Raw genomic sequence first — 922,746 nt, 5'->3', positions numbered from 1 at the left:
GCGGTTCAACCTTTTTCAAACCATTATCTTCAGCTGCTTTAACGTATTCTTGAACTGATTTCTTTAAATCTTCACGTTTCTCACTGATTTTAGATGGAGTTAAAGAATCGAAAATGTTAATATCTTCACTTTCCATAACAGAAACAATTCCCAAAGTGGCATCGTAATCGTGAGCAAGGGTGATGGCAAAACGAAAAGCACGGGTAGTAGACTCGTGATCGTCCTCATCAACCGTAAGTAAAATACGTCTGTAAATTAAAGGATCTTGAATTTCTTTATTATCCATAAAATATTTCCTCCTAATACCATTATCATACATGTACAAAATGGCAACACAAGTGAAAGAAGCCGCAATAAAGAGCCTCTAAAAATAAATTAATAGAGTTAATAAATTGTAATTCTAGAAAGTTAATTTTAGTTAACAATAAGGAATGGAGAGACTCTGGTTGAATCCCAAGATAAAACTTAATGTCATTGATGTTAAATAACAACATTCATTCTAATTATAATTATTATTGTGGCTGTTGTATCAGATATTGAGGAATTCTTAAAAATAGTTTTTAAGTAACGGAGATATTAGCGTTGTCAGCTTGAACTTTTTGTTTAGGATGTATGAACAATTATTAATTTAATGAATAGCCAAGCAAGCTTCTTTTAAAGTTATAAAAATATTTTTTAATTGCAGGTCTAATTTGAAAACCACTGCATCAAATCTATGGAAGAAGTTAGTTGTCAGAAATAAAATAGTCGGAGGTTGTCAGTAAATATAGTAAACAGTGGAGGTGGCGTTAAGGCTTCAGCCTTTACACCACAGGGCGACTTTGGAGACTTGCCGAACTATGGCAAGGCTTCAAATCGAGGTACGAGACCTTGGCTCGGACCGGTCCTCACTGGGGACTATATTTACTGACAACCGGAGACGGCACATATATATATAAACAAGAGCAAAAAAAATAACGCTGGAATTTACCAACGTTATTGATTGTTTATTAAATTATTTCTTTGCTGATGAAGTTGATGAAACGTAACCTGAAAGAACATCCTTCAAGTCGCTATCTTTAATAGATACATCAGCCTTCTTCAAGACTTTAGAGATAACCTTTTGCATAACAGTTGAATCTTGCATCCATGAAGCATATAGCTTAGATTTAAGTTCTGCTGTGTGATCGCTCATCTTACCCTTAGCAGGTTTCTTAACAAGTTTGATAACACTGTAACCGTAGCTTGTCTTAACAGGTGTATCTGAGTAGTCGCCGACTTTAGCTAACTTGTATGCAGCTGTCTTAAAGTCAGTATCGATGCTTGTTGTATCGTTATCAAAGGCAGCCATCTTACCACCTTTGTCTTTTGTAGCTGAGTCAGTTGAGTATTCCTTAGCTAACTTGGCGAAGTCTTCACCGTTTTGAAGTTTTGTAATAACTTCTTTAGCAGTGTCTTCTTTACTTACAAGAATTTGTGCAACTTGAATCTTAGGTTGGTAACTCTTCCATTCCTTCTTAAGATCTGCATTTGAAACTGTCTTGTTCTTCTTCAAAGCAACCTTTGTTAGAAGGTTAGTACGAATGTTCTTCTTGAATTGAGCAGTTGTCATACCATTTTGTTGAAGAATAGAGCTGAATGATGAACCATATTGACTCTTGTACTTGTTGTATTCACTGTTTACTTGCTTTGTGGATACATCCTTACCATATTGGTCTTCAAGGGCTTTTGTGATGATCATTGTTTGAAGTGTTTGTTTACCTGACGAAGAACTCTTCATTTCTTTGTAGTATTCGTCTTGGGTAATTCTTCCACCCTTTAGAGTAGCAACAGTCTTGTTACTTGAACAACCAGCAGCAACAACTGTAATCATAAATAGACCGGCGATAGCCAAGATCCATTTAGTTAATCGTTTATTCATCTTTACACATCCTTAATTAATATGTCTACAATTGAAAAGACTACCATAAAAAATAGTGAATAGTTTATCATTTTAGGAAAAAATCACAAAAAATTCATATTTGGCACTAATTTTTCTTGAGGTTATCAAGGTTCTCTTGCATATCGTGGATTGAACTTTGCAATTCTTCGATATCTGGCTTGATACTTTCGGAATATTTGGAAAGGTCACTTTGAATGCCAGAGAGAACTTCGGGAACTACGGCTGAATTTTTTTGGAGATCAGCTAATATATCTTTAAAATCTTTTATATTCTGAAATAACTTGGTATCATTGATACTAGGTGTGGTGTCTTTTGATTGGAACAACTGTACGGCAACGCCAGAAATTGTTCCAACTACGAATCCAGCAAAGAATTTCATATTAGTCCTCCAAGTTTTGTTTAATCTTGTCGGCACGTGCTTGTAGTTCTTCATTACTTACTAGACCGGTGTTATCTCCCCAGTGCATTGAGAAATCATCGTCTTTTGAATAGCGGGGCACTAGGTGGATGTGTGAGTGCATAACACTTTGATAAGCAATCTCACCATTGTTTTGGCAGATGTTCATACCGATAATGTCAGTATTTGAAGCTTTAATAGCACGAGCAATCATAGGGACCTTCTTGAAAACACGTTCAGCTAAATCTTCGTCATAGGCAAAGATATCTTGAACATGTTTCTTAGGTACTACAAGCGTGTGACCTGGGGTAACTTGAGAAATATCAAAGAATGCCTTGATGTCATCGTCCTCATAGATTGTTGTACTAGGAATTTCATTGTTGATTATTTTGCAAAAGATGCAATCATCCATAGAAAAATCTCCTTTCAAAAAACAGCATTATATTTACTATAATGCTATCATATTAACATTATTAAAAACAGATATAGGTGGTTTTAACCATGACTTTAGAAGTAAAAGAGCTGACCGGTGGATACGGTCAAGTATCAGTTTTGAAGAAAGAAACATTTAGTGTTGAAAGTGGGCAAGTCGTCGGACTAATTGGTTTGAATGGTGCTGGTAAATCAACAACCATCAAACATATTATTGGTTTGTTAACACCACGTGGCGGCCAAATTCTGATTGATGGAATCAGCTTGCACGATGATGTGGAAAAGTATCGAAAGAAGATTGCTTATGTTCCCGAAATGCCAATCCTTTATCCAGAACTTACATTAAAGGAACATATCAACTTAACGATAATGGCTTACGACTTGGATCACGATAAAACTTGGGAGAACGCTAATAAGTTGTTGAAGACTTTTAGACTCGACAATAAGTTGGATTGGTTCCCACAGAATTTCTCTAAGGGTATGAAACAAAAGGTTATGATTGTCTGTGCCTTTATGACCGATGCCAGTTTGTTCATTATCGATGAGCCATTTACAGGTCTTGATCCCTTGGCTGTTAACGATTTGTTAAATATTGTTGAAGCTAAGAAAAAAGCAGGGTGTTCAGTTTTGATGTCAACTCACGTTCTTGCTACGGTTCAAAATCATGCTGACAAGTTTGTCTTGATTAACCATGGTCAAGTACGTGCTGATGGTACGCTTGATCAATTGAAAGCTAAGTTTGATATGAAATCAGATGCCAATCTTGATGATATTTATATCAAGATGTCAAACGAGGATCTCTAATGTCAGAACTTTGGAATGAACGATTAAGAAGACATCAACTTAATCAATTCAAATATCTCAGATTGATCTTCAATGATAATTTTGTGTTGGCCTTTATTGTTTTAATTGGTGCTTTGGGATTTTGGTATTCTAATTTGTTGGGTACGATTCACCAAACATTAACATTTGGTAAGCCAATCGTTATTGTATTGCTATTCTTAGCAGTTCAAGTCGGTGGAATTGCCACTTTGCTTGAAGAGCCAGACAGCACGTTCTTATTAGTTAAGGAAAAAGATTTCTATAAGTACTTTAAATCAGCTAAGAATTATAGTAGCTTTTTACCTATTGTGACTTTGGCACTAGTCAATTTTCTATTGTCAGCTTTTGCTTCTCGTGGAGCAGGGTTAAAGATAATTGATATCGTGGTAATTGCAGTTGGTTTGATTGTTTATAAGTTAGCTTTTTTGAACGTTAATTTGATGGAAATATATGGTCGAGCACATTTTGGCAATGTTAGTATGCGTTTGGCTTCAAATATTTTGTTAGTGGTAGCTTTGGCGGTTTCAACATACTTATTCAGTTGGACAATGTTAATTGTTGCCGTAATTTACTACGTTTTCTTGAATGCTCAGGTGCGGACTTTGGAAACTAGTGGTCAATTGCAGTGGAAGTTAGCGATTGAGACTGAAGATCAACGCATGTTTCGTATCAAACGATTCTATAATTTATTTACTGACGTTCCCGGCGTTAACAGCAAAATCAAACGTCGCAAGTGGTTGGATGGCTTATTAACACCAATCAAACCGGTTTCTGGCAATACATACTTGTATCTTTTTGCTAGAGGATTCATCAGAAATAACGAATATATTGGCTTGTTTTTACGTTTGACAGTGATTCAAGCTATCATGTTGGCATTGATTGACAATTTCTATATCTCATTAATAGTAGAAATGCTCTTTATTTATTTGGTTGGTTTCCAATTGAAGCCTTACTTTAAAGAGGTCATGCAAAACTTGATGCAACGGCTTTACCCAATCAGCGGCAAGACGAAGATTGCTGATTTTACTAAATTAAGTACGACAATTTTGTCAGTTCAATGGATTATCAGTGCATTGGCAATTATTTACAAATTTGGGATGAGTATGAATAGCTTGATTATCATTGTTGCTGGATTAGCAGTCTTGATTTTCGTCAACTATTTCTACATGCCAAGACAATTGAAAAAATATCTAGATTAATGGAGAGAATTAATATTTATGCGATTAAGAAATAAGCCTTGGGCTAAAGATATGATCAATGACAACCTTGATATGATTGCCATTCAACCTGAAAACATGCAAGGCAAGTGGCAAGACCGTTTTGCTAAAAAACAACCTTTATTTATCGAAGTTGGTTCTGGTAAAGGTAGATTTATCACGGAATTGGCCAAACAAAACCCTCAAAATAACTACATTGCGATGGAAGTTCAAGAAGGGGCCATTGCTTTGGTACTAAAAAAGCAAGTTGAGTTAAAATTACCCAACTTGCAATTGTTGCTAGCTAATGGTGCTGATTTATCTGAATACTTTGCTGAAAGTGAAGTGGACGGAGTTTACTTGAACTTTTCTGATCCATGGCCAAAGACACGTCACGAAAAACGCCGTTTGACTTACAAATCATTCTTGAAGCGATACCAATACATTTTAAAAGATGATGGTTACTTGCAATTCAAGACCGATAACCAAGGATTGTTTGAATACTCATTGATCAGTATGAACAACTACGGAATGAAATTCGATGAAATCTCTTTGGACTTGCATAACAATGAGGGTCTAAATTCAAATAACATCGAAACTGAGTATGAAGAAAAGTTCTCAAAAAAAGGCTTCAGGATTAATTACCTGAAAGCCCAATTTAAAAATTAATTTTTATTTGATTACTGTACTTTTTTAATGTTTAATAGTTCACCTGTAATAGCGTCGGCGATGAAGTGATATTGGGCAACGTCGAATTCGTCCATAGTGGTTACGCCACCGACGATTCCCCAAGTTGCACGACCATTGACGTCAACTCTTTGGTAAAATGGTTCAACCCATGAACCGATTACTTTGCTATCTTCGCCCAAAACGGACTTAACTTTATTGATAATTTTCTCGCTATCTAGATGGTGTTTTACTAAGACTGTAGCGGCTGCAGATGCAGCAAGTACAGTACCAGCAACGATTAATGAACGGATACCTTTTTTACTCATAAAAATCACTCCTTGATTTCGATTTACTGATATATTACCACTATTATATATCAATCTAATACCCAAGAGCACTTAATTGACCGTTTAACAAATAAAAAGTATCTTATTGGAGAGGTGAAATATTATGAAGACATTTGAAGACTATGGCGTAAAAGACTGGCACGAAGTAACTAAAGAAGGCAAACACATTCTATTTTTCCATGCCGACTGGTGCCCAGACTGCAAATTTATCGAACCTAAATTGCCAGAGCTAGAACAAGAGTATTCTGATTTCAACTGGATCAGTTTCAACCGTGATGATAATATGGAAATTGCTCAAGAATTAGGCATTATGGGAATTCCTAGCTTTGTTATTATTGAAAATGGCAAAGAAATTGGTAGACTAGTAAATAAAGATCGAAAAACGAAACAAGAAGTTGAGACCTTTATTAACGGCGTGATTAACAAATAGAACACTAAAAGTACTAGTTAAATATCCCGTCTACAGAGCTGGGAAATATTCTCAAGCTGTGCGGAACGGTTCGAGCCAAAAAGCGGGTCTCGAACCACGGCACACAAATATTTCCCAGCTCTTCCGACTAATTTATTGTTAGTATTTAAATGTAAAAGGTATTTGTTTATGTTGGTTTTAAATACTTTTAATGGATTGGTAATCGGTATCTGAGTAAATAGTACATATTTTTGAATATGTCATGTCTAGAGCTGAGAAATATTTCTCAGCTCTTTCGACTGGTTATGGTTATTTTTAATTGATTTGGTGTAAAATTTGAAATGTTGGTTTTTAAGTATGCATTCAAACATGGTGAATAAATATTCCTATAATCAGTTTATTAGTATCAGAACCAACTAGTCGGAAAATCTGATAGTATTTACTCGCAGTGGAAGTGGCGTTAGAGCTTTAGCTCTTACACCACCGGACGTGTTTGGATACTTGCGTTTCTTGCAAGGATTCAAACCGAGGTTCGAGACCGAACTTTGGCTCGGGCCGTTCCGCACAGCAGGGGAATACTAGCAGATTTGGAGACGGCATATTTATAAACACTGCATGTTAATTAAAAAATAATTTAATCAAGTGAGGGAAAAAACTTGCTATTAAGCTTTTATAATCCAGATGTTTTAGGGGACGTCTTATTAGTTGAGACAGCGGAAGATGTTGCAGCTCAAGAGACAACTCAAAAAGACAATGTAGTACGTATTTTTAACACAGAAAATGATGCTCTAATCGGTTTCAACATTTTTGGACTTGGTGAAGAACTAGGTATCCAAAATGAATCTGGTCAAGTATTTCTTGACGACAAGCAAGTAGACATTTTAAATAGTGCCATTGCTAAAGCCGGTTTTTCTGATAAATTAGTGACTGACAATAGTCCTAAATTCGTTATTGGACATGTTGAAGAAATGAAGGAACACCCTGATTCAGATCATTTGCATATTACACAGACTGATGTTGGTTTGGACAAACCAGTTCAAATCGTTTGTGGTGCCCCAAATATTGATCAAGGTCAATTAGTTGTTGTTGCTTTGCCCGGTGCGGTAATGCCAACAGGAGCCGAAATCTGGCCTGGTGAATTACGTGGTGTCGACAGTTTTGGTATGATTTGTTCTGCTAGGGAACTTGGTATTCCTAATGCACCACAAAAACGTGGTATCCTTGTACTTGATAATGGTACAGCTGGCCAAGCATTTGATTTTGAAGCAGCAAAGAATTTGTTCGATTAGGAGTTATTATGGAAAATACAGTCTATCATTTTGTTGGAATTAAAGGTACTGGTATGAGTGCTTTAGCACTTATTTTGAAGGACCTCGGATATGAAGTTCAAGGATCAGATATTGATAAATATACATTTACTCAACGTGGTCTTGAACAAGCAGGCATTAAAATCTTACCTTTCGATGCAGATAACATTCACGAAGGTTTGACTATCGTTAAAGGAAACGCTTTTAGTGATGACCAAGTAGAAATTAAAAAAGCTAATGATATGCATTTATCAGTTATTACATATCCTGAATTAGTTGGTAAATTAGTTGACGGTTATACATCAATCGGTATCGCTGGTTCACATGGTAAGACAAGTACAACTGGACTTTTGGCACATACTTTAAGTGGTATTGCTAAGACTTCATACTTGATCGGTGATGGTACTGGTAAAGGTATCAAAGACGCTAAGTTCTTCGTTTTTGAAGCTGATGAATATCGTCGTCACTTCTTAGCTTACTCACCAGATTACTTAATCATTACTAATATCGACTTTGATCACCCCGATTATTTCTTCGGTGGAATCAACGATGTTGTTGATGCATTTGAGTCAGAAGCTAGAAAGACTAAGAAGGGTATCTTCATCTGGGGTGAAGATGCACATGCTAAGACTATCAAAGCTGATGCTCCAATTTACACATATGGTTTGAACGAATCTGACTATATCCGTGCTACAAATATCAAACGTACTGTTAAAGGTTCATCATTCGATGTAACTATTAATGGCGAAGATATTGGTAATTTCCAAGTTCCATTGTTCGGTGAACACAATGTTCTTAATTCACTTGCTGTCATCGGAGTCGGTCACATGGAAAAACTTGACCATGCTTTGATCAACCGTGAATTACAAACATTCAGTGGTGTTAAGAGACGTTTCAGTGAAAAGAAAGTTGCTGATCAGGTTATCATTGATGACTATGCTCACCATCCACAAGAAATCAAAGCTACGATTGATGCTGCTAGACAAAAATATCCTGACAAAAAGATTGTTGCTGTCTTCCAACCACATACTTATACAAGAACTCTTGCCTTGATGGACGACTTTGCTAAGTCACTTGATTTGGCAGATGAAGTTTACTTGACTAACATCTTCGGTTCAATTCGTGAAGCCCACGGTGATATTACAAGTAAAGATCTTGGCGACAAGATTCATAAGGGTGGACAAGTTATTACACTTGATGACCTATCACCATTATTGGATTATCACAATACTGTGATGATTTTCATGGGTGCTGGAGATGTTCAAAAGTATGAAACTGCTTATGAACAATTATTAAGCACTTTGAATCCTAATCAACAATAAAAAAATATAACCAGCTATCTTATATGATGGCTGGTTATTTATTTATATATATATATTGCCGCCGGAGGGGACGAGTGATAAAGCCCGCTATGCGACCGGTTCGAGCCAAGGTCTCGAACCTCGATTTTGAACTCCGAGAAAATCGCTCGAATTTCAAAATACGTCGGTGTTGTAATGGCTAAAGCCATAACAACACTTGCACAGCAGGTCTTTATTACTCGTCCCCTCCGGCTAGAGTATTTTTGAATTCATAGGTATTTGTTGTTAAATATAATGTATGTTGATAATTTATTACAAATATTTGCATCAATTCTAATTTAGTATTGAAAAATAAGCTAAGTATAAAAATATCTGAAAATTCATGCATACAATTTATAACAATTGATTAGTCGGAAGAGCTGGGAAATATTTGTGTGCCGTGGTAGTGGTATAAGTACGAGAGAACCTCTCGTACTTATACCACCGGGCGTGTTTGGAGACTTGACGGGATTTGTCAAGGCTTCAAACCGAGGTTCGAGACCGTACTTTGGCTCGGACCGTTCCGCACGGCTTGAGAATATTTCCCAGCTCTGGAGACGGAATATTTAAAGTAACTTAAGGAATACTGATGCGATAATAACTGAAGCTACTGATACTGTCGCAAAGCCACCGACTAACATCTTTGGTAGGATTGATTCGGTTAGATAGGCTTCTTCGTCGTTACTTTGAGCGACTGTTTGGCAAATTTCAGTTGTTAAAATGAAGTCGGCTGGGAATCCGAATAGGGCTGTTAATGAACAAGCGAAGGCCATTTCACGGCTCATTCCAAATGGTTTTGCGAGGATGAATGAAGCCACGAACATTCCCAAGATTCCTAGTAGAATTAAGACGATAATTTGAACGATGATTTTTCCAATAATGGCTGGTGTTGTTAAGCTTAATTGTGCAAAAATGTAAGATAACAAGCCATACATTAGCCAGTTGAATACTTTGGCTTTGTCTAAGGCATTGGTTTCGATGAATCCTAATTGGTGGGCGATAACACCGAAGATTAAGCAGAGAACGTTAGCGTTGACTGCTCCATGCGTTAGGCTTGCTATCCAGTTACCAAGTAGGGCGATTAAGGCAACTCTGGTGATGATGAAAACTGGGGTTTGAAATTGATCTGGTAATTTTAGCATTCGTTTAGTTGATGATTCAGACATGTTATGTTTTTTAATAATTTTGGCGACCTCGGAATTGGGGTCGTCTTTTTCGTTGTGATATTTAACTGATAGACGTTTGCCTTCTTTACGTAGCAAGACGGCGGTTAGTGGATAGCCAATCATTGAGTGCATGATAAACATTGAAACTGGCAAAGCTACTAGTGACGTGATTCCGGCAGCTTTCAAGCCATCGGTCATTAACAAAGCGGCAACGATACCACCGGTTAATGGAGGGACGGCAGCGACGACTGTTTTCCAATTGAAGAAAAATGATCCAATAACAAGTGTGAAAAGTAGGGTTCCGGAAACTCCCAAGAGGGCGATACAGACGGCTTTCCACTGATTAGCTAATTCTTTCAAATCCATCAGACTACCCATTTGAACTAGCAAAAGAGACATGGCAACACTGACGAATTGAGGAGTATATGAAGCTTGGGTGACGATATTTTTTGGCAAAATGGTCCAAAAACCAATGGCGAAAAGAACCGCAGTAATAAAAATCGATGGGACGAAAGCTCGAGTGGCGGCAGAGGCCCATTCACCAATTAATATGAAAATCATGACGACTGTAAAAGATAATAGATAAGTCATATTTCTACCTCCTCAAATTTAGTGAGAATGTTTTTGAGTACACCGCGAAGTTTGCGACTATCACAGAAATATGGCAATTAATAAAGTAGTTATTAGACAAAAAGTATAATTATACCAAATATAATTTATATATTTTGACCTCAAAACTATTTCAATTTAAACTCAACGAAAGGTTGAAGATTTGCCGTCTCTAGGACTATAAATTTTACCTGTTATGCAGAGAGAGAAGCCTCGAACGACACTCAACCTAAAAAACACTCTAGGAGGCACATTTTCATGCAAACTCTTTATAAAAACTTCAATTTATTCGATGGTGAAACACCACAGATTCAAAAACAGGCTTGGTTTATTGTTGATGATGAGTCAGGGAAGATTGTTAAGTTAGGTTTCAATACAGCTCCTGATGTGGAAAAGGTTGTTGATTTGGAAGGCAAGTATGTCATGCCAGGATTGATCAATTCTCATGTCCATTTGATGATGAATCCTATTACTAACAAGTTGAATTATTTGTCAGAAGCTGAAGTAACTTTCACAGCGTTGAATAACTTAAAAGAAGCTCTTCAAGCTGGCGTAACTTACGTGCGTGATTGCGGATGTGCCTTCGATGTCGATATTAAATTACGTCGTTTGCAAGAAGAAGGACAACTTGGTGGAACGGAAATTGTTGCATCTGGTCGTCCAATGTCAATTACTGGTGGTCACGCTGATTTTACTGAAGGTCTTGATGGTGAAACCACTTGGGGTCATATCGTTGATTCTCCTGATGAAATGCGTCATGCCGTGCGTGAAGAGTTTAAATTAGGTGCTAAAAATATCAAAGTTATGGCAACTGGTGGCGTTATGTCAGCCACTGATAAGATTGATGATACTGAACTTTCGATGGCTGAATTGGATACTGTGGTTGAAGAAGCTCACAATAAACACATGACTGTAGCAGCCCATGCCGAGGGTTCAAAGGGTATTCATAATGCAATTGTCGCGGGAGTTGATTCGATTGAGCATGGTTGCTTGATTACTGATGATGACATTGAATTGATCAAGAAAACAGATATTTACTTAACACCAACTGTTATTGCTACATATTCGATTCCAGCTTATGGTGAAGGTAAATTGCCAGAGTATATGCTTGAAAAAGCCAAAGGTTTCAAAGAACTATTTTATGCTCGTATGAAAGTTGCCATTCCAGCCGGAGTTAAATTATCATTTGGGACAGATGCTGGTACGCCATTCAATAGTTTTAGCGATATTCCTAAGGAACTGGAATTGTTGACAGATGTGGGTGCAACTAATGCCGAAGCTTTACTTTCAGCTACCAAGAATAGCTCCCGTCTTTTAGGAATCGATGACGATTATGGTTCAATCAAAGAAGGTAAAGTGGCTGATTTCTTAGTTCTAGATGCTGATCCGTTAGCTGATGTTAAAGCTGTTCAACAACTTGATAAAGCTGTTTATAAAAAGGGTGTCAAAGTATATTAATATTTTTGCTAGCAATAAAATTTTTAAAATAGTAAAGTATAGTTAATGGTTAGGCTATGACAGAGCAAATTGTCATGGCCTTTTTGTATGAAAAGAGGTAAAACTTTTTGGATAATTCCGTATCTACACGTGTGAAATTGTCAATCCTAGCGGTTGGTTTATTGTCATTTACTGGTATTTTAATTGAAACTTCTATGAATGTTACATTTCCCACTTTGGTGAAGGTTTTAGGAGTCAGTTTGGGAACAGTGCAATGGTTGACAACGGGCTATTTATTGCTGACAACGATTGTTATGAGTACGACGGCGTATGCTTTAAAGAAATTTAATCCGTTGAAAATTTTTATTTTTGCAGTGGCATGTTGTTTTATCGGTTCATTAATTTGCTTGATAGCACCAGATTTTCCAGTTTTGATGGCAGGACGTTTGTTGCAGGCTGTTTCCACTGGTTTATCAACACCATTAATGTTCAACTTGATTTTTGAAGAAATTCCCTCATCGAAGTTAGGTCTTTATACTGGATTGGCTGGTGTCGTAATCTCATTGGCACCAGCTTTAGGACCAACTTATGGTGGTGTAATTAATAGAATTTGGACATGGAGAGAAATCTTTATCGGCGTCTTACCATTGATTGTTTTATTATTTATTATTGGAATTTTAACTATCAGAGGGACTGCTAGAGGCGTGAAAGGTATCTCGTTTGATTACTTTGGCGTATTAGGTTTAGCAATTATTTTTTCAGTTATTCTATTTACATTTGACCAAGCGGGACGTTATGGCTGGACTTCAAGCCAATTCTTACTCTGGGTTTTAGGTTCAATTATAATTGTCGGATTATTTGCTTGGTATAATCATCAAAGCAAGCGCCAATTGATTGATTTTTCCATTTTAAAGCTTCCTGTTTTGCGTTTAAGATTGTTTGGATATTTCAGCCTACAATTCATCAATATCGGTTTATCATTCGTTTTACCGATATTTGCTCAAACAGCGTTGAAATTAGACTCTGCTCAAGCAGGATTAATGTTGTTGCCAGGTTCATTATTGGGAGCAGCGTTTGGCCCAGTTGCTGGCTATATGTATGATAAAAAAGGAGCTTGGTCGCCATTACTGATCAGTGGCTTATTGCTTACCGTGGGTTCCGGATTATTCTGGTTACAAAGTGAAAGCCTAACAATGGTGGCGATAATTTGGATTTACATATTAATTAGAATTGGCTTTAGCATGGGATTTGGAGTCATGCTATCTGACGGAAGCGTTCAAGTTAAGGGACCCAAGAAGTCAGATCAAAATTCACTTTATAGCATGATGCAGCAGTATGCGGGTTCACTTGGTACCAATGTTTTATCAGTTGTAATTACAGCGGTGGCATTGACTAGTGGAACAAATGACGAAGTCTTAAATACAATTGCAGGTGCTAAAATTGACTTTATTATTTTAACTGTTCTATCATTATCAGTATTGATATCAATAATCTATATTTATTTCAGATATGAAAAACAAAATAATTAATCAGAAAGTCTTGATTCGGAAAGAATCTGGACTTTTTTTAACGTTTTAGAAACTGCCGCCGGAGGGCAAGATAGATTTCGTCCGCGGTGAGACCGGTTCGAGCCAAAGTGCGGTCTCGAGCCTCGATTTTGAGCTTTGCAAAAACCGCAAATCTCAAAATACGTCAGTTGTGTAAGAAAGGAAAGTCGCCTTTCCAACACAACTTTCACTGCGGGTGAATCTATCTTGCTCTCCGGCTAATGCATTGAAGAAGTCAGTTCGTATCAATTAAGGATGTAGCTATTGTTTTTAAATTGAATTTTTTTCTAAATGTATAGATGATTCGAAATTGTAATGGATTATTCTGTATTAAAAATAAATTAGTTGGAAGAGATGAGCGTATTCTTATGCAGCGAAAGTGGCGTTATGGCTTTAGCCATTACACCACCGGGCGTGTTGGAGACTTACCGGTCTGTGGTAAGGCTTCAACCGAGGTTCGAGACCGTTCTTTGGCTCGGGCCGTTCCGCGCAGCATATGAATACTCTCATCTCTGGAGACGGATAAACAAATAATAAACACCGCTAATCTGTTACAACACAGCAGTATTTGTTAAAATAGAATTAGTTAATTTCAGTTTTATTGGAGAATATATGTCAAAAAATAAAAAATTACTTTTAATAGATGGAAATAGTGTGTCATTTCGGGCCTTTTTTGCCATGCACAACGTGCTAGACAAGTTTGTCACAGGCGAAGGCATTCATACGAACGCACTTTACGCCTTTAACAACATGTTGGAGTTGGTCTTGAAAGATGAAAAGCCAACTCATGTTTTGGTTGCCTTCGATGCTGGAAAGACTACCTTTAGAACGAAGATGTTTGAGGATTATAAAGGTACTCGTGCCAAGACTCCACAAGAATTGATGGAACAATTGCCATTGATTCAAGAAATGTTGAGTTATCGTGGTATTAAAACTTACGACTTACCCGACTATGAGGCGGATGATATCATCGGAACTATGTCTCGTAAGGCTGAAGCTGATGGCATGGATGTGACGATTATTACCGGAGATCGGGATTTGACTCAGTTAACGACTGATAAAGTTACAGTCAAAGTTAATGTCAAAGGTGTGACAGAAACAGAAGCTTATACACCGGAACATGTTCAAGAAAAGTTAGGTATAACGCCTAAACAAATTATCGATATGAAAGGTTTGATGGGTGATACTTCGGATCATTATCCTGGAGTTGAAAAAGTCGGTGAAAAGACTGCTATCAAGCTAATCAATGAGTACGGCAGTGTTGAAGGCATTTATGAACATGTCGATGAAATGAAGAAAAGCAAGTTAAAAGAGCATTTAATCAATGATAAAGACAAGGCGTTTTTGAGTAAAAAATTAGCTACTATCAATTTGGAAGCACCTGTTGAATTAACAATCGGTGATCTTGAATATCACGGTGATAATCAAGAAGAATTGATTCAGTTTTATCAAAAGATGAATTTCAAGACGTTCCTTGATCGATTGGATGTGCCTCAAGAAGATACTTCTGAAGCTTTGGCAGATATCAAGGTTCAACCTTTGGATGAAGCAGCTATCGCAAAAATAGTTCAAAATACTGAGCCACAAACGTTGATTGTTGAAGGTTTCGGTGAGAATTATCATTTAGCACCAATCGTTGGAATTGCCATTTCTGATGGTAAAAATTATTACGGAACAGCTGATGTTTCAATCCTTGAAAATGCTGACTTGAAGGCCTGGTTATCTGATAAGTCGAAAGAGAAGTATCTCTTTGATAACAAACGGACGATAGCGTTATTGCATCGTTATGGCTGTGATTTGGATGGTATTAGCTTTGATATGTTGTTGGTGGCATACTTGCTTGATACCAATGACAATAAGCAGGATATTGGTTTGGTGGCTAAGAATTATAATCTCAGTTTACCTTCAGAAGAAGAGTTTTATGGCAAAGGCGTTAAGAAGGCTGTTCCCGAAGATACCGATGTTTTGTTGAATTTCTTGGCTCAAAAAGCTCAGATTATCGACAGTTTGAAAGACAAAATGTTGGCTGAATTGAAAGAAAATGATCAAGACAGTCTCTACGATGAGATTGAATTACCATTGTCTATTGTTTTGGCTAATATGGAAATTAAGGGTGTCACGGTTGAAGTTTCAAAATTGAAGGAAATGGAAAACAGTTTTGCGACTCGTTTAGCCGAAATTGAAAAAAAGATTTACCAAGAAGCTGGTAAAGAATTTAACATCAATTCACCTAAACAATTGGGTGTCGTCTTGTTTGAAGACTTGAAGTTGCCAGTTGTTAAGAAAACTAAGACAGGTTATTCAACTTCAGTTGACGTTTTGGAAAAATTGAAAGATAAGTCACCAGTTGTGCAAATGGTTTTGGATTATCGTCAAATTTCAAAGATTCAATCAACTTACGTTGTTGGCTTGCAAAAATTTGTGCAACCTGATAACAAGATTCACACAATTTATTTACAGACTTTGACACAGACTGGACGTTTGTCATCAATAGAACCTAATTTGCAAAATATTCCGATTCGAATTGATGAAGGTAAGCAGATTAGAAAGGCTTTCGTTCCGCAACATGAAGACTGGGAGATTTTCTCTGCCGATTATTCACAAGTTGAATTGCGTGTCTTAGCACACATTTCCGGTGATGAACACATGCAAGAAGCCTTCAAGGAAGATTACGACATCCATGCCCATACGGCTATGAGAATCTTTGGCTTGAACAGTACGGATGAAGTGACACCAAATATGCGTCGTCAAGCTAAGGCTACTAATTTTGGTATCGTTTATGGAATTAGTGATTATGGTTTGTCACAAAATATCGGTATCAGTCGAAAACAAGCGGCGGCTTTTATTGAATCGTATTTTGAACAATATCCTGGCGTTAAGAAATATATGGATGATATTGTTAAATATGCACGAGAGAACGGCTATGTTGAAACAATTATGCACCGTCGTCGTTATTTGCCAGATATTCACTCAAGCAACTTTAATATCAGAAACTTTGCCCAAAGAACGGCGATGAATACACCAATTCAGGGTAGTGCTGCCGATATTATTAAAGTAGCCATGATCAATATGCAAAAGAAACTTAAAGCAGAAAATCTGCAAGCTAATTTATTATTACAAGTACATGATGAAATGATTTTTGAAGCTCCAAAATCTGAAATCAAAACTTTAGAAAAAATAGTACCGAGCGTGATGGACTCAGCTGTCAAACTTGATGTACCTTTGAAAGTTGAAACTGCCCACGGTAAGACTTGGTATGAAGCAAAGTAGGTTAATAATATGCCAGAGATGCCAGAAGTAGAAACTGTTAGACGTGGTTTGATTTCCCAAGTTAAGGGACGAAAAATTACCAATGTCGAGATTCGTTATCAAAATTTGATTACTGGGGATGTTGACCAGTTCAAAGAATTCGTTACAGGAACAACGATTACCGATATTGGCCGTCGTGCGAAGTTTTTGTTGATTCATTTGGATAATGGGTATACGATTATCAGTCACTTACGTATGGAAGGTCGTTACAAAATTTCAGCTGACCCTAGCGCGATTGACAAACATTCACATGCCATTTTTACATTAGATAATGGTCAAAAAATGATTTATAATGATGTTCGAAAATTTGGTCGGATGCAACTGTGGAATACTGACGATTTAGAGAACAATAAGTCGATTCAAAAACTTGGGCCAGAGCCACTTTCAGCTGCGTTTACCTTTAACAATTTGAAGCCTCGTATCATGCGCCATCGCAAGGATATTAAGACTGTCTTATTGGATCAGTCAGTGATGAGCGGTTTGGGAAACATTTATGTTGATGAAGTTTTGTGGAAGGTTAAGATTCACCCTGAAACTCCAGCCGATCATCTGAACGATACCGATATTCAAAATATTATCGAAGTGTCTAATGGAGAAATGGAAAAAGCTATTGCCTCAGGTGGGTCAACGGTTCGTTCATACGTCGATGCAACTGGTCACAAAGGTAATATGCAAAATAGTTTGAAAGTTTACGGTAAGGAAGGGACACCTTGTCCACGTTGTGGAACTGACATTGAAAAAATCAAAGTTGGTGGTCGTGGAACACATTTCTGCCCTAAGTGTCAGGTTATCAAATGAGTAAAATTTACGGACTAACTGGTGGGATTGCTGCCGGTAAATCAACAGTTTTGAAGATGTTTAAGGATCATGGTTTCATAATATTCGATGCTGATTCATTTGCTCGTGAAGTAGTTATTCCCAATTCTATCGGTTTAAAACAGATTGTCGAACAATTTGGGGAACAAGTTTTAAATGCTGATGGAACATTGAATCGAGCTAAATTAGGGTCAATTGTCTTTAGTGACAGTGGTGAATTGGAAAAACTCAATCACATCACACGGCCTTTAATTAAAGAGAAAATTTTACACACGATTGCATTGATTAAGAAATCTACCAGTAAAAGAATCGCAATTTTTGAAATCCAGCTACTATTTGAAGGTGGCTATGAGGATTATTTCGATGGAACTATTAGTCTCTATGAGCGACCAGAAATACAACTGGCTCGACTTATGAAACGAAATAATTTGACTGAAAAGGTTGCCCTTGATCGAATTAATTCTCAAATGTCGATGGACGAGAAGAAGCGCCGTGCTGATTTTGTCATTGATAATTCGGGAGATTTAACGCAACTTAAACAGGAATTTGAAAAGTTAATGTCACAACTTTAAATTGGAAAAGAGGTTGGAATTTTGATTTGTCCACATTGTCATCATGATTCATCAAAAGTTATTGATAGTCGTCCCAGCGATGAAGGACGCGCTATTAGAAGACGCCGTGAATGCGAGAACTGCGGTACCAGATTTACAACATTTGAAAGATTAGAGAAATCACCACTCTTGGTTATCAAGAAGAATGGTAATCGTGAAGAATTCAGTCGCGAGAAGTTGTTACGTGGTATCGTGCGGGCAGCCGAAAAACGTCCAGTTACTATGGACCAAATGAACGATATCGTTGATAAGGTTGAAAATGAAATCAGGGCTAACGGTGAGAGTGAAATTGGTTCACAAATTATCGGTGAGCATGTCATGAAAATTTTAGCCAAGGTTGATGATGTAACTTATATCCGTTTTGCAAGTGTTTATCGTGAATTTAAAGACATGAATAGTTTCATGAAAGAAGTTCAAGAGATGATGGCAAACGGAAATAAAATTGATAAGAAATAAGAGGGATGCCAGTGTCTACAAGTAATTTTGGATCAGAAAAGTTTACACCACTAGTAGGCTATTGGTGTTTGCCCAATGGTCATCTCAATGACGATGACCGCCACGTTTTAACCGATTTATATTTGCCCATTTTAGGAACAGAGGCTTTCAGTCTCTATCTTTTGTTGTGGGAGAAACTGCCTAATAAGGAATTAGTAACTCAACGTAAAAGTCATGCTGAATTATTGAGTCTTTTAGGAATTGATTTGAAACGTTTTTACGAAGCACGCATCAAAGCTGAAGCATTAGGCTTATTGCGGACGTTTGAAAAGAAGGATGACCTTGGCCCATACTACGTGTATCAACTGTTTGAACCATTGTCACCAGATGACTTTTTCAAAGATGATTTGCTAAGTATTTTCTTATATGAACAAGTTAGCGATAGTAAGTATCGTTTATTAGCTGATAAATATGCTCATTCAGACTTGATATTGAATAATTCGCAGGAAATCACCAAAGATTTCTTGGAAGTCTTCCAGTTGAGCAATAGTGATTTGATCAATACGCCTACTGAAGTTAAGAATGCTCAGAATAATTTCACATCAACCGCCAGCGCTCAGAAACCAACTTTGAGTGCTAAGGAAGTTGAACCATTGGATTGGGAACTCATATCTGATCGAATTCAACAGTTGTATCGAATTCATCCGGATAACCTTTTGGAAAACCAAGAGTTGATTCTCAGTTTGCATGCCTTTTATGGCTTAGATGAGATGGTTTTGATTGATTTGATTGGTAAGACTTGTGATATCGTCAATAATAAAATTGATCCAGTTCGTTTGAAACACTCCGTTCAGGACCGTTTTGAAAAGAATGCTAATATTTCAGTTAAGCAGCAGGCTCCGACCGTTGAAGAGGCTCCTAAGGACGCTGAGACAAATTTGAACCGTGCCGACCAGTTGATTTTGCAACAAGCCAAGACGATGACTCCAGCAGATTTTCTGGCAGATCAAAAGCAAAAGAGCGGTGGGTTCGTTGGAACCGTCGAGTCTCGTGCATTGCGTGATATGGCAATGAAGACGTATTTGTCAGCACCAGTTTTGAATATTATGGTTTATTACATTTTGCAGAATTCACCAACGTTAACATCGCCACTGATGGAAACAATGGCTAATGATTGGCAACAAAATAATATTCAAACTCCAGAGCAAGCTTTGAAAAGAATCAATGACTTTCAAACAAAGCCTCGTAATCCAAAGCGTCGTTATAACAACAATAAGAATCGTAAAGTGGAACAGGCAACTGACTGGAGCAAGTACAAGGCAAAGGTTCCAAATAATCAGAACCAACAAAATAGTCACAGCGAAATGCAAGATCGCTTAAACAGACTAAGAAATAAGGATAATTAAGCATGGAAAATTTAGGTAACAGACTGGCAGAATATTTAAATTCAAAAAATTTGACGGAGGATTATCGCCGTCTTCTTAACGGTGCTTTGAAGGATCCAGACGTTCAACAATTTTTGAAGGATAATAGCGATGAAATTAATCCCGATGCTATTTCGACGAGTGCTGCCAGCATTTATGAGTTTTACAATAACAAAAATCATGCCAGTGAATTGTCACGCGACTATTATCCAAAATTGACTGTCAGCAACCACAACATCGAAGTGGCCTATTATCCTAATGAGAGAACTCAAAATCGTGAGAAACGCAATCAGTACGAATCTGGCTTTGTTTTGATGGATATGCCATCTGACATTAGAAGTGCCAAATTGGATGATTACAACGGGGATGGTCGTCAAGATGCACTTGGCAAGTCACTCGATTTTATCGACAACTATTTGAATCAAAAAGGTTTCGTGCCCGGATTGTACTTGGCAGGAGATTTTGGGGTTGGTAAAACTTATTTGCTTGGTGCGATTGCCAATGAATTATTCAAGCATGACGTTCACACGACAATGATGCATTTTCCAACTTTTGCGGTTGAAATGAAAAATTCAATTGGATCAAATACTGTTTTGGCAAAAGTTAATAAAGTTAAAGGTGCTGAGATTCTCATGCTCGATGATATTGGAGCTGACTCCATGTCCAGTTGGATTCGAGATGAAGTTTTGGGAGTTATTTTGCAGTACCGTATGCAAGAAAACTTGCCAACGTTCTTTTCATCAAACTTTTCAATGAAAGAGTTGGAAAAACACCTTTCTATCAACCAACGAGGCGAAGAAGAACCTGTTAAAGCCAAGCGTATCATGGAGCGGGTTAAGTACTTATCGCGTGAAGTTATTGTGACTGGTCAAAACAGAAGATTTGAAAAATAACTTGCAATATTTAAAAATAAATGTTTCAATAAAGCCATGAAAGATAACACTTCGGTTCTATTCAGGGAGGGTACGATTACTGAAAGCTTACCCATTACTGGAGTTACCACTTTCACATAAAACTGTATAATGGTTGGTTACGTTATAACCAAATGAGTGAAAACTGTTATTTGTTATACAGTTTTAAAGTGGGTGGAACCGCGTATAAAATACGTCCCTGAAGTATGTGCATATTTAAATATATGGATATACTTCAGGGACGTATTTTTTTGTTATCAAATTTTAGGAGGAAAATAGTCAATGTCAAAAATCAAGTTAACATTCCCAGATGATTCAGTTAAGGAGTTTGACGAAGGCACTACAACCTTAGACGTTGCTAAGTCAATTAGCACATCACTAGGCAAAAAAGCTGTTGCTGGTAAATTAAACGACACTTTAGTTGATCTTGAAAGTCCAATCAAGCAAGATGCTAAGATTGAAATTATTTCAGCTGAAGATAAAGAAGATGCACAAAAGGTTCTAAGAAACACTGCTGCTTTAGTATTCTCTGCTGCAGCTAAGAGTTTCAAGGAAGACCTTCACTTCGGTGAAAAACAAGCTAACGATGATGGTTTTTACGTTGATACTGATAGCAAATCAGGCCAAATCAGTGTTGATGAACTAAAAGAAATCACAGCTTTGATGAACAAGATTATCAAGAACAACGATAAGATTGAAAGATCAATGATGGATAAGAAAGATCTTGAAGCAATGTTCAAGGACGATCCATACAAGTTGTCATTGGTTGATGCTATCGAATCAGTTCAAATTCCTGTATACACATTAGATGGATTTGTTGACTTCGGTTATGATGCCGTACTTAACAACCTTAAATCTTTGAAACACTTCGAATTACTTTCAGTTGCCGGTGCTTATTGGCAAGGTAAGTCAAGTAACCCAATGTTACAAAGAATTTATGGTACAGCCTTTTACAAGGAAGATGGCTTAAAAGCTGATCTTAAACGTCGTGCCGAAATTAAAGAACGTGACCACAGAACAATTGGCCGTGACCTTGACCTATTCTTCGTTGACCCAGAAGTTGGTGCCGGACTTCCATACTGGATGCCAAATGGTGCTACAATCCGTCGTGTTATTGAAAGATATATCATCGACAAGGAAGTTGCTTGGGGTTACCAACATGTTTACACACCAATCCTTATGAACTTGAATGCATATAAGACTTCAGGTCACTGGGAACACTACCGTGAAGACATGTTCCCACCAATGGACATGGGTGATGGCGAAATGCTTGAACTACGTCCTATGAACTGTCCTTCACATATCCAAATTTACAACCACCACAACCGTTCATACAGAGATCTACCTCTACGTATCGCTGAACTGGGTATGATGCACAGATACGAAAAATCAGGTGCTTTGTCAGGACTACAACGTGTTCGTGAAATGACACTTAATGATGGTCACACATTCGTTGCTCTTGACCAAATTCAAGAAGAATTCAAACGTACACTACAATTGATGGTTGAAGTTTACAAAGACTTTGATATCAACGATTACACATTCCGTCTAAGTTACCGTGACCCAGCAAATACTGCTAAGTACTTCGATGATGATGAAATGTGGAACAAGTCACAATCAATGCTTAAAGGTGCTATGGATGATCTTGGTCTTAAGTACTACGAAGCTGAAGGTGAAGCCGCATTCTACGGTCCAAAGCTTGATGTTCAAACAAAGACAGCTCTAGGTAATGAAGAAACATTGTCAACAATCCAATTAGACTTTATGCAACCAGAGAAGTTCCAACTAACATACGTTGGTGCTGATGGACAAGATCACAGACCAGTTATGATTCACCGTGGTATCGTTTCAACTATGGAAAGATTTATTGCTTACCTAATTGAAATTTATAAAGGTGCCTTCCCAACATGGTTAGCTCCAAAACAAGTACGTATTATTCCTGTTAACCAAAAACTTCACTCAGACTACGCAAACGAAATTCTTGCAGAACTACGTGCTAAGAACATCCGTGCCGAAGTTGATGACCGTGATGAAAAGATGGGTTACAAGATTCGTGATTCACAAACAATGAAGATTCCATATACAGTTGTTGTTGGTGATGACGAAACAAAGAACGCCACAGTTTCAGTTAGAAAATATGGTGAAGAAGATTCAGAATCAGAAAACGCTAAGATGTTCGTTGACAGTGTCGTTGCCGATATTGCTAACTACAGTCGTAAAGACGTTACTGATAAAGACTAGTAGAGAGTGGAGACAGGGCGGTCAGCTCCCGAGCATTTTCGTATTTAAGTGAATTGCACGCTGGGTTTGCGTGTGATTTGCTTAAATATGAAAAGCGGAAGGAGTTGCCCTGTCGGAATTCGTTTTAGAGCCACTGCCTATATAAAAAAACGATTTAAACTAAAACTCGAAGCAATCATTTCAGATTGTTTCGAGTTTTTAATTTCCAATATAAAAGGTGCCAAAGAATCCAAATATTACATCCAACTTGCATTTGTGCTTATAATAGATATGGTTTGAGTGAAATCAAAGAAGGCATAAATAATATTATGGATGAAAAAAGTAATAATTTAATAAAAATCTTGGGTGCCGCATATAACAACCAAGCAATCAAAAATAATTCTGAATTAAAAAAGGTAGTAGAGGAATGTGCACGTCCATTAATGGGGAACAATGACGACAAAGTATATTTTGAAGTTATCGCCAAGCTATCTCACAGTGTTGTCAATTACTACAAGACTAGTCGTGAAACCGTCCCAGAAGAAATCAGAGCCATCTATGAACAAATTCAGAAGGATGTACCAGCCAAAAGTGTTGTCGGCAAAAGACTACGCAGACAATTCAAAGACGACAAATTAGCATCAATTCTCTAATAAGTTTCTTCCTATATAAAAGGATCTTTTAATTTTAGGTCCTTTTTTTCGTCTTTAACAAACTTGATTTGAGCCTTGATAATATTTTTAGAGTCAGGGGATGCATACCGATTAATTTTGACATCAATTTCTTTCAGATTCTCAGTTAAGAGCCGTTGTTGTATTAAAACGTTTTGCTTATGTTGTTGTAACATCTGTTTACGTTGATCAATTGTTTTGGTTCCTTGCATACATAATCCAATATAAGTTTGAATATCTTTAATTGGCATACCAGTGTTTTTCAGACAGCAGATAGTTTTGATAAATCCAAAATCTGATTCTGAGAAAACTCGATATCCAGCTTTATTTTTGGAAACGAAAGGCAAGAGTCCCTTCTTATCGTAATAGCGAATAGTTGAAATAGGTAAGTTGAAGTAATCGGCGACTTCTTTAATCGTGTATGTTTTTTTCATAAAAATGCTCCTTAAAAGTGTTGCACTAAACCATGGTTTAGGGTTTAAAGTGATAATAATATTAGAAATGCAACATGGCAAGGAGCACATTTATGAAAAAAGTATTAGTGACTGGTGGCACGGGATTTGTAGGTTTGCAAGTTATTCTACAATTATTAAATAAAGGCTACGACGTAAGAACTACCATTCGAAAGGAAAGTGGCCAGAAAAGAATACTAAAGGTTTTACAAGCTAATGATGCTAAAAATCTTTCAAAACTATCATTTATCAAAGCAGATCTATCAAGTGACGATAATTGGATTGAAGCAATGCAGGATTGCGATGGAGTCTTCAGCGTTGCCTCACCAGTATTTTTCGATAAACCCAAGAATGAATTGGATGCGATTCGCCCGGCTTTAGATGGAACAATGCGTATTCTAAAGGCGGCTAATGAAAGTGGCGTTAAACGAGTAGTAATGACTTCGAACTTTGGAGCGGTTGGTTTTAGTAAAAAGTCAGGCGTAACCACCGAAGACGATTGGACAGATGAGAATCAACCAGGATTATCTATTTATGAGAAATCGAAACTTTTGGCAGAGAAAGCAGCTTGGAATTACGCGAATAAGTCAGATGTCAATTTGGAACTAGTGACAGTCAATCCAGTAGCAATCTTCGGTTCAGCGTTAAATGCTCATGTGTCCGGAAGTTTCGACCTTTTGAAAAATTTGTTATCAGGCAAAGTGAGTTGGATTCCCAATTTACCACTAAATGTAGTTGATGTGAGAGATGTAGCAGATATTCAAATCAGAGCAATGGAAACACCAGAAGCAGCCGGACAAAGATTTATTGCCTCAGCGGACGGTCAAATTTCAATGCGAGAAATTGTATCATTAATTCAGCAAAGACGTCCACAAGTAGCAAGCAAGGTGAGTTCCAAGAAGTTACCGGACTGGATAATGAATATTGCGGCATTATTTAACGAAACTGCTAAAGAAGGAAAATTGATGAAGAGTATGAATCGCAATGTCAGCAATCAAAAAGCTAAAAGAATTTTAGGTTGGGAACCATTGTCTAATAATGAAACAACAGTATTGAGTGCAGTAGATAGTTTGATTAAATATAATGAATTCTAAAAGGTTTTGAACTAATGAGTTAAACTAGAGTGATAAACAAGCCGGAGGGCGTAAGAAAATATAGTCCAGCAGTGAAGGTGGCGTTATTGCTTTAGCAATTACACCACGGACGACTTTTGAAACTCGCGGGGCTTTGCGAGGTTCAAAATCGAGGTCCGAGACCGAACTTTGGCTCGGACTGGTCCACACAGCAGGACTATATTTTCTTACGCCTGGAGGCCCCAACATTTGTATTAGTTTATAAATTATGCTAAATTAGATGTATTGAAATTTTCAACAATTTTAACAAAGTTCTTTTGATGTATTGACAAACCGATACTTTGTTAGTATAGTTAATAACTGTTGAGATTAAGCAGAAGCGCCCGCTTCTCACCTATGCAATTGCCTCTAGGTTAATACGATTACGTAGATAATTATAGTGGGCATGCTTATGCAGCCCGCTTTTTTTGTGGGTCAAATTACTCCGGAGGTGACTACTCATAGCAAGAGATTTATTAATAAATGATCAAATACGTGCTAAAGAAGTACGACTAATTTCTGAAAATGGTGATCAAGTTGGTGTTAAGCCAGTAGCTGAGGCACAACGTTTGGCTGAAGCAGCTAGTATGGACCTAGTTCTAATGTCACCAGGTGCTAAACCACCTGTTGCCAGAATTATGGACTATGGTAAATACAAGTTTGATCTTCAAAAGAAAGATAGAGAAGCACGTAAAAAACAGAAAACTGTTAGTCTTAAGGAAGTACGATTGAGTCCTACTATTGAAGCAAACGACTTTAATACAAAGCTTAATAATGCTCGCAAGTTCTTGGCTAAAGGTGATAAGGTCAAAGTCTCTCTTCGCTTTAAGGGTAGAGCAATCACTCATAAAGAGATAGGTAAAGAAGTCTTAGACCGTGTTGCTGAACAGACCAAGGATGTTGCTACGGTAACAACAAGGCCTAAAATGGACGGTCGTAGTATGTTCTTAATGCTTGATCCAATTAACGCAAAAGATAACAAAAAGAAGAAATAGTGGAGGGATTTCCAATGCCTAAACAAAAGACACACCGCGCATCAGCAAAGAGATTTAAGAAGACTGCTAATGGTGGTTGGAAGAGAATGCACGCTTACACAAGTCACCGTTTCCACGGTAAGACTAAGAAACAACGTCGCCAATTGGCAAAACCAGGTATGGTTAGCTCAAGTGATATGAAACGTATCAAACAAATGTTAGCTACATACTAATTATTTATTTTTTTTAATCAAAAGGAGGAGTCATTATGCCACGTGTAAAAGGTGGAACAGTAACTCGCAAACGTCGTAAGAAAGTTTTAAAATTAGCTAAGGGATATCGTGGTTCAAAACATATCACTTTTAAAGCAGCACATACTCAAATTATGGTTTCATACCGTTATGCATTCCGTGATCGTCGTCAAGTTAAACGCGACTTCCGTAAGATCTGGATCGCTAGAATTAACGCTGCTGCAAGAATGAATGAAATCAGCTACAGCAAATTAATGCATGGTTTGAAATTAGCTAACGTTGACATCAACCGTAAGATGCTAGCTCAAGTTGCTATTGAAGATCCTAAAGCATTCACAAGTTTAGTAGATACAGCTAAGAAAGCTTTAGCTTAATTTTTTAAAACGTAATTTGGATAACCCCAAATTACGTTTTTTTACTAATTAGTTAGCAGAGATGAGGATTAAATTTATGTTTAAACCGTATATTATGCTTGATAAGATCACAGATATTGAAGTTAAAGATTTAAGAGAACTTGGTATCACGACTATCATGACAGATTTAGACAACACACTTTTGCCATGGAATAGTAATGAATATGATTTATCACTCCGTAAATGGCTTAATCAAATGGCCCAAAATGATATAGAAGTCATGATCGTTTCTAACAACAGTTATGAACGTGTGGAAAAAGCTGTCCGTGAGTTGCCCGTCAGCATCGTGGCTCGTGCAGTGAAACCATTGCCATTCGTGATCATGGAACATGTAAAAGAAGAAAGTATCGACCCTAAGAATATTTTGTTTGTCGGCGATCAAGTTATGACCGATGTTCTAGCTGGAAATATGGCTGGATTAAAGACTGTCTTAGTTAAACCATTAGTCGATACAGATGCTAAGAAAACCCGTATTAATAGATTTTTTGAACGTCCAATTTTAAAAGCAATGCAAAAGCGTGATAAAAATTTATACTGGAAGGAATCATTAAATGACAGAAAATGATGAAAAGTTGTACTGCATGGGTTGTGGTGCACAGATTCAAACAGAGGATAAAGATAAGCCTGGATACGTTCAAGCTTCAACCTTAAAGAAGTATCTCGAAGACGATGGTACGGATGAAGAAAAGGAACTCTTTTGTAAAAGATGTTTCAGATTGCGTAACTATAACGAGATTACTGACGTTGACGTTTCTGACGACGATTTTCTAAAGTTGTTGGATTCAATTTCTGATGAAGATGCATTGGTAGTCAACGTGGTTGATATCTTCGATTACGAAGGTAGTGTTATCCCTGGTTTGCAACGTTTTGTTGGCGATAAGAAGATTTTGGTCGTTGGTAATAAAGTTGATTTGTTGCCTAATTCAGTTAACCAAAACCGTCTTTTGAACTGGTTACAACAAAAGAGCAAAGAGAATGGTATCAAGTCAGTTGATCAAATCATGGTTTCCGCAGTTAAGGGAACTAACGTTGATAAATTGATGGATATGATTGAAAAATACCGTGATGGCAAGGATGTTTACGTTGTCGGAACAACTAATACTGGTAAATCAACTTTGATTAACCGAATTATTAGTGCTCGGACTGATGTTAAAGATTTAATTACAACTTCACGTTTCCCAGGAACTACTTTAGATCAAATCGATATTCCTTTGGATGATGGGCACAACTTGATTGATACACCAGGTATCATTCACCGCTACCAACTAGCTCATTTTCTAAACGCTAATGATTTAAAGACTGTGACGCCAAAGAAACCACTACGTCCAGCAACGTTCCAATTGCGTGATGAACAGACAATCTTTGTTGCCGGATTAGCTAGATTTGATTTTCTAAATGAGAGAACCAACGCTACATTCTACGTTACACAAGGTTTGCCACTTCACAGAACTAAGACAAGCAATGCTGATGAATTTTACGAAAAGCATTTAGGCGATATTTTGACACCACCAACTGATGTTACAGAATTCCCTAAGTTCAAGAGTCAAATTTTCTCAGCACATGAGAAATCAGATATTGTTATCTATGGTTTGGGTTGGTTGACAATTCCCGCTGGAACAAAGGTTAAAGCCTACGTCCCAGATGGAGTCCGTGTCTCAATTCGAAACGCAATTATTTAAGGAGAAATTAATGATTATTAAAGGAAAAAAGAACCGTTACTTGAGAAGTCAAGCCGCAACAATGAAGCCAGTACTTCAAGTCGGTCGTGAAGGCATCACTGAAAATCTTTTGAACCAATTCGAAATGCTGATTGAAAAGAGTGAGTTGATCAAAATCTCACTTTTACAAAACACAAGAGTTGAACCACAAGATATGATCGATGCTGTAAACGAATTCGATGCTGAGATCGTACCTATTCAAACAATCGGTTCAAAGATGATTTTTTACAAGAAAGCTTCAAAAATTAAAAATCGCAAATACTCAATTGAATTAGAGAAGATTTAAATTTAAGTGAAGAGAACTGAAGGCTGAAAGTTTATCTAAGTATGTCGTTTCCAGAGATGAGAGTATTCATCTGCTGCGCGGAACGGCCCGAGCCGAAGAGCGGTCTCGAACCTCGGTTGAAGCCTTTCCACAAAACGGAAAGTCTCCAACACGCCCGGTGGTGTAATGGCTAAAGCCATAACGCCACTTTCGCTGCTGATGAATACTCTCATCTCTTCCAACTGGTTTAATTTTTTATTAGATAACTGTTTAAATGAATTATTGCTGGTTTTATTGTAATTGCGGTTATGTTTGGTTGTTTTATGAAATAAACGATCAGATATTAATGTTGATGTTAATAATTCGGGCTAGAATTTATTTTTAGGACAGTTAGATAAATAAAATTATAAGTACTAATAAAAAATCAATTAGTCGGAAGGGCTGAGAATATATACCCGCTGTGGGTGTGGCGTTAGAGCTTTAGCTCTTACACCACCGGGCGTGTTTGGAGACTCGCGTACTTTGCGAGGCTTCAAACCGAGGTTCGAGACCGCACTGTGGCTCGGACCGGTCCGCATAGCAGGTATATATTCTCAGCCCTGTAGACGATTAACTGCCAACCTTCGAAAAGAGAAAATGAATACTCAAAAACAATTATTAACTAAAGCAAAATTACAGTTTCACAGCAATTTGCCTAAGCGTCATGTGGGTATTTTGGGTGGGACGTTTAATCCGATTCATCTAGGTCATTTATTGATTGCGGAACAAGTTCGTGAACAGCTCTGTCTGGATAAGGTATTATTCTTGCCAGACAAGATTCCGCCTCATCGTGGTGTTAAAAAGGCTATTCCAACAATTGATAGTGATGATCGAATTGAAATGATCAAACTAGCTATTCGAGACAATCCTCATTTTGATTTGGATTTGACTGATATTCGCCGTGGTGGAGTCAGTTATACGTACGATACGATCAAAATGTTGCAGGAATTAAATCCGAATACGGAATACTATTTTATTATCGGTGGCGACATGGTGGAAAACTTGCCAAAGTGGTCGCATATTGATGAATTAGTACAAATGGTTCATTTTGTTGGAGTTTGCCGAAAAGGTTTTGAGAAAAAGTCAAACTATCCTATACTTTGGGTAAATACTCCTGAACTAGAAATTAGTTCGAGTATGATACGCGAGCGTGTTCAAAAGGGACAGTCGATTAAGTATTTAGTTCCCGATGATGTCGCTTGGTATATTGAGGATAGGGGACTTTATAATGACTAATTTTAATTATAATTGTATAAAACAGGGCTTAAATCGAGATGATATTTTAAGTCGAATGCAAGACACTTTAAGTGATTTTCGTTATAAGCACTGTTTGAGAGTTGAAAAAGTTTGTCGTGGACTGGCCGCTGAATATGATGGGGATGTTGATCGAGCTGGATTGGCAGGACTCTTGCATGATTATGCTAAGGAACGCGATGATCAAGAATTTATTGATACAATTAAAAAACACCATTTAGACCCAGACTTGTTGAACTATAATAATGCTATTTGGCACGGAATCGTTGGTGCTGAGATTATTAAAGATGAATTGGGTATTTATGATGAGGATGTTTTAAACGCCATTAGAAGGCATACTGTTGGGGCAACTAACATGACTCAAGTTGACAAATGTGTCTTCGTGGGTGATTTCATTGAACCAAAACGTGATTTTCCAGGAATCGACCAAGCTCGACTTTATGCTGAAAAATCACTTGATTCTGCTGTGGCTTATGAGTTAAAACATTCTGTACAACATTTAGTAGATAAAAATAGAACAATCTATCCAGCAACGTTTGTTAGTTATAACTACTGGATTGCAAAAGGAGAATTATAATTTGGACTCAAAGAAAATTATGGAAATTGCTGTAAAAGCAGCCGATGAAAAACATGGAAATGACATCAAAGTTTTAAATATCAGTGAAGTAAGTATCATGGCTGATTACTTTGTTATCGTTGATGCTTCATCACAACGTCAAGTTGACGCTATCGTTCAATCTGTTTTGGACAAAGAGGGCGAAAACAATGTTGAAATTGGTCACGTTGAAGGAACTCGTAACTCTGATTGGGTATTGATTGACCTTCATGACGTTGTTATTCACGTCTTCACTTCAGAACAACGTGATTTCTACAACCTTGAAAAACTTTGGTCAGATGCACCAGAAGTTGATATTTCAGACTTGGTAACAGAATAATGATTTACAATTCATTTGCACGTGTTTACAGTGAATTGATGGACGATTCGCTCTATGGTAAATGGGCGCAATACGTCGAAAATCAAGTTTCTCCAGCTGGGAAAAGTCTCTTGGATGTAGCTTGTGGAACTGGCGATTTAACCATTCTACTAGCTGATAAATTTCAGGTAACTGGAACTGATTTGTCTGAAGAAATGTTAAAAATTGCAGCAGAAAAGGCACAGAAAGCTTCAAAGTCAATTCCGTTTGTTCAAAGCAATATGATGGATCTGTATGATTTTGACAAGTTTGATGTTATTACTTGTTTTGATGATTCAATCTGTTACTTGAAGGATGAAGATGAGTTGGCAGTAGCTTTCAATCAAGCTTTGGAACATTTAAACGACGGTGGAAAGTATTTATTTGACGCACATTCTTTGTATCAAATGGATGAAGTTTTCCCTGGTTATATGTTCAACCACCGGACTGAAGACTCAGCCTTTATGTGGAACAGTTTTGAAGGCGAATATCCACACAGCATTGAGCATGAGTTGACATTTTTCAATTGGAATGAGAAGATTCAAGGCTATTCGGTTAATACTGAATTGCACAAGGAAAGAACTTATCCAGTTGAAACATTCGTGTCAATTTTGAAGGATATTGGTTTCAAAAATGTTTCGGTAACGGCCGAATTTGGTGAATCACAAGTTAAGGATGATTCAACCCGTTGGTTCTTCTCTGCAGAAAAATAGAGGATCTGAAAATGAAAGTTTATGGTTTAATTGCCGAATTTAATCCGTTTCACAATGGTCATAAATTGTTCATTGATTCGATTAAACAAAAATATCACCCTGATGTATTAATTGCCGTTATGTCTGGCAATTTTGTTCAGCGGGGTGATTTTGCAGTTTTAGATAAATGGGATCGGGCCAAGTTGGCGATTGAATACGGAGTTGACTTAGTTGTCGAATTGCCAATGGCGTGTGCGGTTGAACCGGCGGATCTATTTGCTCAAGGGGCAGTTAAGTTATTACAATTGTCTGGTATTGATACATTAGTCTTCGGTACTGAAGAGCAAGTTGATTTTACTGATATTGCGCAAAAACTATTGGCAGCTGATAATTCTTTCAAACAGGATTATCAACAGAGTTCGGCTACTAATTTGACAGATTACTATCAGTCGATTGGTATCGATATTTCCAAGTTACCTAATCAACTTTTAGGGCTGAATTATGTTAAGCAGATTCAGGAGCACAAGTTTGAAATTGCGGTAAAAACTATCAAACGTTTGCCAAGTGATTTCAGTGCAACTAAGATTCGCCAACGTTTAACTACTAAGCAATCGATTGCTGAACTGACACCACCACTGACTCGAGAACTTCTTAATGAAAAACAATTGGTAACTTGGGACGATTATTTCCCATATCTGAAGTATCAGATTACCAATTCTTCATTGGAAGAGTTGCATCAGATTTATCAAATGGTTGAGGGCCTGGAATATAAATTGAAAAAAGAGATTGTTTCGAGCAATAACTTTACACAATTTATTGAACAAGTGAAGTCAAAACGCTATACTATGGCTCGACTCAGACGTTTGATGATTTATGTGCTGTTGAACGTTAAGAGTTCAGAAATTAATAATGTGTATAAAAATCCTTATTTGAGAATATTAGGTTTTAACGTAACTGGACAGAAGTATTTAAATACTTTGAAGAAATCAGATGTTAAACTAATAACTCGAGTTGGGAAAAATGATAAAGACTTGCTTGATCTAGAAATCAGGGCGGATCGAATTTGTCAACTGGTGACTGATCAGGAAGAAAATTTTGGAAAAATACCTTATATGAAAGGGGTAAATTAATGCTAAATTGGGATGTTCAAGACGTTCGCCGTTATAAAGACAAACCTTTTGAATTTGAGGAAAAACTCGATTTAACTGCCGAATTGAAGAAACGTTCTGAGGATGTTTTGGATGCCGAACCAGTTGAGGTAAAAGGCCAGTTATTCAATGATAACGGGCTTGTTATTTCAGATGTTAAGGTAAAAACAACACTCAAAGTTCCTTCAACGAGAAGTTTATTACCAGTAGAATTACCACTTGAAATCAGAATCAACGAAGCATATAACGTCGATAAAGTGTCTACTGAAGATTTGGAAGATTACAATATTGTAATTCCAGTCGATGAAGAAGATCCAACTGTTAACGTTTATGAATCAGTTATTGATAATATTTTATTGAGTATTCCACAAAAAGTTTTGACTAAGAAGGAAGCTGAAGAAAATATCATGCCTTCTGGTAAAAACTGGGAAGTTATCTCAGAAGATGACTTTAAAAAGCAAAAAGAGGAAGAACATGTAAATCCTGAATTTGCTAAATTAAAAGATTTATTTAAAAATAATGATGAGAAGGAGTAGTTTTTATATACTCCTTTTTTATTTTTTTGTTAAGATGAGTATGTGAACAAAAATCGGAGGTAAGTATTAATGGCAAAACCACAAATTGGTGTTATCGGTATGGCTGTTATGGGTAAGAATCTTGCCCTAAATATTGAAAGTCGTGGATATGAGGTTGCTATCTATAACCGTACAGGCTCAAAGACTAAGGCGGTTGTTGAAGAACATCCAGAAAAGAAATTGGTACCAAGTTATACAATTGAGGACTTTGTAGACTCACTAGAAAAGCCTCGTCGTATTATGATGATGGTTAAAGCTGGTGCTGGTACTGATGCTGTTATCAAACAATTGTTGCCTTTACTAGATAAAGGTGATGTCTTGATTGATGGTGGTAACACAAACTTTGAAGACACTATGAAACGTAATGAACTATTAGATAAATCAGGAATCAACTTTATTGGTATGGGTGTTTCCGGTGGTGAACTTGGTGCACTCCAAGGTCCATCATTGATGCCCGGTGGTCAAAAAGAAGCCTATGATTTAGTTGCTCCTATTTTGGAACAAATTTCAGCTAAGGCTGACGAAGATGGCGCACCATGTGTTACATATATCGGACCTAACGGTGCTGGTCACTATGTAAAGATGGTTCACAACGGTATCGAATACGGTGATATGGAATTGATTTCAGAAAGTTACAACTTGTTGAAGCACTTGTTTAACAATGATGTTAACAAGATTGCTGACGTCTTCAATGACTGGAACAAGGGTGAACTTTCAAGTTACTTGATTGATATCACTGCTCAAATTTTGACAAGAAAAGACGATGAAGGCACAGACGACTACATCGTTAACAAGATTATGGATAAAGCTGGTAACAAGGGTACTGGTAAGTGGAGTTCACAAAGTGCTCTAGAACTTGGCGTTCCACAATCATTGATCACTGAATCAGTTTACTCACGTTACGTTTCAGCTTATAAAGACGAACGTGTTAAAGCAAGCAAGGTTCTTCCTGCACCTACAAACACTCCAGAAATTAAAAATATGGATGAATTAGTTGCTAAGATCCGTAAAGCTTTGTACTTCAGTAAGATCATCAGTTATGCTCAAGGATTTGCTCAAATGAAAGCTGCCTCAGACCACTACGATTGGGATCTTGACTACGGTAAGATTGCCCAAATCTGGCGTGCCGGATGTATCATTCGTGCTCAATTCCTACAAAAGATTACTGATGCCTACGATGAAGAACCAAAACTAGACAACTTGCTCTTAGACGATTACTTCAAGGGTATCGTTAAAGAATATCAATCAGATGTTCGTGACGTTGTTAGTTACGCTGTTCAAGCAGGTATTCCTGTTTCAGGTTTCATGGCTGCCATTTCTTACTACGATCAATATCGTTCAGAAACATTGCCTGCTAACTTGATTCAAGCTCAAAGAGATTACTTCGGTGCTCACACTTATGAGAGAAATGATAAGCCAGGAATTTTCCATTATTCATGGTACGAAGAACAATAATTTCAATAGTAATGAATGCCTCCATTTCACTAAGGTGAAGTGGGGGCTTTTCTTTGCTTTTGGGGATGCCGCCACGGACCGGCAGTAATGTAGTTCCGCTATGAGGACCGGTGCGAGCCAAGGTCTCGCACCTCGCTTTTGAGCCTTGCAAAATCAGCAAGTCTCAAAAGTCGCCCTGTGGTGTAATGGCTAAAGCCATAACGCCACTTCCACAGCGGACTACATTACTGCCAGTCCGTGGCTAGAGTATTAAAATATCCGATTTTATTTATTATTGTCAGTCGGATAATTTAATTAATAGTCAGCTGATTATTAGTTGTTAAGTGATGAATACTTTAAATCGTTTTAATTATTGTTAATTTGTAATTTTCGGTATTTTAAATAGGAAAGTATAGGTTAACTAAATAAATATAAAAATAAAATAGTCGGAGATTGTGAGAAATCCACCCGCAGTGAAAGTGGTGTAAGAGCAGTGGTCTTCTGCTCTTACACCACTGACGTATTTTGAGATTCGCGAACTTTGCGAAGCTCAAAATCGAGGTTCGAGACCTTGGCTCGAACCGGTCGCACCGTGGTTATAATTTCTTCCCAGCTCCGACGGCAAAACACCAATTTTTTAACTTTCAAACATAAAACTTTTACTGTTTTAAAAAAATAAAAATTAAAGCTTGTCTTCTTTTAATTTTTGCTATATGTTAAAATCATTAATGCATTGCCAACAACGTGACATATTCAAATTAATGATTAAGCTATAATTAAAGATAATTTAATATTTTATGTATAGGAGATACGTATGGCTAAAATACTTGTTATTGAAGACGAAGAGAACATGGCAAAATTCGTTCAACTTGAACTTCAACATGAGAACTATGAAGTAACTGTTGAACGTGATGGTAGAACCGGCCTCGAAGCAGCTTTATCTGAAGATTGGGATTTGATCCTTCTTGATTTAATGCTCCCCGAGCTAAACGGTATCGAAGTTTGTCGTCGTATTCGTCAAGAAAAAAATACTCCAATTATTATGATGACTGCGCGTGATTCAATCATCGATCGTGTATCCGGCTTGGATCACGGTGCCGATGATTATATCGTTAAGCCATTTGCAATTGAAGAATTACTTGCTCGCATTCGAGCATTGTTAAGACGCATTGATTTAGATATCGATGTAACAAGAAATAATGACCAAGTTTTGAAATATAAGAATCTTGTGATTGATAAGACTACTCAAACATTGAAACGCAATGGTGAAGTTATTGACTTGACTCGTCGTGAATATGATTTGTTGAGTGCTTTGATGGAAAATGTCGGCACTGTCTTAAGTCGTGATGACTTGTTGGAACGTGTTTGGGGAACAGGTTCTTCTACTGAAACTAACGTGGTTGATGTTTATATCAAATACTTGAGAAACAAGATTGACCGCGCTGGTGCACCAAGTTATATCTCAACCGTTCGTGGTAAAGGGTACGTGATGCGTCGATGAGAATTTCGATTAGATTAAAATGGACAGCATTGATTTCAGTCGTTATTTTGATGGCTTACATTTTTGTCGGTGTCTTAGCAATGAGAACCGTTCAGAGTGTGGCTTCGGTCAATGAAATCCATTCATTTACGACTAAATTGGTTATTGGCGGAATCGTAGTCTTTATTTTGGGAGTCGTTTTAACTTTTTATGCGGTCACATTAGTCTTGAATGATTTGAGAAAGATCAATAAGACGATTGATGATTTAAATAAGAAACCCGATTCAGACTCACGTATTAAACTACGTAAAAGAAATGATGAAATTTACGATTTAACTGTTAATATCAATAAAATGTTGGACCGCATGCAGGCATACACTAATCAGCAAAAGGAATTCGTGGAAGATGTTTCTCACGAGTTACGGACGCCGGTAGCTGTGCTTGAAGGTCATTTGAGTATGTTACAACGTTGGGGCAAAGACGATCCAGAGGTATTGAACGATTCAATCAACTCATCCTTGCAAGAGTTGAAACGTATGCAATCCTTGATTCAAGAGATGCTAGATCTTACACGTGTTGAACAGATCGACAGTGCATATTTGGAACAGACAACGGAAGTGAAACCTTTGTTTACGCAAGTTTACAATGATTTCAAGATGTTGCATCCAGATTTTGTGATCAATTTCGATGACGATATCCGTGAGGGTAGTGAAGTTAAGATCTATCGCAATCACTTGGAGCAAGTATTGGTAATTTTGCTGGATAATGCTTTTAAGTATTCAGCTGATCGTAAGGAAATAAATTTAGCAGCTTCAACTAATTCTGCATTGCTGGAAGTGGTTGTTCAAGATTATGGTCTAGGAATCGCTAAAAACGACCTTAAACGCATTTTTAATAGATTCTACAGAGTTGACAAAGCTCGGTCTAGAAAGCGCGGAGGGAACGGATTAGGCCTTTCTATCGCCAAAAGACTGATTGAAATCTATCAAGGCAGTTTGGAAGTAGAAAGTGTTGTTGGTTCAGGGACAGTTTTCAAAATTGAATTGCCATTAGTTCAAGAAGTTCCAGAAGAGGAACAGACTGAAAAAGAAACCGCTGAAAATAATAATGAAACAGTTGCTAAAAAGTAATCTTCAATCGAGGATTGCTTTTTTATTTTGGGGAGATTTTTGGAATAGAAAGTAAAAAGGTATATTATATAGGACAAGTTATTTGGGAATATTTTATTTGAGTCAAACTTGAAATAAATATAATTATCAGGTAATTTAATAAGATTGCTAAAATTATTCTTTAAATGATTATGACTAAAATGATTTTGGTTAGAAGTTTTATTTTGGGGGAAAGATAATGAAGCGAAAGGGATTAACCGTCTTAATTTTAGGATTATTGTTGTTGATTGTTGGCTGTGGCAAAGTGACCACTAGTTCAAAAGACAATCAAAGTCCTAAGAAAACTGAGCAGTCGATTGATTACGCTCGGTTAAGCGATTCTGAAAAATCTGAGATGACATTTACTTTTGTTAGAAGCAGTGATTCTTCAGCCGTGGATTTAAAAATTATCAATCGAACTAGCAAGAATGTAACTTTTAATGGGGATAAATTCATTCTGGCATATCCTAAGAAATCTAATATTAATTCGACAATTGATTCAACAATAAAAATTGGTTCCAACAGTACGAAGACTTTTAAAAAATTGTTTGAAGGTTTAAACAGCGCTGATTTTTCAACAATTGGTTTGTATTGCTACAAGAATAAGAACAATAAATTAGCTTACAGCGAGCCTAATGTAATGACAGTCAAGTCTACTAACTTGAAAGAGGAAGACTTGCAGAAAGCGTACAAGAAGGCCTCAGCTACTAAAAAGGTCGAACCTGTCAAAAAGGAACGACCAACCAATGATACTGAACGTCAAAATTCAGTCCCCGTTGGTGAGATTAATAGTGGTCAACAGGCTGTGGCATTAATTCAAAGTTTGAATGGACCAGCACCACAAGGGACTTCATATACATTCATGACCGATGAAACTTCTGGCACAAATGGAACTGTTAAAACTAATGATGGGCAAGATGTTTATTGGGTTCGTCTATTTGAAAGTGGCAATAACGTTGCGATAACAGTCGATGATTGGACCGTATTTCCAAATAGAACTGTAATTCATCAGGCTCCGCCATCAGTTGGAGTTTCAAGTAATGATCAGACTCAGGATAATAGTGACGATTCAAGTGAGGATGATTCAGTGGATAGTCAAAGTTATGATGATTCAAATCAGGGCGATGATACAGATACTAATGATAATTATGATGTTGAAAATATGAATTAAAAAAATCAGTTAATCTCAAAGTCGGGATTAGCTGATTTTTTGCTTGTATAAACTTTATTTTAAATAAAGTATAGAACCATTTTTCCAAGCCCATCTGATTAAGTTATCGTTACAGAATTTTGATTAAATTGAAAAATCCTACCCTGCAGAGTAATTTAGAATATGGAAGTTTTAGGGGGAAATATAGAAATGAAACGGAAACAAGTTTATTTTTACATGTTATTAGCTAGTTTTGTCAGCTTTCTATTCGTTTTAAGCAACGTACAGATTGCCCAAGCTGGGACTGTCAACGATTATATTATTAGTAATCGTATCAGACCGGTTCGGATTCAAAATCAAGAAGGTACATTCAGTCACTGGACACCTTATGAACACGGTGTTGGCAAGCCTGAGGGTATCGTAATTCACGAAACAGCTGATGATCATGCTACTGCTAATGCCAAAAATGAAGCTGCTTATTTTAACAATAATTGGCCTAAAATCAGTGCTTATGTGCATGCATTTGTCGACAATAATCAAATTATTAATATTCACAATACTGACTATGGTGTCTGGGGTGCCGGTGCAACAGCCAACGCCAAATACATTCAAGTTGAATTGTGCCACACACATGATTACGATTCATTTGCCAGATCAATCGCTAATGATGCTTACTATACTGCCTCAAAATTGATTCAATACAACATTCCTGACAAACCGGAAGTTACAATCGTTTCTCATGATCAAGTCAGCAAGATGTATCACGAAACTGATCACACAGACCCCGTTGGTTACTTTAGCAAGTGGGGTTACAACATGTACCAGTTCTACGACATGGTTGGTTATTACTACAATAATCTAAAGACAACACATGACGTATATGGTGGCAATGGTTCAGCAACTCAAACTGCAGCCAAACCAACAACAAACAGTGCTAATACTATCAATGTTAACAATCCAAAAGGATCATTCGTACCAATATTTGCTTTTAACAACGATGGTTCAGCTAAGCAAGTTATGGATCGTGCATTATCAAACAAATCTGCTTGGTATACCGATCAAACTAAGAATTACAACGGAGTAGTTTATCATCGTGTTGCAACAAACGAGTGGGTTGCAGCAACATATATAATTTAATTCCATTGAAGGCATCCTAAAAAGGGTGCTTTTTTTCTTTTCTAAAGGCTGAAGGCTTCCGTCTCCAGAGCTGAGCGTATTCATTCTGCTGCGCGGTACGGTTCGAGCCACAGTGCGGTCTCGAACCTCGGTTGAAGCCTTTCCACAGACCGGAAAGTCTCCAACACGCCCGGTGGTGTAAGAGCTAAAGCTCTAACGCCACTTTCGCGGCAGATGAATACGCTCAGCTCTTCCAACTAATTTATTGTATTTAGATAAATGATCAAATAGTGTATTCTAAATATTTTGAATGAATCATTACTGGGATTCTTTCGGCAATACTCATATCGAGTTTTCGAAGTTTAACCTTTAATCAAGTTGGTTAAAGTCGGTTGAAGTATACCGGAGTATTAAAATTAAGCTGGTTTTTAACATGATTGTGTGATTTCTGAATTATAAATTGAATCAATGTTTTAAATTCTAAATAATTAATATTTACATAGTCTTTAGAATTAAAAAGTTAAATTAGTCGGAAGAGCAGGAAAGTATTCACCAGCAGTGGAAGTGGCGTTATTGCTTTAGCAATTACACCACCGGGCGAGTTTGGAGATTTTTCGGTTTATGGAAAGGCTTCAAAACAACCGAGGCTCGAGACCGCACTTTGGCTCGGGCCGTACCGCACAGCAGGCGAAATACTTGCCTGCTCTGGAGACGGCAAAATAAAAAGTCCAAGTTTTCTCTTAATCGAGATTACTTGGACTTTTTAATATATAAGGTTTCAACCAAGAAAAATTACTTTCTACGTTGTTGTTTACCTTTATTCAATTCACGAATGTTCTTATGGAAATCCTTAGCTTCTTTTTCTTCTTCAGCTCTTTGTTCAGGTGTTACATTAGTTGGTTTTGCTGAACCAGTAGCAGCAGTACTTGTTGAACCACCGCTGCTGAGAATGCCATCAAGCATTTCTTTTGTAACAACGACTTTAACTGGATTCTTTTCAAGTTCGGCATCGGTTCTCTTTCTAATTTTTGGTGTGATTACGTAATTTGTAATTAATTGTTGAATCAAAATTACGACACCACCAACCAAGAAGTAGAGGGCAAGAGCGGCTGTAGAAATCATTGAAATGAAGAATGTCATCATAGGACTCATCAAAATCATGGTTTGCATTTGTTTTCTTTGTTCAGGTGGAACAATTTGGAGTGACAACCAACCTTGAACTACGTAGAAAACGGTCGCGATAATAGCAATCAGAATACTTGGTTTTCCTAGCGGAATTGATAGGAAAGTAGCTGAACCAATTTGTTTAGAATATTGTACGGCTTGATAAATACCAATCAAGATAGGCATTTGAAGAAGCAATGGGAGACATCCCAAACCACCAGTTAAACTCAAGTTGTTTTGCTTGTAGACGTCCATCATCAAACCACTGACTTTTTGAGTTTGATCTGGGCCTTTAGCTTTCTTTTGGGCTTCCTGAATCAATTTCAATTGTGGCTGAACGGCACGCATTTTTTCCTGTTGGTTCGTTGACTTGTATTGTTGGTTCAAAGCCAATGGAACAAGTAGTAGACGAACAACGAAGGAGATAATTACGATTCCCCAGGCATAAGCATTCTTTCCACCAACAGTTTGCGCTGTTTTGAGGATTAAATTTTGGAAAGGAGTTCCTAGCCATTTATAGATAAATCCATATGGCCCACTAGTTGGAGCATGTAAATTAGCTGATGAGCCTTGTGCACACCCCGTCAAAACTAGTGTCAGTACTAAAACTAACGATAGTACTGATAAATATTTGACGTATTTTTTATTCACTTAATAAACCACCCTTTTAATTGTATACAAAGTAATATACGTTAAGTAATTTGACGTTTCAACCAATCACGGTAAATTTCGTGTAATGTTGCAAGTCGTCAGAAAAAGTATAGTCCATTTTGTTTACTTTTCCAAAGGGAGATGGTGAAGATTTTATCCGATTTAAGAAAATATAAAGAATCTTTTCGTCTGCTTCAGCTTCAATCGAGACTGAACCGTCATTTTCATTCCTGACTGTGCCTTTAACGCCCAATTCTTCAGCGACTTGAAACGTTGAGTAACGAAAGCCGACACCTTGGACCAAACCATTAACATTAATGGAAAGATGTTTCACAACTGATCACCTCAAATCTTTGAATGTGTTAATATCTATATTATAGAACAAGAGGGATGGATGATATGAAATATATTGAGTCGAAGAAAAATGATGAAATTAAGCAATTAAAGAAATTGTCAGCAACAAAAAATATTCGTAAGACAGGGACTTACATGATTGAAGGTTTCCACTTAGTACGTGAAGCCGACCAATTTGAACAAGATTTTGTTAAAGTCTTAGTTACTGAAAAATACGAAGAAGATCGTCTAGTTAAAAAATATCGTGAAATTGCAACGGTAATTTCTGAAGATGTTGCTAACGAATTATCAGAAACAAAGACTCCACAAGGAATTTTTGCTGTAATCAAAGTCCAAGCTGACAATGATTTGAAGGAACTTTCTGGCAAATGGGTTATGATGGATGACGTCCAAGATCCAGGCAATGTCGGAACAATCGTTAGAACTGCTGATGCAGCGGGCTATGATGGTGTTATCACAAGTTTAGATACTGCTGATTTCTACCAACCAAAGGTTCAACGCTCAATGCAAGGTAGCCAATTTCATCTTCCTATTTATCGCATGGATATTAATAAAGCTATCGAATTAGCTAAAAAATCACAATTAAAGATCTACGGCTCAGAAGTTAACGCTTCAGCCAAGGCATATACAAAATTGGACAAGGTCGATGACTTTGCCTTGATCATGGGTAACGAAGCTCATGGTATTACACAAGATGTTCTTAATGAAACCGACGAAAATATTTATATTCCAATTCTAGGAAAAGCTGAATCACTTAACGTGGCTGTGGCTGCCGGTGTTTTGATGTACGGATTGCAAACACTTTAAAGCTTGCGAAAGTTTTTAGTTTTTGTATAATCGTTATATAAAATAATATTTAAACTTTGACGAAAAATAGTAACTGTAAAGTTCATGACAGGAAGAGCCGTTAACTGAAATAGGCTTGATGAATAAAACAGTGAATTCACTTTCTGAGTTTTTAGTTAGTTACTATATAACTACTTGAGTGCATGTTTAACATGAACTAGGGTGGTACCGCGAGTCCTCGTCCCTTATTTGGGAGGAGGACTTTTTTGTAGTTTATGAAAAAATCCAAGCAATTTTTCATGGAGGGAAAATAAATGTCATTAAATGATACATTAAAGAATTTAAGAGAAAATGGTATCGATGAAGCCAAGCGTGCTGAAAGACTTCAAGAATTAAATGACCTACGAGTTAATCTTTTAGGTAAAAAAGGTCCTATTACAAAGGCTTTGCGTGGAATGAAAGATGTTCCAGCTGAGGACCGTCCAGAAATTGGTACTTTAGCAAATAATGTTAAAAAAGATATTCAAGCTGCTATTGAAGAAAAAATGACTGAATTGAATCAAAAATTAGTTGCCAAAAAACTTGAGGAAGAAACAATCGATGTGACTTTGCCAGCTACTAAGCAAACTCAAGGTACTAAACATATCTTGAACCAAACAATTGAAGATATTGAACAATTTTTTATCGGTTTGGGCTATGAAGTTGCCAGTGGTTATGAAGTTGAAGAAGATCACTATAACTTTGAAAGATTAAATATCCCTAAGGATCATCCAGCACGTGATATGCAAGATACTTTCTACTTGTCAGATGAATTATTGATGAGAACACAAACTTCTGCTCAAGAAGGCCGTGACATGGAAGCTCATGACTTTTCTAAAGGTCCTTTGAAGATGATCTCACCAGGTGTTGTTTATCGTCGTGATGATGATGACGCTACTCACTCACACCAATTCCACCAAATTGAAGGTTTAGTTGTTGATAAAAATATCAGTATGGCTGATTTGAAAGGTACTTTGGATGCTCTATGTCGTCACGTCTTTGGTGCTGACCGTGAAATTCGTTTCCGTCCAAGTTACTTCCCATTTACCGAACCATCTGTTGAAGTTGACGTTTCATGTTTCAACTGTGGTGGCGAAGGATGCCGTATTTGTAAATATACTGGCTGGATCGAAGTTTTAGGTGCTGGTTTAACTCACCCTAACGTTTTGACAATGTCAGGCATTGACCCTAACGAATACAGTGCTATGGCCTTTGGTCTTGGACCAGAACGTTTTGCAATGCTCAAATACGGAATCAACGATATTCGTGATTTCTACTTAAATGATGTTAGATTCCTAGAACAATTCAAAGGAGTAAATTAAGATAATGAAGATTTCAGTTAATTGGTTAAAAGAATATATCCCTGTCAACCATACCGTTGAAGAAATGGCTAATAAAATTTCGCTAACTGGTATCGAATCTGGTCCCGTAAGATTGGGTGAAGAATTGACAAACTTAGTTGTCGGTCACATTACTAAAGTTGAACCACATCCTGATTCTGATCATTTGAAAGTTTGTCAAGTTGATGTCGGTGAATCAGAAGATATCCAAATTGTCTGTGGTGCTCCAAACGTTGCTGTTGACCAATATGTCATCGTAGCTTTACATGGTGCTCATTTACCTGATGGCGTTAAAATTAAACGTGGTAAGTTGCGTGGTCAAGAATCAAACGGAATGATCTGTGGACTTGATGAAGTTGGCGTTCCTGCACAATACATGCCTAAAGAATTTGAAAATGGTATCTATGTCTTTGATGAACCACAAGTGCCAGGGGATGCTGTCTATGATCTTCTCGGCTTGAAGGATCAAATGATTGATATCGATATCACACCTAACCGTGCCGATACACTTGGTATGCGTGGTGCTGCTTGGGAAATTGGTGCTACTTATAACGAAAAACCAAGTTTCAAGAAGCCTGTATTATCAGACGATAAAGTTAAAGATATTAATGATGTCACAGTTGATGTCGCTGAAAAGAAGCTTGTTCCTGACTACTTACTTCGTGAATTGAAGGATGTCAAAGTTGGCAAGAGTCCACTTTGGATGCAACGCAGACTATGGAATCAAAATATCCGTCCTGTTAACAGCATTATCGATGCTGCTAATTACACAATGATTGAATATGGTCAACCAATCCAAACTTATGATTTGGACAAGTTACAAGCTCAAAATCTAACGGTTAAATTTGCTAATGATGGTGATAAATTAAAATTAGCTGATGGTGAAAAATCATTGAACCACAATGATTTAGTTATCGTTTCAGGCGACCAAGTGTTAGGTCTTGCTGGTGTTCAAACTAGTGTCGAAGCCGCTGTTGATGAAAATACTAAGAATGTTTTGGTTGAAGCTGGTGTTTTTGATGGTGCTTCTGTTCGTAAGACTGCCCAAAGACATGATCTTCGTGGCGATGATTCAAACCGTTTTGAAAAAGGTGTCGATGAAGGTATCGTTGATGAAGCTTTGTTACGTGCCATTCAATTGATGGACCAAACAAGTGCTGTTAAGGAAATCTCAAACGACATTACTGGTAACTTTACACAAGCTCAACCAACAATTATCAAAGGTAGTATCAGCCATATCAATCATTTGATGGGCTTAGATTTATCTACTGATGAAATTGTTGCTATCTTAGACCGTCTTGGTTTCAGCGTAGATGTTGATGGGGATGCTATTACAGTTACAATTCCTACACGTCGTTGGGATATGGAAATTGAAGCTGACTTGGTTGAAGAAGTTAACCGTATTTATGGTTATGCCAACTTGCCAAATACTTTGCCAGCCGGAATGGAAACACGTGGTGGCTACGATCCTAAACGTGAACTAGCCAACAAATTGCGTGATATTCTTTTAGGTGAAGGTCTTGATGAAGTTATCAATTTCTCACTTTTAAGCAAAGCTGAAGTTGAAGCATTCAACACAACCAACAGTGAACATACGAAACTATTGCACCCAATGACTGAAGATCACGAATACTTGCGTAACAGTTTGATACCTGGTTTAGTTAGAAATGTTGCCTACAACCAAGCTCGTAAAAACGATGACTTGAAGATTTTTGAACATGCCCGTGTCTTCCATAGAACAACTGGACAAGACCGTCCTAGCGAAATCACATACCTATCAGGTGCCATCAGTGGCAATGTTGTCGCAGATTCATGGAATACAACTGCTCAATCGGTTGACTTTTATTATGTCAAAGGTATTGTTGAAGAGTTGTTGTCATTTACGAATGCAGACGCTGAATTTACTTTTGTTGCAACCGATGAGTACAAGAATATGCACCCAGGTCAAACAGCTAAGGTATTGGCAAATGGTCAAGTTATCGGTCTAGTTGGTAAATTGCACCCTAATTATCAAGCTGATCACAGTATTTCAGATACATTCGTCTTCGAATTGAATGTTGACATGCTATTTGATTTAAATGCTAAGAGTGTTAAAGCACAAAGTGCTCCTAAGTACCCATCAATCAGTCGTGACTTGGCTATCTTGGTTGAAAAGAATATTGAAAACGGTCAAATCGTTGCCGATATCTTTGCCAATGGTGGTAAGTACTTGAAGGATGTTAATATCTTTGATGTCTACGAAGGTAAGAATATCAAGCAAAATCACAAGTCACTTGGTTATCACTTAGAGTTCCAAAACCCTAACGATACATTGACAGACGATGAAGTTGAAAAAGCATTTTCACTTGTAAAAGACAGCTTGGCACAAAAATTTAATGTTGAAATTAGATAATTATGCTGAAACTAATGGTATAATTCTAATAAATTAACTCGGGAGGCTGTGTCTTGAGCCAAAAGGATGATAAAAAAGAAGCATTACAGCAAGAGTCGAGTGATAAGATGCAAACTCGCGCCGAAGAGAGAAAAGTAGCGAACCATATTGCTTACTGGATCGTCGGTGTTATTGCAGTCTTAGCAGTCGTTGTTGCTATTATTGGCTTCAATTATGTAAATAGTTCATTGCAACCATACAATGCGAATAGTAAAGAAGACGTTGTTGTTAAAATCCCAATAGGTTCTTCTAGCAAAGAAATAGCTAAGACTCTTGAAAAAGATAAGGTTATTAAGAGTGCAACAGTATTCAATCTCTATATCAAAGCTCAAAATTACACTGATTTTCAAGCTGGATACTACAAGTTTAAACAATCTTGGGGTGTCGGGGATGTCGTTAAGCAATTACAGAAGGGTGGAACTGAACAACCACCAACAACCAATTCTGGCGATACCGTTCTTGTCCGTGAAGGTATAACCATCGATCAAATCGGGGATGCCATTCAAAGCGGTACTAAGAGGAGTTTGAAATTTAAGAAATCAGACTTCATGAAATTGATGAAGGATGAGTCTTACATGAAACAACTTCAAAAGAAATATCCTGAACTTTTGGATTCTACAATGGCCAAAAAGAATGTCAGATATCACCTTGAAGGTTACTTGTTCCCAGCTACATACAGTGTTTATAAAGGTATGACGTTGAAAGGACTTGTTAACCAAATGGTTGAAAATGAGGATGAGAAACTAACACCTTACTATGCAACTATTAAGGAAAAAGGCTATACAGTTCAAGAAGTCTTAACGTTAGCCTCATTGGTTGAACGTGAAGGTTTGCATACTAAGGACCGTAAGAAGATTGCTGGTGTATTCTATAACCGTCTTGCAGTCAATATGCCATTACAATCTGATATTTCAGTTATGTATGCCCTAAATACACATAAGACTAAGTTGACAAACAAGGATACTAGCGTTAAGTCCCCTTATAACTTGTACAAGAATGAGGGTTATGGACCTGGCCCATTCAATACACCAAGTATTGACTCTATTGAAGCAACCTTGAATCCTGCTGATAGAGATCAAAATTATCTCTACTTCTTCGCTAACTTGACGACTGGTAAGATTACTTACTCACATACTCTTGCAGAGCATAACAGTAGATATGCAACAACAGGTCAATAGTATATAATTGTATATATAAATAAATGTCATCTAATCGTGCTTGATTAGATGACATTTTGAAATTAGAATAAATAATGAATTTTGAAAGAGGTATTTATAAAAATGGCAGATAGAAGTTATCCAATGACAGCCGCAGGCTTACAAGATTTAAAGGATCAATTGGAAGAATTAAAGAAAGTAAAGCGTCCCGAAGTAATTAACCGTATCAAGATTGCACGTAGTTTCGGTGACCTTTCTGAAAACTCAGAATACACATCTGCAAAAGATGAACAAAGTGTTATTGAATCAAAAATTTCCGAAGTAATTGAACGTATTCAATATGCCAAAGTTATCGACGCTGATGAAGTAGCCGACGATGAAGTTTCAATCGGTAAAAAAGTTACTGTTCAAGAAGACGGTGAAGAACCTGACGTTTATACTATCGTTGGTGCTTCAGAATCAGATCCTGACAGTGGTAAAATTTCAAACGAATCACCAATTGCTAAAGCTCTAATCGGCAAGCACACTGGCGAAAAAGTAACCATTGAAACACCAGTTGGCAGCTATGAAGTAACTGTTAAAGACGTTGCAGTTGCCGAATAGCAACGTTTTCTGCTATGTTTATCTTAATTAAAAGATTGAGGTGGACGTCATGAAGATCGAACTAACTGATGAAGCAGTAAAATGGTTTGAAGAAGAGTTGGACTTAGTACCCGGTGATGGTGTACATTTTTATGGTAAGGTCTATGGAAAAACAATGGTTCATGAGGGATTTTCAATCGCTATGCGTAAGGAAAAACCAATTGATCCGGTGTCCAGTACTGTCATCCATGGTGTGAGTTATTATATAACTGATAGTGATACTTGGTTTTTTGCCAGATATGATTTGTTAGTTGAATATGACAAAGACCTTGATGGGCCAAATTATATTTTTAAATCGAATGAGTAATTATTCGTTTTTTTTGAAGGATAAATATGAGAAGAATACTGGATATATTAAAGAAAAGAACAGGTAGTCAAGCGAAGTCTACTATTCCATTTCGTCTAAACCTGCTTTTTTTTATTGTCTTTGTTCTATTCGCAATGTTAGTTGCACAGCTAGCTTATCTCCAGATTGTTTATGGTGGTAAGTTTCAAGCTGAAGTTGACCGAACAGATAAGACAGTAATGACAGGCAGTGTGCCACGTGGGATGATTTATGATTCTAAAGGTAGACTTTTAGTTGGGAACTCGACAGCCAATGCAATCACTTATACAAAGAGTGGGAGCGTTAAGTCGAGTGATATTTATACGATTGCAAGCAGATTGACAAAGTATATGAAAGTTGATGTCGACGATTTAACAGATCGTGATAAGGCTGATTATATCTTGGCTGCACCTAATAAGTCAGCTCAAGTTGCTAAGCAAATGCCTAAGTCATATCGTGTTGATGCTAATGGCGATGCTTTGTCATCAACAAAAATTTATGCTAATGAAGTTAAATATGTTCAAAAAGAAGGCGTTCATCTGAATGATAAAGACCTCCAGCGAGCTTCTTTATTTAAGAAAATGAGTGCTGCTTATTCACTTTCAACAGTTTTCTTGAAAGATAAGAATTTATCTGCTCGAGAAATTGCTCAAGTTAGTGAACATTTGACTGAATTACCAGGAATCAGTATCGGTAGTAACTGGACACGTGATTATCCACAAGGTAAATCAATTGCCAGTATCATCGGTGGTGTTTCCACAGAACAACAAGGTATTCCCGATGATGAAATTAACTCAATGTTGGCATCTGGTTATTCACGTAATGACCGTGTCGGAACTAGTTATCTAGAAAAGAATTATGAATCAATTCTTTCTGGTACTAAGAGTCAACGTCAAGTTCAAATTGGTTCTAACAACCAGATCAAGAAGAGTACTGTACTATACAAAGGTCAAAAAGGTGGAAACCTTAACTTAACAATTGATTCAAGTTTCCAAAAGAAAGTTCAAGATGATTTAAATGCACAATATAGTGCTGCCAAAGCTGCTGGTATTACACAGTATTCTGATGGTGCCTATGCTGTTGTTTTGAATCCTAAGACTGGTGCTGTTTTGGCTATGGCCGGAATTCACAATGATCCTAAGACTGGTGATACATCTGAAGATGCTTTGGGTGTTATCAATAGAACCTTCGTTATGGGTTCTGCTGTTAAGGGTGCGACTGTCTTGGGTGCTTTAATGGATGGTGTTATTACACCTGAAAATAATTCACAAGTTGATAATCCAATTTACTTGCCAGGTTCACCGGTTAAAAAGTCTGTTTATCCGCCTGGTACTTTCAGTAGTTTAAATGCTATTCAAGCACTACAATTTTCATCAAATATTTATATGATGAATTTAGCCATGAAGGAAGGGAATGCCAAATACGTCCCTAATGAAGAAATGTCAATGAATCCTGATATTTTCTCTAAACTACGTGGTTACTTTAATCAATTTGGTTTAGGTGTAAAGACCGGAATCGATATTTCAGGTGAAACAACTGGTATTGAAGGTTCTACAAGAAACAGTGATGGTCAATTGAAGACTGGTTCTGCACTGGATTTATCTTATGGTAACTATGATGCCTATACATTGATTGAAATGGCTCAATATATTTCTACCATCGCAAATGGTGGCTATCGTTTGAAACCATACGTCGTACAATCAATTCAAAAGACTAAAGATGATGGAACAAAGGGAGCTTTGACATCCGTTACAAAGCCTTCCGTTCTAAATAAGGTTGGATTTACTCAAGATGAATTAAACGTCGTTAGAAAGGGTATGTATGCCGCTGTCCATGGTAGTGGTTACTGGACTACTGCTACTAAGTTGAAAGATTTATCACCAGCTGTAGCTGCTAAGACTGGTACTGCCCAATCTTTCTACTACAATCCTGATAATCCTTCATCTGATCCTCCTGAAACAATTACCACTAGTTTGGTCAGTTTCGGACCATATGAAGACCCTAATGTAGCAATGGCTATCGTCTTTCCTAATCTAACAAGTGAGAATGGTAGTTATCCAAACTTACTAGCACATCAGATTTATACAGACTACTATAAGATGACTGGTCAGAAATAATCTGAATTTAGCCTTTTAAAATATCGAAAAAAATGATATATTTAATTAGTTGAATTTAGTTAAGTATTATGAAAGGATGTTCCCAATATGAGAGTAAACATAACAATGGAATGTACTTCATGTCACGAACGTACATATCTAACAAACAAGAGCAAGCGTAACAACCCTGATCGCCTTGAACTTAAGAAATATTGTCCACGCGAACGCACTGTTACATTGCACCGTGAAACAAAATAAACAACAGGTTAAAACCCCTGTTGTTTTTTTTTACTAAGGGAGTGATTAATTGGATAAGGTAAGCTTTAGAAAAAAGCAGATCGATTTGGTCAGTGAGTTTATGAAATCCGATAAGGCTCAAAAAGAAATCAATGATCTTTACATGCAATTATTCGATGATTTAGATTTTCAAAATACCCCAAGTATCGGTATTACGCTGAGTATGAACGATGAAATCCCCACATTTCCAATTATTAATCAATGTTGGGAAATGGGTAAGGATGTTTATATTCCGAAGACTTTCGCCAATTATTCAATGCGTTTCGTACAATATACGAAAGATACCGAATTAATTGAGAGTTCATTTGGCGTTCGAGAACCAAAAAATTATGAGAATAATATTATGGATCCGCCTGATCTCTTGATTGTTCCGGGTTTAGCATACTCACAATCAAAAAATCGACTTGGTTTTGGTGCGGGTTATTTTGACCGTTATTTGGCTAAGCATCCAACTAAAACAATTTCCTTAGCATCATCGAGACAATTTTACACAGACACGCCTTGGCCTATTTACGTGTTAGATAAGCCAATCGATAAGATTCTTGTGTCAAAGGGTGATGTTGATGCAAATAATCAATAAAGAGAGTAAATCATACGTTACTTGGGTCTTACTAGCTGTGACAATCGGTGTTTTCATCGTTGAATCAGTAGTTGGTGGCTCGCAAAATTATCAAACGTTGCTGTTGATGGGAGCAAAAACTAATAATTTAGTTCAAGCTGGTCAATGGTGGCGCTTGATTACGCCAATATTTTTACACATTGGTATCTTTCATATTTTTATGAATGGGTTTACACTGTTATATGTTGGTCAAATCTTAGAGCCAATGGTCGGTCATTGGCGATTTTTCGTGATTTATATGTTAAGCGGTATTATGGGTAATCTTGCAAGTTTTGCCTTTGGTGCCAATAATGTTATTTCAGCTGGTGCTAGTACGTCTCTCTTCGGCATGTTTGCTGCCTTTCTAGCATTAGGTTTAATTTATCGCGAGAACCGATTTTTGAGAGAACTTGGCAAAAGTTTTTTAGGTCTAATCGCAATTAATTTGTTGATGGACCTGACTATGTCCGGTATCGATATTTGGGGTCACATTGGTGGCGCTGTTGGTGGGTTACTCCTCGGCTATGCTTTGGGATTGCCTAAAATCAGTCGTCCAAAAATGATCTTTCGCATACTGGCAATTTTGGTAGCCATTGCTATCTCTTATTATATGTATGCAAAGGGTATGATAGTTTATGGATAATATGAGCTTTAGAACCCTCTATGATGTACAGCAGCTTTTGAAACGCTTTGGGACTTTTGTGCATGTTGGCAAAAGAATCTGGGATATCGAATTGATGTCAAGTGAGATTAGGCGCTTGTACGAAGGTGGATTAATCGACAAACAGACCTTTATTCGTGTTCAATTGGTCTTAAAACGTGAACACAGACTAGAAGAGAAAAAACAAGAAGAAAAGGACAGATCAAAGTGACAGACAAAAAGTTAATCGGTGTTGACCTTGGTGGTACAACAATTAAATTTGCTATTCTTACTGATAAAGGTGAGATTCAACAAAAGTGGAGTATTGAAACAAATATTCTTTCTGATGGACAATTGATCATCCCTGATATCATTGATTCAATCAATCACCATATCAAGATGTATGACATGAGTCCCGACCAATTTGATGGTATTGGACTAGGTTCACCTGGTACAATCAACCATGAAAATGGAACAATCAAAGGTGCTTACAACCTTAACTGGACTAATGAAGTTTATCCAGTGCGTGATATTCAAAAGGGTACAGGTCTTCCTGTAACAATTGAAAATGATGCTAACGTTGCGGCTCTTGGTGAAAGATGGCAAGGTGCTGGTAACAACGCTAATGACGTTGTGTTTGTAACCTTAGGCACTGGTGTTGGTGGTGGTATCATCGCTAATGGTAAATTGATCCAAGGTGCTAATGGTGCTGCCGGAGAAATTGGTCACGTTACAGTTGATCCTAATGGCTTCATGTGTACTTGTGGTAAGAGAGGTTGTTTGGAAACAATCGCTTCAGCTACTGGTATCGTGCGTGTTGCTAGAGACCGTGCTGGCGAATATGCTGGTAAATCAGAATTGAAGGCTATGCTTGATGATGGTCAAGATATTTCAGCTAAAGATGTCTTTGATTTAGCTAAAAAAGATGATGACCTAGCAATGATCGTAGCTGATTATGTTTGTGATTCACTTGGATTTGTTCTTGGTAACATTGCTAACACATTGAACCCTAAGTACATCGTTATCGGTGGTGGAGTTTCAGCTGCTGGTGAATTCCTTCGTGCAAAAGTTGACAAAGCTATGCGTGCCAATGAATTTGCTACAATTAAGGATGCAACTGAACTAAGATTAGCTAGTTTAGGTAATGGTGCCGGTGTTATTGGTGCTGCTTCATTGATTAAAGTTGATTAGGAGTTTTTGTTAATGCAAGTTTTGAATGTGATTTTGTATATTATTGTAATCGGATTTTTGGTTTATTGGGTTGGTTCATGGCTTTACTTCTGGTTAAAGGGTAGAAGCATGGGCGGTTCAATCGATCAAAAGACATTTGAGGAAACGATGAGAAAAGCTCAAATTGTTGATTTAAGAGAGAAAAACGCATTCGATGCCAAACATATTTTGGGTGCTAGAAGTCTTCCATATACACAACTCAAGTACAATGAGGGTGAATTAAGACCAGATCTTCCAGTTTACCTATATGGAGATAACAAAAATATGTGTGTCCGTGCGGCTCTTAAGTTGCAAAAAAAGTGGGGCTTTACTGACGTTAAGTGGTTAGAAGACCGTTTTGCTGATTGGGAAGGCAAAACTAAGAAAACTACTAAAATCTAAAAAAATGCTGTGCAGAGTTTAATCTGACACAGCATTTTTTGTTGGTGTGCTATTGAAGGATGCCGCCACCGGGCGCAAGTGATGAAGCCTGCTGTGGGACCGGCTCGAGCCGAAGTGCGGTCTCGACCCTCGCTTTTGAAATTCGCGGTCTTTGCGAAGTTCAAAAGACGTCCTGTGCTGTAAGACCGGAAGTTCGCCGGCCTAACACCACTGCCACTGCGGTCTTCATCACTTGCGCCCGGTGGCTCTGAGTTTTAAAGAGTTCTGTTGGTATTATCTCTATAAATTAAATTGGATTGATGGATTTTATAATATTGATTGAATCAACAGAAAATGCTTCGGTTTACTTTTCAATATTCCATTATGAAGTTAAACATTGTAGATTATTAAATAAGAGGATATGGTTAAACTACAAATTACGCGAGATTTAGCCGGAAGGTGCCAGTAAGTAAAATAGTACAGCGGTGGAGGTGGCGTTATGGCTTTAGCCATTACACCACAGGGCGAATTTGGAGACTTACCGAACTGTGGTAAGGCTTCAAATCGAGGTTCGAGACCGCACTTTGGCTCGGACCGGTCCTCACCGCGGACTATTTTACTTACTGGCACCTGGAGGCGGCAAAAAAAAAGAACCGATAGAAAAACCCTATCAGTTCCACTTTAATTGTTATCCTTGGTGTGCTTGAAGGCTCTTACGGTTAGCACGTCTGCGGTTAGCTTCAATACGTTCGTTTTCAATATTTTCGGGTTCGATAACCTTTTTCTTGAATGCGTGTAAAGCACCATAAACTGCAGTAGCTGTTGTTAGTGAACCAACAAGGAAGCCTTTAACAAAACGAAGATGTTTTTGTTTTTTTGCCATAATAATATTCCTCCTGTCTTTAATTCTCATTATGGCTTATTTCGTTTAAAATATCTATAAAAGACTGTCTAAGAGAGGTAATTTTTTGATAAAAGTTGTTGCGATAGTAGGACCGACCGCTGTTGGTAAGAGTGCACTTGGTCTAAAATTAGCTAAAAAATTTAATGGAGAGATTATTTCTGGGGATTCGATGCAGATTTATCGTAATTTAGATATAGGGACCGCCAAAGACTCCCCACAAGAATTAACTGAAGTTCCACATCACTTGGTTGATATTTGTGATGCCGATCAGCGTTACACAGTTAAAGATTTTCAAGCTAAAGCTAAAACCATCATTACTGACTTATCTGCGGATAATAAATTGCCGTTAGTTGTTGGTGGTACTGGCTTTTATTTGAGCTCGTTAGTTAACAACCTGAACCTTGGTGGCAAAAAGGATGATAACAAATACCGTCAAGAATTGGTTGAGTTGGAAAAGTCTGGTCGAATAGACAAGTTACAAGCAATCTTGAAGGATGAAGATCCGTTGGCTTATCAGAAAATTGATATTGAGAATACTCGTCGCTTGATTCGTGCCATTGAAGTTATCCGTTCAACTGGCAAGTCGATTACTGAGCAGGATAACGGAGACAAGTGGGCTGATTTTTATTTGATTGGTTTAACTGATGATCGTCCTAAGTTGTACCAACGTATCAATGACCGTGTCGATAAAATGGTACAGATGGGCTTGTTAGACGAAGCTAAGTACGTTTATAACAGTCGTGATAAGTTCCCACAGGCTAAGAATGGAATCGGCTACAAGGAACTATTTCCTTATTTTGAGGGTCAAGCAAGTTTGGAAAGTTGTCTGGATGAAATTAAAAAGAATTCTCGTCACTTTGCCAAGCGTCAATTTACGTATTTCCGTAATCAGATGGATGTTGATTGGTATAATATTAGTGATGATAAAAATTATCAAACCGATATTGAAACCAATATCCTTAAATTTTTAGGAGGGCAAAATGACTAAGTGGGATGCAGCATTTCCAGATAAATTGAAGGAAGTAATTAAAGAAACAGACCAGATGATTGCTCCAAAGCTGGCTGAAATTGATGAACAAGTTTTAGACAACCAAAACAAGGTTCTAGAGGCTTTTCGTAAAGAGAGTGTCGATGAGTCGAGTTTGTTAGGAACAACTGGCTATGGGGACGATGATCGTGGTCGTGACCAATTGGAAGCTGTTTATGCGGATGTATTCAAAACTGAGGCTGCTTTAGTTAGACCACAGTTTGTTTCAGGTACACATACGTTAGCAACAGCCTTATTTGGACTATTGCGTCCAGGAGACAACCTTTTGTATGTTACTGGCGAACCTTATGACACAATGCAAGAAGTTATTGGTATAGCTGGTAATAAGCGTGGTTCATTGATTGATTACAAGATTGGCTTTGATTCTGTCAAGATGGATGGGGATAAAGTTGACTTTGATTTAATGAAGCAAAAAATTAAGGAACAAAATCCAAAAGTAATTGCTATTCAAAGATCTCGTGGCTATTCAACTCGTAAGAGCTTAACAGTAAAAGAAATTGCTGAAATCATCAAGCAAGTTAAGGCTGTAACTGATGCAATTATTTTTGTTGATAATTGTTACGGTGAATTTTCAGAAGAGATTGAACCAACTGAAGTTGGCGCTGACTTGATGGCAGGTTCATTGATCAAGAACGCTGGTGGTGGTTTAGCTAAAGTTGGTGGCTATATCGTTGGTAAGAAAGATTTAGTTGAATTAGCAAGTTATCGTTTAACAGCTCCTGGTATCGGGGCTTCTGAGGGTGCCACAATTGACCGTCAATCAGAAATGTTCCAAGGCTTCTTCCTAGCTCCTAGAGTGACTGGAAATGCCATTAAGGGTGCAATTTTTGAAGCAGCCATCTTTGAAAAACTTGGTTTGAACGTTTCACCTAAGTGGAATGATGACCGGACTGATTTGATTCAAACAATCGAATTTGGCGATCCAGATAAGATGGTGCAATTTGCTAAAATGGTTCAACAATTCTCACCAATTGATTCCGACGTTTCACCTATTCCTAGTGAGATGTCAGGGTATGAGGATAAAGTTGTTATGGCAGCCGGAACATTTGTCTCAGGAGCAAGTATCGAGTTCTCCTGTGATGGTCCAATGCGTGCACCATATATCATTTATATTCAAGGTGGCCTAACTTACGAGCACGTAAAGATTGCCATTTCTAATGCATGTAAGGAATTATTCTTCTAGGAGTCTGACCAAACGGTCAGGCTTTTTTGCTTTCATGAAACAATTTTTGATTGTAAGTGCTTAATTGAGACTAAAATCCGAACAATACGGGATAAATGAGGTATATTTACAAGAATAGATTCGGCTTTTCCAGAACAATTAGGTGGTTTTCTGGAAAGAATTTTATTGCCAAAAGTTTTATTACAATATTACGATTAAATTACAGAATGCCGTTTTATAGGATTTAATCTACTATCTTTTAGGTTAGTCTAAATTATCTATAATTAGCACCTATATTACGTTTTAGACAGACCGCGTGGGAAACGTCATGTGGTTGATTACGAACAATTTTAATAATAAAAAATAAAATAGTTTGTCTATTTCTATTGATTTTATAAAAAATGCGTGTATGATTAAGAATCATAAATAACTTGGAGGTAAGCAATATGAGATATAAAGTTACTTTGGATACAAAGCGACAATTGTTTACCGTATTTGATAAGAAAAACACTAGGGTTTCTGCATGCGGTAAGTCAATTGAAGAAGCTATGAATAAGTTGTTGAAGATGGTTGCCTAGTAATAGTTCGATATCATTTATTAACAGAAATTTAATTCAGAATACAGTTACTTTACGTATTGGTGAAATTGTAGAATTCTGACTTATGAGATGATATATTGAATGAGCAACGAGAGTTGCAGTTCTATCCTCAACGATAAGATAAGAGAGCCCTTTCCGTTTGGAAAGGGCTTTTTGCTTGGAATTGATTTTTAAATTGCTAAAATGGGCCTTGTTTAGTCTAGAAGAGGTTTTAGTTATGGAAGAACAATCGAAACATCGTCAAGAGGAACAAAGGATTTGGAAGAAGATGCAAAAGGAGGAGTTACAACGGCTTCGTAGCGCCCAGCATCATCTTTGGTTCAATGTTTCAGCGTATTTATTAATATCAGTGATTGAGTATTATTTAGCTATTGTGGGGCATTCACAGACTTTACGAGCTGATGCATTAAATAATTTGGCTGGTATCATCTCAGCTGTTTTACTACTAATTGGGATTTTTATTGCTCGTGATACCGATGATGATGACTTCATGGGTCAACCGCTGCCGGATGATCTAACACAGAGTGGTCAAAAATTACAGTTATCAAGATTTCACTATGAGACTGTTTTTACTTTAATTACAGGAATTATCATGATTGGGATTTCAGCGAATGTTATGTATACCGGACTGATGAGCTTGCTTGGTAAAACAAAGATGGACGTTCCACAGCCAATTACATTAGTTGGTGCCGGAATTGCGACCGTTATTATGCTAGTTGTCTGGTGGTTTAATCGAGCCGGTGGACGGAAATTGCAAAATGCCGCTTTAACAGCTGCTGCGCAAGATAGTTTGAGTGATGCGTTAACAAGTGTTGGGACATTTATAGCTATCGCTGGGGCGCTCTTGTTTAAAGTTGTTTGGCTTGATGGAGTTGCCAGTATCGCAGTCGGTATTTTTATATTAACTTCGGGAATTAAAATTTTTCGTGAGAGCAGTTTGAATTTAGCTGATTACTTTGATCCTAAAGTTGAAGAGCAGTTCAAGCAGGCGATTGAAAAGTATCCGGAAGTGGTACGAGTGGTCGATTTGAATGCTAGTTACAATGGCAATATGGTGACTTTAGATGTGACTATTGCCGTCAATGCTCATATGGAAGTTAAAGATAGTTATCGTTTGGGGGAGAGAATTGAGGCTCAAATGAGACGCCAGTTTGGGATTGTTGATACTGATGTTATGGCAGTTCCCGCTTTGATAAAATAAAAAAATACTTACATGCTATTTATTGCGATGGATGTAAGTATTTTTTAGTCTGGATAGTTGTAATATTGTAGTAAATGAGAGGTAAAAATGATGGCAGAGTTTAATATTGATAAAACATATATGCTTAGTGAAAATGAAGGGTCCAGTCAAAGGACAGCTAATAATTTAATTGTGCTTCATGAGACTACCAATGTTGGTGCCAAGAACAATGCCATTTATTTTAAAAATAATATTAATACTGCTCAGACGTACACTCAGTTTGTCGTTGGGGATGGCGGTAAAATTTATCAGGTTGGTGCTGAAGGGTACGTCGCTTGGGGAGCCGGCAGTTACGCTAATGCCAATGCACCAGTTCAAATAGAGTTGGCGCGAACTTATGATAAAGCTACATTTGAAAAAGATTATGCGATATTCATTAAGCTCGCTCGGGCTAAAGCTAAGCAATTTGGTATTCCCGTTGAGCTTGATACGGCCAATCAAAGGGGTATTAAGACTCACTATTGGATTTCTAAAAATATTTGGGGTTCGCATGTTGATCCCGTCCAAAGTTATTTACAGCCAACTTGGGGAATTAGTCAGGAACAATTGGCTAGGGATATTGCTAATGGCATCGGTGAAACTGTAGTCGAACCTGTACCACAGACGCCTAAGCGAGGTCAGATAACTATTAAACATGGTCCAGTGACTGGGATTGCGGGATGGAATTCTAAAGGTGAAATTATTCCTGGTTCGAATAGTAAGCTGGTGAATGCTTCAAGTTGGAAGGCGGTTGGTATTAAGAATATTAATGGATTGCCGATGTACCAGATTGCTGCGGATGAATTTGTACCTAAGAAATATACTGATCAGGCTGGTTTAGTTACTATTAATAATATCAACGGCGTTTCACCAATTAATTCTAAAGGTGAGAAAATGAAGAAAGTATTTAAAGACTTATCGCAATGGAAGATTGAAGATAGGCTGTATCGAATCAATGGACGTGATTATTTTAAAGTGGCTACTGATGAGTATGTGGATTGTTTTAATACTATCGGTGGTGAGAACAAATAAAATAAGCTATCAACCTATTTTGATAATAGATTGATAGCTTGTTTTATTGTCCACTTTTTGTCCACTTTTTTTGACGAACCAGTGTATTTTAATGTAATTACAAAAATAGAAACCCTCATAAACGTTGGTTTAAAAGGGTTTCTATTTTTATATATTCTTCTCTTGAAGTCTAATATGTCACAGGTGAGATTCGAACTCACGACCTACGGTTTAGAAGACCGTTGCTCTATCCAACTGAGCCACTGTGACATCACTCGTACTATTATAGAGAAAAGTTATAAAAGTTGCAACGACAAAATGGAAAATATTTTAATTTTATTTTTTGCTTTATCATCATCTTAAATTTCCGAAAAAACCAATTCTGAAAGCCTAATTAATACCGGTTTATTATTATTTTGGTTATTATTAAATTAGTAATGATTGTTAAAGAGGAGAACGTAAAATGAAGAAGATTCTGGTTGTGGAAACTAATAAAACACAATATGGTTATCATCCAGAAGCCACAGGACTTTGGTTAGGCGAGGCAACGGAGTTCGTTAAGGTCGTTCAGGATGCTGGCTTTTCAGTTGATTACATTAGTCCCAAGGGTGGTTACGTGCCAATTGATCCGCGAAGTTTTAAATATGCTTCACCGGATGATTTACAAATGTATCAGGATCCGGATTTTCAGAAGCGTGCTTTGGCTACTACACTCAGTCCAAGTGAAATTGACCCACGTGATTATCAGGCTATTTACTATACTGGCGGTCATGGAGTGATGTGGGATTTTCCATATGATGAGAATTTGCAAAAAATTAGTTTAGAAATTTATCAAAATGATGGTTTCCTAACTTCTGTTTGTCATGGAATTTCTGGATTGCTGTATATCAAAGACGATCAGGGACAATATTTGATCAGACACAAGCACATCACTGGTTTCACTAATGCTGAGGAGCAATTGAGCGGCAAGAAGAAGTATGTGCCATTTTTGAATGAGGAAGTAGCCAAACTTCATGGAGCAATTTTTTCGAAAAAACGTCCTTATTCAGAGTATGCTTTAGCTGATGGACAATTTATTACTGGTCAAAATCCATTTTCACCCGCAGCTGTCGGAAAAATATTAGTTAAAAAACTGCAATAAAAAAAGCCGTTAGAATAAAAATTCTAACGACTTTTTCAAATTAGTGTCACAGGTGAGATTCGAACTCACGACCTACGGTTTAGAAGACCGTTGCTCTATCCAACTGAGCCACTGTGACATTACTCGTACTATTATAGTTAAAGATATCAGTTGATGTCAATGTAAAAATTGATAATTATTAAAAATTATCTTAATCAATGGCAAAATAAAAGGTTCACTTTATAAAAAGTGAACCATCCCTAATAATAATTTACTGAATAACATTATTTGCTAAAGATAAAGGCCTTGTTTTCACCTTCTAATTCGGCCAAAACTTCTCTATCTTGTGTGGAAGTTTCAGTTCTTTCGGCATTTAATAATGATTTGATTAATTCTAGTAATTTCATAATCTTCATCTCCGAAATAACAGGCAGCTTTTAATGTCATCAGAATCTGGACAGAACACTTATCAGATAAGGCTTCCTGACCCTTATCTATGTCTAGATTATATCAGAAATATTACATTTGACATAAATAAATGACTTATTTCAGTAAAAAAAATTTAATTTTCCAAATGTAATTGCTTACATATTTTAAATATGATTTTATTTAATTATTTAGGGTTCTACCAACTCTTTGCGGCGATTTTCGATGATATCTTGTAGCTCTTGTAAATCGTCAAGCGTTGATTTTTTTCTAATAAAGCTTCTTGCTGAAGAGCGCATGGCGATATAATTAGCTCTCTCGCGGTGATTCTTGTGCCATTTTTCATTGGCACGTTTTTGTGCATCTGTTAAGACCATATATTTCTCTCCCTTAAAAACATGTCTTTGAAATTATATACAATGTTATTTTAGTAGACAAGGAAAATTATTAATTAATTGAGATTAATATAATGTAAAAATGGTTACATTAAATTCTTGTGCATTGATATTATTAGTTTAGAATATTAACTAAATTGATATTTTGTTCATTGGGGGTTTATTTTTAAATGAAGAAGATAATGAAAACAACTACAGGTACTTATCATGGCGTGATGGATCATAATCATGTCGACTTTTTAGGTGTTCCTTTTGGTTATGGACGCCGTTTCAAACGAGCTGAGGAATTTTCGATGGCAAAATTTGGAACAAACGAAGTTAATAAAATGCACTATGCGGTTCATCAGAGTGTCCAACCAATGCAAGATGATGCGCTTAATCAAGATGATAAAATCAGTTTTGGTGAAAATTGTTTAAATCTAGATATTTGTACCCCTGATGTGGATGGTAAATTTCCAATCGTTATTGAGTTTTACGGCGGTGGATTTTTACGAGGCGGTAATTATAGTAAACAGATGTCGTGGCTGGATCATCAGTCGGTCGTTCATGTCGTGCCTAATTATCGATTAGGATTATTCGGCTGGGGTGTCGTTGAAGGTGGCGATACCAACGTTGGATTGTCTGATCAATTGATGGCAATTCAGTGGGTATTGGACAATGCTCAAAGTTTTGGTGGCGATGTCACAAATATTACTTTGGCTGGTCTGTCAGCTGGTGCTAAGTCAATCGGGGCTTTAATGGCATCTAATTCGATGATTCCTGACCGTGTCCAAAAAGTCATGTTATTTTCTGGCGGTGTTCAGACAATCCGGGACTTGGAAACAGCACAAAAAGTTTCTGAAAGGATTTGTCAGGTAAATAAGATTAAATCATCCAAGGATTTATTTAATTTAACTGATGATGGTTTACAGCTAGTTCAAAAGCGGGCAATTGATCAACACATTGCCACAAATTGGTTTGGACCAGTCGTTGATGATGATTTGATTTCTGAGAATTGGTCTGAAAAATTGTTACAACGTTTGGAGAGAACTCATTTCAAGTCAATTATTTCTGCTGGAAACAATGAATTAGAAAGCTATAAAGATATGGGAATCAATCACTTGGAAAATGATGTCTTAACGGACCTTTTCGGTGAAAATAGTGAAATTTTGAAGAAGAATCTTTTACCAGAAACTTATTCGAAAAATGATTTTGTAAAAATGTTGGGTACTGCCATGTATCGTTTGCCAGCTAGAAGACTTGCTGGACTATTGGCTAGGGTTCCTGACGCTGAAGTGTATTGTAATTCCACAACGGTTTTTGACGGCCAACATGGCGGTATAATCCGTTATTTGAACACGCCGGCAGCTGAATTGAATATTGATTATCGTAAGAATCAACAGTATTTACTAAATCTACTATTGGATTTTGTGGTCAGTGGCAAGCCTTACGAAGAGGAAATCAAATACGAGTGGCCACTGTTTGACGATGACCGTTTAGTTATGGAGCTTGATTCCGACGATTTGAAGAGTATCTCTGTTATCAATCAGCGTTACTCGGAGAATCTACCATGGCAATCATATAAGTTATAAAAAAATATTTGTTGATGTATTAGTATTTTTGGCATACAAATAAAAATATATCTTGCAAAGAAAATAATTTAAATTTACAATAGCCTCGAAGTGCTTAAAGTTTAAGCGTTATTTATAATGCTTGGGATTTTAGAGGTGGAGATTTGAAAAGAAAGTTTTCGTTTATTATTACAATTGCTTTCATTTTGATGGATGTAGTTGTTGCATTTTTGACACAACAAGCAATTATTAGTAATTTAATGGGGATTTTAATTGGTATTAGTTTAGTAATCGCCCTAGTACTAATTACAAGAGTCTTCAAGAAGTGGAATTTGAAACGGGGTAAGCTGGTCGTTGCAGCGGTTTTCTTCTTCCTAGTATTGGGACGCTTGGTCATGACTACCTTAGCGTAGTAAAAAAATTGAATATTATCAAAGGATTGTGTGAGAACCAGTATGCACAATCCTTTTTTTAGTATAATGGGATACGCGTGGTGCTAGTTAAGTATGCCGTCTCCAGAGCTGGGAAATATTCTCAAGCTGTGCGGAACGGCCCGAGCCAAAATGTGGTCTCGAACCTCGATTTGAAGCCTTGACACAGTTCGTCAAGTCTCCAAACACGTCCGGTGGTATACGTACGGAAGATTCCTTCCGTACGTATACCACTACCACGGCACACAAATATTTCCCAGCTCTTCCGACTAATCAATCGTTATTAGTTGAATGTGAAAGTATTTAAACAATTTTAGACTATGAAATATTTGTAATAGGTCATCAACTAGCACCGTGCGTAATGGATATATGCTGCCAGAGGTCGTGATGGATGTAGTTCGCTGTGGGACCGGCTCGAGCCAAAGGGCGGTCTCGACCCTCGCTTTTGAACTTCGCAGAGTTCGCGAATTTCAAAAGACGTCCTGTTATGTAAGACTGGAAAACCGCCAGCCTAACATAACTGTCACTGCTGAACTCCATCCCTCACGACCTCTGGCTAGTGTATTTAATTAGCTAGGGTTGTATAACTTTTTAATATGGTTAAGTTTCCAAGCTTTTAACTCAGTAAAAGATTTAACTTGAAAAGGCTACTGTAATATTTCAAGTTGTAATATATTTACGTGTTCAGTGTATTTATGGAATTATTAGTAAAAAATAAATTAGTCGGAAGGGCGGAGAATATTTACCCGCTGTGGTAGTGGCGTTATGGCTTTAGCCATTACACCACCGGGCGTGTTTGGAGACTTACCGGTCTTTGGTAAGGCTTCAAACCGAGGTTCGAGACCGTACTGTGGCTCGGACCGGTCCGCATAGCAGGTGAATATTCTCCGCCCTGGAGATGGAACCTTTAAACAAAGGAGTTTTACCCGTGTCGAATCGTTCATGGAAAAGAATTATTTTAGGATTCATTTTTTTAGCATTTAGTATTTTTTATACCGTAATTTTTTATCGTCAAGCTAGTTTCGGCGACACGATGATCTTTAACATTGCTCATTTAAAAAGCTTAGGCAATATTTTTACTTCACCGATAAATTTTAACTATTGGAATCATTCGGGTAGTCAGATCAATCTCTTTAGTCCATGGCTAACGTTATTGCCGGGGTGGTTATTAGTTAAATTGAATGTGTTTTGGGGCTTTTGGGTCTATTTGACGATCCTGACATTTTTAACTTTTGTTAGTGCTTATTTCTATATGAATAAGTTTTCACACGATACTTTTGAAGCAATTCTTTTTTCTGTAATTTATACGTTTTCGTTTAATCGGTTTAATTTAGTTTTTCAGAATCAGCGGATTGAGAATTACCTTGTATTGATTTTCTTGCCCATGGTCTATTACGGAGCCTATCTGTTCTTTAAGAATCGTGGTTGGCAAACGTTAGTCTGGGGGATGATTTTGACTGTCTGGACTGCACCGTATATGGCACTGGCAGTATTTGTGACCATTTTGTCTGTTTACATACTGCTGATTTTCACCAAGGAAGCTCATCATTGGCGTTACTGGGGCAAGTTAGCGTTGAACTCGTTAATAGCCTTAGGGGTTACTATTTTGACGACTATTGCCTTTATTGGGCCATTGGTCAATCAACAGTGGTCACAGAAATTGATTCAAGATCCGATTAAAAATATTGATTATGTAAAATGGTTTAACAATATAGATTTTTCAACGTTACAAAGATATTTATTATTAAGTATTGGGGTCTTAATGGCTCTATTAGTCTTGATGATTTTTCTGCAAAGTCGTTTCAGCTACAAAGTGTTGATTTTGGAAATGATTCCACTCACGATTGTTTTGCTTAATAAATGGAATGTCAGTGGGGTAGATGTCAGTCGAATGATTATGGCCCTGCAAAGTATTCTGGACTTATTTTTGATTATCGTGGTCTGTCGGATGTTGATTTTAATTTTTCAGGAATTTCCGGGCATTTTTAAGTGGTTATTGTTGTTAGCCACGATGACTGGTGGGGTGTTCTTGATCTATTCACAGAGCATGCAACTCACGCCAGAACAAACTTTGTCGGCCAATCCTAAAGTTAATTATGAAAAATTTGTCGTTGATTATCACGATGCAGCTAGTCATGGTCAAAATCAATTTCTAGTCAATAATCGTAAGACGGCTGTGTCTTTCTATACCAAAGAAAATGATTATTGGGTTCAATATTATGGCACGGATTCAGCAAATTTGGATTTACCCGTTCAAAATTATGCAGGTTATGGAATTCAATTGAATAATGAAAATGTGGCAACGCATGAATCTTACCGACAGACGATTAGTTTGCGAACACATCCGGGTAAGAATATCGTTGAAATTCATACGCGTTATGACTGGATTGGTATCGTTTCATTATTGCTAAATCTGTTGGGATTTATCTTGTTGAGTTATTTTTCTTTAAAGAATGTTCGATGGAAAATGAAAAAACTTCCCGAGAATAGTTGAAAAAGCAAGTGAAATTTGCTATATTTTATAAGTTGCAATCACTATTGCATCTACAACCGCTCAAAATCAGGTTTAAGCTTAGTGCACCTGATTGGCGAGTCTTAGAAGGGAGTGTACGCTTATGTACGCAATTATTAAAACTGGTGGTAAGCAATATAAAGTTGAAGAAAATGCTTCAATTTATGTTGAAAAGCTTGATGTCAAAGAAGGGGACGCAGTTACATTTGATGATGTAATTCTAGTTTCTGACGGAGACGATATTAAGATTGGTAGCCCTGTTGTTGAAGGCGCTAGTGTTTCTGGTAAGGTTGAAAAACAAGGTAAGGAAAAGAAAGTTGTTACTTACAAGTACAAACCTAAGAAGCATTCACACAAGAAGACAGGTCACCGTCAACCATATACAAAGGTACTTATCGATAGTATCAAGGCTTAATCATGATTAGAGCTAGTTTTCACCAGAATTCAGATCAAAAAATTGATTCCTTTTTAATTAAAGGACATGCCGATTCGGGACCTTATGGTCAAGATTTAGTTTGTGCTGCTGTTTCAGCGGTAACAATTGGGACAATCAACAATCTGGAGAAACTCACTGGGGCCAGTCCTCAGGTGGTCATGGATGAAGTAAACGGTGGGCATCTCGGATGCCAATTTGACAAAGCGATATCACACGATACTGCCTTGTTATTGGATAACCTGTTTTGGATCCTTAAGGATATTGAAGGCAGTTATTCCAAAAACATTGAAGTTCAAGTACAAAAAAATAAGATAGATCTTGATTAGGAGGTAAACTTCATGCTTAAGATGAATTTACAATTTTTCTCTCACCATAAAGGTGGTGGATCAACAAGTAACGGCCGTAACTCTGCAGGTCGTAGATTAGGTGCTAAGCGTGCTGATGGCCAAGCTATCACAGCTGGCTCAATTATTTACAGACAACGTGGTACAAAGATTCACCCTGGTACAAACGTTGGTCGCGGTGGAGACGACACATTGTTCGCTCTTACTGACGGCGTTGTTAAGTTCGAAAGACTTGGCAAAGACAAGAGAAAAGTTTCAGTATATTAATATATTGAGAGAAAAGAGGACAATGTTCCTCTTTTTTTTATATAATAAGCTTGAGTTATTGCCATTAACACGTAAATATTGGTAAGATAATGTATAGTGTTTTATCGGCAAAATCTGTATGAATCAAGGGAGAATAAAATGGCTATTTCAGTAAATGATTTTAAAAATGGTTTAACAATCGAGGTTAAGGACAGCATTTGGCGTGTTATCGAATTCCAACACGTTAAACCAGGTAAGGGTAGTGCCTTTGTACGTTCAAAGTTAAAGAACTTGAGAACTGGTGCTGTTCAAGAAATGACTTTCAGATCAACTGCTAAAGTTGAGAAAGCTACTATTGAAAACAAAAAGATGCAATATCTATACGCTGATGGTGAAAACCACGTCTTCATGGATACTACAACTTACGAGCAACTAACTATTCCTGCAGAACAAATTCAAAACCAATTGAAGTACTTGAAGGAAAACATGGAAGTTACTATCATGATGTACAACGGTGAAACACTTGGTGTTGATGTACCTAACACAGTTGACCTTAAAGTTGTTGCTACAGAAGCTTCAATCAAGGGTGATACACAATCAGGTGGTTCAAAACCAGCTACAATGGAAACAGGCTTAGTAGTACAAGTACCATTCTTCGTTAATGAAGATGATATGTTAACTATTAACACACAAGATGGTACTTATATTTCACGTGCTAATTAATAACTGATTATGGAGATAAGTTTATGGCTGAACAAAAATATGTTTCTCTACAACAAGATAGTGGAAAAATAAACGGTAATGTTGAAATATCACATCAAGTTATTGAGATCCTGCTAGGGATTGCTACAAACCAAGTTGATGGCGTCTACGAAATGCGTGGAACTATTTCAAGTCGAATTGATTCGCTTTTCGGCCGTATCAACCATGGTAAAGGCGTTGATGTGTCATTTGATGAGGGTAAAATATCCGCTAGTGTCTATGTATATCTAGATTATGGCGTATCGATTCCTAAGGTGTCCTTGGAGATCCAAAAATCAGCCATTGAACAGCTTGAATTCATGACCGATTTAGACTTAAGTGAAATTAATGTGCATGTTGTTGGCTTGATTGCTAAGAAAGAATCTGGCGAAATAGAACGTGTAACAACTGATAAAAAGGAATAAAACTAGTGATAAGTAGACATAAGATCAGAGAACTCGCAGTTCAATCACTATTTTCCATTGAAACCACTCAGGACACTCCAGAGGTTGCCATCGCATCTACCATGCAATTATGCGATTTGACTGACGAAACTGTTCCTGATTATTTAACATTCTTAGTTTCTGGCACAATTGAACATCAGGATGAACTTGATGAAAAAATTGCGACTCATCTAAAGAACAAGTGGACAGTTAAAAGACTGTCCCGTATTGACCGTGTAATTTTACGCGCTGGTTTATTTGAAATGGAAAACAGTTTAGAAGTGCCAAAGAAAGTTGCAATCGATGAAGCTATCGAAATTGCTGGCGACTTTGGCGACAAGGACTCTAAGTCCTTCGTTAATGGTATTCTATCTAATTTTGTAGAAGGGTAAAGGCTGGTAAATTTACCAGCCTTTTTATGGTGATTAGTGTGAAATTATTAGAAGGTAAGAAAGTAGCAGCAGCTTTAGATGAAACAATGGCACAACGTGTGTCTGATTTGAAGAAAAAGGGCGTAACACCTGGTCTAGCGGTTATCTTAGTTGGTGATAATAGTGCCAGCGCTGTGTATGTTCGCAATAAGAAGCGTCGTGCTGAGAAATTGGGTATTAACTTTCAATTGATTCACTTCGAAGACACTGTTTCCGAACAGGAATTATTGGAAAAAATCGATGAACTAAACAATGACCAAACAGTTGATGGTTTTATCGTTCAATTACCAGTTCCAGACCATATTGATGAAGATAAAGTTATTGAAGCAATTGATCCCCACAAGGACGTTGATGGATTTACACCAATCAGTGTCGGGAATCTTTGGATTGGCACACCACTTACTAAGCCAGCCACTGCTTCAGGTATTTTGATGATGTTGGATCACTACGATGTTGACCTTGATGGCAAAAATGTCGTTATCGTTGGTCGTAGCAATATTGTTGGAAAGCCAACTGCTGCTTTAATGTTGGATCGTAATGCCACTGTTACGATTACACATTCTCATACTAAGAACCTCAAAGAAATTACAAGTAAGGCTGATGTGCTAGTTGTAGCCATTGGAAAAGCTAAATTCATTACTCAAGATTACGTTAAAGACCAAGCTATTGTGATCGATGTCGGAATGGACCGAGACGAGAACGGTAAACTTTGTGGCGACGTTGATTTTGAAGATGTGAAGAATAAAGCTGCCATGATGACGCCAGTTCCTGGTGGTGTTGGTCCAATGACAATCACTGCCCTTGTGGATCAAGTGATTGAATTAGCCGAAGGCAGGGCAAATGGATAATGAGCAATATTTAACAGTTACCGCTTTAAGCCAATATTTGAAGAGAAAATTTGACGTGGACCCTTATTTGGGCCACGTCTATTTGATGGGTGAGATTTCCAATTTTCGGATGCGTCCGAAGGCTCATCAATATTTTTCTTTGAAAGATGATAAGGCTAAAATTTCGGCAATCATGTTTCGAAGTAGTTTTGAAAAAGTTAAGTTTCAACCCGAAGAAGGCATGCAAGTTCTTGTTCAGGGACGGATTTCACTGTATGAACCAAGTGGTTCGTATCAAATCTATATTGATTCGATGGAACCAGCTGGATTAGGTGCATTGTATCTAGCGTTTGAACAGTTGAAAAAGAAATTGGCTCAGCAGGGTGTGTTTGATTTGCCCAAGAAGCCAATTCCTCAGTTCCCTAAGCGAATTGCCGTTGTGACAAGTCAATCTGGGGCCGTTATTCACGATATTATGACGACTGTGGGTCGACGTTACCCAATCGTGCAATTAGTTTTGTATCCGGCACAAGTGCAAGGTGATGAAGCTGCCACAACAATTGTTCGTCAAATTAAGCGAATCAATGAAGCTGGCAATTTCGATACGATCATTATTGGTCGTGGTGGTGGTTCAATTGAAGACTTGTGGCCTTTCAATGAAGAAATCGTTGCACAAGCTATTGTTGAAAGTCAGATACCGGTAATTAGTTCAGTTGGTCATGAGACCGATACGACAATTGCTGATTTAGTAGCTGACTTACGCGCTGCAACACCGACAGCTGCTGCTGAACTGGCAACTCCAGTTTTGACTGATGTTTTGGAACACCTACAAGATCTCCATACGAGACTTTACAGTGCACAAAACAATATCATAGCTAACTACCAGCAAAAGCTACAAACACTGTCTCAGAATGTCTTTTTACAACATCCAGAGCGAATATACGAAGTGTATCTACAGAAAGTTGATTTTCTGAAAGATAAATTGCAACAGAACACACAAAATATTTTGAGTCGTTCGAAAAATACTTTGGTGCAAGATGCTAATCGTTTGGTCCGTGTTTCGCCACGTGAACAAATTTATAGCTATGGCAACCAAGTTAACCGTAATTATCAAATTTTAATCAATAATGTAAACAAAATAATCAATAAAAACCGTAATATCTTTAACAGCCAAGTTGCAACGCTCGATTCACTCAGTCCTTTAAAGACGTTGAGTCGTGGTTATGCAATTCCGACTGGTAAGAATGGAAAAGTTTTACGAGATGTAACGGACTATCAAGTTGGCGATTCAGTCGATTTGAGAGTTAAACATGGTAACGTCAAGTTAATAACCAAAGAAGTAAGCGAGGATAATAATGGCTGAAAAGAAAACATTTGAAGAAAATTTAGCTGATCTAGAGGCAATCGTTTCCAACCTCGAATCTGGTAATGTTCCATTGGAAGAGGCCATGGAGAAGTTCAAGACGGGTGTTACTTTGAGTAAAGAACTCGAAAAGACTTTGAGTGATGCTGAAGCAACTGTAACCAAGATCATGACTAAAGATGGTCAAGAGATCAACATGAAAAATGATCAAGACGAAGGTAAAGATTAGTTATGGAAATTAAAAATTTTCAAGAGTTCTGTGAACAAGTTTTGCCAGACTTCAATAAATTTTTAAATAACAGATTAAATGCTGAAATCAAACAGACAACGCTTCGTGATGCTATGCTCTATTCACTAGATGCTGGCGGTAAGCGTGTTCGTCCAATGCTCTTTTTAGCCGTGGCTTATTCTTGTGGTGTTAAACCTGAAGACTTGCCAAAATACTTCGACATTGCCGGTGCGATTGAATTGGTGCACACATATTCATTGATTCATGATGACCTACCGGAAATGGATGACAGCGACTATCGCCGTGGTAAATTAGCTAATCACAAAAAGTTTGGCGTTGGGCCAGCCGTTTTAGCTGGTGATGGGTTGTTGACACAAGCTTTCTACTGGATTGCCAAGTCTAATCTCAGTACAGATAAGCGGATGGCAGCTGTCAGAATCTTAGCTCATAATGCTGGTCCAATGGGGATGGTAGCCGGTCAAATGACTGACATCACTATGGAAGACAAGTTATTGAACGAAGACGAATTGACAACTTTACACAAACAAAAAACCGCTGATTTAATTACAGCGGCAGTGACGATTGGTGCATTTTCTGCTGGTCACGAGTTATCGAAAAATCTGGTACAATATGCTAATGATATCGGTTTAGCTTTCCAGCTCAAAGATGATTTGAATGACGCTGACGATGGTGAAGATACCGATAAGAATACTTTTCCAAACTTAATTGGAAAAGAAGCTACGCAAGCTAAACTGAAGGATCTTGTCAAAGATGCTTTAAATGCAGTTTTAAAGGAAAAAGAATTCGATAAAAACTTATTGGTAAGCTTTTTGGATTATTTTAAAGAATAGGTGACATATATTGGCAAAAGAGAGAATTGATGTTTTACTAGTTCAACAAAATTTATTTGAATCGAGAGAACAAGCTAAGCGCTCGGTAATGGCAGGGGAAGTCTACAATCAAGACAACCTTCGTTATGACAAACCCGGCGAAAAAGTTGCGGCTGATACTGTCTTTCATTTAGCAAAGAATGCCCACAGCAAGTACGTTAGCCGTGGTGGTTATAAGCTAGAGAAAGCTCTGAAGTCGTTTGATATCGACTTGAAGGATCGTATCTGTCTAGATATCGGTTCATCAACAGGTGGTTTTACTGATGTGGCCTTACAAAATGGCGCTACAAAAGTTTATGCCTTAGATGTCGGTTATAACCAACTAGCTTGGAAACTCCGTCAAGATGAACGAGTTGTAGTTATGGAACGTGTCAACTTCCGTTACAGCAAGCCAGAAGACTTTCATGAAGGCTTGCCACAATTTGCGATGACCGATGTTTCATTTATTTCTTTGGAGCTAATTTTGCCACCAATGTTTAACATCATTTTGCCAGGTTCAGATGCAGTTTGTTTGATCAAACCTCAATTTGAAGCTGGTCCTGAAAACGTTGGTAAACATGGTATTGTCAGAGATCACAAAGTTCACCAAATGGTTTTGGAAAAGATTACTAACTTTGCTAAAAACGCCGGTTTTATCGTTTCAGGCTTAGACTTCTCACCAATCAAAGGTGGCGAAGGTAACATCGAATTCTTGATGCATATTCAAAAACCAGAAACAGAACAACCAGGTGAAATTTTAGAGAACGTTTCCGTTGAAAAGACCATGGAAGCAGCATACTCAAGTCTTAACAAATAGTTGAAATATTCCGTCTACAGAACTGGGAAATATTCACAAGCTGTGCGGAACGGCCCGAGCCAAAGTGCGGTCTCGAACCTCGGTTTGAAGCCTTGACACAGTTCGTCAAGTCTCCAAACACGTCCGGTGATATAAGGACGGGAGGAATCTCCCATCCTTATATCACTACCACGGCACACAAATATTTCCCAGTTCTTCCGACTAGTTAACTGTTATTAATTGAGTGTAAAAATGTTCAAATGTATTTATGTTCAATCAGTTTTAGACTAAGAAATATTTGTGATAAATTATCAACTAATATCGTAATTTTGATGGGTCAGAAGTTTTCATATGATCATTTATTTTAACTAAAAAAAACTAGTTGGAAGAGCTGAGAGTATTCATCAGCAGCGAAAGTGGCGTTATGGCTTTAGCCATTACACCACCGGGCGAGTTGGAGACTTTCCGGTCTGTGGAAAGGCTTCAACCGAGGTTCGAGACCGAACTTTGGCTCGGGCCGTTCCGCGCAACAGATGAATACTCTCAGCTCTGGAAACGGAAAACTTTTAATCTCTAGATAGGTGAAATAATGCTAAAAAAATTAATAATCAATAACTTTGCGATTATCAATAAATTGCAAGTTGATTTTCATGGCGGAATGACTGCTTTGACTGGGGAAACTGGTGCAGGTAAGTCAATCATTATCGATGCTTTGGGCCTACTAGTCGGCAGTAGATCGTCAATTGATTTTATTAGAACAGGACAAGAGCAACTCAATGTGCAGGGACTATTTGAAGTGAAATCAAGTAGTCCTCTTTTTGCTATCTTGGACGAATATGGAATTGCCCATGAAGATAATCAACTAATTATCAAGCGTGAGATCAACCGTAAAGGTCGAAATGTCTGTCGTATCAACAATGAGTTGGTTAAAACTAATGTGTTACGTCAAGTTGGAAAGTTTTTGGTTGAAATTCATGGTCAAAATCAGCAACAAGAACTTTTAGATGAAGATAATCATATCAATATTTTGGACCGTTTTGCTGACGATGATTTTCAGATTGAACTTGCTAAATATCAACAGCTCTTTACAGAGTATCAAGATAAAAGAAGTCGTTTACGTACGATTCAGAAAAATTCACAAAATTTAGCTCAACGTATTGATATGTTGAAGTTTCAAATTGAAGATATTGATAGTGCCAAAGTTGTTGCTGGAGAAGATGATAAGTTAGAGGACGAAAAGAATCAGTTGTCTAACTTTGAAAAAATCAGTTCAGCTTTGCAAGAGAGTTACCGTGGCTTGTCTGAGAACAATACTGGAGTAGTCGATTCATTGGGGAATGTCCGTGATCAATTGGAAGATATTATGGATTATGATGACTCATATAAGGAATTGTATGACTCAGTCAATGGTGCCTACTATCAATTACAAGACAATGCTTCCACAATTGCCGATCAATTGGAGAGTCTTGATTTTGATGAGAATCGCCTCGACAATATTCAAAAACGTTTGATTACCTTAGATAGTCTCAAGAAGAAATATGGTCCAACATTGGACGAAGTAATTGATTTTGGAAAGAACGCTCATCACGAATTGTCAGAAATTGATATTGACGATAATACTGAGTCGAAGTTGGAACAAGAAATCAACGAGATGCAAGAGACATTGACTGATTTAGGTAAGACGCTTTCTAAGCAACGTCATAAGACGGCAACGACTTTGGAAAAATCAATCAATCATCAATTGAAGGATTTATATATGCCCAATGCTAAATTTGGTGTAACATTTGCGGCACTAGAAGAGGAAAGTCCTTCTATTAATGGTATCGATCAGATTCGTTTTGACTTGAAGACTAATGTTGGTGAAGACTTCAAACCATTAGTGAAAGTGGCTTCTGGTGGTGAGTTATCCCGTGTTATTTTGGCTTTTGAAGCTATCATTGCTGAGAAGATGAATGTTGAGACAATTGTCTTTGATGAAATTGATACTGGTGTCAGTGGACGTGTCGCCCAAGCTATTGGTGATAAAATTTATAAAGTTTCACAATTCTTGCAGGTACTCTGTATCACCCATTTGCCTCAAGTGGCAGCTATGAGTCAACGTCAATTTGAGATCAAAAAAGAGACCGTTAAGGACAAAACTGAAACACGAGTTTCATTACTTAACGATCTCCAAAGAGTTGATGCAATATCATTAATGTTAGCTGGGACAAAGGTTACCGATTTGACACGACAACATGCCCAAGAATTGTTGGAATTAGCCCAAGGCGAACAGAAACGTTTAGACTAAGTTAATTGATTTAATTTGGTTTAGCATGACGATTTCAAAGAGTGCTGAATTCATCTTGAAAACGTATTTATTTTCATTAACTTGTGAAATAAATTTGCCTTGAAGCTGCTTGTCGTTTAACATTGTAATAACGACAGAGTATTTATTACGAAAACTTTGTTCTGCGAAAAGTTCTAGTTGCATTAAAGGCATCTGTTTTACTTGAGGTTTTGTTTCGACTTGAAGGTTGAAATCAAAATTATTATTAATAAAATTAGTGGTATTGTTGATTAAATTTGTAGTGAAATGATTACGTAATTGTCTAGCTTGCATGTTTAAGCCCCCGAACACTTGTTTGTACTTACATTATACGAACCTGTGTTCGAAAGAGCAACTCTATTTTTGTTTTTCTTAATAAAATTTTATCTTGACCTCAGTCAAAACCTTGAAAAACATGTGATTTTATTGCATTATAGATATCATATTATATAGATAGTAGGGATAACTTAATTATGTCAAAAAGGGGAATGTTGATCGTTTTATCAGGTCCTTCAGGTGTTGGTAAAGGAACTGTTAGAAAAGCGATGTTGAAGAATTCATCAATTAAATTTGATTATTCTGTTTCGATGACTACACGTCAAATGCGTCCTGGTGAAGTCGATGGAGTCGATTATTATTTCCGTACCAATGAAGAATTTGAAGAGGAAATAAAGAATGGTGGCATGCTTGAATATGCTAAGTACGTCGATCATTACTATGGAACACCTTTAAAATATGTTAATCAAAAGCTTGATGCCGGAATTGATGTATTGTTAGAGATCGAAGTCAACGGTGCGATGCAAGTCCGTGAAAAGATGCCTGATGGCGTATTTCTTTTCCTAACACCACCTGATTTGACAAGTTTGCGCGATCGGATCACTCACCGTGGAACAGACGATGAGAAGACTATCGACAAACGTATGGAAAAGGCTAAAAAAGAAATCAAAATGATGACAAGCTATGACTATGCCGTCGTTAATGATAAAATACCTAATGCAGTTGAAAAAATTGAAGGTATAATTAGAAGTGAACACTTGAGAGTGCCACGTGTAATTGACCAATACAAAAAAATAATAGGAGATTGATAATTTATGATTATTTATCCATCAATTGATAAGCTTTTAGATCGAGTAGATTCTCGTTATTCACTAGCAGTTCTAGCTGCTAAACGTGCGCACCAACTAGAAAATGGTGATATTGAATTATTGAATCACTATGAGTCACCAAGAACCGTTGGCCGTGCTTTTGAAGAAATTGCCGATGATAAAATTGAAATCGATCCTAATTCAATTCTTCTTGAAAAAGAAGCCGAAAAGGTTGAAGAAGAGAAAAAAGAAGACAAATAAAATTATTCCTTCACTGATTTTCGATAATTGGTGAGGGTTTTTTTCTGTGCCGCCAGGGATTGTGAGGGATGGAGTTCGCTGTGGGACCGGCTCGAGCCAAGGTCTCGACCCTCGATTTTGAGCCGAAAACCGCGTCTCAAAATACGTCCAGTGATGTAAGGGCTAAAGCCCTAACATCACTTTCACTGCAGAACTCCATCCATCTCAAACTCCAGCTAGTTTTTTGTTATAGTTGAGGCTTTCTATTATTTGCGGTTAATCTTAATAGGTTAAGATTGTAATGGTCGTAATTTTTTACTTACTCAATAGTATAAATAGAGAATCCTGTGTTTTATATAATATTAAAGAAACATGTATATCGTAATTTTAATCATGAGGATTATTAAGTAATTGATTAAGAAATAGTATACATATAGAGAATAGCCTCCGGTTGTCAGAAATATAACTAGCAGTGGAGGTGTGAGACTTTGGCTCGCACCGGTTCCTACAGCAGGCTATATTTCTGACAACCGGAGGCGGAAGTGAACGACAATAAATTCAGATAGGTGGGCTTTTATGGCAGTAGCAGAGATAATCGTTGATGTTCCGACGATGCAAACGAACCGACCTTTTGAATACATGATTCCTGATACTTTGTCCGATGTGGTCGTACCGGGGATGCGTGTTGAAGTGCCTTTTGGTCGTGGTAAACGTAAAATTCAAGGTTTTGTGATGAAGGTTAAGGATCAGTCTGACTTTCAAGGTAAATTAAAACCGATTTCTCGTGTGATTGATTTGAAGCCTGTTTTATCGACCGAAATGTTGGATTTATCATCATGGTTGGCTGATCGAACTTATTCGTTTCAAATTTCTTGTCTACAAACGATGTTGCCAAGTGTCATGCGCGCTAAATATAAACAATTCGTGATTCCGGTCGTTGCCGATGACCCCGAAGTAATGAACTTGCTTCAAGGAAAACCAACGTTTGAAATTACAAATCAGATCGATGATGAAACCGTCAAGTTGATCAATCGCTTGCGCAAAGATGAAAAGGTTGATATTCAATATGTCGTTGAAAACCAAGCTGTTCAAGTTAAACGACAGGCTGTGACGACTGACTTAAATGTGATTCAGCTGCATGAGGCCAAGAGTCAATTACGTGCTAATGCGAAGTCACAGATTAAATTGTTGGAGTTTTTAGCTGATAATCTGAATGATTTACCAGTTGAATTCAATGTTTTAGAAAAAGATTATGGAATTTCTCGTGCTGCAATTAAGACGGCTGAGAAAAATAAACTCGTTAAGGTAGTCGAAGTTACTAAATTACGTAAACCAGTAGGAATTACTCCCGAGAAGACAACTAAGTTAGCTTTGACAGATGAACAACAAGTGGCGGTCGACCAGATAACTGAATCGATTGAAAACCAGACGCCACAGACTTTCTTGATTGAAGGTGTTACTGGTAGTGGTAAGACTGAAGTCTACCTACAGACAATTGAGAAAGCTTTACAACAGGACAAGACTGCCTTGATGTTGGTGCCTGAAATATCTTTGACGCCACAGATGGTTAACCGAGTTGTTGGTCGTTTTGGTGATCAAGTGGCTGTTTTACACAGTGGTTTGTCGAATGGCGAACGTTATGACGAATGGACTCGAATTGAGAATCATGATGTCAAAGTGGTTGTCGGAGCCAGAAGTGCTGTGTTTGCGCCTCTAAATCACATTGGCTTGATTATTATTGATGAGGAACATGAGGCCAGTTACAAGCAAGATGATAATCCGAGATACCATGCGCGTGATGTCGCTTTGTGGCGGGCCCAGGTTAATAAATGTCCGGTGGTACTCGGTAGTGCTACGCCTTCATTAGAATCACGTGCACGAGCTGAGAAGGGCGTTTACAAGCTAATCAGAATGAAGAAACGTATCAACAATCAAGTTTTGCCACATGTTCATATTGTTGATATGCGTGATGCCGAAAATTCAGCTGTTAAAGGTGACTTTTCGCCGGCATTGAAAGCTGGTTTGGAAAAAACTTTAGCAGATCATAATCAGGCGATAGTTTTATTGAATCGTCGTGGCTATTCTTCATTTATGATGTGTCGTGAGTGTGGATTCGTACTCAAATGTCCAAACTGTGATGTTTCGCTGACTTATCATAAAGACCTTGGTAAAATGAAGTGTCACTATTGTGGACATGAAGAACCAGTTCCCAAGATTTGTCCGAACTGTCACAGTACTAAGATTGGTTTTTACGGTACTGGAACGCAAAATATCGAACAGCAATTAAATGATTTATTCCCAGAAGCACGTGTTTTACGAATGGATGTCGATACAACGAGAAGAAAAGGTGCCCATGCAAAAATTTTGAAACAGTTTGGTCAGCATAAGGCTGATATTTTGTTGGGTACGCAGATGATTGCTAAAGGATTGGATTTTCCAGATGTTACACTAGTCGGGGTTATTAATGCGGATACAACGTTAAGTTTGGCTGATTTTCGAGCTAGTGAACGGACTTTCCAACTATTGACACAAGTCAGTGGTCGAGCCGGTCGGGCTGAAAAAACTGGTCACGTAATTATTCAGACATTTAATCCAGATCATTATGCGATTAAAGATGCCGCTAAGCAGGATTATGAAACTTTCTTCAAACAAGAAATGTATCTCAGACATCAATCAAATTACACGCCATACTACTTTACAACGCTGATCAGTGTCGCAAACCAAGATGAAGGTAAGACGCTCAAGCAAAGTTATTGGCTGAAAAAACAGCTACAAACGGCTTTATCGAAGGATGCTATCCTATTAGGGCCAAGTCCAACGATGATTTCGCGTAAACAAAACAAATATTATTATCAAATTATTGTAAAATATAAGCATGAGCCACAATTGCACCAAAGATTATTAGAAATTTTAAATGAGACGCAAGCTGATGCTAAAAATGGCTTTACGATTGCGATTGATAATGAACCACAACATATTGATTAATGAGGGTGATTGAATGACAAAAATAATTTTTCTAGGTACACCAGAATTTTCAGCGACAGTTTTAAAGGGATTACTAAAAGAGGGCTATGACATTATCGCTGCGGTAACACAGCCGGATAAGCCAGTTGGACGTAAGCAAAAACTTCAAAAGAGCCCTGTAAAACTTGTTGCTGAAGATGAAAACATCAAACTTTATCAACCAGTTAAGTTGCCAGGCAGTCCTGAAGTTGAGGAGCTCAAGGCTTTAAATGCTGACCTAATCGTCACAGCAGCTTATGGTCAATTTTTACCAACTAGTTTCTTGGAATCAGCTAAAGTGGCAGCTATCAATGTCCACGGTTCCTTATTGCCTAAGTATCGTGGCGGTGCCCCAATTCAATGGTCACTGCTTAATGGCGACAAAGAAACTGGTATTACAATTATGTACATGGTTAAAGGGATGGATGCTGGTGATATTATCAGCCAAGAAAAATTACCAATCACACGTGATGATGACAATGGCAGTCTTTTTGAAAAAATGGCAGTCGTTGGTCGTGAGTTATTGTTGGATACCATTCCTAAGATTTTGAGTGGTGATATCCACCCAATTAAACAAGATCCAGATCAAGTGGTTTTCTCACCTAATATTTCTAAAGAACAAGAACACATTGATTTCACAAAACCAGCTGAAGAAGTTTTCAACCAAATTAGAGCTTTGAGCCCTGATCCTGGTGCCTGGACTTTGATCGATGGTCAAAGAACGAAACTTTATTCAACTGAAGTTGTTGAAATCAATTCAGATCAAGCAGTTGGAACAATTTTTGACCTAGGCAAGAAAAAATTAGTCATCGTTGCCGGTGATGGTCAAGGTGTTTCAATCAAGAAGATTCAACCAGCAGGTAAAAAAATGATGGATATTGCCAATTACATGAACGGAATGGGCAAGAATCTAGAAAAAGGACAACAAATTATTGATGAAAAATAATCCCGAGCATTAGCAGTCGAAGCACTAACAAGAGTTTTCCAAAACAAAGCATATTCAAATATCGAAATCAGCAACCTTTTAAATAAGGCTGATATGTCTGATGCGGATAGTCGCTTGATGACAAATATCGTCTATGGCGTAATTCAACATAAATACGTTTTGGAATATCAATTGGAACCATATTTGAAAGATAAGAAACTTGATCTATGGTTGGATTTGTTACTACAAACAGCCATTTATCAAATGTGCTACTTGGACAAGATTCCGGCTCATGCCATTTTGAATGAATCAACTGAAATCGCTAAAAAGCGTGCCAATCAAGGTGCCGGTAATTTAGTTAACGCTGTTTTGAGAAACTTCCAACGCCATGGTACTAGAGAGATGCCAGGTAAAGATACAGTTTATGATATGAGTCTTTTGTACAGTGTGCCTCGCTGGTTAGTCGATGAATTTGTTGAACAACAAGGTCTTGAAAAAACTAAAGAAATTTTGAAGACTATCAACCAACCTTCAAACGTTTCTATTCGTGTAAATACAAACAAGACAACTGTGGCCGATTTACAAAAAGTTTTACAAGATAAAGGATTTGACGTAAAACCAAGCAAAATTTCAGCAGTTGGGTTAGTCTGTGAGAGTGGTAACTTGGTCGACACTGATGAATTCAGAGCCGGACTATACACAATTCAAGATGAAAGTTCAATGTTAGTCGCTCCTGCACTTGATTTACAACCAAATAGCCGTGTGCTTGATGCCTGTGCTGCCCCTGGTGGAAAGACAACTCACATCGCCAGTTACATTAAGTCTGGTGAGGGTGAAGTTACAGCCTTGGATATTCACAAACACAAGACTAAGTTGATCCGTAGCAACAGTGAACGTATGGGTTATCAAGATATTATTAGTACTGGGGCAACTGATGCTCGTAAAGCTAAAGATATTTTGAACACAACATTTGATCGTATTTTAGTTGATGCTCCATGTTCTGGACTTGGTTTGATGAGAAGAAAACCAGAGTTGAGATATTTCCGTCAACCAGAAGATTTGATGAACTTGCAACGTGTTCAACTAGAAATTCTGAACAGCATGGTTGATCTACTCGAAGTCAACGGTAAGATGGTCTTCAGTACATGTACCTTCGATGAAGAAGAGAACGAACAAGTAGTTGAGAAATTCTTAGCTGCTAACAAGAATTTTGAATTAGTACCAGTTAAGCATGATTCAGTGATGGATGATTCCGTTAAGAATGGCATGCTTAAGGTTCTACCAAGTGATTACTTTACGGATGGTTTCTTTATAGCTACTTTCGTTAGAAAAAATTAAAGAGGTAAGGTCTAAACTGATGGAATATGCGTTATTAACTGATGTTGGAAAACTCAGAGAAAACAATCAGGACTATGTGAATGTTTTCAAGAATAAGAAAGATATTGTTTTTGGAATTGTAGCTGATGGTATGGGTGGACACCGTGGTGGCGACGTTGCCTCAGATATGGCTGTCTCTCATTTAGGTCACAATTTCGAAGAATCAGAAGTTGACAATATTGCTGAACTACGTGAATGGATCATTCGCGAATTGAGTAAGGAAAATGACCGTATCGTTTCCGTTTCCAACCAATTTGATGATTTAAATGGTATGGGAACAACAATGGTCGGGGTGTTCTTCATCGGGGACAAGATGATGGTCGTAAATGTCGGTGATTCTAGATGCTACATTTATACTGACGGTGAATTGAAGCAGTTGAGTGTCGATCACTCATTGGTTCACGAATTGTTAGAGACTGGTCAAATCAGCCCTGAAGAAGCGGAAAATCATCCGCAGAAGAATATTATTACGCAGACACTCGGAGTTTCACAAACCGTTCAACCACGTGTTAAAGACTTTGATTTAGTGGATAACTCAATCATTCTCTTATGTACCGATGGTTTGACGAATATGGTGCCAGAAAATGAAATCAAAGATGTTCTAGCACAAAAGAAGATGAGTCTAGAAACCAAGTGTCATATCTTAATCGACAAGGCAAATGCTGCCGGTGGAAGAGATAATATTACTGCCTTACTCTTTTCTACTAAAAATAATGGAGGTAATCACTAGATGGAGAAAGGTTACCTAGTAGGCGGTCGTTATGAGATTCTAGGTACACTTGGTGAAGGCGGGATGGCCAATGTTTATTTGGCTAATGACACACTTTTAAACCGGAAAGTGGCTGTAAAAGCTTTACGGTATGATCTCCAGGATGATGAGTCTGTAAAAAGGAGATTTGGACGTGAAGCCAAGGCAACTAGTGGTCTCTCAAATCCAAACATTGTGAATGTTTTGGATGTCGGAAATGATGATGGCGTGCAGTATATTGTCATTGAATATGTCGATGGTCCGAATCTAAAGAAATATATTCGGACACATTTTCCGATTCCATACCGCGAAGTTGTCGATATTATGAAACAGATTTGTATGGCAGTGTCTGATGCACACGAACACGGAATCATTCATCGTGATCTGAAGCCAGAGAATATTTTGGTTGATGAGAAGAAAGATCCGATTCAAGTTAAAGTATCAGACTTTGGTATTGCACTTGCCCTGAGTGAACGTTCGATTACGAGAACTAATTCACTCTTGGGTTCAGTTCATTACATGTCGCCAGAACAGATCAAGGGACGTTCAGCAACTGTTTTATCAGATATCTATGCGTTGGGAATTATTTTGTTCGAGTTATTGACCAAACACGTTCCCTTTACCGGAGATACTGCCGTAACAGTCGCTTTGAAGCATTCCAAAGAGGAGATGCCCGATTTAAAGAAGATTGATCCAAACATCCCTCAGCCACTTGAAAATGCCGTTCTCAAGGCTACAGCAAAAGATCCAGATCAACGTTATCAATCTGTTCGTGAGATGTGCGATGATCTGAATACTTGTCTGATGCCAGAACGCGCTGATGAACCTAAATTTATACCGACCCCAATTAATAATTTAGAAGAAACAAGAGTCATGGAGCCACTCGATGCTGCAGTCGAGAAGTCAGCACCAGAGAAGAAACCACAGAAGATGAGCCGACGCCGTAAATTGATTTTGTTAGCATCAATGGTGCCGTTAGTTTTGATACTCTTTATTGTCGCGATGGTGATCAAGAGTAATCAAGAGACGACTGTTCCAGATTTGTATAATCTGACAGTCAAGCAGGCCAACGTTATCCTCAAGAGTTCGAATCTGTCTGTTGGGGATGTCTCCAAAGAAAATGATGACGATGTTGACGCAGGTCATGTGATCAAGTCGATTCCCGCTAAAGGATTGAAGTTGAAAAACGGTGCCAAAGTTAACTTAGTTGTCAGTTTGGGTGCAACATATTACAAGATGCCAAAACTAGTTGGTAAGCAATATGAAGATGTTTCCGATAATTTGAAGCGACGTGGTTTCAAAGTTAAAGTCGATTACAAAGCAACCAATCAATACGATGCCGGAACGATTATTAAGCAGAGTATTCCGCGTGGTAAGAAGGTTGTGACGAAGAATAAGTCTTTGACATTAACCGTGGCTAAAATTAAAACGGTTAAGCCGAAAGTTGTTAAAGTTAGAGATTTGACGGGCTACAATTTGAAGAGTATTCAAGACTATGCCTCCGAAACTGGCTTAACTTTGAACACATCTTATGAATATTCCGATGAGATTGAAAGTGGCCTTTTGATTAGTCAAACACCAACTGCTAATAGTACAATTAGTCAAGGCGGTACGCTGTCCGTTGTAATGTCTAAGGGTGCAGACCCAGATAAGAGTAGTAGCGATAAAGACGACAGTGATTCGGAGCACAACGGCAGCAGTAGTAATTCGTCAGGAACAAGTACTGTAACTAAAGATATTACGATTCCTTACGATTCAAGCGGTAGTAACAATGTCACAATTTATATTTCTGATGCGACACATAGCATTGGGACTGTTTATAAGACCATGACAATTACCGGAGATACACCAGTAACATTGAGCTTTAATCTTAAAGATGGACAAACTGGATCCTATATAGTCGAACGCAACAATAAGACTGTGCTTGGCGGTTCAGTAAATGGGTGATTTATGGAACGAATAGGAAGAATTATAAAATCAATCAGTGGATTTTATGATGTTCTAGATGATGAAAATTCTGAATTGATCAGAACACGGGCACGCGGTAATTTCCGTAAACGTAAAATTAAGCCTTTAGTCGGCGATAAAGTTAAATTTGATTCGACGGGCGATTTGGGCTATATTCTCGAGATTTTGCCTCGTGAAAATAGCTTAGTTCGTCCACCGATTGCTAATATCGATCAAGCAATCGTGGTCACTTCAGCAGCCGAACCTAATTTTTCTAGCAATTTGTTGGATAAAATTTTGATCAATATCGAACATAACGATATTACACCGCTGATTTATTTGACTAAATCTGACCTTTTGAGTGAAGAAAAATATCTTGAATTGAAGGATATTTTGGCCGGATACCATAACGCTGGCTATCAAGTTTTTGATGATCAGGATAGTTATAACGATACGCAGGTTGAGAAACTTGAAGAGACATTTGCAGATAAAGTGACTGTCTTTACAGGTCAGTCTGGTGCTGGTAAATCAACATTGTTGAACCACATTGATACTGAATTGGGACTCGCTACTGCAGCGATTTCTCAAACTTTGAATCGTGGTAAACATACAACTAGACAAGTATCGCTATTTGATATTGCTGATGGGTTAGTAGCTGATACGCCGGGATTTTCATCGATTGATTTGATGAATGTAACGGCAGAAGAATTGCCAACGCTCTTTCCAGAATTTCTTCAGTATAGCGGTGGCTGTCAGTTCCGTGGTTGCCGTCACGTTAATGAACCCAATTGTCAGGTCAAAGCGGCTTTAGAGGATGGCAAAATTATGCACAGCCGTTATGACAATTACTTATACTTCTTAAATGAAATTAATTCATACAAAAAAAGATATTGAGGAGCTGATTTTAAATGACAGTAAAGATTGCACCTTCAATTTTATCTGCAGATATTATGAACCTAGAACGAGACGTTAGAGCAGCTGATAAAGCCGGAGCTGACGTTTTCCACATTGATTTGATGGATGGTAACTTTGTTCCTAACATGTCGTTTAGTCCAGCAATTATCGCTGGTATGCGCCGTGTTACTGACAAGCCTTTAGATATTCACATGATGATTGAAAACCCTGACGCATACATCAAAACAGTTATTGATGCTGGTGCCAGTACTGTTTTGATTCATGCTGAAAGTACACAACACATTTATCGTTCAATTGAATTAGTTAAAAAGTATGGTGCTAAAGCTGGGGTTGTAGTTAACCCGGGTACACCTTTGGAGACAGTTAAAGAATTGTTCCCAATTATTGACCGTATTTTAGTTATGACAGTTAACCCAGGTTTCGGTGGTCAAACATTTATCCCCGGTATGACTAAGAAAATTCAACGTTTGGATCAATTGCGCCAAACAGCTGCCGACGACAATTTCGATATTGAAGTTGACGGTGGTATCAATTCTGAAACAATTGCACAATGTGCTAAAGCTGGAGCTGACATTTTTGTTGCTGGCTCATATCTATTCAATGGACAAGATGGACTAGAAAGCCGCATTGACGGCCTACGTTCAGTGGCTTTGGAAGCTAAGCAATGAAACGAGTAAATATTCTTTTAGGTGGACCACAGAGCGAATATCCAGATGAGTTGAGTAAAAGTATCAAGGCAATTCCCGGACCATGGGTGGGAGCTGATCGCGGCAGTCTGCATTTGATGGCCAATGGAGTTATTCCTGAAATTGCTATCGGGGATTTTGATTCAATCAGTAAAAAAGAACAAAAATTGTTGCAAGATAATGTGCCAGTTTTTGAAAAATTTCCCCCAGAAAAGGACGATACTGACTCAGAGCTATGTTTATTAGCTGCTCGTGAAAAATTTAATGCTCAAGAATATTACGTTTATGGAGCCACTGGTGGCAGAATTGATCACTTTTTAGTCAATCTATTCTTGCCATTTGATCCTAGATTTAGTGATTTTTATGACAAATTGTATTACAAGTCTGCAACTAACACGATTCGTTTCTTTAGGCCAGGACGTTATTCTGTCTTCAAAGAAAATGGAATGAAGTATATTGCCTTTGTTAATTTAGGGCCGGTGACACATATGAATTTGATTGATGCTAAATATAAATTAAATGATTATAGTGCAAATCATCCGGTAAGTTGGGCCAGCAACGAGTTTGTTGGTGATACAATCGACTTCAGTTTTCAGAGTGGAATTGTGGCCGTGATTCATAGTTGTGATAAAAATTAAAAATAAATTTGATTCTTAATATCAATAATTTGGTATCCTCTCGAGGGATGCCTTTTTTTGTACCTTTAAAAGCAGTAATTCCAAAATTGGTATAGGTACAAATTGGCGATAATTTACTCCTCAAAACTCACTGACTTTAAAAAAGACGTTGACAAGATTTAACTACGAGTGTAAATTAATCACCAATCACATGATTAAAACTTATTTAATCTAATTAGACGTTGAAGAGAAGAGTAGGTTTATTAGTAGCTTGAATAGTGACCACTGGATAGTGAAAAAGTGGAGCGAACGTATAACTGAAGATGAGCTTGGAGTCTTACCTAGGTGAAAGCCAAAGGTACGCAAGGATGCGATATCATCCCGGACATGTTAGTGTCGTTGAGGTATTTTGTGTAAGCAAGATACGAATTAGGGTGGTATCACGGTAATCGTCCCTACATTGCAGAGAAGTTCTGTATTTGTAGGGGCGATTTTTTTAGTTGCTCTAAGTGTCTGAGCCACTAAGAGCAACTAGATTGGGCTTGAACAAAGTTCAAGCCTGTTGTGACTAGTGATCAGACGCATAGAGCAACTTATGGGGGCGACTAACTGTCGCCCGTATATTCCTCTTTCCTACGATTGCTTTACCTTCCGCGCTTTTACATATCAGGCAACAAACCCAAGCACACTTCAAAATAACTCAATTAGATCCAAATATCTTTTACCAAAAAAGGGGGCCAAAGCAAATGAAAGATTTCTGGTTAAAACCAACTTAAAAAATTAGAAAATAATTAGAGACTTGAGGAGGAATGGAAATGAGAAAAGGGAAAAACTTATTAGTTTCAGCAATTTTATTTTTGTCAGTCATCCTGTTAGTGGGATGTGGCAAGAGCACGAAAGCAGCCGATAGCGATACCATAACGATCGGCTCACAAGGGTCAGACTTGAACATCTGGGAACATATTGCCAAGAGTTCTCAAGCCAAGAAGTTAGGACTGAATATTAAGACAAAGGAAATCACCGACGGGGCGCAATTAAATACTGCCACTAGCCAAGGCCAAGTCGATGTCAATGCCTTTCAGTCATGGTCATATTACGATGCCTACAACAAGCAAAATCCAAAAGGAAAGCTAGCCGCTCTAGGCACAACTTACTTGGAACCTTTGGGAATCTATTCAAAGAAGTATAAGAAAGTTAATGATATTCCAAATGGAACAACCATTGCTATTGCCAACAACCCAGCTAACACATCACGTGGCTTATTGTTACTACAAGCAGCTGGTTTAATTACTTTGAAGAAAGGCTTCAACGCTTTGAGCAATACGAAAGATATTGCTTCAAATCCCAAGGACCTTCAATTCAAAGAAATTGACGATACTACCGGTCCCCGTGTTTTGAATGATGTGCCAGTCGTTCTCATTTCCAACACCGTCGCTTTGGAAAGTGGTCTACATGTTTTGACCGATTCAATCTACCACGAAAAAATCGATCAAAGTACTAAAGATAACGTCAATATTCTCGCTACCGCAGCTAAGAATAAGAACAATGCTAATTACAAAAAATTAGTAAAGTTATATCACAATAAAGAAATTCAAGCTTATATAAGCAAAAAGTATTACGGAACAAAAATTGAAGTAAATAAACCATTAACATATTTGGAAAATAAATAATAAAAATTTTAAGGAGATATTTAATTATGGCTAAAGTTGAAAGTTTTACATTGGATCACACAAAGGTAAAGGCACCATATGTACGTTTGATTACTGAGGAACACGGAACAAAGGGTGACACAATTTCAAATTATGATTTACGTTTGGTTCAACCAAATGAAAATGCTATTCCTACTGCTGGATTGCATACTATTGAACATTTGTTAGCTGGACTTTTAAGAGACCGTCTTGATGGCGTTATCGACTGTTCACCATTTGGCTGTCGTACTGGATTCCACTTGATTGTTTGGGGTGAACACTCAACTACTGAAGTGGCCGAAGCTTTGAAGGGTTCATTGGATGATATTGCCAACAAGGTTGAATGGAAAGATGTTCAAGGAACAGACAAGTACAGCTGTGGTAACTATCGTGATCACTCATTATTCTCAGCTAAGGAATGGTCAAAGAAGATTCTTGAAGAAGGAATTTCTAACGATCCTTACGAACGTCACGTAATCTAATACGAGTAAAGAAGGGTAATTTATGAGTCTATTTGCAACTTTGGAAAAACAAGTCGTACTCGTTACCGGTGGCTTTCAGGGTATCGGCCGTCAAGTAGTTACCACGTTTCAGAATGAGAAAGCCATCGTGATTGCGGCAGATTTGTCGTATGAAAATACGGAATTGAAGCAGGTTAATGATCAGGAATATCAGATTAATCTGGATGTCAGTTCGGAAACCAGTGTTCAAAATCTTGCTAAACAATTAGAAGAGTTAAATTTAACACCAAATATTTTGGTCAATGTTGCCGGTATCTCAACGATGGATTACTTGATTGACAGTCAGACGGTTGATTTTGATAAGACGTTAGCGGTCAATACTCGCGGGACATACCTCGTTAGTAAATATATTGTTAAGTTGATGGTAGCTGCTAAAAAGCCTGGTAAGGTGGTTTTGATAGCTTCTCAAGCTGGTAAAAATGGTTATCGAGCCATGTCAGCTTATGTTGCATCTAAACATGCAGTGCTTGGATTGACTAAGACTTTGGCAATTGAAGTGGCCAAAAATCAAATCAACGTTAATGCCGTTTGTCCCGGAATCATCGAGACTTCTATGAAACATCGTGAAAGAAAAGACGGTGCCAAGATTCGTGGTTTGACCGCTGAAGCGATTGAGCAAGAGGACAACAGTCAAGTACCATTAGGTCGAACAGGAACACCTCAAGATGTTGCCAATGTCGTGTTATTTCTAGCTAGTCCATTGTCAGATTATATGACCGGACAAGGAATCAATGTCACCGGTGGTATGACTATGAATTAAAAGAACCCCTTTCCAGAAATTTCTAGAAAGGGATTTTCTTATGTAATTTATGATAGAAAGTATTGCGGACTAGCTAAATATGCCGTCGGAAGAGCTGGGAAATATTCTCAAGCTGTGCGGGACGGTCCGAGCCAAAGTACGGTCTCGAATCTCGGTTTGAAGCCTTGACACAGTTCGTCAAGTCTTCAAACGCGCCCGGTAGTATAAGTACGGGAGGAATCTCCCGTACTTATACTACTACCACGGCACACAAATATTTCCCAGCACTTCCGACTAATTAATCGTATTAATCAAATGTAAGAGTATTCAATTGTTTTAATGCTCAACCAATTTTATACATTGAAATATAAATCTATGCGAACATCTGCAACAAGTTATCAATTAGCACTATGTGTTTGGAAGTATTGATAATTCAAAAATATTTTAATAAGAAGTATTATAGAAATAATTAATATATTAGGAGTTAAAAAGATGACTGAATTTAATACTAAATTGGTTCATGGGAAACCACAAAATGACAACAACACTGGGGCGGTCAACGTACCGGTTTACAATTCATCAACGTATATCTATCCATCAGTTGAGGCAAAGGTGAAGTATGATTACGCACGTTCTGGCAATCCAACTAGAAATTATTTAGAGGAACAAGTTGCTGGCTTGGAAAATGGCTATCGAGGGTTTGCCTTTTCTTCAGGATCTGCAGCAATTCATGCCGTTTTAGCAATTTTTAAGCCGGGCGACCATATCATTATTGGTAAAGAGATTTATGGTGGCACGTTTAGATTGATTAATGAATTTCTCAAGCGCTGGCAACTAGAGTTTACGGCCGTTGATACACAGAATCCTGCTGAAATTGAAGCTGCAATCAAGCCAAATACTAAAGCAATTTATTTTGAAAGTTTTACAAATCCACTTTTGCATGTCACAAGTGTTAAGGCAACTGCTGAAGTAGCCAAGAAACACCATATTTTGACGATTGTGGACAATACTTTCTTATCGCCATATCTTCAACGTCCATTGGATTTGGGCGCTGACATCGTGATTCATTCTGCTACCAAGTATCTCAGTGGACATTCCGATGTTATTGCCGGTATGGCTGTGGCGAAAAATAAAGAGTTGGCTGATCGAATTTACTTCAATCAGAATGCAATCGGCTCAACACTTTCACCAGAAGATTCTAATTTGGTTCGTCGTGGGATTCAGACATTGTCAGTTAGAATGGATCGCCATTTGGAAAATGCTAAAAAGATTGTTGAATTTTTGCAAAGTCGTAAGGAAATCGCCAAGATTTATTATCCCGGAATTGAAGGTAGCAAGGATCATGAAATTGCTGCTAAAGAAGCTGATGGCTTCGGTGGAATTGTTTCATTTGAATTGGCAGATGGATTAGATTCAACGAAGTTTGTTGAAGGAACAAAGCTGATTCAATTGGCTGTCAGTCTAGGTGCAGTTGAGAGTTTGATCGAATTGCCATATAAGATGACACACGCTGAACTTTCACCAGAAGAACAGTTGAAGGCTGGCATTACACATCAACTAGTTCGTTTGTCGGTTGGGATTGAAGATTCAAAAGATTTGATTGCTGATTTGGCACAGAGCTTGGATAAATTAGATTAATAAAAACCGTTGAATTTTTTTCGAGATTCAACGGTTTTTTATTTGACTGATAAAGTAATTTATTGAGGAAAAGTAATATAATAAATTCATGATTGTAAGCATTATCAAATATATTATTAGGGGGATTAGTATATGAAACGAAGTAAAGCAGAAATTAGAGATGAATTACTTAAAATTGACACTGGATTTAAGGATGGGAAAGATGAAATTGGAGTGGATAGTTTTGCTTCATTTCTAACAACTAAGGGTAAATTTCCATCGAATGATGATATTGAGAAGGAATTTAAAGAAAGAGGGATTGAAAGTTTTACACCAAAAGATTTTCAATCTAAAAAGTCTAATTCAGGTGAAAGTCAAGAAGCGTTATTCGATAAAAATTCATTTGAATTTCCGGATAACTTTTTTAATAAGGATGAGGACTTCAATAATAAGTATATGTTTGTTGGGCTAAATGCGGCTTTTCGTGAAGGTAAAAATGAGTATAGCAATTGGAGAAACTTCAGGGATGTTAAGAGACCTACAAATACATATAAACTATATGTTCAAACCAATGAAAGGCTGGCTAATAATAAGTCAAGATTTGGGGGTTGTTATATAACTGACGTTATTAAGCACAAAGAGGATAGTAATGCAGGAAATGTAATGCGTGACTTTTTAATCAGAAATAAATTATCATTTTTGAAGTCGTCAAAAGAAGATTTAGAAAATGGTGTTTATGATGATGAGCGTGTATCTCAATTTTTAAAATGGCAAAAAAATAGAAATGAAAATAGAAAAAATAAGTCGGCTGATGGTATAAACTATAAAAAAGAAACTTTGACAAAAGATGATTTTAAAAAAATAAATGAAGAAAATAAAAAAAATCTTCTTAATTCGGTGGAAATATTTGTTCAGGAATGTCTTATTATTAAACCTAAATATATTATTGCTATTGGTAAAGATGCCAAGAGAGTTTTGGATGAAATGAGTAAGAGTAAGCTATTTTTAGAAGTATTACATAATGAAGAAGGAGATTCTAATTCAGAGGCAGAGGTGTTGAAGACGCTTAAAGAGAATTGCGTGGAAATAACTCATTATGCAACTCACCGTATTCCGGTTGAAAATGATCCTGATAAAGAAAGAGGATATTCGTTTAAAGAATGGCTGGAATATGCACCAACAGAACTCAGCGATAGACTAAAAATCAAAGAACCAAAAAAGTAAATTAAAAAAGTATGCATTCTTAAATTAGAGAATACATACTTTCTTTCGCTTGTAATTTAATTATTATTTTTTAGCATCAGAAGGCCCCTCATTAAAAGGCAACTTCCCATCAGCTTCAATCTTAGAAACATCATCAAACTTAAAATGAATCTCATTAGGCATCGGTTGAAAATTATCTACTTTAAACTTACTCTTCAAAATCCGAATGGCAGGGGATTCATTAATAAAAATCAAATCCTGTCCATTCATTCGTGAATAACCCTTCACTGCCAAATCATTTTTAGTTGGTGATCCAGTAGAATCAATCGATAAATTATGGAAATCCAGTGAAGAGGTCTGGCGCAATTCCAACTTATGATAGACAAATGAATCTTTTAAATAAGCTTTCGAATGTTTTTCCAGCAACAATTGAATTGCAGTATTGTCCGAAAATAATTGACTATTTTCCAAAGATAAGCCAATAGCCTTAACTTTTCGACCAGTTAAAATTTGGGAATCTTTGAATGAGAAATAAGCGTCTTTTCCATAAATGGTATCCCAATCGTCAGCTGTTTGGCGGTTGATTGCAATATTATTGCCATAAATTCTGGCACCATCATAAGCAGACAAAGTGTTGTCTTCATTGGCAGTGTAACTGATAGTTAAGTTTTTAAAAATAACGATATTTTGTTCGCCAATGGTGAAACTACAAAATAATTTAACATCATTTTTATTATTTGTTTTACCAATGAAGGTAATGTTTCTTCTAATAGTACAAATAAAAGGGTCTGTACTTGAAAAATAAGTTCCTGGCAATAATTCGATTATGTCGCCATCTCGAGCAGTAATGATAGCTTGTGTTAACTGTTCATCATTTTTATTTTGATTGCCAATTAATATTTTCATAGAATACCCCCTTAATCGATTAAATCTTATTATAATAGTGTAAAATAAAAAGGACCAACAATATAATTGCTAGTCCTTTTTAACAAATTAAGTGATAATTATACACGAGTAACTTTTCCTGATTTCAAAGCTCTAGCTGAAACCCATACACGTCTAGGTTTACCGTCAATCATGATACGAACTTTTTGCAAGTTTGGCTTCCAAGAACGTTTTGATTGGTTAAGAGCATGAGAACGCTTGTTACCGAATACTGTTTTACGGCCTGTAATAATATCTTTTGCCATGGGACCGACCTCCTTTGGCTACATGTTTTTTCTTTAAAATATCACCTGACTAATTTACCATAAGTAAGAATTGAAATCAATAGATTATTTAGGGATTAATATGGTTTAATGTTGTATAAATCTTTAATTCGAAATGTTGCTATGATAGAATTTTATTGTTTATGATAGATTTGGTCCATGAATAGGAGGATCCAGAGATGGCAGTTACAATTAAAACAAAGCATGGTGAAATTGATGTTTCTACAAATACTGTTGCCACAATTGTTGGTGGAGCCGCTTCTGATATCTACGGTATCGTAGGTATGGCAAGCAAAAACCAATTCCGTGATGGTATGAACACAATTTTAAACCTTGAAGATTTTTCTAGAGGAATAGTTATCCATCAAGAGGATGGTAAACTGGTCGTTGATGTCTACATAATCGTCGGATACGGAATCAAAATTTCTGAAGTAGCAAAAAATTTAAAAGAAAAAGTAAAATACAACCTAGAAACAATGCTTGGAACACCAGCTGGCACTGTTAACGTATATGTCCAAGGAATTAAAGTTCTGGACGATATCGAATAGGAAAAGTTGGTTGGAGGGGAAACTTTTGAGCAAAGAACTAATTACAAAAAAAGAATTTTCAGATATGGTGCGTGTCGCATCGCACAGACTTGAAAAGAATGCTAAGTTTGTAAATTCACTTAATGTCTTTCCGGTTCCCGATGGAGATACCGGAACAAATATGAGTTTAACAATTCAAAGCGGTTTTAAAGCTGTAAACGAATCAGAGAGTGACCATGTTGGTACACTTGGTAAAGCCCTTGCTAAAGGTCTTTTGATGGGAGCTCGTGGAAATTCAGGTGTTATCACTTCACAAATTTTCCGTGGTTTCTCAAAGAGTATTGAAGATAAAGACGCTTTGACAGCAATGGATTTAGCTAAAGCCTTCGACGATGGTGTTAAGACAGCCTATAAGGCCGTTATGAAACCAGTTGAAGGAACAATCCTTACTGTTGCTAGATACGGTGCTGAAGCCGGTATGAAGCAAGTAGAGAGTACTAATGATCTAGCAGAAGTTATGAAAGCTGTTGTTGCCGGTTCAAAAGTTGGACTTAAAAAGACACCGTCACTTTTGCCAGTTTTGAAAGAAGTTGGCGTTGTTGATTCCGGTGGTCAAGGATTAGTCTTTATTTACGAAGGTTTCTTAGAAGGCTTAACAGGCCAAACAACCGTTGATGAAGAATATATTCCAGACGAAGCTGATATGAATGAAATGGTCAATGCCAGTCATCACCAATCAGCCCAAGGTCATTTCAACAGTGACGATATCAAGAATGGCTATTGTACTGAAATGATGGTCAAAATCGGCAAGAATCCAACAACTGACGAAGTTTTCGATAATGAAAAGCTCCGTAGTTATTTGGATGGAATCGGTGATTCATTGATCTGTGTTTCTGACGATGAAGTTATCAAAGTTCACGTACATACTAACTACCCATACAAAGTTTGGGCTGCAGGTAAGAAGTACGGTGCTTTAGTTAAAGTCAAGATTGATAATATGCGTTTACAACACGAAACTATTATTGACGAAGATGAAGCCGAACCCGTAGCAGAGCCAGCCGCTCAAGAACCAATTGATTATGCCGTTATTGCAGTTTCATCTGGTGAAGGTTTGACAGAATTGTTCAAGAGTCTCGGCGTTACACACGTTATCAGTGGTGGACAAACAATGAATCCATCAACTAATGACATTGTCGATGCAATTAACAAATCAAATGCTAAACGTGCCTTGGTATTGCCAAATAATGGAAATATCATCATGGCCGCAAAACAAGCTGTTGATTTAGTTGATATTCCAGTCGCTATCGTTGGTTCTAAGACAATTTCTCAAGGGATGACAGCAATGCTTTCATTCAATCCAGAAGCTGAATTAGAAGAAAACGAAGAAAACATGGAAGACTCACTTGATACAGTTAAGAGTGGTCAAGTTACTCAAGCAATCCGTGATACTGAAATCGATGGCTTGAAGATTACCAAAGGACATTACATGGGAATCGTTGACGGTAAGATTTTGGTTGACGAAGAAGATGTAGTTGCTACAACTGAAAAAATGTTGGACGAAATGATTGATGAGGATAGTGAAGTTATCACAATTCTTGTTGGTAAAGACGGTAATGATGCCGATGCCCAAAAGGTTGCTGATTATCTAGACGATAAATACGCTGACCTTGAAACAGAAATTCATCAAGGTGATCAACCAGTTTATCCATATTTGGTTTCTGTAGAGTAACTATCTCCAGAACTGAGAGTATTTACCCACACTGAGTAAATACTCTCAGTTCTTCCGACTCATTGATTTCTATTGTTGTATTAATTTATACTAATAGTTGCTTAAAATAAATTAGTTTTATAAATATCAAAATTTAAAAGTTACATTAGCCGGAGGTTGTGAGGGATGAAGCCCGCAGTGGTAGTGGTGTTAGGACGGTGATTTTCCGTTCTTACAGCACAGGACGTCTTTTGAAATTCGCAGTCTTTGCGAAGTTCAAAAGCGAGGCTCGAGACCGCATTTTGGCTCGAGCCGGTCCACACAGCAGGCTTCAATCCCTCACAACCGGAGGCGGCAAAAAGATAAACCATTTAAACCAAAGGAGGCAGTGATGAAACGATTCGTTTTGTCATAGCCTTTTTTCATTTTGAAATATTGTCTAGAGGAGAGGGGGAAAAGTTTATGGATCTGAGGAAAATTTCACTAGCTGAATTGCCTGGCGTTGGTCCCAAGAAATTAGAGGCCTTGCAGTCACTAGGTATTAACAATGTGTATGATTTATTATTTTATTTTCCTTTTCGCTATGAGGATATGCAGGCAAAGTCACTTGACGATGCTGCTGACCAGGAGAAAATCTTGCTCAAAGGTGTCGTTGCTAGTGAGCCGGTTGTAGCACGTTTTGGTTATAAGAAGACCCGTTTAAATGTCCGGATTTTGGTCGATAGTGAGTCAATCATGGTGACATTCTTTAATCAGCCATGGTTAAAAGACAAATTTGAAACTGGAACTGATGCGGCTGTTTATGGCAAGTGGAATGAAAATCGTCGCTCATTGATGGGTATGAAAGTAATTGATGTCCACGGTAATTCAGTTGATTCCGTCTATTCGGTTAATAAAAATATTCACCAAAAAACCTTGATTAATTTAATCAAGGCTGCCTATGAAAAATATCATGATCAGATTGATACAATTGTCCCGGCATATATTCGTACGAAGTATAAATTGTTGGATGATGAACAAATCGTTTCTGGTATCCACTTTCCCAAGACTCAAGAACAAGGTGATGAAGCCCGGCGGAGTGCTAAATTTCGAGAGTTTTTCTTGTTCCAATGTGGTCTGCAAAGTATCAAACGCAGCGATGAGCAAAAAAATGTTGGTTTCGTGGAAAAATACGACCATGATTTTATTCAGAAGTTTATCGATAGTTTGCCTTTCAAATTAACTGAGGCACAGGATCGCGTGACAAAAGAAATTCTCAGTGATATGGAATCAACGCATCACATGAATCGTTTGTTGCAGGGTGATGTTGGTTCTGGTAAAACAATTGTTTCAGTTATTGCCATGTTGGCATCCGTGACAGCTGGTTATCAGGCGGCTATCATGGCACCGACCGAAATCTTAGCTCAGCAGCATTTTGATAAGATTAGTAAATTACTTTCGCCTTTACATATCAAGACAGCCTTATTAACTGGTTCTTTGACTAAGAAAGAACACGATTTTATTGCTGGTGATATTGAAAACGGGAAGACTAATATTGTGGTCGGAACGCATGCTTTGATTCAGGACAGTGTTGATTTCAAAGAATTAGGCTTTATTGTAATTGATGAGCAACACCGTTTTGGTGTCAATCAGCGAAAAGCTTTGCGTGAGAAGGGACAAAATCCTGACGTTCTGGCAATGACTGCCACACCAATTCCACGTACTTTAGCAATTACAACTTATGGCGACATGGATGTTTCACGAATTGATCAGTTACCAGCTGGTCGTAAAAAAGTTGAAACTTATTGGATCAGAAGTCAAAAAATCGAGCAAATGTATCGTTTCGTGACTAAAGAATTGAGTGGAGGAGCACAAGTTTACGTTGTTACACCGCTGATTTCCGAGTCAGAATCGATGGATTTGAAGAACGCTGAACTGATTTATGACAAGTTCACTGAATTATTTGGTCAGAAGTATCATATCGGACTTTTACATGGTCAGATGCCAAATGACCAAAAGGAAACGGTCATGAAGGACTTTTCTGATAAAAAAATTGATGTTTTGGTTTCAACAACCGTTATTGAAGTTGGTGTTGATGTACCAAATGCCTCAGTTATGGTAATATATGATGCTAATCGTTTTGGATTATCGCAGTTGCACCAGTTGCGTGGTCGTGTCGGACGTGGGGAAAAGCAGTCGTATTGTATTTTGATTGCTGACCCCAAAAATGAATCGGCCACTGAACGTATGAAAATTTTGACATCGACTAATGACGGATTTGTCTTAGCTGAAGAAGATCTGAAGATGCGTGGTGCTGGTGATTTGTTGGGTAACCGTCAATCTGGTTTGCCCGAGTTTAAAGTTGGTAATCCAATCAACGACATTAATATTTTGGAAGTGGCTCAAGAGGAAGCAAGTCGACTTTATGAGGATGAGAAATTACTCAATAATCCGGAAACTAAAGCCTTGAAGTCATTTATTAACGATGAATATGAACAATTAAATAATTTTGATTAGTGAGGAAACAAAATGAAAATAGCTGTTGATGCTATGGGTGGCGACAATGCACCGCAAGTAGTAGTTGAAGGAATTGAACGTGCTCGTGACGAGTGGAAAGATTTGGAATTTGTTTTATATGGTAAAGAATCAGCCATTAAGAAATATTTGAAGAATGATGAACGTATTACAATTGTCCATACTGATGAAGAAATCCTGGGAACCGATGAACCTGTTAAAGCTATTCGTTCGAAAAAGGATGCTTCAATGGTTTTGGCAGCTAAGTCAGTTAAAGATGGTGAAAACGATGCCTTGTTCTCACTAGGAAATACTGGAGCTTTGTTAGCAGCAGGTATCTTCATCGTTGGTCGTATCAAACAAGTTGCTCGTCCAGCCTTGATGCCAACTTTACCAGCAACTAATTCACCTAAGGGTGTAAATATGTTGGATGTCGGTGCAAACGCTGAAGCTAAGGCCTCATACTTACAACAGTGGGCTGTTATGGGTTCAATCTATGCTCACGACGTTAAGAAAATCGACAAGCCACGTGTTGCCTTGTTGAACAATGGTACTGAATATGACAAGGGTGACAGCATGCACAAAGAAGCTTATCAACTCTTGAAGGATACAGAAGGTATTCACTTTATCGGTAATATTGAATCAGGTGATATTTTGGCTGGTAAAGCTGACGTTATTGTAACTGATGGTTTTACTGGAAATGCTGCTTTGAAGGCAACTGAGGGTACTGCTAAGATTCTCTTGGGACAACTAAAAGATGCCTTGCTAAATAACGGTATCTTTACTAAAATGGGTGCAGCTATCGTTTCTCCATCGCTTAAAGGTATGAAGCAAATGTTCGATACATCTCAAGCCGGTGGTGCCGTTTTACTTGGACTAAAGTCACCAGTTGTTAAAGCCCACGGTGCTGCAGATAATCGGGCAGTCTATTATACTGTTAAACAAATTTATGATATGTTATCTAACGATACAATTAATAAAGCTAATAAGTATTTTGAAAAAATGAGTGAAAAATAAGGAGATTCCATCCATGAGTGAACAAGAAGTTTTTGACAAAATCGTTGCATTGATTGCTGACAAGTTTGAAGTTGACGCATCAACAATTACTAGAGAAACATCATTTACAAAGGATCTTGACGCAGATTCAATCGACCTTGTTGAGTTTGTTCTTGAATTAGAAGACGAATTTGGTGCCGAGATTCCAGATGACGACGCTGAAAAAATTACAACCGTTGGCGCAGCCACAAGCTATATTTCATCACATCAAAAATAAGGCCATATGGTCTTATTTTTTTATACTGAACTCCAGGGATAAGAATATTCACCTGCTATGCGGAACGGTCCGAGCCAAAGAGCGGTCTCGAACCTCGGTTTGAAGCCTTACCAAAGACCGGTAAGTCTCCAAACACGCCCGGTGGTGTAACAGCTAAACAACCACAGCAGGTGAATACTCTTATCCCTTCCGACTAATTCGTTCTTATTGGTATAAATAATTTAATGAGTATCTTAATTAAGTAACCATACTAAATGGATTCTAAATTAAGGATGTTAAAATAGTTGTTACATTTATTTTGAGTATTTCAAATTTTAGATATTAATTGCAGGATGAGTATTAATAAATTTGTACACTTTTACATTCAATTATTACTGATGGATTAGTCGGAAGAACTGGGAAATATTTGTGTGCCGTGGTAGTGGTATAAGTACGGGAGATTTCTCCCGTACTTATACCACCGGGCGTGTTTGGAGACTTGACGAACTGTGTCAAGGCTTCAACCGAGGTTCGAGACCGCACTTTGGCTCGAGCCGTTCCGCACAGCTAGAGAATATTTCCCAGTTCTGTAGACGGAATATTTAACTAAACTTTCAACCTTTATTTATACCGATAATTATTTAAGAGCAAAGTTTAGTATAATTAATACATAGTGCTATTTAAGTGTGCCATCTTCATGCTTTTCGATTATTTATTCGATATTAAAATTGGGCATCAATTGAGTTATTTGTAATAATTAATTAATTAAATCGACTAGTCGGAGGGAATGAGAGCATTTACCAGCTGTGGGTGTGGCGTTATGGCTTTAGCCATTACACCACCGGGCGAGTTTGGAGACTCGCGTTTTTTGCGAGGCTTCAAAATCGAGGTTCGAGACCGTACTTTGGCTCGGACCGGTCCGCACAGCAGGTAAATGTTCTCGTTCCTGGAGACGGCAACTACCAAAACACGTTTATTAGTAATATTGGGAAAGGGGACACGTTATGTTAGATCCAAAGTTCTTACAAGTTTTAGATGAGCAATATGGAATTAAGTTTAACGATAAAAGTTTGGTTGAAAGAGCCATGACTCATTCATCCTTTGATAATGAACACAAAGGCTTGGGTATCGGTGATTACGAACGCCTTGAATTTTTGGGGGATGCGGTTCTTGAAATCAATATCTCTCGTTACCTTTTTGAAAAATATCCACAATTGCCAGAAGGCAAATTAACACGTTTGAGATCAGATATTGTTCGAACGGATAGTTTTGCACGTTTTGCCAAAGAAATTAATATCGACAAGTATTTGTTGATTGGTAAAGGTGAAGAAAAACAAGGTGCCCGTCAAAGACATACATTGCTGGAAGATATTTTTGAAGCTTTCAACGGTGCTTTATATCTTGATCAAGGTAATGAAGTGGTTGATGATTTCTTGAAGAAAGTCGTCTATCCACATATCGATTCAGGTGAGTTTTCAGAAGATACTGATTTCAAGACTCATTTGCAAGAAAGATTACAACAATCCGGTGAAGTTGAAATTGACTACAAGGTCATCGATGAAGAAGGTCCTGACCACGACAAGAAGTTCAAAGTTGAATTGATTGCCAATGGCAAGATTTTGTCTAAAGGATTGGGTTACAGCAAGAAGCATGCCGAACAAATGGCTGCCAAGAGAGCATTAGAAGAATTATAGGAGTTTGTAGTTTATGCCGTTAAAATCATTAACGATCAATGGGTTTAAATCTTTTGCTGATAAAACAAAGATTGATTTTACCAGTGGAATTACTGGTATTGTTGGACCCAACGGGAGTGGAAAATCAAATATTACTGAAGCCATTCGTTGGGTAATGGGTGAACAGTCAGCAAAAAGTTTACGTGGAGACAAAATGGTCGATGTGATTTTTGCTGGGAGTGCCACACGTCCACAAATGAATCGGGCGGAAGTTATTTTACAATTCGATAATCATAATCGAGAGCTCAAGTCGTCCCAAGATGACTTGGTAATTTGTCGTCGCTTATTTAGAAATGGCGATACGGAATTTTTGATCAATAATAAACAATGTCGTTTGCGTGATATTACAGAATTGTTCATGGACTCAGGGATGGGAAAACAGTCATTTTCTATCATTTCTCAGGGTCGTGTTGAAGCAATTTTCAATAGTAAACCAGTTGAACGTCGGACTATTATTGAAGAATCTGCCGGAGTCTCACTCTTTAAGCAAAAGAAACAACAAGCGGAAAGTAAATTGTCGGAAACAACTGATAATCTCCATCGTGTATCAGATATTGTTTCAGAGTTGTCAAAGCAAGTTGAACCTTTGAAAGAACAGGCTAGTATTGCCCGTGATTACAAAGAACAAAAGAGTAAATATGACAGTATTTATCAAAAGATTCTAACAATTGAAGTTAAGAATTTGTCAGCTCAAAAGCGTCAAATCGACAAAGATTTGCGTGAAGTTAAAATGAGCCTTCAAAATATTTCTAAGCAAGTTAAAATTGCCAATAAACAAGTTGAGGATAACAACAAGTCTGTCCAAGATTTGACTAATCAGATTGATGATAACCAAGCTAAATTGACTGAGTCGACCAAGACTTTGGAAATTTTTAATGGAAAAGTCGCCGTTGCGGATGAACGTAATGGATTCAACTCGTCAAATAAGCAGTCATTGAATAATCAATTGGCTAATTTACAAGCTAATAAAGTGGCAAATCAGGCTAAATTGGCTGATTCTAATCAGAAATTGGCTGAATGTGTCAATAAAATCAAAGATTTTGAGAAACAATTGGCTGACATTCAACAATTGAAGAAGAAAACTCCAGCTGATTTACAAAAAAATATTACTGACTTAAGAAATAATTATGTCAACTTGTTGCAAGATCAAGTTTCCAACAACAATGAACAGAAATTTTCACAACGTCAATTGGAGCGTGTTCAAGCATCGATTAATGAACAACAAGCTCAATTGACCGATGTAACTGAGAGTCTTAATAGTTCAAAGAATGACAATGATTCAATCAGCCAACAAGTTAAAAAGTTAGTTGACGATAATAAGTCATTGCTTGAGCGTGATCAACAGTTGACTCAAAGTATCAACGAAGTAACCGAAAATGGTAAGCGTGAGAATAGTAATTATTTGAAGATTCTTGAAAGTCTGCAAGAAACCAAAGCACGAAAACGTATTCTAGAAAATATGGAACAAGAACATGCTGGATTTTTTGAAGGTGCTAAAAATGTTCTGAATAATGAGCAACAATTGACTGGAATCGTTGGTGCCGTGGCTGAATTGATTTCTGTACCAAAGGAATATCAATTGGCGATTGAAACAGTTGTCAGCAATCAGTTACAGTCAATCGTTACAGAAGATGAAGCTGCTGCTAAAAAGGCGATTGCTTTCTTGAGACAAAGTCGTGGTGGTCGAGCAACATTTTTACCTTTGAATATTATTCAAGCACGGAATATTTATGCTAATGATTTGAACAAAGCTCAAATGGTCGCAGGTTTTGTTGGGGTCGCTAGTGATTTAGTTAAATATGATGACAAAGTTTCGAACATCGTTAAAAATATTTTGGGTAACTTGTTGATTGCTAAAGATATCAACGTTGCTACAAAGATTTCTGCCGCCGTTAATCGTAAATATCGTGTCGTTACATTAGATGGAAATGTCGTCAATGCCGGTGGTTCTATGACTGGTGGACAACAACGTCGCGTTAACTCAAGTATTTTGACACGTAAGGATGAATTGCAGTCTTTGAACAAGGATTTGTCTAAGCAAGAATTATTGATGGATGAAAAACAAAAGACTGTCCAAGACTTACGTGATCAATTGACAGCACTCAATGCTGAAAAGAAAACGGTTGATGAAAAGTTGGCCAAATTCAATGCTGAGAAAAATCATTTTGAGAGTGAAATTTCAACTTATCAAAATGAAGAAAAGCATTTCAGTGAACGCTTGGATGTTGTTAAGTACAATTTGGCTAAATATCAGTCCGAACAAAAAGATTTGCAGAAAAACTTAGAGTCTCAAAAAGAATCCGCTAAGAAAATTGCTCAAGAGATTGAGGATACTCAAGCTGAAATGAATCAGAAACAAAAGATGTTAACTGATTTTGACGCCGAACTACAATCTATCAATCAAAAAGAACAATCGATTCAGACACAATTGGCGGTTGTTAAGAGTAATCATGAAAATGATGCTACACAAAATGCTGATTTGATGGCTATTGCGGAACAGACTGAGAAACAAATTGCTGATGTTCAACAACAATTGACGATTCTTGATTCTGAACGTAATCAATTGGATCTTAATAGCACTGAGGTTAAGAATCGAATTGAAGAACTCAAACAAGAAATCACCCAACTTCAAAAAGTCGTCACTGATTTGAAAGCTAAACGTGAAAAGCAACAAGTGTTGGCTACTGACTTGAATAGTAAAGCTCAACGTAATTTCGACTTACAAAAGAATGCGTCTGATCAACAAGAGACTTTGGCCATTCAAAATACTAAGTTATCGAATCAAATCGACAGCCGATTGGATACTTTGTCACAAGAGTATCAATTGACTTATGAAGCTTCACTCTTGGCTTTGAACAAAGGTGATTACGATCCCGATGAATTACAAAAAGAAGCTCGTCTATTGAAGATGGGGATTGAAGAATTGGGAACAGTCAATTTATCGGCGATTGAGGAGTATGACAAGGTTAAGGACCGTTATGAGTTCTTGACGCAGCAACAAAACGATTTATTGCAAGCTCGTGCTCAATTACTCGATACAATGTCTGAGATGGATAAGGAAGTCACAACTCGTTTTAAGAAGACTTTTGACGAAGTTGCGGCTGCCTTTGAAGATATTTTCCCAGAAATGTTTGCTGGTGGTCGAGCTAAATTAGTCTTGACTGAACCGGACAACCTTTTGGAAACTGGGATTGAAATTATTGCCCAACCACCAGGGAAGAAATTCCAACGTTTGAGTTTATTATCTGGTGGCGAGAAAGCTTTGACGGCAATTACACTGTTATTTGCTATTATTAAAGTTAAGCCGGTACCATTCTGTATCCTTGATGAAGTTGAAGCTTCACTTGATGATGCGAATGTTTACCGTTTCGCTAATTACTTAAATCAATATGACGCTAACACTGAATTTATCGTCATTACTCACCGTAAAGGAACGATGATGAACGTCAATCGTTTGTATGGGGTAACGATGGAAGAGTCCGGTGTATCACGGATGTTGTCTGTGCACGTCAAAGAATAGGAGTTAATAATGGGATTATTTGATCGAATTAAAAAAGCCTTTACTGGTAAAGATGATTCTGAAGATAAAAATTTAGAAAAGAAATCTCAAGAAGAGTCTGAAAAAAAATCTGACCAAACTACTGAAGCCACTGAAATTACATCTGATGAAAAGTCAGAAACAAGTTCAGAAGCTAAAAGTGAAGAACCAGCTCAATCTGTAGAAGAAACTCCAGAACCAGAAGAAGAACCAAAAACTGAAGTTAAAGAAGAAAAAACAGCTCCAGAATCAAAACCTGAGGAACCAGTTGAAACTGAAACAGAAGAGGCACCTGAGGCAGAGGTTAAAGAAGAACCTTCAGAACCTGCTGCAGAGGCCACTCCAAATTCAGAATCAGCTGAGCCCGTTGAAGAACCCCAAGAAGCACCTGCTGAACCTGAAAGTACACCAGAAGATAATGTATCTGAAGAAGTACCTGAAGAATCAACTGATAATTCAGAGACTCAAGAGTCAACTAAAGCTGAATCTGAAACTGAAGAATCTACTGAAGCAGAAACTTCAGAATCAGAAGAAGAACCTAAAGATGATGTTAAGGAATATGACGAAGGACTTAAAAAGAGTCGTAATTCCTTTAGTTCTCGTTTAAATCGTTTCTTAGCTAACTTTAGAAGTGTTGACGAAGATTTCTTTGATGATCTGGAAGAGTTGTTGATTGAATCTGATGTTGGCTACGAAACAGCTATGCGAATTTCTGACGAATTACGTGAAGAAGTTAAGTTAGAGAATGCTAAGAAAAAATCTGACGTTTCCAATGTAATCGTTAAGAAATTAGTTGATATGTACGGTGAAGAGGGTAAAGAAGAAGATAATTCTTTGAAATTCAGTACTGATAAGACACCAACTGTTTTCTTATTTGTCGGTGTTAATGGCGCTGGTAAAACTACTACAGTCGGTAAGCTTGCTCACCGCTATCAACAACAAGGCAAGAAAGTTTTACTAGCTGCTGCAGATACATTTAGAGCTGGTGCGATTGAACAATTACAAGAATGGGGTAAACGTGATGGCGTACCTGTGCAAGCAAGTAAGGCCCACACTGATCCAGCTTCAGTTGTTTATGATGCTGTTAAACGTGCTGTTGAGGAGGACTTCGATATCTTGCTAGTTGATACTGCTGGTCGTCTTCAAAATAAAGAAGGCTTGATGCGTGAACTAGAAAAAATCAAGCGTGTTATCACTCGTGAATTACCAGATGCACCACAAGAAGTTCTCTTAGTACTCGATGGTTCCACGGGACAAAATGCTTTGAGCCAAGCTAAACAATTTAACGAAACAACTGAAGTTTCCGGAATTGTTTTGACAAAGATCGATGGTAGTTCCCAAGGTGGTGTCGTCTTGGCTATCAGAAATGAATTGCACATTCCGGTTAAACTAGTTGGTTTAGGTGAACAAATGGATGATCTGCGCGACTTTGATCCAGAGAAATTCATCTATGGTTTGTTCAAGGAATTGATTGTTGGGACGTCTAACAAATAGTTATGAACATTGATGAAACAACACGAGTGAACTTGCTGTATAATTTTTATCATTCACTACTGACTAAAAAGCAAAGTCGTTATTTGGACTTGTATTATGTTGAGGATTTTTCACTCAGTGAAATTGCGGAGCAACTAGAAGTTTCGCGACAAGCAGTCCTAGATAACTTGCATCGTTCGGTCAGTTTGTTAGAATCGTTTGAGAAAGAACTTGGTTTGATTGAGAAAACTCAAGAGATTGATGATATTTCTGAAAAGCTCGACCAACTAGTTCAGACGAAGTATGCAGATGATAAAGAATTATTAGATTTAGTCCAAAGAATTTCAAAAATAAATGAAATGTAGGAGTAGAGTATGGCTTTTGAAGGATTAAGCGAACGCTTAAATAAAGTTTTCTCCTCACTAAGAGGTAAAGGTAAACTTTCTGACGAAGATATCCGTAAAGTAATGCGTGAAGTACGTATGGCTTTGTTGGAAGCGGATGTTAACTTTGACGTTGTTAAAAAATTCGTCAAGTCTGTCAGAGAACGTGCCTTAGGCGCCGAAGTAATGGAAAGTTTGACGCCATCACAACAAGTTGTCAAAATTGTTGATGAAGAATTAACTAAGATCATGGGACAAGAAGCTGTTCCATTGAACAAATCCAAGCATATTCCAACAATCATCATGATGGTTGGTTTGCAAGGTGCTGGTAAAACTACAACAGCTGGTAAATTAGCTAACCGTTTGAAGCATGAAGATAAAGCTCGTCCATTATTTATTGCTGGAGATGTTTATCGTCCCGCTGCCATTGAACAATTGAAGACTATCGGTCAACAACTCGATGTGCCAGTGTATGACGAGGGAACTGAACATGATCCAGTTGACATTGTTCGCAATGGTTTAAAAGTTGCCGAAGAGAACAAGAATGATTACGTTATTATTGATACTGCCGGTCGTTTGGAAATTGATGAGCAATTGATGGAAGAACTTCAACGTATCAAAGATTTAGCACATCCAGACGAAATTTTGTTTGTTGCTGATTCAATGACTGGTCAAGTTGCTGCTAAGGTTGCCCACGGATTTGACGAACAACTCGATATTACCGGTGTTGTTTTGACTAAGTTGGATGGTGATACCCGTGGTGGTGCCGCTCTTTCAATTCGTGACGTGACTGGTAAGCCAATCAAGTTTATTGGACAAGGTGAAAAACTCGACCAATTAGACGTCTTCCATCCTGATCGTATGGCCAACCGTATCTTAGGTATGGGTGACATGCTGACCTTGATTGAAAAGGCCCAAACAGATTACAACGAAGAACAAGCTAAACAAGTTGCTGAAAAGATTCGTGAGAATAGTTTTGATTTCAACGATTTTATCGATCAAATGGACCAGATTCAAAAGATGGGTCCTTTGGATGAAATCATGAAGATGATTCCAGGGATGGCCAACAACCCTGCTTTAGCTAATATCAATATTGGTGAAAAAGATATTGCCCATTTAAAGGCAATTGTTTACTCAATGACACCATCAGAACGTGAAGATCCCGATTCATTGAATCCATCACGTCGTCGTAGAATTGCTGCCGGTTCTGGTCAAAGCGTGCAAAACGTTAACCGAATGATTAAGCAATTCAAGCAATCACGAGACATGATGAACAAAATGAGCAAGGGTAACATGGCTGGAATGGATCAACTTATGGGCAATGGTGTCAAAGGTAAGTTGGGCAAGATGGCTATGCATTCTATGGTTCGTAAGAATAAGAAAAATAAGAAGAAACGTTTGAAGAAAATTAAGCGCTTCAAGTCATAGGTCGCCTTCAGCGACAGTGATAAATACCTCAGACAATGAAATTACGATAATATTTTAAATATCATCATAAACTTGAGGCAAAACAAATAGCTTCAGCAATTCGAAATCGGATTGCTGAAGCTATTTTTGGTTCTTAATAATCGAAAGCTAAACATATTTTGTCCAATTCTCTTTGCCTTTTAATAAAACCAGTTATTGGATGCTTACTTTCCATTGTAAAAAGAATGTAAATGTTTAGTATTATTTATTCATTTTTTATAATATTGTGATATTCTCTTTTTGAAAAATAATATTGCAATATTCGATTAATATTCTAAACAATTATTATAGGTGAAGGTTTTTCTTTTAAAATGGGAGAAGACAAAATTGGACAATATTATTAAATGTGTAAATATATCTGTTTATTTTAATAGGGGGATTTTAAGAAAGCAGTCAAAATATGTCTTAAAAAAGATAAATTTAAATATCCAAAGGGGAAATATATTCGGAATTATCGGTCCATCGGGTGCTGGAAAGACAACGTTGCTTAATGTTCTGACCAATCAGATATCTTACGAGGGAAATGTCTACATTGATGGAAATGACACCACTGATAAAGGGACTGATTTATTTAAAGAGCTAAGCTTATGCTCCGTTAATAGTGGGTTATACGAGGAATTAACTGTGATGGATAATCTCTTGTTGTACGCAAATGCATTTGGAAAAGGTAAAAAGGAAGTTTCTGAGTTATTACTAACAACAAACCTGCAAGACTGTGAGCAAAAAATATTTTCAAAATTATCTACAGGAATGAGACAGAGGGTTTCTTTGATTAGATGTTTTTTAAATGATGCATCTGTACTTTTATTAGATGAGCCAACAAGTAATGTAGACCCATACACAGGATCGATAATTAGAGATATTATTGTGAAAATAAAAGAAAAAGGAAAAACAATAATTCTAACGACACATAATATGCTTGAAGCAGAACAGTTATGTGATCAACTAGTTTTATTGAATGAAGGGGTTGTACTTGAGCAGGGCAGTCCTAGTCTAATAAAAAAGAAATATTCTCAACAGCCATTATTTATAACTTGCACAATGGAAGATGGTTCTCCTATTGAACTTGAATATCCGAAGGAAAAAATCCAATTATCTAATTTAATAAAAAATCAGATAATCTTAAACATTCATTCTAATGAGCCTACTTTAGAATCTATATTTGTTAACTTAGCGAGAGGGAAAATGTCATGATGAAGAATAGTAGTCTTAAAAGCTTAACAAAAGTAAAGTTTAAACTATTGATTAAAAACTTTTCGGCAATTAGTGGTTCATTGATTGCAATTCTTTTTAGCATTTTATTTCGTTACACGTTGTCTGATTCAATGTTTAATGGTCAGCGAGGACAGTTCATTTTAATGATGACCGTATTATTTAATTCTGTTATGTCGTCAATAATGATGATAAGTCTTCCTATGGCAGAGGAGAAAGAAAAAAAGAGTTTAAAGCTTTTGGTTTCGTCTGCTATTAGCCCGTCTGAATATTTGATTGCGACATTGACACCATCTTTTATTGTGATAATGGGAACCAATTTAGTTTTGCCATTATTGAGTGATGTAAGAATAGAAGTATATTTCTATTTACAATATATTGTTATAACTTTCATAATGACTGTAATAAGTATGATTATTGGCTTATTAATAGGTATTCTATGCAAAAAGGTATCAGATACGTCATATTTCGTAACGCCAATAATCCTGCCTTTAATCCTAATCCCACAGTTTGGGACACTTAACGATACATTTAAAAGTATTTCTGATTTTATTTACACTGGTGTTTTATTAAAAATGTTAATGAATGTAGTAATTAATCAGTCAATTGATTTTTCCATTAAATCAGTTTTCATTGTTATTGTAGAGTTAATTGTGTTAGTTAACTTATTCTCATACCTATACAATAAAAAGGGATTAAAAATAAATGAATACTAGAGTTGTTTGAAATCAAAGATCCGCAGTTCTAATCTGGAAAATTAGCCTAAATATGTATGATGAAAGTTAATAACCTCTTGCAAATATTTCGTAGTCTAAATTTACTTGAATAATTTCAAATACAATCGTAACCGATTAATTAGTCGGAAGAGCTGAGAAGTATTCACCAGCAGTGGAAGTGGCGTTATTGCTTTAGCAATTACACCACCGGGCGAGTTTGGAGACTTTCCGGTCTGTGGAAAGGCTTCGAACCGGTCCGCACAGCAGGTGAAATACTTCTCAGCCCTGGAGACGGCAGATATAAAATAAAAAAAATTAACTGGTGTAAAGAAAAAAACTTTACACCGTCTATTATTTTGTGTATACTAACAAAGTTAAGTATTTAGGAGGAAACAAACATATGTCAGTTAAGATTAGAATGAAACGTATGGGTAGTAAATTACGCCCATTTTATAGATTAGTTGTTGCAGATTCACGTTCACCACGTGATGGTCGTTTTATCGAACAAGTTGGTTATTACAACCCAATCTCACAACCAGAAGAAATTCACCTAGAAGACGACAAGATCGTTGAATGGTTAAACAAAGGTGCACAACCTTCAGATACTGTTCGTCACTTGTTGAAACAACACGGAATTATGCAAAAGTATCACGAAAGCAAATTCACAAAATAGTAATTTTTAATGGGGCCTGACAAGAGTTGTCGTGGTCCTATTTTTATTCACGGAGGAAAAATGACCGAAAAATTATATCGAGTTGGTACAATCGTCAATACTCACGGTATTAAAGGCGAAGTAAGAGTGATTTCAATTACTGATTTCCCAGAGGACCGCTTTAAGGCCGGTGCCAAAGTTTACTTGAAGAACAAAGATCAAGTGACTGAATTTACTGTTGAGTCATCACGCCCACATAAGAGTTTCATTCTGTTGAAATTTAAGGGTTACGATAATATCAATGATGTTGAAAAATATGTTAAATCAGAATTATTTGCTGATGGCGAAGAAGTTTCTAACCTCAATGAAGGTGAATTTCTTTACAAGCAGATTATTGGTTTGACTGTGATTGATAAAGACTTAGGTGAAGTCGGCAAGGTTACTGAAATTATTGAGTTGGGTTCAAATGATGTTTGGGTCGTTAAAGGACCTAAGTATAAAGAAATCTTGTTGCCTTACATTGACGATGTTGTTAAAAGTGTAGATATTGATAATGGCGTTGTTAATGTTGAAATACCGGATGGGTTGATGGATTAATGGATATTACAATTTTAAGTATTTTTCCAAAAATGTTTCAGGCTTTAGACGAATCATTGATTGGTAAAGCTCAGGAAAAAGACCTCGTTAATATTGATGTCGTTGATTTTCGTGATTTCACGACTAACAAACAAAATCATGTTGACGATGGCACATACGGTGGTGGAGCTGGGATGTTATTGCAGGCTCAACCGATTTATGATGCAATGGATTATGTTGAAAAGAAGAAACCTGGTAAAAAGCGAGTTATCTTGTTGGATCCAGCTGGAAAAACTTTCAACACGAAAATGGCCAAAGACTTTGCTAAAGAAGATCAATTAGTCTTTATCTGTGGACATTACGAAGGCTTCGATGAACGAGTAAAGGATTTAGTTACTGATGAAGTTTCAATCGGTGATTATATTTTGACTGGTGGGGAATTGCCAACTATGAGTATGATTGACGCCACATTGCGTTTCGTACCTGGAGTTTTGGGCAATTCTGAGTCAGCTGAGGTAGAATCTTTCTCTAATAACTTATTAGAGTACCCTCAATACTCACGTCCAGCCGATTTCCGCGGTAAAAAGGTACCTGACGTGTTAATCAGTGGGGATCACGAAAAAATCCGTGTTTGGCGTCTTAAACAAGCTTTGAAGAAAACTCTTGAGCGTCGTCCTGATTTATTGGAAAAGGCTGAGTTGACCGATGAGGAACAAAAGTACTTGCGTGAAATTCGTCGAAATAACTAGTTTACAATTATGTTCAAATAAAGTATTATATTATAAGTGTTTAAACGCACATATTAACGATATTCCGCTGTGTATCAAAGGATATGTATGAGTGTCGGCTAGGAGAAACTATTTATGAATAAATTAATTCAAGATATTACATCAGAACAATTACGTTCTGACGTGCCTGACTTCCGTAGTGGTGATACAATTCGTGTCCACGCTAAGGTTGTTGAAGGTAGCCGTGAACGTGTTCAATTATTCGAAGGTGTTGTCATCAAGAGACATGGTGCTGGTATCAGTGCTACATACACTGTTCGTAAGATGAGTAATGGTGTTGGTGTTGAAAGAACATTCCCACTAAACACACCTCGTGTTGAACAAATCGAAGTTATCAGACATGGTCGTGTACGTCGTAGCAAGCTTTACTACCTACGTGCTCGTACAGGTAAGGCTGCTCGTATTAAAGAACGTCGTCGTGACATCTAATTTAATGCAAATAGCTTAAAAATCCGCTATCTCTCAATTGAGATAGCGGATTTTTTTACCAGTTTGATTTTCAACATAAGTATTTTTAAGTACAAAGAAGGCATGTAATTCACAACCGAATTACATGCCTTTTGCGTATTATATAGAAAACTAAAATTTTGAAATGAGTATTAAATCTTATTCTGCCATACGCATTTCTGAATCTAACGTCATTTGACCATCCATGATCTTATAAACATTATCTGCAAAGTCACGTAATCTTAAATCGTGGGTTACGATTACTACGGCTGTATTTTGTTCACGTGCTAAGTCTTGGAATATTTTGCCCACTTCAATGACTCTTTCACTGTCTAAGGCTGCTGTTGGTTCATCAGCTAGGAGAATGTCTGGTCTGGTGTAAAGTGCTCTAGCGATTGCTACTCGCTGATTTTGACCACCTGATAGTTCACCTGGGTATTTATTTTCCAGCTCACTTATACCCAATTTTTGCATTAAACTTTCTAGTGAAAGATTGGATAGATTGTGTTCTTTCTTAACTTTTTTTACTAGTTTGAATTGTTCTTTGACGGTTAAGTAGGGAACGAGGGTATATGATTGTAGCACAAAGCCGATACTGTTTAATCGCATTGCATCGCGTTGTTTGCTGGTCATCGATTTCACAGCTTTGCCTTCGAGTTGAACTGTGCCGTCAGTCGGTGTCTGTAAGCCTCCAGCAATGGTTAGAAAAGTACTCTTACCAGAACCTGAAGGTCCAATTACTAAGTTCACTTGGCCTTTTTGAGCGGTGAAATTGATATCTTTTAAAACGTGAACTCGGCTGGTTCCGGTACCGAAATATTTATTGATATTATTTAATTGTAAAGTTGCCATTTTATTAGCCTCCGATTACGCTGACAGGATCAACATTTAAGATTATTTTGATGGGGATAAGCGATCCAAGTAGTCCGGTCAGAATTAAACCGAAGCCGACTGCGGAAAGTATAGGAATATTGAAACTCATTGGAACTGCTGCAGGCATGGCAAATGCGGTAATTCCGGTAAGAACCGTCGCAATTAACAAGCCACTGACTACGAGGATAACGGATTGAGAAATTGTGGCGTTAACCAATGTTTTGGAAGGAATCCCTTGCGCACGTAAGACAGCATAATTTTGAATTTTCTGGATTGTTAGGATGTATAAAAAGACTGCGATAACAATTAGAGAAATGATCATTAGGAAGCCAATCATAAAGGTAAACGTTGAGTTTTGTGCGGAATAGCCTGGTAGTTTAGAAATAAATGCTTTTATTGAGTAGGTCTTGAGTTGTTTATCTTTGACGTCAAAGTTGGCATTTTTTGAAACGATTGCACTAGCTTTGAAAGGACTATTCAGGTTCTTGATTGATAACCAGTTGTCGATTTGCCCGTAGATTACCGGTGCAATATTCAACTTAGCATTTTTAATAAAACCAACAATTGTATAACTAGTTGAAGCTGAATTGAATTTGATTTTGTCGCCGAGTTTATAGCCATCAGTTTTGAATTTATCATCAACTACAACTTGATTAGCCTTCTTAAAGTTATGTCCTGAGCTAAGTTTGAGGTTTTTGGCAATAAATTGTTTCTTATCTAATCCTAAATATTGGGCTGATTCTTTAGTTAGACCGCTTTTCTTGGCAACAACAGCGGCTTGACCAATATAGGCTTCATTTTTAGTTATTTTGGAATCCTTGACTTGGTCTTTTGTAATTAGTGATTGAGTCAAACTAGTGTTGGCATCTTTATCAAGGACGATACTTTTCGCATTCCAAGAGTTGATAGCATCGGTATTTTGATTCGCAAGTCCCATTGAAAGGCTAGTCAGTATAAAAATTAGGTAACAGATTAGGACAATCATGCCAATTATTAAGCCATATCTGAATTTTTCTTTCTTGATTTCTTTAAGTGATAGAAACATTTTTGTCATCCTCTTTGGCTAGGGCGTTTAAAACACGGCCTAGTTTCTTCAATATTATTTCCTTGTTACTTGGATCAAGCATAATTTGTTTGATAGCATCGTGAATCATAACTTGCGTTGCCCAGTGAAATTCGTTTTCAGTTATCATGTGATTATTGAAAGGGGTCAAAAATAATGATTCATTGTGAAGCAAATGCATTTTAACTAGTGAGAAATAGCGACTTCTGTAGCTTCTTTCAATAAAGTCACGAACTTGCTCAACATATTCGTCAGGTCTGAGTTTTTGACTTGAATCGGTCACAATGCTTTGGTGAATATCTTTCAATGCGTAACTATATAGGTAATGGTAGGCGTCATTTAAGTCATCAAAGTATTTATAAAAAGCACCACGGGCAATGCCGGATTCTTTAACAATTCTTGAAACTTGAGCATCAGTTAAACTATGATTGGAAAATTCATTTAATAGGGCATCAGTTATTAATGATTTTTTTGATTCATTTAAGTTTTCGAAAGTTGTAGAAACCATATTTCCTCCTTTGTGACACTGTGTCACTTTTTAACATGAACAAAGTATAACCATTTAGTGACACCGTGTCAACAATTGAGAAATAAAAAACCACTGTATCTCCAAATTGGAAATTACAGTGGTTTATTTGGCTAATTATTTACTATGTGGAGCCTTAGGGTGCAAAACTGATTCTTTCAATGGAATAGTCTTATCGCGTCCTAAGTACATTTGATAATAAGGTGGTACGTTGTTTACGTAATCTAACAACATCTTTTGAATTGTTGGCAATGCTTCAGGTGTAACTGCTGGAAGGTCACTGGCTTTGATTTCACCCTTGATACCATTGAATCTCTTAACACGTTCTAATAGATAACGGATATCGTAACGTGAAGGGTTAACTTCGATGACATCTTTATCAATGTTCAATAGTTCGTAGACACTTTCCAAACCTGTTCTAACTGAAGTTTCAACTGTGAAGACAACATCATCATCAACTTCAACAAATTGTCCTAAGAAAGCTAGGTTAGTGCAGCCGTCAGGAACAACCTTTGGACGATCGCCGAGTTCGCGTGGCATAAATTGACTTGTTACATAAGGCATCATGGCTGTTGACATGTATGTGTGCTTCAAAACTTCATCTTTAATGTCAAGCATTCCCAAGTGATAGAGGAGTTCAGTCATGATTTCATCGCCGGTACAATCCCACATACGTTTCTTGATGTAGTTACCGACGTTTTCACCATAAAGTCCATAGCCCCAACCAACTTCTTCATCGTCAGCTTGATATGGGAAGAATGGCTTGTGGTGAATTTCGAATGACATATCCCAATTTGAATCTCTGAATGTCATCAAACCACCAGTACCAGCTTTGCTACCGGATAACTCTTCGATACGTCTGAAGAATTCTGGATAATCCTTAACAGTAGGGAAGAATGAGATCCACTTAGTCTTGTCAATTTGTCCCAAGAATTTATCTGGGTGACCGAATTTATCATCTTTCTTAGCTAAGTTTTTCCAAATAGTGAAAGTACCCATGTGTTCTGTATCAGTGTTAGTTACAGCAACAGTGTCGTTGTCCCCAAATGTACTATTTTCACTGATTGAACCACTTGTAACAAAGACTAAGTCCTTGCTGCTGACGGGAATTGCGACATCTTCATCATTATGGTGAGCTAGGATTTCTTGAACGGTATCGTTCTTTTCATCAAGTGTTAAATCATAAACGGTAAAGTTGTTAACAAAGTGAACGCCATGGTCGATTAGCCATCTCTCGATAGGAAGAATAATTGCGTCATATTCGTTATATTTAGTGTGAATGAATCCTTCGAGGTATTCGTGACGGTTGATGAAAGTAAATCTTTGCCAATAACGACGACATTCGATAGCACTGTGATAGTGTTTGAAAGCTAATTGACTGTGGAAACAAACCCAGAAGTTAGTCTTGAAAAAGTCTTCGTCAAAGAATTCATCGATACGTTTGTTAGCTAAATCTTTTTCTGAAGAAGCGACAACTTTAGCCATGGCAGTAACATATTTTTGAGGAAGCTTGTAATTGTGATACTGTCCATCAATTTCACCTTGGTTGACGATAACACGAGCCTCACTGTGAATTGGATCATCACGGTTGAAATCAACTACATCATCAAGAACGGTTCTACCTTCATTTTCGAGTGAAGGAATTTTACTGCAAAGATACCAGAGACATTCCATGTAAGGTTCTAGTTCACGTTCAGCTCGGCAAAGGTATCCCTCATTGCCTTTAGTACCGTCCATGGAACCACCCATAACAGGTTTCTTTTCATAGATAGTAATGTTATCTCCAGGCATTTTAGCGTCATCAATTAAGAATGCTGCTGTTGCTAAACCAGCGATACCACCACCGACAATGTTGGCCTTACGACCATCAACGCCAGCTGCTTTATGAGGATGATACATTGTTTTATAAATATTCATCATAAATACCTTCTTTCATTGTTAGCTCTTACTTACAAGTCCAACAATAAAATAAAGTGAGTGTTGAGACAATTTACAAAAAAAACGAAATGTAAATTTGATTTACACTTCGTTTTTTTTGTAAAGTTGATGATTATTCGGCATATTTGTTCAATGCTTTCTTAAAATCGCCTTGGACTAGGACACCAGTTTGCTCGACAATTTCTTGAGGGTCATCCTTCATACCATCCATGATCCACTCCAAAATCAAGGCAATAAAGGCCAGACTATAAAAGTGGGCGATGAAATCCTTGTGTTTTTGATCAACAGACATACCAGCGGCTTGTTTTTCAACGACTTTAATAATATATCCATAAATAACTTTATAAATATATCGTTCCATTAAATCACGATATTCTGATTTGTAAACATTTTTAGTAATGTTGCCACTGTCGCGTAGGGCAATCATAATATCATAGAAACCCTTGTGCCAGTTGTCGTAATCAGCCACATTACCAAGGATATTATCGGCATTTTGTCGAGCTGAAAATTCGACTAATTCATAAATATCAGAAAAATGATTATAGAAAGTTTGACGCGTCAATTGACATTCATTGACGATATCTTTCACAGTGATTTTGTCGATTGGCTTAGTTTGTAAAAGCGTATTTAAAGCATTAATCAAAATGGATTCAGTAGTATTTTGCATGAAAAGTTCCTCAGTTTTAGTTAGTTAAATTGCACAGTTAATTTTTCACGACCAAGGCCTGGATCAACGTAAACATCTTTGAGTTTTAATTCGAAGACTTGAAGTTTGGGACCAATCATATCCCAAACTTTTTGATAGTTAGGAACTGAGTCTAAATATTTTGGTAACAAGTCTGCCATTGTCTTGTCTGAATGTTCAATCGTGACATTTTGTGAACGAATATAGGGATTGCCAATCATGTCGCTGTTAGGGATGCTGATGAAAGCAACACTTTGAGCTTGGTCATATTCAAGCGTTCCAGCTGCACCTTTGACTGATGAAAAGTAGAGTGTGTCCGGTTGATCTTCTAGCCAAACAAAGTTAACGATTTTAACGTTGACCTTGTTGTCTACAGAAAGGCTGAGCGCCATTTTATTGGTAGTCTTAGTGACATTCTTTAATATGGAAATATTCATATATTATAACTTCCTTTTTTAATCATTATTATTAATTAAATCATAACACCGGCAGATGTTGTTTCGTTTGATAAAGGCACCAAATTTTACTCAGTGAATCTAGAATCAGCAAATAATTTTTCTGAAGCTAAGCGATGGCTTTGATTTTCATCGTAGTTGGCAACGAATAGACAGGAATAAAGGGTATTTAAAACATATTCGATGCCAACTTGTGAAGCAAAAGGTGAAATTTTAACCGTTTTACTTTCAGTATTAGTCACTGGCAAAACAATATCACTTAATTTAGCAATCTTAGAGTCTTTGTCAGATGTAATAGCGATGATTTTGACACCATTTAGACGAAGTATCTGCGCAAGTTGGTAAGTATTCTTGCTTTGTCCACTGTATGAAATTAAGATTGCACAATCATTTTTGGTGTAGTTGGCTGCCATGAATTTGCTTTCTTCAGTCAGACTAGGCAAGTTGGCATTTAGATTAATTTTCATTAACTTATTTTGGAAACTTAAGGCTGAGATATAAGTATCGCCATAAGCAAAAATACCTAGTTTTCGTGATTGAAAGATGTCGCGAACGGCGTGTTCCAACAAATCATTTGTCAATAATTCACTCGTTTGTTTTAGCGAGGTTTGCATTAATTCTAATAATTTTTGGGCAATTTCTTTATTGGAATCATCTTCGGTAAATGGAAAATCAGGATTAACGGCAGAAATATCGTTGTAGTGTTGTTGCAGCTCAGCTGATAATTTGATTTTGAAATCCTTATATCCTTTGAGACCAATTTTTCGGCAAAGTCTAACGATGGTTGAAGTTGAAGAAAAAGTGGATGTCGCCAGGGATTGAATGGAATGATTGATGACAGATTCCTTATTTTTGAGAATATAATCCGCCAATTGCTTTTCCGAACCGTTGAATTTGTCAGCTTTTGTTAATTGAGAAATAATGGTCATCCTGATACCTCCATTGTTAAATATGAAAAAATATTCCAAGTTATAAAAATATATTACTAGAATTTCTGGAACAATATTACCAATACGTCTATTAAGCTATTTATATCATTTTACCGTGTTTTAATAGGGATGAACAAAGCATAAGGAGTGGTTAATGATGAAATTAGCGATTATCGGATCAGGAAATATTGTACATGACTTTTTAACAATCACGAAGGATTTAAAAAATACGGAATTAACAGCCATTATTGGAACAACTCGCAGTATTGATATCTTGGACCAGTTGAAATCTGAATATCATATTGGAGCGGTTTATACGGACTTTGATACGGCTTTGGCGGAAAGTGATTTCGACACCGTTTATGTGGCTGTCCCAAATTTTCTGCATTATCAATTTGCTAAAAAAGCTTTGGAGAATGGCAAAAATGTAATCTCTGAAAAACCATTTACCGTAAAATTAGCTGAATTTATAGATTTAAAAGAGATTGCAATGAAGAATCATTTAGTTTTACTCGAAGCAATTACCAATCAATACTTACAAAATTACGTTGATTTGAAAGAAAAATTACCAGAGTTAGGTGATTTAAAATTAATTGAGAGTAACTATTCCCAATATTCATCACGTTATGATGCGTTTGAAGCGGGGAAGATTTTACCAGCATTCGACCCTAAAAAGGGTGGTGGAGCATTGATGGATTTGAATATTTATAATATTCACTTTATTGTCGGATTATTAGGACGACCAGAAAAAATATCATATTTGCCAAATATTGAACGTAATATAGATACGTCAGGTATTCTGATGCTCGATTATGGCAACTCAAAAGCAGTGGCAATCGGTGCTAAAGATTCCGTTTCGCCAATTCGAAAAACAGTTGTCCAAGGTAATAAAGGTTCAATTGTTGTGAATGGACCAACTAATGAGATGCGCTCGTTTGACGTTTACGATAAAGATAAGAATTTATTGGAACAAGTAGATCACAATATTTATCCACACAGAATGTATCAAGAATTTGTTGAGTTTGAAAAGATTATTCAAAATAATGACTTAAAAGAAGTTGCGACGAGATTGCAACACAGTGAAGATGTTATGTGGGTCGTTGACCAAGCGCTTAAATCAGCTGGCTTAAAGTTAGAATAAAGTCATATTTTCACTGTTATACAAAATGATTATAAAATCAATCTACGCATGGTGCTAGTTGATAACCAATTACAAATATTTCATAGTTTAAAATTGTTTAAACACTTTTTGTATTCAACTAATAACGATTAATTAGTCGGAAGAGCTGGGAAATATTTGTGTGCCGAGGTTCGAGACCGCATTTTGGCTCGGGCCGTTCCGCACAGCTTGAGAATATTTCCCAGCTCTGGAGACGGCAGTCTATTGCATCCACCAAAAATAAAGGTTAATATAATTAGAATTATATAGTGAAACAGGTGGTTTTATGGTGCAATCTAGAGCCAATCGAAACCTTTTATTGGTTGCATTCATGTGGGGAACAAGTTATACATTTATCAAAATGGCGATTGCTGCGAAAATGCCGCCGTCAGTCATTAACACCTTGCGGGGATTGATTTCAGCAATATTGGTCTACATATTTTTTCGAAAAATTATTAATACGATGACTTGGAAAGAGTTTAAGATTGGAGCCGTTTGTGCAATTTTCAATTTTGTGGTCGTACAGTTGCAGTCCAGTGGATTGAAGTATACGACGCCGAGCAATAGTTCGTTTATAACGTCAATTTATGTGATTTTATTGCCATTTATTGCTTGGTTGATTTTCAAGAAAGTGCCACCTTTGAAAATTTATTTGTCGATTTTAATGTGTGTCTTAGGTATGGTCTTTTTGACTGGGATTATTTCGACTGGATTTGAATTTCACATGGGCGATTTCTTAACTGTATTGAGTGCCATTTTTTATGCATTTCAGATGACGTACTATGGCTATGCGACGCATAATGCTAGATCACAGGTAATTGCCTTTCAATTAGGCTTTATCCAAGCTATTTGTGGGGTTCTGTATGCTTTTACGTTTGATTATGGAAAGTTATCCCAGATTAACTGGACAGCAGCCATCGGACCGGTAATCTACTTAGGAGTAGTTGCAACATTTGCGGCTCAGGTTCTTCAAGTGATGAGTCAAAAGTATACCGATACGGTTACAGCCGGTTTAGTTTTGATGACCGAATCATTATTTGCTAGTTTAGTATCTGTCATATTCCATGTGGAACCCCTCACACAACACCTGATAGTTGGTGGCAGTTTAATAATTATGGCAACTTTAATTGCTCAATTTGATTTACGTGGTGTCATTTCAAGGTACTTTATCAGGCAAAATGGGATTAAAAAACCTTAGTTTGTGAGAAAATATAACTTTAAGGAGGATTTTCATGGAAGAGACGAAAATTTCATTAATGAACAAACAGTTGGATGCATTACTGTATCAAGAAAATAATTTGATTGCTAACTTGGCTAATGCCAGTGCTTTGATCAACGATACCTATGAGGATTTGAATTGGTCAGGTTTTTATTTGTACAACGAAGAAACTGATGAATTGGACTTAGGACCATTTCAAGGTAAAGTTGCCTGTATGCATATCAAGAGCGGTAATGGTGTTGTTGGAACAGCTTTTGCCGACCAACAAATCCATCGTGTAGCTAACGTCCATGAATTTCCTGGACACATTGCCTGTGACAGTGCCAGCAATTCCGAAATTGTTGTGCCAATTACCAAGGGTGATAAAAAAATTGGCGTCTTAGATATTGATTCACCATCATTGAACCGTTTTACTGAAGCTGAAGAAAATGAATTAGCTGATTTTGTTAAAGTTTTGTTGCAACATATGGGCTAGAATGGTTTTGAGGAGTTGGTAAAATGTTACAGCAGATGCGTTATTTTGTAGCAGTTGTTCAGAATCATAGCTTTACCAAAGCGGCAGCAGAATGCAATATTGCACAGTCTTCCATTTCACAGCAGATAAAAGATCTTTCTAATACTCTAGGAGTTGAATTGGTCAAACGTAAGGGTAGAAGTTTCGAGATTACCAAGGCTGGCAATCATTTTTATCAAGAGTGCCAAAGCATCTTGGACCAAGTTGATAAATTAGTCGAAGATACAAGAACGATTGAAAAAGAAGATACTGAGGAATATGTTTTAAGGATTGGCTACTTAAGAAAATTCGGATCGAAAGAATTTTTACGTGCTGTAGCACAGTTTTCTAAAGAATATCCGCAAGTGAGAGTTAAAATCCACAGTGGTTCGTACAGTGACTTATTTGATTTAATCAGAGATTCTAAAATTGATTTGAATTTCTCAGACCAAAGACATGCTTTTTCCAACGTCTACGAGAATCTATATTTAACAGACACCGATTATATGGTAGTCATGTCACCGGATAAGTTTGTCGATCATGATGTCATTGATACGCAAGAATTGAAGGATACACCTTGTATCTTAGTTGTAGGAGCAGATGAGTTTGCTTCTGAACAAGAATATTATCGAAATATTTTAGGAATTAAGAGTCCGTTTAGAAGTGCCGCAACGTTTGGCGAAGCCCAGATGTTGGCAGCTTCCGGACAAGGGTTTATTGTGGTTAACAGTCGCACGGCGGGATTGGTTGATCAAGAAATCAACCGAGTTGTGAAGTTAGTTGATAATGGCCGTGACTTAAACCAACGATACTTTGCATATTGGAAGAAAAGTAATTCTGGGTATTATATTGAAACATTTGCCCAAATTTTAAAATCACAATTTAATTAAATTTATCAAAAATGAGTTGTATCACACTTAATTAACTTTAAGCGTGGTACAACTCATTTTTTTATACCTAAAAATTCATAATCATACCCATGGTGTTAGTTAAATATTCCGTCTACAGAACTGGAAAATATTCACTAGCTGTGCGGAACGGCCCGAGCCAAAGTGCGGTCTCGAACCTCGGTTTTGAAGCCTTGACACAGTTCGTCAAGTCTCCAAACACGCCCGGTGGTATAAGTACAGGAGGATTCTCCCGTACTTATACCACTACCACGGCACACAAATATTTCCCAGTTCTTCCGACTAATTAATCATCAATAATTGAATGTAAAGGTATACAAATGTATTAATATTCAAGCTATTTAGACTATGTAATACTCGCAATAAATCATCAACTAGCACCATGCGTATAATCAACTATCTAGATTTCCGATTGAATGTATCGCAAATGGAAATTGGAAGTAGTTTGGAAAAAAACTAAGATTACATTTGTTGATTGAGAGAGAAACATGGAGGAATTTAAAAATGAATTCAGCAGATAAATTGCTTGATGAACTTAGTAACCAATTCGTTGCCGCATTATCAAAAAAAGATATTTGTGTATTAGATGAAATGATTTCTGAACAAGTTGAAGTTAATTTAAATAATCATCAGAAGTTATCAAAACTTGAATTCATTGATCAGATTCAAAATGAAGATTTATGTTTTGATGGTTTACAGATTATTTCAAAAGTTGGTTGTAGTGAGGTTCAAATAAAAGGTTTCGCGGTTGATATGGATGGTCATAAAAATAAGGCTGTTTTGAATTTACATATTACTAAACAAACCGAAGAATTAGTGATTTCTTATTTACTATTAAAAATAATTTAAAAGGACGTCTTCAAATGTTAATTTTACTTTTACCCGTAGCCATGGGAGCCGGGTTGGCAATTCAAACAGCAGTTAATTCTAAATTACGAGGTTTCGTAGCATCTCCGTATTTATCATCAGGATTTTCATTTTTAGTAGCTTGGTTGTTCCTATTAGTTTTGAGCCTCGTTACTAAGCAAAGTATTTTATTAGATGGAAAAATGTTTTCAGCGCAGCCGCTGTGGGTATGGTTAGGTGGACTATTCGGAGCCATTGCATTGACGGGAAATGTTGTTTTATTTCAAAAAATCGGCAGTTTACAAACTACCGTGTTGCCAATTATGGGACAGATAGTGATGAGTGTTTTAATTGATCAATTTGGTTGGTTTCACTCACCGGTTAATAGAATAAATGTCACTCGAGTTGGTGGTTTAGTATTGGTTGTTTTAGGTGTGATATTGTCCTTAGGCATTTTCAATAAAGTTGAAAAAGATCTTAAGAAGAAACATATTAATCCGCTATATCAAATATTTGCGGTTTTAGCAGGAATGATGATGGCAGTTCAAACAGCTATTAATGGTCATCTGGGAACAATTTTAAAATCACCAGTTCATGCATCCTTGATTTCTTTTACAGTGGGATTACTTTGCTTAATAATCATGAACTTAGTGTTAAAAACAAAAGTCAGCAATCTTAAATTGGCACTGCATGCCGGAATACATTACTGGTGGATCTGGGTCGGTGGTTTTATCGGAGCACTTTACGTCCTTTGCAGTTCATGGTTGGTTCCAGTATTGGGAACTGGTCAAGTTGTCGTTCTAGCATTATTTGGACAGTTAGTTATCAGTGCTTTAATTGAACATTTTGGTTCATTTGAATCTAACATTAATAAAATTACGCGTTCAAAAACTTTTGGTTTAGTAATTATGTTTTTTGGCGTGTTAGTAATAAAGTTTCTTAATTTTTAGGAGGAAATCATTATGAAAAAAATTATTATTTTGGGAGCATCAGGCTCAATTGCAACATTAGTCGAGAAAATTTTAATTGATAACAATGAGGTTGAAATGACTTTATTAGCACGTCATCCAGAGCGAATCGCTGATGATATTAGAAATGATAGTCGTGTCAAGATTGTCGTGGGGGATGTTGTCAAAGATTACGGCACTTTGGTGCAAGCAATTAAAGGACAGGATGTTGTTTATGCCAATCTCTATGGTGCCAATCTTGGTAAGCAAGGTCAGTCCGTTGTAAAGGCAATGAACGAAGCCAAAGTTAAACGAATTGTCTGGATTTCAGCAAATGGTATTTATGGAGAAGTTCCTGGTAAATATGGTCAATGGAATCAAATGATGTTAGGTGATACGTTGACTGCTTATGCGGCCGGTGCCAAAGCTGTTGAACAAAGTAAGCTTGATTATACGATCATCCGTCCCGCTTGGTTTTCAGATGAAGACACAATCAGTTATGAATTAACACAAAAGGGCCAACAATTTAAAGGAACGGAAGTATCTAGAATAAGTGTTGCATCATATATTAGTTCATTGTTGTTAGATTCAGATCAAGTAATTAAACAATCGATTGGAATTAATAAACCTAACACAGATGGTTCAAAGCCTAGTTTTTATTAAAATATTTGGTGAACAGAAAAGAGTGATAAGTTGAGAATTATGGTTATCGGAGCATACGGACATGCAGGTAAACTAATTATGCGAGAGGCAGTTCGTCGAGGACATGATGTTGTGGGCATCGCACATCGAATGCATAAACATGAATCAACTAATAATATTGTTATAAAAGATATGATGGATTTAACAAAAGCTGATATTTCAAATGTTGATGCAATAGTAGATGCCGTTGGTGCTTGGACTGCTGGAACTGAAGCGGTTCATTACAATGGATTGGAACATATCACGCAAATGATTGCCGGAACAACAATTCATTATTTGAAAATTGGTGGTGCCAATACGCTCTTTATTGATAAAAAGCATCGGCATACTTTGCAGGAATTACCGTTATATTATCCGGATTACATGCAAGACGTTTGCAACGCACATGCTGAAGGATTAAAGATTCTCAGAACATATGATGATGTGAATTGGACATATGTCACACCAACATTTAACTTTGATCCAAATGGTCAAAAGACTGGTAATTATCAAGTTGAAGGGGAAGAAATAAAAGTTCCCAGTTCACATGATCCTAATGATGGAAAACATGATTACATCAGTTATGCTGACTTTTCTAAGGCGGTAATTGATATAGTGGAGCAACATAAATTTGTTCACCAGAGAATTACGTTGGTTAGTGGTGATAATCCACATCCTACTTGGAGATACTAGATATTATATTTATAATTCAACTAAAAAAGATAAGTAATCCCTTGAGGAAAACTTATCTTTTTTTGAATTTTTATGATGTTAGTGTTGCGAGTTAATAACATTGATCCAGAATCATTAGTCTTAAACAATTATATTCATATAATTTAATTGAATGGCTTGTAAATTGGTGCTAACCTGATTAAGTAAAATATGGGATTAAGGATTCTAATGATATGTTAAGGGGAGAACGAATAATGTCCAAAAAAGTTATAACAGCCTTTTTGATAGCAGCAGGGATGACTGGTGGCTTGATATTAAATAGTAGCCAGTTGAATGTAAAGGCTGCTAGCAAAGGGATTGTCAACACTACTAAAATGACATTTCTTTACAATGAACAAGGAAAACTTGTTAAAGACCGTGCATTAGCTCCAAAAACTGCTTGGGTCTATGACCAACAGATTCAAATTGGTGATCAAGGTAGCTTTTATCGCGTAGCAACACACGAATTTGTCAAAACTAGTGATGTTTCAGTTCAACATGGTAAGACCGAAAATGGAATTGTTAGAACGGGTTCAAATGGTGCATTAATGTACGGCTACGATGCAGGTAATTACAAGGCAACTGGCACCAAACTAGCTGCACATAGCGCTTGGCAGTATAGCAAAGTCGATAATGCTAACGGTAAAACTTGGTATCAAGTTAATGCCGATGGTTGGATCAACAGTGATGATGCTTCAACTTCAAATTTCATTAATAATTCTGGAGTTGCCAAAATCAGTTATGCTCCAGCAAGTGGTATCAATTTGTGGACTGGTTATGGAACACATAAAGTCGCTAGCGGCCAAAAATTAACCAATGGCTCAGAATGGAACTTTTCCCAGAAAGTTATTGATGCCAATGGGGATGCTTGGTATATGCTTGGCAATAATCAATGGATTGAAGGAACTTATACCAAGATTACGAACCAGGTTTTTGATACTAGTGCAGCTCAAAACTGGGATCCAAATTTTGCAGTCGTTAAAGTAAATCAGAAAGCGTCTGTTTATAATGACAGCAATTATAAGTCTGGTGTAAAAGAATCATCTGCAGCTGGAACGTTGCTACAAGTGGCTTCAACTGAACAAACAGGCAATGTTATCTGGTATGAGTTGAGCAATGGCGGTTGGATTCCTTCAACAGTTGTGACAGAAATGACAAATTATCGTTCACCAGTAGCTTTGAATGGTAAAACTAAGCAACAAACTATCGACGCTGTAGTTTCTGCAGCTAAACAACAATTGGGCAAACCTTACATTTGGAATGCCAAGGGACCAGCTGGTTTTGACTGCTCAGGTTTGATGCAATATGTCTTCAGACAAGCAACCGGTCAAAATATCGGTTCATGGACAGTCCCACAGGAAACAGCAGGTACCAAAGTTTCAATTAATCAATTGCAACGTGGCGACTTAGTATTCTGGGGTCCATCGGGTGCCAGTTATCATGTGGCATTATACTTGGGCAATAATCAATATTTGAACGCTTTACGTCCAGGTACCAATGTTAAAATCGACCGTATTTCTTCAAGTTTCAGACCATCATTTGGAGTACGAGTATTTAAGTAAAGTTCCGTTTCTAGAGCTGATGAAGACTCTCAGTTCTTCCAACTAATTAGTTTTTAGTGGATGAATAATCAAATTAAAACTTCAGTATTCAGTAAAAAAAACTCACAATCCAGAAATGGTTGTGAGTTTTTTTTAGTTGAAGGCTTGGTTGTAATATTCTAGATAAAATTCATTAGTTTTAGGTAAGGCGATTACTTTGGTAACACTGGTATTTCTTGGTTCGGGCAAAGTCATGGGATCTTGTGGCTTTAGAATATCTAAGGCAACGGCCTTAACTGTGAAACCATGTGTCACACAAATAATTTTGTCATCTGGATATTTTTGCATGGCATCCATAATGAATTCATGTACTCGTTTGATGACATCCTCAAAAGTTTCACCACTGGGAGCGTATTTAACATAAATAGGGAGCACGTCGTTGAGATAATCATTGTAGGCATCAGGATGAAGTTTGCGAAGCTCAGCATTTTGATGACCGTCCCATTCGCCGTAAGAGATCTCAATCAAACGTTTGTCGTAAGAAATCGGCAGTTGCGCTTTTTCATTCAAAATAGCAGCAGTTTGTTTAGTACGTTCCAACGGACTACAGATAATTCGATCAGCAAAGCTAATATCAAAATTATCAGCCAAGTTATGAGCTTGCTTTTGACCGTTGTCGTTTAAATAAGTCATTTCCGTGTTAATGGTACCTTGTTTCATTTTCATCACATTAGCGGTGGTTTGTCCGTGTCTAATAAAGTAAAATTCAGTCATAGAAAGGCTCCTTTGTTGTTTTTTTATTTTTTATCATCAAAATAAAGATGTAATAAATTAGTCGGAAGGGATTAGAATATTCACCAGCTGTGGGTGTGGCGTTATGGCTTCAGCCATTACACCACCGGGCGTGTTTGGAGACTTACCGGTCTGTGGTAAGGCTTCAAACCGAGGTTCGAGACCGTACTGTGGCTCGGACCGGTCCGCATAGCAGGCGAATGTTCTAATCCCTGGAGACGGCCAGAAACTAATTGTATGCAAAAAATTGTACAATATCCAGTTGACAATTAAAATATAAATGTTAAAGTAATTTTAAGTTAATTGGAGGTATTTTAATATGAGAACATTAAATCTTAACATTTTAACAGTCTCCTCCAAGTCTACACACAATACATGTAGGCTTATTAACTAGCGCGCTTAGTAAACAAACCTCATGTATGTAAAACAATTACATCTGTGAGGTCGCTTAATTCTTAGAAAATTTGACTCCTCGCAGACTCTAATCTGTGGGGATTTTTTTATCTAATTTTAAAATTCAAGGAGTGGAATAGATATGACAATTTACAATTTTGCAGCTGGTCCCGCAACAATGCCAGCCGAAGTTATTCAACAAATTAAGGCCGATTTACCTTCATACAACGATTCAGGCATGAGCATTATGGAAATTTCTCATCGTTCCGCTCTGTTTGAAGATGTTTTTCAAAAGGCACAACAAGATATGCGTGATTTATTAAAAATTCCTGATAATTATCAAATTTTGTTTTTCCAAGGTGGCTGTACATTACAATTTACTGCCGCACCACTTAATTTAGCCAATAAATATCATAAAATTGCTTTGTTAGACAGCGGTCATTGGGCTGATCGAGCTGGTGACGAGGCCAAAAGAGTCGGGGTTAAAGTCGATGTTTTAGATTCAACTAAAGCTGATCATTATACGAAATTACCGGTTTTGGAAAGTTTGCCAGCTGATACTTACGATTATTTGCACATCACCACTAACAATACGATTGAAGGTACCGCCTATACGAATTTGCCTGAAACTGGTATGACCGAATTAGTGGGAGATATGTCATCTAATTTCATGGGTCAAGCATATGATGTTAAAAAGTTTGGTGCCATCATGGCGGGCGCTCAAAAGAACTTGGGTATTGCCGGATTAACGGTAGTTATCGTTAGAAATGATTTAATTGGTAAGGTTAAAGATTTGCCAAGTATGGTGGATTATCAATTATTTGCTAAAAAGGAATCAATGTTTAATACGCCACCAGTTTTTGCAATTTACGCAGCTGGTCTAGTTCTTCAATGGTTAAAAGATCAAGGTGGAATTGCTGAAATGGAACGACGCAACCGTCAAAAATCAGGACTATTATATGATTTCCTAGATAACTCAGACCTATTCACAGCACCAGTTTTCAAAGCCGACCGTTCATTAACCAATGTCGTATTTGTTACAGGCAATCCAGAAATTGACCAGCGATTAGTTGCTCAAGCAGCTGACAATGGTCTAGTTAATATTAAAGGACATCGTTCTGTTGGTGGTATGCGTGCCAGTTTGTACAATGCAATGCCATATGAAGGAGTCGAAAAATTGGTCGACTTTCTAACTAAATTTGAAAAAGATTACAGGGGGCTCCACTAATGTATGAAGTAAAAACTTTTAACGCAATCGCACAAGCCGGTTTAGATACTTTTACCGATGATTTTGAAATTAACCAAACAGATGAACCAGATGCATATTTAATTCGTTCAGTTAATCTACTACAAGCCGAATTACCAGAAAGCTTGAAGACCATTGTTCGTGCTGGAGCCGGTGTTAACAATGTGCCACTAGGTCGAGCAACAGCTCAAGGAATAGCAGTTTTTAACACTCCCGGAAGCAATGCCAACGCTGTTAAAGAATTAGTTGTTTCATTAATGATTGCCACAGCTAGAAATCTTTTTGAAGCCCATAATTATTCAGACGAACATACTGAAGCCGACGTTTCTCAACGAACTGAAAAAGATAAGACTAAATTCAATGGGACTGAATTGGCAGGTAAACGCTTAGCTGTCATCGGTTTAGGAAATGTGGGTTCATTAGTTGCCAATGCCGCTTTAGCTTTAGGTATGAAAGTTATTGGTTATGATCCATATTTATCGGCCAATGCCGCATGGAGAATCAACAATCGGGTTAAACGAGTGGACTCAATCAAAAATGCTGTGAAGAATGCTGATTTTGTCACCATCCACGTACCCAAGAATAATGAAACGATTGGATTATTAGGAACGAAAGAAATTACCGAGATGAAAGATGGCGCCGTACTGTTCAACTATTCAAGAATTGGGATTGTCGACAATAAAGCAGCCGTTAAAGCCATTCGCAGTCAAAAAATCAGTCACTATTGTACAGACTTTGGCGAACCAATCATTGCCGACCAAGAAAAAATTACCATCACGCCACACATCGGTGGTTCAACGCTAGAAGCAGAAACAAATGGAGCCGTCCAGGGCGCTAATACTGTCATGAATTACCTTGAAGAAGGCGACACAACACACTGTGTGAATTTACCAAATATGCAAGTACCATTTGAAACAGCGTATCGAGTGACCGTAATTCACCAAAATGTTCCAAACATGGTTGGACAAATAAGTACCCAAATTGCCAATCGAGAAATTAATATCGAAAATATGGCGAATGCTGCCAAAGAAAAGGTTGCGTATACGGTTATTGACGTTGATGATTTGCAAGGAAAGGATCAAGAAGGTTTAATATCAGCATTAGAAGGTATTAAGGAAGTTTATAAGGTACGTGTGATTAAGCACAGATAATGATTATAGTCACAAAATTATGATTTATTAAATATGATTATTTATGACAAATATCTATGCGATAAATTAGTCGGAAGGGAAAAGAATAGTTAGCGGCTGTGATAGTGGCGTTATGGCTTCAGCCATTACACCACCGGGCGTGTTTGGAGACTTACCGGTCTTTGGTAAGGCTTCAAAAACAACCTAAGATTAGTTCTGAGGGAAGATCAATTTCTTCTCTTAGAACTTTTTTTGTACACTGGAGACAAAGTTCGAGACCGCTCTTTGGCTCGGGCCGGTCCGCATAGCAGGTAACTGTTCTTTTCCCTGGAGACGGCAAAACAAAAAACCACCCTTAATTGAGTGGTTTCCTTTTAAAAAATTTGTGAACGATATAATCCAACAACTTTACCAATGATTTCGACGCTGTCTAAAATAATTGGATCCATTGTATCGTTTTCAGGTTGTAGGCGGTAATGTCCATTTTCTTGATAGAATCTCTTACATGTTGATTCAATATCTTCAGTCATGGCAATGATAATTTCACCATTATTAGCAAAATTTTGTTCATGTACAATAACATGATCGCCATCAAAGATTCCAGCATTGATCATACTTTCGCCGTGAATTTCCAACATGAATAATTCACCAGACTCACGAGTAAGATCAGGTGGGATTGGAAAATATCCATCAGGATTTCTTTCAGCGGTAATAGGTTGACCAGCAGCAACGGCACCTAAAATAGGAATTTGTTTGGATTTGATACCAATTGAATTAAGACCAGCACCAGTAAGCTCGATAGCACGGGGCTTTGTGGGGTCTCTTTGGATAAATCCTTTTTTCTCAAGACGAGATAGGTGACCATGAACCGTTGACGTTGAAGAGAGATCTACGGCTTCGCAAATTTCTCTAACAGTTGGCGGATATCCATGTTCATCTAAATAATCATAAATACATTGTAAAATTTGTGACTGTTTAGAGCCTTCAGCTTTTGACATTAGAACACCTCATTGTTAATATCTTAAATAGATTGTATCAAAATTTGAATACAACTTCAAACAAGTGTTCGATTGTATCGAGGGGAATTGAAATAATGAACGAACAAGAAGAATTGCTCAAGAAGATTAACGAACTAGCCCATAAGGCTAAAGACGGCACTATTACTAAGGAAGAAGAAGATCAACAAGCACAATTACGTAAAGAATACTTGAAGAACTTCCGTGCCGCATTTAAGTCTCAATTAGAGATGACACAGGTCTATGATAAAGCAGGAAATGAAGTTACTCCTGAAAAAGTTCGCGAAATTCAACGGAAAAAAGGATTACGTGACGATTAGACTTTCAATTGTCTAACTTTTTTTGTAATATTAATAAGTGTATGGAAAGGGTGAGAACATAAATGGGAATCACAATAGTTGTTGGCGTTATAGCTTTGCTAGTTGGATTAGTTGGTGGTTTCTTCGCTGCCAGATGGTATATGAAGAAATACTTCCAAGACAATCCACCAATCAGTGCTGATATGATCAGACAAATGATGGCGCAAATGGGTCAAAAACCTTCACAAAAGAAGCTTAATCAATTAATGAATACTATGAAGAATTCACAAAAGAATAACAAATAGTTATGTCATTTAGGCGATATACATATATTTATATGTATATCGCTTATTTTTTTGTCTCAAAAAATAAAATGATAGCTAAATACGAACTATTAATATTTTTATAATTATTAAAGACAAAATGTAAACGGTAAATACGAACAATAGACAAAAATAAATGAATAAAATGCGTATTTAGCATTGAAAGAATTTTCAATCCCTGATAAACTTTGGATACCAAAGCAAGAAAGGTGGAAAAAGTAATGCACGACGTAGCAATAGTTATGGGTTCAATTTCTGATTTGAAGATCATGCAGAACACAATCGATGTTTTGAATGAACTGGGAGTTAGTTTTGAAACGAAAGTAATTTCGGCACATCGGATGCCACATGAGATGTTGGACTTTGCCAATCATGCTCATGAAAATTATCAAGTTATCATAGCTGGAGCTGGAGGTGCAGCTCATTTACCAGGAATGATTGCTTCTTCAACAACTTTGCCAGTCATTGGCGTTCCAGTTCCTTCCAAATATCTCAAGGGAATGGATTCGTTGCTATCAATTGTTCAAATGCCAGCTGGTGTGCCAGTTGCGACAGTTTCCATCGGTGAGGCTGGTGCAAAGAATGCAGCCATTCTCGCCACAAAAATTTGTGCTTTAAATAATCCAACTTATCAAAATAATCTATCAGCATATGTTCAAGCCATGCACGATAAGTCAGTAGAAAGTGGGAAAGACCTTGGATAATACGTTACTGCCAGGAGCAACAATCGGCATTATCGGTGGTGGTCAATTAGGCCAGATGATGTCATTTTCAGCTAAAGAGATGGGTTATAAAGTCATCATTTTGGATCCGCAAGAAAATTGTTCAGCTGCTCAAGTGTCAGATGGACAAATTGTCGCTGAATATGATGATCTTGATAAATTGATTGAGTTGGCTAAGCAATGTGATGTTTTGACTTATGAGTTTGAAAATGTCGACGCTGATGCTATCAATGAAGTTAAGAAATATACTCAAGTCCCACAGGGTACCAAAGCTTTGAAAGCCACTCAGAATCGTGTGTCCGAAAAGAACTTTATCGAAGCCAGCGGTTTTAAAGTGGTGCCACATATCGAAATTACTAATATCTTTGAATATCACCGAGGCGTTGAAAAGTTAGGTGCTCCGGTAATCTTGAAGACAATTCGTGGTGGTTATGACGGTAAAGGTCAAATTTTGATTGAGGACCCTGAGAAAGCTCATTTTGCCGAAATTGAAAAGTTATTGATGCATGGACCATGTATGTTGGAAAAGAAGATTGATCTGAAAAAAGAAGTTTCAGTTATCGTATCTGCTAACATTCGTGGTGAAACATCAATTTTCCCTGTTATTGAGAATGTTCACCGTCACAACATCTTGCATCTCAGTACTTGTCCAGCTGATATCAGCGAAAAAGCTGAGCAACATATTTATCAAGTTGGTGAGACGCTGGCTCATAATCTCGAGTTGGTCGGAACAATGTGTATCGAATTCTTTATTTCAGAATCGGATGAAGTTTTCGTTAATGAAATTGCGCCACGCCCACATAATTCCGGTCACTTGACGATTGAGGCCTGCAACATTTCACAGTTCGATGCACATATCCGTGGTGTTTGTAATCTTGCCATGCCAAAAGTCGAGCTATTAAAACCTGCCGCAATGGTCAACTTGCTCGGACAACACTTGGAAAATGCTAAGAATGAGTTAGTTGAACATCCAGAATGGCATTTCCACGATTATGGCAAAGATAGTGTTAAAAATAACCGCAAAATGGGTCATATCACGATTTTGAGTGATGATTTACAAGCTACAAAGCAAGCTATTGAAAATAATTCAATTTGGGATGTGTAAATTTATGACAGAAGATAAGTTGCTTTATACAGGTAAGGCTAAAAATGTCTACCAAGCAGAAAATGACGACGAAGTTTTGATTGTTTATAAAGACCAAGCCACAGCATTGAATGGTAAGAAGAAAGAAATTTTACCAGGTAAGGGTGTTCTGGATTGTCAGATTTCACAAATTGTTTTTAATTATTTAATCGAAAATGGTATCAAAACACACTTGGTTAAGAATCTTTCTGACCATGAACAATTAGTTAAGAAAACTCAAGTATTTCCATTGGAAGTTGTTTTAAGAAATATTACTTCCGGGTCTTTGGTACGTAAGTTCCAAATTGAAGAAGGCCAAAAGTTAAAAGAACCGATCATTGAATTTTATTACAAGAGCGATGCTTTGGATGATCCTGTGATTAATCAATCTCAAATTCACGCGCTAGGCATTGCTGACAACGAAGACATTGAATATATCAAACAAGAGACTTTGAAAATCAATCAATTGTTGATTCCATTCTTTGCTAAAGCTGATTTCGACTTAGTTGATTTCAAGTTGGAATTTGGTAAATACAACGGTGAAATTATCCTTGTCGATGAATTTTCACCAGATAATTGTCGAATTTGGAACAAGAATGATCATCATTCAATGGATAAAGATGTTTTCCGCAAGCATGAAGGCAATTTAGTAGAAACTTATCAAACAGTTTTGCAACGACTACAAGACAAATAGGAGAGAATTATGAAATTAGTTAAAGTGTATGTCACTCTAAAGGATTCCGTATTAGACGCTCAAGGAGAAGCTATTAAATCAGCTGTCCATTCTATGGGTTACAACAAAGTTGAAAATGTGGGCATGGGTAAATATTTCGAATTAAAGTTTGCCGATGATTATGCTGACTTGGAAAAAGATGTTGACTCTATCTGTGATGACCTTTTAGCCAACCCCAATATTGAAACTTATCGTTATGAAATTGCGGAGGCAGAATAGATGAAGTTTGCCGTAATCAATTTTCCTGGTTCTAACTGCGATATGGACTTGTATTACGCCATTCGTGATGGTATTGAACAACAAGTTGAACTTGTCGACTATCGAGCTGAAAGTTTAGCTGGTTTTGATGGTGTGTTGATTCCTGGTGGCTTTTCTTACGGTGACTACTTGCGTAGTGGTGCGATTGCCGTTCATGCCCCAATTGTAAAAGAAATTATTCGTTTCGCTAACGAAGGCAAAATTGTCCTCGGGATTTGTAATGGATTCCAAATTTTAACAGAGCTTGGTTTATTGCCAGGTGCCTTGATTAAAAATGAGCAAGGTCGCTTTATCTGTGAAACAGTTGCTCTAAAAGTTGTCAATAATCAGACTGCCTTTACAAATGGCTATGAAAAAGATGAAGTAATCAATATTCCAATCGCTCATGGTGAGGGTCGTTATTATTGTGATGACAAGACTTTAGCTGAATTAAAAGCCAATGATCAAATTGCTTTCCAATATCTTGAAAATGTTAACGGCAGTGTGGAACATATCGCTGGCGTAACTAACAAACAAAAGAATGTCCTAGGCATGATGCCCCACCCAGAACGTGCAATTGAAGAAATTCTCGGTTCTGACGATGGACTGAAACTATTTCAATCAATAATCAATTATCAAGTAAAGGTGAATAATTAATGACTGAACCTACGGCAAAACAAATTAAAGATGAAAAAATTTATCAACAATGGGGTTTAACAGATTCCGAATATGATTTGATCAGCACAAAGATTCTCAAACGTTTGCCAAACTACACTGAAACGGGTCTTTATTCAGTAATGTGGAGTGAACATTGTTCTTATAAGAATTCTAAAAAAGTTCTTCGCAAGATGCCTAACAAGAGTGAACGCGTGATTGCGGGTCCTGGTGAAGATGCCGGAATTTTGGATATTGGTGATAATCAGGCAGTTGTCTTTAAAGCTGAAAGTCACAATCATCCTTCTGCGGTTGAACCCTATCAAGGTGCAGCAACAGGTGTCGGCGGAATCATTAGAGATATTTTTTCAATGGGTGCGCAACCGATTGCACTTTTGAATAGTTTGAAATTTGGTCCTTTAAAAGATGGTCAAACAAAGCACCTAGTTAATGAAGTTGTTGCTGGTATCGGTGGTTACGGTAACTGTATTGGTTTGCCAACAGTTGGTGGCGAGATTGCCTTTGAAGATTGCTACGAACACAATCCACTCGTAAATGCGATGTGTGTCGGCTTATTGAATAATACTGATTTCAAGCACGGTACAGCTAGTGGCGATAAGAATTTAATCGTCTATGTCGGTGCTAAAACTGGTCGTGATGGTATCCACGGTGCAACATTTGCTTCTGACGAATTTACGGATACTAAGAACAAACAACGTTCAGCCGTTCAAGTTGGTAATCCGTTTATTGAAAAGCTATTGATGGATGCTTGTGTTGAAATTATTGAAAAGCATCCTGAATGGATCTTAGGTATTCAAGATATGGGTGCCGCTGGTTTAGTTTCATCAACTGCCGAAATGGCTTCAAAAGCTGGCTCTGGTCTCGTGTTGAACTTGGATAAAGTTCCCCAACGTGAAACTGAAATGAACGCCTACGAAATGATGTTATCTGAATCTCAAGAACGAATGGTTCTCTGTGTTAAACCAGAATTCGTTGATGATGTGTTGGCTTTCTTCAAGCACTTTGAACTTGATGCAGTCGTGATTGGTCAAGTTACAACTGATAAGCAATATAAGATTTATCACCATGATGAATTAGTAACCGATATTCCCGTCGACAGTTTGACTGAAGATGTTCCTGAATATGACCGTGAAGAAACTCAACCACAACGCATGATTGATGACAAAGATTATCAATTTGTGCCTGTAATTGATTCGCTAGAAAAAACTTGGAATGAAATGTTGCAACGTCCCAATATTGCTAGTAAGAAACATTTCTACCAAACTTATGATTCACAAGTTAGAGCTAATACATTAGTTCGTCCTGGTAGCGACAGTGGTGTTGTTAGAATCCGTGGTACAAGAAAAGCTATCGCCATGACTAACGATAGCAACTCGAAATACGTTTACTTGAATCCATATGTTGGTGGTCAAATTGCCGTCATGGAAGCAGCTAGAAATATTGTTGCCAGTGGTGGTGAACCAATTGGTGTTACTGACTGCTTGAATTATGGTAATCCTGAAAATCCTGAAGCTTTCTGGGAATTAGACAAGAGTGTTGAAGGGATTGCTAGTGCCTGTGAAAAAATCAATACACCAGTAATTTCTGGTAATGTTTCGCTTTACAACGAATACAACGATGTTGCAATTTATCCAAGTCCCATGGTTGGGATGGTCGGTTTGATTTCCGATATCGATAATGTCACAACTACTGCATTCAAAGAAGCCGGTGATTTGATCTATGTAGTTGGTCAAACTCAAGACGATTTCAACGGGTCAGAATTACAAATGGCTCAATCTGGAAAATTAAAAGGAAACTTGCGTAATTTAGATTTAGACCAAGAAAAATTACATCAAGATATTATCCGCCAAGCAATTTCTCAAAAGCTAATTATGAGTTGTCACGATTTATCAGAAGGTGGATTGGCAGTTGCCTTGTCAAAATCAGCTTTCGAAAATGAATTAGGTTTTGAAATCAATACAAGTTTAACTTCAGCTCAAATGTTCTCAGAAACACAATCTCGTTTCTTAGTAACAGTTGCTCCAGAAAATCAAACTGTGTTTGAAGAACTCGTAGCTACTGATATTGAATGTTTAGGAACAGTTACTGCAGCACCAGAATTCAAAGTTACTACTGCTGATGAATCTGTGGAAATCAACGGATTAACAGCCGGTAAAAACTGGAAGGAGGCCATTGCGTGCCTAATGAAGTAAGAAGTTTAAATGAAGAATGTGGTGTCTTTGGTGTTTGGGGCGCTGAAAATGCTAATTATCTAACGTATTTAGGACTCCACAGTCTGCAACATCGTGGTCAAGAAGGTGCCGGAATTGTTGCTAATGATGGCAAAAAACTTCGTGCTTATCGTAATTTAGGATTGTTGACACAAGTCTTTTCTAAACCAGAATATTTGAATTCTTTAGTTGGTGATTCAGCAATTGGACACGTTCGTTACTCGACAGCTGGTGAAAATAAGATTGAGAATGTGCAACCACTCTTGTTCGATTTTACGGACAGTCAAATTGCTTTAGCTCACAACGGTAATCTAACTAACGCTGTGACTTTGAAAAAGGAATTAGAAGAAAAAGGTCACATCTTCAAATCTAGTTCTGATTCTGAAGTATTAGTTCACTTGATTAAAGTTTCCAACGCACCAACTTTCCATGAAAAAATTGTTGAAGCATTGAATAAGATTCAAGGTGGTTTTGCATATTTACTTTTGACGAAAGATGCCATGCTTGTGGCATTGGATTCACATGGTTTCCGTCCACTTTCAATCGGTCAATTAGATAATGGAGCATATGTTGTGGCTAGTGAGACTTGTGCACTGGACGCTGTCGGAGCCAAATTGGTTCGCAACGTACAACCTGGTGAATTGATTACGATCGACAATGATGGAATGAAAATTGATCAATGGACAACTGATACGAAATTGGCTATTTGTTCAATGGAATTCATCTACTTTGCTCGTCCGGATTCAGATATTTTGGGCGTTAACGTTCACTCGGCTAGAAAACGTATGGGAGCTAACTTGGCTAAAGAATTTCCAGCACTTGGCGATATTGTCGTTGGTGTACCGAACTCCTCATTATCTGCAGCTAGTGGCTACGCTGAAGCAAGTGGCTTGCCATATGAAATGGGCTTGATTAAGAACCAATATATGGGCCGTGAATTTATTCAACCAACTCAAGAACTACGTGAAAAGAGTGTTCGTCAAAAGTTGGCTGCTGTTAAAGGTGTTGTTCAAGGCAAACGAGTTATCTTAGTTGACGATTCAATCGTGCGTGGGACAACTTGTGCATACATCGTGCAACTATTGAGGGATGCTGGAGCAACGGAAGTTCACTTGCGTATCGCGTCACCAAGATTTATGCATCCTTGTTTCTACGGAATCGATATTCAAGAAAAAAGCGAATTGATTGCAGCTCACAAGTCAATTCCAGAAATGAATGAAATATTCGGATCCGATTCGTTGAAATTCTTGAGTGAAGAAGGCTTGATCGATGCAATCGGTTTGAAGTCCGATGCACCATATTCCGGTTTAGATATGTCATATTTCAATGGTGACTATCCAACTTATCTTTACGATTATGAATCTAGAAAATAAGGAGGCATTCAATGTCTAATCCCTATCAAGATGCGGGCGTTAACGTCGAATCAGGTTATAAAATTTCTAAATTTGTGAAACAGAATACACATAACAGTAATATCGGAAATTTCGGTGGTGTTTATGAGATTCCCGAAGGTTATAAGCACCCCGTTTTAGTTTCGAGTGATGACGGTGTGGGAACTAAATTGCTGTTAACAACGGAAGCTAAGAAGTGGGATACCATCGGAATCGACTGTGTAGCCATGTGTGTCAACGATATTTTGGCTCAGGGTGCAACACCACAATATTTCTTGGATTATATTTCAACTGGTAAGGTTGATGACAAAATTGAAGAAATCCTCAAGGGAGTTATCGCCGGTTGTAATCAAGCTAATGTCAATTTAATTGGTGGCGAGACTGCGGAAATGCCCGGAGTTTATGAAGCTAAAGATTATGATATTGCTGGTTTCTCAGTGGGTATCTGTGAAAAAGATGATTTATTGAAGAAAGAAAATATTCAAGCCGGCAATGTTTTAATTGGCTTGAAGTCGAGTGGAATTCATTCTAATGGCTATTCACTAGTTCGTAAGATTTTCTTCCAAGAACATAAATTGACTGTCGATAGTGTTTTGCCAGAATATACCGAGCAAACACTAGGTGCGCTACTACTGACACCAACTAAGATTTATGTGCAAGATATTGTGCCATTACTTGATGAACGTTTGATCAAGGGCATTTCACACATCACCGGTGGCGGTTTCTATGAGAATATTCCACGGATGTTGCCAGACAATCTAGCTGCAAAAATCAATGTTGATATTTGGCCTAAGTTACCAATATTTGGTTTGTTACAAAAGTATGGTCAATTAGAAACAGCCGATATGTATCATATTTTCAACATGGGTATCGGAATGGTAATTACCGTTGACGCTTCTAAAGAATTGGAAGTTTTAGAGTTATTGAATGAGAAAGAAACTGTTGCATATACGATTGGGGAAGTCGTTCCTAAGTCGAAAGAAAGTTTGATTTTGAAAGGGGATCAGCTATGAAAGTAGCAATCTTTGCCTCGGGAAACGGTAGTAACTTTGAAGCTATTGCCAAGTCAGATGAATTGCACAACGTCGGTTTGGAAATCGAATTGGTCGTTTGTGATCAAAAGGAAGCTCACGTGATTGAACGGGCAGCAAAATATGATATTCCCGTTTTTATTAATCAGTTGAGTGATTATCCTAATCGTGGTGCGTATGAACAAGCTATTATTGAAAAGTTAAAGCCGCTTCAAATTGAATACATTTTATTAGCAGGTTATATGCGTGTTGTTACGCCTGTCTTGTTGGCAGCTTATCCAAATCATATTATCAATATTCATCCATCGCTTTTGCCTAAGTTTTCTGGTCTCGAAGCGATTGAACGAGCTTTTGAAGCTGGGGATGCGGTGACAGGTGTAACGATTCACTATATTGACGAAGGGGTCGATACTGGTCCAATCATCAAGCAAGAAAAAGTTGTTCGTTTGACCAATGATACTGAAGAGAGTTTGGAAGCTAGGATTCACCAAACTGAGCATCAAATGTATCGCCAAGTAATTCTTGATTTACTAAATAAAACTAATGGGGTAGATAAAAAATGAAAAGAGCTTTGATCAGTGTTTCAGATAAAACAGGTGTTGTTGAATTTGCTAAAGGTTTAATTGCTAACGATTTTGAAATTATCTCAACTGGTGGTACATACAAGAAGCTACAAGAAAACGGCGTTAAAGTTACTGAAATTGACGAAGTTACTAAGTTCCCTGAAATTCTTGATGGCCGTGTTAAGACATTGCACCCAATGGTTCACGCTGGACTATTAGCAAAACGTGATAATCCTGAACACATGCAAACTTTGGAAAAACTCAATATTCAAACTATCGACCTTGTCTGTGTTAACTTATATCCATTTAAAGAAACTATTTCTAAAGATGGCGTAACACCTGCCGAAGCAATCGAACAAATTGATATCGGTGGTCCATCAATGATTCGTTCCGCTTCAAAGAATTTCAAGAGCGTTTACGTTGTTATCGATGCTAGTGATTATGAAACAGTTTTGGAAAGCATCAAATCTGATGAAGATGACACAGTTCTCAGACGTCGTTTGGCTGCTAAAGCTTTCCGTCACACAGCTGAATATGACAGTATCATTGCTCACTATTTGACAGATCTTAATGGCGATGAATTCCCTGACGTTGAAGTACTTGGTTACGACTATCATCAAGAATTACGTTATGGTGAAAATTCACATCAAAAGGCTGCCTTCTATCAAAGTGCAATGCCTTCAGCTTATTCAATCGCCTCAGCTAAACAATTGCATGGTAAGGAACTTTCATTCAACAATATCAAAGACGCAGATGCTGCCTTGAGAATCGTTGCTGACTTCGACCAACCTTGTGTTGCTGCCTTGAAGCACATGAATCCATGTGGTGTCGGTGTTGATGATGAATGTATCTACAAAGCTTGGCACAAAGCCTATACAGCCGATACAATGTCAATTTTCGGTGGTATCGTTGCGGTTAACCGTGAAGTAACTAAAGAAATTGCTGAAGAAATGCACAAGATCTTCCTTGAAATTGTTATTGCTCCTAGTTTTACTGATGAAGCTTTGGAAATTTTGGAAGCTAAGAAGAATATCCGTCTATTGACACTCGACTTTTCACAAGCAAAAGCAGCTGACAAACACGAATACGTTTCAGTTATGGGTGGCTTGTTAGTTCAAGAACGTGATACAACAGTTGATCAAATGGATGAATTCAAGGTTGTTACTAAGAAAGCTCCAACTGACGAAGAAATGAAAGCTCTATTATTCGGTCAACAAGTTGTTAAGCATGTTAAGAGTAATGCCATCGTTATTACAACAACTGACAAGACTTTAGGTATCGGTGCTGGTCAAATGAATCGTATTGGTTCAGTTAAAATTGCTATCGAACAAGAAGAAAAGGCTGAAACACATTCACCACTTATCATGGCTTCAGATGCTTTCTTCCCAATGGACGACTGTGTGCAATACGCTGCTGAACATGGCATCACTGCAATTGTTCAACCAGGTGGTTCAATCAAGGATCAAGATTCAATCGACATGGCTGATAAATTTGGAATTGCAATGGTCTTCACTGGTAGAAGACACTTTAAACACTAGAAGAGAGGTCTTTTAATGAAAATACTCGTAGTCGGTTCAGGTGCACGTGAGGATGCCATTTGTCAGTCACTACTAAAGAATCCAAAGAACGTTGTCTTTTGTGCTCCCGGTAATGATGGGATGAAGTTGAATGGTATCAAGACAATTTCGATTGATGAAGATGAATTTTCCCATTTAGCAAATTTTGCTGAAACAAATGAGATCGACTATACGATTGTGGGACCTGAAGATCCGTTGGTTAATGGTATCGCTGACTTTTTCAAGAGTCGTAAGCTATTGATTTTCGGGCCTACCAAAGAAGCCGCTCAAATTGAAGGTTCAAAGTCATTTACAAAGAAATTAATGGCTGACGCTGGAATTGCGACCGCCAGTTATCAGGAATTCACTGATTTACAAGCAGCCACAGACTTTTTAAAAACAGATGCGGAGTTTCCAATTGTTATTAAAGCCGACGGGTTAGCTGCCGGAAAGGGTGTCTATATTTCACCTGATCAAACGGATGCAATTGAGAAAGTAACAGAATTGTTGGATGGTCATAAATTTAATACGCGTAGAGTTGTGATTGAAGAATTCCTAGAAGGTGAAGAATTCTCTCTGATGGCTTTTGTAGACCACAAGCGTTTTTATCCAATGCCACTAGCTCAAGATTATAAAAAGATTTTTGAAGATGACAAAGGGCCAAATACTGGTGGTATGGGTGCTGTCTGTCCAGTGGCTAATATTTCAACTGAGATTGAACAAACAGCTATTGAAACAGTTATCAAACCATTTGTGAAAGAGCTTTATAAGCAAGGTATCAAGTATACCGGTATCATTTATGCGGGTTTGATCATGACGAAGAATGGTATCAAAGTAATCGAATTCAACGCTCGTTTCGGTGACCCTGAAACAGAAGTAGTGTTGCCAAGATTGCAATCTGATTTATCAGAAATAATCGAACAAATTCTCCACCACAAGAAAATTACTGAGATTGAATGGGAAAAAACTGGTTTAAACCTAGGAGTTTTTGCGGTCAGCAAAGGCTATCCGATTAAACAAGTTTCCGGAGACCTGGGCAGTACCGATGATTTCAGAAGCTGCCCGCTGACAACTAATTTTGCCAGTGTACGCAAGGAGAACCATCGTCTGATCAGTAATGGTGGACGTTTGTATTTGGTACAAACACAATCCCAAACGCTGTCAGAAGCTCAAAATGAGATTTACCGTGAATTAGATAAGATGGAACAAGAAAATATTTTCTATCGACGCGATATCGGTAAGAATTCAATTTAGAGAAAAAATAATAGCCTCAGAATCTATTAAGATTCTGGGGCTATTTTTGGTATATAATTATTTATTATAATTACTACTGAATCGTTTTTCAAAATTCCAATTAATATTAATAAAAAGCGGAGGTCATAAGTAAAATGTAGTTATGCAGTGGAGGTGGCGTTATGGCTTTAGCCATTACACCACGGGACGAGCTTGGAGACTTGCGGTTTTTGCAAGGCTTCAAGTCGAGGTTCGAGACCGCACTGTGGCTCGGACCGATCCCCACAGCATAAACTATATTTTACTTATGACCGGAGAAAACTACTTTTTCTTAGGTGGAATATATTCAAAACTTGGATCAATTTCATTATCAATATCTTTCCAAGCTTGTTCCATATCTTCATTAACTTGTTTCGTTTGTTCATCATTGAGTTTAGCCTTGAAATCGAAATCAATTTCAGGTCCAACACCAACGGTGATTTTCTTATGCATCATCAAACCGCCGAAAGTTAAAGGTCCCTGATAAACAAAGGGAACTAATGGAGCTTTAGATAACTTGGCAATCAATGAGGCTCCACCCTTGAGTTCCTCTGAGTAACGTGTACCAGAAGGGAACATAATTAAAACTCGGCCTTCTTTTTTCAAAGCTTTAACTGGAGTTTTGATTGCTGAAGGGCCTGGATGGGCACGATCAACTGGGAAGGCATGGGCGTGAACCAAAATATATCGTAAAATCGGATTTTTAAAGAGCTCTTTTTTAGCCATAAAAGTTGCATCTCGTGGTGCAATGACGAGCGCGAAGAAGATTGGCTCCCACCATGTTCGATGGGGCGCAACCAAGATATATGGTTTGTCTGGCAAATTTTCTTTACCAACAACATCGAAGTGCCCATTTAGTAAAAATATTAAACCTCTCACTAAAACACGGATAACTTTATAAAACATAGAAATATCATTCTCCCAAAAATAATTTTGACTTATTTAAAATAACATAAAGCAGGTGCAATATGTCGATTAATTCGCAAGATATAATTTCTAACAGTGGAATCATCATCAATCAAGACAAAGAACTCTACTCGTTTAACCTTGATACTATTTTACTCTATAATTTCGCCAAACCAGTAAAAAAAGGTAAAGTCGTTGATTTATGCGCTGGAAATGGGGCAATCGGTTTGTCTTTAGCCGCGAAGACTCACGCTCAAATTTATCTTGTAGAAATTCAAACAGGACTTGCCAAATTATCACAGCAGAGTATTTTGGACAATCATCTGGAACAACAAGTTCATTCGATTAATGATGACTTAAAAAATGTTCAGAAATATTTAGCACATGATACAATTGATACGATTGTCTGCAATCCACCTTATTTTAAACTGTCGGATTCAACAGTAATTAAGGATAATCCGGTCTTAGCAATTGCTCGCCACGAGTTAAAAGCGGATCTTACCGATATTCTTTCTACTATTAAAATACTGTTAAAAGAAAATTCGCATGCATTTATCGTTTATCGACCGGAACGTCTGAGTGAATTGTTCAGTGTTATGACACAAGAAAAGTTGCAGCCCAAGCGTATACGTTTTGTCAGATCGACTGCTACTAAGGACGCTAACCTAGTTTTACTGGATGTTGTTAAAACTGTCAAAGCGGCATCATTACGTGTTGAACCAGATTTAGTGATTTATGATGAGAATCATCAGTTAAGTAAAGAGGCAAGTTTAATTATCAATGGAAAATAAAAAATATTACGTTTATATGTTGCTCTGCAATGACAAAACCTTTTATACTGGTACCAGCAATAATGTTGAAAAACGTGTTGCGACCCACAATGCAGGTAAGGGTGCTAAATATACTAAAATCAGGCGTCCGGTCAAATTAATGTATTCCGAAGAGTTGGCTAATAAGTCTGAAGCTTTGAAACGCGAGATTGCGATTAAGAAGCTCAGTCGTCAGCAAAAAATCACTTTATTAAAAAGTAACGGAATAAATTGGCAAGACTACTTGATTTAATGAGTATTTTCCAATATAATATTTACCTGTATTGAATACACACACTCAACGATTTGATTGATGGTGCGCGCAAGCGTTTCAGTCAGACATGACTTGAGTGGAGGTAAAAACCAGGAGGAACTATTTATGTCAGTTATTTCTATGAAACAATTGCTCGAAGCCGGTGTACATTTCGGTCACCAAACAAGACGTTGGAATCCAAAGATGAAGCCATTTATCTTTACACAAAGAAATGGTATCTACATCATTGATTTACAAAAGACTGTTCGTATGATCGACGATGCTTACAACTATATGAAAGCTGTTGCCGGTGACAACGGAATTTTCTTATTCGTTGGTACAAAGAAGCAAGCTCAAGACGCTGTTGCTGAAGAAGCTACACGTGCCGGTCAATACTACGTTAACCACCGTTGGTTAGGTGGTACTTTGACTAACTGGAACACAATCCAAAAACGTATCAAGAGATTAAAGGAAATCAAGGCTATGGCCACTGATGGTACTTTTGAACGTCTACCTAAGAAAGAAGTTGCTCTACTTACAAAGCAACAAGCTAAGTTAGAGAAGTTCCTTGGTGGTATCGAAGATATGCCAAGAATCCCTGATGTTATGTTCATCGTTGACCCTCACAAGGAAAACATTGCTGTTAACGAAGCAAAGAAACTTAACATTCCTATCGTAGCTATGGTTGATACAAACACAGATCCAGATCCTATTGATGTTATCATTCCTTCAAACGATGATGCTATCCGTGCCGTAAGATTGATTACTGCTAAGATGGCTGACGCTATCGTTGAAGGTAAGCAAGGTGAAGAAGCTGTTTCGGATGCTGACTTTGCTGACAAGAAGGCTGACAAAGCTACAGAAGCTGCTGATGACAAGTCAATCGAAGATTTGGCAAACGCAACAAACAATAACGATAACAAATAATTAAAATAATATCCGTAAAATAGAGTCATCTGAGTAAGATGGCTTTATTTATACGACTGGAGGATTTACGAATGGCTAAAATTACTGCTGCTCAAGTTAAAGAATTACGTGATAAGACAAGCGTTGGTATGATGGATGCTAAAAAGGCATTGGTTTCTGCTGATGGAGACATGGACAAAGCTGTTGACTTGTTAAGAGAAAAAGGTATTGCTAAAGCTGCTAAGAAGAGTGGAAACATTGCTGCTGAAGGTTTAACACATATCGAAATCTCAGGTAACAAGGCTGCTATCATCGAAGTTAACTCAGAAACTGACTTTGTTTCATCAAATGATAAGTTTATCGATCTTGTTAACTCAATTGGTAAGGCTATTGTTGAAAACGAACCAAAGACTATGGACGAAGCATTAGCTTTAAGTCTTGGCGAAGGTTCAGTTAACGACGCTATCACTGGCTTAACAGCTGTTATCGGTGAAAAGATTAGCTTGAGACGTTTCCAAGTTCTTGATAAGACAGATGCACAAGTATTCGGCTCATACCTACATAACGGTGGCTTAATTGGTGCTATTGTTACTCTTGAAGGTAAAGACGAAAATGCTGCTAAGGATGTTGCTATGCACGTTGCTGCTATCAACCCTAAGTACATGGATCGTGATCAAGTACCTGCTGATGTTCTTGAACATGAAAAGGCTATCTTTACTGAAGAAACAAAAGCTGAAGGTAAACCTGAAAAGATCATTCCAAGAATCGTTGAAGGCCGTTTGAACAAGTACTTGTCAGAAATTAGTTTGGCTGACCAAGAATTTGTTAAGGATTCAGATATGACTGTTCAACAATTCGTTGAATCAAAGAACAGTAAACTAATTTCATACGCTCGTTACGAAGTCGGTGAAGGAATCGAAAAGAAACAAGAAGATTTCGCTGAAGAAGTAAAGAACCAAATGAATAACTAATAAATTTATTTATTTTTGAGAAGGGTCGCTTAATTCATTTTTTGAATTAAACGACCTTTTCTTTGTATAAAGGGTTGTATCCGAGCAATTTTTATTTAAAAATAGTGATTAGATAATTTTAGTGTAGCGAATATGTTAAAATGTTTAGTAGCAAAATTAAAGGAGAGTACTTATGCCTGATATCAAGTATAAAAGAGTAATTTTAAAAGTTTCTGGAGAAGCATTAGCTGGAGAAAAAGGATTTGGTATTAATCCCCCAGTTATCAAAAAAATAGCTGAACAAATTAAGAGTGTTCACGATTTAGGTGTTCAAGTTGCTATCGTTTGTGGTGGCGGTAATATTTGGCGTGGTGAAACTGGTGCCGAAATGGGTATGGATCGTGCCCAAGCCGATTACATGGGTATGATGGCTACAGTTATGAATGGACTAGCTTTACAAGATGGACTAGAACACATTGGTGTTCCAACACGTGTGCAAACTTCTATCGAAATGCGCCAAGTTGCTGAACCATATATTAGAAGAAAGGCTATCAGACACCTTGAAAAAGGCCGTGTCGTAATCTTTGCTGGTGGTACTGGTAATCCTTACTTCTCAACTGATACAACTTCTGTATTGCGTGCTGCTGAAATTGAAGCTGACGTCATCTTAATGGCTAAAAACAACGTTGATGGTGTATACTCAGCTGATCCTAAGAAAGATCCAAATGCTAAGAAATATTCAGAATTAACACAACTTGATCTCATTAATAAGAATCTTGGAGTTATGGATACAACAGCTTCATCATTGTCAATGGACAACAATATTCCATTGATCGTATTCAACTTGAACAAGCCTGAAAATATCAAGAAAGTTGTTCAAGGTGAAAATATCGGAACAATTATAAAGGATGGTAATGATGACAAATAAAGCTATTTCCAAAGCTAAAGAAAACATGAAAAAGTCAGCCGAGGTTTTAAACCGTGAATTGGCTAACATCCGTGCTGGTAAAGCTAACGCCTCAATTTTGAGCAACGTTAAGGTTTCATACTACGGTAGTGATGTTCCTTTGAACCAAGTTGCTTCAATTAACATTCCTGAAGCACGTGTTCTTTTAATCACACCTTATGACAAATCTTCACTTGATGACATCGAACATGCTATCAATTCATCAGATCTTGGTTTGAACCCAGCTAACGATGGTAATGTTATTCGTTTGGTTATCCCACAGCTTACTGGTGAACGCAGACAAGAGATTGCTAAACAAGTTGGTAAAGAGGCCGAAGGTGGCCGTATCGCCGTTAGAAACGTTCGTCGTGAAGCTATGGACGATTTGAAGAGACAATTGAAAGCTAGCGATGTTACTGAAGATGAATTCCATACGCTTGAAAAAGATGTTCAAAAGGTAACTGACGATGCAATTGCTGAAATTGACAAGTTAGCTGCAGCCAAAGAAAAAGAAATCACTGAAGGTTAATCTCGATGGCAGAGGATAATAAGAGACAATTGGATCCTGAAATATCTGTTCCTAAGCATATTGCAATTATTATGGATGGTAATGGGCGTTGGGCTAAAGAAAAAGGTCAACCAAGAATTGCTGGACATAAAGAAGGCATGAATAATGTCAAAACGATTGCAACAGCAGCGAGTCATTTGGGAGTAAAGGTTTTGAGTCTCTATGCTTTTTCTACAGAGAATTGGAGCCGTCCAAGCAAGGAAGTTAACTTCTTGATGCGCTTGCCGGTAGATTTCTTTGGAACATTTATGCCAGATTTGATTAAAGAAAATATTAAAGTAATGGTAACTGGATTTACGGATCATTTGCCTGACAGAACGAGAAAAGTTGTATTGAAAGCAGTTGAGGACACTAAGGATAATACTGGAATGATCCTCAATTTTGCTTTTAATTACGGTGGTCGTGCAGAAATTATACATGCTGCTAAAAGTTTGGCAATCGAGTCTGTTAATGGTTCAATAGATCCAGACAAAATTGACGACTCGATGTTCGCCAATCACTTATTGACTGGTCAACTTGGAGATTTAGCTGATCCTGATCTTTTGATCAGAACTAGTGGCGAAGAAAGAATTTCCAACTTTATGTTGTGGCAATTGGCTTATTCAGAGATGGTTTTTGATAAGACATATTGGCCAAATTACTCAGTCGACAACTTGATTGAGGATATTAAAGAATTTGACAGACGAGATCGTCGATACGGTTCTGTTTAGTTAGTTTGGGGGAAAATTATGAAACAACGTGTAATCACCGCCGTTATTGCATTAGCAATCTTTATTCCCATATTGCTTGCTGGTGGAGTGTGGCTAGAGGTTGCTGCGGTAGCTTTAGCTGCAGTTGGTGTGTTTGAAGTTTATATCATGCGTAAAAGAATCATCGTTTCAATGGACTTTTTGGTTACCATTTTAGGAACTTTGGCCTTAGTTGTGCCAGACGGTTTCTATCGTGGATGGTTCCCAAAGAGCTTCACACGTTTGGATTTGTTTTACGTCTTCTCGATCATCTTATTGATCATTACAGTTTTGACTAAGAATAAATTTAATTTTGAAGATGCTGGTGTGTCAGTTGTATCAATGCTTTACATTGGTACTGGTTTCCACTACCTAGCAGCCGTTAGAAATTCAGCTCCTGGTTTAGGTCTGTTGATGTATGCCTTGATTGTTGTGTGGTCAACTGATATTTTTGCTTATTCATTTGGTAGAAAAATTGGTAAGCACAAGTTATGGCCTGCAATTAGTCCTAACAAAACTTGGGAAGGTACTATTGCCGGTATTATTATGGCTTTGATTCTTTCTGGAGCTTACATGTATTTCGTTCCCCAAGAGTACTCAATGACAACCATGTTGATGATTGCCTTCGTACTTTCAATTATGGGACAAATGGGTGACTTGATTGAGTCAGCCTACAAGAGATTCTACAAAGTAAAGGATTCAGGAAATATCCTACCAGGTCATGGTGGGATTTTGGATCGTTTCGATAGCATGTTGATCGTGCTACCTTTGTTACACATTTTTGGTTTAGTATAAACAGCAGCTCGTGGAGGTTAAAATGACCGCGATAATTACATTTATAATCGTTTTTGGAATCTTAGTGATCGTTCATGAATTTGGACACTATTATGCAGCAAAAAAATCCGGAATCTTGGTTCGGGAATTTTCTGTTGGAATGGGTCCAAAAATTGTGGCATACAGAAAAAACCATACGACATATACTTTGAGACTTTTGCCTCTAGGTGGTTATGTTCGAATGGCTGGTGCCCAGGAAGATGACTCTGAGATCCAACCCGGAACAATGTCATCTTTAGTTTTGAATGATGACAACAAAGTAACAAAAATTATAACTTCAAGTAAAGTTTACGATGCAAACGCGGTTCCAGTTCAAATCTCAAAAGCTGACCTTGTCGATGATTTAATCATTGAAGGATACGAAAATGGTGACGAATCTGTCACTAAGAAATATTCAGTTGATCATGATGCAACGATTGTTGAAGAGGACGGAACCGAAGTTCAAATTGCTCCTCGTGACGTGCAGTTGCAATCAGTTTCTGTTTGGAAACGAATGATCACTAACTTTGCAGGGCCATTCAATAACTTTATCCTAGCTATCGTAGCGGCTATTTTAGCAGCCTTTATGATGGGCTCAGTTGGTACAGGTACCAATCAACTAGGTGGAGTTCAAAATGACTCTGTGGCTCAAAAAGCCGGTTTAAAAGCTAATGATAAGATTCTTAGCGTTAACGGTAAGAAAACAAGCTCATGGGCTGCTTTGACTGAGAAAATTCAAAACAATCCTGGCAAGAACCTTACATTAGGTGTTCAAAGTGGTAAAAAAACTGAACAAATTAAATTAACTCCCAAGACAGTTAAACAATCAGGTCAAAAGTTTGGCATGATTGGAATTACTGCAAAATTGGATTCGTCTGTCCTTGGTAAGATTAAATATGGCTTTACATATAGCTGGAGTACCTCATTAACAATTTTCCATGCTTTAGGCAAGATGGTCTCTGGTGGATTTAGTATTAATCAGTTGTCTGGTCCGGTCGGAATTTATTCGATGACTTCCAAAGTGGCTTCAACTGGATTAATCAATATTATTTTGTTCACATCAATGTTATCGATGAATTTGGGGATCGTTAACTTGATACCTATTCCAGCCTTAGATGGTGGGAAAATTTTGTTAAATATCGTTGAAGCAATTAGAAGAAAACCAATTCCTGAACAATATGAGAATGTTATCACCTTAATCGGTGTCGGAATTTTGGTATTATTGATGGTTGCCGTAACGTGGAATGATATCCAGCGTTTCTTTATAAAATAGGGGGATAAGAGAACTTGAAACAATCAAAATTATATATTCCAACACTAAAACAAACTCCTTCAGATGCTGAAGCAGTCAGTCACCAATTGATGTTGAGAGCCGGATACATCAGACAGGTTTCTGCTGGTGTATACGCATACTTGCCATTAGCTTGGTCAGTAATTCGTAAGCTCGAAGATCTAATGCGCAAAGAAATGGAAAAAATTGATGCCGTTGAAATGCAAATGCCAGCAATTTTACCAGCTGATTTGTGGAAGGAAAGTGGTCGTTATGAAACTTATGGCGACAATCTTTTCAAGATGAAGGATCGTCACGAAAGAGAATTTGTTTTAGGACCTACCCACGAAGAAACATTTACTAGCGTGGTTAAGGAAGGTTTGAACAGTTACAAGAAATTGCCACTTGTTTTATATCAAATGCAAATGAAGTATCGTGATGAAGATCGTCCTCGCTATGGTCTATTACGTGGCCGTGAATTCTTGATGAAGGATGCTTATTCATTTACAGCTAACAAAGAACAATTGGATGTCGTCTTCAATCAAATGGAACAAGCTTACCGCAACATTTTTGATGCCTGTGGTTTGAACTATCGTGCCATTATTGGTGATGCCGGTGCCATGGGTGGAACTGATTCAAAAGAATTTTCTGCTATTGCTCCAATCGGTGAAGATACAATTGCTTATTCTGACGAATCAGATTATTCTGCTAACTTGGAAATGGCCGCAAGTAAGATGGATGAGAATCCTACTGAAGAAAAGAAATCAATGGAAGAAGTCGAAACACCAAATGTTCACACAATTGATACTTTGGCTGCACTTCTAAAAGTTGAACCTGCTAGAATCATGAAGGCTGTGGCTTACATGGCTGATGATGAACCAGTAATGGTTATGGTTCGTGGCGATTACGACGCTAATGATGTTAAAATCAAAAACTATTTAGGTGCTGACTTCCTACGTGAGGCTACTCCTGATGAAGTTAAAGATGTTTTCCACAGTGTACCTGGATTTATCGGTCCTAAAGGTATCGATGACAAGGTCAAGGTATTGTATGATAGCTCACTTGTTGGTTTGACTAACTTTGTTGTTGGTCCTAACAAGGAAGACCATCACTTTATCAATGCTAACTTTGAAGATATTACTGACGAAATGCCTGAGTTTAGAGATTTTCGTGTTATCAAAGAAGGAGAAACTTCTCCAGATGGTCATGGTCACATCAAATTTACTCGTGGTATTGAAATTGGTCACATTTTCAAGCTTGGTACTAAGTTCTCTAAAGCACTCGGTGCTAACTTCTTGGATGAAAATGGTAAATCAAATCCATTGATCATGGGTTGTTACGGAATTGGTATTTCAAGATTGCTTTCAGCAATTATCGAACAACACAGCGATGAAAATGGTATCATCTGGCCAGCACAATTGGCTCCATACCAAATTCATGTTGTTCCAATCAAGTACAATAATGATGTTCAAGGCAAATTGAGTGACGAAATCGTAACTTTGTTGCAAGATGAAGGATATGATGTCTTACTTGACGATCGTAAAGAACGTCCCGGTGTTAAATTTGCGGACTCAGATTTGATGGGTATTCCTATTCGAATCACAGTTGGTAAAAAAGCTGCCGATGAAATTGTGGAACTTAAGATTAGAAGTACTGGTGAAACAATTGAAGTAAGTAAAGATGAATTAGTAAATTCAGTAAAAATATTGCTTAAGAATCAGTAATGAGGCTTAGGCCTTTTTTTATTTGTGAAGGGTAGAATATGTCAGATACAAAACAACTTTTTGAAATACTTGTTAAGCAAATTAAATTAGATAGTCTCTTGGAGTCGCAAGATTCTTTCGCTAACGGTAAGTTGAATAAGCTGGAAGTTCATAAAAATAGTAAACGTTGGACCTTCTTTTTCGAGTTCACAGACGTCTTGCCATTCAATGAATTTCTGACTTTTGTCAAAGCACTGAAAGCTAGTTTCGATGGGATTGCTCAAGTTAATTTTGAGATAACTACCACCAAAGCTGAATTGAGAGAAAAAGATGTTAAAGATTATTGGAATTATGTTTTAAATGACTGTGGCGTCAATTCGCCAATGGTTATCAGCCGAATCAGTCAAACACCGCCATATATGCTGGATGGACATGTTTTCTTTGATGTCTCCAACGATTTTATGGCTGATGTGATTGATGGCAGTTTGTTGAACGGTTTACAGGCTGAATACAGTAGTCTCGGTTTCCCCGACTTTAAGATTCGTACCAATATTGATGAGAATAAGTCACAGGAAAAAGAAGCTGCTATGAAAGCTGCTGCGGCTGAGAAGGCTAAAGAATTCCAAGCTAAAGCCAAAGAAGTCAGCGAGAAGAAAGCTGCTAAACCAGTTGGTAATGTTTCAAAAGTCGGTCGGAAGATTCCGGATGATCAAGAAATTACACAAATGGTTGATATCATCGAAGAAGACCGTGGCAAAGTTGTCGAAGGTTATGTCTTTGACATCGATGTTCGTAAGTTGAAGTCTGGTCGTTCACTGTTGATTTTGAAAGTAACCGATTATACTTCTTCATTCAGTATCAAGAAGTTCTCGAATGGTGAAGATGATGAAACTTTCTTCAATTCACTCGACAAAGGTGCTTGGATCAGGGTTCGTGGTAGCGTTCAAGAGGATAATTTTTCACGTGAATTGGTTATCATGGCGCAAGATATCAATATTATCAAGCATGCTTCACGCCAAGATACGGCTGAAGATGACAACAAGCGAATTGAATTACACGCCCACACTAATATGAGTCAAATGGATGCCATTCCTAGTGCCACTGATTTGATCAAACGTGCTAGTGACTGGGGTCAAACGGGTATTGCTATCACTGACCATCGTGCTTTGCAGGCCTTTCCGGAAGCTTATAACGCTGGTAAAAAATTCGGCGTCAAGATTGCTTATGGTGTCGAGGTTGACTTAGTTGATGAAGGTAATCCGATTGCGTATAACTTGCGAGATCAAAAACTCGAAGGTTCTGAATATGTAATTTTTGATACTGAAACGACTGGTTTATCAGCTGTCTACGATTCCATTATTGAAATTGGTGCTACGAAAATGAAAGATGGTGAAGTGATTGATCGATTCGATAAATTTATCAATCCTGGTCATCCGTTGTCAGAGATAACAACTAATTTGACTAGTATCACGACTGAGATGGTTGAGAATGAGCCTGATGAAAATGTTATTGTCGGCGAATTCATGGACTTTATCGGTGATGACATCTTGGTTGGACACAACGTTACCTTCGATATGGGATTCATGAATGCTGCCTTAACTCGTATGGGACGTAACCGTTTGGCAATGCCAGTTATCGATACTTTGGAAATGTCACGTACGTTGCATTCTGAATACCGTAATCATAAGTTGGATTCATTGGCTAAACGTTACAATATTGTTTTGGAACATCACCATAGAGCTGATTCCGATGCTGAGACAACTGGTTATTTGATGTACAAGTTGTTTGCGGAGTTGGAAGATAAGTTTGGTACTAACAATGTTGAACAATTGAATGATCATATTGGTGGGGAAGAAGCTTATAAACAAGCTCGTCCAACCCATGCTGTTTTGTTAGCTAAGACACAAGCTGGTTTGAAAAATATGTTCAAGATTGTATCTTACTCAATGACACAGTATTATTACCGAACGGCTCGTGTACCAAGACGTTTATTGAATAAATATCGTGAAGGTATTATTGTTGGCTCTGCTTGTGAGAATGGTGAAGTTTTCACAAGTATGATGCAAAAAGGATATGACGATACGCGTGAATTAGCTCAATACTATGATTATTTGGAAGTCATGCCACGTTCGTTATATCAACATTTAATTGATATTAAGATTATTAAAGACGAAAATGCTTTGGAAGAAATTTTGAAGAATATCGTTAAATTGGGTAAGGAATTGAATAAGCCTGTTGTCGCAACGGGGGATGTTCACTATTTGGACGAACACGACAAAGTTTATCGTGATATTGTCATCAAGGCGGTTAAGAGTAATGCCTTGGGTCGTCGTCCTGAGTTACCTGATGTTCAATTTAGAACTACTAATGAAATGTTTGATGAATTTAACTATATGGATCAAGCAACTGAACAAGAGATTATCGTTGATAATCCCAAGAAAATCATGGATTCTATTGATGAAATTTCTCCGGTTAAAGATAAACTTTACACTCCTAAAATGGAGGGTGCCGAAGATGAAATTAAGAATTTAACTTTGAACAAAGCTCATGAACTCTATGGTGATCCGTTGCCTGAAATTGTTCAGGAACGAATGGATAAAGAGCTAAAGAGTATCATTGGTAATGGTTTCTCAGTTATTTATTTGATTTCACAACGTTTAGTTTACAAATCTAATAAAGATGGATATTTGGTTGGTTCCCGTGGTTCCGTTGGTTCCAGTTTCGTTGCTACCATGACCGGGATTACTGAAGTTAATCCTTTGCCGCCACATTATCGTTGTCCTAAATGTAAGTATTCTGAATTCTTTACTAAAGGTGAAGTTGGTTCAGGATATGATTTGGATGATAAGAAATGTCCTAAGTGTGGGACTGATTTAGAAAAAGATGGTCAGGATATTCCGTTCGAAACATTCCTTGGTTTCAAGGGTGATAAGGTTCCTGATATTGATTTGAACTTCTCTGGTGACTACCAACCAGTAGCCCATAATTATACGAAAGTATTGTTCGGGGAAGATCACGTGTTCCGTGCTGGTACTATTGGTACAATTGCTGACAGAACAGCTTTTGGTTACGTTAAAAACTATCAAGAGTTGACTGGTAAGAATCTTCGTAATGCTGAAGTTGAACGTTTAGCTATTGGTTCAACTGGTGTTAAACGAACAACTGGACAACATCCGGCCGGAATCATCGTTGTGCCTGATTACATGGACATCTTTGATTTCACGCCAATTCAATATCCGGCTGATGATCAGTCAGCACTTTGGAAAACGACTCACTTTGATTTCCACTCAATCCATGATAATATCTTGAAACTCGATATTTTGGGACATGATGATCCCACGATGATCCGTATGCTACAAGATTTGTCAGGTATTGATCCCAAGAGTTTGCCAGTTAAAGATCCTGAAGTTATGGAGCTCTTTAGAAGTACTGAATCACTTGGTGTTACACCTGAACAAATTTTCTCAAAGACTGGTACATTAGGAGTTCCCGAATTTGGTACTCGTTTTGTTCGAGGAATGCTAGAGAAAACTCACCCAACAACTTTTGCCGAATTACTACAAATTTCTGGACTATCACATGGTACTGATGTGTGGTTAGGAAATGCGGAAGAGTTGATCGACAAGGGTATTGTTACTTTGAAGGAAGTTATTGGTTGTCGTGATAATATTATGATGGATTTGATTCACTATGGTATGGATTCACAGATGGCTTTCCAAATTATGGAGCACGTTCGTAAAGGTCGTGGTATTCCAGATGATTGGAAACAAGCGATGAAGGATGCGGATGTTCCTGATTGGTACATTGATTCGTGTTTGAAGATCAAGTACATGTTCCCTCGAGCTCACGCGACAGCTTACATTATCATGGCGCTTCGAATTGCTTACTTTAAGGTTCACTATCCACTTTATTATTACAGTGCTTACTTTACAGTTCGTGCTGATGATTTTGACCTTGTTTCGATGACAACTGGTAAAGATGCCGTCAAAGCAGCGATGAAGGAAATCAATGATAAAGGGATGGACGCTTCAACGAAAGAAAAGAATTTGTTAACTGTGTTAGAATTGGCTAATGAGTGTTTGGAACGTGGATTCAAGATCAAGATGGTCGATATCGAAAAATCTGATGCTTTTGAGTTCAAGATTATCGATGATAAGACGCTTTTGGCACCGTTCAATGCCATTCCTGGTCTGGGTGATAACGTTGCTAAACAAATCATTGCCGCTCGTGAAGAAAAACCTTTCTTATCTAAACAAGATTTGAGTACTCGTGGTAAGGTTTCGAAAACAGTTATCGAATATATGACTGAAAATCATGCTTTAGATGGTATGCCTGAAGAAAATCAGCTATCATTATTCTAGTATGGTTGTTATAAGTTGATTTAAATAGTAATATATGTTAAATTAACTACTAGTTAATTATTGATTAATGAGTGAGCAGAGATGCTCACTCTTTTTATTGCCGAATTACTTTGGAGGAATGTCCTTGGATACAAAAGTTGAAGAATTAAAAGCCATTTTACAGCCTATTTTAGATAAGCATGATTTTTTTCTTGTTGATCTAGAGTTTGTCCACGAGCGTGGAGACTGGTATTTAAGAGTTTATGCTGATAAAAAGGGCGGCATCAACATTGATGACTGCGCTGTTATCAGTGAAGAATACGGAGAAAAGCTGGATGAATTGAATCCAATCGATCCAGCATATTACCTTGAGGTTTCATCTCCAGGTGCCGAACGTCCATTAAAGAATGACGAAAGTCTTTCTGATTATGTGGATGATTATATTCATGCGTCTCTATATCAAAAACAAGATGGTCAAAAAGCTTTTGAAGGAACATTAAGTGAAGTAACAGATGACAAGATAACTTTGATCGTTAAAGTTAAGAATTTAAAGAAGCAAGTAGAAATTAGCCGCGATAACATTGCTAAGCTAAGACTTGCAATCGAATTCTAAGGAGAAAATCATGAGTAAAGAAATGGTTGAGGCCCTTGATGCGCTTGAAAGCGAAAAGGGTATTAAAAAAGAATATGTGATTGAATCACTCGAAGCCGCTCTAGTAGCTGCTTATAAAAGAAATTACAACCAAGCCCAAAACGTTGATGTTGAATTTGACGCTAAAAAGGGTAATATACATGTTTATGCAGTTAAAGAAGTCGTTGAAGACGTTGTTGATGATCGTTTAGAGGTTAGTCTCGAAGATGCTCAACAAAAGAGTAAGGGTTACGAAATCGGCGATCATATCAAAGAAGAAGTTACACCTAAAGATTTTGGACGTATTGCGGCTCAAACTGCTAAGCAAGTAATCATGCAAAGAGTTCGTGAAGCTGAACGTGATATCATCTATAATGAATATAGCCAATATGAACACGAAATCATTCAAGGTACTGTTGAACGTAGCGATAGTAGATATGTTTACATCACTTATGGTCGTATCGAAACAGTTATGCCTAAAGCTGATCAAATGCCTGGTGAAACATACAATTCTCGTGATAGAATCCGTGTTTACGTTACTAAGGTTGAAAATGCTACTAAGGGACCTCAAGTGTTCGTTTCTAGAACTGATCCAGGTTTGGTAAAGCGTTTGTTCGAACAACAAGTTCCTGAAATTTATGATGGAACAGTTGAAATTGTTTCAATCGCTCGTGAAGCTGGAGACAGAACTAAGATTGCTGTTAAATCAGACAATCCAGACGTTGACCCAGTTGGTACATGTGTTGGTCCTAAAGGCGCTCGTGTTCAAGCTGTTGTTGATGAATTAAATGGTGAAAACATTGACGTTGTACCTTACGTTGACGATCCAGTAGACTTCATTGCTAATGCTTTGAACCCTGCTGAAGTTATCGCTGTTCAATTTGATGATGACGATAAGAAACAATGTATCGTTATCGTACCTGACTATCACTTGTCATTGGCAATTGGTAAAAAAGGTCAAAATGCCCGTTTAGCTGCTAAGTTAACTGGCTATAAGATTGATATCAAACCCGAATCACAAGTTGAATTTGTGGACGACAACGACCAAGATGTAAATCTTGCTGATGTTGAGAGTGGTAAAATCGATATTGAAAAGACACGTGAAAACGCAGCTAATGCTGATGATGCAAAGAATCCAGCAGCTGAAGATTCAAATGACGATTCAGACGATGATGCAACTGACACAGATACACCTGATTCAACTGATTCAGAAAATTAAAAAGGGGTGATGGATTTGGCAACTCGTAAGATACCAATGCGTAAAGATATTTTGACAAACAAGATGTATCCAAAAAGAGAAATGGTAAGAATTGTCAAAGATAAAGAAGGCAACATTTCAATTGATCCTACCGGAAAAAAGCCCGGTCGCGGTGCTTACGTTGGTCTGGATCCTGAAGCCATTAAAAATGCTAAGTCAAAGAAGTCTTTAGAAAAAGTCTTCTCACATGCAGTACCAGAGACTTTTTATGATGAACTATTCGACTTTGTCGATCATCAGAAAGCTAGAATGGATCTTTTCGGAGATCTAGGTAAGAAACATTAATGAAATCTTTCTTAAATTTTTTAGGCATTGCCGTCAGAGCACGAAAAGTTATTAGTGGAACTGAGTTAACAATTAATGGAATTCGTAATGGTGAAGTTAAATTGGTAATTATGGCTTCGGATTGTAGTCCCCGTACAAAAAAAGATTTGCACAACAAGGCAAGTTATTATAATGTACCTGTGATAGATACAATAAGTAGTAATGACATAAAAACAGCTATTGGAAAAGACAGAAAAGTTATGGGAATAACAGATCTCGGATTTGCTAAAAGGTTAAAAGAATTTATGGACAATTAAGGAGAGTGATAGGATGGTCAAAAAGAGAATTTATACTATTGCAAAAGAAAATAGTGTTGAGAATCAAGTAGTATTAGATGCCGCCAGTAAATTAGGTATCGACGTTAAGAACCATATGTCATCAGTAGATGAAGGCGCAGAAAAGAAGATTGTAAGTAATTTAAAGGGTGGTAAACCAGCTCCTGCAAAGGCCGCATCAAAGCCTGTAACAAGACCTGCTGCTAAACCAGCTTCAAAACCTGCAACACATCAAACACAATCATCAAGACCTGCACAACCTGCAAAAGCCGGTGAAAAACACGAAGGTAGTAATCACAATTCTGGTGATCACAAAACTAAGATCAAGATTACTGCTGTAAGAAGAGATGCTAATAAGGGTAACGGTCACTTTGACCATCGCAACAACAATCACACATCCAATGGTAATCGTCCAAACAGCAATAATTCGAATACTAACCATCGTAATAACAACACTACTGCTAATGCTAATAGCAACAACAGAAGCGACAACCGTAATACCCCATCACGTGATAACCGTAGTAACGATAACCGCAATAATAATGGTAATCGTAACAACAATACAAACAATCGTAATAACAATAACCGCAATTCACAATCACGTGATAACAGAAACCGTAACAACAACAGACGTGATCGTTCTAACGGCACTCAATCACAAGCACCACGTCCAACACAAAGTGCTGGTAACAAGTATCTAGAACAATTTAAGACAAACATCGCTGATGCAAGTCGTATTCCTAGTCATCCAACTAGAAATAACAATAATCGTCCTAATAATCGCAACAATAGTAGCGATAATACTCACAGAAATAATCAGAACAATCACCGTCCTAATAACAACAATGGCGAAAACCAAAGTCGTTTTAACAGAAACAACAATAATAACCATAACAATACCAATAGCAATAACCGTAACAACAATAGCCAAAATAATAACCAAAACAGAAGACCAAACAATAACAACAATGTAGCTGCTAAGGCTAAGGAGACTCCAAAGTCAACTGTAGCTCATGTTGAAGTTCCAAAGCCAGAATACAAGAAGGCAAAACCAACTAATAACAACCGTGACTTTGGCCACAAGACGAACCTTGCCAATCCATTTGGTAGTCGTCGTAAGAAGAAGGAACGCAAGCGTCAACAACGTCAACGTACCGAACCTAAGAAGCCAATGCCACAAAGAAAAGAACGTCCATTGCCAGAAACACTTACTTATACAGTAGGTATGAACGCTCAAGATATTGGTAAGTTACTTCACAGAGAACCAGCTGAATTAGTTAAGAAGCTATTCATGCTTGGTATTATGATCAACCAAAACAAGTCATTAGATAAAGATACTATTGAGTTGTTGGCCGAAGATTATGGTATTAAGGCTGAAGAAAAGGTTCAAGAAGATGTTGCCGATATCGACAAGTACTTTGATGCTGAAGCTAACAATGCAGATAACCTTGTTACACGTCCTCCCGTTGTTACTATCATGGGACATGTTGATCATGGTAAGACTACATTGCTTGATCACTTGAGACATACACACGTTACAGCTGGTGAAGCTGGTGGTATTACTCAACATATCGGTGCTTATCAAGTACGTCTTAAAGATAGATTGATTACATTCTTGGATACTCCAGGACACGCTGCCTTTACAAATATGCGTGCTCGTGGTGCTGATATCACTGATATCGTTATCCTTGTTGTTGCAGCTGACGATGGTGTTATGCCACAGACTATTGAAGCTATCAACCATGCTAAGGCCGCAAATGACCCTATCATCGTAGCCATCAATAAGATTGATAAGCCGGGTGCTAATCCACAACACGTTACTGAAGAACTTATGAAATATGACCTTGTTCCTGAAAGTTATGGTGGAGATACTATCTTTGTTAATATTTCAGCCAAAATGGGAACAAACATCGATGAATTGCTAGAAATGATCTTGCTTGAATCAGATGTTTTGGAATTGAAAGCTAACCCTGAACAAAAAGCTATCGGTACTGTTATCGAAGCTAAGTTGGACAAGGGCCGTGGACCTGTTGCTACATTGCTTGTACAACAAGGTACATTGCATGTTGGAGATCCAATTGTTGTTGGTAATACCTTCGGTCGTGTTAGAACAATGACAAACTACAACGGTAAAGACATTGAAGCTGCTAAGCCATCAGAGCCAGTTGAAGTTACTGGTCTAAATGATGTGCCAGAATCAGCTGATAAGTTCGTTGTCTTCGATGATGAAAAGACAGCTCGTGCAGCCGGTGAAGAACGTGCTAGTCGTGCCCTTCAAAAGGAACGTCAAAACACAAATCCTGTTACACTTGATAACTTATTCGAAACAATGAAAGAGGGAGAACTTAAACAAGTCGACGTTATTATTAAAGCCGATGTACAAGGTTCTGCTGAAGCCATTGCCGGAAGTTTGAAGAAGATTGAAGTTAAAGGCGTTCGTGTCAATATCATTCACTCTGCCGTTGGTGCTATTACTGAAAGTGATGTTAACCTTGCTTCTGCAAGTAATGCTATCATCATTGGATTTAATGTTCGTCCAACAGCTCAAGCTAAAGTTCAAGCTAAGGATGAAAATGTTGATATTCGTCTACACAGAGTTATTTACAAAGCTATCGATGAGATTGAAGCAGCCATGAAGGGTATGCTTGAACCTGTCTATGAAGAAAAGATTACTGGTAACCTAACAGTCCGTGAAACATACAATGTTTCTAAGATTGGTACAATTGCTGGTTGTTACGTTGATAGTGGTAAGATTCAACGTGATAGTGGTGTCAGACTTGTTAGAGATGGCGTAGTTGTCTACGAAGGCAAGCTTGCTTCACTTAAACGTTTCAAGGACGACGTCAAAGAAGTCGGTTCAGGATTCGAATGTGGTATCACAATCGAAAACTACAACGATATTAAGATTGGCGACGAAGTTGAAGCTTACGTAATGGAAGAAGTTCCTGTAAAGTAAACTCGTAATTTAAATGATAATTAAAATAAAGTCACGATGTTTAATAAACATTTTGACTTTATTTTTTTGGAATCATGGTGTGATATAATCAAGCAGTGATGAATAAATAGAGAATTACTGGCAAGTAGTGTTAGTTAAGTATTCCGTCTCCAGAACTAAGAAATATTCACTGGCTGTGCGGACCGGTCCGAGCCAAAAGGCGGTCTCGAACCTCGGTTTGAAGCCTTGCAAGAAACGCAAGTCTCCAAACACGCCCGGTGGTGTAAGAGCTAAAGCTCTAACACCACTTCCACTGCCCACAAATATTTCTTAGTTCTTCCGACTAGTTTATTTTTGTTGAGTTTGTCATAAGAAAACTCAAGGTTTTGAATTTGTAGTTGTATCCAATTGAAACCGATACTAAAAATAATTAATAACTAGCACCATATATTGACATAAATAGATATATTAAATAACGTAGGAGGTACGATATGGTTAAACATCGTATTGGTCGTGTGGAACAAGAAATCCAAAAAGAAGTTAACGACATTCTTTTGAAACGTGTTCGTGATCCAAGAGTTCAAGGCGTAACAGTTACAGGTGTTGAAATGACAGGTGATTTGCAACAAGCAACCATCTACTACAGCATTCTTTCTGAAAAAGCTAGTGACGTCGAAAAGACACAAGCAGGTTTAGATAAAGCTAAAGGATTGATCAGACGTGAGCTTGGTCAAAAATTGACTTTGTACAAAGTTCCTGAATTGGAATTCAAACAAGATCAATCAATTCGCTATGGTGAAAAGATTGATAAGTTGATTGCTAAGTTACATCAAGACGAAGCTAATCGTTAATTAATTGGATTATGACGTTTCCAGAGTAGATAATATTCATCTTTGGGGACTATAATAAAATTACGAATTTTAGTTTTGAATCAAAATAAAAAATCAGGTTTTCTTAGATAAATATCTAGGAACTCCTGATTTTTTTGTTTTAATTAAGTATGCCGTCTCCAGAGCTGGGAAATATTCTCAAGCTGTGCGGAACGGCCCGAGCCAAATTGCGGTCTCGGGCCTCGGTTTGAAGCCTTGACACAGTTCGTCAAGGCTCCAAACACGTCCGGTGGTATAGGTGCGAAAGATTCCTTTCGTATCTATACCACTACCACGGCACACAAATATTTCCCAGCTCTTCCGACTAATTAATCGGTATTAGTTGAGTATAAAAGTATTTAAGCTGTTTTAGGATATGAAATATTCATAGTGGGTTATCAACTTATCGTGTGGGTGTCAGTGATGGAGCCCGCAATGATAGGTGAGAGACCTTGGCTCGAACCGGTCCCACCGCAGGTTCTATCACTGACACCCGCATGCGGCAATCGCCAAATAACACAATCCTCTACCTTTTTCCCCCAAATACTAGTAAAATTGTTGATGATATTACACAGATACGGAGATTATTATGGACGGAGTAATTCCATTAAATAAAGAAATCGGACAAACTAGTTCTGATTATGTTTATAAATTAAGAAAAATACTACATACGAGAAAAATTGGCCACACAGGGACACTAGATCCACTAGTCAATGGAGTTTTGCCAATTTGTGTGGGACAGGCTACTAAACTGGTAAACACGCTGACAGGCTCTCCTAAAGAGTATGAAGGTGAAATCACCTTGGGGAAGTCGACAACTACTGAGGATCGTGAAGGGGAGACTGTTGACGAACAAAAATTAACTAAGCCTTTTACGATTGATGAATTGAATCCAATTTTTGAAAAGATGACTGGCGATTTAACACAGATTCCACCAATGTTTTCTGCTGTTCGAGTAAATGGTAAGAAACTCTACGAATATGCTCGAGCTGGACTTGAAGTTGAACGGCCAGAAAGACACATTCATATTTACGACTTTCATATTATGGGTGAACCCGTTTTTGACGAGGCAACTGGTTATCAGACTATCAAATTCCACGTTAAGTGTTCAAAAGGAACTTATGTCAGGACATTGGCGGTTGAATTTGGTCACATGCTTGATTTACCAGCCTTTATGTCACAATTAACACGTGTTAAGAGTGCCGGCTTTCCTATTGAAGAGACTTTCACGATTGGTCAAATTTCAGACATGATGGATAATGAAGACTACAGCTTTTTAAGATCAATCGATGACGTACTAACAGACGTTCCTAGTTATGAGTTAAATGACGAAGAGTGGGAAGTTCGTGTGTTACATGGTGGATTCTTAGAAGCAGTTGATTCTGACAAAACTAAGCAATTACGTGTACAAAGAGATGGCGTTACGAAAGCTCTTTACAAGTATGATAAAGTAAGAGATATGTGGGTTCCTGATTTAATGTTATTGAAAAATAATTAGTGACTGACTTATTCATAAAAATTTAATTAGCACGTTAGTCGCTGGTTTCATATTTTGAAATTGGAAGCGGCAATATAAATAAAAGAGATAAAAAATGCAGATTATAAACGTTAAACATCCGTTATTGGAACAACAACGCCCAGCAAGTGACACAGTCTTGATAATGGGATTCTTTGATGGCGTGCACTTAGGACATCAGAAGGTTATTAAAACTGGTGTTGAATTAGCTCATGAACGCAACCTCAAGGCTGTTTTGATGACGTTTGACTGTTCTCCAAGAACGATTTATCAACATGAAACAGATTTTAAGTATTTATCAACTATGCAACGTAAAGCTGAATTAGTAGAACAATTAGGGGTGGATTACCTCTATTTTGTTCATTTTACTGACGATTTTGCGCACTTAAAGCCACAAGATTTTGTCGATCAATATATGGTTGGCCTCAAGGCTAAGTTTGTTGTAGCTGGATTTGACTATACTTATGGCAAGAAAGATATTGCCAATATGCAAAACCTGCCAAATTATGCTCAAGGCCGCTTTGAAACAGTCACAGTCCCTGAGCAATTGATTGATGGACAAAAAATTGGTTCAAGTGCTATCAAAGAGTTTATTTTGCAAGGTCATATGGGTACTGCTAATGAATTTCTGGGTTATGTCTACCAAAACCAAGGGACAGTCATTCACGGCTTGCAAAGAGGTCGGACACTGGGCTATCCCACGGCCAATTTGGCAGTCGATGGTTCACAAGTAATACCAGCCATTGGTGTCTATGCCACGCGGATGAAAATTGACGGTGTCTGGTATAACGCCATGACCTCAGTTGGCTATAATGTGACGTTCAAAGAAAATACCGGTGTGACGATTGAGACTAATATCTTCGACTTTGATCAGGATATTTATGGCAAACACGTCGCTATTGAATGGGTCCGTTATTTACGTGGCGAGGTTAAATTTGACGGTGCTGATGGTTTGGTTAAACAATTGGAACTTGATAAGAAGAATTCTATTAAAGCTTTACAAAAATAATGGGGCTGTGATGTGACTATTTTCACCTCAAACTTGCAACAAAGCATAGCTTTTCAGCTTAAAACAAATAGCTCCAGCAATCCAAAATCGGATTACTGGAGCTATTTTCCTTAATGCTCGAAAGCTGACCATGTTTTGTCACAATCTCAATATTTAAAATAATTTAGAATCAATAGCTCGAGTGATCTGTGTTTTTGGCAGTGAGTGATGTTCTTCTAAGATTTCGTCTTGCTTGTTTAATTCATTCAAAAGGGCGGCAATTGTTGGATTGGTTTTGGACATCTTCTTAATCTGTTCCATTCTGACTGCTTGGTCGTATTCCTTATTCAATTGTTTGAAAATAAGTTCACGATTGGTCAGTTCTTTATGTACACCATATGCTTGTCCTTCACGGTGCATAAGTTGTTCTTTAGTAATAACTGCTAATATCGGACGGGTGGCGCGTGTGGGCTCTTCGTTGATATCTACTTCAGTAACAACAGCAGGGACAACGACCGTGTCATTGTATCCAGAATTTGGAACGATAACTAAATCACCAACTGCAACTTTGAAGCCACGGCTAACGTAGCTGTATTGATCTCCAGAAGTTAAAATGTCCCAAGGTTTTTCAAGTAGTTCTTCATAAGATCTGGAAGCAAGAAATTTTACACCAATAATTTGATTGAGCATAATTTACCTCGTGTTGATTGGATTTTTCCTAAATCTTACCATAGAATGCCAAATTTAAAATAATCGCTGAAAAATTAGAGAAATTGAGCGTGCATACTTGACACTAATAGGATAGATTGTTATATTTTACATTGTTAGCACTCAGGTATGAATAGTGCTAAAAAGGAGGACGGTATAATGCTATCACAACGTCAAGATGCTATCTTGAGAGAAGTCGTGCGCATATTTACAGATACCGGCCAGCCGGTTGGTTCGAAGACATTGATGAATGAATTACCTTTCCATGTAAGTTCTGCGACAATCAGAAATGAAATGGCAATGCTAGAGGAAGTTGGTTATCTCGAGAAAACCCATCTTTCATCTGGTAGAATTCCTTCAGCGATGGGATACCGCTATTATCTTGATCATTTGGTACAGCCTACAAGCGTGCCACAAGATATTGCGCAGAGAATTGACGATGATTTTGGCAAAACATATCACCAAATTGATGATATTATTGAACAATCTGCCAAGATTCTATCTCATCTGACCAGTTACACAGCTATCACTTTAGGTCCTGAGAGCAGTTCAATCCTTTTAACAGGTTTTAGAATTGTTCCTTTGAACCCACATCAACTTATGGCAATCATCGTTACAAGCGATAATAATGTTGAGAATAATATTTATACAATAGATGATGATTTTGATACTTCTTTAATTGAAAAAATTGTTAACATCGTAAACGACAAGTTAGTTGGACAGCCTTTACCAAAGGTTATTCAAATGTTGCACAACGATGTGCCAGCAATTCTTTCCGAGTATATGTACTCATCCGACGGACTGTTGGATATGATGGATCAGCTTTTCAAAAAGGCTGGTGCCGAGAAGTATTATGTCGACGGACAATTGAATCTTTTGAATTATGCAAACAATGATGATCTATCGCAAGTTCAGTCGCTGTTTTCAATTATGAATCAGAGTACTGATTTGAGAAAATTACTAGATCCTAGCATTTCTGATGACGGCATTCGTGTTCGTCTCGGAAGTGAATTAGGTAGTGATGCGTTGAAAAATTACAGTATCATCACTGCAAATTACGATGTTGGACATCATGGAAAAGGTGTTATTGCCTTACTTGGCCCAACAACCATGCACTATTCACAATTGATTGGTTTGCTCGGAGAATTTAGAGTTGAATTAGCCAAAAGACTAATTGATTATTATTCAAGGTATGATGATTCTTGAAATTTTTAGGAGGAAGTAATGGCAGATAAAGAAACAGACCAGAATTTGAAGACTTCTAAAAAAGAAGCAGCTCCAAAGACTGATGCAAAAGCTGCAACGAAAGCTAAAGCAGAACAGGCTAAGAAAATCGATCCCAAAGATAAAGAAATTGCGGATTTGAAGAAAAAGAATTCTGACTTAGAAGACAATCTTTTAAGAAGCCAAGCAGAAATGCAAAATATGACCAAACGTCATAGCAAGGAAGTCGCTGACATCCTTAAATATGATGGTCAAAAGTTGGCCACAGAAATTCTACCTGTTTTGGATAATCTTGAACGTGCTTTGAGTGTTGAAGCTGACGATGATGCCAGCAAGCAACTAAAAAAGGGCATTGAAATGGTTCAACAACACATGGTTAAAGCATTTGAAAATAATCATGTGACAGCAATTGACGGTGTTGGTGAGAAATTTGATCCAATCTTTAGTCAAGCTGTTCAAACTGTTCCAGCCGATGATAAGCATGCTAAAAATACCGTTGTACAAGTTCTTCAAAAGGGTTATAAACTTGAGGATCGTGTACTTCGTCCAGCAATGGTTGTCGTTGCACAATAAATTAATAAATAAAAAAAATAAAAGAGGTTTAGGTTTATGTCTAAAGTTATTGGTATTGATTTGGGTACTACAAACTCTGCTGTAGCCGTTCTTGAAGGTGGCTCTCCAAAGATTATTACTAATCCAGAAGGCGCAAGAACAACTCCTTCAGTTGTTGCCTTTAAAGATGGTGAAATTCAAGTTGGTGAAGTTGCAAAGAGACAAGCAATCACTAACCCAGATACAGTTTCATCAATCAAGCGTCACATGGGTGAAGCAGGTTACAAAGTTACTGTAGCCGGCAAGTCATACACACCACAAGAAATTTCAGCATTCATTTTGCAACACATCAAGAAGTTCTCAGAAGACTACTTAGGTGAAAAAGTTACAGATGCTGTTATCACAGTTCCTGCATACTTCAATGATTCACAAAGACAAGCTACAAAGGATGCCGGTAAGATTGCTGGTTTGAATGTTCAACGTATCGTTAACGAACCAACAGCTTCAGCACTTGCTTATGGTCTAGATAATGATAAGGGTGACGAAAAAGTCCTTGTTTATGACCTTGGTGGTGGTACATTTGATGTTTCTGTACTTCAATTGGGCGATGGCGTCTTCGAAGTACTTTCAACAAATGGTGATACACATCTTGGTGGTGATGACTTTGACCAAAAGATTATCGATTGGTTAGTTGAACAATTCAAGGCTAAGAATGGCGTTGATTTGGGTCAAGACAAGATGGCTTTACAACGTTTGAAGGATGCTGCTGAAAAGGCTAAGAAGGACTTATCAGGTGTTGCTCAAACATCAATCAGTCTTCCATTTATTTCATCAGGTGCCAATGGTCCACTTCACTTGGAAGAAACTTTGACACGTGCTAAATTCGATGAATTGACATCAGACCTTGTTGAAAGAACAAAGATTCCTGTTGACAACGCATTGAAGGATGCTAACTTAACAAACTCTGACATTGACAAAGTTATCTTAAATGGTGGTTCAACACGTATTCCTGCTGTTCAAGATTCTGTTGCTAAGTGGACTGGTAAAGCACCAGATCACTCAATCAACCCTGACGAAGCCGTTGCTTTAGGTGCTGCTATTCAAGGTGGTGTTATCTCTGGTGATGTTAAGGATGTTGTTTTACTTGATGTTACACCTCTATCACTTGGTATCGAAACAATGGGTGGTGTCTTCACTAAGTTGATCGATAGAAATACAACTATCCCAACAAGCAAGTCACAAGTATTCTCAACTGCTGCTGATAACCAAAGTGCTGTTGATATTCACGTCTTACAAGGTGAACGTCCAATGGCTGCTGATAACAAGACATTAGGTCGTTTCCAATTGACTGATATTCCTGCTGCACCTCGTGGCGTACCACAAATCCAAGTTACATTCGATATCGATAAGAACGGTATTGTTAATGTATCTGCTAAAGATATGGGTACTAACAAGGAACAAAAGATTACTATCAAGAGTTCATCAGGCTTGAGCGATGAAGAAATCGACAAGATGATGAAGGAAGCTAAGGAACACGAAGAAGAAGATAACAAACGTAAGGAAGAGGTTGACGTTAAGAACGACGTTGAACAAACATTGTTCGCTACTGACAAGACTCTAAAAGACGTTAAGGGTAAAGTTTCTGACGATGAAATCAAGAAAGCTCAAGATGCTCGTGATGCTTTGAAGAAAGCTCAAGACTCTGGTGACCTTGAAGACATGAAGAAGAAACGTGACGATTTGAATAAGATTGTTCAAGACCTTTCTGTTAAACTTTATCAAAAGGCTCAAGAAGCACAACAAGCTAACGGTGCAAATGCCGATGGCGCAACTGGTTCAACTGATGGCAAGAAACCTAAAGACGACAATACCGTTGACGGCGACTTCTCAGAAGTAGATCCTGATAAAGATAAGAAATAATGATTGTGATAAAGAGCAGTGGTTTAATTACTAAAACCGTTTATGGTATAGTAAAAACAATAACTGCTCTTTTGAGCGTTAAAAAGGAATAAGACGTTTAGTCCTATTACATAAAGGTGATTTAATGGCAGATAAAAATCCATATGACGTACTCGGCGTTGATAAGAACGCTTCTGATGACGATATAAGAAAGGCATTCCGGAAACTTTCTAAAAAGTATCACCCCGACTTGAATAAAGCCCCTGATGCTGAAGCTAAGTTTAAGGAAGTTAATGCAGCCTACGAAATATTAAAAGACCCGCAAAAACGTGCTCAATATGATCAATATGGTTCTGCTGGTATGAATGGTGGTCAAGGTGGATTTGGCGGCTTCGGTGGTGGAGCTGGCTCTGATCAATTTGGTGGATTTGAAGATATCTTCAGCCAATTCTTCGGTGGCGGCGGCGCTGCTCGTCAAAATCCTAATGCCCCAAGACAAGGTTCCGACTTACAATATCGCATGGATTTAACTTTTGAAGAGGGAGTTTTCGGTAAGAAGACTAACATTTCCTACAATCGTGAAGAAGAATGTTCAACTTGTGATGGCTCTGGTGCAAAGCCGGGCACACATCCTGAGACATGTTCGAAGTGTCATGGTTCTGGTTTTGTTGAAGTCGATCGTCAAACTCCACTTGGCCGTATGCGTACAAGAGTTGTTTGTGATGTCTGCAATGGTACTGGTAAAGAAATCAAAGAAAAGTGCAACATTTGCCACGGTTCAGGTAAGGTAAATGAAAAGCACGAACTTAAGGTTACTGTTCCAGCTGGTGTTGAAGATGGACAACAAATGCGTCTTGATGGTCAAGGTGAAGCCGGAACAAACGGTGGACCTTATGGTGACTTGTACATCGTCTTTCACGTTGCTCCAAGCAAGGAGTTCAGACGTGACGGATCAACAATTTATGCATCAGTAAATATCAGTTTCCCACAAGCTACATTAGGTGATGATATCAAAGTCAACACAGTTCATGGACCTGTACAATTGAATATCCCTAGTGGTACTCAAACAGGTACAACCTTCAGACTTCGTGGTAAAGGTGCTCCAGTTCTAAACAGCAAGAGTATCGGTGACGAAAAAGTTACAGTTAATATCGTTACACCTCGTAAGTTGTCAGGCGAACAACGCAGTGCTTTGAAGAAATTCGCTGAAGCTGGTGGCGACAAGGTTAAAGAAAAAGATAGTAATTTTTTCAATAAAATAAAAGATGCTTTTAATGGCTAATAATTAATTAAGAAGAAGTGATGAACTTCTTCTTTTTTGATGTCTAGAACATCGGTGTACAATAGTGTAAAATAGACAGAATGAGAAAATTTCTGATAGAAGGGAACAATTTATGGATTTAGACCTCGATAAGTTAAAAGAAAGACAAAAAAGAATTCGTAATTTTTCTATCGTAGCGCATATCGATCATGGTAAATCAACGATTGCTGATCGAATTTTGGAAAGAACTAAAACAATATCAAAACGTGACATGAAAGCTCAAGTTCTGGATGACATGGACTTGGAACGTGAACGTGGTATTACAATCAAATTGAATGCGGTAGAACTTGAATATGAAGCAAAAGATGGACAGACTTACATCTTCCATTTAATCGATACCCCAGGACACGTGGACTTCTCGTATGAAGTTTCTCGTTCTTTGGCTGCCTGTGAGGGAGCTTTGTTAGTTGTTGATGCCGCCCAAGGTGTTGAAGCTCAGACATTAGCTAATGCTTATTTGGCCGTTGATAATGACCTAGAAATCGTGCCAGTAATCAACAAAATCGATTTACCTTCTGCTGAACCAGACAAGGTTAAGGAAGAAATTGAAGAGACAATCGGTATCGATGCTGAATCGTCAATTTTGATGAGTGCTAAAACTGGTGTCGGTGTGGATGAATTGTTGGAAAGAATCGTTTCTGACGTGCCAGCTCCAGAAGGTGACCTCGATAAACCACTTAAGGCTTTGATTTTTGATTCAGTCTATGACAGTTACCGCGGCGTTGTGTTGGACGTACGTGTCCGTGAAGGCGTTGTAAAGGTCGGAGACACGATTGAATTGATGAGTAATAAGAAGACCTTTGAAGTCACAGAAGTCGGTGTGATGTCTCCTAAGGCTGTTAAACGTGATTACTTGATGGCTGGGGATGTAGGTTATATCACTGCTAGTATCAAGACAGTTAAAGATACGCAAGTTGGTGATACTGTCACATTAGCTGATAATCCGACCGACGAACCTTTGACTGGTTATCGTAAGAGTACGCCAATGGTTTATGCCGGACTTTATCCAGTTGATAATGCTAAATATGAAGATTTACATGAAGCTTTGGACAAATTACAACTCAATGATGCAGCCCTAGAATATGAACCTGAAACTTCACAAGCGTTAGGCTTTGGTTTCCGTGTTGGTTTCTTAGGACTATTGCACATGGATGTTGTTCAAGAACGTTTGGAACGTGACTTTGACCTTGAGTTGATCACAACTTCACCATCTGTTGATTATCATGTTACAACGACTGATGGCAATGAAGTTGTCGTGGATAACCCAGCTGAGTTACCAGATGCATCTGAGATCAAAGAAGTCCGTGAACCATTCGTTAGGGCTGAAATAATGGTACCTGAGGACTTTGTTGGACCAGTCATGGAACTTTGCCAACATAAGCGTGGCGAGTTCGTGACAATGGATTATTTGGACAAATATCGTGTTAACGTTATTTACAAGTTGCCATTGTTGGAAATCATTTTCGACTTCTTCGATGATCTGAAATCAAGTACTAAAGGTTACGCTTCATTGGATTATGATGTTGAAGATTACGAACCAAGTGAATTGGTTAAGATGGATATCTTACTTAACGGCGAACCAATTGATGCTTTGAGCTTTATCGTTCACAAAGATTTTGCTCAAAAACGTGGTCGTGACATTGTTTCCAAGTTGAAAGAAGTAATTCCTAGACAGATGTTTGAAGTTCCTATTCAAGCTGCAATTGGAAATAAAGTTGTTGCCCGTGCTAACGTTAAGGCTTATCGAAAGGATGTTACTGCCAAACTTTATGGTGGTGATAGAACTCGTCGTGATAAGTTACTTAACAAGCAAAAAGAAGGTAAGAAACGTATGAAGGAAATTGGTCGTGTTTCTGTGCCACAAGAAGCCTTCATGGCTGTTTTGAACCTTAACCGTGGTAAGGACGATAGTAAATAGGATTCCGCCTACGGTTGGAAATGATTTTTTGACAGCTATGGGGACCGGTCCGAGCCGAAGAGCGGTCTCGAACCTCGATTTGAATCCTTGCTAAAGTACAGCAAGTATCCAAACTCGTCCCGTGGTGTAATGGCTAAAGCCATAACGCCACCTCCATTGCAGGCAAAAATCATTTCCAACCTCCGGCTAGTTTTCGTACTCGATGAATACTTTTGTTAAACCCCCAACTTGTTTATCAGCGGATGAGCATTCAATTATATAGAATATTCAATAAGTGCTTATAATGTAATCATTAGTGGTTAACGTTATAAGTGCTTTTTTTATTGGAGGAATTCATATGGAAAAATTTGATACGATTGTTATTGGTGCCGGTCCTGCTGGGTTGGCTGCTGCTCATAATTTGAAGAGTAATGGGCAAAATGTTGCTATTGTGGAAAATAACCTTTGGGGTGGGACTTGTCCTAATCGTGGTTGTGATCCTAAAAAGGTACTTTTGAGTGGTGTTGAAGCACGTGATCGAATTGCACAGTTGCAAGGTAAAGGCTTTGATGAACTTCCAAATGTTAATTGGAAAGAACTTGAGGCTTTTAAAGAGACATTTACTGATCCTGTTTCTAAAGGCAGTCGAGATGGTATCGTTAATGCCGGTATTACAGCTATTGATGGACAACCCAAGTTTATTTCTGAAAATGAAATTGTTGTCAATGGACAAGACCATTACCAAGCTGGTAAATTTATTATTGCGACTGGTCAACGTCCTAGTTACTTGAATATCAAGGGAAAAGAACACTTGTTATCAAGTACTGATTTCTTATCACTGAAGAAGATGCCAGAGGATATTACAATTATCGGTGCCGGATACATTGCCTTTGAAATGGCCACGATTGCGAATGCCACAGGTGCTAAAGTGCATGTCATTCATCATAATGACCATCCTTTGAAGGGCTTCAATGAGGGTTATGCCTTGGAATTGGTTAAGCAACTAGAGGCTAAAGGTGTTGATTTCAATTTTAATGTTGATACACAAGCGATTGAACAACAAGCTGATGGTCGCTATTCTATAACCGCAGATGGTTTTGAATTAACAACCGATTTGGTGATTGGTGCGACTGGACGTATTGCTAATACTGACTTTTTAGATTTTGAAAAAGCTGGCGTTGAGTATACTCGTCACGGTGTCGTTGTTAATGCCAAATTGCAGTCGACTAATAAAAATATTTATGCTATCGGGGATGTTGTCGATACTAAACAGCCTAAGTTGACTCCAGTAGGTGGATTTGAAGCAAATTATGTCAGTGATATTTTGACTGGTAAAACTGATAAAGATTTGGAGTTGCCATTGATTCCAACTGTTGTCTATGGCAGTCCTAAATTGGCTAAAGTCGGTGTACAAGAAGGTGCCGAAGTGGTTGATCAGGATGTTACTGGTTGGTTTACATATAGCCATACTAACGACCCTAAAGCTAAGATCAGAATTGTTTTGAACGATAAGTCAGAAATTATCGGGGCAACTTTACTTAGCAACAATGCTGATAGTTTGATTAATTTATTGACTATGGCAATTAAAGATCACATGACTCATGAGGATGTTATTAAGCAAATTATGGCTTATCCGACTGCTGCTAGTGATTTGGAATATTTATTTTAAGCTGAATTCTTTAGAGAAAATAAACGACGTCATAATTATTTATAGGCACGTCAAAAAAGGAGAAACTCACACGAGTTTCTCCTTTTTTGAAATGTTATGATTAATCTTCTTCATAACCATTTAGATGTTTAGATTTGAAATTCCAAGCATCGCTGATGACTTTTTCAACATCATCGTACTTAGGTTGCCATTTAAGGATTGTTCTAGCCTTAGTTGAATCAGCAATCAAGGTACTTGGATCGCCGGGACGTCTAGGACCAATTTTAGCAGGAATTTCCTTACCAGTAGCTTTTCTGGCAGCTTCAAGGATTTCTTTGTTTGAGAAACCATTTGAAGAGCCAAGGTTAAAGACATTGCTGTCATTGTCAGCACGTAAATATTCCATAGCTAAACGGTGAGCTTCAGCGAGGTCTTCAACGTGGACATAGTCACGAACGTTGGTACCATCTTTAGTATCGTAATCGTCACCAAAGATTGTCAATTCGTCACGTTGACCAGCGGCTACTTGAAGAACAACTGGAATCAAGTGAGTTTCAGGATTGTGGTCTTCACCGATTGAACCATCAGGCTTAGCACCACCAACATTGAAGTATCTCAAGGCAACAAACTTGATGCCGTAAGCGACGTCACACCAATGCATGATCTTTTCCATTGCCAACTTACTTTCACCATATGGGTTAGTTGGAACGGTTGGGTCAGTTTCCTTAATTGGAATTTGTTTAGGCTCGCCGTAAGTGGCAGCGGTTGATGAGAAGACGATGTGTTTGACACCAAAGTTGTGCATCACTTGTAGGAGCGTAATCATTCCATAAGTGTTGTTATCAAAGTATTTGAGCGGATCTTTCATTGATTCTGGAACAATTGAAAATGCAGCAAAATGGATAACATCAGTGATAGTTTCGTTTTGGAATAATTTGATCAAAAATTCTTTATCACGAACATCACCTTCGTAAAACTTAGCTTTTTCGTTGATAGCTTGAACGTGACCCGTGGATAGATTATCTGCTACAATGACGTCATAGCCGAGTTCACAAAGATGATCAACAGTGTGTGAACCGATATAACCGGCACCACCTAAAACAAGAATGCTCATAAAATTACCTCCAGATTCATTTATGTTTCTAAATATATGATTCTATTATAGCTTATCTTTGGGATATGCATTTTAGTAAACTTGGTAAACATTAAAATTAATTAATTTAGATTTATTGAAGTATGTCGTTTCCAGAGCTGAGAGTATTCATCTGCTGCGCGGAACGGCCCGAGCCAAAGTTCGGTCTCGAACCTCGGTTGAAGCCTTTCCAAAAAGCGGAAAGTCTCCAACACGCCCGGTGGTGTAAGAGCTAAAGCTCTAACGCCACTTTCGCGGCAGATGAATACTCTCAGCTCTTCCAACTAATTTTTTTATGGTGCTGGTTTCCTTATTGTACATAAACGTTCTCTAAATAAAGCTATTTAAATAATTAGTTGAATATTTAAAATTAGATAAACTAGGGTATACAAAAGTTGGAGGTCCTCATAGCAGACTATATTGCTGATGACCGGAGACGGCGCTAAAAGATTTAACTTTTTACCACGAATGTTCTAAAATATAAATTATATTGTAAATTCATTGAAATGGAATGAAAACTATGAAGAAATTCTTTTCAATTTTTGGAACCATCATTTTATTATTGGTGGCTTTAGCTTTGATCTTTAATCAACCGATTAAAGAATATGCAGTCAAACGGATTTCTAATCAAAATTTGACGACATTAACGGCTAAGAAAGCCAAAGAGAACTCGAAGAAAAAGGGTCAATTTGACTTTAATAAGGTTAAACCAATTTCAGCTAGTCAAGTTGCGAAAGCTTCAGTCAACAATGATGCTGCTGTCATCGGAAAAATGGCCGTTCCTTCAGTTAACTTGCGTTTGCCAATCGTTGTTGGTTTGAGTGACAATGCTCTATCAACTGGTGGTGGCACGATGAAGGAAAATGAAAAAATGGGCAAGTCCAATTATGCTTTGGCTGGTCATTATATGACGAATAAAGGTGCCTTGTTCTCGCCACTGGAAAATGCTCAAATTGGTGACTTAGCTTACATTACCGATATGAAACGTGTCTATACTTATAAAATTTACTTCAAGAAGATTGTACCGCCGACAGCTGTTTATCTGCTAGACGATGTGCAAAATCAAAGTATTTTAACACTGATTACTTGTGCTGATGGTGGGACTAACCGTTGGGCTCTGCAAGGTTCATTGGTAAGTAGTCAACCAGCCAATAAAGGTACTTTAGCAGTCTTTTCTTAATGATTCCTTAAAAGGAGTTTTGGAACGTCTCGTTTACGAAATTAGATTGTAAATGATATTTCAAGGCTTTTTTTTTCGGTTTGAAAATTGATATAATTAACTAATTGTTAGTAGGTGATGGATTGACTTTAATAAATTGGGAAAAGCGTAAGAATCCCACAAATGAAGAAATAACCAAATTTGCAGCAGAAAAGCACGTTGATCGGATAGTAGCAGAATTGTTGCTGGAACGTGATATTACTGATACTGCAGATATTGAAACTTTTTTACATAGTGATTCCAAAGAGTTGCAGGATCCATTCGGATTGCACGATATGGATAAGGCGCTCGAAATAATCGATGAAGCCGTTCAATCTGAGGCAAAAATCGCTATTTATGGTGATTATGATGCCGATGGTGTCACGAGTACATCAATTATGAAGTTAACTTTACAAAAGTTGGGTAATAAGCCAATTTTCTACATTCCGGACCGTTTCAAAGATGGCTATGGTCCTAACATGGATCGTTATAAATTCTTGGCTGACCAAGGGATTGATTTATTAATAACTGTCGATAATGGTGTCAGCGGTAAGGATGAAATTAAGTATATGAAAGACCGTGGTATCAAGGTTATTGTGACTGATCACCATGATTTGCCAGCGGAATTGCCAGAAGCTGATGCTATCGTGCATCCAACGATTCCTGGTTCTGAATATATTTGTCCTTATTTATCTGGGGCCGGAGTGGCGTTCAAGATTGCGGATGCTTTACTCGGCGAAGATGCGATGGATTTGATTGATTTGGCTGCCATTGGGACTGTAGCTGATTCTGTGGCCTTAAAAGGTGAAAATCGGGTCATTGTAACCGAAGGCTTGAAACAGATGAAGAAGAACCATCATGTCGGTTTAACGGCACTGCTTAAGAAATGTAAAATCAAGCTTTCTGATATTAGCGAAGAAGATATTGGTTTCAAAATTGCGCCACGGATCAATGCTTTAGGGCGTTTGGAAAATGCTTCATCTGGGGTTGAATTGTTGACGACCGGTGATGAATCGTTCGCCAAAGAAATTGTTGATGAAACTGAAGATATCAACTCAAGACGCCAGGAATTAGTTCAGTCAGCCTTTGCTGATGCCCAGAGTCAAATTGCTGCGCAAAAAGATAATGGTGTGTTAGTTTTAAAAGGTAATGATTGGCACCAAGGAGTGTTGGGAATCGTTGCAAGTCGGGCAATGGATCAAGAAAATAAGCCGGTTTTAGCAACCCAATTCGATGAGAACAGTGGTGTGATGAAAGGTTCTGGCCGAAGTCCTGAAGGATTCAACTTGTTTACAGCTTTGAATAAGCATAATGATTTGTTCATGGCCTTTGGTGGACATGCCCAAGCTTGCGGATTCTCAATTGAAGAAGCACAGCTGGACAAATTAACTGAATTGTTGCAAGCAGAGCCTAAGGAACAAGATTTCGACCCTCAAGCGCCTGTTATTAAAGATTACGATTTAAATTTGAAAATTGAAGATTTGAATATGGATTTAATCAAACAGATTCAGCAATTAGCTCCGTTTGGAATGGGTAATCCTAAGCCAGTTATCAAGTTGAGCAATGTTTCTCTGAGCCAAGCCAAGTCAATTGGTAAAGATGGCAGTCATTTGAAAGTTAATGTGACCGATAATAGTCGTCAGGTTGCCGCAATTGGTTTTGGGATGTTTGCTCAAGAGCAGGCTATGAATACTGATATTTGTGATGTTTATGGTGAAATTGGTATCAACGAGTGGGCTGGCCGCAAGAATTTGCAGTTGATGCTTGATGATTTCCAAGTTTCACCAGAAGCTAAAAAGATTGCTGGATTGAAAGAAATTTATTTGGATTATCGTAATAAGAGACTTTCAACTTCAATTTTGAATCATTTTGACAGCATTGTCTTCTTTAATGAAGTTTATTATGAAGCAGCCAAACGTTCGAATGTTCAAGCTAAGCTGATTCGATATGATGAAGAGTGTGACGGCAAGAATATTTTGATCTATGATCGACCACATAATTTAGATTTATTCAAAAATTTTATAAAAGAAAATAATACTCAACATACAGCGTTATTTTTCCATACCGATTTGACGGAAAGATATTTAAAGCCTGATATGATTAAGATGAAAACGCTTTTGAAGTATTTATACACTCATCAAAATATCACGATGGATGGAATGGATTTAGTTGCAAAGTACCTAAATTTACAAAAAATCGACGTAGATTTTTATTTAAAAGTGTTTTTTGAGTTAAATTTTGTTAAAATGGTAAATGGCTTTGTTGAAAAAGCTAATGCTTCACAACAACGCGAATTGATTGAATCTCCGACTTATTTGAAGAGGTTACAACGCAATGATGTTGAAAAAATATTAATTGAATCCAACTTTGACGATCTCTTGTCCTGGATGAGTGATTACGATTGCCATTGTTAGGTTGAATGGGGAATTTATAAAAATGGATATTGATTTTAAGAAATATGTTGCTAATGTTCAAGATTTTCCAGAACCTGGTGTACTATTTCGAGATATTTCACCATTAATGGCTGATGGTAAAGCATACGCTGCAGCAACCGATAAGATTGTTGAATATGCCAAAAGCCGAGGTGCAGAAATGATTGCTGGTCCTGAAGCACGTGGTTTCATCGTGGGATGTCCAGTGGCATACAAGATGGGCATTGGTTTCGCTCCTGCTCGTAAAAAGGGTAAGTTGCCTCGTGAAACTGTTTCGGTTTCGTATGACCTCGAATATGGTCAAGCTTCACTTTACATGCAAAAAGACGCTATCAAACCCGGCCAAAAGGTTTTAGTAGTGGACGATTTGATGGCAACCGGTGGTACTTTAGCTGCCACAATCAAGTTGATTGAAAAGTTAGGCGGTATCGTAGTTGGGACTGCTTTCTTGATCGAATTAACTGATTTGCATGGTCGCGATAAAATTAAAGGGTATGACATGTTTACTCTGATGCAATATTAATTTAAAATAGGTTTGTAGACATTCTACAGACCTTTCATGGTGAGTTGGCAGAGTGGTAATGCACCGGACTCGAAATCCGGCGAACCCGTTATACGCGGGCGCGCAGGTTCAAATCCTGTACTCACCTTAAATAGAACCGAAGTTTCTCTTAAAAAAGAGTTCACAGATTAATGTAAGCTTTTTTTTGTCAAATAATAAAAAACAAGATAATCAATGCTAGAATGCCTAAGATTTTCAAAAGCATAATTTGCACCCCCTATAGTATCAATTTGTAATCAATTTATTACCTTTATAAGAGTAATATTCTTTATTTTTCCTAATAAAGACATAAAAAAAATGGAGTTGATTATTCATCAATACCAGAAAGTGTGAACTGAAAAAGCTCAACAATAATTTTAAATATTGTTGAGCTTTTTTAGCGTCTAGAGATACGATAACCGTTATTTTTTGCTTCTTGTTGATTACCAAATCGGACGAAATGATCTGATCTAATTTTATAAATCTTTTGAGAGGGAAGGTGATAAATATGAGTTTTAGAATCACCAATTACTGGACCAACATTACTATTTATAAACGTATAATTGCCTTTATTGGTTGACGGAACTTGTGCTTGTTTTGGAGGTGTTACTTTCGATGGATGATTATTTGTTGGTGCGTTATTCCTTTGAACATTGTTAGCATTTGAATTCTTTTGGATATTTTTATTAGGTGTCTGTGTTGGAGAACCTGCAGGTTTATTTGCGTTGTTATCATTTTTTTTACCAGAATTAGTTTCTGATTTATTCAACTCAGCTTTTTCGGTTTCTTTTTTGTTATTATCATCTTCTGAAGATTTTATTTCGTTTTCTTTTTTTGAATCATTTTCTGTTTTGTCATGAATTGCCTTTGATTCTTCATTGTCTGTTTTTTTCTTACTCTTTTGTTTAGATCTTGAAGAAGATGTACTATGTTTTTCAGATGATGAAGTGCTGTTATTTCCGCATCCAGTTAGTCCGATAATAAAGAAAAGACTAAGAAGTAGGGTAACCGATTTAGCAATCCAACTTTTATTTTTGAAGTTTGTCATATTAGACTCCTATTATTTTAGATGGTTGATAGCATAATTAGCTTCTTCAGGCGTAAATTGTTCACCGTATTCAGATATTAATTGGTCACGGATTCCTTCTGGTGACATTGAAAGATTCTTTTGATATGATTTTGCTTTTTCCAAGGCGTTATTATTCCAATCTGCCTTAAGGTTATCTATTGCATATTGTGCAGCTGGCTGAGAAAACTTTTCGCCATAATCGGATGTTAACTGATGAAATAACCCTTTTTTGGACAAATGTTGAAAGTTTGAGTAAGACTCTGCCTTATTTAAAGCTGATAAATACTCAGTTGGAACGCTTGGTTTTTTGGGAACCTCTTCTTTTTTCGAAGCTGAAGTTTTACTGCTTTGTTTGTTGTTAGAATCTGTTTTCTTTTTTGACGCAGTTTTAGTTACTTTGTTTTGAGCAATATTTGTGCTCTCATGACTAGAATTTTTATTACTTTTAGAGCCTATACTATTTATTCCTGAGATAATAAATATCGTAATTAAAAATATGATCCAGAACTTCTTTTTTTGATACCATTTTTTTCTGTTGTTACTATGTTCGCTTCGCATAATATATATTCCTTTTTTTAGTATTTAATTATTATATCTATCTAAATTGGTATATTCCATTCTATGTTAATATATATAAATATTCTTAAATCAAGGAATCATTTATTAAAGCTATGGTAAAAATGTGATTTATAAAGTTATTTGTTAAAAGAAAATTAGTCATAATATAAAATCTTCGGGGCAGGAAGATGGTTCACAGATAACGAATGGCATTTGGTTGACTATTTTTTGGAAAATATATTATCTAAATTTATGAAGGAGCCAAATATAATTCAACCATATAAAAACAAACAAGAGTGCTAATATTAAAAGTGTACCTAAGCAAATCAACGAACAAATAATTAGATAGGACACTTTCAAATCAATGACTAATTTATTCTTTATCAGACATGCACATACAGTATTAAATGGAAAAAGATTATTTCAAGGCGGTCAAACTGACTCAGAATTAGATGAAGTTGGCCAACAACAATTGACTAAATCTGTCGAAGGGATGAAGGCAGCTTTACCTGATAATTATTTGTTGGTTTGCAGTCCCTTGATTAGAACTAAAGAGACTGCCAAGGGTTTGCAATTGAATACCCAAAATGAAGTATTTGATAAAAGAATCCAAGAAATTGGCTTTGGAACTTGGGAAGGCCGTTCGTTGGAATCAGTTCGAAGTGAGTTTCCGAGGGATGTTGCCAGATATTACGAAAATGATCCAACTATGACACCTCAAGGTGGCGAATCGATTCAATCAGTGGCGGACAGAATGGTAGAAGCAATTGATTATTATGCGAAAAGCGACTATCAAAACGTTGTTTTTGTATCCCACGGTAATTCAATTTCAATTGGTTTAAGCGCCTTATTATTGGAGTCGGCACCTTTTAAGCGAGTAATTGCCGTACCTGATAATGTTTCGTTGTCAAAAGTTGTTTTTGAAGATAATTTCAGTTTAAAATATTATAATCATACGTTTTATTAGTTTATTAATACGCAAAAGGAGTTCGTCATTATGATGAACTCCTTTTATTTATGTGTTGAAAATTATTAATTGGTATCGGAATCCTTATATTCCAAAATATCTCCGGGTTGGCAATCCAGAACGCGACAGATTTCTTCAAGTGTAGAGAAACGAATTGCTTTTGCTTTACCATTTTTGAGGATTGATAAATTTGCCATGGTTATTCCGACTTCTTTTGAAAGTTCGGTCAAACTCATTTTTCTTTTAACGAGCATAAGGTCTAAATTAATTATTATCATATTTGAGACCCGGTTTCTGTTTATAATTTGCGGTACGCTTCTGAACAACGAGTTGCAGTACATTAACGAATGTTCCCAGCATTAAAGCAAGCATGATTAGAAATACATCCAATAATATGCCTATTGGGGAGTCGTCGTTTGAATTCATCAATCTGAATGCTGGGGCGAGAACGATGTAAATGAAAGCAATGGTGTAAAAAATTTGTTTGATTCTTTGGAGTATATGAACACCGCTGGTTGTAAAAATAGTTTTTTTATCCGTCAAGTGTAGCAGCTTCCATGTAAACCCAATTATGAGGTAAGAAAGTATTCCAGATATGTAAAGTCCGATACCAAAATATATTTTTATAAAGATGCTGATATGGGTGTAACTGCCGGCGGTTATAAAATCCGGAAATAGATAGATGAAGATCAATACTAAAAGTGATGCCAATAATATCAAAATAGCTCTAAGATAATTTGTTAATATTTTCATTTTAATATCTCAACCTCCATAATTTTTTGTAATACATGCGCAAAAACTCCAATTGTTAATCCGAGGATGATTAGAAATAGTTCGATTGTTATTGGAGCTGGGGCGTTAAGTATATTAGCTTCTTCGCAAACACCAAAGATTGCGAGTACATAAATGACAGCAATAGTGTAGAAAAATATTTTTATTATCTTTACGGCAAGGACTCCTGCTTTTGAAAATAACCTATCGTGATCGGTTAAGTAGAGTAGTCGCCAAGCAAGGATGATAATGCCATATGACAGAACTGCTGAACCATACAGTAAGACAGCGTAGGGAATTAAGATAAGTAAAGAAGTTCTATTCTCGTTCATGAATATTAGTAGGCTGGGAAACGACCTCAAGCTGATTATTGTTAGCAAGAAGATCATGATGCAGAGGGTGAATCTTAAAAAGAGTGTCGGTAATTTCATTACTAATGCCTCCCTTTAAATTGTCAGATCATTTTCAGACTTGATTTTAATAGCATGTCGTAACAATTTTTCTAGTACACTTGCAAAAATCGCAATGACTAATGGTGCTCCGGAAAAGACAGCGCAGACTAAGATAACTCCAGGCGCATCATCTCTTTCGGCAAAGGCATAGAATATTGGCAATTCCAAGATGTAAATTATACAAATTGAGTAGGCAAACTGTTTGATGTTTTTCAATGATTTAACAGAAGCACTTGAAAAGGCATTTTCTTGATCAATTAGATGCAAAAGTTTAAGCGCTTGAAATAGTATGGTGAAGAAAAGAATTGCACTGGCATATAATCCCAAACCTAGTAGAATTGTAAAAACTGGTATGTCAGGCATCAGATTGTTGGATCCAATTAAATAGTGTGGAACCACAATGGCACAGAAAGCCAACATGATTAGTCCCATTACGTAAATTGTTAGTCTCAGAAAAATCGTTTCTTTTTTCATTTATGAAATACCTCGTCATAATTTATGATTTGAGTATAGCATTATTTTATCGAAAAACGATAGTGTTTTATTGCTTTTCGATAAATTATTGTTTCTTATTCTGTTTTGACAAAGATGAGTCTTATTTAATAGGGATGTATCTGATGGTTCATTTAGCGCTGGTAAAAAGTTGATTTTAGTTAACTAGAGAATCAAAAAAAGGGGACATCCATTTTGAATGCTCCCTTATAAATACTATTTATTCCAAGTAAATTCCTTATTATCCAAATATTTAGATCTACCAACGTAACCACCATCACAAAAGATAATCGTGGCCAAGCCATCCATATAGGTAGTCTGACCAAAATCTTTCCAACTATCCGCGATTCTTAAAGTAAATAATTGTGCTTGGTTAACAATATTTTCACGTTGGGATGATTTCAATTCCTTAAAACTAGACGTAACGTAAAGTTCGACTTGGTTGTTCTTGAGAAACTTAATATTCTTAACAAATTTAGCCCAATCCTCTGAACTCTTTGTATTAGCTTGTTGTTCTTCATACAACTTGTGGCTAAGTTTTTGGTTGATTTTTCGTAATTTATTATAAGTTTTGACGAATTTAATTTCGTGGTTGGCTTGAGCCTCAACGACTGTGGTATGGCTCATTGGTATGATTGTTAGTAAAAGTCCTAACAGTGGCATTATTCGTTTTTTCATCGGTCACTCCTCAATATTTGAGTACAGTATAATCGAGAAGTGCCAGGAGATTCCATTCGAATTTGATATGGCATGGTATAGAATGTTTAAAGAAAAATCACTGATAAAAAAATAAAAGTCCACTGCTGCTGAGTAGTGGGCTTTTGTGTTAGAAGAGTCATTCTGTCGAAGAATGGTATTAATGAGAATTTTGGGTATTATCGCATATTTGGGCTTTCCTCTAACAAAATTATTATATTACAGTAAAAATAAAAATGTGAATAAAAGTTTAAATATTTATAAGAAAAGGTATTTTTTTAATACTTCAAATGGATAATTACTCATTTTGATGATCATCGAGCGTTTCTTTTGCCTTCAATTCAATGACATCTTTTCTTAGTTTTCGGTTCTCTTTCTCAATTTTATCTAATTTGAGAAGAATTTTATCCAGCTTATCCTCATTTTTGACATTCTTCTCGGTTGTTACGTAGTTGGTAATTGTACTGGTCAAGGTTCCAATAAAGCCAATCCCAACAATCATCAGTGAAATGGCAGCTATACGTCCAACTAGTGTGGTTGGCGCAACATCGCCATAGCCAACAGTTGAGGCGGTGACAATTGCCCACCAAAATGAATTGCTCAAAGAAGCACCTTCAGCTAATGAATAAGTAATGGCAGCGGTGACCAGGACGATTCCACAAATAATCGTCAAATAAATAAAGCCATTTATTTTAAGAAACTTCTTGGCATTCTTCTGCATTTTTCCAGCAGTTCCAATAAAACGAACCAGCGTGAAAATCTTGGTAAAACGAATTACATTGACGATTCGAAAAATTCTAAAGGCGTTGAATAGGGTATTGAATGGCATGATTGCCAACAGATCAACAATATTGTGACGAAAGAATTTGGATTTGTCTTTGGCTAAATATAAACGACCAAAATAATCGAATGAGAATATTAATAATGTTGCAATATCAATTTCTAAATACGGTGCTCGAGATACGTCAAAACCAGGGATGTAACTCAAAACCAAAATGGTCAGTGAAGCCAATCCAGCTAAAGCAATCGTGACGTAATAACCATTTGAATGGAGAAACTTGTGAAATTTAGACATTTTTAATCAACTCCAAGGTTTTTTCTTACTAATTTGTAATATAGCACTAACGGTTGTGTTAGGTATATTTACATTCGCAAAAAAATTCTTAATAATGTGAGTAATACTTAAAGGAGAGATTAAATTATGCAACAATTCACACCTGATAATTTGTCAAAGGCGATGAATCGAGAAACATTCAAAATCATTTTAATGGGATTGATGGTTTTGGATCATATTACATTTTTTATATCACCATACTTAGCTGACTTCTTTCATATTACTACGCGAGTGGTAGCAGTCGGATTTGCTTATTTAGTTGTTGAAGGGATGTTTTACACTCACAGTCGCAGAAATTATCTCAGCCGCTTGATTGGCTGGGGTATTTTCATGGGATTAGGCAACTATTTGATGAATATATTTGTTTTACGAAAACAATATTCAATGTCAATCACAGGAGATAACATATTTTTAACCCTAGCCCTTGGTGCAGTTGTAATTTGGCTATGGGACAATCAACAGAAGGGTAAAACAAAGCGCCGAAATTTGCGGATTCTTTCCATTATATTATTAGTTTTGGGAAGTGTTCCATTATTAGAAGGAAGTTTTGTCATTGTACCGTTCATGTTTATTACTCAATTAACTTATAAGAATGCTAAAAAACGTAATTTATGGTATCTACTGTTGGCAGTTTTAATAGCAGTTATCGAATTACCAACAGTTTTGATAGGTGCAGATTTTAATCCGCTGATGATTTTTGATGGTATTGCAATGAATGCTAGTGATATTTTCTTTATTCTGATTATTCCAATGTTGCATTTTTACAATGGGAAAATTGGAAAGTACAGTGCTCAATTGAAATATTTGTTTTATATTTTCTATCCATTACATTTATGGTTGATCCATTTAATTGCTAATTTTCAATAAGTATCCCTGCACATAGAAATGTGGTTGATGTGATAAACTAATTAGCGTGAATTAATTCTGGAGGGGAGAATATTATGAAACAGATTGTAGCGGGGATTGTGGCTCACGTTGATGCTGGGAAAACAACGCTTTCTGAGGCAATGCTTTATCGATCCGGTGAATTACGGAAATTGGGTCGAGTTGATAAAGGTGATGCCTTTTTGGATCCCGATGAATTGGAAAAGAAACGTGGTATTACAATATTCTCCCACCAGGCTAATCTTAAATATAATGATTTGAAATTGAGCTTATTGGATACTCCGGGACATGTGGACTTTGCTTCACAGACAGAACAAGTCATGAGCGTCTTAGATTATGCAATTTTAGTGATTTCCGCTACCGATGGCGTGCAAGGTTATACTAGAACGCTGTGGCATTTATTGGAACATTATCAAGTCCCAACGTTTATTTTTGTCAATAAAATTGACGCTGACGGTGTTGATAAAGTGGCAGTTTTGAAACAATTACAAGCACAATTGTCACCTGGATGTGTGGCCTTCAATGGTCAAGATGTTGAAGAATCTTATGAAGAGATTGCCATGCAAGATGACGATGTTTTAGAAAAGTTTCTTGATGATGGAACAATCGCTGATGAGACTATTCAACAGATGATTAAGAAGCGTCAGGTATTTCCATGCTTTTTCGGTTCAGCTTTGAAAGTCGATGGGGTCGATGATTTTCTAGATGGATTGGATCATTGGACAGTTGAAGACAATTATTCAGCTGATTTTTCTGCAAAGGTTTTCAAGATTTCGCATGATGAAAAAGGTGAACGTCTCACTTGGGTGCGAGTTACAGGTGGCGTATTACCTAATAAAACTGTCTTGGTTAAAGATCAAAAGGCTAATCAATTACGAGTTTATGACGGAGCCAAATTTACAACTGAACCCGAAATAATGGCAGGCGGAGTTTGTGCAATCACGGGATTGACTGATACGTATCCGGGAATGGGACTTGGCAATGTTCAAGATAGTTTGAAGCCAACGATTCAACCGGTTTTAAACTATGCTGTAGACCCTAAGGAAAACGACATTCATGCTTGTTTAACGGCTTTAAGTGTGTTGGAAGATGAAGATCCGCAATTACATGTGTCGTGGTCAAGTCACTTACAAGAAATCCGTATTCAAATTATGGGTGAAGTCCAGCTGGAAATTTTACAACAATTATTATTAAAACGTTTCGACTTAGATGTTAGTTTTGGTGAAAGCAGCATCCTTTATAAAGAGACAATTACTCAAGATATTGAAGGAGTCGGTCATTTCGAGCCATTACGTCACTATTCGGAGGTCCATTTGTTGATGCAGCCATTACCAGCAGGCAGTGGATTAGTTTTTGATACTGATTGTAGTTTGGATGTTATGGCCAGCAATTGGCAACATCAAGTTTTGTCAAATTTGAAATCTAAAGAACATCTGGGCGTTTTAACAGGCTCACCAATAACTGATATGAAAATCACTCTGATTAACGGTCGAGCCAGTAACGTCCATTCAGTTGGCGGGGATTTTCGTGAAGCAACATGGCGTGCGGTCCGTCAGGGACTAATGATGTCTAAGCAAAATAACGAGTGTCAATTACTGGAACCATGGTATCGTTTCCGATTAGAGGTTACCCGAGATCAGGTCGGCCGCGCTATGAATGATATTCAAAAGATGAGTGGCAGTTTTGACGCTCCCGATATGTCCGCAACTCAAGGTGAATTGAATTTGCCGACTATAACTGGTTTTGCCCCGGTTTCAGAGATGCAAGGGTACGCCCAAACAGTCAATTCATACACGCATGGTCAAGGTCAGTTGGAAAGTATCGTGGACGGATATCGACCATGTCACAATGCTGAAGAAGTAATTGCGGCAGCAGATTATGATCCAGTCTCAGATTTGGAAAATACTCCCGATTCAGTCTTTTGCGCGCATGGAGCTGGTTATCCGGTCGCATGGGATGAAGTTCCAGCAATGGCACATGTTGGTTATAGAAATTAGAAATTTATTTATGCGTAAAAATAAAGCTCACTATTCTTGGTTATTACCTCAAGAATAGTGAGCTATTTTATTTTTATAATTATAGATTAATTCAGTTGACAGAATTTTGCAGTCAATAGAAATTATTTAATGCATACTCTTGACCAGCACAGTCGAGCATTTCCTGCCATGACGAAAAAATGGTCGATTTTTGGACATGTGCTTCCCAATCTTCGATCGGCAGACGTTCTAAAGCGTTTTGACTTGTTACACCCACGGATTCAAAAAATTCTTCAATACAAAAGAACTTGGTATTCTTTTCCATGAATTGATTACTAAAATAGTGGGTAAATTGAATTTTATTCAAATCATTTCTAATTTGACATTCTTGTTCGATGAGCTCCAGTTTCTGTTTAGTCTGCATAATAACTAATCCCCTATAAAAATTATTTACTATTCACACTAAGTATACAAAACTTTATTAATTATTTGTCTAATTATTAACATATTTTTCCGGAACTTGGTAAAATTTAGGTAAAGGATACAAATAGGAGGGATTGTTATGTATAAAAAGATATTAGTGGCTATCGATGGTAGCCAGAGCGCTTACAATGCATTAAACTCAGCTGTTGATTTGGCCAAGCAGTTTGACTCGGAACTCTATTTGGTATCAGTCGTCAATACGGCCAATTTGCCAATGAATGTTGGTGTTTCATATGCACCGGGATTGATTGAAGATATGAAAAAAGCATCTAACAGTGATTTGAAGAAAGCTCATGATATTGTAAAGTCAGCCGGATTAACGGCTAAAGTTAATCTATTAGATGGTGAACCACGTGAGCAATTGGTTCGTTTCCCGAAAGAAAATGGAATTGATTTGATTGTTATGGGTAAAACCGGAACTAGTGCCTTTACCAGAGTTTTTGTGGGATCGGTTACGCGTTATGTTTCCGAACATACCGATATTAGTTTATTAGTAGTTGTTTAAAGGTATGAAAAAAGCCGGCTGAAAAGTCGACTTTTTTTGTATCCTTATTTATTTAGTAATTTATCAACTTCACGTTCGTTGTGAGCTAACCAACCACAGGCGGCGGCAGCGATAGCACCAACTAAATCATCCAAGAAAACATTGATTTTACCGGTTGATTTGTCATTTAGTTTGCCAAGAATACCATGCTTCAATTTATCAACGTAACCATAATTGGTGACGGAAACTGAACCATAGAGGCTGGCCAAAGTGATCGCCATATTTTCATCAATACCATAAGTTGATTCATCAGTTTGCATAATACGTTGCATTGGAGCTGACAAGAGACCTTTTTCAGCCAAAACATCCAATTCAATTCCGGTCATAATAGCATTTTGAGCTTCACGTTTGTGAAGGACTTTGTTGATGGCATAGATTGAAACTTCCTCATTTAAGCCAGCAACGTAATCCTTTTCCAAAAAAATGACGATTTCCGCGATGTCTTTTAGCTCAACGCCACGGTCCTTAAGGTTTCTGAGAATGTGTTCATAATATTGTTTATCTTGTTCTTCATATGATACCAAAATTAATTTCTCCCTCATTTGTTATTTTTCTGCATCCCACTCAGCTTTAAACTCGTCGAGAAAGTCCAACATATATTGGTGACGTTTCTCAGCAATCTTTTTAGCAGTAGGGGTATTCATCATAGCAGTTAATTTCAATAATTTCTCGTAAAAGTGATTGATAATTGTTTCATTATTTAAATTACGGTATTCAGCTTTATTCATCGATTGACGTGGTTCGATAGTGGGGTCGTAAATAGTTTCCGCATGAGCACCACCGTAGTAAATGGCCCGAATAATCCCAATCGCTCCAATAGCATCCAAACGGTCTGAATCTTGAACGATTTGACCAGCTAAAGACAATTTAGGAGGATTCTTCGACAGCGATTTACTGAAGGATAGGTTGTGGATGATGTAGAGCACCTCATCAACTTGTTCTTCAGAAAAGTCGATACTTAATAAAAACTCTTTAATTTCGTGTTCTAAAGCAGCAGGATCATCAACCAATTTATCATCAGCAACGTCATGTAAGTAGGCTGCAGCCAGAGTGATCAATGGATCAGCATCTTCAGTTTGCAAAATCCGTTTAGCAGTTTTAATAACCCGTTGAATATGGTCGAAGTTATGTCCAGTAGCATCTCCAGACATTTTATCGAAAGAAAACTTCTTAATAGCAGCTAATTGTGCTTCATTTGTCATAAAATCAATCCCTTTATTAATTGTGTTTTATCATGAAATTGTAAATCCAAACGCCTGATTTCTATATTACATCATTAAGACGAATGATGTTTTGAGATTATAATAATATTGAAATGATTAATATGTGGGGCTATCTGTATCTTTCGCCCTCATACCACTTCTTCAGCACATAAATATTTTTCAACTTTTCCGCCGAATTAATTAATATTAATCGAATATAAAAGTATCCAAATGATCTTAGACTATAAAGTATTTGTAATAAAGTAGCCTCATATGTAGATTATTAATAAATTTCTACTGATTATTTCAAAAACTCATAAAATTAGTCGGAGGGTGACAGAGATGGGGGAATAGCAGTGAAGGTGGCGTTAGAGCTTTAGCTCTTACACCACGGACGACTTTGGAGACTTGCTGTTTTTGCAAGTCTTCAAAGCGAGGCGCGAGACCGTATTTTGGCTCGCACCGGTCCTCACAGCAGTCCCCAATCTCTGTCACCCGGAGACGGCAGAAAGAAATTACACTTATTTTCCAAATTTGTTATGATAGACATGTGCAAACAAATTGCATAGCATCAGTGATTAGAATATAATTAAGACATAATTTAGGGAGGCCTAATAAATGAACTATATTAATAAAGAAATACCAGACTTTAAATTAGAGGCATATCAAAAGGGCGAGCTGAAAGAAGTCAGCAAGTCAGATTTACTCGGTAAATGGTCAGTTATCTTCTTTTATCCTGCTGATTTTTCATTCGTTTGTCCTACAGAATTAAGTGACTTGCAAGATTCATACAAAGATTTTCAAGCTGCTAACGCCGAAATTTATTCAGTTTCCGTCGATAGCCAATTTTCACACATGTCATGGGCTGAGACGACTGACACAATTGGTAAGATTGAATATCCAATGTTGTCTGATCAAAAACATCAATTAACTGATTTCTTCAATATTCTAGATGAAGAGAGCGGTCAAGCATATCGAGGAGTCTTTATCGTTAATCCTGAGGGCATTATTAAGTCCTACACGATTAATGCTATGGGTATCGGTAGAAATGCTCAAGAAATCCTTAGAACTCTACAAGCAGCTCAATTTGTTGCTGAGAATGGCGACAAGGTCTGTCCTGCAAATTGGCATCCCGGGGAAAAGACTTTAAAACCTGGTGCTGATTTAGTTGGTAAAATTTAATAATCAATTCGATCTCGAGAATGCTCGAGGTCTTTTTTTTTCTAAAAACATCTACCAAATGACTATATGTTAAAAAAGTTCTTAACCGTTATAACTATATATAGTGTTATGAAATTAGAAAATGCAACATATTGTATCAAATGATAAATTACTAACGTAGTAGGTATAGTAAGCGTTTTACAGCGATATGGCGCCATTACATCTCAAATCATTGGTAACAATTATGCTCCATTTGGTGGTATGATTTTAGCTGTCGGTTAAATTGATATTTTTTCATAAATACAGTTTGAGGGATAAATAAAATTTGATTGATTCAGAATATAAATGCCAAAATCATACATTCTGTTTTCAATCCAGAGGAGAAGAGACATATGAGTATTTTCGATCCAAGATGGTATGTTGAACAAATGAAACACTGGAGTTTCAGAAGTTACATGCTATTAATGTTTGGCTTGGGGGCCATCACAGCATCAACCGTATCACACGCAATTACACCCATCGCAATTTGGACATGGTTAGCTGCCGTGTTAGGTTTCACATGTACTATCGCTATTACCAACGCTAAGCCACTTAACGGTGTATTAGGATTAGTTTCAGCACTTATTTATATCTTTGTTGCTATCAATGCTAAGAACTTCTCAGACGTTGTTCTACAACTTAGTTACATCGTTCTTTTGGATATTCCAGTTTTGATCAGTCCACAATGGGCCAAGGATGCTGAAAAGCATATTCATGGTTTAACTGGTATGAAATGGCTTAATACAGTCGCATTCTTCTTAGTTTCATGGGGATTACTATACTTGATGGATACACATTTGTTCATCAGTCCTCGTCCTATTACTGATTCCGTTGCTGCAGCTATTGGTTTCACAGGTGCTTTGTTATGTACATTGCGTTTCCGTGAACAATATTATTTCTGGACAGCTCAAGGTATCATGTCAATCGTTCTTTGGGGAATTACAGCTACACAAGGTGATGCTAGTCCCGTTATGTTCTTGACATACATTATGTATTTCATGAACGATATGATTGCATTCTTTGATTCACATATTCACTGGTTCCACAAAGATGCCAGTGCTAACCGTGCTCGTGATGAAAAGATTTCTCAAGAGAACGCTTAGAGATTATAGTTGCAATTATTTTACCAATTAGCTTAAAATTACTAAGCGATGAAATAATTTAAGTAGGGTAAATTATGCGATTAAAAAAATATCTTAAAGTAATTCTTTTAGTAACAGTCGGGGTAGTATTGGTTGCCGATATCGGTGCCGGTGCTTACATGTTCAATTATGCTTTCAGTAAAAGTGGTTATGCTAGTAAGGCAGCTGGTCCATTGCAAAAAAATGACCGTTGGCTTCTCAAGCAAAAGCAAGATATTTGGGAACAAACTACAAAAGATAATTTGAAGTTAAAAGCCAGATATTTGCCGGCTACAGAAAAAACTGACAAGACTGTTGTCGTCGTTCACGGCTATGGCAGTGCAAGTAAGTACATGGGTTCATCTGTGAAGATGTTTCATGAAGCTGGGTACAACGTTTTAGTACCCGATAATCGTTCTTTTGGCATGAGTCAGGGTAAGTACGCTGGCTATGGCTGGAAAGACCGTAAGGACATGAATAATTGGATCAAGATGATCAACCAAAAGTTCGGTTCAAAGTCTCAGATTGGCCTTTACGGGGTCAGTATGGGAGCTTCTACCGTGATGTATACCTTAGGTGAGAAACCTAAGAATGTTAAATTTGCAGTCGAAGACTGTGGTTATTCAACTATTTCTGGTGAATTGGATTACCAGTTAAAAGAAATGTTTGGTTTACCTAGTTTTCCTATCGTACCAACAGCAAGTCTTTTCGCCGATGCATTGGCGGGATACAACTTCTACCAAGCTAGTACTCGAAACACCTTGAAAAAGAGCAAGGTGCCGCTTTACGTAATCCATGGTTCAAAGGATACATTTGTTCCGACAAAGAATGCCTATCAAAACTATGATTATGCTAAAGGTCCCAAGAAATTGTGGATTGTTAAGGGTGCAGCTCATGCGGGTTCAATGAAGGTCGCTGGCGATAAATACAAAGTTAACGTGCTTGATTTTGCTAAAGAATATTTTAAATAGAAGAAACATTTTGTTTCAACAAAAGAACCACTATTCAAACCTAATCGTTTGAGTAGTGGTTCCTTTTGTCGTGTCAATTTTTCTAAGCTGATTGTGGACAATGGTCTTCAGGTAGCTTCAATAGACGAGGTTTACCAAAATAATAACCTTGTTTGAAAATGATGCCTAATTTATCACTCAATTGATCATCGTTTTGATTTTCAATACCTTCCAATACTAAGCGTAGATTATATTCCATACTCATAGCACGCCAAAAGTGGATCTTATTTTGTATCTCAGGGTCGACTAATTTATTGGGAAAGTTTTGTAGAGCAAATTTTAGTTCTGAGGCAAACGGCAATAATTGTTGAATATCGTCATATTGATTTAAGCCAGAGCCAACATCATCGAGTGAAACTTGAATATTGTTCTCCCAAAAAATTTTCATATGAGACAGGATTTCTTCATGCGTGTAAGTTTTTGAGTTGTTATCTTCTGTCAATTCAACGATTAGTCTAGTGGGATAAAGCTGTTTTTGACTTTGAACGAGGGCATTGGAAATCGAGGTGGTCATCAATTGGTCTCGATTAATGTTAATTGAGAGTTGATTGACTTTTGTAGATAAAGTTTTTGTAGTACGAACAAGTAAATTGGCAACAATATTAGAATCAATATCCGAAAAAGATTCAGGAATACGCCAGCCTTTATTCGTATATTGCTTCATTAATAGTTCATAACCAATGATTGAATTAGTTTTTGTAGCTATTTGAGGCTGAATAAAAAAACGATAAAAATTTTTCAATAAAATGACCTCCTAATTGGGCTATACAAATCTCTAAAGACAACTATACTAGAGATAAAATAAAGAATAAAGGAAAAATAAAATAAATTATGAAAGTTGTCGTAATTGGATGCACGCAAGCCGGTATGACAGCGATTAGACAGATTTCACAAGATTATCCTGAAACCGAAATAACAGTCTATGAACGGCAAAACAGTATATCATACTTATCTTGTGCAGCCTATTTACATTTGGAAGGAACTGTCAAAACCTTATCAGATGCATTAGATATTGAACCTAAAGATTTTCTGAAACAAGGGATCGATTTGAAGTTAAATCATGACGTAATTCATATCGACCATCAGAAACATTCACTAGTTATTCAAGACTTGGTGACTAAAGAAATTGAAACTTCGACGTACGATAAATTGATTATGACAACTGGATCTTTAACAGCCATACCAACAATCAGTGGCGTTGAGAATTCGAAAGTTTTGTTATGTAAAACTTTTGATCAGGCACAAAGCTTATGTGTAAATACTACTGAAAAACACAGGATAGCAATCATTGGTGGTGGCTATGCCGGAGTCGAATTGACTGAAGGTTTTGCCAAGTCTGGGCACGAAGTTTGGTTGATTCATAATAAGCCTTATTTATTGGATAAATATGTCGAACCAATTATTTCAATAGAAATTGAATCGACCCTAAGTGCAAAAGGTGTTCATATAATTATAGGAACTCATGCCAATGCATTTTTAGATTCGGCTGATGGTGGATTAACGATAACTACCACTGATAATAAAAAATATCAGGTCGATATGGCAGTTGTGAGTGCTGGAGTAATTCCAGAAACTAGTCTTTTACAAGGTCAGGTTAAAATGTTGGAAAATGGTGCGATTGTAGTTGATCCATATATGCATACGTCTGATCCTGATATTTTGGCAGCCGGAGATGATGCAATCGTGCATTTCAATCCAACCGACTCAGAGCAGTATTTTCCGTTAGCGTCCCACGCAGTTCGTGAAGGGATGTTGGCTGGAATCAATGTGTTTGATCGAAAAGTTAGATCCATTGGAACTCAAGCAACAATGGGTATGCAAATTTTTGATCAGACAGTGGCGGTTACAGGGATGACCCTAAAAGATGCCAAAGCCAAATTATTTAATGTTGGCAGTGTTATTTATGAAGGACCGTATCGTCCGACATTTATGCCAGATGACTTTAAAGTAACGGTCATCCTAGTTTATGACAAGAATAGCCGAAAGATTTTGGGAGCTCAGTTAATGAGTCAACACGATGTTTCACAGTCAGCTAATACTGTTTCAGGTCTAATTCAAAATGGTGGAACGATAGATCAATTAGCATTTTTGGATATGCTATTTTCACCGAACTTTAATAATCCATTTGATTATCTAAATTTAGCCGCTCAAAAAGCAGTTAAACAGGAGAATGGATATTTGCGTTCGTAGAATTGTTTTATATTGTTGGAATTTTGTTGAAGGGGAAAGGTCTTATTAGATTATGTGAAAAGGCTTTAACAAATATTTAAATAAAGGGGAAAATCATGAGGCAAAAAGTATCTAGTTACGAGGAAAAGAAACGATTTATTTTATACAAAGGACACACGGGATGGAAAATTAAGACACGAATTTTTGGTAGTTTGTTAGTCACTTTTTCAGCTTTTGCTTTTGCGGAGAGTGCCGGAACAGTTAATGTTCATGCTGCAATTACTAATACAGCTCAGAATACGAGTTTAACGAATTCATCAAAGAGTGATTCTGCACCAACAATTACTAAAACTGAAAATTCCGGTACTGGCGAATCATCGGGTAGTACTGGAGAAAATACGACACCGGTAACCCCAGCTCAAAAGGTGCAAGGTACTAAACTAGCTGATGATACTGGAAAAGAAACTACAACAGTGAAATCAACGCAACAAGGTGCAGCTGGGAATGATATTGCAAAAGAGCAAACTGGAGCTGTTAATGGAGGGAACATTCCTACAGATGGGAAAACAGGTGATTCAGCTACTTTGACAGGCGTCTCAAAAGCAGGATTGTTACGTCAGGCAGCAGTAGTACCTGATGCTTCAGCTACACCAGATGTCAAAAGCCAAGCAACTGATGCTACGACGGAGCCAACAACTGATACAGCTAAAACTTATCCAGTATTGTCTTTAGATCCAAATACCTCAACTGACATTGGCGTTTCTAAAAATGAATCTAGCAATGTGGTGACGTTAACCGCTGATCAAATTAAAGATCACTTTACAGCTACAGTTGAAAATAAAGATGGAAACGATAATGATTTTGATAAGACTGCTAATACGAGTTCTGAAACAATCGGCGACGATGGTTCAATTAATCTAACCTCTAATGATCCACATAAGGTATATGGGGCTGATGATCCAGTAACTGGTCATCAAGTGGCACATGTTTCTTTTGAACATGAAATTGATTTCAGCCATAATTTTAGTATGTCTGGATCTCTAGGAATTGGGAGTAATAGTAGTGATGGGGCTGATAGTGTTGGTTTCATTTTTGCACCAGGTGATCCTAGTACCGCTACCCAAGGTGGTTCAGGTGGTCAATTAGGATTAGGCGGTTTACAGAATGCTTTTGGTTTTGTTTATGATCAGTATTACAACAGTAACTACAACGATCCAAGTAGGAATCCTTATTTTGGTTGGAGAACAACTAACAGTAATGGTGACTTGCAATCAGTTCAAGGTTATCAAGGTACCACTGATTGGGATCTGGCTAGTGACCCTAACTTGGGCTTAGGGAGTAGTCGTAATGTTGATTTCGTAATGAACTATGATCAGAATTCTCAAAAGTTAAGTGTAACAATTGGTGGTAATACCTTTACAAAAAATATAACTAATACTTCAGATGGTTATTCTATTTCAGTTGCCGCTTCAACTGGAGGTCAGCGTAATGATTATTCAGCTAAAATAAAGAATTTTGAATATACCCCAAAGTCAATTAATTTAAACGTTAACTTGTTTGATAGTAACAAAGCGGATGTTAATCCATCATTAGCTAATACCTCTGTTAAGGCGGTTGCTACCATTGGTGATACTATTTCCGTCTTCTCAACACAGGAGGCAGCAAATCGTGCCGTTAAGGACGATAAATTGGACCCTAATTTAATTGCTATTATTCCGCAAGATGCCAGTGGAAATCCGTATGTAATTGATAAATCACAAATTGTTTCTGATGCAAATGGCCAAGCACACTACATTGGTAACGACAAGTATCAGGATAAAGATATTGCAGATAATACTTACTACACTTATACCGTTACTGATAGCAGTGATCAAACAATGAAGATTCCAGTTAGACGGGCCTTTGTAGCTAATGTGACACCTATCGACAAGAGTACACAACAACCAATTACTGGATTGAAACCAGTTCAAGTTGTGGCAGTTGAAGGCCAAAAAACGTTAATACAAATTCCTGGTTATACAGCAACTTCCGTTATATTAGCTGCTCCAAAAGATAATGAAAAACAAGCAAACGATATCTTACAGGTTGATTTAACAGCAGATTCTGGAACTGATTCAACCACGACTGAGGGAACGGCTATTCCTATTGGACACTATTACACAGCCACTGGTACCACTGTCGATGGTCAAATCGTATCTGCTTCTAATGCGTCTGCTGGTACGAATCAATCGATTACTGATGCTTTGAACCAACAGCCATTAATAGATGAGAAAGGTGCAGCAGTTGTAAGTAATAATAAAACTGTGGTTACTACTGGAACTGATCCTGATTATCGTTGGTCCGATGTCGGGAATGCCACTGGTACTGACTCCACAGACCCTAAGAATCCACAAACGGAGACGGCTAGTTTATTAGTACCAACCAAATCAACTTTGGCTAGTTGGAACGATCAGGCTAAAGCAAACCAAGCTAAGGCCGATAGTTATAATACTCAAGCGAAAAGCTTGTACAATACATTCATTGCTTATGCTGGTTTGAGTACAGATCAAAAAGCAAGTGCACAGACATTCTTGGATTCAATCACAAAAATCTATACTGACTTATCTGCCGACAATAAGCTTGCACAGGCTGCATTTGCTGCTGGTCAAACAGATAAAGAGGATCAAACAATTTATCAGGATGGACAAACAGGTTACAAAAATTTAAAGGCAGTTATGGATCTACTAACACCATTTAAAAACAATTTGACTGAATTGAAGGGAGTTAATAGTGATGCAAAGGATAGCTTAGCTACCTTCAATTCTTGGAATGTTGACTATGGCCTAGATACCGGTTATCCAACTGTTGAGTTTAGTCCTGGTTTTGGAGCAACCGTTTCTGATGAACAAAAAGCAGGCTTTGATAAGGCAGATTATTTTACCTATTATGCTTCAACAGACCCTGTAAACCCTCTTGCTGAAAAGCCTAAAGATGCTGGTAGATATATTCTTAAGCTAACCGATTCTGGTAGAGATTATCTTAAGAGTCTGAGTCCAGATAACAAATACGCTGGACTTTATGTTTCACCTACTTTAACGATTAATCCAATTCATGTGACTGAAAATACAAATGGTGCTACGTATACTTATGGTGATGATACGTTGCCAGAATTTAGTAGTAGTTTTGACAACGATAAGGACCAATTGAACCAAGATGATTATCAAATTGTTGATACTGATAATAATCAGGTTAACCGCAGTGAATTGAAACATGATGGTACTTATCATATTACTTATACTAGTTCTGGTTTGAAAAAACTCTCTAATGCAAGCAATTATATTTTTGATGGTATTAATACTACACCTGGGGTTTTAACTGTTAATCAAAGAGAGATTACCGTTAAAGCAGGAGTTGATGGTAAACCATATGGTACGCCTGATTCAAAGCTTTCATTAGATAGAGTAACTGTAGGTAGTTTAGCAAATGGCGATACGTTAGGTGATTTGGGAGTGGTTTTGAAGAGGGCTGTTGGTGAAAATGTTGGTACTTATGATATCTCGGAAGATTCAGCTAAATCAAAATTAAATGATAATTATAATATTAAAGTAGACGGTAATACATTCTCAATTGGTCAGGATCCTGTAAACTTGGCTGTTAAAGGCAGTACGGAGATCACATATGGTGAAACACCACAATTTAATATTGAAGATGTTTTAGGCAAGGTAACTTTGGATACGTCTGACTTATCATTAAGTGATTTTGAAGTTGATGGTGGATCTGTAGATTTGACTAAACTGGATGCAAAATCGGCAGGATATACAATCAAATTGACTCAGGCAGGTCTGGATAAGTTGACTAAAGATAATCCGAATTACAATCCAGCAACTGATGTTGTGACTGCTAATTTAATTGTTGATAAAAGGCCTATTACTGTTCAAGCAAAACCTGTTGAGAAAACATATGGTACAGTTGATCCTACTTTAACATTGGATAAAGTAAGCGTAGGTAGTTTAGCTGATGGTGATAATTTAGGTGACTTGGGAGTGGCTTTAAAGAGAAGCGATGATCAAAATCAAAATGTTGGTACTTATGATATCTCGGAAGATTCAGCTAAATCAAAATTAAATAATAATTATGATATTAAGGTAACAGGTGCCAAGTTCACAATTAAAAAGGCTGATGTAACATTAAGTGTTACTGGTAGTACGAAGATCACATATGGTGAAACACCACAGTTTGATATTAAGGATGCTTCAGGTAAAGTTACTTTGAATACATCTGATTTAAAATTGAGTGATTTTGAGGTTGTTGGTGGACCATTAGATTTGACTAAATTAGATGCCAATGAGACTGGATATACGATAGATTTGACTAAAGTAGGTTTGGATAAGTTGTTGGCAGCTAATCCGAATTACAATTCAGTAACTGATGTTGTGACTGTTAATTTAATTGTTGATAAAAGAGACATTACTGTTCAATCAAAGGCTGTTAAAAAAACATATGGAACAGATGATCCCGCCTTTACAATAGATAAAGTTACTTCCGGAAGTTTAGCTAATGGCGATGCGTTAGGTGATTTGGGAGTGGCTTTAAAGAGAAGCGATGATCAAAATCAAAACGTTGGTACATATAAAATCTCCGAGGATGAAGATAAATCTAAACTAAATAGTAATTATAATATTACGGTAACAGATGCCGACTTTGTAATTGATCAAGCTCCTGTTGAGTTGGCTGTTAAAGGCAGTACGGAGATTACATATGGTGAAACACCACAGTTTGATATTAGGGATGTTTCAGGTAAAGTTACTTTAAATACATCTAATTTAAAATTGAGTGATTTTGAGGCTGTTGGTGGACCAACAGACTTGACTAAATTAGATGCCAATGCGGGTGGATATACGATTGATTTGACTAAAGCAGGTTTGGCTAAGTTGTTGGCAGCTAATCCAAATTATTCTCAAGCAAAGAAAACTGTGACCGACAACACAACAGCCAACGTGACTGCTAATTTAATTGTTGATAAAAGAGATATTACTGTTCAAGCAAAGGCTGTTAAGAAAACATATGGGACAGATGATCCTACTTTTACATTAGATAAAGTAACTGTAGGTAGTTTAGCCGATGGTGATAAGTTAAGTGATTTGGGAGTAGCTTTAACGAGAAGCGATGATCAAAATCCAAACGTTGGTACATATATCATCTCCGAGGATAAAGATAAATCTAAACTAAATAGTAATTATAATATTACGGTGAAAGTTGCCAACTTTGTAATTAATTCAGCTGACATAACATTGGATGTTAAAGGTAGTACGGAGATCACATACGGTGAAAAGCCACAGTTTAATATTGAAGATGCTGCAGGTAAAGTTACTTTAAATACATCTGATTTAACATTGGATGATTTTGAGGTTGTTGGTGGACCATTAGATTTGACTAAATTAGATGCCAATGAGACTGGATATACGATAGATTTGACTAAAGTAGGTTTGGATAAGTTGTTGGCAGCTAATCCAAATTACTCTCAAGCGAAGAAAACTGTGACCGACAACACAACAGCCAACGTGACTGCTAATTTAATTGTTGATAAAAGAGATATTACTGTTCAAGCAAAGGCTGTTAAGAAAACATATGGGACAGATGATCCAACTCTTACATTAGATAAAGTAACTGTAGGTAGTTTAGCTGATGGTGATAATTTAGGTGACTTGGGAGTGGCTTTAAAGAGAAGCGATGATCAAAATCAAAATGTTGGTACTTATGATATCTCGGAAGATTCAGCTAAATCAAAATTAAATAATAATTATGATATTAAGGTAACAGATGCCAAGTTCACAATTAAACAGGCTGATGTAACATTAAGTGTTACTGGTAGTACGAAGATCACATATGGTGAAACACCACAGTTTGATATTAAGGATGCTTCAGGTAAAGTTACTTTGAATACATCTGATTTAAAATTGAGTGATTTTGAATCTGTTGGTGGACCAACAGATTTGACTAAATTAGATGCCAATGCGGATGGATATACGATTGATTTAACTAAAGCAGGTTTGGCTAAGTTGTTGGCAACTAATCCGAATTACAATCCAGCAACTGATGTTGTGACTGCTAATTTAATTGTTGATAAAAGGCCTATTACTGTTCAAGCAAACCCTGTTGAGAAAACATATGGTACAGTTGATCCTACTTTAACATTGGATAAAGTAAGCGTAGGTAGTTTAGCTGATGGTGATAATTTAGGTGATTTGGGAGTGGCTTTAAAGAGAAGCGATGATCAAAATCAAAACGTTGGTACTTATGATATCTCGGAAGATTCAGCTAAATCAAAATTAAATAATAATTATGATATTAAGGTAACAGGTGCCAAGTTCACAATTAAACAGGCTGATGTAACATTAGGTGTTACTGGTAGTACGGAGATCACATATGGTGAAAAGCCACAATTTGATATTAAAGATACTTCAGGTAAAGTTACTTTAAATACATCTGATTTAACATTGGGCGATTTTGAGGTTGTTGGTGGACCAACAGATTTTACTAAATTAGATGCCAATGAGACTGGATATACGATAGATTTGACTAAAGCAGGTTTGGCTAAGTTGTTGGCAGCTAATCCAAATTACTCTCAAGCAAAGAAAACTGTGACCGACAACACAACGGCCAACGTGACTGCTAATTTAATTGTTAATAAAAGAGATATTACTGTTCAAGCAAAGGCTGTCAATAAAACATATGGGACAGATGATCCTACTCTTACATTAGACAAAGTAACTTCAGGTAGTTTAGCTAATGATGATAAGTTAGGTGACTTGGGAGTGGCTTTAAAGAGAAGCGATGATCAAAATCCAAACGTTGGTACATATATCATCTCCGAGGATAAAGATAAATCTAAACTAAATAGTAATTATAATATTACGGTGAAAGTTGCCAACTTTGTAATTAATTCAGCTGACATAACATTGGATGTTAAAGGCAGTGCAAATATTAAATATGGTGAAACACCACAATTTAATATCGAAGACGATGCGGGTAAAGTTGCTTTGGATACATCTGGCTTAACATTGAGTGACTTTGAGGCAAATGGTAAAACAGTAGATTTTACTAAACTAGATGTCAATACGGATGGATATACGATTGATTTAACCCAAGTAGGTTTGGCTAAGTTGCTGGTAGCTAATCCCACATTAAAGAGCGATTATAATATTACAGCAGCAGGTACCAATTTGGTAATTAGTCATGATCCTGTGAACATGGCTGTTAAAGGTAGTACAAAGATTACATATGGTGAAACACCACAGTTTGATATTAAGGATGCTTCAGGTAAAGTTACTTTAAATACATCTGATTTAACATTGGGTGATTTTGAGTCTGTTGGTGGACCAACAGACTTGACTAAATTAGATGCCAATGCGGATGGATATACGATTGATTTAACTAAAGCAGGTTTGGCTAAGCTGTTGGCGGCTAATCCAAATTACTCTCAAAAGGATGAAATCGGAACTATTAAATTAATTGTTGATCAAAAGCATGTCAATGCAGATGATATTAAGATAAGTGGTTCAACAACGACATTTGGAACAAAACCAGAAATCCAATTTGAAAATAATCCAAATTTAAAAACATCGATACCTCAAAAAGATTATGAAATCATTAATGAAAAGGGAGAAGAGGTTAAGCCAGAAGATTTACAAGCTGGTAATTATACAATCAAGTTAAATGATGACGGTAAAACAGATTTAGCCAATCTAAATACGAATTATTCAATCGATACACCAGATGTAGGGTACTTAACAGTTAAGCCACTTGCAGTGGATACAAAAATGGGACCATCAAGAGGTAGTATCAATGTTTACGGTCAACCTTTGAACATTAACGTAACTCCATATCAAAAAATTCCTGGGTTTACCAATAATTTAGATACTCATGACTATGAAATAATTCCGGATGGTGCAAAAAATTCTGTTTCATCAGATGACTTACAAGCTGGAGTTAAGTATAATGTTAAAATTTCTCCTGAAGGTATCAAAAAGTTACAAGAAGAGAATCCTAATTATACTTTTAATCCTGATGATATCGTTGATACATTCACTCTGAATCGGGCAGAAATCACAATTGAAATAAATTCACAAACTAAATATACAACGGATGCAAATCCAAAAAATTCTTATACTACTGATGATAAGCTGAAGGATGGAGATTCGTTAGGTTTGGTTTATGATGAACCTAATAATCCAGATGTAGGAACTTATTATATTACAGCCGTAAGTACTAATAAGAATTACAATGTGACAATTAAACCAGGTAAACTTACAGTTCTAGGAAAAACCACTGATAAAGATGGTAACACTACAACGACTCAAAAGGATTCTGCTGGAAAGGTAGTTAAAGTTACCAAAGAATGGAACGATGGTACGCAGACAGTTTATAACTATGATCCAACAACGGGCACTAAGATAATCAGTGAATCATTAGACGGCAAACCAGTAGTTCAAAGAATAATTGATGCAGTTCCAGAAAAGATTGATTTACCAGATGGTAATGGTGCTATCACAGTAGTAAATGTTGATAATTCTGATACGCCAGAAATTATTCACTATGGTATCGATCCTGATAAAGATGGAGTTAATAGTGCTGATGAAATAATGAAATACGGTACTGATCCATTGAAATCTGATACTGACGGTGATGGAATTAGTGATGGTGATGAGATAAAGAATGGTACTGATCCATTAGTTTATAATTCTCGTGGTGGTAGCACTCCAGTAATTGGAAATGGAACTATCGTTAAGAAGAATCAAAATATTGCGACAACAACAAACACTGTAAATCTTTATAATAATGAAGGTAAATTGTTGGATAGTCATGATCTAGGTATCGACACATGTTGGTTTAGCGATGAAGAATACACAATCGGTGGCATCATGTACTATCGCGTTGCAACTGATGAATTCGCTAAAGCTAGTGATGTTTATGTTTATATCGAACCAGAACCAATTCTAGTTCGTGTTTACAATAATCTCTATGGCAATTTAGTTGATTACCAAGGAACAAAAATCAGCCGTGAACTATCTCCAAGTTCAGAGTGGAAGGCCGACCGAATTGCTCTCATTAATGGACAGCAATATTATCGTGTTGCTACAAATGAATTTGTGCCAGTCGGTGAAGTTTATAAATATTCTAATGTTAATACTGAGGTAACAACTAAGTCTGAGACATCAGTTTATAATGAACGTGGTGAGAAGTTAAATATTGCGCTACCAGCTAATGGAACGTATAAAGCTGATAAAGTTGTCTTGATGAATGGTGTTAAGTTTTATCGAGTAGCAACTAATCAATTTGTTCCAGCAGCATTGGTACGTGATTATGCTGAGGTAGATTTAACAGTAACAACCAACGCAAATACTCCAATGTATGATCAACAAGGAAACTTATTAAGAGCATATCTTCCTAATAATGCATCTTATAAAGTTGATAGAATAAGCTTTATCAATGGCGCACAGTATTATCGTGTCGCGACTAATATGTATATTAAAGTGAGAAATGCTAATTTTGGTTTATAGTTAAGAAAAAATAGGCTAATAAAATTTAAAAGTACCGTTATAAGAGGTAATATTGCCTTTTTATAACGGTACTTTGTTATTAATGTCTAATTAATATTACAGATTTTTCTTTCATCTTGGAATACAGCAAAAAAAAACCATCGAACTCAATGTGTCCGATGGCCTCTGTCACTTCTATATTTAACGATAATAAGAATAAGTAAGCTGATACCTAATGCTGCGGCAAATGTTATTTCCAAATATCTTGGAAAATAGATATCTCTTGGTAATTGTCTTAGAAAAACCATCCATGCTGACATTTTACTCACCTCTAATCAAGCTTGATTATGCCAGCACAGCTTTTTAATATCAAAAAAACCGTCCATACATAATGGACGGCCTTTATAGTTACGGAGTCAACATAACTATTGCATGTACTTTTTTTATTTTTGATAAATATCTCTGACATCTATCGAATACTATTATCTCTACCACGAGAATAAATGTAAATAACTAATCATCTTTATAACTGAAATGTTAGTTTCATGTGACAGAATTGTAAGATGCGTTGCACTATGAAATACTATAAGTACAAAAACTATTGGAAGTGACTGAAAATGAGTTTTACATCACAAATGATCTTTAATATTACTATTATTTTTATCACAGTTACATTGATTATCGGAGTTATTTTGGGTGGCATCGCATTATTTAGAATTGCCGGTGCTCTGAAACTACGAAATCGAATGCTACAACAAGCCACAAGGCCTTATTTAATTTGCCAGCGTAACCGTCAGCAATTATTGATCAAGAATCTCGGACCAGTGCCAGTGACAATTGATGAAATTGAATCAGATTTTGACTTATCAAGTTTGAATCAGCAGGTGATTTATGCAAATCAAAGTTTTTACTATAATTTAACCAAGCCCGATAAATTAGCAATATCAGTCAGATATCACGATGAAATCCACGATTATCAAGCTGATTTTAACCTCTAAAACTAACATTTTTAGTAGTCGAATAACTTGATATAAATGCTTTTATGCCATAATACTTACAAACCTTACAAAAACGTTAGGACAAAAGCCTTTTGAGCTATGCTATCATTCCATTTAAGTAATGGAGGAATGAATATGAGCAAGAAAGTTTGGGTTGGCTTAATAGCGATTATTATTTTATTGATACCATTGGCAGGCTATGAATTCTGGTTTGTACCAAATTATGGTGGCGACGATTATTACACATATATTGGAGCCTCATACAAGGAGGTTATCGAACAAGATAGCTCTGGCAATGATTATCGTGAATATTATTACAACCAGAGTGGTTATGATAAAAATGGCAATGAAAAGCTTCTCAAATTTGACAGTGCTCTAGGTCGTCCTATCAAGGAAAATAACTATTTAAAGGTTACTTACAATGATAAACGTCAACAAGTTATTTCTTGGGAAAAGGTACAAAAATCTGAGGTTCCTAGAAAATCAATTGAACAAATTCTAAAATAAAGCACTAAAAAAGCAGAGAGTGTGACAAAACATGGTCAACTTTCGAGCATTAAGGCAAATATGGACTGTAATCCGATTTTGGATTACAGTCCATATTTGTTTTAAGCGGAAAAAGTTATGTTTTGTTGCACGTTTGTGCTGCATGTTTAAGATAAAAACAGTTATGTCACAACCCCTGTTTTTGTGTGTTCAAAGTTTAAATTCGGTTAGTCTTATTCCAAGTTTGTTGCCCAATCAACTCATGGTAAATTGAAAGTAACAAGCTGAAGAATAAAATTACATATATATAGGAAATTAAACCAACAGCCAGAAACATTTTCTGAATCCTAATTCTAAAGTTGAACATGTCATCAGACTTCATAATTTGCCCAATCCGTTTGTGAAGTTTCAACTGACGTAGGTAAATCAAAGTGAACATGGTTCCGAAGAATAATCCCAAGATAGCTAAAGCAATGAAGACAACTGACAGGAATTCGGGATTTTGAAGATGAAGAATAATGAATTTAACAGTGAGGTAGATAATACTGAAGTCAGCCAATAAATTTAAAATTGGTTGGAAAAAGAAGAAATAAGAGTCAAATTTTTGCGTAGGGGACATTTTTCTAGATGTAAAAATCTTTTTGAAATATTTCCAGCAATTAAATCCGCCTTGAGCCCAGCGAGCACGTTGCACAACTAACTTCTTTACACTTAACAAAGCCTCTTGATCAACGTAAGCATTGCCAATATAGCGAATCTTAATGCCATTTAGTTCCATCCGCAAGGTGAGTTCGTAATCTTCCAGCAAGGCATTGCCCCAAGGAGCCGTACCCAATTTCTTTGTAATAGTAGAGTACCGGAAAAATTGACCATTACCACAAAGGGCAACCGCACCCAAATAACTCCGAAACATTTGAGTTAGATGATTGATAGTGAAGAACTCGATATCTTGAAAAATCTGGAGAATTCTCTTAGGAGCTTTCATTTTAACACGCAGTTGAGCGGCAGCAGTTTGAGGATTATGGAAAGCTTCATTGAGTTTCTCGATGCTATTGTTGCTCAAAACTCCGTCAGCATCAATGACGCCAACAATACAGCGACTAGGATCAAGGTGGTGACGCCGGATATAAATCTGAATCATCGGCATAGCAGTGTTGAGCGAGTCACCCTTACCAGTCCGAGCCTTAGGAAGCTTCCTTCTAATAGTAGAAATAGGACCATCGACGTTATTAACTTTAATCAAAGTATCGTCAATCGAGTCATCATCAATAACAAAAATATGCTTTTGACCCGGTAATTTCAAAACATTCTGTAACGTATTCTGAATAACTTTTCCTTCATTTAAACAAGGAATCAAAATAAAGTAGAAAAATTCATCCATAGGAACAGTAGATTTAGAAGCGACAGGAGTAGCATGTTTGCGAGGTTTCTTTTCGGTTAGATAAACAAAAAACATGATAAAACATTGAATCATAAAAACAGTGACAGCAATTAAATAGATAACCATATTTATCATCTCTTTAATAAGATTTCAATACCATATTCTTCTTGTTTAAACAATTAAGCAAATATAGAGGATGTCCGTTTTGTCTAAGGGACAATTTGCCGCCGCTTCTAAGGCTGAAGGTATTCATCTTTTGTTGAATTGATAATTAAATGAGGGTTCCAATTGTTTGAATAAATTACCGATGAGGTTGTTAAGTCAACAAGTGCTTCCCATTTAATGTCAGATGAATATATATTTACTGAAATTGGTCTAGTCTAAAGTATAGTGATTAAATGATTTTATGGTTTTACGCATTGTAAGGTCAATTACCTTATTAATAAGGCAATAAATGCTGACCAGAAAACCCCAACCGGAAGAATCGTGGCAGGAGGATAGTCAGCAGTGGTAGTGGTGTTAGGACGGGTGTACTTCCCGTTCTTACAGCACAGGACGAGTTTTGAGATTTGCGTATTTTGCAAAGCTCAAAATCGAGGATCGAGACCTTGGCTCGACCCGGTCCACACAGCAGACTATCCTCCTGCCGCGATTCTGGAGGTCCAAAAACAATAATAATTAACTATTTTATAAAATTAGGTTTGAAAACGCATTAAATTGGTATAATTAATTTGTGATATATGGAGGGGAAATGCATGACGACTTTAGTTGATGTGGCAAAAAAGGCCAATGTTTCAAAGATGACTGTCTCAAGAGTCATCAATCATCCAGATAAGGTCACTGACGAGTTAAAACAATTAGTCTACCAAGCCATGCGAGAATTAGATTACCATCCCAATATGATTGCAAAGGCCTTAGTTAACAAGAGTACCCGGATTATTAAGTTGTGTATTTTGGAAGATATTGATACGACAGAACCATATTATATGAATTTAATGATCGGTATTGCTAAGACTTTAGATCTACACCAATATTCGTTGCAGCTAGTCACGCGTAAAAACTTCGATATTGGTAATTGTGATGGTTATATCATTACTGGTATGCGTGAACAGGATGTTGAGTGGATCAACAACTTGAATAAACCAGTAGTTATCTTTGGTGAGAATCGTTATGGTTTCGACTATGTTGATACTAATAACAAAGCGGGGACTTATTTGTTATCACAGTTGGCTTTACAAAAGGGCTATGAACGCTTGATTTACGTGGGAATCGACTCGAAGGAATCATTTGAGTATTCACGTGAGGCTGGTTATTTACAACAGGTTCAAGAGAAACGAATGATGCCGGAGTTACATCGATTTGGCAATCATAGTCATTTGGCGGAACAGTTTGTCCGTGATAATTGGGAAAATATTACTAAAAACACAGCATTTATTTGTGCCTCAGACCGTTTGGCCATTGGAATCGTTCGGGGAATTACTCGTTGTGGCGGGAAAATTCCTGATGACTATGGTGTAACTGGGTTTGATGGTGTATTTTTGAATCAGGTTGCTTCGCCTAAAATAACGACTATCAAACAGTCGATTATTGAAATGGGCAGCGCCTGTGGTGAAAATTTGCTAGATAAGATCGATACGAATGCCAAACAGGGTGCATTAGTCTTTGAGCCTAAGATTAGTTTAGGTGGGACATTGCGCGATTAATTTGTTACCGATAACATTGAAGATAGCCTTGCTTACGTGAGGCTTACTTTTTTATACTGGTGTGTAAGGGTTTACACGAAGGGGGCCGCTTATTGTGAATTGGTATGATAAAGCTATTATTTACCAAATTTACCCTAAAAGTTTTCAGGATACTAATGACGATGGCATCGGTGACTTACAGGGGGTAACTAAGCGTTTACGTTACATTAAGGATATGGGTTTCAACACAATCTGGTTGAACCCTATCTTCGTATCACCACAAGTTGATAACGGTTATGATGTTTCAAATTATTTTGCCATTGATCCAATTTTAGGGGATACTGATGACTTTTCAGAAATGATTGAGAAGGCTCATAAGCTAGGCTTACACATTATTTGGGATTTACCGATTAACCACACGTCGGATGAACATCCATGGTTTAAAGACGCGGTCAATAATGCTAACAGCATATTTAAGGACTACTATATTTGGCACGATGCTGTTGATGGACATGAGCCTAATAATTGGGGCTCGTTCTTTGGCGGCAGCGTTTGGGAGCAAAATCCTACTAATTCGAATGAATATTACTTCCATCTATTTGATAAGAAGATGCCCGATTTGAATTGGAAGAATCCCGAGGTCCAAAAGTCAGTCGCTGATATCGCCAAGTTTTGGTTGGAAAAGGGTGTCGATGGCTTTAGACTCGATGCGTTTATTCATATTGCGAAAGCTAATTTAGACCAGAATTCGTTAATGACGGACGAGAAGTTTCCTATTGATGATACTTTTTATGCTAAACTTCCGGCTGTGAAAGATTATATGGCTGGTTTCGTTAAGGAAATCAAAGAGTACAAACCAGATGCTTTCTTATTTGGTGAGGCTTCTTCAGCCAAGGCTCGTGATGCGGCCGAATATACACGTCCTGATGGCAATGTCTGTGATGTGGTCGTGAACTCCGATAATTATGGTGAAGTTTATGATGACAGCAATAAAGACATCCCCAAGTTTTTCCAAAACCGCCAACTATCGTTAGATTCTTTGAAACGGACTTATGTAACTTGGGAAAGCGTGCTTGATCACGTCAGTTTGCCAACGTTGACTTGGGGAAATCATGATATTAGCCGTGTGTTGGACCGTTTGAATTTACCAGTTGAAGATGACAAAGTTACCAAATTATTGGCAATGCTCTTATTCTTGCAACGTGGGATTCCAGTAGTTTATTATGGTGAAGAAATCGGTATGCATGGTTTAAAGTATCAAAAAATTACTGATTTTGACGATCAACGTGCGTTGGATTTGATTAATAGTCTGCGTCAAAAGTCATATGATGATAAAACGATTCTGAACTTGTTGAATAATCAAGATGAAATGACGGCTCGTGGTCCAATGCAGTGGGATGATTCACAGTATCATGGTTTTTCAAAGCAGCAGCCATGGAACTGGGCTCAGACTGATACGAACAATGTTGACCAAGAAATCACCGATGATAACAGTGTTATGACATTTTATCGAAAACTTTTACGTGTAAAAAAACACGAATGTTTCACTAGCGGTAATTATCAATTGCTAATTACCGACCCAAAGATTTATGCTTATCTTAGAAAGACGACTGAGTCTAAAGGACTAGTCATTGCTAACTTTTCTGATCAAAAAAAGACCTTTGCATTGCCAAAAGTCGCTTGGAAGAGTGTATTAACAAATGAATCAATCAAGAAAACCGGTGGGACCATTGAATTAGGTCCTTGGGGATGTTGTGCTTTGGAATCGAGAAAATAGAGGGGTGTAATAATGGCAAGTCAGACGGATGTTAAATTAAGAAAAGTTCAAATTTATTCCATTTTTGTTAGAAATCACACGAAAAAAGGTACTTTGATGGCGCTCGAACCAGATTTACAACGTATCAAAAACCTCGGTACCGACTATATTTGGTTGATGCCTATTTATCCTATTGGTAGAAAAAACCGTAAGGGTAAACTGGGCTCACCATATTCAATTAAAGATTATCGTGCTATTGATCCGAAACTGGGTACGTGGCAAGACTTTTTGAAGATTGTTAAGTCGATTCACGACCATGGTATGAAAGTTATGCTTGATATTGTCTATAATCACACTTCACGTGACTCTGTCTTGCTACAAGTTCATCCTGAGTGGTTCTTACACGATAAGAATGGCAAACTATACAACAAGAATGAAGAATGGACTGACGTTGCAGAGTTAGACTATTCTCACAAAGCTTTGTGGAATTATCAAATCGAAACATTGAAGCGTTATGCCAAAATTGTTGATGGTTTCAGATGTGACGTGGCTCCACAAGTTCCAATTGAATTCTGGAAAGAGGCACGTAAAGAAGTTGCCAAAGTTAACCCTAAGACTGTGTGGTTAGCTGAATCAACAAGTAAAGATTATATCCAAGACTTGAAAGGCAAAGGCTTCCACGTTTCTTCGGATGCTGAACTTTATAGTGCTTTTGATATGACTTATGACTATGATATTGACCAAACATGGCGTGCTTACGTTAAAGGTGACATTTTGCTCAAGAAATACGTTGAGGCTTTGAATACACAAGGCGTTATCTATCCTAAGAACTATATTAAGATGCGTGGTTTGGAAAATCATGATCAACCAAGAGCCCACAGTATGTTCATTAATGAAAATGACATGTATAATTGGACGGCATTCTCTGGGTTCCAAAAGGGTTCAACGTTGATTTATGCCGGTCAAGAATATGGCTTTAAGCATACGCCAAGTTTGTTTGACTCCGATAAATTGGACTGGAGAGACGCTAAGATGGACTTGTCATCATTGATTGAACGGATGCATGAGTTGAGTCAAAGCGACATTCAAGTTTCAGGTAACTATAAGGTAACGGCTCTAGAAAACGATACAGTTGAAGTTACTTATCGTTACGGTGATATTATTAGAATTGGTCTATTCACATTGAAAGGGATGTCAAGCGAGGTACCAGTTGCCTTGCCAAGCGACAGTTATACCAATATGCTCAACAATTCCTTGGTTCATGTGAAAGATGGCCTCATTCAACTTGATTATGATCCAATCGTTATTCAAGGAAAGACTAATGAATAAGGGTTTATAAGTAATTTAAAGCAGCTAATCACTTTGTGAATTAGCTGCTTTTTTTCTGTCTAAACTTTTTGATGATACAAAGCTGTTATCGGTAACATCCCGAAAGCGGTTGCAATGAAGGCGGTTTCGCAACATAATGGAAATCGTAATAAAGAAATATTATTTTTATAGGGGGCTTTGGTAATGAAGAAGAACTTCTGGAAGCGTTTAGGTAAACGCGTCGGAGTTATTGCTTTGGCAGCCGGTGCAGCATTTATGTTGGCAGCCTGCAGTAACAGCTCATCCTCAGGTAAGGATGTTAAGATTACAATTCTTCAAGGAAAGGTTGAAAATAATAAGCAATTCAAACAAATTGCGAAAGAGTACGAAAAGAGCCATCCAAATGTAAAGATTGAAGTTACATCAATCGGTGGTGGTACTCAATACGATCCAGTATTGAAGACAAGAATTTCATCTGGTAATGCACCAACAATCTTTAGTTTAGCTGGTCCAGCTGATGTTAAACAATTTAAGGCTCATGAAGCTGATTTGTCTGACACAAAGGCCGCTAAAGCAGCTCAACCAGGAACATTGGATGCTGTTAAGAACGAACAAGGTAAAGCCGTTGGACTACCATTCAACGTTGAAGGTTATGGATTTGTTTATAACAAGAAAGTCTTTGAAAAGGCTGGAATCGATCCAGAAAGCTTAACTACAGTTGATAAATTGACTGCTGCTGTTAAACAATTGGATGCACAAAAGGATCAATTAGGTATCAAAGGTGTCTTCGCACTTCCTGGTAAGGAAGCTTGGATCATGTCTGATCACTTGTTAAACCTTTATGTAGCACAAGATTACAACGGTAATGCACAAAAGCTTTACAAGTCAAAGAAAATGGCATTTTCAAAGAATGCTGATATGAAGACAATGCTTGATCTTCAAAAAGATTACTCAATCAAGCCAGTAATGCAAATGGATTACTCAGCACAAGTTAACCAATACTTCTCACAAGGTAAAGCTGCTATGATTCAACAAGGTGACTGGATTTACCCAACAGTTGAAGGTATTGATAAAGACTTCGCTAAGAACAGTGTTGGTATGATTCCTATTCCCGTACCTGGTGAAGAAGGCAAACTACCAGTTGGTACATCACTATACTGGGCTGTTAATAGTAAGAAATCTACAGCAGAACAAAAAGCTGCTAAGAACTTCTTAGACTGGTTATACACATCTAAAGCCGGTAAGAAGGATGTTGTTAATACATTGCACTTCGTTCCTGCATACAAAGGTTACGATAACTTCAAGATGCAAGATCCATTGACATCAGTAGTATTCAAGTACTCACAAGAACACAAGACTACTGGCTGGGCATTCCCAGGATACACTGGTACTTCATGGGATCCAGATGTTGCACAACCAAATCTACAAAAGTACTTATCAGGCAAACAAAGCTGGGATAAGACAGTACAAAATATGACTGATGGTTGGGCAAAACAACAAAAATCAGCAAATAATTAAAAGTAACAAAAGAGGGCAATGAATATGAAAAACAAAAGTCTTTCATTCTGGTTATTTTTAACACCAACCCTCGTTGCGTTAGCTTTAGTAGTATTTATTCCGGTCATAGAAGGTTTGTTTTATTCATTTACTAACTGGGACGGATTAACATTTACTAAGGTAGTAGGATTTCAAAATTACATTACATTATTCCAAGACAAGGCGTTTCTTAACGCCTTTTGGTTTACAGTGGGGTTTGTAATTGTCACAGTTATCATGCTGAACGTAATAGGCTTGGGATTAGCATTATTAGTTACACAAAAATTCAAGGGAAATAACTTCTTACGTACAATTTTCTTCATGCCAAATATGATTGGTGGTTTAATCTTAGGTTTCATTTGGCAATTTATCTTTACACAAGGCTTCCAAGCTTTAGGTAACGCCTTGCATATGAATTGGCTTCAAAACTGGTTGACTAATGAAACAACTGGTTTTTGGGGATTAGTTATTGTTACAGTATGGCAAATGAGTGGTTATATCATGATAATCTACATTGCTTACTTACAAAACATTCCTAATGAAATTATTGAAGCCGCAAAGATTGACGGAGCTTCAGCTTGGCAACGTTTCACAAAGATTACGTTCCCAATGATCGCCCCAGCATTCACAGTCTGCATGTTCTTGACCCTATCAAATGGATTCAAGATTTATGATCAAAACTTGTCATTGACAAATGGTGGACCATATAACTCAACACAAATGTTGGCTATGGATATCGTTAATACCGCTTATAACTCTGGTAACTTCGCATTATCAGAAGCTAAAGCTATTATCTTCTTCATCATCGTTGCTGCTATTTCACTATTGCAAGTAGCATACAACCGTAAGAGAGAGGAGGATCTCTAATGGATAAAAAAGGTAGAACAGGTTTAGGAATACTCGGAATTCTACTTGGAATACTCTGGTTGTTCCCATTTTACCTAATCGTTACTAACTCATTTAAAACACCAAAGGGGATCTTCGCATCAGTTCTCTCTTTGCCACATCCAAGTACCGGCGATAACTACGTGAACTCATTTAAGGCTTTGAACTTTATCGGCTCATTGACTAACTCAGTAATTATCACAGTTTGCAGTGTATTGTTGCTCATTCTATGTTCTTCAATGGCTGCATATGCTCTTCAAAGAAACCACAGTAAATTGAGTGGCGGAATCCTAATGCTATTTATCTCAGCTATGTTGATTCCATTCCAATCAGTTATGATTCCTTTGACAGCTAACTTCGGTGCTGTACATTTTCTAAACATGTGGGGCTTGGTCGTTATGTACCTAGGATTTGACTGTAGTTTGTCAGTCTTCTTGTATCAAGGTACATTATCAAGTATTCCTATTGCGATGGATGAATCAGCTGAAATTGAAGGCGCAAGTCGTTGGCAGATCTTTAGTAAAGTTATCTTCCCAATGCTTTCACCTATCACAGTTACAGTTGCTATCTTGAACATCATTGCTATCTGGAACGATTATCTATTGCCATCACTTGTCTTGCCACAAGCGCAATACACAATTCCACTACAAATGTTCAATTTCTTCGGTGAATATACTAAGCAATGGCACTTAGCCTTAGCTGGTATCACACTTTCCATCATCCCAGTAATCATCTTCTATCTATTCGCTCAAAAGTGGATTATCAAAGGTGTTACCGATGGTGCTGTTAAGTAATTAAATAGAAGGGACGAAATGTTGTGATCAACTTAAACTCAAAAAATGGACAGAGACTAATCGCGAGTGGGAACTGGTTGATGTCACTATTTAGCATCAATTTCTCATTCTTCTTAATCAATTTTTCGGTTATTCTGACTGCAATAGTTTTGTTCAATCTTAAATTTTCAACTACGTATAGTGTTGTTTTGATAATTCTTTGGTTAATGATTTCGGTCTTCACGATTCCTGGATTGGTTGCAAGTTTTGCTTCTGTTCAAGAATGGCAGACTAATGGTAGTGTAAGTTTCTTCAAATACTTTTTTAAACAATGGTTTGATTCTCAAAAAAACTATCGTATCAACTTTGGATTAGGCTTTGTAGCAAGTATCTTCATTTTGCTAAATAAAATAACGGTTGGTTCTCCCCAATGGCACATGGCAGTTTTGATCTTTACATTCGTATATTTCATGGTGCTTGTGGCCACAGGATTTCAATTAGCGACACATAAATTTGATAGCATTTTGGCTTTATTTGTTGAAAAACCTTTACCAATTATTATCTCAGTAATAGTATTTTTAATCTTGATCTTAATGAATTTCATTTTGCAATTGGCTTTTCTAAGTGTCGTATGCAGCGTATCGCTTTCCACTTACGTTTCTTATCGGCTATTAGGTGGTCAAATAGCCAAAAAGGATTGACAATAGGTGTGGTGGACACATCTAGATTAGTAAGATTAAACGTATTTGTTAGCTGAAAGTCGAAAATATAAGGAGCGTTAAAAATGGTAAAAATTAACTTGGAACACATTTACAAACGCTATCAAGGTAATACTGACTATTCGGTTAGTGATTTTAACCTAGACATAAAAGATGGTGAATTTATTGTCTTCGTTGGACCTTCCGGATGTGGTAAATCCACCACATTACGTATGATAGCGGGCTTGGAGAACATCACAAAAGGTGACTTTAAGATGGACGACAAGGTTATGAACGAAGTTTCACCTAAAGATCGTGACATCGCTATGGTTTTCCAAAACTATGCTTTGTACCCACACATGACAGTCTTTGATAACATGGCTTTCGGATTGAATATTCGGAAGAATGATAAGGAAGATACTAAGAAACGTGTCGACAACGCTGCCGATATCTTAGGATTAACTCCATATCTAAAACGTAAGCCAGCTGCTTTATCTGGTGGTCAAAGACAACGTGTTGCTTTAGGACGTGCTATCGTTCGTGATGCAAATTTGTTCTTGCTTGATGAACCATTGTCAAACTTGGATGCTAAATTGAGAGTCCAAATGCGTACGGAAATTGCTCAATTGCACCAACGTTTGGGACGTAATTTTATCTATGTTACCCACGATCAAGTTGAAGCTATGACCATGGCTGACCGTATCGTCATTATGAATGATGGTCGGATTCAACAAGTTGGTACTCCTGCTGAACTATACAGCAAGCCAACCAACAAGTTCGTTGCCGGATTTATCGGATCACCTGCTACCAACTTCTTCGATGTCAAACTCGCTGATGGCAAAATCGTTAATGATCAAGGTTTGAATATTGCTGTTCCTGAAGGTCAATACAAAGTTCTTGAGAAGAAAGGCTATGTTGGCAAGGAAATTACATTCGGTATTCGTCCAGAAGACGTTCACGCCGAAGAAGTAGCTATTCAAGCTTTCCCTGATGCCGTAATTAATGCTAAAATCCAAGTTTCTGAATTATTAGGTGCTGAATCAATTCTTTACTCTAATCTCGGTGGAACCGACTTTATTGCTAAGGTTGACTCACGTGATCATCACAAGCCTGGTGATGACGTTCAAATGGCTTTTGAAATGACAAAAGCACATTACTTTGACAAAGATACAGACGAAACGATTCTTTAAGGATTATGAAAGGTAATTAGGTATTTTTACCTAATTACCTTTTTTTATAGGAGGTGTACTACTCGATGCAAAGAATTTTTGAAGTAGATCCTTGGAACGTTGTAACTCACAAATTAGACCGCGAGAACAAACGTCTTCAAGAGAGTCTAACCAGCTTAGGAAATGGTTACATGGGGATGAGAGGTAACTTTGAGGAGGATTATACAGGTGATAGTCTTCCTGGAATCTACCTTGCCGGTATTTGGTATCCCGATAAGACTCGTGTCGGCTGGTGGAAAAATGGTTATCCAAAATATTTTGGAAAAGTTATCAATGCTGTAAACTTTATAAAAATGAATTTTCTAATCGATGGATCACAATTGGACCTCAACAAGGATAAAATCAGTGATTTCACTTTAGACTTAAATATGAAAGATGCTACTTTGACACGTTCATTTATCGTGGACAAGAAGGGTAGTAAAGTTAAATTTAATTTTGTCAGATTTTTGAGTGTTGCTCAAAAGGAATTATCAGTTCAAAAGGTAACTTTTGAGAACCTATCTGATAAAGGTGTCGATATTAAGGTTATTTCTTCACTTGACGCTAATGTTAAAAATGAAGATTCCAATTATGACGAGAGTTTCTGGAATGTTCTTGAGATTACTAAAGATAGTTTGATTGCTGAAACAAAACCAAATGACTTTGGTACACCAAGATTTACTTCTGGTATGCAAGTCGGCTATGTCACTAATTTAGCTGAAACAGATCAAAATATCACTGATCTTGAAACAAGTAAGACTTTCGAAAAGGTATTAAAACCTAACGAAGTCGAGTCAATTGAGAAACGTGTTATCGTCCTTACATCACGTGATTATAAAGAATTAGACAACTTACGCGATGCATTGGAAGGTATCAGTGCTCGAGTTGCTCGGGTTCCATATGAAAAGCTTTATGCAGCCCATGCCAATGTTTGGGACATTCGTTGGAATCAATCCGATATTAAGATTGACGGCGATACTGATGCTCAACAAGGTATGCGCTTCAACCTCTTTGGCCTATTCACAACTTATTCTGGTGAAGATTCACGACTCAACATTGGTCCTAAAGGCTTCACCGGTGAAAAGTATGGTGGGGCAACTTATTGGGATACTGAAGCATTCTGTATTCCAGTTTACTTAGGAATTTCTAAGCCTGAAGTTTCTAGAAATCTCTTGATGTATCGTTATAACCAACTCAAAGGTGCTTATGTAAATGCCAAAGAGCAAGGTTTGAATGGTGCATTATTCCCAATGGTAACTTTCAATGGTATCGAGTGTCATAACGAATGGGAAATCACGTTTGAGGAAATTCACCGTAACGGCGATATAGCGTTCGCCATTTATAATTACACTCGTTATACAGGTGACAAGTCATTTGTTCTCAATGAGGGTAGCAAGGTCTTGACTGAGATTTCTCGTTTCTGGGCTGATCGTGTTCACTTCAGCAAGCGTAATGACAAGTATATGATTCATGGCGTTACCGGGCCTGATGAATATGAGAATAACGTTGACAACAATTGGTACACGAATTTCTTAGCCAAATGGACATTGAAATATACTTTGGAAATTTTAGGTGAGGTTTCAAAAGATCAATTTGCTAAATTAGGCGTTTCTGATGCTGAAATGAAACAATGGCAAGATATTGTAGACAAAATGTATTTACCATACGACGAAGATTTGGGTATTTTCGTTCAACATGATGGCTTTTTGGATAAAGATCTTGAGCCAGTCAGCGCAATTCCAAAGGATCAATTGCCAATTAATCAACATTGGTCATGGGATAAAATTCTTCGTTCACCATATATCAAGCAAGGAGATGTCTTGCAAGGTATCTGGGATTTCATTGATGATTTCAGTGAACGTGAGAAGAAACGTAACTTCGATTTCTACGAACCACTAACAGTTCACGAATCAAGTCTTTCGCCTGCAATTCACTCTGTTTTAGCTGCTGACTTGCACTATGAGGAGAAAGCGGTTGCATTCTATGAGAGAACCGCTAGACTAGACTTAGACAATTATAATAATGACACTGCAGACGGTTTGCATATCACTTCTATGACTGGTGGCTGGTTGGCCATGGTTCAAGGATTTGCTGGCATGAGAGTTCACGCCGATGGTACCTTGAGCTATAAGCCATTCTTACCAAAGAAATGGAATAGCTATTCATTCAGACAGGTCTTTAGAGGCAGAGTTATTGAAATTTCGGTCGATAGCGAAGGACCACATTTCGAGCTCATCTCTGGAGAACCGCTTGAAATTAAAGTTTATGATAAATCAAAACTGCTTAAATAATTGTAAAATGGAGGTGTCTGGATTAGTAATTCAGGCACCTTTTTAAATCAAAGGGGCAAACTAATATGGTTAAATTCGAACAGATTAAAGGATTTTTATTCGATCTAGATGGAGTTATCGCCAATACATCCGCATATCATTCAAAAGCATGGCATCAATTGGCTGATGAATTAGGCGTAACTTGGACAGAAGACTTGGGAAATCAACTTAAAGGTGTTGGTCGAATGGACTCACTTAATCTCATCTTGAAGTATGGTCACAAAGAAAATGTCTATACTGAAGATGAAAAAGTTAAATATGCTGAAGAGAAGAATGAAAATTATTTGAACTTATTGAATGGTTTGGATAAATCAGAAATTCTACCTGGTATGGAGGACTTTATTAAAGACCTTTCAGCACATCATTACTTGATTTCATTAGCATCATCATCCAAGAATTCACCACTAGTTTTGGAAAAATTAGACTTAAGAAAATATTTCGATGAAAAAGTTGATCCAGCCACTTTGACACACGGTAAGCCAGATCCAGAAATTTATACTCGTGCCGCTGAAAGCTTGAAATTAAAACCAGAAGAATGTATCGGATTGGAAGATGCCTCAGCAGGTGTCACATCAATCAATGGTTCTGGTGCAATTTCAGTCGGTATCGGTGATCCAACAGTTTTGAAAGATGCTGATATTAACTTCAACAATACAGCTGAAGTAACATTAGCAAATATTGAAAAAGCTATGGATAACAAAAAAGTATTAAATAAGTAACGCTACTTTGCTAGTGGGATATTCCAGTTCTTCCAACTAATTTATTTTTTAACCTTTAATTGATAAATTAAAAAGAATATCGAGCTAGTAACAAGCGTTAAGTGAGGATTTGGTCATTCAATGGTAGTTGTAAAAACAAAATTTGGGGAGACTGGTGGACAAGAGGTTTCTCTTTATAAAATAACTAATAAAAATCAAACGAGTATCAGTGTCTTGAGTTATGCTGCAACGTGGCAAAACTTCGAGGTTGTTGAAGATGGTGTAAAGCGTTCTTTGATTGAACATTTCGACAACGTGGCAGATTACGTTAAAACGCCATATGAAGTCGGTAAAACGATTGGACGGGTTGCTGGTAGAATTGGCAAGGCTCACTTCAGTATCGATGACAAGGACTACCAATTAACGCCAAATGACGGTCAGAATATCATTCACAGTGGTAATCATGGATTGCAAATGCAAAACTTTGATGCAACAGTGGATTCTGAAAATTCAGTTTTGTTTACACATACTGTCAGTGGTGAGGATGGGTTTCCTGGTGTTCTGAAGGTTAAGATTCGTTACGCTTTAAGTGATGATGATGAGGTTACAATCACTTATAGTGGACGTAGTAATCAAGATACTTTGTTCAATCCAAGTTGTCATGTGTACTTTAATATCAATGACGGCAATCTTCGTCAAGCAGCCTTAAAAGTTAATTCCAAACGTTTCTTGGATATGAATGAGGAAAAGGTACCAACTGGTAAATTATTGGCTGTTACGAATGCTTATGACTTTAAGAATTTCAAGAAGATTGGTCAAGGATTGAAACAGTTAAAGCCTTTGGATAAATTTGAATTTGACGATGCTTATGTTGTGCACGATAAAGCAGCAACCTTAAAAGATGACAAACGTGCCATTGATTTTTATACTGATCGTAATGGGTTAGTTATTTTTACAGCCAATCCAGTTGATGCGCAAAAGGCAAGTGTCCATGATCACGATTCAATCGCCATGGAGTTAATGACTTTACCAGATGCCATTAATCACACTGACTTTGGAAATACGATTTTGAATGCTGGTCAAAAGGTCAGCTATACCAATAAATTTAGATATCGAAAATTGAAGTAGAGGGGTTTTTGTATGAAAATTGAACACGTTGGTCTATTTGTGAGAGACCTTGAGAGAACGGTTGAATTTTACAAAACATTTTTTGAAGCTAAGTCTTCTGAAAAGTATCATAATCCAGTTACAACTTTCTCATCACGTTTTCTAACGTTTCCAGATGGTGCTAGATTGGAAGTCTGCACTCGAGACGATTTGAACAAACATCATGAACAAGGCTATCCATTGGGATACATGCACCTTGCCATGTCACTCGGTTCAAAGGAAAAAGTCGATGAATTATCCGAAAAGATTACAGCTGCTGGTTACAAACATCTCAGTGGTCCTAGAACTACTGGCGATGGCTATTATGAAAGTGTTGTTTGTGATCCTGAAGGCAATCAAATTGAATTAACAGTTTAAAAAGAATGTTGACGAAAAATGGTCAACTTTTGAGAATTAAGAACAATAAGGGCCTACAATCTAAAATCAGATTGTAGGCCCTTATTTGGGTTTGTTGTGTATTTAAAAGTAATAGTGGTTATGAATTGGACCAGTTGAGAATTCGCTACAAATATTTCGTAGTCTAAAATTGTTTAAATAATAACGATTAATTAGTCGGAAGAGCTGGGAAATATTTGTGTGCCGTGGTAGTGGTATAAGTACGGAAGGAACCTTCCGTATTTATACCACCGGACGTGTTTGGAGACTTGACGAACTGTGTCAAGGCTTCAAACCGAGGTTCGAGACCGTTCTTTGGCTCGGGCCGTTCCGCACAGCTTGTGAATATTTCCCAGCTCTGGAGACGGCATATTTGAACCACACGTAATAGTTATCACTGATGATTAGTATTTTTGATTTCGAATACTTCTGAAGCATAAGTAGTCTTGAGAGTCTGTCGACCTTGTCGGAATGTTTGTTCAATATATTCTGGTGTATCGTTACGATTGATTTCTATTGATACTTCTGAGGCATCAGTAGGGTCAATAAACGTTGCGATGATGAAGTTTTCTAGAGTTTCATCACCTCGAGTGAATCGAACTTCAAATTGGTCAAACTCTGGTTGGTTAAGAACGGAGTTGCCAAAGTGGTTCAACATATTTGTGTACATGTCACGATTAGTTATTTCGGGGTCAAGCGTGGGATTATTGCGATAAGTTGACTCGTTTTTATATAGTAAATCAAAGTTGTTAACAAAATAATCAAAACAGTCGGTCGCATCAAGTTTAGTCATAATATCAACCATAATGTTTTAGATCCTTTATTAATTTGCTTATATGGTAAGTATATCGTACTTATACAATTAATTGGCCTGAAAACAGTAAACGGTTTCAATAATTTGCTACAATAGAGGAGATAATTATTTTATTAATACGAGGATGATAGCAATGCCAAAATATTTAGTTTTTATGGATCTCGATGGAACACTTTTAGCTGATCACAAACATATCTCTGTTCGGACTAAGAGTACAATTGAACGTTTGCAGAAACATGACGTAATGTTTTATATCGCCACAGGTCGTATGTATGAATTGGCAAAAATTACTCAAGGCCGTTTGAATCCTAATGTGCACATGATTACTTCAAATGGGGCAGTTTTCGACGGTCCAGCTGGTCAAGAGATTACTCATTTAGGAAGCAAGGCAGTTGAATTAGCTTATCAAGTCACGCAAGTTGATAAGTTGCCAATGATGTTATTCACGTCTAAGAAAGCTTATTTCACGGAAAAAATTCCACACTTTATTGCTCAGAATGCTGGTAACTTTGACAATGCCTTCGGTTATAAGGAGATTGAAAGTTTGGATGAGTTGAAAGAAGTTGAGTCTGAAATCACTAACGGAGTTATTTTGAGTCGTGGAAATATGGCAGAGTTAGATAAAGTTCGTGACGAATTAGCTGCAAGTAAGTTGTTGCACTTGTCATCTTCCGGAGTTGATAATATTGAGATGATTCCTTTGAAGATTGATAAAGGAACAGCTGTTAAGAGAATCCAGTTAGAACAACATATTGATGCCGATCATACTTTTGTTTTCGGTGATGGAATGAACGACGTTGGTATGATGAAAGAGGCTAAGTATTCCGTTGCGATGGGCAATGCACTGCCCGCCGTGAAAGAACAAGCTAACTTTGAAACTAATACCAACGATAACGATGGACTATCCAGATTTTTGGAGCACTTCTTTAAGGAAGAGTTCTAGGGTTTCCGTCTTCGGTAGTAGGTTAGTTGATAGAAAATTAAATGAAATATTTTAGTTAATATAAGAAAAGCTGAAGTAATCCAGATTAAGGATTATTTCAGCTTTTTAATATCAATTTACTTTTTTGTTTGATTAGTGGCTTTGGCTGGTACTTTACTAATAAATTGGTGGAATAGGGTGATAAATTGCGCATTTGTCAACATATCAGAATGCTCAGCATTGGTGCCTGTGAGCGTAATAAACATGTAGTGTTTGATCTGATCCTGATAGATATATTTACCAGAGTCCACGCTGCTCAATGGCACGATTCCATCATTTGCGTACTGCTTAGTTCCAGCAACTGAGTAATAGCTCAGATTCTTAGGTAGATTCTTTCTGCCATCAATGAGTTGGTCGAGCATTTCTGTATGATCGTCAGAATTAGTTTCTTCAAGATTGAACGGTGCTCCGATTGTCATAAAATGTTTGATTTTAGTATTAGTCTGTTTGAAGTCATCTTCAAGGAAATATGTCCAAATCAAGCTACCATTAGAGTGACCGAAAGCATTGAAGGTGTGGAAGTGGTACTTTCTTTGCAAATCCCGGAATGCAATATTAAACCACTTGGCCTGCTTCTTAATATTCTCAAAGCCATCTTGACTATTTTCGAAGCCAACGACGATGTATGGATGTTTGTCTTTAGGTTGAATATGTCCAGTATAAGTCAAGGAATTATCAGTATTCACGGTAACTTTTAGTACACTGTGATTTTCCTTGTACCGCTGGTCTACAGTCGCAATTAAACCGTCAAGAGCACTGTTATCAGCACCACTACCGGGAATCATAATTATCGGTGTCAACGTTGTATCAGAATTATTTGAGGCATTGGCCGCATTCTTTTTGGTCCATAATAATGAAAAAGTTCCTAATAAAAGTAAAGCTATAATAATGATAATTGGATATTTCCGAGTTTTATTACGTCTATTATCCCTACGCATAAAATGCTACCTTCTTTGGGTAAGTATTAGAATGCCAAGTTGATTATAACGTTAAATTAATTTTTTTTTTGGAAAAAAGACTCGAAAATTTGTAAAAATATTGATTGTATTCTACCTCCGGTTGTCAGGAATATAGTTCTGCTATGGGGACCGGTACGAGCCAAGGTCTCGCACCTCGACTTGAAGCCTTACCACAGTTCGGTAAGTCTCCAAGCTCGCCCCGTGGTGTAAATACTAAAGCATTAACGCCACCTCCATAGCAGACTATATCCCTGACAACCTCCGGATATTGTATTGTTTTGAAATAGGCTGTTTTCAAAACAAAAAATCAATCACAAAAATGCGATTGATTTGGTTGGTTATGTATTAAAATATTTTTTAAAAGCTACTCCAAAACAGGCTCTTGACTATCTGCAAATTCTTTTAACATTTTGATAAACTCTTCAAATGGACGATTAACAAAATGGTCTTTTCGATAAATGAAGTCTAACTGAACTGTTGAGAATTCTTCTGGCAATTCTGTCATATATAGTAGATTTCGATCAACGTATGATTGAGCAATTTTCTTGGGAACGATGCTGATACCAAGTCCGGCACAAACGCTTGCCATAATGGCGTCTAGATAGTTGAATTCGATGGGATGATGAAGATTAATGTTTTGTGAGTGTAACCAATCTTCAGTAGTTTTTCGATAAATGCAACCAGTGGTAAAGACTAGAAATGAAGCCGTTTTTAAATCGGGTGTTTCGGGACTGGCTGATATTAGGCAAAGTTCTTCAGTAACCAATGGGATTGAAATGAGTTCCTTTTTGTCGATATTTTCACCCACTACAGCGCCGTCTATTTCATAATCGAGCACTTGTTGGACGTTATTCGAAGGATTGCCTGTTTCAATGGCTAGGCGAACTTTGGGAAATTTACGATAATATTCAGTCAAAATTGGTGGTAAGAAAGTGGCTGAAGCTGACTGTAATGTCCCGATGCGTAAGTGACCTTCGACTTTCGTAGGGTGTTTCATCTGGTTGATAGTGTCCTCTGTCATGTCAACGATACTGCTGGCACGTTTGTAAAACTCTTTACCTGCGTCAGTCAAAATAACGCCACGGTTAGTTCGATAAAAGATGGTTGTTCTTAAGTCGGTTTCTAATTGATGGACCCGAGCTGAAATATTTGATTGAGCGTAACCCAGTTGTTGTGCTGCACCAGAGATACTGCCGGTTTGAACGATGGCGATAATCATCTTAAAAGTGTCAATATTCATAATTTTTCTCCTGATATCATTATTTGATATGGTAGCATTCGTTTTCTCATAGTTTATTATATACCAAGTTGACCTTATACTGTGTTTGTAAGTTAAGAGAAAGAAGAAATCACAGGAGGAAATATTATGACAACAAAAATTGGTATTAATGGATTTGGTAGAATCGGACGTTTAGCATTTAGAAGAATTGCAACTTTGCGTGATCAAGGTAAGACAGATCTTGAGGTCGTTGCTATCAACGATTTGACATCACCACATATGTTGGCTCACTTGTTAAAATACGACACTGGTCATGGTAACTTTAAGATTGATTCAATCACTAATGAAGATGACGCAATTGTCGTTGATGGTCAAAGAATTCCTGTATATGCTGAAAGAAATGCCCAAGATTTGAAATGGGTCGGCAATGACGGCGTTGATATTGTTCTTGAATGTACTGGTTTCTATACATCAACTGAAAAAGCTCAAGCTCACCTTGACGCTGGTGCCAAACGAGTTTTGATTTCAGCTCCATCTGGCCAAATGCCAACTGTAGTTTATGGTGTTAATGAAGATATTTTGACAAACGATGTTCGGATTGCTTCAGTTGGTTCATGTACAACTAACTGTATCGCACTTTTGGCTAACGCTGTGAATAGGGAATTTGGTATCAAGGCTGGTTCCATGACAACTATTCACGCTTATACAGCTACTCAAATGCTACAAGATGGCCCAGAACGTAACGGAAATGTTCGTGCCGCTCGTGCTGCTGCTCAAAACATTATTCCTCATTCAACAGGTGCTGCTAAAGCTTTGGGATTGGTTATTCCTGATTTACAAGGTAAGTTGGATGGACATGCTCAACGTGTTCCCGTAATCTCAGGATCAGTTACTGAATTGGTAACGACTCTTGATAAAGAAGTAACAGTTGATGAAGTGAACGCAGCTGTAAAGAAGTATACTGATAATTCAGAGTCATTCGGATTTAATGATGATGAGATTGTTTCATCTGATGTAATCGGGACAAGCTATGGTTCAATCTTTGACCCAACACAGACACAAATTGTTGGATCAGGCGCCAGCCAAGTTGTAAAGACAGTTGCTTGGTATGACAATGAATCAGGATTTACAGCTCAAATGATTCGTTCACTTGAAAAGTACGCTAGTTTGGATTAATTGAAGGATGGCCGTCTCCAGAGCTGAGAAGTATTTCGCCTGCTGTGCGGACCGGTCCGAGCCAAAAATCGGTCTCGAACCTCGGTTTGAAGCCTTGCAAAGAGCGCAAGTCTCCAAACTCGCCCGGTGGTGTAATTGCTAAAGCAATAACGCCACTTCCACTGCTGGTGAATACTTCTCAGCTCTTCCGACTAGTTTATCTGTATACTACTAATAAGTCTGAATATATTGGCTTTTGACTATTATACTTAGATAAGATAATTCAAAATAATTAAGCAAATGGATAAGGGGAATGGAAGCAACAGGTAATATTCTAAGTTATCCAATGACAGACCTCATACTCCTTTCTCCGTAGGTACTACCAAAAAATGTTATCAAAATAAGGAATGAATTCGACATTATGAATTCATTCCTTATTTATTTTGTTAATTATTAGATTATATTTTTACTATTTAGTTACATTTTAATAACAGAATCATTACCATTTTTATACAGGTATGTGACTTTGACTTATTTTTCTAAAGATAGACCTATACTTTTTTATGTTGTCGAGGCAACAAAAGGGAGAAGAGGTTTATGGTTTTGAAGAGAAGATTTATTGTAGCTTTGACTACATTCATGTCTTTGTTGATTGTGTTCTTTGGTGCTACAACTGTTGATGCGGCCCGGAGCGATATGGTTGACGTTTCGAATTACAACGGTGCTATGACTGTTGCTAATTTCCAAGACATGCACAATAATTACGGTGTCAAAGCAGTAGTAACGAAGATTAGTGAGGGGACCTCGTTTAAAGATGTTACGGCTGCTAATAATATTGCGACAGCTCAATCTGCGGGGATGTATATTAGTGGCTATCACTACGCACATTACAGTTCTGTCAGCGGTGCGATTGCTGAAGCTGATTATGCCGCAAGAACAGCTCAAGCTGATGGCTTACCTAAAGGGTCAGTATTGGTAGCTGATGTTGAAAGTTCTGAGCAGAGTGCTAGTTCGGTATCGCAGAATAATGCAGATAACGCAGCATTTATGAATGAAGTAGCTAAGTATGGTTACCGTTCAACAATTTACACGATGGGGTCTTGGGTTGGTTCCGTTATGAATGTTAGCCAAGGTTGGATTGCATCATATCCATATGATCCTACTGGTCAAGATTGGTATACTTCAAATCATGGCTGGCAATGGTCAAGTACATCTACCTTTAGTGGTAGTTATGGAAACTTTGATGTTTCTGAACTGTACGATAGTTTCTTTACAAGCTATCAATCAACAACTGGTTCAACAACTACTACGACAGGCTCAAGTTCAACTAATAGTGGTTCAACTTCCACAACTGGTTCTTCCAGCAGCACAACAAGCTCAACAACGGTAAGTGGGACTTCAGTTATTAATGTCAACAATGCCTCCGGAAACTTTGTACCATTAGTTTCAATTAGTAGTGATGGTGGTACTGTTCAAACGTTGAGCAGTCGTGCCTTGAGTAATCATTCTTCATGGCAAACTGACCAGACTAAAACAGTTGGTGGTGTAGCTTATTATCGTGTCGCTACCAATGAATGGGTGGCAGCCAATTATTTAACTGGTGGCAATTCAAATTCTAGTCAAAGCAGTTCAACTAATAATTTGAGCGTTATTAAAGTTAAGAATAGTAATGCTAGTTTTGTTCAGTTGAAGGCCTTGCAAGATGATGGAACTATGAAAGATGTTACTAACCGTGCTTTGGGAAATAATACTTCATGGCAAACCGATCAAACTAAAGTTGTTAGTGGTGTGACATATTATCGTGTTGCTACTAATGAGTGGGTTGCTGGTAGTTATATTATTAGTTAAATATTCCGTCTATAAAGTCGGAAAATATTCAAATATCTTTTAATTCAGTATATATTTTAAATACAAGACAAAAATAGAGCCAAGAAATCCAACAAAGATTTCTTGGCTCTATTTATTTTCAAATAACTTTATTAACAAATTTTATCGCCTAAACTAAGCATTTTTTCACGGCGTTCTGCGGCTGTTTCTGGTTTAACATTTCTCCAGTCAACAACTGACAAAGCACCATCGAGAATACCACTGTTGTCTTTCAAAGCTAGGGCATTGTGCCAAACGGAAATGTTTAAGCCATTAGTTGTCAAATCAGCATCGTTTTCTGAAGTGAGCAAGTTATAGCCGGCATCATTTTCCACTTTAATGGTGTAGTTTGGATCAGCTTCGTTAAGAATTACTAATTGGAACTTGTCACCGATAGCACAGCTGCCACCGAGACTTGAGTATTTATTTGAGCCATCGTCGGTTGTAAGAAGGATGACTGCATCTGTAGGAACGTTTTTATTATCTAAGTATGTTTTTGCTTCTGGTTTGATATCGATTTTCATGATTAAAGGTCCTTTCCACTACAATTATTTATTAGCTTGTGTAAAACTAATTTGTACAAAACCTTTATTACAATATATAATTTACAGCACATTAATCAAAGATACAAATAATTTGCCTAAGGCTGAAACCGATAGTGATTTTACGTTGGAATGACGGGAACCACGTGAGTTGATAGGTAATTAGTCTGAAATGATTTGAAGAGTTCTTCAATAGAGATACAATATAGTTATATTAAAAATAATAATAATGTGTCAGAAAGAAAAAAACCATGTCTGAAAATAATGAAACTAATCCATACTGTCATGCAGGAATGACTTGTCACGACGGTTGCTACTGTTCAAGTGCTGACGGAATTTGTCATTGCCCAATGATCAGTGATGAAAAATGTGCTTGTGATGGCTATTGTGGAGTTAAAAAGTAGTTATGAAGGCAGCTTATATCAATCAAGTTGGTGGAATTGATGAAATAAGGATTGGTGAGCTACCAATGCCTGAATTACATGACAATGAAGTGATGATCAAAACTTTAGCTGTATCAGTCAATTTTGTGGATACATTTGTCCGTTCAGGTGGCTTCAAAACTGCGATGGATTTTCCATTTGTAATTGGTCGCGATGCGGTCGGAACTGTGGTTGAAGTTGGAAAAGCTGTTGCGGGGTTTCACAAAGATGAATTAGTTTGGACTAATAGTATGGGATATGATGGTCGACCTGGAACCACCAGTGAATTTGTGGCTGTTCCGAAGTCAAGATTATATTCTGTTCCTGAAGGCACTAATCCTATCAAGCTGGTAGCTTCAGTTCATTCTTCAGCAACAGCGGCCATTTTATTGGCAGATATATTGCAAGTTCAGTCTGGAAATAAAATTCTAATAGAGGGTGCTGCCGGTCATGTTGGAACAAAATTGGCGACATTAGCCAAATCGTTAGGATTGAAGGTTTTGACAACCAGCAATATTCGTGATTTTTCAAAGTTAAAATCTTTGGGTGTCAGTGAATCTTATGATTATCATGACTCGATTTCAGCAATTACTGATAAGTTTGAATATATAGTTGATACTTCTGGAAAAGTTGACTTGCAGGATAATTTGGCAAAATTAACATTGCATGGTCAAGTTGGATTGATAACGGCACCCAAAACCAATCAATTTACGTTTGATGTTCGTCAAATGTACACGAGTGCACAAGCAATTAAGGGATTTGTTATCAGCCATGCATCAGTTACGCAGTTGCAACATGCTAGCGAGTTGTTAAATGATAATTTTTCTGCTGGTAAACTGTTGGACGATGAAACTCTGCAATTACCAATGGAAAAAGCGGCATCAGCGCAAGAGATGTTAGTTAATGGGAATACCAAGGGTAAAAAGATAGTTTTAACATTCAATTAAATTTATTACGCATGGTGCTAGTTGATAGCCTATTACAAATATTTCATAGTCTAAAATTGTTTGAATGCTTTCACGTTCAACTAATAACGATTAATTAGTCGGAAGAGCTGGGAAATATTTGTGTGCTGTGGTAGTGGTATAAGTACGGAAGGAATCTTCCGTACTTATACCACCGGACGTGTTTGGAGACTTGACGAATTGTGTCAAGGCTTCAAACCGAGGTTCGAGACCGCATTTTGGCTCGGGCCGTTCCGCAAAGCTTGAGAATATTTCCCAGCTCTGGAGACGGTATACTTAACTAGCACCACGCGTAAATTCATTGTATAAAAATAGACCTATAATCATTGTCGATTATGGGTCTATTTGCTATTTAACAAATTTGGTCTCCTAAAGTAACCATTTCGTTAAGACGGTCTTTTTCTGATTCAGGACTGACATTGCGCCAGTCAATAACGGCTAGGGCATTGTCGAGAATTCCACTCTTATCGCTTAATGTTAGGGTTCCGTGATCAAATCCGATGGTTATATTATCGCTTACTAAGTACTTTTCCGTTTCAGTCATGCTCAATTGGTAGTTGGCATTATTTTCCACATTAATGTTGAAATGCTCATCTGCTTGGTTCAAAATAATTAATTGAAATTTATCGGCTAGTTCACATGTAGCACCGATACTAGAATATTTATTTGAGCCATCGTCAGTAGTTAAAATAACGGTACTGCCACTGGGAATTTTATCTGCTAAGTATTGTAGTGCCTCAGGTTTAAAATCTGCTTTCATAATTAAGATACCCCCATAATTGATTTTGAAAAATTGTTTCGTGTAAAATCGATTCCTCATTTACAATTTAGTTCTTGAGAATAGTTTTGACAAATTATTAGCTCAATTAACCAATTTGTCGGACAATGTTTTTTTATTGAATTGATAATTGTGCTTTGAGAAAATTAATAAACGTCTGTGCGACTTCACTTAATGGTGAACCTTTCCGCCAGATTAAAAAGTGCTTGAGTTCACGTTTGGGTTCAAGCGGAATGAATTTTAATCTACTATTAACTGGTAATTCAACGCCTGATATACAGACGAGTGTACCTAGACCGGCCTGAGCCAAATATATAGCATTAGTCAGAAGATTATATTCAGCTACAATTTGTGAAGAGATTTCTTCTGCCTGTAACCAATCGAATAACTCATCACGAACTAGTTGCCGGTGGGGGATGATTAACGGTTGATCCTTTAAATCACTAATTGAGATTTTCTCCTGTTGCCAAAGAGGGCTGTCTTGGTTAACAGCAATACCCCAAGAGTCTGTAATGGGCAATTTTAAATAATGGTATTTAGCGGTATTAATAGGAGTCGAAACGAACCCAACCTCCAATAATCCTTGGTCAAGTCGTTCTTTAATGGAGGTTCCATCCGCATCAAATAAGTCAAAAATTACATTTGGGTTTTCTTGATGAAAGTTGATCAATTGGGGTGTTAAGAATTTAGTTATCGTTGATTCAACACTTCCAATCCCAAGTGTACCAGTCAGTTCATCATTATTGATATTTCTAACCAGTTGATTAGCTCGATCCAATTCAATTAAAATCTGTTGGACGTGTAATTGATATGCCAATCCGGCTTTTGTTAAAACCATTCGATGTCTTTCACGCGTAAAGAGTGGAGTTTTCAAGTCTGCTTCCAGCCGTTGGATTTGACGACTGAGCGTTGGTTGTGCCACGTGTAATTCACGAGCTGCTGCGGAGACAGTTCCTAATTTGGCAATGGTTAAGAAGTAGTTTAAGATTCTCGTTTCCATATTTTGACCTCACAATACAATTTGGGTATAGTCATGTATTCATTATAAATCTTTTACATATATAGATGATGGGATTAACCTAGATATTGTAAATAGGGGGTAAGGCAAATGATTCCGGTGATTCAATTAAATAATGGTCAAAAGATGCCCCAAGAAGGTTTTGGGACTTTTCAAATAACGGATTTTGAAACATGTAAAAATGCTGTCTTAAAAGCGTTAGCTTTGGGGTATCGGTTGATTGATACAGCTCAAGTTTATCGAAATGAGCGAGCAGTCGGAGCAGCTTTGAAGTTAACGACTGTACCACGTGCTGATATTTTTGTCACGACCAAAGTCTGGTTACCATTTTTCGGGGATGATGTTACAGCACAATCCGTGGAAAATTCATTGCAACGAATGGGATTGGATTATCTAGATTTGGTATTGTTACATGAGCCATACTGTGATTATTACGGTGCTTATCGTGACTTGGAAAAGCTGGTAATGGTAGGTAAAATTAAGTCAATTGGAGTTTCTAATTTTGACGCGGGTCAGTTGTTAGACCTGAGTCACCAAATGAAAATTACTCCAGCAGTTAATCAAGTAGAATTAAATTTGTATCAGCAACAAACTAATTTAAGAAAATTTCAAACTGAGAATAAAATTGTGATTGAAGCATGGGCTCCATTGGGTGAAGTTAATGGCTCGATTTTACAGGAACCAACCGTTTTACAAATTGCAAAAAAATATCACAAAACTTCCGCACAAGTACTATTGCATTATTTAGTGCAACTAGGCGCTGCAATAATTCCTAAAGCTGTCCAAGAAAGTCATATGCGTGATAATTTAGCTATTTGGGATTTTGATTTTTCGGCGTTAGAAATGCGGCAATTGGCAATTCTAGATAAGAAGAAATGGCTTTCCCCAAATAGACGCGCGCTTAGTAGTACCAAGCATTATATGGATTTAATTGATGAAGGTTTAGATTATTAAGATGAGGAGAATTATTTTATGACAATGACAGAACATGAGAAGCTTTTAGCCGGAAAGGACTAAGATTATCGTGATCCAGAATTACAAGCAATGTTAAGTAATGGTCGCAAACTTGTTAAACAGCTCAACGATTCAACCGATCCAACCGAAAAAGCAGCTATTACGCAACAATTATTTAATAAGGTTGGAACTAGATTGACAATTAATGGTCATTTTGAAGCAATTTATGGCAAACATATCAGCTTTGGTGATGATGATTTTATCAATGGCAACTGTTTCTTCCAAGATTCTAATTTAATTACCTTTGGCGACAGAGTTATTGTCGCTCCTGATACGAAATTTTACTGTGGCGAACATGCACTGGATGCTACAAAACGTTTTGGCGTGCGTGCAGATGGCAGCCGTTATTTAATTACTTATACTGAACCAATCACGGTTGGTAACGATGTTTGGATTGGTGGCAATGTGACAGTTATTGCGGACGTAAATATCGGTAGTAACGTTATTATCGCTGCTGGTGCAGTCGTTGTGAAAGATGTTCCTGATAATAGTATTGTCGGCGGTGTTCCAGCCAAAGTTATCAAGACGTTAGCTCCATTAAAATAATTGTATTGAAAGTGGGAAAAGCATGAAGTTAACTGAGGCACCAATTTTAAGAATGTATCATTTAACCATTAATGGGGCAAAACGGGCTGAATTTCTCACTGCCGGTGTTCATAATTTATTAACGTCACATGAAGAAGAGCCTGGTACGTTAGCGATGTATGCTACACATTTGGATGATGCCGGTATTGATAATTTTGTGGTAGAGCTATATCAAAATAATGCTCAATATGAAATTCATGCTAACTCTCCACAATTTAAGGCCTATGGGCAAGTTGCTCAGAAAGTTGTCACTGATAAGAGTATGCAGGAATTGCATCCACAATTTTTGAGGACAAATGATGGCGATTTAGTTGTCAGTGAGCAGAATGATTATTATTTGAAACTCACGAATTTTAGTATTAGTGCTGATATGGTTGTAAAATTTAAAGACGAACTCAAAAATTATCATCCGGAATCAACGGTTTATCTGGCAACAATTGATTCGTCAGAAATTGAATGGCTGAGTTTAGAATTAGTTAAAGATGGTTCTGAATCGAAGCTTGATCAAAGTATTAAGCAATTCTCTAATAAATCAGATATTAAATTATTAAAGGTAGATGCGTTGGTAAGTCAGGCTAAAGTAGAATTTATGGAACTGAAATGACCAACAGAGTAGATAATTAATTTATTTATGTGAGGGTGATACAATGGTAAAACGTTTAGTATTTATGGATCTTGATGGAACCAATTTACTTTTGTGATTATGTTCGTACTAAATATTTTTTTTCCGCTTAAAACAAACGAGACTAGCAATCCACAGCCGGATTACTAGTCTCGTTTTATATTAATTTTTGCGTCAAAATTTGAACACTTTTAGTACATTATTTATTAATTGAAAGTTGTTGACGAATGCGTTTTTCCTCTCCAATAGCAATTATTGCTAAGACGATAATACTTAAAATTACAGCTAGATAGAAGACAATGAATGTATCATTCCAACCGTGTAAGTTCATACCCAACATTGATAGGCCATTAGCTTTAGGATCAGCGATTGCAGCAAATCCAACTTGTGCCATTAGATCACCAAAGATGTAAGCAAAAGTACCAGTTAGACCATCAGAAACATTCAAGGCATTTTTGGGAACAAAGCTGATAACAGATACACCAATCAATAATTGTGGACCATAGATCAACATTCCTAAGAAGAATAGTGAAGTGTTAATCATCATCGGAGTTGTACCATAACGATATCCTAAAACGACAAAAGCCGTTAAAGCTAAACAGATAATTGATACTACGGCTCGGCGTCCTTTTAGAAGATCAGAGAACCAGCCCCAGACAACACTACCGATAATTCCACCTAATTGGAAAAGCAACAAGGTATTAGCACCTTGTGCAACGGTAAAGTGAAGTTGTTGAACAGTATACAATGGTGCCCAATTGACAATTCCAATTCTGACAACGTAGACGAAGACGTTTGCAATACAGAGTAGCCAGACCCAAGGACTTTTCATAACAAAAGTCTTAAAAATATCCCACTTACTCATTTTTGCGGCTGATTTATCAGCTTTTGAAACGTTTTCTCCAAAGATAACTTCACTGGAATCCCAGCCTAATTCTTGAGGATCATCGGCTCCGAAAAATAACCCCCAGAAACCAACGATTAATCCGATAACGGCAGGGAAGATGAACATCCCACCAACATTACCACTGAATAAATGATTAGCACCCCAAAGTGCAATGACACCAGCAACCGCACCTCCAAATTCGTGAGAAATATTCCAGATACCAATATAACGTCCACGAGTTGTCGTTGTTGTCCAACGAGAGATAGTGGATAGTGAAGCTGAACCACCGGGTGATTGGAAGATACCGTTTAATGACCAAAGAACCAAAATCAAACCAACCGGAGCTTGGTTCATTAATAAAGCAACACCAATAATTAAAGTCATAATGGCGGCTAAGATAAGTAAGAATGACATGAACCGTTTAGTATTCTTACCGTCGACTACATAACCTAAAACGGTTTTTCCAATTCCGTAAGCAAGAGAGAATCCGTAACCAATCCAACCTAAAGCAGTGGTTGAAATACCTTGCTTAACCAAAAGTGGTTGTGCAGCTGACAAGTTATTCCGTATCAAATACATACAGAAGTAAACTAAGAAAACAACCAAGAAGGACTTGAGAAATTCCTTGAACCACCGACTTTTTTGTTCATCAATGGAAAGCCCTAATTTTGCAGGTCGTTTTAAATCGAAATAATGTAACATTAAAAGCATCTCCTCAAAAAAATTATTGAATTAAGTAGAGTGGGAATCAATTTGAAATATATTTCGTGATAATAATGAAGGGTGAAAATTAAAATGTTGTAAATTGGTCTGCAACTGGTACTTAATTCACTTTAATTTTAGTTTATCGAACCGGTTCGATACCAAGGGCAAAATAAAAAAACATGTCAAATTATCAAAAATGACATGTTTTTTGGACTATTATTTAGTTTAAGATAATAATCTATTTCACGAGCAACTTTTAACCTTTATTTACCATACAAATTTCAAGTGTGCATTAGTAAAATAATCCTCATGAACTGGTGTCAAAATAACTATCGTAATGAAACTGACTAATAATACAGTTATTAAAGGTAGCTGAGAAAGTCGAGAAACCGCCAAATCCCCCAAAATGATTGCAAGGTATTGTAGTAAAAGACGATATGGGTGATTGTGGAGTACGTTCAGATATTTAATTTTTCTATACTGTTTGGCATCAAAACGTTTCTCCGTCCAAAACCACATGAGCGGAATGAAAACAAACAGATCAACTATGGCCAAAATGAAACTAAATGACCATTGATAAAACATATTTAAATCTAAGAAATAAAGTTTATTTACAAATATATTCAGTGCAAAAACAACTATTAGAAAGAAAGAATGTTTACGTAAGTATGACATGGTTTTAATCCTCCCGTTATTATCGCTTTCATTAATATAATTGTATAGCTGATATGAGTGCAATAATAGGATTTCTAGATATTATTTCATTAATTTATATTAAAAAAACGCGCTACAACTGGAACTAACCTCATGAGATAATAATGTCCGAGGTAAATTACGATGAAGAAAAAACTAATACTCTTAAGTCTACTAGTCTTTGTTTTACCGTTATTCGCATTCACATGGCCGTTTCAGCATCATCAATCAGATTCAAAAACAGGTCATTTAAGTACTGCCGCTTTGGTCAAAAAGAATAAAAAAGCTTGGCAGAAGACAATCAAAGGCTCTGACATTATTGATATGGACGGGCAAGTTGATAATCGTGGTTATATCGCCCATTCAATGTCGCAACTTAAAGAGGCCAATGAGTTGGTTATTAAAGGGACAGTTATTGAGTTGGAAAAAATGGATAATCCTGATAATATGGCTTTGACTAAAGCAACTATCAAAATCACTGAAGTTCTTCATGGAAAAAAATCTTTAAAGGGTAAGACTATTGCGGTTGCTTTAAATGGTGGTGTCACAACTTTTGATAAGTGGTACGCTGGTCTGCCTAGTCCCAAAGATGAAGATCACAAGGTGCTCATCAAGTATGATGAATATCCGATACCTGAAATTGGTTCGCAGATAATCACTGGCCTGTCAAAAGCTGACGTAAGTGAACCATCAGATTATATGAAGGCTATTAGGAAGAACAAATTTAATTTCAAAAAGACTTATGTTTTAGGGATGCCTGAATTTAACCTCTGGGTTAAGAAGCCTAACGAAAAGAAATTTTACTTAAATAATCCACTGGCTGCTAAGAAATTAGTTGTCAATCCCACTTTTGATAAGGGAATCAATCGTATGACTCAGCAATTTAATCAAAAATAATAATAATTAAATGAAGCAAGTATCTACAAAACGGATACTTGTTTTTTCGTGTATTCACAACTATAGGTTATGATAGTAAGCAAGGGGGAATTACTATCGTGAGTTGGGTATTTGTGATGCTATTTGCCGCATTGGTAGCAGGATTTGTTCAAGGTGTGACTGGATTTGGTTCGGGAATTATCATGATGATCTTTCTACCAAGTTTATTGCCAATCAACCAAAGTGCTGGAGTGTCGACGTTGACAATGGTGATTGCGATTGTCATGGTCGCATGGCATTATCGAAAAGCTTTAAAATGGAAGAAATTGGTTGTGCCATTCATAATTTATATTTGTATGGCTATTTTCTCAGTTTATTTGAGTAAATTTATCGCTACTGGGTATCTGAAAATGTTATTAGGATTACTGTTGGTGGCTTTATCTTTGTACTATCTGTTCATGAATATTCATTCGGTAACGCTGAAGAGTATTCCAGTGTATGTGATGGTAGTCTTTGCGTTGATTTCGGGTTTCTTCAATGGAATGTTTGGAATTGGTGGTCCATTGATGGCGCTGTACTTTCTGACGATTTCTGATTCTAAAGAAAACTATTTAGCAAGTATTCAGACATTTTTTTTAATAGATACATTTTTCATTACTACTATGCGTTTTGCCACGGGAATTTTAACGCTTGGTAATATTAAATACATTTTAGTGGGAATGGTTGGAGCAATCATTGGAACGATATTGGCCAATCGTTTTGTTAAACACTTGAATTTGAAAGTTATGACTTATTGTATCTATGGATTCATTGGTATCAGCGGGATGTACTATTTATTAACAACGTTAATTTAATCAATAAGTGTGAGAAATCAGGCTTATTTTTTTTGAAATTAATTGCATATTTTTGTAGCTAAATATTTTCATTACCTTTATATTATGGGTGGAATTTTAGGATGAAAATATTAAAGGGTGTGGAGCTCATGAATAGACAAGTTAAGTATATGCGACTTGAAGAATTTGTAGCTGAATTCATTGTACAAATGAAAGAAGTTGCTGATGATCCAGCTATGAAAAACGACCTGATTTAAAAGCTATTGTCATTCAAGATATTAAGATACTTGAAAAAAATGAGAATTTGGATAAATTGGCTCCAAAATTATTCCAAGAGATTAGTACCAAATATATCGAGAGTCCTAAAGATTTTCCTAAATCACTGATTGAGCTGTATTATTGGGCTCGGGTGGAAACTAATAAGTACGAGGCACTTGCTTGGAGTGATGTACAAGCTGGCACGGATTGGTTGAAAAAGTAAAGAAACCGTTGCGTATCATGGCAATACCCCGTATAATGCAAGCTAGACTAGTACGAAGAAATGAGGATTATATATTTGATTACTGTTAGTGATGTTAGTTTGCACTTTGCTGATCGAAAGCTATTTGAAGATGTAAATATTAAATTTGCACCGGGAAATTGTTACGGCTTGATTGGCGCCAATGGTGCCGGTAAGTCAACTTTTCTAAAAGTTTTATCAGGCGAAATCGCCCCTTCAACTGGTTCCGTTAAATTGGGACCCAACGAACGTTTAGCAACTTTGAAACAAAACCATTATGATTACGATGAGTATACAGTTATGGAAACTGTTTTGATGGGTCATGCTGAACTTTATAAAATCATGCAAGAAAAAGATGCTATCTATGTCAAGCCAGACTTCAGTGAAGAAGATGGTTTGCGAGCAGCTGACTTGGAAACAAAATTTGGTGAAATGGGTGGCTGGGAAGCTGAAGGTGAAGCTTCACAAATGCTTCAAGGCTTGAATATTCCTGAAAAGCTACACCAAGTAAAAATGAATACTTTGACTGCCGGTCAAAAGATTAAAGTCTTGTTAGCTCAAGCTTTGTTCGGCCAACCAGACGTTTTGCTTTTGGATGAGCCAACTAATGGTTTGGATGTTGAATCAATTGACTGGTTAGAAGAATTCCTAATCAACTTTGAAAATACTGTTATCGTTGTTTCCCATGATAGATACTTCTTGAACAAAGTATGTACTTACATGGCTGATCTCGATTACAGCAAGATTACCCTTTATGCCGGTAACTATGATTTCTGGCAACAATCTTCTGAACTTGCTCAAAGTATGAAGCAAGATCAAAATGCTAAAAAAGAAGAAAAAATCAAGGAATTGCAAGACTTTATTGCACGTTTCTCGGCCAATGCTTCTAAATCAAAACAAGCCACTTCTCGTAAGAAGATGCTTGATAAGATTACTCTTGATGATATTCAACCAAGTTCAAGACGTTATCCATTTATCAAGTTTGTGCCTAATCGTGATATCGGTAATGACTTATTGAAGGTTGATGACTTGTCAGTTACTATTGATGGCAAACAGATTTTGAAGAACGTCAGCTTCATCCTTAATAAGGATGATAAAGTGGCTTTCTTAGCTAAAGATGATATGAAGACAACCGCATTGTTCAGAGTTCTATCTGGTGATTTAACACCTGATTCTGGAACAATCACTTGGGGTGTAACAACCAGTCGTGCTTACTTGCCAAAGGATTTCAACGCAATGTTCAATGAAGAAACACCAATTATTGATTGGTTACGTCAATTTGCCGAAAAGGGTGAAGACGATGATACTTTCTTGCGTGGCTTCTTAGGTCGGATGCTATTCTCTGGGGATGACGTAACAAAACACGTTGACGTTCTCTCAGGTGGAGAAAAAGTTCGTGTCATGTTGTCTAAAATGATGTTGTTAAAATCTAACGTTTTGATGTTAGATGATCCAACTAATCATCTGGATTTGGAATCAATCACTTCATTGAATGATGGTTTGATTGACTACAAGGGTTCAATCTTATTTGCTTCACATGATCACCAGTTTATCCAAACAATTGCCAACCGTTTGATTTACTTAACAAACGATGGTGTGGTTGACCGTGCTGATACAACTTATGATGAATTCCGTTTGAATCCTCAAGTTGAAAAGCAAATCGCTGAATTAGATGGCGAAGACTAAGTTTAAAGATTGTGACCAAACATGGTCAGCTTTCGAATATTAACCCAAATAGAGACCGTAATCCGATTTTGGATTGCGGTCTCTATTTGGGTTAAGCGGAAAAAGTTATGTTTTGTCGCACGTTTATGTTGCATGTTTAACAAACATTATAGTTATGTTCCAGATTTTTTTTGCAAATTCTTCACATTTATCACAGAAAAGTCGCATTGGTTTAAGCTTCCTTAAATTTACTGATAGTAGGATTGAAGTATAAATTAAATATAAACAATCAAAAACTTAAAAGTAAATTCATATGAAGGAGTGTTGCCTATGCGTTGGATGCCATTATTTATTATCTTGATTTTGTCATTATTAGGCGGAATCTATCTTTTCAATAATATTAAAGAATTTAATCGACGTTGTGTGGCGTTAATCAGTTTGATCTATGTAACTTTTCTCGGAACCATCTTATTTACTCCAATGTCTTTCACTGGTACAGCGGTTTATATCATGCCGTCAGGAATTGGGAGTGTAAATTTGTACCATATTACTTATGATTTAGGATTCATCGAAAACATTGCTTTAACCGTACCTTTAGGATTCTTAATTAAGCGAGCTTTCTCAAATGTATCATTAGTTTCCATGGTTCCAATTGGTTTAATGACTGGTACCGTAATTGAAACAATGCAGTACTATTTGTCACACATGTTCTTGATCAATCGAACCAGTGATATCAGTGATGTAGTTGCCAATGGAATTGGCATCGTGATTGGTGGGGCTTTAGTTTTTGTTTACCACTATGTTTACGAAAAACAATCATTGGAAAAATGGATTTGAAGATAATAGACGTTATGAATAAGAAAATTCATAATGCCTTTTTTTTGATCATTGATGAGGCTATATATGTACAACAGAATCTACTTTAAGGAATCAATCCTACTTTCTTCACAAAAAAATCGTACTTTCTTCGGATTGTTTAAACTAAAGGGCGGTATAATTTGAATGGTAATAAAATAAGAAAAAGGGGCGATGTAATTGCGTTGGATACCTTTATTAGTAATACTGAGCCTGTCATTTGTAAGTGGACTTTATATTCTGGGCAGTATTGATGATGCAAAACGCCGAAGTGTATTTCTGATTAGATTGGCCTATTTGACCTTTCTCGGAGTAATCTTGTTTACACCGTTATCTTTCGACGGTATAGCTGTTTATATCGTGCCAGCGGGAACTGGTAGAGTTAACTTGCATTATATTTATATTGGTCTGGGATTCATTGAAAATATTATCTTAACTATTCCATTGGGATTTTTGATTAAGAAAGCTTTTCCAAATATGTCACTAATTTTAATCGTGCCACTTGGATTTATGATTGGAGCAGGCTTTGAATTGACTCAATATTATTTATCGCATACGTTCTTGATTAATCGAGTCTGTGATATTAATGATGTTTTGGCTAACGGAATCGGCGTTGCCATCGGTGCAATTTTGGCCGTGGTTTACTACCATGCTTATGAGAAGAATTTATCTGAAAAAATTTAGAATAAACAAGCGTTATGAAAATTATTTCATAGCGCTTTTTATTTTTCTCGAAAAATTGCTTGTACGATAGTACGACATATAACAGAATATAGTTAACGTTTCGATTGATTTGAAGTTTAAAAATGAAGAGGAATTATGAATGATTAAATATATGATTTTTGATTTAGATGATACCATTCTGGATTTTCATAAGGGCGAAATCGAGGGAGTTACCAAAATCCTGAAGCAACAAGGTGTTGTCAATGTTCAAAAAGCGTTGCAATCGTATTTAGAGTTGAATAAAAGAATCTGGGAAGATATTGAAACCGGAGCATCGCCACAGCCTTTGTTGAATACTAGATTTTCAAAGACACTGGCCTTATTTGGTATTGATGCCGATGGTGTGAAGTTAGAAGCACAGTATCGTGAGATGTTGAATCATAATTTTTATACGATTCAAAATGCAGAAGAATTGTTAGCTGATTTGAAGGCATCTGGAGTAAATTTATTTATTGGAACCAACGGCGTTAAAGTAACCCAATTGGAACGATTAAAGGGGTCAGGCTTAGATAAATATTTTGACGATTATTTCATTTCTGAAGACATTGGATTTTCCAAACCTAGTACTGAGTTTTTTAAACCAGTATTTCAGCGACACCCTAATTTGAACAAAAATAATGCATTGATGATTGGTGATAGATTGCAATCCGATATTTTAGGGGCATCTAGAGCTGGCTTGAATAGTATTTGGTTCAATCCGCAGAAACAGATAAACAATTCTGAAATTCAACCAACTTTTGTTGCTAACGATTATCAGCAGGTTCGAGAAATTGTGATGAATGGAAAGTAAAAAGCTTTGACTAATTCAAGTTTAGTCAAAGCTTTTTTTATTCGATAAATTTTTCGATTGCGTTACCAACGCCATCATGATTGTTGTCAGTAGTTACATAGTTGGCAACAGCTTTAACGCCTTCAGTTGCATTAGCCATGGCAACTCCGGTTCCGGCAACTTCTATCATTGAAATATCATTGTCACGGTCGCCCAAGGTCATAACTTCTTCCATGTTGATGCCTAATTTGTCGGCTAGAAATTTCACGGCATTACCTTTATTAACGTTTTTAGGGAAAATCTCTAAATAACCGACACCGGTACGTACAACGAAGTAATCAGTAAATGATGCCTTGATGAAATTTGTGATTTCATCCAATTTGGATTCTTTAGCATTAATAACAGCCTTAGTAATCTCAAAGTTTAATGGCAAGTCTTCAGGTCGTCTGATATGTAAGTCATCGTTGCCTTCAAAAGCCATCGCAATCGTAAAACGGTTGATATCATAGTTGTTACTAGTATAAATGTTGCCATTAACGTCAAAAACACAGTAGGAAAGGTCATTGGTCTGGGTAAATTCAACAAATTCTCGATAGAATTCATTTGAAAGTGTTCGTTGCATGATAAATTCACCGTGCATGTTTTCAATAATGGCACCGCCGTTAGTGATCATGTATTGTTCAGTGCCTTCTATACCGAGTGCTGAGGCATACTTTTCCATTGCCTTATGTGGTCGACCTGAGCATAGAACGACTTTAATGTCTTGTGCTAAGGCAGATTTAATCATAAGTTTATTTTTATTCGTAATAGTTTTAGCGCTATTCAAAAGTGTATCGTCAATGTCGATAGCAATTAATTTATAATTCATGTTTTCTCCTAGAAAGTGGATTGTGCTAATCTTTATTAGTTCAATTTAGAAGAAAATTCAATTTAAAACCATCGATTTTTTTAAATAATTAAAAGTTTAGTTGTGATAATTGCTTGACATTTTATTTCAAAATAGACGATTCATCTGCTCTGCTATAATAGGAATCAAATAGGTTGAGGGGGAGAGTATAATGGCAGTAATTAAATTCAAAGATAGTAAAGTTGATCTTGATAAATTAGTAAAATTTGGTTTTGTTAAAAATGGTATGGCTTATGAGTATCAGGAATCCATCGTGGATAATCAATTTTTGCTTAAAGTAACTGTTAATACAGACGGTGGCTTGGAAACTCAAGTAATTGACTCCGAAACTAAAGCAGAATATGTTTTACATTTACAGCCTGGTGCGACTGGAAAATTTGTTACTAAAGTTGCCAATGAATATCAAGCTGTATTGGATAAGATACAGGCTGCTTGTTATGAGAAAGATGTTTTTAAGGAACCGCAAGTCAAGGATGTTAGCGACTACATAAATGATACTTATGATAGTCAATTGGAATTTCTTTGGAAAAGATCTATACATAATGCAATTTGGCGTCGTGGCGATACAAATAAATGGTTCGGCCTATTATCGGTAATTCCTAAGTCTAAGTTGGGATTGGATTCTGATGAAACCGTTACGGTGATCGATATGCGAGCTGATCCGGAGATGATTGAAAAACTCGTTGACAATAAAAAATATTTTCCCGGTTATCATATGAGTAAGCGAAGCTGGTACACGATTATGTTAAATGGTTCAGTTGATAATCAAGAAATATTTGAACGTTTGCAAGAAAGTTATGATTTAGCAAAATAAATTTTGTCAATTGGAAATAGCAAATAATTTATCTAGAATTCTTTTAATATCCTGAGTTCAATACAAAAATTTGTTATGCTTATTACTAATATAACGTTAATGGGGTGCACAAATGATTGATATCAACGACCTATCAAAGAGCTATGGTAATAAAAAAGCTTTACAACATTTAACATTGCAAATTAAACCTGGGGAAATTTTCGGATTCTTGGGTCATAATGGTGCCGGTAAATCGACTACTATCAAAAATTTAGTAAGTATTATTCAACCTACTAGTGGCTCGATTAAAGTTGACGGTCTAGAATTATCAGAGCATCGTCAAGAAATTAAACAAAAAATTGCTTATGTTCCGGATACTCCAGATATCTTTTTGCAGTTAACAGCGACAGAATATTGGAACTTATTGGCAGCAGCCTATGATTTATCTGAGGATGAAGTTAAATCTCGACGTCAAAAGTTAGTGAATCTATTCAATATGGGTTTACATGTGGACGAGACTATGGCAAGTTTTTCACATGGTATGCGTCAAAAGACTGTTTTAATTGGAGCGTTATTATCTGACCCTGATGTTTGGATATTGGATGAACCGATGCAAGGATTAGATCCACAGGCAGCCTATGATTTAAAACAATTGATGCAAGCTCACGCTAAAAAGGGAAAAACAGTTATCTTTTCGACCCACAATTTGGATACAGCTCAACAATTATGCGATGAGTTAGCTATTTTAAAGACTGGTGAGCTGATATATAACGGTTCAGTTAAAGACTTGTTAGCTCAACATGAGAACGAGTCACTTGAAGAAATATACCTTCAAATGGCCGGTCGCCAAGGAGATGGTCACTTAGTTGACGATATCGAAGGTGATACTCATGAATAAACGACAGCTTGGTGCTTTGTTAGCGGTCAATTTGCGTTTATTGAATCCGCAAGTGACTGACCGCTACCGTAAAAAAGGTAAGACGGGTTCGGAATTAACAAACAAATTAAAACTACAATTTTTGACTAATACAGTAATTTTTTTATTTATATATGGTTTTACGATGTTATCGATTGATTTTAGTAAGATGCCAGGGATGTTTACCTTTTACGTTGGACTATTTGTTTTATTGGGAATATCTCAAAGCATTTCTGGTTTGTATAATGTTTTCTTTGCCGGAAAGGATATCAATAGTTATTTACCGTTGCCATTTCGGCAAAGTGAGATTTTTTTGAGCAAAGTTTTGATTGTGGCGTTCAATGTAATTCCGTTTACGTTGCCACTTTTGATAGCATTTTTCTTAACCGGCTGGCATTCTGGAATAATGATTCCAATAGCGGCATTAATGTCATTAGTCGTTTATTTATTGATTATGACGATTATCTTCATGTTCTGTGCGCTGATAGTCTTTGCATTGACGAAGACTAAAGTTTTTCGCGAGCATCAGAGTTTAGTAATGAATGGTCTGATGGGAATAACGATGGTAATTGCTATTGGTGGAATCATGTTGATGAGCAGTGGTAATAATACAACCGGAACAAGTTATGATCGCTCTGTAATCAGTATTTTTATGCCAATATTCCAAATCTTTAATGTACCTGTTTCCATAAATAGTGGGATTTCATGGCTAGGGTTATTGATTCTATTAGTGGTGTTTGGTGGTATTTTGAAATATTTGATTGTACCTCAATTGAATGAGCAATTAACCGCCGTTAATTCAGCGTTATTGAACGGATCAGGCCAACGAAAAGCTGTCAAACGTCAAGGATTGAACGCCAACTTGGATTCATATAATTGGCAACTATTGAAAGAACCTAATTTATTGTTACAAGTCATAATGAATTCAATTATGATTCCGGTAATTTTTATTATTTCTTTTTCGTTTGCCAAATTACCAAGTGATTTGCCACTCAAATGGATTGGAGTTTTCTTCGTGGCTGGGATTGCGTTTAGTAGTTTTACAACCAATCAGTCTGCTTTAGTAGGTAATCTAATTTCCTTGGATAGAACTAACTTTGAATTTGTTAGATCATTACCAATTTCAATGAAACAATATTTACGTCGAAAGTTTTTATTTGGTTATTTAATGCAAATTATTCTCAATGTTGTGATAGTTATTATTATCTCAGTAGTTTTGAATGCTGGTCTGATAATGGCTTTGGCACTAATTTGTGGATCCGCATGGGGCACTTATTTGATGAGCTTGCATTATTTCAGTCGTGATTATCGTTTAAGATTGACTAATTGGACAAATGTAACTGAACTGTTCAATCGTGGTGGCGGTAATTTAGGGATGGTAGCAACTATGTTTGCATCAGTATTCATTAGTGTAATTATCCTTGTAGCTTATAGTATGCTGCTAATTAATACACCTTGGTCAGCAATGATTAACGTTGTAGTTTTAGCTGTAATTTTAATTTCATCTTGGTTATTGTTGAGACATTATCGAATGAAATTTTGGAATCAATTTGATTAAAAAAAGACTGAATTTACTAGTTGAAAAGTAAATTCAGTCTTTTTGACTCCGGACAAATTATGCAGTTTGTGGATGTCTATATCTAACAATTAATTTTCTCAATTCTTCAATTAAGAAGATTGGAATTGGAACGATAAATAAGAAAATCCAATCTCTAACTTGGAGTGGAGCAGTATTAAATACTTCTTGAATACCAGGTGTGTAGACGAGGATTGCCAATAAAAGTACTTCAAAGACAATACCTGCCCAAATTCGATGGTTACTAAATAATCCTAATTTGAGAACTGAAGTATATTTACTCCGACAATTTAAAGCGGCAGCAATTTGACAGAAGATAATCGCTGCTAACGTCATTGTTGTAGCACGGTTATAACCGATACCAGATGATAACAAGTGTTGGGCGGGCCAACCATTTTCGAAATTGACGAAGAAATATGCCAAAGTTGAAACTAGTGAGGCAAACGCACCATACCAAGCAAATGCTGTCAGAATTAAATGTTTATCAAGTAGATGAGAGTTACGAGAACGTGGAGCCTGATTCATGATACCAGGTTCAGGCTGTTCAGCGCCCAATCCTAAGGCGGGTAACATATCGGTACCAAGATCAACAACTAAAATTTGTAGAACTGTTAATGGCAATGGAATTAAACCTCGGCTTAACAAGAATAGAACTGAAGGGATAGCCTCTGGTACGTTGGAATTGAAGATATACAGCAAAAATTTTTGAATATTACTATAAACTGTTCGACCTTCTTCAATGGCAGCAACGATAGAAGCAAAGTTGTCATCGGTTAGAATCATATCGGCGGCATCCTTAGCAACATCTGTACCAGTAACACCCATAGCGACACCGATATTTGCTTTCTTCAGAGCTGGGGCATCATTGACACCGTCACCAGTTGAAGCAACGATTTGACCCATTGTTTGTAGCGTTGAGACAATTTTATATTTTTGTTCAGGAGCAACTCTAGCAAAGATAATTTCACCCTTGAGAGCTTGCTTTAATTCATCTGTACTCATTTGGTCCAATTCAGAACCGGTGACAACACGTGCTTTGTCACTGGTGATACCAATTTTAACAGCAATTGATTTAGCAGTAATTTCACTGTCACCAGTAACCATAATAATTTTGATTTTAGCATTGTGACATTTTTTAACGGCATCATAAATTTCAGGACGGGGAGGGTCAGCCATGACTGTTAAACCAACGAACGTTAAGTTCTTTTCAACACTGTCAATGGTCAACGAATCAAGTTGATCTTTACCACTATAAGGAATGGTCTGATAAGCAAATGCCAATGAACGCAATCCTTTGGTAGCGTAAGCTCGGTTAGCTTGATTGATAGCAGTTTGGTCTGCACTTGTTATGGGACGGATATTTCCATGATCTTGAATGGTAGAACACTGTTTCAAAAGATCACTCAACGAACCTTTGACAGCAACCAATAATTGCTTGCCTTGTTGGTGAATCGTAGTCATTCGTTTACGGTCAGAATCGAAAGGTAATTCCTTGAGACGTGGGTTGTCCTTCAAGTATTCTGAAGTTTTAAAACCAGCCTTTTGAGTCAAAATGACTAATGCGGCTTCAGTTGGTGTACCTAAAATCTTAGGCTTTTTAGTATCTTTTGCATATTCAACAGTTGTATCATTATTGAATGCGGCAATAGTCAATAACTGTTTCAAGTCTGGATCAGTTTGATAATCAACTTTTTGTTGTTTTCTTTGGATAGTACCGTTGTTGACATATCCTTGACCAGAGATGGTATATACTCCAGAAGCCAACCAGATATTATTAACAGTCATTTGATTTTGAGTCAAAGTACCAGTTTTATCAGAACAAATAACGGTCGTTTCACCCAAAGTCTCAACACTGTTCAAGTCTTTTACCAATGCGTGTTTCTTAGCCATCCGTTGGACACCTTGAGCCAATGATAATGTGACAGTTGGCAAGAGTCCTTCAGGAATAAAGGCCACAATCATACCTAATGCAAAGATAAATGATTGAGCAATAGGGTGATGTACAACGAGAATTGCGGCCACGAAAAAGGCCACACCAATACCCATGGCAATCAGTGAAATCTGTTTGGTTAGTCGATTCAATTCCAATTGTAGTGGGCTAGTTTCTTTATTTTGCTTTTGAGTCAATGAAGCAATTTTACCGAATTCAGTCTGCATACCAGTTGTGATAGCAACAGCTTTAGCGGTTCCGGCACCAACTGTGGTTCCAGCATAAACTAGATTAGATTCAGAAAATTTACCTTCGCCAGGTAAAAATTTAACATTCTTGGATTCTGGAACAGTTTCACCGGTTAAGGCTGACTGATCGATTTGAATCGAGGTTGCCTCAAGTAGTCTAGCATCAGCAGGAACTGAGTTACCAGCTTGTAAATTGAAGACGTCCCCAGGAACCAAATCAGTGGCGTTTAATTTTTGTTCCTCACCATCACGAAATACTTGTGTGTAGGTTGGTAACATTGCCATCAAAGAGTCAGTTGCTTTGGCCGCCTTATGTTCTTGCCAAAAACTGAAAATACCGTTGATGATATTAACTAACCAAATTGCGATACCTAGTTCAACTGAGCCGGTAAAAATAGCAATCAAACCGCTGACCCATAAAAGAATCGCCATCAGACTAATAAAGTTTTTCAGAAAAGCTTTAATCTGTGATTTCTGTTTACTGTGATGAATCATATTTGGTCCATATTGAGCTTGCCGTTTAGTGGCTTCGGTTTGACTCAAACCTGCCGTGGTAGTCTTCAAGTGGTCAAGTAATTGTTCAATTGGTTCTGTAGCGTAATTTTCTTTAGAATTTTGTGCATGAATGTCCTTCATTTTTTTCACCATCTTTTTTTGAAAAACCCTCATAAATAATGAAATTGGATTATAAATTAGAAAATTTTCATCCTATTCATTAATGCAATTATAGTTCTAATATAAAAATGTGTATTAAAGTAACACTTAATTCACGCTGATATAGTAGTTATTAGGACGATTAAAGTAAAGCGTCGCACTGACTTTTTTCGGAAAACGGCCTACTTTGTGATATCATAAAATAATGCTTTTAAGGAGATAAATTTATGACCATTAAATTAGTTGCTTTTGACATGGATGGAACTTTCCTAAATGATCAAAATACATACAATCACCAACGTTTTGGTGAAATTTTAAAAGAATTACGAGCTAAAGGTACGCGAGTGGTAGCTGCCAGTGGTTCACAATATCAACGTTTGTTGGATCAATTTGATGAATTCAAGACTGAAATGGATTTTGTTTCTCAAAATGGTGCGGCAGTTTACAGCAATGGTCAGCCATTATTGATTCAAGCAATGCCTGAAGAGGCCGTGACAGCAACCCTAAACATTATTAATCATCAGTTTGATTCAACTGATATTGCTGAACACTTGGTTGTTGGAGTGAAGTCAGCTTATGTTGACCAAACTATTTCGCAAGCGGCTTATGATTTAACTTATCATTACTACAATCATTTACAACGAGTTGATGACTTGCCAACTGTGACACCTCAGAAGTTGCAGGACCAAGTTACTAGTATAGGTGTAACTTTTGCAAATCACGTGGACTTCAAAAAGGCACTGGCTGGTTTACGTCAATCATTGCCAAATGGTTTATCCAGTCAAACTTCTGGTTACAATACAGAATTGATCAGTGAAAACTCAGTTAATAAGGCTGCTGGTTTACATGAATTACAGGATAAATTCAATATTGCTGACGATGAAATTATGACTTTTGGCGATAATGAAAATGATTTGAGTATGTTGGAATTGACACCTTACGGTTATGCGGTTGCTAATGCGACAGATAAAATTAAGGGTGCAGTTAACCACTATACTGAGTCAAATAATGATGAGGGCGTGCTTAATGTTTTGAGTCGTTTGATCTAAAAAAGTATTTGAACTTTTCATCAAGTTCAAATACTTTTTTTATCTGCTGTAATGGTAATTTTCTTACCAATAAATACAAAAAACGTGCTAAAACGTCGAATAATAACAATAAAGTAGAAATAGTAAGCACTTAATCACAGTTTAACCTTCTTAAATGATAAAATATAGGTAATTAAGAAAATAACCTTTTTAGAAAGTAGGTCGTGATTATGCTAATTGATTTTTCTATGCGTAATTTTAAGTCCTTTAAACAAGAAATTAGTTTATCAGCCGAGGCTGGTGAAAGATTACGGAAACATCAGGATACTAATACCGTATTAGTGAATAATAAGCATATTTTAAAAAATCTTTTGATTTTTGGACCTAATGGTTCTGGTAAATCTAATTTGTTAGACGGTTTGAAATGTATGCAAACGATGATTTTAAGTAACCCTTCAAAAGTTACCGATTTATTGCCTTATAATGGCTTTGTTTTGGATTCTAGTTCAAGTGATACGAGTTTTAACGTAATTTTTTCTATAGGCAAAGATATCTATGAATACGGCTTTTCCTATACTAGCAAGGAAATAACTTCTGAGAAACTTTCAAAAGTTTTAAAAACCCGTAAAAGAGTTTACTTTAAGCGGGAACAAAATAATTTTGAATCTGGTGATCAATCTTTAATCGAAATTGCTAAGAGGACTAAACGAAATAGTTTGGTGCTTTATACGGCCATGCAGAATAATATTAAAATTCCAACGGAGATTTTTACTTGGTTTTCTGAGGATTTAGTTTTTGTTGGTGATTATAGATTGAATTCAACGGTTAGTGAACTTATGGGGCTGGCAAAAGATGAATCAGTTAAGGAACAATTGCTTAGGTTTCTGCACTTTGCGGATTTCAATATTATTGACTTAGAAGTAAACGAACAACCAGTGATGGGAAATACCTTGAATTATTCTGCTGGTTCGCCAATGATGAATCAATTGTTTGCGGTTCATAAGGTACATAACGACAAAGGAGATTTAATCGGAAGGAGGCGTTTATCCATTGATAGTGAGTCTCGAGGAACGCAAAAAATACTTATGATTGCGTTATCTTTTATTAATGCCGAAATCAATGGACATGGTAAAACCTTATTATTCGATGAATTTGATGATTCATTGCATTTAGAATTGTCTCAAGCGATGGTTAAAATATTCAATTCTAAAGCTAATCAAAGCCAATTTATATTAACGACCCATGAATTACAATTATTAGATTCTGACGTCCGAGTGGACCAAATTTACTTAGTCGAAAAAGATTTTAAGGGTGAGAGTGAGTTGACGTCGATTTTTGATTTTAAAGATACTAGAAATACAACGCGTAGTGGAATTAGTTACATGAAACGGTATGTCGAAGGGCGATTCGGTGCTACACCAATAATAGATTCAGATGAAATGTTAGATGCATTGACCAATAATTTTAAAAATTGATCAGGTGGGTAAATCATGACCAGAAAAAGTCGCAACAAACCATTGAAAAGTAATTGATTGAGGAATAGAAAATCGTTGTTGAGGACGTTTTGTAGCTACGAAGGGTCAAGTTATTTATAATTATTATGAGTTTGAAAGGAGATTATTATGGGAGAAAATCTGAAAACAGAAACATTTCAAATAATTGATGCAATGTATAATCAGTTGCATAACGAGAAACGAGATCAGCAGATATTGAATATTTTGTTAAAAGCTGGGGCCGCTTTAAACAAAAATGTTCCACCACAGATTGTTGCGACTAAAACTGTTAATGGGTTTAGTTTGTATATTTTAACTCATAGTAACGAAATTTTTGGATCCAAAATTAGTCAAGAAATTTCTGAATTGACAAGAATTTCTCGTGTGGCTGGGTATCAATGGAGTAGTACGGGATTAGGTGATTTAAGAATACAGTTTGAATAGTATCTGAAAAGCAAGGCAATTATACTAATGGTTCGGTAACTAGAAATCAGGAGAAGACAGATGGAAAAAATATCCATAGTCATATTAGCTTTGTTAGGATTTGGAGAATCAGTAAAAGAATGGATACGTAAGCCATTCAAGATATTGCTTTCGATTATTCATAAAAAAATTATGTAATATCATAGTTTGTTCTCTGTAAAACAAAGAGAATAGGCTATTTTTTTACAAGAAAAGGGTTCTGTTCATTATTAAAATTAAATAGAAATGCCCTAGTGGTTGCGTTTACATCAATACTTCGATAAGGTTAATAGGTAATCTTTAAAGGTGAGAGGTTTTTACTATGTATAAAATGATTGTTTGCGATCTAGATGAAACGTTAATGAATGATGATGGAAGTCTGTCAGATAAAAATGCTGAAGCGATTCAAGCTGCTACAGCCAAGGGAGTTCATTTTGTTGTGAACTCAGGTCGCAGTTATACGTCATTTCAAAATGATTTAGAGAAAATGCACTTACGTGATCAACCTAATCAGTATTCAATTTCATATAATGGTGGTTTAGTTTTGGAAAATAAAGACAATAAGCCCCTGATTGTTAACGCAATGCCATTTGATGTTGCTAAAGATGTTTTTGAAGTGGGAGCTGCTAATCATGCTGCAGCGACACATGTCTATACTCAAGATGTGTTGTATATTTATAATCCAACGCCTGATGATTCCAACTATTTGAAGACACGTGGTGTATCGTTTGAAGTGATGGATACTCCTGACTTTGATCAATTTAAGAATCTAAATGTTATGAAAGTTATCATGGCTTTGCCAACGGTTGATGAGCGTAAAGCAATGCGCGATGCTGTCCAGAGTAAAGTTGACTCAAGTAAATTGGCAGTTACTTTTTCATCAGGTCGTTATGTTGAGTTTAATCCGGCTGGAATTGACAAAGGTAGTGCTTCAGTCCAATTAGGTAAATTACTTGATATTAAACCAGAAGAAATTATTGCGGCGGGTGATAATAGTAATGATTTACCAATGCTAAAAGCAGTTGGATTGCCAGTCAGTGTTTCTAACGGAATTGATACTGTCAAAGATGCTGCTAAATATGTTACAGAGGCCGATAATAACCATGATGCTTTGGCTGAAGTTATTAATAAATTTGTTCTATAAAAGTAAAAACGGATACAAAAAAAATGAATCCTTAGACTGAAATTCAGTTTAGGATTCATTTTTTTACTTGATCAGTTTATTGATTTGTTCAATTTCATCAGTTGAGAATTCAAGGTTATCTAATGCTTTGAGATTTTCATCCAAGTGTTTGTTGCTAGTCGTTCCAATGATAACACTGGCAACAACTGGATCACGCAATAACCAAGCAAGTGACATTTGGCTAAGTGTTTGGTCACGGCCTTTAGCAATATCATTTAGATTGTTCAATTTGGCAACCAAAGCTTCAGGGCCATTGTCCAAGAGGCTTGCGTTAGTGTGGTGAATCTTGTAGTCGCTTGAGATTCCGCCAAGATAACGGTCAGATAATAAACCTTCACAAAGAGGGCCATAAGCAATTACACCAGCACCATTATCTTTAAGTACTTGAGCAATACCGCTTGTTTCAACATGGTCATTCAATAAGTTCATACTCATTTGATCTAAGACAAATGGTGTACCAAGTTGTTTGAATAAGGCAATAGCTTTCTTTAATTCAGGCACTTCATAGTTAGAAACACCAACGTATAAAGCTTTACCGGAACGAACGATGTCATCCAATGCGCGAACGGTTTCTTCAATTGGAGTTGTGTCATCGTAACGGTGTGCATAATAAATGTCGACATAGTCCAAATTTAAACGTTGTAATGAATCGTTGATGCCTTGAATTAAGGATTTACGAGAAGTCCCAATTCCGTAAGGACCATCGTGGATTTCATAGCCAACCTTAGTTGAAATGACTAATTCATCACGGTAAGGTTTTAAATCATCTTTCAAAATTTGACCTAGCAATTGTTCGGAACTACCAAAACCAACTTGACCATCGCCATAATGATTAGCAACATCAAAGTGGAAAACTCCTTTATCAAAAGCATGTAAAATCACATCACGTCTGTCACTCAATGGGTCGGCACTACCAAAATGGCGCCATAATCCTAAAGAAATAGGTGGCAACATTAAACCAGTTTGACCAGCATGACGAACAGAATTATTTTTATAACGATCTTCTGAAGCAGAATACATATCCTCAACCTCCTAATTATTCATACTATTTAATAATATTCCAATGCAAACGGTTACTCAAGGATAAGGGCAGCCATCAAAAAAACTCCTTCAATTATTATTGAAAGAGTCAAATATGAAGTTACTAATTATTATCAATTATTCTAAAGATATTCTTTATTAAAGTGTTATTGATATTTATCAAAACATCGGTTGCATCAAGTGTATTTTGAATACCGTTATAAACTTCAGTTCCAATTATTTTTTCAAATAACAGAGTGTTTATAGGCTGATTTTGACCTACCTTGGTTTTTCTGACCCCAGTTGAATAGAGTTCTGTCGAATAGGATAAGAATGGGAATTGCTCATATATTTCTCGTTCGAAGAACAAATCAGTTGCGGGTACATCGCCACCCATTAAGGCAATTTCATGTTGAATTTGATATTGATATAACCATTGTAAAAATAATATTGACTCAGTAACCTTTTTCGATGATTTACCAATCCCGATTACACCACCACCTAGGGCCGGTTTGTTTCCAGGGATAGGGGCAATGCCATATTGTGTTTGATCGATATTATTCAGATGATTAGTAAATCCAATGACTAAAGCAGTTTTCTTGTTGTCAAAGTCGATCGTTTCAGAATCCCACCATGATTTGTTTTCGATTTTACTTTGTAATCTAATTTTCTGATATAAATTATATGTTTGAATGAATTCCTCAGCGTTGAAGTGGAACAATCCTTCACGATATTCTATCTTGCCACCAATTGAATGATAGTATGGTAAAAACTCTGAAGCAATTAGTGTGCCAGCGCTGTCGATTAGTGATAACGGATAGTAATTATTCTTTTCTGGAATATTCAAATTAGTCAAAAATTCAGAAAAATCAGCCAACTCAGAATAAGTTGTTGGTGGAAGTAATTCCGTGTCATATTTTTCCGCAAATTGTTTTTGAAGAATGGAATTGTTGAAGACATCCTTTTGGTAAAGCATCATTTGAACACTTGGATCCAATGGAATTGAATAAGGTACTTTGTCCAAATAAATATATTTATGCCAATTATCTAGTTTAGAAATTATCGGTTGTAAACCAGGCTGATTTTCTAATGATTGGAATATTTTTCGACCGTACCAGTTGAAATCACTAATATCGAGTCTAATTAAATCGTAATCAGTCAGTTTTCCAGAAGCAAGAATTGTTCGCATCTCACTGAAACTCTTCGTATGGATAGTTACTTTGATGTGATACTTGCTGTAAAAATCATCAGCCAAACCGGTTAATATTTTGGAAAAGGGTGTTTCTAGCATCAATAAATCAATCGAGGTATTATTCGAATTATTTTGGAACAGCTGATAGTTGGTCTGGTAAATATTTATGGCTTTAGTGGCGGGGGAATCAAGCAAACTCAGAAAGTCTAGAGCAATCTTGTTGGCAGAGTAATGAAAGACATATTTATTCTCACTCTGTTTGAATGAAACGATGTTCTTAGAAGTTAATAAGATAATCTTGATATTTTTATCAGGCATATTTTCCAAGATTGTTGAAATACGACTGGCTAGCTTATCATCAAACACTAAGATGGTTAAATTATCATTAGTTTTGAGCTCCTGATAAATAATATTCATTCTGTTTTTGATGATTTTGTAATCTTTGAAATACTTGTAAAAGCCAAATGTCAAATCATCTTTGACGACGAAAATTCTTTCGTTGTCTATTTTTTTGGTTATTTTTGATAAATCAAATTTCAGATTTTCCGACGAAGGTGATAGAACAAAAAGCTCAGATGAATCATCTAACCATGATTTAAGATTTTCGATTGAATCAATTGGATTCACAACAAATACAGCCCGACAATTCTGTTGATTGATTTGTTGGTAGCATTCACGTTCTGTTTCGATATTTGAATTGGTCTCGTATAGTTGCAACGTTAAATTACGTAAGATTAGTTCGTGATAGAGGTTAGTATATAGCGCACTAGTCAGGTCATTTAACTGTGGCATTACCAATGCGACGATTGTCGACTCCTTTTGGCGAATCGATAGGGCATTGGTGTTTCGAACATAACTGAGTAGTTTCGCAGCTTCTTCAACTTTACGAATGGTTTCAATTTTGACATTACCTTTTTTGTTTAGAACATTTGAGACAGTTCCAATGCTGACGTTAGCTTTTTTTGCAATATCACTGATGGTTGCATTACTCATATTGGCCTCCCGAAGGCTAGTATAATAGGCTTTTTGAAAAATTTACACAATCTTTACATTAATATGATTGAAGACTGAGAGAATTTCCATATAATGATTATATCATCTAAAATTAAAACGTTTCAATTTTGGGTGAAAAAATATTGAAACATTATAAGGGAGAACAGATTGTGAAGAACATTTTTAAAATATTCTTTGTTTCTGCATTATTTTTAGGTATTTTGGCAGGTTGTGGGGCCAACAAAACTAGCCAAAGCGCAAGTAAGAATACGTCTAAAGGGGAGAAGAACGAGAAAGTTGTCGTTTATTCTAACTCAGTCAGTAACGGACGTGGGGACTTCCTGAAAGAAGAAGCCAAAAAGAAAGGCTTTAAATTGGAAGTTGTTGATCTTGGTGGTAATGACTTGTTCAATCGTCTTATTGCTGAAAAAGATGCACCAGTTGCCGATGTAACTTTCGGTATGAACCAAATGATGTTCACAACACTTAAGAAAAAGGGCATGCTTTCAGCCTACTCTCCTAAGTGGCTTGATAAAGTTGATAAGAAATTGATCGACAAGGATTCAAAATTTTCACCATTATCAGAACAACGTGTATTCATGATTTACAATTCTGAAAAAATCAAAAAAAATAAAGTAATCAAATCTTGGAAAGATCTTTATACAACAAGTAGTTTGAAAGGAAAGTATATCGTACCAACTAACCTGGGTGGAGCAACTGCCAATGCTGTTGTCTATACACAACTAATGAACCATAAAGATAAAGATGGTAAGTTGGGTATTTCTAATAAAGGTTGGAATGAGTTAGATAAGTTCTTTAAAAATGGAGCAATTTTGTCTGAGGGTCAAACAGAAGTAGCGGCCTTAGCAAACGGTGATGTTGATTATTCATATACATTCTTGAGTAATATTCCTGTTGTTGAACAAAAGCTTGGAGTTAAGTTGGGCATTGTAAATCCTCCTTATGGGGTACCACAAACAGTTGAACAAGTTGGTATTTTGAAGAAGAAGCATGTCAGTGCCAGTGCTAAGAAGTTTGTTGATTGGCTAGGAACAGCAGAATTTCAAGGTAAATGGGCTGAGAAATTCGGAACAGCTCCAGTAAATAAGGATGCTCAATCATCAATGAACAAACGAGTTAAAGAAGTAATGAAGGAAACTACACCACAAAACCTTGATTATGAATTTGTGAATGATCATCTAGCTAAGTGGGATGAAAACATTGAATTGAATATTTTGAAGTAGGGGAAAGAATGTCATGATTACGTTTAAAAATATTCAAATTAAATATGACGATTTTGTTGCAATTCCTAATTTAACTTTTGATGTAAAAGAAGGCGAGTTTTTTACCTTGCTTGGTCCCTCCGGTTGTGGTAAAACCACAACATTACGAGCTTTAGCTGGTTTTTTAAAGACTAGCCACGGTGTAATTACGATTGATGATAAAGATATAACTGATGTTCCAGTTCATGAACGACAAGTGGGGATGGTTTTCCAAAGTTATGCCTTATTTCCCAGTATGTCCGCGTATGAAAATATTGCTTTCGGATTAAAGGTTGAAAAACAATCGAAAGATTATATTGAGAAACGAGTTGCTGAACTGGCAGAAATGGTTGACTTGACTGAAGAACAATTGGCAAAGAATGTTTCAAATATGTCTGGTGGTCAGCAACAGCGTGTGGCCATTGCTCGTGCATTAGCTAAGAAACCTAAAATTTTAGTTATGGATGAGCCATTGTCAAACTTAGATGCTAAATTGAGAAAATCATTACGCAAAGACATTCGCGATTTCCAAAAGAAGTATGATATCACGATGGTTTATGTAACGCATGATCAAGAAGAAGCATTAATGCTGTCCGATCGAATTGCAGTCTTTAATCAAGGTCGTTTAGATCAAATTGGAACACCAAATGAAATTTATAATCAGTCCGCAACAGAGTTTGTTTGTAAATTTATTGGGGATGCTAATTATTTTTCGAAAACTGATTTGGAAAAAATTGGACTTAATTCATCACACTTTGAACACGCCAATAAATTTTATATTCGTCCAGAAAAAGTTTATTTGTCCAAAGAGAAACGAAGTTTGATTACTGGTCGAATCGTTTCTAAAGAGTTTTATGGGATGTATGCTTATTACAAAATTGAAGTGAATGGTGTGCGCTTCTTGTCTTTCCAAAGTGAAAGTAACGCTGATGAATTCGAATTGGGCGATGAAGTATCAGTATTTATCAATTTGGATAACGTTCTAAATTACGCTGATGGGGTTCAATTATGATGGCAAAATTAAAAAAAGTGAATCTCGGGATCATACTTTTTCTAGGAATGTTCTTATGGTTTATCCTAGCCTTTGTCATTATTCCTAATTTTTCGATCATTAAATCAGTTTTCTTCTCAGCTGATGGTGTTTCAACCGAAAGATTACAGTCTATCGTGAGTTCTCAACGTGCTGTCAGAGGAATCAAGAACTCATTTCTATTGGCAGTAACTTTACCGATAACGACGACCATCATTGGTATTTTGGAAGTTTTATTCTTAGAATATTTTGAGATTAAAGGTCGTAAACTGATCAAAGTTGCTTATATGATTCCTTTGGTATTTGGTGGGGTAATGTTAGCTAATGGTTATATGTTTACCTATGGTTCCAGAGGTTTTATTACAACAATCTTATTGAATATCTTTCCTCATATGAATCCAGCTTGGTTTCGTGGTTACGGTGCGGTTTTATTTTTGATGTCATTTGCTTGTACATCGACCTATATGATCTTCTTTCGAAATGCTTTTACGAATATTGATTATCAAACGATTGAAGCCGCTCGGGGTTTAGGAGAAACGGACTTCAAGATTCTTTTGAAAGTAGTTTTTCCAACTTTAAAACCAATCTTTTTGACATGTACAATTTTGTTATTCCAAACAGGTTTGATGGCTATGGCAGCACCTTTAATGATTGGAGGCCGTCAATTTGAAACGATTAGTCCGTTGATTTTGACCTTCACACAAAGGCCATCATCTAGAACCTTAGCAGCGGTTTTGTCGTTCTTCTTGGGATTGATGCAGTTAGTACTGTTATATATAATTCAAAGAAATGAGCGCAAAGGAAACTTTTTATCTATTTCTAAAGTCAAAACGACCATAAAACGGGTTAAGATTCATAACAAATTTTTAAATATTTTGACACATATCACAGCCTATGCATTTGCCTTGATTAATACTATGCCGTTATTGATTGTTTTGCTGTTTTCATTTACTGATTACCAAACAATTTCATCGCGACATTTAACTTTGAAGAGTTTTAGTCTGGACAATTATCGGTTAATTTTGACTAGTGATACGGCTTATCGTCCATTTGTGACAAGTGTATTTTATGCGACAGCCGCTTCAATTATTGTTGTGTTGTTGATGATGGTAGTGGCTAGATTCATTTTTAAACATCGAACTAAATTTTCAACGGTGCTGGAAATGTTGATTCATATACCATGGGTCTTTCCAGGTTTAATGTTTGCTTTGGGTTTGGTTATGACATATTCCCATCCACATGGGATTGTGTTCAATAACGTTTTGACAGGTTCGTTAGTAATTATGCTAATCGCTTATGTGGTTGTCTTAATGCCAAAGACGTTTAGGTTTTTGAAAGCATCTTATTATGGTGTTGATCAATCTTTAGAAGATGCAGCTAAAATTTTAGGTGCAAAGCCACTATATTCATATATCAAGATTGTTTTACCCATTATTTTGCCAACGATTCTTGCCATGCTAGCAATTAATTTCAATGGAAAATTAAGTGATTATGATTTATCCGTCTTTTTGTATAACCCGATTGCTAAACCAGTTGGGGTCGTTATCAGAAGTAATTCCAGTTCCGAATCAGGAATTGAGGGGATTGCCTTGAATTTTGTTTATTCCGTTTTACTGATGACGATTAATTCACTAGTTTTCTTTTTCGTATATGCGGACGGAAAAAATGTTCTGAGAAATCTATTTAGTAGAAAGATAAAACATGAAAGTTAACAAAAGAAAATTTTTAAAAAAGCTGCACCAAAACAAATTTTTAATCGTCGTTCATCGTGGTTCACATGGAGGAAACATTATCGAGAATACGAGCGATGCGGTTAAAGTTTCACAATTGCAACATGCTGATATTGTTGAGATGGATATTTCTATGTCGACTGATAATGACTTTTTCGTTTTCCACGATGGGGGAGAAGAACGGCTTTTGGATGAGAATCGTAATATTCAAGAGCTTTCGACAACTGAGATTAACTCTAAACATTTTAGAAATGCTTTAGGCGATACGATTTCTAAGTCTGTCGAAACGTTCGATTATTTCTATAACCATATAAATCGTGATGTCTTCTTAAATATTGATCGATCATGGGATTATTGGGATACGTTCTTGCCAGAGCTAGATAATTATGAAGTGATGCGAGAATACTTTATCTTGAAATCACCGGTTAAACGTGAGTGTTTAGAAAAACTGAATAATCATTCGGTGCAATATTTATATTTTCCGATTGTCACCAATGTAGAGGAATTAGAAGTTCTAGCTGATTATCCTAATTTGAATATTGTTGGATTTGAAATTATTGAGAAAGGTTTACGTTTTGAACTAGTTAATGCACCGGCTTTTGATAAATATCGCAATGGTGATTATATGTTTCTTAGCAACAGTATCAGATTGAATGATAAGAATGTTTTGTTTGGCGGATTGGACGACAATTTAGCACTATTGTCAGGGATGGATCAAAGCTGGACGAAAACACTAGATTTTGGAATCAATGCGATTCAAACTGATTGGCCAGATGTATTGAACGAGTACAGAAGTCATTTAATTTAAGACTTAGGTAATTGTAAATAAAACCCAAATAACCATCTATTTTCGACCTACATTAAAATTGGTTGAAAATAGATGGTTATTTATTTTTAAAATGTATTTTGTGGTGCTGTAAGATCTCGCAAAACATCTTCAATATTTCCTGAAAATTCAATAGTTTGCTTTTTAATTGAATCTGGAATAACGATGTGGTCACGATTGATGATAATATAATTGGCTTGTGGAGCTAATGCCAGCATGTCGAATATCGGTTTGCGCAAATTAGGATGATTTTGTCCAACGCCCAATTCTAAAACAGTTAAAGGGTTATGCATAGAAATTGTTGAATTTAGAAAGGCCGAAAACTTATCTTGACTTTGAACGGTTTTAAGATATTTTGCATTAAATGGTAGATTAGGCAATAGTATATTTCCGCAAGTTTCACACTTAGGTAATGAGTCAAAGGTAAGCTTGTTTTCTTTGTCAGCAGCGAGAATTTTTTCAGCAATTGGTAGTGACTTAATTTCTTGTCTATTATCATGTGAACCAAAGCACTGAACCGTTCCCCAATCACCTTCAGTAGCTAAAACAGATTCGTCATTGAAACCGGCGAGATTAAAGTGATATTCACCATTAGATGTGGCAATTAAATAATCCTTGCTTTTTAGTAATTGTTTCAAAGATTGCATTTGTGGACTGATGTGATAATTTCCAACAAAATAATTTATTAAACGAGCCCAGACTTGCCAAGCATCCAAAAGATTATCATACGGATATGATAATGCTGAAAGGATAGAATTAAAATGATACTTGGGAATGAGATCGCCTAGGACTTTTTGGAAAGCGTCGTTATTTTGGAAAATATTGATACCTTCACCGATTGAAAAGCCATTACTGGCAGTGACTAGAACGTGGGGAGCAGAATTTAAAATTTGTTTGGCCTGATTTAATTTACTTGTCATTTTTAGCCTCGACTAACTGATTTCTTACGTCGTGTAATACTTTAGCAGTATCGTTTTGCATGGCTAAACCTTTGTTTTCTAGTTGTTCAGGTAAAAAGGCATTGTCATGATTTACGGAAATATAACTAGCGTTTGGTAAATTGTAGCTTAAAGTCCAGAAGGGTTCTTGAATGAACGTAGGTGTCATACGCCCAACCCCCAGTTCAATGAATAATGTCTTTGCTCCTTGATGACTTAGCAGTGCATTGGAAATCTTAGTATATTCTTCTTGGTATTTTTTTCCTTCCAAAAAATTACCATAGCCACGAACCCAGGGGAACGCTTCGGCACCACAGTGTGGACAATGGGGAATTAAGTCAGTCGGTATCTGAGTGTCATCACCCATAGCTTGAATCATTTGATCGATTGATTTAGTTGCATCCCAAACATCATCGGTACAAGCGTTAGAACATTGAAAGAAGCGGTGATCTCCCTGAATTTCAGAAACTGTAGTCTCGTCAAATTCTTTTATAAATTGTGTATCCTGATTAGTAGTTACAATATCAAAATCTTTATCTTGTAAAATTGCTGCTAGATCTTGATACGGTTGTCTGATTTGGGCGTTCAAAGTTGTATGTAAAAATGTTGCTAAATATCCCCAGTAAGTTTCACGATTAGGGAAGGGATATTGCATACCAGCGAAAGCACCTTTAAAACCATATTTCTCTGAAAACTTTCCGAAAGTTTCATAAAATGATGGCGTATCAGTGTAATAGAAATCACCACCGCCAGCAGCTGATAATCCTGATGCACCGCCGATTACAACATATTCTGCATCGTTAAGCATTTTGCTAAATTGCTCAATTTGTGTTTCATATTTTTCAGGTTGTTTAGTGCTTAATTTTATTGGCGTCTTTCCTTGCGCATAGGTGGAATAGTTACTTTGAAAACTTTGTTGTGCTTGTAAAACTAGTCGTTCATAAAAAGTCATGAAGATTTCCTCCAAAAAGTTGTTTATTAATTAAATTCTTGACACGGTGTAACGAAATTAATAAAGTTTATTTTAACTAATGGGAAATAAAAGTTAAGAACAGTTATTATAAAATTGTATTTTTTTGAACATAACTGGGAAAGTGTAATGGAGTTTAAAATGACAAATATAAACAGAAAAATTGATCGTAGAACCTTGTATACCGTACAAATAGTGAAGGATTCAATTTTGAAATTAGTTGAAGAGAATGGATATTCAAAAATAACTGTAGCAAAGTTATGTCGAAGAGCCGATATTACACGAACGACCTTTTACTTGCATTTTGACAATATAACCGCAGTGTTAAATGAGGTATTAGAGGATGCACTTGATTTTCAGTTAGTTTCTGAAAATGGACCATTTAACGATGAGTCATTTATTCCAGCATGTCAAAGAGTTGCTAAGTCAAGTAAATATCAGGCTTTGTTCATGGACTCTAATTTGACCGAATATATTATCGGTCGAATTTATTCACATGAAAAGGACAGAATGATTCCAGATAATATGAAGAAGACTAATCTCAATCAAAAAGATGCTGATTTGATGTTTCAATACACTTTACGCGGTTCATTTTACGTAAATTATCAACATCATTGGCAAAGAACAGCCGACTGGAAACACGATGTAAAATTAATGAATTATTTTGTGGAAAGTGGTTATAAAGCCTTTCATGAACGTTAAATCTACGGACTTTGGTCCACTAGGTACCACTAGTTTATTTTTTGATTATGGAATTGAAATAATTTTTAAAAACAAAAGATTCAGAATATACTCTATATCCTGTAATTTTATTCATTAACGGCAAAATAATACTCAAAGTTGTTTAATATTAATCCAAAAACGAATAATGAACTAGCCGGAAAGAGCAAGAAATCAGGTCGCTGTGCAGGTGGCGTTAGCACTTTAGTGCTTACACCACGGAACGACTTTTGAAACTCGTGATTTGTGCGAGGTTCAAAATCGAGACAAAAGACCTCGGCTTTTGTCGGTTCCCATAGCGACCTGATTTCTTGCTCTTGGAGGTGGCATATTTAAATAACTCGCATTGCAATTATATTTTTACTATGATAATATCGCTTTTGAAAACTGAATAATGATTTCTTCGGGGCAGGGTGTAATTCCCGACCGACGGTAACAACTAAAAGTTGAAGTCCGTGACCCGCGTTTTGCGGTGGATCCAGTGTGAGTCTGGAACCGACAGTATAGTCTGGATGGGAGAAGAAAAATAAGATTTTTTCGTACTCAGTACGTTTATTTAAGATTGTCTTCGAAAGAAGTCTTATTTGGCTTAATAAAAATAATGGGGCCCCGCATTTTTGCGGGACCTTTTTTTTGGGGTGAATAAGATTGACAGATCAGCAGTATTTAGAAATAGCAATAAACCAAGCAAAAAAAGGATTGGGCCAGACTTGGCAAAATCCTTTAGTTGGTGCGGTTATTGTTAAAAATGGTCAGATTTTAGCGAAAGGTTATCACCATCGTTTTGGTGAGAATCATGCTGAAATTGATGCCATTAGTCATTTAAAAAATGAGAAAGAGGGCACTGGAGCGACGATTTATGTGACCTTAGAACCTTGTAGCCATCAAGGAAAGACACCACCATGCGTCAATAAAATAATTGAACTGGGATTTAAGCGCGTAGTTATTGGCCAAATTGATCCTAATCCACTGGTTGCGGGAAAAAGTGTTGAACGTCTGAAACAGCATAATATTCAAGTAACTAATTTGGATAATAGTGAGTCACTGAATCTAGCTTATAATTTTTATTTTCAAAATCAGCGGCCACTCATTACTTTGAAGTATGCCATGTCATTGGATGGAAAAATCAATCAAAAAGATGGCTATCGTACTATGTTAACTGGCAAGGATACTTTTCAAGATACTCAAAAATTACGACAGATGAACCAAGCCATCTTGATTGGCGAAAACACTTTGAAAGTTGATGATCCTAAATTAACAATACGGTCGAATCCAGCATTTCCACCTTTTAGGATTGTATTGATTCATAATGCTCAAAAATTAGATTTACAACAAGCCATTTTTCAGTCAAAGGGTCCCATCTATATTTTGACTAATCACAAAAATGAACAAGTTTTACCAGAAAACATTCACGTTTTAGTTGATGAAGTTTGGACGCCACGAAAAATTATTGATTTTTTGACCCAACAAGGAATTCAATCTTTGTTGATTGAAGGCGGCAGTCATATTCATGCCAACTTTGTTAAAAGTAATTTAGTCGATAATTTAATTGTCTATATTGCACCGAAGTTGATTGGGGGAACTGGGTTACCAAGTATTTGGGGACCAGGAATTTCCGAGATGATGAATTTCGAGCTCAAACAAATTACTCCATTAGGATCAGATATAAAAATTTCCGCAAAGAGGGTGTATTGATGTTTACAGGGATCGTCAAAGGACAAGGAAAAATCGTGCAACTGCAAGATAATCATGGAACTGAACAAATTAGAATTGCATCATCATTGATTGACCCTGAGAATTTTGCAATTGGTGAAAGTATTTCGATCAACGGAGTATGTTTAACGATTACTAAATTTCAAAATAACGACTTCTGGGTTGATGCCATGCCAGAAACTTTAAAGAGAACTACTTTCGATGAGCTGCAATTGAACAGTTTAGTTAACTTAGAACCGACTTTACAAGTGACGGAACGCTTGAATGGCCATTTTCTCTTAGGACACGTGGATACGACAGCTGTAGTAACTAAAATTGAAGAACAGTCGAGTTCCAAGGTATTTACTTTTAAAATAGATTCTAGCCAAATGCCATTTATTGTCGAAAAAGGTTCCATTGGAATAGACGGTGTCAGCTTAACGGTTGTTTCTGTTGGATCAGACTGGTTTCAAGTAGCCTTGATTCCTTACACATTAAAGGAAACAATCTTAGGACAATTGAAATCCGGAGAAAAAGTAAATATTGAGACTGATATCTTAGGTAAATATGTCGTGAAAATGAATAATGAGGTAGTTGACTATGAGTAAAGATGAGTATATTCAAAGAGTTGAGTCAGCAATCAAAGCTTTAAAACAAGGACAATTAGTAGTTGTCGCTGATGCCGTTGATCGCGAAGGTGAAGGAGATATGGTTGGGTTGGCTGACTTTGCGACACCTTATACAGTTAATCAAATGATCAGTCAGGCTAAAGGATTGTTGTGTGTTCCGATGAGTCAACAAGTAGCACAAAGATTGTCTCTGGAACCAATGATTTCCCACGGGACAGATGCCTTTGGAACGGCCTTCACGGTTAGTTTGGATGCTAAAACAACTATGACAGGAATCTCAGCTTATGACCGTGCCGATACGATCAAGACTTTAGCTGACCCGACAAGTAATTGGGACAGATTTTATCATCCAGGGCATATTTTTCCACTCATTGCGAAAGATGGCGGGGTCAAAACTCGTGGCGGACACACTGAAGCGGCGGTTGATTTGGCCAAACTTGCTGGAGCTACACCAGTGGCCTATATTTGTGAGATTGTTAAAGAAGATGGTCACATGGCGAGGACAAAAGATTTACAATTATTTGCCAAACAAAATAAGCTCATTTTTTTGACTATTAACGATATTTTAAAGTATCGAGAGTTTCAGGAAAATGCACAGATTAAACCATATGCAACTGTTGACTTGCCAACAGCTTATGGACATTTTCAGTTACAAGCATTTGGAGATGGAGAAAAGGAACCAAACTTATTGATTTCTAAAGGTGATATTACTGGTAAGGAGCCATTATTAGTGCGCGTTCACAGTGAATGTCTGACGGGTGATGTTCTTGGTTCACTTCGTTGTGATTGTGGTCCGCAATTGCGGGAATCATTACGGAGAATTGAACAAGCTGGCCGCGGTGCGGTGATTTATTTACGACAAGAAGGTCGTGGAATTGGTTTAACTAATAAATTGCGCGCCTATCATTTGCAAGATACAGGGCTGGATACGGTTGAAGCAAATCAGGCACTTGGTTTGCCAGCAGATGCCCGTCACTATGATCTTGCCGCTGAAATCCTTAAATCTAAAGGGGTTAAACAAATAGAATTAATGACTAATAATCCTGATAAGGTCAAGCAACTGCAAGAATCAGGAATCGAAGTCGTTCAAAGGATTCCCTTAGAAGTGGGCTTAACAAAGGAAAATCAAGATTATTTAAAAACAAAAAAAAAGAAATTTCATCATATATTGAGTGAGGTAAATTAAAATGAAGGAAATTACTACTAAACAAATTAATGGTTCTAAGAAAATCGGTATTGTGGTCGCAGATTTTAACAGTATCGTTACTAATGCATTATTGAATGGTGCAGTTCAAAAGCTTCAAGAAAGTGCGGTTACTTCTGAGCAAATTATAGTTGTCCATGTACCTGGTGCCTTGGAATTAGCTCGGGTTGTCAATAAATTATCAAAGAGTGGTTTAGTCGACGGGATAATTGCATTAGGGGCGGTTATCAAAGGTGAGACGAATCATTATGACTATGTCTGCAAAGAAACTGCAGCCGGATTGAGTCAAGTGTCCTTACAGGGGGCAGTTCCCGTTATGTTTGGCGTTTTGACCACTGAATCCTTAGCTCAAGCAATTGATCGTGCTGGAGGTAAATCAGGTAATAAAGGGACTGAGTGCGCTGCAGGAATTGTGCAGATGCTTAGTGTTGAAGCTCAAATAGATGAGTTGGTATAAAGTAATATTCGATAGAGTAAAGTAATTTGATGATGCCAAAAGACACCTTTGAGAAATCAAATGATTTTCGAAGGTGTCTTTTAGTTTGGGGTTATTCGGTTTGTAGTTTGTTGTACACATTAGTTGGCATGTCATTTTTGAAAACTTCTTTATAAGTGATGACGTAAGCACCCTTTGCAGTAACTTCCAGGAAGTGTCCTTGTTTAAGTTTGCCCATACCAGTGAATTTAATGGGATGTTCATTACCATCTTTGTCGTAGCTAGTCAGGGTGTAGTTGTAATTTCCATAGCCGTCTTCATCTTTTCCCTTGGCATTGTTAATTTTAACAAAACGTGGTTCTTCTTTAACTAGAAAATTGAATTGTCCCATTAATTGGGCAAAATCATCAGTCCGATCCTTTGTATAAACACAAGCACCAACGTAAACTAATCCGATAATAGAAATTGTTAAAAATAGTGATTTCAATAATTTTCTCATAAGTGAATTTTCCTCCTATGACTAGATTATTAAAGTTGACCATTTTTTTACATTTGATTTACTTACGGGTTGCTTACAAATATGTAAGGATATGCGTGGTGGCCGCCTCCAAAATCTCTTGCTCTTTCCGGCTGGTTTATTCTTTGTTTCTAAATCAATAGTGAATAACTTTCAATATTATAATGTCACTGATAATTACAGCCATAGGATAAGGGGGATATTTGGATTTTAAAATTAATTTTAGATATAGTTAAAAGTCAACTAGCACCACACGTATGTAAGGATACTTTATTGCAAAAAAGTTTTGGACAAAACATGGCTTCTTCCACCTAAAGCAAATATTATCAGCAATCCTAAATCGGAGTCTTTCCCAAGTTTGGTTATAGAATCGAAAATAAAAAATGCTAGGTATTTTTCTTGGTATAAATCAGAAAAATATCTAGCATTTGATTATGTTCAACTTAAAATAATGTATCACTTATCCAAAATATTTAGTAGCAATGGTTTTATAAATATCAATGTACTTCAAGTAATCATCTTCAAAGACAAATTCATTGATTTGGTGAGCTGATTCATTACCAGGACCGGCAACAACTACATCTAAGTTTTGATTAGCTTGAATAAATTGAGAAGCATCTGTACCGCCGGGAGCACCGACAGTCAAAATGTTAATGCCTAAAACATCCTTGTAACTTTCACGAACAAGCTTGATGAAGTCAGAATCAATATCAGTCTTAACAGGCCAGTTGCTGCTTGATAGTTGGAATTCCAAATTCATTCTTGGATTGGCTTGATTCATTTGGTCGATCATTTCCTTTAATTCACCAATAATCTTGTCATTGTTATATTCAGGGATAGTTCTGATTTTAACAGTCATTTCTGCGTAATCAGGGATGGTATTCTCTTGTTTACCAGCATTCATAATTGTTACAGAAGGCTTAGTTGTACCAAGAACGTCATCTTCGGTTTTAACAATATCCTTAAAGTAATCAGCTTGTTTATTGTAGTAAGTAACTAAGTTATCGAGGGCATTGATACCGACCTCAGGCATTGAACTGTGAGCGGCACGACCGTGAGAAATAACTTTGTAAGTTACTGAACCTTTATGAGCGCAAAAAGCTGCCATACGTGATTCTGGTTTTTGACCATTTGTTTCAATGAGACCAGCACCAACTAATTTTTCCAAAACTAAACGTGATGATGAGTTACTTGGTTCACCAACGACTAAAGCACTAACATCGTCAACATATCCTTCTTTGGCAAGCTTTTCAGCACCAAGCTCACCGACTTCTTCACCAACAGTAGCAATAAATTTGATATTGCCTTTGAAGTTAGGATCTTCGTTCAATTCAATCAAGGCGATAGCCATTCCAGCTAGTCCACCTTTCATGTCAGATGAGCCACGACCAAAGATTTTTCCGTCAATGTGTTTAGGATTGAAAGGACCATAGTTCCACTTATCGTTGTCAACTGTACCAACAACGTCCTCATGACCAGTGAAACCTAAGAATTTTCCGTCACCTTTTTTAATAGTAGCAATAAGGTTAATCCGATTATCGGCGTATTTGTTAACTTCAGTTTCAATACCATTCTTTTCGAATAAATCCTTAAGGTAATGGGCCACGATTTCCTCGTTACCATTGACCGTTTCCAATTTAATTAAATCATCCAAAACACCCAGTCTTTGTGCTTTATCCATTTTTACCCCTCCAAGATAATGTATAATAATAGTAATTATCGTATCACATTCTATTTTAGTATTCTTTATTCAAAATTAATAATAAAAGGACGTGCAAAATGAATTTATTAATGAAATTAGACCGTTGGTTGGGGATTTTATTATTAGTTGTGGCTGTGTTGGGATTTATTTTCAAGTGGTTCAATAACTCTAATTTACTCTCGGCTGCGGTTGCAGGGGCGGTTCTATTGTTGATTTCAGCTACTGCTGATATTGATCGACCTAGTAAATAACGTTTCTGTCGCCTTCGGGTGAAAAGTCCAGTGTAGTTTATACTACGAATGATTTGTTTAAAATTGAACGCATGAAAAGAGCCAGTAATCTAAGTGAAAAAGATTACTGGCTCTTATTTTTATTTTATATTAATTGAATATTTACTGGAAACAACAAAATTAGTTTACTTTTTTACGACCATCGGGTGTATATTTGTTGTTTTGATGTCTTCTATAAAGGTAATAGATGCCACCGACAATAGCTAAAATTACGATTAGTGGCAAAATTATGTGGATGAAGAATGAAAATAATAGTAGGGCGATGAAGAATCCCAAAATGTACTTCCAAATGTTGTTCATTTAGTTCTCCTCTTTTTTTATTGTGTCTTAAATTCTATTCAAATTCGTAATAAAGTCAAGTGAAAGACTCTTTCGTTGACTTTAATTGATGAGGCATGTAATATAACAATCAGTCGCTACCCTCTAAAAGATACGGAACGTAAAGGAGGCGTGAATAATATGAAATACAGAATTTTATTAGATCTTAAAGATCAATTATTCACCGCAGTTGATGTTAACGATAGCAATAACTTTGGTAACGGTACAACCATTGAAAAAGCTATTTCAAGTTTAAAAAACAACAATAAAGCTGCATAAAAAATTAATTCGTCAATGACTTTGGTCATTGGCGATTTTTTTTTACTCTGGATTATCGACGGCAAAGTCACCAAATGTGGCGTTAACAGCCTTAGCTAAAGCATGTGGCTCGATAAGAACGGATTGTCCAACCTTACCAGCTGAAACGATAATTTTTTCAGAACGTGCTGCTTCATTATCAAAGAAAATTGGATAATTGTGCAGTGAGTGGATTCCGACTGGACTATTTGCACCGTGTTCAAAGCCACTAGTTTTAATAAGATCCTTCAAGGGAACCATCCCAACTTTTTTGTTACCGGATAATTTGGCCAACATTTTATAACTCAAGTGCTTATCAAGTGGCAACATACCGACAAGTGGACCAGTTTTATTGCCAGTCAAAACTAAGGTTTTATAAATCTTATAGCCATCTTGAACACTACTGTCTGTGACGAGTTCTTGAGTATCGCCATCAGCTTTTGTTGGAAAAGTCATTGGAATGTAATCAACTTTTTCTTTATCGAGAATTTTTTCTACTAATGTTTTTTGTATTTTCTTCTTTTTACTCATTTTTTCTTTTCAACCCCTAAAACTTAATGCTTACTTAGTATATAATAACAAAGCTAATAATTTTTAAAAGTGAAGTGGCTTTAGTGGTTAGAAAATTAATTTTAATTTTCAAGTTATTGTTATATGTGGTTCTAGTTAAATATGCCGTCTCCAGAGTTGGAAAATATTTCCCAGCTCTTCCGACTAATTGATCGGTATTAGTTGAATATATAAGCATTTAAGCAATTTTAAACTGTGGAATATTTTTAAAAGGTTATCAACTAGCACCATGCGTATTACTGTTATATAATTGTTAGCGTTACAACAGGATAAGGAGCGATTAGAATGAGTTTTTTCAAAAAACATCAAGAAGATCCTGCCAAGAATGATTTTAGTAAAATTTCTCAAGAAATTAAGAATAGTCCTAAAAAATTATCCGAGGCTCAAAAGTTATTTAAGGATAATGAATCTTTAAGAAAAAAAGTTGTTGATGGCCCAAATCGGGTATCTCAAAATGACGATAAGTAATAAACTAAAGTGGCATTCATGGTTAAGCATGGGTGCCACTTTTTGTATTCGCGTAACTTTGGATAATATTGTAAGTTGATAATAGATATTAAGAAAGTTTTTTTAAATGACTAAATAGCATGAGTTAAATACCTTTTAATAAATGGGAGGACTGTCGTATGAATAAGATAATTGTAGGTAAGACTTATCGTTTTACAGTTATTACCGATTATTTATTGAGAATTGAAGAGGACAGCACTGGAAATTTTGAAGACCAGTCTACGCAAACTGTGCTTAATCGAGATTTTGATGAACCTGAAGTGGAAGTCTTGCGCAATTCTAACGGTCATGAAGTTGAAATTGAGACGAAAGGCTTCCACCTATATTATGACGGCGGGAAGTTTTCGGCCGAGTCACTTTATATTGATATTAAGAAGGCTTATTCTGTTTATCAAAATCGCTGGTATTTTGGTGAAGATAACGATGATCATCAACAAAATCTTCTGGGGACTGTGCGCACTCTTGACCACGCTGACGGGGCAATTCCGTTGGATAAGGGGATTATGTCACGTGATGGTTACAGCTATTTGGACGATTCGAAATCATTCGTGTATCTGCCGGAATCGGACTCTTTTAAAGCTCGAGAAAATTCCGTAATTGACGGCTATTTGTTCTGTTATGGCCGAAATTATCAACAAACTTTGACTGATTTTTATAAATTAACTGGTCCAACGCCATTGTTGCCTAGGTTTGCTTTGGGTAATTGGTGGAGCAGATATTATCGTTACACCCAAGCAGATTATCAAGCTTTGATGAGAAAATTTGATCAGAAAAAAGTGCCAATTAATGTTTCAGTCTTGGATATGGATTGGCATAAAGTTGATGTTCCACAAAAGTATGGTTCTGGTTGGACAGGTTATTCCTGGAATAAAGAGTTATTTCCAGACCATCAAAAATTATTAAATTGGCTGCACGACGATGGTAAAAAAGTCACCGTAAATGTTCATCCAGCGGCTGGTATTAGAGCGTTCGAGGATAGTTATCCGGCAGTTGCGAAGGATTTGGACTTGGATGTTGAGAAAGCTGAACCAGCCTCGTTTGATTTGGCTAATGAAAAATTCCGTAAAGCATATTTTACTGATGTTCATCATAAGTTAGAGGATGAAGGAATTGATTTTTGGTGGGTAGATTGGCAACAGGGAACTGCTAAGTCTGCTCAGAAGATGGATCCATTGTGGTTGTTGAATTATTATCACTTTACTGACAATAACCAACGAACAAACGGTAATGGTCTAATTCTCAGTCGCTATGCAGGTCCAGGGTCACATCGTTATCCTTTGGGATTCTCAGGGGATTCGGTCATTTCTTGGAAGTCATTAAACTTTCAACCATACTTTACGGCTACGGCAGCTAATATCGGCTACACGTGGTGGAGTCATGATATTGGTGGTCACATGCATGGGAGTTTTGATGCTGAACTGGCAACCCGTTGGCTCCAGTTTGGAGTTTTCAGTCCTATTAATCGTTTGCATTCGTCGAATAATACTTTCAGTGGCAAGGAGCCTTGGAATTATCGTGCTGACTTTGAAGAAATCCAAGAAGAGTTTTTGCGTCTACGAACAAAATTGGTTCCATATACAGATACGGCTAACTTTAGAACGCATACCAAAGGAATTCCTTTAGTCAAGCCGCTTTATTATGACTATCCTGATAAAACTGAAGCTTATACAATGAAGAATGAATACTTTTTTGGCTCAGAAATGTTGGTTTCTCCAATTACTAGACCGCATGATGAACAAACTCAATCGGCTTACAGTGAAACTTGGTTACCGGAGGGCGACTGGATCGATTATTTCAATCATCTGCGTTATCGTGGAAATTCGGTTATTAAAACTTATCGAGATAGCAACACGATTCCAGTGTTTGTTCGTGAAGGCAGCTTAATCGTAACTAATCCGGACTACATGGATGATTTGAATGATTTACCAAATAACATTCAAGTTGAAGTGTTTGCAGGACGTGACGGTAGTTTTGAAATGGTGGAGCATTTAGGTGATAAGGTTGCTAAAACATTATTTACTTGGAATGAGTTGGAAAAGTCACTTAAGTGGAAAGTAACCGATCCCGACAATATTATTCCAAAACATCGAAATATTTCGGTAAAAACTTATCATAACAACAGACGGGCAGCGGAAAAGGAATTTAATAATAAATTGCAAAAAGCTTATATCAGCTTTGATTTAAAGCAAAAATTGTCAGATGCATTTAACGACGACGAGTATAGTTATGCTGCATTTATGAATCTCCTAAACACGTTGGACAATAATGATCTACGGAGTAGCTTAAGTGAAATTGCGTATGTAAGACGCTCCTATAAGTAAATTATCCGCAAAAAATAAGATGATTTGTCTAAATTTTATAGATAATCATCTTATTTTTTTGTATTCAAATAAGTGTTGCTTGAATACAAATCGATGTAAGTGGTGATATGACAGTGTTAGCAAAGAAAATTATATTTGTAAAAAATATGAATATAAATATAAACTTATGCTTTCCATAATTATATTCATATGATATTATGTAAAAAAGGAAAAAAAGAGGTGTAGTACATGACAGCAATGACAAGTAGATATCGTATTTTAGAAACAAATGTCCTATTAGAAAGATTTGTTACTTATAACGAGGTCTTCATGGAACATTTTAAAACGATGAAAATTATCGAAAGAGGTGAGGCGTTGAGATATGAAACATATTCACGCTTGGCTGATAATTATCTTTCAAATATTGATCGGTTTATGAAGCTGTGTAATTCCTACATTGAGAAATACAACCTACAGAACAGTCCAATGGCTGAAAAATTGAACAATTATTTTATCAATTTGATTGATGCGCTCAACTGCCTTGATACTGAGAATAACGCTCTGAACCAGACAAGTATGGAACAAGCACGGTCAAAAATTAAAGCAAGTCAAGAAGAATTCGTTAATTCGATTAATGTTTTCATTAAATAAAGGCGGTAACGTCTTTTTTTTGTGGGCTTTTTCTAGTAATCTTATTATTAAGTGGGTGAGCCGCCTCCGGTTGCCAGTAATACAGTCGGCTGTGAGGACCGGTTCGAGCCAAAGTACGGTCTCGAACCTCGCTTTTGAGCCGAAAATCGCGTCTCAAAAGTCGTCCGTGGAGTAAGAACGAGAAAAACACTCGTCCCAACTCCACCTTCACTGCCGACTATATTACTGACAACCTCCGGCTAATGGATTGTGTTATGTTTTATTTTTTTTACTGACACAATTTGTATACGGATGACTTAAAATACAAATTCTATAATATATGAACTATTTAAAATATATGGAATATTTAAATTAGTCGGAAGAGATGAGGACATTTACCCGCTGTGGGTGTGGCGTTATGGCTTTAGCCATTACACCACCGGGCGTGTTGGAGACTTACCAGTCTGTGGTAAGGCTTCAACCGAGGCTCGAGACCGCTCTTTGGCTCGAGCCGTTCCGCGGTGCGCCTGGCATGGGCGTTAACTTAGAGGTGAAAGTCCTCTGTGAACCGTAGTAGTCGGAATCACTAGCTTAGGACAAGGGTGTCCATCGTGAGGTGGAATCTGAAGGAAGTCCAAGGCAAAGTACCGAGCTGATGTACAAGAAGTGGCTATAAGGCTGGATTTGCAGGATAAGGGTGCCGCGGAATTCAAATCCGATCACTACTGCAAGGGCAAATCAAGTAGAGCCAACAGCTACATGGTACGAAAGTTAACGTTCTTACCCAGGGAGGTCTGTATCGAATGTCTGGCAAGGACTCGAAATGAGTCCTACAGACAAATTAGGCCGTGATGTCTAACTGAACGATGCAGAAGTCAGCAGAGGTCATAGTAGTCGCTTTGCGACGAAGGACTGAACATTAATAATTCTTTTCGATATTGGAGGTGGAAGCGATGCGACAATCGCAGAAAATAGAATGTAAATTCGACCATTTTAATGCTCACATATGTGAACAAATGATGGTACGTAGCGCCGCTTCTGGCGAAAATACGAATAAGAATGGCATTTCATTTAAGCAACTAGTTTTAGATGAAAATAATCTCAATAGAGCCTATAAGCGAGTCAAGGAAAACAAGGGTGGAGCTGGCATAGATGGAATGACTGTCTATGACTTGTTCGACTATATTCGTAAGAACAAGGAAGCACTACTTAAGTCCTTAAGTGATTCAACTTATAAACCTAGCCCCGTCAAAAGGGTAGAAATACCTAAGCCAAATGGGACTATGCGTAAGCTTGGTATACCAACAGTCTTCGACCGTGTGGTACAACAAGCAGTGGCGCAGGTTATGAGCCCTATCTTTGAGAAAATCTTCTCTAACAACAGCTTTGGATTTAGACCAAATCGAAGTGCCCATGACGCAGTAAAACAGGTTGTGAGTTTTTACAAGCAAGGCTATCACGTTGTGATAGACCTTGACCTAAAGTCTTACTTCGACACGGTGAACCATGATTTACTTATCAAGTTCATCAAGCAATATACTGATGATGAATGGTTGTTAAATCTAATTCGTAAGTTCCTAACCAGTGGCGTAATGGATGGAAAACTATTTCAAGAAATGGAAAAAGGTACGCCTCAAGGCGGTAACCTTTCTCCACTCTTGGCCAACATATATTTAAATGAGCTGGACAAGTTATTGACCACCCGTGGTCATAAATTCGTCCGCTACGCTGATGACTGTAATATTTATGTCAAAAGTAAACGAGCAGGAAGAAGAGTCCTGAATAGTATTTCAAGGTTCCTAGAAAGTGGTTTAAAGCTAACTTTAAACCAAGAAAAGACCAAAATTACAGTGCCAACAAAGTCAAAGTTTTTAGGATTCTCTTTAGGCTTTACCAACAAGGGCGTATGTTTACGCCCGAGCTATCAAGCCGAAAAGAGGGTCAAGCAATCGCTAAGAAAACTCACAAAGAGGAATCGAGGTCGAAAGCTTGAAGTTATCCTGAAAGAAATAAGACAAAAGATGGTTGGATGGCTCAATTACTATGGAATTGGTGCGATGAAGGATTTTATCAGAAAACTTGATTCTTGGTTGCGAGCACGTATTAGACAATATATTTGGAAGTCATGGAAAAGACCCAAAGCAAAGTATAGGAAGTTGGTTAAATTAGGCGTGACACGGCGTCAAGCGTTTATCTGTGCAAACTCCAGTAAAGGATACTGGCGAACAGCGCACAGCAGTGTGGTGCAACACGCCCTAAGCAAGAAAAAGCTAGAATCTTTTGGCCTAATAGACATGACCAAAAGACTCCAGTCTTTGCAAAATGCTTAAATTAATGAACCGCCGTATACGGAACCGTACGTACGGTGGTGTGAGAGGTCGGTATCGTGAGATACCTCCTACTCGATCAGCAGATGAATACTCTCAGCTCTGGAAACGGCCACAGTTAATAATGGAGGAACTTTTATGCTTTGGAAAAAAATATCGGTTGCGATTCCGAATGATTTTGATCCTGAGATTATTTCAGATGTCTTTATGCGCGTAGGTGCTAATGGGACTGAAATGGTTGATGATGAAAATGATAGTGTTAAAACAAAGATTAATTCATACTTTGATGAAAATAGTTATAATGAAACAATTTTAAATAATCTACAGGCTCAAATTAAAAAATTACCTGAATTTGGCTTTGATATTACTGGTGTTGAGGTTTCTGTTAGTGAACTAGATGATAGCAGCTGGGAAAATGAGTGGAAGCAATATTACCATCCAGTGAAAATTAGTCGTTATTTGACGGTTGTACCTAACTGGGTCGATTATCAGCCTAAGTACCAAGATGAACATATCATCGTTATGGATCCGGGTAAGTCGTTTGGAACGGGAACTCATCCAACAACTTATTCATGTATGCAAGCGCTGGAATTGATTTTGGGCGACGCTGATTCACTTTATGATGTCGGTACTGGGTCAGGTATCTTGTCGATTCAAGCACGTTTGTTGGGCGTTAAGGATATTAAGGCTTACGACCTTGATCCCGAAGCTGTCCGTGCTGCCAAGGAGAACATTCAATTGAACCCTGGTTGTGAGGATATTGAGGTGTTTGAAAACTCCTTACTTGATGGTGTTGATGGTAAAGTTGATGTGATTGTTGCCAATATGTTGGCTGACGTTATTCAGAAATTTATTCCTGACATTGATGGACATCTAAATGCTAACGGATTTGTGGTATTATCAGGTATTATTAATGAAAAAGAAGCATTGATCACTGAACAGATGGCAGAACAAGACTTTATGGTCTTGGAAGCTTTCCATTTGAAAGGTTGGTCAACGTTAATCTGTAGAAGAAAAGAAGAGTACGAGGCAGAAGATGGAGCAATACTTCGTTAAAAATGTTATTAGCGGAAATAGTTTTGCTATTGATGATCCAGAAACTTTTAAGCATGTAGCAAAAGTTATGCGTCATAAAAATGGCGATGTTGTTTACCTAGTTGATACCAATGAAAAATTATATGCGGCTACGATTACTAAAATCGATGTCGATAATTCACAAATTTTGACCGCTGTTGAGCTAGTCGACAGTCCTAGTACCGAGATGCCGGTGGCAGTTACAGTGGCTTGTTCGTTGTCAAAGAAGGATAAGATTGAGTGGATCACTCAAAAGTCGACTGAATTAGGAGCAACAACGATTGTTTTCTTCGATTCCAAGTATTCCATTATGAAATGGAAGAAGAATGTTGTCGAAAAGAAATTAGCTCGTTTACAAGAAATTGCTAAAAATGCGGCTCAACAGTCCAAGCGACGCATTATTCCCGAAGTTATTTATGTCGATAACTTGCAGGATTTGTTGAAATATAAAGCTGAAGCTAACTTGGTTGCTTATGAAGAGTCAGCTAAGCAGGGTGAAATTAGCCGTTTGGTACAGACGTTAGATGAGACTCCCAAATCAGTTCTCTGTGCTTTTGGGCCAGAAGGCGGATTTGCTCCAGATGAAATTGATTTTCTAAATCAGGCGGATTTCTTGTCAGTTGGTTTAGGACCTCGTATCATGCGAGCAGAAACAGCCCCCATGTACTTCCTATCAGTGCTATCATATAAATACGAACTAACTGTAAAATGAGGAACAAATCGTGAAAAATATTTGGAATAAAGTTGAAAAATCAAAAACAACTTACATCGCATTAATCTCAATCATATTGGTATTTATCATGCCAATCTTGTTTAATCTGTTTCATTTGGGCAGAACAAATCGCATCATCTGGCTATTCTTTATTATCAATATCTTATTTGCCAGTTTTATTGGTTGGTTCTCGAAGAAATATGACTTATCTTTTTATAATTTAGTTATTTTTCCTGTGATATTTGTTATCAGCGTTTTCGTTAAATATGGACGCTACGGGTACTTTTTAGCCGGAATTTACTTAGTTTTAAGTATTTTAATTTATTTCTTATTTGATAAAGAAAAATAATTGCTTATTAGCAATAAAGTAATCATAATAATATGTAAACTTAAAGCACTCAATGAGTGCTTTTTATTGTAACGGGGTGAATATTTCATGAAAAAAATTAAAGATTATACACCAGAAGAAGTTTTAGATATTTGTCGTGGCTACATGAATGAGGAACACGTCGAATTTGTCAATAAGTCCTATCAGTTTGCGGCTTACGTTCACAAGGAACAAAAGCGTGCGACTGGGGAACCTTACATTATTCACCCAACTCAAGTGGCACAAATTTTAGCATCATTGCGTATGGATCCATATACTGTTGCAGCGGGTTACTTACATGATGTTGTTGAAGACACTAATGTAACTTTGGGGGATGTCAGAGAGTTATTTGGCGACCAAGTTGCGACTATCGTTGATGGCGTTACCAAAATTAGTAAATATAAATATCACTCACATCAAGAACTTTTGGCCGAAAATCACCGGAAGATGCTTTTAGCAACTGCCAAAGATTTGCGTGTCATCATGGTCAAGTTGGCCGACCGTTTGCACAATATGAGAACTTTGAAGGCATTGCGTCCTGACAAACAACGTCGAATTGCTAATGAAACTTTGGAAATCTATGCTCCACTAGCTGATCGTTTAGGTATCAGTAAGATCAAGTGGGAACTTGAGGATTTGTCATTACACTATATCAATCCGCAACAATACTACCGAATTGTTCATTTGATGAATAGTAAACGTGATCAACGTGAAGCTTATATTGCTGAAGCGATTGACTATATCAAGACGAATGTTGATGCTTTGGGCATTAAGTATGATATTTATGGTCGTCCTAAACATATTTATTCTATCTATAAAAAGATGCGCGATAAGCATAAGCAATTTTCTGAACTATACGATTTGTTAGCTATCCGAATTGTCGTTGATTCAGTTAAGGATTGTTATGCCGTCTTAGGTTCAATTCACTCCAAGTGGAAGCCAATTCCTGGTCGTTTCAAGGATTATATTGCTGTACCTAAAGCTAATGGCTATCAATCATTGCATACAACAATCATCGGACCCGGTGGTCAACCACTAGAAGTTCAGATTAGAACATTTGAAATGCACCAAGTCGCTGAATATGGTGTTGCTGCTCACTGGGCATATAAAGAAGGTAATTTTGAAGGCGTTCACTTAGACGATGATGAACAAAAAATCGATGTCTTCCGTGAAATTTTGGAATTGCAGGAAAACTCTGACAATGCTTCAGACTTTATGAAGTCAGTTAAGGGTGAAATTTTCAATGACCGTGTCTACGTCTTTACGCCTGAAGGTGAAGTTATCGAGTTGCCAAAGGGTGCGGTTACCTTGGATTTTGCTTATCAAGTGCATACTGAAGTCGGAAATCACTCGGTTGGTGCCAAAATCAATGGCAGAATGGTGCCTTTGAATTATCAACTCAAGAATGGTGATATCGTTGAAATGTTGACGAACTCGAACTCTTCACCAAGTCGTGATTGGGTCAATGTCGTTTACACTTCTCGTGCCAGAAATAAGATCAAACGTTACTTCAGAACGAAGGACCGTGAAGAAAATATTGTTCTCGGTCGTGAGTCGATTGAAAATGAGTTGAAGAATCGTTCCTTATCAAGTAAAAAATATCTCGACAAGAAACATTTGGAAATTGCGATGAAGATTTTCAACTATACTGAACCAGATGAGTTATTCAATGCCGTTGGTTATGGTGAACTTTCGCCAATTAACGTGGTTCACAAGCTAGTTAGTGAAGATCCTGACCGTAAGAAAGAGGCCGAGAAAAAAGAGCTTGAAGAGCAAGTTATCACTGATACTGATGACAATAAGACAACTCAACCTCAAGTTGACAGTCCTAAGCTTAAAAAAGAACGTAATAACGCTAATACCAGCATTTCTGTTCAAGGAATCGATAATCTATTGATTCGTTTGGCTAAGTGTTGCAGCCCTATTCCTGGGGATGATATTGTCGGATACATCACTAAAGGTCGTGGTTTGACAATTCACAGAGCCGATTGTCCTAACGTTCAGAGTGAGGATGCTAAGAAGCGTTTCATCGAAGTTAGTTGGGATAACGTCACTCAAGAAAAGCGTTATACTGCTGAATTGGACGTCTATGCCTTTAATCGTAATGGTTTAATTAATGAAGTTTTACAAGTAATCAACTCGAATACAAATACACTCAATAATGTGATTGGTCGTCTCGATAAAGAGAAGATGGCTATTATTCACGTAAGTATCGGTGTTAATAATAAGGAACATTTGGACAGTATTATTTCGAAATTGAAGAATATTCCGAATGTCTATGAAATCAAGAGGACGGTAGCTTAAATGAAAGTTGTAATACAACGAGTATCTCAAGCTAAAGTTACTGTTGACGACAAAATCCTTGGTCAAATCGATCAAGGATTTTGTTTGTTAGTGGCTTTTGCGGATGATGATACCGACGAAACACTCGAATATATGGCACACAAAATTGCAAATATGCGTGTCTTTTCCGATGCTGATGATAAAATGAACTTAGCGATAAATGATGTCGATGGTAAAATACTATCCATTTCTCAATTTACGCTTTACGCAGATACGAAACATGGTAATCGACCTAGTTTTACTGGGGCAGGCAATTTTGCAGATTCAAGCAAGAGATATGATCAGTTTAATGATTTATTGAGAGGGTACGGTTTAACTGTTGAAACTGGAGAATTTGGCGCGGATATGCAAGTATCACTTACCAATGATGGACCAGTGACTATTTTAATGGAGAGATAAAAATGAAAAGCATTGTTTGGGACTTTGATGATACTATTGCCAATAGTTATCCGGGGATTGTCTCAGCTACACAAAAATCTCTACGCGAAAACTTTGACATTAGCTTGTCGAAAGATACGATTTTTAAAGAAGCCAAGAAGACTTCAGTACGAAAATTTGTCAACGAATTGTTGAGTGACCAAGAGGATGTAGATCAGGCTGTTAAAGTCTTCTACGCTAGTTATTATCGATATGAGAAGGATTATCATGATAAAATCACGCTGATTCCTCATATTAAAAATATTTTGAAGTATTGCGATGAGAAACATTACATGCAATTTATTGTGACACATCGTGACGATTCAATTTATCCATTGGCTAAATCTTTGGGTATTGAACATTATTTCAAAGAAATTGTCAGTGTTGCAGATGATTTCAAGCGCAAGCCAGATTCTGAAATGTTAGATTACTTAATTGAAAAGTATGATCTCAAAAAAGAGGACCTCTGGGTCGTTGGTGATCGTAAGATTGATATCGACTTTGGCCGCAGCGTTGGGGCACAGACGATTCTCTTGAATTCAGAAAAAGTTGACTTTGATTATGATTATCAAGTTAGTGATTTGTTGGAAATTGAAAAAATAATTTAATGGATACGTGTGGTGCTAGTTAAATATGCCGTCGGAAGAGCTGGAAAATATTTTCAAGCTGTGCGGAACGGCCCGAGCCAAAGGGCGGTCTCGAACCACGGCACACAAATATTTCCCAGCTCTTCCGACTAATTAATCATTATTAGTTGAATATAAGAGTATTTAAATATTTTTAAACTATGAAATATTTGTAGTAGGATTTTAACTAGCACCATGCGTAATGGATGTAAATATGGATAGCAAACTTGAGAAATTAACTTATGACCAAATAGTAGCGATACATTTGGCAATTGAAGATAGTGAGGAAATTACCTTCAGTGAGAAACGACTTCAAAGTAACGTCGAATTTTTGAATCAATTCGATAATTTGAATGTTTATTTGACACATTTATTCTGCACAATTATTTGTGACGATATTTTTGACAAATATAATACGCAAACAGCGATTGCGGCGATGGACTTTTTCTTGCGTCGGAATGGGCATTGTTTGGACTTGAGTAATGAGCTGGATAAAGAAACCATTTTAGGGCTTGTTAAAACAATCAAGGAAACTCGTGAATTGAAAAAGACCGAACTTAATTATATTCAGTCACGTTTAGCTGATTGCGTTCATCCTTATAGTGAATAAGATTCTGTCAGAGGGTGGATTTGTTCACTTTAAATATAATTTTGAAAAAAAAAAGAAGTGGGTAATTTTGTATAAATTACTCGCTTCTTTTTTATGTTACTATGCTTGATTATTCTTTTGTTCTTTATATAACTTTCGATAATGTGACCATTCGTTTCGTTCCATCAGAAAAGTTTCACCTGTCTGCATATTTCTGACTTTATAGACGGTTGAGAAGAAATACAGATCCATTAGGGATGCAATTAAAAACAGAACTCCGATTCCACGGACGACCAGTGTAGCTAAACCAATCAATAATTCGAAGAATTGGCGTCGATTGTATGTTCTAAATAATTTTGGTAATTTTTGATTTTCGTCATAAAGTTCGCGACTATTTTTGGTAGGTAGTGATTTTTCAAAGTTTTTGATAATTGATTCCCCAGTGAGTATGATAAGTTTGACTTTCTTATTGTTGGTTAACGTGTAGTGCTAGTTAAGTATTCCGTCTCCAGAGCTTGGAAATATTCTCAAGCTGTGCGGGACGGTCCGAGCCAGAGTGCGGTCTCGAACCTCGGTTTGAAGCCTTGACACAGTTCGTCAAGTCTCCAAACGCGCCCGGTGGTATAAGGACGGGAGATTCCTCCCGTCCTTATACCACTACCACGGCACACAAATATTTCCCAGCTCTTCCGACTAGTTAATCTATATTAATTGAATGTAAAAGTATTCAGTTGCTTTTATATTCAACTTACTTTATATACTGAAATAAATTATCAATTAGCAGTATGCGTTGATTAATAATCAAGTCGATAAATACCGCAGTATGGAATTTGTGTCCGCATATCCAACCCCTTCATGCGACGGATAACTTGGCCATGGGTTACACAGCCGATACAGTCATAATCTTTTTTATATTTATCCAAGACTGAGCTAACACGATTGATAATTTGATCAGCAGTTTCGTAGTCCATACCTGAATTATGAGTATTATTTAAGTAATCATTATACGCTGCTTTAACTTGCGGATAGCCAGTCAATTTACGACCGGTCAAATCAGGGCGCCATTCGTGCAACATCAATTCAACTTGGGTCGGTAAGTTAGGATGAATTTTGACAATTTCCATAGCGGTTTGCATGGTTCTAGTGTAAGGCGAGACCAATAGCAGCTGCATTTGGTCAAAAATTGGGTCCAGCGCGGCTTTTTGAGCAACTTTAATACCATAAGGAGTCAAACGGGTTAAGTCACGTCCGTATCCAACGTAACCAGCTTGATCAACTTGCTTAAAATCTGGTTGAGAGTGGCGTATTAAGTAAACTTTCATTGGCATGACCTCCGTTTTTTGTAGACACGATATTTAATAATTTGTTTCAACTATAACAAAAAGAACCGTCATTTAACTAATAAATGACAGTTCTTTTCAATTTATTTAAAATATTCTTTTAAACCGTTAGTTACATCTTTTGCGACTGCCTCTTTATAAGTAGAGGAATTAATATGCTTATAATCGGTCATTGAGTTGATATAGCCTAATTCAATTAAGACAGATGGTTGACTGTTATAGTGCAAGACGTAAAGGTCCTTTTGAGCGGTCCCACGGTTGCCAATAGGTAAGCCTTTAAGCTGACTGTTCAAATCGTTAGCTAGGGTGCCATCTTTACCTTTGTTGTAATAGTAAGTTGTTACACCGGAACCAGCGTTAGCTTGAGCACTAGAGTCAAAGTGTAAACTGATAAATGCATCGGCTTGAATTTTACTTGATAGACGAGCTCGTTCACCAAGAGATTTACTATCATCACCAGAGCGAGTTAAGACTACACGAGCACCAGTCTTTTCTAGGTCACTCTTAATGGCTTTGGCATAGGCGAGGGTAAAGTTCTTTTCATAGGTGCTCTTCTTTGATTCCGCACCAGAGTCATCACCACCGTGACCAGGATCAATCACGATTGTAGCTTCTGAAATATTAGTTGCGGCGGACTTTACAGCACTCTTAGTACCAGAGATTGTTACGACCCAGCTAGCAACGTAGCCAACTGAACCGTCAGCGTCACGAACTTTGTACCATTTACCATCTTTACTCAAGAAGTCAAATTGTTTACCAACTTTAGCTGTTTTAACAACACGACCGTTTTGATCCGGATCGATACGCAATTTCGTGTTAGGTTGAGTGACTGTAACTTTCTTAATGTCATTATCAGATGTATTGGAAGAATTTGTTGAGCCAGAAGTTTCTTGGGTACCTTGAATGAAACTTGATTTGACCCAACCAGCAGTTCCACCGTATAAAATCTGTGTCCAATCTTGTTCCTGATACATAATAGTAACTTTTTGAGATTGTTCAATTGTTCCCAAAACGTTACTACCAGCATCAGCACTCTTGAAAACTGTTGTATTAGGTACTTTGACGATTCCAACTTTATTGGTTGCCGAACTAACTTCAGTGTTGTCGATCAACCAGCTGGCGACCCAGCCAATTTTGTCTCCGGATAATCTGACTTGATACCATTTGTTTTTTTCGTCCAAGATGGCCAATTTGTCACCTTTTTTAACTTGACCCATATTAGCATAGGATAGTCCTGGGCCGACACGAACATTTACGGAGTCAGACTGTACAACAACGGCATTGGCACTTGCTAAAGCCACTGTTGACCAACTCGAAAGGGCGAGTAATAACAAAATAGCAACAAGAATCCGGTTTTTAATAAAAAATTTAATAGTCTTTTTCATTTAACTGATTCCTTCGTTGTCAATTACTGACATTTCTACACCTTATATATTACTTAATATAGCGGTAAGTTGAAAGAAATGTTTGTAAATTTGTAATAAATTTTACCTTTTTAGAACTATTGTTCGTATATTTTTGTGAATTTGTCGTAAATTTGATTTTTGGGCTTTAAATATGCCGTCGGAAGAGCTGGGAAATATTCTCGAGCTGTGCGGAACGGTCCGAGCCAGAGGGCGGTCTCGAACCTCGGTTTGAAGCCTTGACATAGTTCGTCAAGTCTCCAAACACGTCCGGTGGTATAAGTACAGGAAGAAGTTCCCGTACTCATACCACTTCCACGGCACACAAATATTTCCCAGCTCTTCCGACTAATTGATCGGTAATAATTGAGTGTCAAAGTATTTAAGTGATTTTAGACCATGAAGTATTTTTAATGGATTATCAATCTAGCGCCAGGCGTTTAGATTGAATAAATATAGTTGATTAGGATAATTTGATACTGTTGTATAAGTATTTGAGACGTGAGTAAATAATTTGATTCTTAAATATGAAAACATGATTCAACAAGAGAGTTAGCAGTTCTAGCCATTATTTATATGTTATGAAGCTTTTATTTATGGTTTGTATTTTAAAATAAATTAGTTGGAAGAGCTGAGAGTATTCATATGCCGCGAGAGTGGCGTTAGAGCTTCAGCTCTTACACCACCGGGCGTGTTGGAGACTTACCGGTTTGTGGTAAGGCTTCAACCGAGGTTCGAGACCGTACTGTGGCTCGGACCGTACCGCGCAGCAGATGAATACTCTCAGCTCTGTAAACGGCAAACTTCAATAAACTTCCAACTTTTAATATTTTTGAAAACGTAAACATAGCCAAACTAACTTGACAATTTGGGTCATTTTGGATAATTTATAAGTATATTCGTAATCAAGTAAATCGTTTTACAGAGAATCTGGTGGCTGAGAGCAGATAACGACTGATTGTGTGACTTTTTATCGTTTGGCAGGCGTTAACTGCAGCAAAAAAACTAGGTGGTACCGTGCGGAATGCACCCTTGTCTTATTTAGACAAGGGTGTTTTTTATTTAAGGAGGATTATATGCGTTATCAAAAACCGAAAGGGACGATGGACATTTTGCCTGGGGAATCTCAAAAATGGCAATATGTTGAATCAATCGCTCAAGAAACTTTCAATAAATATCGTTTTTCAGAAATAAGAACGCCAATCTTCGAATCATACGAAGTCTTTGAAAGATCATCAGGTGATACATCTGATATTGTTTCAAAGGAAATGTATGATTTTAAAGATAAAGGTGACAGACGTTTAGCTTTGAGACCTGAAGGAACAGCTGGTGTCGTTCGAGCTTACGTTGAAAATAAACTTTACGGACCAGAACACATCAAGCCTTATAAAGTTTGGTACAAGGGCCCTATGTTCAGATATGAACGTCCTCAATCAGGTCGTCAACGTCAATTCCATCAAATCGGTGTCGAAGCTTTCGGTTCCGATTCTCCAGAGTTAGATGCAGAAATTATCTCAGTTGGCTTGGAATTCTTGAATCGCTTGGGAATCAAGAATTTGAAAGTTGCTATCAACACTTTGGGTGATCCAGAGTCACGAGCAGCTTATCACAAAGCCTTGGTTGATTATTTCACACCATTTAAGGATCAATTAAGTGATGATTCTAAGATCCGTTTGGAAAAGAATCCACTTCGAATTCTTGATAGTAAAGATGCTAATGATAAGAAAATCGTTGCCAATGCACCATCAATTTTAGATTATTTGAATGATGCTTCGGCACAACGTTTTGAATATCTTAAGAGTTTGTTGGACGACCTCGATGTTAATTATGAAGTTGATTCAACAATGGTTCGTGGTCTTGACTATTATAACCACACAATCTTCGAATTCATGGTAACCGATCCGGCATTTGACAATAAGGAGATTACTGTCTTAGCTGGTGGTCGTTACAATGGTTTGGTTGAAGAACTTGGTGGACCAGAAACACCTGGTATCGGTTTCGGACTTGGTGTAGAACGTTTGATGTTGCTTTTGAAGGATGAAGATCTTCCAAGCACTGATAATCTTGACGTTTACTTAGTAACAATTGGTGAAAAAGCTGAACGTGCTTCAGTGAAAATTCTTTCTAGCTTACGTAGAGCTGGATTCTGTGCGGATAAGGATTATCTACAAAGAAAAATCAAAGCTCAATTCAAGACTGCCAATAACTTAAATGCAAAATATACAGTAACAATTGGTGATTCAGAATTGGAAAATGATACTGCTAGTGTTAAAAATATGGCAACTGGCGAACAAGTCAGTGTATCATTGGAAAATTTGGCCGAAGAATTGAAAAAAATCGAGGGATAAACATGGAAGAAAGAACAGAATATTGTGGCAACATTACTGAAGAGTATGTTGGTAAAAAAGTTTCTTTAGATGGCTGGGTTCAACGACGCCGTGATTTAGGTGGATTGATTTTCGTTGACCTTAGAGATTATAAGGGCATCGTTCAATTGGTTTTCAATACTGATAATCAAGAAGCACTTGATGCTGCTGAAAATCTTAGATCAGAATATGTTGTCAATGTTATAGGTACTGTTAGACTTCGTGGTGAAGGTGCTACTAACGAAGATATGAAGACTGGTAAAGTTGAAGTTGTTGTTGAAAAGGTTGAAATCCTTAACAAATCTTTGACACCACCATTCGAAATTAAAGATGGTATCGACTCATTAGAAGAAACTAAATTAAAGTATCGTTACCTTGATTTACGTAGACCTGAAATGCAAAAAGCTATCAGAACACGTGCCCAAATCAAGCATTCTGTTAACGAATATCTTTATGACAATGGTTTTATTGATATCGAAACACCTAATTTGACACCATCAACACCAGAAGGTGCCCGTGATTACTTAGTTCCTTCACGTGTTTACCCTGGACGTTTCTTCGCACTTCCACAATCACCACAATTGTTCAAGCAATTATTGATGGTTGGTGGATTTGACCGTTACTTCCAACTAGCACACTGTTTCCGTGATGAAGACCTTCGTGGTGACCGTCAACCTGAATTTACACAAATTGATATTGAAACAAGTTTCATGAACAAGAAAGAAATTCAAACTGTTACTGAAGGACTTATTGCTCGTGTTATGAAAGACGAAAAGGGTATCGAAGTTAAAACTCCATTCCCAAGAATCGACTGGGATGACGCCATGGATCGTTATGGTTCAGATAAGCCCGATGTTCGTTTTGGTATGGAATTACAAAACTTGAACGATGTCTTCCAAGACACAGAATTCAAAGTCTTCAAGGGTACTATTGATAACGGCGGCCAAGTTAAGGCAATCGTTGTTAAGGGTGGAGCTGACAAGTATTCAAGAAAGAATATTGAAGCTTACCAAGAATACATCAAACGATTCGGTGCTAAAGGTTTAGCATGGACTAAATACAATGACAACGAATTAGCTGGTGGTGTTGCTAAATTTATCAAACCTCAAGAAGCTGCTTTAGTTGAACGTCTTGGCCTTGAAAACGATGATTTGTTACTATTCGTCGCTGACAAGAAGAAAGTCGTTGCTGACGCTTTAGGTTACTTGAGAAAAGCTATTGCTAAGGAACAACATTTGTATGATCCTAATGAATTTGCATTCATCTGGGTTGTTAACTGGCCATTGTTCGAATACGATGAAGGAATCCAACGTTGGACTGCCGCTCACCATCCATTCACAATGCCAAATGAAGAAGATGTTCACTATCTAAACGACGGCGAAGATCCTCATAAGGCATATGCACAAAGTTATGATATCGTCTTGAACGGTTACGAACTTGGTGGTGGATCAATTCGTATCCACGATTACAAGATTCAAGAAAAGATGTTGAAGGCTTTGGACTTTACTAAAGAAAAAGCTTACGAACAATTCGGCTTCCTATTGGATGCCTTACAATACGGTTGTCCTCCACATGGTGGTTTGGCTATCGGTTTGGATAGATTTGCAATGCTTCTTTCAGGCAAAGACAACATTCGTGACGTCATTGCTTTCCCTAAGAACTCAAATGCTACCGAACCAATGACACACGCTCCACTTGAAGTTGCAAAACTACAATTGGACGATCTTGGAATTGAAGTTAGCAAAAAAGACTAGATAATTATTAATCTCAAGCAATTAGTTGCTTGGGATTTTTTTATGTTTTGAAAAATGCCACCTTCGGGTGTCAGTAATTGTAGTTCTGCTATGGGGACCGGTCCGAGCCAAAATGCGGTCTCGAACCTCGATTTGAATCCTTGCCAAAGTACGGCAAGTATCCAAACTCGTCCCGTGGTGTAATTGCTAAAGCAATAACGACACCTCCATTGTGGACTACAATTACTGATACCCGAAGGCTAGTGTATTATTGAAAATCAGGTTTACTAATGATTAATTAAAAATTGAAGAAATTATTTATACAGTATATGCATAGTGCTGGTTGATAACCTACTGCAAATATTTCATAGTTTAAATTTGTTAAATACTTTCACATTCAACTAATAACGGTTAATTAGTCGGAAGAGCTGGGAAATATTTGTGTGCCGTGGTAGTGGTATAAGTACGGAAGAAATCTTCCGTACTTATACCACCGGACGTGTTTGGAGACTTGACGAACTGGGTCAAGGCTTCAAACCGAGGGCCGAGACCGTACTTTGGCTCGGGCCGTTCCGCACAGCTTGAGAATATTTCCCAGCTCTGGAGACGGCATACTTGAATAAGCAAAAATCTAGAAATAATTCCTTGAAAGCATATACTAAAACGTATACAAGAGAAGGAGTGATTTGATGTCTGAGGAATATAAGAAGGATTTAACCAATCTGACTGATGAAGAATACCAAGTGACTCAAAATGCGGCTACTGAACGTGCTTTTACTGGAAAATATGATGATTTCTATAAAAAAGGAATTTATGTTGATGTAGCTAGTGGCGAGCCATTATTCTCATCAGCTAAAAAGTATGATGCTGGTTGTGGGTGGCCATCTTTTACTGAACCGATTGCAAAACTAAAGGAACATCGTGATCAATCATTTGGTATGGAGCGGACGGAAGTTACTAGTAAATCGGCTGGTTCACATTTGGGCCATGTCTTTACTGATGGTCCAAAAGATCAAGGTGGTCTACGTTACTGTATCAATTCAGCATCATTGAAATTCATTCCCTATGAAGATATGGATGAACAAGGATATACTGATTATAAAAAATACGTTGAAAACGGGGATGCTGAATAGATGAAAAAAGAAACTGCAATTTTTGCTGGAGGTTGTTTCTGGTGCATGGTTAAGCCATTTGACGAACAACCAGGAATTATCTCAGTTGTATCAGGATACTGTGGTGGACACGTGGAAAATCCCACTTATGAACAAGTTTGTACTGAAACAACCGGTCATGCTGAATCAGTTGAAATAACTTTTGACAGTGAAATTGTTTCATATAAAGATTTGGTTGAATTATATTGGCAAATTGCTGATCCAACTGATGCAATGGGACAATTCCAAGACCGTGGCGATAGTTATCGTCCGATTATTTTCTATCAAAATGAAACTCAAAAAGAAATCGCTGAAGCATCGAAAAAGGCGTTGTCAGAATCAGGTGAGTTTTCTGATCCTATCGTGACAAAAATTCAACCAGCAACGACTTTTTATCCTGCTGAGGACTATCATCAAGACTTTTACAAAAAGAATCCTGAACGCTTTGAACTCGAAGAGAGCGGTGGACGGGCTGATTTTATGAAAAAACATCAGAAATAAGCTGAAAACTCCACTATTTGTGCTAATATGTTTAGGTAACTTATGACGACTAGGAGAAATTTTTAGTATGGGTGAATTAGATAAGCTGATTGAAAGACATCAGAACTTATCCAAAATTTCAATAGCATTTTTATATTCAATTGCTGTTTCAATTGCGGTTAACATGTTCTGGACACCAGGTGGGATTTACGGTTCTGGTGTTACCGGTGCTGCTCAGTTGATTTCGACAATTTCACATCGATGGTTGCCATTTAATTTGTCAACCTCAATAATGTATTTCGCATTGAATGCACCATTATTTGTACTTTCTTGGCGTAAAATCGACCACAAGTTTACCTTTTTCACTATAATTGCGGTTGCTTTGGCCAGTACAATGATGCATTTATTGCCACCAGTTAAAATTACAGCAGATCCGTTAGTTTGTGCCATTTTCGGTGCGGTTGCTAATGGTTTTGGTACTGGTATGGCGTTGAGAAATGGTATTTCTACCGGTGGGATTGATATTTTAGGAATTATTTTGCGTAAGAAAACCGGTAAAAGTGTGGGAACAATTAATATTATGTTCAACATTTTCATCGTTGCGTGTGCCGGATTTTTATTCGGTTGGGTGCATGCGCTTTACAGTGCGGTCAGTATTTTCATCAATGGTCAAGTTATCGATATGATCTACAACAAGGATCAAAAACTTCAAGTTATGATAGTTACTTCTAAACCTAAAAACGTTATTACACAAATTCAAAATGAAATGCGCCGTGGTATTACAATTGTCCATGATGCGGAAGGTGCTTATAAGCACGAAGAAAAGACTATTCTTTTCACAGTTATCTCACGTTCTGAATTACACGATTTGGAAAATGCGATGGCTCTATCCGATCAACATGCGTTCGTGAGTGTTACTGATACGATCACGATCATGGGACGGTTCTATCAGGCTCATATATATTAATTACGTAAAAGTGAAATCATTTGGTTTCGCTTTTTTTGTTGTCTTTTTCCTATGATATAATTTCAGTAGATAAATCAGGGAGGTTTTTTGATGATAATTGGTTCACATGTTGCAATGAAAGCACCCAAGATGCTTGTCGGTTCAGCCGAAGAAGCACACAGTTATGGCGCCAACGCGATGATGATTTTTACTGGTGCCCCACAAAATACACGTCGTAAGGACGTTTCAGAAATGAGGATTCCTGAAGGACAGGCACTTTTGAAAGAATACGGAATTGACCATATTATCGGTCACGCTCCATATATTGTTAATCTTGGTAACACCGTTAAGCCGGATAAACTACCGTTTGGAATTTCGTTTATGCACGATGAGTTTTTACGTGCCGATGCATTGGGAATTGAGGCTATCAGTTTTCACCCCGGAGCACATTTGACTGCCGAACCAGATGTTGCTTTGAAACAAATTGGTCAAGCCCTAAATGAAGCTATCATGCCCAATCAAAAAGTTAGTGTAGCGATTGAAACTATGGCAGGTAAGGGAACTGAAGTCGGAATTACTTTCGAACAAATTGCTGAAATTTTCGATAATTGCCAGCAAAATGATAAGCTATCCGTCACAATGGATACTTGTCACATGAGTGATGCTGGTTACGATGTTAAAAATGATTTTGATGGTGTGTTGAATGAATTTGACCATATCATCGGTTTGGACAAATTATCAGTTATTCATTTGAATGATTCAAAGAACGATATGGGTTCACACAAGGACCGTCATGATGATATTGGCTTTGGTAAGATTGGCTTTGACGCTTTGAGCTATGTTGCACATCATCCACAGTTGGAAAATGTGCCTAAGATTATGGAAACCCCTTATGTTAAAAAAGATGAAAATGACAAAAAGGGTGTCGCTCCTTATAAAGCGGAAATTGAAATGTTACGTAATAATGTGTTTGATCCAGAAATGAAGAATAAATTGATTGCTGGAGAATAGCACAAAAATACGCTTGTAATCGTTAAGTTGATTACAAGCGTATTTTTTAGTAAATTATTTTTAGCTATTCTGATAACCATTGAAATTGAGCTTTTCCATAATAATTGCAGCAGTTTCCTCAATTGAACGGTCAGCAACATTGATTACTGGGCAACCAAGTTCTTTGTATATTTGATTTGAATAATCAAGTTCCTTTTTAATTTCATCACTGTCAGAATATGTTGTATCAGGGTTCAATCCGTAAGCAATCATTCTCTGACGGCGAATTTTAAGCAAAACATTCATGTCATTAGTCAAACCGATGATTCTCTTCTTGTCAACGTCCCATAATTGCTCTGGGAGGTTAGTTGTTGGCCCCAATGGTAGATTAGCTACCTTGATGTTTTTATTGGCGAGATAGAGTGATAATGGCGTTTTCGAAGTTCTGGAGATTCCTAATAAAACTAAATCTGCCTCTAGTAGACCCTTGGGATTTTGACCATCATCATTTGTGATAGTAAATTCCATGGCAGAAATCATATCGAAGTAATTTTTATCAAGTTCATGGAGCAAACCTTTTTTACGTAAAGGCGTTTGATGAGTCATCTGTGAGAAAGTTCCGATAATTGGGTTCAAGATATCATAGTAGACAATACCGTTGTCTTGACAAAATTCATTGATGATTTCGCAGATCTCTTTTGAGACAATTGTGTGTAAAACCACTGCTTTCTTCTCTTTTGCCTGATCTAAGATGGTTTTTAACTGATCATCTTGTTTAATGAACGGATATTTCGTAAAAGTAATATCCATCTCTGGAAATTGTATGAATGCTGCTCTAGCAACTCTCAGAGCAGTTTCTCCGACACCATCGGACAGAACAAAAACGTCTAATTCCTGTTTCATAATAAATTCCTCCAAAAAAAATGTAAAAAAATATTTGAACATTAGCTTCTTTTTGTTATAATAACATATGAACTGCTAGAGCAATAGTACAGTTACGTTTTAAATCGGAAGGAGGGATTATCATATGGCAAAAACCGTCGTTCGTGAAAACGAGTCGCTTGATGATGCTCTTCGTCGATTCAAACGTTCAGTTTCAAAGAGTGGTACTCTTCAAGAATATAGAAAACGCGAGTTTTACGAAAAGCCAAGTGTCAAAAGAAAGTTAAAGTCTGAGGCTGCTCGTAAGCGCAATAAGAAACGTCGTTAATTCGATAGTTTCTAAAAGATTAGTCCTGATTGGCAATATGCCTGTCAGGACTTTTTTTGCTTTTGTTTTTTTCCGCTGGTTTATTTTGTTTTACGTAATTTACTTTGACTACTAAAACGCGGTTATTTAAATATCTTATCTGAAATAACAAATTTTATAAATTATAATCAGATCTGTAGACGCAGCGGTAGTCTACAGTCGAACAAGCGTTATGTTAGTGGTAAAATGGTAGAAGCCATAGTATTACGCATGGTGCTAGTTGATTACCTACTACAAATATTTCATAGTTTAAAAGTACTTAAATACTTTTACATTCAACTAATAACGGTTAATTAGTCGCAAGAGCTGGGAAATATTTGTGTGCCGAGGTTCGAGACCGTACTTTGGCTCGGACCGTTCCGCACAGCTAGAGAATATTTCCCAGCTCTGGAGACGGCATATTTAATCAGCACTACACGTATAGTATTATCATTTAATGTAATATACGGAGGGTCGAATTTTATTGACAGAAAACGTTGAACAAATTAAAAAAAGCATTCAGATCAAAAATCCTCAAAATGCAGTTAACCTTTTTGGCGTTAATGACAGTAATTTGCATTTGATTGAAGAAGGTTTGAATGTTGAAATCCATGCATTCGGTGACCGCCTTGATGTAACTGGTGTTGAGAGTGACGTTAATAATGCAATGGCATTACTAAGGAAACTGATGGAGTTGACTCAATCTGGCGTGAGTTTGGGTTCTGCCGATGTTGTCAGTGGTCTAAAAATGCTTGAACGTGGTACTTTGGATTACTTCGGTGATCTTTATAAAGATGAATTAATCAAAGACTTTAGTGGTAAACCTGTACGAGTACGTAATTTTGGTCAAAGACAATACGTGAATGCCATCGATCATAATGACATCACCTTTGGAATTGGACCAGCTGGTACTGGTAAAACTTATTTGGCCGTAGTTATGGCTGTGGCTGCTTTAAAACAGGGAGCAGTTCAAAGAATCGTTCTAACTCGTCCTGCAGTTGAGGCTGGAGAGAGCCTAGGCTTCCTACCAGGTGATTTGAAGGAAAAGGTTGATCCTTACATGCGACCAATCTACGATGCCTTATACGCGATTATGGGCTCAGATCACACAAGTCGTTTACTTGAACGTGGCGTTATTGAAGTAGCTCCTTTAGCATATATGAGAGGTCGTACTTTGGATGAAGCTTTTGTCATTTTAGATGAAGCTCAAAATACAACTCGTGAACAGATGAAAATGTTCTTAACTCGTCTAGGCTTTGGTTCAAAGATGATTGTCAACGGTGATATTTCTCAAATTGATTTACCTGGACACACTCGCAGTGGATTAGTTCAAGCACAATCAATTTTGAAAAATTTACCACACGTTGAATTCGTTAATTTCAGTTCAGCTGATGTTGTTAGACATCCAGTTGTTGCGGAAATTATTGATGCTTACGATGAATCAGATAAAATCGAAAAATAATTACTGGGGATTATTATGGACTTAGAAATTTATAATGATGATAATTTAATTGATCAAAAACGTGAAGATTGGGTGAAAGATATCGTCCAATTTACTTTTAACAAATTGGAATTGAAAGACAATACGCAATTGTCGATCCATTTTGTGACTAAAGATAAGATTCATGAAATCAACAAGGAATATCGTGATACTGACCGAGCAACCGATGTAATCAGTTTCGCTATCAATGATGGTGAAGATTCATTGGATTATTTGGAAGCACAAATTCCTGATTTACCAGTTGATTTAGGCGATTTATTCATCAGTGTTGAAATTGTTGATGAACATGCCAAAGACTATGAACATTCATTTGACCGTGAATTAGGTTATACTATTGTTCATGGTATCTTGCATTTGAATGGTTACGATCATATCAAGCCTGAAGATGAGAAGGTTATGATTGGTTTACAAGAGAAGATTTTGAGTGCTTATGGATTGGAAAAATAACTATTAAAAAGAATATTGGACGATAAGCCCGATATTCTTTTTTTTGACCATTCATCTGTATTATAATTATTAACTGAGATACACAAAAAAGGAGACTGAACTAGTGGAAATTAATGAGAAGCAATTATTTGATGCAGCAAATAAGGCAATGACTAACGCCTATGCTCCTTATTCGCATTACACGGTTGGCGCTGCCATTCTGTGTGACGATGGGAAAATCTACTCTGGTGTTAATGTTGAAAATGCCTCATATGGTTTAACGAATTGTGCTGAGAGGACAGCTATTTTCAAAGCCGTTTCAGAAGGTGCTAAACATGTTTCGAAGATCATAATCATCAATGGGACCAAAGAATTATCAAAGCCCTGTGGAGCTTGTCGACAAGTTATGAGCGAGTTTATGGGTCCAGAAGATACAGTGTTTTTAGCAAACAACACGAATGATTTCAAAGAATATACCTTTAAAGAAATTTTGCCACTAGCATTCAGTGATAAGGACATGGATTAATTATGGATAATAAAAATTACAAATCAGGTTTCGTTGCCATTATTGGACGCCCCAATGTTGGTAAATCAACCTTTATGAACCGCATCATTAAGGAACAAATCGCCATCACATCACCAAAGGCACAAACAACTAGAAATAAGATTCAAGGAATTTATACTGACAACGAACGTCAAATTATTTTCTTGGACACACCTGGTATTCACAAGCCTCACAATGACTTGGATCAATACATGGATAAAGCTGCCATTTCAGCCCTTAAAGAAGTTGATGCTGTCTTATTCATGACTGAAGCCGGTGAGAAATCGGGCCCTGGTGATAAATTTATCATTGAAGAATTGAAGAAAGTTAAGGCACCAGTCTTTCTGGTTCTAAACAAGATTGATTTGATCAACCCTGATGATATGGCTCCACAAATTGATGAATACAAAGATTTGATGGACTTTGCCGAAATTATTCCTATTTCAGCAACCAACGGTAACAATATCGACGATTTAATCGATACTTTGACAAAACACTTACCAGTTGGACCACAATATTACGCTGACGACCAAATCACTGATCACCCTGAATATTTCATCGTCGGAGAATTGATTCGTGAAAAGATTTTGGAAGATACACGTGATGAAATTCCTCACTCAATCGCTGTTGTCGTTGAATCAATGAATCAACGCAGTGCAGCCGGAAAACTTCAAGTTGAGGCTAATATTTACGTTGAACGTGATAGCCAAAAGCCAATCGTTATCGGCCGTGGTGGTGCAATGTTGAAGCATATCGGTATCGGTTCACGTATTAAGATTGAACATTTGCTTGGCGAAAAGATCAACTTAAAACTTTGGGTTCGTGTAAAGAAAAACTGGCGTGATGATAAAGCATTCTTAGCAAGTGCTGGCTACTCAATGAAGGACTTGAAAGATTAATGGCTAACACGCCTACTAATTTTTTTGGTATCGTAGTTCGGCGCCAACGCTACAAAGAACGGGATGCATTAGTCACCATTTTGACCAGAGAATATGGATTTAGAACCTTTTTCGTCCGAGGAACACAAAATGCAAAGTCGAAAATATCAGGCTCAGTGATTACCTTTTCATATGGCGAGTACACAGGAGTTATTAAAGATAATGGCTTGTCATTTCTAAATTCAGCTAGTAATATCAAGCAGTTTGATGAAATCATGCAAGACATTGAGTTAAATGCGTATGCAACATTCTTATTCGATTTGTATCATGAAGCATTTGTGGATGATCCAATACCAGATAGCTGGTACAGACTGTTGTTTAAGTCATTGTTGTATATCGAGAATGGCTATGATGCTCAAATTATCGTCAATATTATGCAGATGAAGTTGTTAGATGCATTTGGAGTATCGCCAAATATGGATTCATGTGTAGTAGGCGGAGAAACAGAAGGGAATTTCGATTTTTCAGTCCTATTGGGTGGATTATTATGCTCAAAACATTTTGACAGCGATATTCATCGATTGCATATTCCCAAGCGAATCGTATATTTTCTAAGATTATTCAGTAAAATCAGCTTAGATCAAGTTGGAAAGATTGAAATCAAAGAAAATAATAAAGACTTAATTCAACATGCAATAGATTCAATTTACCTTGGTACAGTGGGATATTATCCTAAGAGCAAAACGTTTATTGATAGAATGAAAAGATGGCATATGTAATTTTTTTATGTTATTTGTCTAATGAAAGTATCTAGAATATAAACATAATTGAATATTTTTACATTCAATTATTACTGATAAATTAGTCGGAAGAGCTGGGAAATATTTGTGTGCCGTGGTAGTGGTATAAGGACGGGAGAAACTCCCGTCTTTATACCACCGGACGTGTTTGGAGACTTGACGAACTGTGTCAAGGCTTCAAACCGAGGCCCGAGACCGCTCTTTGGCTCGAGCCGTTCCGCACAGCTTGAGAATATTTTCCAGCTCTGGAGACGGGATACTTAATTAGGACCTTCAGTAAACCAATTGACAATCATCAAAAAAATGGTTATATTGATTTATGTTGAAACAGCGACGAAGGACAGTGAAAGCTTCGATCAGATTTATGGCGTACAATTAATTCGAATATAAAAGAGCAGGACCTCGGTCCTGAATTAGGGTGGAACCGCGAATACTCGTCCCTTGCAGAAAGTGCCTAAGTGTACACTGCAAGGGATTTTTTTGTGCTTTTGCCTGAAGGGAGAAAAAATGGTAAAGAAGTTAAATGTTCAAAATATGATTCTCACACTTCAAAAATTTTGGGGTGATAAAGGTTGTATGTTGATGCAAGCATACGATACAGAAAAGGGTGCCGGGACAATGAGTCCTTACACATTCTTACGTGCAATTGGACCAGAACCTTGGAACGCTGCCTACGTTGAACCATCAAGACGTCCAGCTGACGGTCGTTATGGTGAAAACCCTAACCGTTTGTATCAACACCACCAATTCCAAGTTGTAATGAAGCCGGCCCCAGAAAACATTCAAGAGTATTATCTTGATTCATTGCGTGCTTTAGGAATTGAACCACTAGAACATGATATTCGTTTCGTTGAAGATAACTGGGAGAACCCATCAATGGGCTGTGCCGGTGTTGGTTGGGAAGTTTGGCTTGATGGTATGGAAGTTTCACAATTCACATACTTCCAACAAGTCGGAGGACTACAATGTCACCCAACAACTAGTGAAATTACTTACGGTGTTGAACGTTTAGCTTCATACATCCAAGACGTTAACTCAGTTTACGATTTGGAATGGGGCGACGGTGTTCTTTATGGAGATATCTTTAAAGAACCAGAATACGAACACTCAAAATACTCATTTGAAGAAAGCAATCAAGATATGTTATTTACATTCTTTGATGCTTACGAAAAAGAAGCTAACCGTTTGATGGAACTAGGTTTAGTTCACCCAGCTTACGATTACATTTTGAAATGTTCACATACATTTAACTTACTTGATGCCCGTGGTGCTGTTTCTGTTACTGAACGTGCTGCTTTCTTGTCACGAATCAGAAAGATGGCTCACAAGGTAGCTAAAGCCTTCGTTGAAGAAAGAAAGAAACGTGGCTTCCCACTTTTGGCAAATAGCAATGCAGCAAAGGAGAACGAAAATGACTAAAAATTACTTACTAGAAATCGGTTTGGAAGAAATGCCAGCCCATGTTGTAACAAAGAGTGTTAACCAATTCGCACAAAAAGCTGAAAAGTTTCTCAAGGAAAATCGTATTTCTTTTGACTCAATCGAAAAGTTTTCTACTCCTAGACGTTTAACTATTTTGGTTAAAGGTATTGCTGAAAAGCAAACTGATATTGATATCAAAGCTAAAGGTCCTTCAAAGAAAATTGCTCAAGATGCTGATGGCAACTGGACTAAAGCAGCTCAAGGGTTTGCCCGTGGACAAAAGATGACACCAGATGATATCTTCTTTGAAGAATTAAAGGGTGTTGAATACGCTTATATTCAAAAACATGAAGACGGTCAAAAAGTTGAGGCTGTTTTGAGTCACATGGATGAAGTCATCAAATCAATCACATTCCCAACAAGAATGCGCTGGGGTTCATATGACTTCGAATATATCCGTCCAATTCACTGGTTAGTTTCACTCCTTGATAATGAAGAAGTTCCTGTAAAAATTCTTGATGTTACATCTGGCCGCATGACACGTGGACACCGTTTCTTAGGTGAAGATGTTGAAATTGACGACGCTAAAAATTACGTTGAAAAGCTTAAGTCACAATTCGTTATTGTTGATGCTAAAGAACGTAAACAAATTATTTCTGACCAAATCGACAAAATTGCTTCAGACAACAACTGGGATATCGATGTTGACCCTGACTTGCTTGAAGAAGTTAACAACTTAGTTGAATTCCCAACTACTTTTGCCGGTTCATTCGACAAGAAATATTTGGAAATTCCCGAAGAAGTTCTTATCACTTCAATGAAAGATAACCAAAGATATTTCTATGTTCGTGACCAAGATGGCAAGTTAGCTCCTTACTTCATCGGAGTTAGAAATGGTAACTCAGAACATATCGAAAATGTTGTTCGTGGTAATGAAAAAGTTCTTGTTGCCCGTCTTGAAGATGCTGATTTCTTCTTTAAAGAAGATCAAAAGAAGACAATTGCTGACTACGTTGAAAAGCTTAAGTCAGTTAACTTCCACGTTAAAATCGGTACAATGTTTGAAAAAATGGCTCGTGTTCACCAAATTGCTGAACACTTGGCTAAGTTATTCAAACTAGATGATACTGAAACAAAGGATTTGTTACGTGCCAGCGATATTTACAAGTTTGATCTTGTAACAAGCATGGTTGACGAATTCCCTGAATTACAAGGTGTCATGGGTGAGAAGTATGCCGAAATTATGGGCGAGACTAAAGCAGTTGCTCAAGCCGTTCGTGAACACTACATGCCAATCTCAGCTGAAGGAGCCTTACCAGCAAGTAAAGTTGGTGCTGCTTTAGCTATTGCTGATAAGATTGATTCATTGGTAACATTCTATGCCGTTGATTTGATTCCAAGTGGTTCAAATGATCCATATGCTTTGCGTCGTCAAGCTTATGGTATCGTCAGAATTCTTGATAACTATCAATGGTCATTGAACCTTGAAGACTTGCAAGATTACTTGAAGGCTAACTTGACTGTACCTGCTAAATTAGATCTAAGTAAGAATGAAAAAGCTATCAATGAATTCATGATTGACCGTGTACGTCAATTGTTGAATCAAAAGGGTATCAGAAATGATATCGTTGATGCAGTTGCATCTGGTTCAAACGTTGATCCAATCGCAATGATTGATGTTGCTGAAGTACTTCAAAACCATGTTAAAGATGATGATTTTAAAGTTGTCATGGAAGCACTTGGTAGAATCGTTAACTTGTCTAAGAAAGCCAAGTTTGGTTACTCAGATGACTTAACAGTTGATGATAAGTTGTTCGAAAATCCTTCAGAATCACAATTGAAGGAACAAGTCGCTAAAGTCAGTGACGACAATGCAGAAAACTTATTCAAACAATTGGCAGCCTTACGTCCAGTAATCGATTCATATTTTGATGAAAACATGATTATGGCTAAGGATGAAAATGTTAAGAATAACCGTTTGACTCAATTGGTTATTGCTAATCACTTGATCGAAAACTTGGGTGACTTGTCTAAGATTGTTACAAAATAGATTAACCGTCTCCAGGATCGATTTGAACTTTAAAAAATAACACAAGTAAGGCAGTCCAATTCCCAATGGGAGCTAGACTGCCTTTTTGCTACAGCAATAATAAGAATGTGTAATTATGTTAAGAATGTTTAGCATTTACTAAGATTGTGTAAATAATTAAGCTTCCGGTAAAATACGTAACTTTTAGTACATTATTTCAATCTTAGAAACTAATCTTGTTTTAATTTGTTGGTTATCGATTGTAAAGATTTTGTAACCAATTATCTAGACTTTTACAAACAACCGTGTATAATAAGAAATTGACAAGCAAACAGTGGTCCCAGTTTGCACTTTTTATGGGAGCACTTTTTTATTTTTAGTCGCTTGTGTACGATTCAACATGTTTGTTTTCCAAAAATGAATGTGTTAGATTATGTTTCTCGGTTTTTATAAACATATGAGGAGGTGACGGCCATGGCAACGAGAATTCCTCAGGAATTCATTGATGAAGTTACCTCGAAGACAGATATTGTCGATGTTATCAGCAAGTATGTACAATTAAAGAAGTCAGGTAAGAATTTGTTTGGACTTTGCCCGTTTCATGAAGAACGAACTCCTTCGTTTTCAGTCGCAGAGGACAAACAAATTTTTCATTGCTTTAGTTGTGGTCGTGGTGGCAATGTTTATAAGTTCATCATGGAGATGGAGAATAAAACTTTCCCTGAAGCAGTGATTGAAGTCGCCCAAATGGGGAATATTTCTGTTCCTGATCAATATGAAGCTAGAAACACGCAATATCAAAATTCTGACAGTCAAACATTGCTAAAAATGTATGCCGATGCGGCTAAGCTTTACAGCCACATTTTGACAAAGACTGAAAATGGTACTCCAGCTTTGAAGTACCTCAAGAATCGTGATCTTTCGGATGATTTGATTCAGACCTTTGGAATCGGTTATGCACCTAATAACAATAATCTATTGTTACAGTTCTTCAAGGACCGTGATATCAGTGAAGATGTTTTGAAAAAATCAGGACTATTCGCTGAAAATCAGGAAGGAGAATTATTCGACCGCTTTCGTGATCGAGTGATGATTCCGATAACTGATGAATCCGGCAATATCATTGCTTTTTCTGGACGTATTTTAGATAAAGAGGCTTCAACTGCTAAATATCTCAATAGTCCGGAGACGGAAATCTTTAATAAGGGTAAAACATTGTTCAATTTGAATAATGCCAAAAAAGAAATCCGTGAAAAAGGCAACGTAATTTTGTTTGAAGGATTCATGGATGTTATTAGTGCTTATAAAGCCGGTGTTACCAATGGTGTCGCATCAATGGGTACCAGTTTAACGGACCAGCAGCTTTACGTGTTGAGCCGTTTAACCAACAAGATCAATGTTTGTTACGATGGTGATGATCCCGGTGTTGAAGCTACTTACCGTGCTTTGACCCAACTGACGGATGAGCGTTTCACCTATGGCGTTATCAGTATTCCTAATCGAATGGATCCTGATGAATATATCAGAAGCGAAGGTTTTGAAAAGTTTCAGAATTTGGCTAGTGGTGGTGTTCAAACGCCGATTGCGTTTATCCTGAATTACTTTAAACGTAATTATAACCTGAACAACGAACATGATCAGTTGGAATTTCTGAATCAATCGTTACACGAAATAGTAAAATTACAATCACCAGTTGAAGTCGATATGTATGTTGGCAAGGTCGCTGACGAGATGCATGTGTCTAAGGAAGCTATCAATAAGGAATTAGATGCACTGCGTCGTCAGCAAGCAATTCAAAAACCTGCTAACAATTATAAAGATGTTCAGCAACACGCTCTAGAGCAAGTTACATCGAGTGTCAGGCCTAAATATAATCGTTTGGAGAAATCGGAACGTTTCTTATTATATTGGGCAATTAACTTTCCAGAAGTCAGAATCAACTTGAAGGGTGAAGGCTTTAGTTTTGTTCACCAAAATTACCAAAGAATTTTTGACGCTTTATTATCGTATGTAGAACAGGATGATGTCGATGATGACGAGATTAATATCTCCGATTTCATGAATGTTTTGGATAATGATGACAAGAATCTTTTGGCAGAGCTAGAAATGATGAATATGCCTGACGAATATAATGACCAAGAAATTGATGATTATGTTCGTAATATTCAAAATTCTGATTTGGAAAATAAGTTAGCTGACCTCAATGAACAACTCAAAAAAGCGGCGATGGTCGGTGACAACAAATTGCAGATGGAATTAGTGAAGCAATTGGTTGATGTAAGAAGAATCCTTTGCAATTAAGCATACTGGAGGAATAAATATATATGGCAACTAAAAAACCAGCAGTATCAAAAGAATTAAAAGCTGCAACAAAGAAACTCATCAAAGATCTTAAAAAGACCGGTAAGATTACAGAAGATGACCTTCAAGAAAAAATCATCAAACCTTACAAACTTAAGGGTGATGCTTTAACTAACTTTGTTAGTGAACTTGAAGATGTCGGTATCGGTGTTGTTGATGATAAAGGTAATCCTAGTAAACTTGCTCTTCTAAAGGAAAAGAAGGAAGCTAGCAAGAGTAAAAAGGAAGCTACAGCCGCTGCTACAGATATTAAAGTTAACGATCCTGTTCGTATGTATCTAAAGGAAATTGGTCGTGTTCCTTTGCTTAATGCTCAACAAGAAGTTGACTTGGCTTTGAAGATTGAACAAGGTGATGAAGAAGCTAAGCAAAAACTAGCTGAAGCTAACTTGCGTTTGGTTGTTTCAATTGCTAAGAGATATGTTGGTCGTGGTATGCAATTCTTGGATCTAATTCAAGAAGGTAACATGGGTCTAATGAAGGCCGTTGAAAAGTTTGATTACCGTCTAGGTTTCAAGTTCTCAACTTATGCAACCTGGTGGATTAGACAGGCTATTACTCGTGCCATTGCTGACCAAGCTAGAACAATCCGTATTCCTGTTCACATGGTTGAAACTATCAACAAATTGATCAGAATCCAACGTCAATTACTTCAAGATTTAGGTCGTGAACCACTTCCTGAAGAAATCGGTGCTGAAATGGATATGCCTACTGGTAAAGTACGTGATATCTTGAAGATTGCTCAAGAACCAGTTTCATTGGAAACACCTATTGGTGAAGAGGATGACTCTCACTTGGGTGACTTCATTGAAGATTCTGATGCAACCAGTCCTGAAGACCACGCATCTTATGAACTATTGAAGGAACAATTGGAAAATGTACTTGATACTTTGACAGACCGTGAAGAAAACGTGCTACGTCTTCGTTTCGGTTTGGACGATGGTCGTACAAGAACACTTGAAGAAGTTGGTAAAGTCTTCGGTGTTACTCGTGAAAGAATCCGTCAAATTGAAGCTAAGGCATTGAGAAAATTGCGTCATCCTTCAAGATCAAAACAACTTAAGGATTTCCTTGAATAATTAAAATTTAAAGACTGCCAATTGGTGGTCTTTTTTTTGTTTTTTTAAATATGCCGCCTCCGGGTGCCAGAGATTTTCGCCTGCTATGAGGACCGACTTGAGCCAAGGTCTCAAGTCTCACTTTGAAGCCTCGCCATAACCCGCGAGTCTCCAAAGTCGCCCTGTGGTGTAATTGCTAAAGCAATAACGCCACCTCCATAGCTGGTGAAATCTCTGGCACCCGGAGGCTAGTTTATCTGTTGGCTGGGATGTTGGATTTGACTCATCTTTGTTAGTTGGAAAATACAAAATATTTGATTTATAGTTACTATTATTTTCAACATTTATTATTGAAAATTGAAATTACTACAATTAATTATGTGGCTAATAAATTAAATGTGATATTACAAATATCAACTTATTTGTGTTGATAACTGATACTTGATGATTAAGATATTTGTATTGCTTATTTATGAATATGGATGTAAAATTCTCGAAATTAGAATCAAAGAGTACATTAGTCGGAAGTTGTGATGGAAGTTAGTCGACAGTGGAAGTGGTGTAAGAACGGTAATCCTCTCTTCTTACATTACAGGACATTTTTTGAAATCGGTGTACTTTGCGAAGTTCAAAAGTGAGGGTCGAATCCACTTTCTAAGCTCGAACAGGTCTCGTAGCAGACTTCATTCCTTCGCAATCTAAAACAGCAAATTTAAATATCATGTTAGATAAAACTCAATAAAAGAGACGTTTTATTGAATATGTTTCTGAAAAAATAGCACTTTTCGTTTATATTTTTTCAGGATTTGATTTACAATTAATATATCTATTTTTTTGGAGGATGTTATGTTAGATAAAAAGATTTATGATGAAATATTTTCACGTTCCTTTACTATTCCTATTAAAGTGATTTTCTGGGATGGCAAAGAAAAGAGTTATGGACCAGAGGGAAAATCTGATATAACTATCAAATTTAATGAAAAGGTTCCAGTTTCAGAACTTGTTAAACATGCTACTTTGACTTTAGGTGAAGCCTATATGGATAAGAAGCTTGAAATCGAAGGTTCAATTCAAAAGTTGATTACTTCTGCTTATACTCAATCAGACAGTTTTATGTCAAGTTTGAAACTAAAGAAGTATATTCCTAAGTTCAGTCACACTGAAGAGGGCAATAAAAAAGAAATTCAAGAGCACTATGATATCGGGAATGACTTTTACAAATTGTGGCTTGACGATACTATGACTTACTCATGTGCTTATTTCCGCACACCAGAAGATACTTTGGAACAAGCTCAAATGAACAAAGTGCACCATATTTTGAACAAATTGAATACTAAACCTGGCGAAACTATTCTTGATATTGGTTGTGGTTGGGGAACAATGATGTTCACAGCAGCTAAAGAATATGGTTTGAAGGCTAAAGGTGTTACTCTTAGTCAAGAACAATACGATTTTGTTAACCAAAAGATTCAAGACGAAAATCTTGGCGACCAAATGGAAGTTATGCTTGAAGACTACCGTGAAGTTAGTGAAAAATTCGATCACGTCGTTTCCGTAGGTATGTTCGAACACGTTGGTAAGGAAAACTTGCCTGGTTACTTCGAAATGGTTAAGAAACTTTTGAAAGAAAACGGAAATGCCTTGATTCATGGTATTACTGGTCAACATTATGGTGTTGGTGTCGATGCTTGGTTAGTTAAGTACATCTTCCCAGGTGGCTATATTCCTGATGTTAAGGAAAATGTTGGTCACATTTTGGATGCCGGTTTACAAATTGATGACCTTGAACCATTACGTCGTCACTATCAAAAGACTGTTGAAATTTGGGATCGTAACTTCCATAAGGTTGAAGATAAAGTTGATGAGATGTATGGCGAAAGATTTGTTCGTATGTGGGACTTATATCTTCAAGCCTGTGCCGCATCATTTGAAAGTGGTAACATTGATGTTATCCAATTCTTATTAACAAATGGACCTAGTGGTACTGCTATGCCAATGACACGTGAATACATGACAGACTTAGACAAGAAGACTGCAGAATAGAGGTTAAAGTGACTTTACTTTCGAAGAGATTACAAGCCGTTTACCAAATGGTTGATGAACATACAAGAGTGGCTGATATTGGATCAGATCATGCCTATTTACCAGTGGAATTGATTGAAAAAAAGGTGGCGGATTTTGCCATTGCTGGAGAAGTTGCCGAAGGACCAATGTCACGTTCCAAAGAAGACGTTGAAAAGTTTGGCCTCAGTGACAAAATTGACGTTCGCTTAGGTGACGGTTTAGCTGTCATTAAAGCTGATGATTTAATTGATACAGTTGTAATTGCTGGTATGGGAGGAATTCTGATTCAAAGCATTCTGACCCGTGCAACTGCCGAGCAATTATCGCATGTCAAAACTTTAGTATTACAACCTAATATCGGTGAACCGCTTGTACGTCACTGGTTGGTTGAAAATAATTTTGCGATTGTTGATGAAGATATTGTTGAAGAAGATCATCACGTTTACGAGATTATCAAAGCCCAAAAAGTCACTGCACCCGTTACTTTGAACGAAGCAGAGTTTTTGATGGGACCAGTTTTGATGCAGAAGAAGACAGCAACATTTGTCGCTAAGTGGCAACATAAATTGAGTGGTTACCACAAAGCCGTTGCTAATATGAAACATGCTAAAAAGATTGATCAAGATAAAATTGATGTAATGAACCAATATATTAAATATATTGAGGAGATACTCTAATGGTTAATGTTCAAGATATTATGAATAAGATAGAAGAATTTGCCCCATTATCAATTAAGATGGATGGCGATCCAACTGGTTTTCAACTAGGTGATCGAGAGCAGATAGTGAACCGCGTTATGACAACACTCGATGTTCGTCCCAACGTTGTCGCTGAAGCTATTGATAAGAAAGTTGATTTAATCGTGGCACACCACCCAATAATGTTTCATGCTGCACATAATTTAGATTTGGCCTCACCACAAAACCAAATGTATCGTGATTTGTTATCGCATAATATTTCCGTTTATGCTGCTCATACCAATATCGACAAGGCACATGGTGGAACCAATGATTGGTTGATGGAAGAACTCGGTCTGAAAAATGTCCGTTTCTTGGATGAAAATGACGACTATTCAATTGGCCGCATGGGTGAAACTGAGAAACCAATGGACTTGGTTGACTTTGCCAAGATGGTTCGTGATGCCTATCATTTATCGAATCTGCGTTATGTAAAATCTGACTTGGGTCAGAAGGTACACAAGGTTGCCATTATCGGTGGTGACGCTGGTAAGTTTTATCCTGAGGTTTTAAAAGCAGGGGCTGATACTTTCATTACTGGTGATGTTTATTACCACACAGCTCACGATATGATGGCTAACGGCTTAAATGTCGTCGATCCTGGACACCATGTTGAAGCAATCTTTATAAAAGAAATGGCAAATATTTTAAATGATTGGAAAAGGTCTAATAAATTAGAATTAGATATAGTACAATCAGAGGTAGATACAGAACCATATAATTTTTTATAGGGAGCGTATAAAAATGGCAATAAAATATGAAAAATTGATTCCGCGTTTTTTGGAATATGCAAAGCAGAATACTCGTTCAGATGAACATTCCACAACAATTCCTTCAACTGAGAGACAAACAGAGTTCCTCAAGAAGTTAGCTGAAGAATTGATGGAAATTGGTTTGAGTGATGTTAAGATTCGCAAAGTTGATTCATATTTGACCGCTGAATTGCCTTCAAATATTGATTATGATGTTCCAGTTTTGGGATTACTTTCTCACGTTGATACTGCTGATTTTAATTCTGAGGATATTAAGCCTAAAATCGTTGAAAATTATGATGGCAAGAGTGTTATCAAGCTTGATGAGGCAGGCGAGTATACACTTGACCCAGCAGTCTTCTCTTCATTGAAGAATTATGCTGGTCAAACACTTATCACAACAAGTGGTGACACATTACTTGGCTCAGATGATAAATCCGGTGTCTCAGAAATTATCACCGCTATGGAATACTTGATCAATCACCCAGAAATCAAACATGGTAAAGTTAAGATTGGTTTTGGACCAGATGAGGAAATTGGTACAGGTGCTGATCATTTTGATGTCAAAGACTTTGGTGCTGATTTTGCCTATACAGTCGATGGTGGTCCAGTTGGACAACTAGAATTCGAAACTTTCAGTGCTGCTAGTTTGAAGGTTCACATTACTGGTAAAGATGTTCACCCTTCAGGTGCTAAGGGAATCATGGTCAACTCAATGTTGATTGCTAGTGAATTCCAAAGCATGTTACCAGCTGATGAAGTTCCAGAAAAGACCGAAGGTGACCAAGGATTCTACCTATTGTGCGATGAACAAGGTACAATCGATCATACAGATATGTCTTATATCATCCGTGATTTCAAACGTGATGGCCTAGAAGCTCGTAAGAACAAAGTTACTGAGATTGTTAAGGCTCTAAACGAAAAGCATGGAGAGGGCACAGTTAAGATTGATATGGTTGACCAATATTACAACATGTACGATATTATGAAAGATCATATGGATGTTGTAAGAATTGCTGAAGAAGCTATGAAGAACTTGGATATCGAACCAGACGAAGCACCGGTACGTGGTGGTACAGATGGTTCAACAATTTCATTCATGGGCTTGCCAACCCCAAACTTATTTGCCGGTGGAGAGAACATGCATGGACGTTTCGAATATGTTTCTGAAGAAGCAATGGAAAAGGCCGTTGATGTAGTTCTTGAAATTATTAGATTAAATAGTCAAAAGAAATAAATTTTAAAAATTTGGAAAACAGGAGTTGATAATCGTCAAATTATCAACTCCTGTTTTTTTTGTGTCTTTAACTTCTTGAAAAAAAGTTATGTAACCTTAGTCGGAAGTATATTATAAAGGATTAAAATATATGTTTTACGAAAACATATATTCAAAAACCAACAAACAAAAAACAAATTATATCCATATTTCAATAAACATCAACACTATAGGAGGAAGAACTGCGAAAGATTAATTGGCAGTGAAATTATTTAAGGAGAAGTTTTCTGATTTCCTCCGGCTGCAGTACACAAATCATAAAAATAGGAATTTATCCCGATTTTTTAGGAATAGCTATTCTTTTTTGAATTAGTCTGATGTTATACTTATTGTATTGAAATATTGATAAAAATTATCACGGATGAATGGAGTTAGAATTTATCTGGCTATAATTTTTTATCAAAAAATGGCATAGGGGGCATGCTAGCAAATAAAATATCTGTTTTCAATCTACGAGACGAAGGGTAAAAGTATATGGGGTTAAAAAGGAAACTACTTTACGCAACTTTATTTGCGTCTAGTTGTCTGCTTTCAACAAATATTGTTAAAGCTGACACTGTAAATAACAACGCTGAAGCAACCGTTAGTCAAAGTATTGCAACTACCGATACTAAAGAAACGACTAATACGACTGAACCAGCAACAGCTAAAACTGCAGATGCTGCAACAGCAACACCTGATCAGACTAAACAAGAGCAAGCACCAGTTCAAGTTCCAACACAGGAACAAACACAGATGCAAGCTCAAACAGTGAACGGCACTGCTAATCAACCATCACAAGTCCAATCACAACCTGTTGATGGCGTTTACACTGTCGGGGGACAATTGACATATTTACATCATGCCGATGGCTCACAAATTACTGACCGAGCTTTGGGTCCAAATACTGCTTGGTATACCGATACTCATATGACTATGAGCGATGGAAACAATTATTATCGAGTAGCTACTGATGAATTTGCCAATGGTAACAACGGAACATTCACATCATATGTTCAACCTTACCAAGGTAATGCGACAGTTGTTTATCAAAAAGGTTCTAGTGCTCACACGTTCTTACACTATGGCAACAAAGCTACTTATCAAGGTAACAATGTTCCAACAGGTAGTACGTGGAAAGTAAGTAATCACGCCAAAATCAACGGTAAAGAATGGTATGAAATCGGTAATGACACATGGGTTCCACAAGATTATGTCGTTATTAACCAAGGCCAATATAAGGAATCTAAATGGATTTCTGGTGTGCCTTTGATTGCACAACGTCCTGAATTGCCAAATGGCTGTGAAATTACTGCCGTAACAATGATGCTACAATACGCCGGTGCCAAGGTAAATAAGATGCAAATGGCCCGTGAAATGCCACGTAGCAGCAATCCAAGTTACGGTTATATCGGTCAACCATGGGATCAAACAGGGATCACTATTTTCCCATCAGCTTTGATGCATTTGGTTGAAAAATATGCTGGAACAGCCAAAGATTTGACTGGTCAAAACTTCGATGCAATCAAATATCAAATTGATATTGGCCATCCAGTTGTAACATGGCATACATTGTATGGCTTCCCATACCATGCTTTAGTTGTCACAGGTTATGATCCAAATTATGTTTACTACAATGACTGTTGGACTGACCAAACACTTCAAATGGGGATTAACCAATTTATTAACAATTGGAACACGCAAAATAGACGTGCAATAAGTTATTAGGGGAGAAACAAATGAATAAAAAAGCAAAACTATCATTTATTTGTGGTATGGCACTAACAATGTTAGCAATTACTACTCAACAAAATGTTAAAGCTGACACAACTACTGATAATCAAGTAACAACTACAAGTACTCAAAACCAAGCCGTTTCTCAAGCTACTGCAGCTACAACACCTACTGACGACCAAAAAGCCGTTGATACTCCTGCTACAGCAACTGACGACACAGCCAATGCTCAAGCAACTGTTGCTAACACTGCTGACACAACTGCAACTAATGACCAAACAACAACCACAGCTGCTGATCAAAATGCAGACACACAAGCAGATGCTACAGCCTCAAACATCACTCAATTAAAGGGAATTGTTACAACTAGAAACCAAGCAACTCCACTTTACAAACAAGATGGTTCAGCTATTACTGACCGTCAACTTGGACCTAACACTCCATGGTTCACTGACCAAAAGTTACAATACAATGGTAAGACTTACTATCGTGTTGCTACTAACGAATACACTGACGGTCAAGATGTTGTTTTGACATATGGTAACGCAGCTGACGGTATCATTCGTGTTAAATCATCCGGTGCTGTTAACTTTTCACGTTCTGACAAAGGATTCACTCGAAATGGTTCAGCTAACCAAGCTGCTAACACTGTTTGGAGATACAACCGTACTGACAAAGTTAATGGTATGACTTATTACCAAATTGCTAACAACGTTTGGTTAAACAGTGACGATGCTACAACTGCTGCTGCATACCAAAACCCAAATGGTTGGCTACAAATTCACAACAGCCAAATCCAACCTTCTGGTGGTGCTGTTGGTTATGATTTGTACAATGGTGTTGAAGGTATCAAGACTTATTTAGTAAGAAAATACTTTGGCTACTCTAATGCACACACAATCTATGATGGTTCCGTAGCTGCTAGTGTCAGAGCTCTTCAATCAAGAAAAGGTCTTCCTGTAACAGGTGTTGTTAACTTGGCTACATGGAAAGCTATGGGCTTTGTTGAAAGTACATGGTACGGTATTGACTCATATGTTGCTCCATTACAAACTAATATGACAAGTACTCGTACAGATCACATTGAAGCCATGATTAACCAAGCATACAAGTATCTTGGCCAACCTTGGATCTCTGGTGCAGCTTCAATGCCATCATATGGTGTTGACTGTTCTGGATTAGTTACACAAGCACTTTACGCATCTGGTATTGATTCATCACCAATTTCAAATATTCAACACGCTCAACCAGGCCACGAATGGAATAGTCGTGACTACTGGGCAGATAACAGACTACCTCGTGTAAACTTTAATAACCGTCAACGTGGAGATTTGATTTTCTTCGCTGATCCATCAACTGGCGTTGTTTGGCACGTTGGTATTCTTTTGAACAGAGACACAATGATCGAATCATGGCCATTTGCTGTTCAAGTACACTCAATCTACTCATCACGTGGAAACATTGTTGGTGTAAAACGTGTATTTCATTAATTTATAAATTAAAAGTTCTGACTGAAATAAAGGTCAGAGCTTTTTTTGTTGATTGTAGAAGCACAAAAAAGAAGCGTCACATCATAGCCGTTTATCAGTGTGATGTGACGCTTCTTTGCATAATGCTAAATATTGAATCTCTTAACCATAGGAATTAATTAACTTGCGTTACACATTATTTATCAGCAATTAGTTGTAAATAATCCAATTTAGGATTATCCAAACGTTGTTCATATTATGACAACTAATCAAGACGAGATGTTTAATCGTTACTTTGAGGATGATAAAATTAGTGACATTCAAGGTGATTGGAAGTTCCTTCAAAGTTCTAATCCACTGACGGACAAGAATTTATATGAAACTGGACCGTATATGGAAAAACTTATAAAGAATATCAAGAACATGCAAGTTCCATCTGAAATGATTCCCAGAAGCGAAGTCGATGGTGCTGAATTGGAGCCTTGGGTAAGATCACCAACGTTTCTTGAAGGTGAGAGGTTTAATGCCGAATATGATAAAGTAAATAGTTTTATTAAAGGTAATCAGAATAAAAAGTTATTATTAATGGAATTAGGTGTAGGACGTATGACACCAATGTTTATTCAGCAGCCATTTTGGAATTTAACATATAATTTGCCACAAGCCTCATACGTGAATATAAATCCCAAGGATGCCATAACTCATCCCAAGATTGAAGACAAATCATTAGTTATTCATGACGATATTAATACTGTTTTTGCGGATATTGCGGAAAGTTTAACTAAGTAAGTCATACCTCGGTTAGAAAGAATAATTGTTTATAAAATGCTTATTTTATGAGACAATTTAAATGAATTTTAATTCTAATTTATGAAGTAATCAAAGGAGAAAGCTTATGCCATTGGTACATATTGATTTGATCGCCGGTCGTTCCGAAACTCAATTAAGGGGAATGGTCAAAGATGTTACTGACGCCATTGTTAAAAACACTGGTGCACCTGCAGAACACGTACACGTTGTTTTGAACGAAATGGAAAAAGAACACTACGCTGTTGGCGGGGTTTTAAAGAGTGACGAATAGTTAACTTTGGCACACCTTAGGGTGTGCTATTTTTGTTAGGAGACAAATATGCTAGATTCTGTTTTACCCGATAAGCATCTGACCGCGGAACAACAAGATGTTTTTAATGAAATATTTGATTTTTGCCAAAATAATTTAAGCACCCAGACTAAAGGCCTATTTCAACTTAATGGGGATGCTGGTACTGGAAAGAGCGTTATTTTAACACAATTATTCTTACGTCTAGAACAACTGGCTAAAAATAATGGAACCGACAATTACTTTTTAGTTAATCATCCAGAATTGTTGAAGGTCTACCAAGAAAATGCGAGTGGCTATAAAGAGTTACGTAAAAATCGATTTTTACGTCCCACAACTTTTATCAATCGCATGAATAAGAAAAATAAATCAGCGGATGTTGTCGTAATTGACGAAGCTCACTTATTGTTGAGCGAAGCCGATCGTTATAATAATTTTGAGCAGAACAATCAGTTAGAAGAAATAATCAAGCTGAGTAAAGTTGTCATAATAGTTTATGATGAGCGCCAAGTTTTGAAATTGAAGAGTTTTTGGTCACAGAAAGTAATCGATAATCTGGTCAAAAGGTTCCAGTTACATTACCAATTAGCGACGCTCCATGTTCAAATGCGTATGCAAGCTCCAAAGAAAATTGTTCAGTGGATTGATAATCTGACGAATAATTTACAACTTAAACCGGTTAATCAGCAACAATCCGATTTTCTAGGTGGCAGTTATAATGGTTATGAATTTAGAGTATATCCAGATGCTGAAAAAATGTATCAGCAATTACGCCAGGATAATGCAACTTATCAAAAGTCCCGCATCGTTGCGACAGCTGATTATCCTTCAACTCTTGATGGCAAGAAACACTTTGTCAATGAGGGAGAGTTTCATTTACCTTGGGACCAATATAATTATTCCAATGTCACGTGGGCGCAAAAAGAATCGACCATTGATGAAATTGGTTCAATCTATACGGTGCAAGGATTTGACCTCAACTACGTGGCAGTGATTATCGGTCCGTCAGTTGTTTATGCTGGTGATGGTAGGATAAAAGTTGATATTGCCAAGTATGAAGATCAAGAGGCTTTTAAGAAACGTCATCAAGCAGATTTAACTGATGTGGACGCTGCTAAAAGGGCAATAATTCTGAATTCAATCAATGTTTTACTAAAACGGGGAGTTAAAGGCGTGTATGTCTATTTTCATGATTCACGTATTTACGATTATTTAAAAAAATAATATAAAAGCGCTTCAATTCAAACATTAGATGTCTGAACTGAAACGCTTTTTGTGTAAAGCTGGATACTTATAAGTTCTTGTTTCAAATTGTTTTAGTCGACTGATTTAAGTGCTCCGAGCATATCGACGTTTTTAATTTTACGTGCCATAAAAATCATAACTATAATCGAGAAAACGACTGTCATAAATCCGGAAATAGTAAAGTTGGACCACAATAAAGTCATATCAGCCATGGCAGTTTCTGGCGGTAAGGTTTGCATAATATAGTTGTGTAGCCAGCTGCCACCTGCATATCCCAAAAGGATACCGATTATTGTTAAAATTAACGTCTCGCGGTAAATATACATAACGACTTCCATTGGGTAGAAACCAAGAACCTTAATAGTTGACAGTTCTCGAATCCGTTCAGATACGTTGATATTGGTTAATGTAAATAGAACTACGAATGCCAGCAACGAGGCAGCAAAGATGATAATCAAGACTAAGTTATTTAAGCCATCCAAAATATTATTGATAGTTTGCTTAGCATCATCAGATTGAATTACCGTTTTTGATGCGGATTGCTTCGTCAATCCACGTGAAACCTTATCGATGTTTGTCTCAGATCTATTTTTTAAACGGATCATAAGTGAATTGTATGAGACTGCTTTTTTAAATACTTTCTTATAATAACTTGGACTCATATAGATGTTATGCCCCGCGTACATTTCCGTAATAGCGGCGACTTTTATTCTATATTTCTTGCCGGTAGAATCCTTGATAGTCATTTTGTCACCGACCGCAACATTCATAACTTTGGCTAATTTCTGAGTAATAGCAGCACCATCTTTAGTTAAACTTGTTTCTTTATGTGCAGTAGGAGTTTGCAAGGTCACATAGTTTGAAAATCGTCGTGTGGATTTGGGGATAACCATTGAAATTTGCTGATTATTAACCATTTCTTTTGATTTGGCGGTAATGCTTTCATAATAGACGGATGTTTGCTCTTTTAATCCCTCGATGTTTTTAACATAATTTTTATAATGATCAATGTTTTTTGTTGAGTCAGAAGTATTGTACATTCCAATGACGTCGTAATGAACAATATCCTTATACTGTGTGTTTACAATGCCGCTTAAGGAATCTTTGATCCCAAAACCAGTAATTAATAATGCAGTACATCCGAGCACACCAACAATGGTCATTAATGATTTGAATTTATATCTGAATAAGTTTCTCATAGTAACTTTGTAGTTAAATGAGAAATGTTTCCAAATGAATGGGATGTGCTCCAATAAAATTTTAGAACCTTTTTTGGGAGGCTTGGGTAACATCAGAGTTGCCGGTTTTTCTCTTAACGAATTTCCAGCCACATAAACTGCGGGTAAAACCGTGCATAAGATAGTAATGACAAATGATAGTCCAATCAATGACCAAGAAATTGGTGTCTTGAGATTTGGAATTACGAAATTAGCAGTGTAAGCAGAGAAGATCTTTCGTGGCAAAAAAGTTGTTCCCAACCAGGCTCCGATAGCTGTCCCGATAGCACTGGCCAAGAACCCGTATAGTAAGAAGACTTTCATCGCTGAAAACTTAGAATAGCCGAGTGCGCGTAACGTACCTAATTCAATACGCTTTTCTTCACCCATACGAGACATTGTAATAAAGACAACCAAAATAGCTACTGCAAAGAAAATCAGCGGAAAAGTATTTGAAAGTATGTCAATTCTTTTAGCATCTTCACCGTATTGGTTGTATCCCTGATTATAGTCATTACGTGATTGAATCGTATAGGTTAGGGCAGAGGCTTTCTTTGAAACCTTATCCTTTTCAGTTTTGATAACCTGATTAGTTTTATTTCCATATAACTTGGACAAAGCAGGTGTCTCTTTGGTAATTTGTTCGTTGAATTTAGTGATTATTGCTTGTTGCCGATTTTGAGACATGGTTCTCACTTTGGATTCAGTATTAGAAACGTTTTTTTCAACTTGTTTTGCATAGCTATCAGAATAACTTGCACCTTTTAAATTGTTATAACTGATCAGAGCCAATGATGGAGTTTTAGACTTAAAGTTCGTTTTCTTCACTATGCCATAAGTATCAATCTGGCCAGTGCCTACAGTAGTTGCTCCAAGATTTTGTTTGAGCAAATAATCGGCAGATGTGACAAAGCCAACCACTTTCAATTTGGAATTTTTTAAAGTTGATAACTTTTCATGGCTTTTATTATTGATAGTAATGTAGTCACCCAACTTATATTTGCCTTTCGCACGACTGCTCAAAGCAATTTCATTATTATTTTTGGGTAAACGGCCAGTTGTAGGCTTACTAATTGATAGTTTAGTCGTATTAGCTTGTATGCGAATGCTTTGATTGCTGTTCGAGATTAATCCATCGGTACTATTAGAAAATTCAATTGTTTTGATATGATTGATTATTTTCATCTTGGTCTGATCAGACTTTGAAATATCAGAAGTACTCTTAATTACTGCATCAGCCATTTTATGACTAGTGTAATAACTGTTCGCTGTTTGTCTCATATCATTGCCAGTAACTTTAAGACCAATTAGGATGAAAACTCCCAAGGCAAGTAGGGTAGCAATTGAAATAAAGCGCGCAATGGAAAACTTGAATTCACGTAAGATATTTTTATTTAATATTTTCAATTTTGATTACCTACCATTCAATCTGTTCCACTGGTGTGGGAGTGGTGTTTAATTTGTCCAATTTGACTTTTCCGTCGCCAATTTCGATTACGTGGTCCGCCATTGCTTTGATCGTCCCGTTATGAGTAACGATAATGACATTTTTGTGCGAGTTATTACAAAAATCCTGCAGCATTTTCAAAACAGTCTTGCCAGTTTTATAGTCCAGTGCTCCTGTGGGTTCATCGCATAAGAGTAAATCAGGATTCTTGGCAATTGCTCGAGCGATTGAAACTCGTTGTTGCTCACCACCAGATAGTTCAGCCGGGAAACTATTGATACGATCCTTTAATCCAACTTCTTGCATAACTGCTAATGGATCCAAAGCGTCAGATACAATTTGGGATGCCAATTCTACATTCTCAATAGAAGTTAAATTAGGGATTAGATTGTAAAATTGAAAAACAAATCCCACACTTTTCCGACGATAGGTGGTCATTTGTCTATCAGAATAATTAGAAATATCTTTTCCATTAATGACAACTTGTCCCTTAGAGTTTGAATCCATTCCACCTAAAATATTGAGCAATGTGGATTTACCAGCACCAGAAGCGCCAACAATCACGGTTAATTCACCTTTTTTGAGTTCAAAGCTTATATCATTATTTGCGTAAAAATCTTTACCTGCCATATTATAAATTTTGGAACTATGTTTGACTTCAATGTAAGACATGTTATTATCTCCTTATATAAACACTGTGTTGCTTTAACAAAAGACTAATGCATACTAGGATTCATAACAACCAGCAAAAAAATAAATATGTTGGATTAAGGCGGGATTAACATGCAAAGAAATACCAAAACAAATGAGAAAATCAAAAAAGCCTTCATCAAATTGATGAAGACTAAGGGCTTTGAACATCTGAGTATTAGCGATATTACATCGATAGCAGAAATTAATCGAAGTACTTTTTATGCACACTATGAAGATAAATATGATTTGGAAAAGCATTTCGAGGATAGTATCTTGGAGGAATTGAAAGAGAAGTTAAAAAACAATTTAAATACGACGATGCAATATCAAGATATAACTCGAGGAGTGGAGCCATATACTGTTTTGACAACGATTATGGAATATGTAGCTTCAGAATTTGAATTGGTGAAAGTGCTAATGGATAGTAATGGCACTTCCTTTGAAACTCGAGTTAAGGAGATTCTTAGATATGTGATTGATCAGGGATTGTATCTAAAGAAGGGCAACGACAAGATGGCCCAACAAATTCCGAATGATTACGCATATGAGATTATAGTTGCCGGTTTGATGGATACAATAAAGTATTGGCTTTCTAAAGATAAGCCGGAAGATGTCGATACTATAGTTGATATTATTATGAAAACTCGTTATTTAAGTCCTTATGATTTACTTGGTATTGATAATAATTCCCTTTAAAATTTGACTTTGAGTAAACAAAAATAGCGATGACCAAACGGTCATCGCTATCATGGTAAACTACAAATACTGCCTTATTGATGTAGCTTAATGTATTCTAAGATTGTCTTTGTTTCAGCTGCTGTTGGTTCGTAGTCACCTGACTTTAAGTTATGAACACGTTCTACTGAAATGTGACTTTCAAAAGCAAATTGTGTATCAGTCATATCTTTATCTTTTTCGTACTGAATTATCATTTCAGCAATATTTGGTTTATCCATGAAAATACCTCCAATAAGTTATCTGTTAACTTCGATTTAAAAGATTGCCCATCTATTCAATGGCCAGTAACGCCACTTGACTTCACCAATAACACTCTTCTTATTGATAAAACCAATGATTCGACTGTCTTTGGAAACGGTTCTGTGATCTCCCATTACAAAATAGGTACCAGCAGGAACTTTGTTAGTCTGTTCGATTTTCTTTAGATAAGAACTGCTATAACGTTGTTGCCATTCAGGAGAATTCTTAGCTAAAGTGCTTAAAGTGAAATTATACGTATAGCTGTATGGCTTGCCCGCATAGAGACTAGTATCAGGTTCCTTAACTTTGTGACCCGCATTGAGGAAGTCTTCTTTATACAGTTTACCATTAACATAAATTTTGTTGTTCTTTGAAACAACTGTATCGCCAGGTAAACCGATAACTCTCTTGATATAAAATGATCCTGGTTCGTCAGGCGCCTTCAAAACGATAACATCACCACGACCAATGTTTGAATGTCTTGTCGCAATAACTTTATCGTTGTTTTCAAAGGTCGGCTGCATGGAAGGTCCAGAAACTTTATCGTTGGAAAGAATGAACTTAAATCCGAGGAAGAAAACTGCATAGATTGCAATTGTTAGAGCAATGGTCTGTAACCAGAATTGCCAACCGCTTTCTTCTTCCTTTTGAGACCGTCGTCTCTTATTATTTTCTGCCATATTTCACCTCGTACATGTACTACCTAAGATATTACACTTTTTCGTTATTATTGGAAATAATTGTGGTATTTTCATCGTCAAAATTTAAATGAATATTAATGTTTTGTTTGTATTCCGCCAGCGAGAGCGAAGGATTGTGCCTGATGTGAGGACCGGTCCGAGCCAAAGTGCGGTCTCGGGCCTCGCTTTGGAGCCTTACCACAGTTCGGTAAGTCTCCAAAGTCGCCCTATAATATAAGGACTAACGTCCTCATATTATTTTCACTACGGGCACAATCCTTCGCTCTCGCTGGCTAAGTTGTTCGTTGGTTTGACTGATCTTGAACTTTTATACTTTACCGTGATCCTTTAGTTATTGTGGATTAATCACTTGTAGCGATTGCTGTTAACAATCGCATCATTAATTTATTAAAACAGTCAGAAGTTGCGATTTAGTTTTCCGATAATAATAAATAAATTAGTTGGAGGAGGTTAGAGTATTCATTCGCAGCGAAAGTGGCGTTATTGCTTTGGCAATTACACCACCGGACGTGTTGGAGACTTTCCGTTTTTTGGAAAGGCTCGGACCGAACAGATGAATACTCTAACCTCCGGAAACGGAAAGCACAACTTAATCCTTTAAGTATTACCCAATTTCTAGTAACATGATTGTCGATATATGTCTGAATTATCGGTAAGCTTTTTTTCTGGAGGGATATTTATGAACTACATTGATGGATTACGTGAAGATACCGCAGTTTTGCCGAATGGAATGGTTTTTAACGCACGGATTAAGTTCATGGAACGTATTTGCCAAGCTTTGAATAATAATGAATTGCCTAAGTATCATTTTCCTCAGCTTCAATTGACTGAAAAAGAAATAACGTCTTATATGGAAAACAACGTCAATTTGGATGAGGTTGAATTTCAAACTATGTCAGTTCATTTGGAAAAATTTGATCATGACTTGGGTGAGTTTCGAACATATTTACAAACCCGCTTTGGTTATTGGGCAACGATTACCCAAGATTTTACAGCTGAAATAAAAAAGCAATTTCCTGACGAAAGTTTCTTGGAATTAATGGCAGGTAATGGCTATTTGTCAAAAGGTTTACGCGATGCAGAAGTTGAAACGTATTGTACTGACGATTTGAGCTGGTCGAAATACAATCAAACCGGTAATTTAAAAATGACTGAAATTGAATCTTTAGATGCTTTAGCCGCCTTGGATAAGTACGGTGACAAAGTCGACAATGTGATTGTTGCTTGGAGTCCTGACCGTGAAGACATTGACTTCAAAATTTTACAAAAGATTCGTCAACTAAACGTTAACTTCTTAGTTATCGGTGAGAAATATGGTGCGACTGATAGTAAGGAGTTCTGGGATGATGCTAAAATAGTCGATGATCCTCGAATTGATGCAATTAATTCAGTTTATTCACGTTATGATTTAGTCCATGACCAGCTATATTTAATTAAATAAAGTAAACAAGGCTGAGACAACGAAAATTTGTTTCAGCCTTGCTTGTTGTTATAGTGTAAAATGAAGTATTAGTTAATAAATGGTTTTAATAATCTTAATTAGCAATCATTTATTTGGTTGTAATACTAATTAAAAATCAAATTAGTCGGAAGGTATGAGAATATTTACCCGCTGTGGGTGTGGCGTTATGGCTTTAGCCATTACACCACCGGGCGTGTTTGGAGCCTTACCGATTTTTGGTAAGGCTTCAAACCGAGGTTCGAGACCGCTCTGTGGCTCGGACCGGTCCGCATAGCAGGTAAATATTCTCATACCTGGAGACGGAACACAGTAAGACAATTTATAGGTGAATTTTTATGAAAAAAATAATTTCGAGTATTATTATTTTCTTGGCAATTCTTTTGACTGGCGTTGCTGTCTCGAAGAGCGATTCTATCAAGTATAATAATACGATGAATCGTTTGGGTATGAGTGAAGAAGCAGTCGTTTTGCATACTAAGTCCAAGAAAAATTTGGTCACTGCTGTCCAGGAATTGCATCAAAAAAAGAAGATTGCTAATTATCAATTGATTTTCTTTGAAAAGAGTAACAGTGATATTGGCTATATTTATGGTCATACTAAGATTAACAAGTTGCCGATTACTTCAGGCCGCTATTTCTCAATGGATGACTTTACTTCCCAGATTCCTTTTGCGGTCCAAGGTAAGTCGTCAGAAATTGAAGCATATAAGCCTCAGAGTCAATCGTATATTAAAGTTGATAATCGCTATATTTCAGTAATCGGGAATGTTGGTTTCGATGGAGCTGATATTCTGAATTTACAGACATTGGTATCATTGTCGCCCAATCAACCAAAATCTAAATATCACTTGAATCAAGTGACAACAGTTTTGGATGGTCGAGCTTTATCGAATAAAGAGAGTCTCAATAAAATCAAAAAGGTACTCCATGTGAAATCCATGCACAAATACGTGCCACAGACGGATGATTTTACCAATGTTGAAGCAAGTAATAATGGTGAACTCTATCTTGTGGGAATCGTGTTGCTATTGTTCTTAATAATTGCGATTGATTTTTACATCTTAGTACCGTTGAAATTTGATTTATCGAGATCGCATTTAACTGGTGATTTGAAGAATAATTATCGTAATGGATTATTGATTCGTTATCTAATTTATACATTGATTCCATTCGCTGCCGGCTTTGCATTTGTTAACTGGCGAATTGTTATCATCAGTCACGGAACATTCAATTTATTCATGACAGTCGCAATTTTGATCACCATCTTAGTTGGAGTGTCGCAAATATTCTTTGTAAAACGGAGTGAGTAGTTTAATGAAAGTCGATTTGAGTAATGACTTTAAAGAAAAATATCGTAATTTAATGGGGGAACGGTCAGAAAAGCTTTTTGCAGCTATTCAAGAGGACAGTCAAGAAGCTTTCCGACTAAATCCACTCAAAGCTAACTATCAAAATGTTTCGTATTCTTTAGATAAACCCTTGGAATACAGCAATATCGGTTATTTCGGTGATATTAACGGTAATTCAATTGACCATTTATCAGGTTATGTTTACAGTCAAGAACCCAGCGCCATGTACGTTACCGAAATCGTTGATCCACAAGAAAATGAGAAGATTTTGGATCTCTGTGCGGCTCCTGGTAGTAAGACTACTTATATTGCCTCAAAAATGGCTTCTCAGGGACTTTTAGTCAGTAATGAGATAAATGCTAAGCGTGCCAAGGTATTGTCTTCTAACATCGAAAGAATGGGTATTACTAATACTGTTGTAACTAATAATTCACCCAAGGACTTTGAAAAAAAGTTTGACGACTTCTTCGACAAAATCTTAGTTGATGCGCCATGTTCTGGTGAAGGTATGTTTCGTAAGGATCCAGAATCAGTTGAATACTGGTCATTGGACTACGTTGAACAATGTGCCAATCGTCAGCAACATATTTTAGACTCTGCTTACAAGTTGCTGAATCAAGGTGGGACCTTAGTTTATTCGACATGTACTTTCTCACCTGAAGAGAATGAACAAAATGTCGCTTGGTTCTTGGATAAGTATCCTGACATGCATTTGGCTGAAGTTAAAAAATATCTCGGTATGGAAGATGGTCGTCCAGAATGGGCAAATGGCAATCCTGAGTTGAAAAAGGCTTTACGCATGTTCCCAGATCAATTCAATGGTGAAGGACACTTCATGTGTAAGCTAGTTAAAGACGGGGAAACTGTTGAACCAAAGGAACGTCAAATCAATGATGGTCTTAAGAAAGATGATTTAAAATTTGTTCAACAATTTGCCAAAACTAATCTCAACAGTTTGACTCAAACAAATTGGCTTAAGATCAGTGATTTCTTGTATCAAGCAGCCAGTTTGGATAATCGTTTTAAAGGATTACACATTTTAAGAAATGGTCTAAAACTAGGCGAATTCAAAAAAAATAGGTTCGAGCCTGATATCGCGTGGATATTAGCACTCAAACCTGAGAAATTGAAGACGGTTTATGAATTGACTCAAGAGCAATTCGAAAAATACTTGCACGGTGAGTCAGTTATTTTAGATTCAAAGCCTGACTTTGACAATAAATGGATTGGTTTATCGTATCAAGGTAAATTGTTCAGTTGGGGTCGTTACAGTAATCAGCAAATAAAAAACGTCTATCCCAAAGGGCTTAGACGTTAGAAATTAATATTTCGTTGTTTCATATAATTAATTAAGTTCTCATCGAATACGATGGGAGCTTTTTTTATGTCCGCGATTGATTTAGCACCGATTGCTGCCATAATCAAACGCAATTGCTTAGTGAATTCATCGAAGAAGATTTCAGCTTCACTAAGAGAATATTTTTGTAAATGATGGAGCACTAAGCCTGACATCCCGACAGCACTAGCACCCATCCGAATCGCTTTTATGACATCCATTGGTGTTCTAACGCCTCCAGAAGCAAAAATGGTCATCTTATTTTGATAGGGTAGAGATTCCAAGAGTGATTCAACTGTTGATAGAGAAAAGCGGTCGAGATAGGTCAAATCTAACTCATGATTTCTAGCACTTTCAATCTGAGCAAAGTCAGTACCACCGAAACCAGAAATATCAACGTTACGAACGCCCACTCGATAAAGTTGAGCCAAGTTTTTCTGGGATATTCCAAAGCCAACTTCTTTAACGATTACTGGAACTGAAACGTGACTGACAATATCTTTAATATTATCTAACCAAAAGAATTCTTGATCACCTTCGGGCATAGCTAACTCTTGCAAAACATTCAGATGAATCTGCAACGCATTAGCATGCAACAAGTCAATCGTCTCTTGAGCCTGAGTAGCATTAGCCTTAGCAGATACATTAGCCATGACAAAGCCGTCTGGATTATTCTCGCGCAAAGTAGTAAATGATGCCTTAGTTTCAGCAGGAAGACGCAAATAAACGCCCATTGAGCCACTGGAAACGGGAATTGACAGCTTATGAGCTAACTGTGAAAGTTCTTCATTGAATTGAGCTGATTGACGAGAGCCACCAGTTATGGCGTTGAAATAAATTGGCAAGGCCATCTTACTGCCCAGAAAATTAGTCGACAAGTCAATGTCTTGCAACCGTAATTCCGGTAAAGCATCGTGCAATAGTCGAACACTGTCAAAATCAGCAAATGACTCGTCAGTAAAAAACTTTTCCGCTAAGAAAAGATGTTCAACTTTACGTTGCATTTGTGCATCCTGTTTAGGCATGAGCGATTGTGTCTCCGATTTTTAAAGTTAATGGGGTGATGCCAACTGCTTGCCATTCTTTTTTAAGTTCAGCAATATCGAGCTTTTTATCACTCAAAACGATTCCACAGTCACCGCCACCGGCACCAGAAGTCTTAGCTGAACCACCGAGGTTTTCAGCAATATCACAGAGCTTTGTTAAGAGTTCTGTTTCAATATGTACATCACTAAATTCAGCAAGATCTTTCAATAGTTCACGATACTTGCTGAACATTTCTTTAATTAAAGTTGCGTTGTTAGTCTTAAAGCCGTTGATTAAGTTCTCAACACTTTGACGACTAGCACTTAAAAAGTTTTGATACTTTTCGACCTTTTGAGCCTTTGTTAGGGCAATTCGGTCAACTAGGATTGAAGTTGAAGCTGGTGAACCAGTCCAACCAACAGTTAATTCCAAGTCGTCTGGCAATTCAAGACTACTGATCTGTAATTGGGGCCAATCAAGTGCCAGAATCTCAGTGATACTGTGATTTCTGATCATGTTGAAAATCCAGTTACGGTCAGGTGAATAATAAGCTACGATGCCACCAAAGGCACTTGCAGCAATATCGCCTAGGCTACCATTACCTTGAACTGACAAGTGGGAGATAGCTGAGATTTTGTAAATATCCATGGCTGTGAGACCCAAGTGATAGAAATCGCCTAAAGTCTTAACTACGGCAACGGTTACTGCGGCTGAAGAGCCTAAACCATATTTTTTGCCATCTTCTGAATCAAGTTCGCTAGTTACAAGTAAGTCGTAATAACTTAATTTACTGCCACTTTCCAGTGCATATTTTTCAACGAACTTGATAGCTGCCAAAATATATTGCAATTGACTTTCTGAATCGTCGAAGACTAGTTCCGTACCTTGACGGTTCCAGTGGATCAATTCTTTATTTAAGTTTTTGGATTGGATAGTACCACCATTTTGGGACTTGTTTACTGTCACGGTAACGTACTTGTTAACTGAAGTTAGGACAGCAGGGAAGCCCGTTTCAACAACAGCATACTCTCCAGCCAAATATAATTTTCCAGGTGCTTTTCCTGTAGACAAAAATATCATACCTTTCAATTTGTATCAGATGTATTGGATACCAGGACCGATATTGGCCACAACGGTAGTGACGTCTGATAATTGTTGTTCGATGTATGTCTGAACCTTAGGGAGCGATTCTTTCGTACATATAATTTTAACATTTGGACCGGCATCAATTGTAGCATACGCAAACAAACCTTTTCGACGTAATTCCTGAATTAGTTGAATAATCCGAATAGTTTCCGGTGCAAAATATGTAAACGAAGGATCGGCAGAAAGCGTCAGAGCATGCATACTCATCGCATTGTGTTCCGAAATCTCACCAATTTTTTGAAGATCTTTTTGAGCAATTGCTTGCTTAATTTCTTTTATCTCTGAAGACACCAGTGTAACCCAATTTGGATAAAAAGGGGAGCTTTTTACGCTATTTTCCATCCCCATGGTCGAAGAAATTTTCTTGCTATGCTTATTTATCACTACCGACAATAAGGCTAAATCAATCTCTGGCGTTTCGTCAATTGGCACAGCAAAAGAAGACTCATTGTCATGTCCTGCTTGCCATTCAACGAATCCACCATAAATGGAGCGACTGGCCGATCCAGAACCGTTGCGAGCTAAAATGGATAGTTCCTGGCGACTTAAATCAAGCTGCTTAGTTTCGTTGATTGCTGCTGCTAGTGCCGCAAAACCTGAAGCTGATGAAGCAAACCCAGCTGAAGTTGGAACGTGATTGACTGTGTCTATTTGAAAGTGGTCAGTAAAAGAGTAAAAATTTCGAATTGTTTCTAAGTAATTTAAAATACGTTTATTCTGCGTATCATCGAGCAATTGGTTGTTTAGGTAAACAACATCTTTGTCGGAGTCGATAATCGTTGCTTTAGTATCGGTGTAGAACCGATCAAGTGTTAAGGATAAACTGTTTGTATAGGGTAATTTCAGTTGCTTATTTTTCTTACCCCAGTATTTGATCAAAGCAATATTTGTATAAGCTCGAGCTGTTCTAGTCAACGTCTGAGTCCTCCGCATAAATTGATAGTGGTTGAATCCAAGTTTGTTCAGCACCAGCTTTAACCAGAGCTTTTTGAATCATCTGGGCATTTTTCAGATTTCTAGCCAGACAGATAATACAGCCACCACGGCCACCACCAGTTATTTTACTGCCAAGAGAACCAGCACTATTAGCAGCTTCGATTAATTTATCAGTTTTAGGGATGGCCAAATTCAGTTTAGTCAAAATTTCATTGGCAAGTGAGAAGACCAAGCCTAATTGTTTGAGATGTCCAGTTGTTAAATACTCACTGGCAGACGTCGCATAGTCGCCTAATTGTTGTAAGTAGGCACCAATTTTCTTTTCGTCAGCATCATACATTTTTCTGACGTCAGCGACGGTTTCCTTAGTCTTACCTTTGACACCAGAATCAGCAATCACGATGAAACCATCGGAATTGAAATTAAAGTGTTTAGGAGCAACATCCTTGCCAAATTTAATTGGATCTTCGGAACTGACGGTCAAGGCATCTAAGCCGCTTGCTTTACCATGGGTGATAGTTTCCGATTTGTTTACGTAATCTAATAATAGCTGGTGATCAAGTGACTGATTGAAGCAGTCAAAGAATGCATGCGTAATTGCGGCCGCAATGGCAGCTGACGAACCCATGCCACGTTCAATTGGCAAACCACTGTCAATACTGATGGTGTACTTGATATGTTCTTGATTTAACTGTTTGTCTAGTAGATCGATTAAATATTTAACGCCTGACAATGAGTCAGGGATTTGGTCAATTTTTCCGGCATAATACTTTGAAGTTAGAAAACTAGCTTGACTTTGTTTGATTTTAACAATCACGGGGGTACTCAAAAGGGGAATTGCGAAGGCAGGGTAGCCGTAAACTACCGCATGTTCTCCCATAATAATCGTTTTTCCGTGACTTTTACCTATTCCTTTAAGCACATGCTCACCTCATATTCTCTAAGTCTTTATTTTATACATCTATTCCAATGATTTCCACTTTCTTACAATTAACTATGATAAAATTTTTGCGGGTGATGAAAAATGACATTAAATTTTGTACTTGGTAAAAATCAATATGACCACCATCAAAAGATGATGGAATTGTTTCAAGAAGATTTCCAAAAAGATCCTCAGGGACAATTTTTCTTTCTTGTTCCCAATCATATTAAATTTGAATCCGAAATAAATATTCTCAAATCATTTGATCAAGGAGACGGGAAGATTGTTGCTACAAACAATGTTCAAACTTTCTCCTTCTCACGTTTGGCTTGGTATTTTTTGCGTGACAGTAGCGATTATAATTTAGAAACCTTAACGCAAACTAAATCAGCCATGTTATTAAAAGAAATCGTTCAGGTACACCAAAAGGACCTGAAGATTTTTAAGCACATGATCGATAAGCCAGGATTTATCGACCAGATGATTTCCCAATTCGACGAATTTTTGAACGGACAAGTTCAACCAGATGATATTGGGGATGTACTGGCTCAAAATCAGACAGATGTTTTTGCGGATAAAATTGCTGAACTTAACTTAATCTACAGCGAATATTTGCAAAAAATTCAAGGTTATAAGACAAATGACTTTCAATTAGAAGCTCTGGCAGACTTTCTCAATCAACGGCTTGATACGTCGCATTATCATTTCTATATTGAGGGATTCTCAACATTTACAGCCGCTGAACTTAATTTGGTCGAAACGATGGCTATTAACAGTCATAATCTCGATGTTTCATTGGTGATCACTGATAAAGCTAGCAATGGAAAAGATGATTCCGAGTTCTTCATGCGTCCAGTGCGTACATATCAGCAATTGACGGATTTTGCTCGTAATCAACGTATGGAAACACACAGTCTTTTTGCCAAAGATTTACGTATCAATCAAGATTTGGCTAAATTGGAAGATTATTGGATTCAGTCTAGTGGAGTGGGGGCTATTAAGCCAAGTACTCTCGACAACAAGAATTCAATCCAGATTTGGAAAGCCACTGATAAGCAGACCGAAGTATCAGCCATTAGTTCATATATCAGACGATTAGTGGCCCGCCAAGATTATCGTTACAAAGATTTCTTGATTGTGGCTCGTAATTTATCTGAATATGGTTCCTTTATCGAATCATTTATGGAAAATAATGAGGTGCCATACTTCATTGATTTACAGAAGAAGATGGCTAACCATCCCTTTAAACGCCTACTGGATCTCTTATTTGCAATTCATGACCGCGGAATGCAAGAAGACGATGTTATCAGTCTTTTGCGGACTGAATTATTAATTCCTGAAGAATTTGCGAACGATATTGCCGGATTCCGTGAAGCAGTCGATTTAACAGAAAACTATGCTTTAGCAAATGGAATTACCAAACGTAACTGGATGGGGGATGCTTTTAGTCCCACCGTTAAATTAGATTCCAAGTCGGATTCAGTACGTTTGAATGAATTTAAGCAAATCAACGTTATCAAAGCCTTTATTAAAAATATTGCTAAGCAATTAACAAAGTTTCTAGATGATCCAGCTGATTCTACTACTAGTGCTGCTGCTCTCTATGAATTTTTAAATAAAAACAGTGTCTTTACGGAGCTATTGAAATGGCAACAACAAGCAACCGAGGAGAAAAATCTTACCTTGGCTGATCAACCAGTTCAAATCGTCAGTTTATTCAATCAAATCCTTGATGAATATGTATCAGTCTTTGGCGAAAAGACCTTTGATTCTAAGGATTTCATCAGTATTTTGGATGCTGCCTTTGAAAGTGCTACCTATTCGCAAGTTCCATCAACTTTGGATGCTGTCAGTATTTCCGAAATAGGGATGATTCAACCAGATAATCGAAAAGTTACGTTTATTCTGGGCAGTACGACTAGCAACATGCCGGGTTCAACCGTCTCTAACAATTTGGTTACCGATGATGAACGTGGTTTCTTGAATGAGAATTTGACCGATGGCAAGTTCTTGAAAGATTCAGATGAAGTCGTCAATAATTCCGAACCATTCTTGCACGACATTACTTTCACGACTAGTTCGACACGCTTGATTTTTACGTATCCCAACTTGTCAGAAGATAGCAAACAACAAGATTTATCAAGTTACGTTAAACGTATTCAACAACATTTTGATTTGACGATTGAAGACAAATTAGCCAATCCTGAAATTGTTGAAGCTGACTATAATCACGTCTTGGAATACATTGGCTCCAAAGCATCGACGTTGAATTATTTGATTCGTGTGTCACGTGCTGCATTGGATAAACGAGTGGATGTGCCGAATGCTTGGAATTATGTCAAAAATCAATTAACACAGCGTGAACCAGAAGTAGCTGACTTTGCTTTGAGTTCTTTGGCATATAAAAATGAACCAATCGCTTTGAATCCGGAAACTGTCAGTGCTTTGTATGGCGACAAAATTCAAGTTTCGATTTCGCAGCTGGAAACATTCTATATGAACGAGTATGAGTATTTCTTGAAATATGGCTTGCGTTTGTATCCGCGTCAATTATTTGAAATCACACCAGCTCAAACGGGATCGATTTTCCATGCGGTTTTGGATGCACTGGTTAAATATTTGAACAAGACTGGTAAGAATCTCGTGGACTTTGAAGATACTGAAATCACGGCTTTAGTTGGTGATTTATTTGCTGAGCAAGCTGAATTGCCAGAAAACAAGATTTTTAAGTCATCTGACCGAATGCTTTATATTTCTAATAAGCTGCAGAGCACTTTGGTGCAATTGGTTAAGAATATGAAATTGCAGTATAAACGGAATAAGTTTGTGCCTAAGCGTTCAGAAGTTACGTTTGGACGTTTGAATAATGAAGAAGATTTGCCATATATGGTTTATCGCTTGCCTGATGGGCATGAAATTTATGTTCGTGGAAAAATTGACCGAATTGATGAAATGGAACTTGATGACCGTTCATATTTGGCCATCATTGACTACAAATCCAGTGACCGTAGATTTGATTACTCACAATTTCTTGATGGGATTACGATGCAAATGCCAACGTACATCCAGAGCGTTAGTGAAAACTTGGACCGCTTTAAGGATGGCAACAAGGACATTAAGATTGGTGGAGCTTTGTATGAACACATTGTCAATCCATTTATCCCCTTGAAGAAGACTAGTACGTCACTGCAACAACAGATTTTGAGCAAGTTCAAATTGCAGGGAATTCTACTTAATGATGAGGAATTATTGGATAACTTTGATTTAGAAGCTCGGAATAAAAACACTAAGAGATCTGATAAATCACCAGTCGTCGGTTTTAGTAAAAAAGAAGTTATTACCGATGATGATTTGTTCAAGATTCTCAATTACAACCGTCATTTGATTAAAAATGCTGGAGAAAAGATTTATTCTGGAAAATTGCAGTTGAATCCATATCGCTATGCCAAAAAGACAGCCTTGCAATACAGTGATTATCGACCAATTTTTGAATTCGATGCGATGTTACCTGAAAATGAATATCACGACATCATTAATTACAACAAAGAAGACGTCTTAGATAAAATCGGCGAAGTTTTGGAGGAGAAAGATAATGCCTAAATGGACTGCTGACCAAAAAAAAGCGATTGAACACCGTGGACATGATATTTTAGTTTCAGCTGCGGCTGGTTCTGGTAAAACAACAATTCTAATCGAGCGTATTTTGCGTGAACTAATTGGTGACGAAGATCATCAGCCAGAAGATATTGAACATTTACTTGTGGTAACTTTTACTGAAGCTGCAGCACAGGAAATGAAAGAAAAACTCTTACGAGCTTTGAAAAAAGAAGTCAATAAGACTCAGGATTCGGAAATTAAACATCATTTACAAAAACAAATTTATCATGTACCGATGGCTAATATCAGTACGATTCATGCGTTTTGCTTGAGTGTTATCAAGAAGTTTTACTACGTGATTGACCTCGATCCAAACTTCCGTTTGTTAAGTGATGATACTGAAAAGTCGATCATTCAAGAGCAAGCTTATGATCTGATTCGCGACGAATACTACAGTAAAGACGATGCCGATTTTATCGACTTGACTAATAACTTTACCAACGACCGCTCTGATGATGGTTTAAAGGACGTTATTTTTAAAACTTATGATTTTGCGATTACTAACCGAGACACGGATACCTGGTTGGATAATTTGGTGACGCCTTACCAATTTAAAGATAGTTTTATTGAAACAGACTTTTATAAGCAAGAGTTCTTGCCCCAAATCAAACAAAGACTGGAAGATTTACGTCAGTATAACCGTGAGACTGTTGACTTCGTGGGTAACGATGAATTAGCAAACTCATATATGCCTGTTTTAAGAGAACGTGATGAAAAAATTGGTCATTTGGAAGAGTCAATGTCACAGATGTCCTATCAAGAGTTACGTGAAGAATTGATGACCTTCAAGATTGATGCTAAGAAGGATAAAGTGGGCAAAGCCGACAAAGAGGGTAAAGATGACACCTTGATGAAGGCTGCAGGAAAAATGGCTTCAAACTTTACCACACGCCGTAACAAATTAATTGAAGATTATTTCATGCGTTCTGAAGATGAAATCAATCAATCTTTACGTGACGCTGAAGGATTAATTAATAAATTGGTCGAAGTTGAACGTCGTTTCATCAAGAAGTTCGACGATTTAAAAACCAACAGTCATGTACTAGATTTCAATGATTTAGAACATAAAGCTGTTGATATCCTTAACGGTGCGGTTGATGGCCGTAAGATTGCTCAAGAGTTCTATCAAAATAAATTTAACGAATTAATGATTGATGAATATCAAGATGTTAATGAAATGCAGGATCGAATCGTTGATCTTTTGTCGTGTGACAGCAATCACCGTTTCATGGTTGGTGATATCAAACAGTCAATCTATGGATTCCGTCAAGCTGCTCCCAGACTATTTACGGAAAAGTACGACCGTTTCCAAAGGGATGATAATGACGCCGAATTAGTTCAATTATCCAAAAACTTCCGTTCTTCTAAAGCGGTTGATGACTTTGTTAACCAAATTTTCACACGAATTTTTGACAAGCAAATTGGTGATATTGATTATGATGAAAAAGCTAAATTGGTGACGGGAACCAGTTTTCCGGACAGTGTCGACACTGAAAATGAGTTTAACGTTTATTTAGCACCCGATGACGAAGATGACGGTGAAGAACCAACTGACGAGTTGAATGAAGAAAGTCTCAGTAATCAAGCTGAAATCAGTAAGCGCCAAACGTTGATCAGTGCTGCCGCAACTAAGATTCAATCCTTGATTAGCAGTGGTTTTGAAATATACGATAGCAAAATGGATAAGGACACTGAAGCAGAAAAGATTCGTCCTTTGAAATATTCTGACATTGCAATTTTGGCTCGGACTCGTGATAACAATACCGACATTGTGTCTTATTTCTCGAAGGTCAATGTGCCGGTAATGGTAACTGATGCTCAAAACTATTTCCAAACGACGGAATTACAAATCATGATGGCAATGCTTAACATTGTTGATAATCCATATCAAGACATCCCTTTGGTGGCTGTTTTGCGTTCGCCAATCGTTGGCTTGAATGAGGAAGAATTAGCTGAAATCCGTTTGGTCGACAAACGAAATATGTATTACACAGCAATTCAAAAGTATTTGAATCAAGAAGACGCTAATGAACATATTCAAAATAAGTTGAAATCGTTCTTGCTACAATTGGAAAACTATCGCGACTTTGCTAATAAAAATAGTATTGCTCGGTTGATTTGGAAAATTTATCAAGAAACTGGTCTGTTGGAATACGTTTCAGGGATGCCTGGTGGGAAACAACGTGCTGCTAATTTGCATGCTTTATACCAACGTGCCAATGCCTATGAAGAAAATAATTTCAAAGGATTGCACCAATTCATCAGTTTTATTCAACGAATGCAAGACCTTGATAAGGATTTAGCGCAACCAAATAGTATTGAAGCCAATGATGATACCGTCAAAGTTATGACAGTTCACGGCTCTAAAGGCTTGGAGTTTCCAATTGTCATGTATTTGGATATGAGTAAGAACTTCAATATGATGGATGTTAACTCCAACACAGTCTTTGATGCCCAAAAAGGTATTGGGATTACCTTGGCTGATAACGAGACACGTCTGCAATATCGAACTATGCAACGTGGCGTGATTAGTAATCAAAAGAAAATCTCGACCGTTTCTGAAGAAATGCGCCTCTTGTACGTTGCTTTAACACGTGCTAAGCAAAAATTGATCATGTTCGGGTTTGCAAAAGATGAATCTAAGCTATTTCAAGCATTTGATAAACCAGCAACCGGTGGACTACTTAATGCTTCAGCTAGACTTGGTGCTAACAATTTCCAAAACTTAGTTGGGATGAGTACTTTGAATGGTGTCGATACTGAAGAGTATTACGATGACGAGATTAAGCTGCGTTTTAACGTCATACCAGTTGCCGCCACAACCAATCAAGCTAAAGAAATCATTATTCCTAAAGCTGCTCCGGAACCAATCAATGAAACATTTAAGAAGTCAGTTTCTGGAATTCTAGATTTCAAATATCCATATCAAGAATCAGTTGAAACAACCGCATACCAATCTGTTTCCGAAATTAAGGGCTTATTCGCCGATCCAGATGATGAGAATATGGCTGAAGATTTACTCGAGGACCGTTATCGTTATAACCTCGGTTCATTTGACAAACCGCAATTTTTGACACAATCAAAGAAAGTAACGAATACTGAAGTAGGTAGTGCAACGCACTTAGTCTTACAAAAAATTTCTATTGAAAAAACTCCAACAGTCGTTGACTTTGACGAATTGATTCAAGATTTGGTCAACCAAAAATTATTGACGGATGAATTAGCTGAAAAAATTGACCGACAAGGGTTAGCCGACTTTTACCAAAGTGATTTAGGACAGTTAATCGTTCAAAATCATGAGCGTGTTAGTCGTGAATTTCCTTGTTCAATCCTGATGCCGGCCGAAAAGTTGTTCAAAACCGATATCAAAGACTATTCCACTAACGATAAAATATTAGTTCATGGTATTATTGATGGTGTGATTGAATTGGACAGCGGAATAACGATTTTTGACTATAAGACGGATCATGTCACAGCTGAAAATCATTCGGAATTAATTTCGAAATATTCTGGACAAGTCAATTTATATGCAGAGGCAATCTCTGCCATTAAAAATCAACCCGTAGAGGGTAAATATCTTTATTTCTTGAAGACTAACGAAGCAGTCAGCCTTTAGAAAACAAAAGATGAGAGGTGAATGATTTGAAAAATTCTTACGCTGTTGTTGATTTAGAGACGACCAATTCTAATTGGCACGACAACGGGCGTATAATTCAATTCGGCTGTGCCCTTATCGAAGATGGTGAAATTACACATATTTATGATCAAAAGATCAATCCCAAGGTACCAATTCCTGGTCGTATCACAGCTTTAACCGGCTTGAGTGATGACGATGTTAAGGATTCACCAACATTTGAAGAAGTTGCACCTGATATTTTTAAACTTTTAAAAAATCGAGTTTTTATTGCACATAACGTGAATTTTGATTTGACCTTTTTAAATCGAGAACTTAAACGTATCGGAATGAATCAACTGAATATCAAAGCTATCGATACTGTTGAATTAGCGCAGATTCTTTTCCCAACAATCAGCAGTTATAAGTTACAAGATTTAACGCATTATTTAAGCATTGAGCATAAAAATCCGCACAGTGCCAACAGTGATGCCCATGTAACTGCTGAATTATTCTTAATCATTTTGAAACGGATTCAACAATTGCCGTTGGAAACGTTACGAATGTTAACTAAGTTTGGTAAGAATACAATCCGTGAAACTAATTTAGTTTTTAAAACTATTTTGGAAGAACGGGAACAGACAGCTCGGACAGAAGTTTTACCGGCTTATCTGTTTGAAAAAAATGGCTTGATTTTACGCAAAAAGGATTACCACGTCAGTGAACAAATTGATCATTCGACTAAATATCCTTTAACACGTGAAGCCAAAAAGGAACTATTAGACGGCGTTTTGGATTATCGAGTAAATCAATCTAAATTGATGGATAACATTTATAAGACAAGCCAACATCGCGACAAAGTCAAAAAATGGAATTTGATTGAAGCGCCAACTGGTGCCGGTAAGACTTTGGGTTACTTATTGCCATTGTCTTATTTGGTCAATAATGATCAAAAACTTGTCGTTGCGACAACTACCAAAGTCTTGCAGCAACAAATTCTGGAACAGTCAATTCCATTGTTGAATCAAGTAACGAACAATAATTATCATGCTGAAATTGTCAAAAGCAGCTATAACTTTATCGATTTAGACAGATTCTTTGAGGCATTGGATAATTATCGTCTGCACAGCCACACGGCTATTTTGAAGATGAAGATTATCGTTTGGTTGACTATGACGACAACAGGGGACTTGAGCGAGTTACATTTGACTAACTACAACAGTCCGCTGTTCAGTATTATTCGTCATCGTGGTGAGCCAAAAGAAAATACGATTTTTAGCAATGATGATTTCTGGATGTATCAACAGAACCGTTACTTGGAGTCAAAGATCTTAGTTACCAATCAGGCTTTCTTAGCACGTCATTTGGACAGTCAATTCTGGGGTGGCAATTCTTACTTGGTTATTGATGAAGCTAATCACTTTGCCAGTGGCTTGCGGGATGCCAGTTCACCAACAATTGATTTCTTGCAAATGAATGAATACGTCAAGAAAATCAGTGATATTTTGTATCAAAATCGAGTTACATTACGTTATGCCTTTACCGAGGTGACGACTCAACTTTGGAATTATCAAGATCTCCAAAATATGGAGACTCATTTCCAAGCCGTTGATGAACTGATGGAACGTCTTGAATACAATATATTTGGCAACTACGTTCGTAACAAGGTTCGATTCAAGGACCGTGAGAACTTCGTTTCAATTCTCGATAGCAGCAACGAGTTTGGTAAGAAAAATGCTGAAATGATTGAATTGTTGTCAGATTTGATTGTTGAGTTGTCGTTGATTTCTAACCGTGTTGAGACATTATTCGATCAATATAATTTCCAAAAGAACTTTATTTCCGTTGAGTTATCAAAGGTTATTTCTAATTTAACGATTGAAAATTCTAAGTTAGAAACTGTTTTGAAGAACTTGGATGAACTATTGCAAGCACTTCAAGGCGATGACAATAAATTTGGTGTTCAACTGGATATGCGTGATTATTATGATCCTAAGACGTTGAAGATTAGCTGGAGACAGTATGACATTCACGATTTAATTGCGGAAACGACCGATCGATTCAGTCAGATTTTTGCGATTGGGGCGGCTATTACCGTTCAAAAGGATTTCTCACACTTTATCTTGGATACGCAGCTCAATCAGAATCAGATTAATCAAATGGTAATTCTGCCTGATACCAATAGTATTTCGAAGAATAGTAAGATTTATTTGCCAGCTGATTTGCCAGATATCCAGTCACTTTCAAGCGATGCCTACTTTGACATGGTGACAAGTTATATCGTTGATGTGCTAGATAATCTCGACCATCAAACGATGATTCTTTTCAACTCATTGAACACGTTGAGCAAAGTCTACGAGCGTTTGATGGGTACTGATGTCAAAGAGAAGTGGGAAATTTTGGCCCAAGGCGTAACTGGTTCGAATGAGAAGATCAAGAAGCGCTTTGCGATTGGTCAACGTTCCGTGTTATTAGGTGCCAATTCCTTCTGGGAAGGTGTCGATTTTCCTAAGAAAGTTCTCGAAATTTTGATTGTAACAAGAATTCCATTCGAATCTCCTGAACAACCAGATGTGAAGATTAAACAAGATATTCTTAAACAACAAGATATGAACGTCTTTAAAGTGGACTCTTTGCCAAACGCCATTTTACAATTGCGTCAAGGATTAGGTAGATTGATTCGAACACCGACAGATCGTGGTGTCATTCTATTGCTAGATAATCGAATTTTGACGAAGAGCTACGGTAAAATGATTTTAGATTCATTGCCAAAAGGGTTACCAATAATCAATGAGGATATGGATTTAATTAAAAAAGATATAAATGAATTTTTGAATTAGGTAAAATATTGCTAGAATGTAACGTGTAGTGCTAGTTAAATATTCCGTCTACAGAGCTGGGAAATATTCACAAGCTGTGCGGACCGGTCCGAGCCAAAGTACGGTCTCGAACCTCGGTTTGAAGACTCGACACAGTTCGTCGAGTCTTCAAACACGCCCGGTGGTATAAGTACGGGAAATTTCTCCCGTACTTATACCACTACCACGGCACACAAATATTTCCCAGCTCTTCCGACTGAGTAATCAGTAATAATTGAATGTAAAAGTATTCAATTGCTTTTCCCGATAATTTGTTTTAATGCACGGAATTTTTTCCATTATTAGTCGGAAGTGCTTGCATATTTAACATGCACTGTGCGTTATTAATATCTTTGTTATTTAAAAAAGGACGTATTATGAATAGAAGTACAAAAATCTTATTGACTTTATCTCTGATTGCATTGGCAGTGGTCTCGGCCTTAACTTATTTGAACCTTTCTTTTGCACCATATTCGAGTGCAAAGTCGCAAGCTAATGACATTGCTAAAGAAAAAGCGGGTATTGTTCAACCAGATTATTTCGGTAACTATACGCGAGAAAAGCAATATTATTCCGTAGGTGGCTTAACCAAAGGTCAAAAGTATCGCTATATCATCATCAATGCCAAGAGTGGTAAAACAGAAATCTTTAACAAAAATAACGCTCCCGTTCGTCAAACAGTTGTTGATACCGTCGCTTCAAACTATGGTGCTAAAAAGATTCTCCACATCAATCTTGGTTTATATAAAAATAAGCCAACGTGGGAAGTAGCATTCCAAAAGAAGAATGGTAGTGTTGGATATAACTTGATCGATTTCAGAACAGGGAAGAGTTTACAAATTATCAATAATATTTAGGTTTTCCGTCTCCAGAGCTGAAAGGTATTAACCTGCTGTGCGGACCGGTCCGAGCCATAGTGCGGTCTCGAACCTCGGTTTGAATGCTTGCAAAAACCGCAAGTATCCAAACTCGCCCGGTGGTGTAATGGCTAAAGCCATAACGCCACTTTCACTGCATGTTAATACCTTTCAGCTCTTCCGACTCTTTTGTCGGCTGCGGTAAATTTTAAATATTATATAGATTAAATAAATAATCATTTGATAAAAGTAATTTGAGCCAAAAACTCTAGAGTTACAATTACCCTAGCCGGAGGTTGATAGCAGTGAAAATTGTTGTCAACCGGAGGTGGCATAATAAAAATTTTCTTAAAAAAGAGTCGAGATTAATTGTGTTCTCGGGCTTTTTTTATTCACTGGAGTAAATAATATGAACGATGAATTATTTAATAGTTTTGTCGACAGTGGCAGCACTAATATCAACAATTTAGTTTTGAAAAACTACCACAAATTAGGTATGACTGAAAAAGACTTGGTAGTCTATTTGGCTTTGTCCATGTACGCCCAACAAGGAAATACTTTCCCTATGGCCAAGGACCTAGCCAATGATACCGGTATGGATGAAACAAGTATCTATGCGGTTATTCAGGGCATGATCAAACTTGGTATCATTGAATTGAAGACGGTCATGGATCATCATCAACAACGTGATATTTATTCTTTGACACCAATCTTTCACCGTATTAAAAACTTGTTGAGTCAGGAAAGACAATCCAACCAAAAGGACAAATTGATGTCTGATACGGAAGAATTGTTCAAAAAAATTGAAGTCGAATTTGGGCGACCATTGTCACCAATTGAACAAGAACAGATTCATCAGTGGATTGATGACGACCATTACAGTATTGATTTAATAGATTTGTCATTGCGTGAAGCTGTTTTGAATCAAGCATATTCATTGAAATACATGGATCGAATCCTAATTAGTTGGGAAAAGAGTAATATTAAGTCAGCGGAACAATTACAAGAACGTCGAAAGAAGCTGGGATATTAATATGTTAAAAGATGAGCAAATTGTCTGGGCAATTCACCAGATGGAAGAAGATATTGGACCAATTGGTCCATCACTTGATTCAAGAACTCCATTTCAGTATTTGGTATCGGTTATTCTGAGCGCTCAAGCAACCGATGTTTCGGTTAATAAAGTTACACCGATTTTGTTTGGAAAATATCCTGAACCAAAAGACTTGATGAATGCCAATATTTCGGATGTTGAACAAATTATCAAGAGCGTGGGTCTATTCCATAACAAAGCTAAAAATATCATTGAGACCGCCCGAATTGTCCATGAAGAGTTAAATGATGTGGTACCAGAAACTCGTGCTGGAATTATGAAGTTACCTGGAGCGGGTCGGAAAACGGCAAATGTCGTTTTAAGCGATGTTTTTGGTCAGTCCACTTTTGCGGTTGATACACATGTATCGGCCATTTCTAAACGACTGCATTTCATCGATGCTAAAGCTAATCCGGTCCAAGTTGAAAAGAAAATCGTCAGCGTTATGGAACCTGAAGAGTTGCATCGAGCACACCATACGATGATTGAATATGGTCGCAAGTATTCAATGAAGACCGATCCAGCTAAAGAGACTAATCAATTGATTTTGGACTGTGATCGTTTAAATAAAGAGAATGAAGATAAATAAAAATAGTGTTGGATGTAGTTGCCACTTGCAAGAAATGCGATAGAACGTAACTCTTTTCCAACCAAATCAAAAAAGCACCCTGCAGTCCAAAGTTGGATTGCAGGGTGCTTTTTTTGAGTCTTAAACATATTTATTCAGTAGCTGAGGAACCGTTAGTGCTGGCTCCACTGTTAGTTGTACTGCCGGTGTTGCCAGTTCCACCAGTGGATGTGCCACCGCCGTTAGAATCGCCAGTAGTTGTACCGCCACCGTTACTATTGTTATTGCCGGTCGAAGTACCACCATTATTGTTATTTGAAGTGGTACCGCCATTGCTGTCGTTTGAACCGGTATTATTGTTGTTATTAGTTGTTGAGTTATTATCTGAAGTCGTGGAATTACTGTCAGTTGAATTATCCTTGTCTGAACCAGTACCAGTTTCACTGTTGCTATCGGAAGTAGTGTCATTTTCCTCATCGCTAGATTCGGAACTGCTACTTGATGGGCGACTAGTTGTTACTTGGTTAGTGCTTGAGCTAGAAGCACTGCTTGTGCTGTAATCAGAGTCTTTATAAGGGTCATATGGAGCGTGTCCCTTAACAAATAATTCTCTTGTGTATGATGATGAGCTAGAACTTGGAGAAGCTACAATTGGTGTAGTTGTACTTGAAGTCTTGATCATCGCAGACACAACTGAACTAGGTTTCTTCCAGTTAGGATTGCTGTTAGTTTGATTTGCCAAGTAGCTCATTTCAGCTTTGTAAATCTTACCAGCAACTGATTGGTAGGTTGATGAAATACCACTTTGGTTAGGTGAATCATAACCCGTCCAAACACTCATTGAGTAATTCTTTGTATAACCGTTATACCATGAATCCATTGCTGTACCGCTTAAAGCAGCATTTGTTGCAATAGCTTCATTAGAATAGTTAGTTGTACCAGTCTTACCAGCTTGATGTAGTCCCGAGATGTTGGCGTAGGTAGCGTAAGATGAAGGCACACCCTTGAGCATATCGGTGATCATGTAAGCTGTTGAATCCTTCATTGCTTCAGTACCAGACTTGCTGTAGTTGTGAACTAAGCCATCAGCTGTCTCAATTTTTGAAACATAGTATGGTTTGTAATAAGTTCCACCATTAGAGAAAGCTGCATAAGCAGAAGCTCCCTGAAGTGAAGAAACTTTACTACCGATACCGGCTGATAATCCTTCGTCACTACCGATGGTAATGCCAAGCTTTTTAGCAAACGTTTTAGCTTGGGTAAAGCCAACTGCTGATAAAGTTCTGATAGCAGGAACATTACGAGAGTTAACAAGCGCTTTTCTCATACTCATTTCACCCTCATATTGTTCATCCCAGTCCTTCAACTGAATATCGGTACCAGGGTAAGTGTATTCGGAATCATCAACTTGATGGAACGTTGACCAGTTAAGATATTCGATTGCTGGAGCGTAGTCCAAAATAGGTTTCATAGTTGAACCGTTGCTACGGCCAGTCTGAACAGCTCGGTTCAAACCAAATTGAATATCGCCTAAGTTACGACCACCGACCATGGCAACGACTTTACCATTGTTAGGGTTGACGATTGAAGCTCCGACTTGCATCTTAGAATCAGGGAACTGAACGTAATTAGCAGAGTTAACGATGTTGTAAAGTTTTCTTTGGGCATCGTAATCCATATTGACAGTAATCTTTAAATTGTCTCGATATGGATCAAAGCCTTTCTTCTTAACTTCAGTAATGGCTTCCTTGATGTAAGGGTCAGAAATAATACGTTTGTTATTATTGCTGTTGCTTACTTTCTTATAAGGTTGCAAACCACTGCTGATTGGCGTATTGATGGCTTCATCAGCCTGAGCTTTGGTAATCTTATTGTTATCGTACATAGCATTGATGACGAGATCACGTCTTTGCTTGGCCTCGGTAGGGTGAGTATACGGATCGTAATTACTTGGAGCATTTGGCAAACCAGCTAAAAGTGCCATTTCTGGTAAAGTTAGTTGTTTCAAAGTTTTGCCATAATAGTATTTAGCTCCAGTTTCCATACCGTATATACCGTTATTTAGATAGACCTTATTAATGTAAAATTCCAAAATTTGTTGCTTAGAGAACTTTTGACTGACACGCATGGCCAGCCAAGCTTCTTGCATTTTACGTTTAAAGGTTTGATCTTTGGTATCAGTCGAGAAGACGGTCAGCTTAATCAGTTGCTGGGTTAAGGTACTACCACCTTGCAACGTTCCTTTAGTAACATTGTTGAAGGCTGATTTAGCAATTCTGATTGGATCGACTCCAAGTGGTTCATTGTAGAAGTTTTTATCTTCAATCGAAACTACGGCATCTTGCATTGTTTGAGGAACTTTATCAATTGTTGCGTAATTTCTTTTATTGTCTCCTAGTGAAGCAATCGTCTTACCGGAGGAATCAACAATGGTTGAAGAGCCACCACTTTGAAGATTTTCCTGACTGACTGCTGGAGCTCTGAAGGCATAGTATACGAAGATGAACAAAAATATTCCAATTAAAACTGCGGCGATTGACGCAACCCATTTAAAAATATTTTTGAAGGTGAATATACTTTTATTATTCATGTTTCTCCTTCCCACTTTCTATTAATTGTTGTACCGCATCAATATAGGGTAGAGTAGGATCGTAATTAGCTTTGATTTCAATCGAACAGTCGATGATATCTTGCAATTGGATCGATTTGGCACCCTCATGTTTTTGCGCATCCCAGTGTTCGAAGAGATCATCTGCTGGCATTACAAAATAGCGTTTTAAGGTTACATATTTTATAATAACAAAACAGATGCCACCTTGTTTTTGACACATCCTCAAATGGTCAATTTGGTGCTGATGGAAATTCTTCAATGGAAAGGTATTTTTATTCTTGGTTTCCTTGGCCTCAAAGTCAACGTAATAACCGTGGTAAACGCCATTGTAATCAGTTGTTGATGCTTGTCTGAAATAGGCTTCTCTAACGACAGCCCGACTTCTTTTTGGATAATCAACTTTAACAATTTGAAGTGGTGTTGGTTTTTTATAAATTACGGCAACTTCGTGACTACGGTAATACTTGTTGCTTTCATTAATTTCTTCTTCCAAGGTCATTCCACGATCACCGAAAATCATTTTCTTTTTGGCAGTCGTTTCGGTGCTGACCTTTGGAGAAGGTTTTGATGGACTGTTAAAGATTCGTCCATCGGGGTAGTTTATTTTCAAAATATCAACTCCTACTGTGCAAATTATACCATGATGGCAAAGATATTAATTATTGGGGGGATTCTTTATGATTAAAAATTTATGGATCACCGGGTACCGCTCTTATGAGCTAGGTATTTTTAAAGATAATGACCCAAAAGCTAAAGTAATTCAAGACTTTTTTGAACAAAGGATTACTAATTACGCCGAAGATGGGACCGAATGGATCCTAACTGGGGCGCAAATGGGAACGGAACAAATTGTTGGAAAAGCAGTTCAAGAAATAAAGAAAAAAGACTATAATATTAAACATGCAGTAATGTTGCCGTTTTCAGAATTTGGCAGTCAATGGAATGAAGCCAATCAGACATTGTTAAATGTTTTTTTAAGAAATGCGGACTATGTTAATAAAGTTAGTAATATGAGTTATCATAATCCTAGGCAATTGAAACTATGGCAAGAATTTATGCTAGAACATACTGATGGTGCGCTGGTATTCTATGATCCCGATAGTGGTGGAAAACCAAAGTACGATTATGAAGCTATCAAGGACTATCAAGACCGTGGGAATAACTATCAGTTGGAATTAATTGATTTTGATTCTATGCAAGACTTTGCTAATATGTTATATGATAGTTAAGGTATAAGATAAATCGACAATAATTAACACTGGGGTGTTTAAAAATGAACAACATGAATGGAATGAATCAACAAAATGGTAATGGTAATGATCTTTCTTTAAATTATCAACCAAATGATATTTTACAAAAAGAATTTAAAACTAAGATGCGTGGCTATGACCCAACTGAAGTTGATCAATTCTTAGATGGAATTATCAAGGACTACGAAACTTTCTCAAATGAAATTAGTCAATTAAAGTCAGAAAATGACCGTTTGATGCAAGCTCACAATGCTGGTGCTGGCAATACAAGTAATCATGGTCAAGGTCAAAATTTTCAACAACCAAGACAAAATACTAATAATAGAATGAGACCTCAACAAAAGCCTGCTATGAGTGCTACTGCTGAAGCTTCAACTAATTATGATGTTTTGAAACGTCTTTCAAATCTTGAAAAACGTGTCTTTGGTCGTGACTTTGCTAACGGATTACCTGAAGATCATGAAACAAAGCAATTTGCTTCAGCTGTCGTTCCTAATCCTGCTAATATGAATAATCACGTTGGCGTTGAAAGTGGTCATACTGAGATCAATCCTCGTATGAATCAACAACAACAACCAATGAATAACAATGGATTCAATAATAATAATTCAAACAATAATTTCCAACAAAATCGTCCTATGAACGGTGGTTCAAACCAACCTCAAAATAATTTTAATGGAAATTTTAATAATTCTAACAATATGAATCAATTTTAGTGTATACTATTCAAGTCGGTAAATTACGAGTAATCGCGGTCTAGTTATCTAGGCTGAGGAAAGTCCACGCCCGCGCGAGCTGAGATGCTTGCAGTGTTTGTGCTTGGCCCAATAAGCCAAGGTACCTTCGGGTAACGGCAGCGAAAGCACTAAGGCTTTAGCTATGTGTGAATAGCTTGAAAGTGCCACAGAGACGTATTATTGTGAGAAATTGCAATGGTGGAACGAGGTAAACCCCGCAAGCGGGCAACCCAAACTTTGGTAGGGGCGCTTCACAACGAGAACTGAATCTACTGTGAAGGCTTAATTGTAGATAGATGATTACTTATGGTGATAGGTCGCCAACCTATTACTTGGACAAAACGTGGCTTATAGGAGTTTATCGAGGCAGAGGGACGACTTGTTCGTCCTTTTTTTATACAAAAAATTACATGTTGTGCTAGTTTGCCGTCTACAGAGCTAGGAAATATTCTCAAGCTGTGCGGAACGGTCCGAGCCGGAGTGCGGTCTCGAACCACGGCACACAAATATTTCCCAGCTCTTCCGACTAATTAATCAGTAATAATTGAATGAAAAAATATTCGAATGTTTTTATGTTCATTCCATTCTGGATACTGAAGTATAATTAACATGAATGCTTAGAACAAATTATCAAATAGTCCTATGTGTAAAGATTAAATCGATAACTAAAATTTAAATAATAAAAAAATAGAGGGCAATATGAAATTAATTGCAACGATGTCAAGCGGATTTGAATCGATAACCGCAAAAGAACTACAAAAATTAGGATATGAGACTAAGACCGAAAACGGAAAAGTCTACTTTGATGGTGAATATGAAGATATTGCCAAGGCCAATCTATGGTTACGCAGTGCTGATCGTATCAAAATCCTAGTTGGTACTTTTAAGGCTACAACTTTCGAAGAACTATTTGACAAAGTTTATGCCATTCAATGGGATAACTGGTTGCCTTTAAACGCTGCTTTCCCAATCAAGGCTAGAACTGTAAAGTCACAATTGCATTCAGAGCGTGATATTCAAGCTATCACTAAAAAAGCTATCGTTAATAAGATGGCTGATGTCTTTATGCGTCGTGGTCGTTTGCCTGAAACTGGAGCAACTTTCCAAATTGAAACTAGAATTCACAAGGATGTTGTCGAAATAACACTTGATACAACTGGTGAATCACTTTACAAACGTGGTTACCGTATTGAGCACGGTGCTGCTCCTTTGAAGGAAAACTTTGCGGCTTCAATGATTCTATTAACTGTTTGGCATCCTGAAGAAGATCCATTCATGGACCCAACAACTGGTTCAGGTACAATTGCGATTGAAGCTGCACGTTTGGCTAAAAATATTGCCCCCGGAATCCAACGTCATTTTGCATTTGAAAACTTCGATTGGTTCGATGGTAAGATTCTGACTAATTTGAAGGAAGAAGCTAAGGCTGGCGTTAAGGATATCGACTTAGATATCTTTGCTAGTGATATTGATGGCTCAATGATCGATGTTGCTAAGTTGAATGCTCATGATGCTGGTGTTTTGCATGATATTCACTTTAAACAAGTTGCCGTAAAGGATCTAAAGATTGAAGGGGACTACGGTACAATCATTACCAACCCACCTTATGGTCAACGTATGAGTGATATGGAAAATGTTCGTAAATTGTATAAAGAAATGGGAGAAGTCTTTGCGACCGCTCCCACATGGAATAAATATATTCTAACTAGTGATACAGAATTCGAACAGTACTATGGTCACAAAGCTACTAAGAAACGTAAGCTTTATAATGGTTCAATCAGAACTGACCTTTATCAATACTGGGCTAGACACTAGAGGCTATCGCGTCGGTGCAAGTCCCAAAGAATTACTAAAATAATGACTACTGTGATGATTAATGAGAAAATCCATGACCAACCTTGGTCAGCAACGGGTAATTTCATATTCATCCCGTAAAATCCGGATACGATCGTGGGAATACTGAGAACAATTGTGTAAATTGTCAGTACTTTCATGGTCGTATTTGTTCTATTATTCAAAATATTATTGTATGTGTTAGAAATTCGATCAATAATATCAGAACTAAGGTCAACCTGATTCTTAATTTGTTCAATTTCAATCAAAGAATCATGTAAATGTTCTCGAGAAGTTTTATTCAAATGCAAATCTTGAACATTACCTGAAGATATTAATTCCAACTGCTTTACAACGGTAAGGTTGCCATTGATAGCAGTATTGAGATAAGTGGTTAAATCTTCTAGGTCAGCTAGTTCAAGAATCTGCTTTTCTGAAGAATGATGTTTCTTGATTAACGTTTGGATACGATTGCGACGGACGTCAGCTTCACTGATTTGGTCACTGTAGTCGCTGGAAATTTGGTCGAGCGTATTAAAGATGAATTCCCAAACTTCATGTTGATCCGTTTGTTTAAGATGATTCTTCGCTGAAATTAAATAATCCTTGATGTAATGCGTCGCATCGTTGGTGAAGAGAAAAAGCTTTTGTTCTCTGATAGCAAAGGAGATAGGTAAGACACGCTGTGACATATCAGGTGTCTGTTCATTTTCATTCTGCACGTTATAGACGATTAGATAAGTGTTGGTGATTTCATCATATTCAAAACGAGCCCGCTCATTTTCATCATCAGCATAATCCAAGATTTCATTAGTTAAATTGTATTTCTCAATTAAAATGGCACGGTCGTCATCGTTTAAGGATTCAGTTGAGTGAACATCTATCAATTGAATTCCGTGATTTAAAGCTATTTCATTAATCATTTTTTTCTCCTCAATAAAGATAATCATACCAAAAATAAAAAATGGGTCGAGAATAAATTTTCTCGGCTCATTTTTTTGTCTAAAATTAGTATCAAAAAATTTATGTTAGGGAGTGAATAATTTACCTAGGTCTTCCTTAGGGATACCTTTGAAATAATCATCTAAATTAAATTGGTCAAGAACTTTTAAAATTTCATCACGATCAAATTTAACATTCAACAATTTTTCTTTAATATCATTAACATCTTTCATACCAAAGAAGTCACCGTAAATTTCAATGTTCTCAACTTTACCATTAGCAATGTTGTAACGAACATCAACAGTTCCCATGTCAAAGTGTTTACGTTGTTTGGCAGTGAAAGCAGGGGATTTACCGTAAACCCAATCCCAATTGTAATAATATTGTTCTTTGATTTTATCGATTTCTTTTTGTTGATCTGCAGAAACAATATATTGACGGTCTTTAATTTCATCTAGACTGTTAGCGTGGAATAACTCTAATAACAAACGGTCACGGAACTCTTCTGTTGTTAAATTTTGGTACTCAGGAGCCAAGTATGGACGTAAGTTAGTTACACGACTACGGATAGATTTAATACCTTTAGAAGCAATCTTATCCTTTGAGACGTGCAAAGCTTTTGTCAAAACATCAAGGTCAACATCAAGTGACAATGTTCCGTGTGAGAATGTCTTGCCATTTCTGGAGTACATTGCATTACCAGAGAACTTCTTGCCATCGACTAACAGGTCATTACGGCCAGATACTTCGGCTGTGGTAGCACCCATTTGGTGTAGGGCATCAATGATAGGTTGGGTAAAGGATTTGAAATCACCAAAGTTTTTATCGTCTGAATCAACTACGAAACTGAAACAAAGATTACCAAGGTCTTGATAAACTGCGCCACCACCGGAAATTCGGCGAGTAACGGTAATATTATTGTCCTTGATATAGTCACTATTAATTTCTTCAATCGTATTTTGATTGCGGCCGACGATAATACATGGTTTTTCAATATAAAAGAGAACCAAAGGTTCATCAAATTTCACATTATTCATCAAATATTGTTCGGTAGCCAGGTTATCACGGATATCGCGATCTTTCATAACAACGTAATACATAAGGAAAACCCCCTCATCTGAATTGAAAACGCTTTTATAGTAGCACAGATTGTGAAATTCAGAAACTATTTGTCACCGTGTGTTCTAATATTTAACATTTTTTGGTGAACAAGGGCATGAGCCGCTCCATTATCCTTGTCAGCAATGTGTTTGGCAAAGTAGGTTGGAAACTGTTCTAATTGTTTTAAAATATCGTCCAATATCGGTTGATAGTGTTTTGAATAATTTTTATCAATACTATCAATGACAATTTGACTATCTGAATGTATTAAAACTATCTCATTATTCCATTGTTCGTTTATAATCTTTTGTAGGGCAAGTTTTAATGCCAAAAATTCTAAATAGTGGTTATCGGTGTTATCTTGGTGGATTGCCTCTTTATAAGTTTTTTCATCACGCTTTATAACGAACGCTACAACACCAAGATTTAGATTAGTATTTAATCCGGCGTCGGTGTACAATTTAATCATATTCTTTAGAACCTTTCAGGAGAAATTATGTCAAAGAAACATTTAGTTCAACCAACTGGCGCATGGGGAATCATTATGTGGTCAATTGCATTGAGTCTCGCATGTTTGGGAATCATTTTGCAACTGGAGCTCATGACGCTCAGTTTTATTCCTTTTCTAATTTGGATCATTGATGGAATCTACGTTTTCTATATTATAACTAACTCTTGGGTTAGCATAACAGCGAACCAGGTAATCATCAAAGAACCTTATTACAAGACGCGGACGTTTGACCACGCCGATGTCAATATAAAAGCGAATAATAAATGGACGATGGAATTCGATTTTAATAATCGTGATTTCTTCCCATTTAGGATTACTTCCACAAAAGGGATTTTAAGTCTAATAAAAAAAGAAGCAGGTGAAAGCAATGTCATTTCCAAGTGATATCGAAATCGCTCAAATCAATGAGCATGACAAGATGAAAAATATTAACGAAATTGCTGGTAAGATCGGTTTGACATCAGATGATATTGAACCATATGGTCATTACAAGGCTAAGTTCTCAGGTCGTAGCATTGTTAAAAGTATGGAGAAAGATGATGGAAAGTTAATTCTAGTTACTTCTATCAATCCGACTCCTGCTGGTGAAGGTAAATCAACCGTAGCTATCGGTTTAGCAGATTCTTTACAGTCACTTGGTAAAAAGACCGTCCTAGCACTTCGTGAACCATCATTAGGACCAGTTATGGGGATGAAAGGTGGCGCCACTGGTGGTGGTTATGCCCAAGTCGTTCCTATGGAAGATATCAATCTGCATTTCACAGGTGATATGCACGCCTTAACAAGTGCAGTTAACACTTTGGCAGCTTTGATCGATAATCATATTCACCAAGGTAATGCCTTAAATATTGACCCTCGTCGCATTACATGGAAGAGAGCCCTAGATATCAATGATCGTTCATTGAGGAATATCGTTATTGGATTAGGTGGACCATTTAGTTCAGTGCCTCGTGAAGATCACTTTGAAATTACTGTTGCTAGTGAATTGATGGCTGTACTTTGTTTAGCACAAGACATCGATGACTTGAAGGAACGTATTTCAAGTATCTTGATTGCCTACACATATGACAAGAAACCAATCTTTGTTAGAGATTTGCGTGTTGAAGGTGCAATTACTGTTCTTTTGAAGGATGCTTTGAAACCTAATTTAGTACAAACTCTAGAAAATACACCAGCTATTATCCACGGTGGTCCATTCGCTAACATCGCCCATGGATGTAACAGTATCTTAGCTACTAAATTAGCTATGAAGTTAGGTGACTACGCTGTTACTGAAGCTGGATTCGGGGCTGACCTTGGTGGTGAGAAGTTCTTGGATATCGTTACTCCAAGACTTAACCATGCTCCAAATGCTATCGTTATTGTAGCAACTGTTCGTGCTTTGAAGTACAACGGTGGCCAAAAGCTAGATGATATTAAGAATGAAGATTTGAACGCTTTGAATCTTGGCTTTAAGAACTTGAAACGTCACATTCATAATATGCGTTACTATCACATTCCAGTAGTTGTTGCTATCAACAAGTTTGATACAGATACTGATAACGAAATCAAACTTTTGACAACACTCTGCGACGAAGTAGGCGTTGACGTTGAATTAGCTGAAATCCACCACAATGGTAGTAAAGGTGGTCAAGCTTTAGCTAAGGCTGTTATCAAAGCAACTGAAAAAGAAGCAAGCTATACACGTCTTTATGAAGATGGCGAAACAACTGAAGCCAAGATTGCGACAATTGCTTCTGAAATCTATGGTGCTAATAACGTTGAATACAGCGCTAAGGCTCGCAAACAATTACAAATTTTGAAAGATCAAGCTTGGGATGACTTGCCAGTCTGTATCGCTAAGACTCAATATTCCTTGAGTGACGATCCTAAACGCCTTGGTTCCCCAACTGACTTTACCTTACATGTAACAGATATCGTACCAAAGCTTGGTGCCGGATTCGTTGTTGTATTAACAGGTAATGTGATGACTATGCCAGGACTTCCAAAGAAGCCCGCTGCTTTAGGTATGGATGTCGACAATGAGGGAACTATCGGAGGATTGTTCTAGTGCAGTTGATTTATTGGCTGCTCTTTGTTGTTTTAGTTGCTGGTGATCAAGGACTCAAATATTATGTAACTAACCACATCGTTCCGATGACGGTTCACGACTTTATTCCCGGATTATTGTCTATTACGCACATCACTAATACTGGTGCAGCGTGGAGTATGTTAGAAGGAAAAATGCTTTTCTTCTATTTAGTTACAATTATTGCGGTAGTCGTGTTAATATATTTATTTGTTAAAGCTGATAAAAAAGAGTATCTTTATCGATTTTCTTTGATATTCTTATTAGCGGGGACAGTTGGTAATGGTATCGATCGTTTTGCAAGGCGTTTTGTAGTCGATATGTTCAATTTAGACTTTATGAACTTCCCAATCTTTAATTTGGCCGACACTTATATCACCATTGGTGTGATTTTGATTGTCGTGTCATTGATTATCCAAGTAGCAGGTGAGAAAAATAATTAGTAAGTCCTTTAACTTAGAATACGACGAACCTAAAAAGGCTCGTTTAGATGCTTTTTTGAATGAGCAGATTGAAGATTTGACTCGTTCTCAGCTTCAAAAATTTATCAAAGATGGTAATGTCCTAGTCAACGAGGCACCAGTTAGTAAAACAGGAGCCAAATTAACTAAGGGTGACAAGATTTTAGTCAATGTTCCTGAAGAGGAGCCTATCAAAGCCATTCCGGAAAATATTCCAATCGATGTGGTCTATGAAGATAGCGATGTCTTGGTAGTCAACAAGCCACAAGGGATGGTTGTTCATCCAGCGGCTGGACATCCAGATAAGACGTTGGTCAATGCAATTTTGTACCATTGTCAAATCAATGACGACGATGTAATTCGTCCGGGGATCGTCCACCGTATCGATAAAGATACTTCTGGATTGCTGATGATTGCTAAGAATAACTTAGCCAAACAATCTTTGATGCAACAATTGAAGGAAAAAAGTAATCTTCGTGAATACCTAGCCATCGTACATGGCAATTTCAAAGAGAGAACTGGTAAGATAAATGCTCCATTAGGGCGTTCTAAATTTGACCGCAAGAAACAGGCTGTGGTCGAAGGTGGACGTCATGCCGTGACGCATTTCACTGTACTGGAACAATTTGAAAACTATTCACTCTTAAAATTAAAATTAGAAACTGGTCGAACACACCAAATTAGAGTTCATATGCAATATATCGGTCATCCCGTTGCGGGTGATCCTTTATATGGACCTAAGAACACCTTACAAGGTAAGGGACAATTCCTACACGCCAAGACATTAGGCTTCGTGCATCCACGGACTAACGAGTGGATGGAGTTTTCCGTTGAACCACCTAAGGTTTTCTTAGATACGCTTGATAAATTACGACATTGACAGTCGTAATCTCATGCTATAATCTAAAAATAGAATTGTGTGCGATTATAAAAATGAAAAGCACTCACTTTGTGAGTGCTTTTTTGAAAGTAGGAAAATTATGGCTAAAGAAATTATTGACGGTCAAACAATGACTCGTGCATTGACCCGAATTACTTATGAAATTATTGAGCGAAACAAGGGAATTGATGACCTTGTATTGGTAGGGATTAAAACTAGAGGGGTTTTTGTAGCTCACAGAATCGAATCACGTCTTAAGCAATTGGAAAATATTAGCATTCCAGTGGCTGAATTAGACATTACTCCATATCGTGATGATCATGAAGCAACTGATTTGACTACTGTAAAAGCGGAACCATTAGATATCGATATAAATAATAAACATGTAATTTTAACTGATGATGTTCTCTATACTGGTAGAACCATTCGTGCTGCTATGGATGCTTTGATGAGCGTCGGTCGTCCTAAAAAGATTTCTCTAGCAGTCTTGGTAGATCGCGGACACCGTGAATTGCCTATTAGAGCTGACTTTGTCGGTAAAAATATTCCCACTTCTCAAAAAGAAAAAATTAAAGTATCAATGAAAGAAATCGATGGCGAGGATAAAATCGAAATCGAATAAATTATTTTGAGGAGTTGCTAGAAATGAAACGTTATTTAATTTTAGAAGACGGGACCGTGTTTCCTGGTGAAGGTTTTGGATCTTCTATCATTACCACGGGACAGTTGGTAATATCAAATAATCGTACTGGAATTGAGCAATCCGTCACTGACCCTGATACTGAGGGCCAGATTTTGGCGTTCACGATTCCTTCTGTTGGTAACTCAGGAATTAATCGCGACTTTTATGAATCTATCAACTCGCAGTGTAAAGGTGTAGTTATTGGTTCATCAAGTTTATCAACTGTTGATGGTTCAGTCTCTTTTGAGAGCTGGATCACCGGACTTAAAATACCAGGGATTAAAAATGTCGATGTTCGTGCATTGGCTAAGCATATTGCAGAACACGGCGAGATGAAGGCAAGTATCATGGACACTCATGACGAGCATGCCATGGACCAGATCAAAGCCCTAGTTTTGCCACCAGATTTGGTAAAGCGTGTCTCAACTAGACAGTCATATCCTAATCCCAATATGGGCTTGAAGATTGTCATTGTCGACTTGGGTCTAAAATATTCAATTTTAAGGCAATTATCATATCGTGATTGCAACTCAATTATCGTCAACTATAATTCTACGGCTGAGGAAATTGAAAGTTTGCATCCAGACGGAATCATCTATTCAAATGGACCTGGTAATCCGGAAGATTTGCCTAAGACTATTAAAACAATTCAAATTTTGCAAAAGCGTTATCCATTACTTGGCATTGGCCTAGGTAATCTGTTGATTGCACTAGCCAACGACTGTCGGATTATACCTTTGAAGGAACCACACCACGAATCATCGTTGGCTGTTAAAGAAGTGGCCAGTGGCAAAATTGACTTTGTTAACCACAATCATTCGTATACCTTAGATGAAAAGTATATCGGTGGTTCTGATTTCATCGTCACTAACGTCTGTGTGGCTGATGGAACAATCGAAGGTATCCGTCACGAATACTTGCCAATTATGTGTGTCTTATTTGAACCCGAAGCAGCACCCGGACCTACTGACGGTTATTATGTTTTCGATGAGTTTATCGATTTAGTTGAATCAGTTAAGAAACAAGAGGGAGCTAGAAATCAATGGAATTAGATGATGTACATACTATTTTAATTATCGGTCCTACTAGTAGTGACAAAAACGTTGATCTCTCTACCGCTCTTTATGATACAGTCGATATTTTGCATCAACTCGGTTACAAAACATCTATCATCGTAGAAGACCCAACTTCGTTGCTATCTTCAGGTGTCTTTTATGACAAAACTGTCGTTGAGAAGGTCACTGGCGATAATGTTTTGAAATTTATTCAGAAATATCATCCCGATGCTATTTTGCCAACTGTTGGTGATCGTAATGCCTTAGGAATTATTTCTAGTTTAAATGGTAAAATCGGTACTACTAAAGTTTTGGGAGCTAGTTTTTCTGCTTCACTGGCAACTTTTAAGCGTGAACTATTTATCAAGAAATTGACTAAGGCTAATTTGCCCGTAATTAAGTTCATTTCTTCCGATGATGAGAAGGAAATTTATAGTTTTATTCGATCAATCGGTTTTCCAATTATTGCTAGAAGACGTTATTCTAACCGTCATTCTAGTGGCTGGACGAATATCAACAATTTATTTGAGCTAGATAACTTTATGGCTATGGAAGATATCTCCGATAGTCGGATTGAAATTGAACGTAGTATCAGAGGCTTCAGTGAATATTCATTTACTATCTTACGTGATCGTTATGATAATTCATCATTGATTGGAACGATTGAAGATATTGAACCAATTGGTATTCATCATTTGGATTCAAATTTGATTTCGCCAGCTATTTCATTGAACGATTCGAAATTACAACGATTGCGTAACTATTCAATCAAATTAGCTCGAGCATTTAATATCGTTGGTATTTGTACAGTCCACTTTGCTTACAACCATACGACTAAGGAATCGTATATTACGGAATTTATCCCGCGTTTGAGTGAGGAAACCAAATTTTTGGAATATGCGACAAGTTATCCAATTGCGACAGCTGTGGCTCAGCTTTGTTTAGGCTATCACTTGGACAAGTTACAGTTAGATGCCGGAAACTACTTCAACGGAGCGACTGAGCCGTATGTAGACCATTTAACATCACGCTTCCCTCAATGGAAGACTCCTGGTCAAAAATACTTGGGACCAAGCAAGACATCTGACTCTAGTATTGTGGTCAATGGCTTTAGTTTGGAAGAGGTGTTGAACAAGGGCGCCTTAAATGACAAGCTGAACAATAACTTTGACCGTTACAATGAATTGCGCAAGTTAGATGATGATGAACTCTTTGAAAAAATCATTCACCCAACTAACTGGATACTGGATGTCTTGTCTGAAGCTTTACGTAGAAAATTTGAAATGCCTGTGCTATCTGAGATTACTGGTGTCAATGTGCCATATCTAAATGCGTTGCAAAATATCATCAATAACAGCTTGATTATTCGTGAAGGCGAAATTGACGGTAAGAATGTTGAACGCATGGTTGAGATGGGTGTTAAAGGTGTTGGACACAGTAAGTTGTTGCTTGATAGTCATGATATTGTCACGAAAACGGTTGTGAAGAATAAACGTGCCGTGTCAGTTGCTAATAACAAGTACATCAATCACAACTACTTTGTTACTAGCGGTATCAGTAATGAACTTGAGTTGAGCGATAGAAAGAAGATTATCGTTAGAACGCCAATCATTACTTCGAAAACTGATATTATGATTCGTCAGTTCGTTTTATTCCAACTAGCTAAATCAATTGATCAAAATGGACTTGAGCCTATTATCATTGGACGTGAACCATGGAATGCACCATTATCAATGCGTCGAAAGGTCGTTGAGATAGACGATCCCCATATGGAGATGAAGAGTCTCGGCTTGATTGAACAAGATAGTGTCCTTAATATCATTGACCTCTCGAAGAATTTGATTGATACTGGGGATGACCGTGTCTTCCAATTCAGCGCCCAAGAGATTAAGAATATCGAATTGAAGGGTGATACAACTGTTAGGGTTATGGTCGTAACAGATGGTAACAATTTCTTAGCTCCGTCGGTTATTTATCGTGGCAAACGTGATAATCACTTGTATGAAATCAGTTCGGTTAATAATTTCATGACTGCAGAAGACCGTGTGGAAATTTCCAAATTAATCAAGCAAGAACTTGAAGATAATGATAAAGTCGATATCTTTAACTTTGAGATGGTTAAGAGTAATGACCACTGGCTAGTAACTAAGAAGTACCGGGGGATGACGAATGATATTATCCGCCACGAACTTGCTAGTTCAGTTCATGTGATTGATACGTTAGTTAAATTACTACTAGGTAATAAGATTGACGATGACTTATCGTTGGAGAAGGTTTTTGATAACTTCGATGAGAAGTACCTACTAACAATTGACGACAAACGTTATAAGTTACTTGATAAAGAAGAGATTCAAGAGAAACTTAAAGAACTACGTTTGAAGGAAAAATAAAAAAGCCACCGTTAGGTGACTTTTTTTTAATCCTCTTTTAAATCAGCAACTAATTTACGGTCAGGATCAACTAGGATTGTCTTTTGTCCTTCAAAGATTACAAAACCAGGTTTAGCGCCATTAGGCTTTCTAATATGTTTGATTTGAACGTAATCAACGGGAACCTTACTTGAATCACGTGCTTTAGAGTAATAAGCAGCAATCGTAGCAGCTTCAGTAATTGATTGTTCGTCAGGATCACTCGTCTTTAAGATAACGTGTGAACCAGGAATATCCTTAACATGGAACCAGTAGTGATTCTTTTGTGCTAATTTCATCGTTAATTGATCATTTTCCAAGTTGTTCTTACCAACAGTAATTTCAACACCATTAGTTGACTTGAAATCCTCACCAATCTTCTTTTTACGTTTCTTAGGAGCGTTCTTACGCTTCTTCTTGATATAGCCAGAATCAATCAACTCATCAACGATTCCGTCCACATCCTCGATATCAACGTATTCAAGGGATGCTAGAACTGACTCTAAGTAGTTGACCTCGTTAGTCGTAATCTCTAGTTGTTCCTTGATATGAGGAATAGAATTTTGTAACTTACGATACTTCTTGTAATAACTTTGGGCATTAAGTGAGGGTGAGTACTCAGGATTTAACTTGATCGTCACTTCTTCATTATTATAGTAGTTAGTCAAAGTAATCGAACTTGAACCATGCTTAATCTGTGACATATAAGTCGTTAATAGTTCGCCATAGAGATTGTACTTAGCCATCACATCAGTAGCGGATAACTGTTGATTGAGCTTTTTAACTTTAGACTTATCCTTCTTCAAGATAATACCCAAACGGTGGGTCACGCTCTTAGTTTGCTGTTCAATCCGGTCAAGGCGAGCCTTATCAAGATAGTAATTATCTAGTAGCTCGCTAAGTGAAGGATAGGCGTTGACCTCAGTTGTAGTATTGCTAAAGCTAATTGGAAAGAATCCTAATTTATGCTTATTGTTATTGGCAGCGTTAGGATGTAAATTCTCTTGATAACTCTTGAGAAAATCATCGAAACTATTGCCTTGTGCAATATACTGTTCCAACTCAGCTGATGTGTCTAAACCGATACCTTCGTATTTTTGACGAATATCAGCGGCTGACATGCCAGTTAAATCATCACCAGTTGTTGAAAATGGATTGATTTTATTTTGTGCGGGCGGTAATTTATAATCGTCACCTGGTAACAAACCACGAAAACTATTATTCTCTGGTGAAACTCGTTTTATTAAATCAATAATTTTACCAGTTTCCTTATTGATCAAGAAGATATTGCTGTGACGAGCCATAATTTCGGTAACTAATGTATAGCTGTGAATATCTCCTAATTCATTTTTAGCTGAGAGGTCGATTGAAACGACTCGGTCATTATTTAATTGTCTGAAATCCTCGACGATTGCACTAGTAATATACTTACGTAAAGACATTACAAACGTCGATGGTTTAGCAGGGTTGGCAAATGGTTGTTGCGTTATTTGAACTCTTGCATATGAGGGATGTGCTGACAATAAAAGTTGACGATTCTTACGATTGCTTCTCACTGTAAGAATCAATTCATTGGCGAATGGTTGTTGGATTTTGCTAATACGACCACCGCGGAGGTTCTGATTTAATTCGTTTACCATAGCGTGCGTAAACATTCCATCAAAAGACATATTTTGCTTCCTTTCTTAAAACTAAGCGATAATTTCTGAAACTTTTAATATGTAACAAATATAAAATAGCGTGAATATGATATAATCTAATGGTTATCCAAACATTTTACGTAACCAAACAAGGAATTGATAAATTTATGAAAATAGCCATTGTTACAGATAGTACATCTTATTTGCCACAAGAAACAGTCGATAAATATAATATAACAGTTGTGCCAATAGAGGTAGTATTTAATACTAAAACATATCGTGAAGATATTGATATCACTACATCCGAATTCTATGATTTACTACAGAAATCACCAGAATTACCTTCAACAGCTCAACCCTCAATGGGTGAAATGCTAAAGGTATACGATAAACTGGCTAAAGAAGGCTATGATACCGTAATTTCAATTCATTTAGCAAGTACAATCTCTGGATTTGTTAATAATCTTAAGAGTGCTGCTCAAGCAATCGACAACATCAATGTAGTTGTTTATGATTCGCACATCACCGTTCGCTTAATGGGTTATTTGGCTCAGGAAGCTGCACGAATGGCACAAGATAACAAACCAGTAGATGAAATCATTGATCGTTTAGATGCCCTACGTTCATCAATCGGCGAAACTTTCGTAGTTGATGATTTGAAGAATTTAGTTAAGGGCGGCAGATTATCAAACACTTCAGCTGTAATTGGTACTGTATTAAATATTAAACCTTTATTGGAATTTGACAATGAATCACATAAAATCGTTGCTTACGATAAAGTGCGTTCAATGAAGAAAGCCAAGTTAAAGGCAGAAGAGAAATTAAATGCGGCCGTGGATGCCAGTCCATATCCTTTGAGACTACTAGTCTTAGATGCTGATGATCCAGAAGCAGGAGACCGTTGGGCTGATGAAGTCCATGAAAGATATCCTGATGCCACATTAGAGCGTTCGTACTTTGGACCAGTTATCGGAGTACATTTAGGAAAAGGCGCCTTAGCACTTGCCTGGATACGTGACTTCGACAAATCATAATAGAATTTTTTGATACCTTACGGGTTAGATTCGTAGGGTATTTTTGTTTTGTCGCCTACGGGTGTCAGTAATATAGTTCAAGCTATGGGGACCGGCTCGAGCCAAAAGACGGTCTCGAACCTCGATTTTGAGCTTCGCAAAGTACGCGAATCTCAAAACTCGTCCCGTGGTGTAACGGCTAAAGCCGTAACTCCACCCGCATAGCATGACTATATTACTGACGCCCTCCGGCTATTCTTGGACTTGATTTTAGTATTATTTTACATAATTAATAATAACCAATCGAACATTGACTGCTGATTTTGGAGTCACTTGTGAAATAATACTGAAAGATAGGAATTCAATATTATGAATATGAGTGCGATATAAATTGATTTTATTAAATAATCGATGGATAAATTACAAATAACGTATTAAATAACAGCAACGAATAAACTAGCCGAAGGCAGTAAGAAATGTAGACAGCTGTGGAGGTGGCGTTAGTGCTTTAGCACTTACACCACAGGGCGACTTTGGAGACTTGCTGAACTTGCAAGGCTTCAAATCGAGGGCCGAGACCGTACTGTGGCTCGGGCCGGTCCTCATAGCGGCTACATTTCTTACTGTCTTCGGCGGCACAAACCAAAAGAAAAATATTTATTTCAAACCTTTTCAAAGAAAGTTATACTTAAGTAAGTGGAAAAGTTCCTTTATTTACCGGAATAATATAAAATGTTTATTATAAATAGTACTTTATTAATACATCCATTGAGTTAAAATAAACATAACCATTATGTTCACATTGAAAAGGGGAGTAGTATTCATGTTTTCTAAAACGAAGAGAGCAGCTATTTTAGTAGCTGCAAGTGCACTTCTTGCTACAAGTTTGGGAGGTAATATTGCGTATGCCGATGCAACTGCAAACGTCAATAACGCTTCCACAGTAACAACGACTAATACCAACTCTAGTAGTGATACAGATGTAGCCACTGCCACTAATGATAGTGTCGACCCTAATAAGACGGTTACTACCACTTCAACCAATGACACTACAAATTCTAATTCTTCAACAGTTGCAAATACTCAAGCAAGTTATAACAATATTGATATTGCTTCAGTTAAAATGGCCATGTTGTCAGAATTGAACCGTTTGAGAGCTCAAAATGGATTGTCAGCTTTGACATCTGTAGGCGTTTTGAACAATTATGCTCAAGCTAGAACAGATTCATTTACAAGTACCGGTGGCGTTGATAACCATGCTGGCTGGAATTCAACTAACATGTATCCTTACAATTTGACCGCTGAAGAAAATATTGCTCAGATGCCTTTCTCAATGATTGGTACAACTGATGCGGCTGCAATTGCACAAAAGATTACGCACGAATTTTATAGCGAAATGTATGATTCAGAACCAAATTTTGGTCACAGAAAGAATATGCTCAATCCTTATATTAATTATGTCGGAATTGGTGTAAGTATTTCTAATAACGGTATGGTTTACTTTTCACAAGAAATGGGTAATGACCAAGCTTCATACAGCAAGTATGATCCTAGTGACGTTTACTCATACTTCTTAACTAACAACAATGATTACGCTAACGTTTCTAAATATGATGTAGCCGATGCTGGTAAGACAAGTGCCGATTATGTCAAACGTGATAATTACGTTACTGCTGATTTACGTGGTGGAGTTTCAACAAAGAATGTTGTCACACCACTATACGACCGCTATGGTAATAGACGAACAGATTTGGAACTAGCACCAAGTACTGACTGGATCTCTGATATGATTGCTATTATCAACGGTAGTACATTCTATCATGTAAGTACCAATGGATTCGTTTCAGCTAATGACGCGCTACCTTGGGCATCATTCCTAGCAGGTGCTAGCGTCACAGCTACAACTAATGCTAAAATTTATGACAACAACGGTCACTATACTGGTAATACAGTAAATGCTAACAGCAAATGGAGCACTGATCGACGTGCCGTAAATCCATTAACTGGTGTTAAAATGTACCGTATCAGTACCAACGCTTGGATTCAACAAAATCAATTAGTTCAAAATTAATGTTAAACCAACAGACTAGTGGAGCGTAGCTTTCATATCTGTATTTCGATATAATCAATTCAAAAAGGACAATCCTCATGAAATCGAATAACAGACCAGTTAAACAACATATTTTTCTTTCTGATGATCAAGTTACTCGTCTAAAAAATCTTTTGAATTCTAAAAGTCTTAATAAAACCGTCAAACGTCGGATTCAAGTATTGCTAGACTTAGATGAATCTCATGGTGAAATCATGACTAGAATTGAAGTGGCTAAGATGAATCGTTGCAGTACTGGAGTGGTTTATGCCGTCATCAACCTTTTCTTCGAAGGCGGTATCGATGAGGCCATCACTATAAAACGTAATAGTAATTCGGATCACGCAAACCAAAAATTAACAGCAGAAGATGAGGCAAAACTGATTGCGTTAGCCTGTGGCCCCGCTCCAGAAGGCTACACGAGATGGTCATATAGCTTATTGGAAGAAAAGTCAGCGACTATACTCGAACATCCTGTGAAGCGTGATGCCATTGCACGCAAGCTTAAAAAAATGAAATTAAACCATACCAAGTAGAGAGTTGGGCGAACCCCAAGCCAGATGATGGTGAATACGTTGCCCACATGGAGGATGTTCTAGACACATATGCCCTACCATATGATAGTAATCGACCATTAGTTTGTTTGGATGAGAAGCCGTATGTACTTCACGGCGATGTTTCCAAACCACTTCCAACTCGTAGAATGAAACCCAAGAAAATTGACTATGAATACACTCGTAATGGGTATTGCGCAATAATCAGTTTGATTGAACCATTAACCGGTAAACAATATGTGGACGTCCGAAAACGCAGAACCTCACGCGATTTCGCGGAGGTTATAAAATGGTTGGTGGATGACCTGTACCCATCTGCCGATAAAATAATTTTAGTAATGGATAATTTGAATATTCATAAAATAGGATCACTATATCAACGTTTCGAGCCAAAAGAGGCTCGTCGATTGGCTGGTAAATTAGAAATACACTACACACCCAAGCATGGGAGCTGGTTAAATATAGCTGAAATTGGCTTGAACTTGTTGAGTCGTCAATGTCTGAATCGGCGTATTCCAGAAATCAAACAACTACGTCAAGAAGTGACAACATGGTGTAGCGAACGTAATGAAAAGAATCTATCAATAGATTGGCAATTTACAACAGCAGATGCACGCATAAAGTTACATTCGCTTTATCCAAAGATAGAAGACTGATTATGTCTAGATATGAAAGCTATACTCCACTAGTAAATTAGTTTGTTGGTTTTTTTTATTGAAGTATGCCGTTTCCAGAGCTGAGAGTATTCATTCTGCTGCGCGGTACGGTTCGAGCCACAGTACGGTCTCGAACCTCGGTTGAAGCCTTTCCAAAAAGCGGAAAGGCTCCAACTCGCCCGGTGGTGTAATGACTAAAGCCATAACGCCACTTTCGCGGCAGATGAATACTCTCAACTCTTCCAACTAGTTTATTTTTTTATTACATGGAATATTCAATGGAAAGTTTTAATTATTACTTTGAACTAGGACTGTTATTGTAGATTTGAAATTTAAATTTTTCATTTTAGCTCAAAACGACCGGTAATCCTAAAATTAGGTTACCGGTCATTTTTTTAATACTTATAAATTAGTCATGTTTTGTCTCACTTTATCCAAAATCAACCTGATCTAACATCTGTTCACGTGATTCCTGATCCAATCCCAAATAGGCAAGGGTCATTTGCTGACTACTGTGGTTTAACAAACGCATTACTAAAGCAATATTGTAATTTGACTGAATATAAACACGATAGGCTCCAGTTTTTCGCATCGTATGCGTACCCAAATAATTGATATTTAACAAATCTCCAGTTTTGGCCATGATCTTATAAAATTGTTTTTCAGACACATGGCGTTCGGGACGTTCCATTGAAGGAAACAACCAATCTGATTGTACATGATTCTCTAGCAACCATTTTTGGTAAATTAATAGGTCACGCTTAATTGGACGCAAATATAACGTATTTGGTTTACCGGTTTTCTTATCGTGAATATAGGCATTCTTTCGCAGCTCATCGTAGTCATCAAAAACATCACTGTATTTTAAAGACATGACATCGGAGACACGCAAAAGTGTTGCTTTGCCAGTTTGAAAAATTGTGTAGTTGCGTCGACCATATTTGAAATTTCGTAAGAGGGTATTTTTGACTTCATTTAGTACATTAGTGTCTTTTATTGGTAAAACTAGCTGTTTCATAGGTCCTCCATCATGGGGACTATTATTTAGTATTTTAATTAAATAGACCCTGTAAATATATTGTATTTTTTACACGCTGATACGTCAACTTTTTACAGGGGTTATTTCTTACAAATAGCCCCCGTTTTTCGGCAAAATCACTCATTTCGTCGAATGTTAATTCTACGGTCAAGTTCACTTCTTGGACGACCAAGTGTAGATTTGTTGTCCATAGAATTCGTCTCTCAGATTATAGGAACTTAAATAGTTTTAAATATGAGGCTAAATCGTTCTTGTTCCTTTCATACACAAAAGTAGTAGACTTTTAGGTATAAAAGGAACATGACAATATCAGGAAATTTAGTTACAAAATTCACAAAACTTATTGAAATAGGAATTTCTCCTTTGTATACTGAAAGTGTAAGCAAATCAGGAGTACCAAAGAGCATTAGTAAAAATATCTTACTAATGCTCTTTTCATACCCAGATTAGGTAGTAAAAAATGATGAATAAAAAAGTTTTAACAAACTTAACCAGGCAAAAGGTAATTTTATTACTTTCAGCTTTACTTTGGATTGAGACGATTATTGCGTACTTTGTGGATTTCAATTTAGGAATTGAGGGACCGCTACAGATTTTAATAGCTCTCTTCAACCCATTCGGTTTTATCTTGTTAATTTTAAGTATCGCTAATTACATCGTTCGAAAAAAGACCTTCACAACAGCGATTATTATATTGTTTGCTTTAGAAACGATAATTTTAATAGCCAACGTAATTTATTACCGTGAATTCTCGGATTTTATTTCCATTGATACAATATTAAGCGCTCAAAAATTCAACGGAGCGATGGGAAAGAGTATTACGACATTACTAATGCCACAAGACTGGATTTATTTAATAAATTTGGCATTAATAATATTATTACCATTTATGATTCATAGATATCTTCAGACGCAACCAACTAGAATGGTTAATAAGGTTGCACTCACATCGGTTGGTATGCTGTTAGTCGTGGTAAATTTAACTATTTCAGAAATGAATCGGCCTCAATTACTTGGGAGAACTTTTGATCAAACCTATATCGTGAAATATCTAGGACTTAATTTTTATACTTTATATAATTCAGCAAACAAAGTTAATGAAGATACTGAAAAAAATAACGTAACTACGATTGATATAGATTCCCCTTTGAAGGTAGTTGATTCTATATATGCCAAACCAAATAAAAAATACTTCGGGATTGCTCGAAAGAAAAACGTTATCATAATACATCTAGAGAGCTTCCAACAAGTTTTGATCAATATGAAGGTCAACAATCAAGAGGTAACACCATTTTTAAACAGTTTATATTCTGACAAAAATACGATAAGTTTTCCTAATTTCTTTCACGAAGTTGGTCAAGGGAAAACTAGTGACGCTGAAATGATGTTAGAAAGTGGATTATTTGGAATGCCCACAGGATCATTCTTTAATAAACTTGGACCATCCAACACATTTCAAAGCGCACCAGCCATATTACAACAAAAAGAAGGCTACACAAGTGCAGTATTCCATGGAAATGTAGGTAGCTTCTACTCGCGAAGTAAAGTTTATAAAAATATGGGATATAATTATTTCTTTGACCAGGGTTACTTTGACCAAACGGAAGATTCTAATATCGGCTTTGGCTTAAAAGATAAGTTGATGTTCCAAGAAAGTGTTAAGTACTTAGAAAAATTACAGCAGCCTTTTTACGTAAAATATATTACACTAACTAATCACTATCCATTTGATTTATCCGAAGAAGATAATGATGGATTTGTGAAGCCAACAACTCAAAATAATGTGGTAAACAACTACTTTGAAACTGCACATTATCTCGACGCTTCTTTACAAGAATTCTTTAAATACCTCAAACAAAGTGGTCTGTATGATAAGTCTATGATTGTTTTATACGGTGATCATTATGGGATTTCCGATGATAAAAACACTGCATTGGCTCCATTGCTGAACAAAAATCCCAACACATGGAATAAATTCGATAACGCTCAATTACAAAGGGTTCCATTCATGATTAATATGAAGGGACTTTCAGGTCACGTCGACAATGAATATGGCGGAGAAATAGATGTTTTACCAACAATTTTGCATTTATTAGGTGTTAACACTCGAGGCTATATCCAATTAGGTACGGATTTGTTATCGAAGCAGCATGATGGAAACGTAGTATTTAGGGATAATAATCTGATTAACAAGAACTACACTATTTTTAAAAATTCTAAAGGATCTTTTGATGTATACGACAATAAAGATGGAAAGCTAATTGATTTGAATAGTTATCCAGGTTTAGAGGAAAATATTGCTCAAATATACGAAAAGAAACAGGAGTTACTAAATACTTCAGATACTGTTAATAATAAAAATCTTTTGAGGTTCTACACTCCCACAGGGCTCAAACCAACGAATCCTCAAGAATATGATTACGATCACGAAGAAAACAAATTAAATGAAATTAATAATTCGTTGGGTAATGCCTCAACTAGTTTATATTCACAAAACAACGATAAGACAACTACCTCACTCTATGAAACCAATGCCCCAGAGGCAGGAAACTGAGTGTAATCATTTGACGGCCTTGATACTTGCATATAATCTCTATATTAGTTGAATGTTGGGAGTGATAACATTGGAAAAAGTGACAAACTTAGCTCATGCTAGAGAAAATCTAAATGACATCATCAAGTCAGTGAATAACAATTCGACTCCAATTGAAATAATCGGACCAACACCGGATGAAAGTGCAGTAATTATGAGTTTGAAAGATTATCGGTCATTTAAAGAGACGTTGTATCTATTAAATGATGGAACTCTGAACAAAGTTCATCAAAATATGACTGATAATGCCAAAGAAATGGACATAACCGGTGGTATTGATTGGGATAAAATCAACTAGTTGTCCCAGTTTGGTGTTTAAGGCAAATTATGGATGAAATCAATTGCTTTATCTCAAAATATCATTTATACTGATTTCAACACAAGGGAGTAACTTGCAGAATTAAAGTTGCCTGTGACAAAATCGTCAGCAAGACCTTTTGGTCTGGTTTTGTCTTAATTAGTGAGACTTGTACGCTATTTAGCGTGCAAGTCTTTTTTTATCCCTGAGAGTAATAAGAGGAGGACATATTTTGAAAGAGAAAAACAGTACGACCCGTTACTATTCTTTAGATAAAGCATCACTATTTCAACAATTCAAAACGAGTACGGAGGGACTGAGCGAACAAGACGTTAAACAACGTTTAGAAAAAGATGGTCCCAACGCTTTAGCTCAAGGTAAGAAACAAACCATCATTCAGAAATTCTTCAATCAATTTAAAGATTTCATGATTATTGTTTTACTTGTTGCTGCCTTTATCTCTGGTGTAGTCGCACAAGAGTGGGCTGACGCCGCATTGATCTTGGCTGTTGTAATCATCAATGCCGTCTTTGGTGTTTTCCAAGAGTCAAAAGCTGAGGAAGCTATTGATGCCCTAAAGGAAATGTCAACACCAGAAGCTCATGTTAAACGTGCGGGTAAATTTGCCACTGTTAGTGGTGAAAACCTAGTTGCCGGAGATATTGTATTGCTTGAAGCTGGGGATATTGTTCCAGCGGATATTCGGTTACTTGATTCAGCTTCAATGAAAATTGAGGAATCCGCATTGACTGGTGAATCGGTTCCAGTTGAAAAAGAAATTGATCTATTACCTGATGAGGATATTCCTTTAGGCGACAGAAAGAACATGGCTTACATGAACAGTAATGTTACTTATGGACGTGGTTTGGGTGTCGTTGTCGCTACCGGTATGAAAACAGAGGTTGGTCATATTGCTGGTATGATCAACAAAGCTGAAGATAGCAGCACACCACTGCAAGATAATTTAAATTCTCTAGGAAAGACCTTGACATGGTTGATTCTCGTAATTGCAGCGGTTATCTTTGCTGTTGGTATCTTCAATAATCCTTCGGGATTACCAATGAATGAACTAATTATTGATATGCTTCTAGTAGCGATTTCACTTGCTGTTGCTGCCATTCCTGAAGGCTTACCAGCAATTGTTACTATCATTTTAGCTTTGGGAACTACTAGAATGGCTAAGCGTAAAGCTTTGGTCAGAAAGCTTCCTGCAGTTGAGACACTAGGTAGTACCGATATTGTTGCTTCCGATAAGACTGGTACTTTGACACAGAACAAGATGACTGTCGAGAAAGTTTATCAGTATGGTAAATTACAAGATGCTGCTGATGAGATCTCAGGAAACGATAAAGTCTTGCAAGTTATGACATTTAGCAATGATACTAAGATTCAAGCTGACGGTACACTCGTTGGTGATCCAACTGAAACAGCTTTAGTTCAATTCGGATTTGACCACGATTATCAGATTGAAGAGGAGCTTAAAAAGGAACCTCGTGTTGCTGAAGTTCCCTTTGATTCCGAGCGTAAGTTGATGTCTACGATTCATAAATTGGCTAATGGCAAGTTCTTGGTAGCTGTCAAAGGTGCTCCCGATATGTTGTTACAACGTATTACTGAGATTCAAGCTAGTCCTGATGAAGTTAGAAAGTTCACCGAAACTGATAAGGACGCCATTCTCAAACAAAATAAATTTATGGCTACTCAAGCATTGCGTGTCCTAGCCATGGGTTACAAGATTATCGATTCAATTCCCCAAGAAGTTAACTCTGATACAGTCGAAAATGATCTTACTTTTGCGGGACTGATTGGTATGATTGACCCTGAGCGTCCTGAGGCTGCCGCTGCAGTTGCTGACGCTAAAAAGGCTGGTATCCGTCCAATGATGATCACTGGTGACCATCAAGATACTGCCGAAGCTATTGCCGCCAGATTGGGTATTATTGAACCTGGTGACGATGCTGCAGTGATTACTGGTGCTCAATTAGACCAAATGAGTGATAAAGAATTTGCTAAAAAGGTTAAAAATTACTCAGTTTACGCCCGAGTTTCGCCCGAGCATAAAGTTAGAATTGTTAATGCTTGGCAAAAGAAGGGCAAAGTCGTTGCTATGACTGGTGACGGTGTCAATGATGCTCCTGCCTTGAAATCTGCTGATATCGGTATTGGTATGGGAATCACCGGAACTGAAGTTTCCAAGGGTGCTTCAGATATGGTTTTAGCTGACGATAATTTTGCTACTATTATTGTCGCTGTTGAAGAAGGACGTAAAGTCTTCTCAAATATTCAAAAATCAATTCAATACTTACTTTCAGCTAATTTAGGTGAAGTTTTAACGTTATTCATGATGACACTTCTTGGTTGGGATATCTTATTGCCAGTTCAACTATTATGGATTAACTTGGCCACAGATACGTTCCCAGCGATTGCTTTAGGGGTTGAACCAACCGAACCAGGTATCATGGATCGAAAACCTCGTGGACGAAAATCTAGTTTTCTAAGTGGTGGTATCGGTTCAGCAATTGTTTACCAAGGTATCCTCGAAGGACTTATCACATTGGGCGTTTACGCGTCAGCATTGATGTTCCCAGTTCATACAGGTAACGCTGCAATGCATGCCGACGCCTTAACAATGGCTTACGCAACATTAGCATTGATTCAGTTGTTCCACGCATTTAACGTTAAATCTACTTACCAATCAATCTTCAAAATTCATCCATTTAAGAACAAAGTATTTAACATTGGAGTTGCTGCATCATTTATCATGGTAGCTGCCACAATCGTTGTTCCCGGATTCAACAGTTTATTCCACGTTTCAGAGCTTAATTTAGTGCAATGGTTAACTGTACTAGGAGCTGGTATTTTGATGATTGTTATCGTTGAATTAGTTAAATTGGTTCAACGTAGTAATGGTAAAAAGTAATAATATAAAATTAAAAAACAATTAAATTCTTAATTAAGGAATTAAATCGTTTTTTTATGGCTTCAGTCAAATTAACGTTAACATGGTGTTCGAATATAAAACGTTACTGTTTACTATTAATCAATTTATTCATTCCATCATTCATTTTTTTGTCGTCCTTAGCATTGAAATCATTTTGGCTCCAATTACTATCTGAAGTACCGCCACCAATAGATTTTGCTTCCGGTGTTCTTCGATATTGTCCATCTTTATCTTGAAAAAAGACAGACTTATGTGCAAATTGTGTTAACCAAAACTCTCCAGGTATATTGTTTGTGCCTGATTCAGCTTTAGAAAGAATCATTGCTATTTTTTCTCCAGCCCTTGGCAAACGATCTTCACTATACTCAACAGTGACTACTTTATCAGATGTATTTTCAGTAGCGATATTTCCTCCTAGAAACATTACCCGGATGATCTTATTTTTCTGAGAGCTATCTCCATGTAGAACTTTCTGCACACCAACGTCGGCGATTGTATGGGGTAGATCATTAGATACAAAACTATTCGATCCAGTTACTTGTCCGACTATTGTCAGTTGTCCAGAATTGACCATTTTAGAAAAGGTGGAAGGGTATCCTACAAAATCCATTTGTGCTCCGGCCTGAATCTTTTCATGACTGTAAAATTTGCGATTGACTTGTTCCGCGGTCCTCTTATCAATAAATTCTTTTGGCTGTTTCACTTTATGTTTCGATATTACTTCTTCATTAACAATCTTTTTTGATCTAACGTTACTCACGTAATATGTTGTAAAGACCGCAAATAGGGCCAGTGCAGCAATACCGGTCATAATTAATCTCTTATTCAACTTTTTGCTCCTTAATATAAGTGATTGATTTCTATCAAATCATTAGCTATGAGTTAGTCATACGAACCATATACAATTGAACATATACAAGATCAATTTCTTCAGTTTCAGTTTACAGGAACAGAGCTATGGAAACCTGTTTATTAGGCTTTCTAGAAATTGTTTCTCGGTATAATTCTTTAAAGATTCTGAAGGTAAAATAATAATAATGATCAATATAAAAACGATTAAATTCTTAATTAAGGAATTTAATCGTTTTTGGTTGATTTAACAATGTAAAGAAAGATTTACAAACATATAGTCAAATCCAATATTTTTAATACATTTAATCTGATACACTAAACTAACTAAATCAGACGAGGTTTATACGAATGCATACACGATTATCAAAAGGTCCTAAAAATAAAGATATCCTGTCGATTGTGATACATTGCATGTCCGAAATCGTATTTCAGATATTAATGGTTGGTTCAATGCTTTTTAATTATCCAATCGTAGCATCGATTCGAAGATTGATCTTCTGGATTGCAATTGTAGGATTGTTCTTTGGATTTTTCCCGTTGTTCTTTGTTATTTGGATAGGAGTGTGGGGCTGGTCATTAGTTTTAATGTTGATGGGGAAATGACTATTTTCAGATTTATGTATCTAAGGTTACATAATACATATTATGAGAAGTTACATATTTTTACCAAAGAGGGCTATTTTATTAATGTATTTTAAAGCATCCGTTCGATAATCATATTTGTCGATAATCTTATTCAGCGCTGCATCATTATGTGTGAATGCTTTGCCGTCCGTGAAGATTTTTTTATACAACTCAATGAATGGCAAATTATTTGCTGCTGCAAAGTCTAACTCATCTTTAATTGAATAAGAAACTTTTCTGAAGTCAATCTCACCGTAACCAGTATCATCAAAAGTTATAATCGTGTACTGAGCGCGTCTGTCAGCACTCAAATTGGACCAAGCTGTATATGGTTGGCCAATTGAACCAGGATTAATGATTAATTGATCATTGCTGCTAGTTCTAAATACTTGATGATGCGTATGACCATAAATTGCCATATCATAATCGTTATATGGCTTACTAAACAGTAATTTATCGAAATTTTCCTGTTTCTCATATGGTAACAGCTCGTGACCATAGTTCTTAGACGGATAATTATGTGCTAAAAGGATTTTAAGACCGCTCAGAGACGTCTCTGAAGCAATAGGCCAATCCTTGATTTGCTGAAGGTATTTAGGATCAAGGTGATTAGTAACATACTTGATTAACTCAATAATATAGGGCGTTTGAGGCTCTTGAAGGTATTCTTTACCAATTGAGACGATGTCCTCAAATAGGAAATTGTCCCAATTACCACGGATCATTTGGGTAGTATTAACGGAATTTAGGAGTTTCATAATTGAGTTAGTCCCAGGTCCAGGCATCAAAAGGTCGCCAAGAAGCCAATATTCAGAGACATTTTGCTCCTCAGCGTCATTAATTACACTGCGAAAGGCGGAGTAGTTGCCATGAATATCTGATATGAGTGCTACCTTTTTCATAATTTACCCCCTCTTTGGTCCCTGCTTGTTTTGCAGGGCTTTTTTGTTATTTTAATACGTTTTAATTTTACTCTTTTTTGAAATTTCCGGTTTGTTTCTTTGATTTTGTTTTTTTATTTATATGTTTTCGTAAAACATTTTATTTAAACTAAAATTATCAACAAATAAAATCATTTTCTCCACTAACATGTGTCAATTTATTGCCCACTTTCACTTGTTTAGTCCATGAACTCATCGACAAACAATCACAGAACTCACTTCTCAGCACTCACCTAACCTATTAAATGCCACTTTTAACGGTATAACACCCTATCCCAACGATTTCAGGCCCACTCTAGACGCTGTCATACCAGTCTTTTGGATTTTTACTACTGCTCTACTCTATTTACGCAAATAACAATAAAAAAATAGTCAATTATTTAACTGACTATTTACTGCGTTGCCTGATAAGTTTTTATTTCTTCAATAAAACTTTCACCATACTCTTCTAGCTTAACCTTTCCTACTCCACTTACTGCCAAGAATTCATTACTATTTGTAGGAATACGAACACACATATCCTTTAAGGTCTTATCGGAGAAAATCATGAATGGTGGTAAAGCCTGCTTTCTAGCAAACTCTAAACGTAATCCACGCAACTTTTCGAATAAATTGACGTCAAAACTTCCATCAGCAACCATTGATTTACTTGGTGCAACATGATTAACGTCACGCTTCTTCGCAACATTGATCTTACCTTTGAGAACGTCGGCTCCCTTTTTAGACAATAACAGAGTAGGGTATTCTCCCCCGCTGCTGCGTAAAAAGCCATTAGCCGAGAGAAATTCAATTAAACGACTTGTTTCTTTCAAAGTTTTATCTTTAAAAATACCGAATGTCGATAGTTTCTCAAAGTGTCGCCAATCATCAGCCACATCATCTTTACCAACTAATACTCGAGTCGTAACTTTCTTACCATATCTCTGCCCCATACGTACAATGCAGCTGAGTACCTTCTGAGCATCCGCGGTAACGTCGACAACTTCACGATCATCAAGACAGTTAGAACAACGCCCACAGACATCAGTATTCTTCTCACCAAAGTAATCCAGAATAAATTTCATCAGACAAGTTTCAGTTTCAGCATAACGACTCATTTCAAACAATTTATTCTTCAAACTGAGTTTATACTGGTCATCACCTAATGATTTATCGATAAAGAACTGATGTAAACGCAGGTCAGCTGGCGTATACAGTAAAATTGCTTCAGCTGGTAGGCCATCACGTCCAGCACGACCGACTTCTTGATAATAGCTCTCAATTGTCCCAGGAATGGTGAAATGTAGCACATAGCGAACGTTGGTCTTATTGATCCCCATTCCAAAGGCATTAGTCGCCACAATCACATTGATTCGATCGAAAAGAAAGTCCTCTTGTTGCTGATGACGTTCTTTATCACTCAAACCAGCATGATAACGTCCGACTAGAACATCATTTTCCTTGAGAAATTGATAAATATTGTCAACATCTTCCCGCCGGCCTGCATAAATGATTCCAGACTCATCAATATGAGCTTTGACGTAATTCAGAATATACTCCGACTTATCAACACCTCGCTCAATTTTGAGCGCTAGATTATCACGATCAAAGCCTGTTTTAACGATATTTTCTTCAGGAATATCCAGAATCTTAGCCAAATCATCTTGAACTTGTTCAGTTGCTGTCGCCGTCAAAGCTAACCAGGCAATATCACCGGGCAACTGTTGCAACGGACCGACCATTTTCAAATAACTATTTCTGAAATCGTGTCCCCAAGACGACAGTACATGGGCTTCGTCAATTGCAATCAAGGAGATATCTAATCCTGACAGCCAACTGAAAAATTCATCGTCAACAATCTTTTCAGGCGCAACAAATAACAGTTTAACTGCCCCACTTTCGATATAGCGCATCCGTTCCTCACGGTCATGCCATTCAACGGTGCTATTCAAGTAGGTTGCAGGAATACCAGCTTCAATTAAACTGTCAACTTGGTCTTTCATCAAAGAAATCAATGGCGATACAACTAGGGTCAAGCCTGACAAAATGGTTGCAGGCAATTGGTAACAAATCGACTTTCCACCACCAGTAGGCATAATCCCCATTGCCTTTTTACCGGCCATGACTTTTTCAATCAACTCTTTTTGACCAGGTCTAAAAGTATCGTACCCGAATTCATCTTTTAAGATGGTCTCTAATTTCAAGCTAAAAACTCCTCATTTGTCTAAAATATTATAGATAAATCATATCACAAATACCTAATCATCCCTTATATTTTAAAGTACGAAAAGAAACCCAGTTTTCTTTAATTATTTTGCTCTAATTTCAATAAAGCTTGTTTCATCCCAAGGCCACCACGATAACCACCTAATTTTCCCGACTTAGTAAGTACCCTGTGACACGGAATAACCATCAGTAGTGGATTTTTGCCAATAGCTGTCCCAACGGCTCGACTTGCTTTCGGACGTCCAATACTTTGCGCAATCTCCGTATAGTTTGTTACCGTTCCATAGGGAATACTTTGCAATGTTTTCCAAACGTCTTCCTGAAATGGTGTACCTGTAATGTCAATCGACAAATCAAATTGTTGTCTTGTCCCATTCAAATATTCAGTAAGCTGTTCTACGTAGGGTCTTACCTGATCAATACTATCGACTAATTGGCAGTCGTAAAATTCACGCAGCTCGTCAATACCTTTATCTCTAGATCCAACAAATGCTAAGCCTTTATACGTAGCACCAATCAAATATTTATGCTCAGCAATCAAAAAAACATGATAATAAATTTTCTTCATAATTATTCACCAACTTTTATGTAGTCTTATTATATGCTAAGATTCACTTAAAAATCTTGCATTCTAATTCGAGGTCAGCTTATGAAACATCCCTTAACAAACTCTAGATGGAACGCCTTAGTCAACAATGACCAATCTAAGGATGGCCAGTTCTTCTATGGTGTCACGACAACTAAGATATTCTGTAAACCATCTTGTCATTCCAAAGTACCTAATAAAGAAAACGTGGTTATCTTTAAGACTGCTGCAGAGGCTCTATCAGCTAACTTTCGTCCTTGTAAGAGATGTCAACCGACTGGTTCTACTCCCAATGAGCTCTGGATTGAACAGATCAAACAGTATTTAGCACATAACTTTCAACGTGAGCTGTCATTAGATGCTATTGCCACAGACTGTCACGGTAGCGTATCTAACTTACAACGAACCTTCAAGAGTTTAACTGGTACCAGTCCTACCCAATATTTAACGACAATACGCTTAAAGCACAGTCAAGAATTGCTCAAGAATACTGATTATTCAATCAAAACGATTGCTACTCGATGTGGTTTTAACAGTGATACGTACTTCAACACGCTCTTTAAAAGACATTTTCAGCAAACACCTTTAGAATACCGGACTTCCTATACCGCACGATAGGATGGTAGCCCTTGCAAAATACCATATTTTATCTATAATTGTATTAACGCATAAAATGTAAGCGCATTAGCAATTTAAAATCGTGGTTTTGGTTCACAATGACAATTTCGAAATCGTTCTTTGAGAAATACCACAGTATCATTTGATCACAGTGGCTTCAATTTAAACTTTTCTAGCGTCAAAGAAATCATTTGTCACCGAGGATTGCTAAGTATTTCAAGGAGGAAGAATAAAATGGGGTTGTTCTCTAGAAAAAAGGTTGACGAATTCGTTGCTCCAGCTAAGGGCGAACTAATTCATTTGGATAAGGTCAGTGATCCAGTTTTCTCACAAAAACTCATGGGAGATGGCTTTGCTGTTAATCCTAGTGCTAATGAAATCGTTGCTCCAATCGGCGGAGTTATCGGCACTGTTTTCCCAACGAAGCATGCTTTGATGATCACTAGTGACCACGGCTTGGAAGTAATGCTACACTTGGGTATCGATACAGTTGAACTAAAAGGTAAGCCTTTTGAAGTCTTCGTTAATGAAGGCGATACTGTCAAAACTGGCCAAAAGCTAGCAACTATGGACTTACAACAAATTAAAGATTCTGGCAAAGATACATCTATTATGGCTATCATTACCAATTCTGATGCTGTTAAAAATATGGGTGACTTTGACGAAAAAGCCGTTGATACTGGCGATGATGTCCTTAAAATTGATGTGAAATAAGTTAAATTCTCAGAGTTAGGGGTCTTCCCTAGCTCTTTTTTTACCCCAAAGTTTTCAAAATGTATAATAGATATAATAAAAGGAGGTTTTCACATGGTAAAGATTCCTTACTTAACTGGTTTTGACGCATACTTGAAGACCAGACACATTTCACCCAAGGCACATACAGAATATATGAACTCCTTGACTGATTTTTTTAACTACACGATTCAACACAATGACGACTATAAAATCACCGAGGATATCAAAGATGTTCACGAGATGGACGTGCATTTATTTAAAGATTTTATGATTGAGAACCTGCAATTATCAGCCAGTACAATCAATAAAGTCATCAGTAATCTCAACGTCTACTTCAAATACCTCTTCAGCGTTAAGAAAACACCCGAGATTCCCACTTTAAACGTCAACAGTGTCACTGTACCGAAGCAATCGGACTTCCCTGTAGCGGTCTTTTTAAAGCTCTCGGACTATTTAAAGTCTGACCTCAGTATCTACACCCGCTTACTGATTCTTATCATCGCCAAAGGTTTTAACTATAAAGAAGCCATGGCCCCCGATTTTTATCATAAATTCAACCAGATACAATTTAACGAAGATGAAGAACAGTTCTTAAATTTATACAAAACATACATCGAACCATATCGCTCATATTGGAATAATGATAATCTATTTTTAAGTCGTAATCGCGGAGCAAACACACCTTTGCTGACTGTACCAGCTATTCATCGTGACCTGAAGCGAGATAGTGAGGCAACTAATTTGGACTTAGCGCCCAAGAAGCTCTACACAACCTTTATCCTCTTGGCTTTAAGTACACATGACTTATCTGCTGATCAGCAACGTGCACTCGATGCGTTAGATACACCTTCGTTGATGTATTACCGTCGTCTAAAGCGTGAGACAAATTTTGATATATAAAAGAAAGTGAAATTATGGAAAATATTGCAGTTTATTGTGGTGCAGCCACAGGTAATGATGAAATTTATTCACTCGGTGCTAAAAAATTGGGCCAATGGATTGTTGAAAATAACTATGGATTAACATATGGTGGCGGTCGTTACGGATTAATGGGCATTGTTGCTAATAGTGTTTTAGAAAATGACGGCTACGTTCACGGTATTATTACTAAAGAATTAGCCAATCGTGAGCTTTCACATAATACCCTATCCAAATTGGATATCGTCTCTGACATGTCACAACGTAAACAAGCTATGTTGGATGATTCAGTCGCTAATATTGCCTTGCCAGGTGGTCCTGGAACCTTGGAAGAAATCTCTGAAGCCTTCTCCTGGACGATCGTTGGCGATAGTACCAATCCATGTATTTTCTACAATGTTGACCACTATTATGACGAATTGGCAAGTTTCTTCGACTCCATGACGGCTAAAGGCTTCATGGAAGAAAGTACCCGTAAAACTTTGCTATTCAGCGATTCTTTGCCTGAAATTGGTAAATTTATTAAAGCTTATACGCCACCAACATTAAGAAACTACACCAAATAATTGAGCATATTATTTAACTAGTATTTAAAAAGGAGTTATATTCTAACCGTCAGATAGATAGAAGCTACCTGACGAAATATACTCCTTAGATATACATGAAAATGTGATTTTCTCATTAATACTACGTAAAATAAATATCCTCCCAATTTTGTATAGTTAATAAAATAGACCAATTAAATTTAAAAACTCTCTGATATAAAAATTAAAGAAATAGAGCTGATAGGCAACTTGCCTGTGGCTCTATTTTTTTGTCTAGCCAACGAATATCATCCCCAATTAATACAAAACGCTCTAAAAAGATAAATTTACTGACTTTGTTGTTATAGTTGCGTTTGACAACCACTTTTGGCATGAAAACATTCACCGATTTTTGAATTAGTCTCGGTATCATTGTACTATAGCTAATGTTAATCACTTTATAGGAGGATTTATGCAGACCGCGAAAGAAATAATTTCATTTCAAGATGTAGCAAAAAATTACCGTGGCGGCAATGATGCCGTCGAGAATATAAATATAACGATTAATGAGGGGGAATTCGTCTGTCTAATTGGGACATCTGGTTCCGGAAAAACTACAACGATGAGAATGATCAATCGCATGATAGAACCTAGTCGTGGAAAGATTATTTTTAAGGGCAAAAATCTTAAATCATATGACCCAGTTAAATTACGTCGCACTATCGGTTATGTTATTCAAAATAATGGACTAATGCCTCACATGACCATCAAAGATAATATTACTTTGGTTCCTAAACTACTTAAGTGGCCACAGGCTAAAATGGATCGTAAGGCAAAAGAATTAATTAAACTGGCTGAGTTGCCAGAAAGCTATTTAGAACGTTATCCAGCTGAACTATCTGGTGGGCAGCAGCAAAGAATTGGTGTTGTCAGAGCTCTAGCAGCTGATCAAGATATCATTTTAATGGATGAACCATTTGGTGCCCTTGATCCTATCACTAGAGATGATCTACAAGAACTGGTCAAACACCTTCAAGAAGAACTTGGTAAGACGATTATCTTCGTTACCCACGATATGGATGAAGCTTTAAAGCTTGCTACCCACATTGTTATTATGGATAGCGGCAATATCATTCAAGATGATACACCGGATAATATCTTACAGCATCCCGCTTCTGACTTTGTCAAAGACCTATTAGGTGAGGAGCGTTTACTCCAAGCTCAACAAAATACTCTTTCAGTCAGTGACATCATGTCGAAAGATCCAGCAAAGATTACTCTTGGTCAATCATTAGCTGAAGCAATTCGTGAAATGAGTGTCAAACATACCGATACCCTATTAGTTACGGATGATAATAACAAGCTCAAGGGATATATCGATCTAGAGACCATAAACGACCGCTACTCAAAATATTCGAACGTCTCGGACATTTACCTACCAAATCGTTTTAAGGTCAAGACAACGTCATATCTGCGTGATACAAGTGAACATATTTTGAAGCAAGGATACAAATATGTCCCTGTAATCGACGATGACAACAATTTAATTGGAATCGTTACCCGAGCCTCACTAGTCAATATCATTTATGACGCCATCTGGGGTAGTGAAGAATTAGATAATCCTGAAGGTATCAAACTACCTGATTCAATTGCAAAGGAGAGTGATAATGCATGATTACCTTTCTGAACCAGCATGGCTCTGAATTAATAATCAAAACCTGGGAACAAATTTATATCTCAGCTTTCGCCATTATCCTCGGAATTATTGTTGCGGTTCCTCTTGGCATTATCTTGACTCGCTACGACAAAACAGCTAAGTATGTCATGTCTATCTCAGGGATGCTCCAAACGATTCCTTCCTTAGCATTGCTAGCTTTGATGATTCCAATCTTTGGTATCGGAAAAGTTCCAGCCATTGTGGCCCTATTCATCTACTCATTGTTGCCAATTTTACGTAATACTTATATTGGTATGAAAAAGGTCAACAAGAATCTTTTAGACGCTGCCAGAGGCCTAGGAATGACCACGATGCAGTCCATTTTTAAAGTTGAAATCCCTATGTCCATGCCTATTATAATGTCTGGTATCAGGCTCTCAACTGTTTATGTAATTTCTTGGTCTACTTTGGCATCATACATCGGTGCCGGTGGATTAGGTGATTTCATCTTTAACGGACTAAATCTTTACAACCCTAGCCTTATCATTGGTGGTACAATTCCAGTTACCATTTTGGCGATTCTTGCCGATTATCTATTAGGATTATTCGAAAAAAGAGTTACACCAAAAACTAAACGTAGTGAGGTGTAATTATGAAGAAAACATTTAAAAAAGTCTTTACCCTCATATCGCTCATGACCATGTTGTTTGTTTCTGGTTGTGGATGGCCCGGATTAGGCTCTGGCACAAAAGATACTATTCGTGTAGCTAGCCTTTCAACCACGGAATCGATGATTATGTCCGAAATAATCATGGAACTTATTTCACACGAAACTGACTACCATACTGAAATCGTCAATAATCTAGGTTCCAATCAATTAGTCCATGCTGCTTTAATGCGTAATAACGCTGATATCGCTGCTGAAAACTTTACTGGTGATGAGTTAATTGCCACTTTGAAACATAAGCCAATCAAGAATCGGACGAAAGCTAATCGAACCGTTAAACGATTATATAAAAAAGAATTCGATCAAACTTGGTTTCCAACGTATGGATTTGCCAATACGTATAATATGTTGGTAACGCAAAAAATTGCTCGAAAATATAACTTACATAATATCAGTGATTTGAAAAAGATTGCTCCAAACATGAATATCGGTGCTGATAACATTTGGATAAATCGTCCTGATGATGGTTATCCAGCTTTCTCTGACACTTATGGATTCACTTTCAAGCGAGTTTATCCAATGCAAGTTGGACTAGTGTATTCAGCCGTTGCTGCTGGTAAGATGTCGGCTGTTCTGGGATATTCCACCGATGGTCGTATCAAGAGTTACAACTTGAAGATACTTCCTGACAACAAGCATTTCTTCCCACCATATGACACTAGTATGGTCGTCAATAATAGCTTGTTACGTAAACATCCTGAACTAAAACCTTTACTTCATCGTTTGGACGGCAAGATTTCTCTATCTCAAATGCAAACGATGAATTACGAAGTCGATAATAATCTCCGAGAACCGGCAGATGTCGCTCATGAATTCTTACAAAAAAACAACTATTTCAGAGGTGAAAAATAATGGCTGATCAGCCGCTATGGAGACAATTAATTTTTTATTTTACGCACAATGGAATATATATCCTACAACAGTTTTGTCGACATTTCTTAATTTCATTCTATGGTGTCCTAATTGCGGTCATAATTGGGATCCCGCTAGGAATATACATCGCTAATCATTATAAACTTGGCAGCTTCATTATTAGTATCGCCAACGTCATCCAAACAGTCCCTTCCCTAGCCATGTTATCAATTATCATGCTAGTGCTTGGCTTAGGACCTAATACCGTCATTGTCACGATTTTTCTATACTCATTACTACCTATCTTGAAAAATACTTACACGGGGATGCGCAATGTTGACCCCCATGTTATCGATTCTGCACGAGGTATGGGAATGACTAAAATACAGCTACTGTACTTAGTCAAACTGCCACTGGCCATGTCAGTTATCATGTCCGGTATTCGTACTGCGATGGTTGTTGCTATTGGTAATACAGCTATTGGTTCCTTCGTTGGAGCTGGTGGCTTAGGAGATTTAATCATCCGGGGGACTAACGCTACCGATGGTGCACCATTGATTCTTGCTGGTGCCTTACCTACTGCCTTAATGGCGGTTATTACCGATTTATTAATTGGCCTTTTGCAGAAATACTTTGAACCCACTAATTATATGAAGAAATAAATTTCAAACATCTTTGAGAAGAACAGAAATGTTCTTCTTTTTTTTAACTATTTTTGTCTTATGTATGCAGCATTAAACGTGCAACAAGACTTAACTTTTTTCCGCTTAAACCAAATATGGACTGTAATCCGATTTTGGATTACAGTCCATATTTGCCTTAATGCTCGAAAGTTGACCATGTTTTGTCACACTCTCGTAAGTAAATTATAGTAAAGTCGTAACGCTACCAGCAATTACAACTAGAACTAAACCAGCTAAGATAAAGCCCATTTCTTTTTTAGTTTTCTTTTCATGCAAGATGTAAATTCCACCAAGTGTGGCAATAACAACGTTCATCTGTGAAAGGATAAAGCCTGTTGCTAATCCATTAACGGATGGTCTAGCTGAAATCAAGTATGTCAAGGCCGCAAAAGCAAAGAATAAACCACTAATGATGTTAGTGTATGAACTCTTAGTCTTAAATGGCTTTTCAGCACGATTACCTTTTGTAGCAATTGCAAAGACAGTTGCAACTACTGCCATACCTAGAGCTTGTGGCAAGAAAGCAGAAAATCCACTGACGCTAACTGCTTGTGGGAAGGCTGAGTAACCAAGGTAGCCAATTTCCGCACAGGCAACTAATAACACACCTTTGACAGCATTCATACCGCCATCTTCTTTTGGCAACTTCTTCTCGCTATACGTTGTCAACCAAACACCGAAGATAATCAAAATGATAGCTGAGAAACCAATTAATTTAGCATTACCTGTTGCCCATTCCCCAAGGACAATAACACTCCAAAGTGAAGCTCCAACTAATTGGAAGCCAGTTGATACTGGCATGGTTCTGGAAACTCCCATTTCCGCGAAAGCATAAAATACTAGGATCTGACCCGCTGACCAGAACACACCTGATAAGAAGGTAAATAGAAAGGCTTTGCCGGACAACATTGGTGTCTGACGAACTAAGGCAACGACAATAGCAAAAAGCAAAGTACCATACGTTGTTCCCAATATTTGGTTAACAGGCTTTCCGCCGAATTTACCGGTTAAGATTGGGAATAGTCCCCATCCAATCATTGGCATAAGGCCAATTAACAGATTTAATGCATTCATTAATTAAAACTCCCTTTTTAAAACACTCGAATTAAAACCAATTGGACTCACCAAAGTAAAATTGGTTTTGGACAATGCAAGTATTATATCAGAAACACGAATACGTTTTCAAGATTTACATAATATTTATTGCTCATCTTTCACTGATTATTCTTCTGATTTCTCAACCAGCCTTCTGACAGTCAACTACATAATATTATCTTAGACCAATGACACCAATAGAAATAGCAAATTTCGACGAAAGTTCAAAAAAATAAGCCTCCATTTTTTAATAAAATGGGAGGCTTATTTTTTACAAAGCGTCTATGAAAGTGTTTTCAAAGATAATTAATTAGTCAAATTGTTCTGTTAGTGGAGGAACAACTTGCTTCTTACGTGATACAACACCAGGCAATGCAGCCTTGTTGTCTGAAACCTTAGTATTAAGAGCTGTTTCAAACTTAGCAATGGCGTCATCTGCACCGATAATAATACCAGTTGTGTCACTTGTAAGGATGTTAGTGATCAAGAGTACGAACAAGCCGTAACCATTCTTGTCATTTTCAGCCTTGATATCCTTAACAAAGTCGCTTTCGCGCTTCAAAGTATCATTAACATCAACTGTGTTAACTTGGGCAACACGTACACTTGTACCATTCATATCAAAACTCTTGGCATCCATGTCAATAAGTTCTTGAGTTGTCTTGCTGTCTAAGTTAGTACCAGCTTTCAACATTTCAAGACCATATGATTCGTAGTCGATACCAGCAGTTTCAGATAGGCTCTTCAAAGCAGCACGATCTTCGTCAGTAGTTGTAGGTGATTTCAATAGCAATGTATCTGAAATGATTGATGAAGCCATGATAGCAGCAATTTGGCCAGGAACTTCAACATCATCTTCAAGGTACATCTTCCAGATAATTGTACTTACACAACCAACTGGTTCAGCACGGTAATATAGTGGCAATTTAGTTTCAAAGTTAGCAATACGGTGGTGATCAACAACGTGTGTAACTTCAACATCATCGATGTCAGAAACACTTTGTTGTCTTTCATTGTGGTCAACAAGCATAACTTTTTTAACTTCACCATTGATAGCTGAGATGATACGTGGGTACTTAACGTTGAAGTGATCGTAAACGAACTTTGTTTCTAGGTTTGGTTCACCTAAAGCAACGGCTTCTGTGTTAAAACCTAATTGATTTTGTAGATATGAATAAGCAATAGCTGCTGAAACAGCATCTGTATCAGGATTCTTGTGTCCAAATACTAATTCTTTTTCCTTTGGCATGTGTACTATACCCCTTTATAAAATTTATCTAGAAGATTTAAGACGATCAATATAACTTACTTTATCTAAGAAGTTATCCCACTCACTCAAGAATTCCTCAATTCGTGGAATCTTCTCTTTGTCTTCCCGATATACAAATGATAAATCACTTGATATGGCTGGTTCAAGTGGTGTTTGATAAAGTTTAAACATTGATCGGTGCGCAATGCAAAAACTCAATGGTAGAACTGTATAAACGTCCTCTGACTCTTGTGCAAACTTCAAAAGTTGATAAGGTGATGAGAATCTAGCAACAACTTGGGGTGAATCAACCAGTGCATCCCTGAGTCGTTCTCGCAATAACTCTGAAAAATAATAAGTCTTCAGATAAGTGGCCCAAGGTTTACTAATAGCATCCTTGTAACAGACTGATTCTTTTCGACTAAATTTCTCGTTATTGTGAATCAACATAATATTATCACTGATGATCTTTTTAGACTTGTAAATTTTCCAACTCTTGATATTTTTATCAGGCAAATACATGATAGCCATATCAATTTGGTTATTTTGGATATTATCCCAGAGTTCTTTACGTGTCAAAAGGTTCAGATCAATCACAACATTAGGATTGATACGGTTATATTCAACAATGAAATCTTCAATTACGATTGATTCAGCCGTTGAAAGTAAGCCAATGCTGATTGTACCGCTCTTTTCTGAAGAAGCTTGTTGAATATGATCAGTCACATTATTGATCAAATCAAACATTTGATGTGTTGCCTTGAGTAGTGACGTTCCAGCATCAGTTAGATAGATTTTCTTACCAACACTGTAAAACAACGGTGCACCAACGACACGTTCGATTTTTTTAATCTGCTGTGTCAAAGCCGGCTGGGTAATACCCAATAATTGCGCCGTTTTCGTATAACTCATATTTTTAGTTAGTTCGTCAAAGTAATTTAAAGCTTTGGAGCTAAAGACCCTTCTTGATTTTTCGTCCAGCAATAAAAGAATCCTCCTAGGTATTTGTGAAGTAAAAAATAATATATTCAATAAGTTAATAATACTATATTAACTTAAACTATGCTGTTTATATCATTATTTTTCTTCAATTTCTTTCACAAATCTCACTGGATTACCATCAGTTGCTGGGTCCATGATAAAGGATCCGTTAGAATAGCGATCTGTACTCTGATGACTTGCTCGATCAATCTCAATTTCTTTATTTGTATCGGTAATAATTGAAATATCCATTTCGTTTGAAATATTAGTTACAAGCATGATGCGATGTGGCTGACGTTTCAACTCACGTAACGTCAAGACACCACGACGAGCACGACTTGTAACAGGAATTTCTGATAATTTCATTTGTTTATATGAACCACGTTGCGTTAAAACAGCAATCTTGTCATTTTCATCTGTTGCCATAAAGTAACCAGCAATTTCATCGTCATCTTTGAGACTGACAAATTTAACACCAATGGCTTTACCACTGACAACTGGTACTTCTGTGATTGGAAAGGCTGAGGCATATGAATGTTTTGTAAAGACATAAATCAAGTTGCTTGCGTCCTTTGGAACATAATAAACATTCATTACTCGAGCATCAGCACTCTTTAACTTGCAATACTTCGAAGCACGAGACTTGTATGTCCGTCCTGGCAAAAGATCACTGAAAGCAACTTGTTTGATGTAATTCTCAGCTGTAGCAGCTAAGAAATTACCAGTCTCTTTCAAGTCCTTGAAGACAAAGGCTTTTAGAATTGACTCGTCAGCATCCAAACCAATCTCTTGGGATAAATGCGAACCCATATCTTTCCAACGACTATCTTCAATTTCAAAGATTTGGCGATAGATTAAATTACCTTTGTCAGTAAAGATAAACAGGTGATCCAATGTATTGACGTTTTGATCAATGATTGGATAATCTTCATCCTTTAGACCGTTATTATCGCCCGTAGATGCTTGATAAGAACGCAAGCTACTACGTTTAACATAACCATCATGACTGACGAGCAAACGAACATCTTCACTGGCAACCATGACACGAGTATCAACTTCAATTTCTTGAACCTTATCCTCAATCTTAGTCCGACGGTTATCGGCATAGTTGTCACGAACTTCTTTGATTTCTTTTTTAATAACTTTCATCAAAGTAGCGTGATCATCAATGATTTTGTTCAATGATGTGATTTGGCTTCTGAGGCCTTTATCTTCTTTTTGCAAATCAGTAACGTCAGTATTAGTTAAACGATAAAGCTGTAAGGAAACAATGGCTTCTGCTTGTTCTTCGGTAAATTGATATTCCTTTACCAAATTATTCTTGGCATCAGACTTGTTCTTACTACCACGGATAGTCTTAATCACTTTATCAAGAATTGACAAAGCCTTGATCAAACCTTCAACAATGTGCAAACGTTTCTTAGCTTTAGCCATATCAAATTGACTACGACGTAAGACGACGTCTTCTTGGTGTTTAATATATTCCTTCAGGATTTGAACTAAACCGACCTGTTGAGGACGCATGTCAGCAATGGCAACCATGTTAAAGTTGTAAGAAATCTGCAAATCGGTGTTTTTGAAGAGGTAATTTAGAATACCATTGGCGTCTACATCCCGCTTCAATTCAACAACAATCGACAATCCTTGACGGTCACTTTCATCACGAACTTCAGCGATACCATCAACACGCTTCAAGACACGCATTTCATCCATCTTTTTAACTAACAGTGCTTTATTAACTTCATAAGGGATTTCAGTAATCACGATTTGTGACTTGTGACCACGTAGCTCTTGAATATTGGTCTTAGATCTCAAGTAGACCTTTCCACGACCAGTACGGTAAGCATCCCTGATACCATCTTTACCCTGTAAGATACCACCAGTTGGAAAATCAGGACCCTTAACGATTTGCATGAGTTCTTCCAAAGTAACATCCGGCTTATCAATCATCTTGATTGTGGCATCAATGACTTCGCCTAAGTTATGTGGTGGAATCTCTGTCGCATAACCGGCAGAAATACCAGTTGCACCGTTAACTAATAAGTTAGGAAAACGTGCTGGTAAAACCTTTGGTTCCTTTTCGGTATCATCAAAATTCCATTCTTCATCAACAGTCTCTTTGTTGATATCACGTAACATTTCACCAGAAATCTTACTTAAACGTGCTTCGGTATAACGCATAGCAGCAGGTGGATCACCATCCATTGAACCGTTGTTACCGTGCATTTCAATTAAGGGATTACGTAACTTCCAGTCTTGCGACAAACGAACCATAGCTTCATAAATTGATGAATCACCATGGGGATGGAAATTACCCATGACGTTACCAACACCTTTGGCAGACTTTCTAAAGCCTTTGTCATAAGTATTGCCATCCAAAAACATTGAATACAAAATTCTTCGTTGAACCGGTTTTAAACCATCACGAATGTCTGGTAAAGCTCGCTCTTGAATAATTGATTTTGAATATCTCGCAAATCGATCTCCCATGATTTTTTCGAGCGAGATATCTTGAATTTTAGGAGAATTTTCAGTCACTATTTATCACCTATTCCTTATTCAATAAATCGTCAACGATTTTACTATCGATGGGGTCAGTCTCATCATCGACTTTTTCCAAAATATTGTCCCCTTCTTCGGTACCATTGAAACGAACATTATTTTCGATCCAGTCACGACGTGGCTTAACTTTATCACCCATCAATGTAGTTACTCGACGTTCAGCTAACGCTGCATCATCGATATTAACTCTGATCAAAATACGATTTTCTGGATCCATAGTTGTCTTCCATAATTGATCGGCATTCATTTCACCAAGACCTTTGAATCGTTGCAGGTCATATCCTTTACCCATTTGCTTAATTCCTGCTTGTAATTCATCAGGAGTCCAAGCGTACTTAATTTGAGTCTTAGCACCCTTACCTTTTTGAAGCTTGTAAAGTGGTGACAAGGCAATGTAAACATGTCCTGACTCAACTAATGGACGCATGTAGCGATAGAAGAAGGTCAACAACAAGATTTGGATATGTGAACCATCATCATCGGCATCAGTCATGATAATAACTTTGTCATAGTTACGGTCTTCAAGTTTAAAGTCCGCTCCTACACCAGCACCAATCGTATAGATCATCGTATTGATTTCTTCGTTCTTGTAAATATCTTCAAGTTTAGCTTTTTGAGTATTTAAAACCTTACCACGTAATGGCAAGATAGCTTGGAACTTTCGATCACGGCCTTGCTTAGCAGAACCACCGGCAGAATCACCCTCGACTAAGAATAGTTCATTCTTATCTGAGTTCTTTGATTGAGCAGGTGTCAACTTACCAGACAATAGACCATCAGTCTTCTTGTTCTTCTTACCACTACGAGTGCTCTCACGCGCTTTTCTAGCGGCATCTCGAGCTTCACGAGCCTTCAAAGCCTTTTTAACTAACATCTGAGCTTGCTCACCATTCTCTAGCAAGTAGAAACTCATTTGTTCGTAAACTAGTTGATCCACAGCAGAACGTGCTTGAGGAGTACCTAGCTTACCTTTAGTTTGACCTTCAAATTGAAGAATTTCTTCAGGAATACGCACGGAAATAATAGCTGAGAGCCCTTCACGGACATCACTACCCTCGAGGTTCTTACTATTTTCCTTCAATAAGCCAACTTTACGAGCATAGTCGTTGAAAGCTTTTGTTAAACCAGACTTCATTCCGGCTTCGTGCGTCCCACCATCAGCAGTACGAACATTATTAACGAAGGAGATAATATTTTCAGAATAACCATCGTTGTATTGACCGGAGAACTCGATTTCGATTTGGGAATTCTCACCTTCGATATAGAAGATGCCACCAAGTGTATCTTTGTCCTCGTTCAAATACTTAACGAATGATTGAATCCCATCTTCATAATGGAAAACATCCTGTTTCTCTTCTTCGCCACGTTTGTCAGTGATAGTGAACTTAACACCCTTGAGCAAGAATGCTGACTCACGCAAACGTTCGGCTAAGGTGTCATAATTAAACTTTGTTGTCTGAAAAATAGTCTTATCAGGCTTAAAGCTAATTGTTGTTCCGCTACCTTCTTTGGTAGTACCAGTCTTCTTCAAGGTTCCAACTGGGTGACCACCATTCTCAAAGCGTTCTTCATAAACTTTGCCGTCACGAACAACACGAACTGTCATCCACTCTGACAAAGCATTAACAACTGATGAACCTACACCGTGCAGACCACCAGACGTTTTGTAACTATTTTCTGAGAATTTACCACCAGCATGAAGTACTGTTAGGATAACTTCAATCGTTGGCTTACCAGAAGCATGCATCCCTGTTGGCATCCCACGTCCATGGTCAACTACCGTAATGCTGCTATCTTTGTTGATTGTGACATTGATCTCTTTACCAAATCCTGATAAAGCTTCATCGACCGCATTATCAACGATTTCATAGACAAGGTGATGTAATCCACGTGAATCAGTGGAACCAATGTACATACCAGGTCTTTTTCGTACAGCTTCTAATCCTTCAAGGATTTGAATTGACGAATCATCATAAGATGATTTTGGCATTTATATCATTCCTTTTCATTTACTACAAATCCGATATTCTAGTATTATAACACTATCAACGATATACGAATATACGTTCGTATTCAAGAGAAATCTTTTAATTTCAGGTAAAATAGTGGATAATGTCTAGGTTGGTATTTATAATTCTTGTTAAAACACCATAGAGTTACAATATACCAAAAAATAAAGCTGAGAGAGTGATTTTTTAATGAAACTTCTCATTTGTGTAATTTTAGCCTACCTAATTGGCTCATTTCCAACCGCTTATATAATAGCAAAAGTATTTTTCCACAAAAATATTTTTGAATACGGGAGTGGAAATGTCGGAACAACTAACGCTTACCGAGTTCTTGGTAAAGTCGCTGGAACAGTCGTTTTAGTGATCGATATCTTAAAAGGAACTCTGGGTGCATTAATGCCCGTCTTCTTTGGGCTAAATCGTCATCTAATTCTTTTCGTCGGAATCTGTGCCGTTATTGGACACTGTTACTCAATTTTCTTGAAATTCCGAGGTGGTAAAGCCGTTGCCACTAGTGCTGGTATCTTGCTCGCCTATAATCCCCTACTTTTCGTGATTTGCTTTATCGTTCTAGCTTCAATCGTTTATATCACAAGTATGGTCAGTGTAGCTAGTCTTACAACCGTTCTATTCTTTACGATTGCGACACTATTCTTACACGATTGGATCCTAACAGCTGTCGCTGCAATTGTTACTGTCATTATTTATTATCGTCATATTCCTAATATCAAGCGACTTTTGAAGGGTCAAGAAAACCTCGTCCCAATTGGATTACGGTACAAAAAGCAACAACGCGAAGCTCAAGAAAAAACTCATAAGTAATTTTTCTAGTTCATAATCGATTGATTATGGGCTTTTTTTTATCCACGCTGAATTGCACATAAAAAGCACATATCACAAGTTACATCAGATTTATTATTCACGAAAATGAACTATCAAAAAAAGTTCTCAAAAAAAGCTGAAATAAAATATAAAATAATCGTAAAAATTTGCTTATAAAAGTCATATCATTCTCTGTTACTGATAGAATAATAGTAAAGCGTTATCAATTCGGGGAGGGGGTCGATTATGGACTTTAACAATAATTTGCCTACAAGAGCGGAATTTCGCCGTTCTTTAAAACATAAAAAGAAACATTTTTATAAACGGTGGTGGTTTTGGACTATCATCGTAATTCTTTTACTAGCTGGTGGTGGCATCGGCGGGATGAAAATGACTAAAACTGGTCCATTCAGTCAAACTACTAAGGTTTCGAAGTCAAAGAAAACTACTAAAAAGAAAGTAGCCAAGAAGCCTGGCGTTACATTTGCCCAATACAGCGGTATTTTTCTCAACGAAACTAGTGGTACACCAATCAAAACTGTTCAACGATTACTTGGAAGGCCATCTTCGACATCCACTTCAACAGCCAATAATGCTAAAACTGAAGTCAATACTTGGAATAACATCGAAAATGGTGAACTTGGATCAAGTCTGAAAGTTACCTTTGCTAATGGTCATGCGATTGCTAAAGCCATCAGTGGTCTCAAAGCTGTTCGTTCTGAGAAATTAGGTCTGGATGCTTATAGTTCGGTTCAAAATGGTATGGAAGAAAGTACTGTCCTAACTAACGTCGGCAAGCCTAACGGTTATAGCGAGTCATTCAGTTCTGACAAGACATCTAAGAGCTTTACGTACTCTTCTGGTGTATCTGGTAGTACTGGAGCTAACTTCGTTGTTAACTTCACTAATGGAACTGTCAGCGGTAAGAGTCAGACAGGAATGAAATAATTCAAAAAAGAGTTGATGTCGTTATCAACTCTTTTTTTTACGCTCTTAAAAATGAATTAGTTGTTTAGGATATTTTAACGATCAATCCCATAAATACAATTATCATATGTCCACCGTAATATTACGGTCATATCGTTGCTATTATAATAAGCTGAAAGCAGTTCATTGAATTCTTCCATCTGCTGCTCATTAATATTTAGAACGCCTAACCCATTTCTAATCATATAATAATTTGCAAATAAAATAGCCGTTCTCTTATTACCATCCCAGAAATATTGCTTTCGCATCATTTTGTACATCAGTTCAATGATATTTTGAGTTTTGGACTCAGATTCATTGTGAGTATACATATTTATGTCACTGATTAATTCTTCCTCAGTCGGTATTTTGGGTTCATAATCAACCCCACTGATTTGAATATTCCCAGTTCTTATAGCTACAGAATCAATATCATCATCCCTAGCAACTATTCCATTTATTTTCCTCACCAAATTATTATCAAATTTGTCAGTTGAGTTAATAACGTACTCCCAACCACGTTTCAAATTAACAATTACACCTATTGCTTCAATACTCACCCCTGAGACGCCCATACCTTCAACAATTGTTTTTGTTTGCGGCAATGTCGTATTAATACCTTCGAATTTAGAATTTGAATGTATTAATGCCACAAGATTTTTCTTGACTACAAAAGTATTTTCTTTAACTGTTAAATTATATTTATCAGCAAGCTTCATCTTCAATGCCCTTCCGAATAATTATCTATTTGATTCCAGTATATAAAAAGTTCTAATCCTTTAGACCATCAACAAGCCTTTATAGTAATTCTATTACTGACACAATTAAATCTTTCATAACGTCGAAAACCATATCTATTCAAACGTTTTCTATAGGTATTTTAAGGTTTTACGTTAGACGAGTCTAGACCACTTCCTTTAAAATAAAGTTAACTTATTTGAGGAGGTCAATCGTGATACAACCATCGGTGCCAGAATCACAGATCATTGGAATTTTAAATAACCTGAGAATAGTTTTTGATCGTGAACGAACATTTCCCAACCTAATAAGTAAAGCTGAGAATGTGCTATTACCAGTCGATTTTGCATTGAATATTAATGGTTTCCTGGCAATTATCGAATACAACGGTTCGCAGCACTATAAAGCTAAAAACAGCAGTACAGGCGCCCATGAGGCTTTAAGGCGACTTAGTTCCAATGGTACTGCTCGTTTAGATTACTGTAATAAGAACAACATTCCACTTTTAATAATTCATTACAAAGATAAAGACAGGCTGGTTAAAATTGTTTCTGATTTTATTGAGGATGTTAAAAACTCCCTCCATGGAACCACCAAATCCTACACCGCCCATACAAAGGGATATTTTAAAAACATCCCCTACGGTACTTTTGAAGACTCCCCTACTGGACCAATCAAACCGATTCAAGTTCACAAAGATGATACTTTAGGCTATATCAGCTTAAGTAATGACGCCATAGTTTGGACTAAAAAAGAACTCAATACTTTATTAGCTCGTATCAGGTCTTATGAAAATAAAGTTAACCAATATAAGAGCATTACTGCGGACTTAGTATTGACTATTGATTCATTGCAGCACGAATTGAAGCAAAAAGATGCTGAATTAAGCGAACAAGCCAATTCTGTAGCAGCTGAGTCAAACTCGGCTGTTATTACTACGCCTGAGCCCAAAATAAAATTAAAGCTTGTTGAAGACTCTAAGCCTATTGAAATTGAGACTCAAAAATTCAACGGTAACTTTAGAAAAACTAGCTCAACAAGAGGTCCACTAACAAATGAAGCAAGAATATTTATAAAATCACTATCAGAGCATCATGATACAGTCACTGAAATTCAGAAGTACCTCAAAGATAATTATCACGAAAGCGTCTCATTACCAACATTAAAAAAATGTCTGCTTTGAAATAATCAAAATGATAGCTAAAAAAGCTCAACACCTTTAACGGATGTTGAGCTTTTTGATTAACTATTTGACGGAAATGCTGAAGTATGCCTCGAATTGTTCCTTAGGAGCCAATTTGTTAATAGCATATTTATTTTTAAGATTGTTATCTGAGTCAGTCTTATCTGCAAGTCCCCACCAAGGTTCGATACACATAAACTTACCATTCTCATCAGGATATGTTGACCACATACCGAAGAACTTAGCGTTACCAGTATCTAGTGTCAACTTGTGATCTGACTTGTCACTAGCAATTGTTACTTCTGCTGGTTCATTCAAACGGTAAACAACAGCATCATCAACAAAGTAGTCACGTGTCATTGGGAAGTTTTGATTTTCAACCTTTGTTTCGCCATTTAGGTTAACTAAGTGGTTGTCGATTGGAATATGAGTTCTTGTTTCGGCTGGATCAACAGTAACTTTATAATCTTCGAAGTTAAGACCTTTATCGAAAGGTACTTCGAATCCGGGATGTGCACCAATTGAGAAGTACATATCTTCTGATTCTTCCATACTGTCAACTAAATAAGAAATTTGAACAGTATCCTTAACTAGTTGATAAACAATTCTCAACTTGAAGTGATATGGATACTTAGCAAGACTAGCTTCACTAGTTGTCAAACTCAAAACTAATTTTGAATCTGTTTGTGAATCAAGAGCAAATTCTTGATCACGAGCAAAACCGTGTTGTGTCATCTTGTATTCTTTGTCGTCAACAAAGTAATGGTCATCCTTTAAACGTCCAACAATTGGGAATAATACAGGTGCATGGCGTCCCCAAACTTTTGGATCTGCTTGCCAGATAAATTCTGAATCTTCGTTATTCTTGATGCTGTTCATTTCAGCACCTAAAGAATTAACCTTTAATGTTAAGAAGTCGTTCTTCAATTGATAAACTGTCATGTTTTTCCCCCTAAAGAATATAACGTGAAAGATCTTGATCTGAAGCAATCTTACCAACTTGTTCGTGGACATATTCACGAGTAATGGTTATATCGCCCATTTGCATATCAGGTCCTTCATACAAAATATCTGCCAAGATTTTTTCCAAGACAGTAGAAAGACGTCTTGCACCGATATTCTGATTACTATTATTCAATTCAAAAGCAATTTTTGCAATCTCTTCGACAGATTCTTTAGTAAAAGTTAAATGTATTCCGTCCGCTCTTGTAAGCGCTACATATTGCTTTGTCAAAGCATTGTCTGGTTTTGTCAAAATTTGAATGAAATCGTCTTCAGTCAAGTCATTCAATTCAACACGGATTGGGAAACGTCCTTGAAGTTCAGCAATCAAATCGCTAGGTTTACTTTCGGCAAAAGCACCAGAAGCAATGAATAAAATGTGGTCTGTATCAACGGGACCATATTTAGTAGCAATTTGTGAACCTTCAACGATAGGCAAGATATCACGTTGCACACCTTCACGAGAAACTTCACCAGAATTACGTTTGTCGCCAGCAGCAATCTTATCAAACTCATCAATAAAGATAATTCCGTTATTTTGAGTTCTTTCAATAGCTTTTTGATAAATTTCATCATGGTCAACACGTTTTTGTGATTCTTGTTGAATCAACAATTCACGTGCTTCCTTAACTGGCAATGTTCTAGTAATGGTCTTCTTAGGTACCAAAGAATCCATCATGCCTGACATGTCGATACCCATTTGACCCATTTGGTCGCCCATGGCACCAACTTTTTTAGACTCTTCAACTTTGATAGTTACTTCTTCATTTTCAAGCAAACCTTTATCAAGTTGTTCTTTAACTGACAAACGTTGATCACGTACTTCATCAGTTACATCAGCATTAGCATCAGGATCTTCATCCACTGTATCGCCAGCGTTATTGAAGATATTACCTAAACCTTGACCACCATTTTGCATGTTGTTGAGCATGCTCATGAAGTCGTTGTTATTATTTTGACGTTGTTCTTTTTTAACACCAGGAGCGAGCAACTTGACCAATTTCTTGTCAACATCGCGACGAACTTCAGGTCTGATTTCGTCGAATTTTTCTTTTTCGACCATTGTTACTGCAACGCTAACCAAGTCACGAACCATTGATTCAACGTCACGACCGACATAACCAACTTCAGTAAACTTAGTTGCTTCAACCTTTACAAAAGGTGCGTTGACAATTTTTGCCAAACGACGAGCAATTTCAGTTTTACCAACACCAGTAGGTCCAATCATCATCAAATTCTTTGGTGTGATTTCAGCTTGCAATTTTGCAGGTACTTGCATCCGACGGTAACGGTTGTATAAAGCAATCGCTACGGCTTTCTTAGCATCGGTTTGACCAATAATATAATCATCTAGTTTAGCAACAATTTCTTTTGGGGTTAATGTGTCCATTTATTACTAATCTCCACTCTAAAATTTATCGGAAATAATATTTTCGTTTGTAAAAATATCAATACTTGATGCAATCTTAATTGCTTCTACAGCAATTTGTTGGGCGTCCATATCTTTTGCATGACGTTGCATAGCAATCGCAGCAGCTTGCGCAAAGTTACCACCAGAACCAATTGAAACAACATCTTCGTCAGGTTCGATAACTTCACCGCTACCAGAGATAAGTAACAAATTATCCTTATCCATTGCAATCAACATTGCTTCGAGTTTTTGTAAGGTTGGATCCTTACGCCAATCTTGAGCTAATTCAACTGCAGCACGTTTCAAATTACCTGAATATGCTTTAAGTTTCTTTTCTAGCCAATCTTGAAGTGTAATTGCGTCAGCAACACCACCAGCAAAACCAATAACGACTTTATCGTCAAAGATACGTCTTACTTTGTGAGCTGAGCCCTTCATAATATATTTTTCACCTAATGTAACTTGACCATCACCGGCAATCGCAGTGTGACCGTCATGTTTAACAGCAACTATTGTAGTCATTGATTTACCTTCCTCTTATCTTGGAAAATATTTTTTATAATCATTTTGTAAATGTTCCATTGTCACATGAGTGTATATCTGCGTGGTTGAAAGGCTGGAGTGTCCCAGTAACTCTTGAACCGTCCGCAAATCAGCACCATGATCAAGCATGTGTGTGGCAAATGTATGACGTATCATATGCGGATGTATATCGGATGTCAAGCTAGTTTTCTTGATTATCTGATCCAAAATATATTCGATTCCACGACTAGTCAAATTTTTACCACGACTATTTACAAAAACGTACTCGTGATCTTGATGGTTTTTAAGCATCAACGTCTTTCTACCTTGATCAAAATAAGTCTCTAATGCACTCTTAGCATAGCTTCCAAAGGGCACATAGCGGTCCTTGTCGCCTTTACCATGAATTAAAACTATTTCATTAGAAAAATCCAGTTGATCTATTAATAGATTAGCACACTCACTCACTCGCATGCCAGTGGCATAGAGCAATTCTAATAATGCTGAATTTCTTTGGGAAAGTGGGTCATTCCCTTTGACTGCTTCGAACAGTTGCGTCATCTCTTTTTCGTAAAAGAAATGGGGCAATTTACGGCCTTTGTGACGCAATTGTACTAAATCAAAGGGATTTGCCTTGATGAATTTATTTTTGACTAAGAAGTTGTAAAAGGACCGCAATGCGGAGATTCTACGGGCAATTGTTTCATCCGCATAGTTTTTTTCATCTAAATATGTCAAATATGTATCGACATCGATACGCGTCACCTTAGTGAATCCATGGAATCCACCATTTTGGTTTAAAAAAGAAACAAAATTATCTATATCTTCTAAATAAGATTTTTTTGTTTCTTCCGAGTAGCGATGATTAATCATTAAATTATCAACAAATTTATCGATTAATTTTTTTTCTTTCATTACTTTTGAATATCCTCTTCATAATCTCCGTTTGGACAAATTACTTGACGACCACCCTTAACCTTCTTTTCAACAAGGTAGTGGCCATCTTTAGGACAATCACGACCGATTGGTTTATCCCATGAAACGAAGTCACAGTCAGGATATCTTGAACAACCATAGAAAATACGATTCTTCTTTGATTTTCTTTCAATAACTTGGCCTTTCTTACATTTAGGACAAACAACACCGATTTCTTTAACGATTGGCTTAGTATTACGACAATCTGGGAAACGTGAACAAGCGTAGAACTTACCGTAACGACCCATTTTGATAACCATTGGTGCACCACAGATATCACAATCCATGCCGGCTGGTTCATCTTTGATTTGGACCTTTTCGATTTTATCTTCAGCTGATTCAAGTTCTTTAGCAAAAGGCTTGTAATAGTGGTCAACAACCTTGACCCAATCCTCTTTGCCTTCTTCAATCTCATCGAGTTCATCTTCCAAATGAGCAGTAAAGTCGATATTAACGATATCTGGGAAATAATCTTGAATTAAATTATCAACTATTTCACCTAATTCAGTTGGTTCAAAACTCTTACCATTCAATTTAACATAGTAACGACGTTGAATCGTATCAATTGTTGGTGCATAAGTTGATGGACGACCAACACCATTTTCTTCCAAAGCCTTAACAAGTGATGCTTCAGTAAATCTTGCAGGTGGTTGAGTAAAATGTTGTGCTGGATCGTTCTTTTGTAATTTAGCACTGTCGCCTTCGTTTAATTCAGGAAGAATATTATCCTTCTTAGAAGTATCAGATGTGCTTTGGTAAACCTTGCGGTAACCTTCAAACTTAATTTTTGAACCGTTAGCTCTAAACATTACGCCATTTTGTGACAAGTCAACTGTCATTGTATCGAAAACAGCTGGTGTCATTTGGCTGGCAACGAATCTTGACCAGATCAAGCTGTAAAGCCTGAATTGGTCTCGGCTAAGAATTTCTTTTAGTGAAGCTGGTGTACGGAATACTGAAGATGGACGGATAGCTTCATGGGCATCTTGTGCACCTTCTTGGTTCTTATCCTTACGTTCTTTGACGATTGCGAAAGGTTCACCGTATTCTTCATGAATAAACTTAGAAGCTTCTGCTTCAGCGACTTTTGAAATACGCTTGGAATCAGTACGCATATAAGTAATTAAACCAACAGTACCTTCCTTACGTCCCAAGTTGATTCCTTCATATAGTTGTTGAGCAATCATCATGGTCTTACGAGTCTTGAAGTTTAAACGTTTGTTAGCTTCCTGTTGCAACGAACTAGTTGTAAATGGAGCAGCTGGCATACGTTTACGTTCTTTTTTAGTAACTTTATCAATATTGAAATCTTTTTTCTTATCGATTTTACCCAATACTTCTTGTACTTGAGCATTATCTTTTAATTCAGCCTTTTTACCGTTTAATCCGTAAAAGTTAGCTTTGAATTTATCTTTATCATGTTTGAAAACTGATTCAATAGTCCAGTACTCTTCAGGAATAAACTTCTTGATGTCATTTTCACGTTCAATCACTAATTTCAAAGCGATTGATTGAACACGACCGGCACTGAGGCCTTTCTTAACTTTAGCCCAAAGGATTGGGGAAATTGAGTAACCTACCAAACGATCTAAAACACGACGTGCTTGTTGAGCATCAACGAGGTTCATATCGATTGAACGAGGTGATTTAAAAGCTTGTTTAACGGTGTCTTTAGTAATTTCGTTAAAGACAACACGGTTCTTTCCGTCATCTTCCAAACCTAGTAAATGTGAGACATGCCAGGCAATGGCTTCCCCTTCACGATCCGGATCGGCTGCCAGATAAACACGTTTGGCTTTTTTTGCTTCTTTTTTGAGATCTTTTATAACTGGACCTTTACCACGAATAGAAATATATTTTGGTTCGTAGTCATGTTCGATGTCGACACCCATCTGACTCTTAGGTAAATCACGAACGTGACCCAAACTGGCAACTACGTGATAATTACGTCCCAAATATTTTTCGATAGTTTTTGCTTTTGAAGGTGATTCAACAATCACCAAATTCTTTTGCTTAGTTGATGGCACGTAAAGGTGCTCCTTTCAAATGGATCAAGTAAAACTGTCAATATATTAATCACAGATTTTAATTTTGTCAATTCAAAGGATAATTTACTTCTTCAAAATGACGCCTTGATTTTATAAATTATTAAAGTTGATTAAAGGTGTGGCTCCTTCTTCAATTAACCGGTTACAACCAACAGACAACGATCTATCGATTGGACCAGGAATCGCCAGAACCTCACGATTATTTTCCAAAGCTAGACTAGCGGTAATTAAAGAACCACTTCTTTTTCTAGCCTCGGTAATGATAACTTTCTGACTCAAGCCAGCAATGATCCGATTTCTTTGGGGGAAATGGAATCGATCTGCTGGCATTTTAGGTGGATATTCACTGATTACCAAACCATTATTCATAATTTGCTGCTGTAAATCAAGATTTTCTGGAGGATAAACCAAATCCAGACCACAGCCAGTGACAGCGATTGTCTGTCCGTGATTCTTAAGCGTATGTTGATGTGCCCAAGAATCCACGCCTCTTGCTAAACCGCTCACAATAGTATAACGATTTACTAAACGTGGGACAAGCCCGCCAATGCAACGAAAACTGTAATCTGTCGCTTTGCGTGCACCAACGATGGCAATACAATCAGTTTTAAGTAAAGCAATCTTTCCTGAAAAAAACAAGAGCGCAGGTGGATTATAAATAGTTCTTAATAGTTGCGGATACTCGTCATCCAGATAATTAATTGCTGGCGGTAAAACTTCTGGAGAACGTTCTAATAATAGTAGAAACTGGTTAAATTTGCCACGATCCCAAATATTTTCCAAAAATTCATATGCCTCAGATTCTAGATTAGCACTATTTATTGAAATTTTTATAATATTTAGCATTATCTGATTGGACATCATGCCAGTCATTCTGCATCTGATTAAGAATTCTGTCAATTTTGTCATAAGAAAAACATCACTCCCTCAGAATAAAATTACGGAAGTGATGCTCATTTTAATACAACTTATGAATATTTTTTACGGGCGCAAAACTCAAGCGATGAATCTTAGTTCTACCGACGGTATCCAAGGCTTTTAAATGCTCTTTGGTACCATAACCGTCGTTTCGCTCGAAACCAAATTCAGGATAAATATGGCTGTACATAGTCATCAAACGATCTCTGGCCACTTTGGCAACGATACTTGCTGCACCGATACTCAAGGATTTAGCATCGCCTTTGATCAATTTGGTCTGTGGAATATCAACTGGTATAGTCATCGCATCGACTAAAATATGATCTGGTTCGAGATACAAATTATTGATGGAATCAGCCATTGTCAATTCTGTCGCATGATAAATATTTTGGGTATCGATCAAATGTGGACTACCGACACCAATACTAATATCAATCGCTTGATCACAAATCTGCCTATAAAGTTCATCTCGCTTGGTACTAGATAACTTTTTTGAATCGTCAACTTCATAAAGCGTATTATCGGACGGCAAAATAACCGCTGCTGTGACAACTGGTCCAGCTAACGGTCCTCTACCAACTTCATCAACACCAGCAACGACTGCTCCATTGTCCCAATAAGGCTTTTCTAGAAACTCTTTTTGGTGAAAACGAGTAATCAATTCCTGACGTTTAGTCTGTCCCTTATAATATTGCTCTAATAAATTTTTAACGCCACTGCGTGAATCTTCAGACAATTCAGCCAATAATTCTTTATCAACCTCGTTATCAGCTAGTATTTCTTTAACAGCTTTGACAGTGTACTTATTCTTCATAAAACTCCCCAGGGATGTCAAATGTCAAACGACCTAATTTCAACTTACGTACATCTTCAATAATACGACGTGATGTACGGTCGTAATCTTCCTTATAACCAAACTTTTTAGTAAGGTCCATCAATAGCTGTGGAGTCGTATGATTGAAAACATCAGCATTAGTTAGACCATAGGCTTCCTGTAATTGGTCCATATAGTGGGTCTCAAGGAAATTCAAGGCATAGATGGCAACATCATCAGGTGCATAGATTTTATCCTTGATAGCGCCGGATAAAGCCAATTTCATACCAACTTTGGGATCATCAATCTTTGGCCAAAGAATACCTGGTGTATCCAATAAATCGATACCGATACTAGTCTTCAACCAATTCTGGTTCTTAGTGACACCAGGTTTATTACCGGTAACAGCAACATTTTTACCAACAAGTCGATTCAAAATGGTAGATTTACCAACATTAGGAATTCCGATACACATAGCTTTAATCTGATAGTTTTTGACACCATTTTTTTCGTAACGTTCAATTTTATCTGACAATTCAGATCTAATCAAACTCTTAATTTGACCTAAACCTTTGTTGTGCTTGGCATCAAGCTCAATTGAGTTAGTACCTTCTTGTTGAAAGTTGAGTTTCCAATCTTTCGTAACCTTAGGGTCGGCCAAATCAGATTTATTTAAAATAATGATGTGTTTCTTTTGATCAATAATATTTTCCAAAACTGGGTTTCTTGATGAGAAAGGCAATCTCGCATCAACAATTTCCAATACAATATCGACTAATTTCAATCGATCTTGTACTTGATTTTTTGCCTTGTTCATATGTCCGGGATACCATTGTAGTGCCATTACCATCACCTATTTCTGTCAATTTATTTTTTATCTGTTTCTTGATACTTTTGAAATGCTTCGTCAAAAATTGTCATGCTAGGCAAGTACCCAGCATTCAACTCTAAATATTCTGATAACTTTTGATAATTTTGCTCTTGCTTGGGGAAAGAAGTATCGCGAAAAGCATTCATCGCAAATTCTGCTTCTGGTTCGACACTATCCGCATTGCGAAGAGTCATTAAAAACTCATAAAAACTGCGTCTCATATGTACTCCTTCCTACTGGTTATTCGTAATTTTACTATTCATTACTTCAAAGGACAATTTGTTATTTTTCAAATCGATCTTTTTAGCACGAATACCGTAGCCATCTTTAGTAGTGAATTTAGTAAACTTCAAAAGAATTGTCTTCTGTTTACCATCGATGCTGACCCATTCAGGAGTCTTAAAGCTATTCTTAATATAATTCATTACAAAGGAAATTGGCAATGATAAATCACCAATCTTCATTTCTTTTGCTTTCAAAAGCACATCACCATTAGTCTTGGCATATGGATGCATCAAAATTGTAAAGTGAATCTTGGCACCTAAAAAGGCAATTGCACCAGTCAATTCAGCGTCTTTTTTCAAAATCAATTGATAGTCAGTTTTACCATCGTTTAGAGTGTTCTTGAGATAATATTGAGCCATCTTATTGGCTTCTTGCTTGTTCATGTCAACCGTAAAGACACGTTCATTTTGATCCGGAATGGTTGTAGAAACTTGATAATTGTCTTTTGAAGAACTCAAAACTTTCGTACCCATGTATCCTAAACCAACGACAATAATTGCTACTAAAGCGATAAACGCATATTTCCAATAATTTCTTTTCATGATTACTTGTAAAGCCACTCCTTTGTAGTCCCGTTTACTTTCTCAAAGACTTTGTCTGTCATCATATCATAACCGGTCCCATTTGGATGAAAGTGGTCCTTCGTGTATAGATATGGATTGCTGCCAGTTTTCTTAATTTTCTTAGTAATACCTTTTGGTTGATACAAATTATTAATATCTACAAAATAGGTGTCATTAAATGTGCTGGCAACTTTAGCTGAAGCATTGTTCCAGTTGATGAATGCTGTCTTGGCATTTTTAACATTACTTAAATAAATACTGAAGGGATTGTAAATACCAATCAGATAAATCGGTGCATCATCATTATAAGCTCTAATATCAGTCAACAACTGCTTGAGGCGCTTGTCGAATTGAACTTGTTCATCAGCAATATCTCCAGCTGTAAGATCCAATCCTTTACGCTGCAACAAGTGCATAAAGTCATTACCACCAACGGTCACTGTAATAATATCTGCTTTAGGCAAGTCTTGGTGCATTTTCTTGTCTGACTTGATACGCGCCATAATTTGCTGACTAGTATCACCAGAAACACCATAATTATGTGATTCTGCTTTAACCTTATATTTCTTTTGAACCCGCTTGGTTAAACGAGTTACATACCCGCCACCAACAGATTTAGAGTCACCAACACCTTGAGTCAACGAGTCCCCAACGGCGACAATGCTGATATTAGTCTTCTTGGGAATAACTTTTTTCTTAGGTTTTGTTTTTTTAACTGTCTTTGTTTCAGTAATTTGTTGTTGATTATGATTGACAAAATAGTATGTCCCACCACCAACAGCGATTAATAAAGCAATTAATATTATGATCCAAATACTTTTTTTCTTCATTTATAATCCATCTTTCAAAAAAAAGCTGATGCAATCATCAGCTTTACTCTGTATAAAATTCAATTGCGAAGGCACCTGAACCGGCATGTGTTGCAATTACCGGACTTGTTACACGAATTAATAATGGTACATTCGGTACAATTTCAGCCAACTTCTCTTTGAGTTCGTTCACATAATCCATTTTATCAACGTATGAAATACCAATTGCCTTGATATTTTCTAAGCTCTTGATTTCTTCCATGACATTATTCATATATTTCTCAATCGTCTTACGGCCACGGCCACGTTTAGCAATATCCAAACTATTGTTTTTTACAATTAAAACTAAGTTGATATTTAAAAGCGTTGAAAGAGTTCCAGCAAAACGGCTCAAACGTCCACCACGCAAAATATTTTCAATACTTGTTACACCCATGTATAGGTATGTGTGATCGCGTACTTTTTGAATGGCAGCCTTAATTTCCTCAGCTGATTTGCCCTCTTGAGCCATCTTAGCAGCCTTGAGAACTTGGAAACCTTGAGCACGGTCAGTAAATTCAGTATCGATAACTTCCACATTACGGTCAGTCATGTCAGCCACCTGACGAGCAGCATTAATAGTACCACTAATCGATGGTGTCATAATCAAAGCTAAGATATCCGTATAGTCTTCTGGAACGTCATCAATAACCTTCATAAAAGTACCAATCGATGGTTGAGATGTCTTAGGTAGATCTTTTGAAGAATCCATTTCCTCAACGAATTTTTCTCTAGTAATGTCTACGCCATCAGTGTAAGTCTTATCGTCAATACTGATTGTTAAAGGAACGATGCCAATATCATATTTTTCTATTTCTTCTGGTGTTAATTGTACCGATGAATCGGCAAGGATTTTTACTTTACTCATTTTATCCCTCTTTCATAGGGTCTTAATTCTTAATTGTTTCAATTATAACAAACTTATTCTGGGTAAATTACAAATTATTAACTATTTTCATGAATTACTATAATTATTTTCAGGTAACTATTACATGACATATGGTAAAACTTGCTAAATATGCCGCTTCCGGTTGGCTGTGATTTTCGCCTGCTGTGGGACCGGTTCGAGCCAAGGTCTCGAACCTCGCTTTTGAGCCGAAAATTGCGTCTCAAAAGACGTCCGTAATATAAGGACTTGCGTCCTTATATTACTTTCACTGCTGGTGAAATCACAGCCAACCGGAAGCTAGGGTTTCTTTACTAACGAATTAATCGTTATATTTTTAATTACCAATAATATGACTAGAATAATAAATAAGATAAATATCAATCATATAAATAAACCAAAATTTTAGTCTAATAATACCTCAATTTATTACCAACAAACTAGCCGTAGGTTTCCAGTAATTGAAGTCCAGCAGTGAAAGTGGTGTTGGGGCTTTAGCCCTTACACCACTGGACGCTTTGGAGACTTGACGAACTGTGGCAAGGCTTCAAAGCGAGGGTCGAGACCGCTCTTTGGCTCGAGCCGTTCCGCACAGCAGACTTCAATTACTGGAAACCGGAGGCGGCAAACCCAACAATTATTAATTATACAATATTTTCATTTCCTGAAAAGTATATAATAATACGCAGATGTTAGTTTAAAAACCATTACAAATATTTCATAGTCTAAAACTACTCGACCACTCTTATATTCACCTAAAAACGATTAATTAGTCGGAAGAGCTGGGAAATATTTGTGTGCCGTGGTAGTGGTATAAGTACGGGAGGAATCTCCCATACTTATACCACCGGACGTGTTTGGAGCCTTGACGAACTTTGTCAAGGCTTCAAACCGAGGTTCGAGACCGCTCTTTGGCTCGGACCGTTCCGCACAGCTTGAGAATGTTTCCCAGCTCTGTAGACGGGATATTTAACTAACACCACAGTAATAATCAATGAAACTAGTTAAAACAATTGGAGCTTTGAAAATGTCAAAAAAACGTAACTTCTCAAGAGCCTATTTGATCACTGACCAAGTGTTCAGTGCTGTAACTCATGGAATCGGCATCATTTTAGCGATAATCGGATCAGTATTTCTACTGATTAAAGGCTTTCATCAAGGTAATCCGCTCAATATTACGGCTTACTTTATATATGCGTTCACGCTGTTCTTCTTATATTTGAGTTCAACACTCTTCCATAGCTTGTATTTCACGCGAGCTAAAGGTGTCTTTCAAATTTTTGATCACAGTTCAATCTTTTTAATGATTGCTGGAACGTACACACCGTACTGCCTGATTGCTCTACATTCAGCTTTTGGTTACAGTATTCTCGCTTTCATCTGGCTACTAGCAATTGGCGGCATCCTTTACAAGATATTCAATGTTGGACGTTTCAAATACTTTGAAACCCTCTTGTACGTCTTGATGGGTTGGGCCATTATTATTGCTATGAAACCACTGTATCAAGCAATTGGTGCTACTGGTATTTGGCTATTAGTTGCCGGTGGTATAGCTTTTACATTGGGTGCATGTCTGTACTTGATGAAAAATCTCAGATACATTCACGTCATCTGGCACATTTTCGTTATGATTGGTACAGCCTTAATGTACTTCTCAGTTTATCTTTATGTTATTTAAATTCTGTCATAAGTCTCGAAGGTATATGGATAAATATTCTTATCGTCCATAACGCCTTCTTTTTTTTCGGTTAATTTAAACTTATTGTAATCAAGTTCCACCATTTTGGTATCGCCTGTAAACTCATAATCAATCTTGGTTAGATACAATCGGTCTACATCGTCCGCAAACAACTTAAAAATACCTTCGCCACCGATGACCATTACTTCTTCATATGCCTTGACATACTGCGATAATTGGTTCTTATCCGTCAACAAAACAACCGAATCAGGTACTTGATAGTCAGGATTGCGTGAAATAACGATGTTTAAACGATTTGGCAACGGACCATTGGGGAAACTTTCAAAAGTCTTCCGTCCCATTACGATGGGATGTCCTGTGGTAACGTCTTTAAAACGCTTCATATCATTGGGTAGTTTCCAAGGCAAATGCCCATTGCTACCGATAATGTGATTTTTATCTTCAGCCCAAACAAAACTTATCATTTCATTCTCCCTAAACGGCAACGGGTGCTTTGATAGCAGGTTGCGGATTGTAGTCAGTTACACGAATATCTTTAGCATCAATGTCAAAAATGCTCTTGTCACTGTCGATCTCAAGTTGGGGACCAGTTACAGGTGTCCGATTCAACTGTGTCTTAACTTGCTCAATATGGTTGGAGTAAATATGAGCATCGCCCAATGTATGAACGAATTCACCCACTTCAAGGCCAGTCTCACGTGCAATCAAATGTGTCAGCAAGGCATAACTAGCAATGTTAAATGGAACACCTAAGAACAAGTCGCCACTTCTTTGATACAACTGACAAGATAATTTGCCATCGTTAACATAGAATTGAAACAACGTGTGACATGGTGGCAAAGCCATGGTTGGCACATCTTCTGGATTCCAAGCACTGACGATTAGACGTCTTGAATCAGGTGTTTTTTTGATCTGTTCGATAACATTCTTGATCTGATCAATCACGCCGCCATCACGTTTTTGCCAATGACGCCACTGTGCACCGTAAACATCCCCTAAATTACCGAATTTTTCAGCAAATTCAGGATCATTTAAAATACTGTCATCAAACTTATTTTTCTCAACTTTATATGCTTGGGCAAATTCATCATCAATCAAACTACGACGACCAAAGTCAGTCATATCAGGGCCTTGATAGTCGGTACTTTCGATGTAATTTTTAAAAGCCCACTCATCCCAAATATGATTGTTGTGTTCCAACAAATATTTGATATTAGTATCGCCATGCAAAAACCATAACAACTCACTCTTAATTAGACCAAAAGGAATCTTCTTAGTCGTCAACAGTGGGAATGACTCTTGCAAGTCAAAGCGCATTTGATAACCAAAAGTACTAATAGTACCAGTTCCGGTCCGATCACTCTTTTTGTGACCGTGTTCCAAAACATATTTCAATAAATCTAAATATTGTTGTTCGTTATGCATGATCATTCTCCTAAATAAATTGACCTAAATATTCCCAACGATCCATCAACTTATCAGACTCAGCAGTCTTTTCGTCAAGTTCTCTTTGGAAATCCATCAGTTTTTCATAATCATTCGATGAATCATTCAATTGTTGCTTTAGTTCGGCCATTTCATCGTCAAGTTTCTCAATTTTTGGCTCGAGCTTATCAAATTCTATCTGTTCCGCGTAAGTTAATTTCTTCTTTGGTTCAGATTTTTGTGTATCTTCAGCACGTTGTTTTACTTCTTCATGCTTTTGAGCTTTATCTTCATGATGCTTAGCTTGTTTAGCTTCAGTTTCCTTTTGCAAATAGCCTGAGTAAGAATCATAACTTTCTTGAATCTCACCTTGACCTTCAAAAATCAACAATTTGCCAGCAACTTTATCCAAGAAATAACGGTCATGAGAAACGGCCAAAACAGTTCCCTTGAAACTTTCGAGATAATTTTCCAAAATTGTCAAAGTCTCGATATCCAAGTTGTTAGTCGGCTCATCAAGTAATAAGACATTTGGTTGATCCATCAAAATAGCTAGTAGGTATAAACGACGTTTCTCACCACCAGATAATTCTCTGATAAAGGCACCTTGCATTTGGTGGTCAAACTTAAATGTATCGAGCATTTGTGAAGCTGACATGTGTGATCCATCATTATTTTGAACACCTTGACCAATTGATTCCAAGTAACGAATAACACGTTTTTCCGGATCCATATCACGTGTGTGTTGCGTGTAATAACCAATTTTAACTGTTTGACCAGTTTTGATTTCACCAGAATCAAGTGGAATTTGTTGCACAATCGTATTCAAAAAGGTTGTCTTACCAGAACCATTGGCACCAGTAATACCGATACGATCTCCACGAGAAACTAAGTAATTGAAATCATTTAGGATAACATGTTTATCAAATTTAAGACTGGCATGTTTGATATCGAAAACATCGTTACCAAGACGTTGTTGGGCAATGTCGATTGACATTTCTTTTTGAACATCCGGCTTATCTTGTAAGTCTTCCTTCAAATCAGTAAAACGGTCTTTTCTGGCTTGTTGCTTAGTTCCACGAGCTTTAACACCAGCACGCATCCAGTTCAACTCTTGCTTATACAATTGTGTCTTATGGTGTTGTACCGAAGCATAAATCTCTTCATTATCAGCTTTTTGTTGCAAATATTTCTCATAGTTACCGTCATATTCAGTAACATTACGATTTTCCAATTCAAAAATTCTAGTTGCAACCTCATTCAAGAAATAACGATCATGGGTTACGAATAAGACTGAACCCTTATACTTACTTAGATAACTTTGCAACCAATCGATAGCTTCGTAATCCAGGTGGTTGGTTGGCTCGTCCAAAATCAAGAGGTCAGCTTCAGAAATCAGCGTTTCTGCCAAAGCAACACGACGTTGTTGACCACCAGATAATTCGCCAATTTTCTTCTCTAACTCAGTAATACCTAGTTTGTTCAAAATTGACTTAACATCTGACTCCATTTGCCAAGCTTCGGCAGCGTTCATTTTCTCTTGTAACTTAAAGAATTCTTTTTGAATCTTCTCGTCAGTTGAATTCATATTGAATTGAGCCAGTGAATTTTCGTATTGACGAATCAATTGAAATTTTTCACCGCTACCGTTAAAGACAGCATCAATAACTGTTGATTTTTCGTCCAAGTCAGGCTGCTGCTTTAGATATGAAATTTTAAAATCCTTGGGCTTTTCCATATCAATCGTATTGAGGTCGCTGTTATTGACAATCCCATCAAGCAAAGTTGTCTTACCAGTTCCGTTCAAACCAAGCAAACCGATACGGTCGCCTTCATTAATTGTAAAAGTTACGTCGGTGAAAAGCGTTCTGTCACCGAATGATTTTGATGCATTTGAGATGTTTAAGGTTTTCAATTATTTCACCACGTATAAATAAAAAATTCCTCTACCCATGTAGATAGAGGTATGTCTTCTCTTTCTTACTTATTATCACATTCTATTAGTATTCTTTCAACTGGTTGAGTGCGTAATACAACTGCTGTTGACCACCGAATCTAACTAATATTCGGTCACGTTTTTTATCAAAGTAGACGACTACTCCAATTTGCTTTTTCATTGCGTCACTTTCGTCGATAACAGTGACCATGGTACCGATTTTTAAATTTCCCATATTTTTCCCCTCGCTCAAGAAAATACGGGACTTAGTTAAGATTAATTAACTAATATCCCGTATTTTAATAATTAAAGATCTTCTTTGTAAATGTCATAAACAGTATTTTCTGGATCAATTGAAATGTAAAGCTCACCATTCTTGCTTGAAATTGCTGAAGATTGATAAGCGTTATCCAATCCTTCAACATCCTTTTGTTTGAATGGGAAGTAAATTTCCATTGGTTCCTTGTCTTGGTCATCTTCGAAAACAATATCGCATTTTTCGATATCTTGATATTTAATAACACGATTGAACATACCATCGGCCATAGCTGCTGTTGAAACATCTGTGTCCTTGATATAGTCAGCATCTGGTAAAATTTCAATTCTGAAACGTTTGCATGGGTGAATCTCTTGCATACGTCCACCATGGATACGTCCATAACTGGTTGTAACACGAGCAATCCAAATATCTCTCATTTCACTGTGGCTAACTGTCCAAGTATCATCATTTCTAAAGTAAAATTTAAGTTCTTTAAAAACATGTTTAGTCATATTATCACCCTTTCAAGTCCTAAAATACTTACTGTTTTCATGATACCACAGCATTATTGATTACTTAACAAATAATGCCTTAAATCATCGAAATTATTGGAAACGTTTCCTTCCACGACAGCACGCTCAATTTGGGACATTGACTTACCGATAATTGGACCCGGTTTGACACCCAAGATTTCACAGATATCCTTGCCAGTAAGTGCTAAATCATGACTGTTTTTTATCGAGATATTATCTACTTGTTTTTGCAAGTCTGTATAATCAAATTCAATCAAAAACATTTGGCATAACTGAACGGTTCTTGGCAAATTATCAATGCCCAATTTATATATATTCCACAAATCATAATCTTGATTTTCAAACAGATGCAATAAATTCAAAGTATTGAGACTAGCCTCACGAGTTTTATTGGAAACTTTCCAATCACGCAATAATCTGTTGAACTCTTGATGGTTCAAACTTAAAACATAACCGATTGCACTCCAAGCAGCATCTTCGTCACTAAATGTTTGATCATGAACATCAAGCAACTCTTCTAATTCCATCTTTTTACCTTTGAAATCAGGACAATACTCGCTCAATCCAAGCTCCAGAAAATCCGAAAAACCATTTTGCCAAGACTCACTGAGCATTAATTTAACGAATTCTTCACGAATACGCTCCACAGCAATTTTCTCTAACAGTGGTGCATTGTCAGAAATTGCCTGAGCTGTATTCTTCTCAACTTTAAAGTTCAATTGAGCTTGAAAACGAACTGCACGCATCATTCTCAACGCATCTTCATGAAAACGTTCTTCAGCTTTACCAACCGCCCGGATGATATGTTGATCAAGATCTTTCAGCCCGTCAAATTGGTCAATGACATTTCCGTTACGATCAACAGCCAGTGCATTGATTGTAAAATCACGTCGTTTCAAATCATCTGATAATGACCTAACGAATGTCACCTTGTCTGGACGGCGATAATCCTGATAACCCGATTCAGTTCTAAAAGTCGTGATTTCATAGGAGTCATCCCCCATTAAAACCGTGACCGTTCCATGTTGGATTCCCGTATCAACAGTACGTTTAAAAATTTCTTTAATTTCTTCTGGATAAGCACTCGTAGCAATATCGACATCGTGGATCGGTAACCCTAAAATGTGATCGCGCACACTTCCTCCGACAAAATAAGCCTCGTAACCGGCTCGTTCAATTTCTTCTAAAACTGGTAGTGCTTCAATAAAATCCGCAGGAAGTTGTTTGATTTGCATATGTTTACCTCACAATTTAAAAATAAAAGTCTTTGTACATTATATACCAATTATTAGGTATCTTAGAACCATGCTAAATTATTCCCAATAATTATCAACATTGATAAGACAAAATGACCAAAACGTTGAAAACTAACAATTATTTGTTTTAGAACGGTGCATGGTTTAGTAAAGACAGATATAATAAAGGCAGTAAGGATGTGAAAGAATATCAGATAAGAAAGCGCTTCAAAAAAATCAGGGTTCTGATATTCGTTAGATATGGTAGATATAATTCTTTTGATCTCACTTATCGGTATTTGGATTGGTGCCATTTGTAACCTTGATTGGTTAACGTTCTCTGCGCTCCTACTCAATTCAATCGTCTTTTTAATCAGCATGGTTGCTGGTAAGGATAAAAAATAATTTTACAAAACATGGTCATGCTTTCAAGCACTATAACAAAATAGACTAGGAATCCGTTTGGATTGCTAGTCTTTTTGTGTACCCAATTTTAAATATCAATTAATCAAAAATACTTTCATCGACAAAGTCTGTATCGTCAACATCCACATAATTGATAACATCGTGACCCTCGTAGAGACATCTAGTCTCAGTACCAATTTCACCATCATCGTCAATCGTAATGATGTCATAATATGTTGCATCGTAAATCAAATGTTTATGTTCATCATCGCAATCAATATGGTAAGCACTCGAATCAGTCGAATGCATCATGATTCCATCTTTGACAAATGACGTCTCAAAATGAACGTGACCTGAAAAGACTGCCTTTACTGGGCTGTCCTTGATTGTCTGCATTAACTGGTCGCTTTCTTGCAAAATACTGTAACGCATATGATGAATTGCTGGTCCGTCAATTGGATGATGTAAAAAAATCATTGAATCCTTTGAATCCTTATCCAGATGATTTTCTAACCAATCCAACTGCTCTTGCCCAAGATAACCTTGCTCATAATTATGAAATTTACTATCAAGAAAATAAATATTAATATCTGGTGTCTCTAGCAAATAATAGTATTTTTCGCGTGGTATCTCTTTTAAATAACCTTCAAAAAACTCTGTCGTTCGATCGTGATTCCCCAAAATAACTTGAATTGGAATATTTAACAAACCTCGATAATAATCAAGTAACTTAGCTAACTTATCGTAATCCTCCGCTGTACCCTCATGGATCAAATCACCTGTAATGGCAATTAAATCGGGATTTTCCGGCATCTTAACGATATCAATAAAAATATTATCTAGTTTTTCACACGGATCAATCTGTTGATTGTTAGCAACATCTGCTCCAATTGGAGTCAAATGGGTATCTGTAATTTGAACTATCTTATATTTACTCATGATTCCCCCAATACAAATTTTTCTCAGTTGCTGGATCGAAGAGAAGACTGGTTGTTTGTTCTAATGTAACAAAAATCTTTTCATTAACTTTAAATTCACAATTATTAACGACCGCTTTTAAGTGCTGTCCATTTTCCATAACTAATAGCATTTGAACAAAGCGACCATAATCAATAATATTTTCAATTTTGACTTCAAGACTCAAACTGGTTTGTCTATTTTTGGAACACCGTAAGTTCTCTGGCCTTATGCCAATATAGTAGTTTCTTGATTCTAAATTGAGTTCTTGCGTTTGCATAATCGGCGTACCGTTTAATACCAATTGATTGTTCTCTAATGCAACTTCAACGATATTTATTTGCGGCGTACCAATAAATTTAGCGACAAAAAGATTCGTGGGTTGGTTATAAATATTCTCAGGGATGTCAATCATCTGAATGATTCCCTGGTTCATAACAGCAATTCGATCTCCTAAAGCCATCGCTTCCAATTGATCATGTGTCACGTAGACGATTGTTTGTTGATTAGTAATATGCAACTTTTGAATCTCATCGCGAGCCTTTTCACGTAACTGCACGTCAATATTGGACAGAGGTTCATCTAAAAGAAAAATCTTACTTTTTTTAACCATCCCTCGACCGACAGCAACACGTTGTTTCTGACCACCGGACAATTGGGATGGTAAACGGTCTTTGTACTTCACTAAATTAAGCGTCTCCAAAACATTCTCTATCAATTCCGAACGTTTTTTTGCTGGGACCTTATGAACTTTTAAGGCATACTCCAAATTTTGATAAACCGTCATATTTGGATAGAGAGCATAATCTTGAAAGACCATCGCAATGGTATGGCCATCGTCTTTCATTTTGTTACGGTTCAAATTATCGATTAAGACTTCACCTGAACTTTGCTCCTCTAAACCAGCAATCATACGTAAAGTTGTCGACTTACCACAACCAGATGGTCCCAATAATACTAAGAATTCACCCGCATTGACGAACAAATCTAATCCATCAATAATCGTGTTCTTTTTAAACTTTTTAGAAATTCCTTTTAATTCAATTGTTGCATTGCTCTCGCTCATAAAATTTCTCCTACTTCAAACCACTATTACTAATGCTATTGAGAATATATTTTTGGAAAATTAAATAGATGATCAATGGCAAAATCACCATTATCGTCGATAAGGCCATCGCTAATGGAAAGTTAGTTCCACCTTCACTCGAAATATAATTCTGTAAAGCTAGTGGCAGAGTGAAACTAGACTTATCCTTTAGAATCAAAGTTGGCCAGACGTATTCATTCCAAGAATTGATAAAGAATATCGCACCAACACTGACAATACTTGGCTTCAAAATAGGTACAACAATATTGAAGAAAATCTTGCGATTCGGTATATTGTCAATTTTAGCTGCATCAATCAAACTGTTAGGAATTTTCTCCATCGTTTTCAAAAAGATCATAATTCCTGTGGCATCACATAATTGTGGCAGTGCTACACCGACAATATTATTGAGTAAGTTCAACTTTGAAATAACTAGATAGTTAGGAATCATGACGATAGTGAATGGCACAAAAATTGTTGAGACAAAGATTAAATAAATCAGCATTTTCCCTTTGAATTGATAACTTCTAAAGGCATACGCTGTTAGTAATCCAGTCAATAATTTCCCCACCGTCACCATCGTTGCCATCAGAAAGGTATTCCAAGTTAAGCCTAGTAAATTGACTTGCTTGTTCAGCAATAAATAATTCTCAAATGTGGGTCGCAACGGAATCAAATTCAACATAGTCCCATACGAATCACGTAATGTTTTGAAAGAATTAGAAACCATGAAGAGAATTGGGAAAATTGAACCCAAAATGATCACTAGCAGGAGTAAATGCCATAAATTTAGTTTCTTTTTAAGCATAATTTTTAGCCTTCCTCTCTACAAAACGGATTTCAATAAACAGCAATATCAAAAAAATCACAAAAGTCACAATTGCTAAAGCTGATGAAGTTCCTGTTTTATACAAGACAAAAGCATTTAAATATGTTTGATAAATCATGTTTGATGATCCATAGTACGGACCACCTGTAGTAATGACGTTGATTGGCGTGAAGACATACTGCAATCCTTGAACAATTGTCAAAATCAAAACGTAAATTCCAATTCCGCGATTCATTGGTAGAATCACATTCCAGATCAAACGCCATTTCGGAATTCCATCTACTTTGGCTGCGTCAATGATATTTTTGGGAATTGATCCCAGACCAGTCAATAATAGAATGAAATTGTATCCAAAGACTTTCCAATTAGTAATAAAACAAATCACCGTAATCGCCAAGATACCTGAATTTGACCAATTTGGCATAGCAATCCCAAAATTCTTCAAGATGTAAGCAACTGGACCTGATACTGGATTCAAAATCCAAGTAAATACCATCGCTCCAACTACTAACGAGAATAAACTGGGTATAAAGAATAAGACCTTGTATACTCCCTGCATCTTGCTAATAAAGAACTTGACGATCAGTGAGATGAAATATGGAAATACAAAATTCAAAACCACTAAGAATACGATATATATCAGCGTATTCAAGATAACTTTTTGATTAACTGGATCAGTAAATACTTCTAGGTAGTTTCTCATCCCAACAAACTCTTTTGTAGGCGCAATCAGATTCCAATCAAAGAAACTAAGATAGAACGTATAGAGAATTGGCACAACTAGAAAAACTATTAATAAAATAGCTGTTGGTAAAAGATACAAAAAAGGTAAAAATTTATTATTTTTGTTCCGCATTGATTTTATCCTGTGCTGTTCCCAAGGTAGACTTGACATCGCTTCCAGATAAAATTTTATCTCGTGCATCGATCATAGCTTGTTCAGCTTGTAAACCTTTTTTAGGGAATGAAGTCCATGGAACGGCATTGTCCAATGTTTTAACAGCTGGGTCTAGCATTGGGTTCTCTTTAACGTAATCTTTGAATGCTGATGATTCTAGAGCAACCTTAGTTGGAGGTAAATAACCGGTTCCCTTGCTCCAAGTAACAGCGGCGTCAGCTTTATACATCCACTTTTCAAATTCCCATGCAGCTTTTTGTTGTTCTGAATCTTGTGCAGTGATAGCTAACATTGAACCACCTACTGGTACAACTGTTTTGTGACCTTCGAAATGTGGTGCTTCAATTGCAGACGCGTTGAAACTAGCACTCTTCTTGATGTGTGATGTTTGAGCAATCGTTGTAAATGCCATCGCTACATCACCCTTAACGAATGAATCCATTCCTTGAGCCCAAGGAGTATGTAAAGCTAATTTTGAAGTAACCATTTCTTGATAATACTTGTAAGCTCCAACACCATTATCACTTGCGAAAGCAGCTTTGCCGCCTTTTTGAATGTCGGCACCATGACTTAACATAATTCCTTGTTGAGCCCATGTATCGCCTGGTTCTTGGATGTAAAGACCATACTTACCTGATTGATCGTGAATCTTCTTAGAAGCTTCTTTAATACCTTCCCATGTTGCTAGGGAATCTTCTTTAATACCATATTTACTTAAAATATCTTTATTAATAAACAAGACTGGAGTGCTCAATGAGTAAGGTAGTCCAACTAATTTACCCTTACTGTCTTTAGCAAAAGAAAGAGTTCTCTTAGTAAAGTTTGTGTCAATAAACTTATTGTTGCCGTCAAACTTCTTGGCAGCATCAGTTGGTGTCATATATTTAAAATTACTTGCAAAGTAATTGTCATAAGCCCAACCTACTTGAGTAATATCAGGAACCTTGCCTGAGGCTTGAGCTGATTGTAAATTTTGCATCAAACCTTTGTACATATCAGGATTATATTTAGCTGTTACCTTAATATTCTTATGTGTATCATTAAATTTCTTAACTAAGTCGTCAACTGCAGCTCCCCCTTGAGTTTGCGCATTAACGTGCCAATATGTAATGTGTTTAACAGCTGATGCAGAAGTTTTCTTACCACAACCGGCAAAAACAACTGCCATCGCCATTATCCCCAACATTAATAGAACTTTTTTAAGCTTACTATTTTTCACAGTAATTCCTCCTATTCATAGAAATAAGCATATAGAGAAACTGTGTATAAAAAGTATATTTAATGTTTAGATAATGAAAAGTTTTTGTATAAATTCTTTACATAAATCCACGCCCAATAAAAAAAACCTGAATGAACTGCTTTGACAGTTTCACTCAGATTTTAAATGTTAATTTAATTGTTCAGTAACTTCACCAACAACGGCTGACTTGGGTGCTTTATCCTTATTGTAATTTTTACCAAAGACAAAAGCGAAAATCACAGTCAATAAAGGATTCATCCAAACGTAGAATGCACAAGAGATAAAGACTACTGGGCTAACTCCAAGAACTCCAGAAATAAAGATTCCCGTAACGCCCCATGGAACTAAGGCATTGATGTCGGCGCCACCACTAGCAAGCACACGTGAAAGGTATTCCGGACGAATATTTTGTTTCTCAAAGTTTTCCTTAAATGTTGCTCCAGGAAGAATAATTGAAATGTATTGCTCACCGACTAAGAAGTTAACGCCGATGGCACTAATCATTGAAGTTAAAATTAATTTACCTGGTGTATTAACTTGGCTATTCAATTTACCGATCAAATTATCAACGACACCGAGCTTTAACAAAACGCCACCAAGTGTCAATGCAACTAGAATTAAAGAAATGCTGCCTAACATGCTTGTGATACCACCACCACTGACAATTGCGTTGATTTTCTTGTCAGGTGAATTCAATTGGAAACCATTCATGATTTGATCACTAACGATTTTAACTGTGGGATGATCGATAAAAATATGCATGACGATTGCGGTAATTGAACCGGCTAAAAGCGTCGGAATCGCAGGAATTTGCATGATTGCACAGAAGATTAAAACTGCGATAGGAATTAACATCAATGGTGAAATAAAGAAATTGGCATTTAAGGCGTTAATAATATGATGTACAGAACTCATATCAGGATTAGCTGTGCTGTGTCCCAATACCAAGAAAATAATGGCTGTAATTGTTGCTGAAGGAACGGCGGTATGTGAAATAGTTCTAATGTGATCAAATACATTATCAACACCAGCGATACCCGTTGAAAGATTAGTTGTTCCAGAAAGTGGTGACATATTATTTCCAAACAATGCTCCAGAAACGATTGAACCTGCTGTTAGGGCAACATTGATACCCATAACATGACCGATTCCCATGAAGACGATTCCTAAGGTACTGATAGTAGTAAATGAACTACCAACGATTACTCCGACTAAACAGCAGCTGACAAAAACTGTGAAAAGAAAGAACCTAACGTTCAATAACTCTAATCCGTAAACCATGATTGTGGGGATAACGCCTGACATTGACCAAGCTGAAACTAGAACTCCAATCATGATAAAAATAATCATTGGAATGATACCTGGTTTAATACCTTCAGAGATACCATCTTGTAATTCATTCCAAGAGAAGCCTCTTAAACGGCCGTAAAATAGCAATAATGTAAATGTTAATAAAATTGGAATCTGTGGCGTCATCTTCCAGGCAATCATCATTGTACCTAACATGCCGAACATGACTAACATAATAATTAAACTTTCCCAAAACGTTAAACGATTTTTCTTTTCCATAATTTCTCACCCTAATTATTCTTTAGTGGGGAGATAAACTTCCCCGATTTTTGTTTTCTCTGATCATTATTATTTGCTCCAATAGGGTCTATAAAGATAATTCCGTTTTGCGCTGTTCATTTCGTTTTCATTTAAAATTTGACTAAAAGTTGCTTGCATTCTAAGTTTTTCGATAAATTTCATAATTAGTTTCCTCCTTCTTCGTATCCCAAGAGTATAAAAAAAGCGCCCCTGCAGTTAATATGCAGGGACGCTTATTTGCGCGGTACCACCCAAAATTCAAATGGATAGACTAGTCCATTTGCTCTTTACTCCCGAAACGTGGGATACGTGATCTCGATTTTGTATTTCATAAAAACATCCTGCATGGCTCGCACCAACCGCCAATTCTCTGTACACCCAGATGTTTTATTACTTGCGTTAAAAGCGAAATCAATTTATGTATGTAATACTAGCAGAATTTTTTTAGAATACAATAGTTAAATTAAAATTAATTAATCTTATTTTAATCTTTCTAATAAAAGAAAACGTCACCATGCCCATTACTCCAGACTCGGTGACGTTTCTTAAATTATTTAATTTTTTTAATTAACAATCATACATATCGTATTCAGCCAATTGCCGACTGGTTACTCAACCATTCTGTATATTAATACACTTGAGAAGTCCATTTAGTCGGAGGTTTTCAGCGATTTAACCTGCTGTGAAGGTGGAGTTAGGACGGTGGTTTTCCGTTCTTACTCCACAGGACGACTTTTGAGACGCGGTCTTCGGCTCAAAATCGAGGGTCGAGACCGCTCTTTGGCTCGAGCCGGTCCAATAGCTGGTTCAAATCGCTGAAAACCGGAGACGGCCCTATTGAATCTGGTCCAACAAACTCTGCATTGACTCATTATCAGGATCTTGTTTGAGATAAAGTGCCAAAGCTGGCTTCAAAACGTCATTATTACCCGTACTACGCAAGATTTCAATCAAGTCAGACAAGTAGTCCAGGTTATCCTTAAAGTCGTCTAAGACCACAATAATATTATCTTCAGCATCTTTAACATCATCAGTTTCAAATTGAGATTTTGCCAAATTCCAAGTCAACTTAGGATTGTTGCTGACATCACGATCGGCTAAAAGATCCAAGTTAGCTTTGAATTGACCCTTAGTAACGTAATAATCACTAAGTTTAACAATCAATGGCAATGGATTCTCAACCTTTTCGATACCTGTTTCCAAAATCTTAATGGCGGCATCTGAATCTTCGGCAGTTCCGGCATCAAAGGCAATTGCATACAAGCGGTCATCCAACTCATTTAAATTCAAGCCTAGTTGAGCATACTTGAACGCGTCAGAAGTCTTCTTAATATTCAAATAATCCTCTGCCAAAATTGGATAAGCCGTTGGATAATCACGATTGGTATCCAATAGTTCTTCTAGAATATTGATTGACTTATTATAATTTTTAACTTGGTTATACAAGAATCCTAATTGGAACTGGGCATCTTCGTTCAATTCCAAAGCATTCAATTTCTCATACTCGCTGATAGCTTCTTCATACTGACCATCCCCAGCCAGTGAGCTAGCCTTTCTAAAGACAATTGAAATACCAGAGTAATTCTTGATACCCATATCGAGCAACATATCGTAATACGTTAAAGCTTTGCCAAATTTATTCTCATCGAAATAAACTTCGGCCAAAGCAAATTTAAAGACTTCTTCATCGGGGTATTCACGGATACCAGTAAGAAGTTTTTGTTCACTTACCTCATATAGACCTTGTGATTGATAAATATCTGCGGACACCAAGAGATTTTCGGCATAAGCAGGCGAATCTGGCATGATTTGAGAAATATAATCCAAGGCTTGGTCACTATCACCGTCAGAAACGGCAATTTCAGCCAATCTGGAGAGGATTTGACCTTCATCAGGGTAAATGGTTAGAAGATGCGTATAAATTGTCTTAGCTTGTACAGATAGGCCACGGCTCATCAATGTTTCAGCTAAAGAAAATTGTGTTTGATCATCGTCCTCTAAAAGTGAATCTTGAATTAAACTGTCAACTTGGGAAAAGTCACCATCGTCAATTGTTTGAATAACTTCATCTGCTTTACTCAAATTAATACCTCCATTTTTTTGCGTAAAAAAAGACGGTCATCCGACCGCCCCTTCTCGATAGTTATATTTAACTATTTAACTGAGTCCTTCAAAGCTTTACCAGGTTTGAATGCTGGAACCTTGCTTGCAGGAATCTTAATTTCTTCGCCAGTTTGTGGGTTGCGACCCTTACGAGCAGCACGTTGACGAACTTCGAAGTTACCAAAGCCGATTAATTGAACTTTGTTACCCTCTGATAAGTTTTCTTGGATTGTTTCGAAAACAGCGTCAACAGCAGAAGTTGCATCCTTCTTTGTCAAACCTGTTTTACTTGCTACACTATCAATAAGTTCAGCTTTATTTGCCATATGTGAATACCTCCGAAAAATTGTAAAAATTTTAGAACACATGAACTTTTATTAATGCGTTCATTATTCTATTTACAAAAATACCATAGCAACGCCGTTGTGACAAGCATTTACCGTTTTTTTTAGTATAAATCTTCTTAAATATAAATATATTTATAAAAACGGATAAAATACCGCCATTCTAGCCTATTTTCGTTTACGTGGCAAAATCTTAATTGGTGTTCCCTCAAAGTCAAAAGTATCTCTCAATTGGTTCTTCAAGAATCTTTCGTATGAGAAATGCAACAATTCAGTTTCATTAACGAAAACAACAAAAGTAGGTGGTTGGACTGCTACTTGAGTCATGTAATAAATTCTCAATCTCTTACCATTAACTAATGGTGTTGGTGCAATTGAAGTTGCACGCAACAATAGGTCGTTCAAGATAGCTGATTGAATTCTACGTTCACGGTTATCGTAAACTCTTGAAACAAGTTCAGGGATCTTATCGAGACGTTGACCTTTAGTTGCAGAAGTGAAGAGAATTGGAGCATAAGCTAAGTATTGGAACTCAACTCTTATTTGGTTTTCAAAGTCCTTCATAGTATTGGTATCTTTTTTCAAAGTATCCCATTTGTTAACGACGATGATAACACCTTTACCGGCATTATGAGCATAACCAGCAACACGCTTGTCTTGTTCACGAATACCTTCTTCAGCATTTAGAACAACACAGACGACATCTGACTTGTCAATCGCACTCAAAGCACGCAAGACAGAGTACTTTTCAGTATTTTCGTAAACTTTACCACGTTTTCTGATACCGGCAGTATCAATCATTGTAAAGTCTTTATCAAGTTTCTCATCATGATACTTAGTATCAATCGCATCACGAGTCGTACCCTGCATATCAGAAACGATAACACGCTCATCGCCTAAGATAGCATTAACTAATGATGATTTACCAACATTAGGACGACCAATGAAACTAAATTTAACAGTATCATCTTCTTCATTCTTATCGTCATTTGGAAATGCCTTAACGATAGAATCCAAAAGGTCACCTAAACCGGTACCTTGTGAACCTGAGATAGGATTTGGATCACCAAAGCCTAAAGCGTAAAAGTCATAAATGTTTTGACGTTGTTCAGGGTTATCAGCCTTGTTGACAGCCAAAATAACCGGTTTATTGGTCCGATAAAGAATCTTCGCAACATCTTCATCTTCTTTAGTAACACCATTTTGACCATTAGTGATAAAGACGATAACATCAGCTTCATCAATCGCAATTTCTGCTTGAGTCTTGATCTGAACAGACATCTTTTCACCGCTCATCTCGATACCACCAGTATCGATCAAACGGAATTCTTTGCCCAACCAACTGGCACGTGAATAAATTCGGTCACGGGTTACACCTGGTGTATCTTCAACAATCGATAATCTTTCATTAATGATTCGATTGAAAATTGTAGATTTCCCAACATTGGGGCGTCCTACTAACGCAACTACTGGAACAGACATATTTTGCCTCCCTACTTACTTATGTTCATTAACTATCTCGGTTACTCGTTCAACAACTTGTTCGATGGTCATATCTGAAGTATCAACTTCAATGGCATCGCTAGCTTTCTTCAATGGTGAAATCTCACGATGTGAATCCTTATAATCTCTTGCAGCAATCTCATCTTGCAATTCTTTTAAAGGCGTATCGATACCACGTTCAATATTTTCTTTAAAACGTCTTTGTGCTCGAACTTCGACACTAGCAATTAAAAAGATTTTTACTTCGGCGTGTGGCAAGACTGTTGTCCCAATGTCACGACCATCCATGACAATATCAATATCATTTGCCAAATCTCTTTGCATTTCAACTAATTCAGTTCTAACTTCTTTGATTGCAGAAACTTGGGAGACATTATTCGTGATCTCCTCAGTTCTAATTGCATCAGAAACATCTTCATCATCTAAAAGGACGTGTTGACCGTCTGCTTTATTCAGAAAATGAATTTTATGCTCTGACATTAATTTTAAAATATTGAGAGTATCACCATAACCCACATTATGCTTTTTTGCAAGCAATGTTACTGTGCGATACATTGCGCCAGTGTCACAATAAACAAAATTTAAATTCTTAGCAATCAATTTGGCAATCGTACTTTTGCCAGCAGAAGCTGGACCATCTATAGCAATTTGCATTAATTTCTCTCCTTAATAAAAGGGCCCAGACAAAATTGTCAGAGACCCTACACTTAAACTAAAATTATTTAACTCTTAGTGATGTACCAGGTGTTAATGTACCAACATTACCATTCATACTCTTCAATTGAGCTGTTGTTAGGTTGTTGTTGTATGCAATTCTAAACCAGTTATCACCGGCTTTAACAGTGTAATATGAAGCAGCACCGCTGTTGTCAGTTGATGTATTTGAAGAATTGTTGTTGTTTGTACTATCTGAAGCTTGTTGGTTATTTTGTGATTGTTGTGAATTATCAGTCGTTGATGTTTGACTGTTGTTAGTACTGTCAGAAGCAGTGCTATCTGAAGCATTACTATTACTGTCAGCGTTTGAAGAACTGTTGTTAGTATCTTTGTTGCTATTAGATGAAGCAGTTGTAGTAGATTTCTTAGCTTCTGCAGCCTTTTTGGCAGCTGCGGCTTTTTTAGCATCTTCTTCAGCTTTCTTCTTCTTAGCAGCGGCTTTCTTAGCTGCAGCCTTCTTTTTAGCGGCAGCTTTTTCTTTAGTAGCCTTATCCTTGTTCTCAACTGACTTAGTCGATTGAGTACTATCTAGATCACTGCTACCACTACCTTTAACCGCATTGATCACAACTGGTGTGAACATGATTACGATTAAAGCAATCACCAAAGTAACAACTAATGTATGATTACCACGTTGCTTCTCTTTCGAAACGGCACGAGAAACATGTCCATCATCGTCGGTATCAGAATCAAAACTCTTTTCCCAAGGCTTGACATCTTTTTCGTCAGCTTCAGGTTCGGCATTTGAATCAGCTGGTTGCTCTGGTTGAGCTTTGGCTGAATCCTTAGCCTCTTCAGTTTTTTCTGATGACGTTGACATGACTGGTGGTACAGGTACAAAATTAGTATCTTTTGCATTATCAGGCTCAATGTCCTGTTTTGCTTCACTTAAATGATCATTGCTTTCTTCAGATTGAAGATGATCTTCTGCAATTGGACTTTCCTCGTGAGCATTTTCAGCTGCACTTGGTTGTTGTTCAGAAGACTCATCATTAGAAGTTTGAGCATCGGAAACAGTATCACTTGTTGGTGTGTCGCCATCACCTTTAATTAGATGATATTTTTTCAAATCCTCAAGACTGACAGATCCTTCTAGTCCTTCAGTGGATTTAGGAACACGTGAATCGCCAGACATATTGTTTTTATCATTATCGGCCATTAAAAACCAACCTCCTAATTTCTATCCCTTAAAGCATATCATAAAAGTTTAAAATTTTTCTTTAAAGATTTATAAAATTTCTCTATTTAATAGCAAAATGTCCTTTAATTCGTGGATAAACGATCATAACGGCCGCTGAAATGATCAAAGCTTTAACAATATTGAATGGAATTACTCCTGTTGCTACATATTGAGCCAAACTCATATTCAATTTCATTCCGACAACGTTCATATACAATGGCATGATTACTACGTAATTTAAAATTGACATAATAACCGTCATTGAAACTGTTCCGGCGATAATAGCTGATGTGCGGTGATCCTTCTTCCAAAAATAATTAAATGGAATCAACATTGCGACTGAGCCAACAAAGGCTGCCCCACTACCAATCAAACCTGCAACACCACTACCAGTAACGATAACGTGAACCATTGACTTGATTAAAGCAATCATAATTCCACCGACAGGTCCATATGCGAAGGTTCCAATCAAAGTGACGACATCACTCAGATCAACCTTCAAAAACGGCATCCAAATCAAAATTGGAAATTCGAAAAACATCAAGATAGTCCCCAATGCTGCAAAAACTGATACCCCAATAACTGCTTGAAATTTGTACGTACTCTTTCCCATTAAAATCAACCTTCCTCAATTGATTTCCAAAGAAAAAAGGCCTGTTTTGGGCACACCAAAACAGACCTTAATCATCTGTTTTCTTCCATCTAGACTTTAACTATCGGTATTGGAATCTAACCAATTCGGCCAACTTTCGTTGGGTCGCGGACTATAACCGCCGGTCGGGAATCACACCCTGCCCTGAAAACCAATTTATTAAATTTTATACTCTTAATATAGCAGATTTCGACTAAAATACAACTAAACTTTGCTTATGGATTGTATAACCTATTTGCATACGGGGGTGCCGCCATCGGTTGTTAGAAAATTTTACCTGCTATGAGGACCGGGCCGAGCCAAGGTCTCGTCCCTCGCTTTGAAGCCTTGCCACGGTTCGGCAAGTCTCCAAAGTCGCCCTGTGGTGTAAAGGCTAAAGCCTTAACGCCACCTCCACAGCAGGTAAATTTTCTAACAACCGATGGCTAATGTATTTTTTAAAACTGATTTAATTAAATAGGCTGCATTCCTGAATACTTCGGAATACAGCCCATTTAGATAATAAAAATTTATTTAACGTCGAAGATTTGATATTACTATTATCTCAACTAATTTAAAACACCGTACAGTTACCAATCCTAATAAAAAACAAACTAGTTGGAAGAGCTGAGAGTATTCATCAGCAGCGAAAGTGGCGTTATGGCTTTAGCCATTACACCACCGGGCGTGTTGGAGACTTACCGGTCTGTGGTAAGGCTTCAACCGAGGTTCGAGACCGTTCTTTGGCTCGGACCGTTCCGCGCAACAGATGAATGCTCTCAGCTCTGGAAACGGCTATTATCTTTCTTCCTTCTTTAATTCAGCAACTTCTTGACGTGTCAAATCACGATATTTACCTGATACTAATCCTTCTAGTGTCAAGAATGAGTAACTTTCACGTGATAGCTTTTCAACTTTGTGGCCAACTGCATCAAACATGTTCTTAACTTGGTGGTTATGACCTTCGTGAATTGTAATTCTAACGATCGAAGAGTTTCTCTTACTATCTTTAGACATTACTTTGACTCTTGATTTTGATGTTGTATAGCCCTTTAACTTGATACCTTTTTCCAACTTTTTAAGATCTTCTGTTGCTAAGAATCCTTCAATTTTAGCAATATAAGTCTTTTCAACGTGGTAACGAGGGTGCATCAAGTGGTTGGCAAATTCACCGTCATTTGTTAGTAATAACAAGCCAGAGGTATCGTAATCCAAACGACCGATTGGGTAAACTCGTTCTTGAACGTCTGCATCTAGTAAGTCAGTTACTACTTTACGGTCTTTGTCATCTTTAACGGCTGTGATCACACCACGGGGCTTGTACATTAAGATGTAACGTTTCTTTTCTTCTTGTAAAGGCATCCCGTCAACTTCAATTTTATCGCGATCATCAACTTTGACACCCATTTCAGTCACGACTTTGTTGTTAACTTTAACGTGACCAGAAGCAATCATTTCTTCTGATTTACGACGTGAGGCAACTCCGGCTTCAGCCATAAATTTTTGTAATCTAATTTTCTCCATCAATATCTCCTGTGTTTGTAATATCTTCAAAATTCTCTATTTTTGGTAATTCATCGATACTTTTAATGCCAAAATAATCGAAGAATTCATCGGTCACAACGTATAAATTAGGATGTCCGGGAACGTTCTTTTTCCCATTTTCCTTAATCAATTTTCTCATCAACAAAGTATTCAAACTTCCTGAACTCTGCACGCCACGAATTTCATCAATCTCAATACGCGTGATTGGTTGGCGATAAGCAATGATTGACAAAATTTCCAAGGCTGCTTGACTGAGTTTTGTTCCAAGTCCTGCCTTAAAATATCTTGTCAAAAGGTCAGAAAATTCATTCTTCGTGACTAATTTATAAACATTATTGTAATCAACCAATTGAATGCCTGAATCAACGTCAGTCATCAATTTAATTTTTAATTCTTCAATATTTTGTCGTAAGGCTGCACTGTCGATCTCCAACAGCCCAGCTAAATCTTTTTCTTTGATTCCTTGGTCACCGGCAACGAATAACAGTGCCATTATTTTTGCTTGATACACGTCTAATTCCTCAATTCGATAAATAATTCACTCTTAAAATCAGCCTGTTCAATCGAAACCAGTTGTTTGCTAGCTAATTCTAAAATAGCCATAAAATCAGTGACAATTTCTTCTACACTGTTATGTAACTTCAACAATGCCTTAAAAGTTGTCCGTTTAACAGTCTTTAATTCAGTCATGATGTTATTGGTAGCATCTTCAATCGACAGAGTTTCATTTTCGATTGTCTCAATCTCTGGTTGACGCCGTTTTTGGTCATGCAACAATTCCGCATAAGTTGAGGCCAAATCATTCAACACAATCGACCCTGGTTCCAAAAACTGTTCTAATTGCTTCGTCGGAATACTGACTTCCTTATCAAATTGCTGCTTTCTGACTTGTTCTTTCTCTTCAAAATACGCAGCAACTCGTTTGTAAGTCTGATAGGTCAACAGTTGCGAAACCAACTCATCACGCGGATCATCAGCTTCAAAGTCGTCATCAATTTCATCTGGTGCTTGTGGCAGTAGCATCTTGCTCTTGATTGACATCAATGTGGATGCCATCACTAAATAGTCGCCAGCAACATCCAACTCTAGAACTTTCATACTCTTCAAGTAATCAATATATTGCTGCGTAATTTGGGCAATCGGAATATCGTAAATATCAACTTTTGATTCTTTGATCAAATGCAACAACAAGTCGATTGGGCCTTCAAAATCGGTTAGGACTAAATTTAATTTTTGCATTAATCTGTTTCTTTCATATCTTTTTCAAGTTTTTCTTTGTTTTGACGCCATTGCGTTAACTCATCACTTAAGCTGAAATTTGATAAAATCACTTGCTTAGGAAACTTCTGCTGAACGTCATCAAAGATTTTAAAAATATTGCTCTGCGAACGATACGATGGATTCAAAGAAATATATTCGATAAAAACTGTTTTATCGGAAAATGACAAGGCCACGATTCCCGAATAGTCATCAATATTGCTCTTCCACAAATAAAGCTGGCGGTTTTCGTCCTCTGAATACAATTTTAGTTCTTGTTCCAGATTGCCTAAATCTTTGAGATCACCAATATATGACAGAAATCCCATCGCAATTTTCTTATTCTCGTCACTATACTTACTAAGCATTTAACTCCTCCTAAGCACGTGGAAATGATTCATTATACACTTGTTTCATATGTGTCTTGTTGATGTGCGTATAAATCTGGGTCGTAGAAATATCGGAATGTCCCAATAACTCCTGAACCACACGTAAATCGGCACCATTTTCTAACAAATTAGTTGCGAATGAATGGCGCAAAGTATGGGGTGTGACATCCTTTTTTATCCCGACTTGGGCAATATACTTCTTAATCATCCGCCAAATCGACTGACGCGTTAACTTTTTACCACGGAAATTCAAGAAGACTTCTTTTTGAGCACCATATTTAGCGACTAATTCTGCTCTGGTCTCAGCAAAATACTTCTTTAACCAAGTAATTGCAGTATCGCCAATTGGTAGAAGTCGTTCCTTATTTCCCTTACCAAGCGTTTTAATCAGACCTAAATCCAAATGTAAATCGTCCATACTCAAATTAACTAATTCGCTAACACGCAATCCTGTAGCGTACATCACTTCAAAAATTGTCCGATCTCTAACTCCCAAAGGCGTTGACACATCAGGTGATTCAATCAATGAATTAACGTCTTCCATCGACAAAACCACTGGTAAATGGGTTCCTTTTTTCGGAGCATCGAGTTCGTTCAAAGGATTGACTTGAATTTTATCGACAATTTCCATCCACTGATAAAACTTCCGTAGCGAAGAAAACATCCGCATTTGGGATGTTTTTGATTTCTGTTGTTTATCCTGTTCCGCGAAGAATTGGGTCACTACAAAGTGATCCTCAGGATAAAATTTCATCTGTTTCTTTTCCAAAAAACTGCTAAATTCCAGTAAATCAGTTTGATACGAAATAATTGTATTCTTAGATAGACCACGGTCCAACCGTAAATACCGTGCATAATCGGCAATTGTGTCAATCATAACTTGATTCTTGATGGATAATTTATCACTCATAAATTATCACCTCTATTTGAGATACGTGTAGCCATCTTTTTGTTCAATCTTTCTTTGTTTCATCAAGTTACCGAGGGCACGTTTAAAACTACCTTTGCTGATACCAAAGTATTCTTGAATATCATCAGGAGAACTCTTGTCAGTATAAGGCATCTTCTTATCACGTGAGTGTTCCAAAACGGCAACAATCATTTGAGCATCAGGTGTGATTTCTTCATAAGCACGTGGCTTCATTGAAAGGTTCAAACGACGGTGACTTGAACCAATTACACGAGCTTTAATATGTTGACCAACATGAAGTGGTTGTGACTGTTCATCGACATAAATGAATGCCATGTAGTAACTTTCTGTCATGACGAAAGCACCAGAATCTCTGATGGCAATGACAGTTCCCTCTTCGTCCTTATTCAAAAGTTCCTTCATTTCACGGTCAGGGCTACGAGCAATTTGTGTGTAAAGTTCAATGTCAGCCAATTTACCCCAAAGACGACCCTTGTGGTCAATTTCCAACTTAACCATCACTTTGTCGCCCTTCTTAGGCCATTCGTTATGTTCCAAAGGTAAATCATCTAATGAAACGACGAAATCCTTATCTTCCAAACCAACGTTAACGAAAGCACCCAGGTCAGTTCTGACATCAGTTACTTCGGCAAAGTCCCAAACACCTTGTGTAACAAAAGGTAGAACGGTTGTCATCTTATTTTTGTGGGCTTGATTTTCGTAGACGAATCCAGAGATCGTATCACCCAATTCAGGAATCTCCGTTAATTCGTTTAGATCTAAAGCAAACGTGTATCCTTCGATTTGAACAAATGCTTCATCTTTGTTGAGGTCACTAACTGTACCAGGCAGTACTTGACCATACATTTCTGTTATATCCATTTTTCACCATACTCTTTTGTATTTAATCAGTATATATTTTAACGTACTTTGGACGTTACATAAAACTTTTTCGTGGTTAATTCAAAACTTTTTTAATACTGCCTTAAAATTGACGGTCTGGGGTCGGTTTGGTTTGTTGTTTTTGATATATGTTTTCGTAAAACATATTTATTAACTGCTATAAGGTTACATAACTTTTCTTCTTCGAAGTAAATAAAAAACACTCAATCAAAATGATTGAATGTCTAATCTATTCTGGATGATTTATTTCATCCGATCGAACATTTTTCTGTAATTTTTGCAATAAAACTTTTGAAATTTCTCTCACCTGTTTATCGCCATCACGTTGCGACAAACGATAACCGACAAAATAAGGTGAAACAACATATCTAGCCGTTAATTTACAGATAATTTTGCGCCCATCACGATAAAAGAAAACATTATAAGAATCAAATTTCCCGCCGTAGAAGTCGTCAAGAATATACTTCACAGTCACCCGTGCAAACTCAGCCAAATCATCCATATATTTCGGATTATTGATCACAATATTGAATTCGACAAAGCCCATCACTGGCTTTTCAGAAATATTTACATTGATATGTTTATTCTCAAATACATTTATGCCCGTGAAGTTCTCGGGTTCAACGTGTTTATAGCCATCAACCTTATCCAAACCAATAATTTGGAAATGCGGATGACGTAATGATCCACCAGACATGGGACCAAAATTTTTATACATCAAAACACTTTGATACTTCTTAGTTTGAATCATTTTATTCCAGCACTCATAAATGTAATTGAAGACTTCCCTATTCTTAGCAACGGAATAATTAGAAATATCGCCTTCATGGTCGTGTGACTCAATCACAATCGTCTGATTAGTATCCTTCAACGTCTTAAACTTGTTCTCTAACCAAATCATATCGCCCTTTTGGTCAATGATATTAGTTAGGTTTTCTGTATCGCAGAACGGACAATAATCCGCCTTTTTCTTTATATCACGCGGTTTACCTTTAGCTTGATCAATTTCAAAAACAAGCACATCTTTATTAGACATATAATTTCACCTCAAAAACTTTGTGTAGCCCGTCTCCAGGGATAAGAATATTCTCCCGCTATGCGAACCGGTCCTCGCAGCAGGCTGAAACATTACTGTCAACCGGAAGTAGCATTAAAATGATAACACAAAAAAAGCTGAAAGAAATTCGTCAATTTCTCTCAGCTTAATTATATTAAATCATTTTAAAATTTATTGTTAAAAATTAAAGTGAACGTGAAGCACCTTTGTAAACAACACCACGTCTTGAATCAACAGTAACTGTGTCACCGTCATTAACAAGGCTTGTAGCGCTCTTAGCACCAACAACTACAGGTAGACCCATAGCGATACCAACAACAGCAGCATGTGAAGTTAAACCACCGTTTTCAACAACAACGGCACTAGCTTTTTCAAGAGCTGGCAGGTAATCTTTGTCAGTCATTTCTGTAACAAGGATGTCACCTTCGTTGATCTTCTTGTTTGCTTCTTCAGCAGAGTGAGCAACTACAACGTTACCAACAACTGATTCTTCACCAACACCTTGGCCTTTAACCAATGTTGAACCGATCAATTGAACCTTCATAACGTTTGTTGTACCACTTTCACCAACAGGAACACCGGCAACAACAAGGATTAAATCGCCTTCCTTAGCAAAGCCAAGTTCTTGAGCTTTCTTAGCAGCAAGGTCGAACATTTCATCAGTGTTTTCTGGCTTGTCAACGATAATTGGATCAACACCCCAGTTAACTGTCAAACCACGTTGTGTAGTTTCGTCAAATGTAAGTGCCAAAATGTCAGCAGCTGGACGATACTTAGAAATCATACGTGCTGTGTAACCACTCTTAGTTGCAGTAACAATTGTGTGAATGTGTAGTTCTTCAGCAGCTCTAACAACTGATTCACCGATTGATTCTGTAACGTTTGAACCCTTGTAATCTTCAAATCTTTGGATTGCAAGTGAGTTGTTCTTGTCTAATTCTTGTTCTGTACGTTGGTCGATACGTGACATAGCAGCAACAGCTTCTACAGGGTAGTCACCGTTAGCACTTTCACCTGAAAGCATTGTAGCATCTGTACCATCAAGAACAGAGTTAGCAACATCAGTAACTTCGGCACGTGTAGGACGTGGGTTTTCTTGCATTGAATCAAGCATTTGTGTAGCTGTGATAACTGGCTTGCCAAGTGCATTACACTTCTTGATCAAGCTCTTTTGTACAAATGGTACGTTTTCAAATGGAATTTCAACACCCATGTCACCACGAGCAACCATCAAACCATCTGATACTTGAAGAATAGAATCGATATTGTCGATACCTTCTTGTGATTCAATCTTAGGGAAGATTTGTACATATTCACAGTGTTTTTCTTCAAGGATTGCACGAATATCTAAGACATCTTGAGCTTTACGAACGAATGAAGCTGAGATAAAGTTGATACCTTCATCAAGACCGAAACGAATATCATCAGAATCTTTTTCTGTAATACCTGGTAGACGAACTTCAACACCAGGAGCATTGATACTCTTTCTTGAGCCGATCATACCATCGTTTTGAACAACAGTAACAAGTTCACGGTTCTTGTCATCTTTTTCAGTAATCTTCATGTCAACAAGACCATCATCGATCAATACGTGACCACCAACATGTGTATCATCGTATAGACCAGGATATGTTGAAGCAATCTTTTCTGGAGTACCTGTTAATGAGTCATCCATTGAGATACGGATTGTTTGGCCAATCTTAGCTTCGAACTTGCCGCCTTCTTGAACAGTAGTACGAATTTCAGCACCCTTAGTATCTAGAACGATACCAACAGTCTTACCAGTAATTTTTTCGGCTTCGTGTACCATTTCCATACGAGCCTTGTGTTCTGGGTGATCACCATGTGAGAAGTTGAAACGGAAGATGTTAGCTCCGGCTTCAATTAATTTCACGATAGTGTCAACATCGTTACTGGCAGGTCCAAGTGTACTTACAATTTTAGTTCTTTTCATCGAGAATCCCCTTTTCTTGTCTTATTTCCTTGTTCATTGTAACAAATTAAAACTTTATATGCTTAAATTATCTGCTTAAAGATTCATTTAAGTCATATAATGATAAATCAGGTTTGTGCTTGCTATCGAATAGGTCAAGAATATCATGTGAAGTAATCTTGTTGTTTTCGATACCAACAGCTAAACCACCCTTGCCATCAAGCAATAGATCAACGGCATAGGCACCCATCTTACTTGCTAAGACACGGTCTTTAACAGTTGGTGAACCACCACGTTGTACATGTCCTAAAACAGTAGCACGTGAATCGAAATCACCATACTTGTCTAATTCTTTCTTGAAGTCTTCAGCGTGCATAACACCCTCGGCCAAAACAATAATCATATTCTTATTGCCTTGCTCACGGCCTTCTTTAACTTCTTGAGCAATTTCTTTGATGTCAAAGTCACGTTCTGGAACGATGATCTTTTGAGCACCACCAGCAACACCAGCCCAAAGAGCTACGTCACCAGCGCCTCTACCCATTACTTCAACAACGAATGTTCTTTCATGGGAGCTAGCAGTATCATGCAACTTATCAATGGCATCAACAGCAGTAGATACGGCTGTATCAAAACCAATTGTAAAGTCTGTAAATGGAATATCGTTATCAATTGTTCCTGGTAGGCCGATTGTGTTGTAACCATGTTCAGTTAAACGCAATGCACCATGGTAAGAACCATCTCCACCAATAACAACCAATGCATCAATTCCAAATTTCTTTAGTTGCTCAATACCCTTTAATTGACCTTCTACGTTAGCAAATTCAGGGTATCTTGCAGAATACAAGAATGTACCACCACGTTGAATACGGTCGGATACGTCATCACTAGTTAGTGGGAAGATGTCTCCCGCAACAAGTCCAGCATATCCATAATTGATACCAAACACTTCGAGCCCTTTGTCAATAGCTCTACGTGTGACTGCTCTGATAGCAGCGTTCATACCAGGGGCGTCTCCACCACTGGTTAAAATACCAATACGCTTCATTTGTTCACACTCCAAAATTATTTGTTTCTAAAACAAAACCTAATCAAATATAACATTTTTATTGTCTACTTTGTAGAGCTGAAAACGTTTTAAAATAAATTAATCATTTTTTTTTAGCAAAACGTTCTTTTTACCCAGAAGTATTTCCAATTTCTGTTGAATTTGGTCGGTAAAATTGATCCAATGATTCGACTGCAAAATTGCAGCTTGCTTCTTTAGTTCTCGATAAATAATTATCGGCATTTTTCCACGAGAACTTTCAATGATTCGATACAGCTCTTCCATATTTTCAGGCGTATCCAAATTTTTAGGTACTTTCAGATACAACTTTTCACTTGGCAATTGAATCGTATATTGTTTTGGATCAGACAGACGGTCCGCAATCAATTCCAAATCACCACGTTTACCAACATTTGGATGACCAACAAATAGGAATATCTTTCCATCGAGAGTCATTTCTTCAATTTTTTGGAATAACTTAGGGAAAATTGTCACTGACATGCTGCCTGATTCGTCTTCAATCGTCATAAAGCACATTCGTTGACCTTTTTTAGTCCGAATCACGCGCAAATTCTTGACCAATCCGAGTACATTAACCGTTTGATTCTGATGATTGCCCAGATCAGCCAATTTAACTGTGCGCATATCCAACAAACGGCTGCGATACTTTTCCACCGGATGACCAGAAACATATACACCCAAATATTCCTTTTCCTGATTCAGTCGCTCGGTTAACGTATAATCGTCCACCTGATGCTTCTTTGGATCCAATACATCGAACAATGACAAATTACTGCCAGCCAACTGAATGCTCTCAATTAAATCGCGGAAATCATACAACAGTTCCTTACGATTACGGTTAAAGCCATCAAATGTACCTGACAAAATCATCGGTTCCAAGTAATCGGTTTTAACAAAACGACGGTCAATCCGTTGCAAAAAGTTTAAAGGACTCGTGTAAGGACCGTTTTTCTCACGTTCTTCAACAATATTACTTGCCAAATCACGGCGCATCCCTTTGATACTCAACAATCCAAAACGAATTGCTTGATCGTCATCAGTATATTCGTACTGACTTCGATTAATATCGACATTAAGTATCTTCACATGTGAATCCTTGGCATCCTGAATATAAGTCGTTACTTTACTCTCATTATTCAAATTGGAATTCAAAAGACAAGCAAAGAAAATATCAGGAAAATGGACTTTCATGTATGCCAACCAAAAGGCAATCATCGAATAGGCAACTGAGTGAGACTTGTTAAATCCATAATTACCAAACTTTTCAATATATTCATAAACTTTTTCAGCTGAACCACGGTCATGTCCCTGTCCAACTGCACCATCGATAAACTTTTGACGATTCTCTTCGATCAACTGTTCATTCTTTTTACTGATAGCACGACGTAAAATATCGGCATCAGCAAGCGAGAAATTAGCCATTTCAGACGACGCCTGCATAACTTGCTCCTGATACACTAGAACCCCATATGTTGGCTTCAGAATCCGCTCCAGTGACTTATCAGGGTACGTTACAGGTTCACGACCATGTTTTCTGTCAATAAATGTCGAAATATTTTCCATTGGACCTGGACGGTACAAGGCATTGGTAGCCACAATATCGTCGAAACTCGTGGGAACTAGGCGTCTCAAGACACTACGAATCCCATCCGATTCAAATTGGAACACCCCGTCAGTTGCCCCTCTTTGGAATAGCTGCAAGGTTTTTTGATCATTCAACGGAATTCTTTCCGGAATAAACTCCTTACCGTAACGTTTAGAAATAGCTTGAATGGCTCGATCCAAAATTGTTAAATTCTTCAATCCCAGAAAATCCATTTTCAGCAATCCGACATTTTCAACATTATATTTTGTCTGTTGTGTCAGGTTGATACCGTCATCCTCCAATTGCACTGCAACAATATCGGTCATCGGCTTTTTACTGAGGACAATTCCGGCCGCATGGGTTGAATAATGCCGTGGAATACCTTCAATTCGTTGAGCCACTTTAAAAATCAATTGGTTCTCACGTGAGTTCTCTACTAAATTACGTAAAGTACTCGACTCATCGAACGATTCTTTCAAAGAAATATTAAGTTTTCTGGGAATAGCATTCGACCATTGTGAGATTTGAAATTGTGTCTGACTAAATGTTCGTGCAATATCACGCAAAGCCATCTTGGCAGCCAATGTTCCGAAAGTAATAATTTGTGCCATGTGGTCAGAACCATACTGATCATGCATGTACATAACCATTTCATCACGTCGATCATCTGGTAAATCCAAATCAATATCCGGCATATTGGCACGTTGTGGGTTCAAGAATCGTTCAAATAGTAAATCATACTTGATTGGATCCACTTGGGTGATTCCCAAACAGTATGACACCAAGGAACCAGCTGCAGAACCACGTCCAGGACCCGTTTTAATGCCAATTTCATGAGCATGCTTGATAACATCCCAAACAATCAAAAAGTAGTCTGAGAAGCCCATTTTTTCAATAACACTCAATTCGTAATCCAAACGTTTTTGATACTCAGCTGGAATTTGATTCCTCAAACGCTTCTTTAAACCTTTAGTCGAAAGTTCATGGAGAAATTGTTGTGAACTGGTGCCTGTCGGTGTTGCAAACTTGGGCAATTCAGTCGCTTTAAATTCAATATCGACATTACACTGTTCAGCAATCGCACTTGTGTTAGCAATTGCCTCCGACATATCGACCTCTGAAAAATCATTGGCAAATTCATCGGCTGTCCGTAAATAATGATCTCCTTCTTCAACGACTTGGCTCAAACTTTCAAAACGCTGACCAGTGCGGAGATCATTGACTACTTGATAAGCTAGGTGATCATCTTGGTTGACGTAGCGAACATCACCGAGAGCTACCATTGGTAAATGCTGAGAACGGGCAACTGAACGAATATTTTTAACATTATCGATTTGACCTGAATAAAGACTAACGCCTAAATAGAGCGAACCCTCATCTGTCAAAGGCTTTAATTGGCTAGTATAGGCTTCAACATCAACATTAAGCACCTCGGCTTCACTTGCTGGGGTGATAACAAAGAGATCAGATAAGTATTCTTTCAAGTCCGCAACATTAACAGGATCTTTTTCCGACATAACTTTAGAAGAAATTTTTATAAGATGCTGATAACCAACCTCATTTTTTGCTAGTAATAATAATGGATAAGTATTCTCAGTATCAATAATTCCAGCTGCTTCAATTGTTAAACCGATAATTGGTTTAATACCAATTTTTTTAGCATATTTATAAAAGTCCAATGAACCATAGAGATTATTAATATCTGTGAGAGCTATCGCCTGATAACCCCGAGCTTTGGCCTGGTCGATCAACTCGGTCAATTTTGCGGGACTATGCAGTAAACTAAAACTACTCATCACTTGTAGTTGTGCTTGCAATTTGTCGCCCCCTTTGTTTAAAATTATATCAAAATCAAGTGAAATTTTATTGGGTAAAATTCCCTTTTGTGCTAAACTACTTGAGAAAGTGAGATGGAAGAAATGAGATATATTGCTGTTATTTTCTGGTCAATCATGCTGGGACAAGTTGCCGGTTTTATCGGTGGTGCTTTGAACCAACAAAAATTTAACTCTACGTACTCAATCATTATAAGTATAGTATTTGCGGTCATTTTCAGTGTCATTCCATTGATCCTTGATAGTTCCGTAAAAGATACTAAAAAAGAAAAGAACGCTTAATTAAGTTTAAGCGTTTTTTTTATGGAAGTGTTAACTTATGCAAATAAAATCTTTAGACCATCTAGTTTTAACCGTAGCTGATATTGAAGCAACCTGTCAATTTTACAGTACCATCCTAGGTATGCAAGTCATCAGCTTCGATCAGGGTCGAAAAGCATTACACTTTGGCAATAAAAAAATTAATCTCCACCAAAAGGGCCATGAGTATGAACCAAAGGCCAAATATCCAACCCCAGGCTCCGCTGACCTCTGCTTGATAGCAGAAACTCCACTAGATTCAGTCATTGAAGAGTTAAAGCAAAATAACATATCAATCGAACAAGGTCCCATTGCCAAGCATGGCGCATTGGGAGATATTGAGTCCGTCTATCTCCACGACCCTGATCAAAACCTAATTGAAATATCTAATTACAAATAAAGAGCTCCAGCAAAATTAAAAAATTGCTGAAGCTCTTTTTGTTTTAATATTTAAATTTTAAGTCGAATGAATCTAACTAAATATTAATTATTCAATAACACTAGTCGGAAGAGCTGAGAGTATTCACCAGCAGTGGAAGTGGCGTTATGGCTTTAGCCATTACACCACCGACGTATTTTGAGATTTGCGGTTTTTGCAAAGCTCAAAATCGAGATTCGAGACCGAACTATGGCTCGAATCGGTCGCACAGCAGGCGAAATACTCTCAGCTCTGGAGACGGCATCCCCAGCTAATACTTAGTAACATAAAGATAAAATTCTTTCATAGATAAATTGATGTTGAAGTTAACACCATTAGAAGTAATTTGTTTCATCGAAGTCTTAGTAGAATTCTTGCTGGCATTCTTTGTTTGCTTACCGAAGTCTTTCAAAACTTGCTTACCATCGGCACCAAGCAATTTCGATGTAATCATCAAATCAGTTGCCATATTCTTTTGACCAGTCTTTGATTTCAAATCCTTGTAAGTGAACTTCGTTGCAATACCCATCAATTGATTGTCTTGAACGTTGTAATACCACTCAGTTCCGTCACTCTTCTTGTGCGTGAATATCCCGTTTTTTGTGATCAATTGCAATTGATCTGTGGGTTGTCCCATTGATAATAACGTATAGTTATATGTCTGAGCAAAAGTCAGGTAGCTCTCTAGTGCCTTGGCTTTCTTCACTTTAACTAATTTAGTCTCAACCTTATCGCCATTTGTTGCTTTAATGCGAACATTTTGGTCCTTAGTTGAAACAGGTACAGAAATAGCAAAATGACCACCATCGACTGAAACCTTTTGAGTCTTGCCATTAACCGTATAAGTTAACTTGTCATAGTTCTTAGCTTGACCTTTAACTACAGCAACTAATCCGTCAGCGCTGTACTCTTTTTTGGTTGTCGAAAGGTTCATTTTGGAACAGCCAGTTAGTAACAAAAAGAATAGCGGAATAACCATCAATAATACGTACTTTAATTTCTTCATTATCATCGTTACTCCATCTATTTAATATATTAAAAAAAAGCCAAGTTTAACTTGACTTTCTCATTAAGCTTCTTTGCTATCGTCGATAACTTTTTCACCCTTGTACATACCTGATGGTGAAACATGGTGACTTAAACGATATTCACCTGAAGCAACGTCGAATTGCATGTTTGGTGTACTTAACTTAAGATGTGCGCGTCTTGAACGCTTTCTTTGTTTTGATGTTTTTCTCTTTGGAACAGCCATATTTAAAAACTCCTTTTATTTATTAACTCAATCAAATCTAACGTTTAATATAATACTATCATAAAAACGTTTGAGCAAGCAAATTTACTATTTTGTTTGCTTTTTTACATTATTTTCTTTTAATGCATCAGCAATTTGGTTGTCGTTTGAAACTTTAACTTTGGAAATTTGTTTCTTAGCATGACGATTTAAGTCATCATCTTTCTTCTTGCCTGTCGTTGCTAGAAGCATCGTAATAACGGCACCTAACAACAACGTAACGATGATCAAGATAATCAATGGTAACTTAACTCTGGTAAAGCCAAAGCTGACCGTCACTGGATTAACATTCAAAACGGCAAAGATTACGACGATTAAAGTAATAACTAAGCCAATTACGAATCTTGATTGTTTACCCTTCATGTGAATCCTCCCCTATTTGCGATTGCCCAGTGTTGAAGCAAAGTAATCCCCAAGACTTGGAGCAACCTTATAAAGTACTGCTGCCAATTCCATGTAACGTGGACGATTGATTTCACGCTTTGAACGACCAAACGTATTAACAATTTCCCAAGCCAACTTATCAGGATCAAGAACGAAATATTTTACTGAATCAAGATAGTTGCCTGAATGATCGGCGACATTGAAGAAATTCGTGTCTACAGGGCCTGGATTGACCGTTGTAACATAAACACCCATAGGCTTCAATTCCAGCCTTAGACCGTCTGAAAAGGCGATTACAGCCGCTTTAGTTGCCGCATAAGCAGCAGACTTAGGTGTTGTCATCTTTCCAGCCATTGAACCGATGTTAATAATATGTCCACGACCATTCTCAATCATACCTGATGCAACCAATCGTGTCATCAACATTAGTCCTAAAACATTCACACGGAACATCTTTTCAACTTTGTCAAAATCGGTATCCAAGTAATTTGAAAAGTCCCCAAAACCAGCGGCATTGACTAATACGTCGATATCATCACTAATATCAGCAATTTTGTCAACTGCATCACTGATTTGATTTGCATCGCTCATATCAACTGAAAGGTATTCATGGTGGGCACTCTCAGCACCGACACGAATACATTCATTCTTAACTTGCAACAACTTGTCTTCATTTCTGGCAATTAAAATCAAGTTGGCGCCACATTTAGCAGCGTTAACAGCAACGTCCTTACCGATACCTGAAGATGCACCAGTAACAACAACTGTTTGATTCAATAAATTAGTCATATTCATCCTCTTTTCTATTTAAAAGGTACCTCATACAAATCAAAATCACTAGCTACACGAGTGTTCTTAAAGATTTTTTGAGCTTCCTTTTGTAAGATCAAAGCACCTCTACCAGTATATCTGGCAGAAATATGTGTCAAAATCAAACCTTTAGCATGGCTTCTTTTAGCAAGTTCGGCTGCTTGAGTGGCTGTGGAATGATAATAGTTGTAGGCCAACTTCTTTTCATCGTTAGAAAATGTCGACTCATGCACAATAACATCAGCATCTTTCGACAATTCATCGATTTCCGGAGTATAGCGCGTGTCAGAAATAATTGTAACGATTTTACTTGGTTTGTCGGGTCCGATGAAATCTTTCCCATCTAAAACAGTTCCATCGTCTAATGTCACAACTTTACCAGCCTTCAATTGACCAAAAATTGGTCCATTTGGAATGTGGTATTCCTGTAACTTATCAACTAATAACTCACCAACACGTGGCTTTTCGACCACTCGATAACCAAAACAAGTAATCCGATGTTTCAACTTGCCGGCGTAAACGCTAAAAGTCTTGTCATTGAAAATTTCGCCTTCATTTTTCAATTCGATATATTTAATTTGATAGCTCAATCTACTGCCAGTTACCTTCAAGGACGTCTGAACGTATTCTTTAATACCCACTGGTCCATAAATCTCCAATGGAGCTTCACCGCCTTGATTGGCACGACTAGCTAATAAACCTGGCAAACCAAAAATATGATCGCCATGCAAATGAGAGATAAAGATTTTAGTTATTTTACGAGGCTTGATTGCTGTTTTTAATATTTGATGTTGTGTCGCTTCGCCGACGTCAAAGAGCCAAACTTCATTGCGCTCATCAAGCATTTTTAACGCAGTGCTCGAAACGTTGCGGCTCTTTGATGGAACTCCGGCACCAGTTCCTAAAAATTCTAATTCCATAAAAAAATCCTATCTATTTTTTGTCTAATGATTTCAAAATTTCTTTTGTGACAAACGAAGTATAGTACATCGATCCGTCTGGATTTGGATGTACATTATCATCATAGAACCAGTCTGTGTGACCTTGTGAGTATCCATTCCAGTCAATCACAGTCAAATTCTTATACTTAGCTGTTGCTTGAGATAAGACTCCATTAACAGTCTTTTCCCAAGGTCTTGTTGGTACGTGAACATTAATCCAGTAAACATGACGTTTAGGACCAACTAATTGCATAATTTGACCAACTTGATCCATATTGAATGGTCCGTTAGTACCTAGACCAATCAAGACATTAGATGCTAGAACGCCTTGACTCTTGTAATTTTGCAAAAGATCAAGACTGGCACCCATCTGACGACTAACCGCAGCATCAATGATAACTTTCTTGTCATCGAACAACTTCAAGAAGTTATCGGAACCATCAGCCATAACTGAATCACCGACAGCAGTCAAAGGAACATCCTTTAAACGTTGCAAGTCAATCTGACTCAAACCATACTTTTCAAATTCAGTATTGATTGGGTGACTCTTAGCAGCTTTCTTGTAACGAGCATAATCAGCATCTGACATCTTGCCAGTTACGTTCTTTTGCTTGTCCTTAGCCTTCTTCAAGTTTGCAATTGCTTTAGCTTTCTTAGCCTTAGTAGCCTTTTCATTCTTAGTAATCTTATTAGCTAGTTGACTGTGGTTGACGTTAGGCTTTGGTGCACTAACAGCTTTAACGACACCGTATGAACCAGTTAAACAGATCACAGCGATTACTAATGCCAAAACACGTTGAACGGCAGTTGATGAACGGAAGAACTTCTTAACATCACTCCATTTAGCGTGAGCCAATGGTTGTTCGACGAATCTGAATGAAAATTCAGTTACTAAGACAATCAAGATAACCTCAATCACAGGATAAAGGATTGGATGATCAGCAATGTTTCTGAACTTTGATTCGAAGAAAATCATTACAGGAAATTGATACAAGTAAAGCCCATAACTTCTCGTACCGACATAATGGAAAACTCGGTTTGATAAAACGCCGTTCCAGAATGAATCTGGATGTGCAACAACTCCGATAAAGATACATGTCGTGATTGAGAAGATAAACATCCCACCACGATACAAGAATGGATCTGAATCCTTAATTGTAAAGATCATTAGTAGCATCAAAGCAAATGACAGCAAACCAACTAAATTAAGTTTTAATTTGTCATTCTTCTTCAAGCCACTCTTCAACTTCTCAGCTGGCCAAATCAAAGCTAGACCACAACCAAGTAAAATTGAGAATAATCTTGTATCTGTACCATAATAAATTCTACTTGGATCAACACCCGGCTTGAACAAAATAGCCATCCAGATTGCTGAAGCAATTGAAAGAATCATTGAGAATCCAAAGATACGACTCTTTTTAACACCATATTTGGCAAATAGAATTAACAAAATTGGCCAAATAATATAGAACTGACCTTCAATAGACAAAGTCCATAAATGTGTAAATGGTGATTCATTATTAGCGAATCTTTCAAAATATGATTGACCGTTAAAAATTTGCCACCAGTTATAAACATTCAAGACATTTGTTACGAAAATCTGGTCTAAATGGTACAACAGCCCCTTTAAAAACATCACGATATATGCCCCAGATGCTAATAACACAAAAAGCATCCCGGGATATAATCGCTTAACTCTTTTAATGTAAAAATTACTTAACGAGAATGAACCACCATAATCAACAGTATTAAAAAAATGATCTGTGATTAAGTAACCCGATATAAGGAAGAAAATTGGAACCCCCAAATATCCGCCGGAAAAAACATTGGGATTCAAGTGATACATAATTACACCAATAACCCCTAAAGTACGTAGTCCATCAAATCCAGTAATAAATCTTCTTTTTGGTGATTTATTCATTTTATCTATTGCCCCTAAATAAATTCAAAAGTGAAATCGAGAATTGTTACTGAATCACCTGACTCAGCTCCTGCATCGATCAATGCATCTTCAATACCCATAGATTTTAGTTTTCTAGCAAACAGCATAATACCATCTTGGTGATCCAAGTTGGTTCTTTGAAGAAGTAATTCAACCTTAGCACCCTTAACAACAAAGTCGTGATCGGCCTCTTTTTCAATCGTAAATGCCTTTTCTTCTGGTTCAAAGTTGTATTCTTTATCTTCGTCAGTTTGAACGTCAAAGTGAATTGGCTCTGCCTTAGATAATACTTCACTCGTGTGATTCATCAACGCTTTCACACCAGTATGTTTAACACTTGAAATTGCGAAAATATCAGCATCTTCTGGCAACTTCTCTTTGAATTCAGCTAGTCGTTCTTCAGAACCAGGAATATCCAACTTAGTTGGTACGATAACCTCGGGACGTGACAAAACGTTCTCATCATAATTTCCTAATTCTTTTCTAATTGCCAAATAATCTTCGTATGGATCACGACCATTGTTAGGATCCATGTCAACTAAGTGCAAGATAACTCGAGTACGTTCAACGTGGCGTAGGAATTGAATACCCAAACCGACACCGTTAGATGCACCCTCAATCAAACCGGGTAAATCGGCAATAACAAAATCACGTCCATCATCTAATCTAACCATTCCTAGGTTAGGTGACAATGTCGTAAAGTGATATGCCGCAATCTTTGGTCGAGCAGATGTAGCAACAGATAATAAGGTAGATTTACCAACAGATGGAAAACCAACCAATCCAACATCAGCAATCAACTTCAACTCAAGCTTGATAAATTTCTCTTGTCCAGGCTCACCATTTTCGGCAACTTCTGGAGCTTGATTTCTGGAATTAGCAAAGTGAATGTTTCCACGTCCACCGTTACCACCCTTGGCAACTACTAATTCTTGGTTGTTTTCAGTCAAGTCGCCAATTAAACGACCGCTTTCTTCATCATATACTGAAGTTCCCGTAGGAACTTTAATATAAACGGGATCTGCTTTATGTCCGTACATCCCCTTGATCTGACCATTTTGACCTGGTTCAGCCTTAAAAATTCTCTTGTATCTAAAGTCCATTAAAGTATTCATACCTTCATTAGCCTTTAAGATGATATCGCCACCGCGACCACCATCACCGCCGGAAGGTCCACCGAGTGGAGTATATTTTTCGTGACGGAAGGCTACAGCCCCGTCGCCACCCTTTCCGGATCTAACGGTGATTTTAACGTTATCTACAAACATTAAAATCCCCCTTTCTAAACTATAATTATCATTTCTAAATTTTAGCACAAAAACAGACTTCATAATACTTTGAACTGATATTGATTGTCCAGTCTTTTATAAAAGAATCGATATTCTCTGACCGTTTTTGACTGTTTTTGAAAATTTATGATTGATTTTGAATGAATATGGATGTATTATATCACTTGTGAGGTGATGTAAGTGCTTACCGAAGAAAGACAACAAATTATTTTAGATCAATTAAAATTACATAATATTGTCAAACTCCACGACTTAATTCCATTAACTGGTGCTTCAGAATCCACCTTGCGCCGTGATCTCCAAGATTTAGAGAATTGTCATAAACTTCTAAGAATTCACGGTGGTGCTCAAAACGTTATTTCTTTACATGAAGAACCCGCACTTTCTCAAAAAGCTGCCGTTCATATTAATGAAAAGAAAATGATTGGCCAAACAGCTGCAGGACTTGTTCGAAACCATGAAGTCATCTTCCTTGATTCAGGGACAACGATTCAATTCATGATTCCTTATTTAATAGAACATAACGATCTGTTAGTTATTACCAACAGCGTTGACAATGCTTCGATGCTGGCCGATTACAACGTGAACACATTTCTTCCTGGGGGGAGATTAAAGTCATCTACTAAAGCTTTGGTTGGAGCAAATATCATCCAAACTTTAGAGAATTACCATTTTGATCGTGCATTTCTAGGAACTAACGGCTTTTCAGTTGATGCTGGTTACACAACGCCAGATCCTGAAGAAGCAGCCATAAAGAGCCTAGCAATCGCACAATCAAATCAGGCTTATGTCTTATCTGATAGTTCTAAGTTTTCGCAAGTCAGTTTTAGCCGTTTTGCGACTTTAGCTGAAGTACCATTGATTACTAACAAGTTGTCGGAAAAAGAAACAAGCATTTTAAACAAGTATACAAAGATAACGGAGGCTATTTAGTTGATTTATACAATTACAGTCAACCCTTCAATTGATTATGTTTTGCAATTGAAGCAATTAAATACTGGCGAAGTTAACCGTACATCAAGCGATGTTAAACTTCCTGGTGGTAAAGGTATCAACGTTTCCAGAATTCTCAAAGCTTTGAAGATTGATTCAACTGCTTTAGGATTTGTCGGTGGTGCTACTGGTTCAATGTTTGAAGAATTGCTTTCACAACACGAACTAAAAACTTCTTTTACTAAAGTTAAAGAAGACACTCGTATCAACGTTAAGATTAATGCCGTTGAACAAAATGAGGAAACTGAGATCAACGGTGCTGGTCCAATGATCAGTGACGATGAGAGACAAGCTTTCATGAACAACCTTAACGGTATCGGTGCGGGTGACATTGTTATCATGGCCGGAAGCCTTTGCAAAAATCTTGACGCAAAATTCTATTTAGATATTGCTAAAACGATTCAAAAGCAAGGCGCTGAATTTATCATCGATACAACTGGTCAAGCTTTACTAGATACTTTGCCATTGCACCCACTAGTTGTTAAACCTAATCACCACGAGTTAGCTGACTTATTCAATGTCAAACTTAATAGCGAACAAGAGATTGTTACTTATGCTCGTAAACTGTTGGACAAAGGTGCTAAACACGTCCTTGTCTCAATGGCTGGTGACGGCGCCCTACTTGTTACTAAGGACACAGCATACAAAGCCAACGCTCCTAAAGGAACTGTTATCAATTCCGTTGGTGCTGGGGATTCAATGATCGCCGGTTTTGCTGGAACATTCATGGAAACAAAAGATCCAATCGAAAGCTTCCATATGGGTGCTGCTTGTGGATCAGCTACAGCCTTCAGTCAAGATATTGCCGTAAAGACAAAGATTGACGAAGTTTATCAAGATATTTCTATTACAGAGCTCTAATCGAGGGGGACTTTTAAAATGGACTTGAAACAATTGCTATTAAAAGACGCCATGATCATGGACTTGAAAGCTACTACTAAAGAGGATGCCATTGAAGAAATGGTAGACAAGTACTATCAAGTTGGTGTGATCGACGATAAAGATTTATATAAAGCTGATATTTTAAAACGTGAAGCACAAACAAGTACTGGTATCGGTGATGGAATTGCTATGCCACATGCTCGTGACAAAGCCGTTAAGCGTGCTACCGTACTATTTGCTAAAAGTGCCAAGGGTATCGATTATCAATCATTAGACGGCCAACCAGCCTACCTATTCTTTATGATTGCTGCTCCAGACGGTGCCGATAACCTTCACTTACAAGCTTTAGCCGCATTATCATCATTATTAATTAATCCTGAACTTGTTAAGAACTTAAAGGCTGCCAAGACAGCTGATGAAGTTCAAACATTATTCGATGATGCTATGCAAGCAAAAGAAGCTAAAGACAAGGCTGATGAAGCTAAGCAAAAAGCTAAAGAAGCCGAAGCCGCAAAAGCTGACCAAAATGGTGAACACAAACCTTACGTTGTTGCCGTTACTGCTTGCCCTACTGGTATTGCCCACACATACATGGCTGAAGCCGCTTTGAAGGAACAAGCTGAAAAGATGGGTATCGACATCAAGGTTGAAACTAACGGTTCCGAAGGTGTTAAGCACAAGCTTACTGCTAGTGAAATCAACCGTGCCGATGGTGTTATCATCGCTGCCGATAAGAAAGTTGATATGCCAAGATTCGATGGCAAACATTTAGTTAACCGTCCCGTTAGTGATGGTATCAACAAAGCTGAAGAATTAATCAATTTAGCTGCTGAACAAAAAGCTCCAGTCTTCCATGCTGAAGGTGGCGCTGTCGCTGATGAAGATGATACAGAAGAAAAGAAGTCACTTTGGTCAAGAATTTACGCCGATTTAATGAATGGTATTTCTAATATGCTTCCATTCGTTGTTGGTGGTGGTATTTTAATGGCTATCTCCTTCCTATTGGAAAACTCTGTTGGTGCACATTCACAATGGTTCTTGTTCTTCAATAACGTTGGTAACTATGCTTTCAGTTTCTTGATCCCTGTTTTAGCCGCATACATTGCCGTTTCAATTGGTGATCGTCCTGCCCTATTACCTGGTTTCGTTGGTGGTTACATGGCATCTCAAGCTACAGCTTCAGTTGTCAGTTCTAAGAGTCCTGCCGGATTTATCGGTGGTCTACTTGCCGGTTTCATTGCCGGATGGGTTATCGTCTTACTTAAGAAATGGCTCAAGAACTTGCCACAATCTTTAGCTGGTCTAAAGACTATCTTGATTTACCCAGTCCTAGGTCTACTCCTAACTGGTGCAATCATGTACTTCATCGTTGACCCTGTCTTTGCCGTTGTTAACGCTGCAATTACTCACTTCCTAGAATCGATGGGTACTGGTAACGCCGTTATCTTAGGTACCTTGCTTGGTGGTATGATGTCAATCGATATGGGTGGTCCTTTCAACAAGGCTGCTTACACATTTGCTATTGGTACATTTACAGCTACACAAGATGGTGCTTTAATGGCTGCTGTTATGGTTGGTGGTATGATTCCACCTCTAGCAATTGCCATTGCAACAACATTCTGGAAAGATAAGTTTACAGAACAAGAAAGACAAGCCGGTCTTTCAAACTACATTTTAGGTTTATCATTTATCACTGAAGGTGCAATTCCATTTGCTGCCGGAGATCCATTACACGTTATCGTATCAAGTGTTATCGGTTCTGCCATCGGTGGTGGTTTAACACAATTATGGAGTGTTAATGTTCCTGCTCCTCACGGTGGTATCTTCGTTACACCACTTGCTAACAAACCATTGCTTTACTTACTAGCCGTTCTTATTGGTTCAGTAATCGCCGGTGTTATCTATGGTGTTTGGAAACCTGCTAAGAAACAACGTAATTAATATTTAAATTTAGAACAGAAAATACTTGTAATCCAATTTTGGATCGCAAGTATTTTTTTGTTTTAAAAGGACTCTAGAACGTTTTGTTTCGATTCATTTTTCTTGCAAACGGTAACTAAATGTTTACTATTAGTGGCAATCAAAGGGCGCTATATCAACGTTTCTAACACTTTTAAAAAGAAATAGTTAAATATTGATTATAAATATATGTGTATTTTAAAAGCTGTCATATCCATACAAAATCATTTGACATTCAGTTTAAACATAAATTTATCGCCCCGAGATTTTTAGAAAAAATTATTTAATTAATATATGTGGGCTGGTTAGATATTCCGTCTACAGAGCCGGGAAATATTCACAAGCTGTGCGGAACGGTCCGAGCTAAAGTACGGTCTCGAACCTCGGCACACAAATATTTCCCAGCTCTTCCGACTAATTGATTGTTAGTGATTAGACGTTAAGTTATTCAACTACACCTATTATTCAAATCATATTAGACGATGAAATATTTGTAATAGATTATCAACTAGTACCATGCGTAATTAACATCTAAAGGTTGAACGATAAAAATTTGATTTAATCCTTGCTCTAACAATCTAAACGGAATACCTTCCAACCCTTAGTTAAAATCTCTAAATACTCCTAAAAGTGAGTATAAAGTTACGGGTGATAAAAATGAGATCAAGAAAAAATATCGATTCTATGCAAAATTACATCCATGACGCTTTTTTTGAACGAGGTCATTGGCTATTAAAAATCAGACAAACATTAGTTACCGTTTTATCATGGATAATCATGGTCATCCCGATTTATTGGACCTTATCCATGACTGTGTTCGTTAGTGATAATTTGAAAGGACAACCCTGGTCGACTCCGGAAGGAAAAGACCTATTCAATTTCTTTGGTCATTTCTTGACTAATGCCTTTATCGTCCTAGCAATTATAACCGTTTCATTTACTTTATATAACAACTACTACACCAAAAATCATGTTAAAAGACACGCTATTTACAATGAGAAAAAACTCTTCGCACGTCGTGAAGCTATCAAGGATTTTTATACTTTAAAATTTGGAGACCGTTATTATCGTCGTAATGACATCAGATACTACATCATTACCCCTGAAAATAACTTTGAAATTAAAACTATCGACAAAATTTACAGCAAATTCGAGGATGCCAAATTATGATTAAAACTGGGATTTCCACCTTCGATGCCGTAGCTAACTTCTTTCTCTTAATGTTAATTGCGTATCCAATTTTGGGATCATTCTGCTGGTTAATAGGAACAATTTGTTACCAGTTCCTTTACGCCCACAGAATTACCAAGTACAAACGAATCGACAAGAGTATGCAGCCTTTTGTCACAATCATGATTCCAGCGCACAATGAGGAAGTTATGATTGCCGATACCATAAATTATTTGATGACTGAGTTGAATTACTCTAATTATGAAGTTCTGGTGGTTGACGATGGTTCAACTGACGATACCCCCATGATTCTTCACGGATTGATGACTCAATATTCCAATTTGAAAGTTATCCGAATCGAGAAGAATCAAGGTAAAGCTCATGCCTTTAACATTGGTATTGCCTTTACCAAAGGTGAATTTATCTTAAGTAATGATGCCGACTCCTTACCTGAACCAGATGCAATTTGGAAATACATGAACTACTTCAATACTTCCGATGGACAAAATATTGCGGCTGTTACTGCCAATATGGACGTGCAAAACCGTGATACCATCATTTCCAAATCACAAACTGTCGAGTTTTCCAGTATCGTGGGTATTATCAAACGTAGTCAAGTTGGGGTTTTCGGCAATATGTATGCATACAGTGGTGCCAATACCATGTATCGTCGTGACGCCTTGATTGATGTCGGTTTGTTCAGACAAGATCGGGCAACTGAAGATATCAGTATCGCTTGGGACCACCAAACTAGCGGGTGGTCAACTGTCTTTGCTCCAAATATTCTTTTCTACATGAATGTACCGGACAACTTGAAGAGCCTTTACAATCAAAGAAAACGTTGGGCCAAGGGTGGCACTGAAGTTTGGTTAACAAATTTTTGGAAAATTGTCCTACATCCCTTTAGGTATACTAGACAAATTGCCTTTATAATTGACCAAACATTCAGTATCACTTGGTCGTTCTTCTACTTTATCAGCTTGATTTTATTTATTGGATCAGTGCTTAGTTTCTTATTTACGGGTGATTTCCGGCAAGTGATTTTCCTATTCGCTATGTCATTTGTCTTCATCACATTTGAAATGTTGGCTGGAATTATCCAACTGGGGGCTGCCTTATTGGTAGATGAAGAGGGTAAAAAATTTAAATATCTCATATTTATGCCGTTTTACTCCCTAGTCTATTGGCAAGTTAACGCCTTTTCAGTTGTGACAACGTTTATTCCTGCTGTTAGAACAATTATGGGACATGGTTCAGGAACTTGGGTCAGCCCTAAACGTCATAAGAATATTAAAAGCAATTAGTGTTTTTCTTCGATAAACATCAAAAGAGCCAGCAATCTAAAAAAGATTACTGACTCTATTTGTTTTGGTTATTAATTTCTTATTCAAATTGCTAAAGGATTTGGTCATCTAATCCTTAAATCACAACATGTTCTGCTCATCCCGAGTATAACTAAAATAAAGATCCAACATAATCGACTTATCCTTTGTCGAAATATCATTCAAAGTTTGAACTGCTGTAGCAACCATCAAATCGTCATCTAACCCTTCTTCAGATTGAAAGTACTCTTCTTGAATACCGATTGATTCGTCGAACCACTCACCAATTCTAATCACAAATTTATAAAAATCATTGTCATGATTCTTATTTAAATAATCAATCTGCAGATTGTTGAATAAATCTGTTAATGCGATAACTTCCGAATACTTCAAGTTATTGACAAAACTAGTTACATCCTTAGCTGTTCTAGCCTCGTTCAGTAACTTTACACTGATTCCTGTGGCCTGATGAATCTCTTCAGTTGTAACGGACTTATCTTTCAATAACTCAGTTGCACGATCAATAACAGTTAACATAGTAACTACCTCGCTTTTCGTAAAGCTATACTTAGTTGCTATTCATATTCTAAAACAAAAACTCTTTTATTGTCGCCTATTAGCCCTAGTTTTACGTTAATTTTGCGTAAAGAATCCTTTACATTGTGTATTGGCTTTATCTTTTAAAACACATTAGTTAGGGGGCTGCTTATTAGCATAACGTCCGTGGTCCATTACCCCTTTTTTAGAACTCATGATACTAAAAACTAACTGATTATTAAAAAAAACACAATTAATTATTTCAAAAATAAGAATGTAATTCAAATTTACCTGAATTATAAGTATTTTTACATTAAATTTACAAGAAATTTATATTGCTCGGCTATTATTAATAGCTAGGGATAAATTAAATATGTCAGAGGATTATTATGCAGGAAAATTGGAAAAAAAACTTTTGGATTTTATGGTTTGGCAATTTTATAACTGATATGGGTAATGCAATGACATTGCCTTTTATTGTGCTATTTATTGACACACTAGGTGATTTTAATAAAGTTGAGTTAAATTTATTAGGTGCAGCAGCCTTTTCACTGACATATTTGAGTAAAGCCATCGTTTCCCCACTATGGGGTCGTTTGGCCGATCTTAAAGGGCGTAAATTGATGTGTTTACGTGCATCTGGAGTAATGACACTTACAATTTTTATGGTGGGATTGTCACCTAACGTTTGGTTTTTACTATTCTTTCGCATTCTTCAAGGAGCCTTCTCAGGTTATATCAATAATGCTAATGCTTTGATGTCTGTTTCAGCACCAAAAAAGATTCAGGGACACGTGATGAGTAAGCTAGTTACTGGTAGTATTTCCGGATCTCTAATTGGTCCATTGATTGGAGGACTTCTAGCAACTTGGTTTGGTTACCGTGGAGCTTTTTTTGTGACTAGTTTTTTGACGGCAATTGTATTTTTAACAACATGGTTAGGTGTTAAAGAGGAATTCAACCCGATTACAAGACAAGAATTACAACCAGCATTACCGTTAATGAAAAAAATTGGCTGGCCTTTCTTTGTTGCAATATTTGGGTCAATATTAGCGGTTAAAGCAACAGCCAATGCAATTACACCCATGTTGAGTTTGATGGTCAGAGAACTTGATCCCAGTAGTCAGAACACGGTAATTATGATTGGATTCGTTGCAGCTGCTCCAGGTTTTGCGACAATTTTATTTGCGGGAATCGTTGGATCAATGATTGATCGATTAGGCGCTCTAAAAAACATGATTATTTTTTTAACCTCAGCCATTATTTGTTTAGTTTTAACTAGTTTGGTACAAAATATTTGGCAATTGCTTATTTTCAGATTTATTTTGGGAATATCTGATGCAGCTTTGATTCCTTCAATACAAATTTTAACTGTACGAAATGTGCCAAAATCTATTTTTGGACGTGTTTTCAGTTATAATCAATCAGCGCATGCACTTGGAAATTTCTTAGGACCAATGTTGGCAGCTTGGATTGCAATTGGATTTGGATATAAAAATATTTTCCTATTCTCTGCTTTATTAGAATTATTGTCTTTAGAATCGTGGCTATATTATTTGAATCAACGAAAAGCGGCACAAACATAAGCAAATGTTAAAATTTCTTTTCAGGTCATAAGAACTTCATGAATATCAGCTATAACTTAGAATCACCCAATATATTCATAGAAATAGGCCAATACCTTTTTATCACTAAGCGACAAGGTGTTGGCTTATTAATTTTTCACTTCTTGAATTTAAAAGAAACTCCGAAATAAATAATTCTAAAAATACTAAAAACAAAAATCCCTGAACTACTTAGAATACTTACGAATCATAGGTGGAACGTAGCTGCCCATAAATTGATAAATATCATCCAACGAATCAGAGAAGAACAACTTTTCTCTGTCAGCTTTCGTCAAGAAACCTTTATCTGTCATACTGTCAAACATTAACTTCAATGGATCAAAATACCCATCGACATTGTACAGAACACATGGATTATCATTGTCACCTAGCCGCGCCCAAGAAAATGCTTCGATTATTTCTTCCAAAGTACCAGGACCACCAGGTAACGCAATACATCCATCGGAAAGTTCTAACATTTGCTGCTTACGAATCGACATATTCTCTACTATCTTCAAGTCAGTTAATTCTTCGAATGCTGCCCCACGATCAACTAATTCTTGTGGCATGATTCCATATACCTCACCATTTTTAGAAATAACCTCTTGTGCTAGGGCACCCATCAATCCGACTCCACCTCCGCCGTATACCAAGCCAAGATTGTTTTCTACAAGCCAATCGGCTAATTTAACAGTTGACTCTTTGTAAATATCATCATTTCCAATTGATGCTCCGCAATACACTGCAATCCGTTTCATTATTCTCCCCTTATTCTTTTAAAAACAACTTTAACATATTTGTATCGCTTAAAATTACGAGCTTTTTTGTATTAAATATTAATCAGATTATTTCAAACTAAAACAGGTTATACATAGAAAATCAAATAATTATCTATCCATAAGGTACAATGATTTTTATTTCGCCGAAAAAATCTAACAATCTTTTTTGATTTGTATCATTATAACGATGCTTAATTTTATTAACATCAATTTATAATAAAAAGATCACATCGTTTGATGTGATCTTTACCGTATCACCTATTCGTTTGTAGATACCTAATTAAAAATATCAGTACCCTTGCCAACCGTGCTACCGGTTAACGAATCAGTCTCATTTTCTATCAAATTATTCTTTCATCTGAATCCATTGATTACCACCAACTTGGTAATAGCTTGGCTCATCAGGAAAACTCATAAACGTTCCAACTAACCAATTACCTGCTGGTAAAGTCTGATTGGTTTTTTCCATCCTATACGAATTAGCATTGAAGCTGAAAATCGGATAAGCACGATATGTTTCCATAGCATAAGCTGTATCTTCCTTATTAACATATACCACATCGCTATTCTTAACCCATTCATTCGTTGCAACTCGGCTATAGCCAGTGACTGTATCAACACTATCGGCCGTCTGATCAGTATACCAATCACTATTAGCTGACAATGCTCGATCAGTTACAGTTGAAAAATTATATTTTGGATCCCCTAGACCGCCAGATACTTGTTCTCCTTTAGCAAATAAACTAGTTACTTTTAAAGTATGAACATATCTGTGGCTTGCGGCTTGAACATTTGCTGTGTTGAAACTTCCTACTGACATCACAACTAGTGCAGACACAAACATCATTTTTACGAACTTTTTCATATTAGTACGCTCCCCTATTATTTATGCAAATTGTATCATCACTCAACTTAAGTAAACAATACAAATTTTGAATCACTTTTGATTGTCGAGAAAATCATCATCATCTTTTGACATGCTGTAGTAGGTTATCAACCAACACCATGCGTATTTAAATGAATTTATTGATATGTATTAATACACGTGTTTATACGTGCTAAGATTATTAAGTAATAAGGAAAGGAGGAAATATGATGAAAGTAATTTATCCCATTGTTATAACTAAAACTGATGATTCAACTACTCCATATTTTGTTAGCATTCCAGATATTAACGGTTTGACTCAAGGAACTACCATTGATGATTCAATCGAAATGGCTCGCGACTTTATTGGATTAAAAGTAATGGACTTACAAGACTCTAATAAACTAGTTCCAGCATCTAATTACACAATACCTAAATCTAACAAGAATGACGTGGTCACTCTTGTTGACGTTGACATTGATAGTTATCGAAAGAAACACGATACTAAACTAATCAAAAAAACTTTAACCATACCCAACTATCTAAACGTGCTTGGTAAAGAAAAGGGAGTTAATTTCTCTGAAGTTCTAACTGATGCCCTTAAATCTAAACTAAACGCATAAAGGGCCACGACATATAATCGTAGCCCTTTTTTCTCAAGTGTAATTGTCTTTTAATTTTCCTGCAGAACATCCTCCACGGATGCTTTTTTAATTTTTCGATTCAGCAATATAAGACTTGTTACGTTGTTTCATCTTTCTTTGATACCAATAGAACAATAATAAGTAAGCTGCTAAGGCAACAACAGTCATACCAATGAACTTAACATCCCCACTAGAAGACTTACCAATCATAATCGCCAACAACTGTTCAATTGGTCCTTCTTTAGTAGCGGAACCGATTAACCCAATATTGTTATTATTCGTTAACAAAATATTTTTAAACATTGAAGTAATAAATGGTGCCGTCAAAGTTGCTGACCAGAGAAAAATCGGAATTTCGACGATTCCAATCACAATCATACGCATGACTTTTCCACGTGTAATTACTAACAATGATGGTGTAATACCCATGGCAATCAAGCCACCCAAAGGAATAATACGATTACCTGGCAACAAGAACGCTTCAATAATTAAGCATGGTGCCAAAATGTTAGCCACTGACCACACTTCTGGTCTGCTAGATAGAAAAGCCCAATCCAAGCCAATGAATTTTACGTCAGTTCCAGCTTTTTTGTTCAATTTATCAGTAATCACTTGGATAATTGGATCAAGCGATGACGTCAGCCATGAACCAATAACGTTGAATAATTCTAAAAATGCACCCAATAAAAAAGCTAATCCTAGTGTATCTTTTGCATTGATTCGACCCATCAAGCCAATCAAGATTCCTAAGAAGAAACCTGTCGCAAATTTAGAACTCCAAAAACCAACTGCTTTATTCAATTTAGCGGAATCAAAATTAATTTTATCAATACCTGGAATTATTAATGTACAAATATCATTCAACAACATGACGATTGGATTCATCAAATAATTCATATGTGTCGAAGTCATCGGACTATTTTGATCCTTCATCAGATCATTAAAAGTTGGCTTCATCAAATCAGAATTAATGAATTTCAAAATTCCTAAACCGATGACGAATACCAAGCTGACAACAATATTGGCACCCATATAGACTGCCAATAGACCGACAAAGGACAAGTGCCAAATATCGAAGACATCAATATCCAGTGTTTGCGTCCAATGTTTTCGTAACAGAATTAAATTAACAATCATCATTACAAATAACACTAAAAGATTATAAGCCGAACTCCACGTAATAATCGCCGCTGGGGTCCACCCGAGATCAATAATATTTAATTTTAACGATGTTTGCTTGACTAATTTGCCAATATCAACATTGTAAGTTTGCATCAATAGAACTACTAACGAAGCTGTTGCCATAATGGCAATTAAAAATTTAACAACGCTCTCGACTATCTTGGTTGTCTTCAGCTTACCGATAACCATCAAAACCACAAAAATTAAACAAACTACCACTAAACCATTGGCATAAGTGAAAAAACTATTCAAAGTGAATCCCCCCAATTGAAAGCTGTACTAATTAATATTTATTATCTCACGAAAAAAGGTATTAGAAATGAAGTTTTAATCAACTTCATTTCTAATACCTCTTTTAATTACAATTTATTTATCTTGTTTGTGTTCTTTTAGATAATCTTGTGCCCACTTCATATACTTAGCATCTTCAGCAGCATCTTGTGATGTCAAAATCTCAGGACCATTTTCTGTAATAGCTAATGTATGTTCATATTGAGCTGACCATGAACCATCGGCACTGGCATAGTAAATCCAATCATCGTTAGGGTCCTTTAGTGAACGGTCAACGATTTCCCAAGTACCTTCGTTAATCATTGGTTCAATAGTAATTGTCATACCATTCTTCAAACGTAAACCTTTACCAGGTTCACCATAGTGCAATACGTCGGGTTCCTCATGCATTGTAGGTCCAATTCCGTGTCCACAAAGATCACGAACGTCACCATAACCATGTTCATCTTCTGTATAGTGTTGGATAGCATAACCGATATCGCCTAAACGATTGCCTTCAATACTTTGAGCAATTCCTAAATAAAGTGACTTCTTAGTAACTTCCATCAAGTCAGATGTTTCTTGACTAACAGAACCAACGCCGTAGCTCCAGCAAGAATCACTTTCATAACCCTTGTAGTTAACAGTCATATCAACTTTAACAACGTCGCCTTCCTTGAGAATCAAATCTTTTCTAGGTGTACCATGGGCAACTTCGTCATTAACGTCGATACATGTAGCGTACTTGTAGCCTTCGAAACCCTTTTCAGAAGGAGTAGCACCGTGACTAACAATATAGTCATTGGCAAATTCTTCAATTGAATATGCAGAAATTCCCGGTTTGATCATGTCGCGTAATCCCAAATGGACACCAGCCAAAATCTTACCAGATTCACGCATTCCTTCAATTTCTCGTTCTGATTTTAATGTAATCATATAATAAATATCCCCCAACTATCCTTTATGGTATTTTTTATGAAAATCGGTGCTTGCTAATGTAATTTTAATAGTCTGTGCTGTTGTCTTCGGAATCCCAATATCCGTCAACTGTTCAATGCTGGCCTCTTTCATCTTCTTAACTGAACCAAATTTCTTCAACAACTTAGTTCTAGTTTTAGGACCAACCCCTTGAATGTTATCCAATTGCGATGATAAAGCATTCTTACTTCTCGTCTTACGATGAAATGTAATAGCAAAACGGTGAACTTCATCTTGAATTCTTTGTAGTAGATAGAAGCCTTGACTCTTTCGATCTAACACAACTTCGGTTCCATCCTCGCCAGCAATCAAGTGTGATGTATTATGGTGATCATCTTTGACCATACCTGCAACTGGAATGTCGATTCCAAGTTCATTATTCAAGACATCGATAACAGCACGCAATTCAATGATACCACCATCCATCAAAATTAAATCTGGCAATGGATCTTTTTCTTTAATCAAACGCGAATAACGTCGATAAATTACTTCTCGCGTATTGGCAGCTTCATCAGCACCCGATTGATGCTCAACTTCACCTTTAATCTTGTACTTACGATAGCCACTCTTTTCCGGACGACCATCTTTAAACATAATCATTGCTGAAACTGGACTGGTTCCTTGAATATGCGAGTGGTCAAATGATTCAATAACGTGACCATATGGCAAATCCAATGCCTCAAAAATCTGCTTCTGAGCACCATAAGTTTGACGATTATCTAGTTCCATCAAACGAAACTTCTCTTGCAGAACTAACTTGGAATTCTCAGCCGCCATGTCCATCAAATCCTTCTTTTGACCACGTTGTGGTGTTCGGAAAGGAATATTCAAAACTTGTGAGAGTGTTTTCTTATCCAAATTATCAGGTACTAAGATTTCTTTCGGCATAACTTGATTACGACGATTATAAAATTGCAGAATAAATGTCGATAATTCCTCTTCGGGACTATTGATGCAAGCGAAAACTTTCTTTTCACGTTTCATCAATCGAGCTTGTCTAATGAAGAAGATTTGAATTGAAATCCAACCCTTTTCAACATAGTAATTAAAAATATCTCGTGGCGTACTATCATTTGAAATAATCTTCTGCTTTTCAACCGTTGTTTCGATATATTTTATTTGGTCACGCAACTCAGCAGCACGTTCAAATTCCATCGAATCGGATGCTTTTCCCATTCGATCCTCAAGTTGATGCTTAATTTCACCGACATTACCGCCTAAGAAACGTTTAATCTTTTCAATCTGCTCATCATACTGCTCCTTAGGAACTGTCTGGAAACAGGCTCCCAAGCACTGTCCCATATGATAATACAGACAAGGTCGGCCAAGATTTCCCTGACAGCGACGTAATGGATAGACTTTCTGTAAAAAGTTCAGTGTATTAGACGCAGCCCAGACGTTTGGGTAAGGTCCGAAGTAATAGGCACCATCTTTTTTGACCAAACCAGTAATTTCCATTTTAGGATCACGTTCGTTGGTAATCTTAATATAGGGATAACCAGTTCCACGTTTCAACTTGATATTGTAATATGGCTGGTGTTTTTGAATTAGAGTAATTTCCAACAAAAAAGCTTCCTTATCGTTGGAAGTAATGATGGTTTCAAAATCGCGAATTTCTGAGACTAGACGGGCAGTTTTACCTTCATGCGAACTCTTGAAATATGAACGAACTCGATTTTTTAAATTTTTGGCCTTGCCGACGTAGATAATCTTAGAGTTGATATCTTTCATCAGATAACAACCCGGACGTGGTGGCAATAGACTTAATTTATGTTCCAAGTATTCAGTTGCCAAAGCAAACCCTCCCTCAAAATACCTTTAGACTCATTTAATCTTAATTTAAACAATTTAATTGTCAACTAAAATGCAACCATATGTTCTATTATACAATTATTATGATAATAGTTTAAGGGTTTGCCGTCTCCAGGGATTAGAACATTGTACCCGCTCTGCGGACCAGTCCGAGCCACAGTACGGTCTCGAACCTCGGTTTGAAGCCTTACCAAAGTTCGGTAAGTCTCCAAACTCGCCCGGTGGTGTAATGGCTAAAGCCATAACGCCACATCTACAGCGGGTACAATGTTCTAATCCCTTCCGACTAATTTATATCTATATATATGCAATCTATCGAGCAATTTCATTAATTAAATACAGAAAACGATCTGAATTGAAATTTATTGCTTTAATTCTTATACTAATTTGCGTACTAATTAAACTTCCTATCATCTTTAAATATCCTATTCCAGATATTTCGAAGATAAGAAAATGAGAGCTGTATCCAAATGCTTAAAAATTTCAGTATACATAATACATAGTCGTAAGAGCTGAGAAATATTTGTGGGCAGTGAAAGTGATATAAGGACGCTAGTTCTTATATCACCGGGCGACTTTTGAGACGTGGGTTTCGGCTCAAAATCGAGGTTCGAGACCGCTCTTTGGCTCGGGCCGTTCTGGAGACGGCATACTTTAATACCCCCTACACTTCTAAAATAGTTTAAAATAATAGGACAAAAAATTGTCTTTTGTGCTTAAAGGTTCTATAATGTAGTTAAATATAAAGATAACTGAAAGGGGCTGATACCGATGGGCCTAACAGTGAAACGTGAAAGCAATTTTGGCAGTTTATTTGATAAATTTGCCTCTCTTCCCGATGATGTAAAAGAAAACGTAAAACGCGTAGATTCTGCAGATAAGAAATCTTCGAAAGATCAAAAGAATCTTAAAGATAAAAAATAAGCTTCTCTTGTTTAATGTCACTTCTCGTAAGTGAATGAATGCCATTTATTTTTACTATTTCTTTAGTTAAGAACCCTTTTGATAAATGCGAAAGGTCTAAGACTTTTGTCTTAGACCTTTTTTTGCATCCTATTTTAAAATAGTTTGTCGCTATCTTCATTAAAGTTACCACCAACAAATAATACTTGAAAAGCGATTAATAACATTTGTAACGCTGGCATATAGATTAAAATTAACACCCAAATAACAATTTCTGCTCCTACGAATTTCCAGCTCATAAAAGCTCGATATATTTTCATATCTCGAATACTTTGGGAAACTTTATCATAACCTGCACGTTCATTCTCTTTAGCTATTGTGTACGTCAATACAGTGTATGCGAATGACCAAGCAAAATAAACGATAGCATAAAATATCTCAGGTCCCTGAGCATTCAAATCACGTCCTACCCAAGCAGTTGCCACTGGAATAAATGATGTAGTAAACATCCAAAAATTGTTAGTCCAGAATACCTTGCGTGTAATTACTTTTGCCTTACTGAACATGTAATGATGATTGTACCAAGCAATCCCGATAAACAACCAGCCAACCGCATACGAAATCATATACGGAACTTGTGGCAAAATGGCCGACAGTTTTGACGATTCTGGAGTTTTAAACTCTAGAATCATAATGGTTAAAATAATCGCAATAATAGCGTCAGTAAAAGCCTCAACTCTTGATTTATTCATAATTTTCTCCCCTTTTAGCAAGAAAATTATATCAATAAATCAGAATTGAGGCTTTTCTAAAATCGTAATAAATCTTTATACATTTTGCAATTTCAACAATATTAAATTGCACCATATCTTTCGCCACGATTGATTTTTGTTTGAATGAAATCAGCAGCAATTACAGGCAATTGAACGTCACGACCTTTGTCATTGAGATAACTATCGGTCGCTAGAACTCGTCCATAAAACTTAATTGGATCGTTTTCTTGAACATTAACATTGCCACGTTCAAAATCTGACAATTTATACTTCAATTTAATTGTTCTTGATGCATCATTCCCATCTAATGCAACAAGAATAAATTTGCGGTCCATATCCAGATCTTTTATATGTCCACGTTGATAAATCTTTGTTCCATAATACAAACTCGTATTGGAATATAAGTTATCAAACGACACATAGGCATAATTTTTACGCTCTTTGCCGAATTCAGAGACAGTTTTTTGCTTCGACTTGTCCATTAAATTGATCTTGGTTTCTTGAATACTTCCCGCAATTTTCCCCTTGGGCATAATCAAATAGACCGTTGCCAAAATGAAAGCACATAAAAAAGCGATAAAGAGTCTGGTCGGTAAATTTCTTATCATTTAATTCCCCCAATAATTCAAAGATAGCAAAGGTCTAGACTAATTACAATCAGTTTAGACCATTTAAATATTTAAGTATCTTTTTATAAACGAACCAATAAAAAATACTCCTAAACTCTAATTTAGGAATATTTTTTTAAACATTTATCGTCTCTACTTTAATAATATTATCATTCATTGACAATCCTTCAACTATATCGACATAATCCAAGCTCTTGCCAAAGTCGATTGAATAGACATTGGTATAAACTTTCTCACTATCTCGTCGAGTCACGCTGAAACGAACGCCTTCTACGGTAATATCATTTTTCTTAAAATAATCATCAATAAATTTCTTTGTATCAACCTTGTGCAGATATTCAATTTTTAACTTCCGCACCGGACTGATACGAATTATCTTCTTTAAAAATCCTAACACTGCATACACCACCAAAAATCCTGCGATTGCGATAATATAGTCACCCATACCGACCGCTAATCCGAGACAGGCAACGACCCACAAACTGGCAGCCGTCGTCAACCCTCTGATTGAATGATGTTCAACAATAATCGTTCCTGCACCTAGAAAACCTATCCCACTGACAACTTGAGCAATCAAACGAGCATCATCAGCTCGCACGACTCCCTTTAATTGTGGATACTGTCTGGCAATATCTAAGGCATTAAAACCGATATTTTGTTGTATCATTGCGATGATACAGGCACCTAAACATACTAAGACATGCGTTCTCAATCCAGCTGGTCGGTGTTTATAGGCACGATCGATACCAATAATACCGGCAAACAGAACTGACAACAGCAGTCTAATTACTACTGTAAGAACACTTAATTGACTCTGCAAATAACCCCTCCAATGTTCTTGTTCATAAAGGTTTTTGCCGCATCCCTCTTTAAGCAATACAGACGCTATGGGGACCGGCGCGAGCCAAGGTCTCGCGCCTCGCTTTGAAGCTTCGCAAAGTACGCGAATCTCCAAAGTCGCCCCGTGGTGTAATGGCTAAAGCCATAACGCCACCTCCACAGCTGTCTATATTGCTTAAAGAGGGATGCTATTGTATTGAAAAATACAACTAAATCTTCCACGAATATTGTTTCATTAAAAGATTTAGATTTCTCAAATAACTTAAACCTTTAATTCCATAACTATTAGTATACCATTATCGAAATTATTCTTAAAAAACTCGTCAAAAAAAGTAAATTTTATTTAAATAAATAGTTTGCTTATTTTTTCAGGAGTACTTGCTCGATTTAACGCTGGAACGAATCCCTTCTTTAAAAGTAGCCGTGCGATACTCGACATATAGGGAACGTGCGCATAGTTTTTCTCTGGGTCTGGAATAACCAAGGAAATCACCGTTTGAACTTCCACTCCTTTTTCCCACTCAATCGGTTGAGCTAGTTTGACCACTAACATTGTTAATTTGGAAACTGACTCATCCTGAGCATGTGGCATTGCAACTCCAGCTCCCACATCGGTCGAAGCATCGCTTTCTCGAACTAAATATTTGCCATATAACGCTTCAATGTCAACTTTGGAATCATTTGCATAAGCTAAAGTGGCTAAATATTTTAATAGCTCATTTCGTGACTTCACTTGTACATCGACAACGATATTTTTAACATCCAAGACCTGCGAGAAGTCACTCATCTGATCCTGTCGAGTAACATTAGGGTCGTTAGTCGGCCGACTACTATCGGGAGTGAGAAAGTCACTTATCTTTTGCCAAATTGACATAAACATCACCCTCCTTTTTCATTAATTCACTACCTATATAATACTATTATTTTAACGTAAGTGTTTTCATACAAAAAATAGTCCCAGCAAAATTTCACTAGGACTATCATTGGATATTTTCATTATCGAATTGCATACATTACTTGAACAAGTTAAGAATTTCGTCTTTAGTTTTTGAATTTCTCAACGAGGTAATAAATTCGTCATGCATCAACAATTTTGAAGTGCTTGATAAGTATTCAAGGTGATTGCTACCGTCGTCTTGATCAGGAATCAAGAATGAGATAACGATATCAACTGGTTTATTATCAAATGTCTTCCACTCAATTGGTTGTTTTAATTTAGCAATCAACATCGCAGAACTATGAATTGTTTTATCTTGCGCATGTGGAATAGCAATGCCTTTCTCCATACCAGTTGAGCTCTCTTTTTCACGAGCAAGATATTTTTCATAAACAGCATCTGAATCTGAAGCGTATCCTAATTTCTTTGAAAAATCAGCTAAATACTTCAACAAATCATCACGTGAGGACACGTCTACATCTAACGCGATGTTATCTTTATTAATAATTTCACTTAAATCATTATTGCTTGTTGCTTTTTCAACAGGTTCTGATTCTGGTTCGGTATCAACAGTAACATTTCCAAGTGGAGTTGCGACCATTGCTGCATCGTGTTTACTTTGGCGTCCAGCAACCATTGATAGCAAGAATCCGGAAATCAAAGCACCGATAACGATCCAAAGAACCCATAGGAATGGTTTGTTAACTAATGGTAGAACGATAAAACCACCGTGTGGTGCAGGTACTGATATTTTTGTTACATAAGAAAGAATTGCGGCAACTGCTGAACCAATCATAAAGATCGGAATATTTAACAATGGGTTCTTGGCAGCAAATGGAATGGCACCTTCAGTAATGTGAGTTGAACCAAGTAAGAAGTTAACATATCCGGCACTGCGTTCCTTTGATGTGTAAGCTTTCTTATTGAATAGTACGGCAAAGCCTGTAGCTAGTGGTGGTGCGATACATGCGGCAGAAACACCAGCCATGAAGAAATAATTACCTTGAGCTAACAAAGCTGTACCAGTTAAGTAAGCGGCTTTATTGATTGGGCCACCCATATCTGAAGCACACATGATACCAACGATTAATCCTAAAAGAATTGGACTAGAATTCTCCATACTCTTTAAGAATGCCATCATGCCAGTATTAATATCCTTCATTGGGACTGAAATGTACCACATGATTGTCCCAGAAATCAAAACACCTAGAACTGGAAAAATGAAGATTGATTTTAAACCATCAAGTGATTTTGGTAATGACTTGAATAATTTCGTTAAAAGAATAGCGACATATCCGGCTAAGAAACCACCAACGATACCACCTAAGAATCCTGTACCATTAGTATAAGCAATCATCCCGGTAACAAATCCAAGTACCAAACCGGTTCTTTTACCAATGGCCTCAGCGATATAAGCACAAAGCACTGGTACCATTAAGTTCATGGCAAAGCCACCAATTGTGTTAAGTAAAGCAGCAATAGCGTTATACTCGGCACTCTTTGGATCAGCCGAATTGATACCCCAGAAGAATGAAACAGCTGTTAGAACACCACCGGCAACAACCAATGGCAACATATGTGAAACACCATTCATCAAGTAAACGTACATCTTGTGCCAGAACGAGCCAGTTAATTCAGCTTCTTCAGAACTACTTGCACTAGAGTTACCTGAACTGTGATAAACAGGTACATTCTTATCATTCAAAATCTTTTCAATTAGTTCATCTGGCTCCTTCATCCCTTTAGTAACCGAAACATTGATCAAACGCTTGCCGTCAAAACGGTCAATATCAACATCTTTATCAGCTGCAATAATAACTCCATCAGCCTGATCAATTTCTGATTGTGTAAATGCATGTTCAACCCCAGATTGTCCGTGAGTCTCAACTTTAATCGAAATCCCCCGCTTCTTAGCAGCTTCTTCCAAAGCCTCTTGAGCCATGTAAGTGTGGGCAATTCCAGTTGGACAGCCAGTAGCAGCAATAACTGTATATTTTGCCATATCTTATCCCTCCAATTGCGTAATTTTAATTTGTTTCATCAATTCATCTACATCACTAAAATCTGTCAAACCAGCACTAGCAGCTGTTGAACTTGCGGCAGCTAGACTTCTTTGCAAGTTATCCTCAAGTGACATCCCTTGTTCGAGACCAGCTAAAAAGGTTCCTAACATCGTATCGCCCGAGCAAGCCGTATTAACAACTTTTATTTTTGGCGCATTTCCAAGCAAAACATGCTCTGCGTTAACGAAAAGTGCCCCTTTAGCACCTAATGAAAGTAGAATATTTTGAGCACCCTTCTTGAGCAATTCTTTAGAATATTTCACTAACACATTGATGTCGTCCGTGACTGGCTGCTCGAACCATGATAATAATTCTTCATCGTTTGGCTTGATCAAGTATGGATGATGCTCAATGGCAGAAACGACCTCGGGATAACTTGTATCAATTACCAAGTCGAACCCTTGTTTTTCAGCCATTTTGGCAATTTCAACAATAATTTCCGGTTGAATACCTTTTGAAAAGCTACCCGAAACAACTAACTTATCGTCTTTAGTCAATGTAGCAACTTTTTGCAGAAATTCAGTCACCCTGTCAGCGCTTACTTCAGGACCGTTATTTACTTCTTTATATTCTGTATCAGTGTCCAATACACGAGTGAAAACATTGATTCTCGAAATTCCATCAATATGAGTAAAATCTGTTTCAATACCCTTGTTACGTAATGATTCTTCAATAAAATTACTTGTAAAACCACCGCCAACACCCCAGGCAGTATTATTAACACCCAAATGTTTTAAAATAAAGGAAACATTGACACCCTTTCCATTTGGTTGAATGTCATAACTATTAGTTCGATTAACAACTTCCGGTTTCAAATGATCTGTTTCAATAAACAAATCGATTGCCGGATTTAAAGTACATGTATAAATCATTTACTTAACTCCTTTGTAATTTCATAACGTTAAAAAATATTTAAAATACACATGGTGCTAGTTAATAGCCTACTACAAGTATTTCCTAGTCTAAAATTGCTTAAATATTTTTACATTCAACTAATAACGATAAACTAGTCGGAAGAGCTGGGAAATATTTGTGTGCCGTGGTAGTGATATAAGCACGGGAGGAATCTCCCGTACTTATATCACCGGGCGTGTTTGGAGACTTGACGAACTGTGTCAAGGCTTCAAACCGAGGTTCGAGACCGCCTCTTGGCTCGGACCGGTCCGCACAGCTTGTGAATATTTCCCAGCTCTGGAGACGGCATATTCAACTGGCACCCTCTGCTTCAATAAATACAGTATAACTTATGTTATCATGTAAATGTTTTCATAAACGGACTACATGGACCGATTCTCGAAAAAATCTTTACAATTAGGGTGGATTTTTTAATGACTACAAAATTAAGTACTTCTGAACAATACCTCTGGGACTATATTCAGGAAAATTTAACGGACATCCCAGATCTTTCAATCGTTAAACTGAGTGAAGACGCTAATGTTTCCACTGCCACTATTGTTCGCACAACTAAAAAGCTAGGGTATTCTGGCTATACCGATTTTCGACAACAGTTGATTACCAAAAGTAAAAATAACTCACAATACAAAAACTTGGAAAAAGTCGACCACGATATCAAACAAGCAATCATGAAGAATAAGTATGAAGTTGATAATACTCTCAGCATGCTAAACGTTGGTTCCATTGAAGATGCCGTTCAAAAGATAGGTGAATCGAATGATATTTATATTTTTGCCCGGGGTTTCTCTGAATTTATTGCTCAAGAAATGTTGGTCAAATTGCAGCTACTAGGTAAAAATTGTGTAATGAGTTCTGACCCTAATATCATCGTAACAATGAGCAAACGGATTAAACGTGAAGCTCTGGTTATCATTATTAGTTTAAATGGTGAAACTAAAGAACTTGTCGAGGGTGCCAAAAATGCCTTCGGTAATGGTGTTAGCACGATTACGATTACTACCAATGAGAAAAGTTCCATCGCTAAATATTCGGAAATGGTTTTGCTTGGCTACAAATCTCAAACCTCATATTTTCCCGATTATGAAGTAAGATCTCGTTTACCTTTACAAGTTATTAGCCGTATCCTTTTGGATTCATATGTCATTAGAACGCAAAAAAACTGACCTCATCATTGAGATCAGTTTTTTTATTGTATCGAATCCACCGTTTGCCACGTCCAATAACTAACATATTTACCTGGTGAAGTCCCCGTCTCACGAGCACGGAAATTAATCTTTAGCTTCTTGCTAACTTCTTCAGTGAAATCAGTACTTTGTCGCCATTCTTCACTCTTAGCGCCAACAGTTTTACCAATTGGAATATTTTTGTTATTAACTGGTTTGCCATCCCAATAAACCTTATGTTTCAGCCATTCTTTAGCCCCACGTTTATCTGGATCAACCGTTGACAAACTATCATCACCATCATCTTCGTCATCACCATCGAAATCACTGCCATCATCTTTATAAAACTTATTGATAGTTAGTTGAACACCCAACTGATTAGAACCTTTTTTACGAAAGTCTTCCAGTAGCACCTTTTCATTGTTCATATTTGGCGACAACGGATTATTCCTATTAAGATCAAGTGACACTTTACCAAAGTCAATCTTTTCTGGAGCAGTCAAGTGAGTTCCGCCACCAGTATGCTTGAAATAAAAGAAGTCTACATCGGTTGCTCCCTCATCATCGGTTATTTTGAAAACCATTCGATGCTTCTTGAAATCATTATATTTTTTTATATCTAAACTACGAATGCGCCAAGCCTTGAGGTTTCCCAATTCAGGATTTTCAATATCTTTCTCATAAACCGTTTCAGGTCCTCCATCAACCGTATAGCTGAGTGATTTTATCTTGCTTGACTTTTGATCGGACCAAAAACCATTTACTTCAAAATGGTCAGTCCCTGGTATATATGGATTACGCTTGGTCCCATATGGTGAAGTAACGTCAATCTGTGGACCCTTATCAGCGACCGCCGTTTTAATTATCTTAAAATGATGTTCTTGTAAAATAGATTGATTGCCATCGCTATCTTCAGCAATCAAGGAGACTTTATGCAAGCCCTTTTCCAAATGACTAATATTTACTTTCTTGGAAAAATCATGGAACTTACCATTGCTGGCATCGGTTTTCGACTGTTTCTCATGCAGTAAAATATTGTTCTTAATATCTTCGTCTTCTTCTTTATTAACCGCATAGTAAATCGTCACATTGTCACTATCAAAATCATACCAATGTCCACTCAATTCCAATTCACTGGTACCCAAAGGTACAACTTGCGGATAATTTTCATTCCCTAATTTATCATATTCCACGACCGGATTAAACGTTGAACCCGGAATATCAGTCATCACACCATATTGTAAATGAACAGTTTGCCCAATCTCTAATTCCATTGGATGGGTACGCATCGTAACTCCAGCATCCCATTGCGGATCATTTTCACCCTTAGTCCCTAGTCTCGTTCCAGCTCCACGTTTAGCATTCTTATCTCCCAGATCTCTTTCATTACTAAAAGCATTGTTATAGCCAGGCGGTGTATACGGAAATTTGTATTGATGTTTCTTTTTGTCATAAAATGCACTCCCGCTTTTACCAACCTTCCAAGGGTAATAAGTCTCCATCTGTACCCCAAGCAAGCCTAGCAAACCCGGATTATACATATAACCTTTGGTTGCCAGATATGAACGACTAGCTGATCTAGCTGCCCAAGCGCCTGGCCCTTTAGGATGATCCATATAAATATTGGTTCTTATTTCATTATTTGGAGCTTGAAAATACATTCCACGCTCATTTCCCAACGAACGCATTGGAATATAATTACCAATCTTTTTACCAGATGTATCGGTCAATTCAGCACCATCTTTATTTAATGAAAGATCATGATTTGAAATACCACTGAAATTATAAAATCTATATTTTCCGGTATTTTTAAAAGCAATATCCGTTACAACACGCCCTGTCCTGGTAAAGGACATTTTAATACTTGTCGTTATTTCTGGATTATCTTTTCCATGCTTATCTGAATAAAAAGCACGTTGCTTATATACTAAACGCTGTTCTTCCAAGCCGGTATTTGAATCAATCCGATAATACAATGTTGGATCTCCCAGCATCGCATATGACTTACCCAGTTTATTTGGTCCCGACACCCCGGGCCTTTTCCAATCATCAGAATGTGAAACATAATTGAATAAATTATTGGAAGTATAGCTAGTTGGCGACCCATACGGTAAATCCTCTTCAGCGTGTAAAGCAGTCAATCCGTCGCGTTTTTGATTGTCGCCATAATGTGTCGTATAAATGTGATTTCCAGCTGCTTTAGGACCATTCTCAATTCGACTGCCCGGTTCCGCATAAATAATACCTGAATTTGGGGACGTCAAACTATTTTCGCGTGACTTATGGCGTGGAATCCATGTGTCAGAAACTTTAATGATTCCATGTTCTGCGTAAATGTAATCTCCAAAATAAAATATCGGTTGCGTACTGGAGCCGTCTTTGTGTTCTAAAATAGGACCTTTGGAAACTCGTAGTTTTTCTGTTCGTGTCCAAGTCGATTCTTCGGCTGGATCATCTTCTACTGGAGCTTCCTGTTCCTCTCTAGCATTAAACTGATAATTAAACATTTCATTTCTATCAGCATCTAAAACAGCCAATGAGAAAGGCTTTTCTTTGTCAACGTACATTTTAAAATCAATTGCATCCGGATTATCTAAAGTTACACGTAATTCCTTATTATCGGCTTCATTACTAACTTTTTCTGCACCAAGATCCTTTTTTAAGGCCTCGATATCAATAACCTTTTCTTGATCGGTTTTTAAAATCAAATCTTTTTTATCTTCTAAGACATAACTGATAGTTACTTCAGTATTATCTTTATTTTCAACAATTGTCTCTAGACCAGCGCTTGTAACTGGTTCATTTTCTGTGGTTTCGGCAGTAACTGTGGTAGTAAAACTACTGGAAAATAATAACCAAAGGCAGGCTAAAATTAGAGTTGGTTTCTTACTTCTCATAAAAACTAAACACCTTCCTGTCAAATGATTTTGTTATCTTATCATCCGTGAAAGGGGTTTCTATTCCAAAAAAATATAGGCATCTTCTTGGAAAATGACGCGCTAAATATTAATCTAGCAATGTTTTTCATTAATCAGACATTCATTTTTCTCTAATCGGCTGCCAGTAAATTTCAGGTATTTTTCTTGTATATACCAATTATTTAATTTAACAATCCTGATATATCAAAAGCTAATTTAATTTTGAAGGCTGTTTCAATAAACTTTACATAATCAATTTGAATGAATATTTTTAACAACTAAATTTTATTTTCATAACGTTCGATTTTTTCCGAACGACACAAAAAAAGCTGATAAATAAATTTATCAACTTCTACATAATTTCTTTCAACCACAGTGGCAACAATTCTAATAATTGGCGATAAGTCCGGTCAAATTTGTGATCATACCATGGATCTTGAACTTCAGCATCCCGATTCAAAACTTCATAAGCCAAATGAATTTTGTTTTGATCATCAGCAGGTGCCAATTCTTTCAAATCAATGATATTTTGTCTATCCATACCAACTATTAAATTCGCGTTGTCAAAGTCGGTCGTAGTGATCTGTTTAGCAAAATGTTCAACAACTGGAACATCTTGTCGCTGTAATTCCCGAATCGCCCCTGGATGTGGAGAATTACCGATCTCATAAGTTGAGGTTGCCCGTGATTCGACAGCAATTTTATCCGTCAAACCCGCTTTCGCAACCAACTGTTTCATCATCATTTCCGCCATTGGAGAGCGACAGATGTTTCCTAAACAAACAAAAATGATTCTCTTCAACTAAATCAATCCCAATCTCTTTTTAACTTCTTGCAATTGTGCTTCCAATACTGGGTCTTTGCGGCTCAAAACATCCAAAGCACTAGCTTCTGTTTTACCAGTTGTCTTGGGACTTTCTTGAGCTTTCTTAGCAGTCGTGGCCTTTTTAGAAGTCACGTCTTTCTTAGCGACTGTACCCTTTTGATACTTTCTAACCCATGCAGCTACTTGTTGATATGAGATTTCATACTTTTCACCAGTAGCCTTGTAATTGTTGTCATGCTCGATCGCATATTGTGCAATTTCTTTTTGTTGACTCTCGTTGTAATTCATACTAAAAACTCCTAAATAGCTTATTACCTAAAATTATACCATAGAAAATTACTCTGACATTGCTGTAACACAGTTTTAACGGTTTGTTAAAAACATTTTCATCATTAGACAAAGTTGGCTAACATAAATATTCTGTCTACTGAGCTGGGAAATATTCACTAGCTGTGGCATAGTTAAGCTAACTTAACCGGAAAGGAATCCTCATCCATGGCAAATTACATTCAAGAAATTCGCAGTCTAGTCGGCCACCGTCCCATAATTTTAAACGCTGCTGGAGCAATTCTAGTTAACAATAAGAAGGAAGTCCTCTTAAACCTCCGCACTGACACGCACAATTGGAGCTTACCAGGAGGTTTCCTCGAGTATGGTGAAACCTTTGCCCAAGCCTGTGTCAGAGAATATAAGGAAGATGCTGGACTTGACGTCGAAATTATCGAACCAATTGGAATATTCGACCAAGGCTTTACAATGTATCCCAATGGCGATGAAACACAAGTTATTTCTAGACTATACTTAGTCAAACAAGTTGGTGGACACGAATTAAGTGAAGCTACTAATGAAACACTCGACCTTAAATATTTCCCATTTGACCAATTACCTCCACTATTAAATCAACAAACAGCTGATATGTTAGAAGCTGGTAAAAAATATTTTGAAAATCATAAATAAATCAGAATAAATGAGTTCGATAAGATTGGAAGTAAACATTCCAGCTAAATCGAACTTATTTTTTTTGCGATTATTTTTTTAATTCAATACATTAAAGCTAACAGTTAAATTAGCCGGAGGTTGACAGAGATTTCACCAGCTATGAAGGTGGAGTTAGAGCTTTAGCTCTAACTCCATCGGACGACTTTTGAGATTCGCGTACCTTGCGAAGTTCAAAATCGAGGATTGAGACCGCCCTTTGGCTCGAGCCGGTCCCATAGCATGCGAAAATCTCTGTCAACCGGAGGCGGAAAAACAAAAAAAGATCCGCATCTTTCAATGCAGATCTCAAAACATTATTATCTTACAAAAAATGGCAGCTCAGGGAGGAACCGCCATCATCGACAATAGTTATTCAACTATTATAATCATGAAATTATCAAGAAAGAGGAAACGTAGGAATTGATTTCCTCTTCACTAAATATGATAGCACATTCGATTTTGAATATATTACTTTATCCAAATTGGACATATTTTTATAAATTTATTCCGAAAAAAGAAAGAAAGCCAGTCATACCGGCTTTCTAACTCTAAAATGGACATTGCGAACCATGCCCTATCCCTCATTTTTTCATCCATTTCAATTATAAAAAGTGATAATAATGTAATAAAAGCATAATAAAAAGCAATATATTGATGAGATATAATTTCCTATTAAATACAGTTACCACTAATTGTCGCAAACCAATCTTAATTGGCATACTAATTGTAACGTTAATGGACTATACCTGTACACCACGTTTTATTTATAAACTAATATCATTTTTTATATATTCCCTTGAAAATATGCATCAACTTACCCAAGGTCTCGTTACCAATCATATTGTGTCGGTACACAAAAAGGATATAAAACGATGGCAATTGAATATCAGGGATGTCGATCACTTGCAGACCTGGCACATCTTGAATGGCTGTCTCCGTGATGAAACTGATACCTTTGTTGGCTCGAACCAAGTTCAAAACCAATTTATAATCATCGGTCTGAAACATTGTTTTAGGGACGACATTATAGTGTTCGGTCAGCCTTTGTAGGACTTGACTGTGAACAGATTTTTCATTCAAAGAAATAAAGTCTTCCTCAAATAGTTCCTCAATTGAATGGATATGGGAAATATCTTTCTCAGTAGAAGCAATAAATTTAAAATGATGTTCTTTTAATAATTGATAATCCAAGTGATTTTCTTGTGGTAAAACAGTCGTTCCTAATAATGACAAGTCAATTTCACCGTTGGTCAATTTTGTCAACAAATCTTTTGAGCCATCAGCGACAGGTTCAATTGCCACTAAAAGTTTTTCTTTGCGAAGCTCATCGAACACCTTGGGTATAACGTAGCTAGTAATAATTGGTGGCCATCCCATGACAATTTTTTCACGCTTGATTCGTTCCATATCGACATTGATCAGGTCATTTTCCTGCAGAATACGATTGATATGTAGCAATAACTGTTCCCCAGCATATGTCAGTGACAGCGAATTGGCATAACTCTTACGCTTAACCAGGGACAAGCCACAGCTATCCTCTAGGCGTTTCAAGGAATAAGTAATAGTTGGTTGACTAACGCCAAAGAACGCAGCTGTATCGGAAAAGTTCTTTAACTCTGATAATTTTTTAAAATATTGATAGTCTTTTAAATTCATTTTCTCACCTATAAATTTTATTTATCAATAATAACATATTTGACTATATTTTTTATAAGGGTATATAGTACAAAACGAAAGTTAATTAGGAGGCATTAAATTTATGAAATATACTGGTTTAGATTTATTAAATAATCACTTCTTGAACAAAGGTACTGCCTTTACTAAAGAAGAAAGAAAAGATAACAAAATTGAAGGTTTACTTCCACCTTTCGTCCAAACTTTGGACCAACAAGTAGAACAAGCCTACGAAAACTATTCAAACAAAGATACATTTTTAGCTAAGAGAATGTACTTGATGGATTTATTCAACGAAAACGTTACATTGTTCTACAAGCTATTCAGTGAACATGTTAACGAATTTATGCCCGTTGTTTACGATCCAACAATTGCTGACACTATTGAAAACTACAGTCACTTCTTCTTAGACCCACAAAATGCTGCTTACCTATCAATCGATGACCAAGATGATATCGAAGCTACATTGAAGAATGTTTCTGCTGGTCGCGACATCAAGTTGATCGTTGTTACTGACGGTGAAGGTATTCTTGGTATTGGTGACTGGGGTGTCCAAGGTGTTGACATCTCTGTTGGTAAATTGATGGTTTACACAGCCGCTGCTGGTGTTGATCCTAAATCTGTTCTTCCAGTTGTTCTTGATGCTGGTACAAACAGAAAAGAATTACTCGCTGATGACCTATACATGGGTAACCATCACGAACGTGTTACTGGCGACAAGTACTACAACTTTGTTGACAAATTTGTTGAAACTGCTGAAAACTTGTTCCCAGACATGTACTTGCACTTTGAAGACTTTGGTCGTAGCAATGCTGCCAACATCTTGAACAAGTACAAAGACCAAATCTTGACATTCAACGATGATATTCAAGGTACAGGTATCATTACTCTTGCCGGTATCCTTGGTGCTTTGAACATTTCTAAAGAAAAGCTTACTGATCAAGTTTACCTATCATTTGGTGCTGGTACTGCCGGTGCTGGTATCACTAAGAGAATCTTTGATGCTATGGTTGAAGAAGGTCTTTCAGAAGACGAAGCTAGAAAACACTTCTACCTAGTCGACAAACAAGGTCTATTGTTCGATGACACTGAAGATCTTACACCAGAACAAAAGCCTTTCACAAGACAACGTAGTGAATTCAGCAATGCTGACGAACTAACAAACTTGGAAGCTGTTGTTAAAGCTGTTCACCCAACAATCTTAGTTGGTACATCAACACAACCTGGTACATTTACAGAAGGCGTTATTACAGAAATGGCTGCTCACACAGAACGTCCAATCATCTTCCCACTATCAAATCCTACAAAATTAGCAGAAGCTAAGGCTGAAGATCTTTTGAAGTGGACTGATGGTAAAGCTCTTATCGCTACTGGTATTCCAGTTGAACCTGTTGAATACAACGGTGTTACATATCACATTGGTCAAGCTAACAACGCTTTGGTATACCCAGGTCTTGGTCTTGGTTCAATGGCTGTTAACGCTAAAATCCTATCAGACGGTATGATCAACAAAGCTGCCCACTCATTAGGTGGAATCGTTGACCCTACACAACCAGGTGCTGCTGTTCTTCCTCCAGTTTCAAAACTAGATGAATTCAGTATGACAGTTGCCGTCGGTGTTGCACAACAAGCTATCGACGAAAAACTAACAGATGCCAAAGATGCTAAACAAGCAGTTGCTGACATCAAATGGGAACCTAAATATTAATTAATACTTGTGGTGCTAATTAAATATGCCGTCTACAGAGCTGGAAAATATTCTCAAGCTGTGCGGAACGGCCCGAGCCAAAGTACGGTCTCGGGCCTCGGTTTGAAGCCTTGACACAGTTCGTCAAGTCTCCAAACACGTCCGGTGGTATAAGTACGGGAAGAATTTCCCGTACTTATACCACTACCACGGCACACAAATATTTCCCAGCTCTTCCGACTAATTAATCGATATTAGTTGAGTGTAAAAGTATTTAAATAATTTTAGACTATAAAATATTTGTTGTAGCATATCAACCAACACCATACGTTAATTAATATTTATCAGCTCCGGAGACATCACATTAATAAACATATTTGTCAAATAAAGGGGAATTTTATTCATGGAAGCATTTATTACTTCACTGGAAAGTGTTGCTGAAATCGTTCTAGTTATCGCTCTAGGTTACTGGCTAAGAGGGTCCGGTCGTCTAGGTGATGAATTTAAAGGCAATATTTCCTTCATTATTATGAAGGTAGCTTTGCCTGCATCAATCTTCGTTTCGGTTCTTAAATATTTGAACAGAGACAAACTTGCAAGTCTATCTGGCGGTTTAGTTTTCACTTTTGCCAGTTTTACAATCGGCTATATCGTTGCTTGGATCTTAACTAAGGTCTTCCGCATTCGAAAAGGTCGTCGTGGTACATTCATTAACATGTTCGTTAATGCTAATACAATTTTCATTGGTTTACCTTTAAATATGGCTTTGTTTGGTACTAAGAGTTTACCTTACTTCCTTATTTACTATGTTATGAACACAATTTCAACTTGGGCTATTGGTATCTTCTTTATCTCAAGTGATGATCCAACTGTTGAAAAAGGTGCTAAGAAAGACTTTAATTGGAAGAAATTACTTCCTGCTCCACTTGTTGGTTTCTTAGTATCACTTGTCTTCTTGCTACTAGCTATCCCCGTACCTGAATGGATCAACAAGACCCTTGATATGGTCGGTGGTGTTGTAACACCTATGTCACTTATCTACATTGGTATCATCTTAGCTGATGCTGGTTTAAGATCAATCAAATTTGACCGCGATACTATCTTAGCTTTGCTTGGTAGATTCGTAATTGCTCCAGCTATTATGATCAGTATTATCTTGATTGGTGGTTCAATGATGGGTACTTCTCTACCAAATATTGAATCAAACTCATTCATTATCCAATCAGCTGCTCCTGGTTTAGCCGTATTGCCTATCCTAGTTGATCAATCACACGGTGACGTTGATTACGCAACTAACTTAGTAACAACTTCAACGGTTCTATTCGTTATCGTTGTTCCTATCCTTATGCAAATCGCTAACCTTATCTAGTTAAACTGATTCGGTTTATCATTCACACATTCAAAACAAAACTTAGATCCTCCTCAAATACACAAACACACGTATATATATTAAAAGGTCGTCAACATTCTGCGGTTGACGACCTTTTTTGCGCTCTGGAACGATATAAAGCTTAAAAGGCAATAAAATTACAACTCCTTTAGAAAAATTTAATCAGCTTATATGCTCAAAATCTACACTACGTATACAAGCTTCAAGCATTAAATCTTTATAATTTAATCTTGTGATAATTTTTATTAAAGGAGTTTCAATTTATGAAATATGTTCAAAAAAGTTTACTTGTAGCATCCCTTCTCGCTGTGGGCGTCAGTGCTAACGCTAATATTCTGACTACCACTAGAGTCCAAGCTCAAGATACACGTCTAAATGCTGGCTTGTCTGCTATCGGCGATGCAACAATCAAAATCACTTCTGCTCAAGCACAATTGTATGATGAAAATGGTCAACCAATTTCTCGAGCATTAAATTTTGATACCGAATGGAAAGCTGACTATCAAAACACTCTTGATAGTGGAATTTACTATCGTGTTGCTACAAATGAATACGTTAAAGCAGCCGATGTCCAAATCATTATCAATACACCCGGAATTGCTGAAAATAATGATCAAGCAATGGGACAGATCCTTTTACGTGATTACAATGTAACAGTCGCTGCAGACGCGGCTCAACTGTATGACATGAACGGTAATCCAATGACACGAGCATTGCCAAAAAACTCATCTTGGAAAGTTGGAATCCAGAATAATCTTCCTAGTGGAACCTTCTACAGTGTTTCAACTAACGAATTTGTCAAAGCTAATGACGTCTATCTCTTCCAAAATAGTCAACCAGTCTCACCAAACGTCAATACGGTGACTGTTAACACAGTTGGACCAGCTCAAGTTTATGACCAAAACGGTCAACCAATTGCTGGCTATGCATTAGGATCCGGCACAGCTTGGATTACCGATAATTTTATCGTCATAGATAAAGTTGGCTATTACCGAGTTGCAAATAATGAATATGTTTGTATAACAGACGTTACATCTAACTAAACAACGCAAAGCGCTAGTTGATAATTTGAGTATAAGAACAATTGAATACTCTTATGTTCAACTAATACAGATTAATTAGTCGGAAGATCTGGGAAATATTTCTGTGCCGTGGTAGTTCGAGACCGTACTTTGGCTCGGGGCCGTTCCGCACAGCTTGAGAACATTTCCCAGCTCTGGAGACGGCATATTTAACTACCGACAAAACACGATAGAAAATAAATAACAGTCACTGGAATGTAAGTTTCCAATGGCTGTTATTTTTTTATTTTGTCATTAATAGCAAAACACACTATTTAGGAGAAATCAGCGTAATCAAACGATTTACTAGTGTAATAATACGTTGCGTGTCGGCCTCAATATCTTCTGCAGCACGATTATTTACCATTGTATGGTTAACTTGCAACAAACCAACAGAATCGGTATCGTCGTTAAATTCAGCGATTGGTAAATCAACTTGATGGTCGTACATTGGTACCTTGCCGTGAGCAACTTTTACAATCTTTGTTCCTTCAGGCATGCTCAAAATATAACTCTTAATACGTTTGAAACTAAAACTATCTTGATAAAAACCATAGATGATACCAAGTTCATCCATGATAAATTTGATTTCGTTATTCATCAGCCTTTATCACCTCTTAAAAATATCTCTCTAATTAAGTATCACGCAACTAACCTGCCTTTTACAAGCAAAAATTTCGTAAATGTTGTGCTGTAAATGATGTTTCAACATTCACTAAATCGACTGGATATCCTTGGAAAAGTACCTGTCCACCATAACGACCGCCACAAGGTCCCAGATCAATAATCCACTGTGCTTGCGATATAATCGATAAATTATGTTCCAAAACAATCAATGTTTTTCCCATATTTAACAACTTTTCAAATAACTTCAGTAGTTGATTGACGTCGGATTCATGCAATCCTGTACTGGGCTCATCTAAAATCAACAAATCACTCTGCTTAGATTCACCAAGACTCTTAGTAATTTTCAGACGCTGTAATTCACCACCTGATAAGGTATCTAAAGTTTGACCTAAATTCAAATAACTGAGATTTGCGTCTAATAAATTGTTCAAAATTTGATCAACTTGTTTGGTAAACAGTCCCATTGCATCTTGTGCGGTCAGTTGCAATACATCAAAAATATTCAAGTTATGATAAGTCACATCCAAAGCTTCAGTATTGTATCTCTTTCCGTGGCACTTCTCACAAACTTGTTTAACGTCACCCATATAGGCCAAATCATATTTTATGTAGCCTTTTCCATGGCATTCTGAACAGGCACCTTGACCATTAAAGCTAAAGAATGATGTCGGTTTGTGCGATACTTTGGCAAATTGCTTACGTATTTCGTCAAAAGCTCCCAAATATGTCAAAATATTGGAACGATTGCTTCCTTTGATAGCGCTTTGATCAAAAGTTACTGCTTGATGATATTTTTGCGTGAATAACTCTCGAATCAACGTACTTTTACCCGAACCAGCGACACCAGTGACTACTGTCAAAGCATTCTGGGGTATCTTAATCGATGCATCAGTTACGTTATATTTGTGAACATGTTCCAAATGGTAAAATTTCTCAAATGGTATTTTACCTTCATTTAAGTGATGCTTTGTTTGTAAAGCTTGACCAGTGATTGTCGAAGAACTCAACAAATTCTGATAAGTTCCTTCAAAAGTGATTTGACCACCGTTTTTACCAGCTTTAGGACCCATTTCAATCACATTATCAGCAATTTTTATCACATCTGGGTCATGATCAATTAGTAATACTGTATTACCCTGATCTCGAAGTTTAGTGAAAATCTTGTTAATACCAATTAAATCTTGCGGATGCAAACCAACGCTTGGTTCATCAAAGATATAACAAACATCGCTCAAGGCACTATTCAAGTGCTTTGTCATTTTGATTCGCTGCGATTCCCCACCAGATAGCGAAGTTGTTGAACGACTTAGGGTTAAATAATCCAAACCAACTACCTTTAAACTGTTCAATCGTGTCAAAAGGTTTTGTAAGACTAGCTCAATCTCAGGATTACCATTAATCTGCTTTAAAAAAGCTATCAAATCATCAATCGCCATTTCACTACAGTCTGCAATCGACTGACCACTAATTTTGGCGGATCGAATCAAATCATTAACTCGTGTTCCATGACAATCCGGACAAATTTGCTCATTGAATACATCATTCAAAGCTTGCTGATAATGAAGCCCACCTTTTTCCATTATCGTAGTCTTGATTCGCTCAACAATACCGACGTATTGAGAAGTCTTAGGCCACTTATTCGTTGGATTATCTGGCTGGCTCCCCTTATCAAACAACAATCGTTGCAGCTCAGTATCAGAAAAATCCCTGATTTTCTTATCATTGTCAAAATTGCCGGTCTCAGTATAGCGTAACCAACGAAATCCCCCTGGTTGAAAAGTTGGGAATTGAATAGCACCCTCATTGAGTGATTTATCAAAATCAAGTAATTTGTGAATATCAACTTGCTTGGTTACACCTAATCCTTGGCACGTTTGACACATACCAGTCGGATTATTGAACGAGTAAACCATCGAATATCCCACAAAAGGTTTCGCGATACGAGAAAATAATAATCTTAGGCCTGTATAAATCTCCGTAATAGTTCCAACTGTTGAACGAGCATTCCCACCAATCTTTTTTTGATCAATGACAATTGAAACTGGCAAATTCTTAATTGACTCAACCTTGGGAGCTTCAAAACTTGGCAACATTTGTTGAATAAATGCCGAGTAAGTTTCATTCAGCAAGCGCTGAGATTCTGCAGCAATCGTATCAAATACTAGGGAGGATTTACCTGACCCTGATAATCCGGTAAAAACATTAATTTGGTGTTTAGGTATTTTGACTGAAACATTCTGTAAATTATTATTATTGGCACCAATAACTTCAATATAATCGTTCAATTCTCATCCCTCCAATTAATCTGGACAATTAGCATACTTCAATAAAAAATCTAATTCAAACTTATTTTATATATAATACTAATCAAGTATCCCGTCTACAGAGCTGGGAAATATTCACAAGCTGTGCGGAACGGCCCGAGCCAAAGAGCGGTCTCGAACCTCGGTTCCTACGATTAGTCAAGTGAGAATCAGGAAAATGAGAGTATTCTAAACAGTACTTCATAACTTATGACTTTAAAATTATGAAGGTAAGAGTTAGTATTTGGAATAGAGATACTAGAGTGTCTCTATGGACCTTGAGTCCGTATATGCATAAGCATATTTAGTCTTGTTTCTAATCATGGAGAACAGACATTTCAGTGTCTTGTTCATGCAAGCCACTGTGGCAACCTTGTCCCTTTTAGGGACGGGTTGCCTTTTTAGTTTGTAGTAATAGTCCACGATGTGATTAGGTGCAGCTGCTTGTTGCTTTATCATATTTCTGACAGTGAGGAATAGAATCTCTCTTGCTTTGGGATTTCCACGTTTATTTATGTGATCTTTTCTGAGATACTGACCAGATTGGTACCTAATAAGGTCAATCCCAACGTAAGCATTCAATTGATTAGAAGTATCAAATCTGGCGAAATCTCCGATTTCACCCAGTAACATGGCAGCTGTTAATTCACCAATGCCTGGCATTGAAGCAATAATTTCAAATTCGGGTAATGTTTTTCCGAGTTGAATCATTTGTTTTCTAAGTTTTCTTTTTTCAATAGTGAGGTCTTTTAATTTACGTGCATAATATTTAACTTCTTGCACTTGAACATTATCTACACGTACTGCTGGAGAGCTATTCTTAGCAAAGACTATTAACTTTTCAGCATACTCCAGTGCTTTATCACTGGAGATTTTTTTATCGGTCTTACTCATCAAAATATTCTTTAATTTTGTCCTAGAAATACCAGACACTAAATCAGGATGCGGAAAAAGACTAACCAAATTTAAAGATAGAATAGATGTCTTATTAGTAAACAGTTGTTCCATTTCTGGAAACGTCTGTTGTAACTCGTTATGTAATTCAACTTTATTGAATTTACGAGAGTCTTCGACTCTCTCGTAAAATCTACACCATTCTCTAAGATCTAGATATTTAGGATTTTGAAATGCCATCAACCGATAACTATTATCATAGGCGCTAAGAGCTATCTTATGCGCATCTTTATTATCGGTTTTAACACGACGCAAATTCTCTGTCTTGAGGTGTAATTCAAGAGGATTTAACAAAGCATAGGGTATCTTATTATCCCTGCAAAATCTTTCTATGGGGCGAGAGTATATACCCGTAGCCTCAAAATAAAAAGTTGGATTATTAGCACGTTTAACGGTTTCGCTTAGTTTGGCGAAACCTAGTTTATTATGTTCAAAATCAAATTCTTTCACGCAGTTACCATCGCTGTAATGCACACAATAACTGTGTCCTTTGGACACATCTAAAGCAATTATATCTGACATATTTTTCCTTTCTAAAGCTATCCGTATCAACATTTCGAATCTCATTTCCTAAACACGAACTCGAAGTCCCACAACCTAAAACCTGATTAAAGAAATGAAGATAACGGAGATCATTTTTTAATACGGACTCGAAGTCCCGAGGTTCATGCACGATCTTAGCTTTGTCTCCAGTGTACAAAAAAAGTTCTAAGAGAAGAAATTGATCTTCCCTCAGAACTAATCTTAGGTTGTTTTGAAGCCTTGACACAGTTCGTCAAGTCTCCAAACACGTCCGGTGGTATAAAGACGGGAGAAACTCCCGTCCTTATACCACTACCACGGCACACAAATATTTCCCAGCTCTTCCGACTAATTTATTGTTATTATTAAAAGTATTAAAAATGACTTTAAACTCAGTCCATTTTAGATATTAAAAGTTAAATGATGTGAATATTTTGTAATAAATAATTGTCTTTATCTAATGTTATTAAAAAGCAGATATGATAAATAAAGTTATAAAAATGGAGGTTTCAAATTTGAAGATAATTGCCGTGACACAACGAAGTTCCGAGTTAATCAAACAACTGATAGCAGTTTGGGAGAGTTCCGTCCGTTCGACTCATAAATTTTTGACTGAGGAAGACATACAGAACTTTAAGAAATCTCTACCAACCGTTCTAACTAAAATTACTCACCTAATTATCGCAATAGACGGTCAATCGCGACCAATTGCTTTCATGGGTATCAATGAACCAGAAATTGATATGCTCTTTGTTGATGATAAAAATCGTGGTCAAGGTATCGGCAAATCGTTAATACACTTTGGTATCACAAATTATCAAGCCAATCAAATCACAGTCAATGAACAGAATCCGCAAGCTAAAGGTTTCTATGAGCACATGGGATTTGCGGCATACCAGCGACTAGCAACTGATGATCAAGGTAAACCTTTTCCAATATTGAGAATGAAACTAAAAAAATAGAACAATCATTCTACTTAAATGTAGATGGTTGTTCTATTTTCATATAGTTGTCTTTAAATATTATCATTATCAGTTTTTTATTAGCGAATCAAATTATCAAATAAGTTTATCTAGCCGGAGGCTGGCAGTAATGTAGACAGCCACGAGAGTGGCGTTAGAACAGCGGTTTTCTGTTCTTACACCACTGACATATTTTGAGATTCGAGACCGCACTTTGGCTCGAATCGGTCGCATAGCAGGCTACATTACTGCCAGCCTCCGGCGGCATTTAAAAAATCACTTTGTATTTTTGATCAAGCGGCCGATATTCTCAGCAACTTGTTGAAGGTTCTTGTCTGTATTTTGAATGGCAGTCGATAGTTCTTCAACACCCGGAACACAAGTGAAGATGGCATCGATACCTAATGGATATAACTCAGAAATTTTTTCACCAATCGAACCAGCAACAGCAATCACAGTCGCATCAGGATTGACTGCTTTCGTAGCTTTTGCCACGCCAATTGGTGTTTTACCAAATTTAGTTTGGAAATCGATCTGGCCTTCGCCTGTTACAACGACGTCAGCATCTTTAACCTTATCCTTCAATTCGGTATAGTCGACTACAATGTCAACGCCAGAGCGCATTTCAGAGTTGGTAAAGGCCAATAAACCAGCTCCTAATCCACCCGCAGCACCGGCACCAGCGACTTGTTCAAGATCTTTATTCAAATCACGTTTTAAAACATGTGCGTAATGTGACAAGGCTCCATCGAGGAACTCAACCATTTCAGGACTGGCACCCTTTTGTGGTCCAAAGACATGACTTGCGCCATTAGGACCAGTCAAAGGATTTGTCACATCAGAGGCAATAATAACTTTAACATCAGCTAATTCGGGCATCATTTCAGAAACGTCAATATGGTCAAGTTTTTCTAACATTGCTCCACCATACTGCAATTCTTCACCCTTATCATCCAACAAGTGTGCGCCCAAAGCTTGAGCCATACCAGCTCCACCATCATTTGTAGCGGAACCACCAATACCAATAATGATTGTTTTGGCACCATTTTGAATAGCGGATTTAATCAACTCACCCGTTCCAAAAGTAGTCGTAATGTAAGGGTTTTGGGTAAACTGATTGATAAATTGAATCCCACTTGCTTCAGCCATTTCAATCACAGCAACTTTACCATCATTGATCATGCCATAGTGAGCTTCAGTCTTATTTCCTAGCGGATTAACAACCTCGGCAGTCATAATCTGCCCTTGTTTGGCATCAACTAGTGATTGGACCGTTCCTTCACCACCGTCAGCCATTGGTATATTAACGTATTCGGCATCAGGATAAACTCTTTCAAAACCTTTTCGTAATGATTGAGCAACTTCTTTAGCCGTCAAAGAATTCTTATATGAATCTGGAGCTAAAACAATTTTCATTTATAGTCCACCTCTAGAACAGATTTCCATACATCAATGTTGCAACAATTGTCATTGAAAGTCCAACTAGCATTTCCCAGAAAACGACGCTCATTCTCTCTTTGAAATGCATATTAACAGCTTTGGCAGTCACGTGGAAATAGTTACCATGTGGCAATTGATCGATTACAGTCGCTCCGGTATGAACCATCGCTGCTGCACCCGTACCAGAAATTCCGAATGACATGATTGACTTACTGAATGAATTAGAAGCCAGGATGACACCAGTTGAAGTTGAAGCTGTAGCTGCTGCCATCAAGATTCCGGCAATTGGGGCTAAGAATGTTCCCGAAATACCTGAAGTCTGAACGATTTCAACAACTTTTTGAGGCAAGTTAGATACTGAAACTAATCCAGCAATCGCACCCGCACCAATTAAGATTAAAACTACATCTGTCATACGAGCTAAACCTTTTTGCATATACTGCAAGAATTTTTTACTCTGACCCATGGCAATTGTTCCGATCAATCCGGCAATTGGCAAGATATACATTGCATCCAAGTTGAATGATGCCAAGGCTTTAACCCCTAAGATATCGCCAACTGGTGTAATAAGTAGTAGCACAACGGCAACTAAAGGTGTCACAATGGCCGCTTTTAAACTTGGTAAATCTTTTTGATCCTTTGTTTCAAACTTTTCAGTCTCCGGAACAAATTCACCACGGTTCTTAATCAAACTTGCTAAAACTACTGTCACGATTAAACCAACAACTGCGGGAACAAAATCAGCAATCATTACTTGTGACAAATCAACGTTAAAACCTTTAGCAGCCGCAATCGTATTTGGGTTTGGTGAAATAATATTTCCAGCCTTACCACCACCAGATAATGCGACCAATAGTGAAAGTTTACTATAATGCATCTTTTGACCGACTTCCAAAGCAATCGGAGCAACGATTAAAACAGCGACGGGAATAAAAATACCTACACCTGTCAAAACCATTGTCGAAAGAGCTAACGCTAAAATAGCTAGTCGATCACTGAAACGGTTAACAATGTTGGAAGCAATTACGTTAGCCGCTCCAGACTCCATCATTACCCCGGCCAAAACACCAGCGGCAATAACACGGATAATAGTTCCCATAACCCCAGAACTACCCTTAACAATTGTGTCCGTTGTCTGAGCTAATGAAAGTCCTCCAACTAAACAACCGACAATAGCACCAAAAATCAAAGCATAAACAGGATTAACTCGAAATAGAATCAAGCCAATCGCTAATAGCAACCCCAATAAAGCTGCCCACCAAGCAATAACCATACTTACAAATACACCCTTCCTCAATATATCTTGTAGCATTGTTAAATTTTTAACAATTAATTAACGAGTGTATAATACAGTGATAAACAATCAAAATCAATGTACAACTGCACAAATGTTGTTGTAATAATAGTTAAATAATAAAAATATTCCTTGATAAATCAGTGTTTTAAAATATAAAAATATTGTAAAATATTTATATGCACAAGTTTTTCGATAAACGTTTTCATGAAACTTTGAATAATAATGAACAAGGAAGACCACAAAATGAAATTAGACCCGCAGCTGGCACAATCAATTGTCGACAAAATGATGGGAAGCATTCCCTACAATATAAATATGATGAATGAGAAAGGCTATATTATCGCAAGTGGCGACAAAAACCGTATCAATACCCTGCATATTGGGGCGATTGATACGATTCAGAGTGGTAAAACTAAACCAATGGTTGAGTCATTCGGTAAATTTGGTCAGCCTGGTGTTAATATTCCGGTTGAATTTAACGGCGAAACAATTGGGGTTATCGGTATCACTGGTGACCCAAAGAAAGTGACTCCCCTTGCCTCACTATTGAAGATTTCAACTGAGCTGCTGATTTCACAAATTCACAACACTAAAGTGGAGGGCCAACGACAAGAAAGTTTAAATCACTTCCTATATCAGTGGTCCAACGCTGACAATTTGATAAATAATGAGGAATTAAAATTACGGGCACAAACATTAAAAATCGATCTAACGATTCCACGTTATGCCATTATTGTTGAAACGAAAAATCTCTCTCAATTACAACTCAATCCGACCGACTTCACTTTTAGCAAGACTCCAGAGCAACAGTTGATTATTACTAAGAACGAGTCTGATTTATTACGCTATTTGAAGTTTTGCCAAGAGAATCATCTCAAGATTGGTATCAGTGAACGTTCCACTGACTTAAAAGCTTCCATAAAACAAGCTCAAGATACTATCAAAGTAAGTAAAGAATTAGGTCTAACTGATACATATTATTTCAACCAAATCAGTTTTCTTAATCATGTACTAGAAAGTAATTTACATTCAAGACGTGCTTTAAGTATCTTCAAGAGTTTTCTAAAGACAAAGGCCGGCTTAGAACTGTTAGAAACATTGGATTGTTACTTTAAGCATAACGGTAACGTAACGGAGACTTCTAACGCATTGAAAGTCCATCGAAATACTACCAATTATCGTTTAAATAATATTTCTGAATATTTTGGCTTGAGCTTGCATGATCTACCTGATACATTGCAACTTTATGTTAATTATTTGTATTTTAAAAAGTATTTATATGAGCATGAACAGGAGTAATAGGGCTTTTCTGATTGATGGTCTATTTTTGATGATTATCAATTACAGATTTAAAATTGAATCCGTATTCACGTTATCTAATGCAACCGAAAATATGTTAGTTGGAAGAGCTGAGAGTATTCATCCGCAGCGAAAGTGGTGTAATGGCTTTAGCCATTACACCACCGGACGTGTTGGAGACTTTCCGTTTTTTGGAAAGGCTTCAACCGAGGTCCGAGACCGCACTGTGGCTCGGACCGTGCCGCGCAGCAGATGAATACTCTCAGCTCTGGAAACAGCTCCAAGTTATCGGCTAACAAATATACTAATATTGCGAGGTTTTTCCATGACTTTAATGAATCTTAGTTATCGTACTAATTATTTACATACTTACTTCAAAACAACTGTTGTAGTACCTGATACTAACGAAAGCAACTACACGGCTGTCTGGCTTTTACATGGCTACACTGGTGACGATTCCGCTTGGATCAGACACGTTAATGTTGAGAAATTAGCTCGAGACCACAATTGGGTCATCATTATGCCTGAAGGTCGCAACGCTTTTTACTCTGATTCTAATTTCATCCCTTACTACTCCTACTTTGTCGATGAATTCATCCCTAAAATGCAGAGCCTCTTACCCATCTCTAAAGAACGTGACCACAATTTTATCGTCGGTTCGAGTATGGGCGGTTATGGTGCTCTCAAAATTGCCTTCTTAAATGATGATAAATTCAGTAAAGTTGCTGCTCTGTCGCCTATTACTGATATTGAACATTTCCGTGACAATCCTAAAGGTCCGATGGCCAAAGAAACTTTCAATAGTATTTTTGATAGTCCAGATAAAATTGCCCACAATCAGCTAATTAATATTTATAATAGTCGTCAACCTAAACAACAAATTTTGACGCTGTGTGGTGATGCCGATTTTATGCATGAAGATAATATTATGTTCAAAAACTTCTTATCAATTCACGCCAAAGGTCATTACACATGGATGCCTGTATCAGGTGATCATTCTTGGAAAACTTGGGGCGACAATATCGAAAAAGTCTTTAATTGGCTAAATTAGAAAAAAATAGAGACTGTTATCCAAAACCGGATCACAGTCTCTATTTGATTTAATGCTCGAAAACTAAACAAGTTTTGTCACACTTTTTTTTACCAAACGAATAGTCCAACAAATGCTGCTGACAATAATGAAACTAGAATACCTGACAACAACATGTAACCAACATTTTTCGAAATAATATCGTTCTTTTCCTTATTAACAATACCTTTGAAACAACCAATAATCATACCTAACGTTGAGAAGTTAGCAAAGGATGTAATGAAGACTGTTAAAACAGCCTTAAAGTGCGGATCAAATTCCTTAATAATACCAGTAACTTTACCCATGACAACAAATTCATTGGTAACTAACTTAGTACCCATGTACTGAGCCATTTGGAACGAATCATGACTACTCAAGCCGAGCAACCAAGCAAATGGATACATGATGATACCTAAAATATGCTCCAAAGTTAACCATGGATTAACTAGTTGAAGAATTTTATCAATTAAGGCAGCTAACGCAACGAAAGCAATAACATTAGCAGCAATGATCAAAATTAAACGACCGGCGCCTAAAATTGAATCGCCTAAGAATGAGAAGAAAGGCTCTTTTTTGCCACCTTCACCTTGACCGCTCAATTTGGCAATCGTATCTTCTTCTGGTGTAACGGTAACGGGATTTAACAAACTCGTTACGATAATTGCATTGATAATATTAATCGGAATAGCAGTCAGGATAAATCGCCCTGGCATCATTTGAATATATGAACCAATAATTGACGCTGTGACACAACTCATGGACATCATTGCTAATGTAACGTTACGTTGTGACTTGATTTGCTTCAACTGTAAACTTGAAACAGCCAATGCTTCAGTATTACCTAAGAACATCATTTCAACCGCAAAGAATGATTCAAACTTTGGTTGACCAGTGATAAATGACAAACCTTTACCAATCCATTTGATGATAAATGGCAAAATTCCAATATAAGTCAAAATATCAAATAATGGCACGATCAATAAAATTGGTAAGAGTGCACTGGTAACAAAGTCCATACTCTTAACGTGCACCCAACTTGGCAAGGCAAATTCGATTCCGACATAAGCCACTTGAACTAACCAGTTGAAACCATCGGCAGCACCTGAAACAATTGCACGGCAGATATCAAAACTCGTCAAAAACCAAGCTAGGAATAAATTCAAAACTACCATGATAGCGATGGATTTCCAATGGATATTCGACTTATCCTTTGAGAAAAGGAAACCAATAGCTAGAAAAACGATAACACCTATTACGTTAACTACTAAGTACATACTCATATATACTTAACCCCTTTTTTTATTTGAAGATCCGTATTGTTAAATTTTTCACTTCTTTTTAATATTACATGGGGATAAACTTTTTGTAAATATTTTTTTACAATAGAAATCAACTAAATAAGGCATTATTTCAAATATTTATAAATCAGCTATATAATAGTATTGATAACGATTACAGAATTATTATTTACTAAACTAAAATCGGTTCTTTTGAAAGCGAGGTATTCGTTTGAAATCAATTACATTTAACCACCAAAATACATCTGCTATTGGCATCGGAACTTGGCACATTGGTGAAGGAAATAACATGATGACAGAATCTGAAATGGCGGCCATGCGTTACGGTCTTGACCATGGCATCAATGTTATCGACACTGCCGAAATGTATGGTGAAGGAAAATCTGAAACTTTAATAGGAAATGTTTTAAAAGATTATCATCGAAATGACATTCAATTAATTTCAAAATTCTATCCCTATCACGCAACGCCAAAATTAATTGAAGAAAGTCTAAAAGCTAGTCTCAAACGACTTCAAACTGATTATTTGGACTTATATCTACTACACTGGCGAGGCAAAACTCCCCTTTCCGAAACAGTTATCGGTCTTGAAAGAATGGTCAAGGCTGGACTAATTAGAAATTGGGGTGTTTCAAACTTTGACCGCAGTGACCTTGAGGAACTATTCAGTGTTCCCGATGGCGAAAATTGTCGCATCAACGAGGATCTCTATAATATTGGCAGTCGTGGAATTGAATATTCCGTTTTACCATGGCAAAAGAAAAATCACGTTTCATTTATTGGATATTCTCCATTTGGTTCCGACGGCGGTGAATTCTTGAAGATTAAACCAGTTCTAACAGAAATGGCTCAACAAAAAGGTGTTAGCGTTCATCAATTATTGTTAGCTTGGGTCTTGAGAAATCATGATCTGCTCAGTATTCCAAAGACTAGTTCTGTTGAACATATGCAGAGCAATCTGGAAGCAATTGATATTAGTTTTACTAAGGACGAGCTGGAACTATTGGATAAATATTATCCCGCACCTAAAAATGAAGGTCGGCTTGAAATGATTTAAACAATCACAAAAAAACTCGTAACAAGGAATGCACTTTTGCAAACCTTTGTTACGAGTTTTTTTTATCTACATTTTTCTAATGAGATGTTCAATATTAATCTATAAAATTCTTGCGAGATAAAAAGTAGAATGGTACTGCTACTAGTAAGGCTCCGAAGCCCCAAATTAGATTTGAAATGCTCGTTTGTGCCAATAGCCATAACGATACCGTAATGGCTAAAACGGGAATGAACCATCCAAATGGGATTTTGAAACCTGACTTGCGATTCTTCATTGTTTTTCTAAAAACCAACACAGCCAAACAACTAGGAATATATTGAGCAAATCTGGAAACAGCACTGATTTGTACCAGCGTATTAAAACTTCCTGACACGGCTACCAACAAGCCTAATAATGCGGAAATAATAATAGCATTGTGTGGAACTCCAAAACGATTCTTGTGTGTTAAAAACTGTGGCATCATACCGTATTCTGCCATTGCTACACCGAATCTGGGTGTAATAAAGGATGTCGAGAATCCAACTCCTCCAATTGACATCAGTGTACCAGCTGCCACCAAATACTTTCCGAAACTGCCAACCATTGTGCCAAACGCATCTTGAATCGGTGTTGTACTAACAGCCAGTGACTTTCCCAATACTCCGATACAAACTGTTTGCACGAGTATGTAAAAAGCTGCAACAGCCAAAATCACAATAATTAAAACTCGTGGTAAATCTTTCTTCGGATTCTTCATTTCTCCGGCGGCAACAACTGAACTTTCAATCCCTGTAAAGACAAAGAACATTGTCATCGCGGCCTTTGCAAAAGAACCCTTGCTAGCAACTGAAGCTGGGATCATTGGTGTAAAATTACCACCTTTGATGAACCAAATTCCTATCGCAATAAAAAATACTAGTGGTAATAATTTTGATACCGTAACGGCGTTATTCAAAATTGCTGCAACTTTGATACCAAACAAGTTCACGGTCATTAACGTCAAAGCCATAATTGTAACGATAATATCTTTATCAAGTGGATTATTTAATTCTGGAAAAACACCGGCAACCGCTGTAGCAAAGCCAACATAGAGCGTACCTTCAGCAATGATTCGAATCGTCCAGGTGACGAAACCAACTTCATAGCCGACAAAGTTTCCAAAAGCGGCTTTCGCATAAACATATGCCCCACCTGTTTCATCAAAAAGACTGGAATCTTCAGCGAAACATAATCCAATCGTTAGCACCAGCACGGCATCGAAAGCTAATACGAAAATACTAGCCGGACCAAAGAGTCGCATCCCTTCATTAGGTAACAAGAAAATTCCAGATCCAAGAATACTGTTGATTCCAAATAATAGAACCGTCCAAAAGCCCATTTTCTTTGACTTGACGGCACTTTTGACAGTTGGTGCATTAGTTAGAGTTATCGCTTGTTTCATGATTTTTACCTTCTATATAATGTCAGAATTTTTTGATTAGGATAGCTTAATAGAGCCTGTTCGGGCTGCTGGATCTGCTGAACCTGTTCAAGAAATTCGGGCTGTAGGAGGTCATTAACTGAAAATTCACCACGTTCTAATCCACGACCAACCATAGACAATTGTTCGACTGCCTTGTTTGCTCCAGTTAGAATGTTTGCAGCGAATCCAGTTAATTTACTCATAAATGCTTTACCTCTTCTTTTTATTTTAATATTTAGATTAGCACTCTCATATTGATTGTCAATTTCTTATAATGAAATTAGTTATTTTTTAATGTAAAAGTTTTTTGATGAAGGGCTAACTTTGTTATTAAAAATCCAATCACAGCAAAAAAGCCAATTCATTATTACTAAATTGGCCAAGTTTTAAACTATATATTGATTTTATGCCCGTGCAATAAAGTCCTGAAACAATTCTAATTGTCGGGAATCATGTTGCCACATATTCTCTGGATGCCATTGAACACCTTGAATTGAAGCATTAGAATTTTCAATTCCTTCAATTACACCGTCTGGGGCTTCAGCAACAATCTTCAATCCTGCAGCAACATCTTTAATCGCTTGATGATGTCGTGAATTAACAAAGACGTTATCGCTCACAGTTTTAAATAAATAAGAATCATGATTCACTGATATAAAATGCGTTGGTTGGTCGCCTGGAGCTTCTTGATGATGCTTTAAAACTTTTCCGGGGAATTGACTGTTCAAATCTTGATAAACGGTTCCACCTAACGCAACGTTGATTATTTGAGCGCCACGACAGATTCCGAGAATGGGAACTTTTTTGGCAACAGCGGTTCTAATCAGAGCAATTTCAAAGATATCACGGTTTCGATTAGTCGCACCCAATTGTGGAATTGGCTCTTCACCCATGAATGTGGGGTCAATATCTGGACCACCAGTAAAGATTATTCCGTCCAAGCGCTCGACTAATCCATTGATCTGTTCTTTAGGAATATATGGCAAACTAACGGGGATTCCACCGGCGGCCACCACTCCATCAACTGCCGGACGGGGTACAAAGTCCATTAGTTTTTGATTGATCACTGACGTGGCGCCAGTATATATATCTGCGGTGATGCCAATTACTTTGCTCATATATTAATTCCCCATTTCCATTTTCAATTTAATCCGATGAATAATTTACTAACATTATTAAATATTTTCTAATTTAAGTCTAGTGTTATGGCAATATTTTTTTAATAAATTTCATTTTCTCTAATAAATTAATATTTTGAATATAAAAAAGACATATTTCTTAAGATTAACCACCCTAAAAAATATACCTTCATTTGTTATGCACCGTTCAATCCATCTTCTTGCGTAATTCTTTGAATATGAATGTTGAAATATAACAGTTCTTTATTATTCAATTCGACCCCACGTGCCGACTTTATTTCAGCAGAAATCTGCTTAGCAATCGAGGTTGAACCAGGATAATCACGTTCCATTTCCAATTCGATTTTTTGATCAAAATTAGTGTCCGCCGAAATATTATTCAAGCGTTGTTCCAAATACTGCAAATGAACCATGAACCGATCATAGTAATTACTATTACTCTTAGTACGAAAAATATTATTTTGCAACATAACCTTTTTAATCAGCTTAGTGAAATCAACTTTTTTAGTCATATCAAGATTATTACTACTGTCAGAACTAGTCTGAGCATTGATAAAATGTAACGCTAGATTTCTAATCTCGGACATTGGCAAATCAATATTGAGATTTCGATTGATAATTTTCAAGCCTTCACTGGCAATTAAATACTCTTCAATATACTTGTCACTCATATCAGGAATATGACTAGGCTTATATTGATTATCCATATAACGTTTATAAGCTCCATAAATGTGGTCACTTAAAGTAATATAAATATAATCTAATGCGTGATAGTTGAACTTCTTGCGGGCATAATCCACGATTTCATAGGTGGTAGTTACAACATCGATGGGAATGTCCTTTAACAAAAAATAGAGATTCTTCTGGGAATCAACTGTATCGAGATAAAAGATTTTTTCAATCTTCTCACTGTCCAAGGTCTCCCCTTTCGATTTATGAAAAGCAATCCCCTTGCCTTTAACGATGGCTTGTTGATCATCATCTAAATCGACAATTGCTGTATTATTATTAAATATTTGTTTGATAATTAATTGCATAATTCCCCCTCATACAATTAATTATAAATGAAAGCGGATGCTTTTTTTCAACTACAAGACAAATTTTTCAATTGCTAATCCTACGCCACTGTGATTATTGTCTGCTGTAACATAATCGGCGGATGCCTTAACATCTGGTAGACCATTTTCCATAGCAACCCCTTTGCCCACAATCTTCAACATTGGAATGTCGTTGTCACGGTCACCCATTGCCATAACTTCTGAAAGATCAAAGCCCAGTTCTTCAGCCAAAACTTTAATTGCTTTGCCCTTATTAACGTGTTGTGGGAATACTTCTAAGAAACCAATTCCCGTTCGAACAACAAAATAATCTTTATCAAATTTTTCATGGACCATTGCTGAAACAGAATCGAGTTCTGATTCGCTACCATTAATAATTGCTTTAACAATCTTGAAATCATCTGGCAATTCATCTGGCTCTTTTAAATACAAGCCATTAGCATTTTCATGTGCTTGCATAATTGTGTATTTATCAATCCAATCCTCACTGCTAGTATATGTATTACCATGATTATCAACGACGTTATAATGTAAATTATTATCATGAACAAATTGGACAAATTCACGATAAAACTCATTACTCAACATCTCTTGGTACATAATCTTGCCGTTCATATCCTCAATAATTGCTCCACCATTAGTAATCATATATTGTTCGGAACCACTGATACCCAATTGGTCAGCAAATTTTATAACGGCGTTATGAGTTCTACCAGAACACATAACAACCTTGATACCTTTGGTCAAAGCACGCTTAATCGCTGATTTATTTTGATCAGAAATTGTTTTCTGAGTGGTTAATAAAGTGTCATCCAAATCTAAAGCAATCATCTTATAATCCATAATTATCTCCTTATTTGTCTTCATAAATATACCCTTGTTGCCAGATGATAGAATATTACAATTATTTCATACTTAATAGTCCAGAATTCTTGAATATGAGTATATTTGAATGCTTTTATATTCAATTAATTAGTCGGAAGAGCTGGGAAATATTTGTGTGACGTGGTAGTGGTATAAGTACGGGAGGTATCTCCCGTACTTATACCACCGGGCGTGTTTGGAGCCTTGACGAACTGTGTCAAGGCTTCAAACCGAGGTTCGAGACCGCACTTTGGCTCGGGCCGTTCCGCACAGCTTGTGAATATTTCCCAGCTCTGGAGACGGGATACTTAACTAGCAACATACGTCCTAATATATATTGTACCGAAAAAGAGCTTTGAGATGTAGATATCTCAAAGCTCTTTACGTTTTTCAACGGTTAACTGTTTTCAATACCTAGGGGAGACGGAAATAACGTCTCATATTAAAAACAATTATTTTTTAGGTAGTTGTGGCGCAAGACAATTTCAATTCGAGGAAATTTGAAACTAGTCTTCAATTTCGTGTGTTTCACTGAGTTTCTTAAACCAGTAGGCACTCTTCTTAACGTAACGTTTCTGCGTTGGGAAGTCGACGAAGAACAATCCATAACGCTTGCTGTAACCATTAGTCCAAGAAAATTGATCTTGCAAGGACCAGATGAAGTACCCTTTGACATTGGCACCATCATTAATGGCATCCGCAATTGCACTGAAGTATTTCTTGAGATAATCGATTCGCTTAGGATCATCAATTACAGTATCACTAGTAGCATCCTTTGGTAGGCTTTCTTTCAAACCAATACCATTTTCAGTTACATAAATATCTGGTACCAATGGGTAATCGTCATGAATTCTCATTAGAATATCATGCATCCCCTTTGGATAAATTGACCAATCCCAGTCAGTTGTTTCAACATCGTCAGGCTTCTTCTCTTCACCGATACCGTGCAAGCGAGAAACTGAAGTTCCCTTTGCACCAGTACCGTTATGAATAGTCTCCGAAGCGCCGTTATACTCACGTAACCATTTGCTAAAGTAGTTATTTACTCCAACAAAGTTTAGCTGATGAGCGGCTTTGCTGATTTCAGCCATTTCTTCATCGTTATACTTGAACATTGGTTGATCATTAGCATCAAGAATTTCTTTAATCAAATCTAGAGTTTCCTTGTGATATTCACCGGCTAAAGTTCCGTCCAGATATAGTCTATTTTCTAGCGCATCTTGTAAGGCAGCGGCATGTTTGTCACCTGCACTGTCACTATATGGATAAACGGTTTGCAGTGCGTGAACAATACCAATTTCACCGCCTAAATCCATATCTTTATATGCATTGACAATCTTAGAGTGAATCAAAATTTGATTGTGCTCAGCTTGGAAAGTCTTGTCGAAACGACCTTTTTCAGCTGGTGGGAATGTTCCAGAAGTATATTGTTGAACGGCCATTGAAGTTGGTTCATTAATAGTGATCCAATACTTAACTTCAGGAAATTCCTTGAAACAATATTTAGCAAAAGCCAAGAAGTCATCTAACATCTCTTGACTCAACCAGTCACCTAACTCATGTAATCTTTCAGGTGTATCAAAGTGATGTAGCGTTACATATGGAACGATGTGGTGTTTAGCACAAGCAGCGAACAACTTGTGATAATAGGCGACTCCACGAGGTTCAACTTTGCCAGCACCATCTGGGAAAATACGTGACCAAGCGATTGAAACTCTAATTACTTGCACGCCATACTCCTCAGCAAGTGTTAAATCTTCGTCATAACGGTGATAGAAATCAGCGGCTGGATCTGGACTGAAACGACCTTGTTTCTCTAGAAAGTCATCCCAAAGAACGCGTCCTTTGCCATCTTCTTTTGTAGCACCTTCAACTTGATAGGCAGCACTGGCGCCACCCATTAAGAAATCTTTTGGTAATGTTTTACTCATTTACAATCATCCTCCGAACTAAAGATTAGATTCAACAAAGTCTAAGGCTTTATCTCCATCGTTTGTCAATTCAATGTATTGACGACCAGTTGTAGTTACCAACTTAACGCCATATTTATCAGTAATCTTCTTTAGATTACCTTTCATACTTTCCATTTGTGGAGCTAAGATAACCATATTCATATTTTGAATAAGATCCATATCTTGACCATAAGCACGAGCAGCAGCGGATAACTTCAAGCCTTTATTCTTTGAAAGTTTGTTCAAAGCATTAGCTAAAATACCACTAGTACCACCGCCGGCACACAATACCAAGACATCAACTTCATTATTCTTAAAGTACTCTTCTGTATCCTTAGAACTCGTAGCGACTGTTGCTTCAGCAGAATTATCTGTAGATGCTTCAACTGTGGCACCTTCGTTTGAGTTATCTGAATCAAGAGCAACTTCTGGAGTAGCACCAGCAAGGGCAACATCGCCTTCGCCAGCAGCTTCCTTAGCTTTTTCTTCTGTTAATAGTGTCTTATCGTAAACACGAATGAATGGGAAGTAGATAAGTACATCGACTACCAAAGCTAAGAGAACAAAGACAAATGATAACGGAGCGAATCCGGTTGAAATCAAAATACCAATTGGTGCAGGAATTGTCCATGGCATTGTATACATGATACTGTTCATACCTAATACATTAACGAAGAACTTGAACATACATACGTTGACAATAGGTGTTGCCAAGAATGGTAGGAAGAACATTGGGTTCATGATAATTGGCATACCGAAAAGTACAGGCTCATTAACTGAGAATGAACCAGGAATAAAGGCAGCCTTACCAACAGCCTTCAATTGGGCTGAACGAGCAGCGAACAACATGATAAAGGCAACAACGAATGTTGATCCAGTACCACCAAAGTTCATAACGTAATCCATTGTATTCATAGCTAAAACGTGTGATGCGTGAACACCGGCTTGATATTGTTCCAAGTTAGCAGCAGTATTAGCAATCATAATAGGAACAACGGCTGGTTGAACGATTGATGGACCTTGAACACCACAGAACCAGAAGAAGGCCATGGCTCCGGCAATAATTGAAAGTCCAATGTAAGAATCACTAGCTCTAAATAATGGCGATAGAACTTGAATAATCCAACGAGGAAGAATAGTTCCTGTTGCAGCTTTAAATCCGATACCGAATAACCAGAATACTGTAACGGATGAAGCCATAGGAATAAGATCTTTAAATGTTTGTGAAATATTTTGAGGTACCTGTGGAGGTAACTTAATAGTTACATTGTTTTTAATACAGATATAGTAAATATTTGGAACAATTAGACCAACGATATAAGCACAGATCAAACCTTGTGTACCCATATAAGTTAAGTCATTACCAGTCTTTAGTGGCAAGATTGATAGAATAATAAAAGCGATTTCTGATGCAATAATTACAGAAACAGGATTAATTTGGTTTGTCTTAGGCAATTCCAAATTTTGACTATCAGTCAAATTCTTAGCGGTTGTACCAGCAACGAACAAAGCTAATAGTCCCATTGAATAGTTATATGCAATCATAAAGATATTTGTTACATTAGTAGGCCAATAAAATCCCCATGCATTTGGAACATAGGCAATCATCATGAAAATACTTGAGAAGATGATAATTGGCATACAGGCAATGAATCCGTCACGAATAGCAGAAACATATTTATTCGCAGCAATGGCCTCAAAGGCCGGTTTGAGCTTATCAAATACACCTGACATAATTACTTTCCCCCTAGATCAAATTTGGTTCTAAAACTTTAATTCTTCATATCTAATTTTTCTTCAATCTTATTAATACGTTCATACTCATCAATAAAGAATTTGCACTCATCCATTAACATCATTGTTGTCATCAAGGTATCTTGACCATGAACCATAATGAATGTGACATCCATATTCATACCACCAGCTTCGTCAGCCAATAACTTTGTTTGTGAGTTGTGAGCATCAACAATTGATTTATTAGCTTCTTCAACTAATGCTCTAGCTTCATCAATTTTACCCACGCGAGCACTCTCTAAAGCCTTGATTAAAGCGGTCTTGGCGTCCCCTGCGTAAGCCACGATTTCGAATCCTGTCATTGAAATTTGTTCTTTTGTAACTGCCATAATAATTACCTCTACTTCGTAGTTTTTTCTTGTGTTAATCGTTGAATGTGAATTATGAAATATAATAGTTCATTACTACTTAGCCTAGTCGAAAGCTTTGATTGAAGACTTGTGTAAATTTCTTTAGCAATCTTAGAAGAACGCGGATACTCTTTTTTCATCTCCGATTCCAGCCTATTGCTAAAGTCACGATCTTCAGTGTCGTCATTATCAAGGCGTCCTGCTAAATACTGTAAGTGAATCATGAAACGGTCAAAATAATTGCCATTTCCTTCAATGCGATAAATCCGATTCTTATTCAAAATCGTTGTCACAATGTCGCTAACTTCCTTGGAAGTATTTTCCTTTAAGTCACTAGCTTGAGACTCTTCACCTTTAGCATTAATGAAATGTAGTGCAATACTTTTAATCTCCGACCGTGGGAAGTGAACATGAAGATTTTCATTGATAACATCTAAACCATGACTGGCAATTTCGTATTCGTCCGGATATTGCTCGCTCATATCAGGAATTAAACTCTCTTGGTACGTGTGAGCCAATAATCTTTGATATGAACCGAAAATATGGTCACTCAAGGTGATGTAAACGTAATCTAAAATGTTATAGTTAAAGTCTTTTTTCGCATAATCAATAATTTCATAAGTAGTAGTTACAACATCAATTGGAATATCTTTGATCAAAAAGTATAAATTTTCTCGTGATGATTTTGTATTTAAATAAAAGATATTCTCAATCTTGCCTGAATCAACTTGTCCACCTTTGGTCTTCTTAAAAGCGATTCCTTTGCCCTTTACAATTGCTTGGCGATCATCTCCTAGGTTGACTAACGCACTGTTATTGTTAAAGACTTGGGCAATCTCTACCATCTCATTACCCCCTTTCTGACAACAAAAAAGAGACCACCAACGTTTTTCCTAATGATAGTCTCTGGACTTATCATTGAAGAAAATACGTTGAGTGATCTCGCCTAATTTAATAGTAACAATTCACTGAAAATATATTCATCTTTCAACACGGATTAGTATATGACAGATATTTTATTTTGTAAACGGTTTCAACAAATTATTTTTTAAATCATTTATTTTTAATATTTGAGTTTGTTTAGCAAAAGGCGACAGAGCGGTATTTTTGGATATAATTTGGGGCAATATTTTTTTACATATTTCTTTTAGCTACCATGGCCGATTCAAGGCTTTGGTTTGTACCAATTAGACGTTTTATCTATCAAAATTATCGGTAATCAAAATTTTTAACCGGTAATTTTATAAATCCATCATCGTACTTCATACAAAATCTAAATACTTTCAATAAAGCACTTAAAGCGCATACAGAAATATTAAAATCCAAAAATAATGAACTTTCCATCCAAATTTTCCTCAATCTTTTTGACATTCAAGTAAAATACGAACTATTTACTATTTCTTTACATAATTATTCATGTTATTCTTAATACATAAAATTTAAGGAAGTGTTAGATTATCACCTATCAAATAGTTTTTGAGGGAAATTATTTTTCTTCAGCGACGTTTGACAAGGCGGATTTCACACCAGATTCACTTATATGTGTAGACCAGTCAGGAATTATTGACCGTGTTGTATCCGCTTCTGATAGCGATTATCAGATTGTCAAACAAGCTGCAATGGATAACGATATCCTCAAACAAATACCCAAAGGAAGTTATCTTTTACCAGGATTCACTGATTTACATATTCACGCTCCACAATGGCCTCAGGCCGGTTTAGCTTTGGACAAACCGTTGAACGAATGGCTCAACACTTATACTTTTCCACTCGAAGCTAAATTCAAAGATCTACAGTATGCCAAAAAAGTTTACCAAAGCCTGATCAAGGAATTATTAGCCAATGGTACTACGACTGGCTTATTCTTTGGTTCAGTTCACACGGATGCTAATTTAGTTTTAGCTAAGGTGTGTGCAAAACTAGGACAACGTGCCTTTATTGGTAAAGTTGCGATGGATAATCCTGACCAAACTCCTGATTATTATCGTGATGAATCATCCCAAGTTGCTTTGGAAGAAACTGAAACATTTATTCTCAAGATGCAAGCACTACAGGAACAGACTAACGCTGACATAACGTCAGTCATTACTCCGCGATTTGTTCCTAGTTGTACTGACGAAACATTGCAAGGTCTGGGCGACTTGGCTAAAAAGTATGACTTACCGATTCAATCGCATTGTAGTGAAAGCATTTGGGAAGACCATTATGCAACTGAACGTTTTAATCTACGTGACGCTGAGGTGCTGAACAAATTTGGATTATTGACTGATAAATCTGTTATGGCCCACGGTACTCAATTAAGCGACAGTGACTTGGATCTCTTTGAAAAGACTCAAACAGCTATTGCTCACTGCCCTATTTCCAACGCTTACTTTGGAAACTCCGTCATGCGTGTTCATGACGCCTATCAAAAAAATGTCAAAATCGGTTTAGGTACCGATATCTCCGGAGGATTTTCTCCTAGTATTTATCGAAATATGCAACAAGCTATTATGTCATCACAGATGTTACAAGATTCTAGTCAAAAACCGGCACGTCTTTCAGCCAGCAATGTCTTCTATTTAGCAACAATCGGCGGTGCTAACGCCTTACATATCAATTCAGGACAAATTAAAGCTGGTTTCAAAGCCGACCTTCAAATCGTCCAAGATCAATACTTCGAACTCTCTTCAAATAATTCTGATGAAATATTTGAGAGACTTGTGTATCACACAAATAAAGAAAATATCAAGCAAGTCTATGTAGCTGGTAATTTAGTACATGACAATCGAGGAGAAAAATAATGGAAAATAACAACAAGAGCAGTTTATTAGTTGGCCCTGACGACAAAATTGGCATGGGTGAAGCTGGTTTCTTAGGTCTTCAACATGTCTTAGCAATGGATATCTACGTTCCACCAATTATCTTAGCCGGAATGATGGCAATGGGTCTTGGCGATCAAATGGGACTATTACAATCAACATTCTTAGCTGCTGGTATCGGAACAATTTTACAAACCTTTGTATTTATGAAGATGCCCGTTTCTCAAGGTCCATCATTTGTTCCACTTGGTGCCGCTGCCGGAGTCGTCCTGGCTTCAGGTGGCTTGAAAGGTAACGGTATGGGAACGCTGATTGGTGCCCTACTAGTTGGTTCTCTTATTTTAGTTATCTTAGGTGTCACTGGAGTTTTCCAAAAAATTATTAATCGCTTAGTTCCTGCCTTAGTTGGTGGTACGATCATCACTTGTGTTGGTTTATCATTGATTCCTACCGCTCTAAACAGTAATATTTTCAACGCTCCTGGCAAGATTGACAACAATATCATCTTAGCTTCTGTTACTGCTTTAACACTCCTAGTTTCTGTCGGTATCAGTTTGAAATTTCCTAGCGTTCGTCGTTTCTTTAGAACTAGTTCAATTATTTTAGCTCTAGGTGTTGGTACAATCGTTTCAACCATGATGGGTATGTTCGACTGGAAAGCAGTTTCAGATGCTGCTTGGTTCGGTCTTCCACAACGTACTATTTTCCACTGGGGTATCAACTTTAGCCCTTCAGCTATTATTACTTTCATTATCATTTACGCCGTTATCACAACTGAAACAACTGGTACATGGTTCGCCATGGGTGCCGTTACAAATCATGAAATCACTGACAAGCAATGGAATCACGGTATTATCGGTGAAGGTTTGAGCTGTTTAGTTGCCGCATTACTTGGTACAACACCTGTTACAGGTTATTCAACTAATGCCGGTGTTATCTCAATCACTGGTGTCGCAAGTAAAAGAGTTTTCTTGTTCGCGGGAATTTGGTTCTCAATCTTAGGTTTCTTCAGTAAATTGTCAGTCTTTCTAGCTGCTATTCCTGCTCCAGTTATCGGTGGTGTCTTCGCAATCATTACAGTTACAATCATGCTTAACGGTTTAAACGTTATCCGTGGTTTGGAAACAACTGATCGTGACCTTTACATTATCGGTATTCCAATTATTTTGACACTAGCCTTGGTACTTCTACCAGCTAATGTTACAAAAAACGCTCCACAAATCTTGCAATACTTATTAGGTTCACCAATTGCCATGGCTGCTATCGCTGCTATCATCCTTAACTTAGTGATGCCTAAGACAAAGAAAGCTAACGTTAAAGCTATTTAATATCAACAACATAAATAAGAGCTGTAAATCCAAAATCCGGATTTACAGCTCTTATTTTATTTAGCCGTAATTTGCTTACGCCCATTTTTCTTCGAATGATAAAGATTTCCATCTACACGTGAGTAGAAGTCATTCGGATTCAAGTCCTCTTTAGAAATTGTTGAAACGCCAACTGAGACAGTGATGGAAATTGAATTTCCAGCCTTATCATCTAAATCAATGTTCAAATGATTCAATGCCATAAAAATCTGTCGAACTATCGGTTCAGTCGCCGATAAATCATAACTTGGAAAAATGACATTAAATTCCTCGCCACCTGTCCGATACAATTTAACTTTCGGATCATTTTCATCAAGAATCGTTTGAACAACATCCGCTGTATGCCTCAACACCTTATCACCGGCCAAATGACCATAAGTATCATTAACCTGCTTAAAGTGATCGATATCAAACATCATCATCGAAAGCGATAAATTACTCTGAAAACTAGCATCAAAGAGGTTGCGAATTTCCGAAACGTAGGCTGCATAATTCTCAGTTTTTGTCAGAGAATCATGATTGGCGAATTCCAACAAACGCATTTTTAAATTGCTATCTCGTAAAATCATTCCGACATAGCTATATAGCAACATTTCAAAAATAGCTAAATAAAGCCATTCTTCATAATATGTTTGCCAACTGAAGCCAAACTTTATCTTCATAAAGAACCACAACAGTCCAACAAAGAATATACCTGATACCATATATATATAAAACGGATGATCATTATGCTGCTGACGTCTGATGTGACTCAGAACTTCATAGAAACTTAGTAATGTAACACTGTGACACCAAGATTCCCAATATCCAATCGACCCGTTAAAAAGCATATACGCTACTAGTAATGGATACAAATAATAAAACGGAACGTGAATATTTAAGAAATACGCGCAGAAAATCAATGCGATGAGTTGAAAATTCATAAATTGCCAAGAGATTGACGTATTAACAAGCTTCAATTGCATACTGATAATGAAAATTCCCATATAAATAACACCAAGCCAAGAATTTATGAGATCTTCATTAAATCGTATATCTTTTGAATAGAACCAAGTCCTCAAAGAATCAAAAAAGACTTGATACAATGTAAAAACACCTAGAACAAAAAAAACACTCGTGATAAATGGCGACAAACGCCAAACTGACCATGTCAAAAAACCGAAACCTCCTGCTAGGCTACTTTTTTAATTATTTATAATTTTATTTATATAAAATAACAACTTATGCCATAGTAGCACAAAAAAATCTCGCTGTTTCACATATTTGTGGAATAGCAAGATTTGAACGGCTTAACAGCCTTTAGAGCCACTCTAATCATTGATACATCAAACTCAAAAGTTGAAATCCATAAAAAGGACAATATTTAACAACTATCCTTTTTGCACGGACACATCTAACCTTATTGTGCCGTAATTTGCATACGACCATTTTTCTTAGAGTGATAAAGGTTGCCATCCACTCGATTGTAAAAATCATCAGGACTCTTATCAGTTACGGCCAAACTAGATACCCCAACAGAAATTGTGATTTTAATTTGATTTTTACCATCTTGAATATTCAAACTATTCAATGCTGTAAAAATTTGCCTAACAATCGGTTCAGTTGACGGCAAGTCATAACCTGGAAAGACAATATTAAATTCCTCTCCACCAGTCCGATACAATTTCACATTTGGATCATTATTATTAATCACCTTTTGAGTCTCTGTTACAGCCCTTTGTAAAACCAAATCGCCAGCCAAGTGACCATAGGTATCATTAACTTGCTTAAAATGATCAATATCAAACATCATCATCGATAAATTTAACTTATTACGAATACTCATTGGAAAAAGAACTTTCATTTCAGCCACATAAGCTGCGTAATTTTCAGTTTTAGTTAACGCATCATGGTTAGCAAAAGCAACAAGTCTTCATTTGACATCACTTTCACGTAACAACATCCGAACATAACTATACAGTAGGACTTCAAATATAATCAGATAACTCCATTCTTGAAAGAAAACTCTTGTAGTTAAATGGAATTTTACTGCAACGAAGAACCACATAATTGCTCCCCAAACGACACCGGTAATTATGTAGCCAACAAACGGACGCTTTCTAACTGGCATCCTACGAATATAATTGAACGACCAATAAGTAATCATGATACTCAAAGCGTGCGCCCATGATTCCCAATAACCAATAGAATTGTTAAAGACCATATAAACTAAGACGATTGGTACAAAATAATAAATTGGAACTCTAATGTTAAGAAAGTATGCACAGAAAATCAAACCAATGACAATAAAGTTCATGAATTCCCACGAAATACTTTTTCCCACTATTGTTGACTGCATGCCGAATACGAAAATTAACATGTAGATAACACCAAAAGCAGACCTCAATGTGTTATCAGTAATTGAAAGCTTTTTCTCATGTACGACGGTTTTCAACCAATCGAAGACAACTTGATAAAGCGTGAAAACACCCAGAATGAAAAAGATACTAGTAATAACAGGTGAAACATGCCAGACACTCCATGTCATACGATTCTGTCTCCCTTCACAGATTAATGCTTTTCATTAAAGTATTTGCACATTCAGAATACACTTTAATATATTTATTTCAATTGAAATCTTACTATTATATTTATCAAAAATTATATAATTAAATTATCTAAAAATTGAAATAGTCAAATTTAAGTCAGACACTGTCTCAATATTGTCAATTACATATTATTTTCCATATATATCAAATTAATTTGAATTAATCATTGAATTACTTGCATTAAAGGGAAACTGATTTCAACAACAAGTCTAGAAATAATCACTAGTTCTCTAAAAAGCTTTATAACAGGCATTCAGGCTTTTCTTTCAAGTGATAAATAAACTTAAAGTAGACAATTTTTAATACGTTTCAAATCAAAATCAATAACGTTTTTCTTCCATATAAGTAGACTATCAATTTTTAAAAAATAATTGATAAATAAAAAGGTGTTCGGATTCAACCCAAAACACCCAAATAAATTTAGAAATAATCAATTAATTGCGGCTTTTCTTTTATAAAGACATCATTCAAGAGATCAATCTTTTCACTATCACCAGTTACAACACCGAGTTCAAATAGCGAATTTAAAGAACGATAACCAAACATTGCCTTAGTTAACGTCTGAATAGTCAGCTCCATGTCCGGAGTCGCGTCATCAGCAATTTCAAAGCTTACAACGCCATTTTCAATTGATAATTGCCAAATATGATTGTTCCACTCTAAATCATCACTAACCTTGAAATATACCTTTGGCATAACCAACGTTTGAACTGGATAACGTTTCATAAAATCATTCAAGTCAACAATTCTAGCCATCATATAAGGTGTGACCGTAACTTGTGCTGAATTAGGATCAGTTAATAAATCAGCCTTGAAATCTGGATCTGGTGATTCATAGACGAATTTCTGAAAAATCGACTGATGTTTCGTAACAAACTTGCCTAATAATTGACGGCTAAGGGGATTTTCATTAAACCACTCGTGAATATTGAAAATTGAGCCTTCATTGTAGTAAATTAGATAACCAATCAATTTATCAGTATCATCATACGCCGTAGCAACTTGATAATCTTCATGTTTATCAAGCATGTGATCCCACCACCACTTTGGACGGACCACTCCACCGCGATGATTATTGCTCAAATACATTATCTTAATATCATCATTCAAATCTTTAATATCATCACGTTCAACATGACCGCTTGTGGCATTTTTGATACGTGGAAGTCGATCATTATTCATCGTTATAACGCTATGGTCAAAGACCTGTTCACACCCAAATTGACGATAATAACCGTAAGAAAACGGTGCTAAATAGGACAATGTGATCTCATTGTGATACATATCGGTCAAAGCTGTTTTCAATAATGTTCCAGCACCACCACGGCCTCCAAATTCAGGTGCACTCATAACGTCACCAATGCCATTCATCTTATAATCGACGCCATGAAAATTAACATCAAATGGAATACTGAAGAGACCACTGCCAAGTTTCTTGTGATTCATTAAGCCATAAACCATCGAGTGATCGAAACGTTCCTTCAAAACATCTTTACGATGCTTTGAATCCTCACGATTGAATGAATACAAATATAATTTATAAAATTCGTCAAATTTATCTTCATCGAGTAAATATTTATTCATATTTTCCTCCCCTATAAAAAAATACTATTCAATTGAGAATAGTATTTCTTTATTTTTTATTATGCTAGTTTGAAACTACTCCAAGGCTTGATGTAATTCAACAAGAAAGCCTCGTCAGAATTCAAGTGTCCGATAACATTACGACGACCATCGTTCTTGATATCTCGAAGTGCGATTTGCGTCTCACCTTTGTATTGACCGTAGTTTTCATTAACAATGATGATATCACCGCGTTTGATATCTTGAGTATCATGGGCGGGAAAGTTCCCATCTTTATAAACAACTCGTGTCATTGTACTACGTAACAAGTAGTCAGATGCATCACCACGATAGACGTGGGTAGTATTCAAAATAACTTCTTTTTCAAGATCAGTCGCATTGTTTGAGAAATCAACCTTCAATACTGGATAAGGTGCGTAGAAAGCTTTAGAAGCTTCCTGTAGCTCTTCATCAGATGCATAAGTGTTTCCGATGATGACATCATCAACGACTCCACTCAAGAGCAAATGCTTAACTTGTGTCGCAATTGGTAAATCACGATCATCTTCAAGCGTTGGCAAACCGTCCTGAACGGGCCAAGGACCAAATGTTGCACTATGTGAGCTAATGAAGGCAGCTGAGTGAATATTACGATCCTTGAAAAAGTTTGACCATTTAATGAAGAAGTCTTCACCTAAGCCAGTATATCTTTGAGGATAAAAGTTGTGACAACCTAGGAGGTTATTTGTGTCAGGATGATATGAAATAATATTATCCAAGTAGTGTGTACCAGAACTCATATTAATTTCAATCTTCAACCCGTAAGGATTACGAGTCATCTTAGCCTCTTCCATACCAGAGAAACCTTCGTCCAATCTGATACCGGCAGCGCCAAGATCATGGAAAAATGATAAATCATCATAACTAATATCAAGTGCTTTGAATAATCTAGGGTTCATATCAACGATTGTGACAAAGCCTAACTTATTTCCATAAGCAATCGTTTCTTTAAAACGGTTAATGGTTTTGTCTTTGTCATCACCTAATTCAAGCAATGAAGCAAAGATTCGTGAATAGCCTAGTTTACTGGCAGTATCAAGATATTTTTTATCATCCTCTAAAGTTGAATGCTCTGGATATAATGATAATCCAAGTCTTCTCAAAACATGACCTCCAAAAAGTTAAATGTTATTTACTGATTTTAGCTGAATCTAATTCTTCAGCCAATTTTTCTTTATCCATTGACTTGAAGAAGTAGAAGTAAATCAAAGTATCAAGCACGATGTTGATAATTTGTAGAACAGCACCAGAAATGTGACCAGTTGAAATAAATCCTGATAGAATTGGTGGAGTTGTCCATGGAATATAAACACCCATTGGTCTAGCAACCCAGTTAGCTGCCATTGAAACATATGTTGTAGTTACGTTAACAAGTGGTGTCAAAATAAATGGAATAGCCATCTTGTAGTTCATAACAATAGGAAGACCGAAGACGATAGGTTCGTTAATGTTGAACAAAGCAGGTCCAGCAACAAGTTTACCTAATGTCTTTAATTCTTTACTCTTAGCAGCGAATGCTAGTAGCATAGCCAAACCGATTGTGGCACCAGATCCACCCATGTGGACGAAGTTATCGAAGAATGATGTTGTAACGATATTTGGTAGAGCTTTACCAGCAGTAAAGGCTGCGTGGTTTTGGTTCAAAGCTGTTAACCAGATAGGCATCATAACACCAGAAACAACGTTGGCACCGTGAATACCGAATAACCATAGGAATGAAACAAGGAACTCAGCAACTAAAGCACCTGGCAATGTGTTACTCAAGTGACCTAGTGGTGTTGCCAAGAAGAAGGAAATGATATTTGGAATACTTTGCATTGGTGTTGCTTCAACACCGATACGAATTACCCAAACAAGAGCTAAGATAATGAAGCCTGGGAACAAAGCAGCAAATGAGTTACTTACTGCGGGTGGAACTGTATCAGGCATCTTGATTGTCCAGTTCTTGTGAACCATCCAAACATAGAAGTCGGTGATAAATAGACCAACAATAATAGCTGTAAATAAACCTGCTGAATCCAATTGTGTAAGTGGAACCCATAGAGCTCCAGCTTTATCTGTCTTCAAAGGAATTGTAAGTACGAAAGCACCCAATGAAACGATTGAAGCAGAGATTGGATCAACTTTATAACTCTTAGCCAAGTTATAAGAAATACCGATAACAGCAATCAATCCCATGATATGGAATGAAGCGTTAGTTGGATATTGTAATACGGTTGCCCAGTTCTTACCAAAGATACTAGCCATGAAGTCTAGATAGGCTTGAATTGGAAATTGTGCGATAATCATGAACAATGAACCAATGATGATCATTGGAACAGCTAATGTCATACCATCACGCAAAGCAATCAAATGACGAGAAGAAGCAAGCTTGCCGGCAAGTGGAATTAACTTGTCTTGGACAAAGCTGCCAGATTTCTTTTCAGCCATGTGTAAAACCCCCTCAAATAAATAAAATATGTTTCATAGCAGAAACACGAATCTGCTTACAAGAACCATTGTAACCCTTTTCATTAAAAAGTATATGCATTTATAAGTAAAATAATAAGTTATCATATAAAAAACATGTTACTAATCCGTAACATGTTCCGTAAATCGATTATCCATTTGGTCTACCATCTTGTGGTAAGCACAGTTAGACATCTGCTCCAGCGTATATACGATAGGCACTTGCGTTGTTACGTTGATGTGTCCTTTACGATTCTGTGGCGTGTCATATGAGATTGAGAAGTCTGTTATTTGATTAAGAACTGAGTATGAATTAGCCGTTAAAGCAATTGTTTCTGCCCCATTCTTCTTATAATAACGAGCTTGTTCCAAAACTTGATCCGTCTCACCAGAAATCGAAACTAAGATCAACAGTGTCTTCGAGAAATCCCGGTCTGAGAAGGGTTCCGGCTGGAATGGATCAATAATTGGCAAAGAGTAAATCCCATAACTAGATAGGATACTAGCCCCAAATTGAGCGATTCGCCCGCTGTTACCTACTCCAAAAAACAAAACAAGGTCCGAAGCATTGATCATATCGGCAGCTTGATTGATTTTGTTATCAAATGGTTCCTCGTCAGCAACAAGTTGAAAGAAGTTCTTGATAGGCTCCATACTTGGATCCTGTTGTGCTTTAGCAGGTTGCTTAAGACTTTGTTTGAGCGCAAATTTAAACTCTGAGAAGCCGCTATAATCCATTTTCTTAAGGAATCTCAAGATAGTAGTAGTCGAGACATGCGCTGCATCAGCCATCTCACGAATAGTCATATTTTGAACTTCCTTCGTATGGCCAATAATATATTTATAAACGATTAATTCCAGACGATTAAGTTCATGAACTTTCTGATATGGAAACATATTTTAACCTCCCTTATGATTGGTCTATATCATTTTTAGTGAACATAATTATATTATATATGTAACAAATTACATAATCTAGGTGCCGCCTCCAGTTGTCAGTAAGATAGTCCTGCTGTGGGGACCGGTCCGAGCCAAAATGCGGTCTCGAACCTCGCTTTGAATCCTTGCAAGTGCAGCAAGTATCCAAAGTCGCCCCGTGGTGTAATGGCTAAAGCCATAACGCCACCTCCACTGCTGGACTATCTTACTGACAACTTCCGGCTAAAGTTTGTTTTTTTCAGGTTAACTGATACTTTAAACGTGCGCATTATTGAATTTTTTAACGAAAATTATCGGTTAAACCTTTAATTTGTTTCAAAACAGGTACTTCGTTAAATCATCTAATAACGGATACAAAAAACATCCTTTAATACGTTAGCCAACTTGTGACAGTGATTTACCAGCAGTACAAGTGGCGTTAGAGCAGCGATTTTCTGCTCTTACCCCACTGACGTATTTTGAGATTCGCGGGTTTTGCGAAGCTCAAAATCGAGGCGCGAGACCTTGGCTCGCACCGGTCACACAGCAGGTAAAATCACTGTCACAAGTTGGCGGCCTGGCGGCCCAAAACCTATAAAAAAGAAGCTGAGACAAAATGATATGACTTTGTCTCAGCTTCTTTTTAATTGATTCAGTCTAATTGTGATCCGTTTGTACGGATTACTTTTTGATACCAGTAGAATGAATCTTTCTTTGAACGTTCAAGTGTTCCGTTACCTTCATCATCTTTATCAACATAAATGAAACCGTAACGTTTGGACATTTGACCTGTTCCAGCAGAAACTAAATCAATGCAGCCCCAAGGTGTGTAACCTAAGAGATCCACTCCATCCTCGTTAACCGCTGTTATCATTTGTTGAATATGAGCTCTGAGATAGTCAACACGATAATCATCATGAATGCTACCGTCAGCTTCGACTTTATCGTAAGCACCAAAACCATTTTCAACAATCATAACTGGCTTGTGATAGTGTTCTGTCAACCAGTTCATTGAATAACGCAATCCGATAGGATCAACTGGCCAGCCCCAGTCATTATATTTAAGGTTAGGGTTCTTAACTGTTTCACGGTCACCGACAAACTTGAATTCAGGATTGTCGTCACTATATTTAACAGTCATTGAGTTGTAGTAACTGAAACCAACATAATCAACTGTTCCCTCACGTAAAACAACGCGGTCTTCGGCTGTAATATCTGGTCTCAAGTCATGATTCTTAAAGTAAGCTTCCATACCTACAGGATATTCACCCAAGGCTTGAACATCAGCCCACCAGTAACGTCTTTGCATAGCTTTTTCGGCTAACAAAATGTCACGTGGATCTGATGAAGCTGGGTAAACGGGTGTGAAGTTAACCATATTACCAATTTCAAAGTCAGGGTTGATCTTGTGACCAATCTTAACTGCCAAGGCACTAGCAACAACTTCATAGTGTGATGCTTGATACATCAAGGCTTCACGTTCGTCTTCTGATTCGTTATCTCTAAAGATCAAACCAGAGTCAGTTGCGATTGAAAAGTCATTAGTAAATGTTGTTTGGTTATTAATTTCGTTAAAAGTCATCCAATACTTAACTTTGTTCTTGTAACGTTTGAAACAAACTGTTGCAAATTTAACAAAGAAATCGATAACTTTACGACTTCTCCAGCCACCGTATTCTTCAACCAAGTGATATGGCATTTCAAAATGTGACAATGTGATAACTGGTTCGATGCCATACTTCAAGCATTCATCAAATAAGTCATCATAAAATTTCAAACCTGCTTCATTAGGTTCGTCTTCATCGCCATTTGGAAAGATTCTTGTCCAAGCGATTGATGTTCTAAAACATTTGAATCCCATTTCAGCAAATAATTTAATATCGCCTTTATATTGGTGATAGAAATCAATTGCCTCATGGTTAGGGTAATTCTTTCCAGCAATAATTCCATCAGTAATTTCACGTGGCTTTTGGTAAGCACCAGCAGTCATAATATCTGACACACTGACACCTTTGCCGTCAACATTCCAAGCACCCTCGAGTTGGTTGGCTGCAACAGCTCCTCCCCATAGGAAATCTTTTCTTAAACCACTTTTTGTCGTTTCAGTCATATAAAAACCTCTCTCCATTTTATATGTCTATTCATCTAGATCTTTACCATTTGAGGCGATAACTTTCTTATACCAAGCAAATGAATCTTTCTTGTAACGTTTCAAACTACCGTTACCTTCATCATCTTGATCAACGTAGATCATGCCGTAACGTTTCTTCATTTCACCAGTACTTGCTGAGATCAAATCAATGTGACCCCAAGGTGTATAACCAATCAATTGCACACCGTCCTCTTTAACTGCCTTTTCCATTTGTAAAATATGGTCGTGGAAGTAAGAAATACGATATGGATCATGGATACTGCCATCGTCTTCTAATTTATCGTAAGCGCCAAAACCATTTTCAACGATGAATAGTGGCTTGTGCCAACGTGTTGTCATCCAATTCATGGCATAACGAAGTCCAACAGGATCAATTTGCCAACCCCAGTCAGATTTCTCAACGTAAGGATTTGAAACTAAATCTTCACTTTCGTTGTAATCGAAGTGAGTATCGTTTTCCTTAGCTTGCGTTGTAAATGACATGTAATAGCTGAAGCCAACATAATCAACTGTTCCGGCTTTGATAGTTGCTAAATCACTAGCAGTGACATCAATATCATAGCCTTTACGAGTCCAATATTTTTCGATCCATTCTGGATAATAGCCAAGTGCTTGAACATCGCCAAAGTAATAACGATATTGCATAGCACGTTCAGCTTTCATAATATCAGCAGGCTTTGATGTTAATGGGTAAACTGGGCACATTGCAATCATTGAACCGACTTGTAAACTTGGGTCGATCTTGTGTGCAATTTGAACAGCATGAGCACTAGCAACAAATTCATAATGAGCAGCTTGGAACATTTCTTTTTCCCAGTTGTCATCTTTGCCCAATTCCAAACCAGAGTCTTGCAACAATGGATGTGGATCACTCCAGTCAGTTTGGTTGTTGATTTCGTTGAAAGTCATCCAATACTTAACTTTGTCCTTGTAACGTCTGAAACAAACTTCAGCAAAACGATCAAAGAAACCGATTAGCTTACGGTTACTCCAGCCGCCATATTCCTTAACCAAGTGATATGGCATTTCGAAATGTGACAAAGTAATTACTGGTTGAATTCCATACTTGAGACATTCGTCAAACAAGTCATCATAAAATTTCAAACCTGCTTCATTAGGTTCAGTCTCATCGCCGTTTGGAAAAATTCTTGTCCAAGCAATTGATGTTCTGAAACATTTCAAACCTAATTCAGCGAACATTTTGATGTCTTCGGGATATTTGTGATAGAAGTCGTTACCCCAATGATTAGGATAAATTTCTCCATCCTTGACACCATCAGTTACTTTACGAGCTACTCCCTTAGAACCAGCAGTCATGACATCAGCAATACTTACACCTTTGCCGCCTTCATTCCAACCACCTTCTAATTGGTGAGCAGCAACAGCGCCACCCCAAAGGAAACCTTCGGGCATTTGAATTCCTTCACTCATTGAGATTATTTCCCTTCTTTATCAAGTCTCTTGTACAAATCAACAATTTCTCCAGCAAGGTCTCTAAATGTAATAGCATTCATAATGTGATCTTGTGAGTGAACCATCAATAGAGTAACTTTAGCATGGTCACCGTTAGCTTCTTTTGTAAGCATATCTGTTTGTGAGTTGTGAGCATCAACTAAGAATTTGTCAGATTCCTTTAACTTTTGGTCAGCAATTGTAAAGTGACCCTTCTTAGCAGCGTTGATTGCTTCAAAAGCAGAACTCTTGGCGTTACCACCATTAATAATTAATCCCATTACTGTTTGCAATTGTTCATCATGTTGTTCTTCAGCCATTTTTATAAATCTCCCTCAATATTTTAAGCGCTTACTGTCGCTTTAAATAACAAAAGGGGTGCAAATTTACGCCCCTTTGTTTGTTTTTTTATTAATGATTAACCGATTAATTTTACAGCTTCTTGTAGAACCTTTTCACCGTTCATCATTCCGTAGTCTTGCATGTTGATTACTTCAACAGGAATACTTAACTTCTCCTTGAATTGACCTTCAAGATATCTTACTTGAGGTCCAAGCATCAATACATCAGGATGCTTTTCATCCAACTTTGCATCTGCATCAGCAGCAGCAGTAGCGAAGATTTCTACATCAATGCCATCACTTTCAGCAGCTTTTTGCATTTTTGATACTAGTAAACTTGTTGACATACCAGCAGCACATACTAACATAATTGTCTTTTCAGCCATAATCAAATACCCCTCTTGATTCATAATTTATTTATTTGTTTTTTTGCTAAAACGTTTACTAAAAACGCTTTCATAGAACAATTAGATTGTATAACGTCTATGAAATTTTATCAAGATGTTTTTACCAAAAAACAAATATTAGTTTCAAAATTGTCTTAATTTGATTGTTTATTGATAATAGTAGGTTTTGTCTTGTGTATTATTTATAAAACATGATTTTTATATTTATATCTGCCGTCGTAAGAGCAGAGAAGTATTTTGCCTGCTTTGCGGTACGGTCTCGTACCTCGGTTGAAGCCTTGCAAGTTCGGCAACCCGGTGGTGTAATGGCTGACGCCATAACGCCACTTCCACTCCTGGTGAATACTTCTCTACCCTTCTGACTAGTCATTATTAAAGCCCTAGAATAACTGTATTAATTCAAATATTGACGATAAAAAACAATAAAGTTACCAAATCAAATTCAACTCTACATTAATTCAAAACCCACAAAGGCAAAAAAATAGTACCAACTCACGAATGAATTGATACTGGCTTTAATCAAATTCTTTATTCAAGACTCTCTCTAACATTTTTGCCACGCCGTCTTGGTTATTGTTGCTAGTCGTATTCCAAGCCACGTCTTTAACTCGCTCGATAGCATTGTCCATCGCTACGCCGTAACCGACCTCTTTGATCATGTCTAAATCATTTCCATAATCACCGAAGCACATAAAATGCGTCATAGGGATCTTGGAATATTCTGAAACATGTTGCAAAGCTGACAACTTTGTTACATCTTGCCCATTGATTTCAAAATAATAGCTACCTGAACGACTAATTGTGATTGGCAAAGCCGTAAATGATTCTAATTTCTTTTGTAATTCAGGCAGTTTAGCTGGTGAACAGCTGAAGCAGACTTTGTAAATATCTAAGTCTGGACGATCATTTAATTTCTTCAGGTCTTCCATTGAGTGTGCTTTGATGTGATGACGACTCATTCCCTCAAAGTAAGTCGTCCAACTATGATTTGGGTCATAGATATACACGTCATTCAAACCGTCCAAAACTACTTTGAACTTGCTGAATTCAGCACGCTTTAAAATTTCCGCAATAACTTTATGGTCCAATGGTTGATCAATAATTCTTTTTCCCTCAGGATCAACCACGACTGCGCCGTTTAAAACTACTCGATAACCTGGTACTTTTAGATCATTCTCAAAATATTTATTGACAGAATGTAACGTTCTCCCTGAACAGATTGCGAATTCACGCCCCGAATTGACCACATTACGAATAGCTTGGACATTTGCGGACGAGATCTTACTGTAACTATTCAGTAACGTTCCATCTAAGTCAGTTCCAATAAATTCAATCATTAATAACGTAACCCCTTACATTGTTGCAATTTATAATAATCATACGACACTGATTGAAAAAAAAGAAGTCCCTTTCACAATTACTTAGCGACAAGGACTTTATTTAAGTCGGCAATGAATCCCGGATAAGAGACGTCAATTGCTTCAATATTTTTAATTTTAAAAGGTGTATCTGTCAAAATTGAGGCGATGCAGAGCATCATAGCTATACGATGATCATTATGACTGTCAACATCATCTTTAACCTTGATTTCTTGGTCTCCGTCAATCACAATCTGGTCTTCATGAACCTGCATAATGATACCCAATTTAGCCAATTCTGTCCGCATGTTGATCAAGCGATCACTGATCTGTAAATAAACATCGTGGATGCCGTCAATCACTGTCTGACCTTTTGCCTGCGAAGCCATCAAAGCTATCAAAGGTATTTCATCAATGATAAAGGGTACTTGTTGGGCAGAAATCGTCGTGCCATGTAACTTCTGAGATTTAATTATCAAATCACCGAACGGCTCAACACTGTTGATTGAATGTTGATTGAGAAAAATATGCGCTCCCATTTGTTTCGCAACATTTAATAGTCCAATCCTAGTTGTATTCAAGCCAACCCGTGGCAAGGTAATCTCGCTGCCTTCTGACAACAGCGCACCAACAATATACATTGCGGCTGAAGAAAAGTCTCCGGGTACCGTTAAGCTTTGACCTTCCAGCTGGCCATGATTTGGATGGACTACGATAATATCCGGTTTAACATCAACGTCAGCCCCAAAATAATTTGCTAATACCTCGGTATGATTTCTAGTTGGTAATTTACGGATAATTCGCGTATCACTGTTGGCATAAATACCAGCTAAAACCAAGCTGCTCTTAATTTGAGCATTAGAAATATCTTGATGATAAGTAATTCCTTGTAAGTCATTACTACCAGTTATTTTCATCGGTAAAGCGTTTTTAGTCGTTGCTTGGTAACTGGCCCCCATCTCCTGTAAAAGGTTTACTAAATGGCTTGTAGGCCGTTTTTGAAGATAATCTCCACCAATTACTTCATATTGGTTGGGACTGCTGGCTAAAACACCATACAACAGACTTCGCAACGTCCCGACATTGTCAATCTGAATCGGATGATCCAAAGGCTTTAATTGATGATTAATTCCCTTAATAATCATATCTTTATTGCTAATTTCGGTATGAATTTTAGCGCCCAATTCACGAAAAACTCGAACGGTTACCGCTAAATCATCAGCATACATAAAATTACTAATTTGAGTTACCCCATTAGCTAACGCACCAAAAATAATAGCCCGATGAGCAATACTTTTATCACCCGGCACCGTTATTTCGCCTTGAAAACTAAATTTGCGTGGTTGCGTATTAAAGTCAAACATGTTTCTACACCTCAAATGTATTTAAAAACTGCCATCTCCAGAGCTAGTGAATACTCTCAGCTCTTCCGACTAATTTATCTCTAAATTAATATTAATAATTTATTTTTCGAATCAAATAATAATTATGCTTATTCCAAGTAAAACAAATATCTTATTATTGAATCAAATGAAATGTCCTAAGTAAACTAATAAACTCTGAACATCTTTTATATCTGTCAAAAGTAACAATTAAATTTACCAAAGACAAATATGTTCGTATTAATTCCTTCACTGTTACGCTACCGAATTTTGAAATATAAAACAAACTTTTAGTCTTGAGAATAAGGAAATAAGTTTCTTTTTATGTAAAGCTAAATTTAATATCAATAATCAATCAATAATAGATAAGATTATTTCAAAGTAAAAATAGTCGGAAGCGCTGAGAATATTTACCCGCTGTGGGTGTGGCGTTACGGCTTCAGCCGTTACACCACCGGGCGTGTTTGGAGACTTACCGGTCTTTGGTAAGGCTTCAAACCGAGGCTCGAGACCGCCTCTTGGCTCGGGCCGGTCCGCATAGCAGGTAAATGTTCTCAGCGCTGGAGACGGCCAAGTTTAAAAAAGAACAAAAAAAATAGGACCTCAGCCCTATTTTCATTAATTATTGAAATCTTATACGCAAAGACGATAGATAGCTTCAGCAAAAATTTCCATAGCTTTTCTCATATCAGCCTTGCTCCAGTTTTCATTAGCTTGGTGCATGAAATCAGGAGTTGTTGGTAACATCCCACCAAAAGCAACACAGTTGTGCATTGTTCTAGCAAATGTAGCACCGCCTGAAATTGCTGGTTGTGATTTAGTATCGCCTGTTAAATCTTGATATGTCTGCATCAAAGTTTTAACAAGTTCACTGTCAGTTGGAACGTATAATGGTGCTACGTAATCAAAGTTTTCATACTTCATATCAAACTTAGCAACTGCATCGGAAACTTGTTGTATTAATTCATCGTGGTCAATCTTTACAGGAATACGCATATCAATTTGCATTCTTGACTCTTCTGGTGTGATCTTCAAACTTGAAATATTGAAAGTCAACTTACCAGATACATCATCAGAAACATCGCCCAACAAGTTAGTAGCATTAGCATCTTCGCCAAAAGCCTTCAAGAATTTCAAAACGGCAATGTCTGGGAATACGTCAGCCAAAGCAATAGCTAATCTGACAACAGCATTAGTACCTTCTGGAGCGTTCATAGCGTGAACTGACTTACCGTGAACTTCAATTTCGCCATCTTTTTGATCAGCATCGAAATTGTGAGCTTGTAAGGCAGCAAATACTTCAGCCTGCTTTGGACCATCATAAATAGCTTTACCAGGAACAGCGTTGAACGCATTCTCAAGATCAAGATTCAATTCAGTTGAGCCAGGGCCAGTTAAATATGATTGTTGTAAACCTTTTTCAGCATAAATCAATGGGAATTCAGCATCAGGAGCAATACCCATGTCGATTGGGTCTTCCTTCTTGTTATATTCAGCCAAACATCTCCAAAGAATTTCTTCGTCAGTACCAAAGATTACACGAATCTTTTTGTTAAATTTATAACCTTTATCCAAAATGGATTTGATAGCATAAATTGCTGAAATAGTAGGTCCTTTATCATCTTGAGTACCACGTCCATACAACTTACCATCTTTGATAGTTAGTTTGTATGGTTCTACATCCCAAGCTTCCAAATTTCCAGCTGGAACTTCATCCAAGTGACCAACGATACCAAATGTTTGATCACCTTCACCAATATCAGCATAGCCATAATAGCCATCTGGATCTTCGTGAGTCTTAAAGCCCAATTTGTCCATTAATTCCATTGTCTTATCAAGTGCTGCTTTAGGTCCCTTACCAAATGGTGCATTAGGTTCTGCTTCACTGTTAAATGAGGCAATACCAACTAATTCACCCAAGTCCTTGATAGCTTCGTCTTGAATTTCGTCTGTAATAAATTGTTCCATTATTCAAACCCCCAGAATTATTTCCAAATATTATTTAAACATCGAACAAATAACTAAGAATACTGCGATTACCACGAACAGAATGGCAACCAGTTTCCACATGTACTTCCACCATTTAACAATATCAACGTGACCAATTGCCAAGGCACCCATAACGATACCAGAAGTTGGTGTGATCAAGTTAACTAGTCCAGAAGCTGATTGATAAGCTGTGATAACAAGTGAGCCATCAACGCCAGAGAATTTACCAAGTGGTCCCATGATTCCCATTGTTGCAGCAGCAAGGCCGGAAGTTGAAGGAATCAAGAATGACATTGGAATGTAGAAAATATATGTTAGAACGATGAAGACACCTGCAGAAAGATTTTGCAAACCAGTTTCACCAGCATGCAAGACTGTAGCAGTGATGTAACCATTGTTCATGATAACTTGAATACCACGAGCAACAGCAACGATAATAGCAACACTGATAAATTCTGTCATACCACCCATGAAAGCACTGATATAATCAGATTCCTTCATGCGGAAAACAAACATGATAACAACTGACATCATAAAGAATAGTGTTGTAATTTCTGTAAAGTACCATGTACCTAGTGGAGCCAAATCTTTACCAATTAAAGCACCAATGAATGGAATATTTGTGAGCCACTTTGTAAAGCTGTAGAAGAATGTCCAACCAGGATTCAAACTTGACCAAGGAATCAAACTAGTGATCATAACAACGAATGTTAAGGCAAATAGCCAAAGAACACTCTTTTGTTTCTTAGTTAATTTTTCTCCAACTGATCTATCTTCCATGTTAAATTCTTCAAGATCTTTTTGACGGCGTTCAAAAACAACCGACTTTGAAGGGTCTTTCTTAACTTTGTCAGCGTAATGCATTACATAGACGATACTGATACCGGTTACAATAATCAATAAAATAAACCGTGGAATCAAACCGTCACCAGGTGAAATATTGATTGTTTGTGAAGCAACACCTGTCGCAAATGGATTAACTGTTGATGCCAAACATCCAACTTGTGATCCAATCAAAGCTAACGAAATCGCCGTGATCGAGTCATAACCAACACTGATCATAACTGGAATCAAAATTGGGTAGAAAGCAATCGTTTCTTCACCCATACCGTAAGTGGAGCCACCGATTGCAAATAAGATCATTAAAATTGGGATAAGTGCTTTTTCTTTACCTTGATACTTACGAACAGTTGAACTAATACCGTCGTCCAACGCTTTAGTCTTATTGACGACCCCTAAGAAACCACCAATAACCAAAATAAAGAGTGAAACTGAAATTGAACCTTCAGTTATATCAGTACCAACCATCCCGTTGATTGGTGCTAAGAATACATCCCAGATACCTTGAGGACTACTTGCCCGTGCCTTGTAGGTACCTGCAATGATATTTCCCGCTTTGGTAGTTGCGTACTCACCTGCGGGGATAATCCATGTTAAAATTGCAACAACGATTATCAAGAAGAACAAAATTGTATAAGCGGATGGCATTTGCCATTTTTTTGCTTTCTTTTCCATTAAATCAACCCTCCTATATTTATAATATAGTCTCAGGATATACGATAAAATAAACTATTACAATGCTTTATAGCGAAATATTTTTAAATAAAATTTCCTTTAACATCAGTTGTGTAAACGGTTGCAAAATATTACAATATTATTAGATTCAAGAGGGAGATATTAGAATGATCGATACGATCGAGTTTGGAAAAAAGATCAATCATCGTCCAATAATTGTAAGTTTTTTAGTCAGCTTTTTGGCTGGTAGCGTTGGGTTAATCGCTAACATAAAAGTATCCATATTATCATTTTTGATAGTTTTGTTTTTACTACTTTGCGTTTATTTTCCAGTTCTTTTGCCAAAATTATTTGGACATTGGCAACTAGAAAAGCATGGCATTTCTTACTATAAAATGAATACTTACCGAGATAAATTAAAACTTATTTTCCACCCAGATCAGGCTGAATTTCAATTTATCAGTTATTCTCAAATTAAAGGTTTTCAAGTTCACGAAGAAAATCAGCAATATTCAACGGCTGATATTTTAACAATCAAACCAGCTAAACAGTCCATTTTTCCAGGACTGAGAAAACCATTTTTCTTAGAGTTAGAGTTGAATCAAGCTTCCACCGAATTGGACCTCTCCTTTGATCAATTGCATGATCCGCAACACACAATGTATCGGCTGACCAATGTCTTACAAATCCTTTCTAATAAAACAAACTAAAAAACTGAGATGAAATTCTAATTTTCATCTCAGTTTCTTTTAATTTACTTTAATTGTGCCGGAATTTGCTTTAACAGTTAAATTATACTGTGGATCCGTTCCAACTGTACCCTCTTTGAGGCTCTGAACGTCATGCTTTAGTTTTGCTGCATGACTCATTTTTACCAATCCACTATGAGCTTCAAGGTTAAAATTATAAGAATCATGCTCAGGCATAATCAACTTAATCGTGCCACTGTTGTTAGAAACATTGACATCTGCAGTAATTTTATCAAATTCGATTTTAATCGTCCCTGATTTAGCGGTAATTGAACCTGCCCCACCAAGATCGAGTCCCTTAATCGTGCCACTATTAGCTACAATATTGTAATCAGGACTGAACACATCATCCAATCTAATAATGCCACTTCTTGAGTCAATCGATAGTGAGTCCTTGGCAGTAACATCTTCCAAGACAGTCTTTCCAGATGTTGACTTTATCAATAGTTGATTTATATCAATATCTCTGGCATTAACTAACCCACTGCGAACATTAATTAATGCTTGATCGACACTATCCAAATCTTGGAGTAATAAACTACCATTTCGGTTCGTAACACGCATTTTGCCATTGAAATCTTGAGGAATTAAAACTTGTACTTTAATTTTTAAAGGCAAGAAATGAGGAATTCGACCTTGTTTAATGACCAAGGTATCATCGACAATATCAGTCTTAACTTGATAATCAGGATTGGTACGTGACATATATTCACGAACCACAATTTTGTGACTTCGAGTTGGCAAAATCTTCAAATCGGCATCTTCATAATCAATATCGATCTTTTCAATTCCAACTGGTGAAAATTCACTTTCATCGGTTAAAGGCAAAGATTCAACGTGTACTTCGGTATCGTAATCAGCATCATTAAATTTTGCATTGACATCATCGAATGTTTCCTTAGTCTTAGTTTGCTGACCATTAAAGTTGATACCATCTTCATTGATAAACATGTTGCCCAATTTAACACCATCAGAGTTAATTCTGATAGTTTTACCATTATTAATGGTAATTCCATCATCATCAATATTGAGTAATTTTCCATTATCAATTCTGATACCGTTGTCATCTAAATCAATATGATGTTCATGAATTGTTTTATGGTAATGATTGCTTTCATCTTCATCGTGGCTATCGTCTAATACTTGATCAATAACTTCATCAATATCACCAAATCCTTTAAACGCTGCTGTGACCGCATCTTCATCCGTCATATCGGCAGTTTTTTTATCTTCTGCTGAGGCAATCAAATCAGATGCCAACTCTTCTCGTAACTCTTGTAAGTCGTCATTATCGGGATAATCCGCAAAAATTTTTGTTAACTTTTCATCTACTAATCTATTTATCATTTCACTCATGATCTTGTATCCTTCCTAAAATCAAATCATCAATTACATCTTTGGCAAATTTCCAAGCTTCAATATTATCTTCTAACGTCTGCTTGCCTTGAGTCGTTATTTGATAATACTTACGACGACCACCCTGACTTTCATCGCCCCAATAACTGGCAATATCATCGTTTTTCTCAAGTCGTCGAAAGACCGTGTAAAGCGTAGCTTCGTTTAATTCATATTTATCGTGGCTCAATTCTTTAACCATCTTGGCAATTTCATAACCATAGCTGTCACCTTGGTTGAGAATGTTTAAAACAATCGTAGCTGTATGTCCACGAATTATATCTTTAGAAATTAATGGTTTCATAATCCATACCTACCTTTTATTTCCATGTAGATAATGTATCACCAATTACTATGTGTGTCAAAGTAATTTACTTGAAACAGTATTTTAATAATTTATAGTATTTCCGTTTCCAGAACAAGTACGACCAGCCTAGTCTTTCAATCGAAAAATGTTAAAGCAACCTTTATAACACATTTTCAACTTAAAATATTTTGCGCTTAAAATATTTTGCTATTCTAGAAAAAAAGAGCTGGTCAATATATGACTAACTCTACTTAATCTAAGCTCAAGCGGCTTAAAAAATCTTCTTTATTGTTATAGTCTTCTTGTCTAGCAGCTAAACGTTTTGCAAAACCGGCACAAAGATATTTTTCTTCAACCGTTTCTGGTACCAACCTTGGTAAATCAACTTTCTGCAAAACAACCAATGTACAAAAACTTGTAAAAGCAATCTCTGTAACATCTGTTTTTAAATCATGGCTAATAATCTTGGTGAAAACTTCAATCTGTCGTCCTGAGACTCCTGTTACAAACGATTCAAATTTAATATATTTATCAGTTGTAATAGGTTTCCAAAAATTCACATGATCATAGTTTGCGGTAGCAATCTTAGCTTTTACTAATTTAAAACTGGCTAAGCCTGCATTCTCATCCAATAAACTGAGTGTCTTGCCACCAAATAATGTTCCTTTATCATTCAAATCCCCATCAAAAATAATTCTCTCACTGATCGTACGTGTTTCTTGACATGTAATCTGTTTCATAATCTTCCCCATTTTAAATTTAATATTTTGTAAAACATTCATATTATTATTTTATAAAAAGCAATAGTCGGAAGATCTGATAGTATTTACCAGCAGTGGTAGTGGTGTTAGAGCTTTAGCTCTTACTCCACCGGGCGTGTTTGGAGATTCGCGATTTTTGCGAAGCTTCAAACCGAGGTCAGAGATCGTCTTTGGGCTCTGACCGGTCCGCACAGCAGGCAAATGCTATCAGATCTGGAGACGGCACCCCTAAATTGTAACTGGTCATTCATCCCTTGCCCACTAAATTTTTCAAATACCGGTCGGCTTATTGATTAATTTTATCTAAAATATTATATGATAAGAGTAAGAAAATTCTGGAGGAATATTATGGCATTTCAACTTTGGTATACAAATTATTTTGTCGATATCGATTCTGACAAAACGGTTGATCCTAAAAACATCGAGGGCATCAGTGAATTGGGTGAGGTTTCGGCAAACGGAAACTTGACTGCATGGCACGTCAAATCACAATTACACGAGGATGATTTTAAAAGACATTTAAACCAATTACTAACTGACCAAACTGAGATCAACCCAGATGACGTAACAGTTACTAAAGGCATCAATGGTGGTCCATTATCAATGCTTTAGTTCATTTTTTGAAAAAATATTTTTACGAATCTTATTCACAACCATAAGCTAAAAATTATATAATGTATAAAATTAGTTTTAAGAGGGAGTTAATTTATGATTCTTATTGCACTATCTGCGGTCATATTGCCACTAGTATTATTAGGCATTCTCAACCTGCCTGCCACTAAAGGTATGTCGATCAGTGCATTTATTGTTTTACTGGAAGGCTATTTCTTTTGGAAAATGCCACCTAAAGTTTTACTAGCTTCAATTTTCCAATCAGTTCACAAAGCACTGCCGATCCTATGGATCTTGTTTGGTGCTTTAATGATGCTGAATATTTTACAACACACGGGAGCCATTGAAAGAATCAATGCCGGATTTCATACGATATCGGCTGATATGCGACTGCAAGTCTTACTAGTTGCTTTTCTCTTTGGTGGTTTAATCGAAGGTGTCTCAGGATTTGGTACGCCAGCTATGGTCACAGCTCCATTAATGATTGCTTTGGGGTTCTCACCTATGGCAGCTGTAACATTAGCATTGGTTGCTGATTCAACGCCAGCCTCATTTGGTGCTGTTGGGACACCGTTAACCGTTGGTTTAAGTAACGTTAGTGAAAGAGCTGACTTTCTCAATGCCATTGGTCAAAAGATTACTCAATTAGACTTGTTTGCTGGAACATTTATGCCATTGATTTTAATCTTCATGTTGGTATTTCTCTTTGGCAAAAATGATAGCAATCACAAAAAAGACTTTTTAGCACTCGTTCCTTGGTCTCTTTTTATCGGATTAGTTTACAGTATCTTTGCTATCCTAGTTTCATTTATCTTAAGTTATGAATTTGTAGCTATTTTGGCACCTTTTGCCACAATTATTATTGCCATTATTTCAATCAAATTTAGATTCATATTACCAAAGTCCGTCTTTGAGAAACCATGGACAACTTCAACGCAAACAATCACTGCTGAAAATAAGATGTCACTTTTGACCGCTTGGTCACCATATATCGTGGTAATCTTAATGTTACTAGCCACTAGAACAATCAATCCACTCAAGCAGTTCTTAGTAAACAATGTCAATTTATCCTGGCAAAATATCTTAGGGTTCACCCAAATCAGTTCAGATTGGGAATTCCTCTACTCGCCCGGAACATTATTAACCATTGCCGTTTTGATTGGACTATTAATTCAAGTTAAATCACTCAAGAGTTTCTTACCCACAGCTAAAAAGGTTGTTTTTTCAATGAAATCAACTGCTTTGGCTTTGATAGTAACTTTGATCATGGTTCAAATTTTTACTAATTCAGAATTAAATGGTGCGAATCTACCAAGCATGCCAATGTACATTGCCAAAATAATTTCTAAATACCTCTCATCAGTTTGGATCATAATTGCTCCTTTCCTTGGTCAACTAGGATCATTCGTTACTGGTAGTACGACCGTTTCAACCTTGACATTTGGTCAAATCCAAGCCGATATTGCTATGAAAGCTGGTGTCGGTAAAGAATTAGTTTTGGCGGCTCAATTAATCGGTGCCGCTGCCGGAAATATGATTTGTGTACATAATATTGTTTCAGTCAGTTCCGTTGTGGGATTATCTGGACAAGAAGGAAATATCTTACGTAAAACCGTTGTTCCCGCCTTGTTGTATGGCTTACTAGTCGGAATCGTTGGTTTTATCTTCACATTATTTATATAAAAAATAGAGTCTAGGAAGACGACAACTTTCCTAGGCTTTTTCTTTGGCCAAAAAATGCTCAATTAACCAAATAATTGAGCATTTTTCCAAATAATATTTTTTGATTTCCATAACCTATTATAATCAGATTTGTGCAAACATGTTCAAAAATTGCCCAACTAAACTTCTTTTCTCGAGAAGAAGAATAATCCAATGGCCATGAATAACACGATATAGATAATATTGCCCACTAACATCTGATCATTACTTAAATGTGTCAGTTTCGAGAGCATTGACCCTCTAGTCAATTGTCCCGGATAGTTTAAAAAATTCAATGGATTCCATTTTAAGAAATTCCATCTTTCAATTAAAACAAACATTAATGAACTGATAATTTCCAAAGTGAAGTAACCAACAACACCAACTACAACGGCCAATGCACCTTTTTTCATTACTGCAGCCAATAAGAGCACAACACTCAAGATTAACCATAGTGTAAGAAAAGTAGCCCCATTGCTGATCAACCAACCTTGCCAAACCAAACTAGTACCGCCATCTACCTTATCATTTAATGAAAATGCAGTATTGAAGAAAACAAATTTATCAAACAGACTCAAAATCATTGCTAACAAATAGATTCCTACTGAGTACGTTAAAATAGTTAACCATTTACTGATTAAAACTTGGCTACGTGAATATGGCTGCATCACAACATTTTTAATCGTATTGTATTCAAATTCTGTCGAAATAATCGTGGCACTCGCAGCAATCATGATTAAAGCGATAAATGATGTCGATGCGAAGTCATATTGAAATAATAATTTTGCTTGAAAGAAATTAGAATATGACTGACTAAAAATTGCCATCCCAATATTTTGTAACACAATAAATAACAAACAGAACCAGAGACTCCGCTTCTTTAGCAGTTTAAAAATTTCTTGTTTATATAAATAGCCCATGATTTTCTCCTATTCCGCAATTAATTTCAAAATTGATTCTTCTAAATCAGCATCTTCATGCTGAAAATCAGTTACAGTAATCTGTTGTTTCATCAAAATATTCATCAATCGTTCCACTGTATTTTCTTCAGTTAAAACAAAGCGCAATGGTGACTGCGATACGACTTTAAAACCAACAATCTCTAATAATTTTTGAGCTTTAACATCATCGCTAGTTTTGATTACAACAAAATGCTGATTACTGGCTAATAATTCGTTCATTGTTGTCTTTTTAATAACTTTTCCATGATCAATCACGATTAAATCTTCTGCTAATTTTTGTAATTCACCTAAAATATGGCTAGAAATTAAAACCGTCATCCCTTGGTCACGTCGTTTTAAAATTATTTCTCGCAAATCTTTTGTTGCTTGTGGATCCAATCCATTCATTGGTTCATCTAGGATAACTAAGTCTGGTTGATTAATTAACGCCATAGCGATACCTAGTTTTTGTTTCATCCCTAAAGAATATAATTTAGCCCTTTGGTCAATGTAATCATTCAATTTCAAATCATTAATAACATTCTGGATGCGTTCTTTACTGTCATTTGTTTTGTCCACAAATAGCTTGAGATGGTCTCTTCCACTCAAATATGGATAAATACCCGGATACTCAACTAATGCCCCAACCTTTTTCAAGATGGGATGGTGATTGAAGGTACTTTTTTGTCCAGCAATAGTTATCTGACCCTCACTTCTGATTAGACTTAAAATTGCTTTCATAATCGTAGTTTTACCGGCACCATTAGCACCGACTAAACCAATGATATGCCCCTTTTGGCATTCAAAATTAACATCAAACAGCGTCTGTATATTACCAAAAGATTTATTTAAATTTTTAACTGATAAAATTGTTTCTTCCAAGATATTGCCTCCATCTGAAATCTTCCTAAAAATCCCCATCTAATCCGATAATTAAAGTCTATCGAAGTATTAATTTTCGAGATATTCAAATATACAATCTTTTTAAAATTTTATCTGAACACAAAAAAATCCACTATCTCGCAATGATAGTGGATTTTCTAGCTATTCTTCGTGAAATGAAGCACCCGAATTAGCATCTAATTCAATTTTTTTATCGTCATTAATATCGGTAACGGCAATATTTTCGTGATCTCGGACCGGAGTTTCAGCAATCTTAGGGGAGTAAGTTACCTTTTGTAAAACATCATTTTTAGAAAGAAATTGATTAATTTGATTGATCATTGTGGGACCGTTATAAATAAATCCTGTATAAACTTGCACCAAGCTGGCTCCCGCCATTAGTGCAGCTTGCGCATCCTCAGGTGTGAAGACACCGCCAGAAAACATAATTGGCAAGTCTGGAAATGCTTGGTGAATAGATTTAGTTAAGCTCAGTGACTTTTTAAAAATTGGCTTACCGCTGAGCCCACCGCCTTCAATTTTATGTTCAGACTTCAAATTATCGTGAATCGGACTAGGATTAGCAGCCGTATTAGTTAAAATAATTCCGTCCATCAAATTGCCTACTTCATTGAGCAATTCAATTAACTTTTCAGGGGTAATATCATTGCCAAACTTGCAAAAAACTGGTTCTTTGATATGTAAATTATGAATCTTCTGAAGTAACTTTCTAGCAACTGGAATTTCCTGCAAAGTTGTCACACCTTTTTGATTAGGGCAGCTTTGGTTTAAGGCAATATAGTCGCCAAATGAATGAATCTGCGCAATATTATCAACCATTTCATCAACCATACTGTCACTGTCCAAACCATGCCCAGGAGCCACGCTGATACCAATGTTGACGTGTTTTGGGGTATTGGCTAGGTGCTTTCTAGTTTCTTCCACACCGACATTATTCAAGCCCATACGGTTAATAATTGCTTGATCTTTGGGCAAACGGAAAATTCTCTTTTTCTTGTTTCCCGGTTGCTCATTTTTAGTAATACTACCAATTTCAACAAAGCCAGCGCCTAAGGCACCCAAACTGTTATAAAATTCAGCTTTCTTATCGAATCCAGCGGCAATACCAATTGGTGAATCAAAAGTCACGCCTTTAACTGTAACTTTCAAATTAGAATATTGCTTTGTTTGAAAGATTGTTCGCAATACTTGGGGAGTTTGATTGAACATTTTTAATCCAGTAGCTACGATATGATGATCAATTTCAGGATCAACTTTAAAAATTGCGGGACGAACTAGTTTATATAAATCCATTATTTACCCCAGCTTTCTGGATCTTGATACCACTGTTTTAATAACTCCATATCAGTTGCCTCAACGTAATCTTGTTTTTGAGCAACCTCAATCATGGTTGGAAAATCAGTCAATGTGAATAATTTGGTATCGTAATCAGCAAAATTTTTGGTACTCTCTGGTAGTCCATAGGAGAAGATAGCGACTGTTCCAATAACATCCCCTCCCTCTTCACGAACGGCTTTAACAGCCTTTAAAATACTGCCGCCAGTTGAAATCAAATCATCAATCAAGACAACTTTGTCGCCTTTTTGACAACGTCCTTCAATTTGGCTCTTTTTACCGTGATCCTTTTTCTGTGGACGGACATAGTTCAATGGTAGGTTCAAGACATTAGCCACTCCAGTAGCGTGTGGAATGCCTGCTGTAGCGACTCCACCGATAACTTCAACGTCTGGGTAATGTTCTTTAATTAGGTCAGCCAAGTCATGCGCAATTGTTTGGCGAAAATCTGGATAAGCAATCGTTAAGCGATTGTCAGTGTAAATTGGTGATTGAATACCACTGGCCCATGTAAATGGCTCTTTGGGACTCAAAGTCACCGCCTTGATTTTTAATAATTGTCCTGCAATGTTGTTAGCAACTGCTAATTTATCCATTATTTATTCCACTCCTTACAAATATTAACGTATGCTTGATGACCATTTTCTGCTTGAGTAATTGGACGACCGACCACAATCGCATCACTACCAAGGCTTCTGGCATGTGCTGGTGTAGCAACACGTTTTTGATCGCCCACTTGAGCTGATTTAGGTCTGATACCTGGGGTTACGCACAAGAAATCAGTACTAGTAGCAGCTTTAATTACTGGAACTTCGAGGGCGGAAGAAATAACCCCGTCAGCTCCATTTTGATAAGCTAATTTTGCCAAATGTGTTACATAATCTTGTGATTCCAAAGGTACTTGTAATTCGTTTGCCAATTCACTTTGGCCGAGGGATGTTAACTGGGTTACGGCTAACAATTGTGTAGACGAACCAGCTAATCCTTCCTTGGCTGCGGCAATCATTTCTGATCCACCTGTCGCGTGAACTGTCAGCATTTGCACATCCCACTGCGCAATCATTTCACAAGTTCTCTTAACCGTATTGGGAATATCGTGCAATTTCAGATCCAAGAAAATGTTATAACCACGTTCTCTCAAATTTCTCACAAACGGATAACCAAATTGACAAAACATTTCTAAACCAATCTTCAAAAATAATTTTTCATCATCTTTGGGAAATTGATTTAAAAAGTTGATACATTCAAAATCATCTGCAAAATCTAGCGCTACTATTACTGGCTTGTTCATCATTACCCCTCACTCTTTATTTCGAATAAATACATGTTCCATTAACATATGTTTGTTCCACTTCACCGTAAACACTTTGGCCGATAAAGGGACTGTTCTTACCTTTTGACAGAAAATCTTCTGCCTTAATCTCATACTCATCTTCTAAATTAATAATTGTAAAGTCAGCTTTTTGACCTAATTTTATAACACCAGTTTCAGGTAGTTTAAAAATTTCAGCTGGATTCTCAGTCATGAGTTGTAATAGTTTTTCCAAACTGATGATGCCTGTTTTGACTAAACGGCTGTACATCAGTGGGAACGACGTTTCAATACCAGTGATACCAAAAGCACTCTTGGCAAAGCCTTGATTTTTCTCAGCTTCAGCATGTGGAGCATGGTCAGTCGCAATCATATCAATTGTGCCATCCTGCAACCCAGCTATAAGAGCCTGACGGTCTTCTTCACTACGCAATGGTGGGTTCATCTTGAAGTTAGCATCATCAGTCAAAATATCTTGATCACTCAGCAATAAATGATGTGGTGAAACTTCACAAGTTACGTTGATTCCCGCATCCTTAGCCATTCTAACTAGCTGAACGCCATCTTTAGTAGAAATGTGGCAGACATGGTAGTGAACTCCAGTTTCCTTGGCTAAAACCAAATCTCTGGCCAATTGTGACGTTTCAGCTACTTGCTGAATCCCTGGCAATCCTAGGCGCTGTGAAGCTGTTCCAAAATTAATTACCCCATGGTTGAAAAGATTTTTATCTTCCACATGAGCGGCCAAGTGACTGTCAATTGCAGCGATTCTTTCCATAGCAGTAAACATTGACTGGGCGTTCATAATTCCATGCCCATCATTGGAAAAGGCGAAAGCTCCTAATTTGGCGAGTCCTTCAATATCAACCAATTCATCACTAGTTTCATCCAGTGTTACTGGTGCGTACTGTAATGTATTAATCAAAGAATTTTGTTCATTCAAAGCGACTTGCTTTTCAAACTTTTCAGCATCATCTGGCACTGGAATCACATTAGGCATAGCTCCAACAGTTGTAAAACCACCATGTGCAGCTGCTAAAGTTCCTGTTTTGATAGTTTCCTTATGAACTTGTCCGGGTTCTCTGAAGTGCACGTGAATGTCCACTAATCCTGGTGTTACAAGTTGGAACCTAGCATCAATAATCTTGGCGTCAGTCGCCACAATATTTTCAGCAATCTGCTTGAACTCGCCGTCTTCAATCAAAACATCACAGTTGATCAGTTTGTTAGTGTAAAACAGCTTGGCGTTCTTGATCAGTAGCTTCATCACGGACATTATCTCCTTCCAAAACAGCTTCAATCATTGCCATTCTCATGAACACTCCATTAGCCATTTGTGGGAAGATATATGACTTGTCGCATTCAACAACATCGTCAGCAATTTCAGCGCCACGGTTGATTGGAGCGGGATGCATAATCATGGCATCGGCTTTCATCATGTTGACACGTTCTTTATTCAGTCCATATTTGTTAAAGTAGTCAGTCTTAGAGAAATTCTTGTTTTCTTCTTCAGATAGACGTTCGTGTTGAACTCTCAATAACATTACAACGTCCATTTCTCGGCAAAGGTCGTCGACATCCATGTGAGGTCCCATTTCAGCAAATTCTGGTGTGTACCAAGCGTCCAAACCACCGAAACATACTTGAGCACCTAGTCTTGTCAAAATTTCAGCATTTGAGTGAGCTACTCGTGAATGACTCAAGTCACCGATAATACCAATCTTCAAGCCGTCAAATTTACCGAAGTGTTCAAAAATTGTCATCAAATCTAACAGTGATTGTGAAGGATGTTGACCAGTTCCGTCACCACCATTGATGATGTGAATATTTAAGTTATGGTTATTAACTAGATCTTCGTAATATTTATCTTGGCTGTGGCGAATGATAGCAACTGAAGCACCGATACTTTCTTCAGTTTTGATTGTGTCATATAAGCTTTCACCTTTAGTTGTTGATGACGTTGAAGCTTCAAATTCAATTTCTTTCATCCCTAGTTTCATTTCAGCAACTTGGAAACTAGATTTTGTTCTCGTACTGTTTTCGAAGAAGAGATTGATGGCAAATTTATCTGTACCAATCATTGACTTCTTACCAGCTTTGAACTTTTCTGCAGAGTCTATTAGGCTATAGACCTCTTCGTTTGATAATTGTGACATAGAAAGTATGTTTTTCATTGTTTTCCTCCAAATTAAAAAGGGTTAGCTTTCATCCAGCTAGCCCCTAAAAGTTTGGTTTTATCCGACCTTTTAGACCTCACTGGATCCATTTAAAAGTTCCCTGATTTTTCTTTAAGTAAACAAAAAACTTCCTATCCCACAAGGAAAGGAAGTTTACACTTTTTTCTGTCGCTACGTGTAATGAACCTTCCAAGCCTCACAGGACTTGATTAAAAGTTTTCGTTGGAAATAATATAAACGATTTCACACACGACGTCAACATTTTTTATTGGATTGTTTGAAAGCTCTAACAGACAATTTGTCTGCTCAGAACTATAAATAAGCCACTCGCAACCCTTAACAAATTATTTTAAACAATTAAATTAATATCTATTTAACAGTAGCTAAGAAGTACTTCTTTTTACCACGACGAATAACGATGTACTTACCATCAAATGAATCTTTTGGTTCGATTTCAGTTGTTGTATCAGTTAGTTTTTCACCGTTGATTCTGATGGCACCATTTTGAATATCTTCACGTGCTTGACGTTTTGATTTGTCAACATTTGTGGCAATCAATAGGTCAACCAAGTTGATTGGATCAGCTGAGATTTCAGCACTTGGTACACCGTGGAAGGCTTCAGCAACTTCTTCAGTTGTTAGTTCTTGGATTTCACCAGAGAACAAGACATCAGTAATTTTTTCAGCAGTCTTCAAAGCTTCTTCACCGTGAACAAACTTAGTAACTTCTTGGGCCAAAGTCTTTTGAGCCAAGCGTTTTTCAGGTGCTGTCTTAACTGATTCAGCTAAATCTTCAATTTGTTCTTTGCTCAAGAAAGTAAACTTCTTCAACAAGTTAACAACGTCTTTATCATCTTGGTTGAACCAGAATTGATAGAATTCGTAAGGTGAAGTCTTCTTAGGATCAAGCCAAATAGCACCACCAGCAGTCTTACCGAATTTTGTACCGTCAGACTTCAACAATAATGGAATTGTCAAAGCGTAAACTTTAGCATCTTGACCTTCAGCCTTGTGAATCAAATCAAGACCAGCAGTTAAGTTACCCCATTGGTCACCACCACCGACTTGTAATTGCACGTTGTGTTGACGGTAAAGTGTTAAGAAATCAAGTGATTGAAGGATTTGGTATGTGAATTCAGTAAATGAAATACCAACTTCCAAACGACTAGAAATAATTTCCTTGTTTAGCATTGTATTAACGTTGAACAACTTACCGTAATCACGCAAGAAGTCAAGAATACCAATAGGTTCAGTCCAGTCGTAGTTGTTAACCATTGTAAAGCCATTGAAAATTTTGTTGGCTTGATTGCTCAAAGCTTCAACGTTGTGGTTAACTTGGTCCATAGTTTGCATAGGACGTTCTGCTTTTTTACCACTTGGATCACCAATTGAACCAGTAGCTCCACCAATAACGATGTATGGATGGTGACCAAACTTGCCAAATCTTTCCAAAGTCATAAATGGCAACAAGTGACCGATATGCATAGAATCCCCTGTTGGATCCATACCACAGTATAGTGAAATATCTTTCGAATCAACTAAATCACGTAAGCCCTCTTCGTCTGATTGTTGATTGATCAAACCACGCCATGATAATTCGTCAATAATGTTCATAAATCTTCCTCCTGTTGTTATCCTCGTTAAAGAAATAAAAAAAGCGCCCCTGCAATTATGCAGGGACGCTATTTGCGCGGTACCACCCAAATTCAAGCTTATTAGCTTGCTCTTTACTCCTATTAACGTAGGACACGAATTTTACCAGTATTTCACAATTTACCCTGCTTGACTCGCACCAACCGTCAATTCTCTGAACACTGAAGTAAATCACTACTTGTTTTAAAACTAAAATATTACTTATAGATAGAATGATACACACCACTTTGATAATTTTCAAGGTATTTTTTGGTGTTATTGTATAATTAAAGTGCTTACAAAGGGGGAATATTTTTGAAAAAGACACTCTACATCATGCGTCACGGTCAAACATTGTTTAATATTCAACAACGTATCCAAGGTTGGTGCGATTCACCATTGACTGCCAAAGGAATTGAACAAGCCAAAGTAGCTGGACAGTACTTCAAAGATAATCATATTAAATTTGATGCCTGTTATTGCTCAACATCTGAGCGTGCCAGCGATACATTGGAACTTGTCACTGACATGCCATATAAACGCTTAAAGGGTTTAAGAGAGCTCTCATTTGGAAAATTTGAAGGTGCTCCCGAATATTTGCATCCAAAAGATGATCCTAAAAAACATTTCGGCGACTACTATGTTCAATTTGGTGGCGAGGATAACCAAGCTGCCCAACAGCGTGTTAATAATACATTGACAGCAATCATGCAAGAAGACAATCAGACGGTGTTTGTGGTCAGTCACGCTGGTGCCATGATGATGTTTTCTGACTTGTATACTGACATGACTAAATTACGTGCTAGTGGTTTTACTAATTGCAGTATTTTGAAATTTACTTACGAAAATAATCAATTCACTTTTGAAAAAATTATTAATTTTAAAGATTAATACAGTGTATCTAAGTGCTGGCAATTATAGTGATTATTAATTTACTTCTGTTTCATTATCGAATATTAATTAACCACTAATACGAAAATATAATATTAACTGCGGAAATAATTTGGAATTTACAGGATATTGCTCCCTAAAACTCCAATCCAAAAGAGACTGTAACATAACTACTTTTTGTCTTAAATATGCAGTCATAAACGTGCAACAAAACATAGCTTTTTTCACTTAAACCAAACAAGACGCGCAATCCAAAATCGGATTACGCGTCTTGTTTGCCTTAATGCTTGAAAGCTGACCATGTTTTATCGGCACTCTCTTACTTCATATGATCTTCAATCCAAGTCCAAACTTCGTCCTTACCCTTTTTAGTAGCGGCACTGAACAATTGCAATGAGTCTGTTTGATTGACTCCCATAGCTTTCTTAACTTGACTGACAGTCTTATTCCATTGATTACCTTTAACCTTATCCATCTTTGTTGCAACGATAAGAGTTGGAATGTGGTAATAACTGACGAATTGATACATTGAAATATCATCGTCACTAGGTGCATGGCGACCATCAACTAAAATAACGACACCACGCAATGGACTTCTTGTCGTTAAATATTCTTCAATCATGACACCGAATTCTTCACGTTGCTTCTTAGAAACTTTGGCAAATCCATAACCAGGAACATCAACTAAATATAGTTGGTCTTCGATATTATAGAAATTCAAAGTTTGCGTCTTACCGGGCGTACTAGACGTTCTCGCAAAGCTTTTTCGGTTGATCAACGTATTTATCAATGATGACTTACCAACGTTTGAGCGGCCTAACAAAGCAATTTCAGGATAACCTTCATCTGGATACTGCTTTGAACTGACGGCACTTAAATTCATAGTTACATTATTTACCTGCATAATTCACCTCAATGGAACAATTTTACCATATAAAAAAAAAGCTGCCAATTAGGCAACTTCTCCATTTTTCAAAATAAGCTCTGGTTTTTTGACTTTTCGAACAGCATCTTTTGTTACCTTGATACCTTCAACGTCATCACGGCCAGGAATTTCAAACATCGTATCGAGCATTGTCTCTTCAACGATAGATCTCAACCCACGGGCACCAGTATCTCTTTCAATTGACAATTGAGCAATTTCTCTCAAAGCACCATCAGTAAATTGTAATTCAACTCCATCAAGAGCCATCAATTCCTTATATTGCTTGATTAAGGCATTCTTAGGCTTTGTAAGGATATTTACCAAATCGTCCTCTGTAAGCTTCTCAAGAGCTGTAACGATAGGAATACGACCAATGAATTCGGGAATTATACCAAACTTCATCAAATCTTCTGGAATAATTTGTTGCATCAAACTCTTCTCTTCAGCAATATTGACCTTTTGTTCAGCACCAAAACCAATTGTCTTGTCACCGAGACGGTTCTTAACAATAGTTTCGATACCATCAAAAGCACCACCAACGATAAAGAGGATGTTAGTTGTGTCAATTTGAATAAGTTCTTGTTGAGGATGCTTTCTTCCACCCTGTGGTGGCACACTAGCAATTGTTCCTTCAAGAATCTTCAAAAGTGCTTGTTGAACACCTTCACCAGAAACATCACGAGTAATTGAGACATTCTCACTCTTCTTAGCAATCTTATCGATTTCATCAATGTAAACAATACCGTGTTCAGCCTTGTCGACATCGAAGTCAGCGTTTTGCAAAAGTTTCAAAAGAATGTTCTCAACATCCTCACCGACATATCCAGCTTCAGTAAGTGTTGTAGCATCAGCAATGGCAAATGGCACCTTCAAGATACGAGCTAAAGTTTGAGCAAGGAAAGTCTTACCTGAACCGGTAGGTCCAATCAAGGCAATATTACTCTTTTGTAATTCAGTCTCGCCGTCTTTTAGATGTTCCATCTTATTAATTCTCTTATAGTGATTATAAACAGCAACTGACAATGCCCTCTTAGCGTCAGTTTGTCCGATCACGTAATCGTCAAGGATCTTCTTGATTTCAATAGGTGTAGGGATATTGTCTAAATCCAATGGTGTAGCTTCGTTTAATTCCTCGTCTATGATCTCTTTGCATAAATCAATACATTCATTACAAATATAGACACCAGGTCCGGCAACTATCTTTTTAACTTGATCTTGTGTTTTACCACAAAATGAACAGCTAATTGTGCCAGTATTTTCTGTACTATCAAACATATGCGATTTCTCCTTCAATAGTTCCAATACTTTAGAAAGTCTAGCATTGTCATAATTAAGAGTAAAGTAATTAGTTTTACACGTCGTCTTATAAAAAAAGGAAGCCTTCCGGCTTCCTAGATTCTAATAACAGAACTGCTTATTTTTCAACAGCTGAGTCAACAATCAATTCGATTGCTTTCTTAGCAGCGATGTCATGAGCCAACATTTCGTCAGAAAGTGCATTTCTAACAGCTGATTCTTCCATCTTGTATTCGTCAGAAAGTGACTTGATTTCTGCTTTAATTTCGTCTTCTGAAGGTTTGATGCCTTCTTTAGCAACGATTGCTTCGATAACTAAGTCAGTCTTAACACGTTCTTCAGCATCTTTAGCAAATTGTTTCTTCAAAGTATCTTCTGTTGTACCTGTCATTTGATAGTACAATTTAGGATCGATACCTTGACGACGTAAGTTAGCTAAGTATTGGTTCAATTGGTTTTCAACTTCTGTATCAATCATAGGTTGAGGAATTGCATCAAGTTTAGCGTTCTTAACAGCACCAGAAATTGCTTCTTCTTGAATGTTTTCTTCAGCAGTTTCTTTCTTTTGATCCTTGATTTCGTCATGAAGTTTTGTCTTCAATTCTTCAAGAGTATCAACATCTTCATCAACGTCTTTAGCAAAGTCATCATCTAATTCAGGTAATTCCTTTGTCTTAACTTCGTGAAGTTTTGTAGCAAAGACAGCATCTTTGCCAGCTAATTCTTTAGCTTGGTAATCTTCTGGGAATGTAACTTTAACGTCAACATCTTCGCCAGCAGCGTGACCAACTAATTGGTCTTCGAATCCAGGAATGAATGAACCTGAACCAAGTTCTAGTGAGTAGTTTTGTGCGCTACCACCATCGAATTCTTTACCGTCAACAGTACCAACGTAATCGATGATAACTGTATCGCCGTTTTCAGCCTTACCGTCTTTAAGAACAAGTTCAGCTTGTTGTTTTTGTAAGTCAGCTAGACGTTCTTCAACATCAGCCTTCATAACGTTACGCTTTTGTTTTGATACTTCGATACCTTTGTAATCACCAAGTTCAACAGCAGGTTTTACAGTAATAGTTGCTGTAATAGCCCATGGTTGGTCTTTTTCCATTGAATCAACGGAAATTTGTGGTTGGTCAACAGGTTCTACCTTTGTATCAGTAACAGCTTTTTCGTAAGCAGTTGGTAAAACAGCGTTAAGAGCATCTTCGTACAATGCTTCTTCACCGTACATACGGTTAAAGATTTGGCGAGGTACGCGGCCTTTTCTGAAACCAGGTACGTTCAAACTCTTCTTAACACGGTTGAATGCAGTATCCAAACCTTGCTTGATTGTGTCTTGGTCAATTTCAAACTTCAATTCACCAGTGTTATTTTCTTTTTTTGTAAATTTAGCCTTAGCAGACATTTATATTATCCCTCCGGTATTTCAACGATCTCATACTTTGTAATATTACCTTAAAAAGGTGATATTGTAAACATTTGACGTGATTTATAGGTACTTTAAGACATCATGTTTACTATTATAAGATACTTTTCATCATTTTTGAACATTTATCAATAAATTATCAATAAAAAAAAGAGCTGGATTTATTCCAACTCTTTTTTAGTTATCATCACGACTTAGAAATTAGTCTAAGATTTCTGTAACAACTCCGGCACCAACAGTACGGCCACCTTCACGAACAGTAAATCTTGTACCATTTTCAATAGCAACTGGAGCAATCAAGTCAACTTCAAAAGTAACTTGGTCACCAGGCATAACCATTTCTACACCTTCTGGCAATTCAATAACACCAGTAACATCAGTTGTATGGAAGTAGAATTGTGGACGATAGTTTGAGAAGAATGGAGTATGACGTCCACCTTCTTCTTTACTCATAATATAAACTTCACCCTTGAACTTGTTGTGAGTCTTGATTGAACCTGGTTTAGCAAGAACTTGTCCACGTTCGATTTGGTCACGGTTAATACCACGAAGAAGAACACCAACGTTATCTCCGGCTTCACCAAGATCCAATGTCTTACGGAACATTTCTAGACCAGTAACAGTTGACTTCAATACTTCTGGCTTCAAACCAACGATTTCAACTTCGTCACCAATCTTAACTTCACCACGATCGATACGACCAGATGCAACAGTACCACGACCAGTGATAGTGAAGACATCTTCAACAGGCATCATGAATGGTTTTGTATTATCACGTTCTGGTGTTGGGATGTATTCATCAACAACATCAAGTAATTCTTCAACGTGTTTGATTTCTTCTGGGTCACCTTGAAGAGCCTTCAAAGCTGAACCACGGATAACAGGAATGTCATCCCCTGGGAAATCGTATTCTGATAGAAGTTCACGAACTTCCATCTCAACTAGATCAACTAGTTCTGGGTCATCAACAAGGTCAGTCTTGTTCAAGAAGACAACGATGTAGCCAACACCAACTTGGCGAGCAAGCAAGATGTGTTCACGAGTTTGTGGCATAGGACCATCAGTTGCAGCAACAACAAGGATGGCACCATCCATTTGTGCAGCACCAGTGATCATATTCTTAACGTAATCAGCGTGTCCTGGAGCATCGATATGTGCATAGTGACGCTTTTCAGTTTCGTATTCAACGTGAGCAGTGTTGATAGTAATCCCACGTTCCTTTTCTTCTGGGGCTTTATCGATATCAGCGTAATCTTCAGCCTTAGCTAAACCTTTGTCAGCCAATACCTTAGTGATTGCTGCTGTTAAAGTAGTCTTACCGTGGTCAACGTGACCAATTGTCCCAATATTTACATGGGGCTTTGTTCTCTCATAATGTTCTTTTTCTGCCATTACAAAGAATCCTCCTAAAATTTCATTTCATAAGATTGATCCAAAGAAAATGTTCTTTAGACGACTCTTTACTGAAAAATTATACTACTTTCAGAGGTGAAAGCAAATTAATTCATAGCAAATCACCGACTAAAAATATACTCTTTGGAGTATACAGGCCGTAAACGTAATTGTAAATACTCAAAGTGAAAAAATTTAAAAAATTTCACTCCTGAAAGGTATTTATCAGCTCATCGAACCTCTTTAACCAAGTTTTCACATCGTCTAAACCTTGATTATCACTTACTTGTGAATCATCTACTAAACCATACCTTAAAAGCATTGCTTTTGTCCAGAGCTGAGGCGTTTTTATTATTTCATCACCAAAAGGATAGACAAATGCGGCATAAAGCGACAATTCACCTTTGAAGTTCTCGAGCTGAGTTTCGTTTTCATCGGTCAATAATTTTTCCAACTCGTCACACATTTTCAAATAGACATCAGTTGACATAATAGGCATTAGCTTGCTTGGAATGCAAGTTTTATTTTCGCCATAGAACGAAATATCTACCTTTTCACTGACACCTAATTTCAACAAATTCTCCAAGGCTTCACTCTTTAAAAGCGGATGTAGCAAGGGATTGCCCAATAATATCTTGGCATTTTTGATGTAATCAGCTTTGTTAAATTCTCGCAATTTTCTTAGCAATTGAATTTGATCACCTGTCGACTCAGTCACTATTGAAAGCAGTCGACCGATAATTTTTTCCTTCTCAGGTTTAAACGAGCGTTCATGCCGATCTTCAGCAATAGTAATTCGTTTGATAAAATCATCGACCATTTCTGCTTTAACTTTTGGAGACGGATTAGCATCATAATAATTCAACATTTGATTAGCCAACAAAAAATCGTTGTTTTCCAACACGATATCCAATGCCAATTCAGCCGTTTGGGGCTCACTGAGGTAATAGTTAAAATAATCTAAAATCACAGCTTCGGCATCGCCTGGTCTTTTTTGATTCAATAAAGAAGCAGCAAGCCCCCTGTTAATATCAAAGGATTGCTGCATCGAATATGCTTGTGTGTATAAATCAGTTGCTTCGACCCAATTACCTTGGTCAAAGGCCTCGTCAGCCTGATCAATAATTTTTTTTAGATTATCTGAATCGTCCATACAATACCTCAACAATATCCGAATAGATTAAATCAATCTAATTCTTTGCTTTTCTGTGTCTGTTTTGATTAACTTCCATGATCACTGGCAAAATAACTGGATGTCTGTTGGTTTGTTCATACAAGAAATGATTTAACTTGTCACGAACACCTTGCTTCAAATCTGACCAATCGAAATCTTTGTTATCTTGCATGTAGTCAACAATCGTATTAACGATAATATCTGAGCTTTCACTCAACAAATCACGACTAGCTCGCATATAAACGAAGCCACGTGCCGTTATTTTAGGCTTAGCGACGACTTTCTTCTTCTTACGGTCAATTGTAGCTACCGCGATAAAGACCCCGTCCTCGGCCAATAATTCACGATCACGAAGAACGATACTACCGATATCGCCAACACCAATACCATCAATCATGGTATCTCCGGCATCAACAGACTTACCTTGGTAGAATTGACCGTTTTCGTAATTTAGAACATCACCCTTTTTAGTTAGGAAAATATTTTGATATGGAATACCTGTTTCATTAGCAATTCGAGCATGGGCGTCCAAAAGACGGTATTCCCCTTGAATTGGAATAACATTTTCAGGATTCAACAAGTTGATCATCAATTGCAAGTCAGACTTATTAGCATGACCTGAAGAATGTTTATCATCACTAAGAGCTTTAACCTCAGCACCAGTACGATAAATGGCGTCACGGGCCTTAGCAACAGTTGTATCCATAGCGTGTGAAGGTGTTGTAGCAATAAATACTAAATCGCCCTCTTCAATTTGGAACTTAGTCTTAGCGGCAGGATTAGCCATCTTTTGAAGCAATTTAACGGGTTCACCCATCTTACCTGTTTCAATAACAACTAATTTATTCTTGTCGACATTCTTTAATTCCTTAGGTTTAACCAACAATTCTTTGTTGCTGATCTTCAAATAACCTAAGTTCATAGCAGTTTTCAAAATCTTTTCAGCATCAGTTCCTGAAAGGAATACTCGACGACCAGTCTTGTCAGCAGCATCCATAACTTGTTGCATTCTTTGAATGTTTGAAGCGACTTGAGCCACGATAATTCGACCATTATGATAGCTGAATGTATCTAAAATATACTCATAGATGTCTTTTTCACTTGAGTTTTCATAAGGTGATTCAGCATTAGCAGAGTCACTCAACAGTGCGATAACACGGTCACTACCGATTTTAGCGATACGACCATAGTCAGTCTTATAAGTAGGTGCAGCAGCTTGATCAAACTTGAAGTCACCCGTATAAACGATTTGACCTTCAGAAGTGCTGATAACTGTTCCTAAAGAACCAGGAATTGAGTGTGTTGTCTTGAAGAAAGAAATTGAAGCTTCTTCAAAATCAATAGCAGTATTTTCGTCAATAACATGGAAATTGTTGAATTTCTTACTACGACGATCATTTGAACAAACAATTTTAGCCAATTCAATGGTCATTTCTGAACCAAATACTGGAATATCAAAATCACTGATCAAGTATGGCAAAGCACCGATTGCATCAGCGTGTCCATGTGATAGGAATACTCCGACCACTTTATCAATATTTTTCTTGATGTAAGTCATATCTGGAACAACAACATCAATTCCGTAAAGGTCATTATCAGGGTATTGCAAACCAATATCCAAGATATAGATCTCATCGTTTACTTCGACGGCGTACATATTTTTTCCGTTTTCACGTACACCACTTAACAAAATTATTTTAATTTTTTTGCTCATTTTCATCTCTCATTTCATTAAAATAGCATAGATCATAATATTCTATTGTGATACTTAAGTCTTTTAAGACTATTTAAGCTATACCTATTTTTCATTTTACCATATCAAAAAGGATTTAGAGAAAATAAGCAAAAAAAATAGGAGCTCCGCAAAGGAGTCTCCTAAAATTATTATTAACGACGTAGGCCAAGTGACTTGATCAACTCGTGGTAACGATCAACATCGTTGTCACGTAGGTAACCTAATAAGTTACGACGGTGACCAATCTTCTTCAATAGGCCAACATATGAGTGGTGGTCTTTCTTGTTAACCTTCAAGTGATCGTTAAGTGCGTTAATATCTGCAGTTAGTACAGCAATTTGTACTTCTGGAGAACCAGTGTCTCCATCTTTACGTGCATATTGTTTAATAATTTCGTTTTTCTTTGCTTTTGAAATAGCCATTTCAATTCACCTTTTCCTTATATATTTAGCCAAACTATGTCTGCGTTGGTGATTCGTCAAACAGAGCATGGTTAACACAACTAAGTAATTTACTACAAATATGGTGATATTGCAATAGTAAGTTCTTGTGATTACCGTCTTCAGGACTGAGAATGTTCACCTGCCATGCGAACCGTTTCGACTAATTTAGTCCATTTTTAGTGAATATTTTCCAGCTCTGGAGACGGAATGTTTAACTAATAATACTCAAATTCCTAAATAAAATCCCCAAAAAGCATATAACTTATAGTAATATATAGGAGTTAATAATCACTATCTATTGGTTGATTCATCAGTTATCCGAGTTCATTAACCGCTCTGACTGAAAAAAAATCGACATTTCATTGCATTGTGAAAATTAATTATGTATAATTCTATGTATTGAGTTTTAAGCTTACTAGGTAATCGGAGGTGAAATTAATGCCACAAATTAAATCAGCTATGAAACGTGTAAAGACTGCACAAAGCGCAAGCCTTCGCAATAATGCACAAAGAAGTTCAATGCGTTCAGCAATTAAGAACTTCGAAGCATCAGCTGCTAACAACGCTGACAACAAGAATGACTTGTTTAAGACAGCTGTTCGTGCAATTGATATGGCTAAGTCAAAAGGCCTAATCAAGGCTAACAAGGCTGCTCGTGATAAGTCAAGACTTGCTAAATTGAATTAATGATAAGCAGCCTATTGGTTGCTTTTTTATTTTGTCCCATAAAAAAAGAGGATCCAGATAATTTTGTCTGTGAATCCTCTTTTTTTATGCATATTTAGCAATAAAGAGATCAAAGAGTAGTTCCTTGTCCCCTTGCCCTGATTTAATTTGATAGTCTAAATTAACAATATCGTCATACATCACTTGTAGTCTGGGACGATTTAACGTTCTTGCCTGACGATGAGCATACTTCACTCGATATGGATTCAAACGTAAACTTTTGGCAATTGTTGACTCAGACAAACCTCTTTCTGACAAAACCTTGACCTGAATCAATAATCTCAATTGCGAAATGATGATTGCTACCAACAAGATTGGATCGATTTTTTGTAATAAGAACTGATTATAAAGTTCCTCAGCTTTATAAATATTCTTATTCAAGATTTCAGTCATCAAATCAAAGACGTTATCTTCCAAAGATTGCGGTACCAATTCAGAAACTGCTGCCTGATCGATCTGTTTTGACTTCATCGCATACATCTTCAACTTTTCCAATTGATTAGTAATCAACGAATAATTGCCCTTAGTCTTATTGATCAGCATTTCCAAAGCAGCTGGCTCAATTTGATAACCCGCATTTTTTAGATCAGTATTGACCGTTCGGCTTAAAATTGGACCTTCCATTTGGCCAGCATCTACCATTGTTGCTGACTTTTTCAATTCCTTAACAATTTTTTTACGTGAATCCAACTTATCATAGGACGCAAAAATAACCAAAATTGTTGAGGGAGTCGGATTTTGAATGTAACGCAACAATAAATCTGGATTCTGATCAACTGTATGCTTAATTCGCTCACCAGTTAGAAAAAAGGGATGCTCCGCAAAAACCAATCGTCTTTCGCCAAAGAAAGGTGCCGAAATGGCTTCATTAATCATATCCGCAAGTGAAACTTCTTCTAAATCGAAGTTAGAAAAATTCATATCACGTTCTTCTGGCGACATGATTTCTTTAAAAGATTTTTGAATATCTTTAATAAAGACTTGCTCTTTACCAGTAATAAGATACACGTTGCTTAAATTGCCTTGTTTTAAATTATTTTTTAGTTCTGTTATTTTCAACCAAGTCACCCTTTAAAAAAGTTGTTATCTTTTCCTGATTGCTATAGGAAAAATAATACCAAGTAATCATACCATATTCAGCCGTATTAAAATATTGCACCTGATGCTTCTGCAAGCGCTCTAAAGTCTCCTTATTCGGGTGACCATAGCGATTATTGACGCCAGCTGAAATAAAACCAAGATTTGGTTTAGTTTTTTCTAGCAAAGTGTCACTGGTAGCCGTTTTAGAGCCATGATGTCCTAGTTTCAAATAATCGATCTGAAAATTATTATTTTTTAAAATAGCTTGTTCACCAGCACTGTCTAAATCACCGGGAAAAAGCCATTTTTTGTTCTTTATTTTTGCCAACAATGTCAGAGAATCGCCGTTCTCACCAATACCCTTTTTCTTTGGCCACAACACTTGCCACTTGATAAATCCAGTATCAACAACATCCCCTTGCCGCAAATTTTTAAATTTTATTTCTGGATGTTGTTTGATTGCTTGCTTAATACGCTTATTTTCTTCCAATCCGATTCCAAAATTAACTTCTTTCACTGGAAATTTATTCAGAATAGTATCCAAATTTCCAATATGATCGACATCTTTATGAGAAATAAATATTTCATCTATATAACTGATACCCTGCGACTTCAAGAAAGGAATCGTACTATTCTCAACTTGATTACTATTAGTTCGCTTTGCCCAAGGTTTTGTTGGGAAACTCAACTTCCCGGCGACATCGATCAAAAAGGTCTTTCTTTGCAGCGGTGTTGTCACAAGAATACTGTCACCTTGCCCAACATCAATCAAACTAACCGAACCAAAGAGTGGAAACTTATTTAATATGACGCAACCGATAAATATTACCAAATACTGCCACAAATATTTATTCCAAAAAGTCTTACTTTCAATATAAAATAAGACGATTATTACCAAAATCACGACAATTCCAGCCGGCAATTTGCCAGTTATCAATGTAAAGGATGAGTTAGTCAAAGTATCTAAAAAACCGTAAAGCCATTCAAAAAACTGATTTGGAATTTCCCAAAGTCGCCAATCAACTGTGATTGAAGAGATTAGCGTCAACGGTAAAATAACATAAGTGAACAGCGGTATAAATAATACGTTGGCTAGTAGTGTCAACCAATTAAATTGATATGTATAAAAACTAATCAGAGGCAAACTGACCAAATTCATTTTGAACACAGTCAGTAAAAATTTAGTTTCTTTGTACAGATAGAGAATTGCAAATGATAGCAAAAAGCTCAATTGCCCACCCATTTCAACTACTCCAAACGGGTAAATTAATAGACAAATCATTATCGTCACGCTAAAAACGTCCAGCCGACTCCAAGTTATCTTCAATTTGCCCAAGATTATTCCTACCATTGCTAAAACAATTGCTCGCCAAATACCGCTTTTCGATCCAACTAAGACTCCATAGCACGGCAATAAAATTAACATTACGTCGTTGACCCATTCTACTGGTATTCGCAAGGCCGATGTAATCTTTCGTATAATCGTCAACAATATCAATACATGTAGCCCTGACAAACTAAAAAGATGAATTACCCCTAAGATACTGAGTATCTTGAGAAAATCTTTATCTTCATTCTTTGTGTATCCAACAATCAAACTCTGAGCATGAATTCTTAACCATTTAGGTAGCTTAGCTAAATGTTGAATTGTATGTATTCGTAAAACATTTATTTTATCTAAAATAGTTTGCGGTCGATATATATTTTTCTGCCCAATTTTGCTCAATTCAACTGTGTAATGAATATTTTTATGATAGGCATATTTTTTAAAATTAAATTCCCCACTATTACGTGGACCATTAATCTCAGTAATATTTTTAATTTTCACCGGAGCTTCAACAATCTCGGTCTGTTGTCGCCAGTCAGTTTGTTCACTTTTTGATTTTAATTTGTAAACAAATCTAACTGTCTGCTTTTCGGTCTGCAACTGTCCACTCAGTAAATCTCCATTGACCGAATAAGTATCTGGTGAAAAAATTGCACTTGAAAAATGAGGCATCACTGGTCTCAAACTCTGTTCTAGTAACTGACATCGTATCCAAAACACACCGGCAACTACAAAAACTAGCAATAATAATTGCTTATTTTTTAAACAAAGGATTCTCAGCAGTACCAAAACTAAAAAGACAATTAACCAACTGGCTTCAAAATAAATCGTCACAATTAGAATCGACACTAAAGTCGGAAATATCAGCAACCCTTTCATATTTTAAACAGTCAGCTGATCTTTCAAGGAATCCAAACTCTTCTCACCAATACCGGAAACCTTGGTCAAATCATGCAATTGCTTAAATTCACCATTCTTCTCGCGAAAAGCAATGATCTTTTCAGCTTTCTTAGGACCAACCCCTGATACATTCTTAAAATCATCAACCGTGGCAGTATTAATATTGACGACTTTTTTATCGCCACCACTACCATTACTGCCACTCGCTGAGGAACCTGCACTTTTTTCACCCACCACTGGTACATAAATCTGCATCTGATCCGTTAATTTTTTAGCTTGATTAAGTTGTTTAACATCCGCATTAGGAATTAAACCACCCGCCATTTTTAAAGCATCTTGAACGATAGCTCCCGCTTGTAGACGATAAACTCCAGGCGTCTTAACTGCCCCTTGAATATCGACTACGACAACCTTACTTTTTGGGGCTTTTGCAACTTTGTCCTCTTTTTTAGCCGCTGACACCTTAGTTTCTGTTTTAAGGTCATTTTTCACGGTTGCCGTTTGATGACGTTGAGTCAAGTAATATCCCGTTCCTAGCGCAATAACCACTAATCCAACTAAAACTATCATTTTATTCCGTTTGAAATAATCTAAAATATTTTCCATTTCTATCACCTCAGAAAAAACTACGAAAAAAAACAGCCCTTATTTGGACTGTTTTGTCTTTTCTAGATAATTTATTGCATCGTTCAAGTTTTTAACTGGAACAATTTTCATTTTTGTATGTAATTTCTTAGCTGCACGGAGCGCTAAATGATAATTATTCACATATCCAGGTTCATATTTCTTAATTTCTTTCGTAACTGGATCGTCTGGTGCGAAGAAAATCGTGGCTCCTTCTTCGGAAGCAGCGTAAATCTTCTTCTCGATTCCACCAATTGGTCCAACGGTTCCATCTGGTGCAATAGTACCAGTACCTGCAATCGTACGACCAGCCTTCAAATCTTTATTAGCGACTTGTGAATAGACCTGAATCGTAAACATTAAGCCGGCAGAAGGTCCACCAATTTGACCTGCATCAATCTTAGTTGGCGGATTGCCTTCAGCTTCAGTATCGTCTGTCAAAGTAATTCCTAGGCCAAAGCGCTTCGTATCAGCTAATCTAACCAATTTACCAGAAGCCATCTTTTTCTTGCCATCACGTAAGAAGCTTATTTTCACAGTCGAATGTTTATCTTGTTTGCGAACATACTTAATAAACTGATCCGCATTATTGAAATGATAACCATTGATGGAAGTAATCGTATCACCAATTTCCAACTTCTTCTTAAAGTCGGAATTGCTCATAACATCCATCACATAAACACCTAAATATTTCTTAGTAAAAGGTTTATCAGCTTTAGAATAGGCCGCTTGCACAGCACTATTTTGAGCTGACTTCATGTAATACTGTTGTACTTTGAAATACTGTTGACTATTTTCATCACCCATTAAATCTTTTTGCGAATAAATTGTCTCAAAATTATTTCCTAATGATTTTAACAAAGTAAACGGCGTTCCTTGAATAATTCCCACGGTTGTCAAAAGTAAGTTACCCTTTTTCTTATCGTGTTTGCCATCAACTTTGACAAATTGTGAAGTATCTTCCGCTGTACCAGGCACTTCCAAATAATAGCCCGTTGGTGTCAGGAAGAATGCCGCCACCACAATAATTATAAAGATGGCACTTAAAACTTTGTTTCTTGTCTTATTAAATTTCAAAATAGGCTAGTCCTTCCTATACTTCTCTATCAACGCCTGAGCCACTGCTGGAGGAACAAACCCTGAAATATCCCCACCAAAACTAGCGACCTCTTTCATCATTGATGAAGATATCGTAGCATATCTGTTATCTGCTAGCAGGAATATTGTTTCAATTTTTTTATCTAAAATTTTATTGATTGCTGATATTCCGGATTCATACTTAAAATCATCGGCAGTTCTCATCGAACGAACTAAGAAATTGACACCTAAATCTTGAGCCAGCTTAACCGTCAGCTCACCTTTAGCATCCACGACCTCAACATTTTCTAAATCCTTGATTTCAGCTTCAATAAAAGCTTTCTTCTCTTCATAAGTAAATAAATACTTTTTGGAAGTATTTGTCATTGGTGCCACGTACAATTTATCAAACAGTTTGGCAGACCGATGAATAATGTCCAAGTGACCATAAGTAACTGGGTCAAAACTTCCAACAAAGAGTCCAATCTTTTGTGACATATTAACCTCCAAATTGATACAGTGCAACCTTCGTATCTTTATAACGTTTTTCTTTAATTAAATCGATTCGGTCAAAATCGTTCAAATCAATATCATAATCAGTCTCATCAACGATAATGGCATCTGGATTCAGAAGGTCTTGTTCAACCATATCCTTGATAATTTGCTCAGTAATCTTCATTCGATAAGGTGGATCTAAGAAGACTAAATCAAATTTCACACCGTCGGCCGCAAATTTCTGTAAGGCCTCTGTGGCAGCAATCTTCATAACTACAAAGCTATCTTCCGCATGAGTCTTTTCGATATTTTCTTTGATTGTATTAATAGCCTTATAAGCTTTATCAACCAAATAAGCCTGTTCATAGCCACGAGAGACCGCTTCAATACCTAAGCTACCGGTACCGGCAAATAAGTCCAAAGCCACGCCATCGACCATATAAGGCGATAACATGCTAAAAACGGCTTCCTTCACTTTAGATGAAGTGGGACGAGTATTGTTGGTTGGTACCGCCTTTAAATTTAAACCACGAAACTTTCCTGAAACAACTTTCATTAATTTTCCTCTTCAGTACTCTTGGATTTTAAAACAAAATGTTCATCTAATTCTTTACGATGAGCCAAAGACACGCGTTTAACGTAATTCTTGGAATTTAATTCTTTTCTTATTTCTGGCACTTTACTTGAATTAACATAAAGCATCACATATTTCATTTTAGGTGAAGTGTAATAAATTGTACCGTAACGTTGCAACTTTTTTCTCCACTTTAATGAGTAGACCCAGACATAAAGTGCCTGGCGCTCTACTTTTTTATACATAGGATCACCCTTTTTTAATTTTTTCAAATTTAGCAGTTGCCTCAAGATTCAACACGACACCCAAGGCCACCGACAAGATTAAGAGACTGGAACCACCATAACTAACGAATGGCAAAGTAACACCAGTCAATGGAATAACGCCCAGAAGTCCCCCAATATTAAGAACCACTTGGATCAGAATCATTGTTGCAACACCATAATAAACTAATGAATTATAAGTTTTTCTAGATCTAAAGCCTAGAGAAATCATTCTCATAATAATGATAAATAATAATCCTAATATAAATGCCACACCAACGAAGCCTAATTCCTCACTGACAATCGACATGATGAAATCAGTATGAGGCTCAGGCAAATAGCCACGTTTTTGGATACTGTTTCCTAGACCAACGCCGAAAACGCCACCATTACTTATCGCATAAAAGGAATTGACCAATTGTGCTCCAGATTTCTGTTCCAACTGAAATGGATGTTGCATGGCTAAAAACCGTTGATAGGCATAACCATGTTTGACAAACTCCGGTGGAAATTTCGTAATAATGACAACCATACTTGTAAATACAACCAGTAGCATTCCACTTAATTCAGCGATTAAGCGTCCTGGAATGGTTGAGGATGACAATAGAACTAAAGTAATCAGTGACAAAATCAACGCACCACCGATATCAGGCTGCATAAAAACTAATACAATCATCACAACTACAACGAATAACGGCTGCAAGACTTCTAGAAAGACCTCTTTCCAGCCTTGCTTTCGCAGTAGCCGATTTTGCTTATTAGTTAAGAACAATGCTAAATACATGATAAAAAATAGTTTAGCTAATTCCAACGGCTGGAAGTTAATCAAGCCCAAATTAATCCATGCTGAAGCACCATTGACACGACTACTAGGAACTAATTTCGCCCTTAGTAACAGATAAAATAATGATCCTCCAGTGACTATCATGACAAAACTCAAGATTCGCTGATTTTTAAAAATCTTTTCTTTCAACATAAATGTTACATAACAAAGAAATAATCCTAAGACGGCATAAGCTAATTGCTTGATCAAATACTGATTCGTTCTGCCACCAACAACTAGTGCATTGTAGAAACTTGCGGAGTAAACCATCACAATTCCAATGCCCAAAAGCAAAATGTATGGAATGACTATCCATAAGTCTATTTTCCTTAATTTTTTCACATTTGATCTCCTAAAATCTGATAATAAGATTATACCACCAAACAAATAGAGAAAAAAACTGCCGAGTTGGGTATTGAAATATGATATCTCCAGAGATGAGAACATTCACCTACTATGCGGACCGGTCCGAGCCAAAGTGCGGTCTCGAACCTCGGTTTGAAGCCTTGCAAAAACCGCAAGTCTCCAAACACGCCCGGTGGCGTAATGGCTGAAGCCATAACGCCACACCCACAGCGGGTGAATGTTCTCATCTCTTCCGACTAGTACTTTAAAGTATACGATTATATAAATATTTCAATTTTTGAATATCTAACCAGACAAATCATCAAACCTGGATACAATTTCAGATAATGAAAGATAACTGATATCACTCATTCAAATCAAAGAACACAAAATCAGCCAAAGAAAAAAGGAGCCAAGGACACATGTCCCTAGCTCCTTAAAATATTAATTATTTTGAGTTTTTCTTTGTTTTATCAAACTTCTTACGATCGTTTGTACCCAAGATCTTCTTACGTAATCTAACACTTTCAGGTGTTACTTCACAAAGTTCGTCTTCGTTTAGGAATTCGATAGATTGTTCTAGTGACATTTCTCTAGGTGTCTTGATTGCAGCAGCATGATCTTTACCAGCGGCACGAGTATTTGTAAGGTTCTTACCCTTTGTAACAGTAACAGCGATATCTTGATCACGGCTACTTTCACCAACGATCATACCTTCGTATACATCAACACCGGCACCGATGAACAATGTACCACGATCTTCAACTGATTGTAGTGAATAAGTAGTTGATGGACCTTGGTTGATTGAAACCAAAGCACCAGTTCTTCTACCTGGGTTCCAGTTCTTAACAACTGGCTTGTATTCTGAGAATGTGTTGTTCAAAATACCGTAACCACCAGTCATTGACAAGAATTCTGTAGAATAACCGATCAAACCACGTGAAGGTGCTGAGAAAATAAGTCTTGTTTGACCATTTCCAGTACTTTCCATGTTAACCATTTCACCTTTTCTTTGAGACATTGAGTCAATAACTGAACCAACGTATTCATCAGGTGTATCAATAGTTACCTCTTCAAAAGGTTCGCACTTCTTGTTATCAATAGTCTTGTAGATAACTTCTGGACGTGATAGTTGTAATTCGAAACCTTCACGACGCATTTCTTCAACAAGGATTGACAAGTGAAGTTCACCACGACCTGAAACCATCCAAGCACCGGCTTGATCAGTATCTTCAACACGTAATGAAACATCAGTGTGCAATTGTTTCTTCAAACGGTCTTCAATCTTTCTAGCAGTAACTTGTGTACCTTCACGACCAGCAAAAGGTGAGTTGTTTTGTAGGAACATCATCTTCAATGTAGGTTCGTCGATACGTAGCAATGGAAGTGCTTCTTGGTGATCAACTGGTGTAACAGTTTCACCAACGAAAATATCTTCCATACCAGAAACGGCAATTAAGTCTCCGGCTTTAGCTTCATTGATTTCAACACGGTTTAGACCCATGAAACCAAATAGCTTAGTAACACGGAAATTCTTTGTTGAACCGTCAAGCTTCATAACTGTAACGTTGTCACCAACTTTGATCTTTCCACGGAAAATACGTCCGATACCGATACGACCAAGGTAATCATTGTAATCCAACAATGCAACTTGGAATTGTAGAGGTTCGTCTGAGTTATCCACTGGAGCTGGAATAGTCTTCAAAATCGTGTCGAACAATGGGTTCATTGTGTGTTCTTGATCAGCAGGATCATCTGAGTAACTTGATGTTCCGTTGATAGCTGAAGCATAAATAACTGGGAAATCAAGTTGTGAGTCGTCAGCACCTAATTCGATAAATAGTTCAAGAACTTCGTCAACTACTTCTGCAGGACGAGCACCTGGTCTATCAATCTTGTTGATAACAACGATAGGTGTTAAATGTTGTTCCAAAGCTTTCTTCAAAACAAAACGTGTTTGAGGCATTGTACCTTCATATGCATCAACAACTAGTAGTACACCATCAACCATCTTCATGATACGTTCAACTTCACCACCGAAGTCCGCGTGTCCAGGTGTATCCAAAATGTTGATTTTCTTACCTTGGTAATCAACAGCTGTATTCTTAGAAAGGATTGTGATACCACGTTCTCTTTCAATAGCATTTGAATCAAGGGCACGATCTTGAATTTCGTAGTGCTTTCCTAGTGTGTCTGATTGTTTTAACATTTCGTTAACTAATGTAGTCTTACCGTGGTCAACGTGAGCGATGATCGCAATGTTTCTAATATCTTCTCTTCTCTTAGTCAAGTTAGTTCTTCCTTCCGTAAATACGTGTTTAAATTACTTGCAATAAAAAAACTGTGAATGACTGTCACAGTTCACTAACGCGTTTTAAGTGTCTTTAGCGCTTCAGAAACAACTTTCTGAGTACCAACTATTACGACTTGTGATTCTAACATATTTATTGGGGCACCGTCAATACTTACGACACTCATCCCTGCTGCCTCACACATAACGCGTCCAGCGGCTAAATCCCAAGGAGCTAAGTATGACATATACATGACTTCTTTACCAGTCAGAAGGTGACCGAAAATAATTCCGGCACTTCCGTAAACTCGAAAGCCACTGCTCTTTTTAATGACATCTTGAACGGCAAATTTATTTGCCAAGGCCATTGGAGCGGATACGTCAACTAAACCTTCTACCAAGGGCAGATTCTTTGGATTATCAATCTTTTGATTATTGATAAACAAGCCAATTTCTTTGCCACCGTGATAAATTTCATTATCCATAACGTCTATGATAGCACCATTTAATGGTTCACCGTCAATGTAAGCGCCAATCATCGATGCAAAATTATCGCCACGCTTAACAAAATTCATCGTTCCATCGATTGGATCGACAAAGAAAACTAGTCCTGACATATCCTTAACAAGGTCGCCATAGCCCTCTTCGCTAACGATTGTAGCCTCGGGATAAGCCTTCTTAATTTCACTATTAACAAACTGCTCAGTTTTTTTATCAAAATTAGTTACTAAGTCGTTGCGATTCTTTTTCGTTGCGACCGACATCTTTTTAATTGAATCTTCACGCAACTTCTCGCCAACTTGGGTGAGGAGCTTTACTAAAAAACTGTCAATTTCCTTACTATCTACTTGCATTTCTAATCCTGACTTTCTCACTGTTTTTAGCTTGCTGACACTGTTTAAAAACTTGATAGATTGAATAGCCAGATTCTAATTCAAACTGTTTATCCAGTCTCTTTTGCTCCATCTTCATGGGAACCACTTGTTGAAATGAGCGATATTTTTGCAAAAATTCATCCCGTTTGACGCCTGATTCATAAGCTTGCTCAACCGCATTGTACAATGCAATCACAGTGACAATATCTGCCTGTGTCCAAGCCTCATCAAGTGGATAGCTATAATTATCTTGCATAGAATTACTCCTTTTAAAAAACTGCCGCTTCCAGTTTCTAGGGATACGGCACCTGCTGTGGACCGACTCGAGCCAAGGTCTCGAGTCTCGATTTTGAGCTTTGCACAAACCGCAAATCTCAAAATACGTCTGTGCTGTAAGGCCGGAAAACCACCGACCTAACACCACTGCCACTGCTGGTCCCATATCCCTAGAAACTTCCAGCTAATGTATCTCTTTTATTTAACAAATTTTCTATTAATTTGACTTATTCTTTAGATTTCTAAATATCAATGATATTACCGTATCATCGCATAACACAAATACCTTAGCCGGCGCGTGTCAGTAATGCAATCCGCTGTGCAGGTGGCGTTATGGCTTTAGCCATTACACCACGGGGCGACTTTGGATACTTGCTGCACTTGCAAGGATTCAAAGCGAGGTTCGAGACCGCATTTTGGCTCGAACGGGTCCCCATAGCGATTGCATTACTGACACGCGCCGGCGGCCCCCACCCAAAGAAACCTTTAGTCTACTATACAAAAAAAGCGATGTAATTGCATCGCTTTTTGTTTAATTCATTTATTTAGTATACGAAACGAGATTATTTCGGTTTCTAAACAAGCACAACTTAAATATGTGTTGGGTAACCAATTAAAATATCGGCTGCTTCTTGAATTGGTTCGCCTAATGTTGGATGTGGGTGAATTGTTAAGGCAATATCTTCCGCATTCAATTGACAATTTACAGCTACACTCAATTCAGAAATCAAATCACTGGCACCTGGCCCAACTATTTGACCACCTAGCAATGTTCCAGTTTCTTTATCAGCTACTAATTTAACAAATCCTTCAGCAGCATCTAATGAAACGGCACGAGCATTACCAGCAAATGGGAATTTAGCTACTTTAACTTCAATATTCTTATCTTTTGCATCTTTTTCTGTTAAGCCGACACTAGCTAGTTCAGGATCGGTGAAACAAACCGCAGGAACGCCAATATAGTCGTTTGCTGTATGTTTACCAGAAATAGCTCCAGCAACTGTCTTAGCCTCAAAGAATGCCTTGTGAGCTAAAGCAGGACCTGGTGTGATATCACCAATAGCATAGATGTGATCAACTGAAGTCTTACCTTGTTCATCGACTTCAACCAAACCACGGTCAGTTGTTTTAACGTTAGTCATTTCCAAACCAAAGTTATCAGTATTAGGACGACGACCAACGGTTACCATACAATAATCGGCGCTCAATGTGGTTGGTTGTCCATCAACTTCATAAGTAACATCTACGGAATCACCTTTATTTTCACTCTTCTTAGCCATGGCATTAGTAATAATCGTTACGCCTTTTTTCTCAAGGTTCTTCTTAACGATTGAAACCATATCTTTTTCAAAATTAGGAATAATGCTTGGTGAACCCTCAAGAATTGTTACGTGAGCACCAAGGTCTGCATATGCTCCAGCTAATTCAGTTCCGACGTAACCACCACCGATAATGATGAATTCCTTTGGAACTTCCTTCAAGTTCAACCCACCAGTTGAATCAATTACTCGGTCATCAAACTTGAATCCTCTGATTTCAATAGGACGACTACCAGTTGCCAAGATTAAATTCTTGAACTTGATAGTTTGACCGCCACCATTGTCCATGAATTGTCTTGGACCACTTGGCATGATACGCAACTGTGTATCGCTGTCTAAATAAGCTTCACCATTGATCAATTCAACGTGGTGCTTCTTCAAAAGCATTTGCACACCATTAGTCATTCTGGCAACAACTTTTTCGTCTTTCCAAGCTTGTGTCTTGGTAAAGTCAATTGTGGCGTCACTAGTTGTAATTCCGTAAGTTGATGAATCCTTTGCTTGTTGAAGTCTGTGTCCAGCAGTGATTAAAGCTTTTGAAGGCACACAACCAACGTTTAGACAAACACCACCAACAGTATCTGATTTTTCAATTACAGTTACATCTTGTCCTAATTCTGAAGCTCTGATTGCTGCAACGTAACCACCAGGGCCGGAACCAATAATAACGGTATCTTTTTCTATTACGTTTTCTGCCATTTTAATTTAGCCCTCCATTAATAACATATCTGGATCATGCAACAACTTCTTCAAGAGGTTCAAAGCATTTTGTGCCAAAGCACCATCGATTAATCTGTGATCGTAACTCAATGAAAGTTTTAGCATATTACCTACTTGAATGTTGCCATCCTCATCAACATATGGTTCTTTGGCAATCTTACCAACACCTAGAATTGCGACTTCTGGGTAGTTGATAACTGGAGTAAACCAGCCACCACCAATTGAACCAACGTTACTAATTGTGATTGAACCACCACTCATCTTGTCCATGCTTAGTTTATTGTCATAAGCTGCTTGACTGTTTTCGGTGATTTCCTTAGCAATTTCAAACATCCCTTTAGAATCAACGTTCTTAACATTTGGAACGTAGAGTCCATGTTCAGTATTTGTTGCAATACCAACGTTGTAGTAGTGTTTGTAAACAATTTCTTCAGTTGAATCATCGATTGAAGCATTTAGTTCAGGATAAGCCTTCATAACAGCAACCAAAGCTTTAACGATATATGGCAAGAATGTTAAGTGAATACCCTTGTCAGCAGCGATTGCCTTGTATTTCTTTCTATTAGCCATCAAAGCTGAAACTTCAACATCATCGAAACTTGTAACGTGTGGAGCTGTGTGCTTACTTGTCAACATTGCCTTAGCAATAGCTTTTCTTGTAAGTGACATCTTTTCACGTGTTTCAAGTTCTGGTGTAGCAGACTTGTATGGTGTGATTGGTTGAGCAGGTGCACTGGCAGCGTTTGTTGTTGCAGTTGCGGCTGCAGCTGGAGCACTAACGCTGGCTGGATTGCCACTCTTGAATGCGTCAACGTCAGCTTTAGTGATTTGACCATGCTTACCACTTGGAGTAACTGATGCTAAATCAACGCCTTGATCACGAGCGTACTGACGAACTGATGGCATTGCTAAATATTTTGCATTGGCTGAACCAGTCGCCTCTGCAGCTGGGGCACTTGAACTACTACTTTCACTAGCAGCAGGTGCAACTTTCTCATCTGCTTTAGGTGCTGGTGTATCGTCATCGCCAGAATCAGGAGAACCATCGTCAATCACGATCAACGTGTCGCCAATTTCAACTGTGTCTCCTTCTTTAGCTACAATTTGTTTAACAGTACCAGCAACTGGGGATGGTAACTCTTCAACGGATTTATCATTTTGAATTTCTACCAAGGAGTCGTCTTCTTTGACAGTGTCTCCTTCTTTTACGAGCCAGCTAGCAATTTCACCTTCGGCCATACCTTCGCCTAGCTCTGGTAATTTAAATTTGTATGCCATAGTTGTTTTCCCTTCCTTCGATTATTAGTAGTTGATAATTTCATTTACTTTTTCTTCAATTTCTTTAGCCCGTGGAATCCAGATGTCTTCACCAAGAGCAAATGGATAAACACTATTTGGAGCAGCTACTCTACCAACTGGTGCATCGAGAGAAAGAATGGCGCCTTCAGCAATGGCTGATGCAACTTGAGCACCAACGCCGGCCATCTTTTGTGCTTCTTGGACAATTACAACTTTGTGAGTCTTTTGAATTGATTTAAAGATTGTTTCAGTATCAATAGGAGAAACAGTTCTCAAGTCGATAACTTCTGCGGAAATATTCTTTTCAGCTAAAGTATCAGCCACTTTAAGTGCTTCATTTACTTCAGCACCATAAGCAACGATGGTAATATCATTACCTTCACGAACAACGTTTGCTTTGTCCAAAGGCACTGTATACTTGCCATCTGGAATATCGTCTTTCATTGAACGGTATAGTTTCAAGTTTTCCATAAATAGTACTGGATCATTGTTTTCAACTGATGAAATCAATAGACCTTTAGCATCATATGGATTGCTTGGCATAACAACACGTAGTCCGGGAATTCCAGTAAAGAAGTTTTCCAAATTATCCGCGTGCATTTCGGCTGTATGTGTACCCCCACCATAAGGTGTACGAATTGTTACAGGGGCATTCTTCAAGCCGTCAAATCTGAAACGCATTCTAGCCAATTGACCAGCAATTTGATCAACAGCTTCAAATGAGAAGCCCATAAATTGAATTTCAGGAATAGGACGCCAACCAGTTAAACCTAAACCAGTTGCCAAACCTAAAATACCTGATTCAGCTAATGGAGTATCGAAGACACGGTCTTCACCATACTTTTCTTGAAGTCCTTGAGTAGTTCTGAAAACACCACCGTTTTTACCAACATCTTCACCGAAGATCAATGTTTTTGGATCGTCTTCCAGAACAATGTCTAAGGCATCTGTAATTGCTTGAATATAAGTTTTCTTAGCCATTTTTACTTCGACTCCTTTGCTTCAAATTTATCAATCTCTTGTCTCATTTCTGGAGTTGGAATTTCGAATGTACGTTTCAACATGTCGGAAACTTTATCAGCAGGAACTTCGTCAGCTTCCTTGATGGCTTCCTTAAATGAAGCTTTGTACTCATCAACTAATTTATCTTCTTGTTCTTCTGACCAAAGTCCCTTATCTTCAAGAACTTTTCTCAAACGAATCAATGGATCCTTTTCAAACCAAGGTTGTTCTTGATCCTTAGTTCTGTAACGTTTAGGATCATCACCCGCACTTGAGTGAGCTCCGAAACGATATGTCAAAGTTTCAATTAAGACTGGACCATTGCCAGCAACCATGTAATCACGAGCAGCTTTAGCAACAGCATAACAAGCGAGAATATCCATTCCATCAACTTGCACACTAGGAATACCTGCCGCAACAGCCTTTTGAGCTAATGTTGGAGCAGCTGTTTGCTTAACACGTGGTGTAGAAATGGCGAAACCATTATTTTGAACAATGAAAAGTACTGGTGCTTGATAAGCTCCGGCAAAATTCATTCCTTCATAACTATCACCTTGAGAAGTACCACCATCACCTGTATATGTGAAAGCAATTGTATCTTCTTCTTTGTTCTTCTTGATTCCTAGTCCAACACCGGCGGCTTCAACATAAGCCGCACCGATAATAATTTGAGGCATCATTGAACGAGCTTTGAACTTGTTTCCAACAACGTGACCTCTTGACCAAAGATATGCTTCAGTTACGGTAGCACCGTGTTGAATCAATTGTGGAACATCACGATAAGCGGGCAACAAATAATCTTGTTTCTTCATTGCCAAAACAGTCCCCATCTCTGAAGCCTCTTCACCTTCAGTTGGTGCATAGAATCCCATCCGTCCTTGACGTGAAAAGTTCATTGTTTGTTCGTGTAATGCACGCTCCCAAACCATCTTCTTCATGAACTCAACTAAATCATCATCTGAAAAAGTATCAAAGATCTCTTGATCTGTTATTTCAGCATTTTCATTCAAAACTTGAATAGGCTTTGAAACATTTGATAAGTTATTTTTAAGCGCTTCAAAATCAACAATTGGTTTATTTGCCATTCTTCACAGTCCTTTCATAAAAAAACTCATCCCTTGTGAATATTGTAAGGGCTTTCATATAATTTTAGTCTATCATTGATCTGCTAAAAAACAAGTAGTTTGGGCATTCCGCAATCAAAAAAATTTTAAACCAAGATTGTGAAAAAACTAACTATTTATTTAAATCAATTTCATTTTCAGACGTGCCATTCTTGAGTTCATCGACCATTGAATTCAAGGAAATCGTCGCCATATTCTTAACTGCTTTAGTCGTATAAAAGGCGATGTGTGGCGTTAGAATGAATCTTGGACTCTTAATAACTAATTCCAATAATTCATCTGAGAACTCTTCGTCAGTTAAGTCTGAGTTAAAGATTCCTACTTCGTTTTCATAAACATCCAAAACAGCACCATATAGCTTGCCTGAGGCTACTGCTTCATAGAGATCTTTGGTATTAATCAAGTCGCCACGGGCTGTATTTATCACGATAGCATCGTCTTTCATTTCTGAAATCGACTGGCTGTTGATAACTGTGTGACCCTTGCCCAAGCTAGGAATATGCAATGTTACAACATCTGATTCCTTCAATAATGTGTCAAGACTGTCAACATAAAGTCCTTGTTTTTCAAGTTCGGAATTGTGAAATTTATCGAAAGCGATGACTTTTGCGCCAAATCCTTGATAAATTTTAATTGCTGCTTGACCAATTCTTCCGGTACCAGCGACACCAACAGTCAACTGATTTAACTCGCGACCAATGTCAGGTACCCAACGGAAATCATGTTGATCAACCTTTCTAATCATATGTTTCATGTTTCTCAAAAGAGCCATCAAACCAGTAACTGAATATTCAGCGATTGCTTCAGGTGAATAACTTGGGACATTTGTTAAACGAATATTATTCTTTTTCAAAGCTTCAATAGGAACATTATCGACACCAACATTTCGTAATGAAATAACATGAATCCCATATTCATTCATCGTGTCAAAAATTTTTTCATCATATGGCAATTGTTGATAAGCAACGATTCCATCGTATCCCTGTGCCATTTTGACTGTTTCAGGTGTCAAAAGATCCGTGACAATTTTTACTTCAACGTCATTATCCTTTGACCACTCCTGAATGTACGGTTTCTCATCTTCTCTGACACCAAAATCAATTAACTTCATCTAGCTAGCCTCCAATGATACGCATTTTTATGTAACCTTATGAAATCGGTAACATATACACCTAATATTTTAGCATCTTAGCCATTATTATCACAAAGATATAACCTATGAAATATGCCGTCTCCAGAGCTGGGAAATATTCTCAAGCTGTGCGGACCGGTCCGAGCCAAAGTGCGGTCTCGAACCTCGGTTTGAAGCCTTGACCGAGTTCGTCAAGTCTCCAAACACGCCCGGTGGTATAAGTACGGGAAGAACTTCCCGTACTTATACCACTACCACGGCACACAAATATTTCCCAGCTCTTCCGACTAATTAATCCATATTAACTGAACATAAAAGTATTCAATTGCTTTTATGTTCATCCAACTTGGAAACTAAAATATACTTAATTCTAATATTTCCAATAAGCTATCAACCAGAACCACACGTATAACATAAACAAAATTATTTAATAACCGAATTTACCTTCATTCTGACTTAACTTGATACTTTTACTTCATTTAGAATTTAATCAGGCTTCCGTTAGTACAAATTAAAATCAATTCTTATAATATAAGTAGAAGCTATTCAATAAACTAAACATCAAGAAAGGACCTAGCTTCCGGCTGTATGAAATTGAAACCAGCAGTGCAGGTGGCGTTAGAGTGGCGAATTTCCACTCTTACCCCACCGACGTATTTTGAGGTTTGCGGTTTATGCAAAGCTCAAAATCGAGATTCGAGACCTTGGCTCGAATCGGTCGCACAGCAGGCTTCAATTTCGTACAGCCGGAAGCGGCATATTTAAAATCGCCCTTTGTTAACGTTTTCTTTAACAAAACCATCAAAAATTTTGTCATTTATTTCTATTTTCAGAGAAAAATAATCTATAATGGATATACTAAGGTATTTTTGTACAATTAAACATTTGGAGGAAACTATGTATTTTATGAAAGATATCGTCCGTGATGGCGATCCCGTTTTAAGAAAAGTTGCTCAAAAGGTTCAATTTCCACTGAGTGAAGAAGATAAAGCTCTAGCTGCCAACATGATGGAATATTTAGTTAAGAGTCAAGATGAAGAATACGCTGAAAAACATCAACTACGTGCTGGTGTTGGTTTAGCTGCTCCTCAAGTTGGCGTTTCAGAAATGATGGCTAGTGTTTTGGTTCCTAATGAAGATGACCCTGACAAGCCTCTACTTAAAATTACGTTGATCAATCCTGTTATCACCAGAAACTCAGTTCAAAGAGCTGCTTTGTCTGAAGGTGAAGGTTGTCTTTCAGTTGATAAGGATGTCCCTGGTTTTGTACCACGTGCTGATCGCATTACTATTAAATATGATGACTTTGAAGGTAACTCACAAACATTACGTGTTAGAGATTACCCTGCTATCGTTTGCCAACACGAAATTGACCACTTAAATGGCCACTTATACTACGACAAGATTAGTAAGACTGCACCATTTGATATCGACCCAAGTACAGTCGTTATTTCGTAATACCGTTGTAAGTATACTTACCCTATTAGATATGGTAGAATTGTGCTATCTATTGATTACTGCACAAATGGACTGGAAAAAAACGTCAAATGAAACTGACTTGTTTCATTTAATTCGATTAAAGGAGAAATTTAATATTGATTTATAAAGTTTTATATCAAACAAGTGAACTAGATAACCCCCGTCGTGAATTTACACATTCACTTTACATGGATGCTGCTTCAAGTATTGAGGCACGTCAAGCAGTTGAAAATAACACTAACTACGAAATTGAATTTATTCAGGAACTCGACGAAAAGCACTTAGAGTACGAGAAGAAGAGCCCTGATTTTAAAATGACGGAGTTTTAATTAATGTCGTTTAAAGTAAAAAATAATGAAGTTGCTGTTTTTGCCATCGGGGGCCTTGGCGAAATCGGTAAAAATATGTACGGAGTTCAATATCAAGACGAATTAATCGTTATTGATGCCGGAATTAAATTTCCAGAAGACGAACTTCTAGGAATTGACTATGTCATTTCCGATTACAGTTACTTAGTAGAAAACAAAGACAAGATTAAGGGTCTATTTATCACCCATGGTCACGAAGATCATATTGGTGGTATCCCTTATCTTCTCCAACAGCTTCCCAATATTCCAGTTTATGCCGGTCCACTAGCATGTGCATTGATTAAGGGTAAATTGGAAGAACACGGCTTACTAAGAACAACTGAAATGCACGTCTTACACGAAGATGATGTTATCAAATTCCCTAAGACAAGTGTTTCATTCTTTAGAACAACTCACTCAATCCCTGATACCTTAGGTATTGCTGTTCATACACCTCAAGGAATCATTGTTGAAACTGGTGATTTTAAGTTTGACTTAACTCCAGTTGCCGGATTACCTTCCCCTAACTTACAAAAGATGGCTGCACTTGGTGCTAAAGGTGTTTTATGTCTCCTATCAGATAGTACAAACGCTGAAATCCCAACTTTTTCTAAGTCAGAACGTTCCGTTGGTTTAACAATCCACCAAATCTTTGAAACAATTCAAGGTCGTATCATTTTTGCTACCTTTGCTTCAAATATTTACCGTATTTCTCAAGCTGTGGATGCTGCGATTCAACAAGGACGTAAAATTGCGGTCTTTGGACGAAGTATGGAAGGTGCAATCGAAAATGGTCGCGAACTAGGATACTTAAATATCCCTGACGACATGTTGATTGACCCACATGCTTTGAACAAGACACCTGCTAATGAAACTTTGATTCTATGTACTGGATCACAGGGTGAACCATTAGCTGCCTTGAGTCGTATCGCTAACGGTACTCACAGACAAATTACTGTTCAACCAGGCGACACGGTTATTTTCTCAAGTAACCCTATCCCTGGTAACACAATCAGTGTTAACCACTTGATCAACCAACTTTCTGAAGCTGGTGCCGAAGTTATTCATGGTAAAGTTAACAACATCCATGCTTCTGGTCACGGTGGTCAAGAGGAACAAGAATTGATGCTTCGTTTAATGAAGCCTAAGTTCTTCATGCCAATTCACGGTGAATACAGAATGTTGAAGATTCACACTGAATTAGCTGAATTGTGTGACGTGCCACAAGATCACTCCTTCCTATTGGAAAACGGTGATGTTCTAGCACTTACAAAAGATACAGCTCATGTAGCTGGTCACTTCCCTGCTGGCGATGTTTACGTCGATGGTAAGGGCGTTGGTGATATCGGTAACGTTGTTATTCACGACCGTCAAGTTCTTTCCGAAGAAGGAATGGTTGTCGTCGTAGCTACAATCGATTATCAAAAACATATCGTCTTAGCAGGACCAGATATCTTGTCACGTGGATTCGTCTACATGCGTGAGTCTGGTGAATTGATCAACCAAGCACAAAAACGTGTTTTCCACTTGATCAAGAATACCTTCGACGAAGAAGATGAAAAAGTTACAGAAGCTACTTTAAAACGTGTCATTATTGAAGGATTACAAGAATTCTTGTACAAACGTACAGCTAGAAATCCTGTTATTCTACCAATGTTAATAGGAACTTCAATCTAAAGAAGATCATTTGATCTTCTTTTTTTTGTTTTGGCCTCTTTCAGCCCACGTTTTTTTATTATGAACTTAGTTATATAATTGTACTTTAAAGTAATTATATATAAATCAGTCGAAAGAGCTGCAAGTATTCGTTCGCAAAGCAAATGTATACTCGCAACCCCGGAGACGTCATCCAAATTAAAGGTATTTAAAATGACTAAAACAACGAAAATTGAAATAATTCTCAACTATCATGCTGGTAATGGACATGCCAAAAATGCTTGTAAGAAAGTAACAAACTTTCTTGACCAAATCAGTTTAGACTATGAGATTCACTTAACAAAAAAAGATGGCGATGGTGTCAGAATTGCCAAGGAATTAGCTAATCAGCAAACTCCTAATGTTAAAATTGTCGTCATTGGCGGCGACGGTACACTCAATCAGTGTGTGAATGGCGTTAAGGAATCCAACTATCCTGACACTCCTTTAGGGTATATTCCCGGAGGTTCAGGAAATGACTTTAGCCGCGGAATCAAATTGAAAATCAAAAATCCGGTTACTTTGATGCAATCTATCTTGTCACTGGAACAACCTCGAAAAATTGATATTGGTAAAGCAACTGGACCAACTTTTTCCCATTATTTCATTAATAATATTGGTATCGGCTTTGATGCCAGTACCGTTTACTATACCAATCACTCAGCGCGTAAAGAATTTCTAAATAAATTGCGACTCGGTACACTCTCCTACTTAACTAATCTGCTAAAAGCTGTCAAACGTCAACCTGCTTTCGTATTGGATGTGGACTACGGACAAAAGCAGAAACATTTCGGTTCAGCTTATATTGTTGTCGCAACTAATCATCCCTACTTTGGCGGTGGCTTTGCGATTGATCCAACAGCCAATCCATTCAATCATCATCTAAATTTGGTGATTGTTAAAAAGATTACCGGCATGACTTTTGTAAAACTTTTGAGTAAATTGTTAACGGACGGCTCCCATTTACAAGATAAGAACGTTTGGCATATTGAACGAAACGACTTCACACTTCGTAATACGCCCAAACAATTTGGACAAATGGATGGCGAAGAACTAGATAAACATGAATTTAACTTACACTTTCAAGTTGATCATCATCTATTTTGGTTGCCTATAAAAAAAGAAGCTTAGAAAAGAATTGGTTCTTTCTTACATTTGGTTATAAGGTTATCCCGCTGGGCCTTTTTAACAGAAATACTTAACTTGATTTAGTACCATTTGTGCCTTCATAAAGGAGATAGTCAAAAAGAAGTTGTTTTCCTCTTGATTAACCAATCAAGTAGAAAACAACTTCTTTTATTTTTACTAACCAGGTTTAAGAAAGAACCCATCAATCATCTAGGTATTGGATCTTATTTAATTACTCAATAACAACTTTATAAATCAACAATCTTACAAATTGATAAAAATCAAATCCGTGTAAAGAAAATAGTGTGTCATCACTCTTTAATCCAGCAACTACCCACTCTGTTTTGTAATCATCATTGATACTTCTAGTCTAAAAAATATGCATTAATTACTTATTGCGATCGAAGAATGATCTAAAAAATTCAGAGATTTCGTTTTTATTCTTTGCTGCTTCGTTCATTATTAGCTATTTAATGGTGAAGTATACAACTTGCCATTTTTTATATTTCATATTAAAAATAAACAAGATGCTCCAAACAACTATAAAAAAGATGTGTACTTCCCAAGTTTAACTTAAACTTGGGGAACACATCAAAAGATGAACAATCTTAATATTCAATAAACAGAAAAAATATCTCTTATCGCACTCAGAGCCTGTTCTTTTAACTGTTTATTCACATGACTAACAACTTTCCCACGTCTTGCAGAAAAGTCATAACCTAATAAATTACTAAGAATTATATATCCATGAATTTTATCATTTTTTAACTTCAAAGAAGCATAAAAATCTGTTGGTATTTTAAATGTAATCGGAAAACCAGTAATCATACCTGTTCTCCTATTATACGTATCAGAACTAATAACTAACATCGGTCTACGAATATTGTCTTTAGAATCATGACCACCATATTCATGACCAGCATGTGGTTCAGCATCTATCCAAACAATATCACCTTGTTTTGGGGAATCATCATTACCAGACATTCTCTTTACCAACAGCCTTACCGTTATCACCGATATTCATGGACTTAATCGCAGACCTTAAATCATATTCAGGATGTTGATCAAATAAATTTTTGTGCACCGGAACAAAAGACAGTACTCCGTTATCATCCAAAACTGGATTGTATTCAACATTCTCACCAATCTTAAATTGTGAAGGTACTGCGATCATTATTGAATTGCCTTGTTTACGTGTTTTAACAGTCATGACTATTCTCCTCTCATCGTATTGTAATTATATGTGTAATTCCCCGTATATCAACTATTTAACTCATTGATCAATCTTTGTCACAAAAATAGTTATCTGAATATCGAACCTTGAGGACGTTAATACAACTGTTTAAAATTAACCTTAACATACTCTTATGGATTTAGTTTACGAGCTTTTTTATACTAAAAATAACCATAATTATAATGCCATTTATTTGAATTTTTCTACAACTATTTTCTATTTGTTCAATCAATACAAATCGAAAAATCAATACGGCAGTTTTTCGTATAACATCATTAAATTGAATTTTATTATGCCATTTCAATAAAAAAGGTTCCAAAGTTTCAATAATTTTATTAGTAATCATAATTGTCACCTCCTATTACAATTACTGAACCTTAATTCATTGTTCAAAAAATGACAATTTTATTTAATCAAACTAAACACATTCGGTAATTTTGTATATTTATAGACAAATAGAGACTGCAATCTGAAATTCGATTGCAGTCTCTATTTGATTTAAACATAAAAAACTAAGATTAACTATTTACCCCAATCCTTGGATGGTCGCCATCAATTCCTGAATCATTATCTTACTATTGATTTTACAATCTGTAGCAATCCAACCAATCAAAACATTGATAAGTCCACCAGTGGCAAATTGAACACCTAAGCTTACTTGCAAATCATTATCCCATTTTCTCCATGGAGCTGGAGTATCTTTTATTTCGACAATAAATTTCTTAGTAAAAGCCGATGTAAAGTAATCTGCCAGATTAGCCTTAATCAAAATACGCATAGTATCTTTCTTACTCTCAAAATAATTGAAATAATTTTCTAATACATTATCAAACTCAAGTACTGAATTATTATTTGTGCTCTCAATATATCCACTAATAATGTCATTAACTAAATCTTCAAGAACGTCATCCTTAGTAGAATAATGACGATAAAAAGTTGGTCGTGAAATTTTAGCTGTAGCAACAATTTGCTTAACAGTAATTTCATCAAAACTATAAATATCTAATAAATCAACTAAAGATTCCTTGATCCAATATTCTGTTTGCCTATGCATCCGCGTTACAACTTCTGTTGATGTGTCTCTATCCATTACATTCACCTCAAATTTATTACGATTATGGTTTTGTTGATGGTTGTTTATAAATATTTGGATAATAATGCTCTCGAAACAAGAAAAGAACGGGAGTGAAAATCATGAGAAATATTAGTACAAGCAAAAAAAATACAATAATTATTACAATGTCCATTATTGGATTTTTAGTAATCTTGGATACGAGTATTATGAATATCACCTTACCTAAAATTCAGACAGCTTTTAATGTATCGCTAACCAACCTATCATGGTCGATTAATATTTATACAATTCTCTTTGCATCACTGTTAATTCCGGTCGGACGTCTAGGAGATATGTTCGGTCGAGTCAAACTTCTTAATCTAGCACTATTAGTTTTCCTATTTGGTTCCATTGTTAGTGGAACTTCAGCTAATCTAAATATTCTATTGATTGGTCGTGCAATTCAGAGTATCGGTGCCGCCACAATGCTACCTGCTGCAATGCTAATATCTTTAAATATTGTTAGTAAAGAACGTCGTGCTAAAGTTATTGCTATCCTTGGTGTAACACAGGCCTTAGGTTCTGCTATGGGACCAGCCATTGGTGGCATTATCTCACAATATTTCGGTTGGCACTGGGTATTCCTCATAAATATACCAATCGTCATTATTTTGCTAATAAGTACCCTATCCACATTATCAATGAAAAATGAAATAACGAAGAGTGTTAAATTGGATGCCATTGGTACATCTTTAATCGTTGGAACACTACTACTAATGACAACTGCCTTGGTTGATGGTCGTGATTGGGGCTGGGCAAGCCTTAAAACACTCGGATGTGGAATTAGTTCAATCGTTCTATTATTATTGTTCATTCTCAGGGAAATAAAGACTAATGATCCAATTATTCCAATGAAGTTATTTAAGAATCGTGATTTTATAGCTTCAATCACAAGTATCTTAATTGCATTTATCACTTTAGCTAGTTTCATTGGAATTATCCCAACTTACTTAACAAAAATTACTGATGTATCACAACTAAAGGCAGCCTTATTAATAACTCCAATGTCCGTCGCCATGCTAATCTTCAATCCATTATCAATTTCCTTAATCGGTAAAATTTCAAATAGAATCCTAATTGGAGCCGGAATTTTAGCATCTGGTATTGGTATCTATATGTTAAGCAACTTAAATGTGACAAATAATTGGAATCAGTTATACATAATCGATGTTATTATCGGTTTCGGAATTGGATTCATCAGTGGTCCAGCTTTAACTGTCGGCATTGCCGAACTACAAGGAACTGAATTAACTGCTGGACAAAACGTGCTAAATGTTATGAGAAATGTCGGAATTATAATTGGAATAGCACTCTTTTTATCAATGCTAAATGGAAACATAACTGATGCCAAACATGAAACTTATCACTACGCAATTGGTCAAGTTGATAAGATAGATATTCCCAATAATTCTAAGACAACCATTAAAAATCATTTGCACAACAAATTAATCTCAAGTAATAGCAATAACGTAAACAGTTCTAATAAAGTCAAAAGCAACACAATTAATAACAGTAAAAAGAACAAAATGATCAATGTTGAATACACCAATATTGTTACTCAAAAACAAAATGCATTAGGTACTCCTTTACCTGAATCCGCTGATATTGCCATCAAAAAACAAATCACAACTATCGTTGATAAAAAAGTAACAAAATTAAATAGTCAAATTACACATACTACACACAATATAAAAGTTCACTTACACAATAAGTTGAATAGCTCATTTTTAGATATGTATTCATTAGAATATCCACCGATTTTTGCTAGCTTAGTGACTGCATTTATATTCAAAAAGAAGAAAGCTTAAAATCATTTTGGAACATAGACTTGAACGAGAACCACAACATAAATAAGACAGGCCAAATCCAAAACTGGATTGACCTGTCTTATTTATCTTATTATTCGAAATGCGATGACATTTCATCGTCTATCTATGAAATAACAACCTTCAAATCAACGATTTTACCAGCATCATCAAATTGATAATAGTCAAACCCATGTAGTGAAAACAATGAGCCATCACTCTTCAAACCAGCTACGACCCATTCGGTCTGATAATTATTGTCGACATCCCTAATTTCAAACAGATGCTTCAATTGCTGGTTGCGTCCAAAGAATGATCTAAAGAAATCAGCTATTTCACTTTTATTTGTTGCTGTTTCATTCATTCCCGATTTAATCTTTGCTTCATCACTAAACAAATCGATAATTGCTTTTAAAGAATTCATATCACTTGAAGCATAGTCAGACAATTTAAAATACTTTTGAATCGTAATTTTATTCGTATCGGTATCAGTCATGTGTTATCTCCAATCGACAATTAATGAAATAATTGTACATCGAGACTATTGAAGTAATACTCAGCTATACAGTTTGTCATTATTTTAAATATTTTTATGATAAACATAAATTTCACCCAATTTTCCTTGTACTCGCTTGTTTGAATATACGAAACCAGCTTTTAGATAAAGTTCTTGGGCAGCTAAATTAGTCGGATTAACGCCTAAAATCATTCGATCAACTTGCTTATAATTAAAATAAACAAACTCAGATAGTTTCAGCAATGTTATTAAGGCATAATCACGGCGACGGTAACGGCTATCGATCGAGAAAGCTCGTACTAAAATATCCGTTTGCGAATCCCCATCATACAGCAATGGCCCGTCGTCTGTATGCAGGCAGAAACATCCGACCAATTTATCGTTATCAAGAATCATCATTGGTTGCATATGCAAATTGGTTCGACTTCGTTCAATGATTGATTGTGGACCACCGATATTATCATCGGGATTAAGATGATAATCATCAAGCATACTTTGGGTAATATTATTTTTATCATATTCCTGTAATTTGATATTCATTTTGAGATCACATCCAAACAGAAAAATAACTCATTTAATTTTTAACCACGACAATTCTAATAAAAAATCATCTTGGTACCATGAGTATAGTCAGCGATTACAATTTTGGGTACAAATATGTTCTAGTAATTTTGTTAAAGAAATAAATTTCAAGCCACTTTAATCTGACGACTTTTTAAATCTGAATGAAAAAATCATTCCTAAAATAGAAATAATCCCCGCACTCAACATCACGGCTCGAAAACCACTAGTAAATAGCCCTAAATTGCTCATCCCACCAAATTGATAAAAGATAATTACTGAAACTGTTGTTCCAACTGCACCACCCAATAAACGAAAAACATTGTAAACTCCTGATGCTTTACCAATCTCGGATTTCGCAACTGCACCTAAAACCACTTTTTGAAGTGCCGGACCAGCCATCGATAATCCAACCCCAGCAATAGCTAATGGTACAACCATATTTAGATATGGACTGTGATCATTTACTAAAACCATTATCAAAATATAGCCGATGCCTTGAAACAGCAATCCCAACGTTGCAATCAGCCGCTCTCCGTATTTATCGACTGCATTTCCAGCAAATGGTGCCACCACTACCAAGGTTCCCGTCCAGGGCAGTATCTCTAATCCAGCCACCAATGAATCTGCACCACCAACAACTTGTAAAAATTGTGGTAGAAAAAATACTACGCCATACATTGAACCATACAGTAAAAACGTGGCAACATTTCCGCCTGTAAAAGCTACTGATTTGAAGAAGTCTAAGGGAATCATTGGCTTTTCTTCGACCTTTTGACGTAATACAAACCAAACTCCAGTTGATAATCCTAGAATTCCAATCAAGAGTGGCCAGACAATTGAGCTGGCAGATGTCATCGCTGATAAGGACCAGATAATGCTCGTCGATGCAACTATGATTAAAATTGAATCAATCATACCAACTCTGTAACTGTTACCAGTACTCTCCGGCAACATTTTCATAGATAAATAAATTGCTAAAATACCAATTGGCACATTGATCCAAAATATCCACTGCCATGCTAACTTGGCGACAATAAATCCACCCAATGATGGACCAACGATCAGTGCCAATCCACCGATTCCACTCCAAATTCCGAGTGCTTTTCCACGCTCCGAAACTGGCAAAGTATTCGTCAAAATTGCCATCGACATCGGCGTCATTACTGATGCTCCAATACCCTCAACAACTCGAGCAATAATCAAAAATTCAATATTGTTCGACAACGCGCATAAAACCGAACCGATAGTAAAAATCAAAATCCCTAAATTATAAATTTTACGGCGTCCTAACCGTTCACCTAAAGAAACTCCCACTAAGAGAACTGCCGCAATCGTAATATTGTATGAATTCATCGCCCACTGCAACATATCAACCGAAATATGAAAATCATTTCTGATGGCAGTTGAAGCTGTCGTCACAATCATGGAATCCATCATCGACATGAAAAATCCCAATGACGTTAAAACTAACACCCAGTTTGAATTAACTTGCTTCTGTTTCATTTAATTTTCCCCATTCATGTTTTCTAAAAAATAGTTCAAAATATTTTGAACTATTTAAAATTAACATGACGCAGATTTCCTGACAAGGAGAAAAGTGCAAACAAAAAGAGCGTAAATATACGCCCTTAAATATTTTTATAAAAATTAGTTACATACTTATCAAAAGTTGTCTGATTAAGACTGACATATTTCTCACGTGCTTCTTTTCTGGCATTTATCAATCCAGCATCCTGAAGTAGCTTAAAGTGGTATGAACCTGAGGTTTTACTGATATTAACGGCTTTACCCACTTCACCACAAGAAATCTCACAGTCAATCTGCTTCAAATATTGAATAATATCTAACCTTACTGGATCAGCTAAAGCCTTAAAAACCGCTATTTGTTTGTTATCTGCTGTATTCATCATACCTGATATATTACACACTTTATTGACGTATTTTCAACTAAGTTTACTCAAAAATATAGTTTGGAAATTTAAACAATTCTACACCTCACTGATAGTTGAATTCTGTTTATTCTTTAAATTCAAAATTATTAAATATATAAAAATGAACAAGGCATATATATAAACATTATGATACGGACTGAGCAAAATATTATTAATTGCCCCAATATTGGATGATATTTTCTGATTCAAATGATCATTTTTCAAAAAAAGAAGTACTTGCAAGAAGCCAGAAAATATTTTTCTCGGTTTCTCACAAATACTCTTCAATTTTATTATTAATGACGTCTATTATGTCTACTTCTATTCTTTTGTTGTGCAGCTACATTAGCTGATATTTCTTGGGGAAATTTAGATGAGGCTCGATACCAAACCATTCCCCGCTGTATTAACAAAGTTACCCCTAAATACAATAATAACGTCACTGAACTTCCAGTCCATATTCGATCAACCGCTACGTGTATTCCGATACCGATGATCCACCAGATAATCGTTAACCAATTTCCTTCTCGCATGACTAATTTATCATCATCAAGCCAGAACTTATACGATAGGGCTCGCAATGCCGCAAAAACAGCTGCACTGATCAAACTAAGTATTCCAAAAATAATAATTTTATTCTGGGCAAGATTAAGATGTTGTTTGTTCACAGCATCCCCAATTGAAGAAATTCCCAATAAAATAACCACAATGAAAAACTCTGGTTTAAACTTAACGATTCTCGGTTCCAACTGACGCTTAATTACCACATACAAGATTAGTAATGCTAAAACAATATTCGTATAACTAAGATTTTGCATAATTAATTTTCCTTATAATTTTTGGTAGCAATAAAATAATACTCTAAAAATTATCTTTGGCAACAAAAAAAGAAGCACATCACGAGAATATGCTTCTTTGTGGACACATAATTTTCTTTTAAACTGCCTTATCTTCCTTCATAAAGTCACTAGGTATAACGCCATCCATCCCAATCATCGGATTAATCGCATTATTCATAACCATATCAAGTGTTAAGCGATAATCCTTTGGTTCAGTCTCTTCTGGTTCAACTTCTTCATCAGGAGATTCAGTCTCTGTTTCCGGCTGCTTAATCTTAAAACTAGTAAAGATTCGTTCCTTCAAAGTCGTCTGACGTTCACTCGACTGATCTCTAATTGAACGCTCAAACGCACTACGGTCACCAACCATAATCAACAGACGCTTAGCACGTGTAACAGCTGTATACAACAAATTACGACGTAACATCCGTGATTCTTCATTCACTAGTGGCAAAATAACCATTTCGAACTCAGAACCTTGTGATTTATGAATTGAAGTACAGTAAGCCAAGGTGATATTGAGCCAATCCTTACGGTCCAAAGTCACTTCATTGCCATCAAAATCGATAACTAATTTATCAACTTTGTCAGTATTTTCTTTTGCCAAAATAATTCCGACAATCTGACCAATTTCACCATTGAAAACATTATCCTCAGGCGTATTAACTAAATAAACGACCTTATCTTTGATTCGATACTTGATGTTACCCATCGAAACCTCTTTACGCTTAGGTGTCATTGGGTTAACAACGTTTTGAATCACATAATTCAAATTGTCGATTCCAGCGGTACCACGATACATTGGCGCCAACACTTGGACATCCGCAATATCGAAGCCACGTTCACCGGACTTGCTGATAATCTGTGACAAAACATGTGGTACATCACGACTATTACAGTTGATAAAACTTCTATCAGCTCGATTTTCAAAGATGCCATCAACGATAACACCTTCATTAATATCATGAGCCAACTGAATAATCGTTGAATCCTCATCCTGACGGTGAATATTTTTCAAAATCATAGTTGGGAAAACTTCACTGTTGATCAAATCAGCAAAGACTTGACCGGGTCCAACTGATGGCAACTGATCACGGTCACCTACTAGGACGATTTGTGTCCCTGGTTGAACGGCGGAAATTAAAACTTTAAATAATTTCGTATCGACCATCGACATTTCATCAATAATCAACAATTTACAATCTAAACTTGGTTCCGCAAATTCATCGTCCTCGGTACCAGTTAATCCTAACAAACGATGAATCGTCATCGCTGGCAAACCAGTTGATTCGCCCATATGTTTAGCTGCACGTCCTGTAGGAGCCGCTAGAGCAATTGCATACTCTTTGGACTCTGGTTCAAGTGGCATGTCATTTAACTTGGCATAGGCTGCGACAATGGCATTAATGATGGTTGTTTTACCAGTTCCGGGACCACCTGTGAGTAGAAATATCGGAGCTGTCAAAGACTGTTCAATCGCTTTTTCTTGCGACTCATCATATTTAACGTTGAAATCCGATTCAATCTGATGCAATTCCTTCTTCATGGCCTTTTTCTTCCAAGCCACGCCTTTGAAACTGTCAGTAATCATCTTCAAAGATTGGGCAATAGACCATTCGCTATCAGCCAAATCTTTTTCATAGACGTTGCCATTTTCAACTACCAGTACGCCGTCTTTAACTAAATTACGTAAACCATCAAGTAATTTTTGTTGTAAATCATCAGTTGAATTAGCACGCAAAATACTGCCAACACGATGGATTAAATCCTGACCGTCGACATACGTGTCACCTGTTTCATTGACAATTAAGGTCACCATTTGAATCAAGGCACCCTTGATACGTCTGGGGTCATCGCCCGTAATACCTAAGCGTTTTGCCAATTCATCAGCACGTTTAAATCCAACACCTTTGACATCAATGACCAACTGATACGGATCCTCAGTCAATTTATCGAGTGTTTGCGCACCATACTTTTGAAAAATACGAGCACTCAACGTTGGACCAAAGCCGTAATTATTCAATTGATATAAAACTTGTTCTGTTTGATGATTGCTGGAAATTTGTTCCACAATATTTTGAGTTTTCTCTTCACCAAGTTTTAGAAAATCCAAGGCATGCGGATCCTGTAAGATCTTGTCGATGGCATCTTCACCCAATGTATCAACAATTTTCTCCGCCTTTTTCTTCCCAATACCAGGGAACTCTTCACTCGAAAAGAAAGCTATTAATTGCTTACGACCATTGGGACGACTACGTTTGTACGTTGTAGCTTTAAATTGTTGACCATATTTAGGATGATCAACGATTTCGCCTTCAAAACGATATTCTTCTTCTTCAACAATTTCGCCAAAACTACCAGTAACAACGATATCGCCACCGTCCCAGCCAGTATTGGTTTTCTTAACTTTAATCGTAAAGATCTTATAGAGATTTTCGGGATTTTCAAAAAAGATGGCTTTGACAGTACCCAAGAAATATGGTTTCTCGTCACTTTCTGTCATCGCTATCTCCTTGTTTGATAAATTCTTGTAATTCAGCTAGTTTCTTTTCATTCTTCAAATAATACTTTTCATCGAGTTTTTTCGACTGATCCAAGTAGTTTTGGTAATCTTGGTGCAAGTTCATCGCACACAATGCCATATTAAAGTAATACTTGGCCTGTGGCTTGATTTCATTGGCAGTCTTGTAAAATCCTAAGGACTCTTGGAAATTGCCGTTAGCAAGCAATAAATCGGCTAATAGCTCATTTGCTTGTAAATCCTTGGGCGACTTTTCAGCAGCGGTCAAAGCATACATAATAGCCAATTGACGTTTGCCCTGTTGGTCCAAAGTTTTAGCCAACATAAAATAAGCTTCAAATGCATAATCATCGTTGACCAAATTTTGAAAAATGTCATTGGCCTTGTCAAATTTATCAGCCAGATAATACACATTTCCAAGATTATAAAGTAAATCCTGATTATCCTTGTACATTTCCAAAGAACGAGCCAACAACTCTTCAGCTTGTTCCAAATCGCCAGCCTGAACTAAATAAGTCGATAATTGTAAAATTTCGGGCAATTGCTTCGGGTTCTTATTCAAGTCAGCCACAATCAACTTGATAGCAGCTTCCTTGTCACCCTGGTTAAATAATTTTTCTGCTTGCTTGTTCATAAATACCTCAAATGGTATCTGAACTTTCCAACTTCTTGTCCAGATAACCTGTTTCATTCCATTTAATTAATCTAAATTCGCCATTTTCAAAACGAAGGTGAGTCAAACTAGTATTTGAGAGTCCCCCATTTTTGCGAATATCAGCGACTTTAGTACCCAACAACGATTGAATCATTGTAACTAAAGCAGCTCCGTGACTGACAATGACAACATTACTTTTTGCTTCATTTTCAGCCACAATTTTTTTCACAGCCTTAGTTGTGCGTTCAGCGACTTTTTCAAATGATTCGCCCCTGATCAAATCATAATCATAGTCGGATGGTTGATGTCTAAAGGCATAAATAACTTCAGGCATTTCATTTTCCAATTCTGAAAACTTACGGCCTTCCATAATGCCCAAATCAAATTCGCGTAGGTCGCGAACAACTGACAAAGGAATTTCTCGTTTCAAATCCTTAATCAATGTTTCTGCAGTGGTCTTAGCACGTGGTAATGGACTTGAATACATGTGGTCAATCTTTGTATCCTCAAGTCTTTTTGCCAACAGACTGATATCATGCAAACTTTCTGGCAACAATGGTGAATCACCATGTCCACCTTGATACTTTCCCTCTAAGTTCCATTCGGTCTTACCATGTCTGACAAAATATAATTCCATTTTTTCTCACCTTACCAAGTTAGTTAAGTACAATTATGGATTTTTTAAGAGATTTTTTCAAGGTCGGGGTGGTTAAATATGCCGTCTACAGAGCTGGGAAATATTCACTAGCTGTGCGGAACGGTCCGAGCCAAAGAACGGTCTCGAACCACGGCACACAAATATTTCCCAGCTCTTCCGACTAGTTTATTTTTTTAATATAAATTATTTTGTAAATGTTTAGTTATACAAATATATTGAAATACATCCGCATAGTTCTTTTTATTATAACAAAAAGACTAACTTCAATTGAGGTTAGTCTTCTTTGATTTTATATTTTGATTTATTGATTGAAAGTATTTTAAAACCCTTGTCTATATAGGCGGTGGCTCTAAAACGAGCTACGACTGGGCAACTCCTTCCGCTTTTTATAACTTGATAAATCGCCCGCAAAGTACCGCGTGCAATTCATCAAGTTACAAAAATGCTCGGGAGCTAACCGCCCAGTCTTCGCTCTCTTACTCTCTAGATATACTGCAACTTCTTCTCTGCCATATAAGCAGCATCAATTGTAGCTCCACCTAGACACTCCTCACCATCATAAAAGACAACTTCTTGTCCTGGTGTGATAGCACGTACTGGGTTATCAAACTCAACGTTAACCTTGCCGTCGCCTAATACATGTACTGTAACGCCTGTATCTTGTTGACGATATCTGAACTTAGCTGTGGCATGGAATGTCTCGCCATAGTCTAAACCTGTGATAAATGATAAGTCTGATGCATCCAAATGATCAGCATACAATGCTGGATTGTCATATCCTTGGTCTACGTAAAGAATGTTCTTTGACATATCCTTACCTACTACGAACCAAGGCTCGTTTGACTTACCATTTCCACCAATTCCAAGTCCTTGTCTTTGGCCGATTGTGTAGTACATCAAACCAGCATGCTTACCCTTAACTTCACCATCAGGTGTCATCATAGTACCAGCTTGTGCAGGTAAGAACTCGCTAAGGAACTTACGGAAGTTTCTCTCACCGATGAAACATACACCTGTTGAGTCCTTCTTCTTAGCAGTTGCAAGGCCAGCCTCTTCAGCAATACGACGAACCTCTGACTTTTGCATACCACCGATTGGGAACAATGCCTTTTGTAACTGATCTTGTTGAACAGTACTTAGGAAGTATGTCTGATCCTTGTTAGCATCGCCACCACGTAATAAGTGAACAACACCGTTATCATCGCGGAAACTTTGAGCATAGTGACCCATTGCGATGTAATCAGCGTTTAACTTGTTAGCATAGTCAAGGAATGCCTTGAACTTAACTTCTTTGTTACACATAACATCAGGGTTTGGAGTTCTACCCTTACGATACTCATCCAAGAAATATTCGAACACGCGGTCCCAATACTCCTTCTCAAAGTTAACTGAGTAGTAAGGAATACCAATCTTGTTGGCAACCTTTGCAACATCCTCATAATCCTCTGTCGAAGTACATACACCGGAATCATCTGTATCATCCCAGTTCTTCATAAATACTCCGATAACCTCATAGCCTTGTTGTTTCAAAAGAAGTGCACTAACTGACGAATCAACGCCACCACTCATACCTACTACAACACGCTTCTTCTTATTATCCATTTCAAAACCTCATTTATTTAACTAATACGTTTTTTTCTTTCAAAAAGTTCATTAAGTATCGGTAGTCACTTACTTCTTCTTCAGTGTCCTTGATCTTAAACATATTGATATTGTGCAATCCTGACTTATCAGTAATTGCTAATTTTAAACCATCCAAACTCTTGTCAACAGTGGCACGCAAATAATATCTAGCTTCATATGGAGAAGATCCATTGATAGGATGTACCAATTTGAAACTACCTTTATTTGATTCCATGAAACCTGCATCTAAAAGTGAATATTTTTTTACTTCGGGGCTTAGTTCGTAAACTTCTTGATCCCCTTGTACTTGAGCTTGTCGTTTATCCATTTTATCCATCCCCATAAAAATTTTATCTTAATTATAAGTTTGAATAAAATTCACTAATTAGTCAAGTCTGAAACTATCTCAATCAATTTATTTGTAAATTTAACGACTTCTTCTTCAGTATTATCTTTCCCAAAACTGATTCTAACTGAATCCTGAATTCTCGGACTGTCTTCACCAAACATGGCAATCAAGACATGTGAAGGTTCCAAACTACCTGCGGTACATGCGGAACCACCGGAGATAGCAAAGCCTTCCAAGTCTAATCTGGTTAACAATACGCCACGTTCAATACCCGGCAAATACAAATTCATCACATGATTTAACGCATGAATATCAGTTGGTCCATTGATAGCGAATTTAATATTATTTTTATTTAAAATTTCTTGAATTGTCTGTTTAAAACCAAAATAACGTTCTTGTCTAGCTTGTTTTTCTTCCGGAGTAATCAGTTCAACGGCTTTAGCAAACCCAGCGATGGCAGGAACATTCTCAGTCCCAGCACGTCGTTTGGTTTCTTGGTCGCCTCCTTTAATGAATGATGGAATATAAATATCATCATTAATATAAAGAAAACCGATAAATTTAGGCCCATTAATTTTATGAGCTGATGTTGATAACATATCGATGTGTTCTTTTTTAACATCAATATCTTCCATTCCGTATGCTTGAACAGCATCAGTGTGGAAGAAAGCTTGATGGTCTTTTAGAACTTCACCAATCTCTTTTATGGGATTCATGGAACCGACTTCGTTATTACCATACATGATCGACACTAAAATAGTATCATCTCTGAGGGCATTTTTAACTTGTTCGGCAGTCACTTCTCCACGTTCATTAGGTTTCAAATAAGTTACTTCAAATCCTAACGTTTCGAGATATGCTAAAGGTTTGAGGATAGCCTCATGTTCAATAGCAGTTGTAATGATATGTTTACCTAATTTTTGTCTAGATAATGCCGTTTCAATTATCGCTGTATTATCGCTTTCAGTACCGCCACTAGTAAAGACAATTTCTGAGTCTTTAGCGTTGATACTTTGAGCAATCGTATGGCGACTTTCGTCCAAAACCTTGCGAGCTTGGCGTCCAAAATAATTGGTAGCAGAAGCATTACCAAAATTGTTTGCCATCTGGTCATGGATCACATCGACTACAGGTGTAGCCATCGGTGTGGTGGCAGCATTATCTAAATAAATAAATGCCACAATAAATCCCCTCTATTCTTGGTCTAAAAAGTTCAGCAACATAGTTACTGATTTGCGTCCGGCTTGTAAAACAAATTCGTCAAAATTGACACTAGCATCTTCGTCCCCAACATCACTCATTGAACGAATGACAACGAATGGCGTGTGGAATTGGTTGCAGACTTGAGCCACAGCTGCACCCTCCATCTCAGCTGCTAAAGCATCTGGGAACGACTTTTTAATTGTAGCAATTTTTTCTTTAGAGTCAACGAATTGGTCTCCGGTAACAATTAAACCTACTCGAGAAGTCAAACCAGTTCTTTCTGCAGCGGCAACAATTTCCTTCACATAGTTAGGATCGGCTTGGAAATAAAGTTCTTTTTGTGGAAGTTGACCAACTTTGTAACCAAAGCCTGTAGCGTCCACATCGTGATAAGCCATCTTATCAGAAATAACAACATCTCCGATATGTAGGCCTGAACCGATTCCACCAGCTGAACCAGTATTAACGACAAAATCTGGTTGGTAACGATCATTGATAAGTGTAGCAGTGATACCTGCTTGAACTTTACCAATTCCACTTTGTGCTAAGTAAACATCATGATTCTTATACTTACCAATAGTGATATCGACACCAGCAACTGATTCATTCTTAACATCAGTTAGTGATTCTCTCATTAATTTAATTTCTTCTTCCATAGGAACGATTACGCCAATTTTCATACTTTACCCCTTAAATAAAAAATAATATTAAAAATACCAGAACAATTAAGCCGAATACTGTAATGATGGCAATATTTAACTTTTTTTTCAATTTATTTGTCTTATCTTCAAAAGATGATAAATTTTCTTGAATTATTTGCTCTGGATGTTGCTGTTTATACTCTTCTTCCGCTCGACGACGTTCTTGCTCACGAATTTTTTGTTGCTGTGCTTCGACTTGATCAGCACGAACGACCGTCTGCGGTTGCTCTTCTTTATGAGACGATTTAACTTTTGAATTGTAAAAGTTCTTTACTTTATCGAACATTTATTTTTCCTTTGCTTGTAGCAATTCCCAATAAGTGATGGCATAAATACTCTTTGAATCGCAAATTACGCCAGCTTCAACTTGAGCTTTTGCTTCATCCAATGTCAATTTTTCAACATTTAAGAATTCATCCGGATCAAGTGGACGTTTGAATTCAACTTCTTTCAAATCAGTTGCCTTAAAGACAGTCAATTTCTCATTGGAATAACCGGGACTAGCGAAGAATGCTGTAACCTTTTCCAACTTGTCAGTTGTCATGCCAAGTTCTTCATCCATTTCACGCAAGGCAACTTCTTTCAAATCGCTACCTTCGTCAGAATCAATTTTACCGGCAGGAATTTCCAAAGTTTCTTGTTCAAGCGGAGTCCGCCATTGTCTAACAAAAATCATTTTACCGTCATCAGTAAAAGGAATAATGGCAACAGCACCGTGATGTTTAACAACTTCACGAATGTCAGGGATTCCGTTTGGCAAAACCACTTGTTCGACATCAACGTCAATAATTTTGCCACCAAACATTCTCTTTTGGGCAACAATTTCTTCGTAGTATCTTGAATCTTCTTTTTCCATTATTTGACCTTCTTATTTGAGATTATCAAAATTGAACCAATGCAAATATTTTACCAGATATTGAGTTAACTACAAGGTTTTGCCGCCTCCGGTTGGCAGAGAAATTTCGCCTGCTGTGAGGAACGATTCGAGCCAAAGTACGGTCTCGAATCTCGCTTTGAAGCCTTGCCACAGTTCGGCAAGGCTCCAAAGTCGTCCTGTATAGCAAGGGCTAGCGCCCTTGCTATACCTCCACTGCACGTGAATTTCTCTGCCAACCTCCGGCTAGGGATTGGTTTATTGATATACACTCGTTGAATATTTAGTTATTCTTCAATGTTTAAATAAATTACGCAATTATACAGTAAATATTAAATACGAGTATAACTTATACTTGGTTTTTCAAGCTCTGAAAGTAGAAATACCATCCCAAACGAGCAATAACCATCATCCACCCCTACCAAAAATGTCTTTTAAACCCAAGAGCCACCGGGCGTGAGGGATGGAGTCCGCAGTGGTAGTGGTGTTAGGCTGGCGGTTTTCCAGTCTTACAGCACAGGACGTTTTTGAGACGTGGTTTTCGGCTCAAAATCGAGGTGAGAGACCTTGGCTCGAACCGGTCCACACAGCAGACTGCCATTCCTCACGCCCGGTGGCGGCATCCTTCAATACACCAATAATAACAAAAGAAAAAGAAAGCACTATTCAGCGCTTTCTTCCTCGTCTTTAATACTAATATTTACAGCCTGTGGTCCTTTATAACCAGGTGCAACTTCATAACTGACTGTTAATCCGTTTTTGATATAGTAATCATCACGGTTAAGAACTGAGTCAGCAAAGAAGAAAATATCTTCACCATCGTTATTGATAAAACCAAAGCCACGATCATTATTAAATCTTATAATTTTTCCGGTAAACATTTAGTCACCTATCCTATTCATCAAAGCCATCCGTCATTGTTTCGGGATATTCCTTAGCAACAATTTTAGCACATCTAGCACAGAATGTTGGATAATTTTCATCACTGCCAACATCTGTCTTGATCATACGACATCTTTGACATACGTCGCCTGCTGCTTTTTCAACTAGAACATCAGCTAATTCGTACTTGTCAGCATCAGCAACATCTGAATCTGTCAATTCAAATTGTGAAACGATCAATAATTGACCGAAGTTACTGTCGATTTTATTAAGAACAGCTTTTAATTCAGCACTTGGCTTAACAGTAACTTTAGCTTCAAGTGACTTACCAATTAACTTATTTGTACGAGCAACTTCGAGTGACTTCAAGACGTTATCTCTAAAGTCCATGAAGACAGCCCAGTCTTTTTCGATTTCTGCTTGATCAGGGATTTCTTCAACCTTAGGCATTTCTGTCAATTGAACGAAATCTTCTGGTTCTTTAAGGTATTCCCAAACTTGTTCCATTGTGTGAGGCAAGATTGGTGTCAACAACTTAGCTAACTTAACAACAACGTTGTAGATAACTGTTTGCATTGAACGACGAGCATGTGAATCTTCGGCATCGATGTAAACAACATCTTTAGCAAAGTCTAAGTAGAATGTTGACATTTCATTAACGATAAAGCTGACAACAGATTTAGCAACATCAGCAAAGTCATACTTGTCATAGTTAGCGAGTACGTCTTTAACCATATCATTCAACTTAACTGTGATGTACTTGTCTTCTGGACGAAGATCATTGTAAGCAACGGCGTTAGTCTTAGGATCAAAGTCAGTTGTATTAGCTAACATAAATCTAATCGTATTTCTAATCTTACGGTATGTTTCAGAAACTTGCTTGAATGAGTCAACTGAAACGGAAACATCAGAACTTGCGTCAACTGAAGCAACCCAAAGACGGATGATTTCAGCACCGAATTGTCTTTCGATATCACTAGGAGCAATAACATTACCAAGTGACTTACTCATCTTAACGCCCTTTTTATCAAGAGTGAATCCTTGTGAAAGGATAGCCTTGTAAGGAGCAACGCCATATGCAGCAACAGAAGTTACTAGCATTGAGTTGAACCAACCACGATATTGGTCAGAACCTTCAAGAATCAAGTCAGCTGGGAATACTAAGTTATCACGAGTTCTAGCAACACCTGAGTGAGCTGTCCCGGAGTCAAACCAAACATCCAAGATATCTGTTTCCTTAGTAAACTTGCCGTTAGGGCTACCAGGGTATGTAAAGCCATCTGGTAGAAGATCTTTAGCATCACGTTCAGCCCAAACGTTTGAACCATATTTACCAAACAAGTCAGCAACGTGGTCAATTGTTTCTTTAGTCATGATTGGGTCGCCATTTTCAGCGTAGAAAATTGGTAGTGGAACACCCCAAGCACGTTGTCTTGAGATTACCCAGTCGCCACGGTCACGAATCATGTTGTAAAGACGAGTTTTACCCCAGTCAGGCATAAAGTCGATTTTTTCGATTTCATCAAGGATTTGTTGTCTGAACTTATCGATTGATGCAAACCATTGTGGTGTAGCACGGAAGATAACTGGTTTCTTAGTACGCCAATCATGTGGATAACTGTGAGTGAAGAAACTTAATTTCAATAATGAACCATTTTCTTTCATTCTGTCAGCAATCAACTTGTTAGCATCGTCATAGAAGACACCTTCGTATTCAGGTACTTCATCAGTAAATCTACCTTGAGCATCGATTGGTGAGAAGACTGGCAACTTGTATTTCATACCGACAACAAAGTCATCAGCACCAAATCCAGGAGCTGTATGAACTAAACCAGTACCATCATCAAGTGTAACGTGGTTACCAAGAATCAATGGTGACTCTTGATCATAGAATGGGTGTGTTGCTGTAAGTCCTTCAAGTTCTTTTCCTTGGAATGTCTTGAGAACTTCAACATCCTTCCAACCTAGTTGTTCTTGAACATATTGAAGTCTTTCTTGAGCAACAACATATTTCTTGCCGTCAGCGCTAACTTCAGCGTAGATGAACTTAGGGTTCACACAGATAGCCTTGTTTGAAGGCATTGTCCATGGAGTAGTTGTCCAAATAATAAATGATGCGTCTTGATCAACAAGACCTTTACCATCACGTACTTTGAAAGCAACGAAAATTGAAGGTGACTTAACATCTTTATATTCAACTTCAGCTTCAGCTAATGTTGATTCTGAAGATGGTGACCAGTAAACTGGCTTCTTACCACGGTAAATGTAACCTTTGTCAACCATTTCACCAAAGACTTCAACTTCAGCCTTTTCGAATTCTGGTTGATAAGTAATGTATGGGTGATCCCAGTCAGCGGAAATACCGAGACGTTTGAAACCAGCCATTTGCTTCTTGATTTCGCCTTGGGCAAAGTCAAAACACATTTTACGGTAGTCAGAAAGACTCATTTCCTTACGCTTAACACCTTTTTTAGCAAGTTGTTGTTCGATTGGAAGACCATGAGTATCCCAGCCTGGTACGTATGGTGCACGGTAGCCATCCATTGACTTGTAACGGACAATAATATCCTTTGAAATCTTGTTTAAAGCGTGTCCCATGTGGATGTCACCATTAGCAAATGGAGGGCCATCTAATAGTTCAAAAGTTGGTTTACCTTCATTTAATTTTTGACGACGTTCATAAAGTTTGTTTTCTTCCCAAGCCTTTTGCCATTCTGCTTCTTTGGTTGGCAAACTGCCTCGCATTGGAAATTTAGTTTTACCTAAATTTAAAGTATCTTTTACTCGCATTCTTTCACCCCTTCTGAAAATAAAAAGAACCCATCCAATTTCTAGGACGAGTTCTCGCTATACCACCTATTGGTAAATTACATAAATTGTTTAAGAGCCGATATACCAAAAATAATTTTTACTAGTCTCACACCAACACTAGCTCGCTGAAAAAATTTTCTTCATGGCACTAAATCTCTTATTACTTCTTAGGATCATCGTCGGCGTCATCTTTAAAATTGAACGTTGGTTCATTTTGTTGATGATTAATCGTATACGATTCGTCCGGCTGATTTTCCTGAATATTGTCATTATAATTCATTTGCTCGGAATTGAAAACCGAATTTTGGTCATTTTCATAATTCTGTTGATTATTTGACTGATCAGCTTGATAATTTTGGCTTGAATCTGGTCGTTGTTGGTCGCCCACTTCTTGTTTGAGTTTGTCAGTAGATGTACTGTCATTAAGCTTAGACCATTCTGGATTGTCCACCATATCCAACTGCTGTTTCAGCATACCTTGTAAGCCTTGTCTGAAGGTGTTGACGCTGCGTTTGAGATTATCAGTTTCAATCGTAACTTGGCGTGCACGTTCAGATGCATCTTGCAAAATTTGATTCGACTTTTCAGTGGATTGATTCAATAAATCACGAGCTTTTTTCTGTGATTCCTCGACGATTATTTGAGCTTCTTGTTCAGACTCATTCTTAACCTTTTCAGCTGCTTCTTGGGCAACCAAAATCGATTGATTCAAAGCATCCTTCATATCAGTGAAATACTTCAATTGTTCAGAAGTTTCTTTCAGTTCTTTTTCTAACTGCGCATTTTTTTGCAAAGCTAAATTATAGTCTTGAGCTGCTTGTTTCAAAAAGCTTTCAACTTGGTCGCGGTCATAGCCTCGAAATTTACTATCAAATTCTTTATCATGTATTTCTACTGGTGATAATACCATAACTTCACGCCCCTATTTCTTAATGATGTTAACCGAAAGAAGATATTTATTATTCCTCGATCTGCCCATAATATCATTAACTCTTATTCGGCCAAAGCCTCTGACACTAAGTGTATCAGTAATCGTGACAAATGAGCTAGCATTTTTATTCACAACCCAGTTAATTTGAACTTTACCGTGGTCGACTAAGGATTTAGCATTCTGTCGTGACAGATCATAAACGTCAGCAATAATCGTATCCAAGCGTAATGATTGGATAGTAATTGTCTCATCAGTTGATTCATCCTTTGGCAAAAGCAATTCACTGAAATTCTTCGCAATTAGATGAATCTTGTATGGTCCGATTTTTTTAACTTGATCTTCAATATAATCACTCATCGAATTAAATACAAAAAATTGCCAATTTTCGCCATCGGTAATAATGTCTCCAAAACGATCACGCTCAACGCCTGACCCAGTTAAGGAACCCAATATTTGACCGTGATGCAAATTAGCAAACTTTTCTGGATAACGAATTTCGTACATTGCAATCTCATAGTCAGATTCTTTAGGTACAAAATAGTCAGGAGCAATTATTCCCCTGACCCGTTCTGCATTCTCATAACCGCCAAAGTAATGCACATATAAACCATCATATTTATTAATCAGGTTATTTAAAATCGTCTGTTCACGTAAATTCAAAAAATCAGTGAGCTGTGGAGTGTACATTGTTTGAGCTTTTAATAATATATCGCTTATTTTATCAATGAACGTTTTCTCTTCTGGACGGAAAAAGCCTCCACCAATGATTGTTTTTTTATCATCCATATTTTTTAGATTATTAAGAATATCGCTTTCTGCAATAATTGAATTAGTATAAGTGCAATTATTGGAGAAAAATCAAGAAAGCCAATACTTGTAGGTATGACTTTTTTTATTAAATTTAAGAATGGATTCACCATCGCTACGATGAATCTTCCAAATGCAGAATTGTACACTGCAGGCACAAAAGAGAGCAAGCAGTACACAAAAATTATGAATTCATACAATTGAAAAGCCATACTAATCACAAATGGCAATCCACTTAAAATTTGATTCATATCTTTCCTCGACTTTATTCGTTTATATCAGTTAAGCTTCCATCGATTTCAAACTTAGGTGGTGTACAAAGAAAGATTTTTTCTCCAACACGTTTAATTTCACCGTTTAAGGCAAAGATAGTACCTGTTAAAAAGTCCACGATTCTCTTTGATTGTTCATCATTGACATTATTAAAATTAACAATTACAGCTTTGTTATTCAAAAGTTGTTTGGCAATAACTTTTGCATCTGAGTAAACTCTTGGTTGATAAATTGCAATTTTACTATTACCTTTAGCTCTTGCTTCGCTGGCTGTACTCATTGATACTACCTTTTCATTTTTTGAATAATTTGTTTTAGGTTGTTCAACATTTTGACTGTTAGCTGGTTTTTCATCAAAATCATCTTCATCATTAATGCCGAAAAAGCTACCTAATTTTGCAAATGCCATAAGAAAATCTCCTTTTATTTATTGTTACGACGCTTAAAAATTGGAGGAGTTGAATCATCGTCATCGTCGCTCAAATCAATTGTTTCAGGTTTTTGGAAGATTTCGAAGTCGCCCTTTTCACCAGAAACGTTGTTTTGCTTTGCAGCATCACGATTGATGTCCCAAGCTGCCAATGGATCATTAGATGGTTGTTGTGGTTGTGAAACGGACTTTGGTTGACCATTGTTATCATTGTCAGCCTTGTTCTTATTATTATCTAATGTTGCACGGGGATTGTTTAGAGGACGTCTTGATGGTTCTCTCTTCTTGCTTTCTTCGGTTTCAACGCCAGTTGCAATAACAGTAACCTTAACTTGGTCACCTAATGTGTCATCGATTGAAGTACCGAAGATAATATTAACATCAGATGTAGCTTGTTCGGAAACAATTTGCGCTGCATCTTGTGCTTCAAATAGTGATAAGTCTGGGCCACCAGTAATATTAAGCAATACTTGTTTAGCACCATCGATTGAAACTTCAAGTAATGGTGATGAGATAGCTTTCTTAGTAGCTTCAGTAATTCTGTTTTCGCCGTTAGCTTGACCAATACCCATTAGAGCTGAGCCTTGATCTGACATAACAGTCTTAACATCAGCAAAGTCCAAGTTAACGAAACCAGGTGATGTGATCAAATCAGAAATACTTTGAACACCTTGACGTAAAACATCATCAGCAATACTGAATGCTTCACTCATAGGTGTCTTCTTATCAACGATTTCTAGCAATTTGCTGTTAGAAATCAAAACTAGTGTATCAACATCTTTTTTAAGTTCAGTAATACCATCAGCGGCAAAACGTGAACGTTTTGAACCTTCAAAGGCGAAAGGACGTGTCACAACACCAACTGTTAGGGCACCACTTTCTTTAGCAATATTAGCAACGATAGGAGCAGCGCCTGTACCAGTACCACCACCCATTCCGGCAGTTACGAAGATCATATCAGCGCCTTCAAGGGCTTCTTTAATGGCTTCTTCACTTTCTTGAGCAGCTTTTTGTCCAACCTCAGGATTTGAACCAGCACCTAATCCACGTGTCAATTTAGGTCCTAACTGAATTTTTGTTTCAGCATTTGAGTTTTCTAGAGCTTGAACATCAGTATTTGCAGCAATAAACTGTACACCTTTGATTCCTGCTTCTACCATTCGATTGACAGCGTTACCACCGGCACCACCGACACCGATAACTTTGATTACCGCTCCCTTATTTTGGGTAGAGTCTAAAGTATATTCCATTAAGGAGTTCCTCCTATTTAAATCATTTATTATTTATTATTAATCAAAAAATTTGCTCCAGAAGTCCTTGAATTTCGACATCTTTTTACCTTTATCAGGCTTTGTCTCATCTTCTGTTGGTTGGTCCTCTTGAGTTTGGTCCATTGTTGGTTCTGGTTGCTCAAATTGTTGCTGTGGTTGAGGCTCAGAAGCAACTTGAGGTTGTGGTCGACTGCCTCGGTCAATGGTTGCACCATTAACAACATTGTCAGCAATCACTCCAATATCATTTAATCTTGAAGCATAGGTTACTAAGCCAAGTCCTAACGAATATGAAGGATAACGCATACCCATCTGTGTTGGGACATAACTTCTAACTTTGACATCGAAAATCTTTCTAGCTAAGTCTTCCACATTAGGCGTAGCGGCAACCCCACCGGTCAAAACGATTCCACCGGGTAGAGATAGAGCCCCTGCATCTTCTAGTGGTGCTTGTAGTCTAGTAAAGATTTGGTTAAGTCGAGCTTCAATAATTTCAGCTAAATATTCTTCTGAAATCATTGTTGGCTCATTTTTACCAACAACTTCGACACTGATATTTTCATCGGTCGAAGATTTGTCAGCAGATGCGTTACCGTAATAAAGTTTCAATTGATTAGCATTTTCAACAGTTGTATTCAAAACAACTGAGATATCATGCGTTACATAGTCGCCACCCTCAAAATCAACAGTTGATAATTTCAGGTTGTGATCATGTACTACAGAAGCGGTTGTTTGACCAGCTCCCATATCAATAATTACAGCACCAAAGTCGCTCTCGCCGTCATTTAAAACGACTTGACTTAATGCCATTGGAGAAATAACTTTATGAATAATGTTTAAGCCGGCTTTTTGAATAGCCTTTTTCGTATTATGAACGATGGTTTTAGGCGCCGTGTACAAAACTCCTGACATCTCTAAACGTACACCAATCATTCCTCGTGGATCACGAATGTTGTTGAAACCATCGACAGAAAATTGCTTAGGTAATAGAGAAACAACTTCTCTCTCACTAGGTAAGTTTTGAACCATAGCAGCCAGCATAACTTGTCTGACATCATTTTCATTGATTTCTTTTGATTGAGATCCAACGGCAATCATACCTTGGCATTTCTCAATCTGTAACATGTTAGCCGATATACCGACTACAACGTCACGGATGGAAATATTTGCTTGTGTTTCGGCCTTCTTAATTGCGCGTTTTATAGCACCTGCCGCTTTGTCTATATCGACTATAACGCCACGGCTCACACCTTCAGAGCGTTCACTTCCTACGCCGACAATACTTAACCTATCATCAGACGATTCAGCGACAACTACTTTAATTGAATTCGTGCCAATATCAAGACCTACAAAAAATTCAGAATTGTCCATTAATCGTGGCAGCCTCCCTTACCTAGAAAAATCTATTCACTAAAAAATTTTAACACAAATATGATTATATTAAACCTATTTCTTACCTTTAAAGGGATAAGAATAGGCTCCAATCTCCAAATCTATAACGCCTTTCTTTTTCATCTGAGCAGCCATACCTGGATAATACTTCAATTTTGTTCGAACAGTTCTCATGTCGGCGATAACTTTGTTGCCATCATTCATATCGATTTTGATCCGATATGGATTCAATTTAGTCGGAGCGTTATAAAATTCAGACACATTCGTCTTCACGTTACTAGGCAGTTCGGCGTAAATGTTCGACATCTTCTTCAGCCTACTGGCACTAAAGCCACTATAGGTTGGGTAGTTACCAATTGGAGAACTCATCTTTTGATTGATGATCTTACCGTTATTAATGATTCGATAATAACCACCGTTCTTATTGATAAATCCTAGTGTTGGATGTTCGGAAACTTTAATCGTTAAGTCACGCAGATTGTGCGTTCCAAACGAGATAGATTTAATCGATGGAAGTTTTTGTTCAGTTTCTTTGGCAATCGTTTTATGATGCAAGAAAACATTTAAAAGTGTGGAATTATCATCAATCTTGGTAGCATTAATTACTTGTTGTGCACCAAGATCATTAACGCCTTTGACATTGATGTTCCTTACTTTGCTCAAAGATGAACCAAAATAAGCAATCAACACGATAACAAAAACTATTATAATAATTAAACCATTTTTACTTATTCTAATCCTTTTTCTCAGCACTTTTAAACCTCACATTTATATATGCCGTCTCCGGTTGGCAGTACAGTGCCCTCCGACTAGGTCGTTTTTCACTTGATAACCAGTTGAAGCTCAAGAGACTTAATAAAAAACTGGATAAACTAACTAGTTTTACCCGTTACAAGGCTATTCTACAATCACTCTGTATAAATAAAAGCGATTCGTCGAATAATATATAAAATCAAAATACATTAGTCGGAAGAGCTGAGAAGTATTCACCAGCAGTGGAAGTGGCGTTACGGCTTTAGACGTTACACCACCGGGCGAGTTTGGAGCCTTTCCAGTCTATGGAAAGGCTTCAAACCGAGGTTCGAGACCGCTCTTTGACTCGGACCGTTCTGCACAGCAGGCGAAATACTTCTCAGCTCTGGAGACGGCCCTACTTAACCAGCTCAGTTAACACCTTTATCAATCGATCAGCAGAATCAGGGACGCCGATGTGCTTGGACTTCTCAGACATTTCAGCCTGAACTTTACTGTCGCTCATGATTTCATTAACTGCTTCATACAAGGAATCGCTTGTAAGTTCAGCTTCTGGAATCAACTTGGCAGCTCCAACTTTGGAAACCGACATGGCATTCTTTGTTTGATGATCATGCGTTACGTATGGGCTTGGTACAAATATAGCTGGAATGCCTAGGGCTGTAATCTCAGCAATGCTTGTTGCGCCGCTACGTCCGACGATCAACTTAATGTCAGGCAAAATTCCTGGCATATTATCAATATATGGTAATACGGAAATATTTGCACTGTTTAGATACTTTTCATCGATTAATTTAACAACATTGTCATAATGTACTCGTCCTGTAACAAACAAAACTTGATAATCTGCTTTAACAAAACGGTCCATTGTCTCAATTGTCGCTTGATTAATTGGCTTAGCACCACGAGAACCACCGAAAATCATCACGGTATCCTTGTCGGCTGCTAAATCGAATTCTTTCAAACGATCATTTTTTTGGATGTTGACAACTTCTTGGGCTCTGGGGTTACCTGTGAAAACAATTTTCTTCTTTTCACTGAATTGATCAGTTGCTTCAGTAAAAGCAATCGCAATCTTATCGACGAAATGAGCTAAGAATTTGTTAGTTACACCAGCAATCGTATTTTGTTCATGGATAACCGTTGGGATATGCATTGTGTGTGCCGCATAAACGATCGCACTTGATACATAACCACCAGTACCGACAACGATATCAGGCTTAAATTCTTTGATGATTTTACGAGATTTACGAATGCTTGAAAGGAACAATTGAACTGTCTTGACGTTTTCGAGTGTCAGACGGCGTTTGAACCCTTGGATTTCAATTGTCTTAAAGTTCAAGCCAGCATTCTTAACAATCTTGCTCTCTAAGCCTTTTTCTGTTCCAACGTATAGAACATCATCAATTAGGTCACGTTCCTTGAGACGTTTAATTAAGGCCATTGCGGGATAGATATGTCCACCGGTACCACCACCGGAAACAATTATGCGCATTTTTGTCATTTATTTAACTTCTCCCTTTAGTGTCTCGACTGTTTGAATATACAAGTCGCCACGTTCTTCAAAGGTATGGAATTGATCCCAACTAGCAGCAGCTGGTGAAAGTAGGATAACATCCCCAGCATCACTTTGCTTATAAGCTTCAGGAACAGCTTCAGACAAATTGTCTACCTTAACGATATTGCCGACCCCAGCTTTTTCAGCAGATTCGATTACTTTTTCAGCAGTTTGACCGTAAACAACTAAGTTATTGACCTTACCTTTAAGTGATGGAATCAATTCGTCAAAGCCATTACCACGGTCAAGACCACCAGCAATCAAAGTAATTGGTGTCTTAAATGCAGTTAAAGCGACAATTGTTGCTTCAACATTAGTTGCTTTAGAATCATTATAGAATTTATGTCCACCGAAAGTATCGACATATTGGATTCTATGCTTGACACCTCTAAATGATGATAATACCTCAATAATATCTTCGTTCTTAACATCGAATAATTTGGCGACACTGATTGCTGCTAAAGCATTTTGAACGTTATGTTCACCAGGAATTTTAATTTCATCAGCAGTCATGATCTTCTCACCGTTACAGTAAAGAACATCATCTTTAACATAAGCGCCATTATCTAATTCTTGGTTGTCAGAGAATGGCAAAATTTTAGCATTTGATTGTTTAGCTAAATCACGCCATTCTTCAGTATTGTAATTGATAACAAAGTAATCATCCGGAGTTTGATTCTTAGTAATGTGCATTTTAGCTTTGATGTAGTTAGCACGGTTCTTGTGGAAATCCAAGTGAGTTGAATAGATGTTATTCAAAACTGCAACATGTGGATGCAAGTCGATTGTTCCTTGGAGTTGGAAACTTGATAGCTCAGTTACAACGACATCGTCTTTAGTAGCCTTTTGAATTACATCAGAAATTGGAATACCAATATTGCCGGCATAGTATGAATGTGCGAATTTTGGTGAGTGTTGCAACATCAATTGAATCAATGTTGTAACAGTTGTTTTTCCGTTAGTACCCGTAACACCAACCATTGTGGCATCTGAATAACTGTAAGCAATCTCAGGTTCTGTGATAACTGGAATCTTAAGTTTCTCAGCTTGTTGAACCAATTCATTAGAATAAAAAATACCAGGGTTTTTAACTAAATAATCATATGAATTATCAATCAAACTAGCATCGTTACTACCAGTAATAACGTTAAAACCAGCATCGATTAAAGCTTGTGCTTCGGTATTTTTCTCCAAAGGATTAGAGTCGACAACAGTTACATCTGAACCCATTTTATTTAACAGCTTGGCTACAGCAAAACCACTCTTAGCTAAACCTAATACTAAAATCTTTTTGTTTGAATAATTACTCTTTGTTTTCATTGCTATCATTTACTTCCTATACGAATAAAATTAGATAAATTGCTGAACAAATTGCGCCAACAATCCAAAAGACGATATCGATTTTCCATTCTGACCAGCCCATCATTTCAAAATGGTGATGAATCGGTGTCATTTTGAAAATACGACGATGGAAAACTTTGAATGAAAAGACTTGTAGCATAACGCTCATTGTTTCAACTACATAAACTAAACCAATCAACAATAGTGACCAGTAACGACCAAGTAAGATTGAAATGGCAGCTAGTCCAGCACCGAGTGCTAGTGAACCAACATCACCCATGAAAATCTTGGCTGGCTTGTGGTTGAAAATCAAGAAGGCTAACAAAGCACCAACGACTGAAAAACAGACGATAGCTAAGTCAAAACGATTTTGGTTCAAAGAAATAATTCCGTATGTTGCATAAGAAATTGTTCCTAATCCGCCTAATAAACCATCCAAACCATCAGTTAAGTTAGTAGCATTAGAAAAGCCAACTAACCAGAAAATAGTAAATAGTACGAAAATTACGACTGAGTTAATTGAAAGTACACCCGGAATCGTAAAGTTCATTGGAAATTGATCGCCGTTATATACGACTAAGAAAATGATACCAACAACAATTTGTAAAAGCGCCTTTTGGTAAGCACGAAGTCCCAAGTTACGTTTCTTGAATACTTTGATGAAATCATCAATGAAACCAATGCAACCATACAAAACAATCACAAAGGTAGTAATCAATAGTGAGTGTGTCAATTGACCTTGCCAAATACCAACCCAAATATCAGTTATCAAGGTAGCAATGATAATCAACAAACCACCCATTGTAGGTGTTCCTGACTTCTTTTCGTGCCACTTTGGACCTTCTTCTCTAATAGACTGCCCCTCTTTGTGTGCAACCAAGTAACCAATTAAGAATGGCATAAAGATGGCCACAATTGCGAAAGAGCTAATTATGTCGAAAACAATATGACTAAATTCCATGAAAATCCCCTTAATTATTTATTTTTCAATGTAACTATAATTTTACCACTCCCATTTATCACCTGACCAGACTCAACCGATTGTTTCACGACATATCCGTCACCTTTTGTGGTGACTTGCTTACCAGTTATCTCGGCAAACTTCAAAACATCGTTCTTGGACCAACCAGATAAATCAGGCATCGTCATGGCTCCATTGGTCAATAAGACGATTCTTTGATCAGGCATGACCTTCTCACCACTAGCTGGCAATTGTTGAACTACCTTGTTACCAGTTCCGATAACGCCAGATTGTAACTTGAGGTCTTTGATTCGAGTGAGCGAGTCATTGGTTGATTTGTCCAATAGACTCGGAATGCTGACATATTGACTGCCGGCTTCAGTGGCTTTAGTAGGAGACTTACCTTGATTAACTAATCTCTTAACTAACGGATTGAAGACTTCAGAGAGAATTCTTTCTGGAGCTTCAGTCATTTTCTGAGGCTGCTTCATCGTTACATACACGATGTAATTAGGATCATTGTAAGGAATCATCCCGGCAACTGAGAAAATATAATTATTGTTACCTGTCAAATAACCTCCCGCTGGAGAGGCAATTTGAGCTGTACCAGTTTTAACACCAACCTTAACTCCAGGCACATTATAAACCATACCAGTACCATAGTTCTTCGTTACGACCTCACGCATTGCCTTTTGAACTTGCTTGGCAGTGCTGGCTTTGATTGGTTGACCGACAACATCACGCTTAAAACTCTTAGTAGTCTTACCAGTATTAGGATCAACTACTTTTTGCACGATTTGTGGTTTGATCATCTTACCGCCATTAGCGATTGCTGAAAAAGCCTGCAACATTTGCATTGTGTTAACATTGACACTTTGTCCAAACGCAGTCATCGCTTGGTCACTGACATGCTCAAAGGAAATCCTTCCGGCGACTTCACCTGGTAGTTCAATACCAGTCTTTTCGCCAATGTGGAATCGTTTCATGTATTCCATCCACGTCTTAGAACCCATTTGTTCTTCTAGTTTGACCATACCAACATTAGAAGATCTCGTGAAAGCTTGAGAAAGTGGAATATATCCCCAGCCGGCAGTGTTCCAGTCACCAATTGTTCGACCACCAACTTCAACTGTACCAGATTTATACAACTCATCTGGACTATAGTTACCAGAGTCAATTGAAGCTGATAATGTCAAAATTTTCATAACAGAACCGGGTTCGAACTGATCTTCCACCAAAGTGTCACGCCAACTGTTATCCAAGCCTTTTTTAGTAGTTGGATTGAAGGTTGGACGTTGTGTTGCCGCTTCAATGGCACCAGTCTTTGCGTTCATAACTAAAATCTGTAAGTCTTTGGGAGCATATTTCTCATCAATATTTTGAGCCAAGATCTCCGTATATTGTTGAATCTTACTGTTGAGGGTTAAATAAATATTTGAACCATCAGCTGAACTCTTCTCAATCACTTCTGAATCAGGCAATTCATTACCACTGTTATCAACTTTAGTAATCTTTTTACCGTCACGACCAGATAATAGCTTGTTGAAGTATTTCTCAACACCCATCACACCACTGATATTACTGTTTGCATCATTGGCATTATCAGCCTTGGTAAATCCAACTAAGTTTGTCGCAAAAATCCCGTTCGGATAAGATCTTGAAGGCAGTTCAACAAAGTGGATTCCGGGCAGCTTCTGAGCAGCAATCTTTCGCTTAATTTCAATCGAAAGGCCACGACCTGAAGGACCAAATTCCACTTGATATTGTTTCTTATTTTCAGGAGTCAAATATTTACGTAGTTCTTTGGCAGACAATGGCAAATACTTACTCAAAATTCGGGCAGTCCGCTCCTTGTTAACCACATAGTCAGCTTTACCAGCTGTAGTTTTTGACTTCTTGGAAACAATGGCATAGATATTGTAAATCGTGGAATCTCCAGCAATCATATCGCCGTTGACATCCATAATGTCGCCACGTTTTGCATTAACTTTATTTACATGTTCATATTTTTGTTTAGTCCTTTGTTCCAGATTAACGCCGTCATATTGCTTACTCATGGAAATATACGCGAATCTTTGAAGAAAAAGGATAAAAGAAAAGGCAGTCGCAATCAAAATGACCATACCAACAATATAATGATTGCGCCTTGCCTTATTTTTAAATAATTTTCTGAACTTGCTCATTTCGAAATATTCCTTACGTTGTTGTCACTCATTTTCAAATTATGCTTTTTTGCAAAAGAAGAAAAACGGTCAAAACTGGTTAATTCAGAAATCTCTTGTCTTAAATTAACGTTACTTGTATTTGTTTTGGATACTTGTGTTGTTAGTCTATCCAAAGTATTTTGAGAAGATGTCATAGAAACTTTGATGCTAACTAAAGCAACCATTAAAGCCAAGGTCAATAAGCCTAAGCCAACAATTGAAAAAGTTTCAAATTTGGACAGGGCAACGCTGCGCGTTTTAGGCTCCGCTTGAACTTTCGGTTCAGGCTGAGCTGCAGTTTGATAATCTTGTAAATTTCTAGCAGTACTATCTTCTCTCATATTCTTAATTCTCCATTATATCTTTTCAACAACACGTAGTTTGGCACTGTGTGCCCGATTATTTTCAGATAATTCTTCAGTGTTAGGCAATATTGGCTTGCGAGTTATTTCCTTCAAGACAGGTTTAATGTCATCTGGAATAACGGGCAACCCTCTAGGTAAATCGACATGGGAATTGTCTTTAAAAATATGTTTAACGATACGATCTTCTTTGGATTGAAAAGTTATAACGCTGATTCTGCCCTTAGGGGCTAAAAGGTCAATCGCTTGGGCAAGGGATCTCTCAAGTGAACCTAATTCATCATTAACAGCAATTCTAATTGCTTGGAAAACTCGTTTAGCTGGATGACCACCGGTTCTTCTAGCAGCAGCTGGAATAGCATTTTTAATAATATCAGCCAATTCCAATGTTGAAGTGATACGGTGTTCCTCTCTAGTCCGTTCGATGGCACGTGCAATTTGTTTAGCAAATTTTTCATCACTATATTTATAGAAAATACCCACTAATTCACTGTACGTCCAATCATTAACGATCTTTTCAGCATCAAGATCTTGTCTCTGATCCATCCGCATATCTAGACGAGCTTCCTTTTTATAACTAAAGCCACGAACAGCATCATCAAATTGAGGAGATGAAACTCCCAAATCATAAACAACGCCATCGACTTTCTCTACTCCAAGTTCGTTCAAACGTTCTTGCATATTTTCGAAATTGTCACGTATTAAAGTCAATGAGTTATCACCGATAATATCGGCGTTATTTTGAATACTTTCACCGACCTCAATGGCGGCTTCATCGCGATCAAACACATAAAGATGACTATTGTGTACACGACTTAATAGTTCTTTGGTGTGTCCACCACGGCCAAAGGTAGCGTCTACATAAATTCCGTTATCATGGGGATTTATTTCGTCAATAGTTTCTTTTAAAAGTACTGTTTTATGTTGATATACATTAGAAGTCAAAGTCTGTCATTTTCTCCGATATTTCTTCAAAATTATCTTCAGCCTCTTGGCTAAATTTATTCCAGCGTTCCTCATCCCATATTTCTATTCGATCTGAAACGCCGACAATTACACAATTCTTATTTAACTTGGCAAAGTCGACTAACGATGCGGAAAGATTTATCCGTCCTTGCTTGTCGAACTCCGCCTCTGCAGCAGCAGAATAAAAGAACCGAGTGAATGCTCGCGCATCCTTTTTCGTTAAGGGCAACTTATCCAGTTGCGCCTCAAGTTTATCCCATTGCTCCATTGGATACCCAAAAAGGCAACCGTCCATGCCACGTGTGATGACGAAGCTATCACCAAGCAACTTTCTAAACTTTGCAGGCACGATTATTCGGCCTTTAGTATCAAGTGTGTGATGAAATTCACCCATAAACACGGACAGTTCACCTCAATTCTTTAACACTTCTTAATTTACCACAATTCCCCACTTTTAACCACACGATATTTGACAATCAGTCAATAAATGTGAAAGCAGTTACTAATTATACAGTTCAAGCGGTGGGGGATTTTTCCATATTAGAAAATAACGGCTTACAAATATTGCATATTTTGTATTTGTGAAGTAACATTTCACTATATATTAATTAGGTGGTGGATGTTTTGGACGAGAAAAAACCTAAAAGCACTTTAACTAAAATTACACAAATTGTTGTTTGGCTTATGATCCTTGTAACGATTGGCGGTGTAGTTTTAGGTGCTGTGATGAGTTTTATTTAACCTTTGAAAACGTTTATAAAACAACGCAAAAAGCGCTCTGAATTTTAATAATTCAGAACGCTTTTTTAATGTGCTTGTTTAGTTTTTCACGATAATCAATTGCTTAAAGACACGGTTCAAAGCAAAGACTAGGACTAGTAGCATCAACATATTGGCAACAAAACTACCACCATTGATTACTAATGAGTAGATCCAAGGGTTCATACCCTTTGGTGCATAGGTTCCCCAGTAAATACCACCAGCTAGAAAATGGAAGAAATACTTGGCAAAGAATCCCAAAGCTGAATATAGCAAGATTAAACCAATACCACTTTTACCTTGTTCCAAAGCCCGTTTAACTGGTTTACTTCCTAAACCAATCAAACCAACAACACCAAATGCTAGCGGATATTCAACGATTCCTTGAAATAGATTCAAGAACCCACCGTGACTAAATCCAAATAGTACAAGATCTAGTAATCCCCAGACTAAGCCTGTCAGTAAGCCGGCTCTGACACCTCGGCGTAAAGCGTAAATTGCCATCGGAATCAAACCGTAAACGAACTCAATCGCAGATACACCAGTCGTATGTGGCACAAACGATAAGGCTAGAGCCAAAGCTGTAATTATGGCTCCTTCTGTGATTACGAGTAACTCGCTGTTTTTCCCAACATTAGTCATAAAAAAAGAACTCCCTTCTGATTTTAGTCATCACAAGAGAGTTCGAGCGTCTGCTTGAACAACACTATCCCTACGCATGCATTAACATAACAGGTTTAAAGGGTCTGAACAAAATGTTCACTCTCAGCCAAAGGCTCCCCCTGTGTTGACTTATTCAATTACAAAAGGATTGTACCATAGTGCTTATTTTCTACCAAACACTCTGCCCCAAAAACCAACTTTTTTTGGATGATCGAATAAATTCAAAGGAATATTTTCACCTAGCATCCGACGAGCAATGTTTTGGTAACTATGACCCGCATCGCTGTATTCATCGAAAGCCACCGTATGACCGGTATTTGAAGCTGAAATAACCTTATCTTCATCGACGACAATTCCTAACAAAGGAATTCCCAGATGATTAACAATGTCATCAATTTTCATAGATGTTCCATCGTTGATCATATTTTTACGAATTCGATTAATTATCAAATGAGGTGTGATTGGCATGTTCATATTCTCAAGAATACCAACTACCCGATCAGCATCACTCACAGAAGCAACCTCTGGATTGGTAACTACTAAAGCACCATCAGCAATCGAGACTGCATTTTGAAAACCATATTCAATCCCAGCTGGACAATCGATCATCACAAAATCAAAACGTTGTTTCAATTCGTTAATAATATTGCCAACTGAATCTTTATCCAAAACATATTTATCAGCAAACTGCGAAGCTGCCAATAAATACAAATTGTCTTCAAAACGTGGGTCACGAACTAGAGCTTGCGAAACCACAACACGATGTTGAGCCACATCCACGATATCGTAAACGATTCGATTAGTTAGACCCATGACCGCATCAAGATTTCGTAATCCAATATCTAAATCGACCATGCAAACTTTTTTGCCAAGGCTTGCCAAGACAGTACTAACATTTGCAGTCGTAGTAGTTTTGCCAACTCCGCCTTTTCCAGAAGTTACAACTATTGATATCCCCATAGCTAACCTGTCCTTTTTCCTAAATCATTTAATCTATCTTTATAATTCGTTAAATCATCAACACTGATTGAATGTAAATCATCGATAAAAGCAAATTTACCAGCTTGGAAATCATCCCTATTATCGTCGGTCACAATTTCGATTACATCGGCGATTCGCAATTGATCAATCCCCTTGAGATTGCCAAAGATAGCAGCCTTGGTATTATCAGGATAACCTGCCTGCAAAACACCATTGACCTCACCTAAGACGTATATTGAACCGGTCGTGCATATTTGTGCATCCCGGTGCAATGTTCCAAGAAAAATCAAATCACCTTCGTAATCCAATTTTTGACCACTACGGACGATCCCTGACTCAATGTTAGTCTTATTTGCTTTTAAAACTTCTGCAACTTTGACTTTATCTTCAACATCAGCTTGAATATCTTTCAATTCCAGTTGTGGATACTTGTCGAAAAAGTCTCTGATTCCATCTTTTTGGTCCTCTGTTAACAAACGGTGACCAGTTTTAACCGTAAAATAAATGACATCATCATTCTCATTGGTTGACTCAACGTTTTGCTGCATAATCAATTCTTTTAACTTTTTAAATGCATTAACGTAATTGGCTTTATCATCCATTATTACTGAAAAGCCATTTTTATCACCCTTTAAAATGATATCTCTCATTTATTATCCCTCCGATATTTCACCAGCCATTCGGATAAATTATTCATTGGAATATATAAAATAAAAAATACGACGATATTCCAAAGTAACGTTGGTCCCAATGTATATGTGATGAAATCAAAAACATTTGTATTAGTCTGTTGCAACAATCTTTCCAACAGATAAATACCTGACTGTAAGAATGTCAGCGACAAAAAGTAAATCGACAATTCATAACCTAAATTATTTTTTACTAGTAAAAACTTAAAGTGATCAATTCCGACCATCAATAATGGCAAGAGTATAGTATACAATCCGATAATTCCATAATAATAAGAATCATAGATCAATCCAAAAATCACTCCGTAAAGTATCAGCTGACGACGGTTATCAATACGCATCGTCAACATGACAATCATCATTAACATCAGTTGTGGCAAGATAGCAAAGGTTCCATGATTCATATTATTCAAAAAGGCCCACTTGATTAAACCATCAAGGTAAAACGCAAGAGAAATGAATAATACTTGGCCGACTATCTTTCGATTTTTAATGTTCATTAATTTTCACCACTAACTGATGACTTAATAACAGTTACAACAGTGAAGTTACGCAATTCAGCAGCAGGTGTAATATAAACAGAATTTGTCATTCCGTAATTATCCTTCTTAATTCCGTAAACTTTACCAATGTACAATCCACGTGGTGTCAAACCACCTAAACCAGATGTGATGACGCTTTGGCCTTTTTTGATGTTCTTAGTTGAGTTGACATTTTCCATGACTAAATCGCCTGTAGAACTGTCATAACGACTAACAACACCAGTAATATTTTTATTTTCACCTAAGATTTCAGAAGCAAATTTATCATTTAATTCGTTATCAGTTGAAATCAACTCAACTTTAGAACTAATCTTATCAACTTCGACGATACGACCAATCAAACCTTTACCAGACATAACAGGCATATCTTTCTTGATACCACTTGTTTGACCACGATTGATTGTCAAATAACTTTGCCAACTACTTGGTGAACGAGTCAAAACAGAGGCATTAACAGTTGTGTAGTCTGTCAATGTACCATCAAGTTTCAACTCTTGTTTGAGTTTCTTATTTTCATCTTGAACTACTGCTAGCTTAGCCTTATTTTGTGCTAATTCACCAATTCTGGCTTTAAGACGTTTGTTTTCAGAATATGTATTATACAAATCGGAAAATTCTGAGGTAGCATTTTTAACAGCATTCGTAGGATAAGCAAAGACTCCCCCAACGACACTGACGACATCATTACCAACTTGTTGAACAACTGGCGGCGTATCTTTGTTATCACGGATATTAACCGTAACTGCCAGCAGTCCAAAAGTAACGATAATAAGTATCATTAAAATAATTAATTTTTTATTTGAAAAAAACTTTTGCATTGCTTCCTCCTAGTAGATCAGCTAACTAAAGGTTTTGCTTTTTCCGCCTACGGGTGGACATGAATTTTATCTGCGGTAAGAACCGGTGCGGATAAAACCATGTCCACCCTCCGGCTAAGTTTTTCATGATATTGAATATCAATTAATTTTTACACATTTATTAAATAATTGAACGTCCAAATGACCAAATTTATAAATATATTAAAACAATTCTGAAATTTCATAGAACTGTCCATACAAAAAATAAACTAGTCGGAAGAGCTGAGAAGTATTCACCAGCTGTGAAAGTGGCGTTAGAGCTTTAGCTCTTACACCACCGGGCGAGTTTTGAGATTCGCGTACTTTGCGAAGCTCAAAATCGAGGTTCGAGACCGCACTTCGGCTCGAACCGGTCCGCACAGCAGGCGAAATACTTCCCAGCTCTGGAGACGGCAACCAATAAAATGATTTTACCATTATTAATCTTTAGTCAAATAAAAAAACGGGAATTAACCCGCTTATTTTTGGCGACGCATTACATCGATATTTTTAAGTGATTCACCAGTACCGATGGCCACACAATCTAGTGGGTCTTGAGCAATGAATACAGGAACTCCCGTTGCTTCAGATATTACTTCTGGCAAGTGATGTAATAATGCACCACCACCAGTAAGAACGATACCATGATCGATAACATCGGCAGCAATTTCAGGAGAAGTTTCCTCAAGAGTTTCTTTAATTGTTTCAATGATCTCTTCAACGTTTTCATGGATAGCTGTAGCAATATCTTCACCAGATAATTGAACTGTCTTTGGCAAACCTGTTACTAAGTCACGACCACGAATTTGCATTGATTCGATTTCTTTTGATTTTTCAACTGATGCTGAACCAATTTGGATTTTAACATCTTCAGCAGTTCTTTCACCAATTTGAAGGTTAAAGTTTGACTTAATGTATGCAGAAATTGATTCGTCAAACTTGTCACCAGCCACACGGATTGAACGTGATGAAACGATACCACCTAATGAAATTGTAGCAACATCAGTTGTACCACCACCAATATCAACAACCATATTACCTGTTGGATCCATAACTGGAAGTCCAGCACCGATAGCAGCTGCGAATGGTTCTTCAATTACGTAAGCTTCACGAGCACCGGCATGTTGTGTAGCTTCAATAACGGCTCTCTTTTCAACTTCAGTAACACCACTTGGAACACAAACCATGACTGAGGGTTTTGAGTTGTTAGCGGATTTTTCGATGAAATACTTCATCATAGCTGCTGTTGTGTCATAATCGGCGATTACACCGTCACGCATTGGACGAATTGCAGAAATACTACCCGGTGTACGACCAATCATTTCACGTGCATCTGAACCAACTGCAACGATTTCTCCAGTGTTATTATTCTTTGCAACAACTGAAGGTTCATTTAAAACTATACCTTTTCCTTCAGCATAAACTAGAGTATTTGCAGTTCCCAAGTCTATACCGAGCTTCTTTGATCCAATACCAAACAATTTATTTTCTCTCCTTTAAAGTACACACCACATTTTACGCTAAACAAAATTATATCATAGAAAACGCCGATTTAAAGCACGACGAAATCATATCCTAAATTAAATTTAAGGTCTTTAGGCTAGAATAAGTTTTTTTCGTAATAATTAAATGGTCAATTAGGTTTATTCCTATTAGTTGGCAGCTTTTTTTCAACCGCAAACTAAAGTCCTGATCATTAGTCGAGAACATCAGTGAACCATTTGGATGATTGTGCGCCACGATGATTTGTGTCGCTGACATCGAAATGGCTTCACGTAAAATATCCCGTGGATGAACAGTTGCTTGATCGACCGTACCAATAAAAATAACCCTTTCATCGATTACATGATAACTATTATTTAAATAAACAGCCACTAGTTTCTCTTGTGGAGTGTTTCCAATTTTATTTATTAAATGCTGACCTACATCGTCTACGGAAACAACTTTTTCAGATAATGTATCAGATTGAATTTTTCGACTGCCTAATTCAATCGCGGCTAAAACTTTACAAGCTTGTGCCACCCCAATACCATTAAACGACATCAATTGTCTTAAACTCAAATTTAAACCACCAGAATCACAAATGATTTTCTTAGATAAGTCCACAACTGAATTATTTTTGGTTCCATTGCCAATGATCACGGCCAATAATTCTTCATTTTTTAAGGTGCTGACACCATGAGCTAGAATTTTTTCTCTTAAATTTATCATCATAAATCAAATTACGAGAAATAATTCTCCAAATCCGAAATTAGATAAAATGATCCAGTAATCAATAATAATTGATTCTGATTCATCCCTGCCATGATTTTCTGTAATTCTTCACGATAATTTTCAACGAAGAAAACGTTGGTGTACTCTGACAAATTATAATCATCTGCCGTAGCTGAACGCGCCATATCAAGTTTTGTAATATAAACATGATCAACTTTAGGTGCCAACTCTTCGAGAATTTCATGACGATCTTTATCTTTCATTCCAGCATACAAAACAATTATATCCTTATTTTCATAGTTTTTAATCAAAGAATTAATTAAATTGTAAATTGCTGAAATATTATGTGCCCCATCCATCAAAACTAATGGTTTTTGCTGCACAATTTGTGCCCTTCCTGGTAAATGATTTTTATCCAAATTTTCAACAATCATTTCGGTTGAGTACGTTTCTTGCTGAATCTTTTCATAGAGAACGAATGCCTTAATCGCAATCGCTGCATTCATTGCTGTGGTTTTTTCAAATCCCTGACAATGAATTCCCTCTACTGCTACTTTATCATCATAATATGTAAACGAAACATCAAAATTATTATTTTTATAATTTCTTATACCGAAATCATGATCAAATTCAAAAATTGGACTGTTCTGGGTAGTTGCTGTTGATTCGACAATTGGACGAACCGAATCATGGAGACTACCAGTTACAATTGGCTTTTCAAATTTAATAATGCCTGATTTTTCTTCAGCAATGTCTTGAATCGTAGGTCCAATCAACTTTTCATGATCCAAATCAATTGAAGTAATAATTGAGAGCACTGGTGTAATGACATTAGTTTTATCATGCTTAGCACCAATCCCTGCTTCAATCACCGCGACATCGACACGACCACGGAAATAAAAGTAACCTAAAATAGTTACAAATTCAAATTCTGCTAACGGAATATCACCAATTTTATCTTTAATATAATTCACATCATCCAATAAATCGGTATCAGAAATATATTGATGATTAATCTGAATCCGTTCATTGAAACGATTGATGAATGGCGACGTAAACATCCCCACTCTTTTGCCACTGCCTTCTAACAGATTTGCCAAAAAATTAGTTGTCGACCCTTTACCATTGGTACCGGTAATATGAATCGTCTGATAATCATTTTGCGGGTCTCCTAAAAGATGCAGTGCCTGTTTTATATTGTCGAGATTATTCGTCCGATGAAATTTCGGTAAAGCATGAATATAATTCACAGCAGCTTGATAATTTTCTAACAATTTTATCGCTCCAATTTTTTTAAACAAAAAGGGACGGGCATGTGCCCCTCCCCTTTTGTCATTATATACTCAATTATTCTTGATTTCGCGTGGTACTAGTTAAATATTCCGTCTACAGAGCTGGGAAATATTCTCTAGCTGTGCGGACCGGTCCGAGCCAAAGTACGGTCTCGAGCCTCGGTTTGAAGCCTTGACATAATTCGTCAAGTCTCCAAACACGCCCGGTGATATAAGTCCGGGAGAAATCTCCCGTACTTATATCACTACCACAGCACACAAATATTTCCCAGCTCTTCCGACTCATTAATCGTTATTTATTGAACATAAAAGTGTTCAAATGTATTCATATTCAATAAATTTTAGACTATGAAATATTTACAATAAGTTACCCAACTGACAACTTATTCTATTTATTATCTTTTAATTGTTGAATTCTTTGTTCAACCTTAGCTTGACGTGATTGATAGTCGGCTAATTTTTCTTTTTGTTCAGCGACAACTTTTTCAGGTGCCTTATCAACGAAGTTCTTGTTTGATAATTTCTTATCCAAACGAGTAATCTCTTGATTCAATTTCTTCATTTCATCATTTTGACGAGCAATTTCATCATCGATGTTAATCAATTCAGCCAATGGAACATACAATTCAGCACTGTTTGTTACAGCTGTCATTGCCAAAGCTGGAGCTTTCAAGTCAGCAGCAACTTTCAATTCCTTAGGGTGCATGAAACGGTCGATGTATTCTTTGTTGTTCAAAATAACAGCCTTAACATCATCATCTTGTGGCTTGATCATGATATCAACGGCTTTAGACATTGGTGCATTAGCTTCCAAACGAATCTTACGAAGTGACTTGATCAAGTCGATCAAAATATCCATTTGACCCATGGCATCTTCATTGTCTAATTCGGCGTGATATTCAGGATACTTAGCGTGCATGATTGTCTTACCGTTGTGTGGCATTGTCAACCAAATCTTTTCAGTAACGAAAGGCATGATTGGGTGCATTAGACGAAGTGTTTGATCAAGAACGTATGCCAAAATCATCTTCTTTTGCTTCTTAGCAGCTTCATCGTCACCAGTAAGTGTTGCCTTACTCATTTCAATGTACCAGTCACAGAAATCATTCCAGATAAAGTTATATAGATTACGGCCAACTTCACCAAACTCAAAACTGTCCATCAAACGATTGACTTCTTTAACTGTAGAATTCAATTTTGTCAAAATCCACTTATCAGACAAATCGTATGTAGTTACGGCTGAAAGATCATCCATAGCTGGAGTGTCGTCATCAAGATTCATGATAACGTAACGTGATGCATTCCAGATTTTATTGATGAAGTTCCAAGCTGAATCCATCTTATCATAACTGAAGCGTGTATCTTGCCCAGGAGTTGAACCGTTCAACAAGAACCAACGCAATGCATCGGCACCATATTTTTTGATAACGTCCATCGGATCAATACCATTACCAAGTGACTTACTCATCTTGCGGCCTTGTTCATCACGAATCAAGCCGTGAATAACAGCATTCTTAAATGGCTTTTTACCAGTAAATTTCAAACTTTGGAAAATCATTCGAGAAACCCAGAAGAAAATAATATCGTAACCAGTAACTAATGTATCAGTTGGGAAGTAACGTTTGTAATCTTCTGCGTTTTCATCTGGCCAACCCATAGTTGAAAATGGCCATAAGGCACTTGAGAACCATGTATCAAGTACATCTGATTCTTGATCCCAGTTTTCGATATCCTTAGGTGCTTCTTCACCAACGTAAGTTTCACCAGTCTTCTTGTTATACCAAGCTGGAATTTGGTGTCCCCACCATAGTTGACGTGAAATGACCCAATCATGAACGTTATCCATCCATTGTGTAAAGGTATCTTCAAAACGTTCTGGTACAAAGTTAACTTTGTCATCAGTCTTTTGTTGCTTCAAAGCCATTTCAGCTAATGGTTTCATCTTAACGAACCATTGTGTTGAAAGTCTTGGTTCAACTTGAACGCCTGAACGTTCTGAGTGTCCAACACTGTGAACGTAAGGTTCGATATTAATCATGTAACCTGCATCTTGTAAGTCTTTAACAATAGCTTTACGAGCTTCAAAACGATCCATACCGTTATATTTACCAGCATTTTCGTTCATTGTTCCGTCAGCGTTCATTGTGTTGATACGTTCAAGGTCATGTCTGTTACCAACAGCGAAGTCATTAGGGTCATGAGCTGGAGTGATTTTAACCATACCAGTACCAAAGTCTTTATCAACATAGTGGTCAGTGATAATTGGAATCTTACGGTCAACTAAAGGTACGATGATTTCTTTACCAACGATATCCTTGTAACGGTCATCATCAGGTGCAACGGCAACGGCAACATCACCAAACATAGTTTCTGGACGTGTTGTAGCAATTTCGATGAAACCTGAACCGTCAGCGTATGGGTATTTAACGTGATAGAAAGCACCTTGATCGTCTTGGTGAATAACTTCAATATCTGACAAAGCAGTTTGTAGTTGTGGATCCCAGTTGATGATGTATTCGCCACGGTAGATCAAACCTTCGTTATAAAGTTTAACGAAGACCTTACGAACAGCCTTTGACAAACCTTCATCCAAGGTAAATCTTTCACGTGAGTAATCAAGTGATAGACCTAATTTACCCCATTGTGACTTGATAATAGAAGCAAATTCATCCTTCCACTTCCAAACTTCGTCAACAAACTTTTCACGGCCAAGGTCGTAACGAGTAATACCTTGTTCACGTAATTTAGCTTCAACCTTAGCTTGAGTAGCGATACCAGCGTGATCCATACCAGGTAAATACAAAGTGTCGTAACCTTGCATACGTTTGTAACGAATCAAAGTATCTTGAATAGTAGTGTCCCAAGCGTGACCCAAGTGCAACTTACCAGTAACATTTGGTGGTGGGATAACGATTGAATAAGGTTTAGCTTTCTTGTCGCCAGAAGGTTTGAAATCATCATCATCAAGCCAAGCTTGGTAACGTCCTTCTTCGACTTCATTAGGATTATATTTAGTATCCATGTCGATTTCTCTCATAGTTTGTTTCTCCTTTTTATAAAACAATAATTAACTTGTCTTGAGTGGTGCCGTATCCGGGTGCGCAACTTGAAGCCTGCTGTGGGACCGGTGCGAGCCAAAGTGCGGTCTCGCGCCTCGCTTTTGAACTTCGAGAAAACCACTCGAATTCCAAAAGACGTCCTTGTGCTGTAAGACTGTAAAACCACCAGCCTAACACCACTGCCACTGCGGGTTTCAAGTTGCGCACCCGGATACTAATGTTTCTTTTATTTGATAAATATATAAATATCTTGAACCAATCATTAAATGAACGGACAGATGTCTTAATATCAATTACTAAATAATATTAATATCATGACATCCCCAAAAACCGCGAGACTTCGTCCTATTAGGATAAAAATCATTTATAACTAATACTCGAGCCAGAGGTTGACCGTATATGGAGACAGCTGTGGAGGTGGCGTTAGTGCTTTAGCACTTACACCACAGGGCGAGTTTGGAGACTTGCCGATTTTGCAAGGCTTCAAACCGAGGGGCGAGACCTTGGCTCGACCCGGTCCTCATAGCGGCTCCATATACGGTCAACCTCTGGCGGCATCCTTCAAAAAAAGCCAAAGAACAAAAAAAAGACCCCATCCTCAATAGGACGAAGTCTCGCGGTACCACCTAAATTAAGAACCATAAATGGCTCTTCACTCAACAGATAACGGTGGCCCGATCATTTAATTGATAGCTCACAGGTAACAGTTTCCCAGTTCGATTCGGCAATTCTCAACAACATGCCTTCTCTGAAATCTAGCTGAAAAACACTCCTGCTCATAGCTGATATTTTGATGATAAATCATAAACCAAGAAACGTCAATTAATTTTATAGCAAACTGTTGATGTTTTCTTGATCACTTTCCATGAATTTGTCGCCTGGTTGAATAGTTGTAATCTTAATTCCAGCCATTGAACGTTCGATCAAACCGTCAATATCAAGAGAACTCTCAAACTTACGAGTCTTCTCGATATTTGGACGTGTCTTTGGTGAAGGTGGAGCAAAGACTGTACAACAATCTTCAAATGGTTGAATAGACAAATTGAATGTATCGATATTTTCAGCTAAACGAATAATTTCTGTCTTATCCATTGTAGCTACCGGACGCAAGATTGGTGTAGTTGTAACATCATTGATTGCGGCCATACTCTCCAAGGTTTGTGAAGCAACTTGACCAACAGCCTCACCGTTAAAAATAGCTAGACCATGACGTTTTTCACGAATCAAGTCAGTCAATCTCAACATGAAACGACGTTGGATAGTCATCAAGTAACCTTCTGGAACACTTGATTTGATAGTTTCTTGAATTTCAGCAAAAGGAACTTCGATAAAGTTGATGTGACCACCAAAGGCAGTCAATTTAGAAGTCAATTCCTTAGCTTTGTTCAAAGCTTGCTCTGATGTGTATGGAGGACTGAAGAAGTGAACCATTTCGATATCAACACCACGCTTCATTGCTAAATAACCAGCAACGGGTGAATCGATACCACCAGAAAGCATCAACATAGCCTTTCCAGCTGTACCAACAGGCAACCCACCAGCACCTTTAACAGTTAAGTATGACAAGTAAATTCCATCTTGACGAACTTCGACTGAAATTTTAATATCAGGCTTCTTCATTTCAACATCGATACCAGGGAATTCATCACAAATGGCGTCCCCTAATTGTAAGTTGATTTGGTTAGTATCAAGTGGATATTCGTGGTCAGAACGCTTAGTTCCAACTTTGAAACTCATGCCGGGCTTATAAGCTTCATGCATCATTTCGATAGCTTTTTTCTTAACATCTTCAAAATCACGGGAAACTTTAACACTCAATGAAAAAGTTTGGATACCAAAGACATTCTTTAGTCGATCCATAACGGGCTTAGCATCAGTACCATTAAGGTTGATGTGTAGACGGTCACGATGTGGTTGCATTCTAAGGTCAGGAAAGTCTTTCAAAACCTTTGCCACGTTACCATGCAAACGGTCGATAAAACTCTTTCTGTTTTTTCCTTTAGTTGATAGTTCGCCGTAACGAACCATAATTTCAGTATATTCCATCAAATTCTCCTAATTCAAAATTTGGAAATGATCGTGGATCTCATCCAAATTCTTAATAAATTCATTCATTTCTGCTGCAGTATTGTTTTCATCCAAACTGACACGAACGGCACTAGTAGCCACGTTTTCTTGGATATTCATTGCTTTAAGAGTCCCTGATTCAAGACCCTTCTTTGAAGAACAAGCACTTGTTGTCGAGATATAAATATCGCGGTCCTCAAATGTGTGGACAACTGTTTCACCACGAACGCCATCAATTGTAAAACAGATGATGTGTGGAGCAAAATCTTCGCCAATTTGTGAAAAGACGTGAACGTTATCCATGCCTTTTAAGTGATTGACAAGTTGTTCCTTCAATTGTTCCATCTTAGCTGCCTTGCCCGCTTCATTGTCTTTCAACAAACGGATAGCCTTAGCCATACCAGCAATTGCAGGTGTATTTTCAGTCCCACTACGAAGATTGGACTCTTGACCACCACCGGCCATCAAAGGTTCGAGTTGCTTACCTTCTTTCATATAAATAAAGCCAATTCCACGTGGTGCATGGAACTTGTGACCTGAGAAAGTATAGAAGTCAACTCGAGGATCAATAATCTTCGATTGTAAATTCTTACCGATAGCTTGGACGGCATCGACATGGTAACTGATACTTGGATAGTTCTTCAAAACTTGGGCAATTTCGTGAATTGGTTGAATGGCACCAATTTCATTGTTAACCGCCATAGTTGAAACTAGAATTGTATCGTCTCTGATAGAATCTTTGACATCTTGAGCACTGACGTGACCTGATTTATCAACTGGTAAATAAGTTACATCAAAGCCTAATTCTTCAAGCTGGTGCATCGTATTCATAATTGAAGGATGCTCAATTGAAGTAGTGATGATGTGTTTACCAAATTCACGTTTCTTGAACGCAGTCCCCTTGATGATCCAATTGTTTCCCTCTGTACCACCACTGGTAAAGACAACCTCATCTTGTTTGAAACCCATTAGGTTTGCAATTTGCTTACGTGATGTTTCTAGTAATTCGTATGCTTTCAATCCCAACTTGTGCAAACTAGAAGGATTACCGAAGTATTCCTGACTAGCAGCGTTATAAGTTTGAAGAACTGAATCATTAACTTTCGTTGTTGCACTATTATCAAAATATATCATTTTTGCCTCACCAAAATAAAAAGGCCTTAACGGCCTAAAATTTTATCTATTATAACTTAACACACTTTTGAAAAATTATGAATTTATTGTCTCTTTAATCCGAGCCACTGAACCAGCTTCGACATCTTCAAGTGCTTTAGAAATGACGTCAACTGCTTCATTGTAGTCGTAATCATCGTCAAACATCGAACGGGCACGCGTCAATTGATCAGTAAACTCAGGATTCTTATTGTCGTAACGGTTAGCGTATTGCAACAACTTCTCAGCTAATTGAACGTTATATTTCAACTTCTTAGTCTTCTCAACTAAGTTTTCCAAATCCTCTTGGGTTACGATAACTTGCTTGCTGATATCTTCCATATTAATCTGATCAGCATCGAGCTCATCGTACAACTTGTTAATTTCATCATAAACCATGTAGAAGTAATCCAAATAGTCGTCAGGCAGTCCGTTTAAACGTAACTGTTCCATCATCTTCTTTTGAATTTCCAAGCGCTTAGCATATTCGTCAACACTGTTACGGGCAATCTGCTCACTTGAAAGCATTTGGTTCAAATCGTCATTGATAGTCTTCTCGTTAGTTTCAATTTCATCAAGTTGCTTAACAATCTCTTTGAAATCAGCTCTAACTTGGGAAAAGATAACTTGTTTGTCAGCGATACTTTGCACATCAGCATCGTATTCACGACGAATGTCATTCAAGGTATTGTAATTATCTTGGAAAGTATCCAGTGTCTTGTCAGTTAAGATATAGCTTTCTTGAAGTTTTTGAATTCGTTTATCCAAGTGATTGTGTTGGAAAACAGCATGATTCAAATAGTCCAAAACAGGCTTTTGTTCCTTCAAGACATCACGTTTACCATCAATTTCCAATGTCAAAGTCTCATACAAATCATCGATTCGTTGCTTGATATCTTCATTATTAGTATTGACGGCATCGAAGTTTAACTCACCCAATTTAGTATTCGACTCATCGATTTCATGTTGAACGTCAGAAATTGATTGGACAATATCGTCATTAAACTTGAAATGTTGTTGTTCCAACTTTTGATAAACAAACTTAATTTCATCAACTTGACCAGGAAATACTTCATTTAAGTCATGGAATAGTGGTTCAATGATCTTCAATTGGTCAGTAATCAACCCCAACTTGATTTTGACATCATCCAAACATTGACTGGCCTCAATATGGTCACCCTTTTGTGTCAATTGCTTTTCCTTATCTAATAAGTTGGCAATTTCAGATAGCTCATCCTCAAGCTTATCTGTGGCCGGACCATAACTGAATGACTGTGTCAAAACTTGTTTGCGCAAAGTTTGATATTGGCGTTGTAACTCTTCACTATGAGTAGCGTTCAATTCGTTACTGGCTAAAAGTTCATCAAAGCCTTGTGAAACCTCACCAATTTTACCCTCAAAGTCATTCATTTCATTATTTAATTTTTTCAGATCATTAGCTGAACCGAATACTTTAAATTCAGTATTTTTATATTCAGCCGCACGGATCTGTTTTAAGATATCAGAAAAAATGTCGTCAGTCTGCTTGTGATATTCCACTTTCAACTGATTGAAGCGGTCATCACTAGCACCAGCTAGCTTCATCTTTTCCAATTTTTCTATTTTGTCATCCAACTGAGCCTTTTTTAACTCGTCTGTTCGTTCTTTGTACTTATTAAGTGTGGAAGCATTAAGTTTTTGTAGAAACCACATGTACCATAGGAAGAACAGAATGATTAAGATTATTCCAATAATAATTACAAACACATTTACACCCCTAATGACGATTCAGTCTTATCTTTAAGAAATTATATCAAATATTACTCCCATTATTAGTGCTATCCACTTTTCATAATAAAGTTTTAAACTATTACTTAAATATGTCGTCTCCAGAGCTGAGAAGTATTTCGTCTGCTGTGCGGTACGGTCCGAGCCGAAGTGCGGTCTCGAACCTCGGTTTGAAGCCTTTTCACAGACCGGAAAGTCTCCAAACTCGACCGGTGGTGTAAGAGCTAAAGCTCTAACGCCACTTCCACTGCTGGTGAATACTTCTCAGCTCTTCCGACTGGTTTATCTGTTATTTTGAATAAATATTCGAGTCCACAGTCTCATTAGTCAGTATTCAGCATATTAATCTTATAATATAGATGAATTGATTCCACGAGCTTTAATTAATAGTAGTTAATTGCATAAATATTGTATTTATAACTGAAAAATCAGGCAGCTTTGTTCCCCAGTTCTTGACACTTATATCACCAAACCAAACAGCATAGGTGTCAACCAAATATCAGCCAACAAATACATTAGCCGGAGGTGGACACGAATATAGTCCGCAGTGCAAGTGGCGTTAGAACAGCGATTTTCTGTTCTTACACCACTGACGTATTTTGAGATTTGCGGTTTATGCAAAGCTCAAAATCGAGGCGGGAGACCTTGGCTCACGCCGGTCACACCGCAGACTATATTCGTGTCCACCTCCGGCGGCCCCCCCAAAACCCAAAAATAACTTTGACATCTGTCTTTTATCACGGTATACTAGCCTTCGTGTAAAATATGCAGCAAAGAGCGGCAAGAACGTCAACAGTTATCGACGATTTAGTTCAACTAGTAACCTGTGGCTGCACAAGGTGAAAAGTGTAACGATAACTGCACGAATGCTAAGCTCTAGTTAATTATTTTACTCCAGACAAACATTTTGGAGGAATTTATTTATGTCAAGATATACAGGCCCACGTTGGAAATTATCACGTCGTTTAGGTATCTCACTTTCAGGTACTGGTAAGGAAATCGCTCGTAGAAACTACGCCCCAGGACAACATGGTCCAAACGGTGGTCGTCGTAAGATTTCTGAATACGGTCAACAATTAACTGAAAAGCAAAAGTTGCGTTTCATGTATGATGTTAACGAACGTCAATTCCGTAACCTATTTAACCGTGCCGGTAAGATGGAAGGAATTCACGGTATTAACTTGATGATCCTTCTTGAAACAAGATTGGATAACATGGTTTATCGTTTAGGTCTTGCAAGCTCACGTCCACAAGCTCGTCAACTTGTAAACCACGGTCACATCACTGTTGATGGCAAACGTGTTGATATCCCTTCATACGAAGTTAAAGTTGGTCAAAAGATCAGCCTTCGTGAAAAGTCAAAAGACTTGGCTATCGTTAAAGACAACCTTGAAAACGTTGTTGGTCGTCCTGGTTTCGTTACATTCGATGACAACACATTGACAGGTTCTCTAGTACGTAACCCAGAACGTGACGAACTAGAACCAAATATTGACGAATCATTGATTGTTGAATACTACAACCAAATTCTATAATATTTGCCAGAAAATACATTCACTTATTGTGGGTGTATTTTTTTTGTTCTTTTTCTTGAAAACTGCCGTCTCCAAAGCTGAGAGTATTCATCTGCTGATCGAGTAGGAGGTATCTCACGATACCGACCTCTCACACCACCGTACGTACGGTTCCGTATACGGCGGTTCATTAATTTAAGCATTTTGCAAAGACTGGAGTCTTTTGGTCATGTCTATTAGGCCAAAAGATTCTAGCTTTTTCTTGCTTAGGGCGTGTTGCACCACACTGCTGTGCGCTGTTCGCCAGTATCCTTTACTGGAGTTTGCACAGATAAACGCTTGACGCCGTGTCACGCCTAATTTAACCAACTTCCTATACTTTGCTTTGGGTCTTTTCCATGACTTCCAAATATATTGTCTAATACGTGCTCGCAACCAAGAATCAAGTTTTCTGATAAAATCCTTCATCGCACCAATTCCATAGTAATTGAGCCATCCAACCATCTTTTGTCTTATTTCTTTCAGGATAACTTCAAGCTTTCGACCTCGATTCCTCTTTGTGAGTTTTCTTAGCGATTGCTTGACCCTCTTTTCGGCTTGATAGCTCGGGCGTAAACATACGCCCTTGTTGGTAAAGCCTAAAGAGAATCCTAAAAACTTTGACTTTGTTGGCACTGTAATTTTGGTCTTTTCTTGGTTTAAAGTTAGCTTTAAACCACTTTCTAGGAACCTTGAAATACTATTCAGGACTCTTCTTCCTGCTCGTTTACTTTTGACATAAATATTACAGTCATCAGCGTAGCGGACGAATTTATGACCACGGGTGGTCAATAACTTGTCCAGCTCATTTAAATATATGTTGGCCAAGAGTGGAGAAAGGTTACCGCCTTGAGGCGTACCTTTTTCCATTTCTTGAAATAGTTTTCCATCCATTACGCCACTGGTTAGGAACTTACGAATTAGATTTAACAACCATTCATCATCAGTATATTGCTTGATGAACTTGATAAGTAAATCATGGTTCACCGTGTCGAAGTAAGACTTTAGGTCAAGGTCTATCACAACGTGATAGCCTTGCTTGTAAAAACTCACAACCTGTTTTACTGCGTCATGGGCACTTCGATTTGGTCTAAATCCAAAGCTGTTGTTAGAGAAGATTTTCTCAAAGATAGGGCTCATAACCTGCGCCACTGCTTGTTGTACCACACGGTCGAAGACTGTTGGTATACCAAGCTTACGCATAGTCCCATTTGGCTTAGGTATTTCTACCCTTTTGACGGGGCTAGGTTTATAAGTTGAATCACTTAAGGACTTAAGTAGTGCTTCCTTGTTCTTACGAATATAGTCGAACAAGTCATAGACAGTCATTCCATCTATGCCAGCTCCACCCTTGTTTTCCTTGACTCGCTTATAGGCTCTATTGAGATTATTTTCATCTAAAACTAGTTGCTTAAATGAAATGCCATTCTTATTCGTATTTTCGCCAGAAGCGGCGCTACGTACCATCATTTGTTCACATATGTGAGCATTAAAATGGTCGAATTTACATTCTATTTTCTGCGATTGTCGCATCGCTTCCACCTCCAATATCGAAAAGAATTATTAATGTTCAGTCCTTCGTCGCAAAGCGACTACTATGACCTCTGCTGACTTCTGCATCGTTCAGTTAGACATCACGGCCTAATTTGTCTGTAGGACTCATTTCGAGTCCTTGCCAGACATTCGATACAGACCTCCCTGGGTAAGAACGTTAACTTTCGTACCATGTAGCTGTTGGCTCTACTTGATTTGCCCTTGCAGTAGTGATCGGATTTGAATTCCGCGGCACCCTTATCCTGCAAATCCAGCCTTATAGCCACTTCTTGTACATCAGCTCGGTACTTTGCCTTGGACTTCCTTCAGATTCCACCTCACGATGGACACCCTTGTCCTAAGCTAGTGATTCCGACTACTACGGTTCACAGAGGACTTTCACCTCTAAGTTAACGCCCATGCCAGGCGCACCGCGGCACGGCCCGAGCCAAAGTGCGGTCTCGGTCCTCGGTTGAAGCCTTACCAAAGTTCGGTAAGGCTCCAACACGTCCGGTGGTGTAATGGCTAAAGCCATAACGCCACTTTCGCTGCGGATGAATACTCTCAGCTTTTCCGACTAATTTAACTTAATATCAATACTTCTTATATATCACTCAATTATATTTATGTAGTATTTGATTTCTTGGTATTTGATTTCTTGATTTCTTATTAAAATTACGAAAAAAAGATAATAATCTGCAATATTAATAAGATGAAAAATAAATATTAACCAACTAGCCTCCGGTTGTGTGGAATGAACCCGCAGCGAAAGTGGAGTTAGGACGGTGATTTTCCGTTCTTACTCCACAGGACGAATTTTGAGATTTGCGGTTTATGCAAAGCTCAAAATCGAGGGTCGAGACCGCTCTTCGGCTCGAGCTGGTCCCGCAGCAGGTTCAATTCCACACAACCGGAGGCGGCATCCTTAAAAGAAAAAAAAGACAGAAGAATAAATTCTCCTGTCTATAAATATTTAAATACTTAAATTTTTAACTTTCCAATTACGTTCAATATTAAAACCATTCCGACAATGGTAGAAACTAATCCGCTCCACCACATAATGTCATACGTTGGTACGAAGAACAGTTGGAAAAACGCCAACATAATTATTATTCCGATCCAAAACTCAATTGATTTATACCATTTCATCTTGATCATCCCTTTAACTAACCCTATATTTACTTTCATTATAATAACTTTTTACAGAAAATAAATAGCTAATTTCATTTTTCTTTCAAGGTTTCGAACGAAATCGTCGTATTGTCAAATAACTAAAAATACTATTCAAATAATTAAAATATTTGTAATAGCCTATCAACCATCATCACAGTACGTTACGTAATTAAAAAAATAAACTAGATGAATACTCTCAACTCTGGAAACGGCATCCTTCAATTTACCTATCGAATTCCTCGTTAAAAATAACCATCAATTTACTCAACTGCATAAACTTATCAATCAATAGTTGATCATACTCGCCTTTCACAACGACTGGATCATCAGCTTTTAACTCATAACCAATCACTAAATCACTTGATTTAACTTTTTCATAACGGGCAATCACCTTATCCAAGTCACTTGCTGGACGCATTTCACTGGAAGTATGGTCATTTGACACGCCCCAGCCCTCTGTTATGATAGTATCCTGATATTCTTTCAAAATTGGATAATATCCCGGACGTCCTTTAATGTCCGCTAAGAGACTGAATGTGATAAAGTATCGATCAGGCCACAAGCCTAATTCCAAATGCGGTGACTTTTTATACCCACGTTTATCTTGATTAATGGCTAACCAAGTATCGGGTGGTGGATTTCGAGTTCGACGTTGGTGCTTAGCAATTTTCATAAAGAACTGCTGCTGATATTCTGCTTCCAGACGTCGTATCAGTTCGGCACCAATTTCCTCGAATTTTGGATCTAGATTGGCTCTGATCAACCCTAAACGACCAGGCAAAGTCATATCCTCAAAAACTTTAAAATCATTTTTATCAAACATGTTCTCAATCCTTTGTTGTAAAATATACATATCAATTATATAGGAGGAGCTATGCAAAAACCATTAGCATATCGAATGCGTCCAACTAATATCGACGAAGTTGTCGGTCAACAGCACCTCGTTGGTCCCCATAAAATTATTCGTCGTATGGTTGAAGCTAAGATGTTATCTTCAATGATACTTTACGGTCCTCCTGGGATCGGTAAAACTAGTATTGCTAGTGCTATCGCCGGTAGTACTAAATATGCCTTTAGAATGTTAAATGCAGCCACTGACAGTAAAAAGGACTTACAAGTCGTCGCTGCTGAAGCAAAAATGAGTGGTACGGTCGTCTTGATGTTGGATGAAATTCATCGTCTCGACAAAACTAAACAGGATTTTCTCTTACCATTGCTTGAAAGTGGCTCAATTATTTTAATCGGAGCCACAACCGAAAATCCCTATATCAATATTAGTCCTGCTATACGCTCTAGAGTCCAAATCTTTGAATTGAAGCCTCTCGATAGCGATGACCTTAAAAAAGCCGTCAAGCGTGCTTTAAATGACGATCAGAACGGTTTAGGCAAGTACAACGTCAAATTGGATGAAAATGCTTTAGATTTATTAGTCAGTTCAACTAATGGCGACCTACGAAGTATTCTCAATGGTCTAGAATTATCAGTTCTTTCGACCGAATCCAAAGATAACTCAGTTCACATTGATTTACAGTCAATCGAAGAGTCAGTTCAAAAGAAGGCTATCTCCTCAGATAAAGATGGTGACAGTCATTACGATGTCATGTCGGCTTTCCAAAAATCGATTCGAGGTAGTGACCCCAATGCTGCTCTGCTCTACTTAGCACGACTACTTGAAGCTGGCGATTTAACCTCAGCAATCAGACGATTGATGGTTTGTGCCTATGAAGATGTCGGCTTAGCTAATCCACAAGCCTGTGCTCGAGCTGTTCAGGCAGCACAAGTAGCACAAATGGTTGGTTTACCAGAAGCCCGTATTCCTTTAGCAGATGCTGTAATCGACCTCTGTCTATGTCCCAAATCTAACTCTGGTATGGTTGCCATTGACGGTGCCTTAGAAGACGTTAGAAATGGTAAAGCCAATTCCATCCCTGATGACCTCAAGGATGCTCACTACTCTGGCGCCAAGAAACTCGGCCATGGTGTCGGTTATAAATTTCCACATGATTATCCCAACGCCTGGGTGGATCAACAATACTTACCTAACAATTTAGTTAATAAAAAGTATTATCAACCGAACAACACTGGTAAATATGAACAAGCCTTAAATCTACGAATGCAACAAATACACGAATGGAAAATGAATTCAAAACGGAGTCAGAATAATTATGATAATTAAAATTTTGATGATCTTCTTTATTATTTTTTTATTAGCTTTAGCCTATATTCTTTGGAGTCACAGCAGTGGAAAATTCTTAATCTACTCGCCAGATGAAAATCTAACGTTGAAAAATGTCATGCGATTTACGGCCGGATTATTGGTCTTTGTGGCAATCATGGGAATCGTCATTGCCCTTATCGGTAGCAAGGAGGCCAACTTCATTACGCTCCTATTAGGAAGTTTAATTGCAGCGGCCTTTTCAATTTATTTAGCAAATATCCGCTAAATGTTAGCCGATGACTGTATTTATTAGGCCAAATCAACTAAAATAAGGATATAAAGCAGTTACATTACATTAACGGGGTGATACTTATGTTACAACAATATAAAAACATTCTCGTACCAATTGATGGTTCATTTGAAGCTGAGTTAGCTTTCAAGAAAGCTGTTGAAGTAGCCAAGAGAAACAAGGCTGCTATTCACTTAGTTCACGTTATTGATACTAGAGCTTTCCAAAACGTTTCTAGCTTTGATTCAACCATGGTCGAACAAATCACTGAAAAAGCTAAAGAAACTGTTAAGAGTTACGTTAAGACAGCTAAAGATGCTGGACTTGAAGATATTGATTACAGCATCGAATATGGTGCACCTAAAGCAATCATTGCCACAGACTTCCCTAAGAAATTAGGCGTTGATCTTATTATGATTGGTGCTACTGGTTTGAATGCTATGGAAAGATTATTGATTGGTTCAGTTACTGAATACGTTACTAGAACTGCTGCTTGCGATGTTTTAGTCGTTAGAACAGATCTTGATAACAAGACAATCAAGAAACCTAAGAAATAGACGATACATAAAAATAAATGGTATAAAAAAAGAGGACTGATTCGAAAGAATCGGTCCTCTTTTTTGGAACGGAAATTAATAAATTGTTTTTTTTATTAAAAGATATTCAAATGCATATCTTTCACTTTAGCTTTTAGTTTTTCAAAAACTGGTTTGTTCTCACTGATACTTGAAATGACGTAGGCTTTGATGTAGTCCTCGTCAGTCTTTTGACCTTCACGAGTACCTGCGTCTGCTAAGTAACAGTACATTTCATCGAGTTTGAACAATGTTTGTTCTTTTCTAGCAATGAAGATACCTTCGTTAGCATATTCCATAGCCTTTTGATTGTCATCCAATTTCAATGAAAGATCGGCCATGTTAGCATAAATCAAAATGCTATCGTGATAATTTTCGTCGCCAATCTTATCAAGACTAGATTTAATCAAGTCTTTAGCTTGATTGTAGTAAACTCTAGCTTCATCGACTGACTTTTTATTGATGTAGGCCTTTGCGGTAAAGACATCGATCAGAATATCGTACATATCAACGTTAGCGATGTTAACGTTCATAGCGCGGTTGAAATCGAAAATGGCTTTGTCATAATTCTTGCTTGTGACATATTCGATCAGACCGTTGAAGAAGTGTATCAATTTGATTTCTTGTTTATTATTGACGTTGATGTTCTTAAGCTTACCCAGTTTGTCGCTAATACCATCAAAATCATCTTGATAGAATGACTTCTTAATGTCACTGATGATTGAATAAATCTGACTATCGTCATTGACGATTACGAGGTTCATTGTGATACCCAGTCTTTCACAAATGCGAACCAATATTTCCATACTTGGAATCTTGTCCTTTTTTTCAATCAGGCTGACAGTTGCCTGTGTACAAATGCCATCAGCTAACTCAGATTGAGAAATACCTCTGAGTTTTCTGTAATGGCGAATTTTTTCACCTAATATTTTCATTCTAAACTATCCCCATTCATTTATTAATTCCAAGGATAATTTAAACAGTTATTAAAAAATGTTGCAAGAAATAAGCAGCGATAAAAAGATAAATTTTAAAAATTTAATTATTTACTTCAAAGAACCATGCGTCTTTTTCGGTACCATTTAATAATTCAGGATTATCATTTAATTTATCGTTAACCTTGACGATTTTACCGGTAACAGGTGATTCTAGCTCAACCACAGCCTTTTGAGCTTCAATCTCGCCACTTGATTCGCCTTTTTTAATATCAGAATCTACATCAGGTAATTCGACATATTTGACATTGCCTAAAGCGTCTTGACCCTCTTTTGTTAGGCCTATACGAGTTGTATGTTGGCCCTTCTTAATCCAGTAATAATTTTCATCAGTCATAACCAATTCCTACCTTTGCTTAAACGTACCATTTTCAAACATGTAACTCTTGTGGTGGAATCTCATTGACATAACTAAGCCAATACCGATCATGTTACCCAATAGGGCTGAACCACCTTGTGAAATAAACGGTAACGGAATACCAGTCAATGGCAATAATCCAACACTCATACCGATATTTTCGAACACGTGGAACAAGATCATCATGATAACACCAGTTGATACATAGGCATAAAATTCATTCTTAGTATCAAAAGTTACTTGAATCATTTGATAGATTAATAAGAAATACAACAAAATTAATACACAAGAACCAATGAAACCAAAGTTTTCACCGATAACTGAAAAAATCATATCGGATTCACGAACTGGAACATAAACATTTGAGACATTGAAGCCTTTACCAAATAATTGTCCAGAACCAATGGCCTTCATATTCTGCCATATTTGATACCCGTTTTCCGAAGTATCAGCAGATGGATTGAGCCAACTATCAATACGGGAGAACTGATAAGCTCTAAAGCCGAAGTGACCAAGCACCTGTCGACCCCAGTCAGTTGTAGCAAATAGCAAAGCCGTTCCACCAATAACGGCAACGATTAGAAAACCAGTTAAAAGGATTCGCCAGTCAATTCCCGAGACTAAGATCATCCCACCAAGAATGGCGACGAAAACCAAAATAGTACCGAAGTCATTTTGCAACTTCAATAGCACCATAACTGGCAATGTCCACAAAAACAACTTCCCAAGCAATAAGAAGTCTGAACTTATCTTATGAACTTGGTGTTGGCTGTTGTGATTCGTAATGACTTTACCCAGCATTAATATAAACGCCGGTTTCATCACTTCAGATGGCTGAAAGGTAAACGAACCAATGGCAAACCAACTCTTAGCACCAGTACTTGCCGCATAAGAACGACTGTAAAAGATCAGCACCAGCATCAGTAACGCTATACCAGCAAAGTAGGCATAATTAGCCACCTGCCAGAGTTGTTCCGCGTCAAACTGCATAATAACAGCGATTATCGCCGCACCAATAACATACCAAGCGACTTGCGAAACAACATTTTTTAAAGGATTCTGAGAATCTTGAATTGTCGCAACATAAATAGACATTAAGCCTATAATTGCCAACATCATTACAGAAAAAATAATTCCATAATCGATTCTCGAATCCACATCATTTTTTCGATTATTTTCTCTTATTTGCATGTTTTACACCTGCTAATGATTATGTAAATTATATTGCATTAGCAATTCGTTAATTGCGTCGTCCAATTTTACTGATTTAAATGGTGTTTCGTTACTTTCAACGAATGAAAGATAACGTTCGCCATCTTTTTTGATAGTTCCGATATATTTTTTGCCATCCCAAAGCTCATATGTTTCAGGATCACTACTGATATCTTTTAAATTAATTTCAACTGCTCTTTTTCTACTAGACATTGAATCTTTCCTTTATTTGTTATGAAATTTTTTTGCGATAATTTCGTCTTCATACTTTTCTGGATGAGGATTTCTAAAAATAGTGAAATTATCTGGCACTGGATCTACTCCACCACGGACAAAGGGATTACAGCGTATAATACGTGCAATCCCCATAATGGTACCCAAAATTCCACCGTGCATTTTAACTGCATCTATAAAATAGGTCGAACATGTTGGGTAATATCGACAACTCGGTGGTAATACTGGAGAAATAAATTTCTGATAGAATCGAACGATTCCAATTAAAATCTTCTTAAGCATGATACTACCTTAAAAAGTCGAACATATGCATCCAAGTCCCAGGCCACAAAACAGCAAGTGGATTAGATCCACCCAAGGCTGAACCAATCAACATACCCAGAACTAAAAAGATTAGCATTAACAATAGTACCCAACCTATTTTCCTAAAAATATCGCGACGATATTCTTTACCAAAGTCTCTCTTCATTTTTCATCCTAGTATTTTTTATGTTTTTCAATATTTTCCAATAACACACCAGTACCCAAAGCAACTGAATCTAAGGGACTGTCAGTTAGTAGAACGGGAACTTGAAGTTTTTCAGACAATAGCTTGTCCAAATTCTTCAATAGGGCTCCACCACCTGTAAGCATGATACCACGGTCAATGATATCACCTGATAGTTCTGGTGGTGTTTGCTCCAAAACGCTTTTAGCGGCGTTGACAATCTGTTCTATGCCATCTGACAAGGCCTCTTGAATCTCAACTTCATTTGTTGTGATTTCTTTTGGCAATCCAGTGACAATATCAATACCACTTGCAGAGAATGTTTTACTTTCATCGGCATCCATAACACAACCAATTTCCATCTTGATTTGTTCAGCAGTTCTTTCACCGATGATCAAATTGTGATGTTGCTTGATATATGCTTGGATGGCTCCAGTCATCTTATCACCCGCAAAACGCAATGATTGACTTGTTACAATATCACCCATTGAAATGACAGCAATATCACTAGTACCACCACCAATATCGATCACCATGTTACCTTGTGGCTTAAAGATATCTAAACCAGCACCTACGGCCGCAACCTTTGGCTCTAATTGAAGATATACTTTACCACCACCGGCTTGTTCAGCAGCTTCGATAATTGATTTTTGCTCAACTGGAGTTACGTTAGTTGGTGCACAAATCATGATTGTTGGTTTTGAGAAACGACCACCGACATCCAATTTTTCAATAAAGTATTGCAACATTTTTTCTGTAATATCAAAGTCAGCAATAACCCCATCTTTTAAGGGACGGATAGCTTTGATATTAGCTGGCGTTCTACCAACCATCAAATAAGCATCCTTACCAACAGCGACTACATCATTATTATTTGTATTAATTGCCACAACAGAAGGTTCGTTCAAGACGATTCCCTCTCCTTTGACATCAATAAGTACATTTGCTGTACCCAAATCAATTCCTAGATATTTCGACATACTATATCCTCCAAGACTTAAACACAAAAAGTATATCATAACCAGCTTAATCATTAAATTGCCAATAAAAAAAGAAAGTGGGAATTCCACTTTCTCAAGCTAATATTAAGCCAATTTTATTGCACTCGATACTGTATTTAACACTAAAGTTTCACGGCCAGCTTCATCAACTGAAACACGTCTAATTTTAGCACCTAAATTTCTTAACTTTTCAGTGAAATGATAATATCCACGATCCAAATATTGAAGGTTTGAAACACGAGTCTCGCCTTCAGCAACTAATCCTGCTAGAACAAGTGCTGCAGCAGCACGTAAGTCAGTAGCAGCAACATTAGCACCACTTAGTTGAGCTGGACCAAACATAATAACTGAATTACCTTCGATCTTATAATCAGCTTTCATCTTACCGAATTCTGGGAAATGCATGAAACGGTTTTCGAAAACTGTTTCTGTCATAACTGTAGTACCAACACTTAATAGTTGAGCTAAAGTCATTTGAGCCTGCATATCCGTTGGGAATCCAGGGTGAGGCAAAGTTTTTACATCAACTGGTTTTAATTGATTAGTTCCAATGACACGAATTCCTTCATCAGTTTCATCGATCTTCACACCCATTTCAATCAATTTTGAAAGTAATGGACGATTATGAGCAGCTACGGCATCTTGAATAAAGATATCTCCGCCAGTAACTGCAGCAGCAACCATGAAAGTTCCTGCTTCGATACGATCTTGCATAATTGAGTGTTCGCAACCGTGAAGTTTTTCAACACCATTGATACGAACAGTATTAGTTCCGGCACCAGTTACTTCGGCACCCATTTTACCTAAAACATTAGCAAGATCAACAATTTCGGGTTCTCTAGCAGCGTTATCGATGACAGTTTCACCATCTGCCAAAGTTGCTGCCATCATAATATTTTGAGTTGCGCCAACACTTGGGAAATCCAAGTAAATGTTAGCACCGTGCAATCCTTCAGTTTCAGCGTCAATAAAGCCACCATTTTGACTGAATTTAGCACCCATGGCTTCCAATCCCTTGATATGAAGATCAATTGGTCTGGAGCCGATGGCACAACCACCAGGCATGGCAACGTGAGCTTCTTTGTTGCGAGCCAAAAGTGGTCCTAAAACAACGATGGAAGCACGCATTTTATCTACAAGATCTTCAGGAGCAGTAGTTGAAGTTCCTTTGCTTGTATCAACTGTAAGTACTTCATCCGCTTCATCATATGAAACATCAGCGTTCAAAGCTTTCAAAACTTTAGACATAGTAATTACATCCGATAACGGAGGAATATTCGTTAATAAGGTTTTACCCTCAGATGCTAGAATAGTTGATGCTAAAATTGGTAAAGCAGCATTCTTAGCACCTTCAATTCTGACTGTTCCCTTTAATTGCGTAGGTCCATTTACGATTATTTGTTGCACAATATTCTCCTCCAAAAACCTGGAATCATTTAAAAAGCAAGGCTATATTTTGAGATAGACTGAAAATACTCATGAAAAAAGAGCTTACTGTATAACCAAGAGCGATTGCAATAAACGCTACAAGTAATTGTAACATTTTAGGATTGGATTTGTTATATATCTTTTTCCAATCCACAACTTGCAATAGATTAAAACTTAACCAGATAAATATAACATGACTTATAAGAGTTATTATCGCATTAATTCCGATATTTATCATTTTATAAACCTCACTTTTCTAAATAATAACATTTTCTTAACTTTTTTGAAGTTTTGGGTTGTTAACTTTAAAAATACTTAAAGCTGCCGTCTCCGGTTGGCAGAGAAAATTCGCCTGCTGTGAGGAACGGTTCGAGCCAAAATTCGGTCTCGAACCTCGCTTTGAAGCCTTGCCACAGTTCGGCAAGTCTCCAAAGTCGTCCTGTGGTGTAAGAGCTAAAGCTCTAACGCCACTTTCACTGCACCTGATTTTCTCTGCCAACCTCCGACTAGTCCCTTTCAGCGCTTTAAAAGCAAAACCTAAAACCAATCTTAATACTTGCAGCTAATTTAATATCCTTGAGATTATACCAGAATTAAAAACCTTCTTCTCCATTACTAGTAAATTACAAAAAGTTAAATACACTTATACTGTTCGACCAAGCTTAATCAAATATCAGTTATATCAATTTAAATAATTAAACATTATCAGATTCCAGAGTTAACTTAGCCGAAGGGCGTGAGATATGCTTACCCGCCATGAAAGTGGTGTTAGAGTGGTGAACCTCCACTCTTACAGCACAGACGTATTTTGAGATTTGCGGTTTTTGTAAAGCTCAAAATCGAGGTGCGAGACCTTGGCTCGCACCGGTCCATGGCAGGTGGCATATCTCACGCCCTTCGGCGGCATATTTCAAAAGCAAAAAAAAGAAGGCTGAAAATAAATCTCAGTCTTCTTTTTGAATTAATTAATTTCGATGTGAACTTACGTTAATTCTGTTTATAGCTTTACGTAGAGATACCTGAGCACGAGCCAAGTCATCAACGTTGTGTTTTTCTTCAGCAACCTTGATTGTTTGTTCAGCTTTTTGCTTAGCATATTCTGCACGTCTTAAATCAATGTCTCTAGCTCTTTCGGCACTATTTGCGACGATTGAAACTAGATCATTGCTAAACTCCAAGAACCCGCCATTTACAGCAATTGAGTCTTCATGATGAGGCTTGTCCACACGACGGACACGTACTTCATCAATGATCAATGGGGCGATAATTGGCTCATGGTGAGCCATGACACCAATTTCACCGTCAATAGTACTCAACACAACGAGTTTTGCATGATGATCGTAAACAACACCATCGGGAGTAACAATATTGACCGTCATAATATTTTCAGCCATATTATCTCCTCCTATCCTTAATTGGCAACAGCTTGTTCAGTATTTTCATCTTCGTCAGCTGGTTTCCAGCCCATCTTCTTGGCTTTATCAAGAACGTCTGAGATTCCACCAACACCGTTGAAGGCATCTTCAGGAACGTCATCATATTTACCATCTAAGATAGCACGGAAGTCCTTAACTGTTTCAGCAACTGGAACATAAGAACCTGGTACACCAGTAAATTGTTCAGCAACACTGAAGTTTTGTGACAAGAAGAATTGGATACGTCTTGCACGGGCAACAACAGTCTTTTCTTCATCAGACAATTCGTCCATACCTAAGATAGAAATAATATCTTGGAGTTCGTGATATCTTTGAAGAACTTCTTGAACTTCTGTGGCAACATCATAGTGTTCTTGACCAATAACATCTGGATCAAGAGCAGATGATGATGAAGCTAGTGGATCAACGGCTGGATAAATACCTTGTTGTGTCAACTTACGTTCCAAGTTGGTTGTAGCATCCAAATGGGCGAAAGTTGTAGCTGGAGCTGGATCAGTATAATCATCGGCAGGAACATAAACGGCTTGAATTGATGTGATTGAACCCTTCTTTGTAGAAGTGATTCTTTCTTGCAATTGACCCATTTCTGTAGCCAATGTTGGTTGGTAACCAACGGCTGATGGCATACGTCCAAGCAAGGCAGAAACTTCTGAACCGGCTTGTGTAAATCTGAAGATATTATCGATGAACAATAGCACATCTTGACCTTCAACATCACGGAAGTACTCAGCAATTGTCAAACCTGTTAAGGCAACACGCATACGAGCACCAGGTGATTCGTTCATTTGACCATAAACCATGGCTGTTTTAGCAAGAACACCAGATTCCTTCATTTCATAATAAAGGTCATTACCTTCACGTGTTCTTTCACCAACACCAGTAAATACTGAAATACCACCATGCTCTTCAGCAATATTGTGGATTAACTCTTGAATTAGAACGGTTTTACCAACACCGGCACCACCGAACAAACCAACTTTACCACCACGAACGTAAGGTTCGAGTAAATCGATAACTTTGATACCTGTTTCAAGAATTTCAGTTGATGTATTTAATTGATCATAAGGAGGTGCTTGACGGTGAATACTATTTCTTGGGAAGTCGGCTGGAAATGCCTTTCCTCCATCGATTGATTCACCTAAAACGTTGAACACACGACCCAATGTCTCTTTACCAACTGGCACAGAGATAGGACCTTCAGTATTAACAACTTCGTCACCTCTTTGAAGTCCATCGGTAGAACTCATAGAAATAGCACGCAAGGCGCCATCACCTAGTTCTAGGGCAACTTCAAGGGTAATTTCTGATCCGTCGCTTTTCTTAACTGTTAAAGCGTCGTTGATCTCTGGTAAGTCTTTATCTAATGAAAACTCAACATCGACAACTGGACCGATTACCTGAATAACTTTTCCTTTGCTACTCATTAATTTGGCTCCTTTCTAAACTATTCAAGTGCAGCAGCACCACCGATGATTTCAGTGATTTCTGTAGTGATTTGAGCTTGACGGGCACGGTTATAGTGCAATGACAAACTTGCAATAAGATCGTCAGCATTATCAGTCGCACTCTTCATAGCTGTTACAGAAGCAGCATGCTCTGCTGTTTTTGCATCCATCATTGCTCCTAAAACTAAACACTCAATATATTGAGGCACAATTGCAGATAGAACTGCTTTAGGGTTTGGTTCTGTGATGTATTCAGTAGCAACTTGTTGTTCTTCAGCAGTAACGTCATCAGGCTCTGTCAAAGGCAATAACTTATCTGTAGTAAAGTTAGAAACCAATGAGTTAACGTGGTGATTATGACAAATATCAATCTCATCGAACAATTCAGCTTGATACATTTGCAAAATTGTCTTCATGATTGGAGTGATATCTTTAACTGTTGGAATATCTGGTAAACCACGATATTCATAAGAAACGTCAAAGCCACGTGCTTTAAAGAACTCTGTTCCGGTAGCACCTAAGGAAATAATAGTAAATTTACTCTTGTCGCCGTTGTACTTCTTTTGAAAGAGGTCCATCATGGCTTTCAAAATATTACTGTTATATCCACCAACAAGACCACGGTCTGATGTAATAACAACATAGGCAGTCTTTTTGACTTCACGAACTTTTAGAAGACTATTTAAACTTAGCGGATCAGTAGAATCATCAGCAACTGACAATTCTTTAAACACATCAGCCGCTGTTAAATGTCTAATAATGTCTTCAACCTTTTTTGCGTACAATTGATAAGCAATAGATTTCTTTTCAATACGAGAGAGTTTAGCACCAGAGACCATTTGCATGGCTCTTGTAATTTGACCGGTTTTCTTAGTAGAAGAAATTCTTCTTTTAATATCCATAAGGGACTCAGCCATTATTTAAACCTCCTGTATTAGTTTGCTTGCTTACTATCTGAATTGTCAGCTTCGCCTGACTTAGAAGCCAAGAAGTTCTCTGTAAATTCACTTACAGCGGCCTTAAACTTGTCTTCATCAGGTAATGTACCTTTATCTTTGATTGTTTGTAAAAGATCTGCATGATTTGCATCGAAATATTCAGAAAGTGAAGTTTCATATTCTTTAAGATCTTCAACTTTAATTTTATCTAAGAATCCTCTTGTCAAAGCAAACAAAATCAAAACTTGTTTTTGAACAGGAACTGGTGAGTGTACGGGTTGTTTTAGAACTTCCTCAGTACGACGACCACGATCTAGTTTTGCTTTTGTAGCTTCATCAAGGTCAGATCCAAATTGTGCGAATGATTCCAATTCGTGATATGAAGAAAGGTCTAGACGTAAAGTACCAGCAACTTTCTTCATAGCCTTAATTTGGGCATCCCCACCAACACGAGAAACAGATGTACCAGCATCAATAGCTGGACGTGTACCTGAGTGGAACATATCACTACTCAAGAAAATCTGTCCATCAGTGATAGAAATTACGTTAGTTGGAATATAGGCTGACACATCACCGGCTTGTGTTTCAACGATAGGTAGAGCGGTCATTGAACCACCACCTAAATCGTCACTCAACTTAGCAGCACGTTCTAGTAAACGTGAGTGCAAGTAGAAAACATCACCAGGATATGCTTCACGCCCAGGTGGTCTACGAAGCAATAGCGAAATTTCACGATAGGCATTAGCTTGCTTGCTTAAATCATCATAGACGATCAAAACATGCTTGCCATTGTACATGAAGTATTCACCCATTGCTGCACCAGCATATGGTGCAAAGTAAAGCATTGGGGCTGGTTGACTAGGGCCAGCTTCAACAACGATTGTGTAATCCATGGCACCATGTTTTCTCAAGGTTTCAACTTGTGCTCTGATAGTTGATTCCTTTTGACCAATGGCAACATAGATACAAATCATATCTTCATCTTTTTGATTTAGAATTGTATCAATAGCGATTGATGTTTTACCAGTTTTACGGTCACCGATGATCAACTCACGTTGACCACGACCAATAGGAACAAGTGAGTCAACTGATTTCAAACCTGTTTGTAAAGGTTCGAAAACTGACTTACGTTGCATAACACCGGGTGCAGGTGATTCAATAGGTCTTGTTTTGTCAGTCTTGATTTCTCCAAGGCCATCAACAGGTTGACCTAAAGAATTTACGACACGTCCAACCATTGCTTCTCCGACTGGAACTTCCATGATACGACCTGTTCTCTTAACAGTATCGCCTTCACGAATTTTATCGTAATTACCTAAAATGATGATACCAACATCATCACTTTCAAGGTTCTGAGCCACACCAAAAGTACCGTCTTGGAATTCTAGCAATTCACTTGCCATAGCATTTTCAAGGCCATTAGCACGAGCAATACCATCACCGACGTATGTAACTGTACCTACTTCATCAACTGAGAGTTCATTTTTATAGTTCTTTAACTGTTCTTTGATCAGCGAACTAATCTCTTCAGTTTTGATGCTCATTCTTTTCACCTCGACTTAATTATTAACCAATAGCGTCTTCTTGATGTCATTAAATCTCTTAACAAGACTACCATCGACAACTTGATCTCCTACTCGGATTATAACGCCACCGATGATAGATGGATCAACTATTTTCGTTAAATTTACTTTATTTACTGAAAATCTCTTCTTAATCACAGACTCAAGTGTTTTGGCTTGAGCGTCTTCTAACTCAATCGTAGTAGTAACTGTAGCTTCAACGATTACATTTGCTTCATCATATTTTTCAATGAAAGCATCTGCCATTTCCACAATACAGTCCATACGATTATTGTCAAAGACTAAGCTTAAGAAATCTTGCATTAATTCACCAAATTGGCTCTTCAATGTTTCCAAGACTTTAAGTTTTTCAGTGCGAGAAATTGAACGTCCTGCAAGAGCAAAGCTCAAGCTAGGATTTTCTTCATAGACTTGTTTCAAAGACTTTAAATCTTCGAGAATTTCTTCTATAGAGTTTTGTTCTTCGGCAACTTCGTAAAGTGCCTTACTGTAACGCTTTCCCACTTGAATGTTACTTAGTTTCATTTACCGTCAACTCCTTAATGTAAGAGTCGATTAGTGACTTTTGATCGTCTGCATTAAGCTCCTTAGAAATAACTTTAGAAGCAATTTCCAAAGATAAGTTTGCTATATCATTTTGAGCGCCTGACATAGCATCTTCTCTAGCTTTAGCTGCATCGGATTTTGCTCTTTGTCTTAATTCTTCAGCTTCGCTATGAGCGTCAGATACGATGGACTTCTTTTGAGTCTCACCGCTTTCCTTAGCTTTATTAACAATTTCCACTGCTTCAGCACGTGAATTTTTAAGAGCATCTTCACGTTCTTTTGCCAACTTTTCAGCACGTGAGCGTTCCTGATCCGCATAATCAAGATCACCAGTAATCTTTTCAGATCTGGCATCCATCATCTTTGTAACAGGACCCCAAGCAAAATGCTTCACTAACAGTGCTAAAACGATGAAAGAAACAAGAATGAAAAGCATGTCACCCAAAGCTACTTGATTAGCTCCGAGAACTAATAAACCTGCCAATATTCTTCACTCCTTCCTTTCTAATAAGTACATAAAACATAAAAAGGCGACTATTTTATATCGCCAAATTTTTGGTTGTATGTATTAAACGAAAAGAATAACGAACGCAATAGCAATGGCAATGATAGGAACAGCTTCGATAAGACCAACACCAATGAACATTGTTCCTCTTAATTTATCAGCTACTTCTGGTTGACGAGCCATTCCTTCAAGAGTTTTAGAAATAACGAGTCCGTTACCGATTGATGCTCCAAGAGCAGCGATACCAGCTGCAAGAGCTGCCGCAATATCCTTCATAATTTAAAATCCTCCAATAAATGTTATTCTTGTTCCAGTTTACGTGAAATATATACCATAGATAGTGTGGTAAATACATACGCTTGGATGGCTCCAATAAATACAGAAAAGCCTTGCCATACCATAGCTAATGGCATAGCCGCAACGAATGTCACAGCGCCAAGACTCTTTGCAACAGTTCCAATAAGTGCAAGAAGTACTTCACCGGCAAATATATTACCGTATAGACGTAGTGACAATGTTAGGAAGTTGGTAAATTCTTCCAGAAGGTTAATTGGTAGCAAAAACTTTACCGGTCTCGCATAATTGGATAAATACCCACCGAATCCAAATTTCTTCACAGCATAATAGTGTGAAATCAACAATGAAACCGTCGCAAGTCCCATTGTGATTAAGGGATTAGATGTTGGTGATTTAACGTATGTGAAACCGCCAACCTTTACTTGGAAGAATAATCCTAATTGGTTAGATACAAAGATAAATAGGAATAATACAAACGCGTAAAGATTGAATTGTTTACCTGAACCGTCTGGCATCGCCGATTTTACAATACTATTAGTAAAATCAATCATCCATTCGAGTACATTCTGTGCTTTGCCTGGTCTCATTGTGACTTTACGAGATAATGCAAACACCAAAATGAAAACAAGGATTGCAGAGACTAGAACTGACAAGTCATTTGCAACATTGAATCTTAAGCCTAAGAATTCAACAAACTTATACTTATCATCCAATAATAACCCTCCTTTCTTCGCTTATTGAAAACAATTGATACCACAAAATAATAACACTAAATTTTATATATTAAAACAATGAAATCCTTATTTTGTCCCAAATAATCTGTCACCAGCATCACCCAAGCCTGGGAAGATATAGCCGCTGTCAGTAATTTTTTCATCAAGTGAAGCTGCGTAGATATCTACGTCAGGATGTGCATCTTGAACAGCTTTGACACCTTCAGGAGCAGCAACTAAAACAACTAGACGCATGTGCTTAGCACCACGTTTCTTCAAAGCTTCAATAGCCATGTTAGCGGAACCACCAGTAGCAAGCATTGGATCAACGATGAATAGTTCACGTTGGTCGATATCACTAGGAAGTTTCACAAAATATTCGTGTGGTTTCAAAGTTTTTTCATCACGGTACATACCAATGTGACCAACCTTAGCAGCTGGAATCAACTCAAGCACACCATCAACCATGCCTAGACCTGCACGCAAGATAGGAATAACAGCTAGTTTTTTACCAGCAAGAACTTTTTGAGTTGATTTACCCATTGGTGTCTCTACTTCAACATCCTTCAATGGCAAGTCACGAGTAATTTCGTAAACCATCAATTCACCAATTTCGTTGGCAACTTCACGGAATACCTTTGTACCAGTGTGCTTGTTACGGATAATTGTAAGTTTGTGTTGGATCAATGGGTGGTTTAGAACTGTAAATTTAGACATTTGTGAATCTCCTTAGTTTTTATAATGTGTGTTGCCGGCTGATTTATTCAAACGATTACTGTATGCAGCACCGTGACCTTCGTCAGGAAAGCCTTGAGCTAGAATGTAATCCACATGGTCGTTATCTAACTGACGTAGGCCAGCAAATAACTCTCTGGAAGCACTAATTACATCTTTGCCTAGTGAGAAGGTTTCGATATCATCAGGAACTTCTTGCAGAATTTCATCCGTAGCCATGACTCCCATTGGAACATCTTTAGCGACGTATTCAGCGATTGCTTGTTTAAAATCTTTTACATCATCGACAATGATGACTTGTGCGCTTGGTGCATAGTGCTTGTACTTCATACCTGGTGCCTTTGGAACTTCGGTTGCAGTAACCTTGTGATGATCTGAGTTGACGTTACTGATTACTTTCAATAAATCGTCTGAATCAATCATCCCTGGACGTAAAATCGTTGGTATCTCAACTGACAAGTCAATGACAGTTGATTCTACCCCAAGTTTTGTTGGACCGTCATCCAAAATAGCGGCAATTTTACCATGTAAATCGTGATAAACGTGCTTTGCTAAAGTTGGACTTGGTTTTCCACTCGTATTAGCGGATGGACCAACAATTGGTTTGCCAAAAGTCTTGATAAGATTCAAAGTAGCCTTATTATTGGGCATTCTAAAGGCAGCAGTCGTAAGTCCCCCGTAACTGCTTTGGAAAGTTTTCCAGGTTGAATTGGCATAATAATCGTCAATGGACCTGGCCAAAATGCCTTCATTAGCTTCTCTGCCAATGGTTTGTAGCTGTTGTCAGCATATTCCCAGACCATTTCAGGACTGGAGACGTGCACAATCAACGGGTTGTCACTCGGACGGCCCTTAGCTGCATAGACATCTTTGACTACATCAGGTCTTGTTGCGTCAGCACCCAAGCCGTAGACTGTTTCGGTTGGAAAAGCAACCAATTGGCCCTTGGCAAGAAATGCCGCTGCTTCTTGAATCTGTGTACTCTCTAGTATCTCAGTATCCAATACTACATCTCCTTTTTAGCTTTTAGATATCGGTAATTCCCACTTATATCTTTATGAAATTCTACAACATAATTGGGTAGATTATCACAAAAAATCTGTTTTATTGCATTTTTTTGTCGAAAACCGAACTCCATATACAAAATACCGTCATCAGAAAGATAATTTTGAACTTTCTTAGTGATATTCTCATAGAATTCTAACCCATTATCTTGACCGTATAAAGCCAAGTCGGGTTCAAATTTAATAACACTGGCATCCATATCCTTTTTCTCATCCTCAGCAATGTACGGTGGATTCGAAACAATGATGTCGAATTTCTGTGGTTCGATGCTTTCAAACAAATCGCTCTGCTTAAAAAAGACATTGTTAGTTTGGTAATTCTCAGAATTCAACTCGGCAACTTTTAAGGCATCCTCTGAGATGTCCGTTGCTAAAATTTCATCATCTGGAAATTCCAAGCCTAACGTCACGGCAATAATACCGGAACCTGTCCCAATATCACAAATGCTCTTTTGCTCTGGACCATGCTCGTCAATAATTTGTTGAACCATTTCTTCAGTATCTTGACGTGGAATTAGCACGTTTTGATTAACTGAAAAGTTTCGATCCATGAAATAAGCGTATCCCAAAATGTATTGCACTGGCTCATCCATCATCAAACGGGCTAACCCATCACGGAACCTGCGCCAAATATCACTCGGTACATAATCATTTCGATGAAGTTGTAGTTGCGTATAATTGAAACCGCTTAATTCTTCCATTAAATACTGAGCATCTTCGGGAAATTTGTTTTGGTCCTTTAACATAGAAAAAGCCCTTTTCAGGGCGTTAGAATAACTTAGCTTCTCCACTTTGAATTTGCTCCAACTTCTTGGTTTGGTCATCAACAATCAATGCGTCGATAATTTCTTCCAACTCACCATTCATGATTCGGTCAAGTTTATTCAAAGATAACCCAATTCGGTGATCAGTGACACGGTTTTGTGGGTAGTTATAAGTTCTGATACGTTCAGAACGGTCCCCTGTACCAACCGCAGACTTACGTTGTTCATCATATTCACTTTGGTTTTCTGATTCATAATAATCATAAACACGTGATTTCAAAATTTGCATAGCTTTTTGACGGTTCTGTTGTTGTGAACGTTGATCCTGCATAGCAACAACGATACCTGTTGGAATGTGGGTCATACGAACAGCTGATGAAGTTTTATTGATATGTTGACCACCGGCACCAGATGAACGGTAAACATCAGTTCTAATGTCTTTTGGATCAAGATCAATATCAACTTCGTCATATTCAGGCATAACGGCAACAGTAGCAGTTGATGTGTGAACCCGACCTTGTGATTCAGTTGAAGGGATACGTTGCACACGGTGTGCCCCATTTTCATACTTCAACTTCGAATAAACACTCGTACCAGTAATCATAACGGCAACATCTTTGTAACCGCCGACTTCAGTATCAGTTTCATCGATAATATCAAAAGTCCAGCCTTGCTTTTCAGCATATTTACTGTACATACTCAACAAATCAGCAGCAAATAAACTAGCTTCATCACCACCGGCAGCACCACGAATTTCCATGATAATATTCTTATCATCATTAGGGTCCTTAGGTAGCATCAAAAGTGTGATGTTATGTTCAACTTCTTCAAGTTCTTTCTTAGAAGTCTCCATTTCTTCTTTAGCCATTGATTGCATTTCTGCATCGTCAGTCTCACGAAGAATTTCGTCACTGTCACTGATACTTTGTTTTAGTTCCTTGTAGCGTTTGAAAGCAGCCACAACGTCACGCATGTCAGCTTCTTCTTTGGAATAAGCCATGTAACGCTTGGTATCATTGATAACTTCAGGATCACTCATTAATTCTTGAAGTTCTTGATATCTTTCAAGCAATGTTTCTAGTTGTTCAAATATTTTATCCAACTTAACTATCCTTTCTTCTATTTACTTAGTCTTGATTGAGCATTGGAGGATGGTTATAGTGTCGACGGCAAACTGGATAGTACATTTCATTACCACCAATTGCAATCTGATCACCATCATAAACTGGTTTACCATTAGCCATACGCATATTCATTGTAGCTTTTTTTGTACAGAACCAGCAAATTGTCTTCATTTCTTCCAATTTGTCAGCGTACAACAAGAGATATTTTGTTCCCTCAAACAATTCATTTCTGAAATCGTTCTTCAAACCAAACGCCATGACTGGAATTCCTAAATCATCAACGACTTGTGCTGCCTGCAAAACTTGATCTTTTGTCATGAATTCACACTCATCGATCAATACACAAGCGGCATTGGGGTTTTCTCCTTTAACGATTTCAAAAACATTTGAATCATCTTTCAAAGCAATTGCATCCCGATCTAATCCCATTCGGCTCTGTATTTTACCAGTACCGGAACGAGTGTCTAAAATGCTAGTCATCAAAATGACTGATTTGCCTTGTTCTTCATAATTATGTGCCACTTTCAAAATCTCAATGGATTTTCCGCTATTCATAGCACCATACTTAAAAAATAATTGAGCCAAAATCACGCCTCCAAAAATATGTCCTACAAGATTATAACGAAAAAACACCTCCTTGAACACATTAAACATTACCCAATTTCAAACAAAATCAGCTAAAATAGAGGTTAGGTGTGATAATATTATTTTAATTAATTTAAATTCGGGGTTTTTAGTAATGACATTCAAATCAGGAATAGCAACATTAACAGGCAAAACGTCCTACTTTATTTTGAGTAAATTTTTCAACGGTGGTTCCTCATACCCCGGAAAAATTGCTTACAAGATTGATCCAGATATTTTAAAAAGTCTTGGCAAAGATTACGACTTGATCGTTGTTACTGGTACTAATGGTAAAACTTTAACGACATCTTTGATCAACAAGATGCTGATTCAAAAATTCGACGACGTGTTAACAAACCCAACCGGTTCTAACATGATTCAAGGTATCGTCACTAGTTTTGTGACTCACCACAAAAAGAGCAAGCGTCCAATCGCAGTTCTAGAAGTCGATGAAGCTAATGTTCCCATTATTTGTAGCTACATCAAACCTAAATATTTTGTTCTAACAAATATTTTCCGTGACCAAATGGATCGTTATGGTGAAATTTACACAACTTACCAAAAAATTCTGGACGGTATTAAGATGGCACCTGATGCAACAATCATCGCTAACGGTGATGCTGCAATCTTTGCTTCAAAAGATTTGCCAAATAAGGTCATTTCTTACGGCTTTTCTGATAAAGGCCACGAAACTGAGGATTTCAAGGCTCCAACTAACACTGACGGCGTTCTTTGTCCTAAGTGTAACCATATCTTGCACTACCACATGATTTCATACGCTAACTTGGGTAGCTATTTCTGTCCTAACTGTGGTTTCAAACGTAGCGAGTTAAAGTATCAAGTTAATAACATTTCAACACTTTTGCCTAACAAAACTGAGTTTGAAATCGACGGCAACAAGTTTACTATGAATATTGGTGGTAAATATAACGTTTATAACGCCCTAGCCGCTTTCGCCATTGCCTCAGAAATGGGTATCAGCGTGGAACAAATGCAAAAGGCCTTTGCCTATGATGAAAAAGTCTTTGGACGTCAAGAAACAATCAACGTTGATGGCAAGAGTCTCAACATCATTTTAGTCAAAAACCCAGTTGGTCTGAACCAAGTTATTGAGACAGTTTTGAGTGACAAAGATCCCTATACGCTAGCTTTCCTACTCAACGCTAATTACGCTGACGGTATCGATACTAGTTGGATCTGGGACGCTAACTTCGAAGATTTCGACTACAAGAAGTTGCCATTAGTTATTACCGGTGGTAAACGTGTCAAAGATGTCACTTATCGTTTCAAGATTGCTGGACTCGATATGAACAAGAATATTGAAACCGTTGAAATTGACGACTTCGTTAAAGAAATTCCAAATATTCCAACGGACAAGATGTATGTACTCGCTACTTACACTGCTATGTTGGGATTGAGAAAAGCTTTGATGGATAAAGGTTATATTAAACAAAAATAAAGTCAAAAATAGCTCCTCGAATTGAATTCTACATTCAACTCGAGGAGCTATTTCTTTACTAAAATTCTGAACTATCACTACAACTTTCATCTAAAAATGACTGTAAAATAGTTTCTCGACGTTCCAAGAATAATTGATTAGTTTGAATTGGATGTACTCGGTTAGTCATGACAACCATGGCCGTTTGATGTTTATAATCAACTGCCAAAAACTCACCTGTATAGCCAGTGTGGAATAAAACGTGGCCAGAACCGTCCGGTTTAACGTCCCAACCAAGTGAACGACCGGGATTTAAAGTTGTGAAATTATGATACAAGAATTTTTTATCAGGCTTTAACATATCTTGAGCGAACTTCATCACATCATCAAGTGTCGCAAACATACCTGCTGATCCACAATGTTTACCCAATTGACGAGCTTTCGGATCATTAGCAATTCCCTGTAACATTTGGCCGTCAACTTCATACGTTGGCACACAGCGCTCTGGAGCAGGTTCAAAAGTTGCATCTTTCAAGCCTTCCGGTTCAACAATATATTTCATAATGGCATCTTGAACAGGCATTTTATAAAACTTCTCAATTACCAATCCTAGAAAAATCAACCCAGTATCCGTATAAACGACTTTTTTATTGAAAGTATCGGTTACAGGCAACTTCAATAAGGCGTGAATCAATTCATCAGTGTTCAAAGCATCTCGATTAGGAATATAGCCGTGGATTCCTGAGGTATGAGTAATCAGATGAAACAACTCTACCCTATCGTCAGAAAACTCTGGTAAATATTTCTTAATTGGATCATGCAAATCAATTAGTTTTTCATCCAACATTTTCAAAATCAAAGGTACAGTTCCCATGATCTTTGTTAATGAGGCTAAATCGTGCAATTCGTCCCCTTTTAAAGGCTTTATCTCCGGAACCCACTCCTTATTACCATAAATGAATTTTTGCGTCTGAGCTGAATTTATGAAGCCAAAACTAGCTCCGGGAACGATTCTTTTATTAACCAAATCAATAATTTGTGCTTTAGTCTCTTCAAAATTTGCCATATAAATCTACCCTTCAATTTTAATTGTAACGAAGTATGCCGTTTCCAGAGCTGAGAGTATTCATCTGCTGCGCGGTACGGTCCGAGCCACAGTACGGTCTCGAACCTCGGTTGAAGCCTTTCCAAAGACCGGAAAGTCTCCAACACGCCCGGTGTTGTAATGGCTAAAGCCATAACGCCACTTTCGCTGCTGATGAATACTCTCAGCTCTTCCAACTAATTTATTTTTTAATCAAAAGACCATCAATTGTTGATTTCTGATTATTTAAACAAATCGTCATTTAGAATAATTTCAGCAATCATTACTTCAAATATTAATATCTCAACGTTTAATTTGTTTCCAATACATTAAATTATAGACGTTTCACTAAAAATATATTCTAATCCAATTTTAAATTTCAAGATACAATCTATTGCCATTAACCATCTTTTTAAATTCTTATCAACTAAATAATCGGAATATTAATACAAACAAAGTACAAATAAGTTCTCAGTCCTGGAGACAAAAAAAGCTGAAACGCCTCATGGCATTCCAACTTATATAATTCTTTATAGTGCAACATTTCCAGCAAATTGTGAATTGTAAAGATCGGCATAGAAGCCATTCTTTGCCATCAATTCATCGTGATTACCAGTTTCAACAATTGAACCATGGTTCATTACGATAATCTTGTCGGCATCTTGAATAGTTGAAAGTCTGTGGGCAACCACGAAACTTGTTCTATTCTTCAAGAGACGTTCCATCGCATGTTGAATGTGTAATTCAGTTCTGGTATCAACTGAAGAAGTGGCCTCATCCAAAATTAGAATTTCGGGATCAGCAACAAAGGCACGAGCAATTGTAATCAACTGTCTTTGACCTTGTGAGATGTTAGAAGCTTCTTCATTCAAGATAGTGTCATAACCATTAGGCAATTGACGAACGAAGTTATCTACGTGGGCCGCTTTGGCCGCAGCGATAATATCTTCCTTAGTTGCATCTTCACGACTGTACTTCAAGTTGTCATAAATTGATCCAGTGAAGAGCCATGTATCTTGAAGCACCATTGCATAGTGACTTCTCACTTGTTCACGACTCATATTACGAATGTCTTTACCATCAAGCTTGATTGAACCGCCTTTAACATCGTAGAAACGTTCTAGCAAGTTGATAATAGTTGTCTTACCAGCACCAGTTGGTCCAACAATCGCTACCATTTCACCTGGTTTAACATTCAAGTTATAGTCTTCCAATAATGTTGGACGACCTTCATAACCAAACTTAACGTGATCAAGTGTTACCTTGTCGCCATTTTCAACATCAGGTACGTCAACCTTGGTATTATCCATTTCAGATTCATCCAAAATTTCAAAGACACGTTCAGCTGAGGCAACTGTTGCTTGAATGGTATTAGTCAAGTTAGCTAGTTGGGCAATTGGTTGTGAGAATTGGTTCATGTATTGCAAGAATGCTTGGATATTACCTAAAGAAACATGACCATTAGCAACTTGAATACCACCATACATGGCAACGAAAACATAACCTAAGTTATTAACGAAGATCATCAAAGGCATAACGATACCAGAAATCAATTGCGCCTTCCATGAAGCTTTGTACAACTTAGCATTTTCTTTTTCGAAGACATCAATTGATTCTTGTTCGTGGTTGAAACTCTTAACAACAACGTGACCAGAATAATTTTCTTCAACTTGGTTATTTAAGAGACCAAGTGAAGCTTGTTGACGCTTGAAAAACTTCTGTGATTGAGGAGCAATGATACCAACAACAATCAAACTTAGTGGCACAGTTGCCAAAGCAATCAATGTCATTTTCCAACTAATCGTAAGCATCATCCAAATAACACCGACAAATGTTACCGAACTAGTTACAAATTGCGTCAAACTTTGTTGCAATGTTCCGGCAATATTATCCATATCGTTAATCGCACGTGACATGATATCACCGTTAGAATGTGAATCATAATAACCGATTGGCAATCTTTGCATCTTTGACTTCAAATCTCGTCTTAGTTTGTAAACAGTTCTTTGTGAGATACGAGTCATCAATAATTGTTGAACAAAACTAAACGCTGCTGAAGCAAGATACATCAAGATAACGATTAAAATGATATGTTCAATTTTATCGAAATTAATTGGCAATCCATTGATCTTCAAACCAGCTTTTTGTTGCGCAATACCAGTCATCAAACCTTTGTAAATTTCAGTTGTAGCTTCACCCAAAATCTTTGGAGTCTTAATTTGGAAAATAGCTGAAGCAATCGCCAAAACTAGAACAACAATCAAGCCAATTACGTAACTTGACATGTACTTAGCTAAACGACCAGTAGTCTTCCAAAAATTCTTAGGTTTTACAACAACGTTAGGACCGTGACCACCTGGGCCATGTCCGCCAGTTGAAGGTACGGATTGAGTTTTTTTCTCAGCCATTACTTAGCCTCCTTTAATTGAGACTCGATAATTTCTTGATAAGTCTTATTATTTTCTTTTAGTTCTTGGTGAGTACCAAGACCAACCATCTTACCGTCATCTAGGACAACGATTTGGTCAGCATCAGCAACAGTTGAAATACGTTGACCAACGATAACAACAACTGCTTGACTGATTTTTTCATCATTCTTCAAGGCTGTACGCAAGTTAAGGTCAGTCTTGAAATCAAGTGCTGAAAATGAATCATCAAAGACATAAATTGAGGCATCTTTAACTAACGCTCTAGCAATTGCCAAACGTTGTTTTTGACCACCTGAGAAGTTATCACCAGCTTGTTCAACTTCCCCATCTAATTGTCCATCGAGGTCTTTAACGAAATCAGCAGCTTGGGCAATTTCCAATGCGTGCCAAATCTCATCATCAGTCGCATCTTCTTTACCATAAATCATGTTGTCACGAATAGTACCTTTAAATAGAAAGGCCTTTTGTGGCACCATTGAAACTTTACTGTTAATATCTTCAGTACTCAAAGCTTTAATGTCAGTTCCATTGACACTAACAACACCAGTTTCAGCATCGTAGAATCTAGGAATCAAGTTGATCAATGAACTCTTACCAGAACCAGTACCACCGATAATGGCTAAAGTTTGACCCTTTGTGACTTTAAAGTTTAAGTTAGCTAAAGCTAGATTTTCAGCACCATGATATCTAAAGTTAACATCATTGAAACTAAGTGAAGCTTCCTCCCCGACTTTGGCAGGCTTAGCAACAACATCAATTTTACTTTCTGTTTCGAAAACTTCCTGGATACGAGCAGCTGAAGCTGAAGCACGAGGAACGAAAACGAAAACCATTGAAAGAATCATGAAACTCATCAAAATCTGCATGGCATAAGTCATGAAGGCAATCATATTACCAATTTCCATTGATTGATTGGCAATATAATGAGCACCTAACCAAGTAATACCAACGTTAGTACCACTCATGACCAACGTTACAACTGGGAACATAACCGCTACGATAGTAAATACTTTAACCGCGTTGTCCGTGTAATCAGCATTAGCATCCTTGAAACGGTCTTGTTCAAACTTATCTTGACGGAAAGCTCTGATAACACGTACACCAGTTAAACCTTCACGGAAAACCAAGTTCAAACGGTCAGTCTTTTTCTGCATAGCCTTGAACAAAGGCACAGCAAAGTACATTACCAATCCTACGACAACAATCAATACAGGAATTGAAATCAAGAAGATCTTCGTCATTTCTGCATTCTTTTGATAAGCCATAAAACTGGCACCAATCAACATAATTGGAGCCATAATCATCATACGTAACATCATGATCATAACGTTTTGGATTTGAACAACATCATTAGTCGTTCTAGTTGTTAGTGATGAAGTTTCAAATTTGTCAAATTCATCGTGTGTAAAGTTTAATATCTTTTTAAATAAGTCAGATCTTAACTTGCGACCCAAACCTTGTGAGGCTTGTGAAGCCATCAAAACATTACCAAAAGCAGCAACGACAGTTATAAGTGAAACAATAACCATCTTTATCCCGGCACTTACGATATAATTAGTATCACCAGTGATAACACCTTTGTTTACAATGTCAGATGTAATATTAGGAATATATAGCGTCGCAATAACTTGGAAAATCATAAAAATGACCGCACCAAGAACTTGCCAGCTATTAATCCTACCTCTAGCAATCTTAAACATTTATTCACTCCCTTTAAAAATCTATATAGCATTATAGTATTAAAGCACTAATTATCAAAAAATTCTAATAATTATCTCAAATAAGGTGGTATTTTCATGAAGAATATAAAAAATAATTATCATCCCATAAGAGTTATACTTCACATTATAGTCTTTTTAGGACTATTTTTGCTGGAACAATTACCATTAAGTATCCTAACGCTGACAAAAAAAGACCTTGGCTCAAGTTACCCTATATATCAAAAGTACGCACCTTTTGCCACAATTTTGTTATTAATTATCTCAGCGACTATAATTATCCTTGTATTCAAGCACATTCGCAAAGCCCCCGCTCAGAAATTTACGAAACAAACTTGGTTCGTAATTGGTATTGCCACTGTTTTAACACTATTAATAAACGTTGCCACTGTACCATTTATGCGCAGCAGCAACGATAACGTTGAGGCTTTAAAATTAGTTGCTAATAATAGTATAGCTATTTTAATAATCTTTACTATTTTTGTGGCCCCAATTTTAGAAGAAATTATTTTTCGTGGTATTTTCATGAACTGGTTCTTCGTAGACAAACCATTTTTAGCTATTCTTATCAGTGGTGTATTGTTTGGATACGTTCATGCACCCTTTTCAGCAGATACCGATTGGATCTACGCATTGTCGAAAATTTTGTTGGGAATCGTTTTAGCGGGCGTATACTATAGAACAAAAAATATCAAAGCTGATATTACCGTCCACTTTTTAAATAACTTTCTAGCCATTCTCGGGGGTGCCATTACGACAGGAGTAATTTTATTGTGAGAAATAATCAAAAGAAGTTTAATGAAGTTTACCAAGATTTATTACGTCGAATCGTGATGTTTGGCGTGCTATCAATGTTATTGATTGCTAGTGCTCGCGTAACCGGGTGGATAATTATGGAATACGCTGGATTTGCCAGTGCCATCTATACAATTGTCTTGATTGGAATGTTAATTTACGTGTTGGTTATCAAAACTAAGGACGCTAAAAAATAATTAATAATAATTGCAACATTCATGTTGACAGAAAGCACTACTTACAGTTAAAATTATGAGTGTTGTTTTAATTGCCCGTTGGTCAAATGGTTTAAGACGCCACCCTCTCAAGGTGGAGTTATGGGTTCGATTCCCATACGGGTGATAATTGAATATTTACCAATTAAGAAAAGACTGTAAACGTTGAGTTTACAGTCTTTTTACTTTTCTGAAACTTCGAAAATCAGATGTTTTAAAGTTTTGTCACACAAATGGGGCACAAAACTAAATTTAAAAAATGTAATAAAAAATCATAAGAATCTACGCTCTAAAAAGCATAGAGTTAAATTCTTATGATTTATAATTATCTCCGTCAGATTCATTAACTTTATCTACTTCTTTAATACCTTCATTATGATTCATCAAATTTTGACTTTTCATATTGTTTAAGCGATTTGAAAAGATCATTTCCAATAGCATCAAAGTCAGATTTTATAGCATCTCTTTCCTTCAATTTACTATTAGAATATGAAGACTGAGTGACAATATGAGTCTTAGGTACACCATTCTCAGGCTTAATAATTTGAGTGGTATCAAAAGTAATGCTAGATATAGCTTTGTTTATATTCCCAATAATACTATTTAATTTCTTAAATATTTTTGTCATACCTGCCATCTCCATCATGAATTATACCGTATCCACCATTTCAAACAATAAATATTGAATCAAGATTATAAAATGTATTTTTAGTTACCTTCAACTAACAACGATTAATTAGTCGGAAGAGCTGGGAAATATTTGTGTGCCGTGGTAGTGGTTCGAGACCGCTCTTTGGCTCGGGCCGTTCCGCACAGCTTGAGAATATTTTCCAGCTCTGGAGACGGCATATTTAGCGAACACCTCACGTTATTTATCCAAATGATGGCTCAGGAACCAAGCTGGAATAACCGCTAAAACAGTCACAACCACAGTAACCATGAACGCCCCTTGATAAGCTGAATTCAAATGTGCTGGTGTGATCATCTGACCGTTCAACTGTGTTTGAATCCACGTTGCCAACAAAGCTGTCCCAAAAGCACCACCGATATTTTGCAACATTCTCGATGCTGTTGTTGCTTCTGAAACTAATTCACTTGGTACGCCAGAATATGCGTCTGACATAATTGGAATCGTCATACCACCTTGAGCAATTCCACGAACGAATAATGTCAATAAAATCAACCAAGTGGCTGTTTTTGTATTGAAGAATGCGAATGGCAAAGTTCCGATAACTGCAATCGCAATTGCGGCTAACACGACCCAACGTGCACCAATTTTATCTGTTAATTTACCAATCTGACTTCTGGCAATCAGTAATCCTAAACCTTGAGAAATCAGATAAACACCTGACATCACTACGCTTAATCCACGAATATTTTGTAAATATAGTGGCAAAATGAACATGGCCCCGTTGACTGTTAAGCCTGACATTAATAGTAAAATCGTTGAGGCTGTGAAACTAGGAAACCTGAATAACTTCAGACTAACTAAAGCTTTTTTAGGAAACATCCAAGCGTAAACACCATATCCCACTAATAACGCCAAACCTATTAGGATTGGTACAAAAACGTCACTATTAGTGAATTTTCCACTAGTACTTAATTTCGTAACGCCTAAAATCAAAGTTGTAAAAGCTCCACCTAATAACAATAAACTGATCCAGTCAAAACTCTTTTTAGAAACTGTTGGTTTAAATTCTGGCATCATAAAATACAGTAAAATAATTGAACCAAGCGCTACCGGAATATTGACATAGAATATCCAGTGCCAATTGAGTGCTTTAACAATAAAACCACCAATCGTTGGTCCTAAAATCGGTGCTAAGATTGCGGGAAGTCCCACAATAGCCATAATGCTACCAAGTCCCATAGGACCAGCTGCTCTAACTACTAAGGTTGTGATAATCGACATGATTACACCTGCCCCAGCACCTTGAATAATACGACCGACTATCAAGAAATTAATATCTGTTGAAACTCCAGAAACAATCGAGCCGAGTAAGAAAACTAATAACGCCGTTATATAAATTTTCTTACCACTGAAATGATCAACCGCCCAACCAGCAATTGGTACGAAGATTCCGAGTGCTAAAATATAACTAGTTGTCACCCATTGAACCTGATTGACGGAACTGTTAAGGTTTTTCATAATAGTATTAATCGCAACATTAGTCATGGTCGTATCAAGCATTGGCGCAATTGCCCCAAACACTAGGATAATGGCCACTTTAACAACTGAAGAACGATTGTTGGAAGTCGTTTGTGTTTCTTTTTTAATATTTTGAGATTGCATCCTAACCACCTCGGGATTTTCTTTAATAAGCGAATAAGATACTCTAGTTTCTTATTTGCTTGATGAATTGAATAGTATACCCTAGTATCTTAAAATGCAAGCATGGGAGTGAATTAATTTGCCAAATAAAGAATCAGATCATCCTAAACGCCGTCGTGGCGCCGATTTAGAGAATGCCGTTTTGTCTGCCGCCTGGGAACTTTTGCAAGAAGTCGGCTATCATAATTTCACAATGGCAGAAGTTGCCAAACGGGCCAACGCTGCCAAACCAGTTCTCTATCGTCGATGGCCAGAAAAATCCAGTCTAGCTGCCACTGCTATCCTTACGTTTGGCCCTAAGCTAGATGTCACAGTTCCCGATACTGGATCATTACGCCAAGACTTAGTTGATTTCTTCAATCAATTAATCAAAATATTTGATATGTTTGGAACTGATAAATTAAAGGGCTTGGTCAGTGACAGACTAAAGTCAATTCCAATGGAAAAACTCTTCTCAGCTCCCAATTCTAAAAATCAATTGCAGGATGCTGTTGAACAAATATTAAAACAAGCTGAAAACCGACATGAATTGGTTGTAAAGGACTTATCACCACGAGTTTTAAACTTGCCTAGCGTCCTCTTCATCAATGAAGTTGTCAGTCAAGAAGTAGTTAACCGTGATGTTATTACTGATATCGTTGACGAAATATTAATGCCCGTTTTCTTGGCAAAAAAATAAATTCTCGATATAGCTTCTCTTGTATTAAAATCAATAAAATAACTTTCTTCGCTAAAAACAAATAGAAGCTTTGTCACATTTGAATAAATTCAAGTGCGACAAAGCTTCTATTTGTTTTTCTATATATCGTAGTTTAACTTTCAAATTTAGGAAGAAAGCTCCCCCAAATCTGCAGGCTCTCATTTTCAATGAGGCTGAGTTTACAAAGCCCTTTGATACCTGCAATACTAGTATGAAGGCTTTTTCATATCCTGAAACCTGGTTTTACAAATTTTAGAATAATTAGAACGAAACTTTGAATCGGAGTAAATTTGATGGTGAGCATCAATAAATAATGGATAAAAATAAAAATTGTCATCGTTGTTATATAACCCAAAGATCACTCGAACTCCACCACTATTGCTTACTGCAATTTCCCATAGACTAATCTGTGGATCCAAACTAAATTTATTAATCTGACAATTAACCTTCACTATCAGTTCACGCTTCTCTTTGGAAGAAATAGTATGACAATGCGTGTACTGGTTCGAAATAATTTCTTTTGAATGAGTTCTAATAAAAGAAATCATTTTATTTAATATTTGGTATGCCACATAACAGGCTTCTTCAGAATCATGATAAAAGTTATTAAATCCCTTCACATCAACAGAGTTCATCCAATTAGGATAATTAGATAATTCAACGCTAACATTTTCATGTTTATTGAAAGTGACAAATGGATTGACTACATTAGTTTTAGGCTTAATAGTATTAAACCTTTTTCTGGATTTCTTAGAGATATTAAGCAACCCTTTCTATGTAACATTTGTATATATCTCTATCACTTATAGCCTTATCACTGTAGGCCAAAGGTGAAACACCTTCCCGCGCACGTATCCAGGGTGATTCTTGATGTGTAATACTTTCTAACTGGTCCGCCGTAAATGATCCATACTCATCCCAAACTTGATTTAAAATATCACTAATATCCTCAGAAAGCATTACAACTTCCCCATCGTATCTAGGAATATCATTGTAACCAAATAATTTATATTCTTCATAAACAGTATATATAACAGGCCCATGTGCCCATGCTTCAATATCATCATCGAATAACCTATTCTCTAAATGATTAATATCATCGTTGCTCAATGTCAGAACCCAAGCATAAGCATAATAAAGTATTTTTTGTAATTTTTTAGGCGACATACTTGATTTACTTAAATACCAATCAGCTATCTGGTTAACCGTGTAGCCAGTTCTACGTTGATTAATCATTTCTAAACCTCCATTAAGAAAAACCAATTATTAAACGAATTCATACTCTAGTACGGACATTGTATCATCTTTATATCCACTAGAAATAGCAATAAAGTGCGAAAAATACTAATTATTAAAAAAATGCTATCAGTTAACGAACATCAGTCAATTCGTTTACCGATAACATTTTCACAGACTCTTATTACTAATATCCTTCACAACTACAACGGCATTACCGTCTTTATAACCGGTAAAACTGATTTCATCCCCACTTTGAATAAACATATTTCGTGGATAATCTTTGATTGAAGCATAAAAGACATTCTCATTGCCATTCATCAAAAAGGCAATTTCACTATTGTTTACTTTCACAACCCGCTTAACTGTTCCACCGAATTTTTGCTTCTTGCCAGAATATGACGAACTGGCTGTGCCCAAATCAGCGTTGAACAAATTACGATATTTCTGCAAGGTCGATTTAGCATCGGTTCCTACAGCGACAGTATCTTGAGTTCCGTTACCATTTGCCAAAAGATAAACATATGACATGAAAGCGCCGTTATCATCAATCATCGAAACAACCCATGTTGGTTTACCATCAATTCGATAAAGCAATGGCATGTTAGCTTTCCACTGGGTCTGCTTCATCCGATTTTCCGCCAAACTATCAGCTCGATTAGGCGTCATAGCGTCGGCTTCTTCACGGTAATAATATGTCTTACCAGTTTTAGCGTTGACGTACATATAGCCTAAAACAGACGTCTGTTTCTTATTATTACTAGTCATCGAAGTGAAGTAATAAATATTGTGTTTATAAGCAATCGGTGTGAAAACATCATCATGTCCTTCAGTACCAACGCCTTCAACTGATTTCATAACGCCGAGACGAGAACCACCGAAACCATGAGCATTCCACCAACCGTTACGTTCGGCTGCATATGAATAAACTTTGTCACTGGCAATATTGGGATCAAAAGTAACATCAATCCACTTAGGTTCTGCACCTTGTTTGTAAACATTAACCTTACCAGTAACTGAGTCCAACACCGCTACGTAAATTTTGCGATAATCCTTTCGATTTGAAAGCCCATACTGCTTATATAACGTCTGAACGTAATATGGATGACCTGATTCATTGATTTCCAATTGTGGAGCGCTACCGGAAATAACTAGTCCTCGACCAACGATTGACGCATAAATTTTACGAGAAGCATCATGTCCAAAATAGGCTGACGGCGTATAACGCATACTCTTCCGAATGAACTTTGGCTTAGCATTCTTGGAAGTTGCATCAACAATGAAATACCCAGGAACCTTTTTGTAATGGTTATAACGGAAAAATGAACCATCAAAATCTAATGGTGAAATATAAACCAATTTACCATGATAGAACTGAACTCGCGCATGGTTTAATGAATAAACATTGGAGTCTGGAACATTTGAAAGCGAGTTCTGCATTTGATTCCGAACAGTTTTATACGAATTAACTACTGGAACTTCTTTACTCTGCGAATTAATAACAGGCATCGGCGCATTCTTGGTCGTTGCCGTCTCCGTTACATTAGTAATCCGTGCCACTGCTTTAGTTGTTGCATATCCAGCAGCCATAATAACTAAAATCATAACGCCTAAAGCAACTAGAGACCCCACCGTTATAGTTAAAAATTTTCCAGCAATTTTAAATCCCGGTTGTGAAACGTCACGTCTATTGGAACCATCCCTATGAATAATGCTGTTGGAAAAAGTTAAGATAACTCCGTGTAACGCTGCCGAAATTGCCAACGATAACAAATTGAACTCAATAACTACTTTCCAAGTCTGATCTGGATTGGCAAAATAAATGAAAAATAACGCCAACAGAAACAATAATATTTGAACCACAACATGAAATTGAACTCGCAAACTGGTGCTGTGGTTTTTAACTAATGCATATCCAAATGGGACAAATGACAGAATTGTAAATTCTAATGTCAGTAATAGAAATAGTAATAACATACTTGCTTCCCCCTTTAATTAATTTTTACTCAGCTTGATAAACCATCCATTGATAATTATCGGTATCTTTCAATAACATATATTTCATACCCTCATACTGCTCTTTAGTAATCGGAATAACCAATTCAAAACCGGCAGCCACGGCGGCATCATGTGTAGCTTCAATATCGTCAACAATCACATTGACCCAAACTGATGATGGCGTCTCAACTGGAATTTTAAAGCCAACTTCTTCATTCTTACTTAGAAAATGAATATGCATCCCTTCCATATCCACCAAAACAGTATCATCTTTTTTAACAGTACTTTGAACTTCTAAAATTTTAACGGCAAATACTTTTCCAAAAGTTTCCGCTGCAGTCAAAGCATCAGAAACCACCATATCCAATTCGATTCCCTTTTTCATGGCTCTCCTCCAGATAATTTATTTTGGTTTAAGTGTACCAAAGGTCATGGCTATTTAATACGTCATTCTAGTGTTACTCTATATATCGAACTAGAAATTGTAAAAATGAGGTTTTTAAAATGAATCCAACTATTGAAAATATGCTCCAACACGTCTCTGTACGTGACTTTACCGATCTACCAATCACTGCAGAACAAAAAGATTCTTTACTTGCTGCTGCTCAACATGGGGCATCGTCAGAATTCGTTCAGGCCTTTTCAATCATTGAAATCACTGATAAAAATTTGCAAAATGAATTATCAGATATTACTATCAGCTCACCACACGTAAAAAAGGCTGATACCTTCTACGTATTCGTTGCAGATTTGCATCATCAGGCAACTATTTTACGCAATCACGAGATGAGTCTGGAACCAATCAAAAATATGGAACCAATGATTGTCTCAATTATCGATACCGCAATTGCAGCACAAAACATGGCAATAGCCGCTGAATCAATGGGCTTAGGTATCTGTTACATCGGAAGTTTGCGTAACAATATCAGTCAAGTTGCTGAACTTTTACACTTGCCAGACTTCACAATTCCATTGTTTGGTATGACTATCGGTGTTCCTAAATTTAAAAACCAATTGAAACCACGAATGCCAAAGGATAATCATGTTGCCACTAATTATTATGATGAAAGTAAATTTAATGACTTGTCATCTTATGATCAAACAGTTAAAGATTATTACATGAATCGCAAGACACATCCAACTGATACTTCGTGGACTGACAAAAACTTAGCTATTTTCAAAGAGGTACATCGTCCTGATATTGCGGAATTTTTGAAGAAACAAGGTTTCTCACTGAAGTAAACTACGCATCGTTACTAAAAAACTGTTACCGCCAAATTTTCTTGTTGATAACAGTTTTTTATTTTAAGTGAAAAATAATTTTATGCGACAATCAATAATCTGATTTTCTATCCATTTTCTCCATTATTTCAGCTTTGATGCCTGTCTTAAAAAAAGACATTCATAGTATTTTTCTGAAAATTTACATAAATGATACAAACCTTTACATTAATTGAACATAAAATATACACTGCTTTTATATCATCTACTTATAGCAATTTAATAATTTGTTCCACTGAATAAAAATAGTAGGTGTAAAAAGATATGGATAATTTAGGTGATATTTTAAAAGAAGTTCGGCAACAGCAACAGTTATCTCAACTCGAGACGGCCGAAGATATTTGCTCCCAATCTACCCTTTCTGAAATTGAGCACAACAAATACATTCCCAGCACACAATTATTAATCAACCTCTGTGAAAAGCTATCAATTGTTTTTGACGACTTAACATTGGCTGGTAACTTTAATATTTGTAAGGAAAGCTATTTTAATAAAAAAGTCAGTAATTATTACAAGAATCAAGAATATATTCAACTACGCAGATTCCTTAACCGCCCAACTGTTCTGGAAACTGTTCAAACTAACAAGCAAACTCAAGCATATTATTTCTACTTAGCGCTCTGCGCACTCAAGCTGGATCGTAAATACGACAACGCCAAAGAACTCTTGAAATTGTCACTTGCTAGCGCCGGCCATAGTCGCAAACAGACAACACTGACTAGACTCGGGAATATTGCCCTAGCCTATGTGTACGCACAACAAGGTTTAAAAACTTCCACATTACGTCAAATCAATTTGTCTTTCAAAAACCTAACGAAGATGGAATACGATGAGAACTTTAATTTAATCTTCTATGTAGCAGCCCTATCATATTTCCAACTTTCCAAATTTGATCTAGCAATTGAAGTGATTGAACAAGGTATCCACTACATCATCAGTAATGAATCCCACTTCATGTTGATTAACAGTCTCTACTTGATGGCCAACATTACCGAAGTAATCAAGCAAAATAATACTCAACTGGCAATCAAGAGTTATGACATCTTCAATGCTTTCATCCACGAACGCGACTATGAAACGGTCAATGAATGAAAGCGTTCTCCTACATCATCCAATAATGTTATAATCCAAATTAAAGGATGGTAATAGCAAATGGATGATGTGGAACTATTAATCGAACAACTTCAGGCAATTGCCCAAACGGGTAAACATTACAGCAAGGACGTTTTTGACCGTGAACGATATGAGCAATTGGAAAATGTCACCAAAAAGTTAACCACAAAACTGACCAATAATGTTACTCCAAAACAATTAGGCATATTCTTTGATTCCGATACAGGTTATGTAACACCTAAAGTTGACGTACGTGCTGCAACATTTAAGGACGACAAGATTCTACTCGTGCGTGAAAAAAGCAGTGGTGAATGGTCTATCCCCGGTGGCTGGGGCGATATTGGCTATTCGGCTGCTGATATTGCTGTCAAAGAAACCTTTGAGGAAGCCGGTATCAAAGTTAAACCTCTAAAAATGATTTCTATTAAAGATATGCAAAAAAATCACTATCCAAAGAAAAATTTAAATTACGTCTACAAGCTATTCTTTGAATGCACTCCCGAAGAATCTGACATCCACAGTGGTGTCGAAACATCTGATGTCAAGTACTTCACACTTGATGAAGCTATGACTTTGAATTTATCGCTTGCACGCAACATGCCAGATGATTTCAAACGTGCTTTTGATTGTCATCATTCACAACAATGGACAACTTATTTCGACTAAAAAAGCATTGCCATCTTATAACTTAGCAATACTTTTCATAAATCGTCTTTTACTTCTGGAATTAGTGATGATAATAACCTGAGCATCGTCTTTCTTGTATTTTTCAATCAACCCAAGCAATCTTTCATTATCATATGAAAGAATCATTTTTAAAAATTCAAAGTAATCACTGTCCAAATGCTCACTGAATTGTTCAGGCATCTCCATTCGACTACCTTTATCGATTCGCCACAATAAAGAACGTTTCAATACTCTAAACAATGATTTCAACTTACTTACCTTCAGCCAAATAATAATATCAGCTTGAGGAACTCTCAAGTTCATATTTCGAGAATAATTACCATCAATAATCCAGTTTTTCTGATTCATAAATAGTTTTTGCTGCTGATCAAACCACACTTTAGCATTGTCAGAGTAGTCCGTCGTATGCCAAAGACTATCAAGGTGTAGCAATGGATAATCGGTAATTCTGGCAATCTTTTTTGACAAAGTTGATTTACCTGTACCAGAGTTTCCCACAACGATAATATGCAAAATTATTACCCCCGAACAGTTTTTAAAGTTACTATAGCATAATCATAATCTGACATAACTTTACATTCGGGCGAGTAACTCTGCCTAAAACCACAAAAGAGCCACGAAATCTACGAGGATTTCGTGGCTCTTATTATTTCTAAAGCAAATGTGCATCTTTCAATAACTCTTCAATGTATGTGCCATGGACTTTCTCTATAACTTTCTTTTCAACCATACGTTCCTTAAATGGCAACTTGATATCTTCAATCTTCTTCTTGCCATCCAAGTAGTAGATTGCTCTCATCAATGTACGAACATCAAATGCTGAGCCAAATACTTCTGGAACACCACGGTCAACATTTAGCAATGTGTAAACGGCTTCCATAGCTGTTCTGACTGAATACTCAGTTGTAAAGACGGTATCACGTTCTGTTTCAGCAAAGTTACCGATGAATGCTAAGTTCTTTGAACCTGTTGGAACTACTAATGGACGGTCTCCAACTTTTCTAGGCATGAAGTATGATGTGATATATGGCATGTGTGCTGGAATTGTGTTGGCATGGTTTTCAGCGATGTCTTTGATTCTGTCTGTTGGAACACCGATATGATATAGCCACTCTTCACATAATTCATCACCAGTACATTCAGTAATCTTCTTATTAACAAAGTTACCTGGTTTGTCTGAGAATAGTCCGTATACCCAAACTACCAATTCGTTATCTTTTTGTCTCTTAAAGTGTTTTTGACGACTGATTGAGTAGCCATATAGCCAGTTAGAATCCTTAATACTTACAGGACCACTTGTAACGATTGAGCCACTGTGTGGATCCTTTTGACTGATTTTTTCAATATATGGAGTTACTTCATCATCTGTCAAAGTAATAGTTCCAGAAATTGTCCAGTTTGCTTCTGGAATGTTCTTGCAGAATACATCAGGATTACCAAAGGCTTTGTCTTGTTTTGCCAAGTTTTCCCATAGTGACCAGCTGCTGCCCAATTCGTGCTCAGTTGGTGCTGGGTGTGTCTTATCACCATAAGTTGTACTTTCAGTAATTGAACCATTTGTAACAAAGACTAGGTCGTTTTCTGTCAAAGCAACTGTACTATCTTTGCCATCAGTTGTCATATCGATTTCTGTAGCAACCTTAGAACCATTTGATGTATCAACTTTGATGTTGTTGACGTGAGTATTATATGTAAATTGAACACCCTTGTCTTCCAAGAACTTGATCATTGGTTGAATCAATGATTCATATTGGTTGTACTTAGTAAATCTCAATGATGATAGGTTTGATAGTGAGTCGATATGGTGACAGAAACGCATCAAGTAACGTCTCATTTCCATAGCACTAGCCCATGGCTCAAAGGCAAACATTGTTGACCAATATAGCCAGAAGTTTGAGTGCAAGAATTCATCAGTGAAGACTTCGTTGATCTTCTTGCCATCCAAATCTTTTTCGGGTGTCATAACAAGGTCAAGCAACTCTTGAACGGCCTTAGGTGTCAAAGTTAAATCGCCTTCTGTTGGCAATTCCTTACCTTGATCTTGAATAACTCTACCATGTGAGAAACTTGGGTCTTTCTTGTTCAACCAATAAAATTCATCCAAAACTGAAACATCTGGATTTTCCAATGAAGGAATTGATCTGAACAAATCCCAAAGTGTTTCGAAGTGAGGTTCCATTTCTCTACCACCACGGATGATGTAACCTTTTTGTTCGTTCCAAATACCATCCATACTACCACCAGGTAGAGCAAGTTCTTCGAGAACATGGATCTTGTCGCCTTTCATTTGACCATCACGTACAAGGAATGAAGCTGCAGCCAATCCAGCTAGACCAGAACCAACAATGTATGCTGACTTGTCATCAACGCCTTCTGGTTTCATTGGTTTTGCAAATGCTTCATAATTACCATTACTTCTATACATAAGAACCACCTCTTGATTAAATTAGCTTCCATATGTAACTGCTTACATCTAGAATATAGTTCTATTCGTAAACAGATGCAATAGTAAAGATGTATTTTTTAGTAAATTTTCGATTTATTTTTCACCAATTTTTGAGACAAAATTTAAAAAGAGTGGTATTTGAGATAAACTCAAATATCACTCTCATTTTTAGAATTCTTCGTAAACGGCTGGATCTTGGTTTTTATTACGACCATCTGGTTTCGTCAATGAATTGATTTTTTCCATATCATCATTTGAAATTTCAAAATCAAAAATATTCATATTCTCGCGTTGTCTGACTGGTGAAGCGGACTTAGGGATCGGAATAGTATCCAATTGATGTTCCCATCTAAGAATAATTTGTCCAACTGATTTATGATATTTTTCACCCAAGGCAATCAACATTGGATCTTCAAGAACAGAACTGGCACGACCAAGTGGACTCCAATCCATCGTTACAATACCGTTATCATGATCAAAATCACGCATCTCTTTTTGATTAAAATATGGATGCAATTCAATTTGGTTAATGGCTGGCAAAATGCCAGTTTCTTTTTTGAGTTTTTCTAAGTGCTCTGGCAAAAAGTTGCAGACACCAATTGATTTAACCAATCCAAACTTTTGGGCATCTATCAAAGCTTGCCATGCTTCAACGTACATTCCACGTTTAGGGTTGGGCCAATGTATCAAATACAAGTCAAAATAATTAAGATGTGCTCGATAGAGTGACTCTTGCAAGGCTGTAATTGCATCATCATAAGCGTAGTAGCGACCAGGTAACTTCGATGTTACGGTCAACTTATCACGATCAATGCCACTTTCAGAAATAGCACGTCCAACTGTACCTTCATTTTCATAATTATAAGCAGTATCAATCATTTTATATCCATTATTAATAGCTGACACGATACTTTGAACGCCAGTCCGGCCATTCAATTTATATGTTCCAAATCCAAAATCAGGAATTTGTTGACCATCATTTAATTTATACATAAAAATGTCCCTCCTCAATATCCTATTATTAACTTACAACACTTTTTTGGATGAGACAAATATCTCATTTAATTTAGGGTAAAGAAAAAGCACTACATCATCCTAGACGTAGTGCTTTAGATCACTTTACAGAAATCTTTGGAATGTGCAAAGTGACCATTTTTAAATAACAGGTAGGCTTTACCTGCACAACCCATAATACAGTCTTTTCATCCAAATTACCAGCTTTATTTTCATTCATTCTCAATCATGCTATAAATTTGCTTGGCAATTGGTTTGGCATCAGCTGCTATACGAGAGTAGTTTTCCAAAAGAATCACTGCATCTTTCCCATTATTAGAGATGTGGGCGATACCTTGGAAGCCGTAACCCCAACCGTTAGCGAAGTTATCATTCTTGCCATGATACATTCCTCCTCCATAGGTGCTGACACTACCCTTCTTGAACAAAATCTTACGTGACTTTTTGGACAACATTTTGCCACGCATAATATATTTCTCAACTTTGTATAAATCGTTAACGCTCATATAAACTTGACCAGTACCGAGTTCATCGAATTCGAAGAATTTCTTCGTATAGAAGGCATTCTTATAATCCAAACGAGCTGACAGCGGATCAGGATTATTATAACCTGCTGCCTTTTCAATACCTGGCTTTTCGTCATAGGCGAAGATAGTATGCTTTAAATGCAATTTATTAATATACGTCTTGGTAAATAATCTTTGATACGACTTACCGGTAATCTGTTCCAAAATACCACAGAGCAAATTGAAATTGACCGGTTGATAATTCCACTTCTTATAGGAAAGTTCTGAAAAATGAACACTGTTAATATCGGCCGCAATAATACCTGAGTCGGGTAAAATTTGATCAGGTCCAACCTCACTTAAAACCAAGCCTGAAGTCATATCCAGCATTTGTCTGATAGTAATTTTATTACTACCAGGAATACTTGGGTAAAATTTACTCAACTTATCAGTCAGACTCAACTTACCATTTTGAACTTCTTTCATAACCAAAGCGGCAGTCAAAGTCTTTTGCACTGAATCTATCTCGTAAGCTGTATTCTTTTCATTGCTAAGACCATTAGCATAGTTAGAATATCCGCGACTAGTTTGATAAACAGGTTTGCCATTTTTCACAACCAACAAGCTTCCTGAGAATCCTTTTTGGTTAAGCAGACCATCGATATTTTGGTCCAATTGACTACCAACCGAGGCATCAACTGTGGCTTCACCCGAAACAGTTACGGGCATACTCCCCAAGATTACAGCTAGAAACATTAAAACTGGTAGAAAGATTTTTTTCATAATATTTTCACCTATGAAACCTACAAATAAGTGACCTTCCTCATATTTAATTATAAATTATTTTTCAAAAAAACAATAATGATAAACTCATAGATTGAATGGCTACCGTTTCCAGAGCTGAGAGTATTCATCTGCTGCGCGGTACGGTCCGAGCCAAAGAACGGTCTCGAACCTCGGTTGAAGCCTTACCAAAAACCGGTAAGTCTCCAACTCGACCGGTGGTGTAATTGCTGAAGCAATAACGCCACTTTCGCTGCGGATGAATACTCTCAGCTCTTCCAACTAATTTAATTTTACATTGATGGTTTTATTCAATTAATATCAGATAACCGATCAGACATTTACAACATTAATAATTTGTTACCGATATATTAGTATCAATTATATTTCAGTATCTAAGGTGCGCTGGATACAGGATCATTTGAATATATTTACATTCAGTTAGTATCAATTAATTAGTCGGAAGAGCTGGGAAATATTTGTGTGCCGTGGTAGTGGTATAAGTACGGGAGTTCCTCCCGTACTTATACCACCGGGCGTGTTTGGAGACTTGACGAACTGTGTCAAGGCTTCAAACCGAGGTTCGAGACCGCCTCTTGGCTCGGACCGTTCCGCACAGCTTGAGAATATTTCCCAGCTCTGGAGACGGCATACTTAGTTAGAAAAGATGACGTACTAAACTAGCGCTACACGTTATACTCCCAAACTTGCATTATGGTAGAATATAGCCATTAAGATAAGAAGGAGATTTAAATGAATACAATAATTATAATTGTTGTCATCTTAGTAATAATCGCCGCCTATGCCGGCATGTACAACAGTCTTGTTAAATACCGCAACCGTGCTCGTGAGTTCAGTTCACAAATTGACGTTCAACTAAAACGTCGTACTGATTTGATTCCTAACCTAGTGGAAACTGTTAAAGGTTATGCCACTCACGAAAAGGAAACTTTAGCACGTGTTGTTGAAATGAGAAATAACGTTAACAGCGCTGACTCATTACAAGACAAAGTTGATGCTGACAATGAATTGACTGGCGCCTTGAGACAAGTATTTGCTTTAGCAGAAAACTACCCTGATCTTAAAGCCAACCAAGAATTCTCTCAATTAATGGAAGAACTTTCAAACACTGAAAATAAAGTTTCATACGCACGTCAAGCTTACAATAGTCAAGTACAGGCTTACGATACAGCCATCCAAACGTTCCCTCGTAACATCATTGCTGGAATTCACGGCTTCAAAGAAATGAATTTCTTGCAAATTCCTGATGTTGACAAAGAAGCTCCTAAAGTTAAGTTTTAACCGAGGCTACTTATGATTTACGAGCAAATTGATCGTAATAAACGTAAAACCTACTTGATATTTTTCGTCTTCTTTTTGATACTCGCTGCTATCGGCAGTTTTTTGGGACTCTACTTTTTTGACAATCTCTACTCAGGGATAGTTATTGCTCTCGTCATCGCGATTGTTTACACACTAATTACCTATTTTCAATCTACTAGTATCGTAATGCAAATGAACGGTGCAAGAAAGCTAAATTCGGCGAAAGATGCTCCAGATCTTTGGCATATTGTCGAAGATTTATCGATGGTCGCTGATATCCCTTTACCAGACATTTACATTATTGATGATCCGAGTCCTAACGCCTTTGCGACTGGCCGTGATCCACAGCATTCAGCAGTGGCCGTAACTAGCGGTTTGTACAAAATGATGGACCGTGAGGAACTTGAGGGCGTGTTAGCACATGAAGTTTCCCACATAAGAAATTACGACATTCGTGTCTCAACAATTTCGGTAGCTTTATCTTCAGCGATAATTTTAATTTGTTCCATTATCGGTAACGCCTATCGTTGGTGGATTCCAATGCGAGATGACGACCGAGACAACAACAATTCTGGAGCAATCCGAATCGTCTTGTGGGTCGTTGGATTAGTCTTTGCCATTATCGGTCCATTAATCGCCAGTTTGGTACAGATGGCAATTTCCAGAAACCGTGAGTATTTAGCCGACGTCTCTGGAGCAGAATTGACCAGAAATCCTCAGGGATTGATTAACGCTTTGGGAAAGCTAGAAGAAAGCACCAAACCAATGAAACGAGTTGACGATGCAAGCGCCGCTTTATACATTGACGATCCTACTAAGAAAAAACATTTTTCCGGACTATTCGATACCCATCCACCATTGGATAAGAGAATCGAAGCTCTGAAAAAGACATTTCAATAAAAGCAAAAAGAAGCTGATAATTTTCAGCTTCTTTTTTTAGATTAGTTGGTGAATTTCAAAGAGATTTACATTTTGTATATTTTTTTGTTTAAGTCATAAACTCTATGTTTAACAAATAACAAAAAATCATAAAAACACCATACAAACAACGAAACATCTAGTCGGAAGAGCTGAGAAATATTAGTGGGCAGTGAAAGTGGTGTTATGGCTTTAGCCATTACACCACCGGGCGAGTTTTGAGACGTGTTCTTCGGCTCAAAATCGAGGTTCGAGACCGTCCTTTGGCTCGGACCGTTCCGCACAGCCAGTGAATATTTCTCAGCTCTTCCGACGGCATTTTAAAAAACCAATATACGAATTAAATATCAGTAATAAGTAAATAATGTTCAAGATTTCTGAAAACTTATGATAAAATCAAAATGAAGATAATTAATCTTCGTAGTGAGGGGATATTTATATGTATATGTTGTTACTGATTGTTTTGGGGGCAATCGTACTGTTTACCACTTTTATGGTTAAACCCAAACGCCGGATTCATCGACGCTTAGTTTCTCTGGGACTTTTGTTAGTCGTAGTTGGAGGTTCAGGAACTTATGAATCCTACCAAAACAATGGAACTAGTCCGGGTGACAATCCACGGCAAGTGGAAAAGACCACCACGTCATCTAGTTCCAATTTGGCCAATTTAAACTATCAGACGAATCAAGAAATTGAAGTCAACAACAATACGCCTACTTTCACAAAAGCCGAACTAAATGTCTCGCAAGGTCCTTGGCAACGTTTCGCTGACTTGGACAGTTTAAACCGAGCCATTCAGGCCGATGCGTTATTGAGTAAAAGTTTGATGCCGACCGCAAAGCGTGAACCTCTTTATGTCAATCCAACTGGTTGGCACAATAAGAAAATTAACGGCGGATGGCTATATAATCGTTCGCACCTAATTGGTTATCAATTGACAGGACAAAACAATAATCCTAAAAATTTGATGACAGGAACTCGTTCACTGAACTCTCCCGAAATGCTCAAGCATGAAAACGATATTGCTTATTACATCAAGCAAAACCCTAATAATTACATTAGGTATCGTGTTAAACCGATATATCGTGGCAATGAATTAGTGGCTCGAGGGGTTCAAATGATGGCTGAATCGTTGACACAAAGCGGTCAGCTGGACAATGGAATTTCTTTTAACGTTTACATTTTCAACGTTGAAAAAGGTGTCAAGATTAATTATAGTGATGGTACCAGCGTAGTTAACAATAATTATTAGGAGATGGTCGTAGTGCAATACAGTACAGGTGATAAGGAAATTTTTGATCTAATCAATAAGGAAGAAAATCGACAAAATAGAAATATCGAATTGATTGCTTCTGAAAATATCGTTTCTGACAATGTTAGAAAAGCCCAAGGTTCAGTTTTAACAAACAAGTATGCTGAAGGTTATCCAGGGCACCGTTACTATGGTGGTTGTGAATACATCGATCAAGTCGAACAAATCGCAATTGACCGAGCAAAGAAATTATTCAACGCCGAATATGTCAACGTTCAACCACATTCAGGTTCACAAGCTAATGCTGCCGCCTACCAAGCTGTTTTAAAACCTGGTGACTCAGTTCTAGGTATGGATTTAAATGCGGGTGGTCACTTAACACACGGTTCAAAAGTTAATTTCTCTGGTAAAATGTATAACTTCCATTCATATGGTGTTAATGCTGAAGGTTTAATTGACTATGACGACGTCCAAAAAATTGCTGAAGAAGTTCAACCAAAACTTATCGTTGCGGGTGCTTCAGCTTATAGCCGTATCATCGATTTCAAGAAGTTTAGAGAAATTGCTGATTCAGTTGGCGCTTACTTGATGGTCGATATGGCTCACATTGCTGGACTCGTTGCGGTTGGATTACACCCTACTCCAGTTGGAGTTGCCGATATTGTTACTACAACTACTCACAAAACTCTCAGAGGCCCCCGTGGTGGTATGATTTTGGCTAAGGCTGAACTTGGTAAGAAACTTAATTCAGCTGTCTTCCCTGGCACTCAAGGTGGTCCATTGGAACACGTGATTGCTGGTAAAGCTGTTGCTTTTGGCGAAGACTTACAACCAGAATTCAAAACTTACATGGAACAAGTTATTAAGAATGCTGCTGCTATGGCAAAAGTTATCAATGATGCTGATAATTTATCAGTTCTAACTGGTGGTACAGACAACCACTTGTTAAACGTTGTTTTAACTGAATGTGACTTGAATGGTATGGAAGTTCAAAACTTACTTGATACTATTCACATCACAACTAACAAGGAAGCCATTCCTAACGACCCATTGCCTCCTAAATTTACATCTGGCCTTCGTTTAGGTTCTCCTGCTATTACATCAAGAGGATTTGACGAAGAAGACTGTGAAGAAGTAGCACGTATTATTGTTGATGCTATCAAGTATCACGATGATCCTGAAAAACTTCAAGAATTGGATGCACGTACTAAAGCTTTGACTGACAAGCATCCAGTTGAATTTAACTAAATAGAACAATACAAAAGCCGTCGAATTTTTATTTTCGACGGCTTTTTCGTATCTAAATTTTCTAATAACTTAAATCAAACCAAACTTTTGGAAATGTTCCTTTAGGTAATCAATGGTTAAACTATGCGATTTTTCGATAAGTTGTTGAGGAGTACCGGCAGCCATTAACTTACCACCTGAAGAACCGCCTTTAGGTCCCAGATCAATCATATAATCTGCGTTTGCCATCAAATCCAAATCATGCGTAATAATGATGACAGTTGCCCCCTTTTCCTTGAGCTTATTGATAACTCCAAGCAATGTCTGTACATCTTGAGGATGTAATCCCACTGATGGTTCATCAAAAACAAATAACGTCTGGGCTTGTTTCTTATTCAGATGGTTAACGAGTTTAAGTCTTTGTGCTTCACCACCAGACAGACTAGGAGTACTTTCACCTAAATGTAAGTAACTCAAACCAATCTCATCCAATAATTGTAACTGCTTCTCAATTGCAGGCACATCTTGGAAAACACTCAAGGCTTCTTTGACTGACAAGTTTAATAAATCAACAATCGTATATCCGTGCCAACGAATTTCCTGAATTTCTGGTTTATAACGAGTTCCATTACAGTAAGGACAAATTTCTTCCATATCGGGCAAGTATTGAATATCTAGTGAAATTACGCCGACCCCACCACAATGTTCACAAGCACCTTGTTTATTGTTATATGAGAAATAAGCAATCCCATAATGTCGCTTCTTAGATTCTGGCAAATCAGCAAAAATTCGTCTTAGATTATCCATAATAGACGTATAAGTAGCCAAACTTGAACGAGCATTTTTACCAATTGGCTTGGCATCGACACTGACAACATCCGTTAAATTGGTCTTCAAGGTTTTAACTTGCTTTGGCAAAGAGCGCTTTTCTTTTTTCGATTCAATTGCAGGCACTAAACTATCTAAAATCAAACTAGTCTTACCAGCGCCTGAGAAACCAGTGACAGCCGTAATTTCATTTCCGGGAATAGTGACAGTAATATCATGTAGATTGAAATATTTATCAACTTCCAAATGAGTTGTTAATCTTTCAGCATCTTTGGATACAGGAACTTTATCATGCATAATATCAGCTTTTCCAGAAATAAAGGGACCTATTAGTGAATTCCTGTTTTGTTTCAATGAGCTGGGTGTGCCCTCGGCAATAATGCGACCGCCAGCATCCCCAGATCCAGGCCCAACTTCAATGACCCAATCAGCTGCTTCAATGATATCGACCTCATGATCAACTACCACCAGTGAATTACCTTGGGCAATCAAAGCTCTGAAAATATTTATTAGGCCTTTAACATTGTCTGGATGCAATCCAATTGAAGGCTCATCCAACACATACAAAACACCAGTTGTTTCAGTCCGCAATGTCTTCGAAAGCTGAATCCGTTGCAACTCACCAGTTGATAAAGTATTTCCATTCCGAGATAGCGTCAAATAATTCAATCCCAACTCTAGTAATGGACGCAAGGTATCGGTTAAATTCTTAAATAAAACGTCAGCCATAGCTTTCATTTCAGCTGGTAATTCTTGCTTAGTCTGTGTTTCCCAATCAGTTAGCTTTCCTAAGGTTAGTTCAGACACTTCAGCAATATTCATGCCACCAACTAATTGTGTCAACAGCTCAGGATTCAAACGAGTTCCATGACAAGTTGGGCAGACTGAAAAATGGAAAAATTGATTAATTTTATTGATAGAACGTTCACTCTTAACGGTCTTTAAGGAATCATAAACCGCCTCATAAGCGTTCTCATAAAGAGTCTTATCGGTGTGAAATACACGTCCAGTTGAAGTTCTAAAGTCAACCGAATATTGTTTCTTCTCGCCATGCAAGACAATATTCTTTTCCTTATCGGTCAAGTCCTTATAAGGGACATCTGTTCGAACACCTAAAGTTGCAGCAACAGTAGGCATAAAATTACGACCTGGTAAATGCCATGATGCGACTGCACCCTCTGCAAGAGTTTGATTCTCATCGCCAATTAACTTACTCTCATCCAATTCACGGATTTTACCCGTACCATGACACTGTTTACAAGCCCCACCAGAATTAAAAGCAAAGTCCTCAGCTGATTTAGCCATAAACTCAATCCCACAAGTTGGACAAACAATAATTCCCATGCGACTATCGGGACCTCCGGGAAGATCCATTGATTGAGCAATCTTCAAACTAGGTTGTATTCGATGACCATTTGGACAGACGGTTGAGCCCAATCGGGAAAAAATCAGCCGAACCACATTAAACAGTTCACTCATCGAACCCACGGTCGAACGCTCGGAAGGAACATTTGGTCGTTGACGTAAAGCAATAGCTGAAGGAATATGCTTAACCTCTTGAACTTGTGACCGTTTATTCTGACTGATTCTTCGTCTAGTATAAGTTGACAAAGCTTCCAAATAACGACGAGAACCTTCCGCGTACAAAATTCCCATTGCTAAAGAACTTTTCCCCGAACCAGATGGACCAGAAATAGCTACAAACTTATCCAATGGAATATTTACATCAATATTTTTTAAATTATGGACTTTCCCTCCGTGCACTTCAATTTGATTAGCTTTTGTGTTTTTTTCTGGCATACATTGATCTCCTCAACTTACTTAAATCATTTAAATCTTACTATTTTCGCTATCCAAAGATACTAGTGGATTTTCTATACGCATACCATTTTAAACTATAACGTTTGGTTACAGTCAATAACTAAATTAGTGATATTAAGAAATTCGTTCTAACATATCAATTCCATATCAAGACAACCTTGATTGATATGCATTATAATTGTATTTAAGTTTACCAAGTTATTCTTAAACAAATATGTAGGAAGTTTTAAATGTGCAAATAGAAGACAAGATTTTCACGAATCACAAACCAAATTTTAAAAAATTACTGAACTTTGGATTTAAAAAAGTGGACAATATATATACTTTTTCAACTGAAATCCCTGACGCTGACCTGCTTATTTCACTGACCGTTGATAAAGCAGGACAATTGACCGGCAAGGTTATTGATAAGAATTTTAATTCCGAATATAATAATTTCCGCTCCAATCAAGTTCTGGGTTCCTTTGCATCAGATGTGAAGAAGAAATACACTGTCCTGCTGAAAAAAATTGCTGAAGAATGCTTTGAGTTTAATCCTGTCACAACTGGACAAGAGTGGATTATTCCAGCTAATCCTAAATATTTTGATTTGGCAAAGGCTTTCGCAGAGAATCCTACTATTACTTGGAAGCAATCAACGAATATTAAGGCAGACGACATTGTCTATATATATGTTGCTGCACCTATCTCTGCTTTGATTTATAAATGTTTAGTAATAGATACAAATATTCCTTATAACTATCATGATAAAAACCTAGCCATGAAATATGTTATGAAAATTCATTTAATTAATACATACGATTCCGCTCAATATCCTTTAAATAAACTAAAAACTCTGGGAGTTAGAGCTGTCCGCGGTCCACGTCATTTACCTAAAGAGTTGACTGATGATTTGAATAAAAACTAAATACAAAAAAATCGTCGAAATTTTCTTCGGCGACTTTTTTGTATATCAATCAATTTTTATTCTGGAACAACATCTTTTGAAACAAATTTGGTATTTGGATTTGAACCAGTGTAATTATAAATACTATTTAATCCATCTAAATCTTCAGGCCATTCGGCACTCATAGCAGTAGCATTGTCTGACATTCCTAATGCAGCAGGATTACCCGTATAAATTAAGGCAGCACGATGTCCAAAATGACCTACTTGTCCAGGTCCATATGAGATATTGTTATTGTCGTCATACCAACCCTTTAAAAGATAATAAGCAACATCCCGATCTGATTTCATTTCTTCATATTGACCATATTTAAGAATATAATCATATCCAAAACCATAGAGATTATCTTCTGTATCTCTAGGTCTAGTGGAATGATCCAGTGTATCGCCAACTTGTTGATAAGCACGATGATTGGCATATTCAAACATATCAGCTGTTGTCGTGGTCATAGGAGTCCCATTAGCAGCATGCAAAGCATTAAGATATTTGATGAAATATTGATTAATCCGTTGAATATTAGGTGTGTAATTCAAAGAAGGATTCGTATTATCATATAACCTTTTAGCATTATTAGCCTTTAAATATTCTTTAGTAGCAACTTGATAATACGTTTCACCATTGTGAGTAAAAATTCTACCAACTAACCAATTACTATTTGGTCCTAATGCTCGATCGGTAATAAGTTTGCCATCCTCACGATACAAACGGGCAACGTTGTTATTAACGCTGGCAACTTTAGCAGCATCAGCATCTTTTTGAGAAAGCATCATTGCTCCAGTTGCTGAGGCTAATAATGCCATAGATAAAATCAAATTTTTGACTATCTTCATAAATTAATCCCCCAGGAGTTATATTTTGTGATTAAATACTACTCCCACCATGGAAGTATATATCTTTAACCCATTCATTTGTCGCAACACGGTAATATTGAGCACCATCATAAGTTTTAACCTTATCTGAATACCAATCAGTATTATTGCCTAAGGCTCTATCTGATAAATTATAAATCTCTCCTGTTTTTGTAGAAAAAGCTACTAAAGGACAAAAGTTTCCCTTATCATTTCTAACAGTAATATCTTCCACACGTTTTTCTATCGTCGCAGTTTTAGGAGCCATTTTAGGATCACTTGGAGTATAAGTTGGTGCTTGTAGCACTCTTAATCCAGTGGTCGTTCGTAAAACTATAATTTTACTTGGACTTGCAACATGTTTATCTACCAATGGTGCGTTAATTGTTTCCATCCCACCAACTTTAGGAATCCAAACATAATCTAAAGTCTCAACACTTCGCTCTTGTCCATCAACATTTACATACATTGGAATAGCTACAGGACCAACCTCATCTGGATCAAAGTTAAAATCAAGTGATTCAGCTTCAACCGTCTGTGCAGCCAAACCTGTCGTTAAAACAGGACTTAAAGCTCCTAGCAAACCTACTGACATCATGCAAATAGTAAGACTTTTTTTTAATTTTAAACTACTATATTTCATATTTTAATTAGTCCCCACGGCAATATTACCGGAAGCTTTCAAATCGTTAAATGAAACCCACTCATCGGTAGCGACACGTCTCATATTTTCATTATTAACTATACCAACTCTATCTGTATACCATGAAGTGTTTGGAGCCAAAACACGGTCAGTGATTACTTTTCCGGCTGCTGTATAAAGTTTTGCTTGTCTGCTAGTCGTTACAGTTGCAACATCTGGAAAAATTTGAATACCATCGTTTTCCTTAATCCATTCATTTGGAGCAACACGATAATACGTTGTACCATCAGCTGTTAACTTTCTGTCAATTTTCCAAAGTGAATTCTTTGGCAATATAGCAGAAGTGGCTTTACCGTTTCCATCATATAACTTGGCATTAACTGTTGTTGAGTATATTCCATCATAGTTGATTCCGGTTGCTTGTTTTTGATTGTTTTGATCTCCAGTATTTTCAGAACTTGTACCAACAGTTACAACAACGTCTTTAGAACCTAAGATAGTAGGGGTAGCATCATTACCATAAAAATCACTACCTTTTGGTTCTCCAGCAACATAGGCAAGTTTTACATGGAAAGTAACGCCGGCTCCACTTTGCAATACTTTATTAATATCGGCTGGTTTTAAGTTTCCAGAAATACTGCCATCATTAGCAGTGGCTGTCATGAGAACCCCAATATTACGGTTGTTAAAGAATAAATCATCACCATTAGCATTGTCATTAAAACTAGCAAATAAATCATTTGTTAAATTTTTAGATGCATCAGCATATCTATCAAAAACAGGACTTTGTGGTGTTAATTGATCAGTTCCATAACTAAAAATACCGTCAGAACCCATGACATATCCCATTTCCATATCTTCAGTTCTCACAAGATTGTTTCCGGACTTAATAGTAACTTGATTCTTAACTTCGCCTAACCACTTTTGAACATCGGCTTGATTAACTCCACTGGCTGCATCAGCCTTAACAGTAGTTTCAGTAGCTGAACTAATCACAGGCATAGCAATTGGTGCAACGGCCAACAATGTAGCAGCGGTAATCCCCATATATTTAATCATTTTCTTCAAAATCATATCCTCCAATAACATTTATTTACTGCTAAATTCTAGCAAATGGATATGTCACTATATGGCAAAATTGATATTGTATAAAAGTTTTTCAAAATTATTTTTATAAATAGAAAAAGCGCCGTCAATATTAAATATGACGACACTTTTTTAGATAATATTCAAAATAATCAAGCCATTATAAATATTCAGTCCAATTACAAAGACAACAACGACTTTATACAAATTGAGCACAAATTTATTCGATGCTTTCGCACTGATAGTTGATCCTAGATAACCACCGACAATCGCTGAAACCATTATAAATGGTAGTAAATGTAAATCAATTGGCAATTTATGTAACACAGGTACGAGTGAACTCAACTTCATAAACTGTGAGAAGAAAATTGAAGCAATGGAATAAATAGCTGCCTTTTTAGCATCAAAGTTGAAGACAAAAATCAGCAGTGCTACATTTATTGGTCCTCCACCGATACCTAAGAATGTTGAAAGTGTTCCTAGAAAAACACCACTTAATAGGAAGAGAATCGTTGAAGTACGTTTGGAAAATTTCCAGCCACTATTTTTAGAAAATAGCAGTGCCAATATTAAACTGATTACAACGACAATAATTTGAACGAGATTAAGCATTTTATCATTATCCAAAATACCTTTGAGAAACATGAACAACCAATCTCCCAACTTCCCACCAAATAGTGAACCCATCGAAAGATACAGCACTTCACCCCAATTCATATCAATATTTTTCTTGGTATTCTTGATTGTGGAGACAATTGACATGATAAAAACGGCAAAACTGGAATAAAAGTTGATTGCAACCAGTGGATCATGACTGACAGCATCCAAAACGGGCTTAATAATCACGCCGCCACCCATACCAGAAATTGCGCCGACGGTATTTGAAAAAACAATTACTAAAACATATAAGATGATTTTATCCATTATTTTCACTCCAAAAAAAATGTGCATTAATTACCCAAAAACAGGGGGAATTAATACACAATTACCAATTTTAACTACTTATCCATACCCGCAATCTTATGGATATTTCTTTGATTCTTTTCAAATAGATTAATAGCTTCCTCATAAGACAAATTGAGTTTAAACATAATAAGTCCAACTGCAATATTCTTATGTGAGTTATTAAAAATTTCTCGTGCGACTTCTTCTTTAACCTTTAGGATTTGTTCAATAATACCAATTGACCTAGCAACTAGTTTTTCATTTGTTGGTTGAACATTTATCATTAAATTTTCATAAACGTAACCGGATTTAATCATTATTCCCGTGGAGATAATATTTAAAATCATTTTTTGTGCTGATCCAGCTTTCATTCTTGTTGAACCAGTAACAACTTCTGGACCCACTACTGGTGCGACTGCAATATTGCTTGTTTTAGCCATTGGACTATCAGGATTGCAAATGACTGCAATAGTTAAACTACCAATCTCATTTCCATATTCAATTGCTGATAAAGCATACGGTGTGCGACCACTTGCTGACAAACTAATAACTACATCATTAGAATTAAGATTTACATTTTTTAAATCTTCCAGTGCAAGCTCTTTAGAATCCTCAGCACCCTCAACGGCTTCATACATGGCTTTCTTGCCCCCTGCAAGAAGACCAAAAGCTCTAGTAGCTGGCACACCATAAGTTGGAGTTAATTCAATTGCGTCTAAGGCACCCAATCGGCCTGAAGTTCCTGCACCGATATAGATCAAACGACCCCCATTTTGAAATTTAATCGAAGCTTGTTCAATTGCATCACCAATTGATCCTGTAACTTTTTCAATTGCTTCAGCTACTGCAAAATCTTCACTATTAATTAATTGTGCAACTTTGTGACCGTTCATATTGCCGATATTAGTTGTCTTGGGATTACGAGATTCAGTCTTCAACTTTGTTACGTCATCTACATTCATCGACCCTTACTCCTATTTTTCTTTTAATTTATTGATTAAATGATTCGTTCGAATGGCTGATTCTTTCATCTCACCATATCTTAATTGCATGACGCTTATAAATAAAAGATCCGTTATATACATAGTAGAAATCTTTGAAGCAATAGCTGCCACACGAATAGTCCGTTCATTATCTGGAATTGTTAAGCAGATATCACTTGAACTAAACAGTGGTGTGTCCTCTCTAGTTATTGCTATCACAGGTATGTGGTGTTCTTTAGCATATTCAGATCCGATACTAACTTCTCTAGTTTTTCCAGAATAAGAAATTGCAACAACAACATCATCTTTAGTAGCATTAGTCAAAAATTCCAAATTCATATGCGCATCAGTTTCATAAAAAGTCTTAATTCCATAACGGTTCAATTTATGATAAAGATCATAGGCAATTAGTCCTGAAGTTCCCACACCCAGTAAATAAACATGTGTTGCTTCATTTAATAATTCGACTGCTTTATTCAAATCATTTTCATTTATCATTGCCAATGATTTTTGAATACTGGAATCATATACTTGTTCAAGTTTCTCAGACATAATCTTTGAAGTATCATCTTTTTCAATCACTGTATCAACAATCACTTTTCCAGATGATAATTGACTAGCAATGGAAATTTTTAAATCTGAAAATGAATCCAAGTCTAATTGTTGCGCAAAACGGACTACTGTAGCTGTTGAAACGCCACTCTTCTCACCTAATTCTTTCGAAGTCAGATTCAAAATATCTTTGGGATTTCTCAAAATATATGTTGCTAATAATTTTTGTTGTTTGCTTAATGACTTATATCGTTGCTCAATTGTTTCTAGAATCACTATATCCACCGCCTATTATTTTAAGAACGTTTCAATAGAGGCATCACTTTCACCAGGCACCATTTGCGCTGTAATTTTAACTCCATTACCTAGCAGTTCACGAAGATCTTCAATATCTTCCTCAGTTAATGCAACTGATTTCTTGATTGCTTTAGAACCTGGCTTTGATGAAATGTTACCTACATTGAATTGTTTTAGATCGACTCCACCGTCAATCAATGTTTTCATGTCTTGAATATTACGTGTAATTAAGAAGGCATTATCACCATCATACTTTCCATTCTGCAGGTTCTCAATACCTTTATTAATAGAAAGAATTGATAATTTAACTCCAGTTGGACGAGCCAATTTCAAAGCATTGATTTGCATTTTGTCATGAACTACCTTGTCATTTACTACAATAATACGGTTAGCTCCTAAAAGATTGGTCCAGACTGTTGCCACTTGGCCGTGAATTAAACGTTCGTCAACTCTTGCGTGAATAATTGTCATAATATTTATCTCCTCAAATTAAATTACATTCCAAAAATACGTTTTAGATTTCCAAGAACCATTCCTAAAGCAATTAATACAAAAATCAATCTAGTTGAATTCATTTTCTTCTTACCTAAAAGCCAGTATGAAAACATAACAATGGCTAATGGAACTAAAGCAGGCAAGATTTGGTTTAACATATCATCAATATTTAAAGTAACTTTTCCCATTTTGTATTTAAGGTCAAGGGAGTAATTAATAACTGATGGGATCAAAGCACCAACAACCGTTAATCCTAATATTGATGCCCCTTCAGTCAATGTCTTCATTCGACCAGCAAATTCCGTTGCCAATTTAGTACCTTGGTTATAACCAATCCAAGTGAACTTATATCTTACCCAAAGAATTGCTAGACCAGCCACGATAGGCAACAACATCCCTAAAGTTGAACCAGATAGTGCCATATATGATGCGATTGAAAATACAATGGCACGATAAATTGCTAAGAAAATTGTATCTCCGACACCGGCGAAGGGACCCATTAAACCAGTCTTCAAACCAACGATTGCTTCTGGATCACTCATCCCTGTCTTCTCTTCAATACCTAGGTCGGCTCCGATAATCAAATGTGACATTGGTTGACTAGTATTGAAGAATCCTAATTGTGTCTTTAAAGCTGTCTTCATTGCTTCTTTATCATCTTTGTATAAAACCTTCAACGCTGGCATTACGACCCATGAATAACCTAGGCCTTGCATTCTTTCATAGTTCCAGCCCCATTGAAGTCCAAATAAATTACGCCAATAAACTTTTTTAATATCTTTATCTGTTAATTTAGTCATCGATTTCTACCTCGTCATCATCGTCAGATTCCGTACTTGAACTTACATCTGTAGAAGTTGTGGCTGGTTGTTTTTTGAAGATTACGTAAATTGCTGCCATTGCCAATCCAACCAAAGCTGCTCCTAAGATTGAAAAGCTTTTACCACCATAAGCCATCATTACAAAACCAATGATGAAGAATGGGAAATATTTTTTAATTGGAAGATAACGCATCAAGATTGCAATACCCATTGCTGGAAGAATTGCACCAGCTGTCTTTAAGCCATCCATGAACCACATTGGAATAAAACTGTTAATTGCTGAAACTACGCTTTGACCAAAGAACAATCCGATTGCAACTGGAATAACACGTGATACAATCCAAGGAATCATTCCCCAAATATTTTGCATTTCAACTTTTCGATAATTACCTTCTGCAGCAAACTTATCTGCACGGTGCTGGAAATATGTATTTGCCATACGAGCTAGAATATCTGTTTGTGTTAACAGCAAACCAATTGGAACTGCTAATCCAATACCATATGAAGCACCTTTATTTGCTAAAATCGCATAAGCCGTTCCCATAACTGATCCAGTTAGAAAATCAGGAACAGTCGCACCACCGAAAGTGGCAACCCCTAAAGTCATCAATTGTAAGGTGGCTCCGACCATCAAACCAGTCTTCAAATCCCCCATTACCAAACCAGTAATAGCTCCACCAAATAGTGGTGAATAAGGACCAAGTTGCATGGATATTTGATCCAAAACAGCCAAACTGACATAAACACATAAAACTAAAATAATACCGATAGAAACTGTCATAATATTAATCTCCTTTTGCGTATATGTAATCGTTTTCTACAAGATGAATTATAAATGGTTATTTCTTAAATTGCAACACAATTTCATATTTTATTTAGTTTTGCTTATTTTTGAAACAAACATACATTATTTAATTATTCCAGTAATGGATTATCTATATACAAAATAGATATTTTATAGGATTTCATGCCAAATCAACACAATCCTGGAAACAAAAAAAGATTGCTTCCGCAATCTCAAGTTTGACTAACTATTTGAATGTAACTGTATCTGCATCAACCCACTCATCGGTTGCCACACGATACATTAATTTTCCATTGATCATAGCTTTCTTATCTGTGAAGAATATTGCATTTTTAGCTAATGCACGGTCAGTCCATTTCTCACCCTGACTGCTATAAAGCTGTGCAGTCTCATCGGTGTGCACAAGACCACTGACACTTTGGTATTTAACAACATGGTCATCATGTACCCACTCGTGAGTTGCAACCCTATGATGCAATTCATTTTCAAAATATGCAGTTCGGTCAGTATACCAATCAGTTGTTTTTTCTAAGCCTCTATCTGTAACAGCGCCTGAATTTAACTTAGTCAATCCCTTAAATGAATCTCCGTGAGTTTGAACATTGGAATCGCTGAAGTTGAATAATTTAACATCCTTCGCCATTACCCATTCATTGTTGCCAATACTATAATATTTATTACCATCAACCTCATTCTCTTCATTTGTAACAAAGTCTGTTGTTTGATCTGAAAGTGATTTTTCACCAGTTTTTATTCCATTTTGATCGTAGATATTTATTGATTCTTTGTCAGTCATGATATTGGTTGCACCAATTTCTTTGATATTGGAAGTTTTATTACCGCCTGCTCCAGAACCCGTATTTTCATCATCTGTGTCAGTTTCTGAAGTTTCTGTCTTCTCTCCAACTGTTACAATGGAAGTAGCAAAAATATCGGGATCCTCTTTGTAATAATATTTAACATAATAAATGTTTGGGCTGAACGGATCTATCTTGTCTCCACCGACAATATATAAATCATCAATAGGAATTGACTTACCTTCGCCATCCTTAGCATAATCAAAACCGAGCTCATTACTCCATTTTTCACCATAATCCAAATTAACATCTTTTGTTTTAATTATTGGCTCAATAGGTTCCTTAGTGTCCCCGTTTTCTTTAACTGTAACAGTACAACTAAATCCGCCACCATAACCATCAAAAATAAGCCGAATAGGATATACACCAGGTATCGAAGAGTCAACTATCTTACTGTCATCGCTATACTTTATGCTGTGTTTTATATCTGCTCCGAATTCATCGTGAGCATATTTTACTAACTGGTCTAAATTTAACTCATCACCTTCATTTATCTCAACCTTATTATATTCTTCAAACTGAATACCTTCAGTTTTCCTAATTTGATATGACTGTTTAACTGTAACTTCTCTTCTATCGCCTGAAACATTATGTTCTTCTTGAAACTTAACAATCAGAGTTCCTGAATATACCTTTGTTAATTGTTCTTCTACCATATCAGACTTTTCCATAATATTCTGAATCTCTATTATTCCAGCACTTGCAGTTCCATAACTTTTAATTCCTTCACTTGTTTCAATACAGACCTCTACGTTATTTTGCCCATTATAACCTCCAATAATACGGGCGTTTGAACTTAAAAACGGACCTAAATCAAACTTCCAAGTATTACTTGTTAATGTTAATATTTCCGGTTCTTCAATAAGAACCTCACCCTTCCATTCTTCATATTCAGCCTTAACAAGCTCAACTCGAACCAAATCCGACACCAATCTAGGATTAACCACAGACACAGCCACCAAAGTTCCAGCAGACAACCCAGTTGCCGCCACCATTATTCGTCTTTTCATAATCTTCACTTCCTTTGTTGTGATTTTTTTAACATGTCTTAACTTGTAAATAATCATATAAAATTACTGGTAACTTTGTCACGTTTAAACACAACAAAAAAGATTGCTTTCGCAATCTTAACTGCCAATTATTTGAATATAACTGTATCTGCATCAACCCATTCGTCGGTTGCTACACGATACATCAATTTACCATCGATTGTTGCTTTCTTATCGGCAAAGAACGTTGAGCCCTTGGCCAGTGCACGGTCAGTTACTTTCACACCTTCACTGTTATAAAGTGATGCAGTTTCAGTAGCATGTACAACACCATTAACACTTTCATACTGTACAACATGACCATCCCGCACCCATTCATGTGTTGAAACTCTATAATGCAGCTTGTCGTCTAAATATACGTGCCGATCCGAATACCAATCAGAATTCTTTGCTAAGACTCTATCCGTAACAGGATTTGAATCTAATTTGGTTAGTTCCTTAAATGAACTTGCATGAGTTTGAATATAGGCATCATTGAAGTAGAATTCTTTAACCTTATCTGCCTCTACCCATTCATTATCGCCAATTTCATAATACTTAACGCCATTAACCTCGTTTACTCTATTTGTAGTAAAATCAGTTATTTCTTCTGTAAGGTTTTTTGTACCCACTTTCTTCCCATATTGATTGTAGATAGTTAATGAATCCCTATCGGTCATAATATTGGTTTCTTTAATTTTTTCGATATTCGAGATTTCTTCATCCGGTTCAACACCTGGATCAACCTCCGGCATATTTATAATATAAGGTTGGACAATTGTAGTGTTGATTCCGTTATTACCCCATCCCTGATTTTTAAAGGGTGGCTTCTGTAATAAATTTATTGTAATTTGGCCTGAATATGTTCCATTATCATTTTTTGTCATATTTACCAAATCATCTATTACAATTTCCCTTGTATCTGGATAATATATAGTATCCAATTTTTCATCTTTAATTGAAACTTGATTAACTACTACTTCATTGATTGTTATCTCGTTTTCTAAGTTTTCTCCAATATAGGGTGAAAGCTTAAAGGTTAAGTCATTCATATTCAAATAAATGACATCCTCCTCCACACTTACGGACTGATCAACATTTATATTGGTTGGATTTTTAAAGTGGTGATCATAAACATCAGATAAAACATCAAAATTAGTTACTTTACTCTCTTGTATTTGTATTATGCTCAATTTTTTAATTTGACTAACCATAGAAATATCTTTAATCGATGTTTGTATTATACGTAATTCTGCCAATTCAGTGATATGCTCAATACCCTCTAAACTGGAGTATTTGTCTCCAAATAGGTATATCTGACTCAGATCACTACTTTCTAAATCCTCAGCCTTCAACTCATCAGCCCCTATTTTCAATTCGCGTGCAATTTCTGCTCTCAATTCAGGATCAGGTATCATTTTAGTAATATCTTTCGGAGTTTCAGTTTCTTCTGCCTTAACCCGCTCAACTCGAATCAAATCCGATACTACCCTAGGATTAACCACAGACATAGCCACTAAAGTTCCAGCAGACAACCCTGTTGCCGCCACCATTATTCGTCTTTTCATAATCTTCACTTCCTTTATTGTGATTTATTTAACATGTTTTGACTTATAAATAATCTTATAAAATTACCTGCAACTTTGTCACGTTTAAACACAACGCAAAAAAAACAGACCTTATCAAAACTCGATAAGATCTGTTTTTTCATAACTAATTAATCATTTTCGGCATCAATGCCAGAAGTTGCTTTAGCATGTTCCTTATGTTCATATCTGTAATACAGAATGAATCCGACTAGTCCAAAGACAACTGGTCCAATAAGTGTCCAAAGGGCATCTGTATAAGCACCTTCCATGATTGGTTGTAATACGGTAAAGATAATTGCGAACGCTAAAACTAAGAAGACGATCGTTGAAACTGTCCACATAGCTTTCTTGTTCTTATAGAATAAATATGGTTTTTCAATATCTTTATTTAAGTTAAAGAATGGATATGCACCTACCAAGAATAAGTAAGGTACAGTTGTTGAAACGTTAGCCATCAATGTCAAAACGTTATAAAGTGCCTTGGCATTTTTACCACCCATATCAACGATTAAGATAAGGACGATAACAACGATAGCTTGTACCCACATAGCATAAGCTGGCATACCATGTTTGTTTAACTTAGTTACCTTTGCAGGCCAGAAATCTTTGGGAGTACCCAATACGAAAGACTTCAATGGTGAATAGATCAAGACGAAGAATGCACCCATGTAAAGGATGAACATATCGAATCCAGTGAATCGAGCCAACCACTCACCTAAAGTGATAGCGGCAGCACTACCTAATCCAATATGTGTACCGAAAGTATAACCAAGGTTACTCATCATAACATAAGTAATATTACCCAAGTTAACGTTACCTTTAGCAATAACAGCATTCCAGTTAGCACTCATTGACCAGCAGAGAATTGTTAGTGAGTAAAGCAATGTAATAACACCTGCTGAAATCAAAACACCACGTGGGAAATCTTTCTTAGGATTCTTCATACTATCAGTAACACCACCGACAGATTCCATACCACCGTAAGCAAAGATTGCATAAACGATGAATGAAACCATGCCAAGTGGAGATGCAAATGCTGGATTAGCTGAATGGATAAATGTATCTAATCCGTGAATTGGTTCTGCAGTGTGAAAACCTGACATAAATAGAACTGCCAAACTCAAGAAGAAGAAAATGACTTGCAAAAGAATTGTCATAATTCCCCCGAAATTTGAAACCTTTGAAATCTTATCCATACCTTGTGAAGCTGTGTATGTAACAAACACAATCCAAAGTACAGCTAGCAAACCGATAATTTGTGTTGCTGAAAGTCCAAACATGCCCCAAGTTTGCGTTGTATCGTGACCGGCAAACATTGTTGACAAAGGAATCCAAACTTTTGAAGAAGTTGACACTAGCCAAACTTCCCATGAAGCTAGCCACATAAATGTACCAATAAAGGCCCATTTAGCACCAACGGCTCCATCAATCCAAGAATAAATTCCACCCTTTGCTTCGTTAAAAGCGGAACCATACTCTGCCATCATAAATCCTACAGGTAGGAAGAAGAATAAGGCAGCAAATACATACCACACAATACTTGCTAATCCCATCTGCTCATAAGCTACAGTTGTATTAGCAAATCCAAAGATCGCCGTGAAAATCATCATTATTAACCCAAATAATGTGATTGTTTTTGTCGGCGAATTACCATCATTCATTTTATAAAACCCCTCATTTAATTTTCAATGTACAAATTATAATTTCTATAAATTCATATCTGTCTTGAAGTTTAGAGGTGAAAAATCAGTCGAGTCCGTAATTAATTGAGCAATTAGCTCTTTATAGCCGTCAAGTGAAATTTTTGCCATTTCAAATGAAGCTTCGGTTAAATAATTAGGTAATTTATCATCATCTTTGCTCAAGGCTTCCCGATCAAAATCATTTAACTTCTTACGAAGTGTGATATTGATGTCCTTTTGCTTGGCTTGGAAATCTTTTCCAAGTTCTTTGTAGTGACCGTCTAATAAAACTCCGGCTAATTTATACGTCCAATAAGCTGACTTACTATCGTATGGAAGTTCACCAACTTGGTACTCTGCAGGTGTATCTGTCATCCCCATATAGAATGGCACATAAACACTCTGTGAAGCGACACCCATGGCTAACCACTGAACACAGGCGATTTCAGGGGCCATATCAGGTCTGATCTGTAAGACGTGAGACTCCTGAGTTTTAGCTAAACTAATTGGACGGTAACGCTTATTATTAGCAGACTTATTCAAAGGATCGAACTCAGTCTTCTGATAATGTGATGCCAAATAATCTTGCGCATCATCAACACTCAACAAACGATTGGCTTTTTTAACAAAAGCTAAATCTTCACTCTCAGGACTTTCATCAGTTGGACCTGAGAATTGTTGTTGACCCCACCAAACACGTGGCGTGCTGTAAATCTCATCAGATAAATCATGTGTCCCGAAGATTTCTCTGAAGTTAAATCCATCAGGTCTAGTATTCAAATGATTTCCAGAAACAAATTCTTTAATATCTTTACGATATAAAAAGTTATCCGAATCATTAAAATCAATTTCTTGAATAGCTAGTTGGTTGGCAACCACTGCGTAACTATCGTCGGGGATACGTTGTGCAACCCAATAGTGACCTGATCCACTTTCGAAATACCAAACTTCATCTTTATCAGAGAAGAGCACTCCGTTAGTTTCACAAGTACCATGATCTTCTATAATTTTACCTAGTCGTAAAACACCTTCCCGAGCGGTTTTAACATAAGGCAAAACAACTGTGATCATGGCTTCCTCGCCAATACCATTTTCATCAAGAGGATCAACGCCTAATACACGTTGGTTTGAATAAGCACTTTCAGTAGCACTCATTCCAACGCCATATTCGTTAAAACCATCCTCTTCAAATAATCCTTCTTTAAAGGTCCATTCAGGAGTGGCAGAATATTTATAGCGAATTTTAGGCAGGTCCATTTGAAAGTCATTGGCTTTAGAAACGAATTTTTGATCATCAGTAAATTCTTTATGTTCATGAATAACAAAGTGCTTTGGCCATGATGCTTTGGCGTCTTCGTTTCTGCCGATGATAGTTGAACCATCAACGGTTGCTTTCTTACCAATTAAAATACTAGTACAAGCTGATAAAGAACTTTTATTATATTCTAATGCCATTACAATCACCTTACTTAAATTTTACTGCGGTACCATACGCTGCAACTGTCTCCATGTCTGCACTGATTGAGTCAGAATCAAAACGCATCATAACTACTCCGTCAGCTCCCATGTCCAAAGCATTTTGACGTAAACGGTCAATTGCAATGTCACGAGCTTCAGTCAATAGTTCTGTGTAAGCTTTGATCTCACCACCAACAATGTTCTTGAAGCCAGCGCCGATATTTCTAACTACGTTTTTCGATTGAGTCGTCAAACCAAAGACTTCACCGATAATTTCGTAGTCATGTCCCGGTACGTGTTCAGTTGTAGTCACTAATATCTCGCTCTTCTCCATTACTTCACCTCACAAAAATAATTATTTCACTCCATTAAATAATGTAACACATTCACACCATAATATGGTTATATCTGGAGATTTATTGAGCAATATTTTTGACAATTTGTTGGAAACGTAAAAAGTGAGTTTTCCTTGTGGTTGTAAGCGTAAAGCATTATAAAAATATTTATCACACAACTTGGCAGTTCGGCAATTCAAGCAAGCAATTTCACAAACTTTCAGTTATAATTTAGGTATATTTGATTTAAAAAAATACATGGAGGTAATCATTTTGAAGCCTCAGAAAAGACAAAATTTAACTCGAAATCAAATTGTATTTTTATGCATTATCGGCTTGCTTTTTTTAGCATTGATTCCAATGGCTGTTTTATCATTGCGGACTACTAGTACTAACAACACTTCAACTCGAACGGAAGTGGCGGTTCCCAAACATGGCAAGTTGGTTCTCAAGCAAGCCCAAAACTACGTTGACGTAATGCATATCTCAAAACAAGATTTAGCGGATCAACTGTCAGCTAAGCACTATTCGAAGGCCGCAATTAACTATGCCATAAGTCATGTGAAAACTAACTATGATAAGAATGCTTTATTAAAGGGTAAGGAGTATTCTGATTCTCAAAATATGTCAAAGCAAGGTATTTATGATCAATTAATTAGCAAAGGTAAATTCACTGTTAAACAGGCTCAATATGCGGTGGATAATTTGCAAGTTGATTATAATCAGAATGCTTTGATTACGGCTAAAAATTATCAGCGCGACTTGGGTTTCTCCCCTGCTAAGATTCGGGAAGTCCTGATTTCTGATAAAAATGAGAAGTTTACGCCGGCAGAAGCTAATTATGCTATCCAACATTTGAATGATTAAACTCTTCCAAAAAATATCTGTAAATTAAAAAAAGACTACTGTCCATTTCAAAGAATGAATAGTAGTCTTTTTAGAAAATCATAAAGTTAATTAAATTTTTATTGGGCATATTGGGTTCGAACCAATAAATTGCGGATTCAGAGTCCGCTGCCTTACCATTTGGCGAATGCCCACTAACAGTAAAATGTTATAAAAAAAAACCACTTCTGTCAAGGCAATATTAACTTTTCACTTAAATAATATGATATTTTTCACAAAAATGGCTTTAATTGAAATCACTTTTTTCTACTACTCAAAAAGACACCCGAAATAATTCAGATGTCTTTTCGTATCTAATGTATTGCCAACAAAATTGTCATCACAACGATAACTCCCAAGCAAATCTTCAAATTATGGCGATTCCTAATTGACACAATAATTTCTTCATCCCCATTAAAAACTTGAGCTCTAACTGGCCAAAATACTCTCACAACGTAAGACACAGCCATAAGTAATAATAAAATTTCCAAAATAAATAAAGCATTCATATAAAATAACTCCCAACTCTTTTAGATATTTTATAAGTATATCTTAACGTCATTATAAGTTGGAGATTATGTTCATTGTTATTTGATATATTCAAAAATAACAAAAAAAATCATCCTGATATTTTTCCATCAAGATGATTTCCTCATAAATACTCTCTACGTTTAATAAATAAATTACAACTGTCAACCTCGACCAAAGGGTTTAACAATTGTTAAAAACTATTTGGCACTTTCAATCTTTTCCCTGTGCCCTGCTTTTACTTCTTTTTTAACTTCTGTATGTTGTCCATCGAGAATCTCAATTGCCTTCTCCAATGATTCAAAAATATCGGTATTCAACAATTCCATAATTGGGCTTAATCGGCTATACTCGTGCGACATCATATTTTTATTGATTTGTTGATCATTCAAACGGCTCAATTTCAAATTGTAATCCATTAAGGCGTTTATCCTAATCTTGGAATCGTCCAACTCACATAAAACATCATCAATTTTGTCCATATCATAAGTTCTAGTTGACTTATCAATCTTATCTTCCACAGTAATCTCCTCTTTCATCCGAATTATTAGTCTAGCTCCGTCTACACCATCATTCTAGTATCTTTTACCGTTAAAGATAGTCTTTTATCCAAAATGTACATATTATCTTTTTGTAAATTGATAACGGTAAAATTATATATTCCTAAATTACATATTTTAAATAACTTTAATATATACGAAATATTTTCAGAAAGTATCGTCATGTGTTACACTTATCTAGCTTTCCTGATAATTCAGGAGTAAATAAAACAAAAGGAGTTAACAATTACCAAATGCATTTATCTACAATTGAGAAACGTAACTATTTGATTGGCTTTGTTTTCATAATTTTTATGGTAGCGAGTGCCACACTATTGAACGATATGGAAATCATCTTACCCGAAATTGGGGCTTTGACTGCGGGAACTTGGATCTATCAGAACGGTGGCTGGATAAACCAGCCGACAAAAATTTTTCTAGCCCCCTCAGGAACCGCAATTATTGGATTTGTAATCAATCAATTTTCAATTACGTACGCTGAAAAAGTGCTTTTGGGATTATTGTTTATGCTTATCCTCTTACGTTTATTGCATTCCAACTTGGCACCATCATTTGCCACGGGACTTCTTCCCATCATTATTAACGCAACACACTGGTCATTTATCGTAGCAATCTTACTATTCACTTCATTTTTAATGATAGGAGTATTCTTACAAGGCCGCTACAAAGGTACAACGCCAAGTGATCCTATTAAAAATGAACACATGGTAGTTTTCACAATTATGGCAATTATCTGGGTCACCGCCGTTTGGTTCTTTGGCTTTTCACAAATGGCTGCAATTCCACCTGTAATGGTTGTATTCTTCGAAGTCTTGCAAAAATCAGATTATAGCTGGCAACTAGCCATCAAACATTTTGTAGCATTAGTTGGTGCCGCAACGATTGGCGTCTTGATACACATGGTATTCGCTTCATGGCTATTATCAGCTGCCATTTCGTTACCTTTAGTTTTCCTACTATTACAATTATTGAAAATTAAATTACCGGCAGCGTTCGCGTTCCCACTGTTGGCACTAGTCTTACCCAGCAGCATGTTCCATATGTTGCCAATTACCGCAATCATCGCCTCGACATTCTTCTTAGGCACAATCGTCTTATTGAAGAAATTTGTTGCACCATACAGAGTCAGTTCAGAAACTAATGACTAAGAGTATTTAAATAGCTCAAGCAATCCAATTTGGGATTACTTGAGCTATTTTTGAATTATTCACCAGGATCGATGCGGTCGACAATTGCTCTAGCCTCATCAGTCGTTTTAGTTTGCATTAAATCATTTCGAATCGCTGAAGCACCTTTCATCCCTCGAACGTAAATCTTGAAGAATCGTTGTAATGGCGCAAAGTGACCGGGGATTCCCATAGCAACAAATTGGTCGTACAGGTCTAATTGATAACGCAATAAACCTAACAATTCATGACTTGAGTGTTCCTGAGGTACTTTTTCAAAAGCATAAGGATTCATGAAAATTCCCCGGCCAATCATAATACCATCAACACCAGGATGTTCATTTGCCAATTTGATACCGGCTTGATAATCCTCAATATCACCATTAATTTGCAACAAAGTATCCGGTGCATAAGTATCACGCATCTGAACAAGTTCATCAATCAACTCATAGTGTGCGGGAACTTTACTCATTTCCTCACGAGTTCTGACATGAACAGTTAAAACAGGTATTTGTTGCTTCAAAAGAAACGGAATCCAAGTCTCCATTTCTTCTAATTCACTGTAACCCAAACGTGTTTTCACACTGACAGGCAATCCACCTTGACGAGCACCCTCGATAATTTCTTTAGTTGTGTCAAAATGACGAATCAAATCGCTACCACTGTGGTTTTTGATAACCGCAATATCTGGACAGCCTGTATTGATGTCAATTGCTTCATAACCTTGCTTAGCAACCTCTTTAGCAGCTTTAATAAAGTCCTCACCTGAGTTACCCCACAATTGCACGATAGGCTTAGGGTCCTCTTTAGGGTCGATATATAAACGCCCTTTAGTGGCCTCTTTAGCCAAAGGATGCGTGATACTCAAGGCATTCGTAAATTCGGTATAAAAATTATCCGGTGCCGCAGCTTTCATAACGACACGACGAAAAACTGATCCGGTTACAGCCTCCATCGGTGCCAAACTGAAGAAAGGACGATTTTCCTTCTTAGCTTTTTCTGCGATGCGATTCCAGTATGCTGACTGGGTCACATTCTCACTTCCAATCAAAAATTAATTACAATACTAATTACTATACCGATTATGATGATAGATTAGCAAGTATTTCGCCTAGTTTATTGAAGTATGCCGTTTCCAGAGCTGAGAGTATTCATCTGCTGCGCGGTACGGTCCGAGCCAAAGGGCGGTCTCGAACCTCGGTTGAAGCCTTTTCAAAGACCGAAAAGTCTCCAACACGCCCGGTGGTGTACTTGCTAAAGCAATAACGCCACTTTCGCTGCGGATGAATACTCTCAGCTCTTCCAACTAATTTGTTTTTTAGAATTAAAAATTTCCTGCAAATAATCAGCTATTTACTTATTTCATTAACATCGCTTTGCTTAACAAATTCATTAGTTGCAACACGATAATATTCAGTCGTTCCATCGTTTAAGTAGGCAATTCGATCACTGTACCAATCAGTATCACTTGCTAAAGCTCGATCTGTTACAGTATTTCCTTCAGCACTAGCCAGCTTCTTTATGCCATTAAGCTTAGTTTCGACAACAATTGGATGTGCTGTGTAAATATAAGCTTGTGAAGCCTTGACCCACTCATTTGTTGCAACTCGATAATACGTATCACCTTTGACAACAACTCTTTGATCACTTTGCCAGTCGCTGTTTGGTGCTAAAGCTCTGGTATCATCAGCGGTCATTGAATCAGCATTTAAATGATACAGTTTTACGTTTGGTTTATCTGGGAATGTGGAAACCGTTTGTTTAAGATATTCTGGTTTGACTCTATCGGTATTACTTGAAGAACCGGAGTTACTCTTTATAGGTGTGTATTTAACTGAATCTTTGGTAGTGATTGTGCCCTCTGCATTTACGTGGGCGCTTACTGTGGATTTATCTGCTTTATATCCACTGATTGTTGGTACCGGTACGGTAAGATTGTCACCGACTTCTCCAGTTATATCTGAAACTGTTTTCTCCCCTAGATTAGATGGGAATGTAACACTAGAAGTAATAACTTGATTCTGTACTATTTCAATATAGGGTTCAGGCGTATAGTCAAAATCAGTACTTAACTCTACTCCGTCTTCTTGCTTAATCCATTCACTTTGAGTAACTTCGTAAAAAATATCGCCATCACGATCAACCTTTGCGATTGGCACAAAAAAGGCAGTATTACCCGGATACTCAGATCCTTCCTTAAAAAAATAATTTGAATAATCATCGCATAAATATAATTCATATCGATTTTTGCCTGAGCCACTTAAGCTAATGGTTGCAAATCCGAAATCTTTAGATAAAGGTTTATTAGCTATCTTGACTTTTATTGGATTTAAATCATATTCCGTATCTTCCTCTGGTGTCAACGTTGCATCCACCGTTTGTCCAATACTACCCTTAAAATTATATTCAATATCTTTCTTATATTCATAAGAATACTTTTTAACTGTTCCTTCAACTGTACCGTCTGAATTTATACTATAGTTATCCCATTCAGAATCGTCATAAGTTATAGGATTTGACTTATTAATTGCAAAATAAGGATTACTTTTCAATGTAAAATTGTCAGTTCCAGATATCGTAGTTCCTTTAAAAGATGGCTTAATCCATTTATCATCTCCAATAAGATAATAACTATTTTTTTTATCATAATCATCATCATCATTTAGTGTCATTTTCTGCGATAATGAATAATCTTTACCCCCGTCTACGTACTCACCTTTAACTTCTTTACCAAAACTGTTAAAAACCTGATACGAAGTAGAATATATGCCTAAAAGATTTATCTTGTAATTAGATGAAGAATCATCAACTTCAGATGACTTTCGGTCAATAATAGAAACCTCAACGGATTTACCGCTTCCATCAGTTGACATAGCTTTAACAGTGGTCCCTATCTTACCCTTAACAGAATATTGCACTCCATTATATGTAATGTCTGCAGAAACAGTTCCATCGTCAGATGTAATCACATTTGAACCTTCAATGTCATATTCAACACTATCACTAGTTGGCACACTGGCAGTATCAGTCTCACCTGCAGCTTTAACAACCTGACTATTTCCTCCTAATAAAAATCCACTAAATAATAAAACTGATGCCAAAACGAAAACTCTCTTATTATTTTTCATATTATTTTCCCCCAAGGCTATCTACACAAATGCCTCATTTCTTAATAGTATTGCAATATCATAAATATATCTATATCATACTTATTAGACTTTAAAGAAATTAGGTGAAAACCATGGAATTATCTAACATCATGGCTTGTATGCCCGCAAATGATGCAGGACGTTTTTCAGCAGAATAAAATTTAGGAGTCTAAAATGAAAAACGTCCGTAACACCGTACCATCACTTTTATTAATTATTGTTCTCGTGGGATTTCCACAGATCAGTGAATCAATTTTTACCCCCGTCCTGCCACAAATCAGTGCCAACTTGCACGTTTCAGCGGGAACATCACAATTAACAATGAGCATTTACTTCATTGCTTTTGCCATTGGGGTACTCTTCTGGGGTCAATTGTCTGATAAAATTGGTCGGCGTTTAGCGATGAACCTAGGTATCGTCGTCTACTTAATTGGAAATATTGGATTATTTATCAGTCCAACATTTCAATTTTTATTATTTTCAAGATTTATTCAAGCTTTCGGAGCCAGTGTTGGTTCTGTTGTAACGCAAACTATTATGCGTGAAAGTTTTGACGGCATCGAGGGTGCCAAAGTTTTCTCGAAAGTGGGGGCTGCTATGGCATTGTCCCCTGCTTTTGGCCCATTAATTGGTGGACTTTTGGAAACATATTTTGGTTATCGAAACGTCTTCAGTGCCTTAATCATCATGGCAACGTTAGTATTGCTATACAGCTATTCTCGTTTGCCCGAAACGCGTGATACAAATAATATTCAACAAGTTTCACTTTTAAAAGTAACTTGGCGTTTGTTAAAGGACCCTGTAGTTTGGAGTTATGGGATTCTAATTGGCGGTATCAATGGAATCCTCTTCGGCTACTATTCAGAAGCACCATTTATTTTTATGGAACACTTCGGCTATTCGTCCGTTCAATATGGTAGTTTAGGTATGACTTTGGCTTTAGCCAGTTTGCTAGGAGCTATTCTAGTCAACTTTTTGGTTAAATATCTAAAATCTGAAACGATTGCCATTATCGGTTTAATATTCAGTTGCTTGTCGGGATTATTATTACTAATTAGCTTGCAATTTGATCAAGCCTACCTTTTGATAATCGGATTCTTCTTGATTTTCTTAGGATTAAATACAACTCTACCGATAACTTTGAACCTCGCTTTGAAAGGCTATGAAGATGTTATCGGCAGTGCCAGCGGTATCTTTAGTTTCGGATATTACTTGATTGTCAGTTTTCTAACTTACCTCGTCAGTTTTATCCACAATGGAACCATTTGGTCACTACCGATATTTATTTTGGCAGTCAGTGTAATTATGTTGCTAGTGTACTTGCCCATCGCTTTAAAAAATCGAATTTAATTGTAAAAGGATTTTATCTCATTTCGGGATAAAATCCTTTTTGGGTTTGCAATGTAAGCGGATTAATGGAATACTAAACTCATATATTTAAGGGGGGACAATTATGGTTGAATTATATATTGTCAGACACGGTGAAACTGACACCAATCATCAAGGAAAGATCAATGGTTTTGCGACTAATTTAGACTTAAATGAAACTGGTAGAAACCAAGTTAACTATTTGAAAGAACATCTCGATATCCACGATTTTGATGAAGTTTATTCAAGTCCTTTGAAACGTGCTGTTGAAACGGCTGAAATTTTAAATCAAAGCGTTCACGAAATTCAACTTGATAACCGCCTAGCTGAAATTAACTATGGCTCATGGGACGGACTTCCTGTTGATGAAGTGGTCGACAAGCATCCCGATGGCTTTGACGAAAATGGCTATATCACAGAAGACTACATCAAATACGCCAAAAACGGCGAATCATATCAAACAGTTTGGGCACGTGTTCAAGATTTTATTGATGATATGAAAAATAAAGGCGACGAGAAAATTATGATTGTTTGCCACGGTTTCGTTACTCGTTCATTCGTTAAATTGGTTACGAAAGCTCCAGATATTGAAGATATTGTTGAGCCTGACAATGCAAGTGTTACAAAGATCAAGATTTCAAATGCCAGTCACCGTCCTTATTTAGCTTATTATGGCCGACTAGAAAACATTAAATAAATAATTTTTAAAGATATCTCTATTACTGAGGTATCTTTTTTAATCTAATCATTAGATTCTACAGGCGTAAACTAGTAGTATATAAGGATACGAAAAAAACACTTTTAAACAAATAAAGAGGTAATCCAGTTTGACAGAATCAACATTTTGGCCAACAATTTCAGCCCAAGCAAAATCAGAACACCGTCCTTTTTTCACTATGGCACCAATGGAAGCTGTCAGTAATACAGTTTTCCGCCAAGTCATCACCCAGGCTTGTCCACCTGACACATTCTTCAGTGAATTCGTCTATGCAAAAAGTATCACTGATCCGAATACTAAATTTCCCGTTCATGGTCGACTTTATGTTGATTCACGCGAGAAAAAACGTCCAGTGGTTCAACTATGGGGCAACGAGGCAGAAGACTTTGAAAAGGCTGCGGTCTCATTGAAGGAACAAGGCTTTGAAGCTATCGACATCAATATGGGCTGTCCTGATGGGACTGTCATTAAAAATCATGGTGGCAGCGACTTAATTAGAAATCACCAATGGGCTCAAGAAGTGATTGCGGCTGCCAAAACTTCTGGTCTGGCTGTTAGTGCCAAAACTCGCCTTGGTTACAGTAAAGTTGAAGAATTCAAAGATTGGATTCCTTTCCTATTGGAACAACACGTTGACGTCTTAACTGTTCACTTACGTACTAAGATGGAAATGAGTAAAGTCCCTGCTCACCTTGAAGTAATTGATGACATGATTAAAATGCGTGATGAAATTGCACCAGAAACTTTGATTCAAATTAACGGTGATATTCCTGATTACCAAGCCGGTTTGAAACTGGCAAACGAACATCCCGGATTAGATGGCATCATGATTGGTCGTGGCGTCTTCGCTAATCCATTTGCTTTTGAAAAAGAACCAAAGAAACATTCATTGGATGAATTGCTGGATCTATTACAAATGCAGTTAAATCTCTTTGATGATTTTTCTAAGCATTACGACATGCCTCGTTTCCCTTCACTCAAGCGTTTCTTCAAGATTTATGCTCGCCCAGAATTGGGAGCAACTGATTTGAGAAATGCGATGATGGATACTAAATCTACTGACGATGTTAGAAAGATTTTGGCTGAGAAAGATAAATATTTGAAATAAAATAAAGGTTTCGTAAGTTTGAATTATACTTACGAAACCCTTTTTGCTATCCTAATTCCCTTTAATCGGAGCATACCAGCTACCACCGTGGTTAATTAAAGCACTGATATTAAAGTTCAAACTGAATAGTGTAGCTAACGCAAGTACAATCCCAACTATGATAAGAATTGTTCCCCAAAAAATAATTTTTGAATTAATTTTTAACAAGTCCATTTTTAATTCCCCTAACATTAAATTTTCTAAATAGATATTTATTAAAATTGAAAAGTTTCTGAGTTAAATACACAAAAAGCTGTTCTACCAATAATGAACCGCCTAAGAATAACAAGCAGATGCCAAGTTGGAACCCACCATATAGCAAACCTACTTTAACCATTACGACGAAACTACCAACCAGTGTCCAGCCACCAGCGATTAAAAAACTTACGGCAATGAGCAAAACTGCAAATAATAAAAGGACTGGTACTAAGTATGCTGCCAACAAAAGTGGTCCCCAAACTGGCAATGATCCAATCAACAACGCACTCTTCAAACGATCACTCGTCTGTGGTATTTCCACGTCATTGTCTGAAATAATTTCTACCAATACTTTTTTGACTCCACCAACTTTTTCAACTGCTTCAACTTCAGTAGCACCATTTTCAATTAAGTCATCCAAATATTCTGAATAATAATCGAGATAATCATCAGCATTCTTAACACCGAATTTTTGTAATTGCTTTTTTAATGTCTTTAAAAAATTTTGTTTATCCATCAATCTCTGCCCCTTTTATAAAACCAATAATTTTTTCAACTTGACCCCATTCGCCAACAAATTCAGCAATTTCTTGTCGGCCAACATCAGTTATTTGATAGTACTTTCGCACACGATTATTGTGAATTTTACTTTTAGTCGTAATCGCCTTTTTCGCTAGAAGTCGTTTTAAAATTGGATACAATGTTGACTCAGATACTTCAATCAACGGTGCCAAATCATTGATAATGGCATATCCATATGATTCCTTCCGTTCTAGCTCGGCTAATACGCAAATATCTAATAATCCTTTTTTTAATTGTGTATTCATTTTATACCTCGCTATACAAAGTATTATGTATTAGGATGTATTATTTGTCAATATAAAAAAATAGCTATCGAATATTTTAGGATTCGATAGCTATTTGATAATTATATATGGGCAGTGGCTCTAAAACGAGTTCCACCAGCCAATTTCTTCCGCTTTGCCTAACTTCCCAAATCATCCGCAAAGTTCAGCGGATAATTCGTGAAGTCATGCAAATGCTCGGAAATTCCCGGGCTTGTTCCACTCTCTGTCTCTAAAATTCAGCATTACCCGGTGTTCTAGGATAAGCAATGACATCTCTGATATTTTCCATACCTGTGATGTACATGATCAATCTTTCAAATCCAATACCGAAACCTGAGTGAACTGTACCACCGTACTTACGTAATTCTAAGTACCACTTGTAGTCATCTTCGTTCATATCAAGTTCAGCCATTCTTGCTTCTAGCTTATCAAGACGTTCCTCACGTTGTGAACCACCAATTAATTCACCAATTTCGGGAACTAATAAGTCGGCTGCAGCAACTGTCTTGCCATCTTCATTAGCACGCATGTAGAATGCCTTAAATTCCTTTGGATAGTCAGTAATAAATACTGGCTTCTTGTAAACTTGTTCTGATAAGTAACGTTCGTGTTCTGAATCTAAGTCAAGTCCCCAGTAAGGTTTAACTTCAAATTCAACATCGGTTGCTTTTTCCAAAATATCGATGGCATCAGTATAAGTTACGTGGGCAAATTCTTCTCCAGCTGTAGCTTTCAAACGGTCAATCAAAGTATTATCAACGTTTTCGTTCAAGAAGTCTAGTTCTTCTTTAGCATGATCCATAACGTAGTTGATAACATACTTCAACAACTCTTCTGAACAATCCATTTCATCTTGCAAGTCAGCGAAAGCCATTTCTGGTTCGATCATCCAGAATTCAGATGCGTGACGACCAGTATGTGAGTTTTCAGCTCTAAATGTAGGACCAAATGTATAAACGTTTCTGAATGCCATAGCAAATGGTTCAACTTCTAGTTGTCCACTAACTGTTAGGTTAGTTTCTTTTCTAAAGAAGTCTTCACTGTAATCAACTTTGCCATCGTCTGTCTTAGGTACGTTGTTCATGTCCAAAGTTGTTACTTCAAACATTTCACCGGCACCCTCGGCATCTGAACTGGTGATAATTGGTGTGTGAACGTATACGAAATCATGTTGTTGTAGGTATTCGTGGATAGCAAAAGCAGCTAGTGAACGGATACGGAATACTGAATAGAATGTGTTAGTTCTAGGACGCAAGTGGGCAATTGATCTCATAAATTCGTATGAGTGAGCCTTCTTTTGTAATGGATAATCGGCGTCAGAAGCACCTTCTTCAATAATTTCAGTAGCGTGAATTTCGAAAGGTTGTTGTGCCTTAGGAGTTAGTGCCAATTCACCGACAACTTTAATAGTTGTGCTGATTGGGAACTTAACAACTTCAGCGTAATTTTCCATATCGCTAGTCATAACAACTTGAACATTCTTAAAGAATGAACCGTCGTTTAATTCGATAAAGCCAACTCGCTTTGAACCTCTGATTGTACGAATCCAACCAGAAACAGTGATTTGGTCACCGTCAGCAAATTCTTTTTTGTATAAATCTTTAACTAAAACGTTTTGCATTGATTTCTCCTTATGTTCTCAGAATACTATAGACGAAAAAAAGATCCTCCATCCCCAATAAAAGGGACGAAAGATCTTTCCGCGGTACCACCCAAGTTTTTTATAAAAAAACACCTCAAAGTACATTAAATACTTGCCAATTATAACGTACTGGTTGACGTCTAAACCTACTCTCGAAATTTCAGCTAGAAGAACAAAGATGTTTTTCTTATATACCGACACGCCAAGCTCTCACTACCCTTGACTCCCTGTGGATAAAGTATATAGTACTCCTTCTTTTAATATCAAAAACATATTAATTTTCTTAAATGTATCATATCCTTATACAGCTTGTAAAGTACAATATTGATATAGATATTTTAAGATTGGGGTTTAATTTATGAAAAAATCAGTAAAATGGCTACTTGGCATTGTCATTACACTTGTCGCACTAGTCTTAATCATGCTTGCCGTGGTCAAAAATAAAGAGTATTCACCTTCTACAACTGCTAACTCTGCAGCCGAAAACAGCACGATTGTAGACAATACTATCAAATTTTCTGGTGACGACAGTAAGCCTAAAGTCATCTTTTACCCAGGTGCTTTAGTTGATCCCAAGAGTTACAGTATCTGGGCTAACAAGGTGGCACAAGCGGGGTACAGCGTTTATATCGTTCGTTTTCCTCTCGATTTAGCAGTCCTTAATGCCAATGCAGCATCCAAAGTACAGGGCAATTATGATTACATTATCGGTGGTCATTCTTTAGGTGGCACGATGGCTTGTCGTTATGCCAAAAATCATTCCCAAAAACTCAAAGGAGTCTTCCTTTTAGCAAGTTATCCTGAAAAAAAAGGTGATTTACATGAAATAAAAGTACCAATTATCTCACTAACTGGAACAAATGACGGAGTTTTAAACTATACCAATTATAAAAAGGCTAAAAAATTACTGCCAAATAATACTATTTATGAACAGATTTCTGGTGGTAATCATGGTGGTTTTGGTAGCTACGGCAAGCAGTCTGGCGATAATACCGCATCTATCAGCAACGCAAAACAACAAAATATTATAAGTACGTTATTAATAAATTGGTTAAATCACCGCATTAGTGAATAAACTAAAACGTTTTCATAAATTTCCACAAAAGCGCATACATTTTTGTTATACTGGGTCTAGTTGTTACATCTTTTGGGGGAAATATGACTATCTTAATTAATAAAAATATCAATTTATCTGCTGATTCAAAAACATTCATTGAACAATATATCAATTACGTACACGATGTTAACCCGAAGGATATTTATGAGGGTTTGAATAATAAACAAATATTGAAGAATAAATTTATCTTTCAAATATATCAACTTGAGAATCTTGACCTTGCTGACGTTGACTTGCATGTTACTAATAACACAGTTTACGTCTTAGCACGTTTCTGGAATTCCAAAATCATTAATATTGGGACAATTCCTCTGACTAAAGGTCTTAAAATGGCCTTAGCACAAGATTCGTACCCTACACTTTCAATTGCCGGTGGTAACTATAAAAAGGTTGTCACGGATGAATATGGCGAAGACAGCATCATTGATGACTTTGAACCATATCAATTAACATTGGCAGTTCATAAAGCTGAACCAATTGACAGTCGTGTTGAAAAAATTGACACAATTTATCACTATGCTTTTAAGAGTGAACAAAGTTTGGTGACAATTTCTAAGAATATGATGCGTTGTTTCGCAGTCTTTGGATTATTGTTAGGACTAGGGTTCATGTTCCTCGGATTTTTCCTAACTGGTTTGATGGTAATTATCGCCTTCTTCGGTGTTAATTCATACACATTATTATTGGCCGATACGCACATGCAAACACAACGTCAACGAGTCAATTCTTAATAACATCCCTTAGTGGATGTTATTTTTTTCCATTAGCTATATAATCAACTCAAAAATTAAATGAGATGATTATTTGAAATCTAGCTATGTTGTCGTTATTAGTGGTGTAACTGGCAGTGGCAAAACAACTTTAATCAATGCCCTAAATAAAAAATTAAATAGTTTCGTGATTCCTTTTGACGATTACAGTATTGATGCCCTTCCATCAGCGCCACCAATTGATACACCAGTAAAGGATGCAGTTAATCAATACGACATTAGTGCTTTAATGGCAGATTTGAAGAAAGTTAATAATCATTATCCATTTATCCTGATTGATTTTCCTTTCGGATATAAGAATAAAACTTTGAAGCCGTTTATTGATAAAGTAATTTATATTAAAACTCCACTGGATATTTGTTTGGCTCGTCAGATTATCCGCGACTATCAAGATAAATCAACCGATGAAATTATGTCATGGATGAGAACTTATCTCGACTTTGCTCGCCCTATCTTTGTCGATCATGAACAATTCGTTAGTAATGATGCGGATCTGGTAATGGATGGAACGCTATCATTGAATGAAAAATTGAATTTAGTTTTAAAAACTATTCCATCAAAAAAAGACCTTTTGCAGTGATTGCGAAAGGTCTTTATTTTTAATCAACATCCACTTTCTTCTTTTTACGTTTAAAACCAAACATTGCTAACAGTACTCCAAAAATCATACCCAAGAATCTGAATGTATCACGATTCGAGGTTTTTGGTAATGAGCTACTTGAGTCATTAGTATCGTTAGTAATCATTTCTCCAGCACTTTCCTTTGGCAATGGGGCATCTTGACTAGCCATACTTTCAACTACAGGCTCCATTAAAGGATCGTTCGGATTCGTACTCTCATCAACTTCTTCCAAGTATGGACTTTCCGCTGATGAATCAGTTTCTGGCGTTAAACCGGGATCTACTTCTGGTTCAGGGTCTGGAATTTCTAAGTCCGGTAGTTCTGGATCTGGTGTGTTTGGAACTTCTGGAATTACTTCTGGGTCGGGTGTTTCTGGTTCAGGTTCAGGCTGTGGTTCTGGCTCTGGCTCTGGTTCTGGCTCTGGTTCTGGTTCTGGCGGATTCGGGGTTTCCTCCTTTGCACTATCCTGTAAATCCCACCTATGACTTTCTCCACCAATTGTTACTTCCTTTGCAACAATGTTTCCGTCAAGATTTACACGTGTACTAATTTTTGCTTCTGGACTCAAAACGCTGCCTTGAAAAGGGCTATGTATTTCAATAAGTCCACTATATAACCCATCCTCTGATGTACTATCATAAAAATTCCAAAGTAAGTGACTATCATCAAAATGATCAGTCTCCTTATTTCCCCTCGTATCACCATTAGTGTATTTAAGCTGAATTTGTGATTTCACATCATAAGTATCTGCACCACCAGTATCAACATTAATAATAACGTTGGTACCATCTTTCTCATGACTCAATCCATCAATGACGAGTCGAGTATCCATAGATAAAACTTCTGGGGCTAGATTAATCACAATTTCATTTTTACCATTCGGCTTATAATCACTTAACATAATAGTTCTACTATTTCGATCACCTAAATCTGAGTTTCTTACTTCCGGATATGATGTCATTTCTGGAAACTTTTTCGATTGTTCATTTAAAAAAGCAAAAATACTATCGAAATCAAGATAGGTATCACTTCCCTTATCCTGAAATACATCCTCGACATGAATGTTCCCAACTTTATCTCCATTTATATGAACTTCGTTTGAAATATTCTCAAGTCGGACATTCTTACCAAATACAGCTTTATTGGTTCTACCTTCTTTTCTTGCGACAAAGGCCCCACCATTACATCCATTCACTGTCTGAATGTAAAAAATATCCTTATCAAGATTATTCTTCTCACTAACCTTCGTACCAAAACTATTGTCTTTACTATTTAATTCTTGAACCGCCAAATTTCCATTGACATGAGCATCTGTTGTGGCCTTTCTAGCGAAAACATGAAAGTATGCAGCATATCCTAGAAGATTATTTGTATCCTTTTTAAAATCATCTTCAACTGTCCCACCGCTCTTAAAGTCTTCACTGACCATTGTTGCAGTATCGATAGAAGCCTTTGCCGGAATTTCTTCAGCTGCAGCCAAAACCATTTCTGTATTGGACAAACTTGATACATGCGGTTTATAAACAACTGCAAAGGTCAACATACGCCCCAACGACAACCCGGTTGCAGTCATAATAATTCTTTTCCTCATAAAGCCAACCTCCCAATTTGTGACTTTTGTAACCTAATTCCATTTTATAAAGTTACTTGTAAGTTTGTCACTTTTAAACACAAGACAAATTCCGAAAGTACAAAAAAAGCCCGTCACATCAATTGCGACGAGCTGAAATTATTTTTTATAGATTCCTTTATCTTTGATATACCAAGCAACGTCATCAGGCACAAAGTACTTGAGCGATTTACCTTCACGAACACGCTGACGAATGACGGTCGAACTAATTTCAATTACTGGTGTATTGACCCACAAAACTGGATAGTCAGATTTCTTTTCAAAACCTTTACGACAGACACCAACGAAATGAACTTCTTTCACAAGCTCATCAATATGCGACCATTTTGGCAAATTTTCGACCATATCATAACCGACAATCAGGTAATATTCAGTGTTCGGATTACGCTTTTTTAAACGCTTGATGGTTTCATACGTATAACTGACGCCACCGAGGTCAATATCAGTCATATCAAGCTCAAAATGGGGATTATCTCTAATTCCATATTTGACCATGTTGATTCGATCATCGACGCTGACTTTGGGAATATAACGACTAATACCACGATGAGGCGGAATTTTGTCCGGAATAAATAAAATCTTATCGAGATCCAACTGTTCATAAACTTGTTCAGCAATCATCAAATGCCCATTGTGAATCGGATTGAAAGCACCACTGAGAATACCAACATGCTTCTTTTTAGCATTGGTCTGCAACTGTGGTTGGGCTCTAGTTTTAGTAATAACTGATGCTGCAGTATTCATAAATTCACCTGCTTTGAATAACTATTTTCAATTATTATTATAGCCTTTATTAAACCCTTTTGAATGGTGAAAGGCCCTATGATTCAATTTCTTGATATAACGCAATAAATTTAGCTACTTAAAATGAATCATGATTGAAGAATACCAGTAATTTGTAAATAGCAACTTACTAACATAAAAAGGAAACTCGAATTTTGTGTCATGATTTCGAGCTTCCTTTTATTTTTTCTGATAAATTGTTTGACTAATTACTTTAATAAAATCCGCTAAATTATTCGGATCAGCGAGCGTATGAATTTCAAAAAAACTAATCTCATTTAAGAGTTCCTTAGAGCGGATACGAAGCTGATCAGAGACAAAAAAGATATGCTCATGCAGTTGTATCAACTCATCTAATTTAAACATATTATTACAAATAATAATTGGAATTTGTGGCTGTAAAACAACCGCCAGTTGAGCCTGCAAATGATAGCCGACAACTAAATCGTTAGTATAAATAATGACTTTGGCTTTATTCTTAGTCTTAGTCAAAGTACTCTCATTAAGAAGATTTACAAATGGTCGATCAATCTCATAGATTGCAAACGGACATGGTTCTTTCAAAGCAGTGGTTATTTCTTGCACTGGAAAGTAAATATTGAGTCTCGCTTGTTCATGGTATTGAAAATTGGTCAAAGCTAGACAAGACATGATTGCATTTTCATCATTTTTATACTTTTCAAAAAAGGCTTGATAGTCCCCATGTAATTCCATGACATTATTCACCGGTGATAATCGTAAATATTCCCTGATAAACTGCTGTCTTTCAACCGGCATCGCATGCCAACCGAAGTTTTTTACATCATTTAAATTAGTCGATAGCAAGTAAAAAACCAAGGTAATATACGACTCAGTATCTGGCAACCAAACTCCAGTTAGCCGATAATAACCATCAACTATTTGTTTTAATAGCCGTTTTAATTGTGCTTCACTGACCTGATTGTTAAAAATCAATTTCAAATATGAATTATCAATTCGCCGATTAATCCGTGGCAACGATAATTGTGCTAATGCAAAGTCCAACCAAAGCTGATTTCCAATCAAAATAATTCCTTGATTATTCCCTTGAACCCTGACGTGCCAAGGACGGCAGACCGTCTTCAACTTTTTAAGCGTTCGATTGATCAACGAAACTGAGATGTGTAGCGTATCTTCTAAATCTTGAATCGTACATTGTTCATCTTTAGTATATAAATACCAAAAGATTAAGAATGGCCAATCTTTTGCTAATGCTAAATGATCATCACCGAATTCCTCAGAAGCAACTACCTTCACCAATCTTGCAGAGTCTTCAACAAAATAAGCACGCTTTTCTTTATCATAAATAACTAATTGACTCGAAAAATTAGCATTAATACTTCGAATATCATTCGTAATTGTTCTTGATGAAACATTAAACTTTTCGGCCAATTGCTGACTTGATAAATACTTAGCTTCTTGATTAAAAGCTGTTAAAATTTGTCGCTGACGATTCAGCACTACCATCATCCCTCACAGCGACACGTCATCAGTCAAACCACCGTGTCACACTATTCTTGATTACCTTGTTCTTGCGCTAAGGCCTGATTATCTGCAATTCTAGCAAATGGTAAATAAATAATTGATGTCACAATTATCATCACAATTTGAAGTATAACAAACGCAGGACCTGATTGTAAAAAGCCATTGATCAATACTGGTGTTTGTTCTGGCAATGCCAACCCAATAATTGGTTTCACCCAGCCAACTAACGTTGCTAAGTATGAGACGCCAAAACTTACTAAAGGAGCAACTACAAATGGGATAAACATAATTGGGTTTAAAACAATCGGCATACCAAAAATAATTGGTTCATCGGTATTAAAAATTACGGCTGGTAAAGAAATTCGACCGAGTGTCTTGAATTGTTTAGATTTAGCAAAGAAGGCCAAGAAAATACATAAGCCGAGTGCACAACCGGTACCACCAATCTTACTTGTCATGTAAAAGAACCGCCATGTAATAATGTTTGGGATGGCGCGTCCCGCGTGGTAAGCTGCTAAATTTTGAAAATCTAGTGTGTATAAAATTGGCATAACAATCGAATTAATTGCCATTGAATGAATACCAAAGAAGAAAAATAGACTATTTAATAACACGACTAATAATATTGCCCATGGAGATGTCCCAATTTTGACCAAAGGAACTTGAAGTAAGGTATAAATTGCACTATTTAGATCACCATAAGTTGTAAAACTAAATGCAAACCGTACTAGGGTCATCAATGTAGCAATCAAAATAACTGGAATTAATGACTTGAACGACTCACCAATCGTTGATGGCACACTATCAGGCATTTTAATCGTCCAATTAGCTTTAATAATACGGCTATAAAGTTCACCAACAATAATTGAAACAATCAGTGCTAAGAACAACCCTTTAACCCCAATGTTATCAAACGGAATGAATGGAGTTGCTACGCCTTTAATGTTAATCATCTTGAGTGGCGCTAAGATGAAAATACTCATAACTGATAAAATTGCAGGAATAACATTATCAACATGCTTACTCTTACAATAACTACGCGTTGTGAAATAGGCAACGATAATCGCTAAACTATTCATGGTAAATTGGTATGGCAAATTGAAGTAACTCGTTAAATGATTTGCTGCCAACCAATTGACAAATGGCGCATAGGGAAAGTTAACAATAATGCTAAATAATGAGCCAAGAATTAAGAACGGTAATGAAGAAATCATCCCTTCTTTGATTGCAGTCAAAATGACACTCTGACTCATTTTCCCCGCAATTGGTTCAACCCATTTTTGCATTGCCGCCTGAAACTTGGACATCCAACTATTTGATTCCATCTTCTCCAACCTCCTCAGTATTTGCTTTAATGACACTTTGATACCAATAAAAACTAGCTTTCTTAATTCGTTTTAGTTGTTTTAAATCATCATTATCACGATCGACATAAATCAAGCCATATCGTTTATTCATACCACTATGGCCACTAATCACATCCATAAGTGTCCAAACGCAATACCCCAACACCGGAATACCACTACTAATGACTTCGTGAACTGCTTTAATATGATCATGTAAGTATGAAATTCGTTTTAAATCTGACACCGTCGTGACGCCATCATGCTTTTCCAAACTTTCTTCATTGCTAAAACCATTTTCGGTAATCAGAATAGGCAATTCATAGTCATGATAAAGCCGTTGTAACGCAATTCTTAATCCGACGCTATCAATCGTCCATCCCCACTTAGTTGTCGGTAATGTACGATTCTTAGTCTTGGCGTAAATGCCATATTCTTTGTTTGGCACTGGTAGCCCTTCGGTTTTTCCAAACTTTTGTTGCGCACTCAAAGACGATACATCATCAGTTGAATAATAGTTAATCCCAATAAAATCTGGTCGATTTTCCTTTAAAAGCTCCAAATCAGTCGTTGGAAAATCTGGAAAAATACCGCGATCAACTAAATATTTTTTGAATATCGGGTTATAGTGTCCTCGACACTGTAAATCCAATATATAATTTTGTGTCAAAGTTGCTAAATCATCAGCCGCTAACACATCTTCGGGTTGATCTGTTGCCGGATAATAAGCTTGGTAAGAAAGTGCTGGACCAATTTTGGCATTTGGTAATAGCTGGTGGCACTTGGCAATCACACGTGCAGACGCCACACACATATTATGATTAGCAACATAAGCCTCCTGCTTGTGATCGCTAAAGTCAGCCTTTCCATCGCCAATACCAAGTCTCTCGGGCATTTTGACCACGTGATCTTGTTCATTAATCGTAATCCAATACGTAACTTCGTCACCTAATTCCTTAAAAAGATAAGTGGCGTAATTCTCATAATCTTGAATACTCTTTCTGGAAAGCCAGCCACCATACTGTTTAACCAATTGTGTTGGATAGTCAAAATGATAAATTGTAACGATTGGCTCAATGCCATTCTGTTTTAACTCGTGAATAACATTTTTATAAAACTCAATTCCTGCCAAATTAGGCTTGCCGTTACCTGTGGGAAAAACTCTAGTCCAAGAAATAGATAATCGAAATGCCTTTAATCCTAATTCCTTCATCAATCGGATATCATCATGATAACGATGATAGAAATCAACGCCATCATCAAAACTAGTCGTATTATCTTCCTTACGCGTTTGATCAATTACAGATGGACCCTGACCATCCTTTTTCCAATTGCCTTCTGCCTGAAACGAAGAAATTGCAGCTCCCCATAAAAAATCTTTTGGAAATTCCGATAGCGTTTTTAATTCCATGTGAACATCTCCCAATCAATTTATGAATCAATTATGTTGCAGGAATCACTTCTCAACAATATCTGCTTTTTCTAGTACATCAGGAAAAAGATGACATTAAAAAAAAACCACTAATCAAAACTGGCCGAATGCACCACTGAGAATACCAACATGCTTCTTCTTAGCATTGGTCTGCAACTGTGGTTGGACTTTAGTTTTAGTAATAACTGATGCTGCAGTACTCATAAATTCACCTGCTTTGAATAACTATTTTCAATTATTACAGCCTTTATTAGATTCTTTTGAGAGGTGAAAGTTTCTGTGATTTAATTTCTTGATATATCACAATCATATACCACGTGTCACAGACAAAGGTTAACCCAACAATTACACCGATAAAACCCGTTGGATCAGACATAGTCTGTAATAACCCAACAGTCATTGGTGTTCCAACCCACTTGAAAAATGCAATTATAAATGACTGACCAGCTATCGGATTGCTAACTTTTTTTCGACTATAAAACTGAGATACGAATAAAATGCTCATAACTAAATTTTGAACCAACGCAATAAATTTAGCTACTTCAAATGAATCATGATGAAAAATTGTCATTGAGTCAAAGAAACTCGGCCCTGATAACATGATTCCAAACGACGCTATTATTCCCATTGCAAATATCATATAAAATATATTATGATTAATTCCAAATCTTTGCTGAAAGTCTTTTGATCCATACAATAACGTTCCAATGACGATCAGGACATCAAGAACCATCCAGACGGCGTTAATAATATTCAAAATAACTGAAGATGCCGGCGGATAAATTACTGAGTAAGTAATTTCCCACGCAAAGTTCAAACAAAGTGCTGCTAAAGGCATTCCTGGCATCTTATCTTTAAAAGTACGATAAACGATGGCAAGGTAAGTTGTTTTCCAAGCAACGCCACTAGCCAATGGTGCAAATGTAGTAAAATTCATAATCATACCGCTCCTCAATGTGATAATGGTACTGAGTATGAATTAACGATAGACAACCTTCAATTAATGTGTGACAATTGTACATCATTTTGTCACAAAAGGAGTTTTATTTTGAATCTTGAAAAAAACACTAGATTATTCAATTGCTTAGCACAACTACATCGAAATAAGCAATTGGACGAAATCTCAATATCTGAGCTCACCGATAAAGCTAACGTTTCAAGGATGTATTTTTATCGAAACTTCACTAGTTATAAAGATATAATTGATCAGCATATCGAAGAATTATTAAATCACTTCTCAAGAATTGTCACCAAACGACAAGATTTTTCGATTGAATCTACCACGATACTTTTCTTTGAAACTCTCCAATTTGATGCAGAATCACTGAGTATTTTCCTAAATAATGGTGAAACGTCTTGGATCGAGCACGATTTTGAAATTGGTTTAACAAAGCTAATTGATCAAGGCATCGTTCATGGTTTAAACGACAAATATTGGCGCGCATTTACTGCAGGAGGACTCAGCCGCGTGATTACAGTCTGGCTTTTATCGGAAAACTTGGATTCACCTAAAATAATGGGAAAAAGAATCTCTAAAATTGTAATCTAAAGGGGCTGTGACATAACTATTTTTGTCTTGAATATGCAGCATAAACGTGCAACAAAACATAGCTTTTTCCGCTTAAAACAAAGAAGACTAGCAATCCAAAATCGGATTACTAGTCTTCTTTGCCTTAATGCTCGAAAGCTGACCATATTTTGTCACACTCTCTTCTGATAATTATGAATTGATTTATCTAATCTATCTAAACCATCTTGAATCATTTCAGTTGGACTAGCAATATTCATCCGAATGAAGTGTTGACCATCCCCACCATAAACTGAACCAGGCGTTACAATCAAGCCACTATCTTGGCGGACAAACCTCGATAATTTATTGGCATCTTCAGTAATATCAGCAACGTCAAACCACAATAGGTATGTTGCCCCACCTTCAACCCACTTAACTTCAGGAATATTTTTTTCGATGAAATCTAAAACTAATTTTCGATTAGCACGTAATTTATCTTTTAAAGCCTGAAGCCATGCGTGACCTTGAGTATAGGCTGCAATCGTTCCTGGAATGGCAACAAAATTTGGTTCGGCCAATTCTTCACTGTTCAAACCACGACTGACTTGTCCACGAAGATTTTCATTCGGAACAATAACAGTTGCCGCGTGCATTGCTGCAACATTGAAAGTTTTACTTGGTGATACTGCGACGACAACATTATCCAAATACTTGGCATCTAAACCAAAGATCGGATTATAACCCGTGTCATTCAAAGTTAAATCACCATGAATCTCATCACTGAATAACTTCACATCATACTTAGCACACAAGCTAGCAATCCGAGTTAATTCGTCCACACTCCAAATTTTTCCAACTGGATTATGAGGATTGCAGAGAATCATCATATTCGTTAGTGGATTGCTCAACTTCTTTTCCAAATCAGCAAAATCAATCGCATATTGATGAGTTTCTTTATCATAAACTAAGTCGCTTGAAACAACATGACGACCACTGTTAACGATTGAGTTATAAAAAATGTTATAAACCGGTGCCTGCACTAAAACGTTGTCCCCAAGCGAAGTCAAACGACGAACCGCTGACGAAAGTGCTGGCACTACTCCAGTTGCGAAAATCATCCAGTCTTCCTTAGGACGAACATTGCGCTCTGTTTCATACCAATCGGCTACGGCCTGGAAATATTCTGCAGGAACCTCTTCATATCCGAATAATCCCATAGCAATTTTTTCTTGCAAAGCTGCAATGATTTCTGGTGCCGTTTTAAAGTCCATATCGGCAATTGTCATTGGCAATTCGTTGGCTTTAACATCCCACTTGGCAGAATTTCCAGCACGTTTTTTGTTCAAGGTTTCGAAATCATATGTCATTTAGGCACCTCTTTGTGAAAGATTGACCCTAACTTGAATATCAGTTTTGCTTGGATCAATTTCAGGGTCATCAAAGATAATTTTTCCAACTGATTCTGCCTTGATAACACCATTAATAGGATTCTTGATACTCATCACATTAGTTGTGATATCGGCATCAATATTTGAGCAATATTCAAATGCTAAGTCAGTCCGCAAGACTTTACAGTTAACCATCTTCAAGCCATCGATATAACAAAGGCCTTGGTCACTTTCAATCGTACAGTTAATCAATGTTAAATTCTTGGTATTCCAAGCTAAATATTCACCACTGATTTTTGAATCATAAACAGTCACATTCTCACAATTCCAAAAGGCATCTTTGGAAACGAAAGTTGAGTTGTGAACTTCGATATTTTTGGCACCGTCAAACACATAATTTCCCACAACATTCAAATTATCGGCAGTGATGTTTTCGCTATCTTTACCAAAGTAATTACCATTAGCTTGAACATCTTTCATATCAATATTCTTACAAGTCCAAAGTGTTTCCTCAGCATCGGAGAAATGAACATTTTCTAACTTGATATCAGAAGCACGACGGAACAATTTTGGTGCTTGTAAAGCTGAATTTTTAATTTCAATATCGTGTGTGTACCAAATACCTGAACGTGACATTGTTTCAAAAATACTATTATTAACCTTGATATGTTTTGAATACCACAATGGATATTTCCAAGTAAAAGTAACATCATCCAAATCTAAATCATGTGTTTCTTTCAGTGGAGATTCGCCTTTACCAAAAGTGGTATCAATTAATGTTTCATCATGTTGTTTAAATAATGGCCGTTCGCCATCAAAATAACTTTCTTTTATTTGTTTTTTCATAAAATACTTCCCAATTTATTTATTCTTTCAAGAGTTATTTTACTCACGAACCACAAATATGTTAAATACTTATCCAGAATGTCTAACCATGCCTAAAAGTTATATTTGCGTTGCATCAGCCGACTGCAAGGCATATAGCTCTGCATAATGACCGCCTTTAGCCAATAATTCTTCATGTGTACCATGTTCAATAATCTGCCCATGATTCAAAACTAGGATTTGATCAGCATCTTGAACGGTTGATAATCGGTGGGCAATCGCAATCGTCGTCCGATCATCACGCATCTTCGACATCCCTACGGTAATACTTTGCTCAGTCTGAGGATCAATGTTGGCAGTTGCCTCGTCCAAAATCAAAATCTTAGGATTACGGACAATCGTTCTAGCAAAAGAAATCAATTGACGTTGGCCTGTGGAAAAACTAGCCCCCCGTTCACTAACTTTTGCATGATACTTTCCTGGTAAATTCTGAATAAAATCATCAGCATCAACAAATTTACCGGCTTGTTCAATTTGTTCATCAGTAATCTTGTCATCAAACATTCGAATATTCTTAGCAATATCACCATAGAAAAGATAAGGTTCTTGAATAACTAGCCCCATCTTTTTACGTAATTCTTGGGTTGAATAATCACGAATATCATGATCATCAATCAAAATCTGTCCCTCACCAAATTCGTAAAAGCGCAGCATAATATTAATAATCGAACTCTTACCACTACCGGTATGACCAACAAAGGCAACTGTCTGACCAGGTTGTACAACGAATGAAACATCCTTTAAAACTGGCACTCCAGGTTCATAGGCAAAAGTAACATGTTTGAATTCAATCTTACCTTCAGTAATCGTTGCTAAACTAGACTCATTTTGTTGTGGAGCCGTCTCTTGATTATCGAACAAGTGTAACAATCGATATCCGGCAATCATTCCGTCTTGGAAAAATGACAAGAAATTCATTACATCTGAAAGTGGATTGAAGAAATTCTCTTGGTATGACAAGAAGGCGTAAATTACACCGGCCTGTACCAAGACGTGCGTACTTTCTATTCCAAATCCACTCAACGAAACTACTTCTGCTAATGCAAACATCAAACTAATCGTTGGGTAAAGTAACAACGCATTGATATTGATCATCTTATTTCGCATCAAGAAATAAGCGCCATTACGATTCTCAAATTCATTAGTCATTCGTTTTTGTTGACCGAATTGTTGGATGATACTAATACCCATTAACGATTCGTTCAATTTAGTATTAATCTGACTCAAATACTCACGTAAATTTTGATAAATCTTGGAGCTTAATCTTTGATACAACCAAACCAAGAAATACAAAGCTAAAACAAATAATGCTGTTGCTAAAGCTAAATATAGATTAACTGAAACCATAGCGATAAAGGCTGAAATCATTGAAAAAGCCGCCACAATAATCCATAAAAAGAGATACCAGAAATCAAATAAAGTTTTTGTATCATTAGTGACTCGTGAAACAATTGACCCCGCTGGAGTTTTATCAAAATAACTCAAGCTCAGTGTGTGAATTTTAGCAAAAATATCACTGCGGATTTTTTCCAAAGTTCGTTCGGCTCCCATTGAAAAGAAGAAGATCTGAACAAATTGCGTAATAGCTTTTAAAACAGTTGCTATTGCATAAACTGCCGCGAAAACTAAAATCATTTGCATGTTAGTACTCATATTAGTCAAATAATGATCCATAAAGTACTGCAACATTCGTGGTAACAAAACATTGATAACACTCAACAAAAGTGCAAAGAAAATTGAAATTCCAAATTGAAATTTGAAATACTTAGCAAAGCCAAAGAGTTGTTTCATTATCGTTCGACGTTCTTTGCCACTCAATGCATGGATTCTTGCCAAAGTGTCCTTAACATCATTCTTCATGATCTAGCCTCCCCTCAATTTCAGTATTTTTCGTTTGTAAATTAAAGATTTGCGCATACCATCCAGGTTGACTCAAGAGCTCTTGATGTGTACCTTGCTCAACGATAGTTCCACCATCAACGACAATAATTTCATCAGCATTTTCAACAGAGCTTAGTCGACTAGCAGCAATAATTGTCGTCCCATTTTGGCGTTCTTTGGCAATTTGTATTTCAATATTACGTTCAGTTTTTGAATCAACTGCGGACAATGAATCATCTAAAATCAATAATTTGGGATCACTCAACATTGCTCGTGCAATTGCTAAACGTTGTTTCTGACCACCAGAGAGGGAAACTCCTAATTCACCAACTTGCGTATCGTAACCATCTGGCATCTGTTGAATATCACTGTCTAAATCAGCAATAAAACTAGCTTTTTGAACATCTGACTGCGAAGCTGTAATATTTGCAAACCGAACATTATCACGAATATTAGTTGAAAATAAGAAGTTAGTCTGCGGAACATAACCAATGATATCGAGATAACTGTTAATCTCATATTTGCGGATATCAATATTACCAACTTTAATATCTCCATCATAGTGATCAAAGTCACGCATCAAGAGACCAATAATAGTTGATTTACCACCACCAGTTGGACCAACAATTCCGAGTGTTTTTCCAACTCCTAATTTGAAGTTAACATCATGCAAAGCAATCGCATTATCATCAGGATAGTGGAATCGCTTAATTTCAAAATCGATTTCTCCACCAGGAACCGTCGTTAAAGCATTCGTAGCTTTGACCAATGATGATTTTTCGGATAACAAATCCATAATTCGATCATAACTAGCTGAGCCACGTTCCAATAAATTGAACAGACTGCCGACCGCATACATTGGCCAAGCCAAATTAGCCATATAAGAAATAAATGAAACTAATTGCCCAATCGTAATATTTTTATGAAGGACATTCATCCCTCCAAGAATAATAATTACCATATAAGAAATACCCATGATAATGGTTGTTAGTGGATCAAACATTGCGTCAAGTCGATATGTCTTTTTATTAGCTTTAATATTTTTATGAACATATTCATTAAAGTCAGCAACGTCTTCTTTTTCTTCACCTAATGACTTTAAGACCTTAATGCCCACGACACTCTCTTGCGTTTTATTATTAATGCTTGAAAATGCAGCCTGTGAATCCTTAAAGGCATTATGAATTTTGGTACCTAGGATTCGTGCCATTACTCCTAATAGCAACAAAGGCGATGCTGCCATCAAAGTCATCTTCCAATCAATCAAAAATCCCATTGCCAAGATCATTGAAGATCCAGTAATAATCGAGTCGGCTAAAGTCAGAATACCTGGACCGGCGACTGACCTAACCGCATCAATATCGTTAGTCGCATGTGCCATTAAATCACCGGTTCGCCATTTTTGATAAAAAGTCGAATCCATCTTCATAAAGTGGCGGAAAAGTCGACTACGTAACTCACGTTCCAAAACAAAGGAACTGCCATAAATCATCTTTTGCCAAAGAAAGCGCAATAAATATTGTAAAATTGCCACAACAAACAAAATGACCATATTAATGGTCAAATATTTCAGCGTTAAGTTTTTTCTACTGACACTATCTACAACATTACCAACGATTCGTGGTGGTACAACGTTGCAAAGAGCAACCAATAGTAAAGCAATGACCCCGACTAAATATTGTTTCCATTGTCTTTTAAAAAACCAACCTAATCTTGTAAAAATCCCCATAAATCTCACCACCTCAAAAATGTGCTTAGCTAATACTTTACTACTTCTTATTAAAAAAGTGGTTGTTAACACGTACTTATATTAAACTTTTTTAATCTAATTAGAAAGAAAAGACGATTTTCTCAGTTTTGAACTGAAAAATCGTCTTTTTTTCGTATTTCATTTGCTTAATACACATGCTGCTAGTTGATAACCTACTACAAATATTTCACAAAGTTAGCCAATCAACTTAGTATTTTTAACATCATTAATTGTCTTAGTACCTGCAAGTTGCATAGTGATTGAAAGTTCCATGTTCAAGTGTTCGATAACATCTGTAACACCTTGAGCACCACCCAAGTTCAATCCATAAATAATTGGACGACCTAAAGCAACTAGATCAGCACCACTAGCCAATGCCTTGAATACATGTTCACCACGACGAACACCACTATCAAAGACGATTGGTACTCGCTTGTTAACTACTTCAGCGATATATGGAAGCATATCGAATGAAGCTGGTCCACCATCTAGTTGACGGCCACCATGGTTAGAAATCCAGATACCATCGGCACCGAATTCAATTGCTAATGCAGCATCATCTGGTGATTGAATACCTTTAACAAAGACTGGGAGTCCTGACATATCTTTAATCTTTTGGATATCTGTTGGTACGATACCTTGTTTAGCAGAAGCATAAATTTCGCCAATACCTTTACCCTCACCGTCACCAGCTGAATATCCAGCCAAGTTTGGCATTGGTAGTGGGAATTGGAACTTGTTGATGGCATCGGCTTCACGATAACCGCCGAGTGTTGAATCAACTGTCATAATAATAGCCTTAGCACCAGCTTTAACAGCCTTCTTGATCAAGAATTCGTTGAACTTGTCATCTTTACTCATATACAATTGGAAAAACATTGGTGCATCTGGAGCAGCGGCAGCAGCATCCTCAACTGATGTACTTGCGTATGTACTGATTGAGTAGATTGAACCAGCAGCAGCGACACCCTTAGCTGTATCAGTTTCACCCTTTGCGTGAGCCAAACCATGAGCAGCTGATGGAGCTTGAATAATAGGAGATTTCAAATCGATACCAAATATTTGAGTACTCAAGTCAGCGTGATCAATACCTTGAATAACACGTGGCATAATTTGTTTCTTATTGAAAGCTTCTGTATTTTGTTTCTTAGTCCATTCATCTTCAGCACCTTCGCTAATATAACCGAAAGCACCTTTTTCATTACTCATGTGATCTTTAACTCTAGCCTCAAGACTAGCTAAATTTATAATATCAATATGGTTCTCGGCAGTACTTGCTTCATACTTTTTATTACTCATCGGAATCCCATCCTTTATTTTGTAATTTATTAACAGGATTAGTTTAACCTACAATTGTAAATTATGCTGAGATTTGTTCCAAAAATATCAATTTGTTTTTTAATAATCATGAAATAATTTATTTTATATAAATGTCGTCTCCGGCTGGCAGAATTTTCACCTGCACTGGGACCGGTGTGAGCCAAGGTCTCACGCCTCGATTTTGAGCCGAAAATCGTGTCTCAAAAGTCGTCCTGTAATATAAGGACTTGCGTCCTTATATTACTTTCACTGCTGGTGAAATTCTACCAACCGGAGACTAGTGTATTCGTTATTTCGAATAATCTAATATTTCTACAATGAGATTAATAATAAAAAATTGAATACTTGTGCATTCGATTTATAACGGTTAACTAGTCGGAAGAGCTGGAAATATTTGTGTGCCGTGGTAGTTCAAGACCGAACTTTGGCTCGGACTGGTTCGCACAGCTTGTGAATATTTTCCAGCCCTGGAGACGGTATATTTAACTAGCACTTACACGTAAAAAAAGTGAGGCTGTGACATAACTATTTTCAACTTAAACATGCGGCATAAACGTGCAACAAAACATAGCTTTTTCCGCTTAAAACAAATACCTCCAGCAATCCAAAATCGGATTACTGGAGGTATTTGCCTTAATGCTCGAAAGCTGATCATGTTTTGTTACACTCTCTACTTTTGACCTAATGCGTTGCTTAAATGTAAATAAGCCATAAAGTGGAACCCTATTCCTAACAATAAAAACACAGCACCTAATGGCACCCAAAATAATGATGCAACGACTGCTAAAATATATAACACCATACTCATTAATGGATCAAAGTGACTTTTTCTAAAATTAGCTTTCCTCATTCTTTCAGACATTAGCTCTGGATGCTCTTTAATATACTCATACAAAAGTTGAAACGTTCCCGAAATAAACAGGGCTATTACAGCATATGATATGAATGACACTCTGATATCCCCATTATTTCCACGACTCAAGGTTTCTGCAACCAGTGCCATCGGATAATTTATCAGCGTAATACTGAATAACATCAACAAATTGATTAAATTTAATTTTCGATCAATTGCTTTTAACGCTTGGAAATAATCGTGATGAAATAACCAGAGTGTTCCCACGTAAAAATATGAAACGATATATGCCACCAATATTGGCCACTGTTGAATCATTGCTGACAATAAATGGCCAGTTTGAAACTTTGGTACGGTAAATTCCAAAACCAAAATAGTAATTAAAATGGCAAAAACTCCGTCACTAAATGCCAGTAAACGATCTTTCGTCAAAAAATCCCCTCTTTAATTAAGATCAAATGTTTGATTCGTAACTATTTTATTAAACAACGTTGGACAAACTAAACAGGTAATTATCGCTGCCAATGTGATTGCCCCTGATTGAGCTGTTGAAATCAACTTCAAATTTTGACCGACTTGTAAAATTGGCAAAACCAGAGTGATGGTAGTTGAAGTAACAATTGTCGCAGCGATGGCATAACGGTCGCCAAAGCGTTTGCGATAAACGAAGTAAACAATCGCTTTTGACAATAAGAATGCCACTAAGAAGATTGGAATCAATAATAACGCGTCTTTATTGGTAAAGAGTTTACGTAAATTCAAGTTGACCCCGGTCGTGATGAAAAATACTGGAATGAAAAATCCATATCCCATGGAACTCAATTTTTGCTCAGTATCTTCCTTAGGCTTCAGTAATTTCATAACTGCACCAGCCAAGAAAGCTCCTAAAATACTTTCAGCACCAATCTGCTCGGCAAATGTTACCAAAGTAAAAATCAGGAAGAATGCTAAACGAATGTCCAATTGGGTTGTCGATTTATCAATTTTATCAAAGAACACGTAAACCCGATTGAATCGATGCAATAGGAAAATTGCTATCAAGAAAATGACTGGCAACCCTAAAACCGAAATGTAATGTTGTTGTTGCACAGCTGAATAAATCGTCAACGCTACCAAAGGAATGAACTCCCCAAAGGCCGACGTTAACAAGATTGTCTGTCCATAATTAGTATTGAGTATATTTGCCTCTTTCAATAAAGAGATGATTACTCCTAAAGCAATCGTACTGAATAAAATTACGGCCAAAATGAACTGACTGAAAATTCCCGTCTTATACAAAATGGCGCTCAAAATAATCGACATAATAAATATCGAAGCGAATCCACCAAAGGCTGTTCCTAATGGCGAATAAATAGTTTTATCTTTCTGTGGCTCCAAAAGTGAGAAATCAATTTCCATCCCACCTAAAAAGATCAACATAATAACACCCAAATTGGCGATATATTGCAAACTTTGACCCGGCTGAACAATATTTAACCCCGTTTTTCCGATAATTATTCCCATGATAATTTCAGAAATTGAGGTTGGCATTCTCGTCAAATGAAATCTGGCGGTGATTAATGGCGTTGCCAAAGCTGCAAATAAAACAATTAATAATGCAAATTTCTCCATATCTATACCCTCTTATTAAATTGCTACTTTAGCATTCTACCAGAAGTAGAAAATGAAAAAATCCAAAATCTGATAAATATTTTCACCGATTTTCTTAATTTATAACAACGACCTTGCCTAAATTGTGCCCACTTTCCAAATATTCATGAGCTTCTCTAACTTGATTCAGCTGGTAAACCTTTGTTGGAGCGACATCAACGTGATACTTGCTGATATAATCGAGCAATTCATTAAGTTTCTCACTATTAACTTCCCCAGAATATAACGAAGTTAAATAAGCGCCTTCATGAATATCAGTAATAGGATCGAAACCATCCATATACCACTGACCACCGAGTTCTCCTGTATTGCAGACAATTCCTTGTGGTTTTACGTGATTGAAAGTATCCTTCAAAGTCTTGGGACCCACCAGTTCCAACACTTTGTCGTAATTTTTAGCTGTCTGCAATTCACCATCTTGATCAACAATCGCAAAGTCATAACCAGCATCCAACAAGACTTGCTCTTTTGATTGTTTGCGAGCAGAACCGGTCACCCTCATCTCTGGATACTTGGATTTAATCAGATTTAATGCCGCAATTCCAACGCCACTGGCACCAGAGCGAATCAAGACAGAATCATCGGCTTGTAAATTCAAAGTTTTCAATGAACCAAATGCTGTGTAGAAAGTCTCGGGAACGGCTGCTAAATCAGTCCAATTTAACTTTGTTTGGACAGGATAAATTTGTTCATTTGGCAATAAAACATATTCAGCGTATGAGCCGTCAAAAGCACGACCCATTTCACCCATGATTGAAATTATCTTTTGACCATTTTGCAATTTATCAGAAGTACTTTCGGCCACAATTCCGACGCATTCGATTCCTAAAATACGTGGAAACTTCACACTAGGGGATTCGCCATCACGTGTAAAAATTTCGGAATGATTGATACCAAATCCTTTAATCTGCACGAGTGACCACCCTGGTTTAACTGTAGGCGTCGGAACATCCTTATATTCCAAAACCTCTGGCCCACCAGCTCTTTCAACAACAACTGCTTTCATATGCTTATCCTCCAAAATATCAATTACGACAATTATAATCTAGGCATAAAAAAAATACCTGAATTTGTCTTCAAGTATCTTAAATTGCTAAACGCACAAGTGCTAGGGAAATAATCCCCACGATGACGATTAACAGTAATTTTTTCGTTAAAATAGCGGTTAAAACGGTTGGAATTGAGGCAATCAAATTGGCATAGTCAATCGTTGGCAAGTGTCCCAAATTTTGATGGAACAGATTCTCAAACCATAAGGCCGCCATAATCGTGATTGGTACAAAGCCAAGGAATTCAACGACTTTAGCTGGTAAATTGAATTTTTTTAGTAATACGAAGGGCAAAATTCTTGATAACCATGTCACCAATCCACAGGCAATCAATGTCCATAAAACAAATTTAGTTGAAGGCATTTTTCAAAATCACCCCTAACCCACAGCCAATCAAGGTTACAACCAAGATCAACAAATCACTTGAAATAAAAATTAGTCCAAAATAAACTAGTGGCAACATTGCCAAGACAACAATTAATTGCACTTTTAATGAAATCGTTTTGTCACTGATCAATTGTAAATACAACAAACCAATAAACATGGCTACTAAAGCAAAGTCCAAGCCCAACTTTTCGGGATTGCTGATAATTTTTCCAAGCATTGCCCCAACCATCGTTGACGCTGCCCAGACGAGATAAGCCATCACGTTGACCGTATTGAACCACTTAAAACCAAGTTTGCCATTGGTAAAATTAAGTTTATTCATACTCAACGCAAAACTTTCATCGGTAATCAAACTACCAATCAAAATATTCTCAAAAATAGAATTCTTTTTAAAGAAATTTGCGGTCGTCATACTCATCAGAATCATTCTAGAATTAACCAAAAAGACTGACAAAGCAATCGAAACAATCGGCGTCCCAATCGCCAACAAACTAACCAAAATAAATTGTGCCGACCCAGCGTAAACAATCAATGACATCAAGGTCGCCATCAAAACGCTCATCCCTGCTGAAGCTGCCACGATTCCAAATGAAATTCCAATTCCAATGTACCCAAATACGGTTGGAAGTGTATCCTTCATGGCGGTTCTGACACTCAAGCTGTCATCCATAAGCTCTCCCCCTTTTTTATATAGAATATTATAATAATTTTAATTACATTAAATGTCAATTAGGGGTTGGTTGGGTGTCGCCTTAGATTGACAGATATTTCGCCTGCTGTGGGACCGTCTCGAGCCATAGTGCGGTCTCGAGACTCGATTTTGAGCTTCGCATAGACCCGCGAATCTCAAAATTCGTCCTGTACCATAAGGACTCACGTCCTTATAGTACATTTCACTGCTGGCGAATATCTGTCAATCTAAGGCTAATTTGTTGGTATAGATAAGTATTACTCTTATGTTTTATATCAATAGTAAATTCAAAGTATCTTATTAGTTCTCTGATTCAAAACTGATACTAATATATCCTAACTGTATCAACTAAACTTTAGATATACTCATTCGCTTAATATTAATAAACCCATTCAATACTAATTAAGGACAATCATTATCCTCAGATAATCTAGCCGGAGGCTGGCAGTAATATAGACCGCAGTGCAAGTGGCGTTATAGCGGTGATTTTCCGCTATTACACCACCGACGTATTTTGAAATTCGCGTACTTTGTGAAGTTCAAAATCGAGATTTGAGACCTTGGCTCAAATCGGTTGCATAGCAGGCTATATTACTGCCAGCCTCTGGCGGCATATTTACAATTAACTAGGAGTAAACGGTTACTTTTCCTTTCATAATAGTTATAATTTAATTGTTAATAATAAAAAAAGGAGAGATTTCTATATGAAGAAAGCAATTTTTGAAAAAGTTGGTCAAATGAAACTTGAGGATGTTGAAAAGCCAACTATTCAAGCTGCTGATGACGTCATTATTAAAGTCATCCGTGCCTGTGTTTGTGGCTCTGACCTTTGGGCTTACCGTGGTTTAGAGGATAAGGCTGAAAATTCAGAAAATTCTGGTCACGAAGCTATTGGTATCGTCGAAGAAGTTGGATCCGAGATTACTACTGTTAAACCTGGCGATTTCGTTATTGCTCCATTTACTCATGGCTGTGGCTACTGCAAAGCTTGTCGTGCTGGCTTTGATGGCGATTGTCAATCACATAACGATAACTTCAGTAATGGTAATCAAGCTGAATATATTCGTTTCCAACATGGTCAATGGGCTTTAGTTAAGGTTCCCGGCAAGCCTAGCGATTATTCTGAGGGTATGCTTAAATCACTCTTAACTTTGGCTGATGTTATGGCTACCGGTTATCACGCTGCTCGTGTGGCTGAAGTTAAACCTGGCGATACTGTTGTTGTTATGGGTGACGGTGCTGTCGGTCAATGTGGTGTTATCGCCGCTAAAATGATGGGTGCTACAAAGATTATTTCAACTAGCCGCCATCCTGACCGTGAAGCTCTAGCCAAGAAATTTGGTGCTACTGATAACGTTGCTGAACGTGGTGACGAAGGTGTTAAAAAGATTTTGGCTTTGACAAATAATGAAGGTGCTGACGCTGTTTTGGAATGTGTCGGAACTGAACTTTCAACTGAAACAGCTATGAGGGTTGGTCGTCCCGGTTCAATCGTTGGCCGTGTTGGTCTTCCTCACACTGGTAAAATGGACGTTTCATCATCATTTGGTAAAAATATCATCCTCGGTGGTGGTCCTGCTTCTGTTACAACTTATGACAAGGAACGTTTGTTGAAAGCTGTTCTCGATGGCGAAATCAATCCGGGATTGGTATTTACAAAGAGCTTCAGTCTTGACCAAATCAACGATGCTTATCAAGAAATGACTGATCGTAAAGTTATTAAAGCATTGGTTGTTGTTAGTGACTAATTAAATATAAATATTTATACATAAAAAGGTTGATGCTGTTTATTTTAACGGCATCAACCTTTTCTGTTTGGATTTTCTATTTCTACTTAATATTGAAACGACATGAAACCAATTTAACTATTGTGGTGATAATTACGCTGTTTCTTGTAGTGATGATAATACTTCTGATGACTATTAGATACAGCCGGAACCTTCAAATCACGGTCAACCTTTGAACGGCCAGTCGCATAGTCAAAATTCACTTTATCCTGAACATTCCACAAATAGCGGTTGAACTTCAGACTTCCATCAGTTGAAAGAGCTTGAACCCACACACCACGAGCCATCAATTCCTGACCACGAAAAATCGGAGTTACTTTATAAATCACTTTCTTATTCTGAGCCAAAGCATCCCTAACCTGTTGTTCCACTTGGGTCATCGTCTTCTGATTTGAAAACTCCGTTTGAGTGAACAAATTGTAAGGATTATCGATACTACCGAGTTCCCCTTGCTGTGTTTGACCAGATTTATTCAAATTAAAAGTCATTGTATAAGCAATCAAATGCCCACGATTCTGAGGAATTACCCTTGTACCGTCAACATATTTAGGTTCATTATGCCAACCTGTTGGACGCCATGTTTGTTCTGTCCTAGTGTTGGATCTACCTAGATTATTGCGTGTTAAATAGGCTGTGGCAGTTTTCGTCCGATTCAAATTATCAAGTCCACTGTAATCAATATGTGACTGGTCAAAATCAGTTTTCTTAATGTTTGAAGGTTTGTCATTATTAAGAACTTTAACCGACTTTTCACCCGACTTATAAGTCCATTCACTAATCTGTTTTGCTGTTAATTCCGATTGTTTCACAGTCGGTGTAGCAGAGGTAGCCTGGCCTGAAGTCGTGGAACATCCCGCCAAAAGTAGTGGTGTCAGTAATAACAGTAAAATATTCTTTCGCAAATTTATTTCCCCCTAAAATGCCATTCGTGATTTAATTTTCAAATAATTATCAGCGATAATTTCACGTGAATTTTTAATGTAATTAACATTATCAATATCACAAATATTATCCAACTTATTAGTCGTCACAATCACAGTTTTATTCATTTCCTCACTCAGTTCACGTAACCAGCTAAACATAGTCTGTGATTCGGCGAGATCAATTCCCACCTCTGGCTCATCGAACAAATACAATTCTTTATCAACCATCAAATTCATATAGATCAGAAGTAACTTCCGCTCATTTTCAGTCAAATCATTGAAGTGCCTATGTAGTAAATTACGGATTGGTTCAGGAATTTCTAAGTCCAAAATTTTATTTAATTGTCGAATAAAAGATAATATTTCCAAGACGGTCAATCCTACTCGAAAGTCATTATCTTGTGCCAAATAAGCAATCTTTTTAAAACTGGGGAAACCGATAAAACTATTGTTACGCTTATTTTCAGCAATTTTATCTAACAAAGTCGTCTTGCCAATACCTTTTTCCCCTAAGACAAAGTTTAACTGACAATCCTCAAAATAGAAATTAACATTTTCAAATAAAAAATCTTTTTTATACTTATAATTAAAATTCTCTATTTTCATTTAATTCAAATGACTTTTAATGGAAATTCCTTTAAAAATCATTCCTCCCATTACTAAATATCCGATGGTAATTACCCCCAGAAAAATCCCTTCATGGAGTGAACTGCAGTGCAGATTATACAGTCCAAAAATCAGCTGAAATGGGTTGACCATCGTCAAAATATAATTCAATAATCCGTGTGGACGCAGTCCCAATAAAATAATACCGATAATAAAGAAACCACTAATCAAAAGATTGAAGAACTCTTGTTTCAATTTCAACAACAATAATCCTGACATCATCGCTGAACACAACAGTGTCGCTAAAAACGAAACTAAGAAGCCATACAAAAATGTTATTGCCGAAATATGAGTGATTAGTAGCGTGACAAACAAATTGAATAGAAAAATTTCTAATTGAATTATTAAGAATTGAACTAATAAATTAGCTAACACAATTGAATGTCGCGAGCCGATTAAATACGTTAAGGTTTTAAAGAAGCCGCCTTCCCGCAAACGAATTAGATTGATCAAAAAGCCGTTGAAAACAGTTGTCACAACGATATATGACCAATAAATGTACAGTGCCTCGTTGTCTTGAAAGTCTTCAGTTTTATTAAGAAAAACCATTATGATTGGCACTATCAGCGTATAAATAAAGTAAAATCTTTCTTTCAGAGCAATCCGAATTTGGATTTTAAAAATAGCTAAATCATTTTCGAACATTAAATTCTCCCTATCTTTACCTGTTCAAACATTAGTAAAAATTAATCTATTTTAATCAAACTGTCAATTAGCTTTCTAGTATAAAAAAATATGAATCAGTCGTTTATTTCAAATTGATTTTAAAATCATTTCATTTGAGTAACAATAGTGTCATTTTAATAAAAATCAGGTATGATATTGAAAGAAAATTTTAACGGGGAAAAGCCTATGAATTACATACTGCTGTTAGTGTCAATCGGTTTTGAAGTTTTAGGGACTTCACTTTTAAAAAAGACAGATGGGTTTACAAATCTTTGGCCCACATTAGGAACCTTAACATCATATTTTATCTGTCTCTTCGTACTCTCACACGTTTTGAAACGATTACCACTGAGTTTGACATATGCCACTTGGGGTAGTGTGGGATTAGTACTCGTAACTGTTGCTGGAATAGTTTTTTACCACGAATCCATTTCAATACAATCAATCGCCGGCCTTGTTTTGGTTGTCTCTGGCACTGTATTGATCAACGTTTTTTAATTCCACTGCTTGGTTAATTATTTGGTTTAGGCCTTAATATACTCAGATATTAGAGCTTAAACACAACGAAAATAAGCTTTCAATTCACTTCATCCATTCAAGTGAACTGAAAGCTTATTTTTGTTGAGATGAGTACCCATCCATTAAAAGATAAATTAGTTGGAAGAGCTGATAGTATTCATCAGTAGCGAAAGTGGCGTTATGGCTTTAGCCATTACACCACCGGGCGTGTTGAAGCCTTACCGTTTTTTGGTAAGGCTTCAACCGAGGTTCGAGACCGCCCTTTGGCTCGGACCGTTCCGCGCAGCAGATGAATACTATCAGCTCTGGAGACGGCCCCCAACAAACCTATCTGCGATTTTTACGATAACGTTTGATAACAAACCCGGCAATTGCGACTAAGGCAACAATAGCACCAAGGATAATCCAGAGATCCTTTGAACGGTTTGGATTCTTGTGATTAATCTTAGCAATCTGTTTCTTAGTTACAACAAAATTACGTTTCAAGTTCCAATGGTTTTTGCCATTATTAGCTTTAACACTCAAATACATTGTGTATTTGCCTGGTTTTAATCGTTTATTCTTACTTGGTCCGGTCACTGTATTAACGTTAACTGGATAGTAGAAATCGCTATTTGGAGCCATTGACATAGCTTTCTTATTAGATTTCAAAATGATTTTTGAACTATTTTGCGGTGTAACCTTAGCGTCAACGGAAACTTTCTTTTCCAAAGTTGGAACATCATTGTCCATTTCTGCATCAACGGAGACTTGACCATTATTGTCAGTTTCGAAAACCTTGACAAATTTCAAGTCAGGCTTAACTGGATCAGTGTTTTGTTGTAACTGTAATCCCAAAACATAATTATATTGATTCCTTAGAGTGACACCTTTAGGTAATTTTTGATTATTATTAATCTGATTATTTTCCTGAACAAAAATACCACCTAATAATTCACCTGAGAAATTGCCTTTGGGAGCGGTCAATTCAATTGAAATATCTTTGGATGAATTGGCTGACACGCTTACTTCTTTGGGATAAGTCACAAGTTTTTCAATATTGTATTGTAGATCACTGTCTGGAGCTATACCGTGGTCGTTATAATCGATCACACCATTGATATCAGTGGCAGCACGGTTAACTGAGACCTTGTACGTATGATCTTTACTGTCGCTATTATTAATTTTAAATTTAATGGTTTCCTTTTGACCCGGAGTAACTTTCAAATCATAGTAACCGATATTTTTAGAAATTTGATTACTGGGCAACTCTGGAGAAATACTATAATTGACGCCGTTTGGAGTGGCGGCATCGACTGGTTTATTATCAAAAGTAAAAGCCAATAGAACACTTGCTATTAATGTTAAAATAATTATCAGATATTTTTTCATAATATTACCTCTTCGAAAAAAAGAGAAGCATATTGATTTAATATACCTCTCTTCGATTCAATTTTTAGGCTGGTGCATTAGATAATGTCCAAGACAAATCAGATGTATATGAACCACCGATATTACCAGCAGGTACCTTTAATGTGGCATCGCCGCTACCATAAGTAGTTGTGAATGAACCAACACCTGTACCAGCCGCAGCGTTCAAAATTGTTACTGGAGCACTAGAGACTGGTGTTGAAGCTGTAAATGTAGGCAACGTTGAAACGTTATCGGCATCGTCAGCTTTAACAGGAGCTGTAGTGGAATCGGCCAATGATAAGCTTGCACCTTTCAAAGTAGCTCCACCGGTCGTTCCATCAGTAAATGGTGTATCCGATAGTGAAACCGTCCAACCAGTTGGTTCACCAGGGTTAGCGATTTGTAACCCACTTGAGAAACTGGTTGATGCGTAACTTGCATCGTCAGCACTTGATGCAACTGTACCAAATGCAATGCTTGGTGCAGATTTAATTGTTATAGTTCCTGGTGTAATTGTAGTTGTTGCCGTTTCTGGCGTCGTCGAGGTAGTTGGCGTGGTTGTATCAGCCTTAGCAACATAACCACCAGCACCGACTGAAACTATGCCTAAAATTGCTCCACCTATTAATAAACTATTTTTTAAAAGTTGTTTCATTATATTCTCCTCCATATCCGATATTATTTTATCGATATGAATCAGAGCCTATTATTTAAGACAGCCCCATCATCCAAGGCTCTCAGGAATGACCCCTATGGCCATCTATGAAGATTTTTCAATCTCCACACTGCAAGTTATAGAATCAATCTGGATGAGAATCAAATATTAGACTGTTAGTGTACGAAAAGTAAATTATAATAGGGGTGTGGGCCGCCTCCGGTTGTTGGTGAAACGGTAGTTCTGCACTGAGGACCGAGTCGAGCCAAGGTCTCGCCTCTCGCTTTGAAGCCTTACCAAAGACCGGTAAGTCTCCAAAGTCGCCCTGTGGTGTAACGGCTAAAGCCGTAACGCCACCTCCACTGCAGACTACCGTCTCACCAACAACCTCCGGCTAGAGTATTTTTTGAATAAATAACAGCTTATATTTTAAGTTATGATTTTAAGATAGTAATTTACCCTAATTCAAGTAAATCAACATCAACAATCAATTTTTAATGACGAATATCATTACTCGTTCAACTCAAAATATGATTATCTTTTTATTGTCCATATCTATTTATCAAACGATTAGCCCAATATCTTATATAAATATCAGAGTAAAAATAAACTAGCCTTCGGCTGGTGGAAAAATTTGAAATAGAAAAAATCAATTAGTCGGAAGGGATAAGAATATTTACCCGCTGTGGGTGTGGCGTTATGGCTTTAGCCATTACACCACCGGGCGAGTTTGGAGACTTGCGGTTTTTGCAAGGCTTCAAACCGAGGTTCGAGACCGCCCTTTGGCTCGGACCGGTCCGCATAGCAGGTAAATATTCTTATCCCTGGAGACGTTTTAGAATAATAATGATTAGAGGATGTCATTTAATATGTCGGAAATAAATTCAGATAACAAACTGATCATCAATGTTGTTAATATTATTTGGAGTTTCAATCCTAAATCCAAACAAGTTTTAGTCCTATTGGTCAAAAACTCTCTTGGCAATGACGCCGACCGTTGGGGTCTACCGGCAACTATCCTGCGTGCCGATGAAAATGCGGAAGATGCTTCTTTACGCTTGATTCGAGAAAAAATTGGCATTGAATTACCTGACTTTTACACCGAACAACTGGCTACTTTCAGTAATGTTCAACGGATTAGTGATCATCGTGAAATTGCCTTAACTTACATGACATACTTACCTTCAATGCCTGATTTGACTGCTGGATATGGTGCCAAAGACGCTGAATGGTTTAGTGTCGACTACTTGCCTGAACAATACTCATTGTCTTATCAGAATGTTCATTTCAGAACTCTAAGTGACAAAATATCGGAAAGTGAATTTTATAACAATATCGAAGAATCCCATGATAGCAACCATTTGGCTGCTGATCACGCCTTAATTCTACGTTTGGCTTTCCACAGAATTACTAATCGTCTAGATTATTTACCAACAATTTTATTGATTCTAGGCGACAGTTTTACCCTCAAACAGGCACGTGAAGTTTATGCTACTTTTTGGAAAGAACCCTCTACAAACATTGATAACTCTAACTTCCGGAAGACTCACTCCCACCTCTTCACTGAAATTGGTATGGAGCATGGTAAGAGTGGTCGTCCAGCTAAACTCTACAAACTAGTTTGATAATTTGACCTCTTAAAAGACTAATGGTAGTCTTTTTTTATGCTATTTAAGGTAACTTTTACCTTTAATAAAAATAGTAATATTTTATATAAATTATGGAGGTAAGTTTTGGATTCACAAAAAATCGAAACTACACAAAAAGGCGGCCTCAAGTTATTAATGGTTATTGGGACTGCTTGGTTATTCGATGCTGCTGATGTAGCATTATTATCATTTATCATGCCATTGATTAAGCAAGAATGGAGTTTAAGTGCCAGTCAAATCGGTTTGGTCGGTTCGATCACAACTGTTGGTATGATGATTGGTGCTTTCCTATTCGGATATTTAGCTGACCGTTTTGGTAAGAAAAACATCATGATGGTTACGCTACTAGTTTTCTCAATCAGTAATTTACTATTGGCTTTAACTACTGACGTTAACCAATTTCTACTGATTCGTTTCATTACTGGTATTGGTCTTGGGGGAGAATTACCAGTAGCATCAACTATTATTGCAGACTCATTCTCGGGGAATAAACGTTCTAGAATGCTAATTTTGGTCGACAGTTTCTGGGCTATTAGTTGGATCTTCGCATCCCTATTAGCCACACTAGTAATGCCTGCTTACGGTTGGAAATTCACTGTTATCATCACTTCTGTAACGGCGTTATACACACTAGTACTACGTCACCACTTACCTGAAGAAACTAATGTTAAAAACGATAAATTGAATCTACGTATTGCGATGAAACAAATCTGGTCACCAGAATTTCGTCGTTCAACACTTTGCTTGAGTATCCTTTGGTTCGTAATCATGTTCGTTTATTATGGACTATTCCTATGGTTGCCAAGTATTTTGATCCAACGTAACTTGTCAATTTCACGGAGTTTCTTGTACACCTTTATCACCAGTTTTGCACAATTACTTGGTTACTTCCTAGCTGCCTACTTGATGGGTAAACTTAGTCGTAAAAAAGTTTTGGCAATCTATATTATTGGTACAATCATTGGTGCATTCCTCTTTGGTACAGCCCAAACTGAAGCAATGGTTCTTATCAGTGGTTGTCTATTATCATTCTTCACACTTGGTGCTTGGGGAATTATGATTGCCCTAACACCAACACAATATCCAATTGAATTACGTGGTATGGGTATTGGTTTCACTCAAGCAATTGGTCGTATCGGAGCTACTATTGGACCTTACCTAATTGGTTTCTCATTGGGCATTGGAATCAACACAACGATGATTTTCTTCTACTTCATCTTGGCTCTAGTTATCGGTATCGCCGTTCTTACTTTTGGAATGATCGACACAGATAGAAAATAATACTTCAACTCAGTTCAACTACTAAATAATAAAATCCGTGTAATCAATTTTACGATTACACGGATTTTTTTGGTTATATTTTTAAATGTAGTGACTAAAAGAATGCCTTGCTGACAATAATTGTAAACCCTATTAAGGCTCACTTCAAAGTTAAAACTAATTTTCTGATTTCGTCTCGAACTCGTCTAAATTCATTTAACTTTTCCTCTTCAGTACCAGTAGCAGCGGCAGGATCTGGCAATGACCAATGCAATTTTTTCACAGTTGGTGGCGTCATTGGACATTTATCACGGGCATCTCCACAAAGGGTTACCACCAAATTACAACTATTAAGATATTCCGTATCAATCAATTTAGAACTCTGATTGGAAATATCAACTCCAACTTCTGCCATAACTTTTACTGCCTTGGGATTCAAGCCATGCATTTCAACACCAGCACTGGCAACCTCCCAGTCATCCCCTAATATTATATGGCCAAAGCCTTCTGCCATTTGACTGCGACAAGAATTACCAGTACATAAGAAATAGATTTTTTTCATAAAGTTTTTCCCCATATCATTGATATTGCTGATACTACACTATCCTCAACTGAATATCTATTTCTAAGTTTAAAAGATGTTCCTAAATCTTTTTGATTATAGTGCTGCTGTTTCAGGATGATCTTTTGTCAAATGTTCAATTCTTCCATCGACTTTAAAATACTTTTCAATCAAGTCTTTCAACTCAATAACAGCCTCATTGGCACGTTTTGCTTGCTCTTCATTGATAGCTTCAATAACTAAAACGGAATCAGTTGTATCCTCTGTCAACATAGTTCTTTGAGCTTCTCGCCAATTAAAACAACGACAAATTGCACCGGTATTATCGTAGTAAATAATCTCACCTGGCAATGCAGGAGCATCTTCGGTAGCACCTAATGGTTTAAACCCTTCGCCACCTTTGGCTGCACCTAAATGCATGTCACCATCGAAAGCATTGATATTTTCGCCACCACAGGGAACCCCATATTTCAATGAAACACTGTTGTAGATATCAACTAGTGGATTGATAGGTGAAAATTCACGTCCTTGGCTTACCCGTTTTAATAAGGCTTCAATTGATGAACGTGCACCTTTTTTAGTCTTAAACTGACGGAAAGCTTGGCGCCATTCATCAACGACTTCGTTATCTTTAAATGATTCATTGGTGATGAATTTTTCTGATTCTTTTGAAGCATCATTCAATAATTTAGCGAAGTAAGGATCATCTTTCTCATCAACATGATTGTCGATGCCGTGAATTACTAATGTGCTGATTTGTGCTTCAGGGAATAACTCCCAAAGTTTTTCATCTACTACTACTTTTGTCATATTATTTTTCCAATTCCTTTTTTAAAATGTAATCTGTCTGTGTTGATGTTCCCATAACAAATTTGTGTGAACTGTAATGTTCAAATCCCATTGCTTGATAAAATTTTTGAGCTGATAAATTATTTTCCCAAACACCTAACCAAACTCTTGGCTTCTTCAATGCTTGTGCACGTTCAATAGCCAATTTCATCAACATCTTGCCCAATCCTAGACGTTTGAAAGGTACGCGAATATAAATACGTTGAACTTCCAAGAAACTGTCATCCATCGGTTCACTCTGTGCATCTAAAATATTAACCTTTAAATATCCTGCTAATTGTTCGTCAACATATAAGAAATAAAATTCTGAATTTTTATTAGTTAATTCTTGTCGTAAAATATCCAAATTATATGCATCATCAATATATGCTTTCAGATTTTCCGGCGTATTGTATGGTTTAAATGTGTCAGTATATGTTTCAGCACTGAGTTTTTGTAAAGTTTTTAAATCGTCTTCAGTACATCTTTTTATTGTTGTTGCCATTAATATATCCGCTTATTACCCTTCTTCATATATTCCCAATTCTCTGAAATATTGCCTTCAACTACTTCCAAAAGCTTAAAAATCTGCTTTCGTTCGCTGGGTGACAATCCCTTTAAAGCAACTTCATTGGAATAATGTTCCTCTCGATAAAGTATCGGATAAGTTTCCTCACCCTTTTTTGTCACATAAAGTTTTTTCTCTTTTTTATTATCTTCGGATTGTTTTCTAACGATAAATTCATTTGTTTCTAACTTTTTAATTGCTCGTGCTGCTGTTGTGCGGTCGACTTTAATCATTTCAGCAACTTTTTCCTGAATAATCCCAGGATGTTCATAAATTCTCGCTAAGTAAATATACTGCCCCTTAGTTAAATCGTATTTTTTGAATTCAATATTACTGATTGAATCAAGCGACCGTGCAATTACACCGATTGATCTCAAAATGTCCGCCACATCTATGCCTCTCTTTCAAACAAAATGTATTGTACAATTATTTTGTTGTATTTGCAACAAAAACTAGACTAAAAAAACTGACATTCACCGAAGCGAATGCCAGCCAGAATTAATCTTTTCTATTCAACTTTAATTGATGGCATAACCAACATTATGTGCAAATTGGTCAATTTGTTCCATATATTCCTTACCATTATCTAGTTGTGTTACGGTCTTTTGAACTTTACGATCATCACGTAATCTACCAAATAGGTATTGGAAAGAATAATTCTTATTCAACAAATTATATGTCTTTAGAACAAAATCTTTAGAATAATCCTCTTTATCCAAATCCTTTGCATTATTAATATCGGTATATAGCTCCGATAAAATTCTCTTTGCCTCAGTATTGTCATTTAGTTTCATCAATACACACCACCTAATTAATTATTAAAACCACACAGGTTCCACACTTATGAAAGCGTTTACTCTTATGCCTGTGTACTCATTATATAACTTATGGCTGTAAATTTCACTTAAATGCCAAATATCTCTAAATTAATTATTTTCTGTATTAAAATTATGTTTTAATTGTGGCCAGATCCACTTGTCAGATGCTGCGATTAGGACTCCATTAAAAATAAATGAGAAAACCGTACCCACATTGACTGAGTAGACATTTCGAATAGCAATACCGGCTACAATAATAATTATAATTGGTGGAATAAAATCGATCAGTTGAGCGGCAGTTGAATTTCCTTTTAAATACATAAAACGTAGAATATTTGTCGTATCATCATTCGGATGCATGACAATATTAGCTCGTTGATACAGTGAAATAGCCACACAGAAAAACACGACACCCAAACAGGATAAAAATACTCGAACCAAAACGGGCAGATTTGGCACTCCAATACTATTTAAAAGATTAGTAAAAATATTAACAAAATAACTGAAGAACATGACGTAAAGAACTTCACCAATCAATCTTCGACTATCAAAACGTTTGATTAGAAATTGGTTAGTAATGGCATTAATTACTCCAATGATAAATAGTAGTAATCCAGTATTCCAACCAAACCATTTAGTCATATTTACAGCTCCGGCAGTCCACAAGCCGCTACCCATATTGGCAGAAATACATAAGCCATTTCCAAAGGCATTTAGAACTAAACCAGATATCAGTCCAACGATTCTAGTTTGTATTGAATTTTTGATACGATCACCCTTTCTCAATGATGATTATGTTACAACAAAACAAGGTCTGGATACAAAAAAGGTTGAGCCATTAACTCAACCGATGTGTCTGTACCGCCAAAGGGTGGCAGTAATATAGCCTGCTATGTGACCGGTTCGAGCCAAAGTACGGTCTCGAGCCTCGATTTTGAGCTTCGCCAAGTACGCGAATCTCAAAATACGTCAGTGGTGTAAGAGCAGAGATACACTGCTCTAACGCCACTCTCACAGCTGTCTATATTACTGCCACCCTTCAGCTAATCTTTTATTTTAAAATAAAATTTGAATGGTAATAATTTAGTGAACTACTTCAACAGTCCTTTATCTTCAAGATAATCACGCGCAACCTTAGAAGATTTTTCATGTTTAACGGTAACTAGATAGTTCATCTTCTGCATATCTGATTCACTGATTTTTCCAGCTAGCTTATCCAGTGTTTTTTTAACTTCAGGATGTGCCATCGCAAACTTCTCGGTCATTAATGGTGCTCCCTGATATGGTGGGAAATGGTTCTTGTCATCCTTGAGCACAACTAGATTGTATTCCTTAACTTCTGGGTCGGTTGTATAACCATCAACTAGGTTGACCTTGCCATTGGCAATTGCCTTGTAACGAATTGAAGGTTCCATCGTCTTAGCACTGGCAATATCCAATCCATAAGCCTTTTTAACACCTGGAAATCCATCATTTTGTTGATAGAAATCAGGATCAAAACCGGCATGTAACCTATGTTCAACTTTCTTCAAATCACTAATAGTTTTTAAATTATATTTCTTAGCGAAACTTTGCGTAACAGCTAAATCATAGCCATTTTGATACTTCATTGGTGCCAAATATTCCATATTGGCATCTTTTTTCATCAACTTACGGGCAACTTGATACGTTTTCTCAGGATTATGACTAACCTTCTGATTAGTTTTAACCAGTGCCTGCAAAACTGTCCCCGTAAATTCTGGATAAATATCAATTGAACCTGACTGCAAAGCCTTGTATAAGAAAGTCGTACCACCAAAATTAGGTTTCAAAGAAACTTTCATATTTGGATGATCCTCTTCAATTAATTCCTTATACATGTTAATTAAAATCTCCGGTTCGCTCCCCATCTTACCAGCAATCGTGACATTAACTGGCGGTTTAACGATACTACGGTAGCCAGCGAATCCACCAAACAAGACAATTAACGTTGCGAAGAGAATTCCCATTTTTCGTAATGATAATTTAGAAATGGCTTTGATCAATGCACTGAAAATCAATGTCAAAACAGCTGACAATATGGCACCAATCAATAATAGAGCATTATTATTTGTTTCAATACCTAGCAAAATATATGTACCTAAACCACCAGCACCAATCAATGCGGCCAATGTAGCGGTACCAATAATCATGACCATCGCAATTCTGATACCAGAAATAATCATCGGCATAGCTAACGGTATTTGAAATTTAACTAATTTCTTAGCCCTTGATAATCCAAAAGCTTCTGCGGCTTCGTCTAAATCGGGATCAATAGTTGTCAATCCCGAATAAGTGTTTTGGAAAATTGGCATCACCGCATAAACAACTAAAGCGATAATTGCGGGCACTGTTCCAATTCCGACCATTGGAATCAAAATACCTAACAACGCCAAACTTGGAATCGTTTGTAAAATACTCGTTATTTGTAAAATCACTTCAGCTATTCGTTTATGCGTCATTAAGACAATTGCCAAAGGAATAGCAATAATTGCTGCAATAAATAGTGAAATCAATGAAATGGAAATATGTTGCCCTAGAGCGGACCAAATTTCACCGCCCTGAGTCTGTAAAATATGAATTATCGAGCTCACTATTTCTCACCTTCCTTTGCCAAGAAGTCCAGTAGATCAGAATTAGTCAGTTGGTAATTGTTACCATCATTATCAAAAACTACTACTCCAGCATTAACTTTCAACTCAGTTGCTAATCGAGTGAGGGAATCTTCTTTCAACAAAGTTGAATTAATTTCAGTATCGATTTTTTGTCCAAATCCGGCATCAACAATTTCACCAACAGTCGATGGACCATTTTTTTCAATTTGGAAGAACCCTTTGACGAAATCGTTCTTAGGATGATTCAAAATATCGTCACGATTACCAATCTGTTCCAAATTACCCTTACTCAAAACAGCAATTGTATTTCCTAAACGAATGGCTTCGTGCATATCATGTGTAACAAAAATAAAGGTCGTCTTCAGTTCCCGATGCAATTTCAAAACCAAATCTTGTAATTGTGTTCGAGAAATCGGATCCAAGGCACTAAAAGGTTCGTCCATTAACACAGTCTTAGGACTAGTAGCTAAGGCACGAATGATTCCCACTCGTTGTTGTTCACCACCAGAAAGTTCATGTGGCAAGCGCTTAGCATACTTCTCAGGATCAAGTCCTACCTTCTTTAAAAGGTCCCAAGCAACTTGTTTACGTTTATCCTTAGACCATCGTAATGAATCAGGTTGAATCGTAATGTTCTCTTCAATTGTTAAATTAGGAAATAAAGCAATATTCTGCAAAACATAGCCCATATTTAAACGCATTTTCCGTAAATCATATGTATCAATATTTTTTCCATCAATTAAAATTTGTCCTGATGTTGGCTTGATCAATCGATTAATCATTTTTAAAGTGGTAGTTTTTCCGCTACCACTTGTTCCAACCATCACAAAAAAATCCCCATCCTTGATTTCTAGGTTCAAATCCTCAATGGCAGAATTAGTATCATCATATTTCTTATAGACGTGATCAAACTTTATCATAACAAATCTCTTTCTTGTAACTTTTTAAGTGACACGAACAGTAACATGAATAATATAAAGTAATCGTAATACTGTGTCAAACAATACGCACAGTACATAATTAATTGACTAATTCATTAAATCCAATTAAGATAGTACCTGTAAAACTAAAAGTTACACATATGAGGTATTAAAAATGAGAGTTTCTACTCGTTTCAGTGATTCAGTTCACATCCTAGCATTCATCGAAATCTATCAAGACCAAAGGCTGTCTAGTGAATTAATTGCTAGTAGCATCGAAACTTCCCCAGTTGTCGTTCGTCGTTTGATGGGTGTTCTTCGCGAAAACGGCTTAATTGCAACTAAGAAAGGTACAGCTGAACCGAAATTATCTAAGTCTCCTGACGAGATTACTTTATTAGATGTTTATTTGGCTACCGAGGGTGATAAACAACTGTTTACACTTGACACTAATACCAATCCTGACTGTATCGTAGGTGGAAATATTCAGAAAGTTTTGGGCGCTTACTATGAAGATGCTAAAATGGCAGCTTTGAGAAAATTCAATAATGTATCGTTACAAGATATCATTGAAACTATTTTAGTCGAACAAAAAGCAAAAGAGCATAACGTCGGATAACGTTATGCTCTTTCTTATCTCTGATATTTTTCCATTAAAAATTCTTTCAAAGGTGTAGCTGGACGTCCCATTATCACTTGATAATCGGAACTAATATCATCCAACAATCCCCGTCCACCGGCATCATACATTGATGACAACATATGACCTTCGTTACCTTCATTATAAATTTCCGAAAATTCATCCAAACTAACTGGTTGATAGCCAATTGTTGACCCAGATACTTCTGATAAAACTTCTGCCAATTGTGGCATTGTGTAATTACGATCTTGGGTCAAAGTATAAATTTTCTCATCGATTAATAACTCTTTAGTAGCTGCTACTTTGGCAAAAGCCTTAGAGCTATCTTCCAAACTGATAAATGACAAAGCTTGGTCTTTCATAGGATAAATAACATTCTTAAGTTCAATCAATTCCGGTAAATATGGCACCAACGGATCGGCATACAAAGCATTCTTAACGATTGTATAATGTAGTCCACTTGATGCTAATCTTCTTGGCAAATAACCATAGAATGCCGATAAATCAAATGGATTGTTAGCTTGGTCAGCGATGAACCCCATTGCCAAAACATGTCCAACCTTTGCCTTTTGAGCTGCTTTAATCACATTCTCCAACTCACTAACACGACTAAAACTGTCATGACTTTTACTTGGAATGTAGATCAGAACATCCTTATCAGTAAAAGCACTAACCAGCGTACTTTCCTTCATAAAATCAATTGCGACAACATTTGCGCCAGTATCTGCAATATGCTTGGCTTTAGCTACCGTATGCACTCCAGCAGTTACAGCATTGCTAGGTACAAGTTTGATTAGTTCGTTAAAAACTTGACTACCTAAATGACCTGTTGCTCCAGTAATTAAATAATTCATTTTGACTACCTCCTTGTTTGCAAAATACATGTTACTTCAATTGTTACAAGTAGTCAATAATTTAATTTCTTCTTTTATCACAAATGCTCTTTCATAACTAATATAATAAAAGAAATAGATTATGGAGGGATTTCTAATGCAAAAAATCATTATCGATCAAGAATTTTGGGATATCTTCCCCGATGTCGAAATTGCCGTTATGACGGCTAAAGGTGTCGACAATCATAACGATGCAAACGTACCAAATGACCTAATTCAACACGCCAATGAAGTTGCCAAAAAGTGGGTTCCAGACGATCCTATCAGCGTTAATCCAGTGGTCAAAGCCTGGCGTGATGCCTATCGAAAATTCAAAACTAAGAAAGGTGCTCGTAACGCTGTTGAGAATCTTTTGAAACGTGCTAAGAATGACAAAGGTGTTGGTAACATCAATCCGATCGTTGACGTTTACAATTCAGTTTCTCTCGAGTATGCCTTCCCTATCGCTGCTGAGGATTTGGATAAGATTGCTGGGGACGTTCATCTAACAGTTGCTAAAGGCGGAGAAAATTTCACTCCGATTGGTGAAGATGAAGTGGAAGAAGCTTTGCCTGGCGAAGTCGTCTACCGTGATGATAAAGATATTATCTCTCGTTGTTGGGCTTGGCGTGACAGTGCTCGTGTGGCTGATACTGATAGCACCAAGAATCTGCTCTTTTATATGGAAAACATTCAACCTGACAGAAAAGCTGACCATTTAGCTGCTGCCGAAGCATTGAAGACAAGGTTTCACGATTATTTGAATATTGATATCAATGATATAACAATGCTTAACAAAGATAATAGAGAATTTGTATTTGCTAAGTAAGCTGAAAAAAGAAGGATCAGTAATTTAATTACTAATCCTTCTTTTTATTTACCACTGTTCATGATTCCAAAGTCTGCCGTCGACTTCACCTTTTAGTTGTTCTGAACGCCGATTCTGTTCTTGAACAACTTTTTTCATTGCAGCTAAAAAGGCTCGGTTTTCATAAGCTTGTTGTTTCTTAGATAGGTCATCAACTTGTTTTTCCAGCCAAATTCCATTTTCATTATCATCCATGCTTACTCATCCTCCCCTTGCTTGATCAAGCCAATAGTACTCTTCAATTGTTCCAAGTCTTCGCGGCGTTGGATAAACGTATTTAAAATTGTTTCACATTCAGCACAGCTAGTATCGTTAAAGTTCTTAAAACGGTCAGTAAATTCTCTTTCAAACCATTTTTGACGGCTGCTGAGCGTATCTGGATACTCTTGTGTCAGGTAACGTTGATAATCGATCAATAATTGCATCTGCTCCTGGTCATTCAAATAACCAAACTGAGCTATCGTAAAGGTTGGCAAAATCTGCATTTTTGCACGATCAGCTATAGCGCGATATGGAGCCATAATTTCGTCAATCGTAATATTCTCACTGCCACCACGACGGAATTCTTTCAATGGCATACCAGTACTTACGACAATTCCAAACTCTTTGTCACCTAAATTATCGTCGCCATCGCCGTAAACAAAATTACGTGTCAGTACTTTGTCTTCCCAGCGCTTAAGTCCTTCTGGGGCAGCGTACCAATAGAGGGGGAATTGAAAAATTATTCGGTCGCTATCACGTAGCAACGCCTGTTCTTTATTAATATCGATTTTTGTTAATTCCTCGACATGATGCCAAGTAACATCTTGTAGTTTTGCACCTTGCATCAAAAATTGTTGTGTCTGAGAATTATTAATCTCTGGGTGTGAAACTATTATTAAAGTCTTCAACATTAACATCTCCGATCACTAATAGGATAGCAAAAAAAGCCAAATCTTTAAACCAAACAAAACTGCACAATGATATAATTTAAAAGATAGGCCGTCTCCAGGACTGAGAACATTGACCTGCTATGCGGACCGGCCCGAGCCACAGTACGGTCTCGAACCTCGGTTTGAAGCCTTACCACAGACCGGTAAGTCTCCAAACACGCCCGGTGGTGTAATGGCTAAAGCCATAACGCCACACCCACAGCGGGTGAATGTTCTCAGTCCTTCCGACTTATTTATTGCAAATAATTAAATAGATTATTTAAGTCCTAAAACAATACATTAGCATTAATTACCATATACACAGTTGTTAGTCGAGAACCTATTACAAATATCTCATGGCCAATGAATTAATTGAACGGAACTACATTTGAATACTTTTACATTCAATTAATAACAATTAATTTAGTCGTAAGAGCTGGGAAATATTTGTGTGCCGTGGTAGTGGTATAAGTATGGGAGGAATCTCCCATACTTATACCACCGGACGTGTTTGGAGACTTAACGAACCTTGTCAAGGCTTCAAACCGAGGTTCGAGACCGCCTTTTGGCTCGGACCGTTCCGCACAGCTTGTGAATATTTCCCAGCTCTGGAGACGGGATATTTAACTAACACCAAACGTACTATATTTATTAATTTATCCAATAAATAATTAAGTAAATAATTAAATATTTCAATCTGTAAATAGAATTTAGTGAGGAGAAAAAGTCGTGGAAAAATATTATATTGTTGATAGTTCTATTCTTCCTGAATCCTTTGATCGGGTAATCAAAGCACGGAATTTGCTTGAAACTAGAAAAGTTCATAACGTTAGCGAAGCGGTTAAAGAAGTTGGTATTAGCCGTGGTACATACTATAAATATAAGGATTTAGTTTTCCTACCTGACGAAGATATGACTGACCGTAAAGCTGTTATATCGATGATGTTGCATCATGAACAAGGCATCCTTTCCAAAGTATTAGTAGATATTTCCGAATCTAACGCCAGTATTTTGACCATTAATCAAAATATTCCTATTCATAACATCGCTACCGTTGTGATTTCACTCGATATTAGTCACTTAAATGGCACGATTGACGATCTTATTGATAAATTAAAGTTATCTGACTTTGTTGACAACGTTCGTCTAATTTCAATCGAATAATATACTAAAAAATCCCTTAAATCACGTTAAATGATTTAGGGATTTTTATTTTGGCCAAGCAATATACATGGCAAGTAGGACATTCAGTGTACCGATAAAATAAAAGAATTTTGCTGCCTTACTGTTTTGAACGTGGCCGCCAAACTTAAATAGCAACAGTCCTAGGATGAAAACTGATGTCATTAATAAAAAATTCATTTTGTCACCTATTTTTTCGATTTATTGTTTTCAATGTATTACTCTAAAGAAAAAATGTGACGAAATAATGAATTTGTTATGTAATTAAATGTACTTTTCAAAGTTGCCAGCTCCAGGACTGAGAATATTCATCTGCTATGCGGACCGGCTCGAGCCAAAGTTCGGTCTCGAACCTCGGTTTGAAGCCTTACCAAAAACCGGTAAGTCTCCAAACACGCCCGGTGGTGTAAGAGCTAAAGCTCTAACGCCACACCCACAGCGGGTAAATATTCTCATTCCTTCCGCCTATTTTTATACTCTGGACAATAATAAACCTAATTCTAATTTTTCTTGTTTGAACCTCTCACCCACAAGAAATGCTCAATATCATGTAAAACTTTAGGATTTCTCCTTGTTAAAGCACTGTGTTCTGCTCTTGGTCCTGTAAATATCCGAGATTCATATGACTGATGTGGTCCCTTAAATACTCGGCGTAACGATTTGGCTGATGAAACTGGCACTGCTTTATCAAAATGATCTTCTGGACTGAGTTGTCCCATAATATTCAATTCTCTAATATGAAGGTTTCGAATTGTTGAATTCGGTTCGACGTATGAATTGAAATCTTTATTCAACTGGTTAGAATAGCGCCAATCGTTGCGACGATATATGTCTCGATTCAATACTTGCATTGGAGCAGCAATATTTACTAAGGAATCAATCTGAGGTTGGTTCTTTTTTTGACTGTAATTTTCTAAATAATACATAACGGCGTTATTACCCCATGAATGGGCTACCGCATTAAAACGTGTGACTCCGTACTGCTTGTGCAAAACTTTTAAAATTGAATCAATCCACATTGCGGTATGATGATAATCTGATTCATGATTGTTTTCGAATAATACTTGAATCTCGGGATTCCTAGCTTTCTGCAGCCAAGTTCCGTATGTTTTAACTTTTCCTTTGGGCGTTACAACGATGGTTAATGTTCTTGTAGCGAAGCCATCGCGCTGTGATTGGTCAATTAAGTAGTCCATTGAATGTGCTGTACCGCCAAAGCCATGGAAAAATAACGTTGGCATTTGTCGTTTGGAACTAGCGGAAACATTCTGTTCAGTCGTATAACCAACAATAATTGCCACAAATAGTAATAAAAGCCATTTAATTTTTTTCATAAATTCACCAAAATTTGATTTATTACCAAAGTTTAAAACAAATAAAACCATAGTCAACAAAAAAAGACTTGAGCAATTTCCCCAAGTCCCTTATTCCAAACTTTATTAAATTAAAGGTTCTGTCCTTTTTCCCAAGTTGTCTTAGAAAGCATCAAGCCTTTTTTAACAATTTCATCAAACAATTTATGTGTTCGACTTGAAATTTTGCCTGCTGTCTTCATGTTACTTTCAGTTAGGAATCCAGCAACGTCGTCGTTGAAACCATCAATAACTTGATCAGTGATTTCCAAACGTTGACGACCATATGATTGACATCCCTCTAAGTAGGCATGAATCATATCTGAGTATTCGTGATAATGTGGTTCAATCATAACTGATAATGTCTTCTCTAACCAATAAACATTATTGATATCAACATCATTCGTTGTATTCTTGTAGTCTTCTGGAGTGTCTTTAATATTTGTATAGAAAGGCACGTATGGACTGTATGCAAAGAATCCTAATGACAACCATTGTACAGCAGCGTGATTTTCGTCAACATCATTTCTAATTTGAAGAATTGATGAAGCTTGATTACGGTCCATAGCGATTGAACGGAACTGACGTTGTTCAGCAGCTGTTCCGGAAGCAAATGTTCCGAATGGATCATACTTGGTACCGTTATAGTGTGATGATAGGAAGTTTTCAACATCTTCAATTGCCAATTTCTTACTTGGTTTTCTAACCATTGGCATATCTTGAGCAGTTGGTTCCTGTTCAATTTCTGGATTGAATAACTTTTGACCATACCATGTACGAGGTGTGTTGTAATAAGCATCGGCTTCACTTTGAGTACCGAAAATCTCACGGAAGTTAAAGTGTCCTGGTTGAGGATTTAAATGATGCTTTTCTACAAATTCAACTAAATCAGTCGCAACCAAGAAGTTATCAGTATCATTAGCATCAACTTCTTGCATAACGGTCTGGTTAGGTACGATAGCGTACGTATCTTCAGGCAAACGCATTGCAGCCCAGTGGTGACCACCAGCGGTTTCTAATAACCAAATTTCATCTTTATCATTAAAGGCGATACTGTTGCATTCACCAGTACCATATTTTTCTAGCAAAGCACCTAAACGAATGGCACCTTCCTTAGCAGTTTTGACGTATGGCAAGACCAAAGTCAACATTGCCTCTTCATCGACACCATCATGAACTAGTGGATCATAGCCTAAAACTCGAGCATTAGTTGCGGTAGTTTCAGTTGAACTCATACCGACGTTATACTCGTTGATACCAGCTTCTTCATACTGTCCATCACTTTGGTCAGCCTGTGGTGTAGCGGTGTAACGATAAGCGTGATCAGGTAGCGGCACTTTAACACCAGTAGTTATAGAAACATAAAAAGCATCTTTTTGATCTTTTGCTTCATGAGCAACAAATTTAATCGGATTGATTGGACCATAACCGTCTTCATTACGGGCGACAATAGTGGAACCATCCATACTAGCGGCTTTACCAACTAGAATTTCAGTACAATCGGAACTTGTATTTTTCATTTACGTTCACTCCCTCTTTGATATCAAGTATAGGATTAAACTCCTTTATAAGCCAGTGAGTTTATTAGAAATTTTATAATTTTTATAAACTACATGGCCTTGATTTCAGCAGAAACATGGTCAATAAATGATTGTGCAATTGGTGTCAGTTGACGGTTCTTCCGATAAATAAAAGTATGACCCGGATGACAGATTAGATCAAACGGTATTCATAATATTATGACAGCGGCATTATTACTATTACTAATTGTGACCATCCTATTGATAGCCATATATTGTAAAGATTTTGCCAAAGTTACTAAAACTAAGGATGCTTAGAATGGAACAAAGTATGGTTAATTTCCAATCATGCTTTGTTCTTTTTCTGTCTTGTCGAAATTCAAACTCAAGAATATACTGACCATAATGTAGATTTAAGGAGGATCACGATGACTAAAACAATTATGTTAGCTTGCGCTGGAGGTATGTCCAGCTCTCTGTTAGTAACAAAGATGACCAAAGCAGCGAAGAAAGAAAATATCGACGTTAATATTTTTGCCACAAATAGCTCGGCAATTCCCCAAGAGGCAAAGCTCCACCATCCTTCCGTAATCTTACTTGGTCCACAAATTAAATTCCTATTCAATAACATAATCAAGGAAGTCAACGTTCCAATGGAAGTTATCGATATGAAAGATTACGGAACCATGAATGGAGAAAATGTGTTGCATCAAGCTTTATCTTTAATGAAAAATTGAGGGTTGAATATTAGAACTTTATATAAACGACTTTATATAAACATTTAATTATAAAGTAGTCGGAAGAGCTGAGAGTATTCATATGCTGCAAAAGTGGCGTTGTGGCTTTAGCCACTTACACCACCGGACGTGTTGGAGACTTTTCGGTCTTTGAAAAGGCTTCAACCGAGGGCCGAGACCGTATTTTGGCTCGGACCGTGCCGTGTAGCATATGAATACTCTCAGCTCTGGAGACGGCAACAAAAAAAGACCTGATATATTATCAAGTCTTTTTTTAAACAGATTTATCTTGTATTAAAGTACTTCAACAGATGCTGTTGTAACACCGTATGAAGGAATTTGGTTATTTGGCATAGCAACGTCTAATTGGTTAGGGTTACTGTATGCAAATGTACCTGTATCGTTAACTGTTCTGATCAATACTGTACCGTCAGAAAGTGTAATCTTAAGAGTTGTACCCTTAGGGAATACTGAAAGGTTAGCAGCAACACCGCTATAACCCATGTTTGAACCTAGTACAGCTGGATCATAGAAAGAAATCTTGAATGTTCCTTGTGATGTACCAGTTTGAGTTGTAGCTTGTGTAGAAGCAGTTTGTGTTTGTGCTGGTGCTGGTGCTTGTACTTGTGTAGCTTGTTGTGCAGGAGCTTGGTAACTTGTATCTTCAGCAGCTGCTTGTGTTGTTGATGGTTGTTGTGTAGCAACTTGTGTTGTTGCACCTGGCAATGTAACTGTTTCACCTGGGAAAATTAAGTCAAATCCACCGATTTCACGGCCATTTGCTTGTTCTAGTTCAGCGATTGTTACGCCAGCGTTAGCAGCGATATCTTTATAAGTATCCCCTGCTTCAACTTGAACATGGTGATTGTCGAGAATTACTGCAGCTTGAGCAGTCTTAGTTGATGCTGCGATTGCTGTTAATGCCATAGTACTTACTAAAGCGATTGATAAAACTTTTTTCATGAATTGATTACATCCTTATATTTAAAGTATTTTGTCTAGCCCTCATTTGCTATGTTGCATATACTAACAGGGTTTTATTACACAACAACGTCTGTATAATTACAAAAAAGCCATTTTCTGTAATCTTAGTAATGTAAATGAAACAAATGTTCGTTTATTCGTTGGTGTGTAAGCAATCATAAAGTTATAAAATTAAACATAATTAATGACTTATTCTGAAAGTTTTTAGTTATTTTATTAGCGTTTTTGTTATAAATAGATTAAAAATAGAGCCATAAACCCTAACAAATTAGGATTTATGGCTCTCTTTTAGCGTAAATATATATTTAAAGATTAAAGTTTTATTTAAGTGGTCCGTCTCCAGAGCTGAGAGTATTCATCTGCTGCACGACATATGAATACTCTCAGCTCTTCCAACTAGTTTGTTTCTGTGATAACAACTGAATAAGCAACTGTTATGCCTGCTGTAACAACGTTTATACTGAGTTATTACTTTTCAATGCCTAGGTAAATGCCAAAAACACAGAATTCCAAATACATATGCAGATAATTTTCACCTAGTCGGTTGAAAATCATAATTATAACTATATTTTCATAATATTAAATTAATCGCTATGTCTCTTTTGAAACTCAGCTATTTCTTTATACTCTGGTTCCAACACCTCTGACAAGCGGATCCAGATTGGCAATAACTCTCGATAAACTTCAAAATTCTGCTCATTTGGTTGGTGGACGTGCGTTACTCCTATCATATCTTTGACTTCCGACAAGTCATCAACATAACCTAAAGCATACATCCCCAATACTGCTGCACCTAAACATGAACTTTCGAAACTTTCTGGTATCGTCACTGGTTGTTCAAAAATATCAGCCAAAAGTTGACGCCACAATGATGATCTGGCAAATCCTCCAGTTGCTTGAATGCTCTTTGGCTTACCCGTGATTTTCTCAATCGTTAACATGACAACGTATAGATTGTAGACGATACCTTCCAATGCTGCTCTGACCATATGGGCACGAGTGTGTTTTCTTGTTAGGCCAAAGAATGACCCCCTTGCATAAGCATCCCAAATTGGAGCTCGTTCACCACCTAAATATGGATGGAACAGTAATCCGTCTGAACCAGCGGGTATTTTCTCAGCAATTTGCGTCAAAATATCATAGGTAGAAACTTGCATCTGCTCGGCCGTAATTCGTTCTGGCGCAAACAATTGATCTTTGACCCAACGAAAGACAATGCCACCATTATTAACTGGTCCACCAACGACCCACTTATCCTTGGTTAATGCATAACAGAACAATTTCCCATCAGGGTCTACTACTGGCTTATCAACTACGACACGAACTGCCCCACTCGTTCCAATTGTAACTGCCACAACTCCGGGATCAATCGCATTAACACCTAAATTGGACAATACTCCGTCACTGGCTCCAAAAATAAATGGTGTGTTAGCTGAAATCCCCAACAAATTACCAAACTTTGGATCAATACCTGTTATTTGAGCAGTTGGTTCAACTAATTTTGGTAATTGTTCTCGTGAAATTTGTAATAAATCTAATGCTTGTGGCTCCCAGTCTAAATTGAAGATATTGAACATTCCAGTAGCTGAAGCGATTGAATAATCCATTTTATATACTCCGAATAAACGGAAGAAAATATATGTTTTTAAGTCGATAAACTTTTTAGCTTGTTTGAATAATTCTGGTTTTTCATTACGTAGCCAAAGGATTTTTGATAAAGGAGCCATTGGATGAATTGGTGTACCAGTTTTAGCGTAGATTTCTGCACCCAGACCGTTGTTCTTCAACTCTTCACTATATTTGGCAGCACGATTGTCAGCCCAAGTAATTGCTCGAGTCAATGGCTGGTCTGCTTGGTCCATTAAAATCAAACTATGCATGGCGCAAGAGAAAGAAACGCCTTTGATATCAGTTGGTTGAGCTTTACTCTTCTGAATCGTTTGTCCCATGACTGCAACAACGGCATCTAAAATATCGTCTGGATCTTCCTCGGCCATATCAGGCACATCTTGATACAATTTATAACCAGCATTAGCATAGGCAATTACTTTACCTTTCATATCGTAAAGAACAGCCTTGGTACTAGTCGTGCCAATATCGACTCCAAGCATATAATCCATAACCAAAAAACTCCTTATTATATAGTAGAAACACGTTCTAATTGTAAACAGCGAGTAAAAAAGAGTCCACCCTTTCGGACAAACTCATATTATTTGTTTAAGTTATTCCACTCGTCACGAAGAATCCCATATTTAACAGAATCATAATAGCGATTATTGTAATAGCGCACCTGACGCACACAAGCTTCCTGCTTCATTCCTACTTTTTCAGCAACGTGCATCATCCGTGGATTTCCAGACCATGTGGTTAAACCAATATGTGGCAAATCATAGATTCCAAATAAATAGTCGATAAATAGCTTCAAAGCCTTGGTACCGATATGTTCATCCCATAAATCATCACGGTAAACGATAATTCCCATATCAAGCCAACGCTCCAACTTGCCATCTTCAAAACCAGCCCCAACGGAACCAACTATTTTATCATCAAACGTTATTAACAAATGATTTTTATTATGAATCCAATTACGATAGGCAATCACACTAACGAATTCTTCCTTGCTTGGCAAAACATTATGAAAATAAGGTCCATTATACTTCGCCCACTCAGGATCCGGATTACTGTATGCTATCTCCCAGAACTCTTCCACCTCTTCTGGTTGAGCCGGTCTGATTTTAACTTCAGCCATTAATTTACCTCCAGAATAAAACACTTACTTTGATTATACGATAAATAATTAAAATGAAATAAATATAAAAATATTCTTAAACAATTTATACGGTACTGTTCAAGGATGCCGTTTCCAGAGCTGAGAGTATTCATCTGCTGATCGAGTAGGAGGTATCTCACGATACCGACCTCTCACACCACCGTACGTACGGTTCCGTATACGGCGGTTCATTAATTTAAGCATTTTGCAAAGACTGGAGTCTTTTGGTCATGTCTATTAGGCCAAAAGATTCTAGCTTTTTCTTGCTTAGGGCGTGTTGCACCACACTGCTGTGCGCTGTTCGCCAGTATCCTTTACTGGAGTTTGCACAGATAAACGCTTGACGCCGTGTCACGCCTAATTTAACCAACTTCCTATACTTTGCTTTGGGTCTTTTCCATGACTTCCAAATATATTGTCTAATACGTGCTCGCAACCAAGAATCAAGTTTTCTGATAAAATCCTTCATCGCACCAATTCCATAGTAATTGAGCCATCCAACCATCTTTTGTCTTATTTCTTTCAGGATAACTTCAAGCTTTCGACCTCGATTCCTCTTTGTGAGTTTTCTTAGCGATTGCTTGACCCTCTTTTCGGCTTGATAGCTCGGGCGTAAACATACGCCCTTGTTGGTAAAGCCTAAAGAGAATCCTAAAAACTTTGACTTTGTTGGCACTGTAATTTTGGTCTTTTCTTGGTTTAAAGTTAGCTTTAAACCACTTTCTAGGAACCTTGAAATACTATTCAGGACTCTTCTTCCTGCTCGTTTACTTTTGACATAAATATTACAGTCATCAGCGTAGCGGACGAATTTATGACCACGGGTGGTCAATAACTTGTCCAGCTCATTTAAATATATGTTGGCCAAGAGTGGAGAAAGGTTACCGCCTTGAGGCGTACCTTTTTCCATTTCTTGAAATAGTTTTCCATCCATTACGCCACTGGTTAGGAACTTACGAATTAGATTTAACAACCATTCATCATCAGTATATTGCTTGATGAACTTGATAAGTAAATCATGGTTCACCGTGTCGAAGTAAGACTTTAGGTCAAGGTCTATCACAACGTGATAGCCTTGCTTGTAAAAACTCACAACCTGTTTTACTGCGTCATGGGCACTTCGATTTGGTCTAAATCCAAAGCTGTTGTTAGAGAAGATTTTCTCAAAGATAGGGCTCATAACCTGCGCCACTGCTTGTTGTACCACACGGTCGAAGACTGTTGGTATACCAAGCTTACGCATAGTCCCATTTGGCTTAGGTATTTCTACCCTTTTGACGGGGCTAGGTTTATAAGTTGAATCACTTAAGGACTTAAGTAGTGCTTCCTTGTTCTTACGAATATAGTCGAACAAGTCATAGACAGTCATTCCATCTATGCCAGCTCCACCCTTGTTTTCCTTGACTCGCTTATAGGCTCTATTGAGATTATTTTCATCTAAAACTAGTTGCTTAAATGAAATGCCATTCTTATTCGTATTTTCGCCAGAAGCGGCGCTACGTACCATCATTTGTTCACATATGTGAGCATTAAAATGGTCGAATTTACATTCTATTTTCTGCGATTGTCGCATCGCTTCCACCTCCAATATCGAAAAGAATTATTAATGTTCAGTCCTTCGTCGCAAAGCGACTACTATGACCTCTGCTGACTTCTGCATCGTTCAGTTAGACATCACGGCCTAATTTGTCTGTAGGACTCATTTCGAGTCCTTGCCAGACATTCGATACAGACCTCCCTGGGTAAGAACGTTAACTTTCGTACCATGTAGCTGTTGGCTCTACTTGATTTGCCCTTGCAGTAGTGATCGGATTTGAATTCCGCGGCACCCTTATCCTGCAAATCCAGCCTTATAGCCACTTCTTGTACATCAGCTCGGTACTTTGCCTTGGACTTCCTTCAGATTCCACCTCACGATGGACACCCTTGTCCTAAGCTAGTGATTCCGACTACTACGGTTCACAGAGGACTTTCACCTCTAAGTTAACGCCCATGCCAGGCGCACCGCGGCACGGCCCGAGCCAAAGTGCGGTCTCGGTCCTCGGTTGAAGCCTTACCAAAGTTCGGTAAGGCTCCAACACGTCCGGTGGTGTAATGGCTAAAGCCATAACGCCACTTTCGCTGAATATGAATACTCTCAGCTCTTCCAACTAATTTATTTTTTTATATGAGGGGTTAATAAAATTAACGATTCTGCTGTATTGAACAAATTACAACTGCAGTCACACACAATGTGTACATATCAACCTTCATGGATTGTATTAGTCTAAAATTTCTCCATATACACCTACAATTAGATTTCTAGTCCGAATAAACATAACCATCAAAGGATAAAGCTTTGAAACATTTAAATAGTAAATTATCCTTAAAATCCACTAGTCGGAAGGACTGAGAACATTCACCAGCTGTGGGTGTGGCGTTAGAGCTTCAGCTCTTACACCACCGGGCGAGTTTGGAGACTTACCGAACTTTGGTAAGGCTTCAAATCGAGGTTCGAGACCGCACTTCGGCTCGAACCCGGTCCGCATAGCAGGTGAATGTTCTCAGTCCTGGAGACGGCAAAAACTTTAATACTCTCATCATAAACAATCCCACTAAAAAGAGATACCTATGAATGCATAAGTATCTCTCTTTTTTCGTATTCAAAACTATTTCGTCGCCATAGTTTCAATACTTATATTCATTTTAGTTAGCAGCTGGTTCACGACTACCTAATCTTACCTTTTCAACTGCATGACTTGATTCGAGATCTTCTTCTTTGAATCCGAACAAGTATGTACATGTAAAGGCAACTACAATTGTTGCAGCTGAAGCAATTAGATATCCTGTGAAACTACCATCGATACCTTTTGGATTGATAAATGAAGCGAAACCAATCAATGAACCGGCAAAGCCCCACATATCAACATGCAATAGTCCAGTAATTAGGCCACCGACAGCACTACCGATATTAGCTGTCCAGAAGATACGTCCATACTTCAAATTAATACCATACATTGCGGGTTCTGTAACACCAGCAAAAGCTGAAAGTGTAGCGGCACCGGCAATTTGTTTCATGTCGATATTCTTCTTTGTTTTAATAAACACTGCCATAGCAGCGGCACCTTGAGCGACCATTGTAGCTGAAACGATAGCGTTCAAAGCACTGTGTCCGGTTGTAGCGATTTGACTGGCAACAACTGGAATAACGGCCCAGTGTAAACCGAAGATAACCAAGCACTGATAAAGTCCACCGATAATCAAGCCAGAAATAGCTGGACTGATCTTCAATAGTGCAACGATACCTGCAGCTAAGTAAGAACTTAGCAATGTAATAACTGGTCCAACAACGACAATGATTACAGCACTGACAATAAATACTTCTAGCAAAGGACTAAGAATCATACGTAGTGACATAACAATATGTTTCTTGAGCCATGGTTCGATTTTAGCAGCAATCCAAGCTGCGGCAATCATTGGGAAAATTGAATAAGTATAGTTAGCAATATGAATAGGAATACCAAAGAATGATGAGTTAATGTTCATAGCTGTGGAACTAGTCTTTGTAGCAACTTGTACCAAAGTTGGATATGCCAAAACACCACCGATAACACCCATGATGATTTGATTTGCACCCAATCTCTTAGCAGCTGTGAAACCAACTAGAATTGGTAGGAAGTAGAAGACTGAATCTCCCATTGCATTAATGATCATGTAAGTAGAACTTGTTGCAGAAAGCCATTTAGCGGACACAATCAAAGCTAAAAGACCTTTCAAAATACCTGATGCAGCTAACAATCCAATGATAGGCATCATGCTGGCTGTAATAACACCGATTAGAGCACTAAAATAAAATTTTGTCTTAGGCCAGACACCTTTTGGAGCTGCAACCTTTTCCTGTTTTGGAGCATCAGAATCACTACCAAAGCCAGGTCCTAAAGCTTTAACAACAGCGTCATAAACATCTTCAACTGCTGGTCCAATAACAACTTGATATTGTCCTCCAGCCTTAGCAACATCCAAAACGCCATGCATATTCTTGATAACATCGTCATTAGCTTTGTTATCGTCTTTCAAATAGAAACGAACTCTGGTAATACAGTGAATTACATTTTCAACATTGGCAGCACCACCAACATTCTTGACAATATCTTGACCCAGTTGATTGTAATCTACTTTACCCTTTGGTTTAGCAACTGCCTCACCGGGAGCCATTGGTTCAACTTCAGCCACTGTCGCACCAGCTTGTACATTTCCTTTAGTAACGTGAATCTCTTTGACCATCTTAGCTGTATTCGTGATGGCTACAATAACATCCGTCACCTTACCAGCTTTCTTGACAGCATCAATATCCATCGTTGCAATTGTATCGCCAGCGTTAACCTTATCTCCTTCTTTAACAAATAGTTCGAAAGGAGTTCCGTTCAATTCGACTGTATCGACACCCATGTGAACTAAAACTTCAAATCCATCATCGGTAACAAGTCCAATTGCATGCTTGGTTGATGCGACAAGCATAACTTTACCTGAAACTGGGGCAACGATTGTTTGATCATCAGGGATAACCCCGAATCCTTCACCCATGGCCTTTTCAGAAAACATTGGATCATGAACTTCAGACATTTCAACCGCCTGTCCAGAAACAGGAGCAAGCATTTTAATACCTTTCATAAAAAAGCACCTCCTTAAATTTATCAGGAACCGGTTACATCCTTATCTGTTACTATAATACAACTCGTCCTGTATAAACATCAAGTCATAACAAAAATAATTATAAAATGTGCGTTTAATTTACCTATACGGGGTGTATAATCAGGTTAGTATGAATGTGTTTAAACATATATTGAATTTTTGTTCTACTTCATTCTAGATATCATTCGGAGGAGTTTATTATGAAACCTATGTATATTAAGATCACCGATTCGCAGATAAGTTATTCCAACAGTGAAAATGCAATTGATGAAAAGTCATATAACTTTGATTCAAATATAGAACTTAAACAAAATTTACAAACATTCAAGGACTCGCTATCCGACCAACCTAATGTCATTGTGATCACAAATCCTAGCAGATTTCTTTTAAAAAAGAACGCTATCGAATTTCTTGGACAAGTTGTCGACTTTGGGACTGAGTTAGAAAATATCTTCCATATCCCAGTCATTAATATAGAAGAAAAAGTTGATTCAGATTTACTCTTAGCTTCCGAACACGAGGTTGACTACGCAACTTGGCATCTCGACTATTACGGACTCGACCACGGTAAACGTCAATATGGACAAGAATCCATGCAGACAATCGGCAATGGTTACTTCGGACTCCGTGGCACTTATCTCGAGGCCAAAGCAAGCGACGACAATTATCCAGCTACTTATATTGCCGGTGTTTTCAACCAACTATCAACCCCTATCAATGGCCGTGACATTATCAATGAAGATTTAGTCAACTTGCCAAACGCGCAATACATCACTTTTAGTATCAACGACGGACAGCCTTTTAAAATTGATAAAAGCGTTATTAAAGAATCTAACCGTTCACTTGATTTAAAAACTGGTTTACTGACCATTACTTTATTAATCCAATTAGAAGACGGCAAAGAATTACAAGTTATTGAGAAGAAAGTTGCCGATATGCAAAATTATCACGACTATTACCTGCAATATGCCATTAACCCCATGAATTTCAACGGTAAAATTACTATCTATACGCAAATTGATGGTACGGTCGTCAACTCTAATGTTGAAAGATATCGTAATTTGGCCAACAAGCATCTTGTCATTGACCAAATTGACAATATCGATAAAACAGCTGTTCTAGCAGCTCATACCGTTCAATCAGATATCAAGCTTGCCATTAAAACTGATCTACATTACCCAACAATCGTTAACCCACTTTATAGTGTTCACAACGAAGATGAGATTGCTGAACAAAGACTTGAATTCAATGCTCAAGCTGGAGAAACTTACTACTTTGAAAAAGATGTCAGCCTCTTTACTTCCCTAGAGACCAAAGAAAATGTTGTTTCAGTAGCTGAAAAGCATCAATTCCTACCAAGCTTTGCTGATGCCGCCAAACAAGCAGCAAAAGATTGGCAAAAGGTTTGGAAACAGGAAGATGTTGTCATTACTGGTGATATTACTGCCCAAAAGCTCTTACGTCTCAACAGTTACAGCATGACCACCGCTGCACAAGCTGACGCCAATAAAGACCTTGATGCCTCGGTTGGTTCTCGTGGTTTGACTGGTGAAGGTTACCGTGGACATATTTTCTGGGATGAATTATTCGACATTAATTTCTATGTTCTACACAACCCCGAGCTAGTAAAATATCTCTTAATGTATCGTTATAACCGCCTCAAGGCAGCGCTTGATTATGCAGAAAGCAATGGTCATAACGGTGCTATGTATCCTTGGCAAAGTGGCTTGTACGGCGATGAACAGTCCCAAGAAGTTCACTTGAACCCCATTACCAACAAGTGGGATCCAGACAATTCTAGAAAGCAACGTCATGTCTCATTGGCAGTCGCTTATAACGTTCTAAACTATTTCCACCTCAGTCACGATGAAAAATTTATGCAACATTATGGACTCGTAATGCTTCTTGATATTGCCAAATTCTGGATTGATATGTCCAAGTTGGATAAAAACACTGGCAAATACACGATTGCCAATGTTATGGGACCAGATGAATTCCATGAAGGATATCCTGACAAAGAGGAAAGCGGTCTTAAAAATAACGCATATACAAACATCATGGTCAGCTGGTTATTTAAGAAAGTCGGCGAATTGATCAATACTGAATCGAGCGATGTTTTAGATAACAATTTCCGCAAGGCCAACTTTTCCGATATTGATATTCAAAAACTCGATGACATCAGACATAACTTAAAACTCGATTTCCAAGATGATATTCTCGGACAATTTGAAGGTTATTTTGATTTGAAACGACTCGATTTTGACAAATATCGTAAACAATATGGCAATATTTCACGTATGGATCGAATCCTCAAAGCTCACGATGACACACCAGACAACTATCAAGTTGCCAAACAAGCTGACACACTAATGGCTCTATTTAATTTAACCGACCAGGACTTTTTCGACATCCTGTCTGACCTCGGCTACCCCATCACCAATCATGAAATGTTTATCAACGACAATGTTAAGTATTACATTGAGCGGACAACTCACGGCTCAACGTTATCCAGAATCGTGTACTCAATGCTACTGTTAAAAGCAGACGATACCAAGACAGCTTGGAAGTTGTTCTATGAGGCTTTAACAAGCGATTACTACGATATTCAAGGTGGAACAACTGCTGAAGGAATCCATTTGGGCGTTATGGGAGCAACGCTAAATCTAGTAACTTCCTTCTTTGCCGGCATTGACTACCGTGGCGATGTATTGGAAATTGACCCTAATATGCCTGAACAGTGGGAAGAAATTGATTTCAAGATGAATTTCAAAGGCACACAATTCAAATTCCAGATCACCTCAGATGGCGTTTCAATCAAAGCTAATCAAGATACCGAAGTGATTTTCATTGGCAAGAAATTGCCATTAACCGCCAATCTAGAGATTCAACTAACGTATTAATCCTTCAACAAATAAGGTTCTGAGTCTGGATTAACTTCCAAGCTCAGAACCTTTTTGATGTTTACAGGAACCTCTGATATATCTTAATCATCAGAGAATCGTTCTTTTATATCAAAACTAACTTCCGGTCCCCAAAGCGGTACTACATTTCCGACAGCAGGAAACGGCATTACTCAACAAACTAACCAAAAAAATTAATTTTTTTATGCGCAAACAACATCATTATAAAAAATAAACATGCTAAAATAGTCTTAATCTTAACGGAAAGTGCTAGTTGATAATTTATTGCAGATATTCTCATAGACTATATTTCTATATATAAAATTAGTTGAGCATGAATACTCTTGCGTTCAATTAATATAGATTAATTAGTCGGAAGAGCTGGGAAATATTTGTGTGCCGTGGTTCGAGACCGCTCTTTGGCTCGGACCGTTCCGCACAGCTTGTGAATATTTCCCAGCTCTGGAGACGGCATATTTAACTAGCATTACACGTTAATCTTTATGAAAGGGATATACACATATGATAGATCTGACGCAAGGAAGACCTATGAAAGTTATATTTCTGTACACGATTCCTTTACTATTAGGTAACTTTTTCCAACAATTTTACAGTTTGATTGATACATTAATTGTCGGAAAAACAATCAGTGTCGATGCTCTTGCCAGTGTTGGTGCAACTGGGGGATTAACAGGTTTGGTCATCGGATTTGCTCAAGGTATGACCAGTGGTTTAACTATTTTGACTGCTCAAAAATACGGGGCTAACGATGAACGAGGGGTTCGAAAAAGTTTTGCATCTGGAATTATCATTTCAATCTGCATTGCCGTAATTTTTACTATCCTTGCCCTTTTGATTGCTTATCCTTTGCTTGTAGTAATGCAAACTCCCAAGGTGTTGATTCATGATTCATTTATCTTTTTGGAAATTATTTTTGCAGGAATATTTTCTTTTGTTGGTTTTGATTTTCTGGGAAATACGATGCGGGCGCTTGGGGACTCCCGTGTTCCTCTATTTTTCTTAATTGTAAGTACTGTTCTAAATATCTTATTGGAACTAGTCTTCATTTTGTACTTACACATGGGCGTTGCTGGTGCCGGGCTGGCTACAGTTGTCGCACAAACAATTACTTTTGTGATTTTATACTTCTACATTCGTCGTCACATTCCCTACTTGATTTTAACGAAGAGTGACTTCAAGATTGATAAAGCTGAAATTAAAAAATTACTTCAAATTAGTTTACCGATGGGATTTCAATCATCCATTATCGCTATCGGTTCGATTATCCTACAAGTTATGTTGAATACTTTGGGAGCAAACGCCGTAGCTGCTTACACTGTTGCCGGTAGAGTTGAACAAATTGCTACTTTACCTGCCTTCAGTTTTGGCTTAGCTTTGGTAAACTACACTGCTCAAAATCTTGGTGGTAAAAAATTCGACCGTATTTTACAAGGGGTTAAAGATGGCATTCTAATCTCTGTCTCCGCAAGTTTGATTATTGGTGCCTTTTTAATCTTCTTTGGTCGTAGCATTTCTCATCTATTCATGAATGGCAGTCAAGAAACTGTCTTACATTTGGTTCAAATTTATTACTATTTCAATGGTTCCAGTTACTTTATTCTTTCGATATTATTTATCGTCAGGTACACCTTGCAAGGACTGGGCAACCAAAAAGCTCCCACTATCGCCGGTATTGCCGAGCTTCTAATGAGAGTTTTTGCAGGTATCGTTTTAGTTCGTTTATTTGGATTTTACGGGGCTGCAATGGCCAATCCACTTGCCTGGATGGGTTCAGTCCTAGTCTTAGTAAGTACTTGGAGAATGGAACTTAAAAAACTTAGAAATCTCAAGAATCTCTTGGGAACCGATGAAGAACTCGAAAGTTAATAGCTTTCGGGCTTTTTTAATTTAAAGCATCGGCACATTCATTTAACGCATCTTCAACTGCTGGAATGCGTCCCACATAATTGAGAAAAGCGTGTGCTAAGCCACCATAACGGATATATTTAGCTTCACATCCTGCCATGCCTATCTTTTGGACAAATGCCTCATCTTGCAAACGGAATGGGTCAAATTCGCCCGTCAAAACTAAAGTATGTTTAAAATTCAACGGCTCAGCATATAGTGGTGACAAAATAGGAGCAGACAAATCAAGTCCTTGGTGGTTTGTATAATAATCGGTCATAATCGTATCAAGTGATTTAAATTGGGTATAATTGTTGTGCAAAGCTCGACGTTGCTCATCTTTAACGGGTATTAGACGGTCATTCCACAACGAACCATCATGATCTGAACCATGAACAACCGTCGGATAAAATAGCACGTGTTTATAAATCTCGCAGATACCTGTTAAATGACATAATTGGCTGACACCCAGAGCAATCGCTGCGCCGGCTGAATCACCAGACAATGAAATTTCATCATACAAGTGGCTGATTGCTGAAACAACTGAAAAGGCATCTTCAACACCAGATGGAAATGGATTTTCAGGTGCGATACCATAATCGACACTATAAATTACTCCAGTAAATTTAGTGGCTAATAGCTGTAAAAATGGTAAAGTATCTTCTGGAGTACCACCGTAAAAGCCGCCACCATGCATATAAACTAGCGCTTTAGATTCTACCGTTATATCGTTACGATAGATTTTCAAATAACGAACATGGCGATTCAAAGCATCTGTATATTCTTCATCAACAGTTACATTAGGATACATTGCTTCAGGAATATCATTATGATTGTTTCCATCACGCAATTGAGTCAAATCATTTGGTAAACTAGGTTCATCAGATAGATTCTTCAGATGGTCATAGATCATAGGGTCATATGAATGTGTATCAATGCGGTCTTTAACAATCATTTGAACATTCTTTAAATGAGGGATATCGACTGCATCAATTTGATTTAAGCGATTCAGTTCTACGTTGTAATCATTTTTAATCATAAGCATTACCATCCTTTTTGTTTGGACATTGAATTCCGTCTACAGAGCTGGGAAATATTCACAAGCTGTGCGGAACGGTTCGAACTTTACAAAGTACGCAAAACTCAAAACTCGCCCCATGGTGTAGGAACTAATGCTCCAACGCCACCTCCACTGTGGCTTACCATTTCACCAGCATCCCACAACTAGATTATTTTAAATTATTTTAGAAATAACGCTAATAAAAAATTAACTAGTTGGAAGAACTGAGAGTATTCATCCGCAGCGAAAGTGGCGTTATGGCTTTAGCCATTACACCACCGGACGTGTTGGAGACTTTCCGGTTTTTGGAAAGGCTTCAAGCGAGACTCGAGACCGCTTTTTGGCTCGGGTCGTGCCGCGCAGCAGATGAATACTCTCAGCTCTGGAAACGGCTACTACAATAATCTTTCTATATACATTATGCACGTTGTTTAAACATATTATCAATCTAAATTTAATAAATTTTTTTATCTACTTTGAATTACCTATCCATTACTGAGGAGGAATATTTTGAAAACAGATCTGCGCTTATCCGCCCGCCAACAAAACCTACAGGCTATTCTGGATTTGTTGGACGAAAATGAACAGCTTTCAGCTAAAGAATTATCCGCTTTAACTGGTTTAAGTATCGTCAGTATCAATAAATTGCTGGCAATAATTCTTAATAATACTGAAATTATTACCACCGATTACGTCAATACTCGTGGTCGGCGCGCTAAAATATATCGGTTAAATTATGATGCTTACCAACTTGGCATCATTTCTTTAGTTGAAGATGGCTCGAAAATCAAAGCCAATTTCTTTCTAACTAATTTACAAGGAAAAATTTTACAAAAACAATTCAATGACCAGCCGATTACTTCGGTCGAACAACTGACTGAGTTTATCAAAGTACAGACAACTAACAATAAACCAGAAAAAATTATTATTGGCGTTCCTGGTGCTGAATTGAATGGTTATTTACAAATTAGCGATGTTAAATCGTTGCAAGGTATCAATTTGTCTTTAGCTATTGAAACGGCTACCGATATTAAAACAGTGGTTGTCAATGATGCTAATGCCAGCACTTTTGGAGCTGCAACTGAATTGAATGAGAGTCAAAATATTGCCGTCGGAATTTATTTCCCTAACAATTTTGAACCAGGCGTGGGAATCGTTATTAATAATCGGCTGATAAATGGTGCGGATGGTCTGGCTGGAGAGATTTCTTATAGCACGATTGACCACAATGCTGCCCTTTCTCAACAGATAGTTCAGCACATTCAAAATATCATCAGTTTTCTCAATCCAAATTTAATTATTATTTATGCTGAAAAATCTCAACTTTCAAATTTGCAAATTGATCAAATAAAACAGACTATTCAAAGACGTTTACCCCTACATGAAAAATATACGATTGATTTTGACCGTAATTTTGAAAAGGACTACCGTCTTGGACTAGCAACAATTGGACGACACAAAATTTTGAATGACTTCATCACTGATTGAAACCGTTTTACTGATTTGATACAATGTCTTTATCTTAATTAACTAGATTTAAAAAGGGAGCTACTTATGATTAAATTGATTGCTTTAGATATTGATCAAACATTATTGAATTCGCAAAGTAAAATTACTGAAGATACCAAATTAGCTTTACAAAAAGCTCTCCAACAAGGTATTAAAATTGTCCTCTGCTCTGGCCGTCCTTTAGCCGGTGTCAGTCCATTTCTCAAGGAACTCGGAGTTTCTGGTGATGAGCAATATGTCATTACTTATAACGGCGCCTTGATTGAAACCGTATCTGGTAAAATTTTATCCCGCCAAATTCTAACCAACGCTGATTATCGCCGCATTGTTAAATACGTTAATGACAACGATATGCAATACTATGTTTTAGATGATGACAGCAACGTCTATACCTCAAACCACGATATTAATCGTATTGCCGTCGTCCAAGCTTGGGAAAACAGTGCTGGTATTTTTGTCAGAACGCCTGATGAATTACCTGCCGATTTCGAAATTCCCAAGGCAGCCATTGTCGGTGAAAAAGAAACTCTAGATGCTTATGAAAAGCCGGTCAAAGATGAATTCGCCAACGACTACTATGTTGTTCGGGCAGCTGATAACTTTTTGGAACTGATGCATAAAAATGTCAATAAAGGTAGCGGTCTAACGCAACTAACTGAGCTTTTAAATATTAAATCTGAAGAAGTCATGGCTTTCGGTGACGAACAAAACGACTTACCAATGTTCAAATTTGCTGGAACGGCAGTTTGTATGGGCAATGGATCAGATTTAGCCAAGGAACACGCTGACTACATCACTGATACCAATGACAATGACGGTATTGCCAAGGCGTTGGATAAATTTATTTTCTAAAGATACGAATTGTAATTAATTTTTTAACTTGCCAAAATCAGTTGCTAAAAATAAGCATTTCCGGATAAAATCATCAGTATAATGCTTTGAAATTGAAAGGAATTTATTATGACAATCAAACTTGTTGCAACAGACATGGATGGAACTTTTCTAACTGACGACAAACACTTTGATACTGACCGTTTTCGCCGAGTTTATGACTATATGACACAAAACGGTATCACTTTTGTTTCCGCCAGTGGTAATCAATATTATCAATTAAAAGATTTCTTCAAAGATTTTCCCAAAACTCTCTTTGTGGCTGAAAATGGTGCTCTAGTCGGTAGCCATGATGAAATTTACAAGACAGATATTTTTCCAGCTGACGTTATTGCTAAAACTATCAAGGTCCTCGACAATCTTGATGACGTGCAATCAATTATGTGTGGTGAAAAATCCGCTTATATTAGAAAAGATGTAACTCCAGATTTTTACAAAATGAGTAAATTCTATTTTCCAGAAATTACTAGTGTCGATAAATTAGAAGACGTCAACGATGGGATTTTGAAATTTTCTATCAGCTGCCCTAAGGATGAAACTGAAGAATATATGGAAAGATTATCCGAGATGATTGGACCAGATGTTTCGATCGTAACTAGTGGTCACGGCGATATTGACGTTATTCGTGCCGACGTCAACAAGGCAACTGGTCTGGATTATTTGTCAGAAAAATTGAATATTAAACCAGATGAGATGTGTGCCTTTGGCGATGGTGGCAACGATCTGGAAATGTTACGATACGTTGGACATGGTGTTGCTATGAAAAATGCTTCACCAATTGTTCACGAGACAGCTCCATTTGAAACTGTCGACAACAATCAACAAGGTGTTATTCAACATTTGGAAGAACTTTTTGAAATATAAAACTAAATAAAACACCATACACTCGATAAAAAATTATCGGACGTATGGTGTTTTTGTCTTTCTAACTATAACAATGATGTTAACATTTCTTTTTCTGCTTCCGTCGTATGGCGTAACGATTTGATTTTTCGAACAGTTAACTTGGCTACCTTGGACTGAGTATCATCCTTGATAACCTGATAAATCCTATCCTGATCATGAGGAAATACAACTGCATACAACCAAGCTTGACCCATTTGAACGTAATAATTATCACTTTCAATCTTCCTAGCCAACTCTACAATTTCAGCTCGATACTCCGCTGTATTATAGAATTTCAAAAGGAAAACTAAGCCACTTCTCTGTAACCATGGATTATCACTCTTCAAATACTCTTTTATTTTAACCAAAAAATCTGGCATGAACCGTTGTACCTGTTTAAAGTGAATCACCATATCGCAAGTAGCCCAGGAATTGGATTTTGCTAAATAATCATCGCAATAAGTTTGGAATTCTGAGAGTGGCAGCTTCATATTGCTTAGAACATATGCCTGAATAATCACAACTTCATAATTTTCAGTTCCAACCACCTTTAAAAATGCATCTGGATTACCCCGACTGATTTCTTTACCAATCTTTTTTAACTCACTCATGGCAATTCCCAAAATATTGTAATCCGTAGGCACAATTTTCACTGCGCGTTCACGATATTTCTGGTCGCTTAAACTCTTCAATTCCATCAAAAAGCGCTGATAATCATCATTTGACCAAGTTAAATTTTTCAAATCCAGTAGCATCCCTCATCATCCCTTCTAAATTAGAAATTTAGTTTTCATAGTAACGTTTCTTTTCTAATTCCCAATACTTCTTATCTTCATCATTAATCTCACGCAACACTTTGCATGGATTACCGACCGCAATCACATTATCTGGAATATCCTTGGTAACGATTGCGCCTGAACCAATGACAACATTATTTCCAATCGTCACACCAGGATTAATAACTACATTGCCGCCGACCCAGACGTCATTCCCGATTGTAATTGGCTTACCGTACTCAAATGCTTCGCCACGAATAACTGCATCGATTGGATGACCTGCTGTATAAAGCCCGACACGTGGGCCGAAAAAGACATTATTCCCAATTTTAACGTTGGCAATATCTAGGATGATACATTCGTAATTAGCGTAAAAGTTGTCTCCAACCTCTGTATTGCATCCGTAATCCGTATAGAATGGTGGCTCAAGATAGTCGCCTTTACCACTCTTCTTGAACAAACTCTTAATAATTCTTTGGCGTTCATCCAATTGATATTCAGTCGTATGATTGAACTCACGAACTAATTCCTTAGCCTTCTTAAAATCCTCACGCAATTCGGGATCATTAGCGATGTATAAATCCCCAGATAACATTTTTTCCTTTTCTGAACGCATAAAACTTTCTCCTATCTAAAAACTGGTTTGCTGTTACGATATTGAATATCTTCAACGCCATCCAACACGTTGCTGTAACGAGCAGCCGCAAAAAAGTAATCTGATAAACGATTGATAAATTTCAAAACGAAGTCATTGATTGGCTCTTCTTGCATCAAACCAACGATTTCTCTTTCAGCACGTCTAGTAACTGTGCGTGCCATGTGCAAATTAGCCGCTGTTTTGGAACCACCTGGTAAAATAAACTTCTGAATCTTTGGAGTCTTGTCAGTATATTCGTCAATTTTCTTTTCTAACCAATCAACCGAACCATTATCATCTTTGAAAATAAATTCATGCTTTTTGTCAGTTGGTGAAATGGCTAAGTCAGTTCCACAGTCGAATAGTAACTGTTGAATTTCTTCCAATTCTTCTTTTAACACAATCGTCTTGTCGGATAAGTTAGCAATCACAACGCCAACTAAAGAATTCAACTCATCCACTGTCCCGTAGGAATTAATTCTGGGAGCTGATTTATAAAGTACGTCATTTCCAATAATTCTTGTCTGGCCTTTATCGCCAGTTCTGGTATAAATTTTCATTTTTAATACTCCTCATACAATCTGTCTACTTAAAATACACTTTCACAACGTAAATTCATGGTGTTATTGCCGACAGCTATGTATAATAATAGCATGTAAGCGTAGTCATGTGAACTTATGGAGGAAAGCCTATGCAAGATAGTTTAACATTACAATTAGTCGGTGAGTTCATCGGTACCCTAGTTTTAATTTTACTAGGTGATGGTGTTGTTGCCGCCGTTAGTTTAAAGAAATCAAAGGCCGAAGGTGCTGGTTGGATTGCCATCGCCCTAGGTTGGGGATTAGCCGTTACTTTAGGTATTTATTGTTCAGCATTCTTAAGTCCCGCTCATTTAAATCCAGCTGTAACTTTAGGTATGGCAATTGCCGGAGTATTTCCTTGGTCATCAGTCATCCCTTATATCATTGCTCAAACATTGGGTGCCATTGTCGGTGCTGCAATCGTTTGGCTCAATTACTACCCACATTGGCAGGAAACTGACGATCCAGCTGCAATTCTAGGAGTTTTCGCCACCGGACCTGCTATTAGAAATTACTTCTTTAACTTTTTAAGTGAATTTATTGGTACATTCGTCTTAGTATTTGCCTTATTAGCATTTACACGCGGTAAATTCACCCAAGGATTAAATCCAATTGTTGTCGGATTATTGATTACAGCAATCGGTTTCTCACTTGGTGGGACAACTGGTTACGCCATCAACCCGGCCAGAGATTTGGGACCAAGAATTGCTCATCAAATCTTACCAATCGCAAACAAAGGCAAATCAGACTGGTCATACAGTTGGGTTCCAGTTCTTGGACCTCTAGCTGGTGGTGCCGTTGCCGCATTTGCTTACTTATTAATTCCTTAAAAACCAAAAGAACATCCCCATTTGAGGATGTTCTTTTTTACTGCCTAAATAAATCGTACTTTTTCTTATAATTATTGAACAATTTAATCCAACGTTTACCAACGACTAATAACAATACGCCAGTAAATAATGCATGGACAAAGTCAAAGTAAAAGCTGGCAACAACTGATGCGACAATACTCTTAACAGTTATCGGGTTAACAAAACCAATAATATAGTAGATATCCATGATCCAACCAAGTAAAAAGCCACTGGCAAAACCCCAGACAACTAATAGCCACGTTGGAACATTTTTATTCATCATTAATCCGGAAATCAAACCGATAACCCCAAGGCCAAACATCTGCCAAGGCGTCCAAACTCCCTGTCCGAAGTACATGTTTGAAGTCAGGGCAATAATTGTTCCCATCAAAAAACCTGTTTCAGGTCCACTAACGATGGCACCCATTATCAAGATAAATAATTCTGGTTTAACCGCTGGCAACGCCGCAAAAATAATTCGCCCAACAACAGCTAATGCACAAATAATTGCGATAAAGACTACTTCACGTGAATTGTGATACGCTTTTTCGAAACGCCAGAAGTAGATACCTAAAGTCACAATTAAAAATCCAAATGAGAATAACAAATAGTTTTTACTGGCAAAAATTACCATCAATAATAAAACAGCAACTGCCAAGGTTAACAATGAGATTGATTTACGATTCAAGATTTAAGATATCCTTCCATGTCAAAGCCTGTGGAAAAATATCCCGCAAAGCTTTATTTATTTCGGTTGTATAAAAAAACTTATCACTGAAAAACTTTACTGGATCAGAAAATTCACTCAATTTTCCATCAAACATCATCGCAATATGATTAAAGTAACTCGCCGCAAAGAGTAAATCGTGACTGTTAACCAAAATAGTTCCGCCACCTCTTTGGAACTCATGTAATAAACTGCCCAACTCTATGCGTTTATTAGGATCTAATCCCTTGGTTGGCTCATCCAATAGCAACACTTCTGGTCTTTTAATAAAGCCCAATGCAAGCGCTAAGAACTCTTGCTGTCCACCACTCAAATCATAAGGACTTTGTTTCTCCAGACCATTCAAAGAGAACTTATCCAAAATATCATTGATAGTTTTATTGCTTTTACTCTGTTCAATCTGATAATTCAACTCGTCTTGAACGGTATCTTTCATAAACAATGATGATGGGTTCTGTGGCAAAACAAAAATATTTTCATACAAACTATCATCATATTTTTTACGTCGATAACGTAATTTGCCTGACTGTGGTTTCAATTGTTTCGTTAAAACCTTCAATAACGTGGTTTTCCCCATACCATTTGGTCCAACGATACAGTATGACTGACCTTGAAACAAACTCAGACTAACATTGTCGATAATTTGTCGGCCATTAAAATTAAACCTAAAACTGACTTTATCAGCCGTTATCATTGGCTTATCAACCCAAACAATTTGTCCTCTATCACGGCACTTTAGTTGCTGCTGCTTGGACCTAATCGCCCTATTTAAAGTCTGATTATCAAGTGGCACTGAAGTATCCAAGTTCAACTCCAATGCTAGACGATCCACTTGCGTCAAAAAGTTTCGATAATTGTCATTTTGAAAAATTGTTTTTAAAACTTGTTCAATCGGTTGATCAAGTAACATATTGCCATCTTCCATCACCACTAAGCGCTTGGAAAATTTGACTGCTTGTTCCAATTCATGTTCGACTAAAATAATTGTCATATTAAATTCAACATTGACCTTGTGAACCATCTGCAATAATTTTTCGGCGGCAATTGGATCCAACTGTGCCGTTGGTTCATCCAACAATAAAACTTCGGGTTTTAAAATCAAAGCACTGGCCAGATTAACAAGTTGTTTTTGACCACCAGACAGTTGATTGACATTCTGATCTAACAAGTCAACAATACCTAAAAAACTTGCTATTTCAGTAATCCGTAACTGAATTTCATTAGTCGTACAACCTTGATTATCCAAAACAAATTTCAGTTCATCTCGTGGTGTCTCCATAATCATTTGATTGTCGACAAATTGAGAAACATAAGCAAAATCTTTGGTTTGCTTAGTTATCTTCCCACTAATGACTTTTCCCGAGGCCAACTCCGGTAACATTTGTTTCAAAAATGTACTTTTACCACTACCAGTAGCTCCAATTAAGGTAACAAAATCACCTTTTTGAAGTGAAAAATTAAGATGTTTTAACGATAATTTTTGGCTGTTATTGTATCGGAAACTGTAGTCTTCGAACCGTAAAATTTCCACCATAAATAATTCACTCCTCCTGTCAAGAATGGTAATAAAATAAATAAACAATTGATAACTAAAATTAAGGCAACACCATCTGTCGAGACTTTTAAATTGGCTGAACCAAAATTGATTTTTCCCAAGTGTTGGACTGACATGCTTATATTAAATATTACGGAAAGTAATCCTAAAATTAAAATAATTACATCAAAACGTTTAAATTCTACATATCCCAAGTTACGACGGCGCTGTTCATAACCCTTTAAAATCAAGGTGTCAGAAACATTCATAAAGCTTGCAATCGCCTTGTTCAAAACAATCTCATTTAAGCCAACTGTTCGCTTGATTCTTTTCAACAGTCCTTGTTCATTACTTTGATGTTGGGTTCGAAATCGGCTAACCGTCTTAGTTTCCGTATAAATTTGAATAATTTCAGGAATGAACTTCACCGTTAAGATAAAAATAATAGCGATACTTTTAAACAGATTAGCTAATAATTCAAAGACTGTTTTAATTCGAATCAGTGAATCGTACAAGTAAAACGCCCACAACAGATTCACGAATGAAATACCCAAAACTACCGCGTTCATTAACGATTCTGTAGTAACTTTCAAAAAAGGAATCTCGAACAGTAAATTCGATCCACGCTGATTCAAAATTAAATTGAATAATACCGTAATAAAAAATATAATTCCGGCAAATTTTAAATATGATTTAACTTTTTCTGGTCGTGTCAAAACAACCATAGCAATTAAGGATACACATATCCCAACCAGCACGATTGGATTGTTGTACAGCAGCGTAATCAAGATAACATTGAGTAAATATGCAAACATCGTAATACTGTTGCAATTCTTTTGGAAATTCACAATCAATTTATTCAATACGCCGCCTCCTTAACAGTCAATATTCTTATTCTAACTTACTGAAAGTAAAATCCGAAATATTTCGTAAATTTTATTTGTTTCAAATAGAATGCAAAAGTCAAGAATTAAAAGATATTAAAAATTTGCTATAATGAAAATCGTTGTATACATATTAGGAGGAGAACAATGAAAAAATTTGCTGCATTTTTAGCTGCTTTATTGATGTTGTTAGGAGTATTCGCTCCAGCTACCGCAACAACTGTCCAAGCTAGCAAGACTAAGAATATCAAAGTTACTTACACTTTGAAAAAGAACAAGAAACAAATTGCCAAGAAAACTATCAAAATCAAAAAAGGTGCCACTGTTACTGACGGTTTGAAAAAGGGCTGGAAAGTATCTGACAAAGGCGGCTTTATTTCAAAAATCGACGACCACAAACAAAATAACAAGAAAAAAATTTACTGGACTTTTACTGTTAACGGCAAACAAGTTAATGTTTCTGCTGACAAGAAGAAATTAAAGAACAAGGATCACGTTGAATTTAAGCTTTCTAAATATAACGGTTAGTAGCCGTCTCCAGTGATGAGAATATTCACCTGCTATGCGGACCGGTCCGAGCCAAAGTACGGTCTCGAACCTCGATTTGAAGCCTTGCAAAAAACGCAAGTCTCCAAACTCGCCCGGTGGTGTAACGGCTAAAGCCGTAACGCCACTACCACAGCTGGTAAATATTCTCATCACTTCCGACTAAATCTATTTTCTGACTTGACTAGAATAAAAATAAACTCCGTAGTAATCATCTCTGACTGCTACGGAGTTTTTGTATACTATTTTCCTTTATAAACCATGAAATTACGGATGAACTTATACTTTCGACTATGACTTGCTGAATAATAATATCCAAAAATACTGAAGAATATCGCACCAATTAGATTAACGAATAAATCTTTCATCGTATCAATTAAACCGATATCTAGATAACCGCCTTTTACCACAATATTTTTATTATCCTTGGTATGAATTGTTGTATGATCAATATTTTTAACGTGCCCAACTGTATTGGGTTTATCTGACAGCTCAACGCTATTAACTTTTTGAACAATTCGATCCTTTTGCATATCGGTATTCAACCACTGATCGGCTGTAAACTCGCCAAACTCCCACATAACTCCGATCGTCATTGAGAAACAAAACGATGTTATCGCGATAAAAATTGGTGTTAATTTAATTGAAGTCATACCTTCATTCAACAAATAAATTGACGAAAAACCGACTCCGGCAGCTAAAAATCCATTCAACGTATGCAACCCGGTGTCCCAAAACGGCAAGTATCCATAAAAGTCACTTAGTTCTCCCAAAATGGTTGAGCTAAAGATGAACGAGATGATAACAATTTCCAAAATATCAGGAATCATGATTTTAAATTTATTTTCAATAATAGCGGGAATCTCAAATAAAACTAGTGTCAGTAAAACAATCATGACTCTGTTACCCTGTTGCATCCAGATTTGACTACCTAACATTATTAAAGCAATCAAACGATAGAGAACATACACTATTTTTACAAATCTACTGGCATCGTTTGTTGATCTGGTCAACCATTTGACTAATATCATCTTTTCTCCCTTAAATAAATGGCAATTTAATCTCAATCGAAAACTGCTGTTGAACGAGCTTGGCGTCCATATTGCCATTCATATTCTCGATTAAGCGCTTCGAAATATATAATCCCAATCCGCTTGATTCGGTATTTGTACGTGTCTTAGATTCAGTATAAAAGCGATCAAAGACCTTTTCAATCGATATCTTGCTACCAGGCTTAATATCATTGATAAACGTTACAACGCCAAAATTACTTTGTTTAGCATATTCAATTTCAACTTTCCCCCGAGCATAACGTAAAATATTTTGAATTATATTTTGAATAACACGATTCAAAAGTACTTTGTCCGCCAAAACATGAATGGATTCACCATTCTCAGGAAATTTAATTGTTAAACCTGATTTTTCAAAACTGTCAAAAAAATTCAAAAAGTTATCCTGAATAGTATCATTCAGCGATAATTTAACTAAATCAAAGCCCTTTTGATTGAGATCTATTCTAGTCAAATCATAAAACTGATTAGTCATCTCAAGCAACTTGGAAACAGATAATTCTATAACATCTAAATATTGTTTTTTCTTGAGTGGATCATCGGTTAACTTAAGCAACTGCACATAACCGTCGATTGCCGTCAATGGGGTTCGTAAATCATGTGATAAACCAGTTATTGAAAGCTGTAGATTCTCCTCAGCTTGCTTAACTTGTACCTTCTCTGACTCATAAGTATTCACCATTTGATTAAGTTCATCAACTAATGCAATCAGATTCTTTTCTCTAAAATCAACAAAAAAGCGACTGCCTTTTTTTGAGTCAGCCGACATAGTATTAACTTGTTTTGCCAAGAGTTTAATTTGTCGTTTCAAAAAAAACACATATAGTATCAAACCACACAAAAGTAATAAAAGGACGTTAAATATCACCATCAACGTTGGACTCTCCCTCCAATTTGAAACCAATTCCCCAAACAGTTTCAATGTAATGAGCTCCAAATTGATTCAACTTTGAACGTAAATTACTAACATGCACACTGACCGTTTTATCATTGTCTAGGTATGGTTCATGCCAGACACTTTCATATAGATTAGAACGGCTAAAAACCTTCTTGGGATTACGCAACAATAATTCTAAGATACTGAATTCATGCGAAGTAAGATGAATATCTCTGCCCGAAACGGTAACTTCTCTTGTATCCGTGTCTAAATCAACCGTTTGATAATGTATTCTATTGTCTTGTAACGGCGTTGTGGCAACGCTATGACGTAGTTGGATTTCCACTCTAGCAAGTAATTCTTTCAAATCAAACGGTTTAGTTATATAGTCATCAGCCCCGTGAGTCAGTAAATCTAACTTGGTATCTTGATCGACTTTCGCAGACACGGCAATGACTGGTACGGTCGAATGGCTTCTGATTTCTCTGATCAATTCTTCACCTGACATCCCTGGCAACATCAAATCCAACAGAATCAAATCAATCTGATTCTGTTTAAAAATTAACAGCCCTTCAGTACCAGAATATGCATCAAAAACACTGAAATCATGCAATTCCAGTGTTTCCTTAATTAGCGAATGGACCGCCATATCATCCTCTATAACCAATATATTTGCCATTTTATCCTCTACTTAATATCAGCTTTGTAAAAACTCCAAATACCAATAATTGTTGAAATCATAATCGTTATAACGCTAATAAAAATCATCTTGGAAAATTCATTTATCACTGATGGCAAGGCGAAGTTCTTATAAAACAAATAGCTTTCCGTAAACCACCATGTTACGTCTGCCAATGATTTGAATTTCATAAAAACCGCTGGAATAAATCCCATTGAAATTGTAAAAACAAATGTCCAAATAACGCTTGCACCTATCGTACGAATCATGAAACCAATCGCTACATAGGTTGATACAACTGAAAAAATCAATAGAAAAATCGTCAACGATAACATCAAAAAATAATTACCATAGTTGGTGATGCCAGCGATATTTCCGAATCCAAAAACCATACCGTATCCGCTAACACTCATTGCTGTAATTATAACAGTCGAAATTAAAGTTAAACCAAAAGCTACTAATAACTTTAACAAATAATATTTTCCACGGCTGATACCAAGCGACAATGCATTTCTAATCGTTCCATTTTGAAATTCTTCTCCGATATAAAAACTAATAAACGCACAGAATATCAGAAGGATAACCAGATTACTCTTAACATTCATCAAAACACCCGATGCTCCGTTGACGACAATATCCTCTTTTGGCGTCAAGTGACCTTGATAACTGTTCTTACTAATGGCATTCAATAGTTGAAAAATTGGTAAGAACACTACTATGGATAAGATTATCCACATTTTACGACTTTTAAATAATTTTACTTTATCCGCTGCCAATAAATTTAACATTACTTTTCCCCCGTTATGTCCATGAAGTAATCCTCAAGGTTTTGATTAGCCATACTGATTCCTAGAACATCGATATTTTCCAAAACCAATTTCCGATTAATCTTGGAAATTTGGTCTAAATTAGAATAAATTCTGATCTCATCATCATCGGAAACTTCGTATTCTGCAATATTTAACTTGTCCAAAATCGTCAATGCTTTTTCAACCTCACCAACCTGCAAAGAAATATATTGCTGGCTCTTTTGAAGTAGCTCTGTTTTGGAAAGCTCCTGAATAATTTTTCCATGATGTAAAATCCCATAATTAGTGGCAACTTGTGAGAGCTCTCCTAAAATATGACTGGATATTAAAACTGTTAAACCTTTTTCATTCACTAACTTTTTAATAATTTCTCTTATCTCAATAATTCCCGCTGGATCCAATCCATTTGTGGGTTCATCTAAAATGAGAAACTCTGGATTGCTGACCAAAGTGACCGCAATTGATAATCTCTGACGCATCCCTAACGAGAAATTCTTAACCTTCTTGTGACCTGTATCTTGAAGATTCATTAATTCCAGCAAATTTGAAATATCACTATTTCCAACCCCAGCATTAGCCGCTTGAACTTTCATATTATCGAGAGCTGTTAATTCTGGATAAAGTGCGGGTGTTTCAATGGATTGACCAATTTTTCTTCGCGCGCGTTGGATTCCGTTAGCATCAGTAGCCCCAAATAATTCAATTTCGCCACCATCAGAATAAGTTAAACCCATGATAATCCGCATTAAAGTGGACTTACCTGCTCCATTTACACCAATCAATCCATAGATCATGCCTTTATCAATTTCTAAAGATACCTTATCTAATACTTGATGTTTTCCATAATGTTTAGAAATGTTATTAACCCTCAAAATCGTCTCTGTCATAATTTTTCCTCGTTTCACTATACTAATATAGTAATATCCAGAGATAAATTAACTGACTAGAAAGTTCAAAGAAAGTGTAAAGTTTTTAGTTTATCTAAATATTCCGTCTCCAGAGCTGGGAAATATTCTCAAGCTGTGCGGAACGGTCCGAGCCAAAAGACGGTCTCGGACCTCGGTTTGAAGACTTGACACAGTTCGTCAAGTCTCCAAACACGTCCGTTGGTATAAGTACGGAAGATTCCTTCCGTACTTATACCACTACCACGGCACACAAATATTTTCCAGCTCTTCCGACTAATTAATAGTTATTAATTGAAAGTAAGAGTGTTCAAATGTATTTATTTATATTCAAACAACCTTAAAATATGAAATATTTGTAATAAATTATCAATTAGAACCTTGTGCTATACGAAAAAAGGCATCACCACGGTCTAAAACGTTAATCGTGATAATGCTTCTTTTCCTATGGATTAATTGAAATTCCAATCATCAATTTACCTTTTTAATTGGAATCCAAATTTCCGAATAAACATCTTTATTATCTGGCTTATAATCAGTAATTGAAAAATTAGGTAATTCAATTAATTCATAATTTGATGAAGGTAACCATTCTGAATATATTCTGGCATTCGTTTCCTGCATTGCCTGTGGAAAGTCGCCTCTAACTGAAAAGACTGCCCAAGTATTTGCTGGAATTTCTAACGATTCTAAATCAGAAAAATTATTCTCCTTAGTCGTTGCCATACCAATCATATGTGTCAGCTGCCCTTTTTCCTGTAGGTAATCCACATCAAAATCGTATGATACGTTCAATGGTCGATTTAATTCCAAATTGGCAAGCTGATGCATTTCCTCTCGTTGAGTTTGACTAATTGACTGTGCCAACGCAACTATTTCATTATTAACTCCCTCAAATTGAACAGGTACTCGTTTAGAGACACCAATAATATTGAATTTTGGCATTTGTTTTATCTTATAGTCCAAAGTATTTCCCCCTTTAATGTCAATGAAAAATGAGAACTTAGGCAGTGTTTTCTGTACTCGATTTTTCATCACTTCGGAAGGTAAGAAACCGCTCCAGTCTTTGAATGCACGCGTAAAACCATCGATAGACTGATATTGATATTTGTACGCTACATCGGTCACACGATCACCATTGACCAAATCGATATTTGCCAAAGACAAGCGTCGATACTTGATGTATTCATTCAACGTCATCCCAGCTAAATAAGAAAACATACGTCTAAATTGATAACCAGAAGTTCCAACAATTTTGGCTATCTTCTCATCAGAAATATCTTCCGTAATATTCTGCTCAATATAATCCATCAAAGCATTAAATTCCTTTAGCATCTTATCACCTCCGTAGTTCATATAATATGAGATTTGGGGATTTTTCACTCGACATTTCTGGTGCAGATTTGGTCGAAAAAAAAGTACCTTATAATAATTAAATTATAAAGTACTTCGATGCTATTTAATCTTCAAATTCTTTAGATTATCTTCAATTGTTGCTAATGGTGAATCAACCTCTGCCAAAGTGGCTGCCGTATAGGCACCTTCAACCAAAGCTACATCATACTTATGAATCACTCTGTCAGTCATTTCTAACAACATTTCCAAATTCATCTTGGAACTACCGAGATCATAGAACGCTAGAATCTCATCGCCTGTATTGTCATCGACAGCTTGCTGAATTTTTTCCAATGAAGAACCAATTTCACCTTCATCTGTTCCACCAGCAACTGTGATTGATAGGTCAGGAGCAGCTTGAGAAATCAGTGCCTTGACACCTTTAGCAATATCGGCTGAATGCGAAACAATCAATATTCCATATTTCATAATTAGGCTCCTAACACTTCAATTAATGATTCGAATAGATAGGCACTTGATTGAGCACCAGGATCAATGTGACCTTTGGATTTTTCTTCCAAATAACTAGCTCTACCCTTTGTAGCAACTAAATTTTTCACATTTTCCAAAGCATCATCAATTACTTTTTGGTCGAATTTATCAGCTTTCAAAGCATCACTAACTGGTTGCCAAACATCAATCATCGTCTTCATACCAGTGTCAGATTCACCACGGCGCTTGAGTCCATCGGCACCAATTTGAATCAAATCGCCCAACTCAAGATTATCAGTTTTGACAGCTTTCGACATATCTAGAAAAGCTGTTCCGTATAAGGGACCTGAAGCTCCACCAACTTTTTGAATCATGGCAAAAGCAGTTGCTTTATATAAATCAGCTAAATTTTCAGGATCTTTTTTCTCAAAAGCAGCGGTAATAGCCTCAGCGCCACGGTTCATATTTGTACCATGGTCACCGTCACCGATAGCTGTATCCAATTCATTCAAATTGGCTTTATTATTCTCTAATTTTTCAACAAATAAATTAATCCATTTTTTTGCATCTACTAATTCTAATTTCATAAAATTATCCTCTCTACCAAGCGATTGTCGTTACTGGTTCTTTGAGATATTTAATCCAAGCGGCATCAGCCTTCATAATTGTCAAAGAAATTCCTTGCATATCAAGAGATGTGACCAAATTGCCAACTTTACTGAAGGAAACCTTAATTTTCTTAGCAGCTAATTCGTTCAAAACATCATTAGCAAAGATATATTGTTCCATCAAAGGTGTGCCACCCATACCATTTACGAGAATGGCAAAGTCGCCATCTTGGCCAGAAAACTCATTCATAATTTTTTCAATCAATTCATTAGCTAATTCTTTAGCAGGTCTAATTTTTTCAACCGCATAACCACGTTCGTTATGGATTCCGATACCATATTCAATCTCATCGTCGCCGAGTTCAAAACCAGGATGACCAACAGCAGGTACAGTAGCCGCATGTAGTGCAATTCCAATTGTCTTCGTATTATCGATTACTTTTTGACCAAGTGTTGCTAAATCGTCCAAACTCATCCCTGAACGTGCTGCAGCACCAACAATTTTTTCAACCAAAGCAGTTCCGGCAACCCCACGTTTACCTTGAGTAAATTCACTATTTTTAACAGAAATATCATCATCAACAACGATTGTCTTAATTTCAATATCGTCTGCTTCGGCCATTTCCTTAGCCATATCAAAGTTCATGACATCGCCAGAATAATTCTTAACAATCAACAAGACACCCTTACCTTGATTGACTGCTGTAATTGCTTCATAAATTTGATCTGGAGTTGGTGAAGTAAAGACCTCACCGGCAACAGCGGCACTAAGCATACCATCGCCAACATAACCCGCGTGCAATGGCTCGTGACCACTACCACCACCGGACACAATTCCGACTTGTTTATTTTCTTTGAACTTGGCATCGTTTCTAACCACAGCAGTTGTCCCATCAATCTGCTTGACCAAATCCGCATTAGTTCTTACGAGACCAGCAATCATTTCTGGTACGATATCCTCGACATTATTAATAATCTTCTTCATGTTTACCCTCCTTGTAATCGCTTACTTTCCTATTATATAACATTTATGATTTTCTTTATAGTTTAGGAGTGCCGTCTTCGGTTTAGAGGTATGTGCCTGCTGTGGGACCGGCTCGAGCCAAAGTACGGTCTCGACCCTCGGTTTTGAACTTCGCAAAGAACGCGAATTTCAAAACTCGTCCTGTGTTGTAAGGGCGAAACGCCCTAACAACACTTCCACTGCTGGCACATACCTCTAATCCGAAGACTAGTGTATTAATCGATTCAAATCTAATAAATATAAATAGTAATAATTGTAATCCAAATGGCATAAAATTTTAGAATTATTAAAATACATCGCCTAAAAAGAACGAGGCTTATTTCAAAGCTTTAATAAAACGTTCGGCAATTTCCATTGGTCTTGTTATTGCCCCACCAACAACAATTCCGGTTGTTCCTAAATCTTGAATCTCACGTGCTTGTTCTGGATAGTGAATTTTACCCTCGGCAATTACTGGTAATCCGGCATCGATGTATGCCTTAATCAAATCTATATCTGGACCATCCTTCTCGACACTTTCTTCTGTATAGCCACTCAAAGTCGTGCCAACAAAATCTACTCCAGCTTCATAAGCATTCTTGCCTTCTTCGAATGTTGAAGTATCAGCCATCAATAGTTGATTAGGATACTTTGCCTTAATTTCTTTGATAAATTCAGCAACAGTCTTGCCGTCATGTCTTGGTCTCAACGTACAATCAAAGGCAATAACTTCAACGCCTGTCTCATGCAATTCATCAATTTCTTTCATTGTCGCTGTAATGAAAGGTTTCTCTGGCAAATAGTCCTTCTTGATAATTCCGATAATTGGCAGGTCCACTACCGCCTGAATTTCTTTAATATCACGAACAGAATTGGCACGAATCCCCACTGCACCGGCTCTTTTGGCTGCCAAAGCCATCAGTGGCATAATTCCACCTTTCTCTGTATACAAAGGTTCGCCGGGCAATGCCTGACATGAAACAATCAATCCGTCATGCACTTGTTTTATAAAACTATCTTTGTCCATTCTTATTTTCCTCCAGTTTTTATTGTTTTGGATAATTTTCTCCACAACAGCAATATAAAATATTTTGAATGGTTTGTAAACCCTTTCTTTGATTTTGGAAAATCATTGGGAAACTGTATAATTAAAATTGACATAGAATATGGAGACTAAAAAGATGGATTTTGACACACTTGTACAAGATAATTATCAGAAACTAACTAAGTCCGAAAAAAAGGTTGCAAAATTTATAACTGACAACAAAAAAACCGTTATCTACGGCACAATGGAGACTATCAAAGGCAGAATTGACGTTGGTGACGCGACGATTGTTCGCTTCTCAAAGAAACTGGGATTTTCAGGTTTCAATGATCTAAAAATTGTTTTAGCAAAAGCTGAAATTGAGGAAAAAAATAACGATTCGACCGATTCAACGCATGAATACTACGATGACATTGAAGACACACTCATTACGACACTGAAAGATACCAACTCCTTGATTGATAAAAAGACAGTTGATGCTGCGGTAAAGTTAATCAGCAATGCTCGTACACTTTATATATTTGGTGTTGGACACAGTGGCGAAATCAGTAAAACTTTCTCCAAAATGTTATTGAGAATTGGTCTCATCGTCCAAGCTGAAACTGATCCTCATTTTCAAGCTCAAATGGCTTCCATCATGACCAAAAATGATTTAGTAATTGGCATCTCCTTATCTGGTGAAACTAAGGATACTTACGATTCACTGACACTCGCTAAAAAGAATGGTGCCAAGATAATTTCCATCACCAACAGCAGTCTCTCAGCCATTGCTCAAATCAGCGATATAACGCTACAAACTTCCATTGAAGAATTTCTAAACGGTGGCTCATTAGCCGGACAGTTGTCGCAATTGTACCTATGTGAAGTTCTCCTTCGTGGTTATGAAAGACAAAATAATATCGATGTTTTGGCTATTAGAGAAAAAGGTTTGCGTTCAATTATGAATAAGAAGATTAAAGACTAAAATAACGACAAAAATAAGCTGTATCACACCGAAATATTGTGATACAGCTTATTCTTTTAATATAATTTCTAAAATATGCTGACTATTTAATACCAAAATCAGTCGGAAGGACTGAGAATATTTACCAGCTGTGGGTGTGGCGTTAGAGCTTTAGCTCTTACACCACCGGGCGAGTTTGGAGACTTACCGGTTTGTGGTAAGACTTCAAACCGAGATTCGAGACCGCACTTTGGCTCGAATCGGACCGCATAGCAGGTAAATATTTCTCAGTCCTGGAGACCTTAAGCCAAACTAGCTTTTGGCAAAATATTAATAATATAAAGTAAGATTACGAAAACCACGAACAATCCGTACATAATTGGATTGATTTCTTTTCTCTTACCTGCAGCAAGCATTGTGATTGGGTAAACTAAGAATCCAAACGCAATACCATATGAAATATTATATGTTAGTGGCATACCAACGATTGTTAAGAAAGCTGGTAGCGCAATTTCAAATCTATCCCATTGAATACCTTTCATTGATTGAGCCATCAAAGTCCCAACAATGATTAAAACTGGCGCTGTAACGTTACTTGTTACGACTGTCAATAATGGTGAGAAGAACATTGATAATGCGAACAAAACACCGACAGTGATGGAAGTTAAACCGGTTCTACCACCCACAGCAATACCGGCTGATGATTCAACATAAGCTGTTGGAGGGGTTGTACCAAAGACCGCCCCACTGACCATTGAAATTGAGTCAGCCATCAAAGCGTGACCAATTCTTGGCATTTTACCATCTTTATCTTGCATAATGTCGACTTGTTCAGCCAAACCAATCAAAGTACCAGCAGTATCGAAGAACGCTACTAATAAGAAGATAATCACAACTGCCCAAAGTTGAGGTTCTCTAATATCTCCGATATGCGCTACACCAACTCCAAAAGTTGGCTTTAAACTAGGAATTGCGGATATGATATGTGCTGGTGCTGGAATCAGTTTAGTAATTAATCCCACGATTGTTGTGAAAACCATACCGATGAAAATTGCACCAGGAATCTTACGAGCCATCAAAATAGCTGTTACTAACAATCCGGTAATTGTTAACCAAGTTGTTGGATTGGCGAATGATCCGATAGCAACTAGTGATGACTTACTTGCTGTGATCAATCCTCCACCCTGTAATCCGACGAAAGCAATGAAGATACCTAAACCAGCAGCAACTGCTAGTTTCAAATCTTTTGGAATCGCATTAATAACGACTTCACGAAGTTTCATTAATGATAATACTAAGAAAATCAAACTGGCTACGAATACACCAGCCATCGCAGTTTGCCAAGGAATACCCATGGCGATAACAACTGAGTAACTGAAAAAGGCGTTGTCACCTAATCCTGGAGCAATTGCAATTGGATAATTTGCTAAAATTCCCATCAAAACTGAACCAACGACAGCAGTCAAAGCTGTTGCTGTGAACAATGATCCTTTGTCCATCCCTGAGTCTCCCAAAACTTGAGGATTAACGAATAAAATATAAGCCATTGAAACAAATGTTGTTAAACCAGCCAAAATCTCACGCTTAACATTTGTTTGAGCTTCTTCTAGATGGAATAAACGTTCCATAAAACTTAAATTCCCTCTATTATCTAATGAATTCACTATAAACGCCCCTTAGAAAAATAATTTCTTTTTTGAACTTATATAGTATTACAAATTATTCGGATTTTTACAAGTGTTTTAGAAACAATTATGTGTATAAATATAAATATAGTTCGTGTTTTACTATAATTTAATTAATTTTTACAGAGAATCAAGTACAAAAGCACCCATGAAGATAGTTAAAGTTCGTGTTTTGATATTAAAACAGGTTTGATTTTTGCTTAACATTCATTCAAATAAAATTCCATCTTTTTCGTTGTAAGCCCTATCATACAAAGATTTTGACTCTTGTGTGTTCAGCAATTCACTAAAATCGAATTCAACTCCACCGAAATTACGAACAATCCATATAAATCATTATCCTTAATGCAAAAAAACATCCTTATTAAGAAAAATATAGATATAAATTATTGCTAGGACTATAATAATATTAAAATATTTTTAATTTTAGGGGAACTCTTATGACACTATTGCACTTTTTAAAATTCGCAAAAAAGAAAATGTGGATTCTTTTACTATTAATTCCCATCTCCTCAGGAGTGGAAATCTCTGTTTCTTACCTACTACAAGTAATTACCGACATAGCAACGGGCAAAAGCCAGCTATCATATGGTCTCTTAATTGCAATTGTCATTTGTTATATCTTGATTGACACAGCAGTTTACTTTATTGGATCTTATCTCCAACAAACTACACTCAATCAAATCATTAATAACGTTCGTAATCGTTTATTGACGAACCTTTTTAAACAAAATACCGGTATTGGTAATGACGTCCAAAAAATCACGAATGACTATTATAATGACTTTTCCGAAACCGTTCCAGTTTTGCGCGATGATTATCTTCAAGGTACGTTCACTGCTTACAAACAGATCTGTCAGTTGGTTATTGCCTTAACGCTATCAATCATGATAAAGCCTACTCTGACTCTGATTATTGTTTTGCTATGTGTTCCCGGGATATTTCTCCCATTTTATCAACAAAGTAATCTCCGCAAGAACAAACAGAATGTAATTCATGAATCAAAGCTGGCAACTAGTATTTTGCAGGATGCCACCAATGGTCTCAGAACAATTCAAGTCTTTAACATCCAAAGACAACTACACATTATTTTTCAATCTCAAAATCAGCACTTATTAATTGCCCAGAATAACGACCAACTGACACGAAAAAAAGTCGGTGCAATAAGTCAATTCATGAATGACTTTCTCTATTTGGGAACTTGGATTGTCGGCATCTATTTCGTACTGAAAAAGGAAATCTCGCTGGGGCAACTTGTCGCATTTTCTCAATTGATGATTTTCATTTCTGAACCAATTCAAACAGCTTCGGGAATTTTTAGCGATATTATTGGTGGAAAAACGGCTGCTACTAAGCTGGACGAAAAAATTCAGGATACTAATGTAGAAATTAAAACTAAGTCCCTACAGAAATTCGATAGTCTGACATATCAAGATGTTTCATTCACTCAGGACAACAAATCAATTCTTAAGCAATTTAACTTAACCCTAAAAGCCCAGCAGCACTATTTGTTGGTTGGTAAAAGTGGTAGTGGTAAAACAACTTTAATCAATCTTCCCTTTAACTCAAAAATTGCTGAAGGACAAATAACACTTAATGAACAACCAATTAATAGTTATTCATTAAACGATGTTTTCCAACATTTAGGACTATTAGAACAGCAGGCACATATTTTCGATGCCAGTTTGAAAGATAATCTAACTCTATTCAACAGCAAATATTCCGATGAACAGTGCTTTGCAGTTTTACAAAAGGTTGGTTTAACGAAATATGCCAATCCCAAAGCTTTAAATCAGCATATTGATTCACACAGTGGTCTACTTTCTGGTGGTGAAAAAAGGCGTTTAGCTTTAGGGCGTTTGTTGCTACGACAAACTGAATTCAACCTGTTTGATGAACCTTTAACTGGTGTTGATCCCCACACCTCACAAGAAATCAGTCAAATCCTAACTAACTTGGATTCTGGTTGGTTAATTGTCACCCATCAATACGATGAACAGCTTTTCCATAACGCCGATTCGATTATTATCCTTGATAACGGTGGGATTAAAGCTACTGGGGATTATAACGATGTAACGGTTAACGATTGGTTACATAAATTGAATCTGTTAACAAAGTAAAAAAAATCCCTGATAACTTAATATCAGGGATTTTTTACTATGCATTTGTGACGGCTGACTTTTCAGAAATCTTAATGGTTCCTTCAACTAAATCAGCTTTCAAATTCTTAGCGTCAATATGATCGAGATAGAATTCAGCAACTTTATCTCTAATTTGTTGTTCAATGACACGACGTAATGGTCTTGCACCCATGGCTTCATCGTAACCTTCATCAATCAACCATTCCTTAGCTTCTGGCGTTACTTCCAAAGTAATACCTTTCTTAGCTAAGTTGCGGTTGACGTCATTTAACATCAATTCAACGATTTGGTTCAAGTCTTTCTTAGATAGATGGGTAAATTCAACGATACCATTGAATCTATTTAGAAATTCTGGGGTAAAGTATGGTGCTAATTTATCCATTAATTTCTCATCTTTATTGCCATGACCAAATCCGGCATTAGATGTAGCGATGATGATTGTATTCTTGAAGTCGACTACATTACCTTGACCGTCTGTCAAACGTCCATCATCCATTACTTGCAACAACAAGGTCAAAACTTGAGGATTTGCCTTTTCAATTTCATCAAGTAAAACGATGGAATATGGATTACGACGAACTTTTTCAGTCAAAGTATTGCCGTTATCTTCGTATCCAACATAACCAGCTGAAGTACCAATCAACTTAGAAACAGCTGTTAAATCAGAATATTCACTCATATCCAAACGGATAATTGAATCCTTGGAACCAAACATATCCTGAGCTAACTGTTTTACTAATTCAGTCTTACCAACACCAGTTGGACCAACGAACAAGAAACTACCAATTGGACGGTTACCTTCATCAAATCCGGCCCGATTACGACGAATAGCTCTGACAACCATGTCAACTGCTTCATCTTGGCCAATAACTTTGTCTTTCAAACGCTTGCCCATCGTCTTGAGTCTTTCAATATCGCTAGCACCCATTTGTGAAACTGGAACGCCAGTCAATCTTTGGACTGATTCGGCAATGTCATTAATTGTGGCTACTGGTTCGTCTGTTGCAGTGTCATCCTTATTCAATTTTGCTTGAATATCTTCAATCTTTTGTTTCAAACTAGCGGCTTTTTCGTAATCTTCCTTAGCTGCCGCAGCATCCTTATCTTTCTCAGCTTGCTTCAAATCCTTTTCCAAACTAACTTTGTCAGTTACGGGATTCTTGGCTGCCAAGTGAGCGGCTGTCATATCGATCAAGTCGATTGCCTTATCAGGTAATGATCTCTGAGGGATATATTGAACAGAATAATCAACAGCTGCCTTCAAAACATCGTCAGGTAATTTTACGTGATGGTGTTCTTCGTATGCCTTACGCAAACCTTGTAAGATTGCTACTGTTGATTCTTTGCTAGGTTCGTTGATTGTTACATCATTGAATCTTCTAGCTAAAGCGGCATCTTTCATAATTGTATTACGGTACTCATCTTGAGTCGTTGCACCGATAACTGAAATCTCACCACGACTCAATGCGGGTTTGATAATATCAGCTAGCCCTTTACTACCAGAGTCCGAGCCAGATGATCCAGCACCGATAATTTGATGAATTTCATCGAAGAATAATACCACGTTGCCTGCCTTTTTGACTTCTTTCAGTAAGTTCTGGATATTTTCTTCAAAGGAACCACGATACTGTGTCCCTGCTTCAAGAGCTGATAAATCAATGGAAATAATCTGTTTGTCTTTAATTGCTTCAGGTACATTGCCTTTGACAATTGCTTGGGCTAAACCTTCAACAACCGCAGTCTTACCAACACCAGCATCACCTACTAGGATAGGATTGTTCTTCGTTCTCCGGCTCAAAACTTCAGCCGTTTCTTGAATCTCTTTATCACGGCCAATAACTGGATCAAGTAAGCCATCTTTAGCCTCTTGAGTTAAGTTACGTCCGAGTTTCTCTAACATTGTGCCATTTTTTTGTTTAGTGCCATCACTAACTGGAATATTTTGACCAGCTGCTCTAGCTTCTTGATACTTTGCTAATTCTTCAGGAGTCAATTCGTGCCCATTCACATAATACTTAGCCTGTGAATCGCTGTTTTGTTGACTCATTAATCTCTTAAATATTTCGTCCATATTGTTGTTAAATGGATCTTCATCCCAAAATGATCTTGCCATATAAAGACCTCCTCACTTTAGATAATGCAACTCCAATTCACGCAGAACTCTCCACATTTCGATATCCTGCGCTTTGGCAATTGCCTCTATATCGCGCAAATTTATTGATGTAGCGGAAGATTGTTTTTTGTTGAAAGATTTATGCAGAGTCGTATAACCATACCCGCTTTTCTTTGCTATTACATATATTGTTAATCCGTTATCTTCTAAGTATGATTTAATATCTATTCGCATCTTTCTCCAACCTCCACACTTATAGTATAGCACATTTGTGGTATAGTACAAGTGTGACATAGTTAAGAAATGGTTCTGAATTCCTTATATAAAGTCAATTTGTTAAAATGAAAATGATAATACAATTAATAATTCATCATATTTAAAAAAGCAACATTCTGAGTTTCCCACAAACTCTAAAAAAGGATGATTAAGGAAAAACGTTGCTATAATAGCGTTTACAGTGTGTTAAATACTGCCTAATTTCGTACAATTAAGATGATGACATTATTTTAGTAACATTTAACCAAATTGAGAGGTGATCACATGAGGGAACTATTAACCAACCTAAACCGTTTAAACCATATTTATGATCAACTCGACCTATTAAACTTTCGAGCTCATAAAAATTTTCCACTAACTTTTAATAAAGAAGACAGCAAACAGTTGCTGCCACAAAATAAGCGTCTTTACTTTAGTTACGCCTATTTGAACAAAGAAAAAACACGTCTAACCAATCTGGTTTTAAACCAAGTAATTGATCTACGTGTTCCCCAATTTTTAAAAGATTCAACTATTCACCCTCAGCTGATTGATAAGGCTTTGCGTTTGAAAAACCTTGATCAACTTCATCATGAAAATAATTTTTCAGTACCATCACGTAACCGAAAAATTAATAAATTAAAACAACTTATTGTCATGATTGAGGATGAACAGATTAATCCCTGTCGGGGTTACTTGAATCAAATTTATGTCATTTTATTGCTTAATAATTTGATGCCCCTAGAGCTCCGTTCTGAACCATATCAAGCTGGCGAATTGCTCCATAGCGCTGACTTTCGAACTAAATTACTACAATTCGATTATGACCGTTATCTTTATCAAGAATTTCGTCCTGAGAATTATCTCAAGTTCTTAATTTACAGTCTTGTTCACCGCTTACCCGATTACATTCGTTCTTATGATGTCCGCGATATCAATCCTGAAGCAGCCGATTGCGGGTTCTCTAGCATTGCTTATGAAATTGTTATCGACGGTGTCAAAGAATGTTACGTTACCTTCAAAGGTACCGAAGCTAATGTGGATCAGACAATCAAATCAAGAAGTAAGCGATTTGAAAAATCTATTCTTGAAAATTACAACGATTGGGATTACAACGTTAACTCAATTTTAATTGGTAGCACCAAAGAAGACCGTCAACTCCTTGTTGCACGTGACTTTATTCGTTATCTGCACAGTCAAATTGCTTCCCAATCATTGATTTATGGAATTGGTCATTCTTTGGGTGGTCACTTTGTTCAAACTTTACAATTGATGGATAATTCTTTCGATGCTGGATACACTTTAAATTCTGCACCAATCAATTTGAAGTTAATTCGAAATATCAAACCTGATTTATTTACGACTGAAACCTGGGAAAAAATTTTACAACTAACCGATGACACGGATGGGACAAAATTTATTACTCCTGCCTTAAATGACAAGATTAAAAAGCTCTTGCCAGCGGATTATTCAGAAATTATCAACGAATGTTTTGAGCAAGATATGACACAAGTTTTCTACGAACTACCTTTCACTATTTGGATTGGTCAGAAGTGGGAATACAATCTCAGCAATTGGAAGTATCCGTTCAAGAATCATCCTCGTGCCTATTTATCCAGTGGCGAAATTCATGCCTATCAAAAATTCTTTGAAGAATTATTTGCTTATTTATCAAGTTCTGACAACAGTCGCCAAGTTGTTCGTAACAGCTTAGGATTCATCGGCGCAAGAACTAAAATTCTGCGTGAAACTATCGGTGAACAAAAAACTGCCAAGTATTTCTTTGATTACTCTAATTATCTTTATCAGTCCGGATTATTCGCTGATCAACCACAAAAAGTTGGAAAAAAATTTATTGAACAAAATAATTCTCTCTTCCGTGGATCGTTACGCGAGTGGCCTTTCTTAAAGAGCCTAAACCCTGATATGTTCAGTCTGGCAACCTATTTCCACGTTATAGATGGTGCCAAACATTTCTTAAATCGTACGCCTCATAAATTATAAAAATTATAATTTCATTAAAAAAAACACTTGATATTCAAATTTTAGGTGACTATAATACAAACCAACAAAACGTTGAAGAAAAAAGTAGAAATCTCAAGTACGCTTAGTGAGTCATGTTTAGTGTAAAGTGACCGTCGCGAGAATTTCGAAAATCATTTCTGAGTTCGATGCCGATATGTAGGTTATCGTGGTTGCCACCATTATTTGGCTAGCGGATATCATTTAATTACTGTCCGTTAATAAAGTGAGTATTCTTAGAATACCCAAAAAAGGTGGTACCGTTCTATTTGAGCCCTTTTCCTTAGCTGGAAGAGGGCTTTTTTTGTACCAAAATTAGTAAACTCAAAACGTTATTTGTATAAAGATTGTATTAATTATTTCATCCATAAAACAATGGTGATGTTAATTCGATTCTTGAATAAACTAGCTTCTGGTTGTAGAGGAATGCAATATGCTGTGAAGGTGGCGTTAGGACATTTCGTCCTTACACCACGGACGTCTTTTGAAATTCGAGTGGTTTTCTCGAAGTTCAAAAGCGAGGCGCGAGACCGTACTTTGGCTCGCACCGGTCCCATAGCATAAAAGCATTCCTCTACAACCAGAAGCGGCAGTCTTTAACTAAAAAAAGAGGTGGTAAAAATGGATTCTGACATTAGTGGCATTAAGGGCCCAACACAGATTAGAAACAACATTTTTAGGAGGATGTATTATGAAAGACGATTTAGATTTAACAGGAGAAAGAAACAATAAAAAGAAAGTTTTACATTTACTCGTAGTCAGTTCCCTAATTTTTGGAATGTTCTTTGGCTCAGGTAACTTAATTTTCCCAGTTCACTTGGGACAATTAGCTGGTAACAATTGGTTCTCAGCTGCATTTGGATTCGCAATTTCCGGTTCCCTCTTCCCATTACTAGCAATCATGGCCGTTGTCGTAACAAAGAGTGATGGCTTATACGATCTCGCTCGTCCAGTCGGCAAATTCTACGCTGCCTTATTCCTAGTTTTGGTCCACCTCACAATCGGACCACTATTTGGTACACCACGTACCGCTGCAACAGCTTTCCAAATGGCCGTTCAACCATTTCTACCAGCAAAATTTGACACCGTCGGGATGTTATTATTCACTGCTGCCTTCTTCGGTCTCGCATATACTTTGACTGTTCATCAAAGTCAATTATTAAAATACGTTGGGAAATATCTCAACACTATCTTTTTGCTATTATTAGCCGTCGTATTCGTCGTTGCATTCTTACATCCAATGGGTGGTTTGAATCACATGCCAACACAAGCTTATCAAACTAACTCAACTGTCAGTGGTTTGCTTGAAGGTTACAACACAGTTGACGCCGTTGCCTTGCTTGCCTTGAGTGTTACTTTTGTTCATGCTGTTAAAGGCCTTGGCTACAAAGATCGTGAATTATCCGTTTTAACTGCTAAAGCAGGTTCATTGAGTATCGCTGTTGAAGTTCTAGTTTACTTTGGATTAGTTTTATTAGGTGCTTTCAGTTTAAGTAAATTGACTCTATCGGCTAACGGTGGTGTTGCACTTTCACAAATCGTTGGTAACTACTTTGGTCGATTTGGTGCCGCATTCCTAGGTGTCTTAGTTACCTTAGGAGTCTTCACAACTGCCATGGGATTAGTTGCTTCATTCTCACAAGATTTTCACAAATTGTTCCCTAAAGTTAGCTACTTAGCATGGTTAAGAACGACAACTATCTTGTCATTTGTTGTTGCTAATGCCGGATTAAATAACATCATCGCTTGGTCATTGCCAGTCTTGATGCTACTTTACCCACTATCACTTGCATTGATCCTCGTTTCATTGACCGTTCACGCTAAACCATATGCCGGAGTCGTTTATAAAATGACGATTGCATTCACCGTATTGCCAGCTGTCTTCGATATGTTGAATGCTTCACCCGCTGCCGTTACAAGTGTTAACTTTGTCAAAACAGTCTTAGCCGCTTACCACCAATATGTTCCACTAGCTAGTTTAGGATTAGGCTGGGTCGTACCTACATTTTCCGGATTCTTCCTCGGACTATTGTTAGGTAAACTCGGAGTCTTTGCTAGTGCCAGTGAAGCTGTCGAAAGTCGCGATTAATATGGACTGTCAAATAGCTAAAACTGACTCACAGACTGATTTTGACAGCATCCGTCGCGTTTATTATCAAACTTGGACTTATTCATACGTGGGACTCGTTCCCCAAGCATTGTTGGATAATATCAATTTAAAATCCACTTGGCACCCGGAAATGAGAATCAACAATACCTTGGTAGCATTAACTAAAGATCAACAAATCGTCGGGGTTTGTACTTATGGACCGGCGAGAAGAAAGAAATACAGTGGCTTCGGGGAAATATATTCATTATATGTATTGCCACAATTTCAACATCAAGGTATCGGACAAAAACTTTTCCAAGCAGCTCTCGATACATTGCAGAAAAAATTCAACGAAATTTATTTATTAGTATTGAAGAATAATTTAACTTCACGAGCTTTTTATGAAATGTTTGATTTTGAATCCAGCGATGATTACATTGCCGACCAAACCGAATATGGAATGTTGCATGAAGTGGTTTATATTAAAAGTTAATTACCAGAGTCGAAAATATTTGCTGGTCCACACAGCGACAAATATTCTCGGCTCTTTTTTGTTAGCTTCTAAAATTAATGGTTCTTTGCCAATACATTTGATTTGATTGTTAATACTAGTAGAAAATAAATTAGTCGGAATGGATGAAAATATTCACCAGCTGTGGGTGTGGCGTTATTGCTTTAGCAATTACACCACCGGACGTGTTTGGAGACTTACCGGTCTTTGGTAAGGCTTCAAACCGAGGTTCGAGACCGCACTCCGGCTCGGGCCGGTCCGCATAGCAGGTGAATATTTTCATCCATGGAGACGCCAAAATTTATATACATTGCCTAATTTATTGGTTGTTTTTTGTACACATCGAAATTGAAGCCACCCTAATTTGATAGTAATCTCTAATTATGAAAACGATTACTTTTAAAAATAAGGAGCGATGACTGTGTTAGTAGGAAGTATAGAAGCTGGTGGAACAAAGTTTGTTTGTGCAATTGGAGATGAGGATTATCGGATTCAAGATATTATCCAATTCCCAACGACGACCCCAGAAGAGACAATTCAAAAGGCAATTGATTATTTTAAAAAGTTCGACATTAAGGCCTTGAGTATTGCTTCATTTGGTCCCATTGAATTACGCAAAAACTCACCTAAATATGGCTACATTACATCAACACCAAAGCCAAATTGGCATGATACTAACTTTCTTGGCGAAATGAAAAAAGCTTTCGACATCCCCATATTTTGGACAACCGACGTTAACGGTTCAGCTTATGGCGAATATGTCATGTCGACCCTCGCCAACGAAAAAATTAATTCATTAACTTATTACACAATTGGCACTGGAGTCGGTGCTGGAGCCATTTCTGACGGTAAATTTGTTGGTGACCTCGGACATCCCGAAATGGGACACACCTTCCTACGTCGCCACCCAGATGATTTAGATTTCAAAGGTATCTGCCCTTATCATGAAGACTGTTTAGAAGGATTAGTTGCCGGACCAACGTTTGACGCACGACTTGGTATCAAAGGTAAAGACGTTCCTTTAACAGATCACACCTGGGACATAATGGCATATTACGTTGCTCAAGCAGCCATTCAAGCAACATTAATTTTACGACCAGACAAAATCGTCTTCGGCGGTGGCGTTGTTAGTGAAGCATTCTTAGTAAAAGTTCGCCAACAATTCAAAGAATTGCTCAACGGTTATGTGCAAGTTCCCGATTTGGAAAAGTATATTCAAATGCCAGCCGTTAAAAATAACGGTTCAGCTACATTGGGTAACTTTGCTTTAGCAATCGAAGAATTACAAAAATAAAATTCTCACAATAAAAAGAACGTTCCAACATACATTTTTGAAATGTACGTTTGGAACGTTCTTTTTGGATAAATATTTAAACCTTCTTAAAAACAACATATATTAAATGCACTAGCCGGAGGTCGTCAGTAATATAGTCCAGCAGTGGAAGTGGCGTTAAGGATTTATCCTTTACGTCACAGGACGACTTTTGAAATTCGCGAACCTGGCGAAGTTCAAAATCGAGGGTCGAGACCGTCCTTTGGCTCGAGCCGGTCCCACAGCAGGACTATATTACTGACGACCGGAGGCGACCGAAATTAATGCTTATTAAAAAAGTTATATGCCGACCCTATCAAATTAGCATCATTATGATATTCGGCCGCAATCAATGTTGGAACAATCTTAATATCGTCAACGCCCTTAACTAAATTCTTTATCTCTGTATCTAATTTTTGAATAAAATTACTATTAGCAGACACTCCACCACCAATTATCACAGCTTCGGGATCAACCACAAACTGCAAATTATAGATGGCACGTGCCAAATTTTGATAGACGTCATCAGTATATCGTTGAGCCACTGCATCACCCTGTTCAGCTAATTCAAAAACTTCCTGACCAGTGAACTTTTGACCGGAATCACCATTATAACGTTCCGCCATGTGTACCGCTGTGCCACGTAAACTGAGACGCTCATTTTTATCATCAAGAATCATCCCAAACTCGCCGCCTAACAAATGCTTGCCGTGAATAACTTGGCGATTCAACACAACTGCTCCACCGACACCTGTACCAATAATAATAAAGATAACGTCATTCATATCAGAAGCGGCACCGACAGCAACTTCGGCTAGTGCAGCACAGTTGGCATCATTTTCCATTGTCACTGTTAAATTCAAAAGATTTTCTAACTCTGCTTGAATTGGGAAGTTGTGAATATATGGCAATGCACTAATTCCACCAATGACACCCGTTTTTTGATCGACTGCACCGGGAATACTGAATCCCACGCCATCAACTTGTTCATCATCAAACTTTGTCACAATTTCTTTAATGACATCATAAAACCCTGATAAATCCTTAGGAGTGGCAACTTTACCTTTAGATGACAGCGACTGTTCGCTCTCATTCCAAAGTCCATATTTAATACTTGTTCCACCAACATCGATCGATACTATTTGCTCCATGTTATTTCTCCAGTTCAAAGCCATTATTTTTTGTCAATTCTTTAAACCACAAACCACTCTTTTTAACTGTTCGCTTATAATTATCATCTAAATCCACACTGTAAAAGCCGTAGCGATTGCGATAACCATTGAGCCATGACCAGCAGTCGATATAGGTCCACATATGATAGCCAAAACAGTTGCTGCCAGCTTCGATTCCACGATGTAATTGTTCCAAATGCTCTTTGATAAAGTCAATTCGATATTGATCGTCAATCATACCTGAATCATCTTTAAAACGTGCTTCATCTGCTACTCCCATACCATTTTCACTCACATACCAAGGAATATTGTGATACTTATCCTTCATCATCATCGCAATGTCGAATAAAGCACGAGGATAAATTTCCCAACCACGATAAGGATTGATTTCCTTGTCCGGCCAATCATACGGTTCATATAAATCTTCAGGCATTTCGGCAGGAATTTTAGGATTAGTTGGAGCTTGAACACGTCTTGGTTGGTAATAATTGATACCGATAAAATCAACCGTATTGAATTTTATTAACTTAGCATCTTCCAATTCGGTTGTGGGCAACAAATTATTTTGTTTGAATAATTCAATTAATTCTTCCGGTACCTTTCCTAACACGGCTGGGTCCAGAAAACTCTGTGTGTTGATTAAATCTGATGCCTTCTTGGCTTGCAAATCAGCGTGGTCATCACTACGGCTATATGCTGGCAAAACATTCAAAATAATCCCAATACGACCATTAATTCCACTGTTGCGAAATTCATTCACCGCCATAACATGCGCCATCAAAGTGTTGTATCCTACTTGCACGGCACGCTTCATATCGACTACTTCTGGGTAATGAAACTTATACAAATAACCACATTCAACATGCACCATTGGTTCATTAAAAGTTGTCCATTCAGTTATTAAATCCCCAAATTGCTCGAAGGCAGTTTTCGCATAAAATCCAAATGCATCGACAGACTCTCGATTTTCCCAACCACCTTTTTCCATCAACCACCAAGGCATATCAAAGTGAAAAAGATTGATAATTGGTTTAATACCGTTATCCAACATCGCTTGAAAATATGCCCGATAAAAATCAACGGCCTCTTGATTCAAATTCTGCCCATCTGGTAACAAACGAGCCCATGAAATCGATGTTCGATAAGAGTTGAGACCAATTTTTTTCATATTGGCAACATCTTCACGATACATTTCATACGTATTAGAAGTATTGCTGGGACCTTGATTATCATTGAATTTTTCCGGACTCATCTCAAACCACTTGTCCCAAGTTGTGGCAGATTTGCCGTTCATCAAGCTATGTCCTTCAGTTTGTGGAGCGGAGGCAGCAGCCCCCCAGAGGAATTCTTTGGGAAATTTCAGCATAATATTTTTCCTTTAAATGTATTTTTTTCGATACTCTTTTGGTGACAATCCACAGATAGATTTGAAATTACGGTAGAAATAAGCTGTTGTTGTGTATCCAACATTATCTGCAATTTCAGCAATACTTTGGTTAGTATTTCGTAATAATTCCTGTGCTTGTTGAATTCGATATTCATTGAGATACTTTGAAAAACTCATCTTGGCTTCTTTTTTGAATAATTGACCTAGATAATCTGGATTCAAATGTAATTCATCTGAAACTAATTTCAAACTCAAGTCGTCATTAAAATCTTTATGAATCAGTGACATAACTTGTTTGATATTTTCAGAATACTTTTGATCATCGATTTTTTGAGATAGTTGTTTGATTACTTCTGAAGAAATATCTACCAGACTCTGCAAATCATCGGCGTTATTAATTCTGACCACATATTCCTGGTACGTCTGTTCATCAAAATTAACTTTGACATTTAATTCTGAATAAACCAGAAAGGCAATTTGTCGGACATACGATGGACTGGCACCGCGACTAGTTAAATCGCTAAAAATACTTTTCAACTCATCCATCAACTGCTCGTACTCACCCAAAGCAATCGCCTGCTTAATCTTTACAAGTGACACTTTTGGCAAAGTAGCTTGTTTTAGCCAATCGACACGTAAGTTATTATTACTAAATTTATTACTTTTTTCATAAAACTTATATATTTTGGAAAGACGCGCTGCCTGTTCATAACTCTGACTAATATTTTGCCAATCGTAGACCGTTTCGCCAACGGTAATAAACGACTCACCCGTGATGTAACACTTATCTTCCAACTCACGTACGAATTTCAATAACAGCCCTCGACCGCCCACGAATCCGATAAATAGATGGCGATTGTGTTCAAAACTCAATACTTGGCCATATTGCTGACATAATTGTTCAACTTTCGAAAAATCATTCAGACGATTGCAGGCAATGACAGTCATGCCGCTCTTGATAATATCCGGTGTGATACGCAATTGATGAAATAACGAACTGATCTCTGAACGGTCAATATCGTTTTCAAACAGTCGCTGCATTTGCGCATTTAATGAAACAACTGACGCTTTTTGAATGGCCGTCTGTGAATCCAAAATATTCTTAACCTTGGCTAAAGACGCCACCAATGCCTTCGAATCAACCGGTTTCAAAATATAATCGATAGCGCCTAGTTGTAAACCAGTTCTAACGTAATCGAATTCCTGATAACCTGAAAGGATCATGAATTCAAACTTTTTACCTTTATCCTGAGCCATTTCAATTAAATCTAAGCCACTGATTCTCGGCATATTAACGTCAGTTATTATCAAATCGACATCGTTATCCTCCAAAAATTCCAATGCCTGTTTCGAATTACGTGCTGCTTTAACAATTTCAAAACTATAGTCAGACCATTTAATGATCTTCTCTAATCCCTTTAAAATCATATATTCGTCGTCAACAATCAGAACTGAGTACATATTTTACCCCTCCAAAAATATCTGCATCGTTACTGTGACCCCACCAAAGTCGTTGTTCATAACTTTCATTTCAAAATCATTTCCAAATGCTCCAGTCATGCGGGCTTTAACATTCATCAATCCAATCGACATATCACCTTTTACCAAATCATTCCCCTGTGCCGACAATTTTCCGTTGAGTTTCTCCAACTGTTCAGAAGTCATCGGTGTCCCATTGTCGGAAACTGAAATCAGAACGGTATTGGCTTTTCTTCGAGCCTTAATATGAATTGCATTGTCGAAACGTTCTAGATCGATACCATGCTTAAAGTAATTTTCAACCAATGGCTGAACGATAAACTTAGGTACACGCAACTCTTTCAACTCATCCGCCAAATTAAGCTGATAACCTAACTGATCTGGAAAACGCATCTGATAAAGATAAATATACTTTTCCGCAAACTCAAACTCTTTCTCCAATGTGACCGTACTTTCCTGACTAATGTTATTCCTCAATAAACTGGCAAAATTAAACACCACATCAGCTAGTTCCGTCTGACCTTCATTGATTGCGTACATCCGAATGTACTCGAGAGTATTATATAAGAAATGTGGATTTATCTGTGATTGTAAAGCCTTCATATTGGCATCTTTTTGCGCCAATTCCAATTGATATATCTGCAAAACATATTGGTCAATCGCATCCAACATGTCGTTGACTCCGGTAGCCAATGTATTCAGCTCGCCCTCTTCACTAGGAACGGGAATTCTCGTCTTCAAATCGCCCCCAGAAACTTTTTCCATCGCCTTAGTCATCGATTCCAAATGTAACGTGTAGTTATGGAAAACATATTTCAACGTCCACCATAAGAAAAAGTCAACGATAACAGCCAACAATATGAAGAATAAAATAGTCAAAACTATCTTCCGATACACCACATATTTGGGCACCAAAGCCACAATATCATCTTGGTTATCGGCTTTTTGTGTCTTCACAAAATACCTATCCTCCAGCGAATGAATCAGACTTTTACCTTGCTTAGGATTATTAATCAAACTCTTCTTTGCCACCGTTAAAAGTTCAGGGTGATAACTATATCTGATTCTTCCCACACTCGTGACAACAAACAGCTGCATCCCTGAACTGTTATGTGCCTGATTCAGTGAAGTATTCAAAGCATGCGGACCAAAATTTACAATAACTGAGCCGTAAGGTTGATATGTCGAATCATTGATCAGTGATGTGCCATAGTACAATCCTTTTGAAACAGTTTCTTTGGCTGCAACCTTTTTTCCACTGAGATTCTGTGAATTCATACTAATCGACTCAGCCTCTTGATTTAACGACAACGTCACCTTTGTAGCCTTACTATTTCTCAAGAAATCAGATACTTGATTGGGCAAATAATAGAAGTAACTGCTACTGGAATGATCTTGACTGTAATCTAGATAATCTTCCGGATTCATTCGGAAAAAAGCTTCCAAGTTAGCGACTCGATCCTGACTCTGATTGATATTTTTCGTTAAATTATCAACTTGATTCTGCTGCGATTCGACAATTGCCGAACTACGATTGATACCCTCATCCAACGTCTGATCCTTTTCAACATAAATATCAACGATTCTGAAAGCAGACATCAAAACCGCAAATAAGGTAATGGTGATTACCATTACCTTAATGTAAAACGTCATTAACTTTTGAAGATTGTAATGATTATCAATCATATTTATAACCCCAATTAATTCAACTCGTCCACATGCTTAATCCAGTTTTGACCGACAAATTGTGTATAAATTACTATCAGACTGACTGTTGCGAAAAGAATCAATCCGAGGAACTTGTAAGTAATTCCTAAAATAACTATCAAACCAAGCAACTGTTTCAAGTTGTCGAAGAAATTGAAGAAATAATGTGCACAGGCCAACTTGAAACTGTTGATAACATTGATATCGAAACCAGCTTTAATATTCAATGTGTAAGCATAAATGCAGATGATAGCTAATAGCACAATCGCGATGATGAAATCGATTACAATAAATAGCAAACCGGGCACTTGAACTGATAAGAACAAACTATAACTTAGTATAAATGCTACCGCGAAAAATGAGTAGAATAACCTATTCCCAATTGAAAAATTCTGCTTGAACAATTTCCACGCTTTTTTCCAAGTCATTTGACCATAGTCATATCCATTATCAAAGAACAGTTCATTCACAACCATCAAACTTGGTCCAATACCGAGAACCAGTCCTCCGGCAAAGCTTAATGCCCAGAACAATAGATTTAATTTAATGATCGTATACGCTTTAATAAACAATTGTTGAACAGCTTGGGAAACCATATCTCTACCTCTGTTTTCTTTTTTAAATATGCCGCCTCCGGTTGTCAGAAATATAGTCTGCTGTGAGGACCGGTTCGAGCCAAAGTGCGGTCTCGAACCTCGATTTTGAACTTCGAGAAGACCACTCGAATTTCAAAACTCGTCCTGTGGTGTAATTGCTAAAGCAATAACGCCACCTTCACTGCTGACTATATTTATGACAACCTCCGGCTAGGGTTATTTTTGATACTAGCATTACCTTCAAATGTATCAATATATTAGTTAATGTAGACGCTCTTATCTAAAAGATGACACGACACATACGTTAAACATAAATGTTGAATCATACTTAGAAATTAAATTATTAAGATTAATACTTATTCATCGTTACAAATTAGTCGGAAGAGCTGAGAGTATTTTACCCGCTGTGGGTGTGGCGTTAGAGCTTTAGCTCTTACACCACCGGGCGAGTTTGGAGCCTTACCGGTCTTTGGTAAGGCTTCAAACCGAGGTTCGAGACCGCCCTTTGGCTCGGACCGGTCCGCATAGCGGGTAAAAATACTCTCAGCTCTGGAGACGGCAAACCTTTGTAGCAATAAAGAGAGGTTGAGACGTCGTCTCAGCCTCTCTTTATTATTTTTTTATTTGAATTAGGGGAGTTTTAAACTATTTTTGGTCCTTTAGGAATGAATCATATTGTGATTGCATTTCCTTTTGTACCTTGTCATATCCAGCTTTCTTCAATTCTTTGTTCATCTTAGGAATTGTTGTTTCTGGATCTGATGTACCAGTTTGTAGACCGGCTAGATACTTGTTCATAACATTTGAAATATTTGTCAATTCAGTCTTAACGTTCTTTGTCTTGAATTGGAATCCAAGGATTGGAGATGTGATGGCATCTTTTGTATCTTGGATACGTGTTTGAATCATTTCATCAGTTATATTCTTTGTAGGTGTGATCTTGTTGTTATCACCTGTTTGCCATGGTGCTGAATGGTAACCTTCTTTGTAGCCTTTAAGTAGTTCAACACGTTTGTCGTCTTCAACATACTTCCAAGCTTCACCTTTTTCACCGTAAACCAAACCGTTTAGAACTTCTGGGTCACTGTTCATAACGCCAAGAACTTTAACTGCTTTTTCTTTATTGTCAGAGTTGTTACTTACAACATAGTTGTACATTTGTGCTTGAGCTGTTGACTTGATTGCAGGACTAATGGCTCTTGAAACAATTTCTTGTCCAGCTGTTTGTGATAATTGGTGGTCACCGTAATCGAATGGTCCTTGTGTTTCTTGTCTAGCGAACCATGTGTCACCACTCAATGGGCGGTCTGTGTTGTCAGTCGCTGCATCTTTAGCAATGTAGCCCTTCTTGTAGTATTCGTGGAACTTCTTCAATGTTGCTACATAAGCTGGGTCATCATAGGGGTTAATGATCTTCTTACCGTTATCAACCGCATTAACTGCAAATGGATAGTTTTGGTCGATTGCAAAATCAAGGTTAGAACCGATACGTAAATTAGGACCAGTTGAGAATGTTAAAACTTTCTTGTTTTGAGAATGGAATTGATTAAATGCATCTTCCAAATCATCGTATGACTTGATGTTATCAACATTAATGTTGTACTTGTCTAAGTATTTTTTATTAAATGAGATAACTTGTGTTGAATAAACATTGGAGTTGATTGGCATTGCATAAAGCTTACCGTCAATCTTGTTACCTTTGATATAAGCTGGATCTAAGCCTTCATAAGCTGATTTAGCGTACTTAGGTAGCATTGATGTTAAATCAGTATATGCACCTTTTTGAGCATTAACCGCATAGTTATCAGCTTTGGCAATATCATACTTTTCACCAGATGAAACGATAACTGACATCTTTTGCTTGTAATCACCCCAGCCGATATATTGAATCTTCAACTTAGCTCCGGCCTTTTTCTCAAGAACCTTATTCGTGTTGGCAATCAACTTATCGTAATTCTTTGGTTTATCACCAATTTGATACATTAACAATGTTGGTGTGCCATTGTCACTGGCTGATTTCTTTGATCCACAAGCTGTTAATCCTACAGCTGTGACAGCTAAAAGTGACAATCCTACGACACGTTTAACCCATTTTTTCATTTTGTATCCCCCGATACTGAATTTTTATAAAAGTTATTCCTTAACACCACCGATGGTTAGACCACGGACAAAGTATTTCTGGAAGAATGGATAGCTGACTGCGATTGGTAATGTGGCAATAACAACCATGGCCATTCTTGTTGCTTCCTTCGGAATTGCTAGTAAACTGCCACCAAATTGTGAACCCATACCAGAACTTGCCGAAAGCATTTCGATATTTGCTTGAATCTTCATCAATAAGTATTGCAATGGAATCAAGTTGTCGCTTTGGATATATAGCAAGGCGTTGAACCAATCATTCCAGTATCCTAAGGCAGCGAACAAACTGATTGTTGCGATACCAGGTACTGCTAGTGGAATAACGATTTGCGTAAAGATTCTTAATTCACTCGCACCATCGATACGGGCTGATTCGATAATTGATTCAGAAACTTGTCGTTTAAAGAATGTCCGCATAACTATGATATTGAATGGACTGACGGCCATTGGCAATATCAAAGCCCAAAGTGTATCTTTCAAGTGCAAGAAGTTAGTTACAACGATATAGTTAGCAACCATACCAGGTGAGAACAACATCGTGATCAAACAGAAAACCGTGAAGAAACGACGATATTTAAAAGTGTTTCTTGAAATTGCATAGGCATAAGTTGATGTGAATGTTGAGTTGATCAATGTACCAACAACTGTAACTAAGATGGATACCCAGAGTGATCTAAGTAACTCTACACCCATAGTTGCAAGATATCTGTAACCTGCAAAACTCCAAACTTTCGGCCAGAGTCTGTAACCATATGTTGCCAAAGCATTTTCGTCTGTCAATGAAATTACCACAACGAAGAACAATGGAATCAAACATGAGATAGCGAATATCGCAACAATTATATTGAAGAATAAATCAGCACCTTTACTAAAGGAGTGAACTGAAACGCTATCAATTTTCTTTTTCTTCTTATTAATCAATTTCAATTCTCCTTCCTAGAATAGTGCTGAATCGCCATCAAGTTTTCTAACAAGTGCGTTGGTTGAAACTAAGAGGACACATCCAACAACTGACTGATAAAGACTGGCTGCACTGGACATACCAATGTCACCGGTAGATGTTAATCCGTTAAAGATATATGTATCAAGAACTGAGGTTACGTTATATAGAGCTCCTGAGTTCTGTGGGACTTGATAGAACAAACCGAAGTCGGCACGGAAGATATTACCAACAGCCAAGATTGTCATCAAGGTCATCAATGGAACTAGTTGTGGAATCGTAATGTTCTTAATTTGTTGCCACTTGCTTGCACCATCAACGGTAGCGGCTTCATAGTATGTTGGATCGATACCCATAACAGTCGCAAAGTACAAAATACTGTTATACCCGATACCTTTCCACGTCCCAATGAATAGCAAGATAAATGGCCAATACTTAGGTTCCGCATACCAGTTAATGTCGGTGTGCATCATCATGTTTAGCAAACCTTTATCTGGGTTTAAGAATGCCATTACAAAGTATCCGATGATAACCCATGATAAGAAGTAAGGCAAAAGCATTGATGTTTGGTAAACTTTAACCAATCTCTTATGTCTTAATTCACTCATAACGATGGCGAAGAATACTGAGATAACCAAGTTTAAGGAAATAAATCCTAAGTTATACAAAATCGTATTCTTAGTGATCAACCAGGCAGCATCTGAAGTAAATAGGAATTTGAAGTTTTCAAAGCCCACCCACTTACTCTGCATTAAACTGGCTAAAAATCCATCTGGTGAAAAATGGAACTCCTTGAATGCTACTACGTTAGCAAAAACAGGAATATAAAAGAAGAAGATCATCCAAATGGCACCCGGTAAAGCAAACAGTAGAAATGGTCCATTATGGAATACATTGTAGAAGAAACCTTCCTTCTTGCGTTTAGCTGGTGCAGTTGGTTTTGGTCCTTCTGGATTTACGTCATTCTCCATTCTCTTTTTCCTCCTCCCCTCTTAATTAACTTACAAGCAGAATTATAGCGCTTACATAATGGTCAAAATAAGTTACAAATTCTATATTTGTTATACAAATTCTAGGAAAAGTATAAAAAGACTTTTGAAATGATATATCAATTTTTCCGCCTCCGGCTCTTGTACTTTTTAATTTGCTAGAGGATTATTACCAATAATTTTGAACACCAAAAACGCCCAGACCTACACATCGTAAAAATGTAGGTTTGGACGTTTCTTTTGAATAAAATATATTAAAAATTAAATGGAACTAGAAATCCTAAACTCCGGTTTGATCAACACCCATAATTTTGAATCCATAAATTCTGGCTGTATTGCCTGATTGCTCTGCTTTATGAATAAACAGTTTCACATAACGAGCTTCTGTTTTTGAAATAGCATCTTTACTAATATCTAAAGTATTATTCCTGTGTTCAACAACAGTCGTCCAATTTTGCTTGTCATTACTTACCAAAATATCGTAATCTTTCGTATTCCAAGCACTATCTTCGCCACCTGTTGCTGCATTGTAAAGTTCGAAACCTGTAATCGTCTTTGTATTGCCTAGATCTACTATCATGAACGGATTTTCATGCGAATTATCACACCACTTAGTTGTTAAATCACCATCTATTGCGTGTGAAAAATCTTCATTCTCATTGGTGAACCCTGAACCTTCAGTTGCACTGACACCATCCAATTTCGTCAAATCTTGAACACTATATCCTGCTGATTCGTCATACACTGTGATGTAATCAGCTTTTCTGACTTCCGTTGTTCCAGCCGCATTCGTTACTTTACAATTGACTGAATATTGACCAGCTTTAGCAAACTTAACGGTAATGCCTTTTTCAGTTTGAGAAACCACTTCAGCACCTGGTATTTCCCATTCGACACTTTGCGTTGATGGTGATACTTTGGCTGCCAAAGTGACTTCTTCACCTGCTTTCACAAAGGTTGAAGTGGAACTAAATATTGCCTCGGGTTTTTCTAGGACGTTAAATGTATAGCTTGTTGTGGCTGATTTATGAGAATATTCATTATTGAATATATCTTTTGGTGTAACGATATATTCAATGACGCCTTCTGAACGTTTTTCATTCGTGATTGTGAAAGCATTATTTGAGGTCGTTCCGGCTAATGTGGTGTGACCATTAGATTTTCGTTGATAAATATTGTAACCGGCAGTGTCATCATTGGCTTTATCCCACTGCAAACGAACGTTTTCTGTCATATCGTCTGTAACTGTCTTACCTTGAACTTTCAAACCGGTTACATTATTTATTCTTTGGAACTGACCATTGCTAAATGTCATTGAACCGATATTGATTTGGTTTTCACCAGTTGATCCATAAACATTTAAACCAATCGACTTAATTGTTTTGCCGGCCAATTTGGACAAACTAAATCCGTATTCGTGCCAACCATTGATATTATCGTATTTATTAGCATCCAACGTGACCTTTTTATCATTTTCATCGGTCAAAACTAATTCCAGATTCTTTTCGCCTTTAACAACAATCTTGGCTGATTCACTACCAGTTGCCTTTACATCAGACGCGTAAAGTTTGATATAACTGGCCGCATTGTTCTTCATATCGCCAGATAATTCAACAGATGATCCGCCATTGAAAACATTCTTATAACTGAATTTTGCGGAAAGCTTATTACCTTTAGCATTATCAAGAATCCAACGATATGTCGGTAAAATATCTTGAATACTCCGGTTGTTATACGCTCCAGAAGTCATTAACTGACCATTCTTGTAATAGTTATCACCATTACCAACGTTGAAATTCGTGACAAATGGGAATTGGGTTACAGGTGTTTTCTCAACTACATATTTAGAAATACCTTGCCAATTTTGCGATGTATCCACTTTTCTCGGATCGTTATTGGCATTAGTCCACATCTTTTGCTCATTTTCCCAATACTTGTCGACGTCGTAATTAGCACCATCGCGCAAAGTCCAATCAGGACAATATAAACCAATCGAAGTCTTTAATTTACCACTTTCATCCAGTAACATTTCAGGATTGCGAGAACTATTGATTCCGTTCGCTTGCAGGTCAATACCGGCAAAAAGATCGTATGGATTTCGACCTAATTTAAAAGCTTCTTTATTAGATGAACTCAATTTGTCTTTAGTCCAACGGAAATCAATAAACATTTTATCAGCGATACTTTTATCACCTTGTTGGAAGAATGAACTATTTTCATCATTCAACGCACCCTGCCATGTCACATCCCCAGAAGGCAACATTGCATCATACCAAATAATTTGCTGACTAGATTTCTTATGTTCATTTAGATAAACCATCATATCACGTAAATCATGGGCTGTTTGTTCATCGACATCAGTTTCTTCATTGATAAACCAGCCGTCAAAGCCATAGTAATCAGCCATTTCAAGCAATTTATCAGCGACAATGAATTTTCCATTTTTATCTTTTTGAACAAATTGCTTAACCCATTCGGTCTTACCGCCATAAACAGAAGGTGGGAAAAAGACCGTCCCGACCACTGGTACACCATTTCTGTGCGCGGCATCGGTTAAATCACCACTTGGCGGTACGATAATCCCCTCACCGGACGAACCTGCCCAAGCAACCAAAGTATCCACGTATTGCCAGTTAGTGAAGTTATAAACCGCCTTGTTACTGTCACCTTGCGATGGCGTTCCAGCAGTATGACGGTTAGTGATTGCAATTGACAAAACTTTTGCATCTGGATTTTGGTAATCATTAACTTTTTGACCTTGTGCACGTTTAGCCAATTTCACATTGGAAACATTATAACTTGCATCCGGATCCGTTTGCGGACTCCATTTCAATAATCCCTCAGGAAATAAAGCTGTGGCTTCCGGATTCTTTTCAAAATCGTTAGTACCTAAATCATTAATACCTTGTGACTTAAAAGCTGTTTCAGTTCCTATAGCAGCTTGTGCAACTTGGTAATCCAAGTGACTCGAACAAAGCAATGTCACTGACGCCATACCAACTGCAGCAGCTAATATAAATCCCTTTTTAGACATAAACCAGACCCCTCTACGTTTTTATGTAAGTGTTTTCAAGAGAAAGCTTAGCAAGTTATTTTTAGAAATTCCTCTATTTTCTAACTGAAATATTTGGACACTTTAAACTAGATTTACTAGCTTAAGGATAAATTAAAGGGTCCATCTCCAGAGCTGAGAGTATTCACCTGCTATGCGGACCGGCACGAGCCACAGTGCGGTCTCGAGCCTCGGTTTGAAGCCTTGACACAATTCGTCAAGTCTCCAAACACGCCCGGTGGTGTAATGGCTAAAGCCATAACGCCACACCCACAGCTGGTGAATACTCTCAGCTCTTCCGACTCTTTTCTTTTATAATTGGACTAAAAAAACCGCAACCTTATTTCGTTGCAGTCTTCTTTATATGGGATTCAATATACAAGATTCAATTACTTCAATAGCAAGAAACATAGAATCAAATCGTCTCGGTCTTTTAAATCAAATCCTGTTTGTTCATAAAATTTTTCAATTCGATATAGCAATGTATTTCTGTGTAAGAACAACATTTTTGATGTCTTTGCTAGATTAGAGTCGCAGCGATATAACGCATCGATCATTTGGGTTGTTTTATGATCAATTTCAATCTTATCGCGTAAACTCTTAAACAAATCGGTATTCTTCAAATTTTGCTCAACTAGAAAATCTAAGATTACGGTCGAAAGATTATTAACTCGGTCTCTCATTTCTATTGATTTTTTAAACAAGCGTCTTTCGCTCTCAAAAATGTTAGGTAGCTTCTCATCGACTGGCCAAAACTGCCCAATGTAAAGGTTACTCTTGGTATAAAAATCTGAATCGAGTAATTGAACCATCTGTTGGATGCTCTCTTTATCCATGCAACTAGTCGTTTCTGTTTCAATTAATACTCCTGAATTATTACTGATTAAAAAGCAATCGACCACATCATCAAAGGTATCTTTGAATACTCTCAACCATTCAATGGCATTTTGCTTAGTTTCATTCTTTTGGATTTCAAATTGAATGATTCTAACATTTTTATTTATTGTGGGAATGTCGTCAGCTTTACCTGTCAAAAAATGCCACCAATTATTCTGAACAGCTTTGGAGGAATCCTCTTGGCTCATCAGCGACAACAAAAACTTTTCTGGTTCGGTTAGATTACGCTTATCAACGTTGATCCATTGACCGGCAATCAGACAATTAAAACTAGTTGCATTCGAAACTGGCTCAGTCGTCAACTTTGCACTTGGATAAAGTTTTAAAAATCTTGCTACACTTCCCACCATAATATTTGCCACCATTCACGTTCTATATATTTTGAAAAACTATCGTAATAATATTTTCTTAACGGATATAATTGTAACGCTTACATAAATGACAAATTAAGTAACAAATTCTAGTTTTATTGTCTAAATTCGAGATTGTACTTCAAAAACACCAATCAAATTATCTGGTTGGTGCTTTTTTTAATTATGCCGTCTCCAGAGCTGGGAAATATTCTCAAGCTGTGCGGAACGGCCCGAGCCAAAGTACGGTCTCGGGCCTCGGTTTGGAGACTTACCACAGACCGGTAAGTCTCCAAACTCGCCCGGTGATATAGGTACGGGAGATTTCTCCCGTGCTTATATCACTACCACGGCACACAAATATTTCCCAGCTCTTCCGACTAGTTGATCAGTAATAATTGAATATAAAATTATTCAAATATATTTATATTCAAGAAATTTTTAAACGGCGAATTTTAAACTATGAAATATTGATATTAAACTATTATCTAATGGCTTCTTCTGTCTTATCATCAAAGAAATGTGCTTTATTCAAATCAAAAGTTAAGTCTACTGTATCGCCTGGTTTGTGATAATCACGTGCATCAACGATTGCAACGAATTCTGTACCGTCAATCTTTGAGTAAAGCATTGAAGTTGCACCCAATAATTCAGATACGACGACTTCACATTTAACAGATGATTCAGGCCATGTCTCTTCAAAAGCACCTTCAGCGTGAATATCTTCTGGACGAAGGCCTAAAGTAACGCGTTTGCCATTGTAGCCTTTTTCATTAAGAACTTTGGCACGTCCTTCAGGAACCTTCAATGATAATCCTTGTCCATCTTTAATGATGCCATCTTTATATTCAACTTCGAAGAAATTCATTGCTGGTGATCCAATAAATCCGGCAACAAATTTGTTCTTAGGTGTTGCATAAACTTCATGTGGTGTTCCGATCTGTTGAACCTCACCCATTGACATAACAACGATTCTGTCGGCCATGGTCATAGCTTCGGTTTGATCGTGGGTAACGTAAATTGTAGTTGTGTTGAGTCTTTGGTGTAGTCGAGCAATTTCAGCACGCATGTTAACACGTAATTTGGCATCCAAGTTAGATAATGGTTCATCCATTAGGAAAATTGGTGCATCACGAACGATTGCTCTACCTAAAGCAACACGTTGTCTTTGACCACCAGATAAAGCAGCAGGTTTTCTATCAAGATACTCTTCCAATCCCAATACTTCAGCGGCGTATTTAACTTTTTCTTCAATCTTTTCTTTTTCGTATTTACGCAACTTCAAACCAAAAGCCATGTTGTTAAATACAGTCATATGTGGATACAAAGCATAATTTTGGAAAACCATGGCAATATCACGGTCTTTAGGAGCTGTATCATTTTCATACTTACCATCGATGATCAATTCACCTTTAGAAATATCTTCCAAACCGGCAATCATACGAAGAGTTGTTGACTTACCACAACCTGATGGCCCAACGAAGACGATGAATTCCTTGTCTTTGATATGTAAATCGAAATCTGAAACAGCATAAGCATCTTCTTCAGAGTTAGCGTATTTCTTATAAATGTGATTTAAATCAATTTCTACCATAATTAGAACCTCTCACGATTATTTATTTATATTATGTCTGTCTTTAATTGATATACCCATTTTATTTGAAAAACGCTTACATTAAAAATACAAAACAACTAAAATCTTTTGGTATTTTTGTACACTATTGCTAAAAGTGCCGTCTCCGGAGCAGGGAGGTAGGATTTCGCCTGCTATGCGGACCGGTCCGAGCCAAAGTGCGGTCTCGAACCTCGGTTTGAAGTCTTACCAAAGACCGGTAAGTCTCCAAACTCGCCCGGTGGTGTAACGGCTAAAGCCGTAACGCCACACCCACAGCGGGTGAATCCTACCTCTCTGCTCCTCCGACTAATTTAACTATTCACTCCGATCATCTTCTACAAATTTAAAAATAGACTATAAGCCATACCATCGCGGCATTTTTTATAGTCTACTTCAATTAATTATATTTATGCATGGTGCTAGTTGATAACCTACTTTTAATATTTCACGGCCTAAAATTGTTTGAATATAAATACATTCAAATATTTTACATTCAACAAATAACGATTAATTAGTCGGAAGAACTGGGAAATATTTGTGTGCCGTGGTAGTGGTATAAGTACGGGAGATTTCTCCCGTATTTATACCACCGGACGTGTTTGGAGACTTGACGAACTGTGTCAAGGCTTCAAACCGAGGTTCGAGACCGCCCTTTGGCTCGGGCCGTTCCGCACAGCTTGAGAATATTTCCCAGCTCTGGAGACGGCATATTTAACTGGCAGCCGAAACCTAAAATCTATAACTTCTGATTTCTGCTGGACGCAAAACTTTCACATCCCTATCAGCAATTTCTTCTTCTAAGAAGTTTACTGTTTCTGCTTTTGTCAAAATATTTGATTCAACAGTAGCTTCCTTATTAGTCAAATTGTAGCCCCGTAGCACATTCTTTTGGCCGTCTTCTGCTTGTTTCAAACTTGTCACAGCAAGGTTATCTGCCTTCAAAGTAATAAATGCATCGACTGGTTTTCTTTTTCCTGAATGAACTCCTGTTTGAACTGCTTGAATCTCGACTTGGTTACTTCTCGCCTTTTGATATGAATCAATGCGGCTTTCATCTGATCCATCGTGGAATGAAAGGCTATATTTACCTGAATATTCACCTAAGCACTGTGCTTCTGGTGTTTCAAAGTAACCCCAATCGCCCATTTCTCCGGTACAACGTAAAAGTGTGATTGCAATCGTATTGTCTTCGGGGAGAATTTCGTATTCATTCAAACCAAAGTTTCCGACTGTTACTCCATTTTTGTCATCATGGATATTAACAAATGCCTGTTCATGTTGTGGGTTGGTTGGATTTTGCCATGTTTCATTAACTTTGTTTGAACGTTCAACTACTTCATAAATTGACTCTGCTGTGTGCTTGTCCGCTTTCAAATCTGTCTTAAATAAAACACGCACACGGTGGTCTTTTACTTTATTATTGAATGATGTTTCAAAGTTTAATTGGTCAGAATCTTTTGACATTGTAATTGTCGTTGTAAAGGTAACTGGCACGGTTTTCTCAGAACGGTTAGCAACGCGATTGGTTATATCAATCACTGCTTGTTGCTCATAAGCTAGTCGTTCGTCGGCTGAAACTGGTAAATCCATTGTCTGAATCAATGCAATTTCAGCACCCAAGGTATCATTGCTGATGACTTTGACAACTGCTGGGCTATCTGATGAAAGAATAGTCTTCTGGTCAGCTGATTGACGATAAATATACTCGTTACCAATATCACCAGTATCTTCAAGAATCAATTGATCATTGTATTCATGATTAGTTTTCTTGTCTAGAATATCCAAACTGCCGTCATGCTTAACTGTTACTTTAAGATAATCGTTTTCCAAAACATTATTTGTTTCGTCAAATATAGTTGGTTCTTCACTTGGCAATTGTTCTGAATCAGCCTTGATCAAAGCCAATGTTTCCCATGCAAACGCTGGCATCGTCATATTGACTTGCACAGTCACATAGAGTGCCATGTAAGGAATTCTGAATTTTGTCTTTGGTAAATCATAACCAAATCTAACTTCAGTTCCAATCAAATTAAATGGAACACGTTCACCTTTAGAATTGACGACTTCTAGGGCTGGTAAAGCCTGTTCTACTGCCTTCATTTTTTCAAATTGAGCATCAGGGCGACCGTCTGCAAATAATGCTCGGTCCCATTCAATTTCAACTGTCTTCAATTCGGACTTTTTATAACCATTCGTATTGATTAAAACAAATGGCTTGCTGTCGTCTGGAAAAATAGTTGTATCAATTTGGGAAGAAATTGTATCCAATGCTTCCTTGGCAACAAACTGACCAACTTCTTGTGACTTTTCAAATCTTGTCATCATTTCACGGTGAACTTCATCAACTGAACAGCCACAAATACTATCGTGAGGGTTGTTTTGTAATAAAGTTTTCCAAGCGTAACGTAATTGGTCATGTGGATAATCAGCTTTTTCTTGATCATAAGCCATGGTTGCCAACGGTTCCGCAATATTTTCCAATTGACGTTCAACTTTCGTATTGGCTTGTTTCAAATAAACTCGTGAAGAAGCTGTGTTTGCCAATGTATACCAACCGTCAGTTTCTTGACTTGTCAATTCACCATCAACGGAGCCAAGGTCTTCAGGAATACTTTCAGCCACAGCAGCTAAGTAATCGTCGAAATTAGAGTGAATAAATTCATAATCAGGATACAATTCTTGAGCAACTTTTAGTGCTTCAATAACATCTTGTTGGACTGGCTCGTGGTCAACACCATTCATCATTAAAAGATTGTCAGTTGAAGCATATTTTTCAGCATCTGCCAATTTTTCAGCCCAATATTTTTTAGCAGCATCTTTATCCACCGGAATCTCGTTACCGTTGCTATACCAATTAGCAAAGAGAATACTCAAGACTTTTGAATCATCCGGACCCTTCCACCACATTTCTGAGTATTGAGAAGTATATTTTTCATTATCAAAGACTTGGTTATTCAAGCCAGTTGGTTTAACTCCACGCCCAAAAGCAGCGTACTTCAAGTCGGCCAACTTCAACATCTGAGCAGTTTGGCCCATATTTCCAAAAGTATCTGGGAAGTAGCCCAAATCGACTGGTTTGCCCCACTTCTTAGAATCTTGATTACCAATCAACATATCGCGTGCATTGGCTTCACCACTGATCAGAAAGTCATCTTGCAAGATATAAAATGGTCCGACACGTAACTTACCCTGCTCAACCAAAGCTCTAACTTCAGCTTCTCTTTCTGGTCGAACTTGTAAATAATCATCCAAAATAATTGTTTGTCCATCTAAGTGGAAACTGTTGAATTCAGGGTCTCTTTTAAATAAATCCAACAAATCGTCCATCAATTGAACTAGACGCATATGATGATGTTCATATCCCATATACCATTCACGATCCCAGTGACTGTGTGAAATAACGAATACTTTCTTTTTCATGTTTTTTCTACCTTTATTCCTTAATTTTGTAGTCGAAATAGTTTAAGAATAGTTCGCAATACATCATATTGGCCCAAGAGAACCATTCACGCGTATATTCTTTTGGATTATCAACGTTGAATCCTTCGTGCATCATGTTGGTTCCAGCAGTTGTTTGAACCATATTTTCCAACAAACGAGCTTTTTCTGCTTGGTCATTGGATGTTAAACCTTGAATTGCTAAAGCAATATGCCAAATATAATTCTTAGGTGTGTGCGGACTGCCCAACCCTTTGCCATATTTTCCAGCATAATAATAAGGATTTTCTGGACTTAAAATAGTTTTTCTGGTATTTACATAAGTGGAATCGTCCAAGTCTACATAATGTAAATATGGAGCACTCAATAGATTAGGGACATTTCCATCATCCATAATTAAAAAGTTTCCTAAGCCATCTGTTTCATAGGCATAAATTCTTTCGCCCGCCGCATTAGTAGTCGTACCGTATTCTTCAATTCCTGAACGAATTTCTGACTGTAGTTTTTTAGCGCGGTCGACAATTTTGGCATCATCCAACACACTGCTGAAAATTTCTTGCACATAGTCCAAAACCAAAACGGCAAACATATTGGCTGGAACTAAATATCCGTAAACACAAGCATCATCGCTCGGACGAAAGGCTGACCAAATCATCCCTGTTTCCTTAACTGGTGAACCTAAACCATTGTGAGTCAGCGTATCTTCGGGACGGTCATCATCTCTTTCAAAGCGGTACTCTGACTTAGTCATATGATGCTGTTCAATTTCAAAGACGTTTAGCATTTTTTTGATACCACTGACAAAATCAGCGTCGAAATGATCGATTCGACCAGTATTTTTGAATAATAAATATGCCAATTGAACTGGAAAACAGAGTGAATCAATTTCAAATTTACGTTCCCAAATCCAAGGTGTCATCTCAGTGTGATCCTTTTGGTGACCAGCATTGTTGGGTTCACTGTTGAATGCATTAGCATACGGATCATGATTCATATTGAAGAATTGACGTTTAACGACGCCACGAATAAAATCAGATACTTCCGGAATTTGTTGCGCCATTACTAAATATGGTCGAACTTGGCAAGTCGAATCGCGTTGCCACATTGCTGGAATATCGCCTGTCAAAATGAATTTATCATCATCCGCAATCTTTTTAACCGTTGTTTCAAGTGTATTGGCATAGGTAACATTGAAGACCTTGGCCCAGTCAGCATGCTCTGCACCGGCCTTTTCAGTGACTTGTGACATGAATTGTTTAATATCTGGTGAAATTATTTGTTTTGTCAATTTCAAATCCTCCAATTGATATATCATTTGCCCAATTAGTATAATGCATGCGTTTACAAAAAACTAGTTCTTTTTCCAAAATTATGTGCTATATTATAAGCAATAGAAAGGATTTGGACATATGGAACCGAAATATAAGCTGATATATCAAAGTTTAAAAGACGACATAATTAATAAAAAATATTCAATTGGAGATAAACTCCCAAGTGAAATTCAACTAGCTGCTGACTATAAAGTTAGTCGAATCACATCTAAGCGTGCTTTAACCGAATTGGAAAACGATGGTTTGGTCACACGCCAAGCCGGAGTTGGGACAATTGTTCAAAAAGACGCATTAGAAACAATACAAAAAAAAGAGATTATTTTCGTAATCCCTTTTGCTAACAATAATGAATTTGGTGATTATACCAATGGCTTGTTGCAAGTCCTAGGTGATAAATATCAATTAACTACTATCACAAATGAAGTCTTTCGAAAATTACCGATGGATCGGGTAAAATCTGCCGAAGGGGTCATTTATTACATCGAAACACTCGATAAAGAGATTGAAACTATCACCAATTTATATCTCCACAACGTGCCAATTGTCATTTTGGATAAGTTCTTCGAAGACCTACCCATTCCCGCCGTAACTTCGGATAACTTTAATGGTGGCTTCTTGGCCACTAAAGAATTGTTGAAAAATAAACATCGAAACATTTCATACCTAATGGTCACGCCCAAGTTGAGCGAGGCATCTGTCAGGTCACGTTTCTTCGGCTACCTTTCAGCATTAAACGAAAAACAGACTGTTCCTTCAGTTTTGAAAATTAATCTTGAACAGGATGACGACTTAACCGACTTGGTCCAGCAGATTAAAACCAACAATATCACTGCATTAGTCATCGAAAATGACGTTGTGGCTATTAAAATCATGAACGAATTACGTGATTTCGATATTAAAATACCGCAAGACCTTTCCATAGTTGGTTTCGATAATATTCAAGCATCAAAACTGAGCTATCCTGCGCTAACCACAATTGACCAAAACTTCGTTTCGTTAGGTCAACATTCGGCTAAGATTTTACTAAAAATCATCAACGACCCCGCCTACATTGCTCCAGAACGAACAGTTATCCCCGTCACTTTAATCAAACGTCAATCAATTCAAAAGCTAGGAGACTAATAATGCAAGTTTCACAAATCGACACTCGACAAGGTACTAACAACACTGCTGATTTTTCACATGGGAATACTCTGCCATACACTGGTGTTCCTTTCGGAATGAATTATTTTGTTCCACAAACTACTTTTGAAGATACATCTTGGTACTTCTCGCCGACTTCCCATCAATTTGCCGGTATTAAAATCACCCACCAACCCAGTCCATGGATTGGCGATTTTTCTGCCTTCACATTGACTGGCGCTACTGGAAGAATTGATATTAGTAGTAAATCTTTTGATCAAGTGGGTTCCTATCGACCTGACGAGGCAATTTTTAATCCTCACCAGATTTCCATCTATGATCAGAGATACGAAGTCCGTACACAAGTTGCCCCCACTGAATATGGAGCTATTTTCAAGTACAGCTTTGACCGCAGTGAACCTAAGGTTATCGTTCATATTCCTAAAAAAGGTCAATTCAAATTAAACGCCAATCAAGATGAATTAGATTTACTTGTGCAAAACTTTGACGCTCACTTTAACGATGATTTTAAATTTTATGCTAAATTGAAATTTGATAAAAAGATTCAATCAACTGTCACGTTGCATCAGACGAACCCCGATTACGATTGGATGATTCTTTCTTTTGAGGATACTGATGAAATCAATGTCCGTTTGGCAACTTCATTTATCAGTTTTGAACAAGCTGATGTTGCTCTAACTCGTTTAAATAATTCCACTTTTGAAAATGTTAAACAGCTTGCTCAAGATGGCTGGCAACACTACTTAGACTTGGTTGACGTGACTGACAGAAATCGTACTAAAGTGTCGACTTTCTATCATTGTTTATACCGTGTTTTCCTCTTTCCACAAAAATGTTATGAGATTGACGAAAATAACGATCCGATCCACTATGATCTATACAATAATCAAGTAAAACCAGGCTATTTATACATGAATAATGGTTTCTGGGACACAAGTAAGAGTGTTTACCCACTATTCTCATTACTGGCTAAGGATGAGTACCATCAAATGCTTCTAGGATTCTACAACAGCTTCTTAGAGAGCGGTTATCTGCCAAAGTGGCTTGCTCCCGAGGAACGTGGAATGATGCCTGGTACCTTGATTGATGCCGTTATCGCTGATGCTTCCGTTAAAGGAATTTTGACACCGGACGAAATGCAACAGTTCTTAGACGCCATGCTCAAAGGTGCCAATGTTGAAAGCTCTGATGAACGCTTAGGTCGAGTCGGTATGGGCGACTTCAATTCCTACGGTTACCTCCCATTTGATAAATACAAGGAATCAGTTAATCAAACGCTCGATTATACTTTCAGTGATTTTTGTATTTCACAAGTAGCCAAACTAGTTGGCAATGATGAACTGGCGGCCAAATATGAAAAGTCCGCTTTAAACTATCAAAATATTTTTGACCCTGAAACCGGCTTGATGCGTCCTAAGGATTCAGAAGGTGAATTTAAACCTGATTTCGATTCTATCAGTTGGGGCGATGACTACACTGAAGGCAGCTCATGGCAAAACAGTTTTGCCGTCTATCACGATGTTAATGGCCTCAAGGAGCTTTACAGTGAAGATTTAACTTTTGAGCAGACGTTAATTAAATTAGCTAACCAAAAACCAAGTTTCAATGTTGGTGGCTATGGGTTTCAAATTCACGAAATGACTGAAATGTCAGCAATCGACTTTGGTCAAATCGCCATTTCCAACCAGCCAAGTTTCCACCTGCCCTATCTATTCGCCTACACTGACCACCCTGAATACACGCAATTATTAGTCAAACAGTTATCAAACCAATTCAACGATTCAATCGACGGCTACCCTGGAGACGAAGATAACGGCTCAATGTCAGCTTGGTATGTCTTCGCATGCCTCGGCTTCTACCCTGTTTGTCCAGGAACAGACGAATACGTTTTTGGTATTTCGCAATTCGATAAAATCGTCCTAAATCTTCAAGACAACAAGAAATTCACTATCAGATCAAAACGTAACTATCCTCAAAATCAATTCGTTGAATCACGTCTTTTGAATGGCAAAAAATTATCGCAACGTTTTATCAAGCAAGACCAACTGACATCAGGCGGTGAACTCGTTTCAAACTTATGTTTATTACCCGCAGATGCTAATAACGAAGAGTTACCATTCTCATTAAGCAACAACTAAAAAAAGCCCTCGGTAAATCAACTTAGATTTACTGAGAGCTTTTTGCATGTTTTCAATTAATTTATTTAACAATGACTTTCATCCCGTCAGGAACAGTCGAATTGATCCACTTAGCATCAGGAATCGTTAATCTGACACAGCCATGACTTGAAGGTTTCCCCAATTTGTGAGCTTCACTTTCAACGTACTTTCCCTTTTCATCAGTTGGTACAGAATGGAACAAATAAACGCCCCAATCCTTGAAAGAAGTCCAATAGTTGGCGCCTTCCTTAGATTCAGCATTGTAGAAGTGATCGCCACGATTTTGAATTTGGAAATTCCCCTTTGGAGTTGGTGAATCCTTACTACCAGTAGCGGCTTTCATAGTGTAAAGAACATCATTATCATTTTTAATATAAACTCTTTGTTTGGCAATTGATACTTCGATATAAGCATCCTTATATTTATTCAGATCTGGATAGGCTTTCGATTCAGAGGGATGCTTCCATTCATCCAAATCTTTCTTTTTAGCTGCAGCTTTTTTGGCGGCTTTAGCTTTAGCCTTCTTAGAAACTTTAGTTGTCTTAGGTTCAGCCTCAACTGAGTGTGTATCATTAGCATTTATGGCAAAAGCAACAAGAGCAATCGCTAATACTCCAACAATGGCAATGACTGCCGTTATAATCTTTTTATTTTTAAGCATAAAATCCCCCGTGTTCTAATAATAATACAGGTATTAATATCGCACAATGGATTTTTCACTAATGTTAGGATTTCTGCCGTCTCCGGAGCTGGAAGAGAGGATTTCACCTGCTATGCGGACCTGTCCGAGCCACAGTGCGGTCTCGAACCTCGGTTTGAAGCCTTACCAAAGACCGGTAAGTCTCCAAACACGCCCGGTGGTGTAACGGCTAAAGCCGTAACGCCACACCCACAGCGGGTGAATCCTCTCTCCCATCTCCTCCGACTCATTTATACATACTTGACTCATATCTAAGTTTAAATCCAATCTATCATAGCTATTTATTTTTAATTTCTGATTAATTTATTAATCCAAAGCAATTATCAAGCAATCAGAAGTATCCGATTCAAGACAACAGACCTTATCAAACACATTAGCCTACGGGTTCCAGTGATGGAGACAGCTATGAGAGTGGCGTTAGAGCAGCGATTTTCTGCTCTTACACCACTGACGTATTTTGAGATTCGCGCACCATGCGAAGCTCAAAATCGAGGCGCGAGACCGTACTTTGGCTCGCACCGGTCCATAGCGTCGGAATCACTGGAACCCGTAGGCGGCAGTCTTTCAATACAATAAAAAAAGGCAGCAGCCTAATAGACTACTACCAAATTAATTATTATAAATTATAGACGCTTGTTTAATTCTTTACCTAGTTCTTCATAGCCAGGACGACCTAGAAGACCAAACATATTTCTCTTGTATGCTTCAACACCTGGTTGGTTGAATGGGTTAATACCGTTCAAGTAACCAGAAATACCAACAGCAATTTCGAAGAAGTACATCAAGTAGCCTAAGTTAAAGGCATCTTGTTTTTCAATGTGAACTGACATAACAGGAACGCCACCGTCAGTATGTGCAAGAACAACACCTTCGTAAGCCTTCTTGTTAACAAAGTCCATTGACTTGTTTTCCAAGTACTTCAAGCCGTCAAGATTATCTTTTTCGGCAGGGATTGTAACATCATGTCTTGGTGTGTCGATTAGAACAACAGTTTCCATAAGGTTACGACGACCTTCTTGGATATATTGACCTAATGAGTGCAAGTCAGTTGAGAAGTTAGCTGATGATGGGTAGATACCCTTTTGATCTTTACCTTCAGATTCACCCATCAATTGCTTCCACCATTCGCCAAAGTATTGAACGTTTGGTTCGTAGTTTTCTAGCAATTCTGTTGTGTAACCTTTACGGTATAAGATATTTCTCAAAGCAGCATACTTGTAAGCATCGTTCTTTGTAAGATCAGCTGATGAGTAGTCTTCACGTGATTGTGCAGCACCTTCCATCAACTTGTCGATGTCGATACCAGCAACGGCAATTGGCAATAAACCAACGGCTGTAAGAACTGAGAAACGACCACCGATATCATCAGGAACAACGAATTCTTCGTAGCCTTCAGCATCTGATTCAGTCTTCAAAGCACCCTTAGCACGGTCTGTTGTAGCATAGATACGGCCCTTGGCACCATCAACACCATATTTTTCAATCAATTTAGCCTTCAAAATACGGAAAGCGATTGAAGGTTCTGTAGTTGTACCAGATTTTGAAATAACGTTGATACTGAAGTCACGGTCACCGATAACTTCTAGTAAATCAGCAATGTAGTTTGGAGAAATTGAGTTACCACAGAAGTAAACTTCTGGGACATCTTTTTCATTCTTAACGTTATAGAATGATGAGCTTAGGAAGTCGATTGCAGCACGGGCACCTAAGTATGAACCACCAATACCAATTCCGATAAATACTTCTGAATCAGATTGGATCTTTTTAGCAGCTTTCTTAATGCGAGCGAATTCATCCTTGTCATAATCAACAGGCAAGTCGATGAAACCACGGAAGTCAGCACCAGCACCGGTACCCTTACGTAATTCATCGTCAGCAGCACTAACAAGTGCTTGCATTTCGCCAAGTTCATTATCTTGAATAAACTTGCTTAATTTTGAATCATCAAATTTAATTTGTGACATTTTCTCTCCTCCATATATATCGTCAAAACTAGATTAATCATTTTCGCAGAAAATTTCAAATTTTTATTAACTTTTTTATCCATTTTCCAACAAAATATAATAAATATCCGACCGCGGCTCCAAGAGTATTGAAGATCACATCATCAATGTCAGTGACTCCGGTGTTCAAAATGAACTGTAAAGTCTCAATTGAAGTTGAAATCAAGGCACCAATCAGGACAACCTGGAAGAATCCAAGGTGCTTTTTGGTCAATGCTGGGATAAATACTCCCATTGGTACGAACCACACAATGTTACCATATAAATTATAAAAAAAGTCAACTAACGATTGACCTTTTGATAATTTAAATGTTTCTACGAGCGGAATAATATTTATTTGGGATAATGGTCGATGGAAATAAAATTTGAATTGCCATAAGAAATAGCTATCCCGAAAAACTGTTAAAGCAAAAAGTAGGAAAACATAAAACGCAAAAACGGCCAACCCGAGTTCCCGGCCAAAGTTCGTCTTTTTGTTCTTAATTTTTATCCACAGAAACCTCAAGACAATAAAAAATAAGGTATACAATATTGCTTTATCAACAGCGTAAAAGGAAAGCCTAATCAATGGAAAATGATTGATTTTCATTGCATATAGCTTGTATATGTAATCATACAACGGTCCTAAAAATATCATTTTACTCATTCTTTCCCACTTTTTACCTATATCGTATTATACTAACAATTAAGCATTTTATTTAGGCTTTAAATAGATTTATTAAAGAAATTTTACAAACAAGGAATTATTAATGAATAAATTAAAAAATATCCTCAATAAAAGACTAGGTTTCATGGGACTCCTAATCTTTTTCCTCTGGTTTAAAACGGTCATTGCTTATTACGCCGACTTTTCGTTAGGCGTTTCGGACCCGTTACAACATTTGATTCTGATCATCAATCCGATTGCAACAGCCGTTATCTTACTCAGTATAGCGTTATACATAACCCGTTCCAAAGCATCTTACATCGTTATGGGCGTTATATACTTCTTAGAATCAGCCCTGCTTTACGGGAATATTCTTTACTATCGTGAGTTCAGCGATTTTCTATCATTCAACACGATTGCCGGAGTTTCTAAGGTTTCCAAGGGACTCGGTGGCAGTGCTGCCAATATGATGCAACCACATGATTTTATTTATGGTTTAGATTTCATTATTATCGCTATATTGTTACTTACCCATTATATCAAAATTGATGCCAGACCAATGAGAAAATTGACAGCAATTGCGACAACTTTTTTGGGAATCTTTTTCTTCTCACTCAATTTAACTATTGCCGAAAGTAACCGTCCGCAATTACTCGGTCGAACCTTTGATCGAGCTTATATCGTCAAGTACTTGGGGCTCAACACTTTTCTAGCTTATGACTCAATCAAGACAGTTCAAAATAACCAAGTCCGTTCGGAAGCGGTCGGGACGGATATGGATGATGTCCTTTCCTATACCAAACAGAATTATGCCAAACCAAATCCCAAATATTTTGGCGAAGCTAAAGGAAAGAATATTATCGTTATTCATTTGGAAAGTTTTCAACAATTTTTGATCAACGATAAAGTCAACGACCAAGAAGTTACACCATTTTTAAACAGCCTCTATAACGATAAAAATACGATGTCATTCGATAATTTCTATCATCAAGTTGGACAAGGTAAAACTAGTGATGCCGAAAACATGCTTGAAACTGGCCTCTTCGGATTACCTGAAGGATCGCTTTTCTCAAAACTTGGCAGCGACAATACCTTCCAAGCTGCACCTGCTATTTTAGGACAAAAAGATGGCTATACTAGCGCTGTTTTCCACGGTAATGTCGGTAGTTTCTGGAACCGTGACAATGTTTATAAAAACATGGGGTACGACTACTTCTTTGATTCCAGTTATTACAATAAAACTGACGATTCAAGTTTGCAATATGGTATGAAAGATAAATTAATGCTTTCAGAAAGTGTCAAATATCTCGAACAGTTGCAACAACCGTTCTACACTAAATTTATTACCGTTACCAACCACTATCCATTTGATTTACCAGCTGAAGATAATGACGGCTTCCAAGCTCCAAATACTGATAACAGTGCCGTTAACAACTACTTTGTCACTGCCCATTATTTAGATAACGCTTTGAAAGAATTCTTCGATTATCTGAAATCAAGTGGGATTTACGACAATTCAATGATTGTTCTTTACGGCGATCACTATGGACTTTCAAACAGTCAAAACACTGCCCTAGCGCCATTAGTGGGAGTCGACAGCAGCGACTGGACTGAATTCAATGATTCGCAAATGCAAAAAGTTCCATTTATGATTCACATGAAAGGCCTCAAAGGTGGCATCAATCACACATATGGTGGTGAAATCGACGTCTTACCAACTATTCTCCACATGGCAGGCATCAACACTAAACAATACGTGCAATTAGGAACCGACCTGTTGTCGAAAAATCACAGTCAAATCGTAGCTTTCCGAAATAAGAACTTTATCACGCCAAATTACACCGTCTTGAAAGATAGCGATGGCAATCCACAAGTATTCAAGAACAGTACTGGCGAACAAGTCGACCTTGATCAAGATCCAGTTTTGAAGCGAAAAGTTGCTAAGTGGCAAGAAGCAGTTAATACTAAATTGAAATTATCAGATACCATTAACAATAAAAATCTATTACGTTTCTATACACCAACCGGATTTACACCAATTGATTCCAAAGATTACAGTTACCAAAATGAAATCCAAAGATTAGTCAAAACACGTGATGATCTTGGTTTGAAATCAACCAGTGTTTATTCCAAGAATGGCAATAAAACAACCACTAATCTGTACAATACTGACGCTCCAGAACTAAATGGCGACCGAACAGTAATTGACAGTTGGTCCAGTATTCTCAAGGGCAATAGCGATACATCAAATTAAGTCAGCAAACGCTGGCTTTTTTTATTGCCAGAAATAACGTATTATTAACCGGTGGGTCTTTTGGTGGTCTGCCGCCGAAGGTGGACATCAAGGCAGTCGCTATGGGGACCGGTCCAAACCAAGGTCTCGGACCTCGATTTGAATCCTTGCACAGACCGCAAGTATCCAAATTCGCCCCGTGGTGTAATGGCTAAAGCCATAACGCCACCTCCACAGCAGACTACCTTGATGTCCGCCTTTGGCTAATTTATTTTTTATGATATTTATTCTTACATCAATGGAATTATTATTTTTGTCATTTCCATTACAAAAACAAAAAATATTAAATTATCAATTAATATACGTAATAAATACCAACAACAAAACAAATAACCAATACATTAGTCTCTGGGTGTGTGGGATGTGATCCGCAGTGATAGTGGTGTTAGGACGGGGGACCTTCCCGTTCTTACACCACAGGACGTCTTTTGAGACGCGAACTTCGGCTCAAAAGCGAGGGTCGAGACCGCTCTATGGCTCGAGCCGGTCCCACAGCAGAGCACATCCCTCACACCCAGAGACGGCATTTCTTAGTTACGAGGAAAAACATGAAAAAAATTCAATCCATTTTAAACACGAGACTAGGTTTTCTAACCTTATTAGCTCTCTGTTTATGGTTCAAATCAGTTCTGGCATACTTCATGGGGTTTTCACTGGCCATTAATAATCTCTGGCAATACTTCTTTATCATCGTGAATCCCTTCGCAACAACTGTTCTTTTGTTGAGTTTGGCACTTTATCTCAATAAGCCGAAACTTTCCTACATCGTTATGGGCATTATTCATATTGTGGATACCATCTTTATTTATGCAAATATCCTTTATTATCGTGAAAACGGCGACTTTCTATCTGTCAGCACTATTACAGGTGTTTCTAAAGTCGCCAAAGGTCTTGGAAAAAGTACCGCTAGTGCCATGCAATTGAGCGATATATTCTACTTTATTGACTTCATAATAATAATTATTTTGTTCGCTACTCACTTTATAAAAATCGACAAGCGACCTTTTCGAAAAGTCACTGCCCTAGCAACCACTTGTTTAGGACTAGCATTATTCTCAGCCGATTTGGCAGGTTCTGAAGCCAATCGTCCCCAATTACTTGGAAAAACCTTTGATCACTCTTATATCGTCAAATATTTGGGTATTAACAGTTTTCTAGCCTATGATTCAGTTCGTTCAATTCAAAATGATCAAGTTCGTTCTAGTGCTACCGAGACTGAAGTTGATACAGCGCTCGACTATACCAAAGAACATTACGCCGCACCTAACGCTCAGTATTTTGGCAAAGCCAATGGTAAAAATATCATTGTTATTCACTTGGAAAGTTTTGAACAATTCTTAATTGGCATGAAGATTAACGGTCAGGAAGTTACACCATTTCTGAACAGTCTCTACAACGACCAAAACACTCTTTCCTATGATAATTTCTTCAATCAAGTTGGTGGTGGCCGGACTAGTGACGCCGAAACAATGCTTGAGTCTGACCTCTTCGGATTGCCTGAAGGATCATTCTTCCAGAAGCTCGGTGGCGACAATACTTTCCAATCAGCTCCTGCAATTCTTCAGCAACAAAAAAACTACACGAGTGCCGTTTTCCACGGTAATATCGGTAGTTTCTGGGGACGAAATGTAACCTATAAGAATATGGGTTATAACTATTTCTTTGATGAAACTTATTACGATACCAAAGATCCTGACACCTTGTCGTTGAACGGCTATGGTGTCAAAGATAAGCTTTTGTTTGCGGAGGGTGCTAAGTATCTGGAACAGATGCAACAGCCCTTCTACACGAAATTTTTAACTATTACTAATCATGTCGGCTATCAATTTTCAGATGAGGACAACGCCGATTTCCAAACTGCTGACAATCCTAATCCAACCGTCAACAGCTATTTCAAAACAGCTCATTACTTGGACAAGTCAGTTGAAGAGTTTTTCAATTATCTCAAGGCATCTGGCTTAGATAAAAACACCATGGTTGTCTTATATGGTGACCACTATGGCTTGAATGATACGCAACACAAATCTCTTTCAACCATGGTTGGTAAAACCCCTGATACTTGGACTAAATTCAATGATACGCAAATGCAGCGAGTTCCATTTATGATTCACATGGATGGTTTAAAAGGTGGGATTAAACACACTTACGGTGGTGAAATTGACATCTTACCTACTATCTTGCATTTGGCTGGGGTCAATACGAAACAGTACGTTCAACTCGGAACTGACTTACTTTCCAAAAAGCATAGTCAGATTGTTGCTTTTAGAAATAAAGATTTCATTACGCCACAATACACCGTCTATCGCAATGGTGGTGCAAGCACGCAGGTTTATTCCAACGCTACCGGTGAAAAAATTGATATGCGCAATAATCCAGAACTTTTGACCAAAGTTGATCGATGGGAATATGAAGTCGACTTGCAACTCAAGACTTCCGATAATATCAATAATAAAAACTTGTTGAGATTCTATACACCAACCGGATTTAATCCTGTCAATCCAGCTAATTATTCATATCAAAATCAAGTTCAACAAATGGAAAAAATTCGAAATGATTTAGGCGACAAATCAACTAGCCTTTATTCTAAGAATGGCAATAAATCCACGACTGACCTCTACAATACTGATGCGGTTCAATTGCAAGATGATCGAACACCAATTGATAGTTGGTCATATTTGAATAAGAAATAACAAAGAGTGTGACAAAACATGGTCAACTTTCAATCATCAAGGCAAAAAATCCTAGTAATCCGATTTTGGATTGCTAGGATTTTTTGTTTTAAGCGGAAAAAGTTATGTTTTGTTGCACGTTTACGCTGCCATGTTTAAGACAAAATTAGTTATATCACGACCCCTTTTGATGCTATTTAATTTCATATCTTAAAATCGTTTTTAGCTTTTCCGGAGCAACACGTCTGGCGTCTGATAAATAAATTTCACGGTGAATCTTTGTAGCACGTTGCTTCTGATTTTCCGCCACCAATTCGTCAATCTTTTTAAAACTGGCGGGCTCATCATCATATTTTCCAACATGCAAAACTTGAGCAACTTCTTTAGTAAGGTATTCTTTTATTTCAATGTCTGAAATCTCAGGTAAATTCTTCTTTTTCTTAACGTCTTCCAAAGTTGGTTGAATCAATTCATCTGGCACAAATTCAGGAATTCGAATCATGATGTCATAGCTGAATTCATCTTTGTCTAAATGATCCATCTTTTGACCCTTTTTAGTCAGTGACCAAACACCCTCCAATGGAAAAACTACATAATCTCCGTACTCAACATCCTTATCAACACAAAGCTTTTTATAGGCACCTTTGATTCCATAAGCGGCTGGATAAAGTGTTTGAATTTTTTGAGCAAACTCAGCCCCATTAGGATTTCCAATTCCATGTAATGAAATAAATTTTTGCTTAGGAACTGTCAAAGTTACTGGTTGTTTCTTCGTTGAATACAAATCTTTTTCCTGTTTACGCCACTCGTATTTCATGATCTCATCCTCACTAAATTGCTATTTAAACTCATTAAATCAAAAAGAAACCCAGTAATCAACGATGACTACTAGGTTAATTAATTATACTAATGAAATTTTAGATGCGTTTACAAACTCATTTGTAGCAACACGATAATATTTCTGACCGTTAATCATTGTGTATCTATCCGTGAACCAATCGCTCGAAGGACCTAAAGCCCGGTCAGTGATTTTCTTTCCTTGAGAATCAACTAAGTAGACGATTGAATTTGGTTGAACATGGACAACATTGTCTTGAGCAGTATAAATGTAAACGTCACTAGCTTTGACATATTCTCCTGTCGAAACACGATAATATTGTGTTCCATCTAGGGTATATTCTTGATCGTTAAACCAAGCAGAATCCCTGTCCAAAACTCTATTGGTGATTTGCTTACCTTTCTCATCATATATGTTGACCATTTTTGTAGATGTGGAAACAGTTTGTTTTACTTCTTTGCTAGAACTACTTTGATTATTTTCATTGTTGTTCTCGTTGTTATTATTGTTGTTGTTATTGTGGTGATTACCGTTGCCGCTTCCGCCATTATTGCCATTATCGCCACCAGAACTTGTCTTGGTGTATACGGCATCCACTGTTATTGGATTTTCTGAGGAATTATCACCAAAAACTTTGTTCTGATCAAGTCTAAGTTGAGTATTAATTGCAGTTGATAAAATTGAATTTAAATTCTTTTCTGGTGGCTCAATAGGATTAGGGTTAATAACTGATGGTTTCTGATCTTCAAATGATGCTACATAATCATTGAATGATTTAGTCTCATCATTGCCAACTTGAATTGTTGATTTATCCAAATCAAGCACACCATTTGTTGGGTCTGAAATATCGTTATATTTATATCCGGTATCATTTTTCTGAATATCAAATGATGCGTCTATTGGTTTATCAGTCCCAACTGTTTGGGTAACCTTAATCTGAGCTGGTGGTAATTTTTTAACATTTGCTTTAACAATATAGCCACCATTGCCATCATCCTCAATTTGACCAGTCTTTGAATTTACAATTGCTCTTCCTGCATATCCTGGCTGTAATTTATTAATTTGAGCCAATGTATAATCTGTTAAATCAATATTTTGATCCTTTAAACCATGTTGAACTTCATCATACGTAAACAACACTTTTCCAGAATCATTATCAATATATTGGATTTTGAAATTTGTGTTTTCTGTCGGATTGCTGGGAACCCAAGTTGCCTGAATCCTATCAGTACCTCCGGCAACATACTTTTTAGTTAAATCTTCTGTCGACAGAGGACCATCATCACTACTAGGGTAATTCCATTTACTGGCAGTATAGTAAGTATCACCAATACTATAGGTAAATGACTCATTAGGCGACAAAGCATTAGTAATAACTGAATTAGTACCAAGAGTTATCGATGATAAATTTGTATTTTGAAGCATATTTGACGTATTAGTAGCTGAAGACATATCAATTTTTGATAAATCAATTGAACCTAAACTGGTATCACCATCAAACATACTATTAAAAGAAGTTACTTTCGAAGTATTAAGTCCTGATAAATCAATAGATTCAAGACTACTATCTCCACTAAACATATACGCAAAATCAGTTGTTGTAGAGCTATCTATCAAATCAAAGCCAGAAATTGTTTGTAATTTAGGCATAGATGCAAAAAGATATTCTTGTCTTAGGGCAGTCTTAATGTTTCCATTTATTTTTACGGAAGATATTTTATTTAGGTAATCGCTCCAACCTAATGCACTGGGACCACCAGAACTTGCAGCAACTTCTGTAGTGTTTTTATTTCCCAACACTAATTGCAAATTATTGATATCACCATTTATCGAATATACGGCCCACGAAATTTTAATTGGATTTGGATTGTCCCAATCATCATCAGATGCAGGACCACTGTCCACTAAAATTTCATCATCATTAGGTTCCACAGCACTAACTGCACTCTGATTACCACCACTATCAGCCTTAACCACATTACTATTAATTCCAAATAAAATTGCACTACTTAAAACTGCAACACACGACATAGTTACTTTATCCAACTTCAATTTCATAATCCATTCCTCCTGATTTTTGAACATGAGAATCTGAAAAACAAAAAAAGAGCCTTTAAAATAAAGACTCTCAGATTGAAGACAAACTAATTTGCCTAGCACGATTTAAATTTAGTTTAGTCTGAGTTTCATGTAAGCCTTTACAGCTACATTCTAACTCATTTTTCTTCGTTTGGCTTGTGTTCATATCCTTCATCGAACAAAGTTATTATGAATGTTGTACCTTCATTCAATTTACTCTTAACTTCAATTTCACCACCATGATTTTCGACCAACTGGTGAACGATTGACAGTCCTAAACCAGACTCACCATACTTACGATTCTTACGTGATGGATCAGCTTTGTAATAGCGGTCCCAAATATTTTTAACTTGGTCTTCTGACATCCCGATACCAGTATCTGACACGGTAAAGACTGAAGCGTGACGTTCTTCATTACGAATACCACTGATAAATATCTTGCCATCATTAGTAAACTGAATAGCGTTCTGCATAACGTTAAAAATAACTTGCACAAAACGGTCATAGTCAGCGTATGTCTGCAACGCTCCGTCATATGGTTTGAGAATCAACTCATCACCAGAAGTTTCCGCTTTTTTCTCCAACTGTGAAGTGATATCCTGCAATGGCTTATTAGCATCAAAAATACGTTTAGCCATCGTAATTTGGTTAGTTCGAATTTTTTCGTAATCCAAGTTTTCATTAACCAAACGAATCAAACGCTTCGTCTCATTACGCATCAATTGAATACTTTGACCTTTAGACTCTTCAGGAATAGCATCATAAGCCAGTCCTTCCAAGAGTCCGTTAATAGTCGTCAAAGGCGTTCTCATTTCGTGAGATGCATCGGCCATAAATTCCTTACGACGTTGCTCCTGACGCTTAATTTCAGTATCTGAAGCCTCCAGCGACTTAACCATTTGGTTAAAGTCATCAGCTAGGTCATCTAACTCATCTCGACCTTTACTTTCAATTTGAACAGAGAAGTCATTGTTGGCAACTCTCTTAGTAGCTCCACGTAAACGATTAATTCGGTTGACTTGATACCTTGAAAGCAAGAAACTCAAAATAATCGCTGCTAATAAAGAAATCAGCAAGGCAAAATACAACCTGCGATTAATTTCACCGATATTTGTCTGCAATTCAGAAACATCAGAACCAGCCCAAACGGCCGCAATCAACTTACCATTTTGGAACCACGGCGTCAGAACATAGACGTAACTTCGATTATCGTCCTTTCGCAGTCGTGGATTACCCTCGGTATTCTGCGGCTTTTGAATGTTTCGAATCGTCTTGCCTTGTTTCAATTTCTTCCAGTAAGATTGCTTCAAATGCAATTTAACATTAGTTGGTGGCGTTGGATAAACTTGACTATTGTTATAATCAAAAATTGCAAATTGAACATTTCTTTCGGAAAGAACTTGCTCAACTGTTCGAATGTTGTCGCCCGTAATATTATGAATTTGCCCAGTTTTGGGATCGGTTTTTAATGCAATCTTCTCCAGATTACCAGCATAACTTTCCAAACTTTTGTACGTCCGGTTGTACTCCCAACTAGTTGAAGCGCTGGTTACGGAATACAAAATAATCCCGAGAGTCGTTAAAATAACAAACAGAAAACTCAGCATGTTTTGATAAATTAATTTCATTATGCTTTAGTCTTTGCTCCTGAATCATCAAATTTATAGCCGACGCCCCAAACAGTTTCAATAACTTGTGGGCCAACTTTTTCAATCTTTTGACGTAATTTCTTAATGTGGGCATCGACAGTTCTTTCTTCACCAAAGTAGTCATAGTCCCAAACTTGTTCAAGCAATTGTTCACGGGAAAAGACTTGCTTAGGCTTACTTGCTAAAGTTTTCAATAAATCGAATTCTTTAGGTGTTAAATCAGGAATTTCTTTGTCATCTAAGTAAGCTTCACGAGTATTGGAATTCAACTTGAAGAAACCAGTATTGATATCGAAACCATCATCAGCTTCCTCAACTTCAGCGTTAACTGGTGTGCTTTCAGCTAGTTTTTCAGCCAAGTTTTCATCACGTCTGTGAATGGCTTTCATTCTGGCAATCAAAGTAATTGGACTGAATGGCTTAGTAACGTAATCGTCAGCACCGAATTCTAGTCCCAACACTTGATCACTCTCAGTATCACGAGCTGTTAACATAATAATAGGAACAGTTTTAGAAACTTTACGAATTTCTTTGGCAACTTCCATCCCATCTTTACCGGGAAGATTAAGGTCTAGCGTGATCATATCCCATTTATCGGGGTCCTCATTGAACATGTCGACCGCTTCGTTGCCGTCATAAGCAAAACTTGCTTCCCATTTCTCTTTTTGGAAAAACATCCCCATCATTTCAGAGACAGATTTGTTATCCTCAATCATTAAAATTTTCATAAAAATCACTCCGTATTTTTCAAAATTAGACTATCTCATTACAGGAAAAATTGTTACCATATTGCTAGTATACAAAATAAATTTAAGTTGGTGATCTTTTGCAAAAAAATTATCGTGGAACCGTCTTTTTTGATCTTGACGGAACCCTTTTGAATGCCCAATCTCAAGTTGACGATTCAGTAGCTAATGCTGTCCGCCAAGTTGAAAAGAACAACTATCTACCAGTTATCTGCACTGGTCGCTCACCAATCGAAATTGATGCAGCTACAAGTGCGACCGGTATTGATACCTATGTTACTTTAAATGGTGCATTTGTCCAATCACAGGATAAAATTATTTATCACAATGATATTAAACCAGAACTAATTAAAGATGTAATCGATACGGCTCACAAAACTGGTGACACCGTATATATGCACACGCCTGATAAGACTTTTTTGAGTGGTGAAACACCATATATCAAAGAATTCTTCCATAAATTACGACTAGATGTACCAAAAATCGATGCTGATTTTTATAAGAAAGATGCCATTCAAATGTTTGTCATCTTAACAGCTAACGATGGTACAAGTTATCAAAAGAAGTACCCTGAATTGCAATTTTACAATACCGGCTATTTCTCAATCGATACTGTTGCCAAAGGCGTATCCAAGATGAGCGGTATTAAAGAGTTGCTCAAAGCCTTGGATTTAACCGATAAACCCGTTTATGCTTTCGGCGATGGTACTAACGATTTACCAATGATTGAATTTGCCGACTACAGTGTTGCCATGGGTAATGGTATAGATGCAGTCAAAGAGGCCGCAACTTATGTTACCACTGAAAACGTTAACGGTGGTATTGTTAACGGTCTAAAACACTTCAATTTAATTTAGCTCAAAAAACGTAATCTTTAGTCAATAATGACTTCAGATTACGTTTTTTTAATTGATTACATATAGTGGTTCTTTATTTTCATTTGCTAAAACAACATTATTGGCAACAATATCGGCCATCGCATCACGAGCTTCAACCGTGGCGTTTCCGATATGTGGTGTCAAAATAGCATTGTTTAATTTCTTGAATCCGTCAGCGACTTGCGGTTCATTTTCATAAACATCTAGGGCAGCTCCAGCCAATTCATGATTTTGCAAAGCAGTTAACAATGCCGCCTCATCAATCACTGGCCCACGAGAAGCATTGATCAAGTATGCTGAATTTTTCATCTGTTTAAATTGTTCAGCTGCCAAAATATGCTTGGTTTGTGGTGTTAATGGCGCATGCAATGTTAAGACATCACTATTGGAAATCAACTCATCCAGCGAGACAAATTTAGCATTTAACTTTTGCTCAATTTCAGGTGCTAATTGATGGCGTTGAGTATAGATAACTTTCATATCAAAGGCAGCCATTCTCTTCGCAACCGCTTGACCAATTTGTCCCATACCAAAGATTCCCAGTGTTTTACCAGCTAATTCATGTCCCAAGAAGAACAATGGAGCCCAACCAGCAAAGCCTTTCGTTAGCATTAATTTGTCCCCTTCAACCACTCGATGGGCCAAAGAAATAATTAAGGCAGTTGTTACTTCTGCCGTCGAAGTTGTGGAAACCTTGGGCGTATTCGTAACTGGGATATTTTTCTGACGAGCATATTTAACATCGATATTATTGAAACCAGCACCAAAATTAGCAATCAATTTTAGCTGTGGATCGGCATCAATTACATCTTGATCCACTTGAGTTGATAGAGGTGTAATCAAGTAATCCTTACCGACAATCCGCTTCATCAATTCATCTTTAGTTATCAAAGCATCGCCAGTATAACTTTCCACATTTAGTCCTGCTTTTTGCAAGATTTCTAAAGCGGCTTGTGGAATCGCTGCTGTAATGAGAACATTTGCCATTAGTTTTTTCTCCCTTATTCGTTCAACTTATTAATTGTAGCTAGTTATTTATTCGTTGTCACGTTATGGGATTCACACTTATGTACAAAAAAATGAGTTTTCAATCTCCATTAAAAATTGAAAACTCATTTTATTTATAATGTTACCTGTAAAGTATTTCTGCCATGATTGCCACTATCAGCTGCAACCAAGCGAACTTCTTTGTAAGCATTAGTATTCGTTACAATGACAAATGTTGAAAGATCATAACCTGCGCCTTTAATTTTATCTTTATCAAATTTAATCAAGGCTTCTCCACTTTTTACGATGTCTCCTTGCTTTACAAGTGCATTGAAATACTTTCCGTTCAATTTAACAGTATCAATACCAATATGAATCATAACTTCAGCACCCTTACTGGAAGTTATACCAATAGCATGATGGGTGTTAAATAACATTGTTACAGTTCCATCAAAGGGAGCATAAACTGTATCATCATCCGGATTAATAACCATTCCTTGACCCATTGCTCCTGAAGCAAAGGCAGGATCATTAGCTGTGGCTAAATCAGAAACAACTCCACTTAATGGTTGTTGAATTAATTCATCAGATACCGCCTTAGTATTACCAACTGCATCTGTTTTAGTTTTAATATCTGCCTCTTCATTAATACCAATAACTAGTGTAATAGCTAAAGCAACGGCAAAACAAATTGCTAAACCAATAACATATGAAACGAATGTTGAACCAACAAAGGCAGGCAATGTTGTTAGACCACCAAATACAAAAGCAAAAGCCTTAACATGCATACCACCGATAAATGCACCACCAACTGCACCACCAGCAACCGCGGCAATTAATGGCTTCTTGTATCTAACACCAACACCGTAAATAGATGGTTCTGTGATACCTGCAAAAAAGATTGAAAGCAAAGCTGACATTGAATAAGCTTTCATCTTTTTATCATGTGTTCTAAAGAATGTACCTAGTGTGGCACCGGCCATACCAAAATTAGCAGCGGCAGTCAAAGGAACAATCTGATCAAAGCCCAGTCTACTAATATTTTGAATCATAACTGGATTTACAGCCCACTGTAAGCCAAAAATAACAAACACATTCCAAGCACCACCAACAAGTGCACCAGCAATCCAACCATTGTAGTTCATTAAGAAGTTAATAGCATTAGAAATGCCCTCACCTACATAAACACCGAACGGTCCAAACAATCCTGCTGTTAATGGAACCATTATGAATAATGAAATTAGTGGGACAAATAATAATTGTAGACTTTCAGGAATTACTCTCTTAAGCCAACGTTCCAAATATGACAAACACCAAATTGCTAAAATTGCGGGAATAACGGTTGATGTATATGTCATCAAAACAATTGGAATTCCAAAGAAATGAGTAACAACACCATTACCATGGGAACCCATAATATTAGTAATTTCAGGCATAATTAAGGAACCCATAATTGCTGCCGAAACATACTTATTAACTTTAAACTTTTCAGCAGATGTAATTGCTAATAAAATAGGCAAGAAATAAAATACCGCTGTTGAAGCAGCTGTCAAAATATGATACGTACCCGAGGTATTACTTAACCACTTTAACTGTACTAATAGCAAAACAACACCACGAAGTACACCAGATCCAGCTAGCAATGGCAATAAAGGTGTAAAAATACCAGCCACAACATCTAACAATCTTGAAAGAATATTGCCACTTTTTGGACCATCATCTACATCAGAATTGTCACTATTAAGATTGGTTCCATCAACCAAATCATCATATACATTAGCAACGGCCGGCCCAATAATAACTTGATATTGACCACCTGTTTCTGCAACATCTATTACTCCATCTAAATTCTTAATTTTATCGCGATTATTATTTGCTACACTATCATCCCGTAAGAGCATTCTCAGCCGGGTAGCACAATGAGTAATACCGGAAATGTTTTTCTCACCACCGACTAAGTCAAGAATCTTTTTTCCCAGAGACCTATCGTTTGACATAACTTTCACCCCGTATCGTCTTTTATTAGTTCTTATCTATATACTTATCACTTTGTGAATATTCAATATTTTCAAATTCCTTATTATCACGGTCTTCAATGGCTCCCAGTTCATCAACTCGACGAGCATGCCTACCGCCAACAAAGGTGGCATCCAACCAAGTTTTTACAATCATCTTAGCTAATTCAGGCCCAACTACTCTAGACCCAAATGCCAAAATGTTTGTATTGTTATGCATTTTTGACAATTGTGCAGAATATGGTTCGCTACATACAACTGCTCTAATGCCTGGAACCTTATTGGCAGCCAAGGAAATACCAACTCCAGTACCACAAATTACGATTCCTAAATCATATTCTCCACTCGCAACCACTTCTCCAACCTTTTTTCCATAAATTGGATAATCAGTTCTTTCAGTTGAATAAGTACCAAAATCTTTAACTTCATAGCCTAATTCTTTTAAATAATCAATAATTGTGGGTTTTAACTCATAACCAACATGATCTGATCCAATAGCAATTTTTTTCATATTAAAGCTCCTTTAATTCCTTAACGATTTCCCTATAACTCTTGTCTTTACCAAATAATGAAGACGTTCCAACAATAAAACCATCCACACCAAAACCTGATAATAATTTAATTTTCTCTGGTGAGATAGCACCATCAACCATCAAATTAAATTGATACTTTTCTTTTAAACCAGCTAAATCTTTAATTTTATCGTTTACATAATCTAAATACGATTGTCCTGCAAAGCCAGGATTAACAGTCATAACTAAAATGTAATCTACTAAAGGTAACAGCTCTTTAATTGTTGCAATCGAAGTACCTGGATTAATAGCAATTCCAGGATGAATATCATCCTTTTTAATTTCATCTAGAGTTCTAGTTGGCATGGGATCCGCTTCCGGATGAATATAGATAATATTTGCTCCTAAATTTGCGAAAATCGGAACAAAGTTTTGCGGATTGTTAACCATTAAATGAACATCCATAGATGTATTTGTAAGACTTCTAACAGATTTATAATCTTCTACACCAAGTGCCATATTAGGAACAAATGCTCCATCCATAACGTCCATATGGAAAATATCTATTCCGGCTTTATCCAATTCTGTTACTTCTCTTTTTATATTTGTAAAATCCGCACACATTAGTGATGGGCAAATCAATTTTTTCATAATAGCTACATCCTTTTGGGAAATCGATTACTCAATGATTAAAACAAACCTTCTCTATTTTATTTAAAGACTTATTAAAATTCCGAGAAAAGCTTCTATTTAAAGTTTAACTAACAGACTTCCATATTTTAAAATCTCACTGCAAATAATTTCGTTAAGATTAATACCAATAAATCCCTTTAAAAAATACCTATAATTAACATTTCTAAAGTCATCGATATACTATTTTGTAATATTCTTTTTAAAGAACCATCCTATTCCCGCTTTCGTGTTATCATTTCCATTGGGTAATCGTTTTCTCAACAACAAAAGTGTATCATCGCATTTCAAAAATGTCAACGCTTTCTAAAATGAAAAAACATATTTGACAAAAAAATAAATTATGTAAAACTTACTTTTAGTAAGCAAATAGGAGTTACAATGTCATCATGAATAAAAAATACTCAATTAAAGATATCGCTAAATTAAGCGGTGTATCTGTGGCCACTGTTTCTAGAGTTATAAATGACAATGGTCGTTTCTCAGAAGAGACTAGAAAGAAAGTTCAAAAAGTAATAAGAGATACTGATTACCATACTAACTTTAGTGCCAAAAATCTGCGCATGAATAAATCATTTTCAGTTGGAATACTGGTCCCTGATATTAGTAATTACTTCTTCGCTAACGTTGTTCAGAAAATCGAAAAAATTCTTTTCAAGCAAGGTTACTCTACAATCATATGTAACACTGCACGCGATGAGAAAAAAGAATTGGCATATTTAAAAATGCTGGAAAGCAAAGGTATTGATGGACTAATTGTTATTTCAGGGGCCAAAGCCTTTGATATCAGCAAATTAAAAACACCTCAAAAAATCCCATTCGTTTGTATCGATCGAGAACCTAAAGATAAACAAAATACAGTCTTTATATCATCAGACCATTATCAAGGAGCCGTTGAGGCCACAAATTCCTTATTTGAAGCTGGATGTAAGTTTCCCATTATTGCATCCCACAGTCGTACATCATCATCATCAAGCTATAGGCTTCGAGGGTTTAAAGACGCATTGGCAAAAAATAATATTACTTATAATAAATCAAAAAACCATATTGTTTTGGATTCAGATAATATCACCAAAAAGTTAAACCAATTCTTAGAGCTAGAACCTCAAATTGATGGCATATTTGCAATAAATGATTCAATTGCAATCAATGTACTATCTGCACTTCTTAAAATAGGAAAATCAGTTCCAAAGGATATTAAGATCATTGGTTTTGATAATGATCCTCAAGATATTCACTCATATCCAACATTATCTTCTATTAAGCAAGACACCGATAAAATAGCTCAAGTCACAGTTGATAATTTAATCAACTTGATTAATCATACAGGTATTACCGGAGAATCCATTACTATACCAGTTTCATTAATTCAGAGAGAATCAAGCAAATAGCAAAAAAAGACTTTCACAGACTAAAATCTATGAAAGTCTTTTTTAATTGATAACACCTATTTTATTTGAATGCCCAACTTGATCTAAACCATCCAAACTGACCTTTTGGGAATCTTTCAAGTTCGTACAAATGAGCATAACATCAGCCTTCTTATCGCTCTTTTTAACAAAATCAAAATCAACAGTACCTAATAAAGTATTCTCGTCTACGGAATCACCTTCAGAAACCTTAATATCAAATCCTTTTCCATTCAGTTCTACGGTATCGATTCCTAAATGTAATAAATATTCAAATTTACCATTCTTTATAGTTAGAGCATGTTTTGTCGGAAATACCGAAACAATCTTGCCCTTAACTGGACTATAAATACTATTTGAAGTTGGTATTACAACAAAACCATCACCCATTGCTTTTGAAGCAAATAACTCATCACCTGCTTCAGAAATAGGTTTCAAATCGCCATCAACTGGCGCAAATAGTTCTACTTTTTTTGAAAATAACCCCATCTAAAATTCACCCTCAACTTTTAGGTGTCAAGAATTCAGTATATTCAGCAAGCTCAGCATCAGATTCATTGGAAATAATTGTTACACCAGAAATATCGAATGCTTTTACATTGGCAGTTAAATTGAATTTACTACTATCGCACATAATGTAAGTCTTCTGGGAGTGTCCTTTAACAATTCTTTTTTTCAATGCTTCAGAAATATTAGGAGTTGTTACACCATTAGTTATGTCAATGCCATTTGCACCGAGAAATGATTTATTAAAGAAAATGTTCTTCAATCCCTCTTCGGTGAATGATCCACTTAACGATGACGTCACTGGATTATATGATCCACCAATAACAATTATTTCTGCATTAAGATTTTCCATTGATTGTCGAAAAATATCAGTGTTAGTCGTATATATTGTTATCTTCTTATGAATTAGCCGATTCAATAAAATTGATCCGTTTGATCCAGAATCAACATAAACGTTATCTCCATCACAAACTACGTCATTTGCCAAATCAGCAATCTCATTTTTTTCTTTTTGATTGATCAAAGATTTTTTTGAAATTGGTAATTCATCGGTATTGGACAAATACTTTACGGCACCACCATACATGGACTCAACTTTGCCAAGCTTTTCTAACTCTTTAATATCTCGTCTAATGGTTGAATCCGACACTTGAGGAAACTCTTTGCTGATGTCCTCAATCTTGATTAACCTTTTTTCTTTTAATATCCTTAATAATTTTTCTTGTCTTTCGTATGGAATCATTTTTGTCATTCCTTTACACTGTCGTTTACTAACCAATGTAATTATATCAAATCATGATAGACATTTATTCCATACAATTATCATCTGTTAATTACTAAGCCAATTTTTCATCTCTACTTGTAAAGAAGTAAGCAAGTACAGCACCTACGACAAGTGAGATTGTGAGTCCAATCATTGCTTGAATAAAATTATTTGAATTCTTCATAATAAATGCTGGGAAAGTAGTAACACTACCAAAGACAAACGCATTAGTTGCAACATGCATTACAGCTAAATATGCACCACCTACAGCACCACCAATAATTTGAGCTAACCAAATTTTTCTATTTTTAACTAATAATCCAAATAAAGTTGGTTCGATAATAGCTGACAAGACAATAGTTACTAAACCAGTCAATGAAAAACTACGTAATTGTAAATCACGTGCTTTTAGCCATACGCCAAGTGTTACACCGATAACTGCAAAGTTGCAGGCAAAAGTTAATGGACAAATATAATCAAAACCGACAGTAGCAATATTATTGATCATAATTGGATTAATTGCCCAGTGGATACCAAAGCTGACCAAAATACTCCAGCCGCCACCTACTAGAACTCCGGCTAAAATACGACTATGTGTAATAGCCCAGTTAACTACTTGAGCAATCATTTCACCACCATAAACACCAAGTGGACCAATTACAATAACTGTCAATGGAATCATAACTGCTAATGAAACCAATGGAACAATAACAAGTTGTAAATTCTCAGTTACGTGTTTATCTAACCATTTGTATAAATATGAAAATACCCAAATCGATAGAATAATTGGAACAACGGTTGAATTATAATTCATCAAAACAACTGGGATCTTCATAAATGTAGTCATCGCACCGTTACCATGTGTACCCATTAATTTAATGAAATCTGGATATAACAGGGCACTACCAATGATAGCTGATAAATATGGACTAGCACCAAATCTCTTGGCAGATGTAAAAGCCAATAATACTGGCAAGAAGTAAAATACACTCATTGATGCAGCATAGAAGATGGTATATGTACCACTCTTTTCACTGATCAGTCCTAATTGAACACAAAGGATTAATATACCACGTAAAATACCAGAACCTGCTAAGGCTGGTAGTAGTGGTGCAAAAATACTAGAAATAGCTGAGAAAATATTACTGATAACACTACCGGACTTTTCAGAATCGGCGTTATCTTCAACCGCTTCTTCTCCTCCAGCAGCTTTTTCAAATTCCGCATAAACCTTTGGTACTTCAAGACCAATCAAGACTTGATATTGACCAGCAGCACGAGCAACATTTATTACTCCATCAATCTGCTTAACTTTTTCATCATCAACATTAGATTCGTCTTTTAAATTCAAACGTAATCTTGTAGCACAATGTGTCATATTGGCAATATTTTCTTTGCCTCCGACAGCTTGTAAAATCTCAGTTGCTGTTTTTTTATAATTCATAATTACGATTCCCCCAGAGTTCCATCGCTCATAGTTTTATTTAAAGAAACCAATCACCAATTTGTGAGCGGCAATTGCATCATTTTTATCGATTACCTCACCAATTTTATCCATTCCAACTGAATCAATTAATGAATCTAATTTAGTAATCATGTCAATATTTGCTTTGCATTCATCAGTAGCATTTTCAATTACTGGGAATGTGTCAAAATAAAACATTCCGTCATAGTTATGTTTCTTAACATAATATAAGAATTCTAATGTCTTGAATGGACTGGCAGTACCAATCATCAATCCATCGTCATTCATCCCATAACCATCATTGATATGAATACCAAATAACTTCTTACGTGATCCAAAAATATCAGCTGCAAAAGCAGGATTTTCGTGTTTCATTAACATGTGGCAATAATCTAAAGTAACGCCAATATTCTTACGATCTATTTCACTTAACATCATTCCAGTAACACCCATTGAATCTACAAAAGCATAAGCACGTGGTTGGAATGGTTTATATTCAATGCTGATCTTCAAATCTGGAGCATAATCAGCAATTTCTTGGAAAGCATTCTTTAATTGATTCCAAACCTTTAAATAATTAATTTGGAAATTATAATCAAATCCATCATGTGCCATCCAAATAGTAACGACATGTCCACCAACAGCTTTGCAATAATCAGCAGCTGATTTACATAAATCAAGTGCCTGTTTGGCAACCTTCTCATCACTATTTCCCAAATCGCCATTGATGTAATCATCCTTAAAACGTAGTGCTACACCATTAAGTTTCAAATCGTGTTTATCTAAAAGAGTTTTCATTTCTTCTGGTTCAAATCCATTTGTATGTTCAGGGTAATTTAAATCAACATATCCCAAGCCTAATTTTTGAAATTGTCCAAATACCTTATCCATATTATTTTCATTAACTGGTAAAAACGAATTAATTCTTGTTGCTAATTTCATTTCTCATACCTCCTGTAAGCGCTTTTAGTATAGCACAAGTTTTGCATCTTTTGTCATTCTTTTTCATATTTATTCATAAATTATCATGAAATACCGCTTTTAGCGTGTTTATAAGTGACAAAATCTGCAAAAGAACCAAAAAAATAATCTACACAATAAGCAATTTCCTTATCGTGTAGATTATTAGTACAAACCATTATGCTTTAATAACAACCTTACCCATCATATGACCGGCTTCAACCAATTTGGTAGCTGTCTTGATATTTTCCAAATTAAAACCATGGAAAACCTTTGTAACAGTGGATTTAATCATCCCACTATCCAAGCCAGCAGCTAATTTTTCCAAATAGGCTCCTTGATCAGACATGGAATCCAACTTGAACTTGGCCTTAGTAAACATCCATTCCCAAGCAAAATTGACTGACTTCGACTTCAAATCGCCAATCTGTGATTCACGCAAATTAGTAATTGTTGCAAAAGTTCCAAAAGGTTTGATCAATTCAACGATTTCATTCCAATGTGGATCATTATCGCTCAGACCGATAATGTAATCGACGTTTTCAACACCCAAATCACGCACTTGTTTGATTAAATCTTGATGATGGTTAACCACTAAGTCTGCTCCAAGGTCTTTGACCCATTGGACTTTCTCTGGTGTTGATGCTGTAGCAATCACCTTTAGACCGGCTAAATAAGCCAACTGAGTGGCAATTGAACCAACACCACCTGCACCATTGATAATCAAAATAGTTTTATCACGATTATCAGCAGCTGGATTAATCTGTAATTTTTCGAAAAGTAGCTCACTAGCTGTCAAAGTTACCAATGGCATAGCGACACTCTTTTCAACTGAAATATCCTTAGGTGCATGGGCAACGATACGCTCATCGATTATTTCATACTCTTGATTTGAGCCATCCCGCGTATAATCGCCGGCGAAGAAGACTTTCTCTCCTACTTTGAAATTCTCAACGTCGGAACCTACAGCGTCCACAATTCCATAACCGTCATAGCCTAAAATCTTAGGACTATCCAATTCACCAGTGACATTCTTTCTCGTAGCGATATCGACTGGATTAATCGAAATGGCTTCAATTTTGACCAATAAGTCACGTCCAGTAGGTGTTTCTTTAACTTTATCAAATTCTACAAAACTATCTATTTTACTATCAGTTACACCAAATGCTTTCATTTATCTGACCTTCTTTTCCACGTTAGTTCCATCTTACAATAAAAAAAGTTTCGATAAAATTTTTATCCACTATATTTACTTACTCAATTAGATTTAATATTAACTTGTTATTAAATCACTTAATAAATAGAGCTTTCAAAATATAATTGAATCTTTAAAGGAGTAAATCATGACTAAAAAATTACCAGACGGATTCTTATGGGGCGGTGCTACCGCTGATTTTCAATACGAAGGTGGCTTTAACGAAGGTGGTCGTGGAATTCTTTCTCACGATTATGAAACTGACGGCTCACAAGATAACCCTCGTCATCACACGCTAAAAACCGCCGACGGCTCAATTATCAGTCCTAAGAGTTCATTTATTTTGGCGGACGATGTTCCTGAAGATGCTCAACCGGTCTTTTTGGACGATCAATACTATCCTAGCCACAAAGCTGTCGACTTCTATCACCATTACAAAGAAGACATCAAATTAATGGCGGGCATGGGATTCAACGTCTTCCGTTTCTCAGTTTGTTGGAGTCGAATTTTCCCAAATGGCGAAGAAGAACAGCCCAATGCCGAGGGTTTAAAATTTTACGATGACGTTATCAACGAAATGGCTAAATACAATATGGAGCCCCTCATCACTATTTGTCACGATGAAATGCCCATGAATTTAGCTCTCAAGTACAATGGCTGGACCTCAAGGAAAGTTATCGATGCCTACGTTAAATACGCTAAGACTCTCTTTGAACACTTTGGTGACCGTTGTCGTTACTGGCTAACATTTAATGAAATTAATGCCGTTCGTGGATTCGGACCTACAGGTGTTAGAAAAGCTACTGGACAAGACCGTTATCAAGCCGATCACAACATGTTTGTTGCTTCAGCCAAGGCAGTCCAACTTGGCCACAAACTAGTTCCTGGCAGCCAATTTGGAACAATGTATGCGATGAGTGAAGTTTACCCTGCTACATGTAAACCAGAAGACATGTTCCATCACCTTCAGGAACACCGTGAAAACTGGTATTTCATCGACATCATGGGCCGTGGCTACTACCCTAGTTATGCCAGAGAACTTTGGAACCGTCACGATGTCAAAGATATTAAGATGGATCCCGAAGATAAAGAAACATTGATGAAAGGTCAACTAGATTTCATTGCTTTTAGTTATTACCGTTCAAACACAACTAAAGCTGGCGATGACTGGTTCAACGTTGGTGGCAATAAGAACCCTTATTTGAAAGAAACACCATGGGGCTGGCCAGTTGATCCATTAGGATTACGCTACTGTATGAACGAAATTTATGACCGCATTCAAAAACCATTATTCATCGTTGAAAATGGTATGGGTGCCATTGATAAAGCTGATAAGAATGATTACGTTGAAGATGATTATCGAATCGATTACCTACAAGATCACCTTTCAGCAATGGCCGATGCAATCAACATTGATAAGGTGCCATGTTTGGGATATACAATGTGGGCTCCAATCGATTTGGTCTCTCTATCAACTGGTGAAATGAAGAAACGCTATGGCTTCATATATGTTGATATGGATGACAAAGGTAATGGATCATTAAAACGAACACCAAAGAAATCTTACAATTGGATGAAACATATCATTGAAACTAATGGTGCTGCATTAAAGGATTAGATTAAAAGAGACCTCCAACAATTTGGAAGTCTCTTTAATTTTGTCCAAACAAAAAATCGTCACCTCATTCACTCAGTAATACCGAGAAATTAAGTAACGATTAATATTATCTACCAAGTTTAAAAAGGTGATTCAAACCTGCAGGTGTTATATTTAAATACTTTTAGCCGATAATTTCGACAGTAGCACTAGTAATTCCATAAGAAGGAATCATGCTGTTTGGCATAGCCATATCAATTTGGTATGGATTGTCATAAGCAAATGTACCAGTATCGTTAACAGTACGGTAATAAACATCCCCTTGAGCTGTAGTAATCTTCAAGCGTGACCAACGTGGGATAACGCTCAAGTTTGTAGCAACTCCTGAATAACCCATATCTGACCCTAAAACAGCTGGATCATAAAAACTAATTTTAAATGTACCAACATTCCTACATGTTGATTGCATTTCTACTGGTGGCTCTGCAGCCGCTTGTGTGATAGCTTGTTGTGATTCTTCGATTTGTTCTGGTTGTGAAGTTTGGACTGGCGCATGGTCAACAACTTGGTCATCATTTGACTCTGCTGTGACGTCCCCCATATTTGGATCCTTTTCACTATGTCTAATACCAGGCATAAATTCCTTATTGTCTGATAATGATACTTTTTTGTTTAGTGTATTAGCATCATCATTAACTGCTTGCTTTGTCTCCAAGTTAGTTAATGTTTTTTGAAAATCTGTTGTATTACTTACTTGGCTTGATGATGAATCTGAGGCGTAGGCAACTGTATATCCCATTCCCCCTGTGATGATCAAACTAATAATAAGTAGTGCATCTAATTTAATTTGCTTTAGCAACTAATCTCTCCCCGGTTGTATGTTTACCAGATGAAACTATACAAGACAAATATAACAAACAGATTACAGGAACAATAAGAAAATTCATTTGAATGAAGTTTCTGTAACACTTTCGTAATAAGCATCAAAAAGTTCTAAATATATTATCAATAATTAATCAAAGCGAGATATTTTAACATATTGTGATACTTTTATCAATATTTTTGTAACCGTTATCGTAAAAATAAAAAAATGTTTGTTTGCGAGAACAAATATTTGTTGAATAAATTTTTTTGTGCTAATTTAGAAATATCGAAAGTAATGGAGGTATTTTATATGTCAAAGAAAATTGCTGTAATTGTAGGTAGTTTGCGTGAGGGTTCATTCTCAAAACAAATTGCTAAGAACATGATGAAATTGTTCCCTAGTGACTATGAACCAGAGTTCGTAGAATTCGGAAACTTGCCACTATATAACGAGGATATTGATACACCTGAAAATGTCCCTGCAGAATATACAGAATTCAGAAATAAGATCAAGGATGCTGCTGGTGTGCTATTCGTAACACCTGAATATAACCGTTCAATCCCTGGTGGCTTGAAGAACGCTATTGATGTTGGTTCACGTCCTTATGGTGCAAATGCCTGGGAAAAGAAACCTGCTGCAGTAGTCAGCGTCTCACCCGGTGCAATCAGTGGATTTGGTGCTAACCACGTCCTACGTCAATCATTAGTATTCTTGGATATGCCTACATTGCAACAACCAGAAGCATATATTGGTAATGTTACAAAAATTCTTGATGACAACGGAAACGTTGCTGAAGGAACAGTTGGCTTCCTACAAAGTATCGTTGATGCTTATGTTGATTTGCTAAATAGATATTAAAAACTAAATATAAAACAAAAAATCCAGATAATCTTGGGAACTTTAGTGTCCCTTTTGATTATCTGGATTTTTTTCTTCTATAGTATTAAAAATGGAATCAAACTAGTACTTCAATTTCAATACCATCTTCAAAACATTAATCGCCGACTTCTGTAAGTCTCCAAGATACATATCATTATTATCTTCCCACTTACCAGTCAACAATATATGGTTATCATCAACAATCTGAGCTTCACCATTGTAAACCCAATCTTTGATACGATCTCTCAATCTGGAATCACTATCAACTCTGACTTTAACAATTACCTCACCGTCTGAATCAACGATAAAGTCATTCCACATTTCAGTTTCGACGAATTTCTTCTTCAGTAAATCATAATCTGTTTTAACTTTGATTTTGCCTTGTTCATCAAATTCTGGTCCAAAGTCACTAACCGCACTCATCAACTCTGACTTCGAGTTTCCGGGCATGATCAAATCATTTCCAGAATGCATGCTCTGCTTTGGATCGGCAGCACTGAACCAATCGGTCATGACTGTTCCTTGGAAATGCCATTCATCACGTAAAACGTTCGTTAGCAACTCAAAATTGGCGGCTGAGAATATCCCATTAACACGATTATATGATGACATAATTGCCATGGGATGACCCAATTTAACAGCAATCTCAAAATTACGCAAATAAATTTCACGTAAAGCTTGTTCACCAATAATACTGTTACCAAAATTACGGAAACTTTCTTGATTATTGCCTAAGAAATGTTTGAGTGTCACACCAAGTTTGTCATGTGCTTGAACACCCTTAGTTTCAAAAGCTGCCATCGTTCCTGATAAATATGGATCTTCAGCGAAGTATTCGAAATTACGACCACCGAGTGGATCACGATGAATATTCATCCCTGGAGCTAACCAGAGATCGACACCAAATTCTTTCATTTCAGTTCCGACCGCAAAGCCAACTTTTTCCAACAAATCCTTATTCCAAGTCTGTGCGAGCGCCGTTCCAATTGGCCAAGCTGTCGCATAGTGAGTAATTGTCTGTTGATTTCTCTCAAATACGGGATCGACACGAATTCCAGCGGGACCATCAGCCATAACGACTGACGGAATTCTTTTACCCATATCGGCTCCAGTTTGTCCAGCAGCACCAGGTACGATATCAGATGAAATACCGACCATATTGTTTTTGACGCTCGACATCTGGCCTTCAACTAAATTAACCAAATCCTGCTCTGACAAACTAGCAATAAATTCAGCCAACTCAACATCCCCATCAGCAACATCTTTTAAAGTCTTTCCTTCAGCGTTGCGGACATGTTCAATGACTTGATCCAATCCTTTTCCGGGCAAATCTTCACGTTCAGCCACAAAAGTTGTCACATCAGAGCTCTCTTGATATTGGACAAATTCTGGTTCATTGAAATTGGCAGCTTTTAAAATGAAGAACGGTACGCCGCTTACTTGTTTCAAAGCTACGTTAGCTTTCAATAAAGTAGTTGGATCGATTCTTGGTTTGAGGACGTTTTCGACTTTCTTCAAAACAACCTTTTCGTCTAATTTGAAACTGGCAACGACATCCGTTTGTCTAGAACTGCTACCGACACGAACGAGATAAGTTCCGGGTACCAAAACATAAGCACCTAACTCAGTGTCGAAAACGCTCAAATCATTGATTGGGACTTCAAACTCCAATGTTTGTTGAGCATGTGGCCGTAAATTGGTCGTCTTACTATATTCAACTAAATCTTGATATGGCACTGGAATCTCCGTCTGTGGCTTAGAAACGTACACTTGAACTGTTTCTTGACCAGAAAAACTCTCAGTCGTATTCTCCACATTTACCTGTAAACGAATCCGTTTTTCATTGACATTAACTTTTTGTGTCTTAATGAAAAAGTCAGCGTAACTTTGACCATAACCAAACTCAAAGCGTGGTTTAATTCCAAAGCTGTCAAAATAACGATAGCCGACAAAAATACCTTCATTATACTCAGGATTTGCCATCCCAAAGTTTTCAGAAGTTGGATAGTCATGATAAGAATAAGCCCATGTATCGGTCAATTTACCAGAGGGACTCTTCGTACCATCTAAAATATCAGCTACAGCTTTTCCACTCATCATCCCCAATTGGGAAACTAAAACGACGCTGTCGAGCGTTGGACATTCATCAATAAAACTCGTATCAATTACCCCGCCAACATTCAACAAGACAATACTGTGATTGTAATATGCACTCATTGCCTTGATATTAGCCAGTTCATTATCAGTTAAACGGAAGTCGCCTTTATGATTGCGACGGTCATAATTTTCACCCGAACTACGAGAAATTACGTAAATACCTGTCGTTGCATCATCAAATTCAGCGATTTCTGGATCTTTGAAATTAAATGCTGGTGCCAATAATGACATCGGATCGTCTTTTAACTTATCTTCATAAATACTCTGTTCTTTTTGATAATACCGTTGCAAACGAACCAACCATGACTTTGAAACAATGGTAAAGCCATTATCTTCCAAGCCTTGCATGATGTTGATAACGCTGCGTTGGTTGACATCACCAGAACCAGTGCCACCCTTGACTGTAGCAAAAGCCCCATGGCCGTACAGTGCAACCGTCTTATTCCTCAAAGGTAATGTTTTATTCTTATTTTGAAGCAAAACGATAGCTTCTTCAGCAGCCGTTTTAGCTAATTCTTGATTTTCAAATTCACGTTGCGAAATATCGCTTTCCATCTAATCTCTCCTTTGGTGGAAATGTAATTACCTTAATTTTACACTTTTGAGCATAAAAAAAGTGATTGCACGGTTATAGTTTTTGCACAATCACTTATTTTTTATAAATATATTTTCGTAAAACAAATTTATGGATTATAAATAAAATAATCAACAATATTATTCCAATAATTATTTCACTAACTATAAAATTCAATCCTAATGCTTGAAAAGTATTCAGAATAGGATTATTAAATATGGAAATTAATAATAAGTAGAGAATTATATCTGCTGTATAAATATTCATGGATTTCCTCCTAATACCGATAAATGAATAGTATCATATAATTATAGATTTACCGCCTCCTGTTTTCAGCAATGCGCCTCTGCAATTCTGAAATCTGGAAGCTAAAATTACTTTTATAATGCAATTATTCTGAAATCAGATTCAAATAATATTAACAATGAAATATATATAACTAAAACTTTTGAGGTGAAGAAATGCTTAAAGATAAACACATTGCCATATACGTTACCGGTGGAATTGCTGCCTATAAAACTTTAAATATTGTACGTAGCTTGATCAAAGAAGAAGCTCAGGTGCAAGTTATCATGACGGATGCTGCTCAAAAATTCGTTACTCCACTAACTTTTGCCACACTCAGTCAACGACCTGTGATTACTGATAATTTTACACCACAAACTAGCCCAGATGATTTTATTCCCCATATTCAATTAGCGCTTTGGACTGACTTGGCTGTTGTCGTTCCAGCCACTGCTAACATTATTGGAAAAATGGCTAACGGTTTATCTGACGATATTGTCTCAACTAGTTTGTTGGCAACTGTTGCTCCGAAATTAGTCTTCCCTGCCATGAATACTGACATGTATAACAATCCAGCCGTTCAAAATAATTTGGAAAATTTGAAACAAATGGGCGTACAAATTATTGAACCAGCAACTGGATTTTTAGCTGAAGGAATGACTGGTAAAGGTCGTCTCCCTGAACTTCCAACAATTATGGAAGCTATCGAAAAGAACTTTCAACCTCGTCCATTGGTTGGCAAAAAGGTTATCGTTACAGCTGGTGGTACTAAAGAAGCCATTGATCCCGTTCGTTACATTGGTAATCGTTCATCTGGAAAAATGGGACTGGCCATGGCGAAAGTTGCTCGAGACTTAGGAGCTGATGTTACATTAATTACAACTGTTGACACTACTCTAGGCGGAATAAATTTAATCAAAGTTCAAACCGCTGCTGAACTGATGACTCAAATTCAGAGTGTTTTCCCTGAAAGTGATGTTCTCGTGATGGCCGCCGCTGTGGCAGACTTCAAACCAATCAATGTTGCTGAGCAAAAAATTAAGAAGAATGACGATGAAGATATTTTCACCATCAAATTAACTAAGAATCCGGATATTCTTAAAACTGTTGCGGCAACTAAAACTAACCAATTCGTTGTTGGATTTGCGGCCGAAACGCAACATCTTTTAGAGAACGCCGAGAAGAAACTGGCAAGTAAAAATGCTGATGTAATTCTTGCCAATAATGTTGCCCAGAGTGGCGCTGGATTTGGCGTTGATACTAATCGCATGACACTTCTACGAAAGAATAAACAACCTGAATCTTGGCCACTGATGTCTAAAATCGACGTTGCTAAAAAGTTCTGGGACTTTTATTTGAACAGATAACTCAAAAAGACATTCCTTAAAATTGGAATGTCTTTTTTCTATTGCGGATTTTCTTTATCACTATAATAAACTGGCTCAAGAATATTGAATTCAGTTTTTTCTAGCCAATTCTTAATTTGCTCACCTAAATTCTTTGACATCATCGCCGAAACCATAATTTGTTTCTTAGAAATATGATTAACGTGAACTCCGGCAGTTATCGTGCAACTACCGGGCAAATCAGACTGAATAATTTTACCGATGCGAATTGCTAAAACATCATCTTTGTGCAGCCGACCGTCATGACTAGGATACCGGACAGTTTCCAAATCAGTTGTCCTAGTTAACGTCGTCACAGTTCCAATGTGTGGTGTATCGCCACCGATAATTTTTATCAATAAATCCTTACCGATAACTTCTACATCAGCTACCATCGTATAATTTTCTTGCGTAATTGAGAATTTCATTAAATTCCCTCCCAACGACCACTAATTTCATTTTCAATGCCTAGTGCATCCAATTCTTTCATCGTTTGATGGTCCACCAAATCTTGAATCGTCTGTGGTTGATTGTAAAACGCTGGAATCGGCGGAATCATTTGGACACCCATCTTCGATAGCTTAGTCATATTTTCCAAATGAATCGTATTCAGTGGTGTTTCTCGGGGTACAATAATTAGCTTTCGTTGTTCCTTTAGAGTTACATCAGCGGCACGAGAAATTAAATTATCACCGATACCAATGGCAACACTGGCAACTGTTTTCATACTGGCTGGTACAATAATCATCCCATCGGTCAAAAATGAACCACTGGCAATTGTTGCGCCTAAATCGCTATCACTATAAAAATAATCAGCCAAACTTTTAACTTCAGCTAGTGACATATCCGTTTCCAGCTGTAAATTTTTCTTAGCCCAAGCACTGAAAACGACATGCGTTTCCACATTTTTCATTGATTGCAATTTTTTCATCAAATCAAGTGCATAAATCGTACCCGAAGCGCCAGTGACACCGATAACAATCTTTCTCATTCGTGACATATCAATACTTCCTTACTCTAAATATTTTTGCCAATCTTTTACTTCTTTAAATTTAGCTCGTTCAAATTGATCTTTCATATCAAATGGAACCGTACCATCTAGAATTGTCTTGGAACTCATTCCACGAACTCGAATCGACTTAGGGTCATATTCAGGACGTTCTGACGGATCAAGCGGATGATTACGCATTCCCGGCAGCACCATAATATCTTTGTCGCCTTGGAAACGTGTATTCAACGTCCACATCACATCATTCATGTCGAAAATATCCACATCATCATCAACTAAAATGACTGTCTTTAACTCCTTAAAAGCTGACAATGCCAAGATGGCTGCCTGTCTTTGTAAACCTTCATCTGCTTCATCATCTTTATGGATTTGCATGATAGTCATCAATTTACCGCCACCAGCAGGAGGATTATAAACATTCTTTACTTTTCCCGGAATTGCCTTGTCGACTAGTTCCAGAATCGAGGCTTCAGTTGGAATTCCAGCCATTGAAACATGCTCCTCACTAGGTCCAATCATCGTTTGGAAAATTGGATCTTTACGGTGAGTAATTGCCTTAACTTTGACAACATTCACAGCTGGATTGGCGTCACCATCATAGCCAGGAAATTCGGGCATAGCTTTACCAGTGTTAGTATTGATATCCTCTTGCATAGTTTGATTAGGCATAATTTCAGCCTCAATTACATATTCAGCACGAGCAATCGACTTTTCATCAACCGTTTTGGCAGCGACTAATTGAACTGCTTGTTGACGCAAAGCTCCGGCAACATTCAATTCATCGTAACCAAGTGGCGTTGTAGGTGGCTCGAAAGTTGCTCCAATGGTAATTGCAGGATCCAAGCCGATATTAATCGTAATAGGCATCGGTTTATTGAGCTTTTCGAATTGCTTTTGGAAATTACCAATGTGACGACCACCGGGCATAATGTACATCCCTAAAGTATCCTTATCTTCCAAAACCATCCGGTGAATCGTAACATCACTCATCGTTTTATCAGGATTAGAACCGAGCACCAAGCCAACGGTAATGTATGGACCAGCATCATATTCAGTATTTGTAGCCGCTGGCAAAATTTTTCTAATATCAAAATCTTTATCAGTAGCTTTATGCACAATTTCTTGAACAGGTGCTTGGTCAGAATCTACTACAATTGGAGCGACTGGATTCTCAACTGAATCCTTCAAAAAGCGCCCCAAAGTTTTGTAATCATGGTGTAAAATCATACCAACACGTTGACGACTAGCCATCGAACCAATATAAATCCGACTACCTGGAAAACCTTTAATATTATTAAACATCATTGATGGACCAACCGAAGTTGGCCGTTGAACCGTACCACCAGCACCGATATAACGATAAACTCCAGATAATTCAGCGTTAGGGTCAACCTCAACATTAGTCTCGTGGTATTGATCTGGTTTATTTCTCAGTTCATCGATAACTTTTCGTAAATCATATAGTTGTTCTGACATACAATTGCCTCGCTTTCTTAACAAGGTCAATTATAAGGACTGACTATACTTCAGAACAATTCAAGATAAAGCAAAAAGCATTCCAAAATGGAATGCTTTTTCTTTTTATATTCCTGCTTACATAGAAAACATAGCGGCAACCAATGAGATAACCCAAACCGCAATCATATAACCATAAAATATTTTATTTTGTTTTTTATATTTAGGATTCCGTGTTGAACTTATCATTGCTTCTATAAATGATATTACCGGAATGTAGAAACTCAAGCCAGTAACACTGATAACAAACGGCGTACCCCAAGCCCCACCGCTCATGTGCAATGACAAACTGTATAAATAAATTGCTATCAAAATAACAGTTGGAATTATTTCAATAATACGACGAATTTTCATTACTTTCCCCCATCTTTAGTTCCTGTTAATAACTTACTTTAAATAGGTGTGATGCTAATTAAATATGCCGTCTCCAGAGCTGGGAAATATTCTCAAGATGTGCGGAACGGCTCGAGCCAAGGTACGGTCTCGAACCTCGGCACACAAATATTTCCCAGTTCTTCCGACTAATCAATCGTTATTAGTTGAATGTAAAAGTATTCAAACAATTTTTAAAAACATGAAATATTCATATTAGGTCATCAACTAGCACCGTACATATTTCAATGATTCTTAAATACCTATGATAAAACACTCAATTTATTTTTAAGAACCCAGTCGGAGGATCTGATAGTATTTACTCGCAGTGGAAGTGGCGTTATGGCTTTAGCCATTACACCACCGGACGAGTTTGGAGACTTGCGATTTATGCAAGGCTTCAAACCGAGGTTCGAGACCGATCTTTGGCTCGGACCGTTCCGCACAGCAGGGGAATACTATCAGATCCGGAGACGGCATACTTAATTAGCATATTTGGTATATACAACTATCATACTCTAAAAATTATTTCTTAGGCTTCTTCTTTGGCAACTTTAATTCAAATAATAATGGATTGGAATCTGGAGCAATCCGTAATGACAATTCCTGTTGTGCTCGTGTTACACCAACGTATAACAAACGACGTTCCTCTTCGATAAAAGCTGAGTAATTTTCAACTTCTTTATAGAAAGTATGAAACATAGCGTATTCTTTGGACTTTTCCAAAGTTTTATCCATATTAATGGGATTAAAAGCATTGTTATTCGTAATTTCTTTATAGTTGTCGATATGTGCCGATTGCAGTGCTCGTTCCAGAAATTCAAAACTGCGATTATAAATATATTTCCACTGTTTAACAAATTGCTCAATTGTCATTTCCGGTGGGAACCAATTATTCAAGACCACCCCGGCACGTTCGACTTCCTTATCAGTCAAGCCATATAGATAAACATACTTGAACTCCAAGCCCTTAGCTTGATGCAGTGACAAAAATTGAATTCGATGTTGTTGCTTATCCTGCTCCATCCGATTCGAAAGAATATCCTTCTTATGCTCTTCATCAAAGAAGAAATCATCAATATTTTTGTATTCGTCTAATTCATCTTCCAAATACTTTTTAATATCATTCACTTCAACCTTCGACATAAAGTTCTTTTCTTCCATAAAATCAAAATATCTATCAGTCAATTTTGTTGCCGCAGTGTACAAATCTTTAATCAGACTTTTGGATAGCTTCTGTCGAGTTTCATCATTATCAGCTTCATCCATACGAGTCTTAAAACGTTTAATACTGTTGAAATACACTTGAACCCGCTCATCGGTCCGCTTATACGGAGTATTTGTTTCGGCGTTATACGCTTCAGCTGCTAACAAATATTTACTTAATTTATTGAATTCATCATCAGCTCGTTTTTCAACCTTAGTCGTATGATCCTTGTAAGCTCGAAATCCGATTCGATTGGCCTGACTACTAAAATACTTATATTTATCTTGCCATAGTGCTTTCATCAATTCAGTTATAATTCGATAAATCAAATTATTTTGGAGAATAGCACCTGAATTATTGATATTAGCGTAAATTTTTTGGTTAGCTAACCAGTCTGCTAAAAGCATTCTTGACGAGTTATAACGTACTAAAATGGCAATATCATTATTGTTGATTTCTGGATCATTAACTTGTTTTACAAGGCGTTTCAACATTTTTGAACCACCACTGAAACCAGATTTCTTACTACTATAAAGTACAAATTTACCAACATCAGGACGGCCTGACAGCAACTCTTTATCCAAACGAACATGATTCTGTTTAATCAAAGGAATAACTCGTTTCAGAATTTTCTCCCCCGTACGATAATTAGTCGACAAATTCAGCTTCTGAGCATCTGGCAACAGCTGTTTATAATTCAAGATATACTGTGGATTACTACCTCTAAATGAGTAAATACTCTGGTCATCGTCACCAATGACAATTAGATGTTGCATCGTTTCGGGACTTAATAACTTAGAAATAATCTCCCACTGCAAGTTATCAATATCCTGAAACTCATCAATTACGGCAATCTTATACCGAGCCATAATACGTTGATAATACTGCAAATACTGCGGATCATTCATGCTTTCCAATAACAATAATTTCATATCATTAAAATCAATGTAACCATTGCGACGCTTGAGTTCTTGATACTTATTAATGACATCCAAATAGTCAGCATAAAAATCATCATCGTGATTCTGACGTGAATACTCTGACATAACTTTAATCGATTCACGCAAAGGCTTATCTTCCGTTACAGTCGGCAAAACGCCATTGGTTGTCAATCCCTGATTAATCATATAATCATTGAGGTCAAACATCTCTCCCAACATTTCAGCCTTCGTTATAACGTTACTAGGATGCTTAATTTGATCAGATAAATCACGCATAAATAAGCGATAACTAGTCAAAACTTGAGACCGTTGATACTCAGGATTTTGTCTTAATAATTGGTAGAATAATGCATGAAAAGTTGTGAAATTGGGGCGTCCAATAGGAAACTCTAACCCAGTATCAGACAATTCTTTGACAAATTTATCAAAACGCTCACCCATATCTACTCGAGATTTGTGAGAAAAAGTTATTCCTAATATTTCGTCTGGAGCGGCGTTACCCTTAGCTACGGCAATCAGAGCCATCAAAATAAAAATGGTCGTCTTACCTGAACCAGCACATGCATTAACTAATAACGGTCTCATGAAATCATTATTTAAAATTTTTATTTGTTCAGCGGAGAACTTCATATTTAGACCTGACTCCATCAGATCAATTATTTCTTTAGTTGATAATTCTTGAATCGTCTCGTCCCCCATCATTTCCAACCTGCTTTTGAATATAATTCCAAAAGAGATTATTTGCTTTCGAATGTTGTCCTTTAACTCTGATAAAACACAATTTATTGGTAATATTAGCCGTTAAAGGCACAATGGCAACTGCTTTATTCGCAAATTGCTTGGCAGTCTTAGCTGTCATCACCGATACACCCATATTATTTTGAACCATTTGCATGATCAAGTCCACACGTGTGCCCTCATAAACAACGTTAGCTTTGAATCCAGCCTGCTGACAAAGCTCTAAAACTGGCAAATAGAGATTAGTCGAATTACCTAAAATTAAAAATTTTTCAGTCTTTAAATCAGCTAAATCTAATTTATCTTGGGTGGCTAAAACATGTCCCTGTGGTAAAACAGCCACGAATTTATCATCTTCCATGACAATCCGTTCCAATTTTGGATCAACAAACTTAAAAGTCCGTGCAAAAATCACTTCACATTTACCAGCTTTCAAAGAAGTTATTAAATTGTAACTTTCTTCCTCTTTAAGCTGCATTTGGACATCTGGATAGTCACGTAAAAATTGACTAATTAAGCCAAAGCTTTGATAACTAGGCATCGTCGGAATCGTATGCATCTCAATCGTCATATTTTGAGCAGCTTGATAATCATCCAATTTAACAGTTAATTGTTCATAATCACGTAAAATATTTTGCGCGTATGGAAGAATTAATTTCCCCTGTTCAGTCAGTTCAATCTTTCGATGCGCTCGTTTAAATAAGGAAACATTTAAGCCCTTTTCAAGAGCTAATATTTGTTTGGATATATTTCCCTGAGTCGTGAAAAGATTCTCAGCTGTTTCAGTATAATTGAGTGTTTTTGATAAATCGACAAAAACCTTAAACTTATTTAAATCCACAGTGATCTTCCTTTCTTGAAACTAAACTTACAGAAATTAATTGTAGCATGAATCTCTAAACATTCTGTTGAAATATCCGCTTTATAAACGTAAGGTTAAGTTACGTTATTAAAATCTCTATTATTAATTATTCAGGAGGATTTTCTTTGAGCGATATTAAATTGATTGCGACCGACATTGACGGTACGCTTTTTGACACTGAACACAATTATGATGTAAAACGTTTGAATAATTATTTAAATTTATTGCATCAAAAGAATATTAAATTTGCCATTGCCAGTGGTAACAATTACGACCACTTAGAAAGAATTTTTAAAGAGAGTCCCGATATTGATGCCTTTATTGCCGAAAATGGTTCACAAATCATTTCACATCAAAAAACTTTGTATGAAAAACTAGTTCCAAAAGAATTAGTGCACGATATGATTACCACTTTAACAAATGAATTAGACCTCAAAGCAATTTCACTTTCTGGTAAAAAAGCAAGTTACTCAGAATCTAAGGAAAATCAGCCACTCTACCACATTAATAATCTTAAAGTTGTCCCCGACCTTACAAAAGTTGACGATGAAATATTCAAATTTAACATTCAATTGCAACACGATGATCTAGATGCAGCTATCCAATTGTTAAACCAAAAATACGGCAACAAAATTTATGCAGCTGTTAGTGGTTTCGGCAGTATCGACATCATGAGCAATAACGTCAATAAGAGCCTAGGATTACAACATCTTTCCGAAGGATTAAATCTATCTCTAGAAAATGTCATGTCATTTGGTGACAATACCAATGATTTGGAAATGCTTGAAGAATCTGGTATTAGCTACGCCATGAAAAATGCCAAACCATCAGTCCTCAAGGCAGCTGACCACATTACTAAAGATGACAACGATCACGATGGAGTTTTAAATACCATCGGTGAATTTTTCCAACTATAAAATAAATAGCCATAGTAATCTGAAAATACAGATTATTATGGCTTTTATTATTTAACAATTTATTTTAATTAAGCTTCGTCTGGCTTTTCCATCAATAACAACAGAATCAAGTAAACGATAATTCCGGGAAACATTGGTGTCAAACTGAGTACCACGTAAAGTACTCGGCCAATCGCTGGATTCCAATCATATTGTTCACATAAACCGGCAATAACTCCACCTAAAATTTGATTGTTCTTCGATCTCTTTATTGGAATATGCATTGTCTTAACCTCTATTATTAATCAGGATTTTCCATTAACATCCAGAGTACCAAGTAGCCTATGATACCCGGAAATGGTGTCAAACATAGTACTACCCACAAAACTCTGGCGATAGTTGGATTCCATTGAAAATGTTCTGCCAATCCACCAATCACACCAGCAAAAACATAATTACTTCTCGAACGTCTAATTGAAATATGCATAAGCTACTCCTCCTCTTTATCTTCATTTACATAATAAGTTATTCCGTACAAATAGTACATAGAATTCGCTTACAACAAACTTACATTTTTGTCACTTGAAGCTCTAACAGATTTTTTAAAGCATGTAGATTTTGGTTAAAAGCATTTTTAACAATTGGTGCGAACAAAGCTAATGGTAATTTCAAATCGTTAGTTGGATAAAGCTGTTCCGTAATCCTAGTAAAACCAGATTCCTCATTTAATTGGAAAACCAGTTGATACTCCAGTGTTCCAGTAGTGCTTTGAAAAATAATTTCATCACTATTATTTTGTTTAATTTCAACAATTTCATCTTTATTCAAAGCATTAACATCCCGATGAATCGCATAAGTACGGTCACTGATTTCTTTAATATTCCCAATCGCCCAATTCCATTTCAATAAATTAGGTACTTCCAATAAAAACTTTTTAACAGTATTTTTATCAGCCTTAATCAGTATTTCATTTTCAAATAATTTTTTCATGATTGTTTCTCCCCTAATTTGATAAGGCAATCATATGAAAAAACGGGCTCATTTAAAAATCAGTATTCTGATATTTTAGAAATCTTTGAAAATTTGTTCTCCATATAATTCTGAGAATAAATCTTTCCGTTGATTCGCTTCCAAACGTTCATCATCGTTGTGGGCCTCTTGTGCTAAACGAGCCATTAGAAAATAACAATTTGCCAACATATAATGTGAATCATGCTTAGCAATAAAAGCAATGCCATCAACCAAATAAGCCGTTGAATTCTGATAATCGTTCAATTTGAAATAAATTAAGGCGGCTAAATAATAAATGATATTTTGATTTTCATCATAAGCAAATTCATTCCAATTACGAAATGCGAGATCAATATTGTCGACCGCTCCCGTTTTATTATTCTGCAAAACGTCAATTACGCCCATTGCCAAATAAGCTAATCTAGAAATGGTATTCAAGTGTAAATGATTTACTTCTGCTAAGGATAGTCTGAATGAACTTAAACCAGCATCTAACGAACCAGTTTGTAATTGAGCAACCCCAAGATAGTAATAGTAAGCCTGCATTTGTTGTGAAGTTTCCAAAGAATCTGTCACAGCATCTTGTTCCAAAAATTCCAATAACTTTTGATATTGGTGACTATTGCACAGCTTATCCACTGTTTCGTTGAAATCACTGTGAACACTAATTTTATAATTAGCTGCCAAACTAATCTCGTTTAGATCAACCTCTAATTTTTTTGCCAGATTCACTAACAGATTAGCGTTGGGAATATAAACATCATTCTCAATCGCTGACAACATTGACTGAGCACAGACACCTTCAGCCAATTCTTTTTGTGTTAAACCTTTTTCTTTACGTAATTCTTTTAAGACAGCCCCTAAGTTTTTCATATGCAATCCCTGACTTCTCTATTTAATAACCTACTTCAATTCTAAAGTAAAAATAAAATAAATGCATAGAAAAGGAATTGTTTTCATATTTATTTATAAACTTAATAATTTAGAATGCAGTGTTTGTTAAATATTCCGTCTCCAGAGCTGGGAAATATTCTCAAGCTGTGCGGACCGGTCCGAGACAAAATACGGTCTCGAACCTCGGTTTGAAGCCTTGACACAATTCGTCAAGTCTCCAAACACGCCCGGTGGTATAAGTACGGGAGGAGCTCCCGTACTTATACCACTACCACGGCACACAAATATTTCCCAGCTCTTCCGACTGAGTTAATCGGTTTTAATTGAACGTCACAGTATGCAATTATTTTTATGATCAGCTCATTTTATATACCGAAATACAATCTATACAAATATCTACAATAAATTAATTCCATAAAAAAAAGACAATCCCAATTGGATTGCCCTCTATATAAGTTAAAGTTCCTGTGAAATTTTTACTACTGGAGTTGTTATTCGTGTCGTAAATGTTGCAGCTGGATTTAGAGGTTGTAATGTTAAAATGGCCGGTTTTCCAACTTCAATCTTAAAATCATTTAAAACTTCGATATCTTCCGAATCCTTTCGTAACTCTCGTCCCCTTAAATTATCACGCGTTCTATTTAGGACGACTTTTGAATCGGAAATCGTGATTCGGTAAATTGATCTACTCATTGTTGTGAAGGTATATGTTCCCTTGGGAAAATTGTATTCTAACGTCTGCATGGATTTACTCCTCAAACTTTTTGAATTAATTATTCCTTCAGTGAAAATCTTTCCGAAATTCTTTTCCATTGCTCCAATCATAGAACATACTGTTACCCTCGTTATCAACCTGCGAATTCATATATTCATATATTGTAATTAGTTTTTTTGCGTATTCAAATCCTACTGTTTTTTGTTCCAATTCTTTTTCTATGAATAGCGCCAATTCTTCAACATCAGAATCAAGTATTAAATAATCAAGTGGTAATTTTCCACCTTCTTTTGATAAAGCCTTGATACTCTTCTTATTGTCTCTAATAAAATCTTTTAATTCCTGATACTTATACTTGCCTTCCATAATATATTACCTTCCAATTATTTATTAATCACGTTATTAAAACGTCAAATTTTTTCTAAAAATCAAATGACACTTCAATATCCGCTCATACATAAAATTACGTAACTTTATGGAATTTTTCCGTTCATATGTAAAAAACTTTGTTTTTTTTACTGTAAAACTTTATATGTCCAAGCAGCTTTTTCATAACCGTGGAATTCTTTCTTAACAACATCAGCGACTTCTGGTGTGTGGTAGGCTTTGACAATTTTCTTAAATGTTGGGTTATTTTTGTCCTTGGCGTTTGCTGACATAATATTGACGTAAGGCTTAGATTTGGCAGTAATCTTTTCACGATAGACAGCATTTTGAGGGTTCAATTTAGCATCACTGGCAACTCCACTATTAACACATGCGGCAGTCACATCATCAAGTGATTTGGCAGTTTGTCCGGCATCAAGTGACGAAAGTTTGATACCAACTTTGTTCTCGGTAATATCACGCAAACTTGGAATCTTGGCATTATTTAGTTTGATCAAACCAGCACTCTCTAATAGTTGTAATGCTCGACCTTCGTTTGTAACATCGTTGGGAATTGCAACCTTATCGCCTTTTTTCAATTGATTAATATTCTTAATTTTCTTAGAAAATAGTGACATTGGTGCAATTACGGTAGTTCCCATGGTAACGATATTCGTCTTGTGCTTCTTATTCCAATCGCTTTGGAATGTAAATGTTTGAAAATCGTTCATATCGATTTCCCCGTTAGCTAATGCGGTATTGGGCTGACTATAATCGGAAAACTCGACAATCTTGATGTTAATTCCATCCTTTTTAACAATCTGGGCGACTTTCTCAAGCTCAGGATCATTGGCACCAGTAATACCAATTTTCACTGTCTTACCAGATGCACTCTTTCCGCAACCGGCTAAAATAAATAAACTAAGTGTGGTAATGAATATTAGAAATATTCCCTTAATTCGACTTTTCATGATTTTCCTCCTCAATTTGAAAAGGCGCTTCTATCGGGAAATGTTTGCCAAATAGAAGCGCCTTTTTTGACGCGGTATTTATAAGCAAACTTTTTCATATCTACTTTTCAAAATACCTATTAACTTAATTACTATTGTGGTAGTCGTAATTAAATTAATGTTCTAACTTACGAACTGCTAAATCTCCCAGTCCCTGAATAATGAAAACTAATACTAAAATGAATAACATGGAAACGATGGTAACGTCATTTTCAAATCGTTGGTATCCAACGGAAATGGCCATGTTACCAAGTCCACCACCACCGACAGCACCGGCCATGGCTGTTAAACCAATCAAACTGATAATTGTCAAAGTTCCGGAACGGATCAATTCTGGCAATCCTTCACGAAGATAAACTCTAAAGATAATCTTCATTGGTGATAATCCAATAGCTTCAGCAGCTTCAATGACACCAGGGTCAACTTCAACTAATGCCAATTGAACTTGTCTAGCGAAGAATGGTGCAGTACCGATAACCAATGGCACCAAGGCACCAGTAGGTCCGATAGTTTGGCCGACAATCAATTTAGTGAACGGTCCGATAACCGCTAGTAAAATGATGAACGGAATTGATCTGAATAGGTTGACTAATTTATCTAGCCAATAGTAGAAATTCTTATGTGGCGTGATACCGTCTTTTGCTGTGACGACCAAGAGAATTCCTAAGATAATACCGATAATACCAGCAAATAATGCACTGACAAAAGTCATATAAAGTGTTTGCCAAATTGCGGTAACGAATCCATTATCGCCTTCCCAGTTGGCGACAACATTAGGTAAAAACTTATTTATTAATCCTGCCATGAGTTATTTGCCTTCTTTCTTTAAATCAATTTCTTTAACATTAACGTTTAAACCATTTAGATATTGAATTGCTTGTTCAACCTTGTCATCATCGCCTGTTAAAGCGAAAAGCATGATACCAACGGTTGTACCTTGCAATCTTTCGATATTACTGAAGAGAATATTAGCTTCAACTTCGAAACGTTTGTACAACCCAACGACGATTGGTTCATTGGTAGAATCACCGATGTAGTTAAGTTCGATCAAACGTCCCGAAAGTTTATCAACAATCCCACTATCACGGATCTCGTCCAATACTGAACCGATATGAGTTGAAGTATTAACAAAGTCCTTGGTCAATTGCTCTTTAGGTTGACCGAAGATTGACAACAAATCGCCCTCTTCAATCAAACGACCATTTTCCATGACTGAAACACGATTACAAATTTGCTTAATAGCGTCCATTTCATGGGTAATAATAACAATTGTAATTCCAAGTTCTTTATTCAAGCGACCAAGTAGATCCAAAATTTCTGTGGTAGTCTTTGGATCCAAAGCACTGGTAGCTTCGTCGGAAATTAGAATTTCAGGGTCATTGGCAAGCGCACGAGCAATCGCAACACGTTGTTTTTGCCCACCAGATAGTTGTGAAGGATAGTTGTTAGCACGATCAGATAGGCCAACAATATCCAACAAACGGTCGATTTTCTGCTTGCGTTCTGCCTTGCTCAATCCAGAATCTCGTAGTGGAAAATCAACGTTTCCGTAGACGGTCAAGGAATTCATTAAATTAAAATGCTGGAAAATCATCCCAATATTACGACGAGCTTTACGTAAATCTTTTTGACTTAATTCGAGCATATTTTGATTATTAACAATAACTGATCCCGCAGTTGGTTGTTGTAACAAGTTAATTACACGAACCAACGTACTTTTACCAGCACCAGAGTAACCAATTACCCCGAAAACATCGCCTTTCTTAACATCAATTGAAACATCTTTAACGGCTTCAATCGTCTTACCTTCATTTTGAAAGGTAACGTCAATATTCTTAAGCTGAATTATCCCATTTTGTTCTGCCATTTAATAATTACTCCCTTAACTTAAAATCTTCGAATTGCTGGCACTCCGAAACTGATTAATATCCTCTATAAACTATATCTAAAAAGCATTCCGCAAGATATCAATTTAGAGCAAAAAGTAAACTTTATTTCCTATATTAATACTAAAGTTTTGCGTTCCATGCTGGAATTTCGTTTCCGCCGTAAACTTTCTTGATTTCTTTTTCAACATCTTTTGTTTGGAAAGCTTTAACAACTTTCTTGTATGTCTTGTTATCCTTGTTCTTCTTTTGAGCAACGATAATGTTGATCCAAGGAATTGAGTTCTTGTTGATCTTTTCTGTTACAACAGCTTTCTTAGGGTTCAATTTAGCATCGTTAGCAACGTTACCATTAACAACCGCGGCATCAACGTCATCTAGTGAACGGGCTGTTTGTGCGGCATCAAGTGTTGTGAACTTCAAGTTTAGTTTGTTTTCCTTGATATCCTTTGTTGAAGGTAATGTCTTGCTGTCATCAAGCTTTAGTAAACCATTGTATTCAAGTAATTGTAATGCACGGGCTTCATTTGAAGCATCGTTAGGAATGGCAATCTTAGCACCATTCTTTAGGTCGCTAAGTTTAGTGATCTTGTGTGAATAAAGAGCCATTGGTTGGATAACTGTCTTACCAATTGAAACTAAGTCTGACTTGTGTGCTTTGTTCCAAGCGTTCAAGAAATCTGTATGTTGATAAGCGTTGATATCAACTTCTCCTTGAACCAAGGCTGTATTTGGTTGGTTGTAATCGTTGAATTGAACAATCTTCAAATCGATTCCTTCACTCTTAACATTCTTTTGAACAACTTTCCAAATCGGTGCATCTGAAGGGTTAATCCCAACTTTAACTGTTTGTGTTTTGCTTTGATTTCCACAACCAGCTAGTACAAAAATAAATAATGCTGTGAAGGCTAATAAAATAACCTTGCCAAATTTCTTAAATTTACTCATATCTTTCTCCCACCTTAACTAATACTTAATCGACTAAAAAATATCTATAGAAACAAAAAAAGCCGCTCCTAAACTGAACATCTCTGTCCAATGTTAGAAGCGACTCCTCGCGGTACCATTCTAATTCGGAATAAGCTTACACTTACCCCCTTTACAACATACAAAAGCTCTATATGCGTGTACTGTAAAGGGTACCAACCATTGCATCTTTATCCGAAGATTCAGCGCACCAATCACGGGTCATTTTCATTCAAGTCGTTGCCCTCATCTCAGCAAACAGAGGTTTTCTGTACAAACGGGATTGAATTACTTCCCCCGATCAAATTGTTTAATAAATATCTTTTGTTAATCGTTGGTTAGATAATACAATCTAATTTTTGAAATGTCAATCAATAAAAATAAGTTTTTTCAGTTGGTTTTCTAATTTTCAATTTATATGCCAAGTAGCATTTATAACATGATATTGAAAAAAATACTGTTATTTCAATGTTTTACTAAGTTTGCCGTTACGCGTTTTATAACGTTGTAGCAATATATTTTTAGAAATAAAAAGTTTTTAAATACCTTTTTCATTTACTGATTTACATTAGTTAAATTAGAATTTTATTAATGTGGGCCGTCTCCGGTTGAGAGATAGTCCGCTTGCTGTGAGACCGGTTCGAGCCAAGGTCTCTCGCCTCGATTTTGAGCTTCGCAAAGTACGCGAATCTCAAAATACGTCTGTGCTGTAAGAACGACTTCGTCGTCCTAACACCACTGTCACTGCCAGTGGACTATCTCTCAACCTCCGACTAAAATATCTAAATTTATTTACACCTGATTTCTTATATCAAGATCAACAGTCCAAAGTCATTTAATCATAATCGAATAAATTCTAAAACTCTTACCAACTCAAAAAAGGACTTTCTACGTAACACTTTATAGGAAGTCCCTTTTTCAGATCTACAAATACCTAAAACCCATTGTTCTCACTTAATTTGGCATACCATTGGCCAGACTTTTTAATCGTCTTAGTCTGCGTATGAATATCATTTCTAATCAGTCCATAGCGATTTCGATAAGCATTCTTCCATGACCAACAATCGATTCCTGTCCAAACAAAGAAGCCGTGGCAGTTAGAACCGGCTTCGATACCACGATGTAATTCAGTCAAATGGTCTTTGATAAATTTAATCCGGTAATCATCTTGAACAACGCCTTTGTCATCCAAATAACGTTCCTCATGTGATACTCCCATACCATTTTCAGATACAAACCATGGCAAATTGCCGTAATTATCACGAATATTGATGGCAATATCATAAAGTGTTTTAGGATAAATTTCCCATCCCTTATCAACATTCATAACACGTCCTGGCATTTCGTAATTGTCGAAATAAATATCTGGCATCCAATCTTGCAAACTATCTGGTGAAACGCTTGGACGCATGACACGTTCTGGATGATAGAAGTTGACTCCCAAAACATCAATTGTATTATCAGCAATTATCTTTAATTCTTCTGGAGTGCTGTCGAATAAAACATTAGCATCGTCCAAAATTTTAACCAGTTTTTCTGGGAAGTGACCTTTAACGGCTGGATCCAAGTACATATTATCGTCCCAAAGGGTTGCAAACTCTGCAGCAGCAACATCCTCTGGATCATTGGTTGCAGGATATGCAGGTGTCAAATTTAAAATAGTTCCAATTTTAGCGTCGGAATTATTTTCCTTACGCCACTTCTTAAATCTAGCAACTGCCTTGGCTGAAGCTAAATTGATATTATAAGCAACTTGAACAGCTGCGGGGCCATCAACCTTCAATGGATAATGGAATTGATACAAATACTCGCCATCCAAAATCACCTTTGGTTCATTGAATGTAAACCAGTTCTTGACTTTACTGCCAAATAACTCAAAACATTTTTCAGCGTAATCGGCAAATAAATCAGTTACATGCTTTGACTCCCAACCACCGTATTTCTTATATAGATCAATAGGTAAATCAAAATGGAATAAATTGATATAAGGTTCAATACCATTATCCAACAAGCAATCAATGACATTGTTGTAAAACTCTACCCCGTCTTCATCGACAATTCCTTTATCAACATCGGCCATCAATCTAGTCCATTGAATTGAAGTACGCAATGAACGAATACCAGCCTTGGCCATCAATGGAATATCCTTTTTATAATCATTATAAAAATTTGAAGCTGTGTCGGGTCCTACTCCATCATAGAAAGCATCTGGATCCTTTTCATACCAATAATCAAAGACATTTTGATTTGGCTTGTGAAAGTTACCTTCAGATTGAGGGCCAGACGTTGCAGCACCCCATGCGAAATCTTTTGGAAATTTAAGCATTTATTTTATCTCCTTAATTACAAAGAAAGGCCCAAGTGACATGCGGTGCCCCTTGAACCATCCTTTCCATTTTTTGTTAGAAGTTATTATGTATGCCGTTTCCAGAGCTGAGAGTATTCATCTGCTGCTCGGAACGGCCCGCATAGCAGGTAAACATTCTCATTTCTGGAAACGATCAACCCTTATTTCTGTTGATTGAAATCGACCAAAGCACCGCGCAAGTTGGCTTCATCCGTATAATGACAAGCGACAACTTGAGGTTTTATCGATGCAATTTCAACTATTTTTCTAATTTTCTCAATCTCTTTGTTAACTGCTGGAATCAAGTCAGGATTATTGGAAACTGCTCCTCCAAGCACAACTAATTCGGGATCAAAACTATATTGCAAATTGTAAATGCTTTTAGCCAAAGCGTAATACATCGTGTGTACCTCTTTTTGAGCACGTTCATCACCCTTTTTAGCTAAATCAAATACTTCTTTGCCTGAATAATTTGAAACAGGTTTCGAATTTATATTATATCTATTAGCAACATTTACCGAAGTTCCCAAATTACTTAGTGTATTTTTGTTGTCCGATAGCATATATCCAAACTCGCCACCAAATAAATGGGCACCATGCCAAATTTTATGATCAATAATCACAGAACCACCCACACCGGTTCCAACAATTAAGAAGACCAAACTATCGACATCTTTTCCAGCTCCGGAATCCAATTCAGCCAAAGCTGCACAATTAGCATCATTTTCAATACTTACTGGCAATCCAAACCTTTCTTCCAATGCTTGTTGAATCTTGAAATTATGAATATAAGGAATCGCTGACGCACCCTCAATTACACCAGTCTTCTTATTAACAGCACCAGGTGAGCTAATTCCGACACCCACAATTTGATACTGCTTCATTTTTTCCACTTGATCAGTCAGAACATTGTAAAATTCTCCTAATGTTGAAGGCGTTGGTACTGGTTTTAATTTTTTTAATTCATTATCTTTCCATACGGCAAACTTGATAGAAGTTCCACCGATATCAATCAATCCTAAATTTTTCATACTAGCCTCTGCCTACTTTCATTTCGAACGGTGACAATGGTGCCCCGTACTCATTAAATATCGTACATTTAGGAAAATTCTTATACTCATATCTGATCTCAATTGCATGTTCCGCATTTGGAATCATCACTGTATTGCCTTGTGTATATACTTCTTGCTCGATCCACTCCTGATTATTTCTGATTGAAACATAAGCGTTTCCTCTAGCGCTTAACATCGAAGCATTTTTAACAAATAGTAGCAACCCATTATTAACGATTTCTTGTTTATAAACTGTTGGCGTATCGCTATATTGAATACCTGATATAATCTCTCCCAGACGTGTTCCGGCAATCCGTTTTGATTCAGGGTGAATATTGTGCATATCGCCCGTATCAGAAATTGAAACTAAGTGAACATCATTAATTGTTTGAGATACATCCAACTGACTCTGACGAATCATTGGCCATGCATCCTTTGGTTCATCAAAGTATCCTGGAAGTTGAACAATATAAAATGGCAACGAAGTATTTTTAAACAATTGTCTCCAGCTAATAATCAATCCACGCAATAATTTCTTATATACCTCAGGATTTGGAGCATCATTTTCACCTTGATACCAGACAACTTTATTGAATGGATAATTTCTAACCTTTTCAATCATCGTGTGATACAAACCATTGGGTCTTAAGAACGACGTTGGTGTCATTGGAGGTGGCCATGGCGTGTGTCCCACTTTATCCTTAGCATCACTCAGTGAAACCTCGGGATACTTTTTAGTAAAGGCACTCAATTTAGTATTGTGATCAGCCACCGCGGCATTATACGCAACAAATTCTTGTTTAAAATCATCAGCAGTTTTGCCATCAATTGCTTCATGAAATGGTTTGATAAAAGTATCAACTAATTCCTTATCACTCTGCAACACAGTCTCTGGTACCCAAGATGACGCTGAAGTACCGCCTTTATAACAGTCGATAATCCCAATTACTCGGTCCGGATATATTTGTTTGAAACGCTTTAACATCCAGTAACCAACTGCTGATAAACTGCCAACGGTTGTATCCTTGACTAACTTCCAAGCAGGAATTGGTAAATCATCTGGCAAAGTTTGCTTCTCATCACGATATTCAAGTTTAGGAACATTGTAGTAATAAGCATCTTTAAAATTAATATCCTTTAATTGATCCTGATATTCACAATCATTTTGAAATTCATATTCAATATTAGATTGACCTGTCAGAAGAATGACTTGCCCAGTTTTAATATTATTGACAATTATTTCTTCATCTAAGTTTTGGACCTTCAAAGTTGTCTCAACTTGACTTTCGATTGGAGCAACTTCAATCAACCAATTACCATCAACATCAGAAGTTGTACGCAAAACTTGATTGTCTATTTCTGCATAGACTTCCGTATCTCTGACAGCAGTCCCACTGATTTTGAAGGCTTTATTAGCTGGTATGACCATATTATTTGAATATAGTGGATCAAGCTCTAATACTTCAGTTGCCATAAAATCATTCCTTAGCCTTAAGAGTATTTAGTTCTTCGTGTAAATTGATAACCTTTTCAGCTACTGTCATCATAATATCTGCTGAAATAAAGTGGTCTTGCGAGTGAATCAACATGATTGATTTCTCAACTTTTTCACCGTTCATTTCATCGGTCATCCATTTAGTTTGAATATTATGTGCTTCGTGCAAAGTCTTGTGTGCTACTTTTAACTTTTCTCTTGCACCATCAATATCACCAGTTTCGGCGATAGTCATAGCTTCAACACATTGTGATTTTGCAGTACCGGCAACTGAGATCAACTCCATTGCTCTTTTTAATTGTTTTTCATCCAAGATATTTTTCTCCTTTGCCGTTTTTTTTAATAAATTATGCTTCTGCAGCTGTAGCAGCGTTTTCCATTTCTTTGTCAGGATTATCAGGGTTTAATCTGTTATCCATCTTAATGAATGGAATATAGATTGCGGTTGTAATTGCAACGATAACTGCTTGTACAATCAATCCATTAATAGATCCTGTGTACAATAGTCCAGATAGCAATGTTGGTACTGTCCATGGAACGTTATTAACAATAGGTCCGATAAAGCCAATCTTTGTAAAGAATAGTCCAATGTAGAATGCCAATGGTTGTGCAACTAGCCATGGAATGAAGTACAAAGGATTCAAGATAATAGGTAGACCGAATGTAACAGGTTCTGAAATATTAAAGATAGCTGGCATTAAAGCAATCTTTGAAACTTTCTTGGCAGCAAGTCTCTTTGAAAATAGCATCAATGCTAGAACTGGTGATACTGAACATGATCCAGCAGCAACAGTTGAAAAGTTCATGAATAATGTTGAGTAAATGTGATGTGCTTGGCCTAACATGTTTTGTGTATCATTGATATTCCATGTTAATCCGAAGATAGGTCCCCAAATTGATGTTGGGTGAATACCAAACCATTGAAGTAAACTCCATGTAGTTTGTGATACAAAGGCAAACAATCCTGTACCAGAAATAGCAAGAGCTGGCTTTTGCAAAGCTGTTAGTAATAGTTCTGGCATTGTTTCACCAGTTAATGTTGTACTGATACCTGTAAGAATAATGAAGACGCCCATTGTAATAACACCGGGAATCAATGACTCGAAACTACGAGCAACTGCAGGTGGAACTGAATCTGGCATCTTGATAGTAAAGTTCTTTTCAAGAACCTTGTTGTAAATCCAAACTGAAAATCCTGAAATCAATAGTGCGGCGAAAACACCTTTTGTTCCAAAGAATGTAGTATCCATATAATTTAGAACATCGATAGCTTTCTTAGAACCATCTGGTGTGTATTGGAATTTCCAAGGCATACAGATGAAGAATGCACCTAAAGCATAAAGAACTGAAGTCATATGTTCCTTACTCTTTGGGAAGTACTTACGTGAAAATGTGTGTGAAAAAATAACTACAAGTAGAATAGCGAAAGTATTTAGAGAACCATTAGAAACTAATCCAATTAAGTTCCCAGTCGTTGTTAATCCATTAAATAAACCTGATGCGGCCCAAGCTTTCCAAGAACCGCTGATTAATTTACCAAGTCCCAATCCTTGTTGACCAAAGATAAGTCCATTAGTAGGATCGATGAAAACATTTTGAATCATGATAGCGAATCCAGCAATCATTGAAGTTGCGGCAACAATGATGAAGGAATCACGTAATGTTAGAAGCAATTTGTTCGCAGCAATTTTACCAGCGGTTTTGGTAAATTCCATCTGGAACTTTTGCCAACCTTTTCCCTTTGCCATATTAATCTATTCCCTTCTCTTTCAATACATCAACTAAAACTTGACCATCCATACTACCAAATTGTTGCATTGTTAGAAGAATGACCTTTGTATTTGGGTGACCCTTTTTGGTTTGATCAAAGGCCCAACCAATTTGTGGTGCTAACAAAATAACATCGGCATCATCGCCAACTTCGTCAACCATACCAAAGTCGTATGCATCAACTTTTACATCCTTACCCTCTGCGTCATATACCTTTTGCATTTTGGCACCGATAAGACTTGTGGAAAATCCACCGCTACAAAAAATAGCAATCTTTAATTGTTTCATAAATGAAACCCCCTTCTTTTTGTTAACGGTTACATTATAAGTTCATTTATATTTCTGTGTCAATACAAAATAATAATTTGTTATAACAAATTATTGAAGACAATAAAAAAAGACAATAAAATTATCAATTAAATGATAATTCCATTGTCTTAAATTGATTCATGGATTGAAAACTTGGATGCTCGTATATAAGTATAAGAGTATTCGAAGATTTGTCCGTTGCTTAAAAATGAACGTTGTTCCATTGTTATCAAGGGTTCTGGCTTATCCAGACCAAGTTTTTCAGTAACTTGATCATCAGATATTTCACTTGAAATGGTCCTTATCGCAGAATCAATTTTTAAATCCAATTCTTTATCTACAAAATCATAAATGGAACCTTTCAGAGAATCCATCTGCATTCCTTGGATAATTTTCACCGGCATAAACGTCCGTTGTAACGCTATAACAGTGCCTTTATCCTTAATCAAACGCTCTATTCCGTAGGTGAAATCAAATTTATTAATGTTCAGCTGACCCATAACGCTACCAGTGGGCTTATCAACGCCAAACTTTAATAGATCAACTTGATACTTATTGAAATCAAATATTTCTAAAGATTTTTTACCATGACTGAAGCCCGTGTTAGCTTGATTGTCTTTGACAAAAGTCCCTGAGCCCTGGATTCTATATATCAACCCTTCCTCTACTAGGATGTCCAATGCCTTCCTAACGGTGATTCTACTGACATTCAGAGAACTGGCAATTGCAGTTTCTTGAGGTAGTTGTTCATTGATTTGATATTGTTTTTCCAGGATTTGTTGTCGTAAATGATTTGCTACCACCACATATTTGGGTGTTTCCTTCATAAAATTCCCTCCGACATCATCCTTTGACGTCTAGAATTTGTTATAACCAATGTTCTAGGTGTCTTTCACATTATAGCGTAATTCCTTAAATACTTATACACTAATTCATATTATCAATATTAACCCATTTTTCAAATGATATATATACCAAAAAGATAATGATAATGTGAATTTGAGGACATGATTCATAAATATTGTATAGTAGAAACGCGTGGTGCTAGTTAAGTATGCCGTCTCCAGCGCTGGGAAATATTCTCAAGCTGTGCGGAACGGCCCGAGCCAAAATACGGTCTCGAACCATGGTACACAAATATTTTCCAGCTCTTCCGACTAATTAATCGTTATTAGTCGAATGTGAAAGCATTCAAACAATTTTAGACTATGAAATATTTGTAATAGGTTATCAACTAGCACCATGCGTATAGTAGAACTATTTTTGTAAGCGCTTAACTTGTTCTTAATTAATAATACACTTCTTTTAAGCTAATAACTGAAGACCTGTTTATGAAGAATCCGATGTGCCTGTACTCGTAACATCTTCTGGAAACAGTCCAAAACGACAAAAAGGTCCTCTAAATTAATAGAGAACCTTTTTTTGCAATTGTCTGTTCCACGTACATCTTACTCTAAATTATGATAAAACTTCAACTGAAGCTGTAGTTACACCATATGAAGGGATTGATGAACTAGGCATGGCAACATCTAATTGTTGTGAATTAGAGTTGGCAAATGTTCCTGTATCATTAACGGTTCTGTATAATACGGTTCCGTCAGATAAAGTGATCTTCAATTGTGTACCCTTTGGAAATACTGAAAGATTGGCTGCCACACCACTGTAACCCATGTTTGAACCTAAAACAGATGGATCATAGAAGGAAATCTTGAATGTTCCTTGTGATGTACCTGTTGTACTTGTTGATTGTGTTGTAGCTTGTGAAGTTGTGTCAGTTGTTTGTTGTGTTTGTGTATTTGCACTAGTATCTGTAAAAGCTGTTGTTGTGGCAGCTTGTGTATCAGCAGATGTGTCAGTTGCTGTATTTGTAGTTGTAACGCCAGGTAATGTAATTGTTTCGCCTGGGAAAATTAAGTCAAATCCGCCAACTTCACGTCCGTTAGCTTGTTCTAGAGCAGAAATGCTAATTCCGTTAGCTTCGGCGATACTCTTATAAGAATCTCCTTTTTCAACTGTAACTGTATTTCCATTTGTTACGGCAGCTTGTGCTGTGTTAGTTGATGCTAAGATTCCTGTTAAAGCCATGGCACTTACTAAAGCGATAGATAAAACTTTTTTCATAAATTAATTACATCCTTAATGTTTAAAATTTAATTTCTCTCAATTGCTATGGTGCTATACTAACAGCCGTATATTACATGACGACAACCTCAGAGTTACATTTTCAGGATTTTATGTAATCTTAGTAATGTTACTGAAATATTAATATTAAAAGTAATTTAGACTTTTATTGTCATGAAGGTATGTTCATGTTATAGTTATATATATGAAGAATAAGAAAAATAGATTGTCCGCAAAACTACTAATAATGTTAGTCGCTTTGGAACTTATCGCATTTAGTCTAAATATGTTCTTCGAGCCGCACAGCATAGCAGCCGGTGGAGCTACCGGAATCGCTATCTTGTTGCAAGCAGGATGGAAAATCCCAACATTCATCTCGGTTCTTGTCATAAATATTGTGATGTTAGTACTGGCTTACTTACATTTAGATCGTCAAACAACAATTAAATTAGCACTAGGAAGTTTCATGCTTCCATTGTTGTTATATATCACACCGGTTTACAATTTGATTCCCAACAGTCGTGTCATTTCGATAATCGTTGGAAGTGTTATTTTTGGAATTGGTTTAGCAATTTTATATACATTAAACATGTCGAGTGGTGGGACAACGGTTCCTCCAATGATCATCCATAAGAACTTCGGAGTCGACAAATATATCAGTTTATTCATTATTGATGCAATCGTCTGCTTAGGCAACATTGCTTTAACTGATATCTTCTCATTCCTCCTAGCTGTTATGTCAGTGGGAATTTCCAGCCTATCCATTAAAGGTTTTGGAATCATACATGCCAGAAGATTGGCACAATAAAAGGCGCACATATCAAAGTATCGAAAACTCGAGTATTTGACATATGCACCTTTTTTTTATTTCAAATTTTGCTGTTCTTTATTAATAATTTGATTGTTGGAAATTTCAATTCTAATCATCGCATCAGATGTCTGGTCGATTTCTGACAAATCTGATTCATAAGTTAAAGTTTTTATACCATTTGTATCAGAATAATCATCCGGATCACCCAGCGTATTGATAACTCTTTTATAGCTATCACCGACTTGTAGTTTGTTCAAATCTTTGGAAGTTAACATTTTCTTACGGTCGATATCTAAACCTTGAATCGATTTGGATGTCGATTTATTTTTTTCAAATGTAATTTGGATCGTCACATTCTGATTATCGGTTCCCTTCCAAATCAAAGTTGTAATTGGATTGTTGACATCTAATTGCTGAGTAGTGGTTGGTTGACCCAGTAATTCAACGATTTTGTCCTTACTGAAACCCTTTTTACCAGTTTTAATAGAATTGTATTTATCAACTAATGAAGGATCAGAATCCATCTTCTTTTCAGTCAGATTCTTGCTTTGAGTAGTGGTTGCTTTATCAGCTTGGTCTTTATAGAAAGAAAAATTTGCGATGTATGTTGTGGCTGACACGATAATAAAGATTGAAAATATTGTGATCCAGAACCAATTTCTCTTGTAGAAAGGTTTGCTGTTATTTTCATCTGTCATTTGCATACCTCCGTTCACACCAGTATTTTAACAATTTTTATGCCAAGTAGCACCTCTAACGCATCAATATTTTTATAATAATTAAGTCATACAATTTGCTATATTATGGAAAATTAGCTATTATATTAAGGTGAACATTCATGGGGGTGTTCTGGATTCGACATGTGTAGTAGCGTGCAAGCTGCACTTAGGGTTTCGTGTCCCTCTAAAAACACACAGTTTATTATAACTGCAAAAAATAATAATTCTTACGCATTAGCTGCCTAAAAACAGTCTAATCGTGATCCATTCTAGTTTCGCCCAAGGGCTGGAAATGGGTCTCAAATTAATTGGGCTACGTTTAACCGTGCATTCTGAATAGTTAAAAAGAGATTACCGGAATAGTCACTGTGGTTAGCCTGGTTGTATGGCGTTCAGAGTGGCGAAACATTAAATGATACAACTATGAGTGTAGATGCTTGCATAGCATTATGCTTGGACAGGGGTTCAATTCCCCTCACCTCCATTTTGTAGAATTAAGCCAGTTGTGTTAAGGCCTACAAGCCTTGATACAGCTGGTTTTTTGTTTTCTCAAAATTCATATAGTTTCATACTATTCCACTTGAATGGCATTCAAAATGGCATTCAATTTAACAACAAAAACTCAAAGTGTGGGAACAGGTTACACGAGTTAGACAAATAAAAATCAAAAAGGGAGCTATCAATCTATTATCAAAATAGGTTGATAGCTCCTTTACTTTCCTAAAAATCATGAACTTTGCATATATTTGATTGAGATAACTCCATAATACAAAAGAAGTCTGTAATATTAAAGCAGGTTACTGTCCTAGTATTATAGGCTTTTACTTTTACGAGTTTCATATTATCTAACATGGATTGCATTCAAAAGGCATTCAATTTTTTGTTATCTAACACTATCCTCTTTTTTATTGAAGAACATCATTATCAAAGGATATATGACAGCAACTGGTACAAGAGCTAGCCAGGCCAACTCCTTGCTTTTTCCTAGGTAGTTTAATCTACGCATAATAGAAGCAACAGTAAACAGCATGATTCCTGAATTAAAAACTAAATATTCAATGTAACCTATTGATTGTACCGTCGGAGTTAAAACCACAGACACAATTGTTATAAGTAGATAATTCCACCAAAAAATTGATTTCTGATTATCCTGAACAGTTGAACTAAAGTCAAACATATTAGAAAATATATAACTAACGCTTTCCATGAAATTGAGATGTTTGGGTTGCCCAATCTTTATCTTACTATTAAGTACATTCCGTCTCTGATAATTATTATTGATGCCGGGGCCCGCCTGTTGAGTGTTGGATTGCTCATCAACATACCCTTGATTATCAACTTGGTGAGTTTCACTAGAAGAATTACTATTTGATCCATTATTATTCAAATCAGGTATTACTTGTTTCGTTCCACACTTAGGGCAAAACTCAACATCATCATTCATTTTAAACCCACAATTTGTACAAAATTTCATTTTTACTACCCCTTTTAAAATTTCTTTAAACTATCAATTTAAGTCACTGTTACAATAAATGATTAAACTAATCGTAATCCAACTCGTAATAACTATTGTATTCTTCTACTAAGTAACCGTTTTTTTCCTTAGCAATACTATTATCATAATTATTGGCATCCAATTTCTTAACATATAATTTGATATCTGAATCTAATTATCCAAACTTTCTTCGAACGCATTTTCCTTCTGCCAAGCAACTTTATATGAATAGTCATTGGCTTCACTATCAGACATCCCTTGGTTTAAAGCTTCTTGTCTAGCCTCTTCCTGCCATGCAGCTATCCTATCAGAAATTCCACCATCAGTTACATTAGGATTAACTTGAGGATTACCGCCTTTATCAAATGAATTATTTACAGTAGAAGAACCATCCTCTTGTGACTGGCTATCATCAGTATTGTCTAGTGCACCCGTAGTTGAATCGTTAGTCCCAGCACTTGAGTTATCTTGTGATTGTTGGACATCGTTTGAAGAATCAGTACCCGTATTGTTTTGAACACTTGCCTTGGGAACCACCGTCAGTGTTTTAGCTAATTTATTATCCATATTCATATAAATAAAGTAACTATCATTTCCCACTAACGCTTGTTCACTAACCTTTTCAATCAATTGGTTTATAGAAACACTTTTACCAGGTTTTAACGTAATGATTCCGCTTTTTGTGGACGGAAATTTAGTTGTTTCACTAACAAATACAATAAATTTAGATTGATCAAATTTAACTATTTTCTTAGTATTATTCGTAATTTTTAGTGAGATTGCATATACTGGATCAGCTGAATTATCACTAGTTTCATCTTGGTCTTGAGAAAATTTAAAAATAATCTTCTTTTTATCTGCTTTATTTAAACTTTGATAATATGACGTAGCCGTTTTTGCTACTTCTGTCTTCTTGGTGTTTATTTTTGCAGATTGATTCGACGTTGTACTGCATCCAGTTAACACGACTCCAATTAATAATATTGAGACTAAAGGCAAAAAAAATTTTTTCATAAAAAATCACCTTTCCTCCTTTTTAATATTGAAGTTGATAAAGTTTTGACATACGACGATAATTTGTACCTGTATCTCCACCTAGCCAGTTATCTACTGTTCCCACATATTGAAGTACCTCATCAGGGATTTGATAAACTAAGTCTGCATCTGCACCTGATCCAATTAAGATATTTACTTCTTCATCAGCGTTGATTCCATGTTTTGTATCATTTGCCATAGGGAAGAAGCCATTAATATGTTCAATGTTTCTGGCATTCCCTTTAATATTCATCATGTCGCCAACTACCCAACCATGACCAGATACTTGATAAAAGTATTGTCCATATTCATTTTCCACAATACGTCCAACCTTATACGCATCACCATAATTGATCATTTGTTGGACATTATTAGTTTCATCACTATAGACTGGTGCTGATTGACCTTGAGCCGAAACAGTCACATCATTTTTCACTTGATTCTTAACTGAAGTCACTGGTTTATTAGTATAATCAACATCGCTAGATTTAACATATTCATTTGTGGCAACCTGATAGTACGTTTCATCATTCAAATTAATTATTTTACCAACTGCCCATGGTGATCTAGGCGCCAATGCACGGTCAGCAACCATATCTCCAGTATCAGTGTACAAAAAGGTAATGTCATCATGTGTAGTTGCAATTCCACTGGCTGAAACCTCTGTTTGGTTATTAAATAAAAAAGCTCCTGAAATTAATGCTGTTGCTGAAATTAAAAAAATACTTGTTTTCTTCATACTTGTTTCTCTCCCATTTTTTATTAACCGATATAATCATAGTCATCCAAATTCGAAAAATTATCATAGTAATATGAATAACTATATTCATAATCCTTTTCTGAGGGATTATTGCCTTCAATACTTGCAACCCTTTTATCAATAAATCTAGCCCATTTTGAATTATTAATATCTACGGCCATTTTGTTTGTATAACCCCGTGTATCTTCATAGGCAACTAAATAACAATAATGTACATCCCCGCTCTTTTTTTCCTTGACTGGAAAAACAAACCGCTTGGTTCGGCTATTACGATAAAGGAAAATTCTGTACTCATCTTGATCGTTATAGACATCATAAGCATTAGCACTCAAATCTAACCCCAAATCTGTATCTATAGAATTTGATGCTTTAGTCATAATAGTATCTCTGTCAGTTACCCCCTGAGGCATCCTGTTGGTATATTGATATATTCCTATAGCTGCCAATATTATGAAAAATAAAATTATAAGTGTTTTATTTGATTTTTTCATGTCTTCCCCCTATGAAAAGCTTTATAAAATAACATATTTGTTCAAAATTATCATGCTAAACATATGCTAAAATACCAGCGATTACCAAAGTTATACAGGCGTAAATCCATTCTCTAGGACTATCTAATTTTCTTACCAGTGCTATTGCTATCCCAAAAATAAAGTTCGATCGACCGTACAAACAGACAAAGAAAAATAAAATTCCTGTAATTGGCCAAAAAATTTTGGGATTAACATATCCTAATGGTCCCCCTGCATATCTAATTCTCGCTTGTTGAGTATTATCGACTGTCTCTTGAGTAAGTTGCTCAGTATTGTAATCTTCACTTTTTTCAAGCTTCTTTCCACAAGTTGAACAAAATATACTTTCATCGTTACATTTAGCACCACAATTTGGACAAAACCTCATTATCTACCCCCCCTCTCCTTTACAAATTGTTTCCTTTAATATATAAGTGGTTTCTTTAAAATATCCCAATTTCGGATATTAATAATGAAGCAAAGTTAATTGGTATTATTTTACTTATATTAGGATTATATACGTATTATATTACATAATATGGGTAAAAAAATAGAATACGAAACTAATATACATACATTGCTATATAAAACATGTATTATATAATTTACTCGACCACTATTAGTCTGAAATAAAGCTTTTTAAAAAGCATTTCAATGTATTATATTACTTTTTATTCATCAAAATATGTATTATCTTCTGTTCAAATCATTCATCATCTCAACTAAGGTTGCATTAAGAACGATTTGAGGTGTATATGAATGATCGACGAAATCGGTAAAATAATACGTGACAAAAGACAATCATTGGGCTTAACCATTGAGCAATTAGCGGAAAAAGCCGACGTTAGTGAGAGCTTAGTTTCACAACTTGAACGTGGTGTTAATAACAACATCTCAATCAATAAGCTTGAAAGAATTTCAACCGCAATGAATTTAAAACTATCAGATATTTTCAATGAACCTGCTAACAATGGAATAAAATATTTAGAATTGCTAGACTTCTTAGCTAGTCTTCCACGTGACAAACGTGAAGTTTTATCCGAAAAAATCTTGGAACTATTATCAACAATGAATAATTTATAGAAACAAAAAGAAGTAAAGCCACACTTAAAAGTGAAGTTTTACTTCTTTTTATATATCTCTCAACCTAATCAACGATTAAGTATTTCTAAATCGGGGGTTTTTAAGTTTGAAACCATCTGATAAGATTGCATGAATATGTCAATCAAAAGTGCAATCAATTTAATTAAATAAAAATATGTTTGGAAGCAAATCAGGAGAAATGCATTTCAAATTAAAAGAGATTCTCATTCGAAATTAATAGAGTGAGAATCTCTTTTGGTCTGAATTAATTATTTATCTATTTCTTTTTCTTCTGATTCATTGTTATCGTTAGAATTTCGATTCTTATTAAATGGTGCAAGATAAGCACTCAGCACACCTACTAAAGTTGATCCAGTCAAAATTCCACCGGTTACTTCATGACCACAGAGAATTAATGTAACTCCCCCAATGATCATCGTCAAACATACTAAAGTCGCCAAGTATAATCGAATTCTATTTTCAGAAACAGCGGCCTCAAGTGCATTATCATCAAACTTTCGTCTATGTTTTGATTCCTCTATAGAATTTTCAATTATCTGCTTTGGAGCTTCCGGATAAACTTCAGCGTAGCCCTTTAATATATCCGGATGAGGTATAGGGCCAGAGAAAGTCGAGGATGTAATAATTCTTCTAACTTCATTTCTTTCCTTTTTAGGGATTCTTTTTAAAACATTATCTAAATCTTCTTTAGCTTTTGCCTCATCAGTCGTCTTTAATTCCTGATTTTGGCTATCATCATTGGGCAAAGATTCATTAGTGTTTACCGTCATAGTCAAACATTGCTTTCCTCAAGTCATTGCCAACCATTAAATAATCATTACTTAATTTAACCTTATCAATGTCTTTACTTGTAGATAAGTTTAAATATTTATCAACATTTGATTTTTGGGGAGAAAGAACAATTTTAAAAGAATCCGTAAAGACAGTACTCAAAGAACTCAAAAATTTATTTTTTCTTAAAATATCTCTTTTAATGTCCATCTTTTCCTCCTTAGAATTTTTATTATATTTTGATATAGCAACACTCATATGTAACCAATTTACTGAGTATCTGGTATGCTTCGCATTATTCAAATTATCTAAAGCAAATTATATCATTTCAAGCCTAGCAACAACTATTAGGTTACTGCAAAATTTTATTTTTGAATTACCTGATTTCATTATTAATTTGCATCACCCCTTAAAAGATTAGTTTTAGAGTACTTGCTAATGATAATAAATTAAATTTTTATTTGCTTAAAACAAACTCGTCAATTTCTTTTTTGCTGTATATTGAAAATCCATTAACATCATGCGGCTTTAAATCTCTAAAGTATTTGTCAAATGTATTGTTAGCTATTCCCAAATACGCACAAGTTTCTTTCTTATTGAAAAACATTTTGTCCATCCCAGCATCTGATCTTGCTTTTTCAATGGCATCAGACACTACTGAATAAACTTGTAAACTAAGTTCCTCTTTTTGTTTATCTGAGAATATTACTTCAAATGACATAGTAAGCACCTACTCTTTTGATATTTACCTATTGAGTGACAATTTGATATCGATTTCTCACCCTTTATATAGTACTCAATCACAAAATTCTTACTATAGCTCTAATCAAATGTGAACTCAATTTAGAGGCATTTAATTTTCATAGCAACTTCGTCTCTGATTCACTTAAAAATTCATCTAAGATTGTGGACAAATAATAGCATTTTACAAAAACTGGTTCAATAATTAATCGTCAAAATAAAAAGTTTATTTATCTAAAATGCTTGACTACATTTTCTTAGTATTAACTGATAAATCTTGCAAAATTGACAGTGTTAAAAAACGTCCAGCAACTATTGCCAGACGTCAGGGTAATTCATATTCAACTATATCTTCTTTTCTTACAACAAATTCTACATCATCATTAGGATCCTGAGAATGTGGGACATACTCGACCAAATAGTTTGTCTCCTTATTTTGGACGCAGACAATAGTTCCCATCTTCTCATCCTTAGTCTTGATCCAAGTTAATTCTGGTAATAATTTATCCATTATTTTTATAATTCCTAAAACTAAATTTTTTTCTAATTTAAATACAAATCATCTAAAAGCACACTTAGTTAAATCTAATTAATCATGATCAATCCTCCCATATCTTTATACATCCTTAAAACCAATTAAAATTTAGAGAAAAATTTTTACGTTTAAATCGCTTGCTACTCCTCCTTTACCATCAATAAACCCCAAATATATATAATCACTTAATAATTAATAAAAAAAAGATGTGCATAATATCTGCACATCTTCAAATATCTACGCTATCACACATTTCTTCATAATTCATAACCATAATTGCACTTTTTAAATTCTGTTCTGATTCCCATGATTTTAAAAAATTAAATCCACAATACTCATAAAAATCCATAGCATTAGTTAAAGCTTCCAGATATAAAACTTTAAATCCAATATTATATTTCATGTCTGCCAAAATTAACCGTTCAATCATATTTTGCATCAGAGACATGCCAACACCGTTATTTTGATATTGTTCATCAACCGCAAAATACTGAATCTTTATTGCACTATATTCGGTCATTGTCTCCCTAGTAATAGACTTCTCAAACCCATCGTCCCTATTATCAATGAGTAAGAGTGAAGCTGAGGTTGAATAAAAGCCAACAATATTATCACTGTTATCAACATATATCGTAGTAGCAAAAATGTTCTCTTGATCTAATCCGATAGCTTCATTCACAAAATAATCATTTATTCTGCCATCACCACAGTCAAATGATTTTAATGATTCTGTATTGTAAAATGATGTATTCAATCTTATGGCTTTTAACTCATTATTATTCAATTTTTAATTTATAATCCTATAATTAGATTTCATGTGACTCTTAATCTTCTTTAGGCGTTCTTCTTTTTCTTTTGGGGTATATGATTTATTAATAACATCGTCTATTCTTTTTCTTTCAGATTCATTATTAACCACAACCTTTGTCCCAATTGACACAGTTGTCATAATACTTTTCCCCTTTCTCTATTCAAAAAACACATTTGAAAGATAGTCACAACGTTATTTGAACAATGCAGATTCTATTCTTTCTATTATTGTGTTCAAATAATAGCATTTTACAAAAATTGGTTCAATAATTAAATTCTAAAATAAAAAGTTTATTTGGCTTTAATGCTTGCTTATATTTGATTAAGAGCAATATCAAATTAAGCATTATCTAATTTTAATCTTTTTAATACAGAAATAGCACTCAATTTTATTGTTGAGTGCTAAAAATCCAATTCGTTTTCTTCTTCATATTTTAAAATAACCTTTCACATAATAAAACTTACTGATTATACCCATCCCGAGGTGCAATCTGCTTAATAGTTTCCCCTTGATAAAGCAACTTCCCCAGATGATTTTCAGCAGTATCATCATACAAATAAACTATCGTAATACCATTATCAGTATTATCAACCCTGATATATTTAGCGTCAGAAGTCTTCCAAGTATAAGTCATCCCTAATCCATCAACAAAAGCCGACTGATAAATACTACCGACGTATTTCTGAATTGACTGGGAATCCTCTTGACCAAAAGCCTGCCCAACACCTTCTATATAACGTTCTTCTTCAGCTGGAGTCCGTTTATCCACAGCCTTTTTGACAGTTTTCTTTTTGGGGACAGTATTTCGAGGTTTCTTCCTTACCTGAGAAGTTTTAACATTATTATCCTTTGATGAAGATTTATTATTACCAACTAATAAAAATCCACCGACAGCAATTACCACAATAATAATCAGAAAAATAACCCACTTAAAAGACTGCTTATTATTTCCCATGTTTTTCCCCTTAGCATGAATCTGAATTCTATTGATTCCATTCTAAGAGTCATAGAAAATATTTCAACAAATATCTTAGATCCAGCTTAAAATCCTCTTTTTATTTATGTAGTTTAATAATTACTTTTTGGTTGTCTTTCATATTTTTGATAACTTTTAAATCATCCTTAGATTTGAAATGACCGATAATATGAATTTCCTCATAGTAATCAGCTTTCCCCCAGTAAAATACCAACCTTTTGTCTGGTGACCAATAACCAATATTACCTTTTTTGGCACTGGCACCTTTAGGCATCTTCTTAGTTACTCAGTTTAAAGTTCAGATCAGCTGTATTCTCATCTAATCCAGCTCCACCTCTAACAAACACAGTTGTCAGAGGTAATTTTTTCTTCAAGGATGTAGCAGCCGAACTATTATTCAAGTATCCCTTAAGATATTTTTCACCGACTTGAATATCTATTTTTGTACCCTTAGCCAAAACAACTTGCTCATTATTATGGAAAGTAAATCCCAGTACTACCAATAAAGATGTTAATAATAAGGTAAAAATCACTCGATATTTTTTCATATAACCAGCCATTCACTCCTCGCTTAATGATTATATCTACAATAACCGCATAGCAATTCTATGTCTAATACATATAATAGATAAATAATCATAATTTATTGTTATGCCAAAAAAATCCGTCACATTTAGGAAACTCATTCCCAATATGACGGATTTTTTTAATTATTCAGCTGTAATACCGCGAGCCAATTCTTTACGACCACGTTTGAAAATAAATATCGAAACAATCAAGACGGCAATTGCGGCTAAATACATCACATCGTAAGAACTACGCATGATCAACATCCCACCAAGCAATGGCCCAATCGCCCGCGCAAAAGTGGCTGCCATACTGATGATGCTTTGGTAACGTCCGGCCTCAGAATTAGGAGTCGATTCACTGACCAATGCTGGAATCCCTGGATAAACAAGCATTTCACCCAACGTCAGCACCACCATCCCAATTGCGAATGACAGATATTTTGTTGCACCAATCAATGATCCAAAGGCAATTATGAAAAAAACAACACCCAATGGTATCTGAATTTTCTTAAACCAATCTTTATTTTCAGCCAAATGATTTATTAATGGAAGAAACACGACAATTACGATGGCATTAATCGTCCACAAAAGGCTGTACTTACTGACTGGAATGCCCAGTTTAGTCAAGTGTGCCGAAATATTGCTGCTCCACTGCGCATATGCCACCCAAGTCGTACCCAGGAAAATAGCTATTAAGGCAGTCCCTGGTTTTAATTTTGACTTAATCTTTCCCACATTCTTTTGCGCTTGCTTAGTCACAACAGTTCGATTGCCATACCAAAAGACTGCCAATAGAAAGAACAAACTGAGAAAAATGAAGTTAGCGATGAAAACCAATGTCATTTGAATACCCGCAATATAACCACCTAGCGCCGTACCAATCGCATTCCCCAGATTAGTTCCAACATAAATGGCATTAAATAATTTATACTTATCAACCTCATCAATCTGGGCTCCAAAGGAATTGATAACCGTAAATGCACTGCCGACACCAAACCCTAATATCGGTAAAAGAATTGGATACGCCGGCCAACCATGATTAAAAATCAAGCCAACTAAGGCCAGCATTCCTATCATAGTGCTAATCATAACTGTTTTATGACCGCCAATTTTATCAAATAATTTTCCACCAGCATAATTTCCCAAAAATGTCAGTATTGAATTGAAGAATAAAACAGTTCCAGCCACAGCCAACGATTTATGTAAATAATCGTGAATAAAAATCGTATTGATAGGCCAAATAAAACTGGCACCGACTGATTCTAAAAAAGCCCCAATTATCAGAGCTTGTGCAGTTACTTTCTTCATCCCCGAGCCTCCTAAAAAAAGACCGCCAGCACTAAACTGACGATCAACTTATGAAAATCCTATCATTCTAAAAGGCCTTGTCAATACAGACTTTACTTAACCACAGTCAATTCATTTAACGTCTTGCCTTCAGGTGACTTCAATTGTAGCCAACTGTTGGTTCCAGCAAAGTATAGGAAGGTTCCGACTTCATTGACGCTTCGTAATTTAACATCGGCTGTCAAAACATTATCTTTAATTGCATCGGCATGTTCATCACGCAAACGTAAGCCAAATTTACCCGCAAATCCAATTACGCCAGCTTTTGTCAACGGAGCTTCAGAAACTAAGTTAGCTCCAGCTTTAACAACGAATTCATTGCGCTTGATCCAATAAACAGTTGCCTGACTGCCCATATAATCAATCGAAAATGGCACATCAGCCAAGGAAGCAGAAAATTTATGACGAGGCTTAGCGGCGACTTTCTTTGGCTTAACGATTTGAAGCCCAAATGCTTTCAACAATGGCATAATTGTTTCCCAATATTTGTCATATACCTTGGTTGACTCAGGTGAAATAGTCATTTGATAGCCAACATTAATTTCATAACCAGCTTGTTCCATCTCCAAAGTTAAGAAATAGAAAAAGTCAGCCGGAATAATATTTTCTGGGACAATCAGCTCGATAAAATTCTCCGTATCGTCCAAATCGTCAAGGCTGCCGTAACTCATACCAATTACTAATTGGTCCTTCATAATGATGAAGATTGATTCCTCATCAATTTCTTTTGGTTTAGTGAAATAATAATTAATTATTCCTAAATCATTTAATTGTAGTGTTATTTTATTATCTGAAAAATTACCGGTGATCTCCGTTGTCATATTTATATACCTTCCAATATCTGATTATTGAAACATTGCTTAAAGTTTAACATAGTCTCTATTTCATTATTTAATTTTCCTTATTTATGAATATAGCGAGCTAGAACACATTTAAAGCAATTTTCTGAAAATTAGTCTTCTATCCTTATTAAATGACAAAAAAGTCAATAATCGAGAAACTATTACTCCCATTTTTTGAACTAAGTCAACATTTTATAATACTCTTTATGAAAAGTGAAACATAATAATACTCAAAAGACTATATAATATATCATGATAAGTGAATTAGTATAACTAAATATCATCTATATAAACCGACTAAATGATTATCAAATATTATCTCTTGGAGGGAAATAATTATGAATATTAAAAATAATTTGAAATTATTTTTAATTAGTTTGTTTTTCATACCATTAGCCTTTATTTGCTTTAGTAATACTGTTTCAGCAGCAGCTGTTGGTCCATACGAATTTAACGACGGCATTACTAATTGGACTAGCTCTGCCTACAATAAAGTCGGTGAATTACCTATTGATGGAAAAAATTTGGAATTAGGCTATGCCTTTGGTCTGGCTCAAAATACAAGCGGTAAAGTGACTACCGGAGGAGATTACACTGTAGCAAGTGATTCCATTTCAACAGGTATCAATTCCCAATATTCCAAAATGAATGTTTTTTTGAACAATAATGGAGATTATATTAGTTCAGTCTTCCAAGGTGGTTACACCAATTCATCAACAAATAGGGAAAATGTTTCTCCCACATCACCTAATTTTATGATTGCACCTAGTACCGCAACATCTTTAAACGGAATAACCTCAACAGCCTTTTCAATTTTAGGAAATCCTGGCTCTTTAAACGGTACCGGCAATACCGGATTGGCTAATAAGGCTTACTACTACGGAACAGATTCAAATGGTAATCCTGCATACAAAATCACTGGACATTTCACCAGATCCAATAATAGTGGATATAAAAATGGAACCTATGATATGGATATTGAAATACTTTTAAGACCATCACCAACTAATTCTGCAATTATTCAGCGGGAGATGTACGTTAAAAATACTGCCTCCAGTCCTGCGGAATTTATCACTTTGTTTGGTGAAGATACCAAATTGGGTGACAGTAATGGTGGTAATGATATGGTCCCCGTTTATGATTTAGGCGACAAAAAAGGACTTTATATCGGTGATACATATGCAGGTAAAGACTTTCGATTGATGGTAACTAATCAAACACCAGATGGTTTTAATTCATATAATGGACAAGTAAGATCAGACAATTGGGCCACTGGATTAACTAATGGAAAAGTAACCGGTACCGGTGCTGAAACTAATAATAATCCCCAAGGAACAAAGTTGACTGGAGCTGTTGATACCGCATATATTCTAAAATGGAATTCTACAACTTTGGCTCCAGATGAAACAGCTCACTTCGGTTCTACTATCGGTGTCACAGCTAAACCTTACTCAATTCCTACTCCAACGAAAACATACACTAATGAAACTAGAACCGACGGTACTAATAAAGTCGGTGACAAATTAAAATTTAGTTTAAAAATGATCAACAATGGTTATGGAGCACAATGGCGATATGATAAATTGGTCGATGAATTACCTGCTGGACTCCACGTTGATCCCAGTACTTTAAAACTAATTGACAATTATGGTGCAACGCAAATTCTCGATCCAAGTGATTATGACTCTTCCACTAACACCATCACAATCCCACCAGCCTTGTCATTAACTGATGAGCAATACGCTACAGTAACTTTTGAAGCTCAAATAACTAACGCTGCTCTATCAAGTTCTGGAGGTGAAAATACTATCACTAACAAAGCTAACTTCACAGGTCTAGATGTCGGGAACCATGAAACTACGCAGAAAACTTTCCACGCATCAGTTGATATTAAAGTTGAACCACCTGCTTACAACTATTCTTTTACCAAATTAATCAAGAAACATGGCGATACTGATTATACAACCAGTGTCAATGCTAAAAGTGGTGACATCGTTGATTACCAAATTCTCTACACAGTTAATAGTGCTAGTAAGGATACACTCCAAGCTGGTGCTGTAATCGATGATGATTTGCCCGACGGTTTGGAACTAGACACATATTCTATCAAAATTTGGGGTCCTGGAGATGATGATAATGGTGGCTACTCTCAATCCCACATTAACACTGGTACTATTCATGATGTTGGAAAAGGCCAACGTGTAAAAATCGAATTCAGTGCCAAAGTCACTGCTGCAACCGCTGGAAAAATAACCAACACAGCTTATATCACCAACGTCAACACCACCGGAAATCAAAGTTTTCCTAAACAATTTTCAACTGGTGCTGACATAAATATTCAAAACGTCAATGCAATTACTAGTTATCCAACCAATATCAACTTTGGTTCAACAAACATGTATGGCAAAGATAAAACTTTGAACAATGTCAGCACAACTGGTGAACTAATCGTTACTCACCCGGACAATAATCCTTATAATGTCACGGTTTCCTACGACAACGATAATTCGGAAACACAAATGAAAACTAGTTCTGGTCAAACACTACCTGCTAATACCTCAGGCCTACTCTTTATCAGACAAAGAACTGACAAGGACTCAGATCCCGGTACATGGAAGGCCTTAACTCCCACAGGTACGACTATTCAAAGTTCAAACTTCACTAATTACGACAGTGCCGTCAATTTAACTAGTTACGTCGGTGCAGGTGATTGGCAAATTAGGTTATCTGCAAATACGTTACCAGGAGCTTACAACGGAACTTTAACTTGGGGATTAACTGAATCTGTTTAAAAAAAACATAAGAAAAATTAAGTTTCCTTAATAAAAGATTCACTACTATTACAATCTGATATCCTAATAAACGGTAGAATCAGTTGTTTTTATTAAGAAAAGAGTCGTTCACACAGGTGGACGACCCTTTTTGTTTTTCTATAAAAAAATACGCCACCCGCAGGTGTCGTATTTAAATGGCCTTAGACAAGACCCAATCTTTTACATCCCCATGACTCAAATTAACTTTCTTAACTGAGCGCACTGAGAAATTATTCTTTTTATAAAACGTAACATTCTTTTTAGTATTAGTTTCCAAAATAATATTTCGATAACCAATTCTTTTAACGTAAGGACTAATGTGATTATTCAACATCTTGCTTCCGATACCTTGACCACGCAAGGATTTATCGACCGCTAGATATTCAACGACACATTTCTTCTTACCCTTAACTTTATCGAAAAGATCTTCGAACTTAAAGATATCGAATGCATTGAAACCATTGAATCCACTCTTTAGGATTTCAGGCAATATCTTCAAACCATCCATTGATAGATAGTCCCAAAAACTGATCTGTCTTCCTTGATTAAATTCAATTAGAGCAACAGCTCTAGGCGTTCCCTTTCCGTCAGCTCCAACATAAACCAAACCTTTTTTCATAAATACATTAACTTCCAGCGCAAAGTACTTTCTAATTAACTTGTCGAATTTAGCACTTGAACGAAATTCTTGTTGGAACATGTTCTTAGTAGTTATGTATTCTTTAAATGAATCTGCTAGTAAATTTATTATCTGGGGTTTATCACTATTTAACCCGCTCCTAAAATCCAAAAATATGACCTCCTTCAATTAGCCATGTATCCATGATAGCCACTAAAATACAAAATGTCCATTAATATAGAAGCTTTTAAATTATTTGTATGCCAAAAGTCAGTTCAGTTATATATTTTTAATAAAAAAATTTAGGTTAATTATTAGACAATGATATAAATGGATAGTATTATTAGCAGTAATGTGAGATTTCCAGTTCAAACCGATATCTAAGGCAACTTAGGGTATCGGTTTTCTTATAATCAACTACTATCGGCAGATGGTAGTTTTTTTGAACTGAAAAAATAAATTTACGGAGAGGGGAATATATGGGGAAAAATAAAAAATCGATTTATATTCTAGTATTTAGTAACTTTTTAATCTGTTTGGGAATTGGCTTGGTTATTCCGGTCACACCATTCATCAAGAATGAATATCATTTCACCACTTCACAGATGGGTGTCATGACTTCACTCTTCGCCTTTGCACAATTTGTCGCATCGCCAATTGTTGGTAAGATGTCCGATAAAATTGGTCGTAAACCGGTTATTGTTTTCGGACTTTTCACGTACATGATCTCCGAATTCATCTTCGCCGTGGCAACGACTTTACCAATCTTTAATATCTCCCGTATCATCGGTGGATTATCAGATGCCATGGTTATTCCTACTTCGATGGCCTTAGGATCAGATCTAACAACTTTAAAAGATCGTGCTAAAGTTATTGGCTGGCTATCTGCCGCCTTTAGTGGTGGATTAATCTTGGGACCAGGACTTGGTGGTATTCTAGCTGGTATCAGTTATAAGACGCCATTCTGGGTTGCTGGTGTCCTCAGTATCACCAGTGCCATCTTCACGCAGATCTTCTTGAAGGAAAACAAAGAAGTTATCGAACTCGAGGAAGCAGAAGCTGAAAAGAAAGCTGCTGAAAAAGGAACGATTCGTTCAATTTTGACATTACCAATGGTCATGCTTTTCGGAATGATTTTGGTATCATCCTTCGGACTGCAAGGATTCGAAAGTATTTATAGTATTTACGTTAACCAAGTCTTCAATTTTGGCTTGAGTACCATCGCCTTAGTTTTGACATTAAACGGAATTATTTCGTTAATCTTACAAGTGGCAGCGTTCAACTGGATCATTAGTAAGATTGGTGAAATGCGTTTAATCAGTATTGCATTCTTGCTAAGTGCCATCTGTGTATTCTGGATTACCCAAGCACATTCACACATTGAAGTTATCGTTGCAACGTTGGTCATCTTCTCGTCATTTGACTTGTTGAGACCAGCAATTACAACGTTGTTGACTAAATCAAGCAGATCCAACCAGGGTTTGATCAACGGAATGAATATGTCACTAACTAGTGTCGGTAATGTTATCGGACCATTGATGTCAGGGGCATTGATGGATTGGAATACACATTATCCATACTTGGTTGTTACAGTTATTTTAGCGTTATCATACTTGTTAACATTTATTGTTAGAAAGCATCCACTTGTTCAAGCTGAGTAGTTACCGTTTCTGGGTATCAGTAGACTATTTATTTAAAATATATAAATTCTCAGCTATTAAAAAGGCTAGAAAACTTAATCGTTTTCTAGCCTTTTATTTATGTCTCCTTATAAATCTCAATGTAATCAACTGACACAGCCAGATGAAAATATAGAAAGCACCCAAAACTAACAATGACAATGTTTTAACCTTAGGCGTCTGCACAGCCCCTGCACCATCAACTTTTCTCATCAAAATAAAAATTGCACCCATCGCAAACAAAACGAACCACATCAAATTAATTCCGTGCCAAACTTTCATACACTCACCCCTTGCTCCAAACCATTTGATAATCTTTCTCGTTACTATCTTCATCAATACTTTCTACAGAAATACGAAAATCGTTATTTTGATAAAATTTAAAAGCACTTTTATTTTTAGCATAAACATCTAGAGTCAATTTGTCATAACGTTGCTTGAGATAATCCAACAACTGTTTCCCAACACCCTGATTACGAGCTTCCTTCTTAACAAAAATTCCCGCAATATAATTATCCGTTAAGCCAGCAAACCCCTGAATACCTTGGCTATCATACACATAAATATCTGCTTGCTTGAATTGTTCTTTAACTTCATCTAAATGATTTATCCAATAATCTTTATCAATAAAATCATGTGCTTCTAAATTTCCATTGAGCCATATGTCGCCAACTACATCTACTTCAGTTGGACGCATTTTCCTAATCATGGTTGCCACACCTCTATATCTTTGCTAAAATAATCTGAAATCATTAAACACCGCCGGGTGTCACTTACAAAAGTATTCTCGTCAATTCCGTTAGGCCAAAGAAGGAATTGATGGGAATACTTATTTTTTTGGAGGAAAATATTATGAATTGGATCTATTTAATTACTGCTGGACTATTTGAAGTTGTTTGGGCTACCACTATGAAACTCAGTCATGGCTTCACCAAACTCAACTACACAATTATGACAATCGTTGGTCTCGCTTTAAGCATGGGCTTGTTGGCCTTAGCTGTTAAGAAAATGCCAATGAGTTTAGCTTACCCAATTTGGACTGGTGTCGGAGCTGTTGGTTCCATCATCGCGGGGGTATTTCTCTTTGGTGATAAATTATCTCCACTGACTTGGGGATTCGTTGCTTTATTATTAATCAGCATCATTGGTATCAAATTCACCTCAGGCAGTTAATTTAATTCTAACAAATTTTGAAGGTTAATTGATGACATCGGTTACATTTTGGCTTATGCTTTAGTCATCAAAGTTAAAAGGATGGGATATTATGTTGACACCTGAAGAATTGCACGCTGAAATGAAAGAATATAACGAATTCCAAATGAAAATGGTTCAAGAAAATCCTTGGTTGATTCCTGCTACAATCGCTCTAACAACCATTCCCGTTGCTATTTGTATCCATGACTTTTGGAGAAATCGCCAACTAAGTAAGAAGCTAAAAATTGAACGTGAAAAAACTAAACGATTGGTTTTAGAACCCATGGCTACCGATAAAAATGATGAAGCTTGTTGCAGTAAAAAACCAAAGAAAATTGCATTAGGTCATCACGAAAATAAGAACTATCGTCCATTCAAGTTTCATTAAATAATTTGTGTTACCCATTAGCTTGCGGTAACACTTTTTTTATGGGTAAAATAAGATAATATTGATTCCGAGGGGAAAAAATGAAGAAAATAAAAATTGCATCAATTCTATTGCTTTTGACAGTTTTGACAATGCCACTGGTAGCTACTACTGCTCTGGCAGCTGCCGCTCCCAAGGCTAAAAATCTTACTTCCATAACACAAAGCGTCAACCACGCGGCACCAGACTCACCGATAATTTTTTCACATCGAGGCAGCCCTTATAACAATCCGGATCATTCATTTAGCGGCTACAATCAAGCTATTAAAGATGGGACTCAATATATCGAACAAGATGTTTGGTTAAGCAAGGATAATAAATTGTACGTTTCTCACGATGACAATCTCAAAAAGTCGACCGGTCACAACGTAACTATTTCAACATCTACTTCAAGTAAAATTAATAAAGTTAAACTACATAATGGTGAAAGAATTCATCAATTAAAAGATGTTTTCAAACGTTATGGTAAAAAAGTTCACTATATTATAGAAACTAAAAAGAATGCTGGCGACAATACCGACACCGAAAAAGCTCTCATTAAAGAAATAAAACGTCATAAGATGGCCAATAATATCATCATGCAAGATGAAAGCTTACCCGGTATCGAGGCAGTCCACAAAGCTTTGAAAAGTGTCCCTACACTCTGGCTACTAGACTCCGTAACTGAGCGCCAATACAGCGAACAGATTGAAAATGCCCCACGTTACATCAAGTTTATTTCAATCAGATTGGATCAATGGACTCCTAAGTTAGTTAAACTAGCTCATAAAAATGGTTTCAAAACTAATGGCTGGATTCTCAACACATATAATGATAATTACACTGCCTTAAACACTTTGAAATTGGACAGTGTCTTCACAAACAATACCAAGGAAACATCGAAATTGATTAATCGTTGGAAATAATGATTAAATCCAATCCTTGGTCACCCAAATTATTACTTAAAAAATAAAATAATTAAATTATTAACAAATTAATAGCTCCAATGTGAGAATCGTAAAGATTGATCACATTGGGGCTATTTTTGTTTCTTATCATATGTATTAAAAATACCGATACAATCTTTGTTATTTTTCAATATAAAAAAACTAATTAGTGTATCGAACTTAGTCGTCCTATGAACTATAATAAGGTCATATAAGAACAAAATAATTTTATACAAAACTAATTATATTTAATCAAGAATCATATATATTCTTTATAATTTATGAGCAGTTTTTTATTAACTTTTACAGTACCTACCAGTATCTCTAAAGTTATTTGGGGGGAATATTATTTTGAAAATTGACATCATAATTCCGGCACTCAATCCGGACGAAAAATTAATCGAATTAATCAAAAACATCACTGAAACTGTGTCCTTAAATAACATCGTCAAACAAACTATCATTGTGGATGATGGTAGTGACGTTCATCATCAAGATATTTTTACAAAGTTAAACCAAAGTTACCCTGAATTAGTCATACTGCACCATCCCACTAATCGAGGTAAAGGAGCAGCTTTAAAAACTGCCTTTTCTTATGTTCAAGAACACCTATCTGACTTAGATGGTGTAGCAACAATGGATTCCGATGGGCAACACACCGTATCCGCATTACAAAGTTGTCTGGATAAGTTTTCTTTAAATCCGCGTCGCTTAGTAATTGGGGTTCGGCATTTCACGAATAACATCCCATTTCGAAGCCAATTTGGAAATCTTTTAACTAGTGGATTAGTACGCTTATTAACACACCAAAATATTTCAGACACCCAAACTGGTCTACGGGTTATTCCTATCGATTACACTGCAACTCTAATTGATTTTCCGGGTAATCGTTTCGAATTCGAGTTTGATATGTTGCTACAGGCAAAAAAATATGACATCCAGGTTGTTGAACAACCTATTCCTACAATTTATTTAGACGGCAATTCCTCATCTCACTTTAGAGTAATTCGTGATTCAATCGCAATTTATTCACGTTTTCTAAAATTTGCTGCCAGCGGGCTAATATCTTTTCTAATCGATATTAGTCTATTTTATCTTGTCCTCTTTTTCCTGCGAAATCATAGTTTAAACAGTATTCTGATTGCAACAATAACCTCTCGAGTCCTATCCTCTATTGCCAATTATGCAATTAATCATCAAGTGGTCTTCAATCGTGCTGGACATCAAACCTTGATCAAGTATGCCCTTCTTTTTGTTGCACAGATGTTTGCCTCAGGATACTTCACTGATTTGCTAACAGACCTTTTGCCTGTTACAAGTGGCCCGATTATGCCGACAATTGCCAAAATGATTGTTGATTTCATTCTCTTTATGATCAGCTATCGTATTCAGAGCAATTTCATCTTTAAAGAAGGTCCACAACATGTCTAACAGTCGCCGTTTATTATATTTTTTGGCAATTCTTCTCTCAGTAATTTATTTGCTATGGCGAGTATTTTTTACAATTCCTTGGCATTCTAATATTTTTACATTAATTTTTGCGTTGCTATTAGTATTAAGTGAAATTTTATCCAATGCCACCGGATTCATTCTTATTTTCTTCCGAATGCTTTCAACTAAAACAAAATGGAATTTAAAGATTCCCGATTACAGTAAAACTCAACCATTGCCTGATGTCGATATCATTATCGTTACTCACAATGAGGAAGTCGAACTGCTACGTAAAACTGTCAATGCAGCAACATACATCGACTATCCCGATAAAAGCAAGGTTCATATCGTTATTGCCGATGATGGTAATCGTCCAGAGGTAATGGCGTTAGCTAAGAAGTATCACATTGGATATTCCGGTATGGAAGACAATAAGCAAGCTAAATCTGGAAACATCAACCATACTTTGGCCAAAATGCATTCCCCATTATTTGCAATTTTTGATACCGATATGATTCCATTTTCCGGATTCTTACGCAATACTGTTCCGTTTTTTACCGAAAACTTTCAGCAATTGAAAGATGATCCTGACCACACTGATCCTTTGGGTTTCGTTCAAACGCCACAAAGTTTCTATAACGCCGATATTTTTCAATTTAATTTATTCTCAGAAAAAATCATCCCTAACGAACAAGACTTTTTCTCACGAGATATTAATGTCCTCAATGGTGGTAATAAACGAGCTCTGTTCACCGGATCCAATGCAGTATTCTTACGCAGTGCTGTTGACGAGGTTGGCGATTTTCCCACTGATACAATCACTGAAGATTTCGAACTAGGAACTGAACTAAATATGGCCGGTTACGTCAGTCTGGCTACCAAGGTCCCACAGTCTAGTGGTATCACCCCAATTGATATGAAGGGTGTTATCAAACAACGGACTAGATGGGCACGTGGTGTTATGCAAAGTTGCCGTAATTTACATATCTTCACTAATCCACACTTATCAATGATAAATCGAATCATTTTAATTAATGCCTACTTCTATTGGTGGGCTTTCTTCAGACGAATGATTTATATGATTGCACCAATTCTATATGCACTCTTCAAAATCCAAGTTGTTAATGCTAACTTCTGGATCTTAATGGTTATTTGGGCTCCCGGTTACTTTCTCTTGCACTATGTTATGGGCGATACGTCAGGTATGGGTGACGCTGCCAAAATTCGGAATGAACGTTGGGGTGAAGTTCAAGAAACATTCTTTGCCCCCTATTTGTTTATTCCCGTGCTGCTTGAATCAATCGGAATTAAGGCTAAAAAATTCAAAGTCACTTCCAAAAATGTCACTTATTCACTGAAAGACAAACTCTATATTCTTCCATATTTGATTCTTTGGACTATCACATTAGTCGCAATTATCAAATTCAATTATGGTAAATATGGCTCAGAAATTTTGGTTGGTAGTGTTATTACTTTCTGGCTATTAATGCATTTTATCAATCTCAGCATGTGTCTATTTATTTCAATGGGACGTCCCGTTTATCGCAAAAATGAACGGTTTATTCGGCGAGTACCTGGCAAAGTTCAGGGCAATGATGGTAAATGGCATCCAATGAAAACTGAAGATATTTCTGAAGGTGGCGTTGCCTTCGCTACCACTGACGGAGCTGATAGTGACATTAAAGAAAATGACGTTGTGAACTTAACGGTAAAGCACCAGGATTACAACGTTCAGTTATCTGGCAAAGTCGTTCGAATCAGCCATCGTGATAAAACCACCATCTACAGTACACAAGTTAAGGTGAAAGCTGGTGAAAGCCAGAATCACTATCTACAACTGGTTTACGACGGTGCCAACAAAACGCTACCAAGTGTTCAAGATACTTGGGTAACACCATTTGACGAACTTTATATGAACTTAATTGTGCGTGTTAGAACCTATGAACGTAAATTAAGTCATTACTTTAATCGCTTTTAAGGGGAGTAACTATAATGAACGCTTGGATTGGTTTTCTTATATATATATTGGGACTATCGGGATATAACGGAACCCTGCGGCGTTTCGGCGTTAGTCCTTACTTGGCGTGGATCACTTCCATGCTGGTACAAATTTTAATTTTATACGTCTTCGCTATGACTGGTCTCCTCAACTTGGGGATTAAAATAGTCACTTACTTCGGAATTGCTTTGTTGGTAATCTGGTTTGGCTTGAGTTTCTGGCACAAAGGTCAGTTGAAATTTGAAGGTATTCATCTTTTTGACTTGTGGATGCTTGGTTTAGGTGCCGCTATGTGCCAAACATTACTCAAAAGTCCACTAGTTCACTATGACAATTTTTCACATTGGGCTGTTATGGTAAAGTTCATGACATTTACCGGCCATTTGCCTGGGGCAGCTGATAAATTAATTTCCTTTACCTCATATCCACCTGCTACAGCCTTATTCATTACCCAATTTGTCCACTGGACCGGATTTAGTGACGGAACTATGCTAGTAGCCCAATTTCTCTTAATCTGGGCAGCCGGTTATTCTATCTTTGCTGGCCTTCGGGACCGTTCCCGAGCTTTAACTAGTTTTGCACTCTGCTTCACCTTGGCAATCTCATTTGTCTTTAACGTTGCTATTAGACTAAATAATCTCTTAGTCGATTATGTTCTACCTATTATTATGGTCGCCGCATTGATCGGAATCTTTGTCTATCGTCAACGTCCCTTATTGCTTTGTGTTCATACAGCAATTTTTATCGGTGCACTAATGTTAGTGAAAAACTCTGCCACATTCTACGTTGTAATGATTGGCGTGTACTTTTTCTACATCCTATTAACTAACTCAAAAGGTCATTGGTATACAAAACTAATTACCATCCCCATAAAACTGGCAACTTCCATTGGCATCGGTCTCTTGCCATTTCTTTGGTGGGAGCATCACGTAAAAACAACTTTTCCTATCTCCAAACACCAAATCAGTGCACAAGCCTATTCCAAACAATTAAATGGTGAAAATCATCAGGAACTACTAAAAATTGCTCACAAATTCATCAATCAAATTTTGAGTTTAAATTCATTGTCTACTAAAGGAATTATATTAATCAATGTCGTTCTGATTGGAACATGGGTGTATGCACGACTTCTAAAACATCAAAAAAATGATCTCTTTGGAATGACTATACTTTTGGACATCGTATTTATTGCCTATTATGGAAGTTTATTCGGTATGTACATTCTCTCAATGCCATACGCTGAAGCTATTGTTCTTGATGGATTTGAAAGATATATGGCTAGTATGGTAATTGCCAACTTACTCATTGGGTCCATTGCCCTTGTTCGAGTACTGGATCGGCTGCAATTTGAACAGAACTTTCAAAAGAGAAGCACCCAATCATTTAAGAGCGCATCATCAAAGAATATCTATCAAATCACCACTTTGGTTGTCGGTTTCTTTGCCATAACCATGATGTACTCTGAAATCACCGGAACTAATTTTACAAACAGAATGAACCACAATATGTTGCCACTACAGATGAGTCGAATTGCTAAACCTTGGACTCACCTTAATCACAAAAAGGTTCTTATTGTCGATCCCGAGAAAGTCGACGTTGACGATTACTATGCGGGATATGTCGGCCGTTATTACTTCTTCACTGACAAGGCGGTCGGACAAGAGAACTTCATGATGACACCAGAAGCTTTTAAAAAAGCAGTTGAAAACTATGATTATGTGGCAATCCCTGAAACTCACAGAACATTCACTGTTCTAACGCAAAAAGTTTATCATCAACACGTGGTTACTGGATTCTTTAAAATCACCAATCACGGATTAAAACGGATTCATTAAATAACGGAGGTATCACTTTGGCATTCATTGGTCTTATTTTCTTTTCATTAGCCGTTATCGGCTACAGCAGTGCCATGCGCTGGATTCATGTCAGTCCCTATCTAACGTGGATAACTGGCATATTAGTTCAAATCATACTTCTGTACATTTTTGCAATGCTGGGATTGTTAAAATTTGGCATTTGGGCAGTTACTAGTCTTGGCGTCATTTTACTGATAACACGTTTAACACTAGGCTACTTTGGAAAAGTTTCTTTCCACTACGAGGGCATCCACCTATTCGATGCTTGGATGATTTTCTTAGGTTTCGTAATGGCATTGGTCTTACTCAGGAGTCCTCTGATTCATTATGATAACTTTTCACATTGGGCCACCATTGTGAAATTCATGACGTACACCGGACATTTGCCAAGACCTAGTGATACGATTATTTCTTTCACCTCATACCCACCGGCAACGGCCTTATTCATCGCTCAATTTGTAAATTTCGTGGGTTTCAATTCTGGAACAATGCTTGTGGCACAGTTTGCTCTAATTTGGGCAGCTAGTTATGCCATTTTCGCTACTTTGAGAGATCGTACTCGTGGACTAAATTCGATGCTATTGTGTTTAGCAATTTCCATCTCATACGTATTCAACATTAATATCCGTCTAAATAATTTACTAGTGGATTACGTCCTAGCTATCCTAACCATGGCCGCATTAGTTGGAATATTTATCTACCAACAACAGCCCAAACTACAAATGGCACATGTGGCTTTATTCAGTGGAACATTATTGTTAGTTAAAAACTCAGCAGCTTTCTTTGTAGTAATCATCGCGGCTTATTACTTATACATGCTCATTCAAAGAATTAACGCCGATACTTGGTTCAAACGAACTTTGAAAATTGCTCGAGCTTGGCTAGGAACGCTGTTAGTTGGCGCTTTACCATTTATCTGGTGGGAAATTCACGTCAAAACAACTTTCACAACTTCGAAACATGAAATCAGTGCTCAAGCTTATTCTCACCAATTATCACATGATGGTATGCATGGTTTTATTGGCATTGGACAGCAATTTCTCAAGCAAATTTTCAACCTAGGATCATTGTCTACTCAAGGATTTCTAGTTTTAAATATCTTATTAATTGGCGCTTGGGCAATTATTAAATATGCCTGTCATCACCCCAACGATTTACTAAAACTTCTGGGCGTACTCGATTTAATTTCCATTCTTTATTACTTCAGTTTATTGGGAATGTACGTCCTTTCAATGCCATTCGACGAAGCAATCACACTTGATGGTTTTGAACGGTATATGTCCACCACAGTAGTCTTAAATCTATTTATTGGTGCGATTGTTCTCGTCAGAGTTATTGATGAGACATTTTATGAACAGAATTTAACTGAACGTGGACCACGGAATTTTCAATCCATTTGGACAAAAAATGGTTATCAACTGGCAACATTTTTAGTTATGTTCTTTTCAGTTATTATGATGTATTCAGAAATCAATGGTACGAATTTTACCAATAACTATAATCGCCGAACGTTACCTGTAATGATTACCAAAGTTGCTCAGCCTTGGACTAAACTCAATGACAAAAAAATACTTATTGTTGATCCACAAAAAGTGGAAGTTACTACGTATTATGCAGGTTATTTAGCAAATTATTATTTCTTCACCAACAATGCCACTGGTCAAGCAGTCTTCAGTCCCAAAGAAAAAGCCTTTCGTAAGAACTTGCAGCAATATGAATATGTTGCCGTACCAAAGTATGATAAAAAATTTACCAAAGGTATGAAGAAGTTTTATCATCAAAAAGTTCGTACTGGATTTTATAAAGTTCATAAAAATCACTTAACATTAATTTCATCTAGTAAAAAAGTTAACTAATCTTATCCAAAATAAAAAAATCGTCGAATTAATCGACGATTTTTTTTTACTCTTTAGCTGTAATCTTCGGTAAAAGTGCAAAAACAACCAGACCAATCAAGAACAACACACTAATTGAGGCTGCCCCAATGGTTGATTTTCCAGTCATTTGCGTCACAATAGCTACGATAAATGGTCCCATGACTGCTGAAAATTTACCTAAAATATTATAAAATCCGTAAAATTCACTACCTGAATCTTTCGGAATAATCTTTCCAAAGTACGAACGACTCAATGCCTGCAAACCACCCTGACTCGTCCCAACTAATAATGCCAGAATCCAAAAGTCTCGACTGGTCTTGAGATTCAAAGCATACAAACAAATGATAAAGTACACGCTGATTCCTAGCAAAATACCCTTACGTGTCGAAGTTTTATCAGCCAACCAGCCGAAGAAAATCGAAAACGGAAAGGCCACTAATTGCACGACTAACATGACAATCATCAGCTCATTAGTTTTGATACCAATGTCCATCCCGATTGCTGTAGCCATCGTAAAAATGGTATCTACGCCATCAATATAGAAGAAATATGCAACCAAGAACCAGGCTACCTTCTTATACTGTTTAATATGATGGAGCGTTTGAATAACACGTTTAAAGCTATCTGCCAACGGCGCTGAATTACTGGCAACTGAAAATTTCTGATGAACATTTTTTTGTAGTGGGATATAGAAGACAATCCACCAAACTGCCGCAATTACAAAACTCCACTTAGCAATTCCTGTACCATCTAATTTTCCGAAACCACTGGTCAATTGCAGGATTAAAAAGAACATGAACGCTATTACTCCCCGAGATAGCCATATGCATACCCGTGTGTGGAAATCCTGTTCATATCTTTATCCTCGGCAACATCTATCAAAAAGCTGTCGTAATACAAATTACTAGCTGAATAACCGATGGCTGAAAAAACATAAACAATTAATAGCCACTGCCATTGATCTGCTGGTACTAACGCCAGACCGAAAGTCATGACGATTCCTAACCAGCAAAAAATATTTAACATTTTCTTTTTGAAATTTGGATAGTCTGCCATGGCACCCAAAAATGGTGCTAATAAGGACACTAATAACGTGCTAAAACTGTTGGCATAACCCCAAATGGCTGTTGAACCAGCCGCTGAAACATGCTGAGTTTGAGCAATAGATTTAAAATAAACCGGCAAAACAGCTGTCGTCACGATGATTCCATACGCTGAATTAGCCCAGTCATAAAAGATCCAACTCCACTGCTCTTTATTAATTCTCAAATAGATAACCCCTTTTCAGAGCTTTCTCCCCCAGTAATTTCAGTATAGCTTAGTTGGGTTGTGCTTTTGATTGGTATATTGGTATACGAAAATATGAAAAAATTGGTAAATGTTTATTTACATTTTAGACTCATGTTTTGAATTAAGGTTCCTGAAAACTAAGGATTGGTTCTTTTCCCCCTATTATTTCTAATTTCTCGATACCACAAATATATAAAGACACTTCCGATAACAAAATCAATCAGGTAATCTAGCCAATCAAGTAAAGTAAATTTATTGAAAAACATGTCCAAGCCTGGAATTATAAGAATTATCCCTATCAACATATTTAAAGATTTATACCATTTAAACGTCTTATATAGATTTTTTCCAGTTATATCCTTACGCGCCTTAAGCATGAAAAGAACTGCCATAACTACATCAAATAAATTTTGCACTAAATCTGATTTAGTCATTCCTTCTGGATATGTGAATGAAATTGAAAGTAGGAAAAGCATTCCAATCCAAAAATTTACAGATTTATACCATTTCATAATTTTCATCTTTTTTCTGATTTCATAAGTAAATTCTTTACGCAAATTCTTTATCAGAATTATATTCTGTAAAACTTAATTGGACCTTGGAAAGATTCCCATTTTTACATAATGTACAAAAAAAGAGCTAGTCTCAAATCTACCTAACTTGGTAAATTCAGGATTAGCTCTTATTTATATTTATATATTCAGTGGATCTGAAACGAGTTCCGCAGGCCAATTTCTTCCGCTTTGCATACCTTCCCAAATCATCCGCAAAGTACGCGGATAATTCGTGAAGCTACGCAAATGCTCGAAAATTCCCAGGCCTGCTCCACTCTCTATTACTTGCTTTCGATTCCTTTTCCGACGTAAGTATTCTCAAGTACTTGTTTCAATTCTGAGATTAATGGTTCCTTAGGGTTAGTGAATGAGAATTGATCTCCAAATGTTGCAGCTGCTAAGTCATCTAACTTGCTATCGAAGTCTTTCTTATCGATGTAGTTGTCTTTAAGACTTAACTTGATACCAACAGCATGTGCTAAATCAACAATCTTCTTAACTAAGGCATCTTTCAAAGCTCTTTCATCTTTACCGCTCAAACCAATGTAACTGGCAATTGATGCGTAATCTGAATCAGCTCTGAAGCTTTCATATGCAGGCCATGTTGTCATCTTTGTAGGTTGTTCAAAGTTATAGTTAATAACTTGTGGTAAGGCTACGATTGATGCTAGACCATGTCTGATTCCATAAACGTTTGTCAAAACATCTGTGATTGAGTGTGCTACACCAGCAAAGGCATTTCCGTATGAAAGTCCTGCTAATGTTGAGGCGTTGTGCATTTCTTCCTGAGCGTCTTTGTCACCGGCAACAGCTTTCTCTAAGTTATCAAAGACTAACTTGATAGCTTGAAGTGCTGATGGTCTTGTGTAATCTGATGCCATGTTGGCAACATATGATTCAACGGCATTAGTCAATACATCCATACCAGATTCAGCCATGATGTCTTTTGGCATTGTTTCAACAAATTGTGAATCAATGATAGCAACATCAGGGGTCAATGCATAGTCAGCGATTGGGTACTTTGTACCTGTCTTTGTATCGATGATTGAACTAAATGGTGTAACTTGGTCGCCTGAACCAAATGTTGTAGGAATAGCAACAAATTGAGCTTTTTCAGGCTTAGGGAACTTGTATGCACGTTTTCTAATATCGATGAATCCTTGCTTTGCACCGAATAGATCAACATCTGGATGCTCGTAGAATAACCACATATCCTTAGCAGTTTCCATTGTTGTACCGCCACCTAAGGCGATGATTGTATCAGGTTTGAACAAATTCATTTGTGTAACACCACGTTGAACAATATCAGTTGTAACGATGTTATCAACGTCAGAGAACATTGAATATTCAACGTTAACTTTACTACGCTTCAATTCATCAGTAATTGTATCTACATAACCGAGTTGAACCATCACTGGATCACAGACGATGAAGGCACGTTTCATACCTTGTAGGTCCTCTAAGTAACGAACTGATGTCTTTTCATAGTAAACTCTTGGTTGTTTAATCCATTGCATATTATTTCTCCGTTTAGCGATTGTCTTAATATTAAGCAAATCAAATGAAGATACGTTATGAGAAATAGAATTCTTCCCCCATGAACCAGTACCAAGGGTCAATGATGGGATCATTTCGTTGTAAAGATTACCAATACCACCGATAGCAGCAGGAGTATTAACTAGTACACGACTAGCTTTCATCTTGATACCAAATTCAGTAGCTAAATCTTCATCCATAGTATGGATACCAACTGTGTGACCAAGACCACCAAAGTGCAATAATTCATCAGCCTTTTCAAAGCCTTCTTTGTGACCAGCAACTTTGTAAACTGATAGAACTGGTGAAAGCTTTTCAGCTGAAAGTGGTTCGTCTGGACCAACCTTGCTTAACTCAACACCAAGAACCTTTGTATCATCAGGAACTTTGATACCAGCAAGTTTAGCAATGGCTAGAGCTGATTGACCGGCAATAGGACCTTTAACTCCGCCTTCTGGTCTAAACATTGCATCAGCTAATTTCTTGTAATCAGCTTTCTTAATAAAGAATACTTTGTTCTTTTCTAATAATGATTTAACTTCTGTATAAATGTCAGCATCAACGATGGCACTGTTTTCAGCGGCACAAACCATACCATTATCGAAAGTCTTTGAAATCATAATATCGTTAACAGCACGTTTGATATTAGCAGTCTTTTCGATATATGCAGGACCATTACCAGGACCAACACCTAAAGCAGGTTTACCAGTTGAGTAAGCTGCTTTAACCATACCAGGACCACCAGTAGCCAAGACACTAGCAACGCCGTCGTTATTCATCAAGTATGAAGTAGCTTCGATACTTGGTTTTTCAACCCATTGGATAACACCTTCAGGAGCACCAGCTTCAACAGCGGCCTTTAACATAACTTTAGCTGCGGCAACTGAACACTTTTGAGCTTGAGGATGGAAACCAAAGATAATTGGGTTACGTGTCTTCAAGGCAATCAATGATTTAAACATAGCTGTTGAAGTTGGGTTAGTAACAGGTGTAACACCAGCTAAAACGCCAAGTGGTTCAGCAACTTTGATTAAACGATGTTCTTTGTCATTCTCAATGATACCAACAGTCTTATCACGTTTGATTGAGTGCCAAATTTCTTCGGTAGCGAACATATTCTTGATAACTTTATCTTCAACTAAACCACGACCAGTTTCTTCGTAAGCAAGTTTAGCCAAATCAAAACTGGCATTCAAACCAGCGATAGCCATTTGGTGAACAATGTGATCAACTTGTTCTTGTGTAAATCCGTCCATGATTTCCAAAGCCTTTTGAGCTTTAGCAACCATCGCATCAATAACAGGTTTTACATCTTCTTTTTCTTCAACCTTTGTATCTTTAGAACCTTTCAACATCTGATTACCTCCAAGATTTAAAAGCTATATTTGTTAACTAATTCACGTTTTATCTTATCACTGTGTATCTTTTGTTCAAGCATTTTATTCCAATTAATTGATGTAAACGTATTCACGTTGATATATCAACACGTAGAGGTAGAAAATTGGTATCTTCAAAAATTTCACATCAAAAAAATATGCAATCCAATTGTGAATATTTCTTCACAAAGTGGGCTGAATCGGCCTTTCTAATTCACAAAAAAAGAAGCTGAATTGATTTTCAGCTCCAGTTTGTGAATTATTTTTTATCTGAACATGGTCTTTGTTGCACGAGCCATTACCTTTGGATCCTTTTCGTAGTGGTGCATTGGTGTCATTTCTGATAATGGAATGTTGAGCAATGTGTAAACAGCACGTTGAGCAGCACGGAATGAATATTGTTCTGTAAAGACCATATCGAATGGTTGTTCACAGAATTGACTGATGAATGCCAAGTTCTTACTGTGTTCTGGCACAACGTCAGGACGATCTCCGACAGCTCTTTGATTGAACAAAGCACTAGCATATGGCATGTGTGTAGGAATTACGTTAACAATACTGTCCATAATTTCTTGTTTGTGGTTAGCAATATTGTCTTTGCTTGGATCAACTGATGCCAATTGACCAAGGAATTCTTCCAACATTTCCTTACCTGTCATTTCGATAACTGGCTTTTGAACATAATCACCATTTCTTCTTGGATACATGAAGTAACCCCAGAAGACTGATTCATTAGGCTTTTGTGTCTTAAAGTGTGGTTGATGGTGAACAACGATAGACATCAAAGGTGTACTGTGAATCCATGTGTTCAAAGCATTACCTGGTTCTTGTTGTGTGATACGAGCAATTTCATTAACCAAGTAGTGGTTGTTAGTTGTAACTGTAAAACTCATCCACTCACTTTGAGTACGATCATTAAAGAATTTATCAGGATTACCTAGTGAGTAGAACTTCTCGGCGGCTTTCTTCCAAAGCATAGCACTTGGTGCATACTCCATATTTTCTTTAACAGGTGTGTCGTAATCACCGATTGATGAACTGTCAGTAATTGAACCATTAGTATCAAAGACTAAGTCGTTTTCAGCAATGTCGATGTGACCTTCCTTGTTGTCATTGTCGACTTCTTCATACTTCATACCTGTAACGATAATATCGTCTTGAAGTGGTGTGTCCTTGAATTCCAAATCAGTAACTTTACGGTTATTGATAAAGGTTACGCCACGGTCTTCCAAATATTTGCGCATTGGAATGATAATACTTTCGTATTGGTTATAAGGAGTTCTTGTAACACCTTCCAAAGTATTGATACGACTGAATTCAAGAATCATACGGTTCATGTAACGACGTAATTCCATTGCAGAACTAGCACGTTTGAATGCGAAAGTTGTTTGCCACATGTACCAGAAATTAGTTGTGAAGAAATGTGGTGTACTTGCAAACCATTCAGCAATACTTGTATTGTTTAAAGTCTCTTCATCCTTTTCAGGAGTTAACATCAACTTGCTTAACAAGTAACGTTCCTTGTTAGTAAATTGCATATGTCTGTAATTATCTTTATTAGGCTTGTTACGAGGGCCATCATCATCCATCAAACGACCAACATCGTGAGTTGGATGTGCGTGGTCAAAGTTCAAAATATCATCAGTAACAGTTTGACCGGGGTGATCCAAAGATGGAACTGAACGTAATAAGTCCCAAAGGTTTTCATATGTTTCTTCGTTCAACATACGGCCACCCTTAGCTAGGAATCCCTTGTTGTTAGTCAAAGCTTGGTTACTATATTCATCCTCGTAGTCTTTAACTGGGGCACCATCATTGGCACCGTGTGTTTCTAGACCCATCATAGTGATCTGATCACCATTGAAACCACCGTCACGAATTAAATAAATACCAGCAGCTAAATTCCCAATACCGGTACCAATCATGTAGGCTTTTCTTGTCATAATAACTGACCTCCATTCAAATCTTCCTATTTCATCTATACAACTTAAATATAGCAGTTCCAAATAAAAAGTAAAGGCTTTCATTGCCGATATATCAAACATTTCCAGTCTAGTTTATGATACAAAAATGATGATTTGTTTCTTTTTTGGGGCCGTCTACAGGGATGAGAATATTCACCTGCTATGCGGACCGGTCCGAGCCACAGTACGGTCTCGAACCTCGATTTGAAGCCTTGAAAAATCGCAAGTCTCCAAATACGCCCGGTGGTGTAAGAGCTGAAGCTCTAACGCCACACCCATAGCGGGTAAATATTCTCATCCCTTCCGACTAATTTGATTTTACTGATTATTGGTTGTTAAACCTACTAATTACAAATCTATTTCCTTAAAGCAAAAAAATATCGCAGGTAATCATTTTTTGATTACTTTGCGATATTTTTTTTAATTATTTATGACGGTGATTTTTAGAAAACTTTCTTGAGACAATTGGTTTCTTTCGTTTCAAGCTAATTAGTCACTGTATTTTGTTAATCTGACAACATCTCTAACAATCATCAATTCTTCATCCGTTGGTACAACTATAACTTTAACGGTTGAATCTTTACTACTGATAATTGCTGTTCCATTAGCCTTTTCGTTAGCTTCTTTATCGATTTTTACACCCATATAGTTAAAACTATTGGCAATTGCAGCACGGATTTCGGCATTCTTTGCTCCGGTTCCGGCTGTGAAAATCAATACGTCGACGCCACTTAATAAAGCAATGTACGAACCAATGTATTTAACGATTCGGTTGATATAAATTCTAATTGCCAAGTCGGAGCGGTCATTTTCATCTCTGGTTGCTAATAAATCACGCATGTCAGGTGAGACTCCAGAAATTCCTAATAGACCTGACTTAGTATTCAGGATTTTAACCATTTCAGTTGGATCAGTAATCTTTAATTTTTGCATCAAATAAGCTACTAGTGATGGATCGATATCACCAGAACGTGTGCTCATTGTGATACCAGCTAAAGGTGTGAATCCCATTGATGTATCAACGGATTTTCCATCTTCAATTGCATCGATTGAGGCACCACTACCCAAGTGACATGAAATAATCTTCAAGTCGTTTAGTGGTTTGTGCAAGTAATCGGCGGCAGCTTGGGAGACATATCTGTGACTTGTTCCGTGAGCTCCAAATTTACGAACACCATATTTTTCATAATATTCGTAAGGAATACTATACAAATAATTGACTGGATCCATTGTCTGATGGAACGATGTGTCAAAAACAGCTACTTGTGGCACATCAGGAAGGATTTTTTCGAACGCTTCGATACCGTCAGCTTGACCAGGGTTGTGCAAAGGTGCAAATTCAGAAAGATTCTTAATTTGTTGAACGACACGTGGTGTTACAACAGCGGAATCTTTAAAAATACTACCACCAGCAACTACTCGATGACCAACTCCTGTAATTTCATCATAACTATTGATGATTTTAAGGTCGATCAATTTATCGAGCATTTTGTTAACAGCGGTTGTGTGATCAGGAATATCACCCATCTCACTGATTTTTTTGCCATCGAACTCAACTTCAAAAACAGAGTCAGATAGACCTAAACGATCAACCATCCCTTTAGCAACAACTTTTTCATCGGGTACTGTGTATAGTTTCCACTTCAGTGTAGAGCTACCAGAATTAACGGCCATGATTTTAGACATTTAATCTCACCTAACCTTTAAAATTTTTCGCCCAGTCTTGCAACTGGTCCTTAAACCCTTCAAACAACTTTGGATTATTGGTATCTGGTATTGTGCCCATCAAAACATTTCCTACTTGCTTAGCATTACCACCGTGTTTTTGTAAAACAACGATTGCTTTTTGAGCTTCTTTTGAAGCAAATAATGTAGCAGGTAAATCAAGAACAGCTTGTAAATAAACACTTGAAACCATCCATTCGGATAATTTCTTAGCTTGATCTGTTTGGAAAATTTGTGAAGGCACAATGAATATACCGATTCCACCATCATTTAAATTTTTCATCGTTTGTTCAATCAATAAATGATGAGCATAAGAATGGCCCTTATCGGCTTTCGTCTTGAACTTCAATGCATTCTCGTCAACTGGATAATAACCAACTGGCAAATCAGCAACAGCCATATCAATATCAGTAATGTCCCACTCGGCAATGCTATCTTGATGATAAGCATCCAAATTAAGGTTCATCACTTCACTGAAAGACTTTGCCAAAGCAACCAAAGTATCGTCATTATCAAGTGCCGCAGCATTGATTTTGAACTTATCTGTCATGTTCAATTGTTCAATAAACTCAATCAATAAGTTACCAGTTCCAACAGTTGGATCAACTACGTTGACACTCGTCTTATTTTGAACATTTAGTACCTCATAAGCAATGAGACTAGCAATCAAACCAATTGCATCCGGAGTCATCAACTTGTTGACTTCAGTTTTATCATCCTTTTGAGCTTTAATAATTGCAACAGTGATGGCTTGCTTTAACTGTGAAGGCGTAAGATTTAAATCTTTCAAATCTTTGTAAATAGCCTCTAATTTAGCGACAGTATCTTTATCTGGAACATCATTTTCCACATAAACTTTATTGTCGGAAATATTAGTCAATGTTTCAGCAAGTGCATCGACGTTGCCAACTTTCAAGGACTTTCCCAATAATGTATTGGCTTCATTTAGCTTATCAAAATACGACTGCATATCTTTTTCGGACATAGTTAACCTCTTTGCTTAATAATAAAATTTTAACGTTGGAACTGATTTAATTCAAGGATTCACAAATTACTTAAGGATTTTTCTTTAGGTTTATTATGAATTTCATCTTTAATTTGTTGTCGGTAAATCTTGTCTAACTGCCGGTAATCGTTGATCTGATTGCTTAAATACGACGTGCTATAACCGACAACCATAATTGAAACCGCAAGTACTAATATACTATTTAACAGTACAGTTCCGCTATGTTTTTGATTGTCGAAAAGTATTTTACGGATCATTGATCAGACACATCTGTGAAGTTTGACCGGCTTTATTCTCTGTTGTAATGATAACCAATTTATCTTTTTTTTCAATGTTTATATCATTTAAATTTGTCATCATCGGCTCATATCCTCGATTATCAGCGTTTTCGATTGCCAATATTGCTCGGCCATAATTACCCAACATTTTAATTGCTTTTGTTTTATCATTCTCATCTTTATAAAAAAGTCTATTTCCAAAAGCGCCTGTAATTTTACTTTTTCCTAGTAATTCTTGTAGCTTTTCTTGGGTAATATGCCAGCGTAGTTGGTCTCGAAATGTTGTTTTTTGAACATTATGTAAAATCTGAAGCGACTGTTGCAGTATTCCTAACGTCATAATCGTTATCATTAGCGAAACTACAGCCTCGTACAAAACAAATCCTGAATGCTTACTTTTTAATTTGATACACATTTTTATTTACTTCCACTTGGTAGGAATTTGAGGTATTTGTAAAAGAATACTCTTTGCCTTTTATAATCAATAAATTTGGTATTTGTTTACTTTTTAGATGCATCAAGATTATTTTATCTGCATTAACTTGCTCTTCCCAGTGACTCAATAACTTGAATTGTTCATTTACACAATAACTTAAAGTCAAAATAATCATCAATGAAATGGCAAATCCAGTCAAAGACTCTAGCAGAATAAATCCTTCATGTTTTTTCTTCAATAATCTCGCCCCATCCCATCTGAATCTTATAAATATATTTCTTGTGAGTCAGACTCGAACTAAAAGTTATCCTAGCAGCAGAGCTTTTCCCCGTACCATAAATCATATGTTGACCTGAGGAGTTATCAAAAACAGTCATTGTTGAAGGTAGTTTTCTTCTTACCACCTTGTCACCATTCTCACCGTTTTGCGTTATATCAAAAACAATAGTATTTTTATTTTCGATAATCATTTTGCTACCTTGATGTGTCAGGTATGCTCGATTATAAACACCTTTAAAAGTATCTTTAAACCATTCTAATGCCTGTTTTTCTTCCAATTTTGCTTGATAATCTTTGACGTTATGCAGTGAAATAGTTGTTAACAAACAAAAGATTCCCAATCCGATTACTGTTTCCAAAAGGGTGAAACCTGCTCTAATTCTTTGAATCATTTTTCTGGTTTAGCTGGATCTGGCTTTTCATTCTTATTAATCGTTGTATCATCCTTAATCTTATCCAAAATATTATCATTCACGCCTATTTGTAGTTTTTCTGCTTTTTTAGCTTGAGAAGCCGTGATATATTTTCCATCTCTTAAATCCCCAATAGTGACTTTTTCTTCAGTCTTAGCAGGATTATTTTCCAAATATAGTCCCGCTTGTGTAACTAAAGTTGTTTTAAAAGCTTCAGTTGACTGCTTATCCGCATGATCCTTTTGTTGAACCAAATTCGGAATCATAATCAACAACAACAACGAGATAATAAACAGTACAATCACCATTTCAATTAGTGTAAAACCTTTACGAATTTTCTTCATTACGACATCCCTTTCATCATTACATATATTGGCATTAAAACCATTAAATAGGTCACCACCACTACTAGCGCAATGATTCCGAACAGTATTGGTTGAACCAAATTCAACAGTTTCTTCAACCCTCTTTGTGTTTCCTCAAATTTTAATTCTGACATCAGCAATAAGTCGTCGGCTAATTGTGAACCACTCTCGCCAGCTTCCAAAAGCACTCGCAATTGTTTTGGCAATAGTGGTTCGTCATCGATCAATTCCAACATACTTTTACCTACTGTCAGATTTTTGACAAATTTATCTGCTAAATATACTTGGATTGAACCTTTTTGAAAGCGGTTGTTAGATTCACAAATATCAAATAAATTCATTCCGCTACCCAACTGCATTCCCAATCCTTGCAAAATTAAAAACTGGAAAAAGTTCAAATATATCTGACCTATTGCCGGTAATTTCACAAGGATTAATGCCCTTTGATATTCGTGTTTCTTACGTATTTTCCATGTAAAAATAAGTCCGCTTACTAAGATAATCACAATCGAAACAAGTAGTAATTGTAAAAATAAATCAATATTCTTACCACCATCGGCAATTTCCAACTGTGGAATGATATAAATTTTCATCCCTATCAACATCGTAAAAAGAAAGGCCAAAATGAAACATGGATAAGCCAGCAATTCCTTCAATTTACTTTTCTGCCTGGCCTGATTTTTCAATAGTTGACCTGTTTGTTCCAGAGATAGTGCAATATTTCCGTGCTCTTGGGCAATCACCAGTTGATTAAAAATCACCGTCGGTAACTGTAAATGTCTGAGTGATTGTGAAATCATCTGACCACTTTGCAAATCCTGATTAATCTTTTCAAATATTTTTTGACGATCATCAAGTAAGCGTAAACAATTAATTGACTGACTTAGTGAAAATCCATTCTTCAACAACTTGCTAATAATTAATAAATACTCGGCTTGTTGACTAGTTTTGATCTTCTTATCCGAAAATAAATTCTTGGTAAGTATCTTCATTTATTTGACCCATATTATATGAATTTTTTAACAGTTGTTTCCAATTATCATCAGTAATATCTTGTTTGATAAAAGCTCTAATCTCGTCATTCTCCATAATATCGAGGAATAATTTTAAATCATATTCCGTCGGAACTAGTCTTTGATAAGAAATATAATTTACGGCGTTGAGAATTTCGGTATCGTTCACTCCAAATTGTCGCAAACGTTGGATAACTGAATACTTAGACTTGCCATGAATCGTTGTCATGACTGTATAGCCACAAATGGCCGCCTGTACAGCTTGTTTGGCTGTTTGACTATCACGGATTTCTCCAATGATTAAAACCTCAGGGCGGTGCCGTAAGCTGGTCTTAATCAACTCCTCATAAGTCATCCCCGCCTCAGTATTGACCTGTAATTGTAGAAAATTATCCTCTGCAATTTCAATTGGATCCTCAATACACATAACTTTCTTATTCCAGCTCAATTGCCGCCCCAACGCATACATTAATGACGTCTTTCCCGAACCCATTGGACCTGCAAAAATCATCATGCCTTTACGTTTGGAAATTGGCATCAGTTCTTCAATAATCCCCTCGTCAATTTGTGAATTCAATTCTGGTGGATAAATCAAGCGGACAACCATCGACTCACGATTTTTGAAATCTCCGACCGAAGATATACGGATGAAAATATTGCGGTTTTGATAAACAAAATTGAACGCACCTTTCTGCGCCCGCCGCCTTTCCGAAACATCCAAACCAGAGTTAAATTTCAAATAATTCATAATAGCCATTGTCTCCTCAATCGTTAAATCAGCCACGGTATAGCTCTGCAGTGAATTTCGAGCTTCCAAATGATAAAATCCATCGCGTGGAAAAAAGTAAATATCCGAGATTTTATTCGTACATGCTTCAGTTAACAAATTACTAACCATCGTTTCAGCAGTCATATCTCAACCTCCCTTCTCTAAAAAATTACGCAAAAAAAAGGCTACCGACAAAAGTCAGTAGTCTTTATTTTTTAAAATTATTCTTCATCGTCATCTGCAGCAGCAGTATAAACTTCAGAAACATCTTCATCATCTTCCAATTGGTCGATCATGTGTTCGAATTGTTCTTGTTTATCTTCTGGCACTGGAGTTGTATTTTGAGGGATCATTGTCAACTCTGAGTCGGCAAGTTCATAACCCTTTTCAATTAATCCGTCACGAACAGCAGCGAATTCTTTAGCTTCAGTATAGATTTCATAAGCGTCATCTGATGTTTGAAGATCATCAGCGCCAAGATCCATGATATCCATTAAAACAGTATCTTCATCTTGAGAGTTCTTTGTACGGTCAAGAACGATATAACCTTTACGGTCAAACATGTAAGCAACTGAGCCACTTGAGCCCATGCTTCCTCCGTTACGGGTAAATGCAACACGTACGGCAGAAGCAGTTCTGTTTTTGTTATCTGTCAAAGCTTCTACTAGAACTGCAACTCCACCTGGAGCGTAGCCTTCGTATGTAACTTCATCATAATGTTCATCACTACCGCCATCAGCCTTGTCTAAGGCACGTTTAATGTTGTCCTTTGGCATATTGGCTGCACGAGCTTTATCTACTATCAAACGAAGGGCAGCATTATCGTTAGGATCGGAGCCACCCGCCTTAGCTGCCATAAATAACTCACGAGACAACTTTTGGAAGATTTTACCACGCTTGGCATCTTGGGCACTTTTTCTACCTTGGATGTTATGCCATTTTGAATGTCCTGACATTTCTGTTTCCTTCTTTCATGATTATTATAAACCGCATATTATTTTATCAAAGTAAACGCGTTATTACAATATTTGCGACATAAATAACCATGGAAATTAACAGATATTTTTATTAATGATGTACTTTTTTGATATCGATTACACCAAATGTCAAAATACCAATCAAAACACCCAAAATTTGCATTCCAATTCCGCTGTTATTTCCGGTTTGAGGGAACGTTGCGACATTGGATTTTTGATAAGTTGGACGATAATTGGTAGCAATTAAAGTACCATTGCTCTTTCCTTTTGGACCAGGAACATAATAGACATTTCCCGAAACAATATATTCACCGCTACCTTTGGATTCAGTGTTTGGAACTGATGGATCTTTGGGATCTATTGGGTCCGTTGGGTCTGTGGGATCTGTTGGATCTGTTGGGTCTGTTGGGTCTGTTGGGTCTGTTGGATCCGTTGGGTCTGTGGGGTCCGTTGGATCTGTTGGGTCCGTTGGGTCCGTTGGATCTGTTGGGTCCGTTGGGTCCGTTGGATCTGTTGGGTCCGTTGGATCTGTTGGGTCTGTTGGATCTGTTGGATCTGTTGGATCTGTTGGGTCCGTTGGATCTGTTGGATCTGTGGGGTCCGTTGGATCAACTGGTCCGGTAGTATCTTTTGCAAGAACTATCAAATTAACATTCTTTGATTGTCCGTCCGCAGTACTCAAAACAACATTATATGTACCAGCAGCATTCAGATTGGCCTGTGTAAGGTCGACATTAACTGTCTGAGATTGAGCATTTTCATCTGTTGAAGTGGCTTTAAAATCATTAGCAGTTGGCGTTGGATCACCTACGTGCATTGTATAGTCGCTACCATTGATAGTTTTAGCAGCAGCTGTGATTGTTAATTTACCAGTATTCAAAGTTGTAATATCGTAATTAGGATTGTCAGTGGCATTAGCAACAACCGATAAATCATAGCTGCCAACCGTTTGACCATCAGGTCTGCTAATACTATAAACTAACTGATCGCCATCAGTAATATTTTCTAATCCATCGACTTTTGCTGTAAAACTAGGATCATCGGTTCCAGCAACTTTAGTAGCGTCATTACTTGTAATGGTAACCGGAGCTTTATTAATATCA

The 922,746-nt window shown here is 37.0% G+C and carries 847 protein-coding genes, 5 tRNA genes, 2 other RNA genes, 6 pseudogenes, 3 riboswitches and 3 other annotated features (2 of these 866 only partly in view); of the genes and pseudogenes, 388 read left to right on the top strand and 472 right to left on the bottom strand.

Features of this window, described 5'->3' with window-relative positions; genetic code table 11:
• The 4 genes from JP39_RS07390 to JP39_RS07375 all read right to left on the bottom strand — a co-directional run.
• A protein-coding gene (locus JP39_RS07390; RefSeq protein ID WP_041499518.1) for a universal stress protein crosses the window boundary here: on the bottom strand, positions 1-286 show its 5' portion. The gene continues 176 nt to the left of window position 1, outside the view; 286 of the gene's 462 nt are visible here — the first part of the coding sequence; its start codon is at positions 284-286; its stop codon lies off the left edge, out of view.
• A 708-nt stretch (positions 287-994) separates the two neighbouring features.
• Positions 995-1,900: a peptidylprolyl isomerase PrsA gene (locus tag JP39_RS07385; RefSeq protein WP_041499519.1), complete on the bottom strand. Its 906-nt coding sequence runs from the start codon at positions 1,898-1,900 to the stop codon at positions 995-997.
• A 106-nt stretch (positions 1,901-2,006) separates the two neighbouring features.
• Positions 2,007-2,300, bottom strand: a complete 294-nt coding sequence (locus JP39_RS07380) for a hypothetical protein (RefSeq protein WP_041499520.1) — start codon at positions 2,298-2,300, stop codon at positions 2,007-2,009.
• 1 nt (position 2,301) lies between these two features.
• Complete coding sequence (locus tag JP39_RS07375; protein WP_041499521.1) at positions 2,302-2,730, bottom strand: HIT family protein; 429 nt, start codon at positions 2,728-2,730, stop codon at positions 2,302-2,304.
• An 89-nt stretch (positions 2,731-2,819) separates the two neighbouring features.
• Between JP39_RS07375 and JP39_RS07370 the strand changes: the two genes are divergently transcribed.
• The 3 genes from JP39_RS07370 to trmB are packed head-to-tail and all read left to right on the top strand — an operon-like array spanning position 2,820 to position 5,437.
• Complete coding sequence (locus tag JP39_RS07370) at positions 2,820-3,554, top strand: ABC transporter ATP-binding protein (protein WP_041499522.1); 735 nt, start codon at positions 2,820-2,822, stop codon at positions 3,552-3,554.
• Positions 3,554-4,771, top strand: a complete 1,218-nt coding sequence (locus JP39_RS07365) for an ABC transporter permease (RefSeq protein WP_041499523.1) — start codon at positions 3,554-3,556, stop codon at positions 4,769-4,771. The genes JP39_RS07370 and JP39_RS07365 overlap by 1 nt, the downstream gene beginning before the upstream one ends.
• A gap of 18 nt (positions 4,772-4,789) precedes the next feature.
• Positions 4,790-5,437 (top strand): tRNA (guanosine(46)-N7)-methyltransferase TrmB, encoded by a 648-nt coding sequence (trmB, locus tag JP39_RS07360; protein ID WP_041499524.1) that lies wholly within the window; start codon positions 4,790-4,792, stop codon positions 5,435-5,437.
• 11 nt (positions 5,438-5,448) lie between these two features.
• Here trmB and JP39_RS07355 read toward each other — a convergent pair whose 3' ends face one another.
• Positions 5,449-5,763, bottom strand: a complete 315-nt coding sequence (locus tag JP39_RS07355) for a hypothetical protein (protein WP_053856738.1) — start codon at positions 5,761-5,763, stop codon at positions 5,449-5,451.
• A 124-nt stretch (positions 5,764-5,887) separates the two neighbouring features.
• Here JP39_RS07355 and JP39_RS07350 point away from each other — a divergent pair, with 124 nt between their 5' ends.
• From JP39_RS07350 to murC, 3 genes are all read left to right on the top strand, one after another.
• Positions 5,888-6,214 carry a thioredoxin family protein gene (locus JP39_RS07350; protein ID WP_041499527.1) on the top strand — a complete coding sequence of 109 codons (327 nt, stop codon included), beginning with the start codon at positions 5,888-5,890 and terminating at the stop codon, positions 6,212-6,214.
• A gap of 635 nt (positions 6,215-6,849) precedes the next feature.
• Entirely contained in the window at positions 6,850-7,482 is a 633-nt protein-coding gene (gene ytpR / locus JP39_RS07345; protein WP_041499528.1) for a YtpR family tRNA-binding protein, read from the top strand.
• 8 nt (positions 7,483-7,490) lie between these two features.
• Entirely contained in the window at positions 7,491-8,822 is a 1,332-nt protein-coding gene (gene murC / locus JP39_RS07340; RefSeq protein ID WP_041499529.1) for a UDP-N-acetylmuramate--L-alanine ligase, read from the top strand.
• A gap of 584 nt (positions 8,823-9,406) precedes the next feature.
• On the opposite strand, the gene JP39_RS07335 is transcribed toward murC, so the two are convergent.
• A complete protein-coding gene (locus tag JP39_RS07335; protein WP_041499530.1) occupies positions 9,407-10,597 on the bottom strand; it encodes a hypothetical protein in 1,191 nt (396 codons plus the stop codon).
• Between the two features lie 276 nt (positions 10,598-10,873).
• Between JP39_RS07335 and JP39_RS07330 the strand changes: the two genes are divergently transcribed.
• The 10 genes from JP39_RS07330 to JP39_RS07285 all read left to right on the top strand — a co-directional run bounded on the left by JP39_RS07330 (position 10,874) and on the right by JP39_RS07285 (position 23,978).
• Positions 10,874-12,073, top strand: a complete 1,200-nt coding sequence (locus JP39_RS07330) for a metal-dependent hydrolase family protein (RefSeq protein ID WP_041499531.1) — start codon at positions 10,874-10,876, stop codon at positions 12,071-12,073.
• A gap of 107 nt (positions 12,074-12,180) precedes the next feature.
• Positions 12,181-13,581 carry an MFS transporter gene (locus JP39_RS07325; RefSeq protein WP_041499532.1) on the top strand — a complete coding sequence of 467 codons (1,401 nt, stop codon included), beginning with the start codon at positions 12,181-12,183 and terminating at the stop codon, positions 13,579-13,581.
• 630 nt (positions 13,582-14,211) lie between these two features.
• A complete protein-coding gene (polA, locus tag JP39_RS07320) occupies positions 14,212-16,869 on the top strand; it encodes a DNA polymerase I (protein WP_041499533.1) in 2,658 nt (885 codons plus the stop codon).
• Between the two features lie 9 nt (positions 16,870-16,878).
• Positions 16,879-17,706 (top strand): DNA-formamidopyrimidine glycosylase, encoded by an 828-nt coding sequence (gene mutM, locus JP39_RS07315; RefSeq protein WP_041499535.1) that lies wholly within the window; start codon positions 16,879-16,881, stop codon positions 17,704-17,706.
• On the top strand, positions 17,703-18,296 hold the full coding sequence (gene coaE, locus JP39_RS07310) for a dephospho-CoA kinase (protein ID WP_041499536.1): 594 nt from the start codon (positions 17,703-17,705) through the stop codon (positions 18,294-18,296). The genes mutM and coaE overlap by 4 nt, the downstream gene beginning before the upstream one ends.
• 21 nt (positions 18,297-18,317) lie before the next feature.
• On the top strand, positions 18,318-18,791 hold the full coding sequence (nrdR, locus tag JP39_RS07305; RefSeq protein WP_041499537.1) for a transcriptional regulator NrdR: 474 nt from the start codon (positions 18,318-18,320) through the stop codon (positions 18,789-18,791).
• An 11-nt stretch (positions 18,792-18,802) separates the two neighbouring features.
• On the top strand, positions 18,803-20,176 hold the full coding sequence (locus JP39_RS07300; RefSeq protein ID WP_048698888.1) for a DnaD domain protein: 1,374 nt from the start codon (positions 18,803-18,805) through the stop codon (positions 20,174-20,176).
• A 2-nt stretch (positions 20,177-20,178) separates the two neighbouring features.
• A complete protein-coding gene (gene dnaI / locus JP39_RS07295; protein WP_041499539.1) occupies positions 20,179-21,087 on the top strand; it encodes a primosomal protein DnaI in 909 nt (302 codons plus the stop codon).
• Positions 21,088-21,387: 300 nt separating this feature from the next.
• Positions 21,388-23,346, top strand: a complete 1,959-nt coding sequence (gene thrS, locus JP39_RS07290) for a threonine--tRNA ligase (RefSeq protein WP_041499540.1) — start codon at positions 21,388-21,390, stop codon at positions 23,344-23,346.
• Between the two features lie 308 nt (positions 23,347-23,654).
• On the top strand, positions 23,655-23,978 hold the full coding sequence (locus JP39_RS07285; protein WP_041499541.1) for a bacteriocin immunity family protein: 324 nt from the start codon (positions 23,655-23,657) through the stop codon (positions 23,976-23,978).
• 11 nt (positions 23,979-23,989) lie between these two features.
• Here the strand turns inward: JP39_RS07285 and JP39_RS07280 are convergent, their stop codons facing one another.
• On the bottom strand, positions 23,990-24,430 hold the full coding sequence (locus JP39_RS07280) for a MerR family transcriptional regulator (protein ID WP_041499542.1): 441 nt from the start codon (positions 24,428-24,430) through the stop codon (positions 23,990-23,992).
• Between the two features lie 92 nt (positions 24,431-24,522).
• On the opposite strand from JP39_RS07280, the gene JP39_RS07275 reads away from it, so the two are divergent.
• The 18 genes from JP39_RS07275 to JP39_RS07190 all read left to right on the top strand — a co-directional run bounded on the left by JP39_RS07275 (position 24,523) and on the right by JP39_RS07190 (position 40,191).
• Entirely contained in the window at positions 24,523-25,542 is a 1,020-nt protein-coding gene (locus tag JP39_RS07275; RefSeq protein ID WP_041499544.1) for an SDR family oxidoreductase, read from the top strand.
• Between the two features lie 479 nt (positions 25,543-26,021).
• The gene (infC, locus tag JP39_RS07270; protein ID WP_041499547.1) at positions 26,022-26,555 is read left to right on the top strand and encodes a translation initiation factor IF-3; all 534 of its coding nucleotides are present in this window, start codon (positions 26,022-26,024) and stop codon (positions 26,553-26,555) included.
• 14 nt (positions 26,556-26,569) lie between these two features.
• Positions 26,570-26,767 carry a 50S ribosomal protein L35 gene (rpmI, locus tag JP39_RS07265; protein WP_025084493.1) on the top strand — a complete coding sequence of 66 codons (198 nt, stop codon included), beginning with the start codon at positions 26,570-26,572 and terminating at the stop codon, positions 26,765-26,767.
• A gap of 35 nt (positions 26,768-26,802) precedes the next feature.
• Entirely contained in the window at positions 26,803-27,159 is a 357-nt protein-coding gene (gene rplT / locus JP39_RS07260; protein ID WP_041499548.1) for a 50S ribosomal protein L20, read from the top strand.
• Positions 27,160-27,235: 76 nt separating this feature from the next.
• Positions 27,236-27,763: a YqeG family HAD IIIA-type phosphatase gene (locus tag JP39_RS07255; RefSeq protein WP_041499549.1), complete on the top strand. Its 528-nt coding sequence runs from the start codon at positions 27,236-27,238 to the stop codon at positions 27,761-27,763.
• Entirely contained in the window at positions 27,750-28,877 is a 1,128-nt protein-coding gene (gene yqeH / locus JP39_RS07250; RefSeq protein WP_041499550.1) for a ribosome biogenesis GTPase YqeH, read from the top strand. The genes JP39_RS07255 and yqeH overlap by 14 nt, the downstream gene beginning before the upstream one ends.
• Before the next feature lie 10 nt (positions 28,878-28,887).
• The gene (locus JP39_RS07245) at positions 28,888-29,202 is read left to right on the top strand and encodes a YhbY family RNA-binding protein (RefSeq protein ID WP_041499551.1); all 315 of its coding nucleotides are present in this window, start codon (positions 28,888-28,890) and stop codon (positions 29,200-29,202) included.
• Between the two features lie 615 nt (positions 29,203-29,817).
• On the top strand, positions 29,818-30,456 hold the full coding sequence (locus JP39_RS07240; RefSeq protein WP_041499552.1) for a nicotinate-nucleotide adenylyltransferase: 639 nt from the start codon (positions 29,818-29,820) through the stop codon (positions 30,454-30,456).
• Positions 30,449-31,051, top strand: coding sequence for a bis(5'-nucleosyl)-tetraphosphatase (symmetrical) YqeK (gene yqeK / locus JP39_RS07235; RefSeq protein ID WP_041499554.1), 603 nt, complete (start codon positions 30,449-30,451; stop codon positions 31,049-31,051). The genes JP39_RS07240 and yqeK overlap by 8 nt, the downstream gene beginning before the upstream one ends.
• 1 nt (position 31,052) lies before the next feature.
• Entirely contained in the window at positions 31,053-31,409 is a 357-nt protein-coding gene (gene rsfS / locus JP39_RS07230) for a ribosome silencing factor (protein ID WP_041499555.1), read from the top strand.
• Positions 31,409-32,140, top strand: a complete 732-nt coding sequence (locus JP39_RS07225) for a class I SAM-dependent DNA methyltransferase (protein WP_041499557.1) — start codon at positions 31,409-31,411, stop codon at positions 32,138-32,140. The genes rsfS and JP39_RS07225 overlap by 1 nt, the downstream gene beginning before the upstream one ends.
• Positions 32,141-32,151: 11 nt before the next feature.
• Positions 32,152-33,249: a nucleotidyltransferase gene (locus JP39_RS07220; protein WP_041499559.1), complete on the top strand. Its 1,098-nt coding sequence runs from the start codon at positions 32,152-32,154 to the stop codon at positions 33,247-33,249.
• On the top strand, positions 33,249-33,803 hold the full coding sequence (locus JP39_RS07215) for a YceD family protein (RefSeq protein ID WP_041499560.1): 555 nt from the start codon (positions 33,249-33,251) through the stop codon (positions 33,801-33,803). The genes JP39_RS07220 and JP39_RS07215 overlap by 1 nt, the downstream gene beginning before the upstream one ends.
• Before the next feature lie 69 nt (positions 33,804-33,872).
• Entirely contained in the window at positions 33,873-35,297 is a 1,425-nt protein-coding gene (gene gndA, locus JP39_RS07210) for an NADP-dependent phosphogluconate dehydrogenase (protein ID WP_041499561.1), read from the top strand.
• Positions 35,298-36,090: 793 nt separating this feature from the next.
• Positions 36,091-36,777, top strand: a complete 687-nt coding sequence (locus tag JP39_RS07205) for a response regulator transcription factor (RefSeq protein WP_041499563.1) — start codon at positions 36,091-36,093, stop codon at positions 36,775-36,777.
• Positions 36,774-37,886, top strand: a complete 1,113-nt coding sequence (locus JP39_RS07200) for a sensor histidine kinase (RefSeq protein ID WP_048698880.1) — start codon at positions 36,774-36,776, stop codon at positions 37,884-37,886. The genes JP39_RS07205 and JP39_RS07200 overlap by 4 nt, the downstream gene beginning before the upstream one ends.
• A 217-nt stretch (positions 37,887-38,103) precedes the next feature.
• Complete coding sequence (locus tag JP39_RS07195; protein WP_041499564.1) at positions 38,104-39,075, top strand: hypothetical protein; 972 nt, start codon at positions 38,104-38,106, stop codon at positions 39,073-39,075.
• A 189-nt stretch (positions 39,076-39,264) separates the two neighbouring features.
• Positions 39,265-40,191: a peptidoglycan recognition protein family protein gene (locus JP39_RS07190; protein ID WP_041499566.1), complete on the top strand. Its 927-nt coding sequence runs from the start codon at positions 39,265-39,267 to the stop codon at positions 40,189-40,191.
• Positions 40,192-40,962: 771 nt separating this feature from the next.
• Here the strand turns inward: JP39_RS07190 and yidC are convergent.
• Together yidC and JP39_RS07180 are read right to left on the bottom strand one after the other, a co-directional pair.
• Positions 40,963-41,985, bottom strand: coding sequence for a membrane protein insertase YidC (gene yidC / locus JP39_RS07185; RefSeq protein WP_041499567.1), 1,023 nt, complete (start codon positions 41,983-41,985; stop codon positions 40,963-40,965).
• 58 nt (positions 41,986-42,043) lie between these two features.
• Complete coding sequence (locus JP39_RS07180; RefSeq protein WP_041499568.1) at positions 42,044-42,319, bottom strand: acylphosphatase; 276 nt, start codon at positions 42,317-42,319, stop codon at positions 42,044-42,046.
• A 65-nt stretch (positions 42,320-42,384) separates the two neighbouring features.
• Between JP39_RS07180 and JP39_RS07175 the strand changes: the two genes are divergently transcribed.
• From JP39_RS07175 to JP39_RS07120, 13 genes are all read left to right on the top strand, one after another.
• Positions 42,385-43,146, top strand: a complete 762-nt coding sequence (locus JP39_RS07175) for a TrmH family RNA methyltransferase (RefSeq protein WP_041499570.1) — start codon at positions 42,385-42,387, stop codon at positions 43,144-43,146.
• A 293-nt stretch (positions 43,147-43,439) separates the two neighbouring features.
• On the top strand, positions 43,440-44,486 hold the full coding sequence (gene pheS, locus JP39_RS07170; RefSeq protein WP_041499571.1) for a phenylalanine--tRNA ligase subunit alpha: 1,047 nt from the start codon (positions 43,440-43,442) through the stop codon (positions 44,484-44,486).
• Between the two features lie 4 nt (positions 44,487-44,490).
• Entirely contained in the window at positions 44,491-46,896 is a 2,406-nt protein-coding gene (pheT, locus tag JP39_RS07165) for a phenylalanine--tRNA ligase subunit beta (RefSeq protein WP_041499572.1), read from the top strand.
• A gap of 107 nt (positions 46,897-47,003) precedes the next feature.
• Entirely contained in the window at positions 47,004-48,113 is a 1,110-nt protein-coding gene (gene mltG / locus JP39_RS07160) for an endolytic transglycosylase MltG (protein ID WP_082330714.1), read from the top strand.
• Between the two features lie 102 nt (positions 48,114-48,215).
• Entirely contained in the window at positions 48,216-48,695 is a 480-nt protein-coding gene (greA, locus tag JP39_RS07155; protein ID WP_041499574.1) for a transcription elongation factor GreA, read from the top strand.
• Positions 48,696-48,744: 49 nt separating this feature from the next.
• Positions 48,745-49,041, top strand: coding sequence for a HesB/YadR/YfhF family protein (locus JP39_RS07150; RefSeq protein WP_041499575.1), 297 nt, complete (start codon positions 48,745-48,747; stop codon positions 49,039-49,041).
• 38 nt (positions 49,042-49,079) lie between these two features.
• Positions 49,080-51,176 (top strand): peptidoglycan D,D-transpeptidase FtsI family protein, encoded by a 2,097-nt coding sequence (locus tag JP39_RS07145; protein ID WP_041499726.1) that lies wholly within the window; start codon positions 49,080-49,082, stop codon positions 51,174-51,176.
• 87 nt (positions 51,177-51,263) lie between these two features.
• Positions 51,264-51,413: a 50S ribosomal protein L33 gene (gene rpmG, locus JP39_RS12490; RefSeq protein WP_075887565.1), complete on the top strand. Its 150-nt coding sequence runs from the start codon at positions 51,264-51,266 to the stop codon at positions 51,411-51,413.
• Positions 51,414-51,462: 49 nt separating this feature from the next.
• On the top strand, positions 51,463-52,032 hold the full coding sequence (locus JP39_RS07140) for a 5-formyltetrahydrofolate cyclo-ligase (protein ID WP_041499576.1): 570 nt from the start codon (positions 51,463-51,465) through the stop codon (positions 52,030-52,032).
• A complete protein-coding gene (locus JP39_RS07135) occupies positions 52,016-52,693 on the top strand; it encodes a rhomboid family intramembrane serine protease (protein WP_041499578.1) in 678 nt (225 codons plus the stop codon). Before JP39_RS07140 ends, JP39_RS07135 begins: the two co-directional genes overlap by 17 nt.
• The gene (locus JP39_RS07130; RefSeq protein WP_082330662.1) at positions 52,686-52,922 is read left to right on the top strand and encodes a YqgQ family protein; all 237 of its coding nucleotides are present in this window, start codon (positions 52,686-52,688) and stop codon (positions 52,920-52,922) included. The genes JP39_RS07135 and JP39_RS07130 overlap by 8 nt, the downstream gene beginning before the upstream one ends.
• Complete coding sequence (locus JP39_RS07125) at positions 52,919-53,881, top strand: ROK family glucokinase (protein ID WP_041499580.1); 963 nt, start codon at positions 52,919-52,921, stop codon at positions 53,879-53,881. Before JP39_RS07130 ends, JP39_RS07125 begins: the two co-directional genes overlap by 4 nt.
• A gap of 21 nt (positions 53,882-53,902) precedes the next feature.
• Positions 53,903-54,301 carry a rhodanese-like domain-containing protein gene (locus JP39_RS07120; RefSeq protein WP_169751896.1) on the top strand — a complete coding sequence of 133 codons (399 nt, stop codon included), beginning with the start codon at positions 53,903-53,905 and terminating at the stop codon, positions 54,299-54,301.
• A gap of 667 nt (positions 54,302-54,968) precedes the next feature.
• On the opposite strand, the gene JP39_RS07110 is transcribed toward JP39_RS07120, so the two are convergent.
• On the bottom strand, positions 54,969-55,163 hold the full coding sequence (locus JP39_RS07110) for a DUF3042 family protein (protein WP_041499584.1): 195 nt from the start codon (positions 55,161-55,163) through the stop codon (positions 54,969-54,971).
• 85 nt (positions 55,164-55,248) lie between these two features.
• Between JP39_RS07110 and miaA the strand changes: the two genes are divergently transcribed.
• From miaA to JP39_RS07090, 5 genes are all read left to right on the top strand, one after another.
• Positions 55,249-56,172 carry a tRNA (adenosine(37)-N6)-dimethylallyltransferase MiaA gene (miaA, locus tag JP39_RS07105; RefSeq protein ID WP_041499585.1) on the top strand — a complete coding sequence of 308 codons (924 nt, stop codon included), beginning with the start codon at positions 55,249-55,251 and terminating at the stop codon, positions 56,170-56,172.
• Positions 56,165-57,415 carry a methionine gamma-lyase family protein gene (locus tag JP39_RS07100; RefSeq protein ID WP_041499587.1) on the top strand — a complete coding sequence of 417 codons (1,251 nt, stop codon included), beginning with the start codon at positions 56,165-56,167 and terminating at the stop codon, positions 57,413-57,415. The genes miaA and JP39_RS07100 overlap by 8 nt, the downstream gene beginning before the upstream one ends.
• Positions 57,416-57,840: 425 nt before the next feature.
• Positions 57,841-57,972 carry a hypothetical protein gene (locus tag JP39_RS12820; protein WP_255312354.1) on the top strand — a complete coding sequence of 44 codons (132 nt, stop codon included), beginning with the start codon at positions 57,841-57,843 and terminating at the stop codon, positions 57,970-57,972.
• A 238-nt stretch (positions 57,973-58,210) separates the two neighbouring features.
• The gene (locus JP39_RS07095) at positions 58,211-59,194 is read left to right on the top strand and encodes a cation diffusion facilitator family transporter (RefSeq protein WP_041499588.1); all 984 of its coding nucleotides are present in this window, start codon (positions 58,211-58,213) and stop codon (positions 59,192-59,194) included.
• 87 nt (positions 59,195-59,281) lie between these two features.
• Positions 59,282-60,244, top strand: coding sequence for a peptidoglycan recognition protein family protein (locus JP39_RS07090; protein WP_082330661.1), 963 nt, complete (start codon positions 59,282-59,284; stop codon positions 60,242-60,244).
• Between the two features lie 175 nt (positions 60,245-60,419).
• Here JP39_RS07090 and JP39_RS07085 read toward each other — a convergent pair.
• Positions 60,420-60,493, bottom strand: a tRNA-Arg gene (locus JP39_RS07085).
• A 193-nt stretch (positions 60,494-60,686) separates the two neighbouring features.
• Here JP39_RS07085 and JP39_RS07080 point away from each other — a divergent pair.
• Positions 60,687-61,364 carry a type 1 glutamine amidotransferase domain-containing protein gene (locus tag JP39_RS07080; protein ID WP_041499589.1) on the top strand — a complete coding sequence of 226 codons (678 nt, stop codon included), beginning with the start codon at positions 60,687-60,689 and terminating at the stop codon, positions 61,362-61,364.
• A gap of 44 nt (positions 61,365-61,408) precedes the next feature.
• Here JP39_RS07080 and JP39_RS07075 read toward each other — a convergent pair.
• The 3 genes from JP39_RS07075 to JP39_RS07070 all read right to left on the bottom strand — a co-directional run bounded on the left by JP39_RS07075 (position 61,409) and on the right by JP39_RS07070 (position 62,146).
• A tRNA-Arg gene (locus tag JP39_RS07075) sits at positions 61,409-61,482 on the bottom strand.
• Positions 61,483-61,627: 145 nt separating this feature from the next.
• Positions 61,628-61,759 carry a hypothetical protein gene (locus JP39_RS12815; RefSeq protein WP_281176188.1) on the bottom strand — a complete coding sequence of 44 codons (132 nt, stop codon included), beginning with the start codon at positions 61,757-61,759 and terminating at the stop codon, positions 61,628-61,630.
• Between the two features lie 201 nt (positions 61,760-61,960).
• Complete coding sequence (locus tag JP39_RS07070) at positions 61,961-62,146, bottom strand: hypothetical protein (protein ID WP_041499591.1); 186 nt, start codon at positions 62,144-62,146, stop codon at positions 61,961-61,963.
• A gap of 188 nt (positions 62,147-62,334) precedes the next feature.
• On the opposite strand from JP39_RS07070, the gene JP39_RS07065 reads away from it, so the two are divergent.
• The 15 genes from JP39_RS07065 to recN all read left to right on the top strand — a co-directional run bounded on the left by JP39_RS07065 (position 62,335) and on the right by recN (position 75,669).
• Positions 62,335-63,735, top strand: a complete 1,401-nt coding sequence (locus JP39_RS07065; protein WP_041499592.1) for a carboxylesterase family protein — start codon at positions 62,335-62,337, stop codon at positions 63,733-63,735.
• 143 nt (positions 63,736-63,878) lie between these two features.
• Complete coding sequence (locus JP39_RS07060) at positions 63,879-64,127, top strand: hypothetical protein (RefSeq protein WP_041499593.1); 249 nt, start codon at positions 63,879-63,881, stop codon at positions 64,125-64,127.
• Positions 64,128-65,073: 946 nt separating this feature from the next.
• Entirely contained in the window at positions 65,074-66,639 is a 1,566-nt protein-coding gene (locus tag JP39_RS07055; protein ID WP_041499596.1) for a glycosyltransferase family protein, read from the top strand.
• Positions 66,640-66,683: 44 nt separating this feature from the next.
• Positions 66,684-66,751: a sequence feature (ribosomal protein L21 leader region), on the top strand.
• A 9-nt stretch (positions 66,752-66,760) separates the two neighbouring features.
• Positions 66,761-67,072 carry a 50S ribosomal protein L21 gene (gene rplU, locus JP39_RS07050; protein ID WP_041499598.1) on the top strand — a complete coding sequence of 104 codons (312 nt, stop codon included), beginning with the start codon at positions 66,761-66,763 and terminating at the stop codon, positions 67,070-67,072.
• Between the two features lie 2 nt (positions 67,073-67,074).
• Positions 67,075-67,419, top strand: coding sequence for a ribosomal-processing cysteine protease Prp (locus tag JP39_RS07045; protein WP_041499599.1), 345 nt, complete (start codon positions 67,075-67,077; stop codon positions 67,417-67,419).
• 12 nt (positions 67,420-67,431) lie between these two features.
• Positions 67,432-67,704 (top strand): 50S ribosomal protein L27, encoded by a 273-nt coding sequence (gene rpmA / locus JP39_RS07040; protein ID WP_041499600.1) that lies wholly within the window; start codon positions 67,432-67,434, stop codon positions 67,702-67,704.
• 138 nt (positions 67,705-67,842) lie between these two features.
• Complete coding sequence (gene efp / locus JP39_RS07035; RefSeq protein ID WP_041499602.1) at positions 67,843-68,406, top strand: elongation factor P; 564 nt, start codon at positions 67,843-67,845, stop codon at positions 68,404-68,406.
• Positions 68,407-68,429: 23 nt separating this feature from the next.
• Positions 68,430-68,849 (top strand): Asp23/Gls24 family envelope stress response protein, encoded by a 420-nt coding sequence (locus JP39_RS07030; protein WP_041499603.1) that lies wholly within the window; start codon positions 68,430-68,432, stop codon positions 68,847-68,849.
• A gap of 5 nt (positions 68,850-68,854) precedes the next feature.
• On the top strand, positions 68,855-69,259 hold the full coding sequence (nusB, locus tag JP39_RS07025; protein WP_041499604.1) for a transcription antitermination factor NusB: 405 nt from the start codon (positions 68,855-68,857) through the stop codon (positions 69,257-69,259).
• A 38-nt stretch (positions 69,260-69,297) separates the two neighbouring features.
• On the top strand, positions 69,298-70,146 hold the full coding sequence (locus tag JP39_RS07020; RefSeq protein WP_245626319.1) for a bifunctional 5,10-methylenetetrahydrofolate dehydrogenase/5,10-methenyltetrahydrofolate cyclohydrolase: 849 nt from the start codon (positions 69,298-69,300) through the stop codon (positions 70,144-70,146).
• Positions 70,139-71,488, top strand: a complete 1,350-nt coding sequence (gene xseA, locus JP39_RS07015) for an exodeoxyribonuclease VII large subunit (protein ID WP_041499607.1) — start codon at positions 70,139-70,141, stop codon at positions 71,486-71,488. The genes JP39_RS07020 and xseA overlap by 8 nt, the downstream gene beginning before the upstream one ends.
• The gene (locus JP39_RS07010) at positions 71,481-71,717 is read left to right on the top strand and encodes an exodeoxyribonuclease VII small subunit (protein WP_041499608.1); all 237 of its coding nucleotides are present in this window, start codon (positions 71,481-71,483) and stop codon (positions 71,715-71,717) included. Before xseA ends, JP39_RS07010 begins: the two co-directional genes overlap by 8 nt.
• Before the next feature lie 2 nt (positions 71,718-71,719).
• Positions 71,720-72,568 (top strand): polyprenyl synthetase family protein, encoded by an 849-nt coding sequence (locus tag JP39_RS07005; RefSeq protein ID WP_041499609.1) that lies wholly within the window; start codon positions 71,720-71,722, stop codon positions 72,566-72,568.
• 10 nt (positions 72,569-72,578) lie between these two features.
• Positions 72,579-73,403, top strand: a complete 825-nt coding sequence (locus JP39_RS07000; protein ID WP_041499610.1) for a TlyA family RNA methyltransferase — start codon at positions 72,579-72,581, stop codon at positions 73,401-73,403.
• A 568-nt stretch (positions 73,404-73,971) separates the two neighbouring features.
• Positions 73,972-75,669, top strand: a complete 1,698-nt coding sequence (recN, locus tag JP39_RS06995) for a DNA repair protein RecN (RefSeq protein ID WP_041499611.1) — start codon at positions 73,972-73,974, stop codon at positions 75,667-75,669.
• Here recN and JP39_RS06990 read toward each other — a convergent pair.
• Positions 75,661-75,981: a hypothetical protein gene (locus JP39_RS06990; RefSeq protein ID WP_041499612.1), complete on the bottom strand. Its 321-nt coding sequence runs from the start codon at positions 75,979-75,981 to the stop codon at positions 75,661-75,663. The two genes, recN and JP39_RS06990, sit on opposite strands and share 9 nt — an antisense overlap.
• Positions 75,982-76,160: 179 nt before the next feature.
• Here JP39_RS06990 and gmk point away from each other — a divergent pair, with 179 nt between their 5' ends.
• The 15 genes from gmk to JP39_RS06915 all read left to right on the top strand — a co-directional run bounded on the left by gmk (position 76,161) and on the right by JP39_RS06915 (position 93,019).
• The gene (gene gmk / locus JP39_RS06985) at positions 76,161-76,772 is read left to right on the top strand and encodes a guanylate kinase (protein WP_041499613.1); all 612 of its coding nucleotides are present in this window, start codon (positions 76,161-76,163) and stop codon (positions 76,770-76,772) included.
• A 6-nt stretch (positions 76,773-76,778) separates the two neighbouring features.
• A complete protein-coding gene (gene rpoZ, locus JP39_RS06980) occupies positions 76,779-77,033 on the top strand; it encodes a DNA-directed RNA polymerase subunit omega (protein ID WP_041499615.1) in 255 nt (84 codons plus the stop codon).
• Positions 77,034-77,588: 555 nt separating this feature from the next.
• Complete coding sequence (gene priA, locus JP39_RS06975; protein WP_041499616.1) at positions 77,589-79,997, top strand: primosomal protein N'; 2,409 nt, start codon at positions 77,589-77,591, stop codon at positions 79,995-79,997.
• Positions 79,998-80,010: 13 nt separating this feature from the next.
• Entirely contained in the window at positions 80,011-80,961 is a 951-nt protein-coding gene (gene fmt / locus JP39_RS06970) for a methionyl-tRNA formyltransferase (protein WP_041499617.1), read from the top strand.
• A gap of 60 nt (positions 80,962-81,021) precedes the next feature.
• Positions 81,022-82,278, top strand: coding sequence for a 16S rRNA (cytosine(967)-C(5))-methyltransferase RsmB (rsmB, locus tag JP39_RS06965; protein WP_245626368.1), 1,257 nt, complete (start codon positions 81,022-81,024; stop codon positions 82,276-82,278).
• Positions 82,279-82,297: 19 nt separating this feature from the next.
• The gene (locus JP39_RS06960) at positions 82,298-83,047 is read left to right on the top strand and encodes a Stp1/IreP family PP2C-type Ser/Thr phosphatase (RefSeq protein ID WP_041499620.1); all 750 of its coding nucleotides are present in this window, start codon (positions 82,298-82,300) and stop codon (positions 83,045-83,047) included.
• Entirely contained in the window at positions 83,048-85,012 is a 1,965-nt protein-coding gene (gene pknB / locus JP39_RS06955) for a Stk1 family PASTA domain-containing Ser/Thr kinase (RefSeq protein WP_041499621.1), read from the top strand.
• 3 nt (positions 85,013-85,015) lie between these two features.
• A complete protein-coding gene (gene rsgA, locus JP39_RS06950; RefSeq protein WP_041499622.1) occupies positions 85,016-85,906 on the top strand; it encodes a ribosome small subunit-dependent GTPase A in 891 nt (296 codons plus the stop codon).
• Between the two features lie 14 nt (positions 85,907-85,920).
• Positions 85,921-86,595: a ribulose-phosphate 3-epimerase gene (rpe, locus tag JP39_RS06945; RefSeq protein ID WP_041499624.1), complete on the top strand. Its 675-nt coding sequence runs from the start codon at positions 85,921-85,923 to the stop codon at positions 86,593-86,595.
• Complete coding sequence (locus JP39_RS06940; protein ID WP_041499625.1) at positions 86,592-87,251, top strand: thiamine diphosphokinase; 660 nt, start codon at positions 86,592-86,594, stop codon at positions 87,249-87,251. Before rpe (JP39_RS06945) ends, JP39_RS06940 begins: the two co-directional genes overlap by 4 nt.
• Before the next feature lie 794 nt (positions 87,252-88,045).
• Positions 88,046-88,900: a MetQ/NlpA family ABC transporter substrate-binding protein gene (locus JP39_RS06935; protein ID WP_041499626.1), complete on the top strand. Its 855-nt coding sequence runs from the start codon at positions 88,046-88,048 to the stop codon at positions 88,898-88,900.
• A gap of 26 nt (positions 88,901-88,926) precedes the next feature.
• A complete protein-coding gene (locus JP39_RS06930) occupies positions 88,927-89,400 on the top strand; it encodes an S-ribosylhomocysteine lyase (protein WP_041499627.1) in 474 nt (157 codons plus the stop codon).
• Positions 89,401-89,422: 22 nt separating this feature from the next.
• Positions 89,423-90,199, top strand: a complete 777-nt coding sequence (locus JP39_RS06925) for an SDR family oxidoreductase (protein WP_041499629.1) — start codon at positions 89,423-89,425, stop codon at positions 90,197-90,199.
• A 471-nt stretch (positions 90,200-90,670) separates the two neighbouring features.
• Positions 90,671-91,816, top strand: a complete 1,146-nt coding sequence (locus JP39_RS06920; protein WP_041499630.1) for a trans-sulfuration enzyme family protein — start codon at positions 90,671-90,673, stop codon at positions 91,814-91,816.
• 132 nt (positions 91,817-91,948) lie between these two features.
• On the top strand, positions 91,949-93,019 hold the full coding sequence (locus JP39_RS06915) for a hypothetical protein (RefSeq protein WP_041499631.1): 1,071 nt from the start codon (positions 91,949-91,951) through the stop codon (positions 93,017-93,019).
• A gap of 63 nt (positions 93,020-93,082) precedes the next feature.
• Here the strand turns inward: JP39_RS06915 and JP39_RS06910 are convergent, their stop codons facing one another.
• Entirely contained in the window at positions 93,083-93,904 is an 822-nt protein-coding gene (locus tag JP39_RS06910; RefSeq protein WP_041499632.1) for a DUF1565 domain-containing protein, read from the bottom strand.
• Between the two features lie 98 nt (positions 93,905-94,002).
• Positions 94,003-94,188 carry a 50S ribosomal protein L28 gene (gene rpmB, locus JP39_RS06905; RefSeq protein ID WP_041499634.1) on the bottom strand — a complete coding sequence of 62 codons (186 nt, stop codon included), beginning with the start codon at positions 94,186-94,188 and terminating at the stop codon, positions 94,003-94,005.
• 197 nt (positions 94,189-94,385) lie between these two features.
• Here rpmB and JP39_RS06900 point away from each other — a divergent pair, with 197 nt between their 5' ends.
• The 16 genes from JP39_RS06900 to rplS all read left to right on the top strand — a co-directional run bounded on the left by JP39_RS06900 (position 94,386) and on the right by rplS (position 113,153).
• Positions 94,386-94,754 carry an Asp23/Gls24 family envelope stress response protein gene (locus JP39_RS06900; RefSeq protein WP_041499635.1) on the top strand — a complete coding sequence of 123 codons (369 nt, stop codon included), beginning with the start codon at positions 94,386-94,388 and terminating at the stop codon, positions 94,752-94,754.
• Positions 94,755-94,779: 25 nt separating this feature from the next.
• On the top strand, positions 94,780-96,462 hold the full coding sequence (locus JP39_RS06895; RefSeq protein WP_041499637.1) for a DAK2 domain-containing protein: 1,683 nt from the start codon (positions 94,780-94,782) through the stop codon (positions 96,460-96,462).
• Between the two features lie 441 nt (positions 96,463-96,903).
• Complete coding sequence (gene recG / locus JP39_RS06890; protein WP_041499638.1) at positions 96,904-98,937, top strand: ATP-dependent DNA helicase RecG; 2,034 nt, start codon at positions 96,904-96,906, stop codon at positions 98,935-98,937.
• A gap of 12 nt (positions 98,938-98,949) precedes the next feature.
• Complete coding sequence (gene plsX, locus JP39_RS06885; RefSeq protein WP_041499639.1) at positions 98,950-99,951, top strand: phosphate acyltransferase PlsX; 1,002 nt, start codon at positions 98,950-98,952, stop codon at positions 99,949-99,951.
• 13 nt (positions 99,952-99,964) lie between these two features.
• On the top strand, positions 99,965-100,207 hold the full coding sequence (acpP, locus tag JP39_RS06880; RefSeq protein ID WP_041499641.1) for an acyl carrier protein: 243 nt from the start codon (positions 99,965-99,967) through the stop codon (positions 100,205-100,207).
• A gap of 983 nt (positions 100,208-101,190) precedes the next feature.
• Positions 101,191-101,880 carry a ribonuclease III gene (rnc, locus tag JP39_RS06875; protein ID WP_041499642.1) on the top strand — a complete coding sequence of 230 codons (690 nt, stop codon included), beginning with the start codon at positions 101,191-101,193 and terminating at the stop codon, positions 101,878-101,880.
• A 13-nt stretch (positions 101,881-101,893) separates the two neighbouring features.
• Positions 101,894-105,439 carry a chromosome segregation protein SMC gene (gene smc / locus JP39_RS06870; protein ID WP_041499643.1) on the top strand — a complete coding sequence of 1,182 codons (3,546 nt, stop codon included), beginning with the start codon at positions 101,894-101,896 and terminating at the stop codon, positions 105,437-105,439.
• 9 nt (positions 105,440-105,448) lie between these two features.
• The gene (gene ftsY, locus JP39_RS06865; protein ID WP_041499645.1) at positions 105,449-106,951 is read left to right on the top strand and encodes a signal recognition particle-docking protein FtsY; all 1,503 of its coding nucleotides are present in this window, start codon (positions 105,449-105,451) and stop codon (positions 106,949-106,951) included.
• A 2-nt stretch (positions 106,952-106,953) separates the two neighbouring features.
• A complete protein-coding gene (gene ylxM / locus JP39_RS06860; RefSeq protein ID WP_041499647.1) occupies positions 106,954-107,295 on the top strand; it encodes a YlxM family DNA-binding protein in 342 nt (113 codons plus the stop codon).
• Between the two features lie 9 nt (positions 107,296-107,304).
• Positions 107,305-108,741: a signal recognition particle protein gene (ffh, locus tag JP39_RS06855; protein ID WP_041499648.1), complete on the top strand. Its 1,437-nt coding sequence runs from the start codon at positions 107,305-107,307 to the stop codon at positions 108,739-108,741.
• 366 nt (positions 108,742-109,107) lie between these two features.
• The gene (locus JP39_RS06850; RefSeq protein ID WP_048698871.1) at positions 109,108-109,974 is read left to right on the top strand and encodes an ABC transporter ATP-binding protein; all 867 of its coding nucleotides are present in this window, start codon (positions 109,108-109,110) and stop codon (positions 109,972-109,974) included.
• Entirely contained in the window at positions 109,971-110,708 is a 738-nt protein-coding gene (locus tag JP39_RS06845; protein ID WP_041499649.1) for an ABC transporter permease, read from the top strand. Before JP39_RS06850 ends, JP39_RS06845 begins: the two co-directional genes overlap by 4 nt.
• 400 nt (positions 110,709-111,108) lie before the next feature.
• Positions 111,109-111,381, top strand: a complete 273-nt coding sequence (gene rpsP / locus JP39_RS06840; RefSeq protein ID WP_041499650.1) for a 30S ribosomal protein S16 — start codon at positions 111,109-111,111, stop codon at positions 111,379-111,381.
• A 60-nt stretch (positions 111,382-111,441) separates the two neighbouring features.
• Entirely contained in the window at positions 111,442-111,957 is a 516-nt protein-coding gene (rimM, locus tag JP39_RS06835; RefSeq protein ID WP_041499651.1) for a ribosome maturation factor RimM, read from the top strand.
• A complete protein-coding gene (gene trmD / locus JP39_RS06830; protein WP_041499653.1) occupies positions 111,957-112,685 on the top strand; it encodes a tRNA (guanosine(37)-N1)-methyltransferase TrmD in 729 nt (242 codons plus the stop codon). Before rimM ends, trmD begins: the two co-directional genes overlap by 1 nt.
• Positions 112,686-112,799: 114 nt before the next feature.
• Positions 112,800-113,153, top strand: a complete 354-nt coding sequence (gene rplS, locus JP39_RS06825; RefSeq protein ID WP_041499654.1) for a 50S ribosomal protein L19 — start codon at positions 112,800-112,802, stop codon at positions 113,151-113,153.
• 177 nt (positions 113,154-113,330) lie between these two features.
• On the opposite strand, the gene JP39_RS06820 is transcribed toward rplS, so the two are convergent.
• The 7 genes from JP39_RS06820 to JP39_RS06790 all read right to left on the bottom strand — a co-directional run bounded on the left by JP39_RS06820 (position 113,331) and on the right by JP39_RS06790 (position 119,640).
• On the bottom strand, positions 113,331-114,023 hold the full coding sequence (locus JP39_RS06820) for an ABC transporter ATP-binding protein (RefSeq protein WP_041499655.1): 693 nt from the start codon (positions 114,021-114,023) through the stop codon (positions 113,331-113,333).
• Positions 114,024-114,027: 4 nt separating this feature from the next.
• On the bottom strand, positions 114,028-115,089 hold the full coding sequence (locus JP39_RS06815) for an ABC transporter permease (RefSeq protein ID WP_041499657.1): 1,062 nt from the start codon (positions 115,087-115,089) through the stop codon (positions 114,028-114,030).
• Positions 115,073-115,615 carry a TetR/AcrR family transcriptional regulator gene (locus JP39_RS06810; protein ID WP_041499658.1) on the bottom strand — a complete coding sequence of 181 codons (543 nt, stop codon included), beginning with the start codon at positions 115,613-115,615 and terminating at the stop codon, positions 115,073-115,075. Before JP39_RS06810 ends, JP39_RS06815 begins: the two co-directional genes overlap by 17 nt.
• Before the next feature lie 135 nt (positions 115,616-115,750).
• Entirely contained in the window at positions 115,751-117,553 is a 1,803-nt protein-coding gene (locus JP39_RS06805; protein ID WP_245626318.1) for an oleate hydratase, read from the bottom strand.
• A gap of 130 nt (positions 117,554-117,683) precedes the next feature.
• The gene (locus tag JP39_RS06800) at positions 117,684-118,238 is read right to left on the bottom strand and encodes a TetR/AcrR family transcriptional regulator (protein ID WP_041499661.1); all 555 of its coding nucleotides are present in this window, start codon (positions 118,236-118,238) and stop codon (positions 117,684-117,686) included.
• Between the two features lie 20 nt (positions 118,239-118,258).
• Entirely contained in the window at positions 118,259-118,693 is a 435-nt protein-coding gene (locus JP39_RS06795) for a hypothetical protein (RefSeq protein WP_041499663.1), read from the bottom strand.
• Between the two features lie 86 nt (positions 118,694-118,779).
• The gene (locus tag JP39_RS06790; RefSeq protein ID WP_048698869.1) at positions 118,780-119,640 is read right to left on the bottom strand and encodes a MurR/RpiR family transcriptional regulator; all 861 of its coding nucleotides are present in this window, start codon (positions 119,638-119,640) and stop codon (positions 118,780-118,782) included.
• Between the two features lie 157 nt (positions 119,641-119,797).
• Here JP39_RS06790 and JP39_RS06785 point away from each other — a divergent pair, with 157 nt between their 5' ends.
• The 9 genes from JP39_RS06785 to JP39_RS06745 all read left to right on the top strand — a co-directional run bounded on the left by JP39_RS06785 (position 119,798) and on the right by JP39_RS06745 (position 128,166).
• Positions 119,798-120,781: a Gfo/Idh/MocA family protein gene (locus JP39_RS06785; RefSeq protein ID WP_041499665.1), complete on the top strand. Its 984-nt coding sequence runs from the start codon at positions 119,798-119,800 to the stop codon at positions 120,779-120,781.
• A 304-nt stretch (positions 120,782-121,085) separates the two neighbouring features.
• A complete protein-coding gene (locus JP39_RS06780; protein ID WP_041499667.1) occupies positions 121,086-121,997 on the top strand; it encodes a DMT family transporter in 912 nt (303 codons plus the stop codon).
• A 34-nt stretch (positions 121,998-122,031) separates the two neighbouring features.
• Complete coding sequence (locus JP39_RS06775; protein WP_041499668.1) at positions 122,032-122,493, top strand: GAF domain-containing protein; 462 nt, start codon at positions 122,032-122,034, stop codon at positions 122,491-122,493.
• A 23-nt stretch (positions 122,494-122,516) separates the two neighbouring features.
• Positions 122,517-123,401 carry a LysR family transcriptional regulator gene (locus tag JP39_RS06770; protein WP_041499669.1) on the top strand — a complete coding sequence of 295 codons (885 nt, stop codon included), beginning with the start codon at positions 122,517-122,519 and terminating at the stop codon, positions 123,399-123,401.
• A gap of 522 nt (positions 123,402-123,923) precedes the next feature.
• Positions 123,924-124,268, top strand: coding sequence for a hypothetical protein (locus JP39_RS06765; protein ID WP_041499671.1), 345 nt, complete (start codon positions 123,924-123,926; stop codon positions 124,266-124,268).
• 14 nt (positions 124,269-124,282) lie between these two features.
• Complete coding sequence (locus JP39_RS06760) at positions 124,283-125,215, top strand: DMT family transporter (RefSeq protein WP_041499672.1); 933 nt, start codon at positions 124,283-124,285, stop codon at positions 125,213-125,215.
• A 12-nt stretch (positions 125,216-125,227) separates the two neighbouring features.
• Positions 125,228-125,875 (top strand): NAD(P)H-binding protein, encoded by a 648-nt coding sequence (locus JP39_RS06755; protein ID WP_041499674.1) that lies wholly within the window; start codon positions 125,228-125,230, stop codon positions 125,873-125,875.
• Between the two features lie 39 nt (positions 125,876-125,914).
• On the top strand, positions 125,915-126,586 hold the full coding sequence (locus JP39_RS06750) for an NAD(P)-dependent oxidoreductase (RefSeq protein ID WP_245626367.1): 672 nt from the start codon (positions 125,915-125,917) through the stop codon (positions 126,584-126,586).
• 233 nt (positions 126,587-126,819) lie between these two features.
• On the top strand, positions 126,820-128,166 hold the full coding sequence (locus JP39_RS06745) for a C40 family peptidase (RefSeq protein WP_041499677.1): 1,347 nt from the start codon (positions 126,820-126,822) through the stop codon (positions 128,164-128,166).
• A 132-nt stretch (positions 128,167-128,298) separates the two neighbouring features.
• Here the strand turns inward: JP39_RS06745 and JP39_RS06740 are convergent, their stop codons facing one another.
• Positions 128,299-128,919, bottom strand: coding sequence for a histidine phosphatase family protein (locus tag JP39_RS06740; protein ID WP_041499678.1), 621 nt, complete (start codon positions 128,917-128,919; stop codon positions 128,299-128,301).
• Positions 128,920-129,472: 553 nt separating this feature from the next.
• Between JP39_RS06740 and serC the strand changes: the two genes are divergently transcribed.
• Both serC and JP39_RS06730 read left to right on the top strand, forming a co-directional pair.
• Positions 129,473-130,558: a 3-phosphoserine/phosphohydroxythreonine transaminase gene (gene serC / locus JP39_RS06735; RefSeq protein WP_041499680.1), complete on the top strand. Its 1,086-nt coding sequence runs from the start codon at positions 129,473-129,475 to the stop codon at positions 130,556-130,558.
• Complete coding sequence (locus JP39_RS06730) at positions 130,558-131,727, top strand: phosphoglycerate dehydrogenase (protein WP_041499682.1); 1,170 nt, start codon at positions 130,558-130,560, stop codon at positions 131,725-131,727. Before serC ends, JP39_RS06730 begins: the two co-directional genes overlap by 1 nt.
• A 353-nt stretch (positions 131,728-132,080) precedes the next feature.
• Here JP39_RS06730 and lexA read toward each other — a convergent pair whose 3' ends face one another.
• A complete protein-coding gene (gene lexA, locus JP39_RS06725; protein WP_041499683.1) occupies positions 132,081-132,704 on the bottom strand; it encodes a transcriptional repressor LexA in 624 nt (207 codons plus the stop codon).
• Positions 132,705-132,799: 95 nt separating this feature from the next.
• On the opposite strand from lexA, the gene JP39_RS06720 reads away from it, so the two are divergent.
• The 13 genes from JP39_RS06720 (at position 132,800) to purD (ending at position 144,839) form a co-directional block, all read left to right on the top strand.
• Entirely contained in the window at positions 132,800-133,042 is a 243-nt protein-coding gene (locus tag JP39_RS06720) for a DUF896 domain-containing protein (protein WP_041499684.1), read from the top strand.
• A 62-nt stretch (positions 133,043-133,104) separates the two neighbouring features.
• Positions 133,105-133,326, top strand: coding sequence for a YneF family protein (locus tag JP39_RS06715; protein ID WP_041499686.1), 222 nt, complete (start codon positions 133,105-133,107; stop codon positions 133,324-133,326).
• 239 nt (positions 133,327-133,565) lie between these two features.
• Positions 133,566-134,048: a 5-(carboxyamino)imidazole ribonucleotide mutase gene (gene purE / locus JP39_RS06710; protein ID WP_041499688.1), complete on the top strand. Its 483-nt coding sequence runs from the start codon at positions 133,566-133,568 to the stop codon at positions 134,046-134,048.
• Positions 134,041-135,171: a 5-(carboxyamino)imidazole ribonucleotide synthase gene (purK, locus tag JP39_RS06705; RefSeq protein WP_041499689.1), complete on the top strand. Its 1,131-nt coding sequence runs from the start codon at positions 134,041-134,043 to the stop codon at positions 135,169-135,171. The genes purE and purK overlap by 8 nt, the downstream gene beginning before the upstream one ends.
• A gap of 4 nt (positions 135,172-135,175) precedes the next feature.
• Complete coding sequence (gene purC / locus JP39_RS06700; protein ID WP_041499691.1) at positions 135,176-135,883, top strand: phosphoribosylaminoimidazolesuccinocarboxamide synthase; 708 nt, start codon at positions 135,176-135,178, stop codon at positions 135,881-135,883.
• Positions 135,884-135,892: 9 nt separating this feature from the next.
• On the top strand, positions 135,893-136,141 hold the full coding sequence (purS, locus tag JP39_RS06695) for a phosphoribosylformylglycinamidine synthase subunit PurS (protein ID WP_041499693.1): 249 nt from the start codon (positions 135,893-135,895) through the stop codon (positions 136,139-136,141).
• Positions 136,142-136,816, top strand: a complete 675-nt coding sequence (gene purQ, locus JP39_RS06690) for a phosphoribosylformylglycinamidine synthase subunit PurQ (protein WP_041499694.1) — start codon at positions 136,142-136,144, stop codon at positions 136,814-136,816. It abuts the gene before it with no gap.
• Entirely contained in the window at positions 136,816-139,026 is a 2,211-nt protein-coding gene (purL, locus tag JP39_RS06685; protein WP_041499696.1) for a phosphoribosylformylglycinamidine synthase subunit PurL, read from the top strand. The genes purQ and purL overlap by 1 nt, the downstream gene beginning before the upstream one ends.
• A complete protein-coding gene (gene purF / locus JP39_RS06680; protein ID WP_041499698.1) occupies positions 139,011-140,417 on the top strand; it encodes an amidophosphoribosyltransferase in 1,407 nt (468 codons plus the stop codon). The genes purL and purF overlap by 16 nt, the downstream gene beginning before the upstream one ends.
• An 11-nt stretch (positions 140,418-140,428) precedes the next feature.
• The gene (gene purM / locus JP39_RS06675) at positions 140,429-141,448 is read left to right on the top strand and encodes a phosphoribosylformylglycinamidine cyclo-ligase (protein ID WP_041499699.1); all 1,020 of its coding nucleotides are present in this window, start codon (positions 140,429-140,431) and stop codon (positions 141,446-141,448) included.
• On the top strand, positions 141,445-142,029 hold the full coding sequence (gene purN, locus JP39_RS06670) for a phosphoribosylglycinamide formyltransferase (protein ID WP_041499701.1): 585 nt from the start codon (positions 141,445-141,447) through the stop codon (positions 142,027-142,029). Before purM ends, purN begins: the two co-directional genes overlap by 4 nt.
• The gene (gene purH, locus JP39_RS06665; RefSeq protein ID WP_041499702.1) at positions 142,026-143,567 is read left to right on the top strand and encodes a bifunctional phosphoribosylaminoimidazolecarboxamide formyltransferase/IMP cyclohydrolase; all 1,542 of its coding nucleotides are present in this window, start codon (positions 142,026-142,028) and stop codon (positions 143,565-143,567) included. The genes purN and purH overlap by 4 nt, the downstream gene beginning before the upstream one ends.
• Positions 143,568-143,582: 15 nt before the next feature.
• Entirely contained in the window at positions 143,583-144,839 is a 1,257-nt protein-coding gene (purD, locus tag JP39_RS06660) for a phosphoribosylamine--glycine ligase (protein WP_041499703.1), read from the top strand.
• Positions 144,840-145,139: 300 nt separating this feature from the next.
• On the opposite strand, the gene JP39_RS06655 is transcribed toward purD, so the two are convergent.
• The gene (locus tag JP39_RS06655) at positions 145,140-145,763 is read right to left on the bottom strand and encodes a lysophospholipid acyltransferase family protein (RefSeq protein ID WP_041499705.1); all 624 of its coding nucleotides are present in this window, start codon (positions 145,761-145,763) and stop codon (positions 145,140-145,142) included.
• A 62-nt stretch (positions 145,764-145,825) separates the two neighbouring features.
• Between JP39_RS06655 and JP39_RS06650 the strand changes: the two genes are divergently transcribed.
• From JP39_RS06650 to ribF, 19 genes are all read left to right on the top strand, one after another.
• Positions 145,826-146,554: a tRNA1(Val) (adenine(37)-N6)-methyltransferase gene (locus tag JP39_RS06650; RefSeq protein ID WP_041499706.1), complete on the top strand. Its 729-nt coding sequence runs from the start codon at positions 145,826-145,828 to the stop codon at positions 146,552-146,554.
• On the top strand, positions 146,544-146,825 hold the full coding sequence (locus JP39_RS06645) for a GIY-YIG nuclease family protein (RefSeq protein WP_041499707.1): 282 nt from the start codon (positions 146,544-146,546) through the stop codon (positions 146,823-146,825). The genes JP39_RS06650 and JP39_RS06645 overlap by 11 nt, the downstream gene beginning before the upstream one ends.
• 126 nt (positions 146,826-146,951) lie before the next feature.
• Positions 146,952-147,752, top strand: coding sequence for a 30S ribosomal protein S2 (gene rpsB / locus JP39_RS06640; RefSeq protein ID WP_041499708.1), 801 nt, complete (start codon positions 146,952-146,954; stop codon positions 147,750-147,752).
• A gap of 71 nt (positions 147,753-147,823) precedes the next feature.
• Positions 147,824-148,702: a translation elongation factor Ts gene (gene tsf / locus JP39_RS06635; RefSeq protein ID WP_041499710.1), complete on the top strand. Its 879-nt coding sequence runs from the start codon at positions 147,824-147,826 to the stop codon at positions 148,700-148,702.
• A gap of 172 nt (positions 148,703-148,874) precedes the next feature.
• Positions 148,875-149,609 (top strand): UMP kinase, encoded by a 735-nt coding sequence (gene pyrH / locus JP39_RS06630; protein WP_041499712.1) that lies wholly within the window; start codon positions 148,875-148,877, stop codon positions 149,607-149,609.
• The gene (gene frr / locus JP39_RS06625; protein ID WP_041499713.1) at positions 149,599-150,156 is read left to right on the top strand and encodes a ribosome recycling factor; all 558 of its coding nucleotides are present in this window, start codon (positions 149,599-149,601) and stop codon (positions 150,154-150,156) included. Before pyrH ends, frr begins: the two co-directional genes overlap by 11 nt.
• Positions 150,156-150,905 (top strand): undecaprenyl pyrophosphate synthase, encoded by a 750-nt coding sequence (locus JP39_RS12740; protein ID WP_041499715.1) that lies wholly within the window; start codon positions 150,156-150,158, stop codon positions 150,903-150,905. The genes frr and JP39_RS12740 overlap by 1 nt, the downstream gene beginning before the upstream one ends.
• A gap of 18 nt (positions 150,906-150,923) precedes the next feature.
• On the top strand, positions 150,924-151,718 hold the full coding sequence (locus JP39_RS12735) for a phosphatidate cytidylyltransferase (RefSeq protein ID WP_041499716.1): 795 nt from the start codon (positions 150,924-150,926) through the stop codon (positions 151,716-151,718).
• Positions 151,719-151,740: 22 nt separating this feature from the next.
• Positions 151,741-153,009, top strand: coding sequence for an RIP metalloprotease RseP (rseP, locus tag JP39_RS06610; RefSeq protein WP_041499717.1), 1,269 nt, complete (start codon positions 151,741-151,743; stop codon positions 153,007-153,009).
• A gap of 14 nt (positions 153,010-153,023) precedes the next feature.
• Positions 153,024-154,730, top strand: coding sequence for a proline--tRNA ligase (locus JP39_RS06605; RefSeq protein ID WP_041499719.1), 1,707 nt, complete (start codon positions 153,024-153,026; stop codon positions 154,728-154,730).
• A 38-nt stretch (positions 154,731-154,768) separates the two neighbouring features.
• A complete protein-coding gene (locus JP39_RS06600; RefSeq protein ID WP_048698861.1) occupies positions 154,769-159,070 on the top strand; it encodes a PolC-type DNA polymerase III in 4,302 nt (1,433 codons plus the stop codon).
• A gap of 118 nt (positions 159,071-159,188) precedes the next feature.
• A complete protein-coding gene (rimP, locus tag JP39_RS06595) occupies positions 159,189-159,662 on the top strand; it encodes a ribosome maturation factor RimP (protein WP_041501775.1) in 474 nt (157 codons plus the stop codon).
• Positions 159,663-159,672: 10 nt separating this feature from the next.
• Positions 159,673-160,899: a transcription termination factor NusA gene (gene nusA / locus JP39_RS06590; RefSeq protein ID WP_041501776.1), complete on the top strand. Its 1,227-nt coding sequence runs from the start codon at positions 159,673-159,675 to the stop codon at positions 160,897-160,899.
• Between the two features lie 15 nt (positions 160,900-160,914).
• Positions 160,915-161,223 (top strand): RNase P modulator RnpM, encoded by a 309-nt coding sequence (gene rnpM / locus JP39_RS06585; RefSeq protein WP_174795702.1) that lies wholly within the window; start codon positions 160,915-160,917, stop codon positions 161,221-161,223.
• Complete coding sequence (locus tag JP39_RS06580; RefSeq protein ID WP_041501777.1) at positions 161,223-161,519, top strand: L7Ae/L30e/S12e/Gadd45 family ribosomal protein; 297 nt, start codon at positions 161,223-161,225, stop codon at positions 161,517-161,519. The genes rnpM and JP39_RS06580 overlap by 1 nt, the downstream gene beginning before the upstream one ends.
• A 13-nt stretch (positions 161,520-161,532) precedes the next feature.
• Positions 161,533-164,493 (top strand): translation initiation factor IF-2, encoded by a 2,961-nt coding sequence (infB, locus tag JP39_RS06575; RefSeq protein ID WP_041501778.1) that lies wholly within the window; start codon positions 161,533-161,535, stop codon positions 164,491-164,493.
• 470 nt (positions 164,494-164,963) lie between these two features.
• Complete coding sequence (gene rbfA, locus JP39_RS06570) at positions 164,964-165,323, top strand: 30S ribosome-binding factor RbfA (protein WP_041501779.1); 360 nt, start codon at positions 164,964-164,966, stop codon at positions 165,321-165,323.
• Between the two features lie 607 nt (positions 165,324-165,930).
• Positions 165,931-166,839: a tRNA pseudouridine(55) synthase TruB gene (gene truB / locus JP39_RS06565; RefSeq protein ID WP_041501780.1), complete on the top strand. Its 909-nt coding sequence runs from the start codon at positions 165,931-165,933 to the stop codon at positions 166,837-166,839.
• 94 nt (positions 166,840-166,933) lie between these two features.
• Positions 166,934-167,866, top strand: coding sequence for a riboflavin biosynthesis protein RibF (ribF, locus tag JP39_RS06560; RefSeq protein WP_041501781.1), 933 nt, complete (start codon positions 166,934-166,936; stop codon positions 167,864-167,866).
• 153 nt (positions 167,867-168,019) lie between these two features.
• Here ribF and JP39_RS06555 read toward each other — a convergent pair whose 3' ends face one another.
• Positions 168,020-168,535, bottom strand: a complete 516-nt coding sequence (locus tag JP39_RS06555) for a hypothetical protein (protein ID WP_041501782.1) — start codon at positions 168,533-168,535, stop codon at positions 168,020-168,022.
• Between the two features lie 177 nt (positions 168,536-168,712).
• Here JP39_RS06555 and hrcA point away from each other — a divergent pair, with 177 nt between their 5' ends.
• From hrcA to JP39_RS06525, 6 genes are all read left to right on the top strand, one after another.
• Positions 168,713-169,759 (top strand): heat-inducible transcriptional repressor HrcA, encoded by a 1,047-nt coding sequence (hrcA, locus tag JP39_RS06550; RefSeq protein ID WP_041501783.1) that lies wholly within the window; start codon positions 168,713-168,715, stop codon positions 169,757-169,759.
• 18 nt (positions 169,760-169,777) lie between these two features.
• A complete protein-coding gene (grpE, locus tag JP39_RS06545) occupies positions 169,778-170,350 on the top strand; it encodes a nucleotide exchange factor GrpE (RefSeq protein ID WP_041501784.1) in 573 nt (190 codons plus the stop codon).
• Between the two features lie 36 nt (positions 170,351-170,386).
• Positions 170,387-172,249: a molecular chaperone DnaK gene (gene dnaK, locus JP39_RS06540; protein WP_041501785.1), complete on the top strand. Its 1,863-nt coding sequence runs from the start codon at positions 170,387-170,389 to the stop codon at positions 172,247-172,249.
• Between the two features lie 124 nt (positions 172,250-172,373).
• Positions 172,374-173,510 carry a molecular chaperone DnaJ gene (dnaJ, locus tag JP39_RS06535; protein ID WP_041501786.1) on the top strand — a complete coding sequence of 379 codons (1,137 nt, stop codon included), beginning with the start codon at positions 172,374-172,376 and terminating at the stop codon, positions 173,508-173,510.
• A gap of 112 nt (positions 173,511-173,622) precedes the next feature.
• Entirely contained in the window at positions 173,623-175,467 is a 1,845-nt protein-coding gene (lepA, locus tag JP39_RS06530) for a translation elongation factor 4 (protein WP_041501787.1), read from the top strand.
• Between the two features lie 337 nt (positions 175,468-175,804).
• Positions 175,805-177,115 (top strand): dihydrolipoyl dehydrogenase family protein, encoded by a 1,311-nt coding sequence (locus JP39_RS06525; protein ID WP_041501788.1) that lies wholly within the window; start codon positions 175,805-175,807, stop codon positions 177,113-177,115.
• A 100-nt stretch (positions 177,116-177,215) separates the two neighbouring features.
• Here JP39_RS06525 and galE read toward each other — a convergent pair whose 3' ends face one another.
• Entirely contained in the window at positions 177,216-178,208 is a 993-nt protein-coding gene (gene galE / locus JP39_RS06520) for a UDP-glucose 4-epimerase GalE (protein ID WP_041501789.1), read from the bottom strand.
• A gap of 538 nt (positions 178,209-178,746) precedes the next feature.
• Between galE and JP39_RS06515 the strand changes: the two genes are divergently transcribed.
• The 4 genes from JP39_RS06515 (at position 178,747) to JP39_RS06500 (ending at position 182,506) form a co-directional block, all read left to right on the top strand.
• Entirely contained in the window at positions 178,747-179,406 is a 660-nt protein-coding gene (locus tag JP39_RS06515) for a class A sortase (protein ID WP_041501790.1), read from the top strand.
• A gap of 104 nt (positions 179,407-179,510) precedes the next feature.
• A complete protein-coding gene (recJ, locus tag JP39_RS06510; protein ID WP_245626317.1) occupies positions 179,511-181,838 on the top strand; it encodes a single-stranded-DNA-specific exonuclease RecJ in 2,328 nt (775 codons plus the stop codon).
• 22 nt (positions 181,839-181,860) lie between these two features.
• Positions 181,861-182,379 carry an adenine phosphoribosyltransferase gene (locus JP39_RS06505; RefSeq protein ID WP_041501792.1) on the top strand — a complete coding sequence of 173 codons (519 nt, stop codon included), beginning with the start codon at positions 181,861-181,863 and terminating at the stop codon, positions 182,377-182,379.
• A gap of 38 nt (positions 182,380-182,417) precedes the next feature.
• A tRNA-Ser gene (locus JP39_RS06500) sits at positions 182,418-182,506 on the top strand.
• A gap of 288 nt (positions 182,507-182,794) precedes the next feature.
• On the opposite strand, the gene JP39_RS06495 is transcribed toward JP39_RS06500, so the two are convergent.
• Positions 182,795-183,445 (bottom strand): RodZ family helix-turn-helix domain-containing protein, encoded by a 651-nt coding sequence (locus JP39_RS06495; protein WP_041501793.1) that lies wholly within the window; start codon positions 183,443-183,445, stop codon positions 182,795-182,797.
• 12 nt (positions 183,446-183,457) lie between these two features.
• Entirely contained in the window at positions 183,458-184,024 is a 567-nt protein-coding gene (locus JP39_RS06490; protein WP_041501794.1) for an Ltp family lipoprotein, read from the bottom strand.
• A gap of 364 nt (positions 184,025-184,388) precedes the next feature.
• Here JP39_RS06490 and JP39_RS06485 point away from each other — a divergent pair, with 364 nt between their 5' ends.
• On the top strand, positions 184,389-184,991 hold the full coding sequence (locus JP39_RS06485) for a histidine phosphatase family protein (protein ID WP_041501795.1): 603 nt from the start codon (positions 184,389-184,391) through the stop codon (positions 184,989-184,991).
• A 65-nt stretch (positions 184,992-185,056) separates the two neighbouring features.
• Here the strand turns inward: JP39_RS06485 and JP39_RS06480 are convergent, their stop codons facing one another.
• The 6 genes from JP39_RS06480 to JP39_RS06455 all read right to left on the bottom strand — a co-directional run bounded on the left by JP39_RS06480 (position 185,057) and on the right by JP39_RS06455 (position 188,477).
• A complete protein-coding gene (locus JP39_RS06480) occupies positions 185,057-185,269 on the bottom strand; it encodes a helix-turn-helix domain-containing protein (protein ID WP_041501796.1) in 213 nt (70 codons plus the stop codon).
• Positions 185,256-185,744: a DUF2975 domain-containing protein gene (locus JP39_RS06475; RefSeq protein ID WP_041501797.1), complete on the bottom strand. Its 489-nt coding sequence runs from the start codon at positions 185,742-185,744 to the stop codon at positions 185,256-185,258. Before JP39_RS06475 ends, JP39_RS06480 begins: the two co-directional genes overlap by 14 nt.
• Positions 185,741-186,193: a DUF2975 domain-containing protein gene (locus tag JP39_RS06470; protein WP_041501798.1), complete on the bottom strand. Its 453-nt coding sequence runs from the start codon at positions 186,191-186,193 to the stop codon at positions 185,741-185,743. Before JP39_RS06470 ends, JP39_RS06475 begins: the two co-directional genes overlap by 4 nt.
• A 15-nt stretch (positions 186,194-186,208) precedes the next feature.
• Positions 186,209-186,688 (bottom strand): DUF2975 domain-containing protein, encoded by a 480-nt coding sequence (locus JP39_RS06465; RefSeq protein ID WP_041501799.1) that lies wholly within the window; start codon positions 186,686-186,688, stop codon positions 186,209-186,211.
• A 234-nt stretch (positions 186,689-186,922) separates the two neighbouring features.
• Positions 186,923-187,384, bottom strand: a complete 462-nt coding sequence (locus JP39_RS06460) for a hypothetical protein (RefSeq protein WP_041501800.1) — start codon at positions 187,382-187,384, stop codon at positions 186,923-186,925.
• 316 nt (positions 187,385-187,700) lie between these two features.
• The gene (locus JP39_RS06455; RefSeq protein WP_041501801.1) at positions 187,701-188,477 is read right to left on the bottom strand and encodes a potassium channel family protein; all 777 of its coding nucleotides are present in this window, start codon (positions 188,475-188,477) and stop codon (positions 187,701-187,703) included.
• A 126-nt stretch (positions 188,478-188,603) separates the two neighbouring features.
• On the opposite strand from JP39_RS06455, the gene JP39_RS06450 reads away from it, so the two are divergent.
• Entirely contained in the window at positions 188,604-189,383 is a 780-nt protein-coding gene (locus JP39_RS06450; protein ID WP_048698854.1) for a TraX family protein, read from the top strand.
• Positions 189,384-189,457: 74 nt separating this feature from the next.
• The gene (locus tag JP39_RS06445; protein ID WP_041501802.1) at positions 189,458-191,398 is read left to right on the top strand and encodes an elongation factor G; all 1,941 of its coding nucleotides are present in this window, start codon (positions 189,458-189,460) and stop codon (positions 191,396-191,398) included.
• A 112-nt stretch (positions 191,399-191,510) separates the two neighbouring features.
• Here the strand turns inward: JP39_RS06445 and JP39_RS06440 are convergent, their stop codons facing one another.
• Positions 191,511-191,801, bottom strand: coding sequence for a hypothetical protein (locus JP39_RS06440; RefSeq protein ID WP_048698851.1), 291 nt, complete (start codon positions 191,799-191,801; stop codon positions 191,511-191,513).
• Positions 191,802-191,939: 138 nt separating this feature from the next.
• Between JP39_RS06440 and JP39_RS06435 the strand changes: the two genes are divergently transcribed.
• On the top strand, positions 191,940-192,365 hold the full coding sequence (locus JP39_RS06435; protein ID WP_048698848.1) for a universal stress protein: 426 nt from the start codon (positions 191,940-191,942) through the stop codon (positions 192,363-192,365).
• 44 nt (positions 192,366-192,409) lie between these two features.
• Here the strand turns inward: JP39_RS06435 and JP39_RS06430 are convergent, their stop codons facing one another.
• Positions 192,410-192,928, bottom strand: a complete 519-nt coding sequence (locus JP39_RS06430) for a phosphatidylglycerophosphatase A family protein (protein WP_048698847.1) — start codon at positions 192,926-192,928, stop codon at positions 192,410-192,412.
• Positions 192,929-192,949: 21 nt separating this feature from the next.
• Positions 192,950-193,606: an HD domain-containing protein gene (locus JP39_RS06425; protein ID WP_041501803.1), complete on the bottom strand. Its 657-nt coding sequence runs from the start codon at positions 193,604-193,606 to the stop codon at positions 192,950-192,952.
• 618 nt (positions 193,607-194,224) lie between these two features.
• Here JP39_RS06425 and JP39_RS06420 point away from each other — a divergent pair.
• The 3 genes from JP39_RS06420 to JP39_RS06410 all read left to right on the top strand — a co-directional run bounded on the left by JP39_RS06420 (position 194,225) and on the right by JP39_RS06410 (position 196,898).
• A complete protein-coding gene (locus JP39_RS06420; RefSeq protein WP_041501804.1) occupies positions 194,225-194,788 on the top strand; it encodes a peroxiredoxin in 564 nt (187 codons plus the stop codon).
• Between the two features lie 371 nt (positions 194,789-195,159).
• Positions 195,160-195,909, top strand: coding sequence for a nicotinamide riboside transporter PnuC (gene pnuC / locus JP39_RS06415; protein ID WP_041501805.1), 750 nt, complete (start codon positions 195,160-195,162; stop codon positions 195,907-195,909).
• A 74-nt stretch (positions 195,910-195,983) separates the two neighbouring features.
• Positions 195,984-196,898: an alpha/beta hydrolase gene (locus JP39_RS06410; RefSeq protein ID WP_041501806.1), complete on the top strand. Its 915-nt coding sequence runs from the start codon at positions 195,984-195,986 to the stop codon at positions 196,896-196,898.
• Between the two features lie 82 nt (positions 196,899-196,980).
• Here JP39_RS06410 and JP39_RS06405 read toward each other — a convergent pair whose 3' ends face one another.
• Positions 196,981-197,679: an EAL domain-containing protein gene (locus tag JP39_RS06405; protein ID WP_041501807.1), complete on the bottom strand. Its 699-nt coding sequence runs from the start codon at positions 197,677-197,679 to the stop codon at positions 196,981-196,983.
• Positions 197,680-197,768: 89 nt separating this feature from the next.
• Between JP39_RS06405 and JP39_RS06400 the strand changes: the two genes are divergently transcribed.
• From JP39_RS06400 to JP39_RS06385, 4 genes are all read left to right on the top strand, one after another.
• Positions 197,769-199,127 carry an FAD-dependent oxidoreductase gene (locus JP39_RS06400; RefSeq protein WP_041501808.1) on the top strand — a complete coding sequence of 453 codons (1,359 nt, stop codon included), beginning with the start codon at positions 197,769-197,771 and terminating at the stop codon, positions 199,125-199,127.
• Positions 199,128-199,222: 95 nt separating this feature from the next.
• Complete coding sequence (locus JP39_RS06395) at positions 199,223-208,645, top strand: MBG domain-containing protein (protein WP_041501809.1); 9,423 nt, start codon at positions 199,223-199,225, stop codon at positions 208,643-208,645.
• Between the two features lie 596 nt (positions 208,646-209,241).
• Complete coding sequence (locus tag JP39_RS06390; RefSeq protein WP_041501810.1) at positions 209,242-209,622, top strand: hypothetical protein; 381 nt, start codon at positions 209,242-209,244, stop codon at positions 209,620-209,622.
• Between the two features lie 135 nt (positions 209,623-209,757).
• Complete coding sequence (locus JP39_RS06385) at positions 209,758-210,129, top strand: YxeA family protein (protein ID WP_041501811.1); 372 nt, start codon at positions 209,758-209,760, stop codon at positions 210,127-210,129.
• 196 nt (positions 210,130-210,325) lie between these two features.
• Here JP39_RS06385 and JP39_RS06380 read toward each other — a convergent pair whose 3' ends face one another.
• Positions 210,326-211,615 (bottom strand): glycosyltransferase family 2 protein, encoded by a 1,290-nt coding sequence (locus JP39_RS06380; protein ID WP_048698836.1) that lies wholly within the window; start codon positions 211,613-211,615, stop codon positions 210,326-210,328.
• Positions 211,616-212,244: 629 nt separating this feature from the next.
• Here JP39_RS06380 and JP39_RS06375 point away from each other — a divergent pair.
• From JP39_RS06375 to JP39_RS06320, 12 genes are all read left to right on the top strand, one after another.
• Complete coding sequence (locus JP39_RS06375; protein WP_041501813.1) at positions 212,245-213,192, top strand: LacI family DNA-binding transcriptional regulator; 948 nt, start codon at positions 212,245-212,247, stop codon at positions 213,190-213,192.
• A gap of 94 nt (positions 213,193-213,286) precedes the next feature.
• A complete protein-coding gene (locus JP39_RS06370; protein WP_137619713.1) occupies positions 213,287-214,948 on the top strand; it encodes a glycoside hydrolase family 13 protein in 1,662 nt (553 codons plus the stop codon).
• A gap of 12 nt (positions 214,949-214,960) precedes the next feature.
• On the top strand, positions 214,961-216,256 hold the full coding sequence (locus JP39_RS06365) for an alpha-amylase family glycosyl hydrolase (protein WP_041501815.1): 1,296 nt from the start codon (positions 214,961-214,963) through the stop codon (positions 216,254-216,256).
• 183 nt (positions 216,257-216,439) lie between these two features.
• A complete protein-coding gene (locus JP39_RS06360; RefSeq protein WP_041501816.1) occupies positions 216,440-217,753 on the top strand; it encodes an ABC transporter substrate-binding protein in 1,314 nt (437 codons plus the stop codon).
• 24 nt (positions 217,754-217,777) lie between these two features.
• Positions 217,778-218,638 carry a carbohydrate ABC transporter permease gene (locus JP39_RS06355; protein WP_041501817.1) on the top strand — a complete coding sequence of 287 codons (861 nt, stop codon included), beginning with the start codon at positions 217,778-217,780 and terminating at the stop codon, positions 218,636-218,638.
• Positions 218,638-219,450, top strand: coding sequence for a carbohydrate ABC transporter permease (locus JP39_RS06350; RefSeq protein ID WP_041501818.1), 813 nt, complete (start codon positions 218,638-218,640; stop codon positions 219,448-219,450). The genes JP39_RS06355 and JP39_RS06350 overlap by 1 nt, the downstream gene beginning before the upstream one ends.
• A gap of 80 nt (positions 219,451-219,530) precedes the next feature.
• Positions 219,531-220,130 (top strand): hypothetical protein, encoded by a 600-nt coding sequence (locus JP39_RS06345; RefSeq protein ID WP_137619712.1) that lies wholly within the window; start codon positions 219,531-219,533, stop codon positions 220,128-220,130.
• A gap of 83 nt (positions 220,131-220,213) precedes the next feature.
• On the top strand, positions 220,214-221,317 hold the full coding sequence (locus JP39_RS06340) for an ABC transporter ATP-binding protein (protein ID WP_041501820.1): 1,104 nt from the start codon (positions 220,214-220,216) through the stop codon (positions 221,315-221,317).
• Positions 221,318-221,382: 65 nt separating this feature from the next.
• Positions 221,383-223,626, top strand: coding sequence for a glycoside hydrolase family 65 protein (locus JP39_RS06335; protein WP_041501821.1), 2,244 nt, complete (start codon positions 221,383-221,385; stop codon positions 223,624-223,626).
• A gap of 65 nt (positions 223,627-223,691) precedes the next feature.
• Positions 223,692-224,384, top strand: coding sequence for a beta-phosphoglucomutase (pgmB, locus tag JP39_RS06330; RefSeq protein ID WP_041501822.1), 693 nt, complete (start codon positions 223,692-223,694; stop codon positions 224,382-224,384).
• 120 nt (positions 224,385-224,504) lie between these two features.
• Positions 224,505-225,491 (top strand): aldose epimerase family protein, encoded by a 987-nt coding sequence (locus JP39_RS06325; RefSeq protein ID WP_041501823.1) that lies wholly within the window; start codon positions 224,505-224,507, stop codon positions 225,489-225,491.
• Positions 225,492-225,503: 12 nt separating this feature from the next.
• Positions 225,504-225,887, top strand: a complete 384-nt coding sequence (locus JP39_RS06320) for a VOC family protein (protein ID WP_041501824.1) — start codon at positions 225,504-225,506, stop codon at positions 225,885-225,887.
• 412 nt (positions 225,888-226,299) lie between these two features.
• Here the strand turns inward: JP39_RS06320 and JP39_RS06315 are convergent, their stop codons facing one another.
• On the bottom strand, positions 226,300-226,698 hold the full coding sequence (locus JP39_RS06315) for a hypothetical protein (protein ID WP_137619711.1): 399 nt from the start codon (positions 226,696-226,698) through the stop codon (positions 226,300-226,302).
• 154 nt (positions 226,699-226,852) lie between these two features.
• Between JP39_RS06315 and JP39_RS06310 the strand changes: the two genes are divergently transcribed.
• On the top strand, positions 226,853-227,662 hold the full coding sequence (locus tag JP39_RS06310) for an HAD family hydrolase (protein ID WP_041501826.1): 810 nt from the start codon (positions 226,853-226,855) through the stop codon (positions 227,660-227,662).
• 116 nt (positions 227,663-227,778) lie between these two features.
• On the opposite strand, the gene JP39_RS06305 is transcribed toward JP39_RS06310, so the two are convergent.
• Together JP39_RS06305 and JP39_RS06300 are read right to left on the bottom strand one after the other, a co-directional pair.
• Positions 227,779-228,639, bottom strand: coding sequence for an alpha/beta hydrolase (locus JP39_RS06305; protein ID WP_041501827.1), 861 nt, complete (start codon positions 228,637-228,639; stop codon positions 227,779-227,781).
• A 385-nt stretch (positions 228,640-229,024) separates the two neighbouring features.
• Positions 229,025-229,900 (bottom strand): LysR family transcriptional regulator, encoded by an 876-nt coding sequence (locus tag JP39_RS06300; protein WP_041501828.1) that lies wholly within the window; start codon positions 229,898-229,900, stop codon positions 229,025-229,027.
• A 126-nt stretch (positions 229,901-230,026) separates the two neighbouring features.
• Between JP39_RS06300 and gap the strand changes: the two genes are divergently transcribed.
• Both gap and JP39_RS06290 read left to right on the top strand, forming a co-directional pair.
• The gene (gene gap / locus JP39_RS06295) at positions 230,027-231,055 is read left to right on the top strand and encodes a type I glyceraldehyde-3-phosphate dehydrogenase (RefSeq protein ID WP_041501829.1); all 1,029 of its coding nucleotides are present in this window, start codon (positions 230,027-230,029) and stop codon (positions 231,053-231,055) included.
• 576 nt (positions 231,056-231,631) lie between these two features.
• A complete protein-coding gene (locus JP39_RS06290) occupies positions 231,632-232,882 on the top strand; it encodes a GH25 family lysozyme (RefSeq protein WP_053085040.1) in 1,251 nt (416 codons plus the stop codon).
• Positions 232,883-233,013: 131 nt separating this feature from the next.
• Here the strand turns inward: JP39_RS06290 and JP39_RS06285 are convergent, their stop codons facing one another.
• Positions 233,014-233,424: an iron-sulfur cluster biosynthesis family protein gene (locus JP39_RS06285; protein ID WP_041501830.1), complete on the bottom strand. Its 411-nt coding sequence runs from the start codon at positions 233,422-233,424 to the stop codon at positions 233,014-233,016.
• A gap of 424 nt (positions 233,425-233,848) precedes the next feature.
• On the opposite strand from JP39_RS06285, the gene JP39_RS06280 reads away from it, so the two are divergent.
• Positions 233,849-234,811 (top strand): alcohol dehydrogenase catalytic domain-containing protein, encoded by a 963-nt coding sequence (locus tag JP39_RS06280; protein WP_041501831.1) that lies wholly within the window; start codon positions 233,849-233,851, stop codon positions 234,809-234,811.
• Between the two features lie 370 nt (positions 234,812-235,181).
• Here the strand turns inward: JP39_RS06280 and JP39_RS06275 are convergent, their stop codons facing one another.
• Together JP39_RS06275 and JP39_RS06270 are read right to left on the bottom strand one after the other, a co-directional pair.
• Positions 235,182-235,589 (bottom strand): iron-sulfur cluster biosynthesis family protein, encoded by a 408-nt coding sequence (locus tag JP39_RS06275; protein WP_041501832.1) that lies wholly within the window; start codon positions 235,587-235,589, stop codon positions 235,182-235,184.
• A gap of 133 nt (positions 235,590-235,722) precedes the next feature.
• Positions 235,723-236,607, bottom strand: a complete 885-nt coding sequence (locus JP39_RS06270; protein WP_041501833.1) for a LysR family transcriptional regulator — start codon at positions 236,605-236,607, stop codon at positions 235,723-235,725.
• A 108-nt stretch (positions 236,608-236,715) separates the two neighbouring features.
• On the opposite strand from JP39_RS06270, the gene JP39_RS06265 reads away from it, so the two are divergent.
• From JP39_RS06265 to JP39_RS06255, 4 genes and pseudogenes are all read left to right on the top strand, one after another.
• The gene (locus tag JP39_RS06265; protein ID WP_041501834.1) at positions 236,716-237,579 is read left to right on the top strand and encodes an aldo/keto reductase; all 864 of its coding nucleotides are present in this window, start codon (positions 236,716-236,718) and stop codon (positions 237,577-237,579) included.
• A gap of 81 nt (positions 237,580-237,660) precedes the next feature.
• Positions 237,661-237,756 (top strand): annotated as a pseudogene (locus tag JP39_RS12885) (hypothetical protein); the annotation flags it as partial.
• A 207-nt stretch (positions 237,757-237,963) separates the two neighbouring features.
• Entirely contained in the window at positions 237,964-238,185 is a 222-nt protein-coding gene (locus tag JP39_RS12880) for an LbetaH domain-containing protein (RefSeq protein WP_255312355.1), read from the top strand.
• A gap of 22 nt (positions 238,186-238,207) precedes the next feature.
• Positions 238,208-238,828, top strand: coding sequence for a putative quinol monooxygenase (locus JP39_RS06255; RefSeq protein ID WP_053085039.1), 621 nt, complete (start codon positions 238,208-238,210; stop codon positions 238,826-238,828).
• Positions 238,829-239,045: 217 nt separating this feature from the next.
• On the opposite strand, the gene uhpT is transcribed toward JP39_RS06255, so the two are convergent.
• Complete coding sequence (uhpT, locus tag JP39_RS06250; protein WP_174795701.1) at positions 239,046-240,434, bottom strand: hexose-6-phosphate:phosphate antiporter; 1,389 nt, start codon at positions 240,432-240,434, stop codon at positions 239,046-239,048.
• A 270-nt stretch (positions 240,435-240,704) separates the two neighbouring features.
• Entirely contained in the window at positions 240,705-241,112 is a 408-nt protein-coding gene (locus JP39_RS06245; RefSeq protein WP_041501836.1) for a hypothetical protein, read from the bottom strand.
• Between the two features lie 162 nt (positions 241,113-241,274).
• Here JP39_RS06245 and JP39_RS06240 point away from each other — a divergent pair, with 162 nt between their 5' ends.
• From JP39_RS06240 to JP39_RS06215, 7 genes are all read left to right on the top strand, one after another.
• Complete coding sequence (locus tag JP39_RS06240; RefSeq protein ID WP_041501837.1) at positions 241,275-242,027, top strand: hypothetical protein; 753 nt, start codon at positions 241,275-241,277, stop codon at positions 242,025-242,027.
• A 98-nt stretch (positions 242,028-242,125) separates the two neighbouring features.
• Positions 242,126-242,860 (top strand): sulfite exporter TauE/SafE family protein, encoded by a 735-nt coding sequence (locus JP39_RS06235; protein WP_174795700.1) that lies wholly within the window; start codon positions 242,126-242,128, stop codon positions 242,858-242,860.
• A 283-nt stretch (positions 242,861-243,143) separates the two neighbouring features.
• Entirely contained in the window at positions 243,144-243,320 is a 177-nt protein-coding gene (locus tag JP39_RS12905; protein WP_483772840.1) for a hypothetical protein, read from the top strand.
• Positions 243,321-243,395: 75 nt separating this feature from the next.
• Positions 243,396-245,024 carry an ABC-F family ATP-binding cassette domain-containing protein gene (locus tag JP39_RS06230; protein ID WP_041501838.1) on the top strand — a complete coding sequence of 543 codons (1,629 nt, stop codon included), beginning with the start codon at positions 243,396-243,398 and terminating at the stop codon, positions 245,022-245,024.
• Between the two features lie 309 nt (positions 245,025-245,333).
• A complete protein-coding gene (locus JP39_RS06225) occupies positions 245,334-245,840 on the top strand; it encodes a VanZ family protein (protein ID WP_041501839.1) in 507 nt (168 codons plus the stop codon).
• Positions 245,841-246,038: 198 nt separating this feature from the next.
• Positions 246,039-246,542 (top strand): VanZ family protein, encoded by a 504-nt coding sequence (locus JP39_RS06220; RefSeq protein WP_041501840.1) that lies wholly within the window; start codon positions 246,039-246,041, stop codon positions 246,540-246,542.
• 139 nt (positions 246,543-246,681) lie between these two features.
• Complete coding sequence (locus JP39_RS06215) at positions 246,682-247,371, top strand: YjjG family noncanonical pyrimidine nucleotidase (protein WP_041501841.1); 690 nt, start codon at positions 246,682-246,684, stop codon at positions 247,369-247,371.
• Positions 247,372-247,408: 37 nt separating this feature from the next.
• On the opposite strand, the gene JP39_RS06210 is transcribed toward JP39_RS06215, so the two are convergent.
• Positions 247,409-248,218, bottom strand: a complete 810-nt coding sequence (locus tag JP39_RS06210; protein ID WP_041501842.1) for a Cof-type HAD-IIB family hydrolase — start codon at positions 248,216-248,218, stop codon at positions 247,409-247,411.
• 190 nt (positions 248,219-248,408) lie between these two features.
• On the opposite strand from JP39_RS06210, the gene JP39_RS06205 reads away from it, so the two are divergent.
• The 3 genes from JP39_RS06205 to JP39_RS06195 all read left to right on the top strand — a co-directional run bounded on the left by JP39_RS06205 (position 248,409) and on the right by JP39_RS06195 (position 251,524).
• Positions 248,409-249,071 (top strand): MmcQ/YjbR family DNA-binding protein, encoded by a 663-nt coding sequence (locus tag JP39_RS06205; RefSeq protein ID WP_041501843.1) that lies wholly within the window; start codon positions 248,409-248,411, stop codon positions 249,069-249,071.
• 112 nt (positions 249,072-249,183) lie between these two features.
• Positions 249,184-249,948, top strand: coding sequence for an ABC transporter ATP-binding protein (locus JP39_RS06200; protein ID WP_041501844.1), 765 nt, complete (start codon positions 249,184-249,186; stop codon positions 249,946-249,948).
• Entirely contained in the window at positions 249,941-251,524 is a 1,584-nt protein-coding gene (locus tag JP39_RS06195) for a hypothetical protein (protein WP_041501845.1), read from the top strand. Before JP39_RS06200 ends, JP39_RS06195 begins: the two co-directional genes overlap by 8 nt.
• A gap of 57 nt (positions 251,525-251,581) precedes the next feature.
• On the opposite strand, the gene JP39_RS06190 is transcribed toward JP39_RS06195, so the two are convergent.
• Positions 251,582-254,356, bottom strand: a complete 2,775-nt coding sequence (locus JP39_RS06190; RefSeq protein WP_041501877.1) for a cation-translocating P-type ATPase — start codon at positions 254,354-254,356, stop codon at positions 251,582-251,584.
• Positions 254,357-254,601: 245 nt separating this feature from the next.
• On the opposite strand from JP39_RS06190, the gene JP39_RS06185 reads away from it, so the two are divergent.
• The 4 genes from JP39_RS06185 (at position 254,602) to JP39_RS06170 (ending at position 258,501) form a co-directional block, all read left to right on the top strand.
• Positions 254,602-255,423, top strand: coding sequence for a Cof-type HAD-IIB family hydrolase (locus JP39_RS06185; protein WP_041501846.1), 822 nt, complete (start codon positions 254,602-254,604; stop codon positions 255,421-255,423).
• A 209-nt stretch (positions 255,424-255,632) separates the two neighbouring features.
• Positions 255,633-256,877, top strand: a complete 1,245-nt coding sequence (locus JP39_RS06180) for an AAA family ATPase (RefSeq protein WP_041501847.1) — start codon at positions 255,633-255,635, stop codon at positions 256,875-256,877.
• A gap of 147 nt (positions 256,878-257,024) precedes the next feature.
• The gene (locus tag JP39_RS06175; protein WP_041501848.1) at positions 257,025-257,339 is read left to right on the top strand and encodes a bacteriocin immunity protein; all 315 of its coding nucleotides are present in this window, start codon (positions 257,025-257,027) and stop codon (positions 257,337-257,339) included.
• 340 nt (positions 257,340-257,679) lie between these two features.
• Positions 257,680-258,501 (top strand): Cof-type HAD-IIB family hydrolase, encoded by an 822-nt coding sequence (locus JP39_RS06170; protein WP_041501849.1) that lies wholly within the window; start codon positions 257,680-257,682, stop codon positions 258,499-258,501.
• 63 nt (positions 258,502-258,564) lie between these two features.
• On the opposite strand, the gene JP39_RS06165 is transcribed toward JP39_RS06170, so the two are convergent.
• Positions 258,565-259,560, bottom strand: coding sequence for an aldo/keto reductase (locus JP39_RS06165; RefSeq protein ID WP_041501850.1), 996 nt, complete (start codon positions 259,558-259,560; stop codon positions 258,565-258,567).
• Between the two features lie 124 nt (positions 259,561-259,684).
• A complete protein-coding gene (locus tag JP39_RS06160; RefSeq protein ID WP_041501851.1) occupies positions 259,685-261,745 on the bottom strand; it encodes an extracellular solute-binding protein in 2,061 nt (686 codons plus the stop codon).
• A gap of 170 nt (positions 261,746-261,915) precedes the next feature.
• On the opposite strand from JP39_RS06160, the gene JP39_RS06155 reads away from it, so the two are divergent.
• From JP39_RS06155 to JP39_RS06140, 4 genes are read left to right on the top strand one after another with little or no spacing between them, the layout of a single operon-like run.
• Positions 261,916-262,989, top strand: coding sequence for an extracellular solute-binding protein (locus tag JP39_RS06155; protein ID WP_041501852.1), 1,074 nt, complete (start codon positions 261,916-261,918; stop codon positions 262,987-262,989).
• 13 nt (positions 262,990-263,002) lie between these two features.
• Positions 263,003-264,019, top strand: a complete 1,017-nt coding sequence (locus JP39_RS06150; RefSeq protein WP_041501853.1) for an ABC transporter ATP-binding protein — start codon at positions 263,003-263,005, stop codon at positions 264,017-264,019.
• Positions 264,016-265,749 (top strand): ABC transporter permease, encoded by a 1,734-nt coding sequence (locus JP39_RS06145; RefSeq protein ID WP_041501854.1) that lies wholly within the window; start codon positions 264,016-264,018, stop codon positions 265,747-265,749. The genes JP39_RS06150 and JP39_RS06145 overlap by 4 nt, the downstream gene beginning before the upstream one ends.
• Complete coding sequence (locus JP39_RS06140) at positions 265,739-266,575, top strand: glycerophosphodiester phosphodiesterase family protein (RefSeq protein WP_041501855.1); 837 nt, start codon at positions 265,739-265,741, stop codon at positions 266,573-266,575. The genes JP39_RS06145 and JP39_RS06140 overlap by 11 nt, the downstream gene beginning before the upstream one ends.
• An 86-nt stretch (positions 266,576-266,661) precedes the next feature.
• Here the strand turns inward: JP39_RS06140 and JP39_RS06135 are convergent, their stop codons facing one another.
• Together JP39_RS06135 and JP39_RS06130 are read right to left on the bottom strand one after the other, a co-directional pair.
• A complete protein-coding gene (locus tag JP39_RS06135) occupies positions 266,662-267,513 on the bottom strand; it encodes a hypothetical protein (RefSeq protein ID WP_041501856.1) in 852 nt (283 codons plus the stop codon).
• Complete coding sequence (locus JP39_RS06130) at positions 267,503-268,483, bottom strand: SIR2 family NAD-dependent protein deacylase (RefSeq protein ID WP_041501857.1); 981 nt, start codon at positions 268,481-268,483, stop codon at positions 267,503-267,505. Before JP39_RS06130 ends, JP39_RS06135 begins: the two co-directional genes overlap by 11 nt.
• Before the next feature lie 159 nt (positions 268,484-268,642).
• Between JP39_RS06130 and JP39_RS06125 the strand changes: the two genes are divergently transcribed.
• From JP39_RS06125 to ribH, 5 genes are all read left to right on the top strand, one after another.
• A complete protein-coding gene (locus tag JP39_RS06125) occupies positions 268,643-269,203 on the top strand; it encodes a TetR/AcrR family transcriptional regulator (protein WP_041501858.1) in 561 nt (186 codons plus the stop codon).
• A gap of 413 nt (positions 269,204-269,616) precedes the next feature.
• Positions 269,617-269,749: riboswitch (FMN riboswitch) on the top strand.
• Positions 269,750-269,869: 120 nt separating this feature from the next.
• A complete protein-coding gene (ribD, locus tag JP39_RS06120) occupies positions 269,870-270,916 on the top strand; it encodes a bifunctional diaminohydroxyphosphoribosylaminopyrimidine deaminase/5-amino-6-(5-phosphoribosylamino)uracil reductase RibD (RefSeq protein ID WP_082330656.1) in 1,047 nt (348 codons plus the stop codon).
• Positions 270,916-271,521, top strand: coding sequence for a riboflavin synthase (locus JP39_RS06115; protein ID WP_041501859.1), 606 nt, complete (start codon positions 270,916-270,918; stop codon positions 271,519-271,521). Before ribD ends, JP39_RS06115 begins: the two co-directional genes overlap by 1 nt.
• Entirely contained in the window at positions 271,514-272,728 is a 1,215-nt protein-coding gene (gene ribA / locus JP39_RS06110) for a GTP cyclohydrolase II (RefSeq protein ID WP_041501860.1), read from the top strand. The genes JP39_RS06115 and ribA overlap by 8 nt, the downstream gene beginning before the upstream one ends.
• A gap of 1 nt (position 272,729) precedes the next feature.
• Complete coding sequence (gene ribH, locus JP39_RS06105) at positions 272,730-273,203, top strand: 6,7-dimethyl-8-ribityllumazine synthase (protein ID WP_041501861.1); 474 nt, start codon at positions 272,730-272,732, stop codon at positions 273,201-273,203.
• Positions 273,204-273,294: 91 nt separating this feature from the next.
• On the opposite strand, the gene JP39_RS06100 is transcribed toward ribH, so the two are convergent.
• Both JP39_RS06100 and JP39_RS06095 read right to left on the bottom strand, forming a co-directional pair.
• Entirely contained in the window at positions 273,295-273,681 is a 387-nt protein-coding gene (locus JP39_RS06100; RefSeq protein ID WP_041501862.1) for a YxeA family protein, read from the bottom strand.
• 478 nt (positions 273,682-274,159) lie between these two features.
• Positions 274,160-275,380 carry a M20/M25/M40 family metallo-hydrolase gene (locus JP39_RS06095; protein ID WP_041501863.1) on the bottom strand — a complete coding sequence of 407 codons (1,221 nt, stop codon included), beginning with the start codon at positions 275,378-275,380 and terminating at the stop codon, positions 274,160-274,162.
• Between the two features lie 98 nt (positions 275,381-275,478).
• Between JP39_RS06095 and JP39_RS12575 the strand changes: the two genes are divergently transcribed.
• A complete protein-coding gene (locus tag JP39_RS12575) occupies positions 275,479-275,652 on the top strand; it encodes a hypothetical protein (protein WP_157492458.1) in 174 nt (57 codons plus the stop codon).
• Between the two features lie 159 nt (positions 275,653-275,811).
• On the opposite strand, the gene JP39_RS06090 is transcribed toward JP39_RS12575, so the two are convergent.
• Positions 275,812-275,991, bottom strand: a complete 180-nt coding sequence (locus JP39_RS06090; RefSeq protein WP_041501864.1) for a hypothetical protein — start codon at positions 275,989-275,991, stop codon at positions 275,812-275,814.
• Positions 275,992-276,150: 159 nt separating this feature from the next.
• Between JP39_RS06090 and JP39_RS12675 the strand changes: the two genes are divergently transcribed.
• Entirely contained in the window at positions 276,151-276,288 is a 138-nt protein-coding gene (locus JP39_RS12675; protein ID WP_169751874.1) for a hypothetical protein, read from the top strand.
• Positions 276,289-276,330: 42 nt separating this feature from the next.
• On the opposite strand, the gene JP39_RS06085 is transcribed toward JP39_RS12675, so the two are convergent.
• Positions 276,331-276,837, bottom strand: a complete 507-nt coding sequence (locus tag JP39_RS06085) for an aminoacyl-tRNA deacylase (RefSeq protein WP_041501865.1) — start codon at positions 276,835-276,837, stop codon at positions 276,331-276,333.
• Between the two features lie 324 nt (positions 276,838-277,161).
• Between JP39_RS06085 and JP39_RS06080 the strand changes: the two genes are divergently transcribed.
• The 11 genes from JP39_RS06080 to JP39_RS06030 all read left to right on the top strand — a co-directional run bounded on the left by JP39_RS06080 (position 277,162) and on the right by JP39_RS06030 (position 288,789).
• Complete coding sequence (locus JP39_RS06080; RefSeq protein ID WP_041501866.1) at positions 277,162-277,344, top strand: hypothetical protein; 183 nt, start codon at positions 277,162-277,164, stop codon at positions 277,342-277,344.
• A 158-nt stretch (positions 277,345-277,502) separates the two neighbouring features.
• Complete coding sequence (locus tag JP39_RS06075) at positions 277,503-279,704, top strand: glycoside hydrolase family 31 protein (protein ID WP_041501867.1); 2,202 nt, start codon at positions 277,503-277,505, stop codon at positions 279,702-279,704.
• A 228-nt stretch (positions 279,705-279,932) separates the two neighbouring features.
• Positions 279,933-280,334, top strand: coding sequence for a hypothetical protein (locus tag JP39_RS06070; RefSeq protein WP_041501868.1), 402 nt, complete (start codon positions 279,933-279,935; stop codon positions 280,332-280,334).
• A 932-nt stretch (positions 280,335-281,266) separates the two neighbouring features.
• Positions 281,267-282,643, top strand: a complete 1,377-nt coding sequence (gene ltrA, locus JP39_RS06065; RefSeq protein WP_048698678.1) for a group II intron reverse transcriptase/maturase — start codon at positions 281,267-281,269, stop codon at positions 282,641-282,643.
• A gap of 135 nt (positions 282,644-282,778) precedes the next feature.
• A complete protein-coding gene (gene prmA / locus JP39_RS06060) occupies positions 282,779-283,696 on the top strand; it encodes a 50S ribosomal protein L11 methyltransferase (RefSeq protein WP_041501081.1) in 918 nt (305 codons plus the stop codon).
• Positions 283,677-284,426: an RsmE family RNA methyltransferase gene (locus tag JP39_RS06055; RefSeq protein WP_041501080.1), complete on the top strand. Its 750-nt coding sequence runs from the start codon at positions 283,677-283,679 to the stop codon at positions 284,424-284,426. The genes prmA and JP39_RS06055 overlap by 20 nt, the downstream gene beginning before the upstream one ends.
• 10 nt (positions 284,427-284,436) lie before the next feature.
• Positions 284,437-284,775: a hypothetical protein gene (locus JP39_RS06050; RefSeq protein WP_041501079.1), complete on the top strand. Its 339-nt coding sequence runs from the start codon at positions 284,437-284,439 to the stop codon at positions 284,773-284,775.
• Between the two features lie 87 nt (positions 284,776-284,862).
• Positions 284,863-287,097, top strand: a complete 2,235-nt coding sequence (locus JP39_RS06045; RefSeq protein WP_041501078.1) for a RelA/SpoT family protein — start codon at positions 284,863-284,865, stop codon at positions 287,095-287,097.
• Positions 287,098-287,535 carry a D-aminoacyl-tRNA deacylase gene (dtd, locus tag JP39_RS06040; RefSeq protein ID WP_041501077.1) on the top strand — a complete coding sequence of 146 codons (438 nt, stop codon included), beginning with the start codon at positions 287,098-287,100 and terminating at the stop codon, positions 287,533-287,535.
• 2 nt (positions 287,536-287,537) lie between these two features.
• A complete protein-coding gene (locus JP39_RS06035) occupies positions 287,538-288,161 on the top strand; it encodes an HAD-IA family hydrolase (protein ID WP_041501076.1) in 624 nt (207 codons plus the stop codon).
• Between the two features lie 232 nt (positions 288,162-288,393).
• Positions 288,394-288,789: a hypothetical protein gene (locus JP39_RS06030; RefSeq protein ID WP_041501075.1), complete on the top strand. Its 396-nt coding sequence runs from the start codon at positions 288,394-288,396 to the stop codon at positions 288,787-288,789.
• Between the two features lie 99 nt (positions 288,790-288,888).
• Here JP39_RS06030 and JP39_RS12805 read toward each other — a convergent pair whose 3' ends face one another.
• From JP39_RS12805 to JP39_RS06020, 3 genes are all read right to left on the bottom strand, one after another.
• Positions 288,889-289,020: a hypothetical protein gene (locus JP39_RS12805; protein WP_281176204.1), complete on the bottom strand. Its 132-nt coding sequence runs from the start codon at positions 289,018-289,020 to the stop codon at positions 288,889-288,891.
• A gap of 542 nt (positions 289,021-289,562) precedes the next feature.
• Positions 289,563-290,090, bottom strand: coding sequence for a histidine phosphatase family protein (locus tag JP39_RS12480; RefSeq protein ID WP_082330655.1), 528 nt, complete (start codon positions 290,088-290,090; stop codon positions 289,563-289,565).
• A gap of 101 nt (positions 290,091-290,191) precedes the next feature.
• Positions 290,192-291,493, bottom strand: a complete 1,302-nt coding sequence (locus JP39_RS06020) for an N-acetylmuramoyl-L-alanine amidase family protein (protein ID WP_041501074.1) — start codon at positions 291,491-291,493, stop codon at positions 290,192-290,194.
• Positions 291,494-292,587: 1,094 nt separating this feature from the next.
• Between JP39_RS06020 and hisS the strand changes: the two genes are divergently transcribed.
• The 6 genes from hisS (at position 292,588) to JP39_RS05990 (ending at position 299,198) form a co-directional block, all read left to right on the top strand.
• Positions 292,588-293,859, top strand: a complete 1,272-nt coding sequence (hisS, locus tag JP39_RS06015) for a histidine--tRNA ligase (protein WP_041501073.1) — start codon at positions 292,588-292,590, stop codon at positions 293,857-293,859.
• A 2-nt stretch (positions 293,860-293,861) separates the two neighbouring features.
• Positions 293,862-295,631: an aspartate--tRNA ligase gene (gene aspS, locus JP39_RS06010; protein ID WP_041501072.1), complete on the top strand. Its 1,770-nt coding sequence runs from the start codon at positions 293,862-293,864 to the stop codon at positions 295,629-295,631.
• Positions 295,632-296,299: 668 nt separating this feature from the next.
• Entirely contained in the window at positions 296,300-296,743 is a 444-nt protein-coding gene (msrB, locus tag JP39_RS06005) for a peptide-methionine (R)-S-oxide reductase MsrB (RefSeq protein ID WP_041501071.1), read from the top strand.
• Positions 296,744-297,262 carry a peptide-methionine (S)-S-oxide reductase MsrA gene (msrA, locus tag JP39_RS06000; RefSeq protein WP_041501070.1) on the top strand — a complete coding sequence of 173 codons (519 nt, stop codon included), beginning with the start codon at positions 296,744-296,746 and terminating at the stop codon, positions 297,260-297,262.
• 67 nt (positions 297,263-297,329) lie between these two features.
• Positions 297,330-298,208, top strand: coding sequence for a YitT family protein (locus JP39_RS05995; RefSeq protein ID WP_041501069.1), 879 nt, complete (start codon positions 297,330-297,332; stop codon positions 298,206-298,208).
• Between the two features lie 90 nt (positions 298,209-298,298).
• Positions 298,299-299,198 carry a deoxyribonuclease IV gene (locus JP39_RS05990; protein ID WP_041501068.1) on the top strand — a complete coding sequence of 300 codons (900 nt, stop codon included), beginning with the start codon at positions 298,299-298,301 and terminating at the stop codon, positions 299,196-299,198.
• A 60-nt stretch (positions 299,199-299,258) separates the two neighbouring features.
• Here the strand turns inward: JP39_RS05990 and JP39_RS05985 are convergent, their stop codons facing one another.
• On the bottom strand, positions 299,259-300,080 hold the full coding sequence (locus JP39_RS05985; protein ID WP_041501067.1) for a pyruvate, water dikinase regulatory protein: 822 nt from the start codon (positions 300,078-300,080) through the stop codon (positions 299,259-299,261).
• Between the two features lie 124 nt (positions 300,081-300,204).
• On the opposite strand from JP39_RS05985, the gene rpsU reads away from it, so the two are divergent.
• The 19 genes and pseudogenes from rpsU to JP39_RS05890 all read left to right on the top strand — a co-directional run bounded on the left by rpsU (position 300,205) and on the right by JP39_RS05890 (position 321,758).
• The gene (gene rpsU, locus JP39_RS05980; protein ID WP_010019742.1) at positions 300,205-300,387 is read left to right on the top strand and encodes a 30S ribosomal protein S21; all 183 of its coding nucleotides are present in this window, start codon (positions 300,205-300,207) and stop codon (positions 300,385-300,387) included.
• Between the two features lie 502 nt (positions 300,388-300,889).
• A complete protein-coding gene (locus tag JP39_RS05975; RefSeq protein ID WP_041501066.1) occupies positions 300,890-301,867 on the top strand; it encodes a PhoH family protein in 978 nt (325 codons plus the stop codon).
• Positions 301,868-301,882: 15 nt separating this feature from the next.
• On the top strand, positions 301,883-302,353 hold the full coding sequence (gene ybeY, locus JP39_RS05970; RefSeq protein ID WP_041501065.1) for an rRNA maturation RNase YbeY: 471 nt from the start codon (positions 301,883-301,885) through the stop codon (positions 302,351-302,353).
• 73 nt (positions 302,354-302,426) lie between these two features.
• Positions 302,427-302,858, top strand: a complete 432-nt coding sequence (locus tag JP39_RS05965) for a cytidine deaminase (protein ID WP_483772842.1) — start codon at positions 302,427-302,429, stop codon at positions 302,856-302,858.
• A 2-nt stretch (positions 302,859-302,860) separates the two neighbouring features.
• The gene (gene era, locus JP39_RS05960; RefSeq protein ID WP_041501063.1) at positions 302,861-303,775 is read left to right on the top strand and encodes a GTPase Era; all 915 of its coding nucleotides are present in this window, start codon (positions 302,861-302,863) and stop codon (positions 303,773-303,775) included.
• Positions 303,775-304,533 (top strand): DNA repair protein RecO, encoded by a 759-nt coding sequence (gene recO, locus JP39_RS05955; RefSeq protein ID WP_041501062.1) that lies wholly within the window; start codon positions 303,775-303,777, stop codon positions 304,531-304,533. The genes era and recO overlap by 1 nt, the downstream gene beginning before the upstream one ends.
• Before the next feature lie 528 nt (positions 304,534-305,061).
• Positions 305,062-305,973: a glycine--tRNA ligase subunit alpha gene (gene glyQ / locus JP39_RS05950; RefSeq protein ID WP_041501061.1), complete on the top strand. Its 912-nt coding sequence runs from the start codon at positions 305,062-305,064 to the stop codon at positions 305,971-305,973.
• A complete protein-coding gene (gene glyS, locus JP39_RS05945) occupies positions 305,966-308,026 on the top strand; it encodes a glycine--tRNA ligase subunit beta (protein ID WP_041501060.1) in 2,061 nt (686 codons plus the stop codon). Before glyQ ends, glyS begins: the two co-directional genes overlap by 8 nt.
• A gap of 453 nt (positions 308,027-308,479) precedes the next feature.
• The gene (gene dnaG, locus JP39_RS05940) at positions 308,480-310,306 is read left to right on the top strand and encodes a DNA primase (RefSeq protein WP_041501059.1); all 1,827 of its coding nucleotides are present in this window, start codon (positions 308,480-308,482) and stop codon (positions 310,304-310,306) included.
• A 23-nt stretch (positions 310,307-310,329) separates the two neighbouring features.
• Complete coding sequence (gene rpoD / locus JP39_RS05935) at positions 310,330-311,445, top strand: RNA polymerase sigma factor RpoD (RefSeq protein ID WP_041501058.1); 1,116 nt, start codon at positions 310,330-310,332, stop codon at positions 311,443-311,445.
• Between the two features lie 825 nt (positions 311,446-312,270).
• A complete protein-coding gene (locus JP39_RS05930; protein WP_041501057.1) occupies positions 312,271-313,467 on the top strand; it encodes an SAM-dependent methyltransferase in 1,197 nt (398 codons plus the stop codon).
• 8 nt (positions 313,468-313,475) lie between these two features.
• Positions 313,476-314,165 carry a tRNA (adenine(22)-N(1))-methyltransferase gene (locus tag JP39_RS05925; protein ID WP_041501056.1) on the top strand — a complete coding sequence of 230 codons (690 nt, stop codon included), beginning with the start codon at positions 313,476-313,478 and terminating at the stop codon, positions 314,163-314,165.
• Complete coding sequence (locus JP39_RS05920; protein WP_041501055.1) at positions 314,165-314,956, top strand: Nif3-like dinuclear metal center hexameric protein; 792 nt, start codon at positions 314,165-314,167, stop codon at positions 314,954-314,956. Before JP39_RS05925 ends, JP39_RS05920 begins: the two co-directional genes overlap by 1 nt.
• 13 nt (positions 314,957-314,969) lie before the next feature.
• Positions 314,970-316,214, top strand: a complete 1,245-nt coding sequence (gene pepT, locus JP39_RS05915) for a peptidase T (RefSeq protein WP_041501054.1) — start codon at positions 314,970-314,972, stop codon at positions 316,212-316,214.
• A 513-nt stretch (positions 316,215-316,727) separates the two neighbouring features.
• Positions 316,728-317,960, top strand: coding sequence for a C39 family peptidase (locus tag JP39_RS05910; RefSeq protein ID WP_041501053.1), 1,233 nt, complete (start codon positions 316,728-316,730; stop codon positions 317,958-317,960).
• An 11-nt stretch (positions 317,961-317,971) separates the two neighbouring features.
• Positions 317,972-319,456, top strand: coding sequence for a C40 family peptidase (locus tag JP39_RS05905; RefSeq protein WP_053085047.1), 1,485 nt, complete (start codon positions 317,972-317,974; stop codon positions 319,454-319,456).
• A 237-nt stretch (positions 319,457-319,693) separates the two neighbouring features.
• Positions 319,694-320,224 (top strand): hypothetical protein, encoded by a 531-nt coding sequence (locus JP39_RS05900; RefSeq protein ID WP_053085046.1) that lies wholly within the window; start codon positions 319,694-319,696, stop codon positions 320,222-320,224.
• Positions 320,225-320,327: 103 nt separating this feature from the next.
• Positions 320,328-320,516: pseudogene (locus tag JP39_RS05895) on the top strand (2-hydroxymuconate tautomerase); the annotation flags it as partial.
• Between the two features lie 48 nt (positions 320,517-320,564).
• Positions 320,565-321,758, top strand: a complete 1,194-nt coding sequence (locus JP39_RS05890) for a DUF2075 domain-containing protein (protein ID WP_041501051.1) — start codon at positions 320,565-320,567, stop codon at positions 321,756-321,758.
• 92 nt (positions 321,759-321,850) lie between these two features.
• On the opposite strand, the gene JP39_RS05885 is transcribed toward JP39_RS05890, so the two are convergent.
• Together JP39_RS05885 and JP39_RS05880 are read right to left on the bottom strand one after the other, a co-directional pair.
• A complete protein-coding gene (locus JP39_RS05885; RefSeq protein ID WP_041501050.1) occupies positions 321,851-324,403 on the bottom strand; it encodes an ABC transporter permease in 2,553 nt (850 codons plus the stop codon).
• Between the two features lie 10 nt (positions 324,404-324,413).
• Positions 324,414-325,115 carry an ABC transporter ATP-binding protein gene (locus JP39_RS05880; RefSeq protein WP_041501049.1) on the bottom strand — a complete coding sequence of 234 codons (702 nt, stop codon included), beginning with the start codon at positions 325,113-325,115 and terminating at the stop codon, positions 324,414-324,416.
• Between the two features lie 111 nt (positions 325,116-325,226).
• Between JP39_RS05880 and JP39_RS05875 the strand changes: the two genes are divergently transcribed.
• Entirely contained in the window at positions 325,227-325,832 is a 606-nt protein-coding gene (locus JP39_RS05875) for a TetR/AcrR family transcriptional regulator (RefSeq protein WP_041501048.1), read from the top strand.
• Between the two features lie 74 nt (positions 325,833-325,906).
• On the opposite strand, the gene JP39_RS05870 is transcribed toward JP39_RS05875, so the two are convergent.
• Together JP39_RS05870 and lepB are read right to left on the bottom strand one after the other, a co-directional pair.
• Positions 325,907-326,092, bottom strand: a complete 186-nt coding sequence (locus JP39_RS05870; RefSeq protein WP_041501047.1) for an LBP_cg2779 family protein — start codon at positions 326,090-326,092, stop codon at positions 325,907-325,909.
• Between the two features lie 36 nt (positions 326,093-326,128).
• Positions 326,129-326,794 (bottom strand): signal peptidase I, encoded by a 666-nt coding sequence (gene lepB, locus JP39_RS05865; RefSeq protein WP_041501046.1) that lies wholly within the window; start codon positions 326,792-326,794, stop codon positions 326,129-326,131.
• A gap of 700 nt (positions 326,795-327,494) precedes the next feature.
• Here lepB and JP39_RS05860 point away from each other — a divergent pair.
• The 3 genes from JP39_RS05860 to JP39_RS05850 all read left to right on the top strand — a co-directional run bounded on the left by JP39_RS05860 (position 327,495) and on the right by JP39_RS05850 (position 330,944).
• Positions 327,495-328,256 carry a hypothetical protein gene (locus JP39_RS05860; RefSeq protein ID WP_041501045.1) on the top strand — a complete coding sequence of 254 codons (762 nt, stop codon included), beginning with the start codon at positions 327,495-327,497 and terminating at the stop codon, positions 328,254-328,256.
• Between the two features lie 356 nt (positions 328,257-328,612).
• Positions 328,613-329,587: a hypothetical protein gene (locus JP39_RS05855; protein ID WP_041501044.1), complete on the top strand. Its 975-nt coding sequence runs from the start codon at positions 328,613-328,615 to the stop codon at positions 329,585-329,587.
• Between the two features lie 4 nt (positions 329,588-329,591).
• A complete protein-coding gene (locus tag JP39_RS05850) occupies positions 329,592-330,944 on the top strand; it encodes an RsmF rRNA methyltransferase first C-terminal domain-containing protein (protein WP_041501043.1) in 1,353 nt (450 codons plus the stop codon).
• Here JP39_RS05850 and fni read toward each other — a convergent pair.
• From fni to mvk, 4 genes are read right to left on the bottom strand one after another with little or no spacing between them, the layout of a single operon-like run.
• Positions 330,941-331,987: a type 2 isopentenyl-diphosphate Delta-isomerase gene (gene fni, locus JP39_RS05845; protein ID WP_041501042.1), complete on the bottom strand. Its 1,047-nt coding sequence runs from the start codon at positions 331,985-331,987 to the stop codon at positions 330,941-330,943. The genes JP39_RS05850 and fni overlap by 4 nt on opposite strands.
• A complete protein-coding gene (locus JP39_RS05840; RefSeq protein WP_245626360.1) occupies positions 331,980-333,059 on the bottom strand; it encodes a phosphomevalonate kinase in 1,080 nt (359 codons plus the stop codon). Before JP39_RS05840 ends, fni begins: the two co-directional genes overlap by 8 nt.
• Positions 333,060-333,083: 24 nt before the next feature.
• Complete coding sequence (mvaD, locus tag JP39_RS05835) at positions 333,084-334,049, bottom strand: diphosphomevalonate decarboxylase (RefSeq protein WP_041501040.1); 966 nt, start codon at positions 334,047-334,049, stop codon at positions 333,084-333,086.
• Positions 334,042-334,992: a mevalonate kinase gene (gene mvk / locus JP39_RS05830; protein ID WP_041501039.1), complete on the bottom strand. Its 951-nt coding sequence runs from the start codon at positions 334,990-334,992 to the stop codon at positions 334,042-334,044. Before mvk ends, mvaD begins: the two co-directional genes overlap by 8 nt.
• 102 nt (positions 334,993-335,094) lie before the next feature.
• On the opposite strand from mvk, the gene JP39_RS05825 reads away from it, so the two are divergent.
• The 6 genes from JP39_RS05825 to JP39_RS05800 all read left to right on the top strand — a co-directional run bounded on the left by JP39_RS05825 (position 335,095) and on the right by JP39_RS05800 (position 347,659).
• Entirely contained in the window at positions 335,095-338,592 is a 3,498-nt protein-coding gene (locus tag JP39_RS05825) for a PD-(D/E)XK nuclease family protein (RefSeq protein ID WP_041501038.1), read from the top strand.
• Entirely contained in the window at positions 338,585-342,265 is a 3,681-nt protein-coding gene (gene addA / locus JP39_RS05820; protein ID WP_041501037.1) for a helicase-exonuclease AddAB subunit AddA, read from the top strand. Before JP39_RS05825 ends, addA begins: the two co-directional genes overlap by 8 nt.
• A 26-nt stretch (positions 342,266-342,291) precedes the next feature.
• A complete protein-coding gene (locus tag JP39_RS05815) occupies positions 342,292-345,102 on the top strand; it encodes a helicase C-terminal domain-containing protein (RefSeq protein WP_041501036.1) in 2,811 nt (936 codons plus the stop codon).
• Between the two features lie 395 nt (positions 345,103-345,497).
• Positions 345,498-345,977 (top strand): cell wall elongation regulator TseB-like domain-containing protein, encoded by a 480-nt coding sequence (locus JP39_RS05810; protein WP_041501035.1) that lies wholly within the window; start codon positions 345,498-345,500, stop codon positions 345,975-345,977.
• Between the two features lie 409 nt (positions 345,978-346,386).
• Entirely contained in the window at positions 346,387-347,010 is a 624-nt protein-coding gene (locus JP39_RS05805) for a DnaD domain protein (protein WP_041501102.1), read from the top strand.
• Position 347,011: 1 nt separating this feature from the next.
• Positions 347,012-347,659, top strand: a complete 648-nt coding sequence (locus JP39_RS05800; RefSeq protein WP_041501101.1) for an endonuclease III domain-containing protein — start codon at positions 347,012-347,014, stop codon at positions 347,657-347,659.
• Positions 347,660-347,789: 130 nt separating this feature from the next.
• Here the strand turns inward: JP39_RS05800 and JP39_RS05795 are convergent, their stop codons facing one another.
• Complete coding sequence (locus tag JP39_RS05795; protein WP_041501099.1) at positions 347,790-350,228, bottom strand: transglycosylase domain-containing protein; 2,439 nt, start codon at positions 350,226-350,228, stop codon at positions 347,790-347,792.
• On the bottom strand, positions 350,221-350,859 hold the full coding sequence (gene recU, locus JP39_RS05790; protein ID WP_041501098.1) for a Holliday junction resolvase RecU: 639 nt from the start codon (positions 350,857-350,859) through the stop codon (positions 350,221-350,223). The genes JP39_RS05795 and recU overlap by 8 nt, the downstream gene beginning before the upstream one ends.
• Before the next feature lie 67 nt (positions 350,860-350,926).
• Between recU and JP39_RS05785 the strand changes: the two genes are divergently transcribed.
• The 4 genes and pseudogenes from JP39_RS05785 (at position 350,927) to JP39_RS05775 (ending at position 354,051) form a co-directional block, all read left to right on the top strand.
• Positions 350,927-351,478, top strand: coding sequence for an SLOG family protein (locus JP39_RS05785; protein WP_041501097.1), 552 nt, complete (start codon positions 350,927-350,929; stop codon positions 351,476-351,478).
• A gap of 62 nt (positions 351,479-351,540) precedes the next feature.
• Positions 351,541-351,960, top strand: a pseudogene (gene gpsB, locus JP39_RS12875) (cell division regulator GpsB); the annotation flags it as partial.
• Positions 351,961-352,236: 276 nt separating this feature from the next.
• Positions 352,237-352,592: RNase P RNA component class B (gene rnpB / locus JP39_RS12475), an RNA gene on the top strand.
• Positions 352,593-352,935: 343 nt separating this feature from the next.
• Complete coding sequence (locus JP39_RS05775) at positions 352,936-354,051, top strand: THUMP domain-containing class I SAM-dependent RNA methyltransferase (protein WP_041501096.1); 1,116 nt, start codon at positions 352,936-352,938, stop codon at positions 354,049-354,051.
• Here the strand turns inward: JP39_RS05775 and JP39_RS05770 are convergent.
• The 3 genes from JP39_RS05770 to JP39_RS05760 form a co-directional block, all read right to left on the bottom strand.
• Positions 354,048-354,992, bottom strand: a complete 945-nt coding sequence (locus JP39_RS05770) for a magnesium transporter CorA family protein (protein ID WP_041501095.1) — start codon at positions 354,990-354,992, stop codon at positions 354,048-354,050. The genes JP39_RS05775 and JP39_RS05770 overlap by 4 nt on opposite strands.
• A 105-nt stretch (positions 354,993-355,097) precedes the next feature.
• A complete protein-coding gene (gene lplA / locus JP39_RS05765) occupies positions 355,098-356,111 on the bottom strand; it encodes a lipoate--protein ligase (RefSeq protein ID WP_041501094.1) in 1,014 nt (337 codons plus the stop codon).
• Positions 356,112-356,176: 65 nt separating this feature from the next.
• Positions 356,177-356,581, bottom strand: coding sequence for a reverse transcriptase-like protein (locus JP39_RS05760; protein ID WP_041501093.1), 405 nt, complete (start codon positions 356,579-356,581; stop codon positions 356,177-356,179).
• Between the two features lie 27 nt (positions 356,582-356,608).
• Between JP39_RS05760 and JP39_RS05755 the strand changes: the two genes are divergently transcribed.
• The 7 genes from JP39_RS05755 to JP39_RS05725 all read left to right on the top strand — a co-directional run bounded on the left by JP39_RS05755 (position 356,609) and on the right by JP39_RS05725 (position 364,159).
• On the top strand, positions 356,609-357,007 hold the full coding sequence (locus tag JP39_RS05755; RefSeq protein WP_041501092.1) for an EbsA family protein: 399 nt from the start codon (positions 356,609-356,611) through the stop codon (positions 357,005-357,007).
• A complete protein-coding gene (locus JP39_RS05750; protein ID WP_041501091.1) occupies positions 356,991-358,673 on the top strand; it encodes a formate--tetrahydrofolate ligase in 1,683 nt (560 codons plus the stop codon). Before JP39_RS05755 ends, JP39_RS05750 begins: the two co-directional genes overlap by 17 nt.
• Positions 358,673-359,134, top strand: coding sequence for a signal peptidase II (gene lspA, locus JP39_RS05745; RefSeq protein WP_041501090.1), 462 nt, complete (start codon positions 358,673-358,675; stop codon positions 359,132-359,134). The genes JP39_RS05750 and lspA overlap by 1 nt, the downstream gene beginning before the upstream one ends.
• Positions 359,130-360,032 (top strand): RluA family pseudouridine synthase, encoded by a 903-nt coding sequence (locus tag JP39_RS05740; protein ID WP_041501105.1) that lies wholly within the window; start codon positions 359,130-359,132, stop codon positions 360,030-360,032. The genes lspA and JP39_RS05740 overlap by 5 nt, the downstream gene beginning before the upstream one ends.
• 100 nt (positions 360,033-360,132) lie before the next feature.
• A complete protein-coding gene (pyrR, locus tag JP39_RS05735) occupies positions 360,133-360,654 on the top strand; it encodes a bifunctional pyr operon transcriptional regulator/uracil phosphoribosyltransferase PyrR (protein ID WP_041501089.1) in 522 nt (173 codons plus the stop codon).
• A gap of 23 nt (positions 360,655-360,677) precedes the next feature.
• Positions 360,678-361,766: a carbamoyl phosphate synthase small subunit gene (locus tag JP39_RS05730; protein ID WP_041501088.1), complete on the top strand. Its 1,089-nt coding sequence runs from the start codon at positions 360,678-360,680 to the stop codon at positions 361,764-361,766.
• A complete protein-coding gene (locus JP39_RS05725; RefSeq protein ID WP_041501087.1) occupies positions 361,757-364,159 on the top strand; it encodes an ATP-binding protein in 2,403 nt (800 codons plus the stop codon). Before JP39_RS05730 ends, JP39_RS05725 begins: the two co-directional genes overlap by 10 nt.
• Positions 364,160-364,185: 26 nt before the next feature.
• Here the strand turns inward: JP39_RS05725 and JP39_RS05720 are convergent, their stop codons facing one another.
• Positions 364,186-365,847 carry an Rqc2 family fibronectin-binding protein gene (locus JP39_RS05720; RefSeq protein ID WP_041501086.1) on the bottom strand — a complete coding sequence of 554 codons (1,662 nt, stop codon included), beginning with the start codon at positions 365,845-365,847 and terminating at the stop codon, positions 364,186-364,188.
• Positions 365,848-365,984: 137 nt separating this feature from the next.
• On the opposite strand from JP39_RS05720, the gene JP39_RS05715 reads away from it, so the two are divergent.
• From JP39_RS05715 to JP39_RS05700, 4 genes are all read left to right on the top strand, one after another.
• On the top strand, positions 365,985-366,851 hold the full coding sequence (locus JP39_RS05715) for a DegV family protein (protein WP_041501103.1): 867 nt from the start codon (positions 365,985-365,987) through the stop codon (positions 366,849-366,851).
• Positions 366,852-367,653: 802 nt separating this feature from the next.
• Positions 367,654-368,901 (top strand): CAP domain-containing protein, encoded by a 1,248-nt coding sequence (locus JP39_RS05710; protein WP_041501085.1) that lies wholly within the window; start codon positions 367,654-367,656, stop codon positions 368,899-368,901.
• A 77-nt stretch (positions 368,902-368,978) separates the two neighbouring features.
• On the top strand, positions 368,979-369,455 hold the full coding sequence (locus tag JP39_RS05705; protein WP_041501689.1) for a helix-turn-helix domain-containing protein: 477 nt from the start codon (positions 368,979-368,981) through the stop codon (positions 369,453-369,455).
• Entirely contained in the window at positions 369,437-370,129 is a 693-nt protein-coding gene (locus tag JP39_RS05700) for an IS630 family transposase (protein ID WP_137619794.1), read from the top strand. Before JP39_RS05705 ends, JP39_RS05700 begins: the two co-directional genes overlap by 19 nt.
• Before the next feature lie 430 nt (positions 370,130-370,559).
• Here JP39_RS05700 and JP39_RS05695 read toward each other — a convergent pair whose 3' ends face one another.
• Entirely contained in the window at positions 370,560-371,147 is a 588-nt protein-coding gene (locus JP39_RS05695) for a site-specific integrase (protein WP_041501603.1), read from the bottom strand.
• 481 nt (positions 371,148-371,628) lie between these two features.
• Here JP39_RS05695 and JP39_RS05690 point away from each other — a divergent pair, with 481 nt between their 5' ends.
• From JP39_RS05690 to JP39_RS05680, 3 genes are all read left to right on the top strand, one after another.
• Positions 371,629-373,722 (top strand): LTA synthase family protein, encoded by a 2,094-nt coding sequence (locus tag JP39_RS05690; protein WP_048698962.1) that lies wholly within the window; start codon positions 371,629-371,631, stop codon positions 373,720-373,722.
• Between the two features lie 79 nt (positions 373,723-373,801).
• The gene (locus JP39_RS05685; RefSeq protein WP_245626365.1) at positions 373,802-374,059 is read left to right on the top strand and encodes a type II toxin-antitoxin system Phd/YefM family antitoxin; all 258 of its coding nucleotides are present in this window, start codon (positions 373,802-373,804) and stop codon (positions 374,057-374,059) included.
• A 232-nt stretch (positions 374,060-374,291) separates the two neighbouring features.
• Positions 374,292-376,979: a cation-translocating P-type ATPase gene (locus JP39_RS05680; RefSeq protein ID WP_048698967.1), complete on the top strand. Its 2,688-nt coding sequence runs from the start codon at positions 374,292-374,294 to the stop codon at positions 376,977-376,979.
• Positions 376,980-377,082: 103 nt separating this feature from the next.
• Here JP39_RS05680 and JP39_RS05675 read toward each other — a convergent pair whose 3' ends face one another.
• Entirely contained in the window at positions 377,083-377,829 is a 747-nt protein-coding gene (locus tag JP39_RS05675; RefSeq protein WP_137619778.1) for a hypothetical protein, read from the bottom strand.
• Between the two features lie 371 nt (positions 377,830-378,200).
• Here JP39_RS05675 and JP39_RS05670 point away from each other — a divergent pair, with 371 nt between their 5' ends.
• The gene (locus JP39_RS05670; RefSeq protein ID WP_041501607.1) at positions 378,201-378,455 is read left to right on the top strand and encodes a hypothetical protein; all 255 of its coding nucleotides are present in this window, start codon (positions 378,201-378,203) and stop codon (positions 378,453-378,455) included.
• Between the two features lie 50 nt (positions 378,456-378,505).
• On the opposite strand, the gene JP39_RS05665 is transcribed toward JP39_RS05670, so the two are convergent.
• The 3 genes from JP39_RS05665 to JP39_RS05655 form a co-directional block, all read right to left on the bottom strand.
• Positions 378,506-379,378 carry a metallophosphoesterase family protein gene (locus JP39_RS05665; RefSeq protein WP_041501608.1) on the bottom strand — a complete coding sequence of 291 codons (873 nt, stop codon included), beginning with the start codon at positions 379,376-379,378 and terminating at the stop codon, positions 378,506-378,508.
• 431 nt (positions 379,379-379,809) lie between these two features.
• Positions 379,810-381,600, bottom strand: a complete 1,791-nt coding sequence (gene recQ, locus JP39_RS05660; RefSeq protein WP_041501609.1) for a DNA helicase RecQ — start codon at positions 381,598-381,600, stop codon at positions 379,810-379,812.
• 101 nt (positions 381,601-381,701) lie between these two features.
• Entirely contained in the window at positions 381,702-382,193 is a 492-nt protein-coding gene (locus JP39_RS05655) for a methylated-DNA--[protein]-cysteine S-methyltransferase (protein WP_425393757.1), read from the bottom strand.
• 78 nt (positions 382,194-382,271) lie between these two features.
• Between JP39_RS05655 and JP39_RS05650 the strand changes: the two genes are divergently transcribed.
• From JP39_RS05650 to JP39_RS05615, 8 genes are all read left to right on the top strand, one after another.
• Positions 382,272-382,826: a bifunctional transcriptional activator/DNA repair enzyme AdaA gene (locus JP39_RS05650; RefSeq protein ID WP_041501611.1), complete on the top strand. Its 555-nt coding sequence runs from the start codon at positions 382,272-382,274 to the stop codon at positions 382,824-382,826.
• Between the two features lie 234 nt (positions 382,827-383,060).
• Entirely contained in the window at positions 383,061-383,540 is a 480-nt protein-coding gene (locus JP39_RS05645) for a PTS sugar transporter subunit IIA (RefSeq protein ID WP_041501612.1), read from the top strand.
• A gap of 93 nt (positions 383,541-383,633) precedes the next feature.
• A complete protein-coding gene (locus JP39_RS05640; RefSeq protein WP_041501613.1) occupies positions 383,634-384,461 on the top strand; it encodes a site-specific integrase in 828 nt (275 codons plus the stop codon).
• A gap of 14 nt (positions 384,462-384,475) precedes the next feature.
• Entirely contained in the window at positions 384,476-385,045 is a 570-nt protein-coding gene (locus JP39_RS05635; protein ID WP_041501614.1) for an LOG family protein, read from the top strand.
• A gap of 430 nt (positions 385,046-385,475) precedes the next feature.
• Positions 385,476-386,678, top strand: a complete 1,203-nt coding sequence (locus JP39_RS05630) for a betaine/proline/choline family ABC transporter ATP-binding protein (RefSeq protein ID WP_041501615.1) — start codon at positions 385,476-385,478, stop codon at positions 386,676-386,678.
• Positions 386,675-387,310 (top strand): ABC transporter permease, encoded by a 636-nt coding sequence (locus JP39_RS05625; protein WP_041501616.1) that lies wholly within the window; start codon positions 386,675-386,677, stop codon positions 387,308-387,310. Before JP39_RS05630 ends, JP39_RS05625 begins: the two co-directional genes overlap by 4 nt.
• 2 nt (positions 387,311-387,312) lie before the next feature.
• Positions 387,313-388,239: an osmoprotectant ABC transporter substrate-binding protein gene (locus tag JP39_RS05620; RefSeq protein ID WP_041501617.1), complete on the top strand. Its 927-nt coding sequence runs from the start codon at positions 387,313-387,315 to the stop codon at positions 388,237-388,239.
• Positions 388,239-388,901 (top strand): ABC transporter permease, encoded by a 663-nt coding sequence (locus JP39_RS05615; RefSeq protein WP_041501618.1) that lies wholly within the window; start codon positions 388,239-388,241, stop codon positions 388,899-388,901. The genes JP39_RS05620 and JP39_RS05615 overlap by 1 nt, the downstream gene beginning before the upstream one ends.
• A gap of 204 nt (positions 388,902-389,105) precedes the next feature.
• Here the strand turns inward: JP39_RS05615 and rbsU are convergent, their stop codons facing one another.
• From rbsU to parE, 5 genes are all read right to left on the bottom strand, one after another.
• On the bottom strand, positions 389,106-389,996 hold the full coding sequence (gene rbsU, locus JP39_RS05610; protein ID WP_041501619.1) for a ribose/proton symporter RbsU: 891 nt from the start codon (positions 389,994-389,996) through the stop codon (positions 389,106-389,108).
• A gap of 331 nt (positions 389,997-390,327) precedes the next feature.
• Positions 390,328-391,266, bottom strand: a complete 939-nt coding sequence (locus JP39_RS05605) for a manganese-dependent inorganic pyrophosphatase (protein WP_041501620.1) — start codon at positions 391,264-391,266, stop codon at positions 390,328-390,330.
• A gap of 24 nt (positions 391,267-391,290) precedes the next feature.
• A complete protein-coding gene (locus tag JP39_RS05600) occupies positions 391,291-392,250 on the bottom strand; it encodes a LysR family transcriptional regulator (RefSeq protein ID WP_082330653.1) in 960 nt (319 codons plus the stop codon).
• A 93-nt stretch (positions 392,251-392,343) separates the two neighbouring features.
• The gene (parC, locus tag JP39_RS05595) at positions 392,344-394,785 is read right to left on the bottom strand and encodes a DNA topoisomerase IV subunit A (RefSeq protein WP_137619779.1); all 2,442 of its coding nucleotides are present in this window, start codon (positions 394,783-394,785) and stop codon (positions 392,344-392,346) included.
• A gap of 10 nt (positions 394,786-394,795) precedes the next feature.
• A complete protein-coding gene (gene parE / locus JP39_RS05590; RefSeq protein WP_041501622.1) occupies positions 394,796-396,799 on the bottom strand; it encodes a DNA topoisomerase IV subunit B in 2,004 nt (667 codons plus the stop codon).
• A 208-nt stretch (positions 396,800-397,007) separates the two neighbouring features.
• Between parE and plsY the strand changes: the two genes are divergently transcribed.
• Together plsY and JP39_RS05580 are read left to right on the top strand one after the other, a co-directional pair.
• The gene (plsY, locus tag JP39_RS05585; RefSeq protein WP_041501623.1) at positions 397,008-397,640 is read left to right on the top strand and encodes a glycerol-3-phosphate 1-O-acyltransferase PlsY; all 633 of its coding nucleotides are present in this window, start codon (positions 397,008-397,010) and stop codon (positions 397,638-397,640) included.
• A 246-nt stretch (positions 397,641-397,886) separates the two neighbouring features.
• The gene (locus JP39_RS05580; RefSeq protein WP_048698971.1) at positions 397,887-398,588 is read left to right on the top strand and encodes a DUF3862 domain-containing protein; all 702 of its coding nucleotides are present in this window, start codon (positions 397,887-397,889) and stop codon (positions 398,586-398,588) included.
• A gap of 74 nt (positions 398,589-398,662) precedes the next feature.
• Here the strand turns inward: JP39_RS05580 and JP39_RS05575 are convergent, their stop codons facing one another.
• On the bottom strand, positions 398,663-399,325 hold the full coding sequence (locus JP39_RS05575; protein WP_041501624.1) for a Fic family protein: 663 nt from the start codon (positions 399,323-399,325) through the stop codon (positions 398,663-398,665).
• 233 nt (positions 399,326-399,558) lie between these two features.
• On the opposite strand from JP39_RS05575, the gene JP39_RS05570 reads away from it, so the two are divergent.
• The gene (locus tag JP39_RS05570) at positions 399,559-400,527 is read left to right on the top strand and encodes a hypothetical protein (protein ID WP_041501625.1); all 969 of its coding nucleotides are present in this window, start codon (positions 399,559-399,561) and stop codon (positions 400,525-400,527) included.
• Positions 400,528-400,590: 63 nt separating this feature from the next.
• Here JP39_RS05570 and JP39_RS05565 read toward each other — a convergent pair whose 3' ends face one another.
• The 12 genes from JP39_RS05565 to JP39_RS05510 all read right to left on the bottom strand — a co-directional run bounded on the left by JP39_RS05565 (position 400,591) and on the right by JP39_RS05510 (position 411,652).
• A complete protein-coding gene (locus tag JP39_RS05565; protein WP_041501626.1) occupies positions 400,591-401,469 on the bottom strand; it encodes an aldose 1-epimerase family protein in 879 nt (292 codons plus the stop codon).
• A 10-nt stretch (positions 401,470-401,479) separates the two neighbouring features.
• Positions 401,480-402,919, bottom strand: coding sequence for an ATP-dependent protease ATPase subunit HslU (hslU, locus tag JP39_RS05560; RefSeq protein WP_041501627.1), 1,440 nt, complete (start codon positions 402,917-402,919; stop codon positions 401,480-401,482).
• An 18-nt stretch (positions 402,920-402,937) separates the two neighbouring features.
• Positions 402,938-403,462 (bottom strand): HslVU peptidase proteolytic subunit, encoded by a 525-nt coding sequence (gene hslV / locus JP39_RS05555; RefSeq protein WP_041501628.1) that lies wholly within the window; start codon positions 403,460-403,462, stop codon positions 402,938-402,940.
• A gap of 15 nt (positions 403,463-403,477) precedes the next feature.
• Positions 403,478-404,377: a tyrosine recombinase XerC gene (gene xerC / locus JP39_RS05550; RefSeq protein WP_041501629.1), complete on the bottom strand. Its 900-nt coding sequence runs from the start codon at positions 404,375-404,377 to the stop codon at positions 403,478-403,480.
• Positions 404,377-406,464 (bottom strand): type I DNA topoisomerase, encoded by a 2,088-nt coding sequence (gene topA, locus JP39_RS05545; RefSeq protein WP_041501630.1) that lies wholly within the window; start codon positions 406,462-406,464, stop codon positions 404,377-404,379. The genes xerC and topA overlap by 1 nt, the downstream gene beginning before the upstream one ends.
• 111 nt (positions 406,465-406,575) lie before the next feature.
• Complete coding sequence (dprA, locus tag JP39_RS05540; RefSeq protein ID WP_245626359.1) at positions 406,576-407,358, bottom strand: DNA-processing protein DprA; 783 nt, start codon at positions 407,356-407,358, stop codon at positions 406,576-406,578.
• A gap of 85 nt (positions 407,359-407,443) precedes the next feature.
• On the bottom strand, positions 407,444-408,217 hold the full coding sequence (locus JP39_RS05535; RefSeq protein ID WP_041501583.1) for a ribonuclease HII: 774 nt from the start codon (positions 408,215-408,217) through the stop codon (positions 407,444-407,446).
• Positions 408,207-409,061, bottom strand: coding sequence for a ribosome biogenesis GTPase YlqF (gene ylqF / locus JP39_RS05530; RefSeq protein WP_041501584.1), 855 nt, complete (start codon positions 409,059-409,061; stop codon positions 408,207-408,209). The genes JP39_RS05535 and ylqF overlap by 11 nt, the downstream gene beginning before the upstream one ends.
• 23 nt (positions 409,062-409,084) lie before the next feature.
• Complete coding sequence (locus JP39_RS05525) at positions 409,085-409,309, bottom strand: YozE family protein (protein ID WP_041501585.1); 225 nt, start codon at positions 409,307-409,309, stop codon at positions 409,085-409,087.
• Between the two features lie 12 nt (positions 409,310-409,321).
• Positions 409,322-409,915 carry a YpmS family protein gene (locus JP39_RS05520; RefSeq protein ID WP_245626358.1) on the bottom strand — a complete coding sequence of 198 codons (594 nt, stop codon included), beginning with the start codon at positions 409,913-409,915 and terminating at the stop codon, positions 409,322-409,324.
• 2 nt (positions 409,916-409,917) lie between these two features.
• Positions 409,918-410,766 (bottom strand): SGNH/GDSL hydrolase family protein, encoded by an 849-nt coding sequence (locus JP39_RS05515; RefSeq protein ID WP_041501587.1) that lies wholly within the window; start codon positions 410,764-410,766, stop codon positions 409,918-409,920.
• Positions 410,767-410,809: 43 nt separating this feature from the next.
• Positions 410,810-411,652, bottom strand: coding sequence for a DegV family protein (locus JP39_RS05510; RefSeq protein WP_041501588.1), 843 nt, complete (start codon positions 411,650-411,652; stop codon positions 410,810-410,812).
• Positions 411,653-412,697: 1,045 nt separating this feature from the next.
• On the opposite strand from JP39_RS05510, the gene trhA reads away from it, so the two are divergent.
• On the top strand, positions 412,698-413,348 hold the full coding sequence (trhA, locus tag JP39_RS05505; protein ID WP_041501601.1) for a PAQR family membrane homeostasis protein TrhA: 651 nt from the start codon (positions 412,698-412,700) through the stop codon (positions 413,346-413,348).
• Here trhA and JP39_RS05500 read toward each other — a convergent pair.
• From JP39_RS05500 to JP39_RS05480, 6 genes are all read right to left on the bottom strand, one after another.
• Complete coding sequence (locus JP39_RS05500) at positions 413,345-413,833, bottom strand: dihydrofolate reductase (RefSeq protein WP_041501589.1); 489 nt, start codon at positions 413,831-413,833, stop codon at positions 413,345-413,347. The genes trhA and JP39_RS05500 overlap by 4 nt on opposite strands.
• A gap of 10 nt (positions 413,834-413,843) precedes the next feature.
• Entirely contained in the window at positions 413,844-414,794 is a 951-nt protein-coding gene (locus tag JP39_RS05495) for a thymidylate synthase (protein ID WP_041501590.1), read from the bottom strand.
• A gap of 10 nt (positions 414,795-414,804) precedes the next feature.
• Entirely contained in the window at positions 414,805-416,709 is a 1,905-nt protein-coding gene (locus tag JP39_RS05490; protein ID WP_041501591.1) for an ABC-F family ATP-binding cassette domain-containing protein, read from the bottom strand.
• An 85-nt stretch (positions 416,710-416,794) separates the two neighbouring features.
• A complete protein-coding gene (locus tag JP39_RS12570; RefSeq protein WP_157492457.1) occupies positions 416,795-416,965 on the bottom strand; it encodes a hypothetical protein in 171 nt (56 codons plus the stop codon).
• A gap of 71 nt (positions 416,966-417,036) precedes the next feature.
• Positions 417,037-417,501 carry a hypothetical protein gene (locus JP39_RS05485; RefSeq protein WP_041501592.1) on the bottom strand — a complete coding sequence of 155 codons (465 nt, stop codon included), beginning with the start codon at positions 417,499-417,501 and terminating at the stop codon, positions 417,037-417,039.
• Positions 417,502-417,554: 53 nt separating this feature from the next.
• On the bottom strand, positions 417,555-418,757 hold the full coding sequence (locus JP39_RS05480) for a CCA tRNA nucleotidyltransferase (protein ID WP_041501593.1): 1,203 nt from the start codon (positions 418,755-418,757) through the stop codon (positions 417,555-417,557).
• Between the two features lie 261 nt (positions 418,758-419,018).
• On the opposite strand from JP39_RS05480, the gene JP39_RS12565 reads away from it, so the two are divergent.
• The gene (locus tag JP39_RS12565) at positions 419,019-419,162 is read left to right on the top strand and encodes a hypothetical protein (protein WP_157492456.1); all 144 of its coding nucleotides are present in this window, start codon (positions 419,019-419,021) and stop codon (positions 419,160-419,162) included.
• Between the two features lie 99 nt (positions 419,163-419,261).
• Here JP39_RS12565 and JP39_RS05475 read toward each other — a convergent pair whose 3' ends face one another.
• From JP39_RS05475 to dnaE, 22 genes are all read right to left on the bottom strand, one after another.
• The gene (locus JP39_RS05475; protein WP_041501594.1) at positions 419,262-420,101 is read right to left on the bottom strand and encodes a metallophosphoesterase family protein; all 840 of its coding nucleotides are present in this window, start codon (positions 420,099-420,101) and stop codon (positions 419,262-419,264) included.
• Positions 420,094-421,185: an ABC transporter ATP-binding protein gene (locus JP39_RS05470; RefSeq protein ID WP_041501595.1), complete on the bottom strand. Its 1,092-nt coding sequence runs from the start codon at positions 421,183-421,185 to the stop codon at positions 420,094-420,096. The genes JP39_RS05475 and JP39_RS05470 overlap by 8 nt, the downstream gene beginning before the upstream one ends.
• 10 nt (positions 421,186-421,195) lie before the next feature.
• Positions 421,196-422,014: a carbohydrate ABC transporter permease gene (locus JP39_RS05465; RefSeq protein ID WP_041501596.1), complete on the bottom strand. Its 819-nt coding sequence runs from the start codon at positions 422,012-422,014 to the stop codon at positions 421,196-421,198.
• Positions 422,007-422,891: a carbohydrate ABC transporter permease gene (locus tag JP39_RS05460; RefSeq protein ID WP_041501597.1), complete on the bottom strand. Its 885-nt coding sequence runs from the start codon at positions 422,889-422,891 to the stop codon at positions 422,007-422,009. The genes JP39_RS05465 and JP39_RS05460 overlap by 8 nt, the downstream gene beginning before the upstream one ends.
• The gene (locus JP39_RS05455; protein WP_041501598.1) at positions 422,875-424,152 is read right to left on the bottom strand and encodes an ABC transporter substrate-binding protein; all 1,278 of its coding nucleotides are present in this window, start codon (positions 424,150-424,152) and stop codon (positions 422,875-422,877) included. Before JP39_RS05455 ends, JP39_RS05460 begins: the two co-directional genes overlap by 17 nt.
• Positions 424,153-424,320: 168 nt before the next feature.
• A complete protein-coding gene (gene nhaC, locus JP39_RS05450; RefSeq protein WP_041501599.1) occupies positions 424,321-425,742 on the bottom strand; it encodes a Na+/H+ antiporter NhaC in 1,422 nt (473 codons plus the stop codon).
• Positions 425,743-426,597: 855 nt separating this feature from the next.
• Positions 426,598-427,845 carry a tetratricopeptide repeat protein gene (locus JP39_RS05445; RefSeq protein ID WP_041501600.1) on the bottom strand — a complete coding sequence of 416 codons (1,248 nt, stop codon included), beginning with the start codon at positions 427,843-427,845 and terminating at the stop codon, positions 426,598-426,600.
• A 71-nt stretch (positions 427,846-427,916) separates the two neighbouring features.
• On the bottom strand, positions 427,917-428,192 hold the full coding sequence (locus JP39_RS05440) for an HU family DNA-binding protein (RefSeq protein ID WP_010019909.1): 276 nt from the start codon (positions 428,190-428,192) through the stop codon (positions 427,917-427,919).
• Positions 428,193-428,378: 186 nt separating this feature from the next.
• The gene (gene der, locus JP39_RS05435) at positions 428,379-429,692 is read right to left on the bottom strand and encodes a ribosome biogenesis GTPase Der (protein ID WP_041499873.1); all 1,314 of its coding nucleotides are present in this window, start codon (positions 429,690-429,692) and stop codon (positions 428,379-428,381) included.
• 15 nt (positions 429,693-429,707) lie between these two features.
• Positions 429,708-430,367 (bottom strand): (d)CMP kinase, encoded by a 660-nt coding sequence (cmk, locus tag JP39_RS05430; protein ID WP_041499875.1) that lies wholly within the window; start codon positions 430,365-430,367, stop codon positions 429,708-429,710.
• Between the two features lie 64 nt (positions 430,368-430,431).
• The gene (locus tag JP39_RS05425) at positions 430,432-431,589 is read right to left on the bottom strand and encodes a LysM peptidoglycan-binding domain-containing protein (protein WP_041499877.1); all 1,158 of its coding nucleotides are present in this window, start codon (positions 431,587-431,589) and stop codon (positions 430,432-430,434) included.
• Between the two features lie 82 nt (positions 431,590-431,671).
• Positions 431,672-432,223 carry an ECF transporter S component gene (locus JP39_RS05420; RefSeq protein WP_041499878.1) on the bottom strand — a complete coding sequence of 184 codons (552 nt, stop codon included), beginning with the start codon at positions 432,221-432,223 and terminating at the stop codon, positions 431,672-431,674.
• 73 nt (positions 432,224-432,296) lie between these two features.
• Positions 432,297-432,418, bottom strand: a riboswitch (FMN riboswitch).
• Between the two features lie 621 nt (positions 432,419-433,039).
• Positions 433,040-433,765 (bottom strand): pseudouridine synthase, encoded by a 726-nt coding sequence (locus JP39_RS05415; protein ID WP_041499879.1) that lies wholly within the window; start codon positions 433,763-433,765, stop codon positions 433,040-433,042.
• Positions 433,752-434,279, bottom strand: coding sequence for an SMC-Scp complex subunit ScpB (gene scpB / locus JP39_RS05410; protein WP_041499939.1), 528 nt, complete (start codon positions 434,277-434,279; stop codon positions 433,752-433,754). The genes JP39_RS05415 and scpB overlap by 14 nt, the downstream gene beginning before the upstream one ends.
• A gap of 20 nt (positions 434,280-434,299) precedes the next feature.
• Complete coding sequence (locus tag JP39_RS05405; protein ID WP_041499881.1) at positions 434,300-435,025, bottom strand: segregation and condensation protein A; 726 nt, start codon at positions 435,023-435,025, stop codon at positions 434,300-434,302.
• The gene (locus JP39_RS05400; RefSeq protein WP_041499882.1) at positions 435,025-435,411 is read right to left on the bottom strand and encodes a hypothetical protein; all 387 of its coding nucleotides are present in this window, start codon (positions 435,409-435,411) and stop codon (positions 435,025-435,027) included. Before JP39_RS05400 ends, JP39_RS05405 begins: the two co-directional genes overlap by 1 nt.
• Positions 435,412-435,421: 10 nt before the next feature.
• Positions 435,422-436,342 (bottom strand): site-specific tyrosine recombinase XerD, encoded by a 921-nt coding sequence (gene xerD / locus JP39_RS05395; RefSeq protein ID WP_174795710.1) that lies wholly within the window; start codon positions 436,340-436,342, stop codon positions 435,422-435,424.
• 12 nt (positions 436,343-436,354) lie between these two features.
• Positions 436,355-437,224, bottom strand: a complete 870-nt coding sequence (locus tag JP39_RS05390; protein ID WP_041499885.1) for a CvfB family protein — start codon at positions 437,222-437,224, stop codon at positions 436,355-436,357.
• 250 nt (positions 437,225-437,474) lie between these two features.
• Positions 437,475-438,281 carry a DUF4931 domain-containing protein gene (locus tag JP39_RS05385; RefSeq protein WP_041499886.1) on the bottom strand — a complete coding sequence of 269 codons (807 nt, stop codon included), beginning with the start codon at positions 438,279-438,281 and terminating at the stop codon, positions 437,475-437,477.
• Between the two features lie 205 nt (positions 438,282-438,486).
• Positions 438,487-440,256 carry a pyruvate kinase gene (gene pyk / locus JP39_RS05380; protein WP_041499887.1) on the bottom strand — a complete coding sequence of 590 codons (1,770 nt, stop codon included), beginning with the start codon at positions 440,254-440,256 and terminating at the stop codon, positions 438,487-438,489.
• 67 nt (positions 440,257-440,323) lie between these two features.
• Positions 440,324-441,283 carry a 6-phosphofructokinase gene (gene pfkA, locus JP39_RS05375; RefSeq protein WP_041499888.1) on the bottom strand — a complete coding sequence of 320 codons (960 nt, stop codon included), beginning with the start codon at positions 441,281-441,283 and terminating at the stop codon, positions 440,324-440,326.
• Between the two features lie 99 nt (positions 441,284-441,382).
• A complete protein-coding gene (dnaE, locus tag JP39_RS05370; RefSeq protein WP_048698977.1) occupies positions 441,383-444,706 on the bottom strand; it encodes a DNA polymerase III subunit alpha in 3,324 nt (1,107 codons plus the stop codon).
• Positions 444,707-444,799: 93 nt separating this feature from the next.
• On the opposite strand from dnaE, the gene JP39_RS05365 reads away from it, so the two are divergent.
• Complete coding sequence (locus JP39_RS05365; protein WP_137619780.1) at positions 444,800-445,006, top strand: YjzD family protein; 207 nt, start codon at positions 444,800-444,802, stop codon at positions 445,004-445,006.
• A gap of 37 nt (positions 445,007-445,043) precedes the next feature.
• Entirely contained in the window at positions 445,044-445,424 is a 381-nt protein-coding gene (locus tag JP39_RS05360) for a VOC family protein (RefSeq protein ID WP_041499889.1), read from the top strand.
• Positions 445,425-445,713: 289 nt separating this feature from the next.
• Here the strand turns inward: JP39_RS05360 and JP39_RS05355 are convergent, their stop codons facing one another.
• The 7 genes from JP39_RS05355 to obgE all read right to left on the bottom strand — a co-directional run bounded on the left by JP39_RS05355 (position 445,714) and on the right by obgE (position 452,078).
• Entirely contained in the window at positions 445,714-446,448 is a 735-nt protein-coding gene (locus JP39_RS05355; RefSeq protein WP_041499892.1) for a hypothetical protein, read from the bottom strand.
• Between the two features lie 63 nt (positions 446,449-446,511).
• Entirely contained in the window at positions 446,512-446,694 is a 183-nt protein-coding gene (rpmF, locus tag JP39_RS05350) for a 50S ribosomal protein L32 (RefSeq protein WP_041499893.1), read from the bottom strand.
• Between the two features lie 87 nt (positions 446,695-446,781).
• Complete coding sequence (locus tag JP39_RS05345) at positions 446,782-447,096, bottom strand: lipopolysaccharide assembly protein LapA domain-containing protein (RefSeq protein WP_041499895.1); 315 nt, start codon at positions 447,094-447,096, stop codon at positions 446,782-446,784.
• Between the two features lie 12 nt (positions 447,097-447,108).
• Positions 447,109-447,906, bottom strand: a complete 798-nt coding sequence (locus JP39_RS05340) for an SDR family NAD(P)-dependent oxidoreductase (protein ID WP_041499897.1) — start codon at positions 447,904-447,906, stop codon at positions 447,109-447,111.
• A 14-nt stretch (positions 447,907-447,920) separates the two neighbouring features.
• Positions 447,921-448,847: a ribonuclease Z gene (rnz, locus tag JP39_RS05335; RefSeq protein WP_041499899.1), complete on the bottom strand. Its 927-nt coding sequence runs from the start codon at positions 448,845-448,847 to the stop codon at positions 447,921-447,923.
• A 13-nt stretch (positions 448,848-448,860) separates the two neighbouring features.
• Positions 448,861-450,789: an acyltransferase family protein gene (locus tag JP39_RS05330; protein WP_041499900.1), complete on the bottom strand. Its 1,929-nt coding sequence runs from the start codon at positions 450,787-450,789 to the stop codon at positions 448,861-448,863.
• A gap of 14 nt (positions 450,790-450,803) precedes the next feature.
• On the bottom strand, positions 450,804-452,078 hold the full coding sequence (gene obgE / locus JP39_RS05325) for a GTPase ObgE (RefSeq protein WP_041499901.1): 1,275 nt from the start codon (positions 452,076-452,078) through the stop codon (positions 450,804-450,806).
• Between the two features lie 201 nt (positions 452,079-452,279).
• On the opposite strand from obgE, the gene JP39_RS05320 reads away from it, so the two are divergent.
• The 5 genes from JP39_RS05320 (at position 452,280) to JP39_RS05300 (ending at position 458,407) form a co-directional block, all read left to right on the top strand.
• Positions 452,280-453,032: a DeoR/GlpR family DNA-binding transcription regulator gene (locus JP39_RS05320; RefSeq protein ID WP_041499903.1), complete on the top strand. Its 753-nt coding sequence runs from the start codon at positions 452,280-452,282 to the stop codon at positions 453,030-453,032.
• On the top strand, positions 453,033-453,953 hold the full coding sequence (gene pfkB / locus JP39_RS05315; RefSeq protein WP_041499905.1) for a 1-phosphofructokinase: 921 nt from the start codon (positions 453,033-453,035) through the stop codon (positions 453,951-453,953).
• Positions 453,954-453,971: 18 nt separating this feature from the next.
• The gene (locus tag JP39_RS05310; RefSeq protein ID WP_041499907.1) at positions 453,972-455,915 is read left to right on the top strand and encodes a PTS fructose transporter subunit IIABC; all 1,944 of its coding nucleotides are present in this window, start codon (positions 453,972-453,974) and stop codon (positions 455,913-455,915) included.
• Between the two features lie 675 nt (positions 455,916-456,590).
• The gene (locus tag JP39_RS05305; protein WP_041499909.1) at positions 456,591-457,103 is read left to right on the top strand and encodes a hypothetical protein; all 513 of its coding nucleotides are present in this window, start codon (positions 456,591-456,593) and stop codon (positions 457,101-457,103) included.
• Positions 457,097-458,407 carry a glycosyltransferase family 2 protein gene (locus JP39_RS05300; protein ID WP_371851543.1) on the top strand — a complete coding sequence of 437 codons (1,311 nt, stop codon included), beginning with the start codon at positions 457,097-457,099 and terminating at the stop codon, positions 458,405-458,407. Before JP39_RS05305 ends, JP39_RS05300 begins: the two co-directional genes overlap by 7 nt.
• Before the next feature lie 120 nt (positions 458,408-458,527).
• Here the strand turns inward: JP39_RS05300 and JP39_RS05295 are convergent, their stop codons facing one another.
• Positions 458,528-458,962, bottom strand: coding sequence for a hypothetical protein (locus JP39_RS05295; protein ID WP_041499911.1), 435 nt, complete (start codon positions 458,960-458,962; stop codon positions 458,528-458,530).
• Between the two features lie 389 nt (positions 458,963-459,351).
• Between JP39_RS05295 and JP39_RS05290 the strand changes: the two genes are divergently transcribed.
• Positions 459,352-460,548, top strand: coding sequence for an MFS transporter (locus JP39_RS05290; protein ID WP_041499913.1), 1,197 nt, complete (start codon positions 459,352-459,354; stop codon positions 460,546-460,548).
• A 206-nt stretch (positions 460,549-460,754) separates the two neighbouring features.
• Here the strand turns inward: JP39_RS05290 and JP39_RS05285 are convergent, their stop codons facing one another.
• Both JP39_RS05285 and JP39_RS05280 read right to left on the bottom strand, forming a co-directional pair.
• A complete protein-coding gene (locus tag JP39_RS05285; protein WP_041499915.1) occupies positions 460,755-461,324 on the bottom strand; it encodes an LOG family protein in 570 nt (189 codons plus the stop codon).
• 367 nt (positions 461,325-461,691) lie between these two features.
• A complete protein-coding gene (locus JP39_RS05280; RefSeq protein ID WP_041499916.1) occupies positions 461,692-462,210 on the bottom strand; it encodes a hypothetical protein in 519 nt (172 codons plus the stop codon).
• Positions 462,211-462,437: 227 nt separating this feature from the next.
• Between JP39_RS05280 and JP39_RS05275 the strand changes: the two genes are divergently transcribed.
• The gene (locus JP39_RS05275; protein WP_041499918.1) at positions 462,438-462,833 is read left to right on the top strand and encodes a type II toxin-antitoxin system HicB family antitoxin; all 396 of its coding nucleotides are present in this window, start codon (positions 462,438-462,440) and stop codon (positions 462,831-462,833) included.
• A gap of 87 nt (positions 462,834-462,920) precedes the next feature.
• Here JP39_RS05275 and JP39_RS05270 read toward each other — a convergent pair whose 3' ends face one another.
• From JP39_RS05270 to uvrC, 3 genes are all read right to left on the bottom strand, one after another.
• Positions 462,921-464,288 carry a PTS glucitol transporter subunit IIA gene (locus JP39_RS05270; RefSeq protein WP_041499919.1) on the bottom strand — a complete coding sequence of 456 codons (1,368 nt, stop codon included), beginning with the start codon at positions 464,286-464,288 and terminating at the stop codon, positions 462,921-462,923.
• A gap of 114 nt (positions 464,289-464,402) precedes the next feature.
• Positions 464,403-465,242, bottom strand: coding sequence for a type I methionyl aminopeptidase (gene map / locus JP39_RS05265; protein ID WP_041499920.1), 840 nt, complete (start codon positions 465,240-465,242; stop codon positions 464,403-464,405).
• Positions 465,243-465,260: 18 nt separating this feature from the next.
• Positions 465,261-467,078, bottom strand: coding sequence for an excinuclease ABC subunit UvrC (gene uvrC, locus JP39_RS05260; protein ID WP_041499921.1), 1,818 nt, complete (start codon positions 467,076-467,078; stop codon positions 465,261-465,263).
• Positions 467,079-467,867: 789 nt separating this feature from the next.
• Here uvrC and JP39_RS12670 point away from each other — a divergent pair.
• Complete coding sequence (locus JP39_RS12670) at positions 467,868-468,020, top strand: SPJ_0845 family protein (protein ID WP_164480478.1); 153 nt, start codon at positions 467,868-467,870, stop codon at positions 468,018-468,020.
• A gap of 134 nt (positions 468,021-468,154) precedes the next feature.
• Here the strand turns inward: JP39_RS12670 and JP39_RS05255 are convergent, their stop codons facing one another.
• The 6 genes from JP39_RS05255 to pfkB (JP39_RS05230) all read right to left on the bottom strand — a co-directional run bounded on the left by JP39_RS05255 (position 468,155) and on the right by pfkB (JP39_RS05230) (position 474,113).
• Positions 468,155-468,751 carry a TMEM175 family protein gene (locus JP39_RS05255; RefSeq protein WP_041499922.1) on the bottom strand — a complete coding sequence of 199 codons (597 nt, stop codon included), beginning with the start codon at positions 468,749-468,751 and terminating at the stop codon, positions 468,155-468,157.
• A gap of 101 nt (positions 468,752-468,852) precedes the next feature.
• Positions 468,853-469,305: a hypothetical protein gene (locus JP39_RS05250; protein WP_169751873.1), complete on the bottom strand. Its 453-nt coding sequence runs from the start codon at positions 469,303-469,305 to the stop codon at positions 468,853-468,855.
• Positions 469,306-469,516: 211 nt separating this feature from the next.
• Entirely contained in the window at positions 469,517-470,221 is a 705-nt protein-coding gene (locus JP39_RS05245; RefSeq protein WP_041499924.1) for an MgtC/SapB family protein, read from the bottom strand.
• A gap of 363 nt (positions 470,222-470,584) precedes the next feature.
• Positions 470,585-471,115, bottom strand: coding sequence for a PTS sugar transporter subunit IIA (locus JP39_RS05240; protein WP_041499925.1), 531 nt, complete (start codon positions 471,113-471,115; stop codon positions 470,585-470,587).
• 139 nt (positions 471,116-471,254) lie between these two features.
• A complete protein-coding gene (locus JP39_RS05235; RefSeq protein WP_041499927.1) occupies positions 471,255-473,180 on the bottom strand; it encodes a fructose-specific PTS transporter subunit EIIC in 1,926 nt (641 codons plus the stop codon).
• Between the two features lie 3 nt (positions 473,181-473,183).
• Positions 473,184-474,113: a 1-phosphofructokinase gene (gene pfkB, locus JP39_RS05230; RefSeq protein ID WP_041499929.1), complete on the bottom strand. Its 930-nt coding sequence runs from the start codon at positions 474,111-474,113 to the stop codon at positions 473,184-473,186.
• A gap of 456 nt (positions 474,114-474,569) precedes the next feature.
• Between pfkB (JP39_RS05230) and JP39_RS05225 the strand changes: the two genes are divergently transcribed.
• Positions 474,570-475,319, top strand: coding sequence for a MurR/RpiR family transcriptional regulator (locus tag JP39_RS05225; RefSeq protein WP_041499931.1), 750 nt, complete (start codon positions 474,570-474,572; stop codon positions 475,317-475,319).
• Positions 475,320-475,342: 23 nt separating this feature from the next.
• On the opposite strand, the gene JP39_RS05220 is transcribed toward JP39_RS05225, so the two are convergent.
• The 3 genes from JP39_RS05220 to JP39_RS05210 form a co-directional block, all read right to left on the bottom strand.
• Positions 475,343-478,216, bottom strand: a complete 2,874-nt coding sequence (locus tag JP39_RS05220; RefSeq protein WP_041499932.1) for a hypothetical protein — start codon at positions 478,214-478,216, stop codon at positions 475,343-475,345.
• A gap of 373 nt (positions 478,217-478,589) precedes the next feature.
• Entirely contained in the window at positions 478,590-479,039 is a 450-nt protein-coding gene (locus JP39_RS05215) for a low molecular weight protein-tyrosine-phosphatase (RefSeq protein WP_041499934.1), read from the bottom strand.
• Positions 479,040-479,351, bottom strand: a complete 312-nt coding sequence (locus tag JP39_RS05210) for a helix-turn-helix domain-containing protein (protein WP_041499936.1) — start codon at positions 479,349-479,351, stop codon at positions 479,040-479,042.
• A gap of 207 nt (positions 479,352-479,558) precedes the next feature.
• Between JP39_RS05210 and JP39_RS05205 the strand changes: the two genes are divergently transcribed.
• A complete protein-coding gene (locus tag JP39_RS05205) occupies positions 479,559-480,020 on the top strand; it encodes an NUDIX hydrolase (RefSeq protein WP_041499937.1) in 462 nt (153 codons plus the stop codon).
• Positions 480,021-480,818: 798 nt separating this feature from the next.
• Here the strand turns inward: JP39_RS05205 and JP39_RS05195 are convergent.
• On the bottom strand, positions 480,819-481,697 hold the full coding sequence (locus JP39_RS05195; RefSeq protein ID WP_048698986.1) for a LysR family transcriptional regulator: 879 nt from the start codon (positions 481,695-481,697) through the stop codon (positions 480,819-480,821).
• A gap of 103 nt (positions 481,698-481,800) precedes the next feature.
• Between JP39_RS05195 and JP39_RS05190 the strand changes: the two genes are divergently transcribed.
• The 3 genes from JP39_RS05190 (at position 481,801) to JP39_RS05180 (ending at position 485,835) form a co-directional block, all read left to right on the top strand.
• Positions 481,801-483,423 carry a malolactic enzyme gene (locus JP39_RS05190; protein WP_041501661.1) on the top strand — a complete coding sequence of 541 codons (1,623 nt, stop codon included), beginning with the start codon at positions 481,801-481,803 and terminating at the stop codon, positions 483,421-483,423.
• Positions 483,424-483,805: 382 nt separating this feature from the next.
• The gene (locus JP39_RS05185; protein WP_041501662.1) at positions 483,806-484,771 is read left to right on the top strand and encodes an AEC family transporter; all 966 of its coding nucleotides are present in this window, start codon (positions 483,806-483,808) and stop codon (positions 484,769-484,771) included.
• A 284-nt stretch (positions 484,772-485,055) separates the two neighbouring features.
• Positions 485,056-485,835, top strand: coding sequence for an SLAP domain-containing protein (locus JP39_RS05180; protein WP_041501663.1), 780 nt, complete (start codon positions 485,056-485,058; stop codon positions 485,833-485,835).
• 289 nt (positions 485,836-486,124) lie between these two features.
• Here JP39_RS05180 and JP39_RS05175 read toward each other — a convergent pair whose 3' ends face one another.
• The 3 genes from JP39_RS05175 to JP39_RS05165 all read right to left on the bottom strand — a co-directional run bounded on the left by JP39_RS05175 (position 486,125) and on the right by JP39_RS05165 (position 490,259).
• On the bottom strand, positions 486,125-486,454 hold the full coding sequence (locus JP39_RS05175) for a hypothetical protein (protein ID WP_041501664.1): 330 nt from the start codon (positions 486,452-486,454) through the stop codon (positions 486,125-486,127).
• Positions 486,455-486,515: 61 nt separating this feature from the next.
• Positions 486,516-488,765 carry an ATP-binding cassette domain-containing protein gene (locus JP39_RS05170; RefSeq protein ID WP_041501665.1) on the bottom strand — a complete coding sequence of 750 codons (2,250 nt, stop codon included), beginning with the start codon at positions 488,763-488,765 and terminating at the stop codon, positions 486,516-486,518.
• Between the two features lie 276 nt (positions 488,766-489,041).
• Complete coding sequence (locus JP39_RS05165; RefSeq protein ID WP_041501566.1) at positions 489,042-490,259, bottom strand: IS110 family RNA-guided transposase; 1,218 nt, start codon at positions 490,257-490,259, stop codon at positions 489,042-489,044.
• Between the two features lie 515 nt (positions 490,260-490,774).
• Here JP39_RS05165 and JP39_RS05160 point away from each other — a divergent pair.
• Positions 490,775-491,221 carry a GNAT family N-acetyltransferase gene (locus JP39_RS05160; RefSeq protein WP_041499380.1) on the top strand — a complete coding sequence of 149 codons (447 nt, stop codon included), beginning with the start codon at positions 490,775-490,777 and terminating at the stop codon, positions 491,219-491,221.
• A gap of 276 nt (positions 491,222-491,497) precedes the next feature.
• On the opposite strand, the gene JP39_RS05155 is transcribed toward JP39_RS05160, so the two are convergent.
• A complete protein-coding gene (locus JP39_RS05155; protein WP_041499381.1) occupies positions 491,498-492,637 on the bottom strand; it encodes a glycerate kinase family protein in 1,140 nt (379 codons plus the stop codon).
• A gap of 13 nt (positions 492,638-492,650) precedes the next feature.
• Positions 492,651-493,934, bottom strand: a complete 1,284-nt coding sequence (locus JP39_RS05150) for a GntP family permease (RefSeq protein WP_041499382.1) — start codon at positions 493,932-493,934, stop codon at positions 492,651-492,653.
• 267 nt (positions 493,935-494,201) lie between these two features.
• On the opposite strand from JP39_RS05150, the gene JP39_RS05145 reads away from it, so the two are divergent.
• On the top strand, positions 494,202-495,257 hold the full coding sequence (locus JP39_RS05145; RefSeq protein WP_041499383.1) for a CdaR family transcriptional regulator: 1,056 nt from the start codon (positions 494,202-494,204) through the stop codon (positions 495,255-495,257).
• Between the two features lie 325 nt (positions 495,258-495,582).
• Complete coding sequence (locus JP39_RS05140) at positions 495,583-496,308, top strand: alpha/beta hydrolase (protein WP_041499384.1); 726 nt, start codon at positions 495,583-495,585, stop codon at positions 496,306-496,308.
• 89 nt (positions 496,309-496,397) lie between these two features.
• On the opposite strand, the gene JP39_RS05135 is transcribed toward JP39_RS05140, so the two are convergent.
• Positions 496,398-497,603: a NupC/NupG family nucleoside CNT transporter gene (locus JP39_RS05135; protein ID WP_041499504.1), complete on the bottom strand. Its 1,206-nt coding sequence runs from the start codon at positions 497,601-497,603 to the stop codon at positions 496,398-496,400.
• 235 nt (positions 497,604-497,838) lie between these two features.
• Between JP39_RS05135 and JP39_RS05130 the strand changes: the two genes are divergently transcribed.
• Positions 497,839-498,684: an aldo/keto reductase gene (locus JP39_RS05130; protein WP_048698656.1), complete on the top strand. Its 846-nt coding sequence runs from the start codon at positions 497,839-497,841 to the stop codon at positions 498,682-498,684.
• A 94-nt stretch (positions 498,685-498,778) separates the two neighbouring features.
• Here the strand turns inward: JP39_RS05130 and JP39_RS05125 are convergent, their stop codons facing one another.
• The 9 genes from JP39_RS05125 to JP39_RS05085 all read right to left on the bottom strand — a co-directional run bounded on the left by JP39_RS05125 (position 498,779) and on the right by JP39_RS05085 (position 508,127).
• Positions 498,779-500,104, bottom strand: a complete 1,326-nt coding sequence (locus JP39_RS05125) for an APC family permease (RefSeq protein ID WP_048698658.1) — start codon at positions 500,102-500,104, stop codon at positions 498,779-498,781.
• A 5-nt stretch (positions 500,105-500,109) separates the two neighbouring features.
• Positions 500,110-500,328, bottom strand: coding sequence for a hypothetical protein (locus tag JP39_RS05120; protein WP_041499385.1), 219 nt, complete (start codon positions 500,326-500,328; stop codon positions 500,110-500,112).
• Between the two features lie 201 nt (positions 500,329-500,529).
• Positions 500,530-501,243: a gamma-glutamyl-gamma-aminobutyrate hydrolase family protein gene (locus JP39_RS05115; RefSeq protein WP_041499386.1), complete on the bottom strand. Its 714-nt coding sequence runs from the start codon at positions 501,241-501,243 to the stop codon at positions 500,530-500,532.
• A gap of 197 nt (positions 501,244-501,440) precedes the next feature.
• The gene (locus JP39_RS05110) at positions 501,441-502,301 is read right to left on the bottom strand and encodes a PRD domain-containing protein (RefSeq protein WP_041499387.1); all 861 of its coding nucleotides are present in this window, start codon (positions 502,299-502,301) and stop codon (positions 501,441-501,443) included.
• Between the two features lie 51 nt (positions 502,302-502,352).
• Positions 502,353-503,165 (bottom strand): Cof-type HAD-IIB family hydrolase, encoded by an 813-nt coding sequence (locus tag JP39_RS05105; RefSeq protein WP_041499388.1) that lies wholly within the window; start codon positions 503,163-503,165, stop codon positions 502,353-502,355.
• Between the two features lie 527 nt (positions 503,166-503,692).
• Positions 503,693-505,117, bottom strand: coding sequence for a 6-phospho-beta-galactosidase (gene lacG / locus JP39_RS05100; RefSeq protein ID WP_041499389.1), 1,425 nt, complete (start codon positions 505,115-505,117; stop codon positions 503,693-503,695).
• An 18-nt stretch (positions 505,118-505,135) separates the two neighbouring features.
• Positions 505,136-506,872, bottom strand: a complete 1,737-nt coding sequence (locus JP39_RS05095) for a lactose-specific PTS transporter subunit EIIC (RefSeq protein WP_041499390.1) — start codon at positions 506,870-506,872, stop codon at positions 505,136-505,138.
• A gap of 38 nt (positions 506,873-506,910) precedes the next feature.
• Positions 506,911-507,261: a PTS lactose/cellobiose transporter subunit IIA gene (locus JP39_RS05090; RefSeq protein WP_041499391.1), complete on the bottom strand. Its 351-nt coding sequence runs from the start codon at positions 507,259-507,261 to the stop codon at positions 506,911-506,913.
• A gap of 11 nt (positions 507,262-507,272) precedes the next feature.
• The gene (locus JP39_RS05085; protein WP_041499392.1) at positions 507,273-508,127 is read right to left on the bottom strand and encodes a PRD domain-containing protein; all 855 of its coding nucleotides are present in this window, start codon (positions 508,125-508,127) and stop codon (positions 507,273-507,275) included.
• A gap of 624 nt (positions 508,128-508,751) precedes the next feature.
• Here JP39_RS05085 and guaD point away from each other — a divergent pair.
• Both guaD and JP39_RS05075 read left to right on the top strand, forming a co-directional pair.
• Positions 508,752-510,065 carry a guanine deaminase gene (gene guaD, locus JP39_RS05080; RefSeq protein WP_041499393.1) on the top strand — a complete coding sequence of 438 codons (1,314 nt, stop codon included), beginning with the start codon at positions 508,752-508,754 and terminating at the stop codon, positions 510,063-510,065.
• On the top strand, positions 510,065-511,411 hold the full coding sequence (locus JP39_RS05075; protein ID WP_041499394.1) for a uracil-xanthine permease family protein: 1,347 nt from the start codon (positions 510,065-510,067) through the stop codon (positions 511,409-511,411). Before guaD ends, JP39_RS05075 begins: the two co-directional genes overlap by 1 nt.
• Before the next feature lie 56 nt (positions 511,412-511,467).
• Here the strand turns inward: JP39_RS05075 and JP39_RS05070 are convergent, their stop codons facing one another.
• From JP39_RS05070 to JP39_RS05005, 15 genes and pseudogenes are all read right to left on the bottom strand, one after another.
• Positions 511,468-512,604: a GGDEF domain-containing protein gene (locus tag JP39_RS05070; RefSeq protein WP_041499395.1), complete on the bottom strand. Its 1,137-nt coding sequence runs from the start codon at positions 512,602-512,604 to the stop codon at positions 511,468-511,470.
• Between the two features lie 245 nt (positions 512,605-512,849).
• Positions 512,850-513,338: pseudogene (locus tag JP39_RS12800) on the bottom strand (GGDEF domain-containing protein); the annotation flags it as partial.
• 24 nt (positions 513,339-513,362) lie between these two features.
• A complete protein-coding gene (locus JP39_RS12795; RefSeq protein ID WP_281176201.1) occupies positions 513,363-513,977 on the bottom strand; it encodes a hypothetical protein in 615 nt (204 codons plus the stop codon).
• Positions 513,978-514,458: 481 nt separating this feature from the next.
• A complete protein-coding gene (locus JP39_RS05060; RefSeq protein ID WP_041499396.1) occupies positions 514,459-515,622 on the bottom strand; it encodes a GNAT family N-acetyltransferase in 1,164 nt (387 codons plus the stop codon).
• A gap of 59 nt (positions 515,623-515,681) precedes the next feature.
• Positions 515,682-516,764, bottom strand: a complete 1,083-nt coding sequence (locus tag JP39_RS05055; protein ID WP_041499397.1) for a DUF871 domain-containing protein — start codon at positions 516,762-516,764, stop codon at positions 515,682-515,684.
• 25 nt (positions 516,765-516,789) lie between these two features.
• On the bottom strand, positions 516,790-518,091 hold the full coding sequence (gene celB, locus JP39_RS05050) for a PTS cellobiose transporter subunit IIC (RefSeq protein WP_041499398.1): 1,302 nt from the start codon (positions 518,089-518,091) through the stop codon (positions 516,790-516,792).
• 141 nt (positions 518,092-518,232) lie between these two features.
• Positions 518,233-519,006 carry a MurR/RpiR family transcriptional regulator gene (locus JP39_RS05045; RefSeq protein WP_041499399.1) on the bottom strand — a complete coding sequence of 258 codons (774 nt, stop codon included), beginning with the start codon at positions 519,004-519,006 and terminating at the stop codon, positions 518,233-518,235.
• A gap of 673 nt (positions 519,007-519,679) precedes the next feature.
• Positions 519,680-521,137, bottom strand: coding sequence for a 6-phospho-beta-glucosidase (locus JP39_RS05040; protein ID WP_041499400.1), 1,458 nt, complete (start codon positions 521,135-521,137; stop codon positions 519,680-519,682).
• Between the two features lie 27 nt (positions 521,138-521,164).
• Complete coding sequence (locus JP39_RS05035) at positions 521,165-522,610, bottom strand: 6-phospho-beta-glucosidase (RefSeq protein ID WP_041499401.1); 1,446 nt, start codon at positions 522,608-522,610, stop codon at positions 521,165-521,167.
• Between the two features lie 5 nt (positions 522,611-522,615).
• Positions 522,616-522,951 carry a PTS lactose/cellobiose transporter subunit IIA gene (locus JP39_RS05030; protein ID WP_041499402.1) on the bottom strand — a complete coding sequence of 112 codons (336 nt, stop codon included), beginning with the start codon at positions 522,949-522,951 and terminating at the stop codon, positions 522,616-522,618.
• Between the two features lie 98 nt (positions 522,952-523,049).
• Positions 523,050-523,358 carry a PTS sugar transporter subunit IIB gene (locus JP39_RS05025; protein WP_041499403.1) on the bottom strand — a complete coding sequence of 103 codons (309 nt, stop codon included), beginning with the start codon at positions 523,356-523,358 and terminating at the stop codon, positions 523,050-523,052.
• A 536-nt stretch (positions 523,359-523,894) separates the two neighbouring features.
• On the bottom strand, positions 523,895-524,716 hold the full coding sequence (locus JP39_RS12470; RefSeq protein WP_082330649.1) for a Cof-type HAD-IIB family hydrolase: 822 nt from the start codon (positions 524,714-524,716) through the stop codon (positions 523,895-523,897).
• Between the two features lie 80 nt (positions 524,717-524,796).
• Positions 524,797-526,101, bottom strand: a complete 1,305-nt coding sequence (gene aroA, locus JP39_RS05015) for a 3-phosphoshikimate 1-carboxyvinyltransferase (protein WP_041499404.1) — start codon at positions 526,099-526,101, stop codon at positions 524,797-524,799.
• Between the two features lie 651 nt (positions 526,102-526,752).
• Positions 526,753-528,087: a M20 family metallopeptidase gene (locus JP39_RS05010; RefSeq protein ID WP_041499405.1), complete on the bottom strand. Its 1,335-nt coding sequence runs from the start codon at positions 528,085-528,087 to the stop codon at positions 526,753-526,755.
• Positions 528,088-528,117: 30 nt separating this feature from the next.
• Positions 528,118-529,623 (bottom strand): YfcC family protein, encoded by a 1,506-nt coding sequence (locus JP39_RS05005; protein ID WP_041499406.1) that lies wholly within the window; start codon positions 529,621-529,623, stop codon positions 528,118-528,120.
• A 167-nt stretch (positions 529,624-529,790) separates the two neighbouring features.
• Here JP39_RS05005 and JP39_RS05000 point away from each other — a divergent pair, with 167 nt between their 5' ends.
• Entirely contained in the window at positions 529,791-530,333 is a 543-nt protein-coding gene (locus JP39_RS05000) for a hypothetical protein (protein ID WP_041499407.1), read from the top strand.
• A gap of 39 nt (positions 530,334-530,372) precedes the next feature.
• Here JP39_RS05000 and JP39_RS04995 read toward each other — a convergent pair whose 3' ends face one another.
• From JP39_RS04995 to JP39_RS04985, 3 genes are all read right to left on the bottom strand, one after another.
• A complete protein-coding gene (locus JP39_RS04995; RefSeq protein ID WP_041499408.1) occupies positions 530,373-531,728 on the bottom strand; it encodes a DUF4097 family beta strand repeat-containing protein in 1,356 nt (451 codons plus the stop codon).
• A complete protein-coding gene (locus JP39_RS04990) occupies positions 531,721-532,071 on the bottom strand; it encodes a PadR family transcriptional regulator (RefSeq protein ID WP_041499409.1) in 351 nt (116 codons plus the stop codon). Before JP39_RS04990 ends, JP39_RS04995 begins: the two co-directional genes overlap by 8 nt.
• A 254-nt stretch (positions 532,072-532,325) precedes the next feature.
• On the bottom strand, positions 532,326-532,814 hold the full coding sequence (locus JP39_RS04985; protein WP_048698663.1) for an acyl-CoA thioesterase: 489 nt from the start codon (positions 532,812-532,814) through the stop codon (positions 532,326-532,328).
• Positions 532,815-533,183: 369 nt separating this feature from the next.
• Between JP39_RS04985 and JP39_RS04980 the strand changes: the two genes are divergently transcribed.
• Entirely contained in the window at positions 533,184-533,447 is a 264-nt protein-coding gene (locus JP39_RS04980; RefSeq protein ID WP_041499410.1) for a hypothetical protein, read from the top strand.
• A gap of 96 nt (positions 533,448-533,543) precedes the next feature.
• On the top strand, positions 533,544-535,130 hold the full coding sequence (locus JP39_RS04975) for an L-lactate permease (protein WP_041499411.1): 1,587 nt from the start codon (positions 533,544-533,546) through the stop codon (positions 535,128-535,130).
• Positions 535,131-535,288: 158 nt separating this feature from the next.
• Here JP39_RS04975 and JP39_RS04970 read toward each other — a convergent pair whose 3' ends face one another.
• The 8 genes from JP39_RS04970 to tyrS all read right to left on the bottom strand — a co-directional run bounded on the left by JP39_RS04970 (position 535,289) and on the right by tyrS (position 543,430).
• Entirely contained in the window at positions 535,289-536,068 is a 780-nt protein-coding gene (locus JP39_RS04970; RefSeq protein WP_041499412.1) for an ABC transporter permease, read from the bottom strand.
• A gap of 9 nt (positions 536,069-536,077) precedes the next feature.
• Entirely contained in the window at positions 536,078-536,971 is an 894-nt protein-coding gene (locus JP39_RS04965; RefSeq protein ID WP_041499413.1) for an ABC transporter ATP-binding protein, read from the bottom strand.
• Between the two features lie 162 nt (positions 536,972-537,133).
• Positions 537,134-538,285, bottom strand: coding sequence for a quinone-dependent dihydroorotate dehydrogenase (locus JP39_RS04960; protein WP_041499414.1), 1,152 nt, complete (start codon positions 538,283-538,285; stop codon positions 537,134-537,136).
• Positions 538,285-538,923, bottom strand: a complete 639-nt coding sequence (gene pyrE, locus JP39_RS04955; protein WP_041499415.1) for an orotate phosphoribosyltransferase — start codon at positions 538,921-538,923, stop codon at positions 538,285-538,287. Before pyrE ends, JP39_RS04960 begins: the two co-directional genes overlap by 1 nt.
• The gene (gene pyrF, locus JP39_RS04950; protein ID WP_041499416.1) at positions 538,923-539,618 is read right to left on the bottom strand and encodes an orotidine-5'-phosphate decarboxylase; all 696 of its coding nucleotides are present in this window, start codon (positions 539,616-539,618) and stop codon (positions 538,923-538,925) included. Before pyrF ends, pyrE begins: the two co-directional genes overlap by 1 nt.
• Before the next feature lie 16 nt (positions 539,619-539,634).
• A complete protein-coding gene (locus tag JP39_RS04945) occupies positions 539,635-540,906 on the bottom strand; it encodes a dihydroorotase (RefSeq protein WP_041499417.1) in 1,272 nt (423 codons plus the stop codon).
• Complete coding sequence (locus JP39_RS04940) at positions 540,866-541,813, bottom strand: aspartate carbamoyltransferase catalytic subunit (RefSeq protein ID WP_041499418.1); 948 nt, start codon at positions 541,811-541,813, stop codon at positions 540,866-540,868. Before JP39_RS04940 ends, JP39_RS04945 begins: the two co-directional genes overlap by 41 nt.
• A 372-nt stretch (positions 541,814-542,185) precedes the next feature.
• A complete protein-coding gene (gene tyrS / locus JP39_RS04935) occupies positions 542,186-543,430 on the bottom strand; it encodes a tyrosine--tRNA ligase (RefSeq protein ID WP_041499419.1) in 1,245 nt (414 codons plus the stop codon).
• Positions 543,431-543,763: 333 nt separating this feature from the next.
• Between tyrS and JP39_RS04930 the strand changes: the two genes are divergently transcribed.
• Complete coding sequence (locus tag JP39_RS04930; protein WP_041499420.1) at positions 543,764-544,339, top strand: histidine phosphatase family protein; 576 nt, start codon at positions 543,764-543,766, stop codon at positions 544,337-544,339.
• Positions 544,340-544,658: 319 nt separating this feature from the next.
• Here the strand turns inward: JP39_RS04930 and yihA are convergent, their stop codons facing one another.
• The 7 genes from yihA to rpsO all read right to left on the bottom strand — a co-directional run bounded on the left by yihA (position 544,659) and on the right by rpsO (position 552,709).
• The gene (gene yihA / locus JP39_RS04925) at positions 544,659-545,243 is read right to left on the bottom strand and encodes a ribosome biogenesis GTP-binding protein YihA/YsxC (protein ID WP_041499421.1); all 585 of its coding nucleotides are present in this window, start codon (positions 545,241-545,243) and stop codon (positions 544,659-544,661) included.
• A 48-nt stretch (positions 545,244-545,291) separates the two neighbouring features.
• The gene (gene clpX, locus JP39_RS04920; RefSeq protein ID WP_041499422.1) at positions 545,292-546,539 is read right to left on the bottom strand and encodes an ATP-dependent Clp protease ATP-binding subunit ClpX; all 1,248 of its coding nucleotides are present in this window, start codon (positions 546,537-546,539) and stop codon (positions 545,292-545,294) included.
• A gap of 139 nt (positions 546,540-546,678) precedes the next feature.
• Positions 546,679-547,965: a trigger factor gene (gene tig, locus JP39_RS04915; protein ID WP_041499423.1), complete on the bottom strand. Its 1,287-nt coding sequence runs from the start codon at positions 547,963-547,965 to the stop codon at positions 546,679-546,681.
• 222 nt (positions 547,966-548,187) lie between these two features.
• Positions 548,188-549,378 carry an elongation factor Tu gene (gene tuf / locus JP39_RS04910; RefSeq protein WP_041499424.1) on the bottom strand — a complete coding sequence of 397 codons (1,191 nt, stop codon included), beginning with the start codon at positions 549,376-549,378 and terminating at the stop codon, positions 548,188-548,190.
• A 205-nt stretch (positions 549,379-549,583) separates the two neighbouring features.
• A complete protein-coding gene (locus JP39_RS04905; protein WP_041499425.1) occupies positions 549,584-550,531 on the bottom strand; it encodes a tetratricopeptide repeat protein in 948 nt (315 codons plus the stop codon).
• Positions 550,532-550,568: 37 nt separating this feature from the next.
• Entirely contained in the window at positions 550,569-552,266 is a 1,698-nt protein-coding gene (locus tag JP39_RS04900) for a ribonuclease J (RefSeq protein WP_041499426.1), read from the bottom strand.
• A 173-nt stretch (positions 552,267-552,439) separates the two neighbouring features.
• The gene (gene rpsO, locus JP39_RS04895; RefSeq protein WP_041499427.1) at positions 552,440-552,709 is read right to left on the bottom strand and encodes a 30S ribosomal protein S15; all 270 of its coding nucleotides are present in this window, start codon (positions 552,707-552,709) and stop codon (positions 552,440-552,442) included.
• 459 nt (positions 552,710-553,168) lie between these two features.
• Between rpsO and rpsT the strand changes: the two genes are divergently transcribed.
• Positions 553,169-553,417: a 30S ribosomal protein S20 gene (gene rpsT / locus JP39_RS04890; RefSeq protein ID WP_041499428.1), complete on the top strand. Its 249-nt coding sequence runs from the start codon at positions 553,169-553,171 to the stop codon at positions 553,415-553,417.
• 84 nt (positions 553,418-553,501) lie between these two features.
• Here the strand turns inward: rpsT and holA are convergent, their stop codons facing one another.
• The 16 genes from holA to JP39_RS04805 form a co-directional block, all read right to left on the bottom strand.
• On the bottom strand, positions 553,502-554,524 hold the full coding sequence (holA, locus tag JP39_RS04885) for a DNA polymerase III subunit delta (protein ID WP_245626354.1): 1,023 nt from the start codon (positions 554,522-554,524) through the stop codon (positions 553,502-553,504).
• A complete protein-coding gene (locus tag JP39_RS04880; RefSeq protein ID WP_169751872.1) occupies positions 554,490-556,697 on the bottom strand; it encodes a DNA internalization-related competence protein ComEC/Rec2 in 2,208 nt (735 codons plus the stop codon). Before JP39_RS04880 ends, holA begins: the two co-directional genes overlap by 35 nt.
• A 48-nt stretch (positions 556,698-556,745) precedes the next feature.
• Positions 556,746-557,369 (bottom strand): helix-hairpin-helix domain-containing protein, encoded by a 624-nt coding sequence (locus JP39_RS04875; protein WP_041499431.1) that lies wholly within the window; start codon positions 557,367-557,369, stop codon positions 556,746-556,748.
• A 39-nt stretch (positions 557,370-557,408) separates the two neighbouring features.
• On the bottom strand, positions 557,409-558,464 hold the full coding sequence (locus JP39_RS04870; RefSeq protein WP_048698667.1) for a SepM family pheromone-processing serine protease: 1,056 nt from the start codon (positions 558,462-558,464) through the stop codon (positions 557,409-557,411).
• A gap of 6 nt (positions 558,465-558,470) precedes the next feature.
• Entirely contained in the window at positions 558,471-558,962 is a 492-nt protein-coding gene (coaD, locus tag JP39_RS04865) for a pantetheine-phosphate adenylyltransferase (RefSeq protein WP_041499433.1), read from the bottom strand.
• 1 nt (position 558,963) lies between these two features.
• A complete protein-coding gene (gene rsmD, locus JP39_RS04860) occupies positions 558,964-559,515 on the bottom strand; it encodes a 16S rRNA (guanine(966)-N(2))-methyltransferase RsmD (RefSeq protein ID WP_041499434.1) in 552 nt (183 codons plus the stop codon).
• The gene (locus JP39_RS04855) at positions 559,515-559,778 is read right to left on the bottom strand and encodes a YlbG family protein (protein WP_041499510.1); all 264 of its coding nucleotides are present in this window, start codon (positions 559,776-559,778) and stop codon (positions 559,515-559,517) included. The genes rsmD and JP39_RS04855 overlap by 1 nt, the downstream gene beginning before the upstream one ends.
• Before the next feature lie 4 nt (positions 559,779-559,782).
• On the bottom strand, positions 559,783-560,961 hold the full coding sequence (locus JP39_RS04850) for an FtsW/RodA/SpoVE family cell cycle protein (protein WP_041499435.1): 1,179 nt from the start codon (positions 560,959-560,961) through the stop codon (positions 559,783-559,785).
• Between the two features lie 451 nt (positions 560,962-561,412).
• Positions 561,413-563,254 carry a translational GTPase TypA gene (typA, locus tag JP39_RS04845; RefSeq protein ID WP_041499436.1) on the bottom strand — a complete coding sequence of 614 codons (1,842 nt, stop codon included), beginning with the start codon at positions 563,252-563,254 and terminating at the stop codon, positions 561,413-561,415.
• Positions 563,255-563,328: 74 nt separating this feature from the next.
• The gene (locus JP39_RS04840) at positions 563,329-564,108 is read right to left on the bottom strand and encodes an inositol monophosphatase family protein (RefSeq protein WP_041499437.1); all 780 of its coding nucleotides are present in this window, start codon (positions 564,106-564,108) and stop codon (positions 563,329-563,331) included.
• Positions 564,095-564,385, bottom strand: a complete 291-nt coding sequence (locus tag JP39_RS04835; protein ID WP_041499512.1) for a UPF0223 family protein — start codon at positions 564,383-564,385, stop codon at positions 564,095-564,097. The genes JP39_RS04840 and JP39_RS04835 overlap by 14 nt, the downstream gene beginning before the upstream one ends.
• Before the next feature lie 610 nt (positions 564,386-564,995).
• Positions 564,996-566,423 carry a dihydrolipoyl dehydrogenase gene (gene lpdA / locus JP39_RS04825; RefSeq protein WP_041499439.1) on the bottom strand — a complete coding sequence of 476 codons (1,428 nt, stop codon included), beginning with the start codon at positions 566,421-566,423 and terminating at the stop codon, positions 564,996-564,998.
• A gap of 6 nt (positions 566,424-566,429) precedes the next feature.
• The gene (locus tag JP39_RS04820) at positions 566,430-567,722 is read right to left on the bottom strand and encodes a 2-oxo acid dehydrogenase subunit E2 (protein ID WP_041499440.1); all 1,293 of its coding nucleotides are present in this window, start codon (positions 567,720-567,722) and stop codon (positions 566,430-566,432) included.
• 24 nt (positions 567,723-567,746) lie between these two features.
• Positions 567,747-568,724, bottom strand: a complete 978-nt coding sequence (locus JP39_RS04815; protein WP_041499441.1) for an alpha-ketoacid dehydrogenase subunit beta — start codon at positions 568,722-568,724, stop codon at positions 567,747-567,749.
• A gap of 2 nt (positions 568,725-568,726) precedes the next feature.
• Positions 568,727-569,830, bottom strand: coding sequence for a pyruvate dehydrogenase (acetyl-transferring) E1 component subunit alpha (pdhA, locus tag JP39_RS04810; RefSeq protein WP_041499442.1), 1,104 nt, complete (start codon positions 569,828-569,830; stop codon positions 568,727-568,729).
• A 151-nt stretch (positions 569,831-569,981) separates the two neighbouring features.
• Positions 569,982-570,980, bottom strand: coding sequence for a D-2-hydroxyacid dehydrogenase (locus JP39_RS04805; RefSeq protein ID WP_041499443.1), 999 nt, complete (start codon positions 570,978-570,980; stop codon positions 569,982-569,984).
• Positions 570,981-571,898: 918 nt separating this feature from the next.
• Between JP39_RS04805 and def the strand changes: the two genes are divergently transcribed.
• The 4 genes from def to JP39_RS04785 all read left to right on the top strand — a co-directional run bounded on the left by def (position 571,899) and on the right by JP39_RS04785 (position 575,653).
• Positions 571,899-572,459 (top strand): peptide deformylase, encoded by a 561-nt coding sequence (def, locus tag JP39_RS04800; RefSeq protein ID WP_041499444.1) that lies wholly within the window; start codon positions 571,899-571,901, stop codon positions 572,457-572,459.
• A 137-nt stretch (positions 572,460-572,596) separates the two neighbouring features.
• Positions 572,597-572,809 (top strand): DNA-directed RNA polymerase subunit epsilon, encoded by a 213-nt coding sequence (locus JP39_RS04795; RefSeq protein WP_041499445.1) that lies wholly within the window; start codon positions 572,597-572,599, stop codon positions 572,807-572,809.
• Between the two features lie 3 nt (positions 572,810-572,812).
• On the top strand, positions 572,813-574,504 hold the full coding sequence (rnjA, locus tag JP39_RS04790; protein ID WP_041499446.1) for a ribonuclease J1: 1,692 nt from the start codon (positions 572,813-572,815) through the stop codon (positions 574,502-574,504).
• A gap of 192 nt (positions 574,505-574,696) precedes the next feature.
• Positions 574,697-575,653: a diacylglycerol/lipid kinase family protein gene (locus tag JP39_RS04785; RefSeq protein WP_041499447.1), complete on the top strand. Its 957-nt coding sequence runs from the start codon at positions 574,697-574,699 to the stop codon at positions 575,651-575,653.
• Positions 575,654-576,265: 612 nt separating this feature from the next.
• Here JP39_RS04785 and JP39_RS04780 read toward each other — a convergent pair.
• The 4 genes from JP39_RS04780 to JP39_RS04765 form a co-directional block, all read right to left on the bottom strand.
• Positions 576,266-576,634 carry a type II toxin-antitoxin system PemK/MazF family toxin gene (locus tag JP39_RS04780; RefSeq protein ID WP_041499448.1) on the bottom strand — a complete coding sequence of 123 codons (369 nt, stop codon included), beginning with the start codon at positions 576,632-576,634 and terminating at the stop codon, positions 576,266-576,268.
• Entirely contained in the window at positions 576,624-576,860 is a 237-nt protein-coding gene (gene mazE, locus JP39_RS04775; protein ID WP_041499449.1) for a type II toxin-antitoxin system PemI/MazE family antitoxin, read from the bottom strand. The genes JP39_RS04780 and mazE overlap by 11 nt, the downstream gene beginning before the upstream one ends.
• A 163-nt stretch (positions 576,861-577,023) precedes the next feature.
• Positions 577,024-577,230, bottom strand: coding sequence for a hypothetical protein (locus JP39_RS04770; RefSeq protein ID WP_041499450.1), 207 nt, complete (start codon positions 577,228-577,230; stop codon positions 577,024-577,026).
• 180 nt (positions 577,231-577,410) lie between these two features.
• Complete coding sequence (locus JP39_RS04765) at positions 577,411-577,974, bottom strand: TetR/AcrR family transcriptional regulator (protein WP_041499451.1); 564 nt, start codon at positions 577,972-577,974, stop codon at positions 577,411-577,413.
• Positions 577,975-578,078: 104 nt separating this feature from the next.
• On the opposite strand from JP39_RS04765, the gene JP39_RS04760 reads away from it, so the two are divergent.
• Positions 578,079-579,806 (top strand): MFS transporter, encoded by a 1,728-nt coding sequence (locus tag JP39_RS04760; RefSeq protein ID WP_041499452.1) that lies wholly within the window; start codon positions 578,079-578,081, stop codon positions 579,804-579,806.
• 124 nt (positions 579,807-579,930) lie between these two features.
• On the opposite strand, the gene JP39_RS04755 is transcribed toward JP39_RS04760, so the two are convergent.
• From JP39_RS04755 to mraZ, 30 genes are all read right to left on the bottom strand, one after another.
• Positions 579,931-580,299: a nuclear transport factor 2 family protein gene (locus JP39_RS04755; protein WP_041499453.1), complete on the bottom strand. Its 369-nt coding sequence runs from the start codon at positions 580,297-580,299 to the stop codon at positions 579,931-579,933.
• A gap of 84 nt (positions 580,300-580,383) precedes the next feature.
• Complete coding sequence (locus JP39_RS04750) at positions 580,384-580,860, bottom strand: GNAT family N-acetyltransferase (RefSeq protein WP_048698671.1); 477 nt, start codon at positions 580,858-580,860, stop codon at positions 580,384-580,386.
• Between the two features lie 159 nt (positions 580,861-581,019).
• Complete coding sequence (locus tag JP39_RS04745) at positions 581,020-582,387, bottom strand: MFS transporter (RefSeq protein WP_041499454.1); 1,368 nt, start codon at positions 582,385-582,387, stop codon at positions 581,020-581,022.
• Positions 582,388-582,512: 125 nt separating this feature from the next.
• Positions 582,513-582,794, bottom strand: coding sequence for an ArsR/SmtB family transcription factor (locus JP39_RS04740; RefSeq protein ID WP_041499455.1), 282 nt, complete (start codon positions 582,792-582,794; stop codon positions 582,513-582,515).
• 317 nt (positions 582,795-583,111) lie between these two features.
• Complete coding sequence (locus JP39_RS04735) at positions 583,112-583,633, bottom strand: hypothetical protein (RefSeq protein ID WP_041499456.1); 522 nt, start codon at positions 583,631-583,633, stop codon at positions 583,112-583,114.
• Between the two features lie 118 nt (positions 583,634-583,751).
• Entirely contained in the window at positions 583,752-586,157 is a 2,406-nt protein-coding gene (gene recD2 / locus JP39_RS04730) for an SF1B family DNA helicase RecD2 (protein WP_041499457.1), read from the bottom strand.
• On the bottom strand, positions 586,144-586,809 hold the full coding sequence (locus JP39_RS04725; RefSeq protein ID WP_041499458.1) for a tetratricopeptide repeat protein: 666 nt from the start codon (positions 586,807-586,809) through the stop codon (positions 586,144-586,146). The genes recD2 and JP39_RS04725 overlap by 14 nt, the downstream gene beginning before the upstream one ends.
• A gap of 7 nt (positions 586,810-586,816) precedes the next feature.
• Entirely contained in the window at positions 586,817-587,467 is a 651-nt protein-coding gene (locus JP39_RS04720; RefSeq protein WP_041499459.1) for a histidine phosphatase family protein, read from the bottom strand.
• Between the two features lie 504 nt (positions 587,468-587,971).
• Positions 587,972-589,090, bottom strand: coding sequence for a tRNA 2-thiouridine(34) synthase MnmA (gene mnmA, locus JP39_RS04715; protein WP_041499460.1), 1,119 nt, complete (start codon positions 589,088-589,090; stop codon positions 587,972-587,974).
• A gap of 13 nt (positions 589,091-589,103) precedes the next feature.
• Positions 589,104-589,439 (bottom strand): hypothetical protein, encoded by a 336-nt coding sequence (locus JP39_RS04710; RefSeq protein ID WP_041499461.1) that lies wholly within the window; start codon positions 589,437-589,439, stop codon positions 589,104-589,106.
• 53 nt (positions 589,440-589,492) lie between these two features.
• Positions 589,493-590,641, bottom strand: a complete 1,149-nt coding sequence (locus JP39_RS04705; protein WP_041499462.1) for a cysteine desulfurase family protein — start codon at positions 590,639-590,641, stop codon at positions 589,493-589,495.
• Between the two features lie 12 nt (positions 590,642-590,653).
• Positions 590,654-591,343, bottom strand: coding sequence for a 5'-methylthioadenosine/adenosylhomocysteine nucleosidase (locus tag JP39_RS04700; RefSeq protein ID WP_041499463.1), 690 nt, complete (start codon positions 591,341-591,343; stop codon positions 590,654-590,656).
• A 10-nt stretch (positions 591,344-591,353) separates the two neighbouring features.
• Complete coding sequence (locus tag JP39_RS04695) at positions 591,354-591,650, bottom strand: hypothetical protein (RefSeq protein ID WP_041499464.1); 297 nt, start codon at positions 591,648-591,650, stop codon at positions 591,354-591,356.
• Positions 591,651-592,220, bottom strand: a complete 570-nt coding sequence (locus JP39_RS04690; protein WP_041499465.1) for an NUDIX hydrolase — start codon at positions 592,218-592,220, stop codon at positions 591,651-591,653.
• A 680-nt stretch (positions 592,221-592,900) separates the two neighbouring features.
• On the bottom strand, positions 592,901-593,119 hold the full coding sequence (locus JP39_RS04685) for a cold-shock protein (RefSeq protein ID WP_041499466.1): 219 nt from the start codon (positions 593,117-593,119) through the stop codon (positions 592,901-592,903).
• A 13-nt stretch (positions 593,120-593,132) separates the two neighbouring features.
• Entirely contained in the window at positions 593,133-595,910 is a 2,778-nt protein-coding gene (gene ileS / locus JP39_RS04680) for an isoleucine--tRNA ligase (RefSeq protein WP_041499467.1), read from the bottom strand.
• Positions 595,911-596,091: 181 nt separating this feature from the next.
• Positions 596,092-596,841: a DivIVA domain-containing protein gene (locus tag JP39_RS04675; RefSeq protein WP_041499468.1), complete on the bottom strand. Its 750-nt coding sequence runs from the start codon at positions 596,839-596,841 to the stop codon at positions 596,092-596,094.
• 12 nt (positions 596,842-596,853) lie between these two features.
• Positions 596,854-597,648: a YlmH family RNA-binding protein gene (locus tag JP39_RS04670; protein WP_048698675.1), complete on the bottom strand. Its 795-nt coding sequence runs from the start codon at positions 597,646-597,648 to the stop codon at positions 596,854-596,856.
• 5 nt (positions 597,649-597,653) lie between these two features.
• A complete protein-coding gene (locus tag JP39_RS04665; protein WP_245626363.1) occupies positions 597,654-597,881 on the bottom strand; it encodes a YggT family protein in 228 nt (75 codons plus the stop codon).
• Positions 597,882-597,934: 53 nt separating this feature from the next.
• Positions 597,935-598,351, bottom strand: coding sequence for a cell division protein SepF (locus JP39_RS04660; protein WP_041499470.1), 417 nt, complete (start codon positions 598,349-598,351; stop codon positions 597,935-597,937).
• A gap of 14 nt (positions 598,352-598,365) precedes the next feature.
• Positions 598,366-599,622, bottom strand: coding sequence for a cell division protein FtsZ (ftsZ, locus tag JP39_RS04655; RefSeq protein ID WP_041499471.1), 1,257 nt, complete (start codon positions 599,620-599,622; stop codon positions 598,366-598,368).
• Positions 599,623-599,661: 39 nt separating this feature from the next.
• Positions 599,662-601,014 carry a cell division protein FtsA gene (ftsA, locus tag JP39_RS04650; protein WP_041499473.1) on the bottom strand — a complete coding sequence of 451 codons (1,353 nt, stop codon included), beginning with the start codon at positions 601,012-601,014 and terminating at the stop codon, positions 599,662-599,664.
• Positions 601,015-601,089: 75 nt separating this feature from the next.
• Positions 601,090-601,698 carry a cell division protein FtsQ/DivIB gene (locus JP39_RS04645; protein WP_169751871.1) on the bottom strand — a complete coding sequence of 203 codons (609 nt, stop codon included), beginning with the start codon at positions 601,696-601,698 and terminating at the stop codon, positions 601,090-601,092.
• 487 nt (positions 601,699-602,185) lie between these two features.
• The gene (gene murG, locus JP39_RS04640) at positions 602,186-603,283 is read right to left on the bottom strand and encodes an undecaprenyldiphospho-muramoylpentapeptide beta-N-acetylglucosaminyltransferase (protein WP_041499516.1); all 1,098 of its coding nucleotides are present in this window, start codon (positions 603,281-603,283) and stop codon (positions 602,186-602,188) included.
• Between the two features lie 9 nt (positions 603,284-603,292).
• Positions 603,293-604,666, bottom strand: a complete 1,374-nt coding sequence (murD, locus tag JP39_RS04635; protein WP_041499477.1) for a UDP-N-acetylmuramoyl-L-alanine--D-glutamate ligase — start codon at positions 604,664-604,666, stop codon at positions 603,293-603,295.
• A 16-nt stretch (positions 604,667-604,682) separates the two neighbouring features.
• On the bottom strand, positions 604,683-605,648 hold the full coding sequence (gene mraY, locus JP39_RS04630; protein ID WP_041499478.1) for a phospho-N-acetylmuramoyl-pentapeptide-transferase: 966 nt from the start codon (positions 605,646-605,648) through the stop codon (positions 604,683-604,685).
• A 14-nt stretch (positions 605,649-605,662) separates the two neighbouring features.
• Positions 605,663-607,831, bottom strand: a complete 2,169-nt coding sequence (locus JP39_RS04625; protein ID WP_041499479.1) for a penicillin-binding transpeptidase domain-containing protein — start codon at positions 607,829-607,831, stop codon at positions 605,663-605,665.
• Positions 607,828-608,193: a cell division protein FtsL gene (gene ftsL / locus JP39_RS04620; protein ID WP_041499481.1), complete on the bottom strand. Its 366-nt coding sequence runs from the start codon at positions 608,191-608,193 to the stop codon at positions 607,828-607,830. The genes JP39_RS04625 and ftsL overlap by 4 nt, the downstream gene beginning before the upstream one ends.
• Before the next feature lie 15 nt (positions 608,194-608,208).
• Positions 608,209-609,159, bottom strand: a complete 951-nt coding sequence (gene rsmH / locus JP39_RS04615) for a 16S rRNA (cytosine(1402)-N(4))-methyltransferase RsmH (RefSeq protein ID WP_041499483.1) — start codon at positions 609,157-609,159, stop codon at positions 608,209-608,211.
• A complete protein-coding gene (mraZ, locus tag JP39_RS04610) occupies positions 609,149-609,580 on the bottom strand; it encodes a division/cell wall cluster transcriptional repressor MraZ (protein ID WP_041499484.1) in 432 nt (143 codons plus the stop codon). The genes rsmH and mraZ overlap by 11 nt, the downstream gene beginning before the upstream one ends.
• Before the next feature lie 215 nt (positions 609,581-609,795).
• Here mraZ and JP39_RS12465 point away from each other — a divergent pair, with 215 nt between their 5' ends.
• Complete coding sequence (locus JP39_RS12465; RefSeq protein WP_371851541.1) at positions 609,796-609,921, top strand: DUF4044 domain-containing protein; 126 nt, start codon at positions 609,796-609,798, stop codon at positions 609,919-609,921.
• Positions 609,922-609,999: 78 nt separating this feature from the next.
• Here the strand turns inward: JP39_RS12465 and thiT are convergent, their stop codons facing one another.
• From thiT to JP39_RS04550, 12 genes are all read right to left on the bottom strand, one after another.
• The gene (thiT, locus tag JP39_RS04605) at positions 610,000-610,581 is read right to left on the bottom strand and encodes an energy-coupled thiamine transporter ThiT (RefSeq protein ID WP_041499486.1); all 582 of its coding nucleotides are present in this window, start codon (positions 610,579-610,581) and stop codon (positions 610,000-610,002) included.
• Between the two features lie 49 nt (positions 610,582-610,630).
• Positions 610,631-610,732: riboswitch (TPP riboswitch) on the bottom strand.
• A gap of 32 nt (positions 610,733-610,764) precedes the next feature.
• Positions 610,765-611,562, bottom strand: a complete 798-nt coding sequence (minD, locus tag JP39_RS04600) for a septum site-determining protein MinD (protein ID WP_041499488.1) — start codon at positions 611,560-611,562, stop codon at positions 610,765-610,767.
• A gap of 2 nt (positions 611,563-611,564) precedes the next feature.
• Positions 611,565-612,233, bottom strand: coding sequence for a septum site-determining protein MinC (locus JP39_RS04595; RefSeq protein ID WP_041499489.1), 669 nt, complete (start codon positions 612,231-612,233; stop codon positions 611,565-611,567).
• The gene (gene mreD, locus JP39_RS04590; RefSeq protein ID WP_041499491.1) at positions 612,230-612,772 is read right to left on the bottom strand and encodes a rod shape-determining protein MreD; all 543 of its coding nucleotides are present in this window, start codon (positions 612,770-612,772) and stop codon (positions 612,230-612,232) included. Before mreD ends, JP39_RS04595 begins: the two co-directional genes overlap by 4 nt.
• Positions 612,772-613,632, bottom strand: a complete 861-nt coding sequence (gene mreC, locus JP39_RS04585; RefSeq protein WP_041499492.1) for a rod shape-determining protein MreC — start codon at positions 613,630-613,632, stop codon at positions 612,772-612,774. The genes mreD and mreC overlap by 1 nt, the downstream gene beginning before the upstream one ends.
• A gap of 497 nt (positions 613,633-614,129) precedes the next feature.
• Entirely contained in the window at positions 614,130-615,131 is a 1,002-nt protein-coding gene (locus JP39_RS04580; protein WP_041499493.1) for a rod shape-determining protein, read from the bottom strand.
• Between the two features lie 94 nt (positions 615,132-615,225).
• Positions 615,226-615,864 carry a RadC family protein gene (gene radC, locus JP39_RS04575; RefSeq protein WP_041499494.1) on the bottom strand — a complete coding sequence of 213 codons (639 nt, stop codon included), beginning with the start codon at positions 615,862-615,864 and terminating at the stop codon, positions 615,226-615,228.
• Between the two features lie 8 nt (positions 615,865-615,872).
• Positions 615,873-617,138: a bifunctional folylpolyglutamate synthase/dihydrofolate synthase gene (locus JP39_RS04570; protein ID WP_041499496.1), complete on the bottom strand. Its 1,266-nt coding sequence runs from the start codon at positions 617,136-617,138 to the stop codon at positions 615,873-615,875.
• A gap of 406 nt (positions 617,139-617,544) precedes the next feature.
• On the bottom strand, positions 617,545-620,193 hold the full coding sequence (locus tag JP39_RS04565) for a valine--tRNA ligase (protein WP_041499497.1): 2,649 nt from the start codon (positions 620,191-620,193) through the stop codon (positions 617,545-617,547).
• Between the two features lie 850 nt (positions 620,194-621,043).
• Positions 621,044-622,261, bottom strand: a complete 1,218-nt coding sequence (thiI, locus tag JP39_RS04560) for a tRNA uracil 4-sulfurtransferase ThiI (RefSeq protein WP_041499499.1) — start codon at positions 622,259-622,261, stop codon at positions 621,044-621,046.
• 9 nt (positions 622,262-622,270) lie between these two features.
• Complete coding sequence (locus tag JP39_RS04555) at positions 622,271-623,416, bottom strand: cysteine desulfurase family protein (protein WP_041499500.1); 1,146 nt, start codon at positions 623,414-623,416, stop codon at positions 622,271-622,273.
• A 75-nt stretch (positions 623,417-623,491) separates the two neighbouring features.
• Positions 623,492-625,180: a septation ring formation regulator EzrA gene (locus JP39_RS04550; protein WP_041499502.1), complete on the bottom strand. Its 1,689-nt coding sequence runs from the start codon at positions 625,178-625,180 to the stop codon at positions 623,492-623,494.
• 944 nt (positions 625,181-626,124) lie between these two features.
• On the opposite strand from JP39_RS04550, the gene rpsD reads away from it, so the two are divergent.
• Complete coding sequence (gene rpsD / locus JP39_RS04545; RefSeq protein WP_041499503.1) at positions 626,125-626,736, top strand: 30S ribosomal protein S4; 612 nt, start codon at positions 626,125-626,127, stop codon at positions 626,734-626,736.
• Positions 626,737-626,910: 174 nt separating this feature from the next.
• On the opposite strand, the gene ltrA (JP39_RS04540) is transcribed toward rpsD, so the two are convergent.
• The 3 genes from ltrA (JP39_RS04540) to JP39_RS04530 form a co-directional block, all read right to left on the bottom strand.
• Positions 626,911-628,287, bottom strand: coding sequence for a group II intron reverse transcriptase/maturase (gene ltrA, locus JP39_RS04540; protein WP_048698678.1), 1,377 nt, complete (start codon positions 628,285-628,287; stop codon positions 626,911-626,913).
• A 981-nt stretch (positions 628,288-629,268) separates the two neighbouring features.
• Entirely contained in the window at positions 629,269-629,475 is a 207-nt protein-coding gene (locus JP39_RS04535) for a hypothetical protein (protein WP_041500891.1), read from the bottom strand.
• Between the two features lie 208 nt (positions 629,476-629,683).
• Positions 629,684-630,313 (bottom strand): DUF1054 family protein, encoded by a 630-nt coding sequence (locus JP39_RS04530; RefSeq protein WP_245626353.1) that lies wholly within the window; start codon positions 630,311-630,313, stop codon positions 629,684-629,686.
• Between the two features lie 21 nt (positions 630,314-630,334).
• On the opposite strand from JP39_RS04530, the gene JP39_RS04525 reads away from it, so the two are divergent.
• The 3 genes from JP39_RS04525 to JP39_RS04515 all read left to right on the top strand — a co-directional run bounded on the left by JP39_RS04525 (position 630,335) and on the right by JP39_RS04515 (position 632,464).
• A complete protein-coding gene (locus JP39_RS04525) occupies positions 630,335-631,636 on the top strand; it encodes a replication-associated recombination protein A (RefSeq protein ID WP_041500887.1) in 1,302 nt (433 codons plus the stop codon).
• Positions 631,626-631,904 carry a hypothetical protein gene (locus JP39_RS04520; RefSeq protein ID WP_041500885.1) on the top strand — a complete coding sequence of 93 codons (279 nt, stop codon included), beginning with the start codon at positions 631,626-631,628 and terminating at the stop codon, positions 631,902-631,904. The genes JP39_RS04525 and JP39_RS04520 overlap by 11 nt, the downstream gene beginning before the upstream one ends.
• An 86-nt stretch (positions 631,905-631,990) precedes the next feature.
• Entirely contained in the window at positions 631,991-632,464 is a 474-nt protein-coding gene (locus JP39_RS04515; RefSeq protein ID WP_041500883.1) for a universal stress protein, read from the top strand.
• A 95-nt stretch (positions 632,465-632,559) separates the two neighbouring features.
• On the opposite strand, the gene JP39_RS04510 is transcribed toward JP39_RS04515, so the two are convergent.
• The 9 genes from JP39_RS04510 to JP39_RS04470 form a co-directional block, all read right to left on the bottom strand.
• Positions 632,560-633,417, bottom strand: a complete 858-nt coding sequence (locus JP39_RS04510) for a helix-turn-helix transcriptional regulator (protein ID WP_041500881.1) — start codon at positions 633,415-633,417, stop codon at positions 632,560-632,562.
• 103 nt (positions 633,418-633,520) lie between these two features.
• Positions 633,521-633,814, bottom strand: coding sequence for a glycine cleavage system H family protein (locus tag JP39_RS04505; RefSeq protein ID WP_041500880.1), 294 nt, complete (start codon positions 633,812-633,814; stop codon positions 633,521-633,523).
• A 9-nt stretch (positions 633,815-633,823) separates the two neighbouring features.
• Complete coding sequence (locus JP39_RS04500) at positions 633,824-635,026, bottom strand: FtsW/RodA/SpoVE family cell cycle protein (RefSeq protein ID WP_041500878.1); 1,203 nt, start codon at positions 635,024-635,026, stop codon at positions 633,824-633,826.
• Positions 635,027-635,038: 12 nt separating this feature from the next.
• Complete coding sequence (locus JP39_RS04495) at positions 635,039-635,260, bottom strand: DUF2969 family protein (protein WP_041500876.1); 222 nt, start codon at positions 635,258-635,260, stop codon at positions 635,039-635,041.
• Between the two features lie 12 nt (positions 635,261-635,272).
• Positions 635,273-635,563: a membrane protein insertion efficiency factor YidD gene (gene yidD / locus JP39_RS04490; RefSeq protein ID WP_041500874.1), complete on the bottom strand. Its 291-nt coding sequence runs from the start codon at positions 635,561-635,563 to the stop codon at positions 635,273-635,275.
• A gap of 4 nt (positions 635,564-635,567) precedes the next feature.
• Positions 635,568-635,750, bottom strand: a complete 183-nt coding sequence (locus JP39_RS04485; protein ID WP_041500872.1) for a DNA-directed RNA polymerase subunit beta — start codon at positions 635,748-635,750, stop codon at positions 635,568-635,570.
• Positions 635,751-635,758: 8 nt separating this feature from the next.
• The gene (gene mreB, locus JP39_RS04480; protein WP_041500871.1) at positions 635,759-636,748 is read right to left on the bottom strand and encodes a rod shape-determining protein; all 990 of its coding nucleotides are present in this window, start codon (positions 636,746-636,748) and stop codon (positions 635,759-635,761) included.
• 105 nt (positions 636,749-636,853) lie between these two features.
• Positions 636,854-638,176 carry a UDP-N-acetylglucosamine 1-carboxyvinyltransferase gene (gene murA, locus JP39_RS04475; RefSeq protein ID WP_041500869.1) on the bottom strand — a complete coding sequence of 441 codons (1,323 nt, stop codon included), beginning with the start codon at positions 638,174-638,176 and terminating at the stop codon, positions 636,854-636,856.
• Between the two features lie 25 nt (positions 638,177-638,201).
• A complete protein-coding gene (locus JP39_RS04470; RefSeq protein WP_041500867.1) occupies positions 638,202-638,435 on the bottom strand; it encodes a DUF1146 family protein in 234 nt (77 codons plus the stop codon).
• A 58-nt stretch (positions 638,436-638,493) separates the two neighbouring features.
• Between JP39_RS04470 and JP39_RS12665 the strand changes: the two genes are divergently transcribed.
• Positions 638,494-638,763 (top strand): hypothetical protein, encoded by a 270-nt coding sequence (locus tag JP39_RS12665; RefSeq protein ID WP_169751870.1) that lies wholly within the window; start codon positions 638,494-638,496, stop codon positions 638,761-638,763.
• Positions 638,764-639,162: 399 nt separating this feature from the next.
• On the opposite strand, the gene JP39_RS04465 is transcribed toward JP39_RS12665, so the two are convergent.
• The 13 genes and pseudogenes from JP39_RS04465 to JP39_RS04405 form a co-directional block, all read right to left on the bottom strand.
• The gene (locus tag JP39_RS04465) at positions 639,163-639,591 is read right to left on the bottom strand and encodes a F0F1 ATP synthase subunit epsilon (RefSeq protein ID WP_041500863.1); all 429 of its coding nucleotides are present in this window, start codon (positions 639,589-639,591) and stop codon (positions 639,163-639,165) included.
• A gap of 17 nt (positions 639,592-639,608) precedes the next feature.
• Positions 639,609-641,057, bottom strand: a complete 1,449-nt coding sequence (gene atpD / locus JP39_RS04460; RefSeq protein ID WP_041500861.1) for a F0F1 ATP synthase subunit beta — start codon at positions 641,055-641,057, stop codon at positions 639,609-639,611.
• 20 nt (positions 641,058-641,077) lie between these two features.
• Positions 641,078-641,995 (bottom strand): F0F1 ATP synthase subunit gamma, encoded by a 918-nt coding sequence (locus JP39_RS04455; RefSeq protein ID WP_041500859.1) that lies wholly within the window; start codon positions 641,993-641,995, stop codon positions 641,078-641,080.
• Positions 641,996-642,012: 17 nt separating this feature from the next.
• A complete protein-coding gene (gene atpA, locus JP39_RS04450; RefSeq protein WP_041500857.1) occupies positions 642,013-643,560 on the bottom strand; it encodes a F0F1 ATP synthase subunit alpha in 1,548 nt (515 codons plus the stop codon).
• A gap of 15 nt (positions 643,561-643,575) precedes the next feature.
• Positions 643,576-644,124 (bottom strand): ATP synthase F1 subunit delta, encoded by a 549-nt coding sequence (atpH, locus tag JP39_RS04445; protein WP_041500856.1) that lies wholly within the window; start codon positions 644,122-644,124, stop codon positions 643,576-643,578.
• Positions 644,111-644,632, bottom strand: coding sequence for a F0F1 ATP synthase subunit B (atpF, locus tag JP39_RS04440; RefSeq protein WP_041500854.1), 522 nt, complete (start codon positions 644,630-644,632; stop codon positions 644,111-644,113). Before atpF ends, atpH begins: the two co-directional genes overlap by 14 nt.
• Before the next feature lie 81 nt (positions 644,633-644,713).
• The gene (atpE, locus tag JP39_RS04435) at positions 644,714-644,926 is read right to left on the bottom strand and encodes a F0F1 ATP synthase subunit C (RefSeq protein ID WP_010020175.1); all 213 of its coding nucleotides are present in this window, start codon (positions 644,924-644,926) and stop codon (positions 644,714-644,716) included.
• Between the two features lie 23 nt (positions 644,927-644,949).
• Positions 644,950-645,660, bottom strand: a complete 711-nt coding sequence (gene atpB, locus JP39_RS04430; RefSeq protein WP_041500852.1) for a F0F1 ATP synthase subunit A — start codon at positions 645,658-645,660, stop codon at positions 644,950-644,952.
• A gap of 87 nt (positions 645,661-645,747) precedes the next feature.
• Positions 645,748-646,377, bottom strand: a complete 630-nt coding sequence (gene upp, locus JP39_RS04425; protein WP_041500850.1) for a uracil phosphoribosyltransferase — start codon at positions 646,375-646,377, stop codon at positions 645,748-645,750.
• A gap of 12 nt (positions 646,378-646,389) precedes the next feature.
• Positions 646,390-647,399, bottom strand: a pseudogene (locus JP39_RS04420) (L-threonylcarbamoyladenylate synthase).
• Between the two features lie 2 nt (positions 647,400-647,401).
• The gene (gene prmC, locus JP39_RS04415; protein WP_082330647.1) at positions 647,402-648,283 is read right to left on the bottom strand and encodes a peptide chain release factor N(5)-glutamine methyltransferase; all 882 of its coding nucleotides are present in this window, start codon (positions 648,281-648,283) and stop codon (positions 647,402-647,404) included.
• Positions 648,228-649,325, bottom strand: a complete 1,098-nt coding sequence (prfA, locus tag JP39_RS04410; protein ID WP_041500845.1) for a peptide chain release factor 1 — start codon at positions 649,323-649,325, stop codon at positions 648,228-648,230. Before prfA ends, prmC begins: the two co-directional genes overlap by 56 nt.
• Before the next feature lie 25 nt (positions 649,326-649,350).
• Entirely contained in the window at positions 649,351-649,932 is a 582-nt protein-coding gene (locus tag JP39_RS04405) for a thymidine kinase (protein ID WP_041500844.1), read from the bottom strand.
• A 154-nt stretch (positions 649,933-650,086) separates the two neighbouring features.
• Here JP39_RS04405 and JP39_RS04400 point away from each other — a divergent pair, with 154 nt between their 5' ends.
• On the top strand, positions 650,087-651,430 hold the full coding sequence (locus tag JP39_RS04400) for a Mur ligase family protein (protein ID WP_041500842.1): 1,344 nt from the start codon (positions 650,087-650,089) through the stop codon (positions 651,428-651,430).
• 58 nt (positions 651,431-651,488) lie between these two features.
• Here JP39_RS04400 and JP39_RS04395 read toward each other — a convergent pair whose 3' ends face one another.
• From JP39_RS04395 to JP39_RS04385, 3 genes are all read right to left on the bottom strand, one after another.
• Positions 651,489-652,475, bottom strand: a complete 987-nt coding sequence (locus JP39_RS04395; protein ID WP_041500840.1) for a serine hydrolase domain-containing protein — start codon at positions 652,473-652,475, stop codon at positions 651,489-651,491.
• 548 nt (positions 652,476-653,023) lie between these two features.
• Positions 653,024-654,901, bottom strand: coding sequence for an ABC transporter ATP-binding protein (locus tag JP39_RS04390; RefSeq protein ID WP_041500838.1), 1,878 nt, complete (start codon positions 654,899-654,901; stop codon positions 653,024-653,026).
• Complete coding sequence (locus JP39_RS04385) at positions 654,901-656,622, bottom strand: ABC transporter ATP-binding protein (protein WP_041500836.1); 1,722 nt, start codon at positions 656,620-656,622, stop codon at positions 654,901-654,903. Before JP39_RS04385 ends, JP39_RS04390 begins: the two co-directional genes overlap by 1 nt.
• Before the next feature lie 96 nt (positions 656,623-656,718).
• Between JP39_RS04385 and JP39_RS04380 the strand changes: the two genes are divergently transcribed.
• The 3 genes from JP39_RS04380 (at position 656,719) to JP39_RS04370 (ending at position 657,777) form a co-directional block, all read left to right on the top strand.
• On the top strand, positions 656,719-657,417 hold the full coding sequence (locus JP39_RS04380; protein ID WP_041500834.1) for a CPBP family intramembrane glutamic endopeptidase: 699 nt from the start codon (positions 656,719-656,721) through the stop codon (positions 657,415-657,417).
• The gene (locus JP39_RS04375) at positions 657,414-657,632 is read left to right on the top strand and encodes a hypothetical protein (RefSeq protein ID WP_041500832.1); all 219 of its coding nucleotides are present in this window, start codon (positions 657,414-657,416) and stop codon (positions 657,630-657,632) included. Before JP39_RS04380 ends, JP39_RS04375 begins: the two co-directional genes overlap by 4 nt.
• A gap of 72 nt (positions 657,633-657,704) precedes the next feature.
• Positions 657,705-657,777 (top strand) — tRNA-Glu (locus JP39_RS04370).
• Positions 657,778-658,023: 246 nt separating this feature from the next.
• Here JP39_RS04370 and JP39_RS04365 read toward each other — a convergent pair.
• Both JP39_RS04365 and JP39_RS04360 read right to left on the bottom strand, forming a co-directional pair.
• Complete coding sequence (locus JP39_RS04365) at positions 658,024-658,278, bottom strand: hypothetical protein (RefSeq protein WP_041500830.1); 255 nt, start codon at positions 658,276-658,278, stop codon at positions 658,024-658,026.
• A gap of 240 nt (positions 658,279-658,518) precedes the next feature.
• Positions 658,519-659,943 (bottom strand): MDR family MFS transporter, encoded by a 1,425-nt coding sequence (locus JP39_RS04360; RefSeq protein ID WP_082330646.1) that lies wholly within the window; start codon positions 659,941-659,943, stop codon positions 658,519-658,521.
• A gap of 118 nt (positions 659,944-660,061) precedes the next feature.
• Between JP39_RS04360 and JP39_RS04355 the strand changes: the two genes are divergently transcribed.
• Complete coding sequence (locus JP39_RS04355; protein ID WP_041500828.1) at positions 660,062-660,661, top strand: TetR/AcrR family transcriptional regulator; 600 nt, start codon at positions 660,062-660,064, stop codon at positions 660,659-660,661.
• A 227-nt stretch (positions 660,662-660,888) separates the two neighbouring features.
• Here JP39_RS04355 and JP39_RS12660 read toward each other — a convergent pair whose 3' ends face one another.
• From JP39_RS12660 to JP39_RS04335, 4 genes are all read right to left on the bottom strand, one after another.
• On the bottom strand, positions 660,889-661,449 hold the full coding sequence (locus tag JP39_RS12660) for a hypothetical protein (protein WP_048698805.1): 561 nt from the start codon (positions 661,447-661,449) through the stop codon (positions 660,889-660,891).
• Entirely contained in the window at positions 661,442-661,918 is a 477-nt protein-coding gene (locus JP39_RS04345) for a Panacea domain-containing protein (RefSeq protein ID WP_048698801.1), read from the bottom strand. The genes JP39_RS12660 and JP39_RS04345 overlap by 8 nt, the downstream gene beginning before the upstream one ends.
• 171 nt (positions 661,919-662,089) lie before the next feature.
• Positions 662,090-663,895 (bottom strand): hypothetical protein, encoded by a 1,806-nt coding sequence (locus tag JP39_RS04340; protein WP_041500826.1) that lies wholly within the window; start codon positions 663,893-663,895, stop codon positions 662,090-662,092.
• 25 nt (positions 663,896-663,920) lie between these two features.
• On the bottom strand, positions 663,921-664,301 hold the full coding sequence (locus JP39_RS04335; protein WP_041500824.1) for a VOC family protein: 381 nt from the start codon (positions 664,299-664,301) through the stop codon (positions 663,921-663,923).
• Positions 664,302-664,420: 119 nt separating this feature from the next.
• Here JP39_RS04335 and nfsA point away from each other — a divergent pair, with 119 nt between their 5' ends.
• The 3 genes from nfsA to JP39_RS04320 all read left to right on the top strand — a co-directional run bounded on the left by nfsA (position 664,421) and on the right by JP39_RS04320 (position 666,976).
• Positions 664,421-665,158 carry an oxygen-insensitive NADPH nitroreductase gene (nfsA, locus tag JP39_RS04330; protein WP_041500822.1) on the top strand — a complete coding sequence of 246 codons (738 nt, stop codon included), beginning with the start codon at positions 664,421-664,423 and terminating at the stop codon, positions 665,156-665,158.
• Positions 665,159-665,461: 303 nt separating this feature from the next.
• Positions 665,462-666,289: a helix-turn-helix domain-containing protein gene (locus JP39_RS04325; RefSeq protein ID WP_048698798.1), complete on the top strand. Its 828-nt coding sequence runs from the start codon at positions 665,462-665,464 to the stop codon at positions 666,287-666,289.
• 60 nt (positions 666,290-666,349) lie between these two features.
• Entirely contained in the window at positions 666,350-666,976 is a 627-nt protein-coding gene (locus JP39_RS04320; protein ID WP_041500820.1) for an NUDIX hydrolase, read from the top strand.
• A gap of 15 nt (positions 666,977-666,991) precedes the next feature.
• On the opposite strand, the gene JP39_RS04315 is transcribed toward JP39_RS04320, so the two are convergent.
• From JP39_RS04315 to JP39_RS04300, 4 genes are all read right to left on the bottom strand, one after another.
• Positions 666,992-667,510 carry a P-loop NTPase family protein gene (locus JP39_RS04315; protein WP_041500818.1) on the bottom strand — a complete coding sequence of 173 codons (519 nt, stop codon included), beginning with the start codon at positions 667,508-667,510 and terminating at the stop codon, positions 666,992-666,994.
• Positions 667,511-667,649: 139 nt separating this feature from the next.
• Entirely contained in the window at positions 667,650-669,422 is a 1,773-nt protein-coding gene (locus JP39_RS04310; protein ID WP_041500815.1) for an oleate hydratase, read from the bottom strand.
• 189 nt (positions 669,423-669,611) lie between these two features.
• On the bottom strand, positions 669,612-670,442 hold the full coding sequence (locus tag JP39_RS04305) for an aldo/keto reductase (RefSeq protein ID WP_211257141.1): 831 nt from the start codon (positions 670,440-670,442) through the stop codon (positions 669,612-669,614).
• Positions 670,443-670,669: 227 nt separating this feature from the next.
• Positions 670,670-671,746, bottom strand: coding sequence for a serine hydrolase domain-containing protein (locus JP39_RS04300; RefSeq protein WP_041500812.1), 1,077 nt, complete (start codon positions 671,744-671,746; stop codon positions 670,670-670,672).
• A gap of 753 nt (positions 671,747-672,499) precedes the next feature.
• On the opposite strand from JP39_RS04300, the gene JP39_RS04295 reads away from it, so the two are divergent.
• The 4 genes from JP39_RS04295 (at position 672,500) to glyA (ending at position 676,487) form a co-directional block, all read left to right on the top strand.
• A complete protein-coding gene (locus tag JP39_RS04295; RefSeq protein ID WP_041500810.1) occupies positions 672,500-673,048 on the top strand; it encodes a LemA family protein in 549 nt (182 codons plus the stop codon).
• A 12-nt stretch (positions 673,049-673,060) separates the two neighbouring features.
• Positions 673,061-673,969 carry a zinc metalloprotease HtpX gene (htpX, locus tag JP39_RS04290; RefSeq protein WP_041500808.1) on the top strand — a complete coding sequence of 303 codons (909 nt, stop codon included), beginning with the start codon at positions 673,061-673,063 and terminating at the stop codon, positions 673,967-673,969.
• 457 nt (positions 673,970-674,426) lie between these two features.
• Positions 674,427-675,239, top strand: coding sequence for a DNA/RNA non-specific endonuclease (locus JP39_RS04285; protein WP_041500807.1), 813 nt, complete (start codon positions 674,427-674,429; stop codon positions 675,237-675,239).
• A gap of 3 nt (positions 675,240-675,242) precedes the next feature.
• Positions 675,243-676,487: a serine hydroxymethyltransferase gene (glyA, locus tag JP39_RS04280; RefSeq protein WP_041500805.1), complete on the top strand. Its 1,245-nt coding sequence runs from the start codon at positions 675,243-675,245 to the stop codon at positions 676,485-676,487.
• 69 nt (positions 676,488-676,556) lie between these two features.
• On the opposite strand, the gene JP39_RS04275 is transcribed toward glyA, so the two are convergent.
• Positions 676,557-679,094 carry an AAA family ATPase gene (locus JP39_RS04275; RefSeq protein ID WP_041500803.1) on the bottom strand — a complete coding sequence of 846 codons (2,538 nt, stop codon included), beginning with the start codon at positions 679,092-679,094 and terminating at the stop codon, positions 676,557-676,559.
• A gap of 253 nt (positions 679,095-679,347) precedes the next feature.
• Between JP39_RS04275 and JP39_RS04270 the strand changes: the two genes are divergently transcribed.
• On the top strand, positions 679,348-680,022 hold the full coding sequence (locus tag JP39_RS04270; RefSeq protein WP_041500801.1) for a hypothetical protein: 675 nt from the start codon (positions 679,348-679,350) through the stop codon (positions 680,020-680,022).
• 56 nt (positions 680,023-680,078) lie between these two features.
• Here JP39_RS04270 and JP39_RS04265 read toward each other — a convergent pair whose 3' ends face one another.
• The 14 genes from JP39_RS04265 to JP39_RS04200 all read right to left on the bottom strand — a co-directional run bounded on the left by JP39_RS04265 (position 680,079) and on the right by JP39_RS04200 (position 694,484).
• A complete protein-coding gene (locus JP39_RS04265) occupies positions 680,079-680,891 on the bottom strand; it encodes an SLAP domain-containing protein (RefSeq protein ID WP_041500799.1) in 813 nt (270 codons plus the stop codon).
• A 31-nt stretch (positions 680,892-680,922) separates the two neighbouring features.
• Positions 680,923-681,507, bottom strand: coding sequence for a hypothetical protein (locus tag JP39_RS04260; RefSeq protein WP_137619776.1), 585 nt, complete (start codon positions 681,505-681,507; stop codon positions 680,923-680,925).
• A 48-nt stretch (positions 681,508-681,555) separates the two neighbouring features.
• On the bottom strand, positions 681,556-682,611 hold the full coding sequence (locus tag JP39_RS04255; protein ID WP_245626362.1) for an SLAP domain-containing protein: 1,056 nt from the start codon (positions 682,609-682,611) through the stop codon (positions 681,556-681,558).
• A gap of 159 nt (positions 682,612-682,770) precedes the next feature.
• Positions 682,771-683,562 carry a sulfite exporter TauE/SafE family protein gene (locus tag JP39_RS04250; protein WP_041500794.1) on the bottom strand — a complete coding sequence of 264 codons (792 nt, stop codon included), beginning with the start codon at positions 683,560-683,562 and terminating at the stop codon, positions 682,771-682,773.
• A 74-nt stretch (positions 683,563-683,636) separates the two neighbouring features.
• Positions 683,637-684,545, bottom strand: coding sequence for an N-acetylmuramic acid 6-phosphate etherase (gene murQ / locus JP39_RS04245; RefSeq protein ID WP_041500792.1), 909 nt, complete (start codon positions 684,543-684,545; stop codon positions 683,637-683,639).
• A gap of 12 nt (positions 684,546-684,557) precedes the next feature.
• Positions 684,558-685,394: a MurR/RpiR family transcriptional regulator gene (locus JP39_RS04240; RefSeq protein WP_041500790.1), complete on the bottom strand. Its 837-nt coding sequence runs from the start codon at positions 685,392-685,394 to the stop codon at positions 684,558-684,560.
• A 15-nt stretch (positions 685,395-685,409) separates the two neighbouring features.
• Positions 685,410-685,886: a PTS sugar transporter subunit IIB gene (locus JP39_RS04235; RefSeq protein WP_041500788.1), complete on the bottom strand. Its 477-nt coding sequence runs from the start codon at positions 685,884-685,886 to the stop codon at positions 685,410-685,412.
• A 23-nt stretch (positions 685,887-685,909) separates the two neighbouring features.
• Positions 685,910-686,710: a PTS system mannose/fructose/sorbose family transporter subunit IID gene (locus JP39_RS04230; RefSeq protein WP_041500786.1), complete on the bottom strand. Its 801-nt coding sequence runs from the start codon at positions 686,708-686,710 to the stop codon at positions 685,910-685,912.
• The gene (locus tag JP39_RS04225; RefSeq protein WP_041500784.1) at positions 686,703-687,512 is read right to left on the bottom strand and encodes a PTS mannose/fructose/sorbose/N-acetylgalactosamine transporter subunit IIC; all 810 of its coding nucleotides are present in this window, start codon (positions 687,510-687,512) and stop codon (positions 686,703-686,705) included. Before JP39_RS04225 ends, JP39_RS04230 begins: the two co-directional genes overlap by 8 nt.
• A 250-nt stretch (positions 687,513-687,762) precedes the next feature.
• Positions 687,763-689,460, bottom strand: a complete 1,698-nt coding sequence (locus JP39_RS04220; protein ID WP_082330642.1) for an SLAP domain-containing protein — start codon at positions 689,458-689,460, stop codon at positions 687,763-687,765.
• A 71-nt stretch (positions 689,461-689,531) separates the two neighbouring features.
• Positions 689,532-690,989 (bottom strand): SLAP domain-containing protein, encoded by a 1,458-nt coding sequence (locus JP39_RS04215; RefSeq protein ID WP_041500781.1) that lies wholly within the window; start codon positions 690,987-690,989, stop codon positions 689,532-689,534.
• Positions 690,990-691,138: 149 nt separating this feature from the next.
• Positions 691,139-692,671, bottom strand: coding sequence for a glutamate/gamma-aminobutyrate family transporter YjeM (yjeM, locus tag JP39_RS04210; protein ID WP_041500779.1), 1,533 nt, complete (start codon positions 692,669-692,671; stop codon positions 691,139-691,141).
• A gap of 45 nt (positions 692,672-692,716) precedes the next feature.
• Positions 692,717-694,147, bottom strand: a complete 1,431-nt coding sequence (locus JP39_RS04205; RefSeq protein ID WP_041500778.1) for a C69 family dipeptidase — start codon at positions 694,145-694,147, stop codon at positions 692,717-692,719.
• A gap of 10 nt (positions 694,148-694,157) precedes the next feature.
• The gene (locus JP39_RS04200; protein WP_041500776.1) at positions 694,158-694,484 is read right to left on the bottom strand and encodes a heavy metal-binding domain-containing protein; all 327 of its coding nucleotides are present in this window, start codon (positions 694,482-694,484) and stop codon (positions 694,158-694,160) included.
• A 337-nt stretch (positions 694,485-694,821) separates the two neighbouring features.
• On the opposite strand from JP39_RS04200, the gene JP39_RS04195 reads away from it, so the two are divergent.
• Complete coding sequence (locus JP39_RS04195; protein WP_169751869.1) at positions 694,822-695,352, top strand: Ltp family lipoprotein; 531 nt, start codon at positions 694,822-694,824, stop codon at positions 695,350-695,352.
• A gap of 101 nt (positions 695,353-695,453) precedes the next feature.
• Here JP39_RS04195 and JP39_RS04190 read toward each other — a convergent pair.
• The 3 genes from JP39_RS04190 to JP39_RS04180 all read right to left on the bottom strand — a co-directional run bounded on the left by JP39_RS04190 (position 695,454) and on the right by JP39_RS04180 (position 696,437).
• Positions 695,454-695,525: transfer RNA gene (locus JP39_RS04190), tRNA-Gln, on the bottom strand.
• 159 nt (positions 695,526-695,684) lie between these two features.
• Positions 695,685-695,879, bottom strand: a complete 195-nt coding sequence (locus JP39_RS04185; RefSeq protein WP_041500772.1) for a hypothetical protein — start codon at positions 695,877-695,879, stop codon at positions 695,685-695,687.
• A 219-nt stretch (positions 695,880-696,098) separates the two neighbouring features.
• A complete protein-coding gene (locus tag JP39_RS04180) occupies positions 696,099-696,437 on the bottom strand; it encodes a hypothetical protein (protein WP_137619775.1) in 339 nt (112 codons plus the stop codon).
• A 254-nt stretch (positions 696,438-696,691) separates the two neighbouring features.
• Between JP39_RS04180 and JP39_RS04175 the strand changes: the two genes are divergently transcribed.
• A complete protein-coding gene (locus tag JP39_RS04175) occupies positions 696,692-697,606 on the top strand; it encodes a hypothetical protein (protein WP_041500769.1) in 915 nt (304 codons plus the stop codon).
• Positions 697,607-697,661: 55 nt separating this feature from the next.
• Here JP39_RS04175 and JP39_RS04170 read toward each other — a convergent pair whose 3' ends face one another.
• On the bottom strand, positions 697,662-698,657 hold the full coding sequence (locus tag JP39_RS04170) for a tRNA dihydrouridine synthase (RefSeq protein WP_041500767.1): 996 nt from the start codon (positions 698,655-698,657) through the stop codon (positions 697,662-697,664).
• 316 nt (positions 698,658-698,973) lie between these two features.
• A complete protein-coding gene (locus JP39_RS04165) occupies positions 698,974-700,752 on the bottom strand; it encodes a hypothetical protein (protein ID WP_041500766.1) in 1,779 nt (592 codons plus the stop codon).
• Positions 700,753-700,947: 195 nt separating this feature from the next.
• Here JP39_RS04165 and JP39_RS04160 point away from each other — a divergent pair, with 195 nt between their 5' ends.
• The 3 genes from JP39_RS04160 (at position 700,948) to JP39_RS04150 (ending at position 703,967) form a co-directional block, all read left to right on the top strand.
• Positions 700,948-702,123 (top strand): multidrug effflux MFS transporter, encoded by a 1,176-nt coding sequence (locus JP39_RS04160; protein ID WP_041500764.1) that lies wholly within the window; start codon positions 700,948-700,950, stop codon positions 702,121-702,123.
• A 103-nt stretch (positions 702,124-702,226) separates the two neighbouring features.
• Entirely contained in the window at positions 702,227-702,838 is a 612-nt protein-coding gene (locus JP39_RS04155; protein ID WP_041500762.1) for a histidine phosphatase family protein, read from the top strand.
• A gap of 130 nt (positions 702,839-702,968) precedes the next feature.
• Positions 702,969-703,967 (top strand): tRNA dihydrouridine synthase, encoded by a 999-nt coding sequence (locus JP39_RS04150; RefSeq protein WP_041500760.1) that lies wholly within the window; start codon positions 702,969-702,971, stop codon positions 703,965-703,967.
• 51 nt (positions 703,968-704,018) lie between these two features.
• Here JP39_RS04150 and JP39_RS12560 read toward each other — a convergent pair whose 3' ends face one another.
• From JP39_RS12560 to asnS, 4 genes are all read right to left on the bottom strand, one after another.
• Positions 704,019-704,180, bottom strand: a complete 162-nt coding sequence (locus JP39_RS12560; protein WP_157492454.1) for a hypothetical protein — start codon at positions 704,178-704,180, stop codon at positions 704,019-704,021.
• On the bottom strand, positions 704,161-704,721 hold the full coding sequence (locus JP39_RS04145; protein ID WP_041500758.1) for a DUF1700 domain-containing protein: 561 nt from the start codon (positions 704,719-704,721) through the stop codon (positions 704,161-704,163). The genes JP39_RS12560 and JP39_RS04145 overlap by 20 nt, the downstream gene beginning before the upstream one ends.
• Positions 704,714-705,031, bottom strand: coding sequence for a PadR family transcriptional regulator (locus JP39_RS04140; protein ID WP_041500756.1), 318 nt, complete (start codon positions 705,029-705,031; stop codon positions 704,714-704,716). Before JP39_RS04140 ends, JP39_RS04145 begins: the two co-directional genes overlap by 8 nt.
• Positions 705,032-705,281: 250 nt before the next feature.
• A complete protein-coding gene (gene asnS / locus JP39_RS04135; RefSeq protein ID WP_041500754.1) occupies positions 705,282-706,673 on the bottom strand; it encodes an asparagine--tRNA ligase in 1,392 nt (463 codons plus the stop codon).
• Between the two features lie 59 nt (positions 706,674-706,732).
• Positions 706,733-706,965, bottom strand: a binding site (T-box leader).
• An 87-nt stretch (positions 706,966-707,052) separates the two neighbouring features.
• Here asnS and JP39_RS04130 point away from each other — a divergent pair.
• The 3 genes from JP39_RS04130 (at position 707,053) to JP39_RS04120 (ending at position 709,161) form a co-directional block, all read left to right on the top strand.
• A complete protein-coding gene (locus JP39_RS04130; protein WP_041500751.1) occupies positions 707,053-707,769 on the top strand; it encodes an alpha/beta hydrolase in 717 nt (238 codons plus the stop codon).
• A gap of 83 nt (positions 707,770-707,852) precedes the next feature.
• Positions 707,853-708,542, top strand: coding sequence for a hypothetical protein (locus JP39_RS04125; RefSeq protein WP_041500750.1), 690 nt, complete (start codon positions 707,853-707,855; stop codon positions 708,540-708,542).
• 73 nt (positions 708,543-708,615) lie between these two features.
• Positions 708,616-709,161 (top strand): P-loop NTPase fold protein, encoded by a 546-nt coding sequence (locus tag JP39_RS04120; protein ID WP_041500748.1) that lies wholly within the window; start codon positions 708,616-708,618, stop codon positions 709,159-709,161.
• A 19-nt stretch (positions 709,162-709,180) separates the two neighbouring features.
• Here JP39_RS04120 and JP39_RS04115 read toward each other — a convergent pair whose 3' ends face one another.
• The 6 genes from JP39_RS04115 to JP39_RS04090 form a co-directional block, all read right to left on the bottom strand.
• On the bottom strand, positions 709,181-710,794 hold the full coding sequence (locus JP39_RS04115; protein WP_048698790.1) for a collagen-binding domain-containing protein: 1,614 nt from the start codon (positions 710,792-710,794) through the stop codon (positions 709,181-709,183).
• 138 nt (positions 710,795-710,932) lie between these two features.
• A complete protein-coding gene (locus JP39_RS04110) occupies positions 710,933-711,577 on the bottom strand; it encodes a nicotinate-nucleotide adenylyltransferase (protein WP_041500746.1) in 645 nt (214 codons plus the stop codon).
• A gap of 219 nt (positions 711,578-711,796) precedes the next feature.
• Entirely contained in the window at positions 711,797-713,104 is a 1,308-nt protein-coding gene (locus tag JP39_RS04105) for an HTH domain-containing protein (protein WP_082330640.1), read from the bottom strand.
• A gap of 41 nt (positions 713,105-713,145) precedes the next feature.
• Positions 713,146-714,444, bottom strand: coding sequence for a PTS sugar transporter subunit IIC (locus tag JP39_RS04100; RefSeq protein WP_048698788.1), 1,299 nt, complete (start codon positions 714,442-714,444; stop codon positions 713,146-713,148).
• On the bottom strand, positions 714,431-715,873 hold the full coding sequence (locus JP39_RS04095) for a glycoside hydrolase family 1 protein (protein WP_041500743.1): 1,443 nt from the start codon (positions 715,871-715,873) through the stop codon (positions 714,431-714,433). The genes JP39_RS04100 and JP39_RS04095 overlap by 14 nt, the downstream gene beginning before the upstream one ends.
• Before the next feature lie 271 nt (positions 715,874-716,144).
• Entirely contained in the window at positions 716,145-716,831 is a 687-nt protein-coding gene (locus JP39_RS04090) for a transmembrane-type terpene cyclase (protein ID WP_137619774.1), read from the bottom strand.
• Positions 716,832-716,942: 111 nt separating this feature from the next.
• Between JP39_RS04090 and JP39_RS04085 the strand changes: the two genes are divergently transcribed.
• Entirely contained in the window at positions 716,943-717,443 is a 501-nt protein-coding gene (locus JP39_RS04085) for a TetR/AcrR family transcriptional regulator (RefSeq protein ID WP_041500739.1), read from the top strand.
• 152 nt (positions 717,444-717,595) lie between these two features.
• Here JP39_RS04085 and JP39_RS04080 read toward each other — a convergent pair whose 3' ends face one another.
• The 10 genes from JP39_RS04080 to JP39_RS04035 form a co-directional block, all read right to left on the bottom strand.
• Complete coding sequence (locus tag JP39_RS04080; protein ID WP_041500738.1) at positions 717,596-718,771, bottom strand: MalY/PatB family protein; 1,176 nt, start codon at positions 718,769-718,771, stop codon at positions 717,596-717,598.
• On the bottom strand, positions 718,772-719,638 hold the full coding sequence (locus tag JP39_RS04075) for a DUF3737 family protein (protein WP_041500737.1): 867 nt from the start codon (positions 719,636-719,638) through the stop codon (positions 718,772-718,774).
• Positions 719,639-719,737: 99 nt separating this feature from the next.
• Positions 719,738-721,537, bottom strand: coding sequence for an ABC transporter ATP-binding protein (locus tag JP39_RS04070; protein ID WP_048698784.1), 1,800 nt, complete (start codon positions 721,535-721,537; stop codon positions 719,738-719,740).
• On the bottom strand, positions 721,527-723,287 hold the full coding sequence (locus JP39_RS04065) for an ABC transporter ATP-binding protein (protein WP_041500736.1): 1,761 nt from the start codon (positions 723,285-723,287) through the stop codon (positions 721,527-721,529). Before JP39_RS04065 ends, JP39_RS04070 begins: the two co-directional genes overlap by 11 nt.
• A 216-nt stretch (positions 723,288-723,503) precedes the next feature.
• On the bottom strand, positions 723,504-724,607 hold the full coding sequence (locus JP39_RS04060) for a lactate oxidase (RefSeq protein ID WP_041500735.1): 1,104 nt from the start codon (positions 724,605-724,607) through the stop codon (positions 723,504-723,506).
• Between the two features lie 691 nt (positions 724,608-725,298).
• Positions 725,299-725,913: a TMEM175 family protein gene (locus tag JP39_RS04055; RefSeq protein ID WP_041500733.1), complete on the bottom strand. Its 615-nt coding sequence runs from the start codon at positions 725,911-725,913 to the stop codon at positions 725,299-725,301.
• A 12-nt stretch (positions 725,914-725,925) separates the two neighbouring features.
• Positions 725,926-727,092 carry a cation:proton antiporter gene (locus tag JP39_RS04050; protein ID WP_053085038.1) on the bottom strand — a complete coding sequence of 389 codons (1,167 nt, stop codon included), beginning with the start codon at positions 727,090-727,092 and terminating at the stop codon, positions 725,926-725,928.
• 94 nt (positions 727,093-727,186) lie between these two features.
• Entirely contained in the window at positions 727,187-728,137 is a 951-nt protein-coding gene (locus JP39_RS04045; protein WP_041500731.1) for a zinc-binding alcohol dehydrogenase family protein, read from the bottom strand.
• Between the two features lie 79 nt (positions 728,138-728,216).
• On the bottom strand, positions 728,217-728,543 hold the full coding sequence (locus JP39_RS04040; RefSeq protein ID WP_041500730.1) for an AzlD domain-containing protein: 327 nt from the start codon (positions 728,541-728,543) through the stop codon (positions 728,217-728,219).
• Positions 728,530-729,237, bottom strand: coding sequence for an AzlC family ABC transporter permease (locus JP39_RS04035; protein WP_041500728.1), 708 nt, complete (start codon positions 729,235-729,237; stop codon positions 728,530-728,532). Before JP39_RS04035 ends, JP39_RS04040 begins: the two co-directional genes overlap by 14 nt.
• Positions 729,238-729,962: 725 nt before the next feature.
• On the opposite strand from JP39_RS04035, the gene JP39_RS04030 reads away from it, so the two are divergent.
• Positions 729,963-731,006: an alcohol dehydrogenase catalytic domain-containing protein gene (locus JP39_RS04030; RefSeq protein WP_041500726.1), complete on the top strand. Its 1,044-nt coding sequence runs from the start codon at positions 729,963-729,965 to the stop codon at positions 731,004-731,006.
• Between the two features lie 113 nt (positions 731,007-731,119).
• On the opposite strand, the gene JP39_RS04025 is transcribed toward JP39_RS04030, so the two are convergent.
• The 3 genes from JP39_RS04025 to JP39_RS04015 are packed head-to-tail and all read right to left on the bottom strand — an operon-like array spanning position 731,120 to position 733,279.
• A complete protein-coding gene (locus JP39_RS04025) occupies positions 731,120-731,947 on the bottom strand; it encodes a DNA/RNA non-specific endonuclease (protein WP_041500724.1) in 828 nt (275 codons plus the stop codon).
• A 12-nt stretch (positions 731,948-731,959) separates the two neighbouring features.
• Positions 731,960-732,574, bottom strand: coding sequence for an ATP-binding cassette domain-containing protein (locus tag JP39_RS04020; RefSeq protein ID WP_041500722.1), 615 nt, complete (start codon positions 732,572-732,574; stop codon positions 731,960-731,962).
• On the bottom strand, positions 732,575-733,279 hold the full coding sequence (locus JP39_RS04015; protein ID WP_041500720.1) for a hypothetical protein: 705 nt from the start codon (positions 733,277-733,279) through the stop codon (positions 732,575-732,577).
• Between the two features lie 207 nt (positions 733,280-733,486).
• Between JP39_RS04015 and JP39_RS04010 the strand changes: the two genes are divergently transcribed.
• Entirely contained in the window at positions 733,487-733,798 is a 312-nt protein-coding gene (locus JP39_RS04010; RefSeq protein WP_041500718.1) for a DMT family transporter, read from the top strand.
• A 348-nt stretch (positions 733,799-734,146) separates the two neighbouring features.
• On the opposite strand, the gene JP39_RS04005 is transcribed toward JP39_RS04010, so the two are convergent.
• A complete protein-coding gene (locus tag JP39_RS04005) occupies positions 734,147-735,190 on the bottom strand; it encodes a WxLIP family cell surface protein (RefSeq protein WP_041500717.1) in 1,044 nt (347 codons plus the stop codon).
• 64 nt (positions 735,191-735,254) lie between these two features.
• Positions 735,255-735,866, bottom strand: coding sequence for a WxL domain-containing protein (locus JP39_RS04000; protein ID WP_048698780.1), 612 nt, complete (start codon positions 735,864-735,866; stop codon positions 735,255-735,257).
• A gap of 869 nt (positions 735,867-736,735) precedes the next feature.
• Here JP39_RS04000 and JP39_RS03995 point away from each other — a divergent pair.
• Both JP39_RS03995 and JP39_RS03990 read left to right on the top strand, forming a co-directional pair.
• Positions 736,736-737,491 carry an NUDIX hydrolase gene (locus JP39_RS03995; RefSeq protein WP_041500716.1) on the top strand — a complete coding sequence of 252 codons (756 nt, stop codon included), beginning with the start codon at positions 736,736-736,738 and terminating at the stop codon, positions 737,489-737,491.
• 123 nt (positions 737,492-737,614) lie between these two features.
• The gene (locus JP39_RS03990; RefSeq protein ID WP_137619777.1) at positions 737,615-738,796 is read left to right on the top strand and encodes an MFS transporter; all 1,182 of its coding nucleotides are present in this window, start codon (positions 737,615-737,617) and stop codon (positions 738,794-738,796) included.
• A gap of 139 nt (positions 738,797-738,935) precedes the next feature.
• Here the strand turns inward: JP39_RS03990 and arsC are convergent, their stop codons facing one another.
• The 8 genes from arsC to JP39_RS03950 all read right to left on the bottom strand — a co-directional run bounded on the left by arsC (position 738,936) and on the right by JP39_RS03950 (position 745,104).
• Positions 738,936-739,337, bottom strand: a complete 402-nt coding sequence (arsC, locus tag JP39_RS03985) for an arsenate reductase (thioredoxin) (RefSeq protein ID WP_041500714.1) — start codon at positions 739,335-739,337, stop codon at positions 738,936-738,938.
• 96 nt (positions 739,338-739,433) lie between these two features.
• Complete coding sequence (locus JP39_RS03980; protein ID WP_041500712.1) at positions 739,434-740,147, bottom strand: B3/B4 domain-containing protein; 714 nt, start codon at positions 740,145-740,147, stop codon at positions 739,434-739,436.
• Position 740,148: 1 nt separating this feature from the next.
• Complete coding sequence (locus tag JP39_RS03975) at positions 740,149-740,670, bottom strand: GNAT family N-acetyltransferase (protein WP_041500710.1); 522 nt, start codon at positions 740,668-740,670, stop codon at positions 740,149-740,151.
• Positions 740,670-741,122, bottom strand: coding sequence for a MarR family winged helix-turn-helix transcriptional regulator (locus tag JP39_RS03970; RefSeq protein ID WP_041500709.1), 453 nt, complete (start codon positions 741,120-741,122; stop codon positions 740,670-740,672). The genes JP39_RS03975 and JP39_RS03970 overlap by 1 nt, the downstream gene beginning before the upstream one ends.
• Before the next feature lie 129 nt (positions 741,123-741,251).
• Positions 741,252-741,527 (bottom strand): hypothetical protein, encoded by a 276-nt coding sequence (locus tag JP39_RS03965; protein ID WP_041500708.1) that lies wholly within the window; start codon positions 741,525-741,527, stop codon positions 741,252-741,254.
• A gap of 132 nt (positions 741,528-741,659) precedes the next feature.
• Entirely contained in the window at positions 741,660-742,286 is a 627-nt protein-coding gene (locus JP39_RS03960; RefSeq protein WP_483772841.1) for a DUF6198 family protein, read from the bottom strand.
• A gap of 356 nt (positions 742,287-742,642) precedes the next feature.
• Positions 742,643-744,163, bottom strand: a complete 1,521-nt coding sequence (locus tag JP39_RS03955) for an ABC transporter permease/substrate-binding protein (RefSeq protein WP_041500706.1) — start codon at positions 744,161-744,163, stop codon at positions 742,643-742,645.
• Positions 744,163-745,104 carry an ABC transporter ATP-binding protein gene (locus JP39_RS03950; protein WP_041500704.1) on the bottom strand — a complete coding sequence of 314 codons (942 nt, stop codon included), beginning with the start codon at positions 745,102-745,104 and terminating at the stop codon, positions 744,163-744,165. Before JP39_RS03950 ends, JP39_RS03955 begins: the two co-directional genes overlap by 1 nt.
• 175 nt (positions 745,105-745,279) lie before the next feature.
• Between JP39_RS03950 and JP39_RS03945 the strand changes: the two genes are divergently transcribed.
• Positions 745,280-745,723 carry an Rrf2 family transcriptional regulator gene (locus JP39_RS03945; protein WP_041500702.1) on the top strand — a complete coding sequence of 148 codons (444 nt, stop codon included), beginning with the start codon at positions 745,280-745,282 and terminating at the stop codon, positions 745,721-745,723.
• A 14-nt stretch (positions 745,724-745,737) separates the two neighbouring features.
• On the opposite strand, the gene JP39_RS03940 is transcribed toward JP39_RS03945, so the two are convergent.
• Entirely contained in the window at positions 745,738-746,598 is an 861-nt protein-coding gene (locus JP39_RS03940) for an SDR family oxidoreductase (RefSeq protein WP_041500700.1), read from the bottom strand.
• A 136-nt stretch (positions 746,599-746,734) separates the two neighbouring features.
• On the opposite strand from JP39_RS03940, the gene JP39_RS03935 reads away from it, so the two are divergent.
• Complete coding sequence (locus tag JP39_RS03935; RefSeq protein ID WP_041500698.1) at positions 746,735-747,445, top strand: B3/B4 domain-containing protein; 711 nt, start codon at positions 746,735-746,737, stop codon at positions 747,443-747,445.
• A 48-nt stretch (positions 747,446-747,493) separates the two neighbouring features.
• On the opposite strand, the gene JP39_RS03930 is transcribed toward JP39_RS03935, so the two are convergent.
• Together JP39_RS03930 and JP39_RS03925 are read right to left on the bottom strand one after the other, a co-directional pair.
• Positions 747,494-747,679, bottom strand: a complete 186-nt coding sequence (locus tag JP39_RS03930; protein ID WP_041500696.1) for a hypothetical protein — start codon at positions 747,677-747,679, stop codon at positions 747,494-747,496.
• Positions 747,680-747,681: 2 nt separating this feature from the next.
• A complete protein-coding gene (locus tag JP39_RS03925; RefSeq protein ID WP_245626351.1) occupies positions 747,682-748,377 on the bottom strand; it encodes an NAD(P)H-dependent oxidoreductase in 696 nt (231 codons plus the stop codon).
• Positions 748,378-749,124: 747 nt separating this feature from the next.
• Between JP39_RS03925 and JP39_RS03920 the strand changes: the two genes are divergently transcribed.
• Positions 749,125-749,559 (top strand): ACT domain-containing protein, encoded by a 435-nt coding sequence (locus tag JP39_RS03920; protein ID WP_041500693.1) that lies wholly within the window; start codon positions 749,125-749,127, stop codon positions 749,557-749,559.
• 45 nt (positions 749,560-749,604) lie between these two features.
• Here the strand turns inward: JP39_RS03920 and JP39_RS12550 are convergent, their stop codons facing one another.
• The 3 genes from JP39_RS12550 to JP39_RS03910 all read right to left on the bottom strand — a co-directional run bounded on the left by JP39_RS12550 (position 749,605) and on the right by JP39_RS03910 (position 752,449).
• A complete protein-coding gene (locus tag JP39_RS12550) occupies positions 749,605-749,757 on the bottom strand; it encodes a hypothetical protein (protein ID WP_157492453.1) in 153 nt (50 codons plus the stop codon).
• A 320-nt stretch (positions 749,758-750,077) separates the two neighbouring features.
• Positions 750,078-750,911 carry an alpha/beta hydrolase gene (locus JP39_RS03915; RefSeq protein WP_169751868.1) on the bottom strand — a complete coding sequence of 278 codons (834 nt, stop codon included), beginning with the start codon at positions 750,909-750,911 and terminating at the stop codon, positions 750,078-750,080.
• Positions 750,912-751,021: 110 nt separating this feature from the next.
• Positions 751,022-752,449 (bottom strand): C69 family dipeptidase, encoded by a 1,428-nt coding sequence (locus tag JP39_RS03910; protein WP_041500689.1) that lies wholly within the window; start codon positions 752,447-752,449, stop codon positions 751,022-751,024.
• A gap of 428 nt (positions 752,450-752,877) precedes the next feature.
• Here JP39_RS03910 and JP39_RS03905 point away from each other — a divergent pair, with 428 nt between their 5' ends.
• Positions 752,878-753,186, top strand: coding sequence for a PTS sugar transporter subunit IIB (locus JP39_RS03905; protein WP_041500688.1), 309 nt, complete (start codon positions 752,878-752,880; stop codon positions 753,184-753,186).
• Between the two features lie 294 nt (positions 753,187-753,480).
• Here the strand turns inward: JP39_RS03905 and JP39_RS03900 are convergent, their stop codons facing one another.
• From JP39_RS03900 to JP39_RS03880, 5 genes are all read right to left on the bottom strand, one after another.
• Positions 753,481-754,149 carry a DPBB and LysM peptidoglycan-binding domain-containing protein gene (locus JP39_RS03900; protein ID WP_048698777.1) on the bottom strand — a complete coding sequence of 223 codons (669 nt, stop codon included), beginning with the start codon at positions 754,147-754,149 and terminating at the stop codon, positions 753,481-753,483.
• A 605-nt stretch (positions 754,150-754,754) separates the two neighbouring features.
• Positions 754,755-756,290 carry a gluconokinase gene (gene gntK / locus JP39_RS03895; RefSeq protein ID WP_041500686.1) on the bottom strand — a complete coding sequence of 512 codons (1,536 nt, stop codon included), beginning with the start codon at positions 756,288-756,290 and terminating at the stop codon, positions 754,755-754,757.
• 89 nt (positions 756,291-756,379) lie between these two features.
• Entirely contained in the window at positions 756,380-756,919 is a 540-nt protein-coding gene (locus JP39_RS03890; protein WP_041500683.1) for a GNAT family N-acetyltransferase, read from the bottom strand.
• Between the two features lie 217 nt (positions 756,920-757,136).
• Entirely contained in the window at positions 757,137-758,513 is a 1,377-nt protein-coding gene (gene ltrA / locus JP39_RS03885; protein WP_048698678.1) for a group II intron reverse transcriptase/maturase, read from the bottom strand.
• 1,112 nt (positions 758,514-759,625) lie between these two features.
• On the bottom strand, positions 759,626-761,590 hold the full coding sequence (locus JP39_RS03880; protein WP_041499214.1) for a PTS sugar transporter subunit IIABC: 1,965 nt from the start codon (positions 761,588-761,590) through the stop codon (positions 759,626-759,628).
• Between the two features lie 221 nt (positions 761,591-761,811).
• Between JP39_RS03880 and JP39_RS03875 the strand changes: the two genes are divergently transcribed.
• Both JP39_RS03875 and JP39_RS03870 read left to right on the top strand, forming a co-directional pair.
• Positions 761,812-764,511 (top strand): glycoside hydrolase family 65 protein, encoded by a 2,700-nt coding sequence (locus tag JP39_RS03875; protein ID WP_041499215.1) that lies wholly within the window; start codon positions 761,812-761,814, stop codon positions 764,509-764,511.
• Between the two features lie 522 nt (positions 764,512-765,033).
• Positions 765,034-766,398: an MATE family efflux transporter gene (locus JP39_RS03870; protein WP_041499216.1), complete on the top strand. Its 1,365-nt coding sequence runs from the start codon at positions 765,034-765,036 to the stop codon at positions 766,396-766,398.
• Positions 766,399-766,414: 16 nt separating this feature from the next.
• On the opposite strand, the gene JP39_RS03865 is transcribed toward JP39_RS03870, so the two are convergent.
• Positions 766,415-767,455: an alpha/beta hydrolase fold domain-containing protein gene (locus JP39_RS03865; protein WP_041499217.1), complete on the bottom strand. Its 1,041-nt coding sequence runs from the start codon at positions 767,453-767,455 to the stop codon at positions 766,415-766,417.
• 531 nt (positions 767,456-767,986) lie between these two features.
• Between JP39_RS03865 and JP39_RS03860 the strand changes: the two genes are divergently transcribed.
• The 3 genes from JP39_RS03860 (at position 767,987) to JP39_RS03850 (ending at position 770,740) form a co-directional block, all read left to right on the top strand.
• Complete coding sequence (locus JP39_RS03860; RefSeq protein WP_041499218.1) at positions 767,987-768,964, top strand: ROK family transcriptional regulator; 978 nt, start codon at positions 767,987-767,989, stop codon at positions 768,962-768,964.
• Between the two features lie 66 nt (positions 768,965-769,030).
• Positions 769,031-769,837 (top strand): Cof-type HAD-IIB family hydrolase, encoded by an 807-nt coding sequence (locus JP39_RS03855; RefSeq protein ID WP_041499219.1) that lies wholly within the window; start codon positions 769,031-769,033, stop codon positions 769,835-769,837.
• Between the two features lie 108 nt (positions 769,838-769,945).
• Positions 769,946-770,740 carry a Cof-type HAD-IIB family hydrolase gene (locus JP39_RS03850; protein WP_041499220.1) on the top strand — a complete coding sequence of 265 codons (795 nt, stop codon included), beginning with the start codon at positions 769,946-769,948 and terminating at the stop codon, positions 770,738-770,740.
• A 65-nt stretch (positions 770,741-770,805) separates the two neighbouring features.
• Here the strand turns inward: JP39_RS03850 and JP39_RS03845 are convergent, their stop codons facing one another.
• Genes JP39_RS03845 through JP39_RS03835 form a run of 3 tightly spaced genes read right to left on the bottom strand, consistent with a single transcriptional unit; the run spans position 770,806 to position 772,734 of the window.
• Positions 770,806-771,504 carry a DNA alkylation repair protein gene (locus tag JP39_RS03845; RefSeq protein ID WP_169751867.1) on the bottom strand — a complete coding sequence of 233 codons (699 nt, stop codon included), beginning with the start codon at positions 771,502-771,504 and terminating at the stop codon, positions 770,806-770,808.
• Between the two features lie 40 nt (positions 771,505-771,544).
• Complete coding sequence (locus JP39_RS03840; protein ID WP_041499222.1) at positions 771,545-772,153, bottom strand: sugar O-acetyltransferase; 609 nt, start codon at positions 772,151-772,153, stop codon at positions 771,545-771,547.
• A gap of 11 nt (positions 772,154-772,164) precedes the next feature.
• Positions 772,165-772,734, bottom strand: coding sequence for a cob(I)yrinic acid a,c-diamide adenosyltransferase (locus tag JP39_RS03835; RefSeq protein ID WP_041499223.1), 570 nt, complete (start codon positions 772,732-772,734; stop codon positions 772,165-772,167).
• 131 nt (positions 772,735-772,865) lie between these two features.
• Between JP39_RS03835 and JP39_RS03830 the strand changes: the two genes are divergently transcribed.
• On the top strand, positions 772,866-773,585 hold the full coding sequence (locus JP39_RS03830) for an MIP/aquaporin family protein (protein ID WP_041499224.1): 720 nt from the start codon (positions 772,866-772,868) through the stop codon (positions 773,583-773,585).
• A 37-nt stretch (positions 773,586-773,622) separates the two neighbouring features.
• Here the strand turns inward: JP39_RS03830 and JP39_RS03825 are convergent, their stop codons facing one another.
• Genes JP39_RS03825 through JP39_RS03815 form a run of 3 tightly spaced genes read right to left on the bottom strand, consistent with a single transcriptional unit; the run spans position 773,623 to position 776,730 of the window.
• Positions 773,623-774,294, bottom strand: coding sequence for an ECF transporter S component family protein (locus JP39_RS03825; protein WP_041499225.1), 672 nt, complete (start codon positions 774,292-774,294; stop codon positions 773,623-773,625).
• The gene (locus JP39_RS03820) at positions 774,284-775,867 is read right to left on the bottom strand and encodes an ABC transporter ATP-binding protein (protein WP_041499226.1); all 1,584 of its coding nucleotides are present in this window, start codon (positions 775,865-775,867) and stop codon (positions 774,284-774,286) included. Before JP39_RS03820 ends, JP39_RS03825 begins: the two co-directional genes overlap by 11 nt.
• On the bottom strand, positions 775,801-776,730 hold the full coding sequence (locus JP39_RS03815) for an energy-coupling factor transporter transmembrane component T (RefSeq protein ID WP_041499227.1): 930 nt from the start codon (positions 776,728-776,730) through the stop codon (positions 775,801-775,803). Before JP39_RS03815 ends, JP39_RS03820 begins: the two co-directional genes overlap by 67 nt.
• A gap of 168 nt (positions 776,731-776,898) precedes the next feature.
• On the opposite strand from JP39_RS03815, the gene JP39_RS03810 reads away from it, so the two are divergent.
• Positions 776,899-777,279 carry a DUF4430 domain-containing protein gene (locus JP39_RS03810; protein ID WP_041499228.1) on the top strand — a complete coding sequence of 127 codons (381 nt, stop codon included), beginning with the start codon at positions 776,899-776,901 and terminating at the stop codon, positions 777,277-777,279.
• Positions 777,280-777,539: 260 nt separating this feature from the next.
• Here JP39_RS03810 and JP39_RS03805 read toward each other — a convergent pair whose 3' ends face one another.
• From JP39_RS03805 to JP39_RS03760, 10 genes are all read right to left on the bottom strand, one after another.
• Positions 777,540-778,328: a DUF2238 domain-containing protein gene (locus JP39_RS03805; protein WP_041499229.1), complete on the bottom strand. Its 789-nt coding sequence runs from the start codon at positions 778,326-778,328 to the stop codon at positions 777,540-777,542.
• 10 nt (positions 778,329-778,338) lie between these two features.
• Positions 778,339-779,187 carry a sensor histidine kinase gene (locus tag JP39_RS03800; RefSeq protein WP_245626350.1) on the bottom strand — a complete coding sequence of 283 codons (849 nt, stop codon included), beginning with the start codon at positions 779,185-779,187 and terminating at the stop codon, positions 778,339-778,341.
• A gap of 37 nt (positions 779,188-779,224) precedes the next feature.
• Positions 779,225-779,923: a response regulator transcription factor gene (locus JP39_RS03795; protein ID WP_041499231.1), complete on the bottom strand. Its 699-nt coding sequence runs from the start codon at positions 779,921-779,923 to the stop codon at positions 779,225-779,227.
• Between the two features lie 8 nt (positions 779,924-779,931).
• The gene (locus JP39_RS03790) at positions 779,932-780,711 is read right to left on the bottom strand and encodes an ABC transporter permease (protein ID WP_041499232.1); all 780 of its coding nucleotides are present in this window, start codon (positions 780,709-780,711) and stop codon (positions 779,932-779,934) included.
• Positions 780,711-781,619 carry an ATP-binding cassette domain-containing protein gene (locus JP39_RS03785; protein ID WP_041499233.1) on the bottom strand — a complete coding sequence of 303 codons (909 nt, stop codon included), beginning with the start codon at positions 781,617-781,619 and terminating at the stop codon, positions 780,711-780,713. The genes JP39_RS03790 and JP39_RS03785 overlap by 1 nt, the downstream gene beginning before the upstream one ends.
• A 489-nt stretch (positions 781,620-782,108) precedes the next feature.
• Positions 782,109-782,972, bottom strand: a complete 864-nt coding sequence (locus JP39_RS03780) for an AraC family transcriptional regulator (protein WP_041499234.1) — start codon at positions 782,970-782,972, stop codon at positions 782,109-782,111.
• A gap of 120 nt (positions 782,973-783,092) precedes the next feature.
• Positions 783,093-783,461, bottom strand: a complete 369-nt coding sequence (dhaM, locus tag JP39_RS03775) for a dihydroxyacetone kinase phosphoryl donor subunit DhaM (RefSeq protein ID WP_041499235.1) — start codon at positions 783,459-783,461, stop codon at positions 783,093-783,095.
• Between the two features lie 2 nt (positions 783,462-783,463).
• Positions 783,464-784,051 carry a dihydroxyacetone kinase subunit DhaL gene (gene dhaL / locus JP39_RS03770; RefSeq protein ID WP_041499236.1) on the bottom strand — a complete coding sequence of 196 codons (588 nt, stop codon included), beginning with the start codon at positions 784,049-784,051 and terminating at the stop codon, positions 783,464-783,466.
• Between the two features lie 13 nt (positions 784,052-784,064).
• Positions 784,065-785,057 (bottom strand): dihydroxyacetone kinase subunit DhaK, encoded by a 993-nt coding sequence (dhaK, locus tag JP39_RS03765; RefSeq protein WP_041499237.1) that lies wholly within the window; start codon positions 785,055-785,057, stop codon positions 784,065-784,067.
• Positions 785,058-785,412: 355 nt separating this feature from the next.
• Complete coding sequence (locus JP39_RS03760) at positions 785,413-786,102, bottom strand: N-acetylmannosamine-6-phosphate 2-epimerase (RefSeq protein WP_041499238.1); 690 nt, start codon at positions 786,100-786,102, stop codon at positions 785,413-785,415.
• 154 nt (positions 786,103-786,256) lie between these two features.
• On the opposite strand from JP39_RS03760, the gene JP39_RS03755 reads away from it, so the two are divergent.
• Positions 786,257-787,084 carry a MurR/RpiR family transcriptional regulator gene (locus JP39_RS03755; protein ID WP_041499239.1) on the top strand — a complete coding sequence of 276 codons (828 nt, stop codon included), beginning with the start codon at positions 786,257-786,259 and terminating at the stop codon, positions 787,082-787,084.
• A gap of 281 nt (positions 787,085-787,365) precedes the next feature.
• On the opposite strand, the gene JP39_RS03750 is transcribed toward JP39_RS03755, so the two are convergent.
• Positions 787,366-788,691 carry an NCS2 family permease gene (locus tag JP39_RS03750; RefSeq protein WP_041499240.1) on the bottom strand — a complete coding sequence of 442 codons (1,326 nt, stop codon included), beginning with the start codon at positions 788,689-788,691 and terminating at the stop codon, positions 787,366-787,368.
• Between the two features lie 497 nt (positions 788,692-789,188).
• On the opposite strand from JP39_RS03750, the gene JP39_RS03745 reads away from it, so the two are divergent.
• Complete coding sequence (locus JP39_RS03745) at positions 789,189-790,868, top strand: ABC transporter transmembrane domain-containing protein (RefSeq protein WP_041499241.1); 1,680 nt, start codon at positions 789,189-789,191, stop codon at positions 790,866-790,868.
• 37 nt (positions 790,869-790,905) lie between these two features.
• Here JP39_RS03745 and JP39_RS03740 read toward each other — a convergent pair whose 3' ends face one another.
• Positions 790,906-793,002 carry an AAA family ATPase gene (locus JP39_RS03740; protein WP_041499242.1) on the bottom strand — a complete coding sequence of 699 codons (2,097 nt, stop codon included), beginning with the start codon at positions 793,000-793,002 and terminating at the stop codon, positions 790,906-790,908.
• A gap of 12 nt (positions 793,003-793,014) precedes the next feature.
• Complete coding sequence (locus JP39_RS03735) at positions 793,015-793,236, bottom strand: hypothetical protein (RefSeq protein WP_041499243.1); 222 nt, start codon at positions 793,234-793,236, stop codon at positions 793,015-793,017.
• 306 nt (positions 793,237-793,542) lie between these two features.
• Between JP39_RS03735 and JP39_RS03730 the strand changes: the two genes are divergently transcribed.
• The 4 genes from JP39_RS03730 (at position 793,543) to scrK (ending at position 799,173) form a co-directional block, all read left to right on the top strand.
• Positions 793,543-795,261 (top strand): DUF6792 domain-containing protein, encoded by a 1,719-nt coding sequence (locus tag JP39_RS03730; RefSeq protein ID WP_041499244.1) that lies wholly within the window; start codon positions 793,543-793,545, stop codon positions 795,259-795,261.
• Between the two features lie 63 nt (positions 795,262-795,324).
• Positions 795,325-795,561, top strand: a binding site (T-box leader).
• A 409-nt stretch (positions 795,562-795,970) separates the two neighbouring features.
• Positions 795,971-797,368, top strand: coding sequence for a branched-chain amino acid transport system II carrier protein (gene brnQ, locus JP39_RS03725; RefSeq protein WP_041499245.1), 1,398 nt, complete (start codon positions 795,971-795,973; stop codon positions 797,366-797,368).
• Between the two features lies 1 nt (position 797,369).
• Positions 797,370-797,861 carry a GNAT family N-acetyltransferase gene (locus JP39_RS03720; RefSeq protein ID WP_041499246.1) on the top strand — a complete coding sequence of 164 codons (492 nt, stop codon included), beginning with the start codon at positions 797,370-797,372 and terminating at the stop codon, positions 797,859-797,861.
• Between the two features lie 439 nt (positions 797,862-798,300).
• Complete coding sequence (scrK, locus tag JP39_RS03715; RefSeq protein WP_041499247.1) at positions 798,301-799,173, top strand: fructokinase ScrK; 873 nt, start codon at positions 798,301-798,303, stop codon at positions 799,171-799,173.
• Positions 799,174-799,472: 299 nt separating this feature from the next.
• Here scrK and JP39_RS03710 read toward each other — a convergent pair whose 3' ends face one another.
• The 13 genes from JP39_RS03710 to JP39_RS03650 all read right to left on the bottom strand — a co-directional run bounded on the left by JP39_RS03710 (position 799,473) and on the right by JP39_RS03650 (position 820,240).
• The gene (locus tag JP39_RS03710; protein WP_041499248.1) at positions 799,473-800,342 is read right to left on the bottom strand and encodes an ROK family protein; all 870 of its coding nucleotides are present in this window, start codon (positions 800,340-800,342) and stop codon (positions 799,473-799,475) included.
• Position 800,343: 1 nt separating this feature from the next.
• The gene (locus JP39_RS03705; protein WP_041499249.1) at positions 800,344-801,729 is read right to left on the bottom strand and encodes a glycoside hydrolase family 1 protein; all 1,386 of its coding nucleotides are present in this window, start codon (positions 801,727-801,729) and stop codon (positions 800,344-800,346) included.
• A 12-nt stretch (positions 801,730-801,741) separates the two neighbouring features.
• Positions 801,742-803,211 carry a response regulator transcription factor gene (locus JP39_RS03700; RefSeq protein ID WP_041499250.1) on the bottom strand — a complete coding sequence of 490 codons (1,470 nt, stop codon included), beginning with the start codon at positions 803,209-803,211 and terminating at the stop codon, positions 801,742-801,744.
• A gap of 3 nt (positions 803,212-803,214) precedes the next feature.
• A complete protein-coding gene (locus JP39_RS03695; RefSeq protein ID WP_048698925.1) occupies positions 803,215-804,915 on the bottom strand; it encodes a sensor histidine kinase in 1,701 nt (566 codons plus the stop codon).
• A gap of 14 nt (positions 804,916-804,929) precedes the next feature.
• Positions 804,930-805,532, bottom strand: a complete 603-nt coding sequence (locus tag JP39_RS03690) for a DUF624 domain-containing protein (protein WP_041499251.1) — start codon at positions 805,530-805,532, stop codon at positions 804,930-804,932.
• A 645-nt stretch (positions 805,533-806,177) separates the two neighbouring features.
• A complete protein-coding gene (locus JP39_RS03685; protein ID WP_041499252.1) occupies positions 806,178-807,632 on the bottom strand; it encodes an ABC transporter substrate-binding protein in 1,455 nt (484 codons plus the stop codon).
• A 33-nt stretch (positions 807,633-807,665) separates the two neighbouring features.
• Positions 807,666-808,589: a carbohydrate ABC transporter permease gene (locus tag JP39_RS03680; protein ID WP_041499364.1), complete on the bottom strand. Its 924-nt coding sequence runs from the start codon at positions 808,587-808,589 to the stop codon at positions 807,666-807,668.
• An 18-nt stretch (positions 808,590-808,607) separates the two neighbouring features.
• A complete protein-coding gene (locus JP39_RS03675; protein ID WP_048698922.1) occupies positions 808,608-809,582 on the bottom strand; it encodes an ABC transporter permease in 975 nt (324 codons plus the stop codon).
• Between the two features lie 298 nt (positions 809,583-809,880).
• Positions 809,881-812,634, bottom strand: a complete 2,754-nt coding sequence (locus JP39_RS03670; RefSeq protein ID WP_041499366.1) for an endo-beta-N-acetylglucosaminidase — start codon at positions 812,632-812,634, stop codon at positions 809,881-809,883.
• A 407-nt stretch (positions 812,635-813,041) separates the two neighbouring features.
• Positions 813,042-813,899 carry a helix-turn-helix domain-containing protein gene (locus JP39_RS03665; protein WP_041499253.1) on the bottom strand — a complete coding sequence of 286 codons (858 nt, stop codon included), beginning with the start codon at positions 813,897-813,899 and terminating at the stop codon, positions 813,042-813,044.
• A gap of 484 nt (positions 813,900-814,383) precedes the next feature.
• Positions 814,384-815,493 carry an ABC transporter ATP-binding protein gene (locus tag JP39_RS03660; RefSeq protein WP_041499254.1) on the bottom strand — a complete coding sequence of 370 codons (1,110 nt, stop codon included), beginning with the start codon at positions 815,491-815,493 and terminating at the stop codon, positions 814,384-814,386.
• A gap of 750 nt (positions 815,494-816,243) precedes the next feature.
• Positions 816,244-818,934, bottom strand: coding sequence for an alpha-mannosidase (locus tag JP39_RS03655; RefSeq protein ID WP_041499255.1), 2,691 nt, complete (start codon positions 818,932-818,934; stop codon positions 816,244-816,246).
• Between the two features lie 13 nt (positions 818,935-818,947).
• Entirely contained in the window at positions 818,948-820,240 is a 1,293-nt protein-coding gene (locus JP39_RS03650; RefSeq protein ID WP_041499256.1) for a glycoside hydrolase family 125 protein, read from the bottom strand.
• A gap of 121 nt (positions 820,241-820,361) precedes the next feature.
• Here JP39_RS03650 and JP39_RS03645 point away from each other — a divergent pair, with 121 nt between their 5' ends.
• Positions 820,362-821,405, top strand: a complete 1,044-nt coding sequence (locus JP39_RS03645) for a GntR family transcriptional regulator (protein ID WP_041499257.1) — start codon at positions 820,362-820,364, stop codon at positions 821,403-821,405.
• 2 nt (positions 821,406-821,407) lie between these two features.
• A complete protein-coding gene (locus JP39_RS03640; protein ID WP_041499258.1) occupies positions 821,408-823,564 on the top strand; it encodes a GH92 family glycosyl hydrolase in 2,157 nt (718 codons plus the stop codon).
• Between the two features lie 61 nt (positions 823,565-823,625).
• On the opposite strand, the gene JP39_RS03635 is transcribed toward JP39_RS03640, so the two are convergent.
• The 3 genes from JP39_RS03635 to JP39_RS03625 form a co-directional block, all read right to left on the bottom strand.
• On the bottom strand, positions 823,626-824,246 hold the full coding sequence (locus JP39_RS03635) for a L,D-transpeptidase (protein ID WP_041499259.1): 621 nt from the start codon (positions 824,244-824,246) through the stop codon (positions 823,626-823,628).
• Positions 824,247-824,908: 662 nt separating this feature from the next.
• The gene (locus JP39_RS03630) at positions 824,909-826,249 is read right to left on the bottom strand and encodes a glucose-6-phosphate isomerase (protein WP_041499260.1); all 1,341 of its coding nucleotides are present in this window, start codon (positions 826,247-826,249) and stop codon (positions 824,909-824,911) included.
• A 55-nt stretch (positions 826,250-826,304) separates the two neighbouring features.
• On the bottom strand, positions 826,305-826,925 hold the full coding sequence (locus JP39_RS03625) for a VanZ family protein (protein WP_041499367.1): 621 nt from the start codon (positions 826,923-826,925) through the stop codon (positions 826,305-826,307).
• A gap of 112 nt (positions 826,926-827,037) precedes the next feature.
• On the opposite strand from JP39_RS03625, the gene JP39_RS03620 reads away from it, so the two are divergent.
• Both JP39_RS03620 and JP39_RS03615 read left to right on the top strand, forming a co-directional pair.
• Positions 827,038-829,188, top strand: a complete 2,151-nt coding sequence (locus JP39_RS03620; RefSeq protein ID WP_041499261.1) for an LTA synthase family protein — start codon at positions 827,038-827,040, stop codon at positions 829,186-829,188.
• Positions 829,189-829,775: 587 nt separating this feature from the next.
• On the top strand, positions 829,776-831,917 hold the full coding sequence (locus tag JP39_RS03615) for an LTA synthase family protein (RefSeq protein ID WP_041499262.1): 2,142 nt from the start codon (positions 829,776-829,778) through the stop codon (positions 831,915-831,917).
• A 172-nt stretch (positions 831,918-832,089) separates the two neighbouring features.
• Here the strand turns inward: JP39_RS03615 and JP39_RS03610 are convergent, their stop codons facing one another.
• The 4 genes from JP39_RS03610 to JP39_RS03595 form a co-directional block, all read right to left on the bottom strand.
• Entirely contained in the window at positions 832,090-832,713 is a 624-nt protein-coding gene (locus tag JP39_RS03610) for a GyrI-like domain-containing protein (protein ID WP_041499263.1), read from the bottom strand.
• An 84-nt stretch (positions 832,714-832,797) separates the two neighbouring features.
• Positions 832,798-834,792 carry an SLAP domain-containing protein gene (locus JP39_RS03605; protein WP_041499264.1) on the bottom strand — a complete coding sequence of 665 codons (1,995 nt, stop codon included), beginning with the start codon at positions 834,790-834,792 and terminating at the stop codon, positions 832,798-832,800.
• Positions 834,793-834,950: 158 nt separating this feature from the next.
• A complete protein-coding gene (locus tag JP39_RS03600) occupies positions 834,951-836,441 on the bottom strand; it encodes a sensor histidine kinase (protein WP_041499265.1) in 1,491 nt (496 codons plus the stop codon).
• The gene (locus JP39_RS03595) at positions 836,441-837,190 is read right to left on the bottom strand and encodes a response regulator transcription factor (RefSeq protein WP_041499266.1); all 750 of its coding nucleotides are present in this window, start codon (positions 837,188-837,190) and stop codon (positions 836,441-836,443) included. The genes JP39_RS03600 and JP39_RS03595 overlap by 1 nt, the downstream gene beginning before the upstream one ends.
• 98 nt (positions 837,191-837,288) lie before the next feature.
• Here JP39_RS03595 and JP39_RS03590 point away from each other — a divergent pair, with 98 nt between their 5' ends.
• Positions 837,289-838,065 (top strand): Cof-type HAD-IIB family hydrolase, encoded by a 777-nt coding sequence (locus JP39_RS03590; RefSeq protein ID WP_041499267.1) that lies wholly within the window; start codon positions 837,289-837,291, stop codon positions 838,063-838,065.
• Positions 838,066-838,113: 48 nt separating this feature from the next.
• Here the strand turns inward: JP39_RS03590 and JP39_RS03585 are convergent, their stop codons facing one another.
• The 4 genes from JP39_RS03585 to rpe (JP39_RS03570) all read right to left on the bottom strand — a co-directional run bounded on the left by JP39_RS03585 (position 838,114) and on the right by rpe (JP39_RS03570) (position 842,251).
• Entirely contained in the window at positions 838,114-839,073 is a 960-nt protein-coding gene (locus JP39_RS03585) for a 2-hydroxyacid dehydrogenase family protein (protein ID WP_041499268.1), read from the bottom strand.
• 134 nt (positions 839,074-839,207) lie between these two features.
• Positions 839,208-841,070: a beta-glucoside-specific PTS transporter subunit IIABC gene (locus tag JP39_RS03580; protein WP_041499269.1), complete on the bottom strand. Its 1,863-nt coding sequence runs from the start codon at positions 841,068-841,070 to the stop codon at positions 839,208-839,210.
• A 25-nt stretch (positions 841,071-841,095) separates the two neighbouring features.
• Positions 841,096-841,599 (bottom strand): ribose 5-phosphate isomerase B, encoded by a 504-nt coding sequence (gene rpiB / locus JP39_RS03575; protein ID WP_041499270.1) that lies wholly within the window; start codon positions 841,597-841,599, stop codon positions 841,096-841,098.
• A gap of 1 nt (position 841,600) precedes the next feature.
• Positions 841,601-842,251 carry a ribulose-phosphate 3-epimerase gene (gene rpe, locus JP39_RS03570; protein ID WP_137619757.1) on the bottom strand — a complete coding sequence of 217 codons (651 nt, stop codon included), beginning with the start codon at positions 842,249-842,251 and terminating at the stop codon, positions 841,601-841,603.
• Positions 842,252-842,679: 428 nt separating this feature from the next.
• On the opposite strand from rpe (JP39_RS03570), the gene JP39_RS03565 reads away from it, so the two are divergent.
• A complete protein-coding gene (locus JP39_RS03565; protein WP_041499272.1) occupies positions 842,680-843,681 on the top strand; it encodes a LacI family DNA-binding transcriptional regulator in 1,002 nt (333 codons plus the stop codon).
• Between the two features lie 42 nt (positions 843,682-843,723).
• Here the strand turns inward: JP39_RS03565 and JP39_RS03560 are convergent, their stop codons facing one another.
• The 5 genes from JP39_RS03560 to JP39_RS03540 all read right to left on the bottom strand — a co-directional run bounded on the left by JP39_RS03560 (position 843,724) and on the right by JP39_RS03540 (position 848,568).
• Positions 843,724-844,188 carry a PTS sugar transporter subunit IIA gene (locus tag JP39_RS03560; RefSeq protein ID WP_041499273.1) on the bottom strand — a complete coding sequence of 155 codons (465 nt, stop codon included), beginning with the start codon at positions 844,186-844,188 and terminating at the stop codon, positions 843,724-843,726.
• 13 nt (positions 844,189-844,201) lie between these two features.
• Positions 844,202-844,957 (bottom strand): DeoR/GlpR family DNA-binding transcription regulator, encoded by a 756-nt coding sequence (locus JP39_RS03555; RefSeq protein WP_307722465.1) that lies wholly within the window; start codon positions 844,955-844,957, stop codon positions 844,202-844,204.
• Between the two features lie 85 nt (positions 844,958-845,042).
• On the bottom strand, positions 845,043-846,413 hold the full coding sequence (locus JP39_RS03550) for a PTS transporter subunit EIIC (RefSeq protein ID WP_174795707.1): 1,371 nt from the start codon (positions 846,411-846,413) through the stop codon (positions 845,043-845,045).
• Positions 846,414-846,449: 36 nt separating this feature from the next.
• Complete coding sequence (locus tag JP39_RS03545) at positions 846,450-847,376, bottom strand: sugar phosphate isomerase/epimerase family protein (protein ID WP_041499276.1); 927 nt, start codon at positions 847,374-847,376, stop codon at positions 846,450-846,452.
• A gap of 196 nt (positions 847,377-847,572) precedes the next feature.
• Positions 847,573-848,568, bottom strand: coding sequence for a zinc-binding alcohol dehydrogenase family protein (locus JP39_RS03540; RefSeq protein ID WP_041499277.1), 996 nt, complete (start codon positions 848,566-848,568; stop codon positions 847,573-847,575).
• Between the two features lie 169 nt (positions 848,569-848,737).
• Between JP39_RS03540 and JP39_RS03535 the strand changes: the two genes are divergently transcribed.
• A complete protein-coding gene (locus JP39_RS03535; RefSeq protein WP_041499278.1) occupies positions 848,738-850,207 on the top strand; it encodes a glycoside hydrolase family 1 protein in 1,470 nt (489 codons plus the stop codon).
• Positions 850,208-850,370: 163 nt separating this feature from the next.
• Here JP39_RS03535 and JP39_RS12715 read toward each other — a convergent pair whose 3' ends face one another.
• A complete protein-coding gene (locus JP39_RS12715; protein WP_082330634.1) occupies positions 850,371-851,045 on the bottom strand; it encodes an RlpA-like double-psi beta-barrel domain-containing protein in 675 nt (224 codons plus the stop codon).
• Positions 851,046-851,360: 315 nt separating this feature from the next.
• Here JP39_RS12715 and JP39_RS03525 point away from each other — a divergent pair, with 315 nt between their 5' ends.
• Positions 851,361-851,909, top strand: coding sequence for an NADPH-dependent FMN reductase (locus JP39_RS03525; protein ID WP_041499279.1), 549 nt, complete (start codon positions 851,361-851,363; stop codon positions 851,907-851,909).
• Positions 851,910-852,011: 102 nt separating this feature from the next.
• Here the strand turns inward: JP39_RS03525 and JP39_RS03520 are convergent, their stop codons facing one another.
• Positions 852,012-854,642, bottom strand: a complete 2,631-nt coding sequence (locus JP39_RS03520) for a glycoside hydrolase family 3 protein (protein ID WP_041499280.1) — start codon at positions 854,640-854,642, stop codon at positions 852,012-852,014.
• Positions 854,643-855,122: 480 nt separating this feature from the next.
• On the opposite strand from JP39_RS03520, the gene coaBC reads away from it, so the two are divergent.
• A complete protein-coding gene (gene coaBC / locus JP39_RS03510) occupies positions 855,123-856,313 on the top strand; it encodes a bifunctional phosphopantothenoylcysteine decarboxylase/phosphopantothenate--cysteine ligase CoaBC (protein WP_041499282.1) in 1,191 nt (396 codons plus the stop codon).
• A gap of 38 nt (positions 856,314-856,351) precedes the next feature.
• Here coaBC and lpdD read toward each other — a convergent pair whose 3' ends face one another.
• The 6 genes from lpdD to JP39_RS03480 form a co-directional block, all read right to left on the bottom strand.
• On the bottom strand, positions 856,352-856,759 hold the full coding sequence (gene lpdD / locus JP39_RS03505; protein WP_041499283.1) for a prenylated flavin chaperone LpdD: 408 nt from the start codon (positions 856,757-856,759) through the stop codon (positions 856,352-856,354).
• Entirely contained in the window at positions 856,759-857,322 is a 564-nt protein-coding gene (locus JP39_RS03500; RefSeq protein WP_041499369.1) for a UbiX family flavin prenyltransferase, read from the bottom strand. The genes lpdD and JP39_RS03500 overlap by 1 nt, the downstream gene beginning before the upstream one ends.
• 21 nt (positions 857,323-857,343) lie before the next feature.
• Positions 857,344-858,816 carry a UbiD family decarboxylase gene (locus JP39_RS03495; protein ID WP_041499284.1) on the bottom strand — a complete coding sequence of 491 codons (1,473 nt, stop codon included), beginning with the start codon at positions 858,814-858,816 and terminating at the stop codon, positions 857,344-857,346.
• Positions 858,817-858,933: 117 nt separating this feature from the next.
• Positions 858,934-859,209 carry a LasU family protein gene (locus JP39_RS03490; protein ID WP_041499285.1) on the bottom strand — a complete coding sequence of 92 codons (276 nt, stop codon included), beginning with the start codon at positions 859,207-859,209 and terminating at the stop codon, positions 858,934-858,936.
• Between the two features lie 543 nt (positions 859,210-859,752).
• Complete coding sequence (locus JP39_RS03485) at positions 859,753-862,077, bottom strand: UvrD-helicase domain-containing protein (protein ID WP_082330633.1); 2,325 nt, start codon at positions 862,075-862,077, stop codon at positions 859,753-859,755.
• Entirely contained in the window at positions 862,040-862,954 is a 915-nt protein-coding gene (locus JP39_RS03480) for a LysR family transcriptional regulator (RefSeq protein ID WP_041499286.1), read from the bottom strand. Before JP39_RS03480 ends, JP39_RS03485 begins: the two co-directional genes overlap by 38 nt.
• Before the next feature lie 146 nt (positions 862,955-863,100).
• On the opposite strand from JP39_RS03480, the gene JP39_RS03475 reads away from it, so the two are divergent.
• Positions 863,101-863,892, top strand: coding sequence for a Cof-type HAD-IIB family hydrolase (locus JP39_RS03475; RefSeq protein ID WP_048698916.1), 792 nt, complete (start codon positions 863,101-863,103; stop codon positions 863,890-863,892).
• Positions 863,893-863,960: 68 nt separating this feature from the next.
• Here the strand turns inward: JP39_RS03475 and JP39_RS03470 are convergent, their stop codons facing one another.
• From JP39_RS03470 to JP39_RS03385, 18 genes are all read right to left on the bottom strand, one after another.
• The gene (locus JP39_RS03470) at positions 863,961-864,155 is read right to left on the bottom strand and encodes a PspC domain-containing protein (RefSeq protein ID WP_041499287.1); all 195 of its coding nucleotides are present in this window, start codon (positions 864,153-864,155) and stop codon (positions 863,961-863,963) included.
• 17 nt (positions 864,156-864,172) lie between these two features.
• Positions 864,173-864,358 carry a PspC domain-containing protein gene (locus JP39_RS03465; protein ID WP_041499288.1) on the bottom strand — a complete coding sequence of 62 codons (186 nt, stop codon included), beginning with the start codon at positions 864,356-864,358 and terminating at the stop codon, positions 864,173-864,175.
• An 80-nt stretch (positions 864,359-864,438) separates the two neighbouring features.
• Positions 864,439-864,861: a hypothetical protein gene (locus JP39_RS03460; RefSeq protein WP_041499289.1), complete on the bottom strand. Its 423-nt coding sequence runs from the start codon at positions 864,859-864,861 to the stop codon at positions 864,439-864,441.
• A gap of 75 nt (positions 864,862-864,936) precedes the next feature.
• Positions 864,937-865,755 carry a helix-turn-helix domain-containing protein gene (locus tag JP39_RS03455; protein ID WP_041499290.1) on the bottom strand — a complete coding sequence of 273 codons (819 nt, stop codon included), beginning with the start codon at positions 865,753-865,755 and terminating at the stop codon, positions 864,937-864,939.
• 477 nt (positions 865,756-866,232) lie between these two features.
• On the bottom strand, positions 866,233-866,589 hold the full coding sequence (locus JP39_RS03450; RefSeq protein ID WP_169751866.1) for a hypothetical protein: 357 nt from the start codon (positions 866,587-866,589) through the stop codon (positions 866,233-866,235).
• Positions 866,558-866,857, bottom strand: coding sequence for a hypothetical protein (locus JP39_RS03445; RefSeq protein ID WP_041499292.1), 300 nt, complete (start codon positions 866,855-866,857; stop codon positions 866,558-866,560). The genes JP39_RS03450 and JP39_RS03445 overlap by 32 nt, the downstream gene beginning before the upstream one ends.
• 149 nt (positions 866,858-867,006) lie before the next feature.
• Positions 867,007-867,828, bottom strand: coding sequence for a MetQ/NlpA family ABC transporter substrate-binding protein (locus tag JP39_RS03440; RefSeq protein WP_041499293.1), 822 nt, complete (start codon positions 867,826-867,828; stop codon positions 867,007-867,009).
• A 154-nt stretch (positions 867,829-867,982) separates the two neighbouring features.
• Positions 867,983-868,672: a methionine ABC transporter permease gene (locus tag JP39_RS03435; protein ID WP_041499294.1), complete on the bottom strand. Its 690-nt coding sequence runs from the start codon at positions 868,670-868,672 to the stop codon at positions 867,983-867,985.
• A 3-nt stretch (positions 868,673-868,675) separates the two neighbouring features.
• Positions 868,676-869,734, bottom strand: coding sequence for a methionine ABC transporter ATP-binding protein (locus tag JP39_RS03430; protein ID WP_041499295.1), 1,059 nt, complete (start codon positions 869,732-869,734; stop codon positions 868,676-868,678).
• A gap of 142 nt (positions 869,735-869,876) precedes the next feature.
• Positions 869,877-870,701, bottom strand: coding sequence for a MetQ/NlpA family ABC transporter substrate-binding protein (locus JP39_RS03425; RefSeq protein WP_041499296.1), 825 nt, complete (start codon positions 870,699-870,701; stop codon positions 869,877-869,879).
• Between the two features lie 952 nt (positions 870,702-871,653).
• A complete protein-coding gene (locus tag JP39_RS03420; RefSeq protein ID WP_041499297.1) occupies positions 871,654-873,045 on the bottom strand; it encodes a glycoside hydrolase family 1 protein in 1,392 nt (463 codons plus the stop codon).
• Positions 873,046-873,227: 182 nt separating this feature from the next.
• Positions 873,228-874,097: an ROK family protein gene (locus JP39_RS03415; RefSeq protein WP_041499298.1), complete on the bottom strand. Its 870-nt coding sequence runs from the start codon at positions 874,095-874,097 to the stop codon at positions 873,228-873,230.
• A gap of 1 nt (position 874,098) precedes the next feature.
• Positions 874,099-875,592 (bottom strand): sialate O-acetylesterase, encoded by a 1,494-nt coding sequence (locus JP39_RS03410; RefSeq protein ID WP_041499299.1) that lies wholly within the window; start codon positions 875,590-875,592, stop codon positions 874,099-874,101.
• 4 nt (positions 875,593-875,596) lie between these two features.
• Positions 875,597-875,926: a PTS lactose/cellobiose transporter subunit IIA gene (locus tag JP39_RS03405; RefSeq protein ID WP_041499300.1), complete on the bottom strand. Its 330-nt coding sequence runs from the start codon at positions 875,924-875,926 to the stop codon at positions 875,597-875,599.
• 34 nt (positions 875,927-875,960) lie between these two features.
• Positions 875,961-877,361, bottom strand: coding sequence for a PTS sugar transporter subunit IIC (locus JP39_RS03400; RefSeq protein WP_041499301.1), 1,401 nt, complete (start codon positions 877,359-877,361; stop codon positions 875,961-875,963).
• 1 nt (position 877,362) lies between these two features.
• Positions 877,363-877,671, bottom strand: a complete 309-nt coding sequence (locus JP39_RS03395) for a PTS sugar transporter subunit IIB (RefSeq protein ID WP_041499302.1) — start codon at positions 877,669-877,671, stop codon at positions 877,363-877,365.
• Positions 877,672-877,820: 149 nt separating this feature from the next.
• A complete protein-coding gene (locus JP39_RS03390; RefSeq protein WP_041499303.1) occupies positions 877,821-878,519 on the bottom strand; it encodes a GntR family transcriptional regulator in 699 nt (232 codons plus the stop codon).
• A 631-nt stretch (positions 878,520-879,150) separates the two neighbouring features.
• Positions 879,151-879,813, bottom strand: coding sequence for a DPBB and LysM peptidoglycan-binding domain-containing protein (locus tag JP39_RS03385; protein WP_041499304.1), 663 nt, complete (start codon positions 879,811-879,813; stop codon positions 879,151-879,153).
• A gap of 205 nt (positions 879,814-880,018) precedes the next feature.
• Between JP39_RS03385 and JP39_RS03380 the strand changes: the two genes are divergently transcribed.
• Positions 880,019-880,621 (top strand): YitT family protein, encoded by a 603-nt coding sequence (locus JP39_RS03380; RefSeq protein WP_053085044.1) that lies wholly within the window; start codon positions 880,019-880,021, stop codon positions 880,619-880,621.
• 56 nt (positions 880,622-880,677) lie between these two features.
• On the opposite strand, the gene JP39_RS03375 is transcribed toward JP39_RS03380, so the two are convergent.
• Entirely contained in the window at positions 880,678-881,322 is a 645-nt protein-coding gene (locus JP39_RS03375) for a DUF3862 domain-containing protein (protein ID WP_041499305.1), read from the bottom strand.
• 142 nt (positions 881,323-881,464) lie between these two features.
• Between JP39_RS03375 and ssrA the strand changes: the two genes are divergently transcribed.
• Positions 881,465-881,830: a transfer-messenger RNA gene (ssrA, locus tag JP39_RS12455) on the top strand.
• A 396-nt stretch (positions 881,831-882,226) separates the two neighbouring features.
• Here the strand turns inward: ssrA and JP39_RS03370 are convergent.
• The 5 genes from JP39_RS03370 to JP39_RS03350 form a co-directional block, all read right to left on the bottom strand.
• Positions 882,227-882,817 (bottom strand): zinc-ribbon domain-containing protein, encoded by a 591-nt coding sequence (locus JP39_RS03370; RefSeq protein WP_041499306.1) that lies wholly within the window; start codon positions 882,815-882,817, stop codon positions 882,227-882,229.
• Positions 882,818-883,009: 192 nt separating this feature from the next.
• On the bottom strand, positions 883,010-883,852 hold the full coding sequence (locus tag JP39_RS03365) for a hypothetical protein (protein WP_041499307.1): 843 nt from the start codon (positions 883,850-883,852) through the stop codon (positions 883,010-883,012).
• A 22-nt stretch (positions 883,853-883,874) separates the two neighbouring features.
• Complete coding sequence (locus tag JP39_RS03360) at positions 883,875-884,612, bottom strand: SLAP domain-containing protein (RefSeq protein ID WP_041499308.1); 738 nt, start codon at positions 884,610-884,612, stop codon at positions 883,875-883,877.
• Positions 884,613-884,635: 23 nt separating this feature from the next.
• Positions 884,636-885,124: a hypothetical protein gene (locus tag JP39_RS03355; RefSeq protein WP_041499309.1), complete on the bottom strand. Its 489-nt coding sequence runs from the start codon at positions 885,122-885,124 to the stop codon at positions 884,636-884,638.
• Between the two features lie 55 nt (positions 885,125-885,179).
• On the bottom strand, positions 885,180-885,533 hold the full coding sequence (locus JP39_RS03350) for a zinc-ribbon domain-containing protein (protein ID WP_041499310.1): 354 nt from the start codon (positions 885,531-885,533) through the stop codon (positions 885,180-885,182).
• Positions 885,534-885,904: 371 nt separating this feature from the next.
• On the opposite strand from JP39_RS03350, the gene JP39_RS03345 reads away from it, so the two are divergent.
• Positions 885,905-886,228 (top strand): helix-turn-helix domain-containing protein, encoded by a 324-nt coding sequence (locus JP39_RS03345; protein ID WP_041499311.1) that lies wholly within the window; start codon positions 885,905-885,907, stop codon positions 886,226-886,228.
• 269 nt (positions 886,229-886,497) lie between these two features.
• On the opposite strand, the gene JP39_RS03340 is transcribed toward JP39_RS03345, so the two are convergent.
• The 10 genes from JP39_RS03340 to JP39_RS12540 form a co-directional block, all read right to left on the bottom strand.
• Positions 886,498-886,995 carry a DUF2335 domain-containing protein gene (locus tag JP39_RS03340; RefSeq protein ID WP_169751864.1) on the bottom strand — a complete coding sequence of 166 codons (498 nt, stop codon included), beginning with the start codon at positions 886,993-886,995 and terminating at the stop codon, positions 886,498-886,500.
• A 7-nt stretch (positions 886,996-887,002) separates the two neighbouring features.
• Positions 887,003-887,230, bottom strand: coding sequence for a hypothetical protein (locus JP39_RS03335; RefSeq protein WP_041499312.1), 228 nt, complete (start codon positions 887,228-887,230; stop codon positions 887,003-887,005).
• Between the two features lie 247 nt (positions 887,231-887,477).
• Positions 887,478-887,741: a hypothetical protein gene (locus tag JP39_RS03330; RefSeq protein WP_041499313.1), complete on the bottom strand. Its 264-nt coding sequence runs from the start codon at positions 887,739-887,741 to the stop codon at positions 887,478-887,480.
• A 345-nt stretch (positions 887,742-888,086) separates the two neighbouring features.
• The gene (locus tag JP39_RS03325) at positions 888,087-888,272 is read right to left on the bottom strand and encodes a hypothetical protein (RefSeq protein WP_041499314.1); all 186 of its coding nucleotides are present in this window, start codon (positions 888,270-888,272) and stop codon (positions 888,087-888,089) included.
• A gap of 253 nt (positions 888,273-888,525) precedes the next feature.
• Complete coding sequence (locus tag JP39_RS03320; RefSeq protein ID WP_082330630.1) at positions 888,526-889,080, bottom strand: GNAT family N-acetyltransferase; 555 nt, start codon at positions 889,078-889,080, stop codon at positions 888,526-888,528.
• Positions 889,081-889,567: 487 nt separating this feature from the next.
• Positions 889,568-890,062, bottom strand: a complete 495-nt coding sequence (locus JP39_RS03315; protein WP_041499316.1) for a hypothetical protein — start codon at positions 890,060-890,062, stop codon at positions 889,568-889,570.
• A gap of 100 nt (positions 890,063-890,162) precedes the next feature.
• The gene (locus JP39_RS03310) at positions 890,163-890,357 is read right to left on the bottom strand and encodes a cyclophilin-like fold protein (RefSeq protein ID WP_041499317.1); all 195 of its coding nucleotides are present in this window, start codon (positions 890,355-890,357) and stop codon (positions 890,163-890,165) included.
• Positions 890,358-890,361: 4 nt separating this feature from the next.
• A complete protein-coding gene (locus JP39_RS03305; protein ID WP_041499318.1) occupies positions 890,362-890,643 on the bottom strand; it encodes a hypothetical protein in 282 nt (93 codons plus the stop codon).
• A 150-nt stretch (positions 890,644-890,793) separates the two neighbouring features.
• Positions 890,794-891,960 (bottom strand): MFS transporter, encoded by a 1,167-nt coding sequence (locus JP39_RS03300; protein WP_041499319.1) that lies wholly within the window; start codon positions 891,958-891,960, stop codon positions 890,794-890,796.
• 92 nt (positions 891,961-892,052) lie between these two features.
• On the bottom strand, positions 892,053-892,820 hold the full coding sequence (locus JP39_RS12540) for a hypothetical protein (protein WP_053085043.1): 768 nt from the start codon (positions 892,818-892,820) through the stop codon (positions 892,053-892,055).
• 359 nt (positions 892,821-893,179) lie between these two features.
• Between JP39_RS12540 and JP39_RS03290 the strand changes: the two genes are divergently transcribed.
• Positions 893,180-895,633, top strand: coding sequence for an isopeptide-forming domain-containing fimbrial protein (locus tag JP39_RS03290; protein WP_041499320.1), 2,454 nt, complete (start codon positions 893,180-893,182; stop codon positions 895,631-895,633).
• A 172-nt stretch (positions 895,634-895,805) separates the two neighbouring features.
• On the opposite strand, the gene JP39_RS03285 is transcribed toward JP39_RS03290, so the two are convergent.
• A complete protein-coding gene (locus JP39_RS03285) occupies positions 895,806-896,444 on the bottom strand; it encodes a GNAT family N-acetyltransferase (protein ID WP_048698909.1) in 639 nt (212 codons plus the stop codon).
• A 308-nt stretch (positions 896,445-896,752) separates the two neighbouring features.
• Here JP39_RS03285 and JP39_RS03280 point away from each other — a divergent pair, with 308 nt between their 5' ends.
• Positions 896,753-897,934, top strand: coding sequence for an MFS transporter (locus JP39_RS03280; protein ID WP_041499321.1), 1,182 nt, complete (start codon positions 896,753-896,755; stop codon positions 897,932-897,934).
• 93 nt (positions 897,935-898,027) lie between these two features.
• Here JP39_RS03280 and JP39_RS03275 read toward each other — a convergent pair whose 3' ends face one another.
• Positions 898,028-898,234, bottom strand: a complete 207-nt coding sequence (locus JP39_RS03275; RefSeq protein ID WP_041499322.1) for a DUF3923 family protein — start codon at positions 898,232-898,234, stop codon at positions 898,028-898,030.
• A 4-nt stretch (positions 898,235-898,238) separates the two neighbouring features.
• Positions 898,239-898,661, bottom strand: a complete 423-nt coding sequence (locus tag JP39_RS03270) for a GNAT family N-acetyltransferase (RefSeq protein WP_041499323.1) — start codon at positions 898,659-898,661, stop codon at positions 898,239-898,241.
• Positions 898,662-898,804: 143 nt separating this feature from the next.
• Here JP39_RS03270 and JP39_RS03265 point away from each other — a divergent pair, with 143 nt between their 5' ends.
• From JP39_RS03265 to JP39_RS03235, 7 genes are all read left to right on the top strand, one after another.
• Positions 898,805-899,125 carry a DMT family transporter gene (locus JP39_RS03265; RefSeq protein WP_041499324.1) on the top strand — a complete coding sequence of 107 codons (321 nt, stop codon included), beginning with the start codon at positions 898,805-898,807 and terminating at the stop codon, positions 899,123-899,125.
• A 91-nt stretch (positions 899,126-899,216) separates the two neighbouring features.
• Positions 899,217-899,534, top strand: a complete 318-nt coding sequence (locus JP39_RS03260) for a hypothetical protein (protein WP_053085042.1) — start codon at positions 899,217-899,219, stop codon at positions 899,532-899,534.
• Between the two features lie 80 nt (positions 899,535-899,614).
• The gene (locus JP39_RS03255) at positions 899,615-900,478 is read left to right on the top strand and encodes a glycerophosphodiester phosphodiesterase (RefSeq protein WP_041499325.1); all 864 of its coding nucleotides are present in this window, start codon (positions 899,615-899,617) and stop codon (positions 900,476-900,478) included.
• Between the two features lie 372 nt (positions 900,479-900,850).
• Complete coding sequence (locus JP39_RS03250) at positions 900,851-901,930, top strand: bifunctional glycosyltransferase family 2/GtrA family protein (protein WP_245626349.1); 1,080 nt, start codon at positions 900,851-900,853, stop codon at positions 901,928-901,930.
• Positions 901,931-902,105: 175 nt separating this feature from the next.
• Positions 902,106-903,908, top strand: coding sequence for a glycosyltransferase family 2 protein (locus JP39_RS03245; RefSeq protein WP_245626348.1), 1,803 nt, complete (start codon positions 902,106-902,108; stop codon positions 903,906-903,908).
• A 119-nt stretch (positions 903,909-904,027) separates the two neighbouring features.
• Positions 904,028-905,764 carry an ABC transporter permease gene (locus JP39_RS03240; RefSeq protein ID WP_342669237.1) on the top strand — a complete coding sequence of 579 codons (1,737 nt, stop codon included), beginning with the start codon at positions 904,028-904,030 and terminating at the stop codon, positions 905,762-905,764.
• Between the two features lie 17 nt (positions 905,765-905,781).
• A complete protein-coding gene (locus JP39_RS03235) occupies positions 905,782-907,641 on the top strand; it encodes an ArnT family glycosyltransferase (protein WP_041499329.1) in 1,860 nt (619 codons plus the stop codon).
• A gap of 46 nt (positions 907,642-907,687) precedes the next feature.
• Here JP39_RS03235 and JP39_RS03230 read toward each other — a convergent pair.
• The 14 genes and pseudogenes from JP39_RS03230 to JP39_RS03165 all read right to left on the bottom strand — a co-directional run.
• Positions 907,688-908,931 (bottom strand): annotated as a pseudogene (locus tag JP39_RS03230) (MFS transporter).
• A gap of 158 nt (positions 908,932-909,089) precedes the next feature.
• Positions 909,090-909,509 carry a hypothetical protein gene (locus tag JP39_RS03225; protein WP_137619760.1) on the bottom strand — a complete coding sequence of 140 codons (420 nt, stop codon included), beginning with the start codon at positions 909,507-909,509 and terminating at the stop codon, positions 909,090-909,092.
• Positions 909,510-909,787: 278 nt separating this feature from the next.
• Positions 909,788-912,397, bottom strand: coding sequence for a bifunctional acetaldehyde-CoA/alcohol dehydrogenase (adhE, locus tag JP39_RS03220; protein WP_041499332.1), 2,610 nt, complete (start codon positions 912,395-912,397; stop codon positions 909,788-909,790).
• Between the two features lie 287 nt (positions 912,398-912,684).
• A complete protein-coding gene (locus tag JP39_RS03215) occupies positions 912,685-914,361 on the bottom strand; it encodes an oleate hydratase (RefSeq protein WP_041499333.1) in 1,677 nt (558 codons plus the stop codon).
• A 510-nt stretch (positions 914,362-914,871) separates the two neighbouring features.
• Entirely contained in the window at positions 914,872-916,068 is a 1,197-nt protein-coding gene (locus JP39_RS03210; RefSeq protein WP_041499334.1) for an acetate/propionate family kinase, read from the bottom strand.
• Between the two features lie 10 nt (positions 916,069-916,078).
• Positions 916,079-917,092, bottom strand: a complete 1,014-nt coding sequence (locus JP39_RS03205) for a class I SAM-dependent methyltransferase (RefSeq protein WP_041499335.1) — start codon at positions 917,090-917,092, stop codon at positions 916,079-916,081.
• Between the two features lie 267 nt (positions 917,093-917,359).
• On the bottom strand, positions 917,360-917,731 hold the full coding sequence (locus tag JP39_RS03200) for a competence type IV pilus minor pilin ComGF (RefSeq protein WP_169751861.1): 372 nt from the start codon (positions 917,729-917,731) through the stop codon (positions 917,360-917,362).
• Between the two features lie 52 nt (positions 917,732-917,783).
• Positions 917,784-918,065 (bottom strand): hypothetical protein, encoded by a 282-nt coding sequence (locus tag JP39_RS03195; protein WP_041499337.1) that lies wholly within the window; start codon positions 918,063-918,065, stop codon positions 917,784-917,786.
• Positions 918,049-918,465 (bottom strand): hypothetical protein, encoded by a 417-nt coding sequence (locus JP39_RS03190; protein WP_157492451.1) that lies wholly within the window; start codon positions 918,463-918,465, stop codon positions 918,049-918,051. The genes JP39_RS03195 and JP39_RS03190 overlap by 17 nt, the downstream gene beginning before the upstream one ends.
• 29 nt (positions 918,466-918,494) lie before the next feature.
• Positions 918,495-918,863, bottom strand: coding sequence for a competence type IV pilus major pilin ComGC (gene comGC / locus JP39_RS03185; RefSeq protein WP_048698906.1), 369 nt, complete (start codon positions 918,861-918,863; stop codon positions 918,495-918,497).
• Positions 918,863-919,876, bottom strand: coding sequence for a type II secretion system F family protein (locus JP39_RS03180; RefSeq protein WP_041499339.1), 1,014 nt, complete (start codon positions 919,874-919,876; stop codon positions 918,863-918,865). Before JP39_RS03180 ends, comGC begins: the two co-directional genes overlap by 1 nt.
• Positions 919,842-920,810 (bottom strand): competence type IV pilus ATPase ComGA, encoded by a 969-nt coding sequence (gene comGA, locus JP39_RS03175; RefSeq protein WP_048698903.1) that lies wholly within the window; start codon positions 920,808-920,810, stop codon positions 919,842-919,844. The genes JP39_RS03180 and comGA overlap by 35 nt, the downstream gene beginning before the upstream one ends.
• Before the next feature lie 77 nt (positions 920,811-920,887).
• Entirely contained in the window at positions 920,888-921,622 is a 735-nt protein-coding gene (locus JP39_RS03170; RefSeq protein ID WP_041499340.1) for a YebC/PmpR family DNA-binding transcriptional regulator, read from the bottom strand.
• A gap of 112 nt (positions 921,623-921,734) precedes the next feature.
• Positions 921,735-922,746: the 3' end of a leucine-rich repeat protein gene (locus JP39_RS03165; RefSeq protein WP_041499341.1), read on the bottom strand. 2,585 nt of this gene lie beyond the right edge of the window; only the last 1,012 of its 3,597 coding nucleotides appear in the window; its start codon lies beyond the right edge, outside the window; the stop codon is at positions 921,735-921,737.

This window comes from Companilactobacillus heilongjiangensis (genome assembly GCF_000831645.3).
GTDB classification, from domain to species: domain Bacteria; phylum Bacillota; class Bacilli; order Lactobacillales; family Lactobacillaceae; genus Companilactobacillus; species Companilactobacillus heilongjiangensis.
Note: the sequence above shows the minus strand (reverse complement) of the source record. Positions and strands in the feature narration are given on the sequence as shown.

What these genes read in the sequence shown, in the direction of transcription:
- JP39_RS07385 (WP_041499519.1), bottom strand. Translation starts at nt 1,900, where the DNA reads ATGAATAAACGATTAACTAAATGGATCTTGGCTATCGCCGGTCTATTT.
- JP39_RS07380 (WP_041499520.1), bottom strand. Translation starts at nt 2,300, where the DNA reads ATGAAATTCTTTGCTGGATTCGTAGTTGGAACAATTTCTGGCGTTGCC.
- JP39_RS07375 (WP_041499521.1), bottom strand. Translation starts at nt 2,730, where the DNA reads ATGGATGATTGCATCTTTTGCAAAATAATCAACAATGAAATTCCTAGT.
- JP39_RS07370 (WP_041499522.1), top strand. Translation starts at nt 2,820, where the DNA reads ATGACTTTAGAAGTAAAAGAGCTGACCGGTGGATACGGTCAAGTATCA.
- JP39_RS07365 (WP_041499523.1), top strand. Translation starts at nt 3,554, where the DNA reads ATGTCAGAACTTTGGAATGAACGATTAAGAAGACATCAACTTAATCAA.
- trmB (WP_041499524.1), top strand. Translation starts at nt 4,790, where the DNA reads ATGCGATTAAGAAATAAGCCTTGGGCTAAAGATATGATCAATGACAAC.
- JP39_RS07355 (WP_053856738.1), bottom strand. Translation starts at nt 5,763, where the DNA reads ATGAGTAAAAAAGGTATCCGTTCATTAATCGTTGCTGGTACTGTACTT.
- JP39_RS07350 (WP_041499527.1), top strand. Translation starts at nt 5,888, where the DNA reads ATGAAGACATTTGAAGACTATGGCGTAAAAGACTGGCACGAAGTAACT.
- murC (WP_041499529.1), top strand. Translation starts at nt 7,491, where the DNA reads ATGGAAAATACAGTCTATCATTTTGTTGGAATTAAAGGTACTGGTATG.
- JP39_RS07335 (WP_041499530.1), bottom strand. Translation starts at nt 10,597, where the DNA reads ATGACTTATCTATTATCTTTTACAGTCGTCATGATTTTCATATTAATT.
- JP39_RS07330 (WP_041499531.1), top strand. Translation starts at nt 10,874, where the DNA reads ATGCAAACTCTTTATAAAAACTTCAATTTATTCGATGGTGAAACACCA.
- polA (WP_041499533.1), top strand. Translation starts at nt 14,212, where the DNA reads ATGTCAAAAAATAAAAAATTACTTTTAATAGATGGAAATAGTGTGTCA.
- mutM (WP_041499535.1), top strand. Translation starts at nt 16,879, where the DNA reads ATGCCAGAGATGCCAGAAGTAGAAACTGTTAGACGTGGTTTGATTTCC.
- coaE (WP_041499536.1), top strand. Translation starts at nt 17,703, where the DNA reads ATGAGTAAAATTTACGGACTAACTGGTGGGATTGCTGCCGGTAAATCA.
- dnaI (WP_041499539.1), top strand. Translation starts at nt 20,179, where the DNA reads ATGGAAAATTTAGGTAACAGACTGGCAGAATATTTAAATTCAAAAAAT.
- thrS (WP_041499540.1), top strand. Translation starts at nt 21,388, where the DNA reads ATGTCAAAAATCAAGTTAACATTCCCAGATGATTCAGTTAAGGAGTTT.
- JP39_RS07285 (WP_041499541.1), top strand. Translation starts at nt 23,655, where the DNA reads ATGGATGAAAAAAGTAATAATTTAATAAAAATCTTGGGTGCCGCATAT.
- JP39_RS07280 (WP_041499542.1), bottom strand. Translation starts at nt 24,430, where the DNA reads ATGAAAAAAACATACACGATTAAAGAAGTCGCCGATTACTTCAACTTA.
- JP39_RS07275 (WP_041499544.1), top strand. Translation starts at nt 24,523, where the DNA reads ATGAAAAAAGTATTAGTGACTGGTGGCACGGGATTTGTAGGTTTGCAA.
- rpmI (WP_025084493.1), top strand. Translation starts at nt 26,570, where the DNA reads ATGCCTAAACAAAAGACACACCGCGCATCAGCAAAGAGATTTAAGAAG.
- rplT (WP_041499548.1), top strand. Translation starts at nt 26,803, where the DNA reads ATGCCACGTGTAAAAGGTGGAACAGTAACTCGCAAACGTCGTAAGAAA.
- JP39_RS07255 (WP_041499549.1), top strand. Translation starts at nt 27,236, where the DNA reads ATGTTTAAACCGTATATTATGCTTGATAAGATCACAGATATTGAAGTT.
- yqeH (WP_041499550.1), top strand. Translation starts at nt 27,750, where the DNA reads ATGACAGAAAATGATGAAAAGTTGTACTGCATGGGTTGTGGTGCACAG.
- JP39_RS07245 (WP_041499551.1), top strand. Translation starts at nt 28,888, where the DNA reads ATGATTATTAAAGGAAAAAAGAACCGTTACTTGAGAAGTCAAGCCGCA.
- JP39_RS07240 (WP_041499552.1), top strand. Translation starts at nt 29,818, where the DNA reads ATGAATACTCAAAAACAATTATTAACTAAAGCAAAATTACAGTTTCAC.
- yqeK (WP_041499554.1), top strand. Translation starts at nt 30,449, where the DNA reads ATGACTAATTTTAATTATAATTGTATAAAACAGGGCTTAAATCGAGAT.
- JP39_RS07225 (WP_041499557.1), top strand. Translation starts at nt 31,409, where the DNA reads ATGATTTACAATTCATTTGCACGTGTTTACAGTGAATTGATGGACGAT.
- JP39_RS07220 (WP_041499559.1), top strand. Translation starts at nt 32,152, where the DNA reads ATGAAAGTTTATGGTTTAATTGCCGAATTTAATCCGTTTCACAATGGT.
- JP39_RS07215 (WP_041499560.1), top strand. Translation starts at nt 33,249, where the DNA reads ATGCTAAATTGGGATGTTCAAGACGTTCGCCGTTATAAAGACAAACCT.
- gndA (WP_041499561.1), top strand. Translation starts at nt 33,873, where the DNA reads ATGGCAAAACCACAAATTGGTGTTATCGGTATGGCTGTTATGGGTAAG.
- JP39_RS07205 (WP_041499563.1), top strand. Translation starts at nt 36,091, where the DNA reads ATGGCTAAAATACTTGTTATTGAAGACGAAGAGAACATGGCAAAATTC.
- JP39_RS07200 (WP_048698880.1), top strand. Translation starts at nt 36,774, where the DNA reads ATGAGAATTTCGATTAGATTAAAATGGACAGCATTGATTTCAGTCGTT.
- JP39_RS07195 (WP_041499564.1), top strand. Translation starts at nt 38,104, where the DNA reads ATGAAGCGAAAGGGATTAACCGTCTTAATTTTAGGATTATTGTTGTTG.
- JP39_RS07190 (WP_041499566.1), top strand. Translation starts at nt 39,265, where the DNA reads ATGAAACGGAAACAAGTTTATTTTTACATGTTATTAGCTAGTTTTGTC.
- JP39_RS07175 (WP_041499570.1), top strand. Translation starts at nt 42,385, where the DNA reads ATGAAATATATTGAGTCGAAGAAAAATGATGAAATTAAGCAATTAAAG.
- pheS (WP_041499571.1), top strand. Translation starts at nt 43,440, where the DNA reads ATGTCATTAAATGATACATTAAAGAATTTAAGAGAAAATGGTATCGAT.
- pheT (WP_041499572.1), top strand. Translation starts at nt 44,491, where the DNA reads ATGAAGATTTCAGTTAATTGGTTAAAAGAATATATCCCTGTCAACCAT.
- mltG (WP_082330714.1), top strand. Translation starts at nt 47,004, where the DNA reads ATGCAAACTCGCGCCGAAGAGAGAAAAGTAGCGAACCATATTGCTTAC.
- greA (WP_041499574.1), top strand. Translation starts at nt 48,216, where the DNA reads ATGGCAGATAGAAGTTATCCAATGACAGCCGCAGGCTTACAAGATTTA.
- JP39_RS07150 (WP_041499575.1), top strand. Translation starts at nt 48,745, where the DNA reads ATGAAGATCGAACTAACTGATGAAGCAGTAAAATGGTTTGAAGAAGAG.
- rpmG (WP_075887565.1), top strand. Translation starts at nt 51,264, where the DNA reads ATGAGAGTAAACATAACAATGGAATGTACTTCATGTCACGAACGTACA.
- JP39_RS07135 (WP_041499578.1), top strand. Translation starts at nt 52,016, where the DNA reads ATGCAAATAATCAATAAAGAGAGTAAATCATACGTTACTTGGGTCTTA.
- JP39_RS07130 (WP_082330662.1), top strand. Translation starts at nt 52,686, where the DNA reads ATGGATAATATGAGCTTTAGAACCCTCTATGATGTACAGCAGCTTTTG.
- JP39_RS07110 (WP_041499584.1), bottom strand. Translation starts at nt 55,163, where the DNA reads ATGGCAAAAAAACAAAAACATCTTCGTTTTGTTAAAGGCTTCCTTGTT.
- JP39_RS07100 (WP_041499587.1), top strand. Translation starts at nt 56,165, where the DNA reads ATGACTAAGTGGGATGCAGCATTTCCAGATAAATTGAAGGAAGTAATT.
- JP39_RS12820 (WP_255312354.1), top strand. Translation starts at nt 57,841, where the DNA reads ATGAGATATAAAGTTACTTTGGATACAAAGCGACAATTGTTTACCGTA.
- JP39_RS07095 (WP_041499588.1), top strand. Translation starts at nt 58,211, where the DNA reads ATGGAAGAACAATCGAAACATCGTCAAGAGGAACAAAGGATTTGGAAG.
- JP39_RS07090 (WP_082330661.1), top strand. Translation starts at nt 59,282, where the DNA reads ATGATGGCAGAGTTTAATATTGATAAAACATATATGCTTAGTGAAAAT.
- JP39_RS07080 (WP_041499589.1), top strand. Translation starts at nt 60,687, where the DNA reads ATGAAGAAGATTCTGGTTGTGGAAACTAATAAAACACAATATGGTTAT.
- JP39_RS12815 (WP_281176188.1), bottom strand. Translation starts at nt 61,759, where the DNA reads ATGAAGATTATGAAATTACTAGAATTAATCAAATCATTATTAAATGCC.
- JP39_RS07070 (WP_041499591.1), bottom strand. Translation starts at nt 62,146, where the DNA reads ATGGTCTTAACAGATGCACAAAAACGTGCCAATGAAAAATGGCACAAG.
- JP39_RS07065 (WP_041499592.1), top strand. Translation starts at nt 62,335, where the DNA reads ATGAAGAAGATAATGAAAACAACTACAGGTACTTATCATGGCGTGATG.
- rplU (WP_041499598.1), top strand. Translation starts at nt 66,761, where the DNA reads ATGTACGCAATTATTAAAACTGGTGGTAAGCAATATAAAGTTGAAGAA.
- JP39_RS07045 (WP_041499599.1), top strand. Translation starts at nt 67,075, where the DNA reads ATGATTAGAGCTAGTTTTCACCAGAATTCAGATCAAAAAATTGATTCC.
- rpmA (WP_041499600.1), top strand. Translation starts at nt 67,432, where the DNA reads ATGCTTAAGATGAATTTACAATTTTTCTCTCACCATAAAGGTGGTGGA.
- efp (WP_041499602.1), top strand. Translation starts at nt 67,843, where the DNA reads ATGGCTATTTCAGTAAATGATTTTAAAAATGGTTTAACAATCGAGGTT.
- JP39_RS07030 (WP_041499603.1), top strand. Translation starts at nt 68,430, where the DNA reads ATGGCTGAACAAAAATATGTTTCTCTACAACAAGATAGTGGAAAAATA.
- xseA (WP_041499607.1), top strand. Translation starts at nt 70,139, where the DNA reads ATGGATAATGAGCAATATTTAACAGTTACCGCTTTAAGCCAATATTTG.
- JP39_RS07010 (WP_041499608.1), top strand. Translation starts at nt 71,481, where the DNA reads ATGGCTGAAAAGAAAACATTTGAAGAAAATTTAGCTGATCTAGAGGCA.
- JP39_RS07005 (WP_041499609.1), top strand. Translation starts at nt 71,720, where the DNA reads ATGGAAATTAAAAATTTTCAAGAGTTCTGTGAACAAGTTTTGCCAGAC.
- recN (WP_041499611.1), top strand. Translation starts at nt 73,972, where the DNA reads ATGCTAAAAAAATTAATAATCAATAACTTTGCGATTATCAATAAATTG.
- JP39_RS06990 (WP_041499612.1), bottom strand. Translation starts at nt 75,981, where the DNA reads ATGCAAGCTAGACAATTACGTAATCATTTCACTACAAATTTAATCAAC.
- gmk (WP_041499613.1), top strand. Translation starts at nt 76,161, where the DNA reads ATGTCAAAAAGGGGAATGTTGATCGTTTTATCAGGTCCTTCAGGTGTT.
- rpoZ (WP_041499615.1), top strand. Translation starts at nt 76,779, where the DNA reads ATGATTATTTATCCATCAATTGATAAGCTTTTAGATCGAGTAGATTCT.
- priA (WP_041499616.1), top strand. Translation starts at nt 77,589, where the DNA reads ATGGCAGTAGCAGAGATAATCGTTGATGTTCCGACGATGCAAACGAAC.
- fmt (WP_041499617.1), top strand. Translation starts at nt 80,011, where the DNA reads ATGACAAAAATAATTTTTCTAGGTACACCAGAATTTTCAGCGACAGTT.
- JP39_RS06960 (WP_041499620.1), top strand. Translation starts at nt 82,298, where the DNA reads ATGGAATATGCGTTATTAACTGATGTTGGAAAACTCAGAGAAAACAAT.
- pknB (WP_041499621.1), top strand. Translation starts at nt 83,048, where the DNA reads ATGGAGAAAGGTTACCTAGTAGGCGGTCGTTATGAGATTCTAGGTACA.
- rsgA (WP_041499622.1), top strand. Translation starts at nt 85,016, where the DNA reads ATGGAACGAATAGGAAGAATTATAAAATCAATCAGTGGATTTTATGAT.
- rpe (WP_041499624.1), top strand. Translation starts at nt 85,921, where the DNA reads ATGACAGTAAAGATTGCACCTTCAATTTTATCTGCAGATATTATGAAC.
- JP39_RS06940 (WP_041499625.1), top strand. Translation starts at nt 86,592, where the DNA reads ATGAAACGAGTAAATATTCTTTTAGGTGGACCACAGAGCGAATATCCA.
- JP39_RS06935 (WP_041499626.1), top strand. Translation starts at nt 88,046, where the DNA reads ATGAGAAAAGGGAAAAACTTATTAGTTTCAGCAATTTTATTTTTGTCA.
- JP39_RS06930 (WP_041499627.1), top strand. Translation starts at nt 88,927, where the DNA reads ATGGCTAAAGTTGAAAGTTTTACATTGGATCACACAAAGGTAAAGGCA.
- JP39_RS06925 (WP_041499629.1), top strand. Translation starts at nt 89,423, where the DNA reads ATGAGTCTATTTGCAACTTTGGAAAAACAAGTCGTACTCGTTACCGGT.
- JP39_RS06920 (WP_041499630.1), top strand. Translation starts at nt 90,671, where the DNA reads ATGACTGAATTTAATACTAAATTGGTTCATGGGAAACCACAAAATGAC.
- JP39_RS06915 (WP_041499631.1), top strand. Translation starts at nt 91,949, where the DNA reads ATGAAACGAAGTAAAGCAGAAATTAGAGATGAATTACTTAAAATTGAC.
- JP39_RS06910 (WP_041499632.1), bottom strand. Translation starts at nt 93,904, where the DNA reads ATGAAAATATTAATTGGCAATCAAAATAAAAATGATGAACAGTTAACA.
- rpmB (WP_041499634.1), bottom strand. Translation starts at nt 94,188, where the DNA reads ATGGCAAAAGATATTATTACAGGCCGTAAAACAGTATTCGGTAACAAG.
- JP39_RS06900 (WP_041499635.1), top strand. Translation starts at nt 94,386, where the DNA reads ATGGCAGTTACAATTAAAACAAAGCATGGTGAAATTGATGTTTCTACA.
- recG (WP_041499638.1), top strand. Translation starts at nt 96,904, where the DNA reads ATGGATCTGAGGAAAATTTCACTAGCTGAATTGCCTGGCGTTGGTCCC.
- plsX (WP_041499639.1), top strand. Translation starts at nt 98,950, where the DNA reads ATGAAAATAGCTGTTGATGCTATGGGTGGCGACAATGCACCGCAAGTA.
- acpP (WP_041499641.1), top strand. Translation starts at nt 99,965, where the DNA reads ATGAGTGAACAAGAAGTTTTTGACAAAATCGTTGCATTGATTGCTGAC.
- rnc (WP_041499642.1), top strand. Translation starts at nt 101,191, where the DNA reads ATGTTAGATCCAAAGTTCTTACAAGTTTTAGATGAGCAATATGGAATT.
- smc (WP_041499643.1), top strand. Translation starts at nt 101,894, where the DNA reads ATGCCGTTAAAATCATTAACGATCAATGGGTTTAAATCTTTTGCTGAT.
- ftsY (WP_041499645.1), top strand. Translation starts at nt 105,449, where the DNA reads ATGGGATTATTTGATCGAATTAAAAAAGCCTTTACTGGTAAAGATGAT.
- ylxM (WP_041499647.1), top strand. Translation starts at nt 106,954, where the DNA reads ATGAACATTGATGAAACAACACGAGTGAACTTGCTGTATAATTTTTAT.
- ffh (WP_041499648.1), top strand. Translation starts at nt 107,305, where the DNA reads ATGGCTTTTGAAGGATTAAGCGAACGCTTAAATAAAGTTTTCTCCTCA.
- JP39_RS06845 (WP_041499649.1), top strand. Translation starts at nt 109,971, where the DNA reads ATGATGAAGAATAGTAGTCTTAAAAGCTTAACAAAAGTAAAGTTTAAA.
- rpsP (WP_041499650.1), top strand. Translation starts at nt 111,109, where the DNA reads ATGTCAGTTAAGATTAGAATGAAACGTATGGGTAGTAAATTACGCCCA.
- rimM (WP_041499651.1), top strand. Translation starts at nt 111,442, where the DNA reads ATGACCGAAAAATTATATCGAGTTGGTACAATCGTCAATACTCACGGT.
- trmD (WP_041499653.1), top strand. Translation starts at nt 111,957, where the DNA reads ATGGATATTACAATTTTAAGTATTTTTCCAAAAATGTTTCAGGCTTTA.
- rplS (WP_041499654.1), top strand. Translation starts at nt 112,800, where the DNA reads ATGAATAAATTAATTCAAGATATTACATCAGAACAATTACGTTCTGAC.
- JP39_RS06820 (WP_041499655.1), bottom strand. Translation starts at nt 114,023, where the DNA reads ATGGCAACTTTACAATTAAATAATATCAATAAATATTTCGGTACCGGA.
- JP39_RS06815 (WP_041499657.1), bottom strand. Translation starts at nt 115,089, where the DNA reads ATGTTTCTATCACTTAAAGAAATCAAGAAAGAAAAATTCAGATATGGC.
- JP39_RS06810 (WP_041499658.1), bottom strand. Translation starts at nt 115,615, where the DNA reads ATGGTTTCTACAACTTTCGAAAACTTAAATGAATCAAAAAAATCATTA.
- JP39_RS06805 (WP_245626318.1), bottom strand. Translation starts at nt 117,553, where the DNA reads ATGATGAATATTTATAAAACAATGTATCATCCTCATAAAGCAGCTGGC.
- JP39_RS06800 (WP_041499661.1), bottom strand. Translation starts at nt 118,238, where the DNA reads ATGCAAAATACTACTGAATCCATTTTGATTAATGCTTTAAATACGCTT.
- JP39_RS06795 (WP_041499663.1), bottom strand. Translation starts at nt 118,693, where the DNA reads ATGAATATTTCCATATTAAAGAATGTCACTAAGACTACCAATAAAATG.
- JP39_RS06790 (WP_048698869.1), bottom strand. Translation starts at nt 119,640, where the DNA reads ATGACCATTATTTCTCAATTAACAAAAGCTGACAAATTCAACGGTTCG.
- JP39_RS06785 (WP_041499665.1), top strand. Translation starts at nt 119,798, where the DNA reads ATGAAATTAGCGATTATCGGATCAGGAAATATTGTACATGACTTTTTA.
- JP39_RS06780 (WP_041499667.1), top strand. Translation starts at nt 121,086, where the DNA reads ATGGTGCAATCTAGAGCCAATCGAAACCTTTTATTGGTTGCATTCATG.
- JP39_RS06775 (WP_041499668.1), top strand. Translation starts at nt 122,032, where the DNA reads ATGGAAGAGACGAAAATTTCATTAATGAACAAACAGTTGGATGCATTA.
- JP39_RS06770 (WP_041499669.1), top strand. Translation starts at nt 122,517, where the DNA reads ATGTTACAGCAGATGCGTTATTTTGTAGCAGTTGTTCAGAATCATAGC.
- JP39_RS06765 (WP_041499671.1), top strand. Translation starts at nt 123,924, where the DNA reads ATGAATTCAGCAGATAAATTGCTTGATGAACTTAGTAACCAATTCGTT.
- JP39_RS06760 (WP_041499672.1), top strand. Translation starts at nt 124,283, where the DNA reads ATGTTAATTTTACTTTTACCCGTAGCCATGGGAGCCGGGTTGGCAATT.
- JP39_RS06755 (WP_041499674.1), top strand. Translation starts at nt 125,228, where the DNA reads ATGAAAAAAATTATTATTTTGGGAGCATCAGGCTCAATTGCAACATTA.
- JP39_RS06750 (WP_245626367.1), top strand. Translation starts at nt 125,915, where the DNA reads ATGGTTATCGGAGCATACGGACATGCAGGTAAACTAATTATGCGAGAG.
- JP39_RS06745 (WP_041499677.1), top strand. Translation starts at nt 126,820, where the DNA reads ATGTCCAAAAAAGTTATAACAGCCTTTTTGATAGCAGCAGGGATGACT.
- JP39_RS06740 (WP_041499678.1), bottom strand. Translation starts at nt 128,919, where the DNA reads ATGACTGAATTTTACTTTATTAGACACGGACAAACCACCGCTAATGTG.
- serC (WP_041499680.1), top strand. Translation starts at nt 129,473, where the DNA reads ATGACAATTTACAATTTTGCAGCTGGTCCCGCAACAATGCCAGCCGAA.
- JP39_RS06730 (WP_041499682.1), top strand. Translation starts at nt 130,558, where the DNA reads ATGTATGAAGTAAAAACTTTTAACGCAATCGCACAAGCCGGTTTAGAT.
- lexA (WP_041499683.1), bottom strand. Translation starts at nt 132,704, where the DNA reads ATGTCAAAAGCTGAAGGCTCTAAACAGTCACAAATTTTACAATGTATT.
- JP39_RS06720 (WP_041499684.1), top strand. Translation starts at nt 132,800, where the DNA reads ATGAACGAACAAGAAGAATTGCTCAAGAAGATTAACGAACTAGCCCAT.
- JP39_RS06715 (WP_041499686.1), top strand. Translation starts at nt 133,105, where the DNA reads ATGGGAATCACAATAGTTGTTGGCGTTATAGCTTTGCTAGTTGGATTA.
- purE (WP_041499688.1), top strand. Translation starts at nt 133,566, where the DNA reads ATGCACGACGTAGCAATAGTTATGGGTTCAATTTCTGATTTGAAGATC.
- purC (WP_041499691.1), top strand. Translation starts at nt 135,176, where the DNA reads ATGACAGAAGATAAGTTGCTTTATACAGGTAAGGCTAAAAATGTCTAC.
- purS (WP_041499693.1), top strand. Translation starts at nt 135,893, where the DNA reads ATGAAATTAGTTAAAGTGTATGTCACTCTAAAGGATTCCGTATTAGAC.
- purQ (WP_041499694.1), top strand. Translation starts at nt 136,142, where the DNA reads ATGAAGTTTGCCGTAATCAATTTTCCTGGTTCTAACTGCGATATGGAC.
- purL (WP_041499696.1), top strand. Translation starts at nt 136,816, where the DNA reads ATGACTGAACCTACGGCAAAACAAATTAAAGATGAAAAAATTTATCAA.
- purM (WP_041499699.1), top strand. Translation starts at nt 140,429, where the DNA reads ATGTCTAATCCCTATCAAGATGCGGGCGTTAACGTCGAATCAGGTTAT.
- purN (WP_041499701.1), top strand. Translation starts at nt 141,445, where the DNA reads ATGAAAGTAGCAATCTTTGCCTCGGGAAACGGTAGTAACTTTGAAGCT.
- purH (WP_041499702.1), top strand. Translation starts at nt 142,026, where the DNA reads ATGAAAAGAGCTTTGATCAGTGTTTCAGATAAAACAGGTGTTGTTGAA.
- purD (WP_041499703.1), top strand. Translation starts at nt 143,583, where the DNA reads ATGAAAATACTCGTAGTCGGTTCAGGTGCACGTGAGGATGCCATTTGT.
- JP39_RS06655 (WP_041499705.1), bottom strand. Translation starts at nt 145,763, where the DNA reads ATGTTTTATAAAGTTATCCGTGTTTTAGTGAGAGGTTTAATATTTTTA.
- JP39_RS06650 (WP_041499706.1), top strand. Translation starts at nt 145,826, where the DNA reads ATGTCGATTAATTCGCAAGATATAATTTCTAACAGTGGAATCATCATC.
- JP39_RS06645 (WP_041499707.1), top strand. Translation starts at nt 146,544, where the DNA reads ATGGAAAATAAAAAATATTACGTTTATATGTTGCTCTGCAATGACAAA.
- rpsB (WP_041499708.1), top strand. Translation starts at nt 146,952, where the DNA reads ATGTCAGTTATTTCTATGAAACAATTGCTCGAAGCCGGTGTACATTTC.
- tsf (WP_041499710.1), top strand. Translation starts at nt 147,824, where the DNA reads ATGGCTAAAATTACTGCTGCTCAAGTTAAAGAATTACGTGATAAGACA.
- pyrH (WP_041499712.1), top strand. Translation starts at nt 148,875, where the DNA reads ATGCCTGATATCAAGTATAAAAGAGTAATTTTAAAAGTTTCTGGAGAA.
- frr (WP_041499713.1), top strand. Translation starts at nt 149,599, where the DNA reads ATGACAAATAAAGCTATTTCCAAAGCTAAAGAAAACATGAAAAAGTCA.
- JP39_RS12735 (WP_041499716.1), top strand. Translation starts at nt 150,924, where the DNA reads ATGAAACAACGTGTAATCACCGCCGTTATTGCATTAGCAATCTTTATT.
- rseP (WP_041499717.1), top strand. Translation starts at nt 151,741, where the DNA reads ATGACCGCGATAATTACATTTATAATCGTTTTTGGAATCTTAGTGATC.
- JP39_RS06600 (WP_048698861.1), top strand. Translation starts at nt 154,769, where the DNA reads ATGTCAGATACAAAACAACTTTTTGAAATACTTGTTAAGCAAATTAAA.
- rimP (WP_041501775.1), top strand. Translation starts at nt 159,189, where the DNA reads ATGTCCTTGGATACAAAAGTTGAAGAATTAAAAGCCATTTTACAGCCT.
- nusA (WP_041501776.1), top strand. Translation starts at nt 159,673, where the DNA reads ATGAGTAAAGAAATGGTTGAGGCCCTTGATGCGCTTGAAAGCGAAAAG.
- JP39_RS06580 (WP_041501777.1), top strand. Translation starts at nt 161,223, where the DNA reads ATGAAATCTTTCTTAAATTTTTTAGGCATTGCCGTCAGAGCACGAAAA.
- infB (WP_041501778.1), top strand. Translation starts at nt 161,533, where the DNA reads ATGGTCAAAAAGAGAATTTATACTATTGCAAAAGAAAATAGTGTTGAG.
- rbfA (WP_041501779.1), top strand. Translation starts at nt 164,964, where the DNA reads ATGGTTAAACATCGTATTGGTCGTGTGGAACAAGAAATCCAAAAAGAA.
- truB (WP_041501780.1), top strand. Translation starts at nt 165,931, where the DNA reads ATGGACGGAGTAATTCCATTAAATAAAGAAATCGGACAAACTAGTTCT.
- ribF (WP_041501781.1), top strand. Translation starts at nt 166,934, where the DNA reads ATGCAGATTATAAACGTTAAACATCCGTTATTGGAACAACAACGCCCA.
- JP39_RS06555 (WP_041501782.1), bottom strand. Translation starts at nt 168,535, where the DNA reads ATGCTCAATCAAATTATTGGTGTAAAATTTCTTGCTTCCAGATCTTAT.
- hrcA (WP_041501783.1), top strand. Translation starts at nt 168,713, where the DNA reads ATGCTATCACAACGTCAAGATGCTATCTTGAGAGAAGTCGTGCGCATA.
- grpE (WP_041501784.1), top strand. Translation starts at nt 169,778, where the DNA reads ATGGCAGATAAAGAAACAGACCAGAATTTGAAGACTTCTAAAAAAGAA.
- dnaK (WP_041501785.1), top strand. Translation starts at nt 170,387, where the DNA reads ATGTCTAAAGTTATTGGTATTGATTTGGGTACTACAAACTCTGCTGTA.
- dnaJ (WP_041501786.1), top strand. Translation starts at nt 172,374, where the DNA reads ATGGCAGATAAAAATCCATATGACGTACTCGGCGTTGATAAGAACGCT.
- lepA (WP_041501787.1), top strand. Translation starts at nt 173,623, where the DNA reads ATGGATTTAGACCTCGATAAGTTAAAAGAAAGACAAAAAAGAATTCGT.
- JP39_RS06525 (WP_041501788.1), top strand. Translation starts at nt 175,805, where the DNA reads ATGGAAAAATTTGATACGATTGTTATTGGTGCCGGTCCTGCTGGGTTG.
- galE (WP_041501789.1), bottom strand. Translation starts at nt 178,208, where the DNA reads ATGAGCATTCTTGTTTTAGGTGGTGCCGGTTATATCGGTTCACACACT.
- JP39_RS06515 (WP_041501790.1), top strand. Translation starts at nt 178,747, where the DNA reads ATGAAGAAATTCTTTTCAATTTTTGGAACCATCATTTTATTATTGGTG.
- JP39_RS06505 (WP_041501792.1), top strand. Translation starts at nt 181,861, where the DNA reads ATGGATATTGATTTTAAGAAATATGTTGCTAATGTTCAAGATTTTCCA.
- JP39_RS06495 (WP_041501793.1), bottom strand. Translation starts at nt 183,445, where the DNA reads ATGACAAACTTCAAAAATAAAAGTTGGATTGCTAAATCGGTTACCCTA.
- JP39_RS06490 (WP_041501794.1), bottom strand. Translation starts at nt 184,024, where the DNA reads ATGCGAAGCGAACATAGTAACAACAGAAAAAAATGGTATCAAAAAAAG.
- JP39_RS06485 (WP_041501795.1), top strand. Translation starts at nt 184,389, where the DNA reads ATGACTAATTTATTCTTTATCAGACATGCACATACAGTATTAAATGGA.
- JP39_RS06480 (WP_041501796.1), bottom strand. Translation starts at nt 185,269, where the DNA reads ATGATAATAATTAATTTAGACCTTATGCTCGTTAAAAGAAAAATGAGT.
- JP39_RS06475 (WP_041501797.1), bottom strand. Translation starts at nt 185,744, where the DNA reads ATGAAAATATTAACAAATTATCTTAGAGCTATTTTGATATTATTGGCA.
- JP39_RS06470 (WP_041501798.1), bottom strand. Translation starts at nt 186,193, where the DNA reads ATGAAATTACCGACACTCTTTTTAAGATTCACCCTCTGCATCATGATC.
- JP39_RS06465 (WP_041501799.1), bottom strand. Translation starts at nt 186,688, where the DNA reads ATGAAAAAAGAAACGATTTTTCTGAGACTAACAATTTACGTAATGGGA.
- JP39_RS06460 (WP_041501800.1), bottom strand. Translation starts at nt 187,384, where the DNA reads ATGAAAAAACGAATAATGCCACTGTTAGGACTTTTACTAACAATCATA.
- JP39_RS06455 (WP_041501801.1), bottom strand. Translation starts at nt 188,477, where the DNA reads ATGTCTAAATTTCACAAGTTTCTCCATTCAAATGGTTATTACGTCACG.
- JP39_RS06450 (WP_048698854.1), top strand. Translation starts at nt 188,604, where the DNA reads ATGCAACAATTCACACCTGATAATTTGTCAAAGGCGATGAATCGAGAA.
- JP39_RS06445 (WP_041501802.1), top strand. Translation starts at nt 189,458, where the DNA reads ATGAAACAGATTGTAGCGGGGATTGTGGCTCACGTTGATGCTGGGAAA.
- JP39_RS06440 (WP_048698851.1), bottom strand. Translation starts at nt 191,801, where the DNA reads ATGCAGACTAAACAGAAACTGGAGCTCATCGAACAAGAATGTCAAATT.
- JP39_RS06435 (WP_048698848.1), top strand. Translation starts at nt 191,940, where the DNA reads ATGTATAAAAAGATATTAGTGGCTATCGATGGTAGCCAGAGCGCTTAC.
- JP39_RS06425 (WP_041501803.1), bottom strand. Translation starts at nt 193,606, where the DNA reads ATGACAAATGAAGCACAATTAGCTGCTATTAAGAAGTTTTCTTTCGAT.
- JP39_RS06420 (WP_041501804.1), top strand. Translation starts at nt 194,225, where the DNA reads ATGAACTATATTAATAAAGAAATACCAGACTTTAAATTAGAGGCATAT.
- pnuC (WP_041501805.1), top strand. Translation starts at nt 195,160, where the DNA reads ATGAGTATTTTCGATCCAAGATGGTATGTTGAACAAATGAAACACTGG.
- JP39_RS06410 (WP_041501806.1), top strand. Translation starts at nt 195,984, where the DNA reads ATGCGATTAAAAAAATATCTTAAAGTAATTCTTTTAGTAACAGTCGGG.
- JP39_RS06400 (WP_041501808.1), top strand. Translation starts at nt 197,769, where the DNA reads ATGAAAGTTGTCGTAATTGGATGCACGCAAGCCGGTATGACAGCGATT.
- JP39_RS06395 (WP_041501809.1), top strand. Translation starts at nt 199,223, where the DNA reads ATGAGGCAAAAAGTATCTAGTTACGAGGAAAAGAAACGATTTATTTTA.
- JP39_RS06390 (WP_041501810.1), top strand. Translation starts at nt 209,242, where the DNA reads ATGAGTTTTACATCACAAATGATCTTTAATATTACTATTATTTTTATC.
- JP39_RS06385 (WP_041501811.1), top strand. Translation starts at nt 209,758, where the DNA reads ATGAGCAAGAAAGTTTGGGTTGGCTTAATAGCGATTATTATTTTATTG.
- JP39_RS06380 (WP_048698836.1), bottom strand. Translation starts at nt 211,615, where the DNA reads ATGGTTATCTATTTAATTGCTGTCACTGTTTTTATGATTCAATGTTTT.
- JP39_RS06375 (WP_041501813.1), top strand. Translation starts at nt 212,245, where the DNA reads ATGACGACTTTAGTTGATGTGGCAAAAAAGGCCAATGTTTCAAAGATG.
- JP39_RS06365 (WP_041501815.1), top strand. Translation starts at nt 214,961, where the DNA reads ATGGCAAGTCAGACGGATGTTAAATTAAGAAAAGTTCAAATTTATTCC.
- JP39_RS06360 (WP_041501816.1), top strand. Translation starts at nt 216,440, where the DNA reads ATGAAGAAGAACTTCTGGAAGCGTTTAGGTAAACGCGTCGGAGTTATT.
- JP39_RS06355 (WP_041501817.1), top strand. Translation starts at nt 217,778, where the DNA reads ATGAAAAACAAAAGTCTTTCATTCTGGTTATTTTTAACACCAACCCTC.
- JP39_RS06350 (WP_041501818.1), top strand. Translation starts at nt 218,638, where the DNA reads ATGGATAAAAAAGGTAGAACAGGTTTAGGAATACTCGGAATTCTACTT.
- JP39_RS06345 (WP_137619712.1), top strand. Translation starts at nt 219,531, where the DNA reads ATGTCACTATTTAGCATCAATTTCTCATTCTTCTTAATCAATTTTTCG.
- JP39_RS06340 (WP_041501820.1), top strand. Translation starts at nt 220,214, where the DNA reads ATGGTAAAAATTAACTTGGAACACATTTACAAACGCTATCAAGGTAAT.
- JP39_RS06335 (WP_041501821.1), top strand. Translation starts at nt 221,383, where the DNA reads ATGCAAAGAATTTTTGAAGTAGATCCTTGGAACGTTGTAACTCACAAA.
- pgmB (WP_041501822.1), top strand. Translation starts at nt 223,692, where the DNA reads ATGGTTAAATTCGAACAGATTAAAGGATTTTTATTCGATCTAGATGGA.
- JP39_RS06325 (WP_041501823.1), top strand. Translation starts at nt 224,505, where the DNA reads ATGGTAGTTGTAAAAACAAAATTTGGGGAGACTGGTGGACAAGAGGTT.
- JP39_RS06320 (WP_041501824.1), top strand. Translation starts at nt 225,504, where the DNA reads ATGAAAATTGAACACGTTGGTCTATTTGTGAGAGACCTTGAGAGAACG.
- JP39_RS06315 (WP_137619711.1), bottom strand. Translation starts at nt 226,698, where the DNA reads ATGACTAAACTTGATGCGACCGACTGTTTTGATTATTTTGTTAACAAC.
- JP39_RS06310 (WP_041501826.1), top strand. Translation starts at nt 226,853, where the DNA reads ATGCCAAAATATTTAGTTTTTATGGATCTCGATGGAACACTTTTAGCT.
- JP39_RS06305 (WP_041501827.1), bottom strand. Translation starts at nt 228,639, where the DNA reads ATGCGTAGGGATAATAGACGTAATAAAACTCGGAAATATCCAATTATC.
- JP39_RS06300 (WP_041501828.1), bottom strand. Translation starts at nt 229,900, where the DNA reads ATGAATATTGACACTTTTAAGATGATTATCGCCATCGTTCAAACCGGC.
- gap (WP_041501829.1), top strand. Translation starts at nt 230,027, where the DNA reads ATGACAACAAAAATTGGTATTAATGGATTTGGTAGAATCGGACGTTTA.
- JP39_RS06290 (WP_053085040.1), top strand. Translation starts at nt 231,632, where the DNA reads ATGGTTTTGAAGAGAAGATTTATTGTAGCTTTGACTACATTCATGTCT.
- JP39_RS06285 (WP_041501830.1), bottom strand. Translation starts at nt 233,424, where the DNA reads ATGAAAATCGATATCAAACCAGAAGCAAAAACATACTTAGATAATAAA.
- JP39_RS06280 (WP_041501831.1), top strand. Translation starts at nt 233,849, where the DNA reads ATGAAGGCAGCTTATATCAATCAAGTTGGTGGAATTGATGAAATAAGG.
- JP39_RS06275 (WP_041501832.1), bottom strand. Translation starts at nt 235,589, where the DNA reads ATGAAAGCAGATTTTAAACCTGAGGCACTACAATACTTAGCAGATAAA.
- JP39_RS06270 (WP_041501833.1), bottom strand. Translation starts at nt 236,607, where the DNA reads ATGGAAACGAGAATCTTAAACTACTTCTTAACCATTGCCAAATTAGGA.
- JP39_RS06265 (WP_041501834.1), top strand. Translation starts at nt 236,716, where the DNA reads ATGATTCCGGTGATTCAATTAAATAATGGTCAAAAGATGCCCCAAGAA.
- JP39_RS06255 (WP_053085039.1), top strand. Translation starts at nt 238,208, where the DNA reads ATGAAGTTAACTGAGGCACCAATTTTAAGAATGTATCATTTAACCATT.
- uhpT (WP_174795701.1), bottom strand. Translation starts at nt 240,434, where the DNA reads ATGTTACATTATTTCGATTTAAAACGACCTGCAAAATTAGGGCTTTCC.
- JP39_RS06245 (WP_041501836.1), bottom strand. Translation starts at nt 241,112, where the DNA reads ATGTCATACTTACGTAAACATTCTTTCTTTCTAATAGTTGTTTTTGCA.
- JP39_RS06240 (WP_041501837.1), top strand. Translation starts at nt 241,275, where the DNA reads ATGAAGAAAAAACTAATACTCTTAAGTCTACTAGTCTTTGTTTTACCG.
- JP39_RS06225 (WP_041501839.1), top strand. Translation starts at nt 245,334, where the DNA reads ATGCGTTGGATGCCATTATTTATTATCTTGATTTTGTCATTATTAGGC.
- JP39_RS06215 (WP_041501841.1), top strand. Translation starts at nt 246,682, where the DNA reads ATGATTAAATATATGATTTTTGATTTAGATGATACCATTCTGGATTTT.
- JP39_RS06210 (WP_041501842.1), bottom strand. Translation starts at nt 248,218, where the DNA reads ATGAATTATAAATTAATTGCTATCGACATTGACGATACACTTTTGAAT.
- JP39_RS06205 (WP_041501843.1), top strand. Translation starts at nt 248,409, where the DNA reads ATGGCAGTAATTAAATTCAAAGATAGTAAAGTTGATCTTGATAAATTA.
- JP39_RS06200 (WP_041501844.1), top strand. Translation starts at nt 249,184, where the DNA reads ATGATTGATATCAACGACCTATCAAAGAGCTATGGTAATAAAAAAGCT.
- JP39_RS06195 (WP_041501845.1), top strand. Translation starts at nt 249,941, where the DNA reads ATGAATAAACGACAGCTTGGTGCTTTGTTAGCGGTCAATTTGCGTTTA.
- JP39_RS06190 (WP_041501877.1), bottom strand. Translation starts at nt 254,356, where the DNA reads ATGAAGGACATTCATGCACAAAATTCTAAAGAAAATTACGCTACAGAA.
- JP39_RS06185 (WP_041501846.1), top strand. Translation starts at nt 254,602, where the DNA reads ATGACCATTAAATTAGTTGCTTTTGACATGGATGGAACTTTCCTAAAT.
- JP39_RS06180 (WP_041501847.1), top strand. Translation starts at nt 255,633, where the DNA reads ATGCTAATTGATTTTTCTATGCGTAATTTTAAGTCCTTTAAACAAGAA.
- JP39_RS06175 (WP_041501848.1), top strand. Translation starts at nt 257,025, where the DNA reads ATGGGAGAAAATCTGAAAACAGAAACATTTCAAATAATTGATGCAATG.
- JP39_RS06170 (WP_041501849.1), top strand. Translation starts at nt 257,680, where the DNA reads ATGTATAAAATGATTGTTTGCGATCTAGATGAAACGTTAATGAATGAT.
- JP39_RS06165 (WP_041501850.1), bottom strand. Translation starts at nt 259,560, where the DNA reads ATGTATTCTGCTTCAGAAGATCGTTATAAAAATAATTCTGTTCGTCAT.
- JP39_RS06160 (WP_041501851.1), bottom strand. Translation starts at nt 261,745, where the DNA reads ATGAGTAATGCAACCATCAGTGATATTGCAAAAAAAGCTAACGTCAGC.
- JP39_RS06150 (WP_041501853.1), top strand. Translation starts at nt 263,003, where the DNA reads ATGATTACGTTTAAAAATATTCAAATTAAATATGACGATTTTGTTGCA.
- JP39_RS06145 (WP_041501854.1), top strand. Translation starts at nt 264,016, where the DNA reads ATGATGGCAAAATTAAAAAAAGTGAATCTCGGGATCATACTTTTTCTA.
- JP39_RS06140 (WP_041501855.1), top strand. Translation starts at nt 265,739, where the DNA reads ATGAAAGTTAACAAAAGAAAATTTTTAAAAAAGCTGCACCAAAACAAA.
- JP39_RS06135 (WP_041501856.1), bottom strand. Translation starts at nt 267,513, where the DNA reads ATGACAAGTAAATTAAATCAGGCCAAACAAATTTTAAATTCTGCTCCC.
- JP39_RS06130 (WP_041501857.1), bottom strand. Translation starts at nt 268,483, where the DNA reads ATGACTTTTTATGAACGACTAGTTTTACAAGCACAACAAAGTTTTCAA.
- JP39_RS06125 (WP_041501858.1), top strand. Translation starts at nt 268,643, where the DNA reads ATGACAAATATAAACAGAAAAATTGATCGTAGAACCTTGTATACCGTA.
- JP39_RS06115 (WP_041501859.1), top strand. Translation starts at nt 270,916, where the DNA reads ATGTTTACAGGGATCGTCAAAGGACAAGGAAAAATCGTGCAACTGCAA.
- ribA (WP_041501860.1), top strand. Translation starts at nt 271,514, where the DNA reads ATGAGTAAAGATGAGTATATTCAAAGAGTTGAGTCAGCAATCAAAGCT.
- ribH (WP_041501861.1), top strand. Translation starts at nt 272,730, where the DNA reads ATGAAGGAAATTACTACTAAACAAATTAATGGTTCTAAGAAAATCGGT.
- JP39_RS06100 (WP_041501862.1), bottom strand. Translation starts at nt 273,681, where the DNA reads ATGAGAAAATTATTGAAATCACTATTTTTAACAATTTCTATTATCGGA.
- JP39_RS06095 (WP_041501863.1), bottom strand. Translation starts at nt 275,380, where the DNA reads ATGGATAAAGCACAAAGACTGGGTGTTTTGGATGATTTAATTAAATTG.
- JP39_RS12575 (WP_157492458.1), top strand. Translation starts at nt 275,479, where the DNA reads ATGAATTTATTAATGAAATTAGACCGTTGGTTGGGGATTTTATTATTA.
- JP39_RS06090 (WP_041501864.1), bottom strand. Translation starts at nt 275,991, where the DNA reads ATGAACAACATTTGGAAGTACATTTTGGGATTCTTCATCGCCCTACTA.
- JP39_RS12675 (WP_169751874.1), top strand. Translation starts at nt 276,151, where the DNA reads ATGAAATACAGAATTTTATTAGATCTTAAAGATCAATTATTCACCGCA.
- JP39_RS06085 (WP_041501865.1), bottom strand. Translation starts at nt 276,837, where the DNA reads ATGAGTAAAAAGAAGAAAATACAAAAAACATTAGTAGAAAAAATTCTC.
- JP39_RS06080 (WP_041501866.1), top strand. Translation starts at nt 277,162, where the DNA reads ATGAGTTTTTTCAAAAAACATCAAGAAGATCCTGCCAAGAATGATTTT.
- JP39_RS06075 (WP_041501867.1), top strand. Translation starts at nt 277,503, where the DNA reads ATGAATAAGATAATTGTAGGTAAGACTTATCGTTTTACAGTTATTACC.
- JP39_RS06070 (WP_041501868.1), top strand. Translation starts at nt 279,933, where the DNA reads ATGACAGCAATGACAAGTAGATATCGTATTTTAGAAACAAATGTCCTA.
- ltrA (WP_048698678.1), top strand. Translation starts at nt 281,267, where the DNA reads ATGCGACAATCGCAGAAAATAGAATGTAAATTCGACCATTTTAATGCT.
- prmA (WP_041501081.1), top strand. Translation starts at nt 282,779, where the DNA reads ATGCTTTGGAAAAAAATATCGGTTGCGATTCCGAATGATTTTGATCCT.
- JP39_RS06055 (WP_041501080.1), top strand. Translation starts at nt 283,677, where the DNA reads ATGGAGCAATACTTCGTTAAAAATGTTATTAGCGGAAATAGTTTTGCT.
- JP39_RS06045 (WP_041501078.1), top strand. Translation starts at nt 284,863, where the DNA reads ATGAAAAAAATTAAAGATTATACACCAGAAGAAGTTTTAGATATTTGT.
- dtd (WP_041501077.1), top strand. Translation starts at nt 287,098, where the DNA reads ATGAAAGTTGTAATACAACGAGTATCTCAAGCTAAAGTTACTGTTGAC.
- JP39_RS06035 (WP_041501076.1), top strand. Translation starts at nt 287,538, where the DNA reads ATGAAAAGCATTGTTTGGGACTTTGATGATACTATTGCCAATAGTTAT.
- JP39_RS06030 (WP_041501075.1), top strand. Translation starts at nt 288,394, where the DNA reads ATGGATAGCAAACTTGAGAAATTAACTTATGACCAAATAGTAGCGATA.
- JP39_RS12805 (WP_281176204.1), bottom strand. Translation starts at nt 289,020, where the DNA reads ATGGATCTGTATTTCTTCTCAACCGTCTATAAAGTCAGAAATATGCAG.
- JP39_RS12480 (WP_082330655.1), bottom strand. Translation starts at nt 290,090, where the DNA reads ATGAAAGTTTACTTAATACGCCACTCTCAACCAGATTTTAAGCAAGTT.
- JP39_RS06020 (WP_041501074.1), bottom strand. Translation starts at nt 291,493, where the DNA reads ATGAAAAAGACTATTAAATTTTTTATTAAAAACCGGATTCTTGTTGCT.
- hisS (WP_041501073.1), top strand. Translation starts at nt 292,588, where the DNA reads ATGCGTTATCAAAAACCGAAAGGGACGATGGACATTTTGCCTGGGGAA.
- aspS (WP_041501072.1), top strand. Translation starts at nt 293,862, where the DNA reads ATGGAAGAAAGAACAGAATATTGTGGCAACATTACTGAAGAGTATGTT.
- msrB (WP_041501071.1), top strand. Translation starts at nt 296,300, where the DNA reads ATGTCTGAGGAATATAAGAAGGATTTAACCAATCTGACTGATGAAGAA.
- msrA (WP_041501070.1), top strand. Translation starts at nt 296,744, where the DNA reads ATGAAAAAAGAAACTGCAATTTTTGCTGGAGGTTGTTTCTGGTGCATG.
- JP39_RS05995 (WP_041501069.1), top strand. Translation starts at nt 297,330, where the DNA reads ATGGGTGAATTAGATAAGCTGATTGAAAGACATCAGAACTTATCCAAA.
- JP39_RS05990 (WP_041501068.1), top strand. Translation starts at nt 298,299, where the DNA reads ATGATAATTGGTTCACATGTTGCAATGAAAGCACCCAAGATGCTTGTC.
- JP39_RS05985 (WP_041501067.1), bottom strand. Translation starts at nt 300,080, where the DNA reads ATGAAACAGGAATTAGACGTTTTTGTTCTGTCCGATGGTGTCGGAGAA.
- rpsU (WP_010019742.1), top strand. Translation starts at nt 300,205, where the DNA reads ATGGCAAAAACCGTCGTTCGTGAAAACGAGTCGCTTGATGATGCTCTT.
- ybeY (WP_041501065.1), top strand. Translation starts at nt 301,883, where the DNA reads ATGGACTTAGAAATTTATAATGATGATAATTTAATTGATCAAAAACGT.
- era (WP_041501063.1), top strand. Translation starts at nt 302,861, where the DNA reads ATGGATAATAAAAATTACAAATCAGGTTTCGTTGCCATTATTGGACGC.
- recO (WP_041501062.1), top strand. Translation starts at nt 303,775, where the DNA reads ATGGCTAACACGCCTACTAATTTTTTTGGTATCGTAGTTCGGCGCCAA.
- glyQ (WP_041501061.1), top strand. Translation starts at nt 305,062, where the DNA reads ATGGTAAAGAAGTTAAATGTTCAAAATATGATTCTCACACTTCAAAAA.
- glyS (WP_041501060.1), top strand. Translation starts at nt 305,966, where the DNA reads ATGACTAAAAATTACTTACTAGAAATCGGTTTGGAAGAAATGCCAGCC.
- dnaG (WP_041501059.1), top strand. Translation starts at nt 308,480, where the DNA reads ATGGCAACGAGAATTCCTCAGGAATTCATTGATGAAGTTACCTCGAAG.
- rpoD (WP_041501058.1), top strand. Translation starts at nt 310,330, where the DNA reads ATGGCAACTAAAAAACCAGCAGTATCAAAAGAATTAAAAGCTGCAACA.
- JP39_RS05930 (WP_041501057.1), top strand. Translation starts at nt 312,271, where the DNA reads ATGTTAGATAAAAAGATTTATGATGAAATATTTTCACGTTCCTTTACT.
- JP39_RS05920 (WP_041501055.1), top strand. Translation starts at nt 314,165, where the DNA reads ATGGTTAATGTTCAAGATATTATGAATAAGATAGAAGAATTTGCCCCA.
- pepT (WP_041501054.1), top strand. Translation starts at nt 314,970, where the DNA reads ATGGCAATAAAATATGAAAAATTGATTCCGCGTTTTTTGGAATATGCA.
- JP39_RS05910 (WP_041501053.1), top strand. Translation starts at nt 316,728, where the DNA reads ATGGGGTTAAAAAGGAAACTACTTTACGCAACTTTATTTGCGTCTAGT.
- JP39_RS05905 (WP_053085047.1), top strand. Translation starts at nt 317,972, where the DNA reads ATGAATAAAAAAGCAAAACTATCATTTATTTGTGGTATGGCACTAACA.
- JP39_RS05900 (WP_053085046.1), top strand. Translation starts at nt 319,694, where the DNA reads ATGACAACTAATCAAGACGAGATGTTTAATCGTTACTTTGAGGATGAT.
- JP39_RS05890 (WP_041501051.1), top strand. Translation starts at nt 320,565, where the DNA reads ATGCTAGATTCTGTTTTACCCGATAAGCATCTGACCGCGGAACAACAA.
- JP39_RS05880 (WP_041501049.1), bottom strand. Translation starts at nt 325,115, where the DNA reads ATGTCTTACATTGAAGTCAAACATAGTTCCAAAATTTATAATATGGCA.
- JP39_RS05875 (WP_041501048.1), top strand. Translation starts at nt 325,227, where the DNA reads ATGCAAAGAAATACCAAAACAAATGAGAAAATCAAAAAAGCCTTCATC.
- JP39_RS05870 (WP_041501047.1), bottom strand. Translation starts at nt 326,092, where the DNA reads ATGGATAAACCAAATATTGCTGAAATGATAATTCAGTACGAAAAAGAT.
- lepB (WP_041501046.1), bottom strand. Translation starts at nt 326,794, where the DNA reads ATGGCAGAAAATAATAAGAGACGACGGTCTCAAAAGGAAGAAGAAAGC.
- JP39_RS05860 (WP_041501045.1), top strand. Translation starts at nt 327,495, where the DNA reads ATGAACTACATTGATGGATTACGTGAAGATACCGCAGTTTTGCCGAAT.
- JP39_RS05855 (WP_041501044.1), top strand. Translation starts at nt 328,613, where the DNA reads ATGAAAAAAATAATTTCGAGTATTATTATTTTCTTGGCAATTCTTTTG.
- JP39_RS05850 (WP_041501043.1), top strand. Translation starts at nt 329,592, where the DNA reads ATGAAAGTCGATTTGAGTAATGACTTTAAAGAAAAATATCGTAATTTA.
- fni (WP_041501042.1), bottom strand. Translation starts at nt 331,987, where the DNA reads ATGCCTAAACAGGATGCACAAATGCAACGTAAAGTTGAACATCTTTTC.
- JP39_RS05825 (WP_041501038.1), top strand. Translation starts at nt 335,095, where the DNA reads ATGACATTAAATTTTGTACTTGGTAAAAATCAATATGACCACCATCAA.
- addA (WP_041501037.1), top strand. Translation starts at nt 338,585, where the DNA reads ATGCCTAAATGGACTGCTGACCAAAAAAAAGCGATTGAACACCGTGGA.
- JP39_RS05810 (WP_041501035.1), top strand. Translation starts at nt 345,498, where the DNA reads ATGAATAGAAGTACAAAAATCTTATTGACTTTATCTCTGATTGCATTG.
- JP39_RS05805 (WP_041501102.1), top strand. Translation starts at nt 346,387, where the DNA reads ATGAACGATGAATTATTTAATAGTTTTGTCGACAGTGGCAGCACTAAT.
- JP39_RS05800 (WP_041501101.1), top strand. Translation starts at nt 347,012, where the DNA reads ATGTTAAAAGATGAGCAAATTGTCTGGGCAATTCACCAGATGGAAGAA.
- JP39_RS05795 (WP_041501099.1), bottom strand. Translation starts at nt 350,228, where the DNA reads ATGAATAATAAAAGTATATTCACCTTCAAAAATATTTTTAAATGGGTT.
- JP39_RS05785 (WP_041501097.1), top strand. Translation starts at nt 350,927, where the DNA reads ATGATTAAAAATTTATGGATCACCGGGTACCGCTCTTATGAGCTAGGT.
- JP39_RS05775 (WP_041501096.1), top strand. Translation starts at nt 352,936, where the DNA reads ATGAAATTAATTGCAACGATGTCAAGCGGATTTGAATCGATAACCGCA.
- JP39_RS05770 (WP_041501095.1), bottom strand. Translation starts at nt 354,992, where the DNA reads ATGATTAATGAAATAGCTTTAAATCACGGAATTCAATTGATAGATGTT.
- lplA (WP_041501094.1), bottom strand. Translation starts at nt 356,111, where the DNA reads ATGTATTACGTTGTTATGAAAGATCGCGATATCCGTGATAACCTGGCT.
- JP39_RS05760 (WP_041501093.1), bottom strand. Translation starts at nt 356,581, where the DNA reads ATGATTAAATTGTACACCGACGCCGGATTAAATACTAATCTAAATCTT.
- JP39_RS05755 (WP_041501092.1), top strand. Translation starts at nt 356,609, where the DNA reads ATGTCAAAGAAACATTTAGTTCAACCAACTGGCGCATGGGGAATCATT.
- JP39_RS05750 (WP_041501091.1), top strand. Translation starts at nt 356,991, where the DNA reads ATGTCATTTCCAAGTGATATCGAAATCGCTCAAATCAATGAGCATGAC.
- pyrR (WP_041501089.1), top strand. Translation starts at nt 360,133, where the DNA reads ATGGCTAAAGAAATTATTGACGGTCAAACAATGACTCGTGCATTGACC.
- JP39_RS05730 (WP_041501088.1), top strand. Translation starts at nt 360,678, where the DNA reads ATGAAACGTTATTTAATTTTAGAAGACGGGACCGTGTTTCCTGGTGAA.
- JP39_RS05725 (WP_041501087.1), top strand. Translation starts at nt 361,757, where the DNA reads ATGGAATTAGATGATGTACATACTATTTTAATTATCGGTCCTACTAGT.
- JP39_RS05720 (WP_041501086.1), bottom strand. Translation starts at nt 365,847, where the DNA reads ATGTCTTTTGATGGAATGTTTACGCACGCTATGGTAAACGAATTAAAT.
- JP39_RS05715 (WP_041501103.1), top strand. Translation starts at nt 365,985, where the DNA reads ATGAAAATAGCCATTGTTACAGATAGTACATCTTATTTGCCACAAGAA.
- JP39_RS05710 (WP_041501085.1), top strand. Translation starts at nt 367,654, where the DNA reads ATGTTTTCTAAAACGAAGAGAGCAGCTATTTTAGTAGCTGCAAGTGCA.
- JP39_RS05705 (WP_041501689.1), top strand. Translation starts at nt 368,979, where the DNA reads ATGAAATCGAATAACAGACCAGTTAAACAACATATTTTTCTTTCTGAT.
- JP39_RS05695 (WP_041501603.1), bottom strand. Translation starts at nt 371,147, where the DNA reads ATGAAACAGCTAGTTTTACCAATAAAAGACACTAATGTACTAAATGAA.
- JP39_RS05690 (WP_048698962.1), top strand. Translation starts at nt 371,629, where the DNA reads ATGATGAATAAAAAAGTTTTAACAAACTTAACCAGGCAAAAGGTAATT.
- JP39_RS05670 (WP_041501607.1), top strand. Translation starts at nt 378,201, where the DNA reads ATGCATACACGATTATCAAAAGGTCCTAAAAATAAAGATATCCTGTCG.
- JP39_RS05665 (WP_041501608.1), bottom strand. Translation starts at nt 379,378, where the DNA reads ATGAAAAAGGTAGCACTCATATCAGATATTCATGGCAACTACTCCGCC.
- JP39_RS05650 (WP_041501611.1), top strand. Translation starts at nt 382,272, where the DNA reads ATGAAACATCCCTTAACAAACTCTAGATGGAACGCCTTAGTCAACAAT.
- JP39_RS05645 (WP_041501612.1), top strand. Translation starts at nt 383,061, where the DNA reads ATGGGGTTGTTCTCTAGAAAAAAGGTTGACGAATTCGTTGCTCCAGCT.
- JP39_RS05640 (WP_041501613.1), top strand. Translation starts at nt 383,634, where the DNA reads ATGGTAAAGATTCCTTACTTAACTGGTTTTGACGCATACTTGAAGACC.
- JP39_RS05635 (WP_041501614.1), top strand. Translation starts at nt 384,476, where the DNA reads ATGGAAAATATTGCAGTTTATTGTGGTGCAGCCACAGGTAATGATGAA.
- JP39_RS05630 (WP_041501615.1), top strand. Translation starts at nt 385,476, where the DNA reads ATGCAGACCGCGAAAGAAATAATTTCATTTCAAGATGTAGCAAAAAAT.
- JP39_RS05625 (WP_041501616.1), top strand. Translation starts at nt 386,675, where the DNA reads ATGATTACCTTTCTGAACCAGCATGGCTCTGAATTAATAATCAAAACC.
- JP39_RS05620 (WP_041501617.1), top strand. Translation starts at nt 387,313, where the DNA reads ATGAAGAAAACATTTAAAAAAGTCTTTACCCTCATATCGCTCATGACC.
- JP39_RS05615 (WP_041501618.1), top strand. Translation starts at nt 388,239, where the DNA reads ATGGCTGATCAGCCGCTATGGAGACAATTAATTTTTTATTTTACGCAC.
- rbsU (WP_041501619.1), bottom strand. Translation starts at nt 389,996, where the DNA reads ATGAATGCATTAAATCTGTTAATTGGCCTTATGCCAATGATTGGATGG.
- JP39_RS05605 (WP_041501620.1), bottom strand. Translation starts at nt 391,266, where the DNA reads ATGCCAAAGGAAAAAGAATTAGTATTTGGACACAAGAATCCTGATACA.
- parE (WP_041501622.1), bottom strand. Translation starts at nt 396,799, where the DNA reads ATGCCAAAATCATCTTATGATGATTCGTCAATTCAAATCCTTGAAGGA.
- plsY (WP_041501623.1), top strand. Translation starts at nt 397,008, where the DNA reads ATGAAACTTCTCATTTGTGTAATTTTAGCCTACCTAATTGGCTCATTT.
- JP39_RS05580 (WP_048698971.1), top strand. Translation starts at nt 397,887, where the DNA reads ATGGACTTTAACAATAATTTGCCTACAAGAGCGGAATTTCGCCGTTCT.
- JP39_RS05575 (WP_041501624.1), bottom strand. Translation starts at nt 399,325, where the DNA reads ATGAAGCTTGCTGATAAATATAATTTAACAGTTAAAGAAAATACTTTT.
- JP39_RS05565 (WP_041501626.1), bottom strand. Translation starts at nt 401,469, where the DNA reads ATGACAGTTTATCAATTGAAGAACGACTTCTTAACATTAAAGGTTAAT.
- hslU (WP_041501627.1), bottom strand. Translation starts at nt 402,919, where the DNA reads ATGGACACATTAACCCCAAAAGAAATTGTTGCTAAACTAGATGATTAT.
- hslV (WP_041501628.1), bottom strand. Translation starts at nt 403,462, where the DNA reads ATGACTACAATAGTTGCTGTTAAACATGACGGTCACACTGCGATTGCC.
- xerC (WP_041501629.1), bottom strand. Translation starts at nt 404,377, where the DNA reads ATGAAAGAAAAAAAATTAATCGATAAATTTGTTGATAATTTAATGATT.
- dprA (WP_245626359.1), bottom strand. Translation starts at nt 407,358, where the DNA reads ATGACTGGCATGATGTCCAATCAGATAATGCTAAATATTATAAAAATT.
- JP39_RS05535 (WP_041501583.1), bottom strand. Translation starts at nt 408,217, where the DNA reads ATGAAGAATAAGTACACTGTCAAAGCTGTTAAAGAAATACTAGCTGAT.
- ylqF (WP_041501584.1), bottom strand. Translation starts at nt 409,061, where the DNA reads ATGGCACTACAATGGTATCCCGGACATATGAACAAGGCAAAAAATCAA.
- JP39_RS05525 (WP_041501585.1), bottom strand. Translation starts at nt 409,309, where the DNA reads ATGAGACGCAGTTTTTATGAGTTTTTAATGACTCTTCGCAATGCGGAT.
- JP39_RS05520 (WP_245626358.1), bottom strand. Translation starts at nt 409,915, where the DNA reads ATGAAAAGAAATTATTGGAAATATGCGTTTATCGCTTTAGTAGCAATT.
- JP39_RS05515 (WP_041501587.1), bottom strand. Translation starts at nt 410,766, where the DNA reads ATGAAGAAAAAAAGTATTTGGATCATAATATTAATTGCTTTATTAATC.
- JP39_RS05510 (WP_041501588.1), bottom strand. Translation starts at nt 411,652, where the DNA reads ATGAGTAAAGTAAAAATCCTTGCCGATTCATCGGTACAATTAACACCA.
- trhA (WP_041501601.1), top strand. Translation starts at nt 412,698, where the DNA reads ATGTCAAAAAAACGTAACTTCTCAAGAGCCTATTTGATCACTGACCAA.
- JP39_RS05500 (WP_041501589.1), bottom strand. Translation starts at nt 413,833, where the DNA reads ATGATAAGTTTTGTTTGGGCTGAAGATAAAAATCACATTATCGGTAGC.
- JP39_RS05495 (WP_041501590.1), bottom strand. Translation starts at nt 414,794, where the DNA reads ATGCATAACGAACAACAATATTTAGATTTATTGAAATATGTTTTGGAA.
- JP39_RS12570 (WP_157492457.1), bottom strand. Translation starts at nt 416,965, where the DNA reads ATGGGAAATTTAAAAATCGGTACCATGGTCACTGTTATCGACGAAAGT.
- JP39_RS05485 (WP_041501592.1), bottom strand. Translation starts at nt 417,501, where the DNA reads ATGACTAAACATGTTTTTAAAGAACTTAAATTTTACTTTAGAAATGAT.
- JP39_RS05480 (WP_041501593.1), bottom strand. Translation starts at nt 418,757, where the DNA reads ATGCAAATCAAACAACTTCCTGCGGATTTTATTGAAGCACTACCAGTT.
- JP39_RS12565 (WP_157492456.1), top strand. Translation starts at nt 419,019, where the DNA reads ATGGTAGATATAATTCTTTTGATCTCACTTATCGGTATTTGGATTGGT.
- JP39_RS05475 (WP_041501594.1), bottom strand. Translation starts at nt 420,101, where the DNA reads ATGAGTAAATATAAGATAGTTCAAATTACAGATACCCATTTGACTCCA.
- JP39_RS05470 (WP_041501595.1), bottom strand. Translation starts at nt 421,185, where the DNA reads ATGAGCGAGAGCAATGCAACAATTGAATTAAAAGGAATTTCTAAAAAG.
- JP39_RS05465 (WP_041501596.1), bottom strand. Translation starts at nt 422,014, where the DNA reads ATGCTTAAAAAGAAACTAAATTTATGGCATTTACTCCTGCTAGTGATC.
- JP39_RS05460 (WP_041501597.1), bottom strand. Translation starts at nt 422,891, where the DNA reads ATGCGGAACAAAAATAATAAATTTTTACCTTTTTTGTATCTTTTACCA.
- nhaC (WP_041501599.1), bottom strand. Translation starts at nt 425,742, where the DNA reads ATGGAAAAGAAAAATCGTTTAACGTTTTGGGAAAGTTTAATTATTATG.
- JP39_RS05440 (WP_010019909.1), bottom strand. Translation starts at nt 428,192, where the DNA reads ATGGCAAATAAAGCTGAACTTATTGATAGTGTAGCAAGTAAAACAGGT.
- der (WP_041499873.1), bottom strand. Translation starts at nt 429,692, where the DNA reads ATGTCTGTTCCAGTAGTTGCGTTAGTAGGACGCCCCAATGTTGGGAAA.
- cmk (WP_041499875.1), bottom strand. Translation starts at nt 430,367, where the DNA reads ATGCAAATTGCTATAGATGGTCCAGCTTCTGCTGGCAAAAGTACGATT.
- JP39_RS05425 (WP_041499877.1), bottom strand. Translation starts at nt 431,589, where the DNA reads ATGGCCGATAATGATAAAAACAATATGTCTGGCGATTCACGTGTTCCT.
- JP39_RS05420 (WP_041499878.1), bottom strand. Translation starts at nt 432,223, where the DNA reads ATGGGAAAGAGTACGTACAAATTTCAAGCAGTTATTGGGGTATCAGTT.
- JP39_RS05415 (WP_041499879.1), bottom strand. Translation starts at nt 433,765, where the DNA reads ATGGAGAAAATTAGATTACAAAAATTTATGGCTGAAGCCGGAGTTGCC.
- scpB (WP_041499939.1), bottom strand. Translation starts at nt 434,279, where the DNA reads ATGGCACTGTTATTCGTTGCCGGTGACCAAGGAATCAAAGAAAAAGAT.
- JP39_RS05405 (WP_041499881.1), bottom strand. Translation starts at nt 435,025, where the DNA reads ATGCAAAAATTAAATTTAGTCCTAACCGATTTTGAAGGCCCAATCGAC.
- JP39_RS05400 (WP_041499882.1), bottom strand. Translation starts at nt 435,411, where the DNA reads ATGCTTAGTAAGTATAGTGACGAGAATAAGAAAATTGCGATGGGATTT.
- xerD (WP_174795710.1), bottom strand. Translation starts at nt 436,342, where the DNA reads ATGAGTGATAAATTATCCATCAAGAATCAAGTTATGATTGACACAATT.
- JP39_RS05390 (WP_041499885.1), bottom strand. Translation starts at nt 437,224, where the DNA reads ATGGATATAACAGAAATGTATGGTCAAGTACTGCCTGGTACAGTTAGT.
- JP39_RS05385 (WP_041499886.1), bottom strand. Translation starts at nt 438,281, where the DNA reads ATGTCTAATAAAGATGTGCTTGTTTTTGAAATTGATCAAGCTAAAGGT.
- pyk (WP_041499887.1), bottom strand. Translation starts at nt 440,256, where the DNA reads ATGAAAAGAACTAAAATTGTAAGTACACTTGGACCTGCCAGTAACGAT.
- pfkA (WP_041499888.1), bottom strand. Translation starts at nt 441,283, where the DNA reads ATGAAGCGTATTGGTATTTTAACCAGTGGTGGAGACGCCCCTGGTATG.
- JP39_RS05365 (WP_137619780.1), top strand. Translation starts at nt 444,800, where the DNA reads ATGGAAGAAATGAGATATATTGCTGTTATTTTCTGGTCAATCATGCTG.
- JP39_RS05360 (WP_041499889.1), top strand. Translation starts at nt 445,044, where the DNA reads ATGCAAATAAAATCTTTAGACCATCTAGTTTTAACCGTAGCTGATATT.
- JP39_RS05355 (WP_041499892.1), bottom strand. Translation starts at nt 446,448, where the DNA reads ATGAAGAAATTAAAGTACGTATTATTGATGGTTATTCCGCTATTCTTT.
- rpmF (WP_041499893.1), bottom strand. Translation starts at nt 446,694, where the DNA reads ATGGCTGTTCCAAAGAGAAAAACATCAAAACAAAGAAAGCGTTCAAGA.
- JP39_RS05345 (WP_041499895.1), bottom strand. Translation starts at nt 447,096, where the DNA reads ATGAAGGGTAAACAATCAAGATTCGTAATTGGCTTAGTTATTACTTTA.
- JP39_RS05340 (WP_041499897.1), bottom strand. Translation starts at nt 447,906, where the DNA reads ATGACTAATTTATTGAATCAAACAGTTGTTGTTACTGGTGCATCTTCA.
- rnz (WP_041499899.1), bottom strand. Translation starts at nt 448,847, where the DNA reads ATGGAATTAGAATTTTTAGGAACTGGTGCCGGAGTTCCATCAAAGAGC.
- JP39_RS05330 (WP_041499900.1), bottom strand. Translation starts at nt 450,789, where the DNA reads ATGAATAAATCACCAAAAAGAAGATTTATTACTGGATTTGATGGACTA.
- obgE (WP_041499901.1), bottom strand. Translation starts at nt 452,078, where the DNA reads ATGTTTGTAGATAACGTTAAAATCACCGTTAGATCCGGAAAGGGTGGC.
- JP39_RS05310 (WP_041499907.1), top strand. Translation starts at nt 453,972, where the DNA reads ATGGACTTGAAACAATTGCTATTAAAAGACGCCATGATCATGGACTTG.
- JP39_RS05305 (WP_041499909.1), top strand. Translation starts at nt 456,591, where the DNA reads ATGAGATCAAGAAAAAATATCGATTCTATGCAAAATTACATCCATGAC.
- JP39_RS05295 (WP_041499911.1), bottom strand. Translation starts at nt 458,962, where the DNA reads ATGTTAACTGTTATTGATCGTGCAACTGAGTTATTGAAAGATAAGTCC.
- JP39_RS05290 (WP_041499913.1), top strand. Translation starts at nt 459,352, where the DNA reads ATGCAGGAAAATTGGAAAAAAAACTTTTGGATTTTATGGTTTGGCAAT.
- JP39_RS05285 (WP_041499915.1), bottom strand. Translation starts at nt 461,324, where the DNA reads ATGAAACGGATTGCAGTGTATTGCGGAGCATCAATTGGAAATGATGAT.
- JP39_RS05280 (WP_041499916.1), bottom strand. Translation starts at nt 462,210, where the DNA reads ATGAAAAAGTTCGTAAAAATGATGTTTGTGTCTGCACTAGTTGTGATG.
- JP39_RS05275 (WP_041499918.1), top strand. Translation starts at nt 462,438, where the DNA reads ATGATGAAAGTAATTTATCCCATTGTTATAACTAAAACTGATGATTCA.
- map (WP_041499920.1), bottom strand. Translation starts at nt 465,242, where the DNA reads ATGATTACATTAAAATCAGAACGAGAAATTGAAGGAATGCGTGAATCT.
- JP39_RS12670 (WP_164480478.1), top strand. Translation starts at nt 467,868, where the DNA reads ATGGGCCTAACAGTGAAACGTGAAAGCAATTTTGGCAGTTTATTTGAT.
- JP39_RS05255 (WP_041499922.1), bottom strand. Translation starts at nt 468,751, where the DNA reads ATGAATAAATCAAGAGTTGAGGCTTTTACTGACGCTATTATTGCGATT.
- JP39_RS05250 (WP_169751873.1), bottom strand. Translation starts at nt 469,305, where the DNA reads ATGCCCAAGGGGAAAATTGCGGGAAGTATTCAAGAAACCAAGATCAAT.
- JP39_RS05240 (WP_041499925.1), bottom strand. Translation starts at nt 471,115, where the DNA reads ATGTCAATTTGGCAAAAGATAAGTGACTTTCTCACTCCCGATAGTAGT.
- JP39_RS05235 (WP_041499927.1), bottom strand. Translation starts at nt 473,180, where the DNA reads ATGGCAAAATATACAGTTATTGCTGCTACTGGCTGTCCAACTGGAATT.
- pfkB (WP_041499929.1), bottom strand. Translation starts at nt 474,113, where the DNA reads ATGATTTATACATGTACTTTAAATCCGGCAATCGATTTGTTTATTGAA.
- JP39_RS05225 (WP_041499931.1), top strand. Translation starts at nt 474,570, where the DNA reads ATGACTACAAAATTAAGTACTTCTGAACAATACCTCTGGGACTATATT.
- JP39_RS05220 (WP_041499932.1), bottom strand. Translation starts at nt 478,216, where the DNA reads ATGAGAAGTAAGAAACCAACTCTAATTTTAGCCTGCCTTTGGTTATTA.
- JP39_RS05210 (WP_041499936.1), bottom strand. Translation starts at nt 479,351, where the DNA reads ATGAATTACAACGAGAGTCAACAAAAAGAAATTGCACAATATGCGATC.
- JP39_RS05205 (WP_041499937.1), top strand. Translation starts at nt 479,559, where the DNA reads ATGGCAAATTACATTCAAGAAATTCGCAGTCTAGTCGGCCACCGTCCC.
- JP39_RS05195 (WP_048698986.1), bottom strand. Translation starts at nt 481,697, where the DNA reads ATGAATTTAAAAGACTATCAATATTTTAAAAAATTATCAGAGTTAAAG.
- JP39_RS05190 (WP_041501661.1), top strand. Translation starts at nt 481,801, where the DNA reads ATGAAATATACTGGTTTAGATTTATTAAATAATCACTTCTTGAACAAA.
- JP39_RS05185 (WP_041501662.1), top strand. Translation starts at nt 483,806, where the DNA reads ATGGAAGCATTTATTACTTCACTGGAAAGTGTTGCTGAAATCGTTCTA.
- JP39_RS05180 (WP_041501663.1), top strand. Translation starts at nt 485,056, where the DNA reads ATGAAATATGTTCAAAAAAGTTTACTTGTAGCATCCCTTCTCGCTGTG.
- JP39_RS05175 (WP_041501664.1), bottom strand. Translation starts at nt 486,454, where the DNA reads ATGAATAACGAAATCAAATTTATCATGGATGAACTTGGTATCATCTAT.
- JP39_RS05165 (WP_041501566.1), bottom strand. Translation starts at nt 490,259, where the DNA reads ATGTCAGATATAATTGCTTTAGATGTGTCCAAAGGACACAGTTATTGT.
- JP39_RS05155 (WP_041499381.1), bottom strand. Translation starts at nt 492,637, where the DNA reads ATGAAAATTGTTTTAGCTCCAGATTCATATAAGAATTCTTTGACGGCT.
- JP39_RS05150 (WP_041499382.1), bottom strand. Translation starts at nt 493,934, where the DNA reads ATGGTTATTGCTTGGTGGGCAGCTTTATTGGGGTTGCTATTAGCGATT.
- JP39_RS05145 (WP_041499383.1), top strand. Translation starts at nt 494,202, where the DNA reads ATGAAATTAGACCCGCAGCTGGCACAATCAATTGTCGACAAAATGATG.
- JP39_RS05140 (WP_041499384.1), top strand. Translation starts at nt 495,583, where the DNA reads ATGACTTTAATGAATCTTAGTTATCGTACTAATTATTTACATACTTAC.
- JP39_RS05135 (WP_041499504.1), bottom strand. Translation starts at nt 497,603, where the DNA reads ATGTACTTAGTAGTTAACGTAATAGGTGTTATCGTTTTTCTAGCTATT.
- JP39_RS05125 (WP_048698658.1), bottom strand. Translation starts at nt 500,104, where the DNA reads ATGAAACAAGCGATAACTCTAACTAATGCACCAACTGTCAAAAGTGCC.
- JP39_RS05120 (WP_041499385.1), bottom strand. Translation starts at nt 500,328, where the DNA reads ATGAGTAAATTAACTGGATTCGCTGCAAACATTCTAACTGGAGCAAAC.
- JP39_RS05115 (WP_041499386.1), bottom strand. Translation starts at nt 501,243, where the DNA reads ATGAGCAAAGTAATTGGCATCACCGCAGATATATATACTGGCGCCACG.
- JP39_RS05110 (WP_041499387.1), bottom strand. Translation starts at nt 502,301, where the DNA reads ATGCAATTAATTATCAAACAAATATTTAATAATAATACAGCAATTGTC.
- JP39_RS05105 (WP_041499388.1), bottom strand. Translation starts at nt 503,165, where the DNA reads ATGGATTATAAGATGATTGCTTTAGATTTGGATGACACTTTATTAACC.
- lacG (WP_041499389.1), bottom strand. Translation starts at nt 505,117, where the DNA reads ATGAGTAAAACATTACCAAAAGATTTCTTAATGGGTGGCGCCAGTGCT.
- JP39_RS05095 (WP_041499390.1), bottom strand. Translation starts at nt 506,872, where the DNA reads ATGTCAGGTGTATTTGATAAGCTCAAACCGGCCTTTGAGGCCATTGCT.
- JP39_RS05090 (WP_041499391.1), bottom strand. Translation starts at nt 507,261, where the DNA reads ATGGCAGTTACAAAAGAACAAATTTCAATGACAGGATTCGAAATCGTG.
- JP39_RS05085 (WP_041499392.1), bottom strand. Translation starts at nt 508,127, where the DNA reads ATGGTAGAGATTGCCCAAGTCTTTAACAATAACAGTGCGTTAGTCAAC.
- JP39_RS05075 (WP_041499394.1), top strand. Translation starts at nt 510,065, where the DNA reads ATGGAAAATAACAACAAGAGCAGTTTATTAGTTGGCCCTGACGACAAA.
- JP39_RS12795 (WP_281176201.1), bottom strand. Translation starts at nt 513,977, where the DNA reads ATGACATGGAGTGTCTGGCATGTTTCACCTGTTATTACTAGTATCTTT.
- JP39_RS05060 (WP_041499396.1), bottom strand. Translation starts at nt 515,622, where the DNA reads ATGAATAAATATTTACTCGATGAAGATAAATTTGACGAATTTTATAAA.
- celB (WP_041499398.1), bottom strand. Translation starts at nt 518,091, where the DNA reads ATGGCTGAAAAGAAATCTGGCAGCTTTGTCCAAGACAAGTTAATTCCA.
- JP39_RS05045 (WP_041499399.1), bottom strand. Translation starts at nt 519,006, where the DNA reads ATGTTTCCATATCAGAAAGTTCATGAACTTAATCGTCTGGAATTAATC.
- JP39_RS05040 (WP_041499400.1), bottom strand. Translation starts at nt 521,137, where the DNA reads ATGACTGAAACGACAAAAAGTGGTTTAAGAAAAGATTTCCTATGGGGA.
- JP39_RS05035 (WP_041499401.1), bottom strand. Translation starts at nt 522,610, where the DNA reads ATGAGTGAAGGAATTCAAATGCCCGAAGGTTTCCTTTGGGGTGGCGCT.
- JP39_RS05030 (WP_041499402.1), bottom strand. Translation starts at nt 522,951, where the DNA reads ATGGCTGAAGAACAACATGATGAACAATTGCAAACAGTAATGGGATTA.
- JP39_RS05025 (WP_041499403.1), bottom strand. Translation starts at nt 523,358, where the DNA reads ATGGCTGAAAAGACAATTATGTTAGTATGTGCTGCTGGTATGTCAACA.
- JP39_RS12470 (WP_082330649.1), bottom strand. Translation starts at nt 524,716, where the DNA reads ATGATTGAATTTATTGGAACTGACTTAGATGGAACGTTACTGAATAGT.
- aroA (WP_041499404.1), bottom strand. Translation starts at nt 526,101, where the DNA reads ATGTTTGACTTTAATACGCAACCACGCAAATTTAGTTTTCAAGGCGAA.
- JP39_RS05010 (WP_041499405.1), bottom strand. Translation starts at nt 528,087, where the DNA reads ATGGAACAATTTATTACAGACGAAATTCAAGACGAAGCTATCAAGGAC.
- JP39_RS05005 (WP_041499406.1), bottom strand. Translation starts at nt 529,623, where the DNA reads ATGGAAAAGAAAGCAAAAAAATGGCAAATGCCATCCGCTTATACAATT.
- JP39_RS05000 (WP_041499407.1), top strand. Translation starts at nt 529,791, where the DNA reads ATGATCGATACGATCGAGTTTGGAAAAAAGATCAATCATCGTCCAATA.
- JP39_RS04995 (WP_041499408.1), bottom strand. Translation starts at nt 531,728, where the DNA reads ATGAGTGAAATGATAAATAGATTAGTAGATGAAAAGTTAACAAAAATT.
- JP39_RS04990 (WP_041499409.1), bottom strand. Translation starts at nt 532,071, where the DNA reads ATGAAACCATTAATTTCTAAAGATATAATTCGTGGACATACAGCTACG.
- JP39_RS04985 (WP_048698663.1), bottom strand. Translation starts at nt 532,814, where the DNA reads ATGAAACAGATTACATGTCAAGAAACACGTACGATCAGTGAGAGAATT.
- JP39_RS04980 (WP_041499410.1), top strand. Translation starts at nt 533,184, where the DNA reads ATGGCATTTCAACTTTGGTATACAAATTATTTTGTCGATATCGATTCT.
- JP39_RS04975 (WP_041499411.1), top strand. Translation starts at nt 533,544, where the DNA reads ATGATTCTTATTGCACTATCTGCGGTCATATTGCCACTAGTATTATTA.
- JP39_RS04970 (WP_041499412.1), bottom strand. Translation starts at nt 536,068, where the DNA reads ATGGGCTATTTATATAAACAAGAAATTTTTAAACTGCTAAAGAAGCGG.
- JP39_RS04960 (WP_041499414.1), bottom strand. Translation starts at nt 538,285, where the DNA reads ATGGATTTATATAAACTAGTTCGTCCCGCAATTTTTAAAGTTGATCCT.
- pyrE (WP_041499415.1), bottom strand. Translation starts at nt 538,923, where the DNA reads ATGGATAAATTAGCAGTTGCTAACAACATTGCAGGACAATTATTAAAA.
- pyrF (WP_041499416.1), bottom strand. Translation starts at nt 539,618, where the DNA reads ATGAACAAGCCAGTAATAGTAGCGCTAGATTTTGCAGATGATTTTGAA.
- JP39_RS04945 (WP_041499417.1), bottom strand. Translation starts at nt 540,906, where the DNA reads ATGAAGCTACTGATCAAGAACGCCAAGCTGTTTTACACTAACAAACTG.
- JP39_RS04940 (WP_041499418.1), bottom strand. Translation starts at nt 541,813, where the DNA reads ATGAAAAACATACTTTCTATGTCACAATTATCAAACGAAGAGGTCTAT.
- tyrS (WP_041499419.1), bottom strand. Translation starts at nt 543,430, where the DNA reads ATGAACATTATTGACGAATTATCATGGCGTGGTTTGATCAATCAACAA.
- yihA (WP_041499421.1), bottom strand. Translation starts at nt 545,243, where the DNA reads ATGCAGGTAAATAATGTAACTATGAATTTAAGTGCCGTCAGTTCAAAG.
- clpX (WP_041499422.1), bottom strand. Translation starts at nt 546,539, where the DNA reads ATGTTTGATAGTACAGAAAATACTGGCACAATTAGCTGTTCATTTTGT.
- tig (WP_041499423.1), bottom strand. Translation starts at nt 547,965, where the DNA reads ATGTCTGCTAAGGCTAAATTTACAAAAAAAGAAAATAACACTGGTGAA.
- tuf (WP_041499424.1), bottom strand. Translation starts at nt 549,378, where the DNA reads ATGGCAGAAAAAGAACATTATGAGAGAACAAAGCCCCATGTAAATATT.
- JP39_RS04905 (WP_041499425.1), bottom strand. Translation starts at nt 550,531, where the DNA reads ATGGACGATTCAGATAATCTAAAAAAAATTATTGATCAGGCTGACGAG.
- JP39_RS04900 (WP_041499426.1), bottom strand. Translation starts at nt 552,266, where the DNA reads ATGAGCAAAAAAATTAAAATAATTTTGTTAAGTGGTGTACGTGAAAAC.
- rpsO (WP_041499427.1), bottom strand. Translation starts at nt 552,709, where the DNA reads ATGGCTATTTCAAAAGCAAAGAAAAACGAAATTATTAAACAATATGCA.
- rpsT (WP_041499428.1), top strand. Translation starts at nt 553,169, where the DNA reads ATGCCACAAATTAAATCAGCTATGAAACGTGTAAAGACTGCACAAAGC.
- JP39_RS04875 (WP_041499431.1), bottom strand. Translation starts at nt 557,369, where the DNA reads ATGGAAAATATTTTAGATTATTTCAAACGGAATAAAATGATAGTTTTA.
- coaD (WP_041499433.1), bottom strand. Translation starts at nt 558,962, where the DNA reads ATGTCACAAAAGATTGGACTCTTTGTTGGAAGTTTTGACCCAGTTACT.
- rsmD (WP_041499434.1), bottom strand. Translation starts at nt 559,515, where the DNA reads ATGAAAGTTGTTTCAGGAAAGTTTCGTGGTTTAAATTTAAAGGCGGTA.
- JP39_RS04855 (WP_041499510.1), bottom strand. Translation starts at nt 559,778, where the DNA reads ATGTATAAAAAAGTAGAGCGCCAGGCACTTTATGTCTGGGTCTACTCA.
- JP39_RS04840 (WP_041499437.1), bottom strand. Translation starts at nt 564,108, where the DNA reads ATGCAAGTAGATAGTAAGGAAATTGACAGTTTTTTAGTAAAGCTCCTC.
- JP39_RS04835 (WP_041499512.1), bottom strand. Translation starts at nt 564,385, where the DNA reads ATGCAAGATAATTATAGCTATCCACTTGATGAGGCTTGGACACAGGCA.
- lpdA (WP_041499439.1), bottom strand. Translation starts at nt 566,423, where the DNA reads ATGGCAGAAAACGTAATAGAAAAAGATACCGTTATTATTGGTTCCGGC.
- JP39_RS04820 (WP_041499440.1), bottom strand. Translation starts at nt 567,722, where the DNA reads ATGGCATACAAATTTAAATTACCAGAGCTAGGCGAAGGTATGGCCGAA.
- JP39_RS04815 (WP_041499441.1), bottom strand. Translation starts at nt 568,724, where the DNA reads ATGGCTAAGAAAACTTATATTCAAGCAATTACAGATGCCTTAGACATT.
- pdhA (WP_041499442.1), bottom strand. Translation starts at nt 569,830, where the DNA reads ATGGCAAATAAACCAATTGTTGATTTTGAAGCGCTTAAAAATAACTTA.
- JP39_RS04805 (WP_041499443.1), bottom strand. Translation starts at nt 570,980, where the DNA reads ATGAAGTTAATTGATTTTGGTGTCAGAGAAGATGAGAAACCGTACATT.
- def (WP_041499444.1), top strand. Translation starts at nt 571,899, where the DNA reads ATGTATTTTATGAAAGATATCGTCCGTGATGGCGATCCCGTTTTAAGA.
- rnjA (WP_041499446.1), top strand. Translation starts at nt 572,813, where the DNA reads ATGTCGTTTAAAGTAAAAAATAATGAAGTTGCTGTTTTTGCCATCGGG.
- JP39_RS04785 (WP_041499447.1), top strand. Translation starts at nt 574,697, where the DNA reads ATGACTAAAACAACGAAAATTGAAATAATTCTCAACTATCATGCTGGT.
- JP39_RS04780 (WP_041499448.1), bottom strand. Translation starts at nt 576,634, where the DNA reads ATGTCTGGTAATGATGATTCCCCAAAACAAGGTGATATTGTTTGGATA.
- mazE (WP_041499449.1), bottom strand. Translation starts at nt 576,860, where the DNA reads ATGACTGTTAAAACACGTAAACAAGGCAATTCAATAATGATCGCAGTA.
- JP39_RS04770 (WP_041499450.1), bottom strand. Translation starts at nt 577,230, where the DNA reads ATGATTACTAATAAAATTATTGAAACTTTGGAACCTTTTTTATTGAAA.
- JP39_RS04765 (WP_041499451.1), bottom strand. Translation starts at nt 577,974, where the DNA reads ATGGATAGAGACACATCAACAGAAGTTGTAACGCGGATGCATAGGCAA.
- JP39_RS04760 (WP_041499452.1), top strand. Translation starts at nt 578,079, where the DNA reads ATGAGAAATATTAGTACAAGCAAAAAAAATACAATAATTATTACAATG.
- JP39_RS04755 (WP_041499453.1), bottom strand. Translation starts at nt 580,299, where the DNA reads ATGACTGATACCGATACGAATAAAATTACGATTCAAAAGTATTTTAAA.
- JP39_RS04750 (WP_048698671.1), bottom strand. Translation starts at nt 580,860, where the DNA reads ATGAATATCAAATTACAGGAATATGATAAAAATAATATTACCCAAAGT.
- JP39_RS04745 (WP_041499454.1), bottom strand. Translation starts at nt 582,387, where the DNA reads ATGAAACAGAAGCAAGTTAATTCAAACTGGGTGTTAGTTTTAACGTCA.
- JP39_RS04740 (WP_041499455.1), bottom strand. Translation starts at nt 582,794, where the DNA reads ATGATGAATACAGCAGATAACAAACAAATAGCGGTTTTTAAGGCTTTA.
- JP39_RS04735 (WP_041499456.1), bottom strand. Translation starts at nt 583,633, where the DNA reads ATGCAAAATCTTAGTTATACGAATATTGTTTTAGCATTACTAATCTTG.
- recD2 (WP_041499457.1), bottom strand. Translation starts at nt 586,157, where the DNA reads ATGACAGAAAGTGACGAGAAACCATATTTCTTGGGTACTGTCAAAGCC.
- JP39_RS04725 (WP_041499458.1), bottom strand. Translation starts at nt 586,809, where the DNA reads ATGAACAAGCAAGCAGAAAAATTATTTAACCAGGGTGACAAGGAAGCT.
- JP39_RS04720 (WP_041499459.1), bottom strand. Translation starts at nt 587,467, where the DNA reads ATGGAATTATATTTTGTCAGACATGGTAAGACCGAATGGAACTTAGAG.
- mnmA (WP_041499460.1), bottom strand. Translation starts at nt 589,090, where the DNA reads ATGGATAATAAGAAGAAGCGTGTTGTAGTAGGTATGAGTGGTGGCGTT.
- JP39_RS04710 (WP_041499461.1), bottom strand. Translation starts at nt 589,439, where the DNA reads ATGGATAAACGACAAGCTCAAGTACAAGGGGATCAAGAAGTTTACGAA.
- JP39_RS04700 (WP_041499463.1), bottom strand. Translation starts at nt 591,343, where the DNA reads ATGAAAATTGGCGTAATCGTTCCTATGGAAGAAGAAATTAAATTAATG.
- JP39_RS04695 (WP_041499464.1), bottom strand. Translation starts at nt 591,650, where the DNA reads ATGTTCGATAAAGTAAAGAACTTTTACAATTCAAAAGTTAAATCGTCT.
- JP39_RS04690 (WP_041499465.1), bottom strand. Translation starts at nt 592,220, where the DNA reads ATGGAAAAAGAAGATTCAAGATACTACGAAGAAATTGTTGCCCAAAAG.
- JP39_RS04685 (WP_041499466.1), bottom strand. Translation starts at nt 593,119, where the DNA reads ATGTTTACCGGAAAAATTATAAGATTTAATAATGATCGTGGCTTTGGT.
- ileS (WP_041499467.1), bottom strand. Translation starts at nt 595,910, where the DNA reads ATGCGAGTAAAAGATACTTTAAATTTAGGTAAAACTAAATTTCCAATG.
- JP39_RS04675 (WP_041499468.1), bottom strand. Translation starts at nt 596,841, where the DNA reads ATGGTATTATCACCAGTAGAAATACATGATAAAGAATTTGATAGTAAA.
- JP39_RS04670 (WP_048698675.1), bottom strand. Translation starts at nt 597,648, where the DNA reads ATGGATGATAAAAAAACAATCATTGGTGGAGGCTTTTTCCGTCCAGAA.
- JP39_RS04665 (WP_245626363.1), bottom strand. Translation starts at nt 597,881, where the DNA reads ATGGCTTTTCAATTGTATGAATTCATAATTTTTGTGTACTGCTTGCTC.
- JP39_RS04660 (WP_041499470.1), bottom strand. Translation starts at nt 598,351, where the DNA reads ATGGCATTTGCAAAATTAGGTAGCTTTTTCGGCATTAATGATGAAGAT.
- ftsZ (WP_041499471.1), bottom strand. Translation starts at nt 599,622, where the DNA reads ATGGAATATACTTTAGACTCTACCCAAAATAAGGGAGCGGTAATCAAA.
- ftsA (WP_041499473.1), bottom strand. Translation starts at nt 601,014, where the DNA reads ATGGACAATTCTGAATTTTTTGTAGGTCTTGATATTGGCACGAATTCA.
- murG (WP_041499516.1), bottom strand. Translation starts at nt 603,283, where the DNA reads ATGCGCATAATTGTTTCCGGTGGTGGTACCGGTGGACATATCTATCCC.
- murD (WP_041499477.1), bottom strand. Translation starts at nt 604,666, where the DNA reads ATGAAAACAAAGAGTAATTATTCAAACAAAAAGATTTTAGTATTAGGT.
- mraY (WP_041499478.1), bottom strand. Translation starts at nt 605,648, where the DNA reads ATGGAATTTAGTCATATTGTTTTCGACATAATTAGCTCTTTCGCAATT.
- JP39_RS04625 (WP_041499479.1), bottom strand. Translation starts at nt 607,831, where the DNA reads ATGAGCAAGTTCAGAAAATTATTTAAAAATAAGGCAAGGCGCAATCAT.
- ftsL (WP_041499481.1), bottom strand. Translation starts at nt 608,193, where the DNA reads ATGAGAGAAGATAGTACTGCTAGAAATTTACAAGATTATCAAACTGCA.
- thiT (WP_041499486.1), bottom strand. Translation starts at nt 610,581, where the DNA reads ATGACTAATGTTGGGAAAAACAGCGAGTTACTCGTAATCACAGAAGGA.
- minD (WP_041499488.1), bottom strand. Translation starts at nt 611,562, where the DNA reads ATGGGGATATCAATAGTTGTAACTTCTGGAAAAGGCGGAGTTGGCAAA.
- JP39_RS04595 (WP_041499489.1), bottom strand. Translation starts at nt 612,233, where the DNA reads ATGAGAGATATCATTTTAAAGGGTGATAAAAATGGCTTTTCAGTAATA.
- mreD (WP_041499491.1), bottom strand. Translation starts at nt 612,772, where the DNA reads ATGAACATTAAAAATCGAAAGATAGTCGGCCAAGTATTATTCATTTCT.
- mreC (WP_041499492.1), bottom strand. Translation starts at nt 613,632, where the DNA reads ATGCAAAAGTTTTTTTCAAATAAAAAATTAATTATTTTAATGATACTT.
- radC (WP_041499494.1), bottom strand. Translation starts at nt 615,864, where the DNA reads ATGATGATAAATTTAAGAGAAAAAATTCTAGCTCATGGTGTCAGCACC.
- JP39_RS04565 (WP_041499497.1), bottom strand. Translation starts at nt 620,193, where the DNA reads ATGAGAGAAATCGACATGGATACTAAATATAATCCTAATGAAGTCGAA.
- thiI (WP_041499499.1), bottom strand. Translation starts at nt 622,261, where the DNA reads ATGGAATATACTGAAATTATGGTTCGTTACGGCGAACTATCAACTAAA.
- JP39_RS04555 (WP_041499500.1), bottom strand. Translation starts at nt 623,416, where the DNA reads ATGATATATTTTGATAATAGTGCAACAACGAAAGTTAATGATTCAGTT.
- rpsD (WP_041499503.1), top strand. Translation starts at nt 626,125, where the DNA reads ATGTCAAGATATACAGGCCCACGTTGGAAATTATCACGTCGTTTAGGT.
- ltrA (WP_048698678.1), bottom strand. Translation starts at nt 628,287, where the DNA reads ATGCGACAATCGCAGAAAATAGAATGTAAATTCGACCATTTTAATGCT.
- JP39_RS04535 (WP_041500891.1), bottom strand. Translation starts at nt 629,475, where the DNA reads ATGAAAGTAAATATAGGGTTAGTTAAAGGGATGATCAAGATGAAATGG.
- JP39_RS04530 (WP_245626353.1), bottom strand. Translation starts at nt 630,313, where the DNA reads ATGTATATTTTACAACAAAGGATTGAGAACATGTTTGATAAAAATGAT.
- JP39_RS04525 (WP_041500887.1), top strand. Translation starts at nt 630,335, where the DNA reads ATGCAAAAACCATTAGCATATCGAATGCGTCCAACTAATATCGACGAA.
- JP39_RS04520 (WP_041500885.1), top strand. Translation starts at nt 631,626, where the DNA reads ATGATAATTAAAATTTTGATGATCTTCTTTATTATTTTTTTATTAGCT.
- JP39_RS04515 (WP_041500883.1), top strand. Translation starts at nt 631,991, where the DNA reads ATGTTACAACAATATAAAAACATTCTCGTACCAATTGATGGTTCATTT.
- JP39_RS04510 (WP_041500881.1), bottom strand. Translation starts at nt 633,417, where the DNA reads ATGAAAATATTAGGTGAAAAAATTCGCCATTACAGAAAACTCAGAGGT.
- JP39_RS04505 (WP_041500880.1), bottom strand. Translation starts at nt 633,814, where the DNA reads ATGACTGATGAAAATTATTACTGGATTAAGAAGGGCCAACATACAACT.
- JP39_RS04500 (WP_041500878.1), bottom strand. Translation starts at nt 635,026, where the DNA reads ATGCAAATAAGAGAAAATAATCGAAAAAATGATGTGGATTCGAGAATC.
- JP39_RS04495 (WP_041500876.1), bottom strand. Translation starts at nt 635,260, where the DNA reads ATGTCTAGTAGAAAAAGAGCAGTTGAAATTAATTTAAAAGATATCAGT.
- yidD (WP_041500874.1), bottom strand. Translation starts at nt 635,563, where the DNA reads ATGCTTAAGAAGATTTTAATTGGAATCGTTCGATTCTATCAGAAATTT.
- JP39_RS04485 (WP_041500872.1), bottom strand. Translation starts at nt 635,750, where the DNA reads ATGAAGAGAGACTTTGGTAAAGAATATCGTCGCGATATTTTTAGGAAA.
- mreB (WP_041500871.1), bottom strand. Translation starts at nt 636,748, where the DNA reads ATGTCGAAATATCTAGGAATTGATTTGGGTACAGCAAATGTACTTATT.
- JP39_RS04470 (WP_041500867.1), bottom strand. Translation starts at nt 638,435, where the DNA reads ATGATAAATATCGGAATTAATGCGATAATAACTCTTATAAGTCATGTT.
- JP39_RS04465 (WP_041500863.1), bottom strand. Translation starts at nt 639,591, where the DNA reads ATGGCTGAAAATATTATGACGGTCAATATTGTTACTCCCGATGGTGTT.
- atpD (WP_041500861.1), bottom strand. Translation starts at nt 641,057, where the DNA reads ATGAGTAGCAAAGGAAAAGTTATTCAGGTAATCGGTCCAGTTGTCGAT.
- JP39_RS04455 (WP_041500859.1), bottom strand. Translation starts at nt 641,995, where the DNA reads ATGGCTGAGTCCCTTATGGATATTAAAAGAAGAATTTCTTCTACTAAG.
- atpA (WP_041500857.1), bottom strand. Translation starts at nt 643,560, where the DNA reads ATGAGCATCAAAACTGAAGAGATTAGTTCGCTGATCAAAGAACAGTTA.
- atpH (WP_041500856.1), bottom strand. Translation starts at nt 644,124, where the DNA reads ATGAAACTAAGTAACATTCAAGTGGGAAAGCGTTACAGTAAGGCACTT.
- atpE (WP_010020175.1), bottom strand. Translation starts at nt 644,926, where the DNA reads ATGAAGGATATTGCGGCAGCTCTTGCAGCTGGTATCGCTGCTCTTGGA.
- upp (WP_041500850.1), bottom strand. Translation starts at nt 646,377, where the DNA reads ATGTCTAAATTTACAGTTCTAAACCACCCATTGATCCAACACAAACTT.
- prmC (WP_082330647.1), bottom strand. Translation starts at nt 648,283, where the DNA reads ATGACCAAACCAAGAAGTTGGAGCAAATTCAAAGTGGAGAAGCTAAGT.
- JP39_RS04400 (WP_041500842.1), top strand. Translation starts at nt 650,087, where the DNA reads ATGACATTCAAATCAGGAATAGCAACATTAACAGGCAAAACGTCCTAC.
- JP39_RS04395 (WP_041500840.1), bottom strand. Translation starts at nt 652,475, where the DNA reads ATGGCAAATTTTGAAGAGACTAAAGCACAAATTATTGATTTGGTTAAT.
- JP39_RS04390 (WP_041500838.1), bottom strand. Translation starts at nt 654,901, where the DNA reads ATGGCTGAGAAAAAAACTCAATCCGTACCTTCAACTGGCGGACATGGC.
- JP39_RS04385 (WP_041500836.1), bottom strand. Translation starts at nt 656,622, where the DNA reads ATGTTTAAGATTGCTAGAGGTAGGATTAATAGCTGGCAAGTTCTTGGT.
- JP39_RS04380 (WP_041500834.1), top strand. Translation starts at nt 656,719, where the DNA reads ATGAAGAATATAAAAAATAATTATCATCCCATAAGAGTTATACTTCAC.
- JP39_RS04365 (WP_041500830.1), bottom strand. Translation starts at nt 658,278, where the DNA reads ATGACAAAAATATTTAAGAAATTAAATAGTATTATTGGGAATATAAAC.
- JP39_RS04360 (WP_082330646.1), bottom strand. Translation starts at nt 659,943, where the DNA reads ATGCAATCTCAAAATATTAAAAAAGAAACACAAACGACTTCCAACAAT.
- JP39_RS04345 (WP_048698801.1), bottom strand. Translation starts at nt 661,918, where the DNA reads ATGATTAATCAACGTAGAACTGGCTACACGGTTAACCAGATAGCTGAT.
- JP39_RS04340 (WP_041500826.1), bottom strand. Translation starts at nt 663,895, where the DNA reads ATGTTATTACTATTTCTATTACTGACATTAGAATTTACAATTCTGTCA.
- JP39_RS04335 (WP_041500824.1), bottom strand. Translation starts at nt 664,301, where the DNA reads ATGAAAAAGGGAATCGAATTGGATATGGTGGTTTCTGATGCTTTGACT.
- nfsA (WP_041500822.1), top strand. Translation starts at nt 664,421, where the DNA reads ATGAATCCAACTATTGAAAATATGCTCCAACACGTCTCTGTACGTGAC.
- JP39_RS04325 (WP_048698798.1), top strand. Translation starts at nt 665,462, where the DNA reads ATGGATAATTTAGGTGATATTTTAAAAGAAGTTCGGCAACAGCAACAG.
- JP39_RS04320 (WP_041500820.1), top strand. Translation starts at nt 666,350, where the DNA reads ATGGATGATGTGGAACTATTAATCGAACAACTTCAGGCAATTGCCCAA.
- JP39_RS04310 (WP_041500815.1), bottom strand. Translation starts at nt 669,422, where the DNA reads ATGTATAGAAGTAATGGTAATTATGAAGCATTTGCAAAACCAATGAAA.
- JP39_RS04300 (WP_041500812.1), bottom strand. Translation starts at nt 671,746, where the DNA reads ATGAAAAAAATCTTTCTACCAGTTTTAATGTTTCTAGCTGTAATCTTG.
- JP39_RS04295 (WP_041500810.1), top strand. Translation starts at nt 672,500, where the DNA reads ATGAATACAATAATTATAATTGTTGTCATCTTAGTAATAATCGCCGCC.
- htpX (WP_041500808.1), top strand. Translation starts at nt 673,061, where the DNA reads ATGATTTACGAGCAAATTGATCGTAATAAACGTAAAACCTACTTGATA.
- JP39_RS04285 (WP_041500807.1), top strand. Translation starts at nt 674,427, where the DNA reads ATGTATATGTTGTTACTGATTGTTTTGGGGGCAATCGTACTGTTTACC.
- glyA (WP_041500805.1), top strand. Translation starts at nt 675,243, where the DNA reads ATGGTCGTAGTGCAATACAGTACAGGTGATAAGGAAATTTTTGATCTA.
- JP39_RS04275 (WP_041500803.1), bottom strand. Translation starts at nt 679,094, where the DNA reads ATGCCAGAAAAAAACACAAAAGCTAATCAAATTGAAGTGCACGGAGGG.
- JP39_RS04265 (WP_041500799.1), bottom strand. Translation starts at nt 680,891, where the DNA reads ATGAAGATAGTCAAAAATTTGATTTTATCTATGGCATTATTAGCCTCA.
- JP39_RS04260 (WP_137619776.1), bottom strand. Translation starts at nt 681,507, where the DNA reads ATGATGTCAGTAGGTTTGCTAGGAGCTTTAAGTCCTGTTTTAACGACA.
- JP39_RS04255 (WP_245626362.1), bottom strand. Translation starts at nt 682,611, where the DNA reads ATGATTAAATATATGGGGATTACCGCTGCTACATTGTTGGCCGTTGCA.
- JP39_RS04250 (WP_041500794.1), bottom strand. Translation starts at nt 683,562, where the DNA reads ATGGATAAAATCATCTTATATGTTTTAGTAATTGTTTTTTCAAATACC.
- murQ (WP_041500792.1), bottom strand. Translation starts at nt 684,545, where the DNA reads ATGAATGTAGATGACGTAACAAAGTTGAAGACTGAATCTCGTAATCCC.
- JP39_RS04235 (WP_041500788.1), bottom strand. Translation starts at nt 685,886, where the DNA reads ATGACAATTATTCACGCAAGAGTTGACGAACGTTTAATTCACGGCCAA.
- JP39_RS04230 (WP_041500786.1), bottom strand. Translation starts at nt 686,710, where the DNA reads ATGACTAAATTAACAGATAAAGATATTAAAAAAGTTTATTGGCGTAAT.
- JP39_RS04225 (WP_041500784.1), bottom strand. Translation starts at nt 687,512, where the DNA reads ATGACAGTTTCTATCGGTATTATTTTAGTTTTATGTGTTTATGTCAGT.
- JP39_RS04220 (WP_082330642.1), bottom strand. Translation starts at nt 689,460, where the DNA reads ATGATTATTTACAAGTTAAGACATGTTAAAAAAATCACAACAAAGGAA.
- JP39_RS04215 (WP_041500781.1), bottom strand. Translation starts at nt 690,989, where the DNA reads ATGAAAAGACGAATAATGGTGGCGGCAACAGGGTTGTCTGCTGGAACT.
- yjeM (WP_041500779.1), bottom strand. Translation starts at nt 692,671, where the DNA reads ATGAATGATGGTAATTCGCCGACAAAAACAATCACATTATTTGGGTTA.
- JP39_RS04205 (WP_041500778.1), bottom strand. Translation starts at nt 694,147, where the DNA reads ATGGCATTAGAATATAATAAAAGTTCTTTATCAGCTTGTACTAGTATT.
- JP39_RS04200 (WP_041500776.1), bottom strand. Translation starts at nt 694,484, where the DNA reads ATGGAGAAGAGCGAGATATTAGTGACTACAACTGAACACGTACCGGGA.
- JP39_RS04185 (WP_041500772.1), bottom strand. Translation starts at nt 695,879, where the DNA reads ATGAATGCTTTATTTATTTTGGAAATTTTATTATTACTTATGGCTGTG.
- JP39_RS04180 (WP_137619775.1), bottom strand. Translation starts at nt 696,437, where the DNA reads ATGAAAGAGGAGATTACTGTGGAAGATAAGATTGATAAGTCAACTAGA.
- JP39_RS04175 (WP_041500769.1), top strand. Translation starts at nt 696,692, where the DNA reads ATGCATTTATCTACAATTGAGAAACGTAACTATTTGATTGGCTTTGTT.
- JP39_RS04165 (WP_041500766.1), bottom strand. Translation starts at nt 700,752, where the DNA reads ATGAAAAATAATAAGAGAGTTTTCGTTTTGGCATCAGTTTTATTATTT.
- JP39_RS04160 (WP_041500764.1), top strand. Translation starts at nt 700,948, where the DNA reads ATGAAAAACGTCCGTAACACCGTACCATCACTTTTATTAATTATTGTT.
- JP39_RS04155 (WP_041500762.1), top strand. Translation starts at nt 702,227, where the DNA reads ATGGTTGAATTATATATTGTCAGACACGGTGAAACTGACACCAATCAT.
- JP39_RS12560 (WP_157492454.1), bottom strand. Translation starts at nt 704,180, where the DNA reads ATGGACTTGTTAAAAATTAATTCAAAAATTATTTTTTGGGGAACAATT.
- JP39_RS04145 (WP_041500758.1), bottom strand. Translation starts at nt 704,721, where the DNA reads ATGGATAAACAAAATTTTTTAAAGACATTAAAAAAGCAATTACAAAAA.
- JP39_RS04140 (WP_041500756.1), bottom strand. Translation starts at nt 705,031, where the DNA reads ATGAATACACAATTAAAAAAAGGATTATTAGATATTTGCGTATTAGCC.
- asnS (WP_041500754.1), bottom strand. Translation starts at nt 706,673, where the DNA reads ATGCAAAACGTTTTAGTTAAAGATTTATACAAAAAAGAATTTGCTGAC.
- JP39_RS04130 (WP_041500751.1), top strand. Translation starts at nt 707,053, where the DNA reads ATGAAAAAATCAGTAAAATGGCTACTTGGCATTGTCATTACACTTGTC.
- JP39_RS04125 (WP_041500750.1), top strand. Translation starts at nt 707,853, where the DNA reads ATGACTATCTTAATTAATAAAAATATCAATTTATCTGCTGATTCAAAA.
- JP39_RS04115 (WP_048698790.1), bottom strand. Translation starts at nt 710,794, where the DNA reads ATGAGGAAAAGAATTATTATGACTGCAACCGGGTTGTCGTTGGGGCGT.
- JP39_RS04110 (WP_041500746.1), bottom strand. Translation starts at nt 711,577, where the DNA reads ATGAATACTGCAGCATCAGTTATTACTAAAACTAGAGCCCAACCACAG.
- JP39_RS04105 (WP_082330640.1), bottom strand. Translation starts at nt 713,104, where the DNA reads ATGATGGTAGTGCTGAATCGTCAGCGACAAATTTTAACAGCTTTTAAT.
- JP39_RS04100 (WP_048698788.1), bottom strand. Translation starts at nt 714,444, where the DNA reads ATGGAATCAAATAGTTGGATGTCCAAGTTTCAGGCGGCAATGCAAAAA.
- JP39_RS04095 (WP_041500743.1), bottom strand. Translation starts at nt 715,873, where the DNA reads ATGGAATTAAAAACGCTATCGGAATTTCCAAAAGATTTTTTATGGGGA.
- JP39_RS04090 (WP_137619774.1), bottom strand. Translation starts at nt 716,831, where the DNA reads ATGAATTTTACTACATTTGCACCATTGGCTAGTGGCGTTGCTTGGAAA.
- JP39_RS04080 (WP_041500738.1), bottom strand. Translation starts at nt 718,771, where the DNA reads ATGACATATGATTTCGAAACCTTGAACAAAAAACGTGCTGGAAATTCT.
- JP39_RS04075 (WP_041500737.1), bottom strand. Translation starts at nt 719,638, where the DNA reads ATGAAAAAACAAATAAAAGAAAGTTATTTTGATGGCGAACGGCCATTA.
- JP39_RS04070 (WP_048698784.1), bottom strand. Translation starts at nt 721,537, where the DNA reads ATGAAGAATGATGTTAAGGACACTTTGGCAAGAATCCATGCATTGAGT.
- JP39_RS04065 (WP_041500736.1), bottom strand. Translation starts at nt 723,287, where the DNA reads ATGGGGATTTTTACAAGATTAGGTTGGTTTTTTAAAAGACAATGGAAA.
- JP39_RS04060 (WP_041500735.1), bottom strand. Translation starts at nt 724,607, where the DNA reads ATGAGTAATAAAAAGTATGAAGCAAGTACTGCCGAGAACCATATTGAT.
- JP39_RS04050 (WP_053085038.1), bottom strand. Translation starts at nt 727,092, where the DNA reads ATGGAGAAATTTGCATTATTAATTGTTTTATTTGCAGCTTTGGCAACG.
- JP39_RS04045 (WP_041500731.1), bottom strand. Translation starts at nt 728,137, where the DNA reads ATGAAAGCAGTTGTTGTTGAAAGAGCTGGTGGGCCAGAGGTTTTGGAA.
- JP39_RS04040 (WP_041500730.1), bottom strand. Translation starts at nt 728,543, where the DNA reads ATGCCTTCAACTAAATTTGTTTTATGGACATTGATTGCCTGTGGATTG.
- JP39_RS04035 (WP_041500728.1), bottom strand. Translation starts at nt 729,237, where the DNA reads ATGGATGACAGCTTGAGTGTCAGAACCGCCATGAAGGATACACTTCCA.
- JP39_RS04030 (WP_041500726.1), top strand. Translation starts at nt 729,963, where the DNA reads ATGAAGAAAGCAATTTTTGAAAAAGTTGGTCAAATGAAACTTGAGGAT.
- JP39_RS04020 (WP_041500722.1), bottom strand. Translation starts at nt 732,574, where the DNA reads ATGAAAATAGAGAATTTTAATTATAAGTATAAAAAAGATTTTTTATTT.
- JP39_RS04015 (WP_041500720.1), bottom strand. Translation starts at nt 733,279, where the DNA reads ATGTTCGAAAATGATTTAGCTATTTTTAAAATCCAAATTCGGATTGCT.
- JP39_RS04010 (WP_041500718.1), top strand. Translation starts at nt 733,487, where the DNA reads ATGAATTACATACTGCTGTTAGTGTCAATCGGTTTTGAAGTTTTAGGG.
- JP39_RS04005 (WP_041500717.1), bottom strand. Translation starts at nt 735,190, where the DNA reads ATGAAAAAATATCTGATAATTATTTTAACATTAATAGCAAGTGTTCTA.
- JP39_RS04000 (WP_048698780.1), bottom strand. Translation starts at nt 735,866, where the DNA reads ATGAAACAACTTTTAAAAAATAGTTTATTAATAGGTGGAGCAATTTTA.
- JP39_RS03995 (WP_041500716.1), top strand. Translation starts at nt 736,736, where the DNA reads ATGTCGGAAATAAATTCAGATAACAAACTGATCATCAATGTTGTTAAT.
- arsC (WP_041500714.1), bottom strand. Translation starts at nt 739,337, where the DNA reads ATGAAAAAAATCTATTTCTTATGTACTGGTAATTCTTGTCGCAGTCAA.
- JP39_RS03980 (WP_041500712.1), bottom strand. Translation starts at nt 740,147, where the DNA reads ATGACAAAAGTAGTAGTAGATGAAAAACTTTGGGAGTTATTCCCTGAA.
- JP39_RS03975 (WP_041500710.1), bottom strand. Translation starts at nt 740,670, where the DNA reads ATGGCAACAACAATAAAAAGATGTACTGAAGACGATTTAAAAACTTTA.
- JP39_RS03965 (WP_041500708.1), bottom strand. Translation starts at nt 741,527, where the DNA reads ATGAAACTAAATGACAATACTGAGGCAAAGAGAATTTTATCGGAGCTA.
- JP39_RS03950 (WP_041500704.1), bottom strand. Translation starts at nt 745,104, where the DNA reads ATGATAAAGTTTGATCACGTCTATAAGAAATATGATGATACTAATTCT.
- JP39_RS03945 (WP_041500702.1), top strand. Translation starts at nt 745,280, where the DNA reads ATGAGAGTTTCTACTCGTTTCAGTGATTCAGTTCACATCCTAGCATTC.
- JP39_RS03940 (WP_041500700.1), bottom strand. Translation starts at nt 746,598, where the DNA reads ATGAATTATTTAATTACTGGAGCAACAGGTCATTTAGGTAGTCAAGTT.
- JP39_RS03935 (WP_041500698.1), top strand. Translation starts at nt 746,735, where the DNA reads ATGCAAAAAATCATTATCGATCAAGAATTTTGGGATATCTTCCCCGAT.
- JP39_RS03930 (WP_041500696.1), bottom strand. Translation starts at nt 747,679, where the DNA reads ATGGATGATAATGAAAATGGAATTTGGCTGGAAAAACAAGTTGATGAC.
- JP39_RS03925 (WP_245626351.1), bottom strand. Translation starts at nt 748,377, where the DNA reads ATGTTGAAGACTTTAATAATAGTTTCACACCCAGAGATTAATAATTCT.
- JP39_RS12550 (WP_157492453.1), bottom strand. Translation starts at nt 749,757, where the DNA reads ATGAATTTTTTATTAATGACATCAGTTTTCATCCTAGGACTGTTGCTA.
- JP39_RS03915 (WP_169751868.1), bottom strand. Translation starts at nt 750,911, where the DNA reads ATGAAAAAAATTAAATGGCTTTTATTACTATTTGTGGCAATTATTGTT.
- JP39_RS03910 (WP_041500689.1), bottom strand. Translation starts at nt 752,449, where the DNA reads ATGAAAAATACAAGTTCCGATTGTACTGAAATTCTAGTTGGTAAAGCC.
- JP39_RS03905 (WP_041500688.1), top strand. Translation starts at nt 752,878, where the DNA reads ATGACTAAAACAATTATGTTAGCTTGCGCTGGAGGTATGTCCAGCTCT.
- JP39_RS03900 (WP_048698777.1), bottom strand. Translation starts at nt 754,149, where the DNA reads ATGAAAAAAGTTTTATCAATCGCTTTAGTAAGTACTATGGCATTAACA.
- gntK (WP_041500686.1), bottom strand. Translation starts at nt 756,290, where the DNA reads ATGGATTATATGCTTGGAGTCGATATTGGCACGACTAGTACCAAGGCT.
- JP39_RS03890 (WP_041500683.1), bottom strand. Translation starts at nt 756,919, where the DNA reads ATGGCTGAAGTTAAAATCAGACCGGCTCAACCAGAAGAGGTGGAAGAG.
- ltrA (WP_048698678.1), bottom strand. Translation starts at nt 758,513, where the DNA reads ATGCGACAATCGCAGAAAATAGAATGTAAATTCGACCATTTTAATGCT.
- JP39_RS03880 (WP_041499214.1), bottom strand. Translation starts at nt 761,590, where the DNA reads ATGAAAGGTATTAAAATGCTTGCTCCTGTTTCTGGACAGGCGGTTGAA.
- JP39_RS03875 (WP_041499215.1), top strand. Translation starts at nt 761,812, where the DNA reads ATGAAACCTATGTATATTAAGATCACCGATTCGCAGATAAGTTATTCC.
- JP39_RS03870 (WP_041499216.1), top strand. Translation starts at nt 765,034, where the DNA reads ATGATAGATCTGACGCAAGGAAGACCTATGAAAGTTATATTTCTGTAC.
- JP39_RS03865 (WP_041499217.1), bottom strand. Translation starts at nt 767,455, where the DNA reads ATGATTAAAAATGATTACAACGTAGAACTGAATCGCTTAAATCAAATT.
- JP39_RS03855 (WP_041499219.1), top strand. Translation starts at nt 769,031, where the DNA reads ATGATTAAATTGATTGCTTTAGATATTGATCAAACATTATTGAATTCG.
- JP39_RS03850 (WP_041499220.1), top strand. Translation starts at nt 769,946, where the DNA reads ATGACAATCAAACTTGTTGCAACAGACATGGATGGAACTTTTCTAACT.
- JP39_RS03840 (WP_041499222.1), bottom strand. Translation starts at nt 772,153, where the DNA reads ATGCGTTCAGAAAAGGAAAAAATGTTATCTGGGGATTTATACATCGCT.
- JP39_RS03835 (WP_041499223.1), bottom strand. Translation starts at nt 772,734, where the DNA reads ATGAAAATTTATACCAGAACTGGCGATAAAGGCCAGACAAGAATTATT.
- JP39_RS03830 (WP_041499224.1), top strand. Translation starts at nt 772,866, where the DNA reads ATGCAAGATAGTTTAACATTACAATTAGTCGGTGAGTTCATCGGTACC.
- JP39_RS03820 (WP_041499226.1), bottom strand. Translation starts at nt 775,867, where the DNA reads ATGGTGGAAATTTTACGGTTCGAAGACTACAGTTTCCGATACAATAAC.
- JP39_RS03810 (WP_041499228.1), top strand. Translation starts at nt 776,899, where the DNA reads ATGAAAAAATTTGCTGCATTTTTAGCTGCTTTATTGATGTTGTTAGGA.
- JP39_RS03805 (WP_041499229.1), bottom strand. Translation starts at nt 778,328, where the DNA reads ATGATATTAGTCAAATGGTTGACCAGATCAACAAACGATGCCAGTAGA.
- JP39_RS03795 (WP_041499231.1), bottom strand. Translation starts at nt 779,923, where the DNA reads ATGGCAAATATATTGGTTATAGAGGATGATATGGCGGTCCATTCGCTA.
- JP39_RS03790 (WP_041499232.1), bottom strand. Translation starts at nt 780,711, where the DNA reads ATGTTAAATTTATTGGCAGCGGATAAAGTAAAATTATTTAAAAGTCGT.
- JP39_RS03785 (WP_041499233.1), bottom strand. Translation starts at nt 781,619, where the DNA reads ATGACAGAGACGATTTTGAGGGTTAATAACATTTCTAAACATTATGGA.
- JP39_RS03780 (WP_041499234.1), bottom strand. Translation starts at nt 782,972, where the DNA reads ATGCTAAAGGAATTTAATGCTTTGATGGATTATATTGAGCAGAATATT.
- dhaM (WP_041499235.1), bottom strand. Translation starts at nt 783,461, where the DNA reads ATGAAATATGGAATATTGATTGTTTCGCATTCAGCCGATATTGCTAAA.
- dhaL (WP_041499236.1), bottom strand. Translation starts at nt 784,051, where the DNA reads ATGAAATTAGAATTAGTAGATGCAAAAAAATGGATTAATTTATTTGTT.
- dhaK (WP_041499237.1), bottom strand. Translation starts at nt 785,057, where the DNA reads ATGAAGAAGATTATTAATAATGTCGAGGATATCGTACCAGAAATGATT.
- JP39_RS03760 (WP_041499238.1), bottom strand. Translation starts at nt 786,102, where the DNA reads ATGGACAAAGATAGTTTTATAAAACAAGTGCATGACGGATTGATTGTT.
- JP39_RS03755 (WP_041499239.1), top strand. Translation starts at nt 786,257, where the DNA reads ATGGATTTTGACACACTTGTACAAGATAATTATCAGAAACTAACTAAG.
- JP39_RS03750 (WP_041499240.1), bottom strand. Translation starts at nt 788,691, where the DNA reads ATGGAACGTTTATTCCATCTAGAAGAAGCTCAAACAAATGTTAAGCGT.
- JP39_RS03745 (WP_041499241.1), top strand. Translation starts at nt 789,189, where the DNA reads ATGACACTATTGCACTTTTTAAAATTCGCAAAAAAGAAAATGTGGATT.
- JP39_RS03740 (WP_041499242.1), bottom strand. Translation starts at nt 793,002, where the DNA reads ATGGCAAGATCATTTTGGGATGAAGATCCATTTAACAACAATATGGAC.
- JP39_RS03735 (WP_041499243.1), bottom strand. Translation starts at nt 793,236, where the DNA reads ATGCGAATAGATATTAAATCATACTTAGAAGATAACGGATTAACAATA.
- JP39_RS03730 (WP_041499244.1), top strand. Translation starts at nt 793,543, where the DNA reads ATGAGGGAACTATTAACCAACCTAAACCGTTTAAACCATATTTATGAT.
- brnQ (WP_041499245.1), top strand. Translation starts at nt 795,971, where the DNA reads ATGAAAGACGATTTAGATTTAACAGGAGAAAGAAACAATAAAAAGAAA.
- JP39_RS03720 (WP_041499246.1), top strand. Translation starts at nt 797,370, where the DNA reads ATGGACTGTCAAATAGCTAAAACTGACTCACAGACTGATTTTGACAGC.
- JP39_RS03710 (WP_041499248.1), bottom strand. Translation starts at nt 800,342, where the DNA reads ATGGAGCAAATAGTATCGATCGATGTTGGTGGAACAAGTATTAAATAT.
- JP39_RS03705 (WP_041499249.1), bottom strand. Translation starts at nt 801,729, where the DNA reads ATGCTGAAATTTCCCAAAGAATTCCTCTGGGGGGCTGCTGCCTCCGCT.
- JP39_RS03700 (WP_041499250.1), bottom strand. Translation starts at nt 803,211, where the DNA reads ATGTACTCAGTTCTGATTGTTGACGACGAATATATGATTTTAAAGGGA.
- JP39_RS03695 (WP_048698925.1), bottom strand. Translation starts at nt 804,915, where the DNA reads ATGATTGATAATCATTACAATCTTCAAAAGTTAATGACGTTTTACATT.
- JP39_RS03690 (WP_041499251.1), bottom strand. Translation starts at nt 805,532, where the DNA reads ATGGTTTCCCAAGCTGTTCAACAATTGTTTATTAAAGCGTATACGATC.
- JP39_RS03685 (WP_041499252.1), bottom strand. Translation starts at nt 807,632, where the DNA reads ATGAAAAAATGGGTTAAACGTGTCGTAGGATTGTCACTTTTAGCTGTC.
- JP39_RS03675 (WP_048698922.1), bottom strand. Translation starts at nt 809,582, where the DNA reads ATGGAGAATGACGTAAATCCAGAAGGACCAAAACCAACTGCACCAGCT.
- JP39_RS03670 (WP_041499366.1), bottom strand. Translation starts at nt 812,634, where the DNA reads ATGTCTAAAAAGGGATTTATATTAGCTGCTGCAGTTGGTATGGCGTCA.
- JP39_RS03665 (WP_041499253.1), bottom strand. Translation starts at nt 813,899, where the DNA reads ATGGTGGGAAGTGTAGCAAGATTTTTAAAACTTTATCCAAGTGCAAAG.
- JP39_RS03660 (WP_041499254.1), bottom strand. Translation starts at nt 815,493, where the DNA reads ATGGTAGAAATTGATTTAAATCACATTTATAAGAAATACGCTAACTCT.
- JP39_RS03655 (WP_041499255.1), bottom strand. Translation starts at nt 818,934, where the DNA reads ATGAAAAAGAAAGTATTCGTTATTTCACACAGTCACTGGGATCGTGAA.
- JP39_RS03645 (WP_041499257.1), top strand. Translation starts at nt 820,362, where the DNA reads ATGGAACCGAAATATAAGCTGATATATCAAAGTTTAAAAGACGACATA.
- JP39_RS03640 (WP_041499258.1), top strand. Translation starts at nt 821,408, where the DNA reads ATGCAAGTTTCACAAATCGACACTCGACAAGGTACTAACAACACTGCT.
- JP39_RS03635 (WP_041499259.1), bottom strand. Translation starts at nt 824,246, where the DNA reads ATGCTTAAAAATAAAAAGATTATAACGGCAGTCATTGCCATTGTTGGA.
- JP39_RS03630 (WP_041499260.1), bottom strand. Translation starts at nt 826,249, where the DNA reads ATGTCACAAATTAAATTTGATGATTCAAAATTAAGCAAGTTTATTCAA.
- JP39_RS03625 (WP_041499367.1), bottom strand. Translation starts at nt 826,925, where the DNA reads ATGATATTTTTAGGACCGTTGTATGATTACATATACAAGCTATATGCA.
- JP39_RS03620 (WP_041499261.1), top strand. Translation starts at nt 827,038, where the DNA reads ATGAATAAATTAAAAAATATCCTCAATAAAAGACTAGGTTTCATGGGA.
- JP39_RS03615 (WP_041499262.1), top strand. Translation starts at nt 829,776, where the DNA reads ATGAAAAAAATTCAATCCATTTTAAACACGAGACTAGGTTTTCTAACC.
- JP39_RS03610 (WP_041499263.1), bottom strand. Translation starts at nt 832,713, where the DNA reads ATGAAATACGAGTGGCGTAAACAGGAAAAAGATTTGTATTCAACGAAG.
- JP39_RS03605 (WP_041499264.1), bottom strand. Translation starts at nt 834,792, where the DNA reads ATGAAATTGAAGTTGGATAAAGTAACTATGTCGTGTGTTGCAGTTTTA.
- JP39_RS03600 (WP_041499265.1), bottom strand. Translation starts at nt 836,441, where the DNA reads ATGAAATTAATTTATCAAAACATGCTGAGTTTTCTGTTTGTTATTTTA.
- JP39_RS03595 (WP_041499266.1), bottom strand. Translation starts at nt 837,190, where the DNA reads ATGAAAATTTTAATGATTGAGGATAACAAATCTGTCTCTGAAATGATG.
- JP39_RS03585 (WP_041499268.1), bottom strand. Translation starts at nt 839,073, where the DNA reads ATGGCAAATGTTCTCATTACAGCAGCGATTCCACAAGCCGCTTTAGAA.
- JP39_RS03580 (WP_041499269.1), bottom strand. Translation starts at nt 841,070, where the DNA reads ATGTCAAACGATAGGTCTCTGGGAAAAAAGATTCTTGACTTAGTCGGT.
- rpiB (WP_041499270.1), bottom strand. Translation starts at nt 841,599, where the DNA reads ATGAAAAAAATTGCTATTGGATCAGATCATGTTGGTTATGAGTTAAAA.
- rpe (WP_137619757.1), bottom strand. Translation starts at nt 842,251, where the DNA reads ATGAAAAAATTGATTTGCCCATCACTAATGTGTGCGGATTTTACAAAT.
- JP39_RS03565 (WP_041499272.1), top strand. Translation starts at nt 842,680, where the DNA reads ATGAATAAAAAATACTCAATTAAAGATATCGCTAAATTAAGCGGTGTA.
- JP39_RS03560 (WP_041499273.1), bottom strand. Translation starts at nt 844,188, where the DNA reads ATGGGGTTATTTTCAAAAAAAGTAGAACTATTTGCGCCAGTTGATGGC.
- JP39_RS03555 (WP_307722465.1), bottom strand. Translation starts at nt 844,957, where the DNA reads ATGACAAAAATGATTCCATACGAAAGACAAGAAAAATTATTAAGGATA.
- JP39_RS03550 (WP_174795707.1), bottom strand. Translation starts at nt 846,413, where the DNA reads ATGAATTATAAAAAAACAGCAACTGAGATTTTACAAGCTGTCGGAGGC.
- JP39_RS03545 (WP_041499276.1), bottom strand. Translation starts at nt 847,376, where the DNA reads ATGAAATTAGCAACAAGAATTAATTCGTTTTTACCAGTTAATGAAAAT.
- JP39_RS03540 (WP_041499277.1), bottom strand. Translation starts at nt 848,568, where the DNA reads ATGAAAGCATTTGGTGTAACTGATAGTAAAATAGATAGTTTTGTAGAA.
- JP39_RS03535 (WP_041499278.1), top strand. Translation starts at nt 848,738, where the DNA reads ATGACTAAAAAATTACCAGACGGATTCTTATGGGGCGGTGCTACCGCT.
- JP39_RS03525 (WP_041499279.1), top strand. Translation starts at nt 851,361, where the DNA reads ATGTCAAAGAAAATTGCTGTAATTGTAGGTAGTTTGCGTGAGGGTTCA.
- JP39_RS03520 (WP_041499280.1), bottom strand. Translation starts at nt 854,642, where the DNA reads ATGGAAAGCGATATTTCGCAACGTGAATTTGAAAATCAAGAATTAGCT.
- coaBC (WP_041499282.1), top strand. Translation starts at nt 855,123, where the DNA reads ATGCTTAAAGATAAACACATTGCCATATACGTTACCGGTGGAATTGCT.
- lpdD (WP_041499283.1), bottom strand. Translation starts at nt 856,759, where the DNA reads ATGAAATTCTCAATTACGCAAGAAAATTATACGATGGTAGCTGATGTA.
- JP39_RS03500 (WP_041499369.1), bottom strand. Translation starts at nt 857,322, where the DNA reads ATGAGAAAGATTGTTATCGGTGTCACTGGCGCTTCGGGTACGATTTAT.
- JP39_RS03495 (WP_041499284.1), bottom strand. Translation starts at nt 858,816, where the DNA reads ATGTCAGAACAACTATATGATTTACGAAAAGTTATCGATGAACTGAGA.
- JP39_RS03490 (WP_041499285.1), bottom strand. Translation starts at nt 859,209, where the DNA reads ATGAAAATTCGTCGTATTATTGAAATAATTCCAACTGTTATTTTGATA.
- JP39_RS03485 (WP_082330633.1), bottom strand. Translation starts at nt 862,077, where the DNA reads ATGATGGGGGACGAGACGATTCAAGAATTATCAACTAAAGAAATAATT.
- JP39_RS03470 (WP_041499287.1), bottom strand. Translation starts at nt 864,155, where the DNA reads ATGCATATTCCAATAAAGAGATCGAAGAACAATCAAATTTTAGGTGGA.
- JP39_RS03465 (WP_041499288.1), bottom strand. Translation starts at nt 864,358, where the DNA reads ATGCATATTTCAATTAGACGTTCGAGAAGTAATTATGTTTTTGCTGGT.
- JP39_RS03460 (WP_041499289.1), bottom strand. Translation starts at nt 864,861, where the DNA reads ATGAAAAAATTATTTGAAAATGAAATACTGATTAAGGCTGATAAAAAT.
- JP39_RS03455 (WP_041499290.1), bottom strand. Translation starts at nt 865,755, where the DNA reads ATGAAAAACTTAGGGGCTGTCTTAAAAGAATTACGTAAAGAAAAAGGT.
- JP39_RS03450 (WP_169751866.1), bottom strand. Translation starts at nt 866,589, where the DNA reads ATGGAAAAGAATTTCGGAAAGATTTTCACTGAAGGAATAATTAATTCA.
- JP39_RS03445 (WP_041499292.1), bottom strand. Translation starts at nt 866,857, where the DNA reads ATGGAAGGCAAGTATAAGTATCAGGAATTAAAAGATTTTATTAGAGAC.
- JP39_RS03440 (WP_041499293.1), bottom strand. Translation starts at nt 867,828, where the DNA reads ATGAAAAGTCGAATTAAGGGAATATTTCTAATATTCATTACCACACTT.
- JP39_RS03435 (WP_041499294.1), bottom strand. Translation starts at nt 868,672, where the DNA reads ATGGCAGGATTAATAAATAAGTTTTTACCTAATGTTGTCGCCAACTGG.
- JP39_RS03430 (WP_041499295.1), bottom strand. Translation starts at nt 869,734, where the DNA reads ATGGCAGAACAAAATGGGATAATTCAGCTTAAGAATATTGACGTTACC.
- JP39_RS03425 (WP_041499296.1), bottom strand. Translation starts at nt 870,701, where the DNA reads ATGAGTAAATTTAAGAAATTTGGCAAGGTTATTTTATTAGCCTTCACA.
- JP39_RS03420 (WP_041499297.1), bottom strand. Translation starts at nt 873,045, where the DNA reads ATGCTTAAATTTCCAAAAGATTTCGCATGGGGTGCTGCAACGTCTGGC.
- JP39_RS03415 (WP_041499298.1), bottom strand. Translation starts at nt 874,097, where the DNA reads ATGAAAAATTTAGGATTGATTGATATCGGTGGAACTTCTATCAAGTTT.
- JP39_RS03410 (WP_041499299.1), bottom strand. Translation starts at nt 875,592, where the DNA reads ATGGCAACTGAAGTATTAGAGCTTGATCCACTATATTCAAATAATATG.
- JP39_RS03400 (WP_041499301.1), bottom strand. Translation starts at nt 877,361, where the DNA reads ATGGCAAAGGGAAAAGGTTGGCAAAAGTTCCAGATGGAATTTACCAAA.
- JP39_RS03395 (WP_041499302.1), bottom strand. Translation starts at nt 877,671, where the DNA reads ATGAAACAATTAAAGATTGCTATTTTTTGTAGCGGTGGATTTTCCACA.
- JP39_RS03390 (WP_041499303.1), bottom strand. Translation starts at nt 878,519, where the DNA reads ATGAAGGAAACACCCAAATATGTGGTGGTAGCAAATCATTTACGACAA.
- JP39_RS03385 (WP_041499304.1), bottom strand. Translation starts at nt 879,813, where the DNA reads ATGAAAAAAGTTTTATCTATCGCTTTAGTAAGTGCCATGGCTTTAACA.
- JP39_RS03380 (WP_053085044.1), top strand. Translation starts at nt 880,019, where the DNA reads ATGAAGAATAAGAAAAATAGATTGTCCGCAAAACTACTAATAATGTTA.
- JP39_RS03375 (WP_041499305.1), bottom strand. Translation starts at nt 881,322, where the DNA reads ATGACAGATGAAAATAACAGCAAACCTTTCTACAAGAGAAATTGGTTC.
- JP39_RS03370 (WP_041499306.1), bottom strand. Translation starts at nt 882,817, where the DNA reads ATGAAATTTTGTACAAATTGTGGGTTTAAAATGAATGATGATGTTGAG.
- JP39_RS03365 (WP_041499307.1), bottom strand. Translation starts at nt 883,852, where the DNA reads ATGAAAAAATTTTTTTTGCCTTTAGTCTCAATATTATTAATTGGAGTC.
- JP39_RS03360 (WP_041499308.1), bottom strand. Translation starts at nt 884,612, where the DNA reads ATGAAGAAAACAAGTATTTTTTTAATTTCAGCAACAGCATTAATTTCA.
- JP39_RS03355 (WP_041499309.1), bottom strand. Translation starts at nt 885,124, where the DNA reads ATGAAAAAATCAAATAAAACACTTATAATTTTATTTTTCATAATATTG.
- JP39_RS03350 (WP_041499310.1), bottom strand. Translation starts at nt 885,533, where the DNA reads ATGAGGTTTTGTCCAAATTGTGGTGCTAAATGTAACGATGAAAGTATA.
- JP39_RS03345 (WP_041499311.1), top strand. Translation starts at nt 885,905, where the DNA reads ATGATCGACGAAATCGGTAAAATAATACGTGACAAAAGACAATCATTG.
- JP39_RS03335 (WP_041499312.1), bottom strand. Translation starts at nt 887,230, where the DNA reads ATGGACATTAAAAGAGATATTTTAAGAAAAAATAAATTTTTGAGTTCT.
- JP39_RS03330 (WP_041499313.1), bottom strand. Translation starts at nt 887,741, where the DNA reads ATGTCATTTGAAGTAATATTCTCAGATAAACAAAAAGAGGAACTTAGT.
- JP39_RS03325 (WP_041499314.1), bottom strand. Translation starts at nt 888,272, where the DNA reads ATGGATAAATTATTACCAGAATTAACTTGGATCAAGACTAAGGATGAG.
- JP39_RS03315 (WP_041499316.1), bottom strand. Translation starts at nt 890,062, where the DNA reads ATGGGAAATAATAAGCAGTCTTTTAAGTGGGTTATTTTTCTGATTATT.
- JP39_RS03310 (WP_041499317.1), bottom strand. Translation starts at nt 890,357, where the DNA reads ATGCCTAAAGGTGCCAGTGCCAAAAAAGGTAATATTGGTTATTGGTCA.
- JP39_RS03305 (WP_041499318.1), bottom strand. Translation starts at nt 890,643, where the DNA reads ATGGCTGGTTATATGAAAAAATATCGAGTGATTTTTACCTTATTATTA.
- JP39_RS03300 (WP_041499319.1), bottom strand. Translation starts at nt 891,960, where the DNA reads ATGAAGAAAGTAACTGCACAAGCTCTGATAATTGGGGCTTTTTTAGAA.
- JP39_RS12540 (WP_053085043.1), bottom strand. Translation starts at nt 892,820, where the DNA reads ATGACAACGGAGATCACCGGTAATTTTTCAGATAATAAAATAACACTA.
- JP39_RS03290 (WP_041499320.1), top strand. Translation starts at nt 893,180, where the DNA reads ATGAATATTAAAAATAATTTGAAATTATTTTTAATTAGTTTGTTTTTC.
- JP39_RS03280 (WP_041499321.1), top strand. Translation starts at nt 896,753, where the DNA reads ATGGGGAAAAATAAAAAATCGATTTATATTCTAGTATTTAGTAACTTT.
- JP39_RS03275 (WP_041499322.1), bottom strand. Translation starts at nt 898,234, where the DNA reads ATGAAAGTTTGGCACGGAATTAATTTGATGTGGTTCGTTTTGTTTGCG.
- JP39_RS03270 (WP_041499323.1), bottom strand. Translation starts at nt 898,661, where the DNA reads ATGATTAGGAAAATGCGTCCAACTGAAGTAGATGTAGTTGGCGACATA.
- JP39_RS03265 (WP_041499324.1), top strand. Translation starts at nt 898,805, where the DNA reads ATGAATTGGATCTATTTAATTACTGCTGGACTATTTGAAGTTGTTTGG.
- JP39_RS03260 (WP_053085042.1), top strand. Translation starts at nt 899,217, where the DNA reads ATGTTGACACCTGAAGAATTGCACGCTGAAATGAAAGAATATAACGAA.
- JP39_RS03255 (WP_041499325.1), top strand. Translation starts at nt 899,615, where the DNA reads ATGAAGAAAATAAAAATTGCATCAATTCTATTGCTTTTGACAGTTTTG.
- JP39_RS03245 (WP_245626348.1), top strand. Translation starts at nt 902,106, where the DNA reads ATGCTTTCAACTAAAACAAAATGGAATTTAAAGATTCCCGATTACAGT.
- JP39_RS03240 (WP_342669237.1), top strand. Translation starts at nt 904,028, where the DNA reads ATGCTGGTACAAATTTTAATTTTATACGTCTTCGCTATGACTGGTCTC.
- adhE (WP_041499332.1), bottom strand. Translation starts at nt 912,397, where the DNA reads ATGTTGAAAGGTTCTAAAGATACAAAGGTTGAAGAAAAAGAAGATGTA.
- JP39_RS03215 (WP_041499333.1), bottom strand. Translation starts at nt 914,361, where the DNA reads ATGACAAGAAAAGCCTACATGATTGGTACCGGTATTGGGAATTTAGCT.
- JP39_RS03210 (WP_041499334.1), bottom strand. Translation starts at nt 916,068, where the DNA reads ATGTCTAAAATCATGGCCGTTAATTCTGGTAGCTCTACACTGAAGTGG.
- JP39_RS03205 (WP_041499335.1), bottom strand. Translation starts at nt 917,092, where the DNA reads ATGTCCGAAAAAGATATGCAGTCGTATTTTGATAAGCTAAATGAAGCC.
- JP39_RS03200 (WP_169751861.1), bottom strand. Translation starts at nt 917,731, where the DNA reads ATGACGTTAGGAATACTGCAACAGTCGCTTCAGATTTTACATAATGTT.
- comGC (WP_048698906.1), bottom strand. Translation starts at nt 918,863, where the DNA reads ATGAAGAAAATTCGTAAAGGTTTTACACTAATTGAAATGGTGATTGTA.
- JP39_RS03180 (WP_041499339.1), bottom strand. Translation starts at nt 919,876, where the DNA reads ATGAAGATACTTACCAAGAATTTATTTTCGGATAAGAAGATCAAAACT.
- comGA (WP_048698903.1), bottom strand. Translation starts at nt 920,810, where the DNA reads ATGACTGCTGAAACGATGGTTAGTAATTTGTTAACTGAAGCATGTACG.
- JP39_RS03170 (WP_041499340.1), bottom strand. Translation starts at nt 921,622, where the DNA reads ATGTCAGGACATTCAAAATGGCATAACATCCAAGGTAGAAAAAGTGCC.